The organism is Sphingobacterium sp. DR205 (assembly GCF_011064245.1).
GTDB lineage: Bacteria > Bacteroidota > Bacteroidia > Sphingobacteriales > Sphingobacteriaceae > Sphingobacterium > Sphingobacterium athyrii.
In genome coordinates this window covers 3,402,614-4,325,359 of sequence record NZ_CP049333.1, presented here as the reverse complement: position 1 = coordinate 4,325,359, position 922,746 = coordinate 3,402,614, and the positions used below count along the sequence as shown (strand labels likewise).

The 922,746-nt window shown below is 39.8% G+C and carries 853 protein-coding genes, 2 tRNA genes and 8 pseudogenes (2 of these 863 only partly in view); 517 read left to right on the top strand and 346 right to left on the bottom strand.

Annotation, left to right across the window (positions count from 1 at the left end; all coding sequences use genetic code 11):
- The 5 genes from G6053_RS18835 to G6053_RS18815 form a co-directional block, all read left to right on the top strand.
- Window positions 1–749: the 3' portion of a PKD-like family lipoprotein gene (locus G6053_RS18835; RefSeq protein WP_165307868.1), read on the top strand. It extends 793 nt beyond the left edge of the window; the window shows 749 of its 1,542 coding nt (coding positions 794–1,542); the start codon falls outside the window, past its left edge; the stop codon is at window positions 747–749.
- Between the two features lie 23 nt (window positions 750–772).
- Complete coding sequence (locus G6053_RS18830) at window positions 773–1,888, top strand: TlpA disulfide reductase family protein (RefSeq protein WP_121126590.1); 1,116 nt, start codon at window positions 773–775, stop codon at window positions 1,886–1,888.
- Between the two features lie 406 nt (window positions 1,889–2,294).
- Window positions 2,295–2,783: a plasmid maintenance system antidote protein gene (locus tag G6053_RS18825; protein ID WP_165307867.1), complete on the top strand. Its 489-nt coding sequence runs from the start codon at window positions 2,295–2,297 to the stop codon at window positions 2,781–2,783.
- Between the two features lie 65 nt (window positions 2,784–2,848).
- Window positions 2,849–3,436 (top strand): nucleotidyl transferase AbiEii/AbiGii toxin family protein, encoded by a 588-nt coding sequence (locus G6053_RS18820; RefSeq protein WP_241254766.1) that lies wholly within the window; start codon window positions 2,849–2,851, stop codon window positions 3,434–3,436.
- A gap of 160 nt (window positions 3,437–3,596) precedes the next feature.
- Window positions 3,597–4,484 (top strand): hypothetical protein, encoded by an 888-nt coding sequence (locus G6053_RS18815; RefSeq protein ID WP_165307866.1) that lies wholly within the window; start codon window positions 3,597–3,599, stop codon window positions 4,482–4,484.
- 192 nt (window positions 4,485–4,676) lie between these two features.
- On the opposite strand, the gene G6053_RS18810 is transcribed toward G6053_RS18815, so the two are convergent.
- A complete protein-coding gene (locus G6053_RS18810) occupies window positions 4,677–5,486 on the bottom strand; it encodes a LuxR C-terminal-related transcriptional regulator (RefSeq protein WP_165307865.1) in 810 nt (269 codons plus the stop codon).
- A gap of 150 nt (window positions 5,487–5,636) precedes the next feature.
- Between G6053_RS18810 and G6053_RS18805 the strand changes: the two genes are divergently transcribed.
- The 12 genes from G6053_RS18805 (at window position 5,637) to G6053_RS18750 (ending at window position 13,982) form a co-directional block, all read left to right on the top strand.
- Window positions 5,637–6,089 (top strand): hypothetical protein, encoded by a 453-nt coding sequence (locus G6053_RS18805; RefSeq protein WP_165307864.1) that lies wholly within the window; start codon window positions 5,637–5,639, stop codon window positions 6,087–6,089.
- 10 nt (window positions 6,090–6,099) lie between these two features.
- Window positions 6,100–6,489, top strand: a complete 390-nt coding sequence (locus G6053_RS18800; protein WP_165307863.1) for a hypothetical protein — start codon at window positions 6,100–6,102, stop codon at window positions 6,487–6,489.
- Window positions 6,490–6,757: 268 nt separating this feature from the next.
- Entirely contained in the window at window positions 6,758–7,492 is a 735-nt protein-coding gene (locus G6053_RS18795) for a hypothetical protein (RefSeq protein ID WP_165307862.1), read from the top strand.
- 499 nt (window positions 7,493–7,991) lie between these two features.
- Complete coding sequence (locus G6053_RS18790; RefSeq protein WP_165307861.1) at window positions 7,992–8,270, top strand: hypothetical protein; 279 nt, start codon at window positions 7,992–7,994, stop codon at window positions 8,268–8,270.
- 23 nt (window positions 8,271–8,293) lie between these two features.
- On the top strand, window positions 8,294–8,953 hold the full coding sequence (locus tag G6053_RS18785) for a hypothetical protein (protein ID WP_165307860.1): 660 nt from the start codon (window positions 8,294–8,296) through the stop codon (window positions 8,951–8,953).
- Window positions 8,954–9,066: 113 nt separating this feature from the next.
- Window positions 9,067–9,666: a hypothetical protein gene (locus tag G6053_RS18780; RefSeq protein ID WP_165307859.1), complete on the top strand. Its 600-nt coding sequence runs from the start codon at window positions 9,067–9,069 to the stop codon at window positions 9,664–9,666.
- A gap of 41 nt (window positions 9,667–9,707) precedes the next feature.
- Window positions 9,708–10,478: a LuxR C-terminal-related transcriptional regulator gene (locus tag G6053_RS18775; protein ID WP_165307858.1), complete on the top strand. Its 771-nt coding sequence runs from the start codon at window positions 9,708–9,710 to the stop codon at window positions 10,476–10,478.
- Window positions 10,479–10,592: 114 nt separating this feature from the next.
- Window positions 10,593–11,087 carry a hypothetical protein gene (locus tag G6053_RS18770; RefSeq protein ID WP_165307857.1) on the top strand — a complete coding sequence of 165 codons (495 nt, stop codon included), beginning with the start codon at window positions 10,593–10,595 and terminating at the stop codon, window positions 11,085–11,087.
- Between the two features lie 10 nt (window positions 11,088–11,097).
- A complete protein-coding gene (locus G6053_RS18765; RefSeq protein ID WP_206531772.1) occupies window positions 11,098–11,517 on the top strand; it encodes a hypothetical protein in 420 nt (139 codons plus the stop codon).
- 105 nt (window positions 11,518–11,622) lie between these two features.
- Window positions 11,623–12,039 carry a transposase gene (locus G6053_RS18760; protein ID WP_165307855.1) on the top strand — a complete coding sequence of 139 codons (417 nt, stop codon included), beginning with the start codon at window positions 11,623–11,625 and terminating at the stop codon, window positions 12,037–12,039.
- 71 nt (window positions 12,040–12,110) lie between these two features.
- Window positions 12,111–12,545, top strand: coding sequence for a hypothetical protein (locus G6053_RS18755; RefSeq protein WP_165307854.1), 435 nt, complete (start codon window positions 12,111–12,113; stop codon window positions 12,543–12,545).
- Between the two features lie 204 nt (window positions 12,546–12,749).
- Entirely contained in the window at window positions 12,750–13,982 is a 1,233-nt protein-coding gene (locus tag G6053_RS18750) for an IS256 family transposase (RefSeq protein WP_165307023.1), read from the top strand.
- Between the two features lie 62 nt (window positions 13,983–14,044).
- On the opposite strand, the gene G6053_RS18745 is transcribed toward G6053_RS18750, so the two are convergent.
- Window positions 14,045–14,233 (bottom strand): hypothetical protein, encoded by a 189-nt coding sequence (locus tag G6053_RS18745; RefSeq protein WP_165307853.1) that lies wholly within the window; start codon window positions 14,231–14,233, stop codon window positions 14,045–14,047.
- Between the two features lie 1,028 nt (window positions 14,234–15,261).
- On the opposite strand from G6053_RS18745, the gene G6053_RS18735 reads away from it, so the two are divergent.
- Entirely contained in the window at window positions 15,262–16,806 is a 1,545-nt protein-coding gene (locus tag G6053_RS18735; RefSeq protein ID WP_165307851.1) for a right-handed parallel beta-helix repeat-containing protein, read from the top strand.
- Here G6053_RS18735 and G6053_RS18730 read toward each other — a convergent pair.
- Window positions 16,790–17,656, bottom strand: a complete 867-nt coding sequence (locus G6053_RS18730; protein ID WP_241255016.1) for an IS3 family transposase — start codon at window positions 17,654–17,656, stop codon at window positions 16,790–16,792. The genes G6053_RS18735 and G6053_RS18730 overlap by 17 nt on opposite strands.
- 11 nt (window positions 17,657–17,667) lie before the next feature.
- Window positions 17,668–17,967, bottom strand: a complete 300-nt coding sequence (locus G6053_RS30665; protein ID WP_070566721.1) for a transposase — start codon at window positions 17,965–17,967, stop codon at window positions 17,668–17,670.
- A gap of 146 nt (window positions 17,968–18,113) precedes the next feature.
- Here G6053_RS30665 and G6053_RS18725 point away from each other — a divergent pair, with 146 nt between their 5' ends.
- The 3 genes from G6053_RS18725 to G6053_RS18715 all read left to right on the top strand — a co-directional run bounded on the left by G6053_RS18725 (window position 18,114) and on the right by G6053_RS18715 (window position 22,991).
- On the top strand, window positions 18,114–18,812 hold the full coding sequence (locus G6053_RS18725; RefSeq protein ID WP_165307849.1) for a hypothetical protein: 699 nt from the start codon (window positions 18,114–18,116) through the stop codon (window positions 18,810–18,812).
- A gap of 192 nt (window positions 18,813–19,004) precedes the next feature.
- Window positions 19,005–21,014, top strand: coding sequence for a hypothetical protein (locus G6053_RS18720; protein ID WP_165307847.1), 2,010 nt, complete (start codon window positions 19,005–19,007; stop codon window positions 21,012–21,014).
- A 201-nt stretch (window positions 21,015–21,215) separates the two neighbouring features.
- Window positions 21,216–22,991, top strand: a complete 1,776-nt coding sequence (locus tag G6053_RS18715) for a right-handed parallel beta-helix repeat-containing protein (RefSeq protein ID WP_165307845.1) — start codon at window positions 21,216–21,218, stop codon at window positions 22,989–22,991.
- Between the two features lie 98 nt (window positions 22,992–23,089).
- Here the strand turns inward: G6053_RS18715 and G6053_RS18710 are convergent, their stop codons facing one another.
- From G6053_RS18710 to G6053_RS18685, 6 genes are all read right to left on the bottom strand, one after another.
- Window positions 23,090–23,479, bottom strand: a complete 390-nt coding sequence (locus tag G6053_RS18710) for a hypothetical protein (protein WP_165307844.1) — start codon at window positions 23,477–23,479, stop codon at window positions 23,090–23,092.
- 396 nt (window positions 23,480–23,875) lie between these two features.
- Complete coding sequence (locus tag G6053_RS18705; RefSeq protein ID WP_121126606.1) at window positions 23,876–24,640, bottom strand: MBL fold metallo-hydrolase; 765 nt, start codon at window positions 24,638–24,640, stop codon at window positions 23,876–23,878.
- 35 nt (window positions 24,641–24,675) lie between these two features.
- Window positions 24,676–25,056, bottom strand: coding sequence for a VOC family protein (locus G6053_RS18700; RefSeq protein WP_121126607.1), 381 nt, complete (start codon window positions 25,054–25,056; stop codon window positions 24,676–24,678).
- A gap of 257 nt (window positions 25,057–25,313) precedes the next feature.
- Window positions 25,314–26,021, bottom strand: coding sequence for a DUF5131 family protein (locus G6053_RS18695; protein WP_165307842.1), 708 nt, complete (start codon window positions 26,019–26,021; stop codon window positions 25,314–25,316).
- A 90-nt stretch (window positions 26,022–26,111) separates the two neighbouring features.
- The gene (locus G6053_RS18690) at window positions 26,112–26,693 is read right to left on the bottom strand and encodes a Crp/Fnr family transcriptional regulator (protein ID WP_206531771.1); all 582 of its coding nucleotides are present in this window, start codon (window positions 26,691–26,693) and stop codon (window positions 26,112–26,114) included.
- A gap of 230 nt (window positions 26,694–26,923) precedes the next feature.
- The gene (locus G6053_RS18685; RefSeq protein ID WP_121126610.1) at window positions 26,924–27,178 is read right to left on the bottom strand and encodes a hypothetical protein; all 255 of its coding nucleotides are present in this window, start codon (window positions 27,176–27,178) and stop codon (window positions 26,924–26,926) included.
- 234 nt (window positions 27,179–27,412) lie between these two features.
- On the opposite strand from G6053_RS18685, the gene G6053_RS18680 reads away from it, so the two are divergent.
- Together G6053_RS18680 and G6053_RS18675 are read left to right on the top strand one after the other, a co-directional pair.
- Complete coding sequence (locus tag G6053_RS18680; protein WP_165305117.1) at window positions 27,413–28,087, top strand: hypothetical protein; 675 nt, start codon at window positions 27,413–27,415, stop codon at window positions 28,085–28,087.
- A gap of 42 nt (window positions 28,088–28,129) precedes the next feature.
- Window positions 28,130–29,308: a rhodanese-like domain-containing protein gene (locus G6053_RS18675; protein WP_121126612.1), complete on the top strand. Its 1,179-nt coding sequence runs from the start codon at window positions 28,130–28,132 to the stop codon at window positions 29,306–29,308.
- A gap of 157 nt (window positions 29,309–29,465) precedes the next feature.
- Here the strand turns inward: G6053_RS18675 and G6053_RS18670 are convergent, their stop codons facing one another.
- From G6053_RS18670 to G6053_RS18630, 8 genes are all read right to left on the bottom strand, one after another.
- A complete protein-coding gene (locus G6053_RS18670; protein ID WP_165307840.1) occupies window positions 29,466–30,017 on the bottom strand; it encodes a cysteine hydrolase family protein in 552 nt (183 codons plus the stop codon).
- 62 nt (window positions 30,018–30,079) lie between these two features.
- Complete coding sequence (locus G6053_RS18665; RefSeq protein ID WP_121126614.1) at window positions 30,080–30,952, bottom strand: AraC family transcriptional regulator; 873 nt, start codon at window positions 30,950–30,952, stop codon at window positions 30,080–30,082.
- Window positions 30,953–31,421: 469 nt separating this feature from the next.
- Window positions 31,422–31,829, bottom strand: a complete 408-nt coding sequence (locus G6053_RS18655; RefSeq protein ID WP_121126617.1) for an ester cyclase — start codon at window positions 31,827–31,829, stop codon at window positions 31,422–31,424.
- A gap of 13 nt (window positions 31,830–31,842) precedes the next feature.
- On the bottom strand, window positions 31,843–32,697 hold the full coding sequence (locus G6053_RS18650; RefSeq protein ID WP_206531770.1) for an MBL fold metallo-hydrolase: 855 nt from the start codon (window positions 32,695–32,697) through the stop codon (window positions 31,843–31,845).
- Window positions 32,698–32,948: 251 nt separating this feature from the next.
- Window positions 32,949–33,251, bottom strand: a complete 303-nt coding sequence (locus G6053_RS18645; protein ID WP_165307836.1) for a hypothetical protein — start codon at window positions 33,249–33,251, stop codon at window positions 32,949–32,951.
- Complete coding sequence (locus tag G6053_RS18640; protein WP_121126619.1) at window positions 33,252–34,253, bottom strand: NAD(P)/FAD-dependent oxidoreductase; 1,002 nt, start codon at window positions 34,251–34,253, stop codon at window positions 33,252–33,254.
- Window positions 34,254–34,295: 42 nt separating this feature from the next.
- Window positions 34,296–34,715: a helix-turn-helix transcriptional regulator gene (locus G6053_RS18635; protein WP_165307834.1), complete on the bottom strand. Its 420-nt coding sequence runs from the start codon at window positions 34,713–34,715 to the stop codon at window positions 34,296–34,298.
- Between the two features lie 75 nt (window positions 34,716–34,790).
- Entirely contained in the window at window positions 34,791–35,249 is a 459-nt protein-coding gene (locus tag G6053_RS18630; RefSeq protein ID WP_165307833.1) for an AraC family ligand binding domain-containing protein, read from the bottom strand.
- Between the two features lie 668 nt (window positions 35,250–35,917).
- Here G6053_RS18630 and G6053_RS18625 point away from each other — a divergent pair.
- The 17 genes from G6053_RS18625 (at window position 35,918) to G6053_RS18545 (ending at window position 54,852) form a co-directional block, all read left to right on the top strand.
- Window positions 35,918–36,574 carry an SCO family protein gene (locus G6053_RS18625; protein WP_165307831.1) on the top strand — a complete coding sequence of 219 codons (657 nt, stop codon included), beginning with the start codon at window positions 35,918–35,920 and terminating at the stop codon, window positions 36,572–36,574.
- A 14-nt stretch (window positions 36,575–36,588) separates the two neighbouring features.
- Window positions 36,589–36,969 carry a hypothetical protein gene (locus tag G6053_RS18620; RefSeq protein WP_147430527.1) on the top strand — a complete coding sequence of 127 codons (381 nt, stop codon included), beginning with the start codon at window positions 36,589–36,591 and terminating at the stop codon, window positions 36,967–36,969.
- Window positions 36,970–37,064: 95 nt separating this feature from the next.
- The gene (locus G6053_RS18615) at window positions 37,065–37,907 is read left to right on the top strand and encodes a FixH family protein (protein ID WP_165307829.1); all 843 of its coding nucleotides are present in this window, start codon (window positions 37,065–37,067) and stop codon (window positions 37,905–37,907) included.
- Window positions 37,908–37,939: 32 nt separating this feature from the next.
- Complete coding sequence (locus G6053_RS18610; protein WP_121126625.1) at window positions 37,940–38,812, top strand: MbnP family protein; 873 nt, start codon at window positions 37,940–37,942, stop codon at window positions 38,810–38,812.
- Window positions 38,812–39,933, top strand: a complete 1,122-nt coding sequence (locus G6053_RS18605) for a cytochrome c peroxidase (protein WP_121126626.1) — start codon at window positions 38,812–38,814, stop codon at window positions 39,931–39,933. Before G6053_RS18610 ends, G6053_RS18605 begins: the two co-directional genes overlap by 1 nt.
- 5 nt (window positions 39,934–39,938) lie before the next feature.
- Window positions 39,939–40,838: an MbnP family protein gene (locus tag G6053_RS18600; RefSeq protein ID WP_241254765.1), complete on the top strand. Its 900-nt coding sequence runs from the start codon at window positions 39,939–39,941 to the stop codon at window positions 40,836–40,838.
- 15 nt (window positions 40,839–40,853) lie between these two features.
- A complete protein-coding gene (locus G6053_RS18595; RefSeq protein ID WP_121126627.1) occupies window positions 40,854–41,921 on the top strand; it encodes a cytochrome c peroxidase in 1,068 nt (355 codons plus the stop codon).
- 10 nt (window positions 41,922–41,931) lie between these two features.
- A complete protein-coding gene (locus tag G6053_RS18590) occupies window positions 41,932–42,882 on the top strand; it encodes a transporter (protein ID WP_165307827.1) in 951 nt (316 codons plus the stop codon).
- A 25-nt stretch (window positions 42,883–42,907) separates the two neighbouring features.
- Window positions 42,908–43,396 carry a cytochrome c gene (locus tag G6053_RS18585; protein WP_241254764.1) on the top strand — a complete coding sequence of 163 codons (489 nt, stop codon included), beginning with the start codon at window positions 42,908–42,910 and terminating at the stop codon, window positions 43,394–43,396.
- Window positions 43,397–43,415: 19 nt separating this feature from the next.
- Window positions 43,416–44,141, top strand: a complete 726-nt coding sequence (locus G6053_RS18580; protein WP_121126629.1) for a superoxide dismutase — start codon at window positions 43,416–43,418, stop codon at window positions 44,139–44,141.
- A gap of 28 nt (window positions 44,142–44,169) precedes the next feature.
- Window positions 44,170–44,937 carry an MbnP family protein gene (locus G6053_RS18575; protein WP_165307825.1) on the top strand — a complete coding sequence of 256 codons (768 nt, stop codon included), beginning with the start codon at window positions 44,170–44,172 and terminating at the stop codon, window positions 44,935–44,937.
- A gap of 10 nt (window positions 44,938–44,947) precedes the next feature.
- On the top strand, window positions 44,948–45,778 hold the full coding sequence (locus tag G6053_RS18570) for a DUF4595 domain-containing protein (protein ID WP_121126631.1): 831 nt from the start codon (window positions 44,948–44,950) through the stop codon (window positions 45,776–45,778).
- Between the two features lie 617 nt (window positions 45,779–46,395).
- Window positions 46,396–46,986, top strand: a complete 591-nt coding sequence (locus tag G6053_RS18565; protein ID WP_121126632.1) for a sigma-70 family RNA polymerase sigma factor — start codon at window positions 46,396–46,398, stop codon at window positions 46,984–46,986.
- 64 nt (window positions 46,987–47,050) lie between these two features.
- On the top strand, window positions 47,051–47,992 hold the full coding sequence (locus G6053_RS18560) for a FecR domain-containing protein (protein WP_165307823.1): 942 nt from the start codon (window positions 47,051–47,053) through the stop codon (window positions 47,990–47,992).
- A 161-nt stretch (window positions 47,993–48,153) separates the two neighbouring features.
- Window positions 48,154–51,510 (top strand): TonB-dependent receptor, encoded by a 3,357-nt coding sequence (locus G6053_RS18555; protein WP_165307821.1) that lies wholly within the window; start codon window positions 48,154–48,156, stop codon window positions 51,508–51,510.
- Window positions 51,511–51,540: 30 nt separating this feature from the next.
- Window positions 51,541–53,166, top strand: a complete 1,626-nt coding sequence (locus G6053_RS18550; protein ID WP_165307820.1) for a RagB/SusD family nutrient uptake outer membrane protein — start codon at window positions 51,541–51,543, stop codon at window positions 53,164–53,166.
- A gap of 51 nt (window positions 53,167–53,217) precedes the next feature.
- On the top strand, window positions 53,218–54,852 hold the full coding sequence (locus G6053_RS18545; RefSeq protein ID WP_165307818.1) for an alpha-L-fucosidase: 1,635 nt from the start codon (window positions 53,218–53,220) through the stop codon (window positions 54,850–54,852).
- A 644-nt stretch (window positions 54,853–55,496) separates the two neighbouring features.
- Here G6053_RS18545 and G6053_RS18540 read toward each other — a convergent pair.
- Window positions 55,497–56,396, bottom strand: a complete 900-nt coding sequence (locus tag G6053_RS18540; RefSeq protein WP_165307816.1) for an NmrA family NAD(P)-binding protein — start codon at window positions 56,394–56,396, stop codon at window positions 55,497–55,499.
- A 73-nt stretch (window positions 56,397–56,469) separates the two neighbouring features.
- Window positions 56,470–56,604, bottom strand: coding sequence for a hypothetical protein (locus tag G6053_RS30940; RefSeq protein ID WP_262707663.1), 135 nt, complete (start codon window positions 56,602–56,604; stop codon window positions 56,470–56,472).
- A 114-nt stretch (window positions 56,605–56,718) separates the two neighbouring features.
- Between G6053_RS30940 and G6053_RS18535 the strand changes: the two genes are divergently transcribed.
- The 5 genes from G6053_RS18535 (at window position 56,719) to G6053_RS18515 (ending at window position 60,379) form a co-directional block, all read left to right on the top strand.
- On the top strand, window positions 56,719–57,081 hold the full coding sequence (locus G6053_RS18535; protein ID WP_121126637.1) for a helix-turn-helix domain-containing protein: 363 nt from the start codon (window positions 56,719–56,721) through the stop codon (window positions 57,079–57,081).
- Window positions 57,082–57,173: 92 nt separating this feature from the next.
- Window positions 57,174–57,602 (top strand): MarR family transcriptional regulator, encoded by a 429-nt coding sequence (locus tag G6053_RS18530; RefSeq protein ID WP_165307814.1) that lies wholly within the window; start codon window positions 57,174–57,176, stop codon window positions 57,600–57,602.
- Between the two features lie 109 nt (window positions 57,603–57,711).
- On the top strand, window positions 57,712–58,335 hold the full coding sequence (locus G6053_RS18525) for a biopolymer transporter ExbD (RefSeq protein WP_121126639.1): 624 nt from the start codon (window positions 57,712–57,714) through the stop codon (window positions 58,333–58,335).
- Between the two features lie 684 nt (window positions 58,336–59,019).
- Complete coding sequence (locus G6053_RS18520) at window positions 59,020–59,868, top strand: AraC family transcriptional regulator (RefSeq protein ID WP_121126641.1); 849 nt, start codon at window positions 59,020–59,022, stop codon at window positions 59,866–59,868.
- A gap of 100 nt (window positions 59,869–59,968) precedes the next feature.
- Window positions 59,969–60,379, top strand: a complete 411-nt coding sequence (locus tag G6053_RS18515; protein ID WP_121126642.1) for an OsmC family peroxiredoxin — start codon at window positions 59,969–59,971, stop codon at window positions 60,377–60,379.
- A gap of 186 nt (window positions 60,380–60,565) precedes the next feature.
- On the opposite strand, the gene G6053_RS18510 is transcribed toward G6053_RS18515, so the two are convergent.
- The 4 genes from G6053_RS18510 to G6053_RS18495 all read right to left on the bottom strand — a co-directional run bounded on the left by G6053_RS18510 (window position 60,566) and on the right by G6053_RS18495 (window position 64,787).
- Entirely contained in the window at window positions 60,566–61,027 is a 462-nt protein-coding gene (locus G6053_RS18510) for a hypothetical protein (RefSeq protein WP_165307812.1), read from the bottom strand.
- 1,211 nt (window positions 61,028–62,238) lie between these two features.
- The gene (locus G6053_RS18505; RefSeq protein ID WP_165307810.1) at window positions 62,239–62,586 is read right to left on the bottom strand and encodes a helix-turn-helix domain-containing protein; all 348 of its coding nucleotides are present in this window, start codon (window positions 62,584–62,586) and stop codon (window positions 62,239–62,241) included.
- 8 nt (window positions 62,587–62,594) lie between these two features.
- Window positions 62,595–63,614: an LLM class flavin-dependent oxidoreductase gene (locus tag G6053_RS18500; RefSeq protein ID WP_165307808.1), complete on the bottom strand. Its 1,020-nt coding sequence runs from the start codon at window positions 63,612–63,614 to the stop codon at window positions 62,595–62,597.
- Between the two features lie 48 nt (window positions 63,615–63,662).
- Window positions 63,663–64,787 (bottom strand): LLM class flavin-dependent oxidoreductase, encoded by a 1,125-nt coding sequence (locus tag G6053_RS18495; protein WP_165307806.1) that lies wholly within the window; start codon window positions 64,785–64,787, stop codon window positions 63,663–63,665.
- 206 nt (window positions 64,788–64,993) lie between these two features.
- Here G6053_RS18495 and G6053_RS18490 point away from each other — a divergent pair, with 206 nt between their 5' ends.
- A complete protein-coding gene (locus G6053_RS18490; protein WP_165307804.1) occupies window positions 64,994–65,674 on the top strand; it encodes an NAD(P)-binding domain-containing protein in 681 nt (226 codons plus the stop codon).
- Between the two features lie 690 nt (window positions 65,675–66,364).
- On the opposite strand, the gene G6053_RS18485 is transcribed toward G6053_RS18490, so the two are convergent.
- Window positions 66,365–67,186 carry an alpha/beta hydrolase-fold protein gene (locus G6053_RS18485; protein ID WP_206531769.1) on the bottom strand — a complete coding sequence of 274 codons (822 nt, stop codon included), beginning with the start codon at window positions 67,184–67,186 and terminating at the stop codon, window positions 66,365–66,367.
- An 85-nt stretch (window positions 67,187–67,271) separates the two neighbouring features.
- Between G6053_RS18485 and G6053_RS18480 the strand changes: the two genes are divergently transcribed.
- The 5 genes from G6053_RS18480 (at window position 67,272) to G6053_RS18460 (ending at window position 71,559) form a co-directional block, all read left to right on the top strand.
- A complete protein-coding gene (locus G6053_RS18480; protein ID WP_165307800.1) occupies window positions 67,272–67,646 on the top strand; it encodes a helix-turn-helix domain-containing protein in 375 nt (124 codons plus the stop codon).
- A gap of 148 nt (window positions 67,647–67,794) precedes the next feature.
- Entirely contained in the window at window positions 67,795–68,589 is a 795-nt protein-coding gene (locus G6053_RS18475; protein WP_165307798.1) for an AraC family transcriptional regulator, read from the top strand.
- A 66-nt stretch (window positions 68,590–68,655) separates the two neighbouring features.
- Window positions 68,656–69,477, top strand: a complete 822-nt coding sequence (locus G6053_RS18470; protein WP_165307796.1) for a class I SAM-dependent methyltransferase — start codon at window positions 68,656–68,658, stop codon at window positions 69,475–69,477.
- Between the two features lie 312 nt (window positions 69,478–69,789).
- Window positions 69,790–70,659 (top strand): helix-turn-helix transcriptional regulator, encoded by an 870-nt coding sequence (locus G6053_RS18465; protein WP_165307794.1) that lies wholly within the window; start codon window positions 69,790–69,792, stop codon window positions 70,657–70,659.
- A 225-nt stretch (window positions 70,660–70,884) separates the two neighbouring features.
- Window positions 70,885–71,559, top strand: a complete 675-nt coding sequence (locus G6053_RS18460) for a family 16 glycoside hydrolase (RefSeq protein WP_165307792.1) — start codon at window positions 70,885–70,887, stop codon at window positions 71,557–71,559.
- A 336-nt stretch (window positions 71,560–71,895) separates the two neighbouring features.
- On the opposite strand, the gene G6053_RS18455 is transcribed toward G6053_RS18460, so the two are convergent.
- The 4 genes from G6053_RS18455 to G6053_RS18440 all read right to left on the bottom strand — a co-directional run bounded on the left by G6053_RS18455 (window position 71,896) and on the right by G6053_RS18440 (window position 75,058).
- A complete protein-coding gene (locus G6053_RS18455) occupies window positions 71,896–72,654 on the bottom strand; it encodes an alpha/beta hydrolase-fold protein (RefSeq protein ID WP_165307790.1) in 759 nt (252 codons plus the stop codon).
- A 79-nt stretch (window positions 72,655–72,733) separates the two neighbouring features.
- Window positions 72,734–73,654, bottom strand: a complete 921-nt coding sequence (locus tag G6053_RS18450) for a response regulator transcription factor (RefSeq protein ID WP_165307788.1) — start codon at window positions 73,652–73,654, stop codon at window positions 72,734–72,736.
- A 63-nt stretch (window positions 73,655–73,717) separates the two neighbouring features.
- On the bottom strand, window positions 73,718–74,554 hold the full coding sequence (locus tag G6053_RS18445; protein ID WP_165307786.1) for an SDR family NAD(P)-dependent oxidoreductase: 837 nt from the start codon (window positions 74,552–74,554) through the stop codon (window positions 73,718–73,720).
- 342 nt (window positions 74,555–74,896) lie between these two features.
- Complete coding sequence (locus G6053_RS18440) at window positions 74,897–75,058, bottom strand: hypothetical protein (protein ID WP_165307784.1); 162 nt, start codon at window positions 75,056–75,058, stop codon at window positions 74,897–74,899.
- Between the two features lie 212 nt (window positions 75,059–75,270).
- On the opposite strand from G6053_RS18440, the gene G6053_RS18435 reads away from it, so the two are divergent.
- Entirely contained in the window at window positions 75,271–75,546 is a 276-nt protein-coding gene (locus tag G6053_RS18435) for an efflux RND transporter periplasmic adaptor subunit (RefSeq protein ID WP_165307782.1), read from the top strand.
- Between the two features lie 66 nt (window positions 75,547–75,612).
- Here G6053_RS18435 and G6053_RS18430 read toward each other — a convergent pair whose 3' ends face one another.
- From G6053_RS18430 to G6053_RS18400, 7 genes are all read right to left on the bottom strand, one after another.
- Entirely contained in the window at window positions 75,613–76,752 is a 1,140-nt protein-coding gene (locus tag G6053_RS18430) for a hypothetical protein (protein ID WP_165307780.1), read from the bottom strand.
- 41 nt (window positions 76,753–76,793) lie between these two features.
- Window positions 76,794–77,564 (bottom strand): LytTR family DNA-binding domain-containing protein, encoded by a 771-nt coding sequence (locus G6053_RS18425; protein ID WP_165307778.1) that lies wholly within the window; start codon window positions 77,562–77,564, stop codon window positions 76,794–76,796.
- Window positions 77,565–77,581: 17 nt separating this feature from the next.
- Window positions 77,582–78,625: a histidine kinase gene (locus G6053_RS18420; RefSeq protein WP_165307776.1), complete on the bottom strand. Its 1,044-nt coding sequence runs from the start codon at window positions 78,623–78,625 to the stop codon at window positions 77,582–77,584.
- 78 nt (window positions 78,626–78,703) lie between these two features.
- The gene (locus tag G6053_RS18415) at window positions 78,704–79,321 is read right to left on the bottom strand and encodes an outer membrane beta-barrel protein (protein ID WP_165307774.1); all 618 of its coding nucleotides are present in this window, start codon (window positions 79,319–79,321) and stop codon (window positions 78,704–78,706) included.
- A 69-nt stretch (window positions 79,322–79,390) separates the two neighbouring features.
- On the bottom strand, window positions 79,391–80,737 hold the full coding sequence (locus G6053_RS18410; protein WP_165307772.1) for a TolC family protein: 1,347 nt from the start codon (window positions 80,735–80,737) through the stop codon (window positions 79,391–79,393).
- On the bottom strand, window positions 80,727–83,846 hold the full coding sequence (locus tag G6053_RS18405) for an efflux RND transporter permease subunit (protein ID WP_165307770.1): 3,120 nt from the start codon (window positions 83,844–83,846) through the stop codon (window positions 80,727–80,729). Before G6053_RS18405 ends, G6053_RS18410 begins: the two co-directional genes overlap by 11 nt.
- A gap of 74 nt (window positions 83,847–83,920) precedes the next feature.
- Window positions 83,921–84,982, bottom strand: a complete 1,062-nt coding sequence (locus G6053_RS18400) for an efflux RND transporter periplasmic adaptor subunit (RefSeq protein WP_165307768.1) — start codon at window positions 84,980–84,982, stop codon at window positions 83,921–83,923.
- A 317-nt stretch (window positions 84,983–85,299) separates the two neighbouring features.
- On the opposite strand from G6053_RS18400, the gene G6053_RS18395 reads away from it, so the two are divergent.
- The gene (locus G6053_RS18395; protein ID WP_165307766.1) at window positions 85,300–85,557 is read left to right on the top strand and encodes a hypothetical protein; all 258 of its coding nucleotides are present in this window, start codon (window positions 85,300–85,302) and stop codon (window positions 85,555–85,557) included.
- Window positions 85,558–85,806: 249 nt separating this feature from the next.
- Here G6053_RS18395 and G6053_RS18390 read toward each other — a convergent pair whose 3' ends face one another.
- On the bottom strand, window positions 85,807–86,694 hold the full coding sequence (locus G6053_RS18390) for a LysR family transcriptional regulator (protein ID WP_165307764.1): 888 nt from the start codon (window positions 86,692–86,694) through the stop codon (window positions 85,807–85,809).
- A 75-nt stretch (window positions 86,695–86,769) separates the two neighbouring features.
- Here G6053_RS18390 and G6053_RS18385 point away from each other — a divergent pair, with 75 nt between their 5' ends.
- From G6053_RS18385 to G6053_RS18375, 3 genes are read left to right on the top strand one after another with little or no spacing between them, the layout of a single operon-like run.
- Window positions 86,770–87,438, top strand: coding sequence for an NAD(P)H-dependent oxidoreductase (locus tag G6053_RS18385; protein WP_241254763.1), 669 nt, complete (start codon window positions 86,770–86,772; stop codon window positions 87,436–87,438).
- Window positions 87,435–87,722 carry a putative quinol monooxygenase gene (locus G6053_RS18380; RefSeq protein WP_165307762.1) on the top strand — a complete coding sequence of 96 codons (288 nt, stop codon included), beginning with the start codon at window positions 87,435–87,437 and terminating at the stop codon, window positions 87,720–87,722. Before G6053_RS18385 ends, G6053_RS18380 begins: the two co-directional genes overlap by 4 nt.
- A complete protein-coding gene (locus G6053_RS18375; RefSeq protein WP_165307760.1) occupies window positions 87,719–88,771 on the top strand; it encodes an SDR family oxidoreductase in 1,053 nt (350 codons plus the stop codon). Before G6053_RS18380 ends, G6053_RS18375 begins: the two co-directional genes overlap by 4 nt.
- 443 nt (window positions 88,772–89,214) lie before the next feature.
- Here G6053_RS18375 and fdhA read toward each other — a convergent pair whose 3' ends face one another.
- On the bottom strand, window positions 89,215–90,402 hold the full coding sequence (fdhA, locus tag G6053_RS18370; RefSeq protein ID WP_165307758.1) for a formaldehyde dehydrogenase, glutathione-independent: 1,188 nt from the start codon (window positions 90,400–90,402) through the stop codon (window positions 89,215–89,217).
- 18 nt (window positions 90,403–90,420) lie between these two features.
- A complete protein-coding gene (locus G6053_RS18365; protein WP_165307756.1) occupies window positions 90,421–90,822 on the bottom strand; it encodes a heme-binding protein in 402 nt (133 codons plus the stop codon).
- 186 nt (window positions 90,823–91,008) lie between these two features.
- Between G6053_RS18365 and G6053_RS18360 the strand changes: the two genes are divergently transcribed.
- A complete protein-coding gene (locus tag G6053_RS18360) occupies window positions 91,009–91,920 on the top strand; it encodes a helix-turn-helix domain-containing protein (RefSeq protein ID WP_165307754.1) in 912 nt (303 codons plus the stop codon).
- Window positions 91,921–92,323: 403 nt separating this feature from the next.
- Entirely contained in the window at window positions 92,324–92,467 is a 144-nt protein-coding gene (locus tag G6053_RS18355) for a hypothetical protein (RefSeq protein ID WP_165307752.1), read from the top strand.
- A 167-nt stretch (window positions 92,468–92,634) separates the two neighbouring features.
- Here the strand turns inward: G6053_RS18355 and G6053_RS18350 are convergent, their stop codons facing one another.
- The 4 genes from G6053_RS18350 to G6053_RS18335 form a co-directional block, all read right to left on the bottom strand.
- On the bottom strand, window positions 92,635–94,053 hold the full coding sequence (locus G6053_RS18350; protein ID WP_165307750.1) for an arylsulfatase: 1,419 nt from the start codon (window positions 94,051–94,053) through the stop codon (window positions 92,635–92,637).
- A gap of 527 nt (window positions 94,054–94,580) precedes the next feature.
- Window positions 94,581–95,927 (bottom strand): aminotransferase class I/II-fold pyridoxal phosphate-dependent enzyme, encoded by a 1,347-nt coding sequence (locus tag G6053_RS18345; RefSeq protein ID WP_165307747.1) that lies wholly within the window; start codon window positions 95,925–95,927, stop codon window positions 94,581–94,583.
- A gap of 322 nt (window positions 95,928–96,249) precedes the next feature.
- Window positions 96,250–96,555 carry a YdhR family protein gene (locus G6053_RS18340; protein ID WP_165307745.1) on the bottom strand — a complete coding sequence of 102 codons (306 nt, stop codon included), beginning with the start codon at window positions 96,553–96,555 and terminating at the stop codon, window positions 96,250–96,252.
- A gap of 69 nt (window positions 96,556–96,624) precedes the next feature.
- Window positions 96,625–97,116 (bottom strand): Crp/Fnr family transcriptional regulator, encoded by a 492-nt coding sequence (locus G6053_RS18335; RefSeq protein WP_241254762.1) that lies wholly within the window; start codon window positions 97,114–97,116, stop codon window positions 96,625–96,627.
- Window positions 97,117–97,710: 594 nt separating this feature from the next.
- Between G6053_RS18335 and G6053_RS18330 the strand changes: the two genes are divergently transcribed.
- The 16 genes from G6053_RS18330 to G6053_RS18255 all read left to right on the top strand — a co-directional run bounded on the left by G6053_RS18330 (window position 97,711) and on the right by G6053_RS18255 (window position 112,551).
- Window positions 97,711–98,613 carry a helix-turn-helix domain-containing protein gene (locus G6053_RS18330; protein ID WP_165307741.1) on the top strand — a complete coding sequence of 301 codons (903 nt, stop codon included), beginning with the start codon at window positions 97,711–97,713 and terminating at the stop codon, window positions 98,611–98,613.
- A gap of 416 nt (window positions 98,614–99,029) precedes the next feature.
- Window positions 99,030–100,034 (top strand): LLM class flavin-dependent oxidoreductase, encoded by a 1,005-nt coding sequence (locus G6053_RS18325; RefSeq protein ID WP_165307739.1) that lies wholly within the window; start codon window positions 99,030–99,032, stop codon window positions 100,032–100,034.
- 147 nt (window positions 100,035–100,181) lie between these two features.
- Window positions 100,182–100,475: a thioredoxin family protein gene (locus tag G6053_RS18320; RefSeq protein ID WP_165307737.1), complete on the top strand. Its 294-nt coding sequence runs from the start codon at window positions 100,182–100,184 to the stop codon at window positions 100,473–100,475.
- Window positions 100,476–100,496: 21 nt separating this feature from the next.
- The gene (locus tag G6053_RS18315) at window positions 100,497–101,129 is read left to right on the top strand and encodes an NAD(P)H-dependent oxidoreductase (RefSeq protein WP_165307734.1); all 633 of its coding nucleotides are present in this window, start codon (window positions 100,497–100,499) and stop codon (window positions 101,127–101,129) included.
- A gap of 379 nt (window positions 101,130–101,508) precedes the next feature.
- Window positions 101,509–102,057 (top strand): OsmC family protein, encoded by a 549-nt coding sequence (locus G6053_RS18310; protein ID WP_165307732.1) that lies wholly within the window; start codon window positions 101,509–101,511, stop codon window positions 102,055–102,057.
- 72 nt (window positions 102,058–102,129) lie between these two features.
- Window positions 102,130–102,423 carry a thioredoxin family protein gene (locus tag G6053_RS18305; protein WP_165307730.1) on the top strand — a complete coding sequence of 98 codons (294 nt, stop codon included), beginning with the start codon at window positions 102,130–102,132 and terminating at the stop codon, window positions 102,421–102,423.
- A 23-nt stretch (window positions 102,424–102,446) separates the two neighbouring features.
- A complete protein-coding gene (locus G6053_RS18300; RefSeq protein ID WP_165307728.1) occupies window positions 102,447–103,145 on the top strand; it encodes a DsbA family oxidoreductase in 699 nt (232 codons plus the stop codon).
- 48 nt (window positions 103,146–103,193) lie between these two features.
- Window positions 103,194–103,583, top strand: coding sequence for an OsmC family protein (locus G6053_RS18295; RefSeq protein WP_165307726.1), 390 nt, complete (start codon window positions 103,194–103,196; stop codon window positions 103,581–103,583).
- Window positions 103,584–103,748: 165 nt separating this feature from the next.
- Window positions 103,749–104,135, top strand: coding sequence for an OsmC family protein (locus G6053_RS18290; RefSeq protein ID WP_165307724.1), 387 nt, complete (start codon window positions 103,749–103,751; stop codon window positions 104,133–104,135).
- An 80-nt stretch (window positions 104,136–104,215) separates the two neighbouring features.
- Window positions 104,216–104,971 (top strand): SDR family oxidoreductase, encoded by a 756-nt coding sequence (locus G6053_RS18285; RefSeq protein ID WP_165307721.1) that lies wholly within the window; start codon window positions 104,216–104,218, stop codon window positions 104,969–104,971.
- A 127-nt stretch (window positions 104,972–105,098) separates the two neighbouring features.
- Complete coding sequence (locus tag G6053_RS18280; RefSeq protein ID WP_165307719.1) at window positions 105,099–105,500, top strand: hypothetical protein; 402 nt, start codon at window positions 105,099–105,101, stop codon at window positions 105,498–105,500.
- A 116-nt stretch (window positions 105,501–105,616) separates the two neighbouring features.
- Window positions 105,617–107,002, top strand: a complete 1,386-nt coding sequence (locus G6053_RS18275; protein WP_165307717.1) for a TolC family protein — start codon at window positions 105,617–105,619, stop codon at window positions 107,000–107,002.
- Between the two features lie 9 nt (window positions 107,003–107,011).
- Window positions 107,012–110,182 (top strand): efflux RND transporter permease subunit, encoded by a 3,171-nt coding sequence (locus tag G6053_RS18270; RefSeq protein ID WP_165307715.1) that lies wholly within the window; start codon window positions 107,012–107,014, stop codon window positions 110,180–110,182.
- Between the two features lie 19 nt (window positions 110,183–110,201).
- The gene (locus G6053_RS18265; protein WP_165307713.1) at window positions 110,202–111,308 is read left to right on the top strand and encodes an efflux RND transporter periplasmic adaptor subunit; all 1,107 of its coding nucleotides are present in this window, start codon (window positions 110,202–110,204) and stop codon (window positions 111,306–111,308) included.
- 13 nt (window positions 111,309–111,321) lie between these two features.
- Entirely contained in the window at window positions 111,322–111,891 is a 570-nt protein-coding gene (locus G6053_RS18260; protein WP_165307711.1) for a TlpA disulfide reductase family protein, read from the top strand.
- Between the two features lie 33 nt (window positions 111,892–111,924).
- A complete protein-coding gene (locus tag G6053_RS18255; RefSeq protein ID WP_165307708.1) occupies window positions 111,925–112,551 on the top strand; it encodes a TlpA disulfide reductase family protein in 627 nt (208 codons plus the stop codon).
- Between the two features lie 507 nt (window positions 112,552–113,058).
- Here G6053_RS18255 and G6053_RS18250 read toward each other — a convergent pair.
- The 6 genes from G6053_RS18250 to G6053_RS18225 are packed head-to-tail and all read right to left on the bottom strand — an operon-like array spanning window position 113,059 to window position 121,473.
- Window positions 113,059–113,841, bottom strand: coding sequence for a LytTR family DNA-binding domain-containing protein (locus G6053_RS18250; RefSeq protein ID WP_165307706.1), 783 nt, complete (start codon window positions 113,839–113,841; stop codon window positions 113,059–113,061).
- Window positions 113,822–114,844, bottom strand: a complete 1,023-nt coding sequence (locus G6053_RS18245; protein ID WP_165307704.1) for a histidine kinase — start codon at window positions 114,842–114,844, stop codon at window positions 113,822–113,824. Before G6053_RS18245 ends, G6053_RS18250 begins: the two co-directional genes overlap by 20 nt.
- Window positions 114,845–114,887: 43 nt before the next feature.
- Window positions 114,888–115,919, bottom strand: a complete 1,032-nt coding sequence (locus G6053_RS18240) for a hypothetical protein (RefSeq protein ID WP_165307702.1) — start codon at window positions 115,917–115,919, stop codon at window positions 114,888–114,890.
- A 44-nt stretch (window positions 115,920–115,963) separates the two neighbouring features.
- Entirely contained in the window at window positions 115,964–119,059 is a 3,096-nt protein-coding gene (locus G6053_RS18235; protein ID WP_108634408.1) for an efflux RND transporter permease subunit, read from the bottom strand.
- 11 nt (window positions 119,060–119,070) lie between these two features.
- Window positions 119,071–120,129, bottom strand: a complete 1,059-nt coding sequence (locus G6053_RS18230; protein WP_165307700.1) for an efflux RND transporter periplasmic adaptor subunit — start codon at window positions 120,127–120,129, stop codon at window positions 119,071–119,073.
- Between the two features lie 9 nt (window positions 120,130–120,138).
- Window positions 120,139–121,473, bottom strand: a complete 1,335-nt coding sequence (locus G6053_RS18225) for a TolC family protein (protein WP_165307697.1) — start codon at window positions 121,471–121,473, stop codon at window positions 120,139–120,141.
- 542 nt (window positions 121,474–122,015) lie between these two features.
- Here G6053_RS18225 and G6053_RS18220 point away from each other — a divergent pair.
- From G6053_RS18220 to G6053_RS18195, 6 genes are all read left to right on the top strand, one after another.
- Window positions 122,016–122,744, top strand: a complete 729-nt coding sequence (locus G6053_RS18220) for an AraC family transcriptional regulator (RefSeq protein WP_165307695.1) — start codon at window positions 122,016–122,018, stop codon at window positions 122,742–122,744.
- A gap of 30 nt (window positions 122,745–122,774) precedes the next feature.
- Entirely contained in the window at window positions 122,775–123,146 is a 372-nt protein-coding gene (locus G6053_RS18215) for a VOC family protein (RefSeq protein ID WP_108634404.1), read from the top strand.
- Between the two features lie 255 nt (window positions 123,147–123,401).
- Window positions 123,402–123,818 carry a MarR family transcriptional regulator gene (locus tag G6053_RS18210; RefSeq protein ID WP_108634403.1) on the top strand — a complete coding sequence of 139 codons (417 nt, stop codon included), beginning with the start codon at window positions 123,402–123,404 and terminating at the stop codon, window positions 123,816–123,818.
- A gap of 9 nt (window positions 123,819–123,827) precedes the next feature.
- Entirely contained in the window at window positions 123,828–124,178 is a 351-nt protein-coding gene (locus G6053_RS18205) for a GIY-YIG nuclease family protein (RefSeq protein WP_165307693.1), read from the top strand.
- A 1-nt stretch (window position 124,179) separates the two neighbouring features.
- A complete protein-coding gene (locus G6053_RS18200) occupies window positions 124,180–124,602 on the top strand; it encodes a DUF1330 domain-containing protein (protein WP_165307692.1) in 423 nt (140 codons plus the stop codon).
- 10 nt (window positions 124,603–124,612) lie between these two features.
- Complete coding sequence (locus G6053_RS18195; protein ID WP_165307690.1) at window positions 124,613–125,506, top strand: alpha/beta hydrolase; 894 nt, start codon at window positions 124,613–124,615, stop codon at window positions 125,504–125,506.
- Here the strand turns inward: G6053_RS18195 and G6053_RS31045 are convergent.
- Entirely contained in the window at window positions 125,410–125,688 is a 279-nt protein-coding gene (locus tag G6053_RS31045) for an SDR family oxidoreductase (RefSeq protein ID WP_346774527.1), read from the bottom strand. The genes G6053_RS18195 and G6053_RS31045 overlap by 97 nt on opposite strands.
- Before the next feature lie 438 nt (window positions 125,689–126,126).
- Here G6053_RS31045 and G6053_RS18185 point away from each other — a divergent pair, with 438 nt between their 5' ends.
- Complete coding sequence (locus tag G6053_RS18185; protein WP_165307688.1) at window positions 126,127–126,588, top strand: hypothetical protein; 462 nt, start codon at window positions 126,127–126,129, stop codon at window positions 126,586–126,588.
- A gap of 185 nt (window positions 126,589–126,773) precedes the next feature.
- Here G6053_RS18185 and G6053_RS18180 read toward each other — a convergent pair whose 3' ends face one another.
- Both G6053_RS18180 and G6053_RS30660 read right to left on the bottom strand, forming a co-directional pair.
- Window positions 126,774–127,640: an IS3 family transposase gene (locus tag G6053_RS18180; RefSeq protein WP_241255016.1), complete on the bottom strand. Its 867-nt coding sequence runs from the start codon at window positions 127,638–127,640 to the stop codon at window positions 126,774–126,776.
- Window positions 127,641–127,651: 11 nt separating this feature from the next.
- Window positions 127,652–127,951 (bottom strand): transposase, encoded by a 300-nt coding sequence (locus G6053_RS30660; RefSeq protein WP_070566721.1) that lies wholly within the window; start codon window positions 127,949–127,951, stop codon window positions 127,652–127,654.
- Window positions 127,952–128,055: 104 nt separating this feature from the next.
- On the opposite strand from G6053_RS30660, the pseudogene G6053_RS18175 reads away from it, so the two are divergent.
- From G6053_RS18175 to G6053_RS18165, 3 genes and pseudogenes are all read left to right on the top strand, one after another.
- A pseudogene (locus G6053_RS18175) lies at window positions 128,056–130,734 on the top strand (TonB-dependent receptor plug domain-containing protein); the annotation flags it as partial.
- Window positions 130,735–130,745: 11 nt separating this feature from the next.
- Entirely contained in the window at window positions 130,746–132,128 is a 1,383-nt protein-coding gene (locus G6053_RS18170; protein ID WP_165307684.1) for a RagB/SusD family nutrient uptake outer membrane protein, read from the top strand.
- A 5-nt stretch (window positions 132,129–132,133) separates the two neighbouring features.
- Window positions 132,134–133,558 carry a TlpA disulfide reductase family protein gene (locus G6053_RS18165; RefSeq protein WP_121125123.1) on the top strand — a complete coding sequence of 475 codons (1,425 nt, stop codon included), beginning with the start codon at window positions 132,134–132,136 and terminating at the stop codon, window positions 133,556–133,558.
- Between the two features lie 94 nt (window positions 133,559–133,652).
- On the opposite strand, the gene G6053_RS18160 is transcribed toward G6053_RS18165, so the two are convergent.
- The 3 genes from G6053_RS18160 to G6053_RS18150 all read right to left on the bottom strand — a co-directional run bounded on the left by G6053_RS18160 (window position 133,653) and on the right by G6053_RS18150 (window position 135,419).
- Complete coding sequence (locus tag G6053_RS18160; protein ID WP_165307682.1) at window positions 133,653–133,985, bottom strand: hypothetical protein; 333 nt, start codon at window positions 133,983–133,985, stop codon at window positions 133,653–133,655.
- Between the two features lie 20 nt (window positions 133,986–134,005).
- Window positions 134,006–134,506, bottom strand: coding sequence for a DoxX family protein (locus tag G6053_RS18155; RefSeq protein ID WP_165307680.1), 501 nt, complete (start codon window positions 134,504–134,506; stop codon window positions 134,006–134,008).
- A gap of 367 nt (window positions 134,507–134,873) precedes the next feature.
- Window positions 134,874–135,419, bottom strand: a complete 546-nt coding sequence (locus G6053_RS18150; RefSeq protein WP_121125126.1) for a hypothetical protein — start codon at window positions 135,417–135,419, stop codon at window positions 134,874–134,876.
- A gap of 244 nt (window positions 135,420–135,663) precedes the next feature.
- Here G6053_RS18150 and G6053_RS18145 point away from each other — a divergent pair, with 244 nt between their 5' ends.
- From G6053_RS18145 to G6053_RS18115, 7 genes are all read left to right on the top strand, one after another.
- Entirely contained in the window at window positions 135,664–135,864 is a 201-nt protein-coding gene (locus tag G6053_RS18145; protein WP_147430431.1) for a hypothetical protein, read from the top strand.
- 64 nt (window positions 135,865–135,928) lie between these two features.
- A complete protein-coding gene (locus tag G6053_RS18140; protein ID WP_121125128.1) occupies window positions 135,929–136,858 on the top strand; it encodes a hypothetical protein in 930 nt (309 codons plus the stop codon).
- Between the two features lie 268 nt (window positions 136,859–137,126).
- Window positions 137,127–137,888, top strand: coding sequence for a hypothetical protein (locus G6053_RS18135; protein WP_206531767.1), 762 nt, complete (start codon window positions 137,127–137,129; stop codon window positions 137,886–137,888).
- A 2-nt stretch (window positions 137,889–137,890) separates the two neighbouring features.
- Window positions 137,891–138,634, top strand: coding sequence for a LytTR family DNA-binding domain-containing protein (locus tag G6053_RS18130; protein WP_121125130.1), 744 nt, complete (start codon window positions 137,891–137,893; stop codon window positions 138,632–138,634).
- Window positions 138,635–138,665: 31 nt separating this feature from the next.
- Window positions 138,666–138,980, top strand: a complete 315-nt coding sequence (locus G6053_RS18125) for a MerR family transcriptional regulator (protein WP_121125131.1) — start codon at window positions 138,666–138,668, stop codon at window positions 138,978–138,980.
- 210 nt (window positions 138,981–139,190) lie between these two features.
- The gene (locus tag G6053_RS18120; RefSeq protein WP_241254761.1) at window positions 139,191–139,760 is read left to right on the top strand and encodes a Crp/Fnr family transcriptional regulator; all 570 of its coding nucleotides are present in this window, start codon (window positions 139,191–139,193) and stop codon (window positions 139,758–139,760) included.
- 77 nt (window positions 139,761–139,837) lie between these two features.
- Window positions 139,838–140,575, top strand: a complete 738-nt coding sequence (locus G6053_RS18115) for an SDR family oxidoreductase (protein ID WP_121125133.1) — start codon at window positions 139,838–139,840, stop codon at window positions 140,573–140,575.
- Window positions 140,576–140,664: 89 nt separating this feature from the next.
- Here G6053_RS18115 and G6053_RS18110 read toward each other — a convergent pair whose 3' ends face one another.
- Window positions 140,665–141,117, bottom strand: coding sequence for a GNAT family N-acetyltransferase (locus G6053_RS18110; RefSeq protein ID WP_121125134.1), 453 nt, complete (start codon window positions 141,115–141,117; stop codon window positions 140,665–140,667).
- Between the two features lie 430 nt (window positions 141,118–141,547).
- On the opposite strand from G6053_RS18110, the gene G6053_RS18105 reads away from it, so the two are divergent.
- From G6053_RS18105 to G6053_RS18085, 5 genes are all read left to right on the top strand, one after another.
- Window positions 141,548–142,192 carry a DUF6266 family protein gene (locus G6053_RS18105; RefSeq protein ID WP_121125135.1) on the top strand — a complete coding sequence of 215 codons (645 nt, stop codon included), beginning with the start codon at window positions 141,548–141,550 and terminating at the stop codon, window positions 142,190–142,192.
- A 51-nt stretch (window positions 142,193–142,243) separates the two neighbouring features.
- Complete coding sequence (locus G6053_RS18100; protein WP_165307676.1) at window positions 142,244–142,777, top strand: DUF6266 family protein; 534 nt, start codon at window positions 142,244–142,246, stop codon at window positions 142,775–142,777.
- On the top strand, window positions 142,774–143,178 hold the full coding sequence (locus tag G6053_RS18095) for a DUF5675 family protein (protein WP_165307674.1): 405 nt from the start codon (window positions 142,774–142,776) through the stop codon (window positions 143,176–143,178). Before G6053_RS18100 ends, G6053_RS18095 begins: the two co-directional genes overlap by 4 nt.
- A gap of 437 nt (window positions 143,179–143,615) precedes the next feature.
- Window positions 143,616–143,891: a hypothetical protein gene (locus G6053_RS18090; protein WP_165307672.1), complete on the top strand. Its 276-nt coding sequence runs from the start codon at window positions 143,616–143,618 to the stop codon at window positions 143,889–143,891.
- A gap of 306 nt (window positions 143,892–144,197) precedes the next feature.
- Window positions 144,198–145,364: a hypothetical protein gene (locus tag G6053_RS18085; protein WP_165307670.1), complete on the top strand. Its 1,167-nt coding sequence runs from the start codon at window positions 144,198–144,200 to the stop codon at window positions 145,362–145,364.
- A gap of 28 nt (window positions 145,365–145,392) precedes the next feature.
- Here the strand turns inward: G6053_RS18085 and G6053_RS18080 are convergent, their stop codons facing one another.
- Both G6053_RS18080 and G6053_RS18075 read right to left on the bottom strand, forming a co-directional pair.
- Complete coding sequence (locus tag G6053_RS18080; protein ID WP_165307668.1) at window positions 145,393–146,865, bottom strand: hypothetical protein; 1,473 nt, start codon at window positions 146,863–146,865, stop codon at window positions 145,393–145,395.
- A gap of 371 nt (window positions 146,866–147,236) precedes the next feature.
- Complete coding sequence (locus tag G6053_RS18075) at window positions 147,237–147,563, bottom strand: helix-turn-helix domain-containing protein (RefSeq protein WP_165307666.1); 327 nt, start codon at window positions 147,561–147,563, stop codon at window positions 147,237–147,239.
- A gap of 116 nt (window positions 147,564–147,679) precedes the next feature.
- Between G6053_RS18075 and G6053_RS18070 the strand changes: the two genes are divergently transcribed.
- Complete coding sequence (locus G6053_RS18070) at window positions 147,680–148,453, top strand: SDR family oxidoreductase (RefSeq protein ID WP_165307664.1); 774 nt, start codon at window positions 147,680–147,682, stop codon at window positions 148,451–148,453.
- A gap of 222 nt (window positions 148,454–148,675) precedes the next feature.
- Here the strand turns inward: G6053_RS18070 and G6053_RS30805 are convergent.
- The 5 genes and pseudogenes from G6053_RS30805 to G6053_RS18040 form a co-directional block, all read right to left on the bottom strand.
- Window positions 148,676–149,244 (bottom strand): annotated as a pseudogene (locus tag G6053_RS30805) (hypothetical protein).
- A 501-nt stretch (window positions 149,245–149,745) separates the two neighbouring features.
- Window positions 149,746–150,786: a linear amide C-N hydrolase gene (locus tag G6053_RS18055; protein ID WP_121125145.1), complete on the bottom strand. Its 1,041-nt coding sequence runs from the start codon at window positions 150,784–150,786 to the stop codon at window positions 149,746–149,748.
- A 51-nt stretch (window positions 150,787–150,837) separates the two neighbouring features.
- Complete coding sequence (locus tag G6053_RS18050; protein WP_165307659.1) at window positions 150,838–152,448, bottom strand: hypothetical protein; 1,611 nt, start codon at window positions 152,446–152,448, stop codon at window positions 150,838–150,840.
- Window positions 152,449–152,469: 21 nt separating this feature from the next.
- Window positions 152,470–152,643 carry a hypothetical protein gene (locus tag G6053_RS18045; RefSeq protein ID WP_165307657.1) on the bottom strand — a complete coding sequence of 58 codons (174 nt, stop codon included), beginning with the start codon at window positions 152,641–152,643 and terminating at the stop codon, window positions 152,470–152,472.
- Between the two features lie 514 nt (window positions 152,644–153,157).
- Window positions 153,158–153,766 carry a hypothetical protein gene (locus G6053_RS18040; protein WP_206532015.1) on the bottom strand — a complete coding sequence of 203 codons (609 nt, stop codon included), beginning with the start codon at window positions 153,764–153,766 and terminating at the stop codon, window positions 153,158–153,160.
- Here G6053_RS18040 and G6053_RS18035 point away from each other — a divergent pair.
- From G6053_RS18035 to G6053_RS18015, 5 genes are all read left to right on the top strand, one after another.
- Complete coding sequence (locus tag G6053_RS18035; RefSeq protein WP_165307654.1) at window positions 153,689–154,147, top strand: histidine phosphatase family protein; 459 nt, start codon at window positions 153,689–153,691, stop codon at window positions 154,145–154,147. The two genes, G6053_RS18040 and G6053_RS18035, sit on opposite strands and share 78 nt — an antisense overlap.
- Before the next feature lie 120 nt (window positions 154,148–154,267).
- Window positions 154,268–155,149 carry a glycerophosphodiester phosphodiesterase family protein gene (locus G6053_RS18030; protein ID WP_165307652.1) on the top strand — a complete coding sequence of 294 codons (882 nt, stop codon included), beginning with the start codon at window positions 154,268–154,270 and terminating at the stop codon, window positions 155,147–155,149.
- Window positions 155,150–155,882: 733 nt separating this feature from the next.
- Entirely contained in the window at window positions 155,883–158,873 is a 2,991-nt protein-coding gene (locus tag G6053_RS18025; RefSeq protein WP_121125159.1) for a SusC/RagA family TonB-linked outer membrane protein, read from the top strand.
- A gap of 19 nt (window positions 158,874–158,892) precedes the next feature.
- Window positions 158,893–160,521, top strand: a complete 1,629-nt coding sequence (locus G6053_RS18020; RefSeq protein WP_121125160.1) for a RagB/SusD family nutrient uptake outer membrane protein — start codon at window positions 158,893–158,895, stop codon at window positions 160,519–160,521.
- Window positions 160,522–160,553: 32 nt separating this feature from the next.
- Window positions 160,554–162,977, top strand: coding sequence for a glycoside hydrolase family 127 protein (locus tag G6053_RS18015; protein ID WP_165307650.1), 2,424 nt, complete (start codon window positions 160,554–160,556; stop codon window positions 162,975–162,977).
- Between the two features lie 369 nt (window positions 162,978–163,346).
- Here the strand turns inward: G6053_RS18015 and G6053_RS18010 are convergent, their stop codons facing one another.
- On the bottom strand, window positions 163,347–164,828 hold the full coding sequence (locus tag G6053_RS18010) for a hypothetical protein (protein ID WP_165307648.1): 1,482 nt from the start codon (window positions 164,826–164,828) through the stop codon (window positions 163,347–163,349).
- Window positions 164,829–164,864: 36 nt separating this feature from the next.
- Window positions 164,865–165,053, bottom strand: coding sequence for a hypothetical protein (locus tag G6053_RS18005; RefSeq protein ID WP_108633530.1), 189 nt, complete (start codon window positions 165,051–165,053; stop codon window positions 164,865–164,867).
- A gap of 314 nt (window positions 165,054–165,367) precedes the next feature.
- Between G6053_RS18005 and G6053_RS18000 the strand changes: the two genes are divergently transcribed.
- Complete coding sequence (locus G6053_RS18000; protein ID WP_108633531.1) at window positions 165,368–165,994, top strand: response regulator transcription factor; 627 nt, start codon at window positions 165,368–165,370, stop codon at window positions 165,992–165,994.
- A 277-nt stretch (window positions 165,995–166,271) separates the two neighbouring features.
- Here G6053_RS18000 and G6053_RS17995 read toward each other — a convergent pair whose 3' ends face one another.
- The 4 genes from G6053_RS17995 to G6053_RS17980 all read right to left on the bottom strand — a co-directional run bounded on the left by G6053_RS17995 (window position 166,272) and on the right by G6053_RS17980 (window position 171,601).
- Window positions 166,272–167,423, bottom strand: coding sequence for an iron-containing alcohol dehydrogenase (locus G6053_RS17995; RefSeq protein ID WP_165307646.1), 1,152 nt, complete (start codon window positions 167,421–167,423; stop codon window positions 166,272–166,274).
- A 68-nt stretch (window positions 167,424–167,491) separates the two neighbouring features.
- Window positions 167,492–168,367: a helix-turn-helix transcriptional regulator gene (locus G6053_RS17990; protein WP_165307644.1), complete on the bottom strand. Its 876-nt coding sequence runs from the start codon at window positions 168,365–168,367 to the stop codon at window positions 167,492–167,494.
- Between the two features lie 125 nt (window positions 168,368–168,492).
- A complete protein-coding gene (locus G6053_RS17985) occupies window positions 168,493–169,941 on the bottom strand; it encodes an alanine/glycine:cation symporter family protein (RefSeq protein ID WP_165307642.1) in 1,449 nt (482 codons plus the stop codon).
- Window positions 169,942–170,293: 352 nt separating this feature from the next.
- Window positions 170,294–171,601 (bottom strand): mechanosensitive ion channel domain-containing protein, encoded by a 1,308-nt coding sequence (locus G6053_RS17980; protein ID WP_165307640.1) that lies wholly within the window; start codon window positions 171,599–171,601, stop codon window positions 170,294–170,296.
- Between the two features lie 178 nt (window positions 171,602–171,779).
- Between G6053_RS17980 and G6053_RS17975 the strand changes: the two genes are divergently transcribed.
- Window positions 171,780–172,769, top strand: a complete 990-nt coding sequence (locus tag G6053_RS17975) for an NAD(P)H-dependent glycerol-3-phosphate dehydrogenase (RefSeq protein WP_165307638.1) — start codon at window positions 171,780–171,782, stop codon at window positions 172,767–172,769.
- A gap of 1 nt (window position 172,770) precedes the next feature.
- The gene (gene ggpS, locus G6053_RS17970) at window positions 172,771–175,020 is read left to right on the top strand and encodes a glucosylglycerol-phosphate synthase (protein ID WP_165307636.1); all 2,250 of its coding nucleotides are present in this window, start codon (window positions 172,771–172,773) and stop codon (window positions 175,018–175,020) included.
- A gap of 392 nt (window positions 175,021–175,412) precedes the next feature.
- On the opposite strand, the gene G6053_RS17965 is transcribed toward ggpS, so the two are convergent.
- The 7 genes from G6053_RS17965 to G6053_RS17935 form a co-directional block, all read right to left on the bottom strand.
- The gene (locus tag G6053_RS17965; protein ID WP_206531766.1) at window positions 175,413–176,744 is read right to left on the bottom strand and encodes a serine hydrolase domain-containing protein; all 1,332 of its coding nucleotides are present in this window, start codon (window positions 176,742–176,744) and stop codon (window positions 175,413–175,415) included.
- A gap of 73 nt (window positions 176,745–176,817) precedes the next feature.
- On the bottom strand, window positions 176,818–177,642 hold the full coding sequence (locus G6053_RS17960; protein WP_165307634.1) for an AraC family transcriptional regulator: 825 nt from the start codon (window positions 177,640–177,642) through the stop codon (window positions 176,818–176,820).
- A 487-nt stretch (window positions 177,643–178,129) separates the two neighbouring features.
- The gene (locus G6053_RS17955) at window positions 178,130–178,921 is read right to left on the bottom strand and encodes a hypothetical protein (RefSeq protein ID WP_165307633.1); all 792 of its coding nucleotides are present in this window, start codon (window positions 178,919–178,921) and stop codon (window positions 178,130–178,132) included.
- Window positions 178,922–178,924: 3 nt separating this feature from the next.
- Window positions 178,925–179,728, bottom strand: a complete 804-nt coding sequence (locus G6053_RS17950; protein ID WP_165307631.1) for a hypothetical protein — start codon at window positions 179,726–179,728, stop codon at window positions 178,925–178,927.
- A gap of 10 nt (window positions 179,729–179,738) precedes the next feature.
- Window positions 179,739–183,161 carry a TonB-dependent receptor gene (locus G6053_RS17945; RefSeq protein ID WP_165307629.1) on the bottom strand — a complete coding sequence of 1,141 codons (3,423 nt, stop codon included), beginning with the start codon at window positions 183,159–183,161 and terminating at the stop codon, window positions 179,739–179,741.
- Between the two features lie 153 nt (window positions 183,162–183,314).
- Window positions 183,315–184,481 carry a FecR family protein gene (locus G6053_RS17940; RefSeq protein ID WP_165307627.1) on the bottom strand — a complete coding sequence of 389 codons (1,167 nt, stop codon included), beginning with the start codon at window positions 184,479–184,481 and terminating at the stop codon, window positions 183,315–183,317.
- 75 nt (window positions 184,482–184,556) lie between these two features.
- Window positions 184,557–185,165: a sigma-70 family RNA polymerase sigma factor gene (locus tag G6053_RS17935; RefSeq protein ID WP_165307625.1), complete on the bottom strand. Its 609-nt coding sequence runs from the start codon at window positions 185,163–185,165 to the stop codon at window positions 184,557–184,559.
- A gap of 356 nt (window positions 185,166–185,521) precedes the next feature.
- Between G6053_RS17935 and G6053_RS17930 the strand changes: the two genes are divergently transcribed.
- The 7 genes from G6053_RS17930 to G6053_RS17900 all read left to right on the top strand — a co-directional run bounded on the left by G6053_RS17930 (window position 185,522) and on the right by G6053_RS17900 (window position 198,062).
- Window positions 185,522–185,758 (top strand): hypothetical protein, encoded by a 237-nt coding sequence (locus tag G6053_RS17930; RefSeq protein WP_165307624.1) that lies wholly within the window; start codon window positions 185,522–185,524, stop codon window positions 185,756–185,758.
- A gap of 371 nt (window positions 185,759–186,129) precedes the next feature.
- The gene (locus G6053_RS17925) at window positions 186,130–189,336 is read left to right on the top strand and encodes a SusC/RagA family TonB-linked outer membrane protein (RefSeq protein ID WP_165307622.1); all 3,207 of its coding nucleotides are present in this window, start codon (window positions 186,130–186,132) and stop codon (window positions 189,334–189,336) included.
- Between the two features lie 12 nt (window positions 189,337–189,348).
- The gene (locus G6053_RS17920; protein WP_165307620.1) at window positions 189,349–190,800 is read left to right on the top strand and encodes a RagB/SusD family nutrient uptake outer membrane protein; all 1,452 of its coding nucleotides are present in this window, start codon (window positions 189,349–189,351) and stop codon (window positions 190,798–190,800) included.
- Between the two features lie 11 nt (window positions 190,801–190,811).
- Window positions 190,812–192,965 carry a redoxin domain-containing protein gene (locus G6053_RS17915; RefSeq protein WP_165307618.1) on the top strand — a complete coding sequence of 718 codons (2,154 nt, stop codon included), beginning with the start codon at window positions 190,812–190,814 and terminating at the stop codon, window positions 192,963–192,965.
- Entirely contained in the window at window positions 192,955–195,129 is a 2,175-nt protein-coding gene (locus G6053_RS17910) for a S9 family peptidase (RefSeq protein ID WP_165307616.1), read from the top strand. The genes G6053_RS17915 and G6053_RS17910 overlap by 11 nt, the downstream gene beginning before the upstream one ends.
- Window positions 195,130–195,278: 149 nt before the next feature.
- On the top strand, window positions 195,279–195,677 hold the full coding sequence (locus tag G6053_RS17905; protein ID WP_165307614.1) for a hypothetical protein: 399 nt from the start codon (window positions 195,279–195,281) through the stop codon (window positions 195,675–195,677).
- Between the two features lie 219 nt (window positions 195,678–195,896).
- Window positions 195,897–198,062 carry a TonB-dependent receptor gene (locus G6053_RS17900; RefSeq protein ID WP_165307612.1) on the top strand — a complete coding sequence of 722 codons (2,166 nt, stop codon included), beginning with the start codon at window positions 195,897–195,899 and terminating at the stop codon, window positions 198,060–198,062.
- A 119-nt stretch (window positions 198,063–198,181) separates the two neighbouring features.
- Here G6053_RS17900 and G6053_RS17895 read toward each other — a convergent pair whose 3' ends face one another.
- Entirely contained in the window at window positions 198,182–198,874 is a 693-nt protein-coding gene (locus tag G6053_RS17895) for an SUMF1/EgtB/PvdO family nonheme iron enzyme (RefSeq protein WP_206531765.1), read from the bottom strand.
- 156 nt (window positions 198,875–199,030) lie between these two features.
- Entirely contained in the window at window positions 199,031–199,747 is a 717-nt protein-coding gene (locus G6053_RS17890; RefSeq protein WP_108633567.1) for a DUF3667 domain-containing protein, read from the bottom strand.
- Window positions 199,748–199,924: 177 nt separating this feature from the next.
- On the opposite strand from G6053_RS17890, the gene G6053_RS17885 reads away from it, so the two are divergent.
- From G6053_RS17885 to G6053_RS17860, 6 genes are all read left to right on the top strand, one after another.
- Complete coding sequence (locus tag G6053_RS17885) at window positions 199,925–200,680, top strand: LuxR C-terminal-related transcriptional regulator (RefSeq protein ID WP_165307610.1); 756 nt, start codon at window positions 199,925–199,927, stop codon at window positions 200,678–200,680.
- A 36-nt stretch (window positions 200,681–200,716) separates the two neighbouring features.
- Window positions 200,717–201,298 (top strand): Crp/Fnr family transcriptional regulator, encoded by a 582-nt coding sequence (locus G6053_RS17880; protein ID WP_165307608.1) that lies wholly within the window; start codon window positions 200,717–200,719, stop codon window positions 201,296–201,298.
- 68 nt (window positions 201,299–201,366) lie between these two features.
- The gene (locus tag G6053_RS17875) at window positions 201,367–202,041 is read left to right on the top strand and encodes a CPBP family intramembrane glutamic endopeptidase (RefSeq protein ID WP_165307606.1); all 675 of its coding nucleotides are present in this window, start codon (window positions 201,367–201,369) and stop codon (window positions 202,039–202,041) included.
- 312 nt (window positions 202,042–202,353) lie between these two features.
- Entirely contained in the window at window positions 202,354–205,710 is a 3,357-nt protein-coding gene (locus G6053_RS17870) for a SusC/RagA family TonB-linked outer membrane protein (protein ID WP_206531764.1), read from the top strand.
- Between the two features lie 18 nt (window positions 205,711–205,728).
- Complete coding sequence (locus G6053_RS17865; protein WP_165307604.1) at window positions 205,729–207,747, top strand: RagB/SusD family nutrient uptake outer membrane protein; 2,019 nt, start codon at window positions 205,729–205,731, stop codon at window positions 207,745–207,747.
- 94 nt (window positions 207,748–207,841) lie between these two features.
- Complete coding sequence (locus G6053_RS17860) at window positions 207,842–208,951, top strand: glycoside hydrolase family 88 protein (RefSeq protein ID WP_165307603.1); 1,110 nt, start codon at window positions 207,842–207,844, stop codon at window positions 208,949–208,951.
- 122 nt (window positions 208,952–209,073) lie between these two features.
- On the opposite strand, the gene G6053_RS17855 is transcribed toward G6053_RS17860, so the two are convergent.
- Entirely contained in the window at window positions 209,074–211,053 is a 1,980-nt protein-coding gene (locus G6053_RS17855) for an FtsX-like permease family protein (RefSeq protein WP_346774526.1), read from the bottom strand.
- A 62-nt stretch (window positions 211,054–211,115) separates the two neighbouring features.
- On the bottom strand, window positions 211,116–211,430 hold the full coding sequence (locus G6053_RS30800) for an ABC transporter permease (RefSeq protein ID WP_241254760.1): 315 nt from the start codon (window positions 211,428–211,430) through the stop codon (window positions 211,116–211,118).
- Window positions 211,431–211,645: 215 nt separating this feature from the next.
- Here G6053_RS30800 and G6053_RS17850 point away from each other — a divergent pair, with 215 nt between their 5' ends.
- The 3 genes from G6053_RS17850 (at window position 211,646) to G6053_RS17835 (ending at window position 214,848) form a co-directional block, all read left to right on the top strand.
- On the top strand, window positions 211,646–212,830 hold the full coding sequence (locus G6053_RS17850; RefSeq protein ID WP_165307599.1) for a serine hydrolase domain-containing protein: 1,185 nt from the start codon (window positions 211,646–211,648) through the stop codon (window positions 212,828–212,830).
- A 321-nt stretch (window positions 212,831–213,151) separates the two neighbouring features.
- Window positions 213,152–213,628 (top strand): sigma-70 family RNA polymerase sigma factor, encoded by a 477-nt coding sequence (locus G6053_RS17840; RefSeq protein WP_165307595.1) that lies wholly within the window; start codon window positions 213,152–213,154, stop codon window positions 213,626–213,628.
- A 209-nt stretch (window positions 213,629–213,837) separates the two neighbouring features.
- Complete coding sequence (locus G6053_RS17835) at window positions 213,838–214,848, top strand: S41 family peptidase (RefSeq protein WP_165307593.1); 1,011 nt, start codon at window positions 213,838–213,840, stop codon at window positions 214,846–214,848.
- Window positions 214,849–214,900: 52 nt separating this feature from the next.
- Here G6053_RS17835 and G6053_RS17830 read toward each other — a convergent pair whose 3' ends face one another.
- On the bottom strand, window positions 214,901–215,638 hold the full coding sequence (locus tag G6053_RS17830) for a LytTR family DNA-binding domain-containing protein (RefSeq protein ID WP_165307591.1): 738 nt from the start codon (window positions 215,636–215,638) through the stop codon (window positions 214,901–214,903).
- Entirely contained in the window at window positions 215,625–216,632 is a 1,008-nt protein-coding gene (locus tag G6053_RS17825; RefSeq protein ID WP_165307589.1) for a histidine kinase, read from the bottom strand. The genes G6053_RS17830 and G6053_RS17825 overlap by 14 nt, the downstream gene beginning before the upstream one ends.
- A gap of 182 nt (window positions 216,633–216,814) precedes the next feature.
- Here G6053_RS17825 and G6053_RS17820 point away from each other — a divergent pair, with 182 nt between their 5' ends.
- The 6 genes from G6053_RS17820 to G6053_RS17795 all read left to right on the top strand — a co-directional run bounded on the left by G6053_RS17820 (window position 216,815) and on the right by G6053_RS17795 (window position 225,920).
- A complete protein-coding gene (locus G6053_RS17820) occupies window positions 216,815–219,244 on the top strand; it encodes an outer membrane beta-barrel family protein (RefSeq protein WP_165307587.1) in 2,430 nt (809 codons plus the stop codon).
- 139 nt (window positions 219,245–219,383) lie between these two features.
- The gene (locus G6053_RS17815; protein ID WP_165307585.1) at window positions 219,384–221,558 is read left to right on the top strand and encodes an alpha-galactosidase; all 2,175 of its coding nucleotides are present in this window, start codon (window positions 219,384–219,386) and stop codon (window positions 221,556–221,558) included.
- Window positions 221,559–221,756: 198 nt separating this feature from the next.
- Window positions 221,757–223,127: a DUF1800 domain-containing protein gene (locus G6053_RS17810; RefSeq protein ID WP_165307583.1), complete on the top strand. Its 1,371-nt coding sequence runs from the start codon at window positions 221,757–221,759 to the stop codon at window positions 223,125–223,127.
- 16 nt (window positions 223,128–223,143) lie between these two features.
- The gene (locus G6053_RS17805) at window positions 223,144–224,331 is read left to right on the top strand and encodes a DUF1501 domain-containing protein (RefSeq protein ID WP_165307581.1); all 1,188 of its coding nucleotides are present in this window, start codon (window positions 223,144–223,146) and stop codon (window positions 224,329–224,331) included.
- Between the two features lie 168 nt (window positions 224,332–224,499).
- The gene (locus tag G6053_RS17800; RefSeq protein ID WP_165307579.1) at window positions 224,500–225,066 is read left to right on the top strand and encodes a sigma-70 family RNA polymerase sigma factor; all 567 of its coding nucleotides are present in this window, start codon (window positions 224,500–224,502) and stop codon (window positions 225,064–225,066) included.
- 2 nt (window positions 225,067–225,068) lie between these two features.
- Window positions 225,069–225,920 (top strand): anti-sigma factor, encoded by an 852-nt coding sequence (locus tag G6053_RS17795; RefSeq protein ID WP_165307577.1) that lies wholly within the window; start codon window positions 225,069–225,071, stop codon window positions 225,918–225,920.
- 43 nt (window positions 225,921–225,963) lie between these two features.
- On the opposite strand, the gene G6053_RS17790 is transcribed toward G6053_RS17795, so the two are convergent.
- The 5 genes and pseudogenes from G6053_RS17790 to G6053_RS17775 all read right to left on the bottom strand — a co-directional run bounded on the left by G6053_RS17790 (window position 225,964) and on the right by G6053_RS17775 (window position 230,307).
- Entirely contained in the window at window positions 225,964–226,602 is a 639-nt protein-coding gene (locus G6053_RS17790) for a DJ-1/PfpI family protein (protein ID WP_206531763.1), read from the bottom strand.
- A 94-nt stretch (window positions 226,603–226,696) separates the two neighbouring features.
- Window positions 226,697–227,695, bottom strand: a complete 999-nt coding sequence (locus G6053_RS17785) for a helix-turn-helix domain-containing protein (protein ID WP_165307575.1) — start codon at window positions 227,693–227,695, stop codon at window positions 226,697–226,699.
- Window positions 227,696–227,851: 156 nt separating this feature from the next.
- The gene (gene msrB / locus G6053_RS31040) at window positions 227,852–228,352 is read right to left on the bottom strand and encodes a peptide-methionine (R)-S-oxide reductase MsrB (RefSeq protein WP_346774525.1); all 501 of its coding nucleotides are present in this window, start codon (window positions 228,350–228,352) and stop codon (window positions 227,852–227,854) included.
- A gap of 33 nt (window positions 228,353–228,385) precedes the next feature.
- Window positions 228,386–228,853: pseudogene (gene msrA, locus G6053_RS31035) on the bottom strand (peptide-methionine (S)-S-oxide reductase MsrA); the annotation flags it as partial.
- A gap of 449 nt (window positions 228,854–229,302) precedes the next feature.
- Complete coding sequence (locus G6053_RS17775; RefSeq protein ID WP_165307572.1) at window positions 229,303–230,307, bottom strand: helix-turn-helix domain-containing protein; 1,005 nt, start codon at window positions 230,305–230,307, stop codon at window positions 229,303–229,305.
- A gap of 378 nt (window positions 230,308–230,685) precedes the next feature.
- Between G6053_RS17775 and G6053_RS17770 the strand changes: the two genes are divergently transcribed.
- Together G6053_RS17770 and G6053_RS17765 are read left to right on the top strand one after the other, a co-directional pair.
- Window positions 230,686–231,276, top strand: coding sequence for a hypothetical protein (locus G6053_RS17770; protein WP_108633593.1), 591 nt, complete (start codon window positions 230,686–230,688; stop codon window positions 231,274–231,276).
- A 291-nt stretch (window positions 231,277–231,567) separates the two neighbouring features.
- Window positions 231,568–232,161 (top strand): YdeI/OmpD-associated family protein, encoded by a 594-nt coding sequence (locus G6053_RS17765; RefSeq protein WP_165307571.1) that lies wholly within the window; start codon window positions 231,568–231,570, stop codon window positions 232,159–232,161.
- A 161-nt stretch (window positions 232,162–232,322) separates the two neighbouring features.
- Here G6053_RS17765 and G6053_RS17760 read toward each other — a convergent pair whose 3' ends face one another.
- Entirely contained in the window at window positions 232,323–232,877 is a 555-nt protein-coding gene (locus G6053_RS17760) for a DinB family protein (RefSeq protein WP_165307569.1), read from the bottom strand.
- Between the two features lie 1,037 nt (window positions 232,878–233,914).
- Window positions 233,915–235,183 (bottom strand): sialidase family protein, encoded by a 1,269-nt coding sequence (locus tag G6053_RS17755; protein ID WP_165307568.1) that lies wholly within the window; start codon window positions 235,181–235,183, stop codon window positions 233,915–233,917.
- A gap of 380 nt (window positions 235,184–235,563) precedes the next feature.
- Here G6053_RS17755 and G6053_RS17750 point away from each other — a divergent pair, with 380 nt between their 5' ends.
- Window positions 235,564–236,433, top strand: coding sequence for a pirin family protein (locus tag G6053_RS17750; RefSeq protein ID WP_165307566.1), 870 nt, complete (start codon window positions 235,564–235,566; stop codon window positions 236,431–236,433).
- Between the two features lie 10 nt (window positions 236,434–236,443).
- On the opposite strand, the gene G6053_RS17745 is transcribed toward G6053_RS17750, so the two are convergent.
- The 3 genes from G6053_RS17745 to G6053_RS17735 form a co-directional block, all read right to left on the bottom strand.
- Window positions 236,444–237,757: a HAMP domain-containing sensor histidine kinase gene (locus G6053_RS17745; protein ID WP_165307565.1), complete on the bottom strand. Its 1,314-nt coding sequence runs from the start codon at window positions 237,755–237,757 to the stop codon at window positions 236,444–236,446.
- A gap of 188 nt (window positions 237,758–237,945) precedes the next feature.
- On the bottom strand, window positions 237,946–238,902 hold the full coding sequence (locus tag G6053_RS17740; protein ID WP_165307563.1) for a nitrilase family protein: 957 nt from the start codon (window positions 238,900–238,902) through the stop codon (window positions 237,946–237,948).
- A gap of 41 nt (window positions 238,903–238,943) precedes the next feature.
- Window positions 238,944–239,834 (bottom strand): AraC family transcriptional regulator, encoded by an 891-nt coding sequence (locus G6053_RS17735; protein ID WP_241254759.1) that lies wholly within the window; start codon window positions 239,832–239,834, stop codon window positions 238,944–238,946.
- 900 nt (window positions 239,835–240,734) lie between these two features.
- Between G6053_RS17735 and G6053_RS17730 the strand changes: the two genes are divergently transcribed.
- Complete coding sequence (locus G6053_RS17730; protein WP_108633601.1) at window positions 240,735–241,070, top strand: nuclear transport factor 2 family protein; 336 nt, start codon at window positions 240,735–240,737, stop codon at window positions 241,068–241,070.
- A gap of 37 nt (window positions 241,071–241,107) precedes the next feature.
- On the opposite strand, the gene G6053_RS17725 is transcribed toward G6053_RS17730, so the two are convergent.
- On the bottom strand, window positions 241,108–243,579 hold the full coding sequence (locus tag G6053_RS17725; protein WP_165307561.1) for an outer membrane beta-barrel family protein: 2,472 nt from the start codon (window positions 243,577–243,579) through the stop codon (window positions 241,108–241,110).
- A gap of 321 nt (window positions 243,580–243,900) precedes the next feature.
- Here G6053_RS17725 and G6053_RS17720 point away from each other — a divergent pair, with 321 nt between their 5' ends.
- The 4 genes from G6053_RS17720 (at window position 243,901) to G6053_RS17705 (ending at window position 246,266) form a co-directional block, all read left to right on the top strand.
- Window positions 243,901–244,314, top strand: coding sequence for a hypothetical protein (locus tag G6053_RS17720; RefSeq protein WP_165307560.1), 414 nt, complete (start codon window positions 243,901–243,903; stop codon window positions 244,312–244,314).
- A 58-nt stretch (window positions 244,315–244,372) separates the two neighbouring features.
- The gene (locus tag G6053_RS17715; protein ID WP_165307558.1) at window positions 244,373–244,999 is read left to right on the top strand and encodes a hypothetical protein; all 627 of its coding nucleotides are present in this window, start codon (window positions 244,373–244,375) and stop codon (window positions 244,997–244,999) included.
- A 69-nt stretch (window positions 245,000–245,068) separates the two neighbouring features.
- A complete protein-coding gene (locus tag G6053_RS17710; protein WP_165307557.1) occupies window positions 245,069–245,467 on the top strand; it encodes a hypothetical protein in 399 nt (132 codons plus the stop codon).
- 127 nt (window positions 245,468–245,594) lie between these two features.
- Window positions 245,595–246,266 carry a DKNYY domain-containing protein gene (locus tag G6053_RS17705; RefSeq protein WP_206531762.1) on the top strand — a complete coding sequence of 224 codons (672 nt, stop codon included), beginning with the start codon at window positions 245,595–245,597 and terminating at the stop codon, window positions 246,264–246,266.
- Between the two features lie 1,166 nt (window positions 246,267–247,432).
- Here the strand turns inward: G6053_RS17705 and G6053_RS17700 are convergent.
- The gene (locus G6053_RS17700) at window positions 247,433–247,720 is read right to left on the bottom strand and encodes a DNA-binding protein (RefSeq protein ID WP_165307554.1); all 288 of its coding nucleotides are present in this window, start codon (window positions 247,718–247,720) and stop codon (window positions 247,433–247,435) included.
- Between the two features lie 464 nt (window positions 247,721–248,184).
- On the opposite strand from G6053_RS17700, the gene G6053_RS17695 reads away from it, so the two are divergent.
- From G6053_RS17695 to G6053_RS17640, 13 genes are all read left to right on the top strand, one after another.
- Window positions 248,185–248,649: a hypothetical protein gene (locus G6053_RS17695; RefSeq protein WP_165307552.1), complete on the top strand. Its 465-nt coding sequence runs from the start codon at window positions 248,185–248,187 to the stop codon at window positions 248,647–248,649.
- Window positions 248,607–249,149, top strand: coding sequence for a hypothetical protein (locus G6053_RS17690; protein WP_165307551.1), 543 nt, complete (start codon window positions 248,607–248,609; stop codon window positions 249,147–249,149). The genes G6053_RS17695 and G6053_RS17690 overlap by 43 nt, the downstream gene beginning before the upstream one ends.
- A 531-nt stretch (window positions 249,150–249,680) precedes the next feature.
- A complete protein-coding gene (locus G6053_RS17685) occupies window positions 249,681–250,235 on the top strand; it encodes a TetR/AcrR family transcriptional regulator (RefSeq protein WP_165307549.1) in 555 nt (184 codons plus the stop codon).
- Window positions 250,236–250,308: 73 nt separating this feature from the next.
- A complete protein-coding gene (locus G6053_RS17680) occupies window positions 250,309–251,064 on the top strand; it encodes an SDR family oxidoreductase (RefSeq protein ID WP_165307547.1) in 756 nt (251 codons plus the stop codon).
- Between the two features lie 64 nt (window positions 251,065–251,128).
- Complete coding sequence (locus G6053_RS17675) at window positions 251,129–251,875, top strand: type 1 glutamine amidotransferase domain-containing protein (RefSeq protein WP_165307546.1); 747 nt, start codon at window positions 251,129–251,131, stop codon at window positions 251,873–251,875.
- Between the two features lie 107 nt (window positions 251,876–251,982).
- The gene (locus tag G6053_RS17670) at window positions 251,983–252,723 is read left to right on the top strand and encodes an SDR family oxidoreductase (RefSeq protein ID WP_165307544.1); all 741 of its coding nucleotides are present in this window, start codon (window positions 251,983–251,985) and stop codon (window positions 252,721–252,723) included.
- A 61-nt stretch (window positions 252,724–252,784) separates the two neighbouring features.
- On the top strand, window positions 252,785–253,045 hold the full coding sequence (locus G6053_RS17665; protein WP_206531761.1) for a hypothetical protein: 261 nt from the start codon (window positions 252,785–252,787) through the stop codon (window positions 253,043–253,045).
- Between the two features lie 87 nt (window positions 253,046–253,132).
- Complete coding sequence (locus tag G6053_RS17660; RefSeq protein WP_241254758.1) at window positions 253,133–253,567, top strand: hypothetical protein; 435 nt, start codon at window positions 253,133–253,135, stop codon at window positions 253,565–253,567.
- Between the two features lie 15 nt (window positions 253,568–253,582).
- Window positions 253,583–254,959, top strand: a complete 1,377-nt coding sequence (locus tag G6053_RS17655) for an aldehyde dehydrogenase family protein (RefSeq protein ID WP_206531760.1) — start codon at window positions 253,583–253,585, stop codon at window positions 254,957–254,959.
- Window positions 254,960–255,000: 41 nt separating this feature from the next.
- Window positions 255,001–255,660: a potassium channel family protein gene (locus G6053_RS17650; protein ID WP_165307543.1), complete on the top strand. Its 660-nt coding sequence runs from the start codon at window positions 255,001–255,003 to the stop codon at window positions 255,658–255,660.
- 74 nt (window positions 255,661–255,734) lie between these two features.
- The gene (locus G6053_RS31030; protein ID WP_206531759.1) at window positions 255,735–256,238 is read left to right on the top strand and encodes a bestrophin family ion channel; all 504 of its coding nucleotides are present in this window, start codon (window positions 255,735–255,737) and stop codon (window positions 256,236–256,238) included.
- Window positions 256,239–256,685 (top strand): bestrophin family ion channel, encoded by a 447-nt coding sequence (locus tag G6053_RS31025; RefSeq protein ID WP_206531758.1) that lies wholly within the window; start codon window positions 256,239–256,241, stop codon window positions 256,683–256,685.
- 17 nt (window positions 256,686–256,702) lie between these two features.
- Complete coding sequence (locus G6053_RS17640) at window positions 256,703–257,443, top strand: hypothetical protein (protein ID WP_165307541.1); 741 nt, start codon at window positions 256,703–256,705, stop codon at window positions 257,441–257,443.
- A 433-nt stretch (window positions 257,444–257,876) separates the two neighbouring features.
- On the opposite strand, the gene G6053_RS17635 is transcribed toward G6053_RS17640, so the two are convergent.
- Window positions 257,877–259,085, bottom strand: coding sequence for an MFS transporter (locus G6053_RS17635; protein ID WP_241254757.1), 1,209 nt, complete (start codon window positions 259,083–259,085; stop codon window positions 257,877–257,879).
- An 84-nt stretch (window positions 259,086–259,169) separates the two neighbouring features.
- On the opposite strand from G6053_RS17635, the gene G6053_RS17630 reads away from it, so the two are divergent.
- From G6053_RS17630 to hxpB, 3 genes are all read left to right on the top strand, one after another.
- The gene (locus G6053_RS17630; protein ID WP_165307540.1) at window positions 259,170–260,576 is read left to right on the top strand and encodes a PLP-dependent aminotransferase family protein; all 1,407 of its coding nucleotides are present in this window, start codon (window positions 259,170–259,172) and stop codon (window positions 260,574–260,576) included.
- A gap of 429 nt (window positions 260,577–261,005) precedes the next feature.
- Window positions 261,006–261,527: an N-acetyltransferase gene (locus G6053_RS17625; protein ID WP_165307538.1), complete on the top strand. Its 522-nt coding sequence runs from the start codon at window positions 261,006–261,008 to the stop codon at window positions 261,525–261,527.
- A complete protein-coding gene (gene hxpB, locus G6053_RS17620) occupies window positions 261,514–262,224 on the top strand; it encodes a hexitol phosphatase HxpB (protein WP_206531757.1) in 711 nt (236 codons plus the stop codon). Before G6053_RS17625 ends, hxpB begins: the two co-directional genes overlap by 14 nt.
- Before the next feature lie 407 nt (window positions 262,225–262,631).
- Here the strand turns inward: hxpB and G6053_RS17615 are convergent, their stop codons facing one another.
- Complete coding sequence (locus G6053_RS17615) at window positions 262,632–263,954, bottom strand: aminotransferase class I/II-fold pyridoxal phosphate-dependent enzyme (protein ID WP_165307537.1); 1,323 nt, start codon at window positions 263,952–263,954, stop codon at window positions 262,632–262,634.
- A 427-nt stretch (window positions 263,955–264,381) separates the two neighbouring features.
- On the opposite strand from G6053_RS17615, the gene G6053_RS17610 reads away from it, so the two are divergent.
- The 18 genes from G6053_RS17610 (at window position 264,382) to G6053_RS17525 (ending at window position 280,251) form a co-directional block, all read left to right on the top strand.
- Entirely contained in the window at window positions 264,382–265,284 is a 903-nt protein-coding gene (locus tag G6053_RS17610; RefSeq protein ID WP_165307535.1) for a helix-turn-helix domain-containing protein, read from the top strand.
- A gap of 28 nt (window positions 265,285–265,312) precedes the next feature.
- Window positions 265,313–265,861, top strand: a complete 549-nt coding sequence (locus G6053_RS17605; protein ID WP_165307533.1) for a hypothetical protein — start codon at window positions 265,313–265,315, stop codon at window positions 265,859–265,861.
- A 541-nt stretch (window positions 265,862–266,402) separates the two neighbouring features.
- Entirely contained in the window at window positions 266,403–267,407 is a 1,005-nt protein-coding gene (locus G6053_RS17600) for an LLM class flavin-dependent oxidoreductase (RefSeq protein WP_108633610.1), read from the top strand.
- Between the two features lie 148 nt (window positions 267,408–267,555).
- Window positions 267,556–267,849, top strand: coding sequence for a thioredoxin family protein (locus G6053_RS17595; RefSeq protein ID WP_165307531.1), 294 nt, complete (start codon window positions 267,556–267,558; stop codon window positions 267,847–267,849).
- A gap of 21 nt (window positions 267,850–267,870) precedes the next feature.
- The gene (locus tag G6053_RS17590; RefSeq protein ID WP_165307529.1) at window positions 267,871–268,503 is read left to right on the top strand and encodes an NAD(P)H-dependent oxidoreductase; all 633 of its coding nucleotides are present in this window, start codon (window positions 267,871–267,873) and stop codon (window positions 268,501–268,503) included.
- Window positions 268,504–268,882: 379 nt separating this feature from the next.
- Entirely contained in the window at window positions 268,883–269,431 is a 549-nt protein-coding gene (locus tag G6053_RS17585) for an OsmC family protein (protein ID WP_165307527.1), read from the top strand.
- A 72-nt stretch (window positions 269,432–269,503) separates the two neighbouring features.
- Window positions 269,504–269,797 (top strand): thioredoxin family protein, encoded by a 294-nt coding sequence (locus G6053_RS17580; protein ID WP_165307525.1) that lies wholly within the window; start codon window positions 269,504–269,506, stop codon window positions 269,795–269,797.
- 23 nt (window positions 269,798–269,820) lie between these two features.
- Complete coding sequence (locus G6053_RS17575; RefSeq protein WP_108633615.1) at window positions 269,821–270,519, top strand: DsbA family oxidoreductase; 699 nt, start codon at window positions 269,821–269,823, stop codon at window positions 270,517–270,519.
- A gap of 48 nt (window positions 270,520–270,567) precedes the next feature.
- Window positions 270,568–270,957 (top strand): OsmC family protein, encoded by a 390-nt coding sequence (locus tag G6053_RS17570; protein WP_108633616.1) that lies wholly within the window; start codon window positions 270,568–270,570, stop codon window positions 270,955–270,957.
- Between the two features lie 155 nt (window positions 270,958–271,112).
- A complete protein-coding gene (locus G6053_RS17565; RefSeq protein ID WP_108633617.1) occupies window positions 271,113–271,499 on the top strand; it encodes an OsmC family protein in 387 nt (128 codons plus the stop codon).
- Window positions 271,500–271,581: 82 nt separating this feature from the next.
- Window positions 271,582–272,337 carry an SDR family oxidoreductase gene (locus tag G6053_RS17560; RefSeq protein WP_165307523.1) on the top strand — a complete coding sequence of 252 codons (756 nt, stop codon included), beginning with the start codon at window positions 271,582–271,584 and terminating at the stop codon, window positions 272,335–272,337.
- Between the two features lie 127 nt (window positions 272,338–272,464).
- Window positions 272,465–272,866, top strand: a complete 402-nt coding sequence (locus G6053_RS17555; RefSeq protein WP_108633619.1) for a hypothetical protein — start codon at window positions 272,465–272,467, stop codon at window positions 272,864–272,866.
- Window positions 272,867–272,980: 114 nt separating this feature from the next.
- Window positions 272,981–274,366, top strand: a complete 1,386-nt coding sequence (locus G6053_RS17550; protein ID WP_165307521.1) for a TolC family protein — start codon at window positions 272,981–272,983, stop codon at window positions 274,364–274,366.
- 9 nt (window positions 274,367–274,375) lie between these two features.
- Window positions 274,376–277,546: an efflux RND transporter permease subunit gene (locus G6053_RS17545; protein ID WP_108633620.1), complete on the top strand. Its 3,171-nt coding sequence runs from the start codon at window positions 274,376–274,378 to the stop codon at window positions 277,544–277,546.
- A gap of 19 nt (window positions 277,547–277,565) precedes the next feature.
- The gene (locus G6053_RS17540; protein WP_108633621.1) at window positions 277,566–278,672 is read left to right on the top strand and encodes an efflux RND transporter periplasmic adaptor subunit; all 1,107 of its coding nucleotides are present in this window, start codon (window positions 277,566–277,568) and stop codon (window positions 278,670–278,672) included.
- A 19-nt stretch (window positions 278,673–278,691) separates the two neighbouring features.
- Window positions 278,692–279,255 carry a TlpA disulfide reductase family protein gene (locus tag G6053_RS17535; protein WP_165307519.1) on the top strand — a complete coding sequence of 188 codons (564 nt, stop codon included), beginning with the start codon at window positions 278,692–278,694 and terminating at the stop codon, window positions 279,253–279,255.
- A gap of 32 nt (window positions 279,256–279,287) precedes the next feature.
- Window positions 279,288–279,914 carry a TlpA disulfide reductase family protein gene (locus G6053_RS17530; protein ID WP_165307517.1) on the top strand — a complete coding sequence of 209 codons (627 nt, stop codon included), beginning with the start codon at window positions 279,288–279,290 and terminating at the stop codon, window positions 279,912–279,914.
- A gap of 73 nt (window positions 279,915–279,987) precedes the next feature.
- Window positions 279,988–280,251 carry a hypothetical protein gene (locus G6053_RS17525; protein WP_165307515.1) on the top strand — a complete coding sequence of 88 codons (264 nt, stop codon included), beginning with the start codon at window positions 279,988–279,990 and terminating at the stop codon, window positions 280,249–280,251.
- A 54-nt stretch (window positions 280,252–280,305) separates the two neighbouring features.
- Here G6053_RS17525 and G6053_RS17520 read toward each other — a convergent pair whose 3' ends face one another.
- Window positions 280,306–280,872 carry a Crp/Fnr family transcriptional regulator gene (locus G6053_RS17520; RefSeq protein WP_165307513.1) on the bottom strand — a complete coding sequence of 189 codons (567 nt, stop codon included), beginning with the start codon at window positions 280,870–280,872 and terminating at the stop codon, window positions 280,306–280,308.
- Window positions 280,873–281,036: 164 nt separating this feature from the next.
- Here G6053_RS17520 and G6053_RS17515 point away from each other — a divergent pair, with 164 nt between their 5' ends.
- On the top strand, window positions 281,037–281,945 hold the full coding sequence (locus tag G6053_RS17515; RefSeq protein ID WP_165307511.1) for a DUF6268 family outer membrane beta-barrel protein: 909 nt from the start codon (window positions 281,037–281,039) through the stop codon (window positions 281,943–281,945).
- Window positions 281,946–281,964: 19 nt separating this feature from the next.
- On the opposite strand, the gene G6053_RS17510 is transcribed toward G6053_RS17515, so the two are convergent.
- Both G6053_RS17510 and G6053_RS17505 read right to left on the bottom strand, forming a co-directional pair.
- Window positions 281,965–283,347: a pectate lyase gene (locus G6053_RS17510; RefSeq protein WP_165307509.1), complete on the bottom strand. Its 1,383-nt coding sequence runs from the start codon at window positions 283,345–283,347 to the stop codon at window positions 281,965–281,967.
- A 57-nt stretch (window positions 283,348–283,404) separates the two neighbouring features.
- Complete coding sequence (locus G6053_RS17505) at window positions 283,405–284,139, bottom strand: DUF6250 domain-containing protein (RefSeq protein ID WP_108633626.1); 735 nt, start codon at window positions 284,137–284,139, stop codon at window positions 283,405–283,407.
- Window positions 284,140–284,587: 448 nt separating this feature from the next.
- On the opposite strand from G6053_RS17505, the gene G6053_RS17500 reads away from it, so the two are divergent.
- The 6 genes from G6053_RS17500 (at window position 284,588) to G6053_RS17475 (ending at window position 288,572) form a co-directional block, all read left to right on the top strand.
- Window positions 284,588–285,385 carry a DUF6597 domain-containing transcriptional factor gene (locus G6053_RS17500; RefSeq protein WP_346774508.1) on the top strand — a complete coding sequence of 266 codons (798 nt, stop codon included), beginning with the start codon at window positions 284,588–284,590 and terminating at the stop codon, window positions 285,383–285,385.
- A 34-nt stretch (window positions 285,386–285,419) separates the two neighbouring features.
- Window positions 285,420–285,791, top strand: coding sequence for a VOC family protein (locus tag G6053_RS17495; RefSeq protein WP_108633628.1), 372 nt, complete (start codon window positions 285,420–285,422; stop codon window positions 285,789–285,791).
- A gap of 676 nt (window positions 285,792–286,467) precedes the next feature.
- Window positions 286,468–286,884, top strand: a complete 417-nt coding sequence (locus tag G6053_RS17490; RefSeq protein ID WP_108633629.1) for a MarR family transcriptional regulator — start codon at window positions 286,468–286,470, stop codon at window positions 286,882–286,884.
- Window positions 286,885–286,893: 9 nt separating this feature from the next.
- The gene (locus G6053_RS17485) at window positions 286,894–287,241 is read left to right on the top strand and encodes a GIY-YIG nuclease family protein (RefSeq protein WP_108633630.1); all 348 of its coding nucleotides are present in this window, start codon (window positions 286,894–286,896) and stop codon (window positions 287,239–287,241) included.
- 1 nt (window position 287,242) lies between these two features.
- Window positions 287,243–287,665, top strand: coding sequence for a DUF1330 domain-containing protein (locus G6053_RS17480; protein WP_165307506.1), 423 nt, complete (start codon window positions 287,243–287,245; stop codon window positions 287,663–287,665).
- Window positions 287,666–287,675: 10 nt separating this feature from the next.
- Entirely contained in the window at window positions 287,676–288,572 is an 897-nt protein-coding gene (locus G6053_RS17475; protein ID WP_165307504.1) for an alpha/beta hydrolase, read from the top strand.
- A 10-nt stretch (window positions 288,573–288,582) separates the two neighbouring features.
- On the opposite strand, the gene G6053_RS17470 is transcribed toward G6053_RS17475, so the two are convergent.
- From G6053_RS17470 to G6053_RS17425, 11 genes are all read right to left on the bottom strand, one after another.
- Window positions 288,583–289,482 (bottom strand): MBL fold metallo-hydrolase, encoded by a 900-nt coding sequence (locus tag G6053_RS17470; RefSeq protein WP_165307502.1) that lies wholly within the window; start codon window positions 289,480–289,482, stop codon window positions 288,583–288,585.
- Between the two features lie 18 nt (window positions 289,483–289,500).
- Window positions 289,501–290,349 carry an alpha/beta hydrolase gene (locus G6053_RS17465; protein WP_165307501.1) on the bottom strand — a complete coding sequence of 283 codons (849 nt, stop codon included), beginning with the start codon at window positions 290,347–290,349 and terminating at the stop codon, window positions 289,501–289,503.
- Window positions 290,350–290,384: 35 nt separating this feature from the next.
- A complete protein-coding gene (locus tag G6053_RS17460) occupies window positions 290,385–290,858 on the bottom strand; it encodes a PaaI family thioesterase (protein ID WP_108633635.1) in 474 nt (157 codons plus the stop codon).
- A gap of 60 nt (window positions 290,859–290,918) precedes the next feature.
- Window positions 290,919–291,458, bottom strand: coding sequence for a DinB family protein (locus G6053_RS17455; RefSeq protein WP_108633636.1), 540 nt, complete (start codon window positions 291,456–291,458; stop codon window positions 290,919–290,921).
- A 10-nt stretch (window positions 291,459–291,468) separates the two neighbouring features.
- Complete coding sequence (locus G6053_RS17450) at window positions 291,469–292,008, bottom strand: alpha/beta hydrolase (protein ID WP_165307499.1); 540 nt, start codon at window positions 292,006–292,008, stop codon at window positions 291,469–291,471.
- Window positions 292,009–292,160: 152 nt separating this feature from the next.
- Window positions 292,161–292,982: a class I SAM-dependent methyltransferase gene (locus tag G6053_RS17445; RefSeq protein ID WP_165307497.1), complete on the bottom strand. Its 822-nt coding sequence runs from the start codon at window positions 292,980–292,982 to the stop codon at window positions 292,161–292,163.
- Between the two features lie 10 nt (window positions 292,983–292,992).
- Window positions 292,993–293,448, bottom strand: coding sequence for a VOC family protein (locus tag G6053_RS17440; protein WP_165307496.1), 456 nt, complete (start codon window positions 293,446–293,448; stop codon window positions 292,993–292,995).
- A gap of 52 nt (window positions 293,449–293,500) precedes the next feature.
- On the bottom strand, window positions 293,501–293,713 hold the full coding sequence (locus G6053_RS30785) for a GNAT family N-acetyltransferase (protein ID WP_241254756.1): 213 nt from the start codon (window positions 293,711–293,713) through the stop codon (window positions 293,501–293,503).
- Entirely contained in the window at window positions 293,694–293,933 is a 240-nt protein-coding gene (locus tag G6053_RS30780; protein ID WP_241254755.1) for a hypothetical protein, read from the bottom strand. Before G6053_RS30780 ends, G6053_RS30785 begins: the two co-directional genes overlap by 20 nt.
- A gap of 28 nt (window positions 293,934–293,961) precedes the next feature.
- A complete protein-coding gene (gene lpdA / locus G6053_RS17430; protein ID WP_165307494.1) occupies window positions 293,962–295,365 on the bottom strand; it encodes a dihydrolipoyl dehydrogenase in 1,404 nt (467 codons plus the stop codon).
- Between the two features lie 65 nt (window positions 295,366–295,430).
- Window positions 295,431–296,027, bottom strand: coding sequence for a TetR/AcrR family transcriptional regulator (locus G6053_RS17425; RefSeq protein WP_206531756.1), 597 nt, complete (start codon window positions 296,025–296,027; stop codon window positions 295,431–295,433).
- A 449-nt stretch (window positions 296,028–296,476) separates the two neighbouring features.
- Between G6053_RS17425 and G6053_RS17420 the strand changes: the two genes are divergently transcribed.
- The 4 genes from G6053_RS17420 to G6053_RS17405 all read left to right on the top strand — a co-directional run bounded on the left by G6053_RS17420 (window position 296,477) and on the right by G6053_RS17405 (window position 300,813).
- On the top strand, window positions 296,477–297,898 hold the full coding sequence (locus tag G6053_RS17420; RefSeq protein WP_108633643.1) for a PLP-dependent aminotransferase family protein: 1,422 nt from the start codon (window positions 296,477–296,479) through the stop codon (window positions 297,896–297,898).
- An 81-nt stretch (window positions 297,899–297,979) separates the two neighbouring features.
- Window positions 297,980–298,894, top strand: a complete 915-nt coding sequence (locus tag G6053_RS17415; RefSeq protein WP_165307491.1) for a DMT family transporter — start codon at window positions 297,980–297,982, stop codon at window positions 298,892–298,894.
- Window positions 298,895–299,008: 114 nt separating this feature from the next.
- Window positions 299,009–299,947, top strand: coding sequence for an NAD(P)-dependent oxidoreductase (locus G6053_RS17410; RefSeq protein WP_108633645.1), 939 nt, complete (start codon window positions 299,009–299,011; stop codon window positions 299,945–299,947).
- An 80-nt stretch (window positions 299,948–300,027) separates the two neighbouring features.
- A complete protein-coding gene (locus tag G6053_RS17405) occupies window positions 300,028–300,813 on the top strand; it encodes a PhzF family phenazine biosynthesis isomerase (RefSeq protein ID WP_108633646.1) in 786 nt (261 codons plus the stop codon).
- 53 nt (window positions 300,814–300,866) lie between these two features.
- On the opposite strand, the gene G6053_RS17400 is transcribed toward G6053_RS17405, so the two are convergent.
- From G6053_RS17400 to G6053_RS17360, 9 genes are all read right to left on the bottom strand, one after another.
- Complete coding sequence (locus tag G6053_RS17400) at window positions 300,867–301,160, bottom strand: thioredoxin family protein (RefSeq protein ID WP_165307489.1); 294 nt, start codon at window positions 301,158–301,160, stop codon at window positions 300,867–300,869.
- 14 nt (window positions 301,161–301,174) lie between these two features.
- Window positions 301,175–301,618, bottom strand: coding sequence for a hypothetical protein (locus G6053_RS17395; RefSeq protein ID WP_165307488.1), 444 nt, complete (start codon window positions 301,616–301,618; stop codon window positions 301,175–301,177).
- A gap of 11 nt (window positions 301,619–301,629) precedes the next feature.
- Window positions 301,630–302,022, bottom strand: a complete 393-nt coding sequence (locus G6053_RS17390; protein ID WP_165307486.1) for an OsmC family protein — start codon at window positions 302,020–302,022, stop codon at window positions 301,630–301,632.
- Window positions 302,023–302,092: 70 nt separating this feature from the next.
- Entirely contained in the window at window positions 302,093–302,794 is a 702-nt protein-coding gene (locus tag G6053_RS17385) for a type 1 glutamine amidotransferase domain-containing protein (protein ID WP_108633648.1), read from the bottom strand.
- A 119-nt stretch (window positions 302,795–302,913) separates the two neighbouring features.
- The gene (locus tag G6053_RS17380) at window positions 302,914–303,495 is read right to left on the bottom strand and encodes a sigma-70 family RNA polymerase sigma factor (protein ID WP_165307484.1); all 582 of its coding nucleotides are present in this window, start codon (window positions 303,493–303,495) and stop codon (window positions 302,914–302,916) included.
- Window positions 303,496–303,581: 86 nt separating this feature from the next.
- Entirely contained in the window at window positions 303,582–304,142 is a 561-nt protein-coding gene (locus G6053_RS17375) for an alpha/beta fold hydrolase (protein ID WP_165307483.1), read from the bottom strand.
- A gap of 53 nt (window positions 304,143–304,195) precedes the next feature.
- Window positions 304,196–305,239, bottom strand: coding sequence for an NAD(P)-dependent alcohol dehydrogenase (locus G6053_RS17370; RefSeq protein ID WP_165307482.1), 1,044 nt, complete (start codon window positions 305,237–305,239; stop codon window positions 304,196–304,198).
- Window positions 305,240–305,324: 85 nt separating this feature from the next.
- Complete coding sequence (locus tag G6053_RS17365; protein WP_165307480.1) at window positions 305,325–305,612, bottom strand: hypothetical protein; 288 nt, start codon at window positions 305,610–305,612, stop codon at window positions 305,325–305,327.
- Window positions 305,613–305,972: 360 nt separating this feature from the next.
- Window positions 305,973–306,875 carry an AraC family transcriptional regulator gene (locus G6053_RS17360; RefSeq protein ID WP_165307479.1) on the bottom strand — a complete coding sequence of 301 codons (903 nt, stop codon included), beginning with the start codon at window positions 306,873–306,875 and terminating at the stop codon, window positions 305,973–305,975.
- Window positions 306,876–307,096: 221 nt separating this feature from the next.
- On the opposite strand from G6053_RS17360, the gene G6053_RS17355 reads away from it, so the two are divergent.
- Window positions 307,097–308,152, top strand: coding sequence for an NAD(P)/FAD-dependent oxidoreductase (locus G6053_RS17355; protein ID WP_165307477.1), 1,056 nt, complete (start codon window positions 307,097–307,099; stop codon window positions 308,150–308,152).
- Window positions 308,153–308,897: 745 nt separating this feature from the next.
- Here G6053_RS17355 and G6053_RS17345 read toward each other — a convergent pair.
- The 14 genes from G6053_RS17345 to G6053_RS17280 all read right to left on the bottom strand — a co-directional run bounded on the left by G6053_RS17345 (window position 308,898) and on the right by G6053_RS17280 (window position 322,970).
- A complete protein-coding gene (locus G6053_RS17345; RefSeq protein WP_165307476.1) occupies window positions 308,898–312,299 on the bottom strand; it encodes a DEAD/DEAH box helicase in 3,402 nt (1,133 codons plus the stop codon).
- Window positions 312,286–313,062 (bottom strand): Hachiman antiphage defense system protein HamA, encoded by a 777-nt coding sequence (locus G6053_RS17340; protein WP_165307474.1) that lies wholly within the window; start codon window positions 313,060–313,062, stop codon window positions 312,286–312,288. Before G6053_RS17340 ends, G6053_RS17345 begins: the two co-directional genes overlap by 14 nt.
- Window positions 313,063–313,188: 126 nt before the next feature.
- The gene (locus G6053_RS17335) at window positions 313,189–313,719 is read right to left on the bottom strand and encodes a hypothetical protein (protein WP_165307473.1); all 531 of its coding nucleotides are present in this window, start codon (window positions 313,717–313,719) and stop codon (window positions 313,189–313,191) included.
- A 123-nt stretch (window positions 313,720–313,842) separates the two neighbouring features.
- Window positions 313,843–314,430, bottom strand: coding sequence for a Crp/Fnr family transcriptional regulator (locus G6053_RS17330; protein WP_165307471.1), 588 nt, complete (start codon window positions 314,428–314,430; stop codon window positions 313,843–313,845).
- Between the two features lie 79 nt (window positions 314,431–314,509).
- On the bottom strand, window positions 314,510–315,070 hold the full coding sequence (locus G6053_RS17325; protein WP_165307469.1) for a hypothetical protein: 561 nt from the start codon (window positions 315,068–315,070) through the stop codon (window positions 314,510–314,512).
- Window positions 315,060–315,593 carry a thermonuclease family protein gene (locus G6053_RS17320; protein ID WP_165307468.1) on the bottom strand — a complete coding sequence of 178 codons (534 nt, stop codon included), beginning with the start codon at window positions 315,591–315,593 and terminating at the stop codon, window positions 315,060–315,062. Before G6053_RS17320 ends, G6053_RS17325 begins: the two co-directional genes overlap by 11 nt.
- A 122-nt stretch (window positions 315,594–315,715) precedes the next feature.
- Entirely contained in the window at window positions 315,716–316,564 is an 849-nt protein-coding gene (locus G6053_RS17315) for a hypothetical protein (protein ID WP_165307466.1), read from the bottom strand.
- Window positions 316,565–316,705: 141 nt separating this feature from the next.
- Window positions 316,706–316,945, bottom strand: a complete 240-nt coding sequence (locus tag G6053_RS17310) for a hypothetical protein (RefSeq protein ID WP_165307465.1) — start codon at window positions 316,943–316,945, stop codon at window positions 316,706–316,708.
- Between the two features lie 25 nt (window positions 316,946–316,970).
- The gene (locus tag G6053_RS17305; protein ID WP_165307464.1) at window positions 316,971–317,408 is read right to left on the bottom strand and encodes a hypothetical protein; all 438 of its coding nucleotides are present in this window, start codon (window positions 317,406–317,408) and stop codon (window positions 316,971–316,973) included.
- A 179-nt stretch (window positions 317,409–317,587) separates the two neighbouring features.
- Window positions 317,588–318,040, bottom strand: a complete 453-nt coding sequence (locus G6053_RS17300) for an SMI1/KNR4 family protein (protein WP_165307462.1) — start codon at window positions 318,038–318,040, stop codon at window positions 317,588–317,590.
- A gap of 42 nt (window positions 318,041–318,082) precedes the next feature.
- Entirely contained in the window at window positions 318,083–318,544 is a 462-nt protein-coding gene (locus G6053_RS17295; RefSeq protein WP_165307461.1) for a YrhA family protein, read from the bottom strand.
- A gap of 13 nt (window positions 318,545–318,557) precedes the next feature.
- Window positions 318,558–319,946: a PAAR-like protein gene (locus G6053_RS17290; protein WP_165307459.1), complete on the bottom strand. Its 1,389-nt coding sequence runs from the start codon at window positions 319,944–319,946 to the stop codon at window positions 318,558–318,560.
- A complete protein-coding gene (locus G6053_RS17285) occupies window positions 319,936–320,799 on the bottom strand; it encodes a hypothetical protein (RefSeq protein ID WP_165307458.1) in 864 nt (287 codons plus the stop codon). The genes G6053_RS17290 and G6053_RS17285 overlap by 11 nt, the downstream gene beginning before the upstream one ends.
- On the bottom strand, window positions 320,796–322,970 hold the full coding sequence (locus G6053_RS17280) for a phage baseplate assembly protein V (RefSeq protein ID WP_165307456.1): 2,175 nt from the start codon (window positions 322,968–322,970) through the stop codon (window positions 320,796–320,798). Before G6053_RS17280 ends, G6053_RS17285 begins: the two co-directional genes overlap by 4 nt.
- A gap of 502 nt (window positions 322,971–323,472) precedes the next feature.
- Here G6053_RS17280 and G6053_RS17275 point away from each other — a divergent pair.
- From G6053_RS17275 to G6053_RS17195, 17 genes are all read left to right on the top strand, one after another.
- Window positions 323,473–324,429 carry a hypothetical protein gene (locus G6053_RS17275; RefSeq protein ID WP_165307455.1) on the top strand — a complete coding sequence of 319 codons (957 nt, stop codon included), beginning with the start codon at window positions 323,473–323,475 and terminating at the stop codon, window positions 324,427–324,429.
- A gap of 757 nt (window positions 324,430–325,186) precedes the next feature.
- Window positions 325,187–325,567, top strand: coding sequence for a single-stranded DNA-binding protein (gene ssb / locus G6053_RS17270; RefSeq protein WP_165307453.1), 381 nt, complete (start codon window positions 325,187–325,189; stop codon window positions 325,565–325,567).
- An 18-nt stretch (window positions 325,568–325,585) separates the two neighbouring features.
- On the top strand, window positions 325,586–325,861 hold the full coding sequence (locus G6053_RS17265; protein WP_165307452.1) for a hypothetical protein: 276 nt from the start codon (window positions 325,586–325,588) through the stop codon (window positions 325,859–325,861).
- A gap of 26 nt (window positions 325,862–325,887) precedes the next feature.
- Window positions 325,888–326,424: an antirestriction protein ArdA gene (locus G6053_RS17260; RefSeq protein ID WP_165307450.1), complete on the top strand. Its 537-nt coding sequence runs from the start codon at window positions 325,888–325,890 to the stop codon at window positions 326,422–326,424.
- A 19-nt stretch (window positions 326,425–326,443) separates the two neighbouring features.
- Window positions 326,444–326,944: a hypothetical protein gene (locus G6053_RS17255; protein ID WP_165307449.1), complete on the top strand. Its 501-nt coding sequence runs from the start codon at window positions 326,444–326,446 to the stop codon at window positions 326,942–326,944.
- Between the two features lie 25 nt (window positions 326,945–326,969).
- Window positions 326,970–327,389: a hypothetical protein gene (locus tag G6053_RS17250; protein ID WP_165307447.1), complete on the top strand. Its 420-nt coding sequence runs from the start codon at window positions 326,970–326,972 to the stop codon at window positions 327,387–327,389.
- Between the two features lie 48 nt (window positions 327,390–327,437).
- Window positions 327,438–327,686 (top strand): hypothetical protein, encoded by a 249-nt coding sequence (locus tag G6053_RS17245; RefSeq protein ID WP_165307446.1) that lies wholly within the window; start codon window positions 327,438–327,440, stop codon window positions 327,684–327,686.
- Between the two features lie 16 nt (window positions 327,687–327,702).
- Complete coding sequence (locus tag G6053_RS17240; protein WP_165307444.1) at window positions 327,703–328,110, top strand: hypothetical protein; 408 nt, start codon at window positions 327,703–327,705, stop codon at window positions 328,108–328,110.
- Window positions 328,111–328,112: 2 nt separating this feature from the next.
- A complete protein-coding gene (locus tag G6053_RS17235) occupies window positions 328,113–328,628 on the top strand; it encodes a hypothetical protein (protein ID WP_165307443.1) in 516 nt (171 codons plus the stop codon).
- A complete protein-coding gene (locus tag G6053_RS17230) occupies window positions 328,612–329,049 on the top strand; it encodes a hypothetical protein (protein ID WP_165307441.1) in 438 nt (145 codons plus the stop codon). The genes G6053_RS17235 and G6053_RS17230 overlap by 17 nt, the downstream gene beginning before the upstream one ends.
- Window positions 329,046–329,243 (top strand): 3-isopropylmalate dehydratase, encoded by a 198-nt coding sequence (locus tag G6053_RS17225; RefSeq protein WP_165307440.1) that lies wholly within the window; start codon window positions 329,046–329,048, stop codon window positions 329,241–329,243. The genes G6053_RS17230 and G6053_RS17225 overlap by 4 nt, the downstream gene beginning before the upstream one ends.
- Window positions 329,227–329,469, top strand: a complete 243-nt coding sequence (locus G6053_RS17220; RefSeq protein WP_165307438.1) for a hypothetical protein — start codon at window positions 329,227–329,229, stop codon at window positions 329,467–329,469. The genes G6053_RS17225 and G6053_RS17220 overlap by 17 nt, the downstream gene beginning before the upstream one ends.
- 28 nt (window positions 329,470–329,497) lie before the next feature.
- On the top strand, window positions 329,498–330,058 hold the full coding sequence (locus G6053_RS17215) for a PRTRC system protein E (protein WP_165307437.1): 561 nt from the start codon (window positions 329,498–329,500) through the stop codon (window positions 330,056–330,058).
- 17 nt (window positions 330,059–330,075) lie between these two features.
- Window positions 330,076–330,294, top strand: a complete 219-nt coding sequence (locus G6053_RS17210) for a PRTRC system protein C (RefSeq protein WP_165307435.1) — start codon at window positions 330,076–330,078, stop codon at window positions 330,292–330,294.
- Window positions 330,295–330,313: 19 nt separating this feature from the next.
- Window positions 330,314–331,501, top strand: coding sequence for a hypothetical protein (locus tag G6053_RS17205; RefSeq protein ID WP_165307433.1), 1,188 nt, complete (start codon window positions 330,314–330,316; stop codon window positions 331,499–331,501).
- A complete protein-coding gene (locus G6053_RS17200; protein WP_165307432.1) occupies window positions 331,488–332,213 on the top strand; it encodes a PRTRC system protein B in 726 nt (241 codons plus the stop codon). The genes G6053_RS17205 and G6053_RS17200 overlap by 14 nt, the downstream gene beginning before the upstream one ends.
- The gene (locus G6053_RS17195) at window positions 332,210–333,022 is read left to right on the top strand and encodes a PRTRC system ThiF family protein (protein WP_165307430.1); all 813 of its coding nucleotides are present in this window, start codon (window positions 332,210–332,212) and stop codon (window positions 333,020–333,022) included. The genes G6053_RS17200 and G6053_RS17195 overlap by 4 nt, the downstream gene beginning before the upstream one ends.
- Before the next feature lie 269 nt (window positions 333,023–333,291).
- Here the strand turns inward: G6053_RS17195 and G6053_RS17190 are convergent, their stop codons facing one another.
- Window positions 333,292–334,068 (bottom strand): LexA family transcriptional regulator, encoded by a 777-nt coding sequence (locus G6053_RS17190; RefSeq protein ID WP_165307429.1) that lies wholly within the window; start codon window positions 334,066–334,068, stop codon window positions 333,292–333,294.
- A gap of 79 nt (window positions 334,069–334,147) precedes the next feature.
- On the opposite strand from G6053_RS17190, the gene dinB reads away from it, so the two are divergent.
- Together dinB and dnaE are read left to right on the top strand one after the other, a co-directional pair.
- Entirely contained in the window at window positions 334,148–335,296 is a 1,149-nt protein-coding gene (gene dinB / locus G6053_RS17185; RefSeq protein ID WP_165307427.1) for a DNA polymerase IV, read from the top strand.
- Window positions 335,297–335,299: 3 nt separating this feature from the next.
- Entirely contained in the window at window positions 335,300–338,344 is a 3,045-nt protein-coding gene (dnaE, locus tag G6053_RS17180; RefSeq protein WP_165307426.1) for a DNA polymerase III subunit alpha, read from the top strand.
- Window positions 338,345–338,488: 144 nt separating this feature from the next.
- Here dnaE and G6053_RS17175 read toward each other — a convergent pair whose 3' ends face one another.
- The 19 genes from G6053_RS17175 to G6053_RS17085 all read right to left on the bottom strand — a co-directional run bounded on the left by G6053_RS17175 (window position 338,489) and on the right by G6053_RS17085 (window position 353,391).
- A complete protein-coding gene (locus G6053_RS17175; protein ID WP_165307424.1) occupies window positions 338,489–339,316 on the bottom strand; it encodes an SOS response-associated peptidase family protein in 828 nt (275 codons plus the stop codon).
- Between the two features lie 4 nt (window positions 339,317–339,320).
- The gene (locus G6053_RS17170) at window positions 339,321–339,563 is read right to left on the bottom strand and encodes a hypothetical protein (RefSeq protein ID WP_165307423.1); all 243 of its coding nucleotides are present in this window, start codon (window positions 339,561–339,563) and stop codon (window positions 339,321–339,323) included.
- A gap of 183 nt (window positions 339,564–339,746) precedes the next feature.
- The gene (locus G6053_RS17165) at window positions 339,747–340,265 is read right to left on the bottom strand and encodes a hypothetical protein (RefSeq protein WP_165307421.1); all 519 of its coding nucleotides are present in this window, start codon (window positions 340,263–340,265) and stop codon (window positions 339,747–339,749) included.
- A 67-nt stretch (window positions 340,266–340,332) separates the two neighbouring features.
- The gene (locus G6053_RS17160; RefSeq protein ID WP_165307419.1) at window positions 340,333–340,764 is read right to left on the bottom strand and encodes a DUF3872 domain-containing protein; all 432 of its coding nucleotides are present in this window, start codon (window positions 340,762–340,764) and stop codon (window positions 340,333–340,335) included.
- Window positions 340,765–340,775: 11 nt separating this feature from the next.
- Window positions 340,776–341,333 carry a conjugal transfer protein TraO gene (locus G6053_RS17155; protein ID WP_165307418.1) on the bottom strand — a complete coding sequence of 186 codons (558 nt, stop codon included), beginning with the start codon at window positions 341,331–341,333 and terminating at the stop codon, window positions 340,776–340,778.
- Window positions 341,330–342,241 carry a conjugative transposon protein TraN gene (traN, locus tag G6053_RS17150; RefSeq protein ID WP_165307416.1) on the bottom strand — a complete coding sequence of 304 codons (912 nt, stop codon included), beginning with the start codon at window positions 342,239–342,241 and terminating at the stop codon, window positions 341,330–341,332. The genes G6053_RS17155 and traN overlap by 4 nt, the downstream gene beginning before the upstream one ends.
- Window positions 342,242–342,263: 22 nt before the next feature.
- Window positions 342,264–343,592 carry a conjugative transposon protein TraM gene (gene traM / locus G6053_RS17145; protein WP_165307414.1) on the bottom strand — a complete coding sequence of 443 codons (1,329 nt, stop codon included), beginning with the start codon at window positions 343,590–343,592 and terminating at the stop codon, window positions 342,264–342,266.
- Complete coding sequence (locus G6053_RS17140) at window positions 343,582–343,863, bottom strand: nitrogen regulatory IIA protein (RefSeq protein WP_165307413.1); 282 nt, start codon at window positions 343,861–343,863, stop codon at window positions 343,582–343,584. Before G6053_RS17140 ends, traM begins: the two co-directional genes overlap by 11 nt.
- 12 nt (window positions 343,864–343,875) lie before the next feature.
- Window positions 343,876–344,499, bottom strand: a complete 624-nt coding sequence (gene traK, locus G6053_RS17135) for a conjugative transposon protein TraK (RefSeq protein ID WP_165307412.1) — start codon at window positions 344,497–344,499, stop codon at window positions 343,876–343,878.
- A 21-nt stretch (window positions 344,500–344,520) separates the two neighbouring features.
- The gene (traJ, locus tag G6053_RS17130) at window positions 344,521–345,504 is read right to left on the bottom strand and encodes a conjugative transposon protein TraJ (protein WP_165307410.1); all 984 of its coding nucleotides are present in this window, start codon (window positions 345,502–345,504) and stop codon (window positions 344,521–344,523) included.
- A 4-nt stretch (window positions 345,505–345,508) separates the two neighbouring features.
- Window positions 345,509–346,141, bottom strand: a complete 633-nt coding sequence (locus G6053_RS17125; protein ID WP_165307408.1) for a DUF4141 domain-containing protein — start codon at window positions 346,139–346,141, stop codon at window positions 345,509–345,511.
- A gap of 21 nt (window positions 346,142–346,162) precedes the next feature.
- Window positions 346,163–348,670, bottom strand: a complete 2,508-nt coding sequence (locus G6053_RS17120) for a TraG family conjugative transposon ATPase (RefSeq protein ID WP_165307407.1) — start codon at window positions 348,668–348,670, stop codon at window positions 346,163–346,165.
- The gene (locus tag G6053_RS17115) at window positions 348,667–349,005 is read right to left on the bottom strand and encodes a DUF4133 domain-containing protein (protein ID WP_165307405.1); all 339 of its coding nucleotides are present in this window, start codon (window positions 349,003–349,005) and stop codon (window positions 348,667–348,669) included. The genes G6053_RS17120 and G6053_RS17115 overlap by 4 nt, the downstream gene beginning before the upstream one ends.
- 10 nt (window positions 349,006–349,015) lie before the next feature.
- Window positions 349,016–349,321, bottom strand: coding sequence for a DUF4134 domain-containing protein (locus G6053_RS17110; RefSeq protein ID WP_165307404.1), 306 nt, complete (start codon window positions 349,319–349,321; stop codon window positions 349,016–349,018).
- A gap of 291 nt (window positions 349,322–349,612) precedes the next feature.
- On the bottom strand, window positions 349,613–351,157 hold the full coding sequence (locus tag G6053_RS17105; RefSeq protein ID WP_165307402.1) for a hypothetical protein: 1,545 nt from the start codon (window positions 351,155–351,157) through the stop codon (window positions 349,613–349,615).
- A gap of 174 nt (window positions 351,158–351,331) precedes the next feature.
- Window positions 351,332–351,949 (bottom strand): conjugal transfer protein TraD, encoded by a 618-nt coding sequence (locus tag G6053_RS17100; RefSeq protein ID WP_165307401.1) that lies wholly within the window; start codon window positions 351,947–351,949, stop codon window positions 351,332–351,334.
- On the bottom strand, window positions 351,949–352,221 hold the full coding sequence (locus G6053_RS17095) for a DUF3408 domain-containing protein (protein WP_165307400.1): 273 nt from the start codon (window positions 352,219–352,221) through the stop codon (window positions 351,949–351,951). The genes G6053_RS17100 and G6053_RS17095 overlap by 1 nt, the downstream gene beginning before the upstream one ends.
- An 8-nt stretch (window positions 352,222–352,229) precedes the next feature.
- On the bottom strand, window positions 352,230–352,619 hold the full coding sequence (locus tag G6053_RS17090; protein ID WP_165307398.1) for a DUF3408 domain-containing protein: 390 nt from the start codon (window positions 352,617–352,619) through the stop codon (window positions 352,230–352,232).
- A 4-nt stretch (window positions 352,620–352,623) separates the two neighbouring features.
- Complete coding sequence (locus G6053_RS17085; protein WP_165307397.1) at window positions 352,624–353,391, bottom strand: ParA family protein; 768 nt, start codon at window positions 353,389–353,391, stop codon at window positions 352,624–352,626.
- A gap of 783 nt (window positions 353,392–354,174) precedes the next feature.
- On the opposite strand from G6053_RS17085, the gene mobA reads away from it, so the two are divergent.
- The 23 genes from mobA (at window position 354,175) to G6053_RS16970 (ending at window position 382,375) form a co-directional block, all read left to right on the top strand.
- Window positions 354,175–354,612, top strand: coding sequence for a conjugal transfer protein MobA (gene mobA, locus G6053_RS17080; protein WP_165307395.1), 438 nt, complete (start codon window positions 354,175–354,177; stop codon window positions 354,610–354,612).
- A 2-nt stretch (window positions 354,613–354,614) separates the two neighbouring features.
- Window positions 354,615–355,910, top strand: a complete 1,296-nt coding sequence (mobB, locus tag G6053_RS17075; RefSeq protein ID WP_165307394.1) for a conjugal transfer protein MobB — start codon at window positions 354,615–354,617, stop codon at window positions 355,908–355,910.
- A gap of 372 nt (window positions 355,911–356,282) precedes the next feature.
- On the top strand, window positions 356,283–357,881 hold the full coding sequence (locus G6053_RS17070) for a T9SS type A sorting domain-containing protein (RefSeq protein WP_165307392.1): 1,599 nt from the start codon (window positions 356,283–356,285) through the stop codon (window positions 357,879–357,881).
- A 2-nt stretch (window positions 357,882–357,883) separates the two neighbouring features.
- Window positions 357,884–361,237 carry a hypothetical protein gene (locus G6053_RS17065; RefSeq protein WP_165307391.1) on the top strand — a complete coding sequence of 1,118 codons (3,354 nt, stop codon included), beginning with the start codon at window positions 357,884–357,886 and terminating at the stop codon, window positions 361,235–361,237.
- A 9-nt stretch (window positions 361,238–361,246) separates the two neighbouring features.
- Window positions 361,247–364,864, top strand: coding sequence for a DUF6443 domain-containing protein (locus G6053_RS17060; RefSeq protein ID WP_165307389.1), 3,618 nt, complete (start codon window positions 361,247–361,249; stop codon window positions 364,862–364,864).
- A gap of 2 nt (window positions 364,865–364,866) precedes the next feature.
- Window positions 364,867–365,331: a hypothetical protein gene (locus tag G6053_RS17055; protein WP_165307388.1), complete on the top strand. Its 465-nt coding sequence runs from the start codon at window positions 364,867–364,869 to the stop codon at window positions 365,329–365,331.
- 113 nt (window positions 365,332–365,444) lie between these two features.
- Window positions 365,445–365,780: a DUF4844 domain-containing protein gene (locus G6053_RS17050; RefSeq protein WP_165307386.1), complete on the top strand. Its 336-nt coding sequence runs from the start codon at window positions 365,445–365,447 to the stop codon at window positions 365,778–365,780.
- 235 nt (window positions 365,781–366,015) lie between these two features.
- Window positions 366,016–366,594: a hypothetical protein gene (locus G6053_RS17045; RefSeq protein WP_165307385.1), complete on the top strand. Its 579-nt coding sequence runs from the start codon at window positions 366,016–366,018 to the stop codon at window positions 366,592–366,594.
- Between the two features lie 68 nt (window positions 366,595–366,662).
- Complete coding sequence (locus G6053_RS17040; RefSeq protein WP_165309660.1) at window positions 366,663–367,145, top strand: RHS repeat-associated core domain-containing protein; 483 nt, start codon at window positions 366,663–366,665, stop codon at window positions 367,143–367,145.
- Between the two features lie 130 nt (window positions 367,146–367,275).
- Window positions 367,276–367,716 (top strand): DUF4265 domain-containing protein, encoded by a 441-nt coding sequence (locus G6053_RS17035; RefSeq protein WP_165307384.1) that lies wholly within the window; start codon window positions 367,276–367,278, stop codon window positions 367,714–367,716.
- Window positions 367,717–367,745: 29 nt separating this feature from the next.
- The gene (locus G6053_RS30640) at window positions 367,746–368,297 is read left to right on the top strand and encodes a hypothetical protein (RefSeq protein ID WP_206531754.1); all 552 of its coding nucleotides are present in this window, start codon (window positions 367,746–367,748) and stop codon (window positions 368,295–368,297) included.
- A 73-nt stretch (window positions 368,298–368,370) separates the two neighbouring features.
- Window positions 368,371–369,141: a DUF2314 domain-containing protein gene (locus G6053_RS17025; RefSeq protein WP_165307382.1), complete on the top strand. Its 771-nt coding sequence runs from the start codon at window positions 368,371–368,373 to the stop codon at window positions 369,139–369,141.
- Between the two features lie 35 nt (window positions 369,142–369,176).
- Window positions 369,177–369,353, top strand: a complete 177-nt coding sequence (locus G6053_RS17020; RefSeq protein WP_165307381.1) for a hypothetical protein — start codon at window positions 369,177–369,179, stop codon at window positions 369,351–369,353.
- A gap of 60 nt (window positions 369,354–369,413) precedes the next feature.
- Window positions 369,414–369,974: a suppressor of fused domain protein gene (locus G6053_RS17015; RefSeq protein WP_165307379.1), complete on the top strand. Its 561-nt coding sequence runs from the start codon at window positions 369,414–369,416 to the stop codon at window positions 369,972–369,974.
- Between the two features lie 50 nt (window positions 369,975–370,024).
- A complete protein-coding gene (locus G6053_RS17010) occupies window positions 370,025–371,173 on the top strand; it encodes a hypothetical protein (protein WP_165307378.1) in 1,149 nt (382 codons plus the stop codon).
- A 72-nt stretch (window positions 371,174–371,245) separates the two neighbouring features.
- The gene (locus G6053_RS17005) at window positions 371,246–371,914 is read left to right on the top strand and encodes a hypothetical protein (protein ID WP_165307377.1); all 669 of its coding nucleotides are present in this window, start codon (window positions 371,246–371,248) and stop codon (window positions 371,912–371,914) included.
- 129 nt (window positions 371,915–372,043) lie between these two features.
- The gene (locus tag G6053_RS17000; protein WP_165307375.1) at window positions 372,044–372,763 is read left to right on the top strand and encodes a hypothetical protein; all 720 of its coding nucleotides are present in this window, start codon (window positions 372,044–372,046) and stop codon (window positions 372,761–372,763) included.
- Window positions 372,764–372,841: 78 nt separating this feature from the next.
- Complete coding sequence (locus tag G6053_RS16995; RefSeq protein ID WP_165307374.1) at window positions 372,842–373,423, top strand: hypothetical protein; 582 nt, start codon at window positions 372,842–372,844, stop codon at window positions 373,421–373,423.
- Window positions 373,424–373,774: 351 nt separating this feature from the next.
- Window positions 373,775–374,299, top strand: coding sequence for a sigma-70 family RNA polymerase sigma factor (locus G6053_RS16990; protein ID WP_165307372.1), 525 nt, complete (start codon window positions 373,775–373,777; stop codon window positions 374,297–374,299).
- 91 nt (window positions 374,300–374,390) lie between these two features.
- The gene (locus G6053_RS16985) at window positions 374,391–375,212 is read left to right on the top strand and encodes a FecR family protein (protein WP_165307371.1); all 822 of its coding nucleotides are present in this window, start codon (window positions 374,391–374,393) and stop codon (window positions 375,210–375,212) included.
- Between the two features lie 149 nt (window positions 375,213–375,361).
- Entirely contained in the window at window positions 375,362–378,475 is a 3,114-nt protein-coding gene (locus G6053_RS16980; RefSeq protein WP_165307369.1) for a SusC/RagA family TonB-linked outer membrane protein, read from the top strand.
- An 11-nt stretch (window positions 378,476–378,486) separates the two neighbouring features.
- Entirely contained in the window at window positions 378,487–379,836 is a 1,350-nt protein-coding gene (locus G6053_RS16975) for a RagB/SusD family nutrient uptake outer membrane protein (RefSeq protein ID WP_165307368.1), read from the top strand.
- Window position 379,837: 1 nt separating this feature from the next.
- Window positions 379,838–382,375, top strand: coding sequence for a prolyl oligopeptidase family serine peptidase (locus G6053_RS16970; RefSeq protein WP_165307366.1), 2,538 nt, complete (start codon window positions 379,838–379,840; stop codon window positions 382,373–382,375).
- Between the two features lie 31 nt (window positions 382,376–382,406).
- On the opposite strand, the gene G6053_RS16965 is transcribed toward G6053_RS16970, so the two are convergent.
- From G6053_RS16965 to G6053_RS16940, 6 genes are all read right to left on the bottom strand, one after another.
- Window positions 382,407–382,670, bottom strand: coding sequence for a DUF6520 family protein (locus G6053_RS16965; RefSeq protein WP_165307365.1), 264 nt, complete (start codon window positions 382,668–382,670; stop codon window positions 382,407–382,409).
- A gap of 1 nt (window position 382,671) precedes the next feature.
- Window positions 382,672–384,270 carry a MauE/DoxX family redox-associated membrane protein gene (locus G6053_RS16960; protein ID WP_165307363.1) on the bottom strand — a complete coding sequence of 533 codons (1,599 nt, stop codon included), beginning with the start codon at window positions 384,268–384,270 and terminating at the stop codon, window positions 382,672–382,674.
- 141 nt (window positions 384,271–384,411) lie between these two features.
- Complete coding sequence (locus tag G6053_RS16955) at window positions 384,412–385,194, bottom strand: hypothetical protein (RefSeq protein WP_165307362.1); 783 nt, start codon at window positions 385,192–385,194, stop codon at window positions 384,412–384,414.
- Between the two features lie 180 nt (window positions 385,195–385,374).
- A complete protein-coding gene (mobC, locus tag G6053_RS16950; RefSeq protein WP_165307360.1) occupies window positions 385,375–387,375 on the bottom strand; it encodes a conjugal transfer protein MobC in 2,001 nt (666 codons plus the stop codon).
- 258 nt (window positions 387,376–387,633) lie between these two features.
- Window positions 387,634–388,074, bottom strand: coding sequence for a DUF1896 family protein (locus tag G6053_RS16945; RefSeq protein WP_165307359.1), 441 nt, complete (start codon window positions 388,072–388,074; stop codon window positions 387,634–387,636).
- Window positions 388,075–388,459: 385 nt separating this feature from the next.
- Window positions 388,460–388,705, bottom strand: a complete 246-nt coding sequence (locus tag G6053_RS16940; RefSeq protein ID WP_165307357.1) for a hypothetical protein — start codon at window positions 388,703–388,705, stop codon at window positions 388,460–388,462.
- Between the two features lie 200 nt (window positions 388,706–388,905).
- On the opposite strand from G6053_RS16940, the gene G6053_RS16935 reads away from it, so the two are divergent.
- From G6053_RS16935 to G6053_RS16910, 6 genes are all read left to right on the top strand, one after another.
- Window positions 388,906–390,720 carry an AraC family transcriptional regulator gene (locus tag G6053_RS16935; RefSeq protein ID WP_165307355.1) on the top strand — a complete coding sequence of 605 codons (1,815 nt, stop codon included), beginning with the start codon at window positions 388,906–388,908 and terminating at the stop codon, window positions 390,718–390,720.
- Window positions 390,721–390,824: 104 nt separating this feature from the next.
- The gene (locus tag G6053_RS16930) at window positions 390,825–391,412 is read left to right on the top strand and encodes a sigma-70 family RNA polymerase sigma factor (protein WP_165307354.1); all 588 of its coding nucleotides are present in this window, start codon (window positions 390,825–390,827) and stop codon (window positions 391,410–391,412) included.
- A gap of 61 nt (window positions 391,413–391,473) precedes the next feature.
- Window positions 391,474–392,619: a FecR family protein gene (locus tag G6053_RS16925; protein ID WP_165307352.1), complete on the top strand. Its 1,146-nt coding sequence runs from the start codon at window positions 391,474–391,476 to the stop codon at window positions 392,617–392,619.
- Window positions 392,620–392,836: 217 nt separating this feature from the next.
- Window positions 392,837–396,352 carry a SusC/RagA family TonB-linked outer membrane protein gene (locus tag G6053_RS16920; RefSeq protein ID WP_165307350.1) on the top strand — a complete coding sequence of 1,172 codons (3,516 nt, stop codon included), beginning with the start codon at window positions 392,837–392,839 and terminating at the stop codon, window positions 396,350–396,352.
- Between the two features lie 9 nt (window positions 396,353–396,361).
- Window positions 396,362–397,747, top strand: coding sequence for a RagB/SusD family nutrient uptake outer membrane protein (locus G6053_RS16915; RefSeq protein ID WP_165307348.1), 1,386 nt, complete (start codon window positions 396,362–396,364; stop codon window positions 397,745–397,747).
- A 2-nt stretch (window positions 397,748–397,749) separates the two neighbouring features.
- Window positions 397,750–399,252 (top strand): TlpA disulfide reductase family protein, encoded by a 1,503-nt coding sequence (locus tag G6053_RS16910; protein WP_165307340.1) that lies wholly within the window; start codon window positions 397,750–397,752, stop codon window positions 399,250–399,252.
- Window positions 399,253–399,487: 235 nt separating this feature from the next.
- On the opposite strand, the gene G6053_RS16905 is transcribed toward G6053_RS16910, so the two are convergent.
- The 9 genes from G6053_RS16905 to mnmE all read right to left on the bottom strand — a co-directional run bounded on the left by G6053_RS16905 (window position 399,488) and on the right by mnmE (window position 410,291).
- Window positions 399,488–399,751 carry a DUF6520 family protein gene (locus G6053_RS16905; RefSeq protein ID WP_165307337.1) on the bottom strand — a complete coding sequence of 88 codons (264 nt, stop codon included), beginning with the start codon at window positions 399,749–399,751 and terminating at the stop codon, window positions 399,488–399,490.
- Between the two features lie 821 nt (window positions 399,752–400,572).
- A complete protein-coding gene (locus G6053_RS16900) occupies window positions 400,573–402,654 on the bottom strand; it encodes a type IA DNA topoisomerase (protein WP_165307335.1) in 2,082 nt (693 codons plus the stop codon).
- Between the two features lie 18 nt (window positions 402,655–402,672).
- A complete protein-coding gene (locus G6053_RS16895) occupies window positions 402,673–404,127 on the bottom strand; it encodes a DUF3945 domain-containing protein (RefSeq protein WP_165307333.1) in 1,455 nt (484 codons plus the stop codon).
- A 77-nt stretch (window positions 404,128–404,204) separates the two neighbouring features.
- A complete protein-coding gene (locus G6053_RS16890) occupies window positions 404,205–404,519 on the bottom strand; it encodes a helix-turn-helix domain-containing protein (protein WP_165307330.1) in 315 nt (104 codons plus the stop codon).
- 386 nt (window positions 404,520–404,905) lie between these two features.
- Entirely contained in the window at window positions 404,906–405,757 is an 852-nt protein-coding gene (locus G6053_RS16885; protein WP_165307328.1) for an RteC domain-containing protein, read from the bottom strand.
- Between the two features lie 528 nt (window positions 405,758–406,285).
- Window positions 406,286–406,621: a helix-turn-helix domain-containing protein gene (locus G6053_RS16880; RefSeq protein WP_165307326.1), complete on the bottom strand. Its 336-nt coding sequence runs from the start codon at window positions 406,619–406,621 to the stop codon at window positions 406,286–406,288.
- A gap of 132 nt (window positions 406,622–406,753) precedes the next feature.
- Entirely contained in the window at window positions 406,754–407,815 is a 1,062-nt protein-coding gene (locus G6053_RS16875; RefSeq protein ID WP_346774507.1) for a site-specific integrase, read from the bottom strand.
- A 207-nt stretch (window positions 407,816–408,022) separates the two neighbouring features.
- Window positions 408,023–408,640 carry a helix-turn-helix domain-containing protein gene (locus G6053_RS16870; RefSeq protein WP_165307323.1) on the bottom strand — a complete coding sequence of 206 codons (618 nt, stop codon included), beginning with the start codon at window positions 408,638–408,640 and terminating at the stop codon, window positions 408,023–408,025.
- Between the two features lie 271 nt (window positions 408,641–408,911).
- Window positions 408,912–410,291, bottom strand: a complete 1,380-nt coding sequence (mnmE, locus tag G6053_RS16865; protein ID WP_108633654.1) for a tRNA uridine-5-carboxymethylaminomethyl(34) synthesis GTPase MnmE — start codon at window positions 410,289–410,291, stop codon at window positions 408,912–408,914.
- Window positions 410,292–410,469: 178 nt separating this feature from the next.
- Here mnmE and G6053_RS16860 point away from each other — a divergent pair, with 178 nt between their 5' ends.
- Complete coding sequence (locus G6053_RS16860) at window positions 410,470–410,955, top strand: hypothetical protein (protein ID WP_165307321.1); 486 nt, start codon at window positions 410,470–410,472, stop codon at window positions 410,953–410,955.
- A 72-nt stretch (window positions 410,956–411,027) separates the two neighbouring features.
- Here the strand turns inward: G6053_RS16860 and xpt are convergent, their stop codons facing one another.
- The 3 genes from xpt to G6053_RS16845 form a co-directional block, all read right to left on the bottom strand.
- Window positions 411,028–411,603: a xanthine phosphoribosyltransferase gene (gene xpt / locus G6053_RS16855; protein WP_165307319.1), complete on the bottom strand. Its 576-nt coding sequence runs from the start codon at window positions 411,601–411,603 to the stop codon at window positions 411,028–411,030.
- Window positions 411,604–411,657: 54 nt separating this feature from the next.
- Complete coding sequence (locus G6053_RS16850; RefSeq protein ID WP_165307317.1) at window positions 411,658–413,436, bottom strand: AMP-dependent synthetase/ligase; 1,779 nt, start codon at window positions 413,434–413,436, stop codon at window positions 411,658–411,660.
- 283 nt (window positions 413,437–413,719) lie between these two features.
- Entirely contained in the window at window positions 413,720–414,916 is a 1,197-nt protein-coding gene (locus G6053_RS16845) for a proline dehydrogenase family protein (protein ID WP_165307315.1), read from the bottom strand.
- Between the two features lie 95 nt (window positions 414,917–415,011).
- Here G6053_RS16845 and G6053_RS16840 point away from each other — a divergent pair, with 95 nt between their 5' ends.
- From G6053_RS16840 to G6053_RS16830, 3 genes are all read left to right on the top strand, one after another.
- Window positions 415,012–415,218: an RNA-binding S4 domain-containing protein gene (locus G6053_RS16840; RefSeq protein WP_104381458.1), complete on the top strand. Its 207-nt coding sequence runs from the start codon at window positions 415,012–415,014 to the stop codon at window positions 415,216–415,218.
- Between the two features lie 50 nt (window positions 415,219–415,268).
- The gene (aroB, locus tag G6053_RS16835; RefSeq protein WP_165307313.1) at window positions 415,269–416,336 is read left to right on the top strand and encodes a 3-dehydroquinate synthase; all 1,068 of its coding nucleotides are present in this window, start codon (window positions 415,269–415,271) and stop codon (window positions 416,334–416,336) included.
- A gap of 135 nt (window positions 416,337–416,471) precedes the next feature.
- Window positions 416,472–417,185 (top strand): ThuA domain-containing protein, encoded by a 714-nt coding sequence (locus G6053_RS16830; protein WP_165307312.1) that lies wholly within the window; start codon window positions 416,472–416,474, stop codon window positions 417,183–417,185.
- Between the two features lie 160 nt (window positions 417,186–417,345).
- Here G6053_RS16830 and G6053_RS16825 read toward each other — a convergent pair whose 3' ends face one another.
- Together G6053_RS16825 and G6053_RS16820 are read right to left on the bottom strand one after the other, a co-directional pair.
- Window positions 417,346–419,232, bottom strand: a complete 1,887-nt coding sequence (locus G6053_RS16825) for a TonB-dependent receptor (protein WP_165307310.1) — start codon at window positions 419,230–419,232, stop codon at window positions 417,346–417,348.
- A gap of 227 nt (window positions 419,233–419,459) precedes the next feature.
- Window positions 419,460–420,407, bottom strand: a complete 948-nt coding sequence (locus G6053_RS16820) for a zinc dependent phospholipase C family protein (RefSeq protein ID WP_165307308.1) — start codon at window positions 420,405–420,407, stop codon at window positions 419,460–419,462.
- A gap of 175 nt (window positions 420,408–420,582) precedes the next feature.
- Here G6053_RS16820 and G6053_RS16815 point away from each other — a divergent pair, with 175 nt between their 5' ends.
- Genes G6053_RS16815 through G6053_RS16805 form a run of 3 tightly spaced genes read left to right on the top strand, consistent with a single transcriptional unit; the run spans window position 420,583 to window position 423,199 of the window.
- Window positions 420,583–421,569, top strand: a complete 987-nt coding sequence (locus G6053_RS16815; RefSeq protein ID WP_104381463.1) for a glycosyltransferase family protein — start codon at window positions 420,583–420,585, stop codon at window positions 421,567–421,569.
- A 6-nt stretch (window positions 421,570–421,575) separates the two neighbouring features.
- Complete coding sequence (locus G6053_RS16810; RefSeq protein ID WP_165307306.1) at window positions 421,576–422,307, top strand: FKBP-type peptidyl-prolyl cis-trans isomerase; 732 nt, start codon at window positions 421,576–421,578, stop codon at window positions 422,305–422,307.
- Entirely contained in the window at window positions 422,294–423,199 is a 906-nt protein-coding gene (locus G6053_RS16805; protein ID WP_165307304.1) for an aldo/keto reductase, read from the top strand. The genes G6053_RS16810 and G6053_RS16805 overlap by 14 nt, the downstream gene beginning before the upstream one ends.
- Before the next feature lie 7 nt (window positions 423,200–423,206).
- Here the strand turns inward: G6053_RS16805 and kdsB are convergent, their stop codons facing one another.
- The 4 genes from kdsB to mazG form a co-directional block, all read right to left on the bottom strand.
- The gene (gene kdsB / locus G6053_RS16800) at window positions 423,207–423,950 is read right to left on the bottom strand and encodes a 3-deoxy-manno-octulosonate cytidylyltransferase (protein ID WP_108633666.1); all 744 of its coding nucleotides are present in this window, start codon (window positions 423,948–423,950) and stop codon (window positions 423,207–423,209) included.
- A 79-nt stretch (window positions 423,951–424,029) separates the two neighbouring features.
- Window positions 424,030–424,647, bottom strand: a complete 618-nt coding sequence (locus tag G6053_RS16795; RefSeq protein ID WP_104381467.1) for a deoxynucleoside kinase — start codon at window positions 424,645–424,647, stop codon at window positions 424,030–424,032.
- 15 nt (window positions 424,648–424,662) lie between these two features.
- Window positions 424,663–425,661, bottom strand: coding sequence for a tryptophan--tRNA ligase (gene trpS, locus G6053_RS16790; protein WP_108633667.1), 999 nt, complete (start codon window positions 425,659–425,661; stop codon window positions 424,663–424,665).
- A 77-nt stretch (window positions 425,662–425,738) separates the two neighbouring features.
- On the bottom strand, window positions 425,739–426,551 hold the full coding sequence (mazG, locus tag G6053_RS16785) for a nucleoside triphosphate pyrophosphohydrolase (RefSeq protein WP_165307302.1): 813 nt from the start codon (window positions 426,549–426,551) through the stop codon (window positions 425,739–425,741).
- A 137-nt stretch (window positions 426,552–426,688) separates the two neighbouring features.
- On the opposite strand from mazG, the gene G6053_RS16780 reads away from it, so the two are divergent.
- The 4 genes from G6053_RS16780 (at window position 426,689) to G6053_RS16765 (ending at window position 429,284) form a co-directional block, all read left to right on the top strand.
- Window positions 426,689–426,988 carry a hypothetical protein gene (locus G6053_RS16780; RefSeq protein WP_165307301.1) on the top strand — a complete coding sequence of 100 codons (300 nt, stop codon included), beginning with the start codon at window positions 426,689–426,691 and terminating at the stop codon, window positions 426,986–426,988.
- Window positions 426,989–427,028: 40 nt separating this feature from the next.
- Window positions 427,029–427,553, top strand: coding sequence for a hypothetical protein (locus G6053_RS16775; protein ID WP_165307299.1), 525 nt, complete (start codon window positions 427,029–427,031; stop codon window positions 427,551–427,553).
- Window positions 427,554–427,733: 180 nt separating this feature from the next.
- Entirely contained in the window at window positions 427,734–428,354 is a 621-nt protein-coding gene (locus tag G6053_RS16770) for a hypothetical protein (protein WP_165307297.1), read from the top strand.
- 180 nt (window positions 428,355–428,534) lie between these two features.
- Window positions 428,535–429,284, top strand: a complete 750-nt coding sequence (locus G6053_RS16765; RefSeq protein WP_108633672.1) for a glucose 1-dehydrogenase — start codon at window positions 428,535–428,537, stop codon at window positions 429,282–429,284.
- Between the two features lie 66 nt (window positions 429,285–429,350).
- Here G6053_RS16765 and G6053_RS16760 read toward each other — a convergent pair whose 3' ends face one another.
- From G6053_RS16760 to G6053_RS16745, 4 genes are all read right to left on the bottom strand, one after another.
- The gene (locus G6053_RS16760; RefSeq protein WP_108633748.1) at window positions 429,351–430,910 is read right to left on the bottom strand and encodes a sulfatase; all 1,560 of its coding nucleotides are present in this window, start codon (window positions 430,908–430,910) and stop codon (window positions 429,351–429,353) included.
- Window positions 430,911–431,141: 231 nt separating this feature from the next.
- Complete coding sequence (locus G6053_RS16755; protein WP_108633673.1) at window positions 431,142–431,723, bottom strand: YdeI/OmpD-associated family protein; 582 nt, start codon at window positions 431,721–431,723, stop codon at window positions 431,142–431,144.
- A 31-nt stretch (window positions 431,724–431,754) separates the two neighbouring features.
- A complete protein-coding gene (locus G6053_RS16750) occupies window positions 431,755–432,219 on the bottom strand; it encodes an SRPBCC domain-containing protein (RefSeq protein WP_165307295.1) in 465 nt (154 codons plus the stop codon).
- Between the two features lies 1 nt (window position 432,220).
- Window positions 432,221–432,541 (bottom strand): metalloregulator ArsR/SmtB family transcription factor, encoded by a 321-nt coding sequence (locus G6053_RS16745; RefSeq protein WP_108633675.1) that lies wholly within the window; start codon window positions 432,539–432,541, stop codon window positions 432,221–432,223.
- A 266-nt stretch (window positions 432,542–432,807) separates the two neighbouring features.
- Here G6053_RS16745 and G6053_RS16740 point away from each other — a divergent pair, with 266 nt between their 5' ends.
- The 6 genes from G6053_RS16740 (at window position 432,808) to G6053_RS16715 (ending at window position 438,064) form a co-directional block, all read left to right on the top strand.
- The gene (locus G6053_RS16740) at window positions 432,808–433,467 is read left to right on the top strand and encodes a hypothetical protein (protein ID WP_165307293.1); all 660 of its coding nucleotides are present in this window, start codon (window positions 432,808–432,810) and stop codon (window positions 433,465–433,467) included.
- Between the two features lie 122 nt (window positions 433,468–433,589).
- A complete protein-coding gene (locus G6053_RS16735; protein WP_165307292.1) occupies window positions 433,590–434,099 on the top strand; it encodes an STM3941 family protein in 510 nt (169 codons plus the stop codon).
- Between the two features lie 59 nt (window positions 434,100–434,158).
- A complete protein-coding gene (locus G6053_RS16730) occupies window positions 434,159–435,667 on the top strand; it encodes a hypothetical protein (RefSeq protein ID WP_165307290.1) in 1,509 nt (502 codons plus the stop codon).
- Window positions 435,668–436,553: 886 nt separating this feature from the next.
- Window positions 436,554–436,817: a hypothetical protein gene (locus G6053_RS16725; RefSeq protein ID WP_165307289.1), complete on the top strand. Its 264-nt coding sequence runs from the start codon at window positions 436,554–436,556 to the stop codon at window positions 436,815–436,817.
- 192 nt (window positions 436,818–437,009) lie between these two features.
- Complete coding sequence (locus tag G6053_RS16720) at window positions 437,010–437,726, top strand: hypothetical protein (protein WP_165307287.1); 717 nt, start codon at window positions 437,010–437,012, stop codon at window positions 437,724–437,726.
- 14 nt (window positions 437,727–437,740) lie between these two features.
- Window positions 437,741–438,064, top strand: coding sequence for an RHS repeat-associated core domain-containing protein (locus G6053_RS16715; protein ID WP_165307285.1), 324 nt, complete (start codon window positions 437,741–437,743; stop codon window positions 438,062–438,064).
- Between the two features lie 498 nt (window positions 438,065–438,562).
- Here the strand turns inward: G6053_RS16715 and G6053_RS16710 are convergent, their stop codons facing one another.
- The 3 genes from G6053_RS16710 to G6053_RS16700 all read right to left on the bottom strand — a co-directional run bounded on the left by G6053_RS16710 (window position 438,563) and on the right by G6053_RS16700 (window position 440,627).
- Window positions 438,563–438,892, bottom strand: a complete 330-nt coding sequence (locus G6053_RS16710) for a helix-turn-helix transcriptional regulator (RefSeq protein WP_108637124.1) — start codon at window positions 438,890–438,892, stop codon at window positions 438,563–438,565.
- Between the two features lie 261 nt (window positions 438,893–439,153).
- Window positions 439,154–440,119, bottom strand: a complete 966-nt coding sequence (locus G6053_RS16705; protein ID WP_165307284.1) for an AraC family transcriptional regulator — start codon at window positions 440,117–440,119, stop codon at window positions 439,154–439,156.
- A gap of 64 nt (window positions 440,120–440,183) precedes the next feature.
- Window positions 440,184–440,627: a nuclear transport factor 2 family protein gene (locus G6053_RS16700; RefSeq protein WP_165307282.1), complete on the bottom strand. Its 444-nt coding sequence runs from the start codon at window positions 440,625–440,627 to the stop codon at window positions 440,184–440,186.
- Window positions 440,628–440,972: 345 nt separating this feature from the next.
- Here G6053_RS16700 and G6053_RS16695 point away from each other — a divergent pair, with 345 nt between their 5' ends.
- The 10 genes and pseudogenes from G6053_RS16695 to G6053_RS16645 all read left to right on the top strand — a co-directional run bounded on the left by G6053_RS16695 (window position 440,973) and on the right by G6053_RS16645 (window position 447,548).
- Window positions 440,973–441,260, top strand: coding sequence for a hypothetical protein (locus G6053_RS16695; RefSeq protein WP_165307280.1), 288 nt, complete (start codon window positions 440,973–440,975; stop codon window positions 441,258–441,260).
- A 63-nt stretch (window positions 441,261–441,323) separates the two neighbouring features.
- Window positions 441,324–441,728: a hypothetical protein gene (locus G6053_RS16690; protein ID WP_165307279.1), complete on the top strand. Its 405-nt coding sequence runs from the start codon at window positions 441,324–441,326 to the stop codon at window positions 441,726–441,728.
- 115 nt (window positions 441,729–441,843) lie between these two features.
- Window positions 441,844–442,380, top strand: a complete 537-nt coding sequence (locus G6053_RS16685) for an STM3941 family protein (RefSeq protein WP_108637135.1) — start codon at window positions 441,844–441,846, stop codon at window positions 442,378–442,380.
- A 130-nt stretch (window positions 442,381–442,510) separates the two neighbouring features.
- On the top strand, window positions 442,511–442,870 hold the full coding sequence (locus tag G6053_RS16680) for a hypothetical protein (protein ID WP_165307277.1): 360 nt from the start codon (window positions 442,511–442,513) through the stop codon (window positions 442,868–442,870).
- A 466-nt stretch (window positions 442,871–443,336) separates the two neighbouring features.
- Window positions 443,337–443,504 carry a hypothetical protein gene (locus tag G6053_RS16675; RefSeq protein WP_165307275.1) on the top strand — a complete coding sequence of 56 codons (168 nt, stop codon included), beginning with the start codon at window positions 443,337–443,339 and terminating at the stop codon, window positions 443,502–443,504.
- A complete protein-coding gene (locus G6053_RS16670; RefSeq protein WP_165307273.1) occupies window positions 443,482–444,030 on the top strand; it encodes a hypothetical protein in 549 nt (182 codons plus the stop codon). Before G6053_RS16675 ends, G6053_RS16670 begins: the two co-directional genes overlap by 23 nt.
- Before the next feature lie 141 nt (window positions 444,031–444,171).
- Window positions 444,172–445,316 (top strand): annotated as a pseudogene (locus G6053_RS16665) (IS481 family transposase).
- Window positions 445,317–445,442: 126 nt separating this feature from the next.
- Complete coding sequence (locus G6053_RS16660) at window positions 445,443–446,147, top strand: hypothetical protein (RefSeq protein WP_206531753.1); 705 nt, start codon at window positions 445,443–445,445, stop codon at window positions 446,145–446,147.
- 10 nt (window positions 446,148–446,157) lie between these two features.
- On the top strand, window positions 446,158–446,628 hold the full coding sequence (locus G6053_RS16655) for a hypothetical protein (RefSeq protein WP_108637138.1): 471 nt from the start codon (window positions 446,158–446,160) through the stop codon (window positions 446,626–446,628).
- Window positions 446,629–446,951: 323 nt separating this feature from the next.
- Window positions 446,952–447,548 (top strand): hypothetical protein, encoded by a 597-nt coding sequence (locus tag G6053_RS16645; RefSeq protein ID WP_108637140.1) that lies wholly within the window; start codon window positions 446,952–446,954, stop codon window positions 447,546–447,548.
- Between the two features lie 28 nt (window positions 447,549–447,576).
- Here G6053_RS16645 and G6053_RS31020 read toward each other — a convergent pair.
- Window positions 447,577–447,708: pseudogene (locus G6053_RS31020) on the bottom strand (RstR family transcriptional regulator); the annotation flags it as partial.
- Window positions 447,709–447,804: 96 nt separating this feature from the next.
- The gene (locus G6053_RS16640) at window positions 447,805–448,152 is read right to left on the bottom strand and encodes a helix-turn-helix transcriptional regulator (protein WP_165307270.1); all 348 of its coding nucleotides are present in this window, start codon (window positions 448,150–448,152) and stop codon (window positions 447,805–447,807) included.
- Between the two features lie 73 nt (window positions 448,153–448,225).
- Between G6053_RS16640 and G6053_RS16635 the strand changes: the two genes are divergently transcribed.
- The 18 genes and pseudogenes from G6053_RS16635 to G6053_RS16550 all read left to right on the top strand — a co-directional run bounded on the left by G6053_RS16635 (window position 448,226) and on the right by G6053_RS16550 (window position 458,380).
- Entirely contained in the window at window positions 448,226–448,471 is a 246-nt protein-coding gene (locus tag G6053_RS16635) for a hypothetical protein (protein ID WP_108637141.1), read from the top strand.
- The gene (locus tag G6053_RS16630) at window positions 448,468–448,731 is read left to right on the top strand and encodes a hypothetical protein (RefSeq protein ID WP_108637142.1); all 264 of its coding nucleotides are present in this window, start codon (window positions 448,468–448,470) and stop codon (window positions 448,729–448,731) included. Before G6053_RS16635 ends, G6053_RS16630 begins: the two co-directional genes overlap by 4 nt.
- A gap of 115 nt (window positions 448,732–448,846) precedes the next feature.
- Window positions 448,847–449,284 (top strand): hypothetical protein, encoded by a 438-nt coding sequence (locus G6053_RS16625; protein ID WP_165307268.1) that lies wholly within the window; start codon window positions 448,847–448,849, stop codon window positions 449,282–449,284.
- Between the two features lie 9 nt (window positions 449,285–449,293).
- Window positions 449,294–449,782 carry an RHS repeat-associated core domain-containing protein gene (locus G6053_RS16620; protein WP_241254754.1) on the top strand — a complete coding sequence of 163 codons (489 nt, stop codon included), beginning with the start codon at window positions 449,294–449,296 and terminating at the stop codon, window positions 449,780–449,782.
- Window positions 449,783–450,040: 258 nt separating this feature from the next.
- Complete coding sequence (locus tag G6053_RS16615) at window positions 450,041–450,580, top strand: hypothetical protein (protein WP_206531752.1); 540 nt, start codon at window positions 450,041–450,043, stop codon at window positions 450,578–450,580.
- A gap of 56 nt (window positions 450,581–450,636) precedes the next feature.
- Window positions 450,637–450,927 (top strand): annotated as a pseudogene (locus G6053_RS16610) (RHS repeat-associated core domain-containing protein); the annotation flags it as partial.
- Between the two features lie 140 nt (window positions 450,928–451,067).
- On the top strand, window positions 451,068–451,427 hold the full coding sequence (locus G6053_RS16605) for a hypothetical protein (protein WP_165307265.1): 360 nt from the start codon (window positions 451,068–451,070) through the stop codon (window positions 451,425–451,427).
- Window positions 451,428–451,671: 244 nt separating this feature from the next.
- On the top strand, window positions 451,672–452,238 hold the full coding sequence (locus tag G6053_RS16600) for a hypothetical protein (RefSeq protein ID WP_165307263.1): 567 nt from the start codon (window positions 451,672–451,674) through the stop codon (window positions 452,236–452,238).
- A 137-nt stretch (window positions 452,239–452,375) separates the two neighbouring features.
- A complete protein-coding gene (locus G6053_RS16595; protein ID WP_165307262.1) occupies window positions 452,376–452,804 on the top strand; it encodes a hypothetical protein in 429 nt (142 codons plus the stop codon).
- Window positions 452,805–452,892: 88 nt separating this feature from the next.
- The gene (locus G6053_RS16590) at window positions 452,893–453,339 is read left to right on the top strand and encodes a hypothetical protein (protein WP_165307260.1); all 447 of its coding nucleotides are present in this window, start codon (window positions 452,893–452,895) and stop codon (window positions 453,337–453,339) included.
- A gap of 59 nt (window positions 453,340–453,398) precedes the next feature.
- On the top strand, window positions 453,399–453,881 hold the full coding sequence (locus G6053_RS16585) for a hypothetical protein (RefSeq protein WP_165307258.1): 483 nt from the start codon (window positions 453,399–453,401) through the stop codon (window positions 453,879–453,881).
- 74 nt (window positions 453,882–453,955) lie between these two features.
- A complete protein-coding gene (locus G6053_RS16580; RefSeq protein WP_108633754.1) occupies window positions 453,956–454,198 on the top strand; it encodes a hypothetical protein in 243 nt (80 codons plus the stop codon).
- Complete coding sequence (locus G6053_RS16575; protein WP_165307257.1) at window positions 454,176–454,739, top strand: hypothetical protein; 564 nt, start codon at window positions 454,176–454,178, stop codon at window positions 454,737–454,739. The genes G6053_RS16580 and G6053_RS16575 overlap by 23 nt, the downstream gene beginning before the upstream one ends.
- Before the next feature lie 534 nt (window positions 454,740–455,273).
- A complete protein-coding gene (locus tag G6053_RS16570) occupies window positions 455,274–455,786 on the top strand; it encodes a hypothetical protein (protein ID WP_165307255.1) in 513 nt (170 codons plus the stop codon).
- Window positions 455,787–456,133: 347 nt separating this feature from the next.
- Complete coding sequence (locus G6053_RS16565; RefSeq protein ID WP_165307253.1) at window positions 456,134–456,502, top strand: hypothetical protein; 369 nt, start codon at window positions 456,134–456,136, stop codon at window positions 456,500–456,502.
- Window positions 456,503–456,767: 265 nt separating this feature from the next.
- A complete protein-coding gene (locus tag G6053_RS16560) occupies window positions 456,768–457,148 on the top strand; it encodes a barstar family protein (RefSeq protein WP_165307251.1) in 381 nt (126 codons plus the stop codon).
- A 170-nt stretch (window positions 457,149–457,318) separates the two neighbouring features.
- Complete coding sequence (locus G6053_RS16555; RefSeq protein ID WP_108633761.1) at window positions 457,319–457,897, top strand: hypothetical protein; 579 nt, start codon at window positions 457,319–457,321, stop codon at window positions 457,895–457,897.
- A 96-nt stretch (window positions 457,898–457,993) separates the two neighbouring features.
- Window positions 457,994–458,380 (top strand): hypothetical protein, encoded by a 387-nt coding sequence (locus G6053_RS16550; RefSeq protein ID WP_206531751.1) that lies wholly within the window; start codon window positions 457,994–457,996, stop codon window positions 458,378–458,380.
- 226 nt (window positions 458,381–458,606) lie between these two features.
- On the opposite strand, the gene G6053_RS30930 is transcribed toward G6053_RS16550, so the two are convergent.
- The 9 genes from G6053_RS30930 to G6053_RS16510 form a co-directional block, all read right to left on the bottom strand.
- The gene (locus G6053_RS30930) at window positions 458,607–458,741 is read right to left on the bottom strand and encodes a hypothetical protein (RefSeq protein ID WP_277603176.1); all 135 of its coding nucleotides are present in this window, start codon (window positions 458,739–458,741) and stop codon (window positions 458,607–458,609) included.
- A 28-nt stretch (window positions 458,742–458,769) separates the two neighbouring features.
- Window positions 458,770–459,333, bottom strand: coding sequence for a biliverdin-producing heme oxygenase (locus G6053_RS16545; protein ID WP_108633763.1), 564 nt, complete (start codon window positions 459,331–459,333; stop codon window positions 458,770–458,772).
- 101 nt (window positions 459,334–459,434) lie between these two features.
- Window positions 459,435–460,430, bottom strand: coding sequence for a hypothetical protein (locus G6053_RS16540; RefSeq protein WP_165307248.1), 996 nt, complete (start codon window positions 460,428–460,430; stop codon window positions 459,435–459,437).
- A gap of 83 nt (window positions 460,431–460,513) precedes the next feature.
- Window positions 460,514–461,317, bottom strand: coding sequence for a hypothetical protein (locus tag G6053_RS16535; protein ID WP_165307246.1), 804 nt, complete (start codon window positions 461,315–461,317; stop codon window positions 460,514–460,516).
- A gap of 89 nt (window positions 461,318–461,406) precedes the next feature.
- Window positions 461,407–462,117, bottom strand: a complete 711-nt coding sequence (locus G6053_RS16530; protein ID WP_165307245.1) for a hypothetical protein — start codon at window positions 462,115–462,117, stop codon at window positions 461,407–461,409.
- 121 nt (window positions 462,118–462,238) lie between these two features.
- Window positions 462,239–463,033 (bottom strand): HmuY family protein, encoded by a 795-nt coding sequence (locus tag G6053_RS16525; protein WP_165307243.1) that lies wholly within the window; start codon window positions 463,031–463,033, stop codon window positions 462,239–462,241.
- Window positions 463,034–463,195: 162 nt separating this feature from the next.
- Window positions 463,196–463,888: a hypothetical protein gene (locus G6053_RS16520; RefSeq protein WP_165307241.1), complete on the bottom strand. Its 693-nt coding sequence runs from the start codon at window positions 463,886–463,888 to the stop codon at window positions 463,196–463,198.
- 30 nt (window positions 463,889–463,918) lie between these two features.
- Window positions 463,919–464,674 carry an HmuY family protein gene (locus tag G6053_RS16515; protein ID WP_146191023.1) on the bottom strand — a complete coding sequence of 252 codons (756 nt, stop codon included), beginning with the start codon at window positions 464,672–464,674 and terminating at the stop codon, window positions 463,919–463,921.
- A 54-nt stretch (window positions 464,675–464,728) separates the two neighbouring features.
- The gene (locus G6053_RS16510) at window positions 464,729–467,107 is read right to left on the bottom strand and encodes a TonB-dependent receptor (RefSeq protein WP_241254752.1); all 2,379 of its coding nucleotides are present in this window, start codon (window positions 467,105–467,107) and stop codon (window positions 464,729–464,731) included.
- Between the two features lie 310 nt (window positions 467,108–467,417).
- Here G6053_RS16510 and G6053_RS16505 point away from each other — a divergent pair, with 310 nt between their 5' ends.
- The 4 genes from G6053_RS16505 (at window position 467,418) to G6053_RS16490 (ending at window position 471,179) form a co-directional block, all read left to right on the top strand.
- Complete coding sequence (locus G6053_RS16505) at window positions 467,418–468,275, top strand: ABC transporter substrate-binding protein (protein ID WP_165307239.1); 858 nt, start codon at window positions 467,418–467,420, stop codon at window positions 468,273–468,275.
- 5 nt (window positions 468,276–468,280) lie between these two features.
- Window positions 468,281–469,312, top strand: a complete 1,032-nt coding sequence (locus G6053_RS16500) for an iron ABC transporter permease (RefSeq protein WP_165307238.1) — start codon at window positions 468,281–468,283, stop codon at window positions 469,310–469,312.
- Window positions 469,313–469,343: 31 nt separating this feature from the next.
- Window positions 469,344–470,144 carry a heme ABC transporter ATP-binding protein gene (locus tag G6053_RS16495; RefSeq protein ID WP_165307236.1) on the top strand — a complete coding sequence of 267 codons (801 nt, stop codon included), beginning with the start codon at window positions 469,344–469,346 and terminating at the stop codon, window positions 470,142–470,144.
- Window positions 470,145–470,216: 72 nt separating this feature from the next.
- The gene (locus G6053_RS16490) at window positions 470,217–471,179 is read left to right on the top strand and encodes an AraC family transcriptional regulator (protein WP_108633772.1); all 963 of its coding nucleotides are present in this window, start codon (window positions 470,217–470,219) and stop codon (window positions 471,177–471,179) included.
- Here the strand turns inward: G6053_RS16490 and pdeM are convergent, their stop codons facing one another.
- From pdeM to G6053_RS16470, 4 genes are read right to left on the bottom strand one after another with little or no spacing between them, the layout of a single operon-like run.
- Window positions 471,180–471,836 carry a ligase-associated DNA damage response endonuclease PdeM gene (pdeM, locus tag G6053_RS16485; protein ID WP_165307234.1) on the bottom strand — a complete coding sequence of 219 codons (657 nt, stop codon included), beginning with the start codon at window positions 471,834–471,836 and terminating at the stop codon, window positions 471,180–471,182. It lies immediately after the preceding gene.
- Window positions 471,833–474,295: a ligase-associated DNA damage response DEXH box helicase gene (locus G6053_RS16480; protein WP_165307232.1), complete on the bottom strand. Its 2,463-nt coding sequence runs from the start codon at window positions 474,293–474,295 to the stop codon at window positions 471,833–471,835. Before G6053_RS16480 ends, pdeM begins: the two co-directional genes overlap by 4 nt.
- 1 nt (window position 474,296) lies before the next feature.
- Entirely contained in the window at window positions 474,297–475,877 is a 1,581-nt protein-coding gene (locus G6053_RS16475; RefSeq protein ID WP_165307230.1) for an ATP-dependent DNA ligase, read from the bottom strand.
- Entirely contained in the window at window positions 475,874–476,857 is a 984-nt protein-coding gene (locus G6053_RS16470) for a ligase-associated DNA damage response exonuclease (protein ID WP_165307229.1), read from the bottom strand. Before G6053_RS16470 ends, G6053_RS16475 begins: the two co-directional genes overlap by 4 nt.
- A gap of 207 nt (window positions 476,858–477,064) precedes the next feature.
- Between G6053_RS16470 and G6053_RS16465 the strand changes: the two genes are divergently transcribed.
- The 5 genes from G6053_RS16465 to G6053_RS16445 all read left to right on the top strand — a co-directional run bounded on the left by G6053_RS16465 (window position 477,065) and on the right by G6053_RS16445 (window position 483,784).
- Complete coding sequence (locus G6053_RS16465) at window positions 477,065–478,549, top strand: ATP-binding protein (protein ID WP_165307227.1); 1,485 nt, start codon at window positions 477,065–477,067, stop codon at window positions 478,547–478,549.
- Window positions 478,539–482,138, top strand: a complete 3,600-nt coding sequence (locus tag G6053_RS16460; protein WP_165307225.1) for a response regulator — start codon at window positions 478,539–478,541, stop codon at window positions 482,136–482,138. Before G6053_RS16465 ends, G6053_RS16460 begins: the two co-directional genes overlap by 11 nt.
- Before the next feature lie 12 nt (window positions 482,139–482,150).
- Window positions 482,151–482,525, top strand: a complete 375-nt coding sequence (locus tag G6053_RS16455; protein WP_165307223.1) for a response regulator — start codon at window positions 482,151–482,153, stop codon at window positions 482,523–482,525.
- Window positions 482,525–483,355 carry a protein-glutamate O-methyltransferase CheR gene (locus G6053_RS16450; RefSeq protein WP_108633780.1) on the top strand — a complete coding sequence of 277 codons (831 nt, stop codon included), beginning with the start codon at window positions 482,525–482,527 and terminating at the stop codon, window positions 483,353–483,355. The genes G6053_RS16455 and G6053_RS16450 overlap by 1 nt, the downstream gene beginning before the upstream one ends.
- A 66-nt stretch (window positions 483,356–483,421) precedes the next feature.
- Window positions 483,422–483,784, top strand: a complete 363-nt coding sequence (locus G6053_RS16445; RefSeq protein ID WP_108634516.1) for a response regulator — start codon at window positions 483,422–483,424, stop codon at window positions 483,782–483,784.
- 239 nt (window positions 483,785–484,023) lie between these two features.
- On the opposite strand, the gene G6053_RS16440 is transcribed toward G6053_RS16445, so the two are convergent.
- Together G6053_RS16440 and G6053_RS16435 are read right to left on the bottom strand one after the other, a co-directional pair.
- Window positions 484,024–484,108 (bottom strand) — tRNA-Ser (locus G6053_RS16440).
- Between the two features lie 55 nt (window positions 484,109–484,163).
- Complete coding sequence (locus G6053_RS16435) at window positions 484,164–484,682, bottom strand: YceI family protein (protein ID WP_108633784.1); 519 nt, start codon at window positions 484,680–484,682, stop codon at window positions 484,164–484,166.
- 186 nt (window positions 484,683–484,868) lie between these two features.
- Between G6053_RS16435 and G6053_RS16430 the strand changes: the two genes are divergently transcribed.
- The 3 genes from G6053_RS16430 to G6053_RS16420 all read left to right on the top strand — a co-directional run bounded on the left by G6053_RS16430 (window position 484,869) and on the right by G6053_RS16420 (window position 486,159).
- Window positions 484,869–484,942, top strand: a tRNA-Arg gene (locus G6053_RS16430).
- Window positions 484,943–485,320: 378 nt separating this feature from the next.
- A complete protein-coding gene (locus G6053_RS16425; RefSeq protein ID WP_165307222.1) occupies window positions 485,321–485,617 on the top strand; it encodes an MGMT family protein in 297 nt (98 codons plus the stop codon).
- A gap of 11 nt (window positions 485,618–485,628) precedes the next feature.
- Entirely contained in the window at window positions 485,629–486,159 is a 531-nt protein-coding gene (locus tag G6053_RS16420) for a DUF1697 domain-containing protein (protein ID WP_165307220.1), read from the top strand.
- A gap of 97 nt (window positions 486,160–486,256) precedes the next feature.
- Here G6053_RS16420 and mgrA read toward each other — a convergent pair whose 3' ends face one another.
- Window positions 486,257–487,294, bottom strand: a complete 1,038-nt coding sequence (mgrA, locus tag G6053_RS16415; protein WP_108633787.1) for an L-glyceraldehyde 3-phosphate reductase — start codon at window positions 487,292–487,294, stop codon at window positions 486,257–486,259.
- A gap of 107 nt (window positions 487,295–487,401) precedes the next feature.
- Between mgrA and G6053_RS16410 the strand changes: the two genes are divergently transcribed.
- A complete protein-coding gene (locus tag G6053_RS16410) occupies window positions 487,402–488,043 on the top strand; it encodes a peptidylprolyl isomerase (RefSeq protein ID WP_165307218.1) in 642 nt (213 codons plus the stop codon).
- Between the two features lie 194 nt (window positions 488,044–488,237).
- Here the strand turns inward: G6053_RS16410 and G6053_RS16405 are convergent, their stop codons facing one another.
- The 3 genes from G6053_RS16405 to G6053_RS16395 all read right to left on the bottom strand — a co-directional run bounded on the left by G6053_RS16405 (window position 488,238) and on the right by G6053_RS16395 (window position 491,417).
- The gene (locus G6053_RS16405; RefSeq protein WP_165307217.1) at window positions 488,238–489,578 is read right to left on the bottom strand and encodes a TolC family protein; all 1,341 of its coding nucleotides are present in this window, start codon (window positions 489,576–489,578) and stop codon (window positions 488,238–488,240) included.
- Between the two features lie 85 nt (window positions 489,579–489,663).
- A complete protein-coding gene (locus G6053_RS16400; RefSeq protein ID WP_165307215.1) occupies window positions 489,664–490,512 on the bottom strand; it encodes an AraC family transcriptional regulator in 849 nt (282 codons plus the stop codon).
- A 65-nt stretch (window positions 490,513–490,577) separates the two neighbouring features.
- Window positions 490,578–491,417 (bottom strand): aldo/keto reductase, encoded by an 840-nt coding sequence (locus G6053_RS16395; RefSeq protein WP_165307213.1) that lies wholly within the window; start codon window positions 491,415–491,417, stop codon window positions 490,578–490,580.
- Between the two features lie 272 nt (window positions 491,418–491,689).
- Between G6053_RS16395 and G6053_RS16390 the strand changes: the two genes are divergently transcribed.
- Window positions 491,690–493,909, top strand: a complete 2,220-nt coding sequence (locus G6053_RS16390; protein ID WP_165307211.1) for an NADP-dependent isocitrate dehydrogenase — start codon at window positions 491,690–491,692, stop codon at window positions 493,907–493,909.
- 106 nt (window positions 493,910–494,015) lie between these two features.
- Here G6053_RS16390 and G6053_RS16385 read toward each other — a convergent pair whose 3' ends face one another.
- Together G6053_RS16385 and G6053_RS16380 are read right to left on the bottom strand one after the other, a co-directional pair.
- Window positions 494,016–494,969 (bottom strand): glycoside hydrolase family 43 protein, encoded by a 954-nt coding sequence (locus tag G6053_RS16385; protein ID WP_165307208.1) that lies wholly within the window; start codon window positions 494,967–494,969, stop codon window positions 494,016–494,018.
- A 252-nt stretch (window positions 494,970–495,221) separates the two neighbouring features.
- Window positions 495,222–496,109 carry a DUF4377 domain-containing protein gene (locus G6053_RS16380; protein ID WP_165307206.1) on the bottom strand — a complete coding sequence of 296 codons (888 nt, stop codon included), beginning with the start codon at window positions 496,107–496,109 and terminating at the stop codon, window positions 495,222–495,224.
- Window positions 496,110–496,147: 38 nt separating this feature from the next.
- Between G6053_RS16380 and G6053_RS16375 the strand changes: the two genes are divergently transcribed.
- The 4 genes from G6053_RS16375 (at window position 496,148) to G6053_RS16360 (ending at window position 501,232) form a co-directional block, all read left to right on the top strand.
- The gene (locus G6053_RS16375) at window positions 496,148–497,044 is read left to right on the top strand and encodes a hypothetical protein (RefSeq protein ID WP_165307204.1); all 897 of its coding nucleotides are present in this window, start codon (window positions 496,148–496,150) and stop codon (window positions 497,042–497,044) included.
- On the top strand, window positions 497,034–497,951 hold the full coding sequence (locus G6053_RS16370; RefSeq protein WP_241254751.1) for an alpha/beta hydrolase family protein: 918 nt from the start codon (window positions 497,034–497,036) through the stop codon (window positions 497,949–497,951). Before G6053_RS16375 ends, G6053_RS16370 begins: the two co-directional genes overlap by 11 nt.
- Window positions 497,952–498,103: 152 nt before the next feature.
- Window positions 498,104–500,428 (top strand): TonB-dependent receptor, encoded by a 2,325-nt coding sequence (locus G6053_RS16365; protein ID WP_165307202.1) that lies wholly within the window; start codon window positions 498,104–498,106, stop codon window positions 500,426–500,428.
- 6 nt (window positions 500,429–500,434) lie between these two features.
- On the top strand, window positions 500,435–501,232 hold the full coding sequence (locus G6053_RS16360) for a DUF4249 family protein (RefSeq protein WP_165307200.1): 798 nt from the start codon (window positions 500,435–500,437) through the stop codon (window positions 501,230–501,232).
- Window positions 501,233–501,235: 3 nt separating this feature from the next.
- On the opposite strand, the gene G6053_RS16355 is transcribed toward G6053_RS16360, so the two are convergent.
- Entirely contained in the window at window positions 501,236–501,847 is a 612-nt protein-coding gene (locus G6053_RS16355) for a polysaccharide deacetylase family protein (RefSeq protein WP_165307198.1), read from the bottom strand.
- A 53-nt stretch (window positions 501,848–501,900) separates the two neighbouring features.
- On the opposite strand from G6053_RS16355, the gene G6053_RS16350 reads away from it, so the two are divergent.
- From G6053_RS16350 to ispE, 5 genes are all read left to right on the top strand, one after another.
- Window positions 501,901–503,280: a TolC family protein gene (locus G6053_RS16350; RefSeq protein ID WP_165307196.1), complete on the top strand. Its 1,380-nt coding sequence runs from the start codon at window positions 501,901–501,903 to the stop codon at window positions 503,278–503,280.
- A gap of 21 nt (window positions 503,281–503,301) precedes the next feature.
- Complete coding sequence (locus G6053_RS16345) at window positions 503,302–504,606, top strand: efflux RND transporter periplasmic adaptor subunit (protein ID WP_108633800.1); 1,305 nt, start codon at window positions 503,302–503,304, stop codon at window positions 504,604–504,606.
- A 107-nt stretch (window positions 504,607–504,713) separates the two neighbouring features.
- On the top strand, window positions 504,714–505,676 hold the full coding sequence (locus tag G6053_RS16340) for a helix-hairpin-helix domain-containing protein (RefSeq protein ID WP_108633801.1): 963 nt from the start codon (window positions 504,714–504,716) through the stop codon (window positions 505,674–505,676).
- Window positions 505,663–506,190 (top strand): adenine phosphoribosyltransferase, encoded by a 528-nt coding sequence (locus G6053_RS16335; RefSeq protein ID WP_108633802.1) that lies wholly within the window; start codon window positions 505,663–505,665, stop codon window positions 506,188–506,190. The genes G6053_RS16340 and G6053_RS16335 overlap by 14 nt, the downstream gene beginning before the upstream one ends.
- Before the next feature lie 34 nt (window positions 506,191–506,224).
- Window positions 506,225–507,046, top strand: coding sequence for a 4-(cytidine 5'-diphospho)-2-C-methyl-D-erythritol kinase (gene ispE / locus G6053_RS16330; RefSeq protein WP_165307194.1), 822 nt, complete (start codon window positions 506,225–506,227; stop codon window positions 507,044–507,046).
- Between the two features lie 70 nt (window positions 507,047–507,116).
- Here the strand turns inward: ispE and G6053_RS16325 are convergent, their stop codons facing one another.
- Window positions 507,117–507,962 carry an ATP cone domain-containing protein gene (locus G6053_RS16325; RefSeq protein ID WP_108633804.1) on the bottom strand — a complete coding sequence of 282 codons (846 nt, stop codon included), beginning with the start codon at window positions 507,960–507,962 and terminating at the stop codon, window positions 507,117–507,119.
- Window positions 507,963–508,097: 135 nt separating this feature from the next.
- Here G6053_RS16325 and G6053_RS16320 point away from each other — a divergent pair, with 135 nt between their 5' ends.
- Window positions 508,098–508,394, top strand: a complete 297-nt coding sequence (locus tag G6053_RS16320) for a DUF2892 domain-containing protein (protein ID WP_108633805.1) — start codon at window positions 508,098–508,100, stop codon at window positions 508,392–508,394.
- Between the two features lie 185 nt (window positions 508,395–508,579).
- Here G6053_RS16320 and ychF read toward each other — a convergent pair whose 3' ends face one another.
- Window positions 508,580–509,680 (bottom strand): redox-regulated ATPase YchF, encoded by a 1,101-nt coding sequence (gene ychF, locus G6053_RS16315; RefSeq protein ID WP_108633806.1) that lies wholly within the window; start codon window positions 509,678–509,680, stop codon window positions 508,580–508,582.
- A gap of 68 nt (window positions 509,681–509,748) precedes the next feature.
- Here ychF and G6053_RS16310 point away from each other — a divergent pair, with 68 nt between their 5' ends.
- From G6053_RS16310 to G6053_RS16260, 11 genes are all read left to right on the top strand, one after another.
- A complete protein-coding gene (locus G6053_RS16310; RefSeq protein ID WP_108633807.1) occupies window positions 509,749–510,096 on the top strand; it encodes a Rieske (2Fe-2S) protein in 348 nt (115 codons plus the stop codon).
- Window positions 510,097–510,172: 76 nt separating this feature from the next.
- The gene (locus G6053_RS16305) at window positions 510,173–511,177 is read left to right on the top strand and encodes an NAD(P)H-dependent glycerol-3-phosphate dehydrogenase (RefSeq protein WP_108633808.1); all 1,005 of its coding nucleotides are present in this window, start codon (window positions 510,173–510,175) and stop codon (window positions 511,175–511,177) included.
- A 17-nt stretch (window positions 511,178–511,194) separates the two neighbouring features.
- The gene (gene hemF / locus G6053_RS16300) at window positions 511,195–512,094 is read left to right on the top strand and encodes an oxygen-dependent coproporphyrinogen oxidase (protein WP_165307192.1); all 900 of its coding nucleotides are present in this window, start codon (window positions 511,195–511,197) and stop codon (window positions 512,092–512,094) included.
- A gap of 17 nt (window positions 512,095–512,111) precedes the next feature.
- Window positions 512,112–513,371: a pitrilysin family protein gene (locus G6053_RS16295; protein WP_108633810.1), complete on the top strand. Its 1,260-nt coding sequence runs from the start codon at window positions 512,112–512,114 to the stop codon at window positions 513,369–513,371.
- Window positions 513,361–514,683, top strand: coding sequence for a pitrilysin family protein (locus G6053_RS16290; protein WP_165307190.1), 1,323 nt, complete (start codon window positions 513,361–513,363; stop codon window positions 514,681–514,683). The genes G6053_RS16295 and G6053_RS16290 overlap by 11 nt, the downstream gene beginning before the upstream one ends.
- 72 nt (window positions 514,684–514,755) lie before the next feature.
- Window positions 514,756–515,709, top strand: coding sequence for a 3'-5' exonuclease (locus G6053_RS16285; RefSeq protein ID WP_165307188.1), 954 nt, complete (start codon window positions 514,756–514,758; stop codon window positions 515,707–515,709).
- A 27-nt stretch (window positions 515,710–515,736) separates the two neighbouring features.
- A complete protein-coding gene (gene trxB / locus G6053_RS16280; RefSeq protein ID WP_108633813.1) occupies window positions 515,737–516,693 on the top strand; it encodes a thioredoxin-disulfide reductase in 957 nt (318 codons plus the stop codon).
- 480 nt (window positions 516,694–517,173) lie between these two features.
- Window positions 517,174–520,227, top strand: a complete 3,054-nt coding sequence (locus tag G6053_RS16275) for a TonB-dependent receptor (RefSeq protein WP_165307186.1) — start codon at window positions 517,174–517,176, stop codon at window positions 520,225–520,227.
- A gap of 15 nt (window positions 520,228–520,242) precedes the next feature.
- Window positions 520,243–521,712, top strand: a complete 1,470-nt coding sequence (locus G6053_RS16270; RefSeq protein ID WP_165307184.1) for a RagB/SusD family nutrient uptake outer membrane protein — start codon at window positions 520,243–520,245, stop codon at window positions 521,710–521,712.
- A gap of 61 nt (window positions 521,713–521,773) precedes the next feature.
- Window positions 521,774–523,366, top strand: a complete 1,593-nt coding sequence (locus G6053_RS16265; RefSeq protein WP_165307182.1) for an arylsulfatase — start codon at window positions 521,774–521,776, stop codon at window positions 523,364–523,366.
- 102 nt (window positions 523,367–523,468) lie between these two features.
- Complete coding sequence (locus G6053_RS16260) at window positions 523,469–525,091, top strand: arylsulfatase (RefSeq protein WP_165307180.1); 1,623 nt, start codon at window positions 523,469–523,471, stop codon at window positions 525,089–525,091.
- Between the two features lie 189 nt (window positions 525,092–525,280).
- Here the strand turns inward: G6053_RS16260 and rnhA are convergent, their stop codons facing one another.
- Window positions 525,281–525,775 carry a ribonuclease HI gene (rnhA, locus tag G6053_RS16255; protein WP_165309656.1) on the bottom strand — a complete coding sequence of 165 codons (495 nt, stop codon included), beginning with the start codon at window positions 525,773–525,775 and terminating at the stop codon, window positions 525,281–525,283.
- Between the two features lie 209 nt (window positions 525,776–525,984).
- Between rnhA and G6053_RS16250 the strand changes: the two genes are divergently transcribed.
- The 4 genes from G6053_RS16250 (at window position 525,985) to G6053_RS16235 (ending at window position 530,279) form a co-directional block, all read left to right on the top strand.
- Complete coding sequence (locus G6053_RS16250) at window positions 525,985–527,820, top strand: alpha-L-fucosidase (RefSeq protein ID WP_165307178.1); 1,836 nt, start codon at window positions 525,985–525,987, stop codon at window positions 527,818–527,820.
- A 44-nt stretch (window positions 527,821–527,864) separates the two neighbouring features.
- Window positions 527,865–528,323, top strand: coding sequence for a hypothetical protein (locus G6053_RS16245; protein ID WP_165307176.1), 459 nt, complete (start codon window positions 527,865–527,867; stop codon window positions 528,321–528,323).
- An 86-nt stretch (window positions 528,324–528,409) separates the two neighbouring features.
- Window positions 528,410–529,117, top strand: a complete 708-nt coding sequence (locus G6053_RS16240; protein WP_165307174.1) for a Sir2 family NAD-dependent protein deacetylase — start codon at window positions 528,410–528,412, stop codon at window positions 529,115–529,117.
- 64 nt (window positions 529,118–529,181) lie between these two features.
- Entirely contained in the window at window positions 529,182–530,279 is a 1,098-nt protein-coding gene (locus tag G6053_RS16235; RefSeq protein ID WP_165307172.1) for a DUF2891 domain-containing protein, read from the top strand.
- 90 nt (window positions 530,280–530,369) lie between these two features.
- Here the strand turns inward: G6053_RS16235 and G6053_RS16230 are convergent, their stop codons facing one another.
- Complete coding sequence (locus G6053_RS16230; RefSeq protein ID WP_108633823.1) at window positions 530,370–530,720, bottom strand: helix-turn-helix domain-containing protein; 351 nt, start codon at window positions 530,718–530,720, stop codon at window positions 530,370–530,372.
- A gap of 93 nt (window positions 530,721–530,813) precedes the next feature.
- Between G6053_RS16230 and G6053_RS16225 the strand changes: the two genes are divergently transcribed.
- Entirely contained in the window at window positions 530,814–531,185 is a 372-nt protein-coding gene (locus tag G6053_RS16225) for a DoxX family protein (protein WP_165307170.1), read from the top strand.
- A 109-nt stretch (window positions 531,186–531,294) separates the two neighbouring features.
- On the opposite strand, the gene G6053_RS16220 is transcribed toward G6053_RS16225, so the two are convergent.
- Complete coding sequence (locus G6053_RS16220; RefSeq protein WP_165307168.1) at window positions 531,295–531,447, bottom strand: lmo0937 family membrane protein; 153 nt, start codon at window positions 531,445–531,447, stop codon at window positions 531,295–531,297.
- Window positions 531,448–531,590: 143 nt separating this feature from the next.
- Here G6053_RS16220 and G6053_RS16215 point away from each other — a divergent pair, with 143 nt between their 5' ends.
- Entirely contained in the window at window positions 531,591–531,878 is a 288-nt protein-coding gene (locus G6053_RS16215) for a hypothetical protein (RefSeq protein ID WP_108633826.1), read from the top strand.
- Between the two features lie 62 nt (window positions 531,879–531,940).
- Entirely contained in the window at window positions 531,941–532,462 is a 522-nt protein-coding gene (locus G6053_RS16210) for a CinA family protein (protein WP_165307166.1), read from the top strand.
- A 36-nt stretch (window positions 532,463–532,498) separates the two neighbouring features.
- On the opposite strand, the gene G6053_RS16205 is transcribed toward G6053_RS16210, so the two are convergent.
- Together G6053_RS16205 and G6053_RS16195 are read right to left on the bottom strand one after the other, a co-directional pair.
- Window positions 532,499–533,680, bottom strand: coding sequence for a glycosyltransferase (locus tag G6053_RS16205; protein ID WP_165307164.1), 1,182 nt, complete (start codon window positions 533,678–533,680; stop codon window positions 532,499–532,501).
- A gap of 728 nt (window positions 533,681–534,408) precedes the next feature.
- Window positions 534,409–535,986, bottom strand: a complete 1,578-nt coding sequence (locus tag G6053_RS16195) for a Na+/H+ antiporter (RefSeq protein ID WP_165307162.1) — start codon at window positions 535,984–535,986, stop codon at window positions 534,409–534,411.
- A 334-nt stretch (window positions 535,987–536,320) separates the two neighbouring features.
- Here G6053_RS16195 and G6053_RS16190 point away from each other — a divergent pair, with 334 nt between their 5' ends.
- Complete coding sequence (locus G6053_RS16190) at window positions 536,321–536,581, top strand: hypothetical protein (RefSeq protein WP_241254750.1); 261 nt, start codon at window positions 536,321–536,323, stop codon at window positions 536,579–536,581.
- 90 nt (window positions 536,582–536,671) lie between these two features.
- Window positions 536,672–537,136 carry an NUDIX domain-containing protein gene (locus G6053_RS16185; protein ID WP_165307159.1) on the top strand — a complete coding sequence of 155 codons (465 nt, stop codon included), beginning with the start codon at window positions 536,672–536,674 and terminating at the stop codon, window positions 537,134–537,136.
- Between the two features lie 743 nt (window positions 537,137–537,879).
- Here the strand turns inward: G6053_RS16185 and G6053_RS16180 are convergent.
- The 4 genes from G6053_RS16180 to G6053_RS16165 form a co-directional block, all read right to left on the bottom strand.
- The gene (locus tag G6053_RS16180; RefSeq protein ID WP_108633833.1) at window positions 537,880–538,563 is read right to left on the bottom strand and encodes an ATP-dependent Clp protease proteolytic subunit; all 684 of its coding nucleotides are present in this window, start codon (window positions 538,561–538,563) and stop codon (window positions 537,880–537,882) included.
- A gap of 12 nt (window positions 538,564–538,575) precedes the next feature.
- Complete coding sequence (locus tag G6053_RS16175) at window positions 538,576–538,848, bottom strand: hypothetical protein (RefSeq protein ID WP_146191024.1); 273 nt, start codon at window positions 538,846–538,848, stop codon at window positions 538,576–538,578.
- A complete protein-coding gene (locus G6053_RS16170; RefSeq protein ID WP_165307158.1) occupies window positions 538,829–539,362 on the bottom strand; it encodes a sigma-70 family RNA polymerase sigma factor in 534 nt (177 codons plus the stop codon). Before G6053_RS16170 ends, G6053_RS16175 begins: the two co-directional genes overlap by 20 nt.
- A 413-nt stretch (window positions 539,363–539,775) precedes the next feature.
- On the bottom strand, window positions 539,776–540,522 hold the full coding sequence (locus G6053_RS16165) for a hypothetical protein (protein WP_165307157.1): 747 nt from the start codon (window positions 540,520–540,522) through the stop codon (window positions 539,776–539,778).
- Window positions 540,523–540,718: 196 nt separating this feature from the next.
- Here G6053_RS16165 and G6053_RS16160 point away from each other — a divergent pair, with 196 nt between their 5' ends.
- From G6053_RS16160 to G6053_RS16125, 8 genes are all read left to right on the top strand, one after another.
- Window positions 540,719–541,354, top strand: coding sequence for a Pr6Pr family membrane protein (locus G6053_RS16160; protein WP_206531750.1), 636 nt, complete (start codon window positions 540,719–540,721; stop codon window positions 541,352–541,354).
- A gap of 362 nt (window positions 541,355–541,716) precedes the next feature.
- The gene (locus G6053_RS16155; RefSeq protein WP_165307155.1) at window positions 541,717–542,418 is read left to right on the top strand and encodes a hypothetical protein; all 702 of its coding nucleotides are present in this window, start codon (window positions 541,717–541,719) and stop codon (window positions 542,416–542,418) included.
- Between the two features lie 77 nt (window positions 542,419–542,495).
- A complete protein-coding gene (locus G6053_RS16150) occupies window positions 542,496–543,485 on the top strand; it encodes a hypothetical protein (protein WP_165307154.1) in 990 nt (329 codons plus the stop codon).
- Between the two features lie 752 nt (window positions 543,486–544,237).
- A complete protein-coding gene (locus G6053_RS16145; protein ID WP_165307153.1) occupies window positions 544,238–544,711 on the top strand; it encodes an SRPBCC family protein in 474 nt (157 codons plus the stop codon).
- Between the two features lie 146 nt (window positions 544,712–544,857).
- Window positions 544,858–545,385, top strand: coding sequence for a ClbS/DfsB family four-helix bundle protein (locus tag G6053_RS16140; RefSeq protein WP_165307152.1), 528 nt, complete (start codon window positions 544,858–544,860; stop codon window positions 545,383–545,385).
- A 31-nt stretch (window positions 545,386–545,416) separates the two neighbouring features.
- The gene (locus G6053_RS16135) at window positions 545,417–546,277 is read left to right on the top strand and encodes a class D beta-lactamase (RefSeq protein WP_165307151.1); all 861 of its coding nucleotides are present in this window, start codon (window positions 545,417–545,419) and stop codon (window positions 546,275–546,277) included.
- A 345-nt stretch (window positions 546,278–546,622) separates the two neighbouring features.
- A complete protein-coding gene (locus G6053_RS16130; RefSeq protein WP_165307149.1) occupies window positions 546,623–547,228 on the top strand; it encodes a hypothetical protein in 606 nt (201 codons plus the stop codon).
- Window position 547,229: 1 nt separating this feature from the next.
- A complete protein-coding gene (locus G6053_RS16125) occupies window positions 547,230–547,871 on the top strand; it encodes a hypothetical protein (RefSeq protein WP_165307147.1) in 642 nt (213 codons plus the stop codon).
- Window positions 547,872–548,238: 367 nt separating this feature from the next.
- Here the strand turns inward: G6053_RS16125 and G6053_RS16120 are convergent, their stop codons facing one another.
- Together G6053_RS16120 and G6053_RS16115 are read right to left on the bottom strand one after the other, a co-directional pair.
- Window positions 548,239–548,772: a dihydrofolate reductase family protein gene (locus G6053_RS16120; RefSeq protein ID WP_165307145.1), complete on the bottom strand. Its 534-nt coding sequence runs from the start codon at window positions 548,770–548,772 to the stop codon at window positions 548,239–548,241.
- A gap of 73 nt (window positions 548,773–548,845) precedes the next feature.
- On the bottom strand, window positions 548,846–549,580 hold the full coding sequence (locus G6053_RS16115; protein ID WP_165307143.1) for a helix-turn-helix transcriptional regulator: 735 nt from the start codon (window positions 549,578–549,580) through the stop codon (window positions 548,846–548,848).
- A gap of 266 nt (window positions 549,581–549,846) precedes the next feature.
- Between G6053_RS16115 and G6053_RS16110 the strand changes: the two genes are divergently transcribed.
- From G6053_RS16110 to G6053_RS16095, 4 genes are all read left to right on the top strand, one after another.
- Window positions 549,847–550,752, top strand: a complete 906-nt coding sequence (locus G6053_RS16110; protein WP_108633850.1) for an SPFH domain-containing protein — start codon at window positions 549,847–549,849, stop codon at window positions 550,750–550,752.
- A gap of 439 nt (window positions 550,753–551,191) precedes the next feature.
- Window positions 551,192–552,409 (top strand): enolase C-terminal domain-like protein, encoded by a 1,218-nt coding sequence (locus G6053_RS16105; RefSeq protein WP_165307141.1) that lies wholly within the window; start codon window positions 551,192–551,194, stop codon window positions 552,407–552,409.
- A gap of 24 nt (window positions 552,410–552,433) precedes the next feature.
- On the top strand, window positions 552,434–552,997 hold the full coding sequence (locus G6053_RS16100; RefSeq protein WP_165307139.1) for a hypothetical protein: 564 nt from the start codon (window positions 552,434–552,436) through the stop codon (window positions 552,995–552,997).
- 85 nt (window positions 552,998–553,082) lie between these two features.
- Window positions 553,083–553,670 carry a hypothetical protein gene (locus tag G6053_RS16095; RefSeq protein WP_165307137.1) on the top strand — a complete coding sequence of 196 codons (588 nt, stop codon included), beginning with the start codon at window positions 553,083–553,085 and terminating at the stop codon, window positions 553,668–553,670.
- A gap of 41 nt (window positions 553,671–553,711) precedes the next feature.
- On the opposite strand, the gene G6053_RS16090 is transcribed toward G6053_RS16095, so the two are convergent.
- On the bottom strand, window positions 553,712–554,095 hold the full coding sequence (locus G6053_RS16090) for a TfoX/Sxy family protein (RefSeq protein ID WP_165307135.1): 384 nt from the start codon (window positions 554,093–554,095) through the stop codon (window positions 553,712–553,714).
- Window positions 554,096–554,189: 94 nt separating this feature from the next.
- Here G6053_RS16090 and G6053_RS16085 point away from each other — a divergent pair, with 94 nt between their 5' ends.
- Window positions 554,190–554,348 carry a hypothetical protein gene (locus G6053_RS16085; RefSeq protein ID WP_165307134.1) on the top strand — a complete coding sequence of 53 codons (159 nt, stop codon included), beginning with the start codon at window positions 554,190–554,192 and terminating at the stop codon, window positions 554,346–554,348.
- Entirely contained in the window at window positions 554,332–554,694 is a 363-nt protein-coding gene (locus G6053_RS16080) for a hypothetical protein (protein WP_165307133.1), read from the top strand. Before G6053_RS16085 ends, G6053_RS16080 begins: the two co-directional genes overlap by 17 nt.
- 14 nt (window positions 554,695–554,708) lie before the next feature.
- Here the strand turns inward: G6053_RS16080 and G6053_RS16075 are convergent, their stop codons facing one another.
- Window positions 554,709–555,089 (bottom strand): hypothetical protein, encoded by a 381-nt coding sequence (locus G6053_RS16075; protein WP_165307132.1) that lies wholly within the window; start codon window positions 555,087–555,089, stop codon window positions 554,709–554,711.
- A 276-nt stretch (window positions 555,090–555,365) separates the two neighbouring features.
- Here G6053_RS16075 and G6053_RS16070 point away from each other — a divergent pair, with 276 nt between their 5' ends.
- On the top strand, window positions 555,366–557,480 hold the full coding sequence (locus tag G6053_RS16070) for a catalase (RefSeq protein WP_165307131.1): 2,115 nt from the start codon (window positions 555,366–555,368) through the stop codon (window positions 557,478–557,480).
- A gap of 282 nt (window positions 557,481–557,762) precedes the next feature.
- Here G6053_RS16070 and G6053_RS16065 read toward each other — a convergent pair whose 3' ends face one another.
- Window positions 557,763–558,647, bottom strand: coding sequence for an alpha/beta hydrolase (locus tag G6053_RS16065; RefSeq protein WP_165307130.1), 885 nt, complete (start codon window positions 558,645–558,647; stop codon window positions 557,763–557,765).
- Between the two features lie 124 nt (window positions 558,648–558,771).
- On the opposite strand from G6053_RS16065, the gene G6053_RS16060 reads away from it, so the two are divergent.
- The 7 genes from G6053_RS16060 (at window position 558,772) to G6053_RS16030 (ending at window position 575,324) form a co-directional block, all read left to right on the top strand.
- Window positions 558,772–559,140: a MerR family DNA-binding protein gene (locus tag G6053_RS16060; protein WP_108633858.1), complete on the top strand. Its 369-nt coding sequence runs from the start codon at window positions 558,772–558,774 to the stop codon at window positions 559,138–559,140.
- A gap of 446 nt (window positions 559,141–559,586) precedes the next feature.
- Window positions 559,587–561,560: a glycoside hydrolase family 97 protein gene (locus G6053_RS16055; protein ID WP_206531749.1), complete on the top strand. Its 1,974-nt coding sequence runs from the start codon at window positions 559,587–559,589 to the stop codon at window positions 561,558–561,560.
- A gap of 40 nt (window positions 561,561–561,600) precedes the next feature.
- Window positions 561,601–565,617: a hybrid sensor histidine kinase/response regulator transcription factor gene (locus G6053_RS16050; RefSeq protein ID WP_165307129.1), complete on the top strand. Its 4,017-nt coding sequence runs from the start codon at window positions 561,601–561,603 to the stop codon at window positions 565,615–565,617.
- Between the two features lie 348 nt (window positions 565,618–565,965).
- Window positions 565,966–569,055: a TonB-dependent receptor gene (locus G6053_RS16045; protein WP_165307128.1), complete on the top strand. Its 3,090-nt coding sequence runs from the start codon at window positions 565,966–565,968 to the stop codon at window positions 569,053–569,055.
- A 15-nt stretch (window positions 569,056–569,070) separates the two neighbouring features.
- Window positions 569,071–570,786 (top strand): RagB/SusD family nutrient uptake outer membrane protein, encoded by a 1,716-nt coding sequence (locus G6053_RS16040; protein ID WP_165307127.1) that lies wholly within the window; start codon window positions 569,071–569,073, stop codon window positions 570,784–570,786.
- A gap of 101 nt (window positions 570,787–570,887) precedes the next feature.
- Entirely contained in the window at window positions 570,888–572,789 is a 1,902-nt protein-coding gene (locus tag G6053_RS16035) for a family 43 glycosylhydrolase (RefSeq protein ID WP_165307126.1), read from the top strand.
- A 33-nt stretch (window positions 572,790–572,822) separates the two neighbouring features.
- Window positions 572,823–575,324, top strand: a complete 2,502-nt coding sequence (locus G6053_RS16030) for a sugar-binding domain-containing protein (RefSeq protein ID WP_206531748.1) — start codon at window positions 572,823–572,825, stop codon at window positions 575,322–575,324.
- Between the two features lie 5 nt (window positions 575,325–575,329).
- Here G6053_RS16030 and G6053_RS16025 read toward each other — a convergent pair whose 3' ends face one another.
- Window positions 575,330–577,693, bottom strand: coding sequence for a glycoside hydrolase family 127 protein (locus G6053_RS16025; RefSeq protein WP_165307125.1), 2,364 nt, complete (start codon window positions 577,691–577,693; stop codon window positions 575,330–575,332).
- 571 nt (window positions 577,694–578,264) lie between these two features.
- On the opposite strand from G6053_RS16025, the gene G6053_RS16020 reads away from it, so the two are divergent.
- From G6053_RS16020 to G6053_RS16010, 3 genes are all read left to right on the top strand, one after another.
- Window positions 578,265–581,372, top strand: a complete 3,108-nt coding sequence (locus tag G6053_RS16020) for a TonB-dependent receptor (RefSeq protein ID WP_165307124.1) — start codon at window positions 578,265–578,267, stop codon at window positions 581,370–581,372.
- Window positions 581,373–581,388: 16 nt separating this feature from the next.
- A complete protein-coding gene (locus G6053_RS16015) occupies window positions 581,389–582,993 on the top strand; it encodes a RagB/SusD family nutrient uptake outer membrane protein (RefSeq protein WP_165307123.1) in 1,605 nt (534 codons plus the stop codon).
- Window positions 582,994–583,245: 252 nt separating this feature from the next.
- Window positions 583,246–584,880, top strand: coding sequence for an alpha-L-fucosidase (locus G6053_RS16010; RefSeq protein ID WP_165307122.1), 1,635 nt, complete (start codon window positions 583,246–583,248; stop codon window positions 584,878–584,880).
- Here the strand turns inward: G6053_RS16010 and G6053_RS16005 are convergent.
- Complete coding sequence (locus G6053_RS16005) at window positions 584,877–586,520, bottom strand: trypsin-like peptidase domain-containing protein (protein WP_165307121.1); 1,644 nt, start codon at window positions 586,518–586,520, stop codon at window positions 584,877–584,879. The two genes, G6053_RS16010 and G6053_RS16005, sit on opposite strands and share 4 nt — an antisense overlap.
- Window positions 586,521–586,878: 358 nt before the next feature.
- Here G6053_RS16005 and G6053_RS16000 point away from each other — a divergent pair, with 358 nt between their 5' ends.
- From G6053_RS16000 to G6053_RS15970, 7 genes are all read left to right on the top strand, one after another.
- Complete coding sequence (locus G6053_RS16000) at window positions 586,879–587,466, top strand: sigma-70 family RNA polymerase sigma factor (RefSeq protein ID WP_108633869.1); 588 nt, start codon at window positions 586,879–586,881, stop codon at window positions 587,464–587,466.
- Between the two features lie 64 nt (window positions 587,467–587,530).
- Window positions 587,531–588,727 (top strand): FecR family protein, encoded by a 1,197-nt coding sequence (locus G6053_RS15995; protein WP_165307120.1) that lies wholly within the window; start codon window positions 587,531–587,533, stop codon window positions 588,725–588,727.
- Window positions 588,728–588,840: 113 nt separating this feature from the next.
- Window positions 588,841–592,215, top strand: coding sequence for a SusC/RagA family TonB-linked outer membrane protein (locus G6053_RS15990; protein ID WP_108633871.1), 3,375 nt, complete (start codon window positions 588,841–588,843; stop codon window positions 592,213–592,215).
- Window positions 592,216–592,290: 75 nt separating this feature from the next.
- Complete coding sequence (locus G6053_RS15985; protein ID WP_165307119.1) at window positions 592,291–593,778, top strand: RagB/SusD family nutrient uptake outer membrane protein; 1,488 nt, start codon at window positions 592,291–592,293, stop codon at window positions 593,776–593,778.
- A gap of 11 nt (window positions 593,779–593,789) precedes the next feature.
- A complete protein-coding gene (locus G6053_RS15980; protein WP_165307118.1) occupies window positions 593,790–594,602 on the top strand; it encodes a DUF4843 domain-containing protein in 813 nt (270 codons plus the stop codon).
- Between the two features lies 1 nt (window position 594,603).
- Window positions 594,604–596,025 carry a PKD-like family lipoprotein gene (locus G6053_RS15975; protein WP_165307117.1) on the top strand — a complete coding sequence of 474 codons (1,422 nt, stop codon included), beginning with the start codon at window positions 594,604–594,606 and terminating at the stop codon, window positions 596,023–596,025.
- 32 nt (window positions 596,026–596,057) lie between these two features.
- A complete protein-coding gene (locus tag G6053_RS15970; protein WP_165307116.1) occupies window positions 596,058–597,200 on the top strand; it encodes an AhpC/TSA family protein in 1,143 nt (380 codons plus the stop codon).
- Between the two features lie 121 nt (window positions 597,201–597,321).
- On the opposite strand, the gene G6053_RS15965 is transcribed toward G6053_RS15970, so the two are convergent.
- The 7 genes from G6053_RS15965 to G6053_RS15935 form a co-directional block, all read right to left on the bottom strand.
- Entirely contained in the window at window positions 597,322–598,173 is an 852-nt protein-coding gene (locus G6053_RS15965; protein WP_165307115.1) for a sialate O-acetylesterase, read from the bottom strand.
- Between the two features lie 118 nt (window positions 598,174–598,291).
- Window positions 598,292–599,977, bottom strand: a complete 1,686-nt coding sequence (locus G6053_RS15960) for an endo-1,4-beta-xylanase (RefSeq protein WP_165307114.1) — start codon at window positions 599,975–599,977, stop codon at window positions 598,292–598,294.
- Between the two features lie 23 nt (window positions 599,978–600,000).
- Window positions 600,001–601,026 carry a DUF5627 domain-containing protein gene (locus tag G6053_RS15955; RefSeq protein WP_165307113.1) on the bottom strand — a complete coding sequence of 342 codons (1,026 nt, stop codon included), beginning with the start codon at window positions 601,024–601,026 and terminating at the stop codon, window positions 600,001–600,003.
- Between the two features lie 16 nt (window positions 601,027–601,042).
- Complete coding sequence (locus tag G6053_RS15950; RefSeq protein WP_165307112.1) at window positions 601,043–602,803, bottom strand: RagB/SusD family nutrient uptake outer membrane protein; 1,761 nt, start codon at window positions 602,801–602,803, stop codon at window positions 601,043–601,045.
- 24 nt (window positions 602,804–602,827) lie between these two features.
- On the bottom strand, window positions 602,828–605,707 hold the full coding sequence (locus tag G6053_RS15945) for a SusC/RagA family TonB-linked outer membrane protein (protein ID WP_165307111.1): 2,880 nt from the start codon (window positions 605,705–605,707) through the stop codon (window positions 602,828–602,830).
- A gap of 28 nt (window positions 605,708–605,735) precedes the next feature.
- Entirely contained in the window at window positions 605,736–607,634 is a 1,899-nt protein-coding gene (locus G6053_RS15940) for a RagB/SusD family nutrient uptake outer membrane protein (RefSeq protein ID WP_165307110.1), read from the bottom strand.
- A gap of 14 nt (window positions 607,635–607,648) precedes the next feature.
- Window positions 607,649–610,831, bottom strand: coding sequence for a SusC/RagA family TonB-linked outer membrane protein (locus tag G6053_RS15935; protein WP_241254749.1), 3,183 nt, complete (start codon window positions 610,829–610,831; stop codon window positions 607,649–607,651).
- A gap of 438 nt (window positions 610,832–611,269) precedes the next feature.
- Here G6053_RS15935 and G6053_RS15930 point away from each other — a divergent pair, with 438 nt between their 5' ends.
- From G6053_RS15930 to G6053_RS30775, 13 genes are all read left to right on the top strand, one after another.
- Window positions 611,270–613,456: a two-component regulator propeller domain-containing protein gene (locus G6053_RS15930; protein ID WP_165307109.1), complete on the top strand. Its 2,187-nt coding sequence runs from the start codon at window positions 611,270–611,272 to the stop codon at window positions 613,454–613,456.
- Window positions 613,443–615,347, top strand: coding sequence for an ATP-binding protein (locus G6053_RS15925; RefSeq protein WP_165307108.1), 1,905 nt, complete (start codon window positions 613,443–613,445; stop codon window positions 615,345–615,347). Before G6053_RS15930 ends, G6053_RS15925 begins: the two co-directional genes overlap by 14 nt.
- A 188-nt stretch (window positions 615,348–615,535) precedes the next feature.
- On the top strand, window positions 615,536–616,204 hold the full coding sequence (gene fsa / locus G6053_RS15920) for a fructose-6-phosphate aldolase (RefSeq protein WP_165307107.1): 669 nt from the start codon (window positions 615,536–615,538) through the stop codon (window positions 616,202–616,204).
- A gap of 7 nt (window positions 616,205–616,211) precedes the next feature.
- The gene (locus tag G6053_RS15915; protein ID WP_165307106.1) at window positions 616,212–617,069 is read left to right on the top strand and encodes a transketolase; all 858 of its coding nucleotides are present in this window, start codon (window positions 616,212–616,214) and stop codon (window positions 617,067–617,069) included.
- A 29-nt stretch (window positions 617,070–617,098) separates the two neighbouring features.
- Window positions 617,099–618,064, top strand: a complete 966-nt coding sequence (locus G6053_RS15910; protein ID WP_165307105.1) for a transketolase C-terminal domain-containing protein — start codon at window positions 617,099–617,101, stop codon at window positions 618,062–618,064.
- 49 nt (window positions 618,065–618,113) lie between these two features.
- On the top strand, window positions 618,114–618,947 hold the full coding sequence (locus G6053_RS15905; protein WP_165307104.1) for an alpha/beta hydrolase-fold protein: 834 nt from the start codon (window positions 618,114–618,116) through the stop codon (window positions 618,945–618,947).
- Between the two features lie 37 nt (window positions 618,948–618,984).
- A complete protein-coding gene (locus G6053_RS15900; protein WP_165307103.1) occupies window positions 618,985–621,444 on the top strand; it encodes a glycoside hydrolase family 95 protein in 2,460 nt (819 codons plus the stop codon).
- On the top strand, window positions 621,435–623,027 hold the full coding sequence (locus G6053_RS15895; RefSeq protein WP_241254748.1) for a glycoside hydrolase 43 family protein: 1,593 nt from the start codon (window positions 621,435–621,437) through the stop codon (window positions 623,025–623,027). The genes G6053_RS15900 and G6053_RS15895 overlap by 10 nt, the downstream gene beginning before the upstream one ends.
- Window positions 623,028–623,033: 6 nt before the next feature.
- A complete protein-coding gene (locus G6053_RS15890; RefSeq protein WP_241254747.1) occupies window positions 623,034–624,410 on the top strand; it encodes a glycoside hydrolase family 43 protein in 1,377 nt (458 codons plus the stop codon).
- A 15-nt stretch (window positions 624,411–624,425) separates the two neighbouring features.
- Window positions 624,426–624,608, top strand: a complete 183-nt coding sequence (locus G6053_RS15885; RefSeq protein WP_165305115.1) for a hypothetical protein — start codon at window positions 624,426–624,428, stop codon at window positions 624,606–624,608.
- A 204-nt stretch (window positions 624,609–624,812) separates the two neighbouring features.
- The gene (locus G6053_RS15880) at window positions 624,813–626,876 is read left to right on the top strand and encodes a hypothetical protein (RefSeq protein ID WP_206531747.1); all 2,064 of its coding nucleotides are present in this window, start codon (window positions 624,813–624,815) and stop codon (window positions 626,874–626,876) included.
- Window positions 626,877–627,161: 285 nt separating this feature from the next.
- On the top strand, window positions 627,162–628,520 hold the full coding sequence (locus G6053_RS15875) for an MFS transporter (protein ID WP_241254746.1): 1,359 nt from the start codon (window positions 627,162–627,164) through the stop codon (window positions 628,518–628,520).
- Between the two features lie 13 nt (window positions 628,521–628,533).
- Window positions 628,534–630,663, top strand: coding sequence for an endo-1,4-beta-xylanase (locus G6053_RS30775; protein ID WP_165307100.1), 2,130 nt, complete (start codon window positions 628,534–628,536; stop codon window positions 630,661–630,663).
- A 210-nt stretch (window positions 630,664–630,873) separates the two neighbouring features.
- Here G6053_RS30775 and G6053_RS15865 read toward each other — a convergent pair whose 3' ends face one another.
- The 10 genes from G6053_RS15865 to G6053_RS15820 all read right to left on the bottom strand — a co-directional run bounded on the left by G6053_RS15865 (window position 630,874) and on the right by G6053_RS15820 (window position 649,707).
- Window positions 630,874–632,646 (bottom strand): glycoside hydrolase family 2 TIM barrel-domain containing protein, encoded by a 1,773-nt coding sequence (locus tag G6053_RS15865; protein WP_206531745.1) that lies wholly within the window; start codon window positions 632,644–632,646, stop codon window positions 630,874–630,876.
- Between the two features lie 84 nt (window positions 632,647–632,730).
- Window positions 632,731–634,368, bottom strand: coding sequence for an alpha-L-fucosidase (locus G6053_RS15860; RefSeq protein WP_165307099.1), 1,638 nt, complete (start codon window positions 634,366–634,368; stop codon window positions 632,731–632,733).
- Window positions 634,369–634,414: 46 nt separating this feature from the next.
- Entirely contained in the window at window positions 634,415–636,361 is a 1,947-nt protein-coding gene (locus G6053_RS30625) for a glycoside hydrolase family 97 protein (RefSeq protein ID WP_206531743.1), read from the bottom strand.
- Between the two features lie 35 nt (window positions 636,362–636,396).
- Entirely contained in the window at window positions 636,397–638,457 is a 2,061-nt protein-coding gene (locus tag G6053_RS15850; protein WP_165307098.1) for a beta-galactosidase, read from the bottom strand.
- Between the two features lie 113 nt (window positions 638,458–638,570).
- Window positions 638,571–639,782, bottom strand: a complete 1,212-nt coding sequence (locus G6053_RS15845; RefSeq protein WP_165307097.1) for a glycoside hydrolase family 5 protein — start codon at window positions 639,780–639,782, stop codon at window positions 638,571–638,573.
- 59 nt (window positions 639,783–639,841) lie between these two features.
- Entirely contained in the window at window positions 639,842–641,755 is a 1,914-nt protein-coding gene (locus G6053_RS15840) for a sialate O-acetylesterase (protein WP_165307096.1), read from the bottom strand.
- Between the two features lie 3 nt (window positions 641,756–641,758).
- Window positions 641,759–643,351, bottom strand: coding sequence for a glycoside hydrolase family 43 protein (locus tag G6053_RS15835; protein WP_241254745.1), 1,593 nt, complete (start codon window positions 643,349–643,351; stop codon window positions 641,759–641,761).
- Window positions 643,352–643,450: 99 nt separating this feature from the next.
- Window positions 643,451–644,905 carry a glycan-binding surface protein gene (locus G6053_RS15830; RefSeq protein ID WP_165307095.1) on the bottom strand — a complete coding sequence of 485 codons (1,455 nt, stop codon included), beginning with the start codon at window positions 644,903–644,905 and terminating at the stop codon, window positions 643,451–643,453.
- Between the two features lie 16 nt (window positions 644,906–644,921).
- A complete protein-coding gene (locus G6053_RS15825; protein ID WP_165307094.1) occupies window positions 644,922–646,505 on the bottom strand; it encodes a RagB/SusD family nutrient uptake outer membrane protein in 1,584 nt (527 codons plus the stop codon).
- A gap of 16 nt (window positions 646,506–646,521) precedes the next feature.
- The gene (locus G6053_RS15820; RefSeq protein WP_206531741.1) at window positions 646,522–649,707 is read right to left on the bottom strand and encodes a TonB-dependent receptor; all 3,186 of its coding nucleotides are present in this window, start codon (window positions 649,705–649,707) and stop codon (window positions 646,522–646,524) included.
- Between the two features lie 303 nt (window positions 649,708–650,010).
- On the opposite strand from G6053_RS15820, the gene G6053_RS15815 reads away from it, so the two are divergent.
- The 9 genes from G6053_RS15815 (at window position 650,011) to G6053_RS15775 (ending at window position 660,594) form a co-directional block, all read left to right on the top strand.
- On the top strand, window positions 650,011–654,147 hold the full coding sequence (locus G6053_RS15815; RefSeq protein ID WP_165307093.1) for a hybrid sensor histidine kinase/response regulator transcription factor: 4,137 nt from the start codon (window positions 650,011–650,013) through the stop codon (window positions 654,145–654,147).
- 589 nt (window positions 654,148–654,736) lie between these two features.
- The gene (locus G6053_RS15810) at window positions 654,737–655,324 is read left to right on the top strand and encodes a Crp/Fnr family transcriptional regulator (RefSeq protein WP_108633898.1); all 588 of its coding nucleotides are present in this window, start codon (window positions 654,737–654,739) and stop codon (window positions 655,322–655,324) included.
- Window positions 655,325–655,393: 69 nt separating this feature from the next.
- Window positions 655,394–655,747 (top strand): DUF4406 domain-containing protein, encoded by a 354-nt coding sequence (locus tag G6053_RS15805; RefSeq protein WP_241254744.1) that lies wholly within the window; start codon window positions 655,394–655,396, stop codon window positions 655,745–655,747.
- A 41-nt stretch (window positions 655,748–655,788) separates the two neighbouring features.
- Window positions 655,789–656,577: a PhzF family phenazine biosynthesis protein gene (locus G6053_RS15800; protein ID WP_165307092.1), complete on the top strand. Its 789-nt coding sequence runs from the start codon at window positions 655,789–655,791 to the stop codon at window positions 656,575–656,577.
- Between the two features lie 120 nt (window positions 656,578–656,697).
- Window positions 656,698–657,102, top strand: coding sequence for an NUDIX domain-containing protein (locus tag G6053_RS15795; RefSeq protein ID WP_165307091.1), 405 nt, complete (start codon window positions 656,698–656,700; stop codon window positions 657,100–657,102).
- Window positions 657,103–658,121: 1,019 nt separating this feature from the next.
- Complete coding sequence (locus G6053_RS15790; protein WP_108633902.1) at window positions 658,122–658,922, top strand: SDR family oxidoreductase; 801 nt, start codon at window positions 658,122–658,124, stop codon at window positions 658,920–658,922.
- Window positions 658,923–658,956: 34 nt separating this feature from the next.
- Window positions 658,957–659,868 (top strand): response regulator transcription factor, encoded by a 912-nt coding sequence (locus G6053_RS15785; protein WP_165307090.1) that lies wholly within the window; start codon window positions 658,957–658,959, stop codon window positions 659,866–659,868.
- A 206-nt stretch (window positions 659,869–660,074) separates the two neighbouring features.
- Entirely contained in the window at window positions 660,075–660,353 is a 279-nt protein-coding gene (locus G6053_RS15780; protein ID WP_165307089.1) for a hypothetical protein, read from the top strand.
- Window positions 660,271–660,594, top strand: coding sequence for an OmpA family protein (locus tag G6053_RS15775; RefSeq protein ID WP_346774506.1), 324 nt, complete (start codon window positions 660,271–660,273; stop codon window positions 660,592–660,594). Before G6053_RS15780 ends, G6053_RS15775 begins: the two co-directional genes overlap by 83 nt.
- Before the next feature lie 122 nt (window positions 660,595–660,716).
- On the opposite strand, the gene G6053_RS15770 is transcribed toward G6053_RS15775, so the two are convergent.
- From G6053_RS15770 to G6053_RS15745, 7 genes are all read right to left on the bottom strand, one after another.
- Window positions 660,717–661,274 carry a TlpA disulfide reductase family protein gene (locus G6053_RS15770; RefSeq protein ID WP_165307087.1) on the bottom strand — a complete coding sequence of 186 codons (558 nt, stop codon included), beginning with the start codon at window positions 661,272–661,274 and terminating at the stop codon, window positions 660,717–660,719.
- Window positions 661,275–661,312: 38 nt separating this feature from the next.
- A complete protein-coding gene (locus tag G6053_RS15765; RefSeq protein WP_165307086.1) occupies window positions 661,313–662,434 on the bottom strand; it encodes an efflux RND transporter periplasmic adaptor subunit in 1,122 nt (373 codons plus the stop codon).
- A 1-nt stretch (window position 662,435) separates the two neighbouring features.
- On the bottom strand, window positions 662,436–665,609 hold the full coding sequence (locus G6053_RS15760; protein ID WP_165307085.1) for an efflux RND transporter permease subunit: 3,174 nt from the start codon (window positions 665,607–665,609) through the stop codon (window positions 662,436–662,438).
- A 12-nt stretch (window positions 665,610–665,621) separates the two neighbouring features.
- Window positions 665,622–666,800, bottom strand: coding sequence for a TolC family protein (locus G6053_RS15755; protein WP_241255017.1), 1,179 nt, complete (start codon window positions 666,798–666,800; stop codon window positions 665,622–665,624).
- Complete coding sequence (locus G6053_RS30770; RefSeq protein WP_241254743.1) at window positions 666,797–667,003, bottom strand: hypothetical protein; 207 nt, start codon at window positions 667,001–667,003, stop codon at window positions 666,797–666,799. The genes G6053_RS15755 and G6053_RS30770 overlap by 4 nt, the downstream gene beginning before the upstream one ends.
- A 111-nt stretch (window positions 667,004–667,114) precedes the next feature.
- A complete protein-coding gene (locus G6053_RS15750) occupies window positions 667,115–667,489 on the bottom strand; it encodes a hypothetical protein (RefSeq protein WP_206531739.1) in 375 nt (124 codons plus the stop codon).
- Window positions 667,490–667,826: 337 nt separating this feature from the next.
- A complete protein-coding gene (locus G6053_RS15745) occupies window positions 667,827–668,165 on the bottom strand; it encodes a helix-turn-helix domain-containing protein (RefSeq protein ID WP_108633908.1) in 339 nt (112 codons plus the stop codon).
- 102 nt (window positions 668,166–668,267) lie between these two features.
- On the opposite strand from G6053_RS15745, the gene G6053_RS15740 reads away from it, so the two are divergent.
- Window positions 668,268–669,014 (top strand): SDR family oxidoreductase, encoded by a 747-nt coding sequence (locus tag G6053_RS15740; protein ID WP_108633909.1) that lies wholly within the window; start codon window positions 668,268–668,270, stop codon window positions 669,012–669,014.
- A 385-nt stretch (window positions 669,015–669,399) separates the two neighbouring features.
- On the opposite strand, the gene G6053_RS30925 is transcribed toward G6053_RS15740, so the two are convergent.
- A complete protein-coding gene (locus G6053_RS30925) occupies window positions 669,400–669,531 on the bottom strand; it encodes a hypothetical protein (protein ID WP_277603175.1) in 132 nt (43 codons plus the stop codon).
- 89 nt (window positions 669,532–669,620) lie between these two features.
- Here G6053_RS30925 and G6053_RS15730 point away from each other — a divergent pair, with 89 nt between their 5' ends.
- Entirely contained in the window at window positions 669,621–669,968 is a 348-nt protein-coding gene (locus tag G6053_RS15730; RefSeq protein WP_165307083.1) for a helix-turn-helix domain-containing protein, read from the top strand.
- 111 nt (window positions 669,969–670,079) lie between these two features.
- Here the strand turns inward: G6053_RS15730 and G6053_RS15725 are convergent, their stop codons facing one another.
- The 3 genes from G6053_RS15725 to G6053_RS15715 form a co-directional block, all read right to left on the bottom strand.
- Window positions 670,080–670,904 (bottom strand): AraC family transcriptional regulator, encoded by an 825-nt coding sequence (locus G6053_RS15725; protein ID WP_165307082.1) that lies wholly within the window; start codon window positions 670,902–670,904, stop codon window positions 670,080–670,082.
- A gap of 5 nt (window positions 670,905–670,909) precedes the next feature.
- A complete protein-coding gene (locus G6053_RS15720; RefSeq protein ID WP_165307081.1) occupies window positions 670,910–672,325 on the bottom strand; it encodes an aldehyde dehydrogenase family protein in 1,416 nt (471 codons plus the stop codon).
- Window positions 672,326–672,539: 214 nt separating this feature from the next.
- Window positions 672,540–672,746 (bottom strand): hypothetical protein, encoded by a 207-nt coding sequence (locus G6053_RS15715; protein ID WP_165307080.1) that lies wholly within the window; start codon window positions 672,744–672,746, stop codon window positions 672,540–672,542.
- 176 nt (window positions 672,747–672,922) lie between these two features.
- Between G6053_RS15715 and G6053_RS15710 the strand changes: the two genes are divergently transcribed.
- The 3 genes from G6053_RS15710 to G6053_RS15700 all read left to right on the top strand — a co-directional run bounded on the left by G6053_RS15710 (window position 672,923) and on the right by G6053_RS15700 (window position 674,649).
- Entirely contained in the window at window positions 672,923–673,231 is a 309-nt protein-coding gene (locus G6053_RS15710; protein WP_165307079.1) for a suppressor of fused domain protein, read from the top strand.
- Between the two features lie 134 nt (window positions 673,232–673,365).
- Complete coding sequence (locus G6053_RS15705; protein WP_165307078.1) at window positions 673,366–673,545, top strand: hypothetical protein; 180 nt, start codon at window positions 673,366–673,368, stop codon at window positions 673,543–673,545.
- A 237-nt stretch (window positions 673,546–673,782) separates the two neighbouring features.
- Window positions 673,783–674,649 carry a hypothetical protein gene (locus G6053_RS15700; protein ID WP_165307077.1) on the top strand — a complete coding sequence of 289 codons (867 nt, stop codon included), beginning with the start codon at window positions 673,783–673,785 and terminating at the stop codon, window positions 674,647–674,649.
- Window positions 674,650–674,930: 281 nt separating this feature from the next.
- Here G6053_RS15700 and G6053_RS15695 read toward each other — a convergent pair whose 3' ends face one another.
- A complete protein-coding gene (locus G6053_RS15695) occupies window positions 674,931–675,947 on the bottom strand; it encodes an AraC family transcriptional regulator (protein ID WP_108633916.1) in 1,017 nt (338 codons plus the stop codon).
- A 175-nt stretch (window positions 675,948–676,122) separates the two neighbouring features.
- On the opposite strand from G6053_RS15695, the gene G6053_RS15690 reads away from it, so the two are divergent.
- The 13 genes from G6053_RS15690 (at window position 676,123) to G6053_RS15630 (ending at window position 691,303) form a co-directional block, all read left to right on the top strand.
- On the top strand, window positions 676,123–678,552 hold the full coding sequence (locus tag G6053_RS15690) for a TonB-dependent receptor (protein WP_165307076.1): 2,430 nt from the start codon (window positions 676,123–676,125) through the stop codon (window positions 678,550–678,552).
- A gap of 14 nt (window positions 678,553–678,566) precedes the next feature.
- A complete protein-coding gene (locus tag G6053_RS15685) occupies window positions 678,567–679,826 on the top strand; it encodes a hypothetical protein (protein ID WP_108633918.1) in 1,260 nt (419 codons plus the stop codon).
- 34 nt (window positions 679,827–679,860) lie between these two features.
- Complete coding sequence (locus G6053_RS15680; protein WP_206531738.1) at window positions 679,861–681,048, top strand: PepSY-associated TM helix domain-containing protein; 1,188 nt, start codon at window positions 679,861–679,863, stop codon at window positions 681,046–681,048.
- 6 nt (window positions 681,049–681,054) lie between these two features.
- The gene (locus tag G6053_RS15675) at window positions 681,055–681,363 is read left to right on the top strand and encodes a cupin domain-containing protein (protein ID WP_108633920.1); all 309 of its coding nucleotides are present in this window, start codon (window positions 681,055–681,057) and stop codon (window positions 681,361–681,363) included.
- Between the two features lie 82 nt (window positions 681,364–681,445).
- Window positions 681,446–682,438, top strand: a complete 993-nt coding sequence (locus tag G6053_RS15670) for an iron chelate uptake ABC transporter family permease subunit (protein WP_108633921.1) — start codon at window positions 681,446–681,448, stop codon at window positions 682,436–682,438.
- On the top strand, window positions 682,435–683,376 hold the full coding sequence (locus G6053_RS15665; protein WP_108633922.1) for an iron chelate uptake ABC transporter family permease subunit: 942 nt from the start codon (window positions 682,435–682,437) through the stop codon (window positions 683,374–683,376). The genes G6053_RS15670 and G6053_RS15665 overlap by 4 nt, the downstream gene beginning before the upstream one ends.
- A gap of 1 nt (window position 683,377) precedes the next feature.
- Window positions 683,378–684,139 (top strand): ATP-binding cassette domain-containing protein, encoded by a 762-nt coding sequence (locus G6053_RS15660; protein ID WP_165307074.1) that lies wholly within the window; start codon window positions 683,378–683,380, stop codon window positions 684,137–684,139.
- Between the two features lie 22 nt (window positions 684,140–684,161).
- Window positions 684,162–685,094 carry a siderophore ABC transporter substrate-binding protein gene (locus tag G6053_RS15655; protein WP_165307073.1) on the top strand — a complete coding sequence of 311 codons (933 nt, stop codon included), beginning with the start codon at window positions 684,162–684,164 and terminating at the stop codon, window positions 685,092–685,094.
- 504 nt (window positions 685,095–685,598) lie between these two features.
- Window positions 685,599–686,615 (top strand): terpene synthase, encoded by a 1,017-nt coding sequence (locus G6053_RS15650; RefSeq protein WP_165307072.1) that lies wholly within the window; start codon window positions 685,599–685,601, stop codon window positions 686,613–686,615.
- Between the two features lie 500 nt (window positions 686,616–687,115).
- Window positions 687,116–688,012 (top strand): response regulator transcription factor, encoded by an 897-nt coding sequence (locus tag G6053_RS15645; RefSeq protein ID WP_165307071.1) that lies wholly within the window; start codon window positions 687,116–687,118, stop codon window positions 688,010–688,012.
- Window positions 688,013–688,084: 72 nt separating this feature from the next.
- Complete coding sequence (locus G6053_RS15640; RefSeq protein WP_165307070.1) at window positions 688,085–688,831, top strand: glucose 1-dehydrogenase; 747 nt, start codon at window positions 688,085–688,087, stop codon at window positions 688,829–688,831.
- A gap of 604 nt (window positions 688,832–689,435) precedes the next feature.
- Window positions 689,436–690,338 (top strand): SDR family oxidoreductase, encoded by a 903-nt coding sequence (locus tag G6053_RS15635; RefSeq protein ID WP_165307069.1) that lies wholly within the window; start codon window positions 689,436–689,438, stop codon window positions 690,336–690,338.
- 47 nt (window positions 690,339–690,385) lie between these two features.
- Window positions 690,386–691,303 carry a helix-turn-helix transcriptional regulator gene (locus G6053_RS15630; protein ID WP_165307068.1) on the top strand — a complete coding sequence of 306 codons (918 nt, stop codon included), beginning with the start codon at window positions 690,386–690,388 and terminating at the stop codon, window positions 691,301–691,303.
- Between the two features lie 197 nt (window positions 691,304–691,500).
- On the opposite strand, the gene G6053_RS15625 is transcribed toward G6053_RS15630, so the two are convergent.
- The 5 genes from G6053_RS15625 to G6053_RS15605 form a co-directional block, all read right to left on the bottom strand.
- Window positions 691,501–692,343, bottom strand: coding sequence for an AraC family transcriptional regulator (locus G6053_RS15625; protein WP_108633930.1), 843 nt, complete (start codon window positions 692,341–692,343; stop codon window positions 691,501–691,503).
- The gene (locus G6053_RS15620; RefSeq protein ID WP_165307067.1) at window positions 692,344–693,315 is read right to left on the bottom strand and encodes an aldo/keto reductase; all 972 of its coding nucleotides are present in this window, start codon (window positions 693,313–693,315) and stop codon (window positions 692,344–692,346) included.
- A 66-nt stretch (window positions 693,316–693,381) separates the two neighbouring features.
- Entirely contained in the window at window positions 693,382–693,666 is a 285-nt protein-coding gene (locus G6053_RS15615) for a hypothetical protein (protein WP_165307066.1), read from the bottom strand.
- A gap of 254 nt (window positions 693,667–693,920) precedes the next feature.
- Window positions 693,921–694,526, bottom strand: a complete 606-nt coding sequence (locus tag G6053_RS15610; protein WP_165307065.1) for a DNA alkylation repair protein — start codon at window positions 694,524–694,526, stop codon at window positions 693,921–693,923.
- A 109-nt stretch (window positions 694,527–694,635) separates the two neighbouring features.
- The gene (locus G6053_RS15605; protein WP_108633934.1) at window positions 694,636–694,821 is read right to left on the bottom strand and encodes a TfoX/Sxy family protein; all 186 of its coding nucleotides are present in this window, start codon (window positions 694,819–694,821) and stop codon (window positions 694,636–694,638) included.
- A gap of 439 nt (window positions 694,822–695,260) precedes the next feature.
- Here G6053_RS15605 and G6053_RS15600 point away from each other — a divergent pair, with 439 nt between their 5' ends.
- Together G6053_RS15600 and G6053_RS15595 are read left to right on the top strand one after the other, a co-directional pair.
- Window positions 695,261–695,848 carry a Crp/Fnr family transcriptional regulator gene (locus tag G6053_RS15600; RefSeq protein WP_165307064.1) on the top strand — a complete coding sequence of 196 codons (588 nt, stop codon included), beginning with the start codon at window positions 695,261–695,263 and terminating at the stop codon, window positions 695,846–695,848.
- Window positions 695,849–695,902: 54 nt separating this feature from the next.
- Window positions 695,903–696,586, top strand: a complete 684-nt coding sequence (locus tag G6053_RS15595; RefSeq protein WP_165307063.1) for an MBL fold metallo-hydrolase — start codon at window positions 695,903–695,905, stop codon at window positions 696,584–696,586.
- Between the two features lie 270 nt (window positions 696,587–696,856).
- Here G6053_RS15595 and G6053_RS15590 read toward each other — a convergent pair whose 3' ends face one another.
- Window positions 696,857–697,783, bottom strand: coding sequence for an NAD(P)/FAD-dependent oxidoreductase (locus G6053_RS15590; protein WP_165307062.1), 927 nt, complete (start codon window positions 697,781–697,783; stop codon window positions 696,857–696,859).
- Between the two features lie 433 nt (window positions 697,784–698,216).
- Here G6053_RS15590 and G6053_RS15585 point away from each other — a divergent pair, with 433 nt between their 5' ends.
- From G6053_RS15585 to G6053_RS15565, 5 genes are read left to right on the top strand one after another with little or no spacing between them, the layout of a single operon-like run.
- The gene (locus G6053_RS15585) at window positions 698,217–698,978 is read left to right on the top strand and encodes an SDR family NAD(P)-dependent oxidoreductase (protein WP_165307061.1); all 762 of its coding nucleotides are present in this window, start codon (window positions 698,217–698,219) and stop codon (window positions 698,976–698,978) included.
- A gap of 24 nt (window positions 698,979–699,002) precedes the next feature.
- Entirely contained in the window at window positions 699,003–699,611 is a 609-nt protein-coding gene (locus tag G6053_RS15580; RefSeq protein WP_165307060.1) for a TetR/AcrR family transcriptional regulator, read from the top strand.
- Window positions 699,612–699,657: 46 nt separating this feature from the next.
- A complete protein-coding gene (locus G6053_RS15575) occupies window positions 699,658–701,025 on the top strand; it encodes a TolC family protein (protein ID WP_165307059.1) in 1,368 nt (455 codons plus the stop codon).
- Between the two features lie 8 nt (window positions 701,026–701,033).
- The gene (locus G6053_RS15570) at window positions 701,034–702,080 is read left to right on the top strand and encodes an efflux RND transporter periplasmic adaptor subunit (protein WP_108633940.1); all 1,047 of its coding nucleotides are present in this window, start codon (window positions 701,034–701,036) and stop codon (window positions 702,078–702,080) included.
- Window positions 702,081–702,092: 12 nt separating this feature from the next.
- A complete protein-coding gene (locus G6053_RS15565; RefSeq protein ID WP_165307058.1) occupies window positions 702,093–705,167 on the top strand; it encodes an efflux RND transporter permease subunit in 3,075 nt (1,024 codons plus the stop codon).
- Between the two features lie 176 nt (window positions 705,168–705,343).
- Here G6053_RS15565 and G6053_RS30765 read toward each other — a convergent pair.
- A pseudogene (locus tag G6053_RS30765) lies at window positions 705,344–705,565 on the bottom strand (AraC family transcriptional regulator); the annotation flags it as partial.
- Window positions 705,566–706,149: 584 nt separating this feature from the next.
- On the opposite strand from G6053_RS30765, the gene G6053_RS15555 reads away from it, so the two are divergent.
- The 11 genes from G6053_RS15555 (at window position 706,150) to G6053_RS15505 (ending at window position 720,376) form a co-directional block, all read left to right on the top strand.
- Window positions 706,150–706,854: a PoNe immunity protein domain-containing protein gene (locus G6053_RS15555; protein ID WP_108633942.1), complete on the top strand. Its 705-nt coding sequence runs from the start codon at window positions 706,150–706,152 to the stop codon at window positions 706,852–706,854.
- Window positions 706,855–706,856: 2 nt separating this feature from the next.
- A complete protein-coding gene (locus G6053_RS15550; RefSeq protein WP_108633943.1) occupies window positions 706,857–707,324 on the top strand; it encodes a DUF6630 family protein in 468 nt (155 codons plus the stop codon).
- Between the two features lie 241 nt (window positions 707,325–707,565).
- Complete coding sequence (locus G6053_RS15545) at window positions 707,566–707,916, top strand: hypothetical protein (RefSeq protein ID WP_165307057.1); 351 nt, start codon at window positions 707,566–707,568, stop codon at window positions 707,914–707,916.
- A 659-nt stretch (window positions 707,917–708,575) separates the two neighbouring features.
- A complete protein-coding gene (locus G6053_RS15540) occupies window positions 708,576–709,145 on the top strand; it encodes a sigma-70 family RNA polymerase sigma factor (RefSeq protein ID WP_165307056.1) in 570 nt (189 codons plus the stop codon).
- Between the two features lie 77 nt (window positions 709,146–709,222).
- Complete coding sequence (locus G6053_RS15535; RefSeq protein ID WP_165307055.1) at window positions 709,223–710,206, top strand: FecR family protein; 984 nt, start codon at window positions 709,223–709,225, stop codon at window positions 710,204–710,206.
- A 117-nt stretch (window positions 710,207–710,323) separates the two neighbouring features.
- Entirely contained in the window at window positions 710,324–713,788 is a 3,465-nt protein-coding gene (locus G6053_RS15530; protein ID WP_165307054.1) for a TonB-dependent receptor, read from the top strand.
- A 71-nt stretch (window positions 713,789–713,859) separates the two neighbouring features.
- A complete protein-coding gene (locus tag G6053_RS15525; RefSeq protein ID WP_165307053.1) occupies window positions 713,860–715,623 on the top strand; it encodes a RagB/SusD family nutrient uptake outer membrane protein in 1,764 nt (587 codons plus the stop codon).
- A complete protein-coding gene (locus tag G6053_RS15520; protein ID WP_165307052.1) occupies window positions 715,614–716,495 on the top strand; it encodes a metallophosphoesterase in 882 nt (293 codons plus the stop codon). Before G6053_RS15525 ends, G6053_RS15520 begins: the two co-directional genes overlap by 10 nt.
- Before the next feature lie 31 nt (window positions 716,496–716,526).
- Complete coding sequence (locus tag G6053_RS15515) at window positions 716,527–717,798, top strand: RICIN domain-containing protein (protein WP_165307051.1); 1,272 nt, start codon at window positions 716,527–716,529, stop codon at window positions 717,796–717,798.
- Between the two features lie 604 nt (window positions 717,799–718,402).
- Window positions 718,403–719,071, top strand: coding sequence for a hypothetical protein (locus G6053_RS15510; RefSeq protein WP_165307050.1), 669 nt, complete (start codon window positions 718,403–718,405; stop codon window positions 719,069–719,071).
- 669 nt (window positions 719,072–719,740) lie between these two features.
- On the top strand, window positions 719,741–720,376 hold the full coding sequence (locus G6053_RS15505) for an MgtC/SapB family protein (RefSeq protein WP_165307049.1): 636 nt from the start codon (window positions 719,741–719,743) through the stop codon (window positions 720,374–720,376).
- A gap of 327 nt (window positions 720,377–720,703) precedes the next feature.
- On the opposite strand, the gene G6053_RS15500 is transcribed toward G6053_RS15505, so the two are convergent.
- Window positions 720,704–721,021: a nuclear transport factor 2 family protein gene (locus G6053_RS15500; protein WP_165307048.1), complete on the bottom strand. Its 318-nt coding sequence runs from the start codon at window positions 721,019–721,021 to the stop codon at window positions 720,704–720,706.
- A gap of 23 nt (window positions 721,022–721,044) precedes the next feature.
- A complete protein-coding gene (locus G6053_RS15495) occupies window positions 721,045–721,836 on the bottom strand; it encodes an SDR family oxidoreductase (protein ID WP_165307047.1) in 792 nt (263 codons plus the stop codon).
- 128 nt (window positions 721,837–721,964) lie between these two features.
- Between G6053_RS15495 and G6053_RS15490 the strand changes: the two genes are divergently transcribed.
- The 8 genes from G6053_RS15490 to G6053_RS15455 all read left to right on the top strand — a co-directional run bounded on the left by G6053_RS15490 (window position 721,965) and on the right by G6053_RS15455 (window position 732,829).
- Window positions 721,965–722,324, top strand: a complete 360-nt coding sequence (locus G6053_RS15490) for a helix-turn-helix domain-containing protein (RefSeq protein ID WP_165307046.1) — start codon at window positions 721,965–721,967, stop codon at window positions 722,322–722,324.
- Between the two features lie 240 nt (window positions 722,325–722,564).
- Window positions 722,565–723,089, top strand: coding sequence for a sigma-70 family RNA polymerase sigma factor (locus G6053_RS15485; protein ID WP_165307045.1), 525 nt, complete (start codon window positions 722,565–722,567; stop codon window positions 723,087–723,089).
- An 83-nt stretch (window positions 723,090–723,172) separates the two neighbouring features.
- On the top strand, window positions 723,173–724,231 hold the full coding sequence (locus tag G6053_RS15480; RefSeq protein WP_165307044.1) for a FecR domain-containing protein: 1,059 nt from the start codon (window positions 723,173–723,175) through the stop codon (window positions 724,229–724,231).
- A 5-nt stretch (window positions 724,232–724,236) separates the two neighbouring features.
- Window positions 724,237–727,272, top strand: coding sequence for a SusC/RagA family TonB-linked outer membrane protein (locus G6053_RS15475; RefSeq protein ID WP_165307043.1), 3,036 nt, complete (start codon window positions 724,237–724,239; stop codon window positions 727,270–727,272).
- 166 nt (window positions 727,273–727,438) lie between these two features.
- On the top strand, window positions 727,439–729,088 hold the full coding sequence (locus tag G6053_RS15470) for a RagB/SusD family nutrient uptake outer membrane protein (protein ID WP_165307042.1): 1,650 nt from the start codon (window positions 727,439–727,441) through the stop codon (window positions 729,086–729,088).
- Window positions 729,089–729,098: 10 nt separating this feature from the next.
- Window positions 729,099–730,109, top strand: coding sequence for a metallophosphoesterase (locus G6053_RS15465; protein ID WP_165307041.1), 1,011 nt, complete (start codon window positions 729,099–729,101; stop codon window positions 730,107–730,109).
- A 1,050-nt stretch (window positions 730,110–731,159) separates the two neighbouring features.
- Window positions 731,160–731,897: an SDR family oxidoreductase gene (locus G6053_RS15460; protein ID WP_165307040.1), complete on the top strand. Its 738-nt coding sequence runs from the start codon at window positions 731,160–731,162 to the stop codon at window positions 731,895–731,897.
- Between the two features lie 17 nt (window positions 731,898–731,914).
- The gene (locus tag G6053_RS15455) at window positions 731,915–732,829 is read left to right on the top strand and encodes an AraC family transcriptional regulator (RefSeq protein ID WP_165307039.1); all 915 of its coding nucleotides are present in this window, start codon (window positions 731,915–731,917) and stop codon (window positions 732,827–732,829) included.
- On the opposite strand, the gene G6053_RS15450 is transcribed toward G6053_RS15455, so the two are convergent.
- Window positions 732,818–733,129 (bottom strand): VIT1/CCC1 transporter family protein, encoded by a 312-nt coding sequence (locus G6053_RS15450; protein ID WP_241255006.1) that lies wholly within the window; start codon window positions 733,127–733,129, stop codon window positions 732,818–732,820. The two genes, G6053_RS15455 and G6053_RS15450, sit on opposite strands and share 12 nt — an antisense overlap.
- Window positions 733,130–733,473: 344 nt before the next feature.
- Between G6053_RS15450 and G6053_RS15445 the strand changes: the two genes are divergently transcribed.
- The gene (locus G6053_RS15445) at window positions 733,474–733,896 is read left to right on the top strand and encodes a hypothetical protein (protein WP_206531957.1); all 423 of its coding nucleotides are present in this window, start codon (window positions 733,474–733,476) and stop codon (window positions 733,894–733,896) included.
- Between the two features lie 303 nt (window positions 733,897–734,199).
- Here G6053_RS15445 and G6053_RS15440 read toward each other — a convergent pair whose 3' ends face one another.
- Complete coding sequence (locus G6053_RS15440) at window positions 734,200–735,189, bottom strand: AraC family transcriptional regulator (RefSeq protein ID WP_165307038.1); 990 nt, start codon at window positions 735,187–735,189, stop codon at window positions 734,200–734,202.
- A gap of 111 nt (window positions 735,190–735,300) precedes the next feature.
- On the opposite strand from G6053_RS15440, the gene G6053_RS15435 reads away from it, so the two are divergent.
- On the top strand, window positions 735,301–735,798 hold the full coding sequence (locus tag G6053_RS15435) for a transposase (protein ID WP_165307037.1): 498 nt from the start codon (window positions 735,301–735,303) through the stop codon (window positions 735,796–735,798).
- Window positions 735,791–736,978 carry an NAD(P)/FAD-dependent oxidoreductase gene (locus G6053_RS15430; RefSeq protein WP_165307036.1) on the top strand — a complete coding sequence of 396 codons (1,188 nt, stop codon included), beginning with the start codon at window positions 735,791–735,793 and terminating at the stop codon, window positions 736,976–736,978. Before G6053_RS15435 ends, G6053_RS15430 begins: the two co-directional genes overlap by 8 nt.
- Before the next feature lie 29 nt (window positions 736,979–737,007).
- Here G6053_RS15430 and G6053_RS15425 read toward each other — a convergent pair whose 3' ends face one another.
- Complete coding sequence (locus G6053_RS15425; protein ID WP_165307035.1) at window positions 737,008–737,958, bottom strand: hypothetical protein; 951 nt, start codon at window positions 737,956–737,958, stop codon at window positions 737,008–737,010.
- Between the two features lie 111 nt (window positions 737,959–738,069).
- Here G6053_RS15425 and G6053_RS15420 point away from each other — a divergent pair, with 111 nt between their 5' ends.
- The 4 genes from G6053_RS15420 (at window position 738,070) to G6053_RS15405 (ending at window position 741,625) form a co-directional block, all read left to right on the top strand.
- On the top strand, window positions 738,070–738,519 hold the full coding sequence (locus G6053_RS15420) for a hypothetical protein (protein ID WP_165307034.1): 450 nt from the start codon (window positions 738,070–738,072) through the stop codon (window positions 738,517–738,519).
- A 237-nt stretch (window positions 738,520–738,756) separates the two neighbouring features.
- The gene (locus G6053_RS15415; RefSeq protein WP_165307033.1) at window positions 738,757–739,797 is read left to right on the top strand and encodes a bifunctional transcriptional activator/DNA repair protein Ada; all 1,041 of its coding nucleotides are present in this window, start codon (window positions 738,757–738,759) and stop codon (window positions 739,795–739,797) included.
- 41 nt (window positions 739,798–739,838) lie between these two features.
- The gene (locus G6053_RS15410; RefSeq protein WP_165307032.1) at window positions 739,839–741,260 is read left to right on the top strand and encodes an MFS transporter; all 1,422 of its coding nucleotides are present in this window, start codon (window positions 739,839–739,841) and stop codon (window positions 741,258–741,260) included.
- Window positions 741,261–741,334: 74 nt separating this feature from the next.
- Entirely contained in the window at window positions 741,335–741,625 is a 291-nt protein-coding gene (locus tag G6053_RS15405; protein WP_206531956.1) for a hypothetical protein, read from the top strand.
- A gap of 300 nt (window positions 741,626–741,925) precedes the next feature.
- On the opposite strand, the gene G6053_RS15400 is transcribed toward G6053_RS15405, so the two are convergent.
- Window positions 741,926–742,393 (bottom strand): GNAT family N-acetyltransferase, encoded by a 468-nt coding sequence (locus G6053_RS15400; protein WP_165307031.1) that lies wholly within the window; start codon window positions 742,391–742,393, stop codon window positions 741,926–741,928.
- 167 nt (window positions 742,394–742,560) lie between these two features.
- Between G6053_RS15400 and G6053_RS15395 the strand changes: the two genes are divergently transcribed.
- Together G6053_RS15395 and G6053_RS15390 are read left to right on the top strand one after the other, a co-directional pair.
- Window positions 742,561–742,803 (top strand): hypothetical protein, encoded by a 243-nt coding sequence (locus G6053_RS15395; protein ID WP_165307030.1) that lies wholly within the window; start codon window positions 742,561–742,563, stop codon window positions 742,801–742,803.
- Window positions 742,782–743,531 carry a hypothetical protein gene (locus tag G6053_RS15390; RefSeq protein ID WP_165307029.1) on the top strand — a complete coding sequence of 250 codons (750 nt, stop codon included), beginning with the start codon at window positions 742,782–742,784 and terminating at the stop codon, window positions 743,529–743,531. Before G6053_RS15395 ends, G6053_RS15390 begins: the two co-directional genes overlap by 22 nt.
- Window positions 743,532–743,724: 193 nt before the next feature.
- Here G6053_RS15390 and G6053_RS15385 read toward each other — a convergent pair whose 3' ends face one another.
- Entirely contained in the window at window positions 743,725–744,264 is a 540-nt protein-coding gene (locus G6053_RS15385) for a cupin domain-containing protein (protein ID WP_165307028.1), read from the bottom strand.
- Between the two features lie 313 nt (window positions 744,265–744,577).
- Between G6053_RS15385 and G6053_RS15380 the strand changes: the two genes are divergently transcribed.
- Entirely contained in the window at window positions 744,578–744,895 is a 318-nt protein-coding gene (locus tag G6053_RS15380; protein ID WP_165307027.1) for a hypothetical protein, read from the top strand.
- A 296-nt stretch (window positions 744,896–745,191) separates the two neighbouring features.
- On the opposite strand, the gene G6053_RS15375 is transcribed toward G6053_RS15380, so the two are convergent.
- The 9 genes from G6053_RS15375 to G6053_RS15330 all read right to left on the bottom strand — a co-directional run bounded on the left by G6053_RS15375 (window position 745,192) and on the right by G6053_RS15330 (window position 753,700).
- Window positions 745,192–745,986 (bottom strand): DUF2711 family protein, encoded by a 795-nt coding sequence (locus G6053_RS15375; protein WP_165307026.1) that lies wholly within the window; start codon window positions 745,984–745,986, stop codon window positions 745,192–745,194.
- A 111-nt stretch (window positions 745,987–746,097) separates the two neighbouring features.
- Window positions 746,098–747,006, bottom strand: coding sequence for an SMP-30/gluconolactonase/LRE family protein (locus G6053_RS15370; RefSeq protein ID WP_165307025.1), 909 nt, complete (start codon window positions 747,004–747,006; stop codon window positions 746,098–746,100).
- 123 nt (window positions 747,007–747,129) lie between these two features.
- Window positions 747,130–747,660 carry a hypothetical protein gene (locus tag G6053_RS15365; protein WP_165307024.1) on the bottom strand — a complete coding sequence of 177 codons (531 nt, stop codon included), beginning with the start codon at window positions 747,658–747,660 and terminating at the stop codon, window positions 747,130–747,132.
- A gap of 927 nt (window positions 747,661–748,587) precedes the next feature.
- Window positions 748,588–749,820, bottom strand: coding sequence for an IS256 family transposase (locus G6053_RS15360; RefSeq protein ID WP_165307023.1), 1,233 nt, complete (start codon window positions 749,818–749,820; stop codon window positions 748,588–748,590).
- 69 nt (window positions 749,821–749,889) lie between these two features.
- Window positions 749,890–750,894, bottom strand: a complete 1,005-nt coding sequence (locus tag G6053_RS15355) for a leucine-rich repeat domain-containing protein (protein ID WP_165307022.1) — start codon at window positions 750,892–750,894, stop codon at window positions 749,890–749,892.
- Window positions 750,895–751,451: 557 nt separating this feature from the next.
- Window positions 751,452–751,880: a hypothetical protein gene (locus tag G6053_RS15345; protein WP_165307020.1), complete on the bottom strand. Its 429-nt coding sequence runs from the start codon at window positions 751,878–751,880 to the stop codon at window positions 751,452–751,454.
- A 53-nt stretch (window positions 751,881–751,933) separates the two neighbouring features.
- Entirely contained in the window at window positions 751,934–752,251 is a 318-nt protein-coding gene (locus G6053_RS15340) for an elongation factor Tu (RefSeq protein ID WP_165307019.1), read from the bottom strand.
- A gap of 39 nt (window positions 752,252–752,290) precedes the next feature.
- Window positions 752,291–752,818, bottom strand: coding sequence for a hypothetical protein (locus G6053_RS15335; RefSeq protein WP_165307018.1), 528 nt, complete (start codon window positions 752,816–752,818; stop codon window positions 752,291–752,293).
- 39 nt (window positions 752,819–752,857) lie between these two features.
- A complete protein-coding gene (locus G6053_RS15330) occupies window positions 752,858–753,700 on the bottom strand; it encodes a tetratricopeptide repeat protein (protein ID WP_165307017.1) in 843 nt (280 codons plus the stop codon).
- A 390-nt stretch (window positions 753,701–754,090) separates the two neighbouring features.
- Between G6053_RS15330 and G6053_RS15325 the strand changes: the two genes are divergently transcribed.
- The gene (locus tag G6053_RS15325; RefSeq protein ID WP_165307016.1) at window positions 754,091–755,203 is read left to right on the top strand and encodes a TlpA disulfide reductase family protein; all 1,113 of its coding nucleotides are present in this window, start codon (window positions 754,091–754,093) and stop codon (window positions 755,201–755,203) included.
- A gap of 248 nt (window positions 755,204–755,451) precedes the next feature.
- On the opposite strand, the gene G6053_RS15320 is transcribed toward G6053_RS15325, so the two are convergent.
- Together G6053_RS15320 and G6053_RS15315 are read right to left on the bottom strand one after the other, a co-directional pair.
- Entirely contained in the window at window positions 755,452–756,237 is a 786-nt protein-coding gene (locus G6053_RS15320; RefSeq protein WP_165307015.1) for a hypothetical protein, read from the bottom strand.
- A gap of 90 nt (window positions 756,238–756,327) precedes the next feature.
- A complete protein-coding gene (locus tag G6053_RS15315; RefSeq protein WP_277603213.1) occupies window positions 756,328–757,068 on the bottom strand; it encodes a hypothetical protein in 741 nt (246 codons plus the stop codon).
- A gap of 179 nt (window positions 757,069–757,247) precedes the next feature.
- Between G6053_RS15315 and G6053_RS15310 the strand changes: the two genes are divergently transcribed.
- On the top strand, window positions 757,248–757,547 hold the full coding sequence (locus tag G6053_RS15310) for a hypothetical protein (RefSeq protein ID WP_165307013.1): 300 nt from the start codon (window positions 757,248–757,250) through the stop codon (window positions 757,545–757,547).
- 6 nt (window positions 757,548–757,553) lie between these two features.
- Window positions 757,554–758,330, top strand: coding sequence for an exodeoxyribonuclease III (xth, locus tag G6053_RS15305; protein WP_165307012.1), 777 nt, complete (start codon window positions 757,554–757,556; stop codon window positions 758,328–758,330).
- A gap of 163 nt (window positions 758,331–758,493) precedes the next feature.
- Here the strand turns inward: xth and G6053_RS15300 are convergent, their stop codons facing one another.
- From G6053_RS15300 to G6053_RS15285, 4 genes are all read right to left on the bottom strand, one after another.
- Window positions 758,494–760,779, bottom strand: coding sequence for a hypothetical protein (locus G6053_RS15300; protein WP_165307011.1), 2,286 nt, complete (start codon window positions 760,777–760,779; stop codon window positions 758,494–758,496).
- A gap of 81 nt (window positions 760,780–760,860) precedes the next feature.
- On the bottom strand, window positions 760,861–761,130 hold the full coding sequence (locus G6053_RS30615) for a hypothetical protein (RefSeq protein ID WP_206531955.1): 270 nt from the start codon (window positions 761,128–761,130) through the stop codon (window positions 760,861–760,863).
- A 104-nt stretch (window positions 761,131–761,234) separates the two neighbouring features.
- The gene (locus G6053_RS15290) at window positions 761,235–761,966 is read right to left on the bottom strand and encodes an MBL fold metallo-hydrolase (RefSeq protein WP_165307010.1); all 732 of its coding nucleotides are present in this window, start codon (window positions 761,964–761,966) and stop codon (window positions 761,235–761,237) included.
- A 392-nt stretch (window positions 761,967–762,358) separates the two neighbouring features.
- The gene (locus tag G6053_RS15285) at window positions 762,359–763,093 is read right to left on the bottom strand and encodes an SDR family oxidoreductase (RefSeq protein ID WP_165307009.1); all 735 of its coding nucleotides are present in this window, start codon (window positions 763,091–763,093) and stop codon (window positions 762,359–762,361) included.
- 163 nt (window positions 763,094–763,256) lie between these two features.
- Between G6053_RS15285 and G6053_RS15280 the strand changes: the two genes are divergently transcribed.
- Window positions 763,257–763,613 (top strand): helix-turn-helix domain-containing protein, encoded by a 357-nt coding sequence (locus G6053_RS15280; RefSeq protein ID WP_165307008.1) that lies wholly within the window; start codon window positions 763,257–763,259, stop codon window positions 763,611–763,613.
- 20 nt (window positions 763,614–763,633) lie between these two features.
- Here G6053_RS15280 and G6053_RS15275 read toward each other — a convergent pair whose 3' ends face one another.
- Window positions 763,634–764,146, bottom strand: coding sequence for a dihydrofolate reductase (locus tag G6053_RS15275; protein ID WP_165307007.1), 513 nt, complete (start codon window positions 764,144–764,146; stop codon window positions 763,634–763,636).
- 87 nt (window positions 764,147–764,233) lie between these two features.
- Here G6053_RS15275 and G6053_RS15270 point away from each other — a divergent pair, with 87 nt between their 5' ends.
- The gene (locus tag G6053_RS15270) at window positions 764,234–764,578 is read left to right on the top strand and encodes a helix-turn-helix domain-containing protein (RefSeq protein WP_206531954.1); all 345 of its coding nucleotides are present in this window, start codon (window positions 764,234–764,236) and stop codon (window positions 764,576–764,578) included.
- A gap of 291 nt (window positions 764,579–764,869) precedes the next feature.
- Window positions 764,870–765,364, top strand: a complete 495-nt coding sequence (locus tag G6053_RS15265) for a hypothetical protein (RefSeq protein ID WP_165307006.1) — start codon at window positions 764,870–764,872, stop codon at window positions 765,362–765,364.
- Between the two features lie 17 nt (window positions 765,365–765,381).
- Here the strand turns inward: G6053_RS15265 and G6053_RS15260 are convergent, their stop codons facing one another.
- Window positions 765,382–765,603 carry a hypothetical protein gene (locus tag G6053_RS15260; RefSeq protein ID WP_165307005.1) on the bottom strand — a complete coding sequence of 74 codons (222 nt, stop codon included), beginning with the start codon at window positions 765,601–765,603 and terminating at the stop codon, window positions 765,382–765,384.
- Between the two features lie 344 nt (window positions 765,604–765,947).
- On the opposite strand from G6053_RS15260, the gene G6053_RS15255 reads away from it, so the two are divergent.
- The gene (locus G6053_RS15255) at window positions 765,948–766,907 is read left to right on the top strand and encodes an Rpn family recombination-promoting nuclease/putative transposase (RefSeq protein WP_165307004.1); all 960 of its coding nucleotides are present in this window, start codon (window positions 765,948–765,950) and stop codon (window positions 766,905–766,907) included.
- A gap of 170 nt (window positions 766,908–767,077) precedes the next feature.
- Here G6053_RS15255 and G6053_RS15250 read toward each other — a convergent pair whose 3' ends face one another.
- The 9 genes from G6053_RS15250 to G6053_RS15215 form a co-directional block, all read right to left on the bottom strand.
- Window positions 767,078–767,260, bottom strand: coding sequence for a hypothetical protein (locus G6053_RS15250; protein WP_108634000.1), 183 nt, complete (start codon window positions 767,258–767,260; stop codon window positions 767,078–767,080).
- 1,165 nt (window positions 767,261–768,425) lie between these two features.
- Window positions 768,426–768,773, bottom strand: coding sequence for a DUF600 family protein (locus G6053_RS15245; protein WP_108634002.1), 348 nt, complete (start codon window positions 768,771–768,773; stop codon window positions 768,426–768,428).
- A 404-nt stretch (window positions 768,774–769,177) separates the two neighbouring features.
- Complete coding sequence (locus G6053_RS15240) at window positions 769,178–769,789, bottom strand: hypothetical protein (RefSeq protein WP_165307003.1); 612 nt, start codon at window positions 769,787–769,789, stop codon at window positions 769,178–769,180.
- Window positions 769,776–770,942, bottom strand: a complete 1,167-nt coding sequence (locus tag G6053_RS15235) for an immunity 26/phosphotriesterase HocA family protein (RefSeq protein ID WP_165307002.1) — start codon at window positions 770,940–770,942, stop codon at window positions 769,776–769,778. The genes G6053_RS15240 and G6053_RS15235 overlap by 14 nt, the downstream gene beginning before the upstream one ends.
- A 67-nt stretch (window positions 770,943–771,009) precedes the next feature.
- Entirely contained in the window at window positions 771,010–771,147 is a 138-nt protein-coding gene (locus G6053_RS30610; RefSeq protein WP_206531953.1) for a hypothetical protein, read from the bottom strand.
- 35 nt (window positions 771,148–771,182) lie between these two features.
- Window positions 771,183–771,860 (bottom strand): SMI1/KNR4 family protein, encoded by a 678-nt coding sequence (locus G6053_RS15230; protein WP_165307001.1) that lies wholly within the window; start codon window positions 771,858–771,860, stop codon window positions 771,183–771,185.
- Window positions 771,861–772,064: 204 nt separating this feature from the next.
- Window positions 772,065–772,493, bottom strand: a complete 429-nt coding sequence (locus G6053_RS15225) for a hypothetical protein (RefSeq protein ID WP_165307000.1) — start codon at window positions 772,491–772,493, stop codon at window positions 772,065–772,067.
- A 153-nt stretch (window positions 772,494–772,646) separates the two neighbouring features.
- Entirely contained in the window at window positions 772,647–773,033 is a 387-nt protein-coding gene (locus tag G6053_RS15220) for a hypothetical protein (RefSeq protein WP_165306999.1), read from the bottom strand.
- Between the two features lie 296 nt (window positions 773,034–773,329).
- Complete coding sequence (locus G6053_RS15215; RefSeq protein WP_108634007.1) at window positions 773,330–773,911, bottom strand: Crp/Fnr family transcriptional regulator; 582 nt, start codon at window positions 773,909–773,911, stop codon at window positions 773,330–773,332.
- Between the two features lie 158 nt (window positions 773,912–774,069).
- Here G6053_RS15215 and G6053_RS15210 point away from each other — a divergent pair, with 158 nt between their 5' ends.
- A complete protein-coding gene (locus tag G6053_RS15210) occupies window positions 774,070–774,498 on the top strand; it encodes a DUF3592 domain-containing protein (RefSeq protein WP_108634008.1) in 429 nt (142 codons plus the stop codon).
- A 519-nt stretch (window positions 774,499–775,017) separates the two neighbouring features.
- Here G6053_RS15210 and G6053_RS15205 read toward each other — a convergent pair.
- Both G6053_RS15205 and G6053_RS15200 read right to left on the bottom strand, forming a co-directional pair.
- Window positions 775,018–775,536, bottom strand: coding sequence for a hypothetical protein (locus G6053_RS15205; protein ID WP_165306998.1), 519 nt, complete (start codon window positions 775,534–775,536; stop codon window positions 775,018–775,020).
- A complete protein-coding gene (locus tag G6053_RS15200) occupies window positions 775,523–776,110 on the bottom strand; it encodes a hypothetical protein (protein WP_165306997.1) in 588 nt (195 codons plus the stop codon). The genes G6053_RS15205 and G6053_RS15200 overlap by 14 nt, the downstream gene beginning before the upstream one ends.
- Window positions 776,111–776,233: 123 nt before the next feature.
- On the opposite strand from G6053_RS15200, the gene G6053_RS15195 reads away from it, so the two are divergent.
- The gene (locus tag G6053_RS15195; protein ID WP_165306996.1) at window positions 776,234–776,701 is read left to right on the top strand and encodes an HAD domain-containing protein; all 468 of its coding nucleotides are present in this window, start codon (window positions 776,234–776,236) and stop codon (window positions 776,699–776,701) included.
- Window positions 776,702–776,735: 34 nt separating this feature from the next.
- Here G6053_RS15195 and G6053_RS15190 read toward each other — a convergent pair whose 3' ends face one another.
- The 5 genes from G6053_RS15190 to G6053_RS15170 all read right to left on the bottom strand — a co-directional run bounded on the left by G6053_RS15190 (window position 776,736) and on the right by G6053_RS15170 (window position 779,845).
- Window positions 776,736–777,161 carry a hypothetical protein gene (locus G6053_RS15190; protein WP_108634012.1) on the bottom strand — a complete coding sequence of 142 codons (426 nt, stop codon included), beginning with the start codon at window positions 777,159–777,161 and terminating at the stop codon, window positions 776,736–776,738.
- A gap of 13 nt (window positions 777,162–777,174) precedes the next feature.
- Window positions 777,175–777,921 carry a metallophosphoesterase gene (locus tag G6053_RS15185; protein ID WP_165306994.1) on the bottom strand — a complete coding sequence of 249 codons (747 nt, stop codon included), beginning with the start codon at window positions 777,919–777,921 and terminating at the stop codon, window positions 777,175–777,177.
- A 20-nt stretch (window positions 777,922–777,941) separates the two neighbouring features.
- Window positions 777,942–778,316 (bottom strand): hypothetical protein, encoded by a 375-nt coding sequence (locus G6053_RS15180; RefSeq protein WP_241255005.1) that lies wholly within the window; start codon window positions 778,314–778,316, stop codon window positions 777,942–777,944.
- A gap of 323 nt (window positions 778,317–778,639) precedes the next feature.
- Entirely contained in the window at window positions 778,640–779,338 is a 699-nt protein-coding gene (locus G6053_RS15175) for a tRNA(His) guanylyltransferase Thg1 family protein (RefSeq protein ID WP_206531951.1), read from the bottom strand.
- A 60-nt stretch (window positions 779,339–779,398) separates the two neighbouring features.
- Window positions 779,399–779,845 carry an AAA family ATPase gene (locus tag G6053_RS15170; RefSeq protein ID WP_165306992.1) on the bottom strand — a complete coding sequence of 149 codons (447 nt, stop codon included), beginning with the start codon at window positions 779,843–779,845 and terminating at the stop codon, window positions 779,399–779,401.
- A 183-nt stretch (window positions 779,846–780,028) separates the two neighbouring features.
- Between G6053_RS15170 and G6053_RS15165 the strand changes: the two genes are divergently transcribed.
- From G6053_RS15165 to G6053_RS15150, 4 genes are all read left to right on the top strand, one after another.
- Window positions 780,029–780,424, top strand: coding sequence for a hypothetical protein (locus G6053_RS15165; RefSeq protein WP_108634018.1), 396 nt, complete (start codon window positions 780,029–780,031; stop codon window positions 780,422–780,424).
- A 37-nt stretch (window positions 780,425–780,461) separates the two neighbouring features.
- Window positions 780,462–780,848 (top strand): hypothetical protein, encoded by a 387-nt coding sequence (locus tag G6053_RS15160; RefSeq protein ID WP_108634019.1) that lies wholly within the window; start codon window positions 780,462–780,464, stop codon window positions 780,846–780,848.
- A gap of 81 nt (window positions 780,849–780,929) precedes the next feature.
- On the top strand, window positions 780,930–781,430 hold the full coding sequence (locus tag G6053_RS15155; RefSeq protein WP_108634020.1) for a hypothetical protein: 501 nt from the start codon (window positions 780,930–780,932) through the stop codon (window positions 781,428–781,430).
- Between the two features lie 25 nt (window positions 781,431–781,455).
- The gene (locus G6053_RS15150; protein ID WP_165306991.1) at window positions 781,456–782,220 is read left to right on the top strand and encodes a hypothetical protein; all 765 of its coding nucleotides are present in this window, start codon (window positions 781,456–781,458) and stop codon (window positions 782,218–782,220) included.
- An 89-nt stretch (window positions 782,221–782,309) separates the two neighbouring features.
- Here the strand turns inward: G6053_RS15150 and G6053_RS15145 are convergent, their stop codons facing one another.
- Together G6053_RS15145 and G6053_RS15140 are read right to left on the bottom strand one after the other, a co-directional pair.
- A complete protein-coding gene (locus tag G6053_RS15145; RefSeq protein ID WP_165306990.1) occupies window positions 782,310–782,933 on the bottom strand; it encodes an NADAR family protein in 624 nt (207 codons plus the stop codon).
- Between the two features lie 5 nt (window positions 782,934–782,938).
- Window positions 782,939–783,682 (bottom strand): hypothetical protein, encoded by a 744-nt coding sequence (locus G6053_RS15140; protein ID WP_165306989.1) that lies wholly within the window; start codon window positions 783,680–783,682, stop codon window positions 782,939–782,941.
- Between the two features lie 63 nt (window positions 783,683–783,745).
- Here G6053_RS15140 and G6053_RS15135 point away from each other — a divergent pair, with 63 nt between their 5' ends.
- The 9 genes from G6053_RS15135 (at window position 783,746) to G6053_RS15090 (ending at window position 791,433) form a co-directional block, all read left to right on the top strand.
- A complete protein-coding gene (locus tag G6053_RS15135; protein WP_165306988.1) occupies window positions 783,746–784,003 on the top strand; it encodes a heavy metal-binding domain-containing protein in 258 nt (85 codons plus the stop codon).
- Complete coding sequence (locus G6053_RS15130) at window positions 783,981–784,766, top strand: hypothetical protein (RefSeq protein ID WP_165306987.1); 786 nt, start codon at window positions 783,981–783,983, stop codon at window positions 784,764–784,766. The genes G6053_RS15135 and G6053_RS15130 overlap by 23 nt, the downstream gene beginning before the upstream one ends.
- Window positions 784,767–784,950: 184 nt before the next feature.
- Window positions 784,951–785,319, top strand: a complete 369-nt coding sequence (locus G6053_RS15125; RefSeq protein ID WP_108634032.1) for an SMI1/KNR4 family protein — start codon at window positions 784,951–784,953, stop codon at window positions 785,317–785,319.
- Between the two features lie 121 nt (window positions 785,320–785,440).
- The gene (locus tag G6053_RS15120) at window positions 785,441–786,064 is read left to right on the top strand and encodes a hypothetical protein (RefSeq protein WP_165306986.1); all 624 of its coding nucleotides are present in this window, start codon (window positions 785,441–785,443) and stop codon (window positions 786,062–786,064) included.
- A 765-nt stretch (window positions 786,065–786,829) separates the two neighbouring features.
- On the top strand, window positions 786,830–787,537 hold the full coding sequence (locus tag G6053_RS15115; RefSeq protein ID WP_165306985.1) for a DUF4304 domain-containing protein: 708 nt from the start codon (window positions 786,830–786,832) through the stop codon (window positions 787,535–787,537).
- A 53-nt stretch (window positions 787,538–787,590) separates the two neighbouring features.
- Window positions 787,591–788,151 carry a hypothetical protein gene (locus G6053_RS15110; RefSeq protein WP_165306984.1) on the top strand — a complete coding sequence of 187 codons (561 nt, stop codon included), beginning with the start codon at window positions 787,591–787,593 and terminating at the stop codon, window positions 788,149–788,151.
- A 221-nt stretch (window positions 788,152–788,372) separates the two neighbouring features.
- Window positions 788,373–789,950, top strand: coding sequence for an IS21 family transposase (gene istA, locus G6053_RS15105; RefSeq protein ID WP_241254831.1), 1,578 nt, complete (start codon window positions 788,373–788,375; stop codon window positions 789,948–789,950).
- Window positions 789,951–789,994: 44 nt separating this feature from the next.
- A complete protein-coding gene (gene istB / locus G6053_RS15100; RefSeq protein ID WP_121127451.1) occupies window positions 789,995–790,711 on the top strand; it encodes an IS21-like element helper ATPase IstB in 717 nt (238 codons plus the stop codon).
- Between the two features lie 380 nt (window positions 790,712–791,091).
- Window positions 791,092–791,433 carry a hypothetical protein gene (locus G6053_RS15090; protein ID WP_165306981.1) on the top strand — a complete coding sequence of 114 codons (342 nt, stop codon included), beginning with the start codon at window positions 791,092–791,094 and terminating at the stop codon, window positions 791,431–791,433.
- Window positions 791,434–791,714: 281 nt separating this feature from the next.
- Here G6053_RS15090 and G6053_RS15085 read toward each other — a convergent pair whose 3' ends face one another.
- From G6053_RS15085 to G6053_RS15070, 4 genes are all read right to left on the bottom strand, one after another.
- Window positions 791,715–791,936 (bottom strand): hypothetical protein, encoded by a 222-nt coding sequence (locus tag G6053_RS15085; RefSeq protein WP_165306980.1) that lies wholly within the window; start codon window positions 791,934–791,936, stop codon window positions 791,715–791,717.
- Between the two features lie 30 nt (window positions 791,937–791,966).
- On the bottom strand, window positions 791,967–792,356 hold the full coding sequence (locus G6053_RS15080; RefSeq protein ID WP_165306979.1) for a hypothetical protein: 390 nt from the start codon (window positions 792,354–792,356) through the stop codon (window positions 791,967–791,969).
- Between the two features lie 113 nt (window positions 792,357–792,469).
- Entirely contained in the window at window positions 792,470–793,084 is a 615-nt protein-coding gene (locus G6053_RS15075) for a DUF4304 domain-containing protein (RefSeq protein WP_108634039.1), read from the bottom strand.
- Between the two features lie 54 nt (window positions 793,085–793,138).
- On the bottom strand, window positions 793,139–793,933 hold the full coding sequence (locus tag G6053_RS15070) for a DUF2711 family protein (RefSeq protein WP_165306978.1): 795 nt from the start codon (window positions 793,931–793,933) through the stop codon (window positions 793,139–793,141).
- Window positions 793,934–794,325: 392 nt separating this feature from the next.
- Here G6053_RS15070 and G6053_RS15065 point away from each other — a divergent pair, with 392 nt between their 5' ends.
- From G6053_RS15065 to G6053_RS15025, 9 genes are all read left to right on the top strand, one after another.
- On the top strand, window positions 794,326–795,216 hold the full coding sequence (locus G6053_RS15065; protein WP_165306977.1) for a sce7726 family protein: 891 nt from the start codon (window positions 794,326–794,328) through the stop codon (window positions 795,214–795,216).
- A 7-nt stretch (window positions 795,217–795,223) separates the two neighbouring features.
- Window positions 795,224–796,162 carry a sce7725 family protein gene (locus tag G6053_RS15060; RefSeq protein WP_165306976.1) on the top strand — a complete coding sequence of 313 codons (939 nt, stop codon included), beginning with the start codon at window positions 795,224–795,226 and terminating at the stop codon, window positions 796,160–796,162.
- 10 nt (window positions 796,163–796,172) lie between these two features.
- Window positions 796,173–797,237 (top strand): RES family NAD+ phosphorylase, encoded by a 1,065-nt coding sequence (locus G6053_RS15055; RefSeq protein WP_108634043.1) that lies wholly within the window; start codon window positions 796,173–796,175, stop codon window positions 797,235–797,237.
- Window positions 797,238–797,848: 611 nt separating this feature from the next.
- Window positions 797,849–798,655: a DUF3592 domain-containing protein gene (locus tag G6053_RS15050; RefSeq protein WP_165306975.1), complete on the top strand. Its 807-nt coding sequence runs from the start codon at window positions 797,849–797,851 to the stop codon at window positions 798,653–798,655.
- A gap of 703 nt (window positions 798,656–799,358) precedes the next feature.
- Window positions 799,359–800,252 (top strand): hypothetical protein, encoded by an 894-nt coding sequence (locus G6053_RS15045; protein WP_165306974.1) that lies wholly within the window; start codon window positions 799,359–799,361, stop codon window positions 800,250–800,252.
- 336 nt (window positions 800,253–800,588) lie between these two features.
- Window positions 800,589–801,209 carry a hypothetical protein gene (locus G6053_RS15040; RefSeq protein WP_165306973.1) on the top strand — a complete coding sequence of 207 codons (621 nt, stop codon included), beginning with the start codon at window positions 800,589–800,591 and terminating at the stop codon, window positions 801,207–801,209.
- A gap of 280 nt (window positions 801,210–801,489) precedes the next feature.
- A complete protein-coding gene (locus G6053_RS15035; protein ID WP_165306972.1) occupies window positions 801,490–801,834 on the top strand; it encodes a hypothetical protein in 345 nt (114 codons plus the stop codon).
- 148 nt (window positions 801,835–801,982) lie between these two features.
- Complete coding sequence (locus G6053_RS15030) at window positions 801,983–802,504, top strand: hypothetical protein (protein WP_165306971.1); 522 nt, start codon at window positions 801,983–801,985, stop codon at window positions 802,502–802,504.
- Between the two features lie 22 nt (window positions 802,505–802,526).
- Window positions 802,527–803,120 carry a hypothetical protein gene (locus G6053_RS15025; protein ID WP_165306970.1) on the top strand — a complete coding sequence of 198 codons (594 nt, stop codon included), beginning with the start codon at window positions 802,527–802,529 and terminating at the stop codon, window positions 803,118–803,120.
- 54 nt (window positions 803,121–803,174) lie between these two features.
- On the opposite strand, the gene G6053_RS15020 is transcribed toward G6053_RS15025, so the two are convergent.
- Window positions 803,175–803,801: a zeta toxin family protein gene (locus G6053_RS15020; protein WP_165306969.1), complete on the bottom strand. Its 627-nt coding sequence runs from the start codon at window positions 803,799–803,801 to the stop codon at window positions 803,175–803,177.
- Window positions 803,801–804,052 (bottom strand): hypothetical protein, encoded by a 252-nt coding sequence (locus G6053_RS15015; RefSeq protein ID WP_088161872.1) that lies wholly within the window; start codon window positions 804,050–804,052, stop codon window positions 803,801–803,803. Before G6053_RS15015 ends, G6053_RS15020 begins: the two co-directional genes overlap by 1 nt.
- 282 nt (window positions 804,053–804,334) lie before the next feature.
- Between G6053_RS15015 and G6053_RS30605 the strand changes: the two genes are divergently transcribed.
- The 6 genes and pseudogenes from G6053_RS30605 to G6053_RS14990 all read left to right on the top strand — a co-directional run bounded on the left by G6053_RS30605 (window position 804,335) and on the right by G6053_RS14990 (window position 809,007).
- The gene (locus tag G6053_RS30605) at window positions 804,335–804,634 is read left to right on the top strand and encodes a transposase (protein WP_070566721.1); all 300 of its coding nucleotides are present in this window, start codon (window positions 804,335–804,337) and stop codon (window positions 804,632–804,634) included.
- Window positions 804,634–805,512: an IS3 family transposase gene (locus tag G6053_RS15010; RefSeq protein WP_206531985.1), complete on the top strand. Its 879-nt coding sequence runs from the start codon at window positions 804,634–804,636 to the stop codon at window positions 805,510–805,512. Before G6053_RS30605 ends, G6053_RS15010 begins: the two co-directional genes overlap by 1 nt.
- A 212-nt stretch (window positions 805,513–805,724) precedes the next feature.
- Window positions 805,725–806,279, top strand: a complete 555-nt coding sequence (locus G6053_RS15005) for a DUF488 domain-containing protein (RefSeq protein WP_165306968.1) — start codon at window positions 805,725–805,727, stop codon at window positions 806,277–806,279.
- Between the two features lie 4 nt (window positions 806,280–806,283).
- Window positions 806,284–806,763 (top strand): DUF488 domain-containing protein, encoded by a 480-nt coding sequence (locus G6053_RS15000; RefSeq protein WP_165306967.1) that lies wholly within the window; start codon window positions 806,284–806,286, stop codon window positions 806,761–806,763.
- 2 nt (window positions 806,764–806,765) lie between these two features.
- Entirely contained in the window at window positions 806,766–807,392 is a 627-nt protein-coding gene (locus G6053_RS14995; RefSeq protein WP_165306966.1) for a hypothetical protein, read from the top strand.
- Window positions 807,393–807,899: 507 nt separating this feature from the next.
- Window positions 807,900–809,007, top strand: a pseudogene (locus G6053_RS14990) (IS3 family transposase).
- A 173-nt stretch (window positions 809,008–809,180) separates the two neighbouring features.
- On the opposite strand, the gene G6053_RS14985 reads toward G6053_RS14990, so the two are convergent.
- From G6053_RS14985 to G6053_RS14975, 3 genes are all read right to left on the bottom strand, one after another.
- Window positions 809,181–810,383: an IS256 family transposase gene (locus G6053_RS14985; protein ID WP_165306965.1), complete on the bottom strand. Its 1,203-nt coding sequence runs from the start codon at window positions 810,381–810,383 to the stop codon at window positions 809,181–809,183.
- Window positions 810,384–810,482: 99 nt separating this feature from the next.
- Window positions 810,483–814,127: a P-loop NTPase fold protein gene (locus G6053_RS14980; RefSeq protein WP_165306964.1), complete on the bottom strand. Its 3,645-nt coding sequence runs from the start codon at window positions 814,125–814,127 to the stop codon at window positions 810,483–810,485.
- A gap of 541 nt (window positions 814,128–814,668) precedes the next feature.
- Window positions 814,669–814,893 (bottom strand): helix-turn-helix transcriptional regulator, encoded by a 225-nt coding sequence (locus G6053_RS14975; RefSeq protein ID WP_165306963.1) that lies wholly within the window; start codon window positions 814,891–814,893, stop codon window positions 814,669–814,671.
- A gap of 974 nt (window positions 814,894–815,867) precedes the next feature.
- Between G6053_RS14975 and G6053_RS14970 the strand changes: the two genes are divergently transcribed.
- The 4 genes from G6053_RS14970 to G6053_RS14955 are packed head-to-tail and all read left to right on the top strand — an operon-like array spanning window position 815,868 to window position 822,271.
- The gene (locus G6053_RS14970) at window positions 815,868–816,242 is read left to right on the top strand and encodes a hypothetical protein (RefSeq protein ID WP_165306962.1); all 375 of its coding nucleotides are present in this window, start codon (window positions 815,868–815,870) and stop codon (window positions 816,240–816,242) included.
- Between the two features lie 17 nt (window positions 816,243–816,259).
- Complete coding sequence (locus G6053_RS14965) at window positions 816,260–819,658, top strand: SusC/RagA family TonB-linked outer membrane protein (protein WP_165306961.1); 3,399 nt, start codon at window positions 816,260–816,262, stop codon at window positions 819,656–819,658.
- 7 nt (window positions 819,659–819,665) lie between these two features.
- Window positions 819,666–821,024, top strand: a complete 1,359-nt coding sequence (locus G6053_RS14960) for a RagB/SusD family nutrient uptake outer membrane protein (protein ID WP_165306960.1) — start codon at window positions 819,666–819,668, stop codon at window positions 821,022–821,024.
- A 2-nt stretch (window positions 821,025–821,026) separates the two neighbouring features.
- On the top strand, window positions 821,027–822,271 hold the full coding sequence (locus G6053_RS14955) for a TlpA disulfide reductase family protein (RefSeq protein ID WP_165306959.1): 1,245 nt from the start codon (window positions 821,027–821,029) through the stop codon (window positions 822,269–822,271).
- 64 nt (window positions 822,272–822,335) lie between these two features.
- Here G6053_RS14955 and G6053_RS14950 read toward each other — a convergent pair whose 3' ends face one another.
- Both G6053_RS14950 and G6053_RS14945 read right to left on the bottom strand, forming a co-directional pair.
- On the bottom strand, window positions 822,336–822,557 hold the full coding sequence (locus G6053_RS14950; RefSeq protein WP_108634098.1) for a hypothetical protein: 222 nt from the start codon (window positions 822,555–822,557) through the stop codon (window positions 822,336–822,338).
- 38 nt (window positions 822,558–822,595) lie between these two features.
- On the bottom strand, window positions 822,596–822,901 hold the full coding sequence (locus G6053_RS14945; protein WP_165306958.1) for a hypothetical protein: 306 nt from the start codon (window positions 822,899–822,901) through the stop codon (window positions 822,596–822,598).
- Between the two features lie 234 nt (window positions 822,902–823,135).
- Between G6053_RS14945 and G6053_RS14940 the strand changes: the two genes are divergently transcribed.
- Both G6053_RS14940 and G6053_RS14935 read left to right on the top strand, forming a co-directional pair.
- A complete protein-coding gene (locus G6053_RS14940; protein WP_165306957.1) occupies window positions 823,136–823,912 on the top strand; it encodes an SDR family NAD(P)-dependent oxidoreductase in 777 nt (258 codons plus the stop codon).
- 61 nt (window positions 823,913–823,973) lie between these two features.
- A complete protein-coding gene (locus tag G6053_RS14935) occupies window positions 823,974–824,894 on the top strand; it encodes a helix-turn-helix transcriptional regulator (protein ID WP_165306956.1) in 921 nt (306 codons plus the stop codon).
- A 19-nt stretch (window positions 824,895–824,913) separates the two neighbouring features.
- Here G6053_RS14935 and G6053_RS14930 read toward each other — a convergent pair whose 3' ends face one another.
- The gene (locus G6053_RS14930) at window positions 824,914–825,474 is read right to left on the bottom strand and encodes a hypothetical protein (protein WP_165306955.1); all 561 of its coding nucleotides are present in this window, start codon (window positions 825,472–825,474) and stop codon (window positions 824,914–824,916) included.
- A gap of 94 nt (window positions 825,475–825,568) precedes the next feature.
- A complete protein-coding gene (locus G6053_RS14925) occupies window positions 825,569–826,000 on the bottom strand; it encodes a hypothetical protein (protein WP_165306954.1) in 432 nt (143 codons plus the stop codon).
- A 474-nt stretch (window positions 826,001–826,474) separates the two neighbouring features.
- Between G6053_RS14925 and G6053_RS14920 the strand changes: the two genes are divergently transcribed.
- The gene (locus G6053_RS14920) at window positions 826,475–827,383 is read left to right on the top strand and encodes a hypothetical protein (protein WP_165306953.1); all 909 of its coding nucleotides are present in this window, start codon (window positions 826,475–826,477) and stop codon (window positions 827,381–827,383) included.
- Window positions 827,384–827,433: 50 nt separating this feature from the next.
- Here the strand turns inward: G6053_RS14920 and G6053_RS14915 are convergent, their stop codons facing one another.
- Complete coding sequence (locus G6053_RS14915) at window positions 827,434–827,628, bottom strand: hypothetical protein (RefSeq protein WP_108634103.1); 195 nt, start codon at window positions 827,626–827,628, stop codon at window positions 827,434–827,436.
- A gap of 598 nt (window positions 827,629–828,226) precedes the next feature.
- Here G6053_RS14915 and G6053_RS14910 point away from each other — a divergent pair.
- The 4 genes from G6053_RS14910 to G6053_RS14895 all read left to right on the top strand — a co-directional run bounded on the left by G6053_RS14910 (window position 828,227) and on the right by G6053_RS14895 (window position 830,179).
- Entirely contained in the window at window positions 828,227–828,982 is a 756-nt protein-coding gene (locus G6053_RS14910; RefSeq protein ID WP_165306952.1) for a hypothetical protein, read from the top strand.
- 7 nt (window positions 828,983–828,989) lie between these two features.
- Window positions 828,990–829,394: a DUF5675 family protein gene (locus tag G6053_RS14905; protein WP_165306951.1), complete on the top strand. Its 405-nt coding sequence runs from the start codon at window positions 828,990–828,992 to the stop codon at window positions 829,392–829,394.
- Between the two features lie 400 nt (window positions 829,395–829,794).
- Entirely contained in the window at window positions 829,795–830,022 is a 228-nt protein-coding gene (locus tag G6053_RS14900) for a hypothetical protein (protein WP_165306950.1), read from the top strand.
- A complete protein-coding gene (locus tag G6053_RS14895; protein WP_165306949.1) occupies window positions 830,009–830,179 on the top strand; it encodes a hypothetical protein in 171 nt (56 codons plus the stop codon). The genes G6053_RS14900 and G6053_RS14895 overlap by 14 nt, the downstream gene beginning before the upstream one ends.
- 78 nt (window positions 830,180–830,257) lie before the next feature.
- Here the strand turns inward: G6053_RS14895 and G6053_RS14890 are convergent, their stop codons facing one another.
- A complete protein-coding gene (locus G6053_RS14890) occupies window positions 830,258–830,626 on the bottom strand; it encodes a helix-turn-helix domain-containing protein (RefSeq protein WP_108634108.1) in 369 nt (122 codons plus the stop codon).
- A gap of 199 nt (window positions 830,627–830,825) precedes the next feature.
- On the opposite strand from G6053_RS14890, the gene G6053_RS14885 reads away from it, so the two are divergent.
- The 3 genes from G6053_RS14885 to G6053_RS14875 all read left to right on the top strand — a co-directional run bounded on the left by G6053_RS14885 (window position 830,826) and on the right by G6053_RS14875 (window position 833,403).
- Window positions 830,826–831,710, top strand: a complete 885-nt coding sequence (locus tag G6053_RS14885) for an NmrA family NAD(P)-binding protein (protein WP_165306948.1) — start codon at window positions 830,826–830,828, stop codon at window positions 831,708–831,710.
- 83 nt (window positions 831,711–831,793) lie between these two features.
- On the top strand, window positions 831,794–831,934 hold the full coding sequence (locus tag G6053_RS14880; RefSeq protein WP_165306947.1) for a hypothetical protein: 141 nt from the start codon (window positions 831,794–831,796) through the stop codon (window positions 831,932–831,934).
- Between the two features lie 476 nt (window positions 831,935–832,410).
- Window positions 832,411–833,403: an Rpn family recombination-promoting nuclease/putative transposase gene (locus G6053_RS14875; protein ID WP_165306946.1), complete on the top strand. Its 993-nt coding sequence runs from the start codon at window positions 832,411–832,413 to the stop codon at window positions 833,401–833,403.
- A 74-nt stretch (window positions 833,404–833,477) separates the two neighbouring features.
- Here the strand turns inward: G6053_RS14875 and G6053_RS14870 are convergent, their stop codons facing one another.
- Together G6053_RS14870 and G6053_RS14865 are read right to left on the bottom strand one after the other, a co-directional pair.
- Window positions 833,478–834,290 (bottom strand): AraC family transcriptional regulator, encoded by an 813-nt coding sequence (locus G6053_RS14870; RefSeq protein WP_165306945.1) that lies wholly within the window; start codon window positions 834,288–834,290, stop codon window positions 833,478–833,480.
- A 124-nt stretch (window positions 834,291–834,414) separates the two neighbouring features.
- Complete coding sequence (locus G6053_RS14865) at window positions 834,415–835,407, bottom strand: SDR family NAD(P)-dependent oxidoreductase (protein ID WP_165306944.1); 993 nt, start codon at window positions 835,405–835,407, stop codon at window positions 834,415–834,417.
- Between the two features lie 222 nt (window positions 835,408–835,629).
- On the opposite strand from G6053_RS14865, the gene G6053_RS14860 reads away from it, so the two are divergent.
- Both G6053_RS14860 and G6053_RS14855 read left to right on the top strand, forming a co-directional pair.
- The gene (locus G6053_RS14860) at window positions 835,630–836,466 is read left to right on the top strand and encodes an SDR family NAD(P)-dependent oxidoreductase (protein WP_108634113.1); all 837 of its coding nucleotides are present in this window, start codon (window positions 835,630–835,632) and stop codon (window positions 836,464–836,466) included.
- Window positions 836,467–836,560: 94 nt separating this feature from the next.
- The gene (locus G6053_RS14855) at window positions 836,561–837,511 is read left to right on the top strand and encodes a helix-turn-helix transcriptional regulator (protein WP_165306943.1); all 951 of its coding nucleotides are present in this window, start codon (window positions 836,561–836,563) and stop codon (window positions 837,509–837,511) included.
- Between the two features lie 59 nt (window positions 837,512–837,570).
- Here the strand turns inward: G6053_RS14855 and G6053_RS14850 are convergent, their stop codons facing one another.
- Both G6053_RS14850 and G6053_RS14845 read right to left on the bottom strand, forming a co-directional pair.
- A complete protein-coding gene (locus G6053_RS14850) occupies window positions 837,571–838,137 on the bottom strand; it encodes a hypothetical protein (RefSeq protein WP_165306942.1) in 567 nt (188 codons plus the stop codon).
- Window positions 838,138–838,187: 50 nt separating this feature from the next.
- On the bottom strand, window positions 838,188–839,090 hold the full coding sequence (locus G6053_RS14845) for a cyclase family protein (protein WP_165306941.1): 903 nt from the start codon (window positions 839,088–839,090) through the stop codon (window positions 838,188–838,190).
- Between the two features lie 259 nt (window positions 839,091–839,349).
- Here G6053_RS14845 and G6053_RS14840 point away from each other — a divergent pair, with 259 nt between their 5' ends.
- The 5 genes from G6053_RS14840 to G6053_RS14820 all read left to right on the top strand — a co-directional run bounded on the left by G6053_RS14840 (window position 839,350) and on the right by G6053_RS14820 (window position 849,366).
- Complete coding sequence (locus tag G6053_RS14840) at window positions 839,350–840,189, top strand: SDR family oxidoreductase (protein ID WP_165306940.1); 840 nt, start codon at window positions 839,350–839,352, stop codon at window positions 840,187–840,189.
- Window positions 840,190–840,266: 77 nt separating this feature from the next.
- Window positions 840,267–841,178: an AraC family transcriptional regulator gene (locus G6053_RS14835; protein ID WP_165306939.1), complete on the top strand. Its 912-nt coding sequence runs from the start codon at window positions 840,267–840,269 to the stop codon at window positions 841,176–841,178.
- A gap of 358 nt (window positions 841,179–841,536) precedes the next feature.
- Window positions 841,537–844,518, top strand: a complete 2,982-nt coding sequence (locus G6053_RS14830) for a TonB-dependent receptor (protein ID WP_241255004.1) — start codon at window positions 841,537–841,539, stop codon at window positions 844,516–844,518.
- 11 nt (window positions 844,519–844,529) lie between these two features.
- A complete protein-coding gene (locus G6053_RS14825; RefSeq protein ID WP_165306938.1) occupies window positions 844,530–846,161 on the top strand; it encodes a RagB/SusD family nutrient uptake outer membrane protein in 1,632 nt (543 codons plus the stop codon).
- A gap of 265 nt (window positions 846,162–846,426) precedes the next feature.
- Window positions 846,427–849,366, top strand: a complete 2,940-nt coding sequence (locus G6053_RS14820; protein WP_165306937.1) for a M16 family metallopeptidase — start codon at window positions 846,427–846,429, stop codon at window positions 849,364–849,366.
- Between the two features lie 222 nt (window positions 849,367–849,588).
- Here the strand turns inward: G6053_RS14820 and G6053_RS14815 are convergent, their stop codons facing one another.
- Together G6053_RS14815 and G6053_RS14810 are read right to left on the bottom strand one after the other, a co-directional pair.
- On the bottom strand, window positions 849,589–850,500 hold the full coding sequence (locus G6053_RS14815; RefSeq protein ID WP_165306936.1) for a response regulator transcription factor: 912 nt from the start codon (window positions 850,498–850,500) through the stop codon (window positions 849,589–849,591).
- A 64-nt stretch (window positions 850,501–850,564) separates the two neighbouring features.
- Complete coding sequence (locus G6053_RS14810) at window positions 850,565–851,368, bottom strand: SDR family oxidoreductase (RefSeq protein WP_165306935.1); 804 nt, start codon at window positions 851,366–851,368, stop codon at window positions 850,565–850,567.
- A gap of 255 nt (window positions 851,369–851,623) precedes the next feature.
- Between G6053_RS14810 and G6053_RS14805 the strand changes: the two genes are divergently transcribed.
- Window positions 851,624–851,884 (top strand): hypothetical protein, encoded by a 261-nt coding sequence (locus G6053_RS14805; protein WP_108634120.1) that lies wholly within the window; start codon window positions 851,624–851,626, stop codon window positions 851,882–851,884.
- Window positions 851,885–852,008: 124 nt separating this feature from the next.
- Here the strand turns inward: G6053_RS14805 and G6053_RS14800 are convergent, their stop codons facing one another.
- Window positions 852,009–853,427 carry an SDR family oxidoreductase gene (locus tag G6053_RS14800; RefSeq protein ID WP_165306934.1) on the bottom strand — a complete coding sequence of 473 codons (1,419 nt, stop codon included), beginning with the start codon at window positions 853,425–853,427 and terminating at the stop codon, window positions 852,009–852,011.
- Between the two features lie 268 nt (window positions 853,428–853,695).
- Here G6053_RS14800 and G6053_RS14795 point away from each other — a divergent pair, with 268 nt between their 5' ends.
- A complete protein-coding gene (locus tag G6053_RS14795; RefSeq protein ID WP_165306933.1) occupies window positions 853,696–854,079 on the top strand; it encodes a DUF202 domain-containing protein in 384 nt (127 codons plus the stop codon).
- Window positions 854,080–854,222: 143 nt separating this feature from the next.
- Here the strand turns inward: G6053_RS14795 and G6053_RS14790 are convergent, their stop codons facing one another.
- Window positions 854,223–854,822 (bottom strand): DUF4142 domain-containing protein, encoded by a 600-nt coding sequence (locus G6053_RS14790; protein ID WP_165306932.1) that lies wholly within the window; start codon window positions 854,820–854,822, stop codon window positions 854,223–854,225.
- A gap of 268 nt (window positions 854,823–855,090) precedes the next feature.
- Here G6053_RS14790 and G6053_RS14785 point away from each other — a divergent pair, with 268 nt between their 5' ends.
- The 4 genes from G6053_RS14785 (at window position 855,091) to G6053_RS14770 (ending at window position 861,214) form a co-directional block, all read left to right on the top strand.
- Entirely contained in the window at window positions 855,091–856,467 is a 1,377-nt protein-coding gene (locus tag G6053_RS14785; RefSeq protein ID WP_165306931.1) for a L,D-transpeptidase family protein, read from the top strand.
- Between the two features lie 367 nt (window positions 856,468–856,834).
- A complete protein-coding gene (locus G6053_RS14780; protein WP_165306930.1) occupies window positions 856,835–858,220 on the top strand; it encodes an MBL fold metallo-hydrolase in 1,386 nt (461 codons plus the stop codon).
- 24 nt (window positions 858,221–858,244) lie between these two features.
- Window positions 858,245–860,740 (top strand): cation-translocating P-type ATPase, encoded by a 2,496-nt coding sequence (locus tag G6053_RS14775; RefSeq protein ID WP_165306929.1) that lies wholly within the window; start codon window positions 858,245–858,247, stop codon window positions 860,738–860,740.
- 33 nt (window positions 860,741–860,773) lie between these two features.
- A complete protein-coding gene (locus G6053_RS14770) occupies window positions 860,774–861,214 on the top strand; it encodes a pyridoxamine 5'-phosphate oxidase family protein (protein ID WP_165306928.1) in 441 nt (146 codons plus the stop codon).
- A 98-nt stretch (window positions 861,215–861,312) separates the two neighbouring features.
- Here the strand turns inward: G6053_RS14770 and G6053_RS14765 are convergent, their stop codons facing one another.
- From G6053_RS14765 to G6053_RS14745, 5 genes are all read right to left on the bottom strand, one after another.
- Window positions 861,313–862,095, bottom strand: a complete 783-nt coding sequence (locus G6053_RS14765; RefSeq protein ID WP_165306927.1) for a phosphatase PAP2 family protein — start codon at window positions 862,093–862,095, stop codon at window positions 861,313–861,315.
- Between the two features lie 45 nt (window positions 862,096–862,140).
- Window positions 862,141–863,304: an efflux RND transporter periplasmic adaptor subunit gene (locus G6053_RS14760; RefSeq protein WP_165306926.1), complete on the bottom strand. Its 1,164-nt coding sequence runs from the start codon at window positions 863,302–863,304 to the stop codon at window positions 862,141–862,143.
- Between the two features lie 2 nt (window positions 863,305–863,306).
- Entirely contained in the window at window positions 863,307–867,650 is a 4,344-nt protein-coding gene (locus tag G6053_RS14755) for a CusA/CzcA family heavy metal efflux RND transporter (protein ID WP_165306925.1), read from the bottom strand.
- 159 nt (window positions 867,651–867,809) lie between these two features.
- Window positions 867,810–868,205 carry a hypothetical protein gene (locus G6053_RS14750; protein WP_165306924.1) on the bottom strand — a complete coding sequence of 132 codons (396 nt, stop codon included), beginning with the start codon at window positions 868,203–868,205 and terminating at the stop codon, window positions 867,810–867,812.
- Window positions 868,206–868,339: 134 nt separating this feature from the next.
- The gene (locus tag G6053_RS14745; RefSeq protein WP_108634129.1) at window positions 868,340–868,690 is read right to left on the bottom strand and encodes a helix-turn-helix domain-containing protein; all 351 of its coding nucleotides are present in this window, start codon (window positions 868,688–868,690) and stop codon (window positions 868,340–868,342) included.
- Window positions 868,691–868,782: 92 nt separating this feature from the next.
- Here G6053_RS14745 and G6053_RS14740 point away from each other — a divergent pair, with 92 nt between their 5' ends.
- The 13 genes from G6053_RS14740 (at window position 868,783) to G6053_RS14680 (ending at window position 891,504) form a co-directional block, all read left to right on the top strand.
- Window positions 868,783–869,421: a peroxiredoxin-like family protein gene (locus G6053_RS14740; RefSeq protein WP_165306923.1), complete on the top strand. Its 639-nt coding sequence runs from the start codon at window positions 868,783–868,785 to the stop codon at window positions 869,419–869,421.
- A gap of 5 nt (window positions 869,422–869,426) precedes the next feature.
- Entirely contained in the window at window positions 869,427–870,224 is a 798-nt protein-coding gene (locus G6053_RS14735) for a DNA alkylation repair protein (RefSeq protein ID WP_165306922.1), read from the top strand.
- A gap of 5 nt (window positions 870,225–870,229) precedes the next feature.
- The gene (locus G6053_RS14730; protein WP_165306921.1) at window positions 870,230–870,394 is read left to right on the top strand and encodes a hypothetical protein; all 165 of its coding nucleotides are present in this window, start codon (window positions 870,230–870,232) and stop codon (window positions 870,392–870,394) included.
- Between the two features lie 101 nt (window positions 870,395–870,495).
- Entirely contained in the window at window positions 870,496–871,359 is an 864-nt protein-coding gene (locus G6053_RS14725; RefSeq protein ID WP_165306920.1) for an AraC family transcriptional regulator, read from the top strand.
- A 230-nt stretch (window positions 871,360–871,589) separates the two neighbouring features.
- On the top strand, window positions 871,590–872,543 hold the full coding sequence (locus G6053_RS14720; protein WP_165306919.1) for a cation diffusion facilitator family transporter: 954 nt from the start codon (window positions 871,590–871,592) through the stop codon (window positions 872,541–872,543).
- A 390-nt stretch (window positions 872,544–872,933) separates the two neighbouring features.
- Window positions 872,934–873,794: a heavy metal-binding domain-containing protein gene (locus tag G6053_RS14715; RefSeq protein WP_206531950.1), complete on the top strand. Its 861-nt coding sequence runs from the start codon at window positions 872,934–872,936 to the stop codon at window positions 873,792–873,794.
- A 122-nt stretch (window positions 873,795–873,916) separates the two neighbouring features.
- Window positions 873,917–874,648 carry a LytTR family DNA-binding domain-containing protein gene (locus G6053_RS14710; RefSeq protein WP_165306918.1) on the top strand — a complete coding sequence of 244 codons (732 nt, stop codon included), beginning with the start codon at window positions 873,917–873,919 and terminating at the stop codon, window positions 874,646–874,648.
- 10 nt (window positions 874,649–874,658) lie between these two features.
- Window positions 874,659–877,886 carry a sensor histidine kinase gene (locus G6053_RS14705; protein ID WP_165306917.1) on the top strand — a complete coding sequence of 1,076 codons (3,228 nt, stop codon included), beginning with the start codon at window positions 874,659–874,661 and terminating at the stop codon, window positions 877,884–877,886.
- A gap of 178 nt (window positions 877,887–878,064) precedes the next feature.
- A complete protein-coding gene (locus G6053_RS14700) occupies window positions 878,065–879,636 on the top strand; it encodes a hypothetical protein (RefSeq protein WP_165306916.1) in 1,572 nt (523 codons plus the stop codon).
- A gap of 1 nt (window position 879,637) precedes the next feature.
- Window positions 879,638–881,350 carry a hypothetical protein gene (locus tag G6053_RS14695; protein WP_165306915.1) on the top strand — a complete coding sequence of 571 codons (1,713 nt, stop codon included), beginning with the start codon at window positions 879,638–879,640 and terminating at the stop codon, window positions 881,348–881,350.
- The gene (locus G6053_RS14690) at window positions 881,347–886,056 is read left to right on the top strand and encodes a hypothetical protein (RefSeq protein WP_165306914.1); all 4,710 of its coding nucleotides are present in this window, start codon (window positions 881,347–881,349) and stop codon (window positions 886,054–886,056) included. The genes G6053_RS14695 and G6053_RS14690 overlap by 4 nt, the downstream gene beginning before the upstream one ends.
- Window positions 885,993–889,523, top strand: a complete 3,531-nt coding sequence (locus G6053_RS14685) for a carboxypeptidase-like regulatory domain-containing protein (protein ID WP_165306913.1) — start codon at window positions 885,993–885,995, stop codon at window positions 889,521–889,523. Before G6053_RS14690 ends, G6053_RS14685 begins: the two co-directional genes overlap by 64 nt.
- Before the next feature lie 10 nt (window positions 889,524–889,533).
- Window positions 889,534–891,504 (top strand): hypothetical protein, encoded by a 1,971-nt coding sequence (locus G6053_RS14680; protein ID WP_165306912.1) that lies wholly within the window; start codon window positions 889,534–889,536, stop codon window positions 891,502–891,504.
- Between the two features lie 165 nt (window positions 891,505–891,669).
- Here G6053_RS14680 and G6053_RS14675 read toward each other — a convergent pair whose 3' ends face one another.
- From G6053_RS14675 to G6053_RS14655, 5 genes are all read right to left on the bottom strand, one after another.
- A complete protein-coding gene (locus G6053_RS14675; RefSeq protein ID WP_165306911.1) occupies window positions 891,670–893,100 on the bottom strand; it encodes an MFS transporter in 1,431 nt (476 codons plus the stop codon).
- 34 nt (window positions 893,101–893,134) lie between these two features.
- A complete protein-coding gene (locus G6053_RS14670; protein WP_165306910.1) occupies window positions 893,135–894,487 on the bottom strand; it encodes a TolC family protein in 1,353 nt (450 codons plus the stop codon).
- 24 nt (window positions 894,488–894,511) lie between these two features.
- Window positions 894,512–897,613 carry an efflux RND transporter permease subunit gene (locus tag G6053_RS14665; RefSeq protein ID WP_165306909.1) on the bottom strand — a complete coding sequence of 1,034 codons (3,102 nt, stop codon included), beginning with the start codon at window positions 897,611–897,613 and terminating at the stop codon, window positions 894,512–894,514.
- Between the two features lie 6 nt (window positions 897,614–897,619).
- Window positions 897,620–898,693 (bottom strand): efflux RND transporter periplasmic adaptor subunit, encoded by a 1,074-nt coding sequence (locus G6053_RS14660; RefSeq protein ID WP_165306908.1) that lies wholly within the window; start codon window positions 898,691–898,693, stop codon window positions 897,620–897,622.
- A gap of 331 nt (window positions 898,694–899,024) precedes the next feature.
- The gene (locus G6053_RS14655) at window positions 899,025–899,588 is read right to left on the bottom strand and encodes an AraC family transcriptional regulator (protein WP_165306907.1); all 564 of its coding nucleotides are present in this window, start codon (window positions 899,586–899,588) and stop codon (window positions 899,025–899,027) included.
- Window positions 899,589–899,802: 214 nt separating this feature from the next.
- Between G6053_RS14655 and G6053_RS14650 the strand changes: the two genes are divergently transcribed.
- Window positions 899,803–900,069, top strand: a complete 267-nt coding sequence (locus G6053_RS14650; RefSeq protein ID WP_165306906.1) for a hypothetical protein — start codon at window positions 899,803–899,805, stop codon at window positions 900,067–900,069.
- Between the two features lie 10 nt (window positions 900,070–900,079).
- Here G6053_RS14650 and G6053_RS14645 read toward each other — a convergent pair whose 3' ends face one another.
- The 5 genes from G6053_RS14645 to G6053_RS14625 all read right to left on the bottom strand — a co-directional run bounded on the left by G6053_RS14645 (window position 900,080) and on the right by G6053_RS14625 (window position 905,060).
- The gene (locus G6053_RS14645; RefSeq protein ID WP_165306905.1) at window positions 900,080–901,150 is read right to left on the bottom strand and encodes an iron-sulfur cluster-binding domain-containing protein; all 1,071 of its coding nucleotides are present in this window, start codon (window positions 901,148–901,150) and stop codon (window positions 900,080–900,082) included.
- A 42-nt stretch (window positions 901,151–901,192) separates the two neighbouring features.
- A complete protein-coding gene (locus G6053_RS14640; RefSeq protein ID WP_165306904.1) occupies window positions 901,193–901,564 on the bottom strand; it encodes an AraC family transcriptional regulator in 372 nt (123 codons plus the stop codon).
- A gap of 123 nt (window positions 901,565–901,687) precedes the next feature.
- Entirely contained in the window at window positions 901,688–901,903 is a 216-nt protein-coding gene (locus tag G6053_RS14635) for a hypothetical protein (RefSeq protein WP_206531949.1), read from the bottom strand.
- Between the two features lie 134 nt (window positions 901,904–902,037).
- Window positions 902,038–902,532 (bottom strand): hypothetical protein, encoded by a 495-nt coding sequence (locus G6053_RS14630; RefSeq protein ID WP_165306902.1) that lies wholly within the window; start codon window positions 902,530–902,532, stop codon window positions 902,038–902,040.
- A gap of 209 nt (window positions 902,533–902,741) precedes the next feature.
- Window positions 902,742–905,060 (bottom strand): GAF domain-containing protein, encoded by a 2,319-nt coding sequence (locus G6053_RS14625; protein ID WP_165306901.1) that lies wholly within the window; start codon window positions 905,058–905,060, stop codon window positions 902,742–902,744.
- Window positions 905,061–905,205: 145 nt separating this feature from the next.
- Here G6053_RS14625 and G6053_RS14620 point away from each other — a divergent pair, with 145 nt between their 5' ends.
- The 6 genes from G6053_RS14620 to G6053_RS14595 all read left to right on the top strand — a co-directional run bounded on the left by G6053_RS14620 (window position 905,206) and on the right by G6053_RS14595 (window position 910,996).
- Window positions 905,206–905,823, top strand: coding sequence for a hypothetical protein (locus tag G6053_RS14620; protein ID WP_165306900.1), 618 nt, complete (start codon window positions 905,206–905,208; stop codon window positions 905,821–905,823).
- A gap of 127 nt (window positions 905,824–905,950) precedes the next feature.
- On the top strand, window positions 905,951–906,397 hold the full coding sequence (locus G6053_RS14615) for a hypothetical protein (RefSeq protein ID WP_165306899.1): 447 nt from the start codon (window positions 905,951–905,953) through the stop codon (window positions 906,395–906,397).
- A 165-nt stretch (window positions 906,398–906,562) separates the two neighbouring features.
- Window positions 906,563–908,779: a glycosyltransferase gene (locus tag G6053_RS14610; protein WP_165306898.1), complete on the top strand. Its 2,217-nt coding sequence runs from the start codon at window positions 906,563–906,565 to the stop codon at window positions 908,777–908,779.
- Window positions 908,780–908,960: 181 nt separating this feature from the next.
- Window positions 908,961–909,842 carry a helix-turn-helix domain-containing protein gene (locus G6053_RS14605; RefSeq protein WP_241255003.1) on the top strand — a complete coding sequence of 294 codons (882 nt, stop codon included), beginning with the start codon at window positions 908,961–908,963 and terminating at the stop codon, window positions 909,840–909,842.
- Window positions 909,843–909,919: 77 nt separating this feature from the next.
- Entirely contained in the window at window positions 909,920–910,636 is a 717-nt protein-coding gene (locus G6053_RS14600) for an FAD-binding oxidoreductase (RefSeq protein ID WP_165306896.1), read from the top strand.
- A 9-nt stretch (window positions 910,637–910,645) separates the two neighbouring features.
- Window positions 910,646–910,996: a hypothetical protein gene (locus G6053_RS14595; RefSeq protein ID WP_165306895.1), complete on the top strand. Its 351-nt coding sequence runs from the start codon at window positions 910,646–910,648 to the stop codon at window positions 910,994–910,996.
- A 75-nt stretch (window positions 910,997–911,071) separates the two neighbouring features.
- On the opposite strand, the gene G6053_RS14590 is transcribed toward G6053_RS14595, so the two are convergent.
- Complete coding sequence (locus tag G6053_RS14590) at window positions 911,072–911,542, bottom strand: hypothetical protein (RefSeq protein ID WP_165305114.1); 471 nt, start codon at window positions 911,540–911,542, stop codon at window positions 911,072–911,074.
- Window positions 911,543–912,008: 466 nt separating this feature from the next.
- Here G6053_RS14590 and G6053_RS14585 point away from each other — a divergent pair, with 466 nt between their 5' ends.
- The gene (locus tag G6053_RS14585) at window positions 912,009–914,183 is read left to right on the top strand and encodes an ATP-binding protein (RefSeq protein WP_165306894.1); all 2,175 of its coding nucleotides are present in this window, start codon (window positions 912,009–912,011) and stop codon (window positions 914,181–914,183) included.
- A gap of 68 nt (window positions 914,184–914,251) precedes the next feature.
- Here the strand turns inward: G6053_RS14585 and G6053_RS14580 are convergent, their stop codons facing one another.
- On the bottom strand, window positions 914,252–914,614 hold the full coding sequence (locus tag G6053_RS14580) for a response regulator (protein WP_108634156.1): 363 nt from the start codon (window positions 914,612–914,614) through the stop codon (window positions 914,252–914,254).
- A 160-nt stretch (window positions 914,615–914,774) separates the two neighbouring features.
- On the opposite strand from G6053_RS14580, the gene G6053_RS14575 reads away from it, so the two are divergent.
- Window positions 914,775–914,927, top strand: a complete 153-nt coding sequence (locus G6053_RS14575; RefSeq protein WP_165306893.1) for a hypothetical protein — start codon at window positions 914,775–914,777, stop codon at window positions 914,925–914,927.
- 90 nt (window positions 914,928–915,017) lie between these two features.
- Window positions 915,018–915,194, top strand: coding sequence for a histone H1 (locus G6053_RS14570; protein ID WP_108634157.1), 177 nt, complete (start codon window positions 915,018–915,020; stop codon window positions 915,192–915,194).
- 97 nt (window positions 915,195–915,291) lie between these two features.
- Here G6053_RS14570 and G6053_RS14565 read toward each other — a convergent pair whose 3' ends face one another.
- Together G6053_RS14565 and G6053_RS14560 are read right to left on the bottom strand one after the other, a co-directional pair.
- Window positions 915,292–915,987, bottom strand: a complete 696-nt coding sequence (locus tag G6053_RS14565; protein ID WP_165306892.1) for a response regulator transcription factor — start codon at window positions 915,985–915,987, stop codon at window positions 915,292–915,294.
- A 17-nt stretch (window positions 915,988–916,004) separates the two neighbouring features.
- Entirely contained in the window at window positions 916,005–917,669 is a 1,665-nt protein-coding gene (locus tag G6053_RS14560) for a HAMP domain-containing sensor histidine kinase (protein ID WP_165306891.1), read from the bottom strand.
- A 186-nt stretch (window positions 917,670–917,855) separates the two neighbouring features.
- Between G6053_RS14560 and G6053_RS14555 the strand changes: the two genes are divergently transcribed.
- The 4 genes from G6053_RS14555 to G6053_RS14540 all read left to right on the top strand — a co-directional run.
- Window positions 917,856–918,701: a GLPGLI family protein gene (locus G6053_RS14555; protein WP_165306890.1), complete on the top strand. Its 846-nt coding sequence runs from the start codon at window positions 917,856–917,858 to the stop codon at window positions 918,699–918,701.
- Window positions 918,702–918,709: 8 nt separating this feature from the next.
- Window positions 918,710–921,337, top strand: coding sequence for a hypothetical protein (locus G6053_RS14550; RefSeq protein WP_165306889.1), 2,628 nt, complete (start codon window positions 918,710–918,712; stop codon window positions 921,335–921,337).
- Between the two features lie 181 nt (window positions 921,338–921,518).
- Window positions 921,519–922,094: a Crp/Fnr family transcriptional regulator gene (locus G6053_RS14545; RefSeq protein WP_108634162.1), complete on the top strand. Its 576-nt coding sequence runs from the start codon at window positions 921,519–921,521 to the stop codon at window positions 922,092–922,094.
- A 64-nt stretch (window positions 922,095–922,158) separates the two neighbouring features.
- Window positions 922,159–922,746, top strand: partial view of an NAD-dependent epimerase/dehydratase family protein gene (locus G6053_RS14540; RefSeq protein ID WP_165306888.1) — the 5' portion only. 423 nt of this gene lie beyond the right edge of the window; the window shows 588 of its 1,011 coding nt (coding positions 1–588); its start codon is at window positions 922,159–922,161; the stop codon falls past the right edge of the window.

Here is a 922,746-nt window from a genome sequence, read left to right as displayed (position 1 = left end):
TGTTCATGGCCGGTGACTTTTACAACAATCCTGTGAATAGGGTAACGGCGGCCCCGGACGAACTGATTCCCGCTGCGCCCTATTTACTATACCCTATCAATGGCATGAACAATGTCATGTGGTATGACACCCGTTATCAGCGTTTCCTGAATTATACCGGTATCGGATTGTCTACGACCTCAATGGTACTTGCGGATAAAGATGGCGAAGCATTCCCCTGGAATCAGCCCGCGGGCCGTACACTGGTGTATGCCGAAAATACCCGGAACACCGATGGAGGCTCCAATAATGGTAATTCATTTGCCTTGATGAAAGACAAAGATAATACTTACCATATCTACAAGTTTTATGCAAATGGAACGAATCCGGCAAAACGGGATGCTTATACCGTCAAATCCATTGCTACGGATTTTGATAAAGCAGAAGGATATGCCTTTTCATCAAATCGCAGTATCATATGCTACTTTGTGGGCAGCAGGCTATATGCTTATGATTATAATCCCGGTTTTGAAAAGATTTATACTTTTCCCGAACTGGGAACAGATGCGATTACCATGATCAAGTTTGATACCCAGATCGACCATTTGACCAATAGTCTCTATATCGCCAGCTATAAGGATCAAAAGGGCATTCTTCGTCGATTTAAAGTGGGCAATAATCCAAATATCGTTGAATTGCAGTTGCAGGACAACAGCACTTGGACGGATCTCATCAAAGTACAATCGATTAACTGGCGTGCAGTCAATTAAAAACTATTTATATATCAAGAAAAATGAAAATAAGAAAAATCATTACAACAGTTGCCCTGCTATTAGGAACCTATTCCGCATTCTCACAAAGCAGTCAGTTTATGGTTAAAGGAAAAATAGGGAAAGTCAACAATGGAAAGTATGTTAAACTATATTATCAACGCGACACGACAAAAGTCGTCGATAGTGTGCTTGTAACAGGTGGTGCCTTTGTCCTACGGGGCCAATTGACCGATCCCACCCTAGGTCATTTATCCATGGACAATATCGAATCCGGTGACCGTATCGATCTTTTTCTTGCGCAGGGGACCGTCCATGTCGAAACAAAAGATTCGTTGAGTTATGCGCGAATATATGGAACAGCATTAACTGAAGCACACGAAAAGCTGGCCCAGAAATTAAGACCTGCCGACCGAAAAGTGATAGACGGATTTGTGCGTTTTAAAAATATGCCTGAGGGCGAGGAAAAAAAAGCTTATATTACCGAGCTTCTCGCGGGCTTGGACCAATACACACGGTTTAAGCGGGAAACAATTCATCAGTTTGTTGAAGAAAATCCTGGATCCTATGTTTCCTTATACCATTTGGATCGAGTAGCAGGTGGAAATGTTAATTATGAGACAACCTATCCTTATTACGACAAACTTAGCCCCGGAGTGAAAAATAGTGCTTTGGGCAAGCAACTTGGCGACCGTCTGTCGGCGGCCAAAGGAGTCCTGACAGGGCAGCTTTATAAAGATTTTGTATCTACCACACCAGACGGCCAGGAGCTGAGTCTGAAAGAGGTGATCGTTAAAAACAAGTATACATTGCTTGACTTTTGGGCCAGCTGGTGTGGGCCTTGTCGAAAAGAAAATCCGCATGTTGTGGATACCTATGAGGCATTTAAAAAGCAAGGATTTACAGTGCTGAGTGTTTCGCTCGACGATGACAAGACTCGATGGACGGAGGCGATCAGCAAGGATGGGATGCCCTGGTACCATGTTTCCAGCCTCAAAGGTTGGAAAGAGCCTGCTGCAGCACTCTATGGTGTTCGGGCTATTCCCCAAAACGTGCTGATTGACAGCCAGGGGAAGATTGTAGCAACAAACCTACGGGGTGAAACACTTTTCAATAAAGTACAAAGTCTTTTGAAATAACATTTCAATAGCCAATTTCCGGCTTATATCCATTTGACAGAAAATTAAGTAAAAAAGCTTCCTTTTGGTTAAACAGAAGGAAGCTTTTTACAGATATCATCATTTTAAACGACTGGATATGTGATAACAATTATTATTGTCAATTACCTGCGTACCAAGACCAGATTTCAGCGCAAAAATCCCATCGATATCCTATTCTCCCTGGAATATGGTCGGGTAGTAGCTAGCTAAGCTCGTAAAAATTAATGTGGGTATTTAAAGATATAGCATTTCAATCACTTTAATTACTTCGTCAATGGATTTAACAGGACTTTTCTTAATATACAAATGAACTTCTGAGTGATATCATTAAAGAATTTTTATGTGTAGTCGTAAGTGTGTAATCAATTTTGATTACATTTGCGTTATGGAAAAAAGTATGGAACGTTTTAAAGGAATTCATCCAGGGCTTATCTTAGAAAGAGAGCTTAAGAGGCGTGCGATTAAGTCAAGTCCATTTGCCCGCTCTATAGATACACAAAGACAAATATTCAATGCAATCATAAAAGGTCAACGCGGCATTCCAGTACCTTTATCATTGAAAGTTGACCAGGCATTAGGATTTGAAGAAGGGACTTTTGCGTTGTTACAAACTTTTTATGAGATAAAAAATGCTAAAACAAACATTGGAAATATAAACAAGCCAGATTTGACTATTTTGCGAAAAGTTCTTTTTTGGGACACTGATGTCCATAAAATAGATTGGGAAAAACAAGCTAAAGCCGTAATTCATCGTACTTTCGAAAGGGGAAATCAAGAAGAGAAAAATGAGATACTAAGGTTTTATGGCAAGGAGCAAGTTCAGCAGGCCTTATCTGAACCAACAACAGCTCCAATGTTGTTGCATAAACATTAGCGCAAATAATTATGCTATATTATAATACTGTTAATGACCTATTAAGAGATACACTATTAACCCTAATGAAAGCGGATGTTTTTTCAACTTTTCGATTGGTTGGGGGAACCGCTTTAAGCTTGCATTTAGGCCATAGGGAATCTGTCGATATTGATCTTTTCTCGGATGTTCCATATGGTAGCTTAGACTTTGAGTCAATTGACAATTACTTGAAAGATACTTTTTCGTACGTCGATCACTTGTCCAATATTGCTCCCGCTATGGGAAGGTCTTATACGATTGGAAATGATAAAAACAACAGCGTTAAATTGGACGTTTTCTATACAGACCCGTTCATTCAAGAATTCATCGAAGAAGATAATATTCGTTTAGCCTCAATCGAAGAAATTATTGCCATGAAGATCGATGTGATTCAGCGAGGAGGACGTAAAAAAGATTTTTGGGATTTACACGAGTTATTAGATAAGTATTCGATTTCACAAATGGTTGCATTACATGAAGAGCGATATCCGTTTTCTCACGATGAGAAAACGATCTTGATGAACTTAATCAATTTTGAAAACGCTGATAATGACTTCGATCCTGTGTGTTTAAAAGGTAAATATTGGGAATTTATTAAAGCTGATTTTGAGGAAGTAATAGGTAAGATTTAGTTGTGGGATTCAGATTGATTGCAAAACTTACCGAGGGATCCTGTCCCGGTTGGTCTAGTCTTGTGACTAAAGATGGACCCTTGGCGCAGAAGATTTAATGTCTTCACGAAACTAATTGGACGCAGATAAAACAAATATGCAAACACATAGACGAATAATAATGAAATACTTTCTAAGTCTTATCCTTTTGGCAGCATCGATTTTTACTAAAGCCCAAATAAAGCTTGATCAAAAAGACCTCCATAATTTAATAGCTATTGCTGAGCTCTATTCCTATAATACAGATGCAAGAGGAGATCAATTTGCCAAATCAATTGACTCATTACGGACACCTAAGCTGAATCATATTGTTGATGCTTTAATTGCGGTTGGCAAAGGTGACCATACAATTTTGGAGACACAATTTCTTGCAAGGCCAAACGAAGAAGAGTTGGTATTATGGTATGTCATTCGTGAAATTCACTACAATAGGACAAACGAAAAAGTCAAGGCAAGACCAGTTGTAGCGGTAGCAAATGAAGTTCTTTCCAAGCAGATTGATAGTCGATGGTTGCTTGATAACTACTACTATCGTATCCATGGTGGTATAGCCTCATTGTTTAACGAAGCTGATTTGAGCAAGTACAATTTCAATATGGACAGTTTAGGATTTAAGGACGACACTGAAAAGGCAATCTTCTTTTTGAATATGATGGATGCTTTGGTTGGAGGACGCTTCAAAGTTCTACAGATGATGAAGAACAATAAAAAGATACTTGAGTTTTGCGGCAAGCTTCCAACGTTTAATGGCAAGGAATATTTCTACTTTAAAAACTTTGACTACGCAGATTTTGATTGGATTGGATACGATAAAACAGTCGCCTATAATGAATGGCACATTGGTAGTTTTTACAGTACATTGATTGCACAATTCAGTGCATCTGCTGAATTAAAGGATAAGAAAAGGATGCAAGAAATTTATTTCAATTCTATTTTACACGAGCCAAAATATTTTAAATTCACAGAATCAAAAGATGAGTTACAAGCATTCTATGACAAATCCAAATAAATTACTATTCTGGCAAGCAATCCACTGTGAAAACTGTTTGAGTGGTGAAATAGCCTAACACAATGGAAAAAGAGAAGTTGTTGATTCTGCAGCTTTTCTTCTGTTGAATGCTTAGCAATTGCTTTTTCAATGTGAGATACGGATAATAAGAAAATTTAACAAATAACTGTTGCGACTTTTAAATGGGATATTTTATATGAAAAATTCTATATTAGTAAAACAAATCAGCTGCAGTAACCCCCATTCGATACATTTGCAGATAAATTCACCTACGCTTTTTGTTCCAGTCTTCCGAAATAGATTTTTTCGATGTGTCCTTACGGTATCTGGCGAGATAAAAAGCTTTTCAGCAATCTGCGGGCTTGAGTTCCCTTTGGCAACCAGGGATACGATTTCCATCTCGCGCTTGGAAAGTTTAGGTATATCAACTTGTGGAAGCTGTTTAGATAAGTCGATCTGACAATAATCATCACGCGAACCTATACCGGTAACGAGCACAATTTTATTGTTGCTTTGGGTGATGTGTTGTACGTCGGTATGGATATTCAATGCGGAAGTCAAACGCCCTAAATCATCTTTGGCCAAATGTATAGCTTGATGATGAAACAAGTGATAATCACCCTTGGCAACACGCATGCGAAAGCAATAGGACGTTTTCAAAAATAGTTGATGTTCAAATCCAATTTCCTTCATTTTGACTAATGTAGCTTCCTCAGCTTTTAGGACAAACTCCAGATCCTCCGGATGTATTTGGTCTATGATCTCCCTTATTGTCGTTGGTTGAGTAGCCAATCCATGGATACTTGCGATACTTTCTGAAACTTGGGAAAGCGAATAGTCAGCTATATTGATTACATAATGGTAATATGGACCAACTGCCAAAATATCCGATAGGTGATTCACAATACCATATGATTTTTCGGATTGAAAATTATTTGACAATGCATCAGGATAACTTTCCCAAAGGTCGGCAAGGAGGTGATGATGTTTCTTAGGTTCCATAGGCGCTCGGTCCGTAGTCAATAACGTGGCTTAATAAATAGGCTATTTATCCTTACTAAAATATAAAAAAAATTTAATATACCCCAATTGGGGTATATACCTGTCCAAAGCTTTGCTGTATTTTAGTATTCGATTTGATAAATAGAATTAATGAAAACTGAACGCTTTAATGATCAGAACAAGAGGTTGACCGACTTTCGGACAGAAGTATTGGTTGTCTGTCCAGCTTGTCGAAAACAAGCTGTAGCGAGCGTGGAGTATGAGAATGAAAAATCTCGTTTGCTATGCCCATCATGCGGCTATAATAAAGAAAGAACCACAGAGGCACGCTTGTTCGGTATACGAGGTCCTGTAGAGATGGCAGCAAATCTTTATTTTGATGTTGAACTGTGGCTGGTACATCCGTTTAAGGGGGATGTTGTTTGGGCCTATAATTATGCGCATCTCGATTATTTAGAAAGTTATATTTCGGCCACCTTGAGGGAACATAAAGACCGGAGCCATTTTACCTTGCTCGAAAAATTGCCCAGATTTTACCATGATGCCAAAAATCGAGCTGCATTGTTGAAATTGATCAATAAGATGCGGAAACGTCCACTCTAGCATTGGGTCTATGAAACGATTGTATGTAATTTTGTTTTTATTATTATTTGGATGGGTACATTTCGCTTCAGCCCAAACGACTCAGCCAAAAGATAGTCTCCTGTTGGCAAAGACCTATCTGCTCGATATTCAGAGATCCTTATCTAAGAAACAGGGAAGACAGCAGAAGATTGTTATGCTTGACAGCTTAATCAACAAAGGAAAAGCGTTGGACAAGGTCTTTCACCGCAGTCAATTATCTCACCTATCACGTTCATTTCAATTTATATTGCAGTCTTTGGTACTATACAAATCTGATCTCAAAACTGCTAGGGATAGCCCTATGGAAAGGCAGTATCTCGATGAGAACATCCCATCGCTGATCAAACAGATCAATAATTTTCGTACTTCTAAGCGATAGGCACTCAGTTCGATACCTATACACCAAACTCTTCCCTTAAAACTCCTGCATCTCAATAGATATTTTAAAAATACCCCATTTGGGGTATTTATACGCTTGAACCACATCATTAAATTTGTAAAGTACATTTAATAGTGCCTTAGAAAAAATAGTTTATTTAGTTCGTTCTCAGCTTATCTTCGAGTAGTTTAGATTGAAGGAAGCATCATTTAACTTATAAGATCATACCAGCTCTGACAACAATATCCAACATTTAAATAAAAAACAAATGAAAAAGTTCCTGATAATTTCCTTGCTCATTTTGGGATTAGGCAAAGTTGACGCACAAAATATCGAATGGTTAAATTCGCAAAATGATAAAGTGAAAATTCACTTTGACAACATTTTTATAATTCCCTCGTCTGATTTTCAATATAATTCGAGTGGTGTAAAGATTATACAAAGTATAGGTGAGAAAAAAACAATAAATATATTATGGAACCAAATTAAAGATATAGAAAAACAAAAAATTAGCAATTATATCCAACTTGAATTTAATAAGTCCAGTGACTATACTATTGAAAAAATCGGTATTGAGTTTACAGATGTCGCATTAAAAAATGAGTACTATAAAAAATTACTCAATTTAACGACAAAAGCAGGCGTCAAAATGCCGGAGAAGATTTTAACAATTGAAGGTAAATTGGAGGAAATTTTAGAAGGGAATTCCTATCAAAACAAATTGAATATTGAAACAACTGAAGAGGTTGTTTTTAAATACGGTATGTTTTATTGGAAAATGGGAATAAAAAATGATGGGAGTAAAAAGAAGTATTTTACCTATCAAGCTAAATTAAATGATATTAACAAAGTAGAAATTTTTAAAGAAAAAGATCAAACTTTTATAGCTTTTCATTATGTCCAAGGTGGAGGAATCAAACTTCCGATAAAAGGAAATGATAGTGAAAAAGCAACAACTCTATTCAAAGATATTCAAAACAAATATCGCGATCAAAAATATTGATGGAATCTTTTTCGCTATTTCTATTCAATGACCATAGATCCTGCAAACTAAAAACAAGCTGACGTATAGAACGTGTTTCCACCTAATGTAGAATTTTAGATCAAGAAAATGTGAGATGATCACAATCTATACATTTACAGATAAACTCACAAACAATTCATCACAATAAAAAAATGAAAGAATTTATCACAATCATTGCATTATTTTTTGCTTCTGGAGCAGCTGAAACTCAAAATGAAAAATTGAAAAGCAGTACTGAAAGTTGTTAAAATTTAGTAATGAGTTGAATAATGAATGTCAACGTAAGCCTAACATAGCATCACTCTGTACTGATTTGATAAAAATAACCAATCCTGCGATGGTGTATCCCACCAGTAATCGGGCCTAATGTATATGATAATGAAAACAAGTTTTACAAACTTTGGTTAACTCATGATTTGATTAGTTGACTTTAAGTAAATGTGTATCCTTGTATTAGTAATAGAAACTTATAAAAATTATGAAAAAGAACTTAATACTGCTATTTTTACTAGGTTGGGTAGGAATAGCGCAAGCACAGATTACAAAAGACATGTTATATAACCAATTAAAGTTAGATAATAATAGTATATCCGATGATATTTATAACCCTATAAATTTTGTAACGATTACCGAGCGAATGCCAAAAACAAACGGATATAACACCACTTATAAATTCATACTTGGAGCAGGGATGGATTATATAAAAAAAGGATCTCAAATACATCTCGACTTTAAAAGGAATATATTGACGCATTAGGAATAGATTGTGACCTACAGGTTTTGGCATATATTCAACGAAAGGATAAAACGATAAAACCCTTAAGTGTATTTGGTTTTACAGAAGTGATTGAAGAGACTAGTAATGAAGGGCTCATGAAAAATGCAAGTGATTCATCTGTACTACAAAGTACAGGAGTTCAATACGGATACAGATTAAAAACGGACAAAGCATCGGGCGAATCTTATTCCGGTGAAATCAATTTAGCTTGGGAAGAAATTGCAGAAGAGGATAAAATCATTCTTCATGTAAATAATAAAGCTAAAAATAAGACAGGTTTCACAATGACGTTAATATATGATGATTTTGGGTGGAAACAAAACCCAACAGGAGGTTTTAGTTTCGTTAAAATTGCAAAATCAGGATTTACAGAATTTACTCCGGCAGCGAGTATAGGCTATACATTTCGATATAAACCCCGCCGTTCTAGTAGTTTCCTGAGTCATTTTTTTTCTCCTAGTTTTGGACCGATGCTCCACGTTTTCCAAAATGGGGATAATACGACAATAGGTGCGGGTGTATCAGCCTCTACATTTTACAACATGGTAAGTGTCGGTTTTGGAAGTACTATAAACGGAGTGAACCATGGGAAGCCGTATTTTTCCATCGGTTTAAATTTTATAGAAAGCTATAATACATTGACGGGGCTCTTGAATAAATAACAATATGAGAAAATAATATTATTGTTTTCTTATCTATTTAATATTAATCGTGCGGTTTCACACTTTGAATTAATTAGCCGAAGCTGTTATTTGAATTACTTTTACCATTTCTTATGCGTTACACCATCCTGATATACCTACTATTATCCTTCCTGGGTCTATCCGCTCAGGAAAAGGTAACACTATACAAGGGGAAGAAAGCGCGAATTACTCCCATCGTTGAAACGCGGGATACTATCGGATTTGACCCTTTTGAAGTGGCCGAACGGGTAGAACTAATATTTTATACGAGCAATCGTATGTCTTGGAAGAATAGTGCAGGAAAAAATCTCGAAGAACTACTGTCCGATGGTCGGTTAAATGTCCCTACAGATAGTATTGCCGGACGGGTAGAGCTCGATCCCACTCAACGTGCCGATTGGCAGTATACCTTGTATCAAAGTCAGCTCTGTGAAGAAATGATAGTTGCTGGATGTTATGAACCCCGACATCTGCTTGTCTTTTACGGCCATGACAACAAGCCGTTTGGCTTTATTGAAATTTGTGTCAGCTGTGCCGGTGCATGGGTCAACGAAGGACTCCGGACTTTTGTTGTCTGCCCCGAACGAATGGCTGTTCTTGGGAGCATGGTGAATCAGATCGCAGGAAAGAACAGCATCAGCGCTACAGCTACTAGAACAAAAAGCGATAAACAAAAACGAAAGTTCAGGTAAACAAATCTTTATTTCTATCGGAAAATATAAGCATTAGGATCATGGAAAATAAAGAAAACCAACTGGTGACTTCATGGGACAATTACCCTGAGATATTTTCCCCCGAAAAAGGAGTGGAACAGCAGCTCAGTTTAGTAGACCTATTAGCAGATTTTCTATTCACAGGCAATTATTATTACTATACCATCGATATACTTGGTCAGGCGATTTCAAACCAGCATCCGAATATCCTCAAAATACATGGTCTAGCTGATATGCCTAAAACATTTAATGAAATAGTCGAATTGGTTCATCCAGATGATATGGGTTTTGTGATTCGGGCAGAAGAAGCGGCACATCGACATATTCTTAGTGTCGGCATTCAGCATATTCAATCGTTGAAATGCTGCTATTGTTTTCGTATGCGTGTGGCTAATGGTACGTACCGATTATTTCATCACCAGTCTATTTCTATTGTAGTGGACAGTAAATTCCGTATTGTCAAAAGCATCAATATTCATACGGACATAGAGCATATTACCAGCGTCAATAATCGTATTGTAACTGTGATGGGCATCCGAGGAAATAATGAATTCCATCAGATAATCGTAAACGACAGTAAAATGGTTACGTTTCCCGCTCTAAAACTCACTATAAGGGAGTGTGAAATTCTACGATACATTGCCAAAGGATTTTCGAGTGAAAAAATTGCCGAAGCTCTGGGTATCACAACCAATACTTGTAGAACACATCGTAAAAATCTATTCCGAAAAATAGGCTGTCATAGCGTTGCAAGTTTAATTAAAAAGTCAACAGAATTAGGGCTGTTGTAAAAGTTGTCTACTTGATCGAGAAAGCTCAATATTTTAAAAATACCCCATTTGTGGTATTTACCTTTATTTATCAAATATGTAAGTTCGCTTTACTATTTAACTGAAAAATAAGCTATGAAAACAATTGCAAAGATGATGTTTATATGTATGTTTATCGGTTTGGTAAACAAAATGCAGGCTCAGACAAAAGAAGAAACGGTAAATTGGTTCACGGAAAAGATGATGAAAGAATGTTTTCTGGAAGACGATAAGCTGAATAGAAAAGTTAGGATAGTGTCTGTGAAACTCGATGATAATTTTTTGACAATAGATGTGGAAATTAAAAAGGAAAAAGATGATAATTTTGGGAAGGCTGGCCGTATTTTACATCAAGTTAGAGTGGATTTAAACCATTTAGATTTAGGTTTTATTACGAAATTCGGAGGATTAGCTACGAATGGGAAGTATGTAGAAGTATCTGAAGGACCGTGGAATAAAGGTCTTTTAACATCTTATTATTTTTTCAAAATAAACCCCTCTTGTGAACCAGATATAATCAATAGGTTTAGAAGGTCTATTGAGCATTATATTTCACTGATACCCGCAAGAAAAGGCAACGAAATATTTTAATTCAAGGTTGATGCATATTCCGGAGCATCTTGACCCCCTTGGTTATTTTGATTTATTTGGGATAAGATTTTTAAGAGTTATTCCAATGGCCGGTAAATCAAGACCCATGAGTCAGATAAAACAATTGATAAGATTGAAACAGCAGGGCTATGCCATAAAAGCGATAGTACGTTGTTTATCAGTGAGTAAGAACACCGTAAAGACCTATCTTTTCAAGATCGGTCAGGCAAAGCTCAACATGAACGAGCTGCTGGAACTGAACGGAATGTTTGAAGACGACCCTAAGGAAAAATCAAAAAGGGGAAGACCCAAAAAGTCAGAAGATCAAGAAAATTATGAAAATAATAATGGTTTTTTTTGTAAAATTAGTGGGGGCATTCTGATGCGAACTAGTGGAGGCATTCTAATGCGAAGTGACAGGAATCATTAAAGATGAGATCATTGAGCGTTCCGGTGCTGCCTGCAATAAATACAATTCCAAACCGTTACGCCTGGTCCATTTTTGGGACAGCACACTGGTAATGAGTACCACTTTTTGACCAATAATACTAAGTGGAAGGCTTCTTTGGTGGCAAACATCTATAAACAACGCTGGCATATCGAAGTCTTCTTCAAGCATCTAAAGCAGCGCTTAAAAGTATCGACATTCATAGGGACTTCTGAAAATGCAGTGATGATACAGATCTGGACTTCACTGATCGGCATATTACTGTTAAAATACCTGCAAAAGAAGGCCAAATATGACTGGAACCTGTCCAATCTGGTAGCGTTCATCAGAATGAATATCTTCGTGAAAATAAATATCTGGAAATGGATAGATGATGGTCTTTTACCAAGTAACAGTTTATCTTTCAATGACGACTTTCTTGGTTCGTTTACGAATCTTACATTGGAGCCATTTTATAAAGTCGTGAGCGAAGAAATGAGGCCGACTGACCTCAGAACCATTTAAAAATTAGAAAATTTGGAGCTGAATTATTAATTTTAAATTGGTGAAGAACTAATGAAAAATCAACTTTCAAGATGAAAAGGCTGTTTTTAATACCGCTGTTTTTTTTGGTCTTTTTTTCTTGTGCAAAAGAGGATAAAAAAGAGGTACATATTATTTACCGCATAGGTTTTGGATATATCAGATTGTCGTTTGACGAATCTGGGCATGCTAACGCTAGAGCAGGGAGAGGAAATTCCATGGACGAAGACCATTTTGTAGCAGAGTCTACAATGGATAGCCTAGAATTTTATATTAAAAATAGTAGACGCTTTTTCAAAAAACTAGGTGAACTTAAAGAACAGCAATTTGACCATGCAAAGAGTTACACTCGGACCCAAATTTATTTAAATGATTCACTTTATTATGATGTTCAGAGATATTCATCCCATTTTTCGGATTTATATTCAATTATTTCGAATGAAATACCCGATGAATTTAATCTATTCAAAACCAGGAGATTTGAATAAGGTAAAACAAAACATGGCTGACGTGCTTGTGCAATGAAATCTATGCTTTTGGGAATTATTACTGTTTCGCTATTATTTAAACCGAAATAATAGATAAGCAAAAAGGCTAGTGATAAGCATCTATATGAACAACCTATTTTGGTAAATTCAGAGGGTGTAAAGTAAACTGTGTCAAATAAAGAATTTTTATATTAGACACAGCAAATGGAAAAAGAGGAATTTGATTTTAAACGCTTCAAAGAGGAAGCAATGAGAGGCCTTTATGCAGGCAAGAAAATGAGCGGTACGGACGGAGTTTTCGCTCCGATGTTGAAACATCTTTTGGAAAGTATGCTTGAAGGTGAGCTGGATCATCATCTACAGGAAAGTAAAGCTTCAGGAGAGGTTAACCGTAAAAATGGGAAGACAAGAAAGACTGTACGGAGCCTTCAGTCCGGACAATTTGAATTGGAGAGCGGTCGTGACCGAAACGGTACTTTCGAGCCTAAGATAGTCCCTAAACGTCAATTGATCATTACGGAGGAGCTTGAAGGCAATGTTATCTCCATGTATGCCAGAGGAATGAGTACACGGGATATTTCAAGCTATGTGAAGGAAATGTATGCCATGGATATATCTGCTACTGAGATCTCCAATATTACCGACAAGGTGATTCCTGCACTGAATGAATGGCGTAACCGTCCGCTTGAATCGGTATATCCTTTTGTATTTCTAGACTGTATGCACTATAAAGTTAAAGACAATGGCAGCGTTCAGACCCGTGCAGTATACAATATACTTGGCGTGAACCGAGATGGTCGAAAAGACCTTATCGGTATCTATCTTTCAGAAAATGAAGGCGCTAAGTTCTGGCTGTCGGTGCTGACCGATCTCAAACAGCGTGGTGTAGAAGATATCCTGGTCGCCTGCGTCGATGGTTTAAAGGGTTTTCCCGATGCCATCGAAGCCGTATATCCGAAAACCCAGGTTCAACTTTGCATTGTTCATCAGATACGTTCAAGTCTGAGGTATGTTCCGGAGAAAGATAAAAAAGCTGTTGTTGCAGATTTAAAACCTATCTATCAGGCAAATAACCAAGAGCAGGGCTATGAAAAGCTACTGGAATTTGACGAAAAATGGGGTAAGAAATATCCGTTATCTGTAAAGGGATGGTTGGATAATTGGGGAAATCTCTCTACTTATTTCGAGTACTCACCCGATATCCGCAGAGCTATTTATACCACAAATGCTATTGAGGCTATGCACCGTCAGATCCGAAAAGTGACCAAAACCAAAGGAGCATTTACTTCTGATCAGGCACTCTTAAAGTTGGTTTATCTCACGGTTAAGGAGATATCAAAAAAATGGACCATGCCTATTCGGAATTGGGGATTGACAATGCAACAATTACATATTAAATTTGGGGATAGAATTAAAGCCTTCGGCAACTCCTTTTAGGGTTCGCACTCGAGGCTTTCAGCCTCTGAGCACGAACCCTAAAAGGAGTGATGTGACACAGTTCAGTTTACACTACCTAAATTCATGAGCAGCTCCTCTGCAGGGACTTCTTTTATTTTTCCGTCAACTTTTACAACCAAACTTTCACCCTTTGCTGCACTTTCTTCTGCCAATTTTCGCAAAGCTTTCTGTACTCCTAAACGAATTCGTTCAGCAAGGTTGATATTTTCAATATTTACCTTATTGTTCATTGTAATACTTCGATTTTAGTGTTGACCAAATTTCGCTATTTGAAACGAGTTCTCCAAATCTATCACCCTGAGCAATTATTTCGGGTATTAAATCCATGTTGTCAAAGACCAACCATCGATCACATATAGGGATATAGATGTTAAACAAGTTTTCTAAACCACGATGATATCGTCTCTCTATCACTATTGTCCACATTTACAAATTCCCTGCAATCTAATATCTCAGGTAGTACAGTATAACTGGCAGTTGTTTTTCCTGCTCCATTGCACCCAGAGATAATATAAATATTTGGCATACTCGTTTTTTTGTCAAAATAATGAAAATTGCCTGCTTTTTCAATTTCTTTTTATAAGTTGATAATTATATCGCGGCGATCTGACTAGCTTTATTTGGTCAAATATGCTTTAACGAAAGTAATAATTTATTCTTTTTTTCTTGTGCAAATGAGGATAGAAAAGAGGTACATATTATTTACCGAATAGGTTTTGAATATATCAGATTGTCGTTGACGAATTTGGGCATGGCAAAGCTAGAGTAGGGAGAGGAAATTCCATTGACGAAGACCATTTTGTAGCAGAATCTACAACAGATAACCTAGAATTTTATATTAAAAATAGTAGACGCTTTTTCAAAAAACTAGGTGAATTTAAAGAACAGCAATTTGATCATGCAAAGAGTTACACTCGGACCAAAATTTATTTAAATGATTCACTTTATTATGATGTTCAGAGATATTCATCCCGTTTTTCGGATTTATATTTAATTATTTCGAATGAAATACCTGACGCATTTAATCTATTCAAAACCAGGAGATTTGAATAAGGTATTGTGGTTTGCTTAATCTGCTCGTTAGTAAAGACAAGTGATTTTTCTTCCTTGGGTTAATGGAAGTTTATTCCGATCCCTTCAAAGAATTGCAAACCTCGATTTCTCGGTATCTCTCCGATACCGATAACATACACCTTGTTTTCCTCAGATACCCATCGCAGCCGCCATACTTTTGCTATACACATAAAAACAAAAGAATATGGCAAATCAATTTTTAGTTAAAGAAACAATGGCAGCTATGCGCAATCTGTCCGCAAGCGAAATCGATGGATTGAAAGGAAACAATCCAGTTTATGCGGGAGTACAGTTGTTAGGCTATTACGAAAAGGGAGATACTCCGGCTCCGATTATCTATCACTACGTTGATCTTCAAAATGAACCTGATCCTGGAACGGATGATGGCGGCAGTATCATTGAAATTGGCAATAATAAATTAAGACATGATTTCAAGGGGGCCGATATATATGATATATATTTTGGATATAAAACAGGTGTATTTTTTACTAAAGAACAGAATAACTTGAAACTAAATAGCATGTATAATTCTGACGCTAATTCCATCGTGCATTCCCCCGGTGTTGAAGCAGATATTTCTGAATCTTTAATTATTGATAACGAAAATTTAAAAATTGAAGGAAATGGATTTGTCATTAGACAAGCGGATAATTCGAGTCTTATAACCTATACAGACAGACCTTTGATTGATATTATATCTAACGGAGTTATGATCGAAGACTTGGTATTAGATGATAATATACAGAACAATTTTGTTATGTTAGGCGCGAACAAAATACATGCTGCCAATCCCGGGGATATTCCGGGTGTAACTAGGACCGGTCATGATGTTTTAGTTATTAGAGCGAACAATGTTGTAGTGAGAAGGGTAGTAGTAGAAGGTGCCAGTTGGACAGGAATAAAAGTTACGTATGATCCAAATAATGTTGAGGTAAACAATGTTATAATTGAAGACTGCGTGGTTAATCAAACATTTAGAGATTCAATTTCAATAATGCACTGCCGTAATGTTAAGGTAAGAAATAATAAAATTAATAACGGTATACATCATCAAATTCACGTGTATACTAATACATTAAACACAGAGGTTTCGGGTAACCATTGTTTTAATAACTTAACGGATATTTTTCATTGGTACACTGGAATTAATTTAGAAAACTACGAAAGGGGATGTATCATTGTAGATCATGTCTCTTATGATAAGAAGACAGTTAACACAGTAATTTCAAATAATATAGTAATCTCCAATTCTCTATCTGACTTCAAAGCAGGGGTTGTAACTCAAGGATATCCAGAAAACGTTTCTATTAAAAATAATCTTTTTATAAGATGTACAAGGGGACTTTTTATAGCACGAGGGAACCCGGTAGGAGATATTTGTACTATTACTGGTAACACTATTTTAGGATCTGTCAACGGGGTGCACTTCTGGCCCGCCGCAAGTGGCGGAAACTATGGTGGAAAGACAACTCCACAACAAAGTAGAACTGTACTTAGTGCGAATAATATAGAATCATCAGACATAGCTATTAGGGTTTCAGGTTCTGTAGAAAACGTACAGAACTTTTATTCCTTATATAATGTCCTGTTAGAAGGAAATACTATTAACGGGAAGCCTGATCTAACATTATCACAGGAATTAAACTTCTCAGGCAATGCATTAGGTACTCATAAGATAATCTTGGACTTGCAAATAAAATCGGCAGTGCTAGTTAAGCAGCTTTTTTAATTTTTTGCTCTTTGTTATTAAATTGCTCAATTGTAAGATTTCCCAATGTGGAGTGACGACGTTCTCGATTATACCAGATTTCTATGTATTCGAATAGTTCTGCTTTCATCTGATTCCTGGTAATCAACTTATTACCGTAAATCTGCTCGGATTTTAGCGTTTTGAAGAAGCTTTCTGCTACTGCATTATCCCAGCAATTACCTTTTCTACTCATACTTCTTGTTATGATTTTATAGGAATCTAACGTGTTACTAAATTTTTCACATGCATATTGTACGCCACGGTCCGAATGAAAAATTAGACCAGGAGACAGTTTACGGTGCTTAATTGCCATTTTCCAAGCTGCCAATGAAGTTTCTTCAGTTTTCATCCCATCACTGATACTCCAACCAATACATTTGCGGTCATATAAATCCAGAATGGTGGTTAGATATAAAAAACCTTCTTTGGTATGGATGTAAGTAATATCAGATACCCAGACTTTTGAAGGCTCTGAAGCTTTGAAATTTCGGTCTAATACATTGTCCATTATTTTATGTGCGTGTTTTGAATCGGTTGTAGCTTTAAATTTCTTGCCTATTTTACTCCGTAGCCCCATATTTTTCATATACTTAGCGACTGTATTTCTAGAAACTTTAATTCCATCATCCAACAGCTCCGCAGTTATTCTAGGACTGCCATACCGTTGTTTCTTATCGAAATAAATAGCCTTTATCTTGTCCTCCAGATTGCTACATTTCCTGCTTTTTGTCTGTTGGGACCGTTTTTGCCAAGCATAATAGCTTCTAGATCCAACGCCCATAACTTTACACATCTTTTCAATCGAATATAGCCCCTGATGTTGCTTGATAAAACTATATATTACCGATCGCTCTTGGAAAAGATGCCTATGGCCTTTTTTAGTATTTCTAGTTCCAGTTCTGAGTCTTTAAGTTTTTTTTCCAAGAAACTAATCCGCTCTTGTTCTGGCGTTTGCTTCATATTTCCATTCCCAGGGAAACTTCCTGATCCAAACTCTTCTGACTCTTTACGCCACTTATATAATTGGGCAGCAGAGATTCCCAACTCACGAGCTAGCTCAGAAAGATTTTTCCTGTTTTTACTTAATTCAACTGCTCGCTCTTTAAAAATGCGATCGTACTTTTTACGGACTTTAATCATTATTTCAAAATTAAGATATTTTATTGTTCTTAACTTGATCTGCCGACTAAGTTAGCAACTCCATCTATAAAAACAATATAGAAGAACATATACCTAAAATTGCAAACAGTCAAACAGTAAAAAATTTTTTAAAAGGAACTTCTGAGGTGTATATCGATAAATATTATCCTTTTAAATCTCAAGATGCCATAGATATTACTAATACTGTCTCAGGTAAATATTATAAAGTATGTACTTTTATTTCGAAAACCTCTTATGTAATATCGGGATTAATTCAGATAACCGATTATAGGCAGGTTCCAGAAATAGCCGACATAAATGTTTATGTAAAAGGTCTTAATCCGCTAAGAACCAGCGTGAATCAATTAAGTTTAAGTACAAGTGCTGTTGATAATAATCTGACACCGAATAATATATTTTGGAATATTACTACTGATGCAGATAAAATCAAATATGAGTTATATATAAAAGCAAATGCCACAAATAGAGATTGGAAGATTAATTTCAGCGAGTTATATCTTAACAGTAATGTTATTAATAGTGATATTATTGTTTATAATCGTCCTGATCCAGAAGATAATCTGCCTACGGGAAGCAATATATCTTCAATTTCACCGATTAGATTAAGTTATAATGCTTCTACATATATTCAGGGTATTCAATCCGTTAATGCTACTAATCAGAGCGATTTAACTGCTATTACCCTAACAGATTTAGTTTCGCAAATAAACACATTACTTTTACCTAAGTTTAATGAAATAGTTACACTGGTTAATGAAACTAAGGCTAAGACTAACCAAAGTATAAGCACGGAAGTTGCGAGCGGCCAAAGGCGATCGTCTTAAAATATATTTGTGGATGCTTCCCTGTGCCCGGCAGAGGGAAGCATTTTTATTTTGAGGATTTCTATCATCTCCAGGGTTAACGAATTAGGGCCACTTTTCGGTATCTCCCACATACCGCTTACATACACCTTGTTTTCCTTAGATACCCCCCGTAGCAGCCATACTTTTGTTATACACATAAAATCAAAAAATATGGCAAATCAATTTTTAATTAAGGAAACAATGGCTGATATGAAGGATCTGTCCGTAGCTGAAATAGACGGATTGAAGGGCGACAATCGGACCTATGCAGGAGTTCAGCTATTGGGCTATTACGAAAGAGGGGATACGCCGGCGCCTATTATCTACCGCTACGTTGATCTTCAAAATGAACCTGATCCGGGGGCAGATAATGGTGGTAGTATCGTTAAGTTTAATGGTGTTATCCTGGAACATAATTTTAATGGTGTTGTCAATCTCTTGTATTTTGGTTTTAAGGATGGTCAAGATATCAGCATAAGCTATGAGAAAGCCCTCCCTTCGGTCTCTTCTGGTGATGTAATCATAATCCCATCCTGCAATACCTTTACAACCAAACCTTTATTGTTAAAAAGTGGGATACATATCAAAGGACAGGGAATACGAGATACCATTATTAGATCACACCAATTAGCGACGCATATATTTAAAAGTAGCAATATCACTTATAAAAATATTGACGATGTTAGATTATTAAAAAAGGTATTGACCGATGATAACACGATCTTTATCAGTGATACATCAAAGGTGGCCGCGGGGGATTTTATTATATTAAAATCGGATAAAATATTTACCAGAGAGTGGGATGGAGGATCGACCATACGTGATTATTATACAGATGGTGAACTGCTGAAAATCCTTGAGGTATATCAAGACCGAGTTATCATCGAAGGTAAGTGTTTTCTCGGTTTTGATATCGAAGGAACAACAATGAAAACCTTCAGTCCTGTGGGTATTGGCGGGTCTATTAAGGATTTGGCAATTGTAACCAAGAAAGATACGGGGACACTTTCTAACTGCTTATCGGTCGAAGGTTGGGAAAATCTATATCTTGATAATATTAAAACGGAGAATGCGAATAGCAATGGTGTTGGACTATATACTTGTTATAAAACAAAGTTAGATTGTATTGAAACGATAGGTGGTACTGCCAACCTGGGACTGAATTATGGCATTATGATCGCAGATGGAACAAAATATACTGACATTCAACATTTAGTAGCAAAGAAACACCGACATGGGTTAGCCGGAGGCGGGAGAGGGCTTGCAATACCCATGTACTGTAACCTTGAGAATGTTATCGTGACTGAATCCCAATCACATTCAGTAGACTGTCATGCAAATACAGCCTTTTTTACGGTGAAAAATGCATGCGTTGATAATTTTTATTCGATGTCCGGAATAGGGCATAGAATGGACCATATCATTTCTTCTGGACTTACATATGCGGCTTTTGCCTATGAGGGCGGCAAAAACCTATCATTGGGTTATGCCTATGTTGCAAATGCTGGCGATTGTTACGTGGAAAGATCTTGGGTCAACTTTGATATCGGTTATCTTGAAATCAATTACGGAAGCACAAGAGACAATTTCAGTTTCTTTAGCATCCCAAGCAATTCGAAAAATACAACTATTCGCACACTTCGAGTGAATAATACGCTTTTTGATTTAAACAAAACTCCCTTGGAGAATAAATTGGCTATTTTAAATAGCACTAAGTCAGGAGTTGTTCTTAGAGGTGATACGCTTATCGATACTCTTGAAATTACTGGAATGTCCAGGGGTGTTCATGTGCAGAGCGCGAATGTTATAATAAATCGTTTTGTAGCCAAAAACACTGGATGGGGAGATACTAATGATGTTAATGGAACCCATGTCCTTTCTTTAAGTGGTGGAGGTAATAATTTCACTTTAAACAACACGCTTATAGACAACAGTAGTTTGCCTGTAGAGTTTACGGTAAATACATTTATATTGAGTTTTAGCGGTGGAACAGCAGTTGCGACGATGAATACCGTAATCAGGAATTTAAGATATGCAGGGGGCTCGGTACGAGCTAAAATTGTTAAAAATAACTACTTCAATGATTTTAAATTCGACAATGTCAGGTTTGGAACTGTTACCGGCAGTATTCCCACAAGTTTGGGCGGGAGATTTATAGACTGCGATTTCATACAAGATTAGAAACGAAGTTGGGAGCAGACGTATAAAAATAGATGCGGTATTTAAAAGGTGCCGCATTTTTTGTTTAACATCATACCGCGCAAAACTTGCAGTGTGATAGAGTTTTCGGTATCTCCCACATACCGCTTACATACACTTTGTTTTCCTCAGATAGCCACCACCACAGCCATAACTTTGCTATACACATAAAAACAAAAGAATATGGCAAATCAATTTTTAATAAAAGAGACGGTGGCAGCGATGCGAGGCTTATCTGCTAGCGAAATCAGTGCATTACAGGCAGGAACTTACAATGGGGTTCAGTTATTGGGCTATTACGAGAAAGGGGATACGCCTGCACCGATTATTTATTATCTAGTCCCAACTACTCCTGATCTGGGTACAGATGATGGGGGGAGTGTAATTGAAGTTTCAGGAAACAAATTATATCACATTTTTAATGCTGACCTGGATGTTAGGTATTTTGGTGCAAGAAGCATGAATACCAACAATCACACTTTTATTCAAAATGCGCTAAATTATATTGCAGCAAATGGCACTTGTTCGCTCAGTTTACCTCCCGATCAAATTTTACTTATTTCTACTAAATTGCTCGTATCCTCCTCAGTAGTTATAAATGGTAACAATGGAACAATCAAATCAAATACTATTTCATCCGATCTGATTGAATTCACCTCTAACTATAACAAAATTGAGAATCTAACTGTCGAGGGAAGATATGTAACCAACCAATTAGGTGATCTGGTATTCCGGCAATCAAATAATAATACCATTACCAATTGTATTTTTAAGTCATCGAGCAATGCCGGAATTTTATTTGAGAAAAGCTCTGGCAACCTTGTCCACAATTGCCGATTTGAAGACAAGTCTTATGGAATCTTGTTAAGAGATTCCTTTAACAACAGTATAACCAGTAATTATTTTACAAGGGGATACAAGCGAGGCGTATTAAATGCCTCTGGATATGAAGTCGTCCCCTACGGAGATGGTATTAAAATGAGTTCGGGAGCGACCACTTTCGGCAATCTAAAGGGAGGTTATAAGACAGTTATCTCAAATAATGTATTTGATAACGTTTGGCGTGATGCGGTGGATATGTTTACAGATGGAGAGGACATTGTTTTTTCCAATAATATAGTTTTAAAACCCGAAGCGTTGGGAATGGACATAAAGACAATTTATAGAGCTAATCCTGACGATGGAACTTCAATAATGGGTACTCGACAAACGAAAAATGTAACTATCTCAGGAAATTATTTTGAGGATTGTGGACTTACAGACTCAGATTCGTCCGCCATCAGTATTAAACATACCGAAGAACGTGAAGGGGAACTGCATTCTATTGAGAAGGGGGTCCACAATATTACTATTGTCGGGAATCAGTTTCATAGAGGGAAAAAGACGGCGGTAATCATTGGATATTCTCAAAATGTACAAATCAATGGGAATCTATTTAAAGACGTCCCCAAGGAAAATATTTACATTTATCGGGAAAGCCGCCATGTTGTCATTGCCGATAATATATTTGACACGAGTCATTCGACGTCGTATCCTATCTATGCTACACAGAATGAGAATTATAAAAACATAAGTATTACTGGGAATATTTTAAAAAATACAAATGGTTCATTGTATGGAATCATCTGTTATGGAAAAGATATTCTGATAAGTAATAATAATATAAGCGGCTTTGCAACCAGTATTTATTTGGATAGGGCAGAGGATTTCCAGATTATGGGAAACAAATTATATGGTGCAACTAGCCAAGCCGTCAAACTTTCATCACAGAACTATACTGTCAAGGATATACAAATCTTTAATAATAAAATCGGAACTTCCGCTAGAGGTATTTTGTATAATTCGAACACTTCGGATATCGTTTCATCGGGAAATGTTTTTAAAGATTGTACCATTGGAACGGAGATAAATACCAATCTTGTCACAAATTACCAGTCGTTTGGGAACTTTACTGTCTAAAATTTATAGATAGAAATTAGCATTTTCAATGCTCCATTTAATTCCTATTTCAAGAGTTTACCGTTAATCAGTAAACTCTTAAAATAGGATGCTATTGATTAAAAAGCTGCTTTTTTCAGGTCACTCATAAGCATTCGGTAAGGGACTTCAACAGCTACTACAATAGATATTCCCAATAAAACAGTATAATAAGGGTTTGCATGTAGTAAAAAACCGATAACCATAACTGCACCACAGATTGCCTGTGATAAACGTACTGTCCATGCCATAATAATCTTGGAAACGGGATTAAAGACGGAGATAAAGCTTTCGGAAAGAAGAAATGTTCTTATTTCATTTGATAATAAAGAAAGAGAAATCATAATAGACAACTTCAAATCCGAAAGAAACTCTTTCCAATGATTTTTTGCTGATAGGATTATTGCCAGGATCAAACCGCCAATTACGGTAACTGCTACGTTTGAGAAAAAGACTTCTGTTGTGCTCATATTTAAGTGTTTATAGTTCTCTTTTAAGGTACTTAAATTTATTTTTTGATCCAATTTTAGGACGGGAGAAATTGCAATAAGCAAACTATTTGGATAGCTCAGAAATAGACCTGAAAGTAGAGTTGCCTTGAATATGCAAGCAAATTTTAATAAAGGACACTCCTGGCAACTCGAAGAATTTCGGAAAGACGGACAATAACTTGCAGACCCTAATAATGTAGATCCTACAGAGATCAGATATGAAGTGAATGAGATGATAGTAAAGTTCGAAAAGCAAAATTTAGTGAAATTATAATAACTGTTTTCCTCCCAATATAAGTACTATCCGTTATTCTCAATGAATAGCGGATAGATTTTATAATGACAGTTTATAGTTTCAAAACTGTATTCCAAACTTTAAAACTCATAGTGCTGTCCGTCGTCTGGAACAAGTACTTTATCCGAAATATTCTCGTCTGCTAGAAACTGCTTTAATTCTTTTCTGGATAAGGTATTATGGTTTACACCCTCCATATGGCTTACCACCAACGTTGCATCCGGAGCAGTCTCATGTACTTTTTTAATATCTTCCTTGCCCATAATCAGCGGGCCGCCGCCGACGAATTGATTGTCACCGCCGTTCACAACTACAACGTCAGGACGGTGTCTTTCGAGTTCCTGCTGCACGCCTTCATACCATACTGAATCGGTAACAAAGTATATTGTTTTTTCTGAGCCATGCTTCATAACAAATCCATGAACATTTCCTGCCAATTTTAATGTTTCGCCAAATCCGTGCTGTGCCCGGGTCTTAAACAGTTGAATTCCGTCAATCTCAATACCATCGATAAGGACTTCAACATTTGTAAATCCAGCAGATTCCACTTCTTTTTTATCTGTATTATCCTGGACATAAATTTTTATATGTTTGGGCAGGAATTTCTTTGCCGCGTCATCGTAATGGTCATAATGCAGGTGACTTAAAAAAACTGCATCCAGATCTTTAACCAGTTCATCTATTGATACTGGAAGTTCTACTAAAGGGTTATCACGCTCATCACCGCTTGCCGGATGTGGAAATGCAGGTAATGTGCCTTTATCGGCTAGCATAGGGTCAATTAAAAATTTCTTACCTCCATAATTGACAACCATCGTTGCATTCCTGATTTGTTGTAGTTTCATATCAATTTATTTAAATGTGTTTTACTAAATTATTTCTATTTAAGTGAATATAACCCAATCGTGTTATTTTCGCTGTCTTTCAGGAGCGCTGAAAAGCCGAAGTGGGGAAGTTGTGTTTTAGAAGCTAAAATCTCCACACCCTTTTTTCGGGCTCTGGCTTCTTGTACAGCACAGTCGTCACAGTTAAAGTAGATAATAGTTCCAATTGGTGAAGGTTTATTGAACTGCATCTTTACCAATGCCCCGCCTGCTCCGGGGAAGTGATCTTCCCATTCAAACATCTGCATCTGATTGTCGCCTTTTGAAAGGTCAATGAAGTTTACATCATCGAAAACATACAGGTAAAAATCCATCGCACGCTGCATATCTTCTACATAAATCTCAAACCAGCCAGCAATATTTCTTTTTGTTTTCATTATGCTGCTTATAAAATGTAAGGTTCAGTCTATTTCTTACTTAATATTTCTTTTAAGATCTGTTTTTCTTAAAACCGGTGTTCTTTTTAATCCGCATTACCTGAAATAAAAGTCGATTCCGGCCATTCAAATGATATCCAAATAGCATAAAATTTAATTCTACCTAATTTACTAACGAATTGGATTAATATTACTTGACCTAAATCAATATTTAATATTGATCCTGGTTAATATTAGATACATTCATCTCGGTTTAGCTATTGGAAATTAAACGAAATCTGCAGCTCTCCTTCTTTATTTTCAACCCGATCATTAAAGGGTAATTTCTGTCGCATGTCATCTGGATTTACAATAGGTGCGAGACTGTCTTTCATAAACACTGAAACATTTTGCTGATCGACCTGTCTCATAATGTTGTCTACCCATTCTTTTTTAACCGTAATCTTACCTTTCCTGTTCCCGGTTTCAGGCCCGATAACAATCCATTTGATATCGTGCAGGTCAAGCTCTCCAAGATCATTTAGCAATGGCTCGAATGTGAGAAAATAATTTTTTGATTTGATATTGCTTCTCAATGAATCAATCCTGCGTTTTTCATTCTTTGCCGTAATAGTAGCACCGATCCATACATTTTGAAGGTCGGTCTGGAAATGAATCCGCTCTGGGAATTTTGTAAGAAATATAAAATCGTGCTGCGGAAAATCTTTGATGTAATCAAAAACAATTGTTCTCCACTCTTCCTGCCAATCGGAGAAATCGCTCATACTTGTCATGAAGTAGGTTTGGGATTTTGTGGTTTGCCTGATCTGTTTTAAACGAAGCGGGCTGAACTCAGGGATTTCAAAATCAGCGGTGATTTTAAACCTGTTGTTAATTTTTCGTGCATAGCAATATACGCACCCCGCAGTACATCCATTTACGGGATTCAGGGTTTTTATCAGCTTACTTATATTAACAATTTCCATAATAAAATTATCTTTACTTTACTATGCAAATTTACGGACACAAGTAATCATCCTTCGCAGAACCAGATCAAGAAACAATATTGATCTAGGTCAATTTCCCATTAAAGGATTTCTAGCCCTTCGGCTCCTTAAACGACTGATAAACTCCGCTGAGACACCGAGATAGGATGCTATATGTACCTGAGGTATTCTATTGATAAGGTCTGGATGATTGGAGAGAAAATTGTAATAACGGTCCTCAGCCGACAAACTGATATTTTCCAACATTCGGTTTTGTAGGAGAACGAGGTTTTTCTCGGTGAGAATTCTAAAAATCCTGTCAAATTTTGGTGCGTTGAGATACAGTTTTACAATGTCCTGGCGACTGATTTGGAGTAATTCTGCATTTTCCAAAACATCAATGTTCAGCAACGATTTTTTTTCTTGGTAATAACTGTCCAGATCATTGATCCACGAACCTTCGGTAGCAAAAAGCAGGATATGCGGACTGCCATTTTCATCATCTTTATACATACGGAGACAACCGCAAAGTACAAAATTGAGATGCTGGCACACATCTCCTTCCTGAAGTACAAACATACGTTTCTTATAGGAACGCAAATGGAAGTATTGGCGGATCAATTCCTTTTCCTCTTGCTTTAACGGAATGATTGAATTAAAAAAATCAATCATTGTTGTAAATCTATCTTTCGTTTCCTGATACATAGGCTAAAAACTCCAACGGGTTAAACTTACATAAATGTACAAAATAATGGGGGATAATGTACTTCATGATATGAGGCATGTTAATTACCCTAAAAGGCATTAAAAAAACTGCTATCGTAAAAAGGCAGGCTCTTGATAAGTACGATAAGAGATTATTTCTTTACAGAAAAAATGCCAAATTGATGACCTGAATTGTCTTATGAACGCGCAAAAGTAATGTTAGAGTCATCAGTCACAGGTCCCCTGACAAGTGCGCCGCCATTTTCTAGCGCTATTTTTATTTCTTTCTCAGCATCATCAACAAATACATAAAAAACAGCATATTCCGGCTTTTTACCAGCGGTATGCATCATTCCTCCAGTAGGTATTTCATTTCCCGATTCAAGAATACCATCATATTGATATCCCTGGCTTTCCAGATCAGGATTTGTTTTGAAATCCCGGCCAAACAAGCACTATAGCTTCTCAAGATATCATCTAGAAATCACAATGTGCACGAAAACCTAAATCAATAGCACGCTTATGTAGATGTCAGAAATATATAGAGTGGTAACTTTGTAAGAAATTTTGGTACGACCCAATAGGAGGTAGGAATATAATTATAAATTGAATTTCAGATCGCCGTAAGTTGCTTTAGTTGAAGTGAACTTCTTAAAAAAAAATCCAAACAAGTAAATTTCTGAACAATGAAGTTCTTAACAAAAATTAGTTATGTTTTTATAGTACTGCTTTTAGTCATAAGTGGAAATACGTTTTCGCAAGAAAAAGCAGAAATTCCGGTATTAAGCCCTCCAATTAATACAGAATTATTAGGCAGCAACAGAGGACTGGCTTTTCAAATGATTATTGATAAAAAATTCAAGAGTATTCCCAGATTGGGCTTTTTTAGCGTAACGTCCTTGGTGGGTGAATGGGATAATGATCAAATCAACGACTACATGACACAAGCTAGCCTGACTTATGAAGTTTTGAAAGGCTTAAAACTTGCGGGAGGTTTTCATGTAACGCCTGTGAAAGGTATGCGCCCCATAACCGGCATAATTTATACGGTAGCCAACCCCACTTGGTTGTTTGTTGTTAATTCGAGAATAGATTTTTCTAAAGACACTAATGTTGAAGGCCTAGTTTTAGCTGAGTATAAGTCAAAGATTAATGACAAATGGCGTTTCTATTCACGACTTCAGGCTTTATATGAATACAATACCATCATCGAGATGCAAACCAGAAGTTATTTGATGGCTCGTGCCGGCTTAAGTTATAACGAATTTTCTTTTGGATTGGGTTCTAATATCGATTATTATGGTCCAGAGAAACATAATGAAAACAGCTTTGGCGGTTTCGTTAGCTTTTTGCTTTTCTAACGGCGATAGATAACAATCACAATAATTTACAATTAATAAAAAATGAAAAAAATCACTTTTGCCTTTGTGTTATCGCTGTTTAATGTTTTTAGTCACGCACAAGACTTTAAATCGGATAACGTTCGCTATCAAACCATTTCCTGGAGCAATTTTTTTAAACGGCTGGAACTTAATCCGAAGCTTGTTTATTTCGATATAAGATCTGACGGCGAAAGAACCGATAACGGAAAATTACCAGCATTTAATCAAGGAAAAATAAAAGGTGCAATAGAAACGGATTTTGGTGATTTTGAAAAATATTACCCCGAATATCAAAAGTATAAAAATGATACGATTTACCTATATTGCAGTCATAGCAAAAGGTCGAGGTACCTAGCCAAGCGATTGGCAGATAGTTCTTTTGTGAATGTGGTTAATATTAATGGGGGCTTATCGTATTTTAATTCTCTTTCTGAAAGCGAAATGCCTTATAGAAGCAAATATTATACGAGTAACCTTAAATATGCATTGGTTCCTCCAGTCGTATTTACCAAAGCCCTCAACAACGAAAAATTCCAGATAATCGATATCAGACCCGATAGCTTGTACTTAGGAATAGCCAAAGCGGAGCGTGAAAACTCATTTGGAAAAATCAAATCAGCGCTTCATATTCCCTACGATAAGCTACAACATAATTTGAAATTATTGGACAAAAGCAAAACCATTTTGCTGTTCGATAATGATGGAAATCAAAGTCCTATTGCGGCAAACTATTTAATTGAGCAAGGCTACCAAACAAGTGTTCTGGTTTTCGGGCTTCAAAATATAATTAGTTCTTATACCAGCATTGAGAGAGCATTTTTGGAAACAAAATATCGAATGATTTTGCCCGAAGAATTACTGAAATTGTCCAATCAAAACAGTAATACAATTATCATTGATGTTAGACCTGAAACGGAATTTGACGGCACGGATAAGGTTTTTTATAAAAATGTAGGACACCTGAGAAATGCCATAAATATGCCATTGGCTACTCTGAATAAGGAAAAAATAGCCAAATATGCGGGCAAGACTATTATCCTTTATGACAGGATGATGGAAGAAGAATTGTTTGCGTTTGCCAAGCGTTGCAAGGAGTATGGTGTAAAAGATCTGTATTTATTGACTGGTGGCATTTTCCAACTTCAAGAGGACATTTACGACCATCAAGAATTGGAATTGAAAAGTCTGCTAGATCAATAAAATAAAAGGGGCTGTATTATATATTATCGAAATAGCATAAAAAGGGCCAACGTCTTGATGAGTTTTTAGCCCTTTTTCATTTAAATCGAATGTGGTGTCGAAATTTTATTTGGCACGAAATCGTCAAAAGTACTTTTGATACATCCTCCTTATTCTGTTATGCAGATAGATAATCTTCGGTACTCTTTATCTCCGCATAGAAAAACGCTAATGCTGCTAAAAATGCGTGGTGCACATCATCGGCTTTTACCGTTTTACCGTTAATTTCCAAGTCTCTTGACGCACAAGTATCGCCGATAACCGTACATTTATAACCGAAGTCAAATGCCGCACGTGTGGTGGCGTCCACACACATATGAGTCATCATTCCGGTAATAACCACTTCGGTTACGTCATTTTCCTTTAAATAGTCTAAAAGCCCTGTGTCTCTAAAGCTATTTGGATAATACTTTTGAAAAACTTTCTCCCGAGCAAGTGGCTTCACATTTTCCTGGATTTCTACACCGGGAGTTCCTTCAACAAAAATCGGCAATGCTTCGGGATCAGCCGATACGTGTTGGATGTGTGCAATGGGTAAATTGTTTGCTCTGAAATGGTCCAAAACCTTGCGGGCATTTAGACTTGCCATTTCAGGGTTTACCAATGGAAGTGCTCCGTTTTCAAAATATTCATTCTGGATGTCGATGACAATCAATGCTTTTTTGCTCATAATCATTTATTTTTTGTATGACAAAATTAGCAAACACCGTTATGACCGATTATACCAAATCATTAAGAAATGATACCATTTTGATAATCGGCTAAAAATTCAGTTGTTGTCATCCCAGTTTGCTTCTTAAAAAAACGCATTAGATGGTTGGGTTCCGAAATATTGAGTTTGTAGGCTATTTCCGAAATGGTCAATTCAGAATGGATGAGGTAATCTTTGATTTCTACCAGCAATCTTTGCTTTAACAAATCTGTTGCTGTCAGATTGAACTGCTCTTTTACCGCCTTATTTAGGGTAATACGACTGATGCCCATTAGATCTGTATAATCGCTGATTCGCTGTTTATGTTCGATATTTGTTTCAATCAGTTTTTTGAATTGAAATGCATAACTTGTGTCTTGATTTTGTAATGATAATTGATGCTTTTCGGCATACACTCTGTTCAACTTCTGTAAAAGGTAATAGATTAGGGAACGGATGATATGCACACTGTCTATTCTGGTTTTCCGTAATTCTACTTTAATTTCTGATAACAAAACACAGTACATATCCATGTTTTCTTTCTCAATCTGCATATTTAATGGAAATTCCAACTGGTAGAAATAAGATAAACGGTAGGTAAACAGTTTGTCGGAGAAAAACTCATTTAGAAAATCTTCTTGAAAAACCAAGGACGTAAATTCCAGGTTATCTTCATTAAGATTCCATTGACGTTTTTGAAAAGGGGAAATAAATATAATACTATTGTCCTCGATATTTATTTTTTGGTAGTTAAGTGTAAGCTGACCGCTCCCTTTCTTGATAAAAATGATTTCAAAATAATCTGTATTAAACAATTTTTGACTAATATATGCTTCACCGACTTCATCAGAAGGAAGTACGTTGAGCAGAAAATCTACCCCACATTCTGTCTTGTTAAATTTTATTGTTTTCAACTATTTCTTTCTTTGATTATTAAAATAAAACTGAAATCACACAATTTCCTTTCCGCGTTTTATCAGTATAAAGATAGCTCCTTTCACGCTGCCTGTCAAAAATTCGCCAGGTGTGGGGGCATCTACCAAAAAAGCAACCACATTAATTGCTTCGGATACCTGCTTGTTGTCTGTGTTACTAGATAATGCTAAAAAAAACGATAACTTCTGTTTTAATAAGTACAAAGATGCGAAATGATAGACATTAGTTTAGCTACTTTGGTTAAATAAGCAAAAAGTAAGGCGGAAAATTTCCGTCTTACCCGTATTTTTTTGGTTATTTCTTTTGAACGTTAATAAGTTACGGACTGGTCTCTTTGATGCGTTGGCAAAGAAATGCGGACTCAGCAAAGGCGGAATAATCCATCATTTCCCAGCTAAGGAAGCTATCTTTGTCACCTTAATCATAACAGATGTAGCTGTAATAAAGCTATCGTATAAGCTGTGCCTTTATATCAGCGACATCAAAGTGTGCACGCTTTTCATAGATCTTCCCATCTCTGATGGTAAGCAGCATAGATAACGAAAATCTGATCCTTTTGCCCGTTGGCTCTATACCGTAAAGTACTTTGCCGGTATGGCTCCCCTCAAATATCATATAAGCAGCTACCTTATCATTTTCCGCAATCATTTCGTGGATTTGCATAGTAAAACCTTTAAAAGCATCAAAATTTGCTTTTTCTGAAGCTACAAATCCCTCCGCACCCAGAATTGGATTGTCAACCTGAAAATAAAATACAAATTCAGGATGGCAGAGTTCCGCTACAGCACTATAATTCTCTTGTTCCAACAGGTTATAAAAATTACGAACCAATTTTTTATTATCCGTTAAATTCATAATAGTATACTATTTAAAAGTTAATTACCTGCCCATCCTGTGGAATGATCACTTTGTCAGCTATCCCCATCTGTTTCACATAATCCAGAAGTTCTTTCCGGGTAAGGATACAATGGTTAATTGCTTCCATATGTACCGCAATTATTGTGGCATCTGGCAATACTTGGTGCACCTTACTCACATCTTCTTTACCCATTATAATGGCACCGAAACCATTTACCTGTGCATAGCCTGTATTAAGAACTACTACATCAGGATTTAGTTTTTTTAGATTTGATTCGAAATCTTTTGTCCAAATGGCATCTCCTGCAAAATATACAGATTTCTGTCCGCGTTGGCTGAAAAAAACTCCCGAGGCGTGTCCCAGTATCTCTGCCATCTGCGGGTTTGCAAAGGCAGCATCCGATCCGTGCTGCGCAAAGGTTTTTTGTAAGCTGATATTCTCATAACGAGAGCTATCTGTTAGAATTCGGACGTCCTTAAATCCCTGAGACATGATCACTTCAGCATCCTGTTGGTCCTGGGCGTAGACTGTCTTTCCTTTTGGTAGCATTTTTATGGCGGCTTCATCCCAGTGATCCGGATGTGTGTGCGTCACAATGACAGCATCAGAATTAAGAAGGCTTTCTGCTGAAACAGGCAATTCAACCATGGGATTGCGCAAATGCGAATTAGCGGTTCCTTCAAAACCAGGATAGGCACCCTTTTCTGCCAGCATCGGATCAATGAGAAATTCCTTACCACCATAATTTAAAACCACAGTTGCATTCCTTATCAATTGGACACTTGACTGATCTACTTTTTTTTTCTGTCCATAAGACGATATTGCGATCAAACTCAATGCAATACCAAAAATCATTTTTTTCATATCTTCTACTATTTAACTGTACGCTCCACCCATTTATAATATCATAAAATCTATAGATGTTACATTGTGCAAAGATAGATAGGGAGCCTGTGTTGCTAACTACCAAGATATCATGAAAAAATACCATTTTGATAAGCAGATATGAATTGTCACGTAGTCATGCCCATCTGGTATCTTTGCCGATCAAAGCAGTAAGGCTCTGTTGATTCTTACGTGCGGCCGTGAATGACCTGTCATATTTGGTTTCATGTTCATGTTAAAAAGGTAATAGCTGCCAGCCGCATCTGACCTGCAACCGATGCTGAAAGGTGCTTTTCACCCACTAATTTTGCTGCAAACCGGAATTGCTGGAATAACTGCTGGATAACCTCATCTTCAGATTGCCCGACACTTAAAACCTCGCTGTTACTTGTTACTGCTACTGTACTATTATAAGGGGCAATGCCATTCTCGTGGTTAGATCTCCGTACACACCGGAAGGACCAATAATCATCTTTAAATATTATTTTTTTCAGAAATTTTATACGTACCCAGAGATATGATGGTGAGTTCAATTATAACAATATATCATGGGCCAATTCAGAATTTACCCGAAACCCTGCAATATTTCCAGATGAGACGGCTAATGAGACAGCGCGTAACGGACTGGAGTTATCTCCTACAGCATATATACCATCTACACTCGTCTTTTGTGAGGAATCTATTTTGACAAGTCCCGTTTCTGTCATTTCACAACCTAATTCTTGTGGTATGCTGCAATGTTGTCGGAATGGTAGGGGAGCATATACTGCATCAAAACTTTCTCTTGCGCCGTCAGAAAAAATAAGTTGATTAACATACCCATTATTATGTCCAATTTCAGAAATCTTCTTCTGGATTACGTTTATGCCGTTTCTATTAAGTTTAGCTATGCTGTCCATTTGCATGGAGGATTTACCAGAAGTTATTAATGTAACGTCATCCGTCAAATTTTTAATTAATGAAACGAAGTGCATAACCTTATCTCCATCAGCTAATACGGCTGTTTTCTTGCCTTTGAATTCATACCCGTGACAGTATGGACAATGTATTACAGATTTACCCCAGCATTCTGAAAACCCAGTTATGTCGTGCATGATATCTATTATTCCAGTAGCAAAAATTAATATCTTGCCTTTAAATGATTGACCGTCCGAAGTCGTTATTTGAAAACCTTCAGATATTCTTTTGCCATTTGCTGCCAAGCCTTTGTGAAATTCAATGCTCGGATAGTTGGATACTTCTTCCTTTGCAATCTCAGCAATTTTTCCAGGAGGCATACCATCTCTTGTTAAAAAATTCTGCGAATGTGGCGTCTGTTTATTGCAGGGATTCCCACTATCAATTACCAAGACATTCCTTAAAGAACGTCCTAGTGTCATGGCAGAAGCAAGTCCTGAGTAACTACCCCCTATAATAATTGTATCGTATAATTTTTGATTGCTTTTTTCCATAGCATTGCTTTTTAAAAATACAGAAGTAACTGAGATCGACAAAACTGCCAATGATCCGTTTTTTATAAATAGTCTTCTGTTCATTTCGTTATAATTTATATTAAACTGTAATTCTTTTGTACTAACTTAGCTAAGTGTAGTATGAAGTTCCCGATATTTTTTAGCACTTGTACCGACTTTAGATTTGAAAAATCTACAGAAATAAGATTGATCGCTATAATTGAGCTCATAGGCAACCTGGGTTATCGATAGTTCGGTTTGTATTAGTAACGACTTTGCTTCTGAAATCAGGTTGTCATGGATAAAATCACTAGCAGCACTTCCTGTGAACTCCTTCACCGTATCATTGAGATAATGAGGGCTGACATAAAGCAAGGCGGCATAATCACTAACTTGCCGCTTTTCCTTGTAGTTTTTTGAAACCAGTTTCTGGAAATTTGCTACAAGAAGCTCCCGACGTGGAACACCACTTCTACTAATCTCCGAATGGTGAACATGAAGACGCTCCGCTTCGAGTAGAAATATGTTCAGATAGAGTCTTACCATCAAATCATCATTATGATTTCGGCGTGAACAATATTCGTACTTAATTTTTTTAAAAAGTTCTGTAAAAATACCTACCTATGCTTCGAATAATTTCAGGCTGATATTGCCATCGGGCTGAAAAAAAGGATAATCATTGAGTTTTACCTGATTTTTAAGGCACAATAAAAAATAGTCAACATCAAAAATGCAATGAAATCCTTTCACATCACGGCTCCAATGCTCAATAGTATGAAGTTGATTTTCCGGAACAAAATATAAAGTATTAGGACCAAATTCATATCCAGTAAATCCTATCTTTTCCTTTATCGAACCAGCTGTCACCAATACAATAGTGAAAAACTTTTTTCGTGCGGCTTCAAACTGAATTCTTTTTTGAGCACCTTTTATCTGTTCGAGTGTTCCAACAATACAAAAATTATTTTCAGATTCACTATGCATCTCCAATGTCTCACACATAGAAACATGATTATGCTTTAAATATTCCTTATTAAAGTCGGCAGGGCCTTTGATATCCTTTACAGTATTCTTTCTCATCACTCGTTAAATTAATACCGTTTATACTTACAAAGATACCTAATTACAGGAAATGGATGTGGTACGTTGTGCTGATGTTATAGCACATATCGCCGTTTATTAAATTGATACGGCCATCATTCAATTGTTTTCATTTCGTTCCAGCTACCTCCTAAAGCCCTGTAAAGTTTCACCACACTCATCCATTCTTGTAACGCATCGTTTGTAGCATTCAATTTTGACTCTAATAGCAATCGTTCTGCTCGGAGAACATCCGTGTAACTGGTATTATAGTTATTGACCAATAATGATATTGGTGATTCTTTTTAAATTGTAATTCAAATGTAGCAAGGTCTATGCTTGAGGACTTTTGCTTATACCGGTATATTAGGTATAAACCGTGGTTTAGATTATTTCGAAGGCCTTTTTTCTCACAGATTGAATTTCAAAACATTTTGTTGCCTGCAAGAAGGTTGGCTAATGAAATGCCCTACCGGAACATCCCTCCACAGGCAATCCGTCTTCAAAAGGTAAAATATCGCTTGTATATATATTTAACATAGGTTGGTTGAAGCTACTTATGCACGAAAACCTAAATCAATGGCACGCTTATGTTTATGCTCGGGAATATATAGAGTGGTAACTTTGTGTGCAATTATTGGTATAATCTGATATAAGGGAAAAAATATATGCAGTCTTTTAAATTTCTTAGAGCATCGCTTTTGCTTTTTAGTATTTCTGTCTTTCATTCTTGCATTAACCAAAACAAGGACAAAGACGATCTTCCTATTATGGGTGAGAAGGAAATTGTTTTGGTGGAAAAAGATGGTAAAAAAGCTAACGACACAATATATCACACTATACCTGCATTCCGTTTTGTGGATCAGGACAGCGTGTGGGTTTCCAATGAGGATGTTGCTGATAAAATATATCTGGCAGATTTTTTCTTTACCCGTTGTCCAACGATATGCCCATTGCTCGCCAAAAACATGCTGATTATAGCAAAAGAATTTGAGCATGAAAAACGGTTCGTTATTTTATCCCATACCATTGACGATAAACATGATACGCCAACTGTTCTTCGGGATTATGCAAAAAAAGTTGGAGCGCCATTGAATTGGAGGTTCTTAAATGGCCCTCAGAATGCCGTTTATAAGATTGCAGGTAAAGAAGGTTATTTTTCTTATGCAGAGGAGAACCCCGATGTCCCCGGAGGATTTGACCATAGCGGCGCATTTACATTGGTAGATACCAAAGGGCATGTTAGGGGTGTTTACGACGGTACGAATGAAGAAGATACAAAAAAAGCAATAGTAGATATCCGGAAATTATTGACACAACTGTAAACGTTTAAACCAAATTGAAAAAGATCGTATCTTTCTTACTCCTTATTGTGCTTGCCTACCAATGCCTGGGAAGCATGGGTGTATTTGTGTGGTTTGAAAGTAACCGATCTTTTATTGCAGCAAATCTTTGCGAAAATAGAGCCCGACCTGAAATGCATTGCAATGGTCAATGTGTGCTCATGAAAAAGCTCAAAGCACTCGACGAGAAATCTTCTGAAAAAGACCTTCCACAAAATGTAAAATACGAGACTTTCATATGCCTGATGCAGGATTTCATTATAATGCCGGAGCAAATGTCGATCTGCGTGAAAAACACCTATGTAACTTATTATAACGCTTACTACAGCTTTATACATTTTAAAAACAACTTCCGCCCACCTCGATTCAAAGCCTAGTTGATTCACATAAAATTACTTGTGCTATGTTGACCTAAGGTGCATTATCCTGATGGCTGTCAACATAGCGATTTTGGCATTGAATAAAATCGAGAATGAAATCAGTTTACTTTGTAAAAGTATCCATGCTATTAGGCATTGCGTCTATGGCTTTGGTATACAGTTTAACCGGGTGCGGAAATAACACGCAAACCGACGAAAAAAATCCTGTCGACACGGCAGGTGCCATGGTGGACGTAACCACCTTGACTAAGATTGCGGATACGACCTTAGCGCAGAACAAGGTTAGCGTATTTGTGCAAGATAGCCTAACGAGCAAAAACGAAACAATTTATATTCAGGTCACCGACCTCGATGGAGATCCCACGACGGACGCCCATCTTGACTACGATGTCGTCATGGACATGGGAATGGTGTCGCATGGTGGGCCATATTACCCACCAGTCGATCTGGGTAATGGATTATACAAAGCCGAAGTTGTCTTTATTATGGCCAACATGAATGATATGGGTAAAGGCTGGATGTTGAATGCCGTACTTAATAAAAAAGATACGCTCTCTTTTCTCTTGCCCGTCTCAGAGGCGACGCCTGCACGGACTATTCCCGTAGGCACTAAAGATGACGGTCGTGTGTTCGTTAGTCTATTGTTACCTGATGAGGCAAAGACAGGTACCCAACCTATTGACTTCACGCTTCACAAGATGGATCACAACCATTTTCCGCCATTGGATAACTATACGGTCGAGATAGAACCTTTTATGCCCGATATGGGGCATGGCTCTCCGAATAATAAAGCCGCCACAAGCAAAGGTGATGGACACTATAGCGGAATGATCAATTTTACGATGAAAGGTCATTGGAAGATTAAAGTGAATCTGTTCAAAGGTGGAGAAAAGGTATCACAGGAAGAACTGGAATTTCCTGTTGAGGTCAGATAAAAAACGAATCAATTGCTACAATAATTAGAAAAATGAATAAGCAAAACCTATTTTTTGCAGCTTTGGCTGCGCTGATGTTCACATCCTGTGAAAAAACTGAAATTAAAGAAGTTGAAAAAATTGTCTACGCGGATCAGGCAGGATCTCTGGCCCTGACCTTTGATGCCCGGTACGGTGAGTCAGATTTTGAATTGAATAAAAGATATCCCTATCAACTCGTCAACGCCAGTGGGACTTATGATCTAGATTTCGAGTTTAACCGTCTCCGTTACTGGGTAAGCAATGTCAAACTGGTTGATAAAGATAATAAAGAACATGCCATACCGGATTCCTACTATCTGGTGGAAGAAACTAACGAAATAGTTGTACCACATTTGGTCAATGGAGAGAAGTATCCGGCTACCAAGCGCGAAGAAGTGATGATCAAGGAGATCCCTTTTGGCGAATACAAGGCCATTAAATTTTCTATTGGTGTAGATCAAAAATACAATGATAATATTACCCTGACCGCAGGGGAACTAGGTTCGCTGAACGGAATGGGTGTCAGCGATGGCTGGATGTGGTTCACGAGTTACAAATTCTTGACCCTGGCCGGTACTATACATTGGGCAGACGGTGCACCAACTTCGAAGGCAATGTCGTGGGAAACAGGTTCCAACGAACTGTTTGACGGCGCTGAAAAAACGATAGAACTGGCTACACTATTGAAAGTTGATGCTCAAAACTCGGCAAAAATCACTTTGGACGTGAATGTCAAAGAATTGCTATCAGCTACCGATCAGCCATGGACCAACAACAGCATCAGCCAAAGTAAAAAAGAACTGATGATAGCTTTTCGCGATACTTTCTTAAGTAAATCGTTAACATTCAAAGAAGCGGGTTCGGTTTCTGTGGAAGCAAATTAATGTCTGTAAAGCTAAGAAGTAAACATATCACTGGAGTCTTCGTCCTTTTGGTGGGGTTGTTCGGCGTATTATCCTGTTCAAAGGATGATGACCTACCCATTACCGGCGAGGAGGAGATTCCTTTTGCCTTTCGTCAGCCTGTATTTTTTCCCAAAGCAGTGGAATCCGCTATTGATCCCAAAACGGGTCTGCCCTCAAATCCTCTGACCAAAACGGGAGCTGAATTGGGCCGGAGACTCTTCTACGACCCGATTCTGTCTGCCAACAAGCAGGTTTCCTGTGCAAGTTGTCACCACCAAAGCAAAGGCTTTTCCGATGGAGTGGCTATTACCACAGCCGGTGTATCGGGTAAGCCTCTGGAGCGGCACTCACCTACGTTGATCAATCTTGCGTGGACAGACAAGGGCCTTTTTTGGGATGGCGGGTCGACCAATCTGGAGTCGCAGGCATTTGGTCCGCTGACACATGCAGATGAGATGGGTATGTACCTACCCGTGCTGGTGGAACGGTTGCGGGCAGATGCTACTTATGTGGAGCTATTTCACAAAGCATTTGGGGAACTGCCAAGCGAGCATCGAACAGCTATGGCGCTATCGCAATTCCAGCGGATGTTGATCTCGGCAGATGCTCCATACGACTTATACCGTCGGGGAGAGCAGCTGGACGCACTATCTGCCGACCAGCTTCGCGGACTGAATCTGGTTCGCCAAAAGTGTGGCTCTTGCCACGCAGGGGAATTATTTACGGATAATGATTTCCACAATAATGGGATAGACGATGATTTTTCGGACGGATCGCATGAGGGAATTTATTGGGGCAGATACCGTATTACCTACAATCCACTGGATTTGGGTGCTTTCAAAACCCCCACGCTGCGTAATGTGATGGTGAGCGCACCCTATATGCATGATGGACGGTTTAAAACGATAGATGAGGTACTAAATCATTATCGTTTCGATATTAAAGATACCCCTGTTACAGCTTCGGTATTATACCAGAACAATGACCGGGCCGGCATACCCATGACAGACAAAGAAGTCGAGGACATTAAGTCTTTTCTGAATGCGTTGACCGATGAGACATTTTTAAAAAACAGGGAATTTTCAAGTCCTTTTAAATAATTGATATGAAATATAAAATGATAAAAAGAAACTGGAAGAATATGGCGACCGCACTTATAGCATTTTGCTTTCTCCTATCGGCCTGTAAAAAGGATGACGATATTATTGACGAAACTAAAATGGGCGATTTCTCTATTGAGTTTGACCATATCGTTGGGGAAGACCGATTATATATCGACCCTAACTATCTGTACCGAAATGCAAAAGGCGAGCAATTCAGTATACGTATCCTGATGTACTACATCAGCAATATCAAGCTTTACAAAGCCGATGGAAGTAGTTATACCGTTCCGCAGGACGACAGCTATTTTATGGTGAATGGATCGGATAGAACGACCCGCTTTACCAAGGTCAAGGTGCCTGAGGGCGATTACACCAAAATTGAGTTTATGATCGGCGTCGATCAGGAAAGAAACATGATGCCTATGGAACGAAGAACGGGGGTGCTTTCCTTCAATCCGGGAGAAGGCCATGCGGGTATGTTCTGGACATGGAGCCAGGGTTATATCTTCTTCAAACTGGAAGGGAATAGTGACGTGGTATCCGATGATCAGCAAGGTGACCCTACTGGTAATAAACAATTCAAATATCATATCGGAGGTTTTGGTTACCCCTTTGATGATCCGGAAGCAATGAACAATATCAAAATCATTACAGTTGACCTGACCAAAACTAGTGGAGACCATTTGGCGCATGTGAGAGCAGACTTAAGGAGCAATGTCCATTTGATGGTCGACCTGATGCAGATCTTTAATGGCCCGTATAAGTTGAGTATAGCAGATAAACCTAACGTCATGTTCAATAAAGAGGATAGTGGGAATATCGCAGGTAATTTTGGCGTTCTGTTTACGCATGATCATACCGAAAACTATGTGCGAAGTGAAGAGGAGCTTTCCTCGAATTAATAAAACAAGGAAGAGATGAAGAAAATAATAGTTATTACCACGATTCTTGCCCTGATATGGGCCTGCAAAAAAGGAAATGACATCTTGGAGGACGAAGAGATATTCTTTGGGTTTGTACAGCCTTCCAATTTTCCGAAACCTGCCTATGACCTCACCAGAAATCCGGTGACAAAGGATGGTTTTGAATTAGGGAAAAAATTATTTTATGAACCAAGGCTTTCGCGAAACAATACAATCGCCTGTGGGAGCTGTCATATACAAGGAGCTGGATTTACACACCACGGCCATGACGTAAGTCACGGGATTGATGACCGGCTTGGGACACGTAATCCCATGCCGATTATGAACTTGGCCTGGCACAATGAGTTCTTTTGGGATGGCGGTGTATTTGATCTCGACTTGTCAGGGGTAAATGCTATCCATAGTGAGGTGGAGATGGACGAGACGGTACCCAACATCCTGCTCAAATTAAGGGCACGTCCGGAATATCCTGCGCTGTTCAAGAAAGCTTTCGGTACGGAGGAGATTACAGATGTGTTGTTTTTTAGGGCCTTGTCGCAATTTATGCTCATGGCTACCAGTAGTGATTCCAAATACGACAAAGTGATGCGTAAGGAAAAAGGTGCTTCTTTTTCAGAATCGGAAAAACGGGGTTATCTGTTTTTCCAGAATAACTGTGCGAACTGCCACAAAGAACCCTTGTTCACGGATCTTAGTTATCGTAACAATGGTATACGTCCCAATAGAAGTAATGACAAAGGAAGAGCTATCGTAACGGGTAACGTAAAGGACGAATACAGATTCAAGGTACCCTCTTTAAGGAACCTTTCCTTTACCGCGCCTTATACACACGACGGACGCTATCTGACCGTTAGCCGTATGCTCGACCATTATCGCCATGATATGGTAGATTCACCGACATTGGATCCACTGTTCCGTCAATCTAACGGCACATTGGGCATTGCCATGACCGAGGATGAAAAAACAGATTTAATGGCATTTCTGAAAACACTGGAAGACCCTGCCTTTTTGTCGAACAAGTTACTTTCAGAACCATTCGGGTCTGATTTTATAGTCAATTAGCTATTAGAATATGAGAAAGAGAATAATACTATCGATTTTTTCCGTTGTCGCACTTTTTGCAAACATACCCATGTCAGTAGCCTGTGATGTCTGCGGCTGTGGTGTCGGAAGCTACTACTTGGGCATCTTACCGAACTTCAACAAACGTTTTGTCGGTTTACGATACCAACAGAATAGACTACAGACCCACCTCGGCCCTAACGGTATCCGTACACCGAATTCAACGAATGAAACCTATCGTACGATGGAACTTTGGGGCGCATGGAATTTCGGAGAACGTTGGCGGGTAATGGCGATAATTCCGTATAGTTTTAATGAACGGACCATTGGTAACAACAGCTTGGAAACCGGAAAGAAGAACGGGCTTGGCGATATTGTTGTTATGGGGCATTACAAACTTCTGGATGATGTCCGTACGACAGGAAAGAACAAAATTCTTATGCAGTCCTTATGGGTGGGGGTAGGAATCAAGGCGCCTACCGGTAAATATGATACCAGCGAACAATCCAGTGCAGAGATGGGCGCTCCGAATAACTTCCAATTAGGAACGGCGAGTACAGATTTTATGATCAATGCGGCTTACGACATTCGTTTGATGGATGCCGGACTCAACGTCAATGCAACGTATAAGATCAATACAGAAAACAAGCATGATTATCGCTATGCCAACAAATTAACAATTAATGCACTGGGATACTATAAGTTCAATATAAAGAACAAAGTACGTATTTCTCCAAATGCAGGTGTGCTATATGAAACACAGCCAAAAGATCTGCTTTATAACCGCTTTGACGTTACCCAGTCTGGTGGACATTCCACGATGGGAATTGCAGGTGTTGAAATCAATATCGGGGCAATCTCTATTGGTGGAAATTTTCAGACTCCGATCAATCAAAATCTCGCAGATGGACGTATAAAGGCTGAAAATCGTTTTATGACCCATGTATCATTCTCCTTTTAATTTCACCAGTAAAATAAACAGATATATGAAAAGATTAAATATAATATTAGCCGTTGGTCTTCTCGTTACGGCTATTGCGTGCAACAACAGTCCGAAGACAAACAGTTCAACAGCTCCACCGGAGACAAAAGCAGACCAACCTAAAGAAATGGTCGTCCACGATTACCTTAAAGAAGGCAATAAAGGGATCGGACCTATAACGTCATTTACACAACCTGAATTTGACCAGACTGTTGCAGATGAAGGAAATAAACTTTTCATCGTGAAGTGTACGATGTGTCATGAATACAGCGAAAACAAGCTTGGCCCAGCTTTGAAAGGTGTAACGAAGAAAAGAACACCGGAATGGATACTGAATCTGCTATTAAATACACAGGAAATGTTTGATAAGGATCCAGATGCACTTGCCATAAAAGACGACTTCGAAAGTATGATGGTCAGTGTTGGCCTAAATGAACAGGAAGCAAAGTCTATACTGGAATATTTAAGACAGGAAGATGCAAGAACGAATTAGGAACTAAAATCCATTTATCATGAAAACAACAAATAGAAGAGATTTTGTTAGAGGTAGTTTAACACTGGCTACCGGTTTATTGTTAACCAATAAGACATTTGCAGATAGTACGCTAGGATCGAAGGTAACTAGCAAATTCAAATTTGAGAAGGCAAGCCTGAACTATTCCTATAATGAACTGGAGCCTGTCATCGACACGGCTACTATGGAAATACACTATGTGCGTCACTACGGGACATATATCACCAGTGCGAACGAAGCCATTATTTCGGAAAACGTATCGGCAGCTCATGTAAAGGATTTGTTTTCCCGTATATCGAACTATTCTACGAAGCTCCGCAATAATGCGGGAGGAGCATTTAACCACGAACTGTTCTGGTCTATTCTCCGTAAACCAACAGACAACAATGTACCAACAGGACAGCTTGACCAAGCGATTAGAAGCAGTTTTGGATCTTTCGACTCGTTTAAAGAACAATTTTCTAAAGCCGCATTAGGACAGTTTGGCTCGGGATGGGCATGGCTGGTAAAAGACGGCAATCAATTAAAAATTGGTTCGACACCCAATCAGGACAATCCTTTAATGAATGTGTCGCCATTCAAAGGTACTCCAATCTTGGGACTCGATGTGTGGGAACATGCTTATTATCTGAACTATCAGAATAAGCGGGCCGACTATGTCGATAAATGGTGGGAGATTGTAAACTGGGAGCAGGTGGAACATCTATATCGTACATCCAAATAAAATTAATTATACACAATACAATAAACAAATGATCAAAAAGAGTTTTTTTTCTATCGCATTATTGACAATGATGGCATCTTGTTCTAAGGACACAGAACTTGTGGAAGTAGTTGGTGGAAATCTTTCCATCGAATTTGACAATGTCGTAGGCAACGAGGATTTTGCGCTTGATAAGGCTTTCGACATTGATGGCAAGACCTATACATTTAATAGTTTTAGATATTGGGTAAGCAATATTCGATTACAAAAACAGAATGGTGAATGGATCGAAATCCCAAACTCTTATTACCTGATCGAGGAAACTAAGGACATTGCTATTCAGGATGGAGCTTATACCTACCCCGCCAGAAAACGGGAGCAGATAGACTTACAAAACCTGCCTATTGAAACCTATACAGCAATCGAGTTCGGTATCGGCGTAGATAGTGAACTTAACGACAATCTTAGTATAACCTCTGGTGAACTGTCCGCTATGACAGGTATGACAAATATCTCATGGATGTGGCACACAAGTTATATTTTCACTTCACTAAAAGGTCTGGCAGAGGACGGTACAACCAAGATTATTAAGATCGAAACAGGATTGAACGATAATTACCGAACGGTTAAAATCGACTTTAAAACTCCCGTTAATCTTGCACAGGAAACGCGATCGAAAATTGAATTTAAGGGTGACGTACTTAGCCTCCTTGGATCGTTCGACAGTTGGGAAACACCGGTCGTTGGAGCACAGCAACTGAAGCAAATGAAGACTATTTCAGACCATTTTTCGACTAATTTTTTTACATTAAAATAATTATATAGGCATGATGTTTAAAATTAATTCATACATCCTTACCTCTCTTGCGATAGCATTATTATTTATAAGCTGTTCAGAAGACAATCCAGTTTTAGAATCGGAACTGGAACCTAAGCTCTCGTGTCGTGTGAACTTTTACACGAGAAATTGGTATATGGGGGATCGATCTGGCAATCCTGCACAAACACCATTCAGTTATGATGCGCAAGGACGCGTTATATTGGCTCCGGTGGGAAGCAATCAGATTTCTTTTGAATATTATGAAGACAAAGTGATTCTGAAATATGCCGGAGAGGCTCCTAACACTGTAACCGATTATTACTCTTTGAATGAAAAAGGTCTTATTACTCACCTTAGGCGTAAATGGATGGCGCCTTGGGAGACAGAAATCAAAGACTATCTTGTACTGGATTTTGTATACAATGAACAAGGATACTTGACTCGTATCAAAGAAGAAGACAAAGAAGTTTTGTTTTCATATGAAGATGGGAACTTGGTCAATATCCATGATGGGCTCAATGGGAACGATGAGGATATAAAGCTTACCTATTATGCCAATACGGATTTCTCTAATCTACCTATACACAGCACAGCGCCAATTTATCATATTAATTCATTGCACAGGACCCCTACGCCAATATTTAATCCGGTTGGAATGGCCGTTCTTACATCCGGCGGATACTTCGGTAAGTTTCCAAAAAACCGTATTAAGACTATTGGTACATATGAGCTGTTATACGAATCAGACGATAAAAACAATATAAGTAAACTAACGGAGGTGAATTCGGCCGAATCAATCGATTCGGCGGTTTATCATATCGAACATACCTGCTTTTAATCTCTCTTTACATGGAGGGGTAAATGATCATTTTAAAAAAATGAGATTCACCAGGAAAGTTATTTCCTGTGTTTTTTGGAGAATTGGAGTAACCTGCCAGTTACTTTTTCAATATAAAGGACTCATAATATGAATTAATTAATTGTTTGAATTGGTTAATGCTAGTAAAATCTAACTGATCTAATACAAAATAACTATCATATAGATTGGTCATAAAATATTAAGTAAAAAATATTGGCGCGCAGACGCTTCAGAGCAAAGAAAACTGGTGATTTCTTAATGATACAGGGAAACAAGTGCAGGCCTGCACTTGTTTCCCTGTATCAGGTATTACCGAGATGATGCTCAACTAATTTATCCCCGAGATTATCCAGATCTGGTGTTGACGTTCAGAAACTACCTCAACCTGTTCGCCTGATTCGGCCTAATATGCACATCAAAGTCGCAAAATCTCTCCATATTACTTTATTTTTTAGTTCATTATAAATGATAATGAGGAGGGGCGAGGTGGCCGTCATTTTTATTGAACGCGATTAATATTCCCGATTTTTATGTAAGTTTGGGATATAAACCGAAATTTTTTGTGGACCTAATAACAATCTGGAGATAAATGTGCTATGGCATCTATTGAAATAAGTAAAGATGTTTTAGAAGCTATTGGCTATGGAGATCATAGTGCCTTTAATCTGTTTTACAAGGCCTATTACCCAGTTGTCTTACGCGTGGTTAAGCGGTACCTTAAAATAGATGTTTTAGTTGAAGACGTTGTACAGGAAATTTTTACGAAAATTTGGATCGAAAGAACCAAACTTATCCGTGTTGTATCGCTTGAATCCTATTTATTCATCGTCGTAAAAAATTATACACTCAACTATTTACACAAAATTGCAACAGATCGTATCAAACAGCAGCGTATTTTAGAAAGTTTTGAACTTGGTATCAATAGTGTCGACCAACATGTTCTTGATAAAGAATATCAAGTAAAGCTTCAGGAGATACTCAATAGATTGCCGACCCAAACAAAGCGGGTGTTTGAGCTCTGTAGAGTTGAAGGAAAAAGTTACGAAGAATCTTCCAGAATGTTAGGTGTCTCCAAAAGTGCAATCAAAAAGCATATGATCCGGTGCATCAATACCTTGAAAAAGTATTTACAGCATGATCTGAATTTACCCCTAGTCCTGTTTTTCCTCCTGAAATCAATTCTATAGAAAAAAAATGAAAAGAGGGGTGGCCTCTTTTCATTTTTTTTTGTCTTTACTTCTATAAGCAATTATGGAAGACCTCGATTTTTATAAAACATTAATATGCCGTTACCTCAGTGGGGCCGCTAGCCGTTCTGAAGTAACGCTATTTTTTAGACTATTGGAATCCGGTGAATTGGACCCTTTGATAGAAGATCAATTAAGGTATGATTTGAGGCAAGAGCTATCCACTATTCGTAAAAGAAACAAGGAACGACGGATACGCTGGCAAATTGGAATAGCTGCGAGTATACTGCTATGTGTTACTTCTTTGTGGTTTTTCTTGCCGCATAACGAGACCCCGAAAGCGGAACGTACAAACTTGGTATCCACTACGAAAAATGTTGCTTTAGGTCAGATCGATTCCGTCTTACTTTCCGATGGGACAAAAGTTTGGCTCAATGCCGGTTCAAAAATAGAATATCCCGAAAAATTTGATGGGGGGGAGCGAAAAGTTAAAATAAGCGGGGAAGCATTTTTCGATGTGACCCACAATGCAAAGGTACCTTTTGTGATAGAAACCGAACAAAAGCAAGTCAAAGTCTATGGAACCTCCTTTAATGTTAAATCATATAAAGATGAAAAATTTACCGTTGCGGTAAAAAATGGTAAGGTGGGTGTAAAAGAGGTTAATAGTGACAAAGAATGGCTATTAACGAAAAATGACCTGATCACTTATAGTGAAAAATCAAAGGCGATTTTGTTGAGAAACCAAAATTTAGAAACAATACTGGCATGGAAACAAGGTGATATCGTTTTTGATGGTAAAAGTCTTGCTGAAATCCTGCCTGCCATCCAACGAAAATACAATATTAAAATTAAGTTAAGTCATCCGAATATTGGGAAACTTCAAATGATCGGCCGCTATAAAAATACATCATTAAGTACACTTTTAGAGGCCATGAAGTTTTCCCTAAATATTGGGTACGAGAAAAAAGGGGAGCTTGTTTTAATAACCACGCAAGATCGCTAACTAATACACCAACATTATAAACCTTATTAAGATATGTAAATGCTCATTAAAATTAATGGCCGCTATTTTAGAAATAACGACCATCATGATTGGTCGCTGTTGCTTCTTTCCACGGGCACAACAGTGACGCTGTTCAATTTTTAATCAAACAATCTAATATAATGAAAAAAACTAATCAACGAAAAATTGTAATTATGTCGTTCGGGTTTGGATTGCCTTTATTTTTGATCTGTTTTTCGTTTTCCTTGTTAAAGGCAGAGATTGCTCTTTCCCAAACGGTGGCTTCCAAAAAGATCTGCATGGACGTGACAACCAATAATATTCAGGAAGCTTTTAATATGATTGAAAAGCAAGTCAACGTCTCCTTTACCTATAAAAAGGATTTGCTTTCCATACCATTGCAAATAGCCCTTAATGTCAAGGATACTCCTTTAAAAACGGTTTTGGAAGAAATCCGTAAGCAAACTGACCTTGATTTTAAAGAAATAGATGGAAATGTAATTGCTGTTAGATATCAACCAGGTTCGCTCGGAGTGAAACAAAAGGCCGCCCGCCAAAATATCGTTAAGGGGTCTGTCGTTTCTGCCGGCGATGGGAATCCGCTACCGGGTATCAGTGTACATGTAAAAGGAACAAACAGAACTTCCGTGACAGACGACAGAGGGAATTTCACCTTGTCTGATATTCCGGGCGATGCGGTTTTGGTATTCACCTATATTGGCTATGAGAAGCAGGAGATTCCTGTAAATAACAGGGGATTTATGCAAATTAGACTAATCGAATCTTATACAGACCTGGACGAAGTTGTGGTAGTAGGGTATGGCACGCAGAAGAAGGTGAATCTAACCGGTTCCGTTTCGTCCGTTTCTGCTACTGACATTGAAGACAGGCCCATTACCCAAGCCTCGCAGGCGCTAGCCGGTTTAGCAACAGGTGTTTCGGTTTCTCAAAGCGCAGGACGTCCTGGAAATGATGCAGCTTCGATACGCATCAGAGGGCAGGGAACCTTTTCGGGAGCTGGAAACGATCCGTTAGTACTAATAGATGGTCTGGCAGCTTCGATGAATGACATCGATCCTAACAACATAAAGAGCATTTCAGTGTTAAAAGACGCTGCGTCAGCCTCTATATATGGTACTCGTGGTGCAAACGGGGTTATTCTGATCGAAACGAAACGCGGCACAAGCGGTAGACTTCGGGTTTCGTACAATAACACTATAGGCTGGCAGAAAGTGACAGAACTCCCCGATTTTGTAGCATCGGACGAATATGCGACCCTATTTAATGAGGCAAATACGAATGTTGGCCAAGCTTTAACCTATACACCCGAAGAGATTGATAAGTTCCGATCGGGTGTTGATCCCGACAATTATCCGAATGTACCGCACCTGAAAAACCTGCTTTCTTCGGGCTCGGGCTTTCAGATGAACCACAATGTTTCTTTTTCCGGTGGCTCAGATAAGAACTCCTACCTATTTTCCTTAGGCTACCTGGATCAGGATGGTGTTGTTGCCAAAAATAATTATCACCGCTATAACTTCATGCTGAATTCGGATAGTAAAATACTGGATAACCTTACGCTGAAGGTGAATATGACGGGTAACAGTGCACAAACCAATGAGCCAAGGCAATTCGATGGCGAAATGATGAGCATGATCGGTTTCGCTGTCAGACAGGGACCTATTTATGCAGGTAGAAAGTCGGACGGGACCTTTGGCTATCAGGACAATTTCAGTCCGGAAGCATGGCTTTCGAGCGAGTCTTTCGTAAACCGTGCAAACAAGTTTTTTTTAGGGGGAGCTGAGCTTGCCTGGGAAATAGTACCCGGGCTTACCTGGAGTGGTAAAGCGGGATACAATTATAATAATTTTACGAACAATAGCTTTGCATCTGATTTTATTTTTGATCAAAATAAGAAAGTTGGTCCCAACAATCTTACCGTTAATTCGGGCGACAACTCGTTATTAACGCTTCAATCATTGTTACAGTATAACAGGACTTATGGGAAACACGCAATCAATGCATTAGCAGGTTTCTCAGAAGAAAAATTCCGCTCAGACTGGACCACCGCTTTCCGTGACGATTTTCCGAGTAATCTGTTGCACGAGCTAAATGCAGGGTCATCAGCCAATATGCAATCGTCCGGCTCGGCGGCTGAATGGGCCTTGCGCTCATTCTTTGGACGGGTAAACTATATATTATCAGATCGTTATCTGTTTGAAGTGAATGCAAGGTATGACGGAACTTCCCGCTTCCCCAGCGAAGGACGTTGGGGGCTGTTTCCCTCTGTTTCGGCAGCCTGGCGGATCTCTGAAGAACCTTTCTTTAAAGAGCATGTGACTGGAGTCGATAACTTGAAATTGCGGGCATCTTGGGGAACGTTGGGAAATCAGAATATCGGTAATTATCCCTATCAGAATGTGCTGAGTTTGGGCAACAATTATCCGATCGGTGGTGTATTGCTCCCAGGTGCGCGCTTAACTACCTTGGCAAACAGCGATATTACATGGGAAACAACAGAGGTAAGGGGAATCGGTCTCGATTTCTCACTTATGAAAGGAAAACTTGCCTTCGTGATGGACTATTTTGATAAGCGTACACGGGATATTCTATATAATTTGACGGTTTCAAGTGTGTTGGGATTGACACCATCGGAGGTAAATGCCGCATCTGTACGGAACAACGGATTTGAATTTCTGATGGATTATCGTACCTCTATCGGAAAGTTGAATATAGGGTTCAGTCCGAATTTTACCTATACGAAAAACCGGGTAACAAAACTGGCGGATGGTCTAACGCAAGATATTGCAAAAAACTTGTTTGTGGGGCAACCATTGGGAGCTATTTATGGCTATGTAGCCGACGGCCTTTTCGTTGACGAAAACGATATTGCAGCCTACCCAACGCAACCCTATGCGGCGCAACCCGGTTTTGTGCGATACGCCGATATAAGCGGCCTCAACGGTACTCCAGATGGAGTTGTCGATCCGGCAAATGACCGAACAATTATCGGCAATACCGTGCCCAAGTTTAGCTATGGCGCCACCATAAGGTTTGATTACCAAGGTGTGGATCTTTCTGTTCTACTTCATGGATTGGCAGGTTTTGATCGTCAGATGGGCTCTTATCAGGCATTCGCATTTTATAATGGAGGACAGATTCAGCGATGGCAGGCCGATAACAGATGGAGTGCCGACAATCCTGATCGAAATGCAGAATATATTAAATTGACCAGTTTAAATATGGGTTCCGGAACGATTATGCCATCTACATTCTGGAATCGGAACGCAAGTTTTCTTCGCCTCAAGAATATTCAGCTGGGTTACTCTTTTCCTGAGAAAATTACCAGGAAGATGCGGTTGGACAGGCTGCGTATTTTCTTCAGCGGACAGAATTTATTTTCCCTGAGCAGCTTTTATCAGGGCTGGGATCCTGAGATGGGGCAGGGCACAGGCGATAACACACCCTTTTATCCGATAACCAGTGTGTACACTTTTGGCTTGAATGTTAATTTTTAACGGTAGATAATCAATAACATGAAGATAATAATGAAATTCATCACATATTTTAGCCAAAAGCGGTTGTGCTACCTGTTTTTGGCCGCATGCACATTTTTTGCAGCATGCAGCAAGGATTTTTTTAATAAGCAGCCCTTGGATGCGGTGTCGGATGCTACTTTCTGGAAAACAGAAAAAGATGCCCTACTGGCTTTGGTGGGCTGTTATAACACAGGAGCCGGATGGAAAGGCGAAGATTTCTGGACACCACGGAGCCTGTTGTACCTTGATCTTATGGCGGGTAACGGATCGGAAAAGGAGCTGATACCAGACAGAGTAACGGATGGTACATTAAACTCTGCTTATTGGGTAACGGAAGGATACTGGCGAAATTCTTATCAAAAGTTGACGGCCTGCAACAACTTTCTCGACAATATCGGCAAAGTGGAAATGGATGAAAACAAGAAAGCCGCTATGATAGGTGAGGTTAAAACCTTGCGAGCTTATGAATACTTTAATCTAGCGCTTTATTTTGGAGGTGTTCCATTGGTCACCAAAGTGTTGAGCATCGAGGAGGCAAATAATGTACTCCGCGCCTCACGTGATGAAGTTTGGGATTTTGCGGAAGCAGAGCTGATAGAAGGTGCGGCAGCTTTACCAGCAAGCAGACCTGCAAGTGAACAGGGGCGGATTACGGCGGGTGCAGCTTTGGCTATTCTTGGCCGTTTACAAATGGCGAAGGAAAAGTGGGCGGAAGCCGCAGCGACCTATAAAAAAATAATAGATTTTGATGTGTATCGTATTCACCCCGATTTTGCTTCGCTTTTCTCAAGTGGGAACGTTGCGACGAGCGAATTTATTCTTACTTCGCAATACCAGGAAGATGTGTACGGGCATGTGTTACTCCAGTACATGTACCCTGAAACCTGGGGAGGATGGCATCAGTTTTCGCCCTATAATGAACTGGTAAAAGCGTTTGAATGTATAGACGGAAAGTCGATTGAAGAATCCGGCTTATACGATCCATCCAACCCTTACGAAAACAGAGACCCTCGTCTTGATTATACCGTTTTGATCTCCGACAGAAGTGTATTCAAGGGGCAGACCTACATCGCGCGTCCCGGAACGACCTCTCCTGATAGATTCAACCGTTACAATTGGAGTGGTTACTGCATACGTAAGTTCATGGATGAAAGTTTCAATGGAAACCTGATGAACTTTGGGGGCAACTGGGCGATTATCCGTTATCCGGAGGTTTTATTGGGTTACCTTGAATCTAAGCTGGAAGCTGGCGACCCTATCGACCAAACTCTTTTGGATGCGACAATCAACCTGGTGAGGGGAAGGCAGAATGTGGCCATGCCTAAAGTTACCGCTACGGGTGTAGAATCCTTGCGGTCGGTGATAAGACGGGAACGCCGGGTTGAATTTGCATTTGAGGGTTTACGGTATTTTGATGTGCTGCGATGGGGTATTGCTGCGCAGGAACTTAATAGGCAGTTCACGGGGATGAAATTAACCAATAATCCTGCTGGATATAAAGACTTTCCTGTGGATGATGAGGGCTATCTGATCTATCAGCGACGCAACTTCAAGGCAGGTGTGAACGAGTTATGGCCCATTCCCCTGTCTGAACTCCAGATCAACGGAAATCTTACGCAAAACGTGGGTTACTGATTTATCTTGTATCCCACTTCATCCTAGTACAAACACGTTAAAAAAAAATACATGAAAAGAAGAACTGTAATAAAAACTTTGGGAATAGCTATTCCGTCGTTTTGGTTAAGTAAAACTATCGCGGGTTCAAAGATACATGCCAATGCGCCTATAGCTAAAGTAGACTTTAAACCAGATTGGAAATCGCTAGAGCAGTACGAGGTTCCCCAGTGGTTCCGCGACGCGAAGTTTGGTATTTGGGCACATTGGGGACCCCAGTGTCAACCTGAACGAGGTGACTGGTACGCAAGAGGAATGTATCAGGAGGGGAGCGATCAATATAACTATCATGTGCAAAAATATGGCCATCCCTCGAAATTCGGATTCAAAGATGTGATCAATGAATGGAAAGCAGATAAATGGGATCCGGAAATGTTGTTGGATCTTTACAAGCGTGCAGGAGCTCAGTACTTTGTTGCCTTAGCCAACCATCATGATAATATGGATCTCTATGATAGTAGCCATCAGCCTTGGAACTCCACCAAAGTGGGCCCAAAAAAAGATTTAATGGCAGGCTGGGCGAAGGCAGCCAAAAATCATGGTTTACGTTTCGGCGCGAGCGTTCACGCTGCACATGCATGGACTTGGTACGAAACAGCACAACGTGCAGACAAAAAAGGGCCTCTGAAAGATATACCCTATGACGGAAAAATCACAAAAGCTGATGGCAATAATAAATGGTGGGATGGCCTAGATCCGCAAGACCTCTACGCACAAAACCACCCCTTAAGCGAAAATAGCGGAGATGATGGAATGATTCATCGTCAATGGCATTGGGGTAATGGCGTAAACGTGCCTACCAAAAACTATTGCAATAATTTTCACGACCGGACCATCGAACTTATTGATAAGTACGAGCCTGACTTAGTTTATTTCGATGATACTGCATTGCCTTTATGGCCGATAGACGATGCCGGTTTAAGGATTGCAGCCCATTATTACAATGTCAGTCAGCAAAAGCACAATGGCAAACTGGAGGCTGTAATTAATGGGAAAATTCTCGATGATCAACAGCGAAAATGTATGGTTTGGGATATTGAGAAAGGGCAAAGTAATCAGATAGAGAAGGAGCCTTGGCAAACGTGCACCTGCATCGGTGCTTGGCATTACGATCGACGCATTTATGAGAATAAAAGTTATAAAAGTGCCAAAACGGTCATCCATATGCTAGCTGATGTGGTAAGTAAAAATGGAAACCTTCTTTTGAGCGTTCCGCTTAGAGGAGACGGTTCCATCGATTCGGAAGCCCTCAAAACAGTAGAAGGGATCGCCTCTTGGATGAGCGTAAATAGCGAGAGTATAATCAGCACGAGGCCTTGGAACGTTTTTGGAGAGGGGCCTGCTATGGAAAATGCTGCCCCCTTAACGGCACAAGGGTTTAATGAAGGAAAAAATAAGCCTTTTACCGCCGAAGACGTGAGATTCACTGCCAAAGGGAATGTATTATACGCTATTGTAATGGGATGGCCTGAAACAGGAAATGTTTTGATCAAAAGTTTAAATAAAAATAATTACCCCGCTAATAAAGTACAGCTTTTAGGTGCAAAGAATAACGTTAGGTTTGAGCAAACAACGAATGGTCTAGCAGTGACGTTTCCGGATACTATGGATAAAAAGCAACCGGCTTACGTGTTTAAAATCACATGAAAATGAGCCTGATTGATTTGAAAGATCTGGCTTGGGCAAACGCAAAGGATGAGCAATATTGTTCATCCTTTTTTCTTCTTGTTTCTTAGATACTATAGAAATTTCCTATGATCGTGCTCAATCTCGGACCTTGCTTAACAGAGATTGTTTTTTTATTCAACGAATCGCATCGTATGTGGTATCTTACTTATATACTAGGGTAACAGAAAATTAATAAATTCAGTTTAATAACCAATCTAAGAGCGGATCATATTTAAATTCCTTGGTGATGTTGCACCTTCGTTTGTGAAATCTCAATGTCAATAGAACTTCTTAAACAAGATCGATAGCTGAAAGTTTAATGCATATTATGGGAGAAGTTTTCGTATGAAAATTATGTGATTGTATGTACTACTGTTTATAGATTTACCAGTTTTAATCTAATCCGACCCAATTATTGTGTGATTTATTCAGGCTGTGACGAAGTTATACAAGACAAACCGTTGGAGGGACAACAAAAAAGCCCGATACTCAAAAAAATCTCGGGCTTTTTTTTAAAGATTTTTTAAACAGCGTCTGCTACTTTAAATATCATGCACTAACTAATAGTTTTACTTGAATTTAAAATTCAAAGTACAGTCGCTAGTAATTTTTTAGAGTTCAGTTTATGAGTTAAAAAAATATTCCTTATTATTTTTTGCCCACTCTTCTAATGAAGTCATTTTTACGGGAAGTTTCTCTAATACTCCACTCATGTCAGGATTGAATTTCTTAGGATACTCATTTGCATTTTGAAGACTTTCATAATAAGAAGCAACACTTGCTGCTCCAGCTTCACCTACAAATGGTGTTAAAATATCTTTAAACTCCTTTGGTGGCTGTGGATAATAGACAATGTTTTCTCCTACTCCTTTAGAAAAATTATCTGCTGTCTCATTACCACTTAAATTCTCTAAACCACTGATCTGGAAACTATCTGATGTTAAATCTTGATTATAAATTGCCTCAACAACAAATGCACTTACATCTCTGGAAGCTATCCAGCCTATTGGCATTGCTTCTGGGGTAGGATATGCCAACTTCTTTTCGTTTTTTATGAATGGTGCACAGAAACCTCCCATTAGATTTTCCATATAAATGGTTGGCTCAATAATCACATAATTTATTCCACTATTTTGTAAATAATCTCTAACATCAAGTTTCACATCGTCAACAGGTGATCCTACTTTTTCAGATTCTAACCAACCACTTGTATTCCATACGATTTTTTTTACACTATTTTTTTTTGCTGCATCGATTACATTCTTTGCATACTGTAAGCCGTCAAAGGGATTCTGTAAGGATACCGGAATCATAAAAGCGATTGCATCTATGTCTTTTGTTATTTCCACTATTCTTTGAGCGTCACTCAAATTTGCCAAAACTGGCGTAGCACCTGCCTGACTTAACTTCTCAAAACTCTTTCCTGAGCTCGTAGCTGCAATTACTTCTGCTCCTTTTTTAATACCTTCTGATATTACATTGAATTGTTGTGAGCCGGTAGCTCCAAATACTAATATTTTCATATATTTTATGTTTAATTTAAAATGTGTATGATTGTACATCTTCAGCAACATTCACTTTATCGCCATTCCTTTTTTAGAAAGAATTCTTTTCGTGTAAGTGTATGGTAACAACATGTTTAAAGTTTTCTTCTTTTACGCCTTCAGGCCCATCTGAAAGGACTGGATTGTAAGCCATAATAGCGCTCTGTCTGTTATTTTCTGTCTGCATCACCCTGCTTTATTTTAAAATAATATTGTACAAAAATATGCTATTTCTTACCTTTGTACAAGTACTTACCCTTTTGTTTGGTACCTACTAAATGGTTAGAATTACTGATTGTCAATGGAAAAAAACTTAAAAATAAATCCACCTTGCGATGATAGCTGTCCTGTGAGAGCGTCTTTAACTTTACTGGGTGGTAAATGGACATTAATGATATTGTTTCAGATCAACGAAGGTATAATGCGATATGGTGAACTGAAACGAGCTGTTACAGGCATCAGCGAAAAAATGTTGATTCAAGAATTGAATATGCTTGTTGAAAATAGGTTAGTCAACAAAAAAGTCTATCCCGAAATCCCTCCAAAAGTAGAGTATACGTTAACTGATTTAGGATTGAAGACTTTGCCTATTGTGGATAAATTGGCTGAATTCGGACTGGATAATTTAGTTAAAAAAGTCGGTCTAAACGCCAAACATCAATAACAGCCTATCAAGAATGACACGTACTTATAGTATTTGGTACCTATTGATCAAGTTATTATGTTTGTCTAAAAGTTTCAACAAATAGTATGGATATGAATAAAGTTGTACAGCCAGTCCAATATATCAGAATAATATATGCGCTTAAAAAAGATATTGAAGAATGGGCTGAAGCTAATTTGCAAGACCTATGGCCCGGCAAGTTTCAACTATCCTATATGCAGGTGCTGATATATATTGACGAGGAGGGGACTACAAATAAATTGTTGGCTCAACAGGCACAGATTTCAAAGCAGGCTATGAGCCGCATCATCTCAAATATGATAGAAAAAAATATCATTGAAGTACAGCCTGTTGAAGCGGATAAAAGGTATTCAAAAATCACTTTAACTGACCTTGGAAAGGAAATTGTCAGAGAATCCCATTTACGTTTTAGCAAATATATCGAGACTATTTCCGAAGGTGGTGACTGGAAATCCATTGTTGATAGCCTGACTGGTCTTTCTTCGCTTCTTAAAAAATAGCAGATCTTTTGGTCTTGTCATATTAATGTAATAACGCATTAATATAGTAAGCATTGTTGACTAATATTAGTCAACAATGCTTACTATTGTATAATTAATTTGTACAACGATGCCAAGAATTAAAATCAAAAGAACAGCACCAAGTGTAGATATGACAGCAATGTCTGATGTGACATTTCTCTTATTGAACTTCTTTGTAATGACAGCAGTATTCAAAACTCCAGAACCCATTCCTATAGATGTTCCTGCCTCAGTAGTAACGGAAAAAATGCCCGACGAAAATTTCGCAATGATAACCGTAAGTAATGACGGGAAGTGTCTTTTGTCTTTTGCGGAAAGAGATGTAAAACAACAAACTTTGGATATTATGATTGAAAAATACAATATCCGACTGACGCCTGAAGAAAAAGAAAAATTTTTAGCACTGGAAACTTTAGGTGTTCCGATAAGGCAGCTAAAGCAATTTTTGTCTTTATCTACTGATAAATATTTGGACAAATCATTTAATCCCGGTATCGCTGTCGATACGACAACTAATATGTCAAATGAACTTTTCAATTGGATTTCTACAGCAAGAAAAGTAAACTATGGTCTGCACGACAATCAATTGAAGATATTAATAAAGGCAGACGGTAATGTAAAGTTCCCAGCGGTAAGTCAGGTCATCGAAACATTACGTAATCAAAAAGCTAATAAATTCAGTTTTATTACAAGTTTAAAGAGTGAGGCATAATCTCCAACCGTTCAAATATTTTTATCTATGTTTGATTATATAATACGGTTCTATCGGATAATGACATTTTTTTCATTAGGAATATGTACTTCTGTGGTTCTGTTGTTTCTGCTTTACACTTATTATTTACAAAATTACACTGATTTTTCAAACGGATTGAAGCATGGTTTATCAATAGCAACAATCCTTATTATCCGTGAAACACATGTTTTTATGCGTAGACAATCAATATTGTTTGAACCTATAGAAATAACAGCTTGCATTGTAAGTTCTGAAAAAGTGAAAGGGCAATCAGTTCTGAAAAGTTTGAGAATAAAGATTATGATCTCGTCTGTCATAATCTTTATAATGGGTACACTGATTTTACTGAATGCATATCCTAAAAATTCATATCTCGAAGGAATAACAAGGGCCTTATTCACTTCTGCAATGCTGTTTTTACTGGTATCGACCATTCTTTTGGTAAAATATTCTTACTACGTAAGCAGGCTCTCCAAGTAAGGGAAAAGTTATCATAACTGATAATTTGTAAACCCTTATATATTGATAACCAGTTATCCTAACCAATTTGTGGGTATCCTACAAATTGGTAGGTACTTGTATGGAAGTGGATATTTCCTCAACTTTGGATACGTTCTGATCTTAAAATCATAAGAAAAGAAGAAGTAATTCGATAGTCAAACTATGGAAATTTTAAGGTCTTTCGGACAAAAGAAAATAGGCTATCTGCAATTAGATACAACGATTCCATTTGATAGTGTTTCGTTGCCTTGCCATAAATCGGGCGACTGTTACATTATTCTCTTTGCGGGGAGCGGAAGTACTGTTATTTCTGACTTTGTTGAGTATAAAGCGGAGCAGGATACCTTGTTTTTTTTTAATATCGGACAGCAATTTCAAATGGACAATAATACTGAAGGGGAACTCGTTTATTTCAATCCAGAATTTTACTGTATTGCCTTTCACGATAAAGAACTGACATGTGACGGTGTTCTATTCAATAATGTTTTCGAAACACCATCAATAACACTTACAGAGGACGAAGGCATTTCATTCAGAAAGGTTATTGCAGAGATAAAAGGGGAACTGAACAGGGAAGATTACTGGACAGAGGAAATGACAAGGACAAAACTTAAAGAACTTATTATTACGGCAAGCAGATCGTGGCTTGACCGCAGCCCCGAGCAGAAAGGCCCGAGAACAATGGAAGATGCGCTGAACAGGAAATTCAGCGAATTGGTGGAAACAAATTACCATAAGAATCACAGTGTTGCTGATTATGCGGAACTGCTCTTTATTAGTCCAAAGACCCTCAATCGAAAGATTGTACGTGAAAAAGGAATATCTCCCAATACCATTATCAAGAACAGGATTATTCTTCAGGCTAAGCGGTTACTGATCAATACAGATCTGAAAGTAAAGGAAATCGCCGCTCAGCTCGGCTATGATGATCAATCTTATTTTGTCCGCTTTTTCAGAATCCAAACAGGGAAATCCCCATTTGAATTTAAAAGAAGAGCAATTTCCGAATAGCAGGTGGCAAAATGTCCTATACATTGTGCCGTATGTCCATTGTCTTCAAATTTTTACACAGGTAACTTTGTACAGTTAATAATTTTAAACAATAGATTTTATGGCAATAAATATGAGAGCCGTTTGGAAGGGAAGTTTTAAGCAAGGAAACGGAAAATTGGGTATAGAGAATTCTGAATTGAATGGCGTAAGTTTTCAACCTTTTTTTGCAAAAAGTGATGGTAGCTTTACAAATCCGGAAGAACTGCTGGCTTCAGCTCACGCAACATGTTATGCGATGACGCTAGCTTACATCCTTTCGGAAAGCGGAATTTCTGCTGACAGTCTTGAAACGAGTGTTTCACTAGTAGTAGAAAACAATGTAGTTAAGAGCTCAAACCTTAATCTTGAAGCCAAAATCCCTGATATTGATAACGATCGTTTTCAGCAGTTTGCAGGCAAGGCCAAAGATATGTGTACAATAGGAAATGCGCTTAGTGTAGAAATTAATTTGAAGGCATCGCTAAAATAACGTAGAGAAAGTCGTTGAAAAGACGGCTTTTTTTAAGTGACATTTTTGTTCCTTTGTCGTGGAACCAAAAAGTCAAACATCTCGCAAAGCCACTCGCCTAATTTTCCACGTATATCATATTCTTTAGTTTTGATATGTCGACATATTCCATTTCACCATCAATTAGGCAGCGGAATAGTATACTTTTCATCGCTCTTTCTTCCACTTAATTTCGCCACGCTCAATCATTCCGATATATTTTTCGATATGACCCTTCGTCAGTGGCGTGTTATCGTCCAGGTGATATTCAAATTTCTTTGCAAATAGGTCATATTGAATAGATGCTACATACACATTGTTTACATAAATATGCCAAATACCGCCTTTCTTTACGCTTATACGGACAACATTGCGTTTGCCATTGCTGTAGAATAGCTCTGGCGAATCGTGGTCAAACCGACGAATAAGAGCGTCGATACAAGCCTCCCGAATATCGTATGCCAGCACGCCATATGCTAATTCCCATTCGCCCTGTGATCGTCTGAATATGTAGAATGACTTTCCGTTTTTGTCATACAAATAGTAATCCCGCATGCCCATACTCTTATCGTCTATGGTCATACGAACATATAGCACACGATTTCTACAGTGAACTTCAAGTGGTTTCATAAAATAAAATTACTAATAATGTTAGTAATTTGTCATGATAAATTTTCTATTTAACATTTTCCTCTTTTTTATGCAATTGGATAGCTGAGCTTTAGACTATGAAATGATTAATAGCCATTATTATGGATAACATACTTCGCAAACCCTTTTTCGATATGCTGTTTGATGGATTATTTACAATTGCATAACTTTTTCCACTGCCAGGGGTACCAAGCACGATTGAGGCTCTAAAAACGTTGACAACAGAGATCCAGGCCGTTATTCCATTTTCCTTTGTAATAAAACCTCGTAGACACCGGCTAACCATCTCCTGATGATTAGCCGGTGTTATCATTGATTTATTGACTATGTGTATCAGTAAAAACAGCAGCCCGTTTAAGATGTATAACTAAGGGTTTGTGTTCCCAAAATATCTCTTATTTCAATAGCCTTATTTATAGTTTGATCAGAGGTTTTCATTGCACCATTTAAATCGATTATTATTCCATTTTCAGAATCGTAGACTAGGATTGTATCAGGAAAATTATTCGCGATATTTTTATTTTCAAAATATGTTAAATATCTCACCCATAAATTTTGCCCGGCAGTCTTCACCTTACGCCTTAATTCATTCGAGATAATGACGACATATGATAAATCTCCTGACAATTCTATACACTTGATGAGTCTTAGAAGTGATTCTTTTGTAATACTAGCTTCAAAAATGACGGAAATTATACCAATCGAGTTTCAATTCCTTTTTGATATCTTCGCCTGCGATTGCGACTCCCTTTACCTTTATCGAGTCAACTGTATACCCTTCAATTTTGAGAATCATAGTGTTGCATCACTTATATTGGTCTCAGCATTCAAAGGAAATCGCACCCCGAAGTAGGAGAATTGTTGTTCCAGAGCAAGCCGATAAAGAGTATTCAGTTTTTTTTATAAAATGCCTACCTGTGTTAGATTATTATAAAACAGTGGATGAAAACCTGCATATTTCTCCGCGGAAGTTAGATAATCTCTTGATTGAAATCGCCAATCAATTTCTGCGCAACGACAAGTAAGCAGGTCAATTACAGACTTAAACAGTGTTTTTTCGAAATCACAAGACTTGAACAAATATAATTTTACCACCAATGAATGATGAGGTCATGTTTATAAAGTATGTTTTTAATTGATCTATTATATTGATGCCAATTCTGTTTACAACCGATACAATAGTTGTCTTTTTATTTTGCTGTTACAACTTTCCGATGGTTTACGCCCCAATCTTTCAGTGCGTAAATTATCGGTGTTAACGTATCGGCATAAGGTTCCAATTGATAGGAGACCTTAACAGGATACTCATCGATAACTGTTCGTAAGATTAGTTTATGCTGTTCTAGATCTTTTAGTTCTTTGGCCAAAACCTTCGGTGTAATGCCTGGAATACTTTCCTGAATATCGGTAAAGCGGTCATTTCCGACACCTATGGAAATAATAATCGGCAATTTCCATTTACCGTTGATGACATCTAAAGTATCGCGGACGGGCTTAATGGTCGCAAGGCAATCACAATGCATTTTTTTCTGTGCCATAATTAAGCTTATTGAGTTGCTAAATTTACATTAATTTCGTTCATCACCTCTGCAAATATTTGCGCTGATTTTATGCGGTCTTCAGCCGAATACATTGTTGAAACTGCAATCAGTTCATCTACATTAGTTTCTTCCAGAAAATTGATGACCTGCTTTTTTACGGTCTCTTTATCCCCAACAAAAGAAAATTTTAGCATTTGATTCACCTGTGGATGATTAAAGATCTCCCGCCATTCATCTGTCATTGCTGTTGGAGGCTGTACGTTTTGCATATTTCCAGTTAACATACCATAAAACATTCCGATCAATGACGTGAATAATTTTTCTGCTTCAGCATTGGTATCTGCCAGGATTACATTGATACCAGCGATAGTATAAGGTGCTTTTAAAAATTCAGAAGGTTGAAATTCCTGTTCATATATGCGGAGGGCATTGTACAGATGCGTAGAAGCAAAGTGACTGGCAAAAGCGTACGGCAATCCTTTTTGGGCTGCCAGATGGGCACTGTCAGTGCTCGAGCCTAATATAAAAATCGGAACGTCCATACCTTCAGCCATAGGAACTCTTACTTTGGCAGATTTGTTTTCCTCAGAAAAGTAACGCTGTATTTTCCCAATTTCATCTGGAAAAGAATGTGCCGCTTGAAACGAATCCGAACGGATAGCCTGCGCCGTTGCGCTGTCTGTCCCTACAGCTCTACCCAACCCCAGATCAATGCGGTGTGGATACAATTGTGCTAAGGTTCCAAACTGTTCTGCTACAATAAGTGGCGAATGGTTGGGCAACATTACACCACCCGAACCTACTTTTATGCGCTCGGTGTTTTCCGCTACATACCCGATCAAAACAGCAGTTGCTGAGCTGGCAACAGTATGCGAATTATGATGTTCGGCGAACCAATATCTTTCATAGCCGTTTTCTTCCGCTACTTTGGCAAGCGCTAACGTGTTATTTAACGTTTCTTTCACAGAGGTATTTTGTGATACTGTTGCCAATTCCAATATAGAATATTTTATATTCGTTTTCATTTTTTTATTTTTAATGATTATTTCAAATGCTGATCAGCATACCTGATTTTAAATTTTTCGGAATAAGGGTTTTTTCAGGTCCAGATTTCCTCTTAACGTATCTGCCTTGTATTCGCTATGGAAAATTCCCCTATCCTGTAAAATAGGAACGACCAGCTCAGCAAAATCGGCCAGTCCTGTCGGATAATCCTGCGTTACGACCAGCATATCCATGGCCCCCGCCTCATACCATTGCTGCACCTGATTAGCCACTCTTTCAGCAGATCCAAAAAACAACGGTGCGGGCATCGCTCTATATCGGTCGAGGGATACCAGTTCCATATATTTCTGCTGGGCTTCTGAGTCTGTCTTTCCAACAATAGCATTTTGCGAAGTTGCGATCACAAAATTCTCGGGAGACCTATTTTTCTCGATTAGTTTATTTCGTAACGCGGTAGCAGTATAAAGGGCGTGTTCCAAACTTGGCCCGGCTATAAAGGCGCCATCGGTGTAGCTTGTTGCGATATCTACAAAAGTGGTCGAAGAACCAGCCGTGTACAAGACCGGTCTACCTTGGACGGAGCGACTGATATTGAGAGGGCCGTCCACGGAGAAATACGCACCACGGTAATCAATGGTATGCATTTTGTCCGGTTTTAAGAAGACGCCAGTCTCTTTATTCCTTGGAAAAGCATCATCTTCATAGGTATCCCACAGTCCCAGCAGGATATCCAGAAACTCTCTATGCATCGGATATTGGTCAGACTTTCCCAAATGCCCACGGCTGAAATTGACCATTCCTCCGGGATTGGAAGTAATAGCATTTAAAGAAGCACGACCTTTACTTATTTTATCAAGTGATAATACCTGTCTTGCAATATTGTAAGGATCCGTGTAAGATGATGAAGCTGTAAAAGAAAGACCAATTTTACTGGTCTTCATTGCAATAGCAGACATGATTGTTGCCCCATCAAACATACTGAGATAATGCGGAATATTGCCTGGGCCAATATGGCTAACATCAAACAAAAAGAGTGTTTCAAACTTGGCAGCTTCAGCAATCTGCGCTTGTTCTATATAAAAGTCCACATTTTCCCCCGCATCGGCAGGCATATCTTTATGCATCCACGATGTATAGTTCCAACCTGTTCCAGCTATTCCTGCGGATAATTTCAATGTTCTATTTTGACTCATGATACCAATCTTATTGAAGCTGTTAAACAGCTAAATCTTAGTATGCAAAATTAACTGAATTATACTTACCAAAAGATAGTACTTTCCTAAAGGAAAGTAGAATTAGCTTCTTAAACGGGAAATCTATTTTGCTTTCCTTCGGGAAAGCACGTCATAAAACAAACAAAATGATTGGTAATTTTGTGACATCATAAAATGGTTAAAGGATGAAAATAGGAATTATTGGTTCAGGAAATGTTGGCAGTACGCTTGCCAAGTATTTAATAAATTTAGGGCACGAAGTAATCATCTCCAATTCACGTGGGCCCGCATCGTTGACAGAAGTTGTTGAAAAAACAGGTGCTATTGCTGGAACAGTGGAAGAAGCTGCTGCCGCGCGAGACCTGGTTATTATAGCTATTCCAGAAAAAGCTATCCCAAATCTTCCAGTTTCAATTTTATCTATATCAAAAGCGATAATCATCCATTCAGGCAATTATTATCCCTCAAGAGATGGCAGAAATATAGACATCGAAAATGGTTTAACAGATAGCGAATGGGTGGCAAAAGTAATCGGTCATCCTGTGATAAAAGCATTCAACAATATTGTTGCAGGAAGCCTGGTTGCAAAAGCACTACCAAAAGGGCACCCTGACCGTATTGCTTTGTCGGTTGCAGGTGACAATTTAGATGACAAACATTCCGTCATGCAATTGATTGATGAAATCGGATTTGACGCCATCGATGCTGGTGCGATTGCTTCATCCTGGCGACAACAACCTGGTGAGCCGGCTTATTGCAGAGATCTCGATAAACAAAATTTGATTGTTGCTTTAGGTGAATCTGATATCAACAAACGTACGGAAAACCTCGCGTTAGCAGATGAGATTGCTCGTCCATATTTCTAAAATATTGGAAGCGGATATACCACTTGTTCTTTTATCGCTACAATCTGAATTATGCTCTTTTGTTCCTTGGCATTGTTGAGAAAAATGAAACTTGCCATCAAAGACAATGAAGAATGGTTTCTCAACGTGATGAAGTGATTGAATCCCGGGGAACCTATGCTGTATCACAAAAATTTGGGGTTAGCGAAACGGAGTATGCTGCTTTTATGCATGGTTGACTATCTTAGGTGGAGCTTATGGCTTCCCTTTTAAAAGAGGAGAGCCTTTTATTTATAGTTACCCTAGCACCAGACTTTTCGGTATCTCCCCGATACCGCTTACATACAACTCGTTTTCCTCAGATATCCTCCGCAACAGCCATACTTTTACTATCCACATAAAAACAAAAGATATATGGCAAATCAATTTTTAATCAAAGAGACGGTGGCAGCGATGCAAGGTTTATCTGTCACTGAAATTACAGCTTTACAGACTTAAACTTATGAGGGTGTAGAACTGAAAATACTCAAAGAAAGGAAAATGGTCCTAATATCGTTATGAAATATTATAAAAGTTAATAGGTGTGTCCAGCATGTTGCGAATAGACTTACTTCTTAACCAGTCGAATCCTTGACTATCAATTCTTGGGGCAAGTCTAAAAGCGTTAGACTTGCTCCTTTTTTTACTGTGTAATTGGTTGTTGGCTAAACTTTACTTTAGATGTTGCTTAAAGAAAACAAAATGATGTTCTATGGATTTGCTCCAGTATTCCGTATTGTGGTCACCGGACTGGGTAATAAAAGTTACAGGAATTTTTAAGCTGTCTGCCAATGTTTTCAATTCTACCGTAACCGGATATAAAATATCTTCCGTTCCACAATCTATTAAAAAATCTTTTTTCGATTTATAACGTTTCAATATTTCGGAAATGCTGTACTGATTCCAGTCATTTTCCAAATAGTTGCCTAATAATCGTGTTAAATCGTCTGTTACCCTCGTATTGTTGAAGAATGTTAAACTTGTCTTTTTCAAATCCTCAAAATCAACATTCAATCCACCGCTTGTAGAACCTGCTGTATTGAAATAATCGTTGTGAAGCAAAAAGTACCGAAGCGCACCGTATCCTCCCATACTCAAACCACTGATGAAAATATTTTTGTCATCAATGTTAAGCATGTGATGCACTTTTGGCACAAGGACTTTGAAGAAAAAATTTTCCATCCTCGAGCCTTTGTCGATAGGGCTGTTTACATACCATGATACGAAGCCGTCCGGCGTCACGATAACCATTCCATATTGGTTGGCCAACCTCTGCAGATCCGTTGTCTGTGACCATTGCTTGTAGTTCTCACTGTACCCGTGTAAGAGATAGACCAAAGGGTATTGCTTTTGGTCATTATAAGTGTCCGGTTTAAACACCAGTACCGTATCAGGTTGAGATAGGTATTCGGATTTTAAAATCCATTTTTCCTGTGCTTGCAGCGAGAGGCTTGTTAACAATAAGCCAATCAATATACTTAATGTTCTGTTCATATTTTGTAATTTTGAACAAAATTCAGCAAGCATTTTGTCGTGTGCAATAACGAACAAAATTGTGAGTCACTAAAGGATAATACTGATGCGTAAAGAAAATTCCACCAATGCAATAAATGAACAATTTTTATTTCAAGTATGCGAACTGAACTCGGCAATCGCAATAATTGGCGGTCGGTGGAAAGCACAGATTGTCTATTCCATTTCGCAGGGAAATAACCGCTTCCATTTGCTGATAAAGGAATTGCCCAATATCTCGGAACAGGTATTGGGCAGACAGCTTAAAGAATTGGAAGCCCACGCAATCATCATCAAAAAGGGAATTCCCGACACAGTGCCAGTTGGAATAGAATATGTTTTGACCAGTAAGGGTTTAGATTTAGTGCCAATTTTGGAAAGCCTTTGCAATTGGGGGAAAATATATGCAGATGGGAAAGAAATATCGGCTCGCTTGGAATAGGTCGTTTTTTTAATAACAATGATCAGGATTAACATATTCCAATCAAACCTTATGTTTCCTTAGAATACAGTATTGACAAGCTTATTCTTGAAAAACTTGTTAATGCCACATCTAACATCTTCAATAGATAAATTTTAAGCCGATTAGAATGAAATATTATCCAATACCAGATGCTTTAATTAATTATGTGGAATCGATCTGGTCGTTTGAAAGCCCAGAGCAGATAGATATTAACGAACAAGCGACTATTATTCCATCGGGTCGATGTATTCTAATATGGAATTATAGCGGGGAATATGAACATATTATTCAAGATCAAACTTATCCTCATTCGAAGTTTGACCTTCACTTGGTTGGACAGCACCATACTAAAATTCTACTTAAAGGTAAGGTACCTGTAAATTCAATCGGTATCAATTTCAAACCATACGGGTATTATTCGATAGCAGGAAATGACCTTTCAAGTTTTCTCAACAAAGTAGTATCCATCTCAAAAAGAAGGCTCGATGGTTCCCAAGTTTTGACAAATTTTTCAGGAAACCTTAGGGAATCAGTAACTGAACTGACCCAACTGCTCATAGAAAGGATAAAGTTTGAACCAGATCAACGTGTCGTCCATATTACAGAACAGATTAACGCTCACAAAGGCACTATTTTAATTAAAGATCTTTTTGGTCATGTTTCTACTTCGCAACGACATCTCAACAAGCTCTTTAAATCTCAGACCGGTATTACACCAAAGGAATATGCATCTATAATCAGGTTTCAAGAGATATATAACCGCTACATAAGAGATAAAAAATCAGGGAATAAAAGTGAGCTGTACGATCTTTTTTATGATGAATCCCATTTCTTGCAGAGCTTCCGTAAAGTCTTAACATTACAACCAAGTCTATTTTTGAAAAAACCGAATAACCTGGGAAACGAGTTTATCAAGAAATAAACAGGTCTATTTTTTCCTATTACAGCCTACCTCTATACTGTTACTTTGCGGAAAAATCAGAACGATATGTTAAACAAAGTAACTGACACAGCAAGAGAGCTGATCACCTTTAAAGCTGAAACGACCACTATACCGTATGCAAACGAAATTGCGAAGTATTTCAGTATTGATAGTCCACAGGAACTGAAGTTAGATTTTGGGTTTTGGGCGAGTGTACTCCATTTTGAAATGCGCTACCTTTCCCTTGACTTTTTTCTCGAGAAGAATGTTTCTCCGGTAGTACTTGAATTGTCAGCTGGATATTCACTTCGTGGCTTGGATTACGCAAATAAAAATCCGGAGAAGAGCTATTTTGATACCGATCTAATGCCGGTAGTGAATGCAAAAATCGAGATGTTAAAATATCTGGATACCGCTATTCCAAGCAACCTTAAATTTCAGGAACTTGACGTTTTGAAACTCGACAAAAATCTGATTAGAGACCAGGAACTCCTTATTATAAACGAAGGACTGCTTATGTATTTCAATAGAGAGAAACAGTCTCAAATACTTAAAAATATACATTCGGTTTTGCAAAAAAATGGTGGCACTTGGGTAACAGCAGACATTTATCTTAAACATGAAACCAGCGCAGTTGGCAGCGATAAGGATAAAAAGTGGGGACGCTTTTTTAAATCAAATAATGTCAGCGGAAATTATTTTGATTCTTTTGAAGAGGCTGAGCAATTTTTTTATGACAATGGATTCATTATTGCGAGTAAATATGAGCCGGAGTTTGAAAAGTTCAGTAGTCTGCCCAATTTATTGCAGAAAGCATCGGCCCAACAGTTGGAGGATTTGAAAAATAAGGGAAATGTCCAGCAGACATGGCAATTTGCAATCAGATAACCTTTATCAGCACATCTTTATTCAGGGGATCACAAATTTAACCTCTTGCAATGAATATTACAGGGGGCTACTTTAATAGCCACTGTAATATTCAACCTGTTTTCGCGTTTTTCGTACCTAAATTAGCAAAGAAAGGAAATCTACGAAGATCCAGGCCGTCCTTGCTGGAAGAGTACATCACCTTCAATATTGAAACATTTTTAAGCAAAAAAATGCTACATTGAGGCAACACTTATATTTTTTGGGGTTTTTATAACAAGAACACAAATTTGTATTTTTAACATCCATTATATAGTAAAGAAATCGTAAAAGATGGCATCGATCCCCCAAGTTAAAACCTATCATTTTCTACCCTTTAAATATGGTTCAGAGCTATTATTGGATATCGGCCGTATTGAAACGTTGAAAAATTATGTATTAGACAGTACATTACATCAACTTAGTTTTTACGAAATTATTTTCATCAGAGAAGGAGCGGGCACATTAGCACTGGATGAAAGTATAGTTTCAATACACCCGCGAACCATAATTTTTACAAGTCCCGGACAGGTTCGCCGTTGGCAAATTGAAGAAGAAGTAAAAGGCTACACGCTGTTCTTTGAAAAAGATTTTCTTCATCTCTTTTTTTCTGATGAGCTGTTTCTCTATCGGTTTCAGTACTTCCATCAGTATTCGCACCCCGCTGTACTACAGATCGATGAAACATCATTCGGGAAATGTCAGCAACTTTTACAGGAAATAGAACAGGAGTTCGGACAGATCCAGAATGACAGCAATCATATGATCAGGTCACTTCTATATCAACTGCTTATCATTCTCAACCGCTATTATGCAGGTGCGTACCATGTTCAACGGGATACGTATATTCATGCGGATTTCTATAGATTCCGTTCGTTGCTGGAAAAAAGAATCTTACAGGACCAGACCGTTGAAGCCTATACCAGAATGCTTAATGTAAGTCCGGGGTTTCTTAATAAGATCTGCAGGCAGTTCAGCGGAATGTCGGCGCAACAAATGATCCATCATAAGCTGGTTTCAGAAATAAAGAAACAACTGTATCAAAACAAATCCGTAAAAGAGATCTGTTATGAATTGGGATTCTCTGATCCATCCAACTTCAATCGTTTCTTTAAAAAAATAACCCATATCACGCCCCAGCAATACCGAAAGAATATAAAATGACAACTTTAAAGATAAAATGACCTTTTTGCAGGCTATGGATGTTTGTAATTTTACAGAAAAAAAGGATATGATAAAGTCTGCAATACTCGGTCTTTTATTTTTGATTATGAACGTGCTTTGGATAAAGGCAGAGCAATTATATGTTGATTCCGGAACCAGCAATGATACCAATTCCTGAATAAAGACCCAGCCGTTAAAGACCCTTTCAGATGTGTTTTAAATAATATGAAAAATATAAGAATAATTTTGTTTCTCATTCTTTTTGCCGTAAAAAGTGCATACAGCCAAAAGATAAATTTAGACGGCAGCAATCTTGTGCCCAATAACGTTTATATGGAAATCGATGATTTGCAGGGGGAAAGTATTGTTAGAGTCGTAAAAGATTCTACTGTGAAAGAAGCGGACGAACCTACATTTGTACGGATCAAGAACACCAATTTTAAAAATGGCATTATCGAGGTAGAAGTTCTAAGCCGGCTTCTCCCTACGGCTTCTCCAACAGACCGTGGGTTTATCGGATTGGCATTCAGGATCGATGACATGAATTCCAAATTTGAATCTATATATATACGTCCAACGAATGGCAGAGCTGAAGATCAGGTAAGACGCAATCACTCCATTCAATACTTTTCTTACCCCGATTATAAATATGACCGTCTGAGAAAAGAGAATCCCGAGAAGTATGAGTCATATGCTGATATGGGTTTGAATGAATGGATCAAGATGAAAATTGAAATCAAAGGCAATCGTGCGAAACTTTTTCTAAACAAAGACAAACATCCATCCCTTATTGTGAATGATCTCAAGCAAGGAGCAGATAGATCTGGGGCTGTAGGTTTATTTGTTGATGTAGGGACAGATGGTTATTTCCGCAATCTGAAAATTACCCCATCAAATTGATGTATAAGGGCTCAATCCGGCAGTGCCATTGGTCTTAGTTTGGATTACGGAGTTTCTTCGTGACAGGGAATTGTTTTTCGGCCCTTCGAAGTCGTTAAATAGGTTTCCTTACAGTTGTCACCATTAAACTTGAGGTCGAGAAGCACGATATGAGGCCTATGATCTTCTATTAATGACAGGAAAGCTTCTTCGATATTGTTAACGACATGTAAGTCAAAAGACTTTTTACTCCTGAATCAGTATCTGGAAAATGCTGTTGCTTTCGACTATTTATTTGATTTTTTCTAGTTTTCTTTTAGCATCAATATTATCAGGTTGTAGTGATAAGATTTTTTCCTAGCATATTTTAGCTTTTCCTTTGAGACCTTTTACAAGATAGGCATCGGCCAAACTGTCCCAAACATTAACTGAAGAGGGATAGTTTTTTGAGTTTATTTCAAAGATAGCAACTGCGACATCAGGAATATTTCTGTCATGCAGTGCAATATAGCCGAGCGTGTTTACAAAGCGCTCATCTGATTTAATTTCTACTCCCATCTTTTGGGACATTTCAATATCATGCTTATTGATCAAGTCGGGGTTTTTACATACTTCGTTTATATCGAGTTCAAAACCATCAAAAATATAACGAAGTCCATAATAAGTAGCTGGTACTGGAACCGTCAGGTGTTTTTCATCTTCAAAATATCGAAGCTTCGCATCTAATTTGGTAGATGCACTGTTTTTCAGCAATTCATAAAATTCCTGTCCCCATTTATAATGCCTGTTATCTTCCTGAGAGTTATTGGCCAATGCGATATACACACGTGCGTTCAGATCAGTTTTTGTTTCTAAAACTTCTCTGGTTCTTTTTCCAATATAGTTATGATCCCAAAACCATGAAGGATCGATGAGGAGATAATAATTAAACAATCCGGGCGACTCCAATAGACAGTTGATAGCGAATAGACCACCCAATGAATGCCCGATGATCAAGTTTTTGGACAGGGTTCTATAGGAACTATCTATTTGTGGTATCAGTTCTTTTTCAATGAACTGCTTAGATGCATCTGCTCCGCCGCTACTGTTAAAAGCAGTGATGTTTTCTGCATCCAAATAATTCAGGGAATGAGTAGGGGTAAAGTGAAATATGTTGTTTATATGTGCAATAAATAGCCGCCTACTTGGTTGCTGTTCAGTTAAACGATTGTCTGAAATCCAAAGGCGAAATGTTTGTCTTGGTCTTGAATAATTTACTGAATGATTGCGGGTGTTCAAAGCCTAATTCGTAAGCAATTTCACTAACAGATAAGCTTGTGGTGGATAATCGTTCTTTTGCTTTTTCAATTAGTTTGTTGTGAATGTGTTGCTGCGTAGTTTGTCCTGTCAATGTTTTGAGCAAACTTCCCAAATAGTTGGGCGATACATTTAATGAACTTGCAATGTTTTGAGCTGTTGGCAATCCTCTCTGTATCAGGTTGCCGTTGCTAAAATAATCGTCTAGTATGTTTTCTAATCTTTCTAAAATTTGGTGATTGCTTTTCCTTCGGGTTATGAATTGTCGTTGATAAAAACGTTCGGAATAATTAAGCAACAATTCTATTTGTGCAATGATGATATTTTGGCTGAATTTGTCAATGTTGGAGCGGTATTCCCGTTGAATACTGTGCATAATATCTGTAATAATGATTTCTTCTTTTTCTGAAAGAAAAAGAGCTTCGTTTACAGCGTAACCAAAAAAATCGTATTGCTTAATACTTTTTGCTAGCGATGTTTTCCAAAGAAAATCGGGGTGAATCAGCAACAACCACCCTGTTGGTTTTACAGTGGAAGTATCGATCCCAAGCTGCATCAACTGTCGGGGGGCAATAAATGATAGTAAGCCTTCATCGAAATCATACTGTTGTTGTCCATAGCGAAATTTACCCTGTGGCATATGCCGTTTTAACCCAATTGAGTAAAAATTCTGAATCCAGCTGAATTCCTGTTCATCGGTTTGATACTCTACCAAACCATAATCTACCAAACTGACCAAAGGATGTTCAGGTTTTGGTAGTCCGCACATTTTGTGCATCTCGCCAATAGTGTTGAATGTATAAACTTTTTTACTTTCCATTATCTTTTCAAAATTACAAAAAAGCGATAGAACATTTATAGCTCTATCGCACCTATCTTAAAATTAAAAGTCTGTTGATTTACTCAACGCTTCGTTGGCCCTTAATTCATTTTGCAAAATTTCAATTTTGTTGTAAGCCATTGTAAAAGCATCACTACCCATAAAGAAATGCAATGGTGGATTTTCGCTTTCGGCTAACTGAATAAATGCAGTGGCTGCTTTTTCAGGACTGCCTAACTGCTTGCCGTCTATTTCGGTTTTGTGCAAGTGTTCAGAATTTCTTGCCGCTGTGTAATCTTCGATCGGGTTTTGCGCAAGACTCAGTGTACTTTTATCTAAAAAATTAGTGCGGAAATACCCAGGATATACTATCGTTGCCTTTACTCCAAATTCTTTTGCTTCTGCCGACAAAGATTCTGTAAAGCCAACCATTGCATATTTTGTGGCGCAATAAATTCCCAAGCTTGGAAATATTCCATTGAAGCCTGCAATGGAACCAATATTGATGATATGCCCCGATTTTTTATTGCGGAAATGTGGCATAACGCTTCTAATTACATTCAGCGCACCAAACACATTTACATCAAAGTTCTGACGAGTTTCACTGTCAGTCAGTTCTTCTAAAGTACCCCACTGTCCATAGCCTGCATTGTTAACAACCACATCAATAGTGCCGAATGTTTCCAGTGTTTTGGTAATGGCGTTGCTTACACTTGTCTCATCTGTTATGTTTACTTCCAACGGAAGGAAGTTTTCAGATGTTCCGATTTCTATTTCCAAACTTTCAACCGTTCTGGAAGTGGCGGCTACTTTGTAGCCTTCGTCTAATAATTTTTTTGCTAAGGACAATCCCAATCCTTTCGATGCTCCTGTTATGAGCCATACTTTTTTTGTGTTCATTTTTTTTCGTTTTTAACTAGAAATTTGACACTACAAAATTGGTCATACGCTAAGTGTTGGAAGTAGTCAAAACAATGGTTGTTGTAGTCAAAACAACGATAAAGGGATTCTGTTTTATTGAGAAAATTCGGTAGAGTGTGATTTTTGGTGTCATCTCTGGAGAGAGCTGCCTAAAAAAGCCTGCAAGAAATTACTATTGGGAAAGGAGCGGTGTTTACCATCAAATCTGCTGACAGGTTTTACAAATGTTTTAGCACACCATTAGCACTATATATTTATTTGAATTAGTCATGTGGGTTAGCTTCTAGTTTTTCCAGCGCGGCATAGGCTTCATTATCCTTGCTATCGTTTGATCTCACAGATTCCTTTCTTAAACTGCACCTCGTTGATCAGTGCGATCTTGGGCCATTCCACAGCCGGCTTGCCCACCCAGCTTGCCCTTTGCTGGGCAAAGCACCCCAGCGAAAGAGACATCAGAAACTGAAATAATAAGTTTGCCTTCATACAAACATTATCTTTTATGGGTACATCTGTTCGTTTACAACAACCAGACTTAAATTGTTTTTTCATTTTTGTTTCAAATTGAAAGCTAATAATATTCAAAAAAGATTCATAAAAAAGGGTAACAATCCACCTGCAGGCCTCCATTTTCTTTCAGCCTGCCATCTAGAGAATAAAGTTGAATAAAATAAAGGAGATGGGAAAATAACCGGGGATTGCGTATTAATCCGGGTATGCTCGCACAGGTGAAAATTCCGTGCCAGGATTCCCGTGAAGTAATCCAGATTCCGATAGAATGTATCATTAGTGACCACGCAAATACAAGTTTCATCGATGTTATAGATAATTCAACCAAGGGATCCTCTAAAGGTGGAGTCAGCCTGGGAAGAATATTGGGCTATCACATTGAATTTCTTTCCGGTCTCAAGGCACGAGACCGGAAAGAAATTCAATGTGGCCGCGTACCTATACAAAAAATGGAACAAAATTGAGCCTAAAAATGCATGGCAGTAACTACAAGATATGTTGAAAAAGGCCGTTAAAAAAATGATCCTATTCTATCCATGTATATGCGGAGGAGAGTAAAATTCTTTCCTATAGATCCGATACCGTTTATACTGCCTGCCTTTTATAGCGATGATGGCATTATTAATGAGGTGGTTGTCTTCCAGCGTCCAGGATGCTTCTGCGTATTCCAATTGTTTCTCCCGATACTTATTAATGATGGTTGCATAGAAACAGGCTTCGATGCCCATTTTGCGATACCCGTCAATTACACCGAGCAATAAGATCCTTATTCCCTTGATTTTCTTTCTGTTCAGTAGGATCTTTAGCAGCCCCGTAGGAAATAATCTTCCTCTCTTAACTTTTTGCAGAACCTGGTTAAAATCTGGAATAGCCAATGCAAAGCCCACTATCTTCCCGTCCTGCTCGGCGATCTGGCAAAAATCGGGATCAAGGATCATTTTAAGTTCACGGCCGATATGGTCAAATTCATTATCGGTCATGGGCACAAAGCCGGTGTTTTTATCCCAAGCCTTATTATACACTTCCCTTAAACTGATCGCTTCCTGTTTAAAATTCTTCATATCAATCTTCCGAATGGTTATACGACTGCGTTCCAGCCTCGCTGTCAGTTGCCCAAGAAGCCTGACTGATTTATCGTTATAACCTTCCGCTTCAAAGCGAAATGCCAGCAAGTCCAGCTTCTTAACGAAACCACTCTCTTCAAGCAGATGTTGATAATAGGGTGCATTGTAGGGCATCATAACTACGGGAGGCGATTGAAAGCCTTCTACCAGCAGTCCGCATGTTTCATTGAACGAAAAATTTACGGGACCGATCATACAGGTTGCTCCCCTTTCTTTAAGCCATTGGTGGGCAGCATCAAAAAGCAACTCAGCGACCTGTTTATCATTAACACAGTCAAAAAAACCGAAAAAGCCGTCTGTGCACTGATTATACTGGTTATGGTTATTATTAAGAATGGCTGTTATGCGGCCTAAAACCTTCCTCCCGCGATAAGCTAAAAAACATTGTACGGAAGAATGTTCATGGAAAGGGTGCTTAGTGAAGAGCTCACGCTGCGCGATGAAAAGTTCCGGTATATAGTAAGCGTCATCTTTATATAGATCGTGGGGAAAGTCAATAAATGCTTTTAATTCCTTTTTTTGCGTAACGGATGTGATCCGGATCATAGTCTTTGTTTTTTAGCGAGTGGGTACGATTAAATATGATGTTAATATCCGTTGGAGTGGTCCAACCATTTTTTAAGCTGGCCAGACTTTTCCCGGCTTAAGGTAACCGGACCGTGAACCGCCGGGGCCAGTTCGATCTTGACCTGCCCGTTAAAGGACTGGTAGATCGTTCCTATAGCGTTCAATGAAACAATGATCTGACGGCTCACGCGGAAGAAAGCCTCGGGATTGAGTTCTTTTTCCAGCATTTCAAGCGATTGGTCGGTTACAAATTGCCGGGAGTCGCGGGTAATCAGAAAGGTTACTCTATTTTCGGAGATGAAATAAGCTATTTCATCTACGGTGAGCAGCACAAAACGATCGCGGTATGTAATCAAAAATCGGGAACGGTAAATAGGTTTTTTTACCTGCATGCTTTTTACCAGCTCCATGAGGCTTTCCTGATCGCCGAGGCCTCGGAGTAATAGCGCTCTCGATGTACTTTTTTCCAACTTATCTGCTTCCAGGGGTTTCAGTAAATAGTCCACCCCGTTCACTTCAAATGCTTTGAGCGCGTAGTCATCGTATGCGGTAATGAATATAACGGGCGCTGTGATCGTTACATGATTAAAAATCTCAAAACTTAACCCATCGGTCAACATGATATCCATGTAAATGATATCAGGTTGTTCGTTTGAACGTAACCAAGTGATAGCATCTTTTACCGTTTGAAGGCTTTTGATAACAAATATGTTCCATTTCGAGTCGAGAAGCATTTTTTCGAGTCTCTCTATGTTCGGAAGTTCGTCTTCGATAATTAAAGCGCTGGGCATGACAATTTTTGTTAAGATTATTCCACGATTATTAAGGGTATTTCTACCCGGAATAGATGGTCATTTTCAACGATCACCGGTTCCGGTTGATGTAGGAGGTGATACCTTTCCTGAATGTTCCTGATACCCACCTGTGTGCCATCTTCTTTTTCCGCTTTCGGTGATCGATTGTTTTCCACTACCATCAGGTTTTCCTTCGGAAAGTCGATGTGGATATACAGTGGTGAATCGATGCTGAATACATTATGCTTGATGGCATTTTCAATGAGCAACTGTAAGGTAAGCGGAGGGAGTCCAAACCGAGCCATAGCACTACGGTGCTCGATATTGACTTTGATGCTGTTTCCATACCTGATTTCGTACAAGAACAGGTACGCCTCTATAAATTCCAGCTCTTTCTGGAGCGATATGGTATGCTCTGTCCGGTTTGCCAGCATGTAACGGTAAATGGAAGAGAGTTTGGTCACATAAAGGGTTGCTGTATCGGGCCTGCGGTCGATCAGGGCGGTAACGGTGCTGAGGTTATTGAAAAGAAAGTGGGGATCAAGCTGCAATTTGAGTGCTTCCAGCTGTGCCTTCGTACTATGCTGCTCCATTTCCATCGATCTCAACCTGGCGTCCGTCCACCGGTAAAAAAAATGTTCGGCAGCAAAGATCGCTGTGGTCATTAGGGTAAAGATGATTCCCACGATGATTGTTTGCCTTGTCAGCAGGTCATCATAGCCGAAACGTGAGGGAAAATCGATGGAGAAGAACAAGCGGATCAATAGGTAGAGGACACTTACCTGAACCACGAGCTGTATAGTGAAGCGACTTAGAAAATGGCGTTCCCAGCTATAGAACATATTGATGAGTTTATTGAGCTGAATACCGGTTTCAAACAAGGCGGCCGCGAATATGGTACAGAAGGTGAACTCCAGGAAGAAGTCCATCGCTACGTAAAACTTCCAACTGTTATAAGTCCGTTCAAACGGATTGAGCAGAATGAAAATCAGGTATAGCAGCAAACCGAAGGAAGGGTAGCCGTATAATCTGAATAACTTATAGCCTTTTTTATTCATGTGCTAATATAATAAATAAAGAATCATTTGACCTGCCCGTTCCGTTATAGAGCGGCCGCAGGGTGGTACTGAAACGGATTACAGTGGTGCTTTTATGCCGATAAGAGCGCTGATTCCGGATAGATGGGTCGCTGAATTTTTCGGAATATCCGGAATGGTGGCAGCCTGTCCTTCGAGGAAGAGGATAAAGGTCTTTGACAACCTATAGTTGAGGCCTGCACCTGCTATGACCTGCAGGTGGGTTCCAGATAGGGTTCTGTAATTGACCATGTTCTGTTCGGGGTCATAGAAAGCCGTTGGTGCATCTATAAAGGATGCACCCGCGCCGGCAAAGACATAGGGCTGCAGTCTTCGGAAACTGCGCTGATATCCGAACACCAACCCGAGGTTGGTGCTATTTGCTTTGGCGCTGATATCCGAATTTATTGTTGGAAAGGTGCTCCGATACTTAAAATCGACGGTTGTTTGCCCGAACTGGAGCCTGGTAAAGAAATGCTCGCGATAGTTAAGCTGCAGGGTGGTTATCGCATTTGAGCCGATGGCCGTTTTACTATCTTTAACCTGATCAAATGGAATGAAGACGCCAACCGACCCTCCGAAATCCAATGACCATTTACGAACTGGGAAATCACTAGCGTCTTGCGCTTTCGCACAGATACTGCTAAAGAGCAAGGCAATTAAAAGATTGTTTTTCATTTGTTTTGTTTTTATGGGTGCAGCTTTATTTTGCTGGATTGTTTAAGGTGTTTATGATAATATGGGCTACTACTTGCCGCCGGTTAAATTTCTAAGTTCTGCCAGGGCTAGTAAATTGGATAGTTTTGCCGTATACAGCTCTGCCTCTGCTTCTGCGAGCTCTGATTTTCGCGCAAGCAATGTTGTTTTTATATCCATTCCGGCAACTTGTTTGTCCTGTTCCTCTTTCAGGGCATCGCTTCGGTAGCTAACCAATTTTTTTGCCGTTTCGATAAGGACATCGCTTTGTTTTACCTTTCTCCATGCTTTATCAATGCCGGAAGTTACCTGTTGCCTGATGTAGGCTACAGACTCTTCTGCCTGCTTCAGCTGGAACATCCGTTGATTTTTCACCTGCCTGTTGGAAAAAAGGTCCTGTAGGTTCCATCTCAAACTGAGCCCGACATATGGACTGCTGCCCGGTAATATTGGATTACCGTGCTGAAGATTATAACCCGCTATTATTCCCAGATCGGGCAGGTTGCTCTCACTGGCCGCTTTTATCCCCAGGCTGGCTTTTTCCCGGTTTAGGCGTGCTATCGCTATCTCCGGGTTCTTTTCGGCAGCGCGCTTGTACACATCGACAGGTTGAAGGGCTGTTGAGTCAGGTTCGATCTCGCTAAGCTTTAATGTGCCTGCATCCAGATTGGTAAGCTCACTTAGGTCACTTAAATAATCCTGCAATTGCATGGAAAGCTTTAAAATATGCTGCTTCTCATAGGCAACTCCCGCCCGCAGGCCCGAAATATTTGCTACCGTTGTTTTTCCTGCTGCTAAGGTACCTTCTGCATCTTGGAGCTTCGCTTTGGTCATCTCCAGCTTGGCTCCGGCACTTTCGGTTTGTTTTTGGGTGATCATGGCAGCATAATACAGCTGCTCAATGGCCAACTCCACCTGAAGCGTGGCTTTTTCTTTTTCTTTTTGCCCCAGCTGTATATCGGTTTTATCAATTGCCAGCCCTGTATTTATCTTGAACTGCTGTGTTAGAGGCTGGTAAATACCGAAGCCAACAGCATACATACCCTTTTCTCCAACACGAAACTTACTGTCTGTTGCCGGTAAGGGTTGCGTAGTCCCATTTCCGGTCGGTACTGAACCGAGGGTGCCTGCAGGAATTACAAAATCGGGCAGTGTAAAGTTATACTGATAGCTTCCGTCAAGCGTAGCTGTGGGATAACGTTTTATTTCATCTTCTTTGAGCTTGCTCATCTTTTCCTGCACCTGGTAATCTTTTATCGTGAGCATCCTGTTGTTCTTTTTTGCCGCTTCAACAAGTTGTCGTAAAGAATATTCCCTGCTTGATTGAGCGGAGAGCCGAAATGAGCCGAAAAACAGAATGGAAAGTACCAACAGCGTGGTGGTTATATTAGGCTTCATGCTGTATACTTGTTTTATATTTACGGATAAGGTCTTTCTTGTCATCTTTTTTAATCATTGCTATGTACATCACAGGTACGGTTAACAGGGCCATGATCATGCTCCAGATCACACCAAAGGCCAATACGCTCGCTAATGGAGCCCACATAGGTGATTTGGAAATAATCATGGGAAGTACGCCAACTGCTGCCGCCATTGCGGTAAGAAAAATTGGGCGCAAGCGCCGCTGGGCCGCTGTAATGGCCGCGGTTTTGATGTCTATACCATCTTTAAGTAGAATATTAGTATAGTCGACGAGTATAATGGCGTTACGCACTACAATGCCCGATAGCGATATGAGTCCTATAAAAGCAGTGAAGCTGAAGTTGTTGCCGGTAAGGGCCAGCCCCAATATGGCTCCAAACAAACTCAATGGAATGGTTGCCATAATAATGAGCGCCTCTTTTATGTTTTTAAACTGAAATAGCAGAATCAGAAATATCAGGATGAGACTGATGGACAATGCTGCCACCATATCACTTTCTACCTCTTCTTTTCCGCCTTCTTCACCACCGTATTCTATTCGGCAACCACTGGGTAATTTCAATTTTTCTACTGCTGGTTTTATTGCTGCAAGTAATTCGGCCGGCAGCACATTTGGCATGACTTCACTTTGCACGGTGAGTGTTTTCACTCCGTTTCGGTGCATTATTTTACCGCTCTGCCATTGCGGTCTTAAATCGGCCAGTTGCCTTAAGGGTACCTCGGCATTGGTTAGTGGCGAATGGAGGTACACGTTTTGGAGGTCTGATGTGTTTCGGCGTGCGGCTGGTTCTAGGCGGAATACGATATTGATAGGATTATTACCTTCATATATGGTAGATATTGGCATTCCGCTAAATCCTGTGTAAATAGTTTGTGCGATGCCTTCAGTGGTAAAGCCCAATCGTCTGGCTTCTTCTTTGGGACTTATCTGAATGCCGTAATAATCTTCTGCGAAATCGGTTCGCACCTTGCGGCTGCTCTTTGCGTTTTTTATAATAGTTGTTACCTGCGCGGCGATCGTTTTCAGTTGCGCAACTTCTTCACCTATTATACGCACTTCTACCGGCGCTTTTAAGTCGTTACCCTGCTGCATTAATTTAACAAAGAAGGTACCATCAGGCGCAAGCCTATTAACCTTATCGCCAAGCTCTTCTGCCAGCGCTTCGGTGGTTTCGGTGCTGGTGGTATTAACGAGTATCAATGCATAGTTACTGGCGGGTACTTCGGGCGAGAAATTGTAGTAAAATCTCGGAGCCGATGTGCCTGTGAAGGTTGCATAGGAGGTCACTCTTTTATCTCCCTTAATGAGTTGTTCTGCCTTTAAAATGGCAGCATTGGTTTTTTCAAGCTTGGTACCGGTGGGCATCCACAATTCTACGACGAACTGATTGCGCTCGGCGGCGGGAAAGAAGAGTTCCCGTACACCTAACTTAAAGACGAGGCCCGTTAGCAGCAGAAATGCAACACTGGTAAGGATGGTAAGTCTGGGATGCTTCACACACCAGTTGAGTGCCGTATTATAGCCGGCTTGCATATAGCCCAAAACCGACTTTCTTTCTTTTTTTGAGCCGTTCCCTTCCGTATCATCAGTATGTTGGTGTAAGCCCTTTTTTATAAATGTATAACATAGCAAAGGCGTGAGAAACAGGGCGACAAAGTAGGATGCGATAAGGGCTACGGCAACGGTGATGGGCAAGGTAAAAATGAACTCACCCGTGGAGCCCTTTATGAGCACCATCGGAACAAAGGAGGCGATGATGGTAATGGTGGCGGCAAGCACCGGTATGAGAAGATCATGTGCGCTTCGCCAGGCAGCCGTCCAGCGTTGCACACCTTCATCCAGCAACTCGACATAATTGTCTGCAATAACAATAGCGTCATCCACCACCATTCCCAATACCAAGATGAGGCCGGCAAGCGATACCTGGTGAAGCTCAATACCCAATGCGTTCAGGATGGCAAAGGTTAATGCTACGGTCATGGGAATGGCCATGGCTGCCACCGAGGCGATGCGGAAAGGGAGCAAAAGGATCACCACTACAATAACGGCTACGATGGCCAGGAAAAATTCTTTGATAAAGTGGGAGATGTTTTGGTTTACCAGCTTAGGTTGGGATACCAGTGTCGTAATTTTTATATCTGAAGGGATAAGCTTTCGTGCCTCTTCAATCTTTTTGTCTACTTCCTTTCCAAAATCTACGATATTATTGCCTTCGTGCATCTGTATGGCCAGCAGTATTGCCTTATTTCCATTTACGGTAATGATACTCTCCGGTTCGGTGTAATCTCTTTTTAAGGAGGCAACATCGCCGAGTTTTACTGGAGAGCCGTTGGTGGAGGTACCTATAATCTGACCAGCTAGCTGCGTTTCTGTGAGAAAATATCCCTCACTGTACAAAGGTGTTTTATTGCGGTCTGTTTTAATCTCACCACTGGCACCGAGACTATTTTGCGCTTGTAATACACTCAAAACCTGGTTGATGCCAAAGCCATATTGGGCGAGTTTGCCTGATGTAGATGATACGACGACTTCTTCTGTCTGATCGCCAATACGCTTAACTTTTGAAACCTCTTTAAGGGTTCTTACTTGCTCCTCTATCTTTTGTGTATAGTTTCTAAGTTCCGCATAGCTCGCCTTGTCGCTCTCCAAAGCCATCACAATAGCCTCCGTGTCTCCAAAGTCCGAATCTACCATTAGTCCGCTCACCCCCGGAGGCATTTCAACTTCTTTGGATACCAATAGCCTGTGTCTCAATTTATTCCAGAATATTTCCGGCTGTTTTACATTTTCTTCGAGTTCTACATTGATTACCGTCATGCCATCTTTTGAAGCGGAATAGGTTTTCGTTTTGTCTACTTCCTCGTATTGAAAGAGATATTGTTCCAGTTTTTTTGTCACCTGCTCTTCAACCTGGGTTGAAGAGGCACCTGGAAACTGGGCTATTACCAAACCCGTCCGAATGGTTATTTTTGGGTCTTCGCGACGCGGCATATTTAAGAGCGACTCTATACCTACCGCAAATAACATCAGCAGGACGGCCAGTGTAAGCTGCTTGTATTTCAGTGCTGCTTCTATAAAATTCATAGTATTGATGTGTTTTCTGTTGGTCCTTATATTTTAAGATCTGTTTGGATGGCTCAAGACAATCGCTGGAGAAACTATTTTGAGAATTTTATTGGTGAGCCGTCCGAAAGCTTCGTTTGGCCGGAGATAACTACTGTCTCACCAAGTGACAGGCCCGACAGAATTTCTATTTTGTTGGCAATTATTTCGCCTAGACTTACCGGACGCTTGAAAGCCTTTTGGGACGTTTTATCAACCACATAAACGTAGCGCTGATTGCCCAGATCATTCATGATACACTCGAGCGGCAGTTGGATACTTTTCTTTTGATCCTTCCCGCCAATAATAGCCTGGGCAATCATTCCGGGACGTATCAACAATTGATCATTGTTTACCGTAATTTTTATCATAAAAGACCTTGAAGTTGCATCGGCCAACGATCCAACTTCAGTTATTTTTCCGTCGAAGCTCTTATTGATCGCGGCTATTGCAACCTTGGCTGCTTGCCCGAGATGCAGGCCGTTAAGTTCGTTTTCGGGTACGAAAGCGATCACCGTAACCTGTTTAATATCAGATACTACAAAAAGTGGTGTGCCGGCCGATATGATTTCGCCCACCTCTGCTTCTTTACTTAAAAGCACGCCACTGATAGGTGCGTATAAGCGGGTATCGCTTAGGTTCTTTGCCTCGAGCTTCTGTTGTAATTGCGACCTTTGGAAGGAAGCGGTCATTTTTGAAAAATCACTTGCGCTGAGGCTGCCTCTGTCGTGCAGGTATTTTAATCGTTGGTATTCGTCTTTGGCTTCGTTTACCTGCACATCTGCAAGCTGTTTATTCAACGCGTAATTGGTAGCGTCTAAGGTTGCAATGAGCTGCCCTTTGGAAACAAATTGGCCCACCTTTATTGATATACCGTTTATCTTTCCTGGCACCATAAATCCGGCTTTGACAGTGGTCATTCCTTCAATGCTTCCACTAAGGGCAATATCGTCAGCCGTTGTGTTTTCTTCTACTCTTGCTACATCAACGGATATGGCCCCATCAGTTTCTCCATGGGATGGAGCTTTTTTGCTATTGCATGCTACTAAAAATAATAGGCTCGCTATGCCTATCGGAATACTTCTCAAGAAGTGCCTCTTTATTGTTTTGAATTCCATTTTTCATTCTATTTACAGCAAAGGTGCAAGCGGCGGTTGTCATATTTTTTTTAGAGATACTGACCTGCCAGAAATGGCGACTGAGATGACATGGAGAGTGCGCGAGTTAGTAAGAGGGGGAGGGGAATATAGGTGATAGCCGGTGCATTGTTGCTGCCGGTACTCCGGAGTGGTTTCCACTGGAAGGGGGATGCGAAGGAGTAGATCGTGGAAGTATCTTGGTTTTTTTGGGTATATAGAGTATAGCTATTTTCAGGATGGGGTGTTTTATCAACAGGGAGCCCGGCCATAACTACCGGGTATAAGCGAGGATGGTCGTGTCAGAAACTCCGCCACAAGATGGACCCGCATACCATTTTGACTTCATCAAAATAATAAACAGTGAAAGATATGAGGGGAATGAGGTTTTTGATATAGCACTGATCCAATCTCACGAGCCGGGAGGGCCAACCATCATGCTCGGAAAACGTAATGGCTCTTATGATTTTATTCCCGAAAAGATTACACTTAATTACACAAATCAGTCTGTTCATGACAAGTTGGGAAATAGCTTCGGATGCAGATTACCTCTGTGAAAACTGGTAAAAACCCGGTATTCTGTCAGATGTAAGTGGACCGCTATCAAAGTTACTGTAACGTATGACACGGATAACTTCGGGAAGTCCTATCTGCTATCACATGTTGAGTTTATTGGAGCGGATTGATAGGCAGTATTTTTTGATTCCACATCAGGAGGGGGGGGCTGAACATTAAGGTTGATTGTTTGGATCAACCTTTTAATCCATGTTTTTATTTTTTCTTTTAAACCGAACCTTAATAAGAAGTTACCGAAGCTCATCAACCAGCATTTTCTCTATCAAATCTATCTCATTCATAAACAAGGACTGTTTCCGTTTGCAGAAATATAATGTATTCTCGATAGGTTTATAGCCTTCCCAGATTTTCAGGATTTTATGATCATCCATCGCTTCCCGGCACAGGAAATCAGGTAAAATAGCAAGACCGTTTCCTTCCGAAAGGCACCTGATAATGGAAAACTTGTTTGGCACGATATAATTGGGGACGAAACTGGGGCGTTCACCGAAATTGTTTTCCCAAAACAGGTTCAGAACCCCCATATCTGCTGCAGTGCTATACCACAGCTGCGATTTCATCCAGTCCTTCATAATGCCCTTATCCTGTAGCTGAAATCCTGAAATATCCGTGTTCCTGCCCGCTACAAGTATCAACCGCTCTACGGTATAAGGCCTGTCCAGCAAGTGATTTCCCTGCCTTGTCGAAGTGGTCAATATCAGATCAGCAGAACCATTTTCCAACGATTGTATCAATTGTTCGTTGCTGCCAAACTGCATGATTAAATTAAAGTTCAGGCGAGGTATATGTTTTTCCAGAACCTGTTGGAATGTTTCTACGCACATTCCAACACTTACGGTTGCCCTGTCTTTGCCCGATTTCCGTTGAAAGCGGGTTTCAATATCTTCCAGACAGAGCAGAGAGTCCAACATTTGCTGATAAAGTAGCTTGCCTTTTTCAGTCGGTATCATTTTCCGTGTGGTACGTTCAAACAGCGGAAAGCCGGTATAAACTTCCAACGCATTCAGGTGCAGGCCCACGCCGGGCTGTGAAATGTAAAGTTGTTTTGCCGCACCGCTCATTGTGCCTGTTTCATATATCGCCCGAAATGTTCTGAACCATTCAAGATTTGCTTGCATTATAATAAAAATTATAGTGGGGTCAAATTTACATTATTTTTATTAGAGTCAAAAACAAAATAATTTTGAACCAATATGAAGAGAAAACGAATGACAAAAATATTCATCATCAATGGTGGGCAGCACTTTGCCCATTCGGGCGGAAAATTCAATAAAACGCTTTTAGAACTTGATAAAACATTTTTCATACAAGAAAATGGATTTGAGTTAAAAATTACGGACATAAACGAAAGCTATGAACCATCCGCGGAAGTTGAAAAATATGTTTGGGCAGACGTAATTATCTGCCATTTTCCCGTATGGTGGTTTTCTATGCCGTATAGGTTGAAAGAGTATGTGGACAAGGTTTTTACCGCAGGGCACAGAAATGGAATGTTTTACAGCGACGGACGGAAAAGTGAAAATCCCGGAATAAATTATGGAACGGGCGGTACAATGCAGGGCAGAAAATATATGGCTGTTACCTCATGGAACGCACCCGAAACAGCTTTTACGCTTCCCAACGAATTTTTCAACCAGCGAAGTGTGGACGATGGCGTGCTGTTCGGTTTCCACAGAATGAATGCTTTTCTGTCGCTTGAACGAATTGACGGTATACACTTTCATGATCTGGAAAAAAACGTTACACAGGAAAGGGTGGACCGATACAAAGATGCATACGTAATGCATTTGGAAAAAGTCTTTGAAACGGAGTTTTCGTCCCCTAAAGAAATCAAGTTATCATCCCAAAAAATAGAACAATGAAAATTTATCTGACAGCAATTATAAAAAACAGACCCGAACACACTGCAGAAGTAGTACAGGTGCTTGAAAATATGGTAATACAAACAAGAAAAGAATCCGCCTGCCTCCAATATGACCTGCACCGGAGCATCGACGACAAAAACCTGTTCGTGTTCTATGAAATATGGGAGAACCAACAAGGATTGAACCTGCACAACCAGCAGCCCTATATCAAGGATTTCGGACAGTTGGCAGACGAAAAATTACAGGAGAAACCAGGTATTTATCTATTGGAAAAAAAATGAAAAAAACAGCATTGATAATAGGAGGCAACGGGATTATCGGACGGAATCTTGCATTGCATCTTGAAACTACCCAGCAATGGGATGTAATTGTTAGTTCCCATTCGCCATTAAGGTATCAGATCAGGGGAAAGTTTGTCCAAATGGATCTGAACAATCCAGACAGTTTAAAAGAAAATGAAGCAAAACTAAAAAGTGTTACCCACATATTCTATGCAGCCTATGTGGAAAAGAAATCGTTGACTGAACAGGTTGCAGCCAATATGGCTTTGCTGCAAAACCTGATGAACGATGCGGAAGAACTACTGCCCAACTTTGTACATATTACATTCATTCAGGGTGGGAAAGCTTATGGTGCACATCTCGGAATGTACAGAACACCTGCAAAAGAAACCGACCTGCGTTGCTTTCCGCCCAATTTTTATTACGATCAGGAAGATTATTTAAGAGAAAAAAGCAAGGGTAGAAATTGGAACTGGACAGCCATCCGCCCCGATATGGTCATTGGCTATACGGTCAATAATCCGATGAACCTCGGCAACCTGATTGCCGTATATGCCTGCCTATGCAAAGAGCTGAACGTTCCTTTTCGTTTTCCGGGGAGCCCGAAGGCGTATGAGGTATTGGTAAATGTTACCGGAACGGAAGTATTGAGCAAAAGTATGGAATGGGTAGCAACGGCAGACAATACCCGGAACGAAATCTTCAACATCACCAACGGGGATATTTTCAGGTGGAAAGATGCCTGGCAGAGGTTTGCCGAGTTTTTTGAAATCCCTTATGCAGAACCGCAAAAGTTTCCGCTTACAGATTATATGGCAGATAAGGCAGCATTGTGGGAAACAATGGTGAAAAAATACGGACTACAGCAGCACACACTTGACCAACTGGTGCAATGGGCTTTCGGGGATTTCATCTTCGGTACGGAATGTGATGCCTTTTTCGATGTAAACAAAGCGAGAAGATATGGTTTTCAGGAAATGTATCTCGACAGCATTGAACAGATGATTGCATATTTTCAGACCTTAAAGGACAATAAAATAATACCTTAAAAAACACAATATACAAGAGATGAAAGCAATCGTAATAAATAATTTTGGAACGCCGAAGGATACCTTTGAAACCATAGATTATCCTATCCCAACATTCCATCCTTTCCGGCAATCCTTCATGGAGATGTTTCTGGGATAGTGGAAAAAATAGGAGCCAATGTCAGGGGATTTCAGGTAGGGGACCATGTTTACGGTTGTGTAGGTGGGATAATCGGCATCAACGGGGCTTTGGCCGGATACACCAAAACGGATTATAGGTTATTATCTAAAATGCCCGGTAACCTGAATTCTATTTGTTATACACACATACAATTTACGTAATGAGGGCTTCAGACCTGAACCTATTATGCAAATTTACAAAAAAATTTATAACTCAAGTCGCGAATAGAAGCTATCTAGTAAGTAGATAGCTTTCTTATATATCGATTATGGTAGATTAATGTCTAAACGATCATTCCATGTGGATCGATTACGAATTTCTTTGCAGCACCTTTGTCGAAATCACGATATCCTCTCACCGAATCCTGTAAGGAAATCACTTCAACATTGACCGCTTGTGCAATCTTTATTTTATCGTAGAGGATTGCGTTCATCAGCTGCCGGTGGTATTTCATGACCGGGCATTGGCCGGTATGGATAGAATGCGACTTGGCCCAGCCCAATCCGATCCGGATACTCAGGCTCCCTTTTTTAGCTGCCTCGTCAACAGCACCGGGATCACCAGTCACATACAGACCAGGAATTCCCAGCTGTCCACCGGCACGGGTCACCTCCATGATGGAGTTCAGTACGGTAGCCGGTTGTTCGTGTCCACTGTCATGGCCATGGCCTTTGGCCTCAAAACCTACGCAGTCAACAGCGCAATCTACTTCGGGCACGCCGACAATCGCTTCGATTTGCTCGGCCAGCGTTGCATCCTTTTTCAGGTCGATCACCTCGCAGCCAAAACTTTTAGCCTGCACGAGCCTTTCGTCGATCATATCCCCGACGATTACCAGGGCCGCTCCGAGCAAATGGCAGGAAGCCGCACAGGCAAGTCCCACCGGACCAGCACCAGCAATATAAACAATGCTTCCCGGTCCCACCCCGGCTGTTACCGCGCCATGGAAACCGGTAGGGAATATGTCAGACAGCAACGTCAGATCTTTGATCTTTGCCATAGCCTGGTCACTGTCCGGAAATTTCAATAGGTTGAAATCTGCATACGGCACCATGACATATTCTGCCTGGCCGCCAACCCATCCGCCCATATCTACATAACCATAGGCCGCACCGGGCCGGGCCGGATTCACATTCAGGCAAATGCCCGTCTGGCCTGCCTTACAGTTGCGGCAACGGCCACATGCAATATTAAAGGGAACTGAAACCAGGTCGCCGACCTTAATGAACTCGACATCCCGTCCGGCTTCGATCACCAGCCCGGTAATTTCATGACCAAGTATAAGCCCTTCCGGGGCGGTTGTCCGTCCGCGGACCATATGCTGGTCGCTGCCGCATATATTGGTGGATACTATTTTCAGTATTACGCCGTGCTCACACTTACGGTTACCCAATGCAAGCTTCGGATATTCTATTTCTCTTACTTCTACCACTCCCGGTTTAATGTAAGCTACTCCATGGTTCTGACACATAAAATTAGATTTTTATTTTTATTTAATCGCCTCTGCACCGGCCTGGGCAACGATATGGTCGTTTTCCACCGAATCGCCGGAAACACCGATAGCACCTATAATAGCACCCTCCGAATTTTTGATCAGCACGCCACCGGGAAAAGAAATAAGCCCGCCATTTGAATGTTCGATGTTGTAAAGCGGGCCGCCGGGCTGAGAGAGTTTACCTATTTCACCGCTGTTCATATTGAAATACCTGGCCGTGCGGGCTTTTCTCTGGGAGATGTCAATGGATCCGAGCCATGCATCGTCCATGTGCGCGAAGGCAACCAGATTGGTACCGCTGTCCACTACGGCAATGTTCATTAACGTATTGATCTCAGTCGCTTTGGCCTTTGCCGCTGAAATAGCAGCTTCTGCCTGTTTTAAGGTAATGTTCATAATTTGGATATTTTAGTATTGGGGTATCCCAATACAATATTAGCGGTATGATTCGGGAAGATATGGAACGATCCTATTTTTTAATGGAACGATACTCTTGAAAGCAAAGAGGGTTGTCTAACTGGTATAATTTTTCGTAATTTTAGCATTGTACAGCTATATCTGAATATTCTTACCATTCAACATATGGATCATATTTGCCAACTTGCACCAATAAACCTCAGTGACAGCACAGCGCTGGATACACTGGTGGAGCATAGAAGGGTATTCAATCTGAAACATTGCGAGCTGAATATCTTTGAAACTTATCACAAGTGCAGCGATGTAATATTGTCTTATGATGGATTGGTTATTTCCAGTATGATGCGGGGACGAAAAGTTATGTCAGTTGCCGGTGACGATGAGTTTGTATTCCTGCCCGGAGAAAGCGTTATTCTCCCCCAGGGCATTTCGATGAAGGTCGACTTCCCGGAGGCAGATCTGAAACATCCGGTACAGTGTGCGACGCTTGCTCTTGACTGGGATATGGTCAACAAAAATCTGGCATTTCTTAACGAGTACTATCCAAATACAGAACCCCCGTTCGAATGGAAACTTAATTTCTCACGATACCACTTTTTTAATAACAGGGAGTTGGCCAGCAGTCTCAACAAGCTCATCAGTATCAGCATGGAAGAGAATACGGCCAAAGATGCGCTGGCAGACCTTTCCCTGAAATTTTTATTACTCAGGATCATCCAGACCCAGAACTTAGAAAGCCTCCAGGAGGGGCGGGTGAAGCAAGATCATCGCTTTATGCCAGCCATACAGTATATTCATGACCATCTCACAGAAAAAATCAGTGTCGATACGCTGGCAAAACAGGCATGCATGAGTAAGCCCTCCTTCTTTCAGGCATTTAAGGAAACATTCCATATTTCACCACTGGAGTACGTTATCAGACAGCGGATTGAATTGGCTAAAAAAATCATGGTGGATGCTACCATTACTACCACAGAAGCTTGCTATCAGTCGGGCTTCAATAACCCTAACTATTTTATCAAATTATTCAAACGACTGGAAGGCATTACCCCTAAGATGTACCGTGAGGCGCGATAGTCACTGGCGTGCGTATTTAGTTTCTGTTGCTGGTCCTAAAATGTATAAAGTGGATGGTGCCAGATGGATGAATGTTTTTTTGGAAAATACTCAACTGCTTCAGGTTATCCATGTGGATGGTGGAAAGTTGAAATTTGAGGCTTACAAAACCTCCCGAGAATTATTTGATGCTTTTTTCTCTGAAAAAATCAGGCAAAGACATCGCGGCAGAATTTACTGATATGAACCCTGCTGTTAAGCGGTAATAGCTCCACAAATGCCGCTAATGTCAAGCATATCAAAGAATATAAACACGAAAAAGAACTGACTTCTTTTCTTGATAAAACGCATTTAGAGGCGACAGAGATAGTAATCTGGACCCATCGCTTATCTCCACTATTATTTTAGAGAACATGGATTATCTGTGTTTATAGATGCACAAATTACAGATGACAACCCCGAAGCGTGGAAAGCCATTATGGATAAAGGAATTCAGGGTGTTCAGACCGATCATCCAGAAGCACTGATCAAATTCTTGCGAGCGAACAAAGACAATCATAATAGATAAACATGATCGCTGAATTTACATCGCTCCATTAAAAGAGTACGTATAAATGGAATGGCTTTATTAGTATGTAAGAAGCTTAGCATTTTTATACTGCTAAACTTCTTATCTGGAAGCGTTTGTTCTGATCGAAAATTATTCGTATATGATCGTAAAGTTCGATCAAAATCTTAATCCCACGGAAATATGGGGCTTTCCACATGAGCTTGTGCCATAAATTGGGCTATTTTTCTTGCAATGTCTGGAAATTCCGAAGCGATGTTATGCCTTTCCTGGGGATCAAGAGATAGGTCATAAAGTTCAATCGGCCCGTTCCTATTGCTCAGCACATTGAGCCTAACGCCTTTCCATTTTCCGTAACGTACAGCCTGTTTTCCTCCTTTTTTGTGGAATTCCCAGTAGAGATACTCATGTTGCGCTTGTGGTTTTTTACCGGAAAGTGCGTTGGCAAAGGAAATGCCATCGATATCTTTTGGTGCTTTTGTGCCGACAATTTCAGATAAGGTGGGAAGCATATCCCAAAAGGCACCTATAAAATCATTTTGCTGACCTGAGCGGACAGCAGCTGGCCATTTGGCAATAAAAGGAATCCTTATACCACCTTCATACAGATCGCGCTTGATGCCACGAAATCCACCTGCACTATTAAAAAATTCCGGATCAGCGCCACCTTCCATATGAGGCCCGTTATCGCTTGTAAAAATAACTAATGTGTTTTCTTCCAGACCTGATTCCCGTAACTTTTGCATCACCTGTCCAACATATAAGTCTAGGCGGGCAACCATAGCTGCAAAGGTCGCTTTGGGATACTTTTGAGAAACATATCCGGTGGGTTTCTCACTTCCTTTTTTATAATCAAAACCCTTGAAAGGTGTTTCCGCAAACCTACCTTTGTAGTATTGGAACAAGCTGTCATCAGGTACCAGTAGCTCTGCATGCGGCAGAATGTGGGGTAGAAAAAGGAAAAACGGTTCTTCTTTGTGCCGGCCTATAAAGTCGAGCGCCTGTTGCTGAATAAGGTCCGGCGCATAGTCTACGGTATGTTCAAGATCACCGTTTTGTTTCAGGACTACCTTCTCATGGTTATCCCATAGATGAGAAGGGTAGTAGCGATGAGCCAGGGATTGGCAGTTATAACCGTAAAAACGGTCAAAACCCTGCCTGTTGGGGTCACCTTCGGAACCGACCGGTCCGAGCCCCCATTTACCGAAAGCGCCCGTTTTGTACCCCGCATTTTTCAGGATTTCAGCTATGGTTAGCACCGAATCAGCAATCGGATACTGCCCTTCCGGCTTAACTCCTAAATTATCGCGGATGGAGGTATGCCCGGTATGCTTGCCGCTAAGTAAAGCAGACCTCGATGGAGCACATACCGCTGTGCCAGCATAAAACTGACTAAATATCATGCCCTCTTTGGCTAGACGATCAATATTTGGTGTTTTGATCAGTTTTTGACCATTAAAGCCTACATCCCCATAGCCAAGATCATCGGCTAGGATAAGGATGATATTTGGTTTTTTTTTCTGCGCTGCGGTATAACCTAAAATAGACAGGGTAAATAGCAGTAATAACAATAAATTCTTTTTCATCGAATAATATGAAAAGGTTTTTTAAGGGCATCAACTAAAGAATCATAGCTCTAAAAGGTAATGATACAAAAAAAGATTGAAATCTTTATATAGTAAATTGCCGACTGCGGGAACGGACAGCTCGTGTATGGGCGGAAGATGTGATATCGGATTGCCTTATATGTAGCAGCGCTCAAACCGGGAATACCATGGTGAGAGGGAGATCTTTAATGTCTTCTATTCTTCAATTACGTTAATATAAATAGTTCATTACGCAATTGCCTAGAAAACAACTCATTTTGTGCAAACCCATTTTCATATAAGTCTTCAATGCCGTGTAACTTGTTATTTATTAAATTTTCCCTTCCGTGGGTCCGGTGAGCAACTATTACCCGGGCATGTACCTTTATTTGCCAATGTAACTAGAATTAAAGTAGCTCCCAACAATGAAATGTAAGTCTCTTCGTCAATAATTCCAATGGTAATGAAAAGCATACCGAAGGCTAACTTAATCAGTCCAACTACAGGGAAATTTCTAAAGTAATTTATCATACTTTCTCTTTTGATATTTTTGCAGCTTTAGATAAGCTAGATAAGTAGTGGTTAATTCGTGTCATAGCTACCAGCAGTGCTTTATCATCAAAGCAGGTATAGACGATTCTAAACATTCCTCTTTTTGTGTGGCCGAAACCTATACCTGGCGTTAATAATACACCTGTATTTTTGTATAGTTCCTTCCAGAAAGCGGTTTCTGCGGCCAAAGTTTCATCTTCCAGAAATCTAGAAAAATCTACCCATACAAAGAGGCTTCCGTATGAGGGAACATACGGAATGTTTAACTTTTTTAGCTGATTCACAACTACAATATATCCCTTTGTTAGGGCTTGCTGCTGTACATGCAAAAAATGATGCATAAAATCATGGTCGCCCAGTAAGTTCTGCATTAACCATTGCGTATGATTTGACACCATGTGCGGCAGGTTTAAATTATTAAATGCAGTTAAGAACGCCTGATTGAGAGAGTACACCATTCCTACTCTCATTCCTGAAATACCAAGATCTATAGAAAGTGCATACCACTGGTGTAAATATGGGCTGTTCTTTTTGTGAATTATGGAGAGGAAAGAAGTAAACTGACGATGATCAGCGTAATCACCGGCAATTGCTGGATCTTTTGTATTTATCATCACGAGTCCGTAAATCTCATTAACGATAAAATGAATGTTTCTTTCAATACACCAATCGGCGATAGCTTCGAGCTGTTCTGATGTATATATTCCTCCGGTCGGATTATCGGGGGTCGTAAGGATTAAAAGTTTGAACTTCGTACCTTGAAGCTCAATGTCTCGTTTTGCCTTCTCCAGATGTTCGATGGAGAGGATCGGCCCATCATAAATACCATTAATATCATGGTGGGTGATTAGATCATATCTTTTCACTTCGGCTTTATTCATTATATCCCTGCTGTAGACGGGATATGCAGGTGCGGGAAATACGGCAACATCACCTTTGTCCGCCAGAATTATAGCCGATAGCTCTATTACAGCTGTAGCGCCAGCGGCAATTCCTATATTTTCAGGATCTAACTGTTGATTTGCTAAAAAAGTAGCTAAAAATACTGCTAATGTTGATCGAAATGTCTCATGGCCAAGCCCTGAAGTATATGCTGAAACCCAGTCCGGAATTTCCTGTGTCGTAGAGATATGTTGAAGATTATTACTTAATAGTGACCAATTGAGATTGTTATCGGCAACATTAAGCGGGAAAGTACCGTGGGGGTTATTCGACGCATCGTAAATATTTTTAGATGCTTCAAAGTAAAGTTCAAAATCTGGTCTTACGACAGTATTGTAAGCGCGGTTGCCTCTTAAAGATATATAGGATAATTCTGACATAAGATATTATTGGCTTAAATTAACTATTACAAAGTTAAGAGGTGGTAAATTCGAAAAGATGGACAAAACTGAAAATAAATGGTACTTATTGACAAAATAGCAAGTCATTGTTGACATATTGTGTGAGAAAACGGTTGTAGAATTACGACTGATTTTAAAAAGATCTGAATCAGAAAATCAAAGCAGTTCCCGGTATTAATTTATTGCTCGTGCATGTACTATTTAAGGTTTATTCTGGAATAGTTCTTAAAGTAAGTAAACATTGCATTTGGAGAGGTTCCCCCAAATGCAATGTTTTTATCTGGACATGTTTTAGTATTCTCTATATACCTCTTGTGATTCTAGAGGCTTCATCTACTACAGGAATTGCTACTATTTTTAAGTCTTTTAAAAATGGTAAATTCGCTACAATTTTTATTTCCGGTGTGGTCATAAAGGCATCCATGTCTTCTTTCGTTTCCCATAAATAGAAACTGGCAAACTGGGTGTCAAAATTTGCCATCCAAACTTTTGAGATCAGCCCTTTTGCCTTAGAGATGGTTTCCGCAAAGGGGTCTACGAATTGTTTAATATATTTTTCTTTAGAATCCAATTCGAGTGTGTAGGTGAAAATCTGTCCGTACTTCATATAAAAAATGTTTTGATATACGACAAAATTGGGGTAAAATACAATCCAAAAAAAAGAACTTTCACACTTTTATTTTGTGTGATTTGTCACATTTTTGCTCACGCGGCTCAACATTTCTCTTGACACACCGATGTATGATGCGATTAGATACTTGGGAATAGATTGAATTAGATTTGGATATGATTTGATGAAATGATTATACCGTTCCATCGAAGATAAATTTAACATGGCCAGTATCCTTTCTTGCGAAGCCACATAGCCGGCATTTGATTTGATGCGAAAGAAATGCTCCATTTTATGAAATTCAGCACTTAGTTTTTCTAGATCGTTATGACTGATGTACAGCAGTTCGCAATCTGTAATACAGTCAATATAGATGGTAGATTCTTTATTATTAAAAAAAGCATTATAATCAGTTATCCACCAGTCTGGCTGGGCAAACTGTACAATGTGTTCTTTATCATTCTTGTCGACATAATAAGATTTCAAAATTCCACTGAGGACAAAGTATTTATTAACTTTCTGCTGACCGGCTTGTACAAGAAATTGATTTTTTTTCATCTTTTTATAATGAAAATGTGAGCTTATATATTCAAATTCTTGATCTGAAAAGCTTACGATTTCTGCGATATGGTCTCTAAGTGTCATATTTATCATTGTATTTTTTCCTTTGCACTGTACATCCCATCGTTGCTAGACTATATTGGTAGCACCACTTATCATGTTGGCCTAAAATAATCAATGACTTCTTTTTACCAGTCTTGAACATTCAGTTTTGTGATTTCTTTTTTCAGTCTTTTAGATAAAACAGGTAATAATTTGTTAATGAAATGTTCATTAGCGGAATCGAATTTGGATGCGCCGGGTATACCGTTATTGCCCTGTAAATATAATATTTTTCCGCGTACGCGATTGACAATATAACGATCATCTTGCATAAACTATTGGCTTTGATGGATTGCGGACCCGATTTTATAGCAACTAAAAGTGAATGCACAGCATGACCTCGGTTATATATATTACTTAAAAAATCATTTTAAACATTTATTCTCTGTGAATTCCAGGTATCCCTTTGAACATAGCGGATATGAGTTAATATGGAAATACTTTTATATTTGCATAAGTAAAACGCTAATCATAATCTAACGTTATCACATGAAGAAGCAGAAACAGGAAGCTATTTATGAATATCATTTAAAACCTGATGCTCCGGGCCAGATGCAGTTTGAGATCCAGTCTTTACAAGATCTGATACAAGATCACAAGGAAGATATGGCCAAACCGCACATTCATAGTTTTTATCAGATTATCTGGTTCAAGTCGGGTAATGGGAAACACTTCGTTGATTTCAATGAATATGATGTATCAGAAAATACGATCTTCTTCATAGCTAAAAATCAAGTTCACGCTTTTGACAACTTTCCCGGTTATGAGGGATTTGTTATTCATTTCTCGGAGGATTTTTTGGTTCAGAAGGAAAATGACGTCGATTTTTTTCTCAAGTGCAGTATGTTCAATAATCCATATCAAATTCCCTCATGTTGTGTAGGCAGTGGAAATGAATATAAATTGGATGAGTATATCGTCCAGATGCAGACTGAACTTAAAGAACATGCTAAATATGGTCAGGAAGAATTACTCAGGCTTTACCTTAAAGCGTTTCTGATTCAGGTTCAGCGCCGTAAATATGAACTTGAAGAACTCAATAAGGGGCTTGCTCCTTTTGTTGTTGATGAGAAACGTGCCCAGTTGATCCATTTTGTCAATCTGATTGAAGAGAATTATACCAAAGGATTTCCTGCATCAAAATATGCGGAAATGCTTTTTGTTTCCCTAAGAACTTTGTCTAATCTTACTTTGCAACTGCTCAATAAAAAACCATCTGAAATGATCCATGAAAGGATTGTATTGGAGGCAAAACGTCTTTTGCTTCATTCAGAATTAAATGTCAACCAGGTAGCAGATAAAATCGGGTTTGAAGATTCGTCGTATTTTATAAGATATTTTAAAAAATATACCAATCAGTCGCCGACGGCTTTCCGAAAATCCTTTCAATAGTATATTCGGACGGGATATTCTATAAATTATGGCTATTGAAAACCAGCTCAATCAGCATCCCGAGAGCTTGATTGAAGGACTGGTCGGTTCTACTTTCGAGGAAAAAGTTAGCAATAGCCATGTTAGAATTTTACTTTCAATTGCCCAACTTTGCAGCGAATGAACGTTCAGCTGAAAGGGTACTGATTGTATCAATAAATACCATTTGTTTTCAGTTTTGTCCATTTTTCTGAAGCTTCCTAGCCAATACCTTTGTATTATAAAATTTTAAACAAATCAGCACTGATCATTGAGACAGTATATGATCGTATAACAGCTATTTTGCTGGTTATATAAAAAAAAATTAGTCTCAATAATTTCATCATTAAAAGGAGCATTAAACTCATCAGTAGCTGTACTTAATATCAAAAAAAATTATGATACCTATATCATTATTGGAATTGGCGTTCATATCTGAAGATAGCAATGCTCGTTTTACGTTCGAAAAAACGAAAGAGCTTGCCCAAGTGGTTGATACTTTAGGATATAAACGTCTCTGGTTAGCTGAGCACCATAATATGGCGCACGTTGCCAGTACCGCAACTTCAGTTTTGATCGGACATATTGCCGGTCACACGCAAAACATACGGGTAGGATCGGGTGGTATTATGCTGCCCAACCATTCACCTCTGATTGTTGCGGAGCAATTTGGAACCTTAGCGCAGCTTTATCCCGACCGGATCGATCTGGGTCTGGGAAGAGCACCGGGAAGCGATATCCAAACAGCTTTAGCTATTCAAAAAGATTTTTATGAGCAATCCCAGCGGTTTTCTCAAAATGTGGACGCACTTGAAATGTATTTTACGCATAGGAATCCTTATGCCAAAGTACGTGCTTTTATTGCCGAAGATACTCATGTTCCGATCTGGATATTGGGATCGAGTACAGAGAGTGCCGCTTTAGCAGCATCCAAAGGATTGCCTTACGCCTTTGCGGGTCATTTTGCGCCAAGACAGATGATGGAAGCCTTTGCATTATACCGTCAGAATTTTAAAGCGTCCGAAACGCTGAAACATCCTTATACGATAGCAGCTGTTAATGCTACTGCCGCAGATACTGATCAGCAGGCAGAAGTGCTATCGACCAGCCTGTATCAGATGTTTCAAAGTTTAGCTCAAAACTCAGGGAAATTTTTACAGCCTCCGGTTGAATCGTTGGCGGAGCTCCTGGACAGCATGTCTGAGCAAGTACGTTTACAAGTACAACAAATGACAGCCTGTTCTTTTGTGGGCAGTAAAGAAAAGATCAGTAGGGACTTAAAGGACTTTATAGCGCAGACAGGAGCGGATGAATTGATGATCCATTCTCCGATCTATGACCATCAGGAAAAATTAAAAAGTATGATGATCATGAAAGAGGTGATAGATGATCTAAATCGTTAAGATTCGCTTTCCCGTGGTCTGGTGGTGTCGGGATAGCATCATTTTTTAATGATATGAAAGATCGCTATTAGCAGGACGAATATCCTGCATTGCCTTAACATAACGCAATACAATACAACAGTTAATAATTAAAAAATATAAAAAAAAATGGATTTAGCAAATAAAATAGAATCGGAACAATTGACCATGGTTAATTTTCATGCGACCTGGTGTCCTCCATGTGTGGCCATGAAACCAAATTTAGATGAAGTGGTTGCAGAATTTGATGATGCTATTCACTATGAACGTGTGGACATCGATAAATTCAGGGATTTAGCAACCCTATTTGAAATCAGGAGTATACCTACTACGATGCTCTTCAAAAAGGGAGAAATGAAATGGAGATATTCAGGTATAGTATCATCGCATGAACTGAGTAAAATAGTAAAAGAGAATCTTTAACTGCACATAGAAAGAATAGAAATGAAAAAACTACTGCATATTATCAGCTCACCGAGAGAGGAGAAATCAAAATCAGGAGCCATAGCGCATGAATTTTTGGAACAGTATAAACTATTGAATCCGGATGCTATCATAGATGAACTGAATCTTTGGGATCTTGATATACCCACATTTGATGGAGACAAAGCCGCCGCTAAGATGACATTTTTTGGTGATGGAACCTTAAATGAAGAGTTAAAAACTTCATGGGATAAAGTTGTTGAGGTCACGGAGCGGTTTTCCTCAGCAGATGAATACCTGATCACTGTTCCGATGTGGAATGGTGGAATACCCTGGGTATTGAAGCACTATATCGATACCATTTCACAGCCGGGCTTAACTTTTGGCTTTGGAGCAGAAGGGTACTTTCCCTTGTTGAAAGATAAGAAGGCATGTGTTGTTTATACTTCAGGCGTATACGGTGCGGGCGTACCGATTGAACTGGGACTTGATTTCCAGTCCACTTATTTCAACTGGTGGCTTGGACTTGTAGGCATTACTGATATTCATTCAGTTAAATTTTTAGGAAATCTAGTGAATCCAGAGGCAGAAAAAGAGTTTTCGAAGGCCCTGGAATCGGCCAGCTGTATTGCAAAAGAGTTTTTTGCACAGTAGCTAATTGATGCTAATTTGAGGAATTAGCGCTTATAAAAGATTCTGAGAAGAGGTCAAGTGAGCTATTTATCCTGTTTTTATCCGAAACAAAATCAGGTCATTTTAAAACAGCAAAAGACCTCATGATAGAAAAGGAAGTTCCTCATAATTTTGGGGACTTCCTTTTTTGTAAGTGCAAGGTAGCTAATTGTTTGATTCTTCAGTCGAGTAGATTTGTATGGTGCGGTCTGTCTTTTTACCAATACATTTTACAAAGGAAATTTGACTGTCTAAAAAGGGTGGAACCGGATCAATAAGTGCTATTTGTTTTCAGTTTTGTCCATTTTCTCGAAGCCTTCTACCCAGTACCTTTGTAGTACAAAATTTAAAACAATCGGTTATGTTAAACAATGTAAATTTAGAAGCATTAGGAAATTATGTAGACGTAATTACTAACAAACCTGCTGAAGCAATTGCAGCATTAGGTGTTACTGCAACCTGGAAAGGCGGAGTAAATACTGAAATCACCACACACAGTAAAAAGATTGGAAGCGTTTCAGTTGAAAAACAATTCAAATATAATATCGGAGAACCCGCAGAACTGTTGGGCGATAACCTGAACCCGAATCCCCAGGATTATATTTTAGGCGGTCTGGCCGGATGTATGATGGTCGGTTTTGTTGTGGGGGCAACCAGTAAAGGAATAAAGCTTGACAGTGTACATCTGACCATTGTGGGAAATCTTGATCTACGTGGATTTTTAGAAGTCGACCCGAATGTTTCGGTTGGTTTTGAAGAGCTTCAATTCAATTTTGAAGTGAGTGGTAGCGGAACCGAGGAGGAGTATGCTGCTATTGCAGAACACGTACGTAAAATATCTCCGGGATACAGAACAATTGCAGAACCCGTTAAGATTAGTATCAATAAGGGCTTAAACGCTGTGATCTAATTTATTGCATTACAACAGTGATGTTCTTTATCGAAATGTTGCTGCTGTTCTCAATTTTAAAATATCAAAAAAATGAATTTAGCTAACAAAATAGAATCTGACCAACTGACAATGGTCAATTTTCACGCCTCCTGGTGTGGTCCATGTATCGCCATGAAACCGCATTTAGATCAAACCATCGCAAACTATGGCGAGGCGATCCATTATGAACGGGTCGATATCGATCAGAACCCGGGTTTAGCAGAAATATTCGAGATCAGAGGAGTACCTACAACGATGCTGTTTAAAAAAGGCCAAATGAAATGGAGACATTCTGGTGTACTCTCATCTCAGCAACTGATTGAAATCGTGAATGAGAATCTCTAAATAACTTTAAAAATAACAAGACAATGAAAATACAGGTATGGTCGGACATCATGTGTCCATTTTGCTACATCGCTAAGAAAAATTTTGAGCAAGCATTAGCAGATTCCTCCTTCAAAGATAAAGTGGAAGTGGAATGGAAAAGTTTCCAGCTGGATCCCACTTTAAAAGAAAACTCCGGTAATATGAAAATCAGTGCGTATATGATGAACCGTAAAGGTTTTTCGAAAATGCAGCTTGATCAGTTTCTGAGTCAATTGAAAGAAATGGGAAAAAATGCCGGAGTAACTTTTAATTACGATCAGGTAATTGCTGCGGATACTTTTCCTGCTCATAAGTTATTGCATCTGGCAAAAGAACATGGTAAAGCAGATGCGATGGAAGAAGCTTTGTTTGAAGCTCATTTTGTCGACGGAAAAAACATTGCAGACGTGGATTTTTTGGTTTCACTTGCTGAAGGTTTAGGCTTAGATCCGGCAGAGGCCAGCAAAGTATTGGCTGATGATGCGTATGATTATGAAGTAAAACAGGACATCATGGAGGCACAAAATATGGGAATCACAGGTGTGCCCTATTACGTTCTTGATGGTAAATACGCCGTCTCGGGAGCGCAGCCTGTTGAACTTTTTGCTAAGGCTCTTGCGCAGACCTACCAGGAAAGCATTGTCGATCTTTCGCAGGAATCCGGAGATAATATGTGTGGAATTGATGGCTGTAGCATCTAATTTCAATATAAAAGTAATCTAGTATTAACAATAAAAAATTCAAATAAAATGTCACAAATAATAGCAACTACCTACGAAGGTAAATATAACTCAAGCACAAAATCACCATTGAGCGCAGATCCGGTCAAAGTAGATCTAAAATTTGGTCCTATTGACCTTCTTATGGGGTCATACGCAAGCTGTATGCTCGGAACAGTAGATTTTTATGCAAGGAAAAAGGATTTTGAGGTAAACGGATCAAGAAGTGAGCTGTCTTATGAAATGTCAGCAGAGGGCGGACAAGTGGGAACGATCCATATCAAGTTGTTCTTTGACAAAGAATATACTGCGGAGCAAAAGGATATCATCGAGAACGCGGCAAAAAATTTATGTCACGTGGGAAATAGCCTTAATCCATCTATCGTTAAAAACTACGAGTTTTTGTACGGTGCAGAATAAAAATAGCGTACATCTTTTACCTGATCTGAAAGTTAGAAAAGATTTAGTTGAAAAGGAATGTTATGTGGTCACCTAGGGAGATGGGAACAGATGTAAGTTTAGGTGGTATCCGTATTAGCATTCTAAATAAAGATCAATTAGTATTAATAATAAAAATTTAACAACATGTCACAAGTAATAGCAACTACCTACGAAGGTAAATATAACTCAAGTACAAAGTCAACATCGAACACTGATCCGATCAAAGTAGATCTGAAATTTGGTCCTATTGACCTGCTTATGGGTTCATATGCAAGCTGTATGTTAGCTACAGTTGATTTTTACGCCAGAAAAAAAGATTTCGAAGTAAATGGCTCAAGAAGCGAGCTGTCTTATGAAATGTCAGCCGAAGGTGGACAGGTAGGAACGATCAATATTAAATTGTTCTTCGATAAAGCTTATACCGCAGAACAAAAGGAATTGATTGAAAATTCAGCAAAGGATTTATGTCACGTTGGTAACAGTCTTAATCCTGCCATCGTGAAAAACTATGAATTTACTTACGGAGCTTAGTCCGGAGGTAAGATCTTATTAAAAAAAATTAAACTATTTCCAGGGCGGAAATAAAACGAGAAATATAAAAAAATATAAAAATGGAACAAGCATTAATCGTGGGTGGTTCAACCGGAATAGGTAAATCCACAGCAGAATTATTAATTGGAAGAGGTGTTGAAGTGGCACTTGTAGGTAGAAGTATTGATAGCTTAAATAAAGCGAAAGAAGAGTTGGAAGCCAAAGGTGGTACAGTTAAGGTCTACTCGGTAGATCTTTCCGATATGGCTGCTGTAGTTGATTTTAACGCCAACCTAAAAAATGAACTGCCTTATTTGAAGTATCTGGTCAATGGAGCGGGACATTATAATCCAATCTCTTTCTTTGACCATACGGAGAAAGACTATGACAGCTTTCAGACCTATACCAAAGCTTTCTTTTTCATTACACAGGCGGCAGCTTTAATTATGAAAGAAAATAAAGCTGGATCTATCGTTAACATTGGGGCAGCATTGATGCATCATGCACTAAAAGCAGGACCGGCATCAGCCTACATGGTTGGAAAAGCAGGACTGGTAGCCCTTACAAAACAACTGGCTATTGAATTAGCTGAATTTAACATCAGGGTCAATTCGGTGAATCCGGGATTTGTGGTGACACCGATCTTCAAGACCTTTATGCCAGAAGACAAAATTGCGGAGAATCTATCTGCATTTGATGCCTACCACCCATTGGGCGGTGTTGGTCAACCGGAAGATGTTGCAAAGACAATCGACTTTTTGCTTTCAGACCAGACAAGCTGGGTAACTGGCGCGACCTGGACTGTTGATGGTGGATTATTGGCAGGACAAAACTAAATGCAGTCCATTTCATATGGAATAGCTAAAAAGCGGATGTACATTATATGTATATTCGCTTTTTTAGTAAGGTAAAACTGAAACTTTCCTTGTATACTTCAATAAATAGCGGTATTTTAGCAGATCTATGAACAGGACTTTGTCACATATTCCGAAAAATTATCAGCGGTACTTCCTTGTACTGGCTGCGATAGTCCTGGTTCTTCTTACCTCCTGTCCTGTTAAAAGCAGCATTAAAACTTTAGTCGGTCTTCCCGTTAATACGGAGCAAGGCTTGGCAAAAGGAAATGTGCGTATTTATGGGAACAGTTCGGAGAAATGTATCAACAGTGAAACTGCAGATACAAAAATCTCCCAGGATATTTCCTTGGATATAAACACTCTATCGCCGGTAATTTTATTTACGGCTACTTTTCTCTTTCTTCTTGCTTATTTATTAGGCGCAGAAAAATCACATCCCCGGTACGGCAATTTAAAAATATCAGGCCGTCTGCCTATCTTTCTGCAATACCGGAAACTCATCATTTAATACCCTTCTTATTTTCCTTTACACCTATTGGCTATCAGGTTCCAATGGGCGTATTTCCATTGTTTTTCATGTAATAAACGGTCGTTTCGGCGGCCTGTCATAAACTTATAAATAGTATGATAAAATATCATATAGTAATCACATGCATGTGCTTTACTATTGCTGCTGTGTTACCCTTATATGGGCAGCAGCAAAAAGAAAATACCTTAGGTACTTTATGGCCCAGGATAGCAGGGTATTATCCCGGTATTGGCGCCAAGCAATCTGCTATAGATGCGTCAAAACTTCATGAGCAAGCTGTTAAAAGCGAAATGCTTCCGCAATTGAAGGCGCAGATGCAAAATTCGTATGGCACTTATGAAGGCAGTTCCGGGGCCTTTTTTCCACAGCCGGGCTTTTTTAACGTCAGTGGTTCAGGAAGTCCGGTGGCAGGTAGCAGCACTGCTGCAAATAGTTTTGCTTCCACCACTGTTGAGTGGGAAATCTTTTCGTTCGGAAAGCGGCAAAAAGACAATGAAGCTGCCAAAAGCCTATTCCATAAAACAGTTAGTGAAAAAGATGCCTATCTGCTTCAACTAAAAAAAATATTATCTGAGCGCTACATCAATTTACTTTATAATGATGCAAAATTAAATCTTACGCAGCGAAATGCAGAGCGTCTGGACAGCATACGCAGGATAACCGCTGGTCTTTCGGCAGCTGGCCTCCGGCCTGCCGCTGACAGTCTGCTCGCGTCATCATCGTATGTACAGGCAATGGGAGAATATGACAAGTGGAATGGTGTTAAAAGTGCTTCTTTTATCAAATTATTGGAATTATATGGTGGCGATTCGGTAGATTTTTCGGCTTCAGCCATTCGTTTTATTGAACCATTAGGAAATCAACAAAATAATGGCAGCATCATTAAAACATCGCACCCCATATTTGAAGCCTTAGATCGAGAATCGGAATATTATACCCTTAGCGGTGAAGCACAAAAAAGAGCATCATTACCTTCCTTCAACCTTCTTGGAGGATATGCTTATCGAGGTACGGGGATTCAGCCTGATGGCAGAGTTTCGGGAAACTGGAAAGACGGGTTTAGCAATTCAACCAATAATTTTCTTGTAGGCGTTGGTATAACCTGGAATTTGACCAGTATCCGGACCAATCATTTTAAAGGAGAACAGCTTTTTAAGGAAGCTGAAGGAGTCAAACTGCTTCATTCGCAATATGAAAAGGAGATGCAGGCCAATCTTTCTTCTGCGCAGACCGAAATTTTGAATCAGTTTGAGCAGCTTAAAAAGACGAAACTGGCCGTAAAGCAGTCACAGGATGCCTACAGCATGTATCTGGCACGATACAAAAGTGGTCTGATCACGCTCAGTGAGTTACTGCAGGTCAGGACTCTGTTGGAACAGTCCGAGAATATCCATATACAGGCTTCGCGCGATTATTGGCTTCTTCTAGCTTCAGAAGCAGCGTTAACAGCTGATTTCGAATTTCTCTTTAACAACCTTTAATTCTTACGTATGAATTTAATCAGATTTGCTTTAAGGAAACCGATAGCCATTATGGTTATGGTCTTGGCAATTACCATCTTTTCTTATAGCGCCATAAAAAAAATAAATGTCGATATCTTTCCGGAGGTTGAATTGCCGGCGATGTATATCGCCATGCCTTATGGTGGACTATCGCCCTCGTATATGGATGGCTTTATGGCCAATGAATTTCAGAAAGTACTGCTTTTTGTCGGCGGGGTCAAAAATATAGATTTTAAAAGCGTGCAGGGGCTGACGCTGATGAAACTGACCTTTTATCCGGGGACGAATATGTCGCAGGCAGCAGGTGAAGTCTCCACATCCGTTTCACGGGCCATGGGATTCCTACCACCCGGTGCGGTTCCGCCAATTGTTGTCCGTTTCGACGGTAGTTCGCTACCCGTCGGGCAGCTGGTGTTTGAAAGTGACAAAAGATCGGTCAATGAGATACAGACGCTGGTGCTGACGAAAATCAGACCTATGTTTGTCGAGATAGCGGGGATTACTGCTCCGGCTCCTTTTGGGGGAAACATTCGGTCTATTGTTGTCAATGTCGACCCGGAAGCCATGCAGTCCAATGGTCTGAGCGCAGAGGATATCACCATGGCGATCACCAAGAACAGTCTGCCATCTGCGGCAGGAAATATCCGTATCGGAGAACAGAACCTGATGGCTCCGATCAATTCGATTGCCAGGGATCCGGAAGAGTTCCTGAATACCCCGGTGAAAACAGCTGATGGCCGTACTGTTTATGTACGGGATGTTGCCAGTGTAACGGATGGTGCGGATCAGACGGTTGGCTATGCGCTGATCAACGGGAAGCGCTCTGTTTATCTCCCCATTATAAAAAAGGCGGATGCTTCGACGCTGGATGCTGTTCAGAACCTGAAGAATTCGCTACCGATGTTGAAAAATCAATTACCGGAAGATGTGAATATCCGTTATGAGTTTGACCAGTCCACTTACATTGAACGATCACTGTCCAACCTGATCCATGAGGGGATTTTGGGCGCTGTTTTTACCGGTCTTATTATTCTGCTTTTTTTGGGTGATACCCGTGGAGCACTTATCGTTGTCATGACGATCCCGATTGCCGTTCTTTCGGCGGTTTTGGTGCTCTATCTGATGGGGCAGACCATCAATATTATGACATTGAGCGGTTTAGCGCTGTCCATTGGTATTCTTGTTGATGAAGCTACCGTAACCATTGAGAACATCCATCAGCATATGGAAATGCGAAAAACCAAGCAGCGGGCCATCGTTGATGCGCTGTTGGAAATCTCTACGCCCAAGTTATTGATTTTGCTCTGTATCCTTGCTGTTCTGACACCTGCATTTATTATGACAGGGATTCCAAAAGATATGTTCATGCCACTATCCATGGCCGTTGCCTTTGCGATGATCGCGTCTTTTATCGCTTCACAGACCTTCGTGCCCATATTGGCGAATTGGATGATGAAGAACAAACATAATGTGATTGCCAATACGCAACGGAAACGCGCTTTCTTCGAAAAATTTAGGGTAAACTATTCGTATCGGATGCGCAGATGGTCAACAAAATCAGTACTGTTATTTATAGGCTATGTTGTGGTGGCCGGTGGCGTGTCTGCCGTACTTTTAACGGCTGTCGGAACCGATGTGATGCCCGTATCCAACAGTGGCGATTTTCAGCTCCGCATACAGGCTCCGCAGGGTAGTCGATTGGAAAAGACAGAACGGCTTGTGCGCGATATTACGGATGAAATAAAAGCCCAGATTCCGGAAAATGGCATCAATATTACATCTGCCTTCGTCGGAATGCATCCTGCAGGCTCTCCGATTAATCCCATTTTTCTATTTACAAATGCCTCGCATGAGGCCGTACTTCAGGTATCTGTGGATCAATCTGTTTATGGTGGATCGATGGAAGAGCTGAAGGAAAAAATCAGAAAAGTAATTGTTCAAAAACACCCTGATTCAAAATTTAATTTTGAACCGACAGAACTGACCGAAAAAATTATGGGTCAGGGCGCAATGACACCGATTGAAATAAAAGTAGGTGCTGGCCAGGTAAAGGGCGCATTTTCACATGCATCCAAGATTGAGAGCAATCTGCAAAAAGTTCCCTATTTGCGGGATGTTCGTATTCTTGACCCCGTTTTCTATCCAACTTTGGAGATTGAAGTGAACCGTGATCTTGCCGGCCAGTTTGGCCTGACCATGCAGGATATTACAAAGAGTTTGGTTGCAGCCACCTCCTCGACACGTTTTACGGATAAGAACCTTTGGGTTGATCCCAAGTCAGGATTGGTATTTCAGGTTCAGGTACAGATTCCCGAAGGCATCATGTCCTCAGAGGAAAAACTGAAATCCTTACCGCTGAAAAAAGGAAGCATGCGACCTTTACTGGAAGATGTCGCTACCATCCGTAGGGTAACATCACCGGCACAGGTCAACCGAAAGGGCCCTAACCGGTATGTTACGATTGTGGCAAATATTTATGGTAAAGATCTGGGGACTGCTTCAGTTGCAGTTAAAAAAGCAATTAAAGATGCCGGGGAACCGCCACGTGGGACAACAGTTTGGACAGAAGGGACTTTACAACTGCTGGACGATACTTTAGGAAGTTTATTGGCAGGTTTAGGTGTTGCCATTATTGCCATATTCCTCATGCTTTCCGCATTTTATCAATCGTTTAAGGTTCCGTTGATTATACTTGCTGTTTTACCGGCGGTTATTGCCGGCAGTCTCATTATTCTATATCTGACAGGAAGTACGCTCAATCTGCAATCCTATATGGGGATGATCATGTCCATAGGCGTGTCGGTTTCCAATGCGGTCCTGCTTGTGAACCAGGCCGAATATTACCGAAAACAACTCGGACTAAAACCTTCCAATGCAGCACGGCTTGCGGCTTCGTCCCGATTGCGGCCGGTATTGATGACTGCTGTTGCCATGCTTGCCGGTATGTTGCCCATGGCAATTGGTATAGGTGATGGGGCTGAACAGGTTGCTCCATTGGGAAGAGCTGTTATTGGCGGACTTATAGCATCTACAGCGACTATTTTACTACTGCTTCCGCATTTCTATTCTTCGCTCATGTCCAGAACAGCTATTGTTAGCCCTTCGCTGGATCCTGACGACAAGGAAAGCCGGTATTATTTAGAGCAGACCCAATCATAATCATAAAAATCAAAATCAGATGTATCATAGAATTTCAAGAAATAAAAAGTCACCAGTGTCCCTATTGATCGGATGCTTGCTGGTATTGTTTATCGTTTCCTGTTCAGAGAAAGGAAATCAAAACGAACAGGGTACTAAAAGGCAAATTAAACCTAAAGGATATCCCACAGCTCCTGTCAAGATCATGAATCCCGAATATGAGCTATCGGTACCGGCTGAACTAAAGCCCTACGAACAGGTTGTTGTCCATGCACGGGTTGAGGGTTTCGTCAAGCAGTTATATGTAGACTTGGGCGATCATGTACGTAAAGGCCAGCTCTTAGCCGTACTGGAAGCTCCGGAAATGAATCAGAAGTATTTGTCTGACAGATCCACGGAGCAAAAGATTTTTAGTGATTATCAGTATGCTAAACAGGCATACGACCGCCTGGCAGATGCCGCTAAAACAACAGGTGCTGTCGCAGCGATCGAATTAGACCGGGCAAAAAGTCTGATGGAAAGCGCAAAATCTGCCTACCAGGCTTCAAAGGCAGGTACAGCGCAATCTTCGCAATTGCAGCAATATCTGCGGATCACAGCACCCTTTGATGGCGTGATCACAGCGCGGAATATTTCTGTCGGGGCACTGGTAGGCTCAGGGGCTGACAAACCTTTATTTATGATGGCGCAGGGCAATAAGCTCCGTTTGACACTGTCATTGCCAGAAAAGCATGCAGCATCGGTAAGTAAAGAGGCAAAGGCCGAATTTACGGTGAGCTCACAACCCGGGAAAACTTTCACGGCGCAGCTTTCCCGAACATCAGGACTGCTGGATCAGCAGGATCGTTCGTTAAAGCTGGAGTTTGATGTCAATAATAATTCAGGAGAGCTTCAGGGAGGTGACTATGCGCAGGTAAAACTGAAGCTACAGCGAAAAAATCCTTCCTATTGGGTGCCAGCCCAGAGCATTTTAAGTACGCAGTCAGGAACTTATGTGCTGACCTTAAACAACAAGACGGTAAAAAGAATCGGCATAAAAGAAGGTATTCAGCTGGACGGTCTGGTAGAAGTTTTTGGTAATCTTTCGGTGGACGATCACATTATTACGAAGCCATCTGAGGAGATTGAGGATGGAAAAATTAACTAAATCATTTTTAGAGATGAAAATACAAACAAATACACGGGCAAGAATTGTATCAACCTTTGTTATGGTTCTGAGCTTTAGCTTTGTGGCATGCAGCCAGCAGGGAAAAGAAAAGCAATCGAAATCTATCGGCGTAGCGGAAGAAATGACACTTGAAAATACGGAAGCTGCTGTACCGGATGTACTATTTACAAATGAAAATGGTGATGCAGTATCGTTAAAGTCACTCAAAGGTAAGGTTGTTTTTATTAATTTCTGGGCTACCTGGTGTCCGCCTTGTATCCATGAAATGCCCTCTATTGACAAGCTGAAGCAAAATTACAAAGGCAATGACAATATTGTGTTTTTGATGGTGGATGTGGATGGAACAATGGAGAAATCCAAAGCATTTATGGAAAAGAACAATTATGACCTGCAGGTATATATCCCCAAGAGCAGTATTCCCGCCAACTTTTTGGGAAGTGCAATTCCGACCACGGTTATATTGGACAAAAATGGAGATATGATCAATCGTCTGGAAGGAGGGCGGGATTATAGCAGTCCCGAAATCGTTCAAGCTTTAAATGAATTAATTGAAAGTAACTAGAAAAAAATATCCGTAATTATAAATATTATATATATGTCAGATAACAAAGATCTTCTCAACGAAAAGTCGGCAACAAGTAAACTTTTGGGAAGTATCAAAAAGAATGGTTTCACTATTTTTATGGGTATACTTATCGTTACGTTGTTTCTTAGCCCCGACGCGAAATCGTGGATGCTGCGGCAATTTATGAAGACCGGTATTTTTAATGCCAGTCTGGAAGAGAAAAAACCTGATACGATAGCAGAGACAACTGCTGACTTTGAGTTCAAAGATCAAAAGGGCCTTGTTCAAAATACATCCTCTCTTCGCGGTAAAGTGGTGTTTATTAATTTTTGGGCATCATGGTGTCCACCGTGTCGGGCCGAATTTCCTTCTATCGAGAAACTTTATACGAAATTTAAAGACCATCCAAAGGTTTTCTTTTTGACCATCAATGAAGACGAAGATCCTGCAATGGCCCATGCGTATCTAAAAGATGAAAATTCCTCGATACCATTTTTCAAAGTAACAGGTAATGTCCCCAATGTAATCTACAAAGGGGCATTGCCTACAACCGTTGTGCTTGATAAGAAGGGTAACATCAGATTTCATCACGAAGGTTTTGCAGATTATAGTTCTGATAAATTTATGAAACAAATAGAAGATATGATAAAAGAATAGGTTTTTAAGTGAACTGTGTCATTGCGTTAGAAATTACATTTTAGCGTAAAATGGATACAGTTCATTTTTCTTTTGAAGTTGTGCTGCATAGTTCCGACTATGATTTTATAAGCAAAAAAACAACATCTTTATTATTTTACTTTGTGTCCAATAGTACACGGTTTAGATATACTTCCAGCATTGTATAATCCGTTTTAGCGTAGTTATTACGGTCACTTGGCTCCACTCCGTACTTCTTTTTCCAGGTATCAGGCAACCATCCTTATCTGTATCTAGCGGCTCAGGGAGTGTTGCTAGCGAGGGAAGGCCTTTTACGTCTTTTGGAGAATCAATAAAACTTTTTTTGCAAAAAGTATACGTTTCACTGAGCACCTCCTGGGAGATTCTCTGATCGATCACATCTTTCATTAATGAAGCGCCCGCACCAGTAACAACTATAATGGATACGCGTCTAAGGCTATTTGTTGCGTTATTTAATAAGAAGTAATTACTAGTTCAGAATTTTTATTATTTAGTTACTTGAGAAAGCCAATCCAGAAACGTTGTTTTCTTTTCTTTACTGACGATAATCTGTGGGGAAAATGGAATGCTAAGATTTAGCGCGAGTTTACGGGAAAAGAAATTATGGGCCGAAGTAATTATACTCCGGGAAACTAAAAACTGCCGGTTAGCCCTAAAGAAATAATTCCCTGTAATTTTTTCCAGCTCATCCAGGCTTTTATTAGAAGAATACTTCTTGCCATCTAAAGTCAGTAAATAGATATCGTTTTCTTCCAGAAAAAAAAGAGCAATATCTTCCAGTTTAATCGGAAGAATTTTGTCTTTGATATACACGAGGATAGATGCCACCCTGTTTTCTTCACGGGGTTCGCTTAATAATTTCAGAATACCTTCGTAGTTAGGTGCAGAAGTGTTATTACTAAACAGTTTTCTTAGATTGTCGTATTTATCTAAAGCTTTTCTGATGGTTTCGGTCATAAAAGGCTTTAGGATATAGTCAATTCCATTAGCCTTAAATGCTTGAATAGCAAATTCGTCGTATGCAGTGCAAAAAATTACGGGTGATTTAATTTCTATTTGCCTGAATATCTCAAAACAGGTTCCGTCCCCAAGTTGGATATCACTAAAAATAAGATCCGGTATTTCCTCAGTTTCCAGATAATTTATTGATTCTTTAACGGAGTATACCTGAAAGATGTTCAGCTGTGGCCTGCCCTCCCAGATCTTTTTAATCGTGGAAAGTAGGTCGTTTGAAACAGCTTTTTCGTCTTCAATTATTAATATTTTCATTGGTCAGTAGTGTAAGGGTTACCGAAAATTCATCTTCAGTTTGTTTTATTTCAATGGCATTACCGGAAAGTAATTGATAGCGTTCGCTCAAATTAGCGAGTCCCAGTCCTGTAGAAACCTCGGGGTGCTGTTTCTTTCTTACGCTGTTTAAGACCGTAATCCTGTTTCCTTCGCTGGATATCCTGATCCTCAGGGGACTTTCATTGGTAAGTTCATTATGTTTAATGGCATTTTCGGACAACAACTGTAATGAAAACGTAGGAAGATAATATTGATATAGACTACTTTCCGGTACAATAATTTCGAACTGTATGGCTTGCCCAAACCTTATTTTTTGCATTTCCAGATAATCATGTAAAAAATCAATTTCTTCGGTCAACATTGCTATCTTCTTGTTCTGATTGGAAACGGAGATCCTCAGAAAATTAGCAAGATGGACAATATAAGATTCGCCGGCCAGAGGATCCTCCTTGTACAGGGCTTTTAAATTACTTAAAGAATTAAATAAAAAATGGGGCTGTATCTGCTGTCTCAACAATAAATTTGACGCCTCTACATTGGCTACTTTGAGCAACGATACTTCAACTTCTGCTCTGGCTTTTTCCTGTTGAAGAAGCAGAAAATGCTGGATCAGCAGTATAGCGGTATTTAAAATAATACTTGAGAGTGCCAGAGAAAAAAGTAAACTGAAATTATCATATTCCCATTTTATTTTAAGCAGCATGCTAAAAGGTGGCCAGCATATCAGATAAGTGGTTACGCCGGATAAATAGGATAACAGATACCATTCATATTTTTTATCGGGATCAATTCTTATTTTTTTTACGATATGAAAATCTACCGTACTGACGACAAATACAATAATAAATCCCATCAAAGGTAAGTAAGGGGAGAAATTATTTTTATCCCCCAATAGCTGAAAAAGCAGCACTACCACGCCAGCGACGACAGCAACCAACCAGTTCAGCATGGATGAAATTTTATAATTTGGCTTGTTGATCATAAGGCAAAGATAGAGATTAAGGATGACTGAATCCGTCTACTGCTCAGAAGACAGACCTAAATATGGGCAACAATGATACAGACAGTTTTACATAAGGACTTGCACCTGTTTTATTGTTGATAAAGTAGTCCGCTGAATTTTTTCCGACCTCAAAAGCCCGTGCCGAGAGCGGATTCTGAATTCCTCCATTCAGACTGATCATGATTTTTTTTGCAAGTCGATATTCAATACCTACTCCATTTTGAAGGGCCAATACGGTATAATTAAAATTCTGGGGAATAATATTTTGATCTGTATATTCAAAAAAAGTATTGGATACACTGATGGTCGTACCTATGCTTCCGGAAAATTTACTGTTAAAGTCCTTTCGGAGATAAGCCTGCTGTGGCAGGTTTACGTTGAGTTCCATGCCGTTTGAGAATTTCCGCCAGTAGGTAACAACTGGAAATACAGGAATATTTATTGACCTGTCAATATTCAGGACAAGTCCCGCAGATAAATTTGTTGTCGCCGTTTGTTTCAGGTTTATAATCACCGTTCCAAGAAAATTCACCCGCTGAATGCTTCCTGTTTTCCCCGTGACGCCATTGACATTGGCGGCATATACGACATTACGGCCGAACAGCGAATCTATCCGCTGGTAGCCGCCATTAAATCCGACCGTATTACGGCTAAATTTAGGATCCTGAAAAATACCCTGATATTCCGGACTGGCGGTTTTGACGTCCGACAAGCTGAATTCGGAATGTTCAAATAGAAGTGAACCGGTTATGGAGTTTTTCGCCCAGGAAGCCAAAGGGAGAGTAAGAAGGGCGCTTGTTCTGGATTGAGCCACTTTGCCCTCAAAAAGCCTGTTACCGTACAGATCACTTTTAATCGTACTATTTCCTGTAACCTCGGTAGATACGACGATCTGACGTAATATTGGATTTCTAACGGCTGCCTCTGTTATATAAGAAAGGTTTATGGAATCGATCTTCTCTTTTTCCAGCTGGGCCTGTTTTACCTGAGCGTAAGTGCTGATGCTCATTAAAAGACATACGGGCGATAAAAAAAAGCTTATTTTTGAATTCATTGCAATGAGTTATTTTAGATTATTTATTTTTTAATGTGCCAGTGTTAACTTCTTCTTTTGGAAGAGCGCATTTTAATTTTTTCAACGATCAGGTACATGGAAGGGACAACAAAAAGGGTTAAGATCATGGAGCTTGTCAATCCCCCGATAATTACCCAGGCCATGCCGTTCTTTACCTCGGATCCCGGTCCAGACGCCATCGCTATGGGTAACATTCCTAAAATCATCGCCAGTGTTGTCATTAGAATAGGACGCAGACGTTCTTTTCCTGCTTCATTCAGGGCTTTTTCAACAGAAAGACCTTCACCTTTTAGCTGATTGGTAAAATCCACGATCAGAATCCCGTTCTTAGCCACAAGCCCCATCAGCATGATCATTCCGATAATAGAAAATACATTGAGTGTTTCCATGGTCAGGGCAAGGGCTAGCAGCGCTCCGATCAATGCTACAGGTATGGAGAATAAAACCACAAATGGATATACCAGGCTCTCATATAAAGCCACCATGATTAGGTAAACCAGAATGATGGCAGTTAACAGCGCAATCCCGAGACTACCAAAGGCATCACCCTGATTTTTAATATCCCCTTCGTACTCTATGGCAATTCCAGTGGGAATTTTAGTTTTTGAAAGCTTTTCCTTCACTTCATCTGCGACCGTTCCCACTGGTCTTCCTACAACCTGGGACTGTACGGTAATGGAGTTTAACCTGTTGATGCGCTGTCTGACGGTTTCTCCCATTCCGACCGAGACTGTGGCAAATTGGGAGAGTGTGAAATTTTGGCCTTTATTGCTGGTGAAAGAGAGTTCACTAACATTGCTTATATCCGAGCGGTCAAATTGGTCCAGATTGATCAGAATATCATACTCATTTCCATTCTCTTTATATTTTGCATTTGAATTTCCACTAAATGCATTCTGCAGCGCATTTCCGACCAGTGAGGCATCCAGGCCCAAGACCGCCATTTTTTCCCGGTTCAGTTCCACTTCAATTTGCTGTTTCTGGTCTTTTACAGACAGCTCAACGGACTGGGTTCCCGGAACAGTGGCGATCAGCGCCTTATATTGTTCTGCAACTTTCCGGACTGTTTTCAGGTCTATCCCTTTTATTGTGACCTGAATAGCTGCCTGGCTTCCCTGCCCGGTGATGGAGGTTGGTGAAGCAGAAACTTTCATGCCCGGAATCGTTTCACTGAGCTCTTTTTTTAACTCGATGCCAAATTCTTCAGAGCTGACCGTTCTTTCTTTACCGTCAACCAGGGAAACTGTAAGTTCCGCCATATTGCTGTTATTTGATGAACCCGGTACACTTCCCGAAACAAAACCTATACTTGAGAAGACATTTTTGACTTCGGGCTTTGAAAGGATGATTTTTTCGACTTCTTCGGTCGTCATGTTGGTCTGATAAAGAGAGGTTGAGGGGGCCAGCTCCAAACTGACCAGTAACTCAGCCTGGTCTCCTGTGGGTATAAATGTGGAGCCTATAAATCCCTTTGCGACAAGCATTATAGAACCTACCAGCATCATTATTACAAGAGAAAATAACCATCTTTTTTTATGAAGAACCTTTCCAAGTACTTCACCATAATAGGTTTTCAATTGATCTATCATACCTTCAAATCCCAGATTGATCCGTCCCCAGAGTGTTTTTTTATCCAATTCTTCGATCTTCCCGAATCGGCTTGCCAATAGTGGGGTAATGGTAAAGGACACAAAAAGACTCATCAGTGTGGATATTACGACAACCAGAGAAAATTCCTTCAGTATAGAGCCGATCAATCCGCTTGAGAGTGCAAGAGGCAAAAAGACGACCACATCGACCAATGTGATCGAAAGTGCTGTGAACCCGATTTCATTCCGTCCTTCCAGCGCAGCAGTTCGCTTATCTTTTCCCTTTTCCAGATGACGGTATATATTTTCCAGGACCACAATGGAGTCATCGACCAGGATACCTACCACCAAAGACATCGCCATTAAGGTCATCAGATTCAGCGAAAACCCCATAACATACATCGCTATAAATGTTGGAATGATGGAGGAGGGAAGGGCTACCATCACAAACATTGAACTTCTGAAGCTATGCAGGAATGCCAGCATGACAATGCCAACAATAAGAACTGCCAATATAAGGTCAAACATGACTTCATCTCCAGCATGTAATGTATAGGTCGATTGATCGGTAGATATAACAAAATTGAGCTTTTTCGCAGCGTACTGCTTTTCAATATTATCAAATGCTTTTTTTACTTCGCGGCTTACATTGACAGCATTGGCATCGGACTGCTTAATGATCTGTACTCCTATTGAAGGCTGTCCGTTGATGTGGTTTATTGCGGTGGATTCTGCTGTAGCATCCACGACCTCGGCGACATCTCTTAATAATACATTACCTCCGTCGGGAAGCTGTTTTATGATTAAACTTCTCAACTGGTCAAGGGAAGATATATTGGCATCGTACTGAATGGAGAGCTGCTCACCCGCTGTCCTGATCTGTCCGGCGGGAAAGGACTGATTGGCCGCAGCTACCCCACTGGAGACCTGGGTAATGGTCAGCGCATAAAACTTTAACTTTTCCCGGTCGATGTTGATCTGTACTTCACGTTCGTCCCCACCGATGATATTGACCTGCCCCACACCATCTACATTTTGTAATATGGGGAGTAACTGCTGGTCAACTAGTTGGTAGAGCGCTTTTGGTGACATCTCGGAAGTTATGCCGGCTTTGATGACCGGTAATTCTTCCAGGTTTACCTTTTGTACGGTTGGTGGGTCCAGGTCCCTGGGCAGGTCTTTTTGGATCTGGTCGGCTTTCCTTTGGATATTTCTTTCTGCTTCGTCAATATCGGTCCCACTCTTAAGTGTGACAGTAATTTGTGAAACCCCTTCCTGGGAAGAGGAGGAAATCGTTTCCAGCCCTTCAATCGAAGCGAATGCATCTTCCAGCTTTTTGGTAACGGAAGTTTCCACCTCTGCTGCAGAGGCGCCTCTATAAATTGCACTTACTGACACTGTGGGAATATCCATCGTTGGCAGCAGGTTGTAGTTGAGTTTTAAATAGGATTGCACACCGAAAAGTGCAAGCACGGTAAAAATAACGACGATGAGTAAAGGCCGTTTTACGGCTATTGCTGTTATTGACATCTTTTGTAATTTTAGTGGCTGATTTTTATTCTGCTTCCCGACTTCAGGTTGATCTGTCCGGATACCACCACTTTGTCTGTAGCTTTAAGACCACTGATAACCTGAATCAGCCCCCCGGTTTCCCTCCCGGTTTTGATATCCCTTTTTTCAACCTTTCCCTTACCAACAATAAAAACTGAAGGGTCCTTTATGCTTGAAACAATAGCTTCCCTTGGAATTAATAAAGTTTTTTTGCTCTTACCGCCCAAGAATTTTAGGTTTATGTAAGTCCCGGACCGAAATAAAGAATAGGACTGGTTGTCGATTAAGATTTCTGTCTGATAGCTTCTTGTTTCATCTGCCTGGGGACTTATAAAATCTACGGTCCCCTTAAAAGTAATATTTGGGTGTACATCTGTCGTGATCTCCACTGATTGTCCTTTTCTGACCTGATAGACTTCATTTTCCGAAAGAAAAACCCTGGCCTTGGTTTTTGAAATATCAACAATGGTTGCAATTTCATTTCCGGAATTTACATACATTCCTTCTTCGACTTGCTTGATTGAGATCATTCCGCTTGCAGGAGCCTTAATGGTGGCGTCGGAAATGTTCTTTCTGATCACATTGACCTGGGTCATGGCATCCTGATAATTCGCTTTTATTTCATCTACTTTTTCACGGGTAGCGGCATTTCCAGATAGCAGTTCCGTATATGTATTTAGGTCCGATTTTAACTTTGCAGCATTCCGCTCTGCTTTTTGAAGATCCAGCTGCTCAGCGCGGTCGTCAACAAGAGCCAGGACTTGCCCTTTTGTTACATTGCTGCCAAGCGAGAACCGGATGTTTTTTAAAGTTCCACTTACAGGAGCCAGCGCCTTAGCTTCTGTGAATGGAATGATAGTACCTGTCTTAGTAATATTGAATTCCAATAGGCTGTCCTTTACTGTAGCTACTTTTACAGGGATATTGACTTCTGATACTGTTGTCTGGTTCTTTCTTGTATCCAGCTCTTCCTTGTTAGCAGCGAGCTTATAGGTGATTAAGCCACATATTATAATAATTGACCCAATAGCGATGTATTTGCCTTTCATACGATCTGATTATAATGAATTAAAAAATTTAGTAAGGGTACCTCTTGCTTTTTCCAGATCGACCTTTGACTGGTAATAACTATAAAGGGAAGAGAGATAGCTGTTCTGGGCCTCTTTTAGTGAATTTTGGGAATCGAGCCAGTCTTTCATATCGGTAACCCCTTTCTGATACTGAAGATCCGTAACACTGAAGATCGACCTGGAAAGTTCCATGTTACGCCTGTCGTTCTCCATATTGCTTTCTGCTTTGAAGAGCTTTGATACAGAATTTTCAAACTCTAACCGATACTTGCCTTCGTTGAGTTTGTTGGTTTGCAGGGCATTATCATATTTAAGCTGAGCTTCTTTATACTGAGAATTTCTTTTGAATCCATCAAATATAGGTACTGTCAATTTTAACCCGATGGATGAAAATGCACTGAGGGTGCTAAATGACTGTCCCAGATTGTCCCCAAAGCCATTCCATCCATAACGGGCATAACCCGATAGCTTTGGTAAATATCCGGCAAGTATGCGTTTTTCTTCAATTTTGAGAAGATCCGCACTGACCTTGTCTAAGCTGCGTTCGGTAATATTTTCGGGTTTAAAATCGTTTGCGGTGTCTAAAGGTATTGCTTTGCTTTCTGTGTCCAGCTTCTCAATTTCAAGTTTCTCCTGCATTGGAAATCCCATTTCGTATTTGAGCTGGTTTTCTGCCAATGTGATATTGGTTTCTGCTACGCGGATCTGGGAAAGAGTATTGTTGTAGTCAACCTGAACTTTGTCCCTGTCTTTTTGAAGTGCGACGCCTTTTTGAACTTTTAGAGCGACAATTTGTAGCTGCTTGCTGTAGGTGTCCAAATTCAGATTAAGAAGTTCCAACTGCTGCTGGTAGGTAAATATCTGATAATAGGCAGAACTTATATTATAGATGATCGTCTCCTTACTTTTCTGAAGATTTAATTCGGCCTGCTGATTTACCAATTTGTTGGCTTTTAGGCCAACAATCAATGACCGGTCAAAAATGGCCTGCTCTAACTGTAATGAACCTGTCGTATTAAATTGTTTGGTAAAAGCTACTCTGATATCCTGGTCTCCAAATAATCCAGCAGGAATAATCTGCTCTTGTACTTTGAGGTTATCATCAACTCCCCCCGAAAAACTGATGTTTGGTAAATAACCTGATAATGCCTCTCTTGCTTTAGCGTCTGCAATTCTTTTTTCATTTTGGGAAATCGTAAAAGACGGATTGCTCTTTAGTCCATATTCGATACATTGTTTTAGATTAAGTTTTTCTTGTCCTCTAACCTGATTGAATAGGACACTAGATAACAGTAGTAGTGAAAAAGATAACCTGACGCCCATTTTTATATTCTCCTTTTAAAATTATTATGCAAAAAGAATATTTATCCAGTTCAGTTTATATATTTCCTGTCGCGAAACGGACATATTGGCTGATGAGACGGCAAGAGATATGATAGTAATAAGTGAAGAAGTAAAATAGTTGCTTTTTCAAGATGGAAATGAAATGAAAGCTAAAGCCATAATAAATAAGATCGATTACTGAAGGCTCTTCTATTAAGCTATAAGCAGTATCTATTAGATTGATTAATTGGCCTAAAGCTGGGTAGAAGAGTTTAAAGTTGATATTGCGATTTTATGGTAGACAAGAAGTAAATTATTGTTATTTACCAGTGCATTGTATTTTCTTTTTCACATAAATTGTAGCGAGGACATTTATGAATATAACTCAGAATTTTCAAAATAAATTGCCTAGGAGAAAAATGTGGTTCGGTATAACAAATTCGCTAAATTTGTTCATTCAGACTGAAATATGTCAGATTTTACTTGATTGTTAATAAAAGTAATTTACATATCTTTTGCAAACAAACTTACAATACGTCTCTTTGCAGCCACCAGAGTGCTTAAATTTTCTCATTGAAAGTGTTTGGATGGTAAGCAATCTTTCAGAAGATCCCGTAGAAGGGATTGTACTTCCAGATGGAAAAATTGATCTGTTCCTTTATTTAGATAAGGATTCGAATTTTGAAATTTTTCTAAGCGGTATTTGCAATGCGCCTGTATTGAAACCTCCATTTCCCAAATCACAAATGTTTGCTGTAAGCTTTTATCCCTTAGCGGCGGAATATATTTTTAAACGTTCGTTTGCGGATTCTTTAAATAAAAAGATAATCGTGGCAGCGAATTTTATGGGGTTTTGCAGGGAGGATATGGATAATTTTGATGCCTTCTACAAAAAGACATGCAGTATGCTACAACATTTAAAACTTGATCCAATTGATGATTATAAAGTAATGCTATTCGACCTTATCAAGCGTTCTAAGGGAGAAATTAAGGTTGAAACTCTTGCAGCAACAACTGGATGGAATAGCAGGGAGATTAATCGTTACTTCAGAAAGTGGCTTGGCATCACATTAAAATCCTACATCGACATTATCAAGTTTTCGAATTCTCTTAAACATATAAAGGACGGTGATATTTATCCTAAATTGGACTACGCTGACCAATCCCATTTTATCAGGGTGGTAAGGAGATTTTCAGGATCAAAGCCAACTGTCTTAAAAAAAAATGAAAATGACCGATTTATACAATTGACAACTATATCCGTTGATTAACTTTGTTTTACAAATCATAAAAATAGAAACATGGAGTTAAATCATATAAATTTGGTTGTGAAAGATGTTGATAAAGCAATCGAACTTTTCGGAAAGCATTTGGGTTTTGAACTAATTACCAATCGTAACAGCAAGATGGCCGTTATGCAGAATAATAGAAGCTTTGCACTGGTAATTTGGGGACAAGTCATGAACAATGAGGAGAGTATACCGGATTATCCCGCCAACTTTCACATTGGATTTTACCAAGAAGATGAGAGTGCGGTCTGTTCAATCTATGACAAAATAAAGGACGAGAAATTTCTCAAAATTGATAGTGAGCCCAAAAAGATGCGCAATACTTTTGGATTTTATTTTTACATTGAAAATCTGATGATTGAAATAAGCGTAAATCCCTTCTAATATTTTAGAAGAAAAGAGAGCACACAGGAATTAGCCGCAACATAGCAGCTGATCGTTTTATTGTCGGGAGAAAATCGCTAAAATTATCCGATATCAGCAAAATCAGTCCTGTTGGATAAGTTGGACTAGAACTCTTCCTTTTCATAACCTTTATGATCAATTTTAATAGTAGGCTACTGTATTCCCTTTTCCAACTTTAAAAAAAATATTATATTTGCAAAATACTTGACTAATCAAATATAATACAAATATAAAATGGAAGAAATAAGTATAATTCTCAATATTTTAAAAGTTCAATCCGTCATTACGAAAAAGTTTGACGGTTTAAGCCTGCATGGTATTAGCCTTACTGACTATATGATCCTGTATACTTTAAGTAATGCACCTGGTAATCGTTTAAAAAGAATTGATCTTGCTGAAAATACGGGGTTAACTGCCTCCGGTATTACGCGGATTATTTTACCAATGGAGAAAATGGGACTTGTAGAGAAAGAAAATAGTGATAGGGATGCGAGGGTGAGCTATGTAAAACTAACTTCTGCCGGAGAAAGAATTTTTACAGAAGCTACCACTACAGCGGAGTACATCTCCAAAAAACTATTAAACGGAATTGTAACAGAAAACTTGAGTGTTTTCGCCGGACAACTGAAAATTTTAGGAGGTGATCTTTAAATTTAATGAATGCGCATGGACAAAAAGTACAGAAAGAAATTAAACACTGAGTTTTTAGAGATGAAACCGTTAATGGGTGTATTGACTATTCTGAATAATGCAGAAAATAAAATATTTATCAAAGAGAGTACTAATTTAAAAGCGCTTTCTAACAGAATACGGTTTGAACTGAACAACGGAAAATTTGATAACAGGAACTTACAGTCCGATTGGATCCGGCTAGGAGAGGAGAGTTTCGTTTTTGAAAATGCGATCATTGTTCCATGGGAAGAGAACAAATTCATAGACTATAAAAAGAAGTTGCAGAAAGCTAGAAATGATCTGCAAGAAGAGCAAATCAAAGCCAAAAATATATACTGATATGGGAAGCAACACCTATTTATATCCAACTTACGAAGCCGGCCGGGATCTTATGTTAAAAAATATTCAAGGAGCAATCGTAAATTTAAATCTGATACATTTAAAGGAAATTGCTGATTATTCCGAATTTCCTGAAATTGCACCTGCCAGCGAAATTTCGGGTTACGAAGCTTTTATGCTCTATATAGACCTTGCCAAACCTTTTGTAGAGCAGGGTGGCGGAGAGATTCTTTTCATTGGAAAAGGAGACCGCTTTTTGATAGGTCCTCAGGACGAACAGTGGGATATCTGTATGCTGGTCAGACAAAGAAGTGTATCGGATTTTTTTGCTTTCGAGCAGAATCCGGATTATATGAAGATTACAGGTCATCGTGTCGCTGCCATATTGGATTCAAGACTTTTACCCTTAGAGATCACACTGTAGTAAATTATTTATGGGATATATCGAGCTAAAAAATGCTACCATCTATTATGAAGTATTTGGAGCTGAAAACAACGAAACTATCGTACTCATCAGTGGGTTAAACACACAAATGACCCGTTGGGAACTTCCATTTTGTAATAAGCTTGCAGAAGAAGGATTTCGCGTGATCTGCTTTGACAACAGAGACTGTGGAAAAAGTACTTTTACTACCTATGATAGCAACGACAGCTATAGCTTTTCCTTGAATGATTTTCTACAGCATCCAGAAAAATATCCTGCCCCTTATTCTTTATTGGTTATGGCAGATGATATAAAAGATTTGCTGCATTCACTTGGCATCCGGAGCGCAAATATTGTAGGGCGTTCAATGGGTGGCATCATAGCACAGCTATTTGCATCACGGTATCCGGAAATGACTCAGACACTGACTTTATTGATGTCTTCAAGCTTTAATCCTGCTCTTCCGAAGCCTGATGATGCCTTGGTAAAAAAAATGACCAGCTCATCTGTTAATTTCGAAGATAACCGGGAAGCCTATTTGAAAGAAAAAATAGGCTTCATGAAAGCTATTTACGGCAGCAGATATATCCTCAATGAGGAAAAAGAGCAGGCGCTAATTATTGAAGATGAAATCCGAAAATCTTCTTCGGTAAGACCTTATCGCCAAATAGTCGCCCTCGTAACTTATATATTTAATCCGAATGTTCTTATTGATATTCAGGCGCCTACTATAGTGATACATGGGAACGAAGATCCGCTTTTCAGTATAGAACATGCGACCGATTTAAAAAATAATATATCCGGCTGTCAGCTGATCATAAAAAATGGTATGGGACACGCTATACCAGATTCACTGTTTCCGTCGCTGGTGAAAGACATTTCAAATTTTATTGCTAAAACATAATGAAACATCATTATCAAAATGTAAGTAATAACGGTGAGATGTATGGTTTGGAACCCATTGCCATTGATCATGATATGTGTTACTATACTATTCCATAGGTTGGTCAGAATAACTCCTGGAGAAACGGCATTTACTCTTATTGGGGCAAGTTCCACAGCGGCTGCTCTCACCAGACCGTTGATCGCACCGCATATTCCTTTAATTTCTTTTGTTTTTTCAATTTTGATAAAGTAAATACTAAGAAAACAATAGAATTGTTAACTTCAACGGGGCCAATAAGTAGATTACTAAATTAAGGTTTTATAGTGAGCAAATTTTTGGATTTATTATTGGAACTATAAAAATAGAGTTGGTCTGTAGCCAACTCTATTTTTTGGACATACGAGTTAGTGAAGGTGGTGATATCTACGCATATTCGAACTATCCTTTTCAATATTGCATACAAGCTCGGTTCCGAATATATTGAAATGACTGCCATGATTCTGCCATTTATTTTCAACGAACAATGAAATGCCTATAGCATCGTTATTCTAAATAGTTATGGTATCTGAAAAGTTATCTATTTTTACTTAAAAATAGTATCATCAAAACTAATTATGCATTTTACTATCGCTTTAACAATGGACACTCGGGCTGAAACCAAGTCCCATATTCTAACGAATCTTTCAATCTATTTGAATGAATCTTTTAAAGACAAAGATTATGGCGCTGATCTTCTAAATTATACATTGGGTTTTACCAGTGTTTTAGCTCCAGAAGGATATGGGCATTTCTTCGAGAAGAAGAAGCCATTATATGTTTCGGATAGAACAACGAAGAATAGATTTACAGGCGAGAAGCATCATATGTACAGACTATTCATAGATGGTATTGTAATTGGGCCTGATGAATATGAAGATTTTGTCTCGGGAACTGATCCTAATAGTTTGGAAATCATTAAAGCCAAAATATTAGAATCTTTATCCAGTTTGGACCAACTACCTAAAAAGGTGAAAGATTTTGATAAAGAAAGATTCAGAATAGATATGAAGAACCTACTTGAGCACACAGATGATAATCATATCATTTCTTTTCGACCTTAAATACCAGACCGCAAACAATCGCGATAAAGGAATATGTCAGTACAAGCTCAAGGTGAATAGTTTTCAAAATAAGATAAGATAAGATGTTAAACAATTGCCAATAACTGTAAGAGATATCAAAATAGGTTTTACCCATTTTATATTCACCCTGTAATTGGACTTGCAAATAAAATCGGCAGTGCTAGTTAAGCAGCTTTTTTAATTTTTTGCTCTTTGTTATTAAATTGCTCAATTGTAAGATTTCCCAATGTGGAGTGACGACGTTCTCGATTATACCAGATTTCTATGTATTCGAATAGTTCTGCTTTCATCTGATTCCTGGTAATCAACTTATTACCGTAAATCTGCTCGGATTTTAGCGTTTTGAAGAAGCTTTCTGCTACTGCATTATCCCAGCAATTACCTTTTCTACTCATACTTCTTGTTATGATTTTATAGGAATCTAACGTGTTACTAAATTTTTCACATGCATATTGTACGCCACGGTCCGAATGAAAAATTAGACCAGGAGACAGTTTACGGTGCTTAATTGCCATTTTCCAAGCTGCCAATGAAGTTTCTTCAGTTTTCATCCCATCACTGATACTCCAACCAATACATTTGCGGTCATATAAATCCAGAATGGTGGTTAGATATAAAAAACCTTCTTTGGTATGGATGTAAGTAATATCAGATACCCAGACTTTTGAAGGCTCTGAAGCTTTGAAATTTCGGTCTAATACATTGTCCATTATTTTATGTGCGTGTTTTGAATCGGTTGTAGCTTTAAATTTCTTGCCTATTTTACTCCGTAGCCCCATATTTTTCATATACTTAGCGACTGTATTTCTAGAAACTTTAATTCCATCATCCAACAGCTCCGCAGTTATTCTAGGACTGCCATACCGTTGTTTCTTATCGAAATAAATAGCCTTTATCTTGTCCTCCAGATTGCTACATTTCCTGCTTTTTGTCTGTTGGGACCGTTTTTGCCAAGCATAATAGCTTCTAGATCCAACGCCCATAACTTTACACATCTTTTCAATCGAATATAGCCCCTGATGTTGCTTGATAAAACTATATATTACCGATCGCTCTTGGAAAAGATGCCTATGGCCTTTTTTAGTATTTCTAGTTCCAGTTCTGAGTCTTTAAGTTTTTTTTCCAAGAAACTAATCCGCTCTTGTTCTGGCGTTTGCTTCATATTTCCATTCCCAGGGAAACTTCCTGATCCAAACTCTTCTGACTCTTTACGCCACTTATATAATTGGGCAGCAGAGATTCCCAACTCACGAGCTAGCTCAGAAAGATTTTTCCTGTTTTTACTTAATTCAACTGCTCGCTCTTTAAAAATGCGATCGTACTTTTTACGGACTTTAATCATTATTTCAAAATTAAGATATTTTATTGTTCTTAACTTGATCTGCCGACTAAGTTAGCAACTCCAGTGCCGTCCTTTTTGATAAAAGTGCTGTATCTAATACCAATCAGGCCGGTATATCCATACGGGGACGCAGTACACTATTTTCCAATGACGAGCCGCTGATCATTTTGGATAACTTTCCTTACTCAGGGGATATCAATGCAATCAATCCTAATGACATAGCATCGATATCTATACTCAAAGATGCTGGCGCTGCTTCGATATGGGGCGCGCGGGCGGGGAATGGTGTTATTGTAATCTCCACAAAAAAAGGAATAAAATCCACTGTGCCGCAGATTAATTTTGTAGCTAATTTAGCTTTAACAGCGAAGCCTGATCTTTATTATCCTGCACAGATGACCTCGTCAGAATTTATTGATTTTGAACGCTTTCTATATGAAAAAGGTCGGTACAATACAATTATAAATAACGGCTATGGAGAGATTTCGCCAGTAGTAACACTGCTTGAAAAGGAACGCAAAGGTGAAATTTCGCAGTCTACCTTAGAGCAAAATCTGCTCGATCTGAGCAAAATCGATTCCCGAAATGATCTGGAACGTTGGTACAGGGCAGGACTAAGGCAGCAATATGCACTAAACCTTCGTGGGGGATCGGATCGGTATACTTATTTCGGTTCATATGGCTACGATCGGGATCAGCAAACATTGACCACAGATAACAACCGCAGGCATAGTTTTAATTTTAACAGTTCATTGAAATTGGTAGATCGTTTGCTCAACTTGACCAATTTTATCCAATTCAGTGATCAACTGAGTAGAAACAATAGCCAATCATTTACGCCTAACTATCCTTACTTGGATCTGATCGGAGCTAGTGGCGAGGCACTGGCTGTAAGCGACGGCACACTAAATATGGCTTATGCTGCCAATCCCGGTAGTAACCAACTATTGGATTGGTCATATCGGCCTTGGAACGAAAATAATGCCAATTACAGCGCCGCGACACAAAGTATACGGATTGGCGCTGGCCTTGAAATAAAACCTTTTGATTGGCTGACCGGTAAAGCTGAATATATGCTACAACGCAGCAATAGCCAGAATGAGCTCTTATACGGGAAGGATTCATACTATGTACGAAATATGGTTAATACCTATAGTCATTTAGATCCTTTAAAGAATACCCTGATAAGACCTGTTCCCTGGGGAGATATGTTGGATCAGACTAGCTTGAATACAGTTTCTAAAAGTTTTAGGACTTCATTGACGGTAGATAAGTGGATTGGTAGAAAGCACAGTATCAATGGGATATTAGGCTGGGAAATCAGGGATGATAATGCCTCACGGTATAGAAATTATTTTTATGGCTTTAATGAAGAGACAAGAGTAAATCAGAATGCAGCCATAGACTATGTTTCTACCTATCCTTTTTGGTATGGAAATGGAAGTGGCCGCATTCCAAATAACGATAATAGTATAGCAAGTGTAGATCGCTTCCTGTCTTATTTCTTTAATGGTAGCTACTCGTATGACAACAAGTATATACTCTCCGTCAGCGCAAGAAAGGATGAATCCAATTTATTCGGCGTAAAATCTAATCAGCGGGGTGTACCACTATGGTCTGTTGGTGGACGGTGGAATGCGATCAATCACTCGCGTAGTGAAAGAAAACTGCTGAGCCGACTGGCGCTCCGGTCTAGTTTTGGCTATAGCGGTAATGTCGATCGTTCGCTTTCTGCTTATCTAACGGCTCAGCCCTCGGTGGGGCTGACTCCTTGGAACGCGAATAATCTGACCGTAGTCAATCCGCCAAATCCTTCCTTAAGATGGGAAAAGGTTAAAAATTGGAATATGGGACTCGACCTGGCCCTATACAATGATATTCTGGAATTGACAGCGGACTATTTTATCAAGGACGGACTGGATTTGATGGGGACATCGCTGCTTGCGCCGCAGACAGGTGTTACGCAATTTAGAGGAAATACGGCCAGCACACGGACGCAGGGGCTGGATCTCATATTGAAGTCGATATTGAATTTTAATAAAGTGAAATGGACAATGAGCCTGCAGCCGAGCTTTATGCATAGTAAGGTGATTAAAAACTACGTGGGCAACCGAACCAACGCATCCATTGCTTCCAATAACAGAGAAAATCCACAAGAAGGCTATCCTTATTTTGCCTTGTTTTCTTTTCAATGGGCAGGGCTTGATGGCATGGGTAATCCACAGGGTATTAAGGATGGACAACCAAGTATTGACTATGCCTCATTGCTAAATGCGAATGATCTCGGGCAGCTGATCTATCATGGTTCGCTATCACCAACCAGCTATGGAAATTTTATGCATACCATCAATTATCGCAACTTTAATCTGTCTTTCAATCTGGTGTATAAGTTTGGCTATTATTTTAGACGGAATAACGTATTTAACGGAAGCAGTGTAAGTTATCGGCAGGAGGGATTCTCGGACAGATGGCAGGAACAAGGGGACGAAAATGCAACTTTCATTCCCTCGCTCAGCTATCCTTTGAATAATAATCGCGGTACATTCTTCAATCTTTCGGAAAGGCTGGTTGAGCCTGCAGATCATATTCGGTTAAAGGATATTCGAATTGGCTACAGTTTTAGTCAGCTTCCTGCGGGAATAAAAAGCCTTGAACTGTTTGGTACGGTGACCAATGTGGGATTGTTATGGAAGCGTACTAAGGTAAGGCAAGACCCTGACTTTAATAATATTATACCAGCTCCTAAGATTATTCTATTGGGCGCTAATCTGAACATAAATTAACTTTTAATGCTATGAAAAAGCGTTTTATATATCTACTGTTTAGCCTGATCATGTTTTCATCCTGCCGCAAAGATTTTCTTGATATGAAGCCTAGTTCTTCAATCGTACAGCCAGCCACATTGGAGGATATGGAAGGGCTGCTGGAAAACTACGGCGTCATGAATACGATAACTCCAGCTTTGGGACAGCTCTCTAGCGATGAATATTTTATCGTCGATCAAAAAGCTTGGGAAGGCACGCTGACACAAACCGAAAGACGGGCCTATGTCTGGGAAAAGGATATTTACAATGGTGATATCAATATCATGGATTGGAATAAGCCTTATGCTGCTATTTTTTATGCCAATAACATTATTACACAAATGAGTAAGCTGTCTTCTGTAAAGGATACTAGGCGCTACAATAATTTACTGGGTTGGGCTTACTTCGCTCGGTCGTATGCTTACTATGAGCTTTCACGTAATTTCTGTAAGTATTACGATGTCAATACAGCAAATGGAGATTTGGGCCTTCCCTTGAAGCTTTCGCCCAATGTGGACGAAGTAGTACAACGATCTACGCTAGAAGAAACGTACAAATTGATATTGACTGATCTTGAAAAAGCAACTCAGCTATTGGATGCCAACGATTATATTGCTAAACGAAACCATGCTTCAAAAGCCTCGTGCTACGCACTCGCGGCACGGATAATGCATGCGATGGGAAATTACTCACAGGCCTTACTATATGTGGATAGCACACTTTCTATCCATAATAATTTGGTGGATTACAACACGGTAAGCCTAAGTAGCCAAACGCCATTCACCTATGTCATGGACGAAGTGATCTACTTTTCAACACAGGTAAATAATTATGCCGGTACAACGGGCTATCTCAACCGTACTGCAATAGGAGTGGACAATCAGCTTATCGGAATGTATGAACCTGATGACCTACGAAAAGAGGTTTATTTTATGAAAAACAACCTCGGTAATTATAATGTTAAGCGTGGTTATCTCGGAGGCGGATCCTATCCGTTTACGGGGCTGGCTACAGATGAAATGTATCTCATCAAAGCTGAGTGCCTTGTGCGGTCGGGGAAAGATGAATCTGCAATTGAAGTGATGAATGACCTTTTGGTCAAGCGCTACTCAATAGGCAAATACAAAGCAATCGAATCCACGGATAACAAATTATTGTTAGCACTGATCTTGGACGAGCGAAGAAAAGAATTGGTGTGGCGTGGGCTGCGCTGGACTGACATCAAACGCTTAAATAAAGAGGGGGGAGGAATCGAGCTCAAGCGACAACTGGGGGATAAAAACTACACATTATCGGCCAATAGCAGCCGATACGTATTTCCTATTCCAGACGATGAGATTGCTTTTAGTCACATTATCCAAAATGAACGTTAAAAACCATGAGAACGAGGAGAAATTTAAATATATATACCTGCATGTTGATTTTATTGGCATCGGTGACTGTCGCAAAAGGACAGGTGAAATTTGTCATCCCACAATTTACATCTACGCAGGCTTCTGATTCTATCATTTTATATACTGCTCACGATTACCTTACACGGGGTATCGAGGAACCGTCGAATAAAAAAGTCTGGAAATTGTCCATAGGGAATAAGTTTTCATTGGATCTCGGTCAGGAATACAGTTTCCTTGTTATCCAAAATGAAAGATTTACAAATAGGAACAGACCATTATTGGTCAAAAATGGTCTGGAAATTTATCTATCTATTGATTCTACGGGTAGGATATCATTGGCAAAAGGGCAGTCTAAATTGGTCGAATGCCAACTAAAATTTGAACAACTGTCGAAATATCCTAGATCCAAAAATATTAAGTCAACGAAGAATGATGTAGACAATCTTCTTGACGCAAGAAATTATAACCGTAGTCGAATGGATTCTATTCTAAGTGCCTACGCGCTATACCTTTCAGAAGCGGAAAGAGAGATGTTAAGGGGAAATTGTGCTGCGGGTATCGATTTGGCGCTTTTTTCTTTTTTGGGCCACATAAATTCTGACAACGATATAATAGCATATGCATATAACATGTTTCAGCAAATTGTGCAAGACAGCATTGGGACACATTACGAAGAAAAGTCATTTTTTCCAGCTTTAATCGGCTATTATAATTTTGTCCGTGAGGTCAATGATCTTAAATTCAAAAGGAGCTTATATGGACAGAAATTTATCTTTAAGGATCTTTATAATCAGATAAAAGCAAAAACAATAGGGGTCGTCAGGGATCGTGCAGTGACGGAATGCATACTTAAGGAAATCCAGTATGATCAGTTTCCAATTGATTATCTGGATAGCGCGCTCGTGTTCATGAAAGACAGTGTAAGTAGAATGATGATATTGGCTCAAAAGGAAAGTAGGGCAATAGGTAAAAGGATATATCCTTTTGCGTTTGAAGATGTCAAAGGCCGAAATATAGGGTTGGACGATCTCAAGGGAAAAGTTGTTGTGATCGATTTTTGGTTTAATGGATGCTTGGGCTGTGCAAAATTAGGAGAAGCAATGGAGGATGTAATCGAAAAATTTCATGCGGGAAATGTAATTTTTCTGAGCGTCAATGTTGATAAGAAGAGAAATAATTGGATAAAAGGTATAAATACTGGAATATATACTTCTCCATATAGTCTAAATGTTTATACCAATGGACTTGGAAAGAATCATCCATTTCTATTGAATTATAAATATCGGTCCTTTCCTCAATTGATGATAGTGGACCGACATGGTAAATTGGTAACGACCAATGCAACCAGGCCATTCGGAGATGAAAGGAGAGAGGAATTAATAACGACAATTGAAAATCTTTTGAAATAATACTTTATGAAAAATCGTATTATCGGAACAAAGCCCAGCATTAAGCTGGGCTTCGTCACGTAATTACATACAGTAATTTCGCGTTTAAACCAAATTAGCGCGTATAGCTACCGGAATCGTTGCTCTCGTAAGTAATCTGGCTGCTGATGCTGGGATCATTTTGTGCATCATCCCAAGTAAATCCGTCTGGAATTGGGTTGTCTGTTCCGACAACACATTTTGGTTCCATAAAAGATTCACAGTTGGCAGTTTCATCTAATGGCCCGGTTATTTCGAGGTAAGTTTGAGAAACCTCGTCGTACCCATAAAAATGATTTGCCAATTTTTTATCAGCTTTAACCGCTGTTGTAAACGACTGCGTCAATATCGCGCCGCCTAGCAATGCTACTCCCAGTAGCAACTTCCCATATTTTTTGATTTTTTCCACGGGATTAAATTTTAAAATGTTTATAATTTTGTTCTTTTCAGAGCATAGAGTCCAGCTATCAGCCATATGATATTAAAGGCGATATGCGTTTTCCAGCCCATTGATTCGATAACACCACCACAATGACAAAGCTTTTTCTCTGCAAACATGACCATCAGACTAAGGTATATTGTAAATACACCCATTAATAATGTCGATGCCCACAGTGCGGAGCGCTTTACCCAATATACAGGGATAATTAACAGTACAGCCAGCGCAACCTCCAAAGAGGGGATGCCATAGCCGATCGCTTTCGCATACTGACCTAGATGGGGGATCTTACTATTGCCTTTAATGAAGGTGGCCATATTCATAAACTTGGCCCACCCCGTGTACATATACATAAAGACATAACCATAGATGATCATATCAGGCAAGCGAAAATAAATCCAGCGTGCAGTCCGGCGGATTAAACTACCGCGTTTTGTGGAGCTCGTAGGGTGATCCTGTTGATATGCTGAAATATTGATGCGCTTTTCCATAAGCTTGTACGTATTGCTGTTGTATCTTTTTGGTGTTCTGCGGAGCCACCTGCCCATAACAGATGGGTTTCCTGGTTAGTCTTGCTGCTTACCGGCATCGCGGGAATAAGGCAAATTTTCTTTTGTACTGTTTCATAACGTTTGTTTTTTATTGGAGCTTTCGGATGGCAGCCTCACCTGTACATGTTACTTTCTTCGATTAAGCTTGATGGCATTGATCTGCTGCATCCAACCGCTATTACAAAGTTCTAAAGCAATACCTGTTATATTTTGGGATTTGGAGCACTATGTTTTGGAATTGAAATACCAATATTTTGGTATTTCAGTCCCAATAAATTGGTGTTCAAGTCCCAATAAATTGTACTCGTTAGTATTCCCTTTCACGCAAAATACGTCTCAGCAGTTCGATACTGATCCCCATAAACCGTGCAAGCTCTTTTTGTGTAATGTGCGAAAGTATGTCAGGGTATTTGTCAAAAACAAAATCGTACTTATCCTCATTATGGATCGAAAGCAGCTTGTGCCTATAGTCGAGATAGACCTGCTGCTTTTCCTTGAGATTGGCGTAGAGGTAAAAGACTTTGGGGTTGTGTGCATTAATTTCCTCGAGTTGCCGGAGCGAAGTGCGATAGGTGCGGCAATCACTTAGTGCTGTAAACTGATAAGCGTGCCTTTGGTTGGGGATCATCAGCGATTCGCCCCCGATGGCGTAGCGCACAGGGCAGGTTTTTTCATACTTTCCAAAAATTCCGTCAACGATCAGATACAGGTCGCCCCAGTCATTGATCAATTGCTCCCCCTTAATAAATCGCTCTTCTTCAAAAGCTGTTTTTAGTTCTGGAATTTCCTTCTGCCAGTCGGGATAAATTTCTTTAAAAAAGGGATTTAGTAGGTCTTCTTTACTTCTCTTCATTGTTTAGTTTATGTTGGCATTTTTACTATAAAAAAAGAAATAGGCAATATACGGATTCTCGACAGGCATATTTTTCTTTGGGATATACGACCTAAATGCAGGGGTGAAATGCACAATAGGGTGGTGAACGACACTTGTGGCCATGATACTGAAGCGCATTGACTTTGGAACCCTCTTTTTGGCTCTGTCTCCCATAAATTTTTTCTGCTGGCGAGATTCGGCATCTTTGTTTATCAGCTGATGAATGAATAACCCGATCGTACGATGGAACAGGAGAGATTCGACCTGTATCTTTCGAATCAAAAAAATCAATTGTAAAATGGAAAATGAATTGCAAGTAAATGAAGCAACGATTTTCGAAGGTTATACAGTCTTTGAACTGTTTGCTGACGAACCGATTTTTGGCGACCTTGAAGACGATAAGTGCTGGATCGGATCGCTGTAACCTCAATCATTAATCTCTCGGCCCATCGGAATAACCATCTATGGGCCGATACTAAGCTTCATTTATGAATAATCAAAAAAAAATCGAACTGCAGCGTCTTATGTGGATGGCTAATGTGCAGGCCTTCTATCCCGATAAAATGACGGCCGAACTCCAAACAGGATATCAGCGTTGGCAGGAGCATAGGCAGACCTTCCAGCGACTATATGTCGAGCAGCAGCCCGAGACTAAGGAGATTGTGGTGGATAAGCTGGAAACCTTGCACCCCGGGATTTTGTTCACTTTTCATTTTGGCCCTTATAGGCTGCTGCCGCGCTTACTGGTGGCTGCTGGATACCGCCTAACGCTTTTGGTCTCTGCTACGGTGTTGGAGCGCGAGCAGGAGAGCTATCGGTTGATGCTTAGTCGAATGGGACTATCTCCTGAACATTTCGAATGCCTGGATGCGGGTGACCCGCTGGTCTTGCGCAAGTTGTTACATGCTGTGGCAATGGATCGGATAGTGCTGGTTTTTCTCGATGCCAATGAGTCATCAGTGAAAATGCAGGAAAAGGAGCGCGCAGGCCGTTTGCGTGTGCCTTTTGGCGGTAGTTACTTTTATTGGCGTAGCAATCTGCTCAAACTGGCACATCGTTATGACCTGCCTGTACAAGCGATCCATCTCAAACCCGATGGAGCGGGTACAACTCAAAGCTGGCAGTTAGCCGAACCAAAGGTTATTTTAAACGGTGGCAGCAAAACTCCGGAGGCTTTGCTGGAGGCTCTTACAAGTTTACAGCAGACTTTTCAGGAGATGATCGATCTAGATTGGACAGCTTGGGAAAACTGGGCACTCATACATCATTATCTGGAAGCTGACAGTAAAAATACACGGGGATTAACCAGACAAGGCGGGTGGATGTTTCCTTTTTCTTTTACAGATAAAGCTTATCTGTTTGACTTGTTTAATAAGAGATTTTACGAAATTATTGCTAATAAGGAAAAGTTTAATTAATTTAGTTAATATACGAACCTTTACCGTGATGAGTGTATTTTCTTTTCAATCTATTTCTTTTAGGAGTCTTTATGTCAGATGGTTTGTCGGAATCATCGTATGGCTTATTATACTGTGGTTTGCCGAATTTAGGGTGTTAATACATCATCCAGCTTATATCTTCTTTCTTTACGCGTTGCCGTATTTGTTCTATTACAGCGTATGCTTTCTGATTTTTCACAACATTTGGCGGCATGGGTATGGAAAATGGCTTGTGCTTTTACCATGTATGGTCTTGCTGCTGGCGGTATACGATATTGTAAAATTATATTTATATGATCTTCTCCCCAGTTGGGACGTTGTATTTTTCTATCCTTGGAAAGAGGGGGACGAGCAGAAGCTAATGCGCAAAATTGTTCGGGGGCTATTACTTGCCACTATCTACCTGCTCGTCGATCATTTAATTTCGCGTATCAGGGTAAATGGGACCGAAACCCAGCAGCTACAACGCACGTTAGATAATATTTCGAATAGTAATTTGCTCTCTGGTCATTTTTTGCGCCGATTATTTGATATGGCCGTACAGGGTAAGATAGCTTTTGATCTAAAAGTGATGGACTTTTTTCAATATGTAATCAACAAGATGGCACTGCGCGACACTCTGGTGAGCCTGGACGAAGAGTGGCGCTACCTCAGACAGCTGATAGAAATGTCGGTACACCACAGATTTGAAATTAAAGGTGTTGAAAATATACCGGCCTGGCTTTGGAACAGGTCGGTACCGACACTTACTTTGATGACCTGGATCGAAAATGCAACAGAGTATAGCGCCAAAAATCAACTGATACTGCTCGAGTGGACCGTAATGGAGCATGCGGTGATCTTAAGAATATGTAACCGCATGGATAGGGAGTGCGTAAGCCGAGGTACAGGCCGGGGACTGGATCTTGTAAATCGTCTTTATGAGCCGCTCCGCCACCAAGGGTGCACCCTGCAGTATCGCATTGAAGATGAGGCCTGTTTTGTAGTTGAATTGAAATTTGATAAATAATTATGCCGAAGTATAGTATTGTGGTCATTGATGACCATAAAGCCGATTCTCAGAAAGTTGTTGAGCAGATCCTTAAGCTCAGGGAGATTGATCATATGGGTAATTTTGAGGATATTAAGGTGTTTAATAAAGGAAAAGAGGGACTCAATTATCTATTGCGCAATAAAGTTGATATTTTATTTCTCGACATCGAGATGCCGGATATTTCAGGCATGGAGCTGTATCGCATTTTACCTGCCGAGCTGCAGCCAGCATTGGTATTTGTGACCGCACATAGTCAGTTTGCCGTGGAGAGCTACAGGTACGATGCCTGTGACTACCTGATGAAGGAGGTAAGTTTTGAAGCAGTATTTCATGCATTGAACAAATGCCTGAAACGCTTGGGAATGCCGGTTATAGTAGCTCCGGAACTACAACGCGATTATTACACTTTCGAGATTAAAAATCTTCGCAAAAAGCGGATCTTATTCTTTAAAAATATTATCTATATGCAGTGCATAGACAATTACGTAGAGATCACCACAAGGGGGGAGCGTTTGACAGCTAGGGTCACTATGGAGGAAATAGAACAAAACATGCCACCCTCTTATTGTGTGCGCATCCATCGAGGATTTATCGTGAATCTCAACTTTGTACGTGAAATATCTGGTAAATATGTATATCTCACTGAAGGTACAGCTGAGGGATTGCCAATCGGACGGTCTAGACGGAAGAGTATAGCTGGTCTGACAAGAGAAAGAAGATGAAAAACTTTTTATAAACCCTAAATAAATCTGTATGCGTAAAAATCAGTACCTCAGGGGCTTTTCCATAAGCTCCGGGCATTCCTTTGTCCAAAAATTGATCTTGCTGGAACTACTGGCAGTAAAACGTCAGCTGGCTACCTATCTCGACTTGCGGGAGCAGCTAGAAGCGGAAAATGTCGTGCTTCGCGATGCGGAGTATGTCAAATCGCATGTCGGTATCTCCACCGAGACACTCTATCGGCTCCAGCGCGATGGCTATATCTGTGTGGCCAGACGGGAGCGCAATAAGCGTTATTATCGGGATGTGGATGTAGAGCGGCTGCGGCTTAGCTACCGAGGGTTGTAGTACCGCTCGATCAATTGATTTTTACCTGTACGCGGATTACTTTCTTCGGACGTCTCTCTTCTTGGGGAGGCGTTTTTTTGATTATACAATCGCTGTGCATTCTCCTTTGAACAGCTGGGCTAGGAATGAATATTTTTCTGCAATGGGGGCGGTATCTTATAGCAGTTCTCAAATAAACTATATTTTTGTAAATTGACCAATCAAATGCTAATGATGGATAGTTTAATCGATTATATCTTGCGATTTGGTCATCTCAATACGTCAGAGATCGCTTTAATCAAAGCAAGTGTTACGCAAATAGAATTGAAAAAGGGGGTATATTTTTCGGAGGCTGGGGCGATACCCCGGCAGGTGGGCTTTGTCGTGCAGGGCGTGCTAAGGGGCTGGTATTATAATCAGGACGGAGAAGATATCACGCGCTGTTTTATTGCAGAAAATAGCCTGGCGGCGGATTACCTTAATCTTGAATCGCACCAAATTTCGACCGAATATATTCAAGCTTGTACGGATTGCAAATTAATTGTTTTTTCAAAGGCACAATGGGAGGGATTATCCCATAGCATAGCCGGATGGGACATCATAAAAAATAAGATGGTTCAGCTATGTATGTATCAAAAGTCAAGAAAAGGCCCTGTTGTATCGCAGGATGCTTCTTCCAGATATCTTGAATTTTTGAAGAATTATCCAGAGGTCATGCTGCGGGTTCCGCTACGCTATATTGCCTCCTATCTGGGGGTGACGCAGCAATCCTTGAGCAGAATACGTAAAAATATCAGTTGATGCATTTTTTACCATTTGGTAAAGAAATTTTTTGGGGACTGTTATAATATTGCTTTCAGATTTTAAATATAAAAAAGATGAAAAAAGTACTTATTACAGGTGCCAACAAAGGCATTGGATTTGAAACAGCGCGGCAATTACTGGAGCAGGGGTTTTACGTCTATTTGGGGAGTAGAAGCTTACAAAATGGGCTGGATGCCGTAAAAAAGTTGGCTGCATCAGGACTTACACATGTCGAGGCTATTGCACTGGATGTGACCAGCCTGCGCTCAGTAAAGGCGGCACGTGACCAAATCGCTGAAAAGACAACTGTACTTGACATATTGATCAACAATGCCGGGATTAATGGGGATGCGCCCTACACCGCCTTGGAGGCTAGCGAGGATCAGTTTTTGGCGACTTTTGATACCAACGTCATTGGCGTATCCCGGGTTACCCAGCATTTCCTTCCCTTACTGCAACAATCGGATCAACCCCGTATAGTGAATGTGAGTACCAGTGTAGGCTCGCTTTCGTTGCAAAGCAATCCGGAATGGCCTGCCTACGACTACGCGAAGTATGCCGTCTATGCTGCCTCCAAAGCTGCACTAAACATGTATACCGTACACCTGGCCTATGAGCTCAGAGATACAAATTTTAAGATCAATGCCGTATGCCCGGGGTATACAAAAACGGATTTCACAGGCTATAATGGGGGTGAAGTTGGGCTCGCGGCTAGCCGGGTCATCAAATATGCACTGATTGATGAACATGGCCCCTCCGGCAAATTCTTTAGCGAGGAAACGAATCCAGGTGCTGGTGAAATACCTTGGTAATGTACGCCCGATAAAAATGTTGCTTGGATGCTTGTATATCCAATGGAAAAAACGCTTGAAGCGGTCTCACTGGCAGGAGAGACGTTTTTCTAGCGTTTTTTTTCCATAACATAATTTGTCAACTGAACGCCGTTTCGGGTCACTTGTTGTTCTTTGACAACGCCATAGCCACGGCGCTCAAAAAATGGTTTTGCCGTAATGGAGGCATGTGTACTAAGATGTGTGCTAGCGGTCGCAGCTTCAAGTTCATTGCACAGGGCGGTGGCAATACCCTGTCCCTGATAATCTTTGTGCACGTAAAGGCGGTCGAGGTAGCCGTCCATAGTGATATCACCAAAGCCAGCAATTTCATCATTGATGACTGCAACTAGTGTGTAATGCGCCAAAAAGGAGCCGTTCCAGGCGGCCAGATCGAGCTGCCCCGTCGCCCATACGTCCAACTGCTCCTCGCTGTAATCTGCTGCATTGACCGTATGCACCGTATCGTAAAACAACTGGCTGATCTGTGCCAGATCGGAGGGGCGGTATCGTCGTATTTCCATCGTTAATTTTTAAGGGTTTCAAATTTACGATTATTCACCCGATCACCCAATATTCTTCGAACTTTCTCCTGACCAACTTCTAGCTTTCCGGCGTTCTTCTTCGAATCGGCTTCGGGATCTCATCGGGAAAATAGCATCAGCACCCGATGCCGACCCGATGAAAATACCATGAAAAGCAGGAGTTGATAGGGAGTTAATTGCTGGCTAATCCACGAAAAAACCGGTCGAAAATTCGCTGTTATTTTCTAGGTTTTTGCCTCATAAAGTCCAAATTTTTTAATTGAACCCGGTCTGTGATCGGTCAACTTTGCAATGCCCGTCGGTCAGTTGTCGGTCTATCATGATGTGTCTATTTATTGTTGATTTAAAGTGTTTTATGTTTGTTATGTCAATCAAATGTACCGGTATGAAAAAGGATTGATTTTAACACATGGGAACTATTGTAAATGGAGCAAATGGAGGCTTTAAGGGTAAAGCCGGCTCAATAATCGGAAGTAGTTGGAAGAGCATCAACTATATTAAAGGGCTCTATAAAAAAAGATCAAAGCCCGCATCGGAAGCACAGATGATGCAGCAGGAAAAATTCAAAACGCTAATGCGTTTTCTGCTGCCCATCAACTTCTTTTTGAAGATCGGCTTTGGCCGTAAAAATACCGAAAAATTGACACCGATCAATGCGGCGTTTCAATTTAACCTGGACCAGGCCATCACGGGTATCTATCCGGACTATACCTTGGATTATTCCAAGATCAGTATCTCGGATGGTAGCCTGTACGGCGGCGGAACTGTTGGTGTGTCGTATGACGCGGGAGACCTCTCTTTCACTTGGAGCACAGATGATAGCGAGACGTTCGAGACTTTCTCAGATGACATGGTCTATGTATTGGCGTATCACCCCGAGAAAGACGAATTTATATCTACACCTACGCCAAGTACCCGTGCGGCTGGTACGGTGTCATTCACGGTGCCCGAGCATCTGGCAACAGGTGCTGTGCATACCTGGCTGTTTTTGTCAAACCGGTCAAAGACCAAGGTATCCAAAAGTGTGTATCTAGGCGAGATACAGCTAATCTAAATTATACAGGGTTGGGCCATTCTGGCTCAGCCCATATTTACAACACGTATTATGGCTAATAAAACTATCAGTCCTGCTCAGCAGCGGGTACGGGCTGCATTTAAAGTCGGACAGGCATTTTTAGCGCCCTTACACGGATTGATTAAAAAAGGATTTGCCGAAACGGCCAGGCGAAAGAGATCTCTACCTGCCGGACTGGCGCTGGGCTATACGCTGCAGGTGGCAATAAAGCACGAAGCAAAGGGGCCGGTGGTGGACCCATCACTGGTACGCTTAAGTGATGGATCCCTGCCCGGTGTAAGGATGCCCGAACTAAGGCGCTATGCCGATCGCATTGAGCTAACACACGATAGTGACAACGCAGCGCTATTTGGAGAGGATGATCGGCTGACCCTGTGCGCCTACCAGGTTGAAAAAGGCTATGCCTTTGTCAATGAGCAGATCTGGAAACGTCGCGAAGGGAAAGTCATCGTTCTGATACCTGAAGGTTTTCGGGATGATGGATTTCACCTTTATTTGCTGGTTTCAAACAGAAATGGGTTAAAATATTCACGCTCAAATTATTTGGGTTATTCAACAAAATGAATACAAAACATATCCTGCTGCTCCAACGGAAATATGGAGCAAATGGAACTAACGGCACCATTATGTATCAGGGCGAAGAAATCTGCCATACGATTGAACTCCCTGATAGAAATAATGTTCCCCGGATCAGCTGTATCCCGATAGGGCAGTATAAACTAATAAAACGGCGCTATCCAAAGCATGGGGAGCAGATCGGCATCCCAAATGTGCTGGGACGCGAAGCGATCCTGATCCATGCAGCTAACAATGCGCTGAAAGAACTGCATGGCTGCATCGCACCCGTAACTACGCTAACCGGTGAGGGGACAGGTGATTACAGCGGTAAAGCGCTGGCGAAGCTGAAGGCATTGGTGTATAGCCTGTGGGATAGGGGGGATGAAGTGTATTTGAATATTCGATAAAGGAAGGGCCGGAATAGGTCATTGCTTTCTTTGATGTCAGCTTTTTAGTTATCTGGCGATATGAATCAAACTCGCTGTGCTCAGACAGTGATTCATATTTACACCAGATCCCGTCAAAGCTTGACAGTCAGAAAGCTATATTTTCTATCCCTGGCCCTTCATATTTATCGAGGTGAGTTGTTGGAGGGGGATTGAAGTCGGAACGCCATGCTTTCAATTCTTTGTCCTCCTATATTGCTCGAATAAAGAAGGGGAAATGATTGGATGACGGTCTACCGCTCTATTCCTTGGTGCAATTGCTTTTGCCCAATGGCTATATGAATTCAAACTCACTTCGTTCAGACAAGAATTCATTTTTAACGCCTTTGGACTTCATCAATTTGCAGTCGGAATATTAGGCTTTGACCGTTCATCCAATCTATTAAAAATGAATTGGTATGAAAAAAATCTTAAACAAAATCGGGCAGGTGCTACAGGTGGTCCTCGCAGCGCCGCTCAAACTGCCGGGAAAGGCCTCGAATATACTGAAATACATTGCACTGGGCCTGGGAATACTGGAAACGGTCCTGGAGGAGGATAAGCCGTCGCCTGAAAAGTCTTTTGATGAGGGCTCCGACCATATATCAAGCGGCGAATCTACCGGATCCACCGGGTCTCTGGTCGATGATGACGAGCTAGTGGCAGAAAGGAGCGACGTGGATGAAAATAAATGATATCCGCATCTCTGCCCTCGGAGGCACGATCTGTTCCATCTGGGCCAGTATATCGCTGGGCGATGTGTTACAGACGGTGCTGACGGCTGCGCTGGGTACACTCGTAAGTTTCGCGACCAGTAGGTTGCTTGGGCGATACTGGAACCAGAAAAAATAGCAGAAGTAAGGTGAGAACGTCTCCCAGTCCGGGGGACGTTTTTTTGTCGGATTTAAAATTGTTGTCACGAATTGTAAATATTATTGTTAAATAACATTAGAATTGTGTTTTATTGTTTTTACTTATCACATTTTATTGATTGCATTTTTATGAAAAGTATCACTACAATGCTATTTTCACTTTTTTCACTTTTTGGATGTATGGCTGTCCATGCGCAAAAGATTAAGGTCGAAAATAAAACGAAGACCAGTTCCTTCGTCAGTTATCCCGAAGAACCATTTTCCTATGAGTTTTTGGAGTACAAGCTCCAGATCAATCCTGACAACACAAAAATCAATTTTGTGATGGAAGGTAAAGAGCTGACATCGGTGGATATTACGGCAATGCGTACGGAGAAAATACGGACAGATGCAAAAAATAATCGTTTGGTAGTTGGTAATCTCCAGATGACGCAGAAAACAGGAGCGGGTATCCTTTTGTGCCAGGTGGAGTTTTTACCGATGACACTAGAGGGCATTACGACGAAAAGCGGGAACGCCTGGGAGAACATTTTTAAAAATTCTTTCGTGCTAAATGTTCCGTTAAAAGTAACCTATAGCAATTCCTTTGATAACAAAGTTATTGAAGAGGATACAATTGTGGCTCAATATGTTGATAGAGGACTCGCGGATCTGATTGTTGAAAGAGAGCAGTTAATGGCTCAAATAGCGACTACTTTTCCAAATAAAAAGGATGCGATGCTACAGTCGCTGGCGTTCCTGAAACAGAATTATACAAGCATGACGCTTAGTATTTTCGATAATTTAATCGGTCATAACCAGATTGCAGGCTTCTGGAACCGGAACATGACCAAAAAACAAATGCGATTCCAAAGTACAGGAAGTCTTTTCTTTACAAGGTTTAAGGATAAGAATGATCCCAAGCAGCTTGAATATAATGAGCAGATCGATAAGCTGATCTTACTTGCTGACGGTATCAATAAATCTGCCTACGATAAAAACAAAGTTGACAAGTCCAGTTTTGCGGCAGTCGCTCAGATCGCCGAATACCTTGAAAAGGAACTGACAGGAGTTGCCAATGAGGATATCAAGATTGCTTTACAGACAGATCTCTTGTATTGTTACCTGATAGCCAGTAATTTCGAAAAAGCAATACCAGTAATGGAGGAACTGAAATCGAAAAACAAACTCAACCTTAAGATGAACGGGATCTGGGAGCAGTTACCTGTGTTGGCTGAGGCGAAGAAAAATTTTGAGGAAAACAAAGGAAAGCTTTCCGCAACATATTCCGATGCACTAAATAAAATGATGAATTAAGGATTTTTTATAACGTGGAATTTAGCCTTTAGCGTACACTTTTTTCACCTAGCTCACGCATCCAAGTATTGAAATCCGCATCGGAAGGGATATCAAATTTTTTACGCAAACGATTTTTTCTTACCTGTACAGCTCTAACGGTAACGTATGTATATTCGGATATATTTTTCGTTGAAAAGTTCAGGAAAGCCATGGCACAAAATTCTAATTCTGTGCTTCGCAGATTGGGGTCATAAGTTTTTAGTTCCTGTATAAACTGTGGATACAGCTCTGTAAACAAGGTCAGGAATTCCGGGTTGTTACTTTTGGCCAGGTCGATCAGGTTGTTGAATTTGTTGTCACCGATCTGCTCAACGAGCTCTCTATTTATTACCTCGGTTTCCTGAAGTGCCTCTTCTTTCTGTACAATAATTTTTCGATTTTGCCTTACACGCCATATGAAGAAGACGATTGATAGTATAAACAGCACAAGGACAATCATTGAGATCCTTGATGATTGCGAAACTTTTTTTGCTGCCTCCTTGTCTTTCGAATTCAGAATACGGGCTAATACCATATCCATGACCTGTCTATTTTCTTTTTCCAAGGAATCATTGAGCCGGCTGAAGGCGAACTCATATTCCTGCGCTTTCGCATCCCCTAGTTTGTAATACGCATAGTAATCAGCTAAAAATCTGTAACTGTTTCTTATAGCCTCTCTGTTTCCCACTGCTTTTTTATTTGCAAGACTTTTCTCAAAGAAAACCAACCCTTCTTTGTAATTCTCTTTCTCTTGCTCCAGATTCCCTAAATAAGTCATGGTATTATAATAGACTGGAACTTTATATTTCTCCACCAGTTTTAGCGATTCTTTAAGATAGTACGCAGCTTTGGGAAAATCTAGCTTTTTAGTATAAAAGCTTCCCATGTCGTCATAGACACCAATGAAAAGAAGTGCATTTTCCTTTTTATTGAGCCCCTTTAAGATTTCCAGCTGCAGCTGGTTATATTTCATCAGAGAGTCCAGTTTATCCGTCCTGTTGAAAATAGTGCTTAGATTCCCATATGCATAAACGGAAAGTTTTTTTTGTTTTTCATCTTCAAGTTTCTTTGCCGCGGCTAACTGTAGCTGAAACTCCTGAATTGCCTGATGGGTTAGCCCGAGGTACATATAACATTTCCCTTTCATGCCATGAATTTCGCCTTGCATCTGCGCATCATTTTGGTAGAATTTAGTCGTTTGTAGGCTTTCAATGGCCTTAAATGATTCTTTGAATAATCCAATGTAAAGAAGGGCATCAGCAATCCAGAATTGCGCCCTTGCTTTTCCTTCATCATATTCATATTTAGTGGCCAAATCCAGAGCCTTCATTGCACAGTCAAGCTGTTGTATTAGGTTGACCGAGGCCTGGAAGTCTTTTGCTTCGTTTACAAGTGCATCAACTTCTTTCTTATTTTCATCGTTAGCTAGGGCCGTAAATGTAAACAAGCATAAAATAAAAAACAAGAATTGCTTTTTCATCACATTAGTAGGTTGCAGTAAATTAATATTTCTTATAGCCCTGTTCGGGAGATGTAACAGGGGCGAATATAATAATTAATCTCTTTTGCAGGTATGGCTTAAAATTTATTGGCAGATTTTTCAAGACAAAACCTTGGACTATAGCTATATTCTTTTCCTTTAAACAGATTGATTTGCCTCATATTTTAAATTATACTAATGTACCGTATTTTTGCGCTCATTACCAAGGTAATTTACCATCTTCTCCAAAGAACTTTCCGGTAGCCCGTTCTCATCAAATATGCATATTTAAAATATAGGCATTCTGAGTGTTATCAATAAAGAATACGATCTATAACGGTATCAAATATATCTTTTTTTGACGGATCATTTTAATTTACAAACTCTTCACCCCATTTAAAGAGTTCTGTAAGGCTGGGTTCCAGCTTTCTTCCTTTTTCTGTGAGTGTATACTGTACCGTTGGCGGTACAGTAGCAAATACTTCCCGGATAACAATCCCATTTTCCTCCATATTCTTTAATTCTTTCACCAACATGCGCGTATTGATGTTGGTGACTAATTTCTGAAGCTCGTTGAATCTTTTGGTGCCATGTAGAAGAGCAAAAATAATTGACATGGACCATTTTCCTCCGATTATATCCAAAATTTCCTGAATAACACATTTACCTGAAACTTTTTCAGAATTTTTTTCGCTCATAACGTTTTGATTTGCTGCAAGACTGTACTTTTTGGTATTACTTTACATTTGTGTAACTACTTTCAAATGTAAAGTATTGGATTTAGATTTACAACATCATATTTCAATTTAACATTATGGCAAATTCATTAGAAGGAAAAATTGCGCTCGTTACGGGCGGAACAAAAGGTATCGGAAAGGCAATCGCCGATAAGCTCGCACTAGAGGGGGCAAAGGTTATCATAACAGCGCGGACTAAACCAGCTGTGGAAACTGAACATTACTTTATAGCAGGTGACATGAGCAGACCCGATGCTGGCCAGATCATTGCGGACGAACTTCTGGAAAAATTCGGTAAAGTGGATATTGTGGTCAATAATGCCGGTGCCAATACCAGCCCTGGCGGGGGATACAGTACACTAACGGATGAGGACTGGAATAACGAGATACAACTGAATCTGATGTCTGCCGTTAGAGTCAATAAGGCGTTGATTCCGAGTATGGTGGCCCGGAAGGAGGGTGTAATCATCAACATCTCTACCGGCGCTGCACTACAGCCTCTGTGGAAAATGACCATGTCCTATTCGGCTTCAAAGGCAGCGTTGAATGCCTATACCAAAGCTTTGGCAAGCGAATTGGGGCCGCAAGGGATCAGTGTGAATGCCGTGTCTCCGGGATTGGTCAAAACACCGCTGATGGAAGCTTTTATCGCTGATATTGCAGCAAAAAACGGCAGCTCTGCTGAGGAAACATTTCATGCTATCAAAAATGAAATTGGCGATCTTCCAATGGGCAGAATGGCAGAACCTGAGGAGGTAGCAGCTCTTGTCAGCTTTTTGGTTTCACCCCAGGCAAAATACATCACGGGAGCAAATTATAGGATTGATGGAGGTGCACTTCCTGTTGTATAGATTGGCTGGAATTTCGATGAGCTTATATTGGATATGCTCTTACAGAATTGGAGAATTTGCGGAACAAGAGGAATAATTTTGAGGTTGCAACACAACAAGGATAAACGAGCATAAGCAAATGCTTTCTGGCTTCTGCCTATGCTCGTTGCAGTTAATAATGCGTAACCACATGACATTACTGAAATCTTAATTATTGCAATGGGTACACATTTTGGTAACCTATTAATATCTTATTTTCAGTGCAATGGGACGTAACTCGGGATTTGGTATTTCAGAAACATAGCATGTTTTTCCTCCTTTTTCATTGATCAAAAGTGCTAATAAGCTACTGATGTCGTCGACGGTGCTTTTGCCCAAATTGCTGTCCACAATCTCAATCTCAATATCTGATATTATTTTAGCAGACTGATGGAAGCTTTCCTGTACAATTAAAAAATCAGCTTTTCCTTCCTGGCAGGCTCGATATATTTCCTGAAGATCTGTCAATACCAGGCCCTGCCCAATAGCTGCCTGAAGCTCCGCAAAGTATTCTTCGTTTTTACGCTCCAACGCTTCTTTCATAAATTCCCAGGCGCGGGCCTGCAGTTGATGCGGTAGCTGACCAAGGATTTATCCACTCTGTTCAGATATTCTCGCAACAGATCATCGAGATGTTTCGCATCACTTGCTTTATCCGGAAATGTATTGTAAAATGTATTCTCACCAATTGGAAATGCATCATTTTGGACTTCGTTCTCAATGAGTCCATTTAATGCCTTATACAGCTTGACACTGTTTTGAGATAAGAGCATGATCAGATATTGCGTCTGACGACCAATCTCTTTAATGACCGGCCGAACAGCAAAATTGGTGCTGATGTGTACTCCTTCCTGATTGGTTTCCCATGAAGAACTGAAAATTTCTGATACATTGTCGGAAACGAAGAGATGTAGGCTCTCCAGATTATAATTAACATCGATCGACTGTTCTAATTCTTCCAGTTTAACTACCAGTTCTGACACCGTTCTTTTATCGTACTTTTCCAAAAGGCGGTCGATTGCTTCTTTGGTAAAGTTCTTAATCTTTATTCTGTCATTCAGATTATCAGGATGTGTGCGGTGTGTGTTCACAGAAATAGTCACACAAATTTCGTCTTGAGTTCGTATTAATGTTTGTAATAACTTTTCTTCTGACATAGTTTTTGAAATAAGTTAATAAATATATATGCAATAATTCCTTATTTTGCTGATCAATCCAATGGCTATTTAACCCAACTGTTTTTAGATGAAATAACCTAGGATGATTTTATTGGATTATAGTCCGATGAACTTAAAAGGTTCTACTTTCTTAAGGTGCGCATTGCTCAATCCAGTATAGGTTTTGTTTTGCTCCACATCAAGTTTAAGAACTTTACCTTTCTCGCTCAGATCCAGATCTTTTAGATTTATCCAGAAAGTTCCTGGAGTGGTCACTGTTTCAAAATAGTATACCAAATCTTTGTGATCCGCTACAGAACGCCATCTTGTAGACGAGATATTAGGCTCCTCCTTGGAAGAAATGCCATAGGGAACAGAACAATTTCGAATCACGCTAAAGACACTGGCAATCGATGTCCTCACATCATCGGTCTGAGGAATCGCATCGATATAAAAGGATGCCCGCACAAATCGGTCTGCAGCACGGTTTGTCCCAGGGAGCATGATGGTACCGGGAATTCCCCGCCAATAATTATTGAGTGCCAGCTGCTCATCAAAAACTGGCGAGTTCGTCATAACGACATATTTCGGATCATGGTGTATCACGAGCCGGCCATTGATGTATTCAAATATGGCATTATCACCAGATTTATCAGATAGTGACAGATGAAGTGTTGTAAATCGTTCAGTGCCTGGGATATAGTCGCTTACTAAGGCGAATGATTCTCTTCTAAGTGCCGCTACAGCTTCCGCGACCGAACCATAATTGTCCAGCACATACTGTGCCCATGCCGCAATACTCAGCCCGGGCTTCTGTCCTTTTGGATCGAATTTGGGATATTGGGATTCGGCGAGCCACAGCACATTGGCAACAAGACCGGCCTCATTCAGACCATCTGTTGTAGCCATGTCCCAGGCGCTAGCAATGACACTTCCATATTTCGAAGTCCATTTGACAGAACTGGGGCCAACTTCGCCATTCCGTTGCATCCCCTTTGGAAATACCCATAAATTAACGGGTATTTCATCCCGCCAGTCCATACTCCTTGCGGTGAGCACGGTTTGATTGGGGCCTTTATATACAACCCTTGTGCATGCATCGGTTTTGCGATATACAAAGCAAAACAGAAATAGCAAAACAATAAAGCATCTTTTCATTTTTTATAAGTTTTATGTTTAAAAATATTTACCTTCTGTAATTCATATAATTTATTGTTTCACACAGCGTATTTGATATGCTGTATTTGCCTCAGCTTGGCCAATATTAATTCCATAGCCAACGTCACCTGCGGCTCCGGTGAGGTGTAGTTCGCGATAACCGCCATCTGTTCCGCTCAATAAATAGTTGCCTTCACGGCCAATTGTCGGTCCGGGTGTGTTTTCGTTGTGATATGCACCGGCATATACGCAGAACAAATAGTCGTGTCTGGTAGCTCCCGGGTTGCCTTGAACGCCAAAAAACATACCTAAATTGGTCGCGGAGGTACCCCCGTCAAAAGTGTCAACATAGCGTGCGGGATCATAGGCATTAATATTATGGGGATTGTCAGCGCCATTGGGCCCTGTGCGGTCAATTAACTGTGTTGTTTCAGCTTCTGTAGGCAAACGCCATGTGCCGGCCGGAGCTACAAGGGCACATGGATCGCCGGCTGCGCCATTGATTGTTGCATCGGGGCCCTGATTGGTTCCGTCCAGCAGTTTCGGTAGCGTATAACCTGCAAACCAATAGTCACCATAATCATTGTCTGATGCCGTAAATCCATATCTGTTGTCTGCCGCGTCATAGACTAGATTTCCTCCTGACCAAATTTCATTGCCAATATCGATCCCTGCAGCCTGTATCACAAATTCCAGTTTATATTTCACACCGTCCAAGAGAGGTAGGTTGCTGAGCGTAAGTGGTTTGGTAATATCGCCTATCTGTAGATTTGCTATTGCGATGGAGGCTGCAGCTGTATTGTTGGGGAAAATAAAAACCGGATTGGACACAACAACCTCACCTGTACTATTGGCAAAAGTGAAGTTTTTGGAGCCGGAAGTCGATGTTGGTGGATAACTTAGGCTGCCGTCAGCCAAGGAAACGCTGAGGACCGAATAATTTGGTGTTATAGTAGCCTGACCAATTGATCCAACTTCGCCTATAGCCGCGGTATTCAAAGTCAATATAACTTGTGTAAAAAGATGTTTTAGAACTACATTTAACTCATTGGTTTGGCCTGACTGCACCGCCATGGTTTGTTTAAAATACATAAAATCCATGTCAGCATTCTGTACATCTAGATTTATATTGGACAGTGGCTGATTGAAGTTTATCGTCGGAAGGGTATTGCTGCCCGAGGCAACTACGATAAATTGATAGCTTCCAGGTGTTAAACTGAGTTCTGGAATCTGCCCGGCTGAATAGGTGTAATTTTGATGCGTTACATAGGCCCCGGTGCTGCTGTATGCAGCGATGCTGTACATTGTTCCGACGGGAAGAGGAGTGAGCACCGGTGTGGCTGCCATTAGACCATCTTTGCGGCCAGTAACGGCGCGATTGACTAGGGGCTCGTTTTCAGGCCTCCATGTAGCCACGATATCAAATTTATCTGTAAATGGAATGATTAAGTGATCCAATCGGCTGGCAGATTGTTGGGTATTTCCCTTTTTCACCACATCGGTACCAAAATTGGTTCCGCCCATATTGATTTTTACAATAGTCTTCCCACTTTCGATTGGCGTGTCATTTTCTTTAGAACACGAAAAAAAAGTGGCAACTAGTATGACAAAAATGGTCCAAAATCCAGTTCGGATATTTTTTTCAATAAAGTATTTTTTCATAATTAAACCGGTTAATATTAGTTACCATTCAACGTTTTGGGATCGACTTTCTTCTGTATGTTCTTGTTGCATACTTGTACCTTGTACTGTAGAACCAGCCGCGATACTGTTTTCAATTGCTACGGTAACAATCTCTACTTTAGGTGCCAGATAATTTTTTAATACTTCTCGATTTTTGTTTCGTTTTGTTTTCATGACCTTGTTTTTAAATATTTGATGATTATACTTTTTAATAGGCTCATTAAACACAAATTAAGAGTTAGGCTTTGGCTTTAAAGTATACTCTATTTTTGTTAATAAGCAATAAATAATTATGAAAAAGAACCGCTATTTGTCAATAAAGAAAATTGACATTTTTGTAATAAACCTTTTATTGTCGTTTCTTGTTTTCGAACTAAATAAAATTAAATTTGATTTAATATTTAATTTAATGCACTTTGAACAACAACAAAGCCGTAGCTTCATTGAAGGCATGTCAGAAAAAATCCAATAATTGGAAGAATAAGCTTTGAACGTTTTAAAGAGTATGAGAAGCTTTAGCATTTCCGGATACCGTCAAGGTATATGAGGATAAATTCAATGCGAAGGTGTCAGACTAGCCGAAACTAAATAACGTGTCCCTAGGTAGGGAGACGTTATTAAAGATCTATGTTTCTTAGGCTTCGCGCACATAGAGTGGCGATACTGAGTATTTATTTCTAGTTTTTATTTATTCCAATTGAATATCGAATTCGTCAAAAGATTCTTTGCGCCAGGCCATGTCCTGTATGGAGGTTGAAAGTGCAAATAAAGGCGAGAACGTTTTTACTTTTACGGTTTTGCCATCCGGAAGAAATTCAAGGACCCGTAACCAGGCATCGCCTCCGCTGCCCTGATGTCCGCCGCCCAGTGCCTGGGCATTAAAGGTCATTTGGTTTACCTTTTTGTCAGCGGAATTTTTGTCAATGCGAAAACCGATGTGCTTTTTTATATCATTGGCAGCGCCGATATGGCCCGAAAATACCAGCGCTATGTTTTTGGAAGGTTGGACTAGTTTTTTCCAGACGGATTTGCCATAGTTGGCATCATCAAGATCATATTTTTCTTTTTCAATATGCTCGTTTTTATAATTTAAATAAGAATGTGTTAAAAGGACGACTTGATGATTGCTGTATGCTGGTCGGTTAATTATTGATCTGGCCCATCCCAATACCGTGTCTCTTGGAGCAAATTCTAACGATAGAAAAAGAAAATTTTGTCCATGTGGCGAGCGCCATTCTTCTGTTCTCCGCTGATGCGCGCCCGCCAGACTGCTGAGATTGCATCGGGTGCTGTACATGAATTACAGGTGGACAATAGATTGATCGAAATTGATTTTGGACAATGGGAAGGAAAGTGTTCGCCTGATTTTATTGCCGAGGATCCTCAGGCTTGGGAAAATTGGTTGCAGTCACTAGAGGATTATGCAGCAGGAAGAGTAGGAGAGACCGGACGCCAGGTGATTGATCGTGTCAAAAGTTTTTATGATGATATCCTACAGCGCTACGATGGTAAAACTGTTTTGATCGTTGGTCATAATGGAATCAATCGGCTGTTTTTAGCGTATCAGCTTAGGATGCCGCTGGCTAACTATCGACGAATTGTCCAGGAGAATTCTGCTTTGACACTATTTACTTTAGATAAAGTGGCTGGTTTTAATTTATTAAAATTGAATGCCTGAACTTTTTTGTGAATGGATCAGTTGTCTATTAAGGAGCACAACGTATTCATCCCATAGAGCAGGTCTCTCAGTGTGAAGCGATATATACACAAATTTTTAACCGTTAAAAATCAGTTAGTGATGAGAAAAATAGGTTTTTTTATCAGTTTGTTAGCGAGTACGATGGCATTGGGGGAACTGCAGGCGCAGGAGCTTCATACGCTTGACTTTAAAACCTGTAAAGCGATGCGTGCATATTTTCGCTATTCACCTGGTAAAAAGATAATAAGCGGCCATCGTGGTACGATCGAAAATGGACTGCCTGAAAATTCGATCCCGGCATTTGAAGCAGTGCTGAAAAAAACGCCTGCTATTTTCGAAATAGATCCGCGTTACACAAAAGACAGTGTTGCCATACTGATGCATGATGCAACGTTGGAGCGGACAACAAACGGAGTTGGCAAAGTTGCTGATTATACTTGGGCCGAACTTCAGAAATTGAGGTTGCGGGACAAGACGGGCAAGGTGACCCCGTATGGAATCAATACACTTCAGGAAGTGATCGATTGGGCCAAAGGTAAGACCATACTCAATCTGGATAAGAAAGACTTGCCATTGATTAAGACTGCTGAAATCATACGCCAAAATAATGCGTATGCCTGGGTCTGGGTGACGGTGCATAATGTCGAACAGGCTAAATATTACCTTGATCAAAATAAAGATCAGTATTTGTCCATGCATATTAAAGATCGGGCAGCTTTAGCTAAATTTGAATCCTCGGGGCTACCCTACGACCGGATGATTGTTTATATCGGTTCTGAAATTGTGCCAGCAAATCAGGAAATGTACCGTTTTTTTAACAACAAAGGGGTGATGTGCATGATATCAACTGCGCCTAGCTACGATAAACTAGCAGAAAAAGAGCAACGTTACGAGAGCTATAGCGCTGTATTCGAAGACGGAGCTTCTGTTTTAGAATCTGATTTACCAATAGAGGTAAGTCGTGCGATCAGCCAGAAATAAATTGCCATAAGGAGTTGCAGACCGAGCCGAAGCTACGCTGGGCATCATCGTAAGCTTTGCGGCAAGTAGGCTACTCCGAAGCTGGCGACCTAAAGGCCCAGAGAAGTAACAAAAGGCTTGGTTTTAATAACAAAGGGTATTAATAACAAAGGGTATTCCTATTGCATGAATACCCTTTGTAATCCTATAAAATGAACCATACGCTCTTTGTTGCTAGGCTTTTAAGTTGGGCGTATTTGCCAAAGAATGTCCATATATACCCATATCTTTACGCAGGTCGTCTGCAATCAAAAACAATACTTATCTAACTGTGATTTTACATCCATCGATGTTAGAAAGCAATTACCTACGAATGGGCCTTCATGGATGAGTACCTGGAGAAGATTAGCATCAGTTTTACAGCTGAATGATAAGTATTGATATCTTTTTGTGGGATACTACAGGAGCGAACATCAACAAGAACGATTACCTCGACGGGCTGAGCAGACAAGCAGATTACTAGGGAGTGCGGAATAAGAACAGTGAAATTGGCGCTGACTCCTAGAATAAATTAAATGTTTGTTTTACATTTAATTTATTCTTATTTTCGATTTACATAACCAATGGTGTAAACTAAAGCAGCCACGATGTTTATATTCAGTTTGAGCGAAAGACAATTTTTTTTAAGCTGATAAGTGTTGTTTTGACATTTAAAATGAAGCTTTGGTAGCTACACCTTATAAATAAACTTTTTATGAGATCAATTAATTTAACGAAGAAACGGATCAATTGGTGCGGATTGATCGTTTTATCCACGGCACTGTTACCTTGCCCAGGGTATGCGCAGGAGCAAGTGGCATTGAAAGGTAGGGTAGAAGGCCAAAATGGCAAGCCTTTGTCTGGGGTTACGATCTATTCGAAGACCACAGCCAAGGGTGCTGTCACGAGCAATGATGGGGAGTTTACCATTCCATCTGCTGCTGCAGACACATTGACATTTAGTTTTATCGGCTATGATACGCAAAAAGTAGGCGTCGGAGGAAGATCCAATCTTGTGATCAAATTAATTCCTAACAACGAACAGCTCTCCGAAGTGGTCGTTATCGGGTATGGCCAACAGCGAAAAGGAGATTTAACGAGTTCGGTTGCGACGGTGACATCCGAAAATTTTGTAAAAGCTCCTGTTCAGGATGCCGGCCAGTTGTTGCAGGGTAAAGTGGCCGGATTAAGCGTAGGGACAACAAGTGGAAACCCGACGGGTGGAAGCCAGATCCTACTACGCGGAAATACAACATTGTTTGGTGCAAATAGCGACCCATTAGTGATTATTGATGGAATCCCAGGAACATTAAATACCGTAGCCCCCGAAGATATTGAATCCATCGATGTGCTCAAAGACGGCTCGGCTGCGGCGATCTATGGCGTACGGGGTACCAATGGCGTCATTATCATTACAACAAAAAGGGCAAAAGGCCAGGAAACAAATGTCATTGACTATGCGGGGTCCGTAAGTACACAATCCATATTGCGCAAACCGCAGCTGCTGACAGCCAGCGACTATCGCCAGCAGATCAGCGAGGGGATAAGGGATGCTTCCTGGGATCTGGGCTCGGATACCGACTGGCTAAAAGAAATTTCACAGACCCCACTGACACATATCCATAATTTGACATTTCGTGGCGGAAGCAGTAAAACAAATTATCTGGCATCAGCGAATTACAGGTATTTGGAAGGAATTCTGAAACGTTCCGATAATGAAACATTCAGCGGAAGAATAGATGTTAACCATACGATGCTGGACAATAAGCTTAAATTCAATCTAAGCCTGCTCAATCAGACCAATAGCTTTACGCAGACACAAGATGGGGGAACTTTTAATGGATATACCTATAGGCAGGCACTGATATTTAATCCGACATCGCCCGTATACAATGAGAAGGGGAAATGGTTTGAACAGCCTAGTAATTTTAACTATGAAAATCCCCTCGCTCGTCTTTATGAGAGCGACGGTCAGACCCGTAGCGTAAATTCTAGGATGGCTGGTACGATCACCTACAATCCGATCGCTGATCTGAAATTAAGTTCGCTCTTTTCATACTCAAGAAATAATATCACGGCAGGCTATTCCGAGACCAAAAACCATATTTCCAACTTAAGAGATAGTCGGAATGGTTATGCTGCGCTCGGGAATAGACTGATCATTGATCGTCTGATGGAACTTACAGCGGAGTATACCAAGACCATCGGAAAGCATCGCGGTAGTATTTTGGCTGGTTATGGTTACCAGGAAAATGAAAATTCGAGCAGCTTTATCCAAAACTGGGATTTTCCGACCGATGTGTTTGGTTACAATAATATCGGGCTAGGCAATGCAATAAAAGATGGTAAGGGTGCCATCGGCAGCGATAAATTTGAGACCAACCTGATCAGCTTTTTCGGCCGGCTGACCTATAGCTACGACGATCGCTACCTGTTACTGGCAAGTGTCCGCCATGAAGGGGCAAGCCAGCTCGTCGGTGCAAAAAGTCCATGGGGTACATTCTCGGCGATTTCTGGAGGTTGGCGGATCTCCAACGAATCCTTTATGGAAGATCAGACAGTCTTTGATGACTTAAAATTGCGCGCCGGATATGGGGTAACGGGAAATCCGCCATCTAACCTCTTTTTGGGACAGGCTCAATTGGGTTACGGTGGATATATTTATTCCAATGGACATTGGGTACAATCGCTTGGTCCAACTTCTAACCCTAACCCCAATATTCGATGGGAAGAAAAACGGGAAAGTAATTTTGGACTAGATTTCAGCTTGTTAAAAGGACTTGTAAGTGGTAATATTGACTATTATATCCGGGATATTAAAGGCTTGTTATATGATTATCAAGTGCCGAGCCCCCCAAACTTGGTTACGACAACAAGGGCTAATGTGGGAACCATGCGCAACAACGGTATAGAGGTGCTGCTCAATATAGCGCCCGTGCGTAAGCCCAATTTTGAATGGAATACCAGCTTACTGTTTTCGACAAATACCAATAAGCTGAAGAGCCTGTCCAATGAACTGTACCAAACGACAAATGATTACTTTACAACTGGCGGTACGGGCGAACCGATACAGACCTTTACAAATATTGTCTATATCGGTCAGCAGATCGGTGATTTCTACGGATTTAAGGCCGTGGATATCGACGATAATGGAAAATGGATCTATGAAGGTGCCGATGGTGCACGTGTAGCATACAACGATTTCGGGCACACCTTTGAGGATAAAAAAGTACTCGGAAATGGCCTCCCAAAATACTATGCAGGCTGGAACAACAATTTCCGCTATAAAAATATTGACCTCTCCGTCACCATGCGCGGTGCATTTGACTATCAAATTCTTAATTTCCAGCGTATGTATCTTGAAAATCCTAGTCTGCAGAATTATAACCGCTTGGCATCGTCAGAGGATTTGGTATTTGGCAAAGCAAAATTAACGGCTCCGCTTGAGTTCAATAGTTATTACATTGAAGACGGAGACCATTGGAAGATAGACAACATCACGTTGGGCTATACTTTCCGAAATATGAAAAGCAAGTGGCTGAATAATGCCCGTATCTATGCAAGTTCGCTGAATACTTTTGTCATCACAGGATACAAGGGCATCGATCCTGAAGTAAATCGCTTGGGATTGTCGCCGGGTAATGATGACCGGGATAAATACCCAACAACACGCACTTTTACTTTTGGTGTTAACGTTAGTTTTTAATTCTTTAAAGATGTCAATTATGAAAAGAAATAATTTAGCAAAGATCTTATTTGTCGGCTGTGCTTTTCTTTCGGTCAGCAGCTGTACAAAATTAAAAGATGATTCCTATACAACTATTATCTCCAATAAATTCCAGCCGACACAAGATGACCTGGCCTCACTTTTGGGAACAGCATATTCCAACTGGCGCTTTTTGCTACTCGATTGGGATGGCTTATGGCGGGCCCAGGAACTCAGCGGTGATCAGGAAGTCATTCCGGCAAGACCGAATGGATGGGTCGATGGCGGAGTATATAAACGTATCCATCAACATACTTGGACTGCTGATGAAGGCATAGTGGTGCAAACTTGGAACAGAACGTTTGCCGGAATTACAAACTGTAACCGAATCATTTACCAAATCGAATCCGGTATGATTCCCGTAGCGGAAAATAAGGAGGCTGTCATTGCAGAACTGAAAGTCCTCCGGGCAGCTTATTATGCGATTTTATGCGACGCCTTTGGCAATGTCCCAATTGTAACGCAGTTTGACCTTCCCGAAGGCTTTCTTCCGAAACAAAATTCCCGTAAGGAGGTGTATGATTTTGTTGTCAATGAAATCGAATCCAATAGCAGTTTGCTCAGCGAAAAGAATGACAAAAGTACGTATGGTAAATTGAATAAATGGGCAGCAAATGCGTTGTTGGCGCGTATGTACCTGAATGCCGAGGTGTATAGCGGTACGGCACAGTGGCAGAAAGTAATTGCCACCTGCGATGCAATTATCAACTCAGGTGCAGGCTATATGCTGGAAAATAACCAAAAGAACGTATTCGTTACCGAGAACCAGAATTCGAAGGAGATCGTATTTGCCCTGCCGTTGGATGAAAATTATACCAATAACTGGAATGCATTTGACCTTCATATGCAGTCACTTCCTTCGGAAAGTCAGGCGACCTACAACTTGCTTTCGGCACCATGGGGCGGTATGTGTGCGACACCTCAGTTTATTCGTTCTTTTGATCAAGATGACATTCGGAATCAACGTAACTGGATTCAGGGACAGCAATATTCTTCTTCTGGACAAGCACTCGTCGTAGGGCTCGGGGCATACAAGGACAAACCTTTGCACCTGATCAACGAGGTTCCTTCGATTGATGCCTCCGAAACCATCCACGGTTTCCGTTTGGGTAAATTCGAAATTAAGCAAGGGGCGGCGGTACAACTCAGTAATGATTATCCGATCGTCCGGTATGCCGAGGTTTTGATGATGAAAGCGGAGGCACTCTTGCGGTCCGGTAAGCCCGATGAAGCTGCGCAGATTGTAACGACAGTAAGGCAGCGGGCTTTTCCCGATCAGCCTGCCAAAGCAATTGTTACGGGAAGCCAGCTACAGGGGGGCAGCACCTATGATTACGGTCAGCGTGACAGTGATGGAAGTACCAAGGAGGGGGGAGCCGATATCAAATATGGCCGATTTTTGGATGAATTGGGCTGGGAATTCGACCAGGAAGCACACCGGCGCACAGACCTGATCCGTTTTGGCGTTTTCAGCACGAAATCGTGGCTCTCACATAAGGCAACCAAGAATGCAACGCGCAACTTGTTCCCAATTCCACGGCCGGCTTTGAACACCAATTCAAACTTGGCTCAAAATCCTGGATATTAGTAATAAAGGTGAAACGGAAAATGAACGTTAAGATGAAAAGACTAACATGCTATGCAGTACTGATTTCGCTATTGGCGACTGCATTTTTTGCCGAAGGTCAGGCGCAGACTAAAGAGGCTAAACAATACGATTACCCAATCGAACCTGTTTCTTTTGTGGATGTAAAGTTTACCGATAAATTTTGGGCACCTAGACTTAAGATCAACCAGCAGGTGACGATCCCCATCGCACTCCAGCAGTGTTACTCCACCGGAAGGGTCGATAACTTCAAGAAAGCTGGCGGCCTGATGAAGGGATATTTCAATACAGAATATACCTTTGACGATACAGATATTTATAAGATAATAGAAGGAATGGCCTATTCGATACAGACCAATCCGAGTGGGGAACTGGAAAAGCAGATGGATTCACTGATCTATTTTATAGGAAAGGCGCAGGAATCTGACGGTTACCTGTATACCGCGCGTACAGCTGCCGAGCCTGGAAAGCTACATCCATGGACTGGAGAGAATCGCTGGGAGAAAGATCCTGATCTGAGCCACGAGCTATACAATTCAGGACATTTATATGAGGCTGCCGTAGCGCATTATTTGGCCACTGGAAAGCGTACATTATTGGAAATAGCCATTAAGAATGCCGATCTCCTGGTAAAGGACTTTTTGCTGGGGGGATTGAAATATGAACCCGGGCATCAGATCGTAGAAATGGGCTTGGCAAAGATGTATCGTGTGACCGGAAAAAAGAAATATCTTGATCTGGCGAAATATTTTCTTGACCTGAAAGGAAAGGGTGTTCGGGGTGAATATGCGCAGAGCCATAAACCGGTCATCGAACAAGACGAAGCTGTGGGGCATGCCGTACGCGCAGTTTATATGTATTCGGGTATGGCCGATGTCGCAGCACTTACCGGCAATAAGGCCTACCTAAATGCAATTGATAAGATATGGAACAACGTGGTTGATAAAAAGTACTATGTTACCGGCGGAATCGGTGCACGGGGACATGGAGAGGCATTCGGTGATAACTATGAACTACCGAATATGTCCGCTTATTGTGAGACCTGTGCGGCAATTGGCAATGTGTATTGGAACCATCGCCAATTCTTGATGCATGGTGATTCGAAATATTATGATGTAATCGAACGTACCTTGTACAATGGTGTACTCTCAGGTGTGGGGCTCTCAGGGGACCGTTTCTTCTATCCAAACCCCTTGGCATCTGAGGGGCAGCATACACGTGCCGAGTGGTTCGGCTGTGCATGTTGTCCGAGTAATGTATGTCGTTTTATACCTTCAATACCAGGATATACCTATGCGCACAAGGACAATGAAATCTATGTCAATCTTTTTGTGGAAAGTGAAACGACAATCGACCTGCCCAAGAATAAGGTCCACCTTTCACAGAAATCGAATTATCCCTGGGAAGGCAATACGACAATCAGTGTTACTCCGGAAAAAACTGCGGCATTTGACGTTTTGGTAAGGATACCGGGCTGGGCTTTGGAACGTCCGGTTCCGAGTGACCTCTATACCTATGTTAAGCCCGAAAGAAAAGAAGTGGAGATCCAGATAAACGGTAAGCCGATTGAATATACCGTCAGGGCAAACGGTTATGCCACGTTAAGCCGTCAATGGAAAAAAGGTGATCGCATCGACATCGTATTCCCAATGGACGTAAAACGTACGATTGCGCATGATCAGGTGAAAGATGATAAAGGAAAGGTGGCGTTGGAACGGGGGCCAATTGTATACTGCTTGGAATGGGCAGACAACGATGGTAAAGTCTCGAATGCCGTGCTTACCGATGATGTGCTGGTTAAGAGCAGCTATCAGCCCGATAAACTTAATGGTATTGTTAGCCTGGCAATGGAAGGTAAAAGTACCGCTCGGGACGGGCAGAATAATATGGTAGAAAAGGACAAAAAGCTTACGGCAATTCCTTACTATGCCTGGGCCAACCGTGGTGCTGGCGAGATGGAAGTCTGGATTCCCAGAACAACCGAATATACAAAACCACTGCCTGCTATTACAAATTCGACACGCGCAAAAGTGACATCTTCCAAAGGTGAAAATGCTTCATTGGCGAAAGTTAATGATGGCTATTGGCCGAAGAGCTCTTCGGACCGTGATGTCTCTTTTTATGCATTATGGCCAGCGAAAGGAACGCAGGAATGGATAGCTTATGCGTTTGAAAAACCAGTGCAGATTTCCCAGGCAAGTGTCTATTGGTGGGACGACCGACCTTGGGGCGGAAGCAGAATTCCGGATAGTTGGCATATAGAATATCTTGACCCAAATGGCAATTGGGTGCAAGTAAAAAATACGACGGCTTATTCCAACGAGCAAGACAAGACCAATACCGTTACTTTTGAAACCGTTTCGGCACAAAAAGTCCGGTTAAAGTTTCAGATGGGCAAAGATGTATCCGTAGGGATCTACGAGTTTGAAGTCAAGTGATGTTATCCTGTACAACAACATAAATAGGTGCTTAAGGAAAAGGTATCTATTTTATTTAGGTGGTTAAAGAAAGCCGTGTCAAATTCATTTTTGGCGCGGTTTCTTTTTTTAATAAGCTTTAAGACGATGGCCCTATTTTACTATAATTTTTTCACTCCCGGCGGTACACAGGTTCATGAAATTGATGCAAGCGATTATCACGACCGACGGAATGTCTGACCAGCTGTACAGTATCGGTGTATTAAAAAGGAGGGCGGCCGAGCAGCAGAATATGAGGTAATGTAGTGCATACTAATGAAAAGGGACCGTACAGCATAGCGTTACTGTACGATCCCTTTTTTCGTTATAATGGAGACCATCTGGGTCAGGCTACTTGTTTTTCACACAACGTATGGCAGCCCAATTATTTTGATGAATATTCACGATCGAGACGCTGGTTGCTGTCAATATCAATGCCGGCTTGGAATTACCCTGTACGGTCGGGCTTGCCCAATATACCCCAAGAGCATTAGTTGGAATATCGTTGTTACCAGAACCGGATCGGGTAAAATCGTTGTCAGGCAAGAACATGTAATTGTCCAGATTGCTTGTCGGCAGTACAGAAGTGCCTAAAAACCATCCGGTCTGCCCATTGTAGCTTCCGCGTACGGTACCTTTGTTGATCAAAGATTGATACTCAGTTTGCGCTGCCGTGCGCCAGCCGGTACCAATGGCCGTCTCACAATAAGAGGCAGAACCGTTACCACTGTAAACACTACCTTTCAAATATTGGGCAGCAGCCAGGGTGATAGGCGCGGTACCGGTCAAATTGGCTGAACTCCAATAATAATTGGAATTAGGTACATCTATTGCTCCTTTAGGGACAAGGCGCAGTTTTAAGTTATATTTGACGCCTTTTTGTAAGTTCAGGTCCGACAGGTTGATCAGTCCGGATCTTACTCCATTCTGCACTGCATTTAAGGTGACCGTCCCGAAGCTGACTTTACCGGCGCTAGTTCCCTCGGTAATGATCAGCGCAGGGCTGCTTGTCCATAGGAGTCCTGATCCACTGAAACTGATACTACGGGCAGTGGAAGAACCTCCTTGTGTAAAATGGCCGTCAGACAAGTGAACGTTGGCAGTACTGTAGTTTGGCGACATGCTGCTACCAACGATGGAGGTGATATTGCCCACCACATTGGCTGATGTGCTCTCCAGAGTAGCCTGTACCTGCGTAAATAAATGGCTGAGGATAAGATCCAGAGAGAGGGTTTGATTTGCGGTTACGCTGGCGGTCTGTTTTTGCCAAAGTACATCCGTGTCTGCACCTGGGGCATCAAATGTGATGTTGGCAAGGTTCTGGTTGAAATTGATATTCGGAAATGTCTGGCCGTTTGCCACAGCGACGGCAACGAATGTGTAGGCACCCGGGGCAAGCGTAAGATTCCAGTTTGTACCACTCCCAGTATAGGTGAGTACGCCAGAATCTTTAACATAATCGCCGGCGGAATTATAGGCGGCAACCGCATATTTGGCGCCGGTGCCCAGTGGCTCGGGGCTGGTCGCCATTTTAAGTCCTGCTGAAGCGCGCAAAATATTGGATAGATTGGATGTCTCGGGCGACAGTGTCGCCAGTACAGTTAGTTCATCTCCAAATGGGATAGAAGCTTTCTGGATAGCTATAGGACTGTTTGTATTGCTGGTATTGGATAGTTTTAACTTGGGGTCCGTGCCCCCGTCAGAATAGGACACGCCTCCGATTTTGATACTTACTTTTCCTTCCGTTCCGACAGGATCCGGGCTTTCATTTTTGCTGCAGGCAGTAAACAGTACGGTAAAGAGCGCCAATGCTTGAATAAACTGATTTTTCATTTTCTTAGTTGGTTAAATTAACAGCGAATTGAATGACTACCACCAGCCGTCATTCTGGCTGTGAGTCTGTGATTCTTCGTTATCCCAGGTCTGTTGGATATCACCTGAGGCCTGCGCGTTGGACCCCGCAGCGATGCCATTTTCCAATAATACCTCAGTCACCCATATCTGAGGTGCCTGGTAGTCCAGTTTGCGTGACTGGAGTTTGATAGGTTTCTTTTTCATAATAATATGTTTTATTAAGGGTAAATACTATGCACTATCGTTAGCTCAGCATGAACTTAAACTTTGGCTCAATCCTAAGCAGCCGCATCGGATGTGATTGGGCCGTAAACTAAATTCTGATGTAAAAAAAAGGCTTTATGGCTTCAAAACGATAGCGTGAAAGGGAATATCACCTGTTTATGCGATTGTTTGGCTTCAATATCGCATGAATATGCGATGAATGTAGTTTTTGAGCTACAGCAATGCAATAACACGCTGATATGGTTATATCAAATGATTAGATTTGTTTACGAGATTAATAAAAAGCCAATATTATGAAGACCTCTAGGCATGCAGTCATCTTAGATGATCAAAAGATTGTCGCCTTCTCGTTTGAGCTGTTGCTCAAACGTGAATGTCAAATAGATCTGGTCCAATCCTTTAACAGGGGTAACGACTTATTTCAATTTTTGTACGCTTTCGGAAAGGAGGAGCTGCTTGTTTTTCTGGATTATTACCTCCAAGATGAAAATGGACTCTCCGTACTGACAGAAATAAAGCGTATCAATGGGTCCGCAAAGGTTATCTTTCTGACCGGGGCAACCGCACCGGCTGTGTTAGCCAGTATGTTGCAATATCGTCCGGATGGTCTACTGAGCAAATCCTGCGAACTGGCGGAGATACAGGCCTGTTTGGCAGCAGTAAATAGTAGGCAGACCTTCATCTGCAGGGAATTCGAACATATCTTGTCCAGCAACGACAAAAGAGTGGAAACCTTTACGCCACGGGAGATCGAAGTGCTGCAACATTTCTCGAATGGCTACAGTGTGGCCGAAACGGCTTCAAAAACCTTTTTAAGTCCACATACAGTAGTGACACACCGTCGAAAAATGATGGCTAAAGCCGGTTGCCAGACGATTGCACAAATGCTAAAATATGCACGCGAGCACCATTTAATATGATGCGCTGAAAAACATATGCGCATACGATATTATTAATAGCGATGTCGAGCGCGCAACGTATCGCCGAACAGGACAAGTAGAACACGCTATTTTATCACCAAAAGCTCGTGTGAAATGAATAGTGTTTTCAATGTTTTTTGAGATAAATTGCAAGATGCTTAAGTATATTGGATAAAGCGCACTGCTGTAGTGCGCTTTAAAGTGTGGCTGCTGAACTGGACTCCAATGAGCCGATGATCCGATCGAAATTCCAGTTTGCTAAAACCCTTAAATGTGATTACCCATTAAAGATAACACCGTCGTAACAGGCATTATAAATGGCCTTGAGATCTTCCAATACCGGAACCCGTGGGTTGAATCCTGTACATGGATCCAGCAAGGCGTTGTTTGTCATGTAATCGATATTTTTCTCCCAGTCTGCTTTGGAAATTCCAAATTCTTTGATGGACGAAATATTATTTACCTCAGCACGTAGCGTTTCAATGGCCTGTGCCAGTTCCTCAGCTGTTTCTTTGCCGATCACTTTCGCCAGATCAGGGAAACGCGCGGAAACCTTGGCGTTATAACGGATGACATTGGGTAAGAAGATCGCGTTTGCAGCACCATGCGGAATACCATACAGTGCGCCGACCTGATGGGATAGGGAGTGCACGATACCTAACCAGGCATTGTTAAATGCCAATCCTGCCATAAAGGATGCGTCGTGCATGTTTTGACGGGCTTGGATATTTGTCGGGTTGTTGACCGCTTCCTTTAGATTATTGAACACAATTTCTAAGCCACCCTTAGCCAGTACATCGGCATAATTGTCATCGATGTTGGATACATAGGCTTCCACACAGTGCGTAAGGGCATCCAGGCCCGTGTTGGCTGTGATATGGGCCGGCATTGACGCACAGACTTCGCCGTCAACAATAGCGATATCGGGTGTCAGTTCATACGAAACAATCGGGTATTTGACGCCTTTTTCGCGGTCGGTGATGACAGCCAGACCAGTTGTCTCGGTACCGGTACCACTGGTGGATGGGATGGCGATAAATTTCGCCTTGTTGCGCAAAGTAGGTACCGTAAAAGGTTTGACCAAAGCATCGAAATCAGCCTCTGGATATTCGTAGAATACCCACATCATCTTAGCAGCATCAATCGCTGAGCAACCGCCAAGACCGACGATCCAATCGGGCTGAAACTCACGCATCGCTGCTGCTCCCTTGAAACTTGTAGCTGATGATGGATCTTCCTCTACGCCATCGAAAACAAATGTTTCAAGACCTGCTTCCTGTAGAAATGCAATTGATCTATCCAACGTTCCGCTTTGACGCATCGAATTTCCCCCTGTCACGATAAAGGCTTTCTGACCTTTAATATTCTTCAGTTCTTCAAGGCTTCCCGCGCCGTGGAATACTTCTCCTGCAATAAATAATTTGCTCATTGTTGTATCTTTTATTTAATGCTTCAAAGATAGCGCGGCAATGGGCCTCGATTATTACACAAACAGGACTACGTGTTATACATTTGAGCCAACTCATTTTGGAGCTGGGTCGGTGTTTCATTGAGCTTTGCTTTCACAAATTTGTTCAGCGCTGCCGGGGAGTTGAATCCCAGGTCAAACGCAATTTCTTTGTGTGTGATGTCTGCAAACATGAGCTGCCGCTTGATTTCGGTCATGATCCGGTTGTGGATGGTATTGATCGCGGTGTCCCCACAATGTTTTTTGGTAATGGCGTTGAGCTTTTTGGGTGTGATGTAAAGCTGATCGGCATAGTATTGTACCGATCGCTCTTCTTTGTAGTTTTCGTTGAGCAATTTTTTGAATTCGATATACAGGCTTTGGTCTGCCGTTTTAGTTCCCAGAACGGGGTGCTGCCCATGTACGGATTCAATGAGCTTGAGCAACAGGATCTTGATGTAAAAGCGTGCTTCTTCTTTGCGGACCAAACTTGGATTTTGATAAATATCCTGTATAAGCTTGATTGTATGGATACTCTCGGCAAATTCGTCGGTTGACAAAACCGTATTGTTGAGTTGGGTTGACAGGTTGATATTATAGGGGCTCAACTCATTTTTGAGGATATCCGAACAGAATAACACCTCTTCAAACAAGATGATTTTGCCGGCCACCTGACCAGAAAAAGCCTGTATGGCATGCACCTGATCCGGGAAGATGACCGAAATCCGGCTGCTGTTCAGGATGTACTGTCGGTCTTCGATCTGTAGTCGTAGTTCGCCTTCCTGAATCACGAAGATGCAAAAATGGTCTTTTTGATGTGGCGCTGTGTAAGCCTGTAAATGCTCGGCATCAAGGTCAAACACACGGAAAGATAGTTTCTTGTCTTCTATTTTGTTGATCTGCTTTTTAAGGTATAGTCGTTCCATCAATTCGTTTCTGCTGTTTAAAAAGAAAGGCAAAGGTAGCCATTTAAATTCGGCGACGATGTGCTATTTAGGTTTTGTGACAAGCAAAATACAGCACCAGGAAAAAATGCAACTATTTCAATCAGCTAGTTTAGCGTGTCGCTATTTTTTTTGGACCATAGTTCCATGTTCGGAAAATTAAACTTATCGTTGTTAAAAATCGGATCTTTCTTGGCCTTCTGCTGCTCACGATAGTCATCATAAATGGCAAGTACTTTTTTGTGGAGCAATAAAATTGCGATCAGGTTGAGCCAGGCCATGAGTCCAACGCCAATATCGCCCAACGTCCAGGCAGACTTTGCCGTACTGATGCAGCCTACATAGGTGGATACTAACATAAGCAGGCGCAAAACCCAGATAAGTATGGTCTTGTGCTGTTTTTTGCGACTTACAAAACTGATATTGGTTTCGGCAATATAATAATAGGCCATGATAGTCGTGAACGCGAAAAAGGCTAAGGCTAAAGCGACAAAAGCGTTCCCAATGGTAGGGAAGTGATGTGACACGGCCTGCTGCGTAAAGCCCGGTCCCATTTCCGTAGCGGGAAGGTGCTGTACGATAAACCCTCCGTTTGGATTTTCCACATTATATTGTCCCGTAAATAGGATCATCAAGGCTGTCGCAGTACAGACAAACATGGTATCGACATAGACTGAAAAGCCCTGAACCAGCCCCTGCTTGATGGGATGAGATACTTCGGCGGCGGCAGCAGCATGTGGCGCGGTGCCCTGACCGGCTTCATTGCTGTAAATGCCCCGTTTTACGCCCCATGAAATTGCCATACCCGCCACAGCACCAAAGGTTGCCTCCAGATTGAAGGCGGCTTTTACAATCAGTGAAATGACGGCCGGTATCTGTGTAAAATTGAGACCGATAATGACTAATGCCATCAGAATATAGGCTCCCGCCATAAATGGAACGACATACTCAGCGACGGTACTGATCCGCTTGACACCGCCGATAATAATGATGGCGAGTAAGGCCGCTATGCTCAATCCGGTAACGCTCGGCGACAAGTTGAAGGCTGATTCAACCGCCGCACCGATGCTATTACTCTGCACGCCGGGGAGTAAAAATCCAGTACTGATGATCGTGACGATAGCAAATGTCCAGGCAAAAGCCTTGGAACGCAACCCTTTCAGAATATAAAATGCTGGCCCGCCCCGGTATTCTCCGTCATTGACCTCTTTGTACATCTGGCCGAGCGTAGCCTCCACGATAGCCGATGCACTGCCCAAAAAAGCGATGACCCACATCCAAAAGATAGCTCCGGGACCGCCCATGGCGATGGCTGTTGCAACACCGGCAATGTTGCCTGTACCCACACGACCGGAGATAGCGAGCGAGAATGCCTGAAATGAGGAAATTCCTTTGTCCGAACTATTGCCATCAAAAAGCAAACGGATCATTTCCCGAATTTGCGTGAGCTGCGGGCATCGGAAACGTATCGTAAAATAGATCCCAGTCAACAAACATAAGTATACCAGAGCATCACTCCAGATGATGTCGTAAATTTTATTGATTATATCGTTCATATTTTAAAATTAAATCTTTAGGCGCACTAAAAGTAGGTAAAAAGCAGCTAAAATATAGTATACTTTCCTGAATTTCGTATAGATTATAGTGATTTGATTGAAATTGGCGATAGAAATTATGAATAATGCGATTATTTTAGTTTTAATATGTGTTATTTGTACAATATGGGGTTAAAAAAACATAGAATAAGTATTTTTTTTTCAACAAGATGCGTAGCTCGGCCGATTTGTTTCAATAATGTTTTGGATATCGCTTGAAAGTAGGTCATAAAGACAGCAGACCATGGCTGCAAAAGTACTTTTGATAATTTAAGCCATGGTCTGCCGTATGCGGTTGATGAAGCCTTAAAATTTAACTGAAATTGCGTGCTGCCATGAGCATGCGCAGGTCGTCGGATGCGGGCAGTTCAAACACCTGTAGATGAAAGTGTTTAATGGCGGCCAGCAAATGGTCAAATATATCGGCCATGGTATCTTCGAAATAAACCCATTGTGTCCCCTTGGTAAACATGTACAGTTCCAACGGAATGCCGTATTCATTTGGTGCGAGCTGACGCACCAATAGGGTCAGTTCCTGATGGATATTGGGGTTGTGCTTAGCATAGGCAAGTACATAGGCCCTGAATAGACCGATATTGGTCATCCTTCGGCCATTGACAGGCGAGGAGCTGTCGGTATTCCAGGTTTTGTTGTAATCGGCAATCTCACGCTCCCGTTTTTCGATATAGGGGGCCAGCAAGTGGATTTTTTTTAATGCTGTAATTTCCTCAGCACTGAGATAGCGTACAGAAGACATTTTAATGTTCAAAGCCCGTTTTATCCGACGGCCGCCCGTCTCTTGCATCCCGCGATAGTTTTTGAATGAATCACTTAGCAGGGTATAGGTCGGTATGGTGACGATGGTCTTGTCCCAGTTCTGTATCTTTACATTGTTGAGGTTGATCTGCAGTACGTCGCCGTCAACACCATATTTGGGCATTTCTATCCAGTCACCTACGCGGACCGAGTCATTGGCCGATACCTGGATACTGGCCACAAAGCCTAGAATAGTGTCTTTAAATACCAGCATGAGGATGGCGGATGCCGCCCCCAGCGAAACGAGAAAAGACCAGGGCGAATTGCCGGTCAGCAGCGACACGGCCAGTGTGCCGATGACGAAAATCAAAAAAATCTGTACCACCTGCAGGTAACTGTCGATGGGCTTGTCCTTGAATCCTTTTGACGTACGAAAAATATCCCTGCAGGTTTTTAACAGGCTGTTGATGAGATGATAGACTGTAAGCAATACCAACAAATCCAAAAATTTGACAATCGCGGCTGTCAGTACCGGAAAGCCAAGAAAGATGACCGGAAGCAGCTGCCGGGTGAGCAGCGTCAATATGGTCCGGCTCAGCTGCACATGCACCTTATTGGCCAAAAGAAAATCATCCCATTGGGTCGAGGTTCGCCGGGCAATTTTGTTCAATGCCGAATAGAAGATGTTGCGCATCAGGTAATCCAATGCATAGAGTAGCAGGGCAAAAGCCAGAAGTAAACCTACTGCCGTACCCATATGGGCCTGCTGTTCGGGTAAACCTAATGTCGTAAAGAGATTGAAGATGTACTGATAAATTGAACTTGATTGTTGTTCACTGAAGTTGAGCATGTCTAAATTTTTCATATGAACAGACAAATTTACGAAGAAATATAAAAACGGGTTTTTATGTGGTAAATACCCTTTAACAACGGCTTTTCTGTGTTTTATTTGCTTATTGATTAATTTTTATGTATATTCGTAAATTAATAGATAACCAGATGGCGAAAACTTTCTGTTTTTGCGTCTTAAAACCCCCGACAATTTGAATGAGATTAGTGTGATAGGTGGTGGGAGTTGGGCCACGGCCCTGGTTAAAATTTTAACAGAAAATAGCATCCATGTCAACTGGTATATGCGGCGTTCTGAGCAGGTGCGCTCGATAAACCGTGATGCTGTTAACCCTGACTACCTATCGTTTTTAAAACTTGACAATACAAAAATTTATGCCTCCGATCAACTGGACGAGATCGTGGGTCGGTCGAAAGTAGTTCTTTTCGCCGTGCCCAGTGCGCACCTGCACAATGTTTGCGCTGCAATTCCCAAAGAGGACCTCGCCGAAAAATTTGTGATCACCGCCATAAAAGGGACTGTCGGTCCTGACAATCTACTTCCTAGTTCTTATCTCGCCCGGTATTTTGAGCTGAAAGATTTTCAGCAGGCGATGATTGCGGGTCCTTGCCATGCCGAGGAAATCGCACGGAACAAGAAAACCTATATGACCCTATGCAGTTCTAATGAAACCTTTATCGGCAAGATCTCAAACTGGTTTGCTTCAAGTTATATGCAGGTAAAGTACAGCCCGGATATGGTGGGGGTGGAGTATGCCGCCATTTACAAAAATATTGTGGGCATTGTCTGTGGCATGGCCGAAGGACTGCATTACGGCGATAATTTTATGGCGGTGCTGGTGTCCAATGCCATCGACGAACTGGGGCTGCTGCTGCGTGCCGTTGGCACGCCCGATGCCCGGCTGGGGAGCTCTGCCTATTTGGGCGATTTATTGGTGACGGGTTACTCCGCACATAGCCGCAACCGCGCGTTCGGTAAATATCTTGGCCAGGGGTATTCGGTTTTCGAGGCGCGTCAGCTCATGGGCATGGTCGCCGAAGGATACTTTGCAACCAGGGGGCTGATGGCGACGGTAAAGCGCCTCGGGCTCAATTTACCCCTGTTACAGACAGCCTACCGGGTGCTATACAACCATATGGCTGCAGTGGATGAATTTAAACTTTTAGAAAGGAATATAAGATAATATGCTATTAGCAACAGATTTAGACGGAACTTTTTTAGGCGGTAAGATGGAAGACCGCCTCAGATTATATAGACTGATCAAGGCCAGCCCGAACGTGCAGCTGGTTTTTGTCACCGGAAGGGGACTGGAGTCGGTATTGCCGCTGCTGAGCGATCCGCTCATTCCAGTGCCGGACTTCATTATTGCGGATGTGGGTGCCACGGTCGTTAACGGCCATAGCCTGGAAGCGATTGAGCCGCTGCAGAGTGAGATTGAGGAAAAATGGCCGCAGACGTATGCGATCCGGGCAGCACTGGAAGAAATCCCGCAGCTGAATTACCAACATGTGCCACAGCAGCGCCGCAGCTCCTTTTATTATGAAGCTGGGGTAGACCATAGCTTGGTACAGCAGGTAGCCGACAGGTATGAATGTGACATTATAACATCGGCCGATAAATACCTGGATTTGCTCCCCAGAGGGGTCAATAAGGGGACTACATTAAAGAAGCTGGTTGAATTTCTGGCGGTCGATCCGGATGATGTGATGGTGGCCGGTGATACATTAAATGATCTGGCCTTATTTCAGATCGGCTTTAGGGGTGTTGCCGTCGGAAAATCCGAACCAAGTCTGCTGCAAGCGATTGCAGAGCTGGATACGGCTTATAACGCGGAAGCCGCCGGAGCGGGCGGTATACTGGAATATATGGGCAAGCACCGCCCGTTTCAGCAGTTGATCCGCGGGGAAAAAAAATTAATACCTCAAAAAAGAAAATCCAAAAAATCCGATCAGCTGGTGATGGTATACCATCGGCTGCCTTTTGAAAAGGAATCGGTCAATGGTAACACGGTACGGGTAGCACCCAAAAGTCCGAATGGCATCATTCCCTCGCTGCTGGGCCTATTCGAAAAGGGAAGGTCTGGCCTCTGGATCGGAGAGGAAGTGATCCAGCAGGACGGACAGCCGGTTCCAAATCAGCTGGTGGATGAAAGCCGGTACCCTAATCTGGTCGCCTCCACCATATCGTTGTCAAAAGAGGATATCGATAAGTTCTATCGTGTATTCTCCAAGGAGGCGTTCTGGCCGACGATCTTTTCCTTTGTGGACCGGGCAAAGTTCAACCACGAGGACTGGGCGCATTACCTGATGATCAACAAACGCTTTGCCGAACGAATCGCCCGCGAGGCCGACGAGGAGGCGCTGGTCTGGATCCATGAGTATAATCTGTGGATGGTGCCTTCTTTTTTAAAGACCATGCGCCCCGATCTGAAAATTGGTTTTTTTCACCATACGGCATTTCCGGCAGCAGATATTTTTAATATTATTCCCTGGCGCAAAGAGATCATCGGCAGCCTGTTGCTCTGTGATTTTATCAGTTTTCATATCCCGCGTTATGTGGAGAATTTTGTAGATGTGATCCGCAGCCATACGCCGTTTAAAGTAGTCAAAAAGGTAGATGTCGCCAACCAGTTCCTGACCTACAGCTGTGCCCTCGGGGTCGATCAGATGACAAAGATCATTGAGGTGGATGGCAGACAGATCAGGCTAGGGGCACAACCGGTCGGTGTCAACAGGGATCATATCGAGCATATTTTGACTGATGATCACATTACGGAGGAGATCAATACACTCAAAAAAAGCAAAGCGGAATCGGAAATAATGCGTATTATATCCATTGAACGCCTGGACTATGTCAAAGGGCCATTGGAAAAAATTCAGGCTTTTGGTGAATTTCTTGCCGAGTATCCCGAATTTCGGGGTAAAATCGAACTGGTCAATGTCTGTACACCGCCATCACAAGGAATGACGATTTATGATGAGATCCGGGATCAGGTGAACCAGGCTGTGGGTGAGATCAATGGTAAATACGCTACAATGAACTGGACGCCTATCCAATATTTTTACAGGGCACTGCCCTTTGAGGAGGTCGTCAAGCATTATGCGCTGAGCGATATTGCCTGGATCACGCCTTTGCGTGACGGGCTGAATCTGGTCGCCAAGGAATACATTGCGACCCATGGGCTATTGGAGACCCCGGGGATTCTTGTGCTTTCGGAATTCGCGGGAGCTTCGGTCGAATTGCCTTATGCCATATTGACCAATCCCTATGACCGCAAGAGCATGAAAGATGCGCTATTAAAAGCACTGGTCATGGAGCCTGGAGAGGCTCAGGTCAGGGCGCGTAGGCTATATGAGCATATTGAACACTACGATATCCATTATTGGGGTAAGGATTTTGTCAAGGAGCTTGAAAAATCCGGTAAGCGGCTTTGAACAACAATTGCGGGGGCTCATATTTAGCCCCGCAATTGTCCAATGGTCTAAAATGTCAATAAGCCAACAGTTAAACTGGCCATATAGCGCGACTGTCCTTTTTCAAAGGGGCCAGTTGCGCCAGATAGGGCTGTTTCCAAACTGCCAGGTCCCTTGACATAGAGCTGATTATTATTCTTCCCGAAACTGGCAAGCCGGTATTGTATACTTAAAAAACAAAGAATATCATGGCAGGCTTTTCGAAAAAATAGGTCTTTATGCCGCTTTTGGTCTTCGAAGCGGGCAGCTTACTGCCCACCACCACCGGAACCTGAAAAAGCAAAGGAGTTCTCCTGAAAATGTCCCGCTATGGACTGTCCCCCGGAAAGTGGCTAACTTTCTGGGGCTATGCATTATCTGGCGGGACGTTTTTTATTGTCCTGTGACCTGTTTCTTTTGAAAATTTCTTTCACGCCGCCTTTTGTTAAAATAATCGCATTGTAGACACCTGTTCTGTCCCGCACAAATTCAACTGTTCTGTCGTTATCGTCTGATCTGAAAAATTTTGTGCCGGACTCGGGGATAAGTTCCCTTTCCATATCATTATAATACAGTTTGCCATCCACCTCTAGGATCTGAATCGCATCGTATTGGCCCACATAGTTTTTGTAAAACGCGGTATCTGACCCTACGCGATGATGCCGGTAGGGAAGTTCTACCTCTTTTCCAAATGCAATGGCCGAAAGCCCATAAGCGATGATATGAGACTGCGATTCATTATTGGAAAGGACGGTGATAAAAAGTTTGTCATCCGTAAAGCGATTAAAGGAACTCATGCTGCCGAAAAAGCCACCGTCGTGCGCAATCAATTGATGCCCGTGGTTATAAAAGGGGTTGATGATAAATCCGTAGCCCCAGTTTTCGGCGTTATGGGGCGTAAACATTTTTTTCTTCATTTCAGCGGACAGGATCGTGCTGCCATAAAGTGCTTTGTCCCACAATGCCAGATCTTCGACAGTCGAATAAACGCCATCATGGCCCAGATTGATGTTCCAGTTGATATAGGGATTATGGATAAAACTATCTGGGGCACGGCGATAGACCTTGGCCTTTTTGGACACGATCGCATCATTGCTGCTGACGCCCGTATGCTTCATTCCGACTTTTTCAAATATATTTTTCTTTAGAAAAGCAGCATAGCTGTCGCCTGAAACTTTTTCAATGATCCGGGCCAACAAATAATAACCGATGTTGCTGTAGGCAGTATTTGTGCCGGGTGAAAATGCATAGGGAATCTGTTTGATGGCCGCGTAGGCGGAATCACTGCTGATAGTGGACAAAACGATTTCTTTGAAACCCATGGCCATTCCCGAACTATGCGATAGGAGCATATGGATACTGACACTGTCGGATTTGGGATAATCAGGGAAAAATTTACTGAGTTTATCATCGAGGGATAATTGGCCCCGATCGACCAGTTGTAGGATCGCTGTGGCGGTAAATTGTTTGGTCACTGAGGCCAGCTGAAATTTGCTGTCTACGGTATTGCTGATATTCCATTCGTAATCTGCCATGCCATAGGCTTTTTTGAGTAAAGGGATACCGTCTTTTGAGACAAAGACGGTTCCACTAAAGTGATTGATAGTGGACTGCGCCTGCATGTAATTGGCCAGTTTTGCCGCTGTGCTCTGCTGGCCGAAAACTAGAACCGGACACAGGAAGATCAATAGAATAAGCTTCATCATATTGTTGCATAAATGAATGATGCAGCAATGTTACCATAAAAAAAAATGCGGTCATTGTATTTTTGTAAACCCGTTAAATAAAAATCCACTTGATCTCGTTCCGCTCAAGGGCTGCTATTCTGGAAAAGAAAACTTTTGGTGTAAAGCCTGTTAATTTTTTGAAATCCCGGATCATGTGTGACTGGTCAAAATAGTCGACATGATAGGACTGGCCGATGTTGTTTTTATCGTCAAGATGGCTTTGGATGGCCGCCCGGAACCGGACTATTTTTTTGAATTGGGACGGACTTTTACAGATATGCTGATCAAAATGCTTATTTATCGTTGTCCGTGACCGCCCGATTTGATGCGATAATTTGGTCATGGATTGATTGAGGTTGCCAGCATCGAGCATTTCGCGGAGCACATGTTCCAGCAAAGGATCGGCAAAAGGGCGTAGTTTTGAGATCCAATAGGCTTCCAGGGCCTTGATACGCTCCTGATGATCCCTGATGGAAAGAATGGCCGCCATAGCCTCTTTATAATCGTCGTGGGGATTGAAATCGGGAAATGTTCCGCTGCTGTAATGTCGCAGGTCATGTGGTATAAAAGCATTTAAGCCGAGGGGCTTGAAGTATGTTGTGATTTCATCTATTTTCCCGTCGTAGCTAATCAGCACCGGCTCGTTAAAATCGCATACAAGGTTGGTTTCTATGGATGCATTGGGACAATGTTTTGTGATTATTTTGTCTTGCGTGACAAAAGTGCTGGTCTGCGCACTGATGGTAACAATGCTATAAATACCGGGGAAGGTAAAATAAGTGACGGGCCTCTCGTTTGCGGATTTTTCCAGGATATAGAAACACTCAATATAACGCTTCAACAGGAGGCTCTGGGGCCGATAGATTTTTATGATCATTTTTTATACACCTATTTTTTTACCTATTAGTGAGCAGAGGTAGTCACATGACTTTTTTAAATTGGTATTCGAACAGGGCGTTAAGTTACGCTTTTAATCGGTGAGGACAAACAGGGTATCAACGGTATTTGTGAAAACTTAGACCTGTCGGAGGGCAAAAAATAGGGCGCATAATCAGTAAATAAATCAATTAGCTGCGTAAATTTAACAAAGCCCGATCAGCGCTCTTCAGCTGGATGAAGACTTCATTTAGGGCTCCTATCAGACTGATCAAGGCCCACTGGTAAAGAGAGGCAGGCAAACTGCAGCCTGGAATATATCGTTTTTTAAGGTACTCCTCAAGGAAGTGATGCGGCTACCGTGCCATTGCTGTGCCCTGAGTTTCCAAAGAGTTGCCGTATTTTCGTTTTTAAGCTGAAAAAAGTATTGGCAGGAAGGCGCGCCCAGACAGGCGCGCCTTCCTGCCAATAATTAATTGTGAATCCCGTTAGTCCAAATAGAAGAAAAGCCGGCTGAAGGTTTGATTCGGTACTTTGGGTGCAATAAAATAAGGCTGAACCTTTCCCTTATCGTTCAATTTTGGGAAAAAGAATCCACCTGCAGGCAATTTACTTTTTGTCTCGTCGCCTTCAAAAGCCCATTCATCTGTATTGGCCTTTGTGAAATGGACTGTAGCACTCATTAGATCGGCGTTTTTGTCAAAATCCTTGGGCGGCAGATAATCGACATAGAACCATCTTCCGGGAAGCACATTTTTTGCAATGTACTCTTTACGTACATCGCCCGAAGTTGCATTGACTTTTTGTAAAGAAATATCAATCGGGAAATCTATGCTTTTATCATAAATGTAAAAGCCCAATTTATTGACATTGGGGTCGGCAGCGGGCGGGGTTAGCTCCTGTACCTTTCCGTCAAAATAGAGGTAGTTGAAATTTACTTTGATGGTGTTTTCAGGCAATTCCGCGCTATAAACTACTTTCTTGGTCACTGTATCGGTCAAAGTAACCAGCCGTTTTTTGGGTACCTTGTAGCTAAAGGCCGTTGTAAAATGGATGTTGCTCTGGGGCTTGATAATAAATGCTCCCTCTTTGTGATCAAATACGGTGGTATCAATCGCCACGACCAAAGGATGATCACCGCCATTGTAGCCATTGATCAGAATATGCATCGCACGTTCGACCTCAGGGGTCTCTTTGTTGCAGGCGCTGAAAAATAAGGGGCTTCCAAGCAGCAGCAGCGCAATGGATAGGAAAAATGTCTTTGTCAATAGATTTTTCATAAATTATAATTCTAAAACCTTATTAAACTGTATGATATTATTCACCGGAGCTTCGTTAATGATAAACAACTTGGAAGCGGCCTTTGTGGGTGAGGGTACCGGAGCAACCGAGGTAAGCGGGTTGAATTCATAGGACGTTCCAGCTGTATAGGGGATGTCTGTACCGGCTTTATAAATATGGGCCCGAAACAGCACCGGTGTTTTCTGCCCATTATAATCCTGTACGCCCAAGGGAAAGGGGGTAAAAGATATGGGCTGTGAGAACTCATTGGGTTTTAAATTTTTGATGCGGATGACCTCTTCAAACACTTTGGGAAGAAAGTAGTATTTCTTGAATACAATATCCACCGGTTCACGGTAATTTAAAATATTGGACTGGAACATATAGATCAGTTGGACCTTGCCCTCCACGGGTTCAGGAATCGCGGGGAAATCGCCTACCTTTCCGTTCATATAGATTACATTGAGGTTTGTCTCGACTGTCGTTTCGTTGGCCCTGATTTCCCGTTCCAGCAGGATTTTATCGGTCGCTTTGGACTTCATGGTAAATTTTAAGTGCTGTTTGCCCGGGTCATTGAAATTGTAGGTGGCTCCAAAAGCAATTTTGCTGAACGCTGGCGTCACGGTGGGGGAAAAGGTGTCCAATTGAAGAATAAGTTCCTCATTGCTGTTATTATAACCGCTTAAATTGATCAGATGTATATCGGAATGATACAAAAGCTCTTCTCCGCCTTTATTGCACGACAGGAAGGTGAAGAGCAGAAAAAAAGTGATCGCTGTGGCTGATAGGATTATTTTCGTTTTCATATTGGCTGATTTAAAATGTATATCCAATGGATAGGCTAAAGGAACTGCCCACTTTGCGGTTAAAAGTTTCTTTGTCGCCTATGCGCATCTTTTTGGTTCCGTCTGCTGAGGTTTCGTAGTAACCTTCCTCATATTTTTGTGAAAAGCCGAATTTCCACTCGTAGATCTCATCCCACTCCTGGGTTGGCCATTCGGAGTTTGACAGGCCTTTCCATCGGTCCTGTATCTTGTAGGTTTCAGGCCTGTTCACATAAAAACGGAAGGGGCTATTCAGCAGATTGCTCAGGTTCAGTTTGAGGTCCAGATTTTTATTTTTCAATAATTTGTAGCTCAGCTGTGCGTCCAGCTGATTGCGGGGACGCTCGTATTCAATAAGGTCTTCGCTCATGGCTGTCATAAAGGTTTTGTAGCCCATATGGTTGAAGGCTACGTTGGCACCTAATCGGTCTCCGGCATACTGCAAGGCCGCATTGTGTACGACGGGTATCTGTCCATAGAGCGGGCGCTTGCTTTTCAGAAACTGTTTTTCCCGATATTCAAAGGTATTTCCATACTTATCCGTGTCGATGCCCTTGGCCCTGAATTCGGCCGATTGTACTTCGGAGCTTTGAAGCGTGATGTTTCCGCTGAAATTGAAATCCTCCAGCAGGGAGCCCGGAAGTATAAATCCAAGGTTTTTACGGATATCAAACTCCAGTCCTTTTACTTTGGCCCATTCGGAGTTGTTCGTCGTGACATAGATACGGTGTGAGGAGTCCATCATCTGCCGGTACAATTCGATCGGGTTCTGAAAATATTTATAGAAAAATCCGATGGAGATGACTTCCGCGAGGGAAGGATACCATTCCAAACGCATGTCATAATGGTCTATGACGGTAGACAGTACACCTTCATTCCTGCGGTAAGCTCCGCCCAGTGCGGGATCCTGGCGTACCATCCTGGAGTTTTCGATCAATGCGGGGCGGACTACCGACTGCGAATAGGCCATGCGGATATTGAAATCCTGTACGGGTGTCAATGTCAGGCTCGCCGAGGGCAAGTAGCGCCAGGTTTTCTCTTCGGTCTCGGGATCTGCCGTCATGCCCACCAGTTTGCCGGTTTTGGGATCGACAAAGCGCTGCTTGCGCATAGCAATGGTGCGTGCATCCATCTGTAGGTCGTTGTCGCCGTTTTGCAGGCTTTTATACTTGAAGTATTCGGCACGCAATCCCCAGACCAATCTGATCCAGGAGTTGAAGCGGTTGTCTAGCATGGCATAGACTGCCTGGTTGATATTTTTCCCTTCATAGGCACTGATGGAGAAGGCGGCAGGATAATAGAACATCCCATGTAAGGGATCTTTAAATTCAAGGTACTTCGACCAGGTATTGACGGGGGAAAAGGTATTTGCACCGACCGAAACGATGGGCAGGGAGACCCATTCGAACAATCCATGCCGATCCATAAACTGATAGCCGCCTTTCAGGGCCTGCTTTTGCCCCAGCCAGTTCGTCTGATAGCTCAATGCAGCCTCAGCAATGCTGTTGGTCTCCGTATAATGGTATTCGGAGCGTGTAAATGTCCCGTCACCGGCATTGGCATAATGCGAAGGGACGACATTGTATAGGGTGTCATTCAGGGTGCCTCTGGATTCGAGCCAGGCCTCGGTCGCATCTTTCTCCAGGTTGTTTAGCCGGTTGCGGGCGATATTCCATTCCACTTTAAAATTGCCGAAACGATGTTCCCCATCCAGCCTGTTCTGGAGCATATCGATAAATTTGGGGCGGTCGTACTCCCAGATAGCCGGTCTCGAGCCATACCCAATATCGTTTCCCCAACCTTCGATTACGGAAAACTGATTGTTGAACATGCGGGAATAAAAGTTGCGGGAGGTTATTTTATGATTTTTGCTGTTCCAGCCTAAATTGACCAATCCGCTTAAGCTCGAATTAAAATTATACTGTGTGGAGATGGTCGGGTTGATTTCTTTTCCGGTGTTTATATCGTAGGTGGCCCCGTCTGTTTTTTGCCAGTTGCCCCGCTCGAAATTGGAGATGTGATCAATAGACTGTTCATTGCGATAACTGAGCGAGCCTACAAAACCAAAGATGCCTTTCATGGTATTGTAGCTCCGTCCCAGGCTGAACTGATAGTTTTGTCCAGGTAGTGCGGTATATTTTCGTGTACCAAGACGTTCCAATCCACCAATGCGTTTGTTCTGTGCCGCGATCATTTCGGGGGTAAAAGGCGTCACACCTTCGGGTACAGGTTTATAAGGGTTGGCAGGATCATAATTGATGCCGTTGAATACGGTCAGATCCCGCGGGAACTTGCCCCGTGTGCCATCGTCAAAGGCCAGGTAGTCCCAGCTGCCACGGCCATAGCCCAGGAAATCTTTTCCCGTTGATCCATTGATATACTTGCTGCCCACCGAAAAGGAAGTAAAGTTTTTCAATGGAATGGCCAGGGTGTTGATCTTGACCAATCCACCGCCAAAGCCAAAGCTCAGGTCTGGCGATGCGGTCTTGTGGATAATGACATTGTCGATCAGGTTGCTCGGTACGATATCAAATTCGAAGTCCCGGACCTGCACGTCGGTACTGGGGAGGGTAGCACCATCCATCATGGCAAGGTTGTAGCGTTCGGCAATACCACGGATCACGACCCGGCGGTTGTCATTGGTGCTGACACCCGCGATGCGCTTGAGGGTTTCGCCTACATTTTTGTCTGGTAGAACGGCGATTTGCTCGCGGCTGATGCCGTTGGAGATCGTCGCTTCATTCTTTTGTTTGGCATAGAGCGAAGCAATACTTTCCTGTTTATAACTTCCGATGACGACCACCTGCTCCAGACTTTTTACGGCATCTTTTAAAACGATGCTGAGGCTGGTCTGCTTCCCGGCATGGACAACGATGTCAGTGATCCTTTTTGTCTGATGGGAAATGTAACTGACCTCAATGGTATAAGTTCCGGCGGGGATGTTCAACGTATAGCTTCCATCGGCTTTACTTTTTAAGGACTGGCCCGTCTGGAGCACGCTGATACTGGCATCTGCGAGCGCTTCACCATTTTCGTTTGTAATTCTTCCAGTGACCGTTCCCCGTTGTTGCGCCGCCATGTTCGTTGCGTCCCAGGATAGTGAAAGGGGGCTGGGGGCTGTCTTTTTTGCCGAAACAAGCACGGATTGGTCCCGTAGCACAAAGGTCAGGGGCTGGTTTTTGAAGATGGCCGCCAATACCGTATTGATATCGGTGTTTCTGGTTTCTATCGTGACCGGTCTGGACATTTTAAGCAGGCTGCCCTCGACTAAAAATCCATAGCCTGTCTGCGTACTTATTTTTTTGAATACTTTGGCCAGGGAGCTGTTCTTTTCGGAGAGACTGATGTTTTGTCCTACCGCCCCTAGGCTGATCTGTAGCATGCCAAAAGCTGTCATGAAGGTGGTGAGCTTCATTTTCAATACTATTTTTGTATTTTTTTTATACATTTGTTAAGCTGAAATATGTGTTAAATCGGATCGAGAAATTCATTTGCCTATTCCGGCTATCGGCCAGTAGTGTTACGACCACTATTGGCTTTTTTTTGGAATAGGGTATCAGGTTGTGTATTATTTTGTTTCTACAATAAGCCTCCTTCCTTGCATTTCTACCTGAATGCTTTTAAATGTTTTTAATAGATTCAATACTTTTTCAAAAGGCCAGGAGCGTGGTATTCTCCCTGTAAAGGTTTCTTGTGTTGCGGTGCCCTTATAGTGGATGTCAACATTATACCAACGGCCCAGTTCGTCGATAACGCTACCAATATCCGCATCCGTAAAATCAAAATACCCCTCTTTCCAAGCGATTACTTCAGCCGGATCCACATTTTTTATGGACATGGACCGGCCGGCTACAATACCCTGTTCACCGGGCTTAAGGATGATGCGTTGATGTATATTGGTCAGGGCGATAGAACCGCTTAAAAGGGTTGTTTTGGCGATGGATTTAGCGTTGTAAGTATTGACATTAAAGTGTGTGCCCAGCACTTCGATCCGTTGATTTTCGGACTTCACCCGGAAAGGCATGGCAGCGTTGTGTGCTACCTCAAAGTATACTTCGCCGGTGATGGTCACTTCCCGTGAAGAGCCACGGAAGGCTGAAGGGTAGGTGATCGAAGATTGGGCATTCAACCAGACCTGGGTGCCGTCAGCTAAGGTCAATTGGTACCTGCCGCCACGCGGGGTAGAAAGTGTATTGGAATATACCTTGCTGACCTTCTTACCCGCCGTATAAACCAGATTGCCCGGTTTTAGCTTGTTGATATGAATGTTTCCTTCGGCAGTGAGCTCTCCGTTTTTGGAGTCATCCAGTAGAATCTTTTCGCCATTGCCGAGCGTTAAGGTAGCTTGATCCGTTCCGGGGCTAATCGTATTGCTTTGCTCTTTTGCGCTGACGGGCAGCTTGTCGGACTGCTTCTTGAAGATGTATAATGAAACCGCACAAAGGAGAGCTAAGGAGGCAGCTGCTTGCCATATACTATTGCCCGGATTTAGAAAAAATCGCTTTTTTGGCATTTCTGCCCTTGAGGATGTCTCCCGATCAATCTGATCGAAGATCTTCTCCTGCAGTTGTATTTTTCTGACCGCGCGTTCTTCGGAACTTAAATGTTCGATGAGATCCGGATTGGCTTCAAATGAAGCGTACCAATCTTCAAGCAGCTGAAGCTCATCTTCGGTTATTGTTCCTGCTTCGTATTTAGCGAGTATATCTAGTATCTGTTGATTTTGATCGTCCATTTCCTTTGCTTTATACTAACTAGTACCCTAAGTATTGGAAAGCGGGAACAGGAATTTCAAAAAAAATAATTTTGCTTAATTTTTTTGCATATATAGCAGCAGCACCAGATAGAAAATATCCATTTGATGCTCTTTGATTTCAGAGCGCATGATATTCATGGATTTGGTAATGTGCTTGCGGACCATCGCTACAGAAATGTTCAATTGGTCGGCAATATCCTGATTGGAGCGTTTTTCGAAACGGCTCAATAGAAAGACCTCTTTGCAGGTGGCCGGCATTTTTTCGGTGATCTGAAAAATCTCTGCATGGATTTGCTTGGCCTCGAGTATATTATCGGGCTGAATAGGAGCGGTATACCCGCTGTAGGATACGGTTTCGATATATTTATCCTGGATTTTTTGCGCCCGATAGGTTTTAAATACCTGAAATTTTATGGCCGTTTTTAAATAGGCCGCAAGGGAATGTTTAACCTGGATTTCTTTTCTTCGCAAGTAAAAATCCACAAAGACGTCTTGAACGATTTCTTCGGCCATAGATAGTGAGCTTGTCCTCTTACCTGCAAGATTGATCAATGGCTCCCAATAGCGGTTATAGAGTTCGGAAAAGGCTGCTTTATTGTCCTCGAGTTGGACCAGGCCCACCAGTTCCTGATCTGTAAGTGTTATAAATTCACAATTAGCCATGGTAGTTATGCAAAAACCAAATGTAAGTAGGCAATTATACCTGAGCGTGTTACGAATATTAATAAATTATTAATATTTACTTCAGTCCTTTTTTTGCTGCGACATCCATGGATGTGGGGAAAGACTTTAAACCCTGTTAGGATTGGTCGGCGGAAATTGCATGCTCTTTTCAGAGCATGTTGCCTATCATTTACATCAGCGACGTAGAATTAATTTATCTTTTTACTCCTGACTATTTTTGTTTATTGGTCAAAAGTTTTTATATTTACTGCTGCAAATAAATAGTTCGTCTAGGGTGATCGGAAAAACCAGCGTGCAGCTATGGATTTTGCAATGGATCAAAAATTCCGTGGAATATGAAATATTACCTACTTACCTTTTCTGTTTCGGCCCAGGTGCTGACCAAACGTACTGAGATCATAAACTATCTGAGTCGGCATATTGCTGATTTAAAATACATTTCAGCAGATTTGCAGGATAAACTATGTACGATCACGTTTAGATCCAAAAGACGCGATGAAGCCGCTATTCTTAATCTTATCGCGATCAGAGGGTTTAACGCATCGTTTTTGTCAGCGACTGAAAGTTCTTAACTGCAGTCGCTGTTCGATAACCAAAAAGACTTTGACTAATAAGTAGAAAAAAAATCTACTAAATTAGTATACATTATTTGTTTTTATTCTTACATTTGTATTATCGTAGTTTCAATTGGCGTTGGCGACGATCTAATCATTATCTAAACAAAGTAAAAATGAAACAGCATTATCTAAACCATCCTTTCAACGTAAGTAAACAAATTTTTCTCAGATACACATGTAGCGTTCTCTGCGCAACGAATGTGTTGCTAGTACTTTTTCTCCAATTTTCCAGACAACAAGAGCGATAAGCTATTTATTGTTGCTGTCTCGGCTATAAATAGGTTTATGGCCTGCACATCTATTTTTTTAATTAATCTATTCTACCTATGAAAAAGAGAAGAATACTGCATTATTCTGCCTATCTATTATTGGCAGGTCTGGCTGAAATGCCATTTTACACATATGCACAGGATTCCCCAAAGACAATTATCAATGCCTCCTTCAGAGGACTGGTTATTGACGCCGAGAATGGACAGGCCATTGAAGGTGCTACAGTCAAGCTCTATGGTGTTACGCATGCAGTGACGACAGACAGAAAGGGCAACTTTGCTTTCGTGACCGGACAAAAGCTACCGGCACGCGTCGTCGTATCCTCCGTCGGTTATAAAGAACAAATAGCACTGATCCAGGAGCAGGGGGACACCGTACGTCTGGTCCGGGAGGACCGGGCACTGGAAGAAGTTGTCGTCGTGGGCTATGGTACACAGAAACGCAAAGATTTCACAGGTGCGGCTGCCAGTATCGCTGCTGATGCAATCAAGGATGTTCCGGTACAAAGTTTTGACCAGGCTCTGGCCGGCAAGGCTGCAGGAGTAAGTATTTCCCTGCCGAATGGCCTGCTCAATAATCCTCCGGTCATACGGGTACGGGGACTGAATTCGATATCCCTCAGTTCATACCCCTTGATCGTCATAGACGGTATTCCCGTAAATACCGGCAATATCGGTTCGTCCAACGTGGCCAACAACCCGCTCGCTGATATCAATCCGTCGGATATCGAATCCATTGACGTCTTAAAAGATGCGGCTTCGACTTCCATCTATGGTTCGAGGGCTGCAGCAGGTGTGCTAATCGTGACAACCAAAAAGGGAAAACAGGGACGTGCAAAAGTCAGCTATGACGTATGGGGATCGGCCGTGACAGCAGCACGATTGCCCAAATTGTTGAATGCTAGCCAGTATATAGCGATCAAAAATGAAGCTGTCCTGAACAACAAGATTTTGTCGGGCAATGCAAATAACGACAAGGTGGCCAGTGAACTTTTCTTTCCGCAGTACAGTGCAAATGGCAATCTGGTGGAAACTAGCTGGTACGATCATGTCTATAACACGGGATATAGCCACAACCATAGTCTCTCAGTGAGTGGGGCCAATGTAAACACGCAGTACTATTTTTCGGGAAATTATTCGGATCAAGAAGGTTTTTTTGCAAAAAATAGCTTTGACCGCAAAGGCCTGCGCTTTAATATCGAACATAAGGTAAACGATTGGTTTTCTGTAGGGAGTAACCTGACCTACAACAACACTTTCAATGATGCCAAAAATTCGGGTTCACTGCCTAGCAGCCAGCTGCTGTTGATCGGTGGCGCACGGCTGGCACTTGTATTACCGCCAAATGTTTCGGCCTATAAGGATGATGGTACCTACAATTTAAGTAGTACGGGGTTACTGGGGCCGGGAGCCAACTTATTTACCAATACATTATACAATCCCGAAGCACTTTTTGCCTATAGTAAATATACTACCGGGAATGACCATATCCTGGGCAATGTGCATGCTTCGGTCAACTTGCTAAAAAATTTGAAATTCACAACCACTTATGCTGTCGACCGCAATCTGTCCACCACCAAGACGTATCTGAGCCCTAATCTGGGCTCATCGGGATATACGAATGGTGGATCGGTAAATAATGTGAGCAGTCTACGCAACAATTGGAACTTTACAAATAGCTTGAGTTATGATCAAGTGTTGTCTGAAAAGCATGCGCTATCCCTTTTACTGGGCTACGATATCCAAAAATATGACAACGATAGCTGGAATGCATCGCAAAATAATGCATCGGATCCGTTTTTTGAAAATTTTCAGGGCAATTGGACTACGCTTTCCGGGGCGGGAGGGAGTATTTCCGAACGTTTCTACCGTTCTACATTTGTGCGCGCCACCTACAATTATGGCAAACGCTATTTCCTGACCGCTAATTTTAGAAGAGATGGCAATTCGGCCTTGGGTGCCAACAATAAGTACGGTGATTTTGGTGGGCTGTCCTTGGGCTGGTCTGTTTTTGAAGAGGACTTCTTTAAAAATAGCCGCCTCGCAAATGTGCTGGGCGACTTACGCTTCCGGGGGAGCTGGGGTAAAGTGGGCAATGGCAATCTCTCGGCTTATGAATCGCTCAACCTGTATATCTCATCGCTCTATGGCACGGTGCCCACATGGAGCATTTCCCAGGCAGGTAATCCGGATCTAGGCTGGGAGACTTCCGAACAGACCAATTTTGGGTTGAGCCTGGATCTAGCGCAGAAGCGTCTGCATGTGGATATCGATTACTTTAGGAACAATGTGAATGGCCTTATTCTAGATGTGCCACAGTCGCCATCAAAAGGTATTCCGGGCAATAGCATCCTCAAAAATGTCGGCAGCATGTATAACCGGGGTATCGAGTTTGCCATCAGCGGCGACATCCTTCGAAAAGGAAATTTTACATGGAATTCATCCTTTAATTTCACGCATGTAAAAAATAAGGTAACATCCCTGTCTGAAGGAAATGCGGATATTATCGGGTACACGCATACGACAACAGAAGCCAATAACATTACTCGGGTAGGCTATGCTGTGGGCAGTCTGTATGGTGCTGTCACCGATGGGGTAAACCCGGAAAATGGTCAGCGGGTATTTATCAATAAAAATGGTGAGCGGGTACAATATAGTGCCGCCGTAGCTTCAGGGCAGAGTAATTGGACTTATCTTGACGGCCGTGTTGCCAGCCCGATCACGGTAGCGGATTATCAGGTGCTGGGGACGGCATTGCCGACCTGGTATGGCGGTTTTAATAATTCCTTCCGTTATAAATCTTTTGATGCGGCGGTCAATTTCACCTTTGCCGGCGGGAATAAGGTAATGAATGGTACAAGGGGTACGCTGCTGGATCAGCGTTTTTACAACAATTCAGTCGAGGTGCTCAACCGATGGACCACGGCTGGACAACAGACGGATGTTCCGCGATTGGTCTATAACGATGTGATATCTAATGGTTCTGCCGGATTTTCCATTGACCAAAATGCCGAGAAAGCTGATTTTTTACGTTTGCAACAGCTTACACTTGGCTACACGTTCCGTGGTAGCCTGTTTAATACAATCGGTCTTTCCAGCATCCGTATTTATGGTCAAGCGTCGAATCTTTTCCTGATAAGTGGGTATTCGGGTACCGATCCGGAGTCTTCTTCGAACGGAAATTCCAATACCTCGATTGGCATCGAAAAGAATTCTATCGGGCAGGGCCGTACCTGGACGGCAGGTTTAAATGTCTCATTCTAAATAGTTGTAAACATGAAAATTAAAGCAAAGAGAAATAGCTGCCTGGTCAGCGCATTATTATTGGTATCCACGCTGAACTCGTGTAAAAAGGAAGACGGATTGTTCCCGGTTCCGACCACATCCATATCGGATAAAAACGTATTTGATACCCCTGCCCGGATTGAAGGTGTGGTCAATGGTATTTATAAGAACTTGAAAGCGGCCAGTTTATATGGTGGACGTTATCTCCTTTACCAGGATGTCCGAGGGGAGGATTTTATCAATGTCACGGCCAACAGCTATACAGCATATGAAAGTTGGAACAATTCCTACAGTTCGGGATCCAATGATATCAACAACCTGTGGTCTGCTGCATACACGACTATTAATGGCGCAAATATCCTGATTGATGCGCTTAGCCCAGGTACTGCAGTCATCAGCCAGGATCTGGCTAAAGCCTATATCGCTGAAGCAAAGTTGCTGCGTGCAGTGTCCTATTTCAGTCTGGTGACAGTATTTGCACAGCCCTATAACAAAGATCAGGGTGCTTCACCGGGCTTACCGCTGCGGTTGAAGGCTGAAGTCGACGGTAATAACAATGACCTGGCCCGGAGTACTGTTGCCCAGGTATACACACAGATCTTGAGCGACCTGGATGCGGCCGAAAAGGATTTGCCGGAAAATTATTCCACTGCGCTGCTCAATACGACACGGGCACATAAAAATACGGCCCGGGCTTTCAAAACCAGGGTGTATCTGACGATCAATAACTACCAAAAGGTACTGGAGGAAGCGAAAAAGATCGTCCCGCAGCAGGCCGCTCCATTTAAAGCGCAACAGGGCGTTGCGCATGAATTGCAGGCAGATATTACCGCTATCTTTGGAAGTAATTATACCACGACTGAATCTATTCTAAGTATGCCCATGAGCACAACGGATGCGCTTTCGGGGCAGTCTGCGATAGGTTATGTTTATAATATCAATAAAGAGTATTATCTTAATCCCACCGGTATTTTAAACGACGCCCAATGGGATCCGGTAGACAAACGGCGTGGCCTCCTTCAAGCGAATGGGGGCAAACAATATTTAAAAAAGTACGCCAAGGCCTCACCCTATGTTGACTATATTCCGGTAATCCGTTACGCTGAGGTCTTATTAAACTATGCTGAGGCTGCAGCACAGGTTGAACAGCTTTCGATTGCCGGGGCGCTTTTAACCGCAGTCCACCAGCGGTCAGATGCAAGTTTTGTATTCCCGGGTGCATCCCTGACCAGCAAAACGGCCATCTTGGAAGCAATTGGCAAAGAACGGCGTATTGAGTTACTCGGGGAGGGATTGCGCGGACATGATCTTCTGCGCCACTTAAAAGAGTTGCCCGCTAAAGGGGATGCCAGTATACAGACACCAAGCGTGCCTACAATTGCTCAAAACTATATTTTTCCGGCGCCTAACACAGAATTGGCGACTAATAAACTTTTTAATTAAATCAGTTGAACATGAATAATACAACTAAACTCATCCTCCCTTTGCTGCTGACCAGTGGGGGATCCTTACAGGCGCAACAGCAGACATTGTCACTCCAAGGTACGGTGAAGAACGGGGCGGTAGCTGTTGTCTATCTGCAACGTTTTGAAAATAAAATTTTTACGGTCATTGATTCTGCCCAGGTCAAAAACGGCGGATTTTCCTTCCAGCGGCAGCTGCCGCTTCCTGAATTGTATGGTATTTCTACACAGCGGGATGTCGTGCCAAGCTATGTGTTCCTGGATGCTGGCGATAATAAAGTGACGATTGATGCAACAGATGAGAACAGGCAGAAGGTGTCGCTATCTGGTTCAAAAAGCCAGCAGCTCTTTGAGGAATATCGGGCACAGCGTAAACCGGATATTCGATCTTTTATTCAAAAATATCCGAATAGTATTGTTTCCAGTTACCTTCTTTACAGGGAATGGTCTTATCGGCTGTCTCCCGAAGAACTTGAAGTCAATATCGCATTGCTTTCCGAGCGTCAGCAGCAATCGCGCTACATACAGGACCTCCGAAAAATTATTGCGGTCATCCGCCAGGTCGCTGTAGGAAAAAAAGCCCCAGCCATCGTAGCTAATGATCCCGATGGCAATCCTCAGGCGCTCTACGATCACTTGGGCAAATATACACTGATTGATTTTTGGGCTTCCTGGTGTCCGCCATGCCGCAAGGAGAATCCTAATATTGTGGCCAACTACCAAAAGTATAAATCCCAGGGTTTTGAGATTTATGCCATTTCACTGGATAAAAAGAAAGAAGCTTGGCTAAAAGGTATTGCGGATGACCACCTGATCTGGCAGCATGTCTCCGAACTGAAATACTGGAATAGCGAAATTGCGGCTGATTATGCAGTGCGTGCAATCCCAGCTAATTTTCTGGTGGATGAACAGGGGACCATTATTGCCAAAAATGTCCGCGGAGAGGAGCTTGGCAAAGTTTTGGACAGCCTTTTTAATCAGGAGAAAGTGGAGATCGGGGGGCTGAAGAAGGATTTTAAAGGACAAAATCCCATTAGCTATGAGTCCACAAAATCCCAGGATATTGTGAAGCAAGAACGCGGTATTTTCTCGGTGGACAAACGTATTTTTTTTACGAACGATTATGACGGAGCACGGTTGAATGGGGTACAGAAATCCAGTGATGGCGTGTATCATGTGCAAGTGGCCCCGGAACGCACGCCGATCAATCCAAGCCCGTGGTATGGTTTTCAGGTCTGGGCTGCCCGGGATACGACGATAAGGATCCAGCTTGATTATCCATCAGGCGTGCACCATCGTTATGATCCAAAAGTGAGCAAAGACGGAACGAGCTGGAATAAGCTGAGTGGTGCTTCTTTTGATTTGCCGGTCTCCGGTGAGCGCACCTGGGTTTCGGCCCAGGCAAATGTTCCATCCAAGGCGGTATACCAGTGGATTGAGCAGGTAAATCCTGCTGTCCAGCTCCAAAAAACGGAAGCAGGTAAAACGGGCTTGGGCAAAGCACTCAATGTATATGTGGCGGGGAATCCTGAGAGCAAAAAGAGTATTGCCGTCTTGGGAAGACAGCATCCTCCCGAAATTACGGGGCATTATGCTTATGCTAGTTTTGTCGAATACCTGCTCGGCAACAGCGCGGATGCAAAGGAATTTCGGGAGAAATACCGCATTTATCTGATCCCTATCGTTAATCCGGACGGTGTAGATTTGGGACACTGGCGTGCCAATGCGAATGGTGTGGATCTCAATCGGGACTGGTCCGAATTTAATCAGCCCGAGACCATTGCCCTGCGCGATTACTTTAAGAAAGAAATAGGGCAGCAAGGCCGACAGCTCTATTTTGCGATTGATTTCCATTCGACCGGGAGTGATATTTATTATACAGTCGATCCTGCATTGCCAAGCCGATTTCCGGGTTTCATTCCCAACTGGATAGCGAGTGTCAAAGAAGCAATTCCGGGGTATGAGCCCCTAGTGAAACCCTTATATCTGGGTGGGCCGACCTTCACTGCATACAGCTATTTGTATAAAAACTATAATGCCGAAGCATTGGTCTATGAAATTGGCGACAACACGAATTCCGATTTTATCCAACGCAAGGCCCGCATTTCTGCACAAAAACTAATCGAAAAACTGAATGAAAGCTAGTAGATACATAGGTTGGAAACATCAGTTTATCTGTCTGTTTCTGATGGGAAGCATTTTTCCATTTTTTGCCAGGGCAGGTGCAGATGATAGTTTGATCGTTGCAAGCGATCTGGTACGAATAAAAAATATTGTTGATCTGCAGGTGAAACCAGATGGTAGCGAATTGGCCTATGCCGTAAAGGGAACTGTGGCGGATACGGCCAAACATGCGGGATTTCGCTATGAAACGATTTGGTATGTGAATAAAATAGCCTCGTCAGCAAGGGCTGAGCCGTTGAAAGGAGATCTTCAATTTACCCAAATCCTATATAGCCGGGATGGACGTAGATGGGCTATTGGCAAGGACAGCAACAAACGTGCGCAACTGTTTTCATTTCCGGCAAGTGGCCAACCGCCCTTACAGATAACGACATTGGCCCAGGGGCTGGGGACAGTAAGGTTCAGTCCCGACGGTTCGAAAGTACTTTTGTCGAGTAGCTACAGCCTTGGTGATCTTGCAAAAAGTAAAGATTTCAACGCTGCGGGCATGTTGCCGCCATGGGCATCGGAAAAACCGGGCGATCGCAATCACGCATCGTTGTTGGGCGAGCCCGCGCAGGAGGATCCGGATGGAGATGTCGCCGGGATAAACGCCTATCTCAAACACGATGAACGGGAGGGTATTGCCAAAGTGACCAATAAATTGCAGTTTCAAACAGAGAATTCAACGACAGGTGAAATCCGTTTTACTCATTGGTATATCCTGGACCTCGCCGCAAAAACAGAGCCTATGCCTTTAACGCAAGGCTTTCGAAGCTATTCCGGTGCTGAATTCTTAGGGAATAATAAGGTTCTTTTGAGTGTGGAGACCGAAAATGGCCTACATCCGGATCGTGTTGTATCTACTGATCTTGTCCTAGTGGACCTGAACTCACGAAAAAGGGAAACTATATTGAGTGACAGTATACATCGCTATCAGGTTGCTGCAGTATCTGCATCGGGAAAATGGGTGGCGGTGAACCGTGGACGGCAGAATTCGCTGACGGTGGGTGAACTTTATCTCTATAATGCCCAGAATTGGAAAGGTTTCAGCCTGGCCGTAGATCGTAGTCTGACCAATGTGCAGTTTTCGCCTGATGAAAAATCGGTTTATTTTATTGCATCGGATCGGGGTGGTCGGACGATCAACCGTGGTGATTTAAAGACTAGAATTATCCGCACCTTAAGTTCGGTAGAAGAGGGGATCGGTGAGTATTGGGTAAATGGCCAGAAAGCCTTCTTCACCAAAACGACTTTTGCTAATCCATCGGAACTGTATCGGGCGGATGCCAACTTTAAGAATGCGGTTGTAATCAGTGACATCAATTCAGGCTGGCTATCGGGAAAAAACATTGGTATTGCACAGAAAAATAATTTTCGAAATGACAAGGGGTTGGAGGTCGATTATTGGTTATTGAAGCCGGCAAACTATCAGGAAGGAAAGCGCTACCCATTGTTGGTAGAGATACACGGTGGCCCCGCATCGATGTTTGGACCTGCGGATGCCAGTATGTGGCACGAGTACCAGTACTTTCGTGCACGGGGCTATGCTGTTTTATTTTCCAATCCCCGTGGTTCAAGCGGTTATGGCGAAGCGTTTTTGAAAGCTAATTTTAAAGACTGGGGTGCGGGGCCATCACGCGATGTCCTGGAAGCAGTCGACCGATCGCTTGCGACAGGTACTGTGGACAGTGCGCAGCTGTTTATCACCGGCGGCTCCTATGGTGCTTATCTGACCACATGGATTTTGGCGCATGACAGTAGATTTCGTGCGGCATCGAGCCAACGGGGGGTGTATGACCTCTACGTCTTTTTTGGTAGCGCCAATGTGTGGCCCATGTTGAAGCGTTATTTTGATGGATTTCCGTGGGAAAAGGGTATGCGCGATATCCTTTTGGCACAGTCTCCCACCACCTATGCCGAACAGATAAACACACCTTTACTTATTTTTCATGGAGAGCAAGACAACCGCACAGGTCCCGTGCAGAGTGATTTTCTATACAAGCAACTCAAATATTTGAGCCGCCAGACAGAATATGTCCGACATCCAGGTGCGGATCATGAGATCACACGCTCGGGCAACGTCGGCCAGCGACTCGATCAGCTGCTGCGGACTTATGAATTCTTTGAACGGTATCGGCATTGATCCTGCTGCTTGAGGCTTGGTCGGCAAAGCGTACACTTGTACGCTTTGCTCAAGCAACAGATTTTGACGATCATTATGCATTATTTTGCTATTGAAACGGTAATCCATAAAAAATGTTTAAAAAACATTTATCTTAGCGGCAGTAAATCATGATTGCGCGCGTTTTTAAATTAGGCACCATAAGTTTGCTATTGCTTTGCATTCTCCTGCTAAGCTTTAGCAAAGTATTTATTGTGGTGAGTTTTTATGCAAACCAGACTGATATCGCCAATAGATATTGTATCAATAAAAATAACCAGTCGTTACACTGTGACGGGAAATGTTTTTTGATGCGTATGCTCAAAAAGGAAGCACAACGGGAAAAAGACTTTCATGAAAACTTTTCCAAAACACCGGTCATGTTCTGCGGACATTATTTTCCTTTGATCGTAAACAAAGCGTATGTCCCGGCACTCCGTAAAGAACATCATACGCTACGCAATGTTGCATTCCGCAAATTTGATGTCTTTAACAAACTGCTCAGACCACCCAGCTCAGCAATAGCATAAATTCGTATACTTTAAGTATCGCTCCAGCGATTTATGGGTAAAACAAAATTGTAATAGCGATAACAATTGTTTTACACCTTTTCAGCTGGATAGTCCCCATTTTTCAAGATAGAAATGATAATCTCTTGCAGAGCAACCAAGCAATGGCTGGAATTTGCTGTACAGGACCTTGTCGGGGGCGAGTAAGACTCATTCATTGTTGATCAAATTTAGTTTCTAATGCTATTGAACACCCGCTATTTAACACCTTTTTTAATTTTTACACTGATATTTACAATTTTTACAAGCACTGTACAGGCCCAATCCAGGGATACACTATTGCCAAAACAGCTCGACTCCGTTTTTATAAGATCACATTTCAGGGCGAAAGACAAATCGAGTTTCCAGTCTGCGCGAATAAATATTCGTGATTACGAAAACCCACAGGTAACGGCCAGCGTGGGTACCAACCTGACCAAAAATAGGAATTACTTTACACAAACGACCATGCTGTCTAATGCCACAGGTGTAACACCCAGTTGGGCCGGGGTGGCCCCCTACTTTACGATCCGCGGATTCCGGACGCGAAGTAATTTTAGAAATGGGCTGAATGCTTATCTGCAATACAGCGACGAAAATAGCAACATCCAGCAGCTGGATGTTATCAAAGGTCCGAGCGGCACCTTGTTTGGCGGCACCAACATGGCTTTTGGTGGACTGATCAATGTGCTCACTGCTATTCCCCTCGATAGTGCCTTTACAAATTTTTCTCTGGCTGCGGGTAACAATGCGCTCCATCGCACCAGTATCGAAGTAAACATGCCGCTAGATTCCGGTCATAAAGCACTGTTCCGGATGTTTGGTACGTATACGTCGAGAAGGAGTTTTCAGGATCAGGGTTTAAATAAAAGCCTTTTCCTGGCACCAAGTTTCAGCTACCAGCTTACTCCGGATTTAAAGATTAGAATGGAAGCCGAATTCTTAAACCGGAACACTACAAATAGCCCCTTATTCACACCTGCTAATCCAAAAACGGCTGCCGGACCGGATAATGTACAGTATTCAAGAGGGCTTGAGCTGGACTACCGAAAATCGTACACGGACAACAGCCTGTTGTGGAAGACCTCTTCACTGAATTTTTACGGAAAGATAAGTTATGCGATTTCGCCGAACTGGCAGTCTGAAACGAACTTTGCAAGTACATATAGTACCTCAAATGGCGATTACCAAACAAACTTGTTGGTCAACAATAATGCTGCTGTGGCTCGGAAGGTACTACGCTATGAAGCAGAAGACATGAGCAATAATCAGGTACAACAAAACTTTATCGGAAATTTTAAGGTAGGTAACTGGGACAATAAATTGCTTGTTGGCCTTGACTATCACCGCTATAGTTATGCGGCAAATTATAGGAGTGCGGGCTATGTAGACACGGTATTAATTGCGGGGCACTCGGCTGCAGCAAATTTATTTAATGCAGACCTTGTCCGGAATATCGTGCTATCCAAACAACCCAGCAACTCGGTCGCTCCACAAAATGCGTACTCGGCTTATGTTTCGGACGTCATCAAGCCCAACGATGCGTTGACAATCATGCTGAGTGCGCGTTACGATAGGCTGATCAACTTTGGAACACGGGATGTGCTGACGGCCATCACAACGGCTGACTATAAGCAATCTTCCATTACTCCTAAGATTGGACTGACCTATCAGCTTATTCCAAAGACCGTTACATTTTTCGGGAATTATATGCGGGGATTCCAAAATATAGCACCAATGAGCAGCAATGGTATCTTATATAATTTTAAACCCCAATATGGAAGCCAGTGGGAATCGGGGATTAAAATCGCCGTACCCAATAACGTACTGGATCTCACCTTGAGCTACTATGATATCAGTGTAAGCAATACTGTGACTACGGATCCGAACGATGCCACAAAATACCTACAGCGGGGGAAGCAGTACAGCCGTGGCGTAGAGCTGGATGTACAGACTGAGCCTCTGCAAAATCTTTTTCTACACGCTGGTACAGCCTATAACAACAGTAAAATAACGGTTGGCGATGCCGCCGTCCAAGGATTGAGGCCTGTGAATGCTGGTCCGAAATGGTCTGCGACCTGGTATGCTAGTTATGAAGTTCCGGTGGATAAGGTCAGTAAATGGAACATCGGTTTCGGGGGCAATTACGTGGGACAGGACCTAATAATCAACAGCACAAATGCTGGAAGTTTTTATACGAATGCCTATACACTTTGTAACGGTAATATAGGCTATACGTATCGACAGCTCCAATGTCGTTTTACAGCTGAAAACCTGTTTAACACCCACTATTATTATGGCGGAAGGGGCTTTATTACAGCAGGTAGCCTGCGGCAGTGTATCTTGTCGATGGGGCTACATTTTTAATGGATTTGGATGGTGATCGCTACCAGTAAACTGGCTGGTGGATTTGTACAGCACATATACACGGTTAATTTAGATGTGCTAATCCACCAGACCAATTAGCATATCGGCTAATTTTTATTTTATTTGTTCTTCGCAATTCTAAATCCGAGGTCGTCAATTTTAAATTTTAAGGGATGGCTCCGTCGGCGGGTCGTTGCCATCACGCTTCTTTCTAGGTCACAAAAACCGCCCCCACGGAAAATACGGTAAGAACCATATACTTCTGTATCGTATAGGTCTGAACACCATTCCCAAACGTTGCCCAACATATCATAAAGCCCCCAGGGATTTGGTGTTTTCTGTCCAACGGCATGCGTTCTATTTTCTGAATTGTCCTTATACCAGGCGATCTGATCCAGTGCCCCATACCTAATTCCGGTTGTCCCGGCTTTACAAGCATATTCCCATTCGGCCTCGGTGGGTAAACGAAAACCATCCGCTGATTTTTTAAAACCTATGTTTCCGCTTTCATCCTGAATGATATAGCAAGGTGTTAAGCCGTTTTGAATTGAGAGTTTATTGCAGAAAATCACAGCTTCTTTAAATGAAACTGTTTCCACGGGAAGTGACTCCCCTTTGAAAGTGCTCGGGTTTTCATTGGTTATGTTGAAATATAGATCCTGCGTTACCGGAAATTTTAAAAGAAAAAAGGGAGCTATTTCAACAGTCCATTTCTCTTTTGTCCGATCATCGCGTAAATCAATTCTTCCGCTCGGTATATCGACCATTTGTTCTAAAATCGTTGGACTCTTCCGTGTGCTGTCTGGATTCATTGGGCTAAGGTAATTTAGTTTTTATTTCTTCCGTGGATGAAGATACTTAAACTTTTGTTAGCGCCCAGCTTTCCTTCGATATAGACTAGTGTGACCGCCCAATATTTCAATTGCTATGCATCTGATAATATCGCTCCAGATAGCGATAAATCATGGTTAATGAAAAATGAAATCGATACCCGAACCAATTGCAAATACCGACAGCATAAATGTGATAAAGCCCAACATGTAAGCGAAGAATGCTTTTAAATAATTTGACAGCTTCGTAGGATCAAAGAACTGTCCGACGGACCAAACGCCGTACAACAGCGCCAAGATACTGGCATAGGTCATTACGCTTTGATGAGCGATACCTTCAACCAGTGCAAATAGTGCATAGATCAACATGCTCATTCCTAAAACGAAACATAAGAGAATAATGATCTCAAAGAGATTAAACCCATATTTTTTGAAAAAGAGTTTTGTCCACAGGGCAATAAATATCCCGATGATAATGTTGGCATAGCCATAGTGACCTTGAATCCAAAGGAACATCTTACTCGTCGTGGAATGTTGGGATTCATAATAACTGATATATTTATCTTCAATATGAAAAAAGTGGCTTAAAATTGAATAAATAAGTGAAGTAACAATAATAAAAATAATAGGCTTGACCAGACGGCTTCGATTTTCGGAGATGTAGTGCCGTACATTTTTTCCTGGCGTGGTAATGAGCTCGCGAATCGTGTACAAAATACCACGCTCAAAGTGGAGCACATGTTCTATTTCATGGGCAATATAATGGGCGTCGATTCTTTTAAGCACAGCTGGATGGCCACAATTGGGACAGAAATTAGAATTGATCGCAATTTTACAGTTTTTGCAAGTTGTCATTTTCAAGGAGTTCTATAGGTAATTCAAGGTTGTCAATCCATGGCGTTCGCTGCCCACATTATTGGTGGTTTTTTGCTTCTTATCGATTGCCAATTTGCTCAAAAATAGAAGAGTTTTTGCGAATAAAAGCTACACCTAAGTGTAGTTTTGTTTAATTTCGAAGCATAGAATTTGAACATGGATTTCAAAGATTTATTTTCATCCCAAAATGTGGTCACAAACCTGTCGACAACAGATCTCGAGCAGGCTAATAATTACATCGAACTTGTGAAAGCCTTCGCGCGTATTACTTATCAAAGTATATACATTATCGATTATCAGCGCAAGGCTTTCGAATTTGTCTCTGACAATCCCTTATTTTTAGCCGGGTTAACATCAAAACAGGTTAGAGAAATGGGGTATAGCTTTTACCAAAAATATGTTCCCGAGGCAGATTTTCAAATGCTTATCCAGATCAACAATGCAGGCTTTGATTTTTATCAAAAAATCCCCTTGAAGGAGCGCAAACTATATGTAATATCTTATGATTTTCAAATACAGGACGCGAATAAAAAGTACATTTTGATCAACCATAAGTTGACGCCGTGTTTTCTGACTGAAGACGGAAAGATATGGAAGGCCATTTGTATCGTATCGTTGTCTTCAAACGTATCCTCAGGAAATGTAACCATCGAAAAGCTTCATGCTGATCAGCTCTGGGAACTTGACCTGCAGACTGATCGATGGAGTGCCCGAAGAAAAATTAACCTCAGCGAACGTGAAATTGAAATATTACGCTATTATCACCGAGGGCTGACCATTCACGAGACTTCTGAGAAAATATTCGTTTCAATAGACACGGTGAAGTTTCATCGCCGAAAATTATTTGAAAAATTGGGCGTAAGTAATATGAATGAAGCTTTGCACTTTGCGTTAAATAATAGACTATTATAGTGTTAGATCGTTTTAGAATTGTTATATTAAATTTAAATGAAAATTCCAAGTCCAGAAAATATCAAGCAGATCTTTGACGCTTATTATCCAGTGGATATTAAGTTTTGGATCGAATTTTCAAAAGTAGTGGAATGTCGCACCTTTGCCAAGAATGAAGTTGTCAAAGCCTATGATAAAACCGAAAGGTTCATTAATATTTTAATATCAGGTTCTGTCGGTCATTTTGTGCCTTATCAGGACAAAGATATTTGCATCAATTTGTATTATGAAAACCAGGTATTTAGCGATTATCTTTCTTTTGTATCTCAAAAACCTACGGTCATCAAAACCGAGTGCATAGAGGATGTGGAGCTTTGGTCGGTAAGTTATAAGAATCTGCAAAGCCTATACGACAAATCTGACCGCTCGCTTCTCATTGGCAAAGCTATTTCGGATATTATGTTTACAGCTAAACAGTCAGAACAAATAAATCTCCTTACACTGTCACCTACCGAAAGATATCGGAAATTAATAAACGAACGACCGAAGATTTTTCAACGCACCCCACTCAAAATTATCGCATCCTACCTGGGTATTGCCCCGGAGAGCCTGAGTAGAATAAGAAAGAAGATTTCTTAACTTTCGTCAAGTGTTTTTGGCTTTATTGCAATTATTTTTGCGCATTGCAAAAATGCGAAACACATATTATGAAAAGAAAAATCAACTTTGGGGCCATTGTCACTTATTACATTATCGCGATAGTCTGCCGCTATTTCACCAACAAAACAGAATTGCTAAGCAGTTTCGAAAGCCCATATCTAAAATCTATCCTTACCGGAGTTGGGCCTGCTATTGGTGCTACCGCAGTATTTCTAATATTCAATATTAAACCGGTGCTGTCGCTCAAAGGTAATTATAAAAATATGCTGATCCCAATGGCTCTTTATTGGGTATTCCCCATTGCTTTAATTAGTATGGTGTCATACGTTACACTTGGTAAAATACCCTATTTAGCAATATCTTCAGTTTTGATCTACGGCTTGTTGGAAGAAATAGGTTGGCGTGGTTTTCTCTATCAGGAATTTAAAGCGTTGAAACCATTATATAATATACTTTTATTGTCTGTGCTATGGTTTTTATGGCATCTGAATTTTGATTTCACGCCTATACAAATATCCTTTTTTGTGATTTTGGTATTGGGAAGCTGGGGGATAGGTAAGGTCGCCGACAGCACGGGTTCCCTTATCGCTGTCAGTGCATTTCATTCTCTTAATAATTTCTTCCCAACCATGAATACCAAAAGTGGTGCAATTTTGGGCATCTTGCTCATTGTATGGATTGTCAACTTGGTATTGCGGAAAAGAAAGATGGAAAGAGGCTAAATCCGCCGATGATCACTGCTGAACGATTGTAATATTAAAAATACGAAAACGTTGTAGTTAAATTACGAAAACGTTGTAGTTAATTTTTGATCTGCTATTTTATATAGGATCTTGTAGCTCAATTTGCCTATCTTATTCGACTATGCTTAAATTTTTATATTGAAAATCGGGTTATTGAGACAAAATAGTAGTTTTTTGAGACAATAGGGCCCTGTTTTTCTTAATGTTAATCTTCACTTTTACAGTTAAAATTCCTCCATTAGAGGAAGCCAATTATAAAATTTCTAAATAACTCGAAGTGAATATTGCTTTATGAGAAACAATTGTAAACTAAAACAAAACGGCTTTTTTGACTCTGGAAAGCGTACATGGATGCCCTCTCCCTGGTTAATGTGCCTGGTTGCTTTTGGTAGCCCCATCGCAGCGTTAAAAGCCAATGAATCAACACAATCAATCCATCGATTGAATGTTCAAAACCGTGAAATTACGGGTAAAATAGCGGATAGCAACGGCCAACCGCTGTCTGGTGTTACTGTAAATGTGCAGGGAAGTAGGATCAGTGCAGCCTCGAAGGCGGACGGTTCGTACCTCATCACGGTACCCCCCGGGGCAGAAAAGCTTGTTTTTAAGCTTATTGGCTACATAACTCAGGAGGTTCCGATTACTTCGACGAAGGTACTGGATGTAGTCTTGACTCCATCAGCAGATGCGTTGGAAGAGGTCGTGGTGGTGGGCTATGGCACCATGCGTAAAAAGGACCTGACGGGTTCGGTGACGCAGATCCTTCCGGATCGAATAGCCAATGAAAACCCAAAAACGGTGCAGGATATCTTGCGCGGTACAGCGGGAATGAATATCGGCTATGACGCTTCGGCAAAAGGAGGCGGCTCGATCGAGGTGCGCGGTAAACGTTCGGTTTACGATAGTAACAGCGGCCATAATAATCCGCTGCTTGTGCTCGATGGAATGATATTCTATGGTGAACTTTCGGAAATCAACCCGGACGACATTGAACAGATCGACATTTTAAAAGATGCCTCCGCCGCGGCGATTTATGGTTCCAAAGCGGCCAGTGGCGTGATTATCATCAGTACAAAAAAAGGCAGACAGGGCAAGCCGACAATTAATATGACGATGAACGCCGGTGCGACGCAATTGAGCAACTACCGCAAAAGATTCAGTCCCGCCGCTTACATGCAGCATCGGGAGGATTGGTATACGAAGAATACCTATGGCATTAACCCCGAAACAGGGCTATATGAAGCTTATCAGACGCGTGATGATAACGGAAACTTAGCGGTGCCTTATGGGTTTTACCTTAATCCGGACCAGCTACCGTCGTCTTTATCGCTCGATTCCTGGCGTGCGCTTTCAACAAATGAGAATGGGGAGTCTGATCAAAGTATCTGGGGCCGCCGTTTGGGGCTGCAAGGTAATGCCCTACAGAATTTCCTGAACGGAAAGGCCGTGGACTGGGCCGACCATACCTTTCGCACGGGTTTCAACCAGGATTATAATGCGAGTATCAGCGGCGCGAGTGATAAGGTGAACTATTACCTGTCCATGGGCTATCTTAAAAATGAGGGTACCGTCATCAGTGACACCTACAGGGCCGTCCGGGCCAATATGAAAATCAATGCGCATGTAAACAAATGGCTGGAGCTGGGGGCCAATGTAAATTTTCAGGATCGCTCTGATGGAAATATAGACATTGATCTGGATCAGACGCTGCGCAATAGTCCTTACGCAGATTATGCGGATGCCAACGGCACCCCGCTGCAATATCCGCTGAGTGAACAGTTTAGCCAGCGCGGCTATAACTATGATTTTCTGCAGAACTATCTTGAACTGGATAAGGGCTACACGGTATTGAATTCCATCTTCAATGCGAAAATAAAACTGCCGTTCAATATCACGTATTCCTTTAATGCATCGCCCCGTTTGCAATATTTCCATGACCGCTATTTTATGTCGGCCGAACTCCCCGGATCGAATCCTGCCGATCGGGGAGCCAACCGGGAACAAACCAAACGTTTTGACTGGTCGCTCAACAACACGATCAACTGGGAGCAGACCTTTGCGGATAAGCACCGTCTGATGGTGACCCTGGTGCAGGAAGCTGAGGAACAGCAATCGTGGAAAGACCGCATTGAAGCGCGTAATATTTTACCGTCGGATGCGCTTGGTTTCCACAATACCAAAAATGGATCAAAGGAAAATAGCAGCTTCGATAGTTACGATAGCCATCAAACGGCTGATGCCTTGTTGGCCCGTTTGTTTTATTCTTATGATGACCGTTATATGCTGACCACTTCCATCCGGCGGGATGGTTATTCGGCTTTTGGTACTTCGAATCCTTATGCTACTTTTCCCTCGGTGGCGCTGGCCTGGAACTTCTCCAAGGAGAAATTCTTTAAATGGACGGATGTCATGGATTATGGTAAACTGCGTGCTTCCTACGGCAAAAATGGGAACCGCCAGCTTGCAGATCCCAATCTGGCGCTTGCGAACCTCTATGCCGGTAGTGGAAAAATGCATGGCTACCTCAACTCCGCCGGCGAACTGGTCCAATACCGTTACCTGATGGTTGACCGCCTGGCCAATCCCAACCTGCAATGGGAAAAGACCACTGCATGGAATTTTGGTCTGGACTTTGGATTTTTAAAAAACCGGATCTCCGGGAGTCTGGAATATTACCTGATGCAGACCCACGATATGATCATGGAGCAGAAGCTGCCGAACTTTACGGGCTTTAGCAGCATCACGACAAATCTGGGGCAAGTGGACAACAAAGGAGTTGAACTGACATTAAATACGGTCAACCTGCAAAAGGACAACCTGAAATGGTCTACCACCTTTAGTTTCTCGTACAACAAAAACCAGATTGTGCATCTTTATAAGAACTACGAAGATGTGTTGGACGCAAATGGAAATGTGATAGGCCGCAAGGAAATGGACGAGATTTCGAATGGCTGGTTTATCGGTCAGCCCATTGGCGCGATCTGGGACTATCAGGTGACGGGTATCTGGCAGGCCTATGAAGCTGCGGAAGCGGCGAGATATGGGCAGGCACCGGGCGACCCCAAGGTAGCCAATCCCTATACCGCTGATGATGTGGTGAATGCCGACGGAAGAAAACCTGTTTACAACAACAACGATAGAGTGTTTTTGGGACAGACAGACCCGCGCTTCCGTTGGGCGATGCGCAATGAATTTATCCTATGGAAAGACCTGAGCTTTTCATTTAACATCTACTCTTCGATGGGCCATAAAAGCCTATCAGGTAATTACCTGAACAACGATGATGATGGGGGCCGGATGGCCTATGGCCTGGCCAATCTGCCGGCCAAAGAATACTGGACACCGGACAACCCAACGGATCGCTATGGCCGGATCGAAGCCAAAGGACCTGTCGGGGCAGAGGGTGCCCAGCGGCTTTACGACCGCTCTTTTATCCGGCTGGACAATATTTCTGTGGGCTATACACTGCCGGCATCGCTGACATCCAGGTATCACTTAAACCGGGTGAAACTATATGGAACGGTGCGCAACGTGGCTACCTGGACCAAAGACTGGGAATATGGTGATCCCGAAACATTTCATCCCAGCAATAACCCTCAGGGATGGGCCTCTCGTGTATTTACCTTCGGTGTGAATTTATCTTTATAACCTGATTAATTGATAGCTATGAAATATACAATAAATACAACCGGATCAATCAGCAGGGGTATCGTCCTACTGCTTGCCGGTACGCTTGCAGTAAGCAGCTGTTCGAAAGAATTTCTACAGCCAGACCCGCTGTCTATCTATTTACCCAATGAGACCTTTAATACCGAGTCGGGACTGCTGTCGGCCATGGCCATCTGCGACCGTCATCTGAAAGGGTATTGGGCAACGGATAATAATGAAATGCTGACCCTGGGGACAGAATACATTTTCTCCGAATTGATGGTCGCAAGTAATACGGACAAACGCAGTATGATGGCAGACGTCGCCAACATGCTGACGCCGACCAGCGACAACTCCACCCTGCAGAATCTGGACCGCTCAAATAGTATGTGGTATTTATGGCAGGAAACCTATAAAGGCATCAGTTATGCCAATACGATTATCAAGTATGTGGATCAGGTGGAGACCTTGAGCGAACAGGATAAAAATGCCTACAAAGGACGGGCTTATTTTCATCGTGCTTTTCGGTATATGGCATTGGTATTTCAATACGGTGACGTCCCTTTGGTCACGACTATTATTGATGGGCCAAAACAAAACTACCGCAGTACCAAACGCGACGCTATTCTGCAGCTGATCACCAAAGATCTGGAATTTGCTGTCCAATGGGTGCCCGACCAAAAAAATATGAACCTAATCGGCATGATCAATAAGGGGGCCTGCCGTATGCTGCTCACAAAATGTTACCTGGCCCTGGGAGAATACCAGAAGGCGAAAGAACAGACGGATATCCTGATTGATCAATCGGGTTATTCCCTAATGACCGAAAGTTTTGGGACGTTTAACGATGGGGGTGAGGCGCAGACCTGGCCCATTAGCCGCAATGTCATCTGGGATATGCACCGCCCCGAAAACAAATTGATCCCGACCAACCGGGAGGTGATCATGGGCATGCCCAACCGTGGTGCCGATGCGGAGTCTTTTGTCAAAATGTTGACCATGCGCATTCTATATCCATTCGTATTCGATAGCCGGATCCAGACCACCGATGGGCAGCAGGCCTTGCTGAATATTAAACGGAACAGTGGGGATTATAATGCAAAATATGACTATATGCGCGCTTTCGGCCGAGGTATCGCAACATTCCGGCCCACGGCTTTCCAGTCAAAGGGGGTATGGTCTGTCAACGGTAAACTGGATGATGGCGACTTGCGCCACAGTTCCAAAGTAGGGAATTGGGTGCGCATGGAAGATTATAAGGTAAATAACAAAGCGTCAAAAGATTTCGGAAAACCGATCACATTGAACGATCCGGAAACGGGCAAATTGTTATGTACAGATTCCATTCGCCGTTGGTACGACGTACCGCATTATAAGTTTTTTCTGGATGATCCCGTCAGTGAGGCAAATATCAGCGGATCGGACGGCTCAAGGGGCGCAACCAATGGTAGTATTGCCGACTGGTATCTATACCGTTTGGCGGAAGCTTATCTTTTGCGTGCTGAAGCAAAATATTATATCAATCCCGCCGATGGAACGATAAAAGATGATCTGAATGCGGTGCGTCAGCGGGCAAAATGTACGGAACTGTATCCGGGCGCCGTAACTATCGGTGATATTATGAATGAAAGGGCACGTGAACTCTATTGGGAGGAATGGCGAAATGTCGAACTGAAGCGTGTATCCCTGTGCTTGGCCCGTAGTGGTAAACCCGATGAATGGGGGAACGTATATAATCTGGAAAATTTCGATAAACAGAGCGGTACAGATGCTACCGGTGGGAGCTACTGGTACCAACGTATCGTGCATTACAGCCTGTACAATAAAGGTGTCATTCATGTGAATGCTACAGGCCTCAGTGATATCAACTACACCATGGATAAAAAGAATATGTACTGGCCAATTCCGAATGTGGCAATTACCTCCAACATTAAAGGGCAATTAAAGCAAAATTATGGCTACGACGGCTATAACGCGGCAACTCCAGTATGGGAAAAGTGGGAGGATGCAGTTGCGGATGAAGCCAAGGCAGAATAGTCAGGCGTATAGGGTCCGAGCTGATTTGCACAGACGCGAATCGCTCAGGCCTGTTTTTGAAAGTTCAATAGATTAAAAATCAATACCTTTTGTTATGATAAAAAATGTGTTTTTGTTTTTACTTTTTCTTCCGTTTAAATTTTGTATTGGACAAACGGAGCTAACAAATTTTCCTGCGGGAGCAGACCCAAAGGAAGTAGGCTATCGGATTGCGCACCGTTTTATCACGGGCAAACATATGCTCCATGCGGGTAAATGGATCAGCTATCCCGAGACTTTTTACTGGACGGGTGTCGTTAACTACGCCCACCTGACGGGCGATCAGCAGCTGACACAGGCGATGAAAGACCGCTTTTCTAAATTAACGTCAGTGGAACAGAACTTGTTGCCGATCAAAAATCACGTCGACCTGAATATGTTCGGAAGTCTCCCTTTACGGTTTTATCAACTCACTAAGGATAAAAGTTACCTAGATCTGGGGCTTCCTTACGCTGATACGCAATGGGAAGTACCGCAAAACGCCAGTCAGGCTGAAAAAGATTGGGCACAAAAAGGGTATTCCTGGCAGACGCGTCTTTGGATTGACGATATGTACATGATTACAATTGTACAGGTAGCGGCTTTCAGAGCAACTGGCGACCCGAAGTATCTGGATCGCGCGGCCAAAGAAATGGTACTTTATCTAGATGATTTACAGCGTCCCAATGGCTTGTTCTATCATGCGCCGGATGTCCCTTACTACTGGGGGCGGGGCAATGGATGGATGGCAGCAGGTATGACGGAATTATTGCGGATGTTGCCCCGCGATCACCGTGATCGGCCACGTATCCTGAAAGGCTATCTGAAGATGATGAAGAGCCTCAAAAAATACCAGTCGAAAAATGGTTTATGGAATCAATTGATCGATCAGCAGGATTGCTGGGCGGAGACTTCCGGATCGGCAATGTTTGCCTATGCGATGATATCAGGGGTTAAACAGGGCTGGCTCAATAGCAAACAATATGGCGCAGTAGCCCGGAACGCTTGGTTGGGCTTGACAAAATATGTGGACGATAAAGGTGCCGTATCCGATGTCTGTGTGGGGACCAATAAAAAGAACGATAAGCAGTATTATTATGATCGTCCCCGCCATACGGGCGATTATCATGGACAGGCACCTTATCTATGGTGTGTCAATGCACTGCTGGAAGACGGCGGCAAGTAGGTCATATGGTTTAGTTCGTCTGTTGCTAAGTGCACTGGTTGCAATGTACTTAGCAATAGACTGGTCCAAATAAAACGATTCGCGGGAGGTCGACGATTTCGTCGGTTAACTGCCGCCGTTTGCTATTCATCCCGCAGGCTATCCACCGGATTGACCATCGTCGCTTTGATGGATTGATAGCTGACCGTGAGCAGGGCCAGTGCCAAAGCGCCCGTTCCGGCAATAAAGAAAAGATCCCAGGTCATCTGAATGCGATAGGTATACGTGCTCAGCATACGCTCAGTGATATAATAGGCGATCGGAAAGGCGACCAGGCAGGCTAAAAGCACCAAAAGAACAAATTCCTTTGACAGCATCCGCGTGACAGAGAAGATGGAAGCACCCAGCACCTTACGCACACCGATTTCCTTGGTTCTGTTCTCAGCCATAAAGGCGGTCAGACCGTATAAGCCCAGGCAGGAAATAAAAATGGTCAATAAAGAAAAGAGGCTGGAAAGCTTGCCCAACTGCTGGAAATCTTTAAATTTTTCGGCATACTTGGCATCCACAAAGTAATACTCAAAAGGATAGTTGGGATTGTATTTCTTGAAAATTTCCGCTATCCTGGACAGTGCGTCCGCTGTTTCGATAGATTTGTTTAACCGGATATTCGTGACATTGGAGCCCGAAAAAGCACCCTGAATAACAAGCGGTGTGATGGGATTAAAAGGAGATTCTTGTACGAAATCTTTGATGACGCCGATGATATGCCAGTTCCTGCCATCAACAATGGTCTTGCCGACGGGATCATCAAAATTGAACACCTTTGCGGCAGACTCATTGATGAGCATGGCGGCAGAATCCGTTGGGAATTTGGCCAGGTCAAAGTCCCGGCCACGCACTAATTGCAAACCAGCGGTACGGACCAAATTGTCGTCTACACCCATACGCGCGAAAATGGTGTTGTCGTCTTTGGGCTTACCATCCCAGCCCATGGAGTTGTTGCTCCAGTTTTCGGTGAGCGGAGAGGAGGTTCTGGCGATATCCGAGGCAATGCCAGATTGAAGCAGCGCATTTTTGATCAGCGTCCTGTTTTTACGGATATCGCCTTGATCAACGACATGGATAAGCTTGTCTTTGTTATAGCCTATTTCTCGGTCCTGCGCATATTTTATTTGTTTCCGGATAGATAATGTTGTTATAATCAGTGTGATGGCAATACAAAATTGAGCAATAACCAGTACTTTCCGAGGATTAAATTTGCGTTGGATATGGAGCAGCTTGCCTTTTAACACTTTTACGGGAGCAAATGCCGATAGATAGAAGGCGGGATAGCTCCCCGAAAGAATGCCAGTCAGGAGTACAAAGCCCATAAACACTGACCAGAAGAGCATATTATTAAATGGTATGGATAATTCTCTTGAAATTAAATCGCTAAAGGAAGGGACTGCGATCTGGGTGATCAACAGTGACAAGAAGCCCGAAATAAAGGCAATCAGAATGGATTCGGTGAGGAACTGCCCGATTAATAATCCTTTATGGGCACCGATCACTTTTCTGACTCCAACTTCCTTCGCTCTTTTTTCACTCTGAGCCGTACTTAGGTTCATAAAATTGATGCAGGCGATGATCAGAATAAAAGAGGCAATAGCGATAAATGAATATACCATCCCGATGCGTTGTGAAGTCGGTTTGCCCATATCGGTAAAGTTACTGTAAAGCCATTTATCTGCAATAGGGGCGATAAAATTTTCCACTTTGGTTTCGGTATGCCGCTGCATAAAACCTTTTATTTGCTGCAGAAATTGGTCGCTATTGACATTTTTGTCCAGTTCAATATAGGTCTGTACAGACTGATTTCCCCAGTAATCATCCGAATAACCTATTTTTTCCATTAATGTCCAGGGGACCAGATAAGCTGTTCCTTTCATAAAGGAATTATCGGGGATGTCTTCAATGATGGCCGAGACTGTTGAAGTCTGGGTGCTGTCCAGTCTGATGCTCTGGTTGATGGGATCGGTATCACCAAATAAGCGCGCTGCCAAAGATCTGGTCAAAACGATCTGGCCGGGATTTTTCAGCGCTTCGGCGGGATTGCCTGCGACAATTTTATAATCAAATATTTTTAAGAACGTACTGTCTACAAAAACACCTTGCTCTTTTGAAAGTTTGGTTTCGCCCCGCGTCAGTAGAATCCGGTACCCTTGTTGACCCTCGTAACATGATTGATCTCCGGAAAGTCTGTTTTCAAAGCGGCAGCCATTGGCTTGGGGGTGTAAAAATGCTGTACAGGACTGCCTGCCCAAACATCCTTTATGCCGACGGCATAAATTTGGTCAGTCCTTGAATAAAAACGATCAAAGCTAAATTCGCTTTTTACCCATAGCATAATCAAGATCGCTGCAGCCATTCCCGTCGCCAACCCGACAATGTTTATTGCTGTAAAACCTTTGTTCTTCAGGAGATGCCGAAAGGCTATTTTGAAATAATTTTTAAGCATAGGAATCGGTTTTTTATTCCTAGTGCTACCAATTCGTTTGCCAATCGGGTAATGTGTTGAAAATAAATTATTTATTATCTTTGTGCATGCGGAATTTTGTTCGATCCCGAACGGTTTTTGTACGGAAACGGACAGTTTTGAAGTGAAAATAGTTATTAAATTCAGTAATTTAATAACTATTTTTATAGGGTATTCGCTTATTATTGAACCGAGAGATGATAAAAATAAAAGCCATAATTGCTGTTGTCGCGATTTCTTTCTTTTCCTTGTCGCTTACAGCACAGGTGGACAACGAAAACATAACTAAGAAACTCGATAAAATTTATAAGCAATCATCATTTCCAGGCTTTGCTGTTGCCGTGATCAAAAACGATTCCATCCTTTTTACCGGTGCCTATGGGTATGCAAACCTGCGCGAGAAAGTTAAATTTTCCGAGAATACCATTATGCCGATCGCGTCGGTAAGCAAAACAGTGATTGCTTTTTCACTGGCAAAAGCTTTTGAACTGGGTTATTTCACCGAACAGACCCCCATCAATACGATTCTTCCTTTTAACATTAGCAATCCACACCATCCCAATGATACGATCCGTGTCGAACATTTATTTACACATACTTCGGGAATAATTGATGATAAAGAGACCTTTATCAGCGGCTATCAGCTTTCAAATACACCAACTATTGCATTGGGTACTTTTTTGGAGGAACATCTGGATGCAAATGGACGATCCTATAGTCCCAATAATTTTGCCAGTGAACCGGTTGGAACCACATACAGCTATTCGAATATTGCAGCGGCATTGGCGGCTTATCTGATCGAAGTAAAAGCGAAAATGCCCTTTCATGCATTTACCGAAAAATATCTATTCAAACCGCTTAACCTGCAAAGTACCAGCTGGTTTTACGATCAGGATAAATCCGATCGGTATGCCAAACTCTATGAAATCAATGTGCCGGATTTACCCTATTATAAAGCACTGATGAATGCAGATAAAAGCCTGAAAGATTATTGTTCGATTACCTATCCCGACGGAAGCCTGAGGACATCCTTGGTTGACCTGACGGCTTATTTAAGTGAAATCATGAGCGGCTATCAAGGTCGCTCGAAGCTGATGTCGAAGGCTTATTACGCCCCTGTTTTTCTAAAAAGGTCCGGGAAAAATGGACAGGCCATTATGGACAAGGGGATAGCGCAGCAAGCGATGTTCTGGAACTATAACAACAAAGGACGTTTGACCCATAACGGGAGTGATGCGGGGGTATTTGCCGTCGTTTCCATAGATGTTGAGCACAATATCGGTAGAATACTTTTGATCAATGCCAACATCGATACGGATAACAACATCAAATTGATCAATAGCATCAAAGAAATTTCGGGTGTTTTGGATACCATCTACTAAAGCTTTCCTAATTCATCGCTCTTATGCTGCATATCGCCTGCGGAGCACACAAATGCAGAATGATTTCTATACTGAAACAAAAGCATTATTTCGAAATTTAGGGGTTAATATATTCTTTACCTGGCCTTAATATTGGATTTGTATTAAACTTTGATCTTTACGGCAGGAAAAGAATTATTAGATCTACAAAATATGCTTGTGAAAACCATTGACGCGGTACTCTTACAACGTCTAAAAAATGTAGATTACGGTGCTTTTGATGAGATTTATGCGCATCATTGGCGTACACTTCTTCCTATCGCGTTGTAGAAGCTGGGCGATGTGGACCTCGCGATGGATCTTGTTCAGGATCTCTTTGTAGATCTGTGGCAAAGACGGCATATGATCGATATCCACAGTGGATTGCGGGCCTATCTTATTTCAGCGTTATATCACAAGCTTTTCCAACATTTTAGAAAGGCTGGCATACATGAAAAACATATCGAGCAATATAGTCTGATGATTCAGGATGGCCTACAGGATATGTTTCCGCTCGGTGGCTATGAAGAAAACTATACTGAAGTGTTGGTCGCTATCGAACAGTCTATCCTGGAAATGCCAGACCGGATGCGTGTTGTGTTTAACCACAAATATCAACGTAGCCTCAGTAACCATGAAATCGCGGAACAATTGGGTATTTCACTGCAGACCGTCAAAAATCAATTGAGTAAAGCTCTCCATCTTGTGTGGCAGCAGATGCGCCATCAGCAACTGAATCCCACTGTTCTCTTATCCTTATCTTTTCTGCTTTTCTTTTAGGGTCTGGTGTTCGTTTCCTAAACCAATAAGATTCCCCGCTTTGGGCAATAGTTTCCCGGGGCTTAATTGCCACAGCTTTAACAGAGTGAAAAAACTGCTAACCTTTAGGAATGCAGCCAACATCTATTACGCTTTAAGTTGTCAAACCAGTGAATTATTTCTTAAATTTAGTGGCTCAATACTTCACATCACATGCTACAAACACCTCAATGATGACCAGATCTTTTTTATTGCTATGGCTGCTATTATCTTCGACATTTTCGTTTTCGCAAGGTTTTAAAAATGACAGCGTAAAATCATTTATCGATAAAACGATTGAACTGATAGTAGCCAACTCAATCCATACGGAAAACCTCGAGGCCATAAAACGTGATCTATACCATAAATCATTAAACCTAAACTCCATTGATGAAACGGCACCCTTATATGAGGATGTATTTAAACAGCTTAATGATTATCACGGCGGTTTAAAATATAAAGGAAAAACATACGGATGGGACAATCCCGATGTAATGACAAATGCCTATTTAAAAGGTAAGTTAAAAGTTGAAAAGAAAACATGTAGTAAGATCATTGATAAAAAAATAGGATATATCCGGATTGTTGGAAACAGTGATTTTGCCTTTCTGAAAGTAGATAGTCTGGCAAACGATATCGTATCGCATATCAATTCTATAAATTCCGCGCAAATCAAAGCCTGGATTATTGACTTGAGATTAAATACCGGTGGGAATATGTACCCGATACTATTGGGTCTCAAGGAATTTATCGGGAATAATATCCTATTCGGTGGGTTTAGGAATGGGCAAGATCAACCTACGGGCAATTGGGAAATCAAAGCAGGGAAATTGTTGATTGATGGAAATGTGCTGGAAAGAAAAACAGCTTTGTTCCATCCGATACAAACGGATGTTCCATTGGTTATTTTAACGAGCTGCTACACAGCAAGTGCAGGCGAAATGACTGCGCTTTCTTTTATCGGACGGAATAACACATTTATTGTAGGGGAACCAACAGCCAATTATACCACCGCAGTACAGGGCTTTGAAATAAACGATCATGCAGGAATTAATCTGTCAACAGACTATGTCGTAGACCGAAATTTAAAAGTCTATAAATCCAATATTTTACCTGATGTTGAAGTCCTAGAAGGCGATAACCTGGAAGATTTAAAAAAAGACCGAAAAATAATAAAAGCACTGGAGTTGTTCGGTAAATAGGCTTCTCTTCATAAATTATCTGCTATGCCTTTTAGCTAAATTCCGGCCGTCGCTATGTATTTCCGCACATGGACGACTTTTGGAAAGCTTGAAAGAACTCCTTTCTATAAGAGGACCCGATGGGAATCGTATCTGTTGAAACTTTAACAAGGCTTTTTTCGACATAGGTAATATGCCGGAGTGACACAATATAGGACCGATGAATTCTACAAAAGCTATCGGCGGGCAACTGTTCGATCAGATCTTTGAGATTCATATAGGTAATGATCGAGCCTGTCCTCATATAGATACGGATATAGTTGTCTAGCCCCTTGGCATAATAGATATCCTGCAGTTTTACCTTAAAATACTTCTGTTTGGCATCGCCTTTTATCAAGATATGGCCTTTCTCCAGAAGGCTATTTTCTTGACCAGCGAGCTTGTTGAGCTGATGAAATTTGACAATGGACTTTTTGAAACGATCAAGCGTGATGGGCTTGAGTAGAAAATCAATGATATCATGTTCATAGCCATCGATCGCATACTTGGGGTAGGCTGTCGTAAATATAAATTTGCATCGATTCTGGCAGCGTTTCAAAAAGTCCAGTCCGCTCATCGCAGGCATTTGTATATCCAGAAAAACGAGATCAATTGCTGTTGTTTCAATGATGTGCAGGGCTTCACAAATGTCGGTTCCTGCATATGCCAATGTGATTTCAGGAAAATGCCGTAGGTGGTTTTCCAATATTCCCACCGCAAATAACTGGTCGTCAATAATGATACAGCGTATGTTTTTCTTACTTTCCATCATTTAAATATACATCAAGATGAACTGAATAAAGCATTTCGTCTTTTGAGATATGAAACGAATGACTCGAAGGAAATAGAATTTCCAATCTCCGTTTTACATTAGCGAGCCCGATGCCATGACCGGAATCTTTCAGCTGTTGATTGATATGATTTTTGACCTGGAAGGTCACCTTTTTCCTTGTGGATACCAAAACAATTTCTAGGGGAAATTTTGGGTCACTGACTATTCCATGCTTAAAGGCATTTTCAATAAACGTAATGAGCACCAAAGTCGGATATAAGATATTATCGTCCTGAATTTTTTTTGTAAAGCTATAATATATACCCTGCTCAAACTGTGTGGACTGCAGATCAATATAGTTTTGGATAAATTCGACTTCATCGATCAAAGGGGTCATCTGAACGTTGGATTGCGTCAGGGTGTAGCGCATTGTCCCTGCTAATTTCCTGATGGTCTCGGATAGCTTTTCCGAAATAGGCAAAGAAACAGCATACATGTAATTGAAAATATTATAAAGGAAATGGGGGTTGATCTGAGATTTCAAAAAGCTCAATTCAGCCTCTTTCGCTACAGCTTTCAGTTCGCTGTTCCGCTTTTCGATAGCAATGGTTTTAAAAATCAGAAAGGTAATGAAGCCTAGAAAGAAACCGGGTAGTGAATAATAAAAGTTGTCATAAACATAAAATAGTGGATTTAAATCTTTTGTTTTTGGAAACCCCAGATAGCGAACGAAGATAATTTCTTCGATTGAATAACGGATCAGTACACACAGGAGATTCAAACCGACAATCGATGCGATGATCAGTCCCCACCGTTTTCTTTCCCAATTTTTAGGAAAAATATAGACCGCCGTCAATAAGATAATGAGCAGTAGGATCACCTGCGATTGCGTTATCAGGGCAATTCCCATAAATGAAGCTTTATTGAATACAATTGCTCCAACGATCAGGTAGACAGAAGATAAAAACCAGACGAGTATTATAATTTCATACATTTTTCGATTCATTACGCAGATATAATTGTTAAGTTGTTCATCGTCTTTTCCTGTTCTAAAGATTCACTGCTACAAAATTGAACATAATTTTAATCCTGTTATAGCGGTTTGTGTAAAATACGGGACCGTTTACGTAAAGAATTTATGATTTCCATCCGGCGGTTCTATTTTTAAAGAAAAAAATGCTTAGCAGAATTATACTTCTTATTTTATGGTCTTTTCTTTGGCCATTGTGGTCGTCCGCACAGTGGACTATAATTCCACAAAAACAACTGCTTCTGTATGGACAGATCAAAGATTCAATCACGGATAAGCCCATCAGTTTTGCCAATGTGGAGGTGTTTCGGAATGAAAAGGAAGGCTTGGCCTTGGCAGCAAACGAAGCCGGAAGATTTGAAGTAAAAGTAGATTCAGCCTATATTCTCAAACTAAGGATAAGTGCCATAGGCTATGCAGAGAAATGGCTTGAACTTATGGAAAGGTCCAATTCCAATAATCAGAAACCCATAGATCTGGGTACTATTTTTATCGTACCCGGCAACAGATTGGAGACAGTCGACATCACAAAGAGGCTTCCGGTCATCCAGAACATGGTGGACAAAATAGTTTACCATGTTGCAAATGAGCCATCGCTAAGCGGGGGCACAGGAGATGAGGTTTTTAGGAAACTTCCGATGGTGTCCCTTGGTTCTGATGGGAAAGTAGCGCTACGGGGAAATCAACAGGTAAAAATATTGATCAACGGCAAGCCATCGGCTATCTTTACAGGCAATAGCGCTGATGCATTGCGCATGCTTCCATCAGATCAGATTAAATCGGTTGAAATCATGACAAACCCATCTGTTAAATACGATATGGAAGGTGCTGCTGGCATTATCAATATTATTACCAATAAAAGATTTGTCGAGGGGTTAAATGGCGGAATGGTCAGTTCGGTTGAAACACGTAGAAGCAACATCGCGGGAAATATTGCGGGCAGAATGGGTAACTTCGGCCTTACCGCCAGTATCGGCAGCTCCTGGAACTATCCTATTGCAAGTGTCATCCGGTCGGAGCGTTTATCTGCCTCTGGAGAAGCAATATTCTCCCAGGTAAATCAGAGCCGGAACCGCAGAAAAGGCCGGCAACTGGCGCTTGCGATGGACTATGAGCTGGATTCGAATAATTTACTGGTGTCAAACCTCAACTTTAACAAGCTTACAGTCACCACAGACAATCATATTGAAAGTACCTATACCAGTGATTCCACCGCGATTTTGGGCACCGTCGACAACAAGCAGCCGGCAAGCAACCTGGATATGAGTATAGATTATATCAGAAAACTTGGAGCTCCGGGAAAGGAACTCATGCTGTCGGCTCAATATGTAGAGGGGAACAATGGATTGGCTTATAGCTCGGATTACAATAGTCGACGGGAAGTTGGAAAAAACCAAGGTGCAAGCCATGAATACACGGCACAATTGGACTTTAATTATCCGGTCGGAGCCATAGCAATGGATTTTGGAGTAAAAATTGTAAAACGCAATGTCAATGCGCTTATTGCCATAGACAGCTTGGATCGTTGTGCAAATAGAATGGTTGCTGACGCCCTGCGTAGTTATCTATTTAAATATAGACAAGATATCTTGGCGGGCTATGTGGCGGCGGTACTGCCGATTGGGAAGTTATTTAACCTGAGTACCGGCTTGAGGTGGGAGAGAACAAACTGGGGTGGAGCGGAGACAAATGGAGTATCTAAGTTTTCGAACAGTTCGACGGATCTATTTCCGAATTTGGCATTTTCCTATACCTATGCAAAAAATGCAACCTTCAAAATTGCATATGGTAAACGGATCCAACGCCCGGGCCTCTATTACCTAAATCCTTTTAAAAATAATACCGATGGAGCCAATCAGATACAGGGGAATCCAAATCTACGCTCGGAGATCATGCATCAGCTGGCAATTGGGGGAGATTTTAACTTTAACCGGAATAATGGGCATGTCGGTCTATCAATTTATTATAAAACGATCAACAATATGATCGAGCAGGTCTTCCGGCACCGTCTTGAAAATAATAGGACGATGACCTTGCAGACCTTTGGCAATATTGGTAGCAATAACAGCTTGGGGACCACTATATATGGATCCTATACTTTGTTCGAACGGATTGACTTTAAAGGCAATATAGACCTCTATACTTATTCCAATAATTTGAATAGCGACTTTTTGAACGCCAGCTTAACAAAAGATCGTGTATATCTGTTGTATAAAACTTTTGTCGGGATAACGTTGGCAGTGGGAAAGGGCTTCATCGTTGATTCTAATATTTTCTGGGATTCTCCACAAAGGACATTTCAGGGTGAATTTGCCGCTTTCAATCTCTGGAATATCACAGTGAAGAAAAAGCTGTTGAAAGAAACTGCGACAATCGGAATAACAATGACTGACCCTTTCAATAAGATAAAGAATTTAAGCAGCTACGCTCAGACCTCCAGTATGATGCAAAAAAGCAACTTTTCTTTACCTTTCCGCTCTTTTGGACTCTCTTTATCCTGGCAATTCGGAAAGGGAAAATATGGTAGCTATCGATCGAAAGAAAAACAGATCAATAACGACGATCAAAAATTATAAGGAGGTTCTCTTGGATAATAATGTGTCACTACTTGTCAAGTGGGGGAGATTAAATTTTAGCCAATCGATTGCATGCCTATTATTTTTTTTTACTTAATTAAATCTCCTATATTTCATAGTCCAATTTGTTAGATAAACCATGAAATTTAAGTTATTGTTATGTGCCCAAGCCTTCGTCCTAGCGCTGATGGCCCCAAATAGTGGATCTGCGCAGCCTAAGTCGCAAGATTGGTTAATCAGTAAAACTGCACAGTATCAATCCCGCATTGCGGTCGACGGCAAAAATATTGTTTTGGAGAATGGACTCGTGCGCCGCTCTTTTTGGATCAGGCCGAATGCCTTTTGCTATGATTTTACCAACTTAACCACAGGACAGCAGCTGATTCGAGCCGTACAACCCGAAGCCCAGCTGCAGCTCAATGGCAAGTGGTATAATGTCGGTGGGGTGGATGGGCAAAAGGAGCGCGCTTACCTGCGACCGGAATGGATGCCCACATTTACGACAAAACCCGAAGATTTTAGTTATGTAAAGCATGAAATCAGTGAACTGGATCCGCTGCTACCTTGGAAGGGGGATAAATGGTGGTCTACACATAAGGTTGCCGGAAAAGGGAAGGTGCTGACCTTTACCTATGCCGCTCCGGCTGCCGTCCCATTATCTGGAATTGAAGTAAAAGTGCATTACGCCATCTATGACGGGATCCCGCTGATCAGTAAATGGGTGACCGTGAAGAATACGGGCAACCAGACGGTGCAGATCAACCAGGTGATCAACGAGAAGTTGGCGCTGGTCGAAGAGGAAAGTGCCGTAGTGGGCTCAGTCGAAGAGATGAAGAAGCAGCATGGCCTGTATGTCGAAAGCAATTTTGCTTTCAACAATGCAATGCGCTACCACCTCAGCGATCAGTCGCTGCACTGGAAAGCGGATTCTACCTATACTTCTCAGGTGAACTACAACCTAAAAACACCGGCGATCATGGAGGTTTACCCCACTGTGGGTGTAGGCATCAAACTTGCTCCAAAGGATAACTTCAGTTCCATCCGATCCTGGGAGCTGCTCATGGATAGTTATGACCGCGAACGCCGTGGCCTGGCCATCCGCAAAATGTATCGGACCATCGCACCTTGGACAACGGCCAATCCGATCTTTATGCACCTGGTCAGCAAAAAGGATGAGCAGGTTTACACCGCCATTGACCAATGCGCTGCCACAGGATACGAAGCGCTGATCCTCAGTTTCGGCAGCCACGTAAATATGGAGGATACGACGGCTGGGAACCTTGCCGCACTGAAAAAACTGGCGGATTATGCGCACAGTAAAAATATTAAAATAGGTGCCTATTCTTTGTTTAGCTCCCGCAAGATCAGTGAAGCGGATGATATCATCAATCCGAAGACGGGAAAGACAGGTGGTACATTTTTCGGCAATGCCCCTTGTTTTGGTTCCAACTGGGGCATCGGTTATGCCCAACGGATCAAGACATTTTTTGAAAAAACTGGATTTGATATCTGGGAAAATGATGGTCCTTTTCCTGGTGATCAGTGTGCCTCGACAAGTCATCCCGGACACCATGGACTGGAAGATAGCCAATGGGTACAATTTAACATGCAAAAGCAGCTTTACCATTGGCTAAATGCCCGCGGTGTGTATATCAATTCGCCGGACTGGTATTTTCTGGATGGTTCTAACAAGACAGGAATCGGATATCGGGAAGTGAATTTTTCATTACCTAGAGAAAACCAACGAATACTCAACAGGCAGAATATCTTTGATGCGCTTTGGGAGCAGAACCCGTCCATGGGCTGGGGATTTGTCCCATTGACTGCTTATCAGGGCGGGGGAAAAGAGGCGGTACTTGAACCGCTAAATGAGCATCTGGAGGATTATCGGCAGCTGATGATGCAGTATTACGGTGCCGGTGTACAGGCCTGTTATCGTGGTCCCCGTCTCTACGATACGGAGGAGACCAAGCAGACGGTGATAGATGTGATCCAATGGTATAAAAAATACCGCGATATCCTCAATGCTGATCTGATTCATTTACGTCGTGCGGATGGCCGCGACTGGGATGGCTTTTTGCATGTCAATGCAACGGCACCAGGGATCAAAGGATTGGGCATGCTGTTTAACCCCTTGAAAACTGAGATCACACGTACGCTGGTGCTACCACTTTACTATACGGGTTTGTCGGGCTCCGCAAAACTGACTTTTGATGATAAAACTGTGAAAAAGATGTCCTTGGATCCGCTTGCTAAAATGACAATGACCATTACCATCCCGGCCCAGAGCTACCGCTGGTTTACGGTGGAATGATCCGTCCCCAAAGTACACGGTTATGAAACTTTATCGGTGTGTAGGAAACATCGACAGAAAGGGATTATTCGTTTGAATTAGGAGTAGAGGGGGAGCAGCTGCCGGGTTTGTTAATTTACCTTAATGTTTGTTAAATGTTTGCCTTAGCCTGCAAACATTTGCAAATTAAGTTGTTAATTAGCTATAAACGGAAATAAAATGGTTTCTGAATTTATTAAAAATAAACATTTGGCGAATCGTGCAGGATTTGGAATCAGCCTTGAACAGATCTCCGCCTTCGAACGGCTGTCTACCGCCGAAGTTTGGCAGACGTATACTCGGACACGGGATTTCGAACAGATACGCTTTAACGACACGGACACGGATGCTGATTACGTCACGCTTTCAAAATTGAACGCAGGAGCGAAAAAACAAATACAGCAGCGTAACCGACAGCAGAATATAGAAATCAACCTTAATTTTTTGACAGCTATGGTTCACTCGGAAGATCAGCTGCGGGAAAAGATGGCTTTTTTCTGGCATGGGCATTTCGCAAGCCGCGTGGTCAATTCAACTTTCAGCGCGCATATTCTCAATGAGATCAGAAAAAATGCACTGGGAAATTTTCGGGATCTGCTGTTTGCTGTTTCCAAAGCCCCGGCTATGCTCAGCTTCCTCAATAATCAGCAGAATAAAAAAGGACATCCGAATGAAAATTTTGCAAGGGAGGTCATGGAGCTGTTCACGATGGGACGTGGTCATTATACCGAAGCGGATGTGCGTGAAGCTGCACGCGCATTTACGGGTTGGTCCTATGATCGGGATGCCCGATTTATGGAAAGAAAGAAGTTTCATGATCCCGGTATGAAAACATTTTTAGGAAAAACGGGAAATTTTGATGGAAATGATATCCTGGATATCATCTTGGAACAACCGGCAACGGCAAGATTTATTACAGCTAAACTGTATCGTTTTCTGGTCAATGAACAGGTAGACAATGAACTGGTCAATAGGCTGAGCAAACAATTCTATGATTCGGGGTACGATATCAAAAAGTTGTTGGATCATATATTTACCGCATCCTGGTTTTACGAACCTAAAAATATCGGCAGCAAAATAAAATCACCAGTAGAACTGATAGTTGGTATTATGCGTATGTTACCGATGAAAATAGAAAATCCCGAACACCTGATTGTTTATCAAAAACTATTGGGACAGTTATTATTATATCCACCGAACGTAGCTGGATGGCCTTCGGGAAAGGCTTGGATCGACAGTTCCACACTTTTGCTCCGGATGCAGATACCGCAGATATGGAGCGGCCTACGCCCGCTTGATCGCTCCCCACAGCAGGACGACGACCTTGACATGGGCTTAAAACAAAAGCGGAAGCTGAAAGGATTCAAAAATCCGAATATGTCGATCGCCTGGCCGGAGGTTGAAGCAGCATTTGCAGGCAAGGAACCAATACAGTTATTGTTGCAGAAGGAACCTTCTTTTAAACAGCATATACTTGAAAAATACGCTGCCGGAGACATCAGGATGTCGATTATTGAAACCATGAGTATGCCCGAATATCAGCTCTGTTAACTAAAAAAATAAGACCATGATCATCAAAAGGCGTGAATTTCTTAAAGCAGGTTCCCTGGTAACGGCATCTATGCTGCTGCCCAATTTTTTAAAGGCAATGACTTTGCCCGATGCCCTGGAAAGAGATCAGAAAATCCTGGTCATATTACAGTTGAGCGGCGGAAACGACGGACTTAATACGATCATCCCCCGGCGCAACGATATCTATTTTCGCGAAAGGCAGACGATTGCTGTGACGAACGCGCTTCCCCTCACCGACGAAGCTGGTATTAATCCTGCTTTGGGCTTTTTCAAAGAATTATATGACAACGGTGAAATGGCGGTGCTCAATAATGTGGGGTATCCCAATCCCGATAAATCGCATTTCCGGAGCATGGATATCTGGCACAGCGCAAGTCGCAGCGACGAATATCTGGAAAGCGGATGGCTGGGAAGATACCTTGATGAAGCCTGCTACGACTGTACCCATCCCACACAGGCTTTGGAAGTCAATGATATGCTGAGCCTTGCCCTCAAAGGAAAACACAAAAAAGCTTTTGCTTTTAAAGATCCCAAAAAGCTTTATCAAACCAGTCGTGAAGAATACTTCAAGTCGCTCTATGAAAACCATCAACATGAAGATGAGACAGTAGGCTATCTCTATCAGACATTGGGAGAGACCATCAACAATGCGGATTATATCTTTGAAAAAAGCAAAGCGAAGTCTACGGCGGCTCCTTATCCCGATTCGGCATTGGGAAAGGATTTCAGGACGGTCGCCTCCCTGATCAAATCGGATATTAATACGCAGGTGTATTACCTGCAGATCGGTAGTTTTGATACACATATTAATCAACGGCAAAGGCAGGAGGGGCTATTCCAGATCATTAACGACGCAGTTGAAGCCTTTGTGGATGACCTGAAAAAAAATGACCTTTTTCAGCGGGTCATGTTGATGACTTTTTCAGAGTTCGGCCGTAGGGTAGCACAAAACGCAAGCAATGGTACGGACCATGGAACGGCAAATCAGCTTTTTTTTATTTCAGGAGGTTTAAAAGGGAAGGGCCTGCGCAATGCGCTGCCTGATCTGGAGCACCTCAACGCCGGCGATCTGGTGTATTCGGAAGATTTCAGGAAAGTGTACGCCACACTATTGAAAAACTGGCTAAATGCGGATTCTTCTAAAATATTGGGCTGGAAGAACGGTATTTATGATTTTATTTAAAGGTTTGCGATTATTACTTCATTATGGCCTGCATTATCTTAAGGGGTGCCAGCATCAGGTATTTTTCCACGTTATTTATCGAGATTTAAGTATTTTTACGTGATTTATGGCTGTTGCATTGTTTTTTGGTTTTTTATCTACATCTTTAAAGCGTTATAAACGTGAAATTTGAGTCCATTACACAACCTTCCTGAAGAAACCTTGATTCTTTTGCTGAAAAAAAAGAACCAGCAGGCCTTTAGTTATCTTTACGATAACTATGCGGATGCCCTCTATGGGGTGGTGTGTCGTATTGTAGCTTCCACTGAACATGCCGAGGAAGTGATTCAGGATGTATTTGTTAAAATCTGGAAACATGTCGATCTTTTTGATTGTGAAAAAGGCCGGTTATACACCTGGATGATCAATATTGCACGTAACACGGCGCTGGACTACCGCAAATCCAAGGGTGTGGTCAACGAAATGAAAAACCAACCGCTCTCAAATATCGTAAATACAGATGAAGAACGGGATCAGAGCGGGAGCGAACAACATACGAAAGCAGATTTTATTGGATTCAGAAATATTTTGGATAAATTAAAGCCTGAATGTCGTATCTTGATCGAGATGGCCTACTATGAAGGATATACGCAACAGGAAATTGCCGAACAGCTTGATGTTCCTTTGGGTACCGTAAAAACACGGACCAAGGCTGCATTTTTACAGTTAAAACAATTATTAAAGGACTATCGTTAATTTTGGATATCGCAGCATACATATCGTCAGGGATTATTGAATCGTACGTTTTGGGGCTTGCTTCCGAAGAGGAAGTTAGCATACTGAACTGTATTCGAAAAAATAATGTCGAAGTGGAACAAGCTATCGCCGAGGCCGAAAAAGCGCTCGAGGGATTAGCCGATATCCAAGCGATGGCGATGCCTGCTGCCTTAAAACAGGATATCTGGAATAGACTTGAAGCTGAAAATCTGGTTTTGAAGGATGATCAACCAGATGGTCTGTCGACGGACGAAGCCATATCCCATGATACTGTTGTCCAGGCGCCAATATTGAACACTGAGGAGCTGCCTAAGCGGATTGTACCGGCTAGATCCTATGGCTGGGCCATAGCTGCCAGCATATTGTTCGTACTCAGCGTCGGCGCAAATTTATTCTTCTATCAACAGCAAAAGGAGAATAAGGAAATGCTTGTCCAGGCAAATACCACGCTAGATACGCAAAATGCTACATTAGCTATTTTACAGGAGAAATGGAGCTTGGTGCAGAACCCGGCGGTAAAAACCATTGCACTAAAAGGTGTTGAAAATAAACCTGATTTACATGCACTCGTATTTTGGGATCAGACTTCAAAGGCGGTATACCTCAGTCTCGAACAGATGCCAGCTGCGCCAAAAGGTAAGCAGTATCAGCTCTGGGCGATGGTCGATGGTCAGCCTGTGAGTGCTGGTGTATTCCCTCTGAATGTCAAAGAAGCCATGGCGAGCAAGATGCTGGATGTTTCTAAAGCACAAGCCTTTGCCATTACGCTCGAAGATGAGGGTGGTAAGCCAGTACCTACCCTCACCGAACTATGTGTGATGGGCAGCATCTAAAAAGGTACTTCCCGTATTTTCTTATCTCGCCAACAGCAACCTCTTATTTACGGTTACAAGTGCTTTGCCGATATTCAAAGATTTCGATAATGGTTTCTGCAAGTTCCTTTCCATAATGTTGCTCCACCAGATAAAGCGCAGCATCTATTCCTGCGGTTATACCTGCTGTAGTAATCAACCGTTTCTGGTCGACAAACCGTACTCCACGTTTAACAATACTTTTGGGATTATGCTTTTCTAAGGCATCCAGCAACATGACATGGGTCGTTATTTCATAATGATCCAATATGCCTGTTTTGGATAAGAGCATGCTTCCTGTACAAACGGTAAAAATAATTGTGCCTTTGTCATAGTAGTCTTTTAACCAGTTTATTAACGTATACTGGAAATCGTCATCCTGCAGGTATGCCATAACACAGTCTGGATTGGCACCGGGAACGACAATCATGTCCGGTCGGGGTGCAGTTTGTATTGAGTGCATTGGGATAATTGCCATGGTATCCGCTTCCATTTGTACGGCTTCTTTGGTCTTCCCGACCGTGTAACAATTATAACTCCCGGGAGCTATAACATTTGCCTTGACAAATACATCTAGTGGGCCGTTGAGGTCAAGTGCCTCTATCTGATCATAAATAAAAAAAGCTACGTTCATGCTCTTGTTGTTTTGTTTCGGATTCATCATGATATACTATTAGTGATCGTTAAATTGAGATATAGTTTTCCCTGCCGGTGAATGAACACCAGCATTTTTTTTGTTTTTAATTTGTAGAAATGGATTATTCGGTGCCTTTACAAGTCTTCCGATATTGGAGCGGGGAGATGGAGAGGTACTTTAGAAATAAGCGTCGAAGAGAGATTACGTTTCCAAAGCCACATTTCTGTGCGATCATCTCGAAACTCATATCGGTATATTCTACCATGTTCTTTGCCTGGTCCAGCCGCATTTTTTCGAGAAACTTACCCGGAGTCATGCCTGATTCTTTTAAAAAGACCCTGGAGAAATTGCGGACACTCATATTAAGTGATTCAGCCATATAGTCTATACTGATTGCCTGGCCCAGTTTATCTTTGAGTAAATCTCTGATCGCTTTAGTGAAAGGGGTTAACAGGTCATAATCGGTAATCGCATCACCGAACTGGGACTGCCCCCCGGGTCTTTTTAAATGCAAAACGAGATGTTTGGCTACTTCAGAAGCCAATGGTTTTCCACAATCTTCCTCCAATAAGGCCAAGGCAAGATCTATCCCTGAGGAGACCCCACCTGAAGTATAAATCCCCTGATCGTGAATAAAAAATGGATTGACATTAACATCGAGGTCAGGATAAGTCCGTTGCAGGATAGCGGCATATTTCCAATGGGTTGTGACTTGTTTACCCTCCAGTAGCCCAGCTTTTGCTAAAACAAAAGCACCAACACAGACTGAGCCTATACGCCTTACATGTGTTGAAATACCTTGCAAATAATGGTAAATATCAGGGTTTACTTCGTCCAGCAAATTAAGGTCAGTACCAGCAACGAGTAGTGTGTCTATTGAGCAATTGTGATCATAAATGGAATGGCTGCAGGTGAGAGGTATTCCAGCATTTGAGTATACAATCCGATCAGGTGTACTGGATATCAGCTGAACTTGGTACTTCGGTGCATTATCAACTGGTGTAAAAAAGTTGGCCGACATAAATACATCACAGGGGCCGGCAACGTCCAATAACTGAACCCCCGGTAATATCAAAAGTGCAATCGTTTTTATTCCTGTTTGTTTTTTTGTGTTTTCCATAGCTCACTTGTATGTTACAAATGTACTAAGATGTCGATATGGCTACAATGACAAATAATAGACAGTTTCGGCCATTCTAAATGAGGCCAGGTAACTTTTTACCATGGCCTCTGATAAGGGAATGCAATTCGATCAATTTTATTGATGTACTTACCGTTACTTTTTAACCAATAATGGTAGGTATTTTTCGTAGCCTTTATTCTTCATGTCTTCTTTGGGAATAAACTTGAGCGAAGCACTATTGATGCAGTAGCGGAGCCCTCCTTTATCCACTGGACCGTCGTCAAATACGTGCCCAAGGTGTGCGTCGCCGGTTTTGCTCCGTACTTCCGTGCGCCGCATGCCATAAGAATTATCTGATAATTTTTCTACCAGGCTATCGCTGATCGGTTTGGAAAAACTTGGCCATCCACAGCCGGACTCAAATTTATCGGTCGAGACGAACAGGGGCTCACCAGTAGTGATATCTACATAGATACCTTCTCTAAACTCATCATTGTATTCGTTGGCAAAGGCCCGCTCGGTTGCATTGTTTTGTGTTACATCATATTGCAAAGGGGTAAGTTCCTTTTTCAAAGTCTCCTTGTCAGCCTTTTTATAGCTGCTGGAAGGAGCGGAGGCTGCTTCTGTCGTTTTCGGATTTGCCTTGCGCGCCATTTCAAATAAATCGGGGCCGATGTGGCAATAACCACCCGGGTTTTTGTCGAGGTATTTTTGATGGTAAGCTTCTGCATCGTAGTAGTTCTGCAAAGGTTCTAATTCCACCACGATCTGGTTGGGATATTGTTTGGCCAGTGCGGTTAGACTTTCCTTGATCACAGGGATATCAGCTGCATTGGTATAATAGATGCCGGTGCGGTATTGTGTACCGATATCATTGCCCTGTCTATTGAGTGAGGTAGGGTCTATTGTTTTTAGGAATAGGTCAACCAGCAATTTAAGGTCAATGACCTCCGGATCGTAACTTACTTTGACCGTTTCTGCAAATCCGGTTTTCCCAGTTGAAACCTGGGTATAAGTAGGATCCTGCAAGTTGCCGTTGGCATAGCCGACTTCTGTTGCAGTGACACCGCGAACTTGCTTGAAGAAATGTTCGGTCCCCCAGAAGCAGCCGCCGGCGAAATAGATGACCTGATCGTTGTTGTGTATATTATCCATAGTATGTTGTTTAGCTGATTTTGATCCTGCGGCTTTCTGTGAAAAGCCGAACTTGCTGACAATGAATAGGCCGATGCCCAAAGCCAGCAGCACAAATAACTGTTTCATATGACCTCCCTTTTTATTCCCTTGTCTTTTTATCCGGGCATGTTGATTTTAATTCGTTTTGAATTGCGTGAATTCATGCTATTGTCGCTCTTTTTATTGATGCAAACACCATTCCCTTTCCATAGCTTTTTGCCGTAAAAATGGTTATTTGGGGTCTTTAGCAATTCCTTTTTACACTGGACAGACAAAGCCGTGCCCTATATTTTTTAATCCTGTTTTTTTGACTAGAGTTCCATGTTCTGAAATTTGAATTTGGCATTGTCAAATAGCGGGGCTACTTTGGGTTTCTGCTACACTGGGCTTCTTATTTCAACAGTTAAAGCTGTCGTTGACAATCCAGATTATTCTTCCGGTATTGTCGTGGCAAGGAGATAACCGCTTGGGGTGAGCCCTGTTTGTTTTTTAAAAAAATTACAGAAGCTGGACTCATTCTTAAAACCACATTCTATAGTGCTCATTTTGATGGAACGGTTTTGATGGAGACGGGCTTTAGCTTTTTTCAGCAATTCTTGATTACGGTATTTCATAATCGTAATTCCAAAGCGTTCTTTATGAAGATAACTTAAGTAGGCTGGTTGAATATTTAGCGCGTAAGCAATATTTTTTATCCTTACCAGATCATCACTTTCGGCGATGCATTTGGAGATAAGTAGACGTGCCTGCTGTACTATCAGATCAGGATCATACAATTGTCTTCCGGCTATTAATAATTTATCTTTGCAAAGGTAAAGTAGATCCTCAATTTTTCGTAAGATGCGGATCTTTGGAATAAGTGGTTTATTGCCAAGTTCGATAGTAAGATCGCGAAGAATTCGCCGGGTGTGCTGTGAAGCTATAAAACCGATGCTAGCTTTATATTGCCGGGGCTTTAATCTATTTGTGGCAATGATTTCGGTTAAAAATCCAAATTCGGCCAGTTCACCGAATTCAATTAGGTCGACAGGCAAAGTAAATCCTTGTATATGGTAATTTCCTGGCTCAAAATATACGTTAATGATAGTCTCGGGAACATAGAGGAATACACCATGTTGTGGGGGGAACAGATATTCCTCACGGCTCTGGCATTGGCCGTATCGAACAGCCTTACGCCCGTCAATATGGTAGAGCAAATGGGTTTGAGGATTGTGGATCTGAAAATTGATAGCTGTGTGTGTCGCGACTTCAATGGTATAGCTATAACTTTCCAGATTTTCGATACTTAAATATTCTTCAAATATTTTTATGCTACTGTTATAAAACAGTCGTTTACGACTCCCTGGTAATCTTTCCTTTATGGATTTTGTTGGCGTACTCCCCGCTAATAAACACATATTTGCTTCGATCAAATGAAATGATTTGGACTGCATACAACTGTTGATTTTTTTTGAAATATTTCAGGTTATTTAGAAAAACTGGTTTGTTGTAAGAATTAAAACTTCTGGACAAATAAAATAAAGTATAAGGGGTAAAACAAACGGATTAATAATAAAAAGTTGGAATCAGTAATATTTTACGGAAAGTGTAATAGTTAACAAATATATAATTAAAGGAAATTTTGTAAATTTGGGTTGGCGGTAATTTTTGTTTTTGATTTAATGAAACGAATCAATGTTTGCTCCGTAGCGACTAAAACTTTATTATACCGTCAAATTTGGTAAAAGCCAATTATTGATAAGATACCAATAGCTGTCTGAAAAATTTCAATAAAAGATATTTTATGTTTTACTTTTCTTATGAAATAAATAATGAATAAAGTTGAAGAAAGAACTGAAATTGTAACTGATGAAAAAAGGATGCTAATGTCCCCAGATAAAAGGTCAAACATTCAGAAAAGACCGTCTTTTTTCCAAATGGATAAAGAATTCCCGCTGGAACCTTTGGTGACTCTTTGGAAAAGAGAACGGGATTGTTCGGCATTAATGGAATATATTTTGCGAAGAAGTGATAAATCTGAGCTGAATAATCAAAAAAAGATAAAATGCCTTCAGGCTGTAATTGTTGTGAAAGGTCCACGTAAATCAGATGTATATATGCAAGATGGTACTATCTCTTATATAGAGGTTACTACAAAAGTGTTGATGTCCAATCCTTGGTTAGTAAAGGTCAGTGCAACGGTCTACTTAAATATGCTGTATTTTAGAGTGTATTTACATCGTCCGGAAGAGCTTAAACTTAATTCTCAAATAAAGAAAAAATTAAAACGCTTGTTGCCTGATGAGAAACTCAAAAAAATGACTACACCTTCACGTGACCTTAAAAACAACTTAAATATTTTTTGGGGAGCATTGCAAACAATCGATGAAGGAAGGTTAAATGATGAGTTTGATTTAATTTAACAGGATATTAATGCGAATTGTAAATATTGCCATATTGTATCTAAGCAGTTTGAACTTTAAGTAAAACAGTTATAAAAAGCTGTTGTTATTACAGTCTAAACCAGTGTATCACATTGAATGCGTCAAAACACCTTATAATAGAATGAAATGGCTCATAAACAATACTGACGTACTGTTGTCGCACTTTCTATTATTTTTACACGATTAGCGAAGATACGGGCTGTGTTCGTTTTAGAAGCGAAATGCGAATCATGGCCAATAATCGGGACCTGGAAGTACAAAAAAAATGAAATGAATAGCGCACAACAAACAAAAGATATACAGTTCATCAGCATCCATACACAGGCGGAATGGCGGCAGTGGCTGGTAGAGAATCATTTTGTCAAGCAATCCGTGTGGATTATCTGTAATACAAAGAATTCGGGGCGGCCTGCTGTCGCCTGGAGCGAGCTGGTTGACGAAGCCTTATGTTTTGGCTGGATTGACAGCACACGGAAAACGATTACGAAGGGCACTTTTCAGCAGTTATTCAGTAGACGTAAACCCCGGGGAACCTGGTCGAAGATCAACAAGGAAAAAGTCGAGAAACTTATAGCCAGTGGAAAGATGACCGAAGCGGGACTCGAGGTAATCAGGCTAGCCAAGGAAAACGGTTCATGGTCCGTTCTTAATGATGTGGAGGAACTGCTTATCCCGGAAGATCTGGACAGGGCATTGAAGAGTTATCCAGGAGCCGAGGCTTTCTTTGCCGGTTTGAGCAGATCAGCAAAAAAAATGCTGCTGCAATGGATTGCTCTGGCAAAACGTCCCGATACCCGAAACAGGCGGATCGTCGAGATTGCAGAGCAGGCTGCCAGCCAAATGAAACCAAAACAATTCCGATAATTTTAAAGACTTGAGCAAATAAGCGGCTTGTTGTTTGCAATTGTGCTATATAACACTTGTCGTCGAGATGACATAAGTACTTAATTTGTTAGTTGGCTATTTCGTCTGCGTGTTATCGGGATTCTTACAATAGTAGGGGGGGACAGTCGGGGTACATATCGTCAGCGTATCAAATGTTGAATTTTTAGGAATTTAATCGTGATGCCCATCTGCCCCAGGTGATACATGTCATGGTGGATTAAACCAGTTAACAGATACTTATAATCGTGTGGAAAAGACGGAACTGCATGTGGATAAGTCGTTTGGAGGAAAGTGTCATCTTTTCCTTCCAGAAAAGAAATAATATCTTGCTGTGCTGTGTGAAGATCTTGCATTATACTCTCCCAGCCACGTTTTCTTAGCTCATTATTGTTTCGCCAGTTTGCGGCATCACTCATTTCAAGTCCTCTCGGGTTTCCTTTTAATCGGCTTAATACTTCTCTGCGCCATTCGATTAAATGTGATGCTAACTCTGCCATGCTATGCATTTCGGGGATAGGACGTTCAAAAGCAGTCGTGTCATCCACCTGAGATAGCTTCTTTTCAAAATTTTCATCAATCCAAAGGTCCGCTGCTTCGACATCCCTCAATTGTTGTTTAATATCTCTTATTAAAATATCTTTCATCATGCTAAGTTTTAGATCTTTCTTTTTATGGGGGAACAGTTGCCGGAGCATAATTGTTTAAACCTTAAAGGACAAGTTTGTAGCTATGTACGTCGACATCAAATCTAAACACTTATAAAATTTGGGGTTGCAGTTTAGGAGGAATTGTACCACAATCGAATGCTAAGACAGATGAATTGACCTATTCTCGGGGGCGGGGGCGGGCTGGCCAGTAGTCACCAGTCTGAATCTATCGAAAACCTTTTTCTGGGATGCAGTGTGAAAGTTTTATATAAGGTTGATACCAAAAGTTACAGATGCGACAACCGTGATAGGCAAACTCGATGGTATGCAATTTGACGAAAAGGAAAAGTAGGCTGGATCTTTATATGTTGTCAAATACCGGATTCTAACTAATCTGCTGGGGCGTGTTAAAATATGGCTTTTTAATATTATTGTTGTTTGAAGTTTAATTTGTTATGATTTTTATATAAATAAAAAGTGTACTAATAATAGTGGGTCGATATAACCATTGGTTATGGCAGTATTTCTGGGTTTTTTTATGAATTTCTGGACTTTTAGAACCTTGTTTTGCCCATTGGGGAAGTTGGCTATTGCTGTGTACAAAGTTGTTTTGGCTAAGGTGTATGGCGGGGACTAAGGAATATTTGTGCAGATGCGGTCATCTACATAGCATTTCAGTGTGATATCAGCTGACATGCTATGTAAATATGAAAGAAGTTATTATAGTCTAACCAATGCAGTGCTGCATTGATGGATGTAGATGTATTAATAAGGGGATTAGCGGGAGGTTTGCCCTTTCGGCCTAGAGGAACTTCATTTTCGAAAGAAAATTGAACACAGCGGCTAATTGGGCTCTGGAATGGATAGTGCTGTGGTGTCATTTCGAGCGTTGCGTGCGTATTCGGTTTATATGGGATGACGCCATCAGTAAAAATCATTGTTTTCTCCATGGCACTGAAAATCATTTACTAGTACAGCCTGTGCAAGCGATGCTTATTTCTAGCCTTATAGCGAGAAATTTGGATTTATTATATTTTTAACATGTTGTTTTTGAGTTATTTGTTTTGTTTTAATTATAGTAACTATTAATGTTTGTGTCGTGCTTTTTTTGCAGAATATGCGAGCATGGTGAATTTTTTTTCTGTTTTTTCCTGATCTTTTGTTCCCTGATCTTTTGTGTCTCGAAGAAATTTTCCCTTGACCATCCATACTTCGGTTTGATCTGAATATGCGTTCGTACTCGTAACCGCAAGGATTGTATCATCGCTTAGTACGGTGATGCTATTCCAGAGACAGGATTTATTTTGCGGGATGACAAACGGGACCGATTTGTTTTTGAAATTCATTGCCCGTTCATTTCCGATCAGCACTTTCATATCGGCATAATCCATTTTGTTGGTGCGGCCCTCTGTGCTCTGATAGGAAAGTATCGTCTCACCTGTGCTTAACTGTCTAATATAGGGGGCTCCAGCATAGACTTCATTAGCAATGGGATCATGTAATGCGTAACTGCGATCAGCACTCTTGCCGGAGATGGTATTTGCCCAATTTTTTTGAAGTGTATTGCGTAGTATATAGGGTTTAAAAGTACGAACGGCATTGTCTTCTATGGCTAGAACGATTTCTTTTTTATTCCTCAGCAATAGTGGTACAGGCATCCCGTCCCGTTTTCCGGGGCGAAAGCTGACGATAGATGGTGTTTTGCTCCAGCTAGCTCCATGGTCAATGGATCGCAGCATAGATATATTTTGCTCATTGCTTTTTGTGTAGGGTCCTTCATTAGCAAAAAAGAGCTGGATTTCGCCATTTGGTAATTGGATGGCCGATGGTTCCCAGCATCCATTTTCGAATTGGTGCCCAGCTTGGTAAAGTATCTGTTCAGCTTCCCAGCTCTGTCCGCCGTCCGTGCTTTGTCTAAGATGGATGCCGAACTTTCGGCTTGGGGAAATGTCATAAGGACGTGCATTATAGAATGCGAGAATACGCTGATTGTCGAGTTTAATAAGGTCTGGTACGCACATTTTGACGCCTTTCTTCGCTGCTGAAATAACGATGGGCTCTGACCAGCTGTCACCAAGATTCTGACTTTTGGCAGCAACAATATTTCCGTCTGCTTCATAAACAGCGAGCAACGATTCGTCCGATAGCTGGATAATTCGCCCATAGCCGGAATATCTGGCGAAATTGGGTGAGGAGATTCGACGTCGGCTGGAATCGTCCCATTGGATGGTCCCGTTCTGTTTTATGTTGTTTACGGTTGCCGGCTTGAGGACTTGTCCTTCTGAAAAAAACGGCAGGGAAAGGAAAATAAAAGTTAGTACTGAAGCTGGTTTAATTAAGTATTGGTAGAGCATATTACAACAATTAAGGTCTAGTGGTCAATAAGAAATCGTTCTTTATATGAAGTTACGATTATTTTCTAAATGTTGTTTCTGATAAATAACATTCCGGTGAGCCAAATAACTATGTTCCACGGATGCCGCTTTTTTCGGAGGCTTATGCGAATCTCGCCGCAGGTTTTAATATTGTTTACTTGCTGTTTTTTTGTGTTGCTATTACTCATTTTTAAAAGCCTACAGCACATGATACGTTCGCAGATGCTTAATCTACATTAAGTTTTACGCTTAAGCTAGGTTATTGGTTTGTATCTCCTTGATGGTGTAAATTTGACTATACAAAAGCAAGCAAGTGCACTGTTGCTGATGTATAGATTCATAAGATAGGAGTACTAAAAATGAAAAAATCAATTGAAAAAATATTCCCTCGTCCTTCAAAACCAGGTATGGTAGGTGATGGATTCCGCGTGTATAATATGGTTCCCGGTAACGGAATTACCAAAAGGCGGATGAGTCCATTCCTTTTGTTAGATTTTAATGCGGAGTTTGATTTTGGTCCATCTGATCATATCCGCGGAGTAGATGTTCATCCGCACAAAGGATTTGAGACCGTAACAATTGCTTATAAAGGCAGTGTAGCGCATCATGACAGTTCGGGCAACAGTGGTGTTATTAATCCCGGTGATGTCCAATGGATGACAGCTGGGGCAGGAATATTGCATAAAGAATATCATGAAGAAAACTTTTCTAAAACTGGAGGTCCTTTCGAAATGGTGCAGCTTTGGGTTAATTTACCGGCAAAAGACAAGTCTGCCACAGCACATTATCAGAATATAACCGCGGATCAGATGGGCAAAGTACTGCTACCTGATGGGGCAGGTGTCATCAACGTCATAGCCGGTAAATTTCAGGATACAAAGGGACCGGCTGAGACATATACGGCAGTCAATCTCTTTGATATAAAATTGGAAAAGTTACACCAGGTAACATTTAGTGTTCCACAACATCATAATTCTGCTATTCTGGTCGTCAATGGAGAAGCAGAGGTAAATGGGCAGTTGGCCAAAGAACATAGTTTCGTGCTGTTTGAAAATAATGGTGAGGAAATAGAGGTCAAGGCCAATGAACAAGCCGTCTTACTGTTTATGAGCGGAGAACCTATCGACGAGCCTATTGTGAGTTATGGCCCTTTCGTGATGAATACACAAGCGGAAATCTATCAGGCTTTTGAAGATTTTCAGGCTGGTAAATTCGGCACACTTGAATAGGTTGTTGATTTTAATAACGGGTTTGTGCTGTTTTTTTTGTGGGATTGTCCACTGTAGGGTAAGTGGGTAAGCCAACGGTAAAAATGGAACCTTTGTGGGGGATACTCTGTATATCTACTACACCCTTATTGCGTTCGATCAGGTCTTTGCATAATACGAGCCCCAGACCCGATCCGGGCTCGTCTTCCGTACCGAATGATTTGTGCTGGATCACATTGAACAGCAGTGCGGATTTGGAAGGATTAATTCCAATGCCCTCATCCTGGATATGAATATGGGTGTACTTTTCATCCTCAGTACAATAGATGCTTATTTTTCCAGCTACATAGCTAAATTTGATGGCGTTGCTAATAAGATTTCGGAGAATAATGATCGTATGATCCCTATTCGCGAGTATATGAGTTAATTCGGGTATGTCAATTTCAGTCTTGAGCTGTTTCGCCTGTATCTGATCAGCAAATAGGGTTATGATATCATGAACCAATGGTTCGATTACTACCAATGTCGCCGGACTGGTAATTCCGCGCATACTACTGCTGCCCCATTGAAGAAAATCGTCCAGTGCCTGGTTTTGATGCACAATTTGTTGATACAGTTGCTGTATATATTCTTTGGATATATTATTGTTGAGTATTTGATCTCGCAGCATCAATACCAATGCTTCGAGACTGGCAAACGGGCTTTTGATGTCATGGGCGACGATGGAAAATATTTTTTCCTTGTCACGGTTCATGGATTCCAGTTTGCGACGTTGTTCCTCGATCTTCTCTGTATTATTATAAATAATCTGTAGGAAGAAATTAACTGCGATAACGATAAACGCTAGCGCATTACAGATATTGAAGATCAGTCTGAACTTAGGCACACGTTGAGCCAGGGGGACAATCGTGGGATAGAAATAGAGTAAAGTGATAGCAATAGCAGTTGCAAGGCAGAAAATAATATGGATGCGGCGGTCGTCATAGAGTAATATTGATGCAATTAACGTACACAGCAGAAAATACTCGCCTCCATTTTTAAATAATATAGCGCCTAAGAAGAAAAAAATAAAATTACTGACCAATAACATTGCTTTTGCAAAATTATGTTTACCATCATATTGTAAAAAGAGCACAGAAATCGAACAGATTGAATTGGATAGGTTGATGGTTGACAGCAGATAGCGCTGGTCCATGGTGTTAAGGACAAAAAAACAGAGTGTGGGCAATAAACAGAGCATGGCAATCAGATTGACCATCTGTATCCTTTTGAGGTTAACATAGGACATATCCGGATGCGTACCGATATTCGTAAGTATGTTCCAATATCTTCGGATAAAGCTCATAATTTTATTTAATCTGCTAGTGAATATGAATCTGCTAAATTAACATAAATAAGGTGTTAGAGCGATGCTTAACGAAAAAAATGTTCGCAAAACTTTAGTTAACAGATGGCTGGGGCAGCTAGGGATGTCTGTTATCGTTCAACTGATTTAAGGCCTTCTTGAAAAGCCTTAAATCAGTTGTTGGGGAATTAGTTATTGTTTGGTTGCAGCCAGATAACTTTTTGGGCCGATTTATGTTGTCGGCCGATAATCTCTTGATATAACTCTGGCCTTCGGGCGTTGATATAGCGATGTCCACCAGCCTGAATTAGTTTTTCAGGTGTAATTGTGGTAGTGACAAAATCGTCTTCAAAGGTACGGCATTCGGCCAGGATATCGCCGAAGGGGTCTATGATCATCGAACAGCCATTCTTTAACTGGTCATCATCCATTCCGATGGGGTTTGAAAAAACAACGTAGACCGCATTGTCGTAGGCTCGCGCGGGCAACCATTTCATCAACCAGCTACGTCCTTTCATTCCGTCAAATTCCAGACGTAGTGAAGTCGGATCGTTTTCGCGGTTATGCCAGAGCCCCGGATCCACAAAACCTGCGCCCGGTCTGGATGAAGGTGTGCACATGGTCACATGTGGCATAAAGATGATATCTGCTCCCAATAATTTTGTCGCTCGTACATTTTCTATGACATTGTTATCGTAACAGATTAGAATACCACATTTCCATCCTTTAATTTCAAAAATAGTATAGTCTTGTCCTGCTGTTAGATGTGGGCTTATAAAGGGATGTAGTTTACGGTGTTTGGCAATTAAGCCATTTTTGTCTACACAGATATAAGGTTTGTATAAATTGTCATTTTCATCTTTTTCAAACAGTCCCGCGAGAATGGTAATGTTGTATTTGGCGGCAATGGCGATCAGCTTCTGCGTACTTTCGCCATCCGGAACAGGTTCGGCAATGTCAAGCATCTGCTGCCTGTCTAAATTTCGCGCAAAGGTATAACCTGTAATGGAGCATTCGTGAAAGGCAATCACCTCGGCTCCCTGCGCAGCAGCCTCTTTAGAGAGTCTCTCTATAACGTTCAAGTTATAGGCTTTGTCCGCACTTCTATGCTCGAATTGTGCAGTAGCAATTTTTAGCTTTTCCATATTTCATTGATTGATCTATGGACAAATCTAGCCCCGGGCAGTTAAGATAAATTGTACAAACCCGACATTGGGTCGTGCATGTCGTTAAACTCCATAAAATTGACGGCTAATCTACTTGTACCGTTCAGATATTCGGAAGGTGTGATACCAGTGTATTTTTTAAATGCCCGAATGAGGTGAGATTGATCAAAATATCCACTTTCATGGCAGATGGTTGTCAGACTGGTTATATCGGATTTACTGCGAAGCAACTTCAAAAAAGTATGGAGCTGGACAATGTTGGTGAATTTCTTGGGGCTCATTCCGATCTGTTCAGCAAATATTCTTTCCATGTGCCGCTCGGTATAGCCAGTATATCGGACGAGTTGCTCAACAGAAAGTAGTCCCTTGTGTTGATTAATATGTCTTAATACTGAGGAAAGTAGGGGATGACCGGAAAAGTTACGTTGACTCATTAAATCGTAAAAAAAAGCATTTAATATCTGTATCTTATCCGTTGGTTGTTTGCACTGTACGAGAGCCTCATGGAGTCTTGTCGCTGACTGTCCAAAAATATCTCGGGTATTGACAATCTGATCTTTTAATTCACGGGCTGAGATATGAAGTAACTGGTATAATCCATCGGGTTGGAATACAGTGATAATAAAGGATGTCTTTTCGGCTAAAACGAGATCTTGAAAATGACTTATCTGACCATACAAAAATGATGATGGCAAGTAAAGACTATTATTCACGGATAAACGGCCCTGACGAAGCAGAAAAACCATTCCGGTATTACCATCAGAGAATAAACGAAGTGTTTTTTGCTGAGCAGCATTACTTTCCAAAAAAAGATAGTGCTTAATGTAGGGCAATAATTCTTTTGGAGGGGGTATCTGCATGACCTGATCCGTGAGTTGATTTATTTCAAATTTACATATTTCCTTTTGCATGGAAAATTAAAAAAGGATTTGATATTTGGAACGATCAACCTTAGATGTTAATACTTCTGACCGCTTGCTTTGGGATATACGTTTTTTCTCTTATCCTGCTTTCATTCGTCCATTGTAAATATAATTCCTTGACAAACAAGGGGCAAGTGAAAGTCCTCTCGAAATTAAATGACAGGGGAGAATCTCTATTCGCTGAAAAGAACATTATTCAGCGCTAGTATCCCGTATATTGCATTATCGTTTGGAAGATAATACCAGTATCGTCTAAGAGGTTTTCATGCCTCGACAGAGACCAAAAAAGAGAAATTACCGAATTGATCATTATCGGAGGAACCTTATTTTGGTAAAAAGGTGTAATATGTTGTATTAAACCTATTCCAGGTATAGGTGTAGCTGCGTGCTTTGTAAATATTAGTTCTCCATGGACTGACGGGATTTGATTTCTTTATTAATTTGTGTATGATTTATATAGATCGGTATAAAAACACAGAATAGAGAGGCTGAAATGCCGGAGAGTGCATATTTTTTGGTCTTAATAGAAAGATAGAGTAGCACTACAATGGCTATGAATATAATAATACCGAAGGATATCATGACACTTAAAGATTGTTTTTTCTTGTTGTTTAACTCATCGATAGTTAATTCGGATAAAGTTTTATTTTTAGGCATGGCTCAATTGGGTTAGTTACTATGGGCTCATTTCTATTAAGTAAACATTTTTTATAGGATATTGGCAGATTTAAAGAAGAAAAGGGATATAAAAAATATCAAACGCTTTCGCCTTTTTGTTGTTCTTTATTTGAAATGGTATTACAACCAAATTTTGATCGTCTTTGCCCGGATGTTTACATTGGTAGTAATACGATTGAATATATCATAAATAACCAAAAAACAGTATAGATGAAGTCAACGAAATATATTGTGCTCAGTTTTCTCGAAAGTTTAAATAGGGAAGATTTTGCCGCCGCGTATGAGTTATTGGATAAGGATATGGTCTTTGAAGGAGTATTGGGGAGTCGACATACGGCTGATCATTACATTGCGGATATGAAGAAAATGAAATTTAAATATAATATCAAAGAAGTGATGACAAACGGTAACCATGTTGCAATCTTCTATAATATTGATATGGGAGGGAAGGAGATCTTTAGCGCCGGTTGGTACCAGGTTGAAAACGAACTTATTCTTAAAGTGAAGGTAGTCTTTGATCCACGGCCATTGATAGCAGATAAATAATAGCCCAGGGGGTTGTCGTTCTGGGCTTTTCAGTAAGTTATTCGGCCCTTTGTCTGAGATCTTCGGCAGCCCCGGTTTTACGTGACTGAACTGATTTACTGGATCCAAAATTATAGCTGTAAGATAAGGTCAGGATACGGGGCTCTCTTCTGCTCTTGAAATTTTCCTCGTAATTATTGTAGACAGTCAGTCCCTTTCTATTATTGCTGTTAAACGCATCGGTAAGGGCGAGTTTCAGGCTGTTCTTTTCCTTAAATTTCTTCTGCAGCCCAATATTGACATTCCAGTAAGGGGAGATACGGGCAAAGGCATACACTTCTGTAGCTTTATAACTAGCCGCCAGTTCGGCGACGAAATTTTTACCCAGTTTAAGGGTATGGATGCTATTTATATCGAGGGTAAAATTACCAATGTTGTTGATCTGTGTGCCCGAGACGTTACCCGTATAGGAACCATAATAGAAGTTGGCGTTATTGTTTATATCCCACCAATTGGTCAGCTTGAGCGGCGCGATCAGGTTGAGCGAATAATAGGCGGCTGATTTCAGGTTTTCCTCGGTCTGAACGGTGATATTTTCTCCATTTTCGAGTATGGGTTTTACAACAGTCGTGATGTTGTCGCTTATTTTACTATAACTCAGGGTAGCTATATATTTACCTTTGAAACTATATGTCAACTCGTAGTTTTGTGATGTCTGCGCATTTAGATCGGGATTGCCAACACGGTATGTCGTCGCATTGATATAGTACTTAAAGGGATTGAGCTGTTGATAATTGGGGCGGTTGATACGACGGCTGAGATTAACTTCGAGATTATGGTCTGCTGTGAACTCATAGGAAAAAACGACACTTGGAAATAATTGCATGTATTTCCGCTTATTAATTTGGTCGGTAGTGAGCTGTGTTCCGGTAACATTGGTGTTTTCTATGCGCAGGCCGAGTACAGTTTTCAGCTTATCCCACTTTTTGGATACATTGCCATAGGCTGCGTGGATGTGTTCCTGATAGATGTAATGGTTGGATTTATTGCTGTCAGGCACTGCAGGTGATGTACTATGATCATAAAACTTGATATCGTTATCTGATTTAACATAACTCGTTTTAAAGCCGGTCTCCAGTTTGAGACCCCTTGGAAGGATCTTGATCCAGTCGCTCTTTAACGCATAGATATTCAAATCACCGTCAGTCTTGCCTTTTAAGAGATAGGGTGTACCTATAGGAGCACCGTTATTATCGCTGGTCCTGGTATCAAAACTTTGATTTGATGCGTTGATATAGCGAATGAAATCGAAATCGGTGCTCAGTTCGGACCCAAGGGTATCCATACGATATTTATGATTGAGGTTTGCTGAGATGTTTTTTGTAATATTATCAGTCTGACTTAGTGTAGCGGTATGGTTGAGTGGTTGACAATCGGAATCCATTAATGTTGTTTTGCTATCGCCGAAAGGTTTAAATACATTACTTGTGAAGCTGACAGAGGCACCCACTAGGTTTTTGTCCGTCAGGTTGTAATCGAAGCCAATTTTACCATTGTGGTTGCGGGAGCTGAACTTAAAGAAATTATCCTGAATGAATGTTTTCTCTAAATGACCTTCCTTATAAAATCTTCGATCGATCATAAGATCATTATAAGCCTCACGATAGCCAAAATTATAGTTGGCAAAAAGGTTGAGCTTATCATTACGGTGATTAATACTAAAGCTGTTGTTATTTTTAAGGTATCTGGCCGCACCTATTGCTGTAGAGAAGCTGCCATTGGTCCCTTTATTTGTTCCTTTTTTCAGTTTTATATTGATAATGGCTGTTCCGGCAGCATCGTATTTTGCGGAGGGGTTGGTGATGAGTTCAATTTTATCTATGGCAGATGCGGGGAGTCCGCGCAGGTAATTGGCGAGTTCCTCACCGGTAAGCGGCGAATTTTTTCCATCAATCTGGACAAGAATATTACTTTTCCCCCGCAGAATAATATTGTTATTCTTGTCTACAGTGACACCGGGAGCTTTTTCAAGTACTTCCAGCGCTGATCCGCCTGTATTTTGGAGACTACTTTCCACATTTAAGATCAGTTTGCCATCGTGTCGTTCAATATAAGGGCGTGACCTGTTGATCACAACAGTCTCCAGCCGTTGTTCGTTAATGCGAATTTCTGGCAACATAATATGCTGTTGTGTGACTTGGATCACCTCGGAATTGTAGAGGTCTGCTTGACCGCGACGAATTTTGAAGTAATAGGCTCCTTTGGGAAGTGCTTCAAAATTGAATTCACCCTGCTGATTGGGGAATTCGGTCTTGATCAGCTGGCTATCCGCATTGAATAGGTGGATTTCCAGTGCAGATATTTCTGTATTCGCTATTTTTCCCGATAATGTAAATTCATTTTTCTGAGCTTGTTGGGCTAAGAGCCGAGTTGCCAATAAACACAAGGATAGGCTTTTGAATACCACTAAAATGGATCTTTTTATTGAATGGCTGAGCATGATCGTGCATGGGTTCCGTTGGGTTCGCATTTTCTTATTTTATATCACAGCGTATGTTTCGCTGTTAGGTGTATGTCGCAAAAGCTATTCAGATGTTGCAGATTAATTTGATAGGAGAAAATAGCTGAATATCCTCTTTGTTGCAGACAATTATTATTCGTTGGGATTAATTTAAGATTCGTCTAGTGACGGCCAAAAATAACTTGATATCTTTGAGTCAACTTAGTTCATTTGATATTGAGCTTATCTAAGCTCGTATTGGAAAAAGTCTTTCTTGGAAAAAGGACAGAAACAAGGAGTTCGTTGGCTAGTTACAGATCATAAGACAAAATGTGTTAAATAATCTTAAAAATGCATATCATAGAAAAAATACCCCTGGTCATACTATGCATCGGAATTATCAGTTTAATCGCTGGTGTATGTTTATTGCTGCTGTATTTGGGACTTACGATTATATCGGCAAAAGGTTTTGGGAAAGACCGGATTGAAAAGGTATTTCGCTTAGCATATAATGTATTGCACGTAGGGATGCTCATATTTCTATTAGGATTGGCTGGAATGACGGTCTGTATGGCTATTGAGGGGCTAAGAAAAGGCGAATATAAGTTGAGATTTAGCAGAACCGGAGGTGGCTATACAAGGATAAATTGGACAGACAGACCGATGCGGTTTGCTTTCCAGACCTTAGCCTATATCGGTTTTTCTAGTTGGCTGATCTATTTTTTGGTCAAACAAATACGATCTTTTTCAAGGAAGAAGGGATAGTGTAGCAGAAAATAGTGAAAAATAGCACTGTGCTAATAGTCTGATAAAAATAGGTCTTATGAAAAAAGTTTTTACATTGATTTTAGCAGTTGGGACGATATTACAATCCTGCCGTTATAAAACCCAGGATCAGGACAGGGAAAAAAGAGCTTCTAAGTTAATAGAGGCTACTATCCAATCTGATTCCGTAAAAAAGGGAACTATTTCTGCCGCTTCTTTTATTGGTAAAACAACCGATCAATCCGAGGTGTCGAAGATGCATACCTGCCTTGGGGCAATGTTAGCGGCGGGCGTATCAAAGGATAAATATGCACTTTCACAGTATTCAACCAGTGTTGATCATTGCCAGCGGGGGCAGAGCAAATTTGTGATAGAGCGATTTTTACGCCATGAACCAAACGGAAAATCTGTTTTTTTGATTGTAGACGAACTGGATGTGGTGGCCGATTATCCAAGGATCTGTTATAGCAAGTTTCAATTAGCGATAGAAAATAATACCCAGGGAGATTATCTTGTGGAATTTTATGACACTAATGCCGAAATCATTACGCAAGTCAACAAGATATGGCGCATCGATCTGGAAAAAGAAAAGTTTGTGGAAATTGCGAAACCCAAGAATTTAACATTAATGAATCCAGATTATGTTGAGTCAGATGAAGATTCCACATTTACATCTTCTCCTTGATTTTTATGGACTTGCTGGGGTACAGTGCAATATTTAACCGAAAATATTTATTCTATTATCTCAATGATTATGGACAATGAAAACAAAGATGGTATAGCTCGAAACAATGGGAGATACAGTTTTACGATAAAGAAAAGCATTGTTATTGGTTTGGCTGTTGTAACTATACTAACCTGTGGTTGGCTTATCCTTAGTCTGGTGGATTCCTTGGATATTCCGTCCAATAAGAATGATCAGTTTGCAAGTGAGCAAAAGTGGCAGGTGGATCAACGGAGTGATCTTGATTCCTGCGAAAAACAAATGATCAAAAATCAGATAGATCTGAAACGTGTCAATGAAAGACAAATTTCGGGGAAGGCTTTTCAAACCCAACTATTCGCGTTTTTGATCATTGTATTGCAATTGATATTAATTGTTTTCGTGGTATTGATATACCGAAAGCCCTATTCTTCACGACAGATTTCCTAATATGCGATTATTGAAATTTATATCTGTTGCGGCAATAATAATTGCCTGTATTTTTTGTCTTGTTTCGTTTTTGAAACCGATACGTTATTCTAATAGCTGCGGAGAGGATAATCTCTACAGATACCGTATGGGTATCTATCAGATACAAACAAATACTCTCAAAGAAAAGGAATTACAGAAACTTGGTGGGCTGTTGTCGTTTACAGGAATCCAAAATATTAGATGCCCCAATGAGCTTGAGAGACAGCGGTACAAAATGCTGGCACAAGCAATTGATAGCACAAATAGGAGCTTAAAATGGAGACTTGTGAAAGATGATCTGTGGATTAATAAAAAAGGAGACATCGGATTAAAAGAAGTGATCGCTATTGGAAGTGAGGGTTTTACTTTCGTTGATAGTTATCTTACAAGAATGGGATTTAATACGGAAGAACCATTGAATACAATTATTGATACCAGTACATTTCAAAAGCTAAACAGTGCATTTTATAAAGATAAAAAACATATTTATCGCCATTATGCAATGGCTTACGGGGGAAGCTTTTCTACTTTTGAAGAAGCTGACCATGCGACTTTTGTAGCTCTTAGTGATTGTTATGCGAAGGATAAAAATCATATCTACGAAAACCGTGAGGGGATTTTAAAAAATGTAGACTATAAAACCTTTAAAGTAAAAAGTACGGTGTCCGGTTGTTTTGCTAAAGATAAAAATGGCTATTTGTCTTGGAGTGATAGGATTACAGGGGATGGACTCAATGATGAATATGTAAAAAAGGCGATCAGCGAATTGGATAAATAATAAAAGTACTCCTTTCCTTTGGGTCAGATCTGGTTAAGGAGATTTATCGGCTGTTTTCACCCATTTATAAAATTCACTTGACAGGATCAAACATCCTGGTTTCAAAAAATAAAATATTATTGGTTGGAAGGGCAAATAGGGGGCAAATTGTAACAAAACAAACCAACTATATTAAAATCTCTTACAAAATTGATGTCTATGTAAGTTGTTGATTAGTATATTGTTGGTTTGTTTTTTTTGTATATTTACTTGCCGATACAGAAAATGAACCTACTTGATATCCAGGTGTCTAACAATTACTGGGGACATTTGATCTCCAATCTTAAACAAACTGATAATAATTGAAGCAAAGTTACTCTATTTGAGAGATTTGGCAAATAAATTTAATTTTGAATTTTAAGTATTTTCAAACTTCTATTATTTGGCTTTTTATTATTCAAAAGATTGGGATGAAAATTCTTACTGCAGGTAACGTCCAACAAATAAATACGATCTAGGGTGGAATTACTAAATTTTATATTAATCCTGTCAGGCGAACTTGGAAGGATTATCATCGAACCGGCTGTTAGTTGATTTAAGCTGGATTTTGCGTATATGTGTCTAAAAATAGTGTTTTATGAAATTTGAAAAAAGGTTCGAATCCTTTTAAGATAAGGTGAAAGGCGTTTGTTTTCGAACCCTTTCATTTTAATATTATTTTTATTAGATGTTATCTGTTTGATAATTAGTTGTTTACGTGATGTTTAATGCGGTTCGAATCCTGTGATCATATGTATTAGCTCTCATATAACTTTATAAAAACTTGAATACAATAGAGTTGGCAATTAACCAGCTCTATTGTATTACATCATGGTATACTATTGTTGAGCCCAATAAGGTGCGTAAAATTTAGAAATTCAACCGTACTTTTGTATGCGGGATTATAGGAGGGAGTATATTTTATATATCCAAAAATTTGAAGTTGTTTGAAGTATTTATGATAGGTGGGCATGGTTAAAATATGAGAGTGATACATTAGTTTACTTCTACTTACATTTATAGAATCAGTTTCATTTTGGTCTTGTATGTATGCTAGCTTGAAAATAGCTAATAACAAAGTAAGATGATAGACATTAAGACGTTGATCCTGACTAAGTACAGTCAAATAGTCCAACATGATATCTCTTCTATGCTTTTCCATTTTCAAATAAGTTTTTTAAATCAGGGAAGTTATAATAGTATGATCCCAAAACTTTTTTAAACTGAATTTTTCCGGTTATCCGGAGATTCTGTAAAGTTCCAGCAGATATGTTCATAAACTGACGAGCCACTTTACTGCGTATCCATTCAACATCTGAATTATTCGTGTTTGGAATAACCGTCATTTTTTCGTCCAGCAGTTTTTCAATTTCTTTAAGTAACTGTATTTTAAACTGCGCAAGGTCTGCTTTAGTTAGTAATTCTAATGTTTGCATATTTCCATCTGTATATTGAATTTTCAATAAGTAAAATATAAGTTGCTTCCGATTTGGTAATTCAATTATTTCCTTACTACTTCTTGATTGTTTTTTATACAGCAATAATCAACATAAGTATTGACTATTTTTTATTGTACCAATATTCGTGAATGTTTGCTTTATATTTGTTGTAGTTTAGGAAATTCATTGTATAAATTGTTGGTGAATTTAACATTCTGAATATTTCAACAGTTTTTTATATCATTACGATATTTAAAAATCCGTAAGGCTCAAAATTCTAAATAAATTATGGCAGAGTAGGCAAACGTTCTTTTGGTTTCCTATATTTTCTTTCAATGGCCCTCTAGCGCATGTGTTGGTTGGAACATTTTTCCACTTTGTTGTTATAAGTATCCAATAAAATTTTTAAAATTTAGATGTAATATTGACTATATTTATGTAACCATTAAAACTAGTAATTTATGAAAACCAATTTTAAAACCAATGTGTTTCTTGATAGCTTCAAAGGGACTCAAGTAGGTGATAATGAAAGGAAATTTGCAGATAAGGCTGTATTATTGTTGACTGAAATTGTTAATAATAAAGAATTTGTAAAGAGTATCGAAGAAGCTAAATTCTCCTATAGTACGTTGTATGATGATAATGGCAAATACATTAAAGTCAGTAATGAACAAATTCTTGAGATAATCAGATCCGGAAAAGAAAGAAAAACTTTACCAGATTCTATTATAAATCTATTAATCATCTTGGATGACTCCCTCGGGGGAAGCACTGTGGGTAAAGTTATTCCTGGGGATCCAACAATCAGGACAAATGTGTTATTTTTCAATTATTGGATTAAGAAAAATGATTATTTATCACTTGCAGCACATTGGGTTCATGAATGGCTCATGTTGCAGGTATTTATCATAAGGGGCGTCGTGTAGATGCTAATGATGTAAATTATACAGTAGGAAAAATAGCCGTTGAGATTGGTAAATCAATTATAATAAAAACAAAAAGAAGTAGGAAGAAAAATATAGAAGTACTTGGACAAGGCTATATAGAAGCAATGGAGAATTTCTACAAAAGCCATAAACAATCAACAGATAAAAGTGAAATTGCCATTGCTCCGCCCCAGAATTCTCTTCGCCTGGGATTTGTTGATTTAGGTACGGATTCCAGACCTGTAGTAGGTAAAGCATATGATATAATCTCAGCGGGAGATCAGAAATTGGAAGGTTTACAATTTCCTTCCACGACCTTAAAAGCCCTGAAACTTGATGTAAATGCATTTTATAATGATCGTTTACCAGATTTTTGGGGAGGAACAAAAGAGGGCCTTTTTAAAATCTCTATCAATACGAGAAATCCGACAGCTCCAGCTTCTGCTGAAACTAAGCCTCCATGGAAATACAATAGTAATTTAGACTTGTTATTGTCGTAAATATGTTTAATAATGTCGTCAATTTCTTCTGGAGTTGAATTGTAAAGCGGATTATCGTCAGGAAAAAATGTACCCTTTTTTCCGACATGCACACGGTGGTGCTTATCTAGGTCAATTTGTTGTAATGGCATTAGTTCTATGGTTTTATAAAACAATATAGTGATTTTTTTTACTACCAAGCCTTTTTCACATTTACTTTTTTGGTCTGGTAATTTTTATGATTTTCAGCATGGAGTATACAAATAATGATTTGCTTGGTGCAATTACTCGAAGGGAGTTATAACATAATTTGGAAATAAAATATATAAGGGGTGCAAGGTATAGACAATCGACAGTGCTTTTATACATTATATTATAGTGTCGATCTGTAGAAGACTATGTCTGTTTTTATAATACCGAAAGAAGATACAAGCCGGCAGAATAACGCAGATGCTAATTATCTTACAAGAAATTTTCGCTTTAATTTCTTGTGGATTAGACGTAGTTAAGAAAATTTATTTTTTAGTAGATTTGAAAAATAATCATATTATTTTGAAAAGAATACAAATTTTAAAAGCAGGGCTCAAACTATTTGTTCTTCATGGTGTACATGCCGTAACTATTGCTCAGATTGCTGCAGAGGCCAAAGTGGGAATAGGTACCGTATATCGATATTTTACCAGTAAGGAAAATATTGTACAACAGATATGGATCCAGCAAAAATCAGAAGAATCTGCTTATATTTTCAAGAATTATACCCCGCAAGGGAGTATCCGAGAACAGTTTGATTATCTCTGGAAGAGGGTGATTTATTATTTCTTGGAGCATCCATTGGAGTTTCAATTTTCCTATCAGTTTGCAGCATCGCCTATTTTGACCAAAGAAATTCATGAAATAGCAATGAAAGATTTTCTTGCATTTGATGCATTATATGCAATTGGTTTGAAAGAACACATGTTCAAACCTTTATCGGCCCGGCGCCTACGTCTTTTTACTTTTAGCACTATTAACGGATGGATTTTGTGGGCCCTTGACGAAAAAATGGACATCAATGAAGATATTGTCAATATGTTCATCCAGATGTGTTGGGACGCCATCAGTATTTAATATTTTTTTAATAGAAAAACTGACGGAATATTCCGTCAGTTTTTCTAGATTTGTCTTAATAAAATATATTTTTATGGAACACAATGATTTAAAGGGCAAAGTTGTCCTGATAGCCGGAGGAGGGAAAAACCTCGGCGGTTTATTGAGCAGAGATTTTGCTGCAAAGGGCGCAAAATTAGCTATCCACTATAATAGTGAAAGTTCTAAAGCTGAAAGTGAAAAGACTTTAGCAGAAGTGCAGGCTTTAGGAAGTGATGCATTTTTATTTCAGGGTGATTTAACCAAAGTGGAAAATGTTACCCGCTTTTTTGATGAGGCTATTGCTAAATTCGGAGGTATTGATATTGCCATCAATACCGTAGGAATGGTACTTAAAAAACCATTTGTCGAGACTACTGAAGAGGAGTATGATGCTATGTTTGGGATCAATTCCAAATCTGCCTACTTCTTTCTACAGGAGGCGGGGAAAAAAGTAAATGATCACGGCAAGATATGTACCATCGTTACATCGCTGTTAGCAGCGTATACTGGACTGTATTCAACTTACGCAGGAGCAAAGGCTCCTGTAGAGCATTTTACAAGAGCTGCGTCTAAAGAATTTGGAGCAAGGGGCATTTCAGTAACAGCCGTTGCTCCGGGCCCAATGGACACGCCTTTCTTTTATGGGCAGGAAACCGAAGATGCCGTAGCGTATCATAAGTCAGCTTCCGCATTGGGAGGATTGACCGATATCAAAGATATCGCTCCGTTGGTGGAGTTTTTAGTTACAGACGGATGGTGGATCACAGGTCAGACCATTTTTGCAAATGGTGGGTATACTACGCGATAATTCAATGATTTTAAACAAATGGGTGCGTTGATGCATCCATTTGTGTCTATAAAAAATATTATAAATGAATAATGTAATCAGAAAACGCGGGCAGCATAGCTATCCGAAGAAAAAAATATTATGCCTTGTTTCCAATACGGCAAGTCTTCATGGCATGGAGGTAGGCTTTTTCGCTGAAGAAATGACAAGACCTTTTTATGATTTTATCATTGCAGGTTATGATGTGGATGTTGCCTCACCCAATGGAGGGGCCGTTAAATTTGATGGGCACAGTAATCCCGAAAACCCGGCGGGAGCCTATCCTAACGATCTGATAAGTATTGGTTTTGTGCACCACAAAGAATTTGGAAAGTGGATGCAAAACACCAAACCAATCTCCGAAATTAATGTAAATGACTATGATGCTGTTTGTGTAGCAGGAGGTGGTGCTCCTTTGATAACCTTCAAATATGATGCAAAATTGCATAAGCTTATTGCAGATTTTTATGAGGCTGGTAAAATTACCTGTCTGATCTGTCATGGAACATCATTGCTGTTGTGGACGCGTTTAAGTGATGGCGCTCTTCTGGCTGATGGAAAAACCTGGACGGGCTTCGCTGACAGCGAAGAAGCAATGATCAACCAGATGTTCGGGATGACAGTGAATGAGTACACTATTGAAACTGAGGCCCGCAAAAACCCAAATACTACCTTTGAAGTAGCGGGAGCATTGGAACCTTTTGCTGTACGGGATGGCAGACTAATCACCGCCCAGCAACAGCATAGTAGCTACCTGGCATCGCAACTGGTCATCGAAGCCTTGTCAGAATAATTTAGCTCATTCTAGTTGTTGATGAGTAATACTTTAAGAATCTGGATGATTAACAACCTTAATTATAGTTGTCCAGATTTTACTTCTAATCATCATATAGATCAAAAATGGAAAGTATTCGCGGAAAAGTTATCATGGTTACAGGGGCATCCAAGGGTATCGGTGCTGATATTGCAAGAGCACTTGCCTTAGCAGGTGGCATATTAGTTATAAATTATGCACATTCGGAAGCTGCTGCCGAAGATCTGGTCTCCGATATCAGGAATAACGGGGGAAATGCCATTGCCGTAAAGGCAGATGTGAGCAAGTCTACAGAGGTTCGACTTCTTTTTGATACGGTAATCCAGCATTTTGGAAAAGTGGATATACTGATCAATAATGCCGGTATTTCAATTTATAAATTGATAAAAGATACGACCGACGATGATTTTGAACATATTTTCAACATCAACGTGAAAGGTACATTCAATACCATGAGGGAAGCCGCAAGTCGGCTTTCTGACAGCGGAAGAATTATTAATATTTCCAGCTCGGTTACCCGGCTGATGCTGCCTACCTATGGTACATATTCTGCTACAAAAGCAGCAGTCGAACAGATGACCAAGGTTTTTGCAAAAGAGATGGGGCATAGAAAGATAACCGTTAATTCCATATCACCGGGACCCGTAAATACAGAACTTTTCACCCAGGGTAAAACCGAAGAAACCATTGCAAGGCTGGCTTCGATGTCAGCCTTTAACCGTATCGGTGAAACTGCGGATATCGCCAATGTTATCTCTTTCCTGGTATCCGATGCAGCACAGTGGGTAACGGCCCAGAACATCGGAGTTAATGGTGGCTTTGCATAAAAAGAGCTGGATTGTTTGCACAAGGGACAGTATCAATCGAAAGATTAATAAAACACAAATTATGATACTAAAAATTATAAACTCAGTACTGATCCTTATAGCCGTATTTATGGGAATTAAACGGGGATATGCCATGCTTTCCGGAAAACCTGAAATGATGGAAATGTTTGGTAAATGGGGATTTAACAAGACTAAGCTGGCGATTAACGGGGCTATTACTATGATAGCAGCTCTACTGATCTTATTTCCCAAAACCTTTGTGGGGAAACTTTTTAATGGCCGCAGGAATTCTGCTCATCATCTGTCTGCATCTTCTGGATAAAGACCTGAAAGGAGTTCTTATTGAGCTTCCGTTTTCGCTACTGAACCTGCTCATTATTTACCTGCAATACCCTTTAAAAAGCACATAATGAAAAGCATAATAATTACCGCTGCAATATGTCTGCTCGGCTTTGCAGGCTGCGGACAGCAGAACTCCCCTAAAAATAAAAAGATAAATAAAACACAACCAAAAAATTATAAAATGGATATCAGCAAATTAACAAACAATACCGTAAAAGAAGCCTTTGAGGCATGGCAGAAAGGTGACAGCCAGAGCTTCTTATCTTACTTCACAACAGACGCAAAACTATTTGATGACGGAAGTCCGAGAGATTTTCAAAAATTTGTAAAAGATGCATGTGGTCATGAGCGATTTACAAGTATAGATACGGTAGAAAATGAGGGAAAGGATATTTATGGGAATTTTCATACAGAAAGCTGGGGGGATTTTAAAACCTATTTTAAATTTCATTTCGATGCAGATGAAAAAATTTCTCGTCTTGATATAGGTCAGGCCAATTAAAAACCAAAACTTAAAATGATGAACAAATATCAGTCAATTTTTGATGTACAGAAAGAATTTTTCTATACAGATGCCACCAAAACCTATGAGTGGCGGATAGACCAGCTCAACAGACTGGAAAGAATGCTAACCGAAAATCAGGAAGTATTTTGCCAAGCATTAAAAACAGATTTCAACAAACCGCCATTCGAGCAATTGTTTGAAATTACGGTTCCCCTGGGCAATATCAAATATTATAAAGAGAATATAAAACAACTGATGGCTCCCGAGCAGGTTGCCATACCTGAAGGACTTGAAAAAACAGGGAATAAAGGAATCGTTTACAAAGAACCCTTTGGAGTTACATTGGTCATAGGACCTTTTAACGCTCCAATCTTATTGCTTTTAGACCCTGCAATCGCAGCACTAGCCGCCGGAAATCCGATTATTCTTAAACCTGCCAATACAACGCCTGCCGTGGCCAAGCTCTTTGCAGAACTTATTCCCAAGTACTTCGAACCGGAAGCCGTTAATATAGTCACCGGGGGAAGGGAAGAAATCACCGAACTGTTAAAACTTCCTTTTGATTTCATCTTTTTCACAGGAAGTTCGGCTGTAGGAAAGGTAATCATGAGGGCCGCTGCCGAAAATCTTACCCCTGTTATTCTGGAATTGGGAGGTCAGAATCCTACTGTTGTAGATGAAACGGCTAATCTTGACATTGCAGTAGACAGAATTGCATGGGGACACAATGCTATTTCTGGACAATGGTGTATTGCGCCGGGGTATGTATATGTGCATGAAAGTATTGCAGATGTTTTCATAGATAAACTAAAAAAATCAACCATAAAAATGTATGGTGAAGATCCGCAACTAAGCCCTGATTTTGCAAGGATGATCAGCGAGCACGACGCAGAAAGGGTAGCTTCCTATATTATCCCTGAAAAAGTGGTTTTAGGTGGAAGGTATGATATTAAGGACAGATACGTGGAACCAACGATCCTGTATCCAAGCACATGGGAAGATCCTGCTTTGCAACAGGAGATTTTTGGTCCGGTTCTGCCTGTAATGGTGTACTCCGATTTTAAGGAAATAGTAGATATTATTAAAAGAAAACCTAAATCGCTTTCCGCTTACATCTTTAGTAAAAATCAGGAAAATATAGATTATTTCCTGAACTCTGTTTCATTTGGGGGAGGATGCATCAATCAGACCAATCTGCATTGCTGGATAGACAGTCTTCCTTTTGGAGGAGTAGGTTATTCCGGGATGGGAAAATATTATGGAAAAGCGGGGTTTGATGCATTAAGTAATACCAAAGCCATGCTGATCGGGAATCCGGACCTTGAATTAGATGTTTTTCCACCGTATGATGGTAAAGATATTGCTAAAAACCTGAGTGTTTTTGGATAATTAAGGCAGTATTTCTATTCTTGATAAAGACGATACAGTAAATGATCATTCGCAAGTTACAGGAAAGGAAATATGAGATCCTTTTATTGGCCCTGATGCAACATTTGTTTGTAGGAATATTTCTTACAGATATGGATTTTTATACCCATGTTATATGGCCGGTCAACATGCTGGTACTAGGTCTGGGCTCTATCTTCCTGTTTACAGGAAAACACAGCTGGAGGCATTGGTTCAGAAACCTGCACTTTATTCTTATTTTGCTGCTACCTGTTGGTATTCCGTTTTTTAAGGACGTTTCCTGGTATTTTACAATATTGAATATCAATTATGTCATATTTTTCTGCTTTCTTTTAGTGGAAGTGCTCAGATTTCTGATAAAACCGGGATATATCAATACAGATATTATTACTGCTTCCATAAGCGGATATATGCTGCTGATAGAAATTTCGGTTTTTTCACTGCAGTTTTTCCAGTACCGTGACGCGGCATCTTTTAAAGGAATTGATATATCATCACCTGCACTAACCTTTATGGATCTGGTCTACTTCTGTTCCATTACTTTTACAAGTATTGGCTTTGGAGATATCACTCCCAATACCCATGTTACTAAACTGATTACTGCTTTCGTGGGGATTGCCGGCCAGTTTTATACAGTGGTCTTGGTCGGTATCCTGATCAGTAAATTTTCATCAAAAAATTAAAATTATTCATGAATATAGGCTCACATTATAAACTTTACCATTTCATTCCTTGGACCAGGACGAAAATTTATAAAATGCTTATTTTAAGTATCGTTCCAACACTGTTGTTTTATTTTCTGGGCTGGAAGTGGCTGGCCATTCCCTGGGTCCCGGTAGCACTGCTTGGGACAGCAGCGGCATTTATTTCTGGATTCAAAAATACCCAGACCTATAACCGAAGCTGGGAAGCACGCCAGATCTATGGGGCCATCATCAATAACAGCCGCAGCTTTGGCATTCTGGTAAAGGATTTTATAAGGATGGATGATAAAGCAGAGGAAGCAGCTTTACATCGACAGATCATCTACCGTCATTTTGCATGGCTTACGGCATTGAGGTTTCAGCTCAGGGAAACAAAGAGCTGGGAACATGTAAAAACAAAAAGCTATAACAAAGAATACCTGCAATACTACAAGGTTCCTGAATGGGAAAATAAGGTTGAAGATGAACTCAAAGCATTCTTGAGCAGTACTGAGCTTCAGTATGTACTTTCTACCAAGAATAGGGCGACACAGATTATTGCCTTGCAGTCTGCCTAGTTGAGAAAATTAAATGAAGAAGGTAAAATTTCAGATTATAATTACACTGCCCTTGAAAACCAGTTCAAAGAATTATACGATCAGCAGGGAAAATGTGAAAGGATCAAGAATTTCCCTTATCCAAGACAGTTTTCAAGTATCAATCTCTATTTCACGAATGCTTTATGTTTTTTGCTTCCGTTAGGTTTCCTAGGAGAATTTTCAAAAATGACTGAGAAATTTGGCGACAATATCGTGTGGCTTACCATTCCGTTCAGTGTACTGTTAGGCTGGGTATTTCTGGTTTTGGAGCAAATAGGGGAAAGCACGGAAAATCCGTTTGAAGGAAATGCCAATGATATTCCTATCACTCAGATCAGCCGGAATATAGAAATTGATCTACATGAAATGCTGGGTGAAAAGGAACTTCCTCCTGCTATACAGGCTGTGAATAATATTGTCATGTAAAACACAAAAATAAAATTATGAGTTTAGAATCTGTAAGAAAATGGTATCCAAAGGCTTTAACGTCCATTGATACGGTTAATCGGTTATTAGATACGATTGAAAATCACCTGGGTTTAAAGCCCAATCAGTTAATGCATGCAGATAGTATGTGTTGCGATGATGTTAATGCCATACAATATCCGCCAAGAGCCTATGAAATGCTTGGTCCGTTTCATTTGGGAGGGCTTGACGGTTTCCCTTTTGCAGGACTTACGGGAATGGGAGCTTTTGCCCATCATGTTCCGGAAGATGGGGCGGTGATCATCTTTTATGCTCCGCACATTGGAATCACTAAAGAAGGGCAAATAGGAGAAATCAGCAGGATAGGACAGAGTAGTAATTCAGCCTGTTGCGGTGCTGCAAAAGGAGCACTTGGAAAGCTTGCAGCAGGGAAGATCATAGAAGGAAATGTTACCTCGCTGGATTTTCAGATGAATACCATCGAGCAAATTTTTCTCCACCATAAAGAAAGAATCCTGAATGCGGAAAATCAAATTTTTGAAGCGACAGAGATCATGTATGAAGCCATAGATGAACGGATCGAGGTACTGACCAAAGAAACCAGCTATCCATGTAAATATGTAATTCTAGTAGGCGGTATTTTTATTAACGGAGATAAAGATATGGGATCTTTCTGCCAATATAAAAAGTTTGAATATATCAACCTTGAAACTCACGAGCGAAAAAGCCTGATGAAAGAGTACTTTGATGGTTTGTAAAATCGAAGTATATCGTAGAATATTGGATAAAGAAATAAGAGGTTCTGTATCACTATTAATTTAACTGCAGAAAATTGTTTATCAGCTGGTTTTCTCATTGGAATCCATTATGGCAGCAGCAAAGACATTATCGTATTGAATTGTCTGTCCAAAGAATGTCAAACAGAAATATAACAAATTTAATAATAGTTGATTAGCTAAGTATTTCATTGATAAAGACCAAAATAAGTTTCTTTTCTTTTTCAATAATGGAAATATTAAATACCCTAACATAACTAATATTGTCTGTGCATTGAATAATGGTTTTGCACAATGGTATCTACTTTGTTTCAAGCATTATACAATAACAATCTAGAAAGAGTTGACAACGGTCAACTCTTTCTTGTTTTATTAAAAGATTCCCGGGGATTTTTCTAGTTTGGATCTGCATTAATCATTTTTCACTCTTGAACGAAAAAAATGATGCTATAGCTCCTACTGCTGCGCATAGGCCATAAATTTGGAAACTTTCGTTGATACCCAGATTTATGATCAGACTAAATATCAGGCTCCCTAGGCCATATCCCATAAACATGACGAACGCAAATAGACCGATAGCAACTCCCTTGTGCTCAGAAAGCGTAGTGATAATTGCTGCAAACAGGGGATGTGTCATATCAAATGCTAACGAGAGCGTAGCGATCAAAAGACAGGAGACCAACAAGGAGTAATGCATTGAAAGCAGGAGAACAGATATTGCTCCGATTGTGATTCCTATTGGAATAATTTTATTGCGACCATAGCGATCAGCCATCTTCCCTAAGAATGGTCCTAAAATAAGTCCTGGTATACCGTATCCCAATAGTGCTAATCCTACGCCTTTTTCGTTAAGATGGTAATTACTAAAAAAGTAATATCCTGTCCAGGCAAATATTCCACTATGAAACATGGAGTTCAGCAGCACAAAGATATAGGTTCGACGGCCCCTTTGTGTTTTGAGTATGCAATAATACTCAAAAAAAATACTTTTGAGTATTATTGCATTGTTATTTTGTTTCTGTATGAAATTTTGTCTGGTATAAAGAAAGATAACCAAGATGAAAAGTCCCATTCCAGCAACTATCCAAAATAACATTCTCCACCCAACGAAAGCGGTCAACAATGCACCAGCACTTGAGCCAAATGCTGTGCCCGCAGCCATAAAGCCAAAAAAAATGCCTAGTGCGTGCCCTCTTTTTTCGTACGGAAACCGATCGCCGATCCAGCCGATAGTTGTTGGTGCTACTCCTCCAGCAACTAGTCCAGTCAATAACCGTAGAAATATGAGATTGCCGATAGTGTCAGTACAAGCGGTGAGGGCTGTAACTATTATAAATCCGGAGATCGAAAAAATAATCACGGGTAAACGCCCATATTTGTCTGACAATGGCGCATAGATTAACGTCGAAAGACCATAGCTTAAGAGATATGCTGGTTCGATGAAACTGACATGCTGGATTGAGACATTAAAAATAGCTGAAAGTTGTGGGAGTATGGGAGCAACCATGAATCCCTGAAAAAAGACAATGAAGGTACCTAGAGAAAGAATAGCGACCAAAATAAAGGGGGGCATTTGTGCATTTGAAGACCTGTCGTTTTTACTGATTTTATGATTTGTATTCATTTTTATTATTCAATAGTAAGGCTCAAAATTAAAAATATTACATTTGCAATACAGGTACAGTATTAATAAAAATAAGCAATACAGATGGCGGGATATAAGTTCGAGATATTCACTAGTGAGATTGAAAAAAATATTAAGGAAGGCATCTTCAAGCCCGGATATAAGCTTCCATCCGTTAGAGCAATCAAAGAGAAATATCAGATCAGTATAAGTACAGTTCAGGTTGGATATGAGCACCTAATCCTTCGTGGGTTGGTAGAAAGTATACCAAAATCAGGTTATTATGTTTGTAACAATATTCAGATTATGGTGGAACCTTTAGCAATTAAGCACAAGCTAGTTGTAAGGGATCCTATTTTTAGTAATCATCTGGCGCTTACAACCTCGCTGAAAAAGAGCAGGAAAATATCGGAATTCAATGTGGCTGCTCCTGGTAACCTGGTTATTCCCCAAAAATTGTTATTACGGACAATGCAGCAAGTAATCAGGGAGAAAGGGGCACGATTACTCCAATATTACCCCGCGGACGGTCTATCGGCATTAAAGGAAAATATCGCAAAACGTTCTGTTTCTTATAAAACTAGGATCAATACGCACGAGTTATTAATAACTGATGGAGCTTTACAGGCTTTATTTATTGCATTAAGCGCAGTATGTAGTGCAGGGGACGTGATTGCATTGGAAAGTCCATCTGTATTTTCCGTATTAGAGGTTATAAGAATTCTTCGTTTGAAAGTTATTGAGATTCCTGTGGATTACAAGATTGGGTTTGATGTTGATTTCTTTAGAAAGGCATGTGAGCAAGGTTCGATAAAAGCGCTTGTCATAACTCCTAATTTTCATAATCCAACAGGAATTATGTTGAGCGATGAACAAAAAATGATGTTGTTAAACATTGCTCAGAAACACAATATTGCTGTTGTGGAAAATGATATATATGGGGATTTATATTTCCATGGACAGAGGCCCTCCACGATAAAGAGTTTTGATGAGAGTGGGCTGGTACTAACTTATTCGTCCTATGCCAAAACTTTAGCCCCAGGAATAAGATTGGGCTGGTTGAGCTCTGGTCAATTTATGGCACGTACTGAACAGGTGAAATTTGCTCTAGGTAGTACGGTTTCTCCTTTATATCAAGAAGTTGTCAGCCGTTTGTTAGAAGGCAGCAGTTACGACCGACATGTAAGGGCTTTTAGAATTCACTTGGCTAAGAATGCGCAGCTTGCGATTAATTTACTGTCTACTTATTTTGGAGAAAATGCTTTCGTGATAACGCCGGCTGGCGGATATAATCTCTGGGTTAAAATGGCGGAAAAAACCGATATGAACTATTTCTATGGGCAGTGTGAGAAGATAGGTATAAGATTTACACCGGGCTATACCTTTTCATTTTCTTCCGCGTATGATAAATATTTCAGACTTGTTTTTGTTGACACTTTTGATCCAAAAAGTATTGAGGCGATCAAGCTGCTCGGTCAGCGGTTGGCCTGATTCAATAATGGTTGGACCTCAGAAGAGTCTGCTCGAACCCCCCAGACCCTGGTGTTAAAGTTCAAATTTATATGTCAAGAACTGCAATCGAGCCACATATTTATACAAAATATTGCAGCCTATTTTCTTTCCTTCCTATCTAGAAAAATTGTAAGAATATGCCGCTCTTGGTGGATAGTAGCTGCCATTTGGAATTTAATTTTACGGAACCGCTTAAATCAAAATATGGTATATTTTTCTGATGCTGACCCGTAAATTAAGGATATTAATCTATCTATCTTAAATAACCAGCTAGTTCAGCTGGAGTATTAAAAACAGAATCTGTAAATTGGATTGAGCTACTTATCTGTACCGGTCATAAAAAAATAAGCTGTACTATCGCTGTTTGCGTTATAGGCTATATCTTTGTTTTAAGTTATATCACATGACATGAATATTGTTACAAAATTTGCAATAGCTACAGACGAATCCACAGATATTCTATTGCATTTGACAAAAGAACTGGCGACAGAAAAGTTTACCACTATTCTTGATACTTCTAAATTGATGAAGTATACTGATGAGCAATTTAACAGAAAATATCTCGTCAGTGAAATGAATAATATTTCCAATCAGTGGCTTGTAACGTACGTTGATAGTATAGCTGTCGGATATGCTAAGATTACGTCCAGAGGAAAAGTTCCTCCATTACTTGATGGGAAAAGAGCGGTTAGGATAGCTGATTTTTCAATTCTTCAACAATATCCAGCATTAGAAATTCGGGAATCACTATTTGCAAAATGTCTTTCTCTATGCAGGAATACTCAGGCTATTTGGGTAAATGAATATATTGGTAATCCAATTATTGATTTTTTCGAAACAAAAGGATTTGTTCGACAACGCAATAGCTTTGAATTTGATGAAATAAAATTGGAATCTATCTGTTTAATTTATCAAAATGAAGGCAAATAATAATAAGTGGTCAATGATCGAAGCTGTAATCTTCGATATGGATGGTTTACTAATAGATTCAGAGCCGTTCTGGAGAATAGCAGAAAAAGAAGTCTTTGGATCTGTGGGCATTCAGGTGACCGCGAGTCAAGCATCTTTAACGAGTCGCATGACAACAAAAGAAGTTACCGAGTATTGGTTCAACTTTAAACCATGGAAAGATAAACGTTTGGCACATATTGAGCAGCAAGTCATAAAAAGAGTAGGTGAGCTCATTGATTGTGACGGACAAACCCTTCCGGGAGTCATAGAAACGCTGGAACGTTTTAAACGTGCAGGGTGTAAAATTGGACTCGCCACAAATTCACCTGCTGTACTTATGTCACAGGTACTTTCTAAATTAGAGATTGGACATTATTTTGATATTACACTTTCTGCAGATCATGTGCGCAAAGGTAAACCAAGCCCAGACATCTATCTAAAAATGGCTTCAAGCCTCTCAGTTGATCCTTCTAGGTGTATCGTTCTGGAAGATTCAACATCAGGTATTGCGGCTGCCCGCGCGGCAGGCATGGCTGTCATTGCAGTTGTGGGACAATACTTTTATGACAATATTGAATTTGATATTGCTGATGTTAGAATAGGCAGCCTTCTTGATTTTTATGATGATCAAATAAACATTCTAAATAAAATGTTGAAATATCGAGCATGCAAATAAACTTAATCGATGATGCCAACTCATTTTTTGTTACAGTAGGGTAAGTTATCTATTTACTTTTTTTGCTGAGAGCGTCTACAGGCTACAGCTGAACACGAACCTTTACTCGCGAATGTTAATACTATTAGAAGAACCCCCAAAACCACTATATAAGTTTCTCTATCCATAAGTCCGGTGGTAATTATTAATAGCGCAAAAGTCAATTTTAACAGACCTGCGACTGTGAAATTTTTTAAAAAATTTAACATATTTCGTTGATACTTGTATTATATTATACCGAGGAATAAAATCTTCTAACAAGACTATAGAAATTGAGAAAGGCACCATGTATAATAATCCCCTTTACTTTTAAGTTCTTGCTTACAGTGTTCGTAGCTGTCCAAACTGTAAAAATTCGTAGCTGGTTTTTAAGATTTTGACAAACTGGAAAGGTAATCAGCGATTCTTGCCATCGCTACCAATAATGCTCCATCATCAAAGCAGGTATAGACAATTCTAAACATACCTTTTTTTGTATGACCGAATCCAATTCCTGGCGTTAATAAGACACCCGTATTTTTGTAAAGGTTTTCCCAAAATTCCATTTCACCTGTCAATGTTTCTGTTTTTAAAAATTTCGAAAAATCTGCCCATACAAATAAACTTCCGTAGGAAGGAACGAATGGAATGTTTAGTTTTTTTAACATCTCAACTACTACAATATATCCTTTGGTCAGGGCTTGCTGCTGTGCATCCAGGAAATTGCGCATAAACTTTTGATCTCCCAATACATTCTCCAATAACCATTGTGTATGATTTGAAACCATGTGTGGAAGGCTTAAATTATTAAAAGCGCTTAAGAAAGGTTGGTTAAGTGAGTATACCGTACCGACTCTCATTCCTGAAATGCCAATATCTTTAGAAAGGGCATACCATTGATGTAAATATGGGCTGTTCTTTTGATGAATTATAGATAAGAATGACGTAAATTGATGTTGGTGTGCATAATCAGTAACGATTGATGGGTGTTTTGTGTTAATGGTTACGAGTCCATAAATTTCATTGACGATAAAGTGAATTTTTCTTTCGATACACCAGTCGGCGATAGTTTCCAATTGTTCTGCGGTATATAATCCTCCGGTCGGATTATCCGGATTGGTAACTACCAGAAGTTTAAAATTTGAACCTTGGTACTCAATATCCTGTTTGGCTTTTTCCAGATGTTCAATCGACAGAATTGGTCCATGATGGATAGCATCACTATCATGATGCGTAATTAAATCATATCTTTCTACGCCTGCTTTATTCATGATGTCGCGGCTGTATACCGGATATGCAGGGGCTGGAAACACGGCAACATCCCCTTTATCAGCAAGAATGATAGCGGATAGTTCGATCACGGCGGTAGCTCCAGCAGCGACTCCTATATTTTCAGGATCTAAAGGGCGATTTGCTAAAAAATTACCCACAAACTCTGCTAATGCTGCTCGGAACGTTTCATGACCCCGTCCAGAAGTATAGCCTGAAACCCAGTGAGGAATTTTTTGTGTAGCGGATATATGCTGAAGTTTTTTACTTAGTATTGACCAATTGAGATTGTTATCCGCTACATTTAAAGGGAAAGTGCCATGTGGATTATCTACCGGATGATAGATGTTTTTAGATGCTTCAAAGTACAATTCAAAATCTGGTCTAACAACAGTGTTGTAAGCTCGATTGCCTCTTAAAGATATATAGGATAAATCTGACATGGGATGTTGTTGATATAAATTAAATATCCCAAAGTTAGGCTGTGGGTATCTTCGAAAGTATGGACAAAACTGAAAAAAAATGGTACTTATAGACAGCATTCGGGTTTGTTCCTGATCATTTACGGAAGTAAAGATTTAAAATTCTGTATACCTGATTTTTTGGAAATGAATTAAGTCATGCAGGGAGCTGCTTTTTGTATGATCTACAGGTCTGATTTGTCTGCGCTTTTATCTCACTAATTTTGGTGAAATATATAGTGTTCAATACATCTTCTGTATGAGTGCATAATTGCATATCATCATTTTGGACTTTAATTATTGTTATCTCATCTGCAACATGCTTTTTTGAGCTTCGGGAATGTGAGTGAATCTGAAATTACTTCTATATTTGCATAAATATTACGCTAATCATAATTTAAGAAATCATATGAAAAAGCAGAAAGAGGAAGCTATCTATGAGTATCATTTAAAGGCTGATGCTCCAAACAAAATGCAGTTTGAGGTCCAGTCTTTACAAGATGTGATCAAAGAGCATCAGGAAGATATGGCCAAACCTCATATCCACAGTTTTTATCAGGTTATCTGGTTCAAGTCAGGTAATGGAAAACATTTTGTTGATTTCAACGAATATGATGTATCGGAAAATACGATCTTCTTTATTGCTAAAAACCAGGTTCATGCTTTTGATCATAATCCAGATTACCAAGGATTTGTCATCCATTTCTCTGAGGATTTTTTGGTTCAAAAGGAAAACGATGTTGATTTTTTCCTCAAGTGCAGCATGTTCAATAATCCCTATCAGATTCCTTCATGCTGTGTAGGAAGTGGAAATGAGTACAAATTGGATGAGTATATTTCCCAGATGCAGACTGAGCTTAAAGAGCATGATAAATATGGTCAGGAAGAATTGCTCAGGCTTTATCTGAAAGCTTTTCTGATTCAGGTTCAGCGCCGTAAATATGAACTTGAACAACTTAATAAGGGACTTGCGCCTTTTATTGTGGATGAGAAACGTACCCAGTTGATCCATTTTGTCAATCTGATTGAAGAAAACTATACCAAAGGACTTCCTGCATCTCAATATGCCGAAATGCTTTTTGTTTCCCTAAGAACTTTATCAAATCTTACGCTGCAACTGCTCAATAAAAAACCATCAGAAATGATCCATGAAAGGATCGTATTGGAAGCAAAAAGACTATTGCTTCATTCAGAGCTCAATGTCAATCAGATTGCTGATAAAATAGGTTTTGAAGATCCATCTTATTTTATCAGATACTTTAAAAAATATACCGGTCAATCACCAACATCTTTCCGAAAATCCTTTCAATAGTTGTCCGGGCGGGAGATTCTATTACGATATGGATATTGTAAAACACATCAGCCAGCATACCCGGAACTTGATTGACGGACTGATGCATTCTTCCTTGGAGCAAAGAAAAAGTTTAGCCATAGCCCTATTAGGATTTTATAGTCAATTGCCCAACTTTAAGGAGACTCTGCATCAATACCTCCATATCAACATAAAAAAACGGCAGTTAATCTCCGATATCCGTAGTGGGCATCTTCAGAATTACGTAGATGCTATTGAAAAAAGTAATGCTGAGGCAGACGTGTATGCGGACAACTATGAAGAGCCGGAGCCAATCGAACTCTTGATCTTAGATGCATTTGCTGGTATCACTTCTGACTTGAAATTCTCAGCATCTTTAGTTCCACTTTTAGTTGGAATAATTGACACCTTGGACTATTATGAAAATTTTTCTGATCGTCCAGAGTTTTGGCACCAGCTATTAGAGAAAGAACTACAGTTTCAAAATGAAATCTTGATTCAGCTCCGCTCAGAGCAAAATTTTCACGCTTCGATCTATGAAAAAAGATATGAACATGTAGAGTTTACTCAACTATGATTTGAGTTCTGAATAGCTGGTACCTGGGGAATTTCAATTAAGTCCTCAAGTAATTTGATTTACCCCTGTTTCTGATCTACCTAACCCTAAATCTTTGATTATTTATTTCTGGACAATAATCTGTTAGGGGAGAAGAACGATCATCATCAGGAATCCTTCAATAGTCAAAATTCATCTATTATTAAGTCTTAGGTATTCGTTTTAAAAAAAGCAGTATTCCATATGCAACAAAAATTCGGCCACTCAGCTTGATTTTGTCCTCTTATTATCAGTTTATTACAAAGTTATCGCATGGGAATTTGAAAGTGTAATCCGATCAATAAGTACCACTTGTTTTCAGTTTTGTCCATTTTCTTGATGCTTTCCAGCCATTACCTTTGTAGTAGGAAATTTAAAAACAGATGGTACTGATCTTTGGGACTATATATGTTCTTCCTTACTTGTAGATTGATTGTCGATAAAAAACTAAAATTTAATCCCAGCAATTTCTAAAGCAAAGAAGTATTCAGTAGCTGTCATTCATATTTAAAAAAAGGGAATTATGATACCTATTTCATTATTAGAATTAGCGTTCATTTCTGAAGATAGCAATGCTCGTTCTACATTCGAAAAAACTAAAGAATTGGCCCAATTGGTCGATAATTTAGGATACAAACGTCTCTGGTTGGCTGAACACCATAATATGGTTCATGTCGCCAGTACTGCAACTTCAGTTTTGATTGGACATCTTGCTGGCCACACTCAAAATATACGAGTAGGCTCAGGAGGTATTATGTTACCTAACCATTCGCCTCTGATTGTTGCTGAACAATTTGGAACCTTAGCTCAGCTTTATCCAGATCGGATTGATCTGGGTTTGGGAAGGGCACCTGGAAGCGACATCCAAACAGCTTTAGCTATTCAAAAAGATTTTTATGAGCAATCTCAACGGTTTCCTCAAAATGTGGAAGCATTAGAAATGTATTTTTCTCATAAGAATCCCTATGCCAAGGTGCGTGCTTTTATAGCCGAAGATACACATGTTCCGATCTGGATCTTAGGATCTAGTACAGAGAGTGCAGCTTTAGCAGCATCCAAGGGATTACCATATGCTTTTGCGGGTCATTTTGCTCCAAGACAAATGTTGGAGGCCTTTGCACTGTACCGTCAGAATTTTAAAGCTTCTGATGTTTTGAAACAGCCTTACACGATAGCAGCTGTGAATGCTACAGCTGCAGAAACGGATCAGCAAGCAGAAAAGTTATCGACCAGTCTGTATCAGATGTTTCAAAGTTTAGCACAAAATTCAGCGAAATTTTTACAACCTCCAGTGGACTCGTTAGCAGGGCTCCTGGACGGCATGTCTGAGCAGGTACGTTTACAAGTGGAGCAAATGACGGCCTGTTCTTTTGTTGGAAGTAAGGAGAAAATCCGTCATGACTTAAAGGCCTTTTTAGGGCAGACAGGTGTGGACGAATTGATGATTCATTCGCCTGTCTATGATCATAAGGAAAAATTGAAAAGTATGATGATCATGAAAGAGGTGATGGATGATTTAAATCGTTAAGATTCCCTTTTTCCGTAATCAGATAATGCCTGTTTAAGATCATATTTAATGACTCACATGATCATTATAATCAGAAAATATCCTGCATTTCCTTAATACAATACATTACAATACAATACAACTGTTAATAATTTAAAAATATAAAACAATGGATTTAGCAAATAAAATAGAATCAGAACAATTGACCATGGTTAATTTTCATGCGACTTGGTGTCCTCCATGTGTGGCCATGAAGCCAAATTTAGATGAAGTGGTTGCGGAATTTGGTGATCTTATTCATTATGAACGTGTGGATATCGATAAATATCCAGATTTAGCAACCCTATTTGAAATCAGAAGTGTACCGACTACGATGCTTTTCAAAAAAGGAGAAATGAAATGGAGACACTCCGGTGTTGTGCCCTCTCATGAGCTTGGTCAGTTGGTAAAGGAGAACCTTTAATTCTATAAACTTGAACTTAACATGAAAAGATTACTGCACATTATCAGTTCGCCGAGAAAGGAAAAATCTAAATCAGGAGCCATTGCTCAGGAATTTATGGAACACTATAAACTGTTGAATCCGGATGCTGTTATAGATGAACTGAATCTTTGGGACTTAAGTATTCCTACCTTTGACGGGGACAAAGCTGCGGCCAAGATGACTTTCTTCGGTGAAGGTACGTTAAATGAGGAATTAAAAAGTTCATGGGATAAAGTTGTGGAAGTAACGGAACGTTTTTCCTCAGCAGATGAATACCTGATCACGGTTCCGATGTGGAATGGCGGTATTCCATGGGTATTGAAGCACTATATCGATACCATCTCACAGCCGGGCCTGACTTTTGGCTTTGGAGCAGAAGGGTACTTTCCATTATTAAAAGATAAGAAGGCATGTATTATTTATACCTCAGGCGTATATGGTGCAGGTGTACCGATTGAACTGGGATTAGATTTCCAGTCTACCTATTTAAACTGGTGGTTGGGGCTTGTTGGTATTACTGAAGTTCATTCGGTTAAATTTTTAGGAAATCTAGTGAATCCAGATGCTGATAAAGAGTTTTTAAATGCGCTTAAATCAGCTCACGGTATTGCAAAAGATTTTTTTTCAGAGTAGTTCATTGATGCTAACTTGAAGAGTTTAGCTCTTATAAAAGATTTTGTGAAGAAGTCAAGTGAGCTATTTATCCTTTTCTTATCTGAAACTAAATTACTCATTCAAAACAGCAAAAGGCCTCATGATAAAAAGGAAGTTTCCCAATTACGGGTAACTTCCTTTTTTTTGTAAGTGTAAGGTATCTAGGTGCTTGCTTTTTTTTATTCAAGTATATTCGACTGGTTTCATCTGTCTTTTTACCGACACATTTTAGTAAGGAAGTTTTACGCTCTAAAACCGGGGAATCGAATCAATAAGTGCTATTTGTTTTCAGTTTTGTCCATTTCCTCACAGCTCTCAACCCAGTACCTTTGTAGTACAAAATTTAAAACAATTGGTTATGTTAAACAATGTAAATTTAGAAGCATTAGGGAATTATGTAGAAGTAATTACTAACAAACCTACTGAAGCAATTGCGGCATTAGGTGTAACCGCAACCTGGAAAGGTGGTGTGAATACTGAAGTTACTACTCACAGTAAAAAGATAGGAAGCGTTTCGGTTGAAAAACAATTCAAATATCAGATCGGGGAGCCCGCAGAATTGTTGGGAGACAATCTGAATCCGAATCCTCAGGATTATATTTTAGGCGGTTTAGCCGGATGTATGATGGTGGGTTTTGTGGTAGGGGCTACCAGTAAAGGAATCAAGCTTGACAGTGTTAACTTAACGATTGTAGGTAATCTTGATCTGCGTGGCTTTTTAGAAGTTGATCCGAATGTTTCGGTTGGATTTGAAGAACTTCAATTCAATTTTGAAGTTAGCGGTAGCGGAACCGAAGAAGACTACGCAGCTATTGCGGAACATGTTCGCAAAGTATCTCCGGGATACCGGACCATTGCAGAACCCGTAAAAATTAGTATCAATAAGAGCTTAAAGGCTGTGATCTAATTTCGTGTATGACAATAGCGATGTTTTGAAACGGAATATTGCTGTTGTTCACCATTTTTAAAGATCAAAAAAATGAATTTAGCTAATAAAATAGAATCTGACAGGCTGACCATGATCAATTTTCACGCCTCCTGGTGCGGTCCTTGTATCGCCATGAAGCCTCATCTTGATGAAACCGTTGCAAAATATGGAGTGGCCATTCACTATGAGCGGGTTGATATCGATCGGAATCCGGGGTTAGCAAAAATATTCGAGATTAGGGGAGTACCTACCACGATGCTGTATAAAAGCGGTAAGATGAAATGGAGACATTCCGGTGTTCTGTCATCTCAGCAGCTTACTGAAATCGTCAATGAGAATCTCTAAATAACTTTTAAAATAACAAAGCAATGAAAATACAGGTATGGTCGGACATTATGTGTCCTTTTTGCTACATCGCTAAGAAAAATTTTGAGCAAGCGTTAGCAGATTCTTCCTTCAAAGATGAAGTAGAAGTGGAGTGGAAAAGTTTCCAGTTGGATCCTTCATTAAAAGAAAACTCTGGGAATATGAGTATCAGCGAGTATATGATGAATCGTAAAGGTTTTTCTAAAGCTAACCTTGATCAGTTCTTAAATCAATTAAAAGAAATGGGCAAAAATTCTGGAATAACTTTTAATTACGATCAGGTCATTGCTGCAGATACTTTTCCTGCCCATAAGCTATTGCATTTTGCAAAAGAAAATGGTCAAGCTGATGCCATGGAAGAGGCTTTGTTTAAAGCTCATTTTGTCGACGGAAAGAATATTGCCGATGTTGAGTTTTTGGTTTCCCTTGCTGATGAACTGGGTTTGGATCAATCAAAATCACGAAAAGTATTATCGGAAGATGATTACAATTATGAAGTAAAGCAGGATATTATGGAGGCACAGAATCTGGGTATAACAGGTGTACCTTATTACATTTTGGATGGTAAATATGCCGTTTCGGGAGCACAGCCTGTTGAACTTTTTGCAAAAGCCCTTGGACAGACCTATCAGGAAAGCATGGTTAAGCTGTCCCAAGAATCTGGAGACAATATGTGCGGAATTGATGGATGTAGCATCTAATTTCAACATATAAGTCATTTCGTATTCACAATTAAAAAATTAAATAAAATGTCACAAATAATAGCAACTACCTACGAAGGTAAATATCATTCAAGTACCAAATCACCGTTGAACGCTGATTCAGTTAAAGTCGATTTGAAATTTGGTCCTATTGATCTACTTATGGGTTCATATGCAAGCTGCATGCTTGGAACAGTAGATTTTTATGCAAGAAAAAAGGATTTTGAGGTCAATGGATCAAGAAGTGAGCTGTCTTATGACATGTCAGCAGAAGGCGGACAAGTTGGTGCAATCCATGTGAAGTTGTTCTTTGACAAATCCTATACGGCAGAACAAAAAGAAATCATCGAGCATTCGGCAAAAAACTTATGTCACGTAGGAAACAGTCTTAATCCTTCAATCGTAAAAAACTACGAGTTCTTTTACGAGGCAAAATAAAAAGAGTAAATCTTTTACTGATCTGAACTTTAGAAAAGATTTATTTACAACTGAATGATATGCGGTCACCAATAGAGATCGGAGCAGATATAGCGTAGGGGGTGTCCGCATCAACATTCTAAATCAATACAAATTAATAACAAAAATTTAACAACATGTCACAAGTAATAGCAAGTACCTACGAAGGTAAATATAACTCAAGTACAAAATCAACATCGAATGCTGATCCGATTAAAGTAGATCTGAAATTTGGTCCTATCGATCTTCTTATGGGGTCATATGCAAGCTGTATGTTAGCTACAGTTGATTTTTACGCCAGAAAAAAAGATTTTGAGGTAAACGGTTCAAGAAGTGAACTGTCTTATGAAATGTCAGCAGAAGGCGGACAAGTAGGAACCATCAACGTTAAGTTGTTCTTCGATAAAGACTATACAGCAGAACAAAAGGAATTGATTGAAAATTCAGCAAAGAATTTATGTCACGTTGGCAACAGTCTTAATCCTGCCATTGTAAAAAACTATGAATTTACTTACGGAGCTTAATCCGAAGGTAAGATCGCATAAATATTAATTTTAATTATTTCCAAGGCGGAAATAACATAACGAATATAAAAAATATAGAAAAATGGAACAAGCATTAATCGTAGGTGGTTCAACCGGAATAGGTAAATCCACGGCAGAATTATTAATCGGAAGAGGAGTTGAAGTGGCAATAGTAGGAAGAAGTGTTGAAAGCTTAAATAAAGCTAAAGTGGAATTGGAAGAAAAAGGTGGTATAGTCAAGATTTACTCGGTAGATCTTTCCGATATGGATGCTGTCGTTGATTTCAATAGTAACCTAAAAAATGAATTGCCAAATTTGAAGTATTTGGTTAATGGGGCAGGACATTATAATCCAATTTCATTTTTTGATCATACGGAGAAAGACTATGATAGCTTTCAGACGTATACCAAAGCTTTCTTTTTTATTACACAAGCAGCGGCTTTAATTATGAAAGAAAATAAAGGTGGATCTATTGTTAATATTGGTGCGGCACTGATGCATCATGCGCTTAAAGCAGGACCTGCATCAGCCTATATGGTTGGAAAAGCTGGATTGGTAGCACTTACGAAACAATTGGCTATTGAATTAGCTGAATTTAACATCCGTGTAAATTCTGTCAACCCAGGGTTTGTGGTGACACCAATCTTCAAGACATTTATGCCAGAAGATAAAATTGCTGAAAATCTATCTGCATTTGATGCATACCATCCATTAGGAGGTGTTGGTCAACCGGAAGATGTTGCTAAGACAATTGACTTTTTACTTTCAGACCAAACAAGCTGGGTTACCGGAGCAACTTGGACTGTTGACGGTGGATTACTAGCAGGACAAAATTAAATTTCAGTCCATTTCATCTGGACCATATAAAAGGCGGTTGTAAAATAAATGTACAACCGCCTTTTTTATCAACTAAATCAGACAATTTTTTGTGTACTTCAATAAATAGCAGTAAATTAGCAGATCAATGAACAGGATTTTGTCACATATTCCAAAATATTATCAACGGTACTTAATTGTATTTGCTGCGATCATCTTGGTCATGCTTACTTCCTGTCCTGTTAAAAGCAGTATTAAAACTTTAGTTGGCCTTCCGTCTAATACGGAACAAGGCTTACCTAAAGGAACTGTCGGGTATTCCGGAAACAGTTCTGAGAAATGTCTTACTAGTGAAACGGCAGAAATACGAATCTCAAACGATCTCTCACAAGATATTAATCATTTTTCGCCGGTAATTTTATTTACCGTTACTTTTCTTTTTCTTCTTGCTTATTTATTAGGCCGAGAAAAATCACATCCCCGCTACGGAAATTTAAAAATTTCAGGAAGTCTACCAATTTTTCTGCAATACCGTAAACTTATCCTATAATACCTTACTTATTTTCTTTTATACCTATTGAACCACTTGTTTCAACGGGGAAACTTCTATTATTTTTTTACAGTAATCGGTCGCTTGGCGACCTATCATAAACTTATAAATAGTATGATAAAATATCATATAGTAATCACATGCATGTGCTTTACTATTGCTGCTGTGTTACCCGTATACGGGCAGCAGCAAAAAGAAAATTCCTTAGGTACTTTATGGTCCAGGGTAGCAGGATATTATCCTGGTATCGGCGCTAAACAATCTGCTGTAGACGCGTCAAAACTTCATGAGCAAGCTGTTAAAAGCGAAATGCTTCCGCAATTGAAGGCACAGATGCAAAATTCGTATGGCACTTATGAAGGTAGTTCTGGAGCCTTTTTTCCACAACCAGGCTTTTTTAACGTCAGTGGTTCAGGGAGTCCCATAGCAGGAAGTACTACTGCTGCCAATAGTTTTGCTTCCACCACTATCGAGTGGGAAATCTTTTCGTTCGGAAAGCGACAAAAAGATAATGAAGCGGCCAAAAGCCTAACCCATAAAACAGTGAGTGAAAAAGATGCCTATCTTCTTCAACTCAAAAAAATATTATCTGAACGATACATCAATTTGCTTTATAATGATGCTAAATTAAATCTTACACAGCGAAATACAGAACGTCTCGACAGCATCCGCAGGATCACCACAGGTCTTTCTGCTGCCGGTCTTAGGCCTGCTGCAGACAGTCTGCTTGCATCATCATCATATGTGCAGGCAATGGGCGAGTATGACAAATGGAATGGTGTTAAAAGTGCTTCCTTTATCAAACTATTGGAATTGTATGGAGGGGATTCGGTAGATTTTTCGGCTTCAGCCATTCGTTTTATTGATCCCGTGGGAAATCAACAAAATAATGAAAGTGTCATTCAAACATCGCATCCCATACTTGCGGCCTTAGATCGACAATCGGAATATTATACCCTGAGCGGTGAAGCACAAAAGAGAGCATCACTACCTTCTTTAAACATTCTGGGAGGATATGCCTACAGAGGTACAGGGATTCATCCCAATGGTACAGTTTCCGGGAACTGGAAAGATGGATTTAGCAACACAACCAATAATTTCCTTGTAGGGGTTGGTATAACCTGGAATTTGACCAGTATGCGAACCAACCATTATAAAGGAGAAGAGCTTTTTAAAGAAGCCGAAGGAGCCAAAATGCTTCATTCTCAATATGAAAAGGCAATGCAGGCTAATCTTTCCGCTGCGCAGACCGAAATTTTGTATCAGTTTGAGCAGCTTCAAAAGACGAAACTGGCCGTAAGGCAGTCTCAGGATGCCTATGGCATGTACCTGGCAAGATATAAGAGCGGTCTGATCACGCTTAGCGAATTGTTGCAGGTCAGGACTATATTGGAACAGTCCGAGAATATCCATGTAGAGGCTTCACGCGATTATTGGCTGCTTCTAGCTTCAGAAGCAGCGTTAACTGCTGATTTCGAATTTCTCTTTAACAACCTTTAATTCTTACGTATGAATTTAATCAGATTTGCTTTAAGGAAACCTATAGCCATTATGGTGATGGTATTGGCTATTACCTTTTTTTCTTATAGCGCCATAAAAAAAATAAATGTAGATATCTTTCCGGAGGTTGAATTACCTGCGATGTATATCGCCATGCCGTATGGTGGGCTTTCTCCTTCATATATGGATGGTTTTATGGCCAATGAGTTTCAAAAAGTACTACTTTTTGTCGGTGGGGTCAAAAATATTGATTTTAAAAGTGTTCAGGGACTTACCCTGATGAAGCTGACCTTTTATCCGGGGACGAATATGTCGCAGGCAGCAGGAGAGGTCTCCACATCTGTTTCAAGAGCTATGGGGTTCTTACCGCCGGGAGCAGTTCCACCCATAGTTGTTCGTTTCGATGGTAGTTCGTTACCCGTTGGACAGCTGGTATTTGAAAGTGACAAAAGATCGGTCAACGAAATACAGACGCTGGTGCTGACGAAAATCAGACCCATGTTTGTCGAGATAGCGGGCATCACTGCTCCCGCTCCTTTCGGTGGAAATGTCAGATCCATTGTTGTCAATGTAGACCCCGAAGCAATGCAGTCCAATGGTCTAAGTGCAGAAGATATCACCATGGCAATTACCAGGAACAGTCTGCCGTCTGCAGCCGGAAATATTCGTATTGGAGAACAAAACCTGATGGCTCCTATCAATTCGATTGCCAAAAGTCCGGAGGAATTCCTGAATACACCGGTTAAAACAAATGAGGGTCGAACCGTTTATGTACGGGATGTTGCCCATGTCACTGATGGCGCGGATCAGACCGTTGGATATGCCCTGATCAACGGGAAGCGTTCTGTTTATCTACCCATTATCAAGAAAGCAGATGCTTCGACGCTGGATGCCGTTCAGAACCTGAAAAATTCGTTACCGCTGTTGAAAAACCAATTGCCGGAGGATGTAAATATCCGTTACGAGTTTGACCAATCCACTTACATTGAACGATCACTATCCAATCTGATCCACGAGGGGATTTTGGGTGCCGTTTTTACAGGACTGATTATCCTGCTTTTTTTGGGTGATACCCGTGGAGCACTGATCGTTGTGATGACGATCCCGATTGCTGTTCTATCGGCAGTTTTGGTGCTCTATCTGATGGGGCAAACGATTAATATTATGACGTTGAGTGGTTTAGCGCTGTCCATTGGAATTCTTGTCGACGAAGCTACCGTTACCATTGAGAATATCCATCAACATATGGAAATGCGAAAAACCAAGCAGCGGGCTATCGTTGATGCGCTGTTGGAAATCTCTACGCCCAAGTTATTGATTTTGCTCTGTATCCTGGCTGTACTGACACCAGCCTTTATTATGACAGGGATTCCAAAAGATATGTTCATGCCACTATCAATGGCTGTTGCCTTTGCGATGATCGCTTCTTTTATAGCTTCGCAAACTTTCGTTCCTATATTGGCCAATTGGATGATGAAGAACAAGCATAATGTAGTTGCTAACACGCTGCGAAAACGTGCGTTCTTTGAAAAATTTAGGGTGAATTATTCGTATCGGATGCGTAAATGGTCTACCAAATCATTGCTGTTATTTATCGGCTATGTGGTTGTGACAGGTGGAATCTCAGCCTTGCTAGTAAAGACTGTCGGAACCGATGTGATGCCCGTGTCCAACAGTGGTGATTTTCAGCTCCGAATACAGGCTCCGCAGGGAAGCCGATTGGAAGAGACAGAACGTCTTGTGCGCGATATTACGGATGAAATAAAAGCTCAGATTCCGGAAGATGGAATCAATATTACATCCGCCTTTGTCGGAATGCATCCTGCAGGTTCTCCGATTAATCCCATTTTTCTATTTACAAATGCCTCGCATGAAGCCGTACTTCAGGTATCGGTCAATCAATCTGTTTATAGTGGATCGATGGAAGAGCTGAAGGAGAAAATTAGAAAAGTAATTATCCAAAAACACCCTGATTCCAAATTTAATTTTGAGCCGACAGAACTGACCGAAAAAATTATGGGTCAGGGAGCGATGACACCGATCGAAATAAAAGTAGGTGCCGGTCAGGTAAAGGGTGCATTTGCCCATGCATCGAAGATTGAAAGCAATCTGCAAAAAGTACCTTATTTGCGAGATGTACGTATTCTTGAACCCGTTTTTTATCCAACATTAGAGATTGAAGTCAATCGTGATCTTGCTGGTCAGTTTGGTCTAACCATGCAGGATATTACGCGGAGTGTGGTTACAGCGACCTCCTCCACACGTTTTACGGATAAAAACCTTTGGGTTGATCCCAAGTCAGGATTAGTATTTCAGGTTCAGGTGCAGATCCCCGAAGGAATTATGTCCTCAGAGGAAAAATTGAAATCATTGCCACTGAAAAATGGAAGCATGCGTCCAATACTGGACGATGTTGCTACCATCCGTAGGGTAACATCACCAGCACAGGTAAACCGAAAGGGGCCCAATCGATACGTGACGGTTGTCGCTAATATTTATGGTAAAGATTTGGGTACGGCCTCAGCTGCGGTTAAAAAAGCCATTCAAGATGCCGGTGAACCCCCACGTGGAACTACGGTTTGGACAGAGGGAACTTTACAGTTGTTAGATGATACATTAGGAAGTTTATTAGCAGGTTTAGGAGTTGCTGTCATCGCCATCTTCCTGATGCTTGCCGCATTCTATCAATCGTTTAAGGTACCATTGATTATCCTTGCTGTGTTGCCCGCAGTTATTGCCGGAAGTCTGATCATTTTATTTCTGACGGGAAGTACACTTAATCTCCAGTCTTATATGGGAATGATTATGTCGATAGGCGTGTCGGTATCGAATGCGGTTCTGCTGGTGAACCAAGCAGAATATTACCGAAAACAACTGGGACTAAAACCTTCGAATGCAGCACGACTTGCTGCTTCGTCTCGATTGCGGCCGGTATTGATGACCGCTGTTGCCATGCTTGCCGGTATGTTGCCTATGGCAATGGGTATAGGCGATGGGGCAGAGCAAGTTGCTCCATTGGGCAGAGCAGTTATTGGCGGACTGATCGCATCCACGGCAACCATTTTACTACTGCTTCCGCATTTCTTTTCGTCGTTAATGTCCAGAACAGCTATTGTTAGCCCTTCGCTGGATCCTGATGACAAGGAAAGCAGGTATTATTTAGAGCAGACCCAATCTTAAACATAAAAAATAGAATCAGATGTATCATAGAATTTTAAGAAATAAAATAGCACAGGTGACTACCTTAATCGGGTGCTTGCTGATCTTACTGCTGGTTTCCTGCTCAGAGAAAGGAAATCAAAAAAAACAAAGTACGAATAAAGAAGCAAAGGCTACTTCATACCCCTGGGTTGCTATCAAAATGATGAATCCCGAGTATGAGCTATCAGTACCAGCTGAACTGAAACCCTATGAACAGGTTGTTGTTCATGCACGGGTTGAGGGTTTTGTTAAGCAGTTATATGTAGACCTTGGAGATCATGTTCGTAAAGGTCAGCTATTAGCTGTACTGGAAGCTCCAGAAATGAATCAAAAGTATTTATCTGATAAATCCACGGAACAAAAGATCTTCAGTGATTATCAGTATGCAAAACAGGCCTATGACCGCTTGGCAGATGCAGCTAAGACAACCGGTGCAGTAGCTGCCATTGAAATAGACCGGGCAAAAAGTGTGATGGAAAGCGCAAAATCAGCTTATCAAGCTTCGAAAGCCGGTACGGCACAGTCTTCACAATTGAACCAATATCTGCGGATAACAGCACCGTTTGATGGTGTGATTACAGCACGTAATATCTCTGTTGGGGCCTTGGTGGGTTCAGGGTCTGATAAACCTTTGTTTATGATGGCACAGGGCAATAAGCTCCGTTTGACCTTATCCTTACCTGAAAAGCATGCATCATCTATCAATAAGAAGGCAGAAGCCGAATTTACGGTTAGTTCACAGCCTGGGAAGACTTTCACGGCGCATCTTTCCCGCACATCAGGACTGCTGGATCAACAGGATCGTTCGTTAAAGTTGGAATTTGATGTCAATAATTCTTCAGGGGAACTGCAGGGAGGTGACTATGCGCAGGTTAAACTGAAGTTACAACGGAAAAATCCCTCGTACTGGGTACCTGCTCAAAGTATTTTAAATACACAGTCCGGTATCTATGTAATGACTTTTAACGATAAGATTGTAAAAAGAATTAGTATAAAAGAAGGTATTCAGCTGGACGGTCTGGTAGAAGTTTTTGGCAACCTTTCTGTAGATGATCACATCATAACTAAGCCGTCTGAGGAGATTCAAGAGGGAAAAATTAACTAAATCATTAAAAGATATGAAAATGCAAAGAAATATAAGAGCAAAAATTGTATTCACCTTTGTGATGGTGGTATGCTTTAGTTTTGCGGCATGCAGTCAGCAAGAAAAAGAAAAACAATCAGTAAACGCCGTTGAAGGGGAACAAGTAAGGGAGGACAACACATCGGCTTCTGGACCGGATGTCACTTTCACGAATGAAAATGGTGATGCAGTGTCATTACAGTCCCTGAAAGGAAAGGTTGTTTTTATTAATTTTTGGGCTACCTGGTGTCCGCCTTGTATACATGAAATGCCTTCTATTAATAAGCTTAAAAAAGATTATGAGGGCAACAGCAATATCATATTTTTGATGGTAGATGTAGACGGAAAAATGGAGAAGTCAAAAGCATTTATGAAAAAGAATAATTACGACTTACAAGTATATATCCCTAAGAGCAGTATTCCAACCGAATTTTTGGGCAGAGCAATTCCTACAACAGTGATACTAGACAAGGAAGGGCAAATGATCAGCAGGATCGAAGGAGGAAGGGATTACAGCAATCCCGAAATTGCTCAAGCGCTCAATGAATTGATCGAAAGTAACTAGGAAAGAATCCCTAATTTTTAAATATGAAGTATATGGCAGATAACAAAGATCTTCGAAAAGAAAAGCGACACACAAATATCCTTTGGGAAAGCATCAAAAAGAACGGTTTCACTGTTTTTATGGGCATTCTCCTAGTCACCTTATTTGTTAGCCCTGATGCGAAATCATGGATGCTTCAACAATTGATGAACACTGGAATTTTCAATGCCAGTTTGGAAAAGAAAGAAGCTGCTGCGATAGCAGAGTCGACTGCTGACTTTGAGTTCAAAGATCAGCATGGGCTTGTGCAGCATACATCCTCCCTACGCGGAAAAGTGGTATTTATTAATTTTTGGGCTTCCTGGTGTCCACCTTGCAGGGCGGAATTTCCCTCCATTGAGTTCCTGTATTCCAAATTTAAAGACCATCCACAGGTTTTCTTTTTGACCATTAATGAAGATGACGATCTCGCTGCGGCCAATGCCTATCTCAAAAAAGAAAAGTTTTCGATACCGTTTTTCAAAGCAACAGGTCCTATTCCCCATGTTATCTATAATGGGGATTTGCCTACAACAGTTGTACTGGATAAGAACGGTAAGATTAGGTTCCATCACGAAGGTTTTGCAGATTACAGTTCGGATACATTTGTAAAACAACTGGAAGAATTGATAAAGGAGTAGCTTGTAACATGAAATTTGGCAGTTGGTTAACTGTTAATTCCTTAACTTTCAATTGACATGGTTTATTGAGGTTATGGATACGATACCAGCTGGAGATTATTATTTCGCAGCACTTATTACGATGCTCTTAAGTGATGGAGATCCACAGCAAGCTTTAGATTTTGCGAGCGTAGAGGGTGCTATTGAGGCAAACAACCCTGGAGCCAATCCTAAATTAAAACCTGCTGCGATAGCCGAATTTTTAACAAAAGATGCTTCAATAATCATATTTAATAAAAAAGACTGCTTAAAGCAGTCTTTTTTATTAAATATCCTTGAAATTATTTTTATTGGATAGGAGGTTGTATATGTTTGCACATATCCGATGTCAGGGTGATCTGGCAAATAGACATTACCGCGCTTTTCTTGATCTGATACGACTTAGAGTCTCTTTGGTAATCCCTAAATAGTTCGCCAGAAGATGTTGTGGTAACTTCAGAACGCTCTCTGGCATGGTATTCATAAGATCCTCGTAGCGTTTCTGTGGAGAATGATACATGAGAGATATGAGTCTTTCATGATGCCTACAGAATTCAGTTTCAGCAATTGTTCTGCCGATCTTCTGATAAACCATATCCTGATCGAACAATGCCAGTACTCTTTCGGTTGGAAGGCAGGCCACCCGGGAAGACTGGTTGGCAATAATTTCAAAAGATGCTGGTTTGGATTGTAAAATACCATAGTAATCTGATATAAATTCATTTTCTACGGAGAAATCAAATGTTCTATCGTTGTCATCCATATCCATGATATATCTAAAGCTGCCCTGAATTACAAAACCGATAACGCTGCAGGGATCTCCTTTCAAAAGAAATTTTTCATTCTTTTTATAATTGCGGATTTCAACGAGTTCCGCAATTTCATCTCGGTGTCTTTGATTCAGGGAGATCATGCTTTCAAGGACATTAAAAAGTTCCATAGCGTGTTTATTTCTTTAATTATTGATTACGATCAACGTTTGGTGCAGATTAAATTATCCAAATTTGCACCGCTAGATCAGTATTGCCCATTCAGCAATACTAAAAAGGGCCTTTGGGCAGATTGATAGCGCAAAAATAAACGATTTTAAGTATAGTCAAATCTATGAGCGAGAAAATAAGATGCATTCCGAAACTACGAAGGAGTAAAATATTACTTTTGCTCATCTTAGTCCCACTTTATGTCGATGCTCAGGAATCAGAGTTTTTCTCCTCAACTTATTCCAGTGTAGCAAGATCAAAACTCGAGCATGGTGATCAACTGGGTGTTGGAGTTGTTGATATTAACTTGATAACGCCGACGATCAAAATGGGTGAACACACCAAGCTAAATAATATGTTTGCCTATAGATCTCTGAATTATAATCAGGAATCACGCAGTGAAAAAGGTCTCCATTTTCCAGGTAATCTTAGTGATATTCAATATGCTTTACTGATCAGACAAAAGCTAAACGATCGCTGGAATCTTGTTGTTGTCCCTCAACTTATTGTCCGGTCTGATTTTAAGAGCAGTTTTGGAAGTCGCGATTTTTTTCCAGCGCTGGCTGCGGTGGCTATGCATCAATCGGGAAAACATGAAGGCTTGCAATGGGGATATGGTGCTTCTTACAGCAGAGATTTTACGAAAAATACATTTACACCGCTTTTTGCAGTTACTTATTCCTCTTCCGACTATCGAATCGATATGATGCTTCCCATTAAAGCCCAATTTGTCATGACGCCCAGTAAGTCCTGGGAATATGGGATTGATGCCAATTTTGAAACAGGCATTTACAATATAGGTACAAAAAATGATGTTGGTGCTCACTATGCAAGGGTGATCAATATACCGGTTGGTTTGACTGCAGCTGCAAAAATATCGGGCATGTTTTGGGTCAAAGCAAAAGTAGGCATGCAATTTATGAGGGAGTATGATTTTCTAGATAGCAGTTATCAGGTCCTGAAAGGTCAGGGAGGCAGTATGGAATCGTCAGCATATGCCTCTATCGGGATAAGTTTGCGACTGAAGGAATAGCTTCGAACTTGCTACAAGCTTACCTGGTGTTGGACAACAATTCATTGAGGTATACCTCCAGCATGGTGTAACCTGTTGCAGCGTAATGATTTCGGTCATCTGGCTCATTTGGATCAAGGCTATTTTTCTTTTCCCATTCATCAGGCATGCCATCCTGATCGGTGTCTAGCGGTGGAGGGAGTGTTGTGAGTAGGGGAAGACCTTTTACATCATTTGGAGAATCAATCAAACCTTTTTTACCATATGTATAGGTACCTGTCAGTACCTCTTGAGAAATTCTCTGATCAATGGCATCTCTAGAAAAAGAAGCTCCTGCACTGGCAACAACTAATGGATATGCTTTTAAAGCCGTTTGTTGTGTTATCATTGGAGCAGGGAAAGCTGGAGATTTCGCCCTGTTTTTTACTTCCGATGCACCATTTACAAAGTCAATGCCACCTGCCCAATTATCCTTGGTCACATCTGGCGAGCCAACAACAAAATTCCCTTCGGCATAGAGTGCGGTTTCATATACTTTGGAATCCTTTGGTGAATTATTTTTGACATCAGCTATTTCTGCATCGCTTAATTGAAAAATCCGTTGCGTGACCTTTTGTTCTGTTGCAGGTCCAGGCTTATAATAATTGTTGACCCAATTCATATAGGATGCTGTTCCATCATAACAGTTGTTAAATCCCCAGTTGTAGATGACATTATTTCTAAAGTCCACCTCACAATGTCTGCGACCCGTTACTTTTGGACTTCGGGAACTGTGATGGGCATATAAATTGTGGTGAAAAGATTGACGTGTAGCACCAATGATTCCACCATAACCGTGAGAACCCTTTTTATGGAGGGAATTTTGAAGACTCTCCGAGATGATGCACCATTGAACCGTCAACAAATCTACGTGATCACTCTGACAGGATAAGGTCTCATCTATAGACCAACTTGCCGATACATGATCCAATATGATATTTTTGCCGCCAATGATACTGATTGCATCTGCCTGCTGACCGCTTTTATCTCCGAATCGTACGCGGATGTAACGAATGATAACATCGTCAGCCTTTATATAAAGTGAATTGCCTGCCAGGGTGATTCCACCACCTGGCGCTGTTTGGCCTGCAATGGTAAGATTAGAAGCATTAACAACGAGTTTTTTGGATAATAGGATATTACCTGAAATGTCGAAGACAATGGTTCTTGGACCTCTAGCCGTTTCCAGACCATACCGCAGGGAGCCAGAACCATCATCATGGAGATTGGCTACATGATAAACATCTCCCAGTCTTCCTCCTGTGGCAAAACGACCATATCCTTCGGCACCGGGAAAGGCAGGTAGCTGGGCATTTGCAAAAAAAGAAAGACAGCATAATAGGATGATCAAATAAGTTTGGGTGGCTATGGAGGTTTTTATCATTTCAGAATGTATAAGGGGTAATGGAAATGCGGATTACAGGTATATCAATCATTCAGATCACGGTCTTAACACACGAAAATTACTTATTTCATGCCTAGCGTGTGTTGATCTGAATCCGAAATAACCTTTTGTTAAAAGTTCTGGATCTGCAAAAGAGAAATACAGGACTCCATCTACTAAAAAACGGGTCATGCCGTTCGCGACTTCTATTATGATATGGTAGTTATGGTTGGGCTTGAGTAGATGAGATTTATCGGTATATTCATGTAATAATTTACGTTCACCGTTTCCCTGATATTTTCTGAATCTTGTCGTGGTATTTTTATTTCCACCCATACCAATATAATAAAGACTTAATGAATCGTATTCAGAGAACTTTCCTCTCCGTGTGAACAGATCTTCATTTCTAGGATCAGTAGCCATCCAAAACTGATTCAGATCTGAGAGTCTGTCATTTATGCCATCGGCAATGACTACTTTCCAATCATACTCAATTCTAACGGGACCTGTAAGCTCATGCCTAAACCAAACAGTAACACCATAAGGTGCATTGATAACGAGTTTTTGATTTTCAGTAATTACCTTTGCTTGATTTCCCGGAAGCATTTCGACTTTCCAGTTCAGTGTATCTAATGGTTTATCAAAACTATCTTGGTAAAGTATAGTTTGTTGCGCATTGCAAAGAAACGAGGTAAGGAGCAATAAAACTATTGATAAAGGGTAAGTAGAGAACTTAAACAAGCCGGAGGGAAATGTCGTTTTATTTCTGTGTGTACCGTTTAAGTGAACCATAGTGAAAGTTATATAAAGCAATTTACAAAATTTATAAATTGATCTGTTTACATAAATATAGTAAAAGCTAAAATAAATTGCTATTGTGATCACTTTATCATCCACCATAACTCTTGATTCATCTCTCGTCTTGTGTTGATGGTATACTGAGAAACACTTATTTATTGTAATTTTATATGAAATATAATCAAAGGAGTCTTTTGAACATTTGATCAATAAATTGAACGAGGTTGAGCACGGTGTAGTGTTTTGAAGATAGGGCATGTAACATCTTTTTATAGTAGAACCGTACCCGAATGTTTTGATATTGTTTCAGATTTAATAAATTGTGCGTATCATTAAGACCGATTGACTGCTGTGTTTATTATATTTTTTTTGCGCAGCAATCCAAGAACGTAATTGAGATTCTCTTTGACTTGGCTTATAAATTAACTTTTATTGTGTTGAATTGTCCTTTAATAATTTAATTAATTTAATTTTTTGCTGTATTTTGAAAACTGATTTGGAATATATCTCTTTGCCACCGCAAGAATGCCTGAGCCACCTTATTGAAAGTATATGGATGGTAAGAAATCATTCTGAGGACCGTACGGAATCCATAATTCTTCCTGACGGAAAGATCGATCTTTTCTTATTTCTGGATGATGGTGTAAATTTTGAAATTTTTATAGGAGGAATATGTAATAAACCCATAGTAAAACATCCTTTTCCCAAATCGGTAATGTTTGCCATCAGTTTTTATCCCATGGCTGCGGAATACGTATTTAAGCGTTCCTTTTCAGACTCCCTTAATAAAAAAATTATTTTACCACCTGGTTATATGGGCTTCTACAGAGAGGATATGCAAAATTTTGAAGGCTTCTACAGGAAAGCATGTGTTACCATGCAGCGAATAGTAACAGATCCGATCGATACTCGTAAGGTCAAGCTGTTTGATCTGATTAATCGTTCAAAGGGAGAAACTAAAGTTGAGGCCATTGCATCAGAAATCGGATGGAGTAGTCGAGAAATAAACCGATACTTCAGGAAATGGCTAGGGATAACTTTAAAAACCTACATTGACATTATCAAATTCTGCAATTCACTCAAACAGGTAAAAAGCGGACACTTTTATCCCGAATTAAGTTATGCGGACCAATCACACTTTATAAGAACAGTGAAGAAATTTTCGGGAACTAGACCAACTGTTTTAGGAAAAAATGAAAATGACCGATTTATCCAATTGACAACATTATCTGATGATTAATTTTGTTTTGTAAAATAAACAAGACTTAATTAAAATGGAATTAAATCACATTAATCTGGTTGTAAGAGATGTCGATAAAGCTGTTGAACTATTCAGTACACATATGGGCTTTGAACTTATAATCAATCGCAATAGTAAGATGGCTGTTATGGAAAATAACAAAAAATTTGCATTGGTAATTTGGGGACAGGTAATGAATAACGAAGAAAAAGAACCGGATTATCCGAAGAATTTTCACATTGGATTTTATCAGGAGGATGAAAATTCAGTATACCACGTTTATGATAAAATTAAAGATGAATTATATCTAAGAGTTGAAGATGTCCCAAAAAAAATGCGGAATACCTTTGGTTTTTATTTTTATTTTGAGAATCTGATGATTGAGATAAGTGTAAACCCATTTTAGTTATCAAGTAGAATTGAATCCTTATTGTCGGGCAGGTCGGATTAGCCGATCCTGTCCACTTGGCACTTAGAAACATACATATAATATTAATAAATATGAGATGTCAAGATCTCCTATGATGCCATAAAAATTTGTATGTCCATTTTAAATGGAGAGTTAAATGGGTGCAACCTGTTACTTTTGGACTTTGTGAACTTCTATGGGAATAGAAACTATCGAAAAATGCTTGTAAACATGCACATTTTGCTAAGTATATTACGGCTTCAAATCGGCTTTTAATATATTTTAAGCCGATTTCGATTATTTCTCTAAACTGAGTTATTTTTTGAGATTTTTGATATTTCACCCAATTATGGGTAACAATTGGTTAGCTGATCTTGTTTAGTATTAGAGATACGACCCAGGATGTCGGATCGCCAATCCTTCAAATTTACCTGATGATGGAAATCCTACAATATGCTGTAAATCTCCAGGGGACTGGGTTAAACTAAATCACGCCTTTTTTCTTTTCCATATCCATTCTGATGTTAAAATGAAAACATCATTAAATGATATCGAATAGTTGTCAAGATGTATTAAAGCGGGTTTACGAAATTAGCTATAGCTGTTGCACGTATAAACAAAATGCTTATATTTGCAATATACTTGACTAATCAAGTATATTGCAAATAGTAGAATGAAAGAAATAAGTACAATTCTGAATATTTTAAAGGTTCAATCTGTCATTACGAAGAAGTTTGACGGTTTAAGTCTTCATGGTATTAGCCTTACCGACTATATGATCCTGTATATTTTAAGTAGTGCACCTGGTAACCGTTTAAAAAGAATTGATCTTGCTGAGAATACAGGTTTAACCGCCTCTGGCATTACGCGGATTATTTTGCCAATGGAAAAAATGGGACTTGTAGAGAAAGAAAATAGTGATAGGGATGCGAGGGTGAGTTATGTAAAACTCACTTCTGCCGGAGAAAGAATTTTTACAGAAGCTACCACTACAGCAGGATATATATCCAAAAAGCTATTAGAAGGAATTATAACGGAAGATCTAAGTGTTTTCGCCGGACAATTGAAAATTTTAGGAGGCGATCTTTAAATTTAATGAATGAACATGGACAAAAAGTACAGAAAGAAATTAAACGCTGAGTTTTTAGAGATGAAACCGTTAATGGGTGTATTGACTATTCTGAATAATGCAGAAAATAAAATATTTATCAGGGAGAGTATTAATTTAAGAGCACTTTATAACAGAATCCGGTTTGAACTGAACAACGGACAATTTGATAACAGAAACTTACAGGACGATTGGATCCGGCTGGGAGAGAAGAGTTTCGTTTTTGAAAATACGATCATTGTTCCATGGGAAGAGAACATCATAGACTATAAAAAGAAGTTGCAGAAAGCCAGAAATGATCTGAAAGAAGAGCAAAGTAAAGCCAGAAATATATATTGATATGGAAAGCAAAACCTATTTATATCCAACCTACGAAGCCGGCCGGGATCTTATGTTAAAAAATATTCAAGGGTCAATCGTAAATTTAAATCTGATACATTTAAAGGAAATTGCTGATTATTCCGAGTTTCCTGAAATTGCACCTGCCGGCCAAATTTCTGGCTACGAAGCTTTTATGCTTTATGTAGAACTTGCTAAACCTTTTCTAGAGGAGGGTGGCGGAGAGATTCTTTTCATTGGAAAAGGAGACCGCTTTTTGATAGGTCCTCAGGACGAACAGTGGGATGTCTGTATGCTGGTTAGACAAAAGAGTATATCAGATTTTTTTGCATTTGAGCAAGATCCGAATTATATGAAAATTACAGGCCATCGCTCGGCTGCTATATTGGATTCCAGACTTTTACCTTTAGAAATTGTACTGTAGTAAATTATTTATGGGGTATACTGAACTAAAAAATGCTACCATCTATTATGAAGTATTTGGAGCTGAAAACAACAAAACTATTGTACTCATCAGTGGGTTAAACACACAAATGACCCGTTGGGAACTTCCATTTTGTAATAAGCTTGCAGAAGAAGGATTTCGTGTAATCTGCTTTGACAATAGAGATTGTGGAAAAAGTACTTTTACTACCTATGATAGCAACGACAGCTATAGCTTTTCCTTGAATGATTTTCTACAGCATCCAGAAAAATATCCTGCCCCTTATTCTTTATTGGATATGGCAGATGATATAAAAGATTTGCTGCATTCACTTGGCATCCGGAGCGCAAATATTGTAGGGCGTTCAATGGGTGGCATCATAGCACAGCTATTTGCATCACGGTATCCGGAAATGACTCAGACACTGACTTTATTGATGTCTTCAAGCTTTAATCCTGCTCTTCCGAAGTCTGATGATGCCTTGGTAAAAAAAATGACCAGCTCATCTGTTAATTTCGAAGATAACCGGGAAGCCTATTTGAAAGAAAAAATAGGCTTTATGAAAGCTATTTATGGCAGCAGATATATCCTCAATGAGGAAAAAGAGCAGGCGCTAATTATTGAAGATGAAATCCGAAAATCTTCTTCGGTAAGACCTTATCGTCAAATAGTTGCCCTCGTAACTTATATATTTAATCCGAATGTTCTTATTGATATTCAGGCGCCTACCATAGTGATACATGGGAACGAAGATCCGCTTTTCAGTATAGAACATGCGACCGATTTAAAAAACACTATTCCTTACTGTGAGTTGATCATAAAAAACGGAATGGGACACGCTATTCCAGATTCACTTTATCCGTCACTGGTAGAAGACATTTCAGATTTTATTGCTAAAACTGAATGAAACATCATTATCAAAATGTAAGTAGCAACGGTGAGATATATGGTTTTGGAGTCCATTGCCATTGATCATGATATCTGTCAATAAAACCTATTCCTGGCCAAGGAAGATGGGAGGCGCAAACTAGCAATTTTTGCTCATGACATTGTTCCAGTATATTTTTTCGGGTGTTGATCCCCAAAGAAAAATCAACATCCCATTGTGTACCCCAAACCGGATTAGAGATCAATACAGGACTATGAACCAGATCAACCAGATGCGTAATGGATAGCTTACCCGAATAAACCGTAAATATAATGTGTCCGGGAGTATGTCCCGGAGCTGCTTGCGTTTTAATACAGGAAAATAATTCATCACCTGCATCAAATATTTCTAAACGGTGGGTAATGGCTCCTAATATCTGTTTAACCATTGAAACAGACGCATGTCCAAACTCAGGCCTCCTGCTGTTGGGAAAATTAGGATGCTGTGTAAACCAAAATTCCAGTTCAGTCCGTGAAATATAGAATCTTGCATTTGGAAATACCAGATTGCCATCTTCGGTTAATATGCCTCCAATGTGATCCCGATGAGCATGGGTTATCAATACATCGGAAATATCACTGGCTCCGAATCCGGCACTTTTCAGACTGTGTAATAATTTTCCTGCATTTTTTTTATCATAAAAGCCTTCTCCTGTATCTACTAGTATTAATTGTTCATCCTTTCGGATAAGCATTACATTAATAGGAGCTTCGTAGATATCGGCAGGTAAATGCAGTCGGCTTAGCTCTTTTTGAAGATCTGCAGGTGCTGTATCCGTCGCAATAATGGGTTGATATGATCCTATATCAAAATATCCATCGGAAAGAATATAAATTTCCAGGTTATCAAATGGAATCTTGAGGTGACTGTAGTTTGTTTGCATATTCATTAGAGTACTGCGATTTAATTAGCATTTGGTTTTGTTTAAAAAAGGAAATATTCGTGGTGCTAATCCAGCCAAAACATGTCCCATTTCCGGAATGGTTATTATGGTAAAGTCGTCGATAATATTTTGAAATCTAGCGGCAATTTCCTGAGTAGAGCGGATTACATCCTGTTCTCCACCGATGAATAACACAGGCATTGTCAAACGGCTGAGTTCATCATCTGAAAAAATATATTCTTTTTCTATCCTCGCATTAAAATTGGTTTGTATTAAATCCATAAATGCTACAATTTTTTGATCCACACGCTGGCTTCCCAAGACCAATCTATTAATCTTGATACGACCAGTTGCTCCCAAAAGGGAATAGAGTAGGGCTTTCATGATAAATGTTGTTTTGGTAGGAACAACTCCTGCAGGTGTCAGCAAAATCAGCCGGTCGACTAATTCAGGAAAGCTTGTTGCAAAGCGTAATGCCAACCAACCGCCTTGCGATAATCCGATTATATTTGCCTTGCTGATATTGAGCCTGTCGAAAACCTCTTTTAGCCATTCAGCGAAATCTTTTGTTTGATAAGAAGGTCTGGTTTCTGCGCTATTTCCTGCCTCTCCGATAATATCTATTGCTATGACTTTATATTGTTTTGAATATTCAGCCATGTCTGATAACCATGACGTCGCGTTAGAAGACGCGCCATGCAGTAAGATGACAATTTCTTGGTGTTGACTTCCATCCTCCAAAAAATGGGTGTCCCCATAAGTTGTTTTCAGCACGCCGGTTTTCAAATTCAATGAAGCATTTTTTATTGCATCGTCGTAAGCCCGGATAATTTTGTCTTTTCCTTCAGGGCTTTTAAAGATTGATTTATTCATGAATGGTTTGTATAAAGTTGTAATTGAGCATTGGATTAACGTCCTGTCGCTTTAACACCTCTTAAAGTCATGACCGTACTTGTTATCATAGCGGCTTTTTTACCATCACTGCGGAAAATATCGCATTGATAGTGACTTAAATTTTTTCCACTATGTAAGGGGGATGCTTTGGCAGTGAGTATATCCTCGAAAACGGGCCGGTAAAAATTGATTTTCAATTCTACGGATGTAAAAGTTTCGCCTTCCTGAATAAGGGTCGAATGTGCGGTTCCGATGGCTGCGTCTGCCAGTTCACAAAGCAGGCCTCCGTGAATTGTTCCCTGCTGGTTACTGTGTTTTTCTTTTGTTGTATTGATTTGTACAGTTGCTGTACCTAAACCGACTTCCATAATGTCTATGCCCAATGTTTTTGATATTGGTGTTGGGTAATGCATGTGCGTATGCATGTCATCGGTAGTTTCACTTTTTATCAATTTATTTAGGTAATCTAATATCGATAGTTTTGTCATATACGTTGTTATTATATTTATAAAAAAATAAACCAATCGTTTTTTTTTTTGGCTAAAAAATTATATGTTTTCCATGCTTCCTATTATAGACTGTATGGCATGCAAATGGTGCAAATCATGCTCAGCAACAAAATGCATCAGGTCAATGATATTCATTGGTTGATGTAATCTCGGATGCATACTTGTCTTCAACAAGTCTTCTTCACTCATTTTTTGAAGCATTGCAATTGTTTTGTGTCTTTCGCTGACCAGGTTCTTAATAAGCTCTTCAATCAACATGTTGTTGAAAGAAGACTTATCGGTTGCTGTATTGTTTAAATCGGCAGGGGACAGATCTGGTTTTCCTTCCTTTATATCTCTAAAACGGATTCGCCATAGATCTTCTAAAAGGATTAAATGCCCTATATTCTCATTGACAGACCATTTATCTCTCATTTTGCGGGTTGAAACCTCTGTAGGACAACTTTTCAGCAGCTTATTTAGAACAGCCGGAAAATGTTCAAGTCGTTTTAGAAATTCGTCAAAATATTCCGAACCTGTGTTTGAATCAAATTGCCGATCGAACCATCTGACAAACGATTGTGGCTTTACTTCTTTCATTAGTATCAATTTATAGGTTATTACTATTGATCCATGCTTTGACAGGTATTATCCACTCATCTAATGCCCTGAACAGAAAGCCGTGTTCCAGACCTGTGTTGAGGGTAATTTCCTTAAAAGATTTTAAACCAGAATTTTTAAGCCTAAGTTGCCTTGATAATAACTCAGCGCCGACATCGGTTTTTTCGTTAATCGATAAAACCTTTCCGTAGAGCCTGAACTTTCGATCTTCGTTCAACGAGTCATTTTTAAAGCTTGCGCCAATAATTACAAATTTTAAATCTGGATTTTTGGCATAATAGGAGATGTATTGAGCTATATAACCTCCCTGAGACGTTCCGACAATTGCAATCCGGTCATAGGGAACTCCGAATCTGTGTAAGCTGTCAATTTTAAGGATCACCTTTTTTGCATACATCTTAGGATCAGTGCCGGGATTTCTCTTTTCAGATATTAGTACAGAATTTGTGGATCGAAGTTTTTCTAAAATAGCTGTATATGCCGCTGGTCCGTATTTAGGATGGGATTCATTTAAGGAATGTTCTTCCAAAAATTTATTATGCAAAAAAAATACATACTTTTTTTGAGTACTATTTTGAGCATTAATAGCAAACGGAAGAAATGACAGATAAAGAAATAGTAACCTAAGAAACATATAATTTGAATAAACAGACTATTTTAATTTAGAGACAACATCAGATTTTATTGTTCCTTATCCATAAGATGCCCTTTTGAGGCTGTCAATGCATACACCATAGGGATTTTGTCTCCAAGATGAGCAATTCTGAACTTACCGGGTTCAAATTCAATTGAATTATTGAAATTATTGTATGGTGAATAATCAAATTCTTCAATGGAATTCATTTCTAAACCATTTTGCATCAGATTACTTATTACTTCAGCTAAGCCGTGGTTCCAGCCAATTGATTTGACTTCAAATTCCGCTTCTTTATCTGCATAAGTTCCTTTTTCAGTTTCTATAATGGCTCCGGAATTAAAATATCTGTATTCAATCTTTTTAAACCCCGAATCAAACATCCAGACAACCGGATGAAATTCTACAAAAACAAACGTACCACCGGGTTTCAGGAATTTCGAAATTATCTTTGCCCACCGATCCAGATCCGGAAGCCAGCCGATGGTCCCATAACTTGTAAAGACAATATCAAACTGACGATCCAGATGATTGGGAAGATCATAAACATCGCTGCAGATAAAAGTTGTTGAAACATTACTCTGTTTTGCCAGTTCCCGTGCTCGATCTATTGCTACATCCGAAAGATCAATGCCGACTAAGTCCGCTCCCAGGCGACTTAAAGAGATACTATCCTGTCCGAAATGGCACTGTAAATGCAATACGGATTTTCCTGTCAAATCTCCAAGTAAATTAAGTTCTATATCTTTTAATGAATTTTTCCCATTCAAAAAGGCATCCAGGTTATAAAAATCAGAATTGATGTGAGCTTCTGTTCTGGTATTCCAAGATTCCCTGTTTATTTCCAAATAATTGTCTTCTATGTTCATATGTATTTATCTAATGAGATGAATTGATTTTTTGCCATTCCTCGTAGCTAAGTACGCCAAGCTCTGGCTGGTTTTTACCGTTCAGAATATGGATAAACTCCAGTTGATTTCCGTCTGGATCGTCAAAATAAAGAGCAAGTGCGGGCATCCAGGCAAAAACCATTGGTTCATTGCTGCCATTTTTGAGAAAATTATAAGCCTTTAATCCGTTTTTCTCTAAAAAAGTATTTGCATCTTTTAAAATAAAATCTTTGGAACAGCTGAATGCAAAATGTCTTTTATGGAGATTACCTTTTTGTTCCCAAAGTCCGAGCATGGCCTTTTTATTTTCTCCGAGCCAAAGAAATGCGATCGGCCTGGTTTCATCATAGTGTGCAAGCTGCAGGCCCAATATTTGAGTATAGAAATGCACTGCATTTTCCAAGTTGCTTACCTGGATGTGTGTCTCATATAGTCCTTCAATCATTTTTATGTATTTTATTCTTAATAATTAGAGTGTTGTGATAATTATGACCATTTCATTTTAGCATATGTATGATCGGATAATCTTTACCAGAGCCGTCTTTTTCTGATCTTCCTGCTTTTCTGAACCCTAATTTTTCGTAAAATCCGACGGCCTGGTAATTTTGTTCATTGACATCAACCTTTGTAATGTCTTTCGTCTCATCCATAAATTGAAATAGGCGCTTTCCATAGCCTTTACCACGGTAGTCATTGTGAACAAACAGCATTTCTAAGCTTCCTTCTGATACCGATGAAAATGCTATTGGTTGGTTTTGCAGCATAAAAAGGTACTTCGAGATTGGGCAGATAATCTTTTGGGATGGCTTCTTTAAAATAAGTAAAATCTTCTTCGGCAAGAAAGTCATGTGTAGCTTTGACCGCAGATTCCCAGATTTCCATAATTCTTGGATAATCTTCTACGGTTGCCAGCCTGATTTGTTGTGACATAATTCTAAAAAATAATAGCTATAAATATTTAAATATTCAATGATGGTCTTCCTGATGCTATCGTATAAGCTTCTTTCATTACCTCGGAATAGGTTGGGTGGGCATAACTCATTGTAGCCATATCATTAGCTATTACTTCATATTCCAAGCCAACAACAGCCTGTGCAATCAGATCTGCTGCGCGGGCACCGATGATATGCACTCCTAAAAGTTCGCCGTACTTCGGATCGGAAAGCACCTTTACGAAACCTTCCGTTTCCATTCCGGCTCTGGCTCTGGCATTCACGGCAAAAGGAAATGTACCGACATTATATTCAACTCCCTGTTTCTTTAATTGTTCTTCGGTAGAGCCTACAGAAGCCACTTCCGGCCAGGTGTATACGACTGAAGGGATACGGTCATAATTGATATGAGGTTTCTGACCATTGATTCTCTCCACTACAAATACGGCTTCTTCCTCTGCTTTGTGAGCCAGCATCGCGCCACCCACAACATCTCCAATCGCATAAATGTTTGGAGCTGAAGTCTGAAGCAATTCATCGACTTTCACTGTACCATTGTTGTTCAATTCCACGCTGGTATTTTCTAAACCCAGACCGGTTACATAGGGTTTTCTGCCGACAGCAACTAAAATATAGTCGGCGGTGAGCTCTTGTTCTTCTCCTTGTTTATTTTTGAAAAAAACCTTAGCCGTGTTCCCATGATTTTCAGCTTTGTAGACAGCCTGCTGAAGTTTGATTTCTACACCTTCTTTGGTTAAGATCTTCGATAGAGCTTTACCTAATTCACTATCCATTGTCGCAATGAGATTATCCGCATATTCTAAGATAGTCACTTTGGTTCCGATCCTGTTGAATATGGAAGCCATTTCCACACCGATTACGCCGCCGCCGATAATCACGATGCTATCGGGCTTTTTCTGCAATTCCAGCGCTTCGGTAGAAGTGATGATCCTCTTTTTGTCGATAGTAATGCCCGGAATTGTAGCGGGTTTCGATCCTGTAGCAATAATAAACTTATCTGAATTAATTACAGTTTCAGCCTGATCATCGTGTACAATTTTCAATGTTTCATTATTGACAAAAGAACCTGAACCCTGGAAAACTGTGATCTTATTTTTTCTCATCAAAAAATCCAGACCTTGTGTGTTTTTGGCCACCACCTCGCTTTTTCGCTTAAAAAGCTGTTCAACATTGAGCCGCAGATCCGAATATTCAATGCCGTGTGTTCCGAAACTACTGAGTGCATCTGCATAATGATGCGTACTGTCCAGCAGCGCTTTTGTAGGAATGCAACCTACATTGGTACAAGTGCCACCCAAAGTATTATACTTTTCAATGATTGCTGTTTTATAGCCTAATTGAGCACTTCTAATAGCTGCTACATACCCGCCAGGACCTGACCCTATTACGGTAATATCAAATGTTTCCATTTTATTGTTTAAATATTTTTAATAATCTATAAATAAACCGATCGGTCTTTTTGTAAGCAAAAAAATTATGCTTTCAAATTTCTGATCATTTTCTCTAAAAAAGACATCGCTATATTAAGCTCTGTCATATGGTTGTTGACCTTTGCCTGCATAAATGCACCTTCGATCATCGAGATCATTACTACTGCAATTTCGATAGGATCGGTATCTGCTTTTATTTCATTTCTATCTATGCCGCGTTTGATTTGATTTTCGATAGATGTTTTCCAAAAGTTCAGGGCTTTTTGTACACGTTTCTGGAGTGATGGATGTGTATCATCAGCCTCCGTAGCTGTGTTTAAAATCGGGCAGCCTGCCTGTAAATACGGATATCTGAAATAGTTTTTGTATGTGTGGGGATAAACAAGCAATCTTTCGATAGAATCATTAGTTGCTAAAATACGTTCTTTCATATGCTGTGTTACTTTACCAAAATTGTAGTCAAATACACTTAATGCAATTTCATCCTTATTCTCAAAATTACCGTAAATGCAACCTTTCGAAAGACCGGTTGCACTCATTACATCATTTATTGAAGTACCCGCATAGCCTTTCACATTGAAAACGGTCGAAGTTTTCTCAATGATAAGCTGTTTGGTATTTTCGGATTTTTGAGTTTTCATCAGCAATAATTCTTATTCGGGACAAAGTTAAATAAAAAAATAGAACAATCGGTCTTTTTAAAAATAAACGATAAGATTTTATTTTTTAATCATTCGTTATTTGATTATTATAACTTATATTAATGGCTGCTTTAGAGGACTAAAATATAATGCAAACCGCTTTGGAGAATTATAGTTTCAAGATGTCAAATTTACAGATATTACAAAAAATAGCGTCAATTGTCTCTAGTTGGCGCCATTTGGTTGTTTGTGGCTTGACGAGTGAATCTTCAAATACTTTTATCTATGATTTTGTTCATTTGTGGCAGCTAAGAAATAGTAATGGGGTTCAAAAAAAATACAATATATATAGTGAGTTTATTTAAAATAAATAATTAGTTTTATTAATGGAACTGAATGATAATACAAAATCATTTTTCGTAATTTAAGAGTTATAAAACTTCGTGAAAATGCCAAGAGAAATTCTCTATCTTAAAATCGCAAAAATTTTAGAAAATCAGATATTAAGTGAAACCTTGAGGACTGGCGATAAATTACCCTCCTTACGTTCATTACAAAAAATTTACAACGTTGGACTAAATACTGCACAGCAGGCCTACACTTTGCTTGAGAGTAAATCTTTAATAATTTCAAAGCCAAAGTCAGGATATTTTGTCAGTGGAACCTCTAAACGAAAGTTGGCGCTTCCATCAGTAAGTAACCCGATTGTGACCGCAACAAAAAATGAAACTGAATATCTAACTTATAAGGTTTTTGACGTTTTGAGGGATAAAAGCGTAAGACAATTTTCCTTGGGCGTTCCTGATGAAAAACTTTTGCCAATTTCTAAACTTAACAAAGGAATAATAAAAGTTATGCGGGAACTTGATGGCAGCGGCACTGCATTTGAGCCCGCTCAGGGGAGTTTGAATTTGAGAAGAAATATTGCTAAATGGTCTTTAGCGAGGGAAGGAGAGCTGAGTGAAGATGATATTATAACTACCTTGGGAACAATGAATGCGATTTATCTATGTTTAAATGCTGTAACTAAACCAGGAGATACTATTGCCACTGAGAGCCCTGTATACTTTGGAATATTGCAATTGGCAAAGTCGATGGGATTAAATATTCTTGAATTGCCTACACATCCTGTTACAGGGGTTGACCTGGAGGCATTAAAACAAAATATTAATAAAATTGATCTTTGTTGTTTCACCTGCAATTTCAATAATCCACTAGGAAGTTTGATGCCGGATGAAAACAAAAAGGCCTTAGTGGAACTGTTAACACATTATAACGTTCCGTTAGTTGATGATGATCTTTTTGGGGTTCTTCATTTTGGTGAGACACATCCAACGTTGTGTAAAAATTATGATGAAGCAGGAATAGTGATGAGTTGCGGAGGCTTCTCCAAAACATTGGCGCCAGGATATAGAATAGGATGGATCGAACCAGGCCAATTTAAAGAAAAAATCCTATGGAATAAACTTGTACAAACTGTTGCGATGCCTTCATTGTTACAGGAAGTGATCGCAGATTTTATGGAAAACGGGAGGTATGATCATCATCTCAGGGTACTTCGCCATACGTTATATACTAACTGCCTCAAATTCCAACAAACCATAGAGGAACATTTTCCTGATAACACTAAAATTTCCCAGCCTCAAGGGGGATTTTTCTTATGGTTGGAGCTGGACAAAAAAATTGATACCCGAGAACTCTATGATATTGCTATCAGGCAAAAAATAAGCTTTGCTCCCGGAAGCTTATTTACTGGTCATAATCAGTTCAACAATTGCATGAGATTAAATTTTGCATTAAAATGGGATGAACATGTTTACCAAGATCTCAGACGTTTAGGAAATATGGTCAAAAGACAGATCAATCTGTAGCCATAAAAAAACATAAATCTATATCTGTATTTGTTTATTGTAACATCCGACATTTGTATTGAATGTTGAAACAATATAGTTATGAATAAAAATCTAGCTTTCGGGCTTTTATTATTAGGGATGGCTTTTATGGGCGTTGCTTTTGTATTTGTTAAAGACGCTGTGACATCGTACTCTCCATTTGTATTTCTCTTTTACAGATTTTTAATTTCCACAGTCATTTTATCTGTTATATTCAGCAAAAACTTAAAACAGATTAACATCAGAACATTCGAAGCTTCTTTCCTCTGTGGAATTCCCCTATTTTTTAGTATTTTTTTTCAAACTATTGGTTTACGCTATACGAGTGTTGCAAACTCGGCCTTCATCACTGGAATGGTTGTTCTACTTATTCCGATTTTTAAACTGATATTTTACAAGAAAAAAGTGAAATTTATCATCTGGATCTCTTGTCTGGTTGCAGCAATAGGTTTGTTTATAATTACATTAAAGAACGGGCTTCAGCTTAATATAGGTGACACATGGACCTTTGCATGTGCCATAGCCCTCGCTTTTTACGTGCTTCAAACAGGTAAATTTGCTGAGGCTCCAAATCCGATGGCCCGCGTCACGATTATTATGGCCATATGCACTATAGGCAGTTTATTTGGTGAAATGATGACCGTTGACGCAGAGTGGTTTCCATTAGATTTCAATTTCTGGAAAGGTGTTATTTTTTCGGCAATTTTTGGAACTGTATATATGTATTCGGTGCAAAACTATGTTCAACGTTTCATTTCTGAAGAAAAAGTAGCGCTTGCTTATTTAACAGAACCCATATTTGCAACAGTTTCAGCCGTTATTCTTATTGATGAAAAAGTGAATATTAATACATTCTTAGGTGGTGGCTTGATTTTACTTGCAATGTTTTTATCCGAGCTTAGAACTGCAAATCTCAAGAGATTTTTAAATAGCACTAAAATTGTAAAATCTAGCAGCAACAGTTCAAAAATTTAATGAAATTTCGATATAAAGGTGTCTGCCTCTATGATCAATAGAGAATCATAGTGTACCTGTACGCGTAATCATTTTGGTATGTAATATATTTTTGATATAATAAATTTTATAAGTATGAAAATAGTTCTTTTAGACAAAAAATACTTTCTCTCAGATTTCCCTCAAAATGAATGGGGCGCTGTATGGGAAGAATACGATGATACTCCGGAAGATAAAATTCTAGCGAGATTATCAGGTGCTCACATTGCTTTGACACATGGTGTTAAACTTAACCGTGAAATAGTAAGTAAGCTTCCTGACCTCAAAATGATCTCTGTTAACAGTACTGGTTACGAACGAATTGATGTTGAAGCTTGTAAGGAATTTGGTGTTACTGTTTGTAACATTAAAGATTGGTGTACAAATTCCGTAGTGGAGCATATCTTATCTTGTATGTTTGCTCTTAACAGGCTCTTACCTTCCTATCATAGTTTTGTAAGAAACGGGAACTGGAAAGCAACGCCTTATGAAATAGCTTTTAAACCTGCGAAGGAGCTCAGGGGATCAGTTATTGGTATCGTTGGATATGGTATGCTTGGTAAGCATTTAAAGAGCGTTTGCCAAGCAATGGGTTTAACTGTGTTAGTGTCTGAACATAAAAACAGGACTAGTGTACGTAATGGATATACGCTCTTTAACCAGGTTGTAAGGCAGAGTGACTTTCTTGTGATCCAAACACCTTTAAGTAATGAAACATACCATATGATTTCGACTGAAGAGTTTGAGATGATGCAAGATGATGCTTACCTGATCAACTGCGGTCGTGGTGGGCTAATCGATGAAGGTGCATTACTGAAAGCATTAGAACAAAATAAAATCGGTGGAGCGGCACTCGATGTATTGGAAGCTGAAACATTTGAAAACAAAGCGCTACTTCATTATAAAGGCTCCAATCTTATTTTATCGCCACATATTGCCTTTGCCAGTGTACAGTCAATCAAAAAAAATACAGAGATGGTTTTGGACAATGTCAGGCAGTATATTAATGGCAGTCCGATTAATGTTGTTAATTAGATCATTACCAAATGATATAGGCAATAATATTCATGGTCTCCTTTCAATAAATAAATGTAAATAAAAATAGAAAAAATTATATGAACCTTACAATTTATCAAGTAGATGCCTTTGCCGACGAAGTCTTCAAAGGTAATCCAGCTGCAGTATGTCCTTTAACAGAATGGCTGGAGGACGAATTGCTTTTAAAAATAGCAGCAGAGAATAATTTATCAGAAACTGCTTTTTATGTGCAGAAGGATAACCAGTTTGATATTCGATGGTTTACACCGAGCTCAGAAGTGGATCTTTGCGGCCATGCTACTCTCGCATCAGCATTTGTAATTCGTAACTGCGAAAATTATCAAGAACAGCATATCAATTTTTATTCTCCAAGAAGTGGAAGTTTACCGGTTACCGTTTTACAAGATAAATTCGTACTGAATTTTCCTACTGATCAATACATAGAAGTTCCATTATCTGATGAGTTACTTGCTGTAACAGATAAACAGCCTATTGCTGCTTATAGAGGTAAAACTGATTTTATGCTGGTGTTTGAAGACTCGGCGGATATTGCTAGCATGAAACCTAATCTTACAGTCATATCAAAGATTGATGCAAGAGGAATTATTGTCACAGCAAAAGGTATAGATCATGATTTTGTGTCACGATTCTTTGCGCCTGCCGTAGGTGTAGATGAAGATCCTGTCTGTGGTTCTGCCCACACCACGCTTGCTCCGTATTGGGGACAGCAATTGAATAAAACGAATCTGCAAGCTTTTCAGCTGTCGGCGAGAAGCGGTCAAATTTACTGTAAGTTGCTTGGTGACAGAGTTGAACTAGGTGGTACAGCAGTGCTCTATTTAAAAGGGGAGATTTATATTTAGCTTTGTGACGCGAATACATTTTATAAAAAAAGAGATGATATTCATCTCTTTTTTTATAGGTTTTCTTCGACAAGCCTGCTTATTTCAGAATCAGGTATAATACCTGACTGTCTCCATTTTATTTCACCCCCTTTAATTAGTATTGTAGTGGGTACACTTCGGATCTGAAAAATCTCAGCTATTTCTCTGTGCTGATCTATATCTATACGCCCGTAAAATATTTTCTCGCCAAACTTATCCCTGACCTTTTCCAAATTCGGTTTCATCACATGGCAAGGACCACACCATGTAGCATGGAAGTTCAACAGCGTTAGTTGATCCCCTTTAATCATTTCAGACAGATCCATCACTATCATTTTTATTAAACATTCAGTGTATTATAACCTTTGTCTTTAAGCTGGAACATATAGATCCATGAATTTTTAGTTGTATAAAGCCGCTTGTCAAGTTTTTCCAAAGGTATATTGAAATAGCTAAGGGCATTTTCACAGACAACAATCTTAGCACCAATCTTTTCGCTGGCCGCAATGTCATCTAATAAGGAAGGATCTTCCACAATATCCTTTGCAAGTTCGCCTGCTACAACTATCACAAAACTATACTGATTGCCTTTGACGTTCATCTCATTAGCAGTAAGTATGGAGGCCCTGAAATGTTGTACATCTGTAACCATCACTGCAAATTTGGTAGAATGCCCCTCGTACTTAGAAGCAGGGGCAGTTTGCTTTCTCTCCTGTGCAAAACAGGAACCAAGTAGCGATAATAACAAAAGTAAGGCGAACAAAGCTCCTGTTTTTAGCTTCATATTTACAGATATTAATCGTTTTTATAAATAAACTCGTAGTTTTTTTCAATTGCGGGATCTAAACTTTTGCCAACATGACATTTAGTTTTTGCCGCAGCTTCGATCACAGCCTTTTGTTCGGGTGTATAATCATTTTTAAAGAAAATTTTTATATTCATCTTACCCACTTTAGATCCATCTTCACTCATATCATAAGTAATTTCACTTCTGGATTCTGTAGTTTCAAAATGTTCCTTTCGAGCCTCCCAATCAATTGTTCCTAAAATACAACTGCCATAGGCACTAGCCAAAAGATCTACCGGGTTAAAACGTGCAGCATTAACTGCAATTCTTTCTTCACTCAAAGGTGTTTTTGTACTTGATCTGTACTTTCCTTCGTAATTTGTTTCTATTAATATTGACATTTTGTTAAATTTTAAAAGGTTTAAAAATGCTGTTACAGTAAACGTATTATAACAGCATTTTGCATTTATTTTATTTTGAAAGTACTTCAGCCAATGCCTCGGCAAGCGGAGCTGCTGATGCTGGACTCTGTCCGGTCATTAATACGCCGTCAACAACTACATTAGGCTCCCAGTTCGCAACACTTTTGTAGTTAGCGCCTCTTCTTTTTAGTTCTTGTTCCAATGAAAACAACAAGTGTTTATCCAGTTCTATTTCATTATCCTCTGCATCTTTGAACCCTGTAAGATTCAAACCTTCAACCAGATATTTTCCATTTGATAATTTGACATCTCTCAGAATAGCTGGTGCGTGACAAACCATTGCGATTGGTCTGTTTGACTCGTAAAAATCTTTTATCAATTTGATAACGAAAGAGTCACTGGCCAAGTCCCAAAGCAAGCCATATCCACCAGGAAAGAAAACGGAATCAAACGTGCTGTAGTCAATGTTTCTGAGTTTTCTTGTATTTTTTGCTGCATATAGTGCAACCGGATCTTCTAAGAAGCGTTCTGTGTATCCTGTTGTGAAGGGTTCTTTCATACTTAGCAAGTCTATCGGAGCATCACCTCCATCCGGAGAAGCAAACACTACCTCATATCCCGCTTCCGTAAGAATATAGTATGGCGCGGCTAATTCTGTAAACCATGTTCCTGATTGTTTTCCGCTGATACCCATTTCATCAACTGATGACATTACCAATAAAACTCTTTTTTGAATGTTTCCTGTGTTCATAATAATAAAATTTAAATGTTAATATTTTTTTTATTTGTTACTAAGACTGAAACATTTAAAAAAGATGCAAAGAAAAATTATTTTTTTTAAAAATTATTGTAACTAATTGATTTACAATGTTATTTTTTGCTATTTTCTATGCTTGCCCGTTCGTTTTTAAGCAATGTACACTCTGATTTGATATCAAAAGATATCATTTCACCGGTCTCTCCAAAGCTGACTACGCAACACTCCAAGAATTTTTCTTTTAGTTTTACCCGTGCTCTTTGAATTCTTGATTTTGTGTTAGGAAGTGTCAGCTGCAGTTGTTCTGCTATTTTCTTTTGATCATTACCTTCTATATCGTACAGGTAAAGTGGCTGAGCATATTCCTCAGGTATCAATTTCAACAGTACTTTAATATAATCAGAAGCTTCTCCCAGGACCGATCTTTCCTGCTCGTCTTCTTCTATTTCGAAATCCAGAGCATCTCTTTTATTATTCTTCTTATAATAATCTATTATTGCATTTTGCGTCACTTTATAGAGCCAGGATTTTAAGTACATGACATCTTTTCCATTTGAACAGTATTGGTAGCTCTTAAGTAAGACTTCCTGTAGGACATCCTTTGCATCATCCTGATCGGTAATGCGTTTTTTGATGAAGCCTAATAAAGAAGATTTATAATCTTCCCAAACTTCAAATATGTTACATTGTGCCATAGTATTGTTATTGCTTAAGGTTTTTATTATTTACAGGTCAGACCGTATAGTTGTTAAGCCTTTCCGAATAAATGTTGTTTGATCTCTTAATCCTCTGCGGTATTCAGCAATAAAATTTCCAGGACAGATGGCAGTTCAGTCACCCCATCAGTTTCGAAAAAGTGACCTTTGTCCTGTTCGATCAGGATGGATGAGTCCAGATAATCCCGGAAAAATTCAGTGTAGTGAATTGACACAAATGGATCATTGCTAGAGTGCAGAGCAGCAAAACTATTAGCACCGGATTTAATTTTTTCCCACTTAAAACAGTTTTGAAAAAAATTACTGAGATCACAGATTCCTAAGTTGGAGGTAAATCCTGCCACAAATATAGCTCCTCCGATTTTTTGTTTATCTTGAAGTTGCTCCAGATATCTTAGTATTGTGGCGCAGCCAAGGCTGTGCCCTACTAAATAGAGATCCTCGGAGGGATTTCCAATGGTCTTGCTCAATGTCTGTATCCATTCATCAAGTTTTGGCTTGCTGGGCGATGGCATAGAAGGGACTATAACCTGGAATCCATTCTTTTCAAGTTCATCTTTTAACCATGGTTTCCAGCCCTCTTTTGGATCACCATTAAAGCCATGAATTAAAACAGCCTTTTTCATAATGTACTAATTAGAATTTAATAGAATTATTGCCAATGAGTTTCAATCGATTATTATTTTAATTGTTTCATATCGATCACAAAACGGTAATGAACATCGCCTTTCAGCGTGCGCTCAAATGCCGTGTTTATATAATCCGGTGCAATAATTTCAATCTCTGATGTTATATTGTTTTGAGCACAATAATCCAACATTTCCTGTGTTTCGGGAATTCCACCAATAAGGGATCCTGTAATATTTCTTCTTTTAGAAATGAGGTGATATGCTGATAATTGTGGCATCTCGGGAGGCACTCCCAAAAGAATCATAGTTCCGTCTTTTTTTAATAAATTAAGATAGGTGTTATAATCATGTTTAGCCGAAACCGTATCTATAATAAAATGGAAAGACGAAGAAGCATCCTTCATTTGTTGCTGGTCAGAGGTGACTATGAAGTGATGGGCTCCTAAAGCCATTGCACTTTCCTGCTTTGATGGTGAGCCACTTAAAACTGTTACTTCAGCACCGAAACTTACCGCAAATTTTACCGCCATGTGTCCCAGGCCACCCAGCCCTAGTACAGCAACTTTATGTCCAGGACCTATTTTCCAATGTTTAAGTGGTGAGTAGGTTGTAATTCCTGCACAGAGCAATGGGGCTACTGCAGCGGGATTTAACTTTTCAGAAATGTGTAAAACGTGGTTTTCATCTACCACAATAGTTTCACTGTAGCCCCCTTTAGATACTGTACCATCCGGAAGTTTGGAATTTTGAGTAGGTACAATGCCTCCGTCACAATATTGCTCTTCGCCAATAGATCCGTCTTCGCAGTTTTTGCAGGAATCAATAAAGTAACCTACGCCCACCATTTCACCTACTTTAAATTTTTTGGCATTACTTCCAACAGATTTTATTCTGCCAACAATTTCATGCCCCGGTACCAGCGGGTAAATAGTTCCCCCATATTCATTTTTTGCCTGATGGATATCTGCGTGACATATGCCGCAGTATGATATCTCGATAAGTACATCGGTATCTTTTGGTTCACTTCTTTCAAAATTGAATGGCGCCAGTTCTGTAGTTGGACTGTGTGCTGCATATCCTTTGGTTGGTATCATTGTTTTATAGTTTTTTAAATATTATACTATGCAGAAATGCTGTCATCTAGAGAGATGACAGCATTTCCCTTGTTTGGAAAATTGCTTACAGTACGCTGTAAATACGTACATCAGGGTTGTCTTGCAGATAAGGTTTTAAGGCTACGGCCACATCCTTGTTAAAAAGGTCACTTGAAAGATAGTTTTCAGCATCTTGTGTCGATTCAAAACCATGCAGTACCTGTACGTCTTCATCTCTGATCAATAGTTCTTTGGATGTAGCACCTTTGATTTGTTCCAGAAATGGAGCTTTATACTGGTTGTAAACACCTGCTGCATTTGCTCTGTCTGCATCATTTATTTTCAGACTAATTTCTAAATACGCTTTTGCCATGATATATAAATTTATTTTTTACAATACAAAGTTCCGAAGAAGCATACAGTGCTAAAATGGACAGAAAGGAAAAAAGCTGGTAGAAATCGGAAAATGTGGTGGTTTCCGTTATTTAAAACATTAGATTTTAGAGTTTTAATATAAACAACTAAGCAATGAGCATTATATCGAATACCAAGGTCAATTGATTATGATAGCCGTAAGCATTGAAGTCAAGTTAAAGTGAGCCCAGCTACGGTGAAATTTTATTCGACTGTTTTTATGAAACAAAATCAGGCTTTACTTCAAATGGACAGTTACATCATACCAATCCGGATATGGGGCATTGAGATGATAGATATGATGCATATGAATTAATAACTATGAAATAGACCTTCTAAATTCAGAAGGGGAGGAGCCGACGTGCTTTTTAAAATATTTAACAAAATATGATGGATCATCAAAACCCAGTTTATAGCCTATCTCATTAATATTAAAATTTGAATGGACCAACATTCGTTGGGCTTCCAAAACGATTCGTTCCTGTATAATTTGCGAAGGTGTTTTATTTAATGTTTGGCTAGTAATGTCTGATAAAGTGCGAGTCGAAATATGCATCTTTTCTGCATATTCAGCCACGGAGTAGCCTTTGGTATAATTTTCATCAAGAAGGTTGACAAACTGAATAAGTTGTGACCTTTTATCGTCCAGAGCAAAAGGGGTCTTTCCTTCATTTTGTTCAAATTCAATTTTTCTGCGCTGCACCTGGATTAGAAAAGATTTTAAATAGGTACGGAGTAATTCTTCCTGTCCAAAATATCCTGCACCACTGAGAAGTTCAGTTCTGATCAGTCTGATGTACTCCTCTAAAATATACTCAATACCGTAGCCAATGCAACAAGAAGGAGTTTGATAAGGGTTATTGAAAAGACTGCATTTTACAAGAAAATCGATTCCATTATCACTATGCCCTAGAAACAGCTCACTAAAGTGGAGCAGATAACCTTCGTAATCTACATTCTCATCAAAATAATGAACCTGATTTTTGGCAATAAAAAAAATGGCATTTTCAAATATTTCATATTCTTCAAAGTCGACAAAATGTTTTCCTATTCCGCTTTTAAACCAGATGATCTGATAGAAATTATGGATATGAGGCTTGGTTGTATTTCCTTGATGCTCTTTCAGGTAATCTTTTAGATCATGAACAACAAATTGAGCCTTCTCAGGTTGATGAAGGTTAAGATGGTATTCCTTAATTGTTGATGGTATTCTCTTTGCCATTCTACTATACTGAGATTAAAGACATTATTTTTATTGCATTTTAATATTATTATAAACAAAAAATCGTCGACCTACAGATTCACACAATGCTTTACAAAAATACAAAATACAGCACAAGAAAAAGTTAGATACACTTCAAATGAATAGTATTTGCTGATTACTACCTGACATTTTCTGATAAGTACCATGTTTCTTTTCTTACAAATTATCAATTTCGTACCATGGAACAGAAAGAAGAAATTGTTATTATTGGGGGAGGGCTCAGCGGCCTGACCTTAGCTTATCTGCTGTCAAAGAGAAATATCAGAACTACAGTACTGGAAGCTGCACCACGGTTGGGAGGTAGAATTCATACAATTGAGGGTACATTGGGAACACCTCTTGAATTGGGGGCAACATGGTTGTCGGACATGCATACTAACCTAATTAATCTTTTAGAGGAGCTTGGGTTAAATAAGTATCCGCAGTATTCAAAGGGTATTTCTTTATTCCAGACTAAATCATTTGAACCGCCGCAAAAGTTTGATGTCCCTGAATCGGAAAATCCTTCTTATAGGATCGCAGGCGGAACGCAGGAGCTTATTAATGCCCTTGCTCAAAAACTTCCTACGAACTCTATACACTTAAAAAATAAAGTCACTTCTATAGTTGAAGAAAAAGATTATCTGATTATAGAAACTACTAAAGGCCATAAATACTTTTCCACTATGGCTGTTCTGTGTATGCCTCCTCAGTTGATTGAAAATCAAATCAGCTTTCTACCTGAATTACCGGTTTCACTCACTAATATTTTATCGAAAGTCCATACCTGGATGGGGGGTGCACTTAAATTTACACTTGAATACGACCGACCCTTTTGGAAAGATAACGGATATTCGGGAATGTTGTTTAGTCATTCAGGCATCATCACAGAGATGTATGATCACACAAATTTTGAAGAAAGTAAGTTTGGATTTACAGGTTTTCTAAATGGTAGTGCTGCTTCTTATCTTCCCAATGTCAGAAAAGAAAATGTGGTACTCCAGTTAACGAACTTATTGGGAAGTCAAGCCTCAAACCCGGTATCTTATTTTGATAAAATATGGACTGATGAATTTATCCTCGGTGGCAGTCAAATAATTCAACGCCCACATCAGTTTAATGGGCATCCTTTATTGCTAGAGCATTATTTGAAGGACAAGCTGTTATTTTGTGCTACAGAAACTGCGACAGAATATGCAGGATATATGGAAGGAGCAGTAGTTGCTGCCCAGAGGGCGGCAGCACAAATTTTATAGTTTTTATACTATTAAACTTGCTTACAAAATGGGAGGCTTTGGTTCCCGAAAGAAAATAGCTGTTTGTTATATTCAGAAAGAAAATTAGCTAAATCATGTTTATCTAGATGTGAACTTTGAGATTGGGGAGAAAGCATATTGTTTTTAGAAATTTCATTCCACCGCGGAGTATTGACAAATAATTCCTCCAGATAAACTTTGTCCAATTGGTTGCACTTCAATTTATTAATTTGCTTCACCTTTTAACAGCAATACATTCAATTTCGATACCTACACCTTTAGCTCATGAAGAGACTTCAACCGTGCTTCTTGCCGGCAAACTATTCTTAAAATAACTGCCATAAATTTTGTTGACGGTTTCAAACTGTTTTATGTCCTTCAAAAAGCTTGTTGTTTTGGTAATATGCTGAAAATCGGATTGATTATTTTCCGATACAAAATCTGAACGCCCCTGATAGTGAGGGCGCTGTGTCGGGCGAGGGGTAAATAGGGGGTAACTAATTTCCAGTTAATAATAACTATATCAAAGATACTGATTTTCAGTAAACAAACCAAATCGAACTTAACCAAATTCTTTTAAAAACGAGCAGATTTTCATAGGTTGAAATGTTAGCGGAAATCTTTTGTAAATTCTCCCAAAAATTTCTCCGCTTTTAAATTAGACAAATCGATGCAATAAAAAACAAAAGCTATCATCTTTAATAGGGTTAATAGTAATATTAATTGCGATGAAGATGTAGTAAATTTAATACCATATCAATTGCCCTTCACAAAAACGTATAACATCTGGATGGATATTTTCGCTTAAATATCTGATATATGTTAACCCCCGACCAGTTTCTTTTACAGTTTGACTAAATTGAGCTATTCGTTTGAAATCCGGTGTTGTCATCCAAGCTGTTCCATTTTCGTCAATCTCAAATCGATAAATTCCATCTGCTATTTTTGCAGGAACATTGTATTGTATTTTTTTACCAGTAAACTTCTGTCGTTTCCACTTTTTTAATTCTGGTTGAAGCATTTGTTTAAGGAATTGTTTCCAGAGTGGAGCTGTTTCAATAGAAGGCCAATCCGGCTCCAAGCTAAGTTCTTCAACTTCATCGCTTTCTATCCATTTTCTCATTCCTAACATATCATCAAAATCAGCATTGCTATTCTCTATTGCTGCCATGGCAGCAAGCCGCGAGGGGAGGCCAGCTCGGATAAGCATTGCTTCCATAAGTAATGGCACACCATTCTCAGCACATGCCGCTGCACCACCAGTAATATATTCGGGTTCCCATCCCGTTGCCAACCGTCGCATTTTAATCGCTTCAATTGCCCACACTAGTCGGTAGGCAAAAAGTTCCTCAATATTGCTTACGTTTCCTGGCCCAATAAGATCAATGGAAATACCACTTACCCATTTCGCAAGTAATTCTTTCCAATTTTCTGGAAGACGTTCTGGTTTAAAAGGCTGTATTTTAAATAGCGGCTCGGCCAATCGTACGAGCGACTTATGAAGTTCATCAACATTTCCCGTTAGTGCAGCATAGTCTGCTTCATCTAAAGCATTATTTAATTCTCCTTCCAATTCATCTAGTAGAAGACCTGTATCTAGTCCTACGCCCATACAAAAATGCTCTTTCCGCCGCTGCGCTGTAGTGTTAGCCCATATGACTCTAGCCCTTGCTCTAAGAAGATTCATTTGTCTTTCCCTGAAAGAGACACTTTTACGTGCAATCTGTCTTTCCCAAAATGAACCTTTAAGTGCCTCATCCAACAGTGAAGGTAGTTCTTCTGATTCGCTATCTAATGCTTCAATTAGACTAAGAATCATCGAGTCAAGTTTATCAATATCACTCTCTAGTTCGGTTATTTCATTTGCCGGGTCTCCGTTCGATTTGGTGAACCAAGCTTCGCGAGAATTGGCAAGATATTCAAATGCATCAGCTCTATTGAGCACTCCGCCTGTGGCAAGTCGTTGTATGGCTTGTTGGATAACCTGCATAAGACCGCTTGTAAGCATTCGGTGCCTTGCTGCGTTTACCACTTTGTTCCATGTGCTCTTTCGGTATTCATGTTTATCATATACAATGTGTAAAACAAGGCCTTCTACGTCTACAAAAGCTCGCCCTGCTCGCCCTGCAACATTTGCGAATTCTTCACCCTTAATTTGTTCACCTGCACGGGTTAAGTAAGGTACCAATAACACGGCTGCATTAATGTTCAAACCTTGAGATAACGTAGGCGATGCAATGGTAATAGTTATCACATCTGTTGCTATAAGTAATTCCAGTTCGCGCAGAAAAGGGTCTGGCAAACCACCGTGGTGAATTGCCATACCTATCTCTAGGCACTTCACCGCTGGATGTGTAGCCCCCAACCATTCTTTGCCCACTGCGATGCACCGGCTTATTTTGTCGGTTTCTTTTAATAAATTTGGTAAATATCCTTTTGCTACAAGATCTAAGGCTACCAATCCGAATTTCTCTACCCAATTAGCCTGACTAATAAATACTAAAGTTTTTTTGCCTTGTTGTGCAAATGCCCAAGCTCCGTAAATCGTCAGGTCATGCATACTTGAGGGGCGTGCAACTGCCTGATTAACCCCATTGCTTTTTTTTACGAAATTCAAAATAAAGGGTTGATCTTTTTTATGATCATAAAAAAGTGTTGCGGCGCCGTTACGCCACTCCAATGTACCAAATAGCTGACGTGTTGGTCGCCAAGCTAATTTAATAGGGGTACCTGATTCATCATTACGCATCCATTCGGTAAGATCCGAAAGGTTTTTGCCGTCTGGAAGAATTGCTGATAAACATACGATTCGTCGCTCACTGGCATCACTTCGCTTGAGTAGTCTTTGTACTAGAATTTCAAAACGGATCTCCCGCTCAGTCTTACCTATCATATGACCTTCATCGAGAATAATTAATCCAATATCATTCAAAATATTTACATCATTGCGAAGTGCAAAATCAAGTTTTTCTGGAGTCGCAATAACTATCGAACGACTTTTAAGGGCATCCGCATCCATACCGGACAATCCTCCCGCTCCATATAGGGAGGATACGCTAAATCCTAAAGGGCTGAACGTTTTGCGGAATGAGCGTTCGGTTTGTGCTGACAAAGCACGGAGTGGTGTGACGATCAGCACGCGTTTTTCGGTTGATAAGGTGATCAATGCAGCCATCTCGGCAATGCGAGTTTTTCCGGCACTAGTTGGGAGTGCTACGATTAAGTCATCTGTGATGTTCCCGCAACGCGCTGCTGCTTCAAGCTGAGATGGCCAGAGTTCAACTTCTGCAACTTTACGGCAATATAATTGTGTGATAAACAGATCGCGTAACTTAGGATAAAATTCCTCGCCATCTGCTGGTGGGTCAACAGGCAATCTAACGTGGAGAGTCGATTCCCACAGTTCGTCCATTAGACCAGAAGCCAGCTTAGCAATCCACCATAGTGTGACAGTGGAAGTATCTGCTGCAAGTTTAACCGCAGCACCCAATATACGCCGACCTTCATCAAATAGTCCTTTTTCACCAGTTGCCAGAGCTAAATCAAACCATGCCAAACCTTGGCAAATACTGTTGTTTAGAATATCACTAACCACATCCTCCAATTCAAAATCACCTGACTCAAGCAATTCTGCTAATGCCGTGTCATCTCCACCAAGCTCTAAAGTTACACGAATATGATCCCTAAGCCTATCCAAATCGCGCAAGATAAGCCAGATCAACGCTATCTCACAAGGCGCATTGTTTTCCTCTTCGTTAATACGTTTGTTTAGGATTGAATAGGCAATTGCAGAATAACCGGCTAAGTGATAACTCGCACCTGAGATTACACGGAAAAAACCGATATTAGGATCCCCCTCAAAAGCATTGCGTACTAAACTTTCAAATGCCTTTCCAGCTGCGTAAAAAGCATCTTGAACGAGCTTTTGCTCGCCATTTAGTTCTTTTAACTTCAAACCAGCCCTCAAAATAGAAAAACCATATTCTGCGAGATCAGTTGAGATTGATCGCCTAAAGGCAATTCCAGGAGGTGGAACACCGTTTTTGCGCATCATCGACCAAGCAGTTGCACTATCTGCTAGCCCATCACGGAAATCATTCCTTAACAAATCAATAATAAAAGCACTAATTTCTTCAATCGTTTCCAAGGTGTTCAAGGTTATTATAGGACTCTGCAATGAAGTCCTGGTGATCAGTAATATTTAAATTAATTGAAGTTTGTCGACGTGTCCCATCTGCTGCATTTAAGTCCGCGCGCAGAAAGGGGAGAGGGTTATTAGCTGTCATTGTAAAAAATGCATGCTCAATTCTGTTCGGTGGTAAGCTTTGAACTGCGACCTCAGTTTTAAGCAATCGGCCTAATTCCAGCTGAGTAGCCGATCCATCCATAAGTCTGTCAGCAATAAAAAGTAATGCATGTGGCGTACACCGCCCATTGTCTCGGTCTAATGCTGTTCTAGCATTCTTAATCGTAGTATTGGACAGGTTCGATGCACTTTTCGATTCCCCCTTTAACAGCATTAAACCCATTTGATTGTCGCGGCGGATACCGATAAAATCGTCACCCCTAAGTGCCATTTCTCTACCATCTTTGTATCGGAGCCTCCTTATCGGCACCTCATATCCTAATGCATATTCGATATACTCGGTCGCAAGAATCTCACCTAGGTCACCAGAACGGGCTCGTCTTGTTTGCGGTAAACGTGCTTTAAGTACTGCCGACGCATTTTTATATCCCAGATGCTTTATATCGTCTGCGATAAGAGCCAAATCGTTATAATGAGAACGAATGATTTCCTGCAAATCCCCAGCAATTCGAGAGCGCGTCCCTGCAATTTCAGTGCATATGTGTAATGTTTTACGGTTGTTGAGTTCTTCTTGGCGATCAATCCAAGTATTGAAAATTGACATTTGGTTATGATTTATACACTTTAAATCTAAGAAATTTTATTCAAATGCTGTAAACCATGATTTTTCCAAAGGATTTTAAAATGTAATTCCTTTAAATTATTTTGTGCGAGAAATTTCTTTACTGCCTTATACTAAATTCTCAGCTAAAATTTCATTTCCATTTTGGAAAAAGCGAATTTCGTATGTGCCTGTATTCTTTTTGGTTCCAAAAATTAGCGCAACACCCAATTTGTAATTGTAATGATTTCCTAAATAATCAATGGTTAGATGTTCAAGCTTTATAAGGTCGAATTCTTTGTGTTTACGTGAATGAGAGTCCTTTTTAATTTCGATTACTACCAAGTTATTTTCATTACTTTCTCTTGTGTGAATAATTATATCGGGAGTTATTCTGTAGTTGTTTTCATCATTAGGTTCTAGTCCAATTTCAAGCATACGGTTTTTTGCGAAAACAAGAGCTTTCCTATCGTTCTCCTTATCGATATCACCATTGTATTCGGCATCAACATTATAATCTTGGAAATAAGGTTTTAGGTAAAATGTCAAATGTGTGGAAATATTTAGCTCAGATAGACCTCGAAGAAGATTACCAGCTTCTTTTTCCAATAATTCAGTGATTGCTCTATTAAGATTTTGTAAGATTAAGTTAATATTCATATTTTCATTAATGTTGGGTCATGATTGGTTCCTGCTCGATATTGACATGAAATAAGTATTAGGATCGTTTTACTAATTAATATAAAGATGCCAATTAATGACCATTTTGCCGAAAAAAATAAACTACTTTAAGCCTTTTCCTTTATTTTGCTTAATCATACTTAACAATTCAGGTGTTATTCCCAAATAGGAAGCTATTTGCTTTTGCTTTACTTTTTCTGCAAAGTCCGGATATTTGTTGAGAAATATTTCATAGCGAGCTTCCGCCGAAAGAGAGAGGTTATGAATCACGCGCAGCTGTTCCCTTACATGGGCATTCTGCATCAAAATTCTAAAGAATTTTTCAAATTGTGGAATAGCTACATTCAAATAATCTATATCATTCTTTTTTAACTGATAAACCATACTGTTTTCTATAGTCTCAATGGTTAGCATGGCTGGTTTTTCATTAATAAAACTGTACATGTCTGTAATCCACCAATCTTTAATGGCGAACATTATAGTAACCTCTTTACCTGATTCATCAATATAGAATGCACGTAATGCGCCCGACTCAACAAAATAGATCTTCTCACACAATTGTCCTTGACATAATATTGTCCTTTTTCCAGGTATTTGTATTTTTTTTAACCGAGATAAAAATACCAATAATTCAGTCTCATTCAAGGTGATATATTGATGTATATTTTCTTGAATTCTTTGATGATTCATACTGCTTTACTTGAAAATATATGTGGTTTTCCTCTTTAAAATTAATGTAATAAGATCTTAAATATAGTTATGATATCTACTATTTTATAACTCCAAATTTTTTAAAAAAAGCTTCTCTGCCTTTTTTGTTATAAACGTAAGGATCAGAGAATCTTTTATCCCAATTGTCCGTAATTGATTTAAAATCGGTTCCAATGAATTTTTCAAGTTCTGCTTTATTTACTGAAATTTCATAAATTTCTTCCTCATAAGGTAAATTGATATTTACTTGGTCTACAAAGTCCAGTTTTCGCATTATTCTAACAGAACCATCAATAAGTGCTTTTTCAATTGCATCTCCAGAATCCCAATAAGCTTTCAATTCTGATTCAGTCAAAGATGATTGCGGATTGATTTCTTTGTATTCTGTAAAGTTTGACACATAAGTTATTGTCGCTTTTTTGTCGATTAATTCTACACTTTTAATTGAACCTCCAGCCCTTAAGCGTGATGCTTCAGTTTTAAGTTCCTCAAGTTTGGGGTCGTTAGTAGCTGTTTTTGTATTAGATACATTTTCCTTTATTTCTTTCTTTTGTTCACCATTTCCACAGCTAAGCAAAATACAAGATATTGCTATTACAGTCGATATTTTAATATTCATCTTTTTGATTTTTAAGTTTGTTTAATTTTCTCCATTCGTAAGGAGAAATAGCATTTTTATCCTGCCACAATCCTAAACCATTGAATTTGGCAGCTTCTTGTAATTTTCCCAGCTGAGTATTTTTTGAATATTGATGATACCACCATCCTAATCCTGACTTTATGATTTCTTCAGATAGATATTTTCCTGAATCATAGTATATCTTGGCAATAGTTCTGCCGTATCTGTCTTGATCTGTTTCATAGAAAACAATATCTTTTCCAAATATCTCGCCTGAAGTAAATTCTTTAGCATTTTTTCCAAATGGTTGTCCGCTCTCTGGGCAATCTACTTCTGCAAGACGTAAAGTCTTTTGGATATCTCCTTCTAATAAAGCAGTAACAGTATCACCATCTTTAATGCCTATAATTCGAGCTTTAGTTTGTGCACAAACAACTTCCGAAAGGAAGAATATGGATATAATAAATATATATTTCAAGCTTATCGTTTTCTGAAGTATATTTTTGTCTTTTAATGTTTTCATCGTAGGAGAGGGAAGGAGCTTAAAACACCTCTGTTTAATTATATAATGGTAGCAGATAGTTTAAGGTATAATTTCAAATTTACAATCTTAATTATCTTTCAGCAATAGCTTGTTGATGAATGCTATAATTCTTGTACTATTTGAATATCAGGTAAATTAGAAACAAGATTAAATCTCGAATGTTCAAATGATTTGTCTGCGAATGCTTGAATTATTATTTCTGTGACAAAATCAATCTTTAAAGCAAGTAAGAATCCTTTGTCTTTGTGATTTTCAGTCATAATTCCTACAAGATAATATTTTGGAATGCCTCTTTCATCTTTATCATCAAAATCCGGTACATACCAAAGTCCACTACCACTAATACCTTGAATTTCTTTTGTTATTTGAGCATGTTTGGAACCGAAAGCTTGGAGTTTTCTACGATAGTGAACTAAAATGAATTGTTCTTCATCATAACCTAAAGTAGCATATCTTTTTTGTGGAATAGATTGGGTCGTGAGCTTGAATGGAATTGGATCAAAAACTGCTTCACCCACTTTCTTCTTAACACCACTTATAGGATATCCTGCTACAAAATAATATCCATTATAGTCAATACTATGATTTACAAGAATTTGTTCCTGTGAAATAAATTTCCATTGATCATCTGTGAAATGTTTATTCATTCGAGCTGAAAATCTTAAGACGGAAAAATCTATATCAAAATTGTCCAAATTTTTATCGTAAGTAGTCGCTAGAACTCCATTTAACCATATCACTTTATCACCTCCAACTGGTGCAACAAATTTTTTCCAATCTTCAACGTTTAAAAGATGTCCTGCACTTATTAAGTACCTTGCAGAATCTGTTCTTAAATAAATACCACAGCCAACAGCTTTCGCAGAAGGAGGTTTGGGTAAATTTATAATCGGAGTATGTGTAAGTATGCTATTACAGATAGCTCTAGAAAGTTCTGGTATATTCTTCAAAATTTGTGTTTTGTCAATAATTACAAATAAGATCCAAATTTATGTATTGCATAAATACTATGTTATTATTAAATTCTCGATCAGGGTAAAAAGGATTTAAAATTACGCTATTTCTCAACTATCATTTTTTGAGATTATCTTTTAAGATCTACGACGATAACCTAAACTAATTCTATAAGTATTCGCTGTGCTTTTTGAAACTCCCAAAACTTTTGCAATACCTTCATCTGATAATTGAGCTTCATCAATTAAAAGTTTTGTTGTTTTTTTCCTAGCTTCTAAATAGACTTCTTTTCTCGAATTAGTAGTGAAATCTGACCTATTGAGCCCGGTCTCAGATTCTACAACTTTTAAAATCTCATCAATTAATTTTTCACCCATTGTTCATTTTTATTTTGAAACTATTTTATTCTATCATATTCTGCAGTGTATTGAAAAAATCAGAATTATCTTCATTTATCATTGAAGCTTCATATATACTTTCTTTCAATAAGTCTATATTTGTCGTGTTATAGTATTGAAGAGCATACAATAACGATGCAAGTGCTCTAGTTTTACCAAACTCTATCATTGCCTCTTCTCCTTGGCCATTGTCATCATAATCAAAGTATAATTCATCGTGCCTTTCCATTAAATCTGAAATGGTTTGAATATCATCATCTGAAATTACTTCTTTATTTTGCAGTTTTGAATTTATTTCTTCAACAATTTTGTTATCTGAAAGATTCCCTTCATTTATAGCAAAATCACATGTATTTAAATTTATCCTATTTAAAATTGTCTCATTAGTTGATCTATCAATTTTTTCAGACAGATCTTTATTTATCGTTTCTAATCTATTCATTCTACTTTTTATATTGGAGTTGAAATGCTTGCGTTGATAGGATTAATTGCATTATAACAATTTTGACTAATAGCTCTTGCAATAAGTCTGCCTTCTTTTTTCTTCTAAAAGATTACAACTAACCAAGATTTAAAATAAAAACGGAGTTTTTATACTGAGTAGATTATATTTTTATATAGTTATTCAGTCGGAGGAGGGGTCGTTTCTAAAATTGTTAAAAATTCACTAAAAGTTTCGCAGATAAAATAAGTATTTAACTCATCTGTTGATTGAGAAAAAAAGTAAGAATGATCATAATACCAAATACCATTATTTTCTCCATCATTAACTAGAAGAATCCACCCACTTCCTGGATCAGAACCTATTAAAAGAGAATTATCAGGAATATCATCTCCATATTCTTCGTTTTGGTTAATTAGTCCAATTTTTTTATTGTCCGATTCTACACCATAAAACCCTCCCATCAATATTTTCTGTTCTAAATCTTTAACATAAAAAATTCCATCCACAATATCCGCACCATTATACTTTATCAAAAATTTTTTATAATCCTCTGGTAACAAGATGTCAAACTTTTTTTCTATTTCATTGACATTTTCTAAACTTCCTTTTTCGTAACCTATTATTTTCATCACTCTTCTTAATACTGCTTTCCCATTTGTCTATACTAAATATCATAAATACTTACTTTCAATATCTTCTCCCAAGGCACATTCTAATATAATTTGAAAAAAAAGTTCATCATCTGTAGTTTCAAACAATGTGGTTTCAAATCTGTCTCTTGGATGAAAACTAAATAATTTGGTTTGAAGATTTTGAACAAATAAATACTGCTCTGAATCAGCATAAAAAATATATTCTGCAAAATCTTTATTTGTATGCCATTCTTCATTAGCTTCTATTAAATTTAAATTACTTTTATCGCATATCCCATATAGAAATAATCCGTTAAAATTCAGGCCATTACTTAAATACAGTATTTCTTTATAAAATTTGGATATACCAGATTCATAAAGACTTTCAAAGTAGTTTTTTAATTCAAAGAATTGGGTTTCTGTTATAGGTTTGTTTATTTCATATCCAATATTCTTTTTAAGTGCTATAATCTCGTCGATTAATTTTTCAATTTTGCTCATAATAAATTAGATTTTAAGGGTAAATATCTCCTGGCATAGTATACCATGGGAATTCTTTTACATCACCTGCTTCCATACCTTTAGTCGCATTGTTTTGATAGACAGTTAGAGCCTTGTGATAAGGATCGTTTTCAATTAATACCAAATTATCAGTACTATTAGTTCCACTATCATCCAAAGGATACTTATGGTGTACTTGATATCCCTCTGGAACGTAACCATTTTCCATGGCTTTTATATCCGCATCTGAAAAACCCTTACTTCTTAATCTATCTTTATCCTTTGCTAAGTTCTGTAAAAATTTCTTTCTTTCGGTATTATTAAATGCTTTTCGCAATTCTGCTACATCGTCAGCACTTCTTTTTGTGTAAGTAAAAAGTTCTTCCACTATATTTTTTAACTCAATCAATCCTCCTTTCAGAGGCAACATTATGGTTTTGGTTTTTTTACCAACCTTTACTACACTCAGCACTCCCTGCTTTAATGCGTTAGCAAATTTAGAAATTTTTGATGCAAGGGAGGCTACTCTATCTGCACCAATTAAAACTTTGGCTCCAGTACTTAACCCTTTTACCACCAATCCGGCTCCTTTGCTTCCAGCTACAGCTTCTACCACAGCATAATAAATTTGTCCTACACTTTCACCTACTTCTCCTGTTTCACCGCGTTTTACATCTTCCCAGGCATTGCTTGCGGCATCACTCACACCGTTAACCATAGCATCCTTTGTCTTAACAAAATCAGTTCCCAAAGCTGAATCTAGCGATCTTAGGTTTGTTTCACCCATCAAGTAACCCGTTGGGCCGGAATAAGCTGCACCAATAACTACCATTTTCCCGAGACCTTTCCAGGTATCTGCTTTCCACATATCATCAGTAAGAAAATTCCATGTGCCTTCCATTCCTTTTTTAAAACCTCTGCCAACCCCTTCAGTAAATTTTTTATCATCATCACAAAATAGATCTACAATAGCTCCAAACGGGGTTGTGAGCGCCTGACCCAATATGTTGGATGAAATTTCTTCGGAAACAAAGCCACTTTCATTATTGTTCTCATTCGCTAAATCGGCTTCATACTTATCGAAAAATATTTTTATTTTTCCTTGTCCTACAGCACAAAAAGCTTCTGAATCTTCTAATAACAATTTCTCGTTGTTAGCAAAAACATTTCCCGATTTGGTTTTCGTCCATTGTACACTTGCGAATGCACACGGACCGCCTATTTTTTTGCATGCACCAAAAGGAAGGACATTGACCGTAAATTTATTATCTGCATCGGTGGCCATCATTGGGCCATATAGATTTACTTTTCTTGGGGTTGCAATGAGCTGAGACGGTGTAGCTCCCATATCGCAGACCAAGAATACGCCTTCCGGTACGTATTTTTTATTCTCATCGCTCATCACCCGTTTTTTTATAGGATATTTTGTCTTTTTTAAAATGAACACCTCTGACCTCAAAATATTGATCGATTTCGCCAGTAATGCATTCTAAAGCACCGGACAATTCATATTTTTCCTTTGCATGAAAAGTGATGTCGTCCATTTCAATTTTATCGCCATAAAGCATTTTAAATGCCCTAATAAATTCTTCTCCGTTTTCAATACTTTCAATATCAAGAACAGCATCAAGGTTAGCGATGAATAGTTGATCACTAGTCCTTATGGTCAACTCTTCTTTTACAGGAATTTTCAATCCAAAATAAAATCCATGTAAAAATCTTTTTCTCATGAATTTTTTTTGTTCAATCGGAGCCTGTAACAGTTGTTTAATTCTTGGAAAGAATATCTGGGCAATGCCAGTATAAAATATACTGTTACGCAGCTTCTCTTCATTTTTTACACTGTTTTCATAGTTGTTTAAAAGTTCTTCTACATCGGGAATTGACTTAAATTTTTCTTTAAGGCGTGTTCGCTCTGCTTCCCATTTTTGAATAATCTCTTTATGATTTAAAATACCTGTTACTTCAAAACCCTCATTAATTTGCAATTCTAAATCGGCTGTGAATTCATTAAAGCATTGTGCAAACTGGAAAATCAACCCCTCACAGGATTGTTTCAAATCACTAACCTTGTATCTGATTTTTTTTTCAGAAAGGTCTTCACGATAAATAACATCAGCGGAAAAATTATTTTCAATAAAGCTTATGCCATTTCTGGTTTGGCTAAAACCAGTAACAGCGTAAACATCATCCTCATGCTTTTTGCTTTTCGAATGTTTTTTATCTTCCAATGGAGGGATACTATAAAAACTCATATCTCATTTATATTTACAGTTCCACCGGTCATATTCGTTACAGAACCTCCGCCCAGATTTGTTTCAATTGAACCTTTAATACTTGCTTTAGCAGCAGAGCTTTCAACTTTTACATCACTTGTTAAGCTTTTGATAATAATTTCTCCTGTTTCTGCTGTCGATTCTATTTTGCCTTCTTTGGCAATTGTAACTACTCCTTCTTTACTTATTTTTATTTGGTTTCCGCCTACAAGAAAAGTAATGCTGGTTTTGGCATCAATAATTACATTTCCTTTACTGTCTGCTTTTATGATGGATTGTGCAGGTTGATCCTTATTGGCTCCAACATTTATTACCGAGGTGCTGCCTGCATTGACCGTGTAATTCGTGTTGGCATTAGTGGTGGCATTTCCTTTTCCGTCAAATTTCATATTAGCTCCGCCCTTATCTTTAAGGTTCATAGAACCGGCTCCGTTATCGTACTTTAGTTCAGCACCGCTACGCCCGCTAAAACTCATCAAATTATTGTTCTGTCCGCCACCGGCACCAACCTGGCCATGAAACATGCCGCCCATTACAAAAGGCCGGTCAGGATGAAGATGTACAAAGTTTACAATGACCTGATCACCGACCTCCGGTATTGACATAAAACCACGGTTCTTACTGACCTTTTCGCTGCTACCTGCATCTGGTGACATCACACGGATAAACTCAGTCGAGTCATTACCTCGTTGCCAGTCGAGTTGCACCTTCACGCGTCCCTGATTGAGTGGATCGCTATTTGAGATAACCTTACCAAATTGAGGTTCCGCGGTGGGAACGTCAAATTCAGGTCTTGGAATGAAGCCTGTATCGGCTGCAATAGCTTGAAATGATCCATCATAATAACCTCTGGCATCAACTTCGTGGATTACTTCAATAAGCATCAATTTTGTAAAATAGGAAGTCTCGTTGCTGTCAGCTTTCCGCATTTCTATATCTGCAATACATCCCGGATATAGAAAAGGAACAGTCGTGTTACCGGAAGTAACAAACACCTCCGCTGCTTTGCTCCCCGCCGTGCCTTTTTGTGAAGCATCAATATCCATAAAGGAGGATGCCTTTATAGGGGCAACCCTTAAGGAAGGTGTATTAAAAGTTTTTTCAGATATTTCATAGGCTCGCCTTGCAATATCTGATGTGTGATTGATCTTTGTATTGCCCCCTTCTAATTTTTCATTTTTACTGCTGTTATATCCGTAAAATGACGGATTAACATGTTGGGCTTTCATTTTGATCCTAACATCCGTCAGATTACTGCCATATGTAAGCGTTACAGGCTGCTCCTGTGGCGGAAGCTTGCCGAAATGTAATACCTCACCGTCGTAAAAGAATTGTTCGCCATAAGCCTCTGCTATCCTTGCCAGGTAATTGTAATGGGTTTCTTCGTACTGGCAGCTATAGGGTACGCTTCCGTATGTTGCATCCACCCTAAAATCATATTTCCCTTGCCCCAATCCTTCCTTAATTACCGCATCGGCAATGCTGTTCAAACTAATGGGCTGTGTACCGCCAAAACTCTGAATATGGGGGGCGGCATCTAATAATATAGTGGGGCTCTGGCCGCACATGACCAGATTACCCAGGCTGCCTTTGTCCTGACTAAAACCTACTTCGGTAATAACGCCGACAAAAGTTCTCTCAGGACCCTCTTCGACATCTTTGTATTTAAAAACGACAGTTATCCTCTTTCCTAAGAAATTTTGGGCTTCTTCAAGGTTATGATTTTCTGCGGTGCCTAATGTATCGTGAGCGAGTGTAAGCTCGAACCAATGGTGTTTAACAGCACTTTGAGAAAGCTTAAAATGTTTAAAATATTTGATGGGTTTGCCTTCTACATGAATATCCAGTTTTACTACCCTGTTAATTCCAGTTATTGCATTTTCCGCAATTGCGGCTGCATTATATATTTTTGATGTGGGTTGTTTCGCCCAGTTTTTCTCCTGAATGATTGTTGGTTCATTGGGTAATAAAGGTTGGCTCATAAACCGTTGCCCGGTATCAACAATACTCTTTGCATCGTTAATAATTTTTTGTTGTTTACCAGGAATGTTTGTGACATTGTTAAGAGCTGCGTCCTTCAATGAATCTAAAGGGTTTTTATTAGATGAATCTAATCCCTTATTGGGCAGATTATCTTCTTGCTTGAACATGGTGACATAATTTTTTTCGGTTGTGTGGTTTTAATAGGATTTTCACCTTTTGCTGGAATGAGACCATTAAACTCACAGAGCCAATCGTAATTTGCACTGGTCTTCTGGGGGCAAGATTACACAGCGATTGTTCCGAGGTCGGGCAAACAAAATTTCTATAGATTCGAAATTCCTCTTTGGGCGTAAGGCTACGCTATTTGTTTAGTGATTTTTTTTTTTCATAACTTATTAAAGTGATTTTGGTTAAACCAAATTATCAACTTAAGAATAGACAACAAAATGAATTAGGTGTTATTTTAATAATTGTAGTAGAACTACGATTAACATAATATTTTCTAAATCGACCGATGGCTTTCGATCTTTTTATATTGATCTCCTGAATATTAATCCTCAGAAAGCAAATACTATGGTGTTAGTGGGGTAAGAACCATTGTAAATTGTTAAACAATAAATTATTGCATTTGTTGTTTAAATCTTAAATGCACATAAAAACTTATATGTTATGGAAATAGATATTATAGAAATGCTGTTACATGGTAAACACGGCAACGAATTTCAAGACTACAGCGAAAGATACTTTGACGCTATATATGGGGTAGACTTTCAGCGGGTAGCCCACAATGGTAGGAAGGGTGATGGTGGTAAAGACGGGTACATTTCGCAAAACAAGGAATATTTCGCTATTTCTTCCCGAAGCGATGTGGAAATAAAAATCAGGCAGGATTTCGTAAACTGTGTGACTAAAAATTGGAATGTTAAAATTTTCAACTTTGTTACCAACCGGATTTATAATTCTGACGAATTAGCTGTCGTTGATAAATTAAGAATGGATAATCCGGGCATTAAAATTAATGTGATGACCCATAAACATATGGCTGCTAAAATACGTGAGATGCCTAAACAGCGGATGATGACGATACTTTGCAGATCTTTGGATGATAAGGATGATAATACGGTTTTTTTTAAAGTAAATGAAAAAAAGCAGGTATCATTTCCTTTCTCGCAATCAATTAAAGATTCTTATCCCTATTATTTAATGGTAATAACTATTTTGGTGTTAACATTTGGTATTGGCATATATTATATATATTCTTCAAACGAAAAGGTTTGGAAAATTTCTATGATGGGACTGCTTTGTTCAATTCCCCTGTTATTTTATTTTTTTGGCGAAAGACTCAAAAAGACCAAATTTCCGCATAAAATTTTGTACCTGGTTTTGGGTGAAAAATTGCCGGTAGATCGGGAGGTTTTGTTTAATGAACAGGGACTTTCAATTCGCAGAAATGCACCGTGGCATTTTACCTTTAACAATAGGTCTGCTGACTGTATTAAAAAAGGATGCTGTGGAAAGGTCTACTTATACAGATCTGAGAAATATGATCTTATGGGTAGATGTGAATTTGATAAGGTTAACCATGTTTATAAAGTTGATCGTAATTTTTATGGTGAGTTGCTATAGTCTGAGAAATTGATTTATTCTGATGTCACCTATGTGATCAGTTTAAGGTGTCCGAATCAAAATCGGACACCTATTTTTTTGGGTGCTATCTTTTGATCTGAAAAATATGACAATTGTATTTTTTATCTCCGGATTCCCGGAGATTTTTTTATATGAAAATGAACTTGTTAAAATTGTCCAATCTGGTGTTAATCGCTCTATCGTGAGGGCGTGTCTTATTTTGACCTCGCTTTTCGTTACAAGTCCTCGCAAGCTGTGGGCTTTTCTCTTCAATCGTTCACGCAGTTTCCATATGCTACCAAACGCACAGGCTAAAGCACATTTACTTCGGCAGTTGTCACAGCCACAGTAAAAGAGCTTTAAGCTTCCCTATAATTAGCGAACTGCAAAACGGAAGCCAATGCGCAGTCTCGAACTCTACCATTTTCCATTCCCTAATCTCCGTATTTATCGCTCTTGATGGATATATATATGAATATTCATTTAATATCATTTTTCCAAAGAAAAGGATAAAAAGGCAGCCAAGTTACATCAGCCAGCCGTCGCACGATCCCACCAATAAAAAAAATGAATGAACGGTTTCCCCCCAAAGGACCCCCCATTAAATCATTTTTTTTCTTGGTCTCAGCAATTGCCAGATGTAGTTGTCTGCTTTCTTTTTTTCCTTTTTTTCTTTTGAAAAAATAATATCGGGGCAGAGCCTCGCAAGGACTTGAAGAACATAACAGAATCGTATAACACTTTAAAACAAAAAGTTATGAACATCACAGGACGAATCACAAGAAACGCAGAGGTCAGTACAACTGATAGCGGAAAAGCGGTAGTCAATTTTTCGGTTGCTATCAATGACGTGTACAAGAACAAACAGGGCGAGAAAATTGAAAATACCGCATTTTTTGGTTGCTCGTATTGGAAAAATACCGCAATAGCAAATTACCTGACACAAGGGCAATTGGTGGAGCTGTCGGGGAGGGTCAGCGTAAGGGCTTGGCTTGGGAAAGATGGCGAACCAAAGGCAGGACTAAATTTTTACACTTCCGAAATCAAGTTACTCGGTGGAGGTGCTAAAGGACAGAATGACAGCAAAAAGGTTGCAACCGCAGAAAACACCGACAAAGAGGACGACCTACCATTTTAAACCGTAAAAAGAACAGTTATGAAAAATTCAGTAGAAACACAGATACAGATACCCGATAATATTTCTCAGATAGCCCAAATCGTTAAAAATGACTGGAAAAAGGTCTATTTCGGGGCAGTACCCTATTTAATTGCAATGCAGTCACTCAATACGATACAGGACTATTTTTATGAGGATTCGGGAACTTCAATTGTCAACTATTTTCTTGCTAACGCCACAACATGGCGTGGAGAAACAGCACGACAGGTTAAAGCCAAACTAAAACAATTGGTCGAACGACAAGGCAAAAATTAATTTCTAAACCCCTAAAATTTAACATCATGGCAACAAAGCAAATAAATATAACAGAAGCAAGTGTTTACGTAGGAACTTACGCCAAATATAATGACGGTTCAATCTTCGGAAATTGGCTCAAACTGTCTGATTATGCAGATAGGGAAGAATTTTACAATGCTTGTGCAGAGTTGCACAGTGACGAAGAAGATCCCGAATATATGTTTCAGGATTATGAACATATTCCCAAAGGTTTAATAGGTGAATCATGGATTAGTGAAAATGTATTTGAAGTTCTGGAAGCAATTGGCAATCTCAGCGATAACAATCAGGAAGCTTTTTTAATATGGTGTAATAACGGTCATGCTGTGCTGTCTGAGGGTGATATTACTGACCTTATCAGCGATTTTGAGTGTGCCTACATAGCCCATTATGATAGCGATGAGGATTTTGCAAGGGAATTGATTGGAGAGCGTGCAGACCTCAACGATTTTGCAAAGCAATATTTTGATTATGATGCCTACGCAAATGATCTTTTTTGCGGTGACTATTGGAGCGAGGACGGACACGTATTTTATAACTAAACATTAACCACAGGCGACTGTGAAAGCAGTCGCCTTTAATTCCCAAACATTGGTACTGCAAACATTCAAAAGTACACGTAAACATCATTTTAAATTTATTGCAATGAATATTGGCGTAATAACCTATAAAAAGTACGACGAAAATGTGCTACTGAATGCACATTTCAATATTGATGAATTATTTAGGATCATCCTGCACGACAAAGATTTTGTACGCTTTGAAATCTTCGACAGGGAGAAAAAATTACTTGCATCCACCTATTACCCGAATGTTGACGGAAAGGGGCTGTATATCCATCCGGTAAAGGTGTGCAGGAACGAGGAACTTAAATGGATAGATTATTACGCATTTAGGTCGCCTTCCACAATCAGGCATTATAAAGTGACTTGGAAAGTAGATGGTGCGGTTTTCCGAACAAGGATAAAAGCCACTGACTACGCAAATCTTGTCAATAAAAGGGTCTCTTGCAGAATTGAACCTTTCATTGACCGAAGTACTTACCACAGATCGCAGAACTGATTTTTACACATCAAAATCTATCAAAATGAAACCATTGGACGAAATGAATAATATAGAAAGGGCGTATGTATTAGCCCGATTATTTCCTGAAAATTTAAAAGACCTTATCAGCTTTGTTCAAAAGGAGATAAGCCATTTTCGGGAAAAACAGGAGGATATTAAACAGGCTTGGCAACCCCATTCCCTGATTACAGCGAATTATTGGTACAGCCTGATCGCAGAAATTGAAAAGGTGATTGAAAGTTTCAATGTTCAGCTTCACAGAAACCCGAAAATATTTTCCGAACATCTTTTTTGGGGACACAATTCCATTTTTATGACACACTGCCTAATACGCTTTGTCGAGTGCGAAAATCCCCACCATAGCCTGAAAGTGGCAATAGAACTGCTTTTCGGCGTGAAAGAAGTAGTCTCCATTGAATTTAAGGAACAAACGGAAGAATAAAGTTTAATCACAGGTGGCTGTGAAAAGTCACCTATAAATACAAACAAAATGACACAGGCAGAATTAAAAGATAATTTCAGAACCCTGCTCGCCATAAATCCACCTCTTAAAGAAATCGAAGAACTTTTCTGTAAGGCAGTACAATGCGGTGCTTTAAACTTTGCAGACGAAGAGCAGGACAGTTACAGGTCAGCAAAGATTATATATCATGCTATCCTTTGTGCAATGGCGGATAATTGGCAACCATTGGCAAAAGAGAATAGGGAACATGCCGAAAACCTTAAAATATTCCTCTAATACTAAAATGGATGAAATGAAAACATTAAACCAAATGGATAACACTGACAAAGCCTATTTGCTCGCCAAATTATTTCCTGATGAACTTCAGGGAATGACCGAGTTCATCAAAATAGAAGCTGAACTATTTATCCGAAACCGTGAGCAGGTTTACAGGGAATGGACGGTAACGCACATTGATGCCAACCGTTGGTATGACATGATAAGCAATTTTGAGCGCAGGTACTACAAAAATGGTACAAGACTTTATAAAAATAAAAGGACTTTCAGAGACCAGCTTTTTGACGGATATGATGCGCTTTTCACGCTTCAATGCCTAATTGAATATGCAGAGGGTAGGCATTGTAATCAACAATTAAGACAGGCAATACACCTGTTTTTCGGAAATCAGAAATTTATAAAAATAACCTTAAACGATAGATAGTTATGGCTAATTGGTGTAGTAATACGGTTGTATTCGAGGGTACTCCCGAAGCAATCGAACAGGTACAACAGCTATTTAAAGCAATGGCTGAAAAAGAAAAAAAAGAAAAATGCGGACAGCTCCCCATCTTTCTAAAGGACTTTAACGAAGGATTTTTCTTCGACATCTACCAAGAAGATGATGTGACAGGAGTTTTTCAATACGAAACCCAATGGTCACCCAATATTGAAGCAGTATACAAAATAGCCGAACTCTGCAAAGTGGATTGCACACTGGACTATCAGGACTTAGGTGGCGGAGTATATGGTAGGGCAACTTTTATTGACGGAATACGCACAAATTATTTTTTAAAGCACGAAGATTTTGGACAATTAGAGTTTGACCAGGAAACAGATACCTTTCATTTTGAAGGCAAAAATTATGACAGTGAATACGATATTTTGGAAACCATCTTAGAACGTAAAATTCAAAATCATTTTAACAGTATTAAAAGTCTGAACAATGAAATTATCAAATAAACCAACAGCACATATTTTGGTTAAAGCCTACACCAATAGCGATTGGGATAATTGTGAGTTTGCAATTATCCACCTTTCACAAGATTGGAAAATGGAACAGATGGAACGGATGGAATTGATTACACCAATAGAAGGCAATTATCACTTCTGCTCAATTCACTACTATGATACGGCTGTGGATTTTTACAGGACAGGTCAAGACGACAACCTGAATATTGGGGAAATGCTTACCGAAAACGAATGGGTATTTGTCGAGCTTGACCAAGAGGAAACATTTACAGTTCCCGAAAATTCTTTGGACTGTTACAGGCTTATATTGAGCGCAAACGGTATAGGTCAATATAGAGCCTACGGAAAACATACCAGTGAAGAATTTTGGACTGAAAAGTTTTCATTAACCCCAATACTTATACAGTTATGAAAATAACGGATTTGAATGGCTGTGAATTAAAAGTAACTGACCTTGAGAAAGCCATAGAACAGGCAGAGAATTTTAAGGATATGCACCATATCCCGAAAGACCCAACAGACGGGGAAAAACAGGAATATTGGAATGACATTTACAACAAACTTTTAGAATTAAAAGACAAATTGAATCATGAGCAACTTAGCTGATAAAACGGAATATCGGGCTTTATCAATCATTGCCCGAATGGTAAAGGAATTTGAAAGACTGCATTGTTTGAATATGACCTCAACCGATGATTGGGATGCAACAGGGGCAAGAAACCTCTTGCAAGGAATTATTCAGAGTAATGGATATAAAGTGAATTATGATTTCAGGGGTAAGGGGTGTAAACCACTTCTTAAAGATGGAACACCGAAAGCAAATCGTATTTAAATCAGGTATAATCAATAAATAAGAAGTTATGGAAGCGAATTTTTTTAAACAGTTGTCAAGAATGGACATTCAAAGCCGAATGATGCTCACGATTGCCAAAGCAACAGATGATACAATGATTGTCTCAATTTTGGTGCAGAATGATGGATGCGGTGATAAAGCAAAAAATATTATTCCTCCGCTTAATCTTAAAGGTTCAGCGGAGGAACTCGATGCCGGTTTTTTTTTAAACATCAAAAAACCGATGGAAGCTGTTTCAGGGCTGATGTCCAATATGGAATCTTTTATGAAACAGTTGGAAGAAGCCAAAAAACAGTCTGCTATGGAGAAAGAAAAAACGGATAAGGAGAAAAAAGAAAAGGATGCAAAAAGCAAGAAATATAATGATGCAATGGTGAAAGCCGAAACGCTTGAAAAGGAGAAAAAATACAAGGAAGCTTGGACAGCCTTACCAAAAGCATCGGAATTCCCCGACCACGCAGAAACGATAGGGAAAAAGCAAGAATTATATCAATCCCATTTTGCACCTGACCTCTTTGCCCCACAGGAATCGGAATCTGAACAGACAATAACCGAAGTAAATGTTTAACCATAAATCGATAGATCATGTTATTAAGTGTTGAATTAGCAAGAGTATTTATACTCATGGAAAAAGGTGAGAAAATTATCCTGAACGACCCCGAACCACGTTGGAGCGTGGACGCTGTACTGAATTTTTATGCAAATATCTATCCGATATTGACGACTTCCAAAATTTCTGCACCTGTAATACGGGATGATACAGTGGAATATGTCTTTGAAAGTGTAATGGGTACTAAAGGCTGAATCCTAAAATTAAAAAACAATGAACAATGCAGGGACATATCCAATCGGGAATCATAAAAAGCCCCGAAACAGAAAAACAAATGAGACTGCACCGCAGGTTGGTGGAGTTCGCAGAGTGGATGCAAAAACCAAAGGATGCACAGGAAATTTTGAAGGACAAAAGAAAGTCCGTACCGATAGCCATGCTACCAATGGTATTTTGAGAACTTCATTTTTACCTAAATTCAGGGAATCGGAATCGATGCAGGCGTTAGGTAAATCTACTAAACTTGAAAGGGATTTTTCTGAATCCCTTTCAGGACTTACAGAACACTATGCAATAGAACCCTTCACAATAGAAAAATTTGAATTTCCTTACAATGTTAATCTTGCCTTGTCGCACACAAAGGAACAGCTAAAAAAATCTGTTGTGCATTGGGATAAGTTGCGACTGATAAAAGATAGCAACAGGGTGTATTTGGTGACAGAAGAACGCTATGATACAGGTACAACGCTTTTTTATATCCCTGTTTTTCCTCTTTTTAAGATGCTGAATGATAGAAAGTATAAAAAAGCAGCACACTTGATGCTCTCTGTATTTTCCTACTTATACCATATTGCGGATATTCCTTACTATACACAGGAAAACAGTTATCTATATTGGCAATATGAAATGCTACAGGATTGGATTCTTGATGATAGTTACACCGAAGATGATGAGGAAGATCATCGCATGGATGAAATAAGCATGGCTGAATGGGTAGGAAAAAAGATGGAACGGAAAATCTGTAATATGAACAACCTGATTTTTTTTGAAGAACGCCTGAAAACGTTCAGACCAAATGACCAATTTGATGAAAATTGTTTGGTAATGGCAAGAAAAGTCTTGGCTCTTTATCGCAGCTACCCGCAGGAGAATATTTTCCGTTATGCAAGTTCAATCATTGATGAGACAGGCGAAGATGTGGACGACGACATAATTCCAATGGAAAAATATATTTCTTTCTATGCGGACAACAAAGGTTGGTTGGCTTCGACCTTATATGAAACGGTAAATAATGAATTTCAGGAGTGTTGTGAAATGCAGCAACCTGTTATCCTAAAGTATTTTGATGGTCGTCATTTTGAAAGTATAGACCTTTCATTTGAAACTCGACTCTTTGACCTATTACATGATATTATTGATTTGTTGAACGATTACAGAAACTTGAGCAATGAAAAGTATTGATATAACACAGGATTTTGAAAACCTCTACTACCCGATATGTGCATTGGTGGTCTATCAGACAAAGGGAATTGAAACCGATGTCTATGTTGAACATTTTGATATGGATGCTAATGGAAATCCAGTTAATGCGCACCCACTAACTGTCAGGGAAGCGGACAGTTTGGCAAAATCGCTTCGCATTGAACAGGAAAAAGAAAGTGCATTTTTAAAACCAAAAACTATCCTTCCAAGCAATGTTTTGAGCCTTGATCCAAATACGGAAAAAGGAACAGTCATTTGGCATACAAAAGCGCAGGTGAGGGATCTCTTTTTTATTGAAAGTCTGGGGATTCCAAACGGTAAAGCTTATGTTCCGCCCATGCTATGGAAAGCAAGTAAATCCAGTCTTACGGTATTTGCACTCAAAAGCAACAGAAGACCTACCCTAAAATCCAAACTCCAACACGCACCTTTTTTTAATGTATATGAAGATGGAAAGGTTTGTTTGGGAACGATAAAAATTGATATTAAAAATTCTACCTCAGTTGAGGAATTTTTACAGGCTTGGGAACACTATTTCTTCCACAGCTATTTTAGCCATATGATAGCCGCAGGAAACAATGTCGAAGGAAATTGCGTAACACTTTGGAAAAGCCTCGTAACAGAGGGTACTGAATTTCCCGTTGCAGTTCTAAAGCCTACTCATTTAACCCTTAAAAATATATTGTTATGAATAATATGGAGAAAACTAAGATACATTTTGTGGATAATTACCTGTTAGCCCCGACAAATCCAATCAGCGTAAACCTGATAGGGGCAGGGGGAACAGGCTCTAAAGTACTGACGGCATTGATGGAAATCAACGAAAGTTTATTGGCGTTAGGGCATACAGGACTGCAAGTCAGGTTATGGGATGATGATGTTGTAACCTCTGCCAATTTAGGAAGACAGCGTTTTTTTGAATCTGAGGTAGGATTGAAAAAATCAGTTGCCCTAATTAACCGTGTTAATCGTTGTACAGGGGCTAATTGGAAAGCGGAAACCATAAAATTTGAACGGGATAACGCAGGAAACCTCCCGAAAGAAGCAGGTGCAATAATTACCATGACCTGTGTGGATACCGTACAAGCAAGGTTCGGAGTTGCTGAAATCCTTACCGAAATTTATCAAGGTAGGTCGTATTTCAGGGATTTTCCACGTTATTGGATGGATTTCGGGAATAGTAGATTTGTCGGACAGGTCATTCTATCAACATTGGGAGATATTCGTCAGCCAAATTCTGAAAAATATATACCTGTAGCGAATCTGCCCCTTGTCACCGAAGAATATGGGGAGCTTCTGAAACAGTCGGAAAATGAAGATAACACGCCAAGCTGTTCACTTGCAGAAGCATTCGAACAGCAGGATCTTTTCATAAATGCTTCACTCGCCCAATTGGGATGCAAATTATTGTGGGGCTTGTTCCGAAACGGAATGACCAAATATAAAGGCTGTTTTCATAATCTTGAAGATTTCAGAACTAGCCCGATATTGATTGACTAAATTATATCGGGCAAAAAGACGTTTCCATACCCGAAACGTCTTTTTGCGTAAAGCGACATAGCCGCTTTAAAATATGCATCATTAAATGATGCCCCCATGTTAGGCTTGATTATGGCATAACTTCTTTTCTTTTCGGATGGACGACCAAAGAAAAGAAGCAAAAGAACGTCGCCTGATTAAAATATGTAGATTTTAATTTCTTCTCGTATTTAACTTCGCAATAGATTATTTCCGAAGTAGCCTGATATTTTGATAAGTTTATTACCGAATTATGATTTTAGCTTAGAAAGCTCAGATTTGATTTCATTGAACATTTTGATAATAGTCTCATTATCCAAATCTCCACTGCTTATTTCAAGTTCTTCAGTCGATATACTGCACCTAAATTCCCATATTTCCAAAATATTCTCTTTTGCAATTTCGTATGATTCATAGAATTTGTTATCAGCAGAAACTTTAACCTTTGCAGAAGATTGATCTTCCAGTCTTTTGTAAGTAATTCCTTCACGCGTTATAAAAACATAGGTTTTTCCTATTTTAAGATCACTGAGAGTTTCAACATATTGGCCAATAATATAATTTCCGTCTTTGTAAGGTGGCATCGAATCACCCTCAACTGGAAATGCCCTATATTTTCCATTATGAAGAAATGGCATTGACATGGTTTGGAGATTGTCAATATATCCAGGATCGGAATGGCCTATTAAATACCCCATTGATGCTTTATAAGGAATAATTTCAATTTGATTTTCACCCATTGCATCTGTTTTTATCGGAAGCAAGATCCTGTTATCTGGTAGAGTAAGCATCTCTTCCAATTTATATTTTCTTAGATCAACAGTTAATAATAGGTCAGTACTAATGTGATAAAATCGGGAAATAGCTAACAATACATCCAAAGGTGGGGTATACTTCGCTGTTTCATATTTTGCGTACGAATCTCTGGAAATTAATAATTTCTCAGCAATTTTTTCTTGTGAGAGGTTCGGTACCTGTTTAAGACGCAAAAACCTTATGTTATCCGCTAGAATTGAGAGTGTTGACATTTTGTGACAATTTATCACAACAAATGTAATGTAAATTGTGATAAAACTTACCAATTTTGCTAAATAAATTAGTAAAAAAATGGAGCGCTCGATAGTACATTTAGATTTGGACACTTTTTTCGTGTCATGCGAAAGGCTGGTAAATTCCGGTTTAAATGGTATCCCATTAATTATTGGCGGTGGTGATAGGGGGGTAGTTTCTTCATGTAGTTATGAAGCCCGGACATTTGGCGTAAGATCCGCCATGCCAATGAAAATGGCATTGCGTCTTTGTCCACAAGCTAAAGTGGTGAAAGGGGATATGGAACTTTATTCTAAATTGTCCCACAAGGTTACGGAGGTGATTGAGGAGAGTGCTCCGGTGATGGAGAAGGCTTCCATTGATGAGTTTTATCTTGACCTTACGGGAATGGATAAGTTTTTCGGCGCGTACAAATGGACGAAAGAGTTGGGTGCAAAGATTGAAAAGGAGACAGGTTTACCGATTAGTTATGCGCTTTCTATCAATAAAACGGTCAGCAAAATTGGTACGGGCGAATCTAAGCCTCACGGTCATCGGGAAATACCACCTGTTGGTGTTCATTCCTTCTTGAACCCATTGTCGATAAAAAAGATGCCAATGGTGGGGAATGCAACATTTCAGCTCTTTTCAAGAGTAGGAATCAGAACCATTGGTACTTTAGCTGAAATGCCTGTAGAAGTTCTCCAACAGATGATCGGAAAAAATGGAACTGATCTATGGAAAAAAGCAAATGGTATTGATGACACGCCTGTTATTCCGTATTCGGAAAGGAAATCAATATCTAAAGAACGCACCTTTAGCAGTGATACGATGGATGTAAAGGAAGTCAAAGGTCTCATTGCAGGTATGGCAGAGCAACTTGCCCATCAGCTCCGTCATGAGAAATGGCTGACTTCAACTGTAGTGATCAAGATCCGATATTCCAACTTCGATACGGAGTCTAAACAATGTAGGGTTTCTTATACATCTTCTGATCATACGCTAGCAAGGGTTGCACTGGAACTTTTCGAGAAAGTTTACACAAGACGGATGCGTCTTCGTTTGGTCGGTTTAAGATTTACTGATCTTGTCCACGGGAATTACCAGATGGATCTATTTGAAGATAATGCTGAGCTTATCAGCTTATACCAGGCGATGGATAATATTAAGAAGCGATTCGGTAAAGATGCGGTAGGCAGGGCTGTTGGTTATAGCTTTTTACGTTAGAATATGTTTTTAAACTGTCATTCATATCATAGTCTTCGCTATGGTACGCTAGCGATCGACGACCTAGTGTGCCAGGCTTCGGCATTGGGTATCAAAGAGCTTGTGTTAACAGATATAAATACGGTTACGGGCATTTATGAATTCAAAAATAAATGTGAAGAAAAAGGTGTAAAACCCATAGTTGGGGTTGAAGTTCGTAAGGGAAGTGAGTTATATTATATAACCATTGCTAAAGAGTTTAAAGGGCTGGCAGAAGTAAATAGAATGCTGACTTCGTATAATTGTGATCATATTGAGCTACCGTTGCAACCCAAATTGCCAAATAATTTCATCATTTATCCTTTAACCAATATCCCAGAAATCCTGAATGAAAATGAATTTATAGGCATTCGTGAAGAGGAACTAAATCTCTTGATCCGGCCACAGTATAAAAAACTTATTTTCAAAATGGTTATACTTCACCCGATAACCTTTAGCACTAAAAAAGAGTATAATCTCCATCGTATTCTCAGAGCAATTGATAACAATGAATTGCTTTCTAAATTACCGGAAAGTGAAGTGTGTTCCAAGAAAGAATATTTTCGTCCGCCGCAAGAAATTTTGGATGCCTACAGGAATTATCCACAAATCATCGACAATACCAATTCATTACTTTCGCAGTGTAGTTTTGACTTTGCTTTTGAAACTCCACGGAACAGAAAATTTTACACAGGCTCAAAGAAGGATGATTTGCAGCTTTTAACAAGGTTGGCTTTCGCAGGGTTAGAAAGGCGATATGGAAGAAACCATGAAGCTGCAACAAAACGAGTTGAAAAAGAATTGAAAGTTATCGATGAACTGAACTTTAGCGGTTATTTTCTAATTACCTGGGATATTGTACGATACAGCAACAGTATGGGATTTATGCACGTCGGTCGTGGAAGCGGTGCAAATAGTATTGTTGCATTTTGTCTTGGTATTACAGATATATGTCCTTTGGAGCTTGATCTTTATTTCGAACGCTTTTTAAATGAAAATCGCAAGAGTCCGCCTGATTTTGACATCGACTGGTCTTGGCAGGACAGAGATATTATCTTAGATTATATTTTCAATAGGTATGGTAAGGAGTATGTAGCATTCTGTGGTACGAATGTGGAATTTAAGTACCGTTCGATCATCCGTGAAGTTGGAAAGGCCTTTGGTTTACCCAAAGAGGAGCTGGACGAATTAAGCAAATATCCCGAAAGAGTATTTCGCGATGATATCGTAAAACAGGTGCAGAAGTATGGAAAATTATTAGAGAAATTTCCAAACCAACGCTCCATGCACTCTTGTGGCATTATTATTTCAGAAGAGCCGTTAACAAATTTCACAGCACTCGAAATGCCGCCCAAAGGTTTTCCCATTGTGCAATGGGATATGCACATAGCAGAAGAAATTGGTTTCGAAAAGTTTGATATTCTATCACAGAGAGGATTGGGTACAATCAACGATACGGTTAAGTTGATTGAAGAAAAAAGAGGGATCAAAGTAAATATTAAAGATACCACCATCTCAAAGGACGAAAAAGCATGTAATGAGTTTTTAAGTCAAGGCCGAACAATCGGATGTTTCTATATAGAATCACCAGCAATGAGGGGGCTTTTAAGAAGACTGAAATGTGATAACTATAAAGTCTTGGTTGCTGCATCGTCAATTATACGCCCGGGAGTTGCTCAGTCTGGGATGATGCGCGAATATATTTTTCGCCACAACAACCCTGACAAGTTTGAGTATTTTCACCCTGTTTTTGAACAGCAGCTGGGTGAAACGTACGGCATCATGGTATACCAAGAAGATGTCATCAAGATTGCACTGCATTATGGTGGCGTATCAGCTGCGGATGGTGATATCCTGAGAAGGGCAATGAGCGGAAAAGGTAGGTCTTTAAGTGCGCTTCAAAAAGTTAAGGATGATTTTTTTGCATCTTGCAAGCAACAGGGACACCCAGAAGCACTGAGTGCAGAGATCTACCGGCAGATCGAATCTTTTGCAGGGTATTCTTTTTGTAAAGCACACTCAGCGTCTTATGCGGTAGAAAGCTATCAGAGTTTGTATCTCAAAGTCTACTACCCCTTAGAATTTATGGTGTGCGCTATCAATAATATGGGGGGATTCTACAGAACCGAAGTATACGTCCATGAAGCAAAGATGTCCGGCGGCAAAATTATGAATCCATGTGTTAACAAGAGCGAATTTATTACTACCATATACGGCAATGAGATCTATTTAGGTCTCATGCTATTGGAGAAAGTTGAGTCAAAACTTGCCCAATTAATCCCGCAGGAACGACGAGCGAATGGAGACTATAGGTCGATGGAAGATTTTATAAAACGAATTCCGATTGGCATTGAAACTTTGCAGACATTGATCTTTATTGGAGCATTCCGTTTTAGTGGGGTTCCCAAGAATGAACTGCTACTCAAAGCCCGGCTTTTATTGGGAGAGTTTAAACCTGAGAAAAGGTTTCAGATGCTATTTGAGGAACCTATAAAGGAATACAAGTTTCCGGAATTGAAGCGGAATATTTTTGAAGATGCGTTTGACGAGATTGAGATATTAAGTTTTCCTGTATCGTGTACACCATTTGATCTGCTGCAGACGAAATATCGAGGTACGGTCATGGCCAAAAATCTTACAGAACATCACAAAAAGGAGGTAAAGATGCTTGCCTATCTGATTTCAAGGAAACATGTTCCTACAAAAAGGGGAACGATGTATTTTGGAACATGGATAGATGTGGACGGAAATTATTTTGATACCGCCCATTTTCCTGACTGCCTTGAAAAATATCCATTTCAGGGAGGAGGCTGCTATTTGCTGCTCGGCGTTGTGGAAGTAGATTTTCATTTTCCTACGATAACCATTACAAAAATGGCAAAGATGCCCTTTATTGCTGATCCAAGATACGCTCACGATGAGGAAAAGAAATATGAGGCACAGCAGCGAATGAAAGAAGATGTCAGTATGACTTTTCGAGCCCCTTATCCACAGGAGCATGAGATTGGACTTCCGAGAAAAAAACTGTAGATCTAAATACTATTGATGATTTCTCGCTAAATGATATACCAAATGCGGTTTATACAAAAAAAGTGTAGAACCTTGTTGGAACTGTGATATGATTTAAAACTACAATTTTACAATCGGCAAAAAGTAAGGATTGCTACAAATCCGTCAAACCTCATATGTTAATTCTGGAACCTCTGTATAGACAAATGCTTTAGTTGGAGTTCCCGTTGTTTTAAAATCCTTTTCTATTGTATATGCTTCCATTTCAGATGCACTGATTTGATAAGTTGCAAGCTCGGTAATTCGTTCCTCACTAAGATCTTCCATCATCCATTCCCAAGCTAATTCATCTGGGAGCATTGTAGGCATGCGATTTTTTGAGTTATGAATTTGTCTCATTAGAGGATTTGCCTCCGTAGTTACCAGAGCTACCGTATCCACTGTTTCTCCTGTGTCCTGGTCAGTCCAATTCTGCCATATTGCAGCTATAAAAAAATATTCCTTGTTTTTGAGACCTATATGATAAGGAAATTTATCGGCAGTTTTTAATGGTTCGCCAGTTCTTTTGTTCAAACGAAAGATATGACGCCACTCATAGAATTCACTGGAAAGAATTAAACAGCGACGTTCTAAAGCCGCCTTGCGAAACATTTTTTCCCTTCCCGTGTTTTCGTCCTTAAGTAACAATTCCTCTCCCTTAGCATTAAGAGTAGTATACGCCGGATGCCATTTTCCTTTTCCATCTTTATAACCAAAGCGCATTTTCTTAACATCCTCTCTGTTTTTTACATAGAAAGGTATAAAACCCCATTCCATCTGAACGATGTCAAAATTGCATTTGTCCGCAGTTGGTTTCAAAACAGCAATATTTCCGTAGTTAAAACCTTCATGGATTTCTTGATCTAAAAAATCATAATTCATTACCGCCTTTTCCAAATCCATTAGACGAATAAACTCGTCTCTTGAAACTCGTTGTCCGTTGTAATAACACATATAATTACTTTTTTAAATGTTTAGTTATCTCCTTACCGAATAGTTCTGCTTCTTTTTGTCTTCCCTGTGGGATACTTGTCCACAGATCACCAGCCCACGTTTTGGCTAGTGTAATTACCAATGGGGCTCTTTGATCATCAAAAACTAATCGAAAAACCTGCTGATCCTTCAACCTATGTTCAATTACAGCAATTTTCAAGCCGTCGATTTCAATTTCAAACTTCTTGTTATCAAAGAGATTACCCATGTGCTTGAAGGATTATTGATCTTATATAAATTTACCATTTTTAATGGAAAAATGTGTCTTTACTAATGTTAAATATAGTACCAAAAGTTATATCAAAATAAATGAAATAAGGGCTGTTTTCGATCGAAACAGCCCTGTTATTGCAGTTGTTATATTCTATTATATTATAAGAATTATCGTACCCTAAAATCCTAATCTTCCTTTGTTTTTTGTGGATTTCCTCGAATATTTCACGTTTGAAATTTGTTTCGCTTGCCTATGATTTTTTTGCTTAGACGATCTTTCATTCTTATTTTCATCGCGCACCTCATACTTTTTTCTATTCTTATTTGTTTGGAAGCTTTCAAACATGTTTTTTTGTTTATGATCTATATCCGGCTGCTCATTTTCAGATTGTTCAACCCACAACAGGGTTGTAAGGGATATATCAACTAATCCGTCTTTACATATTAATAAGGTCTCATCCTTTAAAGCGGCAGCCATCGCCTGGCATGCAGATGAAATTGATAGATAGCTGAACACATTATCCCCTGTTGCATTTTCATAGCAGAACTCCTGAGCTTCATATGCTGTAGTGAATGTTTTGACTGATTCTGTATTTACTGGAGAATGATCTTCAAAGGCAACATATTTTTCACCTTCTGAACGCACTTCTTTTAGAAATTCGAACATTTTATTAAAATCGTTTTTCTGGATAATCATTTTATTTATTTTGGTTTTAAACTTTAAGAAAGAGGCAGTAATAGTTCAGGTGCTGCCTCTCGCATATTTAATCGATATTGTTAAATTGAAAACTGACCTGTTTTTCGTTTCCAAAATTGTCACTTATCCATACGTTGAAGGATTGGGATACGGTAGATAAAGACGTATAATAAAGTCTAAATTCTCTGTCGGGGATCAGATAAACATCATTGGGTTTGTAGGGCGGATCATTGAAATACTTTAGGGTTCCCTTGCCGTCAAATTGAAAATAGCGCAGATAATATTCTCCTTCATTATAGCTTCCGAGCTGCTGGATATCGATCCTTATCTCAACTGTTTGTCCATTTGCGACTTCTTTTGGAACTGGAAGTATTCTTAACTCAAATGGAAAATTTTGTTGTACCTCCAGTTCCTCACTATTGCAAGAAACTAGCGTTAAGCACAAAGCAACCAGAACTAACCTTACAATTGCTTTTATTTTATTTTTAATTCTTTTCATTTTTTTAATCTTTAAAAGTTGAACCTTAAACCAATACCCGCTGAAGGACGAAATAGCTTCAGGTCGGTTCCCCATATCAGCTTTGAACGTCCATGAAGCAGAAATACAATACGATCGGAGATGTAGGTTTCCAAAGACAGATCGAAACCAGCTCCATAAATAAAATTGTCCTGACTAAGGATTTTTGCTCCGTCGAATAGCAAACTATCTCCTTTATTAATCATTTCATATCCTGCAACAGCTGTAAGTCCACCATTTAAGGCAAGGTTTTTTCGGGGATTACTTAGTAATTTTATACTGTAGCCAATTTCACCGGTATACGTTTCCAGGGGAATTTGCAAACCCCTATAGTCTGAAAATTGATGGTTATATTCTGCCCGCCAGATCCAGTAGCTACCACCTTTGGTATGCACTGATAAGGTGATGTTGTAGAAATAGTCCCTTTTAATACTCTTGGATAATAAACCACCGCCAATTTCAAGGCCTTTTTGCCCTGATAACATACGCTGTGCCTGTGTTATGTGAAAACTTACTATAGTGAGAATCACAGCAATTATAAATTTTTTCATAGCCCTAATTGTTTGATTTTCAATTCCATTTCTTTTATAATCTGCGCATTAACCAGATCTGAATTTTCAACTTGTAACGTCTGTATACGCCCACCATTTTTTTCGAATATTTCAATGACCAAGGCTTTATCATCTGCCACTGTAAATTGATCTAATAAAAAAATATTTTGGCCGGATTCTTTACTTTCAATGGCTGTCAATGGCTTATATGTACGCAGGGGTTGAATTGCCCTTTCCTGTATCACCGTGCGTTTTGCCACTTTTTTGTCTATGATCTTGAAGGTTATAAAATCAATCTGATAGGGGACGCTACTCTTATTGCGTAACTCAGTATGGAAATAGTATTTACCATTATGGACATAGATCCCCTTTAACAGAAACTGTATTCCAAAACTTTTACTGCCAATATGTTTGATATGACGTTGATCTTCTTTAGAAATTGTTTCCATAATCAGGCTTGCAAAGGATGGTGAGTCTTTACCTAGATCTTCAAACAGTACATCATTTCCCTGTTCCCTGTCGGATGCCCTTTTCATGGTCAGTAGGTCATAGTTCAACGATTCAGGATAGCCACTATAAAAGACGTTAAAATTATAGAACCTGCCGTCTTCAGTAATCACCGAAAAGTTGGTCTCTTCTTCGAAATCTTTCACTGCAGCTTTTATCCGCAATACATTTTCGGCATCATCGGCTTTTCCGGCGATGAGATATTCGCTCCCTAGGTCTACGTAGCGGATAGCTGATGGAAAGATAAGATGTGTGGTCTTATTATAAGTAACAGTAAGATGATAAGGTTCAACTTTACCCATATCAAGCTGTTCTGTAATTGATGCACTTTGTGCCTTTAAATTATTACAGATAAGGAGTATACAAAGAATTACAAATATGTTATTAATGATCGTTTTCATAATTTTTAATTACATTTAAGAGTTATTTTTTTGAAATAAGAAATACCTGATGGCCAGCTTTAAGCATGACCTTTGGGGTCCGCATTTTCTTTGAAAAATATCCGGAAACTCCCTGTATAGCACCGCGGGACAAGTCACTTGCGATTTGCTGTCCTGCGGATCGGGTCATCATAATGCTTGTTCCAGAGGATTGACTCATGTTGGCAGCGATTTCAGTTAATGCATTCATCTCAGGTGAATAGGGGACATTCAATCCCAACTGTCCGTCCAGATCATAAATACTGATATCAACAGGAATGATATTTCCCTCGGATTCGATGGAAGAAATCTTTAATTGCAGACGTCCACCATTGAATTTTGCAGCAGCAGTAACGATCGTGCCAGACGTAATAGTGAAGCCAGCCGTTTTTGCAGGTTCCAATAATCGTAATTTAACGGAACCATCGATGGTAACAGTTGTCGTTTCATGGATGCTCGCACGGATACTGTTTTTTGGGGTTGAAATCTGCTCGGTAAGCCCAGCAGTGTAGAAACCCCGGTTTCTTTCTCCATTTACATTGTCCAAAAATTCCTTATCCGTGGGTTCGCGATATAGTGCTGACACTGCGTTCGAGTGGAGCGGTGCAACGGTTGCGAATGATTCCTTTTGAAGCGAATGGTTCTTTCGGTTTGTGCTATCCGTTCCGACCGACCCATTGTCACTCCCAGTATTTGGTAGATATTTTGCTGCCATCTGATAGGATTTTTCCATTAACTGCAATTGATCATTAACAGTAAGTGGAGCAGGACTTGCATCCCTTTCACTTAACTGTTGCTTTAACCCCTCAATTTCTTTACGCAATGCGTTGGATTCATAACTTTCATTCGAATTATAAAATGAACCAAGCGTTGCCTGAGCATTACGATAACTATTTAGTGCAGGATTCGCACTCGGAGAAGTTTTTTCTAATGTGTAGGCTTCCTGGCCTCTGTTTGGGAAAGAATCGTTCATCTGCTGACTTTTGTCTTCAATCCAATAATCAGATAATGAGGTAAGCATGTTCCTTTTTTCCTGATTCTTCTCATCTATCAGGGCTTGTTCATAGGCTTTTTGCTTATCTGACTGCATGCCTATTTTTGTGGCCTGTGGAACAGCTCCATTTAAACCACCATCTTTCTCTTCTTTTGCCTTGCCCATCGGTTTAAAGATCATATACAGACAGCCTAGAAAGACAATGCCCATAAGTAGGTATATGATCGGTTTTTTAAACTTTTCCAATTTGGACTTTTCATTACCGTTGATTAAATCTTCGGATTGCTGGTCAGGCTCTTCGACCAGGATACTAATCCTCTTGTTTTCATTATTTTCCATGATTATTATTTTTTAAGTTAGTAGAAATGCTGTCCTTCGTCTGTTGCGAGGACTTTTCTTTCTTTGAAACTGGATTTTCAATATGTCTGATTGCTACCTCTTCTTCGACTTGGCCAGTTTCTACACATACCTTCGCAACAACTATTAGTGTTAGAATGGTATAGCATAAAAAGAAATATACCGTGTATTTTCGCTGTTTCTTAACAGGCAGTTCTCGCCAACGGTCATCAAGATCGTTTATGCGATTCTCAATCTTTGTTCTTAGATTCATAATTGTTATGATTTAACGTTCTACGACTTCCAGATCCTTATTTTCAACTACAGCAAACTTTTCGATGTTGAAACCCTGGGGGTTATTGTCAGATCGAACCGAGTTGAGCAGATTACACGATGTAACCAGATTTCGCTTAGTCAAATTGCTGGAACGAATGATAAATTGGGTGGCATATGTTCTTACGGAATAGGGATAGGCATCGAAGTTACAGACTACACTGTCGACTTCTATACGTTGCTGAACATTACCACTGATGATGCGATTATAATACCCCTTCTCAGCCAAATCATTGTAATAGTCAAAAACGCTCTTGTCTGCAAGATTAAACGCCCGTTTCATATTACTTTCAATAGCATTTTTGTCCGGAGCCAATGTGAAAAATAGCTCATGAAACCGGCGGACATGCTCTCTCGCCTCGACGGGGCGATTGATACTGGCATCTTGAGAAAGCGCCAGCATCAATGATTTCCCCCCATCAAGAACATAGATTTTTTCCCGTTGAGTTTCGGCAAAAGAATAGGATTTCCAAATAGCAACACCTGCAACTGAAATACATAATACCGCGAAAATGATAGCATATAGTCTAATTTGGCGGAAGCTGTTCTCAATATTTCTTAGGGTTTTAAATTCCATGTTTTCAATTTTATAGATTTGTTATTTTTTTAATAATCGACCACCAATATTTCCCGCAACAGCACCTGCACCGCCGCTGACCATACTTCCTGCCTGTTGAATATTACGGGTGAAGTGTCCGGCTCCGGATGACTGGATGATCCAGCCCGTGACCGTAGGGACAGTGAAATATCCCACAATACCAATAATCATGAATATGATGTAGACCGTATTGGTCGTGTCCGGAAGGAATGAAGGATCAGATAGATTTTCGATATCTCGTTCTAAAATCAATGACTGAATCCGCGCAAGGATCGCACTGAACAAGTCTGCAACAGGAAGCCATAGATACACACTGACGTAACGGGTAAACCACTGTGTTAATGTTGACTCAAAACCTGACCAGACACTTATCGCAAAGGCAATTGGACCCAAAATGGAGAGAACGATCAGAAAGAATGTCCTGATGGTATCTATCACCAGTGCTGCGGCATTGAACAATATCTCCAGAAATTCCCGGAAAGCGTCTTTTACTTTTTCTCCCAGCTTGAACATTTCCCGTTCAAAGTACATGCCCGTCATGGTAGAAAGGTCACTTGGTGACCAACCCAATTCTTCAAGTTTCTTGTCAAATTCTTCATCCGAAACCAAATAGGCTTTTTCAGGATTTCGTATCATGGCCTCGTATTCCAACTTATCCTTCTTTTCTTGCAAAGCATTCAGATCAATGACCTGATTTTCAAGCATCGCATGGGTTCCCTTAACCACTGGACTTAGTACCGCATTGATTGATCCTAAAACAATTGTTGGAAAGAACATTATGCAGATGCCAAGTGCAAATGGTCTCAATAATGGGAAAACATCAATTGGTTCGGCTCTGCTGAGTGCTTGCCAGACTTTTATGGCTACATAGAATAACGCGCCTAAACCAGCTACGCCCTTTGCCACCCCAGCCATATCAGCAGAAAGTGGGATCATCTCGTCATAGAGTGAGCGCAAGATTTCGTGTAGATTCTCGTATTCCATGATATTACCAATATTTTTGATCTGGATTTCCATAGAGCTCTAAAACTCGTTTGGTATTGTTCTTCTTCTTAGCACGTATGATACTTACCGAAATGTTTTTGTTGGTGAAGTATTTGACAAGTGCATGGTATTCTTTGACCTCCTTATAAACCTGGTCGATAACCTCCATTCTTTCCTTATCATTGAGGGAAAGACCATTAGCAGAAATAATCTGCTTGAGATCTTTCAAAAGCTCTGTGCTTTCGTTCAGTAGTGCAGAATATCCGTTTGCGATGGACGCTAATTCATTGGGTTTGAAATTGGGGTCATTCATCATTTTGTCAAAATTGGTAACGTACATTTCTGAAACATCACCTACCAATAGGACAGTCTGTTGCACTTTTCTTGCATCCTTAACCAGGTTATTGACTGCTTTCAACTTGTCGTAGTATTCTTTCCCTTGTTCGTAAACCCGTTTGACCTCATTGAAATTTTTGACAACATTGGAAACAGTTGATGACGTCTGTACGATTTCATTGGCGCTGTTGACAATTCCTGAAGCCAGGTTGGTCGGGTCAGTAACTACCCATTGGGCTCTTGCTTGCGGTGAGATAGCAAATGTGAATACCATCATCACCATGAAAATGAGTTTTTTCATTGTTCTAAAAATTTAAAATGATTAATTATTATGTTGATTTTCGGTCTTTTTAAGGACGATACGTTTGATCGCCTGTTCGACGTTTCCGTCGAGCTCCTCAGCTAATTGCATAACTTCGAGCTTTTCAGTTTCCTCTGTGGTATAAGCATAGTATTCAGCCATTGAAACTTCCGTCGCATAAACTGCTGAATGTGTACCCCCAAGTCCGATCCAGACCTCCTTGTATTTTCTGCTGGGATCGTTGTTCATATTGATGGAGAGAATTTGGGATTTCTCTTTTTCAGTCAGGCCGAGCATGGCTTGGATATCATCAAATTTGTTCATGTACTTACGCTGATCGAGAAGGATCTTGCAATCTGAATTGTTAATGATGGTCTCTTTAACCACTGGTGAATGAATAATGTCATCCACCTCTTGTGTCACGACAATGGCCTCCCCAAAGAATTTTCTAACCGTCTTAAAGAGATATTTTATATACTCGGCGAAGCCCTCTTTTGCTATCGCTTTCCAAGCTTCTTCTATTAAAATTAGTTTTCTGATACCCTTTAACCGCCTCATTTTATTAATGAAAGTCTCCATGATGATGATAGTTATGATCGGAAAAAGTATCTTGTGATCCTTAATCGCATCAATCTCAAAGACAATGAACCTCTTATTGAGTAAATCAAGCTCCTTCTCGGAATTTAACAGGTAGTCGTACTCACCACCCCTGTAGTAGGGCTCCAGAACGTTTAAAAAATTGGCAAGGTCAAAGTCCTTTTCACGGACTTCTTTTGCTTTCAATATTTTTTTATACTCAGTTTTGACATACTCATAAAAGCCATTGAATGAAGGCATAACCTCACTGGTTTTAATGTGATCAATATATCCACTCACGGCGTTGGACAATGCCACTTCTTCGGAACGTTTCGGAGCTTCATCGTCTCTTTTCCAAAGCGTTAAGATCAATGTTTTTATACTCTCACGTTTCTCAATATCAAATACGTTGTCGTCGGTGTAAAAGGGATTAAATGAGATTGGATTATCTTCGGTATAGGTAAAATAGACACCATCATCGCCCTTCGTTTTTCCCTTGATCATTTCGCAAAGTCCCTGATAGGAGTTTCCGGTATCGATCAGCAGAACATGGGAACCCTGTTCCCAATATTGTCTAACCATATGGTTTGTGAAAAAGGATTTTCCTGAACCAGATGGACCGAGAATAAACTTATTTCGATTGGTAATTATCCCACGGCGCATAGGTAGATCTGAGATGTCCAGATGTATTGGCTTTCCTGTCAGGCGATCCGCCATCTTAATTCCGAAAGGTGACGGTGAATTCCAATAGTTTGTTTCTTCTGTGAAAAAACAAAGTGAAGGTTCGATAAACGTGTAAAAACTCTCTTCACTTGGAAAATCACCTGAATTGCCCGGCATACCCGCCCAAAAAAGCGTAGCGACGTCCACCGTGTTATGTCTCGGCTTGCATTCCATTAATGCCAATGCACTACCGGTATCATTTTTTACCCGTTTGAGTTCAGATGGATCATCTGCCCACGCCATGACATTAAAATGTGCTCTTATCGAAGAACGACCAAAGGAGTGGGCTTCGTTTAAATACTTCTCCAGCCATTCTCTATTGATTTGATTGGATCGGCTATATTTTGCCAAGGAATGCATGTTGCGGGCAGATTTCTCAAATTTTCGAAGATTATCATCTGAATTATCCAAAAAAAGATATTGGTTATAGATGTGGTTACAATTTAAAAGTAGCCCGACAGGTGAGGCGAAAGATAATAAGCAATCACTGCGATCCGTAGACAACTTCTCGTAACGGGTATCTATCGAGACCGTACTTGGTAGATCATCCGTATCAGACAAGGTGTGTAAACAGAGCCTTTTATTTCCGATACGGACTTCTTCATTTCCCAAAGAAAGATCCTGTAAAGGTGCATCTTTATCCCTCGAAAGGGTAAAGTATTGATCCAAAAGTCCTTGCTGGTCATCTGAGCCTGTTATTTCTTCTGCAGTAAGTCTTTCAACTTCTATAAAACCACTATCGTTCAATATCCTTTCAAACTGCGACACAGATTCCATAAAGCGATGGATATTTTCTTTGTCACGTATTTCTTTAGGAATCAATACTCCTTTGCAGAGTGAACTAAAATTGCTCTGCATTCTCATCCTTTCTTTTGTGGTTTTTGTTAAAAAAAGATAGCAGTAATGGTTCAAAAAAGGACGTTCGTTAAAGTGCTGCTGATAGGACTTTCCCAAAAAACTAAGTCCGTCCTGGGTGATATCCGGCTCATAATTTTCCTTGATAAACCAGTCTTGTTTATGAATGATAGAATAATCAGGAAGGGTTTTTATTGCCTTGTACCAAGCCGAGTGGATCGCTTCATATTCAGCAGATGCTACCGTAAAAAGTTCAGGTAAGACCACTCTAAAACATACTGTAATATCTGCATCTTTTGAGATGATACAATTATCTTCTACTGCGAGCAGGGGGAACTTTGATTCTAAAGTCATTGTCTTTAACATATTTCTCATAATTGGATGGATTTGGAATTCAACTTTGATTTTAAATAGCGCCTGATTGGTTTGCGATTTACAATGAATCGTGGATGCCTTTTTTTTGAGGCGACTTTCATTAACCCATGTTCGCCATATTTACCATTCAGGGCGAATGTCTGCCAGATGATAAGAGAGGAACCCGCACTTCCAAAAAATAGGCAGATGTATGAATTAACACCCATCATATACAGGATCATCACAAAAATCAATGCACCGAGAAGCCCACCGGCAAAAATGAATAGATATTGGGCCTTAAGTCCTTTGAATTCAACTGAACGTCCAACACCTTTATTGATATTAAAACTTTTCATAGATGCTGGTTTAGAGGAAGAATGACCTTAAAATGGTAGCTGCTACAATAAGGAAAATGCATGCGCCAAACCAGCTTGCCGCAGTCTTACTTGTGTCGGGGTCACCGCTGCTGAACTTGTTGTAAACTTTTACACCTCCAATTAGCCCAACTACAGCGCCAATGGCATATACAAGCTTGGTCGCCGGGTCAAAGTAACCTGTGATCATCTGCGTTGCTTCCTGAATGCCGCCCTGTCCGTTACCCTGTGCAAATGCACCAACTGTTGATAGCATTAATACTGCTGTCAGCCAAATTCTTTTTCTTTGTTTTTCCATGATTTAAACGAATTTTTTGTTATTCTTTTCCTGCACCTTGCAGGCTTACATGGCAAATGTGAGATAGAAATCAGGGCGCCTATTTAATCTGGAAATCAGAGGCGTTATTTGGCGTTAAGTGGCTTTTTGTTTGGTTGGATTTGTCAAAAATTCTAACAATCTTGGCTAGTTAGAATTGGTATCTGTTTTTCGTAAAGTATTTTTTGAGTTTAGTAGCCCCATAAAATCTTAAAAAATAAAAAGTGCCAAATCTATGATTTGGCACTTTATCAGTTATTTTAAAGTATAGCATTACATCTTTCTTCCTTTGTTCTGATTGGTGGGATTATTCTTCTTGTGATTATCCTCTTTCATTTTACGTTCCTCCTTATTGTCATTGATTATATCAACAATATAAGTCTGCTCCCAAGGTATGACCTTCGCAATAAAATGACTCTTAACACCGATCCATTTTAAATCGTCTTTTAGATTATACCCCCCTTCGCGGTTCCAGCCAATAGGATCTAGTTTTGTTTGAAAGGGAAACTCAACAGCAATAAGGTCAGTAGGAATATTAAAAAGATTATCGTAATCTAATTCTCGAAACTCTCTTTTTTTGGGGTCATAAGGTATAATATAGGCATCTCTTTCTTCTGAATAATAATGATCGATGTCATCAAAATTGATTCCCTTGGAATGAAAATCACTTGCAGAACGTAGCATATTCATCCGCATATCTACTGTAAATGTATGACCGTCAAGGTCAATTGTCGGTAATTTACCGTTCATCCGCAAATTATACGCCTCTTGATCAACCATAAAATGAAAATCATCATGTGCCTGAACTTCCTGAATGGAGACATTGTATTTCTTTGCCATTCCTTCAGGATCTAACGAAACAAATTCAGGAATTTCAAATTCTTTACGATTGTATTTAAATTTATAAGCGCTGTCACATTCACACATTTCCGATAAGGGAATCACATTCGTCGGGTCATGTTTGTCGCGCAGCTCAAACTTTTGTATATCTACTAAAAATGTCGTGTTGTCAAAATGTAGTTCAGATTGTCCCAATGCATTTTTGTATACGTTGATTTCTTGGTCAATTTCATTTTTGCTAATCACAAGATCATGATGCATATTTAAATTGAAATAGGGAAGACCGAATCTGTCCGGTAAATTTGCAGCTCGATTTTTACCTATTGGATCAAGGAATGCAACATCTGGCACGATAACCAATCTAACACTATCATTTCCTATATGTCCTTCATTTAATACATCCAGTGTTTTTCCAGTTTGTATATCATAGAAAATATGATATTCTAAAAGTTTCGAATCATAATAGTCGCGTAAGTTATTGAGATTGATATCTTCCTTACCATTTGTAGATATCAATATATTGTGAACCGGATCAATCTCAAAGGGGTTGCCAGCAATTGAAACTTTAACGGCTTCACCACCGGTACGCCTTCTAAAGGCATCTTGGTCAACCATCAGCTCAAAATCTGTTTTTTCCGTCATTTCTTTAAATGAACATTCATAGCGTTGGCTAAATCTTAGCGGATCTAGTTCTGCGATACGTGGAATCTCAACCAGAATCGCAGGATCATTAAGTTTATTGGGGTTAAAAATTACATCTAGGATTTGATCTGTATCTAAGCTTTGTCTGATAGAATGATGATTCTTTGATACAGTACTATAATCAAACGAATAATGAGTTCCATGATCTACCATATAAACTAAGCTAATCGTATTGCTTGGTTTTTCTTTTTCTATAAAAACCAAACCCTCAATGTCAAATTGAAAGATTGTTCCTTCAATCTCTATTTCCGGCAGTTTTGTATTTTTCTGTTCCATAATTTATCGAATTATTTATTGTTTTATTGGCAAATGTGATCCGATATTTAATGGCTCGAAATAAAGATGAATTTTGTGGAATCATTTGGCGGTGAATGACATAATTAGGATGGTTTTTTGATCATCCACTACACTAAATACAATGTTTTGAATTGTAAAAAGACATCGGGAAGTTCAAAGGAACTTCCCGATGTCAAAATCATTACTATTCCCAGTGTCAGTGGATTCCGGCTCGTCAGGCAGATTCTTATTCAAAAGATCTGCTATCTTGCGCGATGTACCATCCATAGAATTTTCCATTAGGTGAAACAGCTCGGTACCTTGTATTTTATGAACTAATGCTACCGCTTTCTGTCTTAAAGCAGGTTCCAGTAAATCGTTCTGTAACAACTGCCCCGCGTAATTTAGTTCTTGAAAGGAAACTCCTCTGGCGTAACCTCTGCGTTTCAATGGAACTCCTGTATTCTTAAATTCTTCTTCTTCTTCCTCAAGGTCAATGTTATCCTCTTCGGTAATTTCAGTTGAATTTTTTTCTGGTATAGTATCTTCTAAAACCCCTCCCTTGGTTCTTACTTCAAAATTATCCTCTTTATTTTCTGTTTTATCTTTTTGGCTTTTAATGGCATCAATTGGCATTGAAAGGCATTCGACATACTTAGATTTACCTATTAAATCCTGTGGATTATTCATTTTGGGAATGTTCGGATTCTTGATGATTTTATTGATCACAACCTTATCCTTGACCAAAAGGATAATTATTATTAATAGGCATGTTAAAATTAAAACGTCCATTATAGAATTGGTTTATAACGTTGGTTATGAAAATCTGTAATATCCAATCCATATTCTTTGAAATGCAAATCAAGAACATTATCGAGATAGGAGTAAAGCGTTATTTTTTCTTCCTTTGTTAATTGCACGATTCGCAACAACCTTTCATGAAATTCTGGTCTGATGTAGACCACTTTGCCCTTCTGTCCCAATGGAAATCTATTGTTGAGAAATAGATGTTCGTAAAGCTCCCGGCGACTTTGATTATACGGGTTTTTCTGTTTTTTCTTCATAATAGTATTTAAAAAATAGGCTTAAATTTTTCATTAAAGTTCTCTGTAATGGCCTTTTCAAATTCCTCGAAATGATGCTCCAAAATATTGTCCAGATAAGCGTAAAGTGGTATCTTATCATCACCAATGACTTGAACGATCCGTGACAACCTTTCATGATATTCTTGCCGTAGGTAGATGCTTTTTTCACCTCTTCGATTCATTGAATGATTCTTAAGAAAGCGTTCACCATACGATAAATCTGACTGTTTCTTGCTACGGCCTTTTTCTTTTATTACCGGTTTTTCTTCTACAGATGGACTGTCAGTCTGCGTCTGTTTTGGATCCCGGGTTCCTTCGGCCATAACCTGCATCAAATACTCTTCATCCACTTTGGGAATATTATTTTTTTTATCCATATCCTTACAGTTTGATCGTTTTTAAAAACTCTTCGATAAACATATCAAGCTTGCAGGACTTAATAAGTCTTTTGTCCGGTGGGAGCAGAGTCGACCGAAAGACTGTCTTGGCTTCAGACTCACTTTCTTTACGAAATCGTTTACTGTCTGTAACTCTAGTTTCCATCAATGTTAATCCTAATTCATAAATTATTTTATCGTAATGGTCGTAAAGGACTGATTTTTCTCTTCCATCAACCTGATTCCAAAAGAGTCTAATTGTTTCAATTGATGTGTGTCCGGTCTTAATGAGAACATTGGTCATAACATCAGTAAAAGATAGCGTACTTTCGAGAACAACACGATCTGCGGTAATCGGAGAAAATATATGGTTCATTCCTGCTAATGTACTTAGCAGTCCCGGTGTGTTAACAGTTCCAGGAAGATCAAAAAATACGATGTCAATATGGACTGGTGAGGTTTGTAGAAATTGTTCTGCCTCTTTTAATGCTACTTCTGGTTTACACTGGAAAATGGGGTATACTTTCTTATTAATCGTACTAAACTGCTGGTATGCCAACTTCTTAAAAATTTCATTTTGCATAATTGCAGTTTGATCCCTTTGTCTCATTTGAGCCAAACTATGTTGCGGATAATCACAATCAAATACAGCAACATTAAAACCGTTTCTATAATGCAAAGTACTTGCTAAAATAGCTGTAAAAGTACTTTTCCCGACTCCGCCTTTTTGACTTGAAAAGGCCACAAATAGTGTTTTTTTCATTTTTTCCATTTTTCTAATTTTTATATTAATTTTTTGCAATTGTCTGTTCATTATGCGGCAAGCATGCTGGACTTATTGATTCCATGAAGGCAATCTTATTATCTTGCTTGCAACGCTTCTTTTCGGACGGCTTGCTAAACTGACTCACAGCCAGCAACCATTCTGATCTGATGCCAATTAAGCAGTCATTCCCGCTTTAAATCTCTCTGTCTTGAGCGCTTTCAAGATATTTATCTAGTGCACGTCCTTGTTTTCAGAGAAGCGTGCAAGGTAGATTGCCTATTTGTTTTCTGACCTGACCGAATCAGAGCAGTTCAGCCGTCCGGAATTCTTGCTCCCATCTGAGCCTGCAATAATTTTCATCGGATAGCCAGCTTGAACTCATGCAAGCTAGATGACGTGCTTGTTGACAGTTCATCATGCTTGCTGACACAAAGAAGAATCAATTTTTTGTTCATTAGTACTCAGTGGAAGTGATTGGCGATGTGTGGCACTTTTTGGCTTTCCGCACTATAATAGGCCTTTGAAAAAGTAGTCATTACTTTGTAAGGCATTGGAAAGCATAACATAAGAAACGTTCGTTTTAAGTTTCAAAGGATATGAAAAATAGAATGTCTTTTTTGGTTTTTACTTCATCCGCCATTGCTGGCGGAATCCTTTCATCGGAAAGGAGCAAGTTATCTTTTGAGCAGCTCGAAATATATTCCGCAGCTCAAAACAACTTGCCCTGGCGGGGCTTTAAAAACTCTCTCCGAAGTCGAGGTTTTCATGCATAACATAAAATTTTTGAAAATGGATAATCAAAAGAAAAATCAAATCATAAGGTCAGGCCGTAAACCCAAACATGATCCTGCCAAACATCGGTATTCCATAAGTTTAAATGCAACGGAAAATGAGCGTTTTTTATCGTTGTTTGAGAAATCGGAAATGAAAGTGATGGCGCATTTTATCACAGCTTGCATTTTTGAAAAGACAATAAAAACAGTGAGAATTGATATGAATGCCGTGGAATATCACACACGGTTAACAAATCTATATGGACAGTTTAGGGCTGTAGGTGTCAATTATAATCAAATTGTGAAGATTCTATATCGTAATTTTTCAGAAAAAAAAGCTGCTGCCTATCTATTTAAATTGGAAAAGGAAACGACAGAACTTGCAGAACTCTCCCGAAAAATCATTGATCTTACATTGGAATTTCAGAAAAAATATCTAGAAAAAGAAGACTGATTATGATTGCAAAAATAGGAAAAGGAGCAAATTTACATGGGGTAATTCTATACAATTTTCAAAAGGTTGAGAAAGAAGATGGTCAGATTATTTCCTTAAATAATATGCCGGAAAGTTTAAATGGAAAATATTCCGTAGGCTACCTGAGCAAATGTTTCGATCCTTATTTGTCTGCAAATCGGAAAACGGAAAAAACAATTCGGCACATTTCCTTAAATCCAGACCCAAAAGATACGCTCTCAAATGTGGATTATATTAAGATTGCGAATGATTACATGGATGAAATGGGGTATAAGAATCAACCCTATGTTGTATTCAAACATACGGATATTGAACGGGTACATTTACATATTGTGACTACATGTGTTCAGGCAGATGGTAAAAAAATACCCGATTATAATGATCATAAAAGATCAATGGATGTCTGCCGTAATCTTGAAAATAAATATGGTTTAATTCCTGCCACTGAAAAACAACATACGGGAAATGATAAAATTTTCAGTCCAGTCGAGTATAAGAAAGGGGATATTAAAAGCCAAATCTCTGCGGTAATAAGGTTTATCCCAAATTATTACCACTATCAGACTTTAGGAACCTATAATGCTTTACTATCCCTCTTTAACATCTCCGCAGAAGAAGTAAAAGGGGAGATTCATGGCCAATCCAAAAGTGGTCTTGTTTATTTTGCCCTGGATGAGAATGGAGATAAAGCAAGCAATCCTTTTAAGGCTTCATTATTTGGGAAACAGGCAGGGTTGCAATCCTTACATGATCATTTTGAAGTCAGTAAAACGGCAATGAAAGTTACTCCTGCAAAATCTATATTAAAAAATACCTGCTCCTCTGTTTTGCATCTGACAAAAAATGAGGTAGATTTTAAGAATCAATTGGTTGAACATGGAATTAATGTCGTAGTCCGCAAAAATAAAGAAGGGCGTATTTATGGGGTAACCTTTATCGATCATGAGAATAGAACCGTATGGAATGGTTCTCAGCTTGGGAAAGAACTTTCTGCCAATGTTTTTAATGAATACTGGAAGGAAGGTTTTGTGCATTCCCATGAAGATTCGGAATTCCACAATTTAGAATTAAATCAAAATACTGAAACTGCAGATTCAGATCATGTCCTACATCACTTATTTGATTTTATCGATGGGGGAGTACTCGAAAATTTAACAGAAAGTTTTATAGAGGGTATAGGTTCATTAATTCCCAGCAGTCATGGTGATGATTATGAAGAGATGGCATTTGAGAATAGGATGAAAAAGAAAAAGAAGATCAAGAGAAAGAAAATTTAAGCTTTAAACGAATGAATTCTTTCCTTTCGATATTTTATTCAACGCGCGTGCAAATATCTATTAATTGTATGCATGCAAGCTAATTTTTACGCTTTCCTAAAGACATGGAATTAAGAACAGGGCATTCGGAAGATTAATCAAATCCCAAACTTTTTATTACTATACATCCAAAGGAAATTGATCTATAAAAAGAGATTTACGAACTGTTTCGATCCAAAAAAATAATCTAATCTATCTATTTTCTTTTTTTAAACACGTCAAGTTTTGTCGTTTGTCAGATTTATTTTCGCAAAATAAATTCAGGGTTTTCCCTGAGAAAAAATTGTAACCATGTGTTTAATTTTGCAAAAATTTTTACTTAAAATACGAATTATGAAAAAGCTCTATTTGAGTATAATGCTAATCGGTAGTGTTTCTTTACTCTGCGCTCAGGATGTAGTATGGCAGAAAGATATTAAGTCCTCTACTCAGGATTTTCTCTCACAAGTCACCACAACGGTCGATCAACAATACCTTATTACTGGAAGCTCGATTCAATCTAAAAAAATCAGTTCCGAAAACAAACAAAACAACGGCTATGATTTTCATTTAGTCAAACTCAATCAACAAGGAGAAGAGGTTTGGGAAAAGTATTTCTCGGGACAGAACCATGACTTTTTATCGGCAACCGTTGCTACGCAGGAAGGTGGATTTCTTTTGGCAGGGACATCGCATTCAGGAAAAGGTTTAGATAAAAAAAATGCTTCTAAAGGAGGATCTGATATCTGGCTGATCAGAATTAATGAATTCGGGGATGAACTATGGCAGAAAACTTTAGGAACATCTCAGGATGAAGAAGCAAGATCTGTGATTCAGACTGCTGATTTTGGGTTTATGGTGGCAGGAAATATTCAAAATGCTTCCAATGGCTTCGGATCGAAAGATGTGACGGTGACAAGGATTGATAAAAACGGAAAAGTACTTTCAGAATTAGTTTTAGGTGGAAAAGGATTAGATGAAGTAGAAAAGATGATTCCAACACCAGACGGAGGTGCCTTATTGGGTATTTATTCGAGAAGCAGCTCGGCTACAGGAAATAAAAACGCTACGAGTGATGATAAAGAAAATTCTGTTACAACACAATTTAACGCAAAAACTACTGCGAATTTCGGCGAAGGGGATTACTGGGTAATAAAGCTTAGTAAAGACAACAAAATAGAATGGGAAACGAATTTTGGAGGTAAAGGTGATGACCATTTGAGAACAATGGCTTTTACTTCATCGGGATATATCATTGGTGGAGAATCTAGATCTGAGAAATCAGGAAACAAAACCGTTGGAATTGAAGAAGGAACAGACATCTGGCTAATCTCTTTAAACACAAAAGGTGAAGAGCAATGGCAGAAATCTTACAACTTTAAGAATCGTGATATCCTGATGGGAATGAATGTGATCAACACTGGAGATGGAAAGAATTCGAAAGGAGTTTTACTTGGAGGCTACACTCAGGCAGAAGGAAGAATTGAAGCTGACGATGAAACATTCTGGATGCTGTATATCGACAATGACGGAAACGAGCAGTGGAGAAAACATGTAAAAGGAGAATCGAGAAAGAAAGAGGAAAGGCTTTCTGATCTGAAAATGAATAAAGACGGTTCGATCGTTTTGGCAGGAACAAGTGCGGAAGAATTAGGAAAAGAGAACTGGAAGATCGTAAAACTTGGAGATCAGCAGATTGACCAACTGATCGAAAAACAGAATATAAAGATCTATCCTAATCCTGTTTCAGATTATGCTTATGTAGAGGTAGGGTTTGATTTTAAAGAAGCTGATATTGTTCTTTATGATATGGGCGGAAGGCAGCTTCAGAGTCTGAAAACCAAGAACAAGGTAACGAAGATCAATACACAGAACCTCATTCAGGGAGCGTATCTGATTGTAATAAAAACCGATAGCGAGAAAACGGCGAATGCGAAATTGATTAAAAAGTAAATATGATGAAGAAACAAATTTTATTATTTTATGTACTATTATGCGGGATTATTTATGGGCAATCTACAAATAGATATGCTCCAGTAACATATCCAACATCACCTGATGTTACTAAAATACAAACCTATGGTCAAGTTCCTGTAACACCTTATTCTGGCCTTGCAAATGTTTCCATTCCAATATACACTATTAAAGAAGGTGATTTTGAATTTCCTATTTCTTTAAATTACAATACCCGAGGAATCAAAGTAAAAGAAGAAGCAACACGAGTTGGTTTAGGGTGGAGCTTGGGATTTCCTGGGCTTATTAGCAGGTCTATGATTGGACAAGATGATTTTATTGGAAATCCGACATCTTCTGCCGTCGGTAGTGTTAATGCAAACGGTAAGTATTTTAATGCAAGAGCAAATAATGGAAGTCTGGTTCCAGATTTTACAGGTTATATGCATGGTCCTCAAAGCCAGTTAAAACTAGGTTTGGACACTCGGATTATGCCCACTGACTATAAACTGGATGAATATACAAACAATAGCTATTACACTAGGGAAAATATCGATTTTCAGCCTGATAACTTTAGCTATAGTATTCCAAAATTTTCAGGGAAATTTATATTCGCTAGAAATAAAAAACCAATTTTGGAAAAATTGGAAGATAATTTGAAAATTGAAGTTTTAGATTCTCTAGACTATTTAGGCCAGGCTACTATGAAAAAAATGAAAATTATAGATAAGGAAGGCACTACCTATACATTTGATGATTTTGAAAGATATCATTACACAGGTTTATTTCCGACTTATATTGATAATGCTTGGTATGTAAGTAAAATTAAAACCAGAACAGGTAATGAGATCAAATTTACTTATGACATTCTGGAAACAGTTCCATCTTACAATTTATATGACTATGCAGGTATGCCCGTTAGTCTATATAACGACTGTGGTGGTTTAAATGGGCTTTCGCCTTGTGGCACATTTCCATTTGGTGAGAGTAAAACGTATGAAGGTCTGCAATATTTTAAATCTAAATTAGTTAAGAAAATACAGTTTCCTCAAGGCATCATAGAATTTGAATATGAAAACAGAGAAGACATTTATCAGGATAAGAAAATATCAAAAATTTTCATAAAAGATAATAAGAACGCTTTGATTCAAACAATCAAATTAAATTATGAATACTTTGTTGCAAATTATAATTCGGTATTGACTGATTTAGGTGAGTGGCAACAAAACATGAACGGGTTTGCAGAAAGACAAAAATATTTGAATAATAGATTAAAACTTACTTCAGTTCAAATATTGGATAGAGAGAATAATCTAATAAGCTCCCAAAATTTTGAGTATTTTGATCAAAATGTACCTGCTAAGAACTCGACAGCTGTCGATCTTTGGGGCTATTTTAACGGAGTAAATAATAATCCACATCTTTTTCCTGATTTTGATTTGACTGTACCTAATTCTAGTGGTAACTCAATTGTTACTTATTATACAGGAACTGAAACAACAGTCCATATACCAGGAAGTAATCGAAATGTGAATCCATCAGTAACCAATTCAATGCTTCTTAAAAAGATTATTTATCCTACAAAAGGATCTTCTGAATTCATATATGAAAGTAATACGTATGATCCCGTAACATCTTTCCAAAATGACCTCAGTGCATCAAAAATATCTTTTTTTATGAACAGTACTAATAGCTATAATTATGCGGGAGGTCTACGAATAAAATCGATTATTAACAGAGATAATGAAGGAGGAGTCTATGCAACAGATTATTCTTATCATGATGAGAATAATCCAAATAAATCATGGGGATATCTAACAGAAAGACCAAATTTATTTGATTTAAGAAAAAGAAGTAATGGGGTTCCGGGTTCACAATTTTATGATCCGGCGGATATAAATGGTATGAATGCTTATATATTGATAAGAAACCATGCTCTATATGACGATAATTTTATTGGTTACAAAAAAGTAACTGAAACCCAGCAAAATAATGGTAATATAATAAAAAAAGAATATGAGTATAATGTTGCTCCGACCCTTGTCTACAGTCATGTTTTTGCATTTGGAAGAGGGCTTGAAGCTCCAACACCTACTTACACAGAACCTCAATATTTATTTATTAAAACCTCGATGAGGGCAGAACCCTTTGATTTTAGGCCATATCATACTGAAATTACAAGTTCTCAACAATCCATACGCTATAAGAGAGATTACTCTTTTCATTACAAACCATTTGAACTTAAAGATGAAAGAGGTACATATAATGGATTATTATTATCAGTTAAAAATTATGCTCATGAAAACCAAATTTTTAAATTAGTAGATTCGGAAGATTATGCATATAATATTTATTACAATCAAAAACAATATTGGGGAGTAATATATGGACATGCTGTTCATGAAAGATTAGGGAGTTCTTCAGATTGGAGTTTTTCATTTCACAACCCTTTATATTCAATTGTACAGCCTCTATACTACCCAGTGGTGCAAACAAAAGGGTATAATCCCGGTCAATATAACTTAACCTATAAAGCCATATTATCATTATATAATCCAGGTCCTTCAAGTATTGTTAAAACAAAATTTTTTGGGGGGCAGGCTTTTGTCACAACAACTGATTATTCTTATGGTAATGTAACTCAACCCGATCCTATAGGTAATTTAACAAGTCAAAAAACGACTTTTCCAGATAACTCCAGCCAAACTAGTAAATACTCATACGCAATTGAAAAAGGAAATCAACTTTTGATCAACAGGAACATCATTAGCCTTCCATTGGAAACAATAAACACCGAAACTATTGGAAATACAACTGAAACCTTGTCAAAAATAGAAACAATCTATCCAACAGCTTTGCCAACTGCTCAAACTGGAAATTTAGTGCTGCCTTTATCTGTGATCTCTTATGATGTTCAAAATACAGCCTCAACAGAAGTTATTTATGACCAGTACGACTCTAAAGGAAATATTTTGCAATACACAACAAAAGATGGTATTGTGACATCTATTATCTGGGGCTACAATTCTACCCAACCTATCGCAAAAGTAACTGGAGTATCATATGCTGTAGCAAATGCGTTGGCAGCAGATATTATTTCAGCATCAAATGCGGATATTGATGCGGGTACCGAGCAGACTTTGATAGGTAAATTAGATATTTTCAGAAAAGAGTCTTCATTACAAAATGCACAGTTAACTACATATACTTATGATCCATTAGTAGGAGTAACAAGTATCACTCCACCATCGGGGATCAGAGAGATTTATAAATACGATTCTGCCAACAGATTACAAAACATCAAGGATGTAACAGGTAAACTGTTGAAAGAATTCAACTACAACTATAAACCCTAAAACATCAATATGAAAAAAATACTCATTCCTATAGGGGCTTTATTTTTATGTGGCTCAACACATGCACAGTTGAGTCCTACAGAGAATTATGTCTATTCAAAAATATATCTTGATTATGATGCAAATAATCAACCCACTAAAACCTCTGAAACTGTTCAGTATTTAGACGGTCTGGGAAGACCAAAACAAGTCGTGAATGTCAAAGCATCTCCTACAGCGAAAGATGTGGTGACCCATATTGAATATGATGCTTTCGGAAGACAGGTAAAAGACTATCTCCCCGTTCCACAGTCCAACACTTTGAACGGAGCCATTGTCTCCAATCCTCTTGCTAATGCTACTCAACCTTTTATATATGGATCTGAAAAGATCTATGCTGAAAAAATATTTGAAAATTCGCCATTAGACAGGGTTTTAGAACAAAAACAGGTTGGTATAGCATGGAATGATAAGCCTGTAAAATTTGATTATGACGCCAATATTGCTGGAGAAGTAAAGAAGTTTACCACTCTAACAACTTGGGAGAACAACGCGACTAAATCAATTGCTTTTAACGGTGGAACTTACGGTACTGCTCAACTCTATAAAAACACGGTTACGGATGAAGATGGCAACAAAACTATTGAATTCAAGAACGGTCGAGGTCAGGTACTTCTTGTAAGAAAGGTACTGAGTGCTACTGAAAGCGCAGATACTTATTATGTGTATAATAAATATAATCAATTGGCCTTTGTGGTTCCGCCAAAAGCGATACAAGATTTAGAGAAGGAAGGTTTTGCAGATGGTGAAGAAATGTATTCGGGTGTTTTAAGTCATTTATGCTATGAGTACCGTTATGATGGCAAAAACCGTCTGGTGGAAAAGAAAGTACCTGGAAAAGGCTGGGTACATATGGTGTATGATAAAGCAGACCGATTGGTAGCAACACAAGATGCCAACCAGGAGCCTTTTAAGAAATGGCTTTTTACCAAATATGATCAGTTTGGAAGAGTTCTGTACACGGGTATTTCAATTGATAATGGAGACCGCAATGCTGTACAGAGCTGGATTACGAATAACTACGGAATCAATACAGAAACGGCTGGAACATATACCCAAAGCGGTATGCAGATACCCTATGGCAATACCGCCTATCCTCAAAATATAGAAAGTATACTCTCAGTTAATTATTACGACACCTATCCTTCTGGAACTCCTTCATTTACGCCAACACTTAGCAATGCAGGGTTATTGACGGACAATCCAACTTCTGAAGTAAGTACTAAAAGTTTAGCTACAGCTTCTTATGTAAAAAATATTGAAGAAGACAATTGGACTAAAAATTACACTTGGTATGATACGAAAGGAAGAGCAATCGGAAGTCATTCCATTAATCATATGGGAGGTTATACGAAAACAGAATCTGAGCTCGATTTTTCTGGAACTCCAAAGATTGTAATTACCAAACACAAAAGACTAGATAGTGATACCGAAAGAGTGATTACCGAAAACTTCACTTATGATCATCAGAACAGATTATTAACCCATACTCATCAGGTAGATAATAATCCTGTAGAATATCTGGCTCAGAATATGTATAACGAACTTTCGCAGTTAGAGTACAAAAAGGTTGGTGGTGCAGTTTCTGGAAGCGGGTTACAGCAAATAGATTATCTGTACAACATTCGGGGTTGGATGACGCAGATTAACAATCCTAATGATTTAAGCGGTGGGGATCTTTTCGGGTATAAAATAAGATACAATGAAAGGGAAGGTCTGGAAACTCCTGATGCTTTAGACGGTACGTTACAGGTAAAGCCCAAATTTAATGGAAATATTGCTGAAGTAGATTGGAAAACAGCTACACAGGAAAACGAGCCTTTAAAAAGATATGGTTACGTATATGATGGGCTAAACAGGCTGCAAGCAGGGTTTTATCAGAAGGCAGGTAGTGAAGCATCTAAAGAATATTTTGAAAAAATAGAATATGATCTTAATGGCAATATAACCCGACTAAAAAGGTCTGAAGGTGTTCTGCAAAATGGCACAGCTCAGCAGGTTGATAACCTAAAGTATGATTACATAGGAAACAGGTTGGTTAAAATCGTCGATGAGCAGCAAAATCCGTCAGGCTATCCTTATTTCGTGAATCCAAATGTTATTGAATACGATAATAATGCGGCAAACGGAAATGGCAACATGACAAAACATTTAGATAAAGGTATTTCATCAATTCAGTATAATTATTTAAATTTACCCAAACAGATTAGCCAGAATGCTCAATTGACCAATTATGTTTACCGAGCAGATGGAGTAAAAGTAAAGAAGCTCTTTGGAGATATCGAAACCAATTATCTGGATGGTTTTCAGTATAAAAGTACAATGCCATCAGAAGTAAATTCAGATGGTGGTGTAGTAATTATAGATCCCAATGAAGTTGCTGAAATGAAGCTGAGAATTATCCCAACTTCGGAAGGGTATTTTGATGCTTTGAGCAATAAGTATATTTATAACTATACCGATCATTTAGGAAACGTAAGACTGAGTTATAGCGATACGAATAAGGATGGTATTGTTCAACCAAGACAATATCATGTAAGTGAATGTAGTGGCAATTGGAATCCACCATTTGAATTACCTATATGTATAGATTACTGGAAGCCTGGTGAAATTGTACAAGTCAATAATTATTATCCTTTTGGATTAATGCATAATTATACAGTTACAACTCAGAATGCTTATCAGTACAAGTATAATGGTAAGGAACTGCAAGAGACTGGGATGTATGATTATGGGGCAAGGTTTTATATGCCTGATCTGGGAAGATGGGGTGTTGTAGACCCACTTGCTGAGGAAACACGTAGATGGTCACCTTATGCATACGCATTCAATAATCCTATTAGATTTATAGACCCGGATGGAAGGTCAAATTCAGATTGGATAAGACTACAATTAGGAGAGACCGTCTATGACAGTAGAGTTACTAGTCAGTCAGAAGCAGAAACTGCATATGGGAAAGGAGCTAAACATATTGCTCCGGGTAGTGCAGAAGCTTCTTATACTGCATCTGATGGTAACTCATACCAATTAGGTGACCACGGTTTTGTGCTGAAAAATGGCACTGAAATTTCTGGGGGTGTTGATTTCGCTGATTATAGAGTTGATACATCAGGCGAACGTTTGAAAGAAGGCTTAGTTTATAGTTCTCTGACGTTAAGTCGTGGAGCCGGCAATCCTGCCTTAGCAGTAGCAGCACTAGGAACTCTTGGTATTTATGCAACAGCATCGGTAATAGAAAAAATGAAGTTTGAAATGACCCGTATCGATGAAAGACCTGACGGACCAAGTGGCTACCAATATGCACTAACAGCAAATGCTTCAGGTGAGTATCCAATTTATAGCTCGGGTTCTTCTGCTCCTACAGGAAGTATGCATTTAAATGAAGGTGATGTGTGGAAATATGGAGAAACTACGTCAACAGGAAGATATACAGACGGATATAAAAGTGGTATTGGAACAGGAGGTGTTACTGAAGTTCCACAAGTCTATGGTACTCAAAGACAGATTAAAATGGCTGAAAAAACTAAAATATATAATTACTTTTTTCAAAATGGACACTTGCCACCGGGTAATAAAATTTTTAGATAATTATGGAGTTTAATATAGAAAAAACAGTTAGTGAAGAAGCTAAAGAGAAAAATAAAGTGATATTTTCTTTGGAAGAAGATGTAGCGAAGTATCTTAGATCTAAAGATTACGGAAAGGATATAAAGACTTATACAATAAAATTGAATTGTGTAAATCCGCCCAAAGGTTTTGAACACTTATTTAAGTTATTGCCTCCTAAATATATTGATTTAAAAGTATCAAAAAATATTAGTACGGGACAAGAACAAGAATTTAAGAAACATTTTTTTTGTTCAATAAATCTTATTGGGGAGTACTATAATGAATTTGTAAACTCTTCAGATGAAGAAAGTAAGAAACTTTTAGGAAGAGAAATAATAAAGTCTTTTTCTTACTTAGATAAGCTTCCGAAAAAACTAAAGGATTTTGATAAAGAAAAGTTCAAGATAGATGTTGAGAATTTTTTCAAAGATGTAGGGATAATATAATCAAAATTGAAATAATGAAAGTTTTAAATAAAAGTTTCGTGTATAGATTTGTTGTGCTTTTCCTACTTACCTTAGCTGTATACAGCTGTAATAAAAACATAGATAATAATACAATGAAGAAAGTAGAAAGTCTTGAGAAATTGAAAAAGGAGCCAAAGTTTATTGTAACGGCCTTTTATCCTGGTTTGGAAAATAAAGAGAATCAAAAAGCTCTATCAGACTTATTTGACAATACTATTAATGAATTTATTAAAGGTGCTGAGAACAATTTTAGCGATGTTCAATATCAAGATTTGATGAAAGAAAGTCTGAAAAAGTTCGACATTTACAATTTAGATACAGAAGATAGAGAATATATCTGCGGATACTATGAAAAGATAATGGATGCGATAGAATTAGAAAGTTCTGGGGGTGTATTAAATGAATGGATGTATGGGTTCGATGTTTAAAGCCGATGTAGTAAAGTTCTTTAAGGAACAGTACTTAATAAACCATGGAAGAATATAAAACTTAAAAAAAAATTCAATGGAAAATTATCCTTCCGAAACCTGTAATTTAAATACGAATCCCACATATGTTGGCTAACAAAAGGCAATTCTCAAAATGAGTCGGTTGAGTTTACATTCCAAACATTGATGCAGCTACACTTAAATAGGTAGCTAAATAATTAAGTAAAAAAGAAATGTGGTAAATAAAATAAATGCCTTTTGGAAATGGTTTGTAAAAAACGCAAATCATTTTCTACCAAAATCAATTTCAAATGAATACGTAGAACTTTTAGATAATGAAATTGAAAAATTTGGTGATTTTGGATGGGAAATTGGTTTTGATAATAAAGTAAACAAAAATTTTTTAACAATTTCGCCGGATGGAGATCGTGGTTTATTTGAGCTTTCAAAGACTATAATAAGTCAATCACCAAATCTCGAAGATTGGATTTTTTATTCATCCAAACCTCCTAAGCAGTGGAAATTAATATTCCAACTTTTAATAGATGATGAAAAAGTCGAGTTTAATGCAGATGAATGGAAATATGTTCTTTATAAATATCCTGACAATGTTTATGATGTTGTAATAAAAGTTCCTATTTCATATAAGCCTTATGAAAAGTATTTTTATGAAATTGGAGATATCGCAGTCACTGGCGAACTAGGAGAAGGATTTGTAATTGAGTACGTCAATGTTATTGAATTAGTATATGATTTTGATAATGTGGTAAAAGGAAAGGATTTTGTTTATTTAAAAACAGAAATATTAATGTGATAAAAATGAAGTAGCTGATAGAGAGGTAAGAAAATGAAAGATTAAGTTATCTTCATAATGGCAGCAGCATAGAAGTTCTTGAGGAAAACAACTATTATCCTTTTGGGTTGAAACATGAGGGATACAATGGTTTAGAGGGAAATCCTAGCTATAAATACAAGTACAACGGAAAGGAAATGCAGGAGACGGGAATGTACGACTACGGATGGCGTCAATACATGCCGGATGTAGCAAGATGGATGCAGTTAGATCCGTTGGTTGAAGATACAGAAGATCCTTATGCTTATGTATTTAATAATCCTATTAGTTTAACTGATCCTGATGGAAGAGCTCCCGATGGCGTACTTGAAACAGATTGCTGTCCAGATTCTTCATTACCTTCTGATGATATGGAGTTTGAAAATACTGCTTTCGATTTAACTACTATTGGTCTATCTGCCGTAGGCGGACCAGAAGGTGTATTGATGAGCCAAGGAGTGAAGCCTGCTTATTTAAAAGCTTTTGAATCTGTTAAAAATTTTCAAAAAACGAGGCAAGAGCAGCAAGACTAAATAAAGTTGGACGAGAAGGAAAAAACTTCACTAAAGCAGGTGAGGAAGTAGTAATAAAGAAAAATGAAATAAAATACGGAAAAGTTCAATGTGAAAATTGTAGTGTTCACTAGAAAAGCATTAAAAAAATATGAACAAAAAAGTCATTTTAACATACTACGATGTTGAAGAAAATTTAGCAGAAGAAGCTTTATGGATAGAGCCTTTAGAGGACAATAAATATCAGGTGAAAAATGTTCCGTTTTTTGCCCCGAATATAGCTTACAATGATATAATAACTGTTGAAGATGACGAGGGTAATTTGTATTTTGAAGAACTTGTTAAAGCGTCCGAACATAGTACAATACAAATCGTAATTTTTAATGAGCGAGAAGCTAATGAAATTATAAAAAATATTGAACATTTTGGATGTTCTTGGGAGGGAATGGAAAATCAAACTATTTTAGCTGTTGATGTTCCCCCATCTGTAAATTATAGCATATTTAAAAAATATCTAGATAAGAATTTAACTGAAAATATTTTTGATTATAAGGAGGCCTGCCTTTCTGAAACCCATTTAAATTTACGGTAAAGTCCTCACAAAGGTACGAATCCTTTCGTGTGGCAGATAATAAGTATCAAGGGCAGGAGCTGCAGGAGACCGATTTTTATTCGTTCAAGTGGAGCAATTACATGCCCGATGTTGGTAGGTTCTTTAATATTGATCCTCTTGCTGAATCCTTTCCATACAATAGTACCTATGCTTTTTCTGAAAACAGAGTTATTGATGGTATTGAACTGGAAGGATTAGAATGGGTTCCTTGGGTTGTGAAGGTTGCTCCATTAATGGAAAATGCAGCTGTTCGCCCAAATCCTGTTGTAGAAACGGTTGTTAAAACAAGTGAAACTATTAGTAAAACAACACAGGAGCATCACTTAATTGAAGAAGGAAGACATGCAAATCATACTAAGCTTAACGAACAAATAAAGGACTTGCTTAATGAAATTCCAAAATCAGAGGCATTGAAAGGGTTAAGAAATTTAAGAGATAAGACGAAAGATGCAATTAATAATAATCCTGACACCAAGCTGAATGATTTAAAATTAAAAAAAGCTTTTCCTGTTAAAAACAAGACAATATTAATGTTACTCATAACCCTCCACTTGTTATAATGCCTGTTCCAAAACCAAAAGATCCTTGTGCGGGAATACCTTATTGTGCGTAAAATAAAAATATATTAGAAAAATGAATAATAGCGCAAAAATCGAAGAAGACAATATTTATAAATACAATTTATATAAAGCTGAAAATACTTTATGGTATTTTAACGACTTAATTAGAAGCGGGTTTTCAGGGTATAATTCTGTTAAGTTTGAAAATAAGGAAGGTGTTTATGTATGGCTGGAAAATGTTAAAATTGAAGAAAACTATTATTTAGGCAATTTAGCAGAAAATGGTACTACTCAAAAAATTATTATGAATGATATTATCGATTGGATGATTATTGAGAATGGAAGGCTAATCGGTGGTTATACCATTCGTCATTACAGAGATAATATCCTTGATGATGAAGAAAAATTGAATTTTGATATTGATTTTGGGGTTGTAATTGATGATGGAAATGATTTTTTTAAGCCTGATTTATCAACTCCAGAAGGCGCAATTGTTAAAATTGAAAACTTCTATTCTGCCAAAGACTTACAGGGTATATTGTCGTGTAAAAACTTTACCAAGGAAGCTGAAAATTTATTAAATGAAAGAAATTTATTAATTACTGAAGATCTTGTAAATGAAATTGCAGAAACTTTAAAAGTTACTTTCATTCAAGATTTAAAGGAAAATGGATATCCTTATTTTAAAGATATTGAAAGAAACTTTAACCTTAAAGAGGAAAAGGAGAACATGCAATTAATTGAAGAAAAAGTTGTTTATCAAGATGGAAGCGTTACAGTAAATAATTTATGGGTGTGGCATTCAAAGGAAGGAGAATGGAAAATATTAAATCTTGTTGAATAATTTAATGGATAGCAGTATTGAAATAACAGTTAATCTTGAAGTTAAAATGGAATTATGGAAAGAAAATGGTGATTCAAAATGGAATGAATGGGGCTAAAGAAAGAAGTAAAGTTGAAAATGACGGTAAGGTAGTTTGTGCAGATTGTGGTACTAAAACAACACCTAGTAAAGAACAGACAACCAAAAGATACACGAAAAGAAGTATTGGATGATTATAACGAAGGAACTCGTTTAAGATGTAAAGGTTGTAATAGAAGTGATAATCAATGATTATGGAAATAATAAAACATATTGAAAAATATTTGGGTACTATTACAGAAGGTGAATCAGTAACCCTTGAAGATTATGGGAAATTAACCCTTCTAAAGTTCATAAGGCAACCTTTTGAAAATGTAACTACCTATGTAACGCTAGGATTAAGTAATCATATTTTAAATATCAAAGAAAATAAAAATGTGAGAATGGAAGTTTTAGCTAGTGTGTACACCAAGCAGGAAAATAACTTTATTAATGATCTACTGATTTATATATCAAATAAAATGCTTATAAATCATAAGGCTATTTTGAGAGGTCAAGTAATATCAATCCCCAAGAAAGTTTTAGGAAATAATTTATTTGATTCAGTATACGTTAGCATTCCTGTTTTTTTTGAAGAAGAGTTTGCAAGTATTAAAGGAACGGATCCTGATATTGTTTTTGCATGGATTTTTCCAATATACAAAAGCGAAGCTGATTCCATACATAAAGATGGTTGGTGTAAGTTTGAAGAGTTTCTTGAAGAAAATGAAATAGGTAATTTGTGGGATTTGAATAGAGATAAGTTCCAATGGTGAAACAATTGAAGATGATTGATTAGATATTATCAAAAGTAAATAAAAGTATTATGTCATACGATAGGATAGAATGGCATTCAGAAGGGGAAGGCTTTCCTAAAGAAGCTAAACCTGAAGATGGAGGCACACATATAGGTATGTTTTTAACTTGGATTGTCCAAAATGATTTAATTGGGGAACTTTATATAGAAATATCACAGGAAGCAATAAATAAGGTTAAGAGTCAAAAAATGACAGGTAGAGACTTTTTAATTGAGGAATGTGATAGTAAATTTTATAATGAAGTTCTAAATGATGAAGGAAATGAATTTGTAAAGTATTATTACGATGATGATGGGAACGAAAATTACTTTGGTGACTATGCAAAAGTCTTTGATGAATATGATAATGTATATGAAGTAGAAAATTCATGGGAAAATTATGATAAGATAAAACCAATTATTGAAATGCGTTATCACGAATGGAAAAATAATAATCATAAATCGCTTACTCTTTGTAACAAGAAGATGAAAGTCAATGAAATAGCACAGGAAATAAGTGATGGCGTTCTAGAAAGTTTTCAAAAACACGGTTTTAAATACCGAAAAGCGCAAAAAGAGTTTGTCCGAAAGATTAAAGAAGCGGATCAAGTTTTTAGTTTAATGTATACAAAAAGAAATGACGGAACTATTACTGTAAAACCTGAGCTAATAATTCAGGTGAAAGAAATAGAAGCTATTTATAAATCAATAGCTCAAATAAAATCAAGACCATATTTGACATTGGGAAATTATTTTTTGCATTTAAGAGATTATGATGGGGATGATCTTAATTATAAAAAAAAGCCAACGAAGGAATGGCTAATTGAAAATGATGCAGATGTAAAACACTTAATTAAAATTATTCCCGAATATCTTGAAGAAGATATTTTGCCATATTTCGAGAGCAACTCGAGTGTGAGCCGAGTAGATGAATTGCTAAACAAATATCCTGAAAAAATGAGTGTTCATAATTATTCATATCCTCTTAGGACGAATATCGCCATAATAGCCGCAAAGCTTAATAGAAATCCTAATTATGACGATCTAATCAAAATTTATGAAAGAGAGCTGGAAGATGCAGAGGAAAATTACAAGATTGAGTTTTATAAGTTAAAAGAGTTGTTGGCTTCAAATCTAATCAATGACAAAAAAATATGGGATGCAAAAGGAAAAAAGTAAATTCTAATGAAACAACGGACAGAGTGACAAGATGATGAAAGTAACTGAAATAGTACAGCAAATTTAAACATTATGTGTGCACAGGCAATTACCAGTAAGGATTACAAAATTCTATGTAAAGAAGAGGGGCTGAAATATGATCTGAAAAATATGAAAGCATATAGGTATCCAGATTATAATGAAAGTACTTCGCTTTTCATTGATGATAAAACATTGTTTGTTTTTCCAAATATTATGGGGGGAAGTGCTATAATTGTATCGAAGGAGAATTATGATAAAATGTATGCTGATAATTCATATCCTTTATTACCTGAGAACGATACACCTTACCTTTTGTACAAAGATCTGATGAATAAAGAGGGTTTTGTTAAAGAAAATATGATTAAAATTCTGAAAGATCTTGGGCTTCAATATAACGAAGAGACATTCTATAAAGATGCAGAAAAATTATCAAAAGTTTTATCAGAGCAAAATAAGAAAAAATTAGCGATCCCAATGCTATACTTCATTGGCGAAGATCTCCACAAACTTTGCCCCGAAGCAGAATGGAGCTATAATACAAGGCGATATTTTCATCCATTTAATGAACCTATATTGTATTATGAAGATCGTTCTTATTCTTTTTATGATTTAAATATTTTATTGGAGGAGAAACTTCTTAAGGGAAAGAAAATAACACTTAAAAACATTTATAAAAGAGTTGAAGGTTACTATGTAAGGAAAAAATGGTTATGGGAATAATTAAAGTTTCTAAGATAGAATTCTGAGACTACAATAAACAAAAGCAGGAATTCCTGCTTTTAGTTCTTACAAATTTACGTGCATGGCTAACCTAACCAGTACCAACTTACCGTAAATAATTTTTATAATATGAGAAGGGTATTTTTTCTAATTTTAATAGCAAATTTAAACATTATGTGTGCACAGGCAATTTTCAGCAAGGAGTACAAGGTCGTAACTGAAGAAGAGAGATCAAAATATAATCTGAAAAATATGAAAGAATATAGGTATCCTGCATATAATGAAAGTACTTCACTATTTATTGATGAGAATACACTATATGTTTTTCCAAATATTATGGGCGGGAGCGCTATAATTGTATCGAAGGAGAATTATGATAAAATGTATGCTGATAATTCATATCCTTTATTACCTGAGAACGATACACCTTACCTTTTGTACAAAGATCTGATGAATATAGATGGTTTTGTTAAAGAAAATATGATTAAAATTCTGAAAGATCTTGGGCTTCAATATAACGAAGAGACATTCTATAAAGATGCAGAAAAATTATCAAAAGTTTTATCAGAGGAAGATAAGAAAAAATTAGTTGTTCCTATGCTATTCCTCATTGGCGAAGATCTTCACAAACTTTGCCCAGAAGCAGAATGGAATTTTGAAACCAAACGTTTTTTTCATCCATTTAATGAACCTATATTATTCTATCAAGATCGTTATTTCTCATTTTATTATCTAAATGTCTTATTAGAAAGGAAGCTTATTGAAAATAAAAAAATGACATTTAAAAGCATTTATTCCAAAGTTGAAAAATATTACGTGAAAGAAAGCTGGTTTTGGCAGAAACATTAAAGTTTCCAAGATAGAATTCAAAGACTACAATCAACAAATGCAGGAATTCTTGCTTTTGTTTGTAATAAAAATTAGCATATGAGAATATTATTAAATGTCCTAACGATATTTAGCTGTTTATTATTTTATCAAGTTTGTAACGCCCAGTCAGCTATAAAGTATATAGAGATCGATTGGAAAAATGGAAGCGAAGCAGCAAAAAAAATTATGGTAAGTGATTTTTACTATAATCTAATAGACGCTTGGTCTCCCTTCGGTAGCGATAGAGGGAATGACACTTATTATTTGTATTGTGATTGGAAGAGTAAGCATCCAAATGAGAATGTAAAAGGGTTTATAGACGAAGAGCTTATTGCTTGCGGTTATCCCGGATTTGATCTCTATCTTGATGGGAGTGATCCTAAGAAGTTGAAAAGTATCGTCAATACGATGCAAAATCAATATATTTCTTTAAATAATATCAATATTATTGTTATTTCACTAGCATTTTCTCAGTTATTTTTAGAGGGGCGTATCGAGCCAGAAGTAAAAAGATGGGCAGAGGCTGCCTTTAGCAGAGAAAAGGTATTTCTCAATTTTTGGGGAGAAGATGGAGAAAAAGAAAGAGTGGAAAGAGAAGAAAGAATGGATCAGCTATTAAGCGATCTACGTAAGGGGTAGGCTATATTTCTTTTAATTTTAATGCGGACCCCCACATATGTTGGCTAACAAAAGGCGATTCTCAAAAATGAGTCGGTTGAGTTTACATTCTAAACATTGATGCAGCTACACTTAAATAGGTGGCTAAATAATTAAGTAAAAAAGAATCTTTAATAAATAAGTTTATATGAAAAGGAGCCAAGGGCTCCTTTTTTTGGTTTAATAAATGCGTAGTTTCAATCTATGCCATAATGTGATGTTTATATTTAATTATGTTGACTAATTGCAAATAAATAAGGATATGTAAAATAATGCGACATTTATTTAATCAATTATTAAATAAATATTAAATTTGTTTTTATAACATCTATCATGTGGTCTTACAATAGACATAAGAAAAATGACGAACAGATCTTTCATAGTCTTGTTCATCAATACAATCCATTGATATATTCTCTCATTTTCAAAAAAATAAAAACTAGAGATGATATTTTCGATGTGTTTCAGAATGTCCTTATGCATTTATGGGAATACGAGGATAAGTTGCATGTTGACAATGTAAAAGGAATTATTATTAAGACCTGCATACAGGAAATTGCAAATTTTTATCGAGTACGAACGAAAATCGATGCTTGCGAAATACCTAACATAGAAAAAATAGATTCTGGCTTAGAGGATTTGTCTTTAATAGAAGAAAAAGAAAAATATCTTATAGCTATCGAAGATGCCATTGAGGATTTAATCCCGCCGATTCGACAGGAAATATTCAAAATGAATAAATTAGATGGAATAACACAAGAAATGATTGCAGTCAACCTGAACATTCCGAAACGAGCAGTTGAAAATCATATTTCGAAATCCATAATTTTCCTGAAAAATAGAATTAAAAAATCTTAAAATGCGTTAAAGTTTCTTAAATAACGTTAATTATTCATATTCATCGTGTGGTTTTTTTTCATTTCCTCATATATATAATAAACAAGCTATTATGGAAGAGGATGAAAATATTCCTTATCTGACCAAAGAAGACGAAAAAAAAATCTGGGAAGACTTTTTCACTTCTGTAAGACGGAAAAAAGAGCAAAAACGATTAAAGCAGATTCGAACTTATACCGGTATTGCGGCTATAATATTAGTAATCTTTTGTATAGTGGGCTATAATCTGATGTTCAAACCTGACATCTATATTGCGAAAGACAACGATACTCGTATTATACTTTCTGAGGGGTCGGAAGTCATTTTGCTAAAAGGAGCAAAGTTGACTGTTGAAAAATCTTTTCCAGCAAACATTAGAGAAGTAAACCTTGAAGGTGACGCAGTTTTTAAAATATCTAAATCAAAAGAGCATCCTTTTATTGTCCACGGAAAGAACTATGAAACAAGGGTATTAGGAACTGTCTTTAAAATTTCCCAACGTGGAAAAACTTTCAGTGTAGATCTATATGAAGGGAAAGTCGAAGTCTATCAAGCAGGAAACCCAAAGGAAATATTTGAACTTAAGCCCAAAGAAACATTTTCTAATATGGGAATTGCACAGGTAGGGACGGTTTCAGTAACTGATAGAATTGACAAGTCAAAAGTAGAACATCTGCCGAGTCTATCGTTCAATGAATGCTCCCTTGGAAATGTAGTAGAAGTGCTAAAAAAAACATATGGCGTGAACATCATCCATTCTGCAGAACTCGAAAATATAAAAATTACTATAACAGCTAAGGACTTAACGGCAAAAGAACTGCTTCAAACCGTCGCATTACAAACTAACCTAAATCTTAAAGAAATAAATGATCAAACATTTGAACTGGAAAAATAAGCTTTGGTGCCTAATCACACCAGCAATGATACCACATCGATAGTTCAGTTTCATACAATGAAAAAAACCGACGGTTGCCTCCGTCGGTCATGTACAAAACTAGAACAGATTTTAAATTGAGTTACTAATCTTAATACTTATGCAAAAATATGAAAAATCTTTGCACAGCTACCATATTCTTTTTATTAGGGATAAATTCCCTTAGTGGTCAGCAACAACAGACACTCTCTAAAATGAGGGTGAAATATGAAGCTGGAGCTCTTTCAGCACCAGAAGCTATTGAACGTTTTCTATCAGAGAACAAAATTAAACAGTATGCATACTCGAAAGAATCTTTAAAGGGATATAAGGTTTCGGGTACAAAGTGTGTTAATGAATCAATTATTGACTGCCTTGGCAAAATGCTTAGAGATATCCCTTTCGAAGTGCTGATCTACAACAATACTGTTATAATTCGAGAAAAGAAGACCACGACCTCTGCTAAATCAGATAATGTGGATATTATACCAGTATTAGACACTTTACGATCAACAAAAGGTACAGAATCTATTGCAAATAGAGAAGCCACAATTGAAGAGGTTACATTAAGTGCAGGCTATTATTCTGTTAAAGCCAAAGAGCGAACTGGGAGTATATCAAAAGTAACAGCGAAAGAGATTGAAAATCAGCCAGTCTTAAATGTGCTGTCTGCTTTACAGGGGCGAATGACAGGCGTAAACATAAGCCAGAACTCAGGAGTAGCAGGAGGCGGATATAATATTCAAATCAGAGGTCAAAATAGTCTTAGAACAAGCAGTGCAATAGGATTGGATGGAAATATCCCTTTATATATTGTAGATGGTGTCCCTTTGAGCAATGCACTAAATGATTTCTCCAGCACATCGGTATTGGCTATTCCAGGAGGTAGAATGAATCCTTTAAATAGCATAAATCCAAATGATATTGAAAGTGTTGAGGTTCTAAAGGATGCTGATGCTACCGCAATATACGGTTCAAAGGGAGCTAATGGTGTAATTTTGATTACTACTAAAAAAGGTAGATCAGGTAAAATCCGAACAGAATTCACGACAAGTTACGGTATAAGTGAAGCTTTTTCAAATATTAAGCTTATGAACAAAGAGCAATATCTCTATATGCGTCGAAGTGCATTCGCTAATGAGGGGATAACTACTTTCCCCATTAATGCATATGACCTGAATGGAACTTGGGAAAACAATGAAGTGGATTGGGTTAAAACATTGATTGGACACAAAGCTACGTCTAGCGATACACAGATTTCACTAACAGGGGGGAGTGATACAACTAGCTTTTTAGTGTCTCTGGGGCACAATGAACAAACCACAGTCTATGCTCAAGGATTCAAATACATAAGTAATACGATCAATACAAATTTATCACATCGTTCGAAAGACAAAAAATTGCAAATTAATATTTCGAATATGTTTTCCAGCCAAAAAAATAATGTCGTGAGAGCTGAAATTGCAAGCAGAGCATATACGCTAGCTCCCGTTGCTCCCGACCTTTATAAATCTGATGGGAGTTTAAACTGGGCTGGTACTTCCTTTACTAATCCCCTTGCAGCTTTCAACGCAAGCTACACCAATGATAGTAAACTTTTCCAAAGTAATGCCAATGCTGAATATAAAATATACCGTGATCTAAAATTTCGACTGAATGCAGGTCTGAATTATACTACTGTTGACGAATTATCCTTGATGCCTAATACGATGTATAATCCTGCTATAGCTGTTGCAGCTACAAGTGCCTATTCCCAAGCAGCAAAAAGAAACCAACAGATTTTCTCACTGATAACAGAACCTCAGCTTAGCTGGATGAGAAAGTGGAAAAATCAACAGCTGGAACTACTGCTTGGAGGAAGCTTCCAGAGGAGTGTCCGCGACACTGATGAATTATCAGGTGTAGGATTTGAAAGTAATAAATTTATCACAAATATTGGAGCTGCAAAAACTATTACAGTGGGGGATCAATCTTCAATTGAATATCGTTATGCTGCAATTTTCGGAAGGCTAAACTATCAATTTAGAAAAAAATATATTATAAATATTACCGGAAGACGTGACGGAAGCAGCCGATTCGGGACAAATAACCGTTTTGCTAATTTCGGAGCAGTTGGGTCAGCTTGGATATTTTCAAATGAAACTCTTTTTGATAGATTGAACTGGTTAAGTTTCGGAAAGATCCGTGGAAGTTATGGTGCCGCAGGAAGTGATAATATTGGTGATTTTCAATACCTGGATAATTATACTGTTTCTCCTACTTTGATATATAATAACACAACAGGTCTGATACCTTCTCGTTTATTTAATCCGAATTACAGTTGGGAAAAAACGCGTAAGCTGGAAGCAGCAATTGAACTTGGGTTCCTAAAGGACCGAATAAATACAACCATCGCATGGTACAGGAACCGCTCATCAAACCAATTGGTTGGCTACCAGCTTTCTGCTGTAACTGGTTTCAGCAGTGTAATGGCCAATCTTAATGCAACAGTTCAGAACACAGGATTAGAAATCGAACTCTCGGGAAAACCGATTATCTCCCATAATTTTAAGTGGAACAGTTCCTTCAATATCAGCTTTCCAAAAAACAAACTTATATCATTTCCAGGATTAGAAGGTTCATCATACGCTAATCAATTTGCAATTGGTTATTCAACACAGATTGTCAAACTTTACCAATTAGAAGGGATTGACCCCAAAACGGGGCGGTATAAATTTACAGATTTCAATGGGGACGGGAAAATATCTTCACCTGATGATAATAAAATAATTAGGGAAATCGGTGTTAAGTTTTTTGGGGGCCTTAGTAATACTTTTCAATATAAAAATTGGGATTTATCTGTTCTATTTCAATTCGTGAAGCAAGATAGAAGTAATTTCAATGCGGCACTTGCATTACCCGGTGGTATGACCAATCAGCCCACAGAGGTTTTGGATGTATGGTCATTAGGAAACCCAAATGGTACTTATATGCCATATCGGACTACCGATAGCGATGGTAGCCAAACACTCTTCCGTCGTAGTACAGCAACCGTTTCAGATGCATCTTTTATTAGGCTAAAAAATGTTCAGGTAGGGTATAGTCTTCCTTTAAAAAGTTCAATCTTTCAAAATGTCAAAATATATTTTCAAGGACAAAACCTAGTAACATGGACCAATTTTTTCGACATAGACCCTGAATTATTCTCTTCCAGCTCACTACCACTTTCAAGAACGTATATGTTCGGAATCCAGTTTAATCTATAAAATATAAAAAAATGAAAAATATTTTAATAATACCAATATTTGCACTGTTCATCTCATGTGAAAAGCTAATCGAAGTAGATATTCCAAATAATCAGATTGATAGGGAGGAAGTGTTTTCGAATGTGCAAACAGCAAATTCAGCGTTAGCGGCACTGTATGCCGATGTAATGGTAAATTCTCCTATATCAGGTGTTAACCTCGATGCCACCTTGTCACTTTACACTGACGAACTTGACGAATTTAGTCCCACCATAACACCTAATCAAGAACTGTATCGCAATCAACAGATTGATACTAATCTGATCGTTTACAATATATGGGCTAATGCATACAAACATATCTATAGCGCTAATTCAATCATAGAAGGTGTCGGGAACTCGACTGGCATAAGCACCAATGATAAAAAATACCTGATAGGTGAAGCTATATTGATCAGAACATTAATGTTCTTTTATTTAAACCAGTTGTATGGTGATATTCCTCTTCCTATTACAACGGATTATAATGTTAATCAGGTCATAAAAAAAACACCATCGCCAGAAGTACTCTCAAAAATGGAAAATGATCTTAATCAGGTTTTAACGCTCCTTTCGGACGATTATCGAAATTCTGAACGTATTTACCCCAATAAAATGGTGGCAAGACTACTTTTGGCAAAAATATATATGGCTAAACAGAATTGGGGAAGCGCAGAAACGCTTCTGAATGAAATAAGGCTATCGTCATTATACCAAATAGAAACAGATATTACAAAAGTTTTTCAAAAGTCAGGCAAACATATATTGTGGCAATTGAAACCAGCAAACAACAAATCTTTACCGCAGGCAACAAATTACTATTTTACCAATGCAAAACCTTTCTTGTATGCATTAACTACAAACCTTGTAAACACATTCCAAGATTCAGATTTAAGAAAACAAAACTGGATGGCGAAAGTTACCTATAGCGGGCAAACGTGGTATAGAGCAGAAAAATATAAGATTCGCGACAACTCCAATACCAATGAATATTCGATTATATTCAGACAGGAAGAGGTTTATTTACTTTTAGCTGAAACACTTGTCCAGCAAAATAAGTTGACAGATGCCCTTCCATACATTAATGCAATTCGCCAACGATCAGGAATACCTTCTACGGTTGTTTCAAATAAAAATGCAATGTTGGATGAAATTCTACTGGAAGGCAGACGTGAATTCTTTACAGAGACAGGACATCGCTTCCTTGATCTTAAAAGAATGGACAAGCTGAATACTCTTTTAGGAGTAAAGCCAAACTGGAAAGATTTTCATAAACTTTGGCCGATACCTCAAAAGGAAATTTTGCTCAATACTAACCTCCAACCTCAAAACCACGGTTATTAACATGAAAATAATTTTGTTAAGATTATTGATGATCTTCTCTGGTTCTGTGCTGATAGCAGCACAGAACCAGAGTGATACAATATATGACTGGAAATCAAAATTTGTCTCCTTGGCAAAACCTCACATATCGGCAAGTGGAAACTGGGTCGCTATAAAAAAACTATACCGACAAAAATCTGACACGATGTTTATCATAAATATCAAGAATCAGGCATTGCAACCAAAAAAAATTCTTTGTTCCGCAATACCTATTTTCATTGAAGATCAAGCAGTCTTGGGTTTGAGTAATAACAAAGCAGAATTTTTAAATCTACTCAGCAATAATAGATATGTATATGACAATGTGTTATCCGCTTATAAATTAGACAGAATAAATCGATTTGCTTTACTTACAAAGGATAAGAAATTGAAGTTTTATAATCTTTTGGGACAGAGTATATTAGATGTTCAAACAGATGATGGACAAGTGATTTCAGATTCAAAAAATATGGTGTATTATTTGCAAAAAAATCTTACTGAATGGAGGGTTATGCAAACTGATGGCTCACATACTAAAAAGATCTACTCAACGACCAATAAAATCTCAAAAATAGATTTGACATCTTCCGCGAAAGAGTTAATTATCATCGAGAGTGGAAAAAATGGAGAAGATAATTTAACTGTAATTAATGTTGGCGAATCAAATAAACAACTGCTTAAAATGGCTGTCGCAGAAAAATCAGAAGTAAAATTTGACGAAATCCAAGGTGGTAAAACTTACCTGATAAAAGCAACAGCCAAGCCTACTGAAAAAGAAGATCCTATCCTTGATATCTGGTACGGCAATGATCCATTTGTCAATGAAAATATGTTGCGATTTAAAAAGAAAAATTTTTGGATATGGAACAACGGGGATAAACCAAAAGAGATCATTGTTCCTGAACACAATGCGGAGATTCAAAATATTAATAGTGAGCGTTATTTTTTATGGTACATCCCCCGCAAAAGACACAATTTTATCACCAGTGCACCAGAACTCAATGACGCGTATATCTATGATATAAATACAGGTATCTCTAGGAGCTTGGGCGATCTAAAATTAATGAAACAAACAAAGAAAACCGGACGAATGAGGAAATTGGGTGAAGAAATCTTCTGCTCCCCAAATGGAAAAAGATTTTTGGCTTCCAATGATGGCATTAGATGGACAGTGTTTCTAATGAACGGAGATAAAGAAAAAGTAATTGATTCTTACGGTCTTGAATATCCTGTTTTTTCAAAAAACGGAAAAATAATCTATTTTGAAAGTTCCACTGGTATCTGGTCTTACGATATTGAAATGCGTACGATTGTGGCTCTTCCAACAGGTAATTCCAATGTGCAAAAAATAGAAAATCTATCTACAATTAGAAATGGTTCGGTAGCAATCTCGCAAATGCAAACAAATTATATATTGGTGGAAAACTACGATAAAGAAAGCAATCAATCATCCTACAAAATTTTACAGAATGGAAACTGGAGAACATATATAAAAACAACGACAAATTATATAAAAAATATTGTTTTTACTCCGTCACTTGCCCATCTAATAACAGTGGAAGAAAATTTCAATCAGCCACCAGCTTTATATAAGTATACATATGATGGAAAAAGAACGCTTCTATTCGATGGTAATATACGGGATAAGAGCGCTAAAGCCATCAGACAGCAGATTTTAAGCTATTCAGCTGTAGGAAAAGATCTTCATGGGACTCTATACTATCCGCAAAACTATAGCTCAGCAAAAAAATATCCGATGGTAGTTCACATTTATGAAATGCAAAGAAATTTCTCCAATGAATATTTATCTCCCAACAATGATTTTCCCGTTGGATTCCAAATACGTACCTTAATAGAAAGAGGTTATTTTGTTTACTTACCAGACATAACTTATGGAAAGGACGGCCCTGGTATTTCATCCCTTGAATGTGTAAATAAAGCCTTGGATGCTGCATTGAAAATTCCCACTATTGACAGTACTAAAATTGGTCTAGGAGGTCATTCTCATGGTGGATACGAAACTAACTTTATTGCCACACGTTCCAATCGTTTCGCTGCATACATTTCTGGTGCTGGAAACAGCGATATTATTAGATCATACTATTCCTATAATTATAATTTTGGAAAACCCTTTTATTTTCAGTTTGAAAGTGAGCAGTATCAAATGGGAACATCTGTTGCTGCCGATAAAGAACTTTATTTCAATAATAGTCCAATTCTTAACGTACAGAACATATCTGCCCCAATTTTGCTTTGGGCAGGTAAAAAAGACAAGAATATTGCATGGGATCAAGTGATGGAATTTTATATTGGGCTCCGTCGATATCAAAAGGATGTAATAGCTTTATTTTATCAAAATCAGGGACATGCTTTTCTTAATGAGACTCCTGAAGAGAAAGATCTTTCCATCAAACTATTACAATGGTGGGATTATTTTTTAAAAGTCAATAATGACATACCTTGGATCAATAAGCAAATGAAAAAGGATGCAGGTGCATTGCCCCCAACAATAATGTTGTAGGGCATTGCCATTTCCTGCATACTTCACCAAATTACTTAAAACTTCTGGTTAGCTCTTGCGAACATTGGGTTTCGCTCATTTGCACGCGGTGCAACGCTGAACCATCACCTGCATCCCATTTACATACAAATGATCCACCTTCGTCACAATCCTGATCTACAGGAACACATTGAAGAGTTTGTGCATCAATACGATAAGTAGGAATAGCCTTAGACGACTTACTCACAAGATTGCCTGCAAAAGCAGCTCCTGCTCCCATTGCTACAATGAGAGCTGGCAATAATATCTTTTTCATATTAAGAGTATAATGGTTTATGCCTAATCTTTTCAAGGTTTTCGGCAATCCCTTTTTTTGTATCCTGATCCGCAGGCTTCTCCCTGAGTAACCTGCTTCGTTTAGTATTCAATTTAAATGCACCCGTCCTTATTTTGTAACGGATTATTTCATTTCCAATGATAACGTACAGAAAATCATCACCAACAATCATTGATGTCATCTTAAGATTATTTTTATTTCTAAGATAAAAACTCCCAATATATTGCTGTTCATCTAAACTATAGACATCTATTATTGTGGAATTTTTCCACGATTCAGTAGGCTCATGTTTCCCTTTTAAACTGGATTGGTTGAATAGTAAGTTACCACTTATCACCGAGCCTTTGTTTACGCTAAATGGCGGTGCGCTCATTTTATTACTGCCATTAGACAACCTCGTTATAGAAATTTTTGCTCTGCTCGTAGTGTCAATCGTGTTAAACCTGTTTAAAACGTTTAATGTACTGTCTAAAACGATATATTGATTTCGATAAACGTAGGTATATACTAACTTGGATGAATTGTTATGTGAAGCTAAAATTCCATCCACATCGAAAACACCGTCAAGCTGTTTTTCCAAAATTGAAGGCCTTAACTCCAATTTTTTTTCTTTGTTCAGATCCAATGAGGCCAGGGTGTATTGCTTATCTGATGTCCTTTGCGTTCTGATGGCAAACTTCATTGAATCAAGGATGGCTAATTGTTGAAAATAGGCATCTCCAAAACTAATCGTGGAAGCAAGAGAATCCATCAGATATCCCCTATATATTACAGGTACGGTGCCATCATACAGATAATAGAAAGGAACTCGTACCTGTAACTTCAGATTCTTAAAGGAGTGATCGCGCTTATCAAGCTTAGCCCTTACCGCAGATGTTTTAATCAGTCCCGTGTCAATTTTAGTAATAACTAAAGGCGCAGATTTATTACCCAAGTATATATTACCTAGATCCATACCTGCGAAATAATAAGAATTCACACCAAGGTCAAGGCTTCTGTCTTGAATTATTGGATGCAGCAAAAATCGTCTTGTAAAATTATTTTCTTTTTTTATAATATGTTCTGAACGTAAAAAGAGCGCTACCACAATGCCGCAGCTAATAATGATGGTTGAAAAGCTAGTTAAGAAGTGGAAAGTTAGATTTCGTTTTTGATTTATTTTTCTTTCTTTATAAATGATCGCTGTAAATGCAAGAATAACGAATATAATATTAAAAATAAGATGTTCGGTCCACCCTAATTTTTCTAGTATTCCACCACATGAGCAAGGAATAAAGTCGCTGTACTTTAGAATAAGGTATATGTAAATAGTAAAAGCAGACATAAGACCAAGCGAGCCATAAAGAGCCAATTTCTGAGTGTTAGGGAGACAAAGTGAAATTGCTAAAGCTAGCTCCACAATAATAACAGCAAATGAAATTATTCCTGCATAGGCGCTTAAAAGTGGGGATTGAGCCAACTGCACTTGAAAATTTTCAAAATCTAGTATCTTGCTCATCGCAGCATACACAAACAATAGTGCCATTAAAATAGCAACGATATTTGCATAATCTTTTAGATATTTAAGAAAATTATTCATCACAATCTGTTTATTGATTATCTCATAAACAAATTTCAGAAACCTTTTAAGAGAAAATATATCTAATACCAGAAAATGTATATCAAAAAAAGACTTTATTATTGTCAAAAATTCCCTTTTATAGGAAATTAATTGTAGAAACTAAAGCATATGCCTGAATCTTGGTATATCAACCAAAGATATTTTGTAATGTTGGCTGAATACTCGATACATATTTAAGTAATCATTGAACCGATTATTATAAGCAACTTCTTTAAGGGTCTTGTCGGTAAAAAGTATATCACGGTTTGCTCCAATCATTTTTAATTTCATGTAAAACTGGTAAAAAGTATCTTCTAAATAGACCTTACAATCCTTTTGAAGTTGTTTGTAGTTTTTATTAAACGAAGCTACATACTCCTGTAGGGATGGTTCTACTTTTGTTTGATACCCTTCTAATAGACGATGTATATAGACTAAATCCCTCGGAATAATATTTATGATCATCTTGGGTATTACAAATTCATGTAGCATAAAAATTATATTTTTACCACAAGGATCAGTCGCTGCAATACCAGTCAGTAAGGCAAAATTTGAGGCCTTTGAATATTGGAGATGAATAGGAACTATCCGATTGCGAACATTATCTGAAATCTGATCAATTACAAAGGAGAATCCCGTTAAAATTTCATCCTGTTTGGGTTTTTTAAAATCCTTTATCCTCCGTTCAATTACGCAAGAACTTTTAAATAAATCCATTTCTTTTGGCAGAAAACCAGTTTTTTGAAAAAATCCAATGTAGTAATCCATTAGTTTATTTAACTGAAGCTGCAGTACATCAATTTGGCTGGTATGAAATGCAGGAAAAATCCAGGGAAGTTTTGAAAACTCTTCGATCGAGTCCTTAACGACTTTTTCTACCTGTGATAATAAGTATGTGTTCATAAATCGGTCACCTAGTGTAACAAATTTCTTACATGAAAGAAAATCCAGTATTCTACTAAGTAATGAATTATTTTTGGTTTTCTAAAGAAAATGTAAAATTATTGTAAAACGTAACTATCATTAAATATAGTGATAATCAATATATTCTGAGCGGCACTTATGGAGCATTCTTATGAAACACTATTCCTTTTTTAGTAAGTGAGCTAAATCTGGGTCATTTGAGATTCTATCTATTTCTTTCTCAATTATCCCTAGGATTTCAAGTTTTATCTGTCTGTAATTCCTCTCAATAACTTCTTTCATACCATCGCATCCATTATCATCCGTAAAGGACAAAATCTCTGGAATCTTTTTATATGCCTTAGTCTCAGCAGCGACTTTTTCATTGTCAACTACAATTTCTGCGTGAAAGATTTTTTGAGCTATGCGCTCATCAAAATTATCCGAAACTGCTCCTACAAACATTCCTTGTGTAAGGGTTGAAATTTTTGAAGCAGGAATGAGACTGTCTAATTGTGTTGATATGGATGTTGATTTATCGTTACGATTAATGGTTATGCTCTGCCGTTTTTGTAGAACTTTTCCGAAACGGTCAGAAAGATTTTTTGCAGTTTCTCCAACTACTTGTCCGCTGAAAATATTGCCAACCGTATTCTGTATTACTTTAGCTTCTTTATCGCCATAATCACGTATTAACTGTGAAAAATCCTGAAATCCCAAACAAACAGCCACCTTATTGCTACGGGCAGTGGCTATCAAATTGTCTAAGCCCCTAAAATAAATTGTTGGCAGCTCATCTATGATTACTGAACTCTTTAATTGTCCTTTCTTATTAATGAGTTTTACAATTCTTGAATTGTACAAACCCAATGCGGCAGAATAAATATTTTGCCTGTCTGGATTATTACCCACGCACAAAATCTTAGGCTCTTCGGGATTGTTGATATCCAGCGAAAAATCGTCTCCGGTCATTACCCAATATAACTGTGGGCTTATCATTCGTGATAATGGAATTTTTGCCGATGCTATTTGTCCCTGTAACTGGTCTTGTGCGCCGCCTTGCCAGGCATCCATGAAAGGCGACAAATAGTTTTCCAATTCGGGGTAGGAGGTGAGAATAGTAAAAACATCCTCATATTTTTTATTAAGCAGTTCTATAGCGTGTGGGAAAGTGCAGTATTTGCCATTATCATAGATTTTCAGAAACCAGATAATGGCTGCAAGTAAAATAATTGGTGATTCTACGAAAAAATCCCCTTGCTTTTGTATCCACGACCTATTGAGGTTTAGCATGATTGTATAAGCGGCTTCATACGCATCTGATATATCAGTCATAAAGCCTGGGTTAAGTGGATTACAGCGGTGGCTTCTACGGGGATCATCAAAATTAATAACATAGAACTTTGGTTTAACCTTATACTTGCCGCTATGTTTAAGAAGGTGGTTGTATGCAATTGTTGAAAGGTCGTCGAACTTGAAGTCATAAATATACATCGCAAAACCTTTTTCGATGTGTTGCTTAATATAGTTGTTTATAAAGGCATATGATTTACCAGATCCTGGGGTACCTAAGACAATTGAGGCGCGAAATGGATTAACCACGTTTACATAACCATCGTTCCATTTGCCCCCGTAGTAAAACTTTGTTGGCAGATTTACAGAGTATTCATTCTCAATCAATTTGGTTTCTTGCTGAAAACTTTCATTCTCATTGTTGAATACATCCTTCATTAAGTCATTCTTCAATAAACGACTTACCCAGATTCCGGCAACCATCAATGCGATAAAACCGAGACTTGCAGATAAGATATATAGAAAAAAACCTACATCTGGAGAGAGCTGCAACAGCGGTGTATTAAAAAAGAATAATATAATTCCGCTGATAAGAACGATATTGATATTCACCCATTTTATTTTTTCATTCTTGACCCCTTTTGTTCCTAAACAACTAAGTGCTAATAAAACAAATGAAAATACTTTACTATTAAGAGGATGTGAAAATAGCCCAGCCGTCCGTTGAAAGTTAAATAATATCTTGTTAATTATTTCTAGTGTCCAGCCCTTGTCAACAAAAGCGCTGTAACAGAACCAGTAAAAATGCATTAGCATCAAAATGATGCTTACAGCACGCATGAATGCCATTATTTTTGCTAATCCCCTTAAATCATCTTCTCCTTGCATATTGATAAATTTGATTGAATGTGAATTTATCGGATTAGCTGATCTAGTTGTCAAATAGGAATTTAATGTCTTAAAAAGGCATTATTTGGCGCTAACATTTAGATAATGTTAAAACACCTCTTTTAGTAAATGATAAAAAGGAAATAGAGAGGAACAAAGGTTATTGATAGATAATTGCTGTAATGTATTAAAGACTGTTAATCTTATTGTTTTGTATTAACAGTCTTTTTTTATTCAGTACAATCTTCATTCGGAAGATCATGAATTTTCAACATTATCATTTTTAATCCAACATGAAATGAACTCAGACAGTTCATCATATAACAGGTCGTAATCTGTTGTGTATAAAAAATCATCTGAGATTTCATATTTAAAAAATACAGGTTCACAGATATTCAGCATGTTCAATGCAAAAGGTCTTAGTTCTTCATCTGCCATCATGGTATCAAATTCATAACTGACAACTTTGAAAATACAATCAAATTTGGAGAAGTAAAGTCCCTCAAATAAGATTGAATCAGCAATTTTTTCACATTCCTCTTGTGGGTTTCCGCCGGACAATGCTCCTTCATATGCATTAAATGCCCATTGAGAACGCTGATTAATAAATTTGTTGTTGTAGGCTTTTTCGGGAAAACTTGTGTTTAATAATTCCTGAAGTCTTAACTTAAAATAAGACACATTTTTTTGTATATCCATAGCATAAAATATTAATGATTCTAATTAATGAATAAACTTAATACAGTAATAAGTTGAAGTTTTTGATTTGACTGGGTTTGGCTCCAAATGGCCTTCAATGGCTTAGTTGAATCATTTTTAACTGCTGCAAAGTCATGATGGCATAAGGAAAGCTGTCAGATACGGAATCTATAAAAACGTGTTGTGAGTAAAAGACCTATTGAAAGAATTTAGAAAAACTTGCTTGTCGAGTCTTATTATGCGGAATTTGATAAGATACCATTTCTCGATTTTTTTATCCTTGCTCGAAGGTAGGTATCAAAAGATGGATTATTCTATAGTATATTTTATCCATCTCAGTTCGTGGTATATGCATTGCGCACTGCATATATACGAACTAAAAAAATTAATTTTGAATTTTCCATTGCCCGCCGTTTTTAGGGGGCGGATCTGTTATAATGTTTCCATTTTCATCATATTCACTTTGAAATGACGTTTGTTGCACACTGTCTGCATGCTTTTTAATTTCTTTCCCCATGATTTTTGTGCTGTTCATTTGCTCATCATAGTATTGCTCATCTTCCTGTTGTCTACAGGAGTTCATAAAAACAATTCCCGCCAAAATTGGAATTATTGAGATAATTTTTTTCATTGTAGTTGGTTTTAAAAATTATCCAGGTCCCGGACATTAATAGAATTCTGACGACGAAATTATAGGTCTGAGCGGTGGTAGAAAACTGTTACCTGCGCTCATTCAGGAATGCGCACGTGCTAATTCACCAATTGACACAGCATATTAAATGCTAATGATATTGGTTATGTGATGGTTAGTTGGTAATAGTAGCATTACTGATGACCGTAGTCGTAATTGGGGGAATTTTTATAAATTTAAAGGTAAACTTACCAAATCACATGAAAACCAAGGCCTGCTATTATACTATTATCCTATTAACCCTGTTTAGTCAGTGCCTTTTTGCGCAAAAGAATGAAAAATACAGCGATTATTATCTGATCAGAAGAAATTATGAGGGGCTCACAGAAAATGACGCGAGCGCAAAACCTTTTATTGAAAAATATATTGCTAAGGCTAAGAGGGAGAAGGACTATCAAAGACTTGTGCGGGGATATCTTGACGCAATACTATATTCACCCGCTCCTAATGATAAACTTAAATTTGCAGATAGTACAATATGGGCATCGAAAATGACTGGAAACAATGAACAAATTAGTTCCGCTTATCTTGAGAAAGGTGTGGTGTACTATTTCCAGTTTAAGAAATATAAATTGGCTTTAGACGAGTACCTTAAAGCTTATAAGTATTCGAGAAATGGCAAAGATAAATTTTATCAAAATCGATTATCTTACCTTATTGGGGTAGTAAAGAGCTATTGTGGTTATTACGAGGATGCTATAGAATATTTTAAGACGACAAGTGCTTTTTTTCAAACAGAAACAAAAAAAGAGATGCACCCAAACATCCTATATGCCAATGTTAGGGGATATTATAATAGTGTTCATCAAATGGCAGTCTGCTACCGGAATCTTGGAAATTATGAAGCTGCAGACTCCCTTATTTGTATTGGTCTTTCTGGTACCTCCGGAAGTAAGGAGTATATGCAGGAATATAGTTATTTCCTGAAGGAAAAAGGAATTGATGAATACAGGAAAAAGCGATACCAGAGTGCTATATCTTCACTAAGATCATCCATTGGATCAATAGATGCAGTGAATGATTTTGCTGGAGTAACAGTCTGTTACTCTTATCTTGGCAAATCCTATCTTGCTTTGGGTAATAATGCTGTTGCGGTGGCTTATTTCCAGAAGGTTGATTCAGTGTTTCAAAAACACACTTTCATATTACCTGAACTGAGGGATAATTATGAACTACTGATTGACCATTATAAAAAGGAAAACAATATACGAAAAGAGCTCTATTATTCGGAACAGCTACTAAAAGCTGATAATGTTTTAAACAAAGATTTTACGTACTTATCATCTAAGATTCATAAAGAATATGATACAAAAACGCTGACTGACGAAGTGGTTAGACTTAATAACGAAAAATCTAGGGGTTTTTGGATGAGTATAATTATTGCTGTCTTAGCATTGTTTACTCTGATTTTAATCATCATAATACACAAAAGAAAAGAAAAAAAGATTCAAAAAAGTTATAAAGCATTAGAACACATAATCCTCAATAATAATTTGTTCTTATCATCACAAAAACCTTTAAAAGAAAAGGAACAGGATACCCAGGATATCGAGGAAAACATTAAGCATGAAATTTTAATCAAATTGGAAAAGTTTGAAAAGGATATTGAATTTATAGAAGTTGGGTTAACAATTTCTAAATTAGCAACTAAGTTTGGCACCAATTCCAACTATCTATCTCAAATAATCAATGAGTATAAAGGCAAGAATTTTAATTCCTATCTTAAACATTTGAGAATTGGCTATATCACTCATAAACTTTATACAGACCGAAAATTTCTGACCTACAAAGTCGAAACCCTCGCCGAAAAATGTGGTATTGCCTCCCGATCTAATTTCTCAAAAATCTTCCAGGAAATAAACGGTATCCGTCCAATAGATTTTATAAAAAATCGACAAAAAGATTTAAACATGCTTACTAACGAGGATATTGAACCTTCCGACCAAGCAGATTAAACAAACCTTTCATCTTTTTTTGACCATCATAATTCATGTTCTTTTTTATATAATAATTGAGCTTATGAAAAATAATCTGTAATTTTATATTACTTGACCCCTGAATGATGATGAACTCGGATAATATGACGCAGGATTTTTTGGCGCTGAAATTTGCAGAAGGGGATCGTCATGCATTTAGCGAAATCTTCCATAAATTCCAACCCGCCCTTGTTTTTTTTGCCAATAGGATGATCTTTCGTTATCACCTCAACGATGCTGAAGAAATCGTGCAGGACATCTTCGTAAAGCTGTACGATAAAAGAGCGTCTTTTAAAACATTCGAGAGTGTAAAAGCTTTTCTCTATATATCTGCAAAAAATGCCTGCCTGAACAGGATTGAAAAAGAGAAAGTTCGTCTTCGTCGATATGACCACTATATAGCAGCATTTGATGAATCCGAAGATAAAATTTTGAACGATATGATCTATTCTGAAGTGGTTCGCGAAATCAGTTCTGAAATTGATTTACTCCCAACAAAATGTAGACAGATTATGAAGCAGTTTTTTGAACAAGATAGGAGTACAAAAGAAATTGCAGAAGATCTTGAAATAACTGTAAGTACTGTGAAAGCTCAAAAAGCCAGAGCGATTTCTATATTAAAAAAGAGGCTCAGTGGCGCTGGAATCGCATTTTTGTTAATTAATTTATAATTTTTCAAGTTTCTTTTAGTCCAACGATACCCTTTTCCTGTTTCTATATAAAAAAGGAACAATGAATAGGCAAGATATCAACAATAGTTTCGAGATTATTAAGATACTCAAAAAGGTTCTTCAGGAAATTCCCCTGACGGACAATGAGAAGTCTACACTTGATAATTGGTTACAAAGGGACGAAACCAACCGCACTTTTTTTGAAAATTTGAAAGATGAGGAGACTCTTGCTGACGCAATTAAAGAGCTGTTTCCTACCAATACAGATTCCCAGTTTAAACTTGTTGAAAAAAAAATCAAACAAAAAAGAAGAATTAAGCTTATTCGAGTTGCTGGAATTGCGGCAAGCCTTGTTATAGCGTTCGGTACTGGCACTTGGCTTTATATCAATCATACTAATGAAACACATCAAACTCCTGTTATTGCTCTTGATGATATTCTTCCAGGTTCAAATAAGGCAACAATTAAACTTTCCACAGGGCAATCCATCAATCTAGATGATCATCAGGGAATACGCATTAATGATTCTGGGTTTTCCTATGACGACGGAACGAGTGTTCTTAATACCACCAACGCTGAATATGCAACATTAATAACTCCACGAGGTGGACAATATCAGATTACCCTTTCTGATGGAACGAAAGTATGGCTTAATGCTAATTCGTCGCTTGAATATCCATTGGTTTTCAAAGGCAAACAGAGAGAAGTAAAGCTCAAAGGGGAAGGATATTTTGAAGTTGCCCATAACCCAGCAAATCCTTTTATTGTCAAAACAGATATGCAGCAGATCAAAGTGTTGGGAACAGTATTCAATTTACGCGCTTATTCCGAAGTACAATTCACAACATTAATACGCGGTAGTGTCGCCGTAAGATTAAACCGTTCCGAAATACCTGAAATTTTGAAACCTGGTCAACAGGCAATTGTCGAAGATCATGCCGTTTTGGTACATAAAATTGATGTAAATGAGTATATCGGCTGGAAAGACGGTATGATTACAGGAACAAGCGTAGGTCTTGAAGATATTGGCAGCGACATAGAAAATTGGTATGATGTAGATTTTATCTACCCAAGAAACTTTAAAAACTGCGAAAAGGCATATATCAATATCAGCAAAAGTGAAAAGCTTTCATCGGTGCTGAAAGCGATAGAAAATACTTATGGTGTCAAAGCCGAAATTCGGGGAAGGGAGGTATTCATCAGGTAAAGACGTTTCATATGTGTTTATGCCCGTAGTACTTTAAAAAGATACCGTCCCGACTGGAACTCGGGACGGCTACGGGTTAAATTTGATTTTATAAAAGCTATTAACTAACCCTAACTCAAATGTAATGAATAATACCATTATCGACAATGGTAAACTGCGGTCTATTCGCATAATTGATCGTCAGTACCTTGTCACACACTCGAAAAATAGACAAGCCATGAGAACGGCAATCTTCTATATTTTTTTACTGATATTCTTAGCTTGTACTAAGGTAACAGCACAGAAGATTGTTCTGATCTCGAAAGACACACCATTTAAAACTGTAATTCAACAGGTACAGAAGCAATCGGGATATTCGTTTGCAATAAACGATAGACACATGCGGCTTGCTAAAACGGTTACTATTTCCGCACACAATAAAGACCTGAAAGAAGTTCTGAATGAAATTTTTAAAGGCCAACCTTTTGATTATATCATTGACGGAAAAGTAATCATTTCTGTAGATAGGAGTAAAGGAAAGGAACCCCAATCTAAAACTTCTGCCGAGAAAGAACAGGAACTTATAAAGGGAAAGGTAAGTAATGAAAAAGGAGAAGCACTTGCCGGGGCATCTGTTAGGATCAAAGGAACAGCATTAGATTTTTTTACGGATGCAAACGGAACGTTTGAAATTCCTGCAAAGTATAATAATGCAATATTGGAGGTCTCATATATTGGATATGCAAAAACTGAAGTGCATGCAAGCGAGTCTGCCGCAATTTTTTTGAATCCTTCCAATAATACCATCGATATCGTAGATGTCGTATCTACTGGATACCAAAATATTCCCAAAGAGCGGGCAACAGGGTCATTCGTCCAAATAGATAATCAACTACTAAATAGGAGGGTAAGTGCAAATATTCTCGATCGTTTAGATGGTGTTACCAGCGGCTTGAGTTTTAGTAAAGCTTCAAGTTCCACAGGGCTTTTGCCTTCAAATTCTAAAACTGGTATTTCCATAAGAGGAACAAGTACGATTGACACCAAAGTAAGCGCTGATCCATTGATAGTATTAGATAATTTTCCATACGAAGGCAATATCGATAATATAAACCCGAACGATATTGAAAGCATAACTGTGCTTAAAGATGCAGCGGCTGCATCAATTTGGGGTGCAAAATCTGGAAATGGCGTTATTGTAATCACAACAAAAAAGGGTAAAATAGATCAGCCTTTAAGTATTGAATTTAATTCAAATTTTACGATGGGGGAAAAACCAAATTTAAAATACTCCCGAAACTATATTCAATCTGCTGATTACTTAGACATAGAAAAATATCTTTTTGACCAAGGTTACTACGATTCTGATATTACAAATACCATGACTTATCCTGCGTTATCGGGAGGTGTAGAGATCTATTCAAAACAAAAGTTGGGGATTATCACTGATAAGGAGGCAAATGACCAATTATCCATATTGAGGAATTTGGACGTTCGTGATGAAATTTCAAAATATTTTTATCAGAAAAGCTTTAATCAGCAATATGCATTAAATCTGCGGGGAGGTACACAAAAAGCAACCTACGCCTTGACATTTGGTATTGATAAAAATAGAAACTATATGGTTAATAGTGACTATAATAGGACTAGCTTCAGCTCTACCAATACATTCAGACCTATAAAGAATTTAGAGTTGTCTGCTGGTATTATCTATAATCGGACAAATAATGTTCTTGGATCAGGTTACAGCTCTAATTTGCCTTATAACAGATTGGCAGATCCAAACGGTAACCCATTGAGTGTTCCTTACGTTTATGCTGATTCTTATAAAAGAACAATGGAAAATCTGGGCTTTTTAGATTGGTCATATCGACCGTTAGAGGAGAGAGCGCTTTCGAAGAATAAAACAACCTACAGTAATGTATTATTAAAAGCTGGTGCAACCTATACATTTACAAATTTCCTGAAAACTCAGATTCAATACCAAATGGAAAATGAGACTGGTAAAAACTCTAATTTCAATAGCTTACAGAGCTATTATGCCAGAAATCTTATCAATACTTTTACTCAATATGATAAAACTAATAAAGCATTATCATATCCATTTCCCAAAGGTGGTATTCTTGGAAATGTAGATATGGAAACCAAAGCAAATTCATTTAGATGGCAGTTAAATTATGATCAAAGTTTTAAAGATAAACATGAAATTAATGCTATTGCAGGAACTGAAATCCGTCAGGTAGTTACGAAGTCCAGCACAAATATGCTTTATGGATATGACAATGAATTGGGAATTCCAGTCACAAATTTAAATTATGATACTTATTATAGTATTAATCCAGAAGCTTATGGAACTCGATTGCTCCCATCTCCTGACGGCGATGTTGATCCAACAGAATTTACAAATCGTTTTGTTTCTTATTTTGCAAATGCATCATATGTTTATGATAAAAGATATATCGTTTCATTGAGTGGTAGAAAAGATGGCGCTAATATTTTTGGTGTCAACGTAAACGATAAAGTAACGCCGCTGTGGTCTGCCGGTTTAGCATGGAATATCAGCAATGAGTCATTCTATCATTTTAAACTTTTGCCTTATCTAAAATTGCGTAGCACCTACGGATTTAATGGTAATGTATATAACGCATCTGCATATCTAACAGCAGAGTATTCTACCAGTCCTTTAACACGTGCCAGGATAGCCACAATTAAGAGTCCCCCAAATCCAGAACTTCGCTGGGAGAAAATCAAAAACTTAAATTTTGCAATTGATTTTGCTTCAAAGAATAATCGAGTTATCGGCACAATTGAATGGTTTGATAAAATTGGTGATGATCTTATCCAAAACACAATTCTGGCTCCTTCAACGGGATTTACAAGTTATAAGGCAAATTCCGCACAAGTAGAAACGAAAGGTTGGGAAGTAAATATTACCTCGCAGAATATAAAAGGAAAGTTTAATTGGACAACTAATTTTATATTTAATTATATCAAAGATAAGGTCAAAAAATATGATCTAAAGTATTCAAATGGTGAATTAGCTTTATATAATTCTCTTTTAGCCTTTAATGGGGGGATTTTTCCTGTAGAAGGAAATTCTTTATTTGGCCTGTATTCTTATAAATCGGCTGGGCTTGATCCAACAAATGGAGACCCACAGGGTTATCATAATGGTGAAATTTCAAAAGACTATGTGAATTTAATCAATTCCAACGATAATAGCCTTCTTATTTATCACGGGTCGTCAAGACCAACTACTTTAGGCTCGTTTAGGAATACGTTTTCTTATGGTGATTTCTCCATTTCAGCGAATATAATATATAAACTGAATTACCATTTCCGCAAAATTTCTTCTAATACAAATTATATGGAAACGTTAGGTTTTGTGAATAGTGATTATAGTTCTCGCTGGCAAGTGCCAGGGGATGAGATTAAAACGAGCGTTCCTTCCTTAATTTATAGTACCAATACTAATAGAAATAGCTTTTATCAAAGTTCTGAGGTACTCGTTGAAAAAGGGGATCATATTCGATTACAGGATATTTCGCTTGCATATAATTTTTCTAATAATTGGTGCTCTTCGATTGGCTTAAGATCTTTACAATTGTACAGCTATATTAATAACATAGGCATCTTATGGAGAACAAATAAATCAGGTATTGATCCTGATTTCAACCAAAATCTTTTCTCAGGTTATACAGGAAATATTGTTTTACCTCGAACTTATGCTTTAGGCATTCGGGCGAACTTTTAATCTTTCTATATGAAAACTTTAAAATTAATCTTACTTATGGCTGTTTCAATTGTTAGCTGTAAAAAACAAGATGAATGGCTAGATAAGAAATCGAGTAAATCAGATGTTGTACCCTCAACTTTGGATGACTTTCAGGCAATATTGGATAACACTGATATTATGAACGATTATTACCCCTACTTGGGACAAGTTAGCGCAGATAACTATACAATAAGTGACCCTTCATATAATTCTATTAAGGATTACAAAGTAAGAAATCTTTATTCATGGCAATCGGACATATATGAGGGCTCAATTACAACTTCTACTAGAGAATGGTCAGCTCCATATGAAATTATTTCGTATACTAATATAGCACTAGAAGGTTTAAATAAAATAAGTATTACTGAAAGTAACCTAAATAGGTGGAATAATATAAAGGGTTCTGCTTTATTTTTTAGAGCTTATGCTTTTTATAACCTTGCCCAATTATTCTGCAAGCCATATGATTCAACAACTACTGCGATTGACCTTGGAATTCCCCTAAGACTCAATTCTGACGTTAATGTAGTTTCTGTTCGATCAACTATAAAAGGCACATATGATCAAATTATTAATGATTTGTTGCAAGCGGAATCGTTATTGCCGGATATGGGGCAATATAAAACAAGGCCTTCAAAAGCAGCGGTTTATGCTTTACTTGCTAAAACTTATCTAATAATGGGTGATTATCAGGATTCAAAAAAGTATGTAGAAATGGCTTTAAAAATAGATGATACACTAATTGATTATAATGATTTAAGCACTTCTAAGACCTATTCTTTACCAAATTTTAAAACTGGTAATCCTGAAGTATTATTTTTCTCTTTTGCGAATGGTTATTCAGTAGTAAATTCACGAGCAAATCAAATTGTTTCTTCAGAATTATATAAGTCTTATGATGATGGTGATTTAAGAAAGAATATCTTTTACCGTGGATCATTTCCAAATATTTCATTTACGGGGAACCAAACTGGAAATGGGGGGAATTTTTCTGGATTGGCAACTAACGAGCTTTACCTGATAAAGGCCGAGTGTCTGTTCAGACTTGGAAATATTACTAATGGATTGGAATTCTTGGATCGTTTATTACGGAAACGGTGGAATAAGAAGCTAATTTATAAACCCTGCTTAGCAAAAAATGAAGATGAAGCATTGAAATTAATTATTTCCGAAAGACGTAAAGAACTACCTTTTACTTCAAATCTCCGTTGGGAGGATCTCAGGAGGTTTAATAAGGATAGTAGGTTTGCAATTGCATTAACAAAAATAATAAATGGAAAAAGCTATACCTTACCTCCAAACGACCCTAGATACGTCTTTCCGATTCCGCCTATAGAAATTCTAAAGTCAAATATTCAACAAAATATACGCTAAAGATGAAAAAGTTTATTTACTTAATAATCGCCATTTGTACTTTAAATTTCGTATTCGCAAAATACAAAGTAAAACCGATTTATATTGATGTTATTTATTCCGGCGTGCAAAAAGATACATTAACAATTGAATATCAACATAACGGTACATCACTTTCCGCTTTGGAAAAAGTTAAACTGAATGATCCTGAGCTCAATAATCATTTTGAAGTAAATCCGGGACTACAGGATAAGATAGTCTATTTGACTATTGGAGGTAAGAAAGAATATCTTATAATTCAATATTTAGCAGAACCAGGAGATAGTATTCAAATTTATGTGACCTCTGAAAAATTAAAATTTAGGGGTAGAGGTTCAGAAAAATACCAGTGTAGGTATGAAATGGATAAAATTAATAATATTTTTCCTTGGGAAAGTGTACGAGTAAAATACAATTTAAATAATGGTGAATCAGTCTTAGACTCTTTGTATTATACAAATTACATTCCAGATAGCTTTAGTATTCTCAACCGTCAATATGCAGCTTCAAAATGCAGTCAAGAAGTATTGAATTGGTATAAAGGTAGGCTATCGGAATTTATCTATACTCTATTGCTTGCTAATTTACTAGCAGATACCGAAGAGAAAATTTGGAGAAACTTTACATCATGCTTTACTAAGTTTGATTCGTCCGCTGATCTAGTTCAAAAAAAAGATATTAGAGATTCCTTAATGAACATTTATCTGAATAGAAATAGTCCAGGTTTTAATATGATTTCAGATTCTGTATTGGCTTATTCACACAAGTATTTAGCATACGTATCTAAAAAAACTTCACGCAAGAAGCACGGGTTTGGTGAAGCATTAGCATTTCGGAACGATTCTCTTTTGTTAAAGTCTGAGGTGGAAACTTTAGCTGAAAATTATAAGGGAAAATTACGAGATAAAATCATAACTCAATTTTTACTCACCAACTTCACGGATTTACCAAATATATCAAGTCTTATTAGACAAGCTCAAAAAATTGTTATTGATCCTGAGTGTAAAAGATTGCTGGTTTCTTTAAGTCTCACGAATACGCAAGGAAGTAAAGCCTTTGCATTCAACTTACCAGACTTTAGTGGCAAGATCAGGACATTGGACGAGTTTAGGGGTAAGGTTATAATTATGGATTTTTGGTTCACTGGTTGTGGAAGTTGTAGAGTAATGGCGGAAAATTTAAAGCCGATTGTGGAACATTTTAAAAATAATAATAATATTGTTTTTATAAGTGTTAGTGCCGACGAAAATATTAATACTTGGCGCAACAGCATTATTAAAGAGATTTACACTAATAAATACTCGATCGACCTTTTTACACAAGGAGAGGGTACAAGTCATCCAATTATAAAAAATTATAAAATAGAAAGCTATCCTACTTTATTAATGATCGGAAAAGACGGTAAGATCATTACAACTTCAATTTTACAACCAAAAACTGAAAGGGACAAGCAAAAACTAATATCATTCATCGAAAAGTATATTTAACAAAAAATTGGATTGATTCCTTGTCAATCCAATTTTTGAAACCTTAATTTAAATCAAATTTGTTTACGAAAGAAAATTTGGATCATTTTTTTATTGATTAAGATCTTTCTCAATACTTTTTTTGATAATAAAAAAGTGTAAAATATTCCATAATATAGGATTTTATGGCTTGTAAAATAAATGTATCGGGTAAAGCACGCTCAACCCGATACTCATGAAAAATTATGATAAGATTTTAAGGTTCATATCGCGCATCCATGCGATTAGGTGTAAAATTATCCGGATTTTCATATTGATTTGGATGTTCAGGTGTTGTGGCCGAGCCTACCTTGGTATAATCACAAATGCTACCTGCTTCATCCCTACATAGTCCTCCGTCTTTAAGCTCCCATGTATCTCCATTCAATACATATTCTCCAGCGATATTATTGTTTGCTGTAAATGCACTCCCTACAGCAAATACAACAGCTGTAGCTAATAATAATTTGAAATTTTTCATAATAAAAAAAGTTTAAATTTGGTGCTTACTCTATTTGAAGGTTTTCAGCTTCCCCTTATTTTGGACCCGATAATTTTGATTCACTTAGACTGATCTTAATTATGGTATTTGATTATATGTAAAGTGTTCATGTTCAGTTTTTTTTGATAATCTAATGGAAATGTAAGTGATCACAACAAAGAATAGATTAAATATCAGGTGCTGTGGCCAGGTAAGATGTTTTATCACTCCTCCACAACTGCACGGAACATATGCGAAGATGTGAAACAATACAAGGGCGGTATAAAGCGTAAAGAGGCTCATTAAAATAAATGAAGCGTATAATCCTAATAGCCTAGTTTTGTCGAATAGGAGGGTTGCGACAATAACTATTTCTGTTAGTGGAATCAACCATCGTAATACCGGTGTTAAACCATTCGGAAATGGTTGATTATTCAAGTCATTTGTAAATCCTTTAAAATCTACAAATTTGCTAACTCCCGTATATAAAAATAATATGACCAATAGGAGTACAACAATTTCAATAATCAATCGCTTGTTTTTCATGGTTTAGTTTTTTTGTTGTTACATTTCGAAAGATTTTGATTTTAATTATTTTCTTTCAACTTGATTTTAAAAACAGAGATGCTATAAAATCCCATCATGAACAAGACAAAAGTAAAGTTGTAATGCGTTATAAAACAATGTTTTATGGTGCTAATTCGCGAATTAGCACCGATGTGTTTAATCTGATGCTTATTAATATTAGTTTTTAATTGCTACTAAAATTTCATCAGAAATAAAAAATGGTGACTTTTTTGCCACCAATTCTATTTAATTTTTTACCTTTTTTTCTTTTTTACAAATTCAAATGAAGTTTTTCCGCTATCATCAAGCACGATATATGCATCAAACTTATTTCCTGCTCGACTTTTCAGACCTTTAAGAAGTGATGTCTTTTTATTTTTTACGAGGTTCTCAATTTCTTTATCGTTGAGTGGTACTTCACATATTATGCGGAACTGAAACCAACCGCAGCTGTTATCAGGGCACTTAACCGCGTTATTATTGAAAATTAATTTATGATCCTTGCATTTAGGACACGCTAAATCTGGTATAATAGATTTTATATTTGCTTCAAGGAGTTCTTCAGTGATATTATGCGCATATGCTTCCATTTTCTTTTGAAAAATTTCAGCTCTTAAGGTTTCATTTTCAATTCCTTGAAATGCAAGTTCCCATTCAGCAGTCATAGAAACATTTGAGATCTTTTTATCCTTTACAAGTTCATAAACCTGAATGCCTTTTTCCGTGGGAATGAGATTTTTCTTTTGTCTTATTATATAATTTCTGTCAAATAATACTTCAATGATAGCGGCTCTCGTAGCGGGAGTTCCAATACCAATTTGATCTAGCGACTTTCTTTCCTCTTCGTCTTCAATTTGCTTACCCGCTGTTTCCATCGCAGATAAGAGACCTGCTTCTGTAAATAGGGCAGGAGGACGGGTTTTTTTCTCTACAATATTTGAATCATTAATTTTTAATATTTCCCCTTCTTTTAAAGTGGGAATCTCAATTGGGGCTTCTTCATTCTTATCTTCATCATAAAAATGATTTTTGATTGCACGCCATCCTGGATCTATAATTTGGCAACCTTTTACTCCGAATTCATAATGCAGGAGTTCAAGTTTGATATCTGTTATTTCTTTTATGCAGTGGTGGGAAATTGCTTCTAACAACCTAATTGCAATCATGTCATATATTGCATTTTCTTTGTTAGAAAGGGCTGATGGAAGCTTGTCGGTGATCAATAGGGCGTGGTGATCTGTAACTTTTAAGTCATTGACAATTCTTTTATTGAAACGGCCCCATTTAATGTGGCTTATACGTTGCTTGAAATCTACCCTTTTTTCTAAAGTCCTAACTAATTCCGGGAGTTCAGGCCAAATATCATTTGAAATATACTTGCTACCAGTTCTTGGGTAGGTTATGAATTTCTTTTCGTAAAGTGCTTGTGCTATGGAGAGCGTTTCCTCAGCTGTCATATCCAGTTTTTTATTCGCTTCTTTTTGCAGTGAAGTAAGATCAAACAACAATGGTGGTTGTTCATTGACTATTTTGGAGATAGTAGAAACGACTGTGGCATTTCCCGATCGTTGAATCGATTTTAAAATTTCACTGGCTTTAGTTTTATCAGCCCATTTTTTTTGGGATAAACTTGAGAAGTTTATCCCATCCTTACAGTATTTAGCTTCAATTTGCCAATATGTTTCAATATTGAAATTCTTATTATCAAAATATCTTTTACAGATCAAACTAAGAGTAGGAGTTTGAACTCTGCCTAAAGAATAGATTCCATTTCCTGCCTGAATGGAGAGAGCTTGGGTAGCATTTATCCCTACGATCCAGTCAGCTCGGCTACGGGCCTGTGCAGCTTGAAATAAACCATCAAAATCATTTCCAGGTTTTAAGTCTGAAAACCCTTGATTTATGGCTTTCTCTGTTAGAGAGCTAATCCACAGTCGCTCAAATGGCTTCTCACAGTTTAAATAATTGTATATATATCGAAAAATAAGTTCCCCTTCTCTTCCTGCGTCTGTAGCGACTATGATACTTGTACTAAGTTTAAAAACCTGTTCTATAACTTTTAATTGTTTTAATGCGCCTGGATCGTCAAGATATCCTTTATCTTTTTTTATTTTTCGTACGGTTAACAAAAATGGATCTGGTAAAATCGGTAGGGCTCCCCGTTGGAAACCCGTTATTCCATAATCTGATGGCATACCCAAGGTCACTAGATGGCCAATCGCCCAGGTAACATAATATCCATTCCCCATAAGATACCCATCTTTTTTTTCGTCAGCTCCTAAAAGACTGGCAATTTCACGGGCTACACTTGGTTTTTCAGCTATTATTGCTTTCATACTTTAAAATTTTTAAGATTATACTTTTCGCCCTTTCCTTCTCGAAGTGGTTGAATTTTCATTTTGCTTCTGTTGCTGTTTCCTATTTACAGGTGTTGTCTGTCCAGATTTTAGAGGTTCCTTAAGGTTTTTTGTAGCTTCATTTGTCTTTCCTTCGGTATTCACAGCCACCTGTGTTTTGTGTCCTTCTGCAGGTGTAGCATGCTCTTTAATTTTATTCGGGTTTCTAAAGTTGAAATCCATTGTATGGGTTTCCTTATTAAATGAAACATATCCTGGATACTCTTTACCAGCTGCGTCTTTGAAATCGGAAATATATATAGTGTGACCTGTTGAGAGTTTAGTATATTGGTCATAAGTAAACTCTTTTCTCCTGAAGACCTTTGGAATTTCCCTGTTTTCAGTTTCAGTATGTTCTTGATTTAAACTGTTTGCATTTCCTTTATTAAATTGAAATTCTATATGACCTTTAAATGCATTGAATTGAATTTCTCCATTGAATAAGGTGTCTTTTTTGGACAGCATACCTTCGAGGTACAAAGGTTTGCCCTCCAGTAGTACGTTTTTTTGTTCTGGCGAAAGGGTAATACCTTTGATAACATCGTCTATACGGATGTCGGCAGTAGGATAGGATATGAATTGTTTTGTTGCCCTATCCAGGCTGATTAAATGGGGTATTTTTTTATTGTCCTCCATTTCTAAATTCACTGTCCGTCCCATATTTCCTGTTTGGAGTAAATTTGCTTTATCTTCTGCGGTGAATTCATGCCCATGAAATTTCTCATCCCAGTTAATCTCTTTTTTGACACAGAGCATTTTAAATTCTGCATTGCCATCTTTGCCCTGTTCAAGCCAGAGCTTTGCTTCAGTTGCAAATTCTTGATTGCCAACTTTCAGTGAGATTGGAAGGAGATCATTGGTTTTATAACCTTTCAAAAGAGAATCAAGTAGATTACTTTTCTCAAATTCTTCACGTGTCCATCCGAGATCGTTCAGTGATTTCCAGTCGATCTTGTCTACAGAATAACGATTGCTATTCTCAGTACTGTTTTGTTGTGTTGCCATAGTTTGTTGATTATTTTGCGGGTTGGCGATTGCATTTAGTCCTTTGATTAGTTCTTCACCCTTAACAGTAGCCGTATTGACGAACTGTTGCATTTTTCGGGCTATTGCAACCGCTGTTTTTATTGGTACTTTAAAAAAATTAAAACGTGTGGGATCATCAAGCTGACTAAAGAAATTTTTAAAAAAATTGGAAAGAAAATCATCATTCTTATTTAATTTTAAAAATGAATTTTGATATTTCTTAATTGGTTCAACAGTCTCCAGATCGCCTTTTTCCGGATCTGAACCTCCTTTGTTTTTTTTAATTCCTTTTACTGCCCTGATCTTATTTTTCTCTTTATCTAATACCAAGAGTGTATCAGATAGCTCTTCAGGTTGTCCTGGATTTTCTTTTTCAATGGTGCTCATAGCTAAAGTATTTATTGTTATATCAAACAAATTATTTTATATAGCAATGCTGTAGGGCAAATTGGAAGTTGAAGGCATCATTTGTCGCTACTTTTCCTGGTCTGTTTATTTGGAGAGTTAAAAGAATCGCGGATGAACTGGTGTACATCGGATAGTTTATAATAGAGCTTTCCGCTGATTGTATAATATGATAGTTTGCCCTCCGACCTATATCGCTGTAATGATCGGTTGCTGATCTTTAACATATGTAATAAGTCCTGGTTGTCTAATAATTCTTCACCATCAATAGCACTTTTACCTCTTTTGATCTCTCTCACATTTTCTGAAATCAGGTCGAAACGATCCATAATACGTTCCATCCATGCGATAAATTCCATTCTGTCTATGTTCATAGCATTACTTTTTGATTATCATTTTTATTTATTAACCAAGGTCGCTGGCAAAGTCTGTTTATACTCAGATGCTTGATCTGATTGCTTAATTTTGCTTACATTTTCCTTTCATGCTTTTGTAGATCCTTAAGACTTTCTAACATAAATGCCGCTATACAAAATTGAAATGTTTCAAAGAGTTTGTTTTCCGATATCTGTCTATCAAAAAGGTATTTTTTATCTATTTTTTATAATTGCGTTAACTTGTTGTTATATAGGTTGTTATTGGTGTTTGGCTATTTTTTTAGTTGTATCCACACCTGTTTTACCCATAGACACATATAGGCAGACAAAAAAAATAACAGCATTGGGAATGCTGTTATAATTTGATGATAAAGAAGAACTAATTAAAAGCTATCTTCCTTATCCATATATTCTTCTAGTGTGTGTTTTAGTTGGTCAATAAATAATGTTCTGGAGCCTGATCGGGCCTTCATTCGATGAAAGCTATTGTGTAAATCATTAAGAGAAATTCCGAATAACATTTGAAATACTCCGCTGATTTTTCGAATGCCTAATTTTCCATGAGAAATGGCATCGGCTGCATGCAGAGCGTAAATCAATTCGATTAGGGCATTCTTTGTATGCGTCCAAAGAATATCTTTTGCCTCACCGACTTGTAATAAAACTTCGTAATTGTCTTCAGGATTCAACCTTCTTTGGATGTAATTATATAGAAGCTCATCGGCATGAATATGCGCTACTTTATAATCGTAGTAAGTGGAAGATTGCGGATCAATCTCAAAAACATAACTATTAAGCCCCTCCAGAATATCGATTTGTCCTAATCTAAAGTACTTTTCATCCAGGTCTGTCCGACCAGATTTAATATATCTGAAAAAATCTGAGTCAATAAAACGCTCTTTGAATTCATAATTGAGTTTTTCCTGTTCTTCCTCAAAATATCTTATGTAGATATCGCCCCCTTTAGCGGGGCAGGAAGTTTCGATCCTATAAACTTTATTATAAAAGATTAGCCTTCCGAGTATTAAGGGTTTTATATTCTTAAAGTAAACAATCTCTTCATTCTTGTCCTTAAATCCTCTTTCAAAAACTTGGTTTTTTGCTTCGTTTAAAAGCTCTTTTAAAACAATAGTCATCTGGTATGCTTCTTCAATTACCTTTTCTTTATTTAGCGTAATGTTTTGTTCTTGATTTTCAATACGTTTTACAAAAGTCTTATAAATTGATTCTATCATGTTAAAAATATATTTAAAAGGTTCTTTAACTATCAGGTCCAGTGATATCAGTATCTTAAAAATAGAATATTTTTTTACCTTACCGCTAGATTTATTGTATTTGCTTGTTATTTATTCAATACGTAATTTAATTGCTAATAAAATTCAGATTAAATATTCTTATTGGATAAAATTGTTTGAATATTTATAATTTGATTGTAAGGCAATTTAAATTAATGTTAGATATAAAATATTGCAAAACAATTTTCGCACATGCTTAATCAATATTTGCCCGTGAGACCTAGATAATCTTAGTAAGAAAATCACTAACAGTATGTTATATATATACTTAGGCATAGTTGAAACGCTAAGATTGACAATTTAAGGCCTATTCGATTATAATTTTAACTATATAGTTAATTAATTATTAAATTAAAGGTGGCGGAAAAAACTTTAGAAAGTAAGATTATGAATGGAATAATAGCGCTGGATCTTTTCAACTTCCTAACTATGGATGAATTAAAAATAGATAAGCAGTAATGATCAACATCATTTCTGCTTACCTATTTTTCTTGCTATTTCTCGTGCTTTTTCGTTGATATCATCGATAGTCTTGTTTTTGCCTTCTTGAATCCACTCAATTAGCTCCAGTTTCGAAAAATGAAGTCGATTTCCTTTCTTATAAAAGGGAACCTCCCGAAGACTCACCTTTGAATAAAGCGTAGCAAGAGATATCTTAAGTATTTCACATGCCTCATTTGCGCCGATGAAATCCATTTCCGGTGCCTCTTTTTGAATGCGATCTATCAAAATGTCCTCAATGATATCTAATCTTTCGTCAATTCTTTTTAGAATGTTTGGGATCTGGTCAAATGTATATCTCATAATTTGTTTTTTCAATTTTATGAAATAGCAACCAATGATTTCTAGATTGGCATTCGATGTCGTATTTAGGCTTTAATTGGCATAGTTATAACTTTTTAAAAACTCTTTTTAAGGATTACTATTATGCATTTTCTATTCTGTTGCGTCGTCAGGCTTTTGCCTTTTAGCAATCTCTTTACTAATATCATAGAAATTGATTTTAATCTTTTCGGATGCTTTCTTTTTTAGACTATCCACTATTTTAGCATATATCTGCGTAGTTTTTATATCCTTATGCCCTAATAATTTGGAAACTGTGTAAATTTCTGTACCCGCAGCTATTTGAAGTGTGGCAAATGTGTGTCTGAATCCATGAAAAGTAAAATGCTTCTTTATTCCTGCATTGAGCAGCCATTTTTTTAAGGCATGCACAGTTTGATCATACTTTAGTCCATCAAAAACTTTTGCTTCCGGTTCTCCAGGATGTCCCAATAATTTAATGGTTTGGTCAGACACAGGATAATATTCGGCGCTACCAGTTTTTTCTTGATTATAAAGGATATAATAGTTCCCTTCGGAGCCATGGATTTCTTTCCATAATAATGTTTCAACATCAGAATAACGAAAACCTGTCGTAGCAGAAAACAAACCAGCTTTTTTAACTATTTCATTTGGACAATATGCATTTGCCAAGCTATCCAACTCTTCCATAAATAAGAAAGGTCTATGTGTTTCCTGTGGGCTTATGCTTTCTATAATTGATGCTAAGTTCGTCGGAATGTAACGCTTTTTAAATGCTTCTTGTAATGTAAGCTTAAATCTTCCAAAATACGCAACAGCTGTATTTTTTTTAATTTTAATTTTGGATCTTCCTAGAGAAGGTCCATCTAGTAGATAGTCTGCATATTCTTCACACAAGGTCTCATTTAGTTCTGTAAATGGGACTTTTGAACCGGCAAATGATTTGAAATATCGTACAGACATCTGCCAGTTATAGCAATTTTTTCTTTTTTCAGCTTGCTCTTCAAAAAAATCAACAAAGTTTGATTTCATGTTTGATTCTGAAATGAAATCGAATTTTCTATTCTGTAAATCAATTTGCCGTTGAGCTCTAATATGTTCGGCTAATTTTAGCGTTTCCTTATTTAGTTCTCTACCGACTGAAGTCTTAGCACTATTATCTATATAAAGCTTTAAATATTGTTTTCGTTGCATTATACCCGTTTTAGGATTGTAAATCGGGGGATAAATCTCCAAATATAAAGATTGTCTATTGTTGGAAATAGTCTTCCTTCTTAATCTAACCTTTGTCATAATATTGAATTTTCGAGTTAATATTAACATTGATAAAATGCATCAAGTATTTTATGTACTGGAAGGCATTATTTGGCTGAGTAATGCCAATTATCATGATGTTTTAAACTATCCGCAATACTCGTTTAGCAGTATTTTATTTAAAATTGGCTCTATTAGATTTTTAGGAATGTAAACGAACTTACCTTTTTGGAATTTTGGAATGTTATGCCTTATGATTAGGCTACGTAGTGAGGTTTCGGAAAGCTTATAATCATTGAGGATTTGTCCGATTGTAAAGCAATTTTTCAACGGAGTATTTTCAATTTCAACTCCAGTAGCTGGAATAGTGTCTTCAACTTTTTCCGGCACAACGAATAGTAAGTCTATATCTCTCTTTAGTATGCGGATTCTTCTGCTTGACAAATTCGCTGATGGGAGTCTTCCAGATTTGACTAATCTGTAAATGGTGCGGCGGTCACAATTCAATAGGACTGCTGCCTGTTGTACTGTTAAATAATCAAGTGTTTTAAGCTCAAAGTAGGAAGCTAGGTTTTGTTCTGATTTAGTTTCTTTTGCTGTGGTTTGCTGATCGGAATTGCTTTGCTGAATCTTTAGTTCCCTGGCATTCGCTTTGTAAGCTCGCTGCGCGCACTTAAGGTTACAGTATTTTGTTACTGTCGTACGGGCAATAAATTCTTGTCTGCAATGGAGACAAATCTTCTTAATTTTGATGTTTGAACTCATAATATCATATTTTTGGGAGATCAAACACACTTTACAGTACAATAAGGTACGATAAGGTACAATTAAGTACAATAAGTTACATTAGAGTACCTTAAGTGACATAATCTCTCCCGAGTTTAAAAAAATAAAATATTATTAACTAGAGGGGCAAATAGGGGGCAAATTGTTGCAAAACAAACCAAAATCACGCAAACTCTTACAAAATTGGTATTTTTGTAATGTGTTGATATGTAGCTTGTTGGTTTGTTTTACTTTGTTCTATTTTACCTATTTACTTGCCGATACAAAACTTCGAAAAAATATTATCCAGTAAATCGTCTGTTGACACAGTTCCCGTGATCTCACCAAGGTGATATAGCGCCTGACGGATATCCATCGCCAAAAAATCCGACGTGACCGGATTATCAATGCCGAAAAGTACGCGCTCAAGTGAGTCAGATGTTTTCTGCAAAGCTTCGACATGTCGGATATTAGTGACCATGACATCCTCTGTATTCAAATTTCCGAGCTGCACTCTATTGATAAGTTCTTCTTTTAATTCTTCAACACCGATTTGCTCTTTAGCCGAAATATAAAGGGGATTCAGTGAAGCGTATTCATCTTTTTGCTGGTCAGATAATAGATCAGCCTTATTGATGATGGTCAAAAATGGAATTTGAAGGTTTTGAATTTCCTGCAACTGTGATTGCACTTCGTCTACTTTGTCCTGTAGCGGATCAAAGAGATAAATAATAAGTCTCGCTTGCTTCATTTTTGCACGGGTGCGCTCAACTCCCTTTGCTTCAATAATATCTGCGGTCTCACGAATACCTGCGGTATCAATAAATCGAAAGGTCACCCCATGGATATTAATTTCATCTTCGATGGTATCACGTGTAGTACCTGCAATGTCCGACACGATAGCCCGCTCTTCATTTAAAAAAGCATTTAATAAGGTTGATTTGCCTACATTTGGCTTACCGGCAATGACCACGGGAACGCCATTTTTTAACACATTTCCCTGTTCAAAAGATAGAATCAATTTTTGTACAATTACCTTAATTTTATTGATTAAATTCTTTAGCTGGTCTCTATTAGCAAATTCTACATCTTCCTCCGAAAAATCCAATTCGAGCTCAATGAGGGAGGCAAAATGAATCAAGTCTTCGCGAAGGGATTTAAGTTGATTGGAAAATCCACCCCGCATTTGTTGCATGGCTATTTGATGTGATGCTGCGGAATTGGAGGCAATCAAATCAGCGACAGCTTCGGCTTGTGAAAGATCCATTCCGCCATTTAGGAAGGCACGAAGCGTGAATTCGCCAGCTCGGGCTGCCCGGGCGCCTTGTTTGATAAGCAAATGAATAACACGCTCAATAATGTATTTGGAATTATGCGTAGATATTTCTACTGAATTTTCTTTGGTGTAGGAATTGGGCGCGACAAATAAGGATACCAGTACCTCATCAATAATCTCATCACCGTCACGGATGGTTCCAAAATGAATCGTGTGGGAGGCTTGCTGACTGAGGTCTTTACCCTTGAAAATGGCATTGGTAATTTTAATTGCTTGTTGACCTGAAACGCGAATTACAGCAATCGCACCATTAGCTCCGGAGGGTGTCGCCAATGCGACAATCGTATCTTCAGTAATATAACCTGTATTGGACATGTTGCAAAGATACGTTAAATTGACTGGAATGAGAACGGATTCATATCCGGACAAATTAATTTTATGGGGATCAATTAAACCTTTGTTCAAACACGAAAGTCATACCAATAGAAACGCTTATAAAAAAGTGAAAAAATAGGCGATAGGGTACTTGATTTACAAATTTAATTGTGTTGTTATGAAAAAGATATTATACTTCGCATTGGCAATAGGAGGACTTGCTTTGATAACTCCGAAAGAATCGTCAGCTCAACACCGCGGAAATGATAGAGAATGGAAGCATGATAAAGAGTATAGAAAATACGAGGAAAAAAGGGATAAGGAAGAACGCAAATATTGGGAAAAAAGAGAAAAGGAAGAGCGGAAGTACTACAATAAAGTAGCCAAGAATTACCGCAAAGGATACCGACATGGACCTCCAGCATGGGCGAGGGCACATCGATATGATAATAGACACCACGTTTACTTTAGGGATTATAAAACATTCTACGACCCTTATAGAAATGGATATGTTTATATGAGAAATGGACAATGGAGTTTTTCTGCAAGTGTACCTTCTTTTATGTTGAATGTTAACCTGGGTGCAGCTAATATACGCGTGGTAAAAGATGTGCCTATCAGCAGACACCCCGAAGATTTTTACGATGACTACCGTTGGGATTAAAAATATAATTTATCTTGTTGTTTAAGCTTAAAAGCCTCACTCTTGACAGAAATGAGGCTTTTATTTGTGCCATTAATCTTCTTCGAAGCTGACTTTACCCACTTCCAAAGATTTTATGCGTGCTAAAGATTCTATTCGGATATCGGATAATTCCCGTAATCTTTTGCCTCCTTCCTGAAAGGACTTTTCAATAATAAAGCCCATACCCAATAATGTTGCGCCAGACTGTTGGATGAGATCTAATATGCCAAATGCTGCATTGCCATTGGCTAGAAAATCGTCAATAAAGAGCACTTTGTCATCCGCCGCGAGAAACTCTCTGCTTACACATATATCGTAGGTTCGGTTTTTAGTAAAAGAATGTACTTCACTAACATACATATCGCCCATAGTCTTGGGCTTAGCCTTTTTGACAAAAACAACAGGGAGTTCCAAGAGGTATCCCAACATAATAGCCGGTGCGATGCCACTGGCCTCAATCGTTATGATCTTGTTGATGGGTAGATCTGCAAAACGACGGACAAATTCTACCGCAATAGACTTCATCAACACGGGATCCATCTGGTGGTTGATGAAATTATCTACTTTGAGTATGCCCCCAGCGAGGCTTTTGCCGTCATTAAGGATTCTATCCTTTAATAATTTCATGTGATACTTTTTATTGATAATTGCGAAAATACATTAAAGTAGGAGTGATTGAGATCAATCGGTCTCCATCTGATATAGATTATTGAATTCTTCCTGATGATGTTCGAGAATGACTTTACGTTTCATTTTTAATGTCGGCGTCAGTTCGCCATTTTCAATCGTGAATTCATCTCTTAGAATAATAGGTTTTTTGATTTGTTCCCAGTTGCCGAAATGCTGATTGGCGCGACGCACTTCCTGATTCACCTTTTTGATAATGACTGGATTTGTCAGAAAGTCCTCTTTGGTCATATCGGCGAGTTCAGGTGCGTCATTTTTGGCCCAATCCAATAAGTGAGCGTAATTGGGCACAATAAAGGCAGAGGCGAATTTCATGCCATCACCGATAACCATGGCCTGTTCAATAAATTTGGATTCGACAAGTTTTGTTTCAATAGGTTGTGGAATCACATACTTGCCACCGGATATTTTGAACATTTCTTTTTTGCGGTCTATGATTTTCAGGAATTTCTCGTCTTCCCATTTGCCGATATCGCCGGTATGCAACCATCCATCAATAATGGTTTTGTCAGTCTCAGCTTTATTTTTGTAATATCCTATCATCACATTGGGTCCTTTGACCAATATCTCGCCGTCCTCCGCGAGTTTGATTTCTACAAAGCGCACGGGTAGCCCGACTGTACCAATACGGACTCCTTTCATGTAATGGTTGACAGAGATCAAAGGCGAGGCTTCGGTCATGCCATATCCTTCGTATAGCGGAATACCTGCCGCCAAAAACGCTCTTGTCAGCCTGTTATGTAATGATGCTGATCCTGAGGCGACAGTCAAGAGTTCGCCACCGAGTGCTTCATACCATTTATTGAGCACAAGTTGTTTGGCTAGTTTAAGCTTCATTGTATAAGCGAAACTTCTTTTTGCGGGATTCGGATCATATTCTTCTGCAACGGTTACCGCCCAATCAAATATTTTTCTTTTGAATCCGGTGAGTTCATGTCCCGTTTTCATGATTTTTTCATAAACCTTCTCAAGAATACGGGGAACCACAGTCATGATATGCGGTTTTATTTCTTTTAAATTATCACCAATTTTGTCAAAAGATTCGGCAATATGTATGGTAAAGCCTAAGTAGATGTAAGTATACAGTACCATTCGTTCGTAAGCATGACAGGGAGGTAGAAAAGTGAGACCCCGGTCGTATGCTTTACATGGAGTAATTTCAGCTGCACCAAGTACGTTCGAAAAAATATTATTATGGGAGAGCATGACACCTTTTGGCTTTCCTGTGGTGCCGGAGGTATAGATCAGTGTCGCCAAATCATCAGGCTTGATCTGATCACGCAATTGCGTTAATTTTTCATTTGGACAGTCGCCCCCTAGGTCGTTGAGCTCATTCCAGCTTCGTGTAGACTCCTGATCGGAAATACAGAAGATATATTTTAAGGTATAGATCGATGTGGTCAGGTTCATCAAACGGTCAAATAAGCCCTTATTGCTGACAATACAAACCCTGATTTCAGCATCATTAAAAATGTACTGATAGTCAGCGTCAGTAATATTGGGATAGATGGCGACAACTACTGCACCGATTTGTTGAATTGCGAAATCTATTATATGCCATTCAATACTGCTGCCCGCGATAAGACCAACCTTTTCGTTAGGTTTGACGCCAAGCTCAATCAGTCCTTTGGAAAGATTGTCTACTTTTTTAAGAAAATCAGCCGTTTTGATATAGTTCCACTTGCCATCCAGTTTATGTGCAAACATGTCAAGATCGGGATATTTGCTGATCTGATGACGGGCAAGATCAAATAATCTAAGTTTTTCCTCCATTTCAAATATATATACTTTGTATCCCGTGGGGACACCTTCTTCCTATGAACTTTATTTTAAGGGAAAAGTTTGCAAACATAAATAATTGTTTCAATAATTGGGAATCAAGTTGTAATTAGCACACTTCGATACGGTAGACTGGAAAGCAGCTCTATTTCAGCTATTCGCAAGCTCTTGGGAGTAAGGGAGCCGTGACGCTATCCGGATTTGCGAAATAACGAGGATCTATTGCAGGTTAAAAAAGGCAGAATTTAATGGGAAGCAGTAAAAGAAAAGCTAGTCGTTATCGACGACTAGCTTTTCTTCTTTGTTTTTCCTTGATCAAAAGCCCGAGCTCCCGGCCTGTGGCTCCGGCAACAGAGGTATTTTCCTGTGCTCTTCGGAAAAGGTATGGCATAACAGCCTTCACTGGTCCGTAAGGCATGTATTTGGCAACATTATAACCATGTGCAGCCAAGTTGAAACTCAAATTGTCTGACATTCCTAAAAGTTGTGCAAAATAAATACGGTCTGAAGATCTGTCGATACCACGTCTGTCAATTTCCTTGGCCAATAACATGCTACTGTCTTCGTTGTGCGTGCCAGCCATCAGTCCAAAGCTATCCAAGTGATCCAGTATAAACTCAATTGCATCATTATAGTCTCTATCAGAAGCCGCTTTATTCGGCTGGATCGGGTCTGCATACCCCATTTGATTGGCACGGGCACGTTCGATTTCCATATAGGCACCACGTACTATTTTTGCTCCCATATGGAAACCCCTTACCTTGGCATATTCAAAATCAGCTTTTAAAGAAGCTAATTTATCGCTGCGGTACAGTTGATAGGTATTATAGACAATAGGTTTTTCCATATTGTATTTCTCCATCATCTCGCGAGCGATATCGTCAATAGCATCCTGGATCCAGGAATGCTCGGCATCGACCAAGACCTTTACCCCAGCTTCGTGACAGGCTTTACAGATGCGGTCCGTACGATCCAACATACGTTGGTATTCAGCTTGTTCCGATGTTGTTAATGTTTCTTTTGCATTCACCTTCTCGAACAATTCAAAACGACCTAATCCTGTTGGCTTAAAAACTGAAAATGGGATATATTTATTTTTGCTTGCAGCAATGACCGTACGTAACACTTCATCACAGCAGGCATCAAATGCACTTTCTGTCTCTTCACCTTCAACTGAATAGTCCAGGATGGTTCCGACGCCATTTTCACCCAATTCATTGATCGCTGTTTCGCAACCCGCGATGGTTTCTCCTCCACAAAAATGTTTGAAGATTGTACTTCGGATGATACCTTGGATCGGCAGTCCAATATTCAGCGCAAAGTTGGTCATGGATGGACCTACTTTTGTCAAAAAGTTATTCGCTATTATTTTGAATAACCAATACGCTCTTTCTAAATCCTTATCGCTTTTACTTTTAAAAGCAATCTCTGTATTATCAAAGGACAATGTTCTGGGCTCAGAATTCTCAATCATAATCTTTATTTGCAATAAGGCAAATGTAGCAATTTAGTAAACATTAAAACGATGATTATTCTTGTATTCCTCGCTTAAACCACTATTTTTGTGAAATGCAAGAATTTAAAATCGAAGGGGAATATATACAGCTTATTCAGTTACTCAAAGCTTTAAATTGGGTGGAGCATGGTGCTATGGCTCAGTGGGTTGTTGCTGAGGGTTATGTGAAGTATAACGGTCAGGTTGATTATCGCAAAAGACTGAAATTGAAGCCCGGGGATGTTGTTGAATTTGATGGGATGGAAATAAAATTGGTGTAATATTAAACAATATTGGTAAATAGAAAACTTAAACCTTAAAGAATCGTAGAATGGAAGTCATAGAAAGTTTGGGCTATCAGGTATATTTTGATGATACGTTGGTCTCACTGGAGACGTTTTTATCGGAACGCAAATATTCAAAAATTATCGTTTTGGTAGATACCAATACCTTAGACAATTGCTTGCCTTTGTTTCAACAGGCCTTACCTAATTTAACGAACTATGACGTCATAGAAGTAGATCCGGGCGAAGAGAATAAAAATATAGATTTTTGTATTGGCGTGTGGCAGAATATGCTTGATTTTGGCGCTGACAGGCATTCGTTGCTGATTAACCTTGGTGGCGGTGTCGTCACCGACATGGGCGGTTTTGCAGCATCCACGTTTAAACGCGGAATGGACTTTATTCAGGTTCCGACCACCTTGCTTTCGCAGGTAGATGCCTCCGTAGGGGGGAAGACGGGGATTGATATGGGTAATGTGAAGAATATTATCGGGACATTTGCACAACCACAGGCCGTATTTATTTCGAGTCAATTTTTAAAAACATTGGAACAACGGCAATTGATCTCTGGGTTTGCCGAAGTCATTAAACACGGGCTGATCTTTGACCGGGATTACTACAACCATGTAAAAACATTAGCTATTACTCAAGTAGACAATACACTGGTGAAGCATTCTGTTTCCATTAAAAATAAAGTGATTTTAGACGATCCCAAAGAAAAAGGTATTCGCAAGATCCTCAATTTCGGACATACAATTGGCCATGCCATTGAAGGATATTCGTTGCTGAATGACCGTAAGCCTTTGCTGCATGGGGAGGCAATAGCTGTGGGGATGATCTGTGAAGGTTATCTTTCACATAAATTGAATGGACTTTCGTTGGATGAATTAAATGACCTGATTGCTACTTTCAGAAGATACTTTGACGATTATTCGTTTACTCCCGCCATAGATACAACTTTGTTGGATTTGATGCGCAATGATAAGAAAAACTTGTCTAATCAGATCGGTTTTGCACTACTTGATAAGATTGGTAGCTGTCAGTATGATATTTTCGTCTCTGAGGAGGATATTATCGAAAGTCTTGATTTCTATCGGGAGCTAACAGCACGATAAAATTTTGAAAAAGCCGTGTACGGGGAGAGTACATGGCTTTTTCTATCATCAAATAACTTTTAAATGCATGAAAAAGTGCAGTGATTCAAACTTGTAGAAAACCTAAACTAAAATTTAATAATAACCAACTATATCATGAATAAATTCTTCATTTTTCTGTTTTTCTTTTTTGCGGTGAGCATGACCGCCATTGCACAAAAAAGGGTGCTGATTTTTAGTAAAACGCAAGGGTTTAGACACAGTAGTATCGAAAAAGGTGCTCAGGTGCTGAAACAATTGTTGGACAAGGAAAAGATCGCCTCTGATCATTCCGAAGATGCGGCTCTTTTTACGGATCAAGGATTAAAAAAATACGACGCGGTCATTTTTTTAAGTACCACAGGTAATATTTTGGACGACACGCAGCAAGAAGCGTTTGTCCGTTATATTCAATCAGGCAAAGGCTTTGTGGGGATCCACGCGGCAACGGATACCGAATATGATTGGCCTTGGTATAACGGTTTGGTGGGAGCCTATTTTACCTCACATCCCGCCGTACAGCAAGCAAAGATAGATGTTCTCGACAGGAAACATGCGGCCACCAAACATCTTGATCCCGTCTGGCAGCATAAGGATGAATGGTACAATTTTAAAGATGTCAAAGATGATTTACACGTGTTGATGAACTTGGACGAGAAAAGTTACAATGGCGGAAAAATGGGGGATAATCACCCGATTTCCTGGAGTCAGGATTACGATGGCGGAAAAGTTTTTTATACAGGACTCGGGCATACGGAAGAATCTTATGATGAGCCCAAATTTCAGAAACACGTGATCGGCGGCATCTTATCTGTACTTCCCAAAAAATAGTATGGTCACCATCGACGATTAGTGTTTCGTTTTTAGGGATTTAAAGAAATATGCCCCTTAAATAGCTGTTGTTTTAAGGGGCATATTATGTATATAAGCTTTTATTTCGCTGGAAGTGCCTTGGTTTCTTCTTTAGCGTTTTCCTCTTTATAAGATAGGTCTAGTACTTGAATTTATATTTCGCTCCGAGACTAAACCATCTTCCCGGCATTGGTACCGCTGCGGCTTCAATATAACTCTTGTCAAAAATATTTTGTATATCTGCAAAAACAAGAAGGTCAGCAAACTGATAGGAAGCTCTTAAATCGGCAATAAAATAGTTTTTATAGCTGATCCGCTCGTTAAAACGATTGGCTGTTGTCAGCATCCAGTTTTTATGATTTACCGTAAAATTAACTATAACCTGATGTCTTAGATTTTCGATCGCATATTTGGAACGGAGTCCGTCTTCAATTTTAATTTTGGGATTCAGGTAGTTATAACTCACTGTCGTGTAATATCGGGTGGCAGCCGAGGGATCGCTGAGTTGGTAGCGGAAAGATGTATTGAAGCCATCGACTGTGTTCTTGCCAATATTGGAAGGTTTCCAGGGAACTACAGTTCCTTCAGCAACGGCTCCGTCGGTTTTTTGCCAGTCTATGAAATCATTTATATTTCGGTGGAAATAGCTTGCCTGAGCAACAATACGATTCGATAAATACTTGATGCCACCTTCAATCTGGTAGGCATTTTCCGATGTCAGGTCCGGGTTTCCGATATTAGCCGTTTGATTGGTATATAGGTCCGTAAATGACGGAATGCGTTGAGCGGATCCTGCACTGAAGACAAATTTCCAGCGTTCGGTTATCGCGTAGCCTAAGTCAAGTCCGGGGAACACTTGCCATCCGAACTTGGAATTGTAATTTACATACGCTCCCGCATTAACCATGAGTTTGCTGATCGCTTCGGTCTTAAATTCGAGGTAACCGCCGTAATTTTCCCGATTATGTGAGCCAATCGCCGTGCTATTGATTCGTTCAAATCTGCTTTCCAGTCCAATTCCAAAGGAGCCATAATGCTTTTCCAAAGCCGCATTTACCTCAGCTCCGAAGACGTTGCTATAATGTTTTGATCTTCCTTTGGTCGTTTCCTTTCCCAAATACCAGTATTCGTCTTCGTTGTATCGGTTGCTGAGCCTCGGGCTGATTGAAAATGCAGGACTCAGCTGATGTTTCGACTGTATAGATGAAAATGCTGTTTTAACTTGCTCATAAGCTTCTTTATCTGTCGGGGCAGCATAATATCCATTGGCACCAAACTGATTGTCAATGTAGCCAAAGTTTGCTTTTATTTGATTGGATTCATTTGGCTGGTAGGTACCGTCATAATACAATTTGTTGTTATTGGAGGCTGTATTGTAACGCTGGCCATTGGAATCTTCATGGCCGAGATAGAGACCATGACTTGTATGCCCGTTGTTGAACTGTGCCGCCAGTTGGGCTCCTTTTCCATAGTATTTGCCCGAGCTGGCCTGTTCATTGCCTTTAAATGAAGAACCGCCATAAGCCTGTGCAGTAATCAGATTGGATTCCACTTTTTTGGTCACGATATTGATTGCGCCGGTCAGGGCATTTATACCGTAGATACGCGAAGCCGGTCCCCGGATGATTTCAATACGTTCAATTGCTTCCACAGGTACGGGTAGATTCATGTTATGGTGTGCACTCTGTGGGTCCGTAATTTTTACACCGTTCAATAGTATAGCTGTTTGTTCAAACGAACCACCATCTATACTAATATCTGCCTGCGAGCCAAATGGTCCTCTCTGCCGCACATCTACGCCTGGAATATTCGTTAGTAGCTCGTTGATCGAACGGTTGGGAAGGCGCTGAATATCTTCCTGTGTAAGGATCTGTATATTCTTACTTTGTTTCGAGAAGGGAATCTGAAGTCTATTCTGATTGATAACAACCTCATTCAATGCTGTTGTATCTTTTACCTGTGCAAAGGAGGTGCCCACAGTCAGCACGATAGCAAGTTTTGTTAACGCAGTTTTCTTATTCAACATGATTTATCTAGTTGCCCTATTAAATCCGAACTAATTGAAAGTAAGGTGGAGCTATAAGTTCGCATCATTACTTTTAATTAATCTGTACCAGACCGTTTTCGTGTCATTCTAAAATTACGGTCGGGCCATTCATAGGTTTTATGCCGCAAAACTAGTGCAGATGAATAAGAAAGTAAATACTCCGGTATCAATATAGTGTGTAGTCCGGTTGTATTTATCTGCTCTTATTACATCCATTCTTCTCGGCCAATCGGTTTTTTATCCTTGATGATAATGCTATCTGCCTTATTTTCGAATTTTATCGTTGTGGAAAGCTCGGGTTGTCCGGATTCAATCCAGGCAGAATACCAGTACGAAGCTACGCGCAGGATCGTTCTGCGCATTCTTCGTTCCACCATTCCGTTCAAAGCCTGATGGTAAGCCTTTGCATAATCGTCCGAATAGGTCCATAATAACTGATTGTTTCGCTCAATAAACGAGTTTTTTTGTGAAGCTTTAAATTGTTTGTTGAGCAAAGACTCCATATGAAGTACGGAGTCAACGAGTAGGTTACTCTCACGGACAATATTCCATGCTTCACTTAGGGGATCCTCGATATAAATCGCCTTTCCGACGAGGAGGTTATAGCTGTCGGCGAACATTTCGGGTAATCGGCTTTCCCAAAAAGCATGAATTCCGATCTGACCGGTTAATTGTCCGTTGTAATTTTTGGTTGTATGTAGCGGAACGTGGGCATCGGCGATATAATGTCCAAGATCTGCCGAATGCCTGATGATTTTGTCGTAGTCTTTCGAGTGGAAAGCTTTTACAAGTTTGAGATAAGTAAAGTGGATCTGCCAGGGGACGATGCCATTTTTGAGTAGCTGTCTTTCTTGGAATTTCTCTTTGGCCTGTGACCAATGGATGGGTATTGAATCTATTTGTCGATCTTCCCGATAATCTTCAACGTCTATAAAATGCCGTGGCCCTTCCGCACTGTCAATAAAACAACGTTTATCGGGATCAACAGCTTTCTCTGTAATCAGATCGATATTGGGTTTGTAAAACTTTGCCAATTTTGCAGGGAGTGCAAAAACTGCATAATGGTTAATTTTTTTATGTGCAAAAAATCCCCAGGAACTAAATGTGAGCAGAGCCACAATGGAAAGTGTCCAAAGGAGAGGATACTTTATCATAGTAAATTGGTTATTAAATAATTGTTGGTATTAAATATACGCAAAAAGAAAGTAAATGTGTATTAACTGGATTGGTTTATTGTGTTAATTTATATTTTCTTAACCCAACGAAACAATAAAATAATATTGAAATTCGTTAAAATTCATTAATTTGCCGACACAAAATACAATCGTTATGAAGATATTGTATGCCGTACAAGGGACCGGTAACGGACATCTAAGCCGTGCTATGGATATTGTTCCCTGTTTGAAAGCCTTAGGAGAAGTGGATGTTTTGGTCAGTGGGATTCAGGCGGATCTTTCGTTGCCTTTCGAAGTCAAGTATCGCTTTCATGGTTTAAGTTTCATATTTGGAAAATCCGGGGGGGTGGATCTGTGGAAGACCTTTATGAGCTCAACCATACGTAAATTTACCAACGAGATCAAGAGTTTGCCGATCGAAGATTATGATCTGGTTATAAATGATTTTGAGCCCATTTCGGCCTGGGCTTGTCATTCTAAAGATCTCCAATGTATTGGACTGAGCCATCAGATCGGTGCCTTGGACCCCGCGAGCCCTAAACCAGAAGAAAGTGACATGTTAGGGAAGTTTATTATGAAAAATTATGCTCCCGCAACGCATTCTTATGGCTTTCATTTTAAAAGATATGCCAAAAATATTTTTCCGCCAGTTATCCGGAATGCTGTTCGCGATCTAAGTGTTACGGACGAGGGGCATTATACGGTTTATTTACCAGCATACGATGATGCACACTTACTGAAGCATTTAATGAAATTTCCTGATGTGAAGTGGGATGTATTCAGTAAGCACAATTCAAGACCATTTGAAATGAAGAATGTGACCATAAGACCCATCAATAACCAGGCTTTTATTGATAGTATGGCATCTTCTTCAGGAGTTTTATGCGGTGCGGGTTTTGAAACCCCCGCAGAAGCCTTATATTTGAAAAAGAAACTGTTGGTCGTCCCAATGAAAAATCAATATGAACAGCATCTGAATGCCGCATCATTGGAAGAAATGGGGGTACCGGTAATTTCGAGTTTAAAACAGAAAAATATGCTAGCCATAGAAGCTTGGCTAAACAGTAAATCAAGGGTTGAAGTTGATTACCCTAATATAACTCAGGAAATTATTGAAGAAATTGTGCAAAAGCACCGTTAAGTAAACATGAAATACATCGCATTAGCCCTATTGTCTCTGACAACCGTGACTGGATTTGCCCAGCAGAAAAAAAAGACCAGTTCGGTCAGAAAAAAAACGACGGCAACAAAACCTGGTTCAACCAATGTGTTAACTAGCAGAGCTGACTCCGTATCGTATGCATTTGGTATGGATATTGGAAAATCGCTAAAATCTACTGAAGTAGACTATTTAAAAGCTGATGTTATCGCAAAAGCAATTACCGCTACTTTAAAAAACGAGAAAACCTTATTGGAAGATGGACAAACAAGAGAGGTTATCCAGAAAGCCATTATGGACATACGCGCTGAGAAAGAGGCCATAAGTCGCGCCCAAGAAGATAAGTTCTTTGCTGAAAATGCAAAAATAGCTGGGATGAAAACAACAGCCGAAGGAATTCAGTATCTTGTATTAAATCAGGCAGAAGGTGCAAAACCTAGCACCAATGACGAAGTTACCGTACATTATAAGGGAACTTTATTGAACGGGAAACAGTTTGACAGTTCTTATGATCGCAATGAGCCATTAAAACTTTCGTTGGGTCAAGTGATTAAAGGCTGGCAGATCGGTATTCCATTGATGTCAAAAGGGGCTAAATATAAATTTTTTATACCAAGCCGACTAGCTTATGGTGAAAGAGCTACGGGTGAGATTCCAGCCAATAGTACCTTGGTGTTTGAGGTGGAATTGCTTGATTTCAACACAAATGAAACAACGTAAATTAGGTAACAGTGGCCTGATGGTTTCGGAAATTGGTTTGGGCTGTATGTCGTTAAAAAGCAATCAGCCCAAGCAATCCAAAGATATTATCCAAAAGGCTTTCGATATAGGGATTACATTTTTTGATACAGCGGACCTTTATGACAAAGGTCAAAATGAGATGGCTGTCGGTGATAGTGTACAGGCTTTTCGCAAACAAATTGTATTAGCCAGTAAAGTAGGTAATCTCTGGCGGGCGGATGGCTCGGGCTGGGACTGGAAAGCATCAAAAGATTATATTGTCAAAGCTATTGAAGGGTCACTTTCACGATTGAAAACAGATTACATCGATCTCTATCAGCTGCATGGCGGTACTATTGATGATCCGATAGATGAAATAATTGAAGCTTTTGAACTACTGAAGAAGCAAGGGAAGATCCGTGCCTACGGACTGTCGTCCATTCGTCCTAATGTCATTAAAGAATTTCTGTCAAAATCTGCAATTTCGTCGGTCATGATGCAGTATAATCTCCTGGACAGAAGGCTCGAGGAGGAGATGGATACATTGTTGACCGCAAACGATGTGTGTATTCTGGCCCGGGGCACATTGGCAAAAGGACTTTTAGTAAATAAACCTGTGGAACCTTATCTTCAATATACGTCGGGAGAGGTGTCACATCTGCTCCGTAACCTGGACAAGATGGTGAAACAATCGGGAAAAGACAGAACGACTGAAGCTTTATCCTACGTACTTTCCAATGCTGCCGTAGCGACGGCGGTGGTAGGGGTGAGCACCAGGCTACAACTCGATGAATTGACGGCGACAAAACAGCAGCTTGCCCAATTGAATGCGCAGGACAAAAAGAAATTATTGGACGGTGTCCGGTCTTTGCTGTATACCGAACACCGATAGGTCGCAATTATTTGTTAAAAAATAACTTTAAAATCTTATCAAGATCTTCTTTCGTGTCCACAGCAACAGTTTCATGTGTGGTCACTGCGGTTTGTATTGCATACCCGTTTTCTATCCAGCGTAACTGTTCAAGTGCTTCAGCTTCCTCAAGACCCGAGACTGGTAGCTGGGTCAATGCCCTTAACGTATCCACTTGGTAGGCATAAATTCCAATATGTTTGTAGAATTTCTGCTTCTCAAGCCATTGCTCCTGATTAACTCCTCTTAAAAAGGGGATCGTTTGCCTGCTGAAATAGATGGCTTCACCGGAGACGTTTCGGACGACTTTTGGAATATTCAGATTGAACAATTCTTCCGATGTTTTGATCTCTTTTACTAAAGTCGCTATTTTGGTCTGTGGATTTTCAAAACAAGCTGCAAGTAAATCAATTTGTTCAGGGTTAATAAAAGGCTCGTCACCCTGAATGTTGATGACAACATCATACTCCTGATCATGGCTGATGACTTCGGCACAGCGGTCTGTACCCGATTGATGCGTTTCGGAGGTCATGACCACATTACCGCCAAAAGAGCGTACTTCGGATGCGATACGTTGATCGTCTGTAGCGACAATTACTTTGGTTATTTTTTTTGATTTTTTTACCTGCTCGTAGACCCGTTGGATCATGGTCTGACCTTCAATATCAACCAACGGTTTGCCGGGAAATCTACTGGAAGCAAATCGCGCTGGAATAATGCCTAAAAATTTCATGATACTTTGTGAATTTTTACGTATTAAAAAGCCTGTAAATGGATGATTTTACAGGCTTTTGTCTATTTGTTTTCTGCGATTATTCAAACAACCCGAATAATTCAGCTTCTATTTTTTGTATAATGCCACCCAGATCTTCGGGGTTAGAAGTAAAGTCAAGGTTATCCTTGTCGAGGATCATCACTTTTCCTTCTTTATAATTATTGATCCATTTGTCATATTTATCATTCAGTTTAGATAAATAATCCAATCGGATTGCTGATTCATAATCACGCCCTCTTTTTTGAATATTGTTTACCAAAGTAGGGACAGAGGCTTTCAGGTAGATCAGCAGATCTGGTGGTTTAATGTAATGAATTATACTTTGGAAGATGTTGCTATAGTTTTCAAAGTCACGTGCACTCATTAAGCCCATATCATACAAGTTTTCAGCGAAGATATAAGCATCTTCATAGATCGTGCGATCCTGAATCATATCTATGTTTGTTTCCTGAAGCTTTACGATGTGTCTAAAGCGACTATTTAAGAAGAAAATCTGAAGGTTGAAGGCCCAACGTTTCATGTCTGAATAAAAATCTTCCAGATAGGGATTATTGTCTACCGCCTCAAATTGAGGCTCAAATTTGAAATGACTCGCCAATAATTCCGTTAGCGTTGTTTTTCCAGCACCTATATTTCCTACGATAGCTATATGCATATTCTCTTTCCTTATTTAATAAAATCTTTTGATACCAATGATCTCACGCACTTCTTTCAGTGTTTTGCGAGCAGACTCTCCCGCCTTTTCAGCGCCTAATTTTGCAACTTTTGCGATATAGGCATCATCGTTTGATATATCCTCGATACGTAGGCGTACATCATTTGTTGCCAATACCATATCTTCTGCCAATTGCTTCTTGAAATCGCCATAACGAATCTCACATTTATTATAAAGCTCATCAAAGTGCTGTAATGTGTCAGGCGTAGAAACTACTTTCATTAAATCAAATAGATTTTGGATTGCTTCAGGTTTGGCCTGGTTCATTTCAGTCGGACCTGAATCAGAAACGGCACGCATTACTTTTTTGCGAATGGCATCGGCGCTATCTGAAAGGTAGATACAGTCGGCTTCACCATTGGATTTGCCCATTTTGCCCTGTCCGGCTAATCCCGGTATTTTAACCAATTTGTCTGAATAGGAAAAAGCAAAAGCTTCTTTAAAATAATCGACATTATATAAACGGTTAAAGCGATTACCAAATGTACGCGTCATTTCCAGATGTTGTTCCTGATCTTTGCCGACAGGAACTTTCGTTCCGTGGTGAATCAGGATATCGCAAGCCATCAATACTGGGTACGTGAGTAAGCCGGCATTGACATTATCCGGATTGCTGCGTACTTTGTCTTTAAACGCGGTAGCTCGTTCAAGCTCACCTAAGTATGCATTCATATTCATGTAAAGGTAAAGCTCAGCAACTTCCGGAACATCAGACTGGACGTAGATGGTTGATTTTTCAGGGTCGATTCCAGCCGCCAAATATTCAACAATAACTTGACGTACAGTTCCCTGGAGGCCATGTGGTGTAGGGTGTGTCGTCAACGAATGTAGATCCGCAATAAAAAAAAAGCAATTATATTCATTTTGCATTTTCACAAAATTGCTCAATGCGCCATAGTAATTTCCTAAATGTAATTTTCCGGTACTTCTGATACCACTAACAACTGTTTCCATATTCCTGCGAATTTACGGATAAATTTGACAAAGTAGAATTAAATTCCATGAGTCGCCCACCTTTTAATGGATAGTTGTTATTTTTTTAATTTTTTGGCCTCATTCCAATAAACGTCCATTTCTTCGAGACTCATATCCTGAAGTTTTTGATCGTTTTCGGCAGCCCTCTGCTCCAAATAGGTAAACCTTGCGATAAATTTCTTGTTGGTGCGTTCCAACGCATTTTCAGGGTTGATACCGATATGTCTGGCATAATTAATTAACGAGAATAAGAGATCTCCAAATTCGCCTTCAGCCTTTTCGCGGTCAATAGCCTCGGTTGTTTCGATATTGAATTCTGTTTTAAATTCAGCAAGTTCTTCTTCAACTTTTTCCCATACTTGTCTTTTATCTTCCCAGTCAAAACCCACACCTCTTACTTTATCCTGAATGCGATAGGCTTTGACAAGGGCAGGTAGTCCTTTTGGGACACCTGCAAGAACAGATTTATTGCCCTCTTTCAGCTTGATCGCTTCCCAGTTGGATTTGACTTGATCTTCCGTGTTTGCACTTGTGCCGGCATAGATATGAGGATGGCGCGTAATGAGTTTATCACAGATTGCATTCAGGACGTCAACGATATTAAATTGCCCTTCTTCTTCTGCTATGCGGGCATAAAATAGGAGGTGCATTAAGACATCGCCGAGTTCTTTTTTTATTTCGGGATAATCCTGTTCTAGGATGGCATCCGTCAACTCGTAGAGTTCTTCCATCGTTAGATGACGTAGCGATTCCATCGTCTGTTTCTTATCCCAGGGACACTCGAGTCTTAAGGTGTACAGTACATCAAGTAAACGCTGGAAAGCAAGTTGGGGTGTATGTTGATAAGCCGGAGCTGCTAGATTTGCCATATCATATTTCGTTTTGGTTCCACAAAAATAGAAATATGATCTTGAATAAACTATTTGAAATTGAGGAAAACAAAAACGGTTAAATAATCGTTTTATAATAAAAATGGTGATAACGGTTAAACAAAGAAGATTCAGTTATGGAAAGAATGCATGGGTATTCCTCAGCTAGTGTAGCATTGGCAAAGTTAAGTGATATGGGCTATACAATAGATTACAACATCGAATTTGATGATCTATTGGCAGATGCAGACCAGTTTAAAATTGATTATTTGTTTCGTTATGAAGGGGCCTCAGATCCGGACGATGAATCTACCGTATATGGCATAAGTAGAAATTCTGGGGAAAAAGGCGTTTTTGTGGCCGGTAATTTATCTTTGATCGAGGGCAAAAAACGGGACATTCTGCTACAGCTTGAACTTAAAGAAAGAGAGCATTAGCAATATGCAACAAAAATGACGACTATTTAGCACATAAGCAATGGAAGGGAATAGTTTTACAGAATCAGAAAGGCTCAAAGAACTTAAGACCTGGGCCTTACGTCGCGATGGAAAACCCCTGGATGGCGGGTATTCCGATTTAAATGCTGATCGTCATCTGCAAGTGTACCGCAATGAAGCGCTCAACTTAATGAAGGCAGGAGCTTACAACAGGGGTACGGGGCTTTTTGAGTCTTATGTTGAACGTCATTATCCGCAAGAGCTGGAGAAACTCATTGGTAAATTGGAACGAAGTTACGATAGTCTTGAAAAGTTCAGTCCTGACTTGCTCGAAGAAGGGTTTTATAACCTCGTTTTGGGTGATCTTCCGCTCACGATGAAAGGAACGATAGTAGTGTTGTTACGTGCAAAGGAGTCGGAATTTCCTTCCATTTATAATAATGATCAAGATGCAGATATGCGTAGTTCACCAAATTGGTTATTGAAGCAGTCTTACGGCGATATCTGGGTAGATATGCATCAAACGGCATTAAATAATATTTATTATCCGGATCGGATACTCTGATTTGGCAAAATTTTTGTTGTGAACTATCACGGTAAGGGGATACTGAAAATCAATATCCTCTTTTTTGACGCTAAATTTATTTGTGAACTATTAACCAATTTCTAAATTATAAATCATATGATTTTATACATCGGTATTTTTGTAGTGATTGTGGCAGCCTGTGTTTTTATCTCTATCATTATGATGAAAAAACAAAAAGAGACCGCCCGAAAGTATGAAGGAGAGGCCGGGATTGCTTTGGCCTCTGGGGTTAAGGATGAGTTGTTGGGCCAGGAGTTTCAAGAACTAAGCAAGCAGATGAATGGGGCACCGATTGAGGCGTTTACACAGTGTGCATACATTGCGACGGTCGGGGATAAAGTAGCTTCGGCTGCGAAAACAGCCGCTAAGACAGTGGCCTGGGCGGCTGTAGGGGTCAAAGCACGTTACCACGAGCGAGACAATGCATCTTATCTTGTCCTTAGCAATAATGAATTGCATTATGTTTTTTTTGATGACGGCGAAGCAAAGGACCATTTGGTCTTTGACCATGAAACGTTATTGAATGCCCGGCCTGCCCAGATCAGTAATTCGGAGAAAGTTACCCGGATGGGATCTATCATGGGATTGAAACCTAAAAAGATGCATCTTGACATTAATGGAAATGGGCTTGATATAATCTATTATGGTGCTGTTCAACGAATGCCAGATGGCATGATATCTCCGGGCTCGGGTATGTTTGAAACGCAGTCAAAACTTCAGTTGATGGGTCGTTTTTTTCTTAACCGACTGTATCAAAAATATCCCCAGCTCCAAGATTAAAAACACTTAGCGCTAAGGTAGTATAGCTCCATTGTTCGTAGCAATGGAGCTATTTTTTTGCCTAGGTTGAATGCCGCGGGAATGTCATTTAAGTTTCTTTTTTTTGTTTTTTTGGGGCGCAGTTTGGACAGATTGAGTTAAAATTTTGGTAAATTGTATATGTCATAAAATTTATATACTATGGATATTTTAGCAGATAAAGTTGCTTTGGTGACAGGAGCTGGCTCCGGTATAGGGTTAGCAGTTGCTTTGGCATACGCAAAAGAAGGAGCGAAAGTAGTGGTATCGGATATTAATGAGCAGGCTGGCCTGGATGCGGTGCAACAGATTAAAGCATTGGGAGCTGAGGCCGCTTTTTATAAAGCAGATAGTTCATTGGCGGAAGATAATGAAGCCTTGGTGCGTTTTGTAGTAAACACCTATGGGAAATTGGACATTGCCTGTAATAATGCGGGTATCGGAGGTGAGGCAGCATTGACGGGAGACTATAGTTTGGACGGTTGGAAAAAGGTGATTGATATTAATTTCAATGGCGTATTCTATGGCTGCAAATACCAGCTTGAGGCCATGGAGGCAAATGGTGCTGGCGTTATTGTCAACATGGCTTCGATTCATGGCACAGTTGCCGCTCCTATGTCAAGCGCTTATACGGCGGCAAAACATGCTGTGGTAGGCCTGACTAAAAATATAGGAGCAGAATATGGTCAGAAAAATATTCGTTGCAACGCAGTAGGCCCCGGATATATCGATACGCCCCTGCTCAAAAATTTGGATGAGGAGCACGTTCATGCGTTGATTAGTAAACACCCTATTGGTCGTTTAGGGAAGGCCGAAGAGGTGGCGGAACTGGTGCTGTTTCTGAGCTCCGAAAAGTCATCTTTTATGACCGGTGGTTATTATTTGGTTGATGGCGGTTATACTGCAGTTTAATTACACGATAGATATGCAAGGAAGCGGAATTGTCCATGGAGACAGTTCTGCTTCTTTATAATGAACCTATTTTTCGATCAGATTTTCTTTGCGTAATTGTTGTTGAAATACCGGCCGATTTTCATCATCGTCGCCCGCTTCGGTTTTCAGTTTAACGAGTTTCTTTTTTAAGCGACTAATTTCTTTTGCATATTGCTTGTCATGGATTGCATTATGTGTTTCCATCGGGTCTTTTTGCAGGTCGTAAAACTCCCAGGCTGCTGCTGTAGACTTTTTGTCGCTGCCGGTCATTTCCAGCGGCTGGCCATAAAAATAAATCAGTTTGTAACGTTCATCACGCACACCCAGGTGGGCGGGACGTATGGGGTCATGTTGCCAATAACGGTAATACATGGAAGAGCGCCAACTACTTGGTGTATTTCCTTTCAGATTTTTACGAAAGCTTTCTCCTTGTATGTAAGACGGCTTTTTTATGCCGGCATAATCCGCGAATAATGCAGCGAAGTCAATATTTAAAACCATATCATTCAGCTTACTGCCAGCCTTTATTTCTTTGGGATAACTGATGATGAAAGGCATGCGTAGCGACTCTTCGTACATGAGGCGTTTGTCCATAAAATTATGTTCGCCCAAAAAATACCCTTGGTCAGAGGAAAGGATGACAACCGTATTTTCGTCTAGTTTGGCCGCTTTAAGATAGCGCATGATTTTTCCGAGATTGTCATCTATGCCCGCCACACAACGTAGGTAATCCTTCATCAATTTTTGATAGATTTTTTTTCGTGCGTCGATCGCACTCATCCCCTTGGTAGAGAAGGGAAGATCAGGGTAGGAGGTCCAGAAAGGTCCTGTTGAGGCTAGCTCATAACGATGGCCAAGTTCTTCAAGTGGCTGGCCTTCAAAAGACCTCCCTGTGGTTGTTGCGCCAGAATCCAAAAATGTTGCTGGATAAGGAACTTCAATATCCTGGTATAAGTCCTTGAACCTGTCAGCAAAGTCAAAGGGCTCATGCGTTGCTTTGTAATGGCAAAGCAAAAAGAAAGGCTTTTCCGGATTGCGTTTGGATAACCAGTCAAGACTCAGGTCTGTCGTGATGTCATCGACATAGCCCTGATAGGGAGTGCCAGCCTCTTCATTGTCATTCCAGTTATCTTTGGATAGAAATGTAGGGTTGTGATAAACACCATGTCCCGGTAATACGTTGTACTCATCAAATCCCGACGGTCTGTTTTTGAGATGCCATTTTCCAAAAACAGCCGTTTGATAACCTGCATGTTGCAAGTCTTTGGCGATATTTTCTTTATTAGGGTCTAATGCATCATCAAGGGTATATACCTTGTTTTTGTTGCTGTACTGTCCGGTAAGAATAGCTGCCCGGCTCGGCGTGCAAATGGAGTTTGTACAGAAAGCATTATTCAATATCGCACCCTGTCTGGCAAGGCTTTCGATATTTGGATTTTTTACAATATCTTTTAAAATTCCGCCATAAACACCCCATGCTTGCGCCGTGAAGTCGTCGGTCAGTATAAAGACAATATTTGGACGTGTTTTGCTATTGATTTGTTGCTGGGCCTGTGTCAGGAATGGCAGTAGGCCACAGATGAACAGGAAAATTTTTTTATTCATGTTACGCTCCTTGTGTAAAATTAAGTGTTTTAATGCAGTCGTACGGGATGTACCGATAGCACGCATAGTGGTTTAGACGCTGTTTCACAACGCAGATCAAAGTTATCAAATTTTGCTCATATTATATGCTGCAATCACCATAAGTTCACTTCCCATGTTGAGCCTATCTTTCTGGACTGAACCTATGCAGTCAGCTGTAATATTACATTGCTTGCCCAGCGTATGACATTTTTAATCGTCTATACCTTTTCCATCCAAAATGTGTTGATAGTACTTTTCGATTCTTGATTCACGTGTTTTTGCTTGTTTTGCCTGATTGAAATAAAATAAATATCCTTTCTGACGGCCCGGTGTTAAAGATGAAAAAGCAGCTTTAAGTTCTTTATCCTCATTTAAGGCTCTTGCGAATTCGTCCGGAATCGGATAATCTTCAGTCTTTCGCATAATGACTTTTGCTCCGGATTTTTCAACGGTTATGGCCTCTTGGATATAATCAGCTATTGTCTCGCTCAGGTTTATAATTTGTTCAATACTGGTAAATCTCAACTGTCTGCCGGACTGCACGTTTTCAGTTTGTTGAATTAATAGTTGTTTTGGATCTTTTAGCAGCACGCCTTTGTGAAATAATAAGGCGCAGTAATCTTTAAATCCATGGATCAGGACAACATTCTTCCCCTCAAAGGTATAGCAAGGGTGCATCCATTTGTAATCTTCCACGAGAGCCTTGTTTTCGGTGACTATTTTTCGTAATAAATTGAATTCTTCGTTCCATCTCGAGGCATTTTCGAAGAAATGTGCTGCTTTTAGGTTCATTTGTTGCTTTGGTTTAGTGAAAATTTTAGATTTATGCGAGTTTGGACACCATATCCTGAAGTCTGTTATGCGCCATATTAATACCCTGAGCGAAAGGCATCCGGAAGAGCTGGTCGCGAAACTCAATGGATTGAAAGACAATATGCATGATCAGTTTGCTGCTCGTGTCGGTTATCTTTTCGAAGTTTAGGTATTCTAATTGGACAGGGAAGGGAGTACCTTCCATTTCAAAAGTTCTAGTGATTTTCTCGTTGGGTATAAATTCGTGTATCGTTCCGTTGGCTTTGAAGGCGACCATATTGTTGTGGAAGGTTTCAAAAGCAAAAGAGCCATGTCGTTTATTCTCCCATTTTGACACCTTGGTCCCCATCCATTGCTCGAAGATTTCAGCTTCTTCATAAGCTTTGAATAGCAAATGAAGGGGTAAGTCAAATTCTCTGGTAATCAAAATTTCCTGTTTACCATCTTCGGCATGGATTTTTGTTTTCTTTTCCATTTTATTTGTCTTTATAGTTTTTCATAATTTCTTCCAATTTATTAAAACGGTCATCCCACATGCTACGGAACGGCTCTATAAAATCTGCTATTTCTTTCATTTTAGGTGCGTTGAGCTGGTAGTAAATTTCACGGCCATTTTGTTCAGATTTAAGCAGTTCACATTCACTGAGTATCTGCAAGTGCTTGGACACGGTCGGTCTTGCGGTATCAAAGTTTGCGGCAATAGCCCCTGCCGTCATTGATTGCGAAGCCAAAAGAAGGAGTATTGCCCTTCTCGTTGGGTCCGCAATGGCTTGGAAAACATCTCGTCTTAAATTCATTATGAAGTTATTTAGCTACAAATATATGTGTCGCTATTTAACTACGCAAGTTTTTTTTATTTTTTTATGTGATATATGGGAGTTATTTGTCAATTATAAAATCAGTAACAATGATATTGCATAGGTTTAACTTGGAAATAGGTCGCCGAAATACGAATAGAAGTTAAACTTCAACGAATTTAAAATAGTCATGGGCGAATTGGAATTCAATAAGAGATTTGAAGAGATTAGTTTTAATTTAGAGCGATAAATTATACGATAATATTATGAATGCAAATTTATCTTATATTAAAAAGTTAACTGTTCTGGCAACAAAAACCTTATTTAAGTGCTATATGTTAGCTATTCTGTCAACAGTATTGTACCTCATAGTCGGATACCTAGTACTCAGAAGCAATGCAGATGGTGCCTTCTTTTCAATGAACGGCTCCGTACAGACCGTTGGAAAGTTCCTCTGGTTGACTGGATTGATCCTTTTACCGATACTTCTTTTCTTATTTAGCAATAAATATGTTTTCTCGACGGTGGCCGGTAAGGTAGTGGAGGAAAGACAGGATGATCTTATCATACCAGCATTGGACAAAGTACTATTGGTTTTTCAATCCAACCAGCCTGACCTCGTTCAAAATGCGGGTGATTATACTTTTGCGAAACTCAAGTTGATCAACGAAGTGAAAAACACAAAGATTGAAAATCCATGGATCAAGCGCATTGTGGTGTTTGGCTTGAACAAGATAAGCTTTGACAGCTTAGATCTCGACAATAATAACAACTTTTATGATATTGTGAAGTCCAAATTTATTGCTGTATTGGAAATGCTGACAGAGGCTGACAATAGACCTTTTTGGGTCTGTATCGCTATTCAATGGCTGATTATTCTGTTTGTTTGGTTTGCTGGTTCGGATGCATCTTTGGTCAGCGGATAAATTGACTGTGAATGATGTATAAAATGTTTTTAGCGAAAATAGCACATGGCAAAGTTGTCTGCCGAATCGGGCGGGAGTTCAATAAGAGGGAAGCGTTAAGTGTAAAAAAGTAAAATCGTATTATGAATGAGATTATTATAGAATTTGATAATAAAAAGCGGCTGAAATTAGTATGCTTAGGAGTGGTGTTCACCGTGGCGGCGTTGGCCTTTGCTTACTATATTTTCTTTGTTGCTGAGAAAATAAGAATTGCTCACGGTACAATGATGTTAATGTTGGGATGTTTGGGAATCTATTTTATAATTGTCGGTCTAAAAAGCTTATTTGACAAAGATCGGACTGGTCTTATTTTGAATTCGGATGGTATACATTTTAAGGGAACACCCTTGGGTAAAGCGATAGGCTTAATAAAATGGAATGCGGTGCAGTCTGTATCGGAGGGAATTGCCCATCGTTCTCCATTTGTCTCTTTGAAATTGCGGAATCCAGAAGATCATATTCAAAATCTTTCATCGCAATTGCAACAATTTGTTATCAGCAATGGAATAGCCGTGACGGCCGATCAATTGGCTGTTGATTTCAATGAACTTAAAAGTCTGATCGCAGATTACCACCAACGGTATCGCCAATAATGGATTGCGTGATTCGTCAATGCTGGGCAGTAATCTTGATAAAATAATAGCTTTAGAAAATGAAAAAGGTAATTGTAATCATGTTATTCTTGCTGTTCGTCCAGGCTGCGCTGCGGGCAAGCGAATGTTATCATTATCATACAAAGAGAACTTATAAAATTGTTCTTGTAAAAGGTAGTCCTTTTTTAGAGATTACTGTTATGGATCCTAATGGTATTAGCATGGAGCATCAACGATGTATATCCATGTTGCAGGTAGGTAACGATGTGAAAATGATAAATCGAAATGGGGATAACATGCTTCTGATGGATGATGATGCTTACTATTTACTTGCGGCCGAATTCTCTGATGTTAATCAAGTAACGCCTGTAAAAATTGCAGATAGAAAAGATGTGCAGGCTACATTTGATGCAGATCTACTTTATATGCATGGAAAATGGTTTTCTTTTTCATTTGATCCATACGCAAAAAAAATAACCAAGACAGCAACCAAGTTGTTTCCTGACAAACCTATTGTACTCGCCCAATTCCAAAACCGTAGATACCTGCTCAAGGACGATAAACATATCTATTGCTATGAGGGGACACAGTTAACCGCTGAAATAATAGAGGGGTTGAATCCCGCGACCATCCAATGCCTCAAACTAGAAAATAATGAGGATAAATATTTGCTTACGGATGGGAATACTGCATACATTTATGATGTCAGTATTTTTGAACAAATGGATGTTACCGAATCGCTTCTGAGTTTTGATCTGAAACGGCCGTTTACAGTTAAAGAGGTAGCCCGAAACTGGCTGAATTCGTTTGTTGATTTTAATGATGGAAATATCTGGTGCTATATTTCGGCGGGACTGGATTTGCAGGACGGTACAACTGCTTACTTGTATCCAGTAAAAGCACGTTGGCTGAATGCGCAGCATGAATTTATCAATAAAGAAGGTAAGATATATTATAATGGCTGGGATTTAATCAATGATCAGCCGCCAATGAACCTGAAAGCTGTTGCACAGCCAAGGTTATTGGAGATTACTGCCTCAGGATTCTATTTTGATGGCACAGCTTTTTATAAAGACCAAGATGGAGAGGGAGCATTGGAGCCTGTTACCTGGCTCAATAAAGACAGCAAGTTTGTCAATGGAGTCTATTCCTACCAAAAAGGAATTCCCAATTTCTTTGATGATGGTAGGCAATTGGTATTTGATGATAATAATACCTTGGCGAAGAAAAGAACAATAGCACATCAGTCCGCTTTAAAAGATCTGAAACTTGCCTACGCTTATGACGACAAATTGCTGATAGAAAATAAAGAGATCCCCAATAGTGCAGATCGGGAGAGCATGGAATTGCTTGGTTCTACAGTGGATGTCATTGAAGGTTGTGATGGTGGCAGGGGACAGATACCCGTGGTGATTGAATACAACTATTTTTTTCGCGATAAAAATCATATCTATGGTTACCACTCCGGTGATCAGGCATTGACACTGATTAAGACTGTCGTGCCTCATACCATAGAAAAAGATAATTACGAGCAGTTGAGGGAATTAAAGAAAAAAATGCTGGATTGACGCATTGCCACTCTTATTCTTTATTTTGAAATTCCACCATTGCTAAATTGGTCTAGGATAGGTTGACTTCTTTAGGTTATCCAATTGTATTGACTTAAAAAAATTGGACGTTATTTATTCGAAGCCTATTTTAATTAAAAATTGCGAAATAAGAGCACTCGTAATTTGAGTATAGGATATTCTAGAAGCTTTTTTACCCCGAGGATAAACGCGATAGCGTAGCAATGCAGTATTAGATAGTAACGGCAGGAAATTAAGGTAAGAATAGAGTGAAGTAGGACTTGGGTATGTCTGCTGTCAACCTTCGGCTTGTATATGGACTAGGTGGGGACCAAGTTAAGACCAAATTAACACCAAACTCGCCCTGTAGGCAGGTTCAGTGCACAGTGAGTCCACCTTGAGTCCACCTTTTAAGGTGCTTTCACGGTACGTGCACATTTTTTACAAGTCGGGAGCAGGGCGAGCATGGGGCGAACTTGCCCATAAGCTATTTACAACAAAGTCCCTTGAAAACTGCAATATTTATAGTTGTCATTTTTACTCGAATTTGAAATTTATTAAAAATGAATAAAATGCTTGACATCAGGGTTTTGCCGTCGTATCTTTAGGTATGGGGATAAATGATAATTAATTTATCAGAGGCCAGCTTCGATTCTAGCTGCTTTTTGGCTACACTAAGGATATGGTGAACAGTATCTATCTAATCTAGAAATATTTGTCTATGGATCTGATGATTGGGATTGTAGCTTTAGAGATTTCAAACTAAAAGATTTGAATTAATGTAGCGTAGAGAAGGGCTAATGCTCTTGTGATATTGGATAATGAAATTAATCAAGCTTGAATGTTGTGGAAAGCTTTCATTATATATTTTAAAGTAACATGAATTATGATAAGATATTGGCTTACATTTAACTTGGAAAATTTTGCTGATCCTCCTTTTGGGATTAAATTAGGTTGTGGAGTTACCGCATTATCTAAATACGATGCCCTTAAAATAGTGGAAGAAAAGATCTTTTTTAACACAGCTATACCTCCGATATCTTCAATTATTGGTGATATTGACGTATCTAGTCTCGATGAAAATCATATTATCCCAAATATGTCATCTCCTACTATGCGAGGAATTTGGTTCCCGTTAGGCTATCAATAGTTTGAAGTTTTAACTTTTTTATGAGAAATAGAGATTTGTTTATTGAAGATTTTATACAGTTGTTTCTTGATTTGAAGGAAGAGATATTGGACTAGGATCATGATTTTTCTATAACCTTACAGATGGGACTTGGGAAAAATTTATATAATGCAAACGAGGAATTGATTAAAAAAAATATTGAATTATGGAAAAATGGGCAGTCATATAAAAAGTTTGACTAACGTACGTTTGACAGTAACGTTAGTTTTTTTTCTATTTTTCTTGTTAAACAGTTTTGGACAAGGAAAAATGCAAAATAATATTTCAGGAAGCTATGAATCATCAAATAAAAAGTATTTACTTCATTTAATACAAGTAAATCCATCGTCTTATTACTATGAATTCTTACCGAGAGATATTAATGATTCAATTGCAATTTCGAAAATTAATAATGGCGTTTTGGATGAGCAGTTAGAAGACGATTTTTTTATTACAAGTTGTACGGGAGCATTTCAATCTGGTTTTGAATTTAGATATTCAGAAGACGATATCATGGTAGGTATATCTCGTTTTAGTTATGATTATAGATATTCAGACCTAACAGGAAAATATTCAAAACTTAAGAATGATGAAATGCCTAAGCCTCATTATGATATGTTTTATAGTAAAGATAAATATCAGATGTATAGGGGAGCTGTCAAATCTAAAGAATTATATTTGTGTTATTACCCTTCTACTTCCACAAAAGATAAAATGGTAAAAATCAATAAAATGACCAAATTGAAATTATTTACAACAGTATTTAATTTTGCACTTGGTGATATGTCATATAGATATTATTATGTAGAAATGTCGAATGGGAACAGTAAAGAATTTGGTTGGTTAGATTATCGTGACCTGAAATATTTCAAGTTCCTTAGTAAAACATAAATCAGCTGGATTACATGGCGAGATTCTATGATGCGGAGATCGGTCGGTGGAATGTGGTGGATCCGTTGTCGAAGAAGATGAGAAGGTATTCGCCATATGATTGTGCATTTGACAACCCGATCAGATTTATAGATCCCGATGGCATGTATCCATTTCCAATATTGAAATATAATGGCTATGGAAGATATAGTTTTAAACCCGCTACAACCTTTTTACTAAATGCGACTACTGGTGTGGATATTAATTTGATTAAAAAATCTGGTGATCCTTGTATTGGACGTCATAATAAACCTGAACCTCAGAAAACACGAAAATCAAGAGATGGAAGAAATCTATAAAACACCTAATTAATAGGTGCTTATGACCTTAAAAACGTTGAGGAAGGCCAATATAAAGAATAAAAAGCTATAGACGAGCACGGTGGTGTCGATAAATTGGATAATAAGCGTAATGAAGTAAATAAAGACAGAATGAAAGAACTGAAAGAAAAATTTAAAAAAAATGATAAATAGCACTGAAATCAAGGAGTTTTGGTCATGGTTTGAGGAGGTATATAGTGAATTTGAAGAACAACTGGATAATTCATTTTTAATCAGTGATTTAGATAGTAATGTTTGTTCATTAGGTGATTTCACTTAATAGAAGTGCGAAGCTCGGGGACTTCGCATTTTTTGTGCACCTGCATGTGCGATAACTATAGGTGTAAACTTCGCGAACCAGCCATTCCAGTAGGCAGTGTTAACCGAAGATAGGGTGTAAGTGCTTCATATTGAGGTGCAATTTGAAGCACTTTAATTGCCACACCTAGCTATCTTCGGGTAACAATTTTACAGTTGTTATTTTTTGTACAACTGCTCATATAGGTCGATAACTTTTTTCTGAAGTTCGATAATTTCGTCGTCACGTTGTTGCAACTTTTGCTTAATTGCGTCTATCTCGTTGACATAGTCTTTAATCTCTTCTGTGTCAGAAGAAGATAAAAGCTGTAAAACCGAGACATTAAATAACTTTGAAATTTGGATTATCCGAGAGAGATTAATATCTGTGATTCCTGCTTCAATCTTAGAAAATGCTGGAATTGATATATCCAATTGTGTTGCAGCATCCTTTTGGCTCCAGCCTTTTTGGTGTCTAAGTAATCTAATTTTTTTTCCTAATGTGCTCATTTAAAAATTAATTAAAGTTTAAGATACGGAAAATATTCTTTTAATTAGAATATATTTGATTTTTTAAAATTTTAATGATTATGTGGAGAATACATTATGACAGAGGTTAGATAGGGTCTTCGCATATTGTGACTTCATAAAGCTGAATACTTTACCTACGATGTAAACGGTAACGGTGTTACAAATTCAAGGGGTGAGATTACAGAGACAAATTAGCAAAAATTATGTTTTGGGTTAGATAAAGTATGACTGGTACCATTTTTAAATCATACTTCGAAACTGACTTGGAGAAATATGCTGCCTTTTCTTAAAAAAAGTGCTGAAGTGGGAGGGTCCCTCAAACCCCAAGCTATAGGCAATTTCAGAAATCGCCCATGAACTATGCTTCAACATTATTTTTGCCTCCCGAAGTATTCTGTCAGAAATTAGATCAGAAGTAGTTTTTTGAGTAGTATCTTTTACGGACTTATTAAGATGATTGACATGGACAGCCATTTGATCAGCGAATTCTGAGGCACTTCTGAGTCGAAGCCCATCCATGGTATTTTGGATCGGAAATTGATTTTCCAAGAGATCTAAAAATAAGGTAGTCAAGCGCTTTGCGGCGTTGTTTTTCTCAGGGAGAAAGTATGTGGAAGGTCGCATCTTCATGGCAGAATGTATCAGTTGCAAGATGTGACTTCTAATGGAATCATTTTTATACTCAAAATTTGACTTCTGTTCTTTCATTATTTGAGCACATATCTGTATAAGTGAATTTTTTTCGTTGCTTGTTAACTCATATACAGGGAATCCTCCAGGCTGAAAAACAGGATATTTCTTTATATTTCCGAATTCGTTAAAAAAAGATTCCGTAAAGATACAGCTAAATCCAAACTGCTTTACATCAAGCGGTTCCCAATCATAGGGAATAGATGGGGTAGCGAATAGCAGACCGTTTTCCATGATCTCAAAACTTTTATCCGCATAATGGATCTTACTCTTACCAGAGACCACACATATCTTAAAATAGTCCTTTCTCCCATAAGTGACGGGTTTGGCATACTGGGGAGAAAGTTCTTTTATTTCAAAAATATTAAAATGACCTTGTGGACTATTGAGGTCGAATGATTTAACAAATTCATGCCTGGCATAATATTCTTCCAGTGTCTCGGGTTTTGTCATACTTAAGCGCCTTAAAAGCTTGATTGATTCTCTTAAATGGCCAAAAATACTGTTTTTTTTCATAGTATATCTATTTAAAAAGATAAGTCCAAATAGCTAAACTACTTGGACTTTATTGCTGCATATTTTACGCTTGTACAAAGTCTGCAAGAGGTGCATTGATCGATTCAAGTGCGACCATTGGATTCCAAAAGTCGACATATTTCAGAATCTTACCTGCTGTATCAGTGGTCACCACCGAAATATATTTTTGGATATAGGGCTTACCTGTAGATAATGCATATCCATCACTCGTAAACTCTGCTATGACAAGTGTCGGCTCTTCGGTCAGATGAAAATGGAGGTTTTCGAATTTGACTTTGAAGTGTTTTGGAAAATTTTTCATGTAGTCAAATAGTTCATCTTTTCCGCTCACTTTCGTAGGGAAATCCTTTGGCCCATATGGAAATTCCAGTACACCCCTGCCGTCGAATAGGTCTACCCATTTTTCGATCTGACCTGTTGACAAAAATTCCAAATGGTTTTTAAATGTCTGTTGTGCTGCATTTCTGATTTCTTCTTTAGTTTTCATTTTTTCTAATTTTTAAGATTTAACAAATACCGCTATTCAGCAGTTATATTTTCTGATACAAAATTAGCCCAGAAAACAGGCTCACTGTTTTAAGAAATCAAAGGAATACTTTAACAGATCAATCATTATGGGCAGCGAGTTGAAAATTTTAAAGTTTAAGAGGGTCTCTGTTAGTAAATTTAAATACTTTTAGTAAATTTCGGATTGGATTACAGGTGATAACAGTGGTGGAGATGGGTAAAATTCTAATATAAAGAAAGGTTACTATTCTCATTACAAATTCAAACTCAAAACAGAGAGCTATATCAATGAAATAAAATATAAAAAATCAAGCAACAATCTGGAATGAAGTTAATTAATTATTTTTCTGATCCCAACGAGGCAGTTTTGACAACATCATTTGTCTTGAATAAGACGGATCAAATAACTAGAGTGTATCATCATCAAGAGGATGGAATGTGGGAATTTATTAGTGAAAGAGCGGTTGAAGAATCGGACTATAAAGTTATTTCTATGGAAGAGATATTGAACATAGATGAGGGGCTGTTGTCTCTTTCTGATATGGAGCCTGGCTTTTTTGCTTATAGAAAAGAACCGAATGTTGCTTTTGAGATAAAAATAATAGAAGAGTAATTTTTTTTGTTTCAGCGCCCAATCTTTCTCGGATTGGGCGTTGTAGATAATGTAAGCGCTACGATGCGATTGGTTGATTTAAGGGAAAACAATGTTGCATCACAAAATATTTTAAGTGATGCTCTCAATACACTTGGAAAAGTAAATGATGGAATATCTGGTTTAGCTGAAGGATTAAAGACTAATGGTTTTAATAGTGCAAAGTTGTATATTGGCCAAATACGGCCAAGTGTCGCATATGGATTTAGAGTTTACATGAAACCTGTAATTCAAAGTAACATTGGAAAAAGTTTAGGCCGTACAGCGAACATCGCTGGCATTACAATTTCTGCTGCTACCGTTGCAAATACTTATTTAGAAGAGGGATATCGAGGGCCAAAAACTACAATGGAAATGGGAAAGGCGGCAACAGGAATGGCAGGGGCATGGGCAGGGGCCAGAATAGGAGCCGCCGCCGGAGGTGTCTAAGGTTCATTCTTTCCAATTCTTGGGAATGGGGTTGGCGCTATTGCCGGTGGTATTATAGGAGGAATTGCTGGAGGAATAGGGGGAAGTTTAATTGCTGAGGAAGTATATAATTAAAATGGATACAATAAAAATAAACTTTAACATTAAAAGAAAAATATTAATTATAATAATGATGTTAGCCTTTATTATAATTGGCATGTGGCTGCTGCTTAATGCCGAATATCTTTCAACGAAATGGATAATTCATAATTATTTGGTGATTGAAATCATAGGGGGATTAACTATTTTTATTTTCGGATCAATGCTAGTTCTCTCATTTAAATTAATGATTAGAAAAACTGCATTGATTATCGAAAAAGAGGGATTTACAGATTTGTCGAGCGTAGGAGGTGAAGCTGGATTTATAAAATGGGATGAAGTTAGAGATATTCAGCAAATAGAAATAAATGGTACAACGGTAATCAAAGTATTATTAATTGATCCAATCAGTTTTATAAATAGAAGACGAAGTCTTTTTTCCCGTTTATCTTTGAAAAGAAACTACTCTACTTATCGAACTCCAGTGATAATACCGATGTTTTCATTAAATATTTATGTTGATGACCTGGAGAAAATACTGAGAGATTATTGGGATCAAGGTAAAAAAATGTAAATTGTGTTCAAAATTTTGGGTTATAAGTCTGGAGGTGGAAAAAATTATTCCATATTTAATTACACAGTAGGTGCACATATGGGACCAAAGGCAGATATTGTGGCGGTTAACGGAGTAAATAAAAGACCATATGAAAAATTTTAAATGGGATTATATTGTGTATTCAGGATTTGTCATTGTGATAGGAATAATATTTATTCGGAGCTATTTTAGACAAAAGGTAGAATTTAAAACAGATTATAATTTTGAAGTTACGGATGTAGAGATTACCGCGAAAAAAGGAATTATTCTTTATGACGGTGATAAAAAAGTTATTTTTTCTTTGTTTTCATTAAGGGATTATGAGGGAGTTAAAAAAGGAGATTTTGTGGTAAAGGAAAGCTATTCTCCCTATCTCTTTATCTATAGAAAAGATAGCTTGGGTGTAAAACAATTGTATTTAAAAGTAAAAGGATATAATACCTGGATGTTCCATGGGTTTGATGATTAGGATAGATGCTTAAAATAAGAGTAAGACCGGATAGCTATTGGCCCCGCTGTCCTTGCGGCACGTCTGAGCCAATAGACTAAACATAGAAACCATCAGAGCTAATAACATTACACCAGCATGGTATACCGCGGGTGGGTCATTGGGATTTCCTCTCGGTGGTGGAAGTGTAGGTGGTGTTAGTCAAACTTATCCGGTAACCCCTTCACAATTTAAATAAATTAGAAAATGAAAAATTTTAAGTCGAATTATTTTGATAGCGGTGACGTTAATTCGTAGTTATTTTAAAGCGGGAATTTAGAACAGATTATAATTTTGAAGTTACTAATTTGGAGATTACCGCGAAAAAAAAAGTTACATTGTAAAGCGGTGATAAAAAGATTGCTTTTTCTTTGTTCTCTTTCTAATTTGGAAAGTAGCGAGGTTTGGTTTTGATACATATCAAGGATATAAATCCGGGACAGTTGGAATGGATATGACTTTAGGAATACCTATACCCTACATAAGAAGGCAGCCTGAACCATCTACAGGTCGTATTGTAACTGGAGGCGATCCATTGGATCTGAAAGGAACTAAGCCGATTTTTGTTCCACCATCTTTTCAGACTGGTAATTATGAGTTTGATAATCAAGGATAGTTTTATGTTGTTTGTTTTATTGATTTTATTAAATCTTAGCTCTTGTAAAAATATGATTAATGAGGATGTATGCCCTTTGGATTTTTATACCCAGTATAGACAATTTTATTTGACTGATGGGGCTGATGAATTTCCTGATAGTGACCTGTGGACAGAGCAAACTCATCATGAAAGAATGGCTGTAAATAAAGGTTTTTTAGCTGTAGGTACAGAATGTTATGGTCCAGTAAAGGGGCAGTTGGAAATAAAGAATGATGGATCTAATATTGAAAATTTAGAGGAATATGATCATGTTGTTGAAGGTAAAATCGATATTGAGAAAGGTGTTTTACAAGTTCAGGACTGTCCTACATCAAGTGTAGTTCAAGAAGTTGAGCTACCATCGGGATTGTATAGTGTTCGGGTTTATTCAAAAGGTTTGACGACTGTTGAGGGGGATGAAGGAGATGATTTTTATCGTATAGTTATTTGGCCAGCTACGAATAATGATAAGAAAGTAAAGGTCTTAAAACAATACACTCCGTAGTTTCGATATTACTGAAGACTAGTATATAAACAGCGGTGCCAATCTTGAAAAAGGTTGGCACTATTGTTTATTTATTGTGAAGTAGTCAAGACTTAATCTGACAGTTGCAATAAATTAACAACTGTAAAATAGATTAGAGTTATGACAACACAAGAAAAAATCATCAAGAACAAACTGGGTGTTTTAGAACTTGCCCAGCATTTAGGAAATGTATCAAGAGCCTGTAAAGTAATGGGCTATTCCAGAGACAGCTTTTATCGATTCAAAGAATTGTATGATCAGGGAGGCGAACTTGCGCTTCAGGAACTTTCTAGAAGAAAGCCAGTGTTAAAGAACCGAGTAGAAGAACATATTGAAAAAGCTGTTGTGGATTTGGCATAGACCAACCCGCTTTAGGTCAATTACGGGTATCTAATGAGTTAAAAAAGCAAGGGATATTGATATCATCTGGAGGAGTTCGGAGCATATGGATGCGCCATGATTTGCAAACTTTTAAGCTTCGATTAAAGGCTTTAGAAGCAAAATCGGCACAGGAAGGTATTGTTTTGACGGAAGCCCAGCTTATAGCACTGGAGAAAGCTAAAGAAGAAAAAAAGGCACACGGCGAAATAGAAACGTATCATCCTGGATATTTAGGAGCGCAGGACACTTATTATGTTGGAAATATTAAAGGAGTCGGGCATATATATCAACAAACTTTCATAGATACCTATTCCAAAGTCGCTTTTACAAAACTGTATGATCGGAAGAATGCATTAGTTGCCGCAGATATGCTAAACGACCAAGTGGTGCCATTTTTCGAGCAACATGACATAAGATTGTTAAGGATATTAACAGACCGCGGAACAGAATACTGTGGTGTAAGAGATCAGCATGAGTATCAGCTCTATTTAGCAATCGAAGATATAGATCACACGAAAACCAAAGCAAAAAGCCCTCAAACAAATGGCATTTGTGAACGTTTCCATCGCACAATTCAAGATGAGTTTTATGCAGTTGCATTCAGAAAGAAAGTATATCGTAGCATTCAGGAGCTCCAAAATGATCTAGATCGTTGGATGACTTACTATAATCAGGATCGTACCCACACTGGAAAATACTGCTTTGGGAAGACACCTAGGCAGACCTTCGACGATACAATTTATTTGGCAAAGCAAAAGATGCTGGAAACGCTAACACAAGATCAACTTGTTACTTATCCAATACAGGAGAATAAGCAACAAGTCACATCTTTAGATTTTGAAGAAACATCACTATATTCGAATAGGCAATCTGACAATTTTTAAGAACACCTAACTGTCAGATCAAGTAGTGGCTATTACAATGATCCGGCAGTAGGACGTTGGCTGACAGTGGATCCGATGGGGCAATATATTTCCCCTTATGTGAGCATGGGGAATAACCCTGTAAGCATGTTTGATCCTAGTGGCGGCTGGAGTTGGTTAGGGGCTTTTATAAGAAGAGTAGATTCCTGGATAGCGGGAGAAGATCCTGGAGAATTGAGAAAGTTCGGTGACGAATGGGGATATAATACTGTATCCAAATCTAATGATTTTACGATTACGTCACATTTCACTGGCGGAAAGTCATTAGGTAGACAGTTTTTAGATGGAACCCCTGTTGTAAATTATGCTCTACGCAGTGGAGATCAGCTTGTTGCGAAGGATTATGCTGGAGCAAGTATTAGTTTGCTTACTGGTCTTACTGAGGCCTTTACATTTGGATATAGCACATTATGGAATAAACCTGCACAATTTGCTTTGTCAACTACAAGTGCTCCAATTGTTGAGGATGTTGCCGCTAAGACGGGATATAGTATGACTTCCTCAGCCGTGAGGTCAGCTTTGGCTGATAGAATTGGTAAAAGAGGATTTACAGAAGTTGGATATCAATTTCAAAAGCATTTTGGTAGAGGAGGTTCTTGGGGAGATGCAATTTCTCAAGGAGCCAAATTGAATCCAGCTACTTTTAATGAAGCTGGGTATAAAACATTTCAAGAAATTTGGAAAGCTCCAGGATTGTTTCAGAAAGTTGGGGGATTTTTAGAGAAAAGACTGCCAGATGGAAGGGGTATAAGATTGCAGGACAATTGGATGTTTAAAGGATTTTTTGATTAATCAATTTGATATGGTAACATCAACATTAATTGAAATAATTTTTAAGGGTGTATTTTCAACTTTGAATATTAGCTTTTTATCGGAGTTATTATTTGGAGCCAAAGAAATAAGGTTTAACCTTCCTGAACTTTCATCTTCCTATGAACTAGAAACGATCATTAAAATCTTCAATTTAAACAGTTATGTAGATCTAGTAATTACTACTGACAAGTTGAATGTAAATGGAAGAGATGTTAAAAATGTGTTTGTCAACATAGGACGAAACGACGATGACTTTGACCTGTTATTTTATTTTGATATTAAAGATTTAGATGGAAATAATTATAAGTTGAAAGTTGATCATTTAAAAACGTGGGCTAATAATTTCTGTGATAGGTATAATTTTAATTATTTCATAGGTCAAATGGATAATGCCAATGATGAGGAATATTACTTCGATAGTAATGGTATAGGACCTCTTTATGACAAGATAGGCCGCTAAGACGGGAATTGCAAATTCTAAAGCAATGGGCAGTGCTATGGAGCAGGCTTTAGGGATGTCGAGTTCTAAAACTGCAATCAATATCGGTGGTAGAACAAGATTTCCAGATAGATTAGCGAATGGGTTACTTGAGGAATCTAAGAATGTTAAACACCTCAATTTTACAGAACAGTTAAGGGATTATTTGAACTATTCGCAATAGAATGGTTTACAGATGATTTTGCATACTCGTCCAAGTACTACTTTTTCCAAACCACTTAAACAATTAATTGATAACGGAACTATTATTCACAATAAAGTTGTAGGCTTTTAAAATATTAATTATGGTTGATATAGAAATTTTAGAAAAGCGATGGGCAGAGTTGGCAAGCAAGCCAAAGACAAAAGAAGAAATAGAAGAAACTCTTTTATTAGCCAAGCAGATTGAGTTAGAACGAGCAAAAGAATATCAAGGATTAATAGATGAACTTGCTGTTTTAGATATTAAAATAAATTCTATTTGGGATTTAGTAAATACTAAAAGCAAGTACCCAAAAGCTATTCCTATTTTAATGAAATATTTACCGTTAGTAAACTATGTCAGAAATAAAGAAGGTATAGTCAGAGCTTTAACTGTTCCTGAAGCAAAAGGTATTGTAGTGCCTTTGTTAATAAGGGAATATTTGCAATTATCCAATGACAAGGAGAATTTAAAATGGGTCATTGGAAATGCTGTAAATGTAACAATCACAAAAAGTGAAGTGGCTAATATTTTTCCTATAGTACTAAACAAAGAGAATGGCTTATCAAGGCAAATGTTTGTATCTGCCTTAGGTAAAATAAAAGCAGAGAATGTAAAAGATGTATTACTTAGGTTGGTCAATGATGATGATAAGGTAATCAGTGATGAAGCAAAAAAATCATTAAAAAAAGTATCCTAACAGCGAGCCACCTAATCGGTGGCTTTTGTTATTTAGCGTATGTCTGTTTATTTGTAAAATCCCTGATGAGTGCATCAAGGGGTACGAAAATATATTCCTTGTCCTTATCGGAGAGCTTGGTGACTTTCTGCACCCTGTCGAGCGTGGCCTTGTCGAGTTCGAACCCCGAGTATGTAGGTGTACCCGGACACGAACACGGTGTTCTGTTTTAGCGGTAATTGCTCAAAGAATGGTAAGGCAATGGACACGATACAGTTTATCCAGGACAAAGAAAGCTGCAGCAAACACGAGGCTCATATAGGTCGATTACTTTTTTCTGAAGTTCGATAATTTCATCGTCACGTTCTTGCAACTTTTGCTTAATTGCGTCTATCTCGTTGACATAGTCTTTAATCTCTTCTGTGTCAGAAGAAGATAAAAGCTGTAAAACCGAGACATTAAATAACTTTGAGATTTGGATTATCCGAGAGAGATTAATATCTGTGATTCCTGCTTCAATCTTAGAAAATGCTGGAATTGATATATCCAATTGTGTCGCAGCATCCTTTTGGCTCCAGCCTTTTTGGTGTCTAAGTAATCTAATTTTTTTTCCTAATGTGCCCATTTAAAATTTTAATGATTATGTGGAGAATACATTATGACAGAGGTTAGATAGGATCCTCGCATACTGTGACTTCATGAAGCTAAATAATTGGTCTAATCTGAATAACTTTACCTACGATGTAGATGATACCGGTAATACAAATTCATGGGTCGAAATCACCAAAAGCGATTATAATTACTTAGATTTACCTGTAAAGCTAGTCAAAGGCACTGAAAACGTCTTGTACAGTTATGATGCAATAGGCAGGAAGCTGATAAAAACATTAGAATCTGCTGTAATGCAGACGTTGACCGTATCCAGTACGAGAATGGAGTATTGAAGTTTATTCAGACCGAGGAGGGCAGGATTCTTCCAAATGGCAGTTCTCATATTTATGAATACTTTTTGAAGGATCATCTTGGCAATATACCTGTCGTGGTAGACCATAGTGGGAAGATCAAGCAGATCCAGTATTACTATCCATTTGGTATGGAGATGAATCAGGGGAATGCATTGAGTAATTCTAACCCTTACAAATACAATGGCAAAGAGAAACAGGTAGAACTGGAGCTGGATTATGTAGGAGGCTACGGTTTTTAATAGTGGAGTCCAATCTAAATTTATCCTGGATATCGTTATCCTTCCGAAAATACATTACGATTGGAACAGGGATTAAAACCAAGAGTAAATTATTTGAAATTTTATCAAGTAAAAAATGAAAGTATTGCGTCTAATACCGTTGTTGTTTTTATTTTCATTTTGTAGACAACAAAGTGAAAGTAAAAAAGAAGCCAATATTATTTATCGAATAGGTTTTGAGTACATTGAACTGTCATTTGACGAATCTGGCCAGGCAAAGGCCAAGACAGGTAGATCAAATTCTATTGGTGAAGATAAATTTTTAGCAGAGTCAACGACAGACAGTACGACGTTTTTTATAAAAAATAGTCCACTTTTCTTTAGGAAACTGGAACGATTGAGAGAAAAGCAAGTTGAAAGTGCAAAAGGTTATAGTAGAACTCAGATTCTTCTAAATGATTCTCTTTATTTTGACACTAAGATGTATTCTGCTGATTTTTGGGATATTTATTCAATAATATCTGATGGTATACCAATGGATTTTAACCCTTTTAAAACCAGAAAATTCGAATAAATATTACCAGTGGATTATGGAGCGAGGTTCTACGATGCGGAGATAGGAAGGTGGAATGTGGTGGATCCGCTGGCGGAGATGCATTATAATCTTAATGGATACAATTATGTAATGAATAATCCTATTATTTTTAAAGACTTATTCGGTCTTGATACAGTTTCATTAAATAATTTAGTTATGAAGAACTATAAGGTAGATAAGGATGTTGTACAAATGGAAGAGGCAGTGGTTACTCGAACTTCTTATAGTAATTCTAGAAATTTCAGATTGAGTTATGCTATCTCAAGAAATGTGGACAAATTAGATATGAAGGGAGTAATTGTAGATTCCGATTGGGAGGCCGTCAAACATTATTATAATGGTAATGGACAGTCGGTAACAATAGGAAAGAAATCCTTGAAAAAAGTGCTCCTGTCACCTGTTTTTATCGAACTACATAAACAAATTTCAAAAGGAAGGTTTAAAACAAATACAGGAATTAATTTTACGAAACATTAATTTTACATTGGGAGGACTACCGTTAATATTTTTGCTGATCCTTTTAAGAGAGAGGTAACATATACTTTATTTGAAGGTGATGGATTTTGGGATCCAGATTTTATTGATGAAAAATATTATCAGGGTCACAGGCTGTGCCAGATGGGAAAGGTTCAAATTTGGAAAGAGGGGGAGCTCCATATGATTATAATCCAACAATAATTACTATTCCATTTTATTAATATGAAGGATGTCCTAACGATTATATCAGCTTTGTTAATGACTGTCATTAATTTTATTTCAGTAGGATTTTGGTATGATAATATTAAATATTCAATTTCTGAATCTAGCTTAGAAAAAAAATATTATATAGCACATGATTTGAAAATAGATTATTGGGGCTACGATATTTCAGCGAATAATTATGGAGTTGTGATTACAGATAATTCTGGAGGCTTGGTTCTTTACAAAGGAATGTCAATCGAAGGAAAAGGTGTTATTTCAAAACTTCTTGGATATTATGTGAGGGAAAATAGGTTTGTTGTTTTAGTGGAATTAGAAAATAATATTAAAATCATAGTTGAATTTCGATATGGTAAAATTTATAAAATCTCCCCAAAACCTATGATTGAAAATGATGATATTTATAATTCCTTCGATAATAAAGAATTGGTTCGTTGGTTGAACTATAAAAATACCTATCATATTCCTCTTACATTATTTTCATTCATATTAGGAGTAAGTGTGATTATTAATATGGTTTTGATATATAGAATAATAAGAATATTAAAAACGAACCGATTCCCATCTCAAACCTGAGAGGGGACACTATAATATCGATCTAGAAGCTTTGGAATCAGCGTGATTATGGGGCTAGATTTTATGATGCAGAGATAGGCAGGTGGAATGTTGTGGATCCGCTGGCTAGTGAAGCTTACGATTGGTCTCCTTATCGCTATGGCTATAATAATCCAATGAAGTTTATTGATTCAACAGTGATGCTTGAAGATGACTACACTATTGATGATTTTGGCAAAATAAATCTTGTTCGTAAAACTGACGATAATTTTGATCGATTAATTAAAGTGGATGACAATGGAAATGAGGCCAACACTTCCATTATCTTAGATAAAGGCATTTTAAAAGAGACACCGGGATCAAGGTAAAAAAATGTAAATTATGTTCATAATTTTGGGTTATAAGTCTGGAGGTGGAAAAAATTATTCCATATTTAATTACACAGTAGGTGCACATATGGGACCAAAGGCAGATATTGTGGCGGTTAAGGGAGTAAATAAAAGACCATATGAAAAATTTTAAGTCGAATTATCTCTTTTATGCCGCGTTTATTATTTTGATAGCGGTGACGTTAATTCGTAGTTATTTTATTGAAAAGCGGGAATTTAGAGCAGATTATAATTTTGAAGTTACTAATTTGGAGATTACCGCGAAAAAAGAAGTTACATTGTATAGCGGTGATAAAAAGATCGCTTTTTCTTTGTTCTCTTTAAGAGAACGTAATGGTATAAAAAAAGGAGATTTTGTAGTAAAGAAAAGCTATTCTCCCTATCTCTATATCTATAGAAAAGATAGCTTAGGTGAAAAGCAATTGTATTTAAAAGTAAAAGGATATAATACTTGGGTGTTTCATGGGTTTGATGATTAGGATAGATGCCTAAAATAAGAGTAAGACCGGATAGCCATTGGCTCCCTGTCCTTGCGGCGCGTCTGAGCCAATAGACTAAACATAGAAACCATCAGAGCTAATACCATAAGAGCTCTGATGCTCTTCAATGCCTTAAAAGAAAAATTAGGTGATTGAAAAACTAAAGCCAAGCATGTCAGCGACATGCAAAAAGTATTTTTACAACTCACTTTTCGGTAGATAGTTTTTTTATATCGCGGAATAAATGAAAAAGGAAATAAATGGAAAAGTTCACTTAAAAAGAAGCAAAAGAAAGACTATGGCTGATGCAAACCAACCCGTTTCTAGGGCAACCAAAGTGGTAAAAATGATCTTGAAAATTTTACTGATAAGTTTTTTAGGTTTAATTGGATACATGATTATTGACGCCTTAATAAGTCTATCACCAAGATCCGTGTATTGTCTTTCAGATAATAAATGTATCACTGTAATGAATGGAAAAGATGATGAAATCTATTTTATCCCTGGAAAATATACAGGTGAAGAAATTCCTTCAGATGACTATGTGAAGGTAACGAATTTGGGCCGAGATTTTGCAAGTGCGGTTTTCTCAAAAAACAATGTTGTGCTAATTAGAATTGATGGCAATCCAAAGGTTATTCAGCGATCTTCTCGTGGGGTGATTAAATTATACAATGATGATCTAGCAAACAACGATAGTTTATACACTTGTTTTGATGGACGAGACTCGGTGTACAAAAAAGGAGTTCATTTTATAAATATGAATCTTAAGGAAAATTATGCTTGGAATTCAGAGGGTAAGCTTAAATAGATTTTTGTTTATAGAATCAAAAGCTTATGGCTTAGCATTTGATCTTTCTATTTACGATGCTCATAAATTAAGTATACGATATTCTAGAAGCAGTTTTGGAATATCCTTTGGTATTGATAGCATTACAAAATTCTGATATGAAAAAGACTGCTTCTATTAAATTTTTTTTATTAATCCCACTTTTACCTTTATTGTTTAATTGTGCAGATTACAATAAAAGGCAATGTGAAAAGTTTACTGGATTTTATAAAGATGTACAATTTGACGTGGTAATTTTAAGTAAACCAGTTGCTGAGCCTAATTATTACCGGTTTTCTGTAAGGGATTTAGCGTCAAAAAAAGATTCAATATTGTCTGTTGATAGAGAACTCGTCTCACTATCTCCAATATGGAATATAGGAGACACATTAACAAAGAACCAAGGAAATACCATCGTAGAATTGAGGAAGCAAGATTCAATATTAAATGCTAGGAAGTTTTTAATAGAATGGACATGTAAAGGTACTTTCATTAATGGTGAAGATGGTAATATATGGGAGAGAAGGTTGGCCTTCGGGACGTTTTAGTTTTCTTGTGGTATTGATAAAACTATAAGATTTTAGAAGAAACGTATATTTTTAATTGTACGTTTGTTTATCGATTAATAATGAAAAGATGAAGTTAAATTCTAAATATAAAGGCTGGAGATTTGCATGTATTGTTCTTGTTATTTTTTTATCTAGTTGCCTAACCGAACAAGGCTGTAAAGAAACTGTCAATTATTACAGTAACCTTGAACTTAATGTTGTAGTAGAAGGTCCTAGATCTGCGGAACCCAATTATTACGAAATGGAGGCAAAGGATATCCTTTTAAATAAAAGCAGTAAAGTTAAAATAGACCGTGGCCTTGCTAGTATTGTTCCTAAATGGTCAATTGGAGATACTTTGGTTAAAAACAAAGGAAATACCATTGTTATGTTAAAGAAAAGGAAAGCTGTTTTGGGCACGAGAATCTTTCTCTCAGAGTGGACCTGCAATGGAGGTACGATTAATGGTACACCCGTGGATACTTGGGTAAGCAAGTTTAAAGAATCGGGTCTAACAGAGGATTCTTATGAATAACGATTCCGTGAATTTTTGACTTATTTGTGAGGATCATTGCTTTGTAGTTTACTTAAAAAATGGAAGGCGTTACAAGTTTTAGCAAAGTAATTAGCGAAATGGAATTAAATGATTTGGAGACTAGTTTGAAGGAGTTAAGCTTGAATCCACTTGATAGTTTGTTTAATAGCATTGACTTTGAGGAGTTTGAACAAGTTTTATATAGACTTGCTTATAATCCAGAAAACGGAGATGTTAACTTTTTTATCTATACTTATATGTTAAGACTTTTAGGGGGTAAAGAGAATGATTGGCGAATACATTTATCCATCAGTAGGTTGATGGGGGGCATTTTAAATCATATTGATGGGTGTGAATTGATAGGTCTATACCATGCGAAAGAAGCGGATAAACTAAAGCCAATGGATGCAGATATTCTGGAGTTTATTTTGTATTATAACCATATTCCTGAAAAAATATTGTCGGATGAAGAAGCTCTGGTTTATTCTCAAAAGCTGCTTGTGGTTAAACCTGATAGTGACATAGTAAAAAGAGATATCTAGTAGAGAAGGCCAACATGGTATGTGTTACACTATGATGAAAAACGCTATCGTGATGAAGAAGGAAATTTGATAAAGTGGCTGAAAAAATCTTAAAGGACAGCATAAGCACAGATTATGTCAGAGATCTTCAAAGACAATTTAAAAAGCCTCCCATAAACAAATCAGTAAAAGTTAATCATGGTTCATTGGTAAATCCTACAATTACTAACTTAGAGTTAGATGCTATTCGCTACCAACGATCTGTGAGAAGCTGGCAAAATACAATTGGAAAATTTGAAAAAGGTACAAAAGGTTATGAAAATAAATTTGCTTTTTAATATTTTAATGATAGTTATCCTATCTTCATGTCAATCTGCTAATAAATGTGAGGATCCAATTTGCTTTAATACTTCAATTGAAGAAAGCAAGAATAATTATGTTGTTAAACTTGAATTTGAATCAAAAAAAGATACGATATTAAAATTAGATGCGAGAATGTTTACGACAGGTTGCCCTGATTATTGGGAAGATCCAACGGAGTTCTATAAAAATCGAAATCCCAATGTTTTAAAACATAATCATATTATTGTTAAGAATACAGATAATGAAGTTAGGCTACTATCGAGACAGTTTTTTCCAAAAGGAAAACAAATACCAATTGAATTACCTAACTGTGCCTTCTTGGAACAGTTTGATTTGATATTGAAAAAGAATAAAGTAATTTCTTATAATTTTTTTGTTGGGAAGAATCAAAATGAGCTAAGAGTGTCGACCTCAGATCGAAAAGTCAAATTACACTTATACCTGAAAAATAACGGACACGGTACTATTATAAGCTCAAGTAACTGGATTGATCTGAATCGGTACATTTCTGAGTAAATATATCATTTCTCATTCATTGATTAATAATGGAGAAGGTTCTGGTCAAGCTTCATAGTAGAGGTTGGCCTTTATAGACCCACCATGGATGATAATTTGACTTTATATGGAAATAATAGGTTCAGAAGTAGCTTTTGGGGAAGTGGTGAGTATAGGCTTGAGCCTGGTGTATTCACTACTAAGTTAGTTTTAATAAACTCAGGAAATACTGTGGCGAACGAATTGTCTGTTATCCGGAAGAATAGTAAAATAGTTATTATGCTGGACGACCTTTGCGATCGGTACTACGAAAAAGAAGATTGATTTGAATTCCAGCTGTATAAAGATGGCACGTCGATGTAGTAATACAATTGGGATATTTGGAAAAATAACAACTATTTTATATATAAATTTTTGTTATGATATTATCTTCGTGTATTGGGCAGTGTGGCGATATCATGGCCCTGGGTAGAGCTAATCTTCCAGGCCACTTCCATAAGCGTACAGTCCTATGCATCCATTAAAAAAGTATGAACAGGAAACAAAAGAAAGACTATGGCTAATGCAAACCAACCCGTTTCTAGGGCAACCAAAGTGGTAAAAATGACCTTGAAAATTTTACTGATAAGTTTTTTAGGTTTAATTGGATACATGATTATTGACGCCTTAATAAGTCTATCACCAAGATCCGTGTATTGTCTTTCAGATAATAAATGTATCACTGTAATGAATGGAAAAGATGATGAAATCTATTTTATCCCTGGAAAATATACAGGTGAAGAAATTCCTTCAGATGACTATGTGAAGGTAACGAATTTGGACCGAGATTTTGCAAGTGTTGTTTTTACCAATGATAATATTTTACTTATAAAAATTGATGATTATTCAAAGGTATTTCAGCGATCTTCTCACGGATTAATTAAACTTTATAATGATGATAAATATCACAACGATAGTTTATATATAGATTTTGAGGGTACAAAATCGTTGTACAAAAAAGGAGTTCATTTTATAAATATGAATCTTAAGGAAAATTATGCTTGGAATTTAGAGGGTAGACTTAAATAGATTTTTGTTTATGTAAGTATGTTTTTAAAAAATGGTGAACACCTGAGGGGTGTTTATAATTTTATTCGTTAATATTCGCGTTCCATTTGAATTCGGGCGTAAAGTAAACCTCCTAATTTTGTTCATTAGCGCATTAATTAAGCAGAATCAAAAGCTTATGGCTTAGCATTTGATCTTTTTATTTGCGATGCTTCATAAATTAAGTATAGGATATTTTTTTATTTACATCTTCCTGTAAAAAATTATAAGAGAACAACTAAATTTTCAGATGATTATAATATAAAACATAATATATTTACTAAAAAGGAATCAAATACATATCAAACTTATCTATTTTACTCTAAGTAATGAAAAAAACTAGAATTTGGCCATTCTTATTTATCTTGTTTTTATTTGCTTTAGCAATCGCGTATTCAAGGTTAATTACTCACCCAATGGCATTAGGGAAATATTATTTCAAATATCATGAATGTGGCGCTATTGGGGAACTTCCTGATAAGGATGATACGCTTACTTTACTTGATGATAATAAATATAGAAGTTCTTTTTGGGGGAATGGAGAATATCGTATAGAATACGGGATTTTTAGAACACTATTAGTTTTGAGTTATTCAGGTGGTACCGCTTCATACGAACTTGAAATAAAAAAAGTAGGCAATAAGATCACTATTGTTTTGGATGGTGCTTGCAATTTTTTTTACGAAAAGATTGAGTAATTGCAGTTAGAGGATGTAGCTTTTATATTTACTGAGAATTACAAAAAGGTCATTATATTATTGTTATGCAAAATGTATTGATTTTTCGTGTGAGACCTGTTGTGGCTAGGTAAACATATAGTTGATCCTGCCGAGCGTAGCGGAATCCAATAGTGTATCAGCCTTTCCTGAAAGATAATACATCGACACGTCCAGCAATTTAATCGCCGAAAATAGTTGTTAATTTTTACATTAGATAGGAATTGATTTGTTTAGATTTAGGAAGATGAAGAAAATTGAATTTTTAGAAAATCCGATGGGTTATTGCAACGAAACCGAGTACATTGCATATCTCCCAAAAGTAAAAGATGAAAATGACCTATTTAGAGAGTTGAATGATATTCTTGCATTTCCAGATTATTTTGGAGATAACTGGAACGCTTTATTTGACTGTTTAAGAGATTTTAGCTGGATTAGTAAGCGGGGAGTTGCATTAGTGCATTTAGAAATTCCTATACTGTCTGAGGAAGAACTAATGACTTATTTTGAAATAATATTTTCTGCAATTGAAGACTGGACAGATACTGATGATCATTATTTTAAAGTAATTTTTTCCAAAGAAGATGAACCTAAAATTATGAAATTTATTACCGATCTGGAACGATAAAAAAGATATTTAACTCACGAGAAGCTCTAGTTGGCGGGTGAAAGATAAAATTTTTAACCCAAACCCAAGTCGCCTTTCCATAGTTTAATTACTTATTTTGATGATCAAAGAGATCATGAGATGGTTAATCAAGGTATTCAATATTGGAATAATAATTTAAAAAATAAAAAATGAGACAAGTATTGTTTTTTCTTACAGGATTTATCTTGTATGGATGTAGTGATTATAAAATTAAGTATACATCAGAAGAAATGAGAAATCTTCAAGAATGTTTAATTAAAATTGAGGAATTGGAAAAGAAAATTGATCGTTTGACGCAGAATCAAGAAATGTATCCTTCTTTTATTTCAGGCGACAACAGTATATCTTTCGATTATACTGCAATTGGTGAAGATGAAATAAATTTTAATAACAGAAGTAAAAATCATTCCAATCCCAGAGAAATAACTAAGCTGGTAAAAATTCCTGGATTATCAGTAACGGAAACCTCGGAGCTAAAAAAATTAATAACTTACATTCAAAATCGCTATAATATACATTCCCAGTCATATGTTATTTATGATCCTCGTGATTTTTCTGGTGTTTATTTATACGAATATATTTACGGAGACTTATATACTGATAACCCAGAACAGGTTGGATACATTACAGTCTTAAATGAAAAAAAAATTAATACTAAATGGTTTTCAGATCACTTTGTTATAGAAGATAAAAAAGAAGGTTTATTCTTGGTACGGAATAAACTTTAGTATTGATTATGAATCAAATTTTATTTTGGTAATAAGGTGGGTTGATTAAATCTTATTGTAATGATTGAATATAACTTATAGAAAAATATATTTGAAATGAAAAAGAAAAAGAGATTTAGTCTTTTCTTGAGTGGTGTTTTACTACCTTTTTTGTCTGGTTGTATGACTGAAGAGAAATGTAGAAAAATCATGGAATATAATAGTAACATAGAATTTAACCTAGTGATCGAGGGGCCTACAACTGCGGAACCCAACTACTACGAAATGAATGCAAAGGATCTTATTCTTAATAGAAGTGGAAGAGCCAAGGTGAATCGTGGTTTAGGAAGTATTGTTCCAAATTGGAGTATTGGTGATACATTGACCAAAAGTAAAGGAAATTCTATTGTGATTTTGAAGAAGAAAAAACCTATTCAGGGCACAAGAATATTTGTTTCGGAATGGACTTGTAATGGTAGCTTTAACAATGGCGAACCCATTTGAAATCTCTGCATCTAAGTTTAAATAAGCAGTTCTTAGCAATGTTTCCTTCGAATAGTTGTTTGCAGATAGCAAGAATTTTAATAGTATGATTCAGCTTTTAACAATTATATTTTCTGCAATTGGTATTTCTGCAAAACCGCGGATTGAGAAAGGATAGGATAGGAAGCAAAAGCAGCCATCAAGATTGTTTTATAACAAATTTGATTGACTGCTCCTTTATTTTTACTTAAATAGACCAGCTACAGGACTTAGCTGCGAAAAAAAATACCGCCAGCCATACAAGTCCCTTTGCCAGGAAGAAGATAAATGCCCCCATGCCGGCACGCTTCAACCATTTTGATTTATTGTCTTTTTGCTCCATGTGAAGTGTTAAACAATATTCAGCCTATTTAGTTTGCACTGGCAATAGGCGTGAATACTTCACCAAAGTTATAAAAAGTTTGGTTTGCAATTTCTACCGAACGGTCAAAAGTTGCAGGATCCGCAGCATATTTGTTCAATACTGCTGTAAATCCAGCCCACATCTCACGGCTATTGTCACCGTAGCCTTCAAAGAAAGAAGTTCCCTTGTTGACGCCATATTTGTTCAGCATCTGTACGATGTAGGGGCCACCCATGATCGATCCTTCCAGTACATACAATGACGCAAGGGCTTCTTGTACATTGGTTACCGCCGGAGCTGTTGCTTCTGGAAGATTCTCCACGTTACCGCCCAAGGCTTCAATATCACTTTTGATATACGATGAGTTGCGGCGTTCCGCAAGATCAGGTAATACTTCGGATGTAACAAAAGGAGCGATGCTATCTTCCACTGCACGGAAATAAGCATAAAAACCTTTTAAAACCTCTGCATAATCTGCTTCGGAACGAATATTTTTCAATTGGCGCACGATCGTTCCTTCTACGTTTTGGTGAGCAGCGTGCGTTTGCTCTTTGATATGTTGACTTAACATGTTCATTCTTTTATTTATAACGATTCTATACAAAGATTCGTATTTATTTCCAATTTTTTATGCTGTTTTCTGATTTATCATCTATGAAAAACGACAGGATTTTACTCCACGATTTTGATTGGATAGGCATGATAAGGAGTGGTTTGTGTGAGAAGACGATTGAATACTACACGTATGCTAATACCACTGCTTAAATCTGAAGTAAGTCCTATCGGCGCATCTTCGGGTATCTGCACTTTAATGGATTTTAAATCATCAGAAATACCGAGGAAAGTCAAAGGCAAGCTGTTGGCGTTACCCTCTTCGGTATATTTTAAATTTACAGCTCGAATCTCAGATGCTTTGGTCAAATGTCTTGCGGGCAGATTTATAATTTCACCTCTTTTGACCAGCCATTCTTTTGTATGGCTAAAATAAACATAAGGAAGGAATTGGCCGGCAGGAACGGTTACAAACTTTTTACTACTTTTAACAGGGATGCCGAATTTGTTGATCACCTGCGCGTAGTAATCACCGGCAGGAATACCTGAACCATCTTGCTGATCCACATAGAAAGTAGTAAATGTATTCAATATAAGTTTATAGCTTTTATTCTGATCGTCGACGAGGTAGAGATTATCGCTTCCATCCAGCGCAAGATTATTCATTCGGATATAAAAACTGCTTTGGCCGACAATTGCCGTCACTTGGGTTTCTTCGTCTTGGAAGGAGGGAAGAAGCGCACCGTTTGACAGTTTTATGGTATAGGTTTTGAGGGTGCCGTCCTGGGCTTTAACCTGATATTGCAGTCCGTCTTTGAGCGCAATGGCTGTTCCAGAAGCAGGGCTTATACTTGCATTTTTGGAAATGTTGATAATGGGAGCAACTGTCTCGGGAACAGGCCATTCGGTAGAGCCAGGCCAGGAGACATAGATGGTTTCGCCATCCACTGCTGCTACGATGGTATCTTTACCCGCGTTGTAAGGAATCTTAAATGAGGTGATTTCGGTGTAAGGTGTCGGCGCAATTTCATACTCTTTTTTGCAAGCCGAGAATAGTGTGACTCCCATAGTGAGCAACAAAATGGGAACACGGTATAATGTGTTTCTTTTTTTCATGGTTGTGGTGACTTTCTATCGTCAAAAGGCATGTGTAAAGGCGAAAAGCAAATGCATTTCATCCATAAGCTATCAATGTATAGTTAGTTGTTGTAAATAATTCGAATCGGATTTTTTAAGGTTTCCTCACGGCTGTAGTAACGCACTTTGACATAGTAATCACCCGCTGCTGGCACTTTGTTGTATACCGGCGCATTGGCCGGGCCTGTCAAACGTCCTTCAATATTATTCAGGCTAAGATTCATATAAGCACTTGCAACAGATGGGGGATTTGCCGTAGAGGCTTGTTTAAAAGGATATTCTTTTCCATCTTTATCCACTAAGCTGGCACGTGCTAGTTCCAAATCACTCTCATAAGTAGCAATATAGGGGTAGCTAATGAGGTTGTTGTAAATGTAAAGAGTATTGGTGGTATACCAGTTAGATTGGTCATATATAACTGGTGCGTTTGGATCTGAACTAATCTCTTGCACATGGAGTGCCGGCTGGTCACTCTTGACGATCAGCGTATAGGTCGCTGTACTACCATCAGTAGCGGTAACAGGGTATTCAATCGTACGCCCTTTGGCAAAATAATCAACCATATTTGTAATCAGGGTATCCGTACCTTGTTTTAGCGTAGCACCTGATGCGACTTTTATTTCGGGTTCTAGACTGGTCATATAAAGTCCCTCTGGAAGGGTGACCGTAATGGTCTTGGTTTCATTGTCTATGGCGCCGATGATTTCTTTGCTCGTATTGACAATCTTGAAACTGCTGATCCGGGCCTTGCTCTCCTGCTCGAAGGGCTGAGTCTCGGTTTTTGTACAGGAGCTTGCCAATAAGCTGCTGATGAAAACGCTCGAGGCGATGACAAATTTGTGTGTGGTTAATAACTGATTTTTCATTTTAGTTGAGAAAAGAACTGGTACCAGCATGGCTGGCACCGGATTTAAAATTTACAATTCTTATTACAAAATAAGGGTGTCAAGGCTTGTTATAATTTCTTATAATCAAAGCTCATAAACGGAAAGTTTGTTGCTGCGAAACCCGAATTTGGAGTTTCATCTTTGTACACACTATTTAAACGCAATTTCCATAATTCATGGGTTGTTTTATTTTCCAGAATATATGTCCTTGGGCCATAGCTGCTCATAATATGATTGCTAATGTTATAGATATACCAGCCAGTACTGCTCGGATTGCCCGTTCCATTTGTACTGTTGGAAGCGGCTGTACCGTTTGAAATTAAATTTGCATCATCAGGCAATGTTGTCACCGATTCAAATGCGGTGTTTACGTAATACAGGTCATATTTCGTGGTATTTACCGTCAAACTTGCATTTGCTGTACCACTAAATTGAAAATCATAACTAGTAGATGTACCACCATCATTGGTAATCAAGCTGTAGTAATAGGTGCTTGCTGGGTTTTTCCATTGTGTTGTGTCCACCAAATCAGGCACCGTACCTTGGTGGAAATTCCGAGCACCATAGGTGCCTGTAGCGATGGTTTTTAAATATCCTTTTGTACCGGTTGCGGTAAAGTTTACCGTACCGCCAATTGTCGTCGAAGGCGTAACAGCACGTTTGCTGAGTGATTGCTCTTCAATATTAGGAGCAAGTGAATTGTCTTTACTACATGATGTGGTCATGCCAATCGCGGCAAGACCTAAGGCAATGGATAAAGTTGTGAATTTGATTTTCATTTCTTTTTCGTAATTTTGCCACTTCTACAGTGGGCTAGTTAATAAATATATGTTAATTAGTCAATTTGTTACCGGATGTACCTCGACCGTATATCCGGTTTTTTTTTAAGAATTGTACTGTTTAAGGCTTTATCTCAAATGTTTTACTGCCTTTGGGCACAAGGACATAATCAAAAGAGATAAATACATGGGGAGAACTTTTGAACCATTGTTCAGGTTTTAAAAGATCCTTATACATGGATAAAGGCTTAATCTTGGCGTAGTTACCTTTTGCCGTACGAACAATTAACGTCCGTGGTTTAATTACTTTTCCGTTAAGTAATGTCAGCCCATTTCCAAGCGCATAAGCAACATGTTCAGTTTCCCTGTTTGAAGTATGTTGTTTGACTAAGATTCCAAAAAAATCGTATAAACACCAGCCTACACCATTTCCCTCATCTCCATTCTGATCCATCCCGATCGCATCGCCGATCACCTTGAATTCAGCATCAGCTGGCACTTCCGTTACTTCGTCGAATGCTTTCTCGACGATTAGGATACCACCAGTAGCGTTGTTACCATAACCAAAATTACTGTTGTTTGCCCCATTATTTCCAGAAACATGGCTGTTGAAGATATTGCTGAAGGCAATGTCCCAGTTACGTGTTTGTCGGTGGGTTTCTGGTATACCTTTGTTCGTCTCCAGGCTATAATAGACAGTAGGAGCGGCGTTGTTACCATCGTTTTTGTCTGTGGCGGCAAAATCGCGTACTGTAATCAATTTATTGTAAAGTCCTGTATTGCTTTCTTCTTCTTTTGGCGGTTCAACAACAGGTTCTGTTGTCGGATCTGACTTGCTGCAAGCGGTATTGATTGCTAGACCAATGCAGAGCAATGCAATGTACTTTGTTCTGGTAAGCTGTCTTGATATATTCATGTGTTATATTTATATTTATTTAAAATCATTCTAAATAATAGTAAAGGTAAAGAGTTTAGCTTATTACTTGTGTATGAAAAATGATATTTTATATATTAATTTTGGTTTTAGCTGATTAACAATAAACAGGCAATAGGGAGATTTTCCCTGTTGCCCATTGTCTTATTTGAATTCTTGGTAATCGATGGAATAGAAATAATAGTTTCGCGGAGCTATTTCTTGTTCGGGCTTTTCGTTTTCATAGACACTATTCATCCTGATTTTGAAAAAGGGCCTATTATCTTTTGATATAATAAGTGTTCGGTTAGCAACCGCTAGAATCTGATGATTTGGACTACCTGTATAATTCGACCAACCAATTACATTCGGCCTGCTTGCCATTTGAAGTCCTAATAAATTATTTGCAGCCGCAATGAACTGGTCGTTGGCTTTAACCTCGTCAAATGCCTTGTCTATATAGGACAGTGTATATCCTTTAGTGCTATTGGTGACGAAGTCTACATTTGTCCCCTTTGCATTTATGGAAACTACAAAATCTGCCGCGGAAAGTCCGTCGTTCTCTTTAAAATCAAAATAAAATGTTTCTGCTGCAGTAGTAGTTGCTTTACCATCTTCACCAATCGTAAACTGTCTAAAATTGCGCAATGAATAAGTTTTTCCCGTACGTTTGATGGTCCCCTGTGTATTGATCGTTTTGGAGACTTTGGTCAAATCGACAGTTTCACCGTCCTTTACCATCACTTTAGCTTGATATTCTGGTTCAACTTGCTCTACCTTATCATCATCCTTGTTACAAGAAGTAAACCCCAAACTCAATGCACATACAAGTGCTGCTGTTGTAAATAATTTGTTCATCTTTAATTTAATTGTGTAATTTTTCCTTATTTATAATGTGTTTGTATTTAAGTTTTTACTGCCATCTTCCTGCACATAATATTTAAAAGTGTAGTAGGGGGCAGGCCAGTTCATATTGGTCACTGCTGAGGGATTTCCCTTATAGGCATTGATCAATTGTAATTTGGCATATTTGCCATCGGGCAGGCGAATGGCATAGGTACGGTTCGGCAGGGCCTGCATAATATGCGTACTCAGGCTATACTGAAACCAGCCCAGCGATTCAGAGTTGGACGCCCAGCCGATTTTACCGGTGCCGCTTTTATTGAATTCTTCATCCGAAGGGGCGACCGTAAGGCTTTGGTAAGACTGTTTTAAGAGCATAACAGCTGTATTGTTGGCTTCACCCTGATAACCGGGATTGAATTCATCCACGGCATTATTGACAAAGACTTCGGAATTATAAGGCCCTGTGAAAGCAATATCCCAGTCTTTGGTCTTCAGCCATTGGGCGGAATCCGCCTTTGTCTTGATCCAGATTTGCTTTTGATCTTTAAAGCGAAATAGAAAGGTGTAGAATGGCCGTTTTTCCTTGCCCTCGGCTCCATCTCCCATGGCAGCGTCGGTATCGCCCGCCAGATCTTTAATCACGATGCTTTTGCCATCTTCCAATCCAATCGTATAGTCTTTGTCCTTCCCACAGGATAGGAGCATCAGCGCCAGAAAACCTGAAAAAATACAGCGTCCGAGCTTATGAAACGAAAGCCATATACTACATTCTGCTATAATGATGTTAATTGTTCTCATTGTTTGTCTACTTTATCGTATTTCTCTTTAACTTTAATCTCCAATCTCCAATCGCTAGTCCTTCATCCATCGGTAACTCACTCCGCCCATAATGACCCGTCCGGGCTGTCCTAAGAGATAACGGCTGGTGAAATTGAATAGGTTATCGCCGATCAGTCGGAGGGTTAATCTCCGGTTCATCAGACTTTTTTCGATCGTCATATTCAGGAGTGTATGGTGGGGGATAAAGATGTCGTACTTGTCAATAAATTGATTCCCGTTATATTCCTGAAAGGGGGTCTTTCCGCGAAAATTAATACGGGCATTGACGTTGACTCCCCAGGGCTTGTATTCGTACTGTGCTTTGAAATTGACCATATGGCGCGAGCGATTTTCAATACCCCAATAATCTGATTTTTTGCTTTGCCGATAAAGATCAGTGGCTGCATCATTGATCTGATTATAGGGGTAGTTGCCCGCTGCAATGCTATCCAATACACTGAGATCCTTTGCGATCAGGTATTGATAACCCATGGATAATTGCAGATCCCTGGTTGCCTGATAACTCATCGAGACTTCAAAACCTTTGTTCATCGCCTTCGGCAGGTTTCGGTAACTGTAGATCTGGGCGATACTGGTACCATTGCCCACACTGACCGTATTGATCTGATTGTTGATCCGATGATAGAACAGGGAGAGATCTGCCTGAAATTTGCCGGAAGGATTCCAGGTCAGCCCAATATTGTTGGAAAGGCTAGTTTCGGCCTTGAGGTTTCCTGCAACTAAATTCAGCATATAACTATTTTTATAGCTCAATTCACCCGCTTGGTCCATGGCGGCAATAACGTCGGCTACCCGTTCGCTTCCCACCACAAGATAGTTGGCGGCTGGGTTGAAGAAGACCTGATAGCGCATCTTGTAGTCTGGCGCTTTGAATCCTGCACCAACCCCGCCTTTAATCAATAGGGTTGGACTGATATGGTATTGCAAACCTAAACTTGGACTCAAATGCCCATTGTACACATTGGTGTGGTCATAACGTAGACCTAGTGTCGTAAGAAGACGATCAAAGGGTTTCCACTCGGTTTGGAGGTAGGCAAATGCACTATTCAATGAGCGTTTGGCATCCAGGTCCTGATTGTCCATTTGCTCCACACTGCCGCCTATTCCACCGGTGAACTTAAGTTGTTGCACCGGGCTGTAGGCAAACTGCTGTTCGATGCGGTGTACATTTTGGCCAAACTCCTCAGCGCTGGCCAAAACCCCTTGTTGCAGCCACTGTGCCGCAATCTGCGAATGGAATCTGGAAAAGTAATATCGTGTCATGCTGCGCAGACCCGAATCAAAATTGTGGTCGTAGCTGGCCGATAGATTAATGTCCTGATCTTTTTGTTTATCCTGTAGCGTTCTATCCTCCGACCAGGCATTGATCATTTCGGATTCACGCGCTGCAAATCGACCCGTGATGCCCAACGTCCCCTGTTTACTGGTGCGGTAGCGTACCCGTCCCTGAAAGCTATAGTTGGTATAGGGGGGGAAGGTTGTACTCTTTGAATCCAGATACTGCTTGTCTGTATTGAACCCATCCGTACGGTAATAGTTGCCGGAGACAACAGCGCTGCCCCGTTGATTGGAAAATGGTGTTTCTCCCTCCAATGTTGCATCAACAGTATTTAATGTGCCGTAGAGTAGCGAAGCATGTGCTTGTGGGGTAATGGCGCCATGACGTGTGATGATATTGATGGCACCGCCAAGTGCATCGCTGCCGTATAAACAGGAGGATGCTCCCTTAATGATCTCAATGCGTTCGATATTGGTCACTGAAATACGCGAAAGGTCAAAATTACCGCTATTACGGCCAAGCATAGGCTGCCCGTCGACCAAGACCATGACATAGTTGCTGCTAAACCCCTGAATTTGCACACCTACAGCTCTTGAGCCACCTGCAATATCGTTTACAACGGCAATACCGGTCTGCTCTTTCAGCACTTCGTCTAACCTCCGGCTCCCCATAAGTTCAATCTCCCTCTTGGTAATGACCTTGACCGGCATAGCTGCGTTTTCAGCTTTGATCAAGTTATCAACGGCTTCCAATTTACGGTTGACCTCGACCTCGTCAATCTGGCGGTTATCGGTTTGTAAAGTGATGGTGAGTTGCTGGTTTTTATCCGTCAAGTCTACAAATTGACGCAGTTCCTTATAGCCTAATGCTTGTGCGACAAGTTCATAACGGCCGGCATAGAGTTTGTTAAATTGAAATCTCCCTGCGGTATCTGTTTTAAAAGCATATTTATCTGGATAAAGATAGACGGTCGCATTGGCGACGCCTTTATTGGATTCGTTCTTTAATACACCCGAGATTTTCCATTTTTCTTGTGCTTGCACAGTGTAGATCTGGCAGGCGCATAGGGCTATCAGGGTGCTTGTTCGAATAGAAGAGAGGCTTTTAAACACTATTTTTATTTTTAATCATTCTAAATAATGTTACAAAAAAAGGCAATACTATTGGATTTTTCTATATGCAAATTGTCATAAATTCTATTTAATTCGATTTTTATTATCCATAAAGGGGGCGGTATTGTGTTTTATTTGCCTGTTTTACAGTTGTATATCTTATTTTTCTTGCTGTTTGTGTTTATTTATAGGGATTGAAAATAATTTGTATTTAGACTGATTATTGATTTGTTTTGTAGTCAACTAACAGTTGCTGTGCCGGAAATTGGAATCAAAATCCTGTGCAGTTTTAAAGAAGTTAAAGAAAGAGATGCGTAGAATTTACTTATTTATGCTATGTTGTTTGCTGCATACTGTCGGATGGGCAAACGCGCAGCAACGGATTATTACATTGAACAGTTCGCTGACGGAAACAATTTATGGGCTTGGTTTAGGTGATCGCATGATCGCAACAGATGTGACCAGCATCTCCCCAAAAGCTGCAGCGGCATTGCCACGGGTGAGCAAAAACCGTTCTGTCTCTGCCGAGGGATTATTGTCTTTTAAACCTACGCTTGTTCTGGCAAATGAGGGGGATGTGGCCAATGCGGTCATTCAGCAGATCCGTGGTGCCGGTGTAAAGTTTATTGCGGTAAAGCCAAATTATTCTGCTGCTGGTGCTTTACGCTATATACGGGATGTGGCGGATGCGGTCGGAGAGCCATCCTTAGGGAAATCTTTGGCATCACGTACGAAATTAAGTCTGGATCATACGCTAGCATTGGTGAAAAAAGAAAATAAGGGTAAAGCAGTTCCGAAAGTATTGTTTTTGTATGCGCGCGGAACAGGGACAATGAGTGTCGCGGGAAAGGGTAGCAGCCTGGATGCGATGATCAATTTAGCCGGTGGAAAGAACGCTATACAGGAATTTTCGGATTTCAAGCCGTATACGACAGAAGCATTGGTGCAGGCCAATCCAGATATTATATTACTGTTTGATTTTGGTGCGAGTAGCTTAGGTGGAAAAGAAGCTATTCTTAAATTGCCGGGGATGCGTATCACGAATGCTGGCAAAAATGAGCGTTTACTGGTGATGAATGCCTCTTTACTGGTCAACTTTAGTAACAGGTTACCTGATGCGATCTTGGAGCTGCACCGTGGATTTGGAAAAGTAATGGATTCAAAATAGGTCAGGTGCAGAAGAAACAAAAGTTAATATTGCTGGCTTTGAGCCTGATATTGTTTATTACATGTATTGTTGCATTAGGTCTCGGAGCTTATCATATACCTCCGGGGGATATTTTATCCATGCTCATGCAGAAGCTGCATTTGTCTGCAATTTCTAACCAGGACAGCATGCATGCCGACGTTTTATTTGAGATCCGCATGCCACGTTTATTACTGGGGCTTTTGGTCGGAGCCGCCCTGGGTATCTCGGGCGCTGCCATTCAGGGAATTTTTCGAAATCCGCTCGCAGAGCCCGGGTTAATCGGTATTTCTTCTGGCGCCTCCTTGTTCGCCGTACTGATTATCGCATTTGAAACGTTTCTGCTGACTTCGCTTTCAGCGTGGCTAGGTTATTATATTTTGGCTTTTGGTGCTTTTGTCGGTGCCGGGCTGACCGCATTTTTGGTGTATCGTATTGCCAGTAAAAATGGCCGCCCCAATGTGACGACGATGCTGTTGGCGGGTATCGCCATCAATGCATTTGCGGGCGCGCTTACAGGTTTGATGACTTACATGTCTACAGAGCAGCAGCTCCGCACCATTACGTTTTGGATGCTGGGCAGTCTAGGGGGTGCAACCTGGGACAATTTATTGGCCATAGGTCCTTTTATAGGTATCTCCCTGTTTATTCTTCCATTTTTTGGGAAGTCTTTGAATGCATTTGCCCTGGGCGAACTTCAGGCTGATTTATTGGGGATGCGCACTGATCGTGTAAAAAGATGGGTGGTCATTTTATCGACTTTGGCTGTCGGTGCCTCGGTGGCGGTATCGGGAATTATTGGTTTTGTAGGACTTATTGTCCCGCATACGGTACGTCTGATGGGAGGACCAGATCATCGTTTTGTACTTCCGGGCTCACTGCTTTTAGGGGCTCTGGTGCTGACGCTGGCAGATGTTATCGCTAGGGTATTGATAGCGCCGATCGAATTGCCTATCGGTGTGATTACGGCCCTGTTGGGGACGCCTGTATTTTTGTATATTTTAATCAAGGATAAATAGCCTTCGTTCGGATGTTTAAATACTATTTTTTATGTTGCGTGTAGAGAAAATCAACTATGAGGTGAAAGGCCGAAAACTACTGAAAGACATTACCTTTCAGGTGCGTAAAGGGGAGATTTTAGCTGTGCTTGGAGCCAATGGCGCAGGAAAGTCTACCTTGATGGGACTCCTTTGCGGCGAAAAGAAGCCTGATTCCGGGCAGATTCATTTCAATGGTAAATTGTTGTCTGCCTATGACGCTGCGACATTGTCCAAATGCAGGGCGCTCCTGAGCCAGCAGCAACAGATGACATTGAGTTTTAAGGTGGAAGAGATCGTATTGATGGGGAGGTATCCGCATTATAAAAATACGCCCACAGTACGTGATTACCAGGTGGTGGCCGAAACGATGGAGCTCTGTGGTGTCACGGCATTCGCTGACCGGGATTTTTTGAGCCTTTCGGGTGGGGAGCAACAACGTGTTCATCTCGCGCGTGTTTTGGCACAGATCTGGGATAGTCCCGATTCGCTCCTGTTACTCGACGAACCTATTTCAGCCTTAGATCTGCATTATCAGCAAAAGGTGCTGGCGATTGCTCGTGCATTGGCCCGAAAAGGATTTATGGTTATTTTGATTGTGCACGATGTCAATTTTGCCGCAATGTATGCCGATCGGATTTTGATGCTCAAACATGGACGTAAGCTTTTTCACGGTACACCGGTGGAGGTGCTGGCCCAGAAAGAAATCTATACAATTTTTTCGGTGGAATCAAATGTGATCATGAACCCCCGCACATTAAAACCGTATGTACAATTGGAAGAGATGGAGATTGATCTGGAATTATTTAGATAGATTATAAATAATTTTTAATTACCATCCTAATTTGTTAATTTTAACTGCTTCGGGCTTATTTGGATTGAAATCATGTTGGTGAAAAGTAAAATAGTTGAGTTGGCTGATTGGCTTTTTGAAGAAGAAATTCCAGACGGCTATGTGCCTGACAAACCTTTGGTAGAAAATAAAATCACAATCCATACGGAGCCTGTTCACATGGAAAATTTTCAGCTCTCAACCTCGGGCTTGTTCATACTGCATTCGAAAATGCAATTTGACCGGCCTGTTCAGATATTGACCGAGATCGAAGGGGAGACCATTACCAGTCAATTTATATTCTTTAAACCGGTGGACAGTAAATTGCCCTACGGTATGAGCAGGCACAATATCCGGTATATACCTTCGGTTAAATCGGTTCATCAAGTGGAGCCGGGTATTGAGTATACGTATTTTATTGCTGTGATATCCAAGGAATATTACCTGAACCTTATTAAGCGGGATTCGTTGTTGCACCAGCAGTTTGTGCATGAAATAGAAAAAGGGGAGTATACATCGTTTTCAGAAGAAGACCTGATGGCAACTTATGAGATGCAGCACACCATAGCCGAACTCATCGAATCGAAGAAAAAAGGTGAGATACGTCGGCTGCATACCGAGTCTCGTATTGTTGAATTGCTGATGTACCAATTTGAGCAGTATAACGAGAAAAATGATCAGGCCGTTTCATTGTTCCATGACGAAGACGTGCAGCGACTGGAGCTGGCCCGGCAGATTCTCGAACAGCGTATTGCCAATCCGCCGACACAAAAAGAACTGGCGGCAGAGGTGCTGACAAGTGAAAGCAAGCTGCGAAAGGATTTTAAAGAATATTTTTCAGTGACAATCCACGATTATCTCACCCGAATCCGCATGGAAAAGGCCAAAAGTTATCTATTGGATGATAAGATGACCGTTTATGAAGTGGCTTTGCTGACCGGATATGGTCATCAGAATAACTTTAGCAGTGCGTTTAAAAAATACTATGGAATCTCACCGGGTGAACTTAAAATGTAATTAGCTGTTCTTTAGCGGCAGGATTATTTCATCGTGTAAAGCATAGCAATCATACTCCTGCGGCATTCTTCGGCTATCAAGTCCCGTAAACTTGCTAAATGCCGGTAGAATAATCTGCTGTGTGGAGACCCAGAAGCAGGGCAGACGGAGATGTTTATTGGGCGGAAGCTTGATACGGATGCCCGGATGAATATGTCCACTGATGGTGAAAGCCGACGGATCTATGATCGGTTCATGTACAAAGGAGATCTGCTCCAGCTCGAATTTGTCGTGGTGATAAATCAAATCAACCTGCTCAGCTAATTTCTCCACCTTTCTATCATGGTTACCCACGACCAGATGAAAATTGAGATCAGCATATCTTTGTTTAAACGCTGCAAGCAGAAGGACTTCCTGATTGATTCCTGCATGAATCAGGTCGCCGACGACCAAAACGTTCTCCGCCCGGTAGTGATCAATTAGCGCAGCTAGTCTGTCGAGATCCCGGCTAGATGTATCTGAAGGAATAGGAATTCCATGTTTACGGAAATGTGCGGCTTTACCAAGATGAAGGTCGGATAGAATGAGGGTGTTCTGCTTCGGCCAAAAGATCGTACGTTGATTGTTAAGGATGAGTGTTTGTTTATTGAATGTAATGTGCTGTTCCTGTATATTCATTTTCTTCGTCCACGTTTTGATTTATTTGCATGCTCCATGCGTTGAATCCGTTCGATCAACGCTTCACTAGAAAGGGACTGACGTAAACTGTCCACTTTGATCGGAAAACTCAGCGGTGTATATTCCTCTGCAAAGGTATAGATGATTTGGCTATTGTTTATTCTTTCAAATGCTTTTATCAGACGGTATTCCTCCAGTTGTTGGTTGAACACTTCGGTGAAGGCCTGCTTTAACAATAGATTGTCCGGATCATGATCCATTAAAACACGAAATATAATACCCGAGGAAGCTTGCAAGGATTTGTTGTTTTGTTGGGTTCCGGGATAGTTTTGTATCACCAATCCGGAAATTACAGCAATATCGCGGAATTTGCGGCTTGCCATTTCAGCGGAATTGATGCTACTGATCACGTCCTGCATAAGATTCTCCCGGCTCAGTACCTCGGTTAATTGTGCGTGATCCAATTGAATTTCTTTGTCGGAATAAAGTTCGAAGCCATAGTCATTCATGGCCATGGAAAAACTAATGGGATAGCGTTTGCTGATGCGGTAAGCGACGAGGGCAGCCATGACTTCGTGGATCAATCGCCCTTCCAGCGGATAGAAAAACAGATGATGCCCTTCTCTGGTCTTGATGTGTTCGACAAGAAATTGTGATTCATTGGGCACGGCCGAAAGGCTTTGCTGCTTCTGGATCAACGGCGCCAGGAAGCGCAGTTCTTTTTCCGTGTTGTCGGGACTTATTGCTTCTGCAAGTTTTTTACGCAAAAAATGGCTCAGGTTGGAAGAAAGTGGTAATCTGCCTCCCAGCCAACTCGGTGTGATGGCCTTACCAGATGAATTTCTGACAAATACAGTCATATCCTTGACCATAACAAGTTCGAGAATCCGGCCAGCAAGGTTAAACCGTTCGCCTTTCTTCAATTTACTGATAAAATATTCCTCAATCATACCAATATATCCGCCCGAGAGAAACTTTACGCGCATCATTGCATCACCAACAATAGCACCGATATTCAGCCGATGGAGCAGGGCGATGCGCCTATTTTTTATTATCCAATTGCCATCATTGTCCTGTACTACTTTGTGAAATTCCTCATAGCGTTTGCCAATTTTGCCGCCTGCGGTGATAAAATACATACACCATTGCCATTCCTCATCTTCCATATAATGGAACGCATGGGTCCGGGCAACGATCTGATGGAGTTCTGTTGATTGGAAGCCGCCTCCGAGCGCTATTGTGACCATAAACTGTACTAACACATCGAAACTCTGGACCATGGGGTCGCGGTTTTCTATCGTTTGGGTTTTGACAGCTTCCTTTAAAGCGGCAACTTCGACGAGTTCCAGGGAATGTGTCGGAACGAAGTAGATAATGGATGTTTCAAAAGGGCTGTGGCCACTTCTTCCGGCGCGTTGCATAAATCTGGCGACACCTTTGCTGGATCCGATTTGAATCACGGTGTCCACGGGCTTAAAATCCACACCCAAATCCAGGGATGAAGTAGATACCACTGCTTTTAGCTTTCCACTGCTCAGATTTTCTTCGATCCATTCGCGGATGTGTGCATCTACTGAGCTGTGATGCAGCGCAATCTGTCCCGCAAAATCCGGATGCGCCTGTAGTAATAGCTGATACCATAGTTCACTCTGGCTACGGGTATTGGTAAAAAGGATCGTACTCTTGCTTTCCAGTATAATGGGGACAACCTGATTCACGAGATTGCCTCCAAGATGCCCGGCCCAGGGAAGGAGCTCTACTTTGTCCGGATAGATGGATCTGATCGCAATTTTCTTTTTCTCCTTTGCGATAATCTGTACGCTCTTTTTTGCTGCCGGTAACAGTACATCCATCGCTTGGTCCAGATTGCCTATGGTGGCGGTGATACCCCAGATCTGGAGATCTTTATATTTATATTTTAAATACGACAATGCTAATTCTACCATGACACCGCGTTTATTTCCAATAAGTTCATGCCATTCATCTACAGTAATACATCGGATATTCCTGAAATATTTGTCCCGCTGTTTTTGAGCGAGCAGGAGATGAAGGCTTTCCGGAGTCACCAAAAGAATATCAGGCATCGCTTTGGTCTGTTGGGCTCTGATCTTTGGATCGGTGTCCCCATTCCGTACCTGTACGATCCAATCTAATCCGATATCGTCTATAGCGGTCTGCATTGCTCTGGCCAGATCCTTTGCTAAGGAGCGCAAAGGCGTGATCCATAGTAATTTTAGTCCTTTTGGGTAGCGTTGGGGATGATTCATGTAATCGATCAGGACCGCCATAAACACCGAAAATGTTTTGCCAAATCCTGTTGGGGCAATGACCATTCCGCTGTATCCCAGCATGTATCGGTCCCAGGTTTTAACCTGAAAGCCAAAAGGGGTATTGCCCAAGGATTCAAAATAACGATTGACGATCTTGAATCCTTCACTGTGTATTATCTTCTGACTCAACTTATGGTATTAATTTTTTGATATTTTCCAATGTGTCTATATCGGTTGCTTTTTTGTCCCTGCGCCAACGCAAAATGCGGGGGAAGCGCAGGGCGACACCCGATTTGTGGCGTTTGCTATAGCCTATTCCTTCAAAGGCAATTTCAAATACAAGTTCGGGTTTAACAGTTCTTACGGGTCCGAATTTCTCCACCGCATTCTGCCGGATATAGCGGCTAACCTCAAGTATTTCTTTATCTGTAAGTCCCGAATATGCTTTTGCGATGCTCACTAAGTGATCGCCGTCTTTAACGGCAAAAGTATAGTCCGTATAATGCGCGCTTCTGCGCCCACTGCCTTTTTGCGCATATATCAACACGGCATCGATGGTCATGGGATTGACTTTCCATTTCCACCAGCCACCTTTTTTTCGGCCAACATAATAGATGGAGTCTTTCTTTTTAAGCATAATGCCCTCACTGTTCAGCGCACGCGAGGCCGCTTGTAATTTCCGTAGGTCGGACCAATTTTCACCATGAATAAGTGGAGACAATTGGATTGTGGAGCCAACTTGACCTTGGCACAGCTGTTCCAATAACTTGCGCCTGTCCTGCAGGGACTCCGACCGGAGGTCTTTACCATCCAGCTCCAACAAATCATAAAGGTATACAACAATAGGGACTTCTTCACGTAAGGTCTTGGAAATTACCTTGCGATTGATCCTTTTTTGTAGTTCATTAAAATTCAATATCTGACCATCTTTCGACGCCAGAATTTCACCATCCAAGACAAAGCTCCCTTGCCATTGCCTGAGCGCATCGGTGATCTCAGGAAACTGTACGGTGACAAGTTCCTCACCTCTTGACCAGATATAGATTTCGTCGCCTCTTTTGATCAGCTGTCCGCGTATACCGTCCCATTTGTACTCGCATTGCCATTCCGCAATCGGCCCAAGTGCTTCCACTTCCTTTTCAATGGGGTAAGCCAGACAAAAGGGATAAGGTTTTGAAAGGTTGGTATTGCTATATTCGCCGCGAACGAGTTTGTCAAATGCGTAGTCATGGGGATTCCACTCGCCCATAATACTGTGGGTGACAATGCTCGGCTCGATCTGGAAATGTGCCGCAATGGTATTTATCAGCCCCTTGGACGATATTCCCAAACGAAAGCTGCCACCCAGCAATTTGTTGAAAATAAAGCGTTCAACGGTATTGAGCCTGTTCCAGGAAGCGAGTACAAAAGCTTTTTTTTCTTCCATTGAAGCATTTGCCAACAGCAGGATGTCTTCCATCCATTCACTGAGACTTTTGTCTATTTTTTCGGATGCGGGAGGCAGTAATAAAGCTAAGGTTTCGGAGAGATCACCGACAGCGGCGTAACATTCGACAAACAACCATTCCGGGATATTGGTAATTTCCATTACCCAAGTTTTAAGTTCTTTGGTCGAAATCGCACGCCTAGGCCTTTTGCCGGTCATTAAAGCGAGAAACCAGCGTTTATCTTTCTCAGGCGCAACGCTTAGAAAGCGGATGATCGCTTCTTTTTTTAAGCTGGCTTTATTGGAGCTATCCAGCGCATTGATCAATGTTGCGAATTCTATCATACGCTTAATTCTTCTCCGTAATTTGTATTTACCTCTTCGGCTTCAATACCTATTTCATTCAGATATTTGCTGAATGAGGCTGTCTGTCCATGCGTGACATACACTTTTTCGGCGCCACTTTCCTTCACTGCCTGCAGCAATCCATTCCAGTCCGCATGATCGCTGATGGCGAAACCTGCATCTGCACTGCGCCATCTTCGTGCACCACGGATTTGCATCCAGCCGGAGCAGATCGCATAGGCAACATGTGGTATCTTTTGGAGCAGTTGCGTATCAAGTAATGCCGGTGGTAGCAATACGATCTTGCCGTCGAGCTGTTTCATGTCCGTCATCGGGTCGATAATCTGGTAGGATGGTAATTTTAAACCTGCATCACTGTAGGCCATATTTAGTTTAGCGATGCTGTAATGCACATATATTTCGCCCATATCCTTTACCGCATTTAATATCCTTTGGGACTTGCCCAATGAATAACCAATAAATACGGATGTCTTTTTGTATCCCTGATTGTGTGTGATCCATGCTTTCAGTCGTTGATTTTGGATTTCAATACTCTCCCAGCGATAGATCGGCAGACCAAAAGTGCTTTCGGTAATTAATTCATGACATTTTACAGGTTCAAAAGGGGTGGAGAGGCCATCATCCTGGATTTTGTAATCTCCCGTAAAAACGGTGACTTTACCTTTGTATTCCAAGCGTATTTGCGCTGAGCCAATGATATGTCCTGCAGGATGTAAAGAAATTTTTACACCGTTGATCTGGATCGTCTGGTTGTAAGCTAAGCCTTCAACCCGGATATCAGGTCCAATACGACTTTTCAGTATACCGACGGTCAGGTGGTGACAAAGATACTTTTTCATGCCCGGGCGCGCGTGATCTGCATGTCCATGTGTAATGATGGCAAGATCAACGGGTTGCCATGGATCCAGGTAAAATTTGCCGGGAATACAATAAATGCCTTTTGATGTGAATTGAATCATATCGAATCCTTGTTTTTGAAAACATGACTTCCGTATAGAGCATGTTATGTATTCAAACAGGCAGGCATAAGTTAAAGTTTTGTTTATTTTTTAGTGAAAGTCGATCCTAGTGATTAAATTGCGGGGGTAAGGAAATTTTTTGCCTGAAGAATGGATCCGGTTAATTTTTTTACATTTGTTTACTTTGATTCTTAGTTTAAGCGCTCTATGATATTAATAGTCGATGACAACCCAGATAATATTTATTCATTACAAAAGTTATTGGAATCCAAAAATTTTAAAGTCGATACTGCCCATTCCGGTGAAGAGGCTTTAAAGAAGATTTTAAAATATAATTATGCTTTAATCATATTGGATGTGCAGATGCCCGATATGGATGGTTTTGAAGTTGCTGAGAACATTGCTGGATTCAGTAAGACTAAGGAGACGCCGATTATATTTTTATCTGCTGTCAATACCGATAAACGTTTTATTACGAAAGGTTATGATTCAGGAGGACTGGATTACGTCACCAAACCCGTCGATCCGGATATTCTGATGCTTAAAGTCAAAACATTCTATCGACTGTATGAGCAGACCCAGGCCCTCAAGGATATCCAGCAGGCTTTGGAAATGGAAGTGGAGAGAAGGAAACAGGCGCAATTGGAACTTCGTTCGAAAGTAGACTACTTACATACCTTATTGGAATCATTGCCACAAATTGCTTTTACCTGTGACCATCTTGGTAATATTGGCTTTGTCAATGGCCGTTGGTTCCAGTTTTCGGACAGTGAGAACACATTCCCGCAGACGCATCCTGATGACCGGTCGATCATGGCTGAATTGCAGGAAAGTCTTGAGTCCGGTAAACCTTTGGAAATGGAGGTGCGGGTTAAAAAGCGGGATGAATCAGGGTATTCGTATCAATTATTAAGGGTCTGGCCAATTTTGGAGAATGGCGAAAATAATTGGGTGGGGACATTTACCGACATTGATGCGCAAAAGAAAGCAGAGCAGGAAAAGGATGAGTTTTTGAGTATTGCGAGCCATGAACTGAAGACACCGCTGACAAGCATCAAAGCTTATATGCAGCTACTTGACCGTAAGTTGAGTCTTGACAAAAACTGCCCGGAGGCCAAGTATGTTGGCCGGGTTCAGGATCAGGTTGGAAAGCTCAACAGTTTGATCACGGATTTGCTCGATATATCAAAAATTGACAATGGTAAACTGCGGATCAATAAAAAGGTATTCTCGCTTGAACGTATGGTACAAAATGCCATTGATTCCATTGTGCAGACCCATGATCAGAGCAATATGGAATTATATAGACAGGGAGATATCTCGGGACTCATGGTCTACGGTGATGAGATACGCCTGGAGCAGGTTCTTGTTAATTTTTTAACAAATGCTTATAAGTATGCTGCCGGGACAGAGAAGGTGATCGTCGATTGCAGCGTAATGACAGATGTCGTAAAAGTCAGCGTGATAGATTTTGGAATCGGTATACCTGAAAACAAACTGTCGGAGGTTTTTGACAAGTTTTACCGTGTAGAGGAAACTTCCTTTGATTTCCAGGGGCTGGGAATAGGCCTTTATATTTGTTCGGAAATTATCCGTAGCCATCAAGGTACCATTGCCGTTGAAAGTTCAGCCGGTAAGGGGGCCACATTTTATTTTACATTACCATTAAATCTGCCTACAGATGCCGAATAAAACACTTAATAACTTATCTATAGGAATTGGTTTTTCACTACTGGCGCTGCTGGTGAGTTCTACAGCATCGTATCTGGGGATTAAAGAACAGAATAAACACCGTCAGGAGCTGGCCGCTACCCGAAAAATAATCAGTTTATCAAATGTTATCCTTAACTCTCTGCAAGGGGCAGAAACGGGAAACAGGGGGTATCTGCTCACGGGGAAGGAGAATTACCTGGAACCATTCAACCAGGCTTTAGCGAGCCTGCCGGTTGAGCTGAATGAAATAAAGGAGCTTACGAAAGCCGATCCTGAGCAAAATGTTCGGGTAGACAGCTTATTTACAGCGGCCCAGCAAAGGTTAGCTGTATTAAAGGAGTCGGTGAATGTCAAAAGGAATGGCGGGACTGTTAGTCTGACGCAGCTGGACGAGAGCAAATCCGCAATGGACAAATGCCGTAGCATCATTAAAGAAATTATTCATTACGAAGATGATGGTATCGATCAAAAATCCAGCAATTTAGATAATTCTTCGTTTATAACGACCTTATTTATCGTGATCAGTGCATTGCTATCATTGGTGATTACGACATACTTTTATTTTCGGCTAAGGGCAGACTTTCTTAGACGCCTAGCGCTGGAAAAGTCACTCCGTGAGAAGGATGAAGGGATTGCCCGCAGGTTAAATATGGTTCAGAAGATCACTAATCGTATTGCGCTAGGGGATTATGATGTAAAAGCCGAGGACATTGAGGAAGACGACCTTGGTGCGATTGCCAAATCCGTTAACCGGATGTCAAAAGCCTTAAAGAAATCATTTGATCAGCTTAAAGATAACGACTGGCTGCACATGGGATATGCCGATCTTTATACCGGATTGGTCGGTAACAAAACCGAAAGGGTACTTACCACAGATTCAGTAAAGGGATTAGTCAATTATATAGGCGCTATTACTGGAGCGATCTATGTTTTTAATGAGGAAAAACTTGAACTATCTGGTGCTTACGGATTGGACCCAAAGGCACAGCAATATTTTCTTCCAAATGAAGGTTATGTCGGACAGGTCTTTGTTGATCGGGAAACGAAAATCATAAATAATATAAACACGGAAGACTATATCGTGAGTTTTGCCAGTGGAAAGGTCAATGTACAGCACCTTATTTTTGTACCTATTGTATGGGCTGATCAGGTGTTGGGTGTGCTGGAGATCGGGCACCGTCAGCCATTTGCGGAAATTGAATCAACATTTCTGACGGAATGTGCCAGACAACTTGGTATCGCTATCGCTTCGGCGAGGGGCCGTGCTAAAATTCAGTCACTTTTGGAAGAAACTCAAGTACAATCTGAAGAATTGTTGACACAGCATGCGGAGCTGGAGAATCTGAATACGGAATTGGAAGCGCAGACCTTGCGTCTGCAGTCGTCCGAGGAGGAACTGAAGGTGCAGCACGAGGAATTGATGCAATCAAACCAAGAACTGGAAGAACGTTCAAAACTGTTGGAAGACAAAAACTTATTGATCGCCGAACGTAACCTGGAAATTCAGCAGAAAGCGGAGGAACTCGCTTTAAGTACCAAATATAAGTCTGAGTTTTTGGCCAATATGTCCCATGAGCTGCGTACACCGTTAAATTCCATCCTGCTACTTTCGCGTTTGCTATCTGAGAATAATGAACACAATCTTAGCGCTGACCAGATCGAATCGGCTAAAGTGATCCAAAGTTCGGGAACGAGCCTGTTAACCTTGATTGACGAGATATTGGATCTTTCAAAGATTGAGTCTGGTAAAATGACATTGGAGTATGCGACACTGAATTTAAATGATATCTCGGCGGATCTGAATAATTTATTTCTTCCGATTGTCAATGAGAAAGGCCTGGCTTTCACAATCAATATTGATCCCGGGGTCAATAAAAATTTTCAGGGCGACCGACTTAGAATTGATCAGGTGCTACGGAATCTGATTTCAAATGCGGTTAAATTTACAGCAGCCGGTGAGGTAAGACTGGATATTTACGAAGATAGCTCCGATAAGGATAAGCTTGTTTTTGCCGTGATTGATTCGGGTATAGGGATTCCCCTGGAAAAACAGAAGATAATTTTCGAGGCTTTCCAGCAGGCGGATGGTTCGACAAGACGAAAATTCGGAGGGACAGGACTGGGTTTGTCTATCAGCAGAGAGATTGCACGCTTGTTGGGCGGTGAAATCAGACTGGAGAGTGAGGAAGGAAAGGGAAGCACATTCTTATTTATCATTCCGAATCATCCGGTAGATCCCGGGGAACAGCGTACGAAAGAAGAGTTGCTTGTAGAAGAGATTCATTCTGAAATAGAGGAGGTGCGTGAGCTTGTAGCGGATGACGTCTATAATCCTGCCACAATACGTATTCCGGAGGAGTTACCTGATGATCGGGATAGCATTGTTGCGGGGGATAAGGTTATTTTGATTGTCGAAGATGATATCAATTTTGCGAAAGCATTATTGAAATACACGCATAGCCAGCACTATAAGGGTGTTGTTGTTGTACGTGGGGATCATGCATTGCCGGCGGCCAAGAAATATCATCCACAGGCGGTTTTATTGGATATTCAATTGCCGGTCAAGGATGGATGGGCTGTGATGGATGAGTTAAAGGGGGATAAGAGCACAAGGCATATTCCGGTACATATCATGTCTTCACTTGAAGTGAAGAAGCAAAGTCTGTTAAAAGGTGCAATTGATTTTATCAATAAACCTGTCGCTTTGGAACAGATGACATCGGTTTTTCAAAAGATAGAATCTGCTTTGAGCAGGTCTCCAAAAAAGGTGCTCATTGTTGAAGAGAATCCTAAACATGCTAGTGCATTGGCTTATTTTTTAAGTAGTTTCAATATCTCACTTGAAGTAAAAGATAATGTTGAAGATAGCATCACAGCATTGGGGACCGCTGAGGTGGACTGCGTGATCTTGGATATGGGTGTTCCCGATGAAATGGGCTATAATACCCTGGAGGCCATCAAACAGCATGAGGGACTTGAAAATTTACCGATTATCATATTTACGGGTAAAAATCTGTCAAAGTCAGAAGAGCTGAAGATTAAAAAATATGCAGATTCTGTGGTTGTTAAGACTGCACATTCTTATCAACGGATTTTAGATGAGGTGGGTTTATTTCTACATCTGATCGAGATAAACAGTTCGGATGATGTGCGACGTAAAAACAACGGGCTTGGCGCATTAGCGGATGTGCTGAAAGGAAAAAAAGTGCTGGTGGCTGATGACGATGTGCGCAATATATTCTCAATGACGAAAGCATTGGAGAAATTTCAGGTAGAGGTTATTCCGGCAATGGATGGTAAGGAAGCACTGGACGTACTGCGTTCGGGAGAGTCGATTGATATCGTGCTGATGGATATGATGATGCCCGAAATGGATGGGTATGAAACAATCAGGAATATCAGGCAAACACCTCAATTTGCGACATTGCCCATTATTGCGGTCACTGCCAAATCAATGATTGGTGATCGCGAAAAATGTATACGGGCTGGTGCTTCGGACTATATCTCCAAACCTGTGGATATAGACCAGCTGCTGTCGTTGTTGCGCGTATGGTTATATGAAAATTAATTAAGGCGGTTAATGAATCAAAATAAAGTGATATTAATTGTTGACGATGACAACCGGAATATTTTTGCACTCGGTTTGACCTTGAGAGCGAGAGGATACCAAGTTGTCAGTTGTACTTTAGCAAAGGATGCAATTCAACTTTTGGAAGAGGGAAATGGTATTTCATTGGTGCTAATGGATATGATGATGCCCGAGATTGACGGTTATGAAGCGATTCGTTTGATCCGGGCTTCCACGGTTATCAACGATATTCCCATCATAGCTGTAACTGCCCAGGCAATGCCCGGGGACCGGGAGAAATGTCTGGCATCGGGGGCGAAGGCTTATATTTCAAAGCCGATTGATGTTGATTTGCTGTTGACCGAAATAGAACGATTGATATCGTGATGTTGGGCCATAATATAATTAAGGACGAGGAGATCGATATTTTATTGGAAGATATCTATCAGCGCTATGGCTACGATTTTATACAGTATAGCCGGGCATCGATTAAGAGAAGGATCAACCGGATCATGACGAATGACCGATTTGCGAGTTTTGCGGAGCTCCGATTCGCATTGAAAGACGATCCGGAGTTTCTGCAGCATTTTGTCGAGGAAATTACGGTGAATTTGACGGAGATGTTTAGGGATCCTTTATTTTTCCGACAGCTGCGCGAGGAGATCTTGCCGCAACTGGGTACCTATCCATTGATCCGGATCTGGGTGGCAGGCTGCGCCAGTGGTGAGGAAGCTTATTCTTTGGCTATTTTGCTTAAGGAAGCCAATCTCCATCACAAATCGTTAATTTATGCAACGGATATCAATCCACGTGTGCTGGAAATAGCACGCAATGGTGTCTATCCACTGAGTCAGATCAAATCTTTTTCGGAAAACTACATCGAATCTGGAGGAAAGCAGGATTTTTCGAGTTATTATACAGCAAATTACGACTGGGCTAAATTTGATCCGGAATTGAAGCAAAAAATGATCCTATCAACCCATAATTTGGTTTCAGATACTTCTTTTAATAGTTTTCAGCTGATTTTGTGTCGCAATGTATTGATTTATTTCAATAAAGATCTGCAGGACCGTGTATTTAGATTATTTGACGCAAGCCTGGAAAATCTAGGTTTTTTGGGCCTAGGTAGTAAGGAAACCATCCGTTTCTCAAGTATTCAACAGAACTTCACCGCAGTGGGTGATCAAAAAATTTGGAAAAAACTCTACCCACAATAAGATGGTTTTATTTGGCACGATATTCAAGCCTTAATAAAGCCATGTATGGGAGATAAACTAAGCGATATGAGCAAAAGAAAAACTGTACTGATATTTGAAGACGATACCATTATATTGGAGGTCATAACAGTGGTGCTGACAGATTTGGGTTTTCATGTTGAAGTCTCCGAAACATCACATGATATCATTCAAAAAGTAGAGTCTACGGAACCGGACCTTATTTTAATGGATAACTGGATTCCAAATATTGGCGGGGTAGAGGCTACCCGTCTCTTAAAAGCCGATGATAGGTTTAAACATATTCCGGTTATTTATGTATCTGCCAATAATGACATCGAATCGTTGGCTGTAAGCGCCGGTGCAGATGATTTCTTATCCAAGCCCTTTGATCTGGATGATCTGGATGATATTGTTAATAAGTATATCTAATAATTGATTGAACGAGGATCGTGTTCGAACTCCGGCCATCCCTTCTGGTTCGAATCCATATGGAATAAAAAAACCTTTCATTTCTGAAAGGTTTCTTATGCGGAGAGTGAGGGATTTATCGCGTCCCTTATCCCCATGCTGCTAATACCCGCGATGATAGTGTTCGAACCCCGGCCAGCCCTTCTGGTTCGAATCCATATCGAATAAAAAAACCTTTCATTTCTGAAAGGCTTCTTATGCGGAGAGTGAGGGATTCGAACCCCCGAACCTGTGACAGTTAACGGTTTTCAAGACCGCCGCATTCGACCACTCTGCCAACTCTCCGCGACAAAAGTACGAATTTTTGCTCTCCTGCCAAATTTTATTTTAGAAATAGTTCCTATTTAGCTTTTATAAACTGTATATCAGCGCTAAATTTTACATCGTCACTTACCATCACGCCACCTGTTTCCAAAGCTGCATTCCAGTTAAGTCCAAAATCTGAGCGTTTGATCTTTCCTTCGACGATAAACCCAGCTTTAGTATTTCCCCAAGGATCTTTTTGAATACCCGCAAATTCCAGATCAAAAACTACAGCTTTGGTCACATCACGGATGGTCAGATTTCCTTTAATTTGATCATTTTCTAAGCTTGTTGCTTCAAATGTTATTGCAGGATATTTTTCTACATCAAAAAAGTCAGCGCTTTTTAAATGTCCATCACGTTGCTCATTTCTGGTGTTGATAGAAGCAGTATCAATAGATACTTTTGCAAGTGCATTCTCAAAAGTATCATCTTCTGCATCAAGATCTATTTTAAAACTGTTAAAGTTTCCTTTAACATTTGTGATCATCATGTGTTTTACTTTGAATTCTATTTCGCTATGTGCAGCGTCCAATTCCCATTTTCCTTGTGCCATAATTTTGTGTTTTTTCTTATTTGTTTAATAACACAAAGGTAACAGCGTTATTTGTCTTTTTGTTTGACCTAGATCAATAAAATAATCTTGTTGAAAAGCAATCAGTTATTGAAAAACCATAAAAAAAAGCAAGTGATATTTTGGAATTGTTGAACAAATGTCTACTTTTGCATTACCGAAAGCGACGCGCCAATAGCTCAGCTGGATAGAGCATCGGTTTTCTAAACCGACGGTCTCAGGTTCGAATCCTGATTGGCGTACAAAAAGCCCCTTTGTTTAATACAGAGGGGCTTTTTTTATACTGTGCTCAATTTTTCCAATCTGTTAGCTAATTGGGGCTCTACACCAAAATTTGGAGACAAATAGTGCTCGGTCGAAAATATTCAAAGCGTTTCTCTATGTATTTTGGTTAGGCGTATAAAAATTAGAGTTACTATTTTAAGTCGCAAAATAGGGGTAGGGACCGTTTGTCCAACTATTGTAGTACATGAATTTTGCTTCATTGGAAATAGTCTATTATACTTGATTTTTGTACCTTTAGAAAACGTTGAATTGTAGTTTATTTAGCTTATAGACAAAAAGAATTGGTAATACTTTGTGGTTAGCTAGATAGAGTTAAATGGTGTAATAACATCTATATGGATGAAATATTTAAAAAACAGGTATACGAATTAACGAGACTAATCCCAAAGGGGCGTGTTTCAACTTATGGTGCTATTGCTAAAGCTTTGGGATACCCAAATCACGCTCGTCATGTTGGAAAAGCAATGGGCGGTTGTCCCGGAGATGTACCTGCTCATCGGGTGATTTCCAGTGGTGGCGTACTGTCCGTTCCGGAATTTCAGATTAAACTGGAGGGCGAAGGTATTGTGATAAATAATCTTAGGGTCAGGGATTTTAAGAATTTATTCTGGAACCCGATAAATGAACTTTAAAAAATGGATAAATGATAAAATATTGTGCATTTCTACGGGGAGTAAATGTGAGGGGAACCAATATGAAGATGGCCGATGTATGCCGGGTATTTAAAGATACGGGCATGGATCATGTTAGTTCGGTGCTGGCTTCCGGAAATATAGTTTTTTCATCGGATAGCCCTGTGGACGAACTTAAAATCGTTTTGGAAGCTGCTATGTCCAAGTCTTTTTCCTACGAAGCTTTTTTGTTCATTAAATCGGAGGAAGAAATTACGCTATTCAGGCGTAATATTCCTTTTGACATTCGTCCTGATTTTCATATTTATGCTTTTGTAGGTTTGCCAGGCGTAGAAGAACTGCTCATGCAAGAATTCAATAACAGTGCGAAAGCAGCTGATGAAAAAGCCAAAGTGATTAATGGGGTATTTTATTGGCAGGTGCCCAAAGGAAATACACTGGATTCAACATTCGGAAAAATATTGGGTAAGAAAAGTCTGAAGGATAAGTTCACCAGCCGCAATGTGAACACATTTGAAAAAATTCTGAAGATCATGCAGTAGGCTATTATTGTTATTGCATGCTAACATCAAAAAAGGCGTAATGATTATCGAATGATAGCCAGTACGCCTTTGATATTAAAATAATTTACAGATTGATCTAGCTTCTCTCAATCTCTGCGGATTGAGCCCATATATTAATATGTCCATCTTTTGCATAGAGATCAATCTCATGGATTTCTTCTGCCGTAAATGATAGCTTTTTGAGTGATCCGACACAATCAATGACCTGTTGTGGTCTCGACGCCCCAATAAGTGCAGAAGTCACCTGTTGTTTTCGAAAAACCCATGCAATGGCCATTTGCGCTAAGGTCTGTCCTCTACGTTGTGCAATGGCATGTAGCGCCTGAATATTTTTTCGATTTTCTTCACTGAGAAACTTGGTCTGCAAGGATTTTGATTGTGAAGCCCTGCTATTTTCAGGAATATCATGTAAATATTTATCGGTTAACATGCCCTGGGCAAGTGGAGAGAAAACAATTGAGCCAATACCAATCTCGCCCAGAGTGTCTAATAGACCATCCGACTCAACCCATCGATTCAGCATGGAATAACTCGGTTGATGGATAACAAAGGGTGTTCCCAAGGATTTCAGTATTGCATAGGCTTCCTTGGTACGTTGCGAATTGTAGGATGAAATGCCGACATAAAGGGCTTTTCCGTTTCGCACGAGCTGATCCAGGGCCATCATAGTTTCCTCCAAAGGCGTGTTTGGATCGAAGCGATGTGAATAGAAAATGTCAACGTAATCTGTTCCTAAGCGTTTTAAGGACTGATCACAACTGGAAATAATATACTTTCGGCTGCCCCATTCGCCATAAGGACCATCCCACATGTGATAACCTGCTTTTGAGGAAATGATCAGCTCATCGCGATATCCCGCAAACTGTTGCTTAAGAATTTGTCCGAATGCAATTTCCGCGCTACCCGGGGGCGGTCCATAGTTATTGGCTAGATCGAAATGCGTGATTCCGAGATCAAAAGCCGTTGTGCAGATGTCAACCTTGGTTTGATGTGCCGTGTCATTTCCAAAATTGTGCCATAAACCTAAGGAAATAGCAGGTAACTGAAGTCCGGATTTACCACAACGGTTGTATATCATCTGTTGGTAGCGGTCGGGATGGGGAGTGTATTGCATAAAATTGAATTGTTTTATTCCAAATATAAGTAATAAACAAATTTCCGCGAATTGAAATTTAATGTATTTTTATGTCAAATTTTGCATAAGTTGAAGCTATAAAAAACATGAAGAAAATCACATGGATCTTAGGGGTGTTTTTGTTCTGGGCAGGCGGTGCCCAGGCACAGTCGAAACACCTATTATTTAAAACCGCATTTGGGGAGTTTAAGGTCGTACTTTATGATTTTACACCACAGCATCGTGATTTGATGTTAAGGTCGATTAAAGATAGTGTTTATCAGGGCGCCCTGTTCAATCGCATTATTGAAAATTTTGTTGTACAAGGAGGTGAACACGATATAGATATCGAAAAGAAGGAGGCAGCAGATCCTTTACACCGAAAACCTAGACTGGCGGCGGAATTCGACGAACGTGCTTTTCACAAAATGGGGGCATTAGGAGCGGGACGTGACGGCAATCCGGAGAAAGCCTCCTTCCTTGATCAGATCTACTTTGTAGTTGGAAAAAAGATCACTGCGGCAGATCTCGATAGCTTGGAAATAAAAAAAGGGATTAAATATAGCAAAGAACAGCGGGATGAATACCTCGCTCATGGTGGACAGCCCAGACTTGATCAGGATTTTACAGTCTTTGGTGAAATATATCAAGGGCTAGATGTCATCATGAAGATAAGTCGGGTGAAAACGGATAAACAAGATTTTCCTTTGACAAAGGTACCCTTTAGTATTGTGGAGATTAAAGAATAAAACCATCTTTCAAGATGGTTTTGTTCTTTAATTTTTCAATCGATGTATTCAATTCCTAGCTATGACCGTTTTTATCGCAATAAATGACCGGGAAAATAAAACGGTCAATGCGAGAAAGGACACAAAAAGCCCCATTAATTACTTAATGGGACCTGACATATATAAAACTGATTAAATTTGGCAGACGAAAAATATTAAATCTTTCCTGTTTCTTTCAAAAGTTTGTAATATGCATACACAATATTGATTTCAGCATTTGTATATTTCAGTTCCGCTTCAAGTTTTGAATTGGAAGCGTCCATAATATCGACTATAAGTGCCAGTTGGTTCAAATACTTTTTTTCAATTATACGATAGTTCTCGTCTGCAAGTGCTTTGTTGTACTCGAGCGCATTGCGCTGTGAGTAGGCCTCATTGTATTTAATGTATGCGGTATTAACAGCCACACTGGTCTTTTGTTTCAGTGCTTGTTCGTATTTCTTGTTTTTTTCAATTTGTAAATCGTTTAGTTTTAGCTTTTTGTCCGTTGTATATAAAGAAGAAATGTTGTAACTCAATGAGACGCCCACATTCCAGGTATTCATATATTTATCAATGACAGGCATGACATTGGTGATCGGTTTGACCAGATTATTTCCAGCGAAAAGGCTGAGTGCGGGAGATTTCTCGGATTTGGTAATATCTTTTTCGGTGTAAAGAAGCTCTGTTTCTTTTGTGGCGAGCTGGACATTTGGATTTGATATGTAAGCCTCTTGTTTTAATGTTGTTAGATCCCGTGGTTGAAAGTGGGCCTTTAGAATACCGTCGTCGGGTGTGATGCGAGTGTTTTCCGGCAGTCCCAGTGCAACGACAAGTTCATCATTCAGAATACGCATATTATTTTGGACGACTTCTTTGGCGAGTTGCAATTCGGAGATCTGTAACTGATTTCTTATGACATCATTTTTGGTAATCATCCCTTGCTTGTATAATTTTTCTGTAAGTTCCAGCCGCCTTTGGGCCAATTCGATATTCTGATGATAAACCTGCTCTTGATTGCCGAGTTTAAAGAGGTCCAGAAAGTATCCCAATACCAAAATTTTGATGTTTTGCTCTTCATTTAGGTGGTCCAGTTCCGCTAGCTCTTCTCCCAAAGAAGATGCTTTAATTGAATTCTTGATTACTCCGCCTTTCCAGATAAGTTCCTTGGCCTCCAAGGAATAGTTGTTTCCGAAATGGGGCAGAGGAACCTTCTCGGAGCCCGATAGGTTCTTCTCGATCAGCGCCGCATCACCAAGGTAAAACGCTGAAGCTGATGCACTGATCTCCGGTAATGTTTTCAATTTTGCGACTGCAGTTTTCTGCTTGGCAATATCAACTGCTGTCTTTGAAACAGCAAGGTTGGGGTGATTGCGTATGGCGAGCGCAAATAATGTTTCAATATTGATCTTTTTGGTCGAAATGCTATCCTGACCGTATGTTAGATTGCTAAAAATTGTAAAGAAACAAACGACCAAGTACAAACCTGTTTTTAGTGCGCTTGATTTAATATTCATGGTATATTTCTTAGTGCTATATATGTAATACAAAGTTACATACTGGTATGATGCCAAGAAATGTCTATTTAATGCTTTGTGATGTTCAATTGGTAACAGTTGTGGCTTGTCGCTCCCGGAATATATTGGGGGTAATACCGACGTGTTTTTTAAAAAACTTGCTGAAAGCGTACTGATCAGAAAAGTGAAATTCCTGAGATAACTGATTGATTGTTTTATTGGAGACAATCAATTGTGCCCGAGCTTCGCTCAGTAACCAATTGCTCAGGATCGCGGAGGGAGAGTCTTTGGTGATTTCCCTGACACATATAGAAAGGTATTTGATAGAAATATGGAGTAATTCCGCATAGAACGCCAAATCCCGATGCTGTTTATAATTGTCAGCAACAAGTTGTAAAAATTGAACGGTAATCTCTTCTTTTCGCTGATTACGGATTGTTAAATGACGCTCTCCGGCATCATAAATCACAGCGGCCAGTAAATAAATGATTGCCATAAAAATATTAACATTTGCTTTTTGAAGAAAATCCATCCCTTGATTTTGCGCTTTTTTTCTATTTTGATGTAATGTTGAAATTAATGTCCAAATCGTTTCAAAGTCAGTAGCCGTGGGGCTGAATGGAACGGAACTATTTGCATGGATAAGACGGTAAGCATCATATTTGCTAATGGAGAACCGGATTCGGTTGGAGAAATTTCTGTCGTAATTCAATACTTTGAATTGTGCATCTTGGCTGATCTCCGAAAAGCAATAGTACTTATTATAACCGATAAAGAAAATACTGCCTGCCTGCAATTGGACCGGGCTGCCGTTGCAATCAATGGCAACCGTCCCTGTATGTACGAGGATACAGGTCGTGTTAAGCGGGTGGTAAATATATTCACCTACTTTTTGGAGGAGCTCCGATTGATCTATAAGCTGTATTTTGCTCATCACCGGTATTATGCTAAAAAACCATCCTCCAGCATATAAGCACTGGAGGATATGGTCTTTGTGATTTAAAATGCAACTTTTTTAGGATCAGATCCAGAGAAACCCATCGTCGGCAATTCGCTAATTGTCTGTATATCTTCTTCCGTGAGATCGAAGTTGTCAACCGTTAAATTTCGCTTGATATTTAATGGATTGGTGGACTTTGGTAGCGGTAGTATGCCTTGAGATAAAGCAAATTTAATACAAATCTGTCCGACGCTGGTGTCTTTTTGTTCCGCTAGAGCAATTAAAGTCTCGTCTTGTAGGATTCTCCCCGAACCTAGGGGCGACCAGGCCTGGACTAAAATGCCATTGGATTTGCAAAGGTCAACGGTCTCTTGTTGGAGGTAACCCGGATGAAATTCAATTTGGTTGACGGCCGGGACGATTGTTACGGTTTCCAATAATTTGGCAAGGTAATCTTTTGGAAAATTGCTGACTCCGATTGCCTTCACCTTTCCTTGTTGATATAAATATTCAAGCGCTTTCCATGTTTCAGCGTTGATAGTTGCCCAGTTTTCGAATTGTGATTCATTGGCCGGCCAGTGAATCAAATAAAGATCAATATAGGCCAAACCCAAGTCTGTGAGGGATTTTTCGAATGCAGCAATTGTTTTATCATAGCCGCGTTCGGTATTCCAGAGCTTGGTCGTTATAAATAATGTATCACGCGCTATTCCGCTGTCTTTGATAGCTCGGCCTACACTTTTTTCGTTACCATATATGGCTGCAGTGTCAATATGTGTATACCCGACTTTCAATGCTTCCGTAACGGCCTGGTATGCCTCTTCACCTTCCGGAATTTGCCAAGTTCCAAATCCAATTGCTGGAATATCAATTCCATTGTTCAATTTGAATGATTTCATGCTTAATCGTATTTTTTGTTTGACTAAATTAGGGTTTCGATTGTATTATCCCGTCACTGAAATGTAAAGAGGGCTGTCTTTTCGAGGGCGGAACCCAAACTTATTCTGGATTGCCAAAATATATTTATTTTCACAATTTTATTGTCAAAAAGGTCGGATTAACGCATGGTTTATGGCATTAATTCTTATCTTTAGGCGAAATTTTGAAAAATTTAGATTTTTCATTGATTTCGCATAGCATTAAAAATTAAACATATTTCTAATAGATTACTATGTCAAACAAATCAAAAATTGTTTGGACAAAAACAGATGAAGCACCTTTGTTGGCGACTTACTCGTTTTTGCCTATTGTACAAGCGATTACAGCTACAGCTGGTATCGATGTTGAATTGAGAGATATCTCTTTAGCAGGTCGTGTTCTTGCAAGCTTTCCCGAATTTTTAAAAGAAGATCAGAAAATTGCCGATGCTTTGGCAGAGTTGGGTCAAATGGCTACAACTCCAGAAGCGAACATCATTAAGTTACCGAATATTTCAGCATCTATTCCACAATTAAAAGGCGCTATTGCTGAGTTGCAAAAAGCGGGTTACGCTATCCCTAACTATCCGGATGAAGCAACCACGGAGGAAGAAAAAACAATCAAAGCTAAATATGCAAAAGTACTGGGCTCTGCTGTAAACCCTGTATTGCGCGAAGGTAACTCGGATCGTCGTGCACCGAAAGCGGTCAAGAATTACGCGAAAGCAAATCCACATAAAATGGGGGCTTGGGCAAAAGATTCTAAAACAAAAGTTGCATCGATGACATCCGGTGATTTCTATGGTTCAGAACAATCTGTAACAGTAGAAAATGCGGGTCAGTTCAAAATTGAATTTGTAGATGCACAAGGGGGCGTTACTGAATTAAAAGGGCTTTCGCCATTAAAAGCGGGCGAAGTAATTGACTCATCGACATTAAGCTTAAATGCATTAAAAGGTTTTGTGGCTGACGCGATCGCTGAGGCGAAAGCGGCTGGCGTGTTATTGTCTGCGCATTTGAAAGCAACGATGATGAAAGTTTCTGACCCTATTATCTTTGGTGCTGTTGTTGAAACTTATTTCGCAGACCTATTTGCTACCTATGGTGAGTTATTCAAAGAATTGGGTATCAACAAAAATAACGGTTTAGGAGAAGTTTACGCTAAAATTGCAGGTCATGCAAAAGAGGCGGAAGTGAAAGCTGCCATCGATGCTGCTATCGCGCAAGGTCCTGCTTTGGCGATGGTCAACTCAGATAAAGGTATTACAAACTTCCACGTTCCTTCCGACGTTATTATTGACGCATCTATGCCGGCGATGATCCGTATTGGCGGTAAAATGTGGAATAAAGATGGTCAAGAAGAAGATACGATCGCCATGGTTCCTGATCGTTCATACGCAGGTGTTTATGAAGCAACAATAGAAGACTGTAAAGCGAATGGCGCTTTGGATCCCAAAACAATGGGTTCTGTTCCAAACGTTGGTTTGATGGCTCAAAAAGCGGAAGAGTATGGTTCTCACGATAAAACTTTCCAAGCTGCAGGTAACGGTGTTATCCGTGTGGTGGACGCCGATGGTCATGTGTACATGGAACAGAGCGTTGAAGAAGGGGACATTTTCCGTATGTGTCAAACAAAAGACGCACCGATTCAAGACTGGGTGAAATTAGCTGTAAATCGTGCGCGTTTGTCAGATACTCCGGCAATATTCTGGTTAGACAAAGACCGTGCGCACGACAGAGAGATCATTAAGAAGGTAGAGAAATATTTACCTGATTTTGATACGACAGGTTTAGATATTCGAATTCTATCTCCGATTGAGGCAACTAAGTTCTCGTTGGAACGTATCCGTAAAGGGGAAGATACTATTTCTGTAACAGGTAACGTACTACGTGATTATCTGACAGATTTGTTCCCTATCTTAGAAGTTGGAACCTCGGCCAAGATGTTGTCTATTGTGCCATTGATGAACGGTGGTGGTTTGTTCGAAACTGGTGCTGGTGGTTCTGCTCCGAAACACGTGGAGCAATTCCTGCAAGAAGGTTACTTGCGTTGGGATTCATTGGGTGAATTTTTGGCTTTAGGAGCGTCATTGGAACATTTGTCGCAGACACAGAATAATCCCAAAGCATTGGTTTTGGCTGAAACGTTGGATGAAGCAACAGAGAAATTCCTTGCAAATGACAAATCTCCGGCACGTCGGGTAGGTCAGATTGATAACCGCGGGTCTCATTTTTATTTGGCATTGTACTGGGCTCAGGCCTTGGCTGCTCAAACGAAAGATGCTGAACTGGCGAACCGTTTTGCCGCAGTAGCAAAAGAATTGACAGATAATGAGGCGAAGATTAATGATGAATTGATCGGCGCACAAGGTCAGGCACAGAACATCGGTGGTTATTACTTCCCGAATGACGAATTAGCGACAAAAGCAATGCGTCCTTCTGTGACATTAAACAATGCCATAGCGCGTATTTAATTATTACCTGATGTTGCAATAAAATAAGAAGAGCCCCGGTCAATGATCGGGGCTCTAATTTTTGGGTCTAGTCGTTGTATGCTCTTACTTTATCGAAAGGAATAATCTATTTTAGCGGATATTTTACACCTTTAAAAGTCATCTTGACAGGTTGAATATGCCCCTTTTTGTCAAATTTCATTTCGTCGATGCAAGTGACACGTTCATTCGCACCTTCCTTGCCCAATGGTCTGCGATGATAAACGATGAAGTATTTATCTTTATTAGGAACTTTAATGACTGAATGGTGCCCAGCGCCGACGGCAACTTCTGGATCACGTTCGAGGATAGTTCCAATACGCTCAAATGGCCCAAACGGAGAGTCGGCAATCGCATAAGCGACTTTATAGTCAGGACCAGTCCAGCCGCCCTCTGACCACATAAAATAGTATTTGCCATCTTTGATAAACATAAAAGGGCCCTCGACATAATCCTTTGGTGTAATTTCCTTGTAATAAGTTCCGTCATCAAAAGGGAGCAAGCCCGTAAAATCCGGTTTGAGTTTGACCATATTGCAATGTTTCCAGCCACCATAATACATATAGAACGTACCGTCTTTATCTTTAAAAACAAATTGATCTATGGGTTGCGCGCCGTTGATAATATCATTTATCAATGGTTTTCCTAGGAGATCTGTATAAGGGCCTTCAGGTTTGTCCGCTACAGCCACGCCAATTCCGCCGATTTCCCCTTTATGTACGTCGTTAGCACTAAAGAACAAATAATATTTACCGTTATTTTCAAGTACGGCGGGCGCCCACATCGCTTTCTCGGCCCATTTTACTTGTGTATTTTGGAGTACCCGCGGATGTTTTTCCCAATGTGCTAAATCCGAAGAAGAAAATGCATCAAAAAATAGCTGTTCTTCATAGGGGGCTGAATAGGTCGGGAAAATCCAATATTTGTCATTATAAATAATTCCCTCAGGATCGGCATAATTACCATTTAAAACTGGATTCTTTTGCGCAATAAGTGTCGTCGCCAGAAACAAAGATGTTGTCGTAAAAAATGTCTTGATCATCGTTATGGTTTAAAAGCTTAAGATAATACATTCTATTGGAGCATATGGCTGATAAAATATCATTTTTATGCTGATTTTTCTCAATATTTTTAAAATGTTAAAATTATGTTAAAATAAGGCTGAGCTTTCGAATCTTTCCGCTTTATTTCACATATTTGTTTATGTCATTTCCAAATGGCATAAATACTTTTCATAAAATAGGTTAATAATATGGCTAAAATACCCGAAGTCCCCCAGGCTTCGGGTATTTTCTTATTCACGCTCCAACCCGAAGATCATAACTAATTTTCCATCAATATAAAAGTTTAATGTCTGCTCGGCGATGTCAAATTGAAGCTGCTTTTGCTCCACCACTGCAAAGAAATCATTTTCAATATTGGCTCCGTTGCAGGATTTCATCGTACTGGCGAGATGCGGAAAGCTGATCAAATTGCCTTTAACACTAAAATTACCCCAAAAATTATTACATCCGGTCGATCCGGCGATGGTGCCATTTTTTGCATCGAAACCAATGTTGGCTTTGTTGTTTGAAACATCTTTGCCATTTAATTGCAGTAAATTCCACCGGAATCTGGCGAGAAATGAAGCCACACTGGGTAGCCCGGTGACCTTTTCTTTGGAAATAATATCAAGTAATTCATATTGCATACTGTCGGTGTCTCTTGCTTTCGTTTGCTTTACTTTGATACGGTAACGATATTGCTCTTGGTAATCAAAACCGAGGATCGGATTAGAAATATATTCCCATTTATTTTTTTTAGTGGATTTCACCTGGAGGCAGTTTAATTTTCCCGAAGTTGGATTATTTACATAATTCTCGGCAACATCCCAAATGGCAATTTCCGCGTTTTTGGTTTTGGATTTGCTGATGATTTTCGCCAGTGAATAGATTGATTTGTGCGCGGTCTGCGTTTTTTTTACCCGAATCGTGTATTCAAAGTTGGCATTGTAGTTAAACTGTTGTATTTCTGCATAGAATTTTTCCCAGTCTTTGCTATTGTAATACTTTACGAGATAGGGTGGTGTACTTTCTAGCCCAGATTTAACTTTTATCCGAAACGTGCTGATTTGTGCATATAAACCGTACGGGAATAGAAATAAGAGGATAAAAAATAAGCTGGATTTCAGGGATTTCTTCATAATGGGCATTAAATATCAATAAAAACGTATCTTTAAACATGAATATTGCACGAACAAAAGTACTGTTAGTCATCGTACTTTTTCTGTCCGGCTTTCGGATATATGCCCAAAATAACAAGGATTATTTTAAAACACAAGTCCCGCTAGGTGAATTGACGGATCCGGGGCTAAAAGAAGTGTCGGGTATTGTAGCCGCCCATGAGGAAGGAACATTTTGGGTTCATAACGATAGTGGCGATGGTGCAAACATCTATTTGATCGATCGTCAAGCAAAGTTGATCAAAAGCTTTTCACTGGAAGGAATAGATGTAATTGATTGTGAAGATATTGACCGTGTTAAAATTGCAGATAAAAATTACCTCGTTTTAGCAGATATTGGAAATAATCTCGGGAAGCGGACTTGGGCGTGCCTTTATGTGTTTCCTGAACCTTCAGTTAGCGATTCGTCACTGATATCAAAGAAAAATATCAAAACCATATTTGTTAAATTTCCGGGGCAGAAACGGTTGGATGCGGAATCTATCATGGTTGATCCAACAGATAATACCTTGTATGTGGTTTCGAAGCGCGAATTTCAATCGACTGTATATAGCGCGCCAGTTTTCCGAAATAGAAAACAACAGTATTTCACGTTAAGTAAAGTGGCTGAACTCCCCTTTACTTTCGCTACAGCGGCGGCGATAGACCCTACAGGAAAAGAGCTGCTTATCAAGAACATTACAACTATTTTTTATTGGAAAAGGAAGCCGGGTGAATCATGGGGCGAAACGCTTCAATCGAAACCGATTGAAGTGCCTTATTCGGTAGAACCTCAGGGGGAGGCCATCGCATTCGATAAGGATGGGACGGGTTTTTATACCATCAGTGAGCGTCCATTCGGTTTAAAATCCTATCTTTATTATTTCGGAAAAAATCCTAAATCAAATGATAAATAACAAACTTTTTTTAGTGAAACAGATGGGTGCTACAGCACGGAATAAATGGGATAGAAAGAACAGCCCAGTTCATTATTTCATGAATTTAAAACAATTATTAGTTTTATCAATTGCCTTATGTTGTTTTTGTATAGCCAGTAAAGCTGCAAAAGTCGATACTTTAGCGATCCGAAGTCAGCGCATGGACAAAGTTATTAAAACTGTCGTTATTCTTCCCAAGGGATATTCGGAAAGTACCAAATATCCGGTACTCTATTTACTTCATGGATATTCGGGTAATTATAGCAATTGGGTGAAGAACTCCAATGTCGCTGCTCTGGCTGACCAATATGGATATATGGTTGTTTGTCCGGATGGGGGATTTGGAAGTTGGTATTGGGATATCACAAATGATCGAAATTATCAATACGAGACATTTGTTTCCAAAGAACTGATTGATTATATAGATGGACATTACGCCACAGTTCAGGACCGAAGAGGAAGGGCGATTACAGGACTTAGCATGGGGGGACATGGAGCCTTGTCACTTGCAATTAAGCATCAGGAACTTTATGGTGCTGCAGGCAGTACCGCCGGCGGAGTGGATTTCAGACCCTTTCCCCTAAACTGGGAAATTAAGGACCGTATCGGGAATTACGCCGATTCGACCCAGGCCTGGGATGATCGCGTGGTGATCAATATGATTCCCAAATTAGTGAACAATCAACTCCGTCTGATTATTGATTGTGGAAAGGAAGATTTTTTCTATCCTGTCAATGTTGCACTTCACGATAAACTCATGTACCACAACATTAATCATACTTTTGTTACAAGTGAGGGGGGGCATAACTGGACGTATTGGTCACGCTCCATCATCTATCAAATGGCCTTTTTTAATGATTTTTTCAGTCAGCCAGAAAAAAAATAAAAAGAAAAATAGATAAATATTTGGCTTAAATGAATAAAATACTATTTTTGTTTCTAGAAGATCTTGACTAACAAATTATAAACTTATTATTAAGCCTTACAAATTGTAAGGCTTTTTTATTATTTTCAACAAATTTTTGAATTCAGTCTGCTATGCTTAAACCTATAAAGGTTGTTTTTTATTTTTCTTCTATTTTGTTTTGCGCACAGCAATCCTATGGTCAACAATCTAAATCTATATCAGGATTTATCAGAGATAGTATCAGTGGTGAAAATATCATCGGTGCTTTGGTCCGTAATGAAGCCGAAAAAAGATCTACGGCTTCCAATAAATATGGATTCTTTAGTTTATCCTTACGTGGACAGGATACTTTTCTGGAAGTTTCTTCCATGGGATACCGAACAAAAGTTTTGCCCGTTCAGGTGGGGAAGGACTCCACTTATATTGTGCAACTGGTGCCGGAAGAAAGCCAATTGGCTGAGGTTGTTGTCACCGGAAATCGGAGAAAATCAATCAAAGACCTTACGCCGGGTCTGACACAGTTTAGCCCCAAGGAGATTGAAAAAGTACCTGTATTATTTGGCGAAAAAGATATTTTAAAGACGATTCAATTGTTTCCGGGGGTGACAAGCGGCGGAGAAGGAAGTAGCAACTTTTATGTTCGTGGCGGGGGAGGAGACCAAAATCTGATCTTGTTGGATGAGGCTCCGGTTTACAACAGTTCGCACCTTTTTGGTTTCTTTTCGACATTTAATTCGGATGCCATCAAAGATGTCAATTTTTATAAGGGCGGTGTGCCGGCGCAGTATGGCGGCAAAATCTCCTCAGTCATGGAAATAACAACACTGGATGGGAATAATCAGCATTTTAATGTGGAGGGAGGATTAGGGCTGATCGCGTCGCGACTTAAGGTCGAGGGTCCTATACAGAAAGGAAAAAGCTCTTTTATGATCTCTGGCAGACGCACCTACGCTGATTTATTCCTGAAACTTTCAAGCGATGAAAATATTAAAAAGAGTGCTTTATTTTTCTATGATCTCAATGCCAAGCTAAATTATCGGGTCGACGATAAAAATACCCTTTACTTATCGGGATATTTTGGTAAAGATGCAATGGCCTATCATGATTTATTTGATTTCAATTGGGGAAATGCGACGGGAACCATGCGTTGGAATCACGTTTGGAGCAATCGCCTATTTAGTAATACTACATTGATATTCAGTAAATTTAATTATCAAGTGAAGATTGAAGACGACAATAATTTTAAGATTCGTTCCGATATATTCAACTATAATTTTAAACAGGATTTTCAGTACAGCCTTTCGGACCGTCACAATTTAAAGTTTGGTCTGCAGGCAGCGTTACAGGAAATCCGTCCGGCAAGTATTGAAGCCGGTGAAGATTCTAAGGTAAATTCATTGCGTATTCAGCATCGCAAGGGGCTGGACATTGCTGCTTATATCTCTGATGACTGGTCGATAAATGATAAGCTTAAATTGAATTACGGTGTTAGAGCAACAGCCTACGCAACTTTAGGACCCGGCACCTTCTATACATTTGACAATGCCGGAGAAGCCGTCGATTCCACTTATGTTGGCCGTGGGGAGATGGGAAAAAAATATATCTATCTGGAACCCCGTATTTCCCTTAACTACGCCTTGAATGAATCGACAACATTCAAAGCTTCGTATAATACGAATGTTCAGTATTTGCATCAGTTGAGCAATACAACAAGTAGTCTCCCGACAGATCAATATGTATTGAGCAATAATACCATCAAACCGCAGTTGTCTAACCAGTATTCGCTGGGCTATTTCAGGAATTTCGTGTCCAATCGATATGAATTTTCTGTAGAGGGTTATTACAGAGACCTTAAAAATCAGATCGACTATAGGAATGGGGCCGATCTCCAGGCCAATGAACTTTTGGACGGGGAGCTCTTATTTGGAAAAGGCAGGGCGTATGGTGTCGAGTGGTTTATAAAGAAACGACTGGGGCGGTTGAATGGCTGGATCAGCTATACGCTATCCAAAAGTGAAAGACAGTTTGAACAGATCAATGATGGGCAATGGTTTAACGCGCGTCAGGATAAAACTCATAACATCGCTGTCGTGGCACAGTATCAATTGAATCCCAAATGGAATCTAAGTGCAAACTTTGTCTATTATACTGGTGATGCCGTAACAATGCCTGCCGGAAAATATTTTGTTGATGATAGGACGATCTTCTACTATGATAAGCGAAATGGCCAACGTATGCCTGCATATCATCGTTTAGACCTTGCTGCGACCTATGATATCAAACGTACAAAAAATACGTATTCCAGTTTATCTTTCGGGATTTATAATGCCTATAATCGCAAAAATGCTTATTTGATTGACTTTAGGGAGAAAGAAGGACAATCCAATATAACCGAAATTTATAGGATTGCATTATTTGGCACAATACCTTCAGTCACCTGGAACTTTAAATTTTAGCACAACATGAGAAAGATATTGGCATTAATAGCCTTAACCTGGATAACCTTGGTCAGTTGTGAAGATAAAATTGACCTTAACCTGCCCGAAAATACGGGGCAGATTGTAATTACGGCGGACCTAATGGTGTCAGACCAACAACATGAGATCAGCATACAAAAAGTAGTCGGTCTAAAGGAATCTATGTTGACTCCCATAACAGACGCGGAAGTCTTCGTAAGAAGCCTGCAAAATAATCGGATTTATACCTTTTCGCCCGGTGCAAATGGTGTGTATACCAATAAGACATTGCGATTACAGGAAAAAGCCAGCTATCAACTGTATGTAAAGACGGCCGATGGAAAAGAAATTGAAGGAACTTCGACAGTGCCGAGCTATGTTGATGTTGATTCGATCGGCCTATCGGAGCGCATCATATTTACGGATACCATTTATTATCCAACTTTAGTCTTTAATGATCCGCAGGAAAAGGGAAACTACTACAAGTACAAGATGTCCGTAAACGGAGGAGAATTACGTTTTATTGATGTATTTGATGATAAGTATAATAATGGACTGCAAGTACAGCACGATATTATTGATCGGGATAGAGATCTTAAACTCGGAGATCGCGTCCGTATTTTGCGTCAATGCATTGATGTCGGTGCATACAATTATTGGAATAGCTTCCAGATGATCAATCCCGGAGCAGCCTCACCTTCGAATCCAATTTCAAATCTGTCTAATAATGTCTTGGGATACTTCAGCGTCAGTGTCGGAAAATATTATGAATCTGAAGTGGTGTTGTCAAGAACCAGACCATAATCTTCATTCGAATCTTTCTATTTGGTATTGATTTGCCAGGAGAAATTCGATCGTTTTAGGTAGCGCATATTCAACACGGGGAATGGCTTTGATATTGTCATGAAAGATAATAACAGAGCCATTCTGTATATTGGGAATGACGTTCTGAAGGCATTTTTCGGGACTTAAACTTTGATCAAAATCTCCGGACATGACATCCCACATCACCACGCGATAATTATTATATAACTTTTTGAGCTGTGATTTTTTTGCTTTGGCATAAGGAGGCCGAAAGAGGTCCGTTTGTGTTAGTTCCTGACATTGAGCTACATTATTAATATAGGAATCATCATCTGTATCCCAGCCTTTGAGATGATTGTAGGTATGGTTGCCAACTTGATGTCCTTCTTGTAAAATTCTTTGGAACAAATGTGGATTTTTTTTAATATTTTCACCAACACAAAAAAATGTTGCCTTGACCTGATATTTTTTTAGGATATCGAGTATAAAAGGTGTAATTTCAGGAATTGGACCATCATCAAACGTGAGATAGACTTTTTTTTCCGACCTCGGCATATGCCAGATCGATCTGGGATAAAGCCAACGCAGGAAAAAAGGGGATTTGACAAAATACATAACCGATAAATGAAGTTCAAATCTATAAAAATAGTATGGTTCTACATATGAACATGAAAAGATTTTATTATTCTGCAGTAATTTTTACTGGTTTTTTTCTGGGAACGAACAACCTGATCCAAGCCCAGCAGGTCGTTGGGGTAGCCGAGGCCATACGCATGACATTGGAACGTAATGTCCAAATAAAGCAAGCCGAGTTGAGCAAAGATCTCGCTTCGCAGGACTTGTTTCAAGCCAAAAGTAATTTATTACCAGACTTAGGTGTCTCTGTTGATCAAAATTTCCGTTACGGCTTTGCCTTCGATTTGACTTCGGCGCAAATTGTCAACAATGCTTGGACCAGAACAACCAATGGGTCCATAGGATCCCAAGTGAACATATTTCAGGGTTTTCAACAGGTCAATCAAATAAAGGTTAATAAATTGCAGTTGGAGTCTGCTGCTACACAGGTGGATAAGATTAAAAATGACCTTGTTTTAAATGTCTTAGTGAATTATTTGGAAGCCATTACAAACCATGAGTTGATGGTGGCTAGTGAGGATCAGATTGCCTTATCGAAACAACAATTTTTGTTAGATTCTATTCAATTTTCTGTTGGAAATAAGACTATCGCTGATCTCGCAAAGTCAAAGAATCAGGTTGCTTCAAACGAATTGAATAAAGTCAATTTAAAGAATTCATATGAAATGTCGCTGTTAACTTTGAAACAATTGATGGAAATGCCTTCTGAAACTGTTATTTCTCTCGAACGTCCAAGTTTAGAAGCTGTCTTGGTGAACGCAGAAGATAAAAATGCCATGGATGTATATCAAAAAGCATTAACGCGACAACCAGATATCCATAAATCTGCTTTGGATAAGGATGCAGCATTAAAACAAATTGATATCGCCAAAGGGGGGTATTATCCAGCACTCAATTTGAGTGTGAGCTATGGTACAAATTATTCTTCGGCAACAACTAGGCAAACAGATCCATTAGATATCAAAACGAGATACCGTGTACCTTTTAGCACACAAATATCGGAAAACAAATCATTTTTTACCGGCTTATCACTTACTGTTCCAATTTTTTCCAAAAACCAGAATAAGGTCAATGTTGCAAAAGCTAAGATTGGCTTAAAACAGGCTGAAGCAGCTGAACAATTGGCAAAAAATAATTTAAATAAAGCTGTTAACCAAGCAGTATTGGACGTCAATGCTGCCAAGCAAAAATACACTTCGGCAACGGCGGCATTCGAAAGCGCCGAAACAGCTTACAAAGCAACTAAAGAACGATACGATATTGGTATGGCAAATTCATTGGAACTGTTTACCGCGCAGACAGAACGTAACAAAGCTGAATTTGACTTAATTCAGGCAAAATATAACGTAATATTCAGATCTAAGATTATTGATTATTACTTAGGAAATCCAATTCAATTCGACAACAATTAACCTATTTGATTAACAAAGGCAATGGCAAAGAAAAAACGTAGTGTAGTAAAGATTCTATTAATAGTAGTAGCGCTTCTGGCAATTTTTGTTTTTGTCGGCTTTAAGGCCGGCTGGTTTGGAAAAGGGGATATAACCAAAGTCGCTGTAGATGTGGTAAAAGATATGGATGTGGATGAATTGGTATCTGCCAGCGGGAAAATACAACCTGAAATAGAAGTTAAGCTGAGTTCTGAGGTTTCGGGTGAGGTTGTAGAACTGAATATCAAAGAAGGTGACTTTGTAAAAAAAGGACAGGTACTCTGTCGGATCAAACCGGATATCTTGCAATCTGGATACGATCGCTCTGTGGCAGCAATGAATTCGCAGCGTGCGAATCTGGCTGCGGCACAACAACAGCTCAAACAACAGGAGGAAAATTTCAAAAATGTAGCGGCAACGTACAAGAGAAACCAGGAACTTTTTGAAAAGAGAGTTATATCAGCGGCTGAAATGGATAAGAGTTCTTCGGAATACTTTTCGACTCTTGCAGCTATCCAGGCACAAAGGGAGACTGTCCGATCGACCAGATATGGTATCGATCAATCTCAAGCCTCTGTCAAGGAAGCGCAGGACAACCTCAACCGAACAACGATTTATGCACCAACGGATGGTATTATCTCTTTATTGTCCATAGAGCAAGGTGAACGTGTCGTTGGAACGGCGCAGATGGCAGGTACTGAAATTATGCGTATCGCCAATATGTCTTCGATGGAGGTAAATGTGGATGTCAACGAGAACGACATCAATAACGTGAGAGTGGGAAATCAAGCCGAAATCGAAGTGGATGCTTTTCAAGATAGAAAGTTCAAAGGTATTGTTACGGAAATCGCAAGTTCATCAAAAAATATAGCAACGACAACTGCAGCAACATCTTCTACAGATCAAGTCACAAATTTTAACGTAAAGGTTCGCATTAGCGCAGAATCTTATCAAGATTTGGTTAAAGAGAACGTAGCTTCTCCTTTCAAGCCGGGATTATCTGCTACTGTACAGATTTTCACAAAACATGCGAAAGGTTTGGTCGTGCCCATACAGTCTGTTACTGTAAGATCCGATGATAAAGATTCGACCAATACAAATAAGAAAATACAAGAATATGTATTTATCTTAAACGGTGAAGCTGTCAAACAAGTGCCAGTTAAAACGGGGATCCAAGATGATAAGAACATTATTATCCTTACGGGGCTGAAAAAGGGAGATCAGGTTGTTTCTCGGCCATTTGACGCTATTTCCAAAACTTTAAAAGATGGAAGTAAAGTGGAAAAAGTAGATAAATCGGCACTATAAAATTATAACGGTATTAATATTTAACAAAGGGAGGTGTTTTTTAAACATCTCCCTTTTTATTTTCCTTCTAATTTATTAAATTTATAAAACCAAACCATTAACGGCTTATGAAAAGGCTATGGACTTATTTGAGATTTAATAAAACAGAGCAAAATGGTTTTTTTGTTGTATTGGTGTTAATCATTTTGTTTAGTATTGTGTATTCTTTGGTTCGTCGGAATGATAAAAAGGATCCAATAGCACATCAGGTGCGGGTTTTTGAACAGTCCTTTCATGACTCAACCGGTCTTGTTGATTATCAAAATAAGAAATATTCTGGTGCCGATGTTGATTTGGAAAAAAAAGTAGCTGTCGTAGAACCGGGGGCCGAAAGTAAAGAAAGGAGTACGAAGCTATTCTATTTTGACCCCAATAATTTACCTCCGGATGATTGGCAGAAACTCGGACTGTCTGCCAAGCAAATTGCAGTGATCAAGAATTACGAAAGAAAAGGTGGTCGTTTTAGAGAGAAAAGCGATGTCAAAAAGATGTACTCGATCAATGAACAACTGTATAGCAAACTTGAACCATATATTCGTATAAAAAAGGAAGCCGCAACAGAAAATGGAACAGATAAAACGACCTTATTGTATGATAAATTTGAAACCAATAAAGCTGAACAAATAGATATCAATACCTGTGATACAAACGCATTGATGAGTTTGAAGGGGATCGGGGCTATCCTTTCTAAGCGTATATTAAAATATAAGGAAGTACTTGGCGGTTTTTGTCGTATAGAGCAATTGAAAGAAGTGTATGGTGTCACTTCCGAAACATATGACCTGATTAAGGATAACGTTATGGTGTCTAATTTAGAAGGAATCAAAAAAATCAATATTAACCAGATTGATGCGAATTCATTGGGCAAACATCCGTATCTTAGCCCGAAGGATGCGAAATTAATAGTCAATTACCGTGATCAACATGGTAATTACACTAATATAGAGGATCTTACCAAGATAGGTACGCTTTCAGATCTTGCTATTGCTAAAATCGCGCCGTATTTAATATTTGAGAATGATTCAAGATAAATTGAAATTGGAAATCCGGGATATAGTGGATTTTCCTAAACCGGGTATTGTATTTAAAGATATTACCCCCTTGTTGAAAGACGCTGCGCTATGCAATGAAATGATCGACGCGATTATTGACCAACTTCAAGGAATAGAAATTGATGCCATTGCGGGTATTGAAAGCCGCGGATTTCTTTTTGGATTTTTACTGGCCAACCGATTGGGCTTACCTTTTATTCCGATCCGTAAACAAGGCAAATTACCCTTTAAAACGATTTCTGAATCTTATGCACTGGAATATGGTCAGGCAACCATTGAGATTCATGAGGATGCCTTTGAGCGGGGGAGTCGTATTTTGATCCATGATGATCTTTTGGCAACAGGGGGAACTGTTGTGGCGGCTAGTAAGCTTATTGAAAAATTGGGCGGAGTGATCGCTGCCTATAGCTTCATTATCTCATTGGACTTTCTCAAAGCAAAAGGCCGGTTATCTCGCTTTAGTGATACAATCTGTTCACTAGTGAGCTATTAATACAGAATATAACTGTTGATTTAGACGATATCACATGATACTCTTCGCAAATGCTAAAATAAATATTGGACTGCAAGTGATTGCCAAGCGGCCAGATGGTTACCATGAATTGAATAGTGTATTCTATCCGCTACCGCTCTATGACATTATAGAGCTGCTGGAGACAGATAAGCAACAATCGACATTGACAGTTCAGGGGGAACGTATCCCCGGAGATCAGGCCGACAATCTCTGCTTACGGGCTCATGCGCTGTTAAAAAAAGAATTTGATATTCCTTCCGTCACGATTGATTTAATCAAACAGATTCCGATCGGAGCTGGGCTTGGAGGAGGATCTGCAGATGCATCTTTTGTTTTGAAAGGGCTTAGTGAATTGTTTAAATTAAACTTAACAGATCTACAATTAAAAGGATATGCAGCACAATTAGGCGCGGATTGCCCATTCTTTATTGGAAATACGCCTGTATTTGCGACTGGAATCGGGACAGATTTTAAGCTGGTATCGCTTGACCTAAGTGAATACTATATCGCCGTTATTATGCCTGATATTCATATCTCAACTGCTGAGGCGTACAAGGGTGTGAAGCCAAAGGCTTCGGATGTCAACCTGGAGGAAGCGATCCGTTTACCCATTCAGGAGTGGAAGTTCCTGATTCGAAATGATTTTGAAGATGATATTTTTGATAACCATCCTTTATTGAAAGAGATCAAAGAAGCATTGTATCAGAAAGGGGCGATATATGCCTCCATGTCCGGCTCCGGTGCTGCCATTTATGGTATTTTCTGGGAAAAAACAGATCTAAGTGAGTTTTCCCGATATGGAAAGATTTATTATCCGGTTGCGCTAACGCAATAATATCATTTTAAAGAAAAAATAAGCCATACCTAGCGAAATGTATGGCTTATTACTTTTCAGCTTGATGCTATTAATATTCTTCTTCTACCTTATAGTCTAATAATTCACGGGCTTCTTTAAGAACTTTTTCTTTTCTGTCTTTGTTGAGTCCTAGAAAATCAAGTTTTTCAGGATTGTTTACAATATCTTTTACGAGGATCACCTGATTTTTTAATAGCTGCTGTTCCTCCAGGTCCGAAAGCGTCGTCAAACAGGTGATAGGGTAAAAGACCGCCTTGTCGACTCTTCTTTTGATACTATTTTCTTTCGGATAATCCCAGGATAGCAGATTGATGCCATAATACTCTGCAAAATCAATGGAATCTGTTGTAAAATAGGCGTTCGTAATCAACCAGCCTTCCTGAAATTGCAATTTTTTACCGAAAAACTCGTAATCAATCCCGCTGATATCTTTAAATCTTGACAGGTAATACATTGCTGTGGTGACGGAAATCTTAGCATCAATATCATTTCTAAATTTACATTCTGCTGTCATTAATTTACCATCCTTATACGCGACGACATCCAACTCGTGGGAAACGGCATGCCCCTGTACCGTTTGTCCGGTGGTGCTTTCGTAACCGATGGAGCGCAGCAGATGTGCAATATATTTTTCAAAATAAAAACCCTCTGGTCCCAGATCGCGTAGCGCTTTCTTTAGGCTGTAGCGTGCAGCAAATGAGCTACGAACTGTTTTCAGCGTATCGAATGCCAGTTGATACAACTCTCTCGTGGAAATACCATCATATATTTCACTGATAACACGAGCGTATACTTGGTTTACCTGCTCCATATTTGCTCCCGAACGGGAAAGGGAGTGCTTTAAGGCCTCACCGTTAAAAGGTACTAATTCACCGGAATATTTTTTGACTTGCATGGACATTGAATTTGATAAATACGAATATAAGCGATGTGATCGGAGAAATCACATAAAAAACTATTATTCTATATGTAAACTTTTTTGGGGCATCATTTGTTTACATTAAGAAACAATACTTAAATATAGATAATTATGAGTAACCTATTGACATTTGCATTTGACAAGATTAAAGCTAAGATAAAGGATGACTGTATTGAAGAGAATATTGGAGCTTCCGAACGTGTATTATCTGTAATTGCCGGTGGCTTTATTTTAGGGTTGGGAGTTAAAAAGCTTTTTAAATCACCACTGACGGGGATTTCGGGTTTGACACTTGGCGGGACACTAATTTATCGTGGCGTGACGGGGCATTGTGACGTAAAAAAAATGCTGGAAGATAAGGATGTTAAAAAGGTGGAAGTAATCGAACATCGTTATTTTGTTAAATAGCAATGGATGGCGGGTTTTTCGTTAAAAAAAGCTGAACAAGGATTCGTGAAGTTGCAATGCACATGGATTCACTTTTGTTACAGCTGAACGATAGCAGGAATGCCGGATATGAAAGAAAAAACCGGAGTTCGAAAAGATAATTTCGGACTCCGGTTTTTCCAGCCTCATGAATTAATCAGCTAGTTTTATACGTTAAAACGGAAGTGCATAATGTCTCCATCTTGCACGATATAAGTTTTTCCCTCTACGGCTAATTTCCCAGCCTCTTTTACAGCACTTTCTGAACCTAAAGTAACAAAGTCGTCGTATTTGATCACCTCAGCGCGAATAAATCCTTTCTCAAAGTCCGTGTGAATAACACCTGCTGCCTGAGGGGCAGTAAAACCGTTTTCAATCGTCCAAGCGCGTACTTCCTGAACACCAGCAGTAAAGTAGGTAGCTAAATTCAATAGTGAATAGGCCGCTCTAATCAATTTGTGAACACCGGATTCTTCCAAACCAAGATCATCCAAAAACATCTTGCGTTCTTCATAGCTCTCTAATTGCGCAATTTCAGATTCAATTTGCGCGGATATGATCAAGACTTCGGCTTTCTCATCTTTGACCGCTTCTTTTACACGCTCCACATAAGCATTGCCTGTATTGACAGATCCTTCGTCGACATTACATACATACAGTACAGGTTTCGCTGTTAATAAAGCCAAGTCTTGAATAAATTCAAAATCTTCGGCTTCAATCGGAGCTGTACGGGCTGATTTACCTGATTCCAGATGTTCTTTGACAACGGAAAGTATATCAAAAGTCTTTTTTGCATCTTTATCACCGCCAGTTTTTGCCATTTTCTCTACTTTTTGGATACGTTTTACCACAGTATCCAAATCCTTTAGCTGCAATTCTGTATCGATGATTTCTTTATCTCTGATCGGATCTACAGAACCATCCACATGAATGACATTTCCATCGTCAAAACATCTCAAAACGTGAATGATCGCATTGGTGGTACGAATATTTCCTAAGAACTGGTTCCCTAATCCTTCTCCTTTTGACGCTCCCTTCACCAATCCCGCGATATCGACGATTTCAATGGTATTGGGAACGATACGTTGTGGATTGACTAACTCAGCTAATTTATTTAGACGGGCATCCGGTACGGTAATTACCCCAACATTTGGTTCAATTGTACAAAATGGAAAGTTTGCTGCCTGTGCTTTCGCATTCGACAGACAGTTAAATAATGTTGATTTACCAACGTTTGGTAAACCTACGATACCGCATTGTAAAGCCATATATAGTGCAAATTTTTGAAATTGCACAAAGATAGAAAATTCACTGTAATTTTTAACTATCTTGTGGTATGCTTCAGTGGTACAAAATTGATGAGGCCCAATTTTTAAAGGATAAGGGGATAACCGAACATAAGTTTGGCGGAAAAACCATTTGCCTGACTTGGTTTGAAGAGCAATTGCATGCATTTTCCAGAAAATGTCCGCATGCGGGAGCTCCTTTGAAAAACGGCTGGTGTGAGCGGGGCAAAGTAATCTGTCCCTTTCATCGGCATGAATTTGATCTTGTGACGGGAAAAGGGGCCCCTGCTCAACATGACTTTATTCATATTTATCCTATTAAACAGGAGGGCGGCGCCCATTTTGTAGGCATTGAGAAAGGTTTTTGGCAAAATTTTCTCCCTTCTAAAAGTAACTAAAGTATCATATCTCCCGATGTAATCGCATATCTAAGTAGTAAATAAGTATATTTGCTTTCGAAAACAAATTAAAAACATGCAGGGGAAAAAGATTGGTATAATAGGTAGCGGGAGCTGGGCGACAGCGATGATCAAGATGCTATGCGAAAATGACCAAGACAAACATATTTTTTGGTGGATTAGAAAAGAGGAAGATGCAGAATATATTCAAAAGTTTAAACACAACCCAACCTATTTGAGTGGCGTTGCTGTCGATTTGAGTATTACCAGCATTGATACCAATGCAAAAAATGTAGTTGCCAATTCAGATATTGTTATTTTAAATACGCCGGCTGCCTATTTAAAAGATGCATTGAGTGGTATCACCAAGGAAGATTTCAAAGATAAAATAGTAGTATCAGCCATCAAGGGGATTATTCCTAAGGATAACTTGATCATCGGTGAGTTTTTGGAACAGCGCTATGACATCGATATAAGGCAGATCTGCGTGGTAGGTGGTCCTTGTCATGCCGAAGAAGTGGCGCTGGGTAAGCTGTCTTACCTGACATTTGGCTGCAAAAATCTCGATAATGCTGCCTTGGTTGCTTCGCTTTTATCTTCTCGGGTTATAAAAACGATCCTTTCGGAAGATATTATAGGAATAGAGTTTGGAGCCGTATTAAAGAATATTTATGCCCTTGCAGGCGGTATATGTCATGGCTTGGGCTATGGCGATAACTTTCAGGCGGTACTGGTTTCCAATGCCATTCGGGAGATGCGCCGGTTTGTCGCTAAAGTAGATGGGGACACGTCCCGGGATGTCAATACCTCTGCTTACTTAGGCGACTTGTTGGTCACAGCATATTCACAGTTCAGCCGCAACAGAACATTTGGGAATATGATCGGCAAAGGATATAGTGTGCAATCTGCCCAACTCGAAATGAATATGGTGGCTGAAGGTTATTATGCTTCGGCCTGCATTCAGGAATATGCAGAGAAGTATGCTGTGGAGTTACCTATTTGTGATGCCGTATATCAGATTTTATACGCACATCAACCCGCATCCAAAATTATTCAAGCTTTGAGTGAAAAATTAACTTAAACGTAGCGATAAAGTAAATGATAACAAAAGAAGCAATTGCTTTAGCTTATAAAGAAATTCAAGATGAAATATGCCAGGCGCTGGAGCGTTTGGATGGTTCGGCCCGATTTGAGGAAGAACTATGGGAAAGAGAAGGTGGGGGCGGCGGCCGTACGCGGATTATTCAGAACGGAAATATCCTGGAAAAAGGTGGAGTCAACTTTTCTGCTGTGCACGGGAAACTACCTGAGAGCATAAAGAAGGCTTTTGGCGTAGACGAAGATGATTTCTTTGCCACCGGAGTTTCCATTGTTATTCACCCCAATAATCCTTGGGTACCGATTATTCATATGAATATCCGGTATTTTGAATTGAATGAGGAGATGCGCTGGTTTGGCGGGGGGATTGACCTGACGCCACACTATGTGAATGAAGCGGACGCCCAGTTTTTTCATCAGCAATTAAAAACGGTCTGTGATAAACATAATCCAACTTTTTACGATGAATTTAAAAAATGGGCCGACGAGTATTTCTTCATTCGCCACCGACAAGAAACCCGTGGAATAGGCGGGGTATTCTACGATAAGTTAAATACGGCGAAAACAGGAATGTCAATGGCGGATATTTTTGCATTTTCCTGTGATTTAGGGCGTAGTTTTGCACCTACTTATACCACATTGGTCGATAAAAACAGAAATAGGGCGTACGATGAGGCACAAAAAAATTGGCAATTGATCCGCCGCGGGCGTTACGTTGAGTTTAATTTAGTCTGGGATTCCGGTACTAAATTTGGACTTGAGACAAATGGTCGAATAGAGTCCATATTGATGAGTCTACCATCCCAGGCCAATTGGGTATATGACCATCAACCTGAAGAAGGCTCCGAAGAAGCCAAGACCTTGTCCTTACTGCAAAAAGGTATTAACTGGATTTCATAAAATCGAAAAAAAACTACATGGTTTCATACCAAAAATTTACATTAGAAAACGGACTTCGTGTATTGATACACGAAGATCATAACACGGCAATGGCCTGTGTGAACATATTATACGATGTAGGCGCACGCGATGAGTCTCCGGAGCAGACGGGTTTTGCCCATTTGTTTGAGCATCTCATGTTTGGTGGTAGCGTCAATATCCCTAATTTTGATACCGAACTGCAGAAAGTCGGCGGAGAGAATAATGCCTTCACCAGCAATGATATCACCAATTACTATATTACGTTGCCTTCTTCCAATCTGGAGACTGCACTGTGGTTAGAATCCGATCGTATGTTAAGTCTGGCATTCTCACCACAGAGTCTTGAAGTGCAGCGAAATGTGGTAAGCGAAGAATTTAAACAACGCTATCTCAATCAGCCTTATGGTGATGCCTGGCTCAAGCTGCGCCCTCTGGCTTATAAGGTGCACCCGTATCGTTGGGCTACTATTGGGAAAGAACTAAAACATATCGAAGATGCAACCATGGCGGATGTCAAGGCCTTCTTCAAACTACACTATAATCCGCAGAGTGCGATTATGGTGATTTCGGGAGATGTTTATTATGAAGAAGTAAAATCTTTGGTTGAAAAATGGTTTGCCGATATCGAACCCGGTCAAAAATATCACCGCCAGTTGCCACAGGAGCCTGTACAACAGGAATTAAGAAGGGAGACCGCTTTTGCTCCGGTACCTTTAGATGCGCTCTATATGGCTTTTCATGGTCCAGCACGACTTGAAGAAGGCTATTTTGCCATGGATTTACTTTCGGATATCCTGTCCAGAGGCTCTTCATCGAGACTGTATCGCAGACTGGTGAAAGGGGAACAGGTTTTTAGCGAATTAAATGCCTACGTAATGGGTAGTATTGACAATAACTTGTTTGTGATCGAAGGTAAACCATCCGAAGGAATAACATTGGAAGAAGCGGAACGTGCCGTATGGGGAGAGCTCGATTTATTGAAAAAAGAATTGGTATCTAAGGCAGAACTGGAAAAAGTAAAAAATAAAATCGAGTCGACAAATGTGTTTGCTGAGCTGTCCATCTTGGATAAGGCAATGAATTTGGCGTTCCATGAATTGCTCGGTGACGCCAACGGTATCAATACAGAAGTATCAAAATATCTGGCTGTAACGGCTGAGGAGGTGCAGCAGCAAGCAAGAGCTATTTTTAACCCTGAAAACGCATCAATATTAATGTATAAAGCACAAGAGGAGGAGATACGTCATGTTGGATAGAACAAAAGCGCCCGAATTCCGCGAAATCGCTCATATAAGCTTGAAGCAACCAGTCAAAAAACAGTTTGCAAACGGCTTACCTGTATATGTGTTTCATTCGCCCGAACAAGAACTTGTCCGTATTGAATGGATTTTTGAGAATAAGTATCTAGATGAACAAAATGAAAATCCGCTACTAAATAGTGCATTATGTGCATTGCTCAAAGAGGGGACAACGACGATGTCAAGTGCGGAGATTGCTGACAAGGTCGATTTTTATGGTGCGTTTCTTGTTCCCGAATATTCTTTCGACGTGACGTCTTTGTCGTTGTATACATTGAATCGACATAGCAAAGTGTTGTTACCCTTAGTAAAAGATATTTTAACGGAAGCATCGATTCCGCAGGAGGAGCTCGATACTTACCTTCGTAATAATAAGCAAAAGTTTCAGGTATCTATTCAAAAAAATGACTACCTGGCGCGACGCAAGTTCTACAACCTGATCTTCGGTGAAAATAATCGTTATGGACGTACACCAAAACTTGACGATTATGACGCCATTAACCGTGAGCAATTGACGGCACTGTATCGCAAAGAAATCGTACCTAATAATTGTACCTTGATTGTTTCAGGCAATGTTTCTAATGACCTCATCAACGAGCTGGAACAGATCTTTGGCTTTGAGTGGCAAGGACCTGAGGCAGCAGCTCTTGCTGCGAGTCCCATATTGATTCAGGAGTCAAGCGGTTTAGCTTACGAAGAAAAAGAAAATGCGTTACAATCGGCTATTCGTTTGGGAAGTCAGACAATTTCGAGAATGCATCCGGATTATCCGGCACTACAGTTTGTTAATACACTGTTAGGCGGTTTTTTTGGTTCAAGGCTGATGCGCAATATACGCGAGGAAAAAGGTTATACCTATAGTATCGGATCGGCTGTGGCCACGTTAAAACATACGGGTTTCTTAACCATTGCTACAGAAGTTGGTGTTGATGTAACCAATGCAACTTTAGTCGAGATAGAGAAGGAGATCAGTCTGCTGAAGACCACACTGGCTTCGGAAGAGGAAGTGGATTTGGTGAAAACGTATATGGAAGGATCTCTATTGGGATCATTGGAGAGTATATTTTCTCATGCTGATAAATTCAAGAGTGTTTTGTTGAACGACATGAGCCTAACGTATTATTCTTATTACATGGAGCAAGTTAAAAATATGACGCCCGAAAAGGTTCGTGATATTGCTGATAAATACCTTGATTTTGAGCAAATGGTAAAGGTTGTTGTGGGTAAATTCAACCAATTCGAACCGATTCATCAAGCGGTTGTAAATTAAATTTCACAGACTACAAAAATCAAATCCAACTTTGTATTTTTGGTTTTTGTTAAAAAAAGCATACGATCCAGCATGGAATTAAAATTAAAAAGACCATTGGTATTTTTCGATTTGGAGACGACAGGAGTTAATGTTGCGACCGATCGAATTGTAGAAGTATCATTTTTGAAAGTGATGCCCAGTGGTGAAGAAACAGTATATACGAAGAAAATTAATCCAGAAAGACCGATTCCTGCGGAATCAACGTTTTTTCATGGCATTCGTGACGAAGATATTAAAGATGCGCCAACATTTAAAGCAATTGCAGTAGAATTGGCCGCTTTTATTGGTGAGTCGGACTTGGCAGGATATAATTCAAATAAGTTTGACGTGCCCATGCTCATGGAAGAGTTTTTACGTGCAGGCGTAGATTTTTCTTTGGAAGGGCGTGCCTTTGTTGATGTACAGAACATCTTCCATCAAATGGAACAACGTACATTAAAGGCAGCCTATAGGTTCTATTGCGATGAGAACCTTGAAAATGCACATACCGCCGAAGCAGATGTGCGCGCTACCTATGAAGTGTTGAAAGCGCAATTGACTAAATATGAGGGCGCCGCATTCGAGGACCGTCATGGCGTGGTTTCATACCCCGTCGTCAATGATGTGGCTGCATTACATGAGTTTACAAACTTAAGTAAGCCTGTGGATTTTGCCGGACGGATTGTATATAACGAAGACGGATTGGAAACCATTAATTTTGGTAAACACAAAGGTAAGGCCATTGTAGAAGTATTTGAGCAGGAACCTAGTTATTATGCCTGGATGCAGAATGGTGATTTTCCTTTATATACCAAAAAAGTACTGGAAAATATCTGGATAAGATATAAGAAAGAAAAAAGTGAGCAAAAAGCGAAAGCGGCACCTACCCATTCGGTAGAGGATAAAAAAACTGCTAAAAAGGAGTTCAATCAGCAAAAAGAAGAGGCACCCCAAAGTATCTCGCTGGACATGCTGAAAGGATTGCAAGATAAATTTAAAAAATAACTTTATTAATAGCTTAGAAAAAGGATTATGGAATTCAAACAAGAAGTGGAGCATGTACAATGTTTGATTATTGGTTCAGGTCCAGCGGGATATACTGCAGCAATTTATGCAGCTCGTGCGGATATGAAGCCGGTAGTTTATACAGGTATTGTACCGGGGGGGCAGTTGACACAAACAACAGAAGTGGACAATTTTCCGGGATACCCAAAAGGGATTACCGGTCCAGTTATGATGGAAGATTTACGGGAGCAAGCTGAACGCTTCGGAACTTCCGTGCGCTTTGGTTATGTGACAAAAGTAGACTTTACAGGTGATGTACATCGTGTAGAAATAGACGGAACAGTACAAGTTACAGCAGACACGGTGATCATTGCCACAGGAGCAACGGCGAAGTGGCTGGGCTTGGAGTCCGAACAAAAATATAACGGTTTTGGCGTATCAGCTTGTGCTGTGTGTGATGGTTTCTTCTTTAAAAATCAGGAAGTTGCGATTGTAGGTGCCGGCGACACTGCTGCAGAAGAGGCAACTTATCTCGCAAAATTATGTTCGAAAGTACATATGTTGGTGCGTCGTGATGAATTCAGAGCTTCCAAAGCGATGGTACACCGTGTAATGAACACGCCAAATATCGAAGTACATTATAACTCCGAAGCAAAAGAAGTTTTAGGTGACGGTCAGGTAGTGACTGGAATCCGAGTGATCAACAACAAAGACCAGTCTGAAAAAGATCTGGACGTAACAGGCTTCTTCGTGGCAATCGGTCATAAACCCAATACGGAATTATTTACAGGAGTATTAGATATGGACGAAACAGGATATCTGATTACTAAGCCAGATAGTACCGCAACGAATATACCAGGAGTATTTGCCTGTGGAGATGTACAGGACAATATATTCCGTCAGGCAATTACTGCGGCCGGTACCGGTTGTATGGCAGCGCTTGAAGCAGAAAGATATCTTGCCGCCAAAGAAAGCGGAGAATAGAATGGTGAAAAATAGGGAATTCCGAATGGTAGATGTCCCCGCAAAAATAAACGGATTAACATATCTGTAGTAATGAGCCCGATTTAACATCGGGCTCATTTTTTTTCCATACAACTATTCGATTAGATGGATTCAACTTGTAAAAATAGTTTTCAAAAAGACTACTTATTTGGTAGTCTTTTTGAAAACTATTTTTATATTTGTATTGTCGTTAACAATTGGCGTTGGCAACGAACATAAAATCTAGACTACAAATTTTGAACAAGTATGAACAACGACTATCTAACCGCTTCTGTAAGCAACTGGGAAACTAGCCCGATTTCTAATTCCTTCCTTTTCATTTGTCGAATGCGAATGTGCCGTTGAGCACTTTCTTTTTTCTTGTTTATGCTTCATTAAACAAGTAATCCGAGTTTTAAAAAACAAAAGTACCAATGGCGTTGGCACTTGTTTTCGTATTCACATTAAATAGAACTGACAATGAAAAATTTCAGCGTACTCTCGTATGCTATTTTAGCCGTGCTTTTGCTGTATACCTTTGCGTCGGTACAAGCACAGCAGCCTCAACCGATCATCAACGCGTCCCTAATAGGAACGGTAATAGATGCGACAACCAAAGAGCCCATTGAAGGAGTGACCATACAATTGGAAGCTGTGACACATAGTGTAAAAACAGACCGCAATGGTAAATTCCAATTTGTCACAGGGCAGAAACTACCTTTTTCGCTTATCTTAACCTTTGTTGGTTATCAGAAGAAAAAGATCATCGTAAATACCTCACCAGCCGTTATTGAGCTTTCTCCTTCATCGGAGGATCTGGAGGAGGTCGTGGTCGTGGGTTACGGAACCCAAAAACGCCGTGATTTGACAGGAGCGGTGGCATCCTTGCCGGAAAATCTGCTCAAGCAACCTGTGTCTTCTCTTGATCAGACCCTGAAAGGCGGGATTTCTGGGGTTCAGGTTACGCAAACTTCGGGGCAGCCCGGAGGCGGCGTGAGTATCCGTATACGTGGCGGTGCATCCGTTCAGGGCGGAAATGAACCGCTATATGTCATCGATGGCTTTCCTGTCTATAATCAGACGGAAAGCACGGGCGTTGGGAGCGGAACCCCCGTGAATCCCCTGGCCAGTATTAATCCTGCGGATATTGAAAGTATTGAAGTATTAAAAGACGCTGCAGCGACAGCAATATATGGTTCACGTGGGGCAAACGGCGTCATTTTGGTGACCACCAAAAAAGGAAAAGCCGGACATGTACAGTTGAACTATGATGGTAGTATCGGTGCACAAAGTGTGCTCAAGAAAATTGACGTCTTAAATGCCCATGATTTTGCCGTTCTTCGAAACGAGGCATTGTATGATGCCAACCCTAGTTTGGGTCAAAATCAATATCGGAAACAGACAGAGCTGGATCAATTAGGGGAAGGAACAAATTGGCAAAAGGAGGCCTTTCGGACCGGGAAAATACAAAACCATCAATTGTCATTGTCCGGAGGAGCTGAGAAAGTGCAGTATTTTCTGGGGGCAAATTACTTCGATCAGGAAGGCGTCATTATAAATACAGATTTCAGACGTTTGGGATTCCGTTCGAACATCAATGCAAATCCCTTCGATCGTTTGCAGGTAGGAGCCAATTTATCGATTAATAAGACAAATGCCCAAATCGCTCCATCAGGTATCGTAAATGCACTGCTGATTATGCCGCCTACGGCTACAATATACGAGCCCAACGGCGATTACACCCTACGCAATCCCTTTGAGAACATCTTTGCTAATCCTATTGCGACATTGAAAGAAACCACAAACACATCAAATGGTTTACGTGTCTTAGGTACTTCCTTTGCACAGTACCGTATTCTGAAAGGACTACAGGCGAAAGTGCTTCTTGGGGTTGATCTTAATAACCGTAATGACAAATTCTATCTTCCGTCCTATATCTATGAAGGTGCGGGATCAAAGGGTGAGGCAAGTTTGGGAAATTTAAATGGCACTTCTTGGCTGAATGAGAATACCTTAACTTATACCGGAGTTATCGGGCAACATAATTTCAATGCGTTGCTGGGTTTTACACAGCAGGAAAATAAAAATGAAGTGTTCAGCGCCGGTGCACAGAATTTTGTCACAGACGATTTGCTTTTCAATAACCTGCAGAGTGGCTCTATCCTCACAAGACCAACCTCGGATACCTATAATTGGGTGTTGCATTCCTATTTGGCGCGGGTCAACTATAATTATGCAAATAAATATTATGTTTCGGCGAGTGTACGTCGTGACGGCAGCTCCAGATTTGGCGCTGACAATAAATGGGGAAATTTCCCCTCATTGGCGTTCTCATGGCGTATAATAAACGAGCCCTTTTTTAAACAGGTTTTCCCCGGTATTGATGATTTTAAAATACGCACTAGCTTCGGCACAACCGGAAATCAGGAGATAGGACAATATCAATCACTTTCCACCTTGTATAGTTTAAATTACCTCTTTGGAAATAACGTGATCACAGGATTTGCGTCACAACGGGTGCCGAATAAGAACCTGGGCTGGGAGACTACCTTTCAATATGATGCCGGTTTTGACCTTTCACTTTTGAGAAATCGATTACAGTTTACTGTCGACTATTATTATAAAAAGACAAAAGACCTCTTATTGAATGTGGAGATTCCCTGGACCTCAGGTTATGCCACTTCACTACAAAACTTCGGTTCTGTTTCAAATAAAGGTCTAGAGTTCGGTCTGAAATCAAAAAATCTACAGGGAAACCTCAGTTGGAATACAGATCTAAATGTCTCATTTAACCGAAATAAGGTGTTAACTATCGGTGAAGGCGCCGCGTCTTATGTTGCTGGAAACTACATTATTAAAGTTGGAGAACCTTTGGGTACTTTTTATGGGACTGTTATCGATGGTATTCTACAATCGGGTGAAGAGAATGGTAAGGGGGCGTTGACCGGGAATGCAAACCCTAAAGCCGGCGATCGCCTGTATAAGGATATCAATGGCGATGGCCAGTTTACCACTGCCAACGACCGGACAATCATCGGCAACGCGCAGCCTGATTTTATATTCGGCATCAGTAATACGCTTTCCTACAAAGGATTTGACTTATCTTTCCTGATTCAGGGAACAGTTGGCAACGACCTGCTGAATATCAACCGCCAAAACCTCGAGATGTTTACCGGTCAACAGAACGCATCGATTGATGCGCTAAACCGCTGGACAAAAGACAATCCAAGCCGGCTATATCCTAGAGCCAAACTTGACCCTGCTCCGGTATTCTCGAATCAATTTGTTGAAAGCGGAGCATTTGCGCGGCTGAAGTCGCTGCAATTTGGCTACAGCTTTCCGAAAGAATGGTTGAAAAATGCACATATTACGAATTTGAATCTATACCTGGTTGCACAAAATCTATTGACATGGACTAGCTACAGGGGATTTGACACTGAAGTAACCTCAGGTAGCAACGTACAGATTGGTACGGATGCTGGAATTTATCCGGCTGCTAAGTCTGTTTCTGTTGGTATATCCTTAACGTTCTAATTTTTACAGATCCCAATGAAAAAATTATATTATTCTATTTCTTTATTGTTCGTTTTGTTAACAGGAATCTCCTGTTCAAAATTGACCGAGAAGCCCGAAAGTGCATTGGTTTCCGAACAATTTTACCTGAATCAAGGACAAGCAGTGGCCGCAGTAACGGGTACTTATCGAAAACTGTATGAGACGGGGCAATCGTTGTACAACAGCTTATTCCAGATCGGCGTGGAGATGGCAACAGATGACTATGAAGCAGGACCCCGGGCGCGAAATGCCCATGTGCGCGCCATCAGTAATTTAACCCACGACGCCTCAAACGATCGGATGGAACAACTCTGGAAACAAAGTTATGATGCCATTAACGCGTCAAATCTAAATATCGTTAATATCGAAGCGATGAACCAAAATCAGATCGATGCCACGGTACAACAACGCCTAGTCAACGAAGCTAAATTTTTGCGTGCATTACATTACTTCAATCTGGTGCGCTGGTTTGGCCCTGTTCCGCTTGTCATACGTCCCACAGAAGGCTTATCAGCACAAGAATTATACGTGGCAAAAGCTTCAGAAGACGAAGTCTATGCACAGATTATAAACGATCTAAAAGCTGCCTCCAGTCTCCCGAATTATAAGAATTATGGCGATGCGGACAAAGGTCGTGCTACATCCGGTGCGGCTAAAAGCCTCCTGGCCAAGGTATATCTGACCCGATTGGATTGGACTAATGCCAAATTGTTAGCCAAGGATGTGATTGACAAAGAGGGATATGCACTTTTTCCGGATTTTTCAGATGTCTTCAATATCGATAAAAAAAATGGTATTGAACATATTTTTTCAGCACAGTTTAAAGGAAATAGTGGCTATCAAGGGAACTCATTGGCCAGTCGTTCCGCTCCGGCAGATATACCCGGTATCAATGGGGATTATGCCGATGCCCTACATGCTGAAGGTGGCCTGTACAAGAGCTTTGCGCTGACTGATAAACGTCTTTCCGTAACATTTACAACTGGCATGATATCACCCACAGATGGAAAATACTATGCACTAACCAAACCACAATTCAATAAGTATTATGACCAGACCGTAGTCGGCAACCAGGCGCAGTCTTCAAAGAATACCCCCATCATACGATATGCTGAGGTCCTGCTTATTTTGGCAGAAGCGGAAAATGAGTTAAATGGGCCAACGCAGGAAGCGCGTGATGCGATCAATGCCGTCCGTATACGCGCTGGCGTTGAAAAGCTGTCCGATACGGAAAGCAAAGATAGCTTTCGGGAACTGGTATTTGAGGAACGACGCAAGGAATTGGTCTATGAGTACCAACGTTGGTTTGACTTGGTACGTCGTGGAGCAAACTATTACATCACAAAACTAAAAACTGCGGGAAAAACAAATGCTGCAGCGCGACATCTCCATTTTCCAACACCGCAACGGGAGCTGAATTTGAATCCAAAATTGGTTCAACATCCAGACTGGTTGGCTAAATAACGGATGGTATCGCTGTTATGGAACACTCTATTTTTATTCGTACTACAAAACATCATAAATTATGAAAACAATATACATTCTTATCGCACTTTGTCTAAGCTGGACGCTGAATAGGAGTATTGCACAGGACAAACGACCAAATATTGTATTAATTCTGGTTGACGACTTGGGTTTTTCAGACATAGCGCCTTATGGCGGAACAGATTTTCATACCCCAAATTTGACGGAGCTGGCAAAACAGGGTACACGTTTCCAGGAGTTTTATAATAATTCGATCTGTGCGCCGACGCGAGCAACATTATTGACAGGACAATATGCACATCGCGCGGGAATGGGGTATTTTAATGTTAACCTTGGCCTGCCCGCATACCAGGGCTTTTTAAATCACGAGTCGCTGACGCTGGCGGAAGTACTAAAAGGAGCGGGCTATTCTACGATTATCTCCGGAAAATGGCATGTTGGCGATGATTATGACCAATGGCCTGCGCAACGTGGTTTTGAACGCTCCTTTAATTTTGTGGGTGGGGCTTCCAATTTTTATGAAATCAATGGACCTGAAAATCCTACCGTGCCTTTGTATCGAAATAATAAACCTTTCTATCTACCGCAAGGACGTTACCTCACGGACGAGATTACTGATCAGGCAATTGGCTTTCTGCGTGAACAAGAGCAGGATAAAAAACCGTTTTTTCTGTATCTCGCCTTTAACGCACCACATTGGCCTTTACAGGCTCCGGAAGAAGAAACCCAAAAATACAAGGGCGTATATCGGCAGGGCTGGGATAGTCTGCGTGTGAAACGTTATGAAAATGCGGTTCAAAGTGGAGTTTTTCCGAAAGGACAGCCTATTTCGACAAAGGATTCAAGTGTACAGGAATGGAACAAGCTCACCTATGACGAACAGCAATACTGGCAACGTCGACAGCAGGTGTTCGCTGCCATGGTCGATCGCGTCGACCAAAGTATCGGAAAAGTGCGAAAAACCTTGAAGGAACTGAAAAAAGACAAGAATACCATTATCATCTTTTTGTCCGATAACGGCGCACAAGGCGGTGATCGCAACCGCATCTATACCTCGCGGAATACGGAGACTGTAGGGTTGCCTGGTTCCTATGATATGCAAAATAGCAATTGGTCACAAACGGGTAACTCGCCCCTGCGGAGCTATAAAGATAATCCTTATGAAGGTGGTATCGGTGCGCCGTTTATTGTCTGGTTTCCAAAGGAAGTGAAAGCCAATGTTGTTAAGAAAGGTACGGGACACCTGATTGATATCGCCCCGACATTATATGATTTTGCCCAGGCAAAATATCCGTCAAAAGAGGGCAACTTACCCATCAATCCCTTACCAGGCATTAGTCTGAGAGCCTTATTGCATACCGATAAAAGTCAGGTTGAGCGTCCGACTCCATTATTTTGGGAACGAGCCGGCAACAAAGCCGTACGGTATGGTAAATGGAAACTCGTGTCTTTATTCAAAGAGGGGAATAAACCACAGCTGTACAATATCGATGCGGACAGGGGTGAAAACAATAATGTCGCAGATCAATACCCGGAAATTGTTGAAGATCTCGAAGCGCGTTATAAGCTTTGGGCAAAAGAGAATGGGGTAGTGGACTATAAACTGCTGAAAATAAACAGTCAGTTTCGCTAGGCATAAAAGATAGGCTATGAAAACCCTGATGATGTATTCGTACCGAGTGAAGAGAGTTCATCTTTATCGTGGAGACTAAACACATATAAAAATACTTATCAAATGAAAAAACTAACACTATGTATTGCCCTTATTTTTGGTGGTGCAAGTGCTCTTGTGGCACAAAGCAACAAGCCGAATATTATCTTGATTCTTGCCGATGACCTCGGATACTCCGATTTGGGTGCTTATGGATCGGAGATCGCAACCCCCAATCTGGATCGTCTGGCCAGCGAGGGAATACGGTTAAAACAATTTTATAATAACTCCATCTGTGCGCCAACACGCGCATCCCTGATTACAGGTCAGTACCAGCATAAAGCTGGCGTGGGGTATTTTTCCAATGATTTGGGCTTACCGGCTTACCAAGGTTATCTCAATGCTGAATCATTGACGATTGCCGAAGTTCTTCGTGCCAACGGCTACGTCACCGCGACATCAGGCAAATGGCATGTGTCTGGTAAAGGCAAGAGCCTACCTTGGGACCGTGGTTTTGATTTCGTTTTTCCAAGAGAAGAAAAGAATTCAGATTCAGGAGCCCCGACATTTAAAGAAGCAACAGATGCTGCAGGCTACCCCTTGGAAAGCTCTTTTTCTACGGAAGTGATCAATCGGAAGGCCGAAGGTTTTCTAGATCAGATCAAGGGTCAGGATAAACCGTTCTTCCTATATTTAGCACATACGGCACCGCATTGGCCTTTAGTGGCTCTACCACAGGATATTGCCAAGTATAAGGGATACTATGATAAAGGTTGGGAGAGCATCCGTAGGGCACGGTTTAAGCGCCAAAAAGAACTGGGGATAGTTGACAATACGACCACACTTTCCATTGCTGACGAAGATATCTACGACTGGGAACGCTTATCCTTTGATCAAAGACAGCAGTGGGCCAGAAAAATGGAAGTTTTCGCTGCGATGGTCGACCGCCTGGATCAGACAATCGGTAAATTGTTGCAAAAACTCAAAGAAAATGGCCAGTTAGACAATACCTTAATTGTGTTCCTGTCGGATAATGGTGCACCTGCAGAGGACCTCGTCCGTTGGTTCCATGGCGCCCGATTGAACAGTGGGCCAGTGGGTACGGTAGGTTCATTTGAATCACAAAGTAAAAATTGGTCTTATGCATCAAATACGCCGTTCAGGGCATTTAAAGATTACACCTACGAGGGTGGGATCAATGCTCCATTTATCGCCTGGTTTCCGGGGAAAATCGCCAGTGGCATCAAAAAAGGAACTGGCCATATCATCGACCTGGCGCCAACCTTCTATGAACTTGCCGGAGCCATTTATCCCAAGGAATATCAAGGCCATCAGGCAAATAAGCTTCCCGGAAAAAGTTTACTTCCGGTGCTGTTCAATCAGCAGGATACCGTAACGCGTGAAGAAGGTCTTTTTTGGGAGCGGGCTGGAAACCGTGCTGCACGGATAGGGAAGTGGAAGTTGGTGTCCACCTGGCCATCCTACAAGTGGGAACTATATGATCTGGAACAAGATCCGAGCGAACGAAAAGATATTGCGGCACAACATCACGATGTAGTATCGCGCCTATCTACCGCTTATTTTCGTTGGGCCAAGGATAACGGGGTGGTGGACTTTGCTGAATTAGAAAGCAAGGAACCGAGTAGTATGAAGGAGTTTCGGGAAAGTAAGGTGCAGGAGATCGCCGCACCAGCATTTCGTTTTTAAGAAGCAAACCCTTTTTCAATGAAACAAACGTTTTAGGCTTCGGATTGATTGCGGTTGAACCGTTTCACTTTACATTATTTTATAAAAAAGGCACCAAGTTCCAATGGATCGGGTGCCTTTTCGCTAACTGGAGCAATATCCAAATTTATCTGCCTCATTTCTCAATATCGCCCATTGAATTTTATCTTGCTACTTGTTTTCTTCGACTTCAAATACTGTGTCGATTTTCCAATTGGACTTATCTTTGGATGCGGCCACAGCTAAGCGGTCACAACGTTCGTTTAAGGGATGGCCAGCATGGCCTTTTACCCAAACCAATTTGACCTTATGTAGTTTATAAACATTCATCAAACGCATCCAAAGGTCTTTATTTTTTTTGCCGGCAAAGCCCTTTTGGATCCATCCGTATACCCATTTTTTGTCAATGGCATCAATGACATATTTGGAGTCAGAGTATACTGTAACCGGTTGGTTTAAGTTTTTTAATGCTTCGAGCCCTACGATGACGGCCATCAGTTCCATACGGTTATTTGTTGTTTTTCTATATCCTCCTGAAAATTCCTTTTCAATTAATTTTCCCTTGAACGCCTCATTGTCGCCTGTATAGATAGTCCTTAAGATAGTTCCATACCCTCCCGGACCTGGATTTCCACTAGATGCCCCGTCTGTATATAATTCGATCATACCCGCCAAACTTAGATAAATTTGCGTTGAAATACAATTATAATTGTGTGCTGCAATGCTATGTTCTGAGAATCTGCCTATCATATCAAGGAGTTATTCGGTTTAGCAAGAGCGTCTTCGCTGTAATTTATCGCTTACACAATGAAATTCTAATGATTTATATGTATTTTGCTGGCTTAAACTCGTTATGTAATCGATAATTTAACTCTATGAAGTTTCAAAAGGTTTCTCTTTTTGTTCTTTTAGCGTCGGCATGTTTCAACGTCAGCGCTCAGAACACTATTTCAGCTCAAAAAATGGATTGGTTTGAAGACGCCAAGCTAGGGATTTTTATTCATTGGGGGATCTACTCCGTTGACGGGATCTCCGAGTCCTGGTCATTCTTCAATAATTATATTAACCACGATAATTACATCAAACAGCTCGATGGTTTTACAGCCAAAAATTATAAGCCAAAGGAGTGGGCTAAACTTATCAAACAAGCAGGTGCAAAGTATACGGTGATTACAACGAAACATCATGATGGGATTTCCTTGTGGAATACTCAGGCGGATAAAGCGATTACCACCCTAAAAGATGCCGCTGCCAAACAGGACGTTATTACACCATTTGTTCAGGCTATTCAGCAGGAGGGACTGCATACAGGTCTCTATTATTCTCTGCCGGATTGGAGCCATCCTTATTACGATGTATTTACACGTGCAAGAAAACGTTACGAACTTGTCAAAGACCCAAATCGTTGGAACCGCTATGTCGAATATTATCAAAAACAACTCAGCGAATTATCCCAGCAATATAAACCTGAATTGATCTGGTTTGATGGCGACTGGGAGCATAGCGCCGAAGAGTGGAAGTCCAAGGAAACATTGTCGCTTCTACGTAAATACAACCCGAACATCATTATTAATTCGCGCTTGAACCACCATGGCGATTACGAGACTCCTGAACAGGGGATTCCTGTAAGCCGGCCAGATGCTAAATTCTGGGAACTTTGCTATACCATGAACGACTCTTGGGGGTATCAGCCTTTTGACAAGAAATACAAGTCACCCAATATGATTATCCGTACTTTGGTAGACTGTATTTCCATGGGTGGAAACCTCCTCCTGGATATCGGCCCAAAAGCTGACGGTAGCATCCCCGAAGAGCAGATGAATATTTTGAAGCAGTTGGGAAGATGGACGAATAAACACGCGTCGGCAATATATGGTACAAGAGCAGGTATTCCATTCGAAAATTACAACGGGAAGTCCGCTTTGTCAAAAGATGGAAAAACCCTCTATCTCTACCTATATGAACAAAAACCACAATTGCAGTTAAAGGGGGTGCTGAATGATGCTATTCAGGCGGTTTCTGTTGTTGGAGATGCTGCGTCTAAGGTAACTGCAGTATCGTTGGATGAAAAAGTCCAATTGGACCTGGCAAAAGTTAACTTTGATCAGGACGTCACGGTATTGGCCTTGACATTCAAAAACAAGGTACAGTGGCACACACCTCGGGAAGAAGCTATTAGTTTACAAGCTGTACTTGACAACAAGCAAACCAATACCGCATTAAATCAAATCGCATCAGTGCTCCATAGTGGAAAAAATATCTTCGATCATTCCGGTTTAACTATAGATGGTATGGAGTCAAAGCTTCCTGTGGGAAATTTGACAAATCCAGCCGTTTTAGATTGGGTTAAGAAGCATGCAGAAGCACTTTATGATACTGGAAAGGGACTACCTGAAGGACATTATGAAGGTTTAAGTGCGCTTTCAAAGGATCGTCAGACCCTTTACCTTTTTGTCGAAGGGACGCCAACAGGCCCTATTGCGCTCAAAGGAATAAAAAACGGTATTGCTCGGATTCGACTGGTGGGTGAAGGATCCATGATTAATCATGAGATTTTCAATAAACTTTACTGGAGCAGTATTCCCGGGATTGTTTATATTCAGGCACCAAAGGAACGCTTGGATAAAAATATGACTGTTATAGCGGTGTTATTGGATTCGCCTTTGGCATTGCATCGCGAGAAAGTTGGCGCCATTGAAAATAATTTATGACATCACCGTTATGGCGGGAATTATTTTTATACTAAATTAGACGGATGAGTCTATTGCATACTTTTCTTGCATCCCTGTCTGTGGTCGCACTAAGCGTGTCCTGTGCTGCCGGAGATGGAAATAAAATGGAACGACAACGTGCGGATTCGCTAGCGAATAAAGTGGTTGAGGGAAAAATAAATCTGGAATGGCTGGCCAATTCAGATGAATTTATGTATTTCAATGAGAAATACTTTCACGAGGCGGCTGATTTGAAAACGATACCGAAGTTTGACAAGGTACAGATTCAAATTGTAACCTATCGTATTTATAAGCATGTCAAGCTGTCGGATAACCGTTATCATTTTGCAGTAAAACAGGCAAAAGATCTGCATATACCCAATAAGGCCTTTGTATATTACCAGCGTTCTTTCGATGAGATGAACCGAAAGGCCGCCGCTAGCAAAGATTCCATTCGGCTGGAGCTTCCTGATAACTACGCTATTAAATTGATAAACGAGTAAAGAACTCGTCTCTTGTTAAAAAAGTTATCCTTTTGAGCTCAATAGATTCATCAGATTTATTTATTTTTAAGGGACTAAGCAAGCACATGGAAAAGAAAAATATCGTTGTATTAACAGGAGCTGGGATTTCTGCCGAAAGTGGCATACCTACTTTTAGGGATGCAAATGGACTATGGGAGGGACATGATGTGATGGCTGTAGCCTCTATTGAAGGCTGGAAAAAAAATCCGGCGCTTGTTCAGGAATTTTACAACCTTAGACGGAAGGCTGCGCTAGCTGCAAGGCCAAATGCGGCGCATCTCGCGTTACGTCACTTGGAATCAGCCTATCAGGTCACGATCGTCACACAAAATGTCGATTTGTTGCACGAGCAGGCCGGCTCTACAAAGATTATACATTTACATGGTCGGTTGGATCAATCCAAGTCATCCATTGACGATCGTTTGATTTACCAGGTAGAAGGCGAAGAAATAAAAATGGGAGATCTTTGTGAAAAAGGAAGTCAACTGCGACCGAATATCGTGTGGTTTGGTGAAGCTGTTCCGGAGATTGAACGCGCAATGTCCTATGTTTCAAGAGCAGATATCCTCATTATTATCGGAACTTCCTTACAGGTTTATCCAGCCGCCGGGCTGCGGCAATTTGCGCCTCATTATTGCCGGTCTTTTTTGATCGACAAGCAAATTCCGAACAGTACAACATTAGGTCGGATAAAGTGTTTTGAGGAAGCAGCCACCGTAGCGGTTCCGATCTTGGTCAAACAGTTGCTTCAGGAGGCTTCAGTTAAAGATTAATGTAGCAGCGGATTATAAACTTCAAATAAACCTCATCCTGAAAAATGGAATTAAAACAAAAAAAATGAAAAGAATAATAGGACTGATTTGTAGTTCAGTATTGGCTATCTCTTGCCACAATAACGCAGAGATCAAGGTAAATAATAGTACAAATAATGCCCCGATACAATTGGATAGTGCCCAAGCAAAACATTTGCTTACATTGCCATTGCATTGTATTGAAATAGAATATCCGAACAAATTGGGACAAGTACTCGGAAGTGATCAGGATTTGAAGGGACCGCGTACATTACATCCGATTTTTTACGGTTGCTTTGACTGGCATTCCTCAGTCCATGGTTATTGGTCAATTGTACGAATTTTAAAGCAATTTCCTGATTTGGATAAGTCCGGCGTAATCCGGAAACAGCTGAACAGGAATATCACTGCAGAAAATGCGGCAACTGAATTAGCTTTCTTTCAGGATAAGAATAATAAAAACTTTGAGCGCACCTATGGTTGGGCCTGGTTATTACAATTGCAGAAAGAACTACTAACCTGGAAAGATCCAGATGCGGAACGCTGGGCAAAAATTCTCGATCCGATGGTAAAACATATCATGAAAGCCTATCAGGAATATTTGCCAAAATTGGTTTATCCAATTCGAACCGGCTATCATGATAATTCTGCTTTTGGCCTATCGCTGGCATTGGATTTTGCGCGAGGAACAAATCAGGTTGCTTTCGAAAAATCATTAATGACAAATGCTGTAAGGCTGTATAGCCATGACAAAAATTGTAATATCTCCTTTGAGCCTAGCGGAAGCGACTTCCTTTCACCCTGTCTTGAAGAGGCACTTTGCATGAGTGCGGTTTTAAGACAGGATGAATATCGAAAATGGCTGAAGGATTTTCTGCCTGATCTTTTCAATCCGGATTTTAACTTGGAACCCGGCATTGTGAAAGACCGTACAGACGGGCACTTGGTTCATCTGGATGGATTAAATTTTAGCCGGGCGACTTGTCTAAATGGTATTGCAAAGGCACTTCCTGAGCTAAATCATCTGCATGGTTTAGCCAATAAACATCTAAAATATTCACTGCCCAATATTACTTCCAAAGACGACTATATGGGTTCACATTGGTTGGGTACTTTTGCGCTCTATGCACTTTCCAAAAATTAATGCCCACAATCAAGTGAAAGCCGTGAACCGAGGTCTGGAGCAACAATAACAAAATAGAGTCCCTGTATATTCAAACACAGGGACTCTATTTTACATATTTGTCTCACCCCATTCATCCATAAGGATTAAAATATTTTCCAATGAGCGTCCCAATGCTGTTAGTTCATATTCCACCTTCGGGGGGACTTGTTGATAGACAATACGGTTGACCAGTTTGTCCTGTTCAAGTTCCTTCAGTTTAGCAATAAGCATACGCTCTGAAATGCCGACGAGCCTTTTTCGCAATTCACCATAACGTAGTTTGTCCTCATGCAAGAGATAAGAAAGAATATTTATTTTCCATCTTCCTCCAATCGCAGATAAAGTGAAGGCAATGCCACAATGATCCTTCCAGTAGCTTTCGTTGATCGTGTTGGTGGAGTTTTCTTTTCTGTTATTCATACTTACTTTTCTGTTCGTATCATACAATTTCGTGCGTACTGTTATTCATGCAATTTAATAAAGAAATTTGTAGCTCACCTCATAAAGTATAAAATGGAAACTATAAAATTTGTCGTTCATTGGTTGAGTTATGCCTATTACCTCTATGTATTTGGATATGCCTCATTATTCAAAGTTTTTCAGAAGCAGTCCATGATGCAAAGCATGGACTCTTTAGGTTTTAATAAGACCGGGACACTAGGTATCGGCGTAGGCGAGTTGCTAGGGGTTTTACTCCTTCTGATTGGTTTGTACAAACCAGAATTCAAAACCGTAGGGATTTTACTTTTGTTTCCATTTGCAATAGGCGCTTTTACGGCACATATGGCTCATGGAGAATACCAACATTTTTACAATTCATTGGTGATGTGTATTCTTAGCGTTGTTTTACTGGCAACGGACAAAAATTTTAAAATTATTATTTAGCGTTTTGATCGCACAGATCAGGAATGTTTTATTTTATTGAAATATTCCTGGTCTGTGCTATTTTTTTAATTCTTTTTATAGAAGGAATAACTTTTATGAAAACAATCATTTATGCCGCACCGCGGATAACGCGCAACAATACCACTATAATTGCGATAACCAACAATGTGTGAATGATATTTCCTGTCGCATACCCTCCCAAAAAACTAATTGCCCAAAAGATGACTAAAATAACGGCGATAATGTATAATAAATTTCCCATAATTTTGATGTATTTTTTTATTAATAACAGTAGCTGTTTAATGATTGTTTTGGAATAAAAAACAAACTATGTTCCGTTGGCTATTGTTAGCCTGTTAAAGATCACCATTGTGAGAAAGTTTAATCATTAAAAAAACTAATACCATGGCAAAAGCTTATTTACAAGTAACCTTAAAAATTAATAATAGCGATAAAGGTGCCGTATCAGGCATATTTGACAAATTTAGGGACTCGTTTATTGATCAGATAAAAGGCGCAACTTCGATAGAATTGCTAATTGGGGATGGTTATATCCAATTATTACATGTTTTTGATACGGTTGAAGACGCACACGCATTTTTATCAACGGAGTTGTATAATAATAACATTCTTTTTGCCCTGAAATCCCTAATGGTCGATACACCTCAGGTCAGTATATATGCTGTCTTATAGTAACGGTTTTAAGGAAACAACGAAATAGGATCTGTATTTCAGGGAGCGCAAATCTAAAGGATATGAACAAAATACAATTTTTCAAGGCACAACTTAAACAGATTAGAAACTCGCTCCTGATTCAGCGTGAACGTTTAGCAGTAGCAGAGAGCGTTACTGCTGGCCTGCTACAGTTTGCCTGTGCACAAATGGAAAGTGCGATGGATGTCTATGGGGGAGGAATGACAGCATACACCCTAGAAGAAAAAATCCGTCTATTGGATGTTGATGCAGAGGAAGCCCAAAAGTGTGACTGTGTGTCACCGCTTATCGCTGAACAAATGGCGGTAAGGATAGCGACTTTATTTCATACGGAATGGGGAATCGCGACGACGGGTTATGCGACTATCGTGCCCGAATCAAAAGGGAAATTATACGCATTTTTTTCAATCGCTTACCATGAACGGATTGTTCATACTGAAAAAGTGGAACTAGAAGCAAATACCAAAGCCGAGGAAGCGCAAAGGATTTATGTCATTAGGGCACTTCGGGCATTTTACTTGGCTCTAAAGAATCAGAGTAGATCGGAAATTATCAGCGTATAAATAGAAACGTCTCTCTAATTGGAGAGACGCTATTCCTTATGCTTCCTGTTTTAAATCAAAAGAACGGTAATTCTTGTAATGTACTAAGGATCGTATCGGCGTTGATAGGCTGGATAGTACCTCGAGATATACCTTTGCAACCATTTTCCAGGTTGTCTGTTCGCCGTAACTACGCGCTTTGAAACGATGCCAAGCAAGCAGTCTTCGAGATTTATAAAGCAATTGGATATTCTCGCTCATTGTTTGAATATCGTTGAAGGGAGTGAGAATTCCCCGCTCGTCTGTCAAGAGATCTGTTGCATGCCAATATGGTGTCGAAATGACTGCTGCACCCGCACCGACAGCAAATGATAATGTCCCGCTACTGATTTGTTGTTCATGTTGATAGGGGGATAAATAAATATCACAAGCTGTTAAGTATTCTTTCAGTTGCTCATCACTTAAAAATTCATCTACAAAAACTACTTTATCTTGTAATTTCAACTGAGCCACTAGGCTTTGTAATTCAAAACGATAGGATTCACCTTCGTGAGCCAGAACATTCGGATGTGTTTTGCCCACGATCAGGTATTTGAAATTTGCTAAATCCAATCCTTCCAGGGAGCGGATTGCATATTCAAGTCCTTTGCTTCGACCAATTAAGCCGAAAGTCATCATCACAAAATTATCTTGAAAACCTAATCTGTATTTTGCTAACCCTTGGTTGTAATCAAATTGTGGCACGCCGTGAGGAATCACTTTAATTTTTTTATCGTCAACCATAGGGAACAGTTCCATTAACAATTCACTTCCTTTTGGTGATAAGGATACCACAGCCTGCGATTTTATGAGGAGCGATTCCATAATCTCCTTTTGACGCAATGAGGGAGATTGCAATATGGTATGAAAGATGGTTAGCAAGGGTGTATTTAAACTATTGGCAAGCTGATTAATAAATAGGCCATCAGCGCCACCAAATATACCATACTCATGTTGAATAATACAGTAGTTATATTCTTCATTGATAATATGAGCGGCTTGAATATAGCTATCCAATCTTTCCTTGTCAATAACAAAACGAACAGACGGATCGAATTCTTCAACGCCGGATCTGGATACAGCGATCACATCTATGATGGTATTCCCGTCCGCACTCATGCCTCGTTTAAGATCTTTTGTGAAAGTTGCCAATCCACATTCCTGGGGTGGATAGGTACTTATAATAACGATTCTTCTCATACACTTAGGCTTTTTTGCTGTCTTCTTTCTCGTTATCAACAGGAATATCCAAAATAGCCATCAATAATAGATAATATCCCTTTTCTAATCCCATTTTTTTTGCTTTTTGATCTATATTTTCCATGTTAAGTATTATGATTAAGGTGTTATAGTTTTTTTTCCTTTCGTAAATCAAAAGCTGTACCCAAAAGACCGTATTTATGACATATCCGTAGTTTTCAAATGTGTAATCCGTATAGTATGGTGTATTTGCCGCAAAAAAACTTTTTGACCAGGTATTTTTCCCCGAGTAAGAAATTTATTCCATCGCCTAAAAAAGTATTTGCCACAGCTATTTATTTTTGCCTTCATTCTAAACAATATGCGCCGGCTTATGGTTTATCTACGGAATTATAACAAGGGCCTTATGAAGAGTCCTAAAAATGTATTTTATTAAATATGATGGAAAAGAATAACTCTAAATAAAATCAATGATCATTTGCTAACGATCGTACATTCTTAGCCTGGATAACCACGAGTTTGGGTATCATCCATTAATGCACAATTCAAAAATGACAATGGATATTGAACATAAGAATTCTGGGGCTTTTGGTATTTCGATTATTATTATCGGTTCTGTTACCGTAGTATTGGCATACATCCTGCTCTCTCATTATTGGCCTTCTTCAGGTTTTTTTGCGAAATTTTTGGTAAAATAGTAGATTTAGTGCAGGCTTTGCCTCAGCTTACTAGCTTTTCATATTCATTCTTTCTTCTTGAAGGTCAAGCAGACGTAAGTGTTTTCGGATAATTTCCTCATCAAGCAAAAGCTCTTCACGATTTTTATTGATCAGCCATACCCGTTGAGTTTCCAGAATGTCAATATAGATTTTTCGATATTCAGCGTAATTAATGATGATTTCCGAACTCATCAATTGATTTTCATATTTCTGCAATTGGTCCTTCAATGTAGGGAAGCTATCTACTTTGTCTGCATAGTCCTGACGGATTTTATCCACTGCTACCTGAGCGAGCTTGTTTTGAATTTCGTAATCTATTTCCTTTTCCGTTCTCACAAAATCCCGGTCTACAAGCGGGAATTTTTTCAATAAAAAGGGAAGGGTAAGTCCTTGGACAAGTAATGTTAAAAGAATGGTGACAAATGTGATAAAGAGAATCAGATTTCTTTGTGGAAAAGGTGTGCCGTCAGCCAAAGTCAAGGGTATTGAAAGTGCGGCGGCCAAAGAAACCACACCCCGCATTCCGGTCCAGCCAATGATCAGGGGAGTTTTCCATCCGGGAGACTGCGCATCCGCCACAGTGATGAAATTTCTCATAATTAATGTGGTAATTACCGCCGCATAACCAGCGAGAATTCGTACAATAATTAGTACAGCGGTAACCGCCAGGCCATAACCGATTGCTGTATAAATATCAGTGTCGCCCAATCCATTAACAATTTCGGGTAGATCCAAACCGATAAGCATGAAAACAATTCCGTTAAGCAGAAAACAAAAGCTTTCCCAAACCGTTACAGTACGAATTCTGGAGGCGCTACTCAAAAAGTCGTGACTTCGATAAGATAGAAACAAGCCACCGCTTACTACCGCCAAGACCCCAGAAGCGTGAAATTCTTCCGTAACCAAATACATGGAGAAGGGCGCAATGAAAGTCAATAATATATCTGTATTTGGATCGGTAGGCAAAATCTTGTGCATTTTAAGGAAAATATAGGCCATTGTGATTCCTATACCTACGCCGCCTACACACATCCACACAAAGTTTCCTGCCGCTTCATACCATACAAATTGTCCTGTTGCGGCTGCAATCATCGCAAAACGGAAAATTATTAACGAAGAAGCATCATTCAACAAACTTTCTCCTTCAAGAACGGAAGCCAATCTTTTCGGCACTTTTACAAATTTCAAAATTGCACCTGCACTTACTGCATCGGGAGGAGAAACAATTCCACCCAATAAAAAGCCCAAGGCCAAAGAAAATCCGGGGATAAAATAGTTTGCGAAAATCGCTACCGATAATGCTGTAAAAAACACGACAACAAAAGCGAAGCTGAAAATAATTCTGCGCCATCGCCAAAGCTCCTTCCAGGAGGTTGACCAGGCCGCTTCATACAGTAAAGGTGGCAGAAAAATAATAAATATTAATTCAGGTTCTATTTTTATGGGTGGTACTCCCGGAATAAAACTTATTAAAAGCCCAGCCACCACAAGCAAAACAGGATAGGCGACCCGAATTTTTTTTGCCAGCATAATAAGCATGGTGATCAATAGAACCAAAAAAAGATAGAATGCGAAATTTTCTAACATGTATAAGTTTTAGATACATAAATATATATTAAATTTTTAAAAACATGTAGGGGCTTTCTAAAATTTAGGCCGACCCTAAATGTTGTTCAACCCGTTTCGATAGCAATGGTCAATTGACCTTGAAACTGGAGTAACACCCTATCAACAGGCAAAACAGGCGGGCTGCACACATGGATTGCTTGCGAGCGAAAATCTATATGATAGTTTAGCTCAAGCTTATTAGAAAGCCGGCCAGAAAGTCAAGGCGAAGCAGCGTTAAAAAAAGATGCTCGAAATTAATTCTAGGAACGACAAAGCAATTAAGACTTTTTTTTTCCTAATTTGCGACATGTCAATGCAAGCAAATACGTATCAATTATTTTCCGACGGAATTCTGTCCATCTGGAAAAATCAAGGAGTATCCTATATTAAGGTTGAGGAACTATCTACAATAGAGGGGATCACTTTTTTTGAGCTGATACCCGATGCTGAACTTTTGGATGGCGGTGAGGTAGATACGCTTTATGCCATAGGTTCTGAGGATGTGGATGATATGCTATTATTTAGTAAAAATGTTAGGTTTGTCGTTCACAAGATCTACTTAGAAGAAGATTAGGTCGAATATTTGTGTAAAATAAGAAACGGCATTCTGAAAATTGAATATTAGTAATAATGGTAAAGCTTTGCTTATAATGCGCTTATTCAAATGACAAAAACGAGATTCAGTGCTGGAATATTACTGTATAAATTTCAGGGAACAGAAATTTCCTTTTTTCTGGTTCATCCCGGCGGTCCCTTCTTTGCAAAAAAAGACGAAGGATGGTGGACCGTGCCCAAGGGGGAGGTGGAAGACAATGAAAGTGACCTGGAGGCAGCTAAGAGAGAGTTTCAGGAGGAAACTGGGTATTTGCCCCACGGGAATTTTATACGATTAAATCCTGTTAAGCAAAAAGGTGGAAAAATTGTACAGTGCTGGGCTGTTGAGAGCGACATCGACACAAACGGTCTTGTAAGTAATAATTTTGAGCTGGAATGGCCACCAAAATCGGGTAGGACACAGACATATCCGGAAATAGACAGTGGCGCCTGGTTTACAATGGAAGAGGCCAAGAGGAAAATCAATGTGCAGCAAATTTCTTTCCTTGAACAAATAGCGGCTATTTTTTGTTGAAATAAGGGTTGAATACCCGAATCAGAAATCGGTATCGAATATGTTTGGGGAAAGGAAAGAAAGAAACTACTACAGATGGTTGGTCCGCGGAACTTAAAAATAATATCTATACCGAAGATTGGAATTTATCATTTTTGCGAGATAAGATCTTTTGGGTAGGGAAGGAAATTGAACCGAGCTAAAATAATATGTTAAATAACAAAAGGTCGCGCATTTATACGTTATGAAAAAAACTATCTTTCAATTTTGGCTGGTCAATATTCTGATAAGCATTACCCTATCCGTTCTGTATAGAATTGCTATCAATGACCTGAACTCCGCTGATAATACCCTTTTTGAAAGGTTTATGAGTATATTGGATCTATTGATAAATCTGGGGCTATCAACGGTGTACCTTGTTGTGATCGTTTTTAGTTCCCTATCATTTTTTCTCAATCAAATTGAAAAAATCAGGTATAATTATCTTTTGTCGTTTTTGACATTTTCAGGGATACCCTTCTTCTGCGTTCTTGTTCTGGGAGCTGAGGTTTTGATCAACTATTATCGATATGATATCATACTTCCGCCGCTAAAGCTGCTGCTGCTCTTTTCAATAGTTTATTTAACATGCACAGTTGTCGAATTTTTGTTATTCAGGAAAAAAGTAGAAAAGACATATAGCTGATTTTTTTAGCAAACCAACAAATCGCTATTGATATCACATTATCAATAGCGATTGTTTACTGCCGGGAGCATATCGGCGCTTAGGTCAGCACTTCATCGATTATGCCGAATTCTTTTGCCTCAGCCGCAACCATCCAATGATCTCTATCGCTGACATCATGGACCTTCTGATAAGCTTGTCCGCTATGTTTGACGATAATGTCATAAAGTTCTTTTTTTATTTTCAAAACTTGATTGGCTGTAATTTCAATGTCCGAGGCTTGCCCTTGGACACCGCCTAAAGGCTGATGTAACATGACCCGCGCGTGTGCCAGGGCACTCCGCTTGCCCGCAGCACCACCGCATAATAAGATTGCGCCAAAGGAGAGTGCCATACCCGTACAGATTGTTGCGACGTCAGGACTGATTAATTGCATGGTATCATAAATGCCCAGCCCCGCATAAACTTCGCCTCCTGGAGAATTGATATACATGTGTATATCTTTTTTGGGATCGACAGATTGTAGAAATAATAATTGAGCCTGTACAATGTTGGCGATATTGGATTCGACAGGTGCCCCCATAAATATAATACGATCCATCATCAATCTGGAAAATACATCCATTTGCGATACCCTTAATTCGCGTTCCTCAGTAATGTAGGGCGTCATCGCTAAAGGGACATTATTGCGTTCAACGCTGCTTAAATAATTATCTACCCGATCTTTTGGGACATAGCAGTGCCCGACCGCAAATTTGCGGAACTCATTTTTATCAATATTCATGATTTTTTTGATTTATATTTTTTTGAATAGCCGCCTTATTTTTTGGCTAAAACGGATATGTTGTGGCTGTGTAAACAGTATTTGCTGTATTGCTTCAATTTCTTGTTTCAATTGTTTGCGACCAAACTGTTTTACGATTTCGTAAGCTTTTTGCTGTGCGATTACTTTATCAGCCAATTCATTGTCTAGCAACAAATGTGCATCAAATAACAGTGCTTCGCCAGGATTCGCTGTCCCCAAGAGATGGGTTTCTATCTGTTTGGTCTCATTCCATGAAGTCATCATATGCTAGCGATTTTTCTCTGATGGTCTCTCTTATTTTCTCCAGGCATTTATACTTCTGAACGGTGGCACTCCGTGTTCCTGAATAGCCAAATTCATCTGCGATTTCCTGGAGCGATAGTCGGTCATAATAAAAGCTTTTTAATAAATTCATACATTTGCGCCCTGCAGTTTCCAAAAAGCGCAACAGCCGCCCGCTGGACGGAGACTCTTCATCGGTTAAAGGGATCTCCAGATGGTCCAATGGCAGATGTTGGCTTGTTTGGTAATAACGTTTTAACCACAAATTCCTCGCCGTACCGATAAGGTAACCAATATCATTTTTCAATGCCGTAGGACTTAAGATAACTTTTTCATAATAAATGATCAAGGCATCCTGAAATACATCCTTCGCTTCGTCAAAGTCGCCCCCCATACGGCTTACATATTTGGCCACCGCAGGAAACGCACTTTTATAGAGATCCATAAAAAGTGCCTGTCGCCTCATTGCTTGATTTGAATTACTAACACCTTGCATATATTTATCTTTTATAACAATGTACCAATTATGGTCAAAGTATCACCTTTTATTTTCAAAAATAATTTAAATAATAAAAGCTTCCCATTACAGGAAGCTTCGAAGCTTTAAGTTTTTAGCAATGCTCTTCTTGACTAGCTTTTTCTAAGGTCAAGTACCACTTGGATCTTACAGCGTTGATTCTCCAAATATAATTTCGCCGCTCCCAGAGTTTTCGCTTCCTTAATAATCGCACGCCCCAGTATAGCACCTACACGTTTACCTTGTGCTTTCGGGGAACTGCCATTTTTGCCAATTCGTAATCAAATGCAGGCTGATCCATTTTGATGGGCAAACAAACGCCCAACGACTCATTATTATAAAGAGCAACCAGAATTTTTTCTCCTTTTGCTAAATTATATGCTTCAGGGTTGTCAATCGTTTTGTTTTACGACGGTATCCAGCTTTGTCAGGTAGTAGATAAACCGTTTCTTTTTTTGATTGCCTTGGCCCTGCATGGCATAGGCTTTTACGATAAAGGAATTATCATCTAACCACCTGATATCATCGACAGCCCAATCCTTGGTTTGAAAGCTCATGAGCTCTGAAAGACGTCCCTTTTTTCGGTTCCCTCCATCCTGTATTTTAAGAAGCCCTATAAAACAGCTATTGCGTTCATAGTCATAATTGTAGTAGTAAGTCAAAAAACGGCCGCTAGGAGAGGGAATAGGGAGCTCAACTGCGGCATCACCGACGGAAATAATGGTATTTTGTACCGCACTATTGCTGTCTATCAATACCAAGTCGCTGAAATCTAAATGTTCCGAAACACTATGGCTGATCAGGGTGTAACATTTTAGGATGGGAAAATAGCCTTCGTACTCCCAGCCACGGAATCCATCCGGCTGATTCGGAGAATCGTTGTATTTTTGCAGCTTGATCTTTCCTTTCCCTGTAGGAATAATAATGTTGTTCCTATTGATAGTGGGAATAGAGCGGGTAAGCTGATTTACTGCACTTGACTTTTTATAATCTTTTTCCTTAGCTGTTTTAAAATGAATCGTAGGAAGATTATCATAGTTGTCAGCATAGCCAACAGCAAATTCCTTATCTGCTTGACCCAAAGCGGTTCTTATTAAAAGGAGAAAAATGATCGTTATTGCTACGCTTATTTTGGACATAGGTCGCATTAATTTAGGGTACGCTATGAATTGATCTTTTATAACCATTGAATTTACAAAATTGTCGTGGGAAATGAAGCATCACGGCTATATCTACTTTCGAAGAAATGAATAGTATGCTTGAATGTTCGAGAAACATGCTTTGGTAGAATAGGCTGGACTTTGTTTAATAAATTGTCTATTTTTACTATAGTAAATGGATATGATGATTTTACCCAAGAAAAGCCTTGTAGCTTTTATCGCGCTGTTAAGTTGGATTGCGATTATTGCGCAGTTTTTGATTAGTATGCGTGATGCTACGGTTTCGATCGGTGATCTGGTCGTACGATTTTTTAGCTACTTTACCATTTTGACGAATTTAATGGTCGCAATTTGCTGCAGCAGTGCCGTACTTTTCCCCCAGAATGTCATCGGACGATTTTTTGCCAAACCAGCAGTAGTTACAGCGATAACATTATATATTCTGATTGTCGGACTCATCTATAATACAGTTTTGCGCTACTTGTGGCAACCGGTAGGGATAACCAGGGTTGTTGACGAAATGCTTCATTCCATTATTCCTATCTTGGTTTTAATTCATTGGTGGCGCTCGCTTGATAAAGCTGTCCTACAATGGCAATCTGTTTTTAGCTGGTTACTTTATCCATTCTTTTACCTGCTATATACTTTGTGGCATGGCTCATTTTCTGGATTTTACCCCTATCCCTTTGTTGATGTTTCCGTGTTGGGAATGAACCATGTACTGACAAATAGCTTGGTCGTAGCTTTGGTTTTTGTGTTTATCGGATTACTTTTAATTTTAATAAATAGACGACTTGTTAAAAACCGGTAACAAGGTTATCTCCGCGGAAATCAAGATCAATGTAAATATCATGATTGCAATTACTTCCATATTATTGACGCTATGCTAGGTAATGCGATTTGGCTTTAAGTTTTCGCTGTTGAACAATAACAGGCTGCGCGTGGGAAAAGATCTTGCAAAATATGTTGATGAGAATTGATTTCAACGCTTTGGAAATTGTTGATATAAACCCGTTAGTTATGTTTTTACAATCGTGTCACCATAGTGAAAAAAAAGAAGTATCGAACTTTTTTGATAAGCTAAAATAGCAGGAGTAAAAAAACTGTTATGCTGGAACAACTTTTGCTTTATTATTTTAATAACTGAACATATATTTTTATAAACCTATACACATGACTAGACTGGTAAATATAGCTATGAAGCGGGCTACGGCAATCAACCAAGAGTTTGCTACTGCCATGTCTATTGTTGTTTTGTTTATGGTACTGATTTTCTATGCATTTACGGCCAGTGCATCACGGAACACGATCGAGTATAAGGGTATACAAAAAAATACACAGTTCCATGTATTGGCGAGTGTTTATGTGAAGATGGTACCTCTTGATTCAATTGTGACAGAACGGGGCTATCAGGACAAATACGGTAAAAATATGCTACACGTAAAAGTCACAAATCCTTGTAATGCAGATTCGTCCAGATTTGATGGTCTACTTAGCCATATCGAGGTCCGACTGAAAAACAATAAAGGCAAGACTTCGGTAACCTATAAGCATCCCTATCCTCAAATGTCACTCATCCAATTTATACAGGAAGAAATACATATTAAAGATCTTGGTGGACGTAAGGCGGTGATCGTTCCTTTCTACTACTGCGGGGGATATGAAAGTTATGACATGAAGGTGTCGTATATCGTTCTTTATGAAAACAAAAGCTATATCTTCCACTTGGATTACTACTGTGGAGAGGGCATGGAATGTAAACCCGTGCAAACACTACAGGCCACACTGAAAAACCTTCCAAAGGATATTCGTACCTATCTGATCAGGTATTTAACCAAGAAGCATAGGTCCAGAGATAGTTTTCATCAAGAGTAAAGTTTATAAGGCCATTTCAGTAGTTTATGGATTCGTTGTTTTCACTTATTGTAATATAGAATACTATTTTAGGGTATATGCATAAAATTAATATCGTTTGTTTTGCTGTTTTGCTTTTCCTTTGCTCTAGTTACAGTAAAGCTCAGACAAAAAGGAACGTACTAGATACTGTGGTACATGCCGCGGTTAAAGAAGCAATTTTCTTTAATACAAATAAAGCGGATCGTATAACATTACCGTTTGGGTACTCAGCGATTTCAAAAGAACTAAGCATCGACTCCATTCTGTCGATGGTAGAAAATGATAATATGATAAAGGAAATCAATGCATTAAGATTTGATCAGCCAGTCAAAAAAGACCCTGTGTTGCTTCCGGAAGAATACGATGTTTTTCTGCCATTTAGCAAACATGTCAATGAAAAGTATGACAATATTAAAATTTCTTCCCGTTTTCTGTATTATGGAACATATTCAATGTATTTTATGGCTGTTTATAATACTGTCCGCTACACCGACCCATTTATTGAAAAGATGTATTTAATTTCAACGAAGGAAGGCCAACTTATTGATATAAAGAGAATCTTTCTACATCATGAAGGAGAAATGGGAAATACAAACTATACATTATTTAATATAGACAAGAATTATATTATTTCTCTTCGGGATTATGAATTTAGTGAAGATCCGTTTCGTATAAAAGCATTGCATAAATACTGGATTCTACCCTCAGGAAAATTTTCCAGATACTATGATCATGATGGTTTCTATAAAAATGACGAAGAACAGGGTATGGTGAAAAATCATAGTAGAGAAGGGAGGTGGATAGAATTTAAATTAAACAGCTGTATCGATTTAAAAAATTATCCAACATTTACGGATCCATATACCTATTTGGAAGCAACCTATAAAAATGGTTTGCCGGTTGGAAAATGGAAATTTTATAAATTATTGCAGAAATATAATGAAGAGACCGGATTGCCCATATTAAACACTCGCCAAAAAGGACAATTGATTTATACTGAAGTGTACCGGGAAGGGCTGTTGGAAAAACGGGAATTTCAGGATTAATCAAAAACTGAATATATTATCTGCAATTATTGCGCAGGTGTAATGACAGCAATTATAACTCCTAAGTTTCCATCGCTTTGGATCCAGTTTTATTCAGGCAGATAAGCTCTGGATACATATCCGTCTAGTTATAGGGCATTTACGCACCCTGATTGCTTGAAAAACTGTGCAAGACTATAAAAATTGATCTTTTCTTTCTTTTTCCCACTTAATTCACCAAATGTCATTTTGCTTTAATTTTTCAAGATTCGACAAGAGTCGTGTACAGGAGCTTATCATTATAAGGATTGGACAGTATTGTTTATGGATGCTGGTAACCAACTTCCTACTAACTGGATAGCATATTCGATATTAAATGAGTTATAAAAGTAATTTAACAGAGATATAGTAGTGAGTTAGCATGGATTTACCCCTGTTATACCCCTGTTAACCCCCTGTTAACTCCTAGTAATTACCTTATTATTATAAAACATGGTATGAACCAATTGTTATTTTGTGCCGAATAAATAGATGCTGGTTAATCCAGTTTTCTTATCAGAATTGATATGTAAATGATGATGGTTATGATGATCTGTTGCTGCTCGATCTGCAGAACAGTATGTGGGATAAATTGTTATTCTGTTAAATAAGCAATCCGTTTTATAGTTGTTATGTAAAGTAATTGGCTATTTTTGCGTATTTAATAAACCAAAATTATGGTGAAACTGTTATCAAATCAGATGGCCAAATTGGTCTAAGCTTTGATTGATAAAATGAGATATAAATTATATAGGGAACAGCAACTGAAGTGCGATATCCAAACTGCATGGAATTTTTTTTCTTCCCCGATGAACCTTTCTGAAATAACGCCAAAAGAGATGGGCTTTGTTGTGGTCTCCGACCTTGGTCGGGATGAAATTGTTGAAGGTCTGATCATTGATTATTTTGTATCACCGATCCTCGGAATTCGGTTGAAATGGAAGACAAAAATAACACAGGTCGAAAAAAATAAAAGTTTTACGGATTTTCAAGTTCATGGTCCTTATAAATACTGGAACCATTTCCATGAATTTATTCCAAATGGAAATGGAGTATTAATAAAAGATACGGTCGATTATGAGCTGCCTATGGGAATTTTAGGGACAGTTGCCCATGGGATTTTTGTTAAAAGAAAGTTAGGGCGAATTTTTGACTATCGTTATCGGGTTTTGGAAGAATTATTTAATCAAACAAAAAGCAAACCATAGCGTTTTATTACATCTTGCTATTTTCATGAAGCCTCACTAAAATAGGTTCGGCTGAAAAGTACCTTAATGGCGAGACCATTCGGCAACCAGCAATAATTTCGTATATTTAGGAATATATTAATCTCAAATTATCCAGAGTATACGCTATGGCTGTACCAACAAATAAATCAGAACTGCAATTGGCAATCAAAACGAATTATGATAAATTAGTGAAGGAGTTAATTACAATCCCTCACCAACAGACTACGGTAGTTGAACTGGAAGGGCATAGCAAGGGTACATGGATGAGCATTAATAATCTGTTGGCCTATTTGATTGGGTGGGGGGAACTTGTCCTAAAATGGAATCATGACAAAGATAGTAACGAAGTGGTATACTTCCCCGAAAGAGGCTATAAATGGAATGAACTCGGCAAGCTAGCTCAAAAATTTTATCAGGATTATAAAGACTTCGATTTTAAGATGCTTCTACAAGAACTTGATAAAACCGTATCTGCTATTTTAGATTTGGTTGCTCAGAAATCAAATGATGAGCTTTATGAAACCGCTTGGTACGAAAAATGGACGCTCGGCAGAATGATACAGTTCAATACCTCCTCTCCTTATTCAAATGCGAGAAACAGGATAAAAAAATGGAAAAAAGGAGTTCATGTTTTATCGATCAATCACTGTTGAGATTTTTTCCGCTAAATGGATCCCTAAGTGTATGAAACGATTTATTCTCTCAATTTTTGTATTTATGCCTGTGCTGGCTTATAGTCAGCTGCAAGGCACTCTTGGACTGATAAGTCCAAAAATAGAGGATTCCATAATCGTCAGATCCGATTTTAAGCGGTATTTTGATGCGTGTGAGGTGGATGGTTCAATTGCTATTTATGACAATGCCAGAAAGAGTTGGATACTGTCGGACACCCTGGGTACAAAGCAGCAAGATCTTCCAGCCTCCACGTTTAAGATAATCAATATGCTTATTGCTTTGGAAACTGGAACCATAAAAGATGAGAATGATATTGTTAAATGGCCGGGGAAGACCGATACAGTGAAATACGGATATCGGCCAAGTATCTATCATGATATAACTGTAAAGGAAGCATTTGAAGTGTCTGCTGGCTGGGCTTTTGTCGAGTTATCCAAGCGAATAGGAAAAGAGAGATATAAGTCTTATCTGGCTAAATGTCATTATGGAAATCTTGATCTTTCCCAGACTGATCCGGATTTTTGGAATTATGGGAAGTTTGCTATATCACCGATAAATCAAGTCACTTTCTTAAAGGAACTTTATGATGGCATACTTCCTTTTTCGAAAAGGAATATGGATATTGTGAGGCGGGTCATGCTCACCGAGCAACAGAAAGGATACAGTATCCGGTCCAAAACAGGATGGACAAGACAGGACGGAATCAATACTGGCTGGTGGATTGGTTATTTAACAACGAATGACAATGTTTATTTCTTTGCGACCAGACTGCGACAATATCGTAAAAATAATAAGCCGTCCTTTGGCAATTGTAGGAAAGAGATAACACTGTCGGTGTTAAAGGATCTTGCGGCATATCGCCAAAATTAATCGCCTCTTTATACTGTAATCACAAGTATTTATTAGCCCAAATAACTGTTAGTAGCCTGAGGTTTTCATCATCAAAACAAAGTATTGTGATTTGTTTGATTGATGTATCGGATTGTAGACAGTCATTTATGGTTTTAATTGATTTCTGCGCCGCCAAATCCTTTGGGAATCTATAGAATCCTATACTGATATATTTATCGCGAGAAATGCACAATCGTGGTTTACTTTCAAATAGGGAGTGCTGTATCATAAAAATAAATTAAATTAGTAGAGCCGTAATCAGGGTAATTTCAGCTGGTAATTAATAATAGAGTAGAAAGAGTGTCAGGCACATCATAAAATTTAATGAAGAAAAAATACATAATCATCATAGGAGTTTTAGCATTTATCGCTGCATTAGGAATAGGATATCTCATTTTTCTTAGTGCTTTGAGCGGAATTGGAAACCCGACCGGAGGACGAGGGCCTGATTATCCTTATTTTATTACAACCGAGTCAGTAACGGTCAAAAAAATTGCTGTTCCTAAAGGAACAAAGCTGATCTACGAAGAACAGTTTTTTAAGAAAGGACAACAGGACAAAATAATGAATGAAAAAAAACTTACCGATATCCATTTACCCGAAGGAAAAACAATAGAGTGGGGAGGTGTGCCTGTTTATACGATTACTAAATTTTTCAATCCTGAAATGACGGGATACTCGGTTTTCGCCGATTTTAGCCAATTGAGAGATGAACAAAGAACCAAATTTTCCGAATTATGGCGGCGTTGTGGGGGCGAGTTGGGCGTGTTGGTCAAAGACGCAGATGACTGGACTTTTAATACGAAGAACATTACTGATATTGCCGATTGCAGCGTGAACTATCAGCGTTATTTTAAGGAAGATGATAGGCAGCAAAAGTTTCTTGACAGCCTATATAATGCACTGGGAAAGCAAGTCAAAATCAAATAATATGAATAGAATTAATAAATATTTTTATCGCTGCTTTATATTCATTTTAATTTCAGTCCCAATGATGCTATTCTCTCAGAGTATTAAAAATAAAAACAATTATACTTATCAAGTTAGAGAAGAAAGTGGGGATCTAAATCATGATGGCAAAATGGACAAAGTAACCGTGAAAATGGATACCGTAACTGAAACAAGGCCGTTACGATTGCAAATTTTCCTGTCTCAACCAAGTGGAAAGTTAACATTGGCGGTATCCACAGATAAAATCATCGAACCACAGTATCCTGCTGAAAACGGAGGCAAGTTTAATGGTTTTCAAATTCCTAATTTTTTTATAGAAAAAGGAATTTTAAAAATGTGGAGCGAGATTAAAGGCGGAAATATTACCTACCACTTCAAATATAATAAGGGCAGTTTTGAATTGATCTATATTGATAAGCTCACATACGACGCAACTAAAGGTTACATTGATGAAAATACCATATTTACAGAAACTAAATTTGACCTGATTACAGGGATTAGAACCGAAACCGATGAAAGATTAGGTTTGGATAAAGCATTGAAAGTAAGGAAGAAAAGAGTTTTAATAAGACCTTTACCCAAAATACAGGATTTTAAATTTTCAGATAAAGATCTGTATTGATTATGATCCATCTTCTTCGTCCAACGGAGCTATCATTTGTTTTATAATTATCTAATGCTTTTTTAACTGTTCCGTTTCGATGCGGTAGACTTGTCATTTACCGTTTTTTTTTCCCGCGAGTATACCGACCTGTTTTTAATAACTTTCCATTTTTACCATACCAGTTCCATTGATCGGTCTTATCGCCGTTGGCATATTATCCGGTGATTTCTATTTGCCCATTGTTGTGATACCATTTTCGGCTGCTTCCGGATGACGATTTTCGTAGTAATATTTCCATTCTCCGATCGCTTTGCCGTTGATTGAATTTCCAGTTTTGCTTAATTGTCCGTTTTCATAATAAGATCGCCATTGGCCTGTTTATCGTTTATTTTTCTTTACTGTAGTGTAATTGTGTAAGGCCTGTTTCAAAAGCTTTTGCTGTTATTAGCTTAAGTGTTTGTTCAGGTCTACCGTCTTTGAATAGCCTTGTTCCATTACCTAATAAAATTGGTATTACAGAAATTACAAATTCATCTATTAAATCCTGCTTTAACAATTCATTTATTACTTCTGCTCCGCCGTCGCAATAAATATTTTTTCCATTTTCGGATTTTAGCCTTTCGATCAATTTTGTCAGATCTCCCGTATAAAAGACGGTTCTTCCCACATTTGGTCTTTCAGTTCCTGTAATGACATAAACGTCACGATTTCCGTTGTCATAGTGAGAGGAGCCGATATTTTTAAGGACATATTCATAGGTTTTCCGACCGACGATTATTGTGTCAATTGAATCGGTAAATTCGGCATAGCCATAATCTTCACCTTCTTTTTCCACAAGGTTTAAAAAACTGAGGTCATCATTGGGCTTTGCAATGTAACCGTCCAGGCTCATTGCAATGAAAATTGATATTTTTCGCATTTATCTTAAATTTTAATGATACTACAAAAGTAGTGTTAAACAGACACCCGTTCCTTGTAAAAATGCGACAAAATTAAATTTGTGAGGGCGGGATTCCTGTATTCCTCTTGATTTCATTGCTGAGATGTGAATGGTCACAATAACCACATTCAAAAGCGATATCCGATAAATTTCGATTTTCATCTGAATTTCTGATCATGCACAAGGCATGTTGAAAACGAATAATATTTGAATATTCTTTCGGTGATAATCCAATATGCTTCTTAAAACTTCTTTCCAGTTGCCTAACAGTAGTAAAATTGCGTCTGGATAGGTCAGGCACGCTAATTCGTCCGTTTGATGCATGTATATCATTGATGGTGGCTTGTAATTGATTATTCTTATTTATTATTCTATCCAAATAAAAACGGTTAAGGTAATCGAAGGGATTATGGAGGATCTTATCAACGTCAAATGAACTGGATTTTTCAAATTCAATAGTATTATTGGTTAATACCTGTTGTGTCTCATATTTATAGAAGTTGCCAAAAGTGGCCGGTTTAAAACAAACACCGATTAAATAGCTGTCGCTTTCGATGAAGCTGTCTTTGAAAGTCGTCATCGCACCCACTACATACGTTTTTCCAAATTCTATCGAAACTGAGCCGTTGTCTGTTAAACAGTTTTCTCCCAAATTTAAGAAAATACCCGCACAGCCATCGGGAAAGACCCGCTCACATTGTTTGCCCAGTTCACTTCCTTTCAGTTCCCAGTAGAAATGGATGAAGGGTTCTAATTCTTTGTGAGGTTTGCTTTTTTTGTATTCCATCTATTATTACAATTGATTCGTCAGCCGATGATCATCCGGCAGATCATTATTTGTGAAATTACTAAAGCATATTGTAAAGGGCAAATTCTTATTTCTTTGTGCTGCTCTTGAGCGGAAGGCTCTAGGTGCAATTGACAATATTAACGGACTCACCTCAATTTGAGTAAATTTGGCAAAAAAATAACTTTGATAAATTAAAGGAATTGCTATAGGAATGACAATGTAAAGACGTAAGTTTGTGATTCACCAATACTAAAATTAAGGTTATGATATATTTAGGAATTCTAATTTTCTTCGGACTTATTACATTATTCGCTTCTTTTTATACCGTAAAACAAGAATCTGCAGCTGTGGTCGAAAGGCTAGGCAAATTTTTAAAAGTAAGCCACGCCGGACTGCATTTAAAAATTCCGTTTTTGGATCAGATCTCTAAACGTCTGAATCTAAGGATAAAGCAATTGGATGTCATTATAGATACTAAAACATTGGATAATGTTTTCATAAAGATGAAAGTTTCTGTTCAGTATCAGGTCATTAGAGAAAATGTAAAAGACGCTTACTATCGTTTGGAAAATCCTGAAAACCAGATTACATCTTATGTTTTTGATGTTGTACGTGCTGAAGTTCCAAAAACAAAATTAGATGATGTTTTTGTAAGAAAAGATGATATTGCAATTGCTGTAAAAAGTGAACTGCAGGAAGCGATGCAAAGCTATGGATATGATATTATCAAAGCTTTAGTGACAGATATTGATCCTGATGAACAAGTAAAACACGCCATGAACAGAATTAATGCTGCAGAACGTGAAAAAACCGCCGCAGAATACGAATCTGAAGCTCAAAGAATTCGAATTGTTGCTGTTGCAAAAGCCGAGGCTGAATCTAAGAAGCTTCAGGGACAGGGAATTGCGGACCAAAGAAGAGAGATTGCAAAAGGATTGGAAGAATCTGTAAAAATGCTGAACGCTGCCAATATAAACGCTCAGGAAGCTTCTGCCTTAATCGTGGTTACCCAACATTATGACACACTGAATGCTATCGGAGCCAATAGCAGAAGCAATTTGGTTTTACTTCCCAACTCGCCAACAGCAGCAAGCTCCATGCTGAATGATTTGGTCGTTTCAATGGCGGCAGCACAAAAAATGGGATCGGATAAGGAGCAGATAAAATGATTATGCCTGTTTTTCTTTTGCTCTTTTTATATGTTATTGTTTTTATGAAGCCGAATGATATTTGCCAGTTCCTTTAGGTCATAGTGTTATATGGCTTGCTGCTTGAGGGGATTCGTTTGGTTACGATTATAAAAGAGGAGGGGCGAAGCAACCGATATTTTTTTGCATAATGATAAAATTCGACAGTAAATTGAAACAGAACGGCTAGTGTTTTTTCTGTTTTTGACGTACTTTTCGAGAACTTGTGTAAACCTTTAAATTATATTCCATAATGCTTAAGAAAAGCATTAAATAATCACTAAAAATTTAAAAGTAGGCAATTCAGTTTTTATGGATTGAGCACATTATTTTGCGAAGGTTGATGGGTAAGCAAGAACTCGTCCCGGCAATAAAAAAAGGAAAATCATTGATAATCAACTAATATCAACATAAGCCGAAAATGAAGAGAAGAACATTTTTACAGGCCTTAAATTTAGGTATAGCATCAGCGACATTATATCATGGTGCGGGAAATGCAATGTCCTTAACAGCTATCTTAAGCGGCAACATTCAGGATAGGGAACTCTCGTATCACCGGATACAGGAAATAAAATATTCAACCGTTCAGATGAAATATCCCCGCCTTGTGGGGAAAAATGCCCGACTGAACCTGCACGGCTATGGGCCCAATGTAGAAATCTGTGTGATCAAAACGGACAAAGGTGCCATGGGCTGGGCTTCGTTGCGAGGGTCCAGAAAAGATGCGGAGCAGATTGAAGTGGAACTCATCGGTAAAAAAGTATCTGAACTTTTTGCTTCCAATTTTGGTACTTTGAATGACAGGTATATAGCTTTTGATATTGCTCTTCATGACCTTGCAGGGATAATCTTGCAGAAGCCAGTTTATGAAATACTTGGTCGTAAAAAACCTTATGTCACTGACTATTATAGCGGTATGATCTATTTCGACGATTTGGAGCCATCAGAAAAGCCATCAGGAATAGCTCGGATTCTGGAAGAATGTCGATATGATTATGAGGTGGGGTATAGACAATTTAAGCTTAAGATCGGTAGGGGACATAAATGGATGCCGTTCAAGGAAGGGCTCCAGCGTGATATTGACGTAACCAATGCAGTAGCCAAGGCCTTCCCTGACTGTGACATTTTAGTTGATGGGAATAACGGTTTTACAGTGGATCAATTCATTCAATATCTAAAAGGTATTCCGTCGGTCAACTTATTCTGGATAGAAGAACCTTTTCATGAAACCGTTTCCGATTATGAAAAATTGAGAAATTACATAAAAACAGCAGGTATTGGCACTTTATTGGCAGATGGTGAAGCTGATCCCGATCCAGCTCTGCTTAAGGAACTCTTTGAAAAGAAACTACTGGACGTACATCTGACAGATATCGAAGGACTGGGTTTCACGAACTGGAGAAGATTGATGCCAGAGTTGAAGAAACTCGGGGTCCAAGCTTCCCCACATGCCTGGGGCTCACTGCTTAAGTCTTACTATACGGCGCATTTGGCAGGAGGGCTGGGCAATACGATTACCATAGAAGGGGTAACGAGCACGTCAGAGGAGGTTGATCTTTCAGGCTATAAGATCCAGGGCGGCAAACTGATCCCACCGCCAGCAGCAGGTTTTGGGATGCCTCTTTTAAAGAAAATATGATGAATGATCGAAAATAAGTTAATTATGAAAAAGACGCTCTATAGTTTGGTCATCTTCATATCCACATTGGTTATTTTTGACGCGAAAGCTCAAGCGCAAAAAAACAATAATTATGATTTTTTTGACACTGTGGTAAACAACCATAACCAGATCTTTCCGCCTTCAGGTATTCCTTCAGCTATCGAAATGGTGCTGAAATATTGCAAAGCAGTGGATTTTAATTTTTATAACTTACAAATTAAATGGCAAAATAAAACGGATGGTTCTTTTCGTGACTTTGACAAGAAGGAATTATACGGAATTACTTTTTCCCAAAAATTTAATTTGCCCCGGGATGAAAGCTTTCCAATGGATAGTCTTTTTCAAACGATAGAAAATGAATTGAAATCTGGTAAAAAGGTAATTATCGCACTTCAGGTCGAAACAGGCTGGTCTATTTTTGTCGTCTATAAACAGACTCCGAATGGAGAGTTTGTTTCTTACAGTAAACTAGGAAGCCATACAACGATACTTAGAAATACAAAAGAAATTGTGAAAAAGTCTAACGGTACAGAAATCATGACGTACAGCATTCTTTCTCGTTCGTAGCAGGATACAAGCAGCTTTCTGTAGCAAGGTTCAGACGGTCAAACACTGTATTGTTGGCTTTGTTTATAAACAAAGAATTTAAATTATGAAAAAGATTCTCTTCAGTTTAGTCATATTAATATTCACATCGCTTATTTTTCATGCGAAGGCTCAGACACAAGAAAATGATAAGGACGATTTTTTTGACACTGTGGTAAATAATCATCATCAAATCTTTCAAATGTCCTGTATTCCATCGGCTGTCGAAATGGTACTGAAGTATTATAACCTGGTAGATTTTGATTTTTATGACTTACAAAATGAATGGCAGAACAAAACTGATGGTTCTTTCCGCAACTTTGACAATAAAAAATTATACGGCATTACTTTCTCCCAAAAATTTGTTTTGCCTCGGGATACAAACTTTCCGATAGACAGCCTTTTTCAAACGGTAGAAAATGAATTGAAGTCTGGGAGAAAAGTGATTATTTCACTTCCGGCAGACGCGGGCTGGCATATGTTTGTCATCTGCAAACAGACTCCAGATGGAGAATTTGTATCCTATAGCAAACTTGGTGATCATACTTTAATACTTAGAAATACAAAAGAAATTGTAAAAAAGTCTAACGGAACGGAAATCATGACTTACAGTACTTCTCCGGGATTGCATTCTCCCCAAACATCTGCGGATTAAGATAAATCCTAAACGGAAGTACAATGAATAAAAAACTGACATTATGATCTATTTTTTATTTTTTTTAAACGAGATCCTGTAATTTTTTTCTTCGACGCTTTTGCTGACGGATTATAATCAAGACATATTTTGATCCAGTACTCAAAATCATCAGATTTCTGAAATCCGCTGGGTTCTACATAACAATATCCTTTGAGCTGCTTTCCTTTCATCATCATCGGCAAGAAGCCTTTTTTTTCGGAAACCTCATCTTCTAGTTCAGCGTTATAACGGCACATCAGATTATCGTGGCTAATATTGATACACATTTTCCCGTTAACAAGAAAAGATAATCCACTGAACATTTTCTTTTCCTCAACTTCCATATTGTCTTCTATTGAAAGTCTTTCACGGACACGGTTGACAAGTTCATTATTATAAGCCATCTCTTGGGTTTTTCTATCAGTTACAATCTAAGTCCATTTCCCTTTTTAACAGATTATTCTTGGTATTTCTTGGAGTAACATCGCCACAATAAAAATGTTTTGGAAAGGACGTCAATTTCTATCGGAATTCATCTTATTTGAAGATAAGAATACATATTCCAATGAGTACGTGTATGATGAATTTGAAAAGAAAGAGTTTAAAAATGGTAAACTTCTGAATACAGAATTGACCAAAATTGAATACTATAAATGATTTTCAGACGCTAGCGCATATTCCTTTTCTTTACCTGTTTGTCAAGAATTATTGTAAAATCACTTCCGCAAAAAAGCAACTGCTTTCATTGTTAACTATCATTGCTTGTGGACTTATAGGCTGTGTTATGAGAGCGATTTATCTAAAATATGAAAATGCTCAAATAAGAGACCTCTTGAGAAGAGTCGAGTTGGCTGTGGATGGCGATATACCCGGTGTTGGCTTTCAGGATATGCATCTAGAGTTCTATCTCTTGGCAGGTTTGTTTGCGGGATCACTATTTTGTATGATTGTTTTTAGAATATCTTTAAATCGTCAAAACGGAGAGCCAAATGTAAAATGTTAATCAATTTAAGATTATTATACTTTTACGACCTTTGGTGCCAGCAATAGCGGAATATTTTCAATTATTTTTGTCCAATATTTCTTAGCCTCCTCACGTTGATTGTCATTTTCTAATTGATCAACATGAATAGAAATTGTCGTTTTATCACTCTTTTGGGAAGGAATAAACCTGATTTGCAAGTTTGCGCTTTCCTTAAATCCAACGTGTTTCCATTTTGTACGTATATGAGAGTATTCTTTAAAAGTTGAAAAATCCTGTTCAACTCCTTCGGACCAATATTTTAAGCCTTCTTCTGAAAAGAAGAGTTTCCATATACTTTCTAAATTTGATGGGAATGTTTTTCTGATTCCGAACTGCCAGCCTGAATCTTTTGTTAATCCAATACGTTTTATCATGTTTTTATATACTAAGAAATTACGCTCTTATTGATCTTTTTTAAGCAAAATTCAAACGCTTTTAAGATACCATTTGTTTTAAATATGAAATTACTGAACGAATATTTTCTACCGCATGCAATTAATCAAAAACTTGATTTACACAGGGTGGTTTGCCGTAAGTTATATTGTTGTGATTTCATTCTTACACTAATATAGAAGTATTATTTCAAATTTAGTTTTTGTACGAATTGATATTTTTCCCCTTACATAGTATAAACCAGAGAACAATCGGATATGAAAAAAGAAAAGAATTTAAAAACTGCTGAGATTGATCAGCGTTTAGTAGACAATATTGAACAGATTATGACCACCAATGATGGTGTGCCTATTTCTGATAACAACAATACATTGAAGGCAGGTGAGAGGGGACCATCATTACAGCAGGATCATATTTATTTTGATAAGTTGATGCATTTCGACCGAGAGCGTATACCAGAACGTGTCGTTCATGCCCGCGGATCAGGTGCCCATGGTATTTTCGAAGCCACTGCTGACTTATCCCAATATACAACTGCAGCATTTTTAAAAAAAGGAACAGTAACTCCTCTTTTTACGAGATTTTCTACTGTTGCGGGTTTCAAAGGCTCTACAGACCTTGCCAGAGATGTAAGAGGTTTCGCTGTTAAATTCTATACCGAAGAAGGCAATTACGATCTCGTGGGGAATAACATTCCAGTTTTTTTTATTCAGGATGCGATGAACTTCCCAGATCTTGTCCATGCTGTAAAACCAGAGCCGAACAATGAAATGCCGCAGGCGGCATCGGCACATGACACCTTTTGGGATTTTATATCGCTGATGCCCGAGTCTGCACACATGATCATGTGGACTATGTCAGATCGTGCGATACCCCGAAGTTTCAGGATGATGGAAGGTTTCGGCGTTCATACATTTAAATTTGTGAATGCCGAAGGAGTAGGTACATTCGTTAAATTTCATTGGAAGCCGAGATTAGGTGTACATTCGGTCGCATGGAACGAAGCCCAAAAGATTTCAGGATTTGATGCTGATTTTCATCGAAGGGATCTTTATGAAGCTATTGAGAACGGAAATTTTCCGCAATGGGATCTCGGTGTTCAGTTGATTCCAGAGGCAGATGAGCTGAAATATTCGTTTGATATTCTTGATGCGACCAAGATTATTCCAGAGGAGCTGGTGCCAGTTCAGATTATCGGAACGATGACACTGAACCGCAACCCGGAGAATTTTTTTGCAGAGACCGAACAAGCCGCTTTCGACCCCGGAAGGCTAGTGCCGGGTATAGATGTTTCGGATGATCCGCTATTGCAAGGACGGATATTTTCCTATATGGATACCCAAAACTATCGATTAGGTGGTCCTAATTTCCATGAGCTTCCTATCAATCGTCCAGTGACGGGTAAGCATAATAACCAAAAAGATGGTTTTGCGCGGACTGAGATCCCCAAAGGTGCTGTGAGTTATTTTCCTAACAGTAAGGCTGTGGGCTGTCCTTATCATGCAATGCTTAATGATGGTGTAGGGTTTGAATCCCACAAGCAGCCTATCAATGGTTCAAAAGTTAGAGCTCGCTCAGATTCCTTCGCAGACCACTTTACACAAGCAAGACTGTTTTTTAATTCACAGAGTCCAGAAGAACAGGACCATATGGTTAATGCCTTGAGCTTTGAGCTTTCGAAAGTTAACGATGTTAATATACGAACGCGAGAACTGGCAATTTTGAATCAGATCGACGAAGAACTAGCAAAAAATGTCGGTACAAACCTCGGACTTATCCCACCAAAAGAACTTGATCCCTTAACTCTCAAATTTGCACGCCAGAACCACCCCGAATATCCTCTTAAACCGGTCGAGCCAGAAGTTGAAAAGTCTGCAGTTTTGAGCATGAAAGTAAAAGATGGCGAGGGAACAATCAAAACCAGAAAGGTTGCTTTCCTTGTTGATAATGGAGCTAGCAAATCCTCCATAGATAAAATGAAAACTGCTCTTGAAAGGGAAGGGGCACAAGCCGTTCTGATTTCATCTCATGTAGGAAAGATCCGGTTCAAGGAAGGAACAGAAGAAGATATTCAGCATTCATATCTTACTGAAGCATCTGTTTGTTACGATGCATTCTTTACACCAGCAGGTGAATCGGTAAAAGCCCTTGCGCAAAATGCCGATTACCTCCAATTTATCAATGAAGGTTACCGGCACTGTAAAACGCTCGCATTTGCACAAGATGCTGAAGAGTTAGCTGAACGATCATTTATTAAAAAAGATAAAGGTGTTATTTTCGAAAGCAAGGATAATCTCACCGAGGATTTTATAGCGATCATGAAAGGGCATCGTGTTTGGGAGAGGGAAAAATCAAGAAAGGTACCTTCCTAACATCTAGCATAAAGCAGATAGCCGTTTGAAAGGACGGCTATTTGGTTTTTACACATTATGGAAATCGCATATTGTTTGTCGTTATTCAAAAGAAGTAGCATGGAAAAAATAGCAAGTAAAAAGATCTGACCTTTGCAAAAAAGCAATCCGGATTGGAGATAAATATGATGCCAGTTCCTAACACTTATCCATTAAAGTACGATAAAGAAGGAAAATTAAAAAGATAATGCTGTTGAATCTGCATCCTTCGATATAACAAGTCTGTCGATAGTTGATATCATTTTAGCTCGCTAAAAACTCTTTGATCAATTCAGCTGTTTCAATTGGTTTTTCAGCAAGAATAAAATGGCCACAGTTTTCGATTTTTTTTAATACTAAGTCACTTGTGATCTCTGGTAATGAATGATGAAGTAAGTCATAGCCACTTGCACCGATTGCCAGAACCGGCATTTCCAATTTATTATAGCTCTCATAGTCTTTAATATCTTGCGGAAAGGCCTGATACCATGCATTAGAACAACGAATACCATCTTTATTGTCATAAGCCTCACTATAAACGGATTTATCAAATTGGCTTATGCTATCTTTATTGACAAGAAGGTTGTCGAATAACCAAGAAATGACAATTGACATGCGCCCCTCAAGTAGCTTTTCGGGCAATTCTTTTACCTGATTGAAAGCGAGCCACCAGGGATATAGATAACTGGTCCCCAAAACAGGTAACATGGGCAGCTGATACATGTTTGGGTCTGGATGTGGTGTATCCAGCAGTACTAATTTGCAGGTTGCTTTAGGGTAATTACAGGCAAAACTAAATGCAACATGTGCACCGATATCATGACCGGCGATAGAAACTTTGTCAAAACCCAAATAATTGATTAGTCCATATATATCCTTTGCTATGTTCTTTTTTTCGTAACCATTTTCCGGTTTATCCGAACTGCCCATTCCCCGGATTTCGACGACAATTACCTGGTAAATTTCAGCCAATATCGGCATGATATGATGATATGCCCACCATGTTTCCGGATAACCGGGAATGAGTATTAAAGGTTCCCCTTTGCCTCCGCTAACATAATGCATGGATATATCATTTATTACCGTATAATTGTTTGTGAAGCCGGGTACTAGTTTAATAAGCTCTTTGTCTGAATATGCTGTTTTCATGATGAAAAGATAACTTGTGACTGCGATTGATTTTCTATTGACAAATTTAACCTGTATTTTTACAACCCACAAGTATGAAGTATACTATATACTTGTGTTATTTGTTGTAAATAATTGATTATCAATGAAATTAATTAGTCAGCTGTCTCGGGAAGCAAACATACCTATTGGAACTATACGCTTTTATGAAAAGAGTGGCCTTATTTCGGGGACGACAAAGCAGGGTGTTACATCCAATAACTACGTTTATTATGACGATGAAGTAACCGAAAAACTTAGGTTTATAAAAATGGCCAAGGCTGTAGGCTTTACCTTAGCAGAGATTAGACAGGTTATTGATGCATGGTATCAAAAAGAGCTTACTAAAGCCAGTAAAATGGAAGTGCTTAATCTTAAATTGGAACAGATTGACACCAAGATAGGGGAACTTAAGGCAATGAAAAAACAAATAGCACGATGTAAATACAATATCGAAAATGGCCTAAGTCAATAACTTGGTTGTAACGGTCTAAGGCCGTGATCTGATTATGTAAAATATACTTCACATTATCCCTTGTTGCGCCATAAAAATTTTTGCCAGATCATCACGCAGGATGTCAAGTTGTTCCGAAGTCTGCATTTCCTTTTGGAAAAGATCTTATGATTTGAATATCTTTTATTAACTAACCCCGTACCTATCCATATTGCATTTGTCGTGATTGGATGAGAGAAAGACAGTGCAATTTTTAAAACATTAAAATATTCTTTTATATTTTAAAAAATAAACGTTAATTTGACACTAATTAATTTTGTCTACCATTATGGAGGCATCAATACGAATGGGAAAAGTTATAGCCGATCGACCTTTATAAACAACCTGGAGTATCGCGCAGATGGTACTATAAGATGGATTAATACAACCACGGAAGGTCCTTTTAATGAAATAGATTGATAAAAGGTATGAAATATAAAATTAATTTATTGACCATAAAGAAACTAACAACTCTTAGTGCATTGTTGACAATGCTATTTTCGGGTCTACGTGCACAGGAATTGCGGGTAGCCGGACCGGACGGAAAATTGGAGGTCAACTTATCGTTAGAGAAGGGCAAACTTTATTATCGCGTGAACCTAGCTGGACAGGAGATGTTAGAAAATTCGCCCTTGGGCTTGCTGGGCGACAAGGTCGATCTTGCCAGTAATCTCCAGTTGGTTGCTTCCGACACAAAGACAATCGACCAAAAGTATGAGGAACCTAAAATCAAACGTAGACTGGTACGTTATCAGGCAAACGAATTGCTTTGTACATTGGAGAATAACTTAAAACAACAGCTTGTTGTGATTTTTAGGGTCAGCAATAATGATATCGCTTTTCGCTATGGTATCCCACAGGTGGCGGAACCCGCAAATTTTCGGGTCGAGGAAGAAATAAGCGGTTTTAAATTTCCCCATTCAACCACCACCTTTCTCACCTCACAAGCTACACCGATGATCGGCTGGAAGAAGACAAAACCGAGCTATGAAGAATCCTATGTACCGGATCAGGCGATGGGCGTACCGTCGAAATACGGCGTTGGTTACACCTTTCCGGCGCTTTTTCATGTAGGGTTCAGAGGTTGGGTACTGCTTTCGGAAACTGGATCGAATGGCAGTTACTGCGGCACCAAGCTCAGCGAAGGCACAAAATCGGGTTTTTACAAAATTGCCTTTCCCGAGAAAGGTGAAAATAATGGCATTGGCGACCGGGGCCCGACGCTAGCGCTACCCGGCTTTACACCATGGCGTACAATCACTGTGGGCAGTACGTTAAAACCTATTGTGGAGACCACGATTCCTTTCGATGTAGTCGAACCGCAGTACAGGGCAAGTAAGCCTTATACCTTTGGACGTGCCACTTGGAGCTGGCTGGAGTGGCAGGACGGAAGTATTAATTTCGAAGATCAGAAAAAATTTGTTGACCTATCTGCTGCTTTGGGTTACGAATTTGTCCTGGTGGACAATTGGTGGGACAAGGAGATCGGGCACCGTAAAATCGAAGAGCTTGCGGCCTATGGACGAGAGAAAGGTGTGGGACTCTGCCTTTGGTACAACTCAAACGGGTATTGGAACGACGCACCACAGACACCTAAAAATCGGATGAATACGGGTATTGCGCGAAAAAAGGAAATGGCCTGGATGCAAGCTGTCGGAATCAAAGGAATCAAAGTCGATTTTTTTGGTGGCGACAAACAGGAAACACTGCAGCTTTATGAAGATATTCTTGCGGATGCAAATGATTATGGGCTGACCGTGATCTTTCATGGATGTACCTTGCCCCGGGGTTGGGAACGCATGTATCCTAACTTTGTGGGAAGTGAAGCGGTATTGGCATCCGAGAACCTCATCTTTACACAAGACGCCAATGATAACGAAGCTTTCAATGCTACTTTGCATCCCTTTATACGTAATGCTGTAGGGGCCATGGATTTCGGTCCTGTGCTGCTCAACAAACGACATAATCGTGAAAACAATGGGGGCACGGTCCGTAAGACAACAGAAACATTTCAGTTGGCCACGGCGGTATTATTCCAGACTCCCGTACAGAATTTTGGACTAACACCCAACAATCTACTTGAGATGCCCACGCATGTGATCGACTTTATGAAACAGGTCCCCACCGTATGGGATGAGACGCGGTTTGTGGATGGTTATCCCGGAAAATATGTGGTGCTGGCGAGACGCAAAAAAGAGCAGTGGTATATTGCTGCTGTGAATGCCGAAGGGAAGGAAAAGACGATTGAGGTGACCCTGCCCATGCTTTCTGAAAACGTCGTGCAATGCATCAGTGACAATAAGTTGCGCGGGTCGGAGCAGAAAACGATCAGCCTAAGCCGCGAGAAAACAGTCAGATTAACCTTGCAATCGAGTGGTGGGGCCATATTGATTGGAAAATAGGTTTTTTATTTCTCTTTTTTTTGCCTTTTTTTGTTGTCCTATGAAGAAATGGCTGATAGTTCTCATCTTAATATGGCAATGCCTACCAGTATCTGGACAAACGGATCGGACTCATTTTTTTTCGCTACGCGAAGGCCTTACAAACCAGCAGGTACTTGATATTGTACATGATGACGAAGGCTTCATGTGGGTTGCGACAGAACTTGGATTGAACCGATTTGCAGGAAAGTCATTTAAGCATTACTATGCTTCTAAAAGGAAAGACGGGCACACTGTCAATAGCAACGAGATCAATACGCTGCTCCATGACGATAAAAAGTTGTATATCGGTACGCGCGCGGATGGTTTAAATGTCCTTGATTTAACGACAAATAAATTCAGCTATTATGTGCATGATCCAGCTGATCCAAAATCCATTGCTACAAATGATATTACAGATATGATTCGTGCAAGGGATGGTGGCCTATGGTTAGCGACCTATCACCAGGGGATTCAGCACTTCGATCCTGTCAGAAAAGAATTTCAACACCTCAATAAAAGTAATTTACCGGATTTCCCTGAAAACAGTATATGGTCATTAGCCGAAGACCGAAAAGGAATGCTCTATGTCGGCCATGTCAAAGAGGGAATGACGATCCTGAATCCAATACGTCGATCTTTAAAACGCTTGACTTACCAAAATTCCGGAGCTGAATTACCTGACAACGAGGTTAAAGTCTTATTTTGTGATCAATATGACAATATCTGGATCGGCACCCGGAAAGGGCTTGCCGTCTACCATACCTCGAGTGGTCAGCTAATGCATATATCTCTGGCTGCGTCGTCTAAAAATGGAAATGAGCCCTTTATTTATGCAATTAAGGAATTTGGCGGTAAGCTTTGGATAGGAGCAGAATCGTCTCAGCTTTTTGTAATACAACTAGGCTATGGATACGACAAAAGGGTCGAGGGTGTCCGGCAAATACAGCTTTTTGACCTGGGAAAGGGAAATAATTCAATGGTCCAACATATTACACCGGACAAATTTGGGAATCTCTGGCTCGCGCTATACGGCGGTGGTGTGGGGGTGATCAGCCATATCAAACCCTTTTTTAATGTTTTCCCGACAGGCGCATTATTGCCGGATCAGCTGGCAACAGTGAGTAATATTATCGTCAGGGGTACAGACGTGGTCTGGTTGACGACAGAAGGCTCCGGAATCGTAGAGATGGGCAAAAATGGCAGATTACTCAAATGGATGACACAAAAGAACGGCAGTCCTGATGATTTTATATTGGCTGCATTTAAGGATCATAAGCAGCATGTCTGGTTAGGTTTACGAAAAGGCGGTGTTGCAGTTTGCTATGCCGGATCCACAACATGGCATACGATAGATCTTGGAGAGCCAGTGTCGGAGGTTCGCGCAATTTATGAAGATCACAGCGGTGTAATCTGGATTGCTGCATACCAGGGTCTGTTTATCTATGACCCGCACAATCATAGCGTGCAAAAATTGCTGATCAACAATCCGATGCTCGGAGACTATGCTCCTCGAGCGCTTGTCGAGGACGGGAAGCATAATATGTGGGTAGGAACGTATGGACAAGGGTTGTATGTGTATAATGATAGTCGGCAGCTGATTCGGAAAATGGATAGCGGAAATGGATTGAGAAATAATACTGTCAACCATTTGCTATGCGATAAAAATAATAATATCTGGATTGCGACAAATCAGGGAATAGCTTTACAGGAAGCTCAACGCGGAATAGGTGAACTGAAAGCTTTAATGCCTCCGGGTGACGATGCCTGGCTGTTTGTCAATGGCCTTTCAGAAGATCAAAATGGGCATATCTGGTGCTCTACAAAGTCAGGTATACTGCGCTTTTTACCCAAAGAAAACCGCTTTTTACAATACGATCAGTCATTCGGCCTACCACTGGGAGGTTTTATAAATGGAAGTGTGGGGCGGGATTTGGCAGGACGCCTGTATTTCGGGATGCAAGACGGCATATGTTATTTTGATCCGAATGAAATCCCCTCAAAACTGCCAAAATCTCCGATTCGGCTGAGCCGATTTATTGTTTTCCGCTCCGGCGAATCGAATGCACAGGAAGACAAATATCTTACATCATCCGATGAGATCAGGCTTGATCATAACGAGAATAGCTTTCGTATCGAGCTTGCGGTCATGGACTATGCGCTGGATGGATTGGTCGAGTTTGGATACCGGCTTCAGGGACTAAATAACGACTGGATTTTCCTAGGCAACGAAACTAATCTTGATTTTCGGAATGTACCCTATGGAGATCATGAACTTTTGATTCGCACACGCATGAAAAATGGGCAATGGTCTCAAACCTGTCAACGTTTACTGATTAAGATCAAACCACCTTTTTATCTAAGTCTGCCCGCAAAAGTTACTTATTTTCTGATTTTTATGCTGGTCATTTATGTGCTTATTTTCTTTTACATAAAAAGAATAAAGGCTGAGTCTGAACTGAAGCTGAAAGAACGCCAGCACCTTCAGGATGAACGCTTGCATAACGAGCGCATGAATTTCTATACCCATATCACGCATGAACTCCGTACACCATTGACGCTCATATTGGGACCGCTGGACGATTTGTCTCACGATGAACAATTATCTCCTAAAAACAAAGGATTAGTGTATACGGTTCAAAAAAGTGCCAACCGGCTTTTTACTTTGGTTAGCCAGCTTTTGGAGTTCAGGAAGGTGGAATCGCAGTTTAAACCGCTTGTACTTGAAGCTGGGACCTTGAGTGACATGCTTGTTGATATCGTGGATAAGTATCGAACCTTAAATAACAAACCAAACGTTGAGATATATGCAAATTTGCCCGAAACAGATTACCGTACTTTATTTGATGCAGAGATCATACAGTTGATCGTAGATAATTTGCTTTCTAACGCCTATAAATATACCGATTCGGGCCATATTAGGCTGGGCCTTAAGTATGAACAATCAAATTTAACCCATGGGGCAGTTTTATCCATTGAAGACACGGGTCGCGGGATTCCGGCGGACCAAATGGATCGAATTTTCGATAAGTTCTATCAGATTCCCGGCAGGGGAATCCACGGAACGGGCATAGGTCTGGCCCTGGTCAAAGAATTGACGGCGATTCATCAAGGTAAGATCGAGATTAAAAGCACAGAGGGAATGGGAACGACGGTATCAGTCCGGTTTTTAGCAAATAGAGTCGACGTTGATACTCCAAAAGCAGTGGAATTGATCGCGGAATCTGATCAGGTAGCTATGGATCTCAGTCGCCCATTGATTCTTTTGGTCGAAGATGATCCTGATTTACGCGCCTATCTGGGAGATGCCTTATGCCCAAATTACGAAGTTTTGCTTGCTGAAAATGGAGCAGTTGGATTGGACATTGCACAAAATAGGATACCCGATCTTCTAATAAGCGACATTATGATGCCTGATATGGATGGTTTTCTGCTAGCTGAAAAATTGAAGGATGAGCGTTCGACAAGCCATATACCATTAATCCTGTTGACGGCGAAAGATACGGATCTGGACAGGCAACGGGGGTATGACCTCGGAGTAGATTCGTATCTCACAAAACCGATCGGTACAGCTTTATTGCTCAAACGTATTGATAACCTGTTGCGCAAACAGAAGGCCATGAACAATGCTATTTTACAGAAAATCAAATTGGATCAGCCAACGGATTTTGTAGAAAACCGGCAAACCGAAAAAGATGAGTTATGGCGTGAAAACGCATTTGTTCAGGATTTTGTGGCAATCGTAGAACAACATATGCAAGATGAGGTATTGGATGCCGCTACACTGGCAGAGAAAATGAATATGAGCCAATCAACCTTATATCGCAAACTAAAAGGTATTACGGGGAGGAATATCAATCAACTTGTGCGTAAAATACGGATACATAAAGCTGCTGAGCTGTTACGTTCGGGAGCGTACAATGTGACCGAAGTTTCTTTTATGGTCGGCATCAATAGCGCTATTTACTTTCGGCAATGCTTTAAAGAAGAGTTCGGACAGCTTCCTTCGGAATATCAAAAGTCGGGAGCGAAGAGCTAAGGGGCGCATCATCTGACCTTCTTTCTGATGTTAACTACTCAACAAATATCTTGTGGAACATTCGCGATATAAGTGATCGTGACCAGGGCTAACGGATGAGGTCATGAACCGAAAAACATACTTATTTTTGTTGAAAAGCCGCTTTTTGACCGAAAACTATATGGTATTTGACGGATTTGTATACGGTCTGAAGCTTTAAAATCCCCTAAGTTTGACAGTATAATCAATTATAAATCTCGCAGGAAGTGGCAATGCATCTGATGTAACCTATGTAAACCATCGCTTATCGTCTTCGCTGTCTATTCTGGCCAGATTGTATTATTTACTGTTTAATTCGTATAGAAATTTATGAACAACCTAAAAATTGTTTCTTTGTATACGGTGTTGAGCGTTGCGCCAACATTGTTATACGCCCAGGGGAAAATTTCGGGACAGGTCTTGAATAAGGCCAACGAGCCTATCGCAGGTGCGACTGTGATTATGGAGGGCGGAGGTAAGGGAACTTCAACAGACAAATCGGGAAAATTTGAACTGAATGCCACTAAAGGTGTGCTTGTTGTCTCTTTCATCGGCTACATGACCTACAAAGTCCCACTAAACGAAACCACAAATCTGATAATTCGGCTTGAAAAAGATGAGCGCGTTCTGGAAGATGTCGTGGTGGTGGGGTATGGTACACAAAGAAAAGCGACGTTAACGGGCTCTATTTCTGAAGTGAAAGGCAAAGATATCGTAAAAAGTCCGCAGCCTAATTTATCCAATTCGCTCGCCGGACGTTTTTCTGGCGTGGTAATCAACAACCGGAGTGGTGAGCCCGGTTATGACGGTTCATCCATTACGGTGCGTGGACAGGCAACTACAGGAAGTAATGATGTATTGATTGTCGTAGATGGTGTACCCGGACAAATAGGCGGCCTGGAGCGTCTGGATCCAAACGATATTGAAAGTATTTCGGTTTTAAAAGATGCCTCAGCGGCAATTTATGGTAACAGGGCAGCAAATGGGGTTATTTTAGTCACGACCAAACGTGGAAAAAGCGGTAAACCTTCGATCACGTATAGCGGAAATCTCGGTGTCAGTTCACCGACACGGTTGCCTAAAATGGCTGATGCCGCTACTTATGCTATTTTAAGGAACGAAATTGCTTATGGAAATAGTTCTTCCGGAGGAATGAACCAGATTTATTCAGCAGAACAGATTCAAAAATTTAGAGACGGATCTGATCCACTGCTATACCCCAATACCGATTGGGCAGATGTCACCTTGAAAAAAGCGGCAATACAAAGTCAGCATAATCTGTCTGTCGCTGGTGGAACCGAGGATGTGCGATATTTTATGTCTCTGGGTTCGGTTTATCAGGATGGCTTATACCAAAAGGGGGTAACAAAATATAAGCAGTATAATTTCAGAACAAATCTTGAAGCCAATGTAACTGATCGCTTTAAGGTCGGACTCTCTCTCTCGGGAAGACAGGAAGACCGTAAATTCCCCATCGCATCTGCCGGAGATATTTTTCGCTCCATGTATAGAGCGTATCCTACGGTAAGCGCATATTATCCAAATGGCTTACCGACGCGGGGCATTGAAGGATCCAATCCCGCCTTAATGGTCACGGATATCGGTGGGACCGTGAATAATCCCAAACAGGTTTTCAATGGCATACTCAAAGCAAGCTATCAGCTTCCTTGGGTAGAAGGGCTATCCGTTGATGGTTTTCTTTCGGTGGACAAATCCGCAAATTTTAGCAAAAACTTCAGTGTGCCCTACGTGTTAAATGCTTATGACCAGGCAAAAAATACTTACGAGGAATCTATTGTCGGCGGAAATAACAATAAGGCTACATTGACCGAATCGCATACCAATGAATCCTTAATCACAAGCAATATAAAACTGAATTTTGAACGTACCTTTGGTGCCCACGCAATCAATGCTTTTGTCGGTTATGAGCAAAGTAAAAGGCATTTGGAATATTTTGACGCGCAGCGTTTTAATTATCTCTCCAACCAGCTGCCTGAATTATCACAAGGTGGATCCGCTGCGACAGATTATCTTAATTCAGGTTATAGTTCTAATTATACGAGACAGAGTATCATTAGCCGGATAGCTTATAATTATAATGAAAAATACCTGTTTGAAGGACAGCTCAGGGCAGATGGTTCTTCCATTTTCCCCTCAGGCAAGCGATGGGGATATTTCCCTTCCATATCCGCCGGGTGGCGTATCAGCAAAGAAGACTGGTTTGCAGACAAGATCGGATTTTTAGATGATCTAAAACTTCGCGCCTCTTATGGTACCCTTGGTAACGATAATGTCGACGGATTCCAATTCTACGATAACTATACGTTGGTAGGAAATGGTCTGGTTGCGCTTCTAAATGATAAAAGCCAGATTGAACCCAATGTTAAATTGGCAAAATTAGCAAATCCGGCGATTACTTGGGAGGTGTCCAAGAAGCTAGATGTAGGATTAAATGCACAATTTCTCAAAAATTTTACGATAGAGGCCATTTATTTCAAACAAAAGAGATCGGATATTCTAACGGAAAGGAATGCGTCGATTCCGGCAACTTCAGGTATTGTCAATCCATACAAAGAGAACAGCTCCAAACCGCTGGTCCCTTCGGAGAATATTGGCAAGGTGAATAGCGAAGGATTTGAAGGAACTTTGTCATATCAAAAACCGGGCGATTTCAGCTGGGGAGTATCCGGTAATTTTACCTTTGCCAAAAGTAAAATTATCTTCATTGATGAGGCCAGCGGTACGCTGGATTATCAGCGCCAGACATCGAGACCGCTGGGAACCTATCTGCTCTATAACGCCATTGGATTAAACCGGACCGAAGCAGATCTCGCTGCGGCGCCACAGGCACCCGGAGCACAGGTCGGGGATTTAATTTATCAGGACTATAACCAAGATGGTAAGATAACGGCAGATGATATGATACGGACAAAATATGGTAATATTCCCCAGATTACGTATGGCTTTAATCTGAATGCCGCTTATAAAAATGTAGATATTTCCATTCTTTTTGCTGGGCAGGCTAAAGTAAGTCAGCACGTGCTTCCGGAATCCGGAACAGTAGGAAACTTCTACAGTACCTGGGCCGACAATCGATTTAATGAAGTCAATAATCCGAACGGAAACTATCCGAAAGTACCTGAACGCGCCTCTTCGGCTGTGAGCGGTGGCTTGTATAATAACACCTTTTGGTTGAATAATGCGTCCTTTTTGCGTTTGAAAAATGTCGAGATAGGCTATACATTGCCTAGTGAGGTCTTATCGAGGCTGAAATTGGGCGGACTTCGGTTTTATGTCAACGGATTTAACCTATTGACCATCACAAAAGTGAAGGATTATGATCCAGAAGGGAATAGCGGTAGCGGTCAATTCTATCCGCAGCAACGTATTATTAATGTAGGTGCAAATTTAAAATTCTAAAAAGGAACTTAAGCAATGAAATTTATAACTAAGTATATTGTGCCTTTGGGCTTGGGACTGACAGTCTTCTCCGCCTGCAACAAAAATCTATTGGATGTTACGGCGACAGACAGAATATCGACAGAAGCAATTGAGACAGATACAGCTGTATTGGAAGCTTTTATTATCAACAGATACATCGGTGAAAAAATTATATCAAGTGAGGCTGACGGGACTAATCCGGGGTTTGGACGTGGATTTGAATACGCCCTTTGGTCTTCACTGTCTGATGAATCCATGTATACCAATGATGATAATACTTGGCTCATTATCCGGGGGCAGTTATCGCCTGAAAATTTAGGCGCCGCCGGATCACTTTGGGCCCGTAGCTACCGCAGTATCCGTGAATGTAATTATGCAAAAAAAGTACTGACTACTATTCAGATGAGTTCTTCACATAAACGGCATCTTGAAGGTGAGCTACAGTTTATCAGGGCATTTCGGTATCACGATCTCATTCGGAACTTTGGCCGGGTTGTCTTGATGGGCGATACCGTGTATGGTTTGAAAGATGACTTAAGTACTGCAAGCCTTTTTGAGCGGAAGTCTATTCAGGAAGGAATGGATTATGTGATAAGAGAATTGGACGAAGCAATTGAAAAACTGCCGCTGGATAACAATGACAACAGCTGGGTTACCGGCCGGGCTACCAAGGCTGCCGCAATGGCATTAAAATCAAGACTACTGCTGTATGCAGCGAGCCCTCTCTATAACGTGGGTACCTGGGCTGCCGCGGCTCAGGCAGCACAAGAGTTGATTTCGCTAAATAAATACAGCCTATATACGGGCGGATACCAGTCCCTATTTTTGACTGACCGGAATCCGGAAACTATCTTTGCCCGTTATTATACCAAAAATGCCAATCATGTGCATTTAGAGATTGCAAACGGACCGAACGGCTATGGGGGTTGGGGTGGAAATACGCCTTACCAGAATCTGGTGGACGCTTATCAGATGAAAAATGGTCTAGCTCCCTTGAATGAGGATGGAACTGTAAACACTGCTTCAGGATACGATCCCAATAATCCCTATGTCAATCGTGATCCACGCTTTGAGGCAACAATCCTACATAATGGTTCGATGTACAGAGGACGCGCGGTTGAAACATTTATACCGGGCGGACAGGATAGCAGGGAGGGTAGGGATAATTGGAACACATCGAAAACCGGTTATTATCTGCGCAAGTTTATGAATGATGCGTATCCGTTGGAAAATCCTTGGGGAAATGCGGGATTTCAACCGTGGAATTATTTTCGCTATGCTGAGATCCTGTTAAATTTTGCAGAGGCGGCTAATGAGGCCTACGGTCCGGATATGCTACCCGCAGGTAGTAGTCTTACAGCTAGACAGGCATTAAATTTAGTTCGGACAAGACCTTCTGTAGAGATGCCTGAAATCCCTGTTGGACAATCGAAAGATGAATTTAGAAAACTGTTGCGCTACGAACGCCGGATAGAGCTGGCCTTCGAAGAACACCGCTTTTATGACGTAAGAAGATGGAAAATCGCCAACATAACAGAGAATATGCCAGCCTCCGGAATGACGGTGACAAAGGGAAATAATGGGCTTACCTATACGCGAAAAGAAGCATTATCGGGCCGTCGGTTTGAAGAGAAACATTATTGGCTCCCGATACCGCGTGCAGAGATTTTGTCCTCGAACGGACAACTGGAACAAAATCCCGGTTATTAATGTTAATTAATCAAAAAAAGACTTACTCGATGCGCTGGGACCCTTTTCGGAACCAGCGCATCTTTGTCAGATCAAGCAACCTTTACTAAATTATTTTATACATGCGATTTACGGTTATAGCATTTTTATTGATGAATATTGTGGCATCGGCATATGCGCAGGAATATAGGCAGGGCCCGACCGAAAAGGATTTTGCCGGTTATTTATTTGCTTATTTTAAGGGCAATGCTGTAGCCGATGAAGCTGTCTGTTTTGCCATTAGCACCGATGGTTATACCTACCGTGCGTTGAACGGTAATCGTCCGGTACTGGATTCGAAGACCATCAGTAAAACCGGAGGTGTCAGGGATCCGCATATTCTCCGTGCTGAGGATGGAAAGACATTCTATATGGTACTGACCGATATGACCTCCTCCAAAGGCTGGGATTCCAATCGCGGTATGGTCCTGCTAAAATCGCAGGATCTGCTGCACTGGTCGCATCAGGCCATCGACTTCCAGCAGCGATTTAATGATCAAAAGGATTTGAAGCGTGTATGGGCACCACAGACCATTTTTGATTCGGCGGCAGGAAAATATATGATCTATTGGTCTATGCAACATGGAAACGGTCCGGATATCATCTATTATGCTTATGCGAATAAAGATTTTACCGATTTTGAAACGGAGCCAAAAGTGCTCTTCGTACCTAAAAACGGTAAATCTTGTATTGATGGCGATATTATCGAAAAGAATGGCCTGTTTTACCTCTTCTACAAAACCGAAGGGCACGGCAACGGGATCAAACTTGCCATGACCGATTCCCTGACTTCGGGAAAATGGATCGAACAGGTTGGGTATAAGCAGCAAACAAAGGAGGCCGTGGAGGGATCAAGCGTCTTCAAGCGAAATCAGTCGGATCAATATATCCTGATGTATGATGTGTATGGTAAGGGAAAATACCAATTCTGTATTTCCGATGATCTCGATCGTTTTAAAGTGATCGACCAAGAGATTGATATGGATTTTCATCCCCGACATGGAACCATCATACCCCTTTCCAGAGATGAGCTGATCCAGTTGACGTCTCATTGGGGCAAACCCAAGGATATACCGCTTGCACTGAAAAGGAACCCAATTCTGGACGGCTTTTATGCAGATCCCGATATTCTTTACGCCAACAAAACCAAAAGATATTATATCTATCCAACAAGTGATGGATTTGATGGCTGGGGCGGCTACTATTTTAAGACCTTTTCTTCGGCCGATCTTATCCATTGGAAGGATGAGGGTGTCATCCTGGATCTTAAAAAAGAGGTTCCCTGGGGACCACGCCATGCATGGGCACCAGCGATCACCGAGAAAAAAGTCAAAGGTGACTATAAATATTACTACTATTTTACGGCGGCGCAGAAAATCGGTGTCGCCGTAGCGGACCAGCCAACGGGACCATTCAAGGACTCGGGCACACCGTTGATCGATTTCAAACCTCCCGGCGTAACTGGCGGGCAGGAGATCGATCCGGCGGTGTTCAATGACCCCAAGTCAGGTAAAAGTTATTTGTATTGGGGAAACGGTTACCTTGCCGTTGCCGAACTAAATAAGGATATGGTCTCCATCAAAAAGAATACAATGAAGGTATTGACGCCTGACAAAACATTTCGTGAAGGGGTATATGTGATCTTTCGCAATGGAATATACTATTTTCTTTGGTCAGAAGATGATACCCGCAGCGAGAATTACCGGGTTCGCTATGGGACATCAACCTCTCCCTATGGTCCGATCCGGGTGCCCGAGAACAATCTGATCTTACAAAAAGATCCGGCGAAAGGAATCTACGGTACTGGTCATAATTCGATCTTGCAAGTGCCCGGAACCGACGAATGGTATATTGTCTACCATCGATTTAGTTACCCAAATGGGATCAGGATGGGGGATGCAGCAGGTTTCCACCGGGAAGTATGCATGGATCGGCTTTATTTCGATGCGAATGGCCAGATCGTCCCTGTCATTCCAACCCATTAATATAAATCAAATCAACCTAAACCATTATATAACATGAGAACAATTATTAAAAATATAGCGATGCTTTCTACGGCAGTTTTAATTGGGCAGAGTACCCTCTACGCCCAGCCGGGGTTTGGGTTCGCTCAGCGGATCAACGCAGACTGGCAGTTCCAGTTAGAAACCGCAGGAGCAGCGCAAAGTGCAACAGCACTAAACGAGCAGGCCTGGAAATCGGTCAGGTTACCACATGACTGGGGCGTAAAGTATCCTTTGAGTCCAAACCTCGCCAGCGCCACGGGATATTTACCCGGGGGTATAGGGTGGTACCGAAAACAACTGTCCATACCTGCTGCAGACCAAGGAAAGAAGATCTTTCTTTATTTTGAAGGTGTTTACAACCGCAGTGAAGTTTTTGTCAACGGCAAATCTGTCGGGAAGCGACCCAACGGCTATGTATCATTTTCCTACGATATCAGCCCGTATATTGAATTCGGAAAGGAAAATACCATAGCTGTCATGGTAGACCATAGCAAAAGCGCAGATTCGCGCTGGTACACAGGCTCCGGAATCTACCGGGATGTTTGGGTCGTCAAGGCCGATCAGGTGCATCTGGATCAATGGGGGGTATATGCCTATCCGGAACTTAAGGGTGGGAAAGGAATACTCCATACTGAAATTACGGTGGTCAACAGTTCGTCATTGCGTAGCCCAGTTACCGTGCAGCAGGAGCTCATCGATGCCGAAGGCAGGCTCATTGAGAAAAAATCCGGGCAGCTTACTATCGCTGCTGCAGATAAAGCACGCCTAGACCTGAAATTGACAGCATCAAATCCAAAGCTGTGGAGCTTAACGCAACCTATACAATATACATTGCGGACGACAGTATGGCAAAAAGGCAAGCAGATAGATCAGTCCGAAGTAAAAACCGGTTTTAGGACCTTTACCTTTGATCCAGATAAAGGCTTTGCCTTAAACAACCAATGGATGAAAGTGAAAGGTGTATGCTTGCATCACGATGCCGGTGTCCTCGGTGCCGAGGTTTATACCGAAGTGTGGAAGCGTCGCTTACTCACTTTAAAATCGTTGGGTGTTAACGCTATACGTACAAGTCATAATCCGCAAGCTACCTCACTCTATACTTTATGTGATGAGCTTGGTCTGCTGGTTATGGATGAAGCGTTTGATGAGTGGGAATTTCCGAAGCGAAAGTGGCTACAGGGCTGGAATGTCGGTGTACCTGGTTTTGAAGGAGCTTATGACTTTTTTGAAGCGTGGGGGGAGCGGGATTTGGCCGATATGGTCCAAAGGGACCGGAATCACCTTTCAATATTTGCCTGGAGCATAGGCAATGAAGTGGATTATCCCAATGATCCCTATTCGCATCCGATTTTGAATGGCGAAAAAAAAGAAGGTGGTTTTACACAAGCTTCATATGGTGGTTATAAAACAGATGCGCCGGATGCCATGCGCTTGGGGGATATTGCCAAACGTCTGGTTGCTGTGGTAAAAAAATACGATCGAAGCCGAGCGGTAACGGCAGGCCTCGCGGGTGTGGCGATGTCCAATGAAACAGCCTACCCCGGAGCACTTGATATTGCGGGATATAATTACACCGAAAGCCGATATCAGGAAGATCATCAGCGTTACCCGAAGCGCGTAATCTTTGGAAGCGAAAATAGGCATGATCTTCCTGCATGGCTGGCTGTACGCGATAATGCGCATATATTTGGACAGTTTCTTTGGACGGGGATCGATTATCTAGGCGAATCGGGCCGTTGGCCTTCACGCGGTTTTTATTCGGGCTTACTTGATTTTGCTGGCTTTATCAAACCCAGGGGATATTTTCGCCAATCTCTGTGGGCAGAAAAACCCATGGCTTATTTGGGAACTTATCCATTGGCAGGAGCGACCACGAGGACGGATGTGTGGTCAGCTTCGGAAACTGAGCAGCAACAACGAAAAAACGAAAAACCCTCGATGGATGCCTGGCCGATCTGGAATTATCAGGACGGTCAGCTGATCCGGGTGGTCTGCTATACCAATAGTGCTGCAGCCCGGCTAGCACTGAATGGGCAGACCGTGGGTGATGAGAAAAAATACGATGCAAAAACAGGAATTATCTTTTGGGATATCCCTTATGCCACTGGTAGGCTGGAAGTGATCGGGCTGGACAGCAATGGAAAAGAAGTTGTCCGCCATGCGATTCAATCCAGCCAACGGCCGGCATCCATTCAGACGGTGCTTGTTGGGGATCCGTCGATTAAAGCGGGTGGTCTGCTGCAGCTAATGGTGCAGCTTGTCGATGAAAAGGGCATTCCCGTGGTTCTTTCGGAAGATGAAATTACCTGCGATATTACCGGAAATGCACGTTTATTGGGTATGGAGGCCGGAAACAATGCCGATATGGGTGATTATACGGATAATAAACAGCGGGTCCATCAAGGCAAAATGATCGTATATGTACAATCAACGGGCAAATCGGGGGACCAGATTACCATTCGGCTGACCTCACCCTGGCTGAAAGCCGCCACGGTATCCTATAGCTTTAACTGATGGGCCTATTCATCTGAGCGGAGTGTCCGTATTTCTAAAATTTTATGACTGGGGGACGTTGATGTCCCCTTGATTTTTACCTCTATTGTCGACATAGCGGTACTTCCTTTGGGAAGCTTTATGCGCGAGGTTTTAACAACAGCACTGCTATCAGTGCTCTTTAGGGTTTCAACAAGGATTCCATTGATCCAGATTTCGCTGGTCCGCAGCGCAGTATCTGTCATATACTTCAGGTATAGTGCACTAGCATCTGTATTTTTTAGCTGGTAACTGAACCAGCCGCTGGCTTCACGCCAACGCGTATCGTCAGTGCTCCCGGCCTTGCTACTTTCTTCCCGAAAGAAATGATCCGATTCCGGCTGTTGTTCTCCAGCAATAACCTTGTCCACCGTGATTGCAGTGAGGGCAAGGCTTTCGCGTTCATCCCTTTCAATTTTATCCTGCAGCTGTTGAAGTTGGGCAGAGGTTGCTTGTGGCCAATAAAGAATATACCTACTGTCATGAATACCATAGAAAGGTTCAAGTTCCATTTTTAGTGTGTCTTTTCCTCGGTGAAGTCCTGTGAGTGTAAAATGCAATGGTTTGGAGGAAACAGGATGGATAAGCGTTGGGATGGCCTTGGGATCACCTGTTAGGATAGGGATATCGCGCAATGGGACCTGCTTTCCAGATGCAATATGGCCCATCCGGCTATCGTCGGCCTTGAGTCCCGTTAAATCATTTGTTCCGGAGCGTGCAGCGAGGACAACAGGACCATAGGATATGCAATAATAATTACTTTGGTCAGGCAACTGTTCGGCCTGGATTTCCATTGGTAATTCCATACGCAGGCGATCTCCAGGCTTCCAGGTACGTTTTATTTTAATATGTGTTTCCGTGGAATCCGTAATGGGATAAGATTTTTCGTTTATTGATATAGTTGGCTTAGTCTTCAGCCATTTAGGTTTACGTAGATAAAGAGTAAATTCATGTTTATTTTTTGAATTAATGATCAACGAGGTATATGGATCCTTCGGGAAATTGTTGTCCTGAATGATCTCGACTCCCTTTTCTTTCCAATTTAGTCGAGAGGGAACAAAGAGATTGATGTACAAGTCATCCTGTGTATGTGCATAAATCATTTCGCCATACTTGGCATGGTTTTCCATTCCAGACCCCACGCAGCACCACATACTCGTCTGTGGTTGGGAGTAGACGCGATAATGTCCCGGACGGATTTGCGTGAAGTAGACAAGTCCACCGTGTTCGGGATGTTGGGTAGATAAAATGTGATTATATAATGCCTTTTCATAAAAATCCATATACTTGGCCTGTTGATCTGTACGGTACAGCATTTTTGTGAGCCTGAGCATATTGTAGGTGTTACAGGTCTCGGGGCCCTCGATGCTATGAACCATCTTCGAAAAATCGTTTGTAGGATTAAAGTGTTCACTGACACTATTCCCACCGATGGCAATGGATCTATGCAATACTACATTATCCCAGAAGTAGCGTACGGCCCCGGTCCATTCCACATCCTTGGAGAGTTCTGCAATTCGTGCGAAGCCCAGAACTTTCGGGATCTGCGTATTGGCATGTAATCCCGTTAATTTATCCTGATGTTGTTTTAAGGGGACCAAGATGGATTGGTGAGAAAATTTTCGCGCAAGATCCAGGTATTTGGGGTTTTGAGTAATTGCAGCGACATCTGCAAAAATTTCATTGAGACCACCATGTTCACTGCGCAACATATCCTGTATTTGAGTCTCAGACAGTTGAGAAACCAATCTAAGAGCCCAATCAGTCATCTCAATAAGCATGGTTTTAGCGGTTTGATTAGCCGTCAGCAAGTAGACATCGCGCAATCCGGCGTAGGTTTTATGAATATTATAAAGCGGAACCCACTTTCCATTTAGACTAAAAGTGCTTGAATGGATATTACCCATATGAATTTCTTCCCAGATGCGTTTACCTCCCGGGACACCGCCAATATAGCCATTTCCATTTGCTTGCTGACAGTGCCGCAGGGTTATAATCATATAATCAAGTCGTTCTTTGATCCGCGGATCGTCAGTAGAAGCGTACATATGTGAGAGTGCAGAAAGGTAATGACCGCCGATATGACCGTCCAAACCAGTGTTTTCCCAGTTCGTGTAAGATTCTTTAATGACAGGTAAGCCAGCTTCCCTTAAAAACGGAGCAAGTAGACGATCAGGATCCATCGCCAATAGGTATTGCAAATCAAGCTGTTGTGCATGATAAAAGGGGCCCGGTAATAATCGAATATCCTTTAGATCGAAATAGTTTAGCTGTTTGGGTGACTGTGCAAATAAAGATGAACAAAAAGCGAATACAAAGATTATTTGGGAAAGACTACTATTTAATTTCATTTCAAATTTAAGGTATGTAATCAGCTGCATGATCAAAGTATGCAACAAGTTGGTTATTGGATAATTCGAAGTATTGTATCGTTAAACCAAAGATATAAATTACAAAACTATTTTTAAATGTTTTTTTAACATTTATTATGTTGCTATATTTAGATGCCTGTTGATCCTTTGATTTGAAGCAATTTTATCGGAGGAATACCGCCGTACGTCTTATTGATGTTATATTGATTATACCTCCTGCGAATCGAAATTTGGAAGAAGGGTCTGAACTTGTATTGAAGACACCTGGCATTAACCTGTTAATTTATTGGTTTTAGACATTTTTACCCTTCTTTTAATTATTTGTTGCAAGGTCATTTTTTCGAAACCTATAGCTTTGCTTAATAACCAATTGGCGAACCGCTAGCGCATTCTTATGAATGATCCGAGAATGGGAACAATGGATTTTTAGCAATGCATCTTGTATTCTTTTAGTGCCTACAGTCAGTATGCTAGTAACAACCAATTCGTGTAAATAAATAACCAGGTACTCGCCTCTAGGGGCAATAAGACATTTATCTCAAATAAGATTATGAACAGAAATTATGTGTCTTCTTTCTTTTGTTTTCCTAAAGAAAGGAACAGGAAAGTAAAATGGTTGTTAATGGCTTCCATGTTAATGTCCATAGGGCGACTGTCTGCTCAAGAAAAAGTCATTCACGGAAAGATCGTAAGCGATCAAGGGAAACCGATTATCGGGGCATCGATCAAAGTGAAGGACAAAACCCTCAGTACATCAACAAATGAGAAAGGCGAATTTGTACTCAAGCTCAATCCAGGCGAAACCATTATTGTATCCAATGTAGGATATAATCATGTCGAATATGTAATCGGTAATTCTTCGGAAATCAGTATCCCGCTTGTGGCTTCAGAAATTGCGGTAGATGAGGTTGTGGTGGTGGGCTACGGTAAGCAGAAGAAGGTCGATCTGACGTCTTCTATTGCTGTTGTGGATACCAAAGATCTTGTGAAAGTCCCCGGAGGAACGATTGCCACGCTTCAGAGTGCTGTGCCGGGGGGGCAGGTAACCAATGGTGCCATCCGTATCCGGGGTGTTGGATCCATTAACGGAACTGATCCGCTTTATGTGGTTGACGGAATGATCGGTGGAGCTATGCCCGACGAAAATAATATTGCCAGCATCCAGGTTCTGAAAGATGCTGCTTCAAGTGCCATTTATGGTGCCCGGGGGGCCAATGGTGTTATTTTGGTCACCACAAAACGGGGTAAAGCAGGGGATGTGAAGCTCGATTACAATGCTTTCGCCGGCATCAAAAATATTTCTCACAATGTGCCCCTCCTGAACGGTCAACAATTGGCCGAACTGATTAATGAGGAAATGTACAATAAAGATCCTTCGCGCCAAGACTATCTAGCCGCTTTGTCCAAACCGTCCGCCATCGGGCAGGGGTATAATATGATGAATGAATTGTTGCAGACTGGCAATTACCAAAGGCATAATCTCTCGGTTTCGGGCGGATCTCAAAATGCCAATTTTCGGCTGAGCGGTATCTATGCTACAGACAAATCCATTATTATTCAGGATAAAAACAAGTATTATGGGGCCCAATTTATCTCTGATTTTACCAAGGGAAAACTCAAAATAGGTGAAACACTATCCTTGGGCTATACCCGTCGTAACTGGAGCGATAAAAATATCATCGATGCACAAAAGTGGTCCTCGACATTACCGTTGTACGATGCGAACAGCAGCACAGGATTTGCAGGAGCAGGGAATGGAACAGATGTACAGAGTGCTTTGGCAAATGCTTATCTCAACAAAAATGTCAATGACAATTTTTCGGTAAACGGCAATGCCTGGGCTACCTATGAAATCATAAAAGGACTGGTTTATAAATTTAACATGGGAATAGACCTTAGCCGTGTGCGGAATGAGGGATATATCGGCAACTACTCGGTCGGTCAATATCAAAACCATAGTCCTGATGAGCTCAATATATCCAGCAGTCAGAATAACCGCTGGTTATTTGAAAATACGCTGACTTATGAAAATAATTTTGGAAAACATGCGATTTCTGCTTTGGCAGGGATCACCTCGGAAGAATCGCGATACAATGCTGTAAACGCGGGTGCCCGTGGTTTGCCCAGTCCAGATGTTTTGATCCTCAATTCGGCTTCCTTGGCCAGTTCCCGTCTTGTGGGATCAGGTGTAGGGCAATCGGCCATGTACTCGATGTTGGGTCGGATCAACTATAATTATGACAATCGTTACCTGTTGACATTTAATATGCGAAGGGATGGATCGGCCAACTTTAGCAACCAATATCGTTACGGCAATTTTCCTTCGGTATCAGCAGGCTGGCGGATCAGCCAGGAATCATTTATGAAAGCCTTTCCTGCGATCAGCGAATTGAAACTACGCGGTAGTTATGGGCTTTTGGGGAATTCGGATATTGCACAATATCAATATCAACGGACGGTTAGTTTCGATCATGTCTGGTATTACCTGAACAATGTGATGGTCACGGGTGCCCTGCCACAGACGCCCTCCAATCCGAATGTAAAATGGGAAAGTCAGTATTCAACTGACCTTGGTCTCGATCTGGAACTCTTTGATCATAAGTTGGCACTGACTGTCGATTACTATAATAAAAAGACGGAGGACATGCTGATCAATGTACCCATTTCGTTTACCGCCGGCTATGTCAACAACTTTCCCGTGCTGAATGCCGGCAGCATACGGAACCGGGGCTGGGATATCTTGGCATCGTACAAAGATCAGGTAGGTAATTTTGGCTATCGTATCGGCGCCAATATTTCTTTTGTGAAAAACCGTGTGCTGAGCCTGGGCAACAATAATGAAATTTTATGGGGAAGTATCTCGCCTGGGGGAGAAAATGTCACAAGGACGGCCGTTGGCCGTTCAGTGGGGGAATTTTGGGGCTACACAACCAACGGTTTATATACTAACCAAACGCAATTGGATGAAGATAAAGCTTTTGCGCCCAATGCAGCACTTGGGGATGTACGGTTCAACGACCGAAATGGCGACAAGGTCTTAAATGATCAGGATAAGGACTTTTTGGGAAGCCCAATACCCGATTTTAGCTATGGTTTCAATGCTGATGTTAGCTATAACAGTGCTATAGGGATGTTTGATCTGTCGATGATGTGGCAGGGAAGTCAAGGAAACGACATCTACAACAATAGCCGCTATTGGGGCGAGGGGATGTACCATTACTATAATAATTTTGCTTCAACGCTGGATCGCTACCGTGCAGAAGAACTTATCTTCAAAAATCCAGTATCCGGTGAAACGACAGTGTATCCCAAAAATACAGATACCGATATTCCACGTGCTGTACTTGGTGATCCTAATCAGAATTTAAGGGCTTCGAACAGGTTTGTTGAGGAAGGTTCTTATCTGCGGCTCAAAGTCGTCAATATTGGTTACAGCTTTTCTAGCCCGACGCTTGATCGCTGGAAGATCGATCGTTTGCGGTTTTATGTAGGCGCAAAGAACCTGCTGACCTTTACCAAATATTCGGGTTACGACCCAGAAGTTGGCTCGGGTGATACACGTTCTAACTTAAGCCGTGGAATAGATGGACAAACCCCATGGGGACTGAGTTTCCCTAATTCTAAGGAGTATTTTTTTGGTATTCAAATTTTATTCTAATTACTAAATAGAAATCATGAACAGACACTATATTAAACTTGCTGCTGCTACTCTGTTATTACAGTTTTCGAGCTGTAAACCAAATTTGGATCTCTCCAACCCGCAGGAATTGTCGACAGATACTTATTATAAAACAGCAGATCAATTGGAAAATTCGGTTATACCCGCATACCAAGCACTGATCGGGCGTACGCAGGGGGGATATGCACGTAGTTTGTATTACGAACTTTTGGCTCCCGGGGACGATTATAACCATACCTTTAAATGGGAGCCCATGTATCAGGATACGTACAATACTCCTGCTAGTGATGGGATGGCAGCCCTTACCTGGAAAGATTTTTGGAACGGGGTTTTTGCGGCGAATTTGGCCATCGACCGTATAACAAATTTTGCAGGTGAAATAGAGCAGAATAGAAAAAATAGACTTTTGGGCGAAGCTTATTTCCTGAGAGCGTTGCATTATTTGCATCTCGGAATACTTTTTGGAGAAACCATTCCGCTGATTAACAAACCGGTGGAAACAAACGAAGATTACTATCCGGGCAATTCACAGGCAGGTGCTGTGTACGCACTGATCGTAGATGATTTTAAAAAAGCTTCGGAATTGTTGCCAACGCGGGCCGCACTCTATGCCGATAGTAAAATGATTGGTCGGGCAACAAAAGGTGCAGCACAAGCTTATCTCGCCAAAACTTACCTTTATAAACCCATTCTGGCAAAAGGACAGACGGCGGATTTTGCAAATGCTGAGATTCAATTAAAAAGTGTTATTGATAGTAAGGAGTACCAATTGATGTCCTCCTATAGAGATAATTTTTTGGAAACGAAAGAGAATAATCAGGAGTCTGTTTTCGAGGTACAACTCTATAATGGGCCAGGTTGGCTCGGGGACGATATATCGAGCTCGTGGCGATGGCAGGAAATCGGCATGTTTGACGGCACCGGTGGCGCTTGGTGGAATCTCGCTCCCAATAAAATGGCACATGATGAATTTGAAGATGGAGATCCTAGAAGGTTTATGACCTTATGGTGCGAGAATGGCGCAAAGTTTACGCAATTGGATGGTAAGGTCACCACTTATACGGACTGGATGAAAAATCTGGCGACCAATAAGGATCTCTATGGTACAAGAAAATATTGCCCAGATGTGCAGATAGCGGATTTTGACAACGGCAATAACGACCGCATTTTTCGGTATAGTGACGTCCTTCTTCTTTATGCGGAGTGTCTTAACGAACGAGGTGATATAGCCGGTGCCAAGCTATATATCAACCTTGTGCGTAAGCGTGCCAATAATATCGTTCCTGATGAGCAGCCTCACATGTGGTATCAAAAATCAAATGGAACAATTCCCGATGTAGACGGATTGATTGCGCAGGGTTTAGTGAAAAACGGTATTTCGTTGACCACCATTAAAAATATTATCGTGCATGAGCGATTTGTTGAATTTTTGGGCGAATATCAACGATATTTTGACCTTTTGCGGTGGGGTATGGCCGATCCCGCCTGGCTGGAGCCTTTAAAGAAAGGGGGCTGGTCGCCAAAAGCCATGTATTATCCTTTCCCTCAAGCAGAACTGGATAATAATAAAAATTTAAAAGGTAATGAGATGAACAATTGATCTGAGAAAGTTATTGGTTATTTATTCATAGTTAGTGTTAGGTGGAGGTGCCCTTTTTAGGGCACCTTTTTTGGGAATCAACTGAACAAAAAGAATCCGGTGTCGATATTGTACTAGTATTGATCGATTATGTAGTTTCTTTCCTAGGACAATACAGTTATTTTTGATTTTAGAGAAAATAACAAATTATAAACCGAATGATTTTGTCCGGCACTTTGGGCTCAAAGCATTCCAATCGAAGTTCAGATTACAATGGATAGAAGAACAGCAATTAAATGTCTCGGTGCGACTATTCCGAGCCTTTTCCTGAGTAAATTTAGCCCTGCCCAAACTTATCTGGGAAAAGCTCCTTTTCATCCCGACTGGCGTTCACTAGAAAACTATCAGGTACCTGAGTGGTTCAGGGATGCCAAATTTGGTATCTGGGCCCATTGGGGACCACAGTGTCAACCTGAAAGGGGTGACTGGTACGCACGTGGCATGTATCAGGAGGGATCGGATCAATATCAGTATCATGTCGAAAAATATGGACATCCTTCCGTTTTTGGATTCAAGGATGTGATCCATCAATGGAAAGCTGAAAATTGGGATCCAGAGGAGCTGATGGAGCTCTATAAAAATGCGGGTGCACAGTATTTTATGGCTTTGGCTAATCATCATGATAATCTGGATCTTTATCGCAGCAGCCACCATAAATGGAATAGTGTGAATGTTGGTCCCAAAAAAGATATTGTTGGCGGCTGGGAGCGTGCTGCTAAAAAGCGAGGGCTCAAATTTGGTGTGAGCGTACATGCGGCCCATGCCTGGACCTGGTATGAACCGGCGCAACGAAGTGATAAAGCCGGAAAGTTTGCCGGAGTACCTTATGATGGGAAGCTGACAAAGAAAGACGGTGCAGGAAAATGGTGGGCGGATTACGATCCGCAGGAACTCTACGCTCAGGATCATGAACTTAGTTTGGATAGCAATGACGACAATATGGTTCATCGGCAGTGGCATTGGGATGTCGCCTCCGGCGTGAGCGTACCTAACAAAATGTACTGTGAAAATTTTAAAGCACGTACCCTTGAACTGATGGACAACTACAAACCCGACATGGTTTACTTTGACGATACTGTGCTGCCACTTTATCCAATAAGCAATGTTGGACTGGAAATAGCAGCCGACTTTTATAATAAGAGCATGCAGGCGAATAAGGGCAAGGTCAATGTGGTAATCAACGGTAAAATCCTGAATGAACAGCAACGGAAATGCCTGGTATGGGATATCGAACGTGGACAGAGCAATACCATTGAACCGCAACCCTGGCAGACCTGTACCTGTATCGGTTCGTGGCATTATGATCGACGGATTTACGATAATAATCATTATAAATCGGCCAAAACCGTTATTCATATGTTGATTGATGTGGTCAGTAAAAACGGTAACTTATTGTTAAGTGTACCCTTGCGCGGTGATGGTTCTATCGACGACCGGGCAAAGGAGGTCGTTGAGGGAATAGGAAGTTGGATGGTGGTGCATAAAGAAGCCATTTTTGGAACACGTCCATGGCATATTTTTGGCGAAGGACCCGCACAGGAGGAAGCGCCTTCACTGAGTGTACAGGGCTTCAATGAAGGAAAGGGAAAAGCTTTTACCGGCGATGATATCCGTTTTACGACAAGAGGAAATACATTGTATGCCTTTATCATGGGAACAACGACCGAAAAGCAAATTACAATTAAGTCATTGGGACGCATTGCCGCCCATACGAGAAAGGTCAGTCAGATACAGTTACTCGGGACTGATGATCGGATTTCCTTTCGGCAACTGGACAATGCCCTGCAAGTATCCCTACCAGACGGCTTCGTTCAAAACAATGTCTCTACGGTATTGAAAATTACCTAATAATTTTCACTTTTCGAACTACTGATTAGATGTTGCGCTTTCGATAAAACGTCCAGAATTGTATCTCGAGGGATAGCAAGGCAGGCTGTATGACTAAAGCGTGCGATATTGAGTCCTATAAAATTGCCTTTGCTATCGACGATCGGACTTCCACATTCGTCAGCATGAATGCGTGAATCGTGGATAAATACTCGCGGAAAATTATCCCTTCGCAATGACTTTCCTTGAGGAATGTTGTTGGCCGGATGTGGATTTTCCCGAAGGTTCCATCTGGAAAGAATGATCTTCGTATGTAGCTCGGTCACCCCGCGTCGGAAGTGAACCTGGAGTGTATCACCTGCATAAAATTGTTGCATCGCGGCATTGATTTTGGCGGCGCTTGCCACATCATGACCGTTTAATGCAATCATTCTGTCGCCAGCAAGAAGTCCGGCTCGGTCTGCAGCACCCATGCTGTCCACTTTTGTTAATGTTGGAAAGCCTTGGATTTCCTGCATCTGTGCATCGAACGTTCCCGGGATGGGAATTCGTGGGAATGTTTGGGGCCACATGCCGAGGACACCGGTTTTACGCTGATTGGCCGCAAGCAGCGACCACAACTTTATTCCGAGTAAGGAATCAGGAAGGCCTTGCCCGGCTATCTTCGATGCAGTGACTGCCGGAAATTTATGGTCACTCACAAGTGCTATTAGGTCGTTTTTTTCATCTCTGAACAAGATCTTCAAGGCATAGTTTCTGTTGTGAATTGTGGCGATTGGCGCCGCACCAACCTGGCTGCTTTTGGATAAAATTACCTGCTTATTGTTTGCCAGGTTAAATGCAGTACCTAATATACGCGTTCGATATCCGTTTAATGTACTACCGATGGGGATGGGCTGAACGTTTGTTTTCGGATCTTGAGCTGGTTTTTTGAGCCCCAATTCCGCGAGCTTTTTTGCTAAGGGATCACTACCGATTGAATCGGGATCAGTGGGGTAACTGCTGATCGCAGTTGGATGAGTCAGCGACCGCCAATAGATGCGATAGCTGTTTACAGGAACCTCAAAATTGCTACCCTCCGCAGCGTCAATACGGCTATGTAGACCTATTACGCGGCCTAGGGCATCAAACAAGGGGCCTCCGGAATCACCGGGCTCCATGATACTGCTGCTTTGAATGAAACCATAGTCATCCATTTTTTTTAGAATGCGTCCAGCGCGAAGAAAGGGAAAGTTGAAGGGCAGGGTTTCGGGATAGGATAGCCCAAAGCAGCGTTGTTTTTCAGAGATGGATGAGGACCAGCCCATCTCGGCGAAAGGCCAGGGGCCTTCGCCCTGCATCTTCATCATGGCAATATCGGGCAAGTTGCTCTGTTGGTCGACGACAAGTCGTCCGAGCGCTTTGGCAAGACCCTGCTTGCCATTAGGAAAAATCACACGATAGAAATTGCCCGGCTTCGTGGAATGCGCCACAGTGAGGATAGATCCATCCGTGCACACGATGACTCCACTGAAAGGCGCACTGTTTTGTTGACCGCTCACACTGTCTATACCGAACATTTTTATGGAAGCCGCTAGCGCCCGGTCAATAATAGATCTCGGTATCTCGCGGTCAGCGGTCTGCTTGCTCTGTGCTAAGCAGCAATTGTAACACGTGATCAAGCACAAAATTGTCCAAATAATGAGGTATTGGAGGAGGGTGCTTTCAGAAAATTTTTTGGAACAAGGTATCATACTGCAAATAGGTTGATTTATTGGATTAGGTTTTGCTTTACAAAGCCACAGCTCAAAGGTAGCGGATTTGTTAACAGAAAAACAAGGGTAAAGAAACAGTTCTGAATAAATTATTGACCTTAGCTTGTTTTTAATGCGGTTTGCTGAAAAATTTATGGCTTAATACAGAAAAATTAAGAAAAAATAATAGGAAAAATCTAGAAATAGGTCGGCCATAGGAAGTATCCATTCTTTTTAGTTATCTTTATCCACGAAAAGATTAACTGCTTGCTAAACCGATCTACCGATGAACTATACGAGCGAAAAAGAGCTGCTTGAAGACTTCCTAAACGGGGAGGAGCAGGCTTGCGCGCATGTATACAACCGTTATTTTAGTCGCATTTGTTTATATGCATCGAGTTTTGTGGATGAAAGTAAAGAAGCTGAAGATATTGCCGAGGAGGGATTTATCCGCTTGTGGCAGAGCAGGCGGCGCTTTGAAAGTTTATCACATCTGAAGGCAGCCCTTTATCAGGCTACGCGTCATGTAGGAATCAATCACCAGACCGCCCGGAAGCGAAGATTAAATCGGGTCGATAGTTACGTGGCGCAACAGGAGCCGGATCAAAAATCCCATTTGCATGAGGTTGTCTACGCTGAAACAATGGCCGAACTATACGATGCCATTCAGAAGCTACCTCCAAAAGCACGTGAAATTATTCAGCTAAGCTACCTCGAAGGCAACAGCAATCAGGAAATTGCGGATCTATTGCAGCTAAATATTCAAACGGTAAAAAATCAAAAATTACGTGCCCTAGGCCTGCTACGCCAACATTTGAAACGCGATTCCTTTAATTATCTGCTCTCGTTGATCGTTCTTTTTGGAAAAATTTAATTTTTTTTATTGCCTTTGGTACTTTTTTAAATTGGTGTGGTATCTATAGATGAAATAGTTCAAAATGGATTCTAAAGAAGTAGAAAAACTTATTCGTATCAGTTCGCTTGTCCTCCACGAAATGCGGGGAACGCTTAGCGACGGAGACCGCCTTTTTCTGGAGAGCTGGCTACAAGAATCCGCAATGAACAAACAGATCTATCAACGTTGTCTGGATGAGGCACAGCAGCGTGATGGGTATGCTAGTTTGCAGCATTTTGAAAAGCAACGTAATTTTGAGTCGATAAAAGCTAAGCTTTCCTTCCATTCTTCAAAGAAAAGGTCTGGGCTACTGAAGCGTTTATGGCCTTATGTTGCCGCCGCCAGTGTGGTGTTGGCCCTTTCTGTCGTTTGGTACTGGAATCAGGATAACAGTCAACTGGTTCAAACGCAGCGGGTGGCTGTAAATGACCGCCTTCCGGCTTCGCATCAGGCGATTATAACGCTCTCGGACGGCAGACAGTATGCCTTGAATGGGGGCGAAAAACAAGTCGTGATCGATGGCAATGGCATACGTTATGATGACGGTCATGAGGTTGCGTCGATCAACGCCGCAGTATCTGCCCGGATAGAAACTCCGCGTGGTGGTACTTACGAAGTCACTTTGCCCGATGGTACTCTGGTCAAACTAAATGCAGGGACGATACTATCTTACCCGACAGTATTCGCGAAAGACAGACGCGAGGTCAGTCTCCGAGGCGAGGCCTATTTTGAAGTTAAAAAACGGAAAGATCAACCTTTTATAGTCCACACCCAAAATCAGCAGGTACAGGTACTTGGAACACACTTTAATCTCAATGCCTATCAGACAGCAACAGAGACAAAAACAACTTTGCTGGAGGGAAAAGTGGAGGTAAAAGAGCTGATCAAAGGCCAAAAAGTAACCTTGCTGCCAGGCGATCAGTCGGTCAACACCGGAACGGAGCTGACCAAGCATCCGGTCAACGTACAGCAGGAAATCGCCTGGGTATACGGAAAATTTAACTTTGACGGAAAATCACTTCGGCAGGTCATGGATGAACTGTCCCAATGGTATGCGATTGATGTGGTTTATAAGGGCGATGTACCTGATGTTTCCTTCTTCGGAGGAACATTCAGAACGAGCAAATTATCAACCATCCTCAAAATATTAAAAGACCAGGATCTGTCGTATCATTTGACGGGCGATGGGAAACTCATCATTGAAAATAATAATCCTAAAGCACAGAAAGGAGGGCAATAAAGAACGAAAAATTATACATTACCATACAATATGAATTAACAAATTGGGCAGTGGATCCTATCATCTAAGCAAATGGATCCTGCAATCTAACCTAACTAAACTAACTAGAATTAATGAAATTAAGTTGTTTTTCACAAGCGACCAGACCCCTTTTATGGCTAGTTTTTGCTGTCTTAGTCCAGCTGGGCCATAAGGTAAATGCGCAGACCGTAACCTATGCCGGGCGCAATATTCCGCTGATGGATGTGCTGCAGGTTGTCAAACTTCAGACGAACTATGAGGTGCTTGGAGCCAAAAAGATGTTGGAATCGGCAAAGCCAATTTCCATCAAAGCGGACAAAATGCCCCTTAGATTATTTCTTGATAAAATTTTAAGTCCGCAGGAAATCGGCTATACAATTGAATCGAAGACAATTTTCCTGGAAAGGAAAGCAAGTCGACGGAAAGCTGAAGCCAAAAGCCTTCCGCAAGGGGAAAAATCATTCCAAAAACAGATCCGGGGAAAAGTCCTGGGAAAAGACCGGATGCCTCTTTCCGGAGTGAATATTTCACAGCTAGGCAATACCATCGCAGTGGCCGATCAAGAGGGACATTTTTCCTTTGTTGGTACAATGCAACCGCTTACATTAAGTCGGGTTGGTTATAAAAACTTCAGCCTTACTTTGGTCGAAAATAAAGAGGAGTACAACGTACAGATGGAAGAAGAGGCGAATGCACTAGAGCAGGTTGTTGTTACCGGTTATCAGGTGCTAAAAAAAGATTCCTACACGGGAACAGCAATTACCAAAAGCGGGGAGGAGCTGCGGCAGGTAAATCCGCAAAACGTCCTACAGGCCATGCAGGTATTTGATCCTTCTTTTAAAATTTTGCCCAACAATTTAGCTGGGTCTAACCCCAATGCGCTTCCTAATATTAATGTGCGTGGTTCCTCAGCGTTACCGAGTGGAAGTACAGATGTGCTGCGTCGTGATAATGTCACGACAACGATGAATTTACCAGCTTTTATCTTGGATGGCTTTGAAGTTAGCCTGGAAAAAGTAATGGATTTGGATATGACGCGCATTGAGAGTGTCACCACGTTGAAAGATGCGGCGGCGAGCGCTATCTACGGTTCACGTGCAGCTAATGGCGTAATGGTAATCGTCACCAAGGCTCCCAAAGAAGGTAAATTGCAGGTAACCTATACGCATGAAACTAATGTCAATATGCCAGATTTGTCAGGTTATAATCTATTAAATGCAACGGATAAGCTTGCTTATGAGAAGCTTGCAGGGCTCTATGATGGTGAGAAACAACGTCAATCGCAGGACATATTGGACGAATTATACTATCATAAACTGGCAAATGTACTTGGGGGAATAGATACCTATTGGCTATCGCAACCGGTACGCACAGCAGTTGGGCAAAAACATGGCGTTTTCTTGGAAGGTGGGGCACAAACTTTTCGCTATGGTGTGGATATGCGTTACCAAACGCGGCCGGGGGTGATGAAAGGTTCTGGCAGAAATCAGTATTCTGGCGGATTGAATTTTAGTTACAATCCAAAAAATAAAATTCGTTTTCAGAATGAGCTCTCCATTACTGTTGTCGATGGCCGTGAATCTCCTTATGGTAGTTTTGAAAATTTTGTTAAAATGAATCCTTATTATAGACTGAAAGATGATCAAGGTAACATCACACAATTGTCGGATCGTTGGATCAGGGTAGATCCTTCAGGAAATAGAAATGAGGAGTATGTGCTTAATCCTGCATATGATGCAACATTGAGCAGTTATAACAAATCGGGCTATACCGAATTATTGAATAACCTTTCAGCTGACGTTGATCTCGGTAAGGGGCTGCGCCTTCGGGGATTGCTTTCTTTGTTGAAACGGATGAATACGGGTGACGATTTCCGTTCGCCTTTGTCTAACGAATTTTATTCCTACGAAACTTCTAGGGCAGATGAAAGAGGAAGCTATGGAAGTTATAGCAACGACGAGTTGTATTGGGATGGAAATGTACGTTTGAATTGGGACCGAAATATAGGAAAGCATTATTTCAATATGATCGCTGGTGCCAATATAAGAACGGAAAGTTATGATGAACGCTATTTCAAAGCAATTGGTTTTCCGAATGACCGTTTTACTGACATTGGTTTTGCGAAAGGTTATGAAGAGGGAAAAAGCCCCGAAACAAAAGTAGGCGCTTCTCGTCTATTTGGTTCTTTCTTAAGTGGTAATTATAGTTATGACAACCGCTATCTGTTTGATGCGACCTTACGCATCGACGGTTCGTCAAAGTTTGGTGCAAATAAGCGGACTGCACCTTTTTGGTCGACGGGAATCGGCTGGAATATGCATAATGAAAAATGGTTTGCCACCAAGGTAATTAGTCAGCTACGCCTTCGAGCAACTGTTGGTTTGACGGGTTCAGTTCAATTTGACCCTTATATGTCGCGCGTTACTTATTCCTATGATAAAAACAATTGGTATTCGTCGGGATTAGGAAGTACGGTGCGTAATTATGGCAATGAGAACCTTGCTTGGCAGAGGACGCAATCGGTGGACTTGGGTGTAGATATCGGCTTTTGGAGTAACAAATTAACGTTTTCACTGCGTAACTATAGTAAAATTACGAAGGATATTTTGGCGGACATCAATATTGCTCCTTCAACAGGATTTGGTTCCTATAAGGAAAATCTGGGCGATATGGAGAATAAGGGAATCGAGCTTGGGGTCAATTGGCAGGCGATCAAAAGTGAGAAATGGACATTGAGCTTGCTGGCTAATCTGGTACAAAATCGTAATAAGATTGTGCGTATTTCCAACGCATTGAAAAGTTACAATGAACGTGCAGATGAGGAGCAGCAGAAAGATGAATTTAAAGCTGTGCCCTTATTGCGTTATGAGGAAGGACAGTCAATGGATGCCATTTACGCAGTTCCATCGTTGGGTATAGATCCTGAAAGCGGACGGGAAGTCTTTGTGAAACGAGATGGTAGCCTGACCTATACCTGGGATCCACGGGATATCGCGGTAGTTGGTGTAGCTACACCAAAAATGGAGGGGTCTTTCGGGGGCACCTTACGTTACCAGCAGTGGATGTTGGTCGCCTATTTCCAAACGCGTATGGGGGGCAAAACCTATAACCAGACCCTCGTAGATCGCGTGGAAAATGCAGACCCACGTTACAATGTGGATGCCAGAGTGCTTGAGGAACGATGGAAAAATCCAGGAGATCACACGTTTTTTAAGAGTATTGAGGATTTGGGACGAAGCGAGTTATCTTCTCGTTTTGTGATGCCAGACAATCTATTAACACTGCAATCCCTGAATATCTCTTATGATGCGAATCAAGCTTTTGCCAATCGCTTGGCGCTGGCGAGTTTGCGCATAGGCCTGATCGGCAATGATATTTTTCGCTGGTCTAATGTGAAGGAGGAGCGCGGCATTAACTATCCTTTTGCACGATCAGTGACCTTAACATTACAGGCTAGATTTAAATAAGGTTTGCTAAGACCAAGAATGTAGATTGATAACAATCTTATTCTTGAAAATTGCTTGATACAAACGAACTAACATATGAAAAAGAAAAATATATTTATCCTCTTACTTTGCAGTATCTTTCTGTTTTCCTGTCAGAAGTGGCTGGATATACAGCCACAGAGTGAGGTCGAAAAAGACCGGCTCTTTACTACGGAGGATGGTTTTAAGGAAGCACTATTGGGAATCTATACCCGCTGTGCTAACGGCGATCTCTACGGTAAAGAATTGACAATTGGCACACCTGAAGTCCTCGTACAGAATTATACCATTCCAAACAATGATCCTCTTCGTTATCAAAAGACCGCGCGATTTTTATACGATGACGGTGACTTTAAAGATCGCAAAGACAATATTTGGAAAGGTTTATATCATGGGATAGTGAATGCTAATCTTTTATTAGCCGAAATCGATGGAAAAAGAAATCTGTTTGTTGGAGACAACTATGCTTTGATCAAGGGTGAGGCGCTGGCTTTGCGTGCGTTCCTTCATTTCGACGCCTTACGTTTGTTTGCTCCAGCACCTATCGTGAATGCGCAGGCAGATGCAATTCCCTATGTTACAAAATATTCAAATAAAACGACGCCCTTGAGCAAAGTGTCCGCAGTGCTGGATTCTGTCATTGCAGATCTGACGATCGCGAAAGATTTATTAAAGGTAGATCCAATACGCGCGGCTTCTTATGTGGTAGGTTATCCAACAGAAAGGGACACATTGGCGAACTCGGAATTGAGCAGTAGCAGTCTCTTTTTGCAAAATAGGAGACATCGGCTGAATTATTATGCCGTATGTGGTGCGCTAGCCCGGGTGTATCTCTATAAAGGAGATAAATCCAACGCTTTAGCAAATGCGCTGGAAGTCGTTGCGTCCAATAAATTTCCTTGGACAAATAACACTGATTTTCAATCCGTCAAGGAGGATAAGAAGGACAGGATTCTTTATAAAGAGCTTTTATTTGCCTGGTATATTCCCGGAATGAACCTGGAGTATAATCAAGAATGGTTTAGTACGGGGCGGATGAATCTGGATAAAGAAGAGGGACGGACAATTTATGAAGTTGGTGGAAACGGCGGCGGTGATCTTCGTTATACCCAATGGTTCGGTTCGGTGAGTGTGGGCACTACGGCTTTAAGTTCGCTGGTAAAATACAATAGAAACACATTCAGTGATGATTTTGAGGCTAATCTGCATTATCTAATGGCGCCAGCGATACGCTTAAGCGAGCTCTACTATATTGCTGCTGAATGTAACTATGAAAGCAACCCTACTGTAGCGGCACAATATCTGAATCAGGTGCGCATACAGCGCGGTATAGGAGAACCTGCAGACGTATCGACGGTGACAAAATTCCGCACAGAATTACTCAAGGAATACCGTAAGGAGATGTATGCCGAAGGCCAGCTTTTTTATGCTTATAAGCGTTTAAACGCTTCTATTATTGGAGAAAAAGGCACCGTCATTCCAGCAAACCAAAAAATCTTTGTATGGCCATTGCCGAGTGATGAAATAACTTATGGACAACGCTAATATAAAATAGAATGAAAAAAAATAGTTATATACTGCTGCCATTTGTTTTATTCCTGTTCTTTTCTTGTCAGAAAACAGAACTAAAAACATACGACGCAGCTGCTAATGTTTATTTCGATCTGAGTTCACAAGCACGCGATAGTATCGTATATACTTTTGCCTATGAAATGACCAGAGCATCGGATACACTTTATATCCCTGTTCGGTTAATGGGCAATCGGATGGGAGATCAGCGCCATTTTCAGGTTTACGTGGAGAAGGATTCCTCCACTGCACGGAGTAGTGAACATTATGAAGCATTGTTCGCAGAATATCCCTTGGAAGCAGATCGCGGAATTGGCTATGTGCCATTAATTATCCATAATACCAGGGATTTAGAACAAAAATCAGTATCGCTTATCTTAAAATTGAAAGCAAGCCCAGATTTCGGTATTGATGATCCACGGCTGATACGAACATATATCGTTCTTTCGGCACAACTGGAAAAACCAAATTGGTGGGATAATTGGTCACCATTGGGTGAATATTCAAGGGTAAGGCATCAATTGTTTTTTATAGCAACAGAACAACGGCAGCTGTCCACCGAGGGATTGGATGCTCCAAAGAACCTCTACTTTGCCAATTTGTTGACCATTATGCTTAATGATCCTTTTAAATGGGTAGCGGACCATCCTGAAAAAGGCTATGTGTTGGAAAGCAGAGATAATGGTCAAAGCTATATCTTCTACCATAAGGACAATCCCAATCGACCAATTCAGTTGAAAAAAAATACTGGCGTGGGTAAATTTTTCTTTATTGATGAATCAGGAAAGGAGCTTAGATAAAATGAAAAAGTTGATAATAAGCATTGTCGTATTGAGTTTGTTAGCGGCCTGCTATAAGGACAAAGGAAATTACGTTATCGATATGCCTGAGTCACCGGTGTTACAAAATTTGGATACGCTCTATGAAGCAATGACAGGCGATAGTCTTATTGTACAGCCTAAAATTACAGGTATAGCTACCGAAGATCTGGAATGTGACTGGCGTATTGATGTTCCGGAGGCCCTTGTGCCTGAAGCCAACCATTATAAAGGGAATGCGCTAAGGATAGTTTTTGGTCTAGAAGCAAAACGTTATACCGCTCGGCTTACTGTAACAAACAAAGCTAATGGGATGAAATATTTTTACCCTTTTAAAATCCAGGGGGTGACAGAGTTTTCTAGAGGTACTTTGGTCTTATCTCAGGATCAGGGTACTGGTAAACTCTCTTTTATTAAACCTGACAACAGTGTTCAGCCTAATATCTATGAAGTTATTAATGGGCAACCTCTACCGGTAGACCCTTTGCAGTTGCACTATGTAAGGAACCAATTTACGGGCAATACGCCGTTAGGTTATTGGATTATTTCGAAGCAAGCCGGAGTTCGCTTGAATGTTAATACCCTAAAAAAGGAGAGTTTAAAGCCTGGGACTTTATTCGATAATTTCTTTTTAGCTCCTTCGACCATTAAGGTTGGGAATCTTCAGGCGCATCCACAAGGGGTTCTATTGGGTGTAATCAATGATAAATTCTATGGTGGAGCAACAACAACATGGGATCAGTCGGCAACCTATGGGATGTTTGGTACGTATGCGGATGGGGAGTATGACTTGGCTTCGAAATTTGTGCTTTCGACAGCTAACAACAATTATACGGTCATTGCTTTTGAAAAAAATAAGAAACAATTTGTCCGCATTAATCTCTTTGGGTCACCGATGTATTTTGGAACGCAGTATAGTGCGATTAATTCAGCTATTTTTAATCCTACTAATGTAGGTATGGACTTGTTGCAGTTGGTGCAGATCAATAATGCGGACACCTACGCTTATGTGAAAAATGCAACTGGTCAAATCTATGAGTTGATGTTTAATGTGAACTTTTCGGGGCCATTTAACTTCACTTCGGGTCATAAACGACTTTTTATACGGCCAGAATGGATCACCGCTGATACAAAAATGTTGGCAAGTCGTAGTGGGTATATTTACGTTGCAGTACAAAATCAAGTTTTTCGCTACAACCCCTTGAGTGAACAAGTGCAACTATTAAAGACGGCTATTAAGAGCGAGGTCACTATGCTCAAATTGGAGGATGATGAGAATACTCTTATTGTTGGATCAGTAGGAACACTCTATTATCTCGATATTCAAGTCGGTAAAAATGGCGAGCTTGTCAAAAAAATCGAGGGTATTCCGGGAAATCCTGTTGACATGACCTGGCGTAAGTAAAAAGAATAAAAATAAAATCTAATCATATAAACATGAAAAATTTAAAAATAGCAGTTTTGGCACTGGCATTTTTACCCGTGGCATCATTTGCGCAGCAAGCAAATTTCCAGATCAATGGAAGTGTACCAAAAGCTTTCAATGGTAAAAAAGTGTATCTGGATTATACAAAAGATGGATTTCCGGCATCGGATTCGTCTGCTATTGTGAATGGCAAGTTTAGTTTTAAAGGGACAGTAGAGGAGCCTGCTTATTCAAGAATGGTTTTTGATCAAGAGGGCAAAGGAAAATTGATCGCACAGAATATTGGTGACCGTTTATACTTTTATTTGGCCAATGAGACTTACAACATGACCATCAAAGATTCGTTGCGTACCGCTACGATAAAAGGGTCGCCGTTGCATAACGCGTATGTCGCTTATTTAAATGAAATTGGCGGTGGTTTCATGGATATTATTGATGCTGGAAACAGGGCTTTTACTGCGGTAGATAAAAATGCAGCTGACGCCAATGAACAGTACAAAGCGATTCACGAAAAGTTTGAGGCAAAGTTTGAAGCACGTCGGGTAAAGGAACTGGCATTTGCAGCAAAAAATCCGAGTTCAATCTTTGCGGTGGACGCTCTTATTGATGCGGCCAATAAACGCAAGCTCAGTGAGATTGAACCTTTATTTTTGAAGCTGTCCAAAGAGGTGCGTCAAATGACGAATGCACGGCAGCTGGAAGCACGCTTTCTAGCTGAAAGGAGTGTGAAAATTGGCAATAAGGCTCCTGATTTTTCCCAACCGGACACAAATGGGAAAATGGTCAAAGTATCCGATTTTAAAGGCCAGTATGTGCTGATCGACTTTTGGGCAAGCTGGTGTAGTCCTTGTCGTGCTGAAAACCCCAACTTATTGAAGGCATACAAAAAATATAAAAGTAAGGGATTGGAAGTGCTCGCTGTATCCCTGGATGATACAAAAGGGAAAAATGCCTGGATAAAAGCGATTAAGGATGATGGATTGCCTTGGGTACATGTCGCAGATCTAAAGGGCTGGAGCAATGAGGCTGCAGTATTATATGGCGTACGTGCTGTGCCACAGAATTATCTGGTGGATCCGAAAGGAAACATTGTTGCGATCAATATTAAAGGAGAACTGCTGCATCAGGAATTGGCCAAAATTTTTGGAAACTAAGGAGCTAGTGCATGTTCATTGACCCGTGAACGGAATGATGCCGAATATGAAAGATACATACATTGATGATCTTCAATACGACGGGAATATATTATAGCTAGGGATTGAATCCCTAGCTTTTTTATTGCTGTGTTTTCTTCAGAATCTTAACCATGCTGGTCGCATAATTTTTGCCCAGTTGCCGATATCCTGCCGGACTAAAGTGCAGTCCATCGCCAATGCCGGCACAGTCTGCTGAGGAGACGATATGGGCTGTCGGTACAGTGGCAGGCAAGGTCTGGATGATGCTGTTCATGCTTGCGCATTTGCCTCCGGCTTCGGCCGATAGGAGTTCGCCTGCAAGTAGGGGCACTTCGTCTGCTTTCAAGTGCAAATCGCGCAATAGATTTCCATATACTTTTTTTACTTTATTAGGCCATCCGCGATCGCCCGTGTTAGATTCGCCCTGATGAAGTAAGATGCCTTTGATTACACCTTTCTGTTGTGCTATTTTGGCTAATGCTACAAGTCTTTGATACGGGTTATTGTCATAAGCTGCAAGCATGGATTTCATCCACTCCGGTGCCTTTGCCACATAGCTGGCCGTGCTGTCTTGATCAAATAACTGAATATGGCAACCACCTACCGAAACGTTGATGACACCTATCTCGATATTTTGGGGAAGATTTTCTGCAAGCATTCTGCCAAAATAATCTGCAGGTGTAAGTCCCGTATGACAACGCGTGAGCGGTGCACGGGCGGGAGACCACTTGCCATACTGCCTTCCCAATTCGGGGCAGTCTACTGCCGCAAGTACGTGGAACAGACTATTGGTGATGGTATCCTGTGGTTCGAATTGGCCATGGCCCTCCATATTGGATTGTCCAAAACAAAGGTATATATGAAAGTTTTTGTCTTGGGCGAAAGCTGCTGTTGCAGTTAAACTATAAAATAGAATAAGAAGCTGCAAAATGTTAGAAAATTTTTGTTGCATAATGAATTTTGAATGTTTTTGTTAAAAAAGGTATTCGCGGTAAGTATTACCTACCGCGAAAAAGGATGTATGTAAGGGATTTGGAAAAAATAAGTGTTTCGTTTTAGTAGTTTATGATCTATCTCTTTTGCATCAAAGCTTCAATAACAGCCTGGTAAGCGGGCTTTCGGACAAATCCTTCGGTCCATAAACCAATTGGCTCTCCGCGACGCCAGAATGAACTCTCATGATCGGGGCTATCCAATGGGCTCCATATGGTAATACCGTACTGTTTATCTTTTGGAATGATTTCGAGATATTTCTCAACGACAAATCTGTACAGGTCAGCTTGTTTCTGATACATCTCAGCAGTGGCATTGCTAGTCTTGATGCCATTTCCTAAGCCAATATCAAGCTCGGATACTTTGACCATCTTACCTGTGGCGGCCAATAGATTGAACATACTGACGATATTGTCTTTGCTGGTATGGATATCGATGTGCATCTGGGTGCCGATCCCATCCACTTTAACACCTTTGCTTTCGATGTAGCTGACATAGGCGATCAGCCCCTTACATTTGTTGCCACTGCCTTCTAAGCCATAGTCATTGATGAATAGGAGATCGTTGGCATTGCCATATTTGCGGGCAAGCTGGAAGGCTTTTACGGCATAATCTTTCCCTAAGTAATCCTGCCAGTAGAATTCGTCATCAGCCAGATCGGTTTTTCCGATTCCGGTCTTTAAGGCATATTGGTCTGGCCAGTCGGACATCGGTTCGTTAACGACATCCCAGGCTTTGATATAACCTTTGGTTTTTTCCAGCATACCAGCAATAAATGTCTCCAGCGCTTTGGTGAGTATGGTTTCTTTCTCTTCCGGTGTTTTTTCAATAATGTAGCCTCCAGGACTGCCATAACCCTCACTATCTGCAGACTGTGCTCTAGTAGAGTTATTTCCCCAGCCACCCCAGCCATCAATATTGCTTTCAAAGTCCCCGTTGGCAATCAGATTGGCTGAACTACCTGTTTTTGTGAGCACGACCTTGTCGATAAAAATAGTGCCGTCGTATTGGCCAAAATTGATGATGAAGTTATTTCGTGCATCAGTCGTTGTTACTTTAAGCTCGTAGGATTGATAGCCTGTGGTCAATGCCAATGACCCCATATTGTCCCCTGTATATTCGGGGGTGCGCTGCAGATCAATGCTAATATTACCTGCTTTAGTGCCCCGGGCAACAATCTTCAAGACATACTCTTTACCCACCTCGGTGGGATTAATGCCATAAGCTGTCTGTGCTTCCCAGGGATTGACAACAGAAGGGTTGCTCATTTTTAAAGCATGACCAGCTAGTGCCGGGCCACCCGAACCTGGTATAACAACAGGAGCGATTAACTTATTCAGATAGGCGGCATTCTGTCCCGAATGCCAGCACAACGTATGCCCATATAACGCCATGTTGTTTTCCTGTGCGGCTGTGATCAGCTGTTCTACACCTGATAGATTCAGGCTTCCGTCGGCTTGCACAATGGAGCCATGCTTCATTTCATAGCCCATGACCATCTCTTCAAAATTGCGGTTTGCAAGTCGGTACAGTACCCCTTTGTTGAAATAGTCATTCATGTTGAGTGCAACGCCAAGTTTAAACCCTGGATTTGCCTGTTTGTCTAAATAACTTTTTAGGGGATTGTAGGCGTTTATATCTTCTTGTGCGAGTACTTTTTCCGGTTTATCGACTGTATATTCCGGAGCGTGATATTTGGAACAGGAACTCCAGACGGTGCCGAGCGAAAGTAGGATGACGATAGTTTTATTGATTTTTTTCATGGTTTTTCATGATTGATTTGATACTACTTTTTGATTGGCGTAAAAGTTTCCATTTTGACGGATCTGTCCCGCATCACCAGCGTATCTTTGCTTGTAACACTCATTTCTGTCATTTCAATAGCATAGGATAGATAAAGCGCATCCCTGTCCGCATTTCCCCAGCTATTTTTTTCGCCCCGTTTGACAAACTTTCCTGTTCCCGTAACTGAAATCCCGGAACTGGCGGAGCTAATGCTGCAATTGTTTTCGTCATCAAAGGTTAAGTTTAGATTGACATTGATGTCTACATCATCTGCTCCCTTAAAAGCGAGGGGCAAGATCGACCTCTTAAGTGCCGCTGTCGTGAGGTTTTTGACTTCATCTTTTTCGACATAAGCCTGGCGCCTGACAACATTTTTAGTCAAGTTGCTGTTAGCACCTTTGCCAACGATCTGATCGGTGCCGCGACGAAGGTAATTGCCATGCCAAGGATTGATATATTTGAGGGCATAGAAGGTAAAATCTTTTGGTACGGCATCCCAGTCGGATGCAATTGCCCTATTGGCGGTCTGTAAGGAAGTTTTACCGGATAGTATGGAATCGGCATTGACAACCTTTGTCATCCTTAACGGTAAGACGTAATATGTTTCCAGCGACTTGGGATCGGCAAAAAAAGCATCGGTCAGCTGTACCTCCACGCCGCCCGTAAGACTACCACTCGGAATGTTGATCTGGTTGCCTGCGAGCTGATAGTAATCGGTCGGCAATGGCGTGATCGGCTGCCCATTAGGGTAGCTGAGTCCATGTGTAAGGCTATTGTCAACAACAAAATCGATACGGATATCTTTTCCGTTGTTGTACACACCGCCAGTGGTTGCCATGACTTTTACCTTATGTTGGTTGTCGAGACTGTTGTCAAAGATGTCTTCGCCCAGAGTCACTGTTCTGACGGGTGTCTGATAGGCGAAGTATACTGATTGAAATTCGAAGTCCGGGAACTCCCAGTCGTTATTTTTGCAGGACGCCAGGCTTACTAAAGCCATCGCGTACAGGAAATTGATCTTTTTCATCGTGTGTATTTTAAATTTAATTCCAGCCTATATTTTGTGCAAGATTGCTGTATTTGAGTACCTCACTGTAGGGGATTGGACCGTAATTCATATAAGTTTCATAAAGCCTATTTTCTACAGGAATTTCTGTATAATTGTTATTGGTGATACTTATTCCTGTGGCGGCAACATTAATATCCATTTTCCAGCGGCGCAGATCCCAAAACCGAAATCCTTCGAAGCAAAGCTCAAGTCGGCGTTCGTTTCGAATCAGCTGCCGCATTTGATCTTTATTATTTTTTACCTGCTCCAGGTAAGGATCGCCATTGTTGGTGCCTACACCTGCACGTCTGCGAATAGCTTTGATGATATCATAGGCCGAGAACGTAAAGGTCCCCATACCCGTAGGTCCCCAGGCTTCATTAGCCGCTTCGGCATAAGCCAGATACATTTCGGTCATCCGTATACGAGCATTGAAATGCATCTGTTGGGTAGAAGATGATGGATTTAAATTCACATCCTGGCGTAAGAGCTTTTTTAAATAATAGCCTGTTCGTGTAGATGTTTCGACTTTGTTCAAGCCGTCATTTGTCGGACTATTGGCTGTCGTATTGATTGCTGTAGTGCCGACACCCGCCGTCGCACCATTGACAATGATATAGGCCTTCAACCGGGGATCCCGTTTATCGTAGGGGTTGGCTTTATTGTAGGTCGAATTGGCATCTGCAATGGGATAACCATTTTCCATGGGGAAGGCATCCACCAGGTTTTGCGTTGGGTTGAGCCGGCCTCTGCCAAACAACGTAGGAGGAAAGTGATCCTGTTCTATGCTGTTGCTATTTCCCTTATCGGTACGCCATAGAATCTCCGCAGGATTAGATCCGGAGGTTAAGCCATCGACTACATCCTTGATGTACCAAGTAAACCCTTTAGGATCGATTCCAGTTGGGCCACCTTTTGCCTGGATGACCTGACCCGCATAAGTAGCGGCTTGCTCCCAAGTCGTTTTACTGCCTTCACTATAGGCCGGACTTGCTGCTAATAGCGCTGCTCTTGCACGAATAGCCTGCGCGATACGTTTGGTCATCCGTAACTTGAAAGTGGAGCCAAATACACGATTATAGTCATTGAAATTGATTGAACCTGCATATTTAGCTGGAACTTGGCTATCGTTACTGATATTTTCATAATCCATCGGCAATAAATCCTCCGCTTTTTTAATATCATCGTACAACTGTTGCATACAGGCTTCAAATGAAGCCCGAGGTTGATTGAAATCTGAATTGACGGTCTCGGGAGTCAAATGAATTGGTACACCCAGTATTTCTCCTGTGCTTGACTTACCGGCATGCGCCTGTAGGAGATGGAACATAAACAGCGCACGAAGGCCATAGGCTTCACCCTTCATCCGGTCGTTGAACAGGATGCTGACTTTTGGTTCCATGGCCCATTCGACCTGATCCGTTAAGGACAGAAAGTTGTTTAGATACTGTATGGCTGCATAACTGTTGCGCCATTGATCGAAGGGGTTGTTTATGCTTGTCCACTGTCCAGTTGCCGATTTTAGATAACTATTGTTCTTATCGTTGCTCACCGCATTGTCGGTCGCGACGTCATCAAAGCTGTAGCTATTGCTGGGAATCCGGTTGTAACCGTTCAGAAGCAGTCCCTGTGCATATAAAGGACGGCTATTCGCTGTCTCGAGTTCGAGATTATTCTCTATTGCTGGCTCAAACATATCTTCACAGGAAGAAAACACTAGGCTGGCCAGGATAGCTATGGTTAATATTCTTTTCATAATTGTCTCCTTAAATATTCATGATTAAAATAGGGCCTTGAGACCGACGTTGAAAAATCGTGTCTGTGGTGCTTGCCCAATATTTAGCAGCATTGTTTCTTTTTCCTTTGCGATGGTCAATAAGTTAGCTCCATTGGCATAAATCCCCAGTTCATGAATAAATTTCGAATTGAGCATGCGTTTGGGGAAATCGTAGGATAGCTGCACTTTAGACAGGTTGATTCGATCGGTCTTATAAAGCCAAAAGTCTGAACTTCGAAAGTTGTTATCACTATTGAAAGTCGTGAGGCGAGGATAGGTCGCAGTTTCCTTGGTCGATTCTGTCCAGCGTTCACGTACTACCACTGAATATTTGTCCTCCGCATCTACCCAAAAGTACGAGCTGTTTTTCATGGCTTTGGCACCGAACTGTCCAGTTGCAGCAGCAAATAGTGTGAAATTGTTCCATTTTACCGTCAGATTGAGGCCCAGTGTAAGTGGCGCACCGGCCCATCCGCCTTTGCCCAAATAGACTTCGTCGCGCGTATCAATGGTGCCGTCCCCATTTTGGTCTTTATACTTGATATCACCGGGTTTTACTTCACCAAATGAAGACAAGGCTGAATTGTCAATATCGGATTGGCTCCTATAAAAACCATCATGCTGTAAACCCCAGATCGCATCCAGCGGTTTTCCTGCCCTATTTTGATAGGCAAACTGATAGAGTTCGTCCCGTTGTACTGCCTTGGTTGAATAATACATCCCATTGAAGCCTAACGATACAAAAGTTTTGTCGATCTGTTTGTTCAAGTTAATGCCAAAATCAACACCTTTTCGCTCGTCACTGCTATAATTGATATAGGGAAGATCCGAGTAAACAGGCCAGCCTGTCATAAAGTACATCGGATATTGTGTTGTCGCTTGTACCAAACCGCCAGTCATACGATTGAAAAAGTAGGAGGTATTGAAGGTGATCAGGTTGTTGTATAACCCGCCTTCAAGGTTGATGTTGAATTCCTTGCGTTTTGGGAATTTCATATTTGGATTGTCGCCCCTGCGCCGATCAAAAGAGTGTACTAATGCGCCATCCGCCCAACTATACCAGGCCCCATTGTTGTAGGTATAATAGCCTTGATACAGGAAATAATCGCTAATGTCCAAGTCGGTATTCAAGATACCTGCTGAAGCAGATAACCTGAGGTCGTTGACAACTTTGCTGTTTGCCATAAAATTTTCTTTTGAAAGACGCCAGGCAACAGCCAATGTAGGGGAGAGGGCCTGTCTGTTTCCTTTCGGTAATTTCGCAGAATGGCTATAAGCGCTGCTAAAGTCAACATAATATTTACCCAAATAATTATAGCCTAACTGAAGCCCCAAATTGGCATTACTGGTTTTGTGATAGCTGCCAGATGCTCCAATTTGGTAAGCATTGGCCAAGAGAATTGCTGACAGGTGATGCTTATTATCATATATGCGGTTAAAGTTTAAGGATCCATTAAAACCAATGGTTTGTCGATAGTTACTACCGCTGATATTTTGTACACCAGATATACGGTCATCGCCATATTTTGTTAAGCTGCTAATTAGATCATTGCCGTTATAGTTGTTCCAAGAAGCCTGATAGACCGCATAATTGTTGTTATAGGATTGACTGTAATTGGAAAGGTAATCTACTGCGAGGTTGGTCTTGAAAACCAGGCCTTCCAGGATATTTTTCAAATCAAAATTTAAACCTGTATTAAATTGAAACTGCCGGTTGAGAAGACGCGTGGTACCACCGGCGTAAACATTCGCAAAGGCATTGGTCTGGTCCAGCTGACTTCCCCCCAGCAGGTATTTGCCATCAATGAGAAAACTACTGTTATTGACATAGATCATCGAGTTGGTATCACCGTCTTCAATCATGTCAATCGGAATAAGCGGAGAGAAGCGATGGGGACGCATCGTAGCGGCAGCCCCCCAATAATCAGCGTTAACGCCCTTGGAAATATAAAAACTGGCTGCTGCATCTACATTTAATGAGATGAGGTCGCTGACTTTGACGTCGATGTTGCCACGCATATTAAATCTATTGGCACCACCATTTTTCTTCGCCTGTCCAAAGTTGAGCATAGATCCTTCGGACCAAAAACCAAAGTTGGTATAATATTGTGCCCGCTGATTTCCTCCTGAGATTTCGGCCGTGGCATCGTAGCGATTATAATGGTCTTTGATATAGTCCGAAGAATAGTAATCGACATTTGGGTATCGGAAAGGATTTGTTCCGGCTGCATGCTGGTAGATGGTTTCGGCGCTGTAGAGTGCCGAGAGACCGTCATTTTGCCGGGCCTCGTTGTATAGCGTCATATATTCGGCAGAGCCTAGGTATTCTGGATAACTGATTGCCGTATTGATACCGCTATTGGCCCTGATTTTTATCTGCTGACCGCCAGCCTCTCCGCGTTTGGTGTTAATACTGATGACACCTTTTGCCGCCCGACTCCCATAGAGTGCGATGGCATTGACTCCTTTCAGTACACTGATTTGATCGATCTCGGTCGGCATAACGTTATTGGCGTCGCGCGGAAAACCATCCACTAAGACCAGGTAGCCACTCATCCCCCAGATATTACCGTTATAACCGGGAATAAAGGCATCGAGATTTTCCAAACTGAAGGTGTTGTAGCTCTTGTCGAGCAATTGCGGGATGTTGATGGATTGGACATTGCCCATGAGATCTTTTTTCTGAACTTTCTGGAAAGCAACTTGTACAAGTGTGGCACTATCTGTGCCGATACTGTCCTGAAGACTGCCAACCGATAATATTGGGGTTATATTTTTATATTGTCCAATGGTTGGATGAAAGGATTCTTTGGCTATACTTTCAGCAATAGCCATCCAGCTCAATCCAAGACATAGTGCTATTCTTAATTTTTTGTACTTCATTTTTTTGAATGATTAAATGAAAAACTTGTTACCAACCTGGGTTCTGATAGAACTCGTGATACATGTTGACATCTTTGACTTTTAGGGGCAACCAATAGTGCTTGCTTGTAAATTTGCGTTCCAAGAGCATATTTTCTTTGAGATTGACAACACGGTTTTTGGAAGGATCTATCGTGTTGAATGTCCCGCTCCGGTCAAATGAAACTGATTTTTTTTGCGTATATGGAGCCTCAGTTAATAAAAGCCAACGCCGTAAATCGTTAAAACGGTGCCCTTCGAATGCAAGTTCCACAGCACGTTCGCGACGTAGCTCGGGGAGCAGGGATGCTGCGGAGCTGAGAAATTTGCTGTCTACATGGCCCACACCGGCGCGGTTGCGTACGATATTGATGGCATCGACAGCTGTTTTACCGTAATTGTCGGCTTTGCCCGTGGCCGAATTGGAAGCCATCATGGCAGACTCGGCATACATCAGATAGACATCAGCAAGGCGCATGTAAGGGACGTAAATATGAAGATTGGTTCCGTAACTATAGGCTTGATCATATTTATTGGATGTTAAAGGGATAAATTTGCGTAAGACGTAGCCCGTCTGACTTCCTGTACGAATATCCCGATAGCTTCCGCCTGTGAATAGATTAGCGTAGCGGTTTTTTTCTTCTGATGCCGACATATTTCCCTGAATCACTTTTGTGCCATCAAAAATAATATCCTTGTAAAAACGTGGATCACGATCTTTCCAGGGATATTCGGCATTGTATCCCGACTCCGCATCGGACTGGGTAATGTCCTTGATCGGCAGGCCGTTTTTCATGCCATAGTAATCTACATAATTCGCTGTTGGGTTAAACTTGAGGTCGCCATCACCAACTTCCAGGGGAATATATTGCTTGCTTGTTCCCCAGTTAGATACCCATGCATCAATATAAGGCCCTCTAAAAATAGCTTCTGTGCTACCAGGCATGGCCCAGTTTTGTCCCGTTGTGTAAAAATTTAAATGGATATTGGCCATGGGAACAAGGGCATAGTTCGTCTGTCCACTCTCGACAAGGGATAGCAATTCGCCAAAAGCTTGAGCCGCTTTTTTGCAATAATCAGCATGATAGGTTTTACTCCCCGTGGACTGTAAATTCATCAACGGACTTCCAGCCCAAAGGTAGTTTTTGCCAAGATAGGCTAGCGCCATGATTTTATTGATGCGCAACTGGTTTTTCCCCAGTGTACGCTTCCCAGCGGTCGTATTGTCCCAGTCGATTGGTAGCAAGTTGGCTGCTTCCCTAAAATCAGCGGCCGCTAAATCAGCGCAAGCCTGATAGCTCAGTCTCGGTAACCGAAGCTTTTCGTCGCTAGGCAGTACATAATTAATATAAGGCATACCACCAAAATATTCCATCAGTCGGTGGTGAAACCAACCCCGGAAAAATAATAATTGGCCCTTTATCAGGTCCTTTTCTTCCTGTGTTGCTTCGGTCAGTTTGTCGATATTCTCTAAGCCAAGGCTTATTTTCCGCAGACCAAACCAGGAGGCGCTCCAAAGATCACGAAAGGCACGGTTGGCAAATACGTCATTGTTGTTGGTGGTGAAATCTCCTTGATCCATCCAGCCCGCACCCCAGCCGTCCGATTCTCGTTGCCAACCCCAGAAATTACCTTGGTCTATTTTGTTTACGAAATGAAAATTGTTCGCTGTGGAGGTTATTTCATCCTCACCCCAGTTCCAGGAATTAGTCCAGTAGTTGTTGCTGAAATTGACCACGCAGTTGTACAGCTCTTCGGTATAACCTTGGAAATTAACAAAGTTTTTAAATGCTTCTTTGGGTGATATATTGGACTGTTCCTCTTTGTCGAGATATTTATTGCATGACAGTAGGGATGTAGACGACCAGACCATGCTAGTTATTAAGATTACCTTGAAATACTTTTTCATCTTTCTAAATTGCTTTAAAATGTAATGTTTGCACCTAGATTAAATCGCTTTACCGTAGGATAAGCTCCTTGGGAAGCCCAACCTGTGCCCGCGTAATTGGATTCTCGGTCATCGGGCATTTTGGACCAGAAAACCAAGTTGTTGCCATTTAAGAAAAGGCGAAGATTTTGAAGACCCAGGCGTTTGATCATGCTGGATTCGCGATTAAAATTGTAGGCAATTTCAGCGGTTTTCAATCGGATGTATGAACCATCAAACATATATCTGTTACCAGAGGCATAACTACTTGATTGAGATAGCCAACGTGGTAGTGGTACATCGGCATTGCTGTTGTCTTTTGACCAATACGAACCTTCTTCATAGGCCAAGTTAAGCTGACCTGAAAAGCTATTAAACACAACTTGGCGGGTGACATTATTGACCGCATACCACTGGGTCATGACACTGAAATTTTTCCAGTCGAATCCAATCGTACAATTGTATGTGTTTTGTGGAACCGAGGGAAAGGCATAAGGAATATTGTCCTTGGTATCGATAATACCATCACCGTTATAATCCAGTATATGATAACTGCCGGGCAGCTTAGCAAGGTCATTGCTTTCATGCATGGTGCTGCCATAAAGTTCATCCCAAGTATTGTAATATCCGGAGCTAACATATGAATAGGTCTGATTCACCTGTTTATTGTCTGGTTTCTGATATTCGGGCAACAATTCAGGAGCATCGGCATTGATGACTTTATCTTTGGCATGGGTAAAATTGATATCTGCCCATATTCTCCAATTGGTATTGAGTTGCTTATTGAACTTCAGTTCGACCTCATAACCTTTATTTTCTACCTCTCCAAGGTTGGCCGTTGGGGCCTCTACGCCAAAATATGATGGAATAGATCTTCCACCGCCGGTAATAAGCACATTCGTCCTATGATCCTTAAAGAAGTCAACCTTTCCAGAAATCTGTCCGTTGAATAGGCCAAAATCCACACCGAAATTTAACTTTTTAACTTTTTCCCAGCGGATATTTGGGTTTCCAAGCACATTTTCTTTATACCAGACGTATGGGCTGGTATTTCCATCGGAGTAGGAAAATCGCCCATCAACACCCATCCCTGAAGTACCTCCGTAGGCCCATTGTGTTAAATAAAGAAATTGCCCGCCACCGCTATCATCGCCAATATCACCGTAGGAAGCACGTAGTTTTAACATATTGACAAGTGAAAGAGGTTTCATAAAACTTTCTTCCGAAACTAACCAGCCAATACCTCCTGAATTAAAAAAGGCAAATCTGTTTTCGGGTGCGAATTTCTCTGACCCCGTATAGGCACCGTTATATTCGAGCATATACTTATTCTTGTAATTATACGTTGTACGGAATACCCAGTCTTCCCGATAGGAGGGGATTGTGCTACCTCTTCCATATTGATTGCGGTTGACCAATCCCATCGCCGAAATATTATGGTCTTTGGCAATAGTAATTGCATAATTTAATTGCAATTGATAAAATAATCTCCTGTACGTGAGTGCGTTGTTTACTGTTCCGGCTTCTGTCGTCCAATCAATGCCTTCGGCAAAATCGAATCTATTGGTTCCATCGAAAGGAATTTGGTAGGTTGGAAGTCCTGTTTTGGGGTCTATCCACTTGCTTTGGGTGTTATTGTTGGCGTCATTGATACCACGTCTGCCTTCAACAAATGTATTATCCAGCGAGATTGTCCCGCGCAGATTAAGACCTTTTGTCAAAAATTTGAGGTCTTGCTCGAGTGTAAAATCTGTTGTAATGCGGCTCGTGGTAATGTACTCGGTTCCACTGATGGCCAGTACACGGGCCGAGTTTATTCCAGCATTTGGGTTTGGTGCATTGAACCCCCAGGTGCCATCTGAATAACGTGGATAGATAACATCCGGTGCTACGGTGTAGGCTGCAATCCAATAGGAATAATCGTTGCCACCACCAAATGGGCTTTTTCGGACACCACGTGAACCCGCGAGATTTGTTGAGAATTTGGTTGTTGGCGTAAGTTGGAAATCCAAATTCGAACGCACATTGAGACGATTAAACCCGTAACCGGCTTTATAGCCTCTGGCGTTTTCAAACTGACGAAATAGATCTCCTTCATACAGATAATCTGCATTGGCAAAGTATTTGACAAATGGTGTTCCGCCGGCAATATTGATACTGCTGTTTTGTGAAAATGCTTGGCTTCTAAAGAGTTCTTTTGCCCAGTCGGTATTAACATAACGCTCACGTTCGGTTTGGTCGGCCGGGAAACGGTATTTATTGATAATATCTTGTGGCGAATAATCAGCCCAACTTGCGGGGTTTATACCCAACTCATACTCAATCACTCTATTGCGAAGCATGAGAGCGTCGTAGGAATCCATTTTACCTGGGAGCTGTGAAACGGTCTTAACGACATTATTAACAGTACCACGTATCAACATGTGGCCTTCTTTACCACGTTTGGTGGTGATGAGAATAACACCATTGGCTCCTCTCACACCATATACAGCTGTTGCTGATGCATCTTTGAGCACCGATATGGTTTCAATGGAACTGATATCGACCGCCGATAGTGGTCTCTCGACCCCATCGACCATGACTAATGGATCCGTATTATTCCATGTACTACGACCCCGGATGACAATACGAGGGTCTTCTTCTCCGGGCATGCCCGTACTGGCTGTCGTGATTACCCCAGGAACATTGCCTGTTAAGGCTGCGCCCACACTGGAGACGCCACCTGCACGCTCTAGAATTTTTCCTGAAGTCTGGGCAATCGCACCTACGACAGTCTCTTTTTTCTGACGGCCGTACCCTACAACGATGGTTTCTTCTATTTCAATAGATTTGTCGGTTAATTGGACTTCTATCGTAATTTTCTGAGCAACATCAACCTCGACCTGATTATAGCCTAGTTTGGAAATGGTCAGTAAACTTTTATCTTCAGGTACTTGAAGGGTGAAACTTCCGTTTTCATCACTGGCCGTAGCCAAAGATGTACCCTTTATTTTGATCGAAGCACCGCTTATTCGCTTGTGGTTGCTATCAACGACGCTGCCTTTTATTTGCCTTTTGGCCTGAGCATGTAGCGTTGACTGTCCAAAACAGATTAGGAACAGCAGTAAGGTGAATGGCCTAGCTATACCCCATAGCTTTTTCCAATGCCTTACTAATGTGATTGGAAATGTAATCATCATAGCATTTGTGGATTAATAAATAGGTTTAAGAATTCTTGGTTAAATTTTCTTTAATTGGCTAGATACGATTGTACCTGTATTCCCTTTGTTCATTTTGATTAAATGAATCGCCAGTCATGGATCATCTAGTGTTGTCATGTTTTGCAATAATAATTGGTTAAATTTTTGATCGTAAAAACATCGCAACCGGTTGCACGATTAAGATGTAGTTCCTCCACGAATGGAGATGCCTTTCAAAGCAGTTTATAATTGTAAACCAAAACTAGCCAATGCGTGGCTGTAATGATAGCAAGAATGTTTAAATGAAGGATAAGAATGTCAAATACCGCCGAATATAGGGTATAAATTATGTCGATATTGGTTTGGTCAGGATTAATTTAATAAATTAGTTGGCTGTTCACAGTGCTGTTTTAAATAGCGAAGATTACACCTGAATATATGATACGGATTTCACTGATATTAACCTGGACGATGTTGACGTTTTTTTCTTACGGGCAAAATGAGCCTGTCACGTTCCAACGTTACTCCTCGAAAGATGGGCTTTCCTCCAATACGATTTATAGCATTTATCGAGATAGCTACGGCTTTCTTTGGCTGGGAACGGAAGATGGACTTAATCGATTTGATGGCCGCCATTACAATGTCTATCGTTATGATGCCAACCAAGAGAATAGTTTGATGGCAAATCATATTTCGGCACTTTGCGAAGATAAAAAGGGGCGGATATGGATTGGCACAAATGGGGGAGGACTAAGCTACTACGACCGGGAAACTGACCGTATTCGTTCATATAATCTTACTCCGGATGGCAAATGGCTCAGTACAGCAATTAATGCAATTGATAAAGATGCTGATGGAAATATTTGGATCGCTTCTTATGGCGCGCTAGATATTCTCGATGTCAACGATCTGCGCAAAAAAACGGACCCCAAATATAGACATATCATTGAGACTTTTGCCGGTAAAGTGACGAGTTGCGTATTTCGCGACAGGCAAAACAACATGTGGGTTTCTTCGGAGAAGAACGTTTTTCGAATTTCAAATGACTTAAAGACAATAAAACGTTTTGAAGTGCTGTCCGAACAGGAGGGCTATGGAAATGGAATAGAAGTGACTTCTATCGTAGAGGATGATAAAGGCCGGATCTGGATAGGTTCAATGCTTGGACTTAAATACCTCAATAGCGGTGAGGCATATTTCAATAAGTTTATAGCAAAGCAGGGTAAAGGAAACCTGAGTAGTCCGCGAATTTATTCTTTATGCTTTAACCATCAGCAATGTCTATGGGTTGGAACCGATAACGGACTCGATGTGCTCAACACCGGGGATTTAACCATTCGGACTTTTAAACCCGATCCAAGTAATGTACATAGCTTGTCACATAAGTCTATACGATCTATTTTTGCAGATAACAGTGGTATTTACTGGATCGGTACTTTTCAAGGTGGGCTGAATAAGTACGACACGAATTTAAGTCAATTTAGGTTAAAAAGTTTGGACTTCTTAGAAGGAATGACAGGTGATCCTGCCATAGTAACTTCTTTTGCTGCTTATCAAAATAAGATTTTTCTGGGCGTTGATGGTGGTGGTGTCTGGCAATACGATAAGGAGGCAGATAAATTGTCTTCGGTTAACTTATCTACCAACCTGCCTTCGGATCTAACCGTTTTGGCCTTGGAGAGAAAGCTTGAGCAACTTTGGATTGGCACTTATCAGCAAGGGCTACTTTGTTATGATCTCCTTACGGGAAATTTAAAAAGATATGCAGCGGGAAATAAGGAGGACAATTTAAATAACAACGATATATTTTGTTTAAAAACTGATTTTCAAGGAAATATTTGGGTAGGAACCAATGGTGGTGGTATTAATATTATCCAAAAAGGGACTGGTATTGTAAAGAAATATAGACGAAATGAGGCGGGAGTAGATGGGATCCAGCTGCCAGGAAATTTTATACGGGCTCTGGAAGAGGATCACACACAGACGATGTGGATAGGTACTTATGGTTCAGGGCTCGTCAGGTATAATCCCCGGACGAAAGGTACTATGGTTTTTGATAAAGCAAACAATAAACTACCTAGCAATTATATACTGGCCATTCATAGTGATAAAAATGGAAATTTATGGGTTGGAACCAATGGCAATGGAGTAGGAATTCTTCGAAAAGGAACAACACAATTTGAGACCCTTTCTGAGAAAGATGGTCTGGCTAATGGTGCCATACAAAGTATTGTGGAGGACGATAAAGGACGGATGTGGTTTTCAACCAATAAGGGGTTGAGCTGCTATTCTCCATCGGAAGACAAATTTAAGAACTATTCTACAGCGGTAGGATTACAGGAGGGGGCTTTTATGCTAGGCGCATCTCTAAAAACTGGCGATGGGGAAATATATTTTGGAGGACAGAAAGGTTTCAATCATTTTAATCCGGCACACCTAAAAACAAATGGTAATCCTGCTAAAGTAGTTCTGACCGACCTAAAAATTGACAATGTTATCATTCAACCGGCAGAGAAAGGACCGATACAGCAGTCCTTGTTGACAGCGGATCGTATTCATTTAAAGTATAAACAAAAATTTCTCAATTTCTTTTGCAGCATTAAATCTTACGGTGCCAGAAGATAACCAATATGAGTTTCGGCTTGTCGGTTTTGATAAAGACTGGATTAGGAACGGAAAAGAGAATAGTGCTTATTATACAAATTTAGATCCCGGAGATTACACCTTTCAGGTACGTGCGAGTAATAATGATGGAATTTGGGACAAGGAAATCAAATCTATTATCATTCGTGTTGCTCCTCCATTTTGGCGAACGATCTATGCTTATATATTTTACGTCATTGCAGTTGCTGGAGGATTGTTCTGGATCAGACATCGCGGGATCCAAAAGTTAAAACAAAAATTTGCACTGGAGCAGGAACGTATCCAAGCTAAGCAGTTTATCGAGCAACAAAAAAGGGATGCGGAAACGAAGCATCAATTGGATGCGATGAAAATCCGGTTCTTAACAAATTTAAGCCATGAATTCCGTACGCCAATTTCATTGATTATGGGACCTATTGATACCTTAGTAGCAAAAAATAAAGATAGCAAATTGGGAGATCAGCTGAATTTAATCAGGCGCAACGCACGAAGGCTGTTAAATTTGGTCAACCAATTGCTTGACTTTAGGAAGATGGAATACCATGAATTGAAGTTGCAGGATGAAGATGGCGAATTGGTTTCATTTGTGGAGGAAGTCTATCGGTCATTTCAGGATATGGCCTTGCAAAAGGGGATCGACTATTCTTTTTTACCTTGCCAGGAAAAATTATATTGCCGTTTCGACCGTAATAAAATCGAGCGTATTCTATTTAATCTAATCTATAATGCCTTTAAATTCACAAAAAAAGATGGGGATATAGCGGTGAGTATAACATCCGTCAGCATGATGGACAAGAAGCTACATGTGCGCTTTGAAGTAAGGGATACGGGAGTTGGAATTCCCGAACAGTTGCAAAAATCCATATTCGAAAGCTTTTTCCAATACGACAACGATGGTAAGGTTGCTAGCCAAGGTTCTGGCATCGGACTGTCGATTGCACAGTCATTTGTTGAGATGTATAATGGCGAGATTTCAGTCGCTAGCCAACCGGAAAGGGGCAGTGTTTTTAAATTTGATCTGTGGTTGGATCCGGCGGAATCAGATCATGATATGTTGCCTGAACAGGAAATAATAACTTCCGATCAATCGTTGGAGCCTAGGCAGACCCCACTTGTCCTTATTATAGAAGACGACGAAGATTTTAGGTATTATCTTAAGGAATCCCTAAAAGAATACTATCAGATCATCGAGGCCACTAATGGAAAAGATGGTTGGCAAAAGGCACTTTTTCATCATCCCGATCTTGTCGTGAGCGATGTACAGATGCCATACCTCAATGGTATGGAATTTTCACAGAAGCTTGCGCAGGATAAACGGACCAAGCACATCCCCGTCGTATTACTGACCGCTTCCCAAGTGGATAATGGACTTGTTTGCGGATTGGAATCTGGTGCTGTGGGCTACCTGACCAAACCTTTTGATATGCATGTATTGATAGCAAAAATCAATAGTTTACTTCATTTGAATCAGGCGTTTAAGGAAGTTTATAGCAAGCAGGTATCTATCGTAGCCCCTGAATTGACCATTGTATCCGAAAAGGACAAATTTTTACAGAAAGTGTTGAACTATGTGCACGATAATATTGATAACCCACAATTATCGGTCGAAGTATTAAGTGCGCATACCTCGATGAGTAGGGCTTCTTTGTACAATAAATTGCTGGAACTTACCGGAATGTCACCTGTAGATTTCATCCGGTCTGTCAAATTGGAAAAGGCTGCTAGCTTATTGGAAAAAAGTGATAAGTCTATCTCTGAGATAGCCTACGAAACGGGGTTCGCAAATCCAAATTATTTTACAAAGGTATTCAAAGCAAAATATCAGATGACACCTAGTGAATATATTCAGGCTCAAAAAAGTATTTCAGTGTAGTGCGGGGTATAATAAGTGTTGTTTAAAAAGGTAGTTTTAGCTACTATTTTTCGGAAGGGTGATCTGTTTTATACATTTTTACCCTTCTTTTTTTTATTTGTTGCAATGCTATCCTATTGAAAATTATAGTTTTGCCTTATAACCAATCGCTGGGGATCCGGCGAGTACTAAACTAATCAAAAAAAAATATGAAGTTTTTTATCGATACAGCAAATCTCAGTGAGATTCGTTTGGCTCAAAATTTAGGCGTATTGGATGGTGTAACCACCAATCCTTCATTGATGGCCAAAGAGGGAGTCACAGGAACGGAAAATATTAATGTGCATTACAAAGCAATCTGTGCGATTGTCGATGGAGATGTGAGTGCGGAAGTAATTTCAACCGATTATAGCTCCATGATTGAGGAGGGTTTACTATTGACGGGCTTAGATAGCAAAATTGTTGTTAAGGTACCGATGACTGAGGATGGTATTAAAGCAATCAAATATTTTAGTACACATCAGATTAAAACGAATTGTACCTTGGTCTTTTCTGCTGGACAGGCACTTTTGGCCGCGAAGGCTGGCGCGACTTATGTATCGCCTTTTGTCGGAAGGCTTGATGACATATCTGTTGATGGATTGGCGCTGATTCGTGAAATACGCACGATCTATGATAATTATGCTTTTCCAACGCAGATTTTGGCCGCTTCAGTACGTCATAGTGCCCACATCTTAGGTTGTGCCAAAATCGGAGCAGATGTAATAACTGCGCCACTACAGTCCATATTTTCTTTATTGAAACATCCGCTGACCGAAAGTGGGCTTGCTCAATTTTTAGCTGATCATAAACGCGTTGCTGCACAAAGTAATAATTGAGATGGTAATGACTAAAAAAAGTATACATAATTTAGAGGCTATTGTTCAACAGGTTCGAAGAGATATCGTCCGTATGGTTCATGCATGTCAATCTGGACATCCCGGTGGGTCATTGGGCTGTACAGAATTGCTGGTCTGCTTATATTTCGAATTGATGCAGCGAAAGGAACAATTTGACCCCAATGGCTTTGGAGAGGATCTATTTTTCCTTTCCAACGGACATATATCGCCCGTGTTTTACAGTGTGCTGGCGCGCGCTGGGTATTTTCCCATAGGTGAGCTCGCAACATTTAGAAAGCTCAATTCACGCTTGCAGGGGCATCCAACAACCCATGAAGGATTGCCGGGCATACGTGTTGCATCGGGCTCACTAGGGCAAGGTCTTTCGGTAGCGATCGGTGCTGCTCAAGCAAAAAAGTTAAATAAAGACAATCGGTTGGTATATGTGCTTATGGGAGATGGCGAGCTGCAAGAGGGGCAAATCTGGGAAGCGGCCATGTACGCGGCACATAATAAAATGGACAATCTGATTGCTATTGTGGATTATAATGGAGCTCAGATCGATGGCGCCACCAACGATGTACTTTCATTAGGCGATTTACCGGGGAAATGGATGGCATTTGGTTGGAAGGTCATAGAGGTTAGACGCGGAAACGATATCGGTTCCGTTATCGCTGGTCTGAGAAAGGCTCAGGATTCTACCGCAAAACGAGTTCCCGTGATGGTATTGTTGCACACCGAAATGGGGAATGGTGTCGACTTTATGATGGGGTCGCACAAATGGCATGGTGTAGCCCCAAATGACGAGCAATTGACATCCGCGTTAAATCAGAATGCAGAAACTTTGGGAGACTATATTGCCTAAGAAATCATAAAATTTCCAAATTGATTAACATGAAAAAATATACATATACAGAATCGAAAGATACACGTTCTGGTTTTGGTGCTGGGTTAGTAGAAGCGGCAAAACAAGATGAAAATGTGGTTGCTCTCTGTGCAGATCTGATCGGTTCACTCAAGATGAATGAATTTATCAAAGCTTTTCCGGATCGTTTTTTTCAGATTGGTATTGCCGAAGCAAATATGATGGGGATTGCCGCTGGGCTGACCATTGGCGGTAAGATACCTTTTACAGGAACATTTGCTAATTTTTCGACGGGAAGGGTCTACGATCAGATTCGCCAATCTATCGCTTATTCGGATAAAAATGTAAAGATCGCGGCTTCCCACGCTGGCCTTACTTTGGGTGAAGATGGTGCGACTCATCAGATCTTAGAAGATATCGGCTTGATGAAAATGCTTCCGGGGATGACAGTTATCAACCCCTGTGACTATAATCAGACCAAAGCGGCAACAATTGCGGTAGCCAGACATAAAGGGCCTGTTTATCTGCGTTTTGGACGTCCCGTTGTTCCTGTTTTTACACCTGATGATCAAGATTTTGTTATTGGAAAGGCAGTGATGCTCAATCCTGGGACTGCGGTTACCATCCTTGCGACAGGACATTTAGTTTGGGAGGCAATCCAAGCAGGTGAGGAATTGGAGGGGCTGGGAGTTGATGCTGAAATCATCAATATACATACCATCAAACCTCTTGATGAGGAAGCTATACTGGGATCGATCGCAAAAACGGGTTGCGTGGTGACAGCCGAAGAACATAACCGTATTGGTGGGCTTGGCGACAGTGTCGCGCAGCTATTGACCAAACAAATGCCTGTACCTCAAGAATACGTTGCCGTAAACGATAGTTTTGGTGAATCGGGAACACCGAGTGAACTCATGCACAAATATGGGTTAAATGCCGATGCTATTGTGGCCGCTGTACTTCGAGTACTAAAAAGAAAACAAATCAAATTGTAAAACAAAGGGGGCATCCCATATTTTGACTACTAATCAACCAATTGTAAAAATGAGAAAGATTATTTGCACAGCATTATGTGTTATGTCGCTCAACCTCTTGTTGCATGCACAAGAGGTTGCACCAAAGGGATTTGACGTTGAAAGGAAACTGGTATCGATTGGAAAGATAGATTCTATTATTTATCCGTCAAAAACGGTAGGGGTATCCAGAAAAGCGCTGATATATACACCGCCAGGGTATAATCCTAACAAGAAATATCCTGTTCTGTACCTATTACATGGAATCGGAGGTGATGAACGCGAATGGGTGAGGCATGGAAATCCACAGATTATTTTTGACAACCTATATGCCGAAGGAAAAATGAAACCCATGCTGGTGGTCATGCCCAATGGTCGTGCCATGAAAGATGACCGGGCCGGAGGGGATGTTATGGCGCCGGATCGGGTAGCTGCTTTCTCGACTTTCGAAAAAGATCTGCTGGACGACCTGATTCCCTTTATTGAAAAACAATTTCCAGTTGTCGGAGACCGCGAGCATCGCGCAATTTTTGGACTATCCATGGGTGGCGGTCAAGCATTGAATTTTGGACTTGGGCATATGGAAACATTTGCTTGGGTAGGTGGATTTTCTTCTGCCCCCAATACCAAGATGCCGCAGGAATTATTACCCTTTCCAAAGGAAGCTAAAAACAAGCTAAAATTGTTGTGGATTTCCTGTGGTGATCAAGACGGCCTGCTCAATATTAGCAAAAGAACACATGAATATCTTTTAGATCACGAAGTGCCCCATATCTACTATTTGGAACCAGGACGGCATGATTTCAATGTGTGGAGAAATGATCTTTATAATATTTCCCAATTGCTATTTAAGGAGAAGAAGTAGGGAAGTAAATAATTTTTAAACAATATCAAAATAGATAATGGAAAATGCCATTGTGAAGTGTGTAAGTGTATTGTTGACCATTTTATTGATGAATACGACAGTATTGTTTGCTCAAAAGAGATCCGAGCTGATCATGTGGTATGACCAGCCTGCAGATTCCATGATCTGGGAACAGGCTTTGCCACTCGGAAATGGAAGAATGGGAGCCATGATTTATGGAATTCCAGCCCACGAGAAAATACAGCTCAACGAAGAGACGATATGGGCTGGAGGGCCTTATCGCAATGATAATAAGAAGAGTGGAGCTGCTTTAAAAACAATTCAGAACGATATTTTCGCTGGTAGATTAGCTGATGCTGATAAACTTGCAAACGAAACTTTTTTCACAAAAACACATGGCATGCCTTATCAAACTGCGGGAAACATCTTACTGAGATTTCCGGGCCATGAACAATATCAGGACTATTATCGTGCTCTTGATCTTGAGCGTGCTATCTCCTTAACGCAATATACCGTAAATGGAATTACTTTCACGCGCGAAATTTTTGCCTCCTTTGCCGATGATGTGATTGTAATGCAAATCACATCGAGTAAAAAAGGGGGGATAAACTGTGAATTGAGCTATGAAAATGAGTCGCGACATCGCGTTTTCAAAAGTGCACGCTCATTAGCCCTGGAGGGAAAGGGAAGTGACCATGAGGGGATCTCGGGACAAATTGTCTATCAAACGCACACAGCCGTTCAAAATACAGATGGGGTAGTCGATATTTCAGATACTAAAATTGAGGTGAAGGGAGCTAGTAGAATTCGGATATATGTATCAATTGCGACCAATTTTAAACATTATAATCTTTTGGGGGCTGATCCTTTTGCCAGAGCTGCTGATCGGTTGCAAAGTGCAATGTCCCATAGTTATGAACTTGCATTGAAACATCATAAAGAGATCTATGCAAGGCAGTTTCAGCGCTTCAAGCTACAACTGGGTGAAGAGAGGTATGCAGAGAGCCAGCCGGTACCGACCCGTATAGCTAACTTTACACAAACACAAGACCCTAAACTTGTGGCTCTGCTGGTCCAATTCGGACGTTATTTGCTGATTTGTTCGTCACAACCCGGGGGACAGCCCGCCAACCTACAAGGAATATGGAATAGGTCTAGGTCACCGGCGTGGGACAGTAAATATACCATCAATATAAATACCGAGATGAACTATTGGCCTGCGGATGTGACCAACCTCTCGCATACGCTGCAACCTCTATTTGAGATGATCAATGAGCTTAGTGAAAGCGGAAAAGAGACTGCTCAAACGATGTACAATGCCCGAGGTTGGGTTGCTCATCACAATACGGATATATGGCGCGTAACGAGCCCAATTGATTTCGCAGCGGCTGGAATGTGGCCCAGTGGTGGATTATGGCTATCTCAGCATCTTTGGGAACATTACCTGTTTAGCGGAGACAAAGTATTTTTAAAGCAAGTTTATCCCATTATGAAAGGGGCCAGTGAGTTTCTGCTTTCGGCACTTATACGACATCCGGGGTATCCCGACAAAGACTGGTGGGTACTTTGCCCTTCTATATCTCCGGAACAGGGGCCTTTGTCTGCAGGTGTGACAATGGACAATCAGCTCTGTTTTGACATGTTGACCCGTACGGCTAAGGCGGCAGAAATCCTGGGTGTAGACAACCATTTCAGAGATAGTCTGTTGGTAACGTTAAAACGTATTCCACCCATGCAAATCGGCAAATATAGCCAATTGCAGGAGTGGCTAGAGGACCTGGATGACCCCCAGAATCAGCATAGGCACGTGTCGCATTTATATGGCTTATTTCCCAGTAATCAGATTTCGCCTGTTCGTACCCCCGAATTGTTTGAAGCAGCGCGCAACTCATTAATGTACCGCGGTGATTTTGCAACGGGGTGGTCTATTGGTTGGAAAATCAATTTATGGGCACGGCTATTGGATGGAAATCACGCCTACGAAATCATAAAAAAGATGTTGACAATATCTGATCAAAATCATCCTGATGGAAGAACCTATCCGAATATGTTTACTGCTCATCCTCCCTTCCAGATCGACGGCAATTTTGGATTGACAGCAGGTGTAGCGGAAATGTTGGTTCAAAGTCATGACGGCGCTATACATCTGTTACCGGCTATTCCAGATCGCTGGAAACAAGGCACGGTAAAGGGGATTAAGGCACGAGGTGGTTTTGAAATTGAACTCTATTGGGAAAATGGACATATAAAAAAGGTAATTGTGTCTTCATCACTTGGTGGAAACTTGCGATTAAGAACAGCATCAGCACTGCGAGGAAAGGGTTTGCAAAAGGTTAATAAAGTACAGCCTAACCCTTTGTTAGTTCCAGCAACAACGCCCGCAGCCATGATTTCGCCGGACGCAAATTTGAAAGGAAACAAGTTGCAGAGCTATTATGAATATGACGTGCCCACTGCGCCTGGAGGAAAGTATACTTTTACTGGTCTATGGAATTAACCCTATTATTTAACCTGATCAACAACTTAACAATGAAAATTATCGTGCTTGCTCTATCTTTTTTTGCCCTGTTTACAATCGCTTCAGCGCAACAGGCGAAAAACCCGATCATTTTTGCCGATGTACCTGATATGTCGATGATACGTGTTGGCGATACCTATTACATGAGTAGTACAACCATGCATATGAATCCCGGACTTCCGATTATGAAATCCAAAGATCTGGTTAATTGGACATTGGTAAATTATGCGTATAACATTTTGGGAGATACCGAGGAACTAAATCTGTCGCAGCATAAAAATGCATATGGACATGGCTCGTGGGCAAGCAGCTTGCGTTTCCATGATGGTAAATACTATGTCAGTACATTTTCCGCAAATACGGGAAAAACGCATATCTACACAACAAGAGATATAGAAAATGGTCCATGGGAAGCAAAAGAATTTATGCCAATGCTGCACGATCACAGCTTATTCTTTGAGCATGGAAAGACCTATATATTGTGGGGCGGGGGGCGTTTGCATATGGCCGAATTGGCACCAGATTTTTCAGGCATAAAACCCGGGACGGAGCGGATACTTATCCAAGATGCTTCTTTGCCAAGCTTGCCGAAAAACGGAAAAATGGGCTTGCCTGCCGAAGGTTCACAAATGTTCAAGATAAATGGTATGTATTATCTTTTTAATATTTCTTGGCCAGCAGGGGGAATGCGTACGGTTATCGTGCATCGTGCTACCCGACTTGAAGGACCTTACGAAGGCAGGGTAGTCCTACAGGATCAGGGGGTAGCACAAGGTGGCTTGATTGATATGCCGAACGGGCAGTGGTATGCTTATCTTTTCCAAGATCATGGCGCAGTTGGTCGAATTCCATTTTTAGTGCCTGTCGACTGGGAAAACGGATGGCCTGTACTAGGTGTTCAGGGGAAAGTACCAGTTGAATTAAACCTTTCAGCTAATCAGTCTCTTATACCGGGTATTGTCAATTCAGATGATTTTAACAGAAAAAAAGGCCAGTCAGACTTGCCTTTGGTATGGCAATGGAATCATAATCCGGATCCTAAACTATGGTCGGTAACTGAGCGCAAGGGCTTCTTGCGATTGAAGACCGGGGAACTTACTGATGATTTTTTACGAGCCAAAAACACTTTGACGCAACGAACTATTGGACCTTTATGCAGTGGCTCTATTGCTATTGATGTGTCGGAGATGAAGGATGGTGATTTTGCAGGTTTGTCCCTGTTGCAGAAGAACTATGGTCTTCTGGGGGTCCTTATGGAAGGAAACAACAAATCACTGGTAATGGTCAATGCTACGACAGGAATTCCGGAAGAAGTAGCCAAGATTAGCTTGCAGGAGCAACGTATATTTCTGAAAGCGAGCTGTGATTTTACCAATAAAAGAGACATTGCCGAGTTCTTTTACAGTACGGATGGACAGCATTGGACGGTTATAGGCAGTCCATTGAAAATGAACTATACGATACCTCATTTTATGGGGTATAGGTTTGGAATTTTTAACTATGCCAGTAAGGCAGCTGGTGGCTATGTTGATATTGATTATTTTCAAATTACGCCAAATTAAAACGATATGAAAAGACTTTTTTTTATGCGGGTAATTTTCGGGTTTTCGATCATGCTTTTCGTAACAATTAATGTATTAATGGCTCAGAATCCGATTGTACAAACCGCATATACGGCAGATCCAGCACCTATGGTGTATAATAATCGTCTATATCTCTATACAACACATGATGAAGATGAATCCACCTGGTTTAATATGAACAATTGGCGTGTATATTCTACCAATGATATGGTCAACTGGACCGATCATGGTGCGATCTTGTCCTATACCGATTTTGAGTGGGCCAAAGGTGACGCTTGGGCAGCGCAATGTGTAGAGAAAAATGGTAAGTTTTATTTATATGTTCCCGTGATCTCCAAATTGAATAATCGAGGAGCAATTGGGGTGGCAGTTGCGGACAGTCCATTGGGACCATTTCATGATCCTTTGGGAAAACCGCTTGTGCAAAGTGAATGGGGGGATATTGATCCGACTGTATTTGTTGATGACGACGGACAGGTACATATGTATTGGGGTAATCCACAATTGAAATATGTAAAACTCAATGCAGATATGATCTCCTATCAGGGTGATATTGTGGAAGTTCCCATGACGGCAGCATCATTCGGCAGAAGAGAGGGGGATCCCAAACGCCCCTCCAATTACGAGGAAGGGCCCTGGTTGTACAAAAGAAATAGTCTATATTACCTTTTTTGGCCGGGAGGACCTTTACCCGAATTTATTGGCTATTCGACCAGTAAAAAAGCGGAGGGTCCATGGAAATATGGTGGAGTGGTGATGCCTGCGGAAGGGAGGGCTTTTACCAATCACCCAGGTGTGATCGATTTTAAAGGAAAGAGTTACTTCTTCTATCACAATGGCGCCTTACCGGGAGGGGGAGGTTTCACGCGCTCAGTCGCTGTTCAGGAATTGAAGTTTAATCCTGATGGTAGCATCCTGCCCATGAAAATGACTGCGGGGATTGCCGAAGCTCTTACCCATGTGGACCCTTATAGCCTAATACAGGCCGAAACAATTTCCTGGTCTGAACATGTTAAATCGTTCCAAAATAATAAAGTGGGCGTTTTTATTAAAGCGCTTAAAAACGGTGCTTATACTTGTATAAAAAACGTTGATTTTGGCGACAAGGGAGCAACGACTTTCTTCGCACGGGTAGGCACAACACACAATGGCGGTGTCAGTATGGAGGTGAGGTCAAACGCGGTGGATGGTCCTATCCTAACGACGATACAAGTTCCAATGACGGGTGGAGACGACAGATGGACTACGATAGACACTTCGCTTTCCGACAAGGTGTCAGGTGTCCATGACTTGTACTTTGTCTTTAAAGGTAAGGCTCCATCCAATATTCTTTTTTTCGATTGTTGGAAGTTTGGAAAATAAAGGAAAAAGTATAGTGTGGCGCTGTTCATTGTTTTGTTACTGTTATTGCTGCCAAGTTTTGGTAAAATACGTGGCCCCTACGATATGGAGATCAACGAACTGGTCATAAGGGATATTATGCTACCAGTTGTCAAGGACGGACGGCATGCCAAGTTGTATCCAAATATTAAACATCCCCAAGCAGTGCGCTATGCTTAGGGCAATTATCCTGTAGACGCAAATCTGATCAATAAAGAGGGACTATTGGCAACACCTTTCCGTACCGATAATTGGTAGGATAAATCTAATTTAATCAGATAAGTCAATTCGAAAGAGTAACGAACAATTTATAATTCAGTAATTTAAATAACTAATTTATTCAATTTTATGAAGGGACTAAATATTGTCTTAAAAAAAAGGGCAATGGTATTTGTATTATCCATCGCAGGAATTTTGTCGACGACAATGGTGGTAGGGCAACAACAAAATGTCGTGAAGGATTTAAGTAAAGGTTTTGTACATCAATCTATCGGTAATCCCTACTTGCCACTTTGGGAGCATCTTCCTGATGGCGAACCCCGAGTTTTTGAAGATCCGGATCGGCCCGGAAAATATCGTGCTTATATCATTGGTTCACACGATCTGCGTTTTACAAGTTATTGCGGACCCGACATTCGGATGTGGTCGGCACCTATTGAGGATTTGACGAGCTGGCGTGATGAGGGGGCGATTTTTACCTATCCGATGGATGGCAAATGGGACGTCATGTATGCGCCGGATCTTGTTGAGGTCAAACAAAAAGATGGAAAGAAAGAATATTATTTGTTTCCACATAGTCGGGGCGAACATCGTGAAGCCATGGTCGTTAAAGGAGAAAGACCCAATGGTCCATTTAAACCGGTGAATCTGACTGCGGACGGTAGGCGTACCTTGCCGGGAAGTATCTTGGGATTTGATCCCGCAGTATACATTGAGTATGTTACCGATCCGAACGATCCCGATTTCGAAATTGGCTTCCGAGCTTATGGGTTTTGGGGATTTCAACGATCCATGGCAGCGCAGCTGGATCAGAAAACAATGTATTCGCTGCGACCGGGAACTGAGATTATTAATTATCTATTGCCGGCAAGTGCGCGATATGGTGAGTTACGTGATCCCAAAGGAACTTCTTATCCCAATATTTTTTCCGGAGAAGATTTGGGTACTTTTAATTTCTTTGAAGCCTCATCGATTCGTAAGGTCGGAAATAAATTTGTCACAGTATACAGTGGCTATTCTGGGCCAGAATATGGTGTCGGTAGTTCCAACTCGACTTTACGCTATGCCGTCGCGGATTCACCACTAGGGCCCTGGAAGAGCGGTGGCGTATTGGTCGACTCCCGAGCTCCAGTATTGAATCGAGATGGCTCGGGGATTGAAACCAGTAATGCAGGTCACAATACGCATGGCAGTATTGAATTAATCAATGGACAATGGTATGTCTTTTATCATAGACCGCCGCGGGGATTTGGTTTTGCCAGACAGGCTGTGGTAGAGCCTATTAAAGTGCAATGGGATGAAAAGTCTGTAAAAGAAGGTGGAATGGTTTCCATTCGTGCCTTTGACCCTTACCATGCAAACCTGACCATTAAGGATAAGCAGGGAAAGGAATATAAAGGCGCGGAGGTTACATCCGAAGGGTTCCATTTTTATGGGTTAGATCCTTACAGGTACTATTCTGCCGGATATGCCTGTTATCTTTCAGATATCAGCCTACAGCGGGATTCATGGGATGTCTGGGACAATCATATGCCGGTGACTAATATGAAAAATGGAAATATTGTCGGTTTTAAATATTTTGGCTTCGGTGGTCTTGATCAGGATAAGTTTGGATTGAAAGCTTTTAGTGGTACGAAAGTAGGAAATCGCACCGCTTTCGATCTGTTTATCGCTCCAAAAACACGAAGTGCGTTTAAAGTCAATGTGTGGTTGGATGGTCCTTGGGAGAATGATGTCTGGAAGGGGAAAAAGATTGCCCAAATAGCCATTTCGGCTAATTCCAAACCTGAGGTAACACAAGTAACAGTTGATGTTTCAAAATACGTTGATCACCTGGAGGGCAAGCATGCGCTATATCTGGTGGCCGAAGGAGAGGAAGGAAAACCACTCTTTGATTTTATCGGACTGGGGTTTAGTTCGAAAGATAAGAAAATTGTACGTCCAATATCGCCAACGGTCGATATTATTGTAAATGGCAAAAAACTTGAATTGCCTTCTATACCAATTCGGTCTACGGATGAGAATGGCATCATTGGTTACAATACTTACGAGGTCGCATCTCCTATTGAAGTTAAAGGTAAAAATATCCCTATTGTAAAAGCATCATCAGTTAATCCTGAAGTGAAAATTACGGTCAGACAGGCGAATTCATTGGCAGATCACGCCCAAGTTGACTGTGTTTACAAAGGACAGATGAAAAGCTATCTGATAAAATATATTACAGAGTAAATAGATCAATGGTAATTTGCCGAACTTGGAGTTCAGTGTAAGGAGAGGGGATCTAGATTCCCTCTTTTTTTGTGCCCATAAAACGCTTGGGTAACTCTTGTCTTTGGTAATTTCTTGTATAATATGTTTTTTAAACATTTTTATTGGTATATAAAACATTTGTATCGGGTGCTGACAGTATAGTACTTGTAGTTTTACCCTGACAATTAAACTAATCGAATAACCAATTATATGGATCAATGCATCACAGAGGTAAAGCCCGTAAAAGGCTTTTACAAGCTTTCAATGAAACAAAGGATGGGATTTGGTGCTGGTGACCTTGCTCAGAACCTTATCTATCAGACTGTTTCCATGTATCTATTGATTTTCTATACCAATGTGTATGGAATTTCAGCCGCTTCGGCGGGAATTATGTTTCTCATCGTTCGTATAGTCGACGTCATATGGGATCCCGTTGTCGGTGCATTTGTCGATAAGAACAGCCCTCGTATGGGAAAGTATCGGTCATACTTGCTTTTGGGCGGAATTCCGCTTACAGGTTTTGCAATCCTTTGTTTTTGGAATGGGTTTTCGGGATCACTGACATACGCGTATATCACCTATATAGGGTTATCCATGTTATATACATTGGTTAATGTCCCTTATGGAGCTTTGAATGCTTCCTTAACCCGAGATACGGATGAGGTAACAAAGTTGACATCTACCCGTATGTTTATGGCCAATATAGGTGGGCTGGCTGTGGGATATGGTGTACCGCTTGTGGTGAAATATTTCTCACCCGATGGAAAGATCAATTCGAAGGATTCGGCTGAGGCATGGTTTGTGACAATGCTGATCTATGCTTTGGTCGGCTTAGTGCTTTTATTCTTTTGTTTTTCGCAAACAAAAGAACGCGTTATTATGGATGAAAAAGATACCGAAAATGTCAAGGTGTCTGATCTTTGGCAGGAATTTAAGCATAACCGACCATTGCGGATACTGGCATTTTTCTTCATTACTGCTTTTTCGATGATGGCGATCGGAAACTCGGCAGGGTCCTACTATATGATCTATAACGTAAATGCACCTGATATGCTTCCTTATTTCATGGCTTTGGGATCAATACCGGCATTTATTTTTATGCCGCTTATACCAGCTATTAAACGTGCGATCGGAAAGAAGCAAATGTTTTATGTTTTTTTGGGAATTGCAATCCTGGGCATGATCATGTTATACGTTATTTCAACGAACGAAGCTCTTAAAGGAAATACCTGGCTGGTGTTGAGTGCGCAATTTATCAAGTCTACGGGTGTTATTGTTGCGACGGGATACATGTGGGCGCTTGTTCCTGAGGTAATATCCTATGGTGAATATAAAACCGGCAAACGCATATCCGGGATTGTTAATGCATTGACAGGGATTTTTTACAAAGCCGGTATGGCACTGGGTGGGATCGTTCCGGGATTGGTACTAGCTTATGTGGCATTTGATAAAGATAATGTTGCGACACAATCGGACATGGCAGAAAAGGGAATTCTATGGCTCGTAGCTGTTATTCCTGCAATACTTTTATTGTTGGCGATGTATGTGATTTCCAAGTATGAGTTGGATGATGCCACTATAGATAAGATCAACAGGGAAATAGAATCCAGAGTTAATTACTAATCAAAAATAAATCATGAATTTGCTAAAAACTATCGTTTTGGCCGTAGTAGTCCTATTGGGCTTTAACCCTATCTCGGCAGCTATGCGAGGGATGAATCGAGAGCCTGATTCACTGACGTTGAAAGAGGCTTTTAAAGATAAATTTTTTATAGGCACAGCCCTTAACCTTGATCAGATATGGGAGCGAGACAGTAAAGCTGTAGCTGTCGTCAAAAAACAATTCAATTCCATTGTTGCCGAGAACTGCATGAAAAGTATGTTTTTGCAGCCTCAGGAAGGGCAGTTTTACTTTAAAGACGCAGATCGTTTTGTCGCATTTGGAGAACAGAACAAAATGCAGGTTATTGGTCATACATTAATCTGGCATTCGCAGACACCAGCTTGGTTTTTTGTTGATAAAAAAGGAAAAGATGTACCTCGGGAGGTATTGATTGAACGCATGCGTAAGCACATCCAAACTGTCGTTTCCCGCTATAAAGGTCGCGTTTTTGGCTGGGATGTTGTGAATGAAGCTATATTGGATAATGGCGAATGGCGTAAAAGCAAATTTTATCAGATTATTGGGCCAGAATTTATACAATTGGCTTTTCAATTTGCCCATGAGGCGGACCCCAACGCTGAATTGTATTATAATGACTATTCAACGGCCATTCCCGAAAAGCGAAAAGGAATTATGGCTATGGTACAACAGGTGAAGGCAGCCGGCGGACATATAAGTGGGGTTGGTATGCAGGAGCATAATGCGTTGGACAATCCGTCGCTGGAAGAAGTTGAAAAGACCATTTTGGGGTTTGCAGACCTTGGTGTGAAAGTTATGGTAACCGAGATGGATATTTCGGTGCTTCCACATGTGCGACCCAACATGGGCGCGGAAATTGGAGAACGCTATGCCTACAGTAAAGAAACGAACCCCTATGAAAAAGGTTTGCCTCCGGGCAAGATGGCGGAACTTGGCAAAAGATATGTTGCCTTTTTTAACCTATATCTCAAGCATCAAGATAAAATATCCCGTGTGACGTTGTGGGGCGTTGGTGATGGCGATTCGTGGAAGAACGGCTGGCCTATTCCGGGACGTACAGATTACCCGCTTTTGTTTGATCGTCATTATCAGCCCAAACCATTTGTAAAAGATATTATAGCATTGACTCAAAAAAAAAAAGTAATAAAGAAAATGAACAAAAGTAAATATTTATATCCAAGGGACTACATGGCTGATCCATCGGCCCATGTTTTTGAAAATAAAATCTATATTTATCCATCTCATGACCGAGAGAGTGGCATTCCTGAAAATGACAATGGCGATCATTTCGACATGCAAGATTACCATGTGTTTTCACTGGAAGATGTGCAGGACGAAGTCTTTGACCACGGGAAAGTATTGGATGTAAAAGATATTCCTTGGTCCGGCCGGCAACTTTGGGATTCGGATGTTACTGAGAAAGATGGCAAGTACTATATGTATTTTTCCATGAAAGACAAAAACGATATTTTTAGACTTGGTGTCGCATTAGCGGACAAACCCTACGGTCCATTTATACCGCAGGACGATCCGATCAAGGGAAGTTACAGCATCGATCCCTGTGCGTTTAAAGATGAGGATGGATCCTATTATCTCTATTTCGGTGGCATCTGGGGTGGGCAGCTTCAATTTTATCGAAATAATAAAATTGTTGTACCAAATGAATTGCCTAAGGCAGATGAACCGGCATTAACGCCAAAGGTCGTTAAGATATCTACAGATATGCTTGAATTTTCCGAGCAACCGCGAGATCTTGTCATCTTGGATAAAAATGGTATGGCCTTAAGACAAGGGGATACCGAAAAACGATTTTTTGAGGCGTCCTGGATGCATAAATATAAGGACAAGTATTATTTTTCTTATTCCACGGGTGATAGCCATTTAATTTGTTACGCAATAGGAGATAATCCTTATGGACCATTCACCTATCAGGGTGTTATTCTATCACCAGTTGTAGGCTGGACGACGCACCACAGTATTTTGGAGTTCAAGGGCAAATGGTACCTTTTTTATCATGATTCCGTTCCGTCGGGTGGAAAAACTTGGCTAAGAAGTATGAAAGTTGTTGAAATTGAATATGATGAAGATGGACATATCAAACCTATACATGGTTTATCTTCCTAAATAATCTTGACGGTACCATAGAACGTGGTTATACCGGTTATTCGCTGTGGAACTAGGGAAAACAGTCGAAACAGCTTTCTCCCCGCTATGAGCAAAATGCACGCGCTAATGTATCCATAGGAATAAATGCCACTGTATTGAACGTCGGTGGAAGTAACAACAGATCTTCCCAATGAATCGGGAAGATCTGTTGTTTATGCTCCGCTTTAACTAATTGAAATTGTTGATGAATTGATCTGCTACAATGTGCCAAGCCTTCTTTTTTTCTCCCCGATCAGATAATAATCCTTTTCTGTTCCATCCCTTTTGATAAATGGGATGGGCTCTCCCCGGAGAACGAAAATCTACTAGGAGCCATGGTGTTGCTCCACGTAGGAACGGTATGTTCTTGAACATTTTAAATTGGCGCATATAAATATCCGCCAGGTAATCTTCGCTCCAGCTGCTTGCCCGATTTGGGTCGATATTGTTTCCGAAAACTGCTTCACCACCAAATTCCGAAAAGATTAGCGGTTTATTGAATTTGGATATCCATTCGACTTCTTTATCTGTTTCGGGCCATGGTTTATACCAGCCGAGGTATTGATTGATCGCCATGATATCCATCAAACTATTGAGTTTATCTTCAATATAGGCCTTGTTGCCCTCAAAGCGCATATTATTAAACGCTGAGGTCACGAGACGGGTATTGTCCAACGATTTTGTCAGGTAATACAATGCTGTGAGCGAACTGTCTCTTGACGGCGAAGAGTAGGTTTCATTCGAGAGGCTCCATATGATGGTTGCCGCCCGGTTTTTATCCCGGGCAATCATCTCTTTGAGCATCAAGTTCATTTTTTCTTTCATGCCCGTATTTGCAAAGTCTATTCCCTGGTAAATGGGCAATTCTTCCCAAACCATCAAGCCCATTTTCTCCGCTATTTTTACCATCTTTTCATGATGCGGATAGTGTACCAGGCGCACATAATTACAACCCAGATCCTTGGCCCAGTTCAAAAGCATTTGATAATCGCTTTCACTATAGGCACGGGAGCGACGCTGAGGAACTTCTTCATGAATATTAATCCCTTTTAGAAAGATTGATTTGCCATTCAATAAAATATTTGTTCCATCAACTTTGATTGTTCGAAACCCAATTTGTTCCTTTATATGATCCGTTTCGGCAGAAACACGCACTTCATATAACTTTGGATTTTCCGGTGTCCACAAAGTCTTCTTCCGAAAAGGAAATTTGAGTATAGCTTTTCCCTCTTTATCTGTTCTGGATTTAAACCTGACATGCAATTCCGGAATGTTTATTTCTATATCTTGTTCTTTTGAAGGGCCATCAAGGGAGACGTATCCGTCAATGATATTTTCATCATGCTGTGCCAGTTGAATAAAGTAATCCTTTATATAGGTTTTTGGAGTTTCTATGAGGTCGACATCACGCGTTATCCCGCCATAATTGAACCAGTCGAAGCCAAGTCCGGGTATCCCATCCTTCATGCGCTGATTATTTACTTTCACGATAAGGCTATTTTCTCCGCCTTTTAGCAGGTCTGTTACTTCAAATTGGAAAGGTGTAAAACCACCTTCATGTTCACCGATTTTGCTGCCATTCAAATAAACTTCAGCCTTATAGTTTACTGCTGCGAAATGGAGAAAAAATCGGCGATCTTCAGTTTTTTGTACGTTAAATGTGCGCTTGTACCAGATGCTACTTTCATAATAGTTGAGCTCAAGAAGTTGGGAGTTGAAATCTCCGGGCACATGGAACTGAGGACCGCCTTCAAATGCGGATTCGACAAAGTCGGAGTTTTTTAAAGGCTTTCGATCTTTATAATAGGCAGCCCAATCTCCAGACCCGGCATCGAAGGGATCTATAATCACATTCCATAAACCATTTAAACTGCTGCTTTGCCGCCCTTCGATATGGATCATTGCGGATTGAGCAAACGATAGGAGCGGAAATAACTGTAATAAAGCTAATATAATTTTCATGTTGCACATAGTTTTAATTTTCTAATTTCTCGGCGATGTCCGAAGAAAGCCTTGCTGTATTATTTTCTAGTCCGAAGAAACGGTTTAATTAATCTTCAAAACCAGCGAAATTTGGTTTGGCTTCTCCACCGGCAAATTAACGGAAAGCGCCTCTTCATTTTGATGGAATATCAGTTTTCTCTTATGGCCCAATAGCGATACGGTTTTAACGCGCACTGAAGGAACTGTTTTATTTTTCTTTCCTAAAGACTTTATCAAAATTCTTCCATCGGTTGGCCAAGCCATGATATGAGCATAAATGGCGCCTCCTTTCTGCACGAAACGGATATCTTCTGCGGTATAGGCATTGTCCTTGTCTTCATTGAACCCAGCCGCATTCAAAGGGCTTTTTTCCGTTGTACTGGGACCCTCACCATATATTTGCCAGGGACGGGTATCAAAGATTCCTTCTTTATTGATTTGCATCCAGTCGCCTATTTCATGCAGAATTTTCTCTTCTTTTTCGTCTATGCTACCGTCTCCCTTGATCGGAACGTTAAGCAGCAGGTTACCATTTTTACTGACAATATCAATAAGCATATGGACGACCTTTTTACTGGACTTGTAAGTGTCGTTTTCGTAGTCATTTTTATTATAGTGCCAGCTGCCCAGACAGGTACATGTCTGCCAGGCTTTTTCTTGAACTTGATCGGGCACGCCACGCTCGACATCCCATACCAAACACTCTTTTTGTTGTTCGGATAAAATTTTTCCGAACAGCACTGCATCGACCTTTCCCTTGTTTTTCTTGGCGTTACTATTATAAAAATGGGCAGCAATATCGAGTCCAACATTACTGATAGGCCATAAGGGGAGAGTCGTATCATCAAAATAGAGCAGGTCAGGTTGATAGGTGTCGACCATGTCGACTGTCCGTTGATAGAAATTATCGATATACTCCTGCGTCGGTATGGAGGCTCCATTATGCCAATCCCATTGCGCCCATAATGATTTCACATCCTCGCTTCCCTTGCTAAGGGGGTGATTTTGACGGTAGAGCTCTTGGGGGTCATAGCCTTCCCACCATTTACCTTTTCCATCTTCTTTTGTTATGTTGCCATCATAGGGAACGCCTTTGAGCGAACCTGATTGGTCCGCTCGTTGAGCTGTTTCATACCATGTCCATGCATGGGAGGAATGGATGCTTACACCGAAGGGAAGGTTATTTTTTTTTGCGGCCTTTGACCATGCGGCGAGGATATCACGTTTGGGTCCCATATTGACCGAATTCCATTTTTGATATTTGCTATCCCACAGATCGAAGTTGTCGTGATGGTTTCCCATCGCAAAGAAATATTGTGCCCCGACCTTTTTGTACAATGCGACAAGTCTTTCAGGATCCCATTTTTCGGCTTTCCAGGTATTGATAACATCTTTAAATCCAGCCATAGAAGGATGACCATAATTTTTTAGATGCGAATTATATTGCCAGCTGCCTTCATCATACATGCCACGGGCATACCAATCGCCTTGTTCGGGCTGACATTGAGGTCCCCAGTGTGCCCAGATTCCGAACTTGGCATTGCGAAACCATTCAGGCGCTTCATATTGCGCCAGGGATTCCCAGGTAGGCTGAAATTTATCCGAAGAGGAGGCTGTTTCTCTTTTTTGTTGGGCGGATGCATTTAAAGCCGTTCCGAGGACTGTAAAAAGTAATAGTATTTTAAAAATATTCTTATTCATCGTATGCTGTGTTTTTATGTTGAATAATATGTTTAATCTGTTGATGCTACTGTGGTTTAATAACCGCGGCATAGCCGCCACCGTTGACCATTGGTATTTTTATTGACTTTCCAGCCTCAAATACCAGTGTTTTTTTATCGATTTTTGTAGGTGTTGTTGCCGCATCCTTTGCATCCTGCCAATATTCCAGCACATATTTGCCTGTAGGCAGAAAATTGGTCGGTATCGCAATGGTGCGGGCCATGTTGTTGGTCATGGCACCGATAAACCAGTTTGTTCCCGAACGTTTGGCCATCACAATAAATTCACCGGGGTAACCGTCTATGAAATGTGTATCATCCCATACTGTGGGTACGATCTGCAAAAAATCACCTCCAGGTTGGCCTAATACATGCTTTGGGTGGTCACAGAACACAGTCAGGGGACTTTCATATAGTACAAATTTGGCGAGTTCGGCACAGCGGGTATTCATCATCATGGTCGGTGATTGCTTCTTAAACCGGGCTGGGCTCACATTGAGAAAACCACCTGGCGTATAATCCATAGGCCCTGCTAGCATGCGCGTAAAAGGTAAAGTAACGTTATGCGTCGGGATGATGCGGTCAGAAAATTTGGCGTACTCTTCACCCAGTACACCTTCACGCGTGATCATATTGGGGTAGGTACGTTCGATGCCATCAGGTTTGTAGGCACCATGGAAGTTGACCATCAGTCGGTGATCGGCTGCTTTTTTGATCACTTTATGGTACCAGTTTACCATCTCCTGATCGTCGCGGTCCATAAAGTCTATTTTTACGCCAGCGATCCCCCAGCGCTCATACAGGGCAAAAGCTTCTTCGAAAGCATTGTTGCGGTTGGCATCGGTGCTGTATAGCCAAAGCCAAATCCGTACATTTTTCTTTCGGGCATAGTCAAGTATTTCGGGCATATTGATTTGGGGGGCGGGTTTGGTAATATCGGCTTGAGGTTGGTTAAACGGTCCATACCACTGCCAGTCGATTAGCATATAAGGCCATCCCTGAGCAGCGGCGAAGTCAATATATTCTTTGATAACGGCAGTCTCCATTTTTACTTCGCCGCTCCACCAGTGGTCCCATGCGCAAAGTCCCGGTTTTATCCATGTGGGGTCTTCGATTGCGCAAGGTGGGTTGAGCGATTGAACAATTTCGGATTCGATAAATCGTCCGGGGTTATCGCCTATCATCACCACACGCCAAGGAGTCTTTATTTTGTCTGCAAAACGCGCTTTGATACCGTCTTCTTTTTCACCCGGCAAAGGGGAAAGTTTGGTTGTGAGCAGGGCCTGCCCCTTAGTAGTGGAGCTGCTACCGATATAAAATCCGGGATAATTGTCTAAGTTCGCTTCGGTGATGGCCAGATAGTTTTCCTTGTCTACTTCGATCAATAAAGGAAGTCCGGTCAAGGTCTGATCGCTGAATCCGGCCAAGGGAACTTTATTGAATTCGCTTTCTTGGCTAGAGGTGTAACGAGGCTTATATGTTGCTGCCCAAGCGTGAGCCTGACCGGCGACTGAAAACCCGGTCATCTCGCGGCTGATGGCTCTGTTGCCTATTTTCGGACTGCTATACAATTGATAGCGAAAGGCTATCCCATTGTTATAGGCCCGAAAGAAGAGGTCCATCCGCCGTTTCTCACCTTCCTTTTCAATCAGGGCAAGATGAGTTTCGTTCCACTGCATGTCGATATGGGCGTGTTTATTCTTCACGACCGGTGTCCAAGAATCGCGTTGACTGCTGGTTTGAGGAGTGCTTAGCAAGGTAAAGCCTTTATGCATGTCAGGTTCATCTTGTAGTTCAAAACCCATTGGCGAAGGGTGTATGACTTGTTTGTCCCTGTAGGATACAGAGTAGGAGAGGCCATCGGATAGGTCAATGTCCAAACAAATTTTTCCATCGGGCGATTTTAATGTATAAGTCTGCGCCGAAAGGCTAGATGATATTGCGAGAAATAGAATGATAATAAATGCTCTCATGATAATTAGTGAATATGTTGATAGGGGTATGTGAATTATTTTTCTTCCATGATGTACACGTCCCAAGGGTCCAATACGATCTGTTGACCTGCTCGCACCACATTGCCCGAAATAAGTTCTCTCGCTGGAGCACCTGTATATGTAATTTGTTTTGGTTTGGCACTATAATTAAATAGGTAACGTACCGCCTTGCCCCATTTATTCGTTCCCGAACGCTGAATGATTGGGAAAGTATAGCTGTCGACTGCGGTAACTTTAGCTGCCCTAGCAGTTTCTCGGATGATCGCATTGAGTAATTCCTGTGAAGGGTAGGTTCCGATATAGGTTAGCTTTCCTTTGCCGTATGTATTTTCTGTGATCACGGGCCACTTTCCAAAGAAGGGGTGTTCGGCATAGGCTAAGGGTTTGGCTGTCTCGGTTACCAAAAATTCGTACCAGTCGCCTATTTGGTTCTTGTTGGTCAATTGAAAGGGATTATCTTTCAGCTGCATGTCGCCGATTGTGGAAAACTCTTGATAGTAGAATCCACAGGCTTTCCGCAATGGTCCAGGCGCAGCCGTGGCCCTAACGGCCGAGTGCTCGTTGCAATAGCCGCTTTTGTGCATCATGACGACATGGCCGCCATCTTTTACAAATTTATCAATCGCCTGAAGCAGTCCATCCGTAGCGACATAAAGTGGAGGGATAACCAACATGGCATAGCCGCTAAAATCGGAAATTTTATCGCATGGGATAATATCGGCTTCGATATTTTGAAAGTAGAGCGATTTGTGGACCATGTCGATGGGGTAATTGTTTTTATAGGTATACGGCATAAAGTTCAGTGCGTGGTACGAATCGTGGCTATACAAGATTGCTACTTTATTTTTCTTTTTCAAGTTGATAATATGATCCCCGATTCTTGCGAGCTCTTCTGCTGTAGTTTTAAACTCATGGTATATTCGATTCGGCTGCAGATCGTGTCCCAATACACCGCGCCAATAGGTTTCCTGACCATAATGTAGGGTAGACCAATGCCAATATTCCACCATATTGGCACCTGAGGCATAATGGGCGTACACGTTTTGCCGTAACTGTCTGTCGTAGGGAGGATACTGTGTCCGGGCATTCCAACCTATGCCCTGGGCGTTGGTTTCCATTACGATGTAGTTATTTTTGCCGACAGTGCGCACAAAATCACCCGCGTAAGCTATGCGCTGGCCATCTTGTTTATCCTGTACGTCATGGTAAATATTGATGGCTGGATATTGCATCTGACGAAAACTTTCCACCTGATCTATATTGTGAAAATCAGGCATGAAGCAATGGGTTACAAATTGGTCCTTGCGTCTATATTCATTTACAATGTCGCATTGCCAGTTGAGAAAGTCAGCGACCTGTTTGCGATTGTACCGTTCCCATTCGTTTTTATAGGAGGGATTGGTGACACCATCGCGGGTATAGAATTCTTCCCAAGTACGAATATTCATTCCCCAATAGTTCATACCCCAAGCTTTGTTGAGTGAATCGAGGTTGTTGTTAAAGCGATCCTTAATGTAATTGCGGAATCCGATAAAATAATCAGGATTGTTTACACCACGTGCTTCTGTTTCATTGTCTACCTGATAGCCAATGACCCCGGGGTGTTTTGCATATCTTTCCATTAGCTTACGGATGATACGCTCACTGTAATATTTAAAAGTGGGATTGGTAAAATCTATATTCTGCCTGATCCCATAATACGCTTTATTGCCGCCCTGATATTCTGCCAATACCTCGGGATGTGTGTGGGCAAGCCATGCGGGAATGGAATAAGTAGGTGTTCCAAGTATCATTTTAATACCTGCCTGATGCATTTTGTTGATAATCCGGTCCATCCATTCAAATTCAAATACGCCTTCCCGTGGTTCAAATAGACCCCAGGCAGATTCGCCTATACGGATGACGTTGAGCCCTGCATTTTTCATTAGACGGATATCTTCCTCAAGGCGCTCGCCCGGCATGTACTCGTGATAATAGGCTGCACCGTAAAGGGGGCGATCAAACTTGTATTGTGCCTCCAAGGACAGGACTGCGAAGAACATCAAACAGAGGAAAAAAATGTTTTTTGGTGTCATTGGTTTTGGTATATCGTTAAGTTAAAGGTTAGAGACGTACATTGTACGTCTCTATGGGTCATTTATTCAAAAGATTCCTTTACACTGCTTCCCTAAGTTGTGTATGGCAAACTTTACTTTTGACTGCGCGGATATTTAGCCGGTATTGCCATCATTTGCTCCAAAAAGACGGGGTCTTTAAATTGACTGGTCGTTCGGTCGTATTGCCCAGCTCCCTGAACATCCCAGAGCATAGGACACATGCCACGTGAATAAATGGCTTCGGTTACCGAAACATTAAATAGCCTGACCACATCCTGCGTTCTATTCTTGGAAGAACAGGCATATTCGCCAATAACGACAGGTATCCCTTTGTCAACACAATTTTTCTTTAGCAGATCCATATTGTCGTTGAGCTCTTTAAATTCTTGTGCTGTACCCCAGGACGGAACGCCAACACCCCATCCGGCATCTTCACCGTTGCCCAATATGGCAAATAGTGGCGGCGTATAATAATGGACGGTCAATGCAAGATGTTTTGCCGGATCAGTTGGAATTTTGGTCAGCGGGTCGAAAGCATACTCCAGACCAGTATTGTAGATTTCGACCAAAAGATGGCGTTTTGCATTGTTGCCGCCTGATTTCCTGACAATGTCGACAAAAAGCTGATTCAGCTCATTGACATAACCGAATGCTTTTGCTTTTTCGGTCTGTCCGCCGTTCCAGGGCGTCCATATCTCGTCGTAACCGATTTCATTCATGGGTTCGAATAGCAAGTGATCACCATATTTCTCAAAACGGTTACAGAGCTGCTCCCAGATGGAAGTGAACTTTTTCTTCGCTTCATTGTCTGTCGGAACTTTCTTCACCCATTCATTCTCATGGTGTACGTTTATAATGGCAACCATACCACAATCAAGTGTCCAATTTAAGATCGATTCGACTCTATTCAGTAGTTCCGGATGGATCCTGTAATTTTCCTCGTTTATCATCATATTACTCCAGGTGACCGGAATGCGCAGTGAAGAATAACCGGCTTTGGCATATCCTTCGATCATTTCTTTTGTAATGATCGGGCTGCCCCATGCTGTTTCGTAATTAGCGATGCTGCTTGGGTTGATCCAGTCGCCCGTGGCGTCTAATGCATTGCCGAGGTTGATCCCTAAACCCATTTCGTCAACCAGCTGGTTGGTGCTGAAGTTGTCCCGTATCAAGAATTTGCTATAGGTAGGTTGTGGCTCTTCATTCGCCTCCGGCGTACTGAGCTCCATGTTAGCTTTAATCTCCTTACTGCTGCATGCTGGTAGCATCAACAGCATGATGATATAACTTAAGAATGTTTTCATCGTTCTAATTTTTATCGTTTTTTTTATTAAATCATGTAACTTATCGTTGTAGCTTTCGATTACTCATTGCTAAAAGGTACGGCAGGTAAGCCTTCTTTATTGAATAAATTGACATCGGGATTATTGCTCCACGCATAACGGACAAATACAGGGTTGATAATCTGATCTGCCTGAACAATAATTTTATTACCTTCAATATGAGCCCGGGCCCAAACAAATTTTTTATCTGCTCCAGCTAGGGCGAATCCTTCGACATAACCATATTTGTTATTAACCACGAGTCCTCCTCCGGTAGCATCAAAAGAAATAATGAGTTTATTGTCCGCCTTTACCAGCGATTTGAACGTTGGCCCAGAATAAACGCGTTCTTTTTGACCGTAATCTTTGGACAGTGCAATTAAAGCAAGCCGCCGGCCCACTTCTTGTTTGTTACGTGGGTGGATATCATCTGCTTCACCAATGTCCGTGATCACAGCCTGCCCCGTATGTGCAAGACGGAGGGTCCGGGTCTGTGCATCTCTCAATTTTGCCCAGTCGCTGTCTTCCGGTGATTTTTCCTTGGCCATATAATTGGCCAACTGGACCCAGTAAAATGGAAATTCTTGATTCCAATGCGATCGCCAATCTTGTATTAGATTGGGGAAGAGGGTGCGGTAATCGTAAGCCTGGCCGGCATTATGTTCGCCTTGGTACCAGATGACACCCCGAATGGTATAGGGGATAATGGGATTGATCATGGCGTTAAAGAGCAAGGACGGAAACATATTTGGCGAAACTTCTTTATAGCCGTGTTGCTTGGTTGTGACGGCCTCTTTATAATTCCATTCGCCATCAAGGGGGAATTTCTCACCTTCAATTTCGAGATATAGCTGTGCAGGGGTCCCGTAAAATCCGCCGCCGCCTCCGGTATCCATAATTTTTACGGTAATTATATTTTCACCATCTTTTAAAACAGTTTTTGGGATATTGTAGCTCCTAGAAAAGGTATATCCTTTTGTTTCGCCCACTTTTACGCCGTTGATCCAACAGATATCATCGTCATCAATCGTCCCAAGATGGATAGAAGCCGACTTGCTGGCACTACCCTTTGGAAGATGGATACTGCGTTTGAACCATACAATACCATCAATATTATCCAATTTGGGTTCCCATAATTGTGGGACATTCATTTTTCCCCATGTTGATAAGTCCGAATTGTTTTCGTACCATTTCTGGGCTATCCCCGGATCGTTCACTAAAGCTTGTTGATAGGCCTGTTTCTTCAATTCGTTTTCGCTCATAAAACCCTTTAGATCGCCTGTGAGCGCTTGTTTGTAGGGTTCGTTGAAATGTGCGGGCAGTTTATTAAAGCTGTTTCCACTGGTCCAGGTTTCGACACCGGTACCACCCCAGGAAGAATTGATTATTCCGACAGGTATACCTAATTCCTGATAGAGCTTAAGGGCAAAGAAGTATCCTACAGCTGAAAAATCGCCCACGGTGGCAGGTGAGCATATTTCCCATTTCCCGTTAAGATCTTGTTTGGGCACATCACTCATATTCTTTTCTACATTGAATGACCGAATGTTCGGATAATTTGCCCGGCTGATTTCGCTGGCGGCATTATTGGAGTTTTTTACGATCCATTCCATGTTAGATTGACCGGAAGCAAGCCATACCTCACCGACCAAGATATTTTTTAAAAGGATCTGTTCCTTCCGGCCTTTTATTTCCAAACGATAGGGTCCTCCGTGTGAAGTAGGGGCTAAGGTGAGGTTCCATTGACCATTTTTATCTGCCTTTGCCTTGAGGTTTTGCTGCATAAACTGAACATGGACCGTTTCATTTTTTTCGGCCCATCCCCATAGTTTTATGGGACTGTCCCGCTGTAGGATCATGTTGTCGCCAAATATAGTGGGAAGCCTAAGCTCGGCTTTTAATAGAAACGCATGTAAGAAAAAAGCAATGAAAATTGGGAGATGTTTTAGATTCATATTTTATTGTGTTTTATAGTTGAACCAGTCAAAAAATACTTTTGCATTACTCGGAACACCATTGGAGGTGCTGTAAAGCCCTATCATTACGCCAGTAAAACCGCCAGCAACTTCGGTTGCCAGATAGCGTGTGTCCAGTTTCCCGATTTCGCTGTAATTTTCACTGTCGGGATTTGCTACCGAAAAGATATACTGTTGTGGAGTTCCTTCTATTTTTAATTTTTGTTGATTGCCCTGCACTATTTTTTCGGCAGCGATGTAGCTCAGTGATCCTACTTTTACGCGTAATTGAATGATATTCTTTCCTTTTTGTTTTTTGATCAATAGATCATAATGATGGTTGTTGTTTTGGATTAATGTTATTCCAGCTTCTTCATTGTCCTTTGAAGATTCAAGTTGCAGGAATGTGCTAGCCGTAAAATTGTGTTCCGTTTGTCTTCTGAGGATAGCTGAGATCGGTTTGGCATCGTTCAGCGTATTTGGAGTAGCCTTTATCCTGAGCCATCCCTTTTTTTCGGATAGGGAATAATTGTCCCGTACCGGATTTCTTAAATATTGCCATTCAAGGCCAAGTTGTTCTGTATCAAAATCGCTTCGGGTAGCGGGTTTGCTGAATGGCTTGAGCGGCAAAGTAGCTGTTTTCATATCCAGACTGATTGTTCCATTGCCATTGACCTGTGGCCATCCGCCCTGAGGCCAGTCCACAGGTGCAAGAAATGTTTCGCGACCTAGAATATGGTAATAGCTGTAGGGTTGTGTAACTCTGAAACCAAGGCAAACCAACCACCAGCTACCATCTTTGGCTTGTACTAAATCTGCATGTCCCACACCTTGGATAGGATTTGCCTGACCAATTCTATTGGCATGGGTCAGTATGGGATTGAGTGGGCTAGATTCGTATGGACCTAAGATATTTTTGCTTCTGCCAATTGTGGCACTGTGCATGTATTCTGTACCACCTTCGCCCAAAAGCAGGTAATAGAATCCATCTTTTTTATAAATATGCGGCGCTTCTGGATATCGGCCACCGATACCGCCCCAGACCAAGTGCTCTGAGCCAATAACCTTTCCGGTTTTGATATCAATCTCCGTCACCCGAATCCCTTCATTTCCCTGCGTGACAAAATATGTTTTACCGTCCTCGTCCCAAAATATATCGGGATCGATACTCTCGATGGCCACATGGATTGGATCACTCCAAGGGCCAGTGGGATCAGTCGCCGTACAATAGAAATTGCCACCTGATGATACATTGGTGCAGATGACATAGAACAGGCCATCGTGATAGCGGATCGAAGGAGCAAATAAGCCGCCTGAAGCAGCAGCCTTTTCCAGCGGTAGCTGGGCATCCCGGGTGAGACAGTGACCTATCTGCTCCCAGTTGACAAGATCCTTACTGTGATAAATCGGGAGGCCCGGAAAATATTCAAAGGACGAAGTAACTAGGTAATAGTCATCGTTTACACGACAGATACTTGGATCCGGATTGAACCCCCTGATAATCGGATTTGAAAAGCCAGTTTGTGCAATGACATAATGAAAGGCAATGGAAAATAGGCAGGAGATCATGACGTAAATTGACTTTTTAAATTTCATGTGTGTGTTTGTGAAAGATGATTGGTTACTAAAGGCCGGCATTGACGATCGCTCGAGTATCCGGCCTAGTGTTAAAGTGCTTATTTGTTGTATACGGGTTTAGTTTTTGCTTGTGTCTATAATTCTAAAATTGTCGAAATAGATGTCCACCTTGACATTGGCATTGTCTGCTTTATTTTTCGTAAAAATGCTCAGTTCTGAGCTGGCTATGGCAGCAAAACGTCCGTAGTCGGCAACTGTCGTAAACCTATTGAAGAGGATGTCACAGGTCATCCATTTTCCAAGATTTGTTTTGTTGCTGTTTCGATCGCGTGGCACATAATCTGACACCATTTTATCCCCGTTGCCTTTGAGCTGTAGGTCAAATGTCGCCGTCGCCAGAGGCTCATTAACGAAGCATTCAAAGCGCAGTACAAGATTGCCAATAGGCGTATTGGCAGGTATTGTATTTATGGTAGGATAGCTGCCTTTGTTGGACAGGTTGCCCCACCAATATTGCCATGCGCCCGGTGATCCGAAGATGCGGTAAGCGGTTCCCGTTGTGAAGTAAGGTGGCTTGGTGCCGTCTGCCATTACGGGCATATTGTTGTCTCCCCATTCATAATGGCCTATTTCGTCCCAATTCAGGACAAGATTTTCAATAGGATAAAATAGCTTGGTAGAATTAGATTGCCCGCCAGCCGCATGGACCGTAATTGTACCGGATTTGGTAGGGGTTTTTGGAAGTCGATAATAGATGGTATCTTGACTTTTGGCCACCATAAGATCTTTATCTGGAACATCAAATTCTCCATTGATATTTAGTTTGGTCACATTGATGAAGTTGGCGCCGGTAATAAACGCCTGATCGCCAATAATAGGCATATCGCTGCTCCATGATTTTATTATTGGCGGCGAAACATGTGTTGTGAAGGCTATGCTGACCGAATCTGTTATGCAGTAGACTGCCAGACGACCATCTTGAACACCTGATGGGATCTTTAAATCGATTTTATCATAGTCCTTATCGACTTCATATTCGGTAGCTGATACGCTACTGCCTGTTGCGGTTTCGAATGCTATTTTTTTTACTTCATAAAAATTTAAACCGTATATACTGAGCTTTTCGCCAGCTTTGGCTGGATAATTTAATTCGATACGGCTGATCTGGGGTGCGGGAGAGTAGATATGGAAATTGAATCTCGCTTCACCGTGGCTCGTTTCTATCCGAATCTCATTTGGGAGATCTGGATTGGTGCCAGTCAGTAGCAAGTCGGCAGGAATGGAAATAATGGCGCTTGTTGACGTGCAGTAATTTGCATTAAATCCGATCGGCTGGTCATTAATATAAATTTTTTGTATACCATCTAGATTTTTTCCGATAACAGCAACCATTGTGCCCGGAAATGCACCTACAAAGGTACTATCTGCTTTTTCAGGATCTGTCAATCGCACGTGGGTTATCACTGGAGTCATTGTCAGATCATTGTTGCGGCTACAGGATGGCATATTCAGCATAATAATTGCTATGAACACAAATAATAAAAAGCGATTGTTATCGTATATTGCTTTCATAATTCTCTATTGATTATTAAATGGATAAAGCTTTTGGTTCTTCTTTTAACCTCGGATTCTGTATGAGATCATTCTCAGGATAAGGAAAGAAGATGTTGTTTGCTGTTACGACCACAGGTACTGCCGGTGCTGTGGGGTCTTCAAAAATAAGATTCCCGTCTTCATCCTTCGTAATGGAGGCCGTCGACCAGCCCCGTTGCTGATCATTAAAGTATTTGAGCATTTTCTCCGGCTTGTAGCAATACCAGCTGACCATATCATACCAATTGGTATACTCCATTGCAAATTCGATGCGTCGTTCTTTGATGATGTCATCCAATGTAATTGAGGTTTTTCTCCCGATTTTGGCCCGATCCCTTACTTTGTTAAAGTAGCTTAATGCTTCACCACCGCTGAGTGTAGTATTATTTCCCAGACTAGCTTCAGCATAGGTTAAGTATACATCTGCCAAGCGTAAAATGTAGGTATTGAGTGGCGAACTCATCGACTGTACAAAGCCATCATTATCGTCATTTGGTCCGCCGATTACCCCTTTTTTTATGGATGCTCCTGCATTAGGATAAGAATAGCCACCTTTATCAATGGCGATATAGGGATAGAGGGAGTGCTGGGTAAAATAGGTGGCATTTCTTCGGAGCGTATCAGCGCGTTCGTATTGTTTGAGCATGTCGATCGTTCCGTTCAGTCCGCCGCCCCAAACATTGACACCACCCGTCACATCGGATGAAAATGCCAGATCAGCTAAGAGCGTATTGCAGACGCCCCAGTCGCCAAGTGGTACCCATTGCATGGCGATAAGCGATTCAGGATTATTATTATGTTTGTATTTGAACAGATCTTCATATTTTGGATACAGTTCCAGTCCGCTATTTACACAGACATCCTGTGCGTATTCTTTTGCTTTGGCCAGATCGGCTTCATTTCGAGTGCCACCGGTTTTCCAGCCCGCGCGGGAGAGGTATACCTTGGCGAGCATACCTTTGGCGCCCCAGCTTGTTGCGCGCCCTTTATCCGCTTTATCTGGAAGGTTTTGAACGGCAAAGCTGAGATCATCGATGATAAACCGAAAAATATCTTCTTCCCGATGCCTTGGCTGCATAGGGTCTTTGATCACGGCATCATTGTTTTCGATCAATATAACAGGCCCCCAAGTTCGCAAAAGATAAAAATATGCTATACCACGCATAAGTCGTGCTTCTGCGATAGCTACGTTTTTTTGTATTTCAGTGACATTGATTGCCTTGTTTTTAACAGCGTCGATAATGGCATTCGACATCGTTACGACACCATAGAATGATTTCCAGGAATCCGAAAGCCCATCGTCAAGTGATGTCACCGTGAATAAGGTATAGGAGGGATTCATATAAGGATTATAGCCATCATTTGCCCTTAAGCTTCCAATGGCGACAGCAGGTCGCTTATTATAGTCAAACCATGCCCTGTTGTAGAGTGGGGCTGTGGCTGCTTTCAATGCCTCGGCGGATGTATAGAAGGTTGCGTCCACATAAGCACCTTCAGGCTCCCGTTCAAGAAAGCTTTTGTTGCAGGAATGTAGAACAACGGTAGCCATCAATGAGGCTATCAAGAATAGCTTTTTCATAATTCAGTATTTAATATTAAAACATGAAGTTTAAACCGAAGGTATAGATACGCTGTGAAGGATATCTCGCATAATCTATTCCTTTCAATAAAACATTTTGGTTGTAGGAACCTATTTCCGGATCATAGCCCGAATACTTTGTCCAAGTGAAAAGATTTTGAATATTGACGTATAACCTGAGGTTTTCAATTTGATATTTTTTCAAAAGCTTTTGTGGGAAAGTATAGCCCAGTGAAATATTTTTCAAGCGCAAATAGGAGCCATCTTCGATAAATCTATTGCTCATACGGCTATTATCATTCGCATCACTGATGGTAATACGCTGAATGCTCGCGTTGGGATTGGAAACCCGTACATTGGCAATATCCTGGTCGGAACCGCTAGGATCAATCGTTTCGATATGGGCAATTCCCGTTGTTTCTTTGAGCATACCCGAATTGTTCATTGGGTTTGTAAAGTCTTTACGCAGTTGATTATAGATCTTATTGCCGTATACAGCGTTTAGAAAGATGTTCAGGTCAAATCCTTTGTAGGCTAGGTAATTGTTCAGTCCGAAGATAAACTTCGGATCCGGATTGCCTATAAAATCGCGGTCTTGCTCATCGATTTTACCATCTTTGTTTTTGTCTTCGAAGATAAAATCGCCAACCCAAATCTCGTTGATACCTATATTTTTGTCTTTGGGAAGAGCCACAGGTATTTTTTTGCCATCTTGATCTAACACCGGGTTATTGTGACTATCCTTGCTGTAAAAATCACTTTCGTTTTGGAACATGCCAATCACATTATAACCATAGAATTGGCCAACAGGATTTCCAACCTTAGTCATTGTAAAGGTTTCGGCTCCTATTTTTCCTTGAATCGCAGCAGCGTCGGTATATAGGTGCGTTACACGGTTTCTGTTCATGGAAAATGTCAATCCCGATTTACAGAATAACCCATTTTTATTGATATTGACGGTATTTAAGCTGATTTCAACCCCTTTATTGGTCATCGAACCAGCATTAACCCAGGGGGCGGAAATAAGGCCGCTGATATAGTCTGGCAATACAGCCTGCATCAATAGATTGTCGATTTTCTTTAAATAAACCTCGGTCGTCAGTTCAATCCTGTTTTTAAATAGGCTGAGGTCCACACCTAGATTATAGGCGTTGGTCTTTTCCCATTTCAGGTCAGGATTGGGAAAATTGGAAGGATAGAATCCCGTGCCCCAGATGGATGCAGCTGAGGCCATTGTCACGCCATAGGCATATGAGCTTGCCGCCTGATTACCGACAAGTCCCCAACCTAACCGTAGTTTTAGATTATCGATTGTGGAATTTTCCTTTAAGAAAGATTCATTTTTAATCTTCCAAGCTGCCGCAAGAGAGGGAAATGTTCCCCAGCGGTTGTTGATGCCAAATTTATCCGATCCGTCTCTGCGAAAAGTAGCAGTCAGGAGATACCTATCGTCAAATCCATAATTGAAACGTCCGAAATAAGATTCAATGGCGCCCGAACTTCTTGAACTGCTATTTTTGGCTGTCTTTGAATCGCCGGCATCCAGTTCATGGACAGAATTTAAAAAATAATTAGTTCGGCTTCCAGACAATGACTCCCATCTATTTTCCTGTGCCTCATGCCCGACCATAATCGAGAGATTGTGTTTTTCGGAAAAATATTTATTATAGGTCAGATAAGTCTTAAAGTTTGTAAAAGAGCCATTACTTGCGAATCTTGCCCCTGCAGATTGTTGTTTGAAATTGCCATAATCATACGATGGCGTGAATTGGTAGGAATTGGAATAATTATAGTTTCCATTGCCTTCGATCCGAAGTACAAGATCTTTGATGGGAGAGATATCCGTATAGGCGTTGACACTGATTTGTGAACCTTTCGCATAGTTTTCCCGGGTAAGCGCTTCTTCCAAAGGGTTAGCGAAATAGGTACCATACATATTTTCCTGTTGTGTCCCCCAAGTGCCATCTGGATTTTTTGCGGGAACCTCCGGCAATTGTCGAATGGCGAGTGAAATGATTCCACCATTGTCTATGGTGTTCCTGTTTTTTGTTTTCGCCGTATAGGCATTGATGCCAACTGTCAGCCATTTGTTGATTTTCGAATCGAAGTTCATCCGTAAGGAATAGCGCTCAAAACTGGATCCTTGTGCGATGCCCTGTTGATCCAGGTATCCGCCGGTGATCGCAAATCTATTTTGCTCGGTTCCGCCGGAAATGTTCAATTGATGGTTGTGCATCAATGAAGTCCGAAAGATTTCCTTTTGCCAATTCGTTCCTTCACCTAACAAGGATGGATCTTTAAATTCCTCCCGATCGCCAAAACCGATAACTTTGCTGCGCAGATTTTGATACACCGCATATTCGCGTAGGTTGAGGACGTCCAATATATTGGGCAGCTGTTGAAGACCCACATATCCTTCATAGCCCAATTTGGTTTTTCCGGCTAAGCCGCGTTTCGTTGTAATCAGCACAACACCATTTGCTGCTCGGGTACCGTAGATGGCGGCAGCTGAAGCATCTTTCAATATTTCCATGGATTCTATATCTGATGGATTTATGGAGGAGAGCGCACTGGAATTATCTCTGGTATTGCCATCTATGGGAATTCCATCTATAACATATAAGGGCTCATTACCGCTGAACGAATTTGTACCACGGATGCTGACCGATATTCCGCCCCCCGGTGCTCCAGAATTCTGCGTCACAGAAACACCTGCAGCACGTCCCTGTAATGCTTGATCAAGTGAAGTACTGACCGATTTGCTTATATCGTCTGCCGTTACAGAGACGACAGATCCGGTTAGGTCACTTCGCCTCATTTTTCCATATCCCACGACAACGACTTCATCCATTTCGTGTATATTTTCCGTTAGCTGAATATTTTGCTGATTGTCCATTACTTTTATTTCTTGAGTATGGAATCCCAAGTGATTGAAAATGAGTACACTTCCTTTTTCTACTGAAATGGTATACCTGCCGTTTTCATCGGAAGAAGTTACCCAACTTGTTCCCTTTAGCTTAACTGAAACATTTGTTAATGGTACTCCGGTGGCCTTATTCGTAATCAATCCAGAGACATTGATTTTTGTTCCCTGAGCCTGTAAGGAGTTGATAAAAAGGAAAAATAAGGCCATTGACATGAGATACTCCCAATGTCGTAATTTGGGCCAAAAAAACTTTTGAGATCCGTTTTTTGATTTCATGGTTAATTTAAGTTTATAATTTGATATTGGTTATTTTCCCGAGAAAGGGATGATTAAAATTAGGAATAGCAAATTGTATTAATAGGGTTCAAATGTTGCAGATAAGAGGGTAAAATGTTTATAAAACTAGGTGTATTAGCGATTGTCGAGAAGGTGCGTCCGGTAATCCCGATGAATCTTTTTCAGGAAAGTAGGTTTGGTAAGGTGTCCAAATGTTTCAGGTTAGGGTATAAAATGATTACTTATGCTGTAAAGGTTTGATAAAATCTGTATTTTAACGCTTAGTTCTTGAGACGATAACCAATGAAACATCTATTCTTTCTGATTTTACTTTTTTTTACCATATCCAGCTTTGGGCAAGCTTATAAATTTGCGCAATTAAATACGCGTAATGGAATTGTTGGAAATGAGGTGGTTGCTATCCATAAAGATAGTAGAGGTTTTGTATGGTTTGCAACCAATACTGGTCTAAATAGATACGACGGTGAGCGAATCAAAGTATTCAATCGGAGCAGCGATGCACTGGCGGATACCCATTATGATGCAATGAAAAAAATTGTTGAAGATGAAAAAGGGAATCTCTGGATGCAGGGCAATAAGTATGTGATGTTTGACTGGCGTAAGGAGGTTTTTGTCAACAATACGGATTCGATTCTTGAACAGATGGGTCTTCCTGCAAATCCCGTTTCGATTCAGATAGATCAACTTAAAAATTTCATTGTTGCCTATGCGGATAAAGGGGTATATAAATTTGAACCAAAAACGAAGAAACTTGTTGCCTATAAACCGTTAAACGATCCAACGACCATCTTATCTACTGAGATCGTCGAGATCGCGGTAAAAGGTCTATTCGTGTGGATACTCCATAAAGATGGGCTACTGGAGCGTTTAAATTGCAGCACCGGAAAAGTCGATTTACGTAAAAATCAGCTGACGCGTACACCGATAAACTCTTTGATTCCCAAACGCATTTTTATCGATTCAGACAATATGGTCTGGATATATCCCGGGCTGAATAATAAGGGGGCAGTTTGCTATAATGAGACAAACGATCAATGGCAGCAGCTCGATATCGACAGTAAACCGGCACTTTCCAATTCATTTGTCCGCGGAATCATATCGGATCATCAGGGATTATTATGGATTGCAACTGATCATGGGGGAATCAATCTATTTGATAAAAAAAAGAACACAGTCAAGGTCATTCAGCACGAAGAATACAACAGCAGTTCACTTGGTCAGAATTCCATCGTCAGCCTGTATTGTGACCCCGAGGGAATCGTTTGGGCGGGTACTTATAAAAACGGGGTTTCTTATTATCATCCGGATATGTTCAAGTTTCCAAGTACGGCAATAGGAAATGGATCCAGTCGTGGAAATACTATTTTTGATTGTAGCAGCATCATCAAAGACAAAGATGATAATCTGTGGTTAGGTACCAATGGTAAAGGGCTTATCAAGTTAAATGAACAAAGTGGAGAAAGCCATTTTTTTAGGAATAAACGTGGCGACGATAGCAGTCTATCTTCGGATATTGTAACTGCTCTTTTTGAAGATCATACAAAAAGAATATGGGTGGGAACATTTATGGGCGGCTTGAATGTGTATGATGGCCAGAGATTTACGCAGTATAAAGTGGAGGGGAAAAATAGAAAAGGCCTTTCTAACCTGAGTATTTATGGTTTAACGGAAGATTCGGGTCATCATCTATGGATTGCGACGCTAGGAGGAGGGATTGACCGATTAGATCCCAGCCGCAGTATATTTAGTAATTTTAATAGAGAAAATAGCAAGTTACGTTCTGATTTCATGTTGTCAGCCGCTCAGGGTGCGGATGGCATGATTAGCTTCAGTTCGGATATCGGCGTGTATAAAATTGGCTCTGATCAGACCATATTACCCTATTTCTCAAATCCTGATTTTCAGGATAAGGCATCAACCGTGCCTGTGTACCAGCTTATGAAGGATTCTAAAGGACGTATTTGGCTGGCAACAAAAAGGGGAATAAAGATCTTCGATGGTAATCGAGGCGGCTGTACTATACTGACACTGGCAGACGGTTTATCCAGTGATGACGTACGCTCATTGGCCGAGGATCAAGATGGATATATTTGGGCGGGTACAAGCTATGGACTCAACCGCATACAATACATGTCGAGTGAAGGGGGCAAACATAAGAGCATTGTTTTGGCCTTTGATCTGAGCGATGGGCTGACAGGTATGGTTTTTAATCCCAATGCGGTATACACGGATAAAACAGGTAAAATATATATGGGTACCACGGAAGGCTATGTGGGCTTTTATCCAAGAAAGATTCCTGTCAATAAAAGTGTTCCCCGTGCACGCTTCACTGAGTTGTTATTGTCTAATGAACTCATAAATCCCGGTGATAAAAGAAATGATCACTTGGTGCTTCCCCGTTCCATTGTAGACCTCGACCAGATCGTCCTCAAATATAATGAAACAAATTTTACCATTCGTTTTTCGGCATTCAACTTTATACATCCTGAGAAAAATAGATATAGGTATAAATTGGAAGGTATTGATAAAGAATGGATAGAGACATCCCGTAGTACCGGATTTGCATCCTATTCTAATCTTAATCCAGGCCATTATGTGCTTAAGGTCTATGCAGGCAACGAGGACAATGTTTGGTCACCGACGGCCATAGTGATGCATATTATAGTCAAACCGCCTTTTTGGTTTTCCTGGTGGGCGATCGTTTTTTATATCATGGCTTTTATCGGGCTTGTCCGCTTTTTTATTCGGTATCGTTTAAAGCGAAAACAGGATCAACTGGACCAAAATGCACGTATGTTGGAAGCGGATAAACTGCATGAAATTGACCAGTTAAAATTGAAGTTTTTTACTAATATCAGCCACGAATTTAAGACACCCTTGTCACTGATCATCAGCCCGCTCGAGATGTTGCTGAAAGATTCCACTTATCCCGAACAACGCACAGTATTGGGGGTGATGTATAAAAATGCACAAAAACTGCTGACAATGGTCAATGATATATTGGATTTTAGAAAACTCGATCAGGACAAAGCGAGGCTAAATATATCGTCGGGCAATATCGTCGAATTTGTAAGAGAAATCTGCACATCATTTCTATCTATAGCTGCTGAAAAATCTATCAAATTGACATTCACGGCCAATTATCAATATGTTGATATGCGATTTGATAAGGATAAAATGTATATGGTGTTGTCAAATCTAATATCCAATGCTTTTAAGTACACAAAGAACAAGGGACATGTGGATGTCCATATTGATATATCCGAGATGGTTGTCGATCATCAGATTGACAAACAGTTGATTATCCGTATTTGTGATACTGGTATAGGGATTGCAAAAGAAGATTTGGATCTTATTTTTGACCGTTTTTATCGAATCGAGTCCAATGAGACGCATGGTATAGCAGGGACCGGTGTTGGACTTCATATTGTCAGTGAATTTGTGAAACTGCATTCTGGCACCATCGAAGTTGAAAGCGAACTGGGTAAAGGGACAACCTTTACAGTCTATCTGCCTATGCCAAATGAATCTTATAGCGTAAACAAGCAAGACGTAATCTATTCTGGTGCTGAAATAGAACAATATGATCAGGAGATCGCCGAAAAAGAGAAGGAAACGTTTATGGACGCAGGCTCTGGCATCTACACGCTGCTGATTATTGATGATAACGAAGATTTTCGTTTGTTTTTAAAGGACCTGTTTAATCGCGATTACAGGATTCTGTCTGCAAAGGATGGACAAGAGGGATATAATCTTGCTGTTGAACATATTCCGGATATAGTTCTTTGTGACGTGATGATGCCAAATGTGGACGGATATGAGTTTTGTCGAACGATTAAGCAGGATATAAGGACTTCGCATATCCCCGTTGTGCTTCTCACTGCAAAGTGTTCGGATGAAAATCAATACCAAGGTATGGAAGCAGGTGCTGACGCCTATATTTCGAAACCTTTTAATATCGATATTCTTCGTGTCACCCTCGCCAACATTGCTAAAATGCAAAAGCAGCTTCAGCAGAAGTTTAGATCGAAAATTGATATTTCGACAACGAAGCCCGAGATCGTTTCAATGGATCAGAAGTTTATACAAAAAGCTGTTTCCATTGTGGAGGCCAATATTGCAAGAACAGATTTCTTGGTTGAAGATCTATGCCAGGAAATGGCGATGAGCAGAGTGAATTTCTATAAAAAGATCCTCGCTTTGACGGATAAAACACCATCGGAATTTATTCGTTTTATTAGGCTAAAAAGAGCGGCGGAATTGCTCGAAAAAAGTCAGATGTATGTGAATGAAGTTGCATTTCTAGTCGGATTTAATGAAACCAAATATTTTAGAAAATATTTCAAGGAAGAATTTGGAATGACGCCGAACGAGTATAAGAAAGTCATAGCAAATAATATACAGGAGTCTGGAAATTGATTTCATGAGCTCGAGGAAGGAGGCCATTTTGTCGCAAAAGACAGACAGACACCACCGACCATTCAGCAATAACAAAAGATGCAGTATTTCGGATCCGGCGATATTATCGCCCTATGATATGGAGCGTTGGTCTGACCATCCGTGCAGATGCGATCACTGGCTGTGCAAACTCAGTGATCTTTATCTCTTCGACCGATGGCGTTAAAGTAACGAAGCGTCGAATCGAGATGTGTAGCAATCGTTCCTGTAGGAGGAATTTGAGTCCTAGCGTTTATCAATGAGACTGAAAAATAGAATAGCTTAGATAGGAGCGGTTTACTCCGAATGGATAGGCATCCAAATTAATGTGACATTCATAATGGCAATTAGAAAAATTTGATAAGAAATCTGCTACAAAAGTTTCAAAATTAGCTTCCATTTTATAGTCGCTTTGGCGTTGTTGTTTAATAGATTACGAAATCTACTGTCTTTTTTCGGTATTGTTTTTTCTATAGAATAGTTTAGGCTAAAATAGTTTTCTATTTCCTATTTTAAAGTTTATTACAGTAATTTTAAATACGAAATCGCAAAAAAAATCAGATAAAAGAGTATGAATCATCAAATAATCCAAGAAAACATCAGTAAACATATAACTTTAAATGAGGCGGAATTCTTGGTGTTTTTATCTCGGTTAAAAAAAATACAAATACCCCGAAAAAGTATAATATTGAGTCAAGGACAATTGTGTGAAAATATCTATTTTGTTGAGTCAGGAGCATTACGTGCTTTCTTTCTGGATGAATCCGGTAAAGAAGCCACTATTATGTTTGCTATTAATGACTGGTGGGTAACTGACATGTACTGTTTTATTAATCAAAAACTGGCCATGTTAACTATTGAGGCTATAGAAGATAGTGTAATTTACCAATTAAAAAAGAGTGATTTAGATTATTTGTATATAGCCATACCGCAATTTGAGAAATTTTTTAGGATTCTGATGCAAAACGCATACATAAGAGAACAGCTGCGTGTAATTCAAAACCTTTCGTTATCAGCGGAGGCGCGCTATGAAATATTTGTTGGCAAATATCCGGAGGTCGCAAAGAACGTAAAGCAAAAGCAAATAGCTTCCTATTTGGGAATTACCCCCGAATTTTTGAGTATGATTAAGCATAAAAAGGGAAAAGGCTTAAAGTAGTTTATTTTTTTTTCAACGAAATGGTCGTTAATTTGTGTCTGTAGACTAATAAATAAAACGATGCTTATAATGATTTCAGGTCCATATCGAGGTGGGACCAATGATGACCCAACATTAATAAAGAATAATCTAGATAAATTGGAGGAGTTCGCTTTGGACATTTTTAATAAAGGACATGTTCCTATAGTCGGCGAATGGCTTGCACTTCCGTTAATTAAGTTAGCAGGATCGCAAAAGATTGGAGATGAACAATGGGATAGAATTCAGTATCCTGTTGCCCATCGGATCCTAGAAAAATGTGATGCCGTTTTGCGGATCGAAGGTGAATCAAAAGGTGCAGACCAAGATGTTAGGCTGGCGAAGGAAAGGGGGCTTAAAATCTACTATCATATTAATGAAATTCCTACTTCTGAGCAGGCTTAAGCTTACATTATATATTAAAAAACTAAATAGATAGATAATCAATGAAATTAGAATTATTTCAGATAGATTCTTTTACAGAAGAAATTTTCCACGGAAACCCAGCCTGTGTTGTTCCATTAAAAAGGTGGTTGCCTGATGAGTTACTTTTAAAAATAGCCAAAGAAAATGCTGTGGCTGAAACTGCGTTCTTTATTGACAACGGTAGTACCATCCATTTGAGATGGTTTACACCTGAGATTGAAATGGATCTATGTGGACATGCTACCCTCGCCGCAGCACACTGCCTAATTTCACATTTAAATTATAATAAAAGCCGAATTATATTTGAAACGCAAGTCGGAGAATTAAACGTTGATATAAAAGATGGCATTTATTATATGGATTTCCCATCAAGAATGCCGGAACCCTCAACTCTTCCGGATATTATAATCAAGTCGCTTAATATACAGCCTATGGAAATCTTTAAGTCAAGAGATTATGTTCTATTATATAAATCTGAGGAAGATATAAAAAATATAAAAATTGAAAGATCCGTTTTTGACCTTATCAACCTGGATCCGGGAGGAGTGGTTGTGACAGCGACAGGTACCGATAGTGATTTTGTTTCAAGATATTTTACTCCACAATCAACAATTCTTGAAGATCCGGTAACAGGATCAGCATATTGCTCACTTATTCCGCTTTGGTCATCAAGATTAGGAAAAAATAAGCTTTTCTCCCGCCAGCTTTCAAAAAGAGGAGGCCAGCTCTACTGTGAGGACAAAAACGAAAGAGTAATTGTGGCTGGTAAAGCCAGAACTTATTCAATGGGACACATTTGGATAGAATAGAAGAATGATATCCATAGTTGATAAGTTAGCAAACTATTAGGAAGTTTAGGAGTGCATAATCTCTAATTCTGAAATTGACTTAAAACGTTACGTAAAGGGTAATTTTACAAAAAAATAAGAATGGATAATAAGATAATAGATAAAGTTGCTTTAATCAATATTTTAGATAAAAAAGTATTGGTGGCACTTTCCAAATTTAAATTAAAACTTTATTTGCCAGGTGGTAAAAGAGAGTCCGATGAATCCGATATTGAATGTTTGAAGAGAGAAATAAAGGAAGAATTGAATGTAGAGATTAAAGAAGACTCGGTCCGTTATTTTGGTACATTTGAAGCTCCTGCCGACGGAAAGGATGCTGGGATCATGGTTAGGATGAAATGTTATTTTGCTGATTACTCAGGTGTGCTGGAAGCTGCAAACGAAATCCACTCATTTGAATGGATAAATTATACTGAAAAGCATAAAGCTTCTGCTGTAGTAAACTTGATATTGGATAAACTGAAAGAGCAGGATCTGATTGATTAGTTTAAAATCTGTACTGCTTTGCATAGTAATAAAAAAATGTTTTAATTTATTGGGCAAGTGAATATTTAACTATTTATGCCCGTGAAGGTGACTGCTTTTCAATAGATTTCGCATGCTCCTGTAACGACACTTCTTATTTGTATCTTGATATTAAGTTTGAACAACCAACAAATACCAAAAATCAATGCAAAACATCATTGGTATGCTATTATTGTACGGATCGCAGCGATAGTATTGATCGTTAACAAAACAAAGGGCTAAATCCAGACAATGCATAACATCACTCATCCACTGAAATATATCTAAAGATGTAAGAAATAAAGAGGCACAGAAATATACCGTCGATACGCATATATCTCAAATATATCACATAAGTATCTCTATGTTGTTATTTATGGATAAACAGTGCTTAATTTGATTCGTGCCTACTGTATTATGAATATTGTCCGCTTAAATCAAGTTCCTAGTTGCTAAGGAGTGGTAAGTACCGATCAGACCATTTTTTCCAACGGAGGCTACACGAATTGATAAATTTGATGCCATAGGTAACCTAGTTACATTTAGAGTTGCACATTCTGCATGATGTGGGTCCAATGCAAAAGCTTACCGATTGGGTTTTTAAATTTTGAGGTGGTCCATGACTAATTCTTTTTTTGATTATCCGCCGAACATTTGCGTAGTTCAGGATAGTATATTTGGTTTAGCCCGACATGAACAAACGTGTTCTGTTGGGCTCTTTTTTTTCTAAAAGTAGAGGTTCCGGTTAGATTAAGGGCTAAAATATAGTGCCTTGATAGGATTATTTGGTTGGTTGTTTTGATTTATTTGGGATAAGATTTTTTAAGAGTTATTCCAATGGCCGGTAAATCAAAACCAAGCTTGATTACTGTAAACATGAAAATTAAAGTGTCAGCAAACTACTTATAGGTCCATTTTGGATACAACTGTCCCCAATTTGGACACGTTGAAGTTTTTATTTCCAACGACATTTGTACTATTAAAATATCAACAAGGAAACAATGTCAAAAACAATTTTTATTACAGGAGCTTCAACAGGTTTAGGGAAAGCTACTGCCAAATTATTTCAAGGCAAAGGGTGGAACGTAATAGCAACAATGCGGACCCCTGAAAAGGAAACAGAACTTAGTCAATTAGAAAACGTAACTATTTTACCGCTTGATGTTACTAATCCTGATCAAATCAACGAAACTGTAGCTAAAGCTATCGAACTGTACAATATCGACGTGGTGTTCAACAATGCAGGATATGGACAAAGTGCTGCATTGGAAGGCGTTTCAGATGAGCAGATCGTAAAGATCTTTGATACTAACGTCTTGGGGACAGTACGTGTTACGAAAGCGTTCATTCCCCATTTCAGAGAAAAGAGAAGTGGCTTGTTTATTACCACCACATCTCTAGCCGGAGTGGTCGGTTTTCCTCTGGTGTCTGTCTATAATGGGACTAAATTTGCCTTGGAAGGTTGGAGTGAAGGACTGTCTTATGAATTGTCTATGTTCAATATTGGTGTAAAAACAGTAGCTCCAGGTGCAATTGCCACAAAATTTAACGATAATATAGACAATGTCATCCACCCGGCATATCAGAACTTGGAGAAAAAGATAACTGATGTATTTAGCGGAATGGCAAGTGCTGCTTCAACTGCCGAACAGATTGCTGCAGTAGTTTATCAGGCAGCTACTGATGGCAAGGATAAGGTACATTATGTGGCAGGTGCAGATGTAACTGCAACAGTTGCAAGACGTGATGAAATTGGTTCAGAAGAATTCAGAAAAGAGCTTAGCAAACAGATTTTGGGATAATCTATTTTTGTATATTAGTGTTATATTTTTTGTTATGTATCATATCAATTCTATATCAGAATATCTCAAGCTATTGTCTTTGCCAGAACCATTGCATCCACTTGTAAGCGTCGCTGATGTCTCCAAAACACGACTTGTTGAAAGTGATGTATGGAAAAAATTTTCCTTAAACTTTTACTGTATTTCGTTAAAAAAAGATATCGCTACAAAGCTGAAATACGGACAGCGATATTATGATTTTAACAAAGGTACGATGACCTTTCTCGCACCGAACCAGGTCCAGTCGCTTGAATTTGATGAGGTTAAAATGATCAATGAAAATTGTGGTACAGGATATTCTCTGCTGTTCTACTCTGATTTTTTGCAAAAACACCCATTGGCTAATATCATAAAAAACTATGATTTCTTCTCCTATGCAGTAAATGAGGCTCTCCACCTTTCTGAGCGGGAAGAAAAGAATATCATTGAGATTTTTCAAAAGATCGCCACAGAATACCAACATATCGACCAGCATACACAGGATATTATTCTTTCACAAATTGATTTGCTTCTGAATTATTGTAAGCGGTTTTACGACAGACAATTCATTACAAGAAAGGCTGTGAACAACGATTTGTTATCGCAAATGGAACAGATATTAAATGATTACTTTGACAGTCAAGAAGGTTTGCGGAACGGACTTTTAACAGTAGATTCGGTTGCCAGCAAACTCAATCTTTCACCTCATTATTTGAGTGATATGCTTCGCTCTCTTACAGGACAAAATGCCCAACATCATATTCACGAAAAGTTGATTGAAAAAGCAAAGCAATATTTGATTTCAAGTAACTTATCTGTCTCTGAGATTGCTTTTCAGTTAGGTTTTGAATACCCGCAATCTTTCAATAAGCTATTTAAAAAGAAAACAGCGATGTCCCCTTTAGAATTTCGTCACACATTTAATTAGTGTTTAGCCGAAGCAAAACCTGAATACAATTTATCGTTGCCACACTTATTTTAAGGGACACACTTCACTGAACTACGGAAAAATTGAAGTCAACTTATTCATAAGGGGTCTTGTAAATAGTATTGTAAGCCAGTTAAAGTCCCAGAATTTTCGAAACTGGATTGCCTGGTATATGTTATTATATTTGTCTATATAGTAAAAAAGATATGAAGTTGACAGAGAAGTTAAAAACATATTTGCAAGATAAGGTAGATGAAGTTTTGCCTAAATATCAGGAAGAATATAGAAGTGTTTTGCAGGCTTTAGGGTTCAATTCAGCAATAAACGGAAGCTTTGTTGAATTCATGAGCGTATATAGTGATGAACATTATGGTAAATTAGGACTGATTCATGATATAATGAATGATGATCTGTCAGATATTGAAAATGGAGTGTCAAAACAACTTTGGAATAATAACAGTCCTGAAAAGTACATCTCTTTATAATCTTAATAACAAAGGCCTTAAACTATCCATTGACGGCCATATTGACAATGAAGGACCCACAGCACACAACATGCAGCTTTCACAACAGAGAGCCGAAGCAGTATTAAAAAGTTTATTGGCAAAAAATATTGCTAAAGATCGTTTGAAATCTCAGGGTTTCGCAGCTGAAAAACCTTTGGCTGACAATAATACCGAAAAGAACAAAGCAAAAAATCGCCGAGTTGAATTGATTAAAATGTAAGTACAGATCAAGTCATGTCTAGAATTGTGATAATTTTCGAAGACTCGCATAGCGCGAGACTAAGGTAGGCCAAATACAAAATAGAGAAGCCATTTGGCTCCTCTATTTTGTGATAAATCAGATTATTCGTCGATTAAATCATCTAACAAAACTTTGATATCAGGAGCAGCGTAATCTCGCCCTCCTTCTATCCGCTCCTTAATTTCTCCATCCTTACCCAAAATTACGGTTGTAGGAATGGAGTTTCCTAAAAATGTTGGTGGTATAGGTGTTTCTGGCATATAAACAGTCAGGTCATATTTATTGTCTTTCATGAAAGAGACTGATTTTTCCAGGTCAGCATCTACATCGACCATGAGGAAAACAATATTTTTATTTCTTTCGTACTGTTTCTTTAAATCATTGATCGATGGCAATTCTTTGATACAAGGAGGACACCAGGTGGCCCAGAAATTAATGAAGACGACTTTTCCTTTCAGATCCATCGTCGAGATAGACTCTCCATCTTCGTTTTTAAAAGATACAGGATCTGTGTTTTCATTTGTGGTTGTGATCATTTCTTTTTCCGAAATATTCGTATTTTCATTTTTTGTACTTTTTGAATTTCCGCAGGCTGTCAGTGCAAATAAACAGGTCGCAACGACAATCATCATTAAACTATCTTTTTGATGTACTTTCATTTTTTTATTCATTTTATTTTTTAGCATTTCTATAAAAATTAAATGTTGTTAGCTGTATTTACTTTGCCTTCTTTGGTTTCTTCCGAAGGATTGAGTAAAACCATATCTTCTTGTTTCAGCTGACCGAATACTTCTGTTAAGCTATTTAAACGAATTCCTTCTTTGACAGCGACTTTCTTTATTTTACCCTGGTTTAGTATGAACAAGAATGTTCCAGATTGTGAATTGATGACACTTTTCTCTGGTACCCAAAAGGTAGGGTTTGTCCTTTTCAAGCGAAGTTTTACCTGTGCATAGTCGCCGCCCTGTAATCTATTTTGACTATTGGGTACGTCAAACTCTATTTTAAGCGAACGATCCCGTTGATCCAATAATGATGCAGATCGGGAAAGTTTTGTGCTAAATGTTTCTCCGGGTCTGGAGCTTACAGTAAAAGTCGCAGGCATATCCTGATGTATGGATGCCGCATGTTTTTCAGGGAGTGAGAGTGTTAGCCTAAGACGGTTACCCTGTGCGATCATGAATAGTGGAACATTGGTAGTGGTGCCTGCCAATGCGCCAACAGATACGTTTCTGTCCGTAATGACACCATCAAAAGAAGCTCTGATATTTAGGTACTGCCGTAATTGTGATGTGCCAGCAGTGCCAGCTTTCGATGCATTATAAGCGGCTAATGAGCTTTCCATTGCGCTTTTGCTTCTCTCAAGCTCAATGTCGGCAACAGCTCCTTCAGTACGGGAAGCTTCCTTGAGCCGATCAAAAGATTGCTTGGCAAAAAGATAGTCACTGTATAACCTCTGTTCCGAAGAACGATCAGCATTTAAGCGTTGATCCATTTCCGGCGCTTTTAATACCGCGAGTAGCTGTCCTTTCTTTACAAATGAACCTCGGTCTACGAACAATCTTTGCACAAAACCGGTGACTTTGGCATAGAGCGCTACTTGTTCATAAGGACGCAGTTCTGCAGGAACCGAGATCTGATATTCAGGATTATCAATTTTTATCGCAACAGTTTTCGGTAAAGCCTGATCATATTGTATGCTTTTTTTAGCATTAGCTGGAGTTTGTTCCCCTTGCCCACAGTAGGAAAAGAGCACGATTGTTACTAACGATAGTGATAGTTTTATTGTAAGCGAGTTATTTACTTTTTTATTTTTCATTTTAATTAGAGGAATTTATAGGACTATAATGTTGACTTTCCTCATCATCTGGATCGAGTGATGGACTGTGTATTTTTGTACGCGAAAGAAGTGAGGAGAAAAAATGCGGAATAAGTAACAAAATGGTTGCCGTAGAGGCTATCAGCCCTCCGATAACGGCTCTCCCAAGTGGTGCAACCTGCTCTGCGCCATCTCCAAGACCAATAGCCATAGGGAGCATTCCTGCAAGCATGGCGGCGGCAGTCATCAGGACAGGCCTCAATCTTGAGGAAGCTGCGAGCCTCGCGGCATTTGCCGGCTTGAGGAGGAGCCCTTTACGGTAAAATTCAGCCTGATTTACAAGTAAAACGGCATTGGATACCGATACGCCAATGGACATAATTACCCCCATATACGACTGCAGGTTCAATGTACTATTGGTCATATAAAGAATGATAAGACTTCCGGCGATTACAGCAGGCAATACTGATAAGATAATAAGCGGCACTTTGAACGATTGATAGTAGGCTGAAAGCATCAAAAAAATAACTACGATGGCTACTGCCAGTCCAATTAGAAGACTTCCCCGTGTTTCACTCAGTAGCTGCAGTGTTCCTTCAGTCCATATACTAATCCCACGTGGTGGAGTTCCAGCATCTGTAATGGCTTTGCTGACGGCTTTGGATGCAGTTCCTAGATCTTTACCGTACAAATTAGCCACAACGGTAACATAGCGGTTTGGACCTTTACGATTGACCTGTGCAGGCGCTGTAACTCTTTTTAAGGTTGCAACATCTTCAAGGATCGGTCTTGTATTTCCTTTTTTTAACGGTAAGGATCTTAAAAATTCTTCTGACGATACGACTGCTTCAGGAATTTGCACTTGAATCTGGAAGACGAGACCAGATTTGGGATCTACCCAAAGATTTTTGTCCGTAAAGAGAGTTGAGGAAGTCGCCACAACAAGACTTCGTGTAATGTCCTGCATGGTTAAACCAAACTGTCCTGCAAGGTCACGATTCACTTCGATTTCCAAAGTTGGGTAAGCTGTTGGTTCGGTAATACGTACATCACGTAGATAGGGGATCTGCTTGAGATTATCTTCAATCTTTGAAGCAAATTGAAAAGCACCTTTAAGCTGTGGAGCGCCTACTTTTACCTCTATTGGTGTCATGGCTCCCTGTCCCATGATTTTCTCAGTCAGCTCCATAGGTTCAAAGTTAAAAGCTACCTCTGGATGTTTTGTTTGGATTCTCGTCCTGATTTTTTCCTTCAACAGTTCGATTGATCCTCCGTATAGTTTCTGATCTATGGAAATCTGTAAAACAGCTTCATGTGAAGAATTGGTAAACAGAAAAATCGGATTGATGGGAGAACCGGCAGGTTGGGGGCCTACAAACGCAGAGGATATGGTAATACCGTTTTCTGGTATTTCTTTACCTATTTCTGCCGTTATCTGTTTGACGATTTTTTCAGTCTTTTCTAAACGGCTGCCTTGCGGCGCCTGGATTCGGATCTGGAAATCTCCACTGTTGGAAACAGGCATCACGTCCGTTCCCACCACTTGTAGAAGAATAACAATAACAGCCCCACAAAGGAGCATATACATTGAAAATAGAAAAAGGGAGCGTGGAGCCCATTTGCGCATTCTGTAGGAATAATTGACCCTGAATTTTTCAAAGAAGGCTCTTTTTTTCGATGTATTGGCCTCTACATTGTGTTTAGTCTTCATCATCCAATTGGCTAAAATAGGCACTAAGGTCTGCGAAGCAATAAATGAAGCAATCATGGCAAAAGCTACCGCCATTGATAATGGCATAAACATGTCTTTGGGTATACCTGTCATGATAAATGCAGGTGTCAGTACGGCAAGGATACACAGTAAGATAAGAAGCTTGGGAATTGATATTTCTAATAAGGCATCCAAGATTGCGCGCGGTTTGTGCTTTCCCATTTCCATGTGTTGATGAATATTCTCTATGGTTACTGTTGCTTCATCAACTAAAATTCCGATGGATAGAGCTAGCCCGCTAAGTGTCATGATGTTAATGGTCTGTCCAAAAAGATACAGTACCATTACGGCAGCGAGAATGGCAATTGGTATAGTCAGCACAACAATGATTGCTCCACGAGTATCACCTAAAAATAGAAGGATCATCAGTCCTGTAAATACTGCCCCCAATATACCCTCATGGATCAGGTTGGAAAGTGATCGCTTAATGTATTTTGACTGGTCAAATTCATAATTGATCTTGACATCTTCAGGAAGCAGGTTTTTAAGTTTAGGTAATGATTCTTTCAGGTTTTTAACAGCTTCAAGCGTAGAAGCATCCGCCTTTTTGATAATAGGAAGGTAAACTGACCTTTTTCCATTGACCAGCGCATAGCCTGTTGTTTGATCAGCAGCATCCTCTACTGTCGCAATGTCCCGAATATATAGTGTTCTGCTATCTGTAGAACGGATTGGGGTATTTAGAAATTCTTCCGGCCCCCTGGCGATTGAATTTATCGGAGCCATGAGATTTTCATCGCCGATACGAATATTTCCGGCTGGCGAGGGCAGGCTGTTCTTTGTGATTGCCGCTGTAATGTCCTCTGGACTCAAACCATTTGCCTGCATAAGCTCTGGATTGACATTCACTACAATCGACCTTGCGTTTCCGCCGAACGGCGCTGGCGCAGTGATGCCAGGTATTTCCACAAACACTGGTCTGATTTTAGTGAGGACAAGGGTTTGGATTTCGTTAATTGATCTTTGATCACTCTCAAAGACCAATTGTCCCACGGGTAGGGAACTACCGTCAAACCTGACCACAATTGGCGGTACTGCTCCGGGGGGGAGAAAACCCATTGCTCTGGAAACGGAGGCCGAAACTTCCCCAGCTGCCTGAGACATGTTGGTACCCGGATAGAAAGTCAGTTTCATCATGGTTAACCCTTGAATGCTCTTAAAATCTATATTTTTGACACCACTGACAAACAACAATACCTTTTGAAATTCGTTGGCCATAAACCCGTCCATATAGGACGGCGATAAGCCTCCATAGGGCATGGCGATGTACATTGCCGGAAGTTCAACCTGCGGAAATATATCCACATTTATTTTTTTTATGGTACTATACGAGAAGAAAACAATAGCAAGCACGGCCACCATGACCGAAATCGGCTTTCTCAACGCAAATCTGATGATATTCATTCTTTTAAAGGATTATAAATTATTGAATAGATATTCAAAATCTGTTGTCAATGCAGATTCATAGGCGATCAACAGCCAATACTGTTTAGCAGCTTCAATATGATTGTTTTCGGCGCTTTCAAGTAACTGCCTGATCTGAAGTAATTCACTCAATGCGATTAAACCGCTCCTATATCTGGCAAGATACATTTCATAAGCATCCTCTGCTTGTTCCATGGCTGTGGAAGTCTTTTCAAGCTGTTTGTATTGCTGTGAAATCTTCGTATAAACTGCGCTAAGGTCAGACTGCATGGACAACTCATACTGTTGGTGCTGATAAAGAGTGCTTTGAGCATCTTGCAGATAGGCATGGCTTTTAAGGCTATTGGTTTTGAGATTGGTAACATTCCATACCGCACCGATACCGATGAGATAATTTCCGGTGGTATTAGAAAATCCATCTTTCCAGCGGGCAGATACTTGTCCAGACGGATTGATTCCGCTACCTCGGACAGCATACCCACCTAGTATACGTATGGAAGGGAGCGAAGCCTTTTTCTGTATTTCGCTATTATAGGAATAGTAAGCCGCCTCATTTTTTAGACCTGCTAAGAGCGGATGACTATCAGCAATTGGGTTGGTCGTGTTTCTGCCCAAATTTCTTGGTCGGTTAAAGTGCGAAAGAGATAAGGAATAATCAAGATCTGCATCGCCACTTAACTCCGTCAGCTTGATCAATGATGCATTTTTGAGCCCTACAAAACGTTCGTTATCACCAAGGGACTGGTTATACGATGAAAGTGCCAACAAGCTGTCAGCTGCCGGGCGGATACCAGCTTTGGAAAGACCCGTTGTCAATTGTCGAATTTCATTGAGCCGCCTAACATTTTTACTGTTCCAGTTGAGTTTTGCCTGATCATACAATAAAATAACATAACGTTCAGCGAGTGTTTTTTTTAGTGTCAAAATGCATGCTTCCTGCTCATTGATACGTCTTTCGGTAACTGTTTTTGCAGCTTCATATTCTTTCATCAGTTTTCCAAAAGAAAAAATTTCCCATTCAACTGTCGCTGAGCCAAATGAATTGGCAGCAACGGCAGAACCAGACGTTCCAGTAGTATTTCCTGAAACATTGAAAAATCCAGGTTGTGGAAAAAAGGCACCTGCGGCACCTTCAAATGTTCCGAAAGTATTTTGCGCCTGTGCTTTTATTTGTGGAAGACGGTTTGTTTTACAGCTTGCGCATTGTACACTGCGGCTTCGATAGCAGAGCTTTTTACTTTAAGCCCTGAATAAGTGCTTTCTACCTTTGGCCAAAGGCTGCCCAAAGTTTGGGGTCTCGGCTGTCCATAACTGGAAAATGCAAGACCAATGGCTGCAACGGTAAATAGCGCAACCAGATGATAATTAATCATGCTAATATAATTGTTGGATTTTGACCGAATGAATCGATCAATCTGAAAAAAATAATAAACGCAATCAGCCCATTGGAAAATCCAATAGGTACTTAAGATTTGTTACGAATTTTAAATGATCAGTTTGCGGTCGCGCAGAAAGATAGGAAGGGGGGCAATAATTTTAATCCTCCGGTACCGAGGACAAATTTCATCTCTTGATCCAAAGGTGCAAAAGATGAATAAGATAAAGGCAGTTAGAATGGCTACAGGAAGCATATTATCGCTGTGTAGACCGGATTTTTCCAAGGTTATAGCATCGGTCATGATCGAGCTTGAGCAGCTTTCATGATTTGCTCCGATAAAAGAACCTTTTGCACCCGCAACCTGTTCAACTTTTTGAGGAAGGCCCATAAGCGTCTTAATCCCCATTTTGATGGGACAGGATGACAGAAACAATAGAATAACCGCCCCCAAAGTAAGTAAGTTCCTTACGATGAAATTCATGCTATTTTTTCTTTTTTGATCCATGAGTTACGAATTTATACATCTTCATGGAACAAAACAAACTGACTATTCATTAATTCTGTAACAATACTGCCATTAAAAATGGTGTCGATAGAAGTACAGGTTGAATATGTTTGTCAATATCAATAACAATGCGGTCACCGTTTTTTAATAAACCAATTATCTCCATAATGGTCTGAGTACTCCATTACCCTTAATATATGCTTGGAAAAATTCTAAATTTGAAAAATAAAAAGCACTGCGGCTCAGTTAACCAAAAGTAGGCTCATGATTCAGCTTTTTCCTGCTGCACAATTGTAACACAAATAAAATGATACTAAATCTTATCCTCCACAATCATTCTTCGATGCTCTCTACCCCAGTTAATCATTTCCGAAATAATATTCCCGAAAGTCCTGCAATATTCAGTGGGTTCATATTCAATCAAAACAGGAGTTTCGGGATAAACAGTTCGTTTAACCAACTTATTTAATTCCATATCTTTCAGTTCTTTTGAAAGCATTCTAGTGGTAATTCCGGGGATACTTCTTTCAATTTCGCGAAAACGTCGGTTGCCGTTGCAAAGCGAATTAATAACAGGGATTCTCCACTTACCTCCAATGAAATAAAGGGTGTCCTGCAAAGCTCTAAGTTCTTCTGTCTGATCTCTTTCCATGGTTGTAAAATTAAATGATATAATTGATGATACTGATATACTTGGTTATACTGATAACAAAAGTATATCATTTCCATATAACTTTGTAAAAAAATCAAAGAAATGAATAAGTTGAATAACAAATTAGCCATCGTGACAGGTGGAAACAGCGGAATAGGATATGCAACCGCCAAAGAGTTAATCGCAGAAGGAGCAAAAGTAATTATCACCGGCAGGCGAAAAGAAGCCATTGAAAAGGCTGCGCAAGAGTTAGGTGCCATTTCTTTTGTGGCGGATCAGGGGAAATTGGATGACATTGACAATTTCAAAACTGAAGTTGAAAAGCAATTTGGAAAAGTTGACATCTTGTTTATTAATGCAGGAATCACCGGAACTTTAGGTTCGATCGAAAATATGAGCGCCGAAAATTTTGACAATGTAATGAGTATTAATTTCAGAGGAGCTTATTTTACTTTAAGCAAATTTATTCCCCTATTGAACGACGGTGGTTCGGTGGTGTTCCTTTCATCCAACGTTGCAACAACCTTTAAACCAAACAGCTCTATTTACCAAGCAAGCAAAGCTGCATTGAATTCCATTGCAAAAACCGCTGCTGCAGAATTAGCTCCAAGAAAAATCAGGGTAAATTTGGTAAGTCCGGGGCCTACAAAGACTGAAATTATGACCAAAGCGGGATTGGACGAAAAAACATTGGAAAGTCTTGATGAATGGTTAATCAGCGGAATCCCTTTACAAAAAATGGGAACTGTGGAAGATGTTGCCAAAGCTGTTATTTACTTGTCAGATAACAATGTGGCAAGCTTCATGACCGGAACGGAAATCCTTATGGACGGCGGAATGGTTTTATAATTCGAGCTTTATTTTTTGGATGCGATTGCTGGAAGTTTAAAAACTTCTAGCCGTCGTATATTCTTAAAATACTGTATTTACCTATATATACGATAGAATTTTGTGACCATTCTGGAGAAAAGAAGAAAAATATGAAACTGAAAAAGCTCACTAATACTTCCAGCTCATTTCAATATATCTGCTTTTAGTCACTTATGTGATTTAATAAAGTCTTTGACATTGCTAGTATTCTAGAGACTGTAACGCAAACCGTGTCAGTGGAATACAGTCTTGTAGCCATCAGCCGTATAAGATTTATCGGCCAATATGATGATTTCTATTCCATTAAAATGTTCCTTTACTTGATCTGGAAAATTTAGAAAATTTTCAAATGTTTTCAATCCTATCAATACATTTCCAACCGTCTTACAGATTGTATATAAAATTCCATTGCTTCCGGTGGCAACTTATGATGCGGATTATCGGATACCAAAATTCTTCCATTAGCCGAAATGTTTGCGATTATTGTTACTTTCATAATGATTTTTTTAAAATTTCTGTTCAACAAAACTATTGGATATCCAATATATATTTACTATTCATTACCTTTAGGAAAGTAACTATCCTATGAGCGGTAAAAAACGTGATATTGATAAAGAAACTATATTGGCATTAAAAGATGGCATTGAATTGCTCAGTGGTAAATGGAAATTTTGTATCCTGCACAATTTGCAGAAACACGGCACAATGCGGTTTAAAGATCTGCAAGAAATGGCTCAGGGAATATCCCCAAAAGTTCTATCCAAAGAACTTCAGGAATTAGAAGACAATTTGCTGATTAGCAGAACCGTTAATGACACCAAGCCGGTGACCGTCTCTTATGCGCTTACCGCTTATGCTATAGAAACGGAGGAAGTGGTCAATGCTTTAATTAAATTTGGTCTAAAGCATAGAGATAAAATAAAAGCAAAATGAGGTTTCTATTTTAAACCTCCAATTAGCCATGACTTTGCCTAATCCTGAAATAGATCCAGATACCAAGACACATTTGCCTTTATTTGTATGTCCATTTTAATTGATTTTATGCTAGGAATGTTTTTTATTTGGTGCATATCCAAATGCCTTTTTGTAAGCAAAGGAAAAATGGGAGAGATCCTCGAACCCCAGATCCAAGTACACATCGGATGGTTTTTCTTTTCGTTGTTCGATCATGAAACGGGCGGCATCCAGGCGCCTCTGCAATAGCCATCTGCCTGGGCTGGTATGAAACTGCTTCTCAAAATCGCGTTTAAAACCCGAAAGGCTGCGGCCGGTAAGAAAAGCAAAGCGGTCTATAGATACATTATATCTGTAATGGCTGTTCATAAAAGCTTCAATGTCTATCTTACCCGGCTCATTAAAATCAAACAATATATTTTTAAATGCAGGATTATGTTGAATAAGCAGCAAAACAAGTTCTCTGATCTTTAGTGTAACAATGCGTTCATCTGTTTGCTGCTGCAGATAGGGAGCCAAGGAATCTATATAACCTTTCAGCAGCGCACTAGACTGTATCAGCAGTGTTGCATTCGGATTAAATACGCCATCGGCTTTCAATCCGTACTGTTCGCTCATTTCCTTTAAGGTATACTGATCGATATGCACCGCTATGGACCTGAAACTTCCGTCACTGGTACTTTTTACATATTTGGTCAGCTGGTTGCGTCGGAAGAACCGGAAGTCTCCTTCCCAATAAGCATACTTCTGATCGGCAAGCCAGAGATCCTGTTTACCCTGGAGGATATAACTGAAGACATGATCTGCTAAAAAAGCTTCTCCTTCGATCGTATTGCCAGAATAGGTATTCAACACTATTCTAGGTCCTGTAGCGGCATCTTTTGCTTCTTCGGAGATATCATTTTTGCATTCCATAGTGATTAGCTTATAATTACTTTTGGCTCTAATTGTTCTTCGAGGCCATATATGCCGCCCTCTCTTCCTAAGCCGGATTGTTTAAATCCGCCGAAGGGTGCCAGCGCGTCATGATAGATCGTATTAATCGCAACCCTGCCTGCATTGATCTGTGCAGCTACTTTCTGCGCCCGCTCCATGTCTGAACTACTTACATAGGCATGCAGTCCGTATATGGTATCGTTGGCAATGGCAATGGCATCTTCTTCTGTTTTGTAGGTAATAACAGATAATACCGGTCCGAAAATTTCTTCTTGAGCAATAGTCATCTCATTACTTACACCTGTAAATATAGTGGGTTTGACATAAAATCCCTCCTGTAATCCATCCGGCTTGCCCAGTCCACCCGCTAAAAGTTCGGCACCCTCTTTCATGCCTAGCCCGATGTAATGTTGTACACGGTCAAACTGTTTCTCACTGGCCATAGGACCTATGACCGTACGTTCATCCGATGGATCACCAACAGTTTGTGTGGTCATCGTTTTAAGCAAGATGTCTTTCACCTCTGGCAGTACAGCTTCCGGCACTAGCAGTCGGGTGCCTGCAATACAGGCCTGACCACTATTCATAAAGGCCGCATTTACAGCCATGGGTATCGCAGTATTGAGATCAGCATCATCGAGAATGATATTGGGTGATTTACCGCTAAGTTCCAGCGTGACGCGCTTCATTGTGTCCGCTGCATTACGTGCAATTATCTTACCTACGACAGTAGAACCGGTAAACAGAATTTTGGACACAGCTGGATGGGTAGACAATACTGTACCCAAAATATCTCCGCGACCATGCACCATATTAATTACGCCGGCAGGAAGGGCTGCACGCTCGAAGCACTCAGCTAGCACTTGGGATTGTATCGCACTCATTTCACTGGGCTTGATCACTACTGTGCAACCAGCTGCGATCGCAGCCGCCAGCTTCACACTTATGGATCCGGAATTGGCATTCCAAGCAGTCATGATTCCAGTTACTCCGATCGGCACCATAGCAATTGTGGACTGACCGATACGGCGATCGAAGGAAAAATCTTTAAGGATGTGTTTAAAATAAAGGAAGGTTTCTGCTGCATACTGATTTGACCACCGTGACCTTTGTACTGTTGCACCGTATTCTATTGTAGTCGCTTCCTGAAGGTCGTCTAGACGCTCCATCAGCGCATCGTGTAATTGCTGCAGATAATCCATACGCTGCTCCCTGTTTGTTTGTGAAAAGGATGGTAAAGCTGCTGAGGCGGCAATTATTGCCGCATTCATATCTTGCTCATTGCCTAATACAACTTTGCCGATAAGGCTTCCATCCGACGGATTTATTATATCCATCTTTTCTGTACCTGTCGAGAGACGAAATTGTCCATTGACATAATGCTGATTGATTATTTTCATTTTATTATTTTTTAAACTTAGCTAAAGAGCATCGTTATTTACTAACACAAAATTACTTCGATGCTTCTTTAGGAGCTTTGTTAAAAAGCCCAGATTTCTTTGTTGAGAAGCCCATCAATCCGCCGGTTAACCATTCATCGAGACCTTCCAATGTTTTTCGTCCAATCTCGCTTTGGTCATAATTTCCGTCTTTGTAAGCACCGTGCTTATTAAATCACTCTGATTTTTTTGCTAATTCAACTACAGCAGTTTTTACAATAGAATTCAATGCTGCTTTGGTTGGTCTAATGATATGTTGAAATCCTTTTTGTAAGGTAAAAACAGTTATAGTTGCATTGGATTCCGGTGAATGTGTTTCTTTCGAGTGCAACTTCATGTAGTCAAAACCATAGTCAATCAGGCCATTAATGGCCCTGTACATAATAGTTATATAATAAAAATGAGATCATCCCATTTCGAAGCGTTGGATTTCAATTGTTTTTGATCAGGTGAAAATATGAATCAAAATAACAATCTCTATTAAATATAGAAGTAATTATCAAAACTCATCTTAGCTATTGTGAGCTTGTGGTAGTGTCACAATAACTTTACCATGGAATGGAACGAATACCTCCGGGAGTTTGCGAGAAATGCCCTTTTTCCTATGGAAATCCTATCGATTTTGGGGAAAAGATTGCTAACGATTCCGAAATGGACGGTTTTTTAGTATTTGCTCCCTCCATTTTCAGAGACAAAAGTAACTATGAAAATATTGATACTGGTGCTGGGTATAATATTTATATTAAAGGTATTTACCCGATTTATGCAGCTGAAATTGATGTTATCTCCAAATTGGGGTTAGAAAAGTTTTGGAAACATCCTGCATTTGACCTTTATAATATTCATAGAGAGCGAATTTCTGTATAAAGTGTATCATTAGATTATGGCAAAAAATGGATTCCCATAATATATTCATCTCATAGCTACACCAACATCTATTAAAACAATATATCAATTCAGCTTTTAACGAGCTCTAAAAAAAGTGAAATAGTAGTTGTTGGATGAATAACCAACAAAATGAAATCCCAAATCTATCCGTTTTAAAATCACTGGAAGTTTTGATACGGGCAAACTTCAAAAAGACTGAAAATATCACTTTTGTAAAAGTCACACCCATGAAGCTTTTAGAGGCCAAACAGTTCTGGTTACGAAGGACTATCCACGGTCGCGAGATTGGATAGTAAAGCTTTAGCACCCTTTATTCACAGATAACTGGAAAATGATAGCGGATAATAAATACAGTTTAACGAATTATAAAACGGTCTTTCATACCAAAAAGACCGGCCGTATATTTATACAGATAGGATGAGTCAAATTATAGGCCGTACAAGAAGTGAGCGGTGCTACTGTAAAAATGGTTAATTGAACGCTGGTGTAGCTTTAGTGAGTCTACATATTGGGGTCATAAAAAATACTATATGAGAAAAAAAATAACGGTCTTTACAACAATGTTCTTACTGTACACTTTTGCTTTTGGACAAAACACTCCGAACACTAAGCCTCAGATAAAAACAGAAGAAATAACCTACCATGGAATAGATGGACAACCTATTAACAGATTAGACAAGAAAGGTCTGGATGAATATAAAGAATACAACGTAGATGGTACCATTTCGAAAATATATATCGAAGAATTTGATAAAACTAAGGGTAAAACTAGCCGAAATTTGAATGAAACATATGTCTATGAAAAAGGCAAACTCTACAAAATAGAACGAATTGGTTCCATTACAGGTGATAAATATGAGGAGATTTTGTTTTCCTATAATGAACAAATGCAATTGACTAAGAAAATTGAAAATCAGTATAAAGACAATCGGTTAGATCTGAACCAATTGAGTGCGTACACGGATTATTTTTATTATGGAAATGGCGAAACAGAAAAACGTTATGAATATGACGGAACAAAAAGGGAGTTTTTGTTAGCTTCTATTCTTACTAAAATATTTGATTCCAATAAAAATATGATTCAAGAAAAGACTGAAAATTTCGATGGCAATATATCAGGGATAGTTAATATAAAGTATGATAATTTAAATAAGCCCATAGCGTTGGAATCCTCTTATTTTAAAGAAACAACAAGTTATAAATACAATTCACACGGTGATTTAGAAGAAGAAAAAACCAAATCCGAAAAAAGTCCCACAATTGAAATATCACACTATTCATATGTATACGATGATTACGGGAATTGGATTGAACAAAAACAAATAATTGAAAGAAATCCTATAGACGAATTTGAAGGAGGACTTTTAATAAAAAGAAAAATCGAATATTATGAATAAAATTGTCGAAAATTGATTAAAATCTTTGTAATTAGTAGTTGGACACATGAAACCCAATTATTGATTGTCCCTTATATTTATTTTGCTGATATTTTAGTTTCTAGGTTTATTGCTATGTAATTCGCTGATAGACAATTGTTAAAAATTATGAAAAAGATCAAAAAAACACCGTGATAGGAACGTAGATCCACCTGTTATGTTATCATTCCTGCTAATTCTGATTTTGCTGATACAATTACTTCTTTAGATTCAAGAATAAAAAAACATTAAATTATCTCCAATCATTCAATCTTATTTTTCAAAAACCGCCCTGGAGAAACACCAAACTCTTTTTTGAAAGCGGCAGAAAAATGATTACTGCGCAGGTAGCCCACGCGCCGTGCTATTTCTGAGATGTTCCAGTGGTTAGCATAAGATTCGGTGAGTAAATGATAGGCCAATTGCATTCTTTTTTGAACGATAAAGTCATGTATAGTATGTCCGAAAAGCTCTTTGAATCCTGCCTGAAGTTTTGTCCGGTTCATCATGGATAAATAAGACAGTTCTTCGATTGTATAATTTTTTGCTAGATTGGATATGAGCATTTCTTTTATAAAATGTAAGTTTTCGATATTTAACTTGGACAGTTTATTGAGCTGATTTATGTTTGCTATAGCATGCACGCCATGGAGCTGATGCGCCAGCAGCTCCATGAGTTTTGCTTCTAAATATAGGCGTTTGATATGGCCAGTGTACGGACATTCGTAGAGCTCACTGATTGTTTTAGAGATCTGTGGCGTAATGATATGAGCTTTACCTCCCAGTAGACTGGGTCTGTGCGCCGCAATGTCATCGACAAAATTCATGGTTAACGAAGAGGCATCGCCAATATGTTCCCTTATCCAACTTTCTGAAAATTCTATTTCGACAGTTGTGGCATTTTTACAGGGTGGATCGATCAGTTTCCCGTCTAAATAGGGGACGTAAAATGTGTTAAACTCGCCCTTTGATGTAAGCACTGCAAACTTTTTATTTTTATGATAATAGTAGGCAGATCCTCCCGAAATTTCAAAATGCATTTGTATATAGGGAGCATCAGATCGTACCCAGATTACCCTTTCTTCTGCCGATGACCGCTTGTAGAAGTTGATATAAACCCCGTCCAGATGTATGCGCTTTCGCTCTTCATAGAGTTCTTTACCGTTTTTGAAATCCAGGGTTTCTATGATATTCTGTTCCTGTGGTATCAGGTAACCCTCAGGTTCCTTTAGTGAAGATATAAGCTGTTTTCTATCGCTATTCAAAAATTCAATATTCATTTGGTCACTTTTTTCTTGCTAATAGGCACGGTCGCAATTCATTCTTTCACCCGGTAGATAGATACGCCTCATTGATCCGGTAATACTGCAAAATCTGTACTTATTACTGCAATTTTCGTAGACAAATATAGATACTTTTGTTTCTAATTTAAACTAATTCTAAATAATAGTTTCAATGAAAAACAATTACCACAAGTACACTATTGTATTTTTTTTGCTTTTTGCCGTTTTGCAGCTGGTTACGGGCCAGACGAAAGTTGAATATTTAAAGGGAACAGTCCATTCTGAAAATGGAACCCCCATTGCAGCGGCGACAGTAGAAGTGGTGAAAATGAACATTCGGGTGATGACGGATGAAAAAGGAAACTTTTCAATTCAGTTGCCTGTAAAAATGGAATACAGTATCCGCGTGAGTTACTTAGGGGAACAGTCACAGATCAAAACGGTGTATGTATTAAAAGATAATGCGAATCGAGTTGATTTTGTGCTCACAAAGGATTCGCGACTGTTGTCTGAAGTGAAGATAGTCGGTCAAAATGATAATCAAAAGGCACGGAATGAGATCGTGAAAGCTGAAATTGTGGATACGAAAGCTGCTCAAGCTCAAGCAGTGACCCTGGTCGAGCTGATGAACAGATCGGCCGGGGTACGTGTACGCCAATCTGGTGGATTGGGAAGTAGTACGAATGTGATGCTCAATGGTTTTCAAGGCAAATCAATTAAAATGTTGAAAGATGGTGTTCCTACTGATTATCTGGGAGCGGGCTATAATATTTCGGCAACACCGGTCAATGTATTGGAAAGAGTGGAGGTCTATAAAGGTGTACTGCCGACAGAAATTGGTGCAGATGCATTAGGTGGTGCCATCAATATGGTATCCAAAACAGAATCCAACCGCTATGTCGCGGTCTCTTACGAAATAGCATCCTTTAATACGCACCGTGCTTCCTTAAATTTGAAACATAAGAAAGAAGGAAGCAACTTATTCTGGGGATTGGATGCATTCTATAACTATTCAGACAATAATTATAAGGTTACAGCTAATATTCCAGATCCTGAAAAATCAACGGTAATCCCAGGCGTAGTCAAACTTTTTCATAATCAATATAGACATGCTTATGTTGAATTGTATGCCGGACTGACTGGTCTGTCATGGGTCGATGAACTGCGGGTAGGGCTCACAGCATTCACGATCCATCGGGATAACCAGTTTGCAGGACTGATGGAAAAACCTTTTGGTGCTTCTGTCGCTATGGAATATACACCAGTAATTCCTACCATACGCTATAAAAAGCAATTTTTAGACCATAAACTTTCTCTAGATCAGTTTTTGGCATATAGCAAGATCAAAGGAAGTCAAACGGATACATTAAGCGGTTTTTACGATTGGTATGGCACCTATCACGCACCTGTTGACGTGAACAGACGTGGCGAATCTGGAAATCCGACGCTATTGACATTTACCACTTCAAATTTTACTTCAAGAACGGGATTGTCTTATCTGCTTTCAGATAAACAGTCTATTGCACTTAATCTCGTTATTAACGATTATAGCCGTACGGGTAAAGATCCTTATGGACCGACTTCTATCGGGGAGCATCCGGTCGATCTGCAAAGCTTGCCAGCTGATTATATGAAGGTAGTGACCAGTCTAGGTTGGAAAGGGCAATTTGCATCAGGTAAAATTGAAAATCTTTTCCAACTTAAATATTACAGCGCAAAAACAAGCGGACAGGAAGTAAATGTCAATACCGGTTATTTAAATCAACAGACTTCAAAAGCCAATACGTCAAAATTCGGTATTTCAGAAGCGTTGAAATACATGTTGTCAAAGCGTACCTATATCCGATTGTCCGGTGAGTTGGCCACCCGCTTACCTGAGCAATCAGAAATCTTGGGCAATGGGTCCTATGTGCTGTCAAACTTTAATATTAAACCTGAAAAGAGCAGCAATGCCAATTTGGGATTACGTACCACTCCTTATGACAAATTAGATATTGAGATCAACAGTTTCTACCGTATTACCAAAGATCTGATCCTTTCAACTCCTGTCAATTTGATTTACGCACAGAGTGTGAATGTCGAATCGGTTAAAGGGATCGGTTTTGAAGCTGATATTAGGTATAGACCTTGGCCATGGCTGGTCTTGAACGGCAATAGCACGTATCAGGATTTTCGTCTTTACCATATCAAAGATCCGCTAATGTCTTATTTGGAAGGCGCACGACTGCGCAATACGCCTTATTTCTTCTCTAACATCGGAGCTTCTCTACAATTTGATGACGTGCTTTCTAAGACTGATAAGATACGGGCGTATTACAACATGAGCTACGTACACCAATACTTTTTAAACTATATCCCCAAGAATACTGAACCTGATGGCTTCTTGGGGCTCTGGGGCAAAGCAAAGGTAGATGCGCCCAATATAATTCCCTCACAGACGGTTCATTCGATCGGATTGTTGTGGCAGCCGAAGTCTACACTTCCCGTTACCGTCAATATCGAATGTAAAAACCTATTTGATGCGGCGGTATACGACAATTTTAAAATACAGAATGCCGGTCGAAGTTTTCACTTGAAATTAAATTACACAGTCAAATATTAATAAATAACATCAAAATGAAAAAGCAAATTTTAAATGTCATGACCATATTGTTAATGACATCTACTGCATTTGTTTCATGCAGTAAGGATGATAAACAAAATGATCATGGAGAGACTCCAGCAAACGGTAAATACATTTTGCTAACTGCAGAGTGGGGTGTGGCAGATGGTGCAGGATACTATGCTGCATATGATAAATTGCCAACGGGATCTGTGGACAATATCGGCGGACTTTCTCTTCAAGCTCGGAACTACGGTGGTTTTAGGACTTACAAGAACTGGATTTTTAACCGCCAGACGCTATCGGGTGAAACTGGCGTGGTGCAATATAGTTTGTCTGCCAATGGAAAATTTGCTCAAAGCGGTTTTATCAAATGTGGTACTTCTGCTCAGCATCTTGTCGTCAATGAGAAAACAGGCTTCTATTATGATGCTGACCGGGGGAAAACCAAAATTCAGAAATTCAATCCAACCACGATGGAACGGACCGGTGAAATTGACCTCTCTTCTGTTATTGAAAAAGGGGCGGGGATAAGTACCAATGTGACAACTGGAGAACAGACGATCATTTCAAAAGAAGGAAAGCTTTATGTGAATATCACTTATGCGAGCGAAAAAGTTAATGGCAGTGCTGATAATTTGCGAAATTACCGCTTAGCAGTGATTGATATTTTAACGGAAAAAATTGAAAAAGTCATTGTTCATCCTAAAGCTAAAAACCATGGACGTGCAAACTCCGAATTTCCGGCTTGGATACATGGCTCGGACGGTGCTCTGTACCTCTTGACCACAGGTTGGGATACCAATGAAGATCGGGTGATGACTCCTCAAAATTCTTTTATTTTTAGAATTAAAGCTGGAGAGACAGATTTTGATAAAAATTGGGAACTGTCTGCTACGGATCTAGGTCTACCTGTTGGTGCTCTTTTATGGAGTTTCCGTGAACTGAACGGAAAATTATATGTCGATGCCTCACAGGACAAAATTATCTTGCCTGCTTTAACGAATCTGAACACCAATATCTACAAGTTTTTTGAAGTTGATATAAAAACTAAAAATGTCAACCCTATTACAAACGTGCCTCTGACTGTATTTGGTCTATCTACGGGTAATGTGGAAGTAGTCGACAACCAAGTTTTCTTACGCGTTGTGGATAGAGCAAAAGGTTTAAATGGTTACTATAAAGTCAATCTTGCAACACATGTTGGCGAGCCAGCTTTCAACATTACCAGAGGTGGAGAAGCAAGTGGGTTTATCAAGTTGACAGGTGAGTAACTTATTTTTCTATAGTTAAGAAGTGAATAATCTAATGAAAGATAAGGGCAAAACTCAGCCGGCTTGGAGGCGCATAAGTAATTGGTTGCATTTATGTTTAGGCCTCAGCTCGGGTATTATTGTTTTTGTGGTCTGCTTGACGGGAACGCTATTTGTATTTCATGAAGAAATCAATGATTATAATAATAGGGAGGTTCGTTTTGTTCAAGTACCGGTATCGGGATCAAAAATCGCGATCGATACGATCTTACAAAATCTTAAGAGAACATATCCTGATATCGTGGCCTCACAGTATACAGAGTATAGCGATAAGAATAAGGCTGTGGTTTTTAGAGCTATGAATATAGGCGTTCCTGCTTATAAAAGCCTTTGTTCTGTATATGCTGATCCTTATACGGGTGCGATTCTAAAAGTTGATCATACTTATGCTTTCTTTAGATTATTGATAGGTATACATATCAATTTGCTTCTCGGTAATGTCGGGTCGCATATCGTCCAGATAGCTACCGTTATCTTTTTGTTTGAATTAATATCCGGATTGATCTGGTGGTGGCCTAAACGGTGGAATAAGTCGACGCTGACTAAAAGTTTTAAGATCAAACGGAATGCGAACTGGAAACGAATAAACTTGGATCTGCATAATGTATTAGGCTTTTATGTCATTCCTTTTGCTTTGGTTTTGACGGTTACAGCGTTAGTGATCAGTTATGCTCCTGTAAAAGAAGCGGTATTTAAGATCGCTGGCGGATCGGGAAAAGAGAAGCCTATTTATAGGCTTAAGCACCCTGTTGATAGTACTAAAAATCAATTGCCTATGGAAGATCTTATTGCTCCATGGCGACCGGAATTACAGCATTTAAAGCAGCTGACTTCGACCTTACCTTCGTCACGTACAGGAGCTATCTTAGTCCGTCTAGAGAAAACGGCGACTTTACTCACTTTTGAAGGCTACCAGCAATTTGTGAACTCGTATTCAGGAGAAAAAATACCGATTTCTGATGCAGTGAGCAAGGATGATCACCTGCTCAATACCACCATTTCTTTGCATATAGGCGCTTGGTGGGGTATCATAGGAAAAATACTCACCTTCATCGTTTGCCTGATTTGTACGAGTTTACCCATTACTGGATTTATCATCTGGTACAATAAAAAGTTCAAGAAAAAGAAGTTTAAAAGACTAGAATACACAACAGAAGCCCTTGAGGCAAAAAATAAAAATTAATCATTTATGGAAATCAGAAAGGTCAATCTACTGTCTGAGGTAGATCAGTTAAAGGAGTTTTGGAAGTTGAAAAAAGTGGCCGATGTCAATGACCATGTGGTCAATATCATCAAAATAAAAGGCGAGTTTGAAATGCATACTCACGAGCTAGGCGATAAACTGTTTTATGTATTGAAGGGTACTTTATTTATTAAATTTATCGATGGTTATGTGTCTGAAGTAAACACTGGTGAATTTGTTGTCATCCCCAAAGGATCGCAACATAAACCCTATGCGTCGGAAGAAACAACTATTTTATTTTTTGAATCGAAGTAGAATCTAGCACCACTATAAGTAAAAAATGAAATGCCTCCTATTGCGACAACGATAGCAGGCGTTTCTAATCATGTAGATAATAATGATCCAAATTTCAAAAAAATGTCCTTTTTACCCCTATAAGCGCGTACTCGCCTTATCATTATTGGTATTTTGTCTACTTGTGGCCTCGTCTATCTCTTTAACGATCGGTGTAGAGTCTATAGCGTTAGAAAAAATATTTTACAGTGATTCCAAAGAAAACGAGCTATTTTTCATCAGTCGGATTCCAAGAACAGTAACCTTGGTATTAACAGGAGCCGGACTTTCCATTTCCGGAGTCATATTGCAGCGTCTTACGCAGAATAAATTTATCTCGCCAACAACCTCAGGTACATTGGACGCTGCCAAACTGGGCATTCTATGTGGACTTTTATTTCTTCCAGAAGCAGCCTTACCGACCAAACTGATTTGCGCTGTTCTTTTTTGTTTTGTATTATCGGGAATTTTTACGTTTTCAATCAGTCACATTGTCAAAAGAAATACGATCCTTATTCCTGTTTTTGGAGTCATGTTTGGCTATACATTAAATGCTTTGACAAATCTTATCGGTGTACAGTTTAATATTATACAAAACATGGAAGGATGGATGGTGGGCAATTTTTCCAAGAGTCTAAAGGGGCAATATGAAATTATTTATATCCTTATTCCACTCTTTACATGTTGTTATCTCTATGCCTATAAGTTTACCATTGTGGGCTTGGGACGTGATTTTACCAAGAATGTGGGAGTGAATTATCGGCTTATCGTAAATATAGGTCTCATGCTGACCGCAGTCATGGTAAGCACCACGATATTGGCGGTAGGATCTATTCCTTTTATTGATTTGGTGATCCCTAATGTCGTTTCCATGATACATGGAGACAATATTCGTCGCAATCTTCCCTTTACGGCTTGTTATGGCGCGATCACGCTGGTGGTCTGCGATCTGATTGGCAGGTTGATCATATTTCCGTATGAGATACCTAGTAGTATGATTGTGGGTTCATTGGGCGCCTTTGTTTTTTTGATCATGTTAATTAAAAAAGGCCGATGAAAAATCCGTTAGTTTTCCTGTTTCCAACAGTTGTCTTGCTGCTGCTGCTGTTTGTTTTCTTTGATGTACCGTTGACTAATATGTTTATTTTGACAAGCAGGCTGCAGCGGGTGTTGGCATTGGTGCTCATAAGTGCTGCGATCGCCTACGCTACACTGGTATTTCAAACAATAGCGAACAATAAAATACTCACGCCATCTTTAATGGGCTATGAGCATCTCTTTGTTTTATTGCAGCTCGCACTTTTAATCTTATTTGGTGGTAATAGCCAATTTTTCCAATCAAAAGTACTGAGTTTCTTATTATCAACAGCAGTAATGATTCTGTACTCTTTTGTGCTCTACTTCGGATTGTTCAGAAGCAGAAAAAAGCAGATTTACTATATCTTGTTAATCGGCCTGGTACTTGGCGTTTTTTTTAATACCAGTACGCAATTTTTACAAATGACGATCGACCCCAATAATTTTGCTTACGTACAAAACGCGATGTTCTCGTCTATAGGACGGATCTCTTTGGAAACCCTTATGCTCGCTTCGTTTCTGATGGTATTGGTCTTTATCTACCTAGCCCGCTATCGGAATGTTTTAGATATTTTGAGTTTAGGGAGGTCATATGCGTTAGGTCTAGGTGTCGAATATGATAAAGTAGTACAAAAACAATTGCTCGGAATATCGATTCTTGTTTCTATTTCCACAGCACTGATAGGCCCGATAACATTTGTTGGAATATTTGTCTCGGGTATCACCTATCAGATATCCAAGACGGAAAAACATCGGATCAATCTTATCATAGCTTTTGCTGTCTGCATGATCTTGATGATCAGTGCCCAGTTTTTAATTGAGCATGCCTTAAATTATAAACATAACCTGAGTGTTCTTATCAATTTGCTCGGTGGTTTGTACTTTTTAATACTAATCCTAAAACTGCTTCGAAAATAAGATGATTGAAATAAATGCACTAAACAAAACATATGGTCAGCGCACGATTCTTAAAGATATTAATCTGAAGATACCCAAGGGCAAATTGATTTCATTGATAGGTCCGAATGGAGCCGGAAAGTCAACCCTGCTCGCTATTATAGCTCGTTTGGAAAAAGCTAATCGAGGGACTGTCACGATTGACGGTAAGGAAATCATGCGGTATACATTAACAGATTTCTCCACTAAATTGGGGTTCCTAAAGCAGCGCAATAATTTTGAACTGAAACTCCGTGTAACAGAGCTGATTGCTTTCGGTCGGTTTCCGCATAGTCATGGCCGACTTCAGGATACCGATTTCGAAATCATTGACCAAACGATTGAACAGATGAATCTTTCATCTATCAGAAATGCTTTTATTGATGAAATAAGTGGGGGAGAACGACAACGTGTTTTCTTGGCGATGGTCATGGTACAGGACACAGATTATATCCTGTTGGATGAACCACTTAATAATTTGGATATGAGGCATGCTGTTGAAATCATGCAAGTAGCCAGGCGCTTGGTAAATGAATATAATAAGACGGTGATTATGGTGGTGCACGATATTAATTTTGCAGCCAATTATGCAGATGTTATTATCGGGATGAAGGGTGGAGAGATCTCTTTTATGGATACAGCTCATATCATGATGCGGGAAGATATATTACAGACTCTATTTGACATTGAATTTAAAGTGATGAGAGACGACACTCATATCATCTGCAATTACTATAACCTATAAGCAACAATAAATATTGAAGACCATGAATAGAAAAAATATAACAACATTATGTACTGCAGTGCTTCTTGCGCTGAGTGGTTGCAATAATCCTTCGGAGGAACAAAAAAATATAACTGCTCTGGTTACGGTGATGCATGAGCTTGGTCAAACAGAAGTTCCTTCAAAGCCTAAGAAGGTGTTTGTCTATGACATGGGGACATTGGAGAACCTTCAGGAATTGGGAATTCCGATCGCTGGTATTCCCAAGGATTTTGTGCCCCCACATCTCCTTAAATATAAGGATGACCTGGAGGTAGCAGATGTGGGTTCTATACTGCAGCCCGATCTCGAAAAGGTAAGTTCTTTGAATCCAGATCTTATTATTATATCTGCTCTACATGCAAATGATTATAAACAGTTATCGTCCATTGCGCCAACTGTTTCTCTGGGAGTCGATAACAATAATTATAAACAGTCTGTTTTCAATAATCTGAATCAGATTGGTGAAATTTTTGATATAAAGGAGAAAACTGATCAGAAGATTAGTACGCTGGAAAAAGAGATTGAAAATGCAACAAAAATAATTACAGCTCAACAGAAGAAAATCATGATTCTGCTTTATAATGCCGGCACTTATAGTGCTTTTGGTTCGAAATCGAGATATGGATTTGTTTTTACAGAACTGAAAAGTGAACCTGCAGATGAGAATAAAGAAACAGATATCCATGGAACTGTGGTTTCAAGTGAGTATATCAGTAAGGTAAATCCAGATGTCTTATATATAATCGATAGAAATGCCATTATGCCAAATTATAAGTTTAATAAAAATGAAATAGAAAATGTACTTGTAAAGCAGACAAATGCGTACAAAAATAGGGATATCTATTATTTGGATCCCAATATTTGGTATTTGTCCGGAGGGGGTATTTTTTCGATGAAACATATGATCGACGATATTTTACAAGGTTATAAGTAGTGTACTAGAAAATCGCACCCTCGCTGGTACAGCTAAGTGCGGATTTTATGCTGTGTCGAATGTGTGGGATAATAGTTGTTATTGAGCCCCCATCAGTCTGGCACTAAAGTATTTTTCAGAAATCTGAAAATTTCTTCCACGTAAATATAAAAATATATAAACATTGGAAAAGATAGTTTTGACGACATCATTCGTCGGTCCTTAGAAATCAGGAAAAAATACCAAGAGCTGGATTTAATAAATCAATCTCCTTCAGCGCTTCCTCATGAGATAGTAACTTGGCTTTTTTTTGGATTAGTTTTGTCCGTCTCCTTTCTGTCGAGCTGAAAGAAGGGGAGAAATGCGATGAAAACGGTGTCATAATAATTTGAACGTAAATTTTATTTAGGGCGATACTATCACAAAATTATAAAAATAATTTTGTGAGGATTTTTTTAATTAATAATTTGAATAATATGAAATTATTTTTATATTAAACCAACCAAAAAAACATATAAAATTATTATGAAAACATCTTTAACAGACGAAGAGTTTTATGCGGGCTTATTGCAATTGCCTAAACCTACATATCCTTTTACTAATTTTATTCATCCGGATTTCGAAAAGCTACGTCAGGAATATTATAATTGGATTGATACAGAATATATCATTCATAGCAAAGAAGCCCGTGAAAAACATAAAAAGCATCATTTATGTGATATTGCTGCACGTGGCTGTCCTTTTCTACACGCTATTGATGAATTGTTGCCTCTTGCGAATTATACGGCAAATGGGGCAATGATGGATGACTATTTTGATAAATGTTCCCATGAAAAAATGCATAGTGTAATGAATAGCGCTTATGCATTATTAACAGGGGATGATCCAAATGAGCCAAAAGAAAATGGAATATTACATTTATTTTGGGTGCTCAGACAAGATGCTCTTAAGGTTGAATTTCCGAAACATTTATACAAAAGGTTTATAAGTTCAGTTAGGGATACTATTAAAGGTTTTGCGGAAGAAAAAATATATTACAGAACCAACTCAATTCCTCCGCTTGCAGTTTACCTGCTCAACAGAGAGGGCACAAGCGGAGTTTTACCATACTGTGATTATGTGGCAATGCAAAAAGATTATCGTCAGCTTCCTGATGAAATCTTTGATCATCTTTATATTAAACGTTATCGAACACTTTGCTGTTTAATAATCGCCATTCATAATGATATTATTTCCTTGCCGAAAGAGCTTCACAGGGAAGGTGATACTTTAAATCTAGTCAAAGTATTAAAACAGGAATACGGAATATCAATTCATGAGGCTTACATGAAAGCTCTTGAACTTCATAATGATTATTTAAACGAATTTTTATTATTACAGAATCATTTGCCTCCATTTGACGGTTGGGACAATATGGTATTAGCATACATTCAGGATCTTGGCGTAATGATATCGGGGATTTATGCCTGGCACACGCATGATACTTCCCGTTACGTTAACGGTGGTTATGTGGAAGGTGAATATACAAATGGTGGCGGATGATCTTCACAATCCTCCAGGAACAGATTACTGCCATGATTTTGGCTTTATTAGCCAATTACAATGAATTGGTTCTAGTATTTTTTATCAAATAACGTTTTTATGAACATACCTCTCAGACGGCAGGAGTGGACGGCAAGATAATTTTGATTCCACCATTGCGCTTCTCGACCGCATTTTCAGGAATAGGAGTTTATTATCCTGATAAAAGGGAAACGCAACGAATAGATATTGTCCCCGATAAGATGATATATCTCACAATCGATGGAACCTGAAAGCATCAAGATGAGGCACTACAGGCAGGTATTGATTTGATATTTAAGAGATAAGTCTTTTATCAGTTTTTTGGATTGATATTATAATGTGTATGGTTCTCCCTAATTTCTTGGTAAGCAATTTTGTGGTTGGTCTAGATATCCCCAAAGTCAGCTTGTTGACCTATCTTTATTGTATATTTGTAGTATACTTAAGTACTAAATGGTTAAGATAACGATTACCTATCCATGGATATCTATACTATAAATAATATTGTGCTATATCGTAAATTAGATTGGACCTTGTCAGATGATTTCTTCTATCTAACACACATACCTACGGCCTTCGAGCCCTTCACGATACATCCGAACTACTATTCATTTGGCATCATCCACCGGGGTTCGATGAAGATCGAGATAGATAGCCAACAGTACAACATCGTTCCGGGGTCGTTTCTGATCTATCGTCCCGAACAAACCCTGAAAATAGTAGAAATAGAAGCAGAAACAGAGGGGGCATTTATACTGTTTACCAGGCGATTCATTCAAAATTTTCAGCCTTCTTTTGATGCATTTTTTACCAAAACCTTTTTACATAAAAATTTCGATTCTCATTTTATGATCGATAAAAACGATCATGATCAGTTGTCTACCATGTTTGGCAAGATCTTCGATGTGCTGTCTTCAATATATACCGACCGTTGGGAGATATCTGCCAGAAGTGTTATCTATGCTTTGATTAATGAAACCGATCTCATTCTAGAAAAGTATAAAAATTTTCTAAATCCCACTTCCAAAAAAGAAAGTTTAGTCATAAATAAGTTTAAACTCCTGGCGAAAGAAAATTTTTCAAATCGACTTCCAATCACATTTTATGTTGACAAGCTCAATTTAAGTGCGAGTCAATTGTATAAAATTTTTAAAAGAAAGGGACATATATCCCCATCTTCGTACCTTAATGAACTGTTGCTTCAGGAAGCAAAATTCCTTCTTTCCGATTCCGAGAATAATATTGGTGAAATAGCCGATAAATTGTCTTTTAGCGACATACATACGTTCAGCACATATTTTAAGAAGCAGACAGGCCTTTCTCCATCAGCATTTCGTTCTAGAGAATTCGATCGTACACAAAAAGACAAAAAATAAGTAAGTTTGAACAAACATTTTACAGCTGCGACTATCTAACTTTAATTATTAAATTGAAAAACAAAGATAGATATGAGCAGACTAAAAGGAAAAATTGCCATCATTACTGGTGCTTCTCAAGGTATGGGAGAGTCACACGCTAGGGAATTTATAAGAGAAGGAGCCAAGGTCGTGTTGACAGATCTTAATGAACAACGTGGTGTAGCGATTGCAGAGGAATTAGGAGAAAATGCAATATTCATTAAACAGGATGTTACCAAAATTGAAGATTGGGAAAAAGTTGTTGCCGAAACGGAAGCTAAATTTGGACATGTGAATGTTCTTGTAAACAATGCGGGTATCCTAGGGCCTATCAAAACAGTTACCGAAATATCCGTAGAAGACTATTTAAAAGTAATAGAAATTAATCAAAACAGCGTTTTCTACGGAATGAAATATACGATTCCTTCAATGTTGAAAGCGGGCATTGGTTCAATTGTAAATATTTCGTCTGTTGCCGGAATAGTGGCGATTCCCGGGTACCCAAGTCTCGCGTATATGGGCAGTAAGTTCGCTGTACGGGGACTGACCAAAGCTGCTGCTGTAGAGTATGGGAAGAGCAATATCAGGGCAAACTCTGTACACCCCGGCTATATCAAGACTCCGATGATGGTCGAGGCGACTGATGAAGATGGAGGCGGTGCTGGAAATGTTACACCTTTGGGTAGAATGGCGGATGCCAAAGAGGTTAGTGATCTTGTCATATTTCTGGCTTCCGATGAGTCTTCTTTTCTTACAGGTACAGAGCAGATTATAGACGGTGGTATGAGTATTCAATAAAAAGCTTGTTAAGTATTTACAAAGCCGGATAAGGTAATAAAGCTTTGGTTGAACAGAAAAAAGGGTGGGTGGCATATCGTATCTGCCCTTTTTACCGTTAAGCCCAACATATAGTATAAAAGTACTAGATGTCTGAGTCGTTGTAAGGATAAGTTTTCACAGTCTTACACCAAACCATGTACTCGAGGGCGGGGTGTTGACAAGACCCCATAGAGAATGCAATCCTTCCACAAATAACAAAAAAGGGAGAAGAATTGCTAAAAGTTGTAGACGATCTTTATAAATGGGAACTCAGGTATCAATTGACCTTCAAAAAGCTCTCGATTTGAGCCAAACTTTCGGGGTCTAGTAGACCAAAAATATATCGTTCGTAAATTTCAAGACTCTCCATGACTGCCCCATTTCCCTAGGATTACCTGAATTTTGCTTTACAAAATTGAAATCATCTATTACGGATGGCATATGGTCAAGCCATCACATCATAGTTGGTTGGAATAACCGGGAAAATGACGCAAAAAAATATTTCTGACTACAACATAACCACTTTTGGCTACACTTATCAGCCCTTCAGGCCTGAACTTTGTTTCATAAATAATTATTCGACATGAAAGTATTTGTAACAGGCGCTACAGGATTCGTAGGAACAGCTGTAGTTCAGGAATTATTAGAAGCCGGTCACGAGGTTCTGGGACTGGCAAGATCAGAAGAATCTGTAAAGAAATTAATTGACGCGGGAGCAGAGCCCCACCATGGTGACTTGACAGATTTTGAAAGTTTAAAGTCCGGAGCCAGACTTTCCGACGCTGTTATTCATTTGGGCTTTGTGCACGATTTTGGCCGTTTTCAGGAAATGTGTATTTTAGACGGTGAAGTGATCGGAGCTATTGGAGATGCTCTGATTGGAACTGAAAAGCCCTTTCTTATCACTTCGGGTACTGCGTTGTTTTCAAAAAATGGAATTACCACGGAGAAAGACCGACTCGTAAATCACCCACATCCAAGGATTGCTACCGAAAATGCGGCGGACGATCAGGTTACAAAAGGTGTAAATGTTGCCGTCATCAGATTATCTCCTTCTGTGCATGGTGAGGACGATAAAATAGGTTTTGTTCCACTGTTCATTAGAATAGCAAAGGAAAGAGGTGTTTCAGCCATCATTGACGACGGGAATAATCACTGGCCAGCTGTGCATCGCTTGGACGCTGCGAGGCTTTACCGCTTGGCTCTGGAAAAACCTTTTGAAAATGGAACCAGATATCACGCAGTAGCCGAAGAGGGGATTCAGCTTAAAAAGGTGGCTGCTGAAATTGCCGAACGTCTGCGTATACCTTTGGTTTCTTTGAATCCCGAAGAAGCTGAACAGCATTTCTCCTGGTTTACACATTTTGCAAAGCTGGACAATCAAAGCTCTAGCGCTCGGACCAGGAAAGCGCTGGATTGGAACCCGGTTCATCCAACTTTACTGGAAGATTTAAAAGGTCCGTATTACTTTTTTGAGTATCAATAATTTGTATTTTTGTACTTGTGTATTTTAAATATAAAATCTGTAAAATAATGTCCAATACTACACTGATAAGACTAAAGTCCATTTCCGAATTTCATAAACTTCGGGGTCTGTCGGCACCAAAGCATCCACTGATCAGCGTGGTCAATTATGAAGATATGACCGAGCAAGCCAAGGTCGGAAAACAGAGCTTGCTATTCGATTTTTATATGATTTCGGTCAAACGGGATATGGACCATAAGTACAGGTACGGACAAAAAGATTATGATTTTGACGAGGGTGTGATGTTCTGCATGGCACCGCATCAGGTGTTAAGTATAATACGCGAAGAACACGGAAAGAATCCTTCCGGATGGATGCTGATGATCCATCCGGACTTTCTCTGGAATACGCCACTTTCCATTTCGATCAAAAGATATGATTTTTTTGATTATTCGGTTAATGAAGCACTGTTCCTATCAGAAGACGAGGAGCTAAAAATGGAACAGATCATCGAAAACATCAAGCAGGAATATCAGAGCAATATAGATCAATTCAGCCAAGACATCATCATCTCGCAATTGGAGACCATGTTTAATTATTCCCAGCGTTTTTATCAGCGACAGTTTATCACACGGAAGAAAGCCAGTCATCAGTTTTTGGAAAAGCTAGACATCTTTCTTAACAAATATTTTGAAGGAGAATATATCATTCAGAATGGATTGCCTACGGTACAGCTGCTATCTGAGAAACTAAATATGTCAACACAATATATGCGGGGCCTTCTCAAATCGCTGACAGGACAAACTACGCAACAGATAATCCACGAGAAAGTGATCGAAAAAGCAAAAGAGAGACTTTCCACAACTGAGCTTACCATAAGTGAGATAGCTTATGAGCTGGGCTTTGAACATTCACAATCATTCAATAAACTGTTCAAAGCCAAGACCAATATTTCACCTATGGAATTTCGCAAATCTTTTAATTGATAGTAACAAGGCTTAAAGAGTCGTGGCTTAAGCTGCGCTCAAAGGGCATATTAACACAGGACGGTCTATTTATTGGACTCTCTGCATGGACGGGATGATACATATCTAACCAAAAAGGTGACTAATTTTTTACAACCATTTGGTGACTTTCTTTTCAGAAGCACCAAATGGAATGCCATGAGAAATTAAACTATTTCTCATGGCATTCCATTTCTATTTTTGATCGGCTTGCTACCACCTACAGTCGGCGCTTTTCCAAATTTCTTCTTAAAGGCATTAGAAAAATGGGACAGGCTCTCGAACCCAAGATCGAGATAGATAGCTGATGGCTTTTTGTTCTTTCTTTCAATTAAATGCCATGCCTCATTCAACCTTTTATCTTGCAGCCACTTACGTGGCGGCATGCCGAAGGTCTTCTGAAAGTCCCTTTTATACCCTGAAAGGCTCCTCCCAGTGAGTTGTGCAAACTTTTCAACAGGGACATTAAAATAAAAATTGCTCAGCATAAATTTTTCCAGATCTATTTTATAAGGCTCCGAGAAATCGAACAAAAAGTCACAAAGCGCTGGAACAGCTAACAGCATCAATTTAATTCCTTCTTTCACCTTTAAAAGTCCCATTTCGTCAGTCATTTCATCACCAGAGCTTCGGGCATAGGGAATGATCGACTGAAAATAGCCGGTGAGAAATGCATTATTGGGGAGGCATATGTTCGGAGGTCCGGTGTATTTACCCTGAGCTTCCATTTTTTCCTCCAACGCGATCCGGCGCATCAAATCTTCCTGCAGCGATATGACGATAGTTTCATAATGACCACTTGGTCCAGGTGTTTTAGTTAACGTTCCCAGCTGATTTTTCTGGATTAGCAATACTTCTCCGGCAGATATGTTTACATTCTGCTCTGAGGTTTCGAGAACCATCTGACCTGAGACCTGCAATACCAGGGTGTGATGATTCCAGACGCATGCTTTCTCTTTCCGTTCTGAAGAAAGGTAGGAGTAGAATATCACGCCGGGAAGAATTTCTGCTGGACTTTCCATTTATCTTTGTAGGTAAGTACCGCCTTTGATGGCACCCATTGCAAATGTACTATTTAAAATGTTCATCTCCTGTGGTGTAAACACAATTTCCATTGCGGCGATATTTTCAGACAACCTTGATCTACGGCTCATACTCACCAATGGCATAATATTGTCGCCCTGTTCTTTCACCCACGCAATCGCAAGCTGTGTAGGGGTGACATTTTTAAGGTGAGCGATTTCTTTTAATACTCCAACTTTTTCAAGATTATGGACCAGGTTATCACCCTGAAAACGGGAAAAGTGATTTCGATGGTCATAGATAGGAATTGGAGCTTGCAGATTGCCGGTTAATAGGCCTTCAGCCGTATTGGCAAACGCTACGACACTAATCCCTAATTCTTTAGCCGCCGGCAACAGATCACTTTCGATCTGACGGTCAGCCAAAGAATAACCGATTTCCAGTGCACTGATGGGATAAATGCTGTTGGCTTTACGAAGCTGATCAGCGGTGATTTCTGATACGCCAATATGACGTACTTTACCTTCCTCTACCAGGCCGGCAATCGTTCCGATGATATCTTCTATTGGCACGCTGCCATCCATTCTGCTAGGCTGGTATAGGTCGATGGTGTCAATGCCCAGACGAGTTAAAGAATAGTTGACAAAGTTCTTGATCGCTAAAGGATGGAGATCCAAGCCGATCCAATGGCCGTTATGGAAAATAGCACCGAATTTGACACTGATAAAAGCATCATTCCGTCTTCCTTTAATGGCTTTCCCAATAAGCATTTCGTTGTGGCCTGCACCATAAAAATCTCCGGTATTCAGGAAGTTAATCCCGCTGTCTAAAGCCTGTTGGATGGTTGCAATGCTTTCGGTTTCATCAGGCGTAGGCCCGCCCCATATTGATGACATCCGCATACATCCCAGACCAAGTTTTGAAACCGTAGGTCCATTTTTACCCAATTGAATTTTAGTGATTTCTGACATTTGATTGATTATAATGTTATAAGACAAAGGTCTCTATTTAATAATCAAGTCGCTTTCTTCTACGGTTCAATTTACTTGCCTGTATGGTTCATTGGCAACTTCGCAGCTGTTTTCTTTGAGATGTGTTAGCAGCCCTAGCTCTTCTTCGATTTCCGGTTTTGTCCTCCAATTGTGCTTATAAACCTTAAATACATAAAGTTTAGCCTGATCCTCTACTGCATATAAGTGATTCATTGCAAGCCGGATTATGGCACATTCCGACATGTCGCTCAGTCCATATTGTGCTTGAATAAATTTGCAAAGTTCATTTGGGGAAAGTGTACTGTTTATTGTCGGAAATTGATCGGTCATGTTTTCTTTATCTGTCTGTGCGCAAAATAAAGCCTTGATATGCAACTGAATGCCAAATATAGGTAATTTCCAAATAGCCCTAAAAATTGTCCATTGCCTTTTCCCGAAATTACAATACTCAGTTCGTAATCGAAGAGATGCGAAAACAGTAATACGAAAAACAAAAAGTACTTTTCATCGATTAAATATGAATATTATACCATTGTAGATAAGCTTAAAAGGCAAGAGCTATGTGGAACGGATACAAACGCATCCTACTTAGTCTTTTTAACATAACTATAGGTGAATGCGATTTCCGGAATGGATAGATCCCAATTGGAAATTTCAGCTGTGATTAGATCAGGATATTTTTTCGCAATATCCCTTAAAGAATTTCCTGTAGATTTTCGAAGGTATTCACTTGAATTGCTTTTATTCACACTGATCAGGTCAATGGCTTTTTTGGGATTATCTTTAAAATAGGGTCTACCCGTCCAGATCCGCAATCCTTCAGTTACAGCACGACATACATTGGGGTCTGCATCATTTATCCATTCTTCAATCTCACCCAAAGAATTATCATAACCGTTATCTTTACAGTATTGATCAAAAGCTTTTGCGATTATTTCCTGAACCTGCCAGCTCTTATCCGAATGTGCCTGATTTTTCAAAATTTCAAGGCAGGTTGAATCTTTTACAGCAAGATAGCCCAATATAAAAACTGATAGGCACCTGACTTGGTAAAATTCACTATGCAATAGCCCGAGCGCAATTTTTTTGCATTCCTGGGCAGTATGACTGTCAATAATTTTAATAGCTTCCTGATCGAATGGCTTAAAACCATGTTGGACCTTTTTAATTCTTTCGATTATTTCCTCCATTTATCAAGAGTTGTTATTATAGATTTCCAAGGCCTGGATTAGCGATGTATTAGCTCCTTTAAGACCATATACTAACTTTATCGATGAAACCCCAAGCAGCCTTTTTTTCCTAAACCTCATCTTCCAGTTTAGCGTTATAGCGACACATTAGATTTTCATGACTTACATTGATATACATTTTCCCATTTACAAGGAAAGATAATCCACGAAACATGCTCTTTTCTTCAACTTCAATATTTTCTTCTATGGCAAGTCTTTCACGGCCCCGGTTGACAAATTCATTGTTATGAGCCATCTCTTCAGTTTGTCTGTTATTTAAAGTTACTTAAAAACTTTGGTTGTCTCGAGATTCTTCATTATAAGGATTTGAAGAATTATAAAAAGACAAGTTTGTTGATACTTACCAGAGAGAAAGTTGAAATTGAGAAGGGAAACTTGAAAAGCAGTTTACCGCAAAAGTAGACCGTTTTATTACATTATTTTGCTTCTACGCCTGTTATTTCTATAAGACTGATGATCCGGTAGGGGACACTTGAAACTTTATAGATCTACCACAGGAAAGGGATAATGCTTTTAAACCCGACTTATCCTTAATTTTTATATTAAATAAACAAGTTCTGATGCTATGCTATCAGAAAATTAGCCTTTTTTTAATGATAATGTTAAATTTGCGAGCTGGAATTAAGTAAGCTATAGTGGCAATAATAAAATAAAAAGGACAAAAAAGATGGTGCATGACTGACATATTAATAAATTACCTTTCCTCAACGAGAGCACTCTCAGAAGCGGAAATCAACTTTTCAATACAGTTCTTTAAACCAGCTCATTTAAAAAAGGGAGCGTTTTTTATTCGTGAAGATGAAATCTGCAATCATATTGGATTTATCGCTAGTGGTGCTGTCAAAGCCTACGCTATTGACCAGCAAGGAAAAGAAAATATAACTTGCTTCAAATTTGAAAAAGAATTTACCGGCTCTTTTCCAGAGTTTGTCACGCAGGAAAAATCCAGAAGAAGTATCCGTACTGTTGAAGATAGCTTAATCTATAAAATCAGTTATCCTGATTATCAATATCTACTTGCCCAGGTGACCGCCCTAAATGGAATTTTAAAATCAGTGATTGAACAGGAGTATAAACAAAAGGAACGTTATCTACTAAACTACAATAATAGGTCAGCTTTGGACAAATACCGTCAGGTTCTTTCTTGCGACCCTACGCTCGTCCAACGTATACCGGTGCAAGACCTGGCATCATACCTTGGTATCACGCAACGGTCGCTCACAAGAGCGAAAGGACAAATCTCAAAAATCAATGTATTATAGGACAAATGTCCTTTTGCTTTAAGGATCGGTGAGCTAGATTTGTATGCAAAAACTATGTTACATCAAATAGCTACTGAAGTATTCCATATTCCGCTCATGCCAAGAAACAGTATCAACTGTTATATTATCGAAGGTGTATTGGTAGACTCAGGAATAAGGAGTTCATATTCGACTATAAAGAAAGTGCTTCAGGAAATAAACGTTTATCAACATGTACTCACACATGCACATGCAGACCACCAAGGGTGCAGCGATCAGATATGTGCTGAATTTGAGATACCTTTACTCTGCCATCCCAACGAAGTTTTCAGAACTGAGACGGGGATGGTAACCATGGACTATCCAACGCAGCACCATTGGATAGCAAAACTTCAACAAAGATACTGGGCAGGCCAGGGACATAAAGTTGGACGGACAATCGTTGAAAACGATAAAATTGGAGACTTTCGGGTAATAGAAACTCCCGGACATTCCGCAGGTCATATCTCTTTATTCCGTGAGCGCGATGGTGTACTGATAATGGGAGATACGGCGGTAAATATGAACCTCATCACAACAGCAGTCGGCTTACGGCTTCCACCAAATATGTTCACAACGGATCAGCAGCTTAATATCAAATCGCTCCAGAAGTTAGCACAGCTGACCCCCGCTATGATTTGCTTCGGGCATGGACCGGTTCTGCGAAATAAGGATCGGAAGTTTGAGCAATTTGTGGCTCAATGTAGTTATCATCACTAAAGCGCCTTACTTTTCTTTAGATAAGATCCGTTCGACAGCGGGCTAGTGCTCGTTACTGAGGCTTTATGTCAGCAGGAATTTTTGATTATCAAAAATTCCTGCTGACATAAAGATTTTAGAAATGGCAACTTAATCCGACGCCGACTTTACATGAAAAACCATTAAGGTTCAGTTAGCTGGTGATGCCTTTATGGAGTTCGCACTTGTTGATGTAATCCATTCTGTTCAATAAGTAGAATCGTTTTTCGACATATTAATATCGTTGAAATTCTAATTTGGTACTCCTTTTAAAAAATCTTCTTCTACCAGCGCGTTATTTAAAAATACACCTGTATTATTGCCCGTTGAGACAGCATATGATACAGCACGTAGCGGATTAGTATTGTCTCCACAAGCGAATATATTATCCACTGTTGTTTTCTGAAATGCATCTACTTTGATAAGTCCCTGTTCTGTCAATTCACAGCCCAATAATTCGGGAATTTTACAATGTTGTTCAAATGGAGGTCTAGCATAGATGACATCTAATTTAAAAATTGAATTGTCTGAAAAAGTTATTTCTTCAACTACGCCGTCTGTATGTTTCAACGAGGCTATCTTCTTCTCAACTATTGAAATATTGTGTCTTTTGATTTCATCGGTCTGCTCTTGTGTCAGCTCCGATTTTCCATTCGTAAATATCGTTAAATCCTTTGTCCAGTTATTAATAAGTCGGGACAAGTGAAATGCACCATATCCATTTGCCAAAATCCCTGTTTTTTGATTTTTTACTTCATATCCATGACAATAAGGACAATGAAGTACTGTGATTCCCCAGCATTCAGAAAACCCCTTAATGTTTAGCATTTTATCTTTTAAACCTGTTGCAAAAACAAGTTTTCTAGCTGAAAATATTTTACCTGATTGCGTGGATAGCTCAAAGCCCTTATCAGTTTTCGTTGCACTAACAGCAAGGTCAGTCAAGAATTTTACAGTGTCGTATTTTAACACTTGATCTTTTGCCTTTTCCCCAATAACGCTTGGTTTTTCTCCGTCTTGCGTCAGAAAGTTATGTGAATGAGGTGTTTGTCGGTTACAGGGCAAACCGCTATCAATAATTAAAACATTTCTTAATGCTCGTCCCAGAGCCATCGCTGCCGAAAGTCCTGCATAGCTACCGCCAATTATGATTACGTCAAAATTTTTGTTATCTGTCATTTCATTAAAATTTAAAATGATGTTTATCCTTTATTTTCAACGGTCTACTTAGGCCGTGGGTTTCAGGCGTCCCATCGCTTATCTGATCTTCGCAAAGATTAGCTATGATCTCCCTATTATTTTCTGGTCTGTCCGTCTCCATACTTGTAATATTTATTGGTTGCTAAATGTTCAAAACCAATTCATCAATTGTTTATTTGTATTAAACAGTGTTCAAATGTAATAAAAATCTATTTGTTTTAACAAAATAGATAGATTAAATTTTTAAATAGCTCAGGCTGTAATACACAATTTTAAACTAAATAAACAACTGAATTACTTCAGTATATGGCATTTTACAGCAGATATCATACTGAAGTGTAAAAAAAAAAATTGGATAATTGAACAGTGTTTAATAGATTTGCATCATAAAATTAATTTCAACATTTAAGAAATGAAAAAAGCATTAATAACTGGAGCAAGCGGAGGCATAGGTTTGGAAATTGCCAGACGTCTTTCCCAACAGCATTACCAATTGACCTTAGCGGCAAGAAATGAACAGAAATTGAAATCTGTTCAGGAGCAACTTGGGAGGGAAGCACATCAGATTCTTGTAGCAGACCTTACCATAAAAGAGGATATTGAGAAAGTCAGTAAGCACCTTACTGAAAATAGTTATGATCTTCTTGTTAATAACGCAGGAAATGGTTCTTATGGAAGGTTTACAGAGATACCTATTGGAGAACAGTTAAATACCATGACATTGAATATGGAGGCATTGGTATCCTTGTCTCATGCATTTTTAAGCAAAGCAGTATCAGGAAATGCGCTGATCAATATTGGGTCACTACTAGCTCATTCATCTTTTCCTGGTGGAGCCGTGTATGCAGGAACAAAAAGCTTTGTTGCCAACTTTTCGGAGTCACTCTGGTATGAATATAAAAATAAAGGTATCTTTGTATCAGGCTTTAATCCCGGTGCTGCAGATTCTGATTTCCATTCGAACTCGGGCAGTGACACAAGTGCATTTCCAAGTTTTGTCGTATCTAGTGTTTCTGAAGTTGCCGACGAATTTATGAAGGCATTGGCAGCAAGAAAAAAGCCAAGAGTAATACAAGGATTTAAAAACCGAATGATGCTATTTGGGTTTAGGTTTCTCAGCAGGAAATCAACAATTAATATAATGGGTAAAATTAGTCCGGGGCTTAAGGCTTAAATTTTAAAGCCAAAAAAAAATTAAATGAGTATAGCAGAAAGAAAACAGGAAGAAAAACAGGAAATGCACCAGCGTATCTTAAATGCGGCACGCAAAATATTTCTTGAAAAAGGATATGAAAAGACCAGTATGCGCAATATTGCCAATGAGATCAATTATAGTCCTGGCAGTCTCTATTTTCATTTTAAGGATAAAACCGAAATTTTTCAGGAGCTTCAAAAAGAAGGATTCACGTTGCTTCTAAACCAATTGAAAGTGCTGAACAGCGTAGCAGATCCATTTGAACGACTTAAGGCATCGGGACGTGTGTTTATTCAATTTGCGCAGGAAAATAAGGATTACTACAACCTCATGTTCATGGTTGAGGAGACCGTAAAAAATCCTACCGAAACCAGGTTCACAATTGCGCAGGAAGCCATAAATCATATGTGTTCTATGATCCGCGATTGCCAACAACAAGGTAAATTCATAGAGATGGATACAGACTATTTTACATTTATGGTGCTTTCCGCAATGCATGGAATTTGTGCCTTGTTTTGCAAGGACCGTACAACAAGTTTTATAAACAAAACAAATGAAGAGCTGATGGAAAACGGCTACGCATGTTTTGTTGCTTTGCTCGAAAAGAGCTAGGCACTTTTTTTTATTATTTTATTGAACAGTGTTTAAATTTATTACAGTGATTAAATTATATCAAAAACCTAAATTACTATGGTCGATTTTGTTGACCATGGTATTGATCACTGCCCATCAGAGCTGGGCGCAGGGTAGGCTTGACCTATACATACAAGAAGGTCTGGAATCAAACCAGAGTATAAAACAACAAAATTTTATGTTGGAGAAAAATGTTTATGCACTCTCGGAGGCGAAGAGTATGTTTCTACCAAATATTGCCTTTTCAACAACCTATACCAAAGCCGATGGCGGACGGACAATCGATATTCCTGTGGGCGATATGATGAACAGTGTGTACAGTACACTAAATCAGTTAACAGGAAGCAATTCGTTTCCGCAATTGCAAAACCAGCAGGTATTGATAAATCCCGATAATTTCTATGATGCAAAATTTCGCATAACCCAACCAATTCTGAATGCCGAGCTCAATTATAACAAAAAGATTAAGACAAAGCAGATCGGCCTCCAAAAAGCGGAAGTGCTACTTTATAAAAGAGAATTGGTAAAAGAAATTAAAGTAGCCTATTATAATTATCTGAAAGCGACCAATGCCGTAAAGATCTACCAATCTTATCTAGCATTGGTTCGTGAAGGGGAGAGAGTGAACAGGAAGCTATTGGATAATGGTAAGATTAACCGGACAGCCTGGGTCCGAAGCCAAAATGAGGTTTCCAAAATCGAGGCTTCGATCGTGACTGCTATAAAGAAGCAAGAATCGGCCAGGTATTATTTTAATTTCCTTCTTAATCGCCCACAGACAGAAAGTATTTTAATAGATGAAATAACCGCCTTGCCGGATCAGACCGCTCTAATAGGTGAAGATATCGGTAATCGCGAGGAGCTTTCCAAACTTAAAATCGCCAAGGGTATCAATGAAGACCTGACGGGACTTGCAAAATCATACCTCGTTCCAAAGGTGGGAGCCAGTTTGGACCTGGGTTCGCAGGCATTTGACTGGAAATTCAATAATAAGAGCCGCTATTACCTTCTTGGCGTTTCTTTAGAGTGGAACCTTTTCGGATTTGGGAGAAACAGCAGCCGCATCAAACAGACCCTTGCCGAGCAGCAGGCAATTTCATCCCAGACCGACTATGTGCAACAACAGCTTCTTACAGAGCTTAAAGTGCGTCAGGCCAGTATGGAGAGTGCTGTTGCTGAATTTCGGGCAGCCCAGAGCCAGTTAAAGACAAGCCAGACCTATTACAATGATATATCAAAACTATATAAGGAGGGGATGGCAATATATATTGAAGTGCTTGACGCCCAGAATCAATGGGTAGATGCCCAGCTGCAGGCCAATATCGCTCTATTCGATACATGGATAGCATTTACTGCCATTGAACGCGCCAACGCTAGTTTTAACATACAATAATTTTAAAAATGAAAAGGATACAATTTACAGTAATTTCGGCAGCCCTATTGCTGTCATCGTGCAAAGAGCACCCCAAAAATACAAATCCGCTTGGCGAACCAGATATCATTGCCGTAAAGGTATCCCCTGTGTCGTCCTTCCGTGTTCCTACCTCGGTACAGGTAAGCGGGTTGGTCAGTACAGAAGACCAGGCAAACTATTCTTTTAAAATAGGCGGTGTCATCAGCCGTATATTGGTCAATGAAGGAGACTTTTTCCGCAAAGGACAATTATTGGCAACGTTGAATACGACCGAAATTTCAGCCGGGCTTTCCCAGTCAAGCCTAGGTGTGGATAAAGCCCAACGCGACTATGACCGTGCAATGAACCTTTACAAAGACAGTGTCTTTACGTTGGAACAGCTGCAAAATACAAGAACTGCACTTGATGTCGCCAGAAAAGGAAAAGAAGCCGTGGCGTTCAACGAGCGCTATGCAAAGATCTATGCCGCCTCGGACGGCTTTGTCTCAAAGAAGGTCGCAAATGAAGGAGAAGTGATTGGGGGCGGAATGCCGGTGTTACTTACTAATACCATACAGCAGAATGCCAGCTATCTTCTCAAAGCAGGTGTAACAGACCGTGAATGGTCAAGTATAAAAGCAGGACAGGCTGCAAAAGTTACATTAGATGGTTTCCCTGATCAGCTATTCGAGGCGACGGTATACAGAAAATTGCAATCGGCAGACCGAGAAATAGGCTCTTTCCAGATAGAACTAAAATTGAAACTCCATAACGTTGCTCCTCCCGTAGGCATGTTTGGGAAGGCCGATATTGAGATAGATGAGGTGGAGAATGCAATCGTGATCCCCTATAATGCATTGGTCGAAGCGGACGGAAAAAAAGGATACGTATTCACTATTGTTGGCGCAGACAAGGTAAAAAAGATTCCTGTAAACATCATGAAGTTTGAAACGGATAAAGTGTATCTAAGTGACAAAATGGACGGGATAAACCAAATTGTCATTTCCAACAGCGCCTACCTGAACGAGCAATCCGTAGTCAAAATTATCAAGTAAACCCACATCATAATGAAAATAACAAATTTTGCCGTTAAGAACTATCAGTTCACCCTGATCATGTTCGTTCTTTTCGCCGTAGTGGGGTTGCTCACGCTGTTCACTATGCCGAGATCGGAGGATCCGACAACGCATCCGCCGCAATATGTGATCACGGTCATTTACCCGGGAACCAGTCCAAAAGACATGGAAGAACAGGTGGTAAAACCGATTGAAAATAAAATATACGGGCTTGAAAATATAGAAAAGATACTTACTTCTGTTGAAGATGGTGTTGCCGTAATACAGCCTAAATTCAAATATGGCGTCGATGTCGACAATAAATACCAGGAGATATCTACCGAAATAAATGCGCTAAAGAACAGTGAACTCCCAAAAGATATCTATCTGATCAAAACGGAAAAAGTAGCATCCTCCGATGTAAAGATCATCCAAGTGGCTTTGGTTTCCAATGCTGCATCAGCTAAAGAACTTAGGGACAAAGCCGATCTGCTTAAAACAGCGCTGGAAAAGATTACCGACCTTAAGGAAGTTAAGTATACCGGAGTTCCTGAGCAGGAGATACGCATAGACATGCAGCTGGATAAGCTAGCCCAGCTAAGGATACCCTTAAATCTTGTTGTCGGGAGCTTGCAAAGCGAAGCTGCCGATATCCCTGGGGGAAGCGTTAACCTCGATACCAAAGTTTTCAACGTGAAGACCAGCGGCAAATTCAAGAATGTCGAAGACGTCGCCAATACAGTTATATATAACGCCAACGGGAAGATTATTTATTTAAAAGATGTCGCCGAAGTTAGCTATAAGGATGGTACCATCAACCATATTACCCGCCTTAATGGTCACCGCTGTGTGCTCGTGACAGCAGCCATGAAAGACAATGTCAATATTAGCAAGGTCAAGGAAGAGTATATGCCAGTGTTGGAAGCATTCCAGAAAGGACTTCCGGAAAATATAAAAATGATCAAAAACTTTGACCAGGCGGACATGGTTGCCCAACGTTTGGGACACCTGGGATTTGATTTTGCGCTGGCGATCGTGCTGGTCGTTATCACGTTGTTGCCACTGGGATTCAGGGCATCATTGATTGTTATGATCTCCATTCCGTTATCACTCGCCTTGGGTTTGATAGCGATGAACATGCTGGGCTATTCACTCAACCAATTAAGTATTGTTGGCCTGGTGGTGGCATTGGGGCTGCTGGTAGACGACAGTATTGTTGTCGTCGAAAATATAGAAAGATGGTTAAGAGAGGGGTATTCCATTAAGGATGCCGTGTTAAAAGGGACAAGGCAGATAGGTAATGCAGTTGTAGGATGTACGGCTACTTTGGTCATAGCGTTCCTGCCGCTTGCTTTTTTACCTGATGCGGCAGGCGAATTTCTCCGAAGCTTGCCGATGGCGGTAATGACAAGCGTATTGGCATCCATGCTGGTTGCGCTTACCTTGGTTCCATTTCTTGGCAGCCGTATATTAAAACCCCATGCACATAGCGGCGGTAATTACTTCCTGCAGAAGCTACAGCAGTTTTTGAGCTATTCTTACCGCAGTATCATGCCAATCGCACTCAAATGGCCAAAAGTAACCGTAGGGATCTCAATCGCGCTTAGTGTTTTTGCATTTGCCCTCTTTCCATTGGCAGGATTCAAGCTTTTTCCAACATCAGAAAAGCCAATGTTCCTGATCAATATCAAACTGCCATTGCAGGCAAACATCCCTGAAAGCGACCGCGTCACCAAACTCGTGGAGCAGGAACTGAAGAGCCATAAGGAAATCGTGTATTATACCTCCAATGTCGGCAAAGGTAATCCGCAGATTTATTACAATGTACACCAGCAGGACATTAAGCCCGATTTTGGACAAATATTTGTTCAATTGGGCGACGATACCGGCCCAAAAGTCAAACAAGAACTGATAAAGACCCTTAGAAAAAAAATCATTGATTTTCCCCATGCAAGAATTGAAGTAAAGGATTTTGAACAGGGCACACCGATTGAGGCGAACATTGTTGTCAGAGTTTTCGGGGATAATCAGGACACCTTGCGATCCCTATCTTTTAAGGTAGAGGAAATTTTAAGGAAGCACCCCGGTACCTTCTTTGTGAACAACGAGCTAAATTCGTACAAATCAGATGTCAAGGTTTCAATAGACAAGGAAAAAGCGCGTACCCTTGGTGTATTGACCAGTGATGTAGACATGGTTATCCGTATGGCAGTAGCCGGCGTAAATGTTGGTGACTATATCGACGACCGCGGCGATTCAAGGAATGTGATCATTACCCTACCACGAGAAAAGTTTTCAGATCTCAATGTGCTCAAAGGACTTTATGTCAACAATATCCAGGGAACACCGATACAGGTTGACCAGATTGCTACAATAGGTTTTGAAACATCTCCGACGGCAATCAACCATTTTAACAAATCGAGGTTTGCCAAAGTGACATCATTGACTAAAGACCACGTGTATGCCAATGATATTTTAAAGGACATCGTTCCACAGCTTGACAGATTAAAGCTTCCGCCGGGGTACTATTATAAATTGTCGGGTGAGGCCGAGTCCGAAGGCGATGCCCTGGGAGGCAACTTTCTTTCGGTCATATTATTAAGTGGCTTCCTTTTTATTGGCGTGCTCCTTTTACAGTTTAAGAATTTCAAGGGGATTATTATCGTATTATCCATTATCCCGTTGGGTATATTGGGCGGTGTTATAGCGCTCCTTTTAACCGGCAATCCGATGTCCTTGGTTTCGATTATCGGTTTTATCGGGCTGTCGGGAATACAGGTCAAGAATTCGCTGCTCCTCGTGGATTTTACAAACCAGCTTAGGGTTGAGGGCCACTCGTTGGATGAAGCTATCCATATAGCGGGTGAGACACGGTTTTTACCTGTTGTGCTTACATCTATTACCGCTATCTGCGGATTGATACCTATTGCATTAAATCCCAATCCGCTTATTGCCCCCTTGGCGATTGTACTTATTGGCGGGCTTATAAGTTCAACAATCCTATCAAGGATTGTAACACCTGTAATGTACAGGCTCATCCCACCACAGATCGAAATTGAGGAAGATACAGAAGATAACGAAAAGTAATGAATACACTTTTCAAAGGCAATGCAGGAGGCCAGTCTCTTATTTAGTTCATATGGGGCTGGCCAAATGTTTCTATCGTACACTTTGTTTTTAGTTATACTAGCAATTCTTTGTCGTCAAAAAAATAGGCTGGTTATTATTACTCTATAAAAGTGCAGAAAAATAAAGGCTGTTTCTTAATTAAATGATTTTCGAAATTCTGAGGGAGAAAATTTGGTTTTAGATTTGAATATCCTACTAAGTGATTGTAAATGCTCAAAACCTAATTCGTAAGCAATTTCACTGATCGACAGATCTGTTGTTGAAAGTTTTTCTTTGGCTTTTAAAATCAATTTGTCGTGAATGTATTGCTGAGTGGTCTGTCCAGTCAATATTTTAAGTAATCCACTTAAATAATTAGGCAGTAAAGCAGAAGAGGATACATACAAAAAACAAAATATTGGAAGGAGAAATAGTCCATGTATGCTCACCTCTGAATTGATGGAATTTCGTAAAGATTTATTTGATGAATAAAAAGTAAAAAAGATCTGAAGGATATTCCATGTCGTATTTATACTCCGCTTTGGTGAAAAAGTATTCAGGGAGATATATTTGCGCTTTCGAGTAATCGGAAAATAATCAATATTGATTATTTCATTTATGTTTTGAATATTTGAAGTAGGAGCTAATCACTGGATAGACGGAGTACTTAAAAATCCTGGACCTCCACCTTCATATGTTGTTGTAGATGCAAAATATATACAAGCTGGTCCCAATACATTAGTTGATTGAACTAGACAAATATCTAATCAATGGATTAGCGATAGATCGGCAAATACGATTTCCAGACAAGCCTAATATTACGCAAACAGCTTACGGAAGGATAACAGGAAAAGTAGATGCAAATCGAAAAACTGTAATTGGATATTTCAATTTCGACAGATATATCACTAGAGAAAATGCTGGCAAATAGCCTTAAAATCAAATAAGACAAGAAAAAAATATGAGAACAAATTTAAAAGATAAGGATTATTTTGATAGTTATATTACGCTAAATAAGGAAGATATCGAATTTTATGAAGAGGGATTAAAGTCGGGAGCGACTGCAAACGATAGAATTCCTGCGGTGAAAAGACAAATTTTTACAACGGGGCTTCATACAGTAATTGCTAAATATTCTGCCGGATATCCTGTTCAGGAAGTTGAGACTGATTTTATAAAAGTTATCGAATCTTTAAAAGAGGGCTGGCAAGGCGAGGGCAAAAATATACAGTTTGATGATTATATTTTGATGCTATGGATGCTTTCAGTGGCAATTCTTTTAGACATCGATGATGCAGAGTTTAGAAAAATAATTACGGTTTTAGAGGAAAGTGGTTATAAAGACGGTATTTATGATATCATTATTTCGTCTAAGTTTTCTGACAAGAATACAGTTTCAGACCTCACTTATCCCAATGAATTTGGTTTTCTGAAAAATTTTTATGCAACAAAAAATATAGAAGATCTAAAAAACTATTTGGACAAAGCTTGGTACAAAAAAATGAAACCTACATACTGGTTTGATAATAATAAAAACAAAAATGAGGTTTTCTTCGGATATTGGAGTTTGGAAAGTGCAGCTTTTGTGAAAATATTAGATGTAGAAGATTCGTCTCTGGAGAACCAACAATATTACCCTTACGATTTGGTCCACTGGAAAAAATAGCTATGGAAACTTACAGACAGATCATCAACATTATTGTAAAAGATTCAGGCGACAGAGAAATTATTATGAAAAAACTTTCTGAAGTTACTGCTGATCCCGCCTTATACGAAGATTTCTTCTTCAGAACACCATATGAAGATCAAGATATCACAAGGTTACAGATGATCGATTTGCTTATTGAAAAAGGATACGCATTTGAAATCGACTGGAAAGAAAATTATACAACGGCCAAAAAAGAAATTCAAAAAATATCAACTAAGCTTGATGTTTCTCTCCCTATAGAGGACGATGAGGATCTTTATGATTTAGAGCCGGAAATCTTTTTTTTGAGAGTTAGTTCATTATTGGAGCGTAAGGGTTATTCAATTTTTGATGTTGATATTGACAGTAATAGTTATGTCATCATTCTTGCTGATTCTGATTTTGCTGAAACAATTACATCTTTAGACTCAAGAATAAAGAAATATTAAATTATGATAGAGATACATCAAAAATTTTGGTTAGTCTTCTAAACTTTATATGTGTGATTTATACAGATCCTTTGAAAATCTGCAACATTCAAAAGTTAAAGGACTTCAGTCAAGATTCAGATATCCCTAATTTGGTTCATTGCATTAAAACAGAACTTCTCGTACTATGAGATTTATTTTCAAGATGATGTTCCCGAGTCTGTTGTAAATCTGAAAATCCAGATTTGAGATATCATCATTGATGAATTCCCACCTAGCGGCATTAGTTGATTTTGTAAAGAAGAATTATCTCATCATCGAAAACTGTCTGAAAAGTTTTAAGCGGGAGCAGTGTCTGTGTTCAGTAAAGGTCAGAGAAAGCGGAAAGCCAACATTTGGACATTTACAACAGTTTATAAAAGAACAGTGGATTGATTATATCATATCAGAGAAATGTATGAGTTTTGATGGACTAACAGATAAAGAGAGATTATCTATTAGCGGACTAGTATTTGAGTATGAGAAGGCTTTAATTGACGATAATGCAAAAGCGATAAAAATTTTGAAAGCATTGAACTTTGATAAACCTTCGATTGACATAATTATTGGATAAATAAACATAACGCTAACCAGCACCTATGGAATTAAATGAAATAAAAAATATACAAGATTTCCAGCGATTTCTGTTTCAACAAAAGAATGAAAATTTTGTTCAGCCTGATGATCCCAATTATTCAAGAACAATTTGTGGAACCGATTTCAGATCTGAAATTCTGTATGTTCTACCATCAACTGAAACATAACTAAAGAATGCGTTTGAATAAAATTATTGGACCCTTTCAAAATATTTAGACGAAGACAAATTTTTTGCAAAATTCTGCCCTTGATTTGGTCGGTTTACTGTTATTAAAATACATCCAAAAGAGTGTAATTTACAAATGAAATTTATCCAATTTCGTTAGTTTTATAAGAATGAACATATTTGTGAAAATTGAATTTGGAAATGGGCAAATGATCCGTTCACAAAGGATAAAATACCAGATAAAAATGGACAATTCGATGTCTTTTGAAAATAGTAGAGGACACGTTATTATTTTTTTGTGAGATAAAATTTCTACTAAAACAACCGTAGATAAGAATTGTATTCAGAAAGTGATAAAATAAAATTTACGCAAACGTTTGTTTTGGGGGCTTGACTTTTAATGCGAAAAAAATCCAGTATGTTTGATTGGGAACAGCAATGTTATAGCTAATTAAACCAGCAATTAAATTATGAAGTCAAAATTGTTGATCAAAGATATTTCAGATTTTGAAATGTTGGTGAATACCCATACCAACAAGCTCACACAGACTGCTTTCCTAAAAATTGGAAATCTGCAGGATGCGGAAGATCTCGTACAGGATCTGTTTATCAATCTCTGGATCAAAAGAGAGTCCATTGTTGTTCATGGCCCAGTCTACAATTACCTCCATGTATCCCTGCGGAATAAAATTATGAATTATTTTGCGAAGGCTAAGCTTCGTCAAGATGTGAAAAATAGGCTTGCGGTAAACCTTGAAGTCGTAGATCTCTCCTTGGTCAATCTTTTGATCGAAAAAGATCTAAACACCTTGTTTTCGGAAATTTTGAACGAGTTACCGGATCACATGCAAAAGATTTTTAAACTACGCAATGAAGATTTTACCCTCAAGGAGATTGCTGTCGCTTTAGGATTGGCTGAGCAGACAGTAAAAGGATACAGTGCAGAAATGCATCGTCGTATTAAAGCTATGTTAATAGAGCGTCATCCCGAATTCGCCCGTTCACTGACAGTAATGCTCTCTTTTTTGCTGATCAAATAATTTTTTTTAATTCCTTACATACTTTTGATTGTCACCAGCTGTCTTACTAGAAAGAAAACATCTAGAAAGAATTACCAGTGGATCAAAACCAGTTAAAAAAACTAATCAAGAAGTACCAGGAAGGTAGGGCGAGTGCTGCGGAGAAATTTGTTGTGGAATATTGGTATGAATCCTTGGGGCAGCAAAAAACCAAAGATTCAGATATAGATTTTATTACAGACCGCAAAGATCTCAAGCAGCGCATTGTTTGGGCTTCTTCTGTATACGCAGATAAGCGATCTACTAACCGACGACGTTTTATATATGCCGCTGTTGCGAGCGTCGTGTTGTTTATGTTTTCAACCGTTCTATATCATCAATATTTTTCAGAATCGCAGATTGACAGTCTGATCAAGCCAATCAAAATAGTATATCTAGATAGAGGAACCATATCCACTGGTACTGCTGAACGGAAAACGGTCGTTCTGAACGATGGTACGAAAGTGATCCTGAATGCCAATTCAAGTTTAACTGTAGGTGACTATGACCAGCTGCGGGATGTGAATCTCTATGGTGAGGCTTTCTTTGATGTCAAAAAAGATCCATCCAGGCCATTCACTGTGCACGGCGGTGGACTACATATCAGGGTGCTGGGTACCAGTTTTAATGTCAAAGCTTATCCTGATATCCACAATACATCCGTATCCGTGCGCACGGGTAAGGTTCAAGTTGACAACAACGAGAAAAATCTGCGCACACTGATGCCAGATGAGAATATAGTCTATGATCGCAAGTCTAGTGGTTATAAATTGACTAATGCTGAGTATGCTTTAGAATCATCCTGGTTATCCGACCATGTTAAGCTAGATCAGGCCAGCTTCGAAGAATTGAACCAAAATTTTAAGAATTTCTATGGATTCTCACTTAGTACGGCCGATGAGAAATTATTGAAGGATCGTTATAATATAAATTTCCGTCAATCCAAAACAATGACCACCGCGTTGGAAGAGATTCAGTTATTGACCGGAAAAAAAATCAGTATTAAAAATAAGCAGGAGGGTAAAGAGATCATTTTATACTAAAAATAAAAAGGGCTCACATAGTGTAAGACCCTTTACAGAAAATTATGGAATCTATCTGACCCGATTCCATAATCGGTTTCATGGATGTAAAACCTTTAATCAATACAAAATTAACAAATGATTAACAAAAAACTAATAAGAAAAGAAAAAAGAAGCAACAAATACCTTTCCTTAAGTCTTGGTGGAGCGCTGCTATTATTATCCGGCACTTTTTCCTGGAACAGGACATATGCACAGGAGAATGCTAGGATCTATAACCAGAACTACCAAAAAACAACGCTGCGTGATGTTATCCTTGATCTACAAAAGAGATCTGGCTCAGATATTTCGTTTACGGAGAGCTTGGGTCTAAAAAATATAAATATAGTTAGATTCGATACCAAAAATGAGTCTTTAGACCAGGTTTTACGGCGATTATTATCTCCCTATGGTATTCAGGTAAAGAAGACGGATAGTGGCTTTGTTTTAGCCCGGCAGCCGCAGCAAATGGGAAGATCCATTTCTGGAAAAGTCGTTGATCCATCTGGTATGCCCATTTCTGGCGCTACCTTAAATTTAAAGCGTGCCAATACAAAATCAAAAAGTGATGATAAGGGGGGATTTTTGCTCCATTCAATTTTTCCTTCGGATACCTTATCCGTGCATTTTATGGGTTTCACGACAGTAGATACCTTGGTGACGAATGAGCACACAGAGGATCTCGTGATCCGTTTGGAAACTGGCATGGCACGTGAACTCGATGAGGTGGTGGTGGTCGGGTATGGTGTCCAAAAGAAAGTTAACCTGACGGGATCTGTTGCTGTTGTTGATGGAAAACGTTTACAGGATAGACCGGTAAACAACGTATCCCAATCGCTTTACGGAACCGTAAGTGGCCTGACGATCACATATGGCAACAATGGTTTTGAACCCGGCGCTGCACCGTCGGTACAGATCAGGGGCCAAGGTAAACCCTATGTCCTGATCGACGGCACCGCCGGAGATATTAATACGATTGATCCGAATACTGTTGAAAGTGTTTCTATATTAAAAGATGCAGCTGCTTCGGCAATCTATGGTGCCCGCGCACCTTATGGGGTCTTACTAATTACGACCAAATCAGGAAAGGCTAATCAGAAACCACAAGTCGATTTTTCAATGAATGGCGGGCCTACAACCATTATCAATAAACCAAAGATGGTTGATTCCTACACGTTTGCCCGTGCCATGAATCAGATGCATGACAACCAAGGGGTTGCCAGATTGTTCTCAGAATCGACGATCGACAGGATCATCGCGTATATCGATGATCCTACATTACCTGAGACTGTGCCTGATGCCAACAATCCGAGGAAGTGGTCCACCTATCAATTCTCAAACGGCAATAATGACTGGATAGATATCCATTATGGCAATGGACGCCGGATGCAGGAAAATTTATCTGTCAAAGGAGGATCTAAAGACATGGCCTACTTTCTGTCGCTGGGACATGCGTCCGAAAAAGGGGTGTTGAGAATTGTGGACGATAAGTACAAACGCTACAATTTTCAAGCTAAACTCGATGCCAATATTACAGACTGGTGGAAGATCAGTTCGAATACAAGGCTCACAAATGCCGTACGTGATAGACCTATATATAACGGTGAGGGTGAATATGGCATGATTATCCATCAGATTTTCAGAACACATCCCGAGGTTTTTCTTAAATCGCCAAATGGATATTACTCGCAACTTTCACGTGTTCCGCAGATGCAAGCCGGTTATCAGAAGTTGACAAATAATACACTGGTACAACGCTTGGCGACCGAAATCAGTCCGCTCCAAAACTGGAAAATCAATGCCGACTATTCGATAGATTATCAGATTTTTGACTATGCCGGTGTTAATCAGGTGGCTTATGAGGATGAAGTAGATGGTACCCTTGTGCCAATAGCACTTACCGTCCCTCCGTATATCGAAAAGAAAAAATCCAATACCACCTACAAAGCGCTTAATATTTATACAACTTATAATTTAGATCTAGGAAAGGATCACCATTTTACGGTACTGGCCGGTTTTCAGAATGAAATCAGTAAACTGGATTCGATGAATGGGTTAAGAAGGGAACTCATCGTTCCTGATATCCCATCTTTTACAACAGCAACAGGTGAAATGCAAGTGGGTGATGGTCTGACGCATTGGTCTACCTTAGGCTATTTTGCACGATTAAATTATAATTATGCAGACAAATATTTGGTCGAGGCAAATGTCCGTTATGATGGTACATCCAAATTTGCCCGTGGCAGACGCTGGGGAGCATTTCCTTCTGTATCCGCAGGATGGCTGGTTTCTAAGGAATTGTTTTGGCAGCCTCTACTGGATTATATACCATTTATGAAACTTAGGGCATCATGGGGGAAGCTGGGTAATCAGAATGTTGCCGCCTATCAGGACCTTGCATTATTGGGCGTCAAAAGTAATTTAGGTTGGCTTATTGATGGCATGCGGCCCGCTTACACAACAGCACCAAACCTGGTAAACCGCTATCTTACCTGGGAGTCATCACGCTCCATGAATACAGCCATTGAAATGGGATTTTTTCAAAACCGCTTGCATGCTGAATTTGAATATTATCAAAGGCTGACTTATGATCGTCTCGGACCGGCACAGGCATTGCCAGCAGTGTTGGGTGCTACTATTCCGAGGGAAAATAATTCGGAGCTCAAGACCAAAGGCTGGGATTTTAGTTTGCGCTGGAATGGAAAAATAGGCTCGGATTTTAATTATTCCGTAGCGGCCAATGTTTTTGATTACAAAAATATAATTACAAAGTATACCAACCCAACGGGTATCCTGACAACGGATTATGTCGGCAAAGATCCCGGTGAAATATGGGGTTATGAAACTGTGGGATTAATCAAAACCAAGGAACGTGCCGACGAGATCAATGCATCAGGCTATCAAAAATTTATCAACGGCCAGACCTGGCAGACGGGGGACGTTGAATACCGGGATCTCAATGGGGATGGGGTAATCAATAACGGCAAAAACACCATAAATGACCATGGAGACCTTAAAATCATTGGTAATTCGACACGCCGTTACCAGTTTGGACTTAATTTAACCGCCAACTATAAAAATGTTGATATCGCGGTGTTTATCCAAGGTACGGGAAAGCGTGATCTATGGTTGGATGGCAATGTATTCTGGGGTTTTAGGGCCTGGAATCAATCCTCCCTGTTCCCGCACCACATGGATTACTATCGGGATGTCGAAGGGGACCGCTATTCGGGGCTTGGTATAAACACTGAAGCTTATTTTCCGCGGCCTTACAGTAATACCACCCAAGATAGCAAGAATAAGCAAATGCAGACACGCTACCTGCAGAATGGTGCTTATGCACGGCTTAAAAATCTACAGATAGGCTATACCATTCCTGCATTGATGCTCCAGAAAATCGGATTAAAACACGCCCGTATTTATTTCTCCGGTGAGAATATCTACACCTTATCCAAACTTCCTCGTGCATTTGATCCTGAAACAGCAATATTGGGAGATTTTGGGAATGGCAAAGGCATGTTTTCGCAGGCAATTTGGGCATTCGGGATGAATATTTCGCTTTAACAGCATTTGATTTGAATATAAAGGGAGCTACTTAGGTAGCAAAGGAGAATATATCTAGCAATTAATAACCAATGAAAAAAAACATAATCTTATTATATACGACAGTCATTTTACTGTTGGTCGGTTCCTGCTCCGAGGATTTTTTGGATAGGCCGCCATTGACACAGATTGAAAACGAAAGCTATTGGAAAACAGCCAAAGATCTAGAGAATTATACGATTCAATTCTATACGGTATTCCCTGCTTTTAATACGGTAGGTAGTTTTCTTGGTGTGATCGGTTGGGATGGTTCCCGTGGATCCGACGTGCAGATTTCCAGTTCACCGAGCACAGTCTGGAATGGTACCGAATCGCCGGTTGCATCGGGCGGAAACTGGAGCTGGAGTAATATCCGTAGTGTCAATATCTTTTTTAAGAACTATAGCAAATGCAAAGATCCTTTTGAAAAATATAAGCAGTTTTTGGGAGAAGCACATTTCTTTAAGGCCTGGTTTTATTTTGAAAAAGTCAGGCTCTACGGTGATGTTCCTTGGTATACGGATCCATTGGAGATGGACTCTGAAGAATTATTCAAAGCACGTGATTCACGTACGACTGTAGTGGACTCAATTTTGGCACACCTGGATAAAGCGATAGAATATCTGGAGCCTTTGGCTACAGTAAAAGGTAAAAACAATCGACTTTCCAAACAAGCTGCTCTGCTCTTCAAATCCAGAGTCGCCCTATTTGAAGGCACCTGGCAGAAATACCACAAAGGTACAGCATTTGGTACAGCGGGCGCTGATCCCAGTAAGTACTTCCGACAAGCTGCTACCGCTGCCGAAACGTTGATGGATGCAAAATATGGCATGTCCCTGTATAGCAATAATGATCCCGAAAACGATTACTGCAAACTATTTTCTCTGAAAGATCAGCTTGCCAATAAAGAGGTGATTCTCTGGAAAGCTTATTCCGTCAACCGTGATCTGTCACACTCTTTTCAGATCTATGTATCTGACCGTACTGCGGGGATATCCACGACTTTTGAACAGGTACAGCATTACCTGGGCCGGAATGGTCAGCCATATGATTATTTCTCCCTTGGTAAGACGGTGAAAGGCAATGCTTTTTTAGAAAAAATACGGTCCGATTGTGATCCACGGTTGTCCCAGACGATCTGGACGCCAGGAGCCTTGATGTGGGACAATACCTTTGGGAAAGCCACCTTTAAAAAGCCGTTTCTGGATAAATCCGGTGAGGCCTTGAATAATACCGGTTTTCAGATTCGAAAAGGGAATGATCCAAAATCTGCTCTCGCTGGTGGTGGTGTTTCCTGGAGCTCAAGTGATGAAACAGGTGCCATTATCTTCCGTTATGCCGAAGCGCTATTGAATTATGCCGAAGCAAAGGCCGAACTTGGCGAAACAGTCGACCATGCCAAATCAATCAATCTGCTCCGCAAGAGATCAGGTATGCCTGAATTTGCTGTCGTAAGTGATCCCACTAGCAGTCGGTATGCGGATTATGGCTATAGTCTATCAGACCAGTTAAAAGAAATCCGTCGCGAGCGTACCGTCGAACTGGGGGCCGAGGGATTTCGCTATGACGATATCCGGAGATGGGCAGCGCATAAACTGTTGAAAGGGAAACGTCCCAAAGGTTATCCATTTGCGGCCTCTGACTGGACCGGTACCAAAATCAACTATAAGGTTGATGCCGACGGTCTATTGGACCCCTTTGTAACGCAGTTGCCGAATGGCTATGGGTTTAAGGAAAACCGCGATTACCTCGAATGCATACCATTGAATGAAATCACCTTGAATAATAACCTAAAACAAAATCCAGGATGGGAGTAAATGTATTTTTATCATTGCTATTTACACTGTTTTATAGCATAGGCGAGGGACAATCCCTTGTCAGGATCGGTCTGATTGCAGATCCACAGTACGCGGACAAAGATACCCATGGCAGTCGTTTTTACCGAAATTCACTTGGTAAATTAGATTCTGCCGTGCTGGCTATCAATCGGGAAGGTGTAGATTTTACAGTTACACTCGGCGATTTGGTCGATGTCGGACCGAAAGATCTGCAACCTGTACTCCAGCGACTTGAGAAGCTCAAAAGACCGGTCTACAATATTTTGGGAAACCACGATTATGTAAATGTTGAAAATGGAGCCGATTTATATAAGGCTTATAAAATGCCGCACCCATATTATATCGTAGAGAAGGGGCAATGGCTGCTTATTATGCTCAATACCAATGAGCTGGCGGAGTATGCTACTCCAGCGGGGTCGGATCAGCGCCTTGCCTGGCAAACGCTAAACGATGGATTGAAGGCTGCAAAAAGAAAGAATGATCAGCCCTGGAACGGCGGGATAAGCGTAACGCAGCTCAGCTGGATGGAAAAGCAACTTCAAAAGGCGAAGTCATCCAACAAAAAGGTGATCGTTTTCACACATCATCCCTTGTATCCCGAGAATGGCCTTGAAGCACTGAATAACCGGGAGATATTGGCCCTTATCGAAAAATATCCGGTTGTAAAGGCGGTGATCTCAGGCCATCATCATCCCGGTAATTTTGCAACCTATAAAGGTATTCCGATGATTACACTGGAGGGTATGATCGAAACCGCCGACCAGAATGCTTTTGGTGTTTTGGAGCTCAATGATCATCAGCTGGATCTTCATGGAGAAGGACGGATGACAGCCCGGAAAATTGACTTTTAACGATAAACTTACTATTTAAACAATAAAAATTATGAGAAAAGAAATATTCATGTTTGGCAAAGCAGTCTGTATGTTTGCCTGTGTGACTTATCTATCTGTGGGTTGTCAGAAAGATATTACGCAAATTCAGGAAAATGCGCCAAAAAAAACAGGTAAAGTCAATACGACATTGGCTGGACCCACTTTTGTAAGTGCACATCGGGCAAACGATCTGATTAAGGTTGATGAGATTATCAACGAGGGAATCAATAGCCTAGAGGTAGATATCTATGTTGCCAATAAAGACGGTCAACCAACCTGCCTGATCGGACATGAAGCTGGAACAGCGCCAGGGCAGACATTGGAAGAGTATTTTGCAAACCTAAATCAGAAGCTTCCGGGCTATACTTCGCTTTGGTTGGATTGTAAAGACCTGAGCAGTGCCACAAATGAACAATTATTTTTAAAGACTTTGAAAAAAATGGATAGCCTCTATTCCATTAAAAATAGAGTATTGATAGAAAGTATGTATCCACAGCATTTGACAGCCTTCAAGCAGCTTGGTTGGAGGGTAAGTTATTATTGTAATTGGTCAGATTTGAGCGGCAAGACAGCTGCGCAGCAACAGGTTGTAATGGACACGATGTACAGCAAGCTGAATACCTATGGTGTGGATGGAATTAGTTACGATGCTTCTGTCGATAATGCAATGAAATCTTACTTCCCGACTAAAACTGTTGGTGGTGAACGTGTAAAGATGTACGCCTGGGCATTATCACGCTATTATGGTGAAACTGATCTGGCAAGTAAACTGGCAGCCTATTCGCATCTCGATATTTTATTGATTACCTTTTATTCGCCACAGGGTATACTGATCAACGGAGCCAATTACAAGATCGCGTCTGCTTTGACAAAAGAACCGAGCAAACTCGTTGATGTTAATGGTAATCCACCAATCAATGGTGAAGATGTGACGCTTTGGACGTATAACTATCCAACATCTTCCAATCAGGTCTGGAAATTGAGAAGTGTCGGAAGTGGATATTATGCCTTAAAGAGTGTGGCTGATACGACTAAAGTATTGGAAGTACGGGGCGGTGGATCTGCAAACAGCACGCCTGTTCAGGTGGCCACATTTGCAAACACTTCGGCACAACGGTGGAAGATCACCTATGTGGGAAGCGGTAACTATAATCTAGAGCCAGCATCTGCGCCAGGGAAGAACTTGGATGTCAATGGATCAAGTACAGCAGATGATACGCAGATACAGATCTATTCTGCGCATACAGGCAATGCGCAGAAATTCAGATTGGTTAAACAATAAGAAACTGCTATCATGATACAAATTGAAATGGTAAAAATCAAATATTTATATATTTATATCACGGTTTTAAGTTTTGCAGATTTTCTGCTTCAGAGTTGGGAACATGAAAATATATTGCCACCTTTAAGGGACCGGCTATTTCGACCTACATAAAAGGTGCTTACTACCCTAATATAGATCTTAGTAATTTGCTCATAAATTAAAAAAAATGGTAGTTAGTTGGGTGTTCAATTGGCGCAATGTAGAGATTATTTCACGACGTTGCGCTTTTTTGTTGGAACGCTTGAGGATAAGGTAAAGATTTTTCAATAGTAATCAGTACAGATGAGGTGTGTCATTTTCGCTAGTTCGAAAATAAATTTAGACCCATTATGGAAGCTACTAGTGGTATAAGAAAGAAGACTCTCCAAAAACCGATAAATTTCAAATTAATTATTACCTTAGTATGTTATGATTTTCTCTCTGGACATATATGGTGTCGTGGTGCGCCACAGCGTAAAATAACTGCAAACAAATAGAACTCCCGTTATAATGCTTAACTGCTTACGTGAGGAGGTACTTTGGTATAAACAGATCATTATGGATACAAAAGAGCGGAAATAATATGAAATTAAAAGGTTTTTATACAGATACCAAAGAAAGCATTGAGAGGCATTTTAGTTTCCTCAAAGCTTTCGGTTTTTCAGCATTTGAAGAAAAACAATTGGCCTATGAATATCATTTTGAAACGAAAAACGATGTTGCTTTAATTGATATTTGGTTTGAAGCTAATTCTTCTACGCCAATTTGGATGACTGTAAATGGCTATTATGTGGATCACCTAGAACTTGAAAACTCAAAATTAAAGGCTTATAAAGTTGCACTAACAGAAAATTATAACAAACCATTTGAGCAATATCTGGAAACCAATCAAGCTATTTTCTTAAACCAAATTGCCGAGCAATACGCCATGAATGGGAAAGAAATCAACGATAGCTATTTAAACGAACTCAGTGAAATCATCAAAAGGCACATCACGGTATTAAGCGGAAATCTTGAAGTTTTAAGAACGAATACCGAAATTGTACAAAAAGCATTTGAGGCAGAAAAAGCGACAGAACGAATAAAAAAAGGAATCTACACGCTTGAATATCAGTTTTTCAATACTAATGATTATGATGCTTACGAAGAATTTGATGATCTCAAGCAGCTTGAAATGTATTTGTCGGATCGGAAGGAAATTGAGAAATACAGAATTCTGGATTGTAATATGAACGAAATTAGCTTAAAGTAATGAACAACAATCTTCCTACGATGTTCTTGAGCGACCATATCTTCATTATGTTTATTTCGTTTGTCAGTTTGTATTTAGCAGATTGCATACATTGTGGGATTTTGGTTGAAACGGTCCTACGAACCGTTAGAAATAGAAAGAGATAAAAAGATAAACATTCCAAAATCCAAAATTTTACCTTCAAAAAAAGAATTGCCAATCTTTTTCAATTCGGCAGTTGTTCTAAAACAAATAATTAAACGGCTTAATTTTTGTATTCTTTTTTACCAAAATATTAATCCTTTTTAAACATTAGATCATGGCAGATAGCAAATTCAAAAAAGTCAAATCCGACAGAAACTAAGTCAGCGGATCAGAAAATTTCGAAATCCACGATGCTTCACATTTACATTATGACTTTTGCCTCGAAATGGATGGTGTTATAAAAAGCCAGGCTTTGCCGAAAGGTCTTTTCCATGGACTCAAAAGTTAAAAGACTAACGGTGATGGTGGAAGATACTTTATATGATAAATCTTGTTTGTATCGAAATGAATCTCTGGAACAGTCCGATCGAGAAACCAGAACATCCTACATTTTGCATAATAGGCAATTGATAGATTTTCGAAATAATATTTTAAAAACGAGCAAGATGCTCCAATAACAACAAATAATTTTAGCGCATTTTACTAATGGATTTTACTGTAGAAATTAAGGATATGATCGCGATGGTTGTCTCAATATTATGTGGTGGGGCAATCGGTTTTGAGCGTGAATACAAAAATAAGTCTGCTGGTTTTCGTACAATAATTTTAATTTCACTCGGGTCGACCATTTTTACGATAGTCTCTCAGCATGGCGCACAGACAGACGACCGAATTTCGGCAAATATCATAACAGGGATTGGTTTTATTGGTGCGGGTGTCATTTTTAAAGATAAAATTTCAGTACATGGTTTGACAACTGCTGCGGTAATCTGGACTTCGGCGGCAATTGGAATGACAGCTGGGATAGGTTACCATGCCTTAGCACTTTGTCTGACACTTATTACACTTGGAGTTTTGTTAATGGTTACCAGGGTAGAGCGAATAATTGCGCAGTTACAAAAGGAGCAGTTCTTGAGTGTAACTTTTCGTGATCCCAACTTCCATCAAATTGAAAATCTTGAAAGTGTTTTACAGGCAAAGGGGCTTATTTTAGAACGTATAGAAATTGCGAAAGACGACGATCATTTGATAGTAATATTTAAAGTATCTGGTAAAAAAGAGCTACTGGTAGAGATGAGTGAAACACTTGCCACGCGACCGGAAATCATCAGTTTTTCTTAAATGCTCTTAGTCTGGGTATACTGAAGCGTATTGACCCTTCAAAATTGAATTAGATTTAGGTTGATGGCTGGAAAACCAAAACGAATGAGTCAGATAATACAATTAATCAGATTGTACCAATGACGTTAGCAGAATAAAAACCAGCGCGATTCCATACCGAAGAACTTCTTAAACAGGAAGATCCTCTGTTGGAAAAATCGTTCCATGCAGGGATTCCTGCTTACAAAGCAGACAAGTTTGAGTTCCTAAAAAGTCGTCTTGACTCTTAGGTGTAAACGCAAAAAGCTGAGGTTTATACTTCAGCTTAAACTAATTAGTACATCGCAGCTAAGTAGTTATTTTCAGGTACTTAATTTGGCCGTTAGACAACTTGAAATGATATTTTAAAGCAACAGGACTACCGGGAAATGTACCTGAAATCTCCGCTGATAAGATGTTTTCGCTTTCATTAAAATCTAATGGCGTCATAGTTGCCCTGTATTCTTTGTTGGCTATATTAATCCAGTTTTCAATTTCAATTTTTCCATTGTGGGTTTTTCCCTCATCAAATACTTTTGCATCTTCAGTAAAACAATTTGCGTAAGCCGCATTGTCAAATTCGTTTTGCGCCTTCACTAGTTCGCGGATAACGATTGGTAAATTCATGTTTTCCATTATTTAGATGATTATTAAATGGTCGGTACTGTTCCACCGTCAATTACATATTCTGTTCCTGTGAGATAACTTGCTCTCGGGGAAACAAGGAAGCCAACAAGTTCAGCTACTTCTGCAGGTTCAGCAGGTCTACCGAAAGGAATTCCTCCCAATGCATCCATTACGGCCTGTTGCGCTTCTTCTACGGTACTATTGGAGTTTCTTGCAATATCGCCCAACCAGGCCTCTGATGCAATGGTATTTATCCAGCCGGGCGAAACCGTCAGTACACGAATGCCTTTAGGAGTAACTTCGTTTGATAAGCTTTTGCTATAGTTTCTCAATCCTGCTTTTGCCGCTGCGTAAGGTAACGTTGAATCATACAAAGGTAGTTTGCCCTGAATAGAAGCAATGTGGATGATCACTCCGTTTTCGCGTTCTATCATTTGCGGTAAAAAGCCCCTGTCCAGACGAATTGGAGCCAAAAGGTTAGCCTGTAGTGTAGATTCCCAATCCTCATCGCTGAGCACAGCGAACCCGCCTACAGGCGTAGAAGATCCACCAAGGTTGTTTATCAGGATATCTAGTCTGCCATAGCTCGAAAGCACTTCGCTCACCACTTTTTTTGCTCCCTCTGCTGTACTCAGATCGGAGGCAATGAAATGCAGATTGCTGTTTTCTAGTTCGGGTGCATTTCTGGCGGTAATGACAACTGTTGCACCAGCCTGTAGCAGCCTTTCCGCAATAGCTCTTCCAGTACCTTTTGTACCTCCTGTTACCAAGGCAATCTTGTCTGATAACTCATTGTTGAAATTAAATTGTTCCATTTTTATGAATTGTTTATAGGACAAAATTGGGGTATAAAAACAGCCTGTACAAGTACGGAGTTACGATTCATATAGGGATAAATTTATCCCCTATTGTACAAATCGGAACATACCTTTAATTTTGAAATATGTATGAGAGAAAAATAACTCCGAATCTGAACTGCGGTCTTGACTTGATAGGTGAAGTGCTTTACGGCAAATGGAAAATACGACTGCTCTGGTTTATTGAACAAGGTCACAAAAGACCCAGTGAATTGCAGCGTAAAATACCGGATGCCTCTCGACGGGTACTGAACATCCAACTGAAAGAACTGGAGGATCATGAGCTTGTCATGAAGAAAATATATCCAGTCGTGCCACCAAAAGTAGAATATTCGCTCACAGATTTTGGGAAGAGTTTGATTCCGGTAATTTCCGCATTGGGACACTGGGGTGATCAACACGAAGATAGACTGAGGAGAGTAATCTTAAAAAGAATTCCAAGATAAGTGGAAGGAAATATCGCTACAGCCATTTCACGAATGTACCCATTATGATGATGCGTCATTAGACTTAGTTCCTCAAAACCCGTCATCGTTTCAACATTTTTTCGTTGTGGATATATGGACGAAATATGTATTTAAGTTTCATCCTCTTACAACTAAAGTGACCAAGCAACTTTAGCCCATCTTTATTTAATATTTATAATACCTTAACTTTAACTTTAACTTGATGGATTACTTTTGGGCATGCAACATATAAAGCCTATCAAATCTGCTGATCAGAAACGCTTCAATATCGTATTTGAAAAGTACCATCGTCAGATCTACGGTTTCGTACAAAAACGGACACAATCAGACTATATTGCACAAGAAGTTACCCAATTGACCTTTATCAAACTGTGGAATCAACGGGAAAAGCTCGATGAAGAACTGAGTATCCTGGTGCAGTTGTTCGGTATGGCGAGACAGGTCATGATAGATCTCCTACGCAAGGAAGCTACACGTTTCAAATATGAAGGCCAAACGGCATCCACTCCCTTTACAGATAGTCTGATTCGTGCGATAGAAAACAAGGACCTTTTACGAATGATGGAAAAAGATATTCAAAATATGCCAACCATGCGCCGCAAGGTGTTTGAACTGAGCCGCAAAGAAGGACTTTCCCACAAAGAGATAGCGGCACATTTTTCTATTTCTACAAAAACAGTGGAACAGCATATCAGTAAGGCGCTTCTTCAACTCAAACAGCACCTATATTCGATTACGCTGTAAGTCCTCCATGTTAAGGATTAGGTTCTATTATTAAATAATTATTAAGTAGTAAGGGATATCGTGCTGGCCTGCGTAATAGGAGTATGAAGCATGATAAAAAGAAAAATCAGATCCGTAAGACGATCTGGAAAATGCCTTTTTTGGTCGACGAGCTGTTTAAGGATGAAGACTGGAAAAAATACGAAACTACCGATCTAGAGGAAAAGGTCCCTAGCGAAGAGATGAAACTGCTGGTCCAAACCGCAATTGATAATCATGAGCAGTGCCGTGACCGCAAGTTCCGCCTTAAATATAAAACCATACGATATCTAAGTTATACCGCGGCGGCGGCGGTTCTCTTCTTCTTTTCCTTCCATTTTATTACCTGGTGGACAAAAGACAAGTTGTTGCCGTCATCCAGTAAAGTAGCTGTTGTGGCAAAGCCTAAGGCTTTGAAAGATACCAGCTGGACATTGATCGAAAATAAAAACCGACAAAGTGTGCTACTCGATCTGCCCGATGGGTCCCATGTTCGTTTATTTGGACAGAGTTACATTCGTTATGCAAAGGATTTTACTGAAAATGCCCGTGATATTGAACTTGTCGGTAGAGCTTACTTTGATATAGAGTCTGATCCTAAACGTCCTTTTTTGGTGATTGCTGCTGGAACTAAGACAACCGCTCTCGGGACCTCTTTTACGATTAATACGCGATTGAAGCATAAAACTGTGACTGTTACCTTGCATACAGGCAAGGTGCTGGTGTCCTCTCTTACAAATCGTTTTAAACAAGTCTTTCTTGACGGCCCGGGCCAAAAGCTGCGAGTGGATAAATTGGGATTGACTCAAGTGGACAGACCCGGTAAGGACGTCATAGCGAAAACTTCGGATTTGGCTTCGGCTGACTTACTAAATCTGAAAAATACACCAATGCCGGCTGTTTTACAGGCTTTAGAAACAGCATTCAAAAAACAGATTCATTTGGGTGACAACAGTATAGCCGCGATTCATTATACAGGTGAAATCGATGTGCGCAAAGACAATTTGAGAGATATCCTCACAACAATCTGCTTAATCAATGAATTGCGATTTGTCGCGAATGAGGATGGCAGCTATACCCTTTACAAACAAGAAAATACCATTACCGAACATCTAAACAACTAACAGATATGCTCAGAAAAACAAATCCACGAAAAAGGAATCTGCTAATTTTTGCGTTGCTTTCCGCCGGGCTTTCCCAGGCATATGCGCAGCAACAGGTGAAAGGAGCTGTACAAAATGAAAAAGGGGAATTCCTCCCGGGTGTCAGCGTGAAGGCAATTCAGGTCAACGGTAGCCAGCGTGTGACCACAAGTACAAATAGTCGGGGTTTATTCCAATTCCAGAATTTAGTGGAACATGCAGGCTATCAATTTGTGTTTTCGGCTGTAGGATTTCAGTCCGATACACTATCGGGTTATGTCGTCGAAGCAAGAAAACCTTTGTCGCTAAGCGTTAAGCTTCAGCAGAGTTCGGTTAAATTGGACGAAGTTGTCATCGGTTACGGTCGCGTATCAAGAAAAGATGTGACAAGCTCGATCACGACCGTTAAAGCTGAAGACGCCAATGTAGGGGTGTTTACTTCACCTGCGCAGATGCTGCAAGGTAAAGTTGCGGGCCTAACGATTTCGACAAATAATAGTAATCCCAATGCCACCCCTTCCATCAGTCTAAGAGGAGCATCAACATTGCGCAGTGGTGAAGCCATGGAACCTTATTATGTGATCGATGGGGTGCCCGGAGCTTCCCTGGCATTGGTGGCCCCTGATGACATCGCATCCATTGACGTGCTTCGAGACGCCTCAGCAACTGCTATTTATGGTTCCAAAGCCGCTAATGGTGTTATTATCGTCACAACGAAGCGCGGGAAATCGGGGCAAACCAGCATCAATTATAATGGCTATTTGGCGATCGACAAGGTTGCTAAGCATTATAAGATGATGAATGCAGCGCAATATCGGTCGTATGTCAATGACAATGGCTTTTCGATGGAACCTACTGACGACTTAGGTGCAGATACCAATTGGGAGCGTGCGGTGGAGCGAATAGGGATATCCAACAATCATAATATTTCTATTCTCGGGGGTGGCGACCAAACTCAGTATAGTATTAGCCTCAATACCATAAAAAATAATGGCGTCATCAAAGGTACTGATATGGGGCGCCAAATCGCCCGTGCATTTTTGCAAACAAAGGCGCTCAACAACCGCCTGACAGCTTCTTTCAACATCAATGCCAGTATCACCAAACAACATGACGTACTTGCTTTAAATGACGGACTCAGTGTATATGATGCTATGTATTATTATCTGCCTGTCTCACCGATCAAAAATACCGATGGGTCCTGGTTTGAAAAATCAGATCGCTCCCAATACGCTAATCCGCTTTCACTGATTGAAGAAAATACAAATTTCTCCAAGAATAAAGTCATTCAGGCACATGCCAAGTTGGGCTATGAAATCCTAAATGGACTGACATATAACATGGACCTGTCTCTACAGAACAGACAGTTCAACAATGCACAATACTATTCAAGTTTATCAATGGCAGCCCGCAACCAAAACGGGAAGTCCATTCGTGCTGCAGTGGAGGATGAACGCAGGGTAATGGAAATGAACTTAAGGTATGAAAAGACATTTGCTGGAAAACATAAGTTGTCCGCGCTGGCCGGCTACTCCTGGGAAGAGAATAATAATAACGATGGCTTCCAGTTGACAACGTCGGATTATTACAACGATGATCTAAGTTATTATAACCCGGGAATGGCCAATGTAGTTGATCTACTCGGGTTTGGAAATTATTATTTGTCTACTTTGCGTATGATATCGGTCTATGGTCGTGTAAATTATGCTTACAATAGTAAATACTTGCTGCAGGCAACTGTAAGACGTGATGGCTCGTCGGCCTTTGGTACGAACAACCGTTGGGCCACATTCCCTTCGGTATCTGCGGCATGGAGACTATCTGATGAATCTTTTATCCGTGAAATGGGGATTTTTGACGATCTCAAGCTACGTGCAGGATATGGTGTGAGTGGTAATTCGCTCGGCTTTGACGCCTTCACCGCACAGAGTGTACAAGGGGCATCCTCTAAGTTTTTTGATTATGTAAGTGCGGCGGGCCTAATCAGTCCATTACGTACGCTGCAGGTACTGCGCAATAGCAATCCTAATCTCAAATGGGAGACGACCAGCATGGTCAATCTCGGAATGGATTTCAGTGTTTTAAGCAATCGTCTGACAGGTTCGTTGGAAGTGTATAAAAAGAAGACAAGCGACCTGATCTATGACTATCAAGTCAGTCAATCAAAGTACATCTATCCGGTCTTGACAGCAAATGTCGGAGAAATTGAAAATCGTGGAATAGAACTGACGATGAATGCGAAGGCGATAGATAAACAGTTTTTTAAATGGAATACCGGACTGGTTGTGTCGCACAATACGAACAAGGTTGCCAGTATTGCCAATGAACAGTTTACTAAGGATTATATTGAGCTTTCGGATCTTGGTGGGGCAGGACAAAGTAATTTATTTCAGCAGCGTTTGACTCCGGGAGCTCCGATAGGACAATTCTATACATGGGAATGGGCGGGGTACAATGATAAGGGGATTTCAATCTTTTACGTTCATGATAGCAAAACCGGTGGGAGAACCGGTGAGACAACAACTACGCCACAGAAGAAAGATCAGGTAGTCACGGGAAGTCCCCAACCCAAGTTGACTCTCGGTTGGAGTAATGACCTGTCTTACAAAAATCTTTCATTGACCGGAATGTTTCAAGGAAGTTTTGGTCAAAAGATCCTGAACGCCACTCGAGCGCGTCATTCGAATGTGGTCGGGAATGCAGGGCAGAAAAATGTGCTTGCCAGCGTGTTGGAGACAGAGCGCATGACGGATATCAATGCTCATTATCTATCAGATCGGTATTTAGAGAACGGGAGTTTTTTGCGGTTAGCTTATGTGACCTTAGCCTACCATATTCCGGTCAAAAATATTCCTGTTAAAAACTTACGTGTTTATGCGACGATGAACAATGTGTTTGTCCTAACAAAATATAAAGGTATTGATCCAGAGGTAGGGCTCGGCGGACTGACGCCGGGAATCGACAACCGTCAGACTTATCCACGTACACGTACGTTTATGTTTGGACTTAACTTTAATTTATAGCGGACCAGGTATTGGACGAACCTGCCGTTTCCGTAAATGTATAGATGCTACTGTGAAAATTGGGTATTTCTGATTAAAGGGAATCCTAAACTTAGTGGGTTCATGAGATAAACAAAAAGCATTTATGAATCTAAAGAAATAAATACAAATGAGACATTATTTACATATGAAATCAAAACTTATCATCCGCTTATTTGCGTTGTCGGTTCTAGCCATTTCGCAATTTTCTTGCACTGACTTGGACGTTGATATAAAATCACAACATACGGAGTTTCCAAACACTGAACGTGCTGCCGAAGCCATTTTGGCTGATGTATATGCTGCCTATCGCGAGGCTTTAGGTCGTGATCATTGGATGATACAGACTTTGTCGGCCGATGAGGCGGTCAGCGTAGCTATTGGCACCGACTATTACGATGGTGGACGTTACCGTGAATTCCATGTGCACAACTGGACTGCGGATAACGGAATGCTACCGAGCATCTGGAACGCTGCGTCTACAGGAATCACATTGGCCAATAACGCTATCACGCTATTTGGATCGGATAAAGAACAGTTTACAGCACCTGCGCGAGCCATCCGTGCCTACTATTATTTTATATTGATGGACAATTTTGGGGCAGTCCCATTGATCACAGGTCCGATCGACGCTGTACCTGCGCGAACGGACCGCGCCGATATCTGCCGTTTTATTGAGTCCGAATTATTGGCTGTAAAAGATTTGCTGCCAACAACAGTTTCGGTAGCAACTTACGGGAAAGCAACGAAGTATATGGCTGAGGCTTTATTGGCCAAACTGTATCTCAACTGGAATGTATATACGACGGCTGATGTCGCCAATTACACATCATCCATGCCAAATGAGAAGTTAAATGCAGTGGTAGCAATGTGTGATTCGATCATTGCTTCCGGTCAATTTAATTTGACTAGCCATAAGTTTATGGAGAAATTTCGCCCAGACAATGGCTACCAAGTGAAGGATTTTATCTTCGCTGTACCCTATGACCGCGAAAAACAGCAGGGCATGACCTATGCCAGGTTCTGGATTCACCGCAGTGGACAAAACCAGTTTGCATCATTACCTCAAAGTGTAGGCGGGACATTTCGGGTATTGCCCACCTATTTGGACAAGTTTAGTTTAGAAGGTGACGAGCGAAATGCATCTTACATCGGTGGTAAACAATATTATTGGTCAAATTATGTTGAGGACAAAAAACGTCCTTTCATGATTAAGACCTCCAAACGTGGTATAGACCAAGATTATAAAGGTGCTGATGCTGATGTGCAGTTTGACTGGCAGCTCGAAACCACCAGAGAAATTACCTTGCGTCCAGATGGTGCGGCCACGTTGAATGCAGGAAACGACCAGAAGGGGCGTTCGATGGGATACCGTTCCATCAAATTTTATATGGATGTTGCAGTAACGTCGGCCAATCAGCGGAATCAGAGCAATGATGTTCCAGTATTCCGCTATGCGGATATTCTACTGATGAAAGCTGAAGCTATACTTCGTGGTGCTACCGCGACCAATGGTCAGACTGCACAATACTTGGTTAATGAGATTCGTAGCTATGTCAATGCACCGGCACTGACGGTGGCTCCAAGCCTACAAGATGTATTGGATGAGCGTGCAAGGGAGTTTGCCGACGAATCCTGGCGTAGAAATGACTTGATCCGTTACGGCAAATTTGAAGATAACTGGGGATTCCGATCGCTTTATCCGGCAGGCATGAGCGAGAAGTTCCGTCGGATCTTTCCGGTGCCAACGACCGTTTTAAATGTAAACACCCACTGGCAACAAAATCCTGGCTATTAAAAATCTATCGATGAAACGCAGAACTTTTATGAAAAATTCCCTGGGCACGGCGATTGCAGCCGGCCTTGGCGGAATTTCGCTCGACAGCTTTGGAGCCGTAAAACCGACCCAGCTAGAGAGCGAAGATATACAACAGTTTTTGAGACCCAAAGATGCCTTTGATCTTCATTTTTTAGTTGTAGGAGACTGGGGACGCAACGGTGCCGACCATCAGTTGGCTGTAGCGGAGCAGATGGGCCGATGGGCCGATCAGCATCCCAATGACTTTATCATTTCTACCGGTGATAATTTTTACCCTTCCGGTGTGGTCAGTGAACATGATCCCCTGTGGCATTATTCATTTGAAAATATCTATACCGCATTTTCGTTGCAATGGGACTGGTATCCAATCCTAGGTAATCACGATTATAAATCAGATCCCGACGCGCAGGTGCGCTATAGCGGTATCAGTAGGCGCTGGAAGATGCCTTCGCGTTATTACAGCAAGACATTTACGCTCAAGGACGGGAAAAAGGTACTGATGGCTTTTATCGATACCAACCCGATGATCCCTGAATTTTACAGCAACAGCGAGTATGGACCACATGTGGCGGGGCAGCAGCCCGAGAAACAGCTGGCCTGGCTGGATCAGCTACTGGAAGATTCGGATGCACATTGGAAAATTGTCGTCGGCCATCATCCCCTGTATACGGCAGGACCGCGTACGGCGAATTATGATACCCTGGCAGTGCGAAAAGTCTTGGAGTCTCTCTTTGAAAAACGGCGGGTAGATATCTATCTTTCAGGGCATGAACATTCGTTGCAGCACTTAAAAGTTGAAGGTAAGATTTTTCATCAGTTTATTTCGGGGGCGGGATCCGAGGTAACACCGGTCAAAACTGACCTCCCGTACAGCCGTTTTGTGAAAGACCAGTATGGGTTCTTCTATTTTTCGATCAGTTCAGATGAAGTTAAATGTCAGATTATTGATCACCAAGGGCAGGAGTTATATCTTTTTAACATTTTTAAATCTAGTTCTTAGGATCCTTCAATGTTATAATAAATAGGAAGAATTATAATTCGGTTCAATTTAGCTGAATGCTATAATCTATACATTGTAAGGATAACATAATTCAGTTTTAATGCATTTGGGTGAATGTAAAATCTTTTTTATTTTCAATCGTTAAATTTAAGACATAAAGCGCAGCCTAATCTACTGCGCTTTTGTTCTAACAATTGAAAATTCAGCCCTTACAGACTTGATTCAGAAAAACCCGAAAGCGATGTTGAATTTAGAGCCTGCTATGGAGGAACTTAAAAATCAAGCTTGCATTCTTTTCAGAAAAGACAAATCATAATGAACTGCGTTGGACAGGAGCTTTTGGATATTACGATCTTTCACTTTCATCATAGGATGCAAAGCCCGTAGCTGTAAACGAACTTATCCAAAGTTTAAATCCGGAACAGGCTATACTGGCGTTTTAAGAAATGGTGCTGAACCGTCGTAACCCAGCAATGAATGAATTTGAAGTATTAGATAGTCTCCGTAAATCTGGTCTGGCAGATACAGCAAATTATCTCCATGCATCACTTTAAAAATCCCACGAAATAAAATAATACCCTATCGAAGCTTTTTAACTCGTCAAGAGTGCATGATTCGGCATGAAATAGAAAATTGATATAACGAGCGCAGAAGAAATAACACAAAATCTTCGGAATCTCTGTAATGGCCTTTACACTGTCTAGGGTAAACATTATACTCGATGATCTATTCATGATTAGTATATTTCCGAGGACTGATAAAAATGTTGAAAAATTAAATGAAATACGCATTCGCTTTATTGGTCTGCCGAAGTAAGGATTGGGAATTATATCTTTTGGGATTTCTCCCTTTTCACTGATGTAGCCAAAAAATTCTCAATCTTTTTTTTAAGCTAAAATTCTAGACCTTCATCTCAGTAGTTTGAAAATCCGACTACAACATTTACCAATTGAACTACTTTTTACAGAGCAGCAATAGGGAATTTTGTACTTGAGAATTAATTCAATTAGATTTCTAGAAAAACAACTAGATAAATAAAAATGAATAGCAATGCAAAGTATTAAAGGAAAAGTAATTGCCATTACAGGAGCCAGTAGCGGAATAGGTAAAGCCATTGCGCTGGAGTTAGCAAAAAAAGGTGCAAAGGTTGTTTTGGGCGCAAGACGAACAAAACAATTGCAACAACTGGTAGAAGAAATCAAAAATACAGGTGGTGAAGCCATTTTTGCTCAAATTGACGTAAAGTATAAAGCTGATTTGGTTCGGTTGATCAATACAGCAGTTGATAAATTCGGAACAGTAGATGTCATCATAAACAACGCCGGTGTCAGTCAATTAAGCCGTATTGACGAGTTAGATACAGATGGCTGGGAAGAAATGATAGACATTAATCTGAAGGGTGTCTTGTACGGAATGGCAGCTGCAATTCCCATTTTCAAACAACAAAGATCGGGACATATCATCAATATTATATCAACATCAGGAATAAAGATTGTTCCAATGCAGGGTGTTTATGCAGGTACAAAAAATGCGGTAAGAACCATCGCAGAAGCATTTAGGCAAGAATCAGATGGAACGATCAGGATTACTGGCATTTCGCCAGGTGTTGTGAAAACTGACTTTGCTGACAATATAAAGAATCAGGAAATGAAAACGATTATCACGCGGAATATGGAAAATTTGGCCATTAGCCCCAATGCCATCGCCAAAGCGGTTAGCTATGCTATTGGTCAACCCCAAAGTGTGGAAGTTGGTGATATTGTGATTCGTCCGTCGAAACAAAATTGATTAAATTCGTAAACGAAATGCAGCAACAGCCTAACATCTATCAAATTAAAAGTATATCGCAATTGATGCGGTTATTGGAACTTCCTGCGCCCTTACATCCGTTGATCGCATTGGTAGATTACTGTAAGATGCCGATGGAATCTTTTCTCAAAGGGCAAAAACTGAGTCTTGATTTTTATAAAATTTCGTTTAAACATACATTTACAGGAAACATCAAATACGGGCAGGGCTACTACGATTTTGAAGAAGGCGGATTGGCATTTTTGAAACCGAAACAAATCGTTTTCTCACCAGAAGCAACTGAAAGCTATGAAGGGTTCGCTTTGTATTTTCATCCGGACTTTATCCGAAATTACTCACTAGGGAAAAGAATTCATCAATATGGATTTTTCTCTTACAATGTTTCTGAGGCCCTGTTTTTATCGGCAAAGGAAAAAGCTATTGTAGCCAATTTATTTTCTACAATAGCACATGAATTATCAAATAACATTGACGGTTTCAGTCAGGATGTTTTAGTATCACAATTAGAGTTACTTTTGAATTACAGCAACCGTTTCTACAACCGGCAGTTTATTACAAGAAGGACTGTCAATCATGAGATCATAACGGCGTTGGATAAACTTTTAAATGATTATTTTGAAGATGGGAGTAGTTTAAAGGAGGGTTTACCGTCTGTGAAATATATCAGTTCGGAACTAAAGCTTTCACAACGGTACCTCAGCGATATGTTACGCTCATTCACAGGGTTAAGTACACAACAATATGTTCAGAATGTAGTCGTGGAAAAAGCAAAAGAAAAATTATCAACAACAAATCTGTCCGTTTCAGAAATTGCCTATGAATTAGGTTTTGAGCATTCACAGTCCTTCAATAAACTTTTCAAAGCAAAAACAGATTTTTCTCCGTTGGAATTTCGACAATTATTTAATTAAATGGGGACACTGTATCATAAAATGTATTTCCTGTAATTCCTTTTTTTTACGCTCGATATAGGCCATTTCGGTATCTGTCTGTGAGCTTAGCGATACATATTCACCAGCCGCCATGGATAAGGCTCCAGCAATCAGGCCAGCTACTGTAGCCAATACGATAGGTTCCCTTGATATGCTGGCCGTGGCGACCCCGATAGCTAAACTGGAAATTGAGATAACACCATCGTTCGCGCCAAACACAGCGGCTCTGAGCCAATTACCAGGGTGGAGATTATCAAGATAGTTATCGATCGTTATCAAAATTCTTATTTTATTAAATTGACTTAAAAAAAGTGATGTATATGGCACTGCAGCAAATTACAAGAATGTACTTCAATCTATTTGTATCAACTTTTGATTTTCTTTAGCTGTTGATTAGCTTATATTAAAAATACGAAATAAATTCTGCCCAGCTATCCTTTTTATGCCATGTAAATGAAATTATATTATCGATATTGACCTCTCCCAAAAAAAACTGGGCTATTTAAAAGTAGAGAATTCGGTGAGGAATTACTAATTTTAAAAGTGAGGAAAAGCGATGAAAAAATCAAAGTTTACCCAAGTTCATAGACATGAGCGCGCTTTAATTTATAAACATTAAAATAATGATACAACAAGCATTTGCATACAAAGCAAAGGAGATTTTAGAATCAGACGACAATGTGATCGGTTTGGCAATTGCAGGCTCCTGGCTTACCAATGAAATAGATGAATTTTCAGATCTTGATTTAATTTTGGTGACGAGACAAAGAATTTCTAGCGACAGAAATCTTATGTTGGACTATGCTAAAAAGTTGGGGAATTTTGTATCTGGATTTACTGGAGAGCACGTCGGAGAACCAAGATTATTGATTTGTCTTTACGACGCGCCTCTTTTACACGTAGATATTAAATTTCTAACAATTGATGAATTTCACGTCCGTATTGAAAATCCAACTTTGCTAATCAATAAAGATAAACAACTTGAAAAAATAATTTCTCAGACAGTTGCAAAGTTTCCCTATCCAGATTATCTGACAGTAACGTGATCTTACATAGCGACACAGACAAGAAAGTAATGAACTATTTTGAAAAAATCGAAGGCAGAAGATAAACTAGGACTTGAATGGCGTTTAGACTTAACTTTTTTACGCTCGGTCATGTTTAGTGCATTACTTCACACTACCAATCCTATCGAAGGAAAGTAGATTTCCAAAGATAATGTGTGTAAGAACTAATATGCAATAAAAAATCTAATTTAAATATTAGATGCAGCAGCTTTTCCAAGAGTTTTTTAAGGTTTGAAGCAGAACACATCCTACGGAAAGAGTATCTATTGAGCGAAAAGCTCCTCAATAATCCCTACGTTGACATCTGACTTTACTTGGCGTAATGCCAAACTTTTTCCTGAAAGCATTACTGAAGTGCTGTAAGGAACAGTATCCCAATTCAAACGCTATTTCAGTTGCTTGCTTATTGCCCTCCAACAGATCATTTTTTGCCCGATCTAAACGTAAGTCAGATAAATAGGAAAAAGCAGTTTGATTAAATATTTCCTTAAACCCTCGTTTTAGTTTATATTCATTGACACCAACTATTTTTGCCAACTCTATTAGTGTTGGTGGAGAGTCTATATTTTTAACCAGATAATCACGGGCGTATACAATTCGCTCTTTATCATAATCATGTTTTATGTATCTTGATTTTGAAGATTGCAGGTTATTTAAAGACTCTGCCTGCAAAACAAGTAACTCAATAGTTTTCGAAAGAAGAAACAGTCTCTTTAATCCACCGGAATAATCACAACTCAAAATCGAATGGATACAGGTTTGAATTGGCAGGTCAATATTTAGACTAGAACTTGAAAAAGCAACCGGAGTTCCCGAAATTATTTTATCAGCAAACTGCTTTAGGGATTCGTTTCCATCTTTTGAAATTGTTAAAAAAGAATCTTTTTGAAATTGTACCATAAATGACTTCATCTGCAAACCATCAAATTTCATTTTACCATTAGCCTTGGTACCATAGAATAAATTGTGCTGATTACCATTTAATTCAAAGGTATTGCTCATTCCGTCCTGTATTATTGAAGTTCTTCCTTGCAAATTAAAGTGCATGGTTACCAGCTCTGAATCTCCTTTCCAATCCAATTCGGTCGGTTCATCAAGATCAGTTTCGGAATATAAGATCTTAATACCGTCAAACAGCCATTGTTTAGCATTTAGTTGTCCAAAAGGAATATTCGTTTTAAAGGTATTTTCTTTAAAACCATGATCACCAAGGTCATTTTCATCAAAGGCTACTTTAAAAGCCTTTTTTTCATTTTTCAATTCAAATCCCATTGCACCCTAATTTACCAGTTTAACTCCTTTTTTTGCAAGTGTATTTTTTGATAGCGCGGTACTTTTGCCAAGTGCTGTAATGTAAGAAATAAATTTAAGAAGTTTAGACAAATGAGAAACACATACCAATACCCAAAAGCTACCCGATGGCTATTTTATTCAATCTGTGCTTACTTTATTATGAATGGAGCCCAGTTGTGGGAAACTGCTATAATGGTTCCTGCATGGACAGCAGCCCCACCTTCTTCATTTATTTTTTTTCAAAATCCTTACGGATTGGATTTTAAAATGTTTTGGATAATAATCCATGGAATTCATGAAACGGTATTTATTACAGCGTTGATTTTTAACTGGAGGATAAAGAATCGTAGAAAATTAATGTTACTGCTTCTTGTTGCCCATATTGTAGTTCGGATATGGACATTAACTTATTTCGCGCCTCTTATCACGGAATTCCAGCAATTACCATATAGTGATACCCTTGATATAAACTTACAGGAAAAAGCAGCTCAATGGCGCAATTTAAATTATGCGCGCGTGGCCATTTTTTTTGCATTGAACTTTCTACTGATATTTGGATTAAAAATAAGAGAGGAAAACAATGGATAAAAAAGTACTCGTTATTGGTGCTGGGGTAGCCGGGCCCATACTAGCTTTACAACTAAAGAAAATAGGTTTTGATGTTGAAATATTTGAATCGAGATCAGAAGATAATGCCAAAGAGGGAGCCTTTTTGGGCCTTACACCCAATGGTTTGAATGTATTGAAAGAATTTATTGATTTAAAACTGCTCAAGGAAGATTATACCCCGGGATCAATGAAGTTTTTCAATTCTAAAGGAAAGCAAATAGCAAAACTCGATATGGCCTATCAGAAACAACAATACGGTATAGAAACAATTCAGATCAAAAGAGCAAACCTCAATAAACACGTTCGGTTAGCTGCTAAGGCAGCCGGGATAAAAATATGGTACGACAAAAAATTTGTCAGATATCATGAGACTAATGAACAGGTAACTGCATATTTTTCAGATAGAACAATGGTTACTGGATATATTATATTGGCCTGTGACGGAATGTTTTCCGAAGTTAGAAATCAATTATTCCCGAATGCCTCTGTCATTAGGTATACGAAAGTCATTTCTACCGGTGGTTACGCAAATCTTCCAGAACTTTCCGAACCCTTGGATTCCATACGAATGAACTTTGGTCAAAGGGGATTTTTTGCTTATTCAGTTTCCGACAAAGGTGAAGTTTGGTGGTTTAATAACTATTTTAGGGAGCAAGAACCGAAGCCAAGGGAAATAGAAAAAACACTACATACCGAAATTCGAGAATATCTAGCAAATATTCATCAGCATGACGATCCGTTATTTTCCAAAATAATCAAAAATAGCCATCAAATTATTGCATATCCTATTTATGATGTACCCAAGCTTTCGCAATGGTATAAAGGTAGGGTTTGTCTTATTGGAGACGCGGCACATGGTATCTCTCCACATATTGGGCAGGGAGCATCATTGGCATTGGAAGACACGGTTGTAATTGCTGAATTATTAAAATTAAACAAAGACTATGCACAAGCCTTTCAGCTTTTTCAGGCCGAACGTCAGTCCAGAGTAGAGAGAGTAATAAGAAGTGCAAGGAAAGTAGGGAATACCAAAACAAAAAACAATCCAATAACAGCTTGGTTTCGTGATCATTTAATTTGTTTTTTTATAAAAAAACAAATTAAACAGCTTGACTGGATATATGGTTGGACCTTTTCACCTAAGAATAGGAGTTTTTGAGTTTTTCATCAGTCTCCTCCCTTTTAAAATTAAAATTCTTTTTTGTATTTTGTTATTGCATAACCGTCAAATCTTATTAGTTCTAATTCTTCTTTTCCTTTTGGCACATTGTAATAAAAATTATAAAATTGAATAACCTTACCTCTAGGTGAATTCTTGGTTGTAAATTTCGAAGTTATCGCAGATTGCTTGATAATTTCCAAATTCTTTTTCACAAGAGTTGCCATTTTCCCGTTTCCATAAATTTTGACTTCACAACTATCTTTTGGTAACAATGAGAAAGTATTTGATAAAAGCGCTTTTCTTTCGTCCAACATCCATTCTTTTTTCATTCCTCGTAATTGTGCTACTTCAAATTCAGCATTTTGGATAATTTTCAAAACATTTTTACTGTTTTTAGCGTTTAAATCCTCCGTAAGTTTAGCAAGAGCATTATAAAGTTTATCAAATAATTCTGGTGAATTATTCAATTGAACCGAATTATTTAAGGAAGATAGTTCGACAGGAATTTTAGCATTAAAATTTATTATTTTCAGAAAGTAGCCATTCTGAATGTTTTCTTGCGTAATATCTTCATCAGATAACTCAAAATTTACTAAAATATTTTCTTCAGGAAAATCGGTCTCGTTCGAAATAATAGATATTCCTTTAGCTGACCGGATCAAGAGTATATTTAAAATTGGTTTCCCTTGCTTTTTGTAATTTGCCAAGTCGATTAGAATTTTTAATTCTTGTTCTCCACTTTTGTTAATCCCAATGTCAATGAAATTTGGAATTGTATTTCCAAAGAATTCAAGACCTCTAAAAACCGGATAATCATTTATTGATATTTCTGTTGGATAATAAAAAGTTGGTTGAATACCATAGTTACTCTTATCCGCATTGTATTTTAGTTTATCCAAAAGTTCTGTCTTATTTTCCTGGCCTTTGCAAGAAATAAAAGTCAATAAAACTATTATAAATAAATAATATTTTTTCACAAGTCAATTTTTTAGATAACGTTTTGAGTATTGCCGAAGGTGGGGATTCCGAAACCGAACCTTTCAACTAAAATACAAATTTCTATCGGAGTACAAAATGTAGATCATAAAATGCAGAGAACAGAAATCTTAACTCAAAATCAGGTTATCGGATTAATAGAATTTATTCTTTCAGATTCTAAAAATGAACTTTATGAATCTTATTCCGATATGGAAAAAGAAATTATTAGATTTAGTAATTCAACAGAATTTTATGATTATCTTTTAAAAGGAATTTTAAATAATGTAAGAAATTTCACATTTGGAATTTATAATCCAGCATCAAAAGGTAAATTTAATATTTCAAAAATAGAATTAAATCCTAAATATTGTAAGGGAAATACTTATCGCTATAGAATTGATGGCTGGGCTATAATCTTCATAGATTTGAAATTAGTAACAAACTCAAATGATGTTGAATGCCGTGTATCTGTAAATTCAAAAAAAGAGCTGAAAATTGGTTACATACAAATCCTGAATTATGGGATTGGAAGAATGTTGAAAGCATTACTCGAAAAATAATAAATAAATTAAAAAACTACACACAATCATAATCTGTCTCGTGATGACTTCAACAAACGCTTAATGTACGGACCAAAAGTGTCTTAGACCACAAAGTCCAATTTGCAAATAAGCTTATTCCGACGTCGCGAGCATCTCTAAACCAAACAGTTCTAGGCGAAAAAAATACTTGTTAATTTTTCGGTTGTAGATCGATTATAACACCGGTAAATTTGTTCTATAATCATAGGTAATTGTATGGAATTAAGTTTTGAGCAAATGTATCAGGCAATACTAGACAGAGATATCAAGTATGAAGGTGTGTTTTTTACTGCCGTGAGGACAACAGGTATTTTTTGTCGGCCTTCTTGTACCGCAAGGAAACCAAAACCTGACAATATCGAATTCTTTAAATCGACTAAGGAATGTATCCTTCGCGGCTACCGCGCATGTAAGGTATGTCATCCACTTGAAATGTTGAGCGAGACGCCTTCCTATATCAAAAAGATTATCACCGAGTTATCCGCGGATCCAAGCTTAAAATTTAAGGACTACGATTTACGTCAGCGCGGTGTCGAGCCCCATCAGTTGAGACGATGGTTTTTGAAAAATCACGGCATCACATTTCACGCCTATCAGCGAATGTTCCGGATAAATTCAGCATTTAAAAAGATCCAAAACGGTGAATCTGTAACAGACGTCGCTTTTAATTCAGGATACGAATCACTTAGCGGTTTTGGGGATTCTTTCAAGCATATTTTTGGAGTTTCTCCTAAAAATAGCAAGAAACAAAACATAATTGATCTAAAAAGAATAGAAACTCCCTTGGGTACGATGTATACCTGTGCTGTAGCCGAGGGAGTATGTTTACTTGAGTTTACAGATCGAAAAATGTTGGAAACAGAGCTTAAACATTTAGCGAAAACGTTGAATGCGACGATTGTTCAGGGGGACAATCCCCATTTTACTTTGTTGGAAAGGGAACTTAAAGAGTACTTTGAAGGAAATCGCAAAGAATTTACAGTACCGCTATATAGCCCTGGAACAGACTTCCAAAACAGGGTATGGGAAGCGCTTAAAAATATTCCCTATGGCGAAACCAAAACCTACAAGCAACAGGCAATTGCCATAGGCAGCGCAGATTCGGTACGGGCGGTCGCAAACGCGAACGGATTGAATAAAATTTCGATCTTAATACCCTGCCATCGTGTTGTTGGAACAGACGGAAGCCTGACTGGATATGGAGGCGGTATCTGGCGTAAAAAATGGCTTTTGGAATTGGAGAGCAAAAAATCCTAGGCACTCCATTTATCGATCTACAATACTAATCCTTTAATCTTATGAAAACTGTTAACAAATGGTTTGCACTTTGCGTAGTGCTTACTGCACCCTTGCTATACGTAATTGATATCTTTATTATCAATATCGCAATTCCGACCATCAAGACAAGTCTAAACGCTTCTGATGGTGAAATACAATTAGTAATAGCCTCATATTTGTTAGGAAGTGCCTGCTTTTTGATAACGGGAGGACGAGCCGGCGACTTTCTAGGTAAAAAGAGGGTTTTCTTATGGGGAATGCTGGCGTTTACAATCACATCTTGCATTTGCGGATTATGCCAAAATGCGACACAATTAAATATTTCACGTTTTTTTCAAGGCGTTAGTTCCGCATTTATGGTAACTCAATCTATTTCATTAATTCAAGTTCTGTTCACAGATAGTAAGGAAAGAGCAGTTGCAATTGGGTGGTATGGTATAACATTAAGCATAGCTGCCATTATTGGACAAGTTTTAGGGGGATATTTAGCAGAGACAAATTTCGTAATCGAAGGCTGGCGATTAATATTTTTCATTAATTTCCCTGTTGGCATATTGTCTTTATTAGCAATACATTTTTATCTGACCGAGACACCACTATTGAAAAAAGTGAAGTTTGATTACAAAGGAGCTTTGTATCTGACAATCGGATTGGCTTGTATCATCTATGCTTTGACTGAAGGCAGAGAGAATGGATTTCCTTGGTGGTTCTATACGTTAATTCTATTGTCCATCATATTTCTGGCTAGCTTTATTGTCATTCAACAAAGAAAACTTGCACGCAAACAAGATCCTTTGATTGATATCTCATTATTCAAATTAAAAGATTTTAAGGTAGGATTATATGCCGTACTGTTTCATTTTATGCTTCATACTGCTTATTTATTGATTGTTGCTGTTTATTTACAAAGTGGATTGGGTATATCAGCTTTAGCCTGCGGTATGTATTTTGTTCCCCATGCTCTTCTATTTATGATTTCATCAGTCTTTGCGGGAAAACTCCTACCTCGATATGGTAAACGTGTTCTTCAGTTAGGACTGTCTATCATCTTAGTATCATTTGTTTTACAAATAATATTCTTTTCGCACAGGGACCTTCCATTCATTTCTATGCTCTTGATAGGAGTGTATGGATTAGGCAACGGTTTAGTTCTTCCATTTCTATTGAATGTGGTTTTGGATAATATTGAGGAAAAAGATGCAGGTGCTGCTTCTGGAATATTTTCTACATTTCAGCAGACAGCTTCCGCATTAGGAATAAGTATCATCGGTGGAATTTTTTACTCGATTCTGGAACATGAATACTTCAGGAATGATTATCTTTTTGCTCTGCGAGTAGGGTTGTCGGTAGGCATTTTTTTTCTGATCATGGTGTGGTGGATGTTATCAAAATTACCTTATTCTTTTAAATCTGAAAAAGTATCCTTACATAAATTAGAATAAAACCATCGAAGTAGCTCAAAGCACATGTAGATTTTAGCGCAATGTGAATTCCTGTAGAATCTGATTTTTACGATATGTCAAGCCAAAATATCGAGAACATCAACGTTTTGAAAGGAACGGCAGCTTCATCTTTGTATGGATCAAACGGCAAGTATGAGTTTTGGGATGGTGCTGATGGGGGAATCTCTGATGGCGATATGACCTGGGGCCCGAAACTGAATTCTGGAATAAAGGTGGCTCAATGGAATAGCCCTATTCGTGATAAACAAACTGGCGAGGTGATTCCTTGGTGGGGAGATGTCAGCGGAACAAAGTATAACGATAAGTCGCGTTATGAAAGGGTACCGATTGACTGGGTGGCATGAAAAATATGTAATCGTTAAGACGATCAATTTTTTGATAACCATTTGGTACTTTTGAGAAGAAAGTCACCAAATGATGCTTGGAAAAATTCTAAATTTGAAAAATAAAAAGCACTGCGACTAAAATAGTATTGGCTAAACGCATGTGAAAATCTTGAATTTAAAGTTCAGTATTTTTATGATGGTCTCCCTGACGCAATGTAGCTTTTGGCCAAATTTCGGAATGAAGCCAAGAGCTAATTCAAGTTTTTAAGACATCAATTTATGCCAACTAATATAGAAAAAGATCGTAATAGAATTTCTTTAACTATTACAAAACCTTTTTTCACGGACATAGTTTTCAAACAACATCAGGTAAGAATCATTAGTCTCACCAACAATCTTGAAACCAACATTTGAATATAGATTTTTAGCTTTATTGGTCTTCAGGACACTCAATGTTATCGTTTTTTCTGATTCAATAGCTTCTGTTATAAAATCATTTAATATTCTCCTACCGATTCCTTTGCCCTGATAGGAGGCAGCTATCTGAATTTGTATCAGCTCGATATTATCCGCTCGCCTCACTATTTTTAATAGCCCAATAGGATGTTTATCTATCTCAATTATTAGGGCGTGTTCAAAATGATAGTTAATTCTTTGCAAATGAGCTTCGTCTGAGACCGGTAATGAACTTGCTGTTAAATGTGCATTCATCGTCTGTATCCTGAGATCCAACAGGAACTCTAGGTCACTTTTTAATGCAGGCCTGTATTTGATTTCCAGTATCATGTGTTTGCAAATTTAAAAATATAAGCCGGAAACTATTGGCCGAAAGAATTATATAAATGCATTTGGCAAAAATTTATAATTTTGTTTTACGAGATTTAGTTCTAAGTATATCCTTATCCTAAACAAGTATGGTGAATATTTTGTATATTTAGACGACGGAGGTTATTATGGCATCAGCATTAGAAATGAGAGAAGAACGCAAAAAGTTAAATCAAGCAGCGAAACAGGCTTCTGAAATTGCGAATAAGGAAAACCGGGCTTTAGATCTATCGATCCAGGTTGTCGAGGACGGATATGTCGTTGAAAAACGTGTGGACGGGAGCCGTCAGATTATAAAAAAAATAGATCGGATAAAGAGTAAAATTAAATTAAAAAAAGGTATTGTTCTATGCCTAGAGCCAAAAGGTTAAGGGTATTTGCCGGTCCAAACGGTTCGGGTAAATCAACTTTATACAAACAGATCAGTAGCCAGTTTAATACTGGCTATTTTGTTAATTCGGACGAGATTGAACAGGAGATTGGTAAAACAGGCTTTATAAATCTTAGTCGCTTTGGATTGAAGCTTACTCAGGAAGACTTGGATCAATTTCTTTGCCAGGATCAATCTATAACCTTATTACAAAAAGCCGAAGAATCTGGACATCCTATATCCATTGCTGTTCGCGAAAATATGATCGTGGACAAGTCTAGGGATACCCATAGTTATGAGGCTTCACTTATTACCTCTTTTATACGTTATCATTTACTCGAACATGGTATCAGCTATTCATTTGAGACAGTAATGAGTCATCCATCCAAACTGGAGGAAATTGATGAAGCAAGTGAAAGAAAATTTAAGTCCTATCTTTATTTTGTTTGTTTGGATGATCCATTGATTAACATTTCCCGGGTTGAAATTAGAAAGGAAAAAGGCGGTCATGGTGTGCCAAAGGACAAAATCGTCGACAGATACTATCGTACACTTACTAATTTATTACCTGCAATTAAAGCTTGCGAAAAAGCTTACTTATTTGATAACTCTGGTGAAACAATGGTGTTGATAGCGGAAGTATTGCACGGCGGAATCACCATTTTATTGCCGGAAAACAAGCTTCCAAATTGGTTTATCAAATACGTTGTCAATAAAATTAATGAATAGGCTTTCCGCTATTTGGCTTACTAAGGACAAGGTTATCTTTTGAACTCTACGTGGTGGCAGAAACTATCTGTTAGTACCACATAAACGCAAAAGCCATAAAACAGCCCTTATAAATCTCTTGCATTTTATCCATAATCAAACGACCAACTCCTTTGCCTTGATAGGAGGGTTTCCAATTTATAAGTTTTGATCTTTACCATCCATTAGGAATTATATCTTTTGGGATTTCTCCCTTTTCACTGATGTAGCCAAAAAAGTCCTCAATCTTTTTGGGGGCAGGCTGAAATATGGTTATCAAAGTACCAGGATTATTTTCAATGGGATTGGTAACGGTATGTAAAGTACCTCTTGGAATAAAAGCAGTATCACCCGACTTTAATGAAAAGTCCTCCCCATCTATATGTACAATAAATTCGCCTGACACAATGTAAATTATTTCATCTTCGTATGTGTGGATATGTGGTGGTGGACCACCTTTACGCTCAAATACTTTTGGCGTGGAAGTTTGGATGAACAATGCCTCGTTAGTATCTGCCGAAGATAGCTTACAACGCAGAAAGGCATTTTCAGGCTTCGTCTGTATACCGTGATAACGACTCTCATCATCCCGAACTACAAAACCTTTTTTATTTGATTTGCCGATATTTTTTTTGCTTCGAGGCTTCAAAACCTGAGCTGAGGAAAGTAAAGGAATTCCCAGCAATATTGTCGAGATAAATTTTTGTCTTTTCATAATGTGATAGATTTATATGGTTCATTTGTGGATTATTTTTTATTAAATAAAGTAAAGTAAAATAAATGAGCTATCAAAAAAATATACAGATGTGATACATATACATCTGTTTGAAAATGAGCATTGCGGAGTAGGGAAGGATTTACGCGAATACCATTTATTGGATATCCCTTCATTCAGCATGAATTTCGACGATTATGAATAACTTAGGTATTTGATTGTAACCTAATATTCCATTCATTTTTTATAATTTGGCGTCCTACTATAGAATTGTAAACTAGATATGGATTTTGAGATTTTATATGATAGAGCTATGAGTTTTTGGCCAGGCGAGATATCTATCGAAGATGGTCAATTCATCGAGAATGGCGTGCTTTTCAAGAATTTATCATTTGTATGGGGTAATGTCGAACAGAAGACCAATGATCTAGATGAATGGATGTCACCCATGACTTGGGTATTGTTTGCCGAATTCCATAGCCAGGCAATTTTAAACAACAAGAATGGCACAGGGTATGTTGATAAATATGATATTAATAAGGATAATGTTAAGAAAAGATTGTTGGAAAATTTGAAAGCTCCGGATTACCTAGATATGTATGAAGAGTTCATTCGCGACAACAAAGTCTGATATAACCTGGCCTGACGGGCACACTGAAATGCAAATCAAATCTTTTTTAACGAATTTTAAACCAGACCCGACGTATTGTAAACTGTTTGCTTTGCAATGCCCAATATTTTTATATTTGAACAATTGGAATAAACTTCGCCAACATATCTTAAAATGGTATATGCGAAAGTTTGTTTCGCATATAAATTAGGTTGGCAAAGTCTAATTTCTTCATTCTGTCTTGTTTGCTGTATAAAATGCCAATTAAAAAATCTTTTTAATTAAATTAAACCCTGTTTCAGGCTATAATTGTTATTTTATATCTCAACGGTATATTCCCAATAATGTTCTGTCTTGTCATTACAGAGAAAACCCTCAAACAAATCACTAGCGATAAGCTGATCCATTTTTTTATGATCCGTTGCGATGAGAAAGAAGAAGCTATCCCACTCAATGGTAAACAGAATTTCTTTATCAGCCGAGTACAGGTAATAATCTTTGCCGCCGATCTCATCACAGAATTCATATTCAGTTAATTGATCAAGATCCACAGTTGTGATATTTTCATAAAACTCGTCCGTTATCATGATCAGATTCTTTTCCAATAGTTTGAAAGCTTTATAAATGACCATCTTTGAAAGCATGCCAAACGCACCTTCAGTCGGGTGGTAGATACTTTCGCTGTCTGTATAATTATTAAGCTTTTCCATGAGGTCCGGTCTCGTAAAATTTCGGTTTAGCCCACCTATAGAAGTCCTTAGGGCTGTATTGAGTTCCGCATAACCTGCAAGACCAGAACCTTTCACGATATTTTCCCAAAGTATTACTTTAGCCTCCCTAAAAATATCTTCATCGGCAGGGTATCGGTCATTGTCGTAACTATAGATTTCCCTATTCGCTTCGGGAAGTTTTTTTAAAAAATCAATTTTCTTCAACGCCTCTTCATGCGATAGTAGCTTAGCCTTTTTTAGATTACTTTTATCAGTTTCCTCTCTGTCAAGTTGAAAGAAGGGGAGCAATGCAATGAAAACGCTGTCATAATGATCTTCGAAATGCTCTTTTATTGCACCTTCATAAGGGTATAACTTTTCCTCGTCAAATATGTTGCACATAAAATATTGGTTAAATATGAATAGCTTTTATTTCAAATCCAATATATGTAATTTTATGGAGAGCTGAAAATTCGTTAAGACCGTTTACGCCAACTGCTGAAGGCAAACAGTTTAATCAACTCCCTTTGTACGCATTGGGAGGCAATAAATTGCTGTTGAAGCTGTGATAAATAGGTAAGTCCGATCTTTGCCACCAAAACAGACATTCGATGTCCATGGTTCTTTTACGTCAATATGTCCTATCAGTACGCCTATTGGACTATAGATAGAAACACCTTTCCCCGTAAGGTAAATATTTCCGTGATTGTCCAATGTCATCCCATCAGAGCCTTGGTCGATGACTGCCCTCTGTCCGCTGAGCTTACCGCTAGATTCAATGGTATACCTGTAAGTTTTATTTCGCACCCTATCTGCTACATATAGGTATTTTCCATCGGGCGATCCTACAATGCCATTAGGCTTAGCTACATCATCAGCCACCACAATTGGCTTTTTACCTTTTCCCGAAGGGAGGTAATAAACTTTTTGCGCTTCTATCTCTGGTTTTTTTCTGGTCCAGTAGTCACGCTGGTAGTAGGGGTCTGTAAAGTAAATTCCACCTTTCTTATCTACCCAAAGATCATTTGGACCATTCAGTTTCTTGCCATCTACATCCGACAGCAGGACCGTAACCTTGCCATCTTTGCTTATTGACCAAATTTCGTTTTTTTCGTCTGCGCAGGCAAGGAGCTGACCGCGATGGTTAAAGTACAGTCCATTGGCACGGCCGGCTGAATCTTTAAAAAGAGAAAGATGACCTTCCGTGTTGTATTTCCAGATTTTGTTATTGGGCTGGTCGGTAAAATAGATATTCCCGACCTTGTCCACTGCAGGCCCTTCTGTAAAGGCAAACTGCCGAGATATTAATTTCAGGCTGTCCTGATTAAACAATTGCGCCCTTACATCTAAGCACCTTAATGAGAAGAGTATTATTAGCAAGAATGCCGGATAGTACCTGCTGGAATTAATTAAATGTAGCATAGTAAAAGTAATTAACTAAATTATCGTTATCCCAAAAAAATCAAGGAATGGTATTCAAGTATGAATACTGTTTAATTTTAGAGGAGATTATATTTGACGGACGGGAAATTAAAAACTGTCCATTTAGTAATCCGATTGTTCAAAATCGGATATGACCTTTTTTATGACAGGTTGTAAGAATTCAATCCAATTATTGAGATCTGTTTCGTCAAAATATACAAACCAGATATCACTAGAATTTGTGTAGATGTTATCAACTTTCTCAAATTTTTTCTTATACCAACGCTGTATATTTTCATCCATACCAAAAATATAATGGGTATTAGGAGGCAAACGCAGTTTGTCTTTAACTTTATTTTCGAGTTCGGTTACTTTGACTAGATTGTCCACTGTCAAAAAGAACGGGATTCTTTCCCTGAAAACTGAAGGAGAACCGATGTCATTGGTCTTGCTAATCTGTACTTCAAAGACGAATTTAGAACCAGCATAAGCGTCAAAACCATCTTGTGAACACTGAAACCAGCATACAAGATAATGTTCCTTTAGTTCCTTAAAAAAGCCTAACATTCCGCTTTTAGTCTTTTTAAACCCTAAGCTTTTTAATTCGGGAAAGATAATTTTATTGATTATTCGATATACTTCCGTTGATTTCATTTTAGCTCAATATAGTTTTCTGAATATTTAGCCTCTAATTTAAATAAATTAGTCCTGCTTTTCACTAATAATGGACCAGAGTTCGCCTTCTGTATAATTTTCTATAATAACACTTTTGATCTTAAGATAATCAAAGATAGTAGGATTGTCCAGCCAATGTGATTCCCGGAGTCCATCAATAATTGTTTTTAGATAGGTAACACTGGGTTTGCTCGAGGGCTGTAAATCTTGTCCATTTGAACCTAAAACATTTGAAATTGGTTATTTTCGGTTTGACAATACGGAAATGGCCAAGAGACTTTCGTTTTTAAAGCAATTAAAAGAGTTTATTATCGATAATATCAAATATGAAAATAACTAACTAAAAGCGCTTGAATGAAATTATTGGACTTTTATAAAATATTTAAACGAAAGACAACCGCACGAATTTTCTTTGAAACAGAAGGGAGACGATCATGCAAAAAAATACATAGATATGATCCAACGCGGCGAACTAAAATGGAGAAAGGATGATATTCGATAATTTTTGCTGATACGTTAATTCCTAGTTGAGCAAACAGGAAGCAGATATAATGATAGAAGTGATTGAATTAGGGCAAGTGTGTAATACAGGATATAAAGGTAGTGTAAAGTAAACTGTCGTACGTTTGTAATCTAACAATAAAGGCATGGATTAAGACCGATAAACTGTTGGTGCATGACACCGTGTGACACGATCTGTCCCCATGCGTTTGCATGTCAATACTGAATAGTTCGTTAGGCATAAAGCCTGTGTGTACGACGATAGTGACCGAGATGTTGTTTAAGCAATGTATTATCTGATTAAATTAACAGTTCAGTCTCTTTTAACGGTAGTGTAAACTGAACTGTGTCACATCACTCCTTTTAGGGTTCGTGCTCAGAGGCTGAAAGCCTCGAGTGCGAACCCTAAAAGGAGTTGCCGAAGGCTTTAATTCTATCCCCAAATTTAATATGTAATTGTTGCATTGTCAATCCCCAATTCCGAATAGGCATGGTCCATTTTTTTGATATCTCCTTAACCGTGAGATAAACCAACTTTAAGAGTGCCTGATCAGAAGTAAATGCTCCTTTGGTTTTGGTCACTTTTCGGATCTGACGGTGCATAGCCTCAATAGCATTTGTGGTATAAATAGCTCTGCGGATATCGGGTGAGTACTCGAAATAAGTAGAGAGATTTCCCCAATTATCCAACCATCCCTTTACAGATAACGGATATTTCTTACCCCATTTTTCGTCAAATTCCAGTAGCTTTTCATAGCCCTGCTCTTGGTTATTTGCCTGATAGATAGGTTTTAAATCTGCAACAACAGCTTTTTTATCTTTCTCCGGAACATACCTCAGACTTGAACGTATCTGATGAACAATGCAAAGTTGAACCTGGGTTTTCGGATATACGGCTTCGATGGCATCGGGAAAACCCTTTAAACCATCGACGCAGGCGACCAGGATATCTTCTACACCACGCTGTTTGAGATCGGTCAGCACCGACAGCCAGAACTTAGCGCCTTCATTTTCTGAAAGATAGATACCGATAAGGTCTTTTCGACCATCTCGGTTCACGCCAAGTATATTGTATACTGCACGGGTCTGAACGCTGCCATTGTCTTTAACTTTATAGTGCATACAGTCTAGAAATACAAAAGGATATACCGATTCAAGCGGACGGTTACGCCATTCATTCAGTGCAGGAATCACCTTGTCGGTAATATTGGAGATCTCAGTAGCAGATATATCCATGGCATACATTTCCTTCACATAGCTTGAAATATCCCGTGTACTCATTCCTCTGGCATACATGGAGATAACATTGCCTTCAAGCTCCTCCGTAATGATCAATTGACGTTTAGGGACTATCTTAGGCTCGAAAGTACCGTTTCGGTCACGACCGCTCTCCAATTCAAATTGTCCGGACTGAAGGCTCCGTACAGTCTTTCTTGTCTTCCCATTTTTACGGTTAACCTCTCCTGAAGCTTTACTTTCCTGTAGATGATGATCCAGCTCACCTTCAAGCATACTTTCCAAAAGATGTTTCAACATCGGAGCGAAAACTCCGTCCGTACCGCTCATTTTCTTGCCTGCATAAAGGCCTCTCATTGCTTCCTCTTTGAAGCGTTTAAAATCAAATTCCTCTTTTTCCATTTGCTGTGTCTAATATAAAAATTCTTTATTTGACACAGTTTACTTTACACCCTCCTTTTAACAGGTAAATCACTTTTGGAGCTCAAGCAATTTTTCATTTCTCGTCTGGTAATTAATTTCACAATTTGGTAGCCATTTTTTTAAGTTGTCCTTGTCCGTCTGTGTTAAGTAATCGTCATCTATCCGTATTGACTTCAAATTTTTCAACTGGGATATTTTGGGTGAAATATATTTTATGGGGTTGTTCCAAATTTCAAGCTTTTCTAAATTTTTAAGATCAGAAATATTATCAGGGATGCGTTCTATTTCGTTGTCAAATAGCAAAAGTTCTTTTAAATTTCCTAGAAATATTGTTTCTGTTGAAATGTTTTTGATCTTGTTGGTATATAAATAGAGTATTTCAAGCTTCCTTAGTTTACCATCGATAAATGAAAGATCCGAAAGCTGGTTGTCATTTAATGATAGCCAAGTTAGCTTTGGTATCGACTTAATTAGTTCTGGGAAAAGTGTCAGTTCATTCCCTGACAAGTCAAAACGTTCCAAACTATCCAATTGAGAAAGATCGCAGTCGACTTGTTTAATCCCTGTCTTTGCAAATGAAACACTTTTAAGGTATTTTATTTGTGTTATTTTGCAAGGAAATTTATTTATCGGATTATCAGCCATAATCAAGTCTTCAAGGGATTTAATCCGGAAAATTTGTTCTGGAACCTCTTTGAACTTATTACCTGACAATATCACCTTATAAAGGTTAAATTTTTCAAGACCGTTAGGAAGCGATGTCAAACTATTTGAGTTAAGCCATAGATACGGCCCCCTGCTGTCTGTTTGTATCGCAGAACTTATACTTTTGTAAGCGCTTGTCTTTTTCCTTGATGCTATTTCATTACACAAAGAAGTCATAATATCCTTAACCGCTGATCCTTCGCTGCCTGTATTAAAGAGCCAAGTTTCTATTCTACTATCACAAACAATACAGTCTATTCCAAAGTTAGGATCCCAATTGATACTGGTATTATCGGGTTCAGGACTGTCGGCATAAGCATAATGGAGAGTATTTGGAATATCTTCCATTTTTGTCGAAGTGATTAGGACTCCATCATCAGGCATAACAATTGTTTTTTTCCAAAACTTTGTTTTGGGCAGCTCGGGATAACCTGCTATTCCAAAAATAATCCCTGCCTGACCTTTAAAGTTTTTCGGAAAAATGATATAATTGTGTCCTTGCCATTTCATATAGGTCACAAAGCCAGAAGATATATACAGGATTGTAAAAATGGATTGCAATGCCCAAAAGGATTTCCAATCCTTCGAAAATCTTTTAATCCCATAATCAATGAGGTATAGCATCAATCCGACTCCAACAAAGATCAATGCTAAAACAATGAGGTAACCATATGTGAAAACTACAATCAGCAATCCGAGTAGGATTGTCAATAAACCAAGTATTTTCAAAGGTGAACTTATGAGTCGTTTCATTATTGTCTTCTTTTTAATACTCCGCAACATTCCGCCACAGTACAATATCAAAGTCAGTCAACAGCTGACAAATTTTCACATCACTGTCCCTCCCAACGTAAGTAGCATAAAAACCGTCTGCATACCCGTGGAGAAAAAGATTGACTTTTACGCTATCTTTGGACATAGATAAATTCAACTTTATAGTTATGAGCTAGACACTCGAAAATTTCATCCTTAAAAAAGAAAATATAGTGTCTCTTGTTGTCTAAATCATCACTTAACTGTACAATCGGTTCAGGCAATTTCCTATCTAAGCCGCTAATTATTTCGTAGAATTCTCCCCATTCAAGTTGCTTCCAATCTATCCGATATTGTCCATAATAGTAACCCTCGTCATTACAAGAGTTTAAAGAATACGTATAACAATTTTCAAAAGTAATACGTGCTTTGTCTCCCTCGACAAACCTATCGAACATATAGTGATTAATATAAATCTCCATTATCAAATTTTTATCCGAGATTTTTAGATTCACTTCAGGTGCTACAGGATCTGCATTCCAATCGTTTGATAGCTGGATAGAATCAATAACTTTTGCCATATTGTTTTTTAGATATAATTATATCGTTATGAAATTATAAACTTTCACTTCGATCAGTGATCTATTTTCAATGTATCATTCAATATTTGTAAGATCTTTCCTGTACCGATCACACGTGGCCCTTCGCGAAATTCAAATGACATACCTTCGGCTAGTCTTCCTTTAAAATATATGACACCAAGTATCCGGATCGTTGCTTTGACTTGCTCTCCGGGATACACTGTATCTTTATCGATAAATGTTTGTTCACCTGACGTTTGCATTTCGTCAAAATCAAATTTGATCTGAGGTCTATATTTAGAGAAAGCAGGTGTCTTTCTTCCTCCTTCTTTTGTTGTTCTATATTGAAGCTGCGCTATGAAATCAGACATATATTGAGACTTTTTCTAAAATTAGTCAATTTATTGCAGTCATGCGTTGTCATCGGAATTGTACTTCCGGCGGTGAATGCCCGATGCAACTCCAAATCCAACAATTGAATACCATATAGTGATGATATTCTCACGCCCATCTAGCGCAACTAATTTAAATGTTGGATGTGCGTGCATATAATCTGCTATCGGCCATACCAGTAAAGATAGTCCAAATATAATCACCATTGATAGCCAGAACTTTGGAAAAGGAAGGAGTATATTTGTAATAAGTGCAAATAGTATGGCAGCTAAAGCCGAACCAACATACATGGCATGTAATCCCATTGGGGAAAGGATAAATACGGTGACACAAATTGTGATGACAAAGATAACCATACTCAAAAACCAGTGTAGCAGTATGCCTATCAATTTCTTAGGAAAACTGATCTTGTCAAAATTGCTCAATGAGACAGCTAATGAGATTAATGTCGGAATAAGGATAAACGACCAATCCCAGTTGATGAAAACTGAAGAAATAAAGCCCGCCAAGATGCAGCAAAATGATGTCAATCCTATTCTGAACATTTGCTTAATATACAACAACAGGATATTTATTCAGAACATTTATTTACAAAGTGATTTCAGCTTTTCAAAATCTTCATCTACCTCAAAATGGGGATCTTTCTGGAGGTTTAGGGACAATGCTTTTTTAAAATCTTTGCAAGCATTGCTTTCATCACCAAGATCTAAATAAATGGCAGCTCGATTAAAGTAACCTATGGCATAACTCTTATTTAATTTTAAAGCTTTTTCTATTTCCACCAGTGCATCTTTAGGCTTATTGGTTTCTCTATAGAGATTCGCTCGATTGTTATAAAGAATATGAAGGTTAGGCTGATTAGGAAATTCATTTAGTATTTTATCATAGTCCGCAAGCGCTTCGTCAAACAGTTTTAATTCCTTTTTGACGTTTATCAAATTTGCAAGCGACTTAAAATCTTTTGGAGATATTTTTAATTGTGATATTAGGTCATTTTTTGCATTCTCATAATCTTTTAATCTGATATAAGAATATGCTCTGTCAAAATAAATGTCTGGGTGTGATGGATTTATTTCAATTACCCTCGAATAGTCAGAAATTGCTTTGTCAAATGCTGCAACTTCTTTATAAGCACCTGCTCTAGCATAGAGCACATTAATGTTATTAGGGGATAAATCCAGAAATTTTGAATAATCAGCTATTGCAAGATCGAAATTTCCACGAAACCGGTAAATGTTGCCTCTATTTGCATAGGCTCCGGGTGAATTAGGATACAGATTTATTGCTTTCTCGAAAGCTGAAAAAGCTTCGTCAAATTTTTCTTTTTTAGCATGTTTTATACCAATCGCATTTAACTCATCTACAGTCTGGGCGCTTAAACTTTGACAGAACAAAATTATAACTATGAGCGATACTATTTTTTTCATTTTTGGGAATATATAAAGCTAGATATTATGGTTTTACAAAGCTAATATACAAAAAGTACAATATGTTAATGCGCAATGCCACTAAGTTTGCCTGATCTTCAGAGTTTTCTGCCAACATCACCATTAGAAGTAGTTCTACAGAATCGAGTTGTTACGGCGATAAGACTTTCAATGGACTATTGTTTGGAACAGAACAGAACAGAACAGAACAGAACAACTCCGAGAATAAATGAAAGCTGGAAAGTTTTAGATTGCTTTACCGTCCCGAAAAACAGTTCGTGTTTCTGAATACCAAAGGTAATACCTAACCAAAGAGATATTTTTTTCTGGACGACTTGCATTTCTGGCCTATAACTAATAACTTAGTTGATGCATGTCTAATTCAAAATTATGAGAAAATCAACATTACTATTAGCTATAATTTCATTATTATCAATTCCTTTGGTCATTATAGGGCAGAGTAATAGCAACTTTACGATCCAGGGGAAGATCGACACCGTTCCGAATGCGGAGTATAGGATCATCTATAAAAATAATGAAAAGGTAATTCATGATTCTTTACAACTATCAGCTGATCGAACTTTTACTTTTAGTGGCAATATCGGTGAACCGACACGTATTAATTTTATTATTGACAATGACTTCAATCCACGATTGGTAAAAGATCAAATTGTCTACTCGTTTTGGGTCTCACCGGGGGATCGGTTAGACTTTCATGGTCTAACAGGTTGGCTCTCGGGCCCTAGAGAAAATTTGAATATTGACAAGAACAAATATAAATTGAATGGTTCTGCTTTAGATAAGTCGGCGATAGCTTACAATGAAAACCGAAGAGCCGTATATCTTGCAAATAAAGACCAAAAAAATACGACGGAGTTAGGAGATAGCATTTTAAGCAAATTTATCCAAAGTAACCCTAACAATTTCTACAGCCTGGATCTTTTGAACCGATCCTTTCCCTCTTTGAAGGGACAACCCGCCTTGGTCAATACATTATATAATGCGCTTTCAAACGAACTCAAAAATAGTTATACAGGCAAGCTATTGAACAAAAAGATAATGGCGCATCCTCATCTTATAATTGGTAAAGATCTTCCCACATTTGAGCTCTCCAACGCTGAGGGCGATCTCGTTAATCTTGAAGATTTTAGAGGTAAATATGTTCTGGTGGATTTTTGGGCGAGCTGGTGCGGTCCGTGCCGAGAAGAGTTTCCCTACCTGCGATCGCTGTATAACGAATACAAATCAAAAAAATTTGAGATATTGGCCGTATCCATTGACGAATCACGGGCGGACTGGCTTTCAGCTATTGACAATGATAAGCTATCATGGACTAATGTATTGGACACAGGAGGCTTCAGCGGTGAACTTTATCAGGTTTTTGGCTTAAAAGGAGTTCCTGACAACTTTCTTTTGGACAAAGAAGGGAAAATTGTAGCACGAAATCTTAGAGGTAGTCAATTAAAAACAGTTTTAGATAAATTGATTCTACAAAATAAGTAGGGATTCGTCTATTTACGATTTTTTTGCCCTGTCCTAGTAAATGTAAGTTATAAAAAAGTGAAGCTTGCCCGAACTTCACTTTATAACACGCCGTAAATCCTGCAAGATCTATTTAGGACTATGGTTAAATGGAATTCCCTGATTTTCCACCTAAAAAGCTTTCTAATCCAGATGCTGTATACAAAATGCTTAATATAATGAGTGAGAAATTGGAAGTTGCGTAATTAGACTTTGGCCTAGTGAAGTATTTAAATCAATGCTCTCATTATTGTTCCATTTTGGATAGTAATTTTCTCATCATTAAGGTCGTGAAAAAGCTCACCTTTCTTTTTTATCCTTTTCAAAATTTCTTCCATAGTAAATTTATATCTATCAAGACCTGGTTTAACCTCTTTCCAGTCCAAAGGCGTACTTACTAATGGCAGATGATATGGCCTGATGGAGTACGGAGCTGCCATGGTATCCCCATAATCGTTCAGATTCGCATCAATATAAACCTTGCCTTTTCGATGATTAATTGTTTCGCTTCTAGTGCCGATATCGGGAACTAATTGATGAATTTCATCAGCCAAGTTATTTGCGATAATCCTCGTCCGCTCAAAAGAAAATCCGCTGCAGGGAATATAGATGTGCAGTCCGATTTTACCTGATGTTTTTACGAAGGCCTTTAGTTTATGCTTGTCCAGCACAGCCTTTGTCGCAATTGCCACTTGAATAGCCTGTTCAAAACCATCATCCTCTGTTTTCTTCGTGACTGTCGGATCGAGATCAAGCCATATATAATCCGGCTGGTCCGGATGTTGAAGTTGAACAGTACAGTGTTTCATAGTGAAGTCGGTTACTTCTGATCCTCCAAAAGACTCATCGACTCGCTGCCAATTACTATCCTTGTTTAGATATCTTCTTGTGCTTTTCTTCGTTTGGGGCTTCTTTGGATTTGATTTTGCAACAGATTTTTCTTCTGCTACTTCATCCTCAATTACATCTGTCGATTTTGGAACTTCCCTTACAACTTGTTTTGGTTTCTTCTCCAACCTGAAACCCAAAAATGTGGCCGGCTTAAGGATTCTCCCTGTCTTCGTCCAGGTGGCAAACTCAAAGTTGGCAACCAGCTGAGGCTTTACTCAGTGTATTTTGGCTCCCTTAGTATCTAGTACTTTATTTACAAAAGGAGATTCTTGGGTTTCTATGGCTTGTAGCTTTTTAAGGATACTCGGCATTTCCTTGTCTTTGAAACCGCCACCGCTGCGACCGATCCAAGTGAACTTTCCATTTTCATAAGCACCAAATAAAAGACTTTTGAAAGACCTGGCTTTATCAGATTCTGCCCAACCGCCGATCACAAATTCTTGTCGCTTGCGGGTTGGTGTTTTCAGCCAATCGTTGCCCCGGTCACCTTCGGTATATACACTATCTTTCTTCTTGGCAACGATTCCCTCTAGGTTTAAATCCAGCATTTGCTGATATAAAGCCGGCCCATCATCAAAACTTTCACTGTATCGGAAAACATCATTGTCCTTAACCAGTATTTTTAAAAGCTCTTTTCTTTCTGTTAGCGGAAATCCTCGCAAATCCTGACCGTCCATCCATAACAGGTCGAATACGCAATACTTGATTGGCAATTCATGCCCGTTATAGAGCTGCAAGGCATCAAAATCCGGCTCCTCTTCTTGATTGAATACAACTACTTCGCCATCAATAATAACGTCGTGTTTTAGGCTTTTAAGCTCCTTTTCAACCAAAGGATATTTGGAAGTATAATTTAGCCCACTTCTTGAATCCATGTGTACTTTTCCTTTTTCAACGAAGGATACAATACGGTAACCATCCCATTTCACTTCATAGAGATAATCGTCTCTATCTATTGGTTTTTAATAAGTGTACAAAGCATTGGTTTTATGTGGGCTGGCATCTTTTTCATAAAACGACTTTTTTGGTAAACATAAACCACGTGCCTTTAGTTCTCCGAAAGCCTGTTTTGTTAATATCTTAAAAGCTTCAAACGCTATTGGTCGGCGCTTGTTCTATTCCAAAAATAGTTATTATGACAGACAATGAAAATAAAAAGGATGCAAAGGACCGCAATCAGGCAGCTATCACCACATTTACAGGCATTCCAGTGACCAATAGCCAAGGGGAAGAGAAATACTTTGATTTTGAAGTTGGCCAGGAGGGAGGGTATGGACAGTATGCACGAATTACAATGGATGGCTGTCAGCTGATTTTAGATGAACATCTTGCTTACGTTAAAGGAGATCTTGCGGAAGAATGGCGGGAGCCTGCTATTGCCAAACTCATTCTTTTGCTGGAAGTAGAGCTAAACCGAGATGGCAGCTTTCAATAACACTAAATGAAAATAGCAACATACAACATCAATGGTATTAATGGGAGACTACCTGTATTGCTTCGATGGCTAAAAGAAGAATCTCCGGATATAGTTTGCCTTCAGGAATTAAAGGCTCCACAGGAGCGCTTTCCGATAAAAGCCATCAACGACGCAGGTTACCAAGCAGTCTGGCATGGAGAGAAAAGCTGGAATGGCGTAGCTGTTTTATCGAAGTACGAGATTACCGAAGTGACAAGGGAATTACCTGGCGATAAGGAGGATAGCCATAGCCGGTACCTGGAGGTTATTATCAACCAGATATTAATCTGCTGTCTATATCTGCCAAATGGCAATCCTTATCCAGGGCCTAAGTTTGAGTATAAGATGGCTTGGATTAAACGTTTGATGAAACGGGCAAAGGCATTACTGAAAATGGAGGTTCCGGTGATCATTATAGGTGATTTTAACATTATCCCGACAGAGCAGGATGTATACAAGCCGGAAAAGTATGTTGAAAATGCGCTATTCCGGATTGAGGCCCGAAAAGCATTTAAACAGCTTATTGGCCAGGGATGGATGGATTCGATCCGAACACTTTTTAAAGATCAGGAAGTTTATACCTTTTGGGATTATTTTAGAAATGCCTATAGCCGGAACGCCGGGTTACGGCTGGACCATATATTGCTTAGCCCAATGATAGCACCACGGTTGTCAGAAGGAGGAATAGACCGTCATGTTCGTGGATGGGAGAAAGCAAGTGATCATGCACCGGTATGGATAATGTTGGACGATAAAAAATAATTATGGCTGCAAGTAAGAAATCAAAAATGAACTGTTAAAAGAAGCTGGATCACAGGAACTCAAAGACAAAACGAGCGATGCAAAAAAAAGCTATAGTTGATATTGCTGGATTTGTACGCCGATGAAAAGGCGGGTTTTATTCAAAAGCCATATAAGGTGTTCTTCATGGATTTACTCGAAACTGAAAAGTAGATTTCCCGAAACTCCCGTCATCTGATATACCTTCGACAAGCCCGTAAAATAGACTATTAATATCAGAGGTATAAAATTGAAGGGTAGCTTCGCCATTCTGGTCCGTAATGATATTCGGAGCCCAAAGCAGTGTATTACGATAGTCCGGCGCCGAATCTTGTTGTTTATCATAATCGGGTTCGTAGAACGCCTTATGTCGATAGTAGCCTTTTGTTCGAACTATTCCGAATTTTTTCATTAGTTCCGCTTCACTGTATTTTGGAAACTCATAAACAATACGTTTTGTGTTTGTCGAATTAAAGCTAAAAGGGTGGGAGCTGGGCGGATTAGGACCATCCCATATGATATATGTTTTTCCCTCGACAGGCAATTCGTCACCATCACCGGCTGGACAATTTAACCACGCGCCATGAGCTCGATCAGTATTATTTTGGTATTTGGCCAAACTGTCCAGGTACCCGATATATTTATCACGAAATGTTTTTTGCTGCCGAGCGCTAATAAGCACTTCTTCCAATTTTATCGAGCGATTGGACAGACCTGGCAAGGTGCTGTCTTTGATAATGGTATCCCTAAATGATTTAAATGGATATTCAATGCGTTTCCAAGGTTGGATTTTACGTATTTGCTGAAATGGATCGAGGATCTTCAATTCCATGTCCTCCGGTTTGCCAAAATGTTTGATATAGACATCTCTACCAATCAGCATATTCTCGGGCGAAATTTGAAAGATATGGCTGTTATCCACTTGTACCAATTGGCTTTCTCTCCGCTCGGCATCAAAAAGCATAACCGCTTGCTGGCTTTCTTCCTTTCCTTTCTTTACGTGAAGTAGCTGACCCGTGACAATTTCAGGAATTATATCATTAATTTTTAGATTTCTATCAGAGAGGGATGATTCACTCCAATTATAGGAACGCCATCCCTGAGTAAGCAACAACAAATCCATTGCTTGGTGCCGGTCAGACTTGCTCGCGTCAAAGTAATAGCTCGGGTTATGAATTTTGCCTCTTATTTGATTGGAAATCAGATAATGTGTCTGTATATCTTTTTGATCTGAGGGGTCATTGTATAAACGATCATAGACCATAGCGCCCAATTGAGCAATGACGGGTTTCCCATGCTGGTCTTGAGCCTTAATTTTTAAAGTCAATTTATTCCTTCTACAAGCGTTTTCATTAGAAATTTCTGTGGTGACGATAACCAATTTATTGGGTTTTATATAGACCAATCTTTCGGCGATGGGGACAATTTTGTTGTTAAAAAGTGTTGCTTCTGAGATACCTGCTGGTACATCGGTCAATGGCAATTTTATTACAGTACTATCTTTAATTTCACCGGAAGCCATTACAGCCGGAAGACCACGGTTCTGCACCTGCAGATAGAAGCTTTGAGGTCTCCCTACATTGTAAATCTGAAAGGCTAAACTGTCTTCTTGGTTGGCAATCAATGAAAAAGTCATACCTTCCTGAACAACCTCGGGCAATGAAAAGCTCTTTTTGTTATAAGGGCTTTCTAGCCTAACGCTATAACTTCGGCCCGCTGTCGGTGTGATCTGAAAACGACCCATCCCATCATGTATGCTTTTAAAGGAGCCTATTATTTTATCATCCTCATAGATATTTCCCGAAACGTTTATTGGATCTCCTTCTATAGCTGTTGCTTTAAATGCAACGGTATTCCGAACACCGGCAAGCAGAAGGCCTGCTTCTGGAAAAAGGTTGAATTCGGCTATTTCTTGAAGTGGGGTCTCTATTGCAGTTTTTTTCTTATGTACTTCAAGTTCCTTTATGCTTTTGATGATCTTAATTTTCCGGCCATCTATAAAGCGTTTGGATTCCCCATTCAGTGAATGGGAAGTATATGCACATAACCAATAAGTGCCTTCTCTCAATGCGTTATCGAGATAAATATGGCCGGTACTAATTCCCCCCTCGATTGGATATAGCTCTTCCCAAACAACACTGTCCGTTTCCATCTGTACCAATTGTACATATAAGGACTTATCATTTGGGGATAGCAGGAGATGCTTCTGGTCAACGGAATAGGCTTTAAACCATAGATCTTCCATGGTCTCATAAATATCTTTATTGGTACGCAGGTAAATCGAGGTGCCATTGTTCTTCGCAGCCAAGCTCTCCAGTTTCTTTGCCAAGGAATCTATTACAGTTCTTGAATCTTGTGCATAGAGTAAATGAGCAGAAAACTGCCATATAAAAACCAGAAAAATGATCAAGTTTCTTTTCGCTTTATTCATTGAATTCAGTTTTAGGCATATAATTATTGAAATTATTTGCTTTTTCCTACTGTTATTGGCTTCTCTATTGTATTCTTTTATCTATTCGAATTTAAGTAAATATTCCTCCTCATTATTGATTCGCAAATCTGGAAACTTAAAATTACATAAAGTGCCCAATTCCTCGCCAAAAGTTAGTTCTAGCTTTGTGATTTCCTCAATTTTAGTGATCATCCCCAGAATAGATCCACATTGGCTCTGTTTGTCCTGCTCTTTCAAAGCCGTTCTCTTTTTATAAAAATCGATAGCCTTTCCGTCGGCAGTAAGCATCTGCATATGAAAGTCTCTATAGATTTCTTGCATCTTATCCATGATTAAGCGACCAACCCCTTTGCCTTGATAGGAAATCATATCCATAACTGAATGTCTCGGAGATTCGTGAGCGCGCAATCTCAACTTTTAGCTAGGAGAGGAGCTTACTTGTCATAGAGGGTAATTATTTTATTTTCAATATCATGATAAAGAAGGATTTTCCATTGTCCTTCTTTTGCTCTTTTCTTCCAAATGATTCGTTCTTCCATCGCTTTTTTGCCATCATAATCAGTTTTAAATGCTATTTGATAGTTTAAATATCCCATTTGAGGAAGATTGTCCGCACCATAGAAAGCTGTCTCTCCATTATCTTTAACCCAGAAAACCTGATGATAAGGGGTGTGTCCGCCGGTAACTTCGAAATCAATTTCTGAAATAATACTTCCTTTATCAGAATCCATCCAGATAATATTGGCATTCTCAACAATGAACTTCAGAGCATCCAAATCAAAAGAAGGACTCCCATCTTTTGAAAGTGCAAAATCATATTCACGTTTTTGTATATAGACTTCCGCATTTGGAAAATTAAGCGTCCAATCATTTTTCGCTCTATTCACAAGTCCGTTGATGTGGTCTTTGTGCAAATGAGAAAGCATAGCTAGCTTTACATCTTCTGGTTGAAAACCTGCTTTTATAATGTTAGTATGAATTTTTGGAATTCCGTTTTCCATCCAGCCTAATCCTGCATCTAGCAATACTAAATTACCAGCTGTTTCAATAAGGAAAGGCTGCACAGCAATTTTTAAATTTTTATCGTTTCCAGTATCTTCCAGATAGGTGAAATTTTTATTCTTATCGACACTGAAATCACCGTCTTTTAGAGGATATATTTTCATTTTTACTATTATATTAATTTCACATATTCTGCTGATTGATAACACGTAGAATAACAAAACTACGTATCCAAAAGCAAAATACTATATCCGTGTTTTTGCGGATATCAATATAAGGAAAATCTCCATTTTATAGAATTAATTACGGTTTCCCGTAACTAACCATTCTTTTAACCTTATATCTTTAGTCTCAAAAATAGTATGTAACCTTCTAGATAGTTAATTGATGGTATAAAAGATTTTGCCGCACCAACTAACGAATCTGTAAAGGAACTTGTTAGATTGCTAAGTAATATTAAATCATAGCTTTAGCGGATGGCGTTTTAAATGTTAATTCCAAGATTAGTATGATATACCTAGTGGATAACACTAAGTATATCATAAACTACGCATATTTATCTGCGAATGGTAACACCGCCATCTACCGCCAGATATGAACCTGAAATATAAGAGGCTTCGTTTGAAGACAAGAAAACAACTGCGTTAGCAATTTCTTCAGCTTGTCCGATTCGTTTCAATGGAACTGCTGCTGCTATGGCATTTTTTATATCTGCAGGCGTTTGCTGATTCATAGGTGTATCGGTCAATCCGGGAGCAACCACATTTACCCTGATTTTTCTGTCTGCCAGTTCAGTAGCTGCGGTACGTGCAATCGCATCGACTGCACTTTTTGTAGCTGCATAAGCACCCATTTGTGCATACCCGCTCACAGAGACTCCAGATGAGATAAGAACAATGGAAGCTCCTTCTGATAAATGAGGGATTAATTTTTGCAAAGTAAAGAATAGTCCTTTGACATTGATGTTGTACAGATCATCAAAAACCTCTTCGGTTGTATCTTCAATTGAATATTGCTTTGCTATTCCTGCATTCAGTACAAGCACATCCACTTTGTTTCCGCTAGCTGCAACTGTTTCTGCCAATAGCGCAATATCTGCCAGTTTGGACGTATCTGAAGACAAGGTCTTCAGTTTTGGGCTATTAATACTTTCTGATGCTGCTTGCAGGGTATCGGTATTTCGGCCTGTTATCAATAAGTTTGCTCCTTTCTCAATAAATGTTTTAGCGGTCGCTAATCCAATTCCTGCACTTCCTCCCGTAATTACTACGTTTTTATTTGTGAAATTCATTTTTTAAAATTTTAATGATTGAAAATTCATTTTTAGTCAAGACTTTTTAAACTGTTTGTTTTTGAAATCGATTTCTTTAACTATGCAAAGTTAAATTGATTAAATTTATTTTAGTAACTTTGTAACTAAAAGTAACAGTAACTTTTGAGTAACAAGGTAACTTATGACGGAAATAGAATGTGTGAATAACGACACAAACAGAAAACAGATTATGGCTGTTCACGATGCTATGGATGTGTTGAATGGCAAATGGAAAATTTCAATAATATCGTCTGTTTGCTATTACAACAAACGGCGTTTTTCTGATATTTTAAACGATGTGAAAGGGATCTCCAATAAAATGCTCAGTAAAGAGCTGAAAGAATTGGAAATGAACCAGCTCATTAAACGGATCGTTCTCGACACACAACCTGTAACGGTTCAATATCAACTAACAGAATACGGTTTGACGTTAAAAAAAATCATCAATACATTGGCCGAATGGGGAACCGAACACCGAAAAGTGATTGTTGGGAAGTAAAAGACATTTTCGGCCTGTAGTTATTCAGTTTTCTTTTTTAGGTGCAATTGGAGAAAACCGTTTTTAAGTTTCTGTTCTTTATAGGTGAACTTTGAATTTAACTCTTTGTTGTTTCCTAAAATAGCGCCAGTTCCAGTGATTATAGGGCTGACGTTAAAATGAATAGCTGTAACCAAATCTTTGTCCAAAAAAGCGTTGAAGGTATTTGCTCCACCGCCAACGGCTATTTCCTGTACGCCTTTAGCAGACATGTATTCAATAGCCTCTTCGGGGCTTGCTACAGTCTTGTAGCCATCAACCGTATAAGATTTATCGGCCAATATGATGATTTCTATTCCATTAAAATGTTCTTTTACCGGTTCGGGAAAAATCAGAAAATTTTCAAATGTTTTCAATCCTATTACCACATTTCCAACCCGTCTTACAGATCGCAGGTAAAATTCCATTGCTTCCGGTGGCAGCTGGTGATGCGGGTTATCGGAGACTAAAACTCTTCCGTTTGCTGAAATGTTTGCTATTACTGTGACTTTCATAATGATTTTTTTAATTTCTGTTCAACAAAACTATAGCATATTCAATATATATATACTATTCATTACCTTTAGGAAAGTAACTATCTGATGGGCAAAAAACATGATATTGATAAAGAAACTATACTGGCATTAAAAGATGGCATTGAACTGCTCAGTGGCAAATGGAAATTTTGTATCCTGCACAATTTGCAGGACCAGAGTACAATGCGGTTTAAAGATCTGCAAGAGATGGCTCAGGGAATATCCCCAAAAGTTCTATCCAAAGAACTTCAGGAGCTGGAGGATAATTTACTGATTAGCAGAACGGTCAATAATACCAGGCCTGTGACCGTTTCTTATGCCCTTACGGCACATGCTAAAGAAACGGAGGAAGTTGTCAATGCTTTAATTGAATTTGGACTGAAGCATAGATATAAAATTAAAGCAAGATGAGGTTTCTATTTTAATAGTTCATTTTTTGATTTTAGACCTTATAGGATGGAGTATATGCACGATTCCTGTGAGTTATTGCAATGCCATTCCGGCAGTTAACCGCTAGATCTTAGCGTATTCAACTTTAATGAACTTAATTGATAATTATTAATCTGAAAAAGGGGCACTTGTAGGATCAGCATTTTAAGAATTTCCATTTCAAATACAATAAAGAAAGGACTACAAAATTCTTCAATCGCCATTTTGCAGCTTACAAGTCTTAAGAATATAGTTAAAGAACGAAAATAAAAAATGAAAAATATCGAGATGTTTAAATTCTACCGAGCTATAATTTTGTTGCTGATTTTAAACAGCTTCTTTTTTTCTTGTGATTTCATTGCTGCCGGTAGTAATCTAATGGCAGAAAGGTACAAATTTGAGGTTTCAAAAGATTCACTGATGCACAGGATTATATTGTTTAACGTCTCGCAAGACTCAGAATCGCAAGATTATATATTCAAAATTGATAAAAATAGTCCATATTTTTATAAGGGGTATATCTATGATAATAAGAATAGCGAAAGCTATTTAGTGTTAATTCCAACTCCGTCTGAATCAGACACTGAATTATTACTGATTTCTATTACAGATCGTGAAGGTCAAGTGATTGGAATCAATCATGAGCCTGAAAATAAAGAAGAAATTAAAGTAAGAAAAACGGTGATAAAAAACTTTGAAGATCGAATTTTAAATAATCTAAATTTGAAATACGTTCGTTTAGGAAACGCTATGAATAAAAACTATTAGCTCAATAATAATTTAAGTCAGTTTATAAGGTTATAAACTGCCGAAGATAGGTTACAACGCAGAAAGGCATTTTCAGGCTTCGTCTGTATACCGTGATAACGACTCTCATCTTCCCGAACTACAAAACCTTTTTTATTTGATTTGCCGATATTTTTTTTGCTTCGAGGCTTCAAAACCTGAGCTGAGGAAAGTAAAGGAATTCCCAGCAATATTGTCGAGATAAATTTTTGTCTTTTCATAATGTGATAGATTTATATGGTTCATTTGTGGATTATTTTTTATTAAATAGAGTAAAGTAGAATAAATGAGCTATCAAAAAAATATACAGATGTGATACATATTCGTAATTCTAAAATTTTTACATAAATTTAAAGCTTACTTGTAACTATAAGATCTATTTAATCCTTTTTAATGGCAACAATACGGATGATTTCCAGCAGTATACTGACGGGCAGATTTACCTTCCGCGATCTGCTCATCTGAATCTCCAAGGTCAACTTTCACTTTTAGCTTTTTTACTAATTATTTTAGCTTTTGTTGATTTGATGTTGTATATTTGATCGAAAACCAATTAATAAATATTATGGCTAGATCAAAAAAACACTTGGGTAGATATGTAGATCCACGTACCGATTTCGGTTGGAAATTTTACTTTGGTAGAGAGGACAACAAAATCTTACTAATTGAGTTTCTCAATAGTCTATTTCATGGAGAGAAGATAATTTCGGATCTAAGATATAAACCTGTAGAACAAGATGGCGATTATGAGGAAATGCGTCGAGTTGTATTTGATTTACATTGTATCGGCAGCGATGGTGAGGTTTTCATCATTGAAATGCAGCAGCTCTTTCAAGAATTTTTTAAGGACCGCGCAGTGTATTATACCTCACGTCTCATCAATAAACAATTAGCACGAGGTAAGAAGGGGAGTGATTATTACCTGCCGGAGGTTTACTTTATCGGTATTTTGGAGTTTGACATGGACAGAAATGGAAGTTCTGAAATATCCCGTGTCACAGAGCGTCCTTATTTTTATGATGTGGCGCTCTGTGACAAATTGACCAAAGAAATATTCTATGATAAATTGGGGTATAAGATGATTTCGCTTCCCTTGTTTAATAAACAGCCAGAAGAATTAAAGACAGTTATGGATCAGTGGTTGTACTTACTTAAACACTTGAGTACCATGGATAGGTTGCCATCATTTTTGGATAAAAGAATATTTGGTCTTATCTTTGAGATAGGAGAGATAGGTAAATTAACGGAGGAGGAACTAATGTCATACGAAGCAAGTTTAAAACATAAGCGCGATGCTGAGAGTGTGTTCAATTCGGCCAAGAAATCCGGAGAAGCTTTAGGCCATGCTAAAGGTCTAGCGGAAGGTAAAGCGGAAGGTAAAGCGGAAGGTCTAGCGGAAGGTCTAGCAGAAGGGGAACGCAAAAAAGCTCTTGAGACTGCTAAAGCATTTAAGGAAATGGGATTACCTATAGCTGATATTGCTAAAGGCACAGGGCTTTCAGTCGAAGAGATCGAAAAACTCTAAGTTTCACTATTGTTGGACTGTCTCACTAAGTGTATAAATAAATTACGGAGTTCAGCTATGTTCCTTATAATTGGACTCTGTTTCCATATAAGGTTAAGAACTGATTTAGCATAATATATTGGTATTAAACTGATAATTCCCTGTGATGAGTACACACGATACAAGTATTATCAACCAATCAATGCTGGCCAGAATATGGAGATTACCTTCCTATTTCTTTGCGCCTGTAAGTATCCTGAATAAATAAGTCCGGCAACTTGCGATCCAAAAATAATCAAGTTAAAATCTAAACTCCCCGTAAAATACCTCAGCCAATCACCGTCTGTGAATGTTGCATATAATGTCAAAGCCATAAAACAGAGATGTACAAATAGGGGAGCGTTATCGCAGCGGAGGAAGTGCATTCTTCAGGTGTATTCTCTGTTGTATGTGGAGGTTTATTCCTATCCGTAAGAAGGCATCAATGGCTTAAGACCCCTGAATCACCAGGCATTACTTTCTGAAATTAGATTTAGAGGAAGAACGACTACGGATTGAATAATTGAATAGGGATTAAAAAACAGATGTTATGTAATATCTGTTTTTTTTCTTATGTACTGAAAAGGCGAATTTTGCTCGTATTTTTTTTGGTTATGGAAACTGCAATTTCGCTGTTTGCTTAGAATACCACAAATTTAATTATATTTATGATTGATTATCGATATAAAAAGATTCAAGTTAAAATGATATCAACAGAACAAAATAATAATGGATTTTTTCAACCATATTAAAACAGTGATAAGTATCATTTTGGGCTTAAGCATAGGAAGCCTTCTTAATGGTACAGTAAAATTTATTCAACATCCGGGGAGAACGAAGCCATATTGGATACACTTGTTATGGGTATTGTATTTATTTATTCAGATGATTCATTTTTGGTGGTGGGAGTACAATTTGAGGGACGTAAGAGTTTGGACCTTCACCGAATATATTTTAGTGATTACCTATATATTGATGTACTTTACACTTTGTCAGTTGTTGTATCCATCAGATGTCAGAGACTATTCAGAAAGTTATAAAAATTATTTTTTTTCAAGGAAGAAGTGGATTTTTCTTGGATTAATTATAATTTATGCGGCAGATATTTTAGATACTCTACTAAAAGACAAGTTTATCTTGAAAATTTGATGCCTATATATGGTGTAAAAATGATAAGCCATATTTCATTATGTTTAATACTCGCTTTTTCAAAAAGTAAAAACTCAATCTGGTATGCTCTAATGATTATATTTTTTATTGTTTTCGAACTATATTTCATTTCGAGCAAATATTATATTGACTAGATCGTTAATATCTTGCTATTTAGCAATGTTTTTCAAGATTGCAACTATGAACCGCTAGCGTATTCGGGCAGAATCATTTTCCAGAAATTTTAAGCTAACTCCCGTCGGATAATAAGGGAACCAGTGCGTATTATAATGCTTTAGAAAACCTTTTAAGATTTGATCCAGAAGACTATTTGAAACCCTTTATACTATTCTATTCTTTTGATAATCTTACTATTTCATCGTGCAGTTCCTGATCCCAGATAAATTCCATATTAAATTTGCCTTGTGCATTTAGATTAAAAATGGCTTTATTCCATTTATTACTATCTCCTTCTGTCGTAATATCGTGTAATTCTCTGATCCAATTTCGAATATCTCTAGAAATATTTCTTACAGATATGTTTTTTACCTCGTTATTATCCGTTATATATTCTCCATTGTAGCTTACCACACCTGTTCCTACAACTTCGATATTTAATTTTGCCTCACTCCAACTTTCACCCTCTATAGCATTTACTATGCTTTGTCCAATGTTTATATAAATCTCATCTACTGTCATAATATTTTAAATTTATTATTAGGGAAAGTTTTTATATATTCTTTACCATCTATTTTATAAAAAACTTCAATTTCAGAGGGTCTTTTACTTACGCCCTCATCACCCTCATCACCCTCATCAAATCCTTTTGTTCCATCTTTTAAAGTTACGGATTTTGCTTGTTGATATTCATTTCTGCCAATTTTTCCTAGTTCCCGTAACCAACCTTTCTTTCAAACCCATACTTTAGAATTAGGCCTGGGTATTCACCTTGCCCAATTGAAAAGTAGCATGCCATGATAGTAACCACGACCAATTCCAGTTTTCCAATAGCTGCCAATGTTGTCATCGGCACCAATATCTTTAGCGATATAGGAGCGAGCTATGTAGATTTCCTTGGCGGTCGCTCTACTGGCTGTCCTCCCTCAATCTTTAATAATGGCATCTATCTTAAAGGTTTTCTGTCCTCTGTCTAGCATAACGGAATTAATTCTATTTGCGAAAAAGTCCTTAATTAATTCCCAGTCACTTATATTCATGCTACCATTCCCGTTTTTGTCTAGGTGGTCAATAATATTTAAAGTACCAATAACTTCAAAATTGTCTCGAAACTTCATAAAGTCTTTTCGGACAATTAAAAATCCGTAAGAACCTAAAAAGTACGGTTCAGTCTCAGGATGAATTGACCACATCTTGTTAAGTTCATTGTCAGAATATTTGAAGTAGTCACACTTTCTATTTCCTATTCCAAAGAATTCGATATTATTAATGTTTGAAGTCGTAGGCTTGTCGAAACTGTCGTAGGTCAATGCCGAGAAAATAAAATATTGTGGGCTTCTCTCCTTGGAAGTACTCGTACAAAGCAACATTTTAAATCTATTGTCAGCGGCTTTGAATGTTAACAAGTCTCCTTGATTAATATCTGTTATTTTTGCCATAGAATGGTTTGTCTCTGCATTGCAGGTAACAACTGTTTTTGTGAAACTAATATATAAAAAGTTACTAGATTTTGCCAAGCCGATGTTATCTGCTGGCAATTTTTAGGTTATCTTCATAAGTTTTGTCGGCATCAAGACCAAAAGCTTTAAAGATGTCTTTTTTGATTTCGTTATTTGCCGGATTTCTCAAATCTAATTTTCTGTCATATCTTTCGTCCTCACATTCCCAATACGGCAAGTTAGATTTTGTTTCAATACATTTTTGGAGTGTATCAGTACTTAATGCATATCCTGTACTTTCTTTTCGGTATGGATTTTCCTCATATCCCAAATAAAGAGTTTTATCATCATAACGTAGATATTTATTAAACTTCGAAATATCAATTTCTTTGTAAATAAATCCGTATTGAAGATAAACTTTATGATAATTGTCACTGTTTATGCTTCGGCTGTAGGATATAAGCATATCATATTCATCATTTTCAAGTGGTTTATGACCAATAATAGGATTTTCGCCATAGAAAAAATGATTGTCCATAATTACCTGCGACGGTAGTGCGATTGTTTCAGAAAGTTCTTTCAAATCTACATTCAAGTCGTTGCTTATTTTGTGATAAACTTTTACAATGAGCGATTTTCCCATCAAATTGGTTAATCCATAGTGTTCATCTCTTTGGAAATTATTTGCCTTGATTGTTTTTTGAACATCAATTAAAATTCTTCCAAATCCCCATTGTCTTCTGCCAATTTTAAATGCAAAAAAATCACCTTCCTTATACTTATAGTGTTTTCTTTCAGCATTTTTGAAGGTATCTATTTCTTGCAAATCTTTTTCTGAAGTTTCAGCAATCCACTTATTTAACCAAGTTTTTAGGAAACCCAAATCCTTGTCTTTAAAACGTTCTGCATAATATGTGATTTGAGTTGTAAAGCTTGAAATGGTTAGGTAACTATCAGAAAACGCAAAATAGACATCAGCTCCTCTAAAAGCTTGTGTGGCGGTAAAATTTAGTTTTTTAGGTTTTCCTTTCTCTGTTTTTGGTAGCAGGATAGTTCTGTTTTCTGCTGTTTTTTCATAAAGATCACGTTCAAAGTAAGACTGTTCTGAAACGGTAATTTCTTTGCGAATGATATCACCATCAAAGTAAACATGGTTGTCAAAAAGTTTCACAAGTTCCCAATTGTTTTCAACTGGCGTAATGCCTAAATATTTTCTTTGTTCGTTCGTTAATTCAAATTGTGGTTTTTCCATTTTTGTGTTTATATCTGTAAGGACGAGAGGTTTGATTTGCTTGCAGATGACGGTTTCGAGCTTTGCGTTAGTGGGCTTTTGAAATCGTAAACTCTCTACCAGCACCAGCTTTTACTAATGGCTCAAATGTTTTTATTTGAACTGTTCGCCCACTAATGTACAAAAATGTCTCATCCAAATCCAATACCAAAAGAGTTTTCTCCATACTATTTTTTACAGTTTCATTTGCTGGATTCTGCTTTAATATCCAAATTCTTTAAAGTTGGCCCGGCCCATTTCTATCCAACCATCCCAATATGACCGACCAGTAGACCCAGCACCGTCTGGATCGATTGCATAAAAATCAGCGATTACTTCAAAATGTTTTCTTGTATTAGTTTCGTTTAGGAAATGAGTTAAGCATGCCAACATCTTGTTGAATGACGAAAAGATAATTTCGCTCAATCCCTCAAGCTCGCCATCATATTCGTGGTCATACACTCTGATCGGATAATCATTTTTTTCGACGGAGCCTCTCGTATCAAATACCAGTGGTCCAGTATCATTGCCTTCACTCGCAAAAGGAATCAGGCCAAGGGGGATAAGTTGTTCAGCGATGTACGAGTCAAGATTGGATATTATTTCCGCTAGCGGTTGGGCAGGCAAGGAGTGAGGAAGTCTGGCTATTGAACAGTCACACTCAGCAAAGAAATAACGCTTATGCCATTCAATAAAGCTAACAGGCAACGAAGCACCAAATTCTGATTCGAGCTTTTTATAATCATCATCAGTCAATGATCCGGGGATAGGTTTCCATTCATACCAGCCATCTTCGTTTACCTCGGATGCCATCATTTCTTTTGGAACATCTTCTGTGTAAACGGAACTTACATCTCTGGTCAAATACGCATTAAAAAATTGTTCGATCTTGTCGGTCATGTGCAGTCAGTTTTATCGTTTTAAAAGTATCACTTTGCATCTAAATATATAAAAAATACTTTTTGGATTGGTGGAAAAATTTAGCTCGAACCATCTAAGAGCTCAAAAGTAATCTCTCCAGCATGATGCTTTCTTAATTGGTCAATTAATGGGATACAAGACTCATCATAAGCGATATGTGTTAGGTTTTTAAAAGTTAATATTTCAATTAAAAGATTTGGAAATATCAATAATATGAGCATTTTTAAGAATCAGTGTTTTTAGGTTTTGTATTCTAAGGTTGGTCAAACCACTTAAATCAAAATGATCCAAGTACAAAAAGCTCAGATTCTCGAGATCATTTATCCACAATGGAATCTCATAAGGACGATTTTCTTTTACTCTTATGCTACTATAATCACCTGTTAAAAACAGCTTTTCAAGCTGGTAGAGGTTTTTTACGTGTTCATTTGGCAAGGTATTTTTGTCAAACCTAGCAGTTGTATATAAGGCAAAGGGAATACTACAAATTCCTAATAAGACCGTGTCCCCTTGGAAAAATAGTACTGATCCATTTTTCTCGTCACCCCAGTTTACACGAAGAAAACCGCTTCCTTTTATGATACTCCTTCCTTCATTGTTATCCTTTTCCATGATGATTAAATATGGGATCTTACAATCGCCAGGTCACAGTTTAATTTCTCCTGCAACTCAACTATAAATTCAGGTCTCAATTCAGGCCAGTTCCAAAATGTAAATCCAAGATTGCTGAACCCCCACTGTGGTTCAAAAACATATTGCTGGATATCACTTTCGGTGGTGCATCGGACACAACAAATTATCGGTAAAACCCTGGTACCAGGAATCCAGATCCCATTCATTGTGTACAATATTTTCCGTACAACTGGGGCATATGATACGATCGATGCCATTTTGGCCGGTATCAAATACAGTGCGCTCACTTGTTATTTCCAGACCATTTATATCAAGTTGGTATGGAAGGAACTGAGGTTCCGACACAATGTATTGAGCACCATCAGAAATTGCATATCCAAGGTTACCGAGTATGCAATCCGATAATTCAGCTTTGACGATATCTTTCGAGACTAAGCACTTTAAAATATCATTTACAACAACTTCATCAAAAGCGTACCTGGACACTTTAGGCACAAGCGAAATAGTATAGTCACTCATAGACTAAAAATAAAGAATAATTGGAACAATGTTCTAAGGGTTTTATACAAATTTTTCTCCAAATAGCTGGATTAGTTCGGAAACAAAGCATTCGGAACCTACGAATTTGCCTTTTGATAATGTTTGTAATGCCTATTCTTACTTAAGTGTCCATTTTATTGTTGCAATTCCAGGCATTGGGTGGTATCTCAAGATTTACATTTCAGATGGATAATCCAGGACTGAGCAAGGACGATATATTCAGAGCTATTGAATTAATCGGAACAAAAGTAATTCCTTTTGTAAATCAATCCCGATTATTTTTTGACTGCCCGGGACCTGATTCTGCTCAGCGTTTCTTTTGTAATGCCTAGATAAGATGCAATCAGCTGCTGTGTAAATCGCTGTGTAAATTCAGGATAGCTATCAATAAGCATATTATAGCGTTCTTCTGCCGTCATACTTAGGGCAGCATTGATTCTTTTTTGGCTTGCATAGGAATAATTTTCGTCCAACCGCCGTGTAAGTTCATTCATGATTGGAAGGGAAAATACCTCCTCTGCGGCGTTCTTGGTCAAGATAAGCAAATCAGTATCTACACAAGCTTCTATATTGAAGGCGGAGGGTGTGATTTTTGCAAAACTTTCACGATCACCTACCCACCAGCCTTCAATATAAAGGCTCATGATGTGCTCGGTGCCTTTAGCGTCTATACTGTATTTTTTCATAGCACCTTTAACAAGAAATCCCATGTAATTACTTATTTCACCTTCCTGCAAAAATGCCTGACGTTTTTTGATTTTACGGTGGACAAAATTATTTTTTAGGATCTCAATTTCATCTAAGGCTAGGGGTCTGGAGACCCGCGAATTGATATAGTTGATTAAAGTATCGTGCATTAGTCATTGTTTTACCTGACACAAAAGTAAATATACCTTCTTTTATTTTTTTATGAAATTTTATTTGTGTGGAGTCTTCGGCTTTGATTGACTTTTCGAAAATTGTTTATATTCGTTAATGTTTATTTATCAATTAGATATAATAAAATAATTAAAAAGTGGAACAAATTAAAAATAAACCTATGTGGCAATATTATATAATCCTGGGAATAGGTATAGTGTTCCTTTTACTGGCAATATTTAGCTTCCGCAATACAATGGTATTTCTAAAAAATGGAGAAAAAACTATTGCAACTGTTATTGACCTTCACAGGTACGAATCAGAAGGCGAAGTATTTGCGCCGATCTTCACTTTTCGTACTAAAGATGATCAGTTAATTACTTACGAATTAGCCGAAGGAAACGATCCGCCAACCTGGGAAATAGGGGAGACAACAATTGTCATCTATGATCCTGCCGATCCGTCGAAAGTAGTTTTGTATAGTTACTTCAGAGTATTTATATGGACATTGCTTCTGCTATCAATAGCACTTCCATTATTAGTTATTGGGGGCGGGTATTTTATCGCAGCAAGATTTATTCTTTAATACCCAAACTATTCCGATAGCTTTATTTAAGGAAAGTAAACCACTTTCCGTTTAAGCTCTGAAAAATTATAAACTTTTTTCCTATGCCATTTGAAATAATACCATACTAATCGCTTAATAAAGCTTCAACATATTTTGCAAGTGTTTTAAACCTGACGGCGAACCATCCAGCCATATGAGCGTACATAATAAGAATTTGGTAATTTTAATGGTACCAAAAGGGACTTCCTTTAAAAATTAGTAATTCATCACCGAATTCTTTATTTTTAATATTCCAGTTTTTTGGTAAAAGGTCACAAAAATAGAATTATGCATGGATATAAATTTAATCAAAGAGAAATTACGCTTTCTACAGGATAACCCGAATAAATTAAATAAAATTACACCAAAAGAGTTTTTTCTTAATCCTCCTATTCCTGAATCCGAGGTTTTTTATATTGAACGCAATCTAAGGATTAGGTTCCCCGAAAATTATAGAGACTTCATTACCAAAATAGGGAATGGTTGCAGTGGGCCAAATTATGGGCTTTTGTCCTTAGAGGAATCAATGATAGACTTTAAACTTAAAACAAAACCTACTATTGATCTAAACATAACATAGCCAATCAATACGCCGGAAAGAATAACATAAATGCATTGAGCTTGGAAACCGTAGTTGAGATTTAATAAAAAAGGTATTTTCTCAATAAGATCACCGATTAAAATTTCATAGCATATATAATAAGCTTCTAAGATAATCCACACGATTGTAATTCCGATATTTTTATTAAACTGATAATTTCCCGTGATGAGTACACACGATATAAGTATTATCAACCCAATCAATGCTGGCCATAATATGGAGATTACCTTTCTATTTCTTTGCGCCTGTAAGTATCCTGCATAAATAAGTCCTGCAACTTGCAATCTAAAAATAATCAAGTTAAAATCTAAACTCCCCGTAAAATACCTCAGCCAATCACCGTCTGTTAATAATGCATAAAATGTCAAAACTACAAAACAGAGATGCACAAATAGGGGAGCGTTAATTCTCTTCATTATCTATATTACGTTTGTAGAATCTCAATGTTTTTATCGCTTTAAGAAGATCCTCTTCTGTTTGCGCTTTTAGGTTTGATCCGTAAAGATTAAATCGGACCTTTGAAGAGTCTCCCCATAGGTTGCTGATGTATATCCCAGTCGTACCTTTCCCGGATATCCTAGGAAATACGATTTTGGCTCTTCTGCTATCAATGGTATCCCAGGATACATTTTGTTTTCTGTACAGATCGGCATCGAGATCAAAATCCAGTATCGGCATATCTTTTACAATAATATAGTCCGAAGAGTCTGTTGCGCTTTCCTCCATCATTTGTCTGGTGATAACTTCTATGTTATGCTCTGTCAAACTATTTGAATACATACCCAGATCAAAGTAAAGCGTATCCGTGTTGTCTACAGCAATAGCGCCTACATAACTGTCCATTCCGTTTTGTTTGACCTGCTGCCATTTATAAGGAACTTCAAGCGTAAATAGACCAAAATCCATTGTCTTTGTGCGCGATGGATCTTTGCACCCAACAACGAGGATAGTAAGGGCAGAAATGTGGTATAGTTTTATGATCTGTTTCATGCTATGGCTTATGCGTTGAATTTACAAAATTAGGCTGGACTATCAATCTATAGCTAATATTTATTATTAAATCGCAAACGGGTGGAGTAGAAGTGCCAAATTAATTAATTAGCTTAGTGCCCTATGATTTTCTTTTTAGATATAGACGGTGTTATGGTACATGCCAATCCATATAGGCATGTAGAGCAGGCAGCCGATGGCTTCTATGTATTCAGTCGTGCCGCTGTAGAGACATTTAATACTATATTCATTGCAAAAGAAGATCAGGTGATTCTCTCCACCTCACATCGTTTTAGATATAGCATAGTAGAATGGAAAAAGATATTTCTTGATAGGGATATTCGAATAGATTCGCTTAGTTTGTTGGATAATGTTAAACAACACTTAAATCATCGCTTTACTCGGAAAGATCAGGTATTGGGTCAGATTATGCGTCAAGGTCTGCAAACTGAAGAAATAATCATTATAGACGATGACAAATCATTAAATGATTTACCGCAAGCATTAAAGTCAAGGTTAGTATTGACATCTTCTTATATCGGATTGACTGAAAAGGATCTTCCCAAATTGAAGACCATACTCAATAGGTAATTTCCCATTAATAGTTGTCGCATTCATTATATAGTCAATCAGATAAAAACTGGAAGGTAGGATAATCTTTCAATTTGATAAAATCAAATCTGTAGTAACAATTCCAATAGCTTACTATTCTACTTCGAATTGCCCTTTCGTATGATATGTTTTCAGTAAAGAAGTCATTTATCCAAAGTTTTTGCTGTGAGGTGATCTGTGCGATAATGGTCAAATGGATTTCCATAACATATTCTCCCAATAGCTGAACAAAGTATGGTACGCTTTCTAAAGGAAAGAGTCTCATTAATCTTGCTATAGCTACCTCACGAATATGTCCATCATGATGACGGGTCATGAGACTTAGTTTCTCAAAATCCTTCATTGTTTCAACGTCGTTTTTCGTTGCGGATTTATATATCCGATATGGAAATTGATTAACTTTTCCCTGCCATAGGACTTCGATTTGTTCCATTCTCATTGTTGTTTTTTATTCATATCTCTATAATAAGATTATTATTAAATCCGTTATAAGCTTCATTAATATAACCATGCGGGTTGCAAATGATTTCGGTGTCACCTATTGTATAGCGTGCCGGATCATGTATATGACCATGAATCCAATAGGAGGGTTTATGCTTTATTATAAAGTCTTCCATCTCTGAAGCGTATGCGGAGCTGATGGGATCGTCTAAATATCTCTTAGGAAGGGATCTTTTACTTGGCGCATGGTGTGTTACTACGATATCATGTTTCGCTTGGCTGGTGCTAAGACTTTTCTCGAGCCATTGTCTGGAAGTTTGATGGATCTTAAACGTATCAATACTTCTCAACTTAGCATAATTGTCACCTAATCTGATCTTCTTATAATCATTCATTCGGTTTTGGCATAGGGATCCATATACTGCAGGATTGCCGTTTAAGGAAAAATCAGTCCAGAGTGTGCAGCCATGGAAACAAACGTGGTCTATCTCCAAAGATTCATTTTCCAGCACATGGATATTTGAATTGCTCGCAGCGTCCTTGATCTTAAATAGTGTTTTCGGATAGGCTCCTTTATAATACTCATGATTGCCCAGCACATAGATGATCGGTATATCCAAAGAAAGTGATTTGAGCCAATGAATTCCTTTTACACCTAAGTCAATATCGCCAGCCAATACAAGAACATCAGCTACACGCAGGTTGAAATCGTTGTATCCAAATTCTCTATGGAGATCGCTAACAATATGGATTTTCATTTTAGATTAAGTTAGTCAATTCAATGCCAGTCGTAATAACAGAAGCGACATTGTTTTGCGGTGGGTGTCCTTGCCAACTTTCCACAATTAGGACAGTAATTAAAAAATATTTCCGAAATATGATCCCGTATAATACGTCTAGCTGTATTTTCATTAAATTTTTCTAGACCATTATCTAATAAACTTAATGCACTTTTATCTTTGGTCAGCCAGCCAGCTTTAAAGTAGACTCTTTTTATTTTATCAATATCTTCATTTTGATCTATTTTTAAAAGTGAATGTGCATGTTTATAAGCAAGCTTTTCTTTTGGGGACATCAAATGAAGGTAATGGTTTATGATGTAATCTTGTTTATCTTTTTCCATAACTATAATGGCTAAGTTTTCTTTTTCCAACTTAAAAAAAATACAATTGACAGCTGTTACTAGGGCAGTGAACAACCAAATGATTAATGAGTAAAATAGCACACCTAATGATGCTCCACCTTGAAAATTAACGGGGTCTATATATAGAAAAATATTAAGTGTAAGGCTAATGGACACAATACATATCAGTCGAACTTTTTCACCTCTGCCACCAATTACAAGCCTATAGATGATATAGCAAAATAGCAGTATGTACAGCGCGTATACCATTGTGAATTCATGATCTATGGGAAACATAATGGATATTATATACTGTTTTGAAACATGTTCTAATATTGCCTACATATTCTAGTTCATAAGTCTTCATTCTTTTGAATCAGCTCAGCGATATAACGATTATAAGCGTCTCCCATGGGCAGCTCCATGTCCACGGTCAATTGTCTACGGACCACCTCAACTGTTTCATTCGAAAGTGGATTGACACCTGTTGATTTTACATTTTCCCAGTATATCCCGATCCCTCTTTTTTGCCAGTTAGGCAGGTCGTTGAAATTTATACCAAAGGTATGCAGCAATTCATTCTTCATCGAAACATTGAGACCTTCAATTTGTTTGGTAGCTTCATTTTTATTAAGCCCATCTCGCCTTAGATTCCAGTAGCAATGTGCATTTAATGCATTCCGATGAGCATCTTCATTCCGCCATCTGAAATAATCCTCCACAAGCAGCGCATTTGGCAATTCGGAGATTCTACAATCGAAAGCAGCGACATCACCCAGCATAGATGAGAATTTGGCACTTGCTTCACCTGCCAAGATAGAAATCAATTTTCTGGTTTTTCGCCCGAATGTATTCTCATGCAAGTGGAATAGCAAAGAGATTTCATCACTTTCTGTAAACCCATATATCATATTAAACCCGCAGCACATGAGGTGCTTGGCGGTTTCGACCATCATATCCCTAAACTTCTCATCAAATGGTGCCTGGAAAGCATGTTTTTCTTTTGTCAGTTTCGTGAAATTCCGACCGTCTATCCGTGCTACGATATACATCCCAGGTAGGACCTGCCTGTCCTGATAAGTCTCATAAATACTAGTTTCTTATCTAAATCATCAAACTTCATTTTGCCAGTCTTTAATTATAAATCCTTCTTCATTTAATGACACATAATATAATTCGTGAAAACCTTCCTCGAGAGCAGGTATCTGTAACTTCTTATGCGTTCCCCGGATGCCGATATCAGGAATTCTTTCTTTATTTATCCTCATGCTATTTCTTTCCAGCGAGGACTCCAGGCTAGAGCTAAAATAGTAGCCGATAACTTTGTATTTATAAGCTTTAGCTATTTCAATATACTTTGTCCGTTCTACCTTTGTTGGATTTGTATTATCTACTACAAAGGCTTGCTGGGTTTCCAGACACGTTTTGATGAACCTATTTTCCTTATTGCGTGTATTCAGAAGATCCATCGAAATCCGCACATGGCTATTAAAGTGATTTTCTTTGTAGAAAGAGCTCTTTCCGCTAGCCTGGATCCCACAATAAATGATCATTTCCATCTCATAAAAAATAAATCTCTCCCATAGTGAAGCATTAAATAATAGTCTTTTTTAAAGGCCATCTCTTAACTTTGTATGGGATTTGACTAACTACTTGCTGAATTTACAAAAGAGGTTTTAAATAGACAAAATATATAACTCCGTAGCTATAATTTCCATGACTATTTTGTATCTTGATACAAAATGATTAGTCTAATTATAAGGAAAGTATTGAATGATTATGTCGCTTTCATAGATGACTTCAGAAATCAGTTCTCTCCAAATATGGATGAATTTGAACAAAGGAGCAACCGGAATCGTTCGGGACATATTGGTGGATTCAATTACCAGTTTCATGGTGCGGGCTGCCGTTTAGAGAAAGACGCTATTGTATGTGAATTTGATTTTATGCCTACCAATGAATACCCCATTAAGTTTTCGACATGGGAAATGAGGGAATTTATTTTGACCAGTAAAGCATATGGAATAGATAAATTAGAGGAATCGGAATTGCATGAGCTGCTACATCCGTTGGTTGAAGATGGGACTCTTGTCAAATTGGTATTGGGTGGTGTAGTTTGGGAGATATACCAGGTTTAAAGCAAATTCATATGTTTACTTATATTTAAAGCTCCACATGAAGCCATTAGAAGAAATAGATATTTTTATTTTTGATACATTAACAGGTATTTTATTTGATAAAGTATCGGAGTATAAGGAAATGGTTGAAATGGGAGAGGATAGTCGTTTCTCAGATCGTTTGACGTATTCTTTTATGAATGAATTTGCGGTATATCTCGGTGGCCAGATCATAGCTGATCGCACAAGCTCTTTTGTTGAAAGTTCCTTTGATTATATCAATTATATTGGGCAAAGCCACAACTGTGAAATCATCAATATCGTACATGTCGGTATCCTCGAAATATTATACACGGAGGAGGGAGTTGATCGGGAATGGGTCAAGATGAATCTGAGCGAGAAGTTACAGCCTTATTTTGAAGCCTGGTCAAAATATTACAGGTAATTATATTGTAACAAACGAACCAAAAAAATATCTGGTAGAATTACTTTTTCCCATAGTAAGACATTCACTTTTAAAAATATAATGAGAAAAGTAGTATTTAAAGACATAGACGGCAAAACAAAAAAACTTATGCTTTGCCAGACAAAAGGCGGAGTTTATCTTTTTGGATATTACAGCTTACAGGACAGTTCTGCAGATTGGGATCACTTCTTTTGCACTATGGAAGACGCGAGTGAATGTTGCATTGAAGAGTATGCTATTAATGAAGAGGATTGGATAATAATTGCAGACCAACCTATACATTGTCAACAGGACTTTATTATTCCAACAAGGATAAAAGGTAGGGAAGTCGGAAAGCCTGTTTTTGGACATCTACAACGATTTGTTAGAGGACAGTGGGTTGACTATGAAATACCAGAGAAATGTATAAGTTTTGACGGACTTACAGGTGACCAGAGATTATTTACCACCGGACTTGTATTTGAGTATGAGAAGGCTTTAATTGAAGATAAGGCAAAAGCAATAAAAATTTTGAAAGCATTAAACTTTGATAAACCTTCGATTGACATAATTATTGGATAAATAAACATAACGCTAACCAGCACCTATGGAATTAAATGAAATAAAAAATATACAAGATTTCCAGAGATTTCTGTTTCAACAAAAGAATGAAAATTTTGTTCAACCTGATGATTCCAATTATTCAAAAACAATTTGCGGAACAGATTTCAGATCTGAAATTCTGTATGTTCTACCATCGACTGAAACATTGGAAAATATCAGGTTCTATGACAGTCTGAAGTTTATCACCATCAATAACTATAAGATTGATAGTAAAAATCTTGATGCATTAAAAAAGTATAAGGATAATTTAATAAATGTTAGCCATTTACATATTTGGAACATCAAACAAAATGATCTGGATTTAATTTCATTGTTTCCAAATTTGACACATTTATTAATTTCACATGTCAAAAAAGCTGACTTTTCATTTAACCGCTTAGACGAGCTAACGAATTTGAACACGCTTTGTCTTTTAAGTCTAAACAAAGTAGCAGACTTCAATTTCTTGCCAAACGCTACAAAATCTAGAATTAAAAACCTTTCGTTAACTTATACATCAAATCTTAAAAGTTTGAATGGGATTGATAAGTTCGAAAACCTTGAACACTTATCGCTCTTTGCATCAACAACAGAAAGTAACAAAAAAGTAAGCCTTGACGATTTATCAGGAATTGAAAACCTAGCAAAACTTAAAACATTTGAAATTGCTTATTTTCGGTTTGACAATAGGGAAATGGCCAATAGACTTTCGTTTTTAAAAGAATTAAAGGAATTTGCAATTGATAATATCAAATATAAAAATAACTAACAAATACGTTTGAATGAAATTATTAGACTTTTTCAAAATATTTAAACGAAAGACAAGGGTAGTCTTTTTGAAAGTATCCTTACCTAAAATCAGGCAAACAAATACAGCTGATCCTCTTCATCACTTAAAAAATGATCCTCATTGCAGATGGTGTCAATCTCAAAATCATATAATCTGAAACCAGGTATTTTTAACGGATCGACACATTCTAGCTTTTGATCTTTGAGAACATATTTTTCGCGGAGATCCATCCAAAGCCTACCAAGGTAATTGCTTCCGACAAGATCACCATTTCCCATATTCTTTACACCCCAATATTGATCCTTATGAGATAATTCTACAATTGAGTTACCTGCTGTTTCCTTTAGAATTGGAGATAATTTATTCCAATGTTGAGAGAGCTTCACTTCTAAAACCCATCGCATTATCTTTAATTTAATCAAATCCCAGTCTTGTCTCGTATAATAAAGATATTTTTTGCTGATCATTTTAGCCGTCATAGGGCTTTTCTGAATTAAGATCTCATTTTGGGCCTTTGGAAATAAAGAATATCTCATGGCTTGATAGAGGGCCTCACTACTTGGAATAATGATATCATTAATAAAAAGAGGAAATTTGGAAGACATATTTGATAATTCCCCAAACTCTTCATTTGTTTTAGAAAACATAACCACACTATCGATGTGATAAGTATTATATTTATTTGATTCCATTGACATTATCGCACTCCTCTATTTTTTAAAACGAATAACGGTCTCCAATTATTATTTCCCCACCAAAATACTATAGGAGAATTATTGGGAATATTTCTATATGTGAAGAACAACGTTCCAAGGCCAAATGTTTTATGTGATTTCACAGTGTAACCTAAAGGTCGGATTTGCTCTACTCTTAATTCTCCTACTCTGGAAAGGATTTCGATGCCTTTTGTCAAAAATAAGATTTCTAATCTATTTCTGGCAACAGCAGAAGAAAATAAATTTTCTTCATGGGGTTGAGTAGACAGACGAAACGCATGTTCCGATTTGCTAACAGCCTTAAGAGAATTCAAATACTCATGTATTACAGGGTCTTGATTATCAACGGGAATCATGTTGTTGAGTTTTGGGTTATATTGTTTAATATTATTTTCAATTATATAGTACGCCTGGATGTGGAGAATAGCTTCGACTTCAATGCCAATATTTTTGATTAATCCATATTTGGTATTATAAATACCCCAAGAGTGACCACACAGCAGGCATACATGAATTTTGATTTGCTTATCTTTGAGGTAATGAAAGTTAGTTTTCGTTTTGTCGAACTCATTTGATAAGTTAAACCATTCATTGAAGTTTCTACCAATAGTTTGACCAGTTGAAGCAACTACGGTTTCCCGTAACCAATCTTTTTTATAAACCACTAGCTTAGCCTTACAAAGTGTGTAATAATCTAGATAGTTAATATTGACAAACATATTCATTCAGCATAAATAATGTATAATAGGTTTGGATATTAACCTTGCCCGATTGAAAAGAGTAAAGCCATGATAGTAACCACGACCAATTCCATCGAAGGGAGGGAGATTTCACGATATAATCATCCAATAGTAACCAATGTTGTCATCGGCACCACTGTCTTTAGCGATATCGGAACGCGCTATGTAGGTTTCTTTGGAGGTCGCTCCACCAGCTACGAGAAGAAGATGGAGGAAATGTTTAAGCCATCACACTTATTTCAATGGAAATTTGGTAAGTTTAGAGCTAATAAAACAGCAACATATGCATCAGTTGTTTCTTTGTAAATTTAAAGGAGAAGAGTATGTATCAATCAGTAGCTTAGAAGATATGATGGCTATCGTGGAGCGTTATAAACCAGAAAACTGGAATGAATTTGAAAGATACCTACGACGTAATGATGCTCCAGGCTATAATGAGTATCTTGCTGAATTGTATGATGTAAGCTTGCCGTTCAATAAAAGAAATTTAAAAACATTAGTAATAGATCGTTATAAGGATAAGGTTTTTGATAATCGTTTGTTTGAACAGTTGAAGCGCCTTCAATTTCAAAAAATTAGCTTCTCAGAATCCTTACTGGATATTGAGCTGCCTAAGAACTTACTGGAGGTAAGACAACTCTACTGCAGTGGGAAATCGACAAAGGGAACCATCGATTTAGGCAAATATAGTATGCTAGAGGAAATCCATATTTTGGATTTCAATAAGAGCATTAAATTCGAAAATCACAGTAATTCTGTAAAGCATATTACATTATGGTATTTCAACCCTACAAGCAGATCCATTGAATCGATCGTAGATGCTTTTCCAAATGTGGAAGAAATATTGGTCCATCATACTAATGCGCAAAGTTTGGAAGGTATCGAGAAGCTCAAAAATCTAAGAACACTTCGTATCGACTATGGAAGAAACTTACGATCTGTAAAGGAGGTAAACCAGTGTGAATTCATCGAAAAGGTTATTTTTAATAATTGTAGAAAAATAGAAGATTTTGAGCAGATCGAAAAGAGTCCAGGTCGAATTGTTCAACATGCCAGATTTTCCGGTTAATTTTATCAGTTTTGCACCTCCAATCTTTCGTCCAACTTTTTCCGTTCATCACTACCGGTCGTATGACATTGAAGTGGGATGAGTGCCAAAGCGGTAAATGCTGTACAACCTGGTTAATTATGCTCAGCATTCGCGATACACTAATTTTGGAATGATTTAATGAGATATACTAAACAATAAAACGATGGCAACGATTGATAGAAACATAGCCCCAATAAAGCAAGAAGTTGAAAATTTTTTGAAACAGATCGATTTTAAGCTTCCAGAGGGATTTATTGAATTTTTTAAGGATTCAAATGGTGCAGATATCAGTTCAGATGAGAACTATATAGTTTTATGGGCTTTAACGGATATGATACAACTTAATAGAGATTATAACGTTGACGAATATGCTCCTGATTTTTTTATTTTTGGTTCCAATGGTGGTGGTACAGCCTATGCAGTTAAAAAAAGCACAAGTGATATTTATGAAATACCATTTATTGGAATGTCAAATGAAGAAGCTGTTTTTAAAAATAAAACCTTTTCAGAATTTATTGAGGGGCTTACCTAATGTTTAGAAACAACTTAAAGTTTAGTTATATGGATAAATAGACATAAGTTAACAGGAGTTTTAACAGAATATCCAATTGACGAAGGAGTGTCCAACAATTTATTTCTGCAAAAAAGAGCTTATGAAAGAAATCAACAAACATCACAATATGCGCACGCTAGCCATTGCACTATTTTCGGTGGTATTTATTTTTTCGTGTATCTCTTGCACTTCCATATCGCCCAAGTATTTGGCCCAAACTGCTGCGGCACATAGCGTTTCGAAGGTAGAAATGAAGAAGACATACATCTTTGATAATTATCCCCAGAAGATAATAGGCCATAATCATGGCAGCCAGGAGAAGAGTGCAGCCTATAATGAATATTGTCTATGGAACTATATTGAACCTAATTATTATAAAACTGATAGTCTGCACTATCTTTACAAAACTTCATTGGAGCTCACCAAAAAAAATAAAATCCATTTCAAACTAATTGATACCTTGGGAAACGTCGTGCGTGAAAGGACGAGGAAAGTCAAGTCCGAACCGCAAAACTTTGTTTCTTTCAGAAATACAGACCTTGACATCTATGTATTGGTCAATAGATTCTTTACCCAAACTATTTGCTTTGCACTAGATAATCATGGGGATTTAGTCGTGCCGAGTGAGTCGACAGCAGGCGGTTTTCTTATTCTCTTTCCGCTCGCCGGCGCCCTTAACCATGATGTATATACTTATTGTCGTGTGGATACAGTGGCCAATTGAAAGGATATGTCTGAATTCCGTTCCAACTATTGTGGTGTTGTGCTCGATCTTATCGGGGACGGTAAAGACCTTTAAAAGCAGATAGAAGCAGGGGAGGACTGCCGGGCCTTTTATGAATGCGAAATGGCAAACCTTCAGGAGATGCAGTATCCCTATAAATCCCGTTTCAATCAAACCAATACCTTAGCTAAAGTTGTCATCGGCACCAATTTGAGTTGAATATAGGAGAATCCCTCCAAGCCATTATATACCCCATAAAGCAAATATAAATGTTAGGGCCAAGCTCCCATTGTTTTGATCTAAAGCATAGAGATAAAATTAAAGCAAAATGAGGTTTCTATTTTAACAGCTCATTTTTTGATTTTAAACCTCATAGGATAGAAGATAACGAAAAGTAATGAATACACTTTTCAAAGGCAATACAGGAAGCCAGTCAGACAGACTACGAAAAAGTTGTGGTGACCAGTAGGATTACGGAACACGATTCTATGATTCCGAAATCGGAAGATGGAATGTTGTTGATCCGTTGGTGGATATGGGAATGCAGAAGCCGATGACGGCTTTTCTCGAGACTATACTTACGAAGATGCGTTAACTTACCATCAACAAGAGGGAGGGAGCAGAACGCCATTTCAAAGACAATTTAAAGGTGGAACATTTGTAGCATTCTCCATAAAATCTATTTGTTAATTTGGTGAATTGCGTATATTTAAGAATTAGCGGTCAGGCTAAACAGACACTCCGTAACAAACAGAAAGAATAAAATTGGGACTACTTGATATTTTTAAACGACAAGACAAATCCAAAAGTGAAACTGAACAATCAGTAACACGGACAGATTTTAAAACTCAACTTGACATAGTTGAGAAAGATATTTATGCTAAACTAAAACCAGTCGGCTTTAAAAAAAACGGTAGGACGTTTAACAGACGGCTTGACGATGGAATAATTCAGGTAATCAATTTACAAAGTGGACAATATCCCATTGGTCAGGGGTATGAAATACCGGGGTTACGGGAGAATTTATACGGAAAGTTTGTTGTAAATCTTGGAGTATGTATCGAAAGCCTTTACAAATTTCAATCACCGACAGAAAACAAAAAGTATTACAAGGAATATGATTGCCAAATCAGGGACAGACTTGGAACCTTATTAACAGGACAAGACTATTGGTGGACTATTACCGACGACAACAATAAAATCACACAAGAAATTATTGAAGGAATTGAAACGATAGCATTTAAATGGTTTTCAGGTTTAGAAACGAAAGAAAAAATAATTTCTAATAATGGACATTTGCCGTATGACGCTACACCAAGAGCAAAGTTGGACATAGCACTAATTGTATGGTTTGACGATAAAGCGAAAGGTTCTAAATTATTCAAAGATTATTATCACAGCATTCAACCAGCGAAATCAGCACATAAAGAGTATGTCAGAGATTTAGCAAAAGAACTAAAAATTGAGCTTTGACGACAAAAGCCCAAACCGTTGTATGCAATTTTAAAAAGACTTCCCTATATTTTATGACTCTTGAAGAAATAATTAATCATCATAGAAATACCTACATCAATCAATTAATTTCCTTTTATGGAAACAGAGGTAATGGTGCAAAAGAAATATTACTAAAATTAAGTTCTGATGAAGAAACCTTATTATTTAATTTAACAAGACCTGATTTTTTGTCAAATAATGATGGAAATTATGGTATCGAAGAATTATACCCAGATACATTTTCAAATCATCAGCCTATAAATTTTGTATATAAAAATTTAGATATCGAATTACACCCTATATTTTGGCACGGAGTTGAATTTATTTTGGATACAAAATTTGCAGAATTTGAGTGGTTAAAAAGTTGGACTACTACAGCTCTGAAAGAGAACAATGATGAATCTACTAATGAATTAGATTTGCTTGAGGCTATACATAATGTATCTATTCCCAGTATTTCGGAAAAATCAACGATTTTCACAGTAGATTTTGGCACTTCAACATCCGAAACATTTTTCGCGTTGTTGGATACTATTAACGAAATTGGAGCTAAAAACATTATAATAAATTCCTTTGAATTAATTGAAGAATAAAAACTGGATATACTTGAACAAGCTGACCCCTCAAAATTGAATTAGATTTAGGGATGCGTAGTGCGTTTAAAGCTGTTATTCAACTGCCATACTGGCTGATGTTGACCCCCTAATTCATTTTTCAGTTCATTGCGCTGGAGCATGCTGACCCCTTAGCAAGTAGTTTTTGTTACTTAGTGATCAAACAATTCGGATCACTGATGGCTGGAAAACCAAAACGAATGAGTCAGATAAAGCAATTAATCAGATTGTACCAGAGCGGTAGCGGAATAAAAACAATCGCCCGCATCCTTGGTATGAGCAAGAATACGGTGAAGTCCTATCTTAAAAAGATGGCCGACGGCGGTTTCAATACAGAAGAACTTCTTAAACAGGAGGATCCCCTGTTGGAAAAGTCGTTCCACGCAGGGAATCCTGCTTACAAGGCGGACAAGTTTGAGTACCTAAAAAGCCGTCTTGACTATTATGAAAAAGAACTTAAACGTACCGGAGTTACCAAACTGCTGCTCTGGCAGGAATATATAGAAAGTGATCCCACGGGTTATAGCTATCCACAGTTCAACTATCATTTAAGGCAACAGCTTATCTCGCGCAAGGGCAGCATGGTGATTGAACATACCGCCGGTGATAAACTATATATTGACTTTTCCGGAAAAAAGCTCCATTATATTGACAGGTCCACCGGGGAGCTGGTCGCCTGTGAGGTATTTGTGGCCTGCCTGCCCTTTTCAGACTATGCATTTGCCATCGCTGTACCATCTCAGCAGACCCCCGACTTTTTTTATGCACTGAGCAGCTGCCTGGAGTCCCTTGGCGGTGTGCCAAAGGCCATTGTCCCCGACAATCTCAAAGCAGCTGTCATCAAGGCCGATAAATATGAGCCGGTCCTGAACCAGTCCATGGAAGACTTTGCCAATCACTACGGCACAGCTGTGGTTCCGGCGCGTGCAGGCCGCCCAAAAGACAAATCATTGGTAGAAAATCAGGTAAAAATGATCTATACCCGTGTTTTTGCACCACTGAGAAACAGGCAGTTCTTTGATATCCATACGCTCAATGAAGCTATAAAGGTCTGTATGTTAAAGCACAACCAGACCCGGATGCAGCAAAAGCCATACTGCCGGGAAGAGCGGTTCTTAAGTTCCGAAAAATCAACATTGGGCGAACTTCCCAAAGAACGCTTCGAGCTGAAGAGCTACGCTGAACTCAAAGTTGGAGATAACGGACATATCTATCTGCAGCGCAATAAACACTATTACAGCGTACCCTTCGCTTATATCGGAACAAAGGTAAAGATCATTTACACACGTAATATGCTCTCGATCTATTGTCGGGGCAAACAGATTGCCGCGCACATACGCAGTTACAGGGAAAATGCGTACACCACTCTGGCGACACATTTAAAGTCCGAACATCAGGCGTATAAGAACCGCTCGCATGAAACGTACCTGACAAGGGCAAAAGCACACTCTGCAGAGTTCGCCAAACTTCTGGAGATACTCTTTGAGCGGGCGCATTATCCCGAGCAGTTATTCCGTACCTGTGACGGACTGTTCAGGCTAAAACGGGACTTCCCGGCAGAAGAATTTGACAAAGCATGTAGTTACGTACTAAAAAATAAACTATATACCTACTACTACTTTAGGAATGTACTTGAAAACGGAACAGCAAACAATCAGGAAGAAACTTCCGTAAAAAGCTCCCTGCCGGAGCATGCCAATATCAGGGGAAGAGCGTATTATGCAGGCAGCCAGCCGACACTGTTTGATCAGTCAAACGATGGACCCGCAATATTGTGATGGGCAGGAATGAACAGAATAAAATAAACAAATAATAAAATAAGATGAATATTGAAACACAGATGAGAGCGTTACGCTTACATGGTATGGAGCGTAATTGGAAAGCATTGAATGAAACCCGTCGCAGTACAGAACTCACCCTTTCCGAAGGACTGTCCCTATTGCTGCAGGCAGAATCAGATGAAAGGGATGAAAAAAGGTTTGAGCGCCTCAAACAGAATGCCGGGTTCCGCTATCAGGCTTCGATAGAGGAGATAAACATGGTCGCTACCAGAGGTTTGGACAAGGGATTGATCACTACGCTGGCTACCGGCGAGTACATCAAAAAAGGAGATCCGATACTCATCAGCGGTGCTACGGGCTGTGGGAAGAGCTTCCTCTCTTCAGCATTGGGCCATCATGCCTGTGCCCAAGGGTATAAAGTCCTGTACTTTAACCTGCAAAAACTACTCCTAAAGACTAAAATGGCCCGCCTGGAAGGTACACTGCATAAGCTGATGGACAGGATATCAAAAACAGACCTGCTTATTGTCGATGACTTTGGCCTGGTAAATCTGGACCAGCAGCAAAGGCTGGATCTGATGGAAATAATTGAAGATAGACACGCTAAAGCCTCGACAATAATTGCCAGTCAGCTACCTGTGGCCAGTTGGTATGATGTAATCGGTGAAGATACAATTGCAGACGCAATACTCGATAGACTGATCCATGGATCTTACAGAATAGAACTTAAAGGCGAAAGTCTAAGAAAAAAGAAGTAATATTGTCAGGTCATCAGTTGGACTGAGATACTAACTCGTTAGAGGGGTCAATATGTCCAGCGGAGGGGTCAACATCAACATTATATCCAAAAACTGCATACAACATCGTATTGGCAATTTCTAATTCTATTGGGCATTTGTTCAAGGTTCAACTTTAGTTGCGCTGGTACATAGGGACCATACCAAAGTTTCCAGTACCGTACACATTGCTATTTATTCGAATCGCATGGTTGTTTCCAATACGGGTACGCTTCCAGAAGGACTACGTATTGCAAATCTTAAAAGAGAGCATACTTCCATTTTGCGTAATCCGGACATTGCCCGTATGTGTTTTGTACATGATCTAATTGAAATGCTAGCTAGGTAGTGGAACACAACGGATGGTGAAGGATTGTAAGACTTATGGCCTAGCAGATCCTAATTGGAAAGAAGACGGCGATCATCTTGTACTTGAGTTTCCTGGGCTTGGAATAGGTGAGGGTGTAAGTGAGGATGTAAATGATATTGTTATAGATGGTGTAAGTGAGGGTGTAAATGGTGTTCTTAGCAAACTTATTACTCTTATAAGCGCTACACCTGGTATGAATGCAAAGCAACTTGCCATTGCTATTGGTAGAGGTCATTCCACTGTTGAACGTTATCTTAAGCTACTCCGAGAAAATATGTTAATTGAATTTCGCGGTGCGCCAAAGGATGGGGGATATTTTATTTTAGATAAATAAATAGATCGAGGGAGGCTTTTTGTTATTAGACTTGGGTATTAACTATACAACAATTAGTATAAAACCGGATATTTATTTATAATGTTATTTAACTTCTGAACGATTGGCTTGATATAAGTCTGGTCAAAATTAAGTTCGAAATTCAACATAGCAGTGTTGATTTGATTCCAGGATCATCACTACAGCTTATTTCTGCATTGATGTTACCTAACCCATTCCCTTTAATTTTCATACATAAATAACCTTCCAAATCTTTAAATTCAATCTCGGAATTTAAATTTTCATATAGCGAATTCAGATCCTTTAAAATTCTCAAAGTCAAATGTTGTTAGGTCTGCATCGTAGGTGCCACCGAAAGCGCCAGCCCGCACTGAGATTTTAGTCCTTAACCAATTCTTATCCCAGTTGCTAGCCGCATCAATAACTAATAATCCAATTACTGTAATTGAAATTGATTGGCCCCCTGAGTGCAATCCAATCGTAAAATCATCAAGCTCGTCCATTTGCGACTGTTAAATTATATTATCCATACATTACTTTGACTCCGATTCATTCCATTGTGGGCTACCGATAAACATTTCATTTATAAATTGCTCAGTATATCGCTGCATCCCAGCTTCCTCCTTATCAAAGTAAGTCTTTATTTTTGAACAAACTTTAGCATTGTAGCAAAGTTTGACGCGGAGGTGTTCAACCCATTCCGCCCGGATTACAATCGTAATTAACCTTTTTGTGTCTCGGGCCAACCCAATTACCGTAATATCTTTGGTCATCCCTGCAAACCAATCGATAATATATACTTTGGCTCCAGGACTAAACTGTTTCGTACCGATACGGGTTTGTCGTTTCCCTTCACCATAGCTAATTTCCCGTTTTATGTTAGCTACTAATGTCCATAATGGTGCAGGCTCCAAATGATTCATATCGATGCTAATTAATCCAAAAGAGTTGACTGAATTTGCTTTTACGTAACCTTTGGACATATATAAATTAACCCTATAGTTATCTCAAATGTAATTGGATAGTCCCTTTATTATTAAATTAAACCCTGCTTTTCTGCATATTCTTTGAGTCTTGCTATTTGATATTGATTATAATTTTCTTTTGATATTTTCCTGTATTCAGTTCTGGCTTTATCCAGGAGCTTTAGCTCTGCGAAAAATGTCATTTTAGCGGCGGTGTGCAGTAAGGTATGTTCGGAAGTTTCCAGTTCGTTGATAAGCTTTTGTTCGGTGTTTAATTTTTCCAAGAATGGTAAAATAAAGCTTGAAATATTGTATTTCATTTCGACAATTAGTTCTTCAACATCTGTTGTCGTTGTTATATTATACCAAGTATCAGGTAGACCTCTCATACAGCCAATTCTTTCTCTTATCATACATTCAGGTTCTGTGGGAAATGCCGGAACATCTTTGTTACTATAGTTAAAGCGCGCTAACCAATACTCGGGTGAAAATATCCCGACATTTATGGTGAAACGGATATCGTCTTTGGTGCTATAGTAACTTTTTTGAATATTTATGATGTGACCGATTTTATCAAGCGGCAGATAAAAGTTGTTGGCCTTCTTTTTAAAACCAAGCGGTTTTAAGATTTCAATAAAACTTTCTTTTATGATTCTGTCAAATTTTTCCTGGGTTTCTGTTTTCATATATGACTGTTGTACTATATTATACTAAATTTGTTTCAGGCTATAATTCTTATTTTATATCTCAACCGTGTATTCCCAATAATGTTCTATCTTGTCATTACAGAGAAAACCCTCAAACAAATCGCTAGCGATAAGTTGATCCATTTTTTTATGATCCGTTGCGATGAGAAAGAAGAAGCTATCCCACTCAATGGTAAACAGAATTTCTTTATCAGCCGAATATAAGTAATAATCTTTGTCGCCGATCTCATCACAGAATTCATATTCCGTTAATCGATCAAGATCCATGGTTGTGGTGTTTTCATAAAACTCGTCGGTTATCATGATCAGGCTCTTTCCCAGGAGTTTGAACGCTTTATAGATAGCCATCTTTGAAAGCATGCCAAAGGCACCTTCGGTCGGATGGTAGATACTTTCGCTATCCGTATAATTGTCAAGCTTTTCCATGAGGTCCGGTCTCGTAAAATTTCGGTTTAAGGCACCTATTGAAGTTCGTAGGGCTGTATTGAGTTCCGCATAACCTGCAAGACCAGAACCTTTCACGATATTTTCCCAAAGTATTGATTTGCCCTTCCGAAAAATGTCTTCATCGGCAGGGTATCGGTCATTGTCGTAACTATAGATTTCCCTATTCGCCTCGGGAAGGTTTTTTAATAAATCAATTTCCTTCAGCGCTTCTTCATGCGATAGTAGCTTAGCCTTTTTTAGATTAGCTTTATCAGTTTCCTTTCTGTCAAGTTGAAAGAAGGGGAGGAATGCGATGAAAACACTGTCATAATGATCTTTGAAATGCTCTTTTATTGCCCCTTCATAAGGGTATAACTTTTCCTCGTTAAATATGTTGCCCATAAAATATTGGTTAAATATGAATAGCCTTTATTTCAAATCCAATATATGTAATTTTATGGATAGCTGAAAATAGGAGAAGGCCGCCCGAATCTTTCTTTATTAATCTTATATGCGCTACATGACGATTGAAATTCATGGTCCGCCAAAAGATGGAGGATTTTTTGTTTTGGAAAAATGGAAAGCAGGAACGTCTATCAAAATGAAAATTTCTCGCAATTGAATATGTTCACGGCCCACCATAGCCGACCAGGCTTAAAAAAGGAAAATAATGAACTGGTTAGTGCCACTACCCAACTGAAAATTGTTGCTCCAGAAGGAAAAAAAAGAATTGGCTTATGTATATCACCACTTATCATTTTCGTTAAGTCGCGATAAGTTTTTAAATTTGCTATATGCAATCCGATCTCACATACGACAAAGCGAAATTGCGAGAATTGGCTTCTTTGGTGTCCCATGCGTCATTCAAGAAGCTTTCAAGCAGCACCAATCAGTCTTCTTATATTAGGAAGATGAAAAAGTATGTGGGCTGGTATGAGATGACTGGAGATAAACCCACGCAATTAGGAGATCTGATCGCATATTCTTATCAGATTCTGGAGCAGAATTACAGGCACGAATATATCTATAAAAATAAGTTGCTCAATGAATATGTCCTGAAGCATTATTCGCTAGACGACACCATACTGCTCAACGAGTTTCGGGTAGGGCAGTCCATTGCTGATACTGTTTTAGTCAACGGGACAAATAAAGTTTTTGAAATCAAGACAGAGCTTGATTCTCCTGAACGCTTAGAAAGTCAGCTGAACGACTATTATAGAGCTTTTACCGAGGTTTATCTATTTACGCACATTTCCTTGCTAAACAAATATCTACGAATACTTCCTGCTTACGTAGGCATATTGATTTATACAGAAGAAGGAAAGGTGTCTGAATATCGGCCTGCGGTCAAATACACTGCATCTCTTGATGCCAGCTATATGATGTCGTCCTTGCGAAAACCTGAGTATAGCCGGCTTGTAAAAGAACTGGTAGGATTTCTACCAGATGTTACACCTGTATTTTATTATCGGGCATGTTTGGAAATATTAGCGGAGCTGCCAATTGAGGAAGTCCAAGCGATGTATTGCCATATCCTAAAAAGCCGTATCGATCGACAAACTAATTTATATTTGACTCTTGGTGATGTACCTTCATTCGTCAACTTCTCTTTTTATCAGGCGAAATACAATAAAAAGTCGTATCTTACTATGATTAATAATCTAAGTAAGAACCTATTATTATAAAGTGCTTATGTATTTCCCTTATCTTCGAGGTAAGCAATTTGAGTTAATTGCATTACGTGAACTTGTAGGACTTCCATTAAATCCAGAGCGGATCATTCCTATCATTGAACCTGTAAAGAAGAATGTCTCGTCACTAAAGACAGCGCTTAAAGCTTTAAGCGGGGCTGAAATCCGTGTACAGTTGGTGGTAAATGCTGAGCATGGAGAATTAAAAGGTGATAGTGAATCCATTTTTACTTTAATTGAAGAACTTAAAGATCTAGGTGTCACATCCATTATACCGACCTATTTAATTAAGACGGATCGTGATAGCTTCTTTGCGCAAGAAAGCATTAGGCAAAGAGGCTTTTCCGATAGCGGTTATGCATTGGTTCATCTTAATAAAACGAATGATATTCAATCTTTAAGCGATTTCACAAAGAATACAGCCTGTCTTTATAATACCATTCATATAAACAATCTTTTTGGTCTTAAGCGGAAGTATGATAACAGAGCGTTATTGAGTGATAATTTCAATAAACTTACTAAGAATACGGACTACATTGCGATAAAAGAAGAAGTATTTTCAACTGATTACCTTTACTTTCCCGATGAGGGATGCATCGCTTTTTCAGATTACCAAACTATCGGAAGTGCTTACAGTGAGGGCGGAGGTCCTGCTTATGCGGTCGCCATACATCTAACCTATAAATTGGAAGGAGATGAAGATATCCGTATTGCACACTTTGTATCTAAATCAAATGATGATGCATCCGATCCGGCGAGGAAGTATTTTGAAGCCTTAGAGGATTTAATACAATTTGTTGACGAAAAGAATATCCCCGACACAATAGCATTAAGAGAGTTTCGCAGACATTACCAGCAGCAATCTTTTTCGGGTTTGGGTGTTGTCAAAAAGCTTTCCATCATGCACCACATCGAATTGATCCAAGGGTTAATTTCCTAATCTCAAAGCTATGAATTGTTGTGTAAACTGTTTCGCAGACCAAGGGTTGCGGAATAGGATCGAAGCGGAATCCAATGGAAAGGGACTTTGTGATTTTTGTGAGAGCAAAGATGTTTTTGTTATAGCCTGTGAGGAACTATCTGATATCTTTGATGCACTTTTCGAACTTTATATCAATCATCCAACAGCTGCATTATCCCTCAAAGATGACAGGCCGGTTTCAATGCATGAACATTTAATCTGCTATTGGCCTAAATTGTTCGATAGCAACAAATTAAAATCCAAAGATGTAAAACAGTTACTCAACCAGATTGGTCGGGGTTGGGTAGGATTCAAGGAGTCATTATTTGAGGAACCAGTAGAGTTGCAGATCTACCTCAATGGAGAAGCTAACGACGATTCCCATCGGATGCAATGGGAGAAATTTGCATCCGAGATAAAAGAGGAGAACCGATTTTTTATAACCAATACCTTAGATTTAGAGCTGCTGGAATCCACCTTTAGCCGATTTGCAAAAACCTATCCTGCAGGAACGCATTTTTACAGGGCAAGAATCAGCGATCGCCCACTTGAGATCGATGAGCTGGGTAAACCACCCAAGCAGTTTACAACACCAGGCAGGGCCAATCCAGTTGGCATTCCGTATCTATACATCTCTGAAAGTGAGGAGACGACCTTTTATGAAACGCGAGTTTCTTTGCATGAGTCCATTAGTATCGGCCGTTTTACATTAATAGCCCCTTTACAGATCATTTCATTAAAAAATATTGAAGACTATGGACCATTTGAAATTCAGGATCGAGGGTTTGATATCGAAGAGTTTATGTTGGTTCGATCTTATTTATTAAAACTAGAAGAAGAGCTGTCAAAACCAGTTCGGAAGCAGGATGTAAACCTTGATTATCTGCCTACTCAATATCTTTGTGAGTATATTAAGTCATTAGGATTCCATGCGGTAGAATATCGAAGTGCGATGAAAGTCGGAGGCTATAATTTAGCTGTCTTTAACGATGCTGACTTAGTTTGCACGGGAGTAAAACATTATCATGTAAAAGGCTTAAAATACGATTGGTAATATACACATGTCCAGCTTTTTAAACATAGATTTAATAAGGGTACGGTTTCCCGTAACCAACCTTTATTATAAACCACTAGCTTAGCCTTACAAGTTTGTAATAATCTTGAAAGTTAATATTCACAAAAATATTAATTCAAAATAAATAATGTATATTAGGCTTGGGTATTAACCTTGCCCGATTGAAAAGTAGCATGCCATGATAGTAACCACGACCAATTCCAAACTTCCAATGCTGCCCATGTTGTTATCGGCACCAATGTCTTCGATATAGGAGCGAGCTATGTAGATTTCTATGGCAGTCGCTCTACCGGCTATGAGATGAAGATGCAGTAACTACGAAACAATACGTTTGTGCAAAAAATGATATTCCACACTAGGACGGTCGAAGTTATCAAGACACTAAATGTGGCATTTTTCAGCGAATCTTAATTTACTGTTCACGGATTTTAAATTGGAGGACATAGGTATTGCCGAATACTGTATTTTTATTTTGGAAATTTAGAGATTAACCCACATAAAAATGGAAAAAAATTAATTAACATAACTGTCAATGAAATAATACAAAGAAGTTATTGCTATGCATAGTCCTTAATTCTAAATAAATTCTTATGAAATCAATTAGGAAATTTCTTGAATGGTCGTTGGCCGCGGCCTTTATCTTTGCCATCGTTTTCTGGGGCAACAGTTACCGTTATTTTATTTATGCGCTAGTATGCTCTTCCTTGCTTTATTTGCTTTTGCAAAAATTAATCCTTAGCAAAGTAGCTAACCGGTATGGCCGGGTGGAAGTCCGATGTGATGTGAATGGAAAACGCATGACAACGCAAGGTGGCAAGAGGATTGTGTTTGTTGTTCTGTTGGCAGCTGTTTATGCTTTGACAATTTCCGTTTTTTCTGTAAGTCCATCTTTGGAGCGCAAAGAGTTTGCATTGACTCATCCGAGCTGGGCTGCAACAGCACCTTATATCATAAACTTTGAAACTAAAATACATAGAGGAAAGACAAAATACACGTATGTAGATATCGAATACCGATATGCTGCCAATGGACAGCTGTACTCGCGGAAATTAGATAAGGCTGAAAAGCACTATGCATTTTTACCTATTATGAGCCGGCGACGTTTTGAAGAAATGCGGGCTGAACTGTTTGACAGAGTAAACAGAAAAATAGCTGATAAGGAATATGTATTGTTTTACAATCCACAAAATCCTGAGCAGCAAACGTTTTTTCTGGCAGATGATTCTTTTTATTTGGAAGGATCTATGCTCTACGATATATTGTTTTTCTATTCATCATTGTTCTTGATCATTGTAATTATAGCGCTGCTGTTTAGAAAAGACTATAATAATAGGATGAAGAAATTTAATTCGACCATTCATTATTACCGTCGCACAGATTATTATGAAAATAGATAAAGTTTGCATACCACAGGATTTATCTTAGAATATTTCTGCTGGTATTTGTTTGGCGGTTTCTGTTGAATGTAAGCAAAACTGCTGTAATATTACTACTAAATCCCGTTGGAATCCTGAGTCTTAAAGATTCTTACGGTTTCCCGTGGGAGTGTAACACCAACTGTGTTATAGGATTAAAACTTAAAAACCTCTTTCGAGTTTGAGCCTATCTCGGAGATCTTCCTCATGTTTGCCTTTACAAAGCGAGGTATAGCAGTACCAGCATTGTATAATGATCATCTTTAAGCGGATTTTAAATTTTGATTTGTTACTCATCAAGCTAAAGGAACGCAGGGATTTGTAGTTTGACCCAAGATGCCGTTAAGTTTGACAAATGTTCGAAGCAGTGTCTTTCTCTATCAAGGTTTCGGCAAGGAGGGACTGCCACCGCTGGGCAGTAATACAGTACAGAGATCTCTTCATTTTGAATTGGCATCTAATGGCAAGTTTAACAATATGTCTCAACCGATCGACCAGCATTCGTAGTACAAATGTTTCCTTTATAAAAAAAGAATAAAAGTTCGAATTTTGATGACCATTTCTCATCTCATTAGGCGAAATACAATAAAAAGTCGTATCTTAAGCTAAATTAAAACCTATTATTTTCAAGCGTTCACGTATTTATATTATACTAAGTACCGCTTTAACTTTATTTTTATTGCGAATGAAAAGATTTCCTGATTTTGATCTTTTGCCTTATCAACCTATAAGTGTTGAAGAAGTAATTGCCATATTTTTTTCATTAAAAGACGAAGTCCCATCTATAGTTAAAATACTGGGAGCAAGATCATTTAACGAAAGTATTTTTAGAAGAGACATAAATTTTGTTCGTGAGAAAGACGATTTATCCTATCTGATCCATTACGATCTTTCGCTTTCATCACAGGACCCAAAGCCCGTAGCTGTAAACGATCTTAACCAAAGTGAACAGTTTATCGCACGTATTAGCAGAGATAAGAAAATAGCCCCCGATACTGACAATAATGAGCAAACGGTTTTATATATTCTCACAAAGATCGTTACAGAAATCAGTTTTTTCTGGAACATGGTCAGTATCCATCAAATGAAAGTCACCATTTTGGACGAAGATGTATATAAAGCACTTTTCCCGGTATTCTTAGATCAGGATCGTATTGCTTTGGGTAAGGATTTGCGCGAATACCATTTATTGGATATCCCTTCATTCAGCATGAATTTTGATCTGGCTATTTTTTACAGGGCAGTTTTCCGGGCCTTAAAAAGAATAGGATATGAATTTGAATTCCGTTCCAACGATTGTGCCGCTATACTCGAACATATTCGGGAATGTAAAGACCTTCAACGGCGGATTGAAGCAGGGGAGGATTGTCAGTCCTTTTATGAAAGCGAAATGGCAGAGCTGCGGGAGATATTAGATAGCTTTAAGATCTCTGACATTGATCCATTGGATGAAGAAGCATTTTGTGCTGCCTTGAGCGAAGCATTGCCAAAAACAGAACTTGCCCCTTATTTTGATGTGTATGGTAAGTATCCCTATAAATTCCCGCTACGGGCCAGCGATTATAAACCAATATCGTAGCCTAACAAAGTGTGTAATAGTCTAGCTAATTAATAGTGACAAACATATTAATTCAGCATAGATAATGTATATTAGGCTTGGGTATTAACCTTGGCCGATTGAAAATTAGTATGCTGATTAGGCTTTATTCGCTCAGATGCTTGTTGAAGAATGTTCTTTTTATCGTTTTTATTGTGTCTTCCGAAGTAAAAGTTTTTAAAGGAAACCTAGGGAAAGATTATATGCCCAAACCCATTCTGAAAATGAAAAAAAACAGCGGGCACTGGGAATAGCTTCGTTAAGCCGAACATAGAGTCGTCCACCAAACTTGTTTTATAAATCTAATAACAAAGAAAAGTGATTAAAGTTATTACAACCGCACTTATCGTACTGCTTTTTATTGCTTGTAGAAACGGACAAAAAAGAGAACATGTTATCCATAAATCACAAAACAAAGAAGATGTCGGTGTAAAAACAGTTAAAAATATTGAAAGAAGCTATGGAAAAAAAATCAATGTTGAAGACTATGTTTTGAGCCAGGACAATGACATGTTTTTTGAACGCATATCAACCATTATAGTATTTGGGAAAACCACAAGCGGCAAACTATTTAAGGGACCTGTTATGTGGTTTACAAACTATTTTAAGGAGAGGGACGAAAAAAAGAGCAATTTAAGTACTAGTTTTAGGGCGATACTAACTCAACCACAAAAAGAATATACCATTAAAAAAATAGTTGGAGAGGATGGGATTTTTCGACCTGATCAGGATATTCTTTTAGACAGTGTTAAATCTTTGGACTATTTGGTTACCAAATTTTTAGAAAGGGAAGATAAAACGGAAAGACTTTTGATCAAACCAATTTTTTTGAAATCAACCCATATAAAAAATACGATAGGGTATCTTTTTTATTTAAAAGGTTATGTAATGATAGACGATGATTATGAACCTGAAACGTTCTTTGTTCCTATTGGGTAAGTGTACTATCCTGAGTAAAGTTCATCCAACCATCCCTTCAACAAAGGCGACGGTCTTTTCTTTATTACTCACATTAATAGAATGGAGGTAATTTTCGGCGGCACTGGCAATGGTCTTGAAGCAATAGATCCACCAAATATTGATGAGGATCTTTTAGTTGAGATCGCATCTAAGATAGATTCTTATATAATGTAAAGAATCTCTAAATTCGGGAGCCGGCAACAGTCCAATGTGGGACAGTCGCCCATTTCAATTACTTAGAAGCATAAAAGTAGAACGAATGAAAAAACGTTATATAGTTACGCCAAAAGATAAAGAGGCCGCAGATTTATTGGATTATAATAAGGCTACTGATAATGACTTAATTGAACTCGTCTTGACAGAGGAGCAATTTAATACATTAAATTGCTACGGTATTTTTTCTAACTTAAATGAAATTCTAGGAAGCAGCATTGATGATTTTGAAGACGAGTCGATCACTGACGAAAGACAGCTTGAGATGGGCGTGAATTACCTAAATGCTATAAATGTGAATGACGAAGTCGCCAGAAAACTACTAGAAAAATTGATTTATTTGTTCCAAGAAGCGAGAATAAGGAAAACAGGTGCTTACTTCTACTTTTGACTATAAAAGCTTAGGCATTTTGTGCTTATGTTATATAGAGTTTAGTGTAGATATAGACGAAATCTCAGGAAAGGGGATTCAGATGTTTATTTAGCAGTTATGAAGTATAAAATATAGAGCTACCAATCCTAATATAGACAACCAAGATATGAAGATACAATTGACAATGATTGTCCTACTGACGACATTAACATTGACCAGCTGCGGACAAAATAATGATCATAAATCTGTACATAGCTCGGCAGACAGCACTTTTATAAAATCATTGAAAGAAAGGCAATTAGGGGAAGGTAAGTATTCTATTTCTTTACCCATAGATTATGCTATAGGTGAAACCAATGGAGAAGATTTTTCCGTTTACTATTTTAATCCTGCTGACACTACAAATCATACTGGTTTTTCGGGAGGCCTATATTTCGGTAATCATCCTAGCCAATTTCCAGCTAAAAGCAAAAGTTGCAAAACGGAGCATCTGAAAAATGAAATATTTGATCAAGATGTAAGCTGGACCATCTATAACTGTAATGGAGACTATTCAATTCAAAGCATAATCTATAGTAAAAGCGGCGAGGGGTGGAATGAAATGATTCACATGTTTGGCAATGCAAAATCAACTAAAGATCTGGACAAATTGCTGTTTATTTTTAAGACAATGAAAAAAAAGGAATAATATATCGAAGGAACTAAGTCAGGTGCTTGTCATTGATATAGCGTATGACTGGTTTAAAGTTTCTGTCGGTCAATATGAAGGTTGGTTAAAAAGCTCCTATGTAATAGCGAAGCCCGAGAATTTATATACTAGGATTAATCTAAATACTGGAGACTCGCCCGAGTGTGATAATATGGCTTGGCGGTATGACTATGGTGCCCAAGGATCTCTTGAAATAACAGTTGGGGTGGGAGCAGATTTTGCTGTAAAAGTTATGGAACGGAACACAGGGTTATGTATAAGAGCATTTTATATAAAGTCTGGTGAATCTATTAAAGTAAAAGATATACCCCAGAATACTTATTATTTAAAGGTTGCCAGCGGCCGGGATTTTAGACAGGGGATTAAAGACGGGCAATGTATTATGGTTTTTAATCAAAGTGCTCATTACGAAATTGGAGAGGAAATATTAGATTTTAATATGGGACCGAAACGCATTGAAACAATAGATGGAAAAAGATATGAAGTACAAAGCGTACCATCTTATAGTCTCCGACTGGCTGTCCGAAGTCAAGATCACTCGCTTAAAGACAATTTTGACACGAAGACAATATCAAACGAAGAATTCAATAGATAGATGACTTGCAATAGGGTAGGGAAGGTTGATTTACTCGATGAAATAAGTCCGAAGTTAGATCAAAGCAGCAATTACCGGCATATAAGTTGTGAACCATTCAGGCAATTCGTCTTTTTCCACCGAATACTCTATTTTACCGTCGGATAATTTCAATAAGATGTTATGTTTAAGATCTGAAGTGTCAACAATAGTTAATTCATCGATGAAGTGAAAGTGATCGTTTAGCTTTTCAAGATTTCCAAAAAAATTATTTTCCAATGTTTGAGGATCTACATAATGTCCACCGTCAGTGACTCTTTCCGTTACACGGAACTGAGAAAGTTCGGTATTTTCTAAACCAAAAAACAATAAATTTATTCTATAACCCGACTTCTTGAATAGCTTGGGCGTTTCCCAAGTTTCGTCATTTGTAAAATGTCCTTCATAGACGTAATCTAACCGATTTTCTAATGCATGTTTTGTCTGTTCTTCAAATTGCTGTACTACATAATCCAAAGCCTCTTTTCGAGCGTATTTTGCTGAAGGAACAATTTTTGGGAATATCCGAGATAGTTCCTTCGTATAGAGTAAATCACCATCAAAAATAATATTATTACTCTTTATATGCTCTGGAAGATATTCTGCACCTAATGTAGATTTCCCGGCACCGTTAGAACCCGTTATTATGTAAAGATCAGGCATTAGTAAATATTGAGTTCTCTCAAGATATCTTTTGATTGACGAATATTAAATTCCTGTACTACATCAAAAGATCGTTTATCAGAAGAAACAATCACAATTTTAACTAAATGATTTGGGTATTCGATGTAGCTTTGATTTTTGGGTAATTTGCTAGATCTTATTAAAAATGGTTGCCCTTTATCAAGCTTTTGTTTGCGCAACTTGAGAACAATGCTGTTGCTAACTTCTTTTAAGTGCTCTAAATTTCTCATAATACCACATTAATACTATCCAAAAATAGTAATTTTTAAGGAGAAAAGCAATTGTTCGACCAGTAGAAAATGACTCTTTTTGTGTTATTGCTAGCTATATTTAAGAATTAAAATGCGATGAAAGGCAGAAATATACGATTTGAGCAGTAAGTGTCATTTCACTGTCGAACTCGATCCTAAGATACTACAAGAAAATATGCTTTGTGAATTTCGTGGTACTGGAGTTGCTAACTTAGTCGGCAGATCAAGTTAAGAACAATAAAATATCTTAATTTTGAAATAATGATTAAAGTCCGTAAAAAGTACGATCGCATTTTTAAAGAGCGAGCAGTTGAATTAAGTAAAAACAGGAAAAATCTTTCTGAGCTAGCTCGTGAGTTGGGAATCTCTGCTGCCCAATTATATAAGTGGCGTAAAGAGTCAGAAGAGTTTGGATCAGGAAGTTTCCCTGGGAATGGAAATATGAAGCAAACGCCAGAACAAGAGCGGATTAGTTTCTTGGAAAAAAAACTTAAAGACTCAGAACTGGAACTAGAAATACTAAAAAAGGCCATAGGCATCTTTTCCAAGAGCGATCGGTAATATATAGTTTTATCAAGCAACATCAGGGGCTATATTCGATTGAAAAGATGTGTAAAGTTATGGGCGTTGGATCTAGAAGCTATTATGCTTGGCAAAAACGGTCCCAACAGACAAAAAGCAGGAAATGTAGCAATCTGGAGGACAAGATAAAGGCTATTTATTTCGATAAGAAACAACGGTATGGCAGTCCTAGAATAACTGCGGAGCTGTTGGATGATGGAATTAAAGTTTCTAGAAATACAGTCGCTAAGTATATGAAAAATATGGGGCTACGGAGTAAAATAGGCAAGAAATTTAAAGCTACAACCGATTCAAAACACGCACATAAAATAATGGACAATGTATTAGACCGAAATTTCAAAGCTTCAGAGCCTTCAAAAGTCTGGGTATCTGATATTACTTACATCCATACCAAAGAAGGTTTTTTATATCTAACCACCATTCTGGATTTATATGACCGCAAATGTATTGGTTGGAGTATCAGTGATGGGATGAAAACTGAAGAAACTTCATTGGCAGCTTGGAAAATGGCAATTAAGCACCGTAAACTGTCTCCTGGTCTAATTTTTCATTCGGACCGTGGCGTACAATATGCATGTGAAAAATTTAGTAACACGTTAGATTCCTATAAAATCATAACAAGAAGTATGAGTAGAAAAGGTAATTGCTGGGATAATGCAGTAGCAGAAAGCTTCTTCAAAACGCTAAAATCCGAGCAGATTTACGGTAATAAGTTGATTACCAGGAATCAGATGAAAGCAGAACTATTCGAATACATAGAAATCTGGTATAATCGAGAACGTCGTCACTCCACATTGGGAAATCTTACAATTGAGCAATTTAATAACAAAGAGCAAAAAATTAAAAAAGCTGCTTAACTAGCACTGCCGATTTTATTTGCAAGTCCACCTGATAAATTTTACAAAAAATTCAAGAATAATAATAGAGATAGTTAGTCAGTACCTGATATATATCTTCTGATTTTGTATATCTTATCATACAGTAAAGATTCAGAAATTTTACATTTAAAGTCAGAATAATGAACCCTTTATAAATTATAAATAAGAGATTTTTTTAGTAAATTTGAATTATGCAAAACTTGCCGTTATATACAATAGGACATGGAAATAGAAAAGCTGAAGATTTTCTAAGAATACTAAAGTTGTTTAGTATTGAATACCTTATTGATGTTCGTTCTCAACCTTATTCAAAATTCAATCCCCAATTTAATCAAAATGAACTAAGATTTCTCTTAGAGAACAATAATATTAAATATGTTTTTATGGGGGATAGTATTGGAGGAAGACCCAAAGATTTCAGTTGCTATGATGAGGAGGGTAAAGTAGATTATGAAATTGTTAAAACAAAAGATTTCTTTATCGAGGGAATAAAAAGATTAAAAACTGCGTATAACAAGAAGATCAAGGTTGTAATAATGTGTAGTGAAAGTAAACCCTGTGAATGTCACAGAAGTAAATTAATTGGTCGTGTTTTAAAGGAAGAAAATATTTCCCTTAAGCACATAGACGAAAGAGGAAAATTAAAGGACCAATCTATCGTAATTAGTGAATTAAATAAGGGACTGGGAGAATTTGATCTATTCGGGAATTCAATTAATACAACATCTAGAAAAGCATATTTATAGGATCATGGAGTTTTTTACGATCGGAGTATATAACTCTAATGAAAAAGAATTTTTCCAAAAATTGCTCGAAAATAATATTGACACGTTCTGTGATATAAGACAAAGAAGAGGTGTTAGAGGAGCAAAGTATTCATTTGTAAACAGCAATAGGCTTCAAAAAAAGTTAAAGGACTTAAATATAAATTACAATTATATTTCTGATCTAGCACCAACAAGCGAAATAAGGGAGCTACAAAAAAAAATTGATATTGAAAAAGGCAACCAAAAGCGAGATAGAAGGGAATTAGGGGAAATATTTGTAATTGAATATGAAAATAGAATTTTGAAGAACTTCAATTTTGATGTTTTTTTTGCAATACTTAAAGAGATTGGCGCTAATAGAATTGTGTTATTTTGTGTAGAGGAACATCCACAGGCTTGTCATCGCTCAATAGTGGCAAATAATTTACAAAATAGCTTTAACTATATTATAAATCATCTTTGATAATGGAAATACTAATCCTTTCTAAAACTAAATATGGAGTTACACAAGCCTGCGTAGGTGGAATTTGCATAGAAAACAAACAATTTGTTAGACTTCTAGATTCCCAGGGACGTTATCAGTCAGAAGATACTTCCTTTGAAATTGGTGACATTTGGAATATTAACTTTACTCAAAGTTTACATAGAAGAGAACCACATGTGGAAGACGTTATAATAAATAATCAAGCTTTTGTTAAGAAAGTTGATACAATGGAAAGTTTCATAAAAGATTTAAATGTCACTATTTGGGAAAATGATATTATGAATATTTTTGACGGCAAAATGTTGTGGCAAGTAAATGGCAAAGGATATCTTTCTGAGAACACGAAAAATTACCCTACTAATAGCGTGGGGTTTTGGATTTCGGATGTGGATTTAATATTTTCTAATGGTTATTATATTTATGAAAAAAATGGTTCTTCAAAACCGATCGTGTACAAAGGGAGTGAAGCACCTATCCATATTATTCCAAAAGGTAAACTTATAAGATTAAGCTTGGCAAAATGGTGGAAACCAGATGGTTCAGAGAATGAGGAGAGATGCTATTTACAGTTGTCAGGATGGTACAGTAATAAACCTGAATCAAAATAAACAGGATTAAATAGAAAAGATCTATAAATACACAAAGAATAAACTGTCTTTTAATAGCAATAATGCTATACTGAAATGCTCGTATTTGGCCTTGGAAGAGAACTATTTTTGACGAAACTACCTGAATGGATCAATCAAGTAAGAGCTTGGACTTATTAAGAACTAGGCTTATATAGGACATACGTAAAATATTCAGACGACAAGCTTTCAAATTGACACTCAAAAAAATGATAAAGATTTTCTAACCGACATCTACAGTCGACAATTGGTAGAGTTATATGTTAAGACTGGTGAAAATAATAAAGCTCTTGAAATCCTTGGAGGCATAATAGAAGTGACAGATAACCGCAATATTGTAAGAGATTGTATTGAACAACTTTGCAGAATAATTATTAGAACAAACAGCTCATCAGACGAGACATCTAAGAAATCATTGTAAGTTTGTAAGTGTCCCAAAAACTCCAACAGCTTAAAACTGGACATAAATGTTTAGATTTAAGTAATAAGATGAAAAAGACACGTTTTACAGAAACACAGATTGTTCGAGCACTCAAAGAGGGCGAAGAAGGCAGAAAGACCGAAGACATCTGCCGTGAGCTGGAAATTAGCAAGGCCACATTTTATAATTGGAAGAGTCGTTACGGAGGTATGGAAGCCTCAGATGTCAAACGCCTAAAGGAACTTGAAGAAGAAAATGCACGCTTGAAAAAGATGTTTGCCGAACTGAGTATGAACCATGATATCCTAAAAGAAGTCATCACAAAAAAAGGTTGGGGCTCCGGCAGCAAAAACAGTTAACTCAGGAGATTGTCCTAGATCACGGTTTGAGTGTAACCGGAGCCTGTAAATTGACAGGTATGTGCCGTTCACAATATTACTATGTTAGTAAGAAAGATGACAGCGCTGTCATCTCTGCATTAGATGAACTGTCCTCCAAACATCCTGTATATGGATTCCGAAAACTTTACGCTTATCTGCGCAGAGCGGGGAAGCCCTGGAATCATAAAAAAGTTTATCGGGTGTATAAGCTACTAAATATGAACAAGAAGAGGCGTGGCAAACGTCGTCTACCTGTTCGGGAGAAACAGCCTTTGGAACAACAGGTCAGCATTAATCAAAAATGGAGCATGGACTTTATGAGCGATAGCTTGGCCAGCGGAAACAGGTTTAGAACCTTTAATGTGATGGATGACTGTTCCCGTGAGATATTGTGTATCGAAATAGCTACTTCAATTTCTTCTTTGCGGGTAACTCGGACACTTGAACAAATCATAGACTGGCGGGGCAAACCGCTCTGTCTACGCGTAGATAATGGTCCTGAATTCACCAGTCATCATTTCGAGCTCTGGTGTAAAGACCAAGGCATCGCTATTCAATTTATCCAGCCCGGTAAGCCTATGCAGAACGGTTACATCGAACGGTTCAACCGAAGTTATCGCAAAGAAATTTTGGATGCTTATTATTTTTCAACTTGTCAGAAGTAAGAGAACATACCCAGCTATGGATGGATGAATACAATAACAACAGACCCCATGAAGGTCTTGGGAATCTTACACCAATGGAATTATCAAAAAATATTAGACACAAACAACAAATAAATCAATTAGTAACGTAAATTAGAAAAGTCCAATCCCAGCTGTCGGAAAAATGGGGTACTTACATATAGTGTGAAATCCTCACGCTAAACATTTGTACGATTAATTGTTATTTGTTTCGGATTTTCCTTTTTCAGTTCGGGACTGTCCCATCAAGTGTGTAAATAAAAAATACGGAGTTCAGTTATGTTCCTTATAACTGGACTCTTTTTTCAAATAAAGTTAAGAACTGATTTAGGATAATAGCCCAGTTACGAATGGGCATTGTCCATTTTCTAGAGATTTCTCTCAAAGCCAAATATACAGATTTCAGTACGGCATCATCGCTGGGAAATGACAGTTTATTCTTTGTGTATTTGCGGATCTTCCCATTCATGTTTTCGATGATATTGGTCGTATAGATTATTCTTCGGATCTCAAGTGGAAAGCCGTAAAAGACGGTCAGTTCGTCCCAGTTTTCCCTCCATGATCGTATGGCATAAGGATATTTGGATTCCCATTTATTAGCAAAATCAGTCAGTGCAGCTTCTGCTGCCTGTTTATTGGGAGCATCATAGATAGGCTTCATGTCCGCTGTAAATGCCTTTTTATCCTTCCATACAACATATCTACAAGCATTTCTGATCTGATGGACAACACAGACCTGAGTACTACACTCAGGAAACACACTTCGTATAGTAGCGGAGAAACCATTAAGGTTATCGGTCGCTGTAATCAGCATATCCTCTACTCCCCGGGATTTTAGGTCTGTCAGGATTCCCATCCAAAAACTGGCACTTTCATTCTTGCCCAGCCACATGCCAAGAACTTCTTTATAGCCATCCCGGTTTAGGCCCACAGCAAGATAAATGGTTTTATTGACCACTTTGGAGTTCTCCCTGACCTTAAAAACAATGCCATCCATCCATACAATCAGATAGACGTTGTCCAGCGGGCGGTTTTGCCAGGCGATCACATCACCCGCCACACGGTCGGTAATCCGGGAAATCGTCGATTCAGAAAGGTCAAATCCATACACATCGCGCATCATATTTTCTATATCCGAAACACTCATGCCTTTGGCATATAGCGAAACGATCACGTTCTCAACTCCGTCTATCATGTTCTTGCGTTTGGGAACGATGATCGGATTGAATGTACCATCGCGATCTCGGGGAACCTGAATCTCCAGATCTCCCTGATCCCCACGAACCTTTTTGCTCGTATGTCCGTTGCGGGAATTGCCCTGACCGCTGCGCTCATGCTTTTCATAGCCAAGATGGCCGTCCATTTCTCCTTCAAGCATTTGCGATACTGCCCGTGCCTGTAACTCGCGGAAAAACGATTGCAGCTCTAAACCGTCCTTAAAACTCTTTAAGAACTCCTTGTCGTTTAATAGTGACTCCTTGTCAATCATACTCTTATAAAGTTAATAAATAAAAAATGCGAAGTCCTTTTAAACTCCGCATTTCTATAACTTACACACTTTATGAGACAGTGTCTTCAGTTCTAATATTTACTTAAGAAAGGTGCTTACTCTCAAACCTTTGCTTTCTTCTTTCATTTTAGAAATTAATCCAATTGATATAAGGCTTCGAAGTAGAGTTCTATTATCTACTGTATCTGGAATAAGAGGTCGCTTCCCATTTATGACCATCTCGCTATAAGGTTCTGGCCAGGTTTCAATTATTTTTATAGCTTGTTTCTTATCTAAATTTTTAGAATTTTGATTGTATAGTCTGATGCTTGGAGTGATATCTAGTTTTGATGTTAAAAGCCGTTTTATAATTGACTCAGAAATTTTAAATTCATTTTCTGCAAGGGAACAACTTAATATTGCTTTTAGTAGTGAAATATCTGTGAATATTACTTCTTCAGACATTGAATCAATCACAGCACTTTTGTTTTGTGAGCTGAATTTTGATGATCTTAATATCAGAGTAGCCTCTCTTGTTTCAATATCAAATTGAATTATTTCAGGCACCATAATTTCAGGCTTTCTTTCAGCAAAATGAATGTGTTGGTCATTAGCCATTTCCTGTAAAATCGCATAGTTCTCAATATTATAACTTAATCTGTTCATTTTGATTAAAAGAGTGACCTTTTCTTCTGAGAGCCCCGATAAAAAGTCGGCATTATCATATGCATATGGAATACCCTTAATTAGGTCTGAATATGTTTCGTCGCTAAAACTGTTGTTCTGGAAGATACTGTAAGCTAATTCCTCTAGAACCTCCCTATCGTATTTTAGCTCAGAATTGTTTAGGTATATTTCTGACAGTAATTTATGGTTGATATCTATGGATAGATATTTAAATAAAACTTCATCAATTTCGTTTTCAGAGTCCAAAAAGAATTCTATGACATTATCCCAAGTTGGTAATATTTTATTGCTGTTTAATAGTGAACTAAAAAGTTCCTTTCTTAATTTATTTAATTCTGAGATTTTCGTTTCTGTATTTTTTATAATTATATCAGCGTGATCTTCGTGAATTTGTTCATTATTTAAAAAAGCTATCAGAAACTCTTCTTCTTCATTCACATTTTTTGGAAGTAAGGACCAGACGTTCTTAAAATAATTCTCAATATTATTATCAATATATTCTATTACTTCTTTAGGTGCATTTGCTTTCAAATAGGAATAATTTTTAGTCGTAAATTCCTCTTCTAAATATACATTGTTATATTCTAAGATATCTTTGAGCATTGATTTTGTTATAACATAATGATTCCCGTTTAGTACCTCATCTATCAAATATTTAGGAGATTCTTCGAAGTCAATTTTATTAAATTGGATGTTGAGCTTATAAATAATTTCATATGATTTTTTATAATCTTCCAGAAGGTTTAGGAATTTTGGGTAATCCTCAATGTAAGATTTTAATTTTGTAATCGCAGCAATTTCCTGTATTGATACAATATCGAGATTTTTAAGGATTAGCTTTAAGAAATAATTTATACGTTCTTCCGTTAATGTTGCTTTTGTCGCTATGTAGTTCCAAATTTTTGGCCAGGATGAGCAGATTTCTTTTATAAATTTTCCTTGGTAATTTGAAATATCTATGTAGCCATTAATAAATTCCCAACTGAGGTCGGATTCGTTACTCAATGTACAAAGGATTCTTTTCCGCTGGGATTTGAAGGAAGATTTAGAGAACAAAAAGTCTAGGAATGAGTAATTCAGAACAAATTCCTGGTCATATTCTATATAGGGTATTTTATCTACCAATTTATCCACCTTAATTAGCTTCAAGTCAAAATTAGTTTTGATATGGGCTTTTACATTTAGTAGAAATTCTTTATCTATTCTTGATATGCTTCCTTCGTAAAAAATTGATACATAATCCAAGTAGCTTTCATCAATATATCCAGCTCTTAGAAGTATGTTGATTAACTGCTGTTGTTTTATTGAATCAATTTTTACCGAATAATCCTGCAGTAACAATTTCATTGGAGTATTTCTTACCTGCATTTTTTGTTCTTCAAGTTTTACAATTTCCAATTTAAGTTCTTCTGACTTTTTACCAGTTGAGTCGGCAATTAAATTGAGTCGTTTTTTGTAATCTAATTCCGGATCCACTAATTTTTCAATCTCTTCAAATGAGGCTTTCAAGCTCATCAAACCTTCTTGGTAGGTGGTTTGATAGTAGTATTCAACCTCACCATTTCTAAACGATTCAAAGAATTGAGGTTGAATTACCTGGGAAAAGGTTAGATCTACGTCATTGATTCGGAATCTCTTAGCTTGAGGATATTTATTGAGGTATTCAAAAATATATAGTTTGCGTAATTCGTTTTCTTTTTTTATCGTAACTGATTCTATTTGTTTTATTTCCTCTTTTATTTCTTGGATTAAAAGGTCTATTTTCTCTATTTTTTCTTTTACAATCAAAGGTTTGCTCTCCATTATTTCAAATAGTTGCCCCTCACCGTTGCTAAGTGCCACAAAATCATTTGGATATATGTTTTTATAAACAATTATAGCGAGCATACTATTTTGATTTAACATATCTAGTTGTACCTGATAAAGGTGAAATTCGTTCATAATATTGTAGAGTAAACGCATATCATCTACGAAAAGTGATATATCGTCTAAAAGATCTTCCTTGATATTATAATTGTTCTCATCTTTTATCTTTCTTAAAATTTCATTTGAGTTGGATGAGTTTATAATAGGGATAACAGGAATTATAAAATCGAAGAATTTTGTGCGGTCTTTATCTTGGAACATGTCATCGCGCACAGCATAAATAAATGTGACATCTTGCTTTATTTTTTTTGAATAATTAATTAAGTGATTGAGTTCTCTAAGCTTTGTGAAAATTTCAGTTTGTTCGAAACGGTCTAAATCTTCGATTACAACGACGGAATAATCTGTGACTTCAAAAAAATATAGAATTTCATCAAGATGATCATTGAGGATGGACTTACTAACATTATCATCTACTCCAAATTCGACATCCTGAAAATTGAACTTTTTGAGTCTTATACTTCGAAGGGGTCTTATCGAGCACCATAAAAAATAGAAACTAAATACTATAACAATTGCGAGTGTCAAATAATGGATGGAATATTCCAGCCAAATGGGAAAAGGGACACGAAGTTTTTCTTGAAACAAATTTGGAAAGAGCTGATTTATCAGTGCAAAAGAAAATATTAAAATCAATACAGAAATTGCTGTTACTTTCTTATCTGGGAAATTTCTTGTTTTTTTAAACCGTGTATCGGGGATAGTATCATCTTCTTCATGGTAGAAGATTTGCTGAAGAATACTGAGTTCAATCAAACGGAGCAGATTAGAGTCTTGAGCTTTTTTTTCTCTCAAGTCAGCTTGGACATCTAATTCTTTTGAATTATTAGAATTTTGGTATTTCTCGTCTTTGAATGTAGCCAAAGATATATTTAAGAAAACAAGATTTGGATCTTCGTTATTATCTTCAAATGTTTTGAGGATACTACTTTTACCGGATCCGAAAGGTCCAGTAAGTGCAATATTTTTTATGTCATTTTTCTTACGATTCTTTAATGCCCATGACAGTGCTGCACAATAATTCCCTTCGGGATCTGCAGAATTTATAGGTGAAAGCGGACGGTAAGGAAGGGGAACATTAGGTTTATTGCTGTCAATATTTTTTTGACTGTCACGATTTTTATTATTCATAAAATTTGATCAAAATAGCTATATCAAATATAATGATCTTGTCGTGCAGTTTCTATTTTTTTTTATTTAGCTTGATAATTATATCTTGTGGATAATTTCGTTTTATATTATACAATATTTCCTGCAATTATTAAAAGATTGACTGTTGCGCAGTATCACTTCCCAACTAAATAGTTTATCGCAATATATACAGGCGAATCTGTCGGAATATCCCCTTAAAGTATAGACAGGAAACTAGTCTAGATTATCTCTTGATATCTCAAATTGGAAAATCGGTTTCATTTCCTTTTCGGATATATCTTCGACCCATTTTCTTCCCAGCTCTTGAGGCAGAATGAGGGGGGATCCTGTGTTTATTTGGACCGTAATTATGGATTTTACCATAGCTTCATTGGTGTTCTTGTCAACATTCCAAACGAGCTAATCCGTTCAATTATCCTATCCTTATCAACAGATTCAGCCCATTGGTACAATCCTGGAATAAATTGCTATTATAACAGCAAGATCGTAGACCTTCCGTTTTTGGCAAAATGGTTTAATTTTATATACTATTTTTCACCCATTCACTTTGATAAAGCAAATCTCTTATATCCACTTTTAGAAATTTAGCAATATCATTTAGAGTATTTAGGGTTGGTTGTTGTTTATTATTTACCCATCTGGAAACGGTCTCCTTTTTAACCTTTAAATGGTCGACAAGATCGTTGTTTTTAATTCCTTTTTCCTCTAAAACTTCGGATATACGATTGATTTTATATATAGGCATAAATTATTTTATTTTTATTGTTGATTTTTAAAGTCAACTTTTATATATTTGTGTATGATTTAGTATTGCTATATCATAAAGTTTGAGCAGTAATTGGACATTGTCTGATTAAATAACGAGTCTCTGACTTCTCAATTGGCACCTGGGATGGGACGGTAAGGTTATGCTCATTTCCTACAGATATTATTATATTTGTAAATAATAATAGCGTAGGGGTGGGCCTTACTGTGCAATCATTTTCAGGTGCCGCCTAAGAGTTTTCTTAGGTCTGACCTAGGGCTTTGCCTTAGTGAGAAGAATGATTAAACGTAAGGTTTCACCCTTCGTTATTATAGAGCTCGTTCACATAAAAACCAAAAACAATTATGAGAACGAACAGTACAAACACCATCCATCACCCGCCGACGATCACAGATCGCTTCGCGAGGTATTCCCGCAAATCACTTTTAAAGAACATATTCCGCGCACCCGAATAGGTTGCGCTCAATCTAAAACAGGCTGTAAAGAGCAACAAAAAGGGGAGGTGTTCCCTTCCTTAAAATGAAAGGGCAGCTGAACGCAGTTCAGTTTAATTTCCCTCTTTAGATGCCTGTCACCGACCTACAAATACCGAGAATTGCATAAAAAGGTACTATTGGCCAATGATACAGCTTGATTTAATATTTGCACCTTAAAATTAAGCAAATTTTCATTTAGTCCAAACTTTTTACCGTCAGTTTTTATTGCAATCCAATATTGCTGTAGGTCGGTATTTACTTCTTTCCGGCAGGGAGCGCCATAATTAACCCTATTTATGCCTTGAAATTGTATCTCGGCGCTTTTCGGACTTTTAATATTATTTGTCCATTTGGCATAGGTCGCATTCGACCCGTGCGATGACAAGCCTTTTGAACGCGAAATTTTCGCGAAAGGGGAAGCTATGCTTTTATCTCAGCCAACCCTCAAAGGTTTGTCATACTTGATAAAACTAAATTATGAACCAACAATCAAACAATCTGCTACCCTTTGAGCTAGCATGTTATGAAATATACGACAATGGATACGATCCATTAAATACCATTCGGGAGTTCTGGTCCCAACATACCATTACCGAATTACAGGAAATCCTGTGGGTACTCTTTGAAAACTATAGAAAGGGGACCGTACAGGAAGATGTTGCCGATGTGAAGCAGATGCATACCTTTTTGATGAAAGTGTGCCGTGTGCTGATGGCTTATTTCCTGGTGCACTTCCGCAAGATCGGTATCGATGCGGTGCCATTTGCCTTTGCTGAACCTGCTGACGTCATTACAGCCGATCTGGAAGCCAAGCAAAGGATCTATAGTTTTTTTAACCGAATTACAGAATAATACTAATCCATAAGCAGATGATAAAAAGATCTAATCTATGCGCTGCCTTATTGGATAAGGTAGTCAATATTCCAGTTATACAGATTACAACCTTAGTAATCTTGTTCATCTTAGTTTTTCAATCCTATTTAACTTGTTTTTTAAAGGCATTGAAGAATACAACAATGCTTTTGACATGCATTGCTGTATTTCATATGTTTAGTTTATCGGCTCAGACGCCCCGCAAGGACAGCGGGGCTAATGGGCCTTTAACAGTATCTGGTACAGTGGCTTCAGTACTAGATGGTAAACCGATACATGGGGTGTCGGTTCGTATCGAAGATGAAAAGGGGAGAGCATCCTCCAAAAGTGACGGCTCCTTCTCAATGCCAGTAAAAGCTTCCAAGGGAACCGTCAAGTTTAGCCATGTCGGTTATAAGCCTCTAGCCTTACCTTACTCCGCTGGAGTATCGTTAACAGTAAAATTGATACCACTGGAGAATCAATTGGAAGAGGTGGAGGTGGTCTCTACCGGATATCAAAAGATACCGAAGGAGCGGGCAACGGGAAGCTTCGAATTTGTAGATAACAAGCTGCTCAACCGTAAGGTGTCAACTGATTTTATCAGTAGGCTGGAAGATGTAGTGCCAAGTATATCGAGTGGAAAAATGTTTTCCGACAATCGTGGGGCGCTTATGAATATCAATGTACGGGGAGTAAGCACGCTCGGTAAAAATATCTGGCCGTTAATTGTGGTGGATGGTATTCCATACGAAGGTAAGCTTGCAGAATATGGTCTTGGTAATTTTAATAATATTAACCCCAATGATATAGAGAGTATTTCAGTGCTAAAAGATGCTGCGTCGGCCTCGATCTGGGGAGCACAGTCTGGAAATGGGGTTATCGTAATTACGACAAAGAGGGGGAAATTTAATGAAAATACACAGGTTTCCTTCAATACCAACTTTACACTGATAGACAAACCCGATCTTTATTATTATAAATTGATGAATACATCAGATTATATCGATGCACAAAAGTTTTTGTTCGATAAAGGCAAGTATAAATCTGTTTTTACCAAATATAACGCGAATCCTGAACCTATTTTGTGGTTATTCAAAGATCATCAGGCTGGTAAAATAACACAAGCTGATCTAGATGCTGAGTTGAATAAATTGCGAACCATAGATAGCAGGGATGATTTCTTGAAATATATTTACCAGAAAGGCTTTAATCAGCAGTACAATGTTCAGCTACGTAGTGGTGGTGAAAAGGTGAATACACTATTTTCCGCTGGTTATGATAACAATAGGGGGAATGTGACACGGAATTCTTATGAGCGCTTGGTGCTGAAATCTACCTCACAGATTAAACCTGCCAAGAATTTACTTCTGGATCTGGGAATTACATATACGGATGCCCGAAATAAAAAACCAGTTGACCCCGTCGAATTTCAATATATGGGCTCCGGGCTGACCAATTACCGTTACATGAGATTGGTTGATGAAAATGGAGATCCTAAGAGCTTAAATTTCAGTGGAAAGAATATAAATTTTATTGACACCGTGGCCAGTGGGCGCTTGCTCGATTGGTTTTATACCCCATTAAAAGAGTTGGATGCCTCGAGGGAGACGCAAAAAGTACAGGAAATAGTCGCTAATCTCTCAGCTGCATACAGTTTTAATTTTGGACTGTCTTTAAAAGGGCTGTATTCTTTTCAAAGGACCAACAATCCGATTGAGCTATGGCGTGGACTTGGATCCTATACCACGCGGAACGAGCTTAATTATTATGCAAGCTGGAATCCAGCTAAAGTGACCTGGGCATTGCCTGTTGGCGATTTTATGTTGAATACGATCAACGAAAGCAAAGCGCATCAAGGAAGGCTAAATGCCGAATATGGGAAGAGGTGGCAGGACAAACATGAACTAAATGTATTGGTCGGCTATGATATAAGGCAATTGAGGAATCAAATGCAGGTGTCACAGTATTATGGTTATAATCCCGAAACAGGTAGTTTTCAATCTGTACAATATGGTAAATCTGTTCCCGTCATGAACGGTAAGATGGGGACAAACAACCTGATTGATCGGAATAGATATGAAGGAACAGTGAACCGTTATGTATCCTATTATGCCAATGCTTCCTATAGCTACATGGATCGATATGTGTTGAGTGGAAGCTATAGAAAGGATGCTTCCAACCTTTTTGGGGTGAAGTCCAATGATCGTGGTCAACCGTTTTGGTCAGCCGGTACCACATGGATATTGAGTAATGAACAGTTTTTACAGTCATTACCATTTCAGTTTTTAAAACTGAGGGCTACCTATGGTTACAATGGCAATGTCAATAATACGGTCTCTGCTTATCCTGTATTGAATATCTCAAGTGATCCACATTATATAACCGGACAAAATTACGCGATGATGAATAAACCGCCCAATCCATCTTTGAAATGGGAAAGAGTAAGCAATTTGAATTTTGGTCTGGATTTTAATTTGAAAGGCAACAGATTAAATGGAAGTATAGAATACTACCATAAAAATAGCCAAGACCTGATCTCAAATGCACCTGTTGATCCAACTTCTGGTTTTACAACGTTAAGTGTCAACTATGCAAACCTGAAGGGGAGAGGTTGGGATATTTCCTTGCACACCATTCCGCTAAAGTCTACAAATTGGCAATGGGACAATAACCTGGTGTTTTCCTATAATAGGACCAAAGTTAAAAAAGCATACGCTGACCCCTCAGATCTGTCTTTTCTATATATTGGATGGCCGGGAGGCCAGGCGAGCACACCTTTTGAAGGAATGGATCTTTATAGTCTGTTGACGTATAAATGGGCCGGCCTTGATCCAATAGATGGCTCCCCACAAGCGTACTTGAATGGTGAGATTTCAAAGGACTACATTGGCATCACCTCTCAAAGTGTAGACGCGTTGGAAAATATGGGATCTGTCAAACCATTGTATTTCGGTAGCTTTCGAAATTCTTTTCGCTGGAAGGATCTGGAGATGTCCTTTAATATAAGCTATAGTTTGGGCCATGTTTTCCTAAGGGAATCTTTTAATAATGCTGATTTTATTAATAGTTACTTAGGTCATCAAGACTATGCTAAAAGATGGCAAAAGCCGGGAGATGAATTGTGGACCGATGTCCCTGCGTTTGTATATCCTGCAAATAGCTCTTCAAGTAATGTATATAGACATTCTTCGGTACTGGTATCCAATGCTGGGCAGATTAAACTTCGCGATATCCAGCTAAGTTTAAATCTGGATATCTTAAAGCGATATGGTTTGAAAAATAGTAGGATATACGCTTATACGCAGAACATTTGCAGCATATGGCGCGCGAATAAATTTGGAGTTGATCCAGAATACGGGGCTTCATTACCCGATCCGCGTACTTATTCGATCGGATTAAACTTTAATCTATAAAATATTTATGATGAAAAAGAATCTATTAATTTATTCGCTGTTTCTGTTGTTGCAGGCCAGCTGTACCAGCTTTTTGGACGAAAAGCCTGACATAAAATTGGTCGTTCCCAAAAGTTTGAATGATCTGGAGCTTTTGATGAACGATTATTCAACAATGAATGCAAACTATCCAAATTTTGGAGAACTTAGTTCGGATGATTATTATCTCACAAAGGACCTTTGGGAATCTGCTTCGGTGTTGGATCAGAGAAATGCCTATATATGGGCCGATCTACCGTATGAGGATGCTAGTCAATGGCGTGCAGCGTACAAAGTGGTAAATAATGCTAATCAAGTCCTAGATGTATTGAAAACGCTTGAACCGATGAATGATAAGGCACAGTACAGTAGGTTAAAAGGGGAGGCTCATTTCTTTCGTGCTTTTGCTTTTCAGCAATTGGTAGGTACATTTTGCAATGGCTATAGGGAATCTGGCGCTGCCGCGGAACAGGGCATTCCATTAAGGCTTAATCCTGAGGTCGATGAAAATGTTTCCCGGTCATCGCTAAAAGATAGTTACAAACAGATCCTAAGTGATTATCAGGTAGCTATTCGTTGTCTTCCAGTCGAAAACCCTTACATCGGAAAGCCTTCTTTGAAATCTGCTTATGCAGCGATGGGGAGGGCGTACTTGGATATGGGGAATTTTGAAAAGGCTTTTCTATATGCAGACTCGGCTATTGCACTATATCCTGATCTGATAGATTTTAATACGGTCAATCGTACAGATGAGCTTCCCTTCACTCGTTTTAATAAAGAAGTTTTGTTTCCTGCAGTTTGTAAATCTGTTGGTATCATGAGCTCTAATGTATCTTTTGTAGATTCAGTATTGTGTACATCGTATGAATCAAATGACCTACGCAAAGTCCTATTTTTGGATTCTTCTACGATTAAAATTGGGGCTAAGCATTTTAAAGGAAGCTATGATAGCTCTACCGGAAATCTATTTGTGGGGCTAAGTACGAGTGAACAGTATTTAATCAAGGCCGAAGCGGCGGTCCGTTTAGGTAAGATAAATAATGCACTTTCTACCATAAATACTTTGCTTAAAAAGAGGTGGAAGACAGGCACTTTTGTGGACTGGACCGAAACGAATGCGGATCAATTGCTGCCCATGATTCTAGAGGAGAGAAGGAAAGAACTATTGTACCGCGGCCGGCGGTGGTCGGATCTAAAACGACTCAACCTGGACAATAGGTTCAAAATAACATTAAAGCGCATATTGGGAAATAATATTTACACGCTCGAACCCAACAGCCCAAAATATGCTTTTCGATTACCAGAAATTGCTGTAAACCTTGGAGGAATTCCACAAAATCAAAGATAGTTATGAAAAATAGAAAATATATTTGTCGAATTTTATTATGTGTCCTATACTTCTATAGTCCTTATAAGGTGTATGCTCAAAACAATAGTGTGGCTACAAATCCATTACATATTGGAGATCAATTCAATGGATTTGAAACCGGGGATTTAATGCGCGGTATTGAAAAAAACTTGAACTGGGATGCCGTCAAAAATAAGATAGTCATTTTAGATTTCTTTGATACTTATTGTACTGTGTGTATTGCCTCTATGCCTAATATGCAAATGCTGCAAAACAAGTTTTCCAAAGATCTTCAAATCTATAATGTTGCATGGCAGGATAGAAAAACACTTACAAAGTTCTATCACGATAATGCCTTTTTAAAGGAGAAAAAAGTCTATTTGCCCGTAATTTACAATGATAAGTATCTGAAATCATTGTTTCCTCATGAGTCTGCACCGCATGTGGTAATTATTTATAAGGGGAAGGTACAGGCCATTACTTTTCACAGGGTAGTGACCGAAGAAAATATCAAACTCCTTTTGCAGAATGGACATATTGATTTACCTATCAAAGATGATTATGGTACGGTAGATCTGGCAAAGGATAATGCCAAAGGTACTTTGGGGGTTTGGCTTTCCGGATATCAAAATGGCGTGAAAGTGCAAGCTTTGAAAATCGTAAAAGATAGCTTAAGCAATAATGTAAAGACATCTTTCTATAATCGATCTATATACAGGTCTTTAATTAATGCATGGAACAAAATCCAACGCTCAAATTCCATTTTGCGTAATTCACAGATTATATGGAAAGTAAGGGATTCCAGTATATATGAAAATTTTACTAAATCAGGAGAAGCTTGGGATGTAAAAAATGCTATAAGCTATGAAAGAGTGGATAACATTCAATATCCAGATTCGGTTATGGGCAGATTGGTGCTTGGCGACCTCCACTCATTTTTAGGTATAAAATCATATTGGACTACCAAGAAACAAAAATGCTTATTATTGGTAGATTGTCCGCCTGTAAAAATGAACAAAACTATTGAAAATAAGATGCAGTATGCAGGAACTGATGTTTTCACAAAATTTATGTCAATCAATGAACAAATGCCCTTGATAGCTGATCAAAAGAAGTCAGATAAGATTTTGGAAATAGGCAGTTTTAAAGATATTGACGAATTGAATATGCAATTGCGCCAATATGGATGTGTTTTGGTAGAGGGTGAGGCAGATTTTGAGGCTATTGTTATAGAGGAGTTTAAATAATACGCAATAAGGGTACGGTTTTGGCCGTACCCTTCTACAGTTGGCGATTGCCTATGTTCTTCTATTATCTATCCTTCAGCTTGACATTGTCAGAGGGAGTCTGATCATGCAACGCATCAACCATTTCTGCATATAATGCAGTTGTGATAACTGGTTTATTGTTGCTGTCGGCACTTGCTTGAATGGCACAGATCTGTTCTGTACCAGGACAAGAAGGCTGAGCCCCCTGTAATGTATAGCTATTTGGATTAGAAGCTTGTGATCCGGTTAATGAAAACCATGCCATTTGACCTCCTTATTCTATATCATAATTTATTTAATTGGTCACATCTCACTTTGCAGTTTGATGGCCCCGGCTTTCGCATAGAAAGCTTGATGGTACTGGCGGGGACTCCTTATTTGCCAGACCAATATCTTTTGTACCCACCATCGGGGGAAGAGTGCAAACTTACGTCTATACCTTGTCAGGGCAGACTCTTTGCGAACTCTTTTTTCCATCACACACAAATACAGCTTGGTAAAATCCTGTCCCCATTGGGAATTGCCAGCTCCGGAATAGCGGAGTACGAGCACTGCGATATGGATTGACCGTACTATTTGTTTTGCGATATATTTAAAGTAACTCACCATTTTTTTCTTTTGTAATTGTCTATTACAAAGGAGCGGATACTTTACAGCCTAAAATCGGGTCTGGCGGTAGTATTTTACTTTTTTTTCCAAAACGCCCAATTATACCAGACAATTTCGGTGATGCCCTTGAATGTGTACCCACCCTTAATTTGGTTAGACATTCCCTCAATTCGACTACAATTAACGCTACTCAGATCAGCAACTTTGTCTTATCAAATTCTAAATAAATTAAATATGAGGACAAATGAAATTAAAGTGGCCCTTGTTACAGGTGCCAATACGGGTGTCGGTTTTCAGATTGCCAAAGCTCTTGCTGACAATGGATATAATGTATTTTTGGGATCACGAAATTTACAAAAAGGAGAAGATGCAGCCAACAGAATAGGAGGTTCTACACAAGCTATTCAGCTGGATATTACCGACCCTGCATCAATCAAAAATGCTGTAAATAAAATAGAAAGTGAATTTGGGTATCTTACTTTGCTGGTCAATAATGCGGCAATTTCAAATGCAGGGGTTCCCGGACGCACAATGTGGGAAATTCTTAGTGCCCAGAAGGCAAGCATCACATCAATAGATGAAATGCGTCAGGTCTGGGAAACCAATGTCTTTGGCACCCTTGCCATCACTCAGGCGCTATTACCATTACTGCGGAAAGCAAAAGAATCACGGATCGTAACGGTTTCAAGTTCACTAGGTTCACTTACCCTTAATGCTGATCCAGACAATGCCTTTCGGAGCGGATTTGATGCGGTATATGGTGCTTCCAAAACAGCCTTGAATGGTGTTTTCCTTTCTCTTGCAAATGAATTGGAAAATACAAATGTTAAGGTTAATCTCGTAAGCCCCGGCTTTACAGCTACCGCGCTGAATAACTTTGAGGGTACCGATACGGTGGAAGAAGGATCTCTCGAACCTATACGCGTTGTGCTGGCAGAAGATATTCCGAATGGAAGTTTTACCGGACCGGCCACTTACCGTACAGAACAAGGCGGTCAAGTGCCGTGGTAAAATCTCCCTGACTATAAAACCTGTAGCAAAAGCGTTGCAGGTTTTTTTATAAATTTATAATATGAAAAAGAAAGATGACAAGTTAAGACGCTTTATATCCATATCTGAGAGCCATGAGGCTTTTGGCCTGCCAAAACCTCAGCATCCCTTGATTAGCTTGGTCCATTTCAATCAGGACAATCCATTCAATACCGATATGGCACCAATCTACGATATCTTAAGTTTCTATAAAATAACCTTTATTACAAAAAACAGCGGAAAACTTAAGTACGGTAGAGACTATTATGATTTTAATGACGGAAGCATGCTTTTTTTTGCTCCCAATCAATTGGTTGGCAGCACAGAATATAATAGCGATACCTATGCTTATCTGCTGCTGATTCATCCTGACTTTTTTCTGGGTTATCCCTTAGCACATAAAATTAAGAAGTACGGCTATTTTTCTTACGCTGTGAATGAAGCCTTGCATTTATCTGATCAGGAAAGGGAAACTATGATCGCTATCCTGAACATCATGAAAAATGAATTGGACAATCGGATAGATGAATTCAGCCAAGAAGTGATTATTTCGCAGATTGAGTTGATGCTGAATTATGTCAACCGATTTTACAAGCGGCAGTTCATTACCCGGAAAAATGTAAACAATGATATTTTGCAGAAGACAGAGGCTCTTTTGGATGATTATCTGAACGGTGGGAATTCGGCTAACCAAGGTGTTCCCACGGTACATTTTCTTTCGGAACAATTGAATATTTCTGCAGGGTATCTAAGTGATATGCTACGTTCTCTCATTGGTCAGAGTACCCAACAGTTCATCCACAATAAACTCATTGAAAAAGCAAAAGAGAAGTTATCTACGACACAACTTACCGTAAACGAAATCGCTTATGAATTGGGTTTTGAGCATGCGCAAAGTTTCAGCAAACTGTTCAAGAAAAAAACCTCCCAAACACCATTGGAATTTAGGGTGATGTTTAATTGATATCAGCAGACGGGGGAGTTCATAGTCGCTTTTTGCTTTCATATATTGTCTTTGGGTTGATATATAAAAATTGGCTCAGCAGCTTATTGTTCAAACTGAGGAATAGCGCAGGCATCAGCTCTTTGAGTTTTGCATACCTGTCAAGCGCTTCCTGCGCCATGATTAATCCCTTTTTATTGAAAAAGTCAGATTTACGCTGCCGCATGATACTGACAAAGTGATGCATGCTCGGATACTGATCTTGCAGCTCCTGCAATACAGTCAGCGGGATACAGGCAATGGTGCTTTTTTTGAGAAATTGAATATTCAGGTCCTGACTGTTAAAACTGTACTCATGCTTGGTACCGGTAAAGTAATGTCCTTCGGTTGCGATCCAGTGGAGATAGGGCTTTTTGAGTTTCATCTCATAAGCACCGACCCTGCCATCAAGCACATAGCACCAATAGGGACGGCTTTCATCCTCCCGACAGTAGGTTTGCCCACGCTTCCCCTGGCGTATTTTGGTATGCTTTATGAGTTCATCGCGACATGGATCATCTGCATTGAAGTAGGTATTTAAATGTTTGGTAAAACGTTTCACGGTTAATATGGTGTAAATGAAGAGTTCATGAAAAGAAGAAACGCCATGAGAGAGATATGGCCCATGGCGTTTTTGTGGGACTGTTTTAGATAGCCTATAGAAGCGTGTAGTAAATCCTGACGATTAAATGCCCTTCCAAACGGCGACTAAAGATCGCATTTGCTTCAGATTCGACGGGGATTTCCGGCGTATCTGACTGGATCTTGTTTGACTCGTATTCCGTTACCTTGACCGAATCCCGGGGAAAGGTGCTGGTGTTGTTTTCATTGGTCTGCTTATCCAAAGTGATGTCTGCCTGATTATTAATGGCAAAAGCAATCTGTTGTGCGAGATTGTTTTTGAAATCGGCGGACAACGATAGCATATACTCCAATTGTTCTTCAGAAAGTTCAAAGCGGGAATTAAGCCAGCTGTATAGACAGAGCAGAATCAACTTTTGCTCAGACATCTGGAATTCAATGGTCGAGTTGTACAAGTTCCGGAGCCATCGTTTGACTCCTGGGTCATCAAGTGTGTATTTGTTCATTTTTCTGTTTTTATTTTTTTAATGCCCCACAGCAGATAGTGGCATGGCTGTACTATAGCTTTGTTAATTGCGGCGCACATGTGTTAAAAATTAATTTATTTTATAATTCGATCGAAGAACGAAGCTAAGGCCTAATCGTTAAATAGTGAAGAAAATGAAGACCCAAATCGACGAGATTGAAATCCTCTTCGGCGAAGCGAAAGTAAAACACGTTTTAAAGCCGTTCAGGACAGTTTTGAAAACCATGAAGGATTAAATAAAATCTACTATAAAAATGTAAAGGAAATGTTACCCGTATTAATTATATATTTTATTAACTTGTGGATTAATTATTACCAACCTATTATGATGATATTCAAACCTTTCTTTCGGTCGTGGTATGGGAACATGTGGATTATATTATTATTTGCAGGTATTTCATCTTGTTTCATCACTTTTTATACAACGTACGAGTCTTTTTTTTCGAGTATAACCATGAAAAAACATGGTGTGATATTTCTTTTCAGTTGGGTATTAATGCTACTGGCGATAACGCCTATCGCCTACATTGTATACAAACTGGATACGAGTACTCTCTTGGGGCAAAACGATAAATTACGTTATCCGATCCAGTTTGTAACCCTTGTACTTCTATTGGGAGCTATTGCGCTCCGGGTAGTGTATCAAATCTATTTAGCGCTATTTGGTGTGGATTTGCAAAAGCGGGATTATTTTGAACGGGATTTTGTCGTCGTTATGTTCTGCCTGATCATGGTTCAGTTTTATTATGCTTTCCGAAGGGAAAGAAAAATTAATAACTATAGGAAGAAGCGGGGAAAGGTAATGCAAAAATGGCTCTTGCAGAAAGATGAACAGATAAAAGCGCAGGAAATAAAGAGTAATGAGCTACTTATGCATTATGAACATGAACTGGCGGAACTGAAAAGCCGGAAACAGCGATTGCGTGCAAACCACGATCGTTTAAGCAGCCATGAATCCAGGTTGAAAGCTTGCCTCAAAGAGGCCACCCAACAGTTTGAGGTAATGATAGGAGCTGTAAGTGAATCTGTCAGAATTCCCCAGGTTGCGTATTTCCACCTGAAGGAGGGGTCTGCCAGATCTAAGCTGGTCGACGTTCGCCTACTGGATGGCCGCGAGGGTACCGTCGATATAGATTCGCTAGCCAAAATTGAAAAAATGTGGCCCAACTTATTTTTCCGTGCTGGTCGGGGGATGCTGATACAACATATGGCGATCAAAGATCAATATAGAGATGAGAATGATTATATCGTTGAACTATTTGGCGAATCCAATGAACGCCTAAAAGTATCAGGGGAAGCATACGATAGGTTCTTGGAGATCAAGCGTGAATGGATGCTAATATTGCCCGAGGATAAGGATTAAAATCAGGGGACGGTAGGCCGTCCCCCTTATCTATATAGCTGTTATGAGACTCAAAGTCTTTCGATGACTTCCGCTAGCGGTAAGTCGTAATAGGCTGCAAACTCCTGTACAGTGAGGGGCTGGTGCCTGGCTTTTCCATAGGCATCTTTTGCCTGTTGATATTTGCGCTGCGCCTGTCTGGGGCTAAGGTCGAGTACGGATGCGACATCCTTTGCACTGATACACAGTCGGTATTTTTTAGTCATTGGAAATAGGGCTACGGATTGTCGTTGGGCATAGCATGAGCATGCCGAGGACAATACCTAATGGTACCATGATTCTCCTGTCAGCTGGATACCTCTCTGTCTATAGCTGCACAATACCTGCTTCTAAAGACAGCCCTTAAGAAAAAAGTTAATAATCTACATTTAACGTTTGTGCAATTGTTTTGTTTTAAATAATTGTATTATAATAATTTGACCAAGGTTATTTGATCTATTACATAGGGTCAGAAACTGATATGACGGCACATAGATTCTTCCGATATCCCGGTACTTGGCCTTCGTCAGGTGGATACGGTTCATTCTCATTTTACATACTGATACGCTACTGATTACTGTAGCTCTTTGGTAGCTTTTTAGTAGCTCTTCAGTACCTTTTTGGTAGGGTATTGGTACCTTTTCAGTACACTCCCGGTACACTCCCCGTACCTTTGCTCTGTCTTTTGATGGACATTTTGTGCCATATTCTGCCGTTCTCAGCCCTATGCTGTCTATTTAAGCCATGTTGGCCTTATCCGGCCATTTTGGACAGGGATCAGTTTGCTGCTCAGCATCTTTGTCATGTCATCAAAAACTTAATATCATGGCAAAACAAGAAAGTTTAATCAAGTTTAGAGGCAAGGTCGGGGACCTTTCCTTTAGCAAACACCGCAACCGCGGTTACGAGGTCCGCATGAAAGGCGGCGTGGACAAAGCGAGAATCCTAAATGATCCCAATTTTCAGCGTACCCGGGAGAACATGTCCGAATTTGGTACTGCTGCGGGCACAGCCAAACTATTGCGGATCCAGCTGAACAATCTGCTGCGCACATTTGCAGACAATAGCCTGCGCAACAGGCTGACCTCACTGATCCACAAGATCCAAAAGTCGGATTCGTTGAGTGCGCGTGGCGAGCGCATTTTTCTGGAGGAAAATAGTGCCATGCTCAAAGGGTTTGAGTTCAACCAGGCCAGTAGCCTAAAAATGCTGCTGGGTGAAAAACTGGACACGGCCTATGACCGTACCGCTGGCGAAGCGACACTGATCATTCCAGAATTCAATCCGCAGAAAGACGTCATGTTGCTGCCGGGGGCTACACATATGCTATTCACCCTGGCTGCCGCAGAGCTAAGTGCCGAGGAGGTTCCGCCACGTCCGGTCATGGAAAAATCGGGATATATTCCGCTTATCGGCGTGCATGCCGAGCAAACTATCCGGGTGCCGTTAGTGGTGGATCCTACAAAGGTCGTGTACATCATCGTGGGGATCTCGATGTATCAGGAGGTCAATGGGGAATTCTATCCGCTCAAGAACAATCCCTACAACGCGATGACTATTGTCGAGGTCGATATTCCATAGTAAAGCCATGAGTAACAAACATACCCTCAAGCTCCTCCGGAAATATGGGGCTGAGGGAACAAATGGAACAATTACTTTCGACGGCGAGCATATCTGCCACACGATCGAGCTGCCGGATCGCAATAACATCAAGCGGATCAGCTGCATCCCGATCGGCCAGTACAAACTGGAGAAGATCCGCTACCAGCGGCACGGGGAGCAGATTGGTATTCCGAATGTGCTGAACCGCGAGGGGATCTTGATCCACGCGGCAAATAACGCTAAGGACGAACTGCTCGGCTGTATCGCCCCGGTCATCAGCCTGACCGGCGAGGGGCAGGGCACAGAAAGTGGTAAGGCCCTGGCCAAACTCAAAGCGCTGGTGTATTGCTTGTGGGATATGGGTGATGAAGTGTATTTGAGTATTCGATAGCAATGGGGAGGACATGAATTGACTACTGCATTCCTTTGTGCCATCTTCTTAGCAAGCTGACGGCATAAATCAAACTCGCTGCGCTCAGACAATGATTTATGCTATCGTCATCTTGTGTCAGCGATAGGCAGTCGGAATGCGATGCTTTCAATTCTTTGTCCTCCTATATTGTGCGAATAAAGTGGGTATGAAGGAGGGCGGGAATAATCATTGCTTTCTTTTGTGTCATCTTTTTAGTTCTCTGGCTATATGAATCAAACTCGCTGCGCTCAGACAGTGATTCATATCTACGCCAGATCCCGTCAAAGCTTGACAGTCAGAAAGCTATATTTTTATTCCTTGCCCTTCATATTGATCGATTTGGTTTGTTGGAGGGAGATGGAGAAAGAATGCAAACAAAATGAAAAAAATCTTTAACAAAATAGGACAGGTGCTGCAGCTGGTGCTGGGGGCGCCTGTTAAACTACCGGGTAAGGTGGGGAATGTATTGCGGTATGTGGCTATTGGATTGGGAATATTGGAGACAGTACTGGATGAGGAGGAGCCACCGCCAGAAGTAAATAAGCCATCTGTCGATAGTCCCCCTGACTTTAGCGAAGAAAGGAGTGGTGCCGATGAAGCTGAATGATCTCCGTATCTCCACTATCGGTGGAACAATCTGCTCCATCTGGGCGAGTATTTCCCTCGGTGATGTACTGCAGACTGTCCTTACGGCTGCTTTGGGTACACTGGTCAGTTTCGCGACAAGTAGGCTATTGGCGAAATTAGGTAAACGGAAAAAATGAGTTGGTTAAAAAGGCGCACAGGGTCGTGCGCCTTTTTTTAAATTGACTATCGACTACTGACTCTGATATAAAAGATCTTTAAACAGACAAATCAGTTGAAGACACAATTTTTTGCCTGTGAAATTCGCCCCACTTACACATTGCTGTAATTAACTCTGATAGTGTCTTACTGTATTCCGTCAGTTCATACTCAACGGTGATCGGTTTCGTATCACAAACTCTTCGATTAATAAGACCGTTAATTTCCAGCTCTTGTAATTCTTTGGATAATATCCTGGGACTTATTCCAATCTCCTTGGATATTTGATTGAATTTTTTTTTACCATCAAAGAGTACAAAAAGTAAAATCAATTTCCATTTTCCGCCGACGACATCCAGTGTATCGCGAATTGATGTCAGGGCATGTTTACAGGTCTGTTCCTCCTTCACAATCTTCTCTTTTTTCATTATTATATTTTTAATAGCTACTATCCTTTTTGTAATAGATAACAAAAGTATAGTATTTTTCTAATAGTTTTGCTAAAGAATATGAACAATGATAATTATAATAGAAAATTAGCAGAATTAGGCATTTGTTTAAGATAATGAGAGAAGAATTCGTGTAATGTATATTATAAACAGTTTAAACATTTTAAATCTATTTGTTATGGCTAAAAGAGAGGCTAAAGTACTCATAATTGGAGCTTCCGGACGTGTGGGATCTCATGTTGTTAAGGAGCTGCGTAAGGATAGTACGGGTGTGAGCGTAAGGCTTTCAACGACGCGAAACGATTTGTTGGAGAAATGGAAAACAGAAGGTAATGAGGCCGTAATACTAGATCTTGATAGGCCTGAAACTTTCTCAGCGGCATTAACTGGAGTGGATAGGGTATTTTTATTGACAGGTTATACCTCAGATATGCTTCGTCAAAGTAAAATGCTTGTTGATGCTGCAGAGGACGCAGGAGTAAGTCATATTGTGCACTTGGGGGTGTTTACTTCCCGTCGCGATCGTATACCACACTTTATCTGGCATGATCTTATCGAAACTTATATTGAAACTAGTGGAATTTCATGGACACACCTTCACCCTAATGTTATAAGTGACACTACACTGGTGGTTGACCCTCCCATCACTGAAGTAGGATCATTTTCGATTTTCTTTGGTGAGGCCAAACAAGGTTGGGTGTTCGCTTCTGATATTGCTGAAGTTGCGGCAGCTGTCTTGCGCGAAGGACCACAGAAACATGGGGGAGCTAACTATTTCTTAAGTACAGAAGTGTTGACTGGACCAGAAGTAGCAAACATTTTATCTAAAGCTACAGGAAAAGATATAAAATGTAATGTGCAAGGACCAGAAGCTTTAAAAGCTTATATTGAACAGATCCCATCGGTACCAGTGAAAGCTTATATGGAAAGTGCACTCATTACCATGGAGCTGGCAAAAAGCGGTAAAATGGAAGCTCAGACAGTAGTTAAGGATGATGTAATGACGGTATTGGGACGCCCTGGGCTTACCATGGAACAATGGGCAAAACAAAATTTGATTTGACATTAGTATAGATCAACTGAAATTGTATTGCTAAGAAAACAAAAGGGTTGAATTTTGATAGCGATCAATAAAATCATCGCTTTTTGCAATGGCACCATCTGCTCCATCTTAGTATTTCGCTGGGCGATGTACTGCAAACCGCATTGACAGCTGCCCTGGGTACGCTGGTCAGTTTCGCAACCAGTCGTTTACTGGGTCGTTATAGTAAGCGAAGACGTCCATAATGGATGACAAGGCGCACCCAAACGGTGCGCCTTGCTCATTTAGATGAGGTCGGTGATGGATATATATATGAATATCACGAATCGTGATTAAGAATTGAAACCTTAATGAAGGAAGGCGTAGTAAAGACATTTGCCCGAAGAACTGATTTGGCAAACCTTTTGGATGATGATTATTTGGATAAGAAAGAATAAAGTTTACACAATAGATATTTAGGGTGCAGCAATTCCAGTTCGCGATATTTTTCTCTAATTTCCATACTGCGGCGAATGATTTCATCAAAATTTTCTATACTCATATCTTTACTATTGTTTAGTCCACATTGGATTTGTTTCTAATATAGTCATAATCCGTAGATAATTCTCACCGTTAGTTTTGAAACTAATTCAAAAAGTGTTATACTTATTTTTTACTAAAAATATTAGTTTTATTAAATTATTTTTGCGATATTTACATGCAACAACCAATTATTGAATCTATGAGCGAGCCAGTTTATATAGATCTAGTTTCAGACTATGCTTTTAAGCGCATTTTTGGATCCGAACCCAATAAGGATTTATTGATTTCACTATTGAATGGGTTATTCCGTGGACGGAAATCTATTGTCGATTTATTGTACGAAAAGAATGAACATGTAGGAGATAGCGAGGAGATCGGTACCGTGATCTTTGACCTTATCTGTACTGCTGATAATGGTGAGAAGTTTGTGATTGAAGTACAACGTACTGCACAGATAAATTTGAAAAAACGTATGCTTTACTACAGCAGTAAGTTGATTGCGGATCAGGCTCCCAAAGGAAAACGGCGAGCGTGGAATTATGCGATAACCGAAGTATACATTGTGGTACTCATGGATGGATTTACTTTTTCACAAGCAGAAGAATCCAGCGCTGTTATTCACGATATCTGTTTGTGTAACAGGGAGACAGGTCGAGTTTTTTATGAAGAGTTGGGGTTTATTTACGTTCAATTGCGTAACTTTACAAAAGTAGAGGCAGAATTAGAAAATGATCTTGATCGTTGGCTTTATGTTTTACGTAATATGTCAAAACTGAACAAGATCCCGGTCTATCTGAAGAAGACTATATTTGAAAAATTATTTAAAATAGCGGAATACGCAAAGTTGAATAAGGAGGAACGAGCAATGTATGATGTAAGTCTAAAACGTAAATGGGATGCTGAAGCTGTGCGCCAATATCAGGAGCAACAGCTTAGCGAGGCTATTCAGAAAGGCCTCGAAACAGGTATTGAACAAGGTATCGAAAAAGGTATCGAACAAGGTATCGAACAAGGTCTTAAGAAAGGGATTAAAGAAGGAATTGAGAGGGGTGCTGAGGCGAAAAGCTATGAGGTAGTGGAAAATTTGATTAATGAACTTAAGCTTACCGATGATATTATTGTGCGTGTTGCTGAGGTTTCGCTTGATTTTGTACAGAAAGTACGGGCTGATCTAGCCAGAGACAAAAAGTAAGTATTCCCAATATAGACGAAGACCCGATTTGTAGGCAATTGTATCTTTTGGACCTACAGGAAGAACGCCTGAAACTACGATAGGGGATCGGCCAAACGACTGGGAGCCAATCCAAATTGCTTTTTGAAAGCAAATGAAAAATGGGAGAGATTTTCAAATCCTACCTCATAACAGACTTCCAAGGGCTTTTTTTTCTTTTCTGTAAGCTGATAATAGGCAAGTTCCAAACGTTTACGGGTTAACCAACGTTGTGGAGTCATGGTGAAAGCCTTCTTAAAGTCCCGCTTAAAGGTTGTAAGACTTCTACCTGTGAGGTAACCAAATTTTTCCAGTGGAAGATTGAACATAAAATTCTTTTCCATATAATCGACAAGGTTGATTTTTCCGGGCTCCTCAAAATTAGCAAGCACATGATCGATCTCTTGATTCAGCGTTCGGAGAATACTGATGGCTTCGGTAATTTTAATGGAAGCAATATCCACAGGGATATCCTTCATATCGAAATAGGGGATAAGCGATGCCAGGCAACTTTCCAGGAGCGGGTGATTATTGAAACAAAAAATCTTCGGTGAATTTTTGGGTTGGGGATTTATATTCTTGCCTGCATAGAAATTCCTTAAAGTCTCTAATGATAGATGCATGACAACAGTTTTATGAGGCTCACCGTCTTTAGGATAATTAATAATAGTCGCCAACTGATTTCTGGGAATTAGAAAAATATCCCCTTTTCCAAATATATAGGTAGCATCAGCCTGTACAATCTTGGTTTCTCCGGAAAGAAACCAGACCAGCATATGCTGGTCAAACATAATATCTGATTTGAAAAACTTGTCTTCGTAGCTTGAAAGCTTTATATCTTCGGTAATGTATCGGGCTTGGTATTCCATGATTTTTGCTTTTTTATGAAGGAAATTAATAACTTAAAGATAAGAAATAATAGCATTTACTTTGTTTAAAAGTTCATTGCGAAATTGGGGCAAAATGCAAATCCTGCCCCAGTAGTAAGCTGATTTACGGATTGAAGCGAATACCCGTCATCTCTTCTGTCAGTTTCCATAGTTTCTTCGCATTGGTTTCATCAAGTGAATAAGGATGTACGCCTTTTTGGTCGGTCATATCTGATGATAGTATTGCAATGTCCCCATCCTCACAATAGACTCCTCCAATATGCTCAAGCAAAGGGCTTGTAGCACACCATACTGTTGTAGCTGCTCCTTGTGGGATCGTTTTTAATGATGCCGCTACCTCAGGCAACATATGGCCATCAGCATCCACAAAACCCATTTTCTGAAATAGTTCCAGGGGAGCTTCTCTGCCTAATTCAGTTCCACCAATAGAACCTGGATGAACGGCATAGCTTCTGATATTGTAAGATTGTCCCCGCACATCCAGTTCCATTGAAAAAAGATTGACAGCGGTCTTGGATTGTCCGTACCCCTGTAACGTTTCATATGCGCTGTGGAGGAAATGGGGATCATCAAAATTAAAAGGCGCAAAATGATGACCGTGGGAAGAAACATTGATCACGCGTGCTCCATTGGCTTTTTTTAGTGACGGCCATAATCTGGCACTGAGCTGGAATAGGGCTAAATAGTTGGTCGCCAGCTGGGATTCTATACCCCGTGCATCTCTGCGAAGTGGTACCCACATAATACCTGCATTGTTGATCAGTAAATGTAAGGGCCTTCCTGAGGCAATAAAATTTTCCGCGAAAGCATCAATAGATGTGGGAGACATTAAATCCATTGCGACAATTTCGACATTTCTAATTCCTTCCAGATTCTTCCTTGCCTTTTCAATATCGCGTGCAGGTATGACTACTGTAGCTCCGGCTGCGGCGAGAACTTTTGTGGTTTCTAACCCAATTCCTGTGTTGCCGCCAGTGACAATAGCGATTTTTCCGGTAAGATCGATGTTTTGAATGACTTCATCAGCTGTTGATTTTGCATTGAAGCCCGAACCGATAGGCTGTTGTTGAACTCCCTGATAATTATTCTTTTCCATTTTGAATACGTTTAATTGTTATTACTGAGACAAAATTAGGACGGATTAACATGCGCCGTTTTGTTCAAAAGTCCTAATTAGCTTTGTTCAAAAGGGCAGGTGATTTTATAACAATACCAGTAGTTCGTTTTTCTTTGTTTTGGTTAGGATAATCCTCATTCTGGCAACGTAAGATATAGCTATTTAGGAGCAACTTTGCATTAAGATTAATACAATTAACAAATGAAAAATAAACAGAAAGAAAAAGTTTGGTTCATTACAGGATCTTCAAGAGGATTTGGAAAAATATGGACAGAAGCCGCCTTGAAGCGTGGAGACAAAGTGGCAGCTACAGCACGTAATATCGATAGTATTTTCCCATTAAAAGAAAAGTATGGCGATCAGGTTTTGATTCTCGAAGTGGATGTAACTAATGCCTCGCAAGTGCAAAACGCTATTAGCAAGGCCAATGAATATTTTGGAAGATTAGATATTGTATTCAATAATGCCGGATATTCTTTGGTAGGAACCATTGAAGAGGGCAGTACTGATGAGGTAAAAGCGATGTATGAAACCAATATTATAGGCCCTATCCATGTAATTCAGGCAGCATTACCTATATTGCGAACTCAAGGTTATGGCCATATTTTGGGGACGTCGAGCGCTGTTGGTATTTATAGTAATCCTCTTATTGGGTATTATTGTTCTTCAAAATTTGCGTTTGAAGCGATATACGATAGTTTATCTAAAGAAGTCGCGGCCTTTGGCATCAAAGTAACGCTGATTGAACCGGGGGCTTATCATACTGAATTTGGAAGTGCTGAATCCCTAAAAATAGCCAGCAAAAAATTGTCGGAGTATGATGCTTTAAAGAGCAGTTTGATGGAAAATTTACAAAAGCTGGAACGAGGAAATCCTATTGCCACTATCGAGGCTATATTTGCTGTTGTAGATGATCAAAATCCACCATTGAGATTACTACTGGGTAAAAACGATTTGCCACATATTCAACAAATCTATGCTGAACGCATTCAGGAATGGGAAACTTGGAAAACTATTTCAGAAGCAGCCCAAGGTTGATCCACTATGATGTTTTTGACATGCTTTTATTCGCTTTTCTTTTTTATGAGGAAAAGCGAATATTGCCTAACTTGTAATCTGGAATTTTTATAACATGGCTTCAAAAAAATCGAATCATTCCTTAAAAAGATTTAATACACTGGCTGAGGTAATGGAGGCATCTGGTTTTCCGCCCCCAAAGCACCCTTTAATCGTTTTGTTAAACGGTGTAGACAAACCACTTAAAGGTCGTGCACCTAATAGATCGCACGTACTGAATTATTATAAAATAGCTTTTAAACCGGAGGCTGGAGGAGAGTTAATGTATGGTCAGACTAAATTTGACTTTAAAGAGGGAGGTTTGTTTTTTGTGGCTCCACAACAAATTCTCTCTTCAATAGAAGAGAAGGATAAAGAGGAAACTGTGGAACAAACAATACTTAGTCCGCAGGTCACACTCCTTATAGATCCTGACTTTTTACTACAATACCCACTGGCACAAAAGATCCATCAGTATCACTTTTTCTCTTATGCGACCAATGAAGCGCTGCATCTTTCGACCAAAGAAAAGGAAACCATGCTTTCGCTATTCAGAGCTATAGAAGACGAGCTTGAAAGCCGTATAGACGACATGAGCCATAATGTGATCATCTCCCAGATTGAACTGTTGCTAAATTATGCCCAACGATTTTATAACAGGCAGTTTCTGACCAGAAAACAAAATTATCCTAGTCTTACCGACAGTATAGATCAGTTGCTGGAAGGTTATTTTAATAGTGATAAGGGCATGAATGCCGGAGTTCCAACCGTCAATTATGTAGCTGATCAGCTGCATATGTCAGCAAGTTATTTAAGTGATCTATTACGAAATCTTACAGGGCAAAACACGCAGCAAATTATCCATGATAAAATGATTTACCGGGCTAAAAATAAGTTATCTACTACAGCGCTAACTATTTCCCAAATTGCGTTTGAATTAGGTTTTGAACAGCCCCAATCCTTTAGCAGATTATTTAAATTGAAAACAAACCAGAGTCCACAGCAATATAGAGCTCAATTCAATTAATTTTTTACAGCAATTGATTTTGCAGAGGTTCAATAACCGAGGAGCACACTTAATAGGAATTATTCTTGCCGATAGACCAGGTCTTTGCTGATGCAATGTTCTTCCCAGGGCATTTCTATAAGCCGGTTATGCGCGTTTTGTGGAATGATACTTTTTGATGTCGGCAGGTAAAAATGGTTTTTATTTCCACTTCTCAAGGTATCGCGTAGATCTGAGATCTTTTTGAGGTTGCGCTGCAAGGCCGCAAAAAATGCTTTTGCGGATTTGTTAGCTTGCTTCATGATCTGCCGCAGGTGGATGATTTCTCTTGTCTGATCAGTTTCATAGCCACCGCTTCCTGCGATTGTATATTCGGCCACAGGCGAATCGTAGAAGGGACCAGAGCTTGTTATATCCTCCTGATCTGAAAAGGGATAAGTGGTTAGGAAAAATCCATAATAATCCGTAGATGAAAAGCTTTCCAAAAATTCCGACTGATTTTCCTTGCTATATTTCACATAATTCCGCTTGCCTGAACGACGGTTTATCATTTCAGTATAGGCGTGTGCATGATGTTTTTCCATCGTTTCGCCGCAATACTGAAAAAACAGCTGTGCAGGTATTGCAATCCAAAAGTATTGACCCATTTTCTTTCTTATATTTAATTTACGTATATGGCGTTCTTATCGTAAAGCTTCTATCCAGCCACATCCTTTTTCAGCTTGGCAAATGCGCGTACAGGAAATGTCCCCACACCTTTAAACTTCGGTGGAGCAGCCGTAAACGTAAAGTTGTCATCAGGCAGTAGGTCCAGATGGCACAAATGTTCGACAATCAGGATTTCTGATCCCAGAAGAGTGGAATGCACCGGACGTGATCGTCCACTGGTATCATCGATATTGTGTGAATCAATGCCCACCAGTTTAACACCACATTCCACAAGGTATGTTGCTGCCGCTGCGGTCAGGTAAGGATGGTTTTCATAGTAGGCTTCGGTATTCCAATGGCTATCCCATCCGGTATGGATCAGTACCGCACGGTTTCTAATCTCCCTATTTTTGAGCTGCTGATCGGTAATGGCCAGTCCATTGCGGTAGGGAACCCTGATGACAACGGCGTCCAGATCCACAAAAGCCTTTAAGTCCATTTCGGCGGTATCCTTGCCATGTTCATAGCGGTGAAAAGGGCAGTCAATATAGGTACCGGTATTACTGACCATCTCTATTTTGCCGATCTGAAATTCGGTACCTTCATCGTAATAGCTCCTGGAGTCTGCTCTGGATAGGTAATCGCAGATAATCGGGGCGGGCAGCCCTTTGTAAGTAACAAGGCCATTTTCGATCGTATGGCTGAGGTCAATAAGCTGTTCCGTTGCGGTTTCTGCCGGCGCAACTTTACGCTTATGGGCTTCTTCAAATATTTCCTTATTGAGGATATTTACTTTTCCGGCCATCAGCAGCCGGAGATCCTGAATAATATAGTCGGCGAGCTCCGTGTCGCTAATCGTATCGCCGTTGATATCCAAGCGGAAATCTTCGCCCTTGAGGCTGCCACCATTGGTAAAGTATACTTCAAAATCAAATTTTACGCGTTTATCCATGTTGGTCTGTATGCAAGTTGATAAAAATAAACGGAAATGTTAAGATAACGAAGTTAATGAAAGTACGGTTTATTTTTAACAGGAGTGTACCAAAATATTTTGGTCTCCATTTGACGGTGTCATAATTTTTGTTGACTTATGCTAGCGCTGAGTTGTTGTGGAATACGCTCAATTGTTTGATTTTTGTAAGCTATTGTTTCTATTTTGTTAACCCTGCCGGGCATTGAAGTGCTAATTTTGTCCTATAAATAAGTTTAATATGAAGACAAATAAAGTATGGTTTATAACCGGGGCCTCCAAAGGAATGGGGCTATCGTTGGTGAAAAAGCTCATCGAAAAAGGGTATAGCGTAGCAGCAACAAGTAGAAAATCTCAACATCTAATTGACGCCGTCGGGCATTTTGACGAGCAACAGTTCTTACCATTGGAAGTGGATCTGACAAGTGAGCAATCTATCCGTGAAGCGTTTGAACGTACGGTTGCACAGTTCGGGAAAATTGATGTGTTGGTAAATAATGCAGGCTATGGGATAGGTGGTGCTGTGGAAGAATTAAGTCAGAAAGAAATCAAGGATAGTTTTGACATCAACGTAATGGCCGTTATCAAAACGATGCAGGCTGCGATGCCTTACTTCAGGCAACAGCGATCGGGCCATATTATCAACATTTCATCTATTGCCGGATTTGCCCCGGGAAAGGGCTGGGCAATGTATGCGGCAACAAAATATGCGGTAACAGGGCTTTCAGAGGTGATGGCAGAGGATGTGAAAGAGTTTGGTGTTAAAGTAACAGTGGTGGCACCAGGGGCATTCCGGACGGAGTTTCTACAAGATAGCTCGCTGGTTTTAGCTGAAAAGAAAATCGACAGCTACACTGCGATCACAGCCTCTCACGAAAAATATGCAGCAATGAACGGAACACAAATCGGTAACCCCCAAAAGCTGGCTCAGGTGTTTATTGATCTGACAGAGAATCCGAATCCCCCTGTACGGCTATATCTCGGAAGCGATGCCTATAAAAGGGCAACGGAAAAAATTAAGTTGCTTTCAGAAGAACTGGAAAGCAACAAGAATATTTCTTATTCTACTGATTTTAATTAAAATCTTAATCCAAAAACAAAAAGTGTTGCCACTCCCGAGTGACAACACTTTTTGTTTGATTTTCGTATATTTATCCTATGGAAAAAATGCAGTCGCTGGAGGGATTTTACCAATCTAAATTTGACCAGATCCCCGAAAATATCCGAAATGGGGTGGGGCATTTCAATGTTTTTAAAATAGATGAATATATAGGTAAGCATACCAAGCCTGTGGTCTACAGCAGGAAAGATTATTTTAAAATTACCTTGATAATCGGCAGAAATAGAATACATTATGCTGATAAGGTCATTGAAATTAAAAAGCAGGCCTTATTTTTTACAAATCCGCAGATCCCTTACAAATTTGAATGGATTGACGATTATAAAGCTGGATTTTTTTGTGTTTTTACAGCATCATTTTTTCACCATTTTGGCAATCTCAACGACTACGAAGTTTTTAAACCCAATGCCATACCTGTTTTTGAGCTCACCGATGAGCAATTGGAAGATATAAAGCAGGTGTACCTCAAGATGCAGGATGGATTAAATTCGGATTATGAACATAAATATGATCTGCTGAGAAATCTCGTGTTTGACCTGCTGCACTATACCCATCGGATGAAAACGGCTTCAAAAGTTGAAAAGCAACAAACGAATGCTTCCCAACGGATCACCCATATGTTCCTGGAACTCTTAGAACGTCAGTTTCCGATTGAAGATGTGAGGCAGCGGATTAGCTTTCGTTCGCCCTGTGAATTCGCAGATCAGCTCGCCGTTCACGTCAACCATCTAAATAGGGCCGTCAAGGTGACCACAGAAAAAACAACCTCCACGATTATTGCGGAGCGTTTGTTGCAGGAGGCAAAAATATTACTGAGACATACCGAATGGAACGTCTCAGAAATCGCTTACTCTTTAGGTTTTAAAGAGGCTACTCATTTTAATAATTTCTTCAAAAAAATGACGCAGATGGCACCGATCCGCTTCAGGGAGGTGAATGGGCTAGCATAAAATTACAGGAACATGGACCGGTTACTGAATAGGTTAATAGGGCCATGATGAAAAGCTTTCCAGAAATGCCGACTGATTTTCCTTGCTATATTTCACATAATTCCGCTTGCCCGAACGGTGCGATTGTGCTGTTTGCTTTCTATTGTATCAAGCCTTAGCAAGAGGGTATGTTTCATCAATAAATTCTAACCTGAGTCGAAGATATCCAAAGCCAGATACATTTGGAAAACTGGACCGTCTTGCCGGCAACGATTGCGTAAATATGTCTAGCAGTTTGTATGATAAATACTTAATTTCAAAATGCAAGCGGTTGCACGACCGCAAAGGGAAATAATTAAATTATAAACTTAACAACCTTATGAGACCAAAGATTGAATGGGAGAGTAGGATCCTACTGCCTACTGCCCTAAGCGCGATGCTTGTTTTGTCCGCGCCCAACGCATGGGGACAGGAACAAAGTGTCAAAGGGACAGTGAAAGATTCCCAGGGGAAGCCGCTGTCTGGAGCGACAATTCGCTCGGTGGGCAACAACTCTATATCGACATCATCGGATGCCAATGGAAATTTTTCACTTAAACTGCCCAAAGAGGTCAAACAACTGTCTGTCACCTATCTGGGGGCAGATGCCCAGAATGTGGCGATCGTGCCTGGAAAAGCACTCTCGATCGTCCTCCAGTCAAATGATTCACAACTCGATGAAGTCGTTGTCGTAGGCTACGGTACGGTTAAGAAACGTGACCTGACGGGCTCTGTTGTCTCGGTCAAGGGGGACGAAATTGCCAAAGTACCATCGGCAAATATGCTGGAGTCCGTCCAGGGCAAAGTCTCAGGGATGGATGTGACCCGCAGCAGCGGATCGGCATCCTCAGGCGTCAATATCACGATCCGGGGCAACCGCTCCATAACGGCTCAAAATGGCCCTTTGTATATTGTGGATGGGATCCAGTACAGCAATATTCAGGATATCAACCCAAATGATGTAGAATCGATGGAAGTGCTCAAAGACGCTTCTTCTACGGCGATCTACGGTTCCAGGGGAGCCAATGGTGTGATCATTATCACGACAAAAAAGGGTAAAACCGGAGCTGCACAAATTGCTTTCAACGCATACGCTGGTATATCCAAGGTAGCCCGCTATCCCGAGGTCATGAACCTCGACCAATGGGTGAAACTTCGACGCGAGGCTTATCGAACAAATACTATAACGGACGAAACAAAAATTTTCAACACAGCCGAGCTTGAGGCTATAAAAAACAACGAGTACATCAACTACTTTGATCACTTGGTCAAAGAGGGTTTTCAACAGAATTATCAGGTCGGAATCAACGCGGGGACGGAAAAAACAAAAGTTTACTTCTCCGGAGATTTCCTAAATGAAAGGGGGATCTTTGAACAGGATAAATCCAACCGTTTTGGCGGCCGGCTGAATATTGATCAAGAACTAGGTACCTACTTTAGGGCGGGGATGCAGTCGCAGGTGACACATTACAAAATTCAGGCAGCCCGCGATCCCTTAAATCAGGCCAATAAGATCAGTCCGCTGGGAAAAATCTATAACGATGACGGCAGTTTGATCCTCTATCCATTAAATGGCTCGGCCATCAATCCGTTGGCCGACCTCGAGCCGAATGCATATGATGCGCAAAATATCGTGACCCGTACCCTCATCAATGGTTATCTCGAGCTAAAGCCCTGGAAAGGATTTTCGGGTAAATCGACGATTGGGGTGACACTGAATAATAACCGTGAAGGTTCCTTTGCCGGAATGTACACCATTGACCGTAATGGATCGGCCTCCAAGGCTACTTATGGCACCGAAAATAGCCATTTAGTCAATTGGGAAAATGTATTGTCGTATCAAAACTCATTTGGCGACCATAATTTGACGGTCACGGCGGTCAATAGTATCCTCTGGAACAGATCTGACCACATTGATGCATCGGGTGAAGGCCTCATCCTGGATAGTCAGCTTTTTTATGCCTTGGGCAATGCGTCGAAAAACCTGGCCACCACCACAGGATATAGCATGAATAATTTACTTTCTTTTGCTGGACGGGTCAACTACAGCTACAAAGGAAAATACTTGCTTACAGCCACGGGGCGCTCTGACGGATCGTCCATATTGGCCAAGGGGAGTAAATGGGCCTTTTTCCCATCAATCGCTGCGGGATGGCGCATTGTGGATGAATCGTTTATGAAGAATCAAACCTTGTTTAGCGAATTAAAAGCCAGATTGAGCTGGGGTAGAGCAGGTAACTATGCGGTGTCGCCTTATTCGACACAGAGCAACTTAAGCCGGGTCGCTTTTGCCTACGACGATGCCTCGGCAACGGGATACACCTTTGCGCCTCAGATCGGAAACGCCAATCTGGGCTGGGAGATTACCGCGACGACAAACGCGGGATTGGACTTCGGCTTCATGAAAGGACGTATCTCCGGTACCATCGATTATTACGACTCCAAAACATCGAAATTATTGCTCGAACGAGGACTTCCGCCTTCGACAGGCGTAAGCAATGTGATCCAGAATATTGGAAAAACCCGGAATCGCGGTTTTGAAATAACCGTAAACGCGGATGTTCTGAAAGACAGCAACTTGAAATGGAACACCTCAATTTCTTATACACGTAATAAGGAGGAGATCGTCGAACTGGTGACCAATGCCGATGACATCGGAAACGGCTGGTTTATCGGCCAGCCAACGACGGTATTCTATGATTACGACAAACTAGGCATTTGGCAGTTGGGACAGGAGGAAGAAGCTGCCAAGTTCAATCAGAAACCAGGCGATATCCGTGTAAGGGACGTCAATGGTGACGGAAAGATAGATGCGAGCAATGACCGCGTTATCATAGGTACGCCAAGACCAAAATGGTTCGGCTCCTGGGACAATACCTTTAGCTATAAGGGCTTTGATCTCAATATATTGCTTTTTGCACGTTGGGGCCAAACACTACAGCCCAATTTTTTGCGGCGCTATGATCCGCAGGGGCTAGGGCAAAGTACAGCTATTATCGACTATTGGACTCCGGAAAATCCGACTAATGCCAATCCTAGGCCAAACTCAGGGCTCTCACTGGCGAGCACGCTTTACTCCAGCTCCCTGGGTTATGTGGACGGGTCTTACCTGCGCATCCGGAACATATCACTGGGCTACAATTTTCCGCAATCCATATTAAAAGATGGCTTTATCAAAAAATTAAGGGTATATGGTACGGCCAAGAATCCTTTTACCTGGACAAAATCGGATCTGCTGAACTCATACGATCCTGAAAGGGGTGGATCGGAGAATTTCCCGATGACCAAATTGTTTGTTTTCGGTGTGAATGTTGGATTTTAATTGCTAAAAAAATGAAAAGAACTATTAAAAATATCCTGTTAGCTGCTGTGGTCGTGCTCGCTTCGTCGAGCTGTTCAAAAATCCTGGATGAATACAATCCGAGTGGGCTGACCTCAGAATCTGTTTTCGCGACGCCCGAGGGCTTTGAGTCGCTGGTAAATGCTGCCTATGCCTATCAGCGCTGGTGGTATGGTAAGGAGGAGGGCTACAGCATGTCCGAAATGGGCACGGATCTTTGGATGAGCGGCGCCGGCGACACCTTTCCGGATCTGATGAAATATATTAATCTTCAGGGTAATAATGCAGCCCTGGAGACCGAATGGAAAGCATTGTATTCGGCTGTCAATGTCTGTAACGCAGGTATTGGCCGTATTGACGCTGCTGGTCTAGCTCCGGACACCAAGGCTATTCGACTGGCCGAACTGCGTTTTCTACGGGCATTTTACTATTGGCATATCCTGCAGACCTGGGGCGGTGTGCACCTGAGCACCACGGAAACCGCAGGCATCATCACGACGGCTAATAAAACGGCGCCCGAAGAGTTTTATGCCCTGATTGAATCCGACCTGCTCGCAGCGATCAAGGATCTACCTAACACAAGCAAAGATTATGGCCGCGTGACCAATCCTGCTGCCCGCGCTTTTTTGTCGCGCGTATACCTGTCGGAAGGGAAATATAAAGAAGCCAACGACTATGCATTGTCGGTCATCAAAGGCAACTATGGTTTTGAACTGCTCAAAAACTATGCGGATCTCTGGAATATGGCCAATCTGAAAAATAAAGAAGTGGTCTATACAGTCAATTATTCGACTGACCTGGCGTTAAATGATAAAAGCGATGAAATATTGAATCCCCTCGGACACAACCGGGGCAGCAACAACGGGCACCTGCTATTTCTTATGAAATACGACACGGAGACGGGCATGCAGCGCGACCTGGGAAATGGCCGGCCATTCAACCGGTATATGCCAACACGTTTTCTACTGGATCTGTACCCCGAAGGGGATAGCCGATACGCAGCATCGTTTAAAGAGGTCTTCTATTCGAATAACCCGACGGCAACCGTCAAACTGGGCGATACCGCCGTGTATGCTACGCGCCGGACGGTAAGCAATGTGGGCAAAGCCTATAAGGTATACGACCGAAACTATATTTATGCCAGCGACGGCAAGGTAAAAGATCAATTGCGGTATCCGACACTGAGCAAATTTTTGGATCCGACACGCCCCTCGTCCAATGAAGCGCAGAGTGCGCGGGACGTCTTCGTGATCCGTTTTGCCGAGCTCTATCTCAATGCGGCCGAAGCACAGTTGCGTCTGGGCAATAGGGATTCGGCAGCACACTGGGTCAACATCATCCGTGCCCGTGCAGCACAATCCGGTAAGGAAGAAGACATGAAAGTCACAGCACCACAGATGACGCTTGACTTTATCCTGGATGAACGGGCAAGGGAGTTTGCCGGCGAACAGATCCGCTGGTTTGACCTCAAACGTACCGGAAAATTGCTTGAACGCGTGAAAGCACACAACCCCGATATCGCCACCTATATCCAGGATTACCATCAGGTAAGGCCGATACCGCAAGCGCAGCTGGATGCCATCACCAATAAAGATGAGTTTACACAAAACCAGGGTTACCAATAACAACAACAACAGAAAAAGGGTCTATCCAAGTTGGATAGACCCTTTTCTGTTTCATAGACAATAGGTTGGGAGTTAGCTGAAAAAAATCTTCTTTTTTATAACATGCTGATGAGTTTTCTGAATATTGTATCGACTAGTATTAATATTTCTATAAATTTTATTGTTTTTAAGCTTCTACATTGATAATTGTTTGGTTAAAGTTTAATATTGTTGAAAATATTATTGCCAACTATTATCAAGATTATGTTCGCTAAATTGTTTATTTATGAATAGAAAAATGAAAACAGTAGCTTTCCTTTCGCTATTGTTTATAACGACCGGTATTCAGGCGCAAGTCGGGAAATATCAGTGGAAAGAGACCTCAGAGGGGGGCTATACCTATAAATATGTGACCAACGACCCGGTTCAAACGCGGTTTTACAAATTGAAAAACGGATTGACCGTTATTTTAAGCCCCAACAACAAACAGCCTCGCATACAGGCTTATATCGCAACTAAAGCTGGGAGCAAAACAGACCCAAAAGATCATACCGGACTGGCACATTACCTGGAGCATATGCTCTTTAAAGGAACCGACAAGTTTGGTAGTTTGGACTGGTCCAAAGAAAAACCACTGCTGGACGAGGTCGACAACCTCTATGAAAAATACAACCATAGTACAGATGCTAATGAACGCACGGCTATCTATAAAGAAATCGACCGTGTATCGGGGGAGGCATCAAAATATGCCATTCCGAATGAATATGATAAACTGATGAGCAGCATGGGCTCCAAGGGTACGAACGCGTTTACCTCCTTTGAGCAAACGGTCTACGTGGAAGATATCCCCAGCAATGTCATTGATAAATATCTGACTGTACAAGCGGAGCGATTCCGCAATCCCATCCTCCGATTATTCCACACAGAGCTTGAATCAGTCTACGAAGAAAAAAATATAAGTTTAGATAACGATAACAGAAAGTCGATCGAAGCTATTTTTGCGGCCATGTTTCCCAATAATAACTACGGCAAGCAAACCGTTTTGGGATCTGTGGAGCACCTTAAAAATCCATCGCTCAAAGCAATCCGCGAATATTACAACACTTATTATGTTCCGAATAATATGGGTGTGATTATGTCGGGTGATTTTAATCCCACCGATGTGATTAAGCGCATAGACAAGGCGTTTTCGGGCATGCAATCCAAACCCGTGCCGGCATATACCTTTGAGCAAGAGCAGCCCATCACAAATCCAATTTCAAAGACTGTCAAAGGCCCTGCTGCTGAATACGTCTTAATGGGTTTTCGTTTCCCGGGGGCAGCACATCCGGATGCGCAGATCCTCAATCTAATGGCTAATGTACTTACCAATGGATCTGCCGGTTTGATCGACCTGAACCTTGTTAAGTCGCAGAAATTATTGGGAGCAGGTGCATTTCCTTATGTTCTAAAAGATTATTCGATGCTTATTCTTCAAGGTAACCCAGGCACAGGTCAGAGCCTTGAAGATGTCAAAAAACTGTTGTTGGCTGAATTGGACAAATTGAGAAAAGGAGATTTCTCTGCGGACTTGTTGACATCTATCATCAATAATGAAAAAAAATCACAGATTAAGCTCTTCGAAAACTACTCCAGTACCGCCGAGCAACTGATGTCAGGCTTTAATTCTGAGTTGGATTGGGCAAAAGAGTTGGCTTATACAGACCGCTTGTCTAAGATTACGAAAGAAGATATTGTTCGCTTTGCCAATAAATATATTTCTGACGTCAATTATGTGACCATTTTCAAGGAAAAAGGGCAGGACGCCAATGTAGATAAAGTAGTCAAGCCAGCCATTACGCCTATTACGGTCAATCGGAATGTGGAGTCTGCATTTTTGAAACAGATTAATGCTATGCCGGAGCAGAATATCAGTCCTAAATGGTTAGATTTTGATAAAGAGATTTCCAAAGCAAAACTGAAGGATTTGGATGTATTGGCTGTTCAAAACAAAAATAACGAACTATTTACCCTGACTTATCATTATGATTTTGGAAGCTGGGACAACAAGTTACTGGGCTTGGCCGTCGGATACCTGGAATTTTTGGGCACGAAGAATAGGAGCAGTGAAGAGTTTAGCAAAGCATTCTATAAGCTGGCCTCAGACTTTTCAGTTTCTTCCGGAAATGAGGAAAGCAGTGTTTCTATTTCTGGTTTGGGCAGTAATTTTAAGGAGTCAGTCGGTCTGCTGCAGGATCTGATGCATAACTGTGTAGCGGATGAGCGCGCATTTACCGCATTCATTGACCGTGTTAAAAAATCCCGTACCAATGCCAAGGAGAATAAAGCTTCTATCATGGAGGGGCTAAAAGCCTATGCGCGTTATGGTGCCAAAAACCCATTTAATTACACCTATACCGATCAGGAACTGGATGGATTGAAAGCGGCAGACCTAGTCGCGGTATTGCATAAGTTAGCGAATGCGAAACACCGTATTCTCTATTATGGACCGGAGCCTGTAAATACGTTGGTGAAAAATCTTACACCGCTAAAAAATAACAACACGGCCTATGCAACCATAGAAAAGGGTGTAAAATTTGTAGAAAAGCCGACCGACGAGAACAAAGTATTCTTTGCACAGTATGGTATGAAGCAGGTTGAAGTATTCTGGATCAGAAATTCAGGATTATTTGATAAAAACCAACTGCCGACGGTTGCATTTTTCAATGGCTACTTTGGTGGCGGTATGGGCAGTATTGTTTTCCAGACGCTTCGGGAATCCAAAGCTTTGGCCTATACGACATATGCCTACTATGCACAACCACAAAAGAAAGAAAACCATGGCATGGTCGGTGCTTATATCGGCACGCAATCGGATAAGTTTAAAGATGCTGTAGGTGGTATGAATGAGCTTTTGAATGAACTGCCAGAATCAGCTGTAGGCTTGGAATCGGTACGTACGAATTTATTAAAATCATTGGCTAGTGAACGTATCACGGGGACCGGTATCCTTTCGAGCTATATGGCGGCACAACGCCGTGGACTTACCGAAGATTCAAGAAAAATGATCTTTGAAAAAATTCCTCAATTGTCATACACTGATCTTAAACAATTTCACAGCGATAATATCAGCCGCAAACCCTATAGCTATTGCATTGTGGGCGAGGAGAAGGACCTGAATCAGGACCATATCACCGCACTTGGTAAAATCACTAAGCTTAGCTTAAATGAAATCTTTGGATACTAATCCAAACGGAAGAGATATTTTTAATAGTTTATAGTTTTATTAGGGACCGCGTTGGCATACGTCGGTCCCTTTTTTATAAGTGGCTTATTGCTTAGCTCATGTATTGGGTTCTGAAGGTATTGTATTCCTCTCTTCAGACTTCATGTCGTACCATTCAGCTCTACGGCGGGAAATTACCTTTAAACGCAAAAATAGGAAATCAAAAGAACCCCTGAGGAGAGGTCAATTAAACAATTGTCTGAATGCTAGAGGTGAAACATTGGTCTTCTTCTTAAATAGTTTGTTGAATGATTGTGGATGTTCAAAACCGAGCTTGTAGGCAATTTCTGCCACTGAGAGACTTGTCGCCGTGAGTTTTTCTTTGGCTTCCTCAATTAACTTGTCGTGAATATGCTGTTGGGTGTTTTTACCCGTCAGTGACCGTAGTAAATCGCTTAGATAACGTGCTGAAACATGGAGATTTTCTGCTAAATACTCTACCGTCGGAAGCCCCTGCTTTAATGTTTCTTCGCTGTCGAAATAGGCATCCAGCAATTTTTCCAATTGTGTCAGAAGCGCATTGTTAACAGCTTTTCGTGTGATGAATTGACGCTCGTAAAACCGGTTGCTGTATTGCAATAGCATATCAATTTGTGACAAAATAATACCTTGGGTATGTTTGTCGATATGTTGATACTCTTTTTCGATTTTAAGAAAAATTTCTACAATGTCTTTTTCTTCCCGTTCGGAGAGATGTAATGCTTCGTTAAGGGCATACGAAAAGAAATTGTAATTTTTTATTGTGCTTGCAAGTGTGTGCGTATACAAAAAATCAGGGTGAAACATAAGCATGTAACCTTTTCCGCATTCAATGTTCATTTTTCTGATTTCAGAAATCGTTAACGACTGAATCTGTCTGGGCGCTATAAAGTTCATGGTTCCTTTGTCGAAATCGTAATATTGTTGTCCGTACTTTATTTTTGCGGTAACATCTTTTTTGAGGGAAATGCTATAGAAATTGACACAGAACTGCTCCCAAATGTTGCTTTCATCAGGTTTTATTCCAGCGACATCAATTACACTGATGAGCGGATGTAACGGCGCCGGCAATGACAATTGCTTATGAAATTCGGATATGGAATTGATAATGTACATCCTGTTTTTGTTTTACAAATTTACAAAAAACAACTGCCCGTAAAGACAGTTGCCGATTTAAAAATTATGCCTCAAATTGTTTCGCGATTTCTTGCCTGAAAGCTTCTTTACCGATTGTTAGACGTCTTTCATATAATGCATTTGCATCTACACCCGCCAAATAGCGTACCTGATCTTTATTGTCCGTTGCGGCTTCATACACCACCTGGGCAATTTGCTCTGCCGTGGATGCGTTTTGCATCATCAGATCCATTTGTTCTAACAGTTTGTTTTCGATGTCTCCATAGTCGGATGATCGATTCATATCCAATGAACGACTTACAAAATCTGTCGCAATTCCTCCTGGAGCAACAGTTTTGATCGCTATCCCAAATTTTTTCAATTCAAAGGACATACTTTCGCTCCAGCCTTCCAAGGCGAATTTTGTTGCATGATAGATCGAATTTAGCGGGAATCCCATAAATCCACCAATTGATGTGGTCGAAATAAATAAACCACTTTGCTGTGACCTAAAATATGGGATAAATGCTTGTGTAACACGCAATACACCCAACAGATTGGTGTTGATTTGACGAAGTATTTTTTCGTCGCTCAAGGTTTCAAACGCGCCCATCAATCCATAACCTGCATTATTGAAAACTACATCGATTTTGGCCAAAGAGATTGCTTTTTCAACAGTTTCTTTGATCTGTGCAGGATCGGTTACATCTAATTTTAATAGCGTAACGTTTTCGATTTCGGTAAGCTCGGTTTCATTTTCGGGATTTCGCATTGTTGCGATAACATTCCAGCCCGCTTGTTGGAATAGCTTGGCAGTTGCTTTCCCTAACCCGGAAGAAGCTCCTGTAATGAAAATTGTCTTTCTCATAGTGTTATTATCTGATTCAATAATACAAATGTCTAAAGAAGGCATAGGGTATTTGTTGCCATATTGAGCTTGGTTGTAGCCAAAATGACGAAATCAAAATGGGTAAAAAAATCATCGACTTTGGCACGATTATTTGTTGATATTCGTTATAAAAATTATGCACTGTTAAGCTGATTTTTGCTCGATTAGTAACTTTTTAGCGTAATCATATTGGCGTAATTGCTGTATTTTAAAAATTTTAGAAGATCTATATTTATGCAAGGCACGATTGACGGGATAAGCGGCGAGCCACATCGTTCACAGGTGTTCCGTTTAACTTACAAAGGACAGGATTATCAGCTGGTGTTGTTGAAAAAGTCTTTATCAAAGCTCGATACGGAATTGCCAATTTTGCTCGACGGAATTGATCAAAAACTAGTAAAAAGGGGCGACTACTGGTTTTTTGAAAACAGGCATTCGGATCAGCACTTTGCGACAGAGATTTGGCGTAATTTATCTCTTCGATATCGCCTTTAAAGCCAAAAATCATACCGTATCTTGGCCCGCACTCCATGAGATTAGAGGGGCCACGTAATGATATTGAGATCAATACTTAAGGATTGCATTTTCATTATAAATCATAACGTGTGAATGCTTATTTTTAAGGTTTAGCTATCCTGTTTATCATGCCCCTGAATATAAAGCCATGAAATGGCCATACAGCATACCAATAAAGTCTTCCAGCAATACCTAAGGGTCTAAAGGTCGCTGTCTGTATCAGGATATTATCTTCGATTTTAAATTCTAGCCATGCTTCTCCCGGCAGTTTCATCTCTGCATAAAGCAATAATCTTTTTGTCTTTCTATCTGCTATTAGCACGCGCCAAAAATCAAGTGCATCGCCGGCAGCCAGATCGCTTTTGTTTTTTCGTCCCCTTCGCATACCCACGCCACCGACTAATTGATCCATGAACCCACGGATTTTCCAGAGCCAATTGCCATAATACCAGCCCGAATTTCCGCCAATGGACCAGATTTTGGTCAACGAAGCTTCACTATCTTGGAGCGGAGCCTGACGGATATCCTTGAAGCAACCATAACTGGGTACTTCGAGTAACCTGGTGAGTCCCCCAGATAAAATTTTACTGGTCTGTGCATCTTTCCAGCTAGACACCACATTGTCGCTTTCAATTTTTTGAAAAGCTAATTGTATCGATTGTCCGTAATTGATCAACTTAATACTGAGCTCATCCGCTAGAGTATTGGGCTTACAGATCACTTCGACTTTCATGCTATCGACCAGGTTTTTCGCCAGATTATAGGAAGTCGAAGTAACAAAATAAAGCCAGTAGGAGGAGAGCCTCGGTGTCATCAGTGGGATGATATAAATCTGTCGCCTCAGTTTTCGTTCGGCAGCGTATTGCAGTAGCATCTCTTTATAGCTCAGGACGTCAGGACCGCCAATATCATAGCTCTTGTTAAATGTATGCGGATTAGCGATGACACCGATCATAAATTCGATCACGTTGCGTATGGCGATGGGTTGACATTTGGTTTGCAACCATTTGGGTGTAATCATAATGGGGAGTTTTTCGACCAGATCTCGTATGATCTCAAACGATGCACTTCCCGAGCCAACGATGATACCAGCCCGTAGGGTGGTGATTGGTATCCGTCCGCTTGCCAATATACTTTCAACGTTTCTCCGCGAGTCGAGATGTTTGGATAATCGATCGGAATTGATTATTCCACTCAGATAGATAATCTGTTGCGCCTTGGTTTTTTCAATAAAGTTGCTAAAGTTGGTCGCGCATTCGGCTTCCATCTGTTGGAAATCACCTGATTGCGTAGCCATCGAATGGATCAGGAAATAAGCGATATCTATTTCAAGCGGAATATTTTTTAGGCTTTCCTTATCCAAGAAGTCGACTTCAACGACTTGAACATGATCCGAGATTGCCGCTGGATCAAAACGATCCTTATCCCTGACACAACAAATAACTTCATGTCCCTGTTCCAACAACACAGGCAAAAGACGTTTTCCGATATACCCTGTAACACCGGTTAAGAGAATTCTCATATCCTGAATTGTTTATTGCAGATACATATTGTACATAAATATACTAAAATAGCAACTAAATTGTTTTATTTGGTGCAATTTTATTCCATTAAGACAAAATCATACCTTTGAAAAACTAGGGGTAATGCCGTTATGAAACCTGAGTCAGTATAATCAGAAGTTACTCCATAATCGCGGATCCCTTTTTTTAGTTTGCTGCTGAATCATAAATTTGAATGGTCAAGTTTTTAAATTTCCTAACTTAGTTATTGAAAAAAATAATTCTTATATGCCAAATAGTATTGTGCAAAAAAAAGTGGCTGACCACCTCGCTAACGAAAGGACATTTTTGGCGTGGATCCGGACAAGCTTGGGTATTATGGGCTTTGGATTTGTGGTTGTTAAGTTTTCGCTTTTTATTCGTCAGATCGAGCTGGTTCTGAAAACCGGAGCGGTCACTCAATCACATCATGGCTATTCGGGCGTTGTAGGTGTATCCATTGTGATCATTGGCGCATTGACAGTTATATTGGCGTTCTTTAAGTTCCGTAAGACAAAAAGGCAAATCGAAGATGAAAGTTTTGCTCAGGGCTCTTTCGGGATCACTATTACAGCAGTATTGATTTTTATTATTGGAGTTATTCTGAGTTGGTATCTTATCGATAGTTTGTAAAAAATAGTCATTCAAATACATCATGACTTTTGTCCAATTCATCCATAGTTTATGATAAATGCCACGAATAATCGCCATTCGTGGCATTTATATAATAAACACTTTAAAACTTGACTTAGCTTAAAGGGTGGCAACCAATAATATTATTTCAATTTGTCTTTTACAGCTTTACTGTGCTCCAAATGTGTCCTTAAAGTCGGTAGGGTCTTATCCACAAATGTCTTTAATTCGGCATCTTTCAGATTTTTACTGGCGTCCTCAAAAAGCTTGACGTCTTTTTCGTGATCCTCCACCATTTCATCGATATAGGCTTTGTCAAATTCTCTTCCTGTCTTTTTAGCCAAATCATCTTTTACTTTTTGCTGTTCAGCGCCTACTGTAGCAGGGACAGTAATGTTTTTTGCCTTGGCGAGTGTAGTCAGTTCGTCATTGGCCTTGCTGTGATCTTTGATCATCATTTCTCCAAAAGCTTTGACATCGGCATGCTGTGCTTTTTGCTGTGCCAACTGCCCGAGCTCTACTTCAGCCATACCGCCATTTGCCGCTTCGGTAACAAATTTAGCATCCTCTTCGCTGACGGATAGAGGCGTCGCTGCGACCTGATTATCATCCATATTTTCAGGCGCCTTTTCTTCGTTGATACTGTCTGCCGTTTCCTTACTGTCATTCTTTGCACCGCCGCCGCAACTTTGGACGGCAACAATCGAAAATGCAATTGCTAGGGTCAGAAATATTCTTTTCATATGCTTATGAGTTTGATTTCAAAATAAACAGTACTCAAAACAATATGGTTCAAAAAAAGTGATTATTGGCTGGGAACAGTTTTCTCAGCAGTCTGTCCATCATTACCAATAAAATAAAAATTAACTGATATTATATCTTTTATATTCGTTTATATTTCAGAACTTTGTAATAAGTTGATGATTTCACTTCGAAGGTTTGGCCATCCGAAGATAAATACAGCGATAGAATCAGGTCGGTATTAAAATTTAAACAAAAAAATTTGATATCATGAAGGCGCTTTCATATTTCGTCGTTATTTTATTCGCTGTTTCCTACACGGCGACCTACCCGCAGGATGTAAAAATAGGTACGGAAATTACCACAGCGCTAATGGACAATACCTATCTTTCGAAGCTGAATTATCCAAAATCGGTCATCAGGTTCTACACGGACAACTATTCGGGGGATAGCTGGACTGATAGTCAGCATGGCTGGGATCAATCGGAAATAGCCCTCGCGCTGCTGGCACAGGCCAACCATTATGGACTCTCGCTGTCCGATTATCATTTAGAAAGCCTTTCATTTAAAAAATTAAAACAATGGCGGGATTTTCCTTCCGAAAAGAATCAGCAGGAAAGAGTACTGTTTGATATACTGCTGACCGATGGCCTGATTACCTTTATTAATAACCTTCACTTTGGCAAATATAATCCGTTATACGATTCGTCTCGCATTGACAGCAGTAGGACAAATGGTTTTTGTGCGGATGAGATATTGTCTGTCGCACGGTTGCAGGCAGATTTTCAGGGCGCTATACTACAGGCCCAACCAACGATCAAAGCTTACCGTGATTTTCAGGCCTATCTGGATAGATTTTATGCAGTGAACAAGGGGCTGCCTTCTACAGCGGAAATGGCTAAGATCATCCTAAATATGGAACGCCTGAGATGGATCAGCACGCAAGGTGAAAACTATATCATGGTCAATATCCCTTCCTATATGTTGGAATTTCATCAGGGGGATGAGGTGTCCAACTTTAAGGTAGTGGTCGGAAAGCCAACGACAAAAACACCCGTTCTGGAAAGTGAGATCGAATATTTTTCAACAGCACCAGACTGGCGGGTACCCAGCAGTATTTTCCGCAATGAAATACTGCCCGAAATTTTGAAAGATCGGGGCTATCTCACTGATCACCATTACACGGTCTATGACGCACAGGGCAATGAAGTCGTCGTGAATGCATCAACACGAAGAAAGATCAGGAACAATCCTACTAAGTATAGTGTAAGGCAATCATCGGGAGAGGACAATGCCTTGGGTGCCGTCGTATTTAGATTTCAGAATCCGCATGCGGTATATGTTCATGATACTCCGCAGAAACAATTTTTTAAACGCGGGAAAAGGGCGCTCAGTCATGGCTGTATACGTGTGGAAAATGCGGATCGCCTCGCAGCTATGCTATTATCATATGATGATTCCGAATACAGAATTTCGGAGCTGGAAGATGCAATACAATCTTACGAAAAGAAGGATTTTATCCTGAACAAGCCTCTGCCCATTATAATTACTTACCTGACCTGCCTGATAAAAGAGGGAAAGCCTATTGTGTACACTGATATTTACCAATTCGACAAATCGCTGGAAGACGAGTTTAATCAAAATTAAGAATGGCATAGGGACAGCAGAGTATCGTTGCTCAGATTAAATGTATTTAAATCATTGTTAATTTAGCAGATCCTCCTGGAGAACATATTTTGAAAAATATTGTTTCTTATACAGTCAGTAGATAAAGGAGAAGATCCGCTGTTTTCAAATTAGATGGTATCTCTGCTGGAAATAAAGTGATGAGGATCATAATATCCAATAGCAATGATCATGACCTGAAAATTAGTATAAATCTAACTTTGACGTATCAAACCATAACATAAATTTATTATGAAAGCCAGAGAAAACTCCAGTCAGATCGTTCAATATTCGCTTTTATCACAAGTCGAAGGCCTTGTCGTACAAGGGCTCCATTAAAAAGATGAAGATGGAAACTATTTTTATAAAATCTCTCGGAGGGGCCGGAACAGTGACCGGATCAAAACATTTATTAAAAACTCCCGAACTTACCATATTAGTCGATTGTGGCTTGTTTCAAGGCATTAAATCCTTGCGTGAACAAAATTGGGAATCCTTAAATATTCCGATAGGAGAAATTGATCTGGTCATTCTTACCCATGCCCATCTGGATCATTGCGGCTATCTACCTTTGCTCATAAAAAACGGATTTAGAGGTAAGATCTACATGACCGAGCCTACCGCGGAACTGGCAAAACTGATCTTGCTTGATAGCGCGAAGTTACAGGAAGAGGATGCGAAAAAGGCTAATCAGCATCATTATACCAAACATCATCCTGCAAAACCGCTATATACTAAACTGGATGCCGAACAGGCTTTCGAGCATTTTTATACTGTTCAGGAAAATACCAGTATTAAGCTAGGCAATCAGATTCAATGCCAGTTCAAGCCTTGCGGCCATATCATTGGCGCCTGTTCGGTAGCAATTACCTGCTTTGACAAAACGATCGTATTCTCGGGTGATATCGGACGAAGCCATAGCGAGATTCTGCCTATCCGTGACTTTTTTACCGAAGCGGATTTTTTGGTCATGGAGTCTACTTATGGTGACAGATTGCACGACAAGACAGATTTGTATGATAGTCTGGCACATTGGATCAACCTTACGGTTAAAAATCACGGTAATATCATTATTCCTAGTTTTGCTGTGGGTAGGGCACAGGAGCTGATCTATATGCTCTTTCGTTTAAAGGAACAAAACAAAATTCCGCACGATCTGCCGATCATCCTGGACAGTCCTATGGCTGCTACCGCTACAAAGATTATGGTTGATTATGCCGAATACACCAGTGTTGATAAAAGAAAATGGTTGAAAATTGTTGAAAGTATTGAAATTAACAGAGATTATATGAATACTGCGGAGATTATTCAGGATAAAGCGAGTAAAATCATTATTGCGGGCAGTGGTATGATCACCGGAGGAAGGGTGCTTGAATATTTGAAACATGATATAGGAAATAGCCGGAACACGGTATTGATCGTAGGATTTCAAGCCGAAGGTACACGTGGCAGGGCTTTGCTAAATGGGGCTCACGAGTTGAAGATTCATGGCAGTTATTATCCGGTAAAAGCAAATATCGTAGAATTGACAGGTTTATCGGCACACGCTGACCAATACGAACTGCTGGAATGGATCAAAAAATATAAAATTCCTCCTCAAAAAATCATGCTGGTACATGGAGAACCGTGTGCATTGGAGGCATTGCGCGTAAAGATTCAAACAGAACTAGAAATTCCCGTAAAGATTTTAGTCAAAGACGAGCGATTTGCGCTCACGCATCCCCCTAGGTTCTAGTTTTAACGATCTAATATCCACTTTATGACATATAATATCCCCAATCATCTCAAAGGTCTCAGCCAGGAAGAAGTAAATCAGGCGAGGGCCAAACATGGGTATAATCAGTTGGCGGCAACGCATAAAAGTACCTGGCTGGAATTGCTGCTGGGTATTTTAAAAGAGCCTATGCTGATCTTGCTGATTGTTATTTCACTGATCTATGTGATTGTGGGCGACTATGCTGAAGCAGCTTTTATGATGGTGGCGATCGTGGCGGTCACGGCGATCTCCTTTTATCAGGACAACCGGAGCAAGAAAGCGTTGGAAGAGCTTGAAAAACTCAATGAGCCCCTGAGTGTGGTCATCCGGGATGCGCAGGTGGTCAAGATTCCTACGCGGGAAATTGTCGTAGGCGATCTTTGTATCACAGAAGAGGGGCGCATGATTAATGCGGACGGAGTAATTGTACACAGCAACGACTTTTCTGTCAACGAGTCATCACTCACAGGAGAGAGCTTCTCCGTGTTCAAGGATAGTACGACTACAGATAACGTCGTTTATAGCGGCACAATAACGGTATCGGGACTTGCTGTCTTTCAGGTGCAAAAGATAGGCAAAGAAACGCGCGTAGGCAAAATTGGCGAATCCATACGAACGATTAAAGAGGAGATCTCGCCCTTGCAGATCCAGATCCAGAAATTTGTCAAAGCAATGGCAATCGTCGGAATTGTTATTTTCCTGCTGGTCTGCCTGTTCAGTTACCTCGATACGCGCAATATCGTAGTGAGCCTGCTCAATGGGCTGACCTTGGCAATGTCTGTACTACCCGAAGAGATTCCTGTCGCATTTACAACTTTTATGGCCCTGGGGGCATGGAAGCTCATGCGCGAGGGTATTATCATCAAGAGGAGCAGTATCGTAGAAACCCTGGGGAGTACCACGGTAATCTGCACCGACAAAACAGGTACCATTACTGCCAATATCATGCAATTAAAAAACCTGTATGATTATCGTTCCGACAGGGTGTATGCCGAAGGTGAATTTGAGCATGAGGCACTTCATGAGCTTATTGACTATGCTATGTGGAGCAGCGAGCCCGTGCCTTTTGACCCCATGGAGATCACGTTACATAAAGTATACGAAAAAACACAAAAAAATGATTTAAGACGGAGTTATCAGCTGTTTCATGAATATCCGCTTGAAGGCAGGCCGCCAATGATGACACACCTTTTTGAAAATAATGAGCATGAGCGGATCATCGCGGCCAAGGGGGCACCCGAGGCGATACTTAGCGTTTCACAGCTCTCCGATGCCGATCGAGATAAGATAAGGGCGGTGATTAAAACTTTTGCTCAGCAAGGATATCGGATTCTGGGGGTTGCCAAATCACATTTTGAAGGAAATGACTTCCCTGCAAAACAGCAGGATTTTACGTTTGAGTTTTTAGGGCTCACGGTGTTCTATGATCCGCCCAAAGAGGGGATAAGGGAGGTCTTTCAGCAAATCTATGCTGCCGGAATCAAGGTAAAGGTGATTACGGGCGATAACGCCGAAACAACAAACGCGATTGCATTGCAGGCAGGAATTGTCAATGATACGCCGGCTGTAAATGGTAGCGAAATCATTGGGAATACCGAAGATGACATCATAAAGCTGGCTGAGCGGACCACGCTATTTACCCGCATGTTTCCCGATGCCAAACTTGCGGTCGTCAATGCACTGAAAAAGAGTGGTGAAGTTGTGGCCATGCTCGGAGACGGAGTAAATGACGGCCCGGCGTTGAAAGCAGCGCATATTGGTGTGGCCATGGGAAATAAAGGAACCGAGATTGCCAAATCAGCGGCGGCACTGGTCATCACCAACGATGATTTGCAGAAACTCATCGTCGGCATCGCTGCCGGCCGCCGGATTTATACCAACATCAAAAAGGCTGTGCAGTATATTATTTCCATTCACATTCCCATTATTCTGACAGTATCCTTGCCCTTGTTTTTGGGCTGGATCTACCCGCAGATATTTACCCCTGTACATGTGATCTTTCTGGAACTGGTCATGGGGCCTACTTGTTCTATCGTTTATGAAAATGAACCTATCGAAAGAAATACGATGAATCAGCCTCCAAGGGCGATGGGGAAGACTTTTTTGAGTATCAGTGAACTGGGCATAAGCATCATCCAAGGGGTAGTGATCACGCTTGGGGTCTTATTTAGCTATCAATTTACTGTCCAGCATGGCGGGAGCGAAGAAAAAACAAGGGCGATGGTGTTCTGTACCTTGATCTTTGCGAATATATTGTTGAGCTATGCCAACCGCTCGTTCTATTATAGTATCATCGAAAGCTTTAAGAATCGTAATTTCTTATTGTTCGGGATCTCTTTAGTTGTGTTGATCTTGCTATTTGTCATCTTGTATTGTGGGCCAGTTGCTGCTTTCTTTGAGGTAACAGCACTCAGTGGATCTGAATTGGCGATTGCTCTTGCCGTTGCAGGTGTATCTGTACTTTGGTTTGAAATTTACAAGCTCTTGAGGAGAGCATAGATTGAGTTTTTATATAATTTAATACGAATCATTATGTTGGGAGAATTGAGTAAAAGAGAAATTATCACTTTATTGGAGAGCCAGTTTATAGGCCGGATAGGCTGCCATGTCAATGGCGAGACGTACATTGTCCCGGTTAACTATGTTTACCAGAATAATGCGATATATGCTCAGGCAGGAGAGGGTAAAAAAATTGAAATGCTACGCGCAAATCCTCGGGTTTGTTTTCAGGTTGACGAAATTGACAGCATGTTCAAGTGGAAAAGTGTCATTCTGTGGGGAAATTTCGAAGAACTGAAGGATGTGGAGCGACAACAGGTTATGCAGGGCTTGATCTTGCGCATTATGCCCAATACAAATGAGCCGGGACGAAATCCTGCCCATGCAATAAATCCACAGCTTCATGATTCGCTAATCGTATTTCGCATCAACATCGAGCAAGGAAGCGGACGCTTCGAATCGCATGACGAATAAATAGGACGCTGAAATGTGGTCAGTTGTGCAAAAAAGTTGGAAGGTGCCCGTTTCGACACCTTCCTGCATCGTTTGTGATCTTTAGCGAAGTATATTTATTAGAATGTCAAAAAGCAGTTAAAACCTGCCTTATTCGACTGATAATATGGCAGGATGACTGTCTTCTTCCCCATGTTACGCCCTAACAATTTTGACACTGGGGGAAAAGACCAGTAGGCAATTTCAGTTGACAATATCCCTATGCCCGCACCAGCGACCACGTCGCCGACCCAATGTTTATCGTTGAACGTACGATACGTACCCGTGAATATTGCAAAAGGATAGCCGAGCAAACTTAACCAGAGATTATTCCCACGATATTCGCGAAACATGAAATGCGCTGTAGCGAAGGCTGTGGCGGTATGACCGGACGGAAACGACAGGTTATTGGAACCATCGGGTCGCTGCTCTTTGACCAGCTGTTTGGTAGGTGTCACAATGGCTGTTGAAATCAGCAGTGAGGTTGCCAAAATTATGCTTCGATCTTTAAAGCCATGTTTACCCTCTAAACCGAAGGCATTTAATCCATAGACTAATGCTCCGGGAATAAACTGCGTATAATTATCAGCTTTAATACGTGAAGGACTATGTTCGCCAATTTCAAAACGTGTGGAATTATTCAGTTCTTTTAATCGGTCGTCGGTGAGGCTAAGCACACCATATCCGATACCTATCGCTGGGATAATCAGCTTTTTGTAACTAACCTGATAAATTTCATCCACAGAATTTTCCTGAATAAGGTTGTTCCTAAATAGCGTATCTCGATTCGGATTATCGGAACTTCCAAATGCTAAATTCACGAAAAGGGAAAATATTGATGCAATTATGGTTACTATTTTCATCTACTTAAATTTAATATTCAATGATAATATCAGAGGTCATTCCAATTACTCTTCCTCTTCTGCTGTGTTTTTGAGCTGCATCAAAAGGGTATAAGCATTTTTACTCACGATTTGCTTACCCTGGAAATCCTGAAAATTCAATACCCTAACCAGTCCTTTTTGAGGTTCCTCTATGGATATACTCGTCATCCGATAATTCCTATTTCCTTCGGAGACAAACACAAAGCTTTTGCCTTCAAAGTCCACGATACTTTCTTCAGGGAGGGAATGTCCAAATGTTGCAGTTATTTGAACCTCTGCATTCATATACAGCCCGGGGATCAGGTCCCGATCATATTGATCCAGATGACAGTGAACATCGGCCATACCACTTGGATCAATATCCTTACCGATCAGATGGACCTTTCCATTGTATTTTTTATTGGGGTTAATATTGGAGTAGGCCAATAGGGGCTGTCCGGGACGCATCTGCTCGAGGTCTTTTTCGTAGACCCTGAGGTTGAGATGGATGTTATTCGGATTGATCAGTTCGAAGAGTATATCCGACGGGTTTACATATTTCCCGATATTGACATTGACTTTGCTCACATAGCCATCGATACTACTGTACACAGGTGCACTTTTACGAATATTGCCGGTAGCAATTGTACCGGGCGGGATATTGACAAGCTCAAGCTGTCTGCCAAGTGCATTCATAATGATTTGCTGACTGTTCATCTCAGCTTGGGCCTGCTGCATTACCTTATCACTACTCGCTTGGTTGTGGTTGAGCTCTTTTTGGCGTATGTAGTCAAGCTGGGCAAAGTGTAACCTTGATCGGGCAGCGAGATAGTCCTGTTGGAGCTGTACAAACTGTGGATTTTCTACAATTGCAATTACTTCGCCTTTAGACACTTTCATTCCCGGAAGTAGTTGCGTACGCTTGAGATATCCGCCTAGCGGGATACTTACAGACACCATATTCTGTGGTGGGACATCTATTTTCCCATTCAGTTTTAGGAAGCTTGCAACAGCTTGGTCCGAAAGTGTCACTGTTTCGATTTGAACGTTCCGGAGCTGGGCAGCCGTTAAGGAAACGAGATTTTCATCCTTTGGATTGCTGGCGGCCACTGGTTTGTTTTCCTTATTTCCACGACAGGAAATATTGACACAGAAAATGACTGCCAGTAGACAGATCATATATTGAGATAAAAGATTTTTCGTTTTCATTTTTATTGATTTAGCATGATATAATGGAGCTGAATGGCACTTTCGTTGAGCTGCCACAACGCATCTGCATAGTTGCTTTTTAGCGAGATTGCCTGATTGACCAAAGTGACAAATTCGAGGTAGTTAATAGCACCGTTGGAAAATTGTCTTTGCGCCGTTATAAAGATCGTATCTGCATTTTTGAGTTCGGATGTCTCATATTGGTCGACAATATCGAAGCTGCTCTTATAGCGATGTGAAAGCTCTTGTTTTCGTCTCTCGAGTGCAAATTCTGCATTTTGATATTCATCTTCTGCTATTGCTTCGGCCAGGCGCGATGCCTCCACCCGGGCCTTCTGTCCTTTGGAAAATACAGGTACAGCAAGGCCGATCTGCACGGAATGGAATCTTGGGCTTGCATCGTATGTGTTGTTATCCGGACCTACCCCCTTAAAACTGTTCAGATTATAGCCTAATTGCAGCTGGGGGAGAAGCTTGGATCTTTCAACCGCGGTAGCTTGTTCGGCGACTATTTTTCCTTGTTCCAATACCTTAAGCAAAGGATGGTTTTCTATCGAAGGTGGGTTGAAAACGACTCTCCCGGTTGTGGCAGGAATATACATGATGTCAGTATTCAAAAGCCATTGAAACTGGGATTGAAGCACCTTTATTTCAGCATCTACCTGTCTCAATTGGATTACAATGGCGGTCTTTTGATTTGCGGCTGTAGCACTTTCCAATGCATCACTTTCGCCCGCTTTCTGACGAAGAATAGTTTTATCAAGAAAACTGCCATATAGTGAAAGGGCCTCGTTCAATAGCTCTTTTTTTTGCAACCAATACAAGATATTGTAATAGGTAAGACTGACGGCTTTTTTCAGTTCAAACTGTTTGAGCGTGACATTCAGCTGGCTCTTTTTCCACTCTTCGTTATACCGGGCGCGTAGCTTACGGTAGACAGCCGGGAAAGCAAAACGTTGTACCACGCTGAGCTTAGCGTCTTGGTAGGCGCTATTGATCTGACCGTAATCCAAGCCGATGTCTGTCTGTGGAATATCTGCTGTGGATGTATTGATTAGTGCTTTGGCGTAGGCAGCTCGTAATTTTTCACTTTTCAAACTACGGTTGTTTTGTAGGGCGAGAACAATGGATTGATCCAACGTGACGACAGTCTGAGCACTTGAGTTTTCAATGCTTAGCAAGGCAATGACAAATAATATTGGAGCAATAACCTTCGGTTTTAGCTTAGTACCTTTAAACCCCTTTTCTAGCGCTACATAGAGCAGTGGAAGTACGAACAGCGTTAATAGCGTAGCGATGAGCAGGCCGCCGATGACCACTGTCGCCAGCGGACGCTGTACTTCTGCTCCTGCACCATTACTCAATGCCATCGGAATAAATCCCAAAGAAGCCACTGACGCAGTCATCAAAACGGGGCGTAAACGATTTTCGCCTCCGTCCACCACTATGCGTACGATATTATGTATGCCACTTTTTTGAAGTCTATTGAATTCCGATATCAGTACAATGCCATTCAGGACAGCAACTCCAAATAGCGCAATAAATCCTACACCGGCACTGATACTAAAAGGCATTCCGCGTAGCGCCAGCAGAAAGACTCCACCAATAATGGAAAGTGGAATAGCACTGTAGATAAGCAAGCTTTCCTTAACTGATTTAAATGCAAGGAATAGTAGGATAAAGATCAGTGCCAATGCGATAGGAACAGCAATAAGTAAGCGTTGTTTGGCATTGTTGAGGTTTTCAAAAGAGCCCCCATATTTGATGGAATAGCCTGCCGGCAGTTTGATCTCTTGATCGATCTTAGCTTGCAGGTCGTGTACAATACTCTGCACATCTCGATCTTTGATGTTAAACCCCACTACAATCCTACGTTGCGCGTTTTCGCGTTGGATCTGATTAGGTCCCTGAACGATCGCTACACTAGCCAACTGCGAGAGTGGAATCTGATTGCCAGTAGGCGTAGGGATCAGGAGATCGCGGATATCGGTCATATTCTTCCTGTCACTGGCGTCCATACGCACCACCATATCAAAGCGCTTTTCACCTTCAAAAACCAGACCTGTAGGCTGTCCTGCGAAGGCTGTATTGATCGTCCTGTTGACCTCAGCGATGGAAAGATGATGTTGTGCGATCATGGGACGATTGTATTGTATCACGACTTGCGGAAGTCCGGCAATAGGTTCGATATAGAGATTTTGGGTACCTTGGACCGTTTCTATAATTTTGCCTATTTTCTGGGCATGTAGCGCCAGAGAATCCAGATTGTCACCAAATATTTTGAGGACGACATCCTGACGGGCGCCTGTCATCAGTTCGTTGAACCGCATTTGTACGGGGTACTGAAAACCGGCTGTAATACCGGGAACATCCGCCAATGCTTTGCCCATTTTCTCGGCGAGCTCAGGAAATGTGCGCGCTGAGGTCCATTCTTTCTTGTCCTTTAGGATCACCATCATATCTGAGGCTTCCATGGGCATGGGGTCGGTCGGAACCTCACCGCTACCTATTTTAGTCACTACTTTTTCTACCTCTGGAAAACGGCTTTTTAAAATCTGGGCGGCCTTCTGGGTACTTTCAATCGTTGTCGTTAGATTACTCCCGGGAAGGACACGTGTATCTACCGCAAAATCTCCTTCCTCCAGTGACGGAATAAATTCGCCTCCCAAACGGCTAAGAATGATGATAGCCAGAATGAAAAATGAAATGACAACTGCAAAAATAATTCTTGGAAGCCGAAGTACTTTGAGCAGTACATGAACATAGATCTTTTCCAGCCTTTTCATCAGCCTGTCCGAAAGGGAAGGCTTGCTACTTCTGGTCCGTAGTAATATTGCGCTCATCATCGGAATATAGGTGAGCGATAGGAGGAACGCGCCCAATAAAGCAAACGCGACCGTTTCGGCCATGGGCTTGAACATCTTGCCTTCGATTCCCTCCAGCGTCAGGATAGGAAGGTACACGACCAGAATGATGATCTGTCCAAATACGGCACTGTTCATCATCCGGCCGGCAGATACGGTAACCATATTGTCCATTTCTGCTGCCGGCACTCTGAGTAGGCTTTTAAATCGCTGCTGTTGCAGGAGCTGATGCATCACGGACTCTACTATGATTACCGCTCCATCAATAATCAACCCAAAATCCAGTGCTCCCAGACTCATTAGGTTGCCACTGACACCAAACAGGTTCATCATGCAGATGGCAAAGAGCATGGCCAAAGGAATGACAGAAGCGACGAGCAGTCCAGCCCGTATATTGCCCAGAAATAGCACCAGTACAAAAACAACAATGAGTGCGCCTTCCAAAAGATTTGTCTGCACGGTACTGATGGCATTGTTGACCATCTTGGTGCGGTCAAGAAATGGCTCTATGATGACTCCTTTGGGCAGTGTTTTTCGAATTTCTTCCACTTTGGCTTTTACATCAGCAATGACCTGGCTGCTATTGGCCCCTTTGAGCATCATCACAATCGCACCGGCAACTTCACCATTGTCATTATAGGTCATTGCACCGTATCGCGTTGCATAGCCAGTCTTTACCTCAGCAATGTCACGGATAAAAATAGGGCGGTCGTTTTGTTTACTTGTGATGGCAATATTCTGGATATCCGCTACGCTGCCAACAAGTCCTTCGCTCCGAATGTAGAGGACTGTCGGTCCCTTTTCAATGTACGCACCACCTGTATTCTGATTATTGGCATTAAGTGCATCGAAGACATCGTTAATTGTGATTCGATAAGCATGAAGTCTGTCCGGCTTTACTGCAATCTCGTATTGTTTGAGTTTTCCTCCGAAACTACTGACTTCAGCAACGCCTTTGACACCGAGCAGTTGCCGTCTGACAATCCAGTCCTGGATGGTACGCAGCGCTGTCACATTATATTTCCGTTCGTACCCCTGTTGGGGGCGAACGACGTATTGGTAGATTTCGCCGAGACCCGTAGAAATAGGCCCTAGCTGAGGTTGGCCTATGCCCTGTGGAATTTCCTGCTGTACCTGCTGGAGCCGTTCGGCAACCTGCTGCCGGGCCCAATAGATATCAATATTATCTTCGAACACAATGGTTACAAGGGATAGCCCAAATCGGGAAAAACTCCGGATTTCCTGTAATCCAGCGATATTGCTGTTAACCTGTTCAATCGGGAAGGTAACCAGCCGTTCGATATCTGTCGCTCCAAAAGAGGGCGCAATGGTAATGACCTGCACTTGATTGTTGGTAATATCGGGAACGGCATCAATAGGCAATTTAGTCACCTGGTAAGCACCGACACCAATTAGGGCCAAAATCAATAATGCAACGATGAGTTTGTTCTTGACAGAAAACTCAATGATTTTCGTAAGCATAATAAATAGATTCTGTTAAATCGTAAATCCTTGATGAAGATAAATGCCTATACAACGATGGAGCAGGGGCGATTAACCAATAAAGGGAATTGCGCTCGTACCGATAATAAAACGTTGTATAGCGGATTCTTCATCCGAAATAATAAGAAGAGGGTCTGATTAACAGAATTTTGGCGGCTGCCATATTGAATTGAGGAATGTATCATCTACAAACTGATCATTCCGAACTGGTGTATTATCAATTTCTTCAGGTAGGGACCTGTTTTCAATTTCGATCCTGACCATTGGCGGGCATACAAAAACAACACCATAGGATGTCGTGTGCATCATAAAGGGAAGCCGTTGGTCTTCGTCATAATCATCATCATGTGGATGGTTTTGCAGATGATCGCCATTGTAGTGTACTTTTAAAAATTCAACTACAGACAGCGCCGGGTTCTTTTCCTTATGCTCAAAATAATGCTCTATCAGCAGCGGAAATCTCAGCAGTTGCGAAATTTCAGTTGCGGACGCGATATAAATCGTCAAAAAGCATATAGCAAGCAATCTTTTCATCCTAAACAAAGTTATTAAAAATAATAATTCATTGCATCGGTACTGTCTGAAGTTTTTTGTTTTTCTTTCGTAGGAGAGAGTTGCTGATGGCAACCACAATTATTACTATTGGTGGGTGTAACAGGGAGGGCGGACTAGAGCCGTTCGCCCTTTTCAGCATCCTCCAATAAAAGCTTTCCCCAATCGTTCAATTTCCAAAGCACCGCTACTAATTTTTCGCCCAGTGGTGTAAGTGAATATTCGACACGTGGTGGTAATTCATTAAAGTTCTTTTTACACAAAATTCCGTCCCGCTCCAATTCTTTCAAATGCTGGTTTAAGACACGTCTGTCTACCTTGGCGATACCCCGTAGCATCTCGCTTGGTCTTTTCTCGCCTTCATTGATTCGCCATACAATCGGGATTTTCCATTTTCCGCTGATCGCATTAACGGCAAATTCCAATGGACAGATTTTTTCTTCTATTGCTCTTTCCTCCAATTTCATAAAATTGACTTTTTTATCCCATAGGGATAATTATATGCGGTATTGTGGTTTTGAATTTACTTTCAAAACTTTGCAAAAATATAAAACAATATATGAAAAATTTAAAACAGCAAATTGAAGAACTGAACGAAAACTTGATAAATCAACTACCCACAGAAGTTTTAGCGGTATTCTCTAGATCTATTGCGGATTTGAACATCAATAATATCGAGGAAAATAGTGCTGGCATAAACGATATATTTCCTGATTTTAGTCTGCAAAATACCGCCCACGAAATTGTGGAACTACATACGCTTTTGAGGAAAGGAAAAGTGATTGTAGCTTTTTTTCGTGGCAGTTGGTGTCCGTATTGCAATCTCGAATTGAAAGCTTTGCAACACAATCTGAAACAGCTTACAGATAAGCAGGTAACCCTCGTCGCCATCTCCCCGCAAACAACAGCGTATAACAACGAGTTAAAAGGCAATCATCAATTGGATTTTGAGGTGTTAACGGACGAAAACAATGCCTTGGCCAAACGGCTTGGTATCTCGTTTGAGCTTCAGGATTATGTGGTTCCTGTTTATGGTGATTTGGGAATAAAGCTGTCGGATTATAACGGAAATGATACTAATGAACTGCCCGTTCCGGCTGTTTTTGTCATAGACACAAACGGTAGAATTACCTACAAATTTGCTGATACCAATTATATGAATAGATTGGATATTCAGGAATTGATTGAACAAGTGTAAACAACATGAAAAGAAAAGGCGCAAGAAGCACGAAAGATATTCCAAAAGATATTTTGGACCAATTAAACCGAGGAGAAATGGAGACGGTCAACCTCGTGGAATGGCTAGCTGTAGACCAACAACTTTTATTGGAGAATTTACTTGCACAAAATGGAAGATCAGCTTATTTAAGCCCTCTTCGCACAAAAATTGATCAGCTGAACAAACAAACCGTAAATACGATAAACGAGGCTATCGGGATAGGGCTTTTTGAACAAACGATGCAAAATAATGATAAAGAGTTTTTAGCAATCCTGTCAGATCATCGTGCTGACCTTGTTCGCTGCTGGGCAACATATCCCATCGGAAAAAGTAAAAATCTGAACCTTTCCGAAACGCTTAAACAGATTCAGCCATTTGCCGCTGATAAACATTTTGGCGTAAGAGAAATCTGTTGGCTGGCCGTGAGGGCCAAAATTGCTGAAAATCTTGATGAAAGCATCAGTCTGCTTTCCGGTTGGACATCAGATCAGGACGAAAATATAAGAAGATTTGCAACAGAGGCAACCCGGCCAAGGGGAGTCTGGTGCGAACATATTGAAATGCTCAAACAACATCCTGAATTAGGCCTGCCCATATTGGAACGGTTAAAATCCGATAAAGCTAAATATGTACAGGATAGTGTGGGGAATTGGTTAAATGATGCAAGTAAAACGCAACCCGCATTTGTTCAGCAACTTTTCAAACGTTGGGAAGAAGAGAGTGATAGTAAAGAAACAAAGTACATCATTAAAAAAGCATTGCGGACGATCAATAAGCAATAGACGATATGCATTGGTTTTGTCCTTGGCGCGCGGTATATATCGGAGGCGCCCTGAAAGATGCAGATGTAAGTCTCTCGATCACGTACAAGGTAGTGGCCATCGGATTGCTCGTGGCAGCACTTTCGCTGCTGTTGGTGAAGGTAAAGAACAATACAAACAAAATAAAATAGATGAAAAGAAATTAGGATTGTACGCTCCGAGACACCAAAAGAGCTATATTTGTGGTGGTTGGTAGCCAAAAATAACGAAAGAATATCGTTAAAAGGTCAGGATGAAAAGAGACAACAAACATATTCCCATAAATAATTTAACCGATAATCCCCAAGTGGGGATACTGGTAAAAAGAAGGAAATTTCAAAAGGATCTTCCTGATGACAGTGAACATATAGCGCATCGGCATGACGAGCACCTCTTTTTGGTCATTGAATCAGGGGAAATACAGCTTGAATTGGATTTCCAGCAGTATACACTCAGACAAAACACTGTCGCCTATATCCACCCCAGCCAGGTGCATCGGATTTTGGACCTTCAGCACTCGTCATTCGCAATTATCGGCATTTTGAGCGTACATATCAAGGATGAATATTTCAATATCCTGGAACAGCTTTTTTTACCGGCCAAACCGATTTTTGTCTCAGGAGAGCATGCCAAAATATTGTCAGGTACTGTTGAGCTGTGTGAAAGCATATACAACAGTACGGTAGATAGAGCCTATAGTTCCCTATTATCCGATTATCTGAATGCTTTTATTGGTCTATATGTATCCCAATACTTGCGGAATGTACAAAGTTCGGAGAAGTCAAACCGATACCAGATCGTCACCAAAGCATTTCGGGAACTGTTGGAGAAACATTTTTCGAACATGAAAAAGCCGGGAGAATATGCCAATATTTTGAATATCTCCCCATCGTATCTGCGCGAGTGTGTCCGGACAGCAACCGGAATGTCTGTGACGGACCATATCCAGAACAGGATTATATTGGAAGCCAAACGGCTGCTTTGCCATTCGAAGAAAACGATCAAGGAAATTGCTATTTACCTCGGTTACGATGACCATTCTTATTTTTCAAGGTTTTTCAAAAAAGCAGTAGGCATCACGGCTCATGAATTTAGGAACGAAAACCACCTTTTCTGATCGATCGGCCTGATTTTCTGACAATAACACTCGTGATGTATAAACACTTCGATTTTATACATCGTTTTATCCCTTTTTTATTTTTTATACACGGCTCTTTCTCCCAGTTAATCTTCAGCATAGGGATCCCAGCATCGTTTCGTCCTATAGATACCGCTTTATATCCAATAAAATGACTTCTTCTATTTCGTTTCTTTGTGCTATAGATTTGAACACAAGAAATTACAATTATGGAAGATATCAATCAAGAGACCGTACACCGACATGATGCCGGATGCGACGGTCACGGTCACCATCATCACGATGGAATGCATATCCATCCCGTAGCAAACAACATGAAAGTAGCGCTCGCTCTCAATGTCAGCTTTACGATCATTGAGTTTTTTGGAGGATTGTTTACAAATTCGGTGGCCATTATTTCAGATGCCATTCATGACCTGGGAGACAGCTTGGCCATCGCTTCGGCACTTGTGCTGGAAAAGGAATCCGAAAGGGGCAGAACAGCGACTTTTACTTATGGCAAGCGCCGGTTTTCAACTTTAGCGGCGTTGATAACCTCGCTGATCCTTGTCGTAGGATCGGTTGTGATCACAATAAATGCGATACCACGTTTTTTCCATCCGGAAGAAGTGCATGTTCAGGGGGTGCTCTGGCTGGCCATCCTTGGACTTCTGTTTAATGGTGCAGCGGTATTGAGGTTAAAGAAAGGGAATAAGAGCTCACTGAACCAAAAAGCAGTAATGCTTCATCTTATGGAGGATGCTCTGGGTTGGATCGCTGTTTTGATTGGAGGTATCGTTATGTACTTTACAGGCTGGTATTGGATCGATCCATTGTTGTCACTTGGAATTGCTGCATTTATCCTTTTTAACGCTGTAAAAAACATCAGTAATGGCCTCTCTATTTTTCTACAGGCAAAACCTCAGGGGATTGATGAAGGTAAACTGCTCAATGAGCTCCTTGCGATACCGCATGTATCGGATATCCATGATCTTCATATCTGGACAATGGATGGAGAAAAGCATATTTTGACTTCCCACATTGTTGTACCGGCAGATAGTGATATTACACTCATGCGCCGGGTACGGGAAGAGGTCCTGCAAAAATTGAAAAGTTTAAATATTCAGCACCCCACCATTCAGATCGAAACATCAATGGAAACGTGCCGGTTTACAAACTGTTGATGCAGATAGATTATGGCTTTGCCAAATCCCAATAATCGCAGTTGCTGAAATGCCATTAAACAGTACACCCGTGGTAAGTAACAGTTTGGTCGAAGCGGAAAAAGTAAATCCGTAAATCTTGCAAATCAAACAAGAAATTGCACAATAAAGCGGAGCGCCCTGTGCCTAAATTTGAAATATAGATCTGTATTACTCATGTCGCAATTGCGATCATGACCGTGCCGTGAATGCAAAACTTGAGCAAACCGTGAAAAATAACAAGTATGATCTATAACTAATCTTAAATGAAGTAAAATGTTTAAATCGTTTAAAGCACCAGTACTAATATGTTCACTCGTTGCAGGGATATTTTTTACAGCCTGCAACAATATAGAAAAAAAAACTTCAGCTATGAAAAATCATCAACACAGCAACAGTGACAGCGTTTACACCTGTTCTATGCATCCCGAAGTTAGAGGGAAGGAAGGCGACAAATGCCCTAAATGCGGAATGGATCTAGTACCTATTTCCGATGAAAATTCTGTAAAAATAGACGTTAAGCTCCTGACGGATCCACAAACGATTAAAGCAGGAACAGCAGCGAAGCTGATATTCGCTTTTCAGGAAAACAACAAAAACATACCATTGGATATTTCGCATGAAATGATGGTGCATCTAATGGTTGTGGATGAAAACCTTTCGTGGTTTCGTCACATCCATCCCAAAGAACAGGCAGATGGCTCATATAGCATCATGGAAACATTCCCTGAGAGCGGTAAATATCTTCTGTTTTCAGATTTTAAACCACATGGAGCAGCGCCGGTAGTGGACAAAAAGGAGATTATCGTAAGCGGGAGCGGGGGGAATGACAAGATGGATTTTTCAACTAAATTTGTTTCCCTGGTCGACGGCTATACCGTTACACTAGAAAATGGCGATGATTTAAAAACCAACAGGTCGCAGCCGCTGGAAATATCGATTGTAAAAGATGGTAAAAAATTAACGGAAAACGACATAGAACCTTACTTGGCTGCTACTGCCCATATTGCGATGATTAGCAAAGAGGAGAAGGAATTCCTCCATATTCATCCTGTATCAGACAAACGCTTCCCGATTTATGCTGAAACACATATTAAAAAAGCAGGTATTTATAGAATATGGGTTGAGTTCCAAACCAATGGAAGGATACATACTGCTGATTTTACGGTACATACAAAGGCGGGTGAAACAACTAAAAATGGTAATGGACACCATGATCATCATGCGCATTAAAATGGAACAGGATAAGTTAACAGCTATGGTTCACTCATTTATAATGCTGATTCGCTCATCGGTACAGTATATATTCTAAAAAAAAGAGTAGATTTAGTTGAGATTAATTTATTACGCCAATTATGATTCGAGCGATAATAATTGATGACGAAGTGAAGGGAAGTACTTTACTTCATCATAAACTAAAGGATTTTGCCGAAGACCTGATCGTTGAGCACATTTTCAATGATCCGTTAATTGCGTTGCGTGAGATTACGGCACTCCAGCCGGATGTGGTTTTTTTGGATGTGGAGATGCCGGTAATGAATGGCTTTCAATTATTGGAAAATATTGGACAGTTTGAGTTTGAAGTTATTTTTGTAACAGCCTATCAGGTATATACCCTGGAGGCTCTCCGGGCCAACGCATTGGATTTTTTGTTAAAGCCCGTTGATCCTGAAGAATTGAGCTGCGCCGTTCATAAACTTAAAATTAAGATACTTACTAAAAGAAAGCTCGCGGCCACAACAACCCGGTCCGGTACGAATCACATGAAAATTTCGCTGCCCACGATAGAAGGCATCTATTTTGTTAAAAAAAGTGATATCATCAAGGTCGAAGCCATGAGCAACTATTCTGTATTCTATCAGGTCAATGGAACCAAAATAATTGTTTCCAAAACCCTGAAAGAATACGAACCGCTATTGGAAATGGACAGCTTTATTCGGGTCAATCGGAGTGTTATTGTCAATCTGGATTATGTGTTGCGCTATAGAAAAGGAGACGGGGGAACTTTGGAACTCGAAGACGGCTCTGAAATCGAAGTCTCTTCTTCAAAAAGAAGCCTGGTCATCGAACGGCTTACCGGACATTAAACCTGATGGTATGAAATGGACATCTCTTATAGCTTGCTTGTCTATTGCCCTGATGGTGTTCTCAATTTCATATGCCCAACAGAGGACTTATAACCTATACAATTTTTCCTCGGGATCAGGCTTGCCGAGCAATGATATTCGGGGATTGGCCGTAGATGCACAAGGTATCGTCTGGATATCAACCAACAAGGGATTGGCATATTACGATGGTACGCAAATACAGCATATTCCATTCAATCAGGCGGCCTTGGGATTTACCAATGATCTCGGAAAGATCGCTGTAGATGCCATAGGACGGGTGTGGATGGCGACTGACAATCAGGGCTTATTGTGCTATGATAAACGCAGACCGCTGTCCAAGTCCATTACTTATTTCCCCGTCCGCCTGGACCGGTCGATACTTAAAAATGAACTGTATGAGGTCTTTGCAAGTAAATCGGGATTGATCTATTTCGGTGGACAGGAAACGGATCTGCAGGTGCTGGATCCAAATACGGGCGAAATAAACCAAATTAGATTTCCACTGAGCAAAAAAAATGAAGTCCTGAGTATTTATACGATTACCGAGGATAACCATGGTATATTGTGGATAGGAACACGCTATGAAGGCTTCTTTAGCTATGACCCGCGCACTAAAATCGCGAAAAATTTTAACTTGAAGCAAGCGGATGAAAATGCAGTATCCAGTTTTGTTTTTCGAAAAGGCGAAGTCTATTGCATGTATTATGACAATGATCTAGTCAAATATAATCCAGCAAAAAATGCATTGCAGACCAAACTGCTCGGCGAACAAAAAAGCAAAAAATTTTATGACAATACTTACCCGTGCATGATATTCGATCCGGTTAGGGATGAAATCATCGCTGGCCATGTGTCCAGGGGAATCACGGTATATCAACCTGCAACGGGACATCAGCAGCAAATAAAATGGAGTGAATTATGTCCTAAATGTGAACTTCCGATCAAAGTAAATGTGATGCTGAAAACAGCAAACGGGTATTGGCTGGGTACCTCAAACGGGCTTTTTTGGTATGAAGAATCGATGAATAAGGTTAACCGGCTGATTCCGGCCGATAGCGATCCCATTATCCATGTTTTTAAAGTGGGCGATGATCTCTGGTATAGGACCCAGAATAATTTTGGCCGATTGAGTGCCGATTTAAAGCGGAAAATATCCACTTTTTCTTTAAATGGTGTTAGTATGAGCCAAGTCAATGTGATTGATCAGGTCATTTATTTCTCCAGCTATTATAATGGATTATTTTATTTTGACACTACGCAAAAACAGGCTATCCGCTCCCTGGCAATTGCTGGCGATAAATATGGTTTTGACGTGGCCGACTGCAATACGGTATTGAAAGACTCAATCGATGGTAAGCCTTTTTTGTGGATTGGCACCTGGAACAATGGTTTATATCAGTATAATATATCCGGTAAAACCATTATCCGTTACGACAAAAGTAAGGGGCTGCCCAGTAACAAAATTATTAATCTTGGCAAAGATGGAAACCAGACCATCTGGATGGGATTAGATGGAAATGGCTTGTTGCAACTATTGGACAGGAAAAATTTTCGCTGGCGGCAGTTTACGCAACAAAAGGAGAATGGTGGCCTGCGGTCCAATAAGATTGTTGCTTTTTCGCAGCACAACACGGATACCCTCTGGTTCAGTACGGGCGGCAGTGGATTAAGTGCTATTACCCAAAATCACAGGAAAATATTTATTCAGTATTATCGGGACAACAATGATTTTCCGCATAATTCCATTAATGATATAAAAAGGGATCAGCAAGGGCGCCTGTGGCTACGCAGCAACGATGGATTTATGGTATTTGACCCCCGGACAAAGGCTTTTATCCAGTTGCATAGTGGAAGGGGGATAATCCCGCCATTGCCGACAAAGACCTATGACTTATCGCTGATCGACAACAATTTAATAATATGTACCTCGGTCGGTCTGCTGTGGACGGATGTAAGCGGGCTGGATTTTTCCGCCAAACTTTCAGAAAAACCAATATTTAGTAAATTTTACATCGCCAACAGGAACCGCAGTGACCTGTTATTTGGTCCTGCGACGATAAGGCTGCAACCCGAAGAAAATAATTTTGTCATTGATTTTTCGCATCCCGCCGCCGCCTTGCGGGACTATATCTTTGCCTATCGTATGAAAGGGGTAGATCCGGACTGGGTAGTGACGAAAGAAGATCCACAGGCCGTATACAACAATTTACCGGGCGGAGATTACGTATTCGAAGCTAGACTCGGTAATAAATATGGACAATGGTCTCCGCAGATTGCAACCTTAGGTATCCATCTCCAATCAAAATGGTTTCAAACCACTTGGTTTAAAGCCTTGGCCCTGTTAGTGGTCATCGGTACCGTGACCGGTCTATTTCTATATCGACTGCGCCAGCAGAAAAAAATCAACGCTCTCCAATTGGCCTATACGGATCGGTTACAGGATGAATTATCTGCGAATGAAAGGAAGATCAAAGAACAGACTAAGATTCTGGAAAGGGAAAAAGAGGAGAAACTGGAAGCTGATTTTAGAAAAAAGTTGATGGAAAGCGAGCTGAAGGCCATCCGTTCACAAATGAATCCTCATTTTATCTTTAATGTATTTAACTCCATCGAAGCCTATGTCATTGAAAATGATTCGAAAAGCGCCAGCAGCCTTATCCATAAATTTGCCACCCTGAGCCGCATCGTATTGGAGAATTCGCGTTACGCGCTTGTAGGAATTTCCTCCGAGCTTCATCTGATCAAATTGTACCTCGAATTGGAGCAGGACCGCTTTGCATACAGCTTTTCCTTTGAGATAGCTGTTGATCCACAGCTGGATATCCATAACATGAAGATACCCTCTATGCTGATACAGCCACTGGTGGAGAATGCTGTCCACCACGGTATCCGCCATCTCGTCGATCGCCCGGGTATGATCTGTATCAAACTGCGGCAGACTGTGGCATCTCTTGTGATTGACGTATTGGACAATGGTGTTGGTTTTGAACATAAAGAGACGTCAAGACTGCAAAACTTCAGAACTACTTCCTTTGGCCTAAAAGGGGTGCAGGACCGGCTCAATCTACTCAATGATAAATCGCCCTATCCCGTAGCTTCGTTGACCGTCCGTTCTTTGCCTGCTGCTGAGGAATTTAGTACAAAGATCAGCATTACTTTACCTATTATTGGCTTCGACCGGGATGATAGCGATCTACAAGATCGTGGACAGATCTGATTTTTAATGTGCAACCCGGCTGTCACTTACTCAAAAATGCCCTTGCTTCACTCATTTTAAACCCCTCCTCACTCATTCTCCAAAAATGGCGTGGATTAAATTATTCTATTTGTTTGGAAATACAATTGGCCGAGGCCACTGAGTTTATCACCAATTAGTAACTATAATTTAATCATATATGAAAACGTTATCAGGTAATCGATTTTTTCTATTCAATTTGATATTGGTCTTTTTGCTTTCCTGTACCAAAGAAGGAGATGTGGGACCACAAGGACTGGAAGGTCTCAGTGGGACCAAGATTTATACCGGCAATACAATTCCCGCAACAACGCTGGGCATCGCCGGGGATTTCTATTTTCAATTGACAAATAGTGATTTTTATGGCCCCAAGACCACAACAGGATGGGGTGATCCGGTCAATCTGCGCGGTGCCACAGGAGCTGTTGGCGCTACAGGTGCACCGGGGACTCCCGGAGTTCCTGGAATACCTGGTTCTAAAATACTGAACGGCACTACCGCACCCACCGCTAACTTGGGACAGATCGGTGATTACTATCTCAACCGGAGCAACACGGATCTCTATGGCCCCAAAACAGAATCAGGCTGGGGAATTGCACTCAATCTAAAGGGCGCCAATGGTACTAAAATCTACAATGGCACCGCCGTACCCGCTGCGGGTATGGGGATCAATGGTGACTATTATTTCCAGACCACGACGGGGCAGCTTTATGGCCCCAAGACGGATGCTGGCTGGGGTACTCCCATTAGTTTGATCGGTGCCAAAGGCGCAGATGGCACAGATGGTACCAATGGTACGAACGGGGCTACGATCCTCGCCGGTACAACGGTGCCAGTAGCTGCCATCGGCAAGTTGGGGGATTTTTACTTTCGGAGCAATACAGGTGATTTCTATGGACCTAAAACTGCAGCCGGCTGGGGAAATGCCACCAGCCTCAAGGGAACCAATGGACTGAATGGTGCTCCGGGATCGCAGATCTTGAGCGGCATCAACGTGCCTGATATAGCGCTGGGCCGAATCGGTGATTTTTATTTCCGTACCAATACCAGCGATTTTTACGGGCCAAAAACGGCCACAACCTGGGGTACACCCGTTAATTTAAAAGGTGCAACAGGCACCGCGGGAACCAATGGTACCAATGGTGCGGCAGGATCCAAAATCCATAATGGCTATGGTACTCCGCAGGATACACTCGGCAGGGTAGGCGACTACTACATCAGTATCGCTACCGGAAATTTGTATGGCCCCAAAACCACAACAGGATGGGGGGATCCCATTATGAACTTAAGAGGTCCTGCCGGACCACAAACGGATGTTATCTACAGTGAATGGCGGACGCTATACGGCAGTTACCAGTCGCCTAGCTCGGGAAATATATCCGGAGATTTTTTTGTACGCGAATTTTACGATAACCCCAAATTACTCGATGAAGCCGCGGTACTGGTTTACGTACGGGAGGATGTGGGGACGAAGGGCTCTTTTATCAGCCAGCTCAATTGCAAAGGACGCCTGTACGACTGGGTGGACTATAGCTTCCACCTAGATCAAACGAACGCACTGATCCGCATATTAATCTCAAATACGGGATTCGATATCGGGCGGAAAGAGGTGGAGGAAAATTTACTGTTCCGCTTTGTGATCATTCCCGGAAATAAGAATGCCCAGGGACTGGCCAAGGCATTGCCGAAAGATTACAATCAACTTAAAGTCATGTATAAGATCGCTGATTAGCATGAAAACCATCATCCATTTCGTAATCGTTGTCTGCTGCCTGGGGATGTTAAGACCTATACAGGGACAAGAGCTTAGTAATATTACCAAGCAAAAACCGTTTCGGTTTGACGGAAATCTGGAGCTCCGGGGCATGTTTTACCATGCCTCCGGAATAGCCGACCGCATGGAACCTGTTAATTATCTGATTAGCGGAAGTCCAACGATTTCATTGTATGGATGGAGTATTCCATTTAGCTTCACATTGAGCAAAAAGCAGAGTTCCTTCCAGCAACCTTTTAATCAATTTGGCCTCAGTCCGACCTATAAGTGGATCACCTTGCATGCCGGATATCGAAATATCACTTTTTCGCCCTATACACTGGCGGGGCATACCATCTTGGGGGGCGGGGTGGAGCTTAATCCCGGTAAATTACGCTTTGGGCTCATGTATGGACGTTTGAATAGGGCAACGGTCATTGATACGGCCTCGATGTCGCTGGTGCCTTACTCTTTTACCCGCAAGGGACTGGCGGTAAAACTGGGATACGGCACCAACGCCAATTTCTTTGACCTGAATCTGCTCCACGCCAAAGATGACAGTAGCTCAATCGCGGGGATTGTCAATAATACAAATCGAAAAGTAACTCCGGCGGCCAATTCTGTGCTCGGCTATGGTACCCGGTTTACGATTTTCAAACAGCTCTATATCGAAAGTGACGGGGCCGTAAGCTTGCTGACACGCGACATCAATTCAACCTTGTCGCTGGATTCCATAACGGACAAGACGCTCCGAAAGTTAGGTAAGATGTTGGATATTAATGGTACTTCCGAATGGTTTTTGGCTTTTAACGCCGGCATTGGCTATCAGGCCAAAAACTATGGCGTTAAGGTAAATTATCGTCGTGTGGAACCCGGATTTACCTCAATGGGCGCTTATTACTTTACCAATGATGTTGAAAATCTGACCATTATGCCCAACTACAGTCATCCTTCGGGCAGATTTCGTTTTAACGGAAGCCTAGGAATAGAACAGGACAATGTCCGGTTGCAGAAAGAAGCAACCTCCAAACGTGTCATCGGTACAGCAATGCTAACGGCCGAATTGACAAAACAGCTCGGAATTGATCTCAACTTCAGCAATTTTTCCAATAATCAGAAACCAAATACGCTGCGCTTTGCGGATTCCCTCAAAATAGTACAGACCACCAGAACATTCGGTATCATGCCGCGATTTACCCTATCTAGTCCGACAAGGGTACAAATGATCCTGCTTTCAGTCAATTTCAATAGCATGAATGACTATAACAGTTATTTTGATGCAAACAATGCTCCGAGCAGGGACATCAACTCCAGTCAATACCTGCTAAATTATACCTTGTCACTTCCACAGGAAAAACTCAGCTTTAACTCGAGCCTGAGCTATACCATGCTAAAATCCAGTGGCAATCGGAATAGCTATAAGGGGATTTCGGGCGGCGCTACCTATTTGATCGCCAACAATAAACTCAGTACGGGTACCAACCTGAGTTACATGCGGGGTAATAGCAATGGCAATAAAAGCGGCATCTTCAATGGCTCTCTAAACCTATCCTATACCATTAGCAAACTGCAAAGTATCCGGGCAATGGTCTACTTTACCAATAATAATCCGGGGTCTGTTGTGACGGGGGTAAATCCGTCATTTTCGGAAACCCGTGGAGAAATTGCTTACCAATTGAATTTTGGATTATGAAACCGATCGCATCTATCAGACGAAATGTATGTATCCTACTTGGGCTTTTGCTCCTATGCTTTGCTTCAAAGGCGCAGATACAGATCACATCGCACGTGTTGCCTCCTTATTTGAACCGCATAGCTGATTATTCTTCGCACCCCGAACTGATGGTCGTGACGGTGACCAATACTTCCACGGTCGAGTTGTCGATACAGCTTACGGCCAAGGTAACCGGGGATAACGGGATTTCGGCCTGGGTCAAACCCGGCTACCGTAGTCCACGCCCGATCATCATTGGGGCGGGTCAGACAGTCAATCTGAACGGCAATGACATTGCGGCTCTTTTTGACATCAATAAAATTGACTATACGGGCATCAGCCGGGCGGATATGAACCGTGGTGTTGGCCTCTTGGAGGGTAACTATATGTTATGTATCCGTGCTTTACAATACAATAGCCTGGAACCGATCAGTCCGGAACAACCGCTGGGCTGTACCAGTTTTCGGATCTCAGACCTGGAGCCCCCGCGCATTATCAGTCCTTTTAATGAACAGAAGGTGGACGTCCGAGGCGTACAGGCTTTGCCGATCACCTGGACGACACCGCCCGGATCTTCGCCCTTTACCCAGTACAAACTACGCATTGTCGAGCTGATCGTCCCACGTAATCCCAATGATGCTTTTTTGTCCAGCAGACCCCTATTTGAGGAGACACTGGGATCCAATATGCTATTATATGGACCCGCACATCCTGCCCTCATACCCGGCAGGCAATATGTCATGGGAGTACAGGCAACGGATCCAACAGGAAAATCTACTTTTCGGAATCGTGGCTGGTCAGAGGTGAGCTCCTTTATCTATGCCGGAAATATGATTGCGGCCCCATTGATCGTGAGCCCCGAAAATCAAAGTACATTTAAGGGCGTAGAACAATTTAAAGTGGTCTGGAACCCGATCTTGAACGCTGCTCCAACAACAGAGTATACAGTCAATTTTTATAAAATCAGCACAAGCAAGTCCAGCAAGAATTTAAGTAGCACATTACCGATGTATACGACCAAGATCATCGGAAAAAACGAGCTCCTATATGATTTTGTAAAGATGCCCGAACTTAAAAAAGGGGCGCGCTATCAGGTACAGGTGATTGCCAATGACCCCATGCAGCAGCAAATTTTCGAAAATCAGGGTAAGAGTATCCCGGTAGATTTTCTGTTTGATGCCAAAATACACCGCGATACCACCAAGATCAAAGGACGACTGGTTTACCAATTTAAGGATGATGCAAAAGGAAACGTATTTCCCATTGCCAATCAAAAAGTCTATCTCTCAAAAGTGTATGCCAAGGTGGCCCAAGATAGCAACGGCGTGGCACAAAAAACAGAATTGACAGGCAATATCGCCAGTTTTTTCAATAAAGAAGATGTTTTTGGGGGACAATATGTCACCACAGATAAGGATGGAAATTTTGAAATCACCTGTTTCTTTTCATCTCAGGACAGCAGCGGTATGATCCCCGACGACAAATGGGATAACAATATCGGCGGCCAGGGCGCTTCGGCGATGCCTGCCAGTCTGCGATATCATATCGAAAATATGAAAGGTAATGTTGGGCTTTACTATAAAATTGCTGTGCTCAATCCGCATTTCAAAGCAAGCAGCGAATTATTTTCCTTTAAATCGGGCACTGAGCAAAGCGTTAGCCAGATTACCTTGGATGCCAATGCTTATAGCCTGAAAATCAACGTTCGTGAGATCTTTAATAACCTTAAGGGGGATTATGTTGAAAATGCCAAGATCAAAATCTATAGGCAAAAGACGAACAAAGAAAATCCGCAATACGGAATCCCACGATACGAGGGTGATCTCCTTAGTGAGCGTTTGTATGAGCAAGCAATACAGGGCGATAAAATTTTAATCGCCGAGCGCACAACACCACAAATAAGGGATAAGAAAAACGGTAACGAAGCGTATGCAACGATCAATTCCTTATTTAAAAATCTGCCCTCGGACAGTTATAATTATAAGATCGTATTACTCAATGGCAGCACCGTATTGCGAGAAGTGTCGTATGGCACTATCGCTGCCGGGCTCACTGTCAACGGAAATAAAAACAGCAGCAACTTAAAGCTGAATGATCCAGAGCTGGTCAGCTACACGAATGGAAATGCGTTTGAGCATGCTTTAAAATCGCAGGAGGGATCTGCTAAGTTGAAAATGCTGACCGACAATGGTCTCAAAGTGTCCAACAAACAAGTCAATGTTATCCCAGCTAAAACCGGCAATACGAAAAAGGGCGAACAGCTCGCAGGTACAGATAAAAATGAACCAGGACTAAACCTGGGAAACAGTCTGGCCAAAGGGGGATCGCTCTATGGCAATGGTGTCACCAAAAATGTGCTCGGCAAGGACAAATGGACAGATTACCGGTACAACGACCAAACAGAAGAGGCTTTTCTGACCTTGGAAAAGGAATTGGCAGTGGCACCGCGTACCAAATTGACGGGAAACTTAAAGTATGCCTATAAAAATAAAGCGGGACTACCCAAACAGCCTTACGCAAATATGCCGCTAAAACTGGTGGTTACCTATGATTTTGTGGAATCGAAATCTACCGCCGGAACTATTCCTGATATGCAACACGGTGCCAGATTAGCTTCGCAAAACGGCGGTCCTCGGGCAGAAGCTGTTGACGTACCTCTTGGAACCGGAGCCATGTCGGCTATGCGCAATGCATCGGCAGTACCATTGCCGCCAGATCAAACGGCTAAGGCTGGCTACGTCGGAGCTATTTCCCCTATAGGAAACTACTACAACAGCATCAGCACGCAGCTGGCAAGCTTTGGATATACCAATTTTGCAAAAACAGAAGTTGTAGAACAAGGGATATCCATCAATAGTGACAATGGCAGTGTACAGGACAACTACAAAGTATTGCAAACTGTGATGACCGATCAGGATGGAAATTTTGAATTTGATTTTCCGAATGCGGACGCCGCCGGTCAATATGTTGATGGAAGCGTAACAAGGGGGGAAGGCGATCTGGCCGCTACCCGTGATGGAAAATTCAGGCGGGTCTTTCGTCTGGTACCCGATGTAGCTTTCTATTGTGCACCTGATGAGGCCATTGTGGTACAACCTTGGGAGAGTAAAGATATCGGTGCCTATACCTCTTTTGTAAAGACCCAAAACATTCGGGTACTGGTAGGGCGTGTGGACCGGGCAGAACAACCACAGACAGCAATTTCATTTGCCAATGTACCCGTGAACCTGTATTATGATCTGAGCAATAAGGACCACCGTTATATGCCCAGTATCCCGGGACTGGATAAAAATATAAAAAAGAATATCAATACCTCCACGCCCAATTCGGGATACAATAATTCCGCGACACCGATTGCCGCAGCTGGGTCAGGTATGTCCATCAAAGGAATTGCTGCCAGCAACTTAAGCTATACCGCCAATATAGGAGCCAACTATTCCGGTGTATCGCTCAGCAATGGAGCTGTGGTTCAGTCGAATAATCCGGCCTTGGATAATCAATATCAGAATATATTGATGCGGGAGGGAGATCTCAGCAACGACGGTGGTTATATTGAGTTTAAGGATGTGCTTCGCCCGACAACATTGAATATGGCCGGTACGCTGAACTACATTTTGGAAGCTGACGACCGGGGCCGGGAGAACGACGTGGCCTTCTATAAGGATTACTTACTGAGCAAAACCCATGTATGGACCAATCGCAGGGTAGCGGCAGATGGGCCACAGGGTATCGAAGGCTTTATTCCCGAATCGGATATCCTGTTTAACAAGGATCTGAATCCCGATAATGTGGTCGAATATAAATTTAGGGTCGTTCCCAGATCTACCTTGATCAGAGGCCGGGTCACTGATGATTTTACCACCCTGGGTATAAAAGGGGTACAAGTCAAAGCTAGCGTGATCTTAAACGGGAAATCATACAACAATCAACGTTATAATTTCCTTTTTGAAGAAGTTGCGACCACGGATGATAATGGTTATTATTCATTCCCCACAATAGAAAAACGGATCGAATCTTTTAACCCTGAGACGATTAATTCAGGAACGGTCTCTACACAGACCAGCAATGTGGTCAAAATACTCTATGCGCCCGGTTACGAGACGCAGGAGGTGGATATCGGGGCGCTCGAACCCGGCCTGTCCGGACGGCAGATCGTGCGCAACTTTGCCATTAAACCGCTTGGAAGAGGAGCTTATGGCTATGTGATGGATGCAGAGAACGATGCGCCGGTAACTGCGCGGGTCAAGCTGAAAATGAATGGAAGATGGGTGGATACCGAAGGTGCGCTAAGTAGGAAGGGGGGTACGGGAGCCTTGAATCATTCATTAAATCAATTTGCACTCAATAATTTTCAAACTTTGGTCGATCGGACAGTAAGTGATAAAAAGGAAATTTTGTTTGGCACCAGTGGCAGCAAGATACAATCCACCAAGAATGCCAAAGGCGAAATCAATACGACAGTTTTTATAGCAAGCAAAGCAGATCTGAATACGGGAATAGTGGCTGCTGCCACCCAATCCAAGACAAAATTTGGAAATAATGTCAATTTCGTTTACGCAGCAAATGCGAAAACAACAAACACAGCGCTCACTTCGGGCATCAGTAAAGAAATTCAGCCTATATGCCTAAAACTGCGGCCGTATTTGCTCAGGAACCCAATGCAGATCTTGGAGACTTCAAACTGACCCGCAGAAAACATCGGATCAATATTGTCGTCAAGACGAAAGACGGCTCGCGTGTGACCAATGCGAAGGTCTATATTGAAGGAGCCGGTGATGATTTCAAGCGGACAAACACGCAGGGTGAGGCACGGTTTGAATTTGTCAATAATTCGAAGACCAATTTCAATGTTTTTGTCACCAATGATATTGCAAAATATAGGGCTAAACCTAAGGAAAATTCAACAAGTCCGATCGTCGGTGCACAGGCTGGTATCGCCTTTATGCCCACTAGCCTCAACAATGTAAATAGCGAAGACGATCAGGTACTTCGCACGGTTGTGGTCGAAGTGGACCGTGCTAATCTCTTAGCTGGAAAGGTTACGCTAGCAGCAGACGGAACAGCCCTTCAGGGGGCACGCGTCTACCTGGAGCAGGGAGCCGGCGCAAATTCAGAAAGTGAAACGGAGACGGATGCCAATGGTGATTATTCCATTTTGGTTCCTCAACCAAGAGCGGCAAGTCCACTGTTACCTGGCAACGCACTGAAAATCAAAGTGACGGCCAGTTACCATGCACAAAACCGGACTTTTGTGGGCGAAAGCAAATCTATTGCCGTGCAAAGAGATGTCACGGAGCAGACCCTCGATTTCAAGATCAATGAGCTCAATGATATCGACCTCAGCCAGTTGTATGGTTTTAATGTTCGAATCAATAAACTGGAGCAACGACAAGAGGGGGAATATCTTGTTTCGGGCGATCTTGTCGATCTGCCGGAAAACTCTGATTTCAAAGACGATAAGTTTGGAGGGCAGGAGCTGCAGCTGAGGTTTAAAAATATTGTCATTAAGAAATCAGGTCTGGTCAATAACCGTCAGGTCGCTAAAGGGGTACCAGCAGATGAAAAGATTGACCTGTTGGAAAAGAATATCCGGATAGCCGCATTTAAGTCATATAAAGCACAATTGCTCGGAGCCGAACAATTTATCAGCATACGGCGTGGCGAAAACGATACGACAGGTTCGATCGAAGGGAAAGTTCGGATTGTCGACAACTCGTTCAACTTTCCAAGTAGTTATATGACGATCAGCAACCAGGATTTTTATTTGGGCAGATATGCCGACGGCAGTCCTGCAAAGATGAATATAGAAGTTTTCAGATCGAACGCAAGCACCAAAGGACGAAAGTATACGATCAGTAAAGATCAGGGCAAGGCGATACAGTTTAAATATTTGGGTTTTGATGGTGAAAGTGGCATTGACGGAGCTAGGGAGTCCTATATGAAAGATGATAGTATTCATCTCTTCCTTACCTTAAAAACCACGATACAGGGTAATATACCTCTGCGTATAATTGCAGGGAAAGCCATTATTACCAAAGATATGCTGTTGCCTGTCCGTAGCAATGAACCCTTGGAATTTCAACTGGAAAAATGGAAGGTGCAGAGCAGATCTTGGGTCTTGGCGCCCAACTCGGGCGGCATCGTGCTGAATGAAGGTAAAATATTTACCAATAAAGCAGACCTGAATATGCGGAAGATGTCGATAATACCGGGGGAACTTATTTTTGACAAGACCGACAATGTATCACAGCAGCTGACTGTAGGTGGCAAAGCCAATATACCACTTCACCTCAATCAAGGTACAGAGTTGGTATTTTCCTACGATGCCGATGTGGGCAATATCCCGGGGAAAGGTCATTTTAAATTTACCTTAAGAAATGACAACGGTGAAGCTGCTTTTCTGGAGAAACTTCCGGGAATGACACATCAGGGTGACCGCATTCAAATCGGGTACATATCCGTTTTGAGTAATGATGAGGAAGTCTTTGGTTTTAGTCAATCTGCAAAGCCCATTACATTGCAAAGTCAATTGTCTTTTACTCCGGGATCTTTCTTTAGCAAACCTGATGGCTTAACAATGAACGGAACTGTTAACCTTCATTTACCCAAGCTGTTGGATAATATCAATGGAAGCATCAGTTATACCGCAAGTGAATCCGGTGTACCTAAATTATCTATTGCTCCTTTGAGTTTCTCCTTTACAGGAGACGGAGGGACGCGTTTCAAAACCATCGCGGCAGCGGGAGGGCAGCTTTATGGCGGCCGTGGACTGGGGATTGCGGGAATGATACAGATGCCGGGTACGGATATTGGTATCAAGGCGAATCTGGTTAGCATGGTTACATCTTCGGTACAAGGGGAAGGAGCACCAGCGGGAGTGGCAGGTGAGGCTAAAGCCTTTGCAGAAGCAGTTGTCTCACAAGCCGCAGACGAGGCCAAGAAGCAGGCGGAAATTGTTATTGGCGAATACCGCAAACAAGGAGAGGAGTATGCTGCCCAGCTATTGGACGAAGTGATGAAGGATGAAAATGTGCGGCAAACCCGGGAATTTATTGAAAATAATCTTAAAACTGCCAATGACACCTATAATGAGGTGATGAAATTGGGTCAAGATGGAAAACAGTATTACGATCAGATCGCTGCTAAGATGCGGTTGGCGGGTACCGGAATGAATGCCATCAACTCCATGATCGATGGCAATCCAATCGGTGGATTTTTGCAGCTCAACGGTGTTCTGCGCGGAGCGCTCGGTATTGATATTGTCGATGTTGCCAAGCAAAAAACCAAACAGGTCGCCATGCAAGCGGTAAAAGCCATACAAGAGGAATTGCCGGTCGATAACCTGGCCGATGGAATGGCAAAGAATGGCGGTGGTTTCTCGGGAGCAAAATTTGACTATGATTTCAAGACCGGACGTATGTTTGGTGCACTGAGCATGCCAAGGTTGGTGGCCGGAGCCGTGATCCTAAGTAAGGTGGAGCTTGAAATGCTTTTTGAAAAAGAAGGCTGGTACTTTTTCGCAGGAGCGGATGTCCTGGCACCGGTACCATTGATTTTCCCATTGGCTGTCGGTATCGGCATCGGCGATCATAATACGGTCACTCCACAGATGGAAGCGAAGTTTACAAGTCAGTCTTATGTGAAGAAACTACCGAAAATATTTAAGGAGAATGGCTTTCACGGATTCTTGTTTACGGGAAGAAAGGACATTATCCCCGAAACGCATTTTGCGGTCAATTTTGTTGTAGCAGATTTTGAAGTGGGATTCGGCGCTGGTTTTGATGCCCGTATCTATGGCAGTTTTAACAAGGCAAGTCAGGAGATCGGTGTCGGTGCGATGTTATTTGCCCATGCTTATGCACGAATGGCTGTCCTGGGCGGTGTCTGTGGCGTGAGCGGTTCGGTAGATGCTGAGGTAGGCGTGAAGGCCAAGTTTGCCAATACCGGTGGCGACCCAAGTTTTCAGGTGATGGGCTGCTTTTCGGCCAATATCGGGGCAAGGGTATGGTGTGCCTTCGTGGATGAAAGCATTGACATTGGCGTGATGGGCAAACTGACCCTATGTGCGGGATCGAGCTGCAATAAAGGTGTTGAATTTGAATTTACAAGAAATAGTGGATCTTGTAGCAAAGATCCTGACTTTGATTATTAATAAACGGATTATGAAACATACCGCATGGATTCTTTGGTTATTGCTTGTATGCAGCTCGTCGTATGCACAGCAGGCAAAAGTGGCTATGACAGGCACACCAAAGGGGATTTATATTGATGTCAATGATTTGGAAATGGCAAAGCAGGGCTATCTCGTCCTGCGAAAAGGAGCCGGGGACAAGGAATTTTTGCCCATCCAACACATTAGTGCCCTGCAATCGCTGGAAACTGTTCGGCAGCGGATAAAAGATCTCCTGTTTATTTTTCCGGAATCGGGTAACCTTTCGGATAGTTTATCACAGGGCCTGTGGCAGGCTTGGGAAGATCCCCTGAAACAGCAACAGTACCTGACCTTACAGATTCCGCAGATCCGGATAGGATTTGGATTGGGACTTATGGATACCACAGCCGTACTGGGCCAAAATTATAGTTACAAAATAATCGCTACGGATGGGAGTGAATACAATGCAACGATGACCTATAGTTTACCTAAAGTCGACTTTGCAGCAATCAAAAGCATTGAGGTAGACCCCGGCGAGGCCTATCCGATACTCCGCTTTCAGTCGGCAATCACGCAGGCTGCCCCTCTGTTTGAAATTTATAGACGGGTGCGTGGCTCGGGCTCAGATTTCAGGCCCGTATACAGTACACGGGGGTTGAGTGGGAATAGCCAGAATGATTCGGTCATTTACTACCTTCAGGATACCACAGCATTGCAATCTGTCCGTTATGAATACTATCTTATTGGAAAGGATCTTTTTGGCAATCAGGGCACGAGTTCGGACACCGTTACGCTTCAAGTTGGTGGCTTTCGAAATATCAACCGTGGATTTAATGTCCGCACAGCAGCAATAGATGGCGGCATAAAGATCTATTGGGAACCATTGGAGCAACGATATGCCTTACAAAATATCTTGTTGTATCGCAGCGATAATTACGATACAAATTATCGGTTATTAGCTACCGTTCCTGTAACTGATACCCTCTATGTCGACCAGTCCGTTCGTGCCGGGAAGAATTATTATTATCAGTTGCTGATGCAAGGGGAGTCTGCCATCTCCTTTCCCACGGCACGGGTTTCGGGGATCGCGACAGGAATTGTCAATATCCTGCCGCCAACACAGGTACATGCGTATATGAAGGGTAATTTGCCGACCCTGGAATGGCAACATGTTGATAGCCTCAATGTGGCGGGATTCTATATCTACCGAAGCTTTGATGCAAATGGAGAACTGCGTCAAGTAAGCAATTTTATCCCTTATCAAACGAAAGAACAGTTCTATCACTATCAAGACAGCTCGGCAACCATCGGCGATGTCATCAGCTACTATGCCATCGCTGCGGTATCACATACCCAGTCATTGAGTCCATTATCTGAGGTCGTTAAACTATCTATTCCCAAGGGACAGCAGGTGGAGATCGCCTCCCCCAAGCAATTGCGCTATCTTTGGATGGACAAAGAAAAGGTGTCTATTACCTGGTATGATATGGACAAAATCGTGAATGGGGTCAATTATTATAACGTGTATAGAAAATCAAAAGACGAACCTGCATTTCCGACAAGTGTATTTGCCAAGGTAGAAACCAATGAATTTGTGGACACATTGCGTCGGGCAGGTGTCTATGACTATGCCGTACAAGTGGTCATCGATTCGACCAAGACCAGTGCCTTGAGTAGCCCTATTCAGGTAGAAAGAATACTCGAAAAGCCTTTAGCGCCCCTGAAAGTTCGGCTATACGCTGTTGATGATACCAGGTTGCTCATTCAATGGGATCATAGTGCGACAGCAATGAAAGCTTATAATATCTACCGAAGTTCAGGTAAAGCTGATCCACAATTATTAAAAACGATCTTGGGCGATCAATTTGAATATGTGGATACAGAGCTAATAAAAGGAAATAGTTATTACTACTTTGTCACTTCAATAGATACGAACAGTACAGAAAGCGATCGAAGTCAAGAGGTGTTCTATAGCGAATAGCCAATGGCGGATCAACGCTCGGGAGTGAAAGTAAAAGGTACTTGACGTTGATTTTCTTCGTTCTACACCTTTAAACAAAAAACTCCGCTACCGAAAGATTTTATTTTATCATTCGGTAGCGGAGATCTGTCAGAGTCCGGAGGCATAGGCCGTACCAGAATTTATTTACGATTGTTTAGCGGTTCTGATATAACCAACGACTATTAAAATGGCTACGATACATAAGAGTCCGGCTGAGAAAAATGCTGTTTGAAAGCCTGCATTTAATGCGTCGGCATCGGAGATAGCAGCCATTTTCAAGGTATTGGTTTTCGCCGTGGAAACAGCAACGATAATGGCCAACCCCAAAGCCGATCCAACCTGATAACTTGTATTTACCAGCCCTGAGGCTAGTCCTGTCTCATCCGGCCCGGCACCTGAGATGGAGGCTATCGTCCCGGGGATATAGGCCAGGGACATCCCCAAAGCCGCCAATAGAGAAGCCGGCAGTACATCTCGAAGGAAAGAACCATCTGTCGGAATCGTGCTAAATAGAAATAGTGATCCCGCAAGGATAACCAGTCCCGCTATAATATTGGTTTTGAATCCGAACCTAGTGACCAGTTTTCCAGTAAAACCTACCATCAGGATCATAATGGCTATGGTCATCGGCAACAGGGCGAGACCGCTGTGGAAGGCTGAATAATGCAGGATCTGCTGTAAGTAAAGGTTAAGGAAAAACCATAAAGGTATCCATGCCGCAGCCAATAGCGACATCATCAGGTTACCCGCGGAGAGATTAGGGACCTTAAAAATAGCCATGGGTACAAGTGGATCCCTTTTCTTCTTCTGCAGCATAATGAACACCATAAATAATAGGATCGATATGCCCAGCAGGCTTATTGTCTGTAAGGAATCCCATCCGGCATGCTCCGCAGATACAATGGTGTACACCATCAGCACAAGTGCGGTGGTGGCCAGCAATGCGCCGGCAAGGTCGATCCTTCCTTTTTTCGTATCGCCCTTGAACAACAATCGCTTGCTGAACAGCAGGACAATAAGTCCAGCAGGAATGTTAATCAGAAATATCCAATGCCAGGAAAGCCATTCGGTAATCACACCGCCCAGAAAAACTCCGGCCGACCCACCGGCTGCTGCTGCCGCGCCCCAAAAGCCGAAAGCGCGATTGATCTCTTTTGGGTCGGTAAATTTGGACATGACGAGGGTCAGGGCGGCAGGCGCAATCAGGGCCGAACCCAGTCCCTGTAGCCCACGGCCAATATTTAGCGCCAGTTCAGACCAGGCGATACCGGCCAAGAATGATGCCGCAGTGAGAATACCAAATCCCCACATAAAGATCATACGCGCCCCAAAGAGGTCAGACATACGCCCTCCGAGCAGCAGGAAGCCGCCAAATAGGATAACATAAGCGTTGAAGATCCATTGCAGGCCAGATTGTGAATAGCCTAGATCGGCCTGAATTGCCGGCAGGGCAACTCCGATAATGGAGGTGTCCATAATGACGATAAACTGTGCGGTACAGAGTAGGAAAAGTGCCGCCCAGCGTTTTGGATAGGGCACTGTCTTACCCTTCGGTTCTATTGATTTCGTATTCATTTTGTACGTCTTCTTTTAATGATCTGTGTAAAATTTAATGGTCTGTTTTTGAATGCAGATCCAGCAGTCCCAGGGCATGTTGCATCTCGGTATGGAGCATTCTCAGGTTGTAAGTGGCCCGTAGCCGATTTATCCGTGCCTGTGTCAGCGCTAGGTCGGCATCCGTCAGCTCAAGGCGTGAACCTAAGCCATTTTTGAAACGGTCTTCATTCATCTGATAGTTAAGTTCTGCTGAACTGACGGTTTTTTTCTGTATTTCCAATTGCGCAATGGCTTCTTCCCATTTGCTGATGATCGTGGCCAGCTGGGTTTTGATTTCATCTCTAAAATCGTCTAAGCGTATCTGTTCCTGTTTTAATTTAATATTTGCCTGATTGATTTGCGATCGCGTCCTGTTGCCGTTGAAAATCGGTATGGAAAGCTGCAATCCCAAGAATGACGTCCTGGGCCAGGCATAGTCTCCCAGCCGGATATTATCTGCCTGTGCCTGTACCTGATATTGACCTACCAGGGCCAGTCTGGGCATTAGCCCTGCCTCATTGGCTTCCTTTTTTTTCTGTTGAAGATCAATGAGCAGTTGTTTGATCGCGAGATCCTTCCGGTTTTGTGCGGCAGTTTTCAATAGCTCGTCCAACAGATAGGGTTCGCGCTGGCCACTAAATTCCAGTTTATCACTCAATACAATACGTTGGGATTCATCCATTCCAATTAATCTTTTTAATTCGATAAGTGAAACATTGATACTGTTTTTTAGATACGAAACAGATGACTTGATGTTTTCTACCTCGATAAAGCTGCGCAAAGTATCGGATTTCAGTGCCCTGCCTTGTACAAATAGGGAGCGGGCATCATTCAGGGATCTGATATTTCGGAGCAGATTTTGTTCAAATAAAGCAAGCTGTTCATTCATAATCAAAATGTTAAGATAATCTACCGAAACCCGAAGCGCAACCTTGCTTTTAAGGTCGGCTGTTTTTTGACGTTCGATCTGCTCATTGATCAATGCTGTTTTCTTTTGTCTATTGAGATCGGCCGCAAAAATAGGTTGATATAAGGTTAGCATGCCGTTAAATGCATTTTTCCCACCAACAGCTACATCTTGCACGGGTTTACTGGTGCCGGCAAAATAACCCGGTAGAAATATTGTTTGTCGGTCAAAGTAGTAGGAATAGGATACATTTGCTGAAATGGTAGGCAGCAGTGCCCCTTTACTCTCCGCTGTAAGTGCTTTCGCGTGTATTTCCTCCAATAGCTGTGCCTGTACTGTTCTATTTCCTTTCTCTGCGATTTCCAGTGCAGCGGACAGGGATAGCGCTTTATGCTGTGCATGCAGCTTGCCCCCGTACAGCAGCAGCGTGATAATACATGTATATACTGTTTTTCTCATGGTAATGAACTTTGGAATTGATAATTAGTGCGTTGCGTTTTCATGTAGGCTTTCGGTATCTGCTTCAACAATGACTTCCCTGCGCTTATTGCTTGACAGGTAGGAGTAGACGGCCGGAATAATGAATAATGTGAGTATACCGGAGAACACAAGTCCGCCGGCAATGACAATACCCAGAGACTGACGGCTGTTTGCCGTCAGCGCAATAGGCAAGGCACCGAATATCATGGCCAGTGAGGTCATCAATATCGGACGAAAACGTTGTTCAGCCGCAGTAATCGCAGCATCATACTTTGAAAGACCGGTATCTTTGAGGTGATTGGCAAATTCAACGATTAGAATACCATTTTTGGTGATGAGTCCAACGAGTGTAATGATGCCGATCTGGCTAAACACATTTAAGCTCTGACCAAACCAATGTAGGCTGAGGATCGCTCCCGTTACTGCCATCGGTACGGTAAGAATAATGGTGAGCGGATCTCTTAGGCTTTCAAACTGGGCGGCCAATATCATATAGATGAGCAGGAGCGCCAGTATCAGTGTGAAGGTGATATTGCCCTGACTTTCACTGAAATCGCGTGACTGCCCAGCTAAGGAGGACTTGAAATTTTCACCCAACACATCGGCTTTTATTTTTTCGATCTCCTGTATAGCCTCAGCAAGGCTTACACCCGGCATGGGTGCGGCAGATATGGTAGCGGAAGTGTATTGATCGTATCGGTAAATAGCCGCCGGGCTTACGGCTTCTTTCGTGGTAATCAGGTTACTCAACGGGATCATCTGCCCGTTTGTTGAATGCACATAAATACCATTTAAGTCATTGATATCATTTCTGTAAGAACGTGACAGCTGTCCGATCACTTCATATTGTCGATCGTCGCGTAGGAAATACCCATAACGTTGCCCGGAAAGGGAAAGCTGTAGGGTACGGGCGACTTCTTCGATGGATACGCCCATCAGCGCGGCCTTCTCCCGATCTATCGTTATTTTTACCTCCGGTTTGTTTATTTTAAGATCCGAATCGGCAAACATCAGTTTTTTGCTCTGACGTACCGCACCCAAAAATTTAGGCAGCACAGCGGTCAGGCTGTCCAGATTTTGCGCCTGCAATACAAATTGGACGGGCATACCGCCGCCATACCGTGTGCCGATGGTTGGCGGGAGGTAGGGAAATAGGAGGAAGCCCCGGAAATTGCCTGATGCGGCGCCATATTGGTTATACAGATCCTGTATTGACGCTTTCCTTTCTTTGGGGTCTTTTAGATAAATACTTTGCACCGCGACATTCACCGGGGCGGGAGCAGGGATAAAGGAAATGGCCACCATGGAGTAGGTCTGATACAAGCCATCGGTGGAGTCATTCACATATTTTCCAACCTCGATCATATTCTTTTTCATGTACTCGAAAGAAACTCCCTCCGGAGCGACTGCAATCAGGTTCATATTGGAACGGTCTTCTACAGGAGCAAGTTCAGATGGCAATTTTTTACCAACGAAATAGATCAGTCCTGTAGTAACGGCCAGAAACACCCAGGCGAGCCAACGTACCCGCATAAAAAGAACCAGCAATTGCGTATAACCGTTATTTAAACGGATGAAAAAAGGTTCGGTCACGCGATAGAACCAGCCCGGACCGGCTTTCTTTTTGAGGAAATATGCACTCAGCATCGGCGTCAATGTCAAAGCCACAAAAGCAGAAACCAAGACGGATCCGGAAACGACGATTGCAAACTCGAGAAAGAGCTGACCGCTGATACCTCCCATAAATACAATAGGTAAGAACACCGCCGCCAGGGTAATTGTGGTTGAAATCACGGCAAAATAGATTTCTTTGGAACCTTTAAAGGCAGCCTGAATCGGGGACATCCCTTCCTCAATTTTCTTGTAAATATTCTCCAGTACGACAATAGCATCATCGACCACAAGTCCTATTGCAAGCACGAGTCCCAAAAGTGTAAGTATGTTGATGGAGAAACCAGCAATATACATAATGAAAAATGCAGATAGGATAGATACCGGTATGGCCAATACCGGAATAATGGTTGAACGCCAATCGCGAAGGAAAAGAAAAATTATAAGCACCACCAATCCAAATGCTATAAATAGGGTTTCTTCTACCTCTTTGATGGATTCGCGAACAGAGCGCGTGAAATCAAATCCTACAATAAGACGATAATCGGAAGGTATATCTTTTTTGAGCTGGGCCAGGCGCTTGTAAAATTCGTCCACCACCTCTATGGCATTGGCATCACGTTGAATCTGGATCGCAACACCGATACCGACACGGTTCAGATTGCCCGTTTCATTGATAATGGCGGTACGTTCATTCATTTCACCGAGCTCTGCCACACCGATATCCTTCAGCTTGATAACGCTATTGCCGGTTTTTTTGATCAGCATCTCATTAAAATCTGTTGCACTGTTGAGCCGTCCGAGCGTCCGGACGCTCAATTCACTATGATCGCCTTCGATTCGCCCCGAGGGCAGATCAATATTTTCTCTGAGCAAGGCGCGTCTCACATCTTCGGGGGTAAGCTGATAGGAAGCTAATTTAACTGGGTCGAACCGGAGCCGCATGGCATATTTATGCTCACCGACGATAGCGACGTTATTGATTCCTGGAATCGACTGCATCCTGTCTTTGATCACTGTGGATGCAATGTGACTGACCTCCTTGATGTCTTTTGTATCACTTTCTACTTCAAGAAAGGCAACCAGGTTGTCTGCGGAAGAGGCTTTCTGCACAATGGGTGGATCTACATCTGCCGGCAACTGCTTCCGGGATTTGGCCACTTTATCCCTGACGTCATTCAACGCATCCTCAATGTCTGTCTGGCGGTTAAATTCGACCGAAATAACGCTCACTTGCTCACGCGATTCCGAAGAGATCGTCCGGATCCCGCCGGCTTCGGCAATAGACTCCTCCATGGGACGGGTAAGTTTAGATGCAATGACATCCGGACTCGCACCTGGATAGAACGTAATCACGGAGATGACAGGAGGTTCGGTCAGCGGGAACTCCCGCACGCCCAACTGTTTCCATCCGACAATTCCCAATATGACCAACAAAAGAGAAAATACTCCCGCCAGTACGGGTTTTTTTATACTTAGTGACGATATACTCATGGCATCTTATTTAGTTGGAATAATGGCTTTTACGGGGGTACCATCCGTAATGCGCAACATATTGGACACGATAATACTGTCTCCGGTGCTCAGACCGGATGTTATAACGGCATCCGCTTCCGTGCGGTTACTGATAGTGACTGCAACAGGCTTTGCTTTTCCGTCGACGATAACAAAGGCATTGTATCCGCCGTCACCGGGCATAAGGGCCTCTGTGGGTACCTTGACACCTTTAGCATCCTTGCCATTGCTGTCAAAATGTATTTTGGCGGACATACCCGGCCTGAATTTTTTATCGGAATTATCCACGCGTGCCTGCACTTCCAGGCTGCGGCCCGAAGCATCCAGTCCCGGCTCCGTGGCGAGCACGGTCGCCTCGAGTTGTGCTGCGGAAAGGGCAGTGGTGAAGCGCACTTTTGTCCCGTTATTGATCAAAGGCAGATGCTTCTCGGAAATGGAAAAGTTAATCTTGAGGCTGAGCTGATCCTGCAGGGTAACCAGCGCTGTACCGGGGATGACATAGGCGCCCACATGCACTTTTGAGATACCGATTTTTCCGGAGAATGGAGCTCGGATTATCGTCTTGGCCAGTTCGACACGAAGCAGTTCCTGCCGGGCGGTCAAAGAACGAAAATGCATAAGTGCCTCGTCGTATTCCTGCTGTTTTATCGTTTCGGTTTTCAACAGGTTCTGTAAACGCTCTTTATTCAGTTTTGCGAGCTCCAATTCAGCGCCCACCTGATTGAGACGTGCCCTGATATCGGTATCATTCAGGATATAAAGTATCGATCCCTGCTCCACGTAGCTACCATCCTGAAATGCGACCCGGGCAATTTTTTGATGCAGTTCGCTCACAATGGACACTTCCCGATAAGGCATCATGGTTCCTATGACGGTCTCGTCCTGACGGAGTTCCTCCTCCTGCGCGATCAGTATATCGACTGGTAATCGGGTGGCATCAGCCTTGGCGCCGCTCGATGCCGCAGCTGTTTTTTCGGGCTTGCTCTCACAGGCTATTAGTATAATACCCAGTAGGGGAACTAACATGCCCGTTCTGGATTTTGTTAATTTGTATAACATGGTCTTGCTTTTTAATTGTGCAATAAATGATTGAACGCTACTATCTTTATCAATTGATCATTGGAATTTCCCCGGCATTTCGCCGGTGGTTTACCCAAATACAAAATTGACGATACTCGTGCAGGCGCAGCGTATGCAACTCCTTATTCGATTTATAAGATTTACTGATTTTCACGGCAATTCTGATACCCTCGCGAATGCTGTTAGATGCTACACTCTATTGCCCGCGCATCAGATGGTAAAGCTCTCATTGTCGCCAATAGATTAAATGCGCAGGTAGGGTGTATAAACGTAGGGAAGTATAAAGGTAAAGGGGGATAAACAAGGCGAGCTACTGGTGTTTCAGTAGCCCAGTTGAATTTCTGGCCTGTTTAAAATGGCCAGACGTGAAGCCTGTGTATTTTTTCAGTTGGTTGGATAAGTATGCCTGACTACTGTACCCCATGGCATAGGCAATTTCAGTCAGGGACATTTCGGTGTAAATCAACAATTGCTTTACCCTTTCGAGTTTCCTAAAAATAATGTATTTTTCAAGCGTTATCCCCTCAGTCGACGAAAATAGGGCACTCAACGTATCGTAATGCTTGTTTAGCTCATCGCTGATCAAGGCCGCAAACCGGGTCGGAACCCCACTCGCCAGCTGCATGTCAATACCTTTTTCAACATACTCTTTTATGCCATTGATTATCTTCTGTTTCTTTTCGTAAAGCAATTCGAAGCCGTTTCCTTTCAGCATCAGTTCCATTGTATCCATCTTTTGGGGAAAATCATCTGTAGCCTTTAGTACGACTTGCCCCAGCATAATGTCCAGTACCTCAAAACCCAGAATCGTCATTTCTCTTTCCAGTACATATATACATCTATAGCACACCATTCCTTTTATTAACAGAGTCATAGTTTTCATCATGTATTTGTCCCTCTTTTTTATATTCGGATAAAATTCAGCATTTGTGCTAAATATGATTATATGATATTCCGTCTTAGATTTGCGAAATTTTAGGTTATTCCTTTTGACTACGTAAAATGTTATAACATAAAGGGGGGAAAAATATATAGCCGGTCCCATTGATCTTTCGGAACTTTGAAACAGATCATAATAGGTTAGCAAGATGAAGAACAGAGCAAGTAATGAACATCAGATCAGCAAGGTGCTGAAAGACTATAATTCGGGAAAAAGTGGCCTGGAGCTTTTTGATAAATATGGGGTATATGGCGCAACGGTTTACGAACTGAAAGATAAATATAAAGATGTCGCAACGGATATTCTGGCCATACTGGTAAATTTGAACGAGGAGAACAACAGGTTGAAAACGATGTATACGGAGCTGTGTCTCCAGCATCGGAATCTTAAGGAACTGTTGAAGGAAAATTTTTGAGCCGTATGTGTTACTGTAGCGTAACACATACATCCCCGTTTTGGGGATAACTTTGACAGAGCAAAACTATTCCCGCTGCAATATCCTGCTCGGGCAACGCATCATGACGGAGCATATGAATTGTACCCATTGTTTTGACCGCCCAGCATGTACCGCAAGTTCCGTTGTTGCAAGAACTTGCCACATTGATATCATGTATCTTCATGGCCTCCAATATCGATTGCCCGGATTTAACGCTGATAAGGGAAGTACATTCGAACGTCTGTATTTCATCACCGACATAGGTATCCTCGAAATGTGTGACAATAACCTCATTTGTGCAGCCATCGTTTTCAAAATTGACCGCATTTCCGGATATCGCATTGAAATATTCCATATGGATATTTTCCTCCGGAATTTTTAGGCCTGTCAATGCATCCCTGTAGAGATCCATCAACGCAACCGGACCACAGATATAATATTGCGTGTCATTAATTGCCGGAACAAGCCTTTTGATAACTGATCGGAGCACAAGTAAGGAAAACCTCCCGGGGATATGGTTCATTTTTGTGGAAACAAATTCCGGATCCGTAAAAGAATAGCAAATATCCAGCCTGCGATCCGCTTCAAGTGATGCTAATGAATTCTGGAAAATAGTCTGTTCCGGTGATTTGCTACTGTAAATCAATAAGGGATTATGTTTTGTAACGCCGATACTCTTCAACATCGAAAACAATGGTGAAATACCGCTTCCCCCTGCGAGCAGAACAACCTGCTGTTGATCTGCTATCTTTTGATCCAAAATAAAATTCCCAAATGGCCCCTCTATATTCCATGTCCCAATATTCGCTGCATGATCTACAATATAGGAACTTACCTTACCGCCTTCAACCTTTTTAACCGTAATCGCCGGATAGTGATCCGAAGGTCTGGAACTCAATGAATAAGACCGTATGAGCGATTCGCCGTTGAAATTAAACCTGACATTCAGGTACTGTCCGGGCAGATGGGTCATACGATGCCCTCCTGTATCGAAGTATATTGTTACAGTATCGTCTGTTTCCTTTACAATTTTATGGGTATGCCAGATATATTTTTTCATGCTATGATTCCTTGTGTGACAATGCTCATAAGTGTCAAACAGCTATATTTTGTTCTGTTGCCGACTGATGTTCTCAAGTTTGATTTTTCGGATACGTTTGAAGTGTGCCGATGTTAACCCGGTATAGTGCATTAATTGCTCCGATAGATCATTTGACGTTTCGTAACCTAGTGCTTTTGCGATCTGTGACAGTGGCTGTTCAGTATACACAAGCAGCTCTTTTACCTTCTCGACAATCTGTTTTAGAAAAACCGCTTCCAGACTCATATCACATCGGGCAAGGAACAGACTGTTCAATTCCTGATAATCTGTTTTTAGTTCGTTGCTAAGTTCCAGTGCGAATTGGACGGATTTTCCGGTTTCCAATTGCGATTGAATGATCTGCTCCGCTACGCGATAAACTTTCGTTATCATATACGGCCATTCATCTGAATTGTACATATTTATCATAACTTTTTTATAAAAAGGGACTTTTCGCAGAAATTCCTATCAGAAGCGTAAAGAAACAGGTAGTCTGCTTCTTTACGTTTCTGGGCACTACCCACAGCAACCTGTTGTGCAGTTTGAAGATTTTTCATCACGCTCAGCCATTACAGTATAACCTGCGTTCGTGATCGCGGACAGCAGTTCTTCTTCGATTTCATTGCGTCCAATTGAGACAGTAAGCTTTCCTGCTTCCAATCTTTCGATTTTGACGTCTTCAAACGTGTTGATCACAGCGTTCACTCTTGCTTGACAGTGTGTGCTCTGCATATCGGGTATGCTCAATGCTACATTTTTCATCTTGAATTTATTTTAGTCCTACAAATTTCCTGATTACATATCGGGGAATTACTATAGTATTCCGTGAAAGAGTTGTGAAATTTACTGATATGCAAGGATAGCGACTATTGGTTAATTGTCTTATCTTGAAATAATGGCAGTAGTTTTATCGGGCTGGGGTCAGCTGCCATATGATACTTTTGTTTTGACAAGATACTCATATACAGTTGCTGCTCCTTTGTTGTGATGGCCTGTATTAATGTACCATATCTTTTGGGAAGGGAAAATATGCCGTTGTAATAATTATAAAGTATACTATTCTTCCTGAAATAGATTGCCCGAAGAAGATTGAGCTCGGCTATCAGATGCGGATTGTCCGGACCTGCCAAAAGAGTACGCGCGATAAGCTCGTAACTGCGCTCAAGCTCCTCTGAGATGACCAGTTCCAAAATGATATTCATATTTCCAAAGAATCGAAAGAACTTACTTCTGGAGAGATTCAACGCTGAAATAAGATCGGATACTTTGAGCTGTCGTATTTTTCTGGTTGATAAAAGATCCTTGGTATGTGCAATTGACTTCCGAACGAGATTCGTGTTTTTTATATCATTTTTATCCATAAGAAATTTCCGTTAGTACAGTTGAAATTAATCCTGTCAGAAACTTGGGGTATAACAAGTTTAATCACAGGTAAAATTCGCAATATTAACATAATTGCGCCTATGGAATTGTTGAGGTGATTTGTAAGATTTTGTTTTTGGGAAAAATGTTTCTATGTCTTTTGGCATAGCAGCGGTAGACCTACATCGGAAGATACCGCTAATCTATCCTATGCCCGGAACCCCACGCGGATGGCTTTGAGACCGATCAGACCCTGTAAATCCTCCACCTCAAATTTTTCGATATCATCGTTTAATAAGCCTTTGTGCTGCAACAAATTGATATAACCTAAATACTCGGTTTCTTCATGTAAATGAGAATAGACGATAACCAATTTCCCTTTTTGGGTAATACGCTCGAAAGACCCTTTTATTTTGGCTTTGTCGATGCGTTTTTTAGCAATTTCGTAACGTACGTTGTAGGATCCGTCGATATCAAACTGTTTTTCATCCATTTTGAAACGGATGGAAATCGGGGTGGCGAAGACCAGAACTAAGGAGGTCACCTCCAGCTGGTGCGGGAGCTGGGGTTGCAATATCCTAAACTGACTTTCCATTTCGCACATGACCTGCAATTGCCATAAACGTAAATTTTTGAGGTAATATAGCTCAAAATTTTTATCGGGTGCAATGGAAGCACCGATATAAAGGTTATGCTCAATGCCGTCGGTCTTATAACGTTCGTAATAATGCGGGAAATACTCCTGTGCTTCAACCTGCTTTTCGTCAAGAATAGTCACCAGCTTTTTATTGATCAGCGTGATCGAGTTGTCGTAATCCTGTCGTGCCTCATAAAATCCGCCTATGGCAAGGTTTATACGTTCGAAATAGGCATCAATCGCCTTTGCAATGTCGCTGTTTTTATTGTTTTTACGGAAGTTGTCCAGAATGGGATGCACATCCAGATTAAAATGATCCAGGATGACCTGTTCGGTATCGGTTGTGAGCGTATGATCAAGCGTTTCCAGGTTTCGCTCCAGGTCAAAGATTTTCTGTTCAAACAGGGGTAAGCTGTGCTCTTGGTTGATGGCGGTAAACAATGCGATCAGGTCGGTCGCCTGATTGATCAGATCCTGCTTAATGGCCTGATTGCGGGATTCCGAAGAGCCTTGCACGTCAATCTGACCATAGAGTGGATACACGTGTTCAAAGATGATCTCCTGTAGGGTATAATCCTTTCCAAAGGCTCTGTCATTCAGGTAGTGGATTGCCTCTTCCTGAAAACGCCATTTGACACTGGGGTGGATTGACGTATATTCTCTTTGAATGATCGCTTCAATCTGGTTCTCCGTTTCAGAAAATGCTTTGGATACTTTGTCCTTGATAAAAGGTAAAATAAAGTTGAGTTTGTTGGCATTGACCGAATTCAGTGCGCGGACTTTGGAAGAGGACATTTCCAAGATGCCGAGCACTTTATCATCTTGTATCAAAGGGGCAAAGATAAAGCTCTTGACCTGTTGCTGTTTGAGTTTGTTGATAAAAAACTCTTTTTTCGGATCTAACGTGGGCAACTGGTCAATATCCGGAACAACCAAAAGCTCCTGGGTTTTTAGCATGCTTTCTAAGGTTTCATTACAAAGCATTTCTTCACACTCGGCTATCGTAGAATCGTAAAGCAGGTGGCTGTACAGCTGTTTTTCGACGATTCTCAGATTAAAGTCTTCCTTGATTTTTTCAAATGAGGTCAGCCCGATCCGCAGATCGTCTATTCTGTAAATGGATCTGAAAATGTCCCGAATTTCTTCCAGCTGGGCAGGCGTATCTTCACGTAGCAAGTTGCTTTTGAAGCTGGATACAGCGTTCTCCGTCGTTGCATCGAAAAGGGTCATCAGGGAAAAACCTTTCATGATCCAGCTCTGTTCAGGAAATTTAGATTTCCACAGGGCGATATCCGAAAAATTATCAATCAGCTCAATAATGTCCTCCGAGGAAAGTTCCAATGCACGGTCCGTAGGAATAATATCTACAAAATCAGCATTGAACAGCACCCGGTAATGATGCATGATGTTATTTTTATCCGGAATATCCAGAAATATCGGCATATCCATGGCATCTACTTTAATGCCATAATACTGACTGATGATCATGCAGCAGTTTAGAATATAGTAGGTGTCCGGAGAGAGGTCGCGGTAATTAAAATCATAATGATCACCGGCATCGCGGAGGATATTGTCCAGGCGTTCAGTATGATTGAAGGTGTATAGGTAAAAGGGGATCGTAACAGCCTTGATCTCATTCCTGGTCAGCGACCTTGGAAAAAGATCCGCCAAAAGGACTTTGATAATAGGCTCATATTGACGTAAATCTTCCTTTTTTTCGATCCCATCTGTCAGCATTGGGTATTTTTTAATTTCTTCCAGTAAAGATCGGGCATAGCTAGCCTGAAAATCAACTTCGGACAGCGCCGTCTCCTCAAAAGATCCGATAATCTTATGAAAGGCGATAAGAATCTTAAAAGGACTGGAGTCAAAGTTGAAGTTAAATTGCATAATGCGTTTTGCTGACTAAAATGTGCTTGTTATTAGATTCACACAAAAGTATAAAATAATCGGGTATTGCAGAGCTACTTTTTTACAGCACCCGGTTTTTCCTAGGGATTGAATTGATGTTATGTATAATATTTATTATTTTCGAATGAAACAGATTATGCAGCATTCATTTCCCGTATACTATCATTACATCGCACGCAACAGAAAACGGATCAGCTGTTATCTGTACGAAGATAGCATATACTGTAAGGTGCGGACAAAAAATGGGCTGACAGAACAACATAAATTCCGGTATGAAGACATCCATAAAATTCATTTGGGGCTTCAGGATATCTCATGGCATACCATCGATATTTATTTTAAAAACAGGAAACATATCCATCTCAAAAGCGTGACGTTCTTTATCGAAAGGAACGGAGAAGAACTAGAGCGTCCTAAGACAAACGAAATAGATATTGCCTCGGTAAAAGCCAATAGGATAGCTTATAGTAATTTTGTGACGGCTTTACACGAGCGCATCAGTAGGTATGGCACAAGTCATTCCATTATCTTCACCCATGGAAATCCATGGAAAAAAATTCTGATCTGGATCCTGATGTTGGTCATCCTTATTTTGTTGCCGCTTACCTGGAAAATAGGATTCTATGGCTGGAGTCTATTCTTCGTCGTCAGTTTCCTGCTACTCTTGTTATTTAGCTGGAAGATAAACTTCAAAAAACAATATAGACCTGATCAGCTGCCCGAAAAATATTTGCCCTTTTAAATTCTTATAGGAGATATACTGTGGTCCGAATAGTGCGATACAAACTGAACTATTTTGCATCGCCCGATGTTCTTCAAGTAATCCGCCTCTAAATGTACAGGAGGTTGAGAAACTAATACAAGATAAAATGAATGTATTTAACAAAAATATGTTAGGTGGACTAATAGGAGCGATAATCCTCAATGTGATCCACAGCGCAGCAAAAAGATTTGATACCGAAGCGCCAGCAATTGATGAAGTGGGCGAGGAGGCAATGAAAAAGACGGTGCAAGCTGCCGGATTTGAACCACCAAAGGGAAATGCATTGCTGGCGGCTACCTTTGGTGCCGATATTGCTTCAAATGCGATGTTATACACCATGATCGGGTATGGCGGCGATAAACATATCCTTCTCCGCGGGGCGCTGCTCGGGACTGTCGTCGGCCTGGCGACATTGACAATTCCCGAGCAAGCCGGACTCGATGCCAAGCCTATAAAAAAGACTGAACGCACAAAAATAATGACCGTCTCCTGGTATATTATCGGCGGAATGGCAGCGGCGCTGGCCATAAAAGCTATGCGGAGAAAAGGATAAATATTTCGGAAATCTGGATAAATGGAAACATTCTTTTGGATTATACCATCCATCCGGTTTTAATTCTGTACATTTATAAAACCTCCCTACGTGCAGCACCTTGTTCAAGATACAAGACGATCGTATGCAAGGACTTCACATAAATAATCGACGATGATTTCAACAATGAAAAGAGGAATTGCATTCCTGTCAACTTTTCCCCCTCGCGCCTGCGGTATTGCCACCTACACAACAGATCTGATGAAGGCTATTTCAAGTAAATTTAGGGATTCATATGAGCTCATTCCCATACCAATTGTAGCACCTCAAGGTCTTACAAATTATGACAAGGCGCCTTTAGGTCTATTGCAGATTGCCGATCCACTTGCTTTTGATACGCTATTTGAAAACATTCAGTTCCAAAGGAATATTGATTTAGTCTGTATTGAACATGAATTCGGTTTATTCGTCGGTCAGGAAGTGAAATTCAGATCTTTCCTTTCCGAACTCAATGCGGCAAAGATCACCGTTGTGATCACTTTTCATACCATATTGCCGAGGCCAGATGGCAGGTTGCTTGAACAGGTAACTGCTATTGCGGCGTACTGTTCACAGATTATCGTCATGACACAAAGTTCTGCTGATATTCTTATGAGTACCTATGGGATCTCCACAGATAAAATCACGATGATTGCACATGGCACGCATCTGGCTCCCGCAAATAATAAACAAGAAACACTGGAGCAGTATAATCTATTGAGCAAAAAGGTCCTGAGCACTTTTGGCCTTTTGGGTCCAAGCAAGAGTATCGAAACAACATTACATGCGCTCCCGGCTATTATCAGACAAAATCCTGATGTGCTATTTCTTATTCTGGGACAAACACACCCTACATTGCTACTTCAGGAAGGGGAGGCCTATAGAAATCTACTGGAAGAAATAATTGAGCGGTATGAACTTTCGGATCACGTCAGGTTTGTAAATGAATTTCTTTCGATCGAGTCGCTGTTAGCTTATCTATCGATCACGGACGTCTATCTTTTTACGTCAAAGGATCCCTTTCAGGCGGTCAGTGGAACCTTTTCTTATGCGTTGAGTTCGGGTTGTCCCATTGTTTCGACGCCGATTCCCCATGTCAGGGAAGTTCTGAAGGCAGACATGGGAACAATGATCGATTTTGAAGCATCGGACCAACTGGCTGAGGCTGTCAATCAAATTTTGGACGATGCACCGAGGCTGGAGAGAATCCGTCATGTGAACCTCCAAAAAATGGTTAAAACTTCTTGGCAAAACGTGGCTATTGCCCACGTCAATCTATTCGAACTGCTCGTCGACGAAAAAAGGGACATGATGTATTCTATGCCACCGCTCAATCTGGACCATATGTTTCGGATGTCAACGGAGCGTGCGTTTGTCCAATTCGCGGACATCAGTATGCCCGACCTTAACAGCGGTTATGCGCTAGATGACAATGCCAGGGCCCTTATTGCGATGTTACATCACTATAAGTTATATGAATCTCAGGAAGACCTCGGACTGATCAAGAAATACCTGGATTTTATAGGCTATTGCATGCAGGAGGATGGTACATTTTTGAATTACGTGGACAGTGACGGTCATTTTACCGAACAGAACGAGCAGGAGAACCTGGAGGATGCCAATGGACGCGCGGTGTGGGCTTTGGGCGAAGTGGTCGGATTAGCGCATCTTTTACCGGAGCGAATAGTCAAACCTGCGATTGAACTTTTGGAACGAGCTTCCGCACATGCTTTGCTTTATTATTCAACTCGGTCAATGGCCTTTACAATAAAAGGCTTAAGTTTTATGAGAGGCAAAAATTATCAAACTATCGTAACTGTACTGGCGGACCGTCTGGTCGCGATGTTTACGCATGAAAGTAGGGGCGATTGGCAATGGTACGAATCCTACTTGACCTATGGCAATAGCGTAATTCCAGAAGCATTGTTGGCCGCTTACGAGACAACCGCTGATACAAGATATCGCGACATCGCTTACCAGTCCTTCGACTTTTTGTTGAGTAGAATCATTGTTGATGATGAGATCCATGTTATCTCCAATAAAGGCTGGGCGCAACGTGAACAGCCGCGATCTGAAGCCAAAGGCGGAGAACAGCCCATAGATGTGGCCTATACCATTATTGCGCTGGACAGGTTTTACAGACATACAAAAGATGAGCATTATAAAAACACGATACGGACAGCGTTTGAATGGTTTCTGGGACGCAATCATATCCAGCAGATCGTTTATAATCCGGTGACAGGTGGTTGTTTCGATGGTTTGGAAGAGCGTACCGTAAATATTAATCAGGGAGCAGAATCGACCATAAGTTATCTATTGGCAAGGCTCAAGATGGAGGCTTATTTGCCTGAGCATGTAAGCTAGCCTATAGCACCCTGATGGAACTGGGATACCTATGTGAATTATCAATCTCGATCTTTTTCATTTTAGAACTTTGCGCACGCGTACAATGTTCTTGGGGAATCAAATTTTCTATTTGGCGGACAGCTTGGAATTGTTTATCCTTGGGGATGAGTTATTGCTGCCGTTTTAATCCGGAAAATAAATGTCAATGGTAAAATTCAAACAAGGTATACCCATTAAAAAAGATATCCCCGTCAGGACGCTACCCAAAGAATTTGGGAATGGTATTGCTATCGCAAAAGTCTCACCCGATTCTTTCTGGGAGGACGAGGAAACGATGCAGGCCCATCGACACGATTATCATTTTTTTGTTTTGCAGAAAAGTGGTGTCACCGTCATGGAAGTAGATTTTAAGCAGTACCGCACAGATAAGCCCACCATCCATTATCAATCGCCCAACCAGGTACACCGCGCATTGAAGGTGGAAAACATCGAAATGTTTATGCTGATCATGAGCAATGAAAATATTCCCGCCGACTACCTGAATATTTTGCAGAGCATCTCGCCTCTAGAGCCTCTGGAGATCGGACCGGAAGATCTTGAGATTATTGAGAAGAGCTATAACCTCTGCGTTGATTTATATGAGCGGACGACGGACAAGCTGTATCCTTCTTTGCTGCGCGACAGCTGCAATGCATTGATCGGGTTACTGATTTCCATACATCTAAAATATACCAAATCGGCGGATTCACTTTCGCGATTTGAACGGATCAATAAGGCCTTTTTCCTAGCCTTGGAACAAAACTTCCAAACGCTGAAACGTCCCGCTGACTATGCCACCAAATTTAATATTTCTGTTTCCTATCTCAACGAATGTGTAAAAAATGTAACCGGCTTTTCGGTTTCCTACCATATTCAGCAGCGCGTGATTCTCGAAGCTAAACGATTACTATATCACTCAGACAAATCGGTTAAAGAGATTGCCTTTGAATTGGGTTATGAAGATTATCCTTATTTTTCCCGTCTCTTTACCAAGATATGCGGCATGAGTGCTAAAATGTTCCGTAGCAAAAACCACGATTAGTCCAATCAATACAGCTGTCCATTCTTTTTTTTGCTGCCGCTGCTGGCTTTCTTTGTATTGAATAAAAATAGAAGATTATGCCAAGCGCTCCAAAATGGGTTTTTGATACCCTGAATCTTTTCGTACCTCAAATTCCCAATGTACGGGTAAGCCAGATTGAACATTTATCAAGTTCTCTCAAACGAATCAGTTTACAGGGGGATTTTGAAAAACTGCATTTTTCGGTAGGTGCTTTTTTTGACATACGCGTCTCTGATACAGACGCCCGAAGATATACCATTGCCGAAATAAACAACGAAAAAGACAACTTAAAATTAATTGCACATATCCATGGACATGGCCTAGGCAGTGACTATATGAACCGGCTACAAATAGGTGATCGTATCATGCTCAACAAACCACGGACAGAACAAAAGTATTACGACCATTCGGCGGAGAAAATCGTATTCTTTGGCGACGAAACGTCACTGGCATTAGCCTGCTCTTTTTTGCCGGTGATGCAAGAACAAAAAAAGCAGTATCTGTTTCTTTTTGAACTGGATGCTGAGAACAATATTATCCCTGAGCTGCTGGGACTGGAAAACAGTATCATCTTTCCAAAATCAACGGTATTCGCTCATCTCGAACAGATCAATGACTTACCCATTTTCAAAAATGGGGACTGGTCCGATGCTTACTTTGTGCTTACAGGAAATGTGAAATCGGTACAAAATTTTAGAAAAGTGATAAAAATACATACGAAAGCGCGGATCAAGCACCATGGCTATTGGCTGCAGGGAAAAAACGGACTTTAACCTTGAACAATGCATTATTTAGTAATAGAAAATAAACAACTGGAGGAATTGACCTATGACATCGTAGGCTTTTTCTGGGACAATGGAAACGAAATATCCATACAGGAAGGGTATACAGGTAAAAACAACAACTACCAGCGCATAGATTTTATTGTTTCGTTGGACAATTGCTGCTTTTCGGAACCACATATCTTAAAAACAAAACAGTTTATCCATTTTTGTAAGGATGGGGTGTACTCCAATGTCATTCCTTTTCCCTACAGGATATTTGAATTTAAAGACCTGAACAAACATACACTCGCGGCTTTCTTTTCCTGGAGCAAGCGTCTGAATCTTTTTAAAAGTAGTCGAGAGCTATAGCTGTAAAGAAAATACACTGATCTTAAAATAGATCAGTGTATTTTCTTTCTGCCTCAGGCATCTAATCTGTTGTTATTAAAGAGCAGCTTTGATTGCAGCCAAACAGTCAGATTGATATTTCATGATATTATCTTTTTCCGTGGCTGTTATTTTTCCATCGACCGCGTTTTTGTCGATCTCATTTTTAATATCTAGCAACGCTTTTTCCTTATCTACTGCTTTCTCATGTGAGTCGGCATTGATACGGTCCACCCAAGTTTTACCTAATTTCGTATAAAGCTCTTTCGCTTTGTCAGTAGTTAGGGTTGGGGCAGGTACCGATGCAATAGCTGCATTGGCAGCAGCCTTATTTGAATAAACAACAGCTTCAGCATCTTTAGTCGCTGCATCTTCTGAAGTTTTCATCGCTTCTTCAGTCGCATCAGCAGCTTTGTCCTCTGCATGTTCCATGCTGTCGGCTGCTTTTTCCTGTGGTGTTTGATTGTTACATGAAAATAAGATTGCTGCGGTCGCTAATGATGCGAAAAATGTTTTGTTTAAATTCATATATATATATTTGTTTAGTGAAACTAATTAAATAACAAGTTACTTTGAGAATTCGTTTGTTATAATTTATTTTTTTACTTATCCAAACTTATTCTTCTATTCTTTTGGCAATTTTTGAACTAAATGAAATTATTTCAAACAGTTTTTAGCTGGGTATTGTTGGTTATATATAGAATGCTTGTCCATTCATGAAGAATTTTTTTTAAAAGCTAGGCTCCTTTCCAACCTGGCTTTTTTTAAGTTTAAAGGCTAGTGAGGATTACCATTGGAATAGGAAAAGCAAGATTTTGAAAGATAATAGGATTTAAAACAATCGTTTAATTTAACTCAGATAAATATTTTTTTGATATATTTAGCGATCAATATGATTTGTTTGAAGAGGGGTGCAGGATTTAACTATTTGTGGCAAAATATCTCTTGGAAGATTTCCTATGATGAGCAGATTTAATTACTAAAAATTAGCATTATGCGGCAGATAGAATGCCATGAAGAGGAGATTCATCTATGTGGTAAGATTCAGTTTTTTGGTTTCTTATTTATTTTTGATGACAGTGGATGTATCGCCGCAAGTGAAAACCTAGTTGAGCTCCTAGGGACACCAATGAAGAATATTTTGGGATTGCCAATGAACAGGGTACTCCCGCTATTGTCGACAGAGGTGGAATGGAATCTCGTAGAGATTGACAAGCAGATCAATGGCGAGATATTCGTTCGTTTTGTGGAGCGGATACGTGTCAAGGAAGTGGATTATTACCTCAGTATCTATCGATATGACAGGAAAACATATCTTGAAATCGAAATATGTAATGAGGATCATTTAAAAGCAACCCGTTTATTTTACTATGCCAAATATTTAGAAGAGCAGCATGGCAATGCCTGGCAGTCATTAACGGTGCTCATCCGACAGATCATTGGTTTTGACCGCGTTATGGTCTATCGTTTTGAGGAAGACAGTAGTGGCCAGGTCATCGCCGAATCGTTGGCCGACGATATGGACTCGTTGATCGGTTATCGCTATCCGGAATTTGACATCCCGTCCCAGGCAAGGGCACTCTACACCAAGTTTCTTGCGCGGCATGTAGCGGATATCGATGCCCCCACAATAGCTGTGCAGGGACGTGATGCGGCCGAAATTGATCTGACCCGCTGTAGCCTAAGGGCACTATCGCCTGTACATTTGCAATATTTACGCAATTCGGGGGTACTTGCCAGCGCCAGTTTTTCCATCGTTATTGAAGGTAAACTTTGGGGATTAGTTGCTTGCCAGAATCGTAAACCGCTCAATGTGGATCTAGCCCAACGACATTTATGCGCGTTTTTGACACAATATGCAATAAATTATTACCTTTCGGAACATCAGAAGGAAAACCTTGTTGCACAGACGATAATGGGCGTCATGGAGCGCGATTTAAAATCTGAATTGCTCGTAAATCACGATATAGCAGTGGTGCTGGAGCGCTTTGCTCCGCAGATCATGGAACTCGCGGTAGCCGATGGATTGATGATCAAACATGACCGTGGTTTCAAAACTTGGGGCGATGTTCCAACGGAGCAATTTCAACAACAAATTGATCGCCATCTGGATCAATTGGGAGACAACGAGCTATTCGCCACATCAAATTTTGTTTATGACGTAAATGAAGCGATGGAATCCACCATATTCCCGGGGATTATTCGAATAAATATTTTGCCGAGCAATACCTGGTACATTTATCTTTTCCGAAAAGAACATGTATACGAGGATGTTTGGGCAGGCAAACCGGAGAAGATCTATCAGTATGATCCCGAACGAAAAGTAGAATTCCCGTCACCACGGACTTCCTTTGAAGCGTGGCGTGAAATTATGAAAGGTAAATCCACCAAGTGGAGCAGGTCCGAAATTGCTTTTGTAGAAAAAGTTGCACAAATAACTCAACAAGCTATCGCACAGAGAGGGGGTGAGATCGCGCAACTCAATAAGGAACTAATGCGCTCGAATAACGCATTGGATACCTTCGGGTATACATTGACACACGATCTTAAAAATCCATTGTCATCCATTAAACTTGCGGCGCAGATGATGCTTTTAAAGGATGATCTGCCCAAAGATCTGCTGCGTAAAATGGCAAACAATATCATGGATGCCACAACACTGATCACCGAAATGATGGATAAGGTCTATCAATTGACACAATCCAATTCTGTTTCTTTTAAATTGGAGTTGATAGATCCTCAAATAAAAATCATGAACATCGTGGAAAGCTGCAAGCAACAGTTTGGGGTGACGCATCTAGAGTTTGTCCTGGGGCAAACTTTACCGGTGCTAGCCGAACGGACCCTGCTGTACCAATTGTTTTTAAACCTGATCGGAAATGCGATTAAATATAGCAGCAAGAAAGAGCAGCCATTGGTGGAGGTCTATAGTGAAAAACAGGATAATTCAGTCTGTTATTATATCAAAGACAATGGGATAGGCATGGATATCCAGGATAAAGCAAATATCTTCGAGATTTTTAAACGTTTGCCCAACTCACAGGCATTTGAAGGATCGGGTATTGGCCTTTCCATCGTGAAGCGTATAGCCAATCGACTTTCCGCAAAAGTATCCGTAGAAAGTGAGCTGAATGTAGGCACGACGTTTTGTGTTAAATTCAAAGGATAATAAGAGCGGTAATTCAAAACGCTATCACCGGGACTGACGGGCCATGAACAATAAACGTGATGAAACGGTCAGGAATTTTTCTTGACGACATCAACCATATGATCGAGATCAAAAGGTTTTTCGATAAAATCATCTGCTTTGCAGGCGTTTGCTTTCGCCGGTAAATCAAAAGATGTAGAAGTTAATACCGCCGAGATATCCTCGGTGTCCGGATCCGATTTCAGTTCCTCGATAACTTTGGCTCCTTTTTTAGTGCCCTTGATATGCTCATCAACAATGACGAGATTGGGATCAATTTCGTCAATTTTTTCTATGGGCTCGGTGGTCAAAGATGAAGTGACGTCATAGCCTTCGTCTTCCAGCACTTCATCCATAATATTTAGAATATCTTCGTTATCCTGAATAAGCACAATCTTTTTCTTCTTCATCATTTTAAAAATTTGTTCAAATATATAAAATAAGAACACTTGTTTTATGTGAATTTTTCAGGTCACTTTTTACATGATAGACCAACGATTTTGCCCTTGCTTTTGTTATGTATAAAGTTGATCCGCAAGGCTGATAAAACATTAATTATTCAAGTATAAAATTATGGGTATAAATAACAATGGTCCTAAGAGAGGCATAGAGGATGCAAAGGACGAAGAAAAAGAATTGAAAAAAGAAGGTAATGCTTTTGCAAATACACCCGATACACGGCCTTTGTCCAAAGCTATTGTGAAGGAAAAGAAAAAAAGAAACTAATATGCTCCATGGGGAAATATTTTCTGAGCGACAAAAAAGGCATAATTCTTGCTAAAATGAAAAAAGTTTAACTCAATAAATTATAATAAAATGGATAAGTATAATCAGCTGAAAGCTCTTATCGAAGGAGCAGAGAAAGATGCAGAAGCATTCTTTAACAAAAACAACAAAGCAGCAGGCACACGTTTGCGCAATGCGCTTCAAGAGACAAAAGCTCTTTCACAAGAGATCCGTAACGACGTTACTGCTAAGAAAAACGCAAAATAACTCCCCATTAGTTTGTTACATGAAGCCTGTTCTCCAAATGGATATAGGCTTTTTTAATTTTAATAATTGTCCTTTTCATCTTAACTCCGCATATAGGTTAAGCAATAACCAGCTTAAACCCCTTGCCGCGGATATTGACAATTTTAATCGTGGGATCTCCTTCTAAAAATTTACGCAGTTTGCTGATAAAAACATCCATGCTCCGGCTATTAAAATAACTATCATCCCCCCAGACATAGTCCAGCGCCACCTTACGGTCGAGTACAGCATCCTGATGATCAACCAGCAGCTTCAACAATTGGGCTTCCCTATAAGAGAGCTGCTGCTGCTTATTGCCGATGGTGAGATGCAGATTTTTGAAGTTAAAATGGTATTTCCCGATAGCATATTCTTCAGCCGTGGGGCTTTCAGCACGTTTTAGGGAGGATCGCCTATTGAGAAGGGCATGCATACGAATAATTAACTCTTCCATGCTGAATGGCTTTTTGATATAATCGTTGGCACCGACCTCAAAGCCCGTGGCCAGATCCTGAATCGTTGACTTTGCCGTCAGAAATATAATTGGAACTTCGCTGGTTAGTCCACGTACTTCCTGCGCCAAGGTAAATCCATCCTTGTAGGGCATCATCACGTCAAATATACAGATGTCAGGCCGCACCACACAGAAGGATGAAAAGGCCTTAAGACCATCAACAGCCCAGATTACCTCAAAATCACGGAGCTCTAGGGCTTCCTTGATCAGCTTACCCATCATGGGCTCGTCTTCGGCCAATAATACTTTAATTTTGTTCATACGATGATAAAGACGGATTAAAATTTAAGAGGAATGTGAAGGATAAACGTGGTCCCCATGTCCAGCTGACTCTCCACTCGGATTGTCCCCCCGTGTAGCTCCACGATTTTTTTAACATACGATAAGCCCAGACCAAAGCCTTTTGTTGCATGAACATTGCCCATGGGCACCCGAAAGAACTGATCAAATATACGGTCAACATAGTCCTTGGGAATGCCGATCCCATTATCGCGAAAGGACAGGCTGAAATACTGTTTTTCTAGGCTAACAAGCAGCTGGATATCCGGTGCCTGACGGCTATATTTTAGGCTATTGTCGAGCAAATTATAGAGAATGTTTTCCAAATGAGTCTTATCCACCACGACATTCGGAAAATCGTCAGCAACTGTGAGTGTCAACGTTCCTTTCACTTCATCTAGTTTAGACTTTGTCTGGCGCTGAAAATCATGCAGGATCTGACTGAGATCTGTGGGCTCTTTTTCCAAAATATAAGGATCATCCTGCGCCAGCCGAAGTACGGTTTCAATCATGCTGGATACACGTTTGAGTTCAGCTCCACAAATATTGAGGTATTCATCGAGTTTTTCAGGGTTGTCCTTTATCCCAAATTTGCTCATCAGCTCCACAGCCAGGCTCGCGGTGGCGATCGGTGTTTTGAATTCGTGAGTCATATTGGAGATAAAATCGTTCTTGATCTCGGTCATTTGCTTCTCACGATTGAAGGAATTAATGAGTGCTAACGCGGTATAAAAAAGCATGCCCAAAATAAGCAACGACACGAAGAAAAGCCATTTCATACTTTGTAAACTTGTCAATACATCGGGCTTTACAGTAATTTCGGCATTATACACGGGGCTGATGGTACTCCGCACCAAAAGGTAATGATCGACGGAATCCAAGCGCTGTTTTGTGCTATCTGCAAGAGCAGAAAAGGCAACTTTAAATTGATTTTTAAACTGCAAATTCTCAAAATTGGTCTTAATCAGCGAGTCCAATAACCGGCCAATGGCTAATGTATCCATTTCACTTTTTGTGGATCTGGTATCATTGGCGTAAACCTTAACCGCAGGCCGGGTCGATTGCGCCATTGATGAGAGTTTTGTCGGCTGAACCTGTTTTTTTAAACGGCCTGTATTAGCAGATCGCAGCTCCATCTTGTGAGCGCTGCTCGAAGGGATCTGAACGAAACTGTCTTTGACGAGACGTGTGCTGACTTTGACATTCTTGGGCCGCTTGCCCCCGGAGGTGGCCGCTAAGACTGAATCAACCAGTTTCTTCTCCATATCCTTGTCGCGTTCGGCGATATCCATTCGAAATTCATGTGCAGTCTTTTTCGGGGCGGCCGCACAGGTATCACAGTTTTTCTTTGCCGTGGAATCCTTTGTAATCTGCCGCCGGATCTCAACACCTTTCAGCTCATTATTGGAAACCTGATCGAGTATGCCTCCCATGGCACGCAGAATCGAGGACTGCTCTTTAGAAAGAGAGCTGTCAATACCAAAATATGTTTTGAGGCGAACGACATCTATCGCATCTTTGACTGCCCCCTGAATCATAATCTTCTCCTTTTGCTGATTGATACGAAAGGCATCGGATAGCCAAAATACCTGCATCACAATAACAGCTATGGTACTGGCAATGAGCAAGGTAATGATAATGCGTGTTTTCCTGTGTGTGGTCATTATAAAATTCTCAGCTACAATGCTAGCTAAAATCTGTGAAAAACGGGGATTTGCTAACAGTTCATAACACTACTTAACAGTAATTAACAATCCAGCATCTGGTTAACAGTATTTAACAAAGCGATTATAAAGAGCGCTGTTCCGCCCCGTTACTTTTGATGCATTGATAAGATAAAAATAATAAAAATGAGCACAACAAAATTTTTACTGACCGTTACTATCGGTCTTTTTTTCTTCGTACAGAAGTTATTTGCCCAAGACAATCAGGTAAATATGTTTATTAAATATGATCTTGAACATATTGCTGACAGCACAAAAAAGGAGAACCTGATTAAACGTTCCATGTACCTATATATCGGTAATGGAGGTTCCTTCTATTCGATGACCCCGATGGAAAAAAATCAGGAGCAAGGTGCACTCCATATCAGTATGGATGCTGTCGATCAGTCTGACGCACTGGTCAATCTTTATACGCCCTTCGGAACAGACGACAGTCCATGTTTAGTGACGATGCTCGGTCAATTGTATAAGGTGTATCCCAACAAGAATTATAAAATAGATTGGGCCATCACCGAAGAAAAACGAGATATCGGAGGATATGCCTGCATAAAGGCAACAGGACAATTCGGTGGACGTAAATATGAGGCTTGGTTTACCGAAGAAATCCCTTTTCCGGTCGGCCCTTGGAAGCTGCATGGCCTGCCAGGTGCCATCCTTGAAGCCAGCGATGTGGCCAATGAAGTTCGCTTTCGTTATGCCGGACTGGATAAGGTCACAGACAAGATGCCTCTGATGGAGATCGACAAATTACCCGAACTTCCCTACGAAAAATATCGCAAAGCACTTGAAAACAGCAAAGCGGACAAACTAGGAGCGATGATGGCTCAGTTACCGCCCGATGCTACAGTAAAATTCAAGACACAGGACGGAAGGGAAATCACGCGTGAACAGGCTGAAGCGCTGATGAAGGAAGCTGGAAAAGACAAACAAAAATTTCAGCTGAATAACCCGGCTGAACGTAGCATCAATTAAGAATCCCGATGAAAGAAATCTTTTGCAGTCTATGCCTGTCCATACTGTCCACACTTGTTTTCGCACAGGAGAAAATCGATGGTATCGTCAGCAGCGACAAGCAGCCAGTAGCTTATGCAACCATCGTAATCGGCTATGCCAACAGTAGTCTCCATACGGTCAGAAGCAATAGTATGGGCCAGTATACATTTCATCTGACGAAAGAAGAAATGTCCAGGGTCCAATGGATCGAGGTGAGTCATATCTCCTATGAAAAAGTCCGGAAGGAATATAAAGACCAGAACCAGAAAGTGAACTTTGAGCTGGTCAAAAAGTCTATTCAGCTGGCGGATGTCACTGTCAGGAGCAGACCGTTGGCCGTACGTCGAGCCGGTGATACCACGCGTTACGCAGTCACTAACTTTGTCTCCGCCGAAGACAGAAATATCGGGGATGTGCTGCGACGCATGCCCGGCATTGAGGTGGACGAGAATGGTGTCATCAAACACAATGGCAAGACCGTCAGCCGCATGTACGTGGATGGCGATAATATCTTTCAGAATGGCTATGGCGTCGGCACCAGGACAATACAGCCCAAAGCGATAAAAGACGTGGAGCTGGTCCAAAATCATGAACATAAAAAAATCAAACAGGGGGTAAGCAACTCCGAAGATGTCGCATTAAATCTCGTTCTGAACGAAGATGCTAAAATGATCTGGTCAGGGGAAGCTACCATTGGTATTGCGGCGCCAATAGATGGTTTTATCAACGGGAATACCATGAGCTTCAAAAAGAAGTATAAAACCCTGAATACGTTGCAGTATAATTCTATAGGAGAACGCATAAACAACGATGTGGAATCCATTGCGTCATTGAACCTGACTGAACCGATTGCAGCAGCTACTCCTTCTGTACCGACAAATAAGTATTACAACAACAGGTCTTTAGCCTTTAATACCAATCAGTTTTATAAATGGACCGAGGGCTGGAGCTCCAGCCTCAATGGTAATCTGTGGGCCGACAGGGAGCGACTCATAAGTGATGGTACGCAAAGATATCTGTTGGCCGATGGCAGTGGGGTCACCTACAATAATTATTATAATACCACAAAAAAGCCTTTTTTTGGGCGAAGTAGCTTTACGCTGGAGGGCAATGACAATCGTTTTTATTTTAAAAATACCATCGATTATAAAGCGGAGAACCACCATCACCATACCTGGCTGCTGGATGATGAAGCACGCTTTGATCAACGGGGCCGGGATCAGCTGAATTTTATTTCCGAATCCATGGAATATACGCCCAAGTTAAAAAACAAAGACCTGATCACCTTTAATCTGGATCTGGAACGCAAATGGCATAAAGACCGGCTGGAAGTATCTCCCGGTGTGATGTCGAATTATTTAAATGAAAATCAGCCCTACGATGCTGTTGGGCAAGCCGTTTCTTTACCACAGACCAATGGAAATATTCAGGTCGCCTATACACGTAACAATACACGCTTAAAACGGACATATTTTGCTCGTTTGAATTATCTCGATAAGGAGCTGAATTCAGCATTGAACTTGGTCACAGGTGGATCCGTATTTGATAACGAAAGGTTTCCCGACAACAATTTACGCTGGAAACAACAACAAATGTCTGCTGGTGTAAAGCTGGACTGGAAAAACAAGGATTTTATCTTCTCCGGAGCTTTTCCTCTGACCTGGAATGGATGGGATATTGCTGATCGTCTGCTAGGATCAGCGACAACAACAAAGAAATTGTTGTTTACACCATCTGTCTCCCTGCAAGCTTACCTGCCCAATAGGGATTACTTCCTGTTATCATTCCGTTTTAATCAGGAAAATTCGGACCTCGATCAGCTTTACCCGAATCCAATCCTGAGTAATTTTAGGGAAATAAAAAGTTTTGCTGCACCGTTGTATTTCACTTCCAGTCAAGCTTATGTATTGCGCTATAACATCGAACGGCCAATCAGTTTATTTTACCTGAATGTAACAGCTTCGCATTTACGTACACAAAATGATTATCTAATCGGTCAGGATATAACACAACAGGGGATCATCAGCAAATTGCTTCCCTATGATAATCAGGCAACGACCAATAGTCTGACACTGGGTATGTCCAAATCCCTATTGAAAGAGGGGATTTATTTGGGGTTCAATGCAAGTATAAATCAAAATAGATACAATCAACTTCTGAATGGTCAATTTACGGCAGCCACTGGTACTACGATGACCTTAAGTCCGCGGCTTGAATATAAGGGAATCTCCCATACGGCATTGACCTATCAGTATAGCTATAGCAGATTTTTGAATAAGGTTAGCGGCGAACAAGAACAAAATTCCAACCGCTATACCTCAAATACCCATAGTCTAGGTGTACTTTATGTCGTTGGTACCTACCTCTTTGTGAAAGGAACCTGGAGCTATGGCACTTATCAAAGCAGTGCGCTTGATCCCATTACCAATAGCTTTTTGGACGCCTCCATTCGGTACAAACCTCTTAAAAGCAAACATAGCTTGGAACTCAACATTAATAATATCCTCAATAAAAAATTATACTCCAGTTACAGCTTGACTGCGAACCTGGAAAATCGGCAAACCATTCCGTTACGTGGGCTACAGTCCGTATTGAAATACAGTTTTCTGTTTTAGGTTAACGTGTGCCGCGGGCCATTACGGATAGCAACAACCTCAAGTCGGAGCCGGATAGGTATCCAATTTGATTTGAGGTTCATCTGAATGAGATTGGATCAGCTGTGGTTCTCTTCCAAAAAAACATCGTTATGATACATGGATTTATTCCCTATATTGCAAAAAAAATAATCGGTAGGAGATGCACGCGAAGTTTATTGAACTAATTACACAACGGGTCACACTTTCAAGTCTGGAAAAGGATTTGTGCCAACATTATCTGGAACCGGTAAAGTTTCCTAAAAACCATATCATCGAGGAGGAGGGGAAGGTGCCCGCTTATCTGTATTTTGTTGTATCGGGCTTTGTCCGATTGTTTCATTATAATGATAAAGGCGATGAGGTAACTACACATATCAACTGTCCACCGGGATTTATCACTTCTTTTGTAAACTTCAATAATCAAACCCGATCGGATGAAAATCTGGAATGCATCACAGAATGTGAACTACTGCGAATCGGCAAAAGTAATCTTGATCTTTTAACGGAACAATCACCCGCATTTAAAGATTTCAGTATCTATGTGTTTCAACTGTCGCTATCCTACAATGAGAAAAGATCAAAGGAACTGGCTACACTTACAGCTGAAAAACGTTATCTGAAATTGATGGCTGAGCAGCCGGAATTGCTCCATAACGTACCGATGCAGTATATTGCATCTTTTCTGGGCATGAACCCCAAAAGTTTGAGCCGCATCCGTAAACGGATCATTAGGTAACATTTGTGAAGTGATTTTAAATCGCAAGGGCAGAACTTTGTCTTAACATTTAAAATCAACGCACATGACAACTAAAAATTTGGTATTGGTGTCCGGAGCAAACGGACATTTAGGTAATAACCTTGTCAGATTACTGATAAGAAAGGGCTTTCAAGTACGCGCCTCGGTGCGGAATATCAGCCGTAGCGACAGTCTAAAAGGATTAAACTGTGAAGTCGTTCAGGCAGACATCGAGGATAAAGCCGCATTTAAAAATGCGTTACAGGGCGTCGAAACCTTCTATGCTGTGGGCGCCGCTTTTAAACTATGGGCGAAAGATCCACAAAAAGAGATCTACGAAGTGAATATGCAGGGGACACGAAATACTATTGAAGCTGCCGCTGAAGCAGGTGTCAAAAAAATCGTCTATGTAAGCTCCATAGCCGCGCTGAACTATAGTCACACGCCCACCAAAGAATCCAACGGTTACAACCCGGATCGCAGGGATGCCTATTACAATTCGAAGAATGACGGGGAAAAGCTGGCATTCAAACTGGCGGAAGAACTGAATATCGAATTGGTCTCCGTGATGCCCGGCGCCATGATCGGCGCTGAAGCTGCTCTTCCCCTGAATGTCTCCTATGATATCCTAAAATTGATATTAAACAAACAG

Excerpts from the sequence above, each read along its gene's own strand:
- G6053_RS18830 (WP_121126590.1), top strand. The coding sequence starts at position 773 with ATGAAAATAAGAAAAATCATTACAACAGTTGCCCTGCTATTAGGAACC.
- G6053_RS18825 (WP_165307867.1), top strand. The coding sequence starts at position 2,295 with ATGGAAAAAAGTATGGAACGTTTTAAAGGAATTCATCCAGGGCTTATC.
- G6053_RS18820 (WP_241254766.1), top strand. The coding sequence starts at position 2,849 with ATGAAAGCGGATGTTTTTTCAACTTTTCGATTGGTTGGGGGAACCGCT.
- G6053_RS18815 (WP_165307866.1), top strand. The coding sequence starts at position 3,597 with ATGAAATACTTTCTAAGTCTTATCCTTTTGGCAGCATCGATTTTTACT.
- G6053_RS18810 (WP_165307865.1), bottom strand. The coding sequence starts at position 5,486 with ATGGAACCTAAGAAACATCATCACCTCCTTGCCGACCTTTGGGAAAGT.
- G6053_RS18805 (WP_165307864.1), top strand. The coding sequence starts at position 5,637 with ATGAAAACTGAACGCTTTAATGATCAGAACAAGAGGTTGACCGACTTT.
- G6053_RS18800 (WP_165307863.1), top strand. The coding sequence starts at position 6,100 with ATGAAACGATTGTATGTAATTTTGTTTTTATTATTATTTGGATGGGTA.
- G6053_RS18795 (WP_165307862.1), top strand. The coding sequence starts at position 6,758 with ATGAAAAAGTTCCTGATAATTTCCTTGCTCATTTTGGGATTAGGCAAA.
- G6053_RS18790 (WP_165307861.1), top strand. The coding sequence starts at position 7,992 with ATGAAAAAGAACTTAATACTGCTATTTTTACTAGGTTGGGTAGGAATA.
- G6053_RS18780 (WP_165307859.1), top strand. The coding sequence starts at position 9,067 with ATGCGTTACACCATCCTGATATACCTACTATTATCCTTCCTGGGTCTA.
- G6053_RS18775 (WP_165307858.1), top strand. The coding sequence starts at position 9,708 with ATGGAAAATAAAGAAAACCAACTGGTGACTTCATGGGACAATTACCCT.
- G6053_RS18770 (WP_165307857.1), top strand. The coding sequence starts at position 10,593 with ATGAAAACAATTGCAAAGATGATGTTTATATGTATGTTTATCGGTTTG.
- G6053_RS18765 (WP_206531772.1), top strand. The coding sequence starts at position 11,098 with ATGCATATTCCGGAGCATCTTGACCCCCTTGGTTATTTTGATTTATTT.
- G6053_RS18755 (WP_165307854.1), top strand. The coding sequence starts at position 12,111 with ATGAAAAGGCTGTTTTTAATACCGCTGTTTTTTTTGGTCTTTTTTTCT.
- G6053_RS18750 (WP_165307023.1), top strand. The coding sequence starts at position 12,750 with ATGGAAAAAGAGGAATTTGATTTTAAACGCTTCAAAGAGGAAGCAATG.
- G6053_RS18745 (WP_165307853.1), bottom strand. The coding sequence starts at position 14,233 with ATGAACAATAAGGTAAATATTGAAAATATCAACCTTGCTGAACGAATT.
- G6053_RS18735 (WP_165307851.1), top strand. The coding sequence starts at position 15,262 with ATGGCAAATCAATTTTTAGTTAAAGAAACAATGGCAGCTATGCGCAAT.
- G6053_RS30665 (WP_070566721.1), bottom strand. The coding sequence starts at position 17,967 with ATGATTAAAGTCCGTAAAAAGTACGATCGCATTTTTAAAGAGCGAGCA.
- G6053_RS18720 (WP_165307847.1), top strand. The coding sequence starts at position 19,005 with ATGGCAAATCAATTTTTAATTAAGGAAACAATGGCTGATATGAAGGAT.
- G6053_RS18715 (WP_165307845.1), top strand. The coding sequence starts at position 21,216 with ATGGCAAATCAATTTTTAATAAAAGAGACGGTGGCAGCGATGCGAGGC.
- G6053_RS18710 (WP_165307844.1), bottom strand. The coding sequence starts at position 23,479 with ATGAGCACAACAGAAGTCTTTTTCTCAAACGTAGCAGTTACCGTAATT.
- G6053_RS18705 (WP_121126606.1), bottom strand. The coding sequence starts at position 24,640 with ATGAAACTACAACAAATCAGGAATGCAACGATGGTTGTCAATTATGGA.
- G6053_RS18700 (WP_121126607.1), bottom strand. The coding sequence starts at position 25,056 with ATGAAAACAAAAAGAAATATTGCTGGCTGGTTTGAGATTTATGTAGAA.
- G6053_RS18695 (WP_165307842.1), bottom strand. The coding sequence starts at position 26,021 with ATGGAAATTGTTAATATAAGTAAGCTGATAAAAACCCTGAATCCCGTA.
- G6053_RS18690 (WP_206531771.1), bottom strand. The coding sequence starts at position 26,693 with ATGATTGATTTTTTTAATTCAATCATTCCGTTAAAGCAAGAGGAAAAG.
- G6053_RS18680 (WP_165305117.1), top strand. The coding sequence starts at position 27,413 with ATGAAGTTCTTAACAAAAATTAGTTATGTTTTTATAGTACTGCTTTTA.
- G6053_RS18675 (WP_121126612.1), top strand. The coding sequence starts at position 28,130 with ATGAAAAAAATCACTTTTGCCTTTGTGTTATCGCTGTTTAATGTTTTT.
- G6053_RS18670 (WP_165307840.1), bottom strand. The coding sequence starts at position 30,017 with ATGAGCAAAAAAGCATTGATTGTCATCGACATCCAGAATGAATATTTT.
- G6053_RS18655 (WP_121126617.1), bottom strand. The coding sequence starts at position 31,829 with ATGAATTTAACGGATAATAAAAAATTGGTTCGTAATTTTTATAACCTG.
- G6053_RS18650 (WP_206531770.1), bottom strand. The coding sequence starts at position 32,697 with ATGAAAAAAATGATTTTTGGTATTGCATTGAGTTTGATCGCAATATCG.
- G6053_RS18640 (WP_121126619.1), bottom strand. The coding sequence starts at position 34,253 with ATGAACAGAAGACTATTTATAAAAAACGGATCATTGGCAGTTTTGTCG.
- G6053_RS18635 (WP_165307834.1), bottom strand. The coding sequence starts at position 34,715 with ATGGTAAGACTCTATCTGAACATATTTCTACTCGAAGCGGAGCGTCTT.
- G6053_RS18630 (WP_165307833.1), bottom strand. The coding sequence starts at position 35,249 with ATGAGAAAGAATACTGTAAAGGATATCAAAGGCCCTGCCGACTTTAAT.
- G6053_RS18625 (WP_165307831.1), top strand. The coding sequence starts at position 35,918 with ATGCAGTCTTTTAAATTTCTTAGAGCATCGCTTTTGCTTTTTAGTATT.
- G6053_RS18615 (WP_165307829.1), top strand. The coding sequence starts at position 37,065 with ATGAAATCAGTTTACTTTGTAAAAGTATCCATGCTATTAGGCATTGCG.
- G6053_RS18610 (WP_121126625.1), top strand. The coding sequence starts at position 37,940 with ATGAATAAGCAAAACCTATTTTTTGCAGCTTTGGCTGCGCTGATGTTC.
- G6053_RS18605 (WP_121126626.1), top strand. The coding sequence starts at position 38,812 with ATGTCTGTAAAGCTAAGAAGTAAACATATCACTGGAGTCTTCGTCCTT.
- G6053_RS18600 (WP_241254765.1), top strand. The coding sequence starts at position 39,939 with ATGAAATATAAAATGATAAAAAGAAACTGGAAGAATATGGCGACCGCA.
- G6053_RS18595 (WP_121126627.1), top strand. The coding sequence starts at position 40,854 with ATGAAGAAAATAATAGTTATTACCACGATTCTTGCCCTGATATGGGCC.
- G6053_RS18590 (WP_165307827.1), top strand. The coding sequence starts at position 41,932 with ATGAGAAAGAGAATAATACTATCGATTTTTTCCGTTGTCGCACTTTTT.
- G6053_RS18585 (WP_241254764.1), top strand. The coding sequence starts at position 42,908 with ATGAAAAGATTAAATATAATATTAGCCGTTGGTCTTCTCGTTACGGCT.
- G6053_RS18580 (WP_121126629.1), top strand. The coding sequence starts at position 43,416 with ATGAAAACAACAAATAGAAGAGATTTTGTTAGAGGTAGTTTAACACTG.
- G6053_RS18575 (WP_165307825.1), top strand. The coding sequence starts at position 44,170 with ATGATCAAAAAGAGTTTTTTTTCTATCGCATTATTGACAATGATGGCA.
- G6053_RS18570 (WP_121126631.1), top strand. The coding sequence starts at position 44,948 with ATGATGTTTAAAATTAATTCATACATCCTTACCTCTCTTGCGATAGCA.
- G6053_RS18565 (WP_121126632.1), top strand. The coding sequence starts at position 46,396 with ATGGCATCTATTGAAATAAGTAAAGATGTTTTAGAAGCTATTGGCTAT.
- G6053_RS18560 (WP_165307823.1), top strand. The coding sequence starts at position 47,051 with ATGGAAGACCTCGATTTTTATAAAACATTAATATGCCGTTACCTCAGT.
- G6053_RS18555 (WP_165307821.1), top strand. The coding sequence starts at position 48,154 with ATGAAAAAAACTAATCAACGAAAAATTGTAATTATGTCGTTCGGGTTT.
- G6053_RS18550 (WP_165307820.1), top strand. The coding sequence starts at position 51,541 with ATGAAATTCATCACATATTTTAGCCAAAAGCGGTTGTGCTACCTGTTT.
- G6053_RS18545 (WP_165307818.1), top strand. The coding sequence starts at position 53,218 with ATGAAAAGAAGAACTGTAATAAAAACTTTGGGAATAGCTATTCCGTCG.
- G6053_RS18540 (WP_165307816.1), bottom strand. The coding sequence starts at position 56,396 with ATGAAAATATTAGTATTTGGAGCTACCGGCTCACAACAATTCAATGTA.
- G6053_RS30940 (WP_262707663.1), bottom strand. The coding sequence starts at position 56,604 with ATGCAGACAGAAAATAACAGACAGAGCGCTATTATGGCTTACAATCCA.
- G6053_RS18535 (WP_121126637.1), top strand. The coding sequence starts at position 56,719 with ATGGAAAAAAACTTAAAAATAAATCCACCTTGCGATGATAGCTGTCCT.
- G6053_RS18530 (WP_165307814.1), top strand. The coding sequence starts at position 57,174 with ATGAATAAAGTTGTACAGCCAGTCCAATATATCAGAATAATATATGCG.
- G6053_RS18525 (WP_121126639.1), top strand. The coding sequence starts at position 57,712 with ATGCCAAGAATTAAAATCAAAAGAACAGCACCAAGTGTAGATATGACA.
- G6053_RS18520 (WP_121126641.1), top strand. The coding sequence starts at position 59,020 with ATGGAAATTTTAAGGTCTTTCGGACAAAAGAAAATAGGCTATCTGCAA.
- G6053_RS18515 (WP_121126642.1), top strand. The coding sequence starts at position 59,969 with ATGGCAATAAATATGAGAGCCGTTTGGAAGGGAAGTTTTAAGCAAGGA.
- G6053_RS18510 (WP_165307812.1), bottom strand. The coding sequence starts at position 61,027 with ATGAAACCACTTGAAGTTCACTGTAGAAATCGTGTGCTATATGTTCGT.
- G6053_RS18505 (WP_165307810.1), bottom strand. The coding sequence starts at position 62,586 with ATGGCACAGAAAAAAATGCATTGTGATTGCCTTGCGACCATTAAGCCC.
- G6053_RS18500 (WP_165307808.1), bottom strand. The coding sequence starts at position 63,614 with ATGAAAACGAATATAAAATATTCTATATTGGAATTGGCAACAGTATCA.
- G6053_RS18495 (WP_165307806.1), bottom strand. The coding sequence starts at position 64,787 with ATGAGTCAAAATAGAACATTGAAATTATCCGCAGGAATAGCTGGAACA.
- G6053_RS18490 (WP_165307804.1), top strand. The coding sequence starts at position 64,994 with ATGAAAATAGGAATTATTGGTTCAGGAAATGTTGGCAGTACGCTTGCC.
- G6053_RS18485 (WP_206531769.1), bottom strand. The coding sequence starts at position 67,186 with ATGAACAGAACATTAAGTATATTGATTGGCTTATTGTTAACAAGCCTC.
- G6053_RS18480 (WP_165307800.1), top strand. The coding sequence starts at position 67,272 with ATGCGTAAAGAAAATTCCACCAATGCAATAAATGAACAATTTTTATTT.
- G6053_RS18475 (WP_165307798.1), top strand. The coding sequence starts at position 67,795 with ATGAAATATTATCCAATACCAGATGCTTTAATTAATTATGTGGAATCG.
- G6053_RS18470 (WP_165307796.1), top strand. The coding sequence starts at position 68,656 with ATGTTAAACAAAGTAACTGACACAGCAAGAGAGCTGATCACCTTTAAA.
- G6053_RS18465 (WP_165307794.1), top strand. The coding sequence starts at position 69,790 with ATGGCATCGATCCCCCAAGTTAAAACCTATCATTTTCTACCCTTTAAA.
- G6053_RS18460 (WP_165307792.1), top strand. The coding sequence starts at position 70,885 with ATGAAAAATATAAGAATAATTTTGTTTCTCATTCTTTTTGCCGTAAAA.
- G6053_RS18450 (WP_165307788.1), bottom strand. The coding sequence starts at position 73,654 with ATGGAAAGTAAAAAAGTTTATACATTCAACACTATTGGCGAGATGCAC.
- G6053_RS18445 (WP_165307786.1), bottom strand. The coding sequence starts at position 74,554 with ATGAACACAAAAAAAGTATGGCTCATAACAGGAGCATCGAAAGGATTG.
- G6053_RS18440 (WP_165307784.1), bottom strand. The coding sequence starts at position 75,058 with ATGAAGGCAAACTTATTATTTCAGTTTCTGATGTCTCTTTCGCTGGGG.
- G6053_RS18430 (WP_165307780.1), bottom strand. The coding sequence starts at position 76,752 with ATGATCCGGATCACATCCGTTACGCAAAAAAAGGAATTAAAAGCATTT.
- G6053_RS18425 (WP_165307778.1), bottom strand. The coding sequence starts at position 77,564 with ATGCCCAGCGCTTTAATTATCGAAGACGAACTTCCGAACATAGAGAGA.
- G6053_RS18420 (WP_165307776.1), bottom strand. The coding sequence starts at position 78,625 with ATGAATAAAAAAGGCTATAAGTTATTCAGATTATACGGCTACCCTTCC.
- G6053_RS18415 (WP_165307774.1), bottom strand. The coding sequence starts at position 79,321 with ATGAAAAACAATCTTTTAATTGCCTTGCTCTTTAGCAGTATCTGTGCG.
- G6053_RS18410 (WP_165307772.1), bottom strand. The coding sequence starts at position 80,737 with ATGAAGCCTAATATAACCACCACGCTGTTGGTACTTTCCATTCTGTTT.
- G6053_RS18405 (WP_165307770.1), bottom strand. The coding sequence starts at position 83,846 with ATGAATTTTATAGAAGCAGCACTGAAATACAAGCAGCTTACACTGGCC.
- G6053_RS18400 (WP_165307768.1), bottom strand. The coding sequence starts at position 84,982 with ATGGAATTCAAAACAATAAAGAGGCACTTCTTGAGAAGTATTCCGATA.
- G6053_RS18390 (WP_165307764.1), bottom strand. The coding sequence starts at position 86,694 with ATGCAAGCAAATCTTGAATGGTTCAGAACATTTCGGGCGATATATGAA.
- G6053_RS18385 (WP_241254763.1), top strand. The coding sequence starts at position 86,770 with ATGAAGAGAAAACGAATGACAAAAATATTCATCATCAATGGTGGGCAG.
- G6053_RS18380 (WP_165307762.1), top strand. The coding sequence starts at position 87,435 with ATGAAAATTTATCTGACAGCAATTATAAAAAACAGACCCGAACACACT.
- G6053_RS18375 (WP_165307760.1), top strand. The coding sequence starts at position 87,719 with ATGAAAAAAACAGCATTGATAATAGGAGGCAACGGGATTATCGGACGG.
- fdhA (WP_165307758.1), bottom strand. The coding sequence starts at position 90,402 with ATGTGTCAGAACCATGGAGTAGCTTACATTAAACCGGGAGTGGTAGAA.
- G6053_RS18365 (WP_165307756.1), bottom strand. The coding sequence starts at position 90,822 with ATGAACATTACCTTAAAACAGGCAGAAGCTGCTATTTCAGCGGCAAAG.
- G6053_RS18360 (WP_165307754.1), top strand. The coding sequence starts at position 91,009 with ATGGATCATATTTGCCAACTTGCACCAATAAACCTCAGTGACAGCACA.
- G6053_RS18350 (WP_165307750.1), bottom strand. The coding sequence starts at position 94,053 with ATGAAAAAGAATTTATTGTTATTACTGCTATTTACCCTGTCTATTTTA.
- G6053_RS18345 (WP_165307747.1), bottom strand. The coding sequence starts at position 95,927 with ATGTCAGAATTATCCTATATATCTTTAAGAGGCAACCGCGCTTACAAT.
- G6053_RS18340 (WP_165307745.1), bottom strand. The coding sequence starts at position 96,555 with ATGAAGTACGGACAGATTTTCACCTACACACTCGAATTGGATTCTAAA.
- G6053_RS18335 (WP_241254762.1), bottom strand. The coding sequence starts at position 97,116 with ATGAAAAAAAATCAATTTCTTGTACAAGCCGGTCAGCAGAAAGTTAAT.
- G6053_RS18330 (WP_165307741.1), top strand. The coding sequence starts at position 97,711 with ATGAAGAAGCAGAAACAGGAAGCTATTTATGAATATCATTTAAAACCT.
- G6053_RS18325 (WP_165307739.1), top strand. The coding sequence starts at position 99,030 with ATGATACCTATATCATTATTGGAATTGGCGTTCATATCTGAAGATAGC.
- G6053_RS18320 (WP_165307737.1), top strand. The coding sequence starts at position 100,182 with ATGGATTTAGCAAATAAAATAGAATCGGAACAATTGACCATGGTTAAT.
- G6053_RS18315 (WP_165307734.1), top strand. The coding sequence starts at position 100,497 with ATGAAAAAACTACTGCATATTATCAGCTCACCGAGAGAGGAGAAATCA.
- G6053_RS18310 (WP_165307732.1), top strand. The coding sequence starts at position 101,509 with ATGTTAAACAATGTAAATTTAGAAGCATTAGGAAATTATGTAGACGTA.
- G6053_RS18305 (WP_165307730.1), top strand. The coding sequence starts at position 102,130 with ATGAATTTAGCTAACAAAATAGAATCTGACCAACTGACAATGGTCAAT.
- G6053_RS18300 (WP_165307728.1), top strand. The coding sequence starts at position 102,447 with ATGAAAATACAGGTATGGTCGGACATCATGTGTCCATTTTGCTACATC.
- G6053_RS18295 (WP_165307726.1), top strand. The coding sequence starts at position 103,194 with ATGTCACAAATAATAGCAACTACCTACGAAGGTAAATATAACTCAAGC.
- G6053_RS18290 (WP_165307724.1), top strand. The coding sequence starts at position 103,749 with ATGTCACAAGTAATAGCAACTACCTACGAAGGTAAATATAACTCAAGT.
- G6053_RS18285 (WP_165307721.1), top strand. The coding sequence starts at position 104,216 with ATGGAACAAGCATTAATCGTGGGTGGTTCAACCGGAATAGGTAAATCC.
- G6053_RS18280 (WP_165307719.1), top strand. The coding sequence starts at position 105,099 with ATGAACAGGACTTTGTCACATATTCCGAAAAATTATCAGCGGTACTTC.
- G6053_RS18275 (WP_165307717.1), top strand. The coding sequence starts at position 105,617 with ATGATAAAATATCATATAGTAATCACATGCATGTGCTTTACTATTGCT.
- G6053_RS18270 (WP_165307715.1), top strand. The coding sequence starts at position 107,012 with ATGAATTTAATCAGATTTGCTTTAAGGAAACCGATAGCCATTATGGTT.
- G6053_RS18265 (WP_165307713.1), top strand. The coding sequence starts at position 110,202 with ATGTATCATAGAATTTCAAGAAATAAAAAGTCACCAGTGTCCCTATTG.
- G6053_RS18260 (WP_165307711.1), top strand. The coding sequence starts at position 111,322 with ATGAAAATACAAACAAATACACGGGCAAGAATTGTATCAACCTTTGTT.
- G6053_RS18255 (WP_165307708.1), top strand. The coding sequence starts at position 111,925 with ATGTCAGATAACAAAGATCTTCTCAACGAAAAGTCGGCAACAAGTAAA.
- G6053_RS18250 (WP_165307706.1), bottom strand. The coding sequence starts at position 113,841 with ATGAAAATATTAATAATTGAAGACGAAAAAGCTGTTTCAAACGACCTA.
- G6053_RS18245 (WP_165307704.1), bottom strand. The coding sequence starts at position 114,844 with ATGATCAACAAGCCAAATTATAAAATTTCATCCATGCTGAACTGGTTG.
- G6053_RS18240 (WP_165307702.1), bottom strand. The coding sequence starts at position 115,919 with ATGAATTCAAAAATAAGCTTTTTTTTATCGCCCGTATGTCTTTTAATG.
- G6053_RS18235 (WP_108634408.1), bottom strand. The coding sequence starts at position 119,059 with ATGTCAATAACAGCAATAGCCGTAAAACGGCCTTTACTCATCGTCGTT.
- G6053_RS18230 (WP_165307700.1), bottom strand. The coding sequence starts at position 120,129 with ATGAAAGGCAAATACATCGCTATTGGGTCAATTATTATAATATGTGGC.
- G6053_RS18225 (WP_165307697.1), bottom strand. The coding sequence starts at position 121,473 with ATGGGCGTCAGGTTATCTTTTTCACTACTACTGTTATCTAGTGTCCTA.
- G6053_RS18215 (WP_108634404.1), top strand. The coding sequence starts at position 122,775 with ATGGAGTTAAATCATATAAATTTGGTTGTGAAAGATGTTGATAAAGCA.
- G6053_RS18210 (WP_108634403.1), top strand. The coding sequence starts at position 123,402 with ATGGAAGAAATAAGTATAATTCTCAATATTTTAAAAGTTCAATCCGTC.
- G6053_RS18205 (WP_165307693.1), top strand. The coding sequence starts at position 123,828 with ATGCGCATGGACAAAAAGTACAGAAAGAAATTAAACACTGAGTTTTTA.
- G6053_RS18200 (WP_165307692.1), top strand. The coding sequence starts at position 124,180 with ATGGGAAGCAACACCTATTTATATCCAACTTACGAAGCCGGCCGGGAT.
- G6053_RS18195 (WP_165307690.1), top strand. The coding sequence starts at position 124,613 with ATGGGATATATCGAGCTAAAAAATGCTACCATCTATTATGAAGTATTT.
- G6053_RS18185 (WP_165307688.1), top strand. The coding sequence starts at position 126,127 with ATGGACACTCGGGCTGAAACCAAGTCCCATATTCTAACGAATCTTTCA.
- G6053_RS30660 (WP_070566721.1), bottom strand. The coding sequence starts at position 127,951 with ATGATTAAAGTCCGTAAAAAGTACGATCGCATTTTTAAAGAGCGAGCA.
- G6053_RS18170 (WP_165307684.1), top strand. The coding sequence starts at position 130,746 with ATGAAAAAGCGTTTTATATATCTACTGTTTAGCCTGATCATGTTTTCA.
- G6053_RS18165 (WP_121125123.1), top strand. The coding sequence starts at position 132,134 with ATGAGAACGAGGAGAAATTTAAATATATATACCTGCATGTTGATTTTA.
- G6053_RS18155 (WP_165307680.1), bottom strand. The coding sequence starts at position 134,506 with ATGGAAAAGCGCATCAATATTTCAGCATATCAACAGGATCACCCTACG.
- G6053_RS18150 (WP_121125126.1), bottom strand. The coding sequence starts at position 135,419 with ATGAAGAGAAGTAAAGAAGACCTACTAAATCCCTTTTTTAAAGAAATT.
- G6053_RS18145 (WP_147430431.1), top strand. The coding sequence starts at position 135,664 with ATGAATAACCCGATCGTACGATGGAACAGGAGAGATTCGACCTGTATC.
- G6053_RS18140 (WP_121125128.1), top strand. The coding sequence starts at position 135,929 with ATGAATAATCAAAAAAAAATCGAACTGCAGCGTCTTATGTGGATGGCT.
- G6053_RS18135 (WP_206531767.1), top strand. The coding sequence starts at position 137,127 with ATGGTCTTGCTGCTGGCGGTATACGATATTGTAAAATTATATTTATAT.
- G6053_RS18130 (WP_121125130.1), top strand. The coding sequence starts at position 137,891 with ATGCCGAAGTATAGTATTGTGGTCATTGATGACCATAAAGCCGATTCT.
- G6053_RS18125 (WP_121125131.1), top strand. The coding sequence starts at position 138,666 with ATGCGTAAAAATCAGTACCTCAGGGGCTTTTCCATAAGCTCCGGGCAT.
- G6053_RS18120 (WP_241254761.1), top strand. The coding sequence starts at position 139,191 with ATGATGGATAGTTTAATCGATTATATCTTGCGATTTGGTCATCTCAAT.
- G6053_RS18115 (WP_121125133.1), top strand. The coding sequence starts at position 139,838 with ATGAAAAAAGTACTTATTACAGGTGCCAACAAAGGCATTGGATTTGAA.
- G6053_RS18110 (WP_121125134.1), bottom strand. The coding sequence starts at position 141,117 with ATGGAAATACGACGATACCGCCCCTCCGATCTGGCACAGATCAGCCAG.
- G6053_RS18105 (WP_121125135.1), top strand. The coding sequence starts at position 141,548 with ATGGGAACTATTGTAAATGGAGCAAATGGAGGCTTTAAGGGTAAAGCC.
- G6053_RS18100 (WP_165307676.1), top strand. The coding sequence starts at position 142,244 with ATGGCTAATAAAACTATCAGTCCTGCTCAGCAGCGGGTACGGGCTGCA.
- G6053_RS18095 (WP_165307674.1), top strand. The coding sequence starts at position 142,774 with ATGAATACAAAACATATCCTGCTGCTCCAACGGAAATATGGAGCAAAT.
- G6053_RS18090 (WP_165307672.1), top strand. The coding sequence starts at position 143,616 with ATGAAAAAAATCTTAAACAAAATCGGGCAGGTGCTACAGGTGGTCCTC.
- G6053_RS18085 (WP_165307670.1), top strand. The coding sequence starts at position 144,198 with ATGAAAAGTATCACTACAATGCTATTTTCACTTTTTTCACTTTTTGGA.
- G6053_RS18080 (WP_165307668.1), bottom strand. The coding sequence starts at position 146,865 with ATGAAAAAGCAATTCTTGTTTTTTATTTTATGCTTGTTTACATTTACG.
- G6053_RS18075 (WP_165307666.1), bottom strand. The coding sequence starts at position 147,563 with ATGAGCGAAAAAAATTCTGAAAAAGTTTCAGGTAAATGTGTTATTCAG.
- G6053_RS18070 (WP_165307664.1), top strand. The coding sequence starts at position 147,680 with ATGGCAAATTCATTAGAAGGAAAAATTGCGCTCGTTACGGGCGGAACA.
- G6053_RS18055 (WP_121125145.1), bottom strand. The coding sequence starts at position 150,786 with ATGAAAAGATGCTTTATTGTTTTGCTATTTCTGTTTTGCTTTGTATAT.
- G6053_RS18050 (WP_165307659.1), bottom strand. The coding sequence starts at position 152,448 with ATGAAAAAATACTTTATTGAAAAAAATATCCGAACTGGATTTTGGACC.
- G6053_RS18045 (WP_165307657.1), bottom strand. The coding sequence starts at position 152,643 with ATGAAAACAAAACGAAACAAAAATCGAGAAGTATTAAAAAATTATCTG.
- G6053_RS18035 (WP_165307654.1), top strand. The coding sequence starts at position 153,689 with ATGTGGCGAGCGCCATTCTTCTGTTCTCCGCTGATGCGCGCCCGCCAG.
- G6053_RS18040 (WP_206532015.1), bottom strand. The coding sequence starts at position 153,766 with ATGTACAGCACCCGATGCAATCTCAGCAGTCTGGCGGGCGCGCATCAG.
- G6053_RS18030 (WP_165307652.1), top strand. The coding sequence starts at position 154,268 with ATGAGAAAAATAGGTTTTTTTATCAGTTTGTTAGCGAGTACGATGGCA.
- G6053_RS18025 (WP_121125159.1), top strand. The coding sequence starts at position 155,883 with ATGAGATCAATTAATTTAACGAAGAAACGGATCAATTGGTGCGGATTG.
- G6053_RS18020 (WP_121125160.1), top strand. The coding sequence starts at position 158,893 with ATGAAAAGAAATAATTTAGCAAAGATCTTATTTGTCGGCTGTGCTTTT.
- G6053_RS18015 (WP_165307650.1), top strand. The coding sequence starts at position 160,554 with ATGAAAAGACTAACATGCTATGCAGTACTGATTTCGCTATTGGCGACT.
- G6053_RS18010 (WP_165307648.1), bottom strand. The coding sequence starts at position 164,828 with ATGAAAAATCAGTTTATTCAAGCATTGGCGCTCTTTACCGTACTGTTT.
- G6053_RS18005 (WP_108633530.1), bottom strand. The coding sequence starts at position 165,053 with ATGAAAAAGAAACCTATCAAACTCCAGTCACGCAAACTGGACTACCAG.
- G6053_RS18000 (WP_108633531.1), top strand. The coding sequence starts at position 165,368 with ATGAAGACCTCTAGGCATGCAGTCATCTTAGATGATCAAAAGATTGTC.
- G6053_RS17995 (WP_165307646.1), bottom strand. The coding sequence starts at position 167,423 with ATGAGCAAATTATTTATTGCAGGAGAAGTATTCCACGGCGCGGGAAGC.
- G6053_RS17990 (WP_165307644.1), bottom strand. The coding sequence starts at position 168,367 with ATGGAACGACTATACCTTAAAAAGCAGATCAACAAAATAGAAGACAAG.
- G6053_RS17985 (WP_165307642.1), bottom strand. The coding sequence starts at position 169,941 with ATGAACGATATAATCAATAAAATTTACGACATCATCTGGAGTGATGCT.
- G6053_RS17980 (WP_165307640.1), bottom strand. The coding sequence starts at position 171,601 with ATGAAAAATTTAGACATGCTCAACTTCAGTGAACAACAATCAAGTTCA.
- ggpS (WP_165307636.1), top strand. The coding sequence starts at position 172,771 with ATGCTATTAGCAACAGATTTAGACGGAACTTTTTTAGGCGGTAAGATG.
- G6053_RS17965 (WP_206531766.1), bottom strand. The coding sequence starts at position 176,744 with ATGATGAAGCTTATTCTATTGATCTTCCTGTGTCCGGTTCTAGTTTTC.
- G6053_RS17960 (WP_165307634.1), bottom strand. The coding sequence starts at position 177,642 with ATGATCATAAAAATCTATCGGCCCCAGAGCCTCCTGTTGAAGCGTTAT.
- G6053_RS17955 (WP_165307633.1), bottom strand. The coding sequence starts at position 178,921 with ATGAAAAATCTATTGACAAAGACATTTTTCCTATCCATTGCGCTGCTG.
- G6053_RS17950 (WP_165307631.1), bottom strand. The coding sequence starts at position 179,728 with ATGAAAACGAAAATAATCCTATCAGCCACAGCGATCACTTTTTTTCTG.
- G6053_RS17945 (WP_165307629.1), bottom strand. The coding sequence starts at position 183,161 with ATGAAGCTCACCACCTTCATGACAGCTTTTGGCATGCTACAGATCAGC.
- G6053_RS17940 (WP_165307627.1), bottom strand. The coding sequence starts at position 184,481 with ATGGACGATCAAAATCAACAGATACTAGATATACTCGCTAAATACGAA.
- G6053_RS17935 (WP_165307625.1), bottom strand. The coding sequence starts at position 185,165 with ATGGCTAATTGTGAATTTATAACACTTACAGATCAGGAACTGGTGGGC.
- G6053_RS17930 (WP_165307624.1), top strand. The coding sequence starts at position 185,522 with ATGAAATATTACCTACTTACCTTTTCTGTTTCGGCCCAGGTGCTGACC.
- G6053_RS17925 (WP_165307622.1), top strand. The coding sequence starts at position 186,130 with ATGAAAAAGAGAAGAATACTGCATTATTCTGCCTATCTATTATTGGCA.
- G6053_RS17920 (WP_165307620.1), top strand. The coding sequence starts at position 189,349 with ATGAAAATTAAAGCAAAGAGAAATAGCTGCCTGGTCAGCGCATTATTA.
- G6053_RS17915 (WP_165307618.1), top strand. The coding sequence starts at position 190,812 with ATGAATAATACAACTAAACTCATCCTCCCTTTGCTGCTGACCAGTGGG.
- G6053_RS17910 (WP_165307616.1), top strand. The coding sequence starts at position 192,955 with ATGAAAGCTAGTAGATACATAGGTTGGAAACATCAGTTTATCTGTCTG.
- G6053_RS17905 (WP_165307614.1), top strand. The coding sequence starts at position 195,279 with ATGATTGCGCGCGTTTTTAAATTAGGCACCATAAGTTTGCTATTGCTT.
- G6053_RS17900 (WP_165307612.1), top strand. The coding sequence starts at position 195,897 with ATGCTATTGAACACCCGCTATTTAACACCTTTTTTAATTTTTACACTG.
- G6053_RS17895 (WP_206531765.1), bottom strand. The coding sequence starts at position 198,874 with ATGAATCCAGACAGCACACGGAAGAGTCCAACGATTTTAGAACAAATG.
- G6053_RS17890 (WP_108633567.1), bottom strand. The coding sequence starts at position 199,747 with ATGACAACTTGCAAAAACTGTAAAATTGCGATCAATTCTAATTTCTGT.
- G6053_RS17885 (WP_165307610.1), top strand. The coding sequence starts at position 199,925 with ATGGATTTCAAAGATTTATTTTCATCCCAAAATGTGGTCACAAACCTG.
- G6053_RS17880 (WP_165307608.1), top strand. The coding sequence starts at position 200,717 with ATGAAAATTCCAAGTCCAGAAAATATCAAGCAGATCTTTGACGCTTAT.
- G6053_RS17875 (WP_165307606.1), top strand. The coding sequence starts at position 201,367 with ATGAAAAGAAAAATCAACTTTGGGGCCATTGTCACTTATTACATTATC.
- G6053_RS17870 (WP_206531764.1), top strand. The coding sequence starts at position 202,354 with ATGAGAAACAATTGTAAACTAAAACAAAACGGCTTTTTTGACTCTGGA.
- G6053_RS17865 (WP_165307604.1), top strand. The coding sequence starts at position 205,729 with ATGAAATATACAATAAATACAACCGGATCAATCAGCAGGGGTATCGTC.
- G6053_RS17860 (WP_165307603.1), top strand. The coding sequence starts at position 207,842 with ATGATAAAAAATGTGTTTTTGTTTTTACTTTTTCTTCCGTTTAAATTT.
- G6053_RS30800 (WP_241254760.1), bottom strand. The coding sequence starts at position 211,430 with ATGCTTAAAAATTATTTCAAAATAGCCTTTCGGCATCTCCTGAAGAAC.
- G6053_RS17850 (WP_165307599.1), top strand. The coding sequence starts at position 211,646 with ATGATAAAAATAAAAGCCATAATTGCTGTTGTCGCGATTTCTTTCTTT.
- G6053_RS17835 (WP_165307593.1), top strand. The coding sequence starts at position 213,838 with ATGATGACCAGATCTTTTTTATTGCTATGGCTGCTATTATCTTCGACA.
- G6053_RS17830 (WP_165307591.1), bottom strand. The coding sequence starts at position 215,638 with ATGATGGAAAGTAAGAAAAACATACGCTGTATCATTATTGACGACCAG.
- G6053_RS17825 (WP_165307589.1), bottom strand. The coding sequence starts at position 216,632 with ATGTATGAAATTATAATACTCGTCTGGTTTTTATCTTCTGTCTACCTG.
- G6053_RS17820 (WP_165307587.1), top strand. The coding sequence starts at position 216,815 with ATGCTTAGCAGAATTATACTTCTTATTTTATGGTCTTTTCTTTGGCCA.
- G6053_RS17815 (WP_165307585.1), top strand. The coding sequence starts at position 219,384 with ATGAAATTTAAGTTATTGTTATGTGCCCAAGCCTTCGTCCTAGCGCTG.
- G6053_RS17810 (WP_165307583.1), top strand. The coding sequence starts at position 221,757 with ATGGTTTCTGAATTTATTAAAAATAAACATTTGGCGAATCGTGCAGGA.
- G6053_RS17805 (WP_165307581.1), top strand. The coding sequence starts at position 223,144 with ATGATCATCAAAAGGCGTGAATTTCTTAAAGCAGGTTCCCTGGTAACG.
- G6053_RS17790 (WP_206531763.1), bottom strand. The coding sequence starts at position 226,602 with ATGATGAATCCGAAACAAAACAACAAGAGCATGAACGTAGCTTTTTTT.
- G6053_RS17785 (WP_165307575.1), bottom strand. The coding sequence starts at position 227,695 with ATGGAAAACACAAAAAAACAAACAGGAATAAAAACGATTGCACTTTTG.
- msrB (WP_346774525.1), bottom strand. The coding sequence starts at position 228,352 with ATGGCGCGCAAGGCAAATCCGAAAACGACAGAAGCAGCCTCCGCTCCT.
- G6053_RS17775 (WP_165307572.1), bottom strand. The coding sequence starts at position 230,307 with ATGCAGTCCAAATCATTTCATTTGATCGAAGCAAATATGTGTTTATTA.
- G6053_RS17770 (WP_108633593.1), top strand. The coding sequence starts at position 230,686 with ATGAATAAAGTTGAAGAAAGAACTGAAATTGTAACTGATGAAAAAAGG.
- G6053_RS17765 (WP_165307571.1), top strand. The coding sequence starts at position 231,568 with ATGAATAGCGCACAACAAACAAAAGATATACAGTTCATCAGCATCCAT.
- G6053_RS17760 (WP_165307569.1), bottom strand. The coding sequence starts at position 232,877 with ATGCTCCGGCAACTGTTCCCCCATAAAAAGAAAGATCTAAAACTTAGC.
- G6053_RS17755 (WP_165307568.1), bottom strand. The coding sequence starts at position 235,183 with ATGCTCTACCAATACTTAATTAAACCAGCTTCAGTACTAACTTTTATT.
- G6053_RS17750 (WP_165307566.1), top strand. The coding sequence starts at position 235,564 with ATGAAAAAATCAATTGAAAAAATATTCCCTCGTCCTTCAAAACCAGGT.
- G6053_RS17745 (WP_165307565.1), bottom strand. The coding sequence starts at position 237,757 with ATGAGCTTTATCCGAAGATATTGGAACATACTTACGAATATCGGTACG.
- G6053_RS17740 (WP_165307563.1), bottom strand. The coding sequence starts at position 238,902 with ATGGAAAAGCTAAAAATTGCTACTGCACAATTCGAGCATAGAAGTGCG.
- G6053_RS17735 (WP_241254759.1), bottom strand. The coding sequence starts at position 239,834 with ATGCAAAAGGAAATATGTAAATTTGAAATAAATCAACTCACGGATCAG.
- G6053_RS17730 (WP_108633601.1), top strand. The coding sequence starts at position 240,735 with ATGAAGTCAACGAAATATATTGTGCTCAGTTTTCTCGAAAGTTTAAAT.
- G6053_RS17725 (WP_165307561.1), bottom strand. The coding sequence starts at position 243,579 with ATGCGAACCCAACGGAACCCATGCACGATCATGCTCAGCCATTCAATA.
- G6053_RS17720 (WP_165307560.1), top strand. The coding sequence starts at position 243,901 with ATGCATATCATAGAAAAAATACCCCTGGTCATACTATGCATCGGAATT.
- G6053_RS17715 (WP_165307558.1), top strand. The coding sequence starts at position 244,373 with ATGAAAAAAGTTTTTACATTGATTTTAGCAGTTGGGACGATATTACAA.
- G6053_RS17710 (WP_165307557.1), top strand. The coding sequence starts at position 245,069 with ATGGACAATGAAAACAAAGATGGTATAGCTCGAAACAATGGGAGATAC.
- G6053_RS17705 (WP_206531762.1), top strand. The coding sequence starts at position 245,595 with ATGGGTATCTATCAGATACAAACAAATACTCTCAAAGAAAAGGAATTA.
- G6053_RS17700 (WP_165307554.1), bottom strand. The coding sequence starts at position 247,720 with ATGCAAACATTAGAATTACTAACTAAAGCAGACCTTGCGCAGTTTAAA.
- G6053_RS17695 (WP_165307552.1), top strand. The coding sequence starts at position 248,185 with ATGAAAACCAATTTTAAAACCAATGTGTTTCTTGATAGCTTCAAAGGG.
- G6053_RS17690 (WP_165307551.1), top strand. The coding sequence starts at position 248,607 with ATGGCTCATGTTGCAGGTATTTATCATAAGGGGCGTCGTGTAGATGCT.
- G6053_RS17680 (WP_165307547.1), top strand. The coding sequence starts at position 250,309 with ATGGAACACAATGATTTAAAGGGCAAAGTTGTCCTGATAGCCGGAGGA.
- G6053_RS17675 (WP_165307546.1), top strand. The coding sequence starts at position 251,129 with ATGAATAATGTAATCAGAAAACGCGGGCAGCATAGCTATCCGAAGAAA.
- G6053_RS17670 (WP_165307544.1), top strand. The coding sequence starts at position 251,983 with ATGGAAAGTATTCGCGGAAAAGTTATCATGGTTACAGGGGCATCCAAG.
- G6053_RS17665 (WP_206531761.1), top strand. The coding sequence starts at position 252,785 with ATGATACTAAAAATTATAAACTCAGTACTGATCCTTATAGCCGTATTT.
- G6053_RS17660 (WP_241254758.1), top strand. The coding sequence starts at position 253,133 with ATGAAAAGCATAATAATTACCGCTGCAATATGTCTGCTCGGCTTTGCA.
- G6053_RS17655 (WP_206531760.1), top strand. The coding sequence starts at position 253,583 with ATGATGAACAAATATCAGTCAATTTTTGATGTACAGAAAGAATTTTTC.
- G6053_RS17650 (WP_165307543.1), top strand. The coding sequence starts at position 255,001 with ATGATCATTCGCAAGTTACAGGAAAGGAAATATGAGATCCTTTTATTG.
- G6053_RS31030 (WP_206531759.1), top strand. The coding sequence starts at position 255,735 with ATGCTTATTTTAAGTATCGTTCCAACACTGTTGTTTTATTTTCTGGGC.
- G6053_RS17640 (WP_165307541.1), top strand. The coding sequence starts at position 256,703 with ATGAGTTTAGAATCTGTAAGAAAATGGTATCCAAAGGCTTTAACGTCC.
- G6053_RS17635 (WP_241254757.1), bottom strand. The coding sequence starts at position 259,085 with ATGAATACAAATCATAAAATCAGTAAAAACGACAGGTCTTCAAATGCA.
- G6053_RS17630 (WP_165307540.1), top strand. The coding sequence starts at position 259,170 with ATGGCGGGATATAAGTTCGAGATATTCACTAGTGAGATTGAAAAAAAT.
- G6053_RS17625 (WP_165307538.1), top strand. The coding sequence starts at position 261,006 with ATGAATATTGTTACAAAATTTGCAATAGCTACAGACGAATCCACAGAT.
- hxpB (WP_206531757.1), top strand. The coding sequence starts at position 261,514 with ATGAAGGCAAATAATAATAAGTGGTCAATGATCGAAGCTGTAATCTTC.
- G6053_RS17615 (WP_165307537.1), bottom strand. The coding sequence starts at position 263,954 with ATGTCAGATTTATCCTATATATCTTTAAGAGGCAATCGAGCTTACAAC.
- G6053_RS17610 (WP_165307535.1), top strand. The coding sequence starts at position 264,382 with ATGAAAAAGCAGAAAGAGGAAGCTATCTATGAGTATCATTTAAAGGCT.
- G6053_RS17605 (WP_165307533.1), top strand. The coding sequence starts at position 265,313 with ATGGATATTGTAAAACACATCAGCCAGCATACCCGGAACTTGATTGAC.
- G6053_RS17600 (WP_108633610.1), top strand. The coding sequence starts at position 266,403 with ATGATACCTATTTCATTATTAGAATTAGCGTTCATTTCTGAAGATAGC.
- G6053_RS17595 (WP_165307531.1), top strand. The coding sequence starts at position 267,556 with ATGGATTTAGCAAATAAAATAGAATCAGAACAATTGACCATGGTTAAT.
- G6053_RS17590 (WP_165307529.1), top strand. The coding sequence starts at position 267,871 with ATGAAAAGATTACTGCACATTATCAGTTCGCCGAGAAAGGAAAAATCT.
- G6053_RS17585 (WP_165307527.1), top strand. The coding sequence starts at position 268,883 with ATGTTAAACAATGTAAATTTAGAAGCATTAGGGAATTATGTAGAAGTA.
- G6053_RS17580 (WP_165307525.1), top strand. The coding sequence starts at position 269,504 with ATGAATTTAGCTAATAAAATAGAATCTGACAGGCTGACCATGATCAAT.
- G6053_RS17575 (WP_108633615.1), top strand. The coding sequence starts at position 269,821 with ATGAAAATACAGGTATGGTCGGACATTATGTGTCCTTTTTGCTACATC.
- G6053_RS17570 (WP_108633616.1), top strand. The coding sequence starts at position 270,568 with ATGTCACAAATAATAGCAACTACCTACGAAGGTAAATATCATTCAAGT.
- G6053_RS17565 (WP_108633617.1), top strand. The coding sequence starts at position 271,113 with ATGTCACAAGTAATAGCAAGTACCTACGAAGGTAAATATAACTCAAGT.
- G6053_RS17560 (WP_165307523.1), top strand. The coding sequence starts at position 271,582 with ATGGAACAAGCATTAATCGTAGGTGGTTCAACCGGAATAGGTAAATCC.
- G6053_RS17555 (WP_108633619.1), top strand. The coding sequence starts at position 272,465 with ATGAACAGGATTTTGTCACATATTCCAAAATATTATCAACGGTACTTA.
- G6053_RS17550 (WP_165307521.1), top strand. The coding sequence starts at position 272,981 with ATGATAAAATATCATATAGTAATCACATGCATGTGCTTTACTATTGCT.
- G6053_RS17545 (WP_108633620.1), top strand. The coding sequence starts at position 274,376 with ATGAATTTAATCAGATTTGCTTTAAGGAAACCTATAGCCATTATGGTG.
- G6053_RS17540 (WP_108633621.1), top strand. The coding sequence starts at position 277,566 with ATGTATCATAGAATTTTAAGAAATAAAATAGCACAGGTGACTACCTTA.
- G6053_RS17535 (WP_165307519.1), top strand. The coding sequence starts at position 278,692 with ATGCAAAGAAATATAAGAGCAAAAATTGTATTCACCTTTGTGATGGTG.
- G6053_RS17530 (WP_165307517.1), top strand. The coding sequence starts at position 279,288 with ATGGCAGATAACAAAGATCTTCGAAAAGAAAAGCGACACACAAATATC.
- G6053_RS17525 (WP_165307515.1), top strand. The coding sequence starts at position 279,988 with ATGGATACGATACCAGCTGGAGATTATTATTTCGCAGCACTTATTACG.
- G6053_RS17520 (WP_165307513.1), bottom strand. The coding sequence starts at position 280,872 with ATGGAACTTTTTAATGTCCTTGAAAGCATGATCTCCCTGAATCAAAGA.
- G6053_RS17515 (WP_165307511.1), top strand. The coding sequence starts at position 281,037 with ATGAGCGAGAAAATAAGATGCATTCCGAAACTACGAAGGAGTAAAATA.
- G6053_RS17510 (WP_165307509.1), bottom strand. The coding sequence starts at position 283,347 with ATGATAAAAACCTCCATAGCCACCCAAACTTATTTGATCATCCTATTA.
- G6053_RS17505 (WP_108633626.1), bottom strand. The coding sequence starts at position 284,139 with ATGGTTCACTTAAACGGTACACACAGAAATAAAACGACATTTCCCTCC.
- G6053_RS17495 (WP_108633628.1), top strand. The coding sequence starts at position 285,420 with ATGGAATTAAATCACATTAATCTGGTTGTAAGAGATGTCGATAAAGCT.
- G6053_RS17490 (WP_108633629.1), top strand. The coding sequence starts at position 286,468 with ATGAAAGAAATAAGTACAATTCTGAATATTTTAAAGGTTCAATCTGTC.
- G6053_RS17485 (WP_108633630.1), top strand. The coding sequence starts at position 286,894 with ATGAACATGGACAAAAAGTACAGAAAGAAATTAAACGCTGAGTTTTTA.
- G6053_RS17480 (WP_165307506.1), top strand. The coding sequence starts at position 287,243 with ATGGAAAGCAAAACCTATTTATATCCAACCTACGAAGCCGGCCGGGAT.
- G6053_RS17475 (WP_165307504.1), top strand. The coding sequence starts at position 287,676 with ATGGGGTATACTGAACTAAAAAATGCTACCATCTATTATGAAGTATTT.
- G6053_RS17470 (WP_165307502.1), bottom strand. The coding sequence starts at position 289,482 with ATGAATATGCAAACAAACTACAGTCACCTCAAGATTCCATTTGATAAC.
- G6053_RS17465 (WP_165307501.1), bottom strand. The coding sequence starts at position 290,349 with ATGAATAAATCAATCTTTAAAAGCCCTGAAGGAAAAGACAAAATTATC.
- G6053_RS17460 (WP_108633635.1), bottom strand. The coding sequence starts at position 290,858 with ATGACAAAACTATCGATATTAGATTACCTAAATAAATTGATAAAAAGT.
- G6053_RS17455 (WP_108633636.1), bottom strand. The coding sequence starts at position 291,458 with ATGAAAGAAGTAAAGCCACAATCGTTTGTCAGATGGTTCGATCGGCAA.
- G6053_RS17445 (WP_165307497.1), bottom strand. The coding sequence starts at position 292,982 with ATGAACATAGAAGACAATTATTTGGAAATAAACAGGGAATCTTGGAAT.
- G6053_RS17440 (WP_165307496.1), bottom strand. The coding sequence starts at position 293,448 with ATGATTGAAGGACTATATGAGACACACATCCAGGTAAGCAACTTGGAA.
- G6053_RS30785 (WP_241254756.1), bottom strand. The coding sequence starts at position 293,713 with ATGCTGTTTGTTCACAATGACTACCGTGGTAAAGGCTATGGAAAGCGC.
- G6053_RS30780 (WP_241254755.1), bottom strand. The coding sequence starts at position 293,933 with ATGTCACAACAAATCAGGCTGGCAACCGTAGAAGATTATCCAAGAATT.
- lpdA (WP_165307494.1), bottom strand. The coding sequence starts at position 295,365 with ATGGAAACATTTGATATTACCGTAATAGGGTCAGGTCCTGGCGGGTAT.
- G6053_RS17425 (WP_206531756.1), bottom strand. The coding sequence starts at position 296,027 with ATGAAAACTCAAAAATCCGAAAATACCAAACAGCTTATCATTGAGAAA.
- G6053_RS17420 (WP_108633643.1), top strand. The coding sequence starts at position 296,477 with ATGCCAAGAGAAATTCTCTATCTTAAAATCGCAAAAATTTTAGAAAAT.
- G6053_RS17415 (WP_165307491.1), top strand. The coding sequence starts at position 297,980 with ATGAATAAAAATCTAGCTTTCGGGCTTTTATTATTAGGGATGGCTTTT.
- G6053_RS17410 (WP_108633645.1), top strand. The coding sequence starts at position 299,009 with ATGAAAATAGTTCTTTTAGACAAAAAATACTTTCTCTCAGATTTCCCT.
- G6053_RS17405 (WP_108633646.1), top strand. The coding sequence starts at position 300,028 with ATGAACCTTACAATTTATCAAGTAGATGCCTTTGCCGACGAAGTCTTC.
- G6053_RS17400 (WP_165307489.1), bottom strand. The coding sequence starts at position 301,160 with ATGGATCTGTCTGAAATGATTAAAGGGGATCAACTAACGCTGTTGAAC.
- G6053_RS17395 (WP_165307488.1), bottom strand. The coding sequence starts at position 301,618 with ATGAAGCTAAAAACAGGAGCTTTGTTCGCCTTACTTTTGTTATTATCG.
- G6053_RS17390 (WP_165307486.1), bottom strand. The coding sequence starts at position 302,022 with ATGTCAATATTAATAGAAACAAATTACGAAGGAAAGTACAGATCAAGT.
- G6053_RS17385 (WP_108633648.1), bottom strand. The coding sequence starts at position 302,794 with ATGAACACAGGAAACATTCAAAAAAGAGTTTTATTGGTAATGTCATCA.
- G6053_RS17380 (WP_165307484.1), bottom strand. The coding sequence starts at position 303,495 with ATGGCACAATGTAACATATTTGAAGTTTGGGAAGATTATAAATCTTCT.
- G6053_RS17375 (WP_165307483.1), bottom strand. The coding sequence starts at position 304,142 with ATGAAAAAGGCTGTTTTAATTCATGGCTTTAATGGTGATCCAAAAGAG.
- G6053_RS17370 (WP_165307482.1), bottom strand. The coding sequence starts at position 305,239 with ATGATACCAACCAAAGGATATGCAGCACACAGTCCAACTACAGAACTG.
- G6053_RS17365 (WP_165307480.1), bottom strand. The coding sequence starts at position 305,612 with ATGGCAAAAGCGTATTTAGAAATTAGTCTGAAAATAAATGATGCAGAC.
- G6053_RS17360 (WP_165307479.1), bottom strand. The coding sequence starts at position 306,875 with ATGGCAAAGAGAATACCATCAACAATTAAGGAATACCATCTTAACCTT.
- G6053_RS17355 (WP_165307477.1), top strand. The coding sequence starts at position 307,097 with ATGGAACAGAAAGAAGAAATTGTTATTATTGGGGGAGGGCTCAGCGGC.
- G6053_RS17340 (WP_165307474.1), bottom strand. The coding sequence starts at position 313,062 with ATGTCAATTTTCAATACTTGGATTGATCGCCAAGAAGAACTCAACAAC.
- G6053_RS17335 (WP_165307473.1), bottom strand. The coding sequence starts at position 313,719 with ATGAATATTAACTTAATCTTACAAAATCTTAATAGAGCAATCACTGAA.
- G6053_RS17330 (WP_165307471.1), bottom strand. The coding sequence starts at position 314,430 with ATGAATCATCAAAGAATTCAAGAAAATATACATCAATATATCACCTTG.
- G6053_RS17325 (WP_165307469.1), bottom strand. The coding sequence starts at position 315,070 with ATGAATATTAAAATATCGACTGTAATAGCAATATCTTGTATTTTGCTT.
- G6053_RS17320 (WP_165307468.1), bottom strand. The coding sequence starts at position 315,593 with ATGAAAACATTAAAAGACAAAAATATACTTCAGAAAACGATAAGCTTG.
- G6053_RS17310 (WP_165307465.1), bottom strand. The coding sequence starts at position 316,945 with ATGGGTGAAAAATTAATTGATGAGATTTTAAAAGTTGTAGAATCTGAG.
- G6053_RS17305 (WP_165307464.1), bottom strand. The coding sequence starts at position 317,408 with ATGAATAGATTAGAAACGATAAATAAAGATCTGTCTGAAAAAATTGAT.
- G6053_RS17300 (WP_165307462.1), bottom strand. The coding sequence starts at position 318,040 with ATGAAAATAATAGGTTACGAAAAAGGAAGTTTAGAAAATGTCAATGAA.
- G6053_RS17295 (WP_165307461.1), bottom strand. The coding sequence starts at position 318,544 with ATGAGCAAAATTGAAAAATTAATCGACGAGATTATAGCACTTAAAAAG.
- G6053_RS17290 (WP_165307459.1), bottom strand. The coding sequence starts at position 319,946 with ATGAGCGATGAGAATAAAAAATACGTACCGGAAGGCGTATTCTTGGTC.
- G6053_RS17285 (WP_165307458.1), bottom strand. The coding sequence starts at position 320,799 with ATGAGTTTTTATAGTATCCCTCCATTGGAAGATAAAAAACATTCGAAA.
- G6053_RS17280 (WP_165307456.1), bottom strand. The coding sequence starts at position 322,970 with ATGTTCAAGCAAGAAGATAATCTGCCCAATAAGGGATTAGATTCATCT.
- G6053_RS17275 (WP_165307455.1), top strand. The coding sequence starts at position 323,473 with ATGGAAATAGATATTATAGAAATGCTGTTACATGGTAAACACGGCAAC.
- ssb (WP_165307453.1), top strand. The coding sequence starts at position 325,187 with ATGAACATCACAGGACGAATCACAAGAAACGCAGAGGTCAGTACAACT.
- G6053_RS17265 (WP_165307452.1), top strand. The coding sequence starts at position 325,586 with ATGAAAAATTCAGTAGAAACACAGATACAGATACCCGATAATATTTCT.
- G6053_RS17260 (WP_165307450.1), top strand. The coding sequence starts at position 325,888 with ATGGCAACAAAGCAAATAAATATAACAGAAGCAAGTGTTTACGTAGGA.
- G6053_RS17250 (WP_165307447.1), top strand. The coding sequence starts at position 326,970 with ATGAAACCATTGGACGAAATGAATAATATAGAAAGGGCGTATGTATTA.
- G6053_RS17245 (WP_165307446.1), top strand. The coding sequence starts at position 327,438 with ATGACACAGGCAGAATTAAAAGATAATTTCAGAACCCTGCTCGCCATA.
- G6053_RS17240 (WP_165307444.1), top strand. The coding sequence starts at position 327,703 with ATGAAAACATTAAACCAAATGGATAACACTGACAAAGCCTATTTGCTC.
- G6053_RS17235 (WP_165307443.1), top strand. The coding sequence starts at position 328,113 with ATGGCTAATTGGTGTAGTAATACGGTTGTATTCGAGGGTACTCCCGAA.
- G6053_RS17230 (WP_165307441.1), top strand. The coding sequence starts at position 328,612 with ATGAAATTATCAAATAAACCAACAGCACATATTTTGGTTAAAGCCTAC.
- G6053_RS17225 (WP_165307440.1), top strand. The coding sequence starts at position 329,046 with ATGAAAATAACGGATTTGAATGGCTGTGAATTAAAAGTAACTGACCTT.
- G6053_RS17220 (WP_165307438.1), top strand. The coding sequence starts at position 329,227 with ATGAGCAACTTAGCTGATAAAACGGAATATCGGGCTTTATCAATCATT.
- G6053_RS17215 (WP_165307437.1), top strand. The coding sequence starts at position 329,498 with ATGGAAGCGAATTTTTTTAAACAGTTGTCAAGAATGGACATTCAAAGC.
- G6053_RS17210 (WP_165307435.1), top strand. The coding sequence starts at position 330,076 with ATGTTATTAAGTGTTGAATTAGCAAGAGTATTTATACTCATGGAAAAA.
- G6053_RS17205 (WP_165307433.1), top strand. The coding sequence starts at position 330,314 with ATGAACAATGCAGGGACATATCCAATCGGGAATCATAAAAAGCCCCGA.
- G6053_RS17200 (WP_165307432.1), top strand. The coding sequence starts at position 331,488 with ATGAAAAGTATTGATATAACACAGGATTTTGAAAACCTCTACTACCCG.
- G6053_RS17195 (WP_165307430.1), top strand. The coding sequence starts at position 332,210 with ATGAATAATATGGAGAAAACTAAGATACATTTTGTGGATAATTACCTG.
- G6053_RS17190 (WP_165307429.1), bottom strand. The coding sequence starts at position 334,068 with ATGTCAACACTCTCAATTCTAGCGGATAACATAAGGTTTTTGCGTCTT.
- dinB (WP_165307427.1), top strand. The coding sequence starts at position 334,148 with ATGGAGCGCTCGATAGTACATTTAGATTTGGACACTTTTTTCGTGTCA.
- dnaE (WP_165307426.1), top strand. The coding sequence starts at position 335,300 with ATGTTTTTAAACTGTCATTCATATCATAGTCTTCGCTATGGTACGCTA.
- G6053_RS17175 (WP_165307424.1), bottom strand. The coding sequence starts at position 339,316 with ATGTGTTATTACAACGGACAACGAGTTTCAAGAGACGAGTTTATTCGT.
- G6053_RS17170 (WP_165307423.1), bottom strand. The coding sequence starts at position 339,563 with ATGGGTAATCTCTTTGATAACAAGAAGTTTGAAATTGAAATCGACGGC.
- G6053_RS17165 (WP_165307421.1), bottom strand. The coding sequence starts at position 340,265 with ATGATTATCCAGAAAAACGATTTTAATAAAATGTTCGAATTTCTAAAA.
- G6053_RS17160 (WP_165307419.1), bottom strand. The coding sequence starts at position 340,764 with ATGAAAAGAATTAAAAATAAAATAAAAGCAATTGTAAGGTTAGTTCTG.
- G6053_RS17155 (WP_165307418.1), bottom strand. The coding sequence starts at position 341,333 with ATGAAAAAATTTATAATTGCTGTGATTCTCACTATAGTAAGTTTTCAC.
- traN (WP_165307416.1), bottom strand. The coding sequence starts at position 342,241 with ATGAAAACGATCATTAATAACATATTTGTAATTCTTTGTATACTCCTT.
- traM (WP_165307414.1), bottom strand. The coding sequence starts at position 343,592 with ATGGAAAATAATGAAAACAAGAGGATTAGTATCCTGGTCGAAGAGCCT.
- G6053_RS17140 (WP_165307413.1), bottom strand. The coding sequence starts at position 343,863 with ATGAATCTAAGAACAAAGATTGAGAATCGCATAAACGATCTTGATGAC.
- traK (WP_165307412.1), bottom strand. The coding sequence starts at position 344,499 with ATGGAATTTAAAACCCTAAGAAATATTGAGAACAGCTTCCGCCAAATT.
- traJ (WP_165307410.1), bottom strand. The coding sequence starts at position 345,504 with ATGGAATACGAGAATCTACACGAAATCTTGCGCTCACTCTATGACGAG.
- G6053_RS17125 (WP_165307408.1), bottom strand. The coding sequence starts at position 346,141 with ATGAAAAAACTCATTTTCATGGTGATGATGGTATTCACATTTGCTATC.
- G6053_RS17120 (WP_165307407.1), bottom strand. The coding sequence starts at position 348,670 with ATGAGAAATATGTTAAAGACAATGACTTTAGAATCAAAGTTCCCCCTG.
- G6053_RS17115 (WP_165307405.1), bottom strand. The coding sequence starts at position 349,005 with ATGAAAAGTTTTAATATCAATAAAGGTGTTGGACGTTCAGTTGAATTC.
- G6053_RS17110 (WP_165307404.1), bottom strand. The coding sequence starts at position 349,321 with ATGGAAAAACAAAGAAAAAGAATTTGGCTGACAGCAGTATTAATGCTA.
- G6053_RS17105 (WP_165307402.1), bottom strand. The coding sequence starts at position 351,157 with ATGGAACAGAAAAATACAAAACTGCCGGAAATAGAGATTGAAGGAACA.
- G6053_RS17100 (WP_165307401.1), bottom strand. The coding sequence starts at position 351,949 with ATGGACGTTTTAATTTTAACATGCCTATTAATAATAATTATCCTTTTG.
- G6053_RS17095 (WP_165307400.1), bottom strand. The coding sequence starts at position 352,221 with ATGAAGAAAAAACAGAAAAACCCGTATAATCAAAGTCGCCGGGAGCTT.
- G6053_RS17090 (WP_165307398.1), bottom strand. The coding sequence starts at position 352,619 with ATGGATAAAAAAAATAATATTCCCAAAGTGGATGAAGAGTATTTGATG.
- G6053_RS17085 (WP_165307397.1), bottom strand. The coding sequence starts at position 353,391 with ATGGAAAAAATGAAAAAAACACTATTTGTGGCCTTTTCAAGTCAAAAA.
- mobA (WP_165307395.1), top strand. The coding sequence starts at position 354,175 with ATGGATAATCAAAAGAAAAATCAAATCATAAGGTCAGGCCGTAAACCC.
- mobB (WP_165307394.1), top strand. The coding sequence starts at position 354,615 with ATGATTGCAAAAATAGGAAAAGGAGCAAATTTACATGGGGTAATTCTA.
- G6053_RS17070 (WP_165307392.1), top strand. The coding sequence starts at position 356,283 with ATGAAAAAGCTCTATTTGAGTATAATGCTAATCGGTAGTGTTTCTTTA.
- G6053_RS17065 (WP_165307391.1), top strand. The coding sequence starts at position 357,884 with ATGATGAAGAAACAAATTTTATTATTTTATGTACTATTATGCGGGATT.
- G6053_RS17060 (WP_165307389.1), top strand. The coding sequence starts at position 361,247 with ATGAAAAAAATACTCATTCCTATAGGGGCTTTATTTTTATGTGGCTCA.
- G6053_RS17055 (WP_165307388.1), top strand. The coding sequence starts at position 364,867 with ATGGAGTTTAATATAGAAAAAACAGTTAGTGAAGAAGCTAAAGAGAAA.
- G6053_RS17050 (WP_165307386.1), top strand. The coding sequence starts at position 365,445 with ATGAAGAAAGTAGAAAGTCTTGAGAAATTGAAAAAGGAGCCAAAGTTT.
- G6053_RS17035 (WP_165307384.1), top strand. The coding sequence starts at position 367,276 with ATGAACAAAAAAGTCATTTTAACATACTACGATGTTGAAGAAAATTTA.
- G6053_RS17025 (WP_165307382.1), top strand. The coding sequence starts at position 368,371 with ATGAATAATAGCGCAAAAATCGAAGAAGACAATATTTATAAATACAAT.
- G6053_RS17015 (WP_165307379.1), top strand. The coding sequence starts at position 369,414 with ATGGAAATAATAAAACATATTGAAAAATATTTGGGTACTATTACAGAA.
- G6053_RS17010 (WP_165307378.1), top strand. The coding sequence starts at position 370,025 with ATGTCATACGATAGGATAGAATGGCATTCAGAAGGGGAAGGCTTTCCT.
- G6053_RS17005 (WP_165307377.1), top strand. The coding sequence starts at position 371,246 with ATGTGTGCACAGGCAATTACCAGTAAGGATTACAAAATTCTATGTAAA.
- G6053_RS17000 (WP_165307375.1), top strand. The coding sequence starts at position 372,044 with ATGAGAAGGGTATTTTTTCTAATTTTAATAGCAAATTTAAACATTATG.
- G6053_RS16995 (WP_165307374.1), top strand. The coding sequence starts at position 372,842 with ATGAGAATATTATTAAATGTCCTAACGATATTTAGCTGTTTATTATTT.
- G6053_RS16990 (WP_165307372.1), top strand. The coding sequence starts at position 373,775 with ATGTGGTCTTACAATAGACATAAGAAAAATGACGAACAGATCTTTCAT.
- G6053_RS16985 (WP_165307371.1), top strand. The coding sequence starts at position 374,391 with ATGGAAGAGGATGAAAATATTCCTTATCTGACCAAAGAAGACGAAAAA.
- G6053_RS16980 (WP_165307369.1), top strand. The coding sequence starts at position 375,362 with ATGAAAAATCTTTGCACAGCTACCATATTCTTTTTATTAGGGATAAAT.
- G6053_RS16975 (WP_165307368.1), top strand. The coding sequence starts at position 378,487 with ATGAAAAATATTTTAATAATACCAATATTTGCACTGTTCATCTCATGT.
- G6053_RS16970 (WP_165307366.1), top strand. The coding sequence starts at position 379,838 with ATGAAAATAATTTTGTTAAGATTATTGATGATCTTCTCTGGTTCTGTG.
- G6053_RS16965 (WP_165307365.1), bottom strand. The coding sequence starts at position 382,670 with ATGAAAAAGATATTATTGCCAGCTCTCATTGTAGCAATGGGAGCAGGA.
- G6053_RS16960 (WP_165307363.1), bottom strand. The coding sequence starts at position 384,270 with ATGAATAATTTTCTTAAATATCTAAAAGATTATGCAAATATCGTTGCT.
- G6053_RS16955 (WP_165307362.1), bottom strand. The coding sequence starts at position 385,194 with ATGAACACATACTTATTATCACAGGTAGAAAAAGTCGTTAAGGACTCG.
- mobC (WP_165307360.1), bottom strand. The coding sequence starts at position 387,375 with ATGCAAGGAGAAGATGATTTAAGGGGATTAGCAAAAATAATGGCATTC.
- G6053_RS16945 (WP_165307359.1), bottom strand. The coding sequence starts at position 388,074 with ATGGATATACAAAAAAATGTGTCTTATTTTAAGTTAAGACTTCAGGAA.
- G6053_RS16940 (WP_165307357.1), bottom strand. The coding sequence starts at position 388,705 with ATGAAAAAAATTATCTCAATAATTCCAATTTTGGCGGGAATTGTTTTT.
- G6053_RS16935 (WP_165307355.1), top strand. The coding sequence starts at position 388,906 with ATGACCGTAGTCGTAATTGGGGGAATTTTTATAAATTTAAAGGTAAAC.
- G6053_RS16930 (WP_165307354.1), top strand. The coding sequence starts at position 390,825 with ATGATGATGAACTCGGATAATATGACGCAGGATTTTTTGGCGCTGAAA.
- G6053_RS16925 (WP_165307352.1), top strand. The coding sequence starts at position 391,474 with ATGAATAGGCAAGATATCAACAATAGTTTCGAGATTATTAAGATACTC.
- G6053_RS16920 (WP_165307350.1), top strand. The coding sequence starts at position 392,837 with ATGAGAACGGCAATCTTCTATATTTTTTTACTGATATTCTTAGCTTGT.
- G6053_RS16915 (WP_165307348.1), top strand. The coding sequence starts at position 396,362 with ATGAAAACTTTAAAATTAATCTTACTTATGGCTGTTTCAATTGTTAGC.
- G6053_RS16910 (WP_165307340.1), top strand. The coding sequence starts at position 397,750 with ATGAAAAAGTTTATTTACTTAATAATCGCCATTTGTACTTTAAATTTC.
- G6053_RS16905 (WP_165307337.1), bottom strand. The coding sequence starts at position 399,751 with ATGAAAAATTTCAAATTATTATTAGCTACAGCTGTTGTATTTGCTGTA.
- G6053_RS16900 (WP_165307335.1), bottom strand. The coding sequence starts at position 402,654 with ATGAAAGCAATAATAGCTGAAAAACCAAGTGTAGCCCGTGAAATTGCC.
- G6053_RS16895 (WP_165307333.1), bottom strand. The coding sequence starts at position 404,127 with ATGAGCACCATTGAAAAAGAAAATCCAGGACAACCTGAAGAGCTATCT.
- G6053_RS16890 (WP_165307330.1), bottom strand. The coding sequence starts at position 404,519 with ATGAACATAGACAGAATGGAATTTATCGCATGGATGGAACGTATTATG.
- G6053_RS16885 (WP_165307328.1), bottom strand. The coding sequence starts at position 405,757 with ATGATAGAATCAATTTATAAGACTTTTGTAAAACGTATTGAAAATCAA.
- G6053_RS16880 (WP_165307326.1), bottom strand. The coding sequence starts at position 406,621 with ATGAGATATACATTTGACCAGATCCCAAACATTCTAAAAAGAATTGAC.
- G6053_RS16875 (WP_346774507.1), bottom strand. The coding sequence starts at position 407,815 with ATGCAACGAAAACAATATTTAAAGCTTTATATAGATAATAGTGCTAAG.
- G6053_RS16870 (WP_165307323.1), bottom strand. The coding sequence starts at position 408,640 with ATGAGTTCAAACATCAAAATTAAGAAGATTTGTCTCCATTGCAGACAA.
- mnmE (WP_108633654.1), bottom strand. The coding sequence starts at position 410,291 with ATGTCCAATACAGGTTATATTACTGAAGATACGATTGTCGCATTGGCG.
- G6053_RS16860 (WP_165307321.1), top strand. The coding sequence starts at position 410,470 with ATGAAAAAGATATTATACTTCGCATTGGCAATAGGAGGACTTGCTTTG.
- xpt (WP_165307319.1), bottom strand. The coding sequence starts at position 411,603 with ATGAAATTATTAAAGGATAGAATCCTTAATGACGGCAAAAGCCTCGCT.
- G6053_RS16850 (WP_165307317.1), bottom strand. The coding sequence starts at position 413,436 with ATGGAGGAAAAACTTAGATTATTTGATCTTGCCCGTCATCAGATCAGC.
- G6053_RS16845 (WP_165307315.1), bottom strand. The coding sequence starts at position 414,916 with ATGATTGAGAATTCTGAGCCCAGAACATTGTCCTTTGATAATACAGAG.
- G6053_RS16840 (WP_104381458.1), top strand. The coding sequence starts at position 415,012 with ATGCAAGAATTTAAAATCGAAGGGGAATATATACAGCTTATTCAGTTA.
- aroB (WP_165307313.1), top strand. The coding sequence starts at position 415,269 with ATGGAAGTCATAGAAAGTTTGGGCTATCAGGTATATTTTGATGATACG.
- G6053_RS16830 (WP_165307312.1), top strand. The coding sequence starts at position 416,472 with ATGAATAAATTCTTCATTTTTCTGTTTTTCTTTTTTGCGGTGAGCATG.
- G6053_RS16825 (WP_165307310.1), bottom strand. The coding sequence starts at position 419,232 with ATGTTGAATAAGAAAACTGCGTTAACAAAACTTGCTATCGTGCTGACT.
- G6053_RS16820 (WP_165307308.1), bottom strand. The coding sequence starts at position 420,407 with ATGATAAAGTATCCTCTCCTTTGGACACTTTCCATTGTGGCTCTGCTC.
- G6053_RS16815 (WP_104381463.1), top strand. The coding sequence starts at position 420,583 with ATGAAGATATTGTATGCCGTACAAGGGACCGGTAACGGACATCTAAGC.
- G6053_RS16810 (WP_165307306.1), top strand. The coding sequence starts at position 421,576 with ATGAAATACATCGCATTAGCCCTATTGTCTCTGACAACCGTGACTGGA.
- G6053_RS16805 (WP_165307304.1), top strand. The coding sequence starts at position 422,294 with ATGAAACAACGTAAATTAGGTAACAGTGGCCTGATGGTTTCGGAAATT.
- kdsB (WP_108633666.1), bottom strand. The coding sequence starts at position 423,950 with ATGAAATTTTTAGGCATTATTCCAGCGCGATTTGCTTCCAGTAGATTT.
- G6053_RS16795 (WP_104381467.1), bottom strand. The coding sequence starts at position 424,647 with ATGCATATAGCTATCGTAGGAAATATAGGTGCTGGAAAAACAACGCTA.
- trpS (WP_108633667.1), bottom strand. The coding sequence starts at position 425,661 with ATGGAAACAGTTGTTAGTGGTATCAGAAGTACCGGAAAATTACATTTA.
- mazG (WP_165307302.1), bottom strand. The coding sequence starts at position 426,551 with ATGGCAAATCTAGCAGCTCCGGCTTATCAACATACACCCCAACTTGCT.
- G6053_RS16780 (WP_165307301.1), top strand. The coding sequence starts at position 426,689 with ATGGAAAGAATGCATGGGTATTCCTCAGCTAGTGTAGCATTGGCAAAG.
- G6053_RS16775 (WP_165307299.1), top strand. The coding sequence starts at position 427,029 with ATGGAAGGGAATAGTTTTACAGAATCAGAAAGGCTCAAAGAACTTAAG.
- G6053_RS16770 (WP_165307297.1), top strand. The coding sequence starts at position 427,734 with ATGATGAAAAAACAAAAAGAGACCGCCCGAAAGTATGAAGGAGAGGCC.
- G6053_RS16765 (WP_108633672.1), top strand. The coding sequence starts at position 428,535 with ATGGATATTTTAGCAGATAAAGTTGCTTTGGTGACAGGAGCTGGCTCC.
- G6053_RS16760 (WP_108633748.1), bottom strand. The coding sequence starts at position 430,910 with ATGAATAAAAAAATTTTCCTGTTCATCTGTGGCCTACTGCCATTCCTG.
- G6053_RS16755 (WP_108633673.1), bottom strand. The coding sequence starts at position 431,723 with ATGAACCTAAAAGCAGCACATTTCTTCGAAAATGCCTCGAGATGGAAC.
- G6053_RS16750 (WP_165307295.1), bottom strand. The coding sequence starts at position 432,219 with ATGGAAAAGAAAACAAAAATCCATGCCGAAGATGGTAAACAGGAAATT.
- G6053_RS16745 (WP_108633675.1), bottom strand. The coding sequence starts at position 432,541 with ATGAATTTAAGACGAGATGTTTTCCAAGCCATTGCGGACCCAACGAGA.
- G6053_RS16740 (WP_165307293.1), top strand. The coding sequence starts at position 432,808 with ATGAATGCAAATTTATCTTATATTAAAAAGTTAACTGTTCTGGCAACA.
- G6053_RS16735 (WP_165307292.1), top strand. The coding sequence starts at position 433,590 with ATGAATGAGATTATTATAGAATTTGATAATAAAAAGCGGCTGAAATTA.
- G6053_RS16730 (WP_165307290.1), top strand. The coding sequence starts at position 434,159 with ATGAAAAAGGTAATTGTAATCATGTTATTCTTGCTGTTCGTCCAGGCT.
- G6053_RS16725 (WP_165307289.1), top strand. The coding sequence starts at position 436,554 with ATGATAAGATATTGGCTTACATTTAACTTGGAAAATTTTGCTGATCCT.
- G6053_RS16720 (WP_165307287.1), top strand. The coding sequence starts at position 437,010 with ATGGGCAGTCATATAAAAAGTTTGACTAACGTACGTTTGACAGTAACG.
- G6053_RS16715 (WP_165307285.1), top strand. The coding sequence starts at position 437,741 with ATGGCGAGATTCTATGATGCGGAGATCGGTCGGTGGAATGTGGTGGAT.
- G6053_RS16710 (WP_108637124.1), bottom strand. The coding sequence starts at position 438,892 with ATGAGCACATTAGGAAAAAAAATTAGATTACTTAGACACCAAAAAGGC.
- G6053_RS16705 (WP_165307284.1), bottom strand. The coding sequence starts at position 440,119 with ATGAAAAAAAACAGTATTTTTGGCCATTTAAGAGAATCAATCAAGCTT.
- G6053_RS16700 (WP_165307282.1), bottom strand. The coding sequence starts at position 440,627 with ATGAAAACTAAAGAAGAAATCAGAAATGCAGCACAACAGACATTTAAA.
- G6053_RS16695 (WP_165307280.1), top strand. The coding sequence starts at position 440,973 with ATGAAGTTAATTAATTATTTTTCTGATCCCAACGAGGCAGTTTTGACA.
- G6053_RS16690 (WP_165307279.1), top strand. The coding sequence starts at position 441,324 with ATGCGATTGGTTGATTTAAGGGAAAACAATGTTGCATCACAAAATATT.
- G6053_RS16685 (WP_108637135.1), top strand. The coding sequence starts at position 441,844 with ATGGATACAATAAAAATAAACTTTAACATTAAAAGAAAAATATTAATT.
- G6053_RS16680 (WP_165307277.1), top strand. The coding sequence starts at position 442,511 with ATGAAAAATTTTAAATGGGATTATATTGTGTATTCAGGATTTGTCATT.
- G6053_RS16675 (WP_165307275.1), top strand. The coding sequence starts at position 443,337 with ATGGATATGACTTTAGGAATACCTATACCCTACATAAGAAGGCAGCCT.
- G6053_RS16670 (WP_165307273.1), top strand. The coding sequence starts at position 443,482 with ATGAGTTTGATAATCAAGGATAGTTTTATGTTGTTTGTTTTATTGATT.
- G6053_RS16660 (WP_206531753.1), top strand. The coding sequence starts at position 445,443 with ATGTTTGATCCTAGTGGCGGCTGGAGTTGGTTAGGGGCTTTTATAAGA.
- G6053_RS16655 (WP_108637138.1), top strand. The coding sequence starts at position 446,158 with ATGGTAACATCAACATTAATTGAAATAATTTTTAAGGGTGTATTTTCA.
- G6053_RS16645 (WP_108637140.1), top strand. The coding sequence starts at position 446,952 with ATGGTTGATATAGAAATTTTAGAAAAGCGATGGGCAGAGTTGGCAAGC.
- G6053_RS16640 (WP_165307270.1), bottom strand. The coding sequence starts at position 448,152 with ATGGGCACATTAGGAAAAAAAATTAGATTACTTAGACACCAAAAAGGC.
- G6053_RS16635 (WP_108637141.1), top strand. The coding sequence starts at position 448,226 with ATGAAGCTAAATAATTGGTCTAATCTGAATAACTTTACCTACGATGTA.
- G6053_RS16625 (WP_165307268.1), top strand. The coding sequence starts at position 448,847 with ATGAAAGTATTGCGTCTAATACCGTTGTTGTTTTTATTTTCATTTTGT.
- G6053_RS16615 (WP_206531752.1), top strand. The coding sequence starts at position 450,041 with ATGACTGTCATTAATTTTATTTCAGTAGGATTTTGGTATGATAATATT.
- G6053_RS16605 (WP_165307265.1), top strand. The coding sequence starts at position 451,068 with ATGAAAAATTTTAAGTCGAATTATCTCTTTTATGCCGCGTTTATTATT.
- G6053_RS16600 (WP_165307263.1), top strand. The coding sequence starts at position 451,672 with ATGAAAAAGGAAATAAATGGAAAAGTTCACTTAAAAAGAAGCAAAAGA.
- G6053_RS16595 (WP_165307262.1), top strand. The coding sequence starts at position 452,376 with ATGAAAAAGACTGCTTCTATTAAATTTTTTTTATTAATCCCACTTTTA.
- G6053_RS16590 (WP_165307260.1), top strand. The coding sequence starts at position 452,893 with ATGAAGTTAAATTCTAAATATAAAGGCTGGAGATTTGCATGTATTGTT.
- G6053_RS16585 (WP_165307258.1), top strand. The coding sequence starts at position 453,399 with ATGGAAGGCGTTACAAGTTTTAGCAAAGTAATTAGCGAAATGGAATTA.
- G6053_RS16575 (WP_165307257.1), top strand. The coding sequence starts at position 454,176 with ATGAAAATAAATTTGCTTTTTAATATTTTAATGATAGTTATCCTATCT.
- G6053_RS16570 (WP_165307255.1), top strand. The coding sequence starts at position 455,274 with ATGGCTAATGCAAACCAACCCGTTTCTAGGGCAACCAAAGTGGTAAAA.
- G6053_RS16565 (WP_165307253.1), top strand. The coding sequence starts at position 456,134 with ATGAAAAAAACTAGAATTTGGCCATTCTTATTTATCTTGTTTTTATTT.
- G6053_RS16560 (WP_165307251.1), top strand. The coding sequence starts at position 456,768 with ATGAAGAAAATTGAATTTTTAGAAAATCCGATGGGTTATTGCAACGAA.
- G6053_RS16555 (WP_108633761.1), top strand. The coding sequence starts at position 457,319 with ATGAGACAAGTATTGTTTTTTCTTACAGGATTTATCTTGTATGGATGT.
- G6053_RS16550 (WP_206531751.1), top strand. The coding sequence starts at position 457,994 with ATGAAAAAGAAAAAGAGATTTAGTCTTTTCTTGAGTGGTGTTTTACTA.
- G6053_RS30930 (WP_277603176.1), bottom strand. The coding sequence starts at position 458,741 with ATGGAGCAAAAAGACAATAAATCAAAATGGTTGAAGCGTGCCGGCATG.
- G6053_RS16545 (WP_108633763.1), bottom strand. The coding sequence starts at position 459,333 with ATGTTAAGTCAACATATCAAAGAGCAAACGCACGCTGCTCACCAAAAC.
- G6053_RS16540 (WP_165307248.1), bottom strand. The coding sequence starts at position 460,430 with ATGAAAAAAAGAAACACATTATACCGTGTTCCCATTTTGTTGCTCACT.
- G6053_RS16535 (WP_165307246.1), bottom strand. The coding sequence starts at position 461,317 with ATGAAAAATCAGTTATTAACCACACACAAATTTGTCATCGCCTCGAGC.
- G6053_RS16530 (WP_165307245.1), bottom strand. The coding sequence starts at position 462,117 with ATGAAAATCAAATTCACAACTTTATCCATTGCCTTAGGTCTTGCCGCG.
- G6053_RS16525 (WP_165307243.1), bottom strand. The coding sequence starts at position 463,033 with ATGAATATATCAAGACAGCTTACCAGAACAAAGTACATTGCATTGCTC.
- G6053_RS16520 (WP_165307241.1), bottom strand. The coding sequence starts at position 463,888 with ATGAACAAATTATTTACAACAGCAGCACTTGTATGTGCATTGAGTTTG.
- G6053_RS16515 (WP_146191023.1), bottom strand. The coding sequence starts at position 464,674 with ATGAGAACAATTAACATCATTATAGCAGAATGTAGTATATGGCTTTCG.
- G6053_RS16505 (WP_165307239.1), top strand. The coding sequence starts at position 467,418 with ATGCGTAGAATTTACTTATTTATGCTATGTTGTTTGCTGCATACTGTC.
- G6053_RS16495 (WP_165307236.1), top strand. The coding sequence starts at position 469,344 with ATGTTGCGTGTAGAGAAAATCAACTATGAGGTGAAAGGCCGAAAACTA.
- G6053_RS16490 (WP_108633772.1), top strand. The coding sequence starts at position 470,217 with ATGTTGGTGAAAAGTAAAATAGTTGAGTTGGCTGATTGGCTTTTTGAA.
- pdeM (WP_165307234.1), bottom strand. The coding sequence starts at position 471,836 with ATGAATATACAGGAACAGCACATTACATTCAATAAACAAACACTCATC.
- G6053_RS16475 (WP_165307230.1), bottom strand. The coding sequence starts at position 475,877 with ATGATAGAATTCGCAACATTGATCAATGCGCTGGATAGCTCCAATAAA.
- G6053_RS16470 (WP_165307229.1), bottom strand. The coding sequence starts at position 476,857 with ATGATTCAATTCACATCAAAAGGCATTTATTGTATTCCCGGCAAATTT.
- G6053_RS16465 (WP_165307227.1), top strand. The coding sequence starts at position 477,065 with ATGATATTAATAGTCGATGACAACCCAGATAATATTTATTCATTACAA.
- G6053_RS16460 (WP_165307225.1), top strand. The coding sequence starts at position 478,539 with ATGCCGAATAAAACACTTAATAACTTATCTATAGGAATTGGTTTTTCA.
- G6053_RS16455 (WP_165307223.1), top strand. The coding sequence starts at position 482,151 with ATGAATCAAAATAAAGTGATATTAATTGTTGACGATGACAACCGGAAT.
- G6053_RS16450 (WP_108633780.1), top strand. The coding sequence starts at position 482,525 with ATGTTGGGCCATAATATAATTAAGGACGAGGAGATCGATATTTTATTG.
- G6053_RS16445 (WP_108634516.1), top strand. The coding sequence starts at position 483,422 with ATGAGCAAAAGAAAAACTGTACTGATATTTGAAGACGATACCATTATA.
- G6053_RS16435 (WP_108633784.1), bottom strand. The coding sequence starts at position 484,682 with ATGGCACAAGGAAAATGGGAATTGGACGCTGCACATAGCGAAATAGAA.
- G6053_RS16425 (WP_165307222.1), top strand. The coding sequence starts at position 485,321 with ATGGATGAAATATTTAAAAAACAGGTATACGAATTAACGAGACTAATC.
- G6053_RS16420 (WP_165307220.1), top strand. The coding sequence starts at position 485,629 with ATGATAAAATATTGTGCATTTCTACGGGGAGTAAATGTGAGGGGAACC.
- mgrA (WP_108633787.1), bottom strand. The coding sequence starts at position 487,294 with ATGCAATACACTCCCCATCCCGACCGCTACCAACAGATGATATACAAC.
- G6053_RS16410 (WP_165307218.1), top strand. The coding sequence starts at position 487,402 with ATGAAGAAAATCACATGGATCTTAGGGGTGTTTTTGTTCTGGGCAGGC.
- G6053_RS16405 (WP_165307217.1), bottom strand. The coding sequence starts at position 489,578 with ATGAATATTAAATCAAGCGCACTAAAAACAGGTTTGTACTTGGTCGTT.
- G6053_RS16400 (WP_165307215.1), bottom strand. The coding sequence starts at position 490,512 with ATGAGCAAAATACAGCTTATAGATCAATCGGAGCTCCTCCAAAAAGTA.
- G6053_RS16395 (WP_165307213.1), bottom strand. The coding sequence starts at position 491,417 with ATGAAATCATTCAAATTGAACAATGGAATTGATATTCCAGCAATTGGA.
- G6053_RS16390 (WP_165307211.1), top strand. The coding sequence starts at position 491,690 with ATGTCAAACAAATCAAAAATTGTTTGGACAAAAACAGATGAAGCACCT.
- G6053_RS16385 (WP_165307208.1), bottom strand. The coding sequence starts at position 494,969 with ATGATCAAGACATTTTTTACGACAACATCTTTGTTTCTGGCGACGACA.
- G6053_RS16380 (WP_165307206.1), bottom strand. The coding sequence starts at position 496,109 with ATGAAGAAATCCCTGAAATCCAGCTTATTTTTTATCCTCTTATTTCTA.
- G6053_RS16375 (WP_165307204.1), top strand. The coding sequence starts at position 496,148 with ATGAATATTGCACGAACAAAAGTACTGTTAGTCATCGTACTTTTTCTG.
- G6053_RS16370 (WP_241254751.1), top strand. The coding sequence starts at position 497,034 with ATGATAAATAACAAACTTTTTTTAGTGAAACAGATGGGTGCTACAGCA.
- G6053_RS16365 (WP_165307202.1), top strand. The coding sequence starts at position 498,104 with ATGCTTAAACCTATAAAGGTTGTTTTTTATTTTTCTTCTATTTTGTTT.
- G6053_RS16360 (WP_165307200.1), top strand. The coding sequence starts at position 500,435 with ATGAGAAAGATATTGGCATTAATAGCCTTAACCTGGATAACCTTGGTC.
- G6053_RS16355 (WP_165307198.1), bottom strand. The coding sequence starts at position 501,847 with ATGTATTTTGTCAAATCCCCTTTTTTCCTGCGTTGGCTTTATCCCAGA.
- G6053_RS16350 (WP_165307196.1), top strand. The coding sequence starts at position 501,901 with ATGAAAAGATTTTATTATTCTGCAGTAATTTTTACTGGTTTTTTTCTG.
- G6053_RS16345 (WP_108633800.1), top strand. The coding sequence starts at position 503,302 with ATGGCAAAGAAAAAACGTAGTGTAGTAAAGATTCTATTAATAGTAGTA.
- G6053_RS16340 (WP_108633801.1), top strand. The coding sequence starts at position 504,714 with ATGAAAAGGCTATGGACTTATTTGAGATTTAATAAAACAGAGCAAAAT.
- G6053_RS16335 (WP_108633802.1), top strand. The coding sequence starts at position 505,663 with ATGATTCAAGATAAATTGAAATTGGAAATCCGGGATATAGTGGATTTT.
- ispE (WP_165307194.1), top strand. The coding sequence starts at position 506,225 with ATGATACTCTTCGCAAATGCTAAAATAAATATTGGACTGCAAGTGATT.
- G6053_RS16325 (WP_108633804.1), bottom strand. The coding sequence starts at position 507,962 with ATGCAAGTCAAAAAATATTCCGGTGAATTAGTACCTTTTAACGGTGAG.
- G6053_RS16320 (WP_108633805.1), top strand. The coding sequence starts at position 508,098 with ATGAGTAACCTATTGACATTTGCATTTGACAAGATTAAAGCTAAGATA.
- ychF (WP_108633806.1), bottom strand. The coding sequence starts at position 509,680 with ATGGCTTTACAATGCGGTATCGTAGGTTTACCAAACGTTGGTAAATCA.
- G6053_RS16310 (WP_108633807.1), top strand. The coding sequence starts at position 509,749 with ATGCTTCAGTGGTACAAAATTGATGAGGCCCAATTTTTAAAGGATAAG.
- G6053_RS16305 (WP_108633808.1), top strand. The coding sequence starts at position 510,173 with ATGCAGGGGAAAAAGATTGGTATAATAGGTAGCGGGAGCTGGGCGACA.
- hemF (WP_165307192.1), top strand. The coding sequence starts at position 511,195 with ATGATAACAAAAGAAGCAATTGCTTTAGCTTATAAAGAAATTCAAGAT.
- G6053_RS16295 (WP_108633810.1), top strand. The coding sequence starts at position 512,112 with ATGGTTTCATACCAAAAATTTACATTAGAAAACGGACTTCGTGTATTG.
- G6053_RS16290 (WP_165307190.1), top strand. The coding sequence starts at position 513,361 with ATGTTGGATAGAACAAAAGCGCCCGAATTCCGCGAAATCGCTCATATA.
- G6053_RS16285 (WP_165307188.1), top strand. The coding sequence starts at position 514,756 with ATGGAATTAAAATTAAAAAGACCATTGGTATTTTTCGATTTGGAGACG.
- trxB (WP_108633813.1), top strand. The coding sequence starts at position 515,737 with ATGGAATTCAAACAAGAAGTGGAGCATGTACAATGTTTGATTATTGGT.
- G6053_RS16275 (WP_165307186.1), top strand. The coding sequence starts at position 517,174 with ATGAAAAATTTCAGCGTACTCTCGTATGCTATTTTAGCCGTGCTTTTG.
- G6053_RS16270 (WP_165307184.1), top strand. The coding sequence starts at position 520,243 with ATGAAAAAATTATATTATTCTATTTCTTTATTGTTCGTTTTGTTAACA.
- G6053_RS16265 (WP_165307182.1), top strand. The coding sequence starts at position 521,774 with ATGAAAACAATATACATTCTTATCGCACTTTGTCTAAGCTGGACGCTG.
- G6053_RS16260 (WP_165307180.1), top strand. The coding sequence starts at position 523,469 with ATGAAAAAACTAACACTATGTATTGCCCTTATTTTTGGTGGTGCAAGT.
- rnhA (WP_165309656.1), bottom strand. The coding sequence starts at position 525,775 with ATGATCGAATTATATACAGACGGGGCATCTAGTGGAAATCCAGGTCCG.
- G6053_RS16250 (WP_165307178.1), top strand. The coding sequence starts at position 525,985 with ATGAAGTTTCAAAAGGTTTCTCTTTTTGTTCTTTTAGCGTCGGCATGT.
- G6053_RS16245 (WP_165307176.1), top strand. The coding sequence starts at position 527,865 with ATGAGTCTATTGCATACTTTTCTTGCATCCCTGTCTGTGGTCGCACTA.
- G6053_RS16240 (WP_165307174.1), top strand. The coding sequence starts at position 528,410 with ATGGAAAAGAAAAATATCGTTGTATTAACAGGAGCTGGGATTTCTGCC.
- G6053_RS16235 (WP_165307172.1), top strand. The coding sequence starts at position 529,182 with ATGAAAAGAATAATAGGACTGATTTGTAGTTCAGTATTGGCTATCTCT.
- G6053_RS16230 (WP_108633823.1), bottom strand. The coding sequence starts at position 530,720 with ATGAATAACAGAAAAGAAAACTCCACCAACACGATCAACGAAAGCTAC.
- G6053_RS16225 (WP_165307170.1), top strand. The coding sequence starts at position 530,814 with ATGGAAACTATAAAATTTGTCGTTCATTGGTTGAGTTATGCCTATTAC.
- G6053_RS16220 (WP_165307168.1), bottom strand. The coding sequence starts at position 531,447 with ATGGGAAATTTATTATACATTATCGCCGTTATTTTAGTCATCTTTTGG.
- G6053_RS16215 (WP_108633826.1), top strand. The coding sequence starts at position 531,591 with ATGGCAAAAGCTTATTTACAAGTAACCTTAAAAATTAATAATAGCGAT.
- G6053_RS16210 (WP_165307166.1), top strand. The coding sequence starts at position 531,941 with ATGAACAAAATACAATTTTTCAAGGCACAACTTAAACAGATTAGAAAC.
- G6053_RS16205 (WP_165307164.1), bottom strand. The coding sequence starts at position 533,680 with ATGAGAAGAATCGTTATTATAAGTACCTATCCACCCCAGGAATGTGGA.
- G6053_RS16195 (WP_165307162.1), bottom strand. The coding sequence starts at position 535,986 with ATGTTAGAAAATTTCGCATTCTATCTTTTTTTGGTTCTATTGATCACC.
- G6053_RS16190 (WP_241254750.1), top strand. The coding sequence starts at position 536,321 with ATGCAAGCAAATACGTATCAATTATTTTCCGACGGAATTCTGTCCATC.
- G6053_RS16185 (WP_165307159.1), top strand. The coding sequence starts at position 536,672 with ATGACAAAAACGAGATTCAGTGCTGGAATATTACTGTATAAATTTCAG.
- G6053_RS16180 (WP_108633833.1), bottom strand. The coding sequence starts at position 538,563 with ATGAATATTGATAAAAATGAGTTCCGCAAATTTGCGGTCGGGCACTGC.
- G6053_RS16175 (WP_146191024.1), bottom strand. The coding sequence starts at position 538,848 with ATGATGACTTCATGGAATGAGACCAAACAGATAGAAACCCATCTCTTG.
- G6053_RS16170 (WP_165307158.1), bottom strand. The coding sequence starts at position 539,362 with ATGCAAGGTGTTAGTAATTCAAATCAAGCAATGAGGCGACAGGCACTT.
- G6053_RS16165 (WP_165307157.1), bottom strand. The coding sequence starts at position 540,522 with ATGTCCAAAATAAGCGTAGCAATAACGATCATTTTTCTCCTTTTAATA.
- G6053_RS16160 (WP_206531750.1), top strand. The coding sequence starts at position 540,719 with ATGGATATGATGATTTTACCCAAGAAAAGCCTTGTAGCTTTTATCGCG.
- G6053_RS16155 (WP_165307155.1), top strand. The coding sequence starts at position 541,717 with ATGACTAGACTGGTAAATATAGCTATGAAGCGGGCTACGGCAATCAAC.
- G6053_RS16150 (WP_165307154.1), top strand. The coding sequence starts at position 542,496 with ATGCATAAAATTAATATCGTTTGTTTTGCTGTTTTGCTTTTCCTTTGC.
- G6053_RS16145 (WP_165307153.1), top strand. The coding sequence starts at position 544,238 with ATGAGATATAAATTATATAGGGAACAGCAACTGAAGTGCGATATCCAA.
- G6053_RS16140 (WP_165307152.1), top strand. The coding sequence starts at position 544,858 with ATGGCTGTACCAACAAATAAATCAGAACTGCAATTGGCAATCAAAACG.
- G6053_RS16135 (WP_165307151.1), top strand. The coding sequence starts at position 545,417 with ATGAAACGATTTATTCTCTCAATTTTTGTATTTATGCCTGTGCTGGCT.
- G6053_RS16130 (WP_165307149.1), top strand. The coding sequence starts at position 546,623 with ATGAAGAAAAAATACATAATCATCATAGGAGTTTTAGCATTTATCGCT.
- G6053_RS16125 (WP_165307147.1), top strand. The coding sequence starts at position 547,230 with ATGAATAGAATTAATAAATATTTTTATCGCTGCTTTATATTCATTTTA.
- G6053_RS16120 (WP_165307145.1), bottom strand. The coding sequence starts at position 548,772 with ATGCGAAAAATATCAATTTTCATTGCAATGAGCCTGGACGGTTACATT.
- G6053_RS16115 (WP_165307143.1), bottom strand. The coding sequence starts at position 549,580 with ATGGAATACAAAAAAAGCAAACCTCACAAAGAATTAGAACCCTTCATC.
- G6053_RS16110 (WP_108633850.1), top strand. The coding sequence starts at position 549,847 with ATGATATATTTAGGAATTCTAATTTTCTTCGGACTTATTACATTATTC.
- G6053_RS16105 (WP_165307141.1), top strand. The coding sequence starts at position 551,192 with ATGAAGAGAAGAACATTTTTACAGGCCTTAAATTTAGGTATAGCATCA.
- G6053_RS16100 (WP_165307139.1), top strand. The coding sequence starts at position 552,434 with ATGAAAAAGACGCTCTATAGTTTGGTCATCTTCATATCCACATTGGTT.
- G6053_RS16095 (WP_165307137.1), top strand. The coding sequence starts at position 553,083 with ATGAAAAAGATTCTCTTCAGTTTAGTCATATTAATATTCACATCGCTT.
- G6053_RS16090 (WP_165307135.1), bottom strand. The coding sequence starts at position 554,095 with ATGGCTTATAATAATGAACTTGTCAACCGTGTCCGTGAAAGACTTTCA.
- G6053_RS16085 (WP_165307134.1), top strand. The coding sequence starts at position 554,190 with ATGTTTTGGAAAGGACGTCAATTTCTATCGGAATTCATCTTATTTGAA.
- G6053_RS16075 (WP_165307132.1), bottom strand. The coding sequence starts at position 555,089 with ATGATAAAACGTATTGGATTAACAAAAGATTCAGGCTGGCAGTTCGGA.
- G6053_RS16070 (WP_165307131.1), top strand. The coding sequence starts at position 555,366 with ATGAAAAAAGAAAAGAATTTAAAAACTGCTGAGATTGATCAGCGTTTA.
- G6053_RS16065 (WP_165307130.1), bottom strand. The coding sequence starts at position 558,647 with ATGAAAACAGCATATTCAGACAAAGAGCTTATTAAACTAGTACCCGGC.
- G6053_RS16060 (WP_108633858.1), top strand. The coding sequence starts at position 558,772 with ATGAAATTAATTAGTCAGCTGTCTCGGGAAGCAAACATACCTATTGGA.
- G6053_RS16055 (WP_206531749.1), top strand. The coding sequence starts at position 559,587 with ATGAAATATAAAATTAATTTATTGACCATAAAGAAACTAACAACTCTT.
- G6053_RS16050 (WP_165307129.1), top strand. The coding sequence starts at position 561,601 with ATGAAGAAATGGCTGATAGTTCTCATCTTAATATGGCAATGCCTACCA.
- G6053_RS16045 (WP_165307128.1), top strand. The coding sequence starts at position 565,966 with ATGAACAACCTAAAAATTGTTTCTTTGTATACGGTGTTGAGCGTTGCG.
- G6053_RS16040 (WP_165307127.1), top strand. The coding sequence starts at position 569,071 with ATGAAATTTATAACTAAGTATATTGTGCCTTTGGGCTTGGGACTGACA.
- G6053_RS16035 (WP_165307126.1), top strand. The coding sequence starts at position 570,888 with ATGCGATTTACGGTTATAGCATTTTTATTGATGAATATTGTGGCATCG.
- G6053_RS16030 (WP_206531748.1), top strand. The coding sequence starts at position 572,823 with ATGAGAACAATTATTAAAAATATAGCGATGCTTTCTACGGCAGTTTTA.
- G6053_RS16025 (WP_165307125.1), bottom strand. The coding sequence starts at position 577,693 with ATGAAATTAAATAGTAGTCTTTCCCAAATAATCTTTGTATTCGCTTTT.
- G6053_RS16020 (WP_165307124.1), top strand. The coding sequence starts at position 578,265 with ATGAACAGAAATTATGTGTCTTCTTTCTTTTGTTTTCCTAAAGAAAGG.
- G6053_RS16015 (WP_165307123.1), top strand. The coding sequence starts at position 581,389 with ATGAACAGACACTATATTAAACTTGCTGCTGCTACTCTGTTATTACAG.
- G6053_RS16010 (WP_165307122.1), top strand. The coding sequence starts at position 583,246 with ATGGATAGAAGAACAGCAATTAAATGTCTCGGTGCGACTATTCCGAGC.
- G6053_RS16000 (WP_108633869.1), top strand. The coding sequence starts at position 586,879 with ATGAACTATACGAGCGAAAAAGAGCTGCTTGAAGACTTCCTAAACGGG.
- G6053_RS15995 (WP_165307120.1), top strand. The coding sequence starts at position 587,531 with ATGGATTCTAAAGAAGTAGAAAAACTTATTCGTATCAGTTCGCTTGTC.
- G6053_RS15990 (WP_108633871.1), top strand. The coding sequence starts at position 588,841 with ATGAAATTAAGTTGTTTTTCACAAGCGACCAGACCCCTTTTATGGCTA.
- G6053_RS15985 (WP_165307119.1), top strand. The coding sequence starts at position 592,291 with ATGAAAAAGAAAAATATATTTATCCTCTTACTTTGCAGTATCTTTCTG.
- G6053_RS15980 (WP_165307118.1), top strand. The coding sequence starts at position 593,790 with ATGAAAAAAAATAGTTATATACTGCTGCCATTTGTTTTATTCCTGTTC.
- G6053_RS15975 (WP_165307117.1), top strand. The coding sequence starts at position 594,604 with ATGAAAAAGTTGATAATAAGCATTGTCGTATTGAGTTTGTTAGCGGCC.
- G6053_RS15970 (WP_165307116.1), top strand. The coding sequence starts at position 596,058 with ATGAAAAATTTAAAAATAGCAGTTTTGGCACTGGCATTTTTACCCGTG.
- G6053_RS15965 (WP_165307115.1), bottom strand. The coding sequence starts at position 598,173 with ATGCAACAAAAATTTTCTAACATTTTGCAGCTTCTTATTCTATTTTAT.
- G6053_RS15960 (WP_165307114.1), bottom strand. The coding sequence starts at position 599,977 with ATGAAAAAAATCAATAAAACTATCGTCATCCTACTTTCGCTCGGCACC.
- G6053_RS15955 (WP_165307113.1), bottom strand. The coding sequence starts at position 601,026 with ATGAAAAAGATCAATTTCCTGTACGCGATGGCTTTAGTAAGCCTGGCG.
- G6053_RS15950 (WP_165307112.1), bottom strand. The coding sequence starts at position 602,803 with ATGAAAAGAATATTAACCATAGCTATCCTGGCCAGCCTAGTGTTTTCT.
- G6053_RS15945 (WP_165307111.1), bottom strand. The coding sequence starts at position 605,707 with ATGAAGTACAAAAAATTAAGAATAGCACTATGTCTTGGATTGAGCTGG.
- G6053_RS15940 (WP_165307110.1), bottom strand. The coding sequence starts at position 607,634 with ATGAAAAAGTATTTCAAGGTAATCTTAATAACTAGCATGGTCTGGTCG.
- G6053_RS15935 (WP_241254749.1), bottom strand. The coding sequence starts at position 610,831 with ATGATGATTACATTTCCAATCACATTAGTAAGGCATTGGAAAAAGCTA.
- G6053_RS15930 (WP_165307109.1), top strand. The coding sequence starts at position 611,270 with ATGATACGGATTTCACTGATATTAACCTGGACGATGTTGACGTTTTTT.
- fsa (WP_165307107.1), top strand. The coding sequence starts at position 615,536 with ATGAAGTTTTTTATCGATACAGCAAATCTCAGTGAGATTCGTTTGGCT.
- G6053_RS15915 (WP_165307106.1), top strand. The coding sequence starts at position 616,212 with ATGACTAAAAAAAGTATACATAATTTAGAGGCTATTGTTCAACAGGTT.
- G6053_RS15910 (WP_165307105.1), top strand. The coding sequence starts at position 617,099 with ATGAAAAAATATACATATACAGAATCGAAAGATACACGTTCTGGTTTT.
- G6053_RS15905 (WP_165307104.1), top strand. The coding sequence starts at position 618,114 with ATGAGAAAGATTATTTGCACAGCATTATGTGTTATGTCGCTCAACCTC.
- G6053_RS15900 (WP_165307103.1), top strand. The coding sequence starts at position 618,985 with ATGGAAAATGCCATTGTGAAGTGTGTAAGTGTATTGTTGACCATTTTA.
- G6053_RS15895 (WP_241254748.1), top strand. The coding sequence starts at position 621,435 with ATGGAATTAACCCTATTATTTAACCTGATCAACAACTTAACAATGAAA.
- G6053_RS15890 (WP_241254747.1), top strand. The coding sequence starts at position 623,034 with ATGAAAAGACTTTTTTTTATGCGGGTAATTTTCGGGTTTTCGATCATG.
- G6053_RS15880 (WP_206531747.1), top strand. The coding sequence starts at position 624,813 with ATGGTATTTGTATTATCCATCGCAGGAATTTTGTCGACGACAATGGTG.
- G6053_RS15875 (WP_241254746.1), top strand. The coding sequence starts at position 627,162 with ATGAAACAAAGGATGGGATTTGGTGCTGGTGACCTTGCTCAGAACCTT.
- G6053_RS30775 (WP_165307100.1), top strand. The coding sequence starts at position 628,534 with ATGAATTTGCTAAAAACTATCGTTTTGGCCGTAGTAGTCCTATTGGGC.
- G6053_RS15865 (WP_206531745.1), bottom strand. The coding sequence starts at position 632,646 with ATGAAAATTATATTAGCTTTATTACAGTTATTTCCGCTCCTATCGTTT.
- G6053_RS15860 (WP_165307099.1), bottom strand. The coding sequence starts at position 634,368 with ATGAATAAGAATATTTTTAAAATACTATTACTTTTTACAGTCCTCGGA.
- G6053_RS30625 (WP_206531743.1), bottom strand. The coding sequence starts at position 636,361 with ATGAGAGCATTTATTATCATTCTATTTCTCGCAATATCATCTAGCCTT.
- G6053_RS15850 (WP_165307098.1), bottom strand. The coding sequence starts at position 638,457 with ATGACACCAAAAAACATTTTTTTCCTCTGTTTGATGTTCTTCGCAGTC.
- G6053_RS15845 (WP_165307097.1), bottom strand. The coding sequence starts at position 639,782 with ATGAAAACATTCTTAAGTTATATCATCATGCTGTTGATGCTACCAGCA.
- G6053_RS15840 (WP_165307096.1), bottom strand. The coding sequence starts at position 641,755 with ATGAATCTAAAACATCTCCCAATTTTCATTGCTTTTTTCTTACATGCG.
- G6053_RS15835 (WP_241254745.1), bottom strand. The coding sequence starts at position 643,351 with ATGAAATTTAAAAAGTCAATTTACGTCATGATCTCCTGCCTATTTTCC.
- G6053_RS15830 (WP_165307095.1), bottom strand. The coding sequence starts at position 644,905 with ATGAAAGCAATATACGATAACAATCGCTTTTTATTATTTGTGTTCATA.
- G6053_RS15825 (WP_165307094.1), bottom strand. The coding sequence starts at position 646,505 with ATGAAAAAGCTATTCTTGATAGCCTCATTGATGGCTACCGTTGTTCTA.
- G6053_RS15820 (WP_206531741.1), bottom strand. The coding sequence starts at position 649,707 with ATGAAATCAAAAAACGGATCTCAAAAGTTTTTTTGGCCCAAATTACGA.
- G6053_RS15815 (WP_165307093.1), top strand. The coding sequence starts at position 650,011 with ATGAAACATCTATTCTTTCTGATTTTACTTTTTTTTACCATATCCAGC.
- G6053_RS15810 (WP_108633898.1), top strand. The coding sequence starts at position 654,737 with ATGAATCATCAAATAATCCAAGAAAACATCAGTAAACATATAACTTTA.
- G6053_RS15805 (WP_241254744.1), top strand. The coding sequence starts at position 655,394 with ATGATTTCAGGTCCATATCGAGGTGGGACCAATGATGACCCAACATTA.
- G6053_RS15800 (WP_165307092.1), top strand. The coding sequence starts at position 655,789 with ATGAAATTAGAATTATTTCAGATAGATTCTTTTACAGAAGAAATTTTC.
- G6053_RS15795 (WP_165307091.1), top strand. The coding sequence starts at position 656,698 with ATGGATAATAAGATAATAGATAAAGTTGCTTTAATCAATATTTTAGAT.
- G6053_RS15790 (WP_108633902.1), top strand. The coding sequence starts at position 658,122 with ATGTCAAAAACAATTTTTATTACAGGAGCTTCAACAGGTTTAGGGAAA.
- G6053_RS15785 (WP_165307090.1), top strand. The coding sequence starts at position 658,957 with ATGTATCATATCAATTCTATATCAGAATATCTCAAGCTATTGTCTTTG.
- G6053_RS15780 (WP_165307089.1), top strand. The coding sequence starts at position 660,075 with ATGAAGTTGACAGAGAAGTTAAAAACATATTTGCAAGATAAGGTAGAT.
- G6053_RS15775 (WP_346774506.1), top strand. The coding sequence starts at position 660,271 with ATGATGATCTGTCAGATATTGAAAATGGAGTGTCAAAACAACTTTGGA.
- G6053_RS15770 (WP_165307087.1), bottom strand. The coding sequence starts at position 661,274 with ATGAAAGTACATCAAAAAGATAGTTTAATGATGATTGTCGTTGCGACC.
- G6053_RS15765 (WP_165307086.1), bottom strand. The coding sequence starts at position 662,434 with ATGAAAAATAAAAAAGTAAATAACTCGCTTACAATAAAACTATCACTA.
- G6053_RS15760 (WP_165307085.1), bottom strand. The coding sequence starts at position 665,609 with ATGAATATCATCAGATTTGCGTTGAGAAAGCCGATTTCGGTCATGGTG.
- G6053_RS30770 (WP_241254743.1), bottom strand. The coding sequence starts at position 667,003 with ATGATTAATTATCATCTGGTTGCGCTATTTACCGTTGCAGCCATTGGT.
- G6053_RS15750 (WP_206531739.1), bottom strand. The coding sequence starts at position 667,489 with ATGAATTTCATCGTAAGGAACTTACTTACTTTGGGGGCGGTTATTCTA.
- G6053_RS15745 (WP_108633908.1), bottom strand. The coding sequence starts at position 668,165 with ATGGAAAGAGATCAGACAGAAGAACTTAGAGCTTTGCAGGACACCCTT.
- G6053_RS15740 (WP_108633909.1), top strand. The coding sequence starts at position 668,268 with ATGAATAAGTTGAATAACAAATTAGCCATCGTGACAGGTGGAAACAGC.
- G6053_RS30925 (WP_277603175.1), bottom strand. The coding sequence starts at position 669,531 with ATGAAAGTAACAATAATCGCAAACATTTCGGCTAATGGAAGAATTTTG.
- G6053_RS15730 (WP_165307083.1), top strand. The coding sequence starts at position 669,621 with ATGAGCGGTAAAAAACGTGATATTGATAAAGAAACTATATTGGCATTA.
- G6053_RS15725 (WP_165307082.1), bottom strand. The coding sequence starts at position 670,904 with ATGGAATGCAAAAATGATATCTCCGAAGAAGCAAAAGATGCCGCTACA.
- G6053_RS15720 (WP_165307081.1), bottom strand. The coding sequence starts at position 672,325 with ATGAAAATAATCAATCAGCATTATGTCAATGGACAATTTCGTCTCTCG.
- G6053_RS15715 (WP_165307080.1), bottom strand. The coding sequence starts at position 672,746 with ATGTACAGGGCCATTAATGGCCTGATTGACTATGGTTTTGACTACATG.
- G6053_RS15710 (WP_165307079.1), top strand. The coding sequence starts at position 672,923 with ATGGAACGAATACCTCCGGGAGTTTGCGAGAAATGCCCTTTTTCCTAT.
- G6053_RS15705 (WP_165307078.1), top strand. The coding sequence starts at position 673,366 with ATGAATAACCAACAAAATGAAATCCCAAATCTATCCGTTTTAAAATCA.
- G6053_RS15700 (WP_165307077.1), top strand. The coding sequence starts at position 673,783 with ATGAGAAAAAAAATAACGGTCTTTACAACAATGTTCTTACTGTACACT.
- G6053_RS15695 (WP_108633916.1), bottom strand. The coding sequence starts at position 675,947 with ATGAATATTGAATTTTTGAATAGCGATAGAAAACAGCTTATATCTTCA.
- G6053_RS15690 (WP_165307076.1), top strand. The coding sequence starts at position 676,123 with ATGAAAAACAATTACCACAAGTACACTATTGTATTTTTTTTGCTTTTT.
- G6053_RS15685 (WP_108633918.1), top strand. The coding sequence starts at position 678,567 with ATGAAAAAGCAAATTTTAAATGTCATGACCATATTGTTAATGACATCT.
- G6053_RS15680 (WP_206531738.1), top strand. The coding sequence starts at position 679,861 with ATGAAAGATAAGGGCAAAACTCAGCCGGCTTGGAGGCGCATAAGTAAT.
- G6053_RS15675 (WP_108633920.1), top strand. The coding sequence starts at position 681,055 with ATGGAAATCAGAAAGGTCAATCTACTGTCTGAGGTAGATCAGTTAAAG.
- G6053_RS15670 (WP_108633921.1), top strand. The coding sequence starts at position 681,446 with ATGATCCAAATTTCAAAAAAATGTCCTTTTTACCCCTATAAGCGCGTA.
- G6053_RS15665 (WP_108633922.1), top strand. The coding sequence starts at position 682,435 with ATGAAAAATCCGTTAGTTTTCCTGTTTCCAACAGTTGTCTTGCTGCTG.
- G6053_RS15660 (WP_165307074.1), top strand. The coding sequence starts at position 683,378 with ATGATTGAAATAAATGCACTAAACAAAACATATGGTCAGCGCACGATT.
- G6053_RS15655 (WP_165307073.1), top strand. The coding sequence starts at position 684,162 with ATGAATAGAAAAAATATAACAACATTATGTACTGCAGTGCTTCTTGCG.
- G6053_RS15650 (WP_165307072.1), top strand. The coding sequence starts at position 685,599 with ATGAAAACATCTTTAACAGACGAAGAGTTTTATGCGGGCTTATTGCAA.
- G6053_RS15645 (WP_165307071.1), top strand. The coding sequence starts at position 687,116 with ATGGATATCTATACTATAAATAATATTGTGCTATATCGTAAATTAGAT.
- G6053_RS15640 (WP_165307070.1), top strand. The coding sequence starts at position 688,085 with ATGAGCAGACTAAAAGGAAAAATTGCCATCATTACTGGTGCTTCTCAA.
- G6053_RS15635 (WP_165307069.1), top strand. The coding sequence starts at position 689,436 with ATGAAAGTATTTGTAACAGGCGCTACAGGATTCGTAGGAACAGCTGTA.
- G6053_RS15630 (WP_165307068.1), top strand. The coding sequence starts at position 690,386 with ATGTCCAATACTACACTGATAAGACTAAAGTCCATTTCCGAATTTCAT.
- G6053_RS15625 (WP_108633930.1), bottom strand. The coding sequence starts at position 692,343 with ATGGAAAGTCCAGCAGAAATTCTTCCCGGCGTGATATTCTACTCCTAC.
- G6053_RS15620 (WP_165307067.1), bottom strand. The coding sequence starts at position 693,315 with ATGTCAGAAATCACTAAAATTCAATTGGGTAAAAATGGACCTACGGTT.
- G6053_RS15615 (WP_165307066.1), bottom strand. The coding sequence starts at position 693,666 with ATGACCGATCAATTTCCGACAATAAACAGTACACTTTCCCCAAATGAA.
- G6053_RS15610 (WP_165307065.1), bottom strand. The coding sequence starts at position 694,526 with ATGGAGGAAATAATCGAAAGAATTAAAAAGGTCCAACATGGTTTTAAG.
- G6053_RS15605 (WP_108633934.1), bottom strand. The coding sequence starts at position 694,821 with ATGGCTCATAACAATGAATTTGTCAACCGGGGCCGTGAAAGACTTGCC.
- G6053_RS15600 (WP_165307064.1), top strand. The coding sequence starts at position 695,261 with ATGACTGACATATTAATAAATTACCTTTCCTCAACGAGAGCACTCTCA.
- G6053_RS15595 (WP_165307063.1), top strand. The coding sequence starts at position 695,903 with ATGTTACATCAAATAGCTACTGAAGTATTCCATATTCCGCTCATGCCA.
- G6053_RS15590 (WP_165307062.1), bottom strand. The coding sequence starts at position 697,783 with ATGACAGATAACAAAAATTTTGACGTAATCATAATTGGCGGTAGCTAT.
- G6053_RS15585 (WP_165307061.1), top strand. The coding sequence starts at position 698,217 with ATGAAAAAAGCATTAATAACTGGAGCAAGCGGAGGCATAGGTTTGGAA.
- G6053_RS15580 (WP_165307060.1), top strand. The coding sequence starts at position 699,003 with ATGAGTATAGCAGAAAGAAAACAGGAAGAAAAACAGGAAATGCACCAG.
- G6053_RS15570 (WP_108633940.1), top strand. The coding sequence starts at position 701,034 with ATGAAAAGGATACAATTTACAGTAATTTCGGCAGCCCTATTGCTGTCA.
- G6053_RS15565 (WP_165307058.1), top strand. The coding sequence starts at position 702,093 with ATGAAAATAACAAATTTTGCCGTTAAGAACTATCAGTTCACCCTGATC.
- G6053_RS15555 (WP_108633942.1), top strand. The coding sequence starts at position 706,150 with ATGAGAACAAATTTAAAAGATAAGGATTATTTTGATAGTTATATTACG.
- G6053_RS15550 (WP_108633943.1), top strand. The coding sequence starts at position 706,857 with ATGGAAACTTACAGACAGATCATCAACATTATTGTAAAAGATTCAGGC.
- G6053_RS15545 (WP_165307057.1), top strand. The coding sequence starts at position 707,566 with ATGAATTCCCACCTAGCGGCATTAGTTGATTTTGTAAAGAAGAATTAT.
- G6053_RS15540 (WP_165307056.1), top strand. The coding sequence starts at position 708,576 with ATGAAGTCAAAATTGTTGATCAAAGATATTTCAGATTTTGAAATGTTG.
- G6053_RS15530 (WP_165307054.1), top strand. The coding sequence starts at position 710,324 with ATGATTAACAAAAAACTAATAAGAAAAGAAAAAAGAAGCAACAAATAC.
- G6053_RS15525 (WP_165307053.1), top strand. The coding sequence starts at position 713,860 with ATGAAAAAAAACATAATCTTATTATATACGACAGTCATTTTACTGTTG.
- G6053_RS15520 (WP_165307052.1), top strand. The coding sequence starts at position 715,614 with ATGGGAGTAAATGTATTTTTATCATTGCTATTTACACTGTTTTATAGC.
- G6053_RS15515 (WP_165307051.1), top strand. The coding sequence starts at position 716,527 with ATGAGAAAAGAAATATTCATGTTTGGCAAAGCAGTCTGTATGTTTGCC.
- G6053_RS15510 (WP_165307050.1), top strand. The coding sequence starts at position 718,403 with ATGAAATTAAAAGGTTTTTATACAGATACCAAAGAAAGCATTGAGAGG.
- G6053_RS15505 (WP_165307049.1), top strand. The coding sequence starts at position 719,741 with ATGGATTTTACTGTAGAAATTAAGGATATGATCGCGATGGTTGTCTCA.
- G6053_RS15500 (WP_165307048.1), bottom strand. The coding sequence starts at position 721,021 with ATGAATTTACCAATCGTTATCCGCGAACTAGTGAAGGCGCAAAACGAA.
- G6053_RS15495 (WP_165307047.1), bottom strand. The coding sequence starts at position 721,836 with ATGGAACAATTTAATTTCAACAATGAGTTATCAGACAAGATTGCCTTG.
- G6053_RS15490 (WP_165307046.1), top strand. The coding sequence starts at position 721,965 with ATGTATGAGAGAAAAATAACTCCGAATCTGAACTGCGGTCTTGACTTG.
- G6053_RS15485 (WP_165307045.1), top strand. The coding sequence starts at position 722,565 with ATGCAACATATAAAGCCTATCAAATCTGCTGATCAGAAACGCTTCAAT.
- G6053_RS15480 (WP_165307044.1), top strand. The coding sequence starts at position 723,173 with ATGAAGCATGATAAAAAGAAAAATCAGATCCGTAAGACGATCTGGAAA.
- G6053_RS15475 (WP_165307043.1), top strand. The coding sequence starts at position 724,237 with ATGCTCAGAAAAACAAATCCACGAAAAAGGAATCTGCTAATTTTTGCG.
- G6053_RS15470 (WP_165307042.1), top strand. The coding sequence starts at position 727,439 with ATGAAATCAAAACTTATCATCCGCTTATTTGCGTTGTCGGTTCTAGCC.
- G6053_RS15465 (WP_165307041.1), top strand. The coding sequence starts at position 729,099 with ATGAAACGCAGAACTTTTATGAAAAATTCCCTGGGCACGGCGATTGCA.
- G6053_RS15460 (WP_165307040.1), top strand. The coding sequence starts at position 731,160 with ATGCAAAGTATTAAAGGAAAAGTAATTGCCATTACAGGAGCCAGTAGC.
- G6053_RS15455 (WP_165307039.1), top strand. The coding sequence starts at position 731,915 with ATGCAGCAACAGCCTAACATCTATCAAATTAAAAGTATATCGCAATTG.
- G6053_RS15445 (WP_206531957.1), top strand. The coding sequence starts at position 733,474 with ATGATACAACAAGCATTTGCATACAAAGCAAAGGAGATTTTAGAATCA.
- G6053_RS15440 (WP_165307038.1), bottom strand. The coding sequence starts at position 735,189 with ATGGGATTTGAATTGAAAAATGAAAAAAAGGCTTTTAAAGTAGCCTTT.
- G6053_RS15435 (WP_165307037.1), top strand. The coding sequence starts at position 735,301 with ATGAGAAACACATACCAATACCCAAAAGCTACCCGATGGCTATTTTAT.
- G6053_RS15430 (WP_165307036.1), top strand. The coding sequence starts at position 735,791 with ATGGATAAAAAAGTACTCGTTATTGGTGCTGGGGTAGCCGGGCCCATA.
- G6053_RS15420 (WP_165307034.1), top strand. The coding sequence starts at position 738,070 with ATGCAGAGAACAGAAATCTTAACTCAAAATCAGGTTATCGGATTAATA.
- G6053_RS15415 (WP_165307033.1), top strand. The coding sequence starts at position 738,757 with ATGGAATTAAGTTTTGAGCAAATGTATCAGGCAATACTAGACAGAGAT.
- G6053_RS15410 (WP_165307032.1), top strand. The coding sequence starts at position 739,839 with ATGAAAACTGTTAACAAATGGTTTGCACTTTGCGTAGTGCTTACTGCA.
- G6053_RS15405 (WP_206531956.1), top strand. The coding sequence starts at position 741,335 with ATGTCAAGCCAAAATATCGAGAACATCAACGTTTTGAAAGGAACGGCA.
- G6053_RS15400 (WP_165307031.1), bottom strand. The coding sequence starts at position 742,393 with ATGATACTGGAAATCAAATACAGGCCTGCATTAAAAAGTGACCTAGAG.
- G6053_RS15395 (WP_165307030.1), top strand. The coding sequence starts at position 742,561 with ATGGCATCAGCATTAGAAATGAGAGAAGAACGCAAAAAGTTAAATCAA.
- G6053_RS15390 (WP_165307029.1), top strand. The coding sequence starts at position 742,782 with ATGCCTAGAGCCAAAAGGTTAAGGGTATTTGCCGGTCCAAACGGTTCG.
- G6053_RS15385 (WP_165307028.1), bottom strand. The coding sequence starts at position 744,264 with ATGAAAAGACAAAAATTTATCTCGACAATATTGCTGGGAATTCCTTTA.
- G6053_RS15380 (WP_165307027.1), top strand. The coding sequence starts at position 744,578 with ATGAGTTTTTGGCCAGGCGAGATATCTATCGAAGATGGTCAATTCATC.
- G6053_RS15375 (WP_165307026.1), bottom strand. The coding sequence starts at position 745,986 with ATGTGCAACATATTTGACGAGGAAAAGTTATACCCTTATGAAGGTGCA.
- G6053_RS15370 (WP_165307025.1), bottom strand. The coding sequence starts at position 747,006 with ATGCTACATTTAATTAATTCCAGCAGGTACTATCCGGCATTCTTGCTA.
- G6053_RS15365 (WP_165307024.1), bottom strand. The coding sequence starts at position 747,660 with ATGAAATCAACGGAAGTATATCGAATAATCAATAAAATTATCTTTCCC.
- G6053_RS15360 (WP_165307023.1), bottom strand. The coding sequence starts at position 749,820 with ATGGAAAAAGAGGAATTTGATTTTAAACGCTTCAAAGAGGAAGCAATG.
- G6053_RS15355 (WP_165307022.1), bottom strand. The coding sequence starts at position 750,894 with ATGGAAGATATTCCAAATACTCTCCATTATGCTTATGCCGACAGTCCT.
- G6053_RS15345 (WP_165307020.1), bottom strand. The coding sequence starts at position 751,880 with ATGGCAAAAGTTATTGATTCTATCCAGCTATCAAACGATTGGAATGCA.
- G6053_RS15340 (WP_165307019.1), bottom strand. The coding sequence starts at position 752,251 with ATGTCTGATTTCATAGCGCAGCTTCAATATAGAACAACAAAAGAAGGA.
- G6053_RS15335 (WP_165307018.1), bottom strand. The coding sequence starts at position 752,818 with ATGTTCAGAATAGGATTGACATCATTTTGCTGCATCTTGGCGGGCTTT.
- G6053_RS15330 (WP_165307017.1), bottom strand. The coding sequence starts at position 753,700 with ATGAAAAAAATAGTATCGCTCATAGTTATAATTTTGTTCTGTCAAAGT.
- G6053_RS15325 (WP_165307016.1), top strand. The coding sequence starts at position 754,091 with ATGAGAAAATCAACATTACTATTAGCTATAATTTCATTATTATCAATT.
- G6053_RS15310 (WP_165307013.1), top strand. The coding sequence starts at position 757,248 with ATGACAGACAATGAAAATAAAAAGGATGCAAAGGACCGCAATCAGGCA.
- xth (WP_165307012.1), top strand. The coding sequence starts at position 757,554 with ATGAAAATAGCAACATACAACATCAATGGTATTAATGGGAGACTACCT.
- G6053_RS15300 (WP_165307011.1), bottom strand. The coding sequence starts at position 760,779 with ATGAATAAAGCGAAAAGAAACTTGATCATTTTTCTGGTTTTTATATGG.
- G6053_RS30615 (WP_206531955.1), bottom strand. The coding sequence starts at position 761,130 with ATGGATAAGATGCAAGAAATCTATAGAGACTTTCATATGCAGATGCTT.
- G6053_RS15290 (WP_165307010.1), bottom strand. The coding sequence starts at position 761,966 with ATGAAAATATATCCTCTAAAAGACGGTGATTTCAGTGTCGATAAGAAT.
- G6053_RS15285 (WP_165307009.1), bottom strand. The coding sequence starts at position 763,093 with ATGAATTTCACAAATAAAAACGTAGTAATTACGGGAGGAAGTGCAGGA.
- G6053_RS15280 (WP_165307008.1), top strand. The coding sequence starts at position 763,257 with ATGACGGAAATAGAATGTGTGAATAACGACACAAACAGAAAACAGATT.
- G6053_RS15275 (WP_165307007.1), bottom strand. The coding sequence starts at position 764,146 with ATGAAAGTCACAGTAATAGCAAACATTTCAGCAAACGGAAGAGTTTTA.
- G6053_RS15270 (WP_206531954.1), top strand. The coding sequence starts at position 764,234 with ATGGGCAAAAAACATGATATTGATAAAGAAACTATACTGGCATTAAAA.
- G6053_RS15265 (WP_165307006.1), top strand. The coding sequence starts at position 764,870 with ATGAAAAATATCGAGATGTTTAAATTCTACCGAGCTATAATTTTGTTG.
- G6053_RS15260 (WP_165307005.1), bottom strand. The coding sequence starts at position 765,603 with ATGAAAAGACAAAAATTTATCTCGACAATATTGCTGGGAATTCCTTTA.
- G6053_RS15255 (WP_165307004.1), top strand. The coding sequence starts at position 765,948 with ATGGCTAGATCAAAAAAACACTTGGGTAGATATGTAGATCCACGTACC.
- G6053_RS15250 (WP_108634000.1), bottom strand. The coding sequence starts at position 767,260 with ATGGCTTTGACATTATATGCAACATTCACAGACGGTGATTGGCTGAGG.
- G6053_RS15245 (WP_108634002.1), bottom strand. The coding sequence starts at position 768,773 with ATGACAGTAGATGAGATTTATATAAACATTGGACAAAGCATAGTAAAT.
- G6053_RS15235 (WP_165307002.1), bottom strand. The coding sequence starts at position 770,942 with ATGGAAAAACCACAATTTGAATTAACGAACGAACAAAGAAAATATTTA.
- G6053_RS30610 (WP_206531953.1), bottom strand. The coding sequence starts at position 771,147 with ATGGAGAAAACTCTTTTGGTATTGGATTTGGATGAGACATTTTTGTAC.
- G6053_RS15230 (WP_165307001.1), bottom strand. The coding sequence starts at position 771,860 with ATGACCGACAAGATCGAACAATTTTTTAATGCGTATTTGACCAGAGAT.
- G6053_RS15225 (WP_165307000.1), bottom strand. The coding sequence starts at position 772,493 with ATGGAAAAGGATAACAATGAAGGAAGGAGTATCATAAAAGGAAGCGGT.
- G6053_RS15220 (WP_165306999.1), bottom strand. The coding sequence starts at position 773,033 with ATGAGTGACTATACTATTTCGCTTGTGCCTAAAGTGTCCAGGTACGCT.
- G6053_RS15215 (WP_108634007.1), bottom strand. The coding sequence starts at position 773,911 with ATGCACGATACTTTAATCAACTATATCAATTCGCGGGTCTCCAGACCC.
- G6053_RS15205 (WP_165306998.1), bottom strand. The coding sequence starts at position 775,536 with ATGAAGAGAATTAACGCTCCCCTATTTGTGCATCTCTGTTTTGTAGTT.
- G6053_RS15200 (WP_165306997.1), bottom strand. The coding sequence starts at position 776,110 with ATGAAACAGATCATAAAACTATACCACATTTCTGCCCTTACTATCCTC.
- G6053_RS15195 (WP_165306996.1), top strand. The coding sequence starts at position 776,234 with ATGATTTTCTTTTTAGATATAGACGGTGTTATGGTACATGCCAATCCA.
- G6053_RS15190 (WP_108634012.1), bottom strand. The coding sequence starts at position 777,161 with ATGAGAATGGAACAAATCGAAGTCCTATGGCAGGGAAAAGTTAATCAA.
- G6053_RS15185 (WP_165306994.1), bottom strand. The coding sequence starts at position 777,921 with ATGAAAATCCATATTGTTAGCGATCTCCATAGAGAATTTGGATACAAC.
- G6053_RS15175 (WP_206531951.1), bottom strand. The coding sequence starts at position 779,338 with ATGTATATCGTAGCACGGATAGACGGTCGGAATTTCACGAAACTGACA.
- G6053_RS15170 (WP_165306992.1), bottom strand. The coding sequence starts at position 779,845 with ATGGAAATGATCATTTATTGTGGGATCCAGGCTAGCGGAAAGAGCTCT.
- G6053_RS15165 (WP_108634018.1), top strand. The coding sequence starts at position 780,029 with ATGATTAGTCTAATTATAAGGAAAGTATTGAATGATTATGTCGCTTTC.
- G6053_RS15160 (WP_108634019.1), top strand. The coding sequence starts at position 780,462 with ATGAAGCCATTAGAAGAAATAGATATTTTTATTTTTGATACATTAACA.
- G6053_RS15155 (WP_108634020.1), top strand. The coding sequence starts at position 780,930 with ATGAGAAAAGTAGTATTTAAAGACATAGACGGCAAAACAAAAAAACTT.
- G6053_RS15150 (WP_165306991.1), top strand. The coding sequence starts at position 781,456 with ATGGAATTAAATGAAATAAAAAATATACAAGATTTCCAGAGATTTCTG.
- G6053_RS15145 (WP_165306990.1), bottom strand. The coding sequence starts at position 782,933 with ATGGAATCAAATAAATATAATACTTATCACATCGATAGTGTGGTTATG.
- G6053_RS15140 (WP_165306989.1), bottom strand. The coding sequence starts at position 783,682 with ATGAATATGTTTGTCAATATTAACTATCTAGATTATTACACACTTTGT.
- G6053_RS15135 (WP_165306988.1), top strand. The coding sequence starts at position 783,746 with ATGATAGTAACCACGACCAATTCCATCGAAGGGAGGGAGATTTCACGA.
- G6053_RS15130 (WP_165306987.1), top strand. The coding sequence starts at position 783,981 with ATGCATCAGTTGTTTCTTTGTAAATTTAAAGGAGAAGAGTATGTATCA.
- G6053_RS15125 (WP_108634032.1), top strand. The coding sequence starts at position 784,951 with ATGGCAACGATTGATAGAAACATAGCCCCAATAAAGCAAGAAGTTGAA.
- G6053_RS15120 (WP_165306986.1), top strand. The coding sequence starts at position 785,441 with ATGAAAGAAATCAACAAACATCACAATATGCGCACGCTAGCCATTGCA.
- G6053_RS15110 (WP_165306984.1), top strand. The coding sequence starts at position 787,591 with ATGACTCTTGAAGAAATAATTAATCATCATAGAAATACCTACATCAAT.
- istA (WP_241254831.1), top strand. The coding sequence starts at position 788,373 with ATGAGTCAGATAAAGCAATTAATCAGATTGTACCAGAGCGGTAGCGGA.
- istB (WP_121127451.1), top strand. The coding sequence starts at position 789,995 with ATGAATATTGAAACACAGATGAGAGCGTTACGCTTACATGGTATGGAG.
- G6053_RS15090 (WP_165306981.1), top strand. The coding sequence starts at position 791,092 with ATGGTGAAGGATTGTAAGACTTATGGCCTAGCAGATCCTAATTGGAAA.
- G6053_RS15085 (WP_165306980.1), bottom strand. The coding sequence starts at position 791,936 with ATGGACGAGCTTGATGATTTTACGATTGGATTGCACTCAGGGGGCCAA.
- G6053_RS15080 (WP_165306979.1), bottom strand. The coding sequence starts at position 792,356 with ATGAATCATTTGGAGCCTGCACCATTATGGACATTAGTAGCTAACATA.
- G6053_RS15075 (WP_108634039.1), bottom strand. The coding sequence starts at position 793,084 with ATGAAAACAGAAACCCAGGAAAAATTTGACAGAATCATAAAAGAAAGT.
- G6053_RS15070 (WP_165306978.1), bottom strand. The coding sequence starts at position 793,933 with ATGGGCAACATATTTAACGAGGAAAAGTTATACCCTTATGAAGGGGCA.
- G6053_RS15065 (WP_165306977.1), top strand. The coding sequence starts at position 794,326 with ATGCAATCCGATCTCACATACGACAAAGCGAAATTGCGAGAATTGGCT.
- G6053_RS15060 (WP_165306976.1), top strand. The coding sequence starts at position 795,224 with ATGTATTTCCCTTATCTTCGAGGTAAGCAATTTGAGTTAATTGCATTA.
- G6053_RS15055 (WP_108634043.1), top strand. The coding sequence starts at position 796,173 with ATGAATTGTTGTGTAAACTGTTTCGCAGACCAAGGGTTGCGGAATAGG.
- G6053_RS15050 (WP_165306975.1), top strand. The coding sequence starts at position 797,849 with ATGAAATCAATTAGGAAATTTCTTGAATGGTCGTTGGCCGCGGCCTTT.
- G6053_RS15045 (WP_165306974.1), top strand. The coding sequence starts at position 799,359 with ATGAAAAGATTTCCTGATTTTGATCTTTTGCCTTATCAACCTATAAGT.
- G6053_RS15035 (WP_165306972.1), top strand. The coding sequence starts at position 801,490 with ATGAAAAAACGTTATATAGTTACGCCAAAAGATAAAGAGGCCGCAGAT.
- G6053_RS15030 (WP_165306971.1), top strand. The coding sequence starts at position 801,983 with ATGAAGATACAATTGACAATGATTGTCCTACTGACGACATTAACATTG.
- G6053_RS15020 (WP_165306969.1), bottom strand. The coding sequence starts at position 803,801 with ATGCCTGATCTTTACATAATAACGGGTTCTAACGGTGCCGGGAAATCT.
- G6053_RS15015 (WP_088161872.1), bottom strand. The coding sequence starts at position 804,052 with ATGAGAAATTTAGAGCACTTAAAAGAAGTTAGCAACAGCATTGTTCTC.
- G6053_RS30605 (WP_070566721.1), top strand. The coding sequence starts at position 804,335 with ATGATTAAAGTCCGTAAAAAGTACGATCGCATTTTTAAAGAGCGAGCA.
- G6053_RS15005 (WP_165306968.1), top strand. The coding sequence starts at position 805,725 with ATGCAAAACTTGCCGTTATATACAATAGGACATGGAAATAGAAAAGCT.
- G6053_RS15000 (WP_165306967.1), top strand. The coding sequence starts at position 806,284 with ATGGAGTTTTTTACGATCGGAGTATATAACTCTAATGAAAAAGAATTT.
- G6053_RS14995 (WP_165306966.1), top strand. The coding sequence starts at position 806,766 with ATGGAAATACTAATCCTTTCTAAAACTAAATATGGAGTTACACAAGCC.
- G6053_RS14985 (WP_165306965.1), bottom strand. The coding sequence starts at position 810,383 with ATGATTGACAAGGAGTCACTATTAAACGACAAGGAGTTCTTAAAGAGT.
- G6053_RS14980 (WP_165306964.1), bottom strand. The coding sequence starts at position 814,127 with ATGAATAATAAAAATCGTGACAGTCAAAAAAATATTGACAGCAATAAA.
- G6053_RS14975 (WP_165306963.1), bottom strand. The coding sequence starts at position 814,893 with ATGCCTATATATAAAATCAATCGTATATCCGAAGTTTTAGAGGAAAAA.
- G6053_RS14970 (WP_165306962.1), top strand. The coding sequence starts at position 815,868 with ATGAACCAACAATCAAACAATCTGCTACCCTTTGAGCTAGCATGTTAT.
- G6053_RS14965 (WP_165306961.1), top strand. The coding sequence starts at position 816,260 with ATGATAAAAAGATCTAATCTATGCGCTGCCTTATTGGATAAGGTAGTC.
- G6053_RS14960 (WP_165306960.1), top strand. The coding sequence starts at position 819,666 with ATGATGAAAAAGAATCTATTAATTTATTCGCTGTTTCTGTTGTTGCAG.
- G6053_RS14955 (WP_165306959.1), top strand. The coding sequence starts at position 821,027 with ATGAAAAATAGAAAATATATTTGTCGAATTTTATTATGTGTCCTATAC.
- G6053_RS14950 (WP_108634098.1), bottom strand. The coding sequence starts at position 822,557 with ATGGCATGGTTTTCATTAACCGGATCACAAGCTTCTAATCCAAATAGC.
- G6053_RS14945 (WP_165306958.1), bottom strand. The coding sequence starts at position 822,901 with ATGGTGAGTTACTTTAAATATATCGCAAAACAAATAGTACGGTCAATC.
- G6053_RS14940 (WP_165306957.1), top strand. The coding sequence starts at position 823,136 with ATGAGGACAAATGAAATTAAAGTGGCCCTTGTTACAGGTGCCAATACG.
- G6053_RS14935 (WP_165306956.1), top strand. The coding sequence starts at position 823,974 with ATGAAAAAGAAAGATGACAAGTTAAGACGCTTTATATCCATATCTGAG.
- G6053_RS14925 (WP_165306954.1), bottom strand. The coding sequence starts at position 826,000 with ATGAACAAATACACACTTGATGACCCAGGAGTCAAACGATGGCTCCGG.
- G6053_RS14920 (WP_165306953.1), top strand. The coding sequence starts at position 826,475 with ATGAAAAAACATGGTGTGATATTTCTTTTCAGTTGGGTATTAATGCTA.
- G6053_RS14915 (WP_108634103.1), bottom strand. The coding sequence starts at position 827,628 with ATGACTAAAAAATACCGACTGTGTATCAGTGCAAAGGATGTCGCATCC.
- G6053_RS14910 (WP_165306952.1), top strand. The coding sequence starts at position 828,227 with ATGGCAAAACAAGAAAGTTTAATCAAGTTTAGAGGCAAGGTCGGGGAC.
- G6053_RS14905 (WP_165306951.1), top strand. The coding sequence starts at position 828,990 with ATGAGTAACAAACATACCCTCAAGCTCCTCCGGAAATATGGGGCTGAG.
- G6053_RS14900 (WP_165306950.1), top strand. The coding sequence starts at position 829,795 with ATGAAAAAAATCTTTAACAAAATAGGACAGGTGCTGCAGCTGGTGCTG.
- G6053_RS14895 (WP_165306949.1), top strand. The coding sequence starts at position 830,009 with ATGAAGCTGAATGATCTCCGTATCTCCACTATCGGTGGAACAATCTGC.
- G6053_RS14890 (WP_108634108.1), bottom strand. The coding sequence starts at position 830,626 with ATGAAAAAAGAGAAGATTGTGAAGGAGGAACAGACCTGTAAACATGCC.
- G6053_RS14885 (WP_165306948.1), top strand. The coding sequence starts at position 830,826 with ATGGCTAAAAGAGAGGCTAAAGTACTCATAATTGGAGCTTCCGGACGT.
- G6053_RS14875 (WP_165306946.1), top strand. The coding sequence starts at position 832,411 with ATGAGCGAGCCAGTTTATATAGATCTAGTTTCAGACTATGCTTTTAAG.
- G6053_RS14870 (WP_165306945.1), bottom strand. The coding sequence starts at position 834,290 with ATGGAATACCAAGCCCGATACATTACCGAAGATATAAAGCTTTCAAGC.
- G6053_RS14865 (WP_165306944.1), bottom strand. The coding sequence starts at position 835,407 with ATGGAAAAGAATAATTATCAGGGAGTTCAACAACAGCCTATCGGTTCG.
- G6053_RS14860 (WP_108634113.1), top strand. The coding sequence starts at position 835,630 with ATGAAAAATAAACAGAAAGAAAAAGTTTGGTTCATTACAGGATCTTCA.
- G6053_RS14855 (WP_165306943.1), top strand. The coding sequence starts at position 836,561 with ATGGCTTCAAAAAAATCGAATCATTCCTTAAAAAGATTTAATACACTG.
- G6053_RS14850 (WP_165306942.1), bottom strand. The coding sequence starts at position 838,137 with ATGGGTCAATACTTTTGGATTGCAATACCTGCACAGCTGTTTTTTCAG.
- G6053_RS14845 (WP_165306941.1), bottom strand. The coding sequence starts at position 839,090 with ATGGATAAACGCGTAAAATTTGATTTTGAAGTATACTTTACCAATGGT.
- G6053_RS14840 (WP_165306940.1), top strand. The coding sequence starts at position 839,350 with ATGAAGACAAATAAAGTATGGTTTATAACCGGGGCCTCCAAAGGAATG.
- G6053_RS14835 (WP_165306939.1), top strand. The coding sequence starts at position 840,267 with ATGGAAAAAATGCAGTCGCTGGAGGGATTTTACCAATCTAAATTTGAC.
- G6053_RS14830 (WP_241255004.1), top strand. The coding sequence starts at position 841,537 with ATGAGACCAAAGATTGAATGGGAGAGTAGGATCCTACTGCCTACTGCC.
- G6053_RS14825 (WP_165306938.1), top strand. The coding sequence starts at position 844,530 with ATGAAAAGAACTATTAAAAATATCCTGTTAGCTGCTGTGGTCGTGCTC.
- G6053_RS14820 (WP_165306937.1), top strand. The coding sequence starts at position 846,427 with ATGAATAGAAAAATGAAAACAGTAGCTTTCCTTTCGCTATTGTTTATA.
- G6053_RS14815 (WP_165306936.1), bottom strand. The coding sequence starts at position 850,500 with ATGTACATTATCAATTCCATATCCGAATTTCATAAGCAATTGTCATTG.
- G6053_RS14810 (WP_165306935.1), bottom strand. The coding sequence starts at position 851,368 with ATGAGAAAGACAATTTTCATTACAGGAGCTTCTTCCGGGTTAGGGAAA.
- G6053_RS14805 (WP_108634120.1), top strand. The coding sequence starts at position 851,624 with ATGCAAGGCACGATTGACGGGATAAGCGGCGAGCCACATCGTTCACAG.
- G6053_RS14800 (WP_165306934.1), bottom strand. The coding sequence starts at position 853,427 with ATGAGAATTCTCTTAACCGGTGTTACAGGGTATATCGGAAAACGTCTT.
- G6053_RS14795 (WP_165306933.1), top strand. The coding sequence starts at position 853,696 with ATGCCAAATAGTATTGTGCAAAAAAAAGTGGCTGACCACCTCGCTAAC.
- G6053_RS14790 (WP_165306932.1), bottom strand. The coding sequence starts at position 854,822 with ATGAAAAGAATATTTCTGACCCTAGCAATTGCATTTTCGATTGTTGCC.
- G6053_RS14785 (WP_165306931.1), top strand. The coding sequence starts at position 855,091 with ATGAAGGCGCTTTCATATTTCGTCGTTATTTTATTCGCTGTTTCCTAC.
- G6053_RS14780 (WP_165306930.1), top strand. The coding sequence starts at position 856,835 with ATGGAAACTATTTTTATAAAATCTCTCGGAGGGGCCGGAACAGTGACC.
- G6053_RS14775 (WP_165306929.1), top strand. The coding sequence starts at position 858,245 with ATGACATATAATATCCCCAATCATCTCAAAGGTCTCAGCCAGGAAGAA.
- G6053_RS14770 (WP_165306928.1), top strand. The coding sequence starts at position 860,774 with ATGTTGGGAGAATTGAGTAAAAGAGAAATTATCACTTTATTGGAGAGC.
- G6053_RS14765 (WP_165306927.1), bottom strand. The coding sequence starts at position 862,095 with ATGAAAATAGTAACCATAATTGCATCAATATTTTCCCTTTTCGTGAAT.
- G6053_RS14760 (WP_165306926.1), bottom strand. The coding sequence starts at position 863,304 with ATGAAAACGAAAAATCTTTTATCTCAATATATGATCTGTCTACTGGCA.
- G6053_RS14755 (WP_165306925.1), bottom strand. The coding sequence starts at position 867,650 with ATGCTTACGAAAATCATTGAGTTTTCTGTCAAGAACAAACTCATCGTT.
- G6053_RS14750 (WP_165306924.1), bottom strand. The coding sequence starts at position 868,205 with ATGAAAAGATTGCTTGCTATATGCTTTTTGACGATTTATATCGCGTCC.
- G6053_RS14745 (WP_108634129.1), bottom strand. The coding sequence starts at position 868,690 with ATGAAATTGGAGGAAAGAGCAATAGAAGAAAAAATCTGTCCATTGGAA.
- G6053_RS14740 (WP_165306923.1), top strand. The coding sequence starts at position 868,783 with ATGAAAAATTTAAAACAGCAAATTGAAGAACTGAACGAAAACTTGATA.
- G6053_RS14735 (WP_165306922.1), top strand. The coding sequence starts at position 869,427 with ATGAAAAGAAAAGGCGCAAGAAGCACGAAAGATATTCCAAAAGATATT.
- G6053_RS14730 (WP_165306921.1), top strand. The coding sequence starts at position 870,230 with ATGCATTGGTTTTGTCCTTGGCGCGCGGTATATATCGGAGGCGCCCTG.
- G6053_RS14725 (WP_165306920.1), top strand. The coding sequence starts at position 870,496 with ATGAAAAGAGACAACAAACATATTCCCATAAATAATTTAACCGATAAT.
- G6053_RS14720 (WP_165306919.1), top strand. The coding sequence starts at position 871,590 with ATGGAAGATATCAATCAAGAGACCGTACACCGACATGATGCCGGATGC.
- G6053_RS14715 (WP_206531950.1), top strand. The coding sequence starts at position 872,934 with ATGAAAAATCATCAACACAGCAACAGTGACAGCGTTTACACCTGTTCT.
- G6053_RS14710 (WP_165306918.1), top strand. The coding sequence starts at position 873,917 with ATGATTCGAGCGATAATAATTGATGACGAAGTGAAGGGAAGTACTTTA.
- G6053_RS14705 (WP_165306917.1), top strand. The coding sequence starts at position 874,659 with ATGAAATGGACATCTCTTATAGCTTGCTTGTCTATTGCCCTGATGGTG.
- G6053_RS14700 (WP_165306916.1), top strand. The coding sequence starts at position 878,065 with ATGAAAACGTTATCAGGTAATCGATTTTTTCTATTCAATTTGATATTG.
- G6053_RS14695 (WP_165306915.1), top strand. The coding sequence starts at position 879,638 with ATGAAAACCATCATCCATTTCGTAATCGTTGTCTGCTGCCTGGGGATG.
- G6053_RS14690 (WP_165306914.1), top strand. The coding sequence starts at position 881,347 with ATGAAACCGATCGCATCTATCAGACGAAATGTATGTATCCTACTTGGG.
- G6053_RS14685 (WP_165306913.1), top strand. The coding sequence starts at position 885,993 with ATGCCTAAAACTGCGGCCGTATTTGCTCAGGAACCCAATGCAGATCTT.
- G6053_RS14680 (WP_165306912.1), top strand. The coding sequence starts at position 889,534 with ATGAAACATACCGCATGGATTCTTTGGTTATTGCTTGTATGCAGCTCG.
- G6053_RS14675 (WP_165306911.1), bottom strand. The coding sequence starts at position 893,100 with ATGAATACGAAATCAATAGAACCGAAGGGTAAGACAGTGCCCTATCCA.
- G6053_RS14670 (WP_165306910.1), bottom strand. The coding sequence starts at position 894,487 with ATGAGAAAAACAGTATATACATGTATTATCACGCTGCTGCTGTACGGG.
- G6053_RS14665 (WP_165306909.1), bottom strand. The coding sequence starts at position 897,613 with ATGAGTATATCGTCACTAAGTATAAAAAAACCCGTACTGGCGGGAGTA.
- G6053_RS14660 (WP_165306908.1), bottom strand. The coding sequence starts at position 898,693 with ATGTTATACAAATTAACAAAATCCAGAACGGGCATGTTAGTTCCCCTA.
- G6053_RS14655 (WP_165306907.1), bottom strand. The coding sequence starts at position 899,588 with ATGACTCTGTTAATAAAAGGAATGGTGTGCTATAGATGTATATATGTA.
- G6053_RS14650 (WP_165306906.1), top strand. The coding sequence starts at position 899,803 with ATGAAGAACAGAGCAAGTAATGAACATCAGATCAGCAAGGTGCTGAAA.
- G6053_RS14645 (WP_165306905.1), bottom strand. The coding sequence starts at position 901,150 with ATGAAAAAATATATCTGGCATACCCATAAAATTGTAAAGGAAACAGAC.
- G6053_RS14640 (WP_165306904.1), bottom strand. The coding sequence starts at position 901,564 with ATGATAACGAAAGTTTATCGCGTAGCGGAGCAGATCATTCAATCGCAA.
- G6053_RS14635 (WP_206531949.1), bottom strand. The coding sequence starts at position 901,903 with ATGCAGAGCACACACTGTCAAGCAAGAGTGAACGCTGTGATCAACACG.
- G6053_RS14630 (WP_165306902.1), bottom strand. The coding sequence starts at position 902,532 with ATGGATAAAAATGATATAAAAAACACGAATCTCGTTCGGAAGTCAATT.
- G6053_RS14625 (WP_165306901.1), bottom strand. The coding sequence starts at position 905,060 with ATGCAATTTAACTTCAACTTTGACTCCAGTCCTTTTAAGATTCTTATC.
- G6053_RS14620 (WP_165306900.1), top strand. The coding sequence starts at position 905,206 with ATGAAACAGATTATGCAGCATTCATTTCCCGTATACTATCATTACATC.
- G6053_RS14615 (WP_165306899.1), top strand. The coding sequence starts at position 905,951 with ATGAATGTATTTAACAAAAATATGTTAGGTGGACTAATAGGAGCGATA.
- G6053_RS14610 (WP_165306898.1), top strand. The coding sequence starts at position 906,563 with ATGAAAAGAGGAATTGCATTCCTGTCAACTTTTCCCCCTCGCGCCTGC.
- G6053_RS14605 (WP_241255003.1), top strand. The coding sequence starts at position 908,961 with ATGTCAATGGTAAAATTCAAACAAGGTATACCCATTAAAAAAGATATC.
- G6053_RS14600 (WP_165306896.1), top strand. The coding sequence starts at position 909,920 with ATGCCAAGCGCTCCAAAATGGGTTTTTGATACCCTGAATCTTTTCGTA.
- G6053_RS14595 (WP_165306895.1), top strand. The coding sequence starts at position 910,646 with ATGCATTATTTAGTAATAGAAAATAAACAACTGGAGGAATTGACCTAT.
- G6053_RS14590 (WP_165305114.1), bottom strand. The coding sequence starts at position 911,542 with ATGAATTTAAACAAAACATTTTTCGCATCATTAGCGACCGCAGCAATC.
- G6053_RS14585 (WP_165306894.1), top strand. The coding sequence starts at position 912,009 with ATGCGGCAGATAGAATGCCATGAAGAGGAGATTCATCTATGTGGTAAG.
- G6053_RS14580 (WP_108634156.1), bottom strand. The coding sequence starts at position 914,614 with ATGATGAAGAAGAAAAAGATTGTGCTTATTCAGGATAACGAAGATATT.
- G6053_RS14575 (WP_165306893.1), top strand. The coding sequence starts at position 914,775 with ATGGGTATAAATAACAATGGTCCTAAGAGAGGCATAGAGGATGCAAAG.
- G6053_RS14570 (WP_108634157.1), top strand. The coding sequence starts at position 915,018 with ATGGATAAGTATAATCAGCTGAAAGCTCTTATCGAAGGAGCAGAGAAA.
- G6053_RS14565 (WP_165306892.1), bottom strand. The coding sequence starts at position 915,987 with ATGAACAAAATTAAAGTATTATTGGCCGAAGACGAGCCCATGATGGGT.
- G6053_RS14560 (WP_165306891.1), bottom strand. The coding sequence starts at position 917,669 with ATGACCACACACAGGAAAACACGCATTATCATTACCTTGCTCATTGCC.
- G6053_RS14555 (WP_165306890.1), top strand. The coding sequence starts at position 917,856 with ATGAGCACAACAAAATTTTTACTGACCGTTACTATCGGTCTTTTTTTC.
- G6053_RS14550 (WP_165306889.1), top strand. The coding sequence starts at position 918,710 with ATGAAAGAAATCTTTTGCAGTCTATGCCTGTCCATACTGTCCACACTT.
- G6053_RS14545 (WP_108634162.1), top strand. The coding sequence starts at position 921,519 with ATGCACGCGAAGTTTATTGAACTAATTACACAACGGGTCACACTTTCA.